The 922,746-nt window shown below is 50.6% G+C and carries 880 protein-coding genes, 7 tRNA genes, 3 rRNA genes and 1 riboswitch (2 of these 891 only partly in view); of the genes, 345 read left to right on the top strand and 545 right to left on the bottom strand.

The genetic code is table 11. The features are described 5' to 3' along the window. Together ACZ520_RS05565 and ACZ520_RS05560 are read right to left on the bottom strand one after the other, a co-directional pair. Positions 1–2,851, bottom strand: partial view of a hypothetical protein gene (locus ACZ520_RS05565; protein WP_464127721.1) — the 5' portion only. It extends 347 nt beyond the left edge of the window; the window shows 2,851 of its 3,198 coding nt (coding positions 1–2,851); it begins with the start codon at positions 2,849–2,851; its stop codon lies beyond the left edge, outside the window. A gap of 161 nt (positions 2,852–3,012) precedes the next feature. Then, positions 3,013–4,194, bottom strand: a complete 1,182-nt coding sequence (locus tag ACZ520_RS05560) for an MFS transporter (RefSeq protein WP_232468649.1) — start codon at positions 4,192–4,194, stop codon at positions 3,013–3,015. Positions 4,195–4,285: 91 nt separating this feature from the next. Here ACZ520_RS05560 and ACZ520_RS05555 point away from each other — a divergent pair, with 91 nt between their 5' ends. From ACZ520_RS05555 to ACZ520_RS05545, 3 genes are all read left to right on the top strand, one after another. Next, positions 4,286–5,176, top strand: a complete 891-nt coding sequence (locus ACZ520_RS05555) for a LysR substrate-binding domain-containing protein (RefSeq protein WP_374032395.1) — start codon at positions 4,286–4,288, stop codon at positions 5,174–5,176. A gap of 160 nt (positions 5,177–5,336) precedes the next feature. Next, complete coding sequence (locus ACZ520_RS05550) at positions 5,337–5,630, top strand: hypothetical protein (protein ID WP_374032394.1); 294 nt, start codon at positions 5,337–5,339, stop codon at positions 5,628–5,630. A 17-nt stretch (positions 5,631–5,647) separates the two neighbouring features. Further along, positions 5,648–6,088 carry a hypothetical protein gene (locus ACZ520_RS05545; RefSeq protein WP_374032393.1) on the top strand — a complete coding sequence of 147 codons (441 nt, stop codon included), beginning with the start codon at positions 5,648–5,650 and terminating at the stop codon, positions 6,086–6,088. 52 nt (positions 6,089–6,140) lie between these two features. On the opposite strand, the gene ACZ520_RS05540 is transcribed toward ACZ520_RS05545, so the two are convergent. Further along, positions 6,141–6,216 (bottom strand) — tRNA-Arg (locus ACZ520_RS05540). A gap of 69 nt (positions 6,217–6,285) precedes the next feature. Continuing rightward, positions 6,286–6,891 (bottom strand): TetR/AcrR family transcriptional regulator, encoded by a 606-nt coding sequence (locus ACZ520_RS05535; protein WP_374035232.1) that lies wholly within the window; start codon positions 6,889–6,891, stop codon positions 6,286–6,288. A gap of 51 nt (positions 6,892–6,942) precedes the next feature. Between ACZ520_RS05535 and ACZ520_RS05530 the strand changes: the two genes are divergently transcribed. Then, a complete protein-coding gene (locus ACZ520_RS05530; protein WP_374032391.1) occupies positions 6,943–7,545 on the top strand; it encodes an ATP-dependent Clp protease proteolytic subunit in 603 nt (200 codons plus the stop codon). Between the two features lie 12 nt (positions 7,546–7,557). Here ACZ520_RS05530 and ACZ520_RS05525 read toward each other — a convergent pair whose 3' ends face one another. The 3 genes from ACZ520_RS05525 to ACZ520_RS05515 form a co-directional block, all read right to left on the bottom strand. Further along, on the bottom strand, positions 7,558–8,205 hold the full coding sequence (locus tag ACZ520_RS05525; RefSeq protein WP_464127720.1) for a TPM domain-containing protein: 648 nt from the start codon (positions 8,203–8,205) through the stop codon (positions 7,558–7,560). Positions 8,206–8,474: 269 nt separating this feature from the next. After that, positions 8,475–9,227 (bottom strand): TPM domain-containing protein, encoded by a 753-nt coding sequence (locus tag ACZ520_RS05520; RefSeq protein ID WP_374032388.1) that lies wholly within the window; start codon positions 9,225–9,227, stop codon positions 8,475–8,477. Between the two features lie 13 nt (positions 9,228–9,240). Continuing rightward, a complete protein-coding gene (locus ACZ520_RS05515; RefSeq protein ID WP_088565841.1) occupies positions 9,241–9,831 on the bottom strand; it encodes a LemA family protein in 591 nt (196 codons plus the stop codon). Between the two features lie 196 nt (positions 9,832–10,027). On the opposite strand from ACZ520_RS05515, the gene ACZ520_RS05510 reads away from it, so the two are divergent. Further along, a complete protein-coding gene (locus ACZ520_RS05510) occupies positions 10,028–11,593 on the top strand; it encodes a pseudouridine synthase (protein ID WP_374032387.1) in 1,566 nt (521 codons plus the stop codon). Here the strand turns inward: ACZ520_RS05510 and ACZ520_RS05505 are convergent. Genes ACZ520_RS05505 through ACZ520_RS05490 form a run of 4 tightly spaced genes read right to left on the bottom strand, consistent with a single transcriptional unit; the run spans position 11,590 to position 14,908 of the window. Next, positions 11,590–12,024 carry a hypothetical protein gene (locus tag ACZ520_RS05505; protein WP_464127719.1) on the bottom strand — a complete coding sequence of 145 codons (435 nt, stop codon included), beginning with the start codon at positions 12,022–12,024 and terminating at the stop codon, positions 11,590–11,592. The two genes, ACZ520_RS05510 and ACZ520_RS05505, sit on opposite strands and share 4 nt — an antisense overlap. Further along, positions 12,021–12,902, bottom strand: a complete 882-nt coding sequence (locus ACZ520_RS05500) for a phosphatase domain-containing putative toxin (protein ID WP_088565844.1) — start codon at positions 12,900–12,902, stop codon at positions 12,021–12,023. Before ACZ520_RS05500 ends, ACZ520_RS05505 begins: the two co-directional genes overlap by 4 nt. Positions 12,903–12,962: 60 nt before the next feature. Then, the gene (locus ACZ520_RS05495) at positions 12,963–13,679 is read right to left on the bottom strand and encodes a TrmH family RNA methyltransferase (RefSeq protein ID WP_011163712.1); all 717 of its coding nucleotides are present in this window, start codon (positions 13,677–13,679) and stop codon (positions 12,963–12,965) included. Positions 13,680–13,699: 20 nt separating this feature from the next. After that, positions 13,700–14,908, bottom strand: coding sequence for an acyl-CoA dehydrogenase family protein (locus ACZ520_RS05490; RefSeq protein ID WP_464127718.1), 1,209 nt, complete (start codon positions 14,906–14,908; stop codon positions 13,700–13,702). A 182-nt stretch (positions 14,909–15,090) separates the two neighbouring features. Between ACZ520_RS05490 and ACZ520_RS05485 the strand changes: the two genes are divergently transcribed. Next, positions 15,091–16,191, top strand: a complete 1,101-nt coding sequence (locus tag ACZ520_RS05485) for a competence/damage-inducible protein A (protein WP_088565846.1) — start codon at positions 15,091–15,093, stop codon at positions 16,189–16,191. On the opposite strand, the gene ACZ520_RS05480 is transcribed toward ACZ520_RS05485, so the two are convergent. From ACZ520_RS05480 to ACZ520_RS05470, 3 genes are all read right to left on the bottom strand, one after another. Continuing rightward, positions 16,192–16,557, bottom strand: coding sequence for a hypothetical protein (locus ACZ520_RS05480; RefSeq protein ID WP_088565847.1), 366 nt, complete (start codon positions 16,555–16,557; stop codon positions 16,192–16,194). It abuts the gene before it with no gap. Positions 16,558–16,749: 192 nt separating this feature from the next. Beyond that, positions 16,750–17,946, bottom strand: a complete 1,197-nt coding sequence (locus ACZ520_RS05475) for a S1 RNA-binding domain-containing protein (protein ID WP_417870008.1) — start codon at positions 17,944–17,946, stop codon at positions 16,750–16,752. Between the two features lie 116 nt (positions 17,947–18,062). Continuing rightward, complete coding sequence (locus ACZ520_RS05470; RefSeq protein WP_464127717.1) at positions 18,063–20,357, bottom strand: vitamin B12-dependent ribonucleotide reductase; 2,295 nt, start codon at positions 20,355–20,357, stop codon at positions 18,063–18,065. Between the two features lie 197 nt (positions 20,358–20,554). On the opposite strand from ACZ520_RS05470, the gene ACZ520_RS05465 reads away from it, so the two are divergent. From ACZ520_RS05465 to ACZ520_RS05455, 3 genes are all read left to right on the top strand, one after another. Continuing rightward, positions 20,555–22,123, top strand: coding sequence for a hypothetical protein (locus ACZ520_RS05465; protein ID WP_464127716.1), 1,569 nt, complete (start codon positions 20,555–20,557; stop codon positions 22,121–22,123). Between the two features lie 68 nt (positions 22,124–22,191). Further along, positions 22,192–23,379 (top strand): cysteine desulfurase family protein, encoded by a 1,188-nt coding sequence (locus tag ACZ520_RS05460; RefSeq protein ID WP_464127715.1) that lies wholly within the window; start codon positions 22,192–22,194, stop codon positions 23,377–23,379. 104 nt (positions 23,380–23,483) lie between these two features. Beyond that, complete coding sequence (locus ACZ520_RS05455; RefSeq protein WP_088565852.1) at positions 23,484–23,810, top strand: HesB/IscA family protein; 327 nt, start codon at positions 23,484–23,486, stop codon at positions 23,808–23,810. On the opposite strand, the gene ACZ520_RS05450 is transcribed toward ACZ520_RS05455, so the two are convergent. The 13 genes from ACZ520_RS05450 to ACZ520_RS05390 form a co-directional block, all read right to left on the bottom strand. Further along, a complete protein-coding gene (locus tag ACZ520_RS05450; RefSeq protein WP_464127714.1) occupies positions 23,800–25,302 on the bottom strand; it encodes a methyl-accepting chemotaxis protein in 1,503 nt (500 codons plus the stop codon). The genes ACZ520_RS05455 and ACZ520_RS05450 overlap by 11 nt on opposite strands. A 100-nt stretch (positions 25,303–25,402) precedes the next feature. Beyond that, on the bottom strand, positions 25,403–26,212 hold the full coding sequence (locus ACZ520_RS05445) for an alpha/beta fold hydrolase (protein ID WP_464127713.1): 810 nt from the start codon (positions 26,210–26,212) through the stop codon (positions 25,403–25,405). A 63-nt stretch (positions 26,213–26,275) separates the two neighbouring features. Further along, a complete protein-coding gene (locus ACZ520_RS05440) occupies positions 26,276–27,073 on the bottom strand; it encodes a 2Fe-2S iron-sulfur cluster-binding protein (RefSeq protein ID WP_464127712.1) in 798 nt (265 codons plus the stop codon). A gap of 25 nt (positions 27,074–27,098) precedes the next feature. Then, the gene (gene tyrS, locus ACZ520_RS05435) at positions 27,099–28,316 is read right to left on the bottom strand and encodes a tyrosine--tRNA ligase (protein WP_088565856.1); all 1,218 of its coding nucleotides are present in this window, start codon (positions 28,314–28,316) and stop codon (positions 27,099–27,101) included. Beyond that, on the bottom strand, positions 28,313–29,878 hold the full coding sequence (gene rny, locus ACZ520_RS05430) for a ribonuclease Y (protein ID WP_088565857.1): 1,566 nt from the start codon (positions 29,876–29,878) through the stop codon (positions 28,313–28,315). The genes tyrS and rny overlap by 4 nt, the downstream gene beginning before the upstream one ends. Before the next feature lie 7 nt (positions 29,879–29,885). Beyond that, complete coding sequence (locus ACZ520_RS05425; protein WP_464127711.1) at positions 29,886–30,449, bottom strand: 5-formyltetrahydrofolate cyclo-ligase; 564 nt, start codon at positions 30,447–30,449, stop codon at positions 29,886–29,888. Positions 30,450–30,475: 26 nt separating this feature from the next. After that, complete coding sequence (locus ACZ520_RS05420) at positions 30,476–30,784, bottom strand: cell division protein ZapA (RefSeq protein ID WP_088566884.1); 309 nt, start codon at positions 30,782–30,784, stop codon at positions 30,476–30,478. Between the two features lie 146 nt (positions 30,785–30,930). Next, positions 30,931–31,425: a hypothetical protein gene (locus ACZ520_RS05415; protein WP_088565859.1), complete on the bottom strand. Its 495-nt coding sequence runs from the start codon at positions 31,423–31,425 to the stop codon at positions 30,931–30,933. Positions 31,426–31,533: 108 nt separating this feature from the next. Next, the gene (locus ACZ520_RS05410; protein ID WP_464127710.1) at positions 31,534–32,547 is read right to left on the bottom strand and encodes a hypothetical protein; all 1,014 of its coding nucleotides are present in this window, start codon (positions 32,545–32,547) and stop codon (positions 31,534–31,536) included. 13 nt (positions 32,548–32,560) lie between these two features. Next, positions 32,561–34,300 carry a L,D-transpeptidase family protein gene (locus tag ACZ520_RS05405; RefSeq protein WP_464127709.1) on the bottom strand — a complete coding sequence of 580 codons (1,740 nt, stop codon included), beginning with the start codon at positions 34,298–34,300 and terminating at the stop codon, positions 32,561–32,563. A 124-nt stretch (positions 34,301–34,424) separates the two neighbouring features. After that, a complete protein-coding gene (locus ACZ520_RS05400; protein ID WP_464127708.1) occupies positions 34,425–35,885 on the bottom strand; it encodes a hypothetical protein in 1,461 nt (486 codons plus the stop codon). Beyond that, positions 35,882–37,117 (bottom strand): hypothetical protein, encoded by a 1,236-nt coding sequence (locus ACZ520_RS05395; RefSeq protein WP_464127707.1) that lies wholly within the window; start codon positions 37,115–37,117, stop codon positions 35,882–35,884. Before ACZ520_RS05395 ends, ACZ520_RS05400 begins: the two co-directional genes overlap by 4 nt. A gap of 147 nt (positions 37,118–37,264) precedes the next feature. Continuing rightward, positions 37,265–38,899, bottom strand: a complete 1,635-nt coding sequence (locus tag ACZ520_RS05390; protein ID WP_464127706.1) for a hypothetical protein — start codon at positions 38,897–38,899, stop codon at positions 37,265–37,267. 162 nt (positions 38,900–39,061) lie between these two features. Here ACZ520_RS05390 and ACZ520_RS05385 point away from each other — a divergent pair, with 162 nt between their 5' ends. Beyond that, positions 39,062–40,621, top strand: a complete 1,560-nt coding sequence (locus ACZ520_RS05385) for a hypothetical protein (protein ID WP_088565864.1) — start codon at positions 39,062–39,064, stop codon at positions 40,619–40,621. A 19-nt stretch (positions 40,622–40,640) separates the two neighbouring features. Then, entirely contained in the window at positions 40,641–41,312 is a 672-nt protein-coding gene (locus ACZ520_RS05380) for a Rossmann-fold NAD(P)-binding domain-containing protein (RefSeq protein ID WP_417870025.1), read from the top strand. An 8-nt stretch (positions 41,313–41,320) separates the two neighbouring features. On the opposite strand, the gene ACZ520_RS05375 is transcribed toward ACZ520_RS05380, so the two are convergent. The 8 genes from ACZ520_RS05375 to ACZ520_RS05340 form a co-directional block, all read right to left on the bottom strand. Beyond that, positions 41,321–41,761 carry a hypothetical protein gene (locus ACZ520_RS05375; RefSeq protein WP_464127705.1) on the bottom strand — a complete coding sequence of 147 codons (441 nt, stop codon included), beginning with the start codon at positions 41,759–41,761 and terminating at the stop codon, positions 41,321–41,323. 96 nt (positions 41,762–41,857) lie between these two features. Further along, positions 41,858–43,066 (bottom strand): signal recognition particle-docking protein FtsY, encoded by a 1,209-nt coding sequence (gene ftsY / locus ACZ520_RS05370; protein ID WP_088565867.1) that lies wholly within the window; start codon positions 43,064–43,066, stop codon positions 41,858–41,860. Positions 43,067–43,242: 176 nt separating this feature from the next. After that, positions 43,243–45,627: an FHA domain-containing protein gene (locus ACZ520_RS05365; protein ID WP_464127704.1), complete on the bottom strand. Its 2,385-nt coding sequence runs from the start codon at positions 45,625–45,627 to the stop codon at positions 43,243–43,245. Next, entirely contained in the window at positions 45,628–46,533 is a 906-nt protein-coding gene (locus tag ACZ520_RS05360; RefSeq protein WP_232468659.1) for a hypothetical protein, read from the bottom strand. A gap of 12 nt (positions 46,534–46,545) precedes the next feature. Further along, positions 46,546–48,075, bottom strand: coding sequence for a microtubule-binding protein (locus ACZ520_RS05355; protein WP_374032363.1), 1,530 nt, complete (start codon positions 48,073–48,075; stop codon positions 46,546–46,548). Between the two features lie 182 nt (positions 48,076–48,257). Continuing rightward, positions 48,258–48,467 (bottom strand): DUF5522 domain-containing protein, encoded by a 210-nt coding sequence (locus tag ACZ520_RS05350; protein ID WP_088565870.1) that lies wholly within the window; start codon positions 48,465–48,467, stop codon positions 48,258–48,260. Next, positions 48,457–49,011 carry a GNAT family N-acetyltransferase gene (locus ACZ520_RS05345; RefSeq protein WP_088565871.1) on the bottom strand — a complete coding sequence of 185 codons (555 nt, stop codon included), beginning with the start codon at positions 49,009–49,011 and terminating at the stop codon, positions 48,457–48,459. The genes ACZ520_RS05350 and ACZ520_RS05345 overlap by 11 nt, the downstream gene beginning before the upstream one ends. Then, positions 49,008–49,421: an RrF2 family transcriptional regulator gene (locus ACZ520_RS05340; RefSeq protein ID WP_011163679.1), complete on the bottom strand. Its 414-nt coding sequence runs from the start codon at positions 49,419–49,421 to the stop codon at positions 49,008–49,010. The genes ACZ520_RS05345 and ACZ520_RS05340 overlap by 4 nt, the downstream gene beginning before the upstream one ends. A gap of 156 nt (positions 49,422–49,577) precedes the next feature. On the opposite strand from ACZ520_RS05340, the gene ACZ520_RS05335 reads away from it, so the two are divergent. After that, entirely contained in the window at positions 49,578–50,219 is a 642-nt protein-coding gene (locus tag ACZ520_RS05335; protein WP_374032362.1) for an NAD(P)H-dependent oxidoreductase, read from the top strand. A gap of 189 nt (positions 50,220–50,408) precedes the next feature. Here ACZ520_RS05335 and ACZ520_RS05330 read toward each other — a convergent pair whose 3' ends face one another. The 7 genes from ACZ520_RS05330 to ACZ520_RS05300 all read right to left on the bottom strand — a co-directional run bounded on the left by ACZ520_RS05330 (position 50,409) and on the right by ACZ520_RS05300 (position 61,208). Next, a complete protein-coding gene (locus ACZ520_RS05330) occupies positions 50,409–51,110 on the bottom strand; it encodes a hypothetical protein (RefSeq protein ID WP_088565873.1) in 702 nt (233 codons plus the stop codon). A gap of 5 nt (positions 51,111–51,115) precedes the next feature. Continuing rightward, entirely contained in the window at positions 51,116–52,801 is a 1,686-nt protein-coding gene (locus ACZ520_RS05325; protein WP_088565874.1) for a twin-arginine translocation signal domain-containing protein, read from the bottom strand. Positions 52,802–52,813: 12 nt separating this feature from the next. Then, positions 52,814–54,361, bottom strand: a complete 1,548-nt coding sequence (locus ACZ520_RS05320) for a hypothetical protein (protein WP_088565875.1) — start codon at positions 54,359–54,361, stop codon at positions 52,814–52,816. Between the two features lie 222 nt (positions 54,362–54,583). Then, positions 54,584–58,171, bottom strand: a complete 3,588-nt coding sequence (gene smc / locus ACZ520_RS05315) for a chromosome segregation protein SMC (protein ID WP_464127703.1) — start codon at positions 58,169–58,171, stop codon at positions 54,584–54,586. A gap of 279 nt (positions 58,172–58,450) precedes the next feature. Then, positions 58,451–58,960, bottom strand: coding sequence for a hypothetical protein (locus tag ACZ520_RS05310; RefSeq protein ID WP_088565877.1), 510 nt, complete (start codon positions 58,958–58,960; stop codon positions 58,451–58,453). A 265-nt stretch (positions 58,961–59,225) separates the two neighbouring features. Next, complete coding sequence (locus ACZ520_RS05305) at positions 59,226–59,708, bottom strand: ankyrin repeat domain-containing protein (protein WP_416480917.1); 483 nt, start codon at positions 59,706–59,708, stop codon at positions 59,226–59,228. A 12-nt stretch (positions 59,709–59,720) separates the two neighbouring features. Beyond that, positions 59,721–61,208 carry a catalase gene (locus tag ACZ520_RS05300; RefSeq protein WP_417870032.1) on the bottom strand — a complete coding sequence of 496 codons (1,488 nt, stop codon included), beginning with the start codon at positions 61,206–61,208 and terminating at the stop codon, positions 59,721–59,723. Between the two features lie 164 nt (positions 61,209–61,372). Here ACZ520_RS05300 and ACZ520_RS05295 point away from each other — a divergent pair, with 164 nt between their 5' ends. Together ACZ520_RS05295 and ACZ520_RS05290 are read left to right on the top strand one after the other, a co-directional pair. After that, on the top strand, positions 61,373–61,882 hold the full coding sequence (locus ACZ520_RS05295; protein ID WP_088565879.1) for a paraquat-inducible protein A: 510 nt from the start codon (positions 61,373–61,375) through the stop codon (positions 61,880–61,882). Further along, a complete protein-coding gene (locus ACZ520_RS05290) occupies positions 61,857–62,702 on the top strand; it encodes an MlaD family protein (protein ID WP_464127702.1) in 846 nt (281 codons plus the stop codon). The genes ACZ520_RS05295 and ACZ520_RS05290 overlap by 26 nt, the downstream gene beginning before the upstream one ends. 37 nt (positions 62,703–62,739) lie before the next feature. Here the strand turns inward: ACZ520_RS05290 and ppdK are convergent, their stop codons facing one another. Continuing rightward, on the bottom strand, positions 62,740–65,451 hold the full coding sequence (gene ppdK / locus ACZ520_RS05285) for a pyruvate, phosphate dikinase (RefSeq protein WP_088565880.1): 2,712 nt from the start codon (positions 65,449–65,451) through the stop codon (positions 62,740–62,742). 290 nt (positions 65,452–65,741) lie between these two features. On the opposite strand from ppdK, the gene ACZ520_RS05280 reads away from it, so the two are divergent. Together ACZ520_RS05280 and ACZ520_RS05275 are read left to right on the top strand one after the other, a co-directional pair. Next, complete coding sequence (locus ACZ520_RS05280) at positions 65,742–66,050, top strand: hypothetical protein (protein ID WP_464127701.1); 309 nt, start codon at positions 65,742–65,744, stop codon at positions 66,048–66,050. Positions 66,051–66,206: 156 nt separating this feature from the next. Next, positions 66,207–66,710: a hypothetical protein gene (locus ACZ520_RS05275; protein ID WP_088565882.1), complete on the top strand. Its 504-nt coding sequence runs from the start codon at positions 66,207–66,209 to the stop codon at positions 66,708–66,710. 65 nt (positions 66,711–66,775) lie between these two features. On the opposite strand, the gene ACZ520_RS05270 is transcribed toward ACZ520_RS05275, so the two are convergent. Beyond that, positions 66,776–68,110: a glycine--tRNA ligase gene (locus ACZ520_RS05270; RefSeq protein ID WP_464127700.1), complete on the bottom strand. Its 1,335-nt coding sequence runs from the start codon at positions 68,108–68,110 to the stop codon at positions 66,776–66,778. 125 nt (positions 68,111–68,235) lie between these two features. On the opposite strand from ACZ520_RS05270, the gene ACZ520_RS05265 reads away from it, so the two are divergent. The 6 genes from ACZ520_RS05265 to ACZ520_RS05240 all read left to right on the top strand — a co-directional run bounded on the left by ACZ520_RS05265 (position 68,236) and on the right by ACZ520_RS05240 (position 78,178). Then, a complete protein-coding gene (locus tag ACZ520_RS05265; RefSeq protein WP_417870038.1) occupies positions 68,236–68,589 on the top strand; it encodes a photosynthetic reaction center cytochrome c subunit family protein in 354 nt (117 codons plus the stop codon). A 139-nt stretch (positions 68,590–68,728) separates the two neighbouring features. Beyond that, positions 68,729–71,797 (top strand): efflux RND transporter permease subunit, encoded by a 3,069-nt coding sequence (locus tag ACZ520_RS05260; protein WP_464127699.1) that lies wholly within the window; start codon positions 68,729–68,731, stop codon positions 71,795–71,797. After that, complete coding sequence (locus ACZ520_RS05255) at positions 71,794–72,216, top strand: YbaN family protein (protein ID WP_374032347.1); 423 nt, start codon at positions 71,794–71,796, stop codon at positions 72,214–72,216. The genes ACZ520_RS05260 and ACZ520_RS05255 overlap by 4 nt, the downstream gene beginning before the upstream one ends. 118 nt (positions 72,217–72,334) lie before the next feature. Continuing rightward, a complete protein-coding gene (locus ACZ520_RS05250) occupies positions 72,335–72,739 on the top strand; it encodes a hypothetical protein (RefSeq protein ID WP_416481215.1) in 405 nt (134 codons plus the stop codon). Positions 72,740–72,805: 66 nt separating this feature from the next. After that, positions 72,806–73,252, top strand: a complete 447-nt coding sequence (locus tag ACZ520_RS05245) for an OsmC family protein (protein ID WP_464127698.1) — start codon at positions 72,806–72,808, stop codon at positions 73,250–73,252. Positions 73,253–73,303: 51 nt separating this feature from the next. Continuing rightward, positions 73,304–78,178 carry a hypothetical protein gene (locus ACZ520_RS05240; RefSeq protein ID WP_464127697.1) on the top strand — a complete coding sequence of 1,625 codons (4,875 nt, stop codon included), beginning with the start codon at positions 73,304–73,306 and terminating at the stop codon, positions 78,176–78,178. Positions 78,179–78,186: 8 nt separating this feature from the next. Here ACZ520_RS05240 and ACZ520_RS05235 read toward each other — a convergent pair whose 3' ends face one another. Further along, on the bottom strand, positions 78,187–78,588 hold the full coding sequence (locus tag ACZ520_RS05235; protein WP_417870041.1) for a hypothetical protein: 402 nt from the start codon (positions 78,586–78,588) through the stop codon (positions 78,187–78,189). Between the two features lie 68 nt (positions 78,589–78,656). Between ACZ520_RS05235 and ACZ520_RS05230 the strand changes: the two genes are divergently transcribed. Next, positions 78,657–79,457, top strand: coding sequence for an Mrp/NBP35 family ATP-binding protein (locus tag ACZ520_RS05230; protein ID WP_088565891.1), 801 nt, complete (start codon positions 78,657–78,659; stop codon positions 79,455–79,457). Positions 79,458–79,895: 438 nt separating this feature from the next. Then, positions 79,896–79,979: riboswitch (cyclic di-GMP riboswitch) on the top strand. Positions 79,980–80,137: 158 nt separating this feature from the next. On the opposite strand, the gene ACZ520_RS05225 is transcribed toward ACZ520_RS05230, so the two are convergent. Beyond that, on the bottom strand, positions 80,138–81,205 hold the full coding sequence (locus ACZ520_RS05225; RefSeq protein WP_464127696.1) for a branched-chain amino acid aminotransferase: 1,068 nt from the start codon (positions 81,203–81,205) through the stop codon (positions 80,138–80,140). Positions 81,206–81,426: 221 nt separating this feature from the next. On the opposite strand from ACZ520_RS05225, the gene ACZ520_RS05220 reads away from it, so the two are divergent. Further along, the gene (locus ACZ520_RS05220) at positions 81,427–86,283 is read left to right on the top strand and encodes a tail fiber domain-containing protein (RefSeq protein WP_464127695.1); all 4,857 of its coding nucleotides are present in this window, start codon (positions 81,427–81,429) and stop codon (positions 86,281–86,283) included. Positions 86,284–86,392: 109 nt separating this feature from the next. Then, a complete protein-coding gene (locus ACZ520_RS05215) occupies positions 86,393–88,210 on the top strand; it encodes a hypothetical protein (RefSeq protein WP_464127694.1) in 1,818 nt (605 codons plus the stop codon). Here ACZ520_RS05215 and ACZ520_RS05210 read toward each other — a convergent pair. Beyond that, positions 88,207–88,527 carry a hypothetical protein gene (locus tag ACZ520_RS05210; protein ID WP_374032341.1) on the bottom strand — a complete coding sequence of 107 codons (321 nt, stop codon included), beginning with the start codon at positions 88,525–88,527 and terminating at the stop codon, positions 88,207–88,209. The two genes, ACZ520_RS05215 and ACZ520_RS05210, sit on opposite strands and share 4 nt — an antisense overlap. A 110-nt stretch (positions 88,528–88,637) precedes the next feature. On the opposite strand from ACZ520_RS05210, the gene ACZ520_RS05205 reads away from it, so the two are divergent. Next, positions 88,638–89,477, top strand: a complete 840-nt coding sequence (locus ACZ520_RS05205) for a LysR family transcriptional regulator (protein WP_374032340.1) — start codon at positions 88,638–88,640, stop codon at positions 89,475–89,477. On the opposite strand, the gene ACZ520_RS05200 is transcribed toward ACZ520_RS05205, so the two are convergent. The 4 genes from ACZ520_RS05200 to ACZ520_RS05185 all read right to left on the bottom strand — a co-directional run bounded on the left by ACZ520_RS05200 (position 89,474) and on the right by ACZ520_RS05185 (position 96,504). Further along, complete coding sequence (locus ACZ520_RS05200; protein WP_464127693.1) at positions 89,474–90,913, bottom strand: methyl-accepting chemotaxis protein; 1,440 nt, start codon at positions 90,911–90,913, stop codon at positions 89,474–89,476. The two genes, ACZ520_RS05205 and ACZ520_RS05200, sit on opposite strands and share 4 nt — an antisense overlap. Positions 90,914–91,114: 201 nt before the next feature. Continuing rightward, positions 91,115–92,695, bottom strand: a complete 1,581-nt coding sequence (locus ACZ520_RS05195) for a LysM peptidoglycan-binding domain-containing protein (RefSeq protein WP_464127692.1) — start codon at positions 92,693–92,695, stop codon at positions 91,115–91,117. 63 nt (positions 92,696–92,758) lie between these two features. Then, positions 92,759–94,978, bottom strand: coding sequence for a transglycosylase SLT domain-containing protein (locus ACZ520_RS05190; protein WP_464128393.1), 2,220 nt, complete (start codon positions 94,976–94,978; stop codon positions 92,759–92,761). A gap of 5 nt (positions 94,979–94,983) precedes the next feature. Further along, positions 94,984–96,504 (bottom strand): flippase activity-associated protein Agl23, encoded by a 1,521-nt coding sequence (locus ACZ520_RS05185; RefSeq protein ID WP_464127691.1) that lies wholly within the window; start codon positions 96,502–96,504, stop codon positions 94,984–94,986. A gap of 17 nt (positions 96,505–96,521) precedes the next feature. Between ACZ520_RS05185 and ACZ520_RS05180 the strand changes: the two genes are divergently transcribed. Beyond that, positions 96,522–97,220, top strand: coding sequence for a glycosyltransferase family protein (locus tag ACZ520_RS05180; RefSeq protein WP_417870053.1), 699 nt, complete (start codon positions 96,522–96,524; stop codon positions 97,218–97,220). On the opposite strand, the gene ACZ520_RS05175 is transcribed toward ACZ520_RS05180, so the two are convergent. The 3 genes from ACZ520_RS05175 to greB all read right to left on the bottom strand — a co-directional run bounded on the left by ACZ520_RS05175 (position 97,164) and on the right by greB (position 99,319). Then, positions 97,164–98,168 carry a YheT family hydrolase gene (locus ACZ520_RS05175; protein ID WP_088565899.1) on the bottom strand — a complete coding sequence of 335 codons (1,005 nt, stop codon included), beginning with the start codon at positions 98,166–98,168 and terminating at the stop codon, positions 97,164–97,166. The genes ACZ520_RS05180 and ACZ520_RS05175 overlap by 57 nt on opposite strands. Before the next feature lie 2 nt (positions 98,169–98,170). Next, a complete protein-coding gene (locus ACZ520_RS05170; RefSeq protein WP_088565900.1) occupies positions 98,171–98,716 on the bottom strand; it encodes a DUF3465 domain-containing protein in 546 nt (181 codons plus the stop codon). Between the two features lie 126 nt (positions 98,717–98,842). Beyond that, positions 98,843–99,319: a transcription elongation factor GreB gene (greB, locus tag ACZ520_RS05165; protein ID WP_088565901.1), complete on the bottom strand. Its 477-nt coding sequence runs from the start codon at positions 99,317–99,319 to the stop codon at positions 98,843–98,845. Positions 99,320–99,455: 136 nt separating this feature from the next. Here greB and ACZ520_RS05160 point away from each other — a divergent pair, with 136 nt between their 5' ends. From ACZ520_RS05160 to ACZ520_RS05150, 3 genes are read left to right on the top strand one after another with little or no spacing between them, the layout of a single operon-like run. Continuing rightward, positions 99,456–101,267 carry a FecR family protein gene (locus ACZ520_RS05160; RefSeq protein WP_464127690.1) on the top strand — a complete coding sequence of 604 codons (1,812 nt, stop codon included), beginning with the start codon at positions 99,456–99,458 and terminating at the stop codon, positions 101,265–101,267. Positions 101,268–101,296: 29 nt separating this feature from the next. Then, positions 101,297–102,883: a hypothetical protein gene (locus ACZ520_RS05155; protein WP_416480901.1), complete on the top strand. Its 1,587-nt coding sequence runs from the start codon at positions 101,297–101,299 to the stop codon at positions 102,881–102,883. Between the two features lie 13 nt (positions 102,884–102,896). Beyond that, positions 102,897–104,726 (top strand): adenylate/guanylate cyclase domain-containing protein, encoded by a 1,830-nt coding sequence (locus tag ACZ520_RS05150; protein WP_464127689.1) that lies wholly within the window; start codon positions 102,897–102,899, stop codon positions 104,724–104,726. Here ACZ520_RS05150 and ACZ520_RS05145 read toward each other — a convergent pair. Continuing rightward, on the bottom strand, positions 104,723–104,938 hold the full coding sequence (locus tag ACZ520_RS05145) for a hypothetical protein (RefSeq protein WP_088565905.1): 216 nt from the start codon (positions 104,936–104,938) through the stop codon (positions 104,723–104,725). The two genes, ACZ520_RS05150 and ACZ520_RS05145, sit on opposite strands and share 4 nt — an antisense overlap. Positions 104,939–105,251: 313 nt before the next feature. On the opposite strand from ACZ520_RS05145, the gene ACZ520_RS05140 reads away from it, so the two are divergent. Beyond that, entirely contained in the window at positions 105,252–105,536 is a 285-nt protein-coding gene (locus tag ACZ520_RS05140) for a hypothetical protein (RefSeq protein WP_464127688.1), read from the top strand. 37 nt (positions 105,537–105,573) lie between these two features. After that, a complete protein-coding gene (locus tag ACZ520_RS05135) occupies positions 105,574–107,478 on the top strand; it encodes an iron-regulated protein frpA (protein ID WP_464127687.1) in 1,905 nt (634 codons plus the stop codon). Between the two features lie 56 nt (positions 107,479–107,534). Here ACZ520_RS05135 and ACZ520_RS05130 read toward each other — a convergent pair whose 3' ends face one another. Genes ACZ520_RS05130 through ACZ520_RS05115 form a run of 4 tightly spaced genes read right to left on the bottom strand, consistent with a single transcriptional unit; the run spans position 107,535 to position 110,437 of the window. Continuing rightward, positions 107,535–108,797, bottom strand: a complete 1,263-nt coding sequence (locus ACZ520_RS05130) for an ABC transporter permease (protein WP_464128390.1) — start codon at positions 108,795–108,797, stop codon at positions 107,535–107,537. Beyond that, complete coding sequence (locus ACZ520_RS05125) at positions 108,797–109,486, bottom strand: ABC transporter ATP-binding protein (protein WP_374032320.1); 690 nt, start codon at positions 109,484–109,486, stop codon at positions 108,797–108,799. Before ACZ520_RS05125 ends, ACZ520_RS05130 begins: the two co-directional genes overlap by 1 nt. Further along, positions 109,473–109,970 (bottom strand): ZrgA family zinc uptake protein, encoded by a 498-nt coding sequence (locus ACZ520_RS05120; RefSeq protein WP_464127686.1) that lies wholly within the window; start codon positions 109,968–109,970, stop codon positions 109,473–109,475. Before ACZ520_RS05120 ends, ACZ520_RS05125 begins: the two co-directional genes overlap by 14 nt. Positions 109,971–109,987: 17 nt before the next feature. Continuing rightward, the gene (locus ACZ520_RS05115; protein ID WP_374032317.1) at positions 109,988–110,437 is read right to left on the bottom strand and encodes a DUF3299 domain-containing protein; all 450 of its coding nucleotides are present in this window, start codon (positions 110,435–110,437) and stop codon (positions 109,988–109,990) included. A 100-nt stretch (positions 110,438–110,537) separates the two neighbouring features. Here ACZ520_RS05115 and hisS point away from each other — a divergent pair, with 100 nt between their 5' ends. Next, complete coding sequence (gene hisS, locus ACZ520_RS05110) at positions 110,538–111,788, top strand: histidine--tRNA ligase (protein WP_464127685.1); 1,251 nt, start codon at positions 110,538–110,540, stop codon at positions 111,786–111,788. A gap of 84 nt (positions 111,789–111,872) precedes the next feature. On the opposite strand, the gene ACZ520_RS05105 is transcribed toward hisS, so the two are convergent. Continuing rightward, positions 111,873–112,490 carry a hypothetical protein gene (locus ACZ520_RS05105; protein WP_464127684.1) on the bottom strand — a complete coding sequence of 206 codons (618 nt, stop codon included), beginning with the start codon at positions 112,488–112,490 and terminating at the stop codon, positions 111,873–111,875. Between the two features lie 440 nt (positions 112,491–112,930). Beyond that, positions 112,931–113,989, bottom strand: coding sequence for a prolipoprotein diacylglyceryl transferase (lgt, locus tag ACZ520_RS05100; RefSeq protein WP_464127683.1), 1,059 nt, complete (start codon positions 113,987–113,989; stop codon positions 112,931–112,933). Between the two features lie 83 nt (positions 113,990–114,072). Between lgt and ACZ520_RS05095 the strand changes: the two genes are divergently transcribed. Next, positions 114,073–114,828: a hypothetical protein gene (locus ACZ520_RS05095; RefSeq protein WP_232468666.1), complete on the top strand. Its 756-nt coding sequence runs from the start codon at positions 114,073–114,075 to the stop codon at positions 114,826–114,828. A gap of 44 nt (positions 114,829–114,872) precedes the next feature. Here the strand turns inward: ACZ520_RS05095 and ACZ520_RS05090 are convergent, their stop codons facing one another. The 4 genes from ACZ520_RS05090 to ACZ520_RS05075 form a co-directional block, all read right to left on the bottom strand. Continuing rightward, positions 114,873–115,613, bottom strand: coding sequence for a hypothetical protein (locus ACZ520_RS05090; protein ID WP_088565914.1), 741 nt, complete (start codon positions 115,611–115,613; stop codon positions 114,873–114,875). Between the two features lie 99 nt (positions 115,614–115,712). Continuing rightward, entirely contained in the window at positions 115,713–116,261 is a 549-nt protein-coding gene (locus ACZ520_RS05085) for a hypothetical protein (RefSeq protein WP_374032311.1), read from the bottom strand. Between the two features lie 62 nt (positions 116,262–116,323). Next, the gene (locus tag ACZ520_RS05080) at positions 116,324–117,511 is read right to left on the bottom strand and encodes an RsmB/NOP family class I SAM-dependent RNA methyltransferase (RefSeq protein WP_088565916.1); all 1,188 of its coding nucleotides are present in this window, start codon (positions 117,509–117,511) and stop codon (positions 116,324–116,326) included. Beyond that, complete coding sequence (locus tag ACZ520_RS05075) at positions 117,508–118,137, bottom strand: hypothetical protein (RefSeq protein WP_374032310.1); 630 nt, start codon at positions 118,135–118,137, stop codon at positions 117,508–117,510. The genes ACZ520_RS05080 and ACZ520_RS05075 overlap by 4 nt, the downstream gene beginning before the upstream one ends. 147 nt (positions 118,138–118,284) lie before the next feature. On the opposite strand from ACZ520_RS05075, the gene nrdR reads away from it, so the two are divergent. The 5 genes from nrdR to ACZ520_RS05050 all read left to right on the top strand — a co-directional run bounded on the left by nrdR (position 118,285) and on the right by ACZ520_RS05050 (position 121,146). Beyond that, entirely contained in the window at positions 118,285–118,869 is a 585-nt protein-coding gene (nrdR, locus tag ACZ520_RS05070) for a transcriptional regulator NrdR (protein WP_011163623.1), read from the top strand. After that, positions 118,808–119,215: a transcription antitermination factor NusB gene (nusB, locus tag ACZ520_RS05065; protein ID WP_088565918.1), complete on the top strand. Its 408-nt coding sequence runs from the start codon at positions 118,808–118,810 to the stop codon at positions 119,213–119,215. The genes nrdR and nusB overlap by 62 nt, the downstream gene beginning before the upstream one ends. Next, the gene (locus tag ACZ520_RS05060; protein ID WP_417866606.1) at positions 119,215–119,667 is read left to right on the top strand and encodes a hypothetical protein; all 453 of its coding nucleotides are present in this window, start codon (positions 119,215–119,217) and stop codon (positions 119,665–119,667) included. Before nusB ends, ACZ520_RS05060 begins: the two co-directional genes overlap by 1 nt. Positions 119,668–119,746: 79 nt before the next feature. Then, a complete protein-coding gene (locus ACZ520_RS05055; protein WP_464127682.1) occupies positions 119,747–120,301 on the top strand; it encodes a GTP cyclohydrolase in 555 nt (184 codons plus the stop codon). Further along, positions 120,301–121,146 (top strand): pyruvate, water dikinase regulatory protein, encoded by an 846-nt coding sequence (locus tag ACZ520_RS05050; protein ID WP_088565921.1) that lies wholly within the window; start codon positions 120,301–120,303, stop codon positions 121,144–121,146. The genes ACZ520_RS05055 and ACZ520_RS05050 overlap by 1 nt, the downstream gene beginning before the upstream one ends. 134 nt (positions 121,147–121,280) lie before the next feature. Here the strand turns inward: ACZ520_RS05050 and ACZ520_RS05045 are convergent, their stop codons facing one another. From ACZ520_RS05045 to ACZ520_RS05030, 4 genes are all read right to left on the bottom strand, one after another. Next, positions 121,281–121,685 carry a hypothetical protein gene (locus tag ACZ520_RS05045; protein ID WP_374032306.1) on the bottom strand — a complete coding sequence of 135 codons (405 nt, stop codon included), beginning with the start codon at positions 121,683–121,685 and terminating at the stop codon, positions 121,281–121,283. 168 nt (positions 121,686–121,853) lie between these two features. Further along, a complete protein-coding gene (locus ACZ520_RS05040; protein WP_374032305.1) occupies positions 121,854–122,243 on the bottom strand; it encodes a hypothetical protein in 390 nt (129 codons plus the stop codon). Next, entirely contained in the window at positions 122,243–123,235 is a 993-nt protein-coding gene (locus ACZ520_RS05035) for a hypothetical protein (protein ID WP_464127681.1), read from the bottom strand. Before ACZ520_RS05035 ends, ACZ520_RS05040 begins: the two co-directional genes overlap by 1 nt. An 80-nt stretch (positions 123,236–123,315) precedes the next feature. Next, positions 123,316–123,747, bottom strand: a complete 432-nt coding sequence (locus ACZ520_RS05030; protein WP_232468670.1) for a hypothetical protein — start codon at positions 123,745–123,747, stop codon at positions 123,316–123,318. Positions 123,748–123,931: 184 nt separating this feature from the next. Here ACZ520_RS05030 and ACZ520_RS05025 point away from each other — a divergent pair, with 184 nt between their 5' ends. Continuing rightward, positions 123,932–124,387, top strand: a complete 456-nt coding sequence (locus ACZ520_RS05025) for a hypothetical protein (RefSeq protein ID WP_417870092.1) — start codon at positions 123,932–123,934, stop codon at positions 124,385–124,387. An 8-nt stretch (positions 124,388–124,395) separates the two neighbouring features. Here the strand turns inward: ACZ520_RS05025 and ACZ520_RS05020 are convergent, their stop codons facing one another. The 5 genes from ACZ520_RS05020 to ACZ520_RS05000 form a co-directional block, all read right to left on the bottom strand. Then, complete coding sequence (locus tag ACZ520_RS05020; RefSeq protein WP_464127680.1) at positions 124,396–124,764, bottom strand: hypothetical protein; 369 nt, start codon at positions 124,762–124,764, stop codon at positions 124,396–124,398. Then, a complete protein-coding gene (locus tag ACZ520_RS05015; RefSeq protein ID WP_464127679.1) occupies positions 124,761–126,116 on the bottom strand; it encodes a gluzincin family metallopeptidase in 1,356 nt (451 codons plus the stop codon). The genes ACZ520_RS05020 and ACZ520_RS05015 overlap by 4 nt, the downstream gene beginning before the upstream one ends. A 59-nt stretch (positions 126,117–126,175) precedes the next feature. Then, positions 126,176–126,568, bottom strand: a complete 393-nt coding sequence (locus ACZ520_RS05010) for a hypothetical protein (RefSeq protein WP_088565929.1) — start codon at positions 126,566–126,568, stop codon at positions 126,176–126,178. A gap of 153 nt (positions 126,569–126,721) precedes the next feature. After that, complete coding sequence (locus tag ACZ520_RS05005; protein WP_374032300.1) at positions 126,722–128,626, bottom strand: methyl-accepting chemotaxis protein; 1,905 nt, start codon at positions 128,624–128,626, stop codon at positions 126,722–126,724. Positions 128,627–128,701: 75 nt separating this feature from the next. Then, on the bottom strand, positions 128,702–129,607 hold the full coding sequence (locus tag ACZ520_RS05000; protein WP_088565931.1) for a LysR family transcriptional regulator: 906 nt from the start codon (positions 129,605–129,607) through the stop codon (positions 128,702–128,704). Positions 129,608–129,720: 113 nt separating this feature from the next. Between ACZ520_RS05000 and ACZ520_RS04995 the strand changes: the two genes are divergently transcribed. Further along, entirely contained in the window at positions 129,721–130,440 is a 720-nt protein-coding gene (locus tag ACZ520_RS04995) for a hypothetical protein (protein ID WP_374035147.1), read from the top strand. A gap of 80 nt (positions 130,441–130,520) precedes the next feature. On the opposite strand, the gene ACZ520_RS04990 is transcribed toward ACZ520_RS04995, so the two are convergent. The 3 genes from ACZ520_RS04990 to ACZ520_RS04980 form a co-directional block, all read right to left on the bottom strand. Next, entirely contained in the window at positions 130,521–131,942 is a 1,422-nt protein-coding gene (locus ACZ520_RS04990; protein WP_464127678.1) for a M16 family metallopeptidase, read from the bottom strand. A 2-nt stretch (positions 131,943–131,944) separates the two neighbouring features. Further along, positions 131,945–133,345 (bottom strand): M16 family metallopeptidase, encoded by a 1,401-nt coding sequence (locus tag ACZ520_RS04985; RefSeq protein WP_088565934.1) that lies wholly within the window; start codon positions 133,343–133,345, stop codon positions 131,945–131,947. 135 nt (positions 133,346–133,480) lie between these two features. Then, complete coding sequence (locus tag ACZ520_RS04980; RefSeq protein WP_088565935.1) at positions 133,481–133,987, bottom strand: flagellar basal body-associated FliL family protein; 507 nt, start codon at positions 133,985–133,987, stop codon at positions 133,481–133,483. A 162-nt stretch (positions 133,988–134,149) separates the two neighbouring features. On the opposite strand from ACZ520_RS04980, the gene ACZ520_RS04975 reads away from it, so the two are divergent. Further along, complete coding sequence (locus ACZ520_RS04975) at positions 134,150–135,148, top strand: L,D-transpeptidase family protein (protein ID WP_088565936.1); 999 nt, start codon at positions 134,150–134,152, stop codon at positions 135,146–135,148. A gap of 64 nt (positions 135,149–135,212) precedes the next feature. Here the strand turns inward: ACZ520_RS04975 and ACZ520_RS04970 are convergent, their stop codons facing one another. The 9 genes from ACZ520_RS04970 to ACZ520_RS04930 all read right to left on the bottom strand — a co-directional run bounded on the left by ACZ520_RS04970 (position 135,213) and on the right by ACZ520_RS04930 (position 142,534). Next, entirely contained in the window at positions 135,213–136,205 is a 993-nt protein-coding gene (locus ACZ520_RS04970) for a Fe(3+) ABC transporter substrate-binding protein (RefSeq protein ID WP_088565937.1), read from the bottom strand. Between the two features lie 83 nt (positions 136,206–136,288). Then, the gene (locus tag ACZ520_RS04965; RefSeq protein ID WP_464127677.1) at positions 136,289–136,714 is read right to left on the bottom strand and encodes a hypothetical protein; all 426 of its coding nucleotides are present in this window, start codon (positions 136,712–136,714) and stop codon (positions 136,289–136,291) included. A gap of 140 nt (positions 136,715–136,854) precedes the next feature. Next, the gene (locus tag ACZ520_RS04960) at positions 136,855–137,040 is read right to left on the bottom strand and encodes a hypothetical protein (RefSeq protein ID WP_088565939.1); all 186 of its coding nucleotides are present in this window, start codon (positions 137,038–137,040) and stop codon (positions 136,855–136,857) included. Between the two features lie 69 nt (positions 137,041–137,109). Further along, entirely contained in the window at positions 137,110–137,856 is a 747-nt protein-coding gene (locus ACZ520_RS04955) for a rhomboid family intramembrane serine protease (RefSeq protein WP_232468671.1), read from the bottom strand. After that, a complete protein-coding gene (locus ACZ520_RS04950; protein ID WP_088565940.1) occupies positions 137,849–138,469 on the bottom strand; it encodes an HIT family protein in 621 nt (206 codons plus the stop codon). The genes ACZ520_RS04955 and ACZ520_RS04950 overlap by 8 nt, the downstream gene beginning before the upstream one ends. 2 nt (positions 138,470–138,471) lie before the next feature. Beyond that, positions 138,472–138,879 (bottom strand): hypothetical protein, encoded by a 408-nt coding sequence (locus tag ACZ520_RS04945; RefSeq protein ID WP_374032295.1) that lies wholly within the window; start codon positions 138,877–138,879, stop codon positions 138,472–138,474. A gap of 3 nt (positions 138,880–138,882) precedes the next feature. Continuing rightward, entirely contained in the window at positions 138,883–139,851 is a 969-nt protein-coding gene (sppA, locus tag ACZ520_RS04940) for a signal peptide peptidase SppA (RefSeq protein WP_088565942.1), read from the bottom strand. A 149-nt stretch (positions 139,852–140,000) separates the two neighbouring features. After that, on the bottom strand, positions 140,001–141,800 hold the full coding sequence (locus ACZ520_RS04935) for a 30S ribosomal protein S1 (RefSeq protein WP_198298014.1): 1,800 nt from the start codon (positions 141,798–141,800) through the stop codon (positions 140,001–140,003). A gap of 221 nt (positions 141,801–142,021) precedes the next feature. Continuing rightward, positions 142,022–142,534 (bottom strand): hypothetical protein, encoded by a 513-nt coding sequence (locus ACZ520_RS04930; protein WP_088565943.1) that lies wholly within the window; start codon positions 142,532–142,534, stop codon positions 142,022–142,024. Between the two features lie 119 nt (positions 142,535–142,653). Here ACZ520_RS04930 and ACZ520_RS04925 point away from each other — a divergent pair, with 119 nt between their 5' ends. After that, positions 142,654–143,946, top strand: a complete 1,293-nt coding sequence (locus ACZ520_RS04925; protein WP_464127676.1) for a hypothetical protein — start codon at positions 142,654–142,656, stop codon at positions 143,944–143,946. On the opposite strand, the gene ACZ520_RS04920 is transcribed toward ACZ520_RS04925, so the two are convergent. The 3 genes from ACZ520_RS04920 to hisC all read right to left on the bottom strand — a co-directional run bounded on the left by ACZ520_RS04920 (position 143,943) and on the right by hisC (position 146,828). After that, positions 143,943–144,821, bottom strand: coding sequence for a TIGR02285 family protein (locus tag ACZ520_RS04920; protein WP_374032292.1), 879 nt, complete (start codon positions 144,819–144,821; stop codon positions 143,943–143,945). The genes ACZ520_RS04925 and ACZ520_RS04920 overlap by 4 nt on opposite strands. A 222-nt stretch (positions 144,822–145,043) precedes the next feature. Further along, positions 145,044–145,697, bottom strand: a complete 654-nt coding sequence (gene cmk, locus ACZ520_RS04915) for a (d)CMP kinase (protein WP_464127675.1) — start codon at positions 145,695–145,697, stop codon at positions 145,044–145,046. A 12-nt stretch (positions 145,698–145,709) separates the two neighbouring features. Further along, positions 145,710–146,828, bottom strand: a complete 1,119-nt coding sequence (gene hisC / locus ACZ520_RS04910) for a histidinol-phosphate transaminase (RefSeq protein WP_088565947.1) — start codon at positions 146,826–146,828, stop codon at positions 145,710–145,712. Positions 146,829–147,016: 188 nt separating this feature from the next. Between hisC and ACZ520_RS04905 the strand changes: the two genes are divergently transcribed. The 4 genes from ACZ520_RS04905 to ACZ520_RS04890 all read left to right on the top strand — a co-directional run bounded on the left by ACZ520_RS04905 (position 147,017) and on the right by ACZ520_RS04890 (position 151,291). After that, on the top strand, positions 147,017–148,276 hold the full coding sequence (locus ACZ520_RS04905) for a hydantoin utilization protein (RefSeq protein ID WP_464127674.1): 1,260 nt from the start codon (positions 147,017–147,019) through the stop codon (positions 148,274–148,276). After that, positions 148,273–149,673: a hydantoinase B/oxoprolinase family protein gene (locus ACZ520_RS04900; RefSeq protein ID WP_374032289.1), complete on the top strand. Its 1,401-nt coding sequence runs from the start codon at positions 148,273–148,275 to the stop codon at positions 149,671–149,673. Before ACZ520_RS04905 ends, ACZ520_RS04900 begins: the two co-directional genes overlap by 4 nt. A gap of 46 nt (positions 149,674–149,719) precedes the next feature. After that, entirely contained in the window at positions 149,720–150,322 is a 603-nt protein-coding gene (gene msrA / locus ACZ520_RS04895; protein ID WP_088565950.1) for a peptide-methionine (S)-S-oxide reductase MsrA, read from the top strand. Between the two features lie 90 nt (positions 150,323–150,412). Beyond that, positions 150,413–151,291: a substrate-binding periplasmic protein gene (locus ACZ520_RS04890; protein WP_088565951.1), complete on the top strand. Its 879-nt coding sequence runs from the start codon at positions 150,413–150,415 to the stop codon at positions 151,289–151,291. Here the strand turns inward: ACZ520_RS04890 and ilvA are convergent. Beyond that, on the bottom strand, positions 151,208–152,419 hold the full coding sequence (gene ilvA / locus ACZ520_RS04885; protein ID WP_088565952.1) for a threonine ammonia-lyase: 1,212 nt from the start codon (positions 152,417–152,419) through the stop codon (positions 151,208–151,210). The two genes, ACZ520_RS04890 and ilvA, sit on opposite strands and share 84 nt — an antisense overlap. 527 nt (positions 152,420–152,946) lie before the next feature. Between ilvA and asnS the strand changes: the two genes are divergently transcribed. From asnS to ACZ520_RS04870, 3 genes are all read left to right on the top strand, one after another. After that, a complete protein-coding gene (gene asnS, locus ACZ520_RS04880) occupies positions 152,947–154,338 on the top strand; it encodes an asparagine--tRNA ligase (RefSeq protein ID WP_088565953.1) in 1,392 nt (463 codons plus the stop codon). A gap of 338 nt (positions 154,339–154,676) precedes the next feature. Next, a complete protein-coding gene (locus ACZ520_RS04875) occupies positions 154,677–155,819 on the top strand; it encodes a hypothetical protein (protein ID WP_464127673.1) in 1,143 nt (380 codons plus the stop codon). Between the two features lie 14 nt (positions 155,820–155,833). Next, complete coding sequence (locus ACZ520_RS04870; RefSeq protein WP_464127672.1) at positions 155,834–156,268, top strand: phosphoenolpyruvate carboxylase; 435 nt, start codon at positions 155,834–155,836, stop codon at positions 156,266–156,268. 3 nt (positions 156,269–156,271) lie between these two features. Here ACZ520_RS04870 and tpiA read toward each other — a convergent pair whose 3' ends face one another. From tpiA to ACZ520_RS04835, 7 genes are all read right to left on the bottom strand, one after another. Then, the gene (gene tpiA, locus ACZ520_RS04865) at positions 156,272–156,997 is read right to left on the bottom strand and encodes a triose-phosphate isomerase (protein WP_374032286.1); all 726 of its coding nucleotides are present in this window, start codon (positions 156,995–156,997) and stop codon (positions 156,272–156,274) included. A gap of 142 nt (positions 156,998–157,139) precedes the next feature. Continuing rightward, positions 157,140–158,345: a phosphoglycerate kinase gene (locus tag ACZ520_RS04860; RefSeq protein WP_464127671.1), complete on the bottom strand. Its 1,206-nt coding sequence runs from the start codon at positions 158,343–158,345 to the stop codon at positions 157,140–157,142. Between the two features lie 3 nt (positions 158,346–158,348). Beyond that, positions 158,349–159,356 carry a type I glyceraldehyde-3-phosphate dehydrogenase gene (gene gap / locus ACZ520_RS04855; protein WP_011163580.1) on the bottom strand — a complete coding sequence of 336 codons (1,008 nt, stop codon included), beginning with the start codon at positions 159,354–159,356 and terminating at the stop codon, positions 158,349–158,351. 147 nt (positions 159,357–159,503) lie between these two features. Beyond that, positions 159,504–160,472, bottom strand: coding sequence for a beta-sandwich domain-containing protein (locus ACZ520_RS04850; RefSeq protein WP_464127670.1), 969 nt, complete (start codon positions 160,470–160,472; stop codon positions 159,504–159,506). A gap of 105 nt (positions 160,473–160,577) precedes the next feature. Next, positions 160,578–161,942, bottom strand: coding sequence for a beta-sandwich domain-containing protein (locus tag ACZ520_RS04845; RefSeq protein ID WP_464127669.1), 1,365 nt, complete (start codon positions 161,940–161,942; stop codon positions 160,578–160,580). 54 nt (positions 161,943–161,996) lie between these two features. Further along, the gene (locus ACZ520_RS04840) at positions 161,997–163,589 is read right to left on the bottom strand and encodes a beta-sandwich domain-containing protein (protein WP_417870070.1); all 1,593 of its coding nucleotides are present in this window, start codon (positions 163,587–163,589) and stop codon (positions 161,997–161,999) included. Positions 163,590–163,731: 142 nt separating this feature from the next. Then, entirely contained in the window at positions 163,732–165,186 is a 1,455-nt protein-coding gene (locus ACZ520_RS04835) for a beta-sandwich domain-containing protein (RefSeq protein WP_088565961.1), read from the bottom strand. 245 nt (positions 165,187–165,431) lie between these two features. Between ACZ520_RS04835 and ACZ520_RS04830 the strand changes: the two genes are divergently transcribed. Further along, positions 165,432–166,364: a S1 family peptidase gene (locus tag ACZ520_RS04830; RefSeq protein ID WP_088565962.1), complete on the top strand. Its 933-nt coding sequence runs from the start codon at positions 165,432–165,434 to the stop codon at positions 166,362–166,364. Here the strand turns inward: ACZ520_RS04830 and ACZ520_RS04825 are convergent. From ACZ520_RS04825 to ACZ520_RS04795, 7 genes are all read right to left on the bottom strand, one after another. Then, the gene (locus tag ACZ520_RS04825) at positions 166,327–167,097 is read right to left on the bottom strand and encodes a TatD family hydrolase (RefSeq protein WP_088565963.1); all 771 of its coding nucleotides are present in this window, start codon (positions 167,095–167,097) and stop codon (positions 166,327–166,329) included. The two genes, ACZ520_RS04830 and ACZ520_RS04825, sit on opposite strands and share 38 nt — an antisense overlap. A gap of 78 nt (positions 167,098–167,175) precedes the next feature. Beyond that, positions 167,176–167,553, bottom strand: a complete 378-nt coding sequence (locus ACZ520_RS04820; protein ID WP_464127668.1) for a hypothetical protein — start codon at positions 167,551–167,553, stop codon at positions 167,176–167,178. Further along, entirely contained in the window at positions 167,546–167,926 is a 381-nt protein-coding gene (locus ACZ520_RS04815) for a hypothetical protein (RefSeq protein ID WP_464127667.1), read from the bottom strand. The genes ACZ520_RS04820 and ACZ520_RS04815 overlap by 8 nt, the downstream gene beginning before the upstream one ends. Positions 167,927–167,994: 68 nt before the next feature. Continuing rightward, on the bottom strand, positions 167,995–168,939 hold the full coding sequence (locus ACZ520_RS04810) for a DNA polymerase III subunit delta' C-terminal domain-containing protein (RefSeq protein ID WP_464127666.1): 945 nt from the start codon (positions 168,937–168,939) through the stop codon (positions 167,995–167,997). Positions 168,940–168,949: 10 nt separating this feature from the next. After that, positions 168,950–169,582, bottom strand: a complete 633-nt coding sequence (tmk, locus tag ACZ520_RS04805; protein WP_198298015.1) for a dTMP kinase — start codon at positions 169,580–169,582, stop codon at positions 168,950–168,952. Between the two features lie 18 nt (positions 169,583–169,600). Beyond that, positions 169,601–170,764, bottom strand: coding sequence for a hypothetical protein (locus ACZ520_RS04800; protein ID WP_088565966.1), 1,164 nt, complete (start codon positions 170,762–170,764; stop codon positions 169,601–169,603). Positions 170,765–170,900: 136 nt separating this feature from the next. Further along, positions 170,901–171,371: a hypothetical protein gene (locus ACZ520_RS04795; RefSeq protein ID WP_088565967.1), complete on the bottom strand. Its 471-nt coding sequence runs from the start codon at positions 171,369–171,371 to the stop codon at positions 170,901–170,903. Between the two features lie 140 nt (positions 171,372–171,511). Here ACZ520_RS04795 and secG point away from each other — a divergent pair, with 140 nt between their 5' ends. Together secG and ACZ520_RS04785 are read left to right on the top strand one after the other, a co-directional pair. Next, positions 171,512–171,916 carry a preprotein translocase subunit SecG gene (secG, locus tag ACZ520_RS04790; protein WP_088565968.1) on the top strand — a complete coding sequence of 135 codons (405 nt, stop codon included), beginning with the start codon at positions 171,512–171,514 and terminating at the stop codon, positions 171,914–171,916. A gap of 41 nt (positions 171,917–171,957) precedes the next feature. Then, a complete protein-coding gene (locus tag ACZ520_RS04785; protein ID WP_088565969.1) occupies positions 171,958–172,758 on the top strand; it encodes an AgmX/PglI C-terminal domain-containing protein in 801 nt (266 codons plus the stop codon). A 23-nt stretch (positions 172,759–172,781) separates the two neighbouring features. Here the strand turns inward: ACZ520_RS04785 and ACZ520_RS04780 are convergent, their stop codons facing one another. Genes ACZ520_RS04780 through ACZ520_RS04770 form a run of 3 tightly spaced genes read right to left on the bottom strand, consistent with a single transcriptional unit; the run spans position 172,782 to position 176,380 of the window. Next, entirely contained in the window at positions 172,782–173,858 is a 1,077-nt protein-coding gene (locus ACZ520_RS04780; protein ID WP_088565970.1) for a phosphatase domain-containing protein, read from the bottom strand. Positions 173,859–173,899: 41 nt separating this feature from the next. Beyond that, complete coding sequence (locus tag ACZ520_RS04775; protein ID WP_464127665.1) at positions 173,900–175,468, bottom strand: penicillin-insensitive murein endopeptidase; 1,569 nt, start codon at positions 175,466–175,468, stop codon at positions 173,900–173,902. Between the two features lie 57 nt (positions 175,469–175,525). After that, entirely contained in the window at positions 175,526–176,380 is an 855-nt protein-coding gene (locus ACZ520_RS04770; RefSeq protein WP_088565972.1) for an alpha/beta hydrolase, read from the bottom strand. 9 nt (positions 176,381–176,389) lie between these two features. On the opposite strand from ACZ520_RS04770, the gene ACZ520_RS04765 reads away from it, so the two are divergent. Further along, entirely contained in the window at positions 176,390–177,316 is a 927-nt protein-coding gene (locus tag ACZ520_RS04765) for a magnesium transporter CorA family protein (protein WP_088565973.1), read from the top strand. Positions 177,317–177,350: 34 nt separating this feature from the next. Here ACZ520_RS04765 and ACZ520_RS04760 read toward each other — a convergent pair whose 3' ends face one another. From ACZ520_RS04760 to ACZ520_RS04725, 8 genes are all read right to left on the bottom strand, one after another. Further along, entirely contained in the window at positions 177,351–178,163 is an 813-nt protein-coding gene (locus ACZ520_RS04760; protein ID WP_374032271.1) for a methyltransferase domain-containing protein, read from the bottom strand. A gap of 305 nt (positions 178,164–178,468) precedes the next feature. After that, positions 178,469–179,407 carry a DUF429 domain-containing protein gene (locus ACZ520_RS04755; RefSeq protein ID WP_088565974.1) on the bottom strand — a complete coding sequence of 313 codons (939 nt, stop codon included), beginning with the start codon at positions 179,405–179,407 and terminating at the stop codon, positions 178,469–178,471. After that, positions 179,353–180,345, bottom strand: coding sequence for a GHMP family kinase ATP-binding protein (locus ACZ520_RS04750; RefSeq protein ID WP_088565975.1), 993 nt, complete (start codon positions 180,343–180,345; stop codon positions 179,353–179,355). The genes ACZ520_RS04755 and ACZ520_RS04750 overlap by 55 nt, the downstream gene beginning before the upstream one ends. Beyond that, positions 180,345–181,328, bottom strand: a complete 984-nt coding sequence (locus tag ACZ520_RS04745; RefSeq protein ID WP_464127664.1) for a DUF4340 domain-containing protein — start codon at positions 181,326–181,328, stop codon at positions 180,345–180,347. The genes ACZ520_RS04750 and ACZ520_RS04745 overlap by 1 nt, the downstream gene beginning before the upstream one ends. After that, positions 181,328–182,863: a GldG family protein gene (locus ACZ520_RS04740; RefSeq protein ID WP_088565977.1), complete on the bottom strand. Its 1,536-nt coding sequence runs from the start codon at positions 182,861–182,863 to the stop codon at positions 181,328–181,330. Before ACZ520_RS04740 ends, ACZ520_RS04745 begins: the two co-directional genes overlap by 1 nt. Before the next feature lie 3 nt (positions 182,864–182,866). After that, the gene (locus ACZ520_RS04735; protein WP_088565978.1) at positions 182,867–183,640 is read right to left on the bottom strand and encodes an ABC transporter permease; all 774 of its coding nucleotides are present in this window, start codon (positions 183,638–183,640) and stop codon (positions 182,867–182,869) included. Next, on the bottom strand, positions 183,637–184,581 hold the full coding sequence (locus ACZ520_RS04730) for an ABC transporter ATP-binding protein (protein WP_088565979.1): 945 nt from the start codon (positions 184,579–184,581) through the stop codon (positions 183,637–183,639). The genes ACZ520_RS04735 and ACZ520_RS04730 overlap by 4 nt, the downstream gene beginning before the upstream one ends. Before the next feature lie 96 nt (positions 184,582–184,677). Next, on the bottom strand, positions 184,678–185,940 hold the full coding sequence (locus tag ACZ520_RS04725) for a DUF814 domain-containing protein (RefSeq protein ID WP_464127663.1): 1,263 nt from the start codon (positions 185,938–185,940) through the stop codon (positions 184,678–184,680). A gap of 82 nt (positions 185,941–186,022) precedes the next feature. Here ACZ520_RS04725 and ACZ520_RS04720 point away from each other — a divergent pair, with 82 nt between their 5' ends. Further along, the gene (locus ACZ520_RS04720; RefSeq protein WP_232468676.1) at positions 186,023–186,292 is read left to right on the top strand and encodes a DNA-dependent DNA polymerase; all 270 of its coding nucleotides are present in this window, start codon (positions 186,023–186,025) and stop codon (positions 186,290–186,292) included. Between the two features lie 33 nt (positions 186,293–186,325). Here the strand turns inward: ACZ520_RS04720 and ACZ520_RS04715 are convergent, their stop codons facing one another. The 5 genes from ACZ520_RS04715 to ACZ520_RS04695 form a co-directional block, all read right to left on the bottom strand. Next, positions 186,326–187,216, bottom strand: coding sequence for an RsmB/NOP family class I SAM-dependent RNA methyltransferase (locus ACZ520_RS04715; protein WP_464127662.1), 891 nt, complete (start codon positions 187,214–187,216; stop codon positions 186,326–186,328). A gap of 10 nt (positions 187,217–187,226) precedes the next feature. Next, positions 187,227–188,660 (bottom strand): sensor histidine kinase, encoded by a 1,434-nt coding sequence (locus tag ACZ520_RS04710; RefSeq protein WP_416480876.1) that lies wholly within the window; start codon positions 188,658–188,660, stop codon positions 187,227–187,229. Further along, a complete protein-coding gene (locus ACZ520_RS04705; RefSeq protein WP_232468680.1) occupies positions 188,657–189,364 on the bottom strand; it encodes a response regulator transcription factor in 708 nt (235 codons plus the stop codon). The genes ACZ520_RS04710 and ACZ520_RS04705 overlap by 4 nt, the downstream gene beginning before the upstream one ends. Beyond that, complete coding sequence (gene phoU / locus ACZ520_RS04700) at positions 189,357–190,022, bottom strand: phosphate signaling complex protein PhoU (RefSeq protein WP_088565982.1); 666 nt, start codon at positions 190,020–190,022, stop codon at positions 189,357–189,359. The genes ACZ520_RS04705 and phoU overlap by 8 nt, the downstream gene beginning before the upstream one ends. Positions 190,023–190,124: 102 nt before the next feature. Continuing rightward, on the bottom strand, positions 190,125–191,180 hold the full coding sequence (locus tag ACZ520_RS04695) for a hypothetical protein (RefSeq protein WP_464127661.1): 1,056 nt from the start codon (positions 191,178–191,180) through the stop codon (positions 190,125–190,127). Between the two features lie 52 nt (positions 191,181–191,232). On the opposite strand from ACZ520_RS04695, the gene ACZ520_RS04690 reads away from it, so the two are divergent. The 3 genes from ACZ520_RS04690 to ACZ520_RS04680 all read left to right on the top strand — a co-directional run bounded on the left by ACZ520_RS04690 (position 191,233) and on the right by ACZ520_RS04680 (position 197,035). After that, complete coding sequence (locus tag ACZ520_RS04690) at positions 191,233–192,144, top strand: Ppx/GppA phosphatase family protein (RefSeq protein WP_232468682.1); 912 nt, start codon at positions 191,233–191,235, stop codon at positions 192,142–192,144. A 131-nt stretch (positions 192,145–192,275) separates the two neighbouring features. Further along, positions 192,276–192,818: a transposase gene (locus ACZ520_RS04685; RefSeq protein WP_416480872.1), complete on the top strand. Its 543-nt coding sequence runs from the start codon at positions 192,276–192,278 to the stop codon at positions 192,816–192,818. Between the two features lie 197 nt (positions 192,819–193,015). Beyond that, a complete protein-coding gene (locus tag ACZ520_RS04680; protein ID WP_464127660.1) occupies positions 193,016–197,035 on the top strand; it encodes an alkaline phosphatase family protein in 4,020 nt (1,339 codons plus the stop codon). On the opposite strand, the gene ACZ520_RS04675 is transcribed toward ACZ520_RS04680, so the two are convergent. Further along, on the bottom strand, positions 197,032–197,538 hold the full coding sequence (locus ACZ520_RS04675) for a SixA phosphatase family protein (protein WP_015090126.1): 507 nt from the start codon (positions 197,536–197,538) through the stop codon (positions 197,032–197,034). The genes ACZ520_RS04680 and ACZ520_RS04675 overlap by 4 nt on opposite strands. A 7-nt stretch (positions 197,539–197,545) precedes the next feature. Beyond that, entirely contained in the window at positions 197,546–199,714 is a 2,169-nt protein-coding gene (ppk1, locus tag ACZ520_RS04670; protein ID WP_464127659.1) for a polyphosphate kinase 1, read from the bottom strand. Between the two features lie 79 nt (positions 199,715–199,793). On the opposite strand from ppk1, the gene thiL reads away from it, so the two are divergent. Together thiL and ACZ520_RS04660 are read left to right on the top strand one after the other, a co-directional pair. Then, positions 199,794–200,750, top strand: coding sequence for a thiamine-phosphate kinase (gene thiL / locus ACZ520_RS04665; RefSeq protein WP_464127658.1), 957 nt, complete (start codon positions 199,794–199,796; stop codon positions 200,748–200,750). Between the two features lie 64 nt (positions 200,751–200,814). Next, entirely contained in the window at positions 200,815–201,357 is a 543-nt protein-coding gene (locus ACZ520_RS04660; RefSeq protein WP_088565989.1) for a PilZ domain-containing protein, read from the top strand. On the opposite strand, the gene ACZ520_RS04655 is transcribed toward ACZ520_RS04660, so the two are convergent. Beyond that, positions 201,354–202,253: a LysR family transcriptional regulator gene (locus ACZ520_RS04655; protein ID WP_464127657.1), complete on the bottom strand. Its 900-nt coding sequence runs from the start codon at positions 202,251–202,253 to the stop codon at positions 201,354–201,356. The genes ACZ520_RS04660 and ACZ520_RS04655 overlap by 4 nt on opposite strands. A 95-nt stretch (positions 202,254–202,348) precedes the next feature. Between ACZ520_RS04655 and ACZ520_RS04650 the strand changes: the two genes are divergently transcribed. After that, positions 202,349–202,948 carry a YceI family protein gene (locus tag ACZ520_RS04650; protein WP_038450985.1) on the top strand — a complete coding sequence of 200 codons (600 nt, stop codon included), beginning with the start codon at positions 202,349–202,351 and terminating at the stop codon, positions 202,946–202,948. A gap of 1 nt (position 202,949) precedes the next feature. Continuing rightward, on the top strand, positions 202,950–203,720 hold the full coding sequence (gene ygiD, locus ACZ520_RS04645; protein WP_088565991.1) for a 4,5-DOPA-extradiol-dioxygenase: 771 nt from the start codon (positions 202,950–202,952) through the stop codon (positions 203,718–203,720). A 1-nt stretch (position 203,721) separates the two neighbouring features. Here the strand turns inward: ygiD and ACZ520_RS04640 are convergent, their stop codons facing one another. Further along, complete coding sequence (locus ACZ520_RS04640) at positions 203,722–204,087, bottom strand: hypothetical protein (protein ID WP_416480866.1); 366 nt, start codon at positions 204,085–204,087, stop codon at positions 203,722–203,724. A gap of 94 nt (positions 204,088–204,181) precedes the next feature. Here ACZ520_RS04640 and soxR point away from each other — a divergent pair, with 94 nt between their 5' ends. Beyond that, positions 204,182–204,655 (top strand): redox-sensitive transcriptional activator SoxR, encoded by a 474-nt coding sequence (soxR, locus tag ACZ520_RS04635; protein ID WP_416480865.1) that lies wholly within the window; start codon positions 204,182–204,184, stop codon positions 204,653–204,655. A gap of 44 nt (positions 204,656–204,699) precedes the next feature. Here soxR and ACZ520_RS04630 read toward each other — a convergent pair whose 3' ends face one another. Further along, entirely contained in the window at positions 204,700–207,852 is a 3,153-nt protein-coding gene (locus ACZ520_RS04630; protein ID WP_464127656.1) for an efflux RND transporter permease subunit, read from the bottom strand. Positions 207,853–208,044: 192 nt separating this feature from the next. On the opposite strand from ACZ520_RS04630, the gene ACZ520_RS04625 reads away from it, so the two are divergent. The 4 genes from ACZ520_RS04625 to ACZ520_RS04610 are packed head-to-tail and all read left to right on the top strand — an operon-like array spanning position 208,045 to position 211,532. Continuing rightward, positions 208,045–208,779, top strand: a complete 735-nt coding sequence (locus ACZ520_RS04625; protein WP_232468684.1) for a hypothetical protein — start codon at positions 208,045–208,047, stop codon at positions 208,777–208,779. Further along, on the top strand, positions 208,773–210,257 hold the full coding sequence (locus ACZ520_RS04620) for a TolC family protein (protein WP_088565996.1): 1,485 nt from the start codon (positions 208,773–208,775) through the stop codon (positions 210,255–210,257). Before ACZ520_RS04625 ends, ACZ520_RS04620 begins: the two co-directional genes overlap by 7 nt. A 14-nt stretch (positions 210,258–210,271) precedes the next feature. Next, positions 210,272–211,198, top strand: a complete 927-nt coding sequence (locus tag ACZ520_RS04615; protein WP_088565997.1) for a hypothetical protein — start codon at positions 210,272–210,274, stop codon at positions 211,196–211,198. 31 nt (positions 211,199–211,229) lie between these two features. Next, on the top strand, positions 211,230–211,532 hold the full coding sequence (locus ACZ520_RS04610; protein ID WP_464127655.1) for a hypothetical protein: 303 nt from the start codon (positions 211,230–211,232) through the stop codon (positions 211,530–211,532). A gap of 39 nt (positions 211,533–211,571) precedes the next feature. On the opposite strand, the gene ACZ520_RS04605 is transcribed toward ACZ520_RS04610, so the two are convergent. From ACZ520_RS04605 to ACZ520_RS04585, 5 genes are all read right to left on the bottom strand, one after another. After that, positions 211,572–212,264 (bottom strand): hydrolase, encoded by a 693-nt coding sequence (locus ACZ520_RS04605; protein WP_464127654.1) that lies wholly within the window; start codon positions 212,262–212,264, stop codon positions 211,572–211,574. 39 nt (positions 212,265–212,303) lie between these two features. Then, on the bottom strand, positions 212,304–213,770 hold the full coding sequence (locus ACZ520_RS04600) for a DUF1254 domain-containing protein (RefSeq protein ID WP_088565999.1): 1,467 nt from the start codon (positions 213,768–213,770) through the stop codon (positions 212,304–212,306). Between the two features lie 81 nt (positions 213,771–213,851). Continuing rightward, positions 213,852–215,663 (bottom strand): ABC-F family ATP-binding cassette domain-containing protein, encoded by a 1,812-nt coding sequence (locus ACZ520_RS04595; protein ID WP_416480861.1) that lies wholly within the window; start codon positions 215,661–215,663, stop codon positions 213,852–213,854. Between the two features lie 8 nt (positions 215,664–215,671). Then, positions 215,672–216,550, bottom strand: a complete 879-nt coding sequence (locus tag ACZ520_RS04590) for a trypsin-like serine peptidase (protein ID WP_417869820.1) — start codon at positions 216,548–216,550, stop codon at positions 215,672–215,674. Further along, complete coding sequence (locus tag ACZ520_RS04585; RefSeq protein WP_464127653.1) at positions 216,550–218,139, bottom strand: polysaccharide deacetylase family protein; 1,590 nt, start codon at positions 218,137–218,139, stop codon at positions 216,550–216,552. The genes ACZ520_RS04590 and ACZ520_RS04585 overlap by 1 nt, the downstream gene beginning before the upstream one ends. Positions 218,140–218,389: 250 nt before the next feature. Here ACZ520_RS04585 and ACZ520_RS04580 point away from each other — a divergent pair, with 250 nt between their 5' ends. Together ACZ520_RS04580 and ACZ520_RS04575 are read left to right on the top strand one after the other, a co-directional pair. Next, positions 218,390–218,950, top strand: a complete 561-nt coding sequence (locus ACZ520_RS04580) for a cell wall hydrolase (protein ID WP_088566003.1) — start codon at positions 218,390–218,392, stop codon at positions 218,948–218,950. Further along, a complete protein-coding gene (locus ACZ520_RS04575; RefSeq protein WP_088566004.1) occupies positions 218,947–219,528 on the top strand; it encodes a hypothetical protein in 582 nt (193 codons plus the stop codon). Before ACZ520_RS04580 ends, ACZ520_RS04575 begins: the two co-directional genes overlap by 4 nt. Before the next feature lie 30 nt (positions 219,529–219,558). Here the strand turns inward: ACZ520_RS04575 and aat are convergent, their stop codons facing one another. The 3 genes from aat to ACZ520_RS04560 are packed head-to-tail and all read right to left on the bottom strand — an operon-like array spanning position 219,559 to position 222,777. Then, on the bottom strand, positions 219,559–220,224 hold the full coding sequence (gene aat, locus ACZ520_RS04570; RefSeq protein WP_088566005.1) for a leucyl/phenylalanyl-tRNA--protein transferase: 666 nt from the start codon (positions 220,222–220,224) through the stop codon (positions 219,559–219,561). Continuing rightward, positions 220,224–221,297 carry a PQQ-dependent sugar dehydrogenase gene (locus tag ACZ520_RS04565; protein ID WP_464127652.1) on the bottom strand — a complete coding sequence of 358 codons (1,074 nt, stop codon included), beginning with the start codon at positions 221,295–221,297 and terminating at the stop codon, positions 220,224–220,226. The genes aat and ACZ520_RS04565 overlap by 1 nt, the downstream gene beginning before the upstream one ends. 34 nt (positions 221,298–221,331) lie before the next feature. Next, on the bottom strand, positions 221,332–222,777 hold the full coding sequence (locus ACZ520_RS04560; RefSeq protein WP_464127651.1) for a RecQ family ATP-dependent DNA helicase: 1,446 nt from the start codon (positions 222,775–222,777) through the stop codon (positions 221,332–221,334). Positions 222,778–222,973: 196 nt separating this feature from the next. On the opposite strand from ACZ520_RS04560, the gene fusA reads away from it, so the two are divergent. From fusA to ACZ520_RS04540, 4 genes are all read left to right on the top strand, one after another. After that, entirely contained in the window at positions 222,974–225,082 is a 2,109-nt protein-coding gene (gene fusA, locus ACZ520_RS04555) for an elongation factor G (RefSeq protein WP_088566008.1), read from the top strand. A gap of 200 nt (positions 225,083–225,282) precedes the next feature. Continuing rightward, complete coding sequence (locus tag ACZ520_RS04550) at positions 225,283–225,513, top strand: hypothetical protein (protein WP_464127650.1); 231 nt, start codon at positions 225,283–225,285, stop codon at positions 225,511–225,513. Then, positions 225,514–225,954 carry a hypothetical protein gene (locus tag ACZ520_RS04545; protein WP_088566010.1) on the top strand — a complete coding sequence of 147 codons (441 nt, stop codon included), beginning with the start codon at positions 225,514–225,516 and terminating at the stop codon, positions 225,952–225,954. A gap of 146 nt (positions 225,955–226,100) precedes the next feature. Further along, positions 226,101–226,355: a hypothetical protein gene (locus tag ACZ520_RS04540; protein ID WP_374032241.1), complete on the top strand. Its 255-nt coding sequence runs from the start codon at positions 226,101–226,103 to the stop codon at positions 226,353–226,355. Between the two features lie 84 nt (positions 226,356–226,439). Here the strand turns inward: ACZ520_RS04540 and ACZ520_RS04535 are convergent, their stop codons facing one another. Together ACZ520_RS04535 and ACZ520_RS04530 are read right to left on the bottom strand one after the other, a co-directional pair. Further along, a complete protein-coding gene (locus ACZ520_RS04535) occupies positions 226,440–226,949 on the bottom strand; it encodes a hypothetical protein (RefSeq protein ID WP_088566012.1) in 510 nt (169 codons plus the stop codon). A gap of 122 nt (positions 226,950–227,071) precedes the next feature. Beyond that, positions 227,072–227,860 carry a dienelactone hydrolase family protein gene (locus ACZ520_RS04530; protein WP_464127649.1) on the bottom strand — a complete coding sequence of 263 codons (789 nt, stop codon included), beginning with the start codon at positions 227,858–227,860 and terminating at the stop codon, positions 227,072–227,074. Positions 227,861–228,096: 236 nt separating this feature from the next. On the opposite strand from ACZ520_RS04530, the gene ACZ520_RS04525 reads away from it, so the two are divergent. The 4 genes from ACZ520_RS04525 to ACZ520_RS04510 are packed head-to-tail and all read left to right on the top strand — an operon-like array spanning position 228,097 to position 231,047. Continuing rightward, positions 228,097–229,137 carry a CNNM domain-containing protein gene (locus tag ACZ520_RS04525; protein ID WP_464127648.1) on the top strand — a complete coding sequence of 347 codons (1,041 nt, stop codon included), beginning with the start codon at positions 228,097–228,099 and terminating at the stop codon, positions 229,135–229,137. A 3-nt stretch (positions 229,138–229,140) separates the two neighbouring features. Then, positions 229,141–229,455, top strand: a complete 315-nt coding sequence (cutA, locus tag ACZ520_RS04520) for a divalent-cation tolerance protein CutA (protein WP_464127647.1) — start codon at positions 229,141–229,143, stop codon at positions 229,453–229,455. A gap of 32 nt (positions 229,456–229,487) precedes the next feature. Then, positions 229,488–230,003 carry an orotate phosphoribosyltransferase gene (gene pyrE / locus ACZ520_RS04515; RefSeq protein WP_193352326.1) on the top strand — a complete coding sequence of 172 codons (516 nt, stop codon included), beginning with the start codon at positions 229,488–229,490 and terminating at the stop codon, positions 230,001–230,003. Positions 230,004–230,045: 42 nt separating this feature from the next. Then, positions 230,046–231,047: a hypothetical protein gene (locus tag ACZ520_RS04510; RefSeq protein WP_374032236.1), complete on the top strand. Its 1,002-nt coding sequence runs from the start codon at positions 230,046–230,048 to the stop codon at positions 231,045–231,047. Between the two features lie 48 nt (positions 231,048–231,095). Here ACZ520_RS04510 and ACZ520_RS04505 read toward each other — a convergent pair whose 3' ends face one another. The 10 genes from ACZ520_RS04505 to topA all read right to left on the bottom strand — a co-directional run bounded on the left by ACZ520_RS04505 (position 231,096) and on the right by topA (position 246,137). Continuing rightward, the gene (locus ACZ520_RS04505; RefSeq protein ID WP_416480851.1) at positions 231,096–231,884 is read right to left on the bottom strand and encodes a phosphatase domain-containing protein; all 789 of its coding nucleotides are present in this window, start codon (positions 231,882–231,884) and stop codon (positions 231,096–231,098) included. Between the two features lie 12 nt (positions 231,885–231,896). Further along, positions 231,897–232,343 carry a helicase gene (locus ACZ520_RS04500; protein ID WP_464127646.1) on the bottom strand — a complete coding sequence of 149 codons (447 nt, stop codon included), beginning with the start codon at positions 232,341–232,343 and terminating at the stop codon, positions 231,897–231,899. A 259-nt stretch (positions 232,344–232,602) separates the two neighbouring features. Further along, complete coding sequence (locus ACZ520_RS04495) at positions 232,603–233,442, bottom strand: class I SAM-dependent methyltransferase (RefSeq protein ID WP_464127645.1); 840 nt, start codon at positions 233,440–233,442, stop codon at positions 232,603–232,605. Beyond that, entirely contained in the window at positions 233,443–234,498 is a 1,056-nt protein-coding gene (locus ACZ520_RS04490) for an alpha-ketoacid dehydrogenase subunit beta (RefSeq protein WP_011163511.1), read from the bottom strand. Further along, the gene (locus ACZ520_RS04485; protein WP_416480848.1) at positions 234,498–235,628 is read right to left on the bottom strand and encodes a thiamine pyrophosphate-dependent dehydrogenase E1 component subunit alpha; all 1,131 of its coding nucleotides are present in this window, start codon (positions 235,626–235,628) and stop codon (positions 234,498–234,500) included. The genes ACZ520_RS04490 and ACZ520_RS04485 overlap by 1 nt, the downstream gene beginning before the upstream one ends. 148 nt (positions 235,629–235,776) lie before the next feature. Next, complete coding sequence (locus tag ACZ520_RS04480) at positions 235,777–238,530, bottom strand: esterase (protein ID WP_464127644.1); 2,754 nt, start codon at positions 238,528–238,530, stop codon at positions 235,777–235,779. 9 nt (positions 238,531–238,539) lie between these two features. Continuing rightward, positions 238,540–240,102 (bottom strand): tetratricopeptide repeat protein, encoded by a 1,563-nt coding sequence (locus ACZ520_RS04475; RefSeq protein ID WP_417869835.1) that lies wholly within the window; start codon positions 240,100–240,102, stop codon positions 238,540–238,542. Between the two features lie 179 nt (positions 240,103–240,281). Further along, entirely contained in the window at positions 240,282–242,303 is a 2,022-nt protein-coding gene (locus ACZ520_RS04470; protein ID WP_088566020.1) for a S41 family peptidase, read from the bottom strand. Between the two features lie 119 nt (positions 242,304–242,422). Further along, positions 242,423–243,322 carry a hypothetical protein gene (locus ACZ520_RS04465; protein WP_088566021.1) on the bottom strand — a complete coding sequence of 300 codons (900 nt, stop codon included), beginning with the start codon at positions 243,320–243,322 and terminating at the stop codon, positions 242,423–242,425. A 91-nt stretch (positions 243,323–243,413) separates the two neighbouring features. Beyond that, the gene (gene topA / locus ACZ520_RS04460; RefSeq protein WP_088566022.1) at positions 243,414–246,137 is read right to left on the bottom strand and encodes a type I DNA topoisomerase; all 2,724 of its coding nucleotides are present in this window, start codon (positions 246,135–246,137) and stop codon (positions 243,414–243,416) included. 158 nt (positions 246,138–246,295) lie between these two features. On the opposite strand from topA, the gene ACZ520_RS04455 reads away from it, so the two are divergent. Further along, a complete protein-coding gene (locus tag ACZ520_RS04455) occupies positions 246,296–247,081 on the top strand; it encodes an HAD family hydrolase (protein ID WP_416480846.1) in 786 nt (261 codons plus the stop codon). Here the strand turns inward: ACZ520_RS04455 and ACZ520_RS04450 are convergent. From ACZ520_RS04450 to ACZ520_RS04435, 4 genes are read right to left on the bottom strand one after another with little or no spacing between them, the layout of a single operon-like run. Continuing rightward, positions 247,058–247,864 (bottom strand): hypothetical protein, encoded by an 807-nt coding sequence (locus tag ACZ520_RS04450; protein ID WP_464127643.1) that lies wholly within the window; start codon positions 247,862–247,864, stop codon positions 247,058–247,060. The genes ACZ520_RS04455 and ACZ520_RS04450 overlap by 24 nt on opposite strands. Before the next feature lie 58 nt (positions 247,865–247,922). Continuing rightward, a complete protein-coding gene (locus ACZ520_RS04445) occupies positions 247,923–248,369 on the bottom strand; it encodes an LEA/WHy family protein (protein ID WP_088566023.1) in 447 nt (148 codons plus the stop codon). A gap of 2 nt (positions 248,370–248,371) precedes the next feature. Beyond that, positions 248,372–249,715 (bottom strand): TldD/PmbA family protein, encoded by a 1,344-nt coding sequence (locus tag ACZ520_RS04440; RefSeq protein WP_088566024.1) that lies wholly within the window; start codon positions 249,713–249,715, stop codon positions 248,372–248,374. Next, on the bottom strand, positions 249,715–251,103 hold the full coding sequence (locus ACZ520_RS04435; protein ID WP_464127642.1) for a TldD/PmbA family protein: 1,389 nt from the start codon (positions 251,101–251,103) through the stop codon (positions 249,715–249,717). Before ACZ520_RS04435 ends, ACZ520_RS04440 begins: the two co-directional genes overlap by 1 nt. 174 nt (positions 251,104–251,277) lie before the next feature. Between ACZ520_RS04435 and ACZ520_RS04430 the strand changes: the two genes are divergently transcribed. Beyond that, complete coding sequence (locus ACZ520_RS04430; RefSeq protein ID WP_416480843.1) at positions 251,278–252,834, top strand: hypothetical protein; 1,557 nt, start codon at positions 251,278–251,280, stop codon at positions 252,832–252,834. 3 nt (positions 252,835–252,837) lie between these two features. Beyond that, positions 252,838–254,199, top strand: a complete 1,362-nt coding sequence (locus ACZ520_RS04425) for a hypothetical protein (protein WP_464127641.1) — start codon at positions 252,838–252,840, stop codon at positions 254,197–254,199. 197 nt (positions 254,200–254,396) lie between these two features. On the opposite strand, the gene ACZ520_RS04420 is transcribed toward ACZ520_RS04425, so the two are convergent. From ACZ520_RS04420 to ACZ520_RS04410, 3 genes are all read right to left on the bottom strand, one after another. Then, a complete protein-coding gene (locus tag ACZ520_RS04420) occupies positions 254,397–256,739 on the bottom strand; it encodes a helix-hairpin-helix domain-containing protein (RefSeq protein WP_464127640.1) in 2,343 nt (780 codons plus the stop codon). 47 nt (positions 256,740–256,786) lie between these two features. Then, entirely contained in the window at positions 256,787–257,005 is a 219-nt protein-coding gene (infA, locus tag ACZ520_RS04415) for a translation initiation factor IF-1 (RefSeq protein ID WP_011163494.1), read from the bottom strand. A gap of 83 nt (positions 257,006–257,088) precedes the next feature. After that, on the bottom strand, positions 257,089–257,706 hold the full coding sequence (locus tag ACZ520_RS04410) for a hypothetical protein (protein ID WP_088566028.1): 618 nt from the start codon (positions 257,704–257,706) through the stop codon (positions 257,089–257,091). A gap of 126 nt (positions 257,707–257,832) precedes the next feature. Between ACZ520_RS04410 and lpxD the strand changes: the two genes are divergently transcribed. Continuing rightward, entirely contained in the window at positions 257,833–258,879 is a 1,047-nt protein-coding gene (gene lpxD, locus ACZ520_RS04405; protein ID WP_088566029.1) for a UDP-3-O-(3-hydroxymyristoyl)glucosamine N-acyltransferase, read from the top strand. 15 nt (positions 258,880–258,894) lie between these two features. Beyond that, positions 258,895–259,260 (top strand): hypothetical protein, encoded by a 366-nt coding sequence (locus ACZ520_RS04400; protein ID WP_088566030.1) that lies wholly within the window; start codon positions 258,895–258,897, stop codon positions 259,258–259,260. Positions 259,261–259,319: 59 nt separating this feature from the next. On the opposite strand, the gene ACZ520_RS04395 is transcribed toward ACZ520_RS04400, so the two are convergent. The 9 genes from ACZ520_RS04395 to rpmB all read right to left on the bottom strand — a co-directional run bounded on the left by ACZ520_RS04395 (position 259,320) and on the right by rpmB (position 265,430). Beyond that, positions 259,320–259,694: a polyketide synthase gene (locus ACZ520_RS04395; RefSeq protein ID WP_464127639.1), complete on the bottom strand. Its 375-nt coding sequence runs from the start codon at positions 259,692–259,694 to the stop codon at positions 259,320–259,322. A gap of 41 nt (positions 259,695–259,735) precedes the next feature. After that, positions 259,736–260,131 (bottom strand): branched-chain amino acid aminotransferase, encoded by a 396-nt coding sequence (locus tag ACZ520_RS04390; RefSeq protein ID WP_464127638.1) that lies wholly within the window; start codon positions 260,129–260,131, stop codon positions 259,736–259,738. Between the two features lie 16 nt (positions 260,132–260,147). Then, complete coding sequence (locus ACZ520_RS04385; RefSeq protein WP_088566033.1) at positions 260,148–261,272, bottom strand: THUMP domain-containing class I SAM-dependent RNA methyltransferase; 1,125 nt, start codon at positions 261,270–261,272, stop codon at positions 260,148–260,150. Positions 261,273–261,323: 51 nt separating this feature from the next. Next, positions 261,324–263,060, bottom strand: a complete 1,737-nt coding sequence (locus ACZ520_RS04380; RefSeq protein WP_088566034.1) for an electron transfer flavoprotein-ubiquinone oxidoreductase — start codon at positions 263,058–263,060, stop codon at positions 261,324–261,326. Positions 263,061–263,113: 53 nt separating this feature from the next. Next, positions 263,114–263,359, bottom strand: coding sequence for a hypothetical protein (locus tag ACZ520_RS04375; protein WP_088566035.1), 246 nt, complete (start codon positions 263,357–263,359; stop codon positions 263,114–263,116). Positions 263,360–263,497: 138 nt separating this feature from the next. Then, complete coding sequence (locus tag ACZ520_RS04370) at positions 263,498–264,328, bottom strand: carbon-nitrogen hydrolase family protein (protein ID WP_464127637.1); 831 nt, start codon at positions 264,326–264,328, stop codon at positions 263,498–263,500. Positions 264,329–264,339: 11 nt separating this feature from the next. Further along, the gene (locus ACZ520_RS04365; protein WP_417869854.1) at positions 264,340–264,693 is read right to left on the bottom strand and encodes a hypothetical protein; all 354 of its coding nucleotides are present in this window, start codon (positions 264,691–264,693) and stop codon (positions 264,340–264,342) included. 173 nt (positions 264,694–264,866) lie between these two features. Then, positions 264,867–265,127: a KOW motif-containing protein gene (locus ACZ520_RS04360; protein ID WP_088566038.1), complete on the bottom strand. Its 261-nt coding sequence runs from the start codon at positions 265,125–265,127 to the stop codon at positions 264,867–264,869. A 15-nt stretch (positions 265,128–265,142) separates the two neighbouring features. Next, positions 265,143–265,430 (bottom strand): 50S ribosomal protein L28, encoded by a 288-nt coding sequence (gene rpmB, locus ACZ520_RS04355; protein WP_041577024.1) that lies wholly within the window; start codon positions 265,428–265,430, stop codon positions 265,143–265,145. A 194-nt stretch (positions 265,431–265,624) separates the two neighbouring features. Between rpmB and rpsR the strand changes: the two genes are divergently transcribed. Next, positions 265,625–265,894: a 30S ribosomal protein S18 gene (gene rpsR, locus ACZ520_RS04350; RefSeq protein WP_011163482.1), complete on the top strand. Its 270-nt coding sequence runs from the start codon at positions 265,625–265,627 to the stop codon at positions 265,892–265,894. Positions 265,895–265,970: 76 nt separating this feature from the next. On the opposite strand, the gene ACZ520_RS04345 is transcribed toward rpsR, so the two are convergent. After that, positions 265,971–266,363, bottom strand: coding sequence for a hypothetical protein (locus tag ACZ520_RS04345; RefSeq protein ID WP_374032214.1), 393 nt, complete (start codon positions 266,361–266,363; stop codon positions 265,971–265,973). 145 nt (positions 266,364–266,508) lie between these two features. Between ACZ520_RS04345 and ACZ520_RS04340 the strand changes: the two genes are divergently transcribed. Continuing rightward, positions 266,509–266,715 (top strand): hypothetical protein, encoded by a 207-nt coding sequence (locus ACZ520_RS04340; RefSeq protein ID WP_088566040.1) that lies wholly within the window; start codon positions 266,509–266,511, stop codon positions 266,713–266,715. Here the strand turns inward: ACZ520_RS04340 and ACZ520_RS04335 are convergent. Then, a complete protein-coding gene (locus tag ACZ520_RS04335; protein WP_088566041.1) occupies positions 266,712–267,374 on the bottom strand; it encodes a hypothetical protein in 663 nt (220 codons plus the stop codon). The two genes, ACZ520_RS04340 and ACZ520_RS04335, sit on opposite strands and share 4 nt — an antisense overlap. A gap of 82 nt (positions 267,375–267,456) precedes the next feature. On the opposite strand from ACZ520_RS04335, the gene ACZ520_RS04330 reads away from it, so the two are divergent. After that, a tRNA-Pro gene (locus ACZ520_RS04330) sits at positions 267,457–267,533 on the top strand. Between the two features lie 210 nt (positions 267,534–267,743). Here the strand turns inward: ACZ520_RS04330 and ACZ520_RS04325 are convergent. Then, positions 267,744–268,217 carry a recombinase family protein gene (locus tag ACZ520_RS04325; RefSeq protein WP_464127636.1) on the bottom strand — a complete coding sequence of 158 codons (474 nt, stop codon included), beginning with the start codon at positions 268,215–268,217 and terminating at the stop codon, positions 267,744–267,746. 91 nt (positions 268,218–268,308) lie between these two features. Here ACZ520_RS04325 and ACZ520_RS04320 point away from each other — a divergent pair, with 91 nt between their 5' ends. Then, on the top strand, positions 268,309–268,908 hold the full coding sequence (locus ACZ520_RS04320; protein WP_464127635.1) for a hypothetical protein: 600 nt from the start codon (positions 268,309–268,311) through the stop codon (positions 268,906–268,908). A gap of 20 nt (positions 268,909–268,928) precedes the next feature. Here ACZ520_RS04320 and ACZ520_RS04315 read toward each other — a convergent pair whose 3' ends face one another. Next, positions 268,929–270,353 (bottom strand): UvrD-helicase domain-containing protein, encoded by a 1,425-nt coding sequence (locus ACZ520_RS04315; RefSeq protein ID WP_464127634.1) that lies wholly within the window; start codon positions 270,351–270,353, stop codon positions 268,929–268,931. Beyond that, positions 270,343–272,040 carry an ATP-dependent nuclease gene (locus ACZ520_RS04310; RefSeq protein ID WP_464127633.1) on the bottom strand — a complete coding sequence of 566 codons (1,698 nt, stop codon included), beginning with the start codon at positions 272,038–272,040 and terminating at the stop codon, positions 270,343–270,345. The genes ACZ520_RS04315 and ACZ520_RS04310 overlap by 11 nt, the downstream gene beginning before the upstream one ends. 193 nt (positions 272,041–272,233) lie before the next feature. Here ACZ520_RS04310 and ACZ520_RS04305 point away from each other — a divergent pair, with 193 nt between their 5' ends. Both ACZ520_RS04305 and ACZ520_RS04300 read left to right on the top strand, forming a co-directional pair. Then, positions 272,234–273,808 carry an RNA-directed DNA polymerase gene (locus ACZ520_RS04305; RefSeq protein ID WP_464127632.1) on the top strand — a complete coding sequence of 525 codons (1,575 nt, stop codon included), beginning with the start codon at positions 272,234–272,236 and terminating at the stop codon, positions 273,806–273,808. A 61-nt stretch (positions 273,809–273,869) separates the two neighbouring features. Continuing rightward, positions 273,870–274,616, top strand: a complete 747-nt coding sequence (locus ACZ520_RS04300; protein ID WP_464127631.1) for a hypothetical protein — start codon at positions 273,870–273,872, stop codon at positions 274,614–274,616. A 198-nt stretch (positions 274,617–274,814) separates the two neighbouring features. Here the strand turns inward: ACZ520_RS04300 and ACZ520_RS04295 are convergent, their stop codons facing one another. Next, on the bottom strand, positions 274,815–275,249 hold the full coding sequence (locus tag ACZ520_RS04295; protein ID WP_464127630.1) for a helix-turn-helix transcriptional regulator: 435 nt from the start codon (positions 275,247–275,249) through the stop codon (positions 274,815–274,817). A 198-nt stretch (positions 275,250–275,447) separates the two neighbouring features. Between ACZ520_RS04295 and ACZ520_RS04290 the strand changes: the two genes are divergently transcribed. After that, positions 275,448–275,642, top strand: coding sequence for a hypothetical protein (locus ACZ520_RS04290; protein ID WP_464127629.1), 195 nt, complete (start codon positions 275,448–275,450; stop codon positions 275,640–275,642). 20 nt (positions 275,643–275,662) lie between these two features. Here the strand turns inward: ACZ520_RS04290 and ACZ520_RS04285 are convergent, their stop codons facing one another. Beyond that, positions 275,663–276,325, bottom strand: a complete 663-nt coding sequence (locus ACZ520_RS04285; protein WP_464127628.1) for a hypothetical protein — start codon at positions 276,323–276,325, stop codon at positions 275,663–275,665. A gap of 218 nt (positions 276,326–276,543) precedes the next feature. Here ACZ520_RS04285 and ACZ520_RS04280 point away from each other — a divergent pair, with 218 nt between their 5' ends. From ACZ520_RS04280 to ACZ520_RS04270, 3 genes are all read left to right on the top strand, one after another. Then, entirely contained in the window at positions 276,544–277,287 is a 744-nt protein-coding gene (locus ACZ520_RS04280) for an endonuclease I family protein (RefSeq protein ID WP_464127627.1), read from the top strand. A gap of 168 nt (positions 277,288–277,455) precedes the next feature. After that, a complete protein-coding gene (locus ACZ520_RS04275) occupies positions 277,456–278,220 on the top strand; it encodes a type 1 glutamine amidotransferase domain-containing protein (RefSeq protein ID WP_464127626.1) in 765 nt (254 codons plus the stop codon). Between the two features lie 369 nt (positions 278,221–278,589). Further along, the gene (locus ACZ520_RS04270) at positions 278,590–279,150 is read left to right on the top strand and encodes a pentapeptide repeat-containing protein (RefSeq protein WP_464127625.1); all 561 of its coding nucleotides are present in this window, start codon (positions 278,590–278,592) and stop codon (positions 279,148–279,150) included. A 51-nt stretch (positions 279,151–279,201) separates the two neighbouring features. Here the strand turns inward: ACZ520_RS04270 and ACZ520_RS04265 are convergent, their stop codons facing one another. Next, positions 279,202–280,209: a malate dehydrogenase gene (locus ACZ520_RS04265; RefSeq protein ID WP_011163471.1), complete on the bottom strand. Its 1,008-nt coding sequence runs from the start codon at positions 280,207–280,209 to the stop codon at positions 279,202–279,204. 328 nt (positions 280,210–280,537) lie between these two features. Between ACZ520_RS04265 and ACZ520_RS04260 the strand changes: the two genes are divergently transcribed. Next, positions 280,538–281,323, top strand: a complete 786-nt coding sequence (locus ACZ520_RS04260; protein ID WP_464127624.1) for a tail fiber protein — start codon at positions 280,538–280,540, stop codon at positions 281,321–281,323. A gap of 1 nt (position 281,324) precedes the next feature. Here the strand turns inward: ACZ520_RS04260 and ACZ520_RS04255 are convergent, their stop codons facing one another. Next, positions 281,325–282,587 (bottom strand): JmjC domain-containing protein, encoded by a 1,263-nt coding sequence (locus ACZ520_RS04255; protein WP_464127623.1) that lies wholly within the window; start codon positions 282,585–282,587, stop codon positions 281,325–281,327. Positions 282,588–282,776: 189 nt separating this feature from the next. Between ACZ520_RS04255 and ACZ520_RS04250 the strand changes: the two genes are divergently transcribed. Together ACZ520_RS04250 and ACZ520_RS04245 are read left to right on the top strand one after the other, a co-directional pair. Beyond that, positions 282,777–283,994, top strand: a complete 1,218-nt coding sequence (locus ACZ520_RS04250; protein WP_464127622.1) for a class I SAM-dependent rRNA methyltransferase — start codon at positions 282,777–282,779, stop codon at positions 283,992–283,994. 19 nt (positions 283,995–284,013) lie between these two features. Continuing rightward, entirely contained in the window at positions 284,014–284,295 is a 282-nt protein-coding gene (locus ACZ520_RS04245; protein ID WP_011163468.1) for a chorismate mutase, read from the top strand. A gap of 30 nt (positions 284,296–284,325) precedes the next feature. Here the strand turns inward: ACZ520_RS04245 and ACZ520_RS04240 are convergent, their stop codons facing one another. Continuing rightward, positions 284,326–286,884, bottom strand: coding sequence for a U32 family peptidase (locus ACZ520_RS04240; RefSeq protein WP_416480801.1), 2,559 nt, complete (start codon positions 286,882–286,884; stop codon positions 284,326–284,328). A 206-nt stretch (positions 286,885–287,090) separates the two neighbouring features. Here ACZ520_RS04240 and ACZ520_RS04235 point away from each other — a divergent pair, with 206 nt between their 5' ends. After that, positions 287,091–287,867 (top strand): bestrophin-like domain, encoded by a 777-nt coding sequence (locus tag ACZ520_RS04235; protein ID WP_464127621.1) that lies wholly within the window; start codon positions 287,091–287,093, stop codon positions 287,865–287,867. Positions 287,868–287,869: 2 nt separating this feature from the next. On the opposite strand, the gene ACZ520_RS04230 is transcribed toward ACZ520_RS04235, so the two are convergent. From ACZ520_RS04230 to ACZ520_RS04215, 4 genes are all read right to left on the bottom strand, one after another. After that, a complete protein-coding gene (locus ACZ520_RS04230) occupies positions 287,870–289,087 on the bottom strand; it encodes a hypothetical protein (protein ID WP_464127620.1) in 1,218 nt (405 codons plus the stop codon). Positions 289,088–289,177: 90 nt separating this feature from the next. Beyond that, on the bottom strand, positions 289,178–289,894 hold the full coding sequence (locus tag ACZ520_RS04225; RefSeq protein ID WP_464127619.1) for an SDR family oxidoreductase: 717 nt from the start codon (positions 289,892–289,894) through the stop codon (positions 289,178–289,180). Continuing rightward, a complete protein-coding gene (locus tag ACZ520_RS04220) occupies positions 289,891–290,598 on the bottom strand; it encodes an alpha/beta fold hydrolase (RefSeq protein ID WP_464127618.1) in 708 nt (235 codons plus the stop codon). The genes ACZ520_RS04225 and ACZ520_RS04220 overlap by 4 nt, the downstream gene beginning before the upstream one ends. 34 nt (positions 290,599–290,632) lie before the next feature. Further along, positions 290,633–291,391, bottom strand: coding sequence for a type 1 glutamine amidotransferase domain-containing protein (locus ACZ520_RS04215; protein ID WP_088566055.1), 759 nt, complete (start codon positions 291,389–291,391; stop codon positions 290,633–290,635). 99 nt (positions 291,392–291,490) lie between these two features. On the opposite strand from ACZ520_RS04215, the gene ACZ520_RS04210 reads away from it, so the two are divergent. Continuing rightward, on the top strand, positions 291,491–292,399 hold the full coding sequence (locus tag ACZ520_RS04210) for a LysR family transcriptional regulator (RefSeq protein ID WP_464127617.1): 909 nt from the start codon (positions 291,491–291,493) through the stop codon (positions 292,397–292,399). A 14-nt stretch (positions 292,400–292,413) separates the two neighbouring features. Here ACZ520_RS04210 and ACZ520_RS04205 read toward each other — a convergent pair whose 3' ends face one another. Next, positions 292,414–292,848: an OsmC family protein gene (locus ACZ520_RS04205; RefSeq protein ID WP_464127616.1), complete on the bottom strand. Its 435-nt coding sequence runs from the start codon at positions 292,846–292,848 to the stop codon at positions 292,414–292,416. Between the two features lie 56 nt (positions 292,849–292,904). Between ACZ520_RS04205 and ACZ520_RS04200 the strand changes: the two genes are divergently transcribed. After that, positions 292,905–293,459 (top strand): GbsR/MarR family transcriptional regulator, encoded by a 555-nt coding sequence (locus ACZ520_RS04200; RefSeq protein ID WP_464127615.1) that lies wholly within the window; start codon positions 292,905–292,907, stop codon positions 293,457–293,459. 2 nt (positions 293,460–293,461) lie between these two features. Here ACZ520_RS04200 and ACZ520_RS04195 read toward each other — a convergent pair whose 3' ends face one another. Together ACZ520_RS04195 and ACZ520_RS04190 are read right to left on the bottom strand one after the other, a co-directional pair. After that, on the bottom strand, positions 293,462–293,767 hold the full coding sequence (locus ACZ520_RS04195) for a TIGR03643 family protein (protein ID WP_416480795.1): 306 nt from the start codon (positions 293,765–293,767) through the stop codon (positions 293,462–293,464). Positions 293,768–293,796: 29 nt separating this feature from the next. Beyond that, positions 293,797–294,201 (bottom strand): thiol-disulfide oxidoreductase DCC family protein, encoded by a 405-nt coding sequence (locus ACZ520_RS04190; RefSeq protein WP_464127614.1) that lies wholly within the window; start codon positions 294,199–294,201, stop codon positions 293,797–293,799. Between the two features lie 70 nt (positions 294,202–294,271). On the opposite strand from ACZ520_RS04190, the gene ACZ520_RS04185 reads away from it, so the two are divergent. Together ACZ520_RS04185 and ACZ520_RS04180 are read left to right on the top strand one after the other, a co-directional pair. Then, entirely contained in the window at positions 294,272–295,570 is a 1,299-nt protein-coding gene (locus ACZ520_RS04185) for an ABC1 kinase family protein (protein ID WP_464127613.1), read from the top strand. A 49-nt stretch (positions 295,571–295,619) separates the two neighbouring features. Then, entirely contained in the window at positions 295,620–296,642 is a 1,023-nt protein-coding gene (locus ACZ520_RS04180; RefSeq protein ID WP_464127612.1) for a cytochrome-c peroxidase, read from the top strand. A gap of 4 nt (positions 296,643–296,646) precedes the next feature. Here ACZ520_RS04180 and ACZ520_RS04175 read toward each other — a convergent pair whose 3' ends face one another. From ACZ520_RS04175 to ACZ520_RS04165, 3 genes are all read right to left on the bottom strand, one after another. Next, positions 296,647–297,516, bottom strand: coding sequence for a LysR family transcriptional regulator (locus ACZ520_RS04175; protein ID WP_464127611.1), 870 nt, complete (start codon positions 297,514–297,516; stop codon positions 296,647–296,649). Between the two features lie 425 nt (positions 297,517–297,941). After that, on the bottom strand, positions 297,942–298,772 hold the full coding sequence (gene fghA, locus ACZ520_RS04170; RefSeq protein ID WP_464127610.1) for an S-formylglutathione hydrolase: 831 nt from the start codon (positions 298,770–298,772) through the stop codon (positions 297,942–297,944). 16 nt (positions 298,773–298,788) lie between these two features. Next, positions 298,789–299,898, bottom strand: coding sequence for an S-(hydroxymethyl)glutathione dehydrogenase/class III alcohol dehydrogenase (locus ACZ520_RS04165; protein WP_464127609.1), 1,110 nt, complete (start codon positions 299,896–299,898; stop codon positions 298,789–298,791). An 85-nt stretch (positions 299,899–299,983) separates the two neighbouring features. Here ACZ520_RS04165 and ACZ520_RS04160 point away from each other — a divergent pair, with 85 nt between their 5' ends. From ACZ520_RS04160 to ACZ520_RS04145, 4 genes are all read left to right on the top strand, one after another. Further along, positions 299,984–300,883, top strand: coding sequence for a LysR family transcriptional regulator (locus ACZ520_RS04160; RefSeq protein WP_464127608.1), 900 nt, complete (start codon positions 299,984–299,986; stop codon positions 300,881–300,883). 148 nt (positions 300,884–301,031) lie between these two features. Next, positions 301,032–301,481: a DUF3015 family protein gene (locus ACZ520_RS04155; RefSeq protein WP_015090034.1), complete on the top strand. Its 450-nt coding sequence runs from the start codon at positions 301,032–301,034 to the stop codon at positions 301,479–301,481. 29 nt (positions 301,482–301,510) lie between these two features. Then, positions 301,511–303,397 carry an Lnb N-terminal periplasmic domain-containing protein gene (locus tag ACZ520_RS04150; RefSeq protein ID WP_464127607.1) on the top strand — a complete coding sequence of 629 codons (1,887 nt, stop codon included), beginning with the start codon at positions 301,511–301,513 and terminating at the stop codon, positions 303,395–303,397. A 63-nt stretch (positions 303,398–303,460) separates the two neighbouring features. After that, entirely contained in the window at positions 303,461–304,483 is a 1,023-nt protein-coding gene (locus tag ACZ520_RS04145; RefSeq protein ID WP_464127606.1) for an SDR family NAD(P)-dependent oxidoreductase, read from the top strand. Positions 304,484–304,529: 46 nt separating this feature from the next. Here ACZ520_RS04145 and ACZ520_RS04140 read toward each other — a convergent pair whose 3' ends face one another. The 3 genes from ACZ520_RS04140 to ACZ520_RS04130 all read right to left on the bottom strand — a co-directional run bounded on the left by ACZ520_RS04140 (position 304,530) and on the right by ACZ520_RS04130 (position 305,923). Further along, entirely contained in the window at positions 304,530–305,093 is a 564-nt protein-coding gene (locus ACZ520_RS04140; protein ID WP_088566069.1) for a DUF3341 domain-containing protein, read from the bottom strand. Between the two features lie 8 nt (positions 305,094–305,101). Further along, positions 305,102–305,449: a BON domain-containing protein gene (locus ACZ520_RS04135; RefSeq protein WP_464127605.1), complete on the bottom strand. Its 348-nt coding sequence runs from the start codon at positions 305,447–305,449 to the stop codon at positions 305,102–305,104. A gap of 168 nt (positions 305,450–305,617) precedes the next feature. After that, the gene (locus tag ACZ520_RS04130) at positions 305,618–305,923 is read right to left on the bottom strand and encodes a hypothetical protein (protein WP_011163437.1); all 306 of its coding nucleotides are present in this window, start codon (positions 305,921–305,923) and stop codon (positions 305,618–305,620) included. A gap of 177 nt (positions 305,924–306,100) precedes the next feature. On the opposite strand from ACZ520_RS04130, the gene ACZ520_RS04125 reads away from it, so the two are divergent. Beyond that, the gene (locus ACZ520_RS04125; protein WP_464127604.1) at positions 306,101–306,967 is read left to right on the top strand and encodes a DUF72 domain-containing protein; all 867 of its coding nucleotides are present in this window, start codon (positions 306,101–306,103) and stop codon (positions 306,965–306,967) included. 3 nt (positions 306,968–306,970) lie between these two features. Here ACZ520_RS04125 and ACZ520_RS04120 read toward each other — a convergent pair whose 3' ends face one another. From ACZ520_RS04120 to ACZ520_RS04095, 6 genes are all read right to left on the bottom strand, one after another. Next, positions 306,971–307,333: a 4a-hydroxytetrahydrobiopterin dehydratase gene (locus ACZ520_RS04120; RefSeq protein ID WP_464127603.1), complete on the bottom strand. Its 363-nt coding sequence runs from the start codon at positions 307,331–307,333 to the stop codon at positions 306,971–306,973. Positions 307,334–307,395: 62 nt separating this feature from the next. Beyond that, positions 307,396–310,494: an efflux RND transporter permease subunit gene (locus ACZ520_RS04115; RefSeq protein WP_464127602.1), complete on the bottom strand. Its 3,099-nt coding sequence runs from the start codon at positions 310,492–310,494 to the stop codon at positions 307,396–307,398. Between the two features lies 1 nt (position 310,495). After that, positions 310,496–311,773 (bottom strand): TolC family protein, encoded by a 1,278-nt coding sequence (locus ACZ520_RS04110; protein ID WP_464127601.1) that lies wholly within the window; start codon positions 311,771–311,773, stop codon positions 310,496–310,498. Between the two features lie 120 nt (positions 311,774–311,893). After that, positions 311,894–313,339 (bottom strand): L,D-transpeptidase family protein, encoded by a 1,446-nt coding sequence (locus ACZ520_RS04105; RefSeq protein WP_416480784.1) that lies wholly within the window; start codon positions 313,337–313,339, stop codon positions 311,894–311,896. 177 nt (positions 313,340–313,516) lie between these two features. Next, on the bottom strand, positions 313,517–313,846 hold the full coding sequence (locus ACZ520_RS04100) for a DUF1904 domain-containing protein (RefSeq protein WP_464127600.1): 330 nt from the start codon (positions 313,844–313,846) through the stop codon (positions 313,517–313,519). Between the two features lie 21 nt (positions 313,847–313,867). Beyond that, positions 313,868–317,023 carry a tail fiber domain-containing protein gene (locus ACZ520_RS04095; RefSeq protein WP_464127599.1) on the bottom strand — a complete coding sequence of 1,052 codons (3,156 nt, stop codon included), beginning with the start codon at positions 317,021–317,023 and terminating at the stop codon, positions 313,868–313,870. Positions 317,024–317,269: 246 nt separating this feature from the next. Here ACZ520_RS04095 and ACZ520_RS04090 point away from each other — a divergent pair, with 246 nt between their 5' ends. Beyond that, the gene (locus ACZ520_RS04090; protein ID WP_088566077.1) at positions 317,270–318,376 is read left to right on the top strand and encodes an OmpA family protein; all 1,107 of its coding nucleotides are present in this window, start codon (positions 317,270–317,272) and stop codon (positions 318,374–318,376) included. Between the two features lie 53 nt (positions 318,377–318,429). On the opposite strand, the gene ACZ520_RS04085 is transcribed toward ACZ520_RS04090, so the two are convergent. The 7 genes from ACZ520_RS04085 to ACZ520_RS04055 form a co-directional block, all read right to left on the bottom strand. Further along, positions 318,430–318,738 (bottom strand): hypothetical protein, encoded by a 309-nt coding sequence (locus ACZ520_RS04085; protein ID WP_464127598.1) that lies wholly within the window; start codon positions 318,736–318,738, stop codon positions 318,430–318,432. Next, positions 318,735–319,223 carry an RNA polymerase sigma factor gene (locus tag ACZ520_RS04080; RefSeq protein ID WP_464127597.1) on the bottom strand — a complete coding sequence of 163 codons (489 nt, stop codon included), beginning with the start codon at positions 319,221–319,223 and terminating at the stop codon, positions 318,735–318,737. Before ACZ520_RS04080 ends, ACZ520_RS04085 begins: the two co-directional genes overlap by 4 nt. A gap of 6 nt (positions 319,224–319,229) precedes the next feature. After that, complete coding sequence (locus ACZ520_RS04075) at positions 319,230–319,664, bottom strand: Spy/CpxP family protein refolding chaperone (protein ID WP_088566080.1); 435 nt, start codon at positions 319,662–319,664, stop codon at positions 319,230–319,232. A gap of 77 nt (positions 319,665–319,741) precedes the next feature. Continuing rightward, positions 319,742–320,359, bottom strand: a complete 618-nt coding sequence (locus ACZ520_RS04070) for a pyroglutamyl-peptidase I (protein ID WP_464127596.1) — start codon at positions 320,357–320,359, stop codon at positions 319,742–319,744. Positions 320,360–320,370: 11 nt separating this feature from the next. Further along, the gene (locus tag ACZ520_RS04065) at positions 320,371–322,107 is read right to left on the bottom strand and encodes an alpha/beta fold hydrolase family protein (protein WP_464127595.1); all 1,737 of its coding nucleotides are present in this window, start codon (positions 322,105–322,107) and stop codon (positions 320,371–320,373) included. A 235-nt stretch (positions 322,108–322,342) separates the two neighbouring features. Next, positions 322,343–323,026 carry a FliG C-terminal domain-containing protein gene (locus ACZ520_RS04060; protein ID WP_416480779.1) on the bottom strand — a complete coding sequence of 228 codons (684 nt, stop codon included), beginning with the start codon at positions 323,024–323,026 and terminating at the stop codon, positions 322,343–322,345. A gap of 279 nt (positions 323,027–323,305) precedes the next feature. Further along, entirely contained in the window at positions 323,306–324,436 is a 1,131-nt protein-coding gene (locus ACZ520_RS04055) for an MIDAS family adhesin (RefSeq protein ID WP_232468707.1), read from the bottom strand. A 320-nt stretch (positions 324,437–324,756) separates the two neighbouring features. Here ACZ520_RS04055 and ACZ520_RS04050 point away from each other — a divergent pair, with 320 nt between their 5' ends. Together ACZ520_RS04050 and ACZ520_RS04045 are read left to right on the top strand one after the other, a co-directional pair. Then, positions 324,757–325,332, top strand: a complete 576-nt coding sequence (locus tag ACZ520_RS04050; RefSeq protein ID WP_464127594.1) for a hypothetical protein — start codon at positions 324,757–324,759, stop codon at positions 325,330–325,332. Positions 325,333–325,487: 155 nt separating this feature from the next. Further along, a complete protein-coding gene (locus ACZ520_RS04045; protein ID WP_464127593.1) occupies positions 325,488–326,501 on the top strand; it encodes an alpha/beta fold hydrolase in 1,014 nt (337 codons plus the stop codon). A gap of 139 nt (positions 326,502–326,640) precedes the next feature. Here ACZ520_RS04045 and rrf read toward each other — a convergent pair. The 6 genes from rrf to ACZ520_RS04015 form a co-directional block, all read right to left on the bottom strand. Further along, positions 326,641–326,757 (bottom strand): 5S ribosomal RNA (rrf, locus tag ACZ520_RS04040). 250 nt (positions 326,758–327,007) lie between these two features. Beyond that, positions 327,008–329,948, bottom strand: a 23S ribosomal RNA gene (locus ACZ520_RS04035). Between the two features lie 111 nt (positions 329,949–330,059). Next, positions 330,060–330,136: transfer RNA gene (locus ACZ520_RS04030), tRNA-Ile, on the bottom strand. Between the two features lie 142 nt (positions 330,137–330,278). Further along, positions 330,279–331,792: ribosomal RNA gene (locus ACZ520_RS04025) — 16S ribosomal RNA — on the bottom strand. Together the 16S, 23S and 5S rRNA genes with 2 tRNA genes alongside form the textbook arrangement of a ribosomal RNA operon. A 271-nt stretch (positions 331,793–332,063) precedes the next feature. Beyond that, positions 332,064–332,139: transfer RNA gene (locus ACZ520_RS04020), tRNA-Ala, on the bottom strand. A gap of 155 nt (positions 332,140–332,294) precedes the next feature. Further along, the gene (locus tag ACZ520_RS04015; RefSeq protein ID WP_015090011.1) at positions 332,295–332,810 is read right to left on the bottom strand and encodes a hypothetical protein; all 516 of its coding nucleotides are present in this window, start codon (positions 332,808–332,810) and stop codon (positions 332,295–332,297) included. A gap of 226 nt (positions 332,811–333,036) precedes the next feature. On the opposite strand from ACZ520_RS04015, the gene ACZ520_RS04010 reads away from it, so the two are divergent. After that, a complete protein-coding gene (locus ACZ520_RS04010; RefSeq protein WP_011163417.1) occupies positions 333,037–333,342 on the top strand; it encodes a cupin domain-containing protein in 306 nt (101 codons plus the stop codon). Between the two features lie 129 nt (positions 333,343–333,471). On the opposite strand, the gene ACZ520_RS04005 is transcribed toward ACZ520_RS04010, so the two are convergent. The 42 genes from ACZ520_RS04005 to ACZ520_RS03800 form a co-directional block, all read right to left on the bottom strand. Beyond that, entirely contained in the window at positions 333,472–334,785 is a 1,314-nt protein-coding gene (locus tag ACZ520_RS04005; protein WP_088566897.1) for a replication-associated recombination protein A, read from the bottom strand. Between the two features lie 35 nt (positions 334,786–334,820). After that, a complete protein-coding gene (locus ACZ520_RS04000) occupies positions 334,821–335,063 on the bottom strand; it encodes a hypothetical protein (RefSeq protein ID WP_374032161.1) in 243 nt (80 codons plus the stop codon). Positions 335,064–335,170: 107 nt separating this feature from the next. Beyond that, positions 335,171–335,776 (bottom strand): hypothetical protein, encoded by a 606-nt coding sequence (locus tag ACZ520_RS03995; protein ID WP_374032160.1) that lies wholly within the window; start codon positions 335,774–335,776, stop codon positions 335,171–335,173. A gap of 12 nt (positions 335,777–335,788) precedes the next feature. After that, positions 335,789–337,969 carry a type IV pilus secretin PilQ gene (gene pilQ, locus ACZ520_RS03990; RefSeq protein WP_374035006.1) on the bottom strand — a complete coding sequence of 727 codons (2,181 nt, stop codon included), beginning with the start codon at positions 337,967–337,969 and terminating at the stop codon, positions 335,789–335,791. Between the two features lie 23 nt (positions 337,970–337,992). Next, entirely contained in the window at positions 337,993–338,676 is a 684-nt protein-coding gene (locus tag ACZ520_RS03985; protein ID WP_374032157.1) for a pilus assembly protein PilP, read from the bottom strand. Next, positions 338,673–339,266: a type IV pilus inner membrane component PilO gene (locus ACZ520_RS03980; protein WP_088566089.1), complete on the bottom strand. Its 594-nt coding sequence runs from the start codon at positions 339,264–339,266 to the stop codon at positions 338,673–338,675. The genes ACZ520_RS03985 and ACZ520_RS03980 overlap by 4 nt, the downstream gene beginning before the upstream one ends. Further along, on the bottom strand, positions 339,259–339,870 hold the full coding sequence (locus ACZ520_RS03975; RefSeq protein WP_088566090.1) for a PilN domain-containing protein: 612 nt from the start codon (positions 339,868–339,870) through the stop codon (positions 339,259–339,261). Before ACZ520_RS03975 ends, ACZ520_RS03980 begins: the two co-directional genes overlap by 8 nt. Further along, a complete protein-coding gene (gene pilM, locus ACZ520_RS03970) occupies positions 339,867–340,922 on the bottom strand; it encodes a type IV pilus assembly protein PilM (RefSeq protein WP_088566091.1) in 1,056 nt (351 codons plus the stop codon). The genes ACZ520_RS03975 and pilM overlap by 4 nt, the downstream gene beginning before the upstream one ends. Positions 340,923–341,092: 170 nt before the next feature. Next, entirely contained in the window at positions 341,093–341,881 is a 789-nt protein-coding gene (locus ACZ520_RS03965; RefSeq protein WP_088566092.1) for a prepilin peptidase, read from the bottom strand. Further along, on the bottom strand, positions 341,874–342,644 hold the full coding sequence (locus tag ACZ520_RS03960) for an ABC transporter permease (RefSeq protein WP_232468709.1): 771 nt from the start codon (positions 342,642–342,644) through the stop codon (positions 341,874–341,876). Before ACZ520_RS03960 ends, ACZ520_RS03965 begins: the two co-directional genes overlap by 8 nt. Then, positions 342,637–343,380 (bottom strand): ABC transporter ATP-binding protein, encoded by a 744-nt coding sequence (locus ACZ520_RS03955; RefSeq protein ID WP_088566093.1) that lies wholly within the window; start codon positions 343,378–343,380, stop codon positions 342,637–342,639. Before ACZ520_RS03955 ends, ACZ520_RS03960 begins: the two co-directional genes overlap by 8 nt. A gap of 6 nt (positions 343,381–343,386) precedes the next feature. Beyond that, positions 343,387–344,277 (bottom strand): substrate-binding domain-containing protein, encoded by an 891-nt coding sequence (locus tag ACZ520_RS03950; RefSeq protein ID WP_417868013.1) that lies wholly within the window; start codon positions 344,275–344,277, stop codon positions 343,387–343,389. Next, positions 344,274–347,468 carry a carbamoyl-phosphate synthase large subunit gene (gene carB, locus ACZ520_RS03945; protein ID WP_464127592.1) on the bottom strand — a complete coding sequence of 1,065 codons (3,195 nt, stop codon included), beginning with the start codon at positions 347,466–347,468 and terminating at the stop codon, positions 344,274–344,276. The genes ACZ520_RS03950 and carB overlap by 4 nt, the downstream gene beginning before the upstream one ends. A gap of 15 nt (positions 347,469–347,483) precedes the next feature. Next, positions 347,484–348,152: a hypothetical protein gene (locus ACZ520_RS03940; RefSeq protein ID WP_011163404.1), complete on the bottom strand. Its 669-nt coding sequence runs from the start codon at positions 348,150–348,152 to the stop codon at positions 347,484–347,486. Further along, the gene (gene carA, locus ACZ520_RS03935) at positions 348,149–349,213 is read right to left on the bottom strand and encodes a glutamine-hydrolyzing carbamoyl-phosphate synthase small subunit (RefSeq protein WP_088566096.1); all 1,065 of its coding nucleotides are present in this window, start codon (positions 349,211–349,213) and stop codon (positions 348,149–348,151) included. Before carA ends, ACZ520_RS03940 begins: the two co-directional genes overlap by 4 nt. Further along, positions 349,213–350,115, bottom strand: a complete 903-nt coding sequence (locus ACZ520_RS03930; protein ID WP_088566097.1) for an aspartate carbamoyltransferase catalytic subunit — start codon at positions 350,113–350,115, stop codon at positions 349,213–349,215. Before ACZ520_RS03930 ends, carA begins: the two co-directional genes overlap by 1 nt. A gap of 35 nt (positions 350,116–350,150) precedes the next feature. Further along, positions 350,151–350,825: a signal peptidase I gene (gene lepB / locus ACZ520_RS03925; protein ID WP_088566098.1), complete on the bottom strand. Its 675-nt coding sequence runs from the start codon at positions 350,823–350,825 to the stop codon at positions 350,151–350,153. 75 nt (positions 350,826–350,900) lie between these two features. Then, on the bottom strand, positions 350,901–351,608 hold the full coding sequence (gene lepB / locus ACZ520_RS03920) for a signal peptidase I (protein ID WP_464127591.1): 708 nt from the start codon (positions 351,606–351,608) through the stop codon (positions 350,901–350,903). After that, on the bottom strand, positions 351,609–352,400 hold the full coding sequence (gene lepB / locus ACZ520_RS03915) for a signal peptidase I (protein WP_088566100.1): 792 nt from the start codon (positions 352,398–352,400) through the stop codon (positions 351,609–351,611). Positions 352,401–352,410: 10 nt separating this feature from the next. After that, positions 352,411–354,210 carry a translation elongation factor 4 gene (gene lepA, locus ACZ520_RS03910; protein WP_088566101.1) on the bottom strand — a complete coding sequence of 600 codons (1,800 nt, stop codon included), beginning with the start codon at positions 354,208–354,210 and terminating at the stop codon, positions 352,411–352,413. 73 nt (positions 354,211–354,283) lie between these two features. Further along, a complete protein-coding gene (gene metK / locus ACZ520_RS03905) occupies positions 354,284–355,447 on the bottom strand; it encodes a methionine adenosyltransferase (RefSeq protein WP_088566102.1) in 1,164 nt (387 codons plus the stop codon). Between the two features lie 125 nt (positions 355,448–355,572). Continuing rightward, on the bottom strand, positions 355,573–356,178 hold the full coding sequence (locus ACZ520_RS03900) for a hypothetical protein (RefSeq protein WP_088566900.1): 606 nt from the start codon (positions 356,176–356,178) through the stop codon (positions 355,573–355,575). A 77-nt stretch (positions 356,179–356,255) separates the two neighbouring features. After that, positions 356,256–356,606 carry a ribosome hibernation-promoting factor, HPF/YfiA family gene (gene hpf / locus ACZ520_RS03895; RefSeq protein WP_088566103.1) on the bottom strand — a complete coding sequence of 117 codons (351 nt, stop codon included), beginning with the start codon at positions 356,604–356,606 and terminating at the stop codon, positions 356,256–356,258. Positions 356,607–356,700: 94 nt separating this feature from the next. Further along, positions 356,701–357,180, bottom strand: a complete 480-nt coding sequence (locus ACZ520_RS03890; RefSeq protein ID WP_464127590.1) for a hypothetical protein — start codon at positions 357,178–357,180, stop codon at positions 356,701–356,703. Between the two features lie 86 nt (positions 357,181–357,266). Then, positions 357,267–357,818, bottom strand: coding sequence for a 5'-methylthioadenosine/S-adenosylhomocysteine nucleosidase family protein (locus tag ACZ520_RS03885; RefSeq protein ID WP_048349825.1), 552 nt, complete (start codon positions 357,816–357,818; stop codon positions 357,267–357,269). A gap of 16 nt (positions 357,819–357,834) precedes the next feature. Continuing rightward, the gene (locus ACZ520_RS03880; protein WP_088566105.1) at positions 357,835–358,332 is read right to left on the bottom strand and encodes an adenine phosphoribosyltransferase; all 498 of its coding nucleotides are present in this window, start codon (positions 358,330–358,332) and stop codon (positions 357,835–357,837) included. Positions 358,333–358,394: 62 nt separating this feature from the next. After that, entirely contained in the window at positions 358,395–359,168 is a 774-nt protein-coding gene (locus tag ACZ520_RS03875; RefSeq protein ID WP_464127589.1) for a substrate-binding periplasmic protein, read from the bottom strand. Between the two features lie 327 nt (positions 359,169–359,495). Beyond that, positions 359,496–360,932 carry an RNA polymerase factor sigma-54 gene (rpoN, locus tag ACZ520_RS03870; RefSeq protein ID WP_088566106.1) on the bottom strand — a complete coding sequence of 479 codons (1,437 nt, stop codon included), beginning with the start codon at positions 360,930–360,932 and terminating at the stop codon, positions 359,496–359,498. Positions 360,933–360,974: 42 nt separating this feature from the next. Next, complete coding sequence (gene lptB, locus ACZ520_RS03865; RefSeq protein WP_011163389.1) at positions 360,975–361,697, bottom strand: LPS export ABC transporter ATP-binding protein; 723 nt, start codon at positions 361,695–361,697, stop codon at positions 360,975–360,977. Further along, positions 361,694–362,710 carry an LPS export ABC transporter periplasmic protein LptC gene (lptC, locus tag ACZ520_RS03860; protein WP_374032146.1) on the bottom strand — a complete coding sequence of 339 codons (1,017 nt, stop codon included), beginning with the start codon at positions 362,708–362,710 and terminating at the stop codon, positions 361,694–361,696. The genes lptB and lptC overlap by 4 nt, the downstream gene beginning before the upstream one ends. Before the next feature lie 117 nt (positions 362,711–362,827). Continuing rightward, positions 362,828–363,418 (bottom strand): ExbD/TolR family protein, encoded by a 591-nt coding sequence (locus ACZ520_RS03855; protein ID WP_464127588.1) that lies wholly within the window; start codon positions 363,416–363,418, stop codon positions 362,828–362,830. Continuing rightward, positions 363,418–363,894, bottom strand: a complete 477-nt coding sequence (locus tag ACZ520_RS03850) for an ExbD/TolR family protein (RefSeq protein ID WP_011163386.1) — start codon at positions 363,892–363,894, stop codon at positions 363,418–363,420. The genes ACZ520_RS03855 and ACZ520_RS03850 overlap by 1 nt, the downstream gene beginning before the upstream one ends. A gap of 12 nt (positions 363,895–363,906) precedes the next feature. Further along, positions 363,907–364,572 carry a MotA/TolQ/ExbB proton channel family protein gene (locus tag ACZ520_RS03845; protein ID WP_011163385.1) on the bottom strand — a complete coding sequence of 222 codons (666 nt, stop codon included), beginning with the start codon at positions 364,570–364,572 and terminating at the stop codon, positions 363,907–363,909. A gap of 28 nt (positions 364,573–364,600) precedes the next feature. Continuing rightward, positions 364,601–366,724, bottom strand: coding sequence for an AgmX/PglI C-terminal domain-containing protein (locus ACZ520_RS03840; protein ID WP_417868004.1), 2,124 nt, complete (start codon positions 366,722–366,724; stop codon positions 364,601–364,603). Continuing rightward, a complete protein-coding gene (locus tag ACZ520_RS03835) occupies positions 366,721–367,008 on the bottom strand; it encodes a hypothetical protein (protein ID WP_051026263.1) in 288 nt (95 codons plus the stop codon). The genes ACZ520_RS03840 and ACZ520_RS03835 overlap by 4 nt, the downstream gene beginning before the upstream one ends. Before the next feature lie 43 nt (positions 367,009–367,051). Beyond that, positions 367,052–367,897, bottom strand: coding sequence for a tetratricopeptide repeat protein (locus tag ACZ520_RS03830; protein WP_088566110.1), 846 nt, complete (start codon positions 367,895–367,897; stop codon positions 367,052–367,054). Further along, positions 367,897–371,097: a tetratricopeptide repeat protein gene (locus ACZ520_RS03825; protein ID WP_464127587.1), complete on the bottom strand. Its 3,201-nt coding sequence runs from the start codon at positions 371,095–371,097 to the stop codon at positions 367,897–367,899. Before ACZ520_RS03825 ends, ACZ520_RS03830 begins: the two co-directional genes overlap by 1 nt. A gap of 3 nt (positions 371,098–371,100) precedes the next feature. After that, a complete protein-coding gene (locus tag ACZ520_RS03820) occupies positions 371,101–372,690 on the bottom strand; it encodes a tetratricopeptide repeat protein (protein ID WP_088566112.1) in 1,590 nt (529 codons plus the stop codon). Beyond that, a complete protein-coding gene (locus tag ACZ520_RS03815) occupies positions 372,687–373,487 on the bottom strand; it encodes an outer membrane beta-barrel domain-containing protein (protein ID WP_088566113.1) in 801 nt (266 codons plus the stop codon). Before ACZ520_RS03815 ends, ACZ520_RS03820 begins: the two co-directional genes overlap by 4 nt. Positions 373,488–373,500: 13 nt before the next feature. Next, entirely contained in the window at positions 373,501–374,223 is a 723-nt protein-coding gene (locus ACZ520_RS03810; RefSeq protein ID WP_088566114.1) for an outer membrane beta-barrel domain-containing protein, read from the bottom strand. A gap of 3 nt (positions 374,224–374,226) precedes the next feature. Next, positions 374,227–374,694: a KdsC family phosphatase gene (locus ACZ520_RS03805; RefSeq protein ID WP_232468711.1), complete on the bottom strand. Its 468-nt coding sequence runs from the start codon at positions 374,692–374,694 to the stop codon at positions 374,227–374,229. A gap of 116 nt (positions 374,695–374,810) precedes the next feature. Then, on the bottom strand, positions 374,811–375,233 hold the full coding sequence (locus ACZ520_RS03800; protein ID WP_088566115.1) for a hypothetical protein: 423 nt from the start codon (positions 375,231–375,233) through the stop codon (positions 374,811–374,813). An 85-nt stretch (positions 375,234–375,318) separates the two neighbouring features. Here ACZ520_RS03800 and ACZ520_RS03795 point away from each other — a divergent pair, with 85 nt between their 5' ends. The 3 genes from ACZ520_RS03795 to ACZ520_RS03785 are packed head-to-tail and all read left to right on the top strand — an operon-like array spanning position 375,319 to position 377,587. Continuing rightward, complete coding sequence (locus ACZ520_RS03795; RefSeq protein ID WP_464127586.1) at positions 375,319–376,107, top strand: basic amino acid ABC transporter substrate-binding protein; 789 nt, start codon at positions 375,319–375,321, stop codon at positions 376,105–376,107. Next, on the top strand, positions 376,107–376,850 hold the full coding sequence (locus tag ACZ520_RS03790; RefSeq protein ID WP_464127585.1) for an amino acid ABC transporter permease: 744 nt from the start codon (positions 376,107–376,109) through the stop codon (positions 376,848–376,850). The genes ACZ520_RS03795 and ACZ520_RS03790 overlap by 1 nt, the downstream gene beginning before the upstream one ends. Next, positions 376,847–377,587, top strand: a complete 741-nt coding sequence (locus ACZ520_RS03785) for an amino acid ABC transporter ATP-binding protein (protein ID WP_088566118.1) — start codon at positions 376,847–376,849, stop codon at positions 377,585–377,587. Before ACZ520_RS03790 ends, ACZ520_RS03785 begins: the two co-directional genes overlap by 4 nt. Here ACZ520_RS03785 and ACZ520_RS03780 read toward each other — a convergent pair. Further along, positions 377,584–378,432: a hypothetical protein gene (locus ACZ520_RS03780; protein WP_464127584.1), complete on the bottom strand. Its 849-nt coding sequence runs from the start codon at positions 378,430–378,432 to the stop codon at positions 377,584–377,586. The two genes, ACZ520_RS03785 and ACZ520_RS03780, sit on opposite strands and share 4 nt — an antisense overlap. Positions 378,433–378,605: 173 nt before the next feature. On the opposite strand from ACZ520_RS03780, the gene ACZ520_RS03775 reads away from it, so the two are divergent. Beyond that, positions 378,606–379,970, top strand: a complete 1,365-nt coding sequence (locus ACZ520_RS03775; protein WP_464127583.1) for a hypothetical protein — start codon at positions 378,606–378,608, stop codon at positions 379,968–379,970. Here the strand turns inward: ACZ520_RS03775 and ACZ520_RS03770 are convergent. Genes ACZ520_RS03770 through ACZ520_RS03755 form a run of 4 tightly spaced genes read right to left on the bottom strand, consistent with a single transcriptional unit; the run spans position 379,967 to position 384,345 of the window. Continuing rightward, a complete protein-coding gene (locus ACZ520_RS03770; protein ID WP_088566121.1) occupies positions 379,967–380,752 on the bottom strand; it encodes a polyphosphate polymerase domain-containing protein in 786 nt (261 codons plus the stop codon). The two genes, ACZ520_RS03775 and ACZ520_RS03770, sit on opposite strands and share 4 nt — an antisense overlap. Next, positions 380,749–381,909 (bottom strand): hypothetical protein, encoded by a 1,161-nt coding sequence (locus tag ACZ520_RS03765; protein ID WP_416479407.1) that lies wholly within the window; start codon positions 381,907–381,909, stop codon positions 380,749–380,751. Before ACZ520_RS03765 ends, ACZ520_RS03770 begins: the two co-directional genes overlap by 4 nt. Next, complete coding sequence (locus ACZ520_RS03760; protein WP_464127582.1) at positions 381,909–383,660, bottom strand: DUF3616 domain-containing protein; 1,752 nt, start codon at positions 383,658–383,660, stop codon at positions 381,909–381,911. The genes ACZ520_RS03765 and ACZ520_RS03760 overlap by 1 nt, the downstream gene beginning before the upstream one ends. Before the next feature lies 1 nt (position 383,661). Next, entirely contained in the window at positions 383,662–384,345 is a 684-nt protein-coding gene (locus ACZ520_RS03755) for a DUF4956 domain-containing protein (RefSeq protein WP_088566124.1), read from the bottom strand. A gap of 271 nt (positions 384,346–384,616) precedes the next feature. Between ACZ520_RS03755 and ACZ520_RS03750 the strand changes: the two genes are divergently transcribed. Continuing rightward, positions 384,617–385,927, top strand: a complete 1,311-nt coding sequence (locus ACZ520_RS03750) for a D-alanyl-D-alanine carboxypeptidase (protein ID WP_374032129.1) — start codon at positions 384,617–384,619, stop codon at positions 385,925–385,927. Between the two features lie 3 nt (positions 385,928–385,930). Here ACZ520_RS03750 and ACZ520_RS03745 read toward each other — a convergent pair whose 3' ends face one another. Then, positions 385,931–386,575, bottom strand: a complete 645-nt coding sequence (locus tag ACZ520_RS03745) for a hypothetical protein (protein WP_464127581.1) — start codon at positions 386,573–386,575, stop codon at positions 385,931–385,933. Between the two features lie 141 nt (positions 386,576–386,716). Between ACZ520_RS03745 and ACZ520_RS03740 the strand changes: the two genes are divergently transcribed. Next, entirely contained in the window at positions 386,717–388,828 is a 2,112-nt protein-coding gene (locus ACZ520_RS03740; protein ID WP_464127580.1) for a PQQ-dependent sugar dehydrogenase, read from the top strand. Positions 388,829–388,992: 164 nt separating this feature from the next. After that, entirely contained in the window at positions 388,993–390,039 is a 1,047-nt protein-coding gene (locus tag ACZ520_RS03735) for a hypothetical protein (RefSeq protein WP_417867984.1), read from the top strand. Positions 390,040–390,346: 307 nt separating this feature from the next. Here the strand turns inward: ACZ520_RS03735 and ACZ520_RS03730 are convergent. Further along, positions 390,347–390,422 (bottom strand) — tRNA-Ala (locus tag ACZ520_RS03730). 43 nt (positions 390,423–390,465) lie between these two features. Between ACZ520_RS03730 and ACZ520_RS03725 the strand changes: the two genes are divergently transcribed. After that, positions 390,466–390,945 (top strand): low molecular weight protein-tyrosine-phosphatase, encoded by a 480-nt coding sequence (locus tag ACZ520_RS03725; protein ID WP_374032125.1) that lies wholly within the window; start codon positions 390,466–390,468, stop codon positions 390,943–390,945. On the opposite strand, the gene ACZ520_RS03720 is transcribed toward ACZ520_RS03725, so the two are convergent. The 6 genes from ACZ520_RS03720 to yihA all read right to left on the bottom strand — a co-directional run bounded on the left by ACZ520_RS03720 (position 390,942) and on the right by yihA (position 395,868). After that, a complete protein-coding gene (locus tag ACZ520_RS03720; RefSeq protein WP_464127579.1) occupies positions 390,942–391,427 on the bottom strand; it encodes a GyrI-like domain-containing protein in 486 nt (161 codons plus the stop codon). The two genes, ACZ520_RS03725 and ACZ520_RS03720, sit on opposite strands and share 4 nt — an antisense overlap. A gap of 16 nt (positions 391,428–391,443) precedes the next feature. Next, the gene (locus tag ACZ520_RS03715) at positions 391,444–391,809 is read right to left on the bottom strand and encodes a TRASH domain-containing protein (RefSeq protein WP_374032123.1); all 366 of its coding nucleotides are present in this window, start codon (positions 391,807–391,809) and stop codon (positions 391,444–391,446) included. Between the two features lie 81 nt (positions 391,810–391,890). Beyond that, positions 391,891–392,871, bottom strand: coding sequence for a KpsF/GutQ family sugar-phosphate isomerase (locus ACZ520_RS03710; RefSeq protein WP_464127578.1), 981 nt, complete (start codon positions 392,869–392,871; stop codon positions 391,891–391,893). 17 nt (positions 392,872–392,888) lie between these two features. Next, on the bottom strand, positions 392,889–394,553 hold the full coding sequence (locus ACZ520_RS03705) for a CTP synthase (RefSeq protein ID WP_416479416.1): 1,665 nt from the start codon (positions 394,551–394,553) through the stop codon (positions 392,889–392,891). After that, entirely contained in the window at positions 394,553–395,296 is a 744-nt protein-coding gene (gene kdsB, locus ACZ520_RS03700; RefSeq protein WP_088566134.1) for a 3-deoxy-manno-octulosonate cytidylyltransferase, read from the bottom strand. The genes ACZ520_RS03705 and kdsB overlap by 1 nt, the downstream gene beginning before the upstream one ends. Then, complete coding sequence (gene yihA / locus ACZ520_RS03695) at positions 395,293–395,868, bottom strand: ribosome biogenesis GTP-binding protein YihA/YsxC (protein WP_232469318.1); 576 nt, start codon at positions 395,866–395,868, stop codon at positions 395,293–395,295. Before yihA ends, kdsB begins: the two co-directional genes overlap by 4 nt. Before the next feature lie 184 nt (positions 395,869–396,052). Between yihA and ACZ520_RS03690 the strand changes: the two genes are divergently transcribed. Continuing rightward, positions 396,053–397,282 carry a sigma 54-interacting transcriptional regulator gene (locus ACZ520_RS03690; protein ID WP_088566136.1) on the top strand — a complete coding sequence of 410 codons (1,230 nt, stop codon included), beginning with the start codon at positions 396,053–396,055 and terminating at the stop codon, positions 397,280–397,282. On the opposite strand, the gene ACZ520_RS03685 is transcribed toward ACZ520_RS03690, so the two are convergent. After that, complete coding sequence (locus ACZ520_RS03685; protein ID WP_232468712.1) at positions 397,272–398,255, bottom strand: flagellar basal body-associated FliL family protein; 984 nt, start codon at positions 398,253–398,255, stop codon at positions 397,272–397,274. The two genes, ACZ520_RS03690 and ACZ520_RS03685, sit on opposite strands and share 11 nt — an antisense overlap. A gap of 106 nt (positions 398,256–398,361) precedes the next feature. On the opposite strand from ACZ520_RS03685, the gene ACZ520_RS03680 reads away from it, so the two are divergent. Beyond that, a complete protein-coding gene (locus ACZ520_RS03680) occupies positions 398,362–399,000 on the top strand; it encodes a hypothetical protein (protein ID WP_088566137.1) in 639 nt (212 codons plus the stop codon). Between the two features lie 9 nt (positions 399,001–399,009). On the opposite strand, the gene polA is transcribed toward ACZ520_RS03680, so the two are convergent. The 3 genes from polA to ACZ520_RS03665 all read right to left on the bottom strand — a co-directional run bounded on the left by polA (position 399,010) and on the right by ACZ520_RS03665 (position 402,375). Beyond that, on the bottom strand, positions 399,010–401,604 hold the full coding sequence (polA, locus tag ACZ520_RS03675) for a DNA polymerase I (protein WP_464127577.1): 2,595 nt from the start codon (positions 401,602–401,604) through the stop codon (positions 399,010–399,012). Between the two features lie 63 nt (positions 401,605–401,667). Then, complete coding sequence (locus tag ACZ520_RS03670; protein ID WP_416479419.1) at positions 401,668–401,970, bottom strand: helix-turn-helix domain-containing protein; 303 nt, start codon at positions 401,968–401,970, stop codon at positions 401,668–401,670. Between the two features lie 99 nt (positions 401,971–402,069). Beyond that, entirely contained in the window at positions 402,070–402,375 is a 306-nt protein-coding gene (locus ACZ520_RS03665) for a septum formation initiator family protein (protein WP_088566140.1), read from the bottom strand. A 154-nt stretch (positions 402,376–402,529) separates the two neighbouring features. Between ACZ520_RS03665 and ACZ520_RS03660 the strand changes: the two genes are divergently transcribed. Further along, complete coding sequence (locus ACZ520_RS03660) at positions 402,530–403,015, top strand: ankyrin repeat domain-containing protein (RefSeq protein WP_374032116.1); 486 nt, start codon at positions 402,530–402,532, stop codon at positions 403,013–403,015. 3 nt (positions 403,016–403,018) lie between these two features. Beyond that, the gene (locus ACZ520_RS03655; protein ID WP_464127576.1) at positions 403,019–404,452 is read left to right on the top strand and encodes a catalase; all 1,434 of its coding nucleotides are present in this window, start codon (positions 403,019–403,021) and stop codon (positions 404,450–404,452) included. A 37-nt stretch (positions 404,453–404,489) separates the two neighbouring features. Here the strand turns inward: ACZ520_RS03655 and ACZ520_RS03650 are convergent, their stop codons facing one another. The 7 genes from ACZ520_RS03650 to ACZ520_RS03620 all read right to left on the bottom strand — a co-directional run bounded on the left by ACZ520_RS03650 (position 404,490) and on the right by ACZ520_RS03620 (position 410,178). Next, the gene (locus ACZ520_RS03650; protein WP_417867970.1) at positions 404,490–404,867 is read right to left on the bottom strand and encodes a cupin domain-containing protein; all 378 of its coding nucleotides are present in this window, start codon (positions 404,865–404,867) and stop codon (positions 404,490–404,492) included. A gap of 229 nt (positions 404,868–405,096) precedes the next feature. Continuing rightward, entirely contained in the window at positions 405,097–406,365 is a 1,269-nt protein-coding gene (gene eno, locus ACZ520_RS03645; RefSeq protein ID WP_374032113.1) for a phosphopyruvate hydratase, read from the bottom strand. Then, positions 406,358–407,383, bottom strand: a complete 1,026-nt coding sequence (locus ACZ520_RS03640) for a hypothetical protein (protein ID WP_088566145.1) — start codon at positions 407,381–407,383, stop codon at positions 406,358–406,360. The genes eno and ACZ520_RS03640 overlap by 8 nt, the downstream gene beginning before the upstream one ends. 126 nt (positions 407,384–407,509) lie before the next feature. Beyond that, positions 407,510–408,616, bottom strand: a complete 1,107-nt coding sequence (locus ACZ520_RS03635; RefSeq protein ID WP_088566146.1) for a CpaF family protein — start codon at positions 408,614–408,616, stop codon at positions 407,510–407,512. Positions 408,617–408,640: 24 nt separating this feature from the next. After that, positions 408,641–409,153, bottom strand: coding sequence for a cupredoxin domain-containing protein (locus ACZ520_RS03630; protein ID WP_232468713.1), 513 nt, complete (start codon positions 409,151–409,153; stop codon positions 408,641–408,643). Continuing rightward, on the bottom strand, positions 409,113–409,391 hold the full coding sequence (locus tag ACZ520_RS03625) for a cytochrome P450 (RefSeq protein ID WP_011163343.1): 279 nt from the start codon (positions 409,389–409,391) through the stop codon (positions 409,113–409,115). The genes ACZ520_RS03630 and ACZ520_RS03625 overlap by 41 nt, the downstream gene beginning before the upstream one ends. Before the next feature lie 169 nt (positions 409,392–409,560). After that, positions 409,561–410,178: a hypothetical protein gene (locus ACZ520_RS03620; protein WP_374032110.1), complete on the bottom strand. Its 618-nt coding sequence runs from the start codon at positions 410,176–410,178 to the stop codon at positions 409,561–409,563. A 146-nt stretch (positions 410,179–410,324) separates the two neighbouring features. Between ACZ520_RS03620 and ACZ520_RS03615 the strand changes: the two genes are divergently transcribed. Then, on the top strand, positions 410,325–411,107 hold the full coding sequence (locus tag ACZ520_RS03615) for a DsbA family protein (protein WP_041576989.1): 783 nt from the start codon (positions 410,325–410,327) through the stop codon (positions 411,105–411,107). Positions 411,108–411,221: 114 nt separating this feature from the next. Next, positions 411,222–411,605 carry a HEPN domain-containing protein gene (locus tag ACZ520_RS03610; RefSeq protein WP_088566149.1) on the top strand — a complete coding sequence of 128 codons (384 nt, stop codon included), beginning with the start codon at positions 411,222–411,224 and terminating at the stop codon, positions 411,603–411,605. A 3-nt stretch (positions 411,606–411,608) separates the two neighbouring features. Here ACZ520_RS03610 and ACZ520_RS03605 read toward each other — a convergent pair whose 3' ends face one another. From ACZ520_RS03605 to sfsA, 6 genes are all read right to left on the bottom strand, one after another. Beyond that, the gene (locus tag ACZ520_RS03605) at positions 411,609–411,965 is read right to left on the bottom strand and encodes a hypothetical protein (RefSeq protein WP_464127575.1); all 357 of its coding nucleotides are present in this window, start codon (positions 411,963–411,965) and stop codon (positions 411,609–411,611) included. Beyond that, positions 411,965–412,924, bottom strand: coding sequence for a TonB-dependent receptor (locus tag ACZ520_RS03600; protein WP_374034953.1), 960 nt, complete (start codon positions 412,922–412,924; stop codon positions 411,965–411,967). Before ACZ520_RS03600 ends, ACZ520_RS03605 begins: the two co-directional genes overlap by 1 nt. A gap of 101 nt (positions 412,925–413,025) precedes the next feature. Then, positions 413,026–413,490: a hypothetical protein gene (locus ACZ520_RS03595; RefSeq protein WP_088566152.1), complete on the bottom strand. Its 465-nt coding sequence runs from the start codon at positions 413,488–413,490 to the stop codon at positions 413,026–413,028. Positions 413,491–413,618: 128 nt separating this feature from the next. Continuing rightward, positions 413,619–414,380, bottom strand: a complete 762-nt coding sequence (locus tag ACZ520_RS03590; protein ID WP_088566153.1) for a murein L,D-transpeptidase catalytic domain family protein — start codon at positions 414,378–414,380, stop codon at positions 413,619–413,621. Between the two features lie 180 nt (positions 414,381–414,560). Then, positions 414,561–415,607 (bottom strand): NAD(P)-dependent alcohol dehydrogenase, encoded by a 1,047-nt coding sequence (locus ACZ520_RS03585; RefSeq protein WP_088566154.1) that lies wholly within the window; start codon positions 415,605–415,607, stop codon positions 414,561–414,563. A gap of 110 nt (positions 415,608–415,717) precedes the next feature. After that, positions 415,718–416,449, bottom strand: a complete 732-nt coding sequence (gene sfsA / locus ACZ520_RS03580) for a DNA/RNA nuclease SfsA (RefSeq protein ID WP_464127574.1) — start codon at positions 416,447–416,449, stop codon at positions 415,718–415,720. A gap of 233 nt (positions 416,450–416,682) precedes the next feature. Here sfsA and ACZ520_RS03575 point away from each other — a divergent pair, with 233 nt between their 5' ends. From ACZ520_RS03575 to ACZ520_RS03560, 4 genes are all read left to right on the top strand, one after another. Next, positions 416,683–418,323: a 2-oxo acid dehydrogenase subunit E2 gene (locus ACZ520_RS03575; protein WP_374032106.1), complete on the top strand. Its 1,641-nt coding sequence runs from the start codon at positions 416,683–416,685 to the stop codon at positions 418,321–418,323. Position 418,324: 1 nt separating this feature from the next. Next, a complete protein-coding gene (lpdA, locus tag ACZ520_RS03570) occupies positions 418,325–419,746 on the top strand; it encodes a dihydrolipoyl dehydrogenase (RefSeq protein WP_088566157.1) in 1,422 nt (473 codons plus the stop codon). 164 nt (positions 419,747–419,910) lie between these two features. Then, positions 419,911–420,549 (top strand): hypothetical protein, encoded by a 639-nt coding sequence (locus ACZ520_RS03565; RefSeq protein WP_232468714.1) that lies wholly within the window; start codon positions 419,911–419,913, stop codon positions 420,547–420,549. Between the two features lie 93 nt (positions 420,550–420,642). Then, positions 420,643–421,068 carry a DUF3011 domain-containing protein gene (locus ACZ520_RS03560; RefSeq protein WP_374034947.1) on the top strand — a complete coding sequence of 142 codons (426 nt, stop codon included), beginning with the start codon at positions 420,643–420,645 and terminating at the stop codon, positions 421,066–421,068. A gap of 73 nt (positions 421,069–421,141) precedes the next feature. Here ACZ520_RS03560 and ACZ520_RS03555 read toward each other — a convergent pair whose 3' ends face one another. Then, positions 421,142–421,873 carry a hypothetical protein gene (locus ACZ520_RS03555; RefSeq protein WP_464127573.1) on the bottom strand — a complete coding sequence of 244 codons (732 nt, stop codon included), beginning with the start codon at positions 421,871–421,873 and terminating at the stop codon, positions 421,142–421,144. Between the two features lie 166 nt (positions 421,874–422,039). Between ACZ520_RS03555 and ACZ520_RS03550 the strand changes: the two genes are divergently transcribed. Next, entirely contained in the window at positions 422,040–422,840 is an 801-nt protein-coding gene (locus tag ACZ520_RS03550; RefSeq protein ID WP_464127572.1) for an SdiA-regulated domain-containing protein, read from the top strand. Positions 422,841–422,859: 19 nt separating this feature from the next. Here ACZ520_RS03550 and ACZ520_RS03545 read toward each other — a convergent pair whose 3' ends face one another. After that, a complete protein-coding gene (locus ACZ520_RS03545; RefSeq protein WP_088566161.1) occupies positions 422,860–423,609 on the bottom strand; it encodes a tyrosine-protein phosphatase in 750 nt (249 codons plus the stop codon). Between the two features lie 128 nt (positions 423,610–423,737). On the opposite strand from ACZ520_RS03545, the gene ACZ520_RS03540 reads away from it, so the two are divergent. Beyond that, entirely contained in the window at positions 423,738–424,880 is a 1,143-nt protein-coding gene (locus ACZ520_RS03540; RefSeq protein ID WP_464127571.1) for a hypothetical protein, read from the top strand. 284 nt (positions 424,881–425,164) lie between these two features. Here ACZ520_RS03540 and ACZ520_RS03535 read toward each other — a convergent pair whose 3' ends face one another. Further along, entirely contained in the window at positions 425,165–426,793 is a 1,629-nt protein-coding gene (locus ACZ520_RS03535; RefSeq protein WP_417867952.1) for a hypothetical protein, read from the bottom strand. Between the two features lie 207 nt (positions 426,794–427,000). Here ACZ520_RS03535 and lipB point away from each other — a divergent pair, with 207 nt between their 5' ends. Then, positions 427,001–427,660 (top strand): lipoyl(octanoyl) transferase LipB, encoded by a 660-nt coding sequence (gene lipB, locus ACZ520_RS03530; protein WP_088566164.1) that lies wholly within the window; start codon positions 427,001–427,003, stop codon positions 427,658–427,660. A 57-nt stretch (positions 427,661–427,717) separates the two neighbouring features. Here the strand turns inward: lipB and ACZ520_RS03525 are convergent, their stop codons facing one another. The 5 genes from ACZ520_RS03525 to ACZ520_RS03505 form a co-directional block, all read right to left on the bottom strand. After that, entirely contained in the window at positions 427,718–428,149 is a 432-nt protein-coding gene (locus ACZ520_RS03525; RefSeq protein WP_088566165.1) for a DoxX family protein, read from the bottom strand. A gap of 66 nt (positions 428,150–428,215) precedes the next feature. Beyond that, positions 428,216–428,644, bottom strand: coding sequence for a BLUF domain-containing protein (locus ACZ520_RS03520; RefSeq protein WP_088566166.1), 429 nt, complete (start codon positions 428,642–428,644; stop codon positions 428,216–428,218). Next, on the bottom strand, positions 428,641–429,060 hold the full coding sequence (locus tag ACZ520_RS03515; RefSeq protein ID WP_015089911.1) for a MaoC family dehydratase: 420 nt from the start codon (positions 429,058–429,060) through the stop codon (positions 428,641–428,643). The genes ACZ520_RS03520 and ACZ520_RS03515 overlap by 4 nt, the downstream gene beginning before the upstream one ends. An 18-nt stretch (positions 429,061–429,078) precedes the next feature. Further along, the gene (locus tag ACZ520_RS03510; RefSeq protein ID WP_088566167.1) at positions 429,079–430,422 is read right to left on the bottom strand and encodes a PhoH family protein; all 1,344 of its coding nucleotides are present in this window, start codon (positions 430,420–430,422) and stop codon (positions 429,079–429,081) included. Positions 430,423–430,577: 155 nt separating this feature from the next. Then, positions 430,578–431,087: a PilZ domain-containing protein gene (locus ACZ520_RS03505; protein WP_088566168.1), complete on the bottom strand. Its 510-nt coding sequence runs from the start codon at positions 431,085–431,087 to the stop codon at positions 430,578–430,580. A gap of 92 nt (positions 431,088–431,179) precedes the next feature. On the opposite strand from ACZ520_RS03505, the gene ACZ520_RS03500 reads away from it, so the two are divergent. Then, the gene (locus ACZ520_RS03500; protein ID WP_464127570.1) at positions 431,180–432,067 is read left to right on the top strand and encodes an energy transducer TonB family protein; all 888 of its coding nucleotides are present in this window, start codon (positions 431,180–431,182) and stop codon (positions 432,065–432,067) included. A gap of 9 nt (positions 432,068–432,076) precedes the next feature. On the opposite strand, the gene ACZ520_RS03495 is transcribed toward ACZ520_RS03500, so the two are convergent. Together ACZ520_RS03495 and msrB are read right to left on the bottom strand one after the other, a co-directional pair. Further along, on the bottom strand, positions 432,077–432,796 hold the full coding sequence (locus tag ACZ520_RS03495) for a DUF3750 domain-containing protein (RefSeq protein ID WP_088566170.1): 720 nt from the start codon (positions 432,794–432,796) through the stop codon (positions 432,077–432,079). 62 nt (positions 432,797–432,858) lie between these two features. Next, positions 432,859–433,275: a peptide-methionine (R)-S-oxide reductase MsrB gene (gene msrB / locus ACZ520_RS03490; RefSeq protein ID WP_374032097.1), complete on the bottom strand. Its 417-nt coding sequence runs from the start codon at positions 433,273–433,275 to the stop codon at positions 432,859–432,861. An 87-nt stretch (positions 433,276–433,362) separates the two neighbouring features. On the opposite strand from msrB, the gene ACZ520_RS03485 reads away from it, so the two are divergent. The 10 genes from ACZ520_RS03485 to ACZ520_RS03440 all read left to right on the top strand — a co-directional run bounded on the left by ACZ520_RS03485 (position 433,363) and on the right by ACZ520_RS03440 (position 444,283). After that, positions 433,363–433,935 carry an outer membrane beta-barrel protein gene (locus tag ACZ520_RS03485; protein ID WP_088566907.1) on the top strand — a complete coding sequence of 191 codons (573 nt, stop codon included), beginning with the start codon at positions 433,363–433,365 and terminating at the stop codon, positions 433,933–433,935. After that, a complete protein-coding gene (locus ACZ520_RS03480; RefSeq protein ID WP_464127569.1) occupies positions 433,932–434,981 on the top strand; it encodes an aminopeptidase in 1,050 nt (349 codons plus the stop codon). Before ACZ520_RS03485 ends, ACZ520_RS03480 begins: the two co-directional genes overlap by 4 nt. Positions 434,982–435,339: 358 nt before the next feature. Continuing rightward, positions 435,340–435,873, top strand: a complete 534-nt coding sequence (locus ACZ520_RS03475; RefSeq protein WP_088566173.1) for a protease — start codon at positions 435,340–435,342, stop codon at positions 435,871–435,873. Positions 435,874–435,901: 28 nt separating this feature from the next. Further along, positions 435,902–438,598: a hypothetical protein gene (locus tag ACZ520_RS03470; RefSeq protein ID WP_374032095.1), complete on the top strand. Its 2,697-nt coding sequence runs from the start codon at positions 435,902–435,904 to the stop codon at positions 438,596–438,598. Then, on the top strand, positions 438,598–439,188 hold the full coding sequence (locus ACZ520_RS03465) for a cation-transporting ATPase (protein ID WP_464127568.1): 591 nt from the start codon (positions 438,598–438,600) through the stop codon (positions 439,186–439,188). The genes ACZ520_RS03470 and ACZ520_RS03465 overlap by 1 nt, the downstream gene beginning before the upstream one ends. A gap of 31 nt (positions 439,189–439,219) precedes the next feature. Next, on the top strand, positions 439,220–440,251 hold the full coding sequence (locus tag ACZ520_RS03460; RefSeq protein ID WP_232468721.1) for a protease: 1,032 nt from the start codon (positions 439,220–439,222) through the stop codon (positions 440,249–440,251). Positions 440,252–440,284: 33 nt separating this feature from the next. Then, complete coding sequence (locus tag ACZ520_RS03455) at positions 440,285–441,856, top strand: hypothetical protein (RefSeq protein WP_464127567.1); 1,572 nt, start codon at positions 440,285–440,287, stop codon at positions 441,854–441,856. Between the two features lie 2 nt (positions 441,857–441,858). After that, the gene (locus ACZ520_RS03450) at positions 441,859–442,692 is read left to right on the top strand and encodes a pilus assembly protein (RefSeq protein ID WP_464127566.1); all 834 of its coding nucleotides are present in this window, start codon (positions 441,859–441,861) and stop codon (positions 442,690–442,692) included. An 8-nt stretch (positions 442,693–442,700) separates the two neighbouring features. Continuing rightward, on the top strand, positions 442,701–443,891 hold the full coding sequence (locus ACZ520_RS03445) for a hypothetical protein (RefSeq protein WP_464127565.1): 1,191 nt from the start codon (positions 442,701–442,703) through the stop codon (positions 443,889–443,891). Next, on the top strand, positions 443,882–444,283 hold the full coding sequence (locus ACZ520_RS03440) for a hypothetical protein (protein WP_232468725.1): 402 nt from the start codon (positions 443,882–443,884) through the stop codon (positions 444,281–444,283). Before ACZ520_RS03445 ends, ACZ520_RS03440 begins: the two co-directional genes overlap by 10 nt. Before the next feature lie 32 nt (positions 444,284–444,315). Here ACZ520_RS03440 and ACZ520_RS03435 read toward each other — a convergent pair whose 3' ends face one another. The 8 genes from ACZ520_RS03435 to ACZ520_RS03400 form a co-directional block, all read right to left on the bottom strand. Further along, a complete protein-coding gene (locus ACZ520_RS03435) occupies positions 444,316–444,744 on the bottom strand; it encodes a hypothetical protein (RefSeq protein WP_374032090.1) in 429 nt (142 codons plus the stop codon). A gap of 81 nt (positions 444,745–444,825) precedes the next feature. Next, positions 444,826–445,305 carry a hypothetical protein gene (locus ACZ520_RS03430; protein ID WP_374032089.1) on the bottom strand — a complete coding sequence of 160 codons (480 nt, stop codon included), beginning with the start codon at positions 445,303–445,305 and terminating at the stop codon, positions 444,826–444,828. Positions 445,306–445,311: 6 nt separating this feature from the next. Continuing rightward, positions 445,312–445,932 carry an RNA polymerase sigma factor gene (locus tag ACZ520_RS03425; RefSeq protein WP_011163302.1) on the bottom strand — a complete coding sequence of 207 codons (621 nt, stop codon included), beginning with the start codon at positions 445,930–445,932 and terminating at the stop codon, positions 445,312–445,314. Between the two features lie 443 nt (positions 445,933–446,375). Further along, entirely contained in the window at positions 446,376–447,308 is a 933-nt protein-coding gene (locus ACZ520_RS03420) for a diguanylate cyclase (protein ID WP_041583460.1), read from the bottom strand. A 37-nt stretch (positions 447,309–447,345) separates the two neighbouring features. Then, positions 447,346–448,563 (bottom strand): glucose-6-phosphate isomerase, encoded by a 1,218-nt coding sequence (locus ACZ520_RS03415; protein ID WP_088566180.1) that lies wholly within the window; start codon positions 448,561–448,563, stop codon positions 447,346–447,348. A gap of 232 nt (positions 448,564–448,795) precedes the next feature. After that, on the bottom strand, positions 448,796–449,875 hold the full coding sequence (locus tag ACZ520_RS03410) for a metallophosphoesterase family protein (RefSeq protein WP_157678792.1): 1,080 nt from the start codon (positions 449,873–449,875) through the stop codon (positions 448,796–448,798). Between the two features lie 61 nt (positions 449,876–449,936). Beyond that, positions 449,937–451,283, bottom strand: coding sequence for a hypothetical protein (locus ACZ520_RS03405; RefSeq protein ID WP_416479439.1), 1,347 nt, complete (start codon positions 451,281–451,283; stop codon positions 449,937–449,939). Positions 451,284–451,347: 64 nt separating this feature from the next. Then, on the bottom strand, positions 451,348–451,500 hold the full coding sequence (locus ACZ520_RS03400) for a hypothetical protein (protein WP_157678793.1): 153 nt from the start codon (positions 451,498–451,500) through the stop codon (positions 451,348–451,350). A 291-nt stretch (positions 451,501–451,791) separates the two neighbouring features. On the opposite strand from ACZ520_RS03400, the gene ACZ520_RS03395 reads away from it, so the two are divergent. Together ACZ520_RS03395 and ACZ520_RS03390 are read left to right on the top strand one after the other, a co-directional pair. Beyond that, entirely contained in the window at positions 451,792–453,594 is a 1,803-nt protein-coding gene (locus ACZ520_RS03395; protein ID WP_464127564.1) for an alpha/beta fold hydrolase, read from the top strand. Positions 453,595–453,600: 6 nt separating this feature from the next. After that, positions 453,601–455,289 carry a GMC oxidoreductase gene (locus tag ACZ520_RS03390; protein WP_464127563.1) on the top strand — a complete coding sequence of 563 codons (1,689 nt, stop codon included), beginning with the start codon at positions 453,601–453,603 and terminating at the stop codon, positions 455,287–455,289. A 31-nt stretch (positions 455,290–455,320) separates the two neighbouring features. Here ACZ520_RS03390 and ACZ520_RS03385 read toward each other — a convergent pair whose 3' ends face one another. The 3 genes from ACZ520_RS03385 to rlmN all read right to left on the bottom strand — a co-directional run bounded on the left by ACZ520_RS03385 (position 455,321) and on the right by rlmN (position 458,504). Further along, positions 455,321–456,214 carry a hypothetical protein gene (locus tag ACZ520_RS03385; protein ID WP_157678794.1) on the bottom strand — a complete coding sequence of 298 codons (894 nt, stop codon included), beginning with the start codon at positions 456,212–456,214 and terminating at the stop codon, positions 455,321–455,323. Between the two features lie 171 nt (positions 456,215–456,385). Then, positions 456,386–457,294, bottom strand: coding sequence for a PfkB family carbohydrate kinase (locus tag ACZ520_RS03380; protein ID WP_011163293.1), 909 nt, complete (start codon positions 457,292–457,294; stop codon positions 456,386–456,388). A 10-nt stretch (positions 457,295–457,304) separates the two neighbouring features. Next, on the bottom strand, positions 457,305–458,504 hold the full coding sequence (gene rlmN / locus ACZ520_RS03375) for a dual-specificity RNA methyltransferase RlmN (RefSeq protein ID WP_464127562.1): 1,200 nt from the start codon (positions 458,502–458,504) through the stop codon (positions 457,305–457,307). Between the two features lie 282 nt (positions 458,505–458,786). Between rlmN and ACZ520_RS03370 the strand changes: the two genes are divergently transcribed. The 4 genes from ACZ520_RS03370 (at position 458,787) to ACZ520_RS03355 (ending at position 461,927) form a co-directional block, all read left to right on the top strand. Continuing rightward, positions 458,787–459,938 carry an MFS transporter gene (locus tag ACZ520_RS03370; protein WP_417867923.1) on the top strand — a complete coding sequence of 384 codons (1,152 nt, stop codon included), beginning with the start codon at positions 458,787–458,789 and terminating at the stop codon, positions 459,936–459,938. Then, complete coding sequence (locus ACZ520_RS03365) at positions 459,929–460,726, top strand: hypothetical protein (protein ID WP_464127561.1); 798 nt, start codon at positions 459,929–459,931, stop codon at positions 460,724–460,726. The genes ACZ520_RS03370 and ACZ520_RS03365 overlap by 10 nt, the downstream gene beginning before the upstream one ends. A 128-nt stretch (positions 460,727–460,854) precedes the next feature. Continuing rightward, positions 460,855–461,193 (top strand): KH domain-containing protein, encoded by a 339-nt coding sequence (locus tag ACZ520_RS03360; protein ID WP_464127560.1) that lies wholly within the window; start codon positions 460,855–460,857, stop codon positions 461,191–461,193. An 8-nt stretch (positions 461,194–461,201) separates the two neighbouring features. Beyond that, a complete protein-coding gene (locus ACZ520_RS03355) occupies positions 461,202–461,927 on the top strand; it encodes a substrate-binding periplasmic protein (RefSeq protein ID WP_464127559.1) in 726 nt (241 codons plus the stop codon). Between the two features lie 4 nt (positions 461,928–461,931). On the opposite strand, the gene ACZ520_RS03350 is transcribed toward ACZ520_RS03355, so the two are convergent. From ACZ520_RS03350 to ACZ520_RS03340, 3 genes are read right to left on the bottom strand one after another with little or no spacing between them, the layout of a single operon-like run. Next, a complete protein-coding gene (locus tag ACZ520_RS03350) occupies positions 461,932–464,010 on the bottom strand; it encodes an NHL domain-containing protein (RefSeq protein WP_464127558.1) in 2,079 nt (692 codons plus the stop codon). Positions 464,011–464,031: 21 nt separating this feature from the next. Beyond that, positions 464,032–469,284, bottom strand: coding sequence for a beta strand repeat-containing protein (locus ACZ520_RS03345; protein ID WP_464127557.1), 5,253 nt, complete (start codon positions 469,282–469,284; stop codon positions 464,032–464,034). Continuing rightward, complete coding sequence (locus tag ACZ520_RS03340) at positions 469,277–469,516, bottom strand: hypothetical protein (protein ID WP_416479448.1); 240 nt, start codon at positions 469,514–469,516, stop codon at positions 469,277–469,279. The genes ACZ520_RS03345 and ACZ520_RS03340 overlap by 8 nt, the downstream gene beginning before the upstream one ends. A 454-nt stretch (positions 469,517–469,970) precedes the next feature. Here ACZ520_RS03340 and ACZ520_RS03335 point away from each other — a divergent pair, with 454 nt between their 5' ends. Further along, positions 469,971–470,531 (top strand): DUF4423 domain-containing protein, encoded by a 561-nt coding sequence (locus tag ACZ520_RS03335; RefSeq protein WP_464127556.1) that lies wholly within the window; start codon positions 469,971–469,973, stop codon positions 470,529–470,531. Next, entirely contained in the window at positions 470,528–470,962 is a 435-nt protein-coding gene (locus tag ACZ520_RS03330) for a hypothetical protein (protein ID WP_088566189.1), read from the top strand. The genes ACZ520_RS03335 and ACZ520_RS03330 overlap by 4 nt, the downstream gene beginning before the upstream one ends. A 15-nt stretch (positions 470,963–470,977) precedes the next feature. Here the strand turns inward: ACZ520_RS03330 and ACZ520_RS03325 are convergent, their stop codons facing one another. The 3 genes from ACZ520_RS03325 to rfaE1 form a co-directional block, all read right to left on the bottom strand. Further along, positions 470,978–471,457: an FKBP-type peptidyl-prolyl cis-trans isomerase gene (locus ACZ520_RS03325; protein WP_088566190.1), complete on the bottom strand. Its 480-nt coding sequence runs from the start codon at positions 471,455–471,457 to the stop codon at positions 470,978–470,980. A 210-nt stretch (positions 471,458–471,667) separates the two neighbouring features. Then, entirely contained in the window at positions 471,668–472,045 is a 378-nt protein-coding gene (locus tag ACZ520_RS03320; RefSeq protein ID WP_374032077.1) for a DOPA 4,5-dioxygenase family protein, read from the bottom strand. Between the two features lie 12 nt (positions 472,046–472,057). Beyond that, positions 472,058–473,086, bottom strand: coding sequence for a D-glycero-beta-D-manno-heptose-7-phosphate kinase (gene rfaE1 / locus ACZ520_RS03315; protein WP_464127555.1), 1,029 nt, complete (start codon positions 473,084–473,086; stop codon positions 472,058–472,060). A 116-nt stretch (positions 473,087–473,202) separates the two neighbouring features. Between rfaE1 and ACZ520_RS03310 the strand changes: the two genes are divergently transcribed. After that, positions 473,203–474,114 carry an alpha-ketoglutarate-dependent dioxygenase AlkB gene (locus ACZ520_RS03310; RefSeq protein ID WP_088566193.1) on the top strand — a complete coding sequence of 304 codons (912 nt, stop codon included), beginning with the start codon at positions 473,203–473,205 and terminating at the stop codon, positions 474,112–474,114. Here ACZ520_RS03310 and ACZ520_RS03305 read toward each other — a convergent pair whose 3' ends face one another. Further along, positions 474,115–475,743 carry a hypothetical protein gene (locus ACZ520_RS03305; RefSeq protein ID WP_464127554.1) on the bottom strand — a complete coding sequence of 543 codons (1,629 nt, stop codon included), beginning with the start codon at positions 475,741–475,743 and terminating at the stop codon, positions 474,115–474,117. 188 nt (positions 475,744–475,931) lie between these two features. Between ACZ520_RS03305 and ACZ520_RS03300 the strand changes: the two genes are divergently transcribed. The 6 genes from ACZ520_RS03300 to ACZ520_RS03275 all read left to right on the top strand — a co-directional run bounded on the left by ACZ520_RS03300 (position 475,932) and on the right by ACZ520_RS03275 (position 481,373). After that, entirely contained in the window at positions 475,932–477,206 is a 1,275-nt protein-coding gene (locus ACZ520_RS03300; RefSeq protein ID WP_088566195.1) for a Glu/Leu/Phe/Val family dehydrogenase, read from the top strand. Next, a complete protein-coding gene (locus tag ACZ520_RS03295; protein WP_088566196.1) occupies positions 477,206–478,189 on the top strand; it encodes a quinone-dependent dihydroorotate dehydrogenase in 984 nt (327 codons plus the stop codon). The genes ACZ520_RS03300 and ACZ520_RS03295 overlap by 1 nt, the downstream gene beginning before the upstream one ends. After that, positions 478,176–478,637 carry an 8-oxo-dGTP diphosphatase MutT gene (mutT, locus tag ACZ520_RS03290; protein ID WP_088566197.1) on the top strand — a complete coding sequence of 154 codons (462 nt, stop codon included), beginning with the start codon at positions 478,176–478,178 and terminating at the stop codon, positions 478,635–478,637. Before ACZ520_RS03295 ends, mutT begins: the two co-directional genes overlap by 14 nt. Next, the gene (locus ACZ520_RS03285; protein WP_416479454.1) at positions 478,625–479,734 is read left to right on the top strand and encodes a hypothetical protein; all 1,110 of its coding nucleotides are present in this window, start codon (positions 478,625–478,627) and stop codon (positions 479,732–479,734) included. Before mutT ends, ACZ520_RS03285 begins: the two co-directional genes overlap by 13 nt. A gap of 4 nt (positions 479,735–479,738) precedes the next feature. Continuing rightward, positions 479,739–480,998: a glycosyltransferase family 4 protein gene (locus tag ACZ520_RS03280; RefSeq protein ID WP_011163273.1), complete on the top strand. Its 1,260-nt coding sequence runs from the start codon at positions 479,739–479,741 to the stop codon at positions 480,996–480,998. A gap of 81 nt (positions 480,999–481,079) precedes the next feature. Continuing rightward, positions 481,080–481,373: an HU family DNA-binding protein gene (locus ACZ520_RS03275; protein WP_011163272.1), complete on the top strand. Its 294-nt coding sequence runs from the start codon at positions 481,080–481,082 to the stop codon at positions 481,371–481,373. A gap of 85 nt (positions 481,374–481,458) precedes the next feature. On the opposite strand, the gene ACZ520_RS03270 is transcribed toward ACZ520_RS03275, so the two are convergent. The 4 genes from ACZ520_RS03270 to ACZ520_RS03255 form a co-directional block, all read right to left on the bottom strand. Further along, positions 481,459–481,743, bottom strand: a complete 285-nt coding sequence (locus ACZ520_RS03270) for a hypothetical protein (protein ID WP_464127552.1) — start codon at positions 481,741–481,743, stop codon at positions 481,459–481,461. 92 nt (positions 481,744–481,835) lie between these two features. After that, positions 481,836–483,788 carry an ABC transporter permease gene (locus tag ACZ520_RS03265; protein WP_464127550.1) on the bottom strand — a complete coding sequence of 651 codons (1,953 nt, stop codon included), beginning with the start codon at positions 483,786–483,788 and terminating at the stop codon, positions 481,836–481,838. Further along, complete coding sequence (locus ACZ520_RS03260; protein ID WP_464127548.1) at positions 483,785–484,747, bottom strand: efflux RND transporter periplasmic adaptor subunit; 963 nt, start codon at positions 484,745–484,747, stop codon at positions 483,785–483,787. The genes ACZ520_RS03265 and ACZ520_RS03260 overlap by 4 nt, the downstream gene beginning before the upstream one ends. Next, positions 484,744–485,991, bottom strand: coding sequence for a TolC family protein (locus ACZ520_RS03255; protein ID WP_464127546.1), 1,248 nt, complete (start codon positions 485,989–485,991; stop codon positions 484,744–484,746). The genes ACZ520_RS03260 and ACZ520_RS03255 overlap by 4 nt, the downstream gene beginning before the upstream one ends. Positions 485,992–486,205: 214 nt before the next feature. On the opposite strand from ACZ520_RS03255, the gene ACZ520_RS03250 reads away from it, so the two are divergent. Then, positions 486,206–487,069: a S1 family peptidase gene (locus ACZ520_RS03250; RefSeq protein WP_374032065.1), complete on the top strand. Its 864-nt coding sequence runs from the start codon at positions 486,206–486,208 to the stop codon at positions 487,067–487,069. Positions 487,070–487,074: 5 nt separating this feature from the next. On the opposite strand, the gene ACZ520_RS03245 is transcribed toward ACZ520_RS03250, so the two are convergent. From ACZ520_RS03245 to ACZ520_RS03225, 5 genes are all read right to left on the bottom strand, one after another. Further along, positions 487,075–490,797: a tail fiber domain-containing protein gene (locus ACZ520_RS03245; protein ID WP_464127544.1), complete on the bottom strand. Its 3,723-nt coding sequence runs from the start codon at positions 490,795–490,797 to the stop codon at positions 487,075–487,077. A gap of 160 nt (positions 490,798–490,957) precedes the next feature. Continuing rightward, positions 490,958–494,863: a tail fiber domain-containing protein gene (locus tag ACZ520_RS03240; protein WP_464127542.1), complete on the bottom strand. Its 3,906-nt coding sequence runs from the start codon at positions 494,861–494,863 to the stop codon at positions 490,958–490,960. A gap of 239 nt (positions 494,864–495,102) precedes the next feature. Then, positions 495,103–496,689 (bottom strand): hypothetical protein, encoded by a 1,587-nt coding sequence (locus tag ACZ520_RS03235; protein ID WP_088566205.1) that lies wholly within the window; start codon positions 496,687–496,689, stop codon positions 495,103–495,105. A gap of 145 nt (positions 496,690–496,834) precedes the next feature. Beyond that, positions 496,835–498,004, bottom strand: a complete 1,170-nt coding sequence (gene epmA, locus ACZ520_RS03230; protein WP_464127540.1) for an EF-P lysine aminoacylase EpmA — start codon at positions 498,002–498,004, stop codon at positions 496,835–496,837. 60 nt (positions 498,005–498,064) lie between these two features. After that, positions 498,065–498,304 carry a hypothetical protein gene (locus tag ACZ520_RS03225; protein ID WP_041583456.1) on the bottom strand — a complete coding sequence of 80 codons (240 nt, stop codon included), beginning with the start codon at positions 498,302–498,304 and terminating at the stop codon, positions 498,065–498,067. 220 nt (positions 498,305–498,524) lie between these two features. On the opposite strand from ACZ520_RS03225, the gene ACZ520_RS03220 reads away from it, so the two are divergent. The 11 genes from ACZ520_RS03220 (at position 498,525) to ACZ520_RS03170 (ending at position 511,681) form a co-directional block, all read left to right on the top strand. Beyond that, a complete protein-coding gene (locus ACZ520_RS03220) occupies positions 498,525–499,946 on the top strand; it encodes a TldD/PmbA family protein (RefSeq protein WP_088566207.1) in 1,422 nt (473 codons plus the stop codon). Then, complete coding sequence (locus ACZ520_RS03215) at positions 499,939–501,279, top strand: TldD/PmbA family protein (RefSeq protein ID WP_464127537.1); 1,341 nt, start codon at positions 499,939–499,941, stop codon at positions 501,277–501,279. The genes ACZ520_RS03220 and ACZ520_RS03215 overlap by 8 nt, the downstream gene beginning before the upstream one ends. An 8-nt stretch (positions 501,280–501,287) precedes the next feature. Beyond that, positions 501,288–501,611, top strand: coding sequence for a DUF4286 family protein (locus ACZ520_RS03210; protein WP_011163259.1), 324 nt, complete (start codon positions 501,288–501,290; stop codon positions 501,609–501,611). Positions 501,612–501,675: 64 nt separating this feature from the next. Then, complete coding sequence (locus ACZ520_RS03205; RefSeq protein WP_235046243.1) at positions 501,676–502,149, top strand: actin-binding protein; 474 nt, start codon at positions 501,676–501,678, stop codon at positions 502,147–502,149. A 205-nt stretch (positions 502,150–502,354) separates the two neighbouring features. Beyond that, positions 502,355–502,687, top strand: a complete 333-nt coding sequence (locus ACZ520_RS03200; protein WP_416479462.1) for a hypothetical protein — start codon at positions 502,355–502,357, stop codon at positions 502,685–502,687. A 173-nt stretch (positions 502,688–502,860) separates the two neighbouring features. Next, positions 502,861–504,615 carry a hypothetical protein gene (locus ACZ520_RS03195; RefSeq protein WP_464127534.1) on the top strand — a complete coding sequence of 585 codons (1,755 nt, stop codon included), beginning with the start codon at positions 502,861–502,863 and terminating at the stop codon, positions 504,613–504,615. A gap of 38 nt (positions 504,616–504,653) precedes the next feature. Then, on the top strand, positions 504,654–505,433 hold the full coding sequence (locus ACZ520_RS03190; RefSeq protein WP_464127532.1) for a hypothetical protein: 780 nt from the start codon (positions 504,654–504,656) through the stop codon (positions 505,431–505,433). A 58-nt stretch (positions 505,434–505,491) separates the two neighbouring features. Further along, positions 505,492–506,676, top strand: coding sequence for an MFS transporter (locus tag ACZ520_RS03185; protein WP_464127530.1), 1,185 nt, complete (start codon positions 505,492–505,494; stop codon positions 506,674–506,676). Positions 506,677–506,777: 101 nt separating this feature from the next. Next, complete coding sequence (gene gcvP / locus ACZ520_RS03180) at positions 506,778–509,654, top strand: aminomethyl-transferring glycine dehydrogenase (RefSeq protein ID WP_464127528.1); 2,877 nt, start codon at positions 506,778–506,780, stop codon at positions 509,652–509,654. Beyond that, on the top strand, positions 509,654–510,655 hold the full coding sequence (locus ACZ520_RS03175; RefSeq protein ID WP_464127526.1) for a glycosyltransferase family 9 protein: 1,002 nt from the start codon (positions 509,654–509,656) through the stop codon (positions 510,653–510,655). Before gcvP ends, ACZ520_RS03175 begins: the two co-directional genes overlap by 1 nt. Before the next feature lie 9 nt (positions 510,656–510,664). Further along, entirely contained in the window at positions 510,665–511,681 is a 1,017-nt protein-coding gene (locus ACZ520_RS03170) for a small ribosomal subunit Rsm22 family protein (protein ID WP_464127524.1), read from the top strand. On the opposite strand, the gene ACZ520_RS03165 is transcribed toward ACZ520_RS03170, so the two are convergent. After that, the gene (locus ACZ520_RS03165; protein ID WP_464127521.1) at positions 511,640–512,422 is read right to left on the bottom strand and encodes a substrate-binding periplasmic protein; all 783 of its coding nucleotides are present in this window, start codon (positions 512,420–512,422) and stop codon (positions 511,640–511,642) included. The two genes, ACZ520_RS03170 and ACZ520_RS03165, sit on opposite strands and share 42 nt — an antisense overlap. A gap of 157 nt (positions 512,423–512,579) precedes the next feature. Here ACZ520_RS03165 and ACZ520_RS03160 point away from each other — a divergent pair, with 157 nt between their 5' ends. After that, positions 512,580–515,783 (top strand): Ig-like domain-containing protein, encoded by a 3,204-nt coding sequence (locus ACZ520_RS03160; RefSeq protein WP_464127519.1) that lies wholly within the window; start codon positions 512,580–512,582, stop codon positions 515,781–515,783. 111 nt (positions 515,784–515,894) lie between these two features. Here the strand turns inward: ACZ520_RS03160 and ACZ520_RS03155 are convergent, their stop codons facing one another. Together ACZ520_RS03155 and ACZ520_RS03150 are read right to left on the bottom strand one after the other, a co-directional pair. Next, on the bottom strand, positions 515,895–516,320 hold the full coding sequence (locus tag ACZ520_RS03155; protein ID WP_232468747.1) for a DUF4423 domain-containing protein: 426 nt from the start codon (positions 516,318–516,320) through the stop codon (positions 515,895–515,897). Between the two features lie 154 nt (positions 516,321–516,474). Further along, the gene (locus ACZ520_RS03150; protein ID WP_464127517.1) at positions 516,475–516,981 is read right to left on the bottom strand and encodes an SAM-dependent methyltransferase; all 507 of its coding nucleotides are present in this window, start codon (positions 516,979–516,981) and stop codon (positions 516,475–516,477) included. A 59-nt stretch (positions 516,982–517,040) separates the two neighbouring features. On the opposite strand from ACZ520_RS03150, the gene gcvT reads away from it, so the two are divergent. The 3 genes from gcvT to ACZ520_RS03135 all read left to right on the top strand — a co-directional run bounded on the left by gcvT (position 517,041) and on the right by ACZ520_RS03135 (position 518,662). Beyond that, positions 517,041–518,123 (top strand): glycine cleavage system aminomethyltransferase GcvT, encoded by a 1,083-nt coding sequence (gcvT, locus tag ACZ520_RS03145; RefSeq protein WP_088566218.1) that lies wholly within the window; start codon positions 517,041–517,043, stop codon positions 518,121–518,123. Between the two features lie 10 nt (positions 518,124–518,133). Beyond that, positions 518,134–518,523: a glycine cleavage system protein GcvH gene (gene gcvH / locus ACZ520_RS03140; RefSeq protein ID WP_011163245.1), complete on the top strand. Its 390-nt coding sequence runs from the start codon at positions 518,134–518,136 to the stop codon at positions 518,521–518,523. Between the two features lie 56 nt (positions 518,524–518,579). Next, positions 518,580–518,662: transfer RNA gene (locus ACZ520_RS03135), tRNA-Leu, on the top strand. Positions 518,663–518,791: 129 nt separating this feature from the next. Here ACZ520_RS03135 and ACZ520_RS03130 read toward each other — a convergent pair. The 4 genes from ACZ520_RS03130 to ACZ520_RS03115 all read right to left on the bottom strand — a co-directional run bounded on the left by ACZ520_RS03130 (position 518,792) and on the right by ACZ520_RS03115 (position 522,226). Then, entirely contained in the window at positions 518,792–519,019 is a 228-nt protein-coding gene (locus ACZ520_RS03130) for an HNH endonuclease (RefSeq protein ID WP_232468751.1), read from the bottom strand. 268 nt (positions 519,020–519,287) lie between these two features. After that, positions 519,288–520,061, bottom strand: a complete 774-nt coding sequence (locus tag ACZ520_RS03125) for a J domain-containing protein (protein ID WP_464127514.1) — start codon at positions 520,059–520,061, stop codon at positions 519,288–519,290. Next, complete coding sequence (locus tag ACZ520_RS03120) at positions 520,058–521,611, bottom strand: tolA protein (RefSeq protein ID WP_464127512.1); 1,554 nt, start codon at positions 521,609–521,611, stop codon at positions 520,058–520,060. The genes ACZ520_RS03125 and ACZ520_RS03120 overlap by 4 nt, the downstream gene beginning before the upstream one ends. Before the next feature lie 144 nt (positions 521,612–521,755). Further along, positions 521,756–522,226 carry a hypothetical protein gene (locus tag ACZ520_RS03115; RefSeq protein ID WP_374032043.1) on the bottom strand — a complete coding sequence of 157 codons (471 nt, stop codon included), beginning with the start codon at positions 522,224–522,226 and terminating at the stop codon, positions 521,756–521,758. 298 nt (positions 522,227–522,524) lie between these two features. Between ACZ520_RS03115 and ACZ520_RS03110 the strand changes: the two genes are divergently transcribed. Further along, positions 522,525–523,355, top strand: coding sequence for an outer membrane beta-barrel protein (locus ACZ520_RS03110; RefSeq protein ID WP_464127510.1), 831 nt, complete (start codon positions 522,525–522,527; stop codon positions 523,353–523,355). A gap of 103 nt (positions 523,356–523,458) precedes the next feature. Here ACZ520_RS03110 and ACZ520_RS03105 read toward each other — a convergent pair whose 3' ends face one another. Beyond that, positions 523,459–524,913: a DUF1552 domain-containing protein gene (locus ACZ520_RS03105; protein WP_464127508.1), complete on the bottom strand. Its 1,455-nt coding sequence runs from the start codon at positions 524,911–524,913 to the stop codon at positions 523,459–523,461. A 9-nt stretch (positions 524,914–524,922) separates the two neighbouring features. After that, complete coding sequence (locus ACZ520_RS03100; protein WP_088566224.1) at positions 524,923–526,890, bottom strand: DUF1588 domain-containing protein; 1,968 nt, start codon at positions 526,888–526,890, stop codon at positions 524,923–524,925. Positions 526,891–527,227: 337 nt separating this feature from the next. Here ACZ520_RS03100 and ACZ520_RS03095 point away from each other — a divergent pair, with 337 nt between their 5' ends. Then, positions 527,228–527,731 carry a hypothetical protein gene (locus ACZ520_RS03095; RefSeq protein WP_464127505.1) on the top strand — a complete coding sequence of 168 codons (504 nt, stop codon included), beginning with the start codon at positions 527,228–527,230 and terminating at the stop codon, positions 527,729–527,731. A 152-nt stretch (positions 527,732–527,883) separates the two neighbouring features. Then, on the top strand, positions 527,884–528,222 hold the full coding sequence (locus tag ACZ520_RS03090; protein WP_464127503.1) for a hypothetical protein: 339 nt from the start codon (positions 527,884–527,886) through the stop codon (positions 528,220–528,222). 55 nt (positions 528,223–528,277) lie between these two features. Here ACZ520_RS03090 and ACZ520_RS03085 read toward each other — a convergent pair whose 3' ends face one another. Then, the gene (locus ACZ520_RS03085; protein WP_088566226.1) at positions 528,278–528,628 is read right to left on the bottom strand and encodes a hypothetical protein; all 351 of its coding nucleotides are present in this window, start codon (positions 528,626–528,628) and stop codon (positions 528,278–528,280) included. Between the two features lie 195 nt (positions 528,629–528,823). On the opposite strand from ACZ520_RS03085, the gene ACZ520_RS03080 reads away from it, so the two are divergent. The 4 genes from ACZ520_RS03080 to ACZ520_RS03065 all read left to right on the top strand — a co-directional run bounded on the left by ACZ520_RS03080 (position 528,824) and on the right by ACZ520_RS03065 (position 532,237). Further along, entirely contained in the window at positions 528,824–529,627 is an 804-nt protein-coding gene (locus ACZ520_RS03080) for a TIGR02147 family protein (RefSeq protein ID WP_157678795.1), read from the top strand. Then, positions 529,624–529,881, top strand: coding sequence for a hypothetical protein (locus tag ACZ520_RS03075; RefSeq protein WP_088566228.1), 258 nt, complete (start codon positions 529,624–529,626; stop codon positions 529,879–529,881). The genes ACZ520_RS03080 and ACZ520_RS03075 overlap by 4 nt, the downstream gene beginning before the upstream one ends. Before the next feature lie 83 nt (positions 529,882–529,964). Further along, on the top strand, positions 529,965–531,419 hold the full coding sequence (locus ACZ520_RS03070; protein ID WP_464127500.1) for a substrate-binding periplasmic protein: 1,455 nt from the start codon (positions 529,965–529,967) through the stop codon (positions 531,417–531,419). 11 nt (positions 531,420–531,430) lie between these two features. Further along, a complete protein-coding gene (locus ACZ520_RS03065; RefSeq protein WP_464127498.1) occupies positions 531,431–532,237 on the top strand; it encodes a nucleoside-specific channel-forming Tsx family protein in 807 nt (268 codons plus the stop codon). Position 532,238: 1 nt separating this feature from the next. Here the strand turns inward: ACZ520_RS03065 and ACZ520_RS03060 are convergent, their stop codons facing one another. The 3 genes from ACZ520_RS03060 to ACZ520_RS03050 all read right to left on the bottom strand — a co-directional run bounded on the left by ACZ520_RS03060 (position 532,239) and on the right by ACZ520_RS03050 (position 535,681). Continuing rightward, complete coding sequence (locus tag ACZ520_RS03060) at positions 532,239–532,772, bottom strand: acyl-CoA thioesterase (protein WP_088566231.1); 534 nt, start codon at positions 532,770–532,772, stop codon at positions 532,239–532,241. A gap of 67 nt (positions 532,773–532,839) precedes the next feature. Continuing rightward, the gene (locus tag ACZ520_RS03055; protein WP_464127496.1) at positions 532,840–533,901 is read right to left on the bottom strand and encodes a linear amide C-N hydrolase; all 1,062 of its coding nucleotides are present in this window, start codon (positions 533,899–533,901) and stop codon (positions 532,840–532,842) included. 124 nt (positions 533,902–534,025) lie between these two features. Then, positions 534,026–535,681, bottom strand: a complete 1,656-nt coding sequence (locus tag ACZ520_RS03050) for a methyl-accepting chemotaxis protein (RefSeq protein WP_464127494.1) — start codon at positions 535,679–535,681, stop codon at positions 534,026–534,028. A gap of 265 nt (positions 535,682–535,946) precedes the next feature. Between ACZ520_RS03050 and ACZ520_RS03045 the strand changes: the two genes are divergently transcribed. Further along, positions 535,947–536,648, top strand: coding sequence for a hypothetical protein (locus ACZ520_RS03045; protein WP_374032032.1), 702 nt, complete (start codon positions 535,947–535,949; stop codon positions 536,646–536,648). A gap of 27 nt (positions 536,649–536,675) precedes the next feature. Here ACZ520_RS03045 and ACZ520_RS03040 read toward each other — a convergent pair whose 3' ends face one another. After that, positions 536,676–537,239 carry a hypothetical protein gene (locus tag ACZ520_RS03040; RefSeq protein WP_088566234.1) on the bottom strand — a complete coding sequence of 188 codons (564 nt, stop codon included), beginning with the start codon at positions 537,237–537,239 and terminating at the stop codon, positions 536,676–536,678. A gap of 106 nt (positions 537,240–537,345) precedes the next feature. Here ACZ520_RS03040 and ACZ520_RS03035 point away from each other — a divergent pair, with 106 nt between their 5' ends. Beyond that, positions 537,346–538,440 carry a DUF2914 domain-containing protein gene (locus ACZ520_RS03035; protein ID WP_464127491.1) on the top strand — a complete coding sequence of 365 codons (1,095 nt, stop codon included), beginning with the start codon at positions 537,346–537,348 and terminating at the stop codon, positions 538,438–538,440. A gap of 7 nt (positions 538,441–538,447) precedes the next feature. Here ACZ520_RS03035 and ACZ520_RS03030 read toward each other — a convergent pair whose 3' ends face one another. Together ACZ520_RS03030 and ACZ520_RS03025 are read right to left on the bottom strand one after the other, a co-directional pair. Then, entirely contained in the window at positions 538,448–538,657 is a 210-nt protein-coding gene (locus ACZ520_RS03030; protein WP_416479478.1) for a hypothetical protein, read from the bottom strand. Positions 538,658–538,743: 86 nt separating this feature from the next. Next, positions 538,744–540,564 carry a monovalent cation:proton antiporter-2 (CPA2) family protein gene (locus ACZ520_RS03025; protein WP_464127489.1) on the bottom strand — a complete coding sequence of 607 codons (1,821 nt, stop codon included), beginning with the start codon at positions 540,562–540,564 and terminating at the stop codon, positions 538,744–538,746. 79 nt (positions 540,565–540,643) lie between these two features. Between ACZ520_RS03025 and ACZ520_RS03020 the strand changes: the two genes are divergently transcribed. From ACZ520_RS03020 to ACZ520_RS03005, 4 genes are all read left to right on the top strand, one after another. Further along, positions 540,644–541,843: a TCR/Tet family MFS transporter gene (locus ACZ520_RS03020; protein ID WP_464127487.1), complete on the top strand. Its 1,200-nt coding sequence runs from the start codon at positions 540,644–540,646 to the stop codon at positions 541,841–541,843. 96 nt (positions 541,844–541,939) lie between these two features. Next, positions 541,940–542,557, top strand: coding sequence for a PAQR family membrane homeostasis protein TrhA (trhA, locus tag ACZ520_RS03015; protein WP_416480765.1), 618 nt, complete (start codon positions 541,940–541,942; stop codon positions 542,555–542,557). A 74-nt stretch (positions 542,558–542,631) separates the two neighbouring features. Next, the gene (locus tag ACZ520_RS03010; RefSeq protein ID WP_088566239.1) at positions 542,632–543,051 is read left to right on the top strand and encodes a hypothetical protein; all 420 of its coding nucleotides are present in this window, start codon (positions 542,632–542,634) and stop codon (positions 543,049–543,051) included. 30 nt (positions 543,052–543,081) lie between these two features. Next, positions 543,082–543,678 (top strand): NUDIX hydrolase, encoded by a 597-nt coding sequence (locus ACZ520_RS03005; protein ID WP_464127485.1) that lies wholly within the window; start codon positions 543,082–543,084, stop codon positions 543,676–543,678. Positions 543,679–544,055: 377 nt separating this feature from the next. On the opposite strand, the gene ACZ520_RS03000 is transcribed toward ACZ520_RS03005, so the two are convergent. Continuing rightward, positions 544,056–544,994, bottom strand: a complete 939-nt coding sequence (locus ACZ520_RS03000; protein WP_232468760.1) for a hypothetical protein — start codon at positions 544,992–544,994, stop codon at positions 544,056–544,058. 90 nt (positions 544,995–545,084) lie between these two features. Then, positions 545,085–545,933, bottom strand: a complete 849-nt coding sequence (locus ACZ520_RS02995; RefSeq protein ID WP_416479480.1) for an NAD(P)H-hydrate dehydratase — start codon at positions 545,931–545,933, stop codon at positions 545,085–545,087. Between the two features lie 25 nt (positions 545,934–545,958). Between ACZ520_RS02995 and map the strand changes: the two genes are divergently transcribed. Continuing rightward, entirely contained in the window at positions 545,959–546,717 is a 759-nt protein-coding gene (gene map / locus ACZ520_RS02990) for a type I methionyl aminopeptidase (protein WP_464127482.1), read from the top strand. On the opposite strand, the gene pdxR is transcribed toward map, so the two are convergent. Continuing rightward, complete coding sequence (pdxR, locus tag ACZ520_RS02985) at positions 546,714–548,144, bottom strand: MocR-like pyridoxine biosynthesis transcription factor PdxR (RefSeq protein ID WP_464127480.1); 1,431 nt, start codon at positions 548,142–548,144, stop codon at positions 546,714–546,716. The two genes, map and pdxR, sit on opposite strands and share 4 nt — an antisense overlap. Before the next feature lie 96 nt (positions 548,145–548,240). Between pdxR and ACZ520_RS02980 the strand changes: the two genes are divergently transcribed. The 6 genes from ACZ520_RS02980 to ACZ520_RS02955 all read left to right on the top strand — a co-directional run bounded on the left by ACZ520_RS02980 (position 548,241) and on the right by ACZ520_RS02955 (position 551,744). After that, positions 548,241–548,885, top strand: coding sequence for an FMN-binding negative transcriptional regulator (locus tag ACZ520_RS02980; RefSeq protein WP_464127478.1), 645 nt, complete (start codon positions 548,241–548,243; stop codon positions 548,883–548,885). Beyond that, positions 548,882–549,397: a GNAT family N-acetyltransferase gene (locus ACZ520_RS02975; RefSeq protein WP_464127476.1), complete on the top strand. Its 516-nt coding sequence runs from the start codon at positions 548,882–548,884 to the stop codon at positions 549,395–549,397. Before ACZ520_RS02980 ends, ACZ520_RS02975 begins: the two co-directional genes overlap by 4 nt. Further along, entirely contained in the window at positions 549,394–549,933 is a 540-nt protein-coding gene (locus tag ACZ520_RS02970; protein WP_464127474.1) for a GNAT family N-acetyltransferase, read from the top strand. Before ACZ520_RS02975 ends, ACZ520_RS02970 begins: the two co-directional genes overlap by 4 nt. A gap of 72 nt (positions 549,934–550,005) precedes the next feature. Then, positions 550,006–550,512, top strand: a complete 507-nt coding sequence (locus tag ACZ520_RS02965) for a GlcG/HbpS family heme-binding protein (protein WP_464127472.1) — start codon at positions 550,006–550,008, stop codon at positions 550,510–550,512. Between the two features lie 92 nt (positions 550,513–550,604). Continuing rightward, complete coding sequence (locus ACZ520_RS02960) at positions 550,605–551,000, top strand: hypothetical protein (RefSeq protein WP_015089801.1); 396 nt, start codon at positions 550,605–550,607, stop codon at positions 550,998–551,000. Positions 551,001–551,216: 216 nt separating this feature from the next. Next, positions 551,217–551,744: a MarR family winged helix-turn-helix transcriptional regulator gene (locus ACZ520_RS02955; RefSeq protein WP_464127470.1), complete on the top strand. Its 528-nt coding sequence runs from the start codon at positions 551,217–551,219 to the stop codon at positions 551,742–551,744. 75 nt (positions 551,745–551,819) lie between these two features. Here the strand turns inward: ACZ520_RS02955 and ACZ520_RS02950 are convergent, their stop codons facing one another. Continuing rightward, positions 551,820–553,061, bottom strand: coding sequence for a hypothetical protein (locus tag ACZ520_RS02950; protein ID WP_088566245.1), 1,242 nt, complete (start codon positions 553,059–553,061; stop codon positions 551,820–551,822). Positions 553,062–553,268: 207 nt separating this feature from the next. Here ACZ520_RS02950 and ACZ520_RS02945 point away from each other — a divergent pair, with 207 nt between their 5' ends. The 3 genes from ACZ520_RS02945 to ACZ520_RS02935 are packed head-to-tail and all read left to right on the top strand — an operon-like array spanning position 553,269 to position 555,120. Continuing rightward, positions 553,269–553,571 carry a hypothetical protein gene (locus tag ACZ520_RS02945; RefSeq protein ID WP_157678796.1) on the top strand — a complete coding sequence of 101 codons (303 nt, stop codon included), beginning with the start codon at positions 553,269–553,271 and terminating at the stop codon, positions 553,569–553,571. After that, the gene (locus ACZ520_RS02940) at positions 553,568–554,470 is read left to right on the top strand and encodes an SAM-dependent methyltransferase (protein WP_464127467.1); all 903 of its coding nucleotides are present in this window, start codon (positions 553,568–553,570) and stop codon (positions 554,468–554,470) included. The genes ACZ520_RS02945 and ACZ520_RS02940 overlap by 4 nt, the downstream gene beginning before the upstream one ends. Continuing rightward, positions 554,443–555,120 carry a flagellar brake protein gene (locus ACZ520_RS02935; protein ID WP_088566248.1) on the top strand — a complete coding sequence of 226 codons (678 nt, stop codon included), beginning with the start codon at positions 554,443–554,445 and terminating at the stop codon, positions 555,118–555,120. The genes ACZ520_RS02940 and ACZ520_RS02935 overlap by 28 nt, the downstream gene beginning before the upstream one ends. Positions 555,121–555,154: 34 nt before the next feature. Here the strand turns inward: ACZ520_RS02935 and ACZ520_RS02930 are convergent, their stop codons facing one another. Then, positions 555,155–555,943, bottom strand: coding sequence for a hypothetical protein (locus tag ACZ520_RS02930; RefSeq protein ID WP_232468764.1), 789 nt, complete (start codon positions 555,941–555,943; stop codon positions 555,155–555,157). A gap of 96 nt (positions 555,944–556,039) precedes the next feature. Here ACZ520_RS02930 and ACZ520_RS02925 point away from each other — a divergent pair, with 96 nt between their 5' ends. Next, a complete protein-coding gene (locus ACZ520_RS02925; RefSeq protein ID WP_374032018.1) occupies positions 556,040–556,681 on the top strand; it encodes a hypothetical protein in 642 nt (213 codons plus the stop codon). A 295-nt stretch (positions 556,682–556,976) separates the two neighbouring features. Here the strand turns inward: ACZ520_RS02925 and ACZ520_RS02920 are convergent, their stop codons facing one another. The 7 genes from ACZ520_RS02920 to pal all read right to left on the bottom strand — a co-directional run bounded on the left by ACZ520_RS02920 (position 556,977) and on the right by pal (position 561,640). Then, entirely contained in the window at positions 556,977–557,663 is a 687-nt protein-coding gene (locus ACZ520_RS02920; protein WP_464127464.1) for a hypothetical protein, read from the bottom strand. A 146-nt stretch (positions 557,664–557,809) separates the two neighbouring features. Further along, positions 557,810–558,268, bottom strand: coding sequence for an SsrA-binding protein SmpB (gene smpB / locus ACZ520_RS02915; protein WP_088566252.1), 459 nt, complete (start codon positions 558,266–558,268; stop codon positions 557,810–557,812). After that, on the bottom strand, positions 558,269–559,093 hold the full coding sequence (gene rsmA / locus ACZ520_RS02910; RefSeq protein WP_464127462.1) for a 16S rRNA (adenine(1518)-N(6)/adenine(1519)-N(6))-dimethyltransferase RsmA: 825 nt from the start codon (positions 559,091–559,093) through the stop codon (positions 558,269–558,271). It abuts the gene before it with no gap. Next, positions 559,090–560,127: a tRNA (adenosine(37)-N6)-threonylcarbamoyltransferase complex transferase subunit TsaD gene (tsaD, locus tag ACZ520_RS02905; RefSeq protein WP_088566254.1), complete on the bottom strand. Its 1,038-nt coding sequence runs from the start codon at positions 560,125–560,127 to the stop codon at positions 559,090–559,092. The genes rsmA and tsaD overlap by 4 nt, the downstream gene beginning before the upstream one ends. 4 nt (positions 560,128–560,131) lie before the next feature. Then, positions 560,132–560,803, bottom strand: a complete 672-nt coding sequence (locus ACZ520_RS02900; RefSeq protein ID WP_416479485.1) for a tetratricopeptide repeat protein — start codon at positions 560,801–560,803, stop codon at positions 560,132–560,134. Then, entirely contained in the window at positions 560,800–561,111 is a 312-nt protein-coding gene (locus ACZ520_RS02895; RefSeq protein WP_088566256.1) for a DUF4398 domain-containing protein, read from the bottom strand. The genes ACZ520_RS02900 and ACZ520_RS02895 overlap by 4 nt, the downstream gene beginning before the upstream one ends. Before the next feature lie 22 nt (positions 561,112–561,133). Next, a complete protein-coding gene (gene pal, locus ACZ520_RS02890) occupies positions 561,134–561,640 on the bottom strand; it encodes a peptidoglycan-associated lipoprotein Pal (RefSeq protein WP_088566257.1) in 507 nt (168 codons plus the stop codon). A 131-nt stretch (positions 561,641–561,771) separates the two neighbouring features. On the opposite strand from pal, the gene ACZ520_RS02885 reads away from it, so the two are divergent. Together ACZ520_RS02885 and ACZ520_RS02880 are read left to right on the top strand one after the other, a co-directional pair. Further along, entirely contained in the window at positions 561,772–564,726 is a 2,955-nt protein-coding gene (locus ACZ520_RS02885; RefSeq protein WP_464127458.1) for a TolB family protein, read from the top strand. A gap of 118 nt (positions 564,727–564,844) precedes the next feature. Further along, positions 564,845–565,354 carry a hypothetical protein gene (locus ACZ520_RS02880; RefSeq protein ID WP_088566259.1) on the top strand — a complete coding sequence of 170 codons (510 nt, stop codon included), beginning with the start codon at positions 564,845–564,847 and terminating at the stop codon, positions 565,352–565,354. A 30-nt stretch (positions 565,355–565,384) separates the two neighbouring features. On the opposite strand, the gene ACZ520_RS02875 is transcribed toward ACZ520_RS02880, so the two are convergent. The 3 genes from ACZ520_RS02875 to ACZ520_RS02865 all read right to left on the bottom strand — a co-directional run bounded on the left by ACZ520_RS02875 (position 565,385) and on the right by ACZ520_RS02865 (position 567,442). Next, on the bottom strand, positions 565,385–566,182 hold the full coding sequence (locus ACZ520_RS02875) for a S1 family peptidase (protein ID WP_464127456.1): 798 nt from the start codon (positions 566,180–566,182) through the stop codon (positions 565,385–565,387). A 108-nt stretch (positions 566,183–566,290) separates the two neighbouring features. After that, positions 566,291–566,533 (bottom strand): hypothetical protein, encoded by a 243-nt coding sequence (locus ACZ520_RS02870; protein WP_464127454.1) that lies wholly within the window; start codon positions 566,531–566,533, stop codon positions 566,291–566,293. Beyond that, on the bottom strand, positions 566,534–567,442 hold the full coding sequence (locus ACZ520_RS02865) for a DUF2802 domain-containing protein (protein WP_232468766.1): 909 nt from the start codon (positions 567,440–567,442) through the stop codon (positions 566,534–566,536). Between the two features lie 161 nt (positions 567,443–567,603). Here ACZ520_RS02865 and ACZ520_RS02860 point away from each other — a divergent pair, with 161 nt between their 5' ends. After that, the gene (locus ACZ520_RS02860) at positions 567,604–568,824 is read left to right on the top strand and encodes a hypothetical protein (protein WP_417867809.1); all 1,221 of its coding nucleotides are present in this window, start codon (positions 567,604–567,606) and stop codon (positions 568,822–568,824) included. 73 nt (positions 568,825–568,897) lie between these two features. Here the strand turns inward: ACZ520_RS02860 and ACZ520_RS02855 are convergent, their stop codons facing one another. The 15 genes from ACZ520_RS02855 to ACZ520_RS02785 form a co-directional block, all read right to left on the bottom strand. Then, complete coding sequence (locus ACZ520_RS02855; protein WP_464127451.1) at positions 568,898–569,911, bottom strand: hypothetical protein; 1,014 nt, start codon at positions 569,909–569,911, stop codon at positions 568,898–568,900. A 133-nt stretch (positions 569,912–570,044) separates the two neighbouring features. After that, entirely contained in the window at positions 570,045–571,247 is a 1,203-nt protein-coding gene (locus ACZ520_RS02850; RefSeq protein ID WP_464127449.1) for a pyridoxal phosphate-dependent aminotransferase, read from the bottom strand. A gap of 10 nt (positions 571,248–571,257) precedes the next feature. Then, complete coding sequence (coaD, locus tag ACZ520_RS02845) at positions 571,258–571,740, bottom strand: pantetheine-phosphate adenylyltransferase (RefSeq protein ID WP_088566265.1); 483 nt, start codon at positions 571,738–571,740, stop codon at positions 571,258–571,260. Then, entirely contained in the window at positions 571,733–572,332 is a 600-nt protein-coding gene (gene rsmD, locus ACZ520_RS02840; RefSeq protein ID WP_374032001.1) for a 16S rRNA (guanine(966)-N(2))-methyltransferase RsmD, read from the bottom strand. Before rsmD ends, coaD begins: the two co-directional genes overlap by 8 nt. A 2-nt stretch (positions 572,333–572,334) precedes the next feature. Next, the gene (locus ACZ520_RS02835) at positions 572,335–572,682 is read right to left on the bottom strand and encodes a response regulator (RefSeq protein ID WP_038451406.1); all 348 of its coding nucleotides are present in this window, start codon (positions 572,680–572,682) and stop codon (positions 572,335–572,337) included. Continuing rightward, entirely contained in the window at positions 572,679–574,601 is a 1,923-nt protein-coding gene (locus tag ACZ520_RS02830; protein WP_464127446.1) for an ATP-binding protein, read from the bottom strand. Before ACZ520_RS02830 ends, ACZ520_RS02835 begins: the two co-directional genes overlap by 4 nt. Positions 574,602–574,635: 34 nt before the next feature. Continuing rightward, positions 574,636–575,319, bottom strand: coding sequence for a hypothetical protein (locus tag ACZ520_RS02825; protein WP_374034830.1), 684 nt, complete (start codon positions 575,317–575,319; stop codon positions 574,636–574,638). Continuing rightward, complete coding sequence (locus ACZ520_RS02820; protein WP_464127443.1) at positions 575,306–576,715, bottom strand: glycosyltransferase family 9 protein; 1,410 nt, start codon at positions 576,713–576,715, stop codon at positions 575,306–575,308. Before ACZ520_RS02820 ends, ACZ520_RS02825 begins: the two co-directional genes overlap by 14 nt. A 101-nt stretch (positions 576,716–576,816) precedes the next feature. Continuing rightward, positions 576,817–578,325 carry a glycosyltransferase family 9 protein gene (locus ACZ520_RS02815; RefSeq protein WP_416479494.1) on the bottom strand — a complete coding sequence of 503 codons (1,509 nt, stop codon included), beginning with the start codon at positions 578,323–578,325 and terminating at the stop codon, positions 576,817–576,819. Next, the gene (locus ACZ520_RS02810) at positions 578,326–578,937 is read right to left on the bottom strand and encodes a polyamine aminopropyltransferase (RefSeq protein ID WP_088566270.1); all 612 of its coding nucleotides are present in this window, start codon (positions 578,935–578,937) and stop codon (positions 578,326–578,328) included. A gap of 1 nt (position 578,938) precedes the next feature. Next, positions 578,939–579,985, bottom strand: a complete 1,047-nt coding sequence (locus ACZ520_RS02805; RefSeq protein ID WP_464127441.1) for a tetratricopeptide repeat protein — start codon at positions 579,983–579,985, stop codon at positions 578,939–578,941. A 146-nt stretch (positions 579,986–580,131) separates the two neighbouring features. After that, positions 580,132–580,557, bottom strand: a complete 426-nt coding sequence (locus tag ACZ520_RS02800; protein ID WP_088566272.1) for a hypothetical protein — start codon at positions 580,555–580,557, stop codon at positions 580,132–580,134. A gap of 23 nt (positions 580,558–580,580) precedes the next feature. After that, positions 580,581–580,991 carry a flagellar export chaperone FliS gene (gene fliS, locus ACZ520_RS02795; RefSeq protein ID WP_011163179.1) on the bottom strand — a complete coding sequence of 137 codons (411 nt, stop codon included), beginning with the start codon at positions 580,989–580,991 and terminating at the stop codon, positions 580,581–580,583. A gap of 36 nt (positions 580,992–581,027) precedes the next feature. After that, positions 581,028–582,368: a flagellar filament capping protein FliD gene (gene fliD / locus ACZ520_RS02790; RefSeq protein ID WP_464127438.1), complete on the bottom strand. Its 1,341-nt coding sequence runs from the start codon at positions 582,366–582,368 to the stop codon at positions 581,028–581,030. A gap of 196 nt (positions 582,369–582,564) precedes the next feature. Further along, positions 582,565–582,939, bottom strand: a complete 375-nt coding sequence (locus ACZ520_RS02785; RefSeq protein WP_464127436.1) for a flagellar protein FlaG — start codon at positions 582,937–582,939, stop codon at positions 582,565–582,567. 153 nt (positions 582,940–583,092) lie between these two features. Here ACZ520_RS02785 and ACZ520_RS02780 point away from each other — a divergent pair, with 153 nt between their 5' ends. Next, entirely contained in the window at positions 583,093–585,441 is a 2,349-nt protein-coding gene (locus tag ACZ520_RS02780; protein ID WP_464127434.1) for a phosphoenolpyruvate carboxylase, read from the top strand. Here the strand turns inward: ACZ520_RS02780 and ACZ520_RS02775 are convergent. Both ACZ520_RS02775 and ACZ520_RS02770 read right to left on the bottom strand, forming a co-directional pair. After that, on the bottom strand, positions 585,431–587,578 hold the full coding sequence (locus ACZ520_RS02775) for a zinc-dependent metalloprotease (RefSeq protein WP_464127432.1): 2,148 nt from the start codon (positions 587,576–587,578) through the stop codon (positions 585,431–585,433). The two genes, ACZ520_RS02780 and ACZ520_RS02775, sit on opposite strands and share 11 nt — an antisense overlap. A gap of 328 nt (positions 587,579–587,906) precedes the next feature. After that, positions 587,907–588,740: a flagellin N-terminal helical domain-containing protein gene (locus tag ACZ520_RS02770; RefSeq protein WP_088566276.1), complete on the bottom strand. Its 834-nt coding sequence runs from the start codon at positions 588,738–588,740 to the stop codon at positions 587,907–587,909. 439 nt (positions 588,741–589,179) lie between these two features. Here ACZ520_RS02770 and ACZ520_RS02765 point away from each other — a divergent pair, with 439 nt between their 5' ends. Beyond that, positions 589,180–589,818 (top strand): transposase, encoded by a 639-nt coding sequence (locus tag ACZ520_RS02765; RefSeq protein ID WP_088566278.1) that lies wholly within the window; start codon positions 589,180–589,182, stop codon positions 589,816–589,818. Between the two features lie 181 nt (positions 589,819–589,999). On the opposite strand, the gene ACZ520_RS02760 is transcribed toward ACZ520_RS02765, so the two are convergent. The 5 genes from ACZ520_RS02760 to ACZ520_RS02740 all read right to left on the bottom strand — a co-directional run bounded on the left by ACZ520_RS02760 (position 590,000) and on the right by ACZ520_RS02740 (position 594,979). Continuing rightward, complete coding sequence (locus ACZ520_RS02760; protein WP_088566279.1) at positions 590,000–590,824, bottom strand: flagellin N-terminal helical domain-containing protein; 825 nt, start codon at positions 590,822–590,824, stop codon at positions 590,000–590,002. A gap of 469 nt (positions 590,825–591,293) precedes the next feature. After that, positions 591,294–592,193 carry an N-acetylmuramoyl-L-alanine amidase-like domain-containing protein gene (locus ACZ520_RS02755; protein ID WP_464127429.1) on the bottom strand — a complete coding sequence of 300 codons (900 nt, stop codon included), beginning with the start codon at positions 592,191–592,193 and terminating at the stop codon, positions 591,294–591,296. A gap of 123 nt (positions 592,194–592,316) precedes the next feature. Beyond that, positions 592,317–593,354, bottom strand: a complete 1,038-nt coding sequence (locus ACZ520_RS02750) for an alpha/beta hydrolase (RefSeq protein WP_464127427.1) — start codon at positions 593,352–593,354, stop codon at positions 592,317–592,319. 60 nt (positions 593,355–593,414) lie between these two features. Beyond that, positions 593,415–594,128, bottom strand: coding sequence for a 3D domain-containing protein (locus ACZ520_RS02745; protein ID WP_464127425.1), 714 nt, complete (start codon positions 594,126–594,128; stop codon positions 593,415–593,417). Between the two features lie 110 nt (positions 594,129–594,238). Beyond that, positions 594,239–594,979: a substrate-binding periplasmic protein gene (locus tag ACZ520_RS02740; RefSeq protein ID WP_374034818.1), complete on the bottom strand. Its 741-nt coding sequence runs from the start codon at positions 594,977–594,979 to the stop codon at positions 594,239–594,241. A gap of 105 nt (positions 594,980–595,084) precedes the next feature. On the opposite strand from ACZ520_RS02740, the gene ACZ520_RS02735 reads away from it, so the two are divergent. Beyond that, the gene (locus ACZ520_RS02735; RefSeq protein ID WP_464127422.1) at positions 595,085–597,814 is read left to right on the top strand and encodes an ATP-binding protein; all 2,730 of its coding nucleotides are present in this window, start codon (positions 595,085–595,087) and stop codon (positions 597,812–597,814) included. A gap of 40 nt (positions 597,815–597,854) precedes the next feature. Here ACZ520_RS02735 and ACZ520_RS02730 read toward each other — a convergent pair whose 3' ends face one another. The 6 genes from ACZ520_RS02730 to ACZ520_RS02705 are packed head-to-tail and all read right to left on the bottom strand — an operon-like array spanning position 597,855 to position 602,348. After that, on the bottom strand, positions 597,855–598,487 hold the full coding sequence (locus ACZ520_RS02730) for an ATP-binding cassette domain-containing protein (RefSeq protein WP_464127420.1): 633 nt from the start codon (positions 598,485–598,487) through the stop codon (positions 597,855–597,857). Beyond that, positions 598,459–599,889 carry an ABC transporter permease gene (locus ACZ520_RS02725; RefSeq protein WP_232468778.1) on the bottom strand — a complete coding sequence of 477 codons (1,431 nt, stop codon included), beginning with the start codon at positions 599,887–599,889 and terminating at the stop codon, positions 598,459–598,461. The genes ACZ520_RS02730 and ACZ520_RS02725 overlap by 29 nt, the downstream gene beginning before the upstream one ends. A gap of 29 nt (positions 599,890–599,918) precedes the next feature. Continuing rightward, complete coding sequence (locus tag ACZ520_RS02720) at positions 599,919–600,959, bottom strand: thiamine ABC transporter substrate-binding protein (protein WP_464127417.1); 1,041 nt, start codon at positions 600,957–600,959, stop codon at positions 599,919–599,921. Positions 600,960–600,962: 3 nt separating this feature from the next. Beyond that, the gene (locus tag ACZ520_RS02715) at positions 600,963–601,445 is read right to left on the bottom strand and encodes a DoxX family membrane protein (RefSeq protein ID WP_088566287.1); all 483 of its coding nucleotides are present in this window, start codon (positions 601,443–601,445) and stop codon (positions 600,963–600,965) included. 14 nt (positions 601,446–601,459) lie between these two features. Then, positions 601,460–602,125, bottom strand: a complete 666-nt coding sequence (gene nth, locus ACZ520_RS02710) for an endonuclease III (protein WP_088566288.1) — start codon at positions 602,123–602,125, stop codon at positions 601,460–601,462. Further along, on the bottom strand, positions 602,115–602,348 hold the full coding sequence (locus ACZ520_RS02705) for a ferredoxin (protein WP_011163159.1): 234 nt from the start codon (positions 602,346–602,348) through the stop codon (positions 602,115–602,117). Before ACZ520_RS02705 ends, nth begins: the two co-directional genes overlap by 11 nt. A 289-nt stretch (positions 602,349–602,637) precedes the next feature. Between ACZ520_RS02705 and ACZ520_RS02700 the strand changes: the two genes are divergently transcribed. The 5 genes from ACZ520_RS02700 (at position 602,638) to ACZ520_RS02680 (ending at position 608,605) form a co-directional block, all read left to right on the top strand. Continuing rightward, a complete protein-coding gene (locus ACZ520_RS02700; RefSeq protein WP_088566289.1) occupies positions 602,638–603,729 on the top strand; it encodes a GNAT family N-acetyltransferase in 1,092 nt (363 codons plus the stop codon). Continuing rightward, positions 603,726–604,595 carry a hypothetical protein gene (locus ACZ520_RS02695; protein WP_374031979.1) on the top strand — a complete coding sequence of 290 codons (870 nt, stop codon included), beginning with the start codon at positions 603,726–603,728 and terminating at the stop codon, positions 604,593–604,595. The genes ACZ520_RS02700 and ACZ520_RS02695 overlap by 4 nt, the downstream gene beginning before the upstream one ends. Before the next feature lie 68 nt (positions 604,596–604,663). Continuing rightward, complete coding sequence (gene elbB, locus ACZ520_RS02690; RefSeq protein WP_088566291.1) at positions 604,664–605,317, top strand: isoprenoid biosynthesis glyoxalase ElbB; 654 nt, start codon at positions 604,664–604,666, stop codon at positions 605,315–605,317. Positions 605,318–605,389: 72 nt separating this feature from the next. Continuing rightward, positions 605,390–606,481 carry a D-alanine--D-alanine ligase family protein gene (locus ACZ520_RS02685; protein WP_088566292.1) on the top strand — a complete coding sequence of 364 codons (1,092 nt, stop codon included), beginning with the start codon at positions 605,390–605,392 and terminating at the stop codon, positions 606,479–606,481. 123 nt (positions 606,482–606,604) lie between these two features. Continuing rightward, the gene (locus ACZ520_RS02680) at positions 606,605–608,605 is read left to right on the top strand and encodes a response regulator (RefSeq protein WP_088566293.1); all 2,001 of its coding nucleotides are present in this window, start codon (positions 606,605–606,607) and stop codon (positions 608,603–608,605) included. Here ACZ520_RS02680 and ACZ520_RS02675 read toward each other — a convergent pair. Then, positions 608,602–609,537 carry a hypothetical protein gene (locus ACZ520_RS02675; protein WP_464127412.1) on the bottom strand — a complete coding sequence of 312 codons (936 nt, stop codon included), beginning with the start codon at positions 609,535–609,537 and terminating at the stop codon, positions 608,602–608,604. The two genes, ACZ520_RS02680 and ACZ520_RS02675, sit on opposite strands and share 4 nt — an antisense overlap. A gap of 192 nt (positions 609,538–609,729) precedes the next feature. On the opposite strand from ACZ520_RS02675, the gene ACZ520_RS02670 reads away from it, so the two are divergent. Further along, a complete protein-coding gene (locus ACZ520_RS02670) occupies positions 609,730–609,936 on the top strand; it encodes a hypothetical protein (protein WP_015089744.1) in 207 nt (68 codons plus the stop codon). Between the two features lie 44 nt (positions 609,937–609,980). Here ACZ520_RS02670 and ACZ520_RS02665 read toward each other — a convergent pair whose 3' ends face one another. The 11 genes from ACZ520_RS02665 to ACZ520_RS02615 form a co-directional block, all read right to left on the bottom strand. Next, the gene (locus tag ACZ520_RS02665; protein WP_464127410.1) at positions 609,981–611,366 is read right to left on the bottom strand and encodes an aldehyde dehydrogenase family protein; all 1,386 of its coding nucleotides are present in this window, start codon (positions 611,364–611,366) and stop codon (positions 609,981–609,983) included. Between the two features lie 8 nt (positions 611,367–611,374). After that, entirely contained in the window at positions 611,375–612,931 is a 1,557-nt protein-coding gene (locus tag ACZ520_RS02660) for a chemotaxis protein CheB (RefSeq protein ID WP_088566296.1), read from the bottom strand. Beyond that, positions 612,931–613,695 carry a chemotaxis protein CheW gene (locus ACZ520_RS02655; protein ID WP_416479507.1) on the bottom strand — a complete coding sequence of 255 codons (765 nt, stop codon included), beginning with the start codon at positions 613,693–613,695 and terminating at the stop codon, positions 612,931–612,933. The genes ACZ520_RS02660 and ACZ520_RS02655 overlap by 1 nt, the downstream gene beginning before the upstream one ends. Further along, positions 613,692–615,428, bottom strand: a complete 1,737-nt coding sequence (locus tag ACZ520_RS02650; RefSeq protein ID WP_416479508.1) for a chemotaxis protein CheA — start codon at positions 615,426–615,428, stop codon at positions 613,692–613,694. Before ACZ520_RS02650 ends, ACZ520_RS02655 begins: the two co-directional genes overlap by 4 nt. Positions 615,429–615,756: 328 nt before the next feature. Then, complete coding sequence (locus ACZ520_RS02645) at positions 615,757–617,265, bottom strand: di-heme oxidoredictase family protein (RefSeq protein ID WP_464127407.1); 1,509 nt, start codon at positions 617,263–617,265, stop codon at positions 615,757–615,759. A 12-nt stretch (positions 617,266–617,277) separates the two neighbouring features. Further along, positions 617,278–618,363, bottom strand: a complete 1,086-nt coding sequence (locus ACZ520_RS02640; protein WP_416479509.1) for an imelysin family protein — start codon at positions 618,361–618,363, stop codon at positions 617,278–617,280. Positions 618,364–618,396: 33 nt separating this feature from the next. Continuing rightward, positions 618,397–619,746 (bottom strand): hypothetical protein, encoded by a 1,350-nt coding sequence (locus tag ACZ520_RS02635; RefSeq protein WP_464127404.1) that lies wholly within the window; start codon positions 619,744–619,746, stop codon positions 618,397–618,399. A 160-nt stretch (positions 619,747–619,906) separates the two neighbouring features. Then, on the bottom strand, positions 619,907–620,932 hold the full coding sequence (locus ACZ520_RS02630) for an NAD(P)H-dependent flavin oxidoreductase (RefSeq protein ID WP_464127402.1): 1,026 nt from the start codon (positions 620,930–620,932) through the stop codon (positions 619,907–619,909). Positions 620,933–620,943: 11 nt separating this feature from the next. Then, complete coding sequence (locus tag ACZ520_RS02625; protein WP_088566303.1) at positions 620,944–621,183, bottom strand: DUF1653 domain-containing protein; 240 nt, start codon at positions 621,181–621,183, stop codon at positions 620,944–620,946. Further along, a complete protein-coding gene (locus ACZ520_RS02620) occupies positions 621,176–621,736 on the bottom strand; it encodes an inorganic diphosphatase (RefSeq protein ID WP_088566304.1) in 561 nt (186 codons plus the stop codon). The genes ACZ520_RS02625 and ACZ520_RS02620 overlap by 8 nt, the downstream gene beginning before the upstream one ends. Positions 621,737–621,751: 15 nt before the next feature. Next, entirely contained in the window at positions 621,752–622,153 is a 402-nt protein-coding gene (locus ACZ520_RS02615; RefSeq protein WP_088566305.1) for an HIT family protein, read from the bottom strand. Positions 622,154–622,341: 188 nt separating this feature from the next. Between ACZ520_RS02615 and ACZ520_RS02610 the strand changes: the two genes are divergently transcribed. Continuing rightward, a complete protein-coding gene (locus tag ACZ520_RS02610) occupies positions 622,342–623,016 on the top strand; it encodes a response regulator transcription factor (protein ID WP_374031968.1) in 675 nt (224 codons plus the stop codon). 102 nt (positions 623,017–623,118) lie between these two features. Next, on the top strand, positions 623,119–624,903 hold the full coding sequence (locus ACZ520_RS02605) for a hypothetical protein (RefSeq protein WP_464127399.1): 1,785 nt from the start codon (positions 623,119–623,121) through the stop codon (positions 624,901–624,903). Positions 624,904–624,914: 11 nt separating this feature from the next. On the opposite strand, the gene ACZ520_RS02600 is transcribed toward ACZ520_RS02605, so the two are convergent. Then, complete coding sequence (locus tag ACZ520_RS02600; protein WP_464127397.1) at positions 624,915–626,432, bottom strand: L,D-transpeptidase family protein; 1,518 nt, start codon at positions 626,430–626,432, stop codon at positions 624,915–624,917. Positions 626,433–626,677: 245 nt separating this feature from the next. Between ACZ520_RS02600 and ACZ520_RS02595 the strand changes: the two genes are divergently transcribed. Next, the gene (locus ACZ520_RS02595; protein ID WP_464127395.1) at positions 626,678–628,375 is read left to right on the top strand and encodes a hypothetical protein; all 1,698 of its coding nucleotides are present in this window, start codon (positions 626,678–626,680) and stop codon (positions 628,373–628,375) included. Positions 628,376–628,378: 3 nt separating this feature from the next. Then, on the top strand, positions 628,379–629,212 hold the full coding sequence (locus ACZ520_RS02590; protein ID WP_374031962.1) for a S1 family peptidase: 834 nt from the start codon (positions 628,379–628,381) through the stop codon (positions 629,210–629,212). 51 nt (positions 629,213–629,263) lie between these two features. Here ACZ520_RS02590 and ACZ520_RS02585 read toward each other — a convergent pair whose 3' ends face one another. From ACZ520_RS02585 to ACZ520_RS02560, 6 genes are all read right to left on the bottom strand, one after another. After that, a complete protein-coding gene (locus ACZ520_RS02585) occupies positions 629,264–630,403 on the bottom strand; it encodes a citrate synthase (RefSeq protein ID WP_011163135.1) in 1,140 nt (379 codons plus the stop codon). A 172-nt stretch (positions 630,404–630,575) separates the two neighbouring features. Then, positions 630,576–631,469: a PP2C family protein-serine/threonine phosphatase gene (locus ACZ520_RS02580; RefSeq protein WP_088566311.1), complete on the bottom strand. Its 894-nt coding sequence runs from the start codon at positions 631,467–631,469 to the stop codon at positions 630,576–630,578. A 23-nt stretch (positions 631,470–631,492) separates the two neighbouring features. Continuing rightward, on the bottom strand, positions 631,493–632,662 hold the full coding sequence (locus tag ACZ520_RS02575) for a hypothetical protein (RefSeq protein WP_464127392.1): 1,170 nt from the start codon (positions 632,660–632,662) through the stop codon (positions 631,493–631,495). After that, complete coding sequence (locus tag ACZ520_RS02570; RefSeq protein ID WP_464127390.1) at positions 632,640–633,404, bottom strand: class I SAM-dependent methyltransferase; 765 nt, start codon at positions 633,402–633,404, stop codon at positions 632,640–632,642. The genes ACZ520_RS02575 and ACZ520_RS02570 overlap by 23 nt, the downstream gene beginning before the upstream one ends. After that, entirely contained in the window at positions 633,380–634,447 is a 1,068-nt protein-coding gene (locus tag ACZ520_RS02565) for a prenyltransferase (RefSeq protein WP_088566314.1), read from the bottom strand. Before ACZ520_RS02565 ends, ACZ520_RS02570 begins: the two co-directional genes overlap by 25 nt. Next, positions 634,444–635,400 carry a polyprenyl synthetase family protein gene (locus ACZ520_RS02560; RefSeq protein WP_088566315.1) on the bottom strand — a complete coding sequence of 319 codons (957 nt, stop codon included), beginning with the start codon at positions 635,398–635,400 and terminating at the stop codon, positions 634,444–634,446. The genes ACZ520_RS02565 and ACZ520_RS02560 overlap by 4 nt, the downstream gene beginning before the upstream one ends. 92 nt (positions 635,401–635,492) lie before the next feature. On the opposite strand from ACZ520_RS02560, the gene ACZ520_RS02555 reads away from it, so the two are divergent. From ACZ520_RS02555 to ACZ520_RS02545, 3 genes are all read left to right on the top strand, one after another. Continuing rightward, a complete protein-coding gene (locus tag ACZ520_RS02555; protein ID WP_088566316.1) occupies positions 635,493–635,921 on the top strand; it encodes an acyl-CoA thioesterase in 429 nt (142 codons plus the stop codon). Positions 635,922–635,931: 10 nt separating this feature from the next. Then, positions 635,932–636,387, top strand: coding sequence for a YkgJ family cysteine cluster protein (locus tag ACZ520_RS02550; protein WP_088566317.1), 456 nt, complete (start codon positions 635,932–635,934; stop codon positions 636,385–636,387). 174 nt (positions 636,388–636,561) lie between these two features. After that, positions 636,562–637,176: a L,D-transpeptidase family protein gene (locus ACZ520_RS02545; RefSeq protein ID WP_088566318.1), complete on the top strand. Its 615-nt coding sequence runs from the start codon at positions 636,562–636,564 to the stop codon at positions 637,174–637,176. A gap of 34 nt (positions 637,177–637,210) precedes the next feature. Here ACZ520_RS02545 and ACZ520_RS02540 read toward each other — a convergent pair whose 3' ends face one another. Further along, on the bottom strand, positions 637,211–637,876 hold the full coding sequence (locus tag ACZ520_RS02540) for a hypothetical protein (protein ID WP_374031958.1): 666 nt from the start codon (positions 637,874–637,876) through the stop codon (positions 637,211–637,213). A gap of 153 nt (positions 637,877–638,029) precedes the next feature. On the opposite strand from ACZ520_RS02540, the gene ACZ520_RS02535 reads away from it, so the two are divergent. Then, a complete protein-coding gene (locus tag ACZ520_RS02535) occupies positions 638,030–639,949 on the top strand; it encodes a hypothetical protein (RefSeq protein ID WP_464127387.1) in 1,920 nt (639 codons plus the stop codon). On the opposite strand, the gene ACZ520_RS02530 is transcribed toward ACZ520_RS02535, so the two are convergent. Genes ACZ520_RS02530 through menA form a run of 4 tightly spaced genes read right to left on the bottom strand, consistent with a single transcriptional unit; the run spans position 639,950 to position 643,291 of the window. After that, entirely contained in the window at positions 639,950–640,267 is a 318-nt protein-coding gene (locus ACZ520_RS02530) for a (2Fe-2S) ferredoxin domain-containing protein (protein ID WP_015089717.1), read from the bottom strand. Continuing rightward, a complete protein-coding gene (locus tag ACZ520_RS02525) occupies positions 640,264–641,427 on the bottom strand; it encodes an AMP-binding protein (RefSeq protein ID WP_464127384.1) in 1,164 nt (387 codons plus the stop codon). The genes ACZ520_RS02530 and ACZ520_RS02525 overlap by 4 nt, the downstream gene beginning before the upstream one ends. Next, complete coding sequence (gene menC / locus ACZ520_RS02520) at positions 641,403–642,395, bottom strand: o-succinylbenzoate synthase MenC (RefSeq protein WP_416479519.1); 993 nt, start codon at positions 642,393–642,395, stop codon at positions 641,403–641,405. Before menC ends, ACZ520_RS02525 begins: the two co-directional genes overlap by 25 nt. After that, positions 642,392–643,291: a 1,4-dihydroxy-2-naphthoate octaprenyltransferase gene (gene menA / locus ACZ520_RS02515; protein WP_088566323.1), complete on the bottom strand. Its 900-nt coding sequence runs from the start codon at positions 643,289–643,291 to the stop codon at positions 642,392–642,394. The genes menC and menA overlap by 4 nt, the downstream gene beginning before the upstream one ends. Before the next feature lie 89 nt (positions 643,292–643,380). Between menA and ACZ520_RS02510 the strand changes: the two genes are divergently transcribed. Together ACZ520_RS02510 and ACZ520_RS02505 are read left to right on the top strand one after the other, a co-directional pair. Then, positions 643,381–644,619, top strand: coding sequence for a DNA recombination protein RmuC (locus ACZ520_RS02510; protein WP_464127381.1), 1,239 nt, complete (start codon positions 643,381–643,383; stop codon positions 644,617–644,619). Positions 644,620–644,727: 108 nt separating this feature from the next. Continuing rightward, entirely contained in the window at positions 644,728–645,678 is a 951-nt protein-coding gene (locus ACZ520_RS02505) for a coiled-coil domain-containing protein (RefSeq protein WP_088566325.1), read from the top strand. Positions 645,679–645,745: 67 nt separating this feature from the next. Here the strand turns inward: ACZ520_RS02505 and fliW are convergent, their stop codons facing one another. The 12 genes from fliW to flgF form a co-directional block, all read right to left on the bottom strand. After that, positions 645,746–646,273 carry a flagellar assembly protein FliW gene (gene fliW, locus ACZ520_RS02500; protein ID WP_011163118.1) on the bottom strand — a complete coding sequence of 176 codons (528 nt, stop codon included), beginning with the start codon at positions 646,271–646,273 and terminating at the stop codon, positions 645,746–645,748. A gap of 265 nt (positions 646,274–646,538) precedes the next feature. After that, on the bottom strand, positions 646,539–646,766 hold the full coding sequence (gene csrA / locus ACZ520_RS02495) for a carbon storage regulator CsrA (protein ID WP_038451346.1): 228 nt from the start codon (positions 646,764–646,766) through the stop codon (positions 646,539–646,541). Positions 646,767–646,826: 60 nt separating this feature from the next. After that, a complete protein-coding gene (flgL, locus tag ACZ520_RS02490; protein WP_232468790.1) occupies positions 646,827–647,912 on the bottom strand; it encodes a flagellar hook-associated protein FlgL in 1,086 nt (361 codons plus the stop codon). Positions 647,913–647,915: 3 nt separating this feature from the next. Then, positions 647,916–649,325 carry a flagellar hook-associated protein FlgK gene (flgK, locus tag ACZ520_RS02485; RefSeq protein ID WP_417867746.1) on the bottom strand — a complete coding sequence of 470 codons (1,410 nt, stop codon included), beginning with the start codon at positions 649,323–649,325 and terminating at the stop codon, positions 647,916–647,918. Between the two features lie 87 nt (positions 649,326–649,412). Continuing rightward, a complete protein-coding gene (locus ACZ520_RS02480) occupies positions 649,413–649,934 on the bottom strand; it encodes a flagellar protein FlgN (RefSeq protein ID WP_226987973.1) in 522 nt (173 codons plus the stop codon). 156 nt (positions 649,935–650,090) lie between these two features. Continuing rightward, a complete protein-coding gene (gene flgM / locus ACZ520_RS02475; RefSeq protein WP_011163114.1) occupies positions 650,091–650,420 on the bottom strand; it encodes a flagellar biosynthesis anti-sigma factor FlgM in 330 nt (109 codons plus the stop codon). Between the two features lie 82 nt (positions 650,421–650,502). Then, the gene (locus tag ACZ520_RS02470; protein WP_464127376.1) at positions 650,503–651,210 is read right to left on the bottom strand and encodes a rod-binding protein; all 708 of its coding nucleotides are present in this window, start codon (positions 651,208–651,210) and stop codon (positions 650,503–650,505) included. A gap of 311 nt (positions 651,211–651,521) precedes the next feature. Continuing rightward, complete coding sequence (locus ACZ520_RS02465; RefSeq protein WP_374031949.1) at positions 651,522–652,529, bottom strand: flagellar basal body P-ring protein FlgI; 1,008 nt, start codon at positions 652,527–652,529, stop codon at positions 651,522–651,524. Then, the gene (locus ACZ520_RS02460; protein WP_416479521.1) at positions 652,522–653,271 is read right to left on the bottom strand and encodes a flagellar basal body L-ring protein FlgH; all 750 of its coding nucleotides are present in this window, start codon (positions 653,269–653,271) and stop codon (positions 652,522–652,524) included. The genes ACZ520_RS02465 and ACZ520_RS02460 overlap by 8 nt, the downstream gene beginning before the upstream one ends. Next, positions 653,268–654,197, bottom strand: coding sequence for a flagellar basal body P-ring formation chaperone FlgA (gene flgA, locus ACZ520_RS02455; protein WP_417867738.1), 930 nt, complete (start codon positions 654,195–654,197; stop codon positions 653,268–653,270). Before flgA ends, ACZ520_RS02460 begins: the two co-directional genes overlap by 4 nt. A 3-nt stretch (positions 654,198–654,200) precedes the next feature. Beyond that, positions 654,201–654,986 (bottom strand): flagellar basal-body rod protein FlgG, encoded by a 786-nt coding sequence (gene flgG, locus ACZ520_RS02450; RefSeq protein WP_088566332.1) that lies wholly within the window; start codon positions 654,984–654,986, stop codon positions 654,201–654,203. Between the two features lie 61 nt (positions 654,987–655,047). After that, positions 655,048–655,863 (bottom strand): flagellar basal-body rod protein FlgF, encoded by an 816-nt coding sequence (gene flgF, locus ACZ520_RS02445; protein ID WP_088566333.1) that lies wholly within the window; start codon positions 655,861–655,863, stop codon positions 655,048–655,050. 220 nt (positions 655,864–656,083) lie between these two features. Between flgF and ACZ520_RS02440 the strand changes: the two genes are divergently transcribed. Beyond that, complete coding sequence (locus ACZ520_RS02440; RefSeq protein WP_088566334.1) at positions 656,084–657,079, top strand: lytic transglycosylase domain-containing protein; 996 nt, start codon at positions 656,084–656,086, stop codon at positions 657,077–657,079. Next, complete coding sequence (locus ACZ520_RS02435; protein ID WP_417867735.1) at positions 657,076–658,263, top strand: aspartate kinase; 1,188 nt, start codon at positions 657,076–657,078, stop codon at positions 658,261–658,263. The genes ACZ520_RS02440 and ACZ520_RS02435 overlap by 4 nt, the downstream gene beginning before the upstream one ends. Positions 658,264–658,270: 7 nt before the next feature. Here ACZ520_RS02435 and ACZ520_RS02430 read toward each other — a convergent pair whose 3' ends face one another. From ACZ520_RS02430 to ACZ520_RS02420, 3 genes are all read right to left on the bottom strand, one after another. After that, positions 658,271–659,644 carry a hypothetical protein gene (locus ACZ520_RS02430; protein WP_374031945.1) on the bottom strand — a complete coding sequence of 458 codons (1,374 nt, stop codon included), beginning with the start codon at positions 659,642–659,644 and terminating at the stop codon, positions 658,271–658,273. A gap of 73 nt (positions 659,645–659,717) precedes the next feature. Continuing rightward, a complete protein-coding gene (locus ACZ520_RS02425; protein WP_464127371.1) occupies positions 659,718–661,073 on the bottom strand; it encodes a hypothetical protein in 1,356 nt (451 codons plus the stop codon). A gap of 68 nt (positions 661,074–661,141) precedes the next feature. Further along, complete coding sequence (locus ACZ520_RS02420) at positions 661,142–662,584, bottom strand: hypothetical protein (RefSeq protein WP_464127369.1); 1,443 nt, start codon at positions 662,582–662,584, stop codon at positions 661,142–661,144. A 301-nt stretch (positions 662,585–662,885) separates the two neighbouring features. On the opposite strand from ACZ520_RS02420, the gene ACZ520_RS02415 reads away from it, so the two are divergent. The 3 genes from ACZ520_RS02415 (at position 662,886) to ACZ520_RS02405 (ending at position 666,188) form a co-directional block, all read left to right on the top strand. Further along, a complete protein-coding gene (locus ACZ520_RS02415) occupies positions 662,886–663,371 on the top strand; it encodes a glutathione peroxidase (RefSeq protein WP_088566339.1) in 486 nt (161 codons plus the stop codon). Positions 663,372–663,512: 141 nt separating this feature from the next. After that, a complete protein-coding gene (locus ACZ520_RS02410) occupies positions 663,513–665,717 on the top strand; it encodes a S8 family serine peptidase (RefSeq protein WP_464127366.1) in 2,205 nt (734 codons plus the stop codon). 42 nt (positions 665,718–665,759) lie between these two features. Then, a complete protein-coding gene (locus ACZ520_RS02405; RefSeq protein WP_088566341.1) occupies positions 665,760–666,188 on the top strand; it encodes a hypothetical protein in 429 nt (142 codons plus the stop codon). On the opposite strand, the gene ACZ520_RS02400 is transcribed toward ACZ520_RS02405, so the two are convergent. The 3 genes from ACZ520_RS02400 to ACZ520_RS02390 form a co-directional block, all read right to left on the bottom strand. After that, the gene (locus ACZ520_RS02400; protein ID WP_088566342.1) at positions 666,189–666,932 is read right to left on the bottom strand and encodes a 3D domain-containing protein; all 744 of its coding nucleotides are present in this window, start codon (positions 666,930–666,932) and stop codon (positions 666,189–666,191) included. It lies immediately after the preceding gene. A 120-nt stretch (positions 666,933–667,052) separates the two neighbouring features. Next, positions 667,053–667,832: a CDP-diacylglycerol diphosphatase gene (locus ACZ520_RS02395; protein ID WP_464127364.1), complete on the bottom strand. Its 780-nt coding sequence runs from the start codon at positions 667,830–667,832 to the stop codon at positions 667,053–667,055. Positions 667,833–667,890: 58 nt separating this feature from the next. After that, positions 667,891–668,817: an NAD(P)/FAD-dependent oxidoreductase gene (locus ACZ520_RS02390; RefSeq protein WP_464127362.1), complete on the bottom strand. Its 927-nt coding sequence runs from the start codon at positions 668,815–668,817 to the stop codon at positions 667,891–667,893. A gap of 112 nt (positions 668,818–668,929) precedes the next feature. Here ACZ520_RS02390 and ACZ520_RS02385 point away from each other — a divergent pair, with 112 nt between their 5' ends. Continuing rightward, positions 668,930–669,847, top strand: a complete 918-nt coding sequence (locus ACZ520_RS02385; protein ID WP_464127360.1) for a LysR family transcriptional regulator — start codon at positions 668,930–668,932, stop codon at positions 669,845–669,847. Positions 669,848–669,877: 30 nt separating this feature from the next. Here the strand turns inward: ACZ520_RS02385 and ACZ520_RS02380 are convergent, their stop codons facing one another. From ACZ520_RS02380 to ACZ520_RS02360, 5 genes are all read right to left on the bottom strand, one after another. Beyond that, a complete protein-coding gene (locus ACZ520_RS02380; RefSeq protein ID WP_464127358.1) occupies positions 669,878–670,297 on the bottom strand; it encodes a hypothetical protein in 420 nt (139 codons plus the stop codon). A 317-nt stretch (positions 670,298–670,614) separates the two neighbouring features. Then, positions 670,615–671,748, bottom strand: a complete 1,134-nt coding sequence (gene recA, locus ACZ520_RS02375; RefSeq protein ID WP_416479528.1) for a recombinase RecA — start codon at positions 671,746–671,748, stop codon at positions 670,615–670,617. Between the two features lie 103 nt (positions 671,749–671,851). Next, on the bottom strand, positions 671,852–672,334 hold the full coding sequence (locus ACZ520_RS02370) for a CinA family protein (RefSeq protein ID WP_417868033.1): 483 nt from the start codon (positions 672,332–672,334) through the stop codon (positions 671,852–671,854). Continuing rightward, positions 672,334–672,822 (bottom strand): phosphatidylglycerophosphatase A family protein, encoded by a 489-nt coding sequence (locus ACZ520_RS02365; protein WP_088566348.1) that lies wholly within the window; start codon positions 672,820–672,822, stop codon positions 672,334–672,336. Before ACZ520_RS02365 ends, ACZ520_RS02370 begins: the two co-directional genes overlap by 1 nt. Before the next feature lie 51 nt (positions 672,823–672,873). Beyond that, positions 672,874–673,509 carry a GNAT family N-acetyltransferase gene (locus ACZ520_RS02360; RefSeq protein WP_088566349.1) on the bottom strand — a complete coding sequence of 212 codons (636 nt, stop codon included), beginning with the start codon at positions 673,507–673,509 and terminating at the stop codon, positions 672,874–672,876. 395 nt (positions 673,510–673,904) lie between these two features. Between ACZ520_RS02360 and trpS the strand changes: the two genes are divergently transcribed. Then, a complete protein-coding gene (gene trpS / locus ACZ520_RS02355) occupies positions 673,905–674,900 on the top strand; it encodes a tryptophan--tRNA ligase (protein WP_088566350.1) in 996 nt (331 codons plus the stop codon). Between the two features lie 11 nt (positions 674,901–674,911). Here trpS and ACZ520_RS02350 read toward each other — a convergent pair whose 3' ends face one another. From ACZ520_RS02350 to ACZ520_RS02340, 3 genes are all read right to left on the bottom strand, one after another. Next, entirely contained in the window at positions 674,912–675,706 is a 795-nt protein-coding gene (locus ACZ520_RS02350) for an SDR family oxidoreductase (protein ID WP_417867717.1), read from the bottom strand. Between the two features lie 51 nt (positions 675,707–675,757). After that, a complete protein-coding gene (locus ACZ520_RS02345) occupies positions 675,758–676,552 on the bottom strand; it encodes a substrate-binding periplasmic protein (RefSeq protein ID WP_464127354.1) in 795 nt (264 codons plus the stop codon). Between the two features lie 76 nt (positions 676,553–676,628). Continuing rightward, a complete protein-coding gene (locus ACZ520_RS02340; RefSeq protein ID WP_088566352.1) occupies positions 676,629–678,317 on the bottom strand; it encodes an AMP-binding protein in 1,689 nt (562 codons plus the stop codon). Positions 678,318–678,423: 106 nt separating this feature from the next. Here ACZ520_RS02340 and ACZ520_RS02335 point away from each other — a divergent pair, with 106 nt between their 5' ends. Genes ACZ520_RS02335 through alaS form a run of 3 tightly spaced genes read left to right on the top strand, consistent with a single transcriptional unit; the run spans position 678,424 to position 682,767 of the window. Next, positions 678,424–679,569, top strand: a complete 1,146-nt coding sequence (locus ACZ520_RS02335) for a metallophosphoesterase (protein ID WP_464127351.1) — start codon at positions 678,424–678,426, stop codon at positions 679,567–679,569. Positions 679,570–679,592: 23 nt separating this feature from the next. Next, on the top strand, positions 679,593–680,057 hold the full coding sequence (locus ACZ520_RS02330) for a regulatory protein RecX (protein WP_088566353.1): 465 nt from the start codon (positions 679,593–679,595) through the stop codon (positions 680,055–680,057). After that, on the top strand, positions 680,044–682,767 hold the full coding sequence (gene alaS / locus ACZ520_RS02325) for an alanine--tRNA ligase (RefSeq protein WP_088566354.1): 2,724 nt from the start codon (positions 680,044–680,046) through the stop codon (positions 682,765–682,767). Before ACZ520_RS02330 ends, alaS begins: the two co-directional genes overlap by 14 nt. A 41-nt stretch (positions 682,768–682,808) precedes the next feature. On the opposite strand, the gene ACZ520_RS02320 is transcribed toward alaS, so the two are convergent. From ACZ520_RS02320 to ACZ520_RS02310, 3 genes are all read right to left on the bottom strand, one after another. Next, the gene (locus tag ACZ520_RS02320; RefSeq protein WP_088566355.1) at positions 682,809–683,396 is read right to left on the bottom strand and encodes a hypothetical protein; all 588 of its coding nucleotides are present in this window, start codon (positions 683,394–683,396) and stop codon (positions 682,809–682,811) included. A 103-nt stretch (positions 683,397–683,499) separates the two neighbouring features. Continuing rightward, entirely contained in the window at positions 683,500–685,800 is a 2,301-nt protein-coding gene (locus ACZ520_RS02315; protein WP_464127348.1) for a hybrid sensor histidine kinase/response regulator, read from the bottom strand. Positions 685,801–685,810: 10 nt separating this feature from the next. After that, the gene (locus tag ACZ520_RS02310) at positions 685,811–687,655 is read right to left on the bottom strand and encodes a hypothetical protein (protein ID WP_464127346.1); all 1,845 of its coding nucleotides are present in this window, start codon (positions 687,653–687,655) and stop codon (positions 685,811–685,813) included. Between the two features lie 218 nt (positions 687,656–687,873). Here ACZ520_RS02310 and ACZ520_RS02305 point away from each other — a divergent pair, with 218 nt between their 5' ends. Next, the gene (locus ACZ520_RS02305; RefSeq protein WP_088566358.1) at positions 687,874–688,263 is read left to right on the top strand and encodes a hypothetical protein; all 390 of its coding nucleotides are present in this window, start codon (positions 687,874–687,876) and stop codon (positions 688,261–688,263) included. Between the two features lie 59 nt (positions 688,264–688,322). On the opposite strand, the gene ACZ520_RS02300 is transcribed toward ACZ520_RS02305, so the two are convergent. The 7 genes from ACZ520_RS02300 to ACZ520_RS02270 all read right to left on the bottom strand — a co-directional run bounded on the left by ACZ520_RS02300 (position 688,323) and on the right by ACZ520_RS02270 (position 693,943). Beyond that, positions 688,323–688,571 (bottom strand): hypothetical protein, encoded by a 249-nt coding sequence (locus tag ACZ520_RS02300; RefSeq protein WP_232468797.1) that lies wholly within the window; start codon positions 688,569–688,571, stop codon positions 688,323–688,325. Between the two features lie 11 nt (positions 688,572–688,582). Next, the gene (locus ACZ520_RS02295) at positions 688,583–689,914 is read right to left on the bottom strand and encodes a DUF3373 family protein (protein WP_088566360.1); all 1,332 of its coding nucleotides are present in this window, start codon (positions 689,912–689,914) and stop codon (positions 688,583–688,585) included. A gap of 208 nt (positions 689,915–690,122) precedes the next feature. After that, the gene (rpsI, locus tag ACZ520_RS02290; RefSeq protein ID WP_011163075.1) at positions 690,123–690,521 is read right to left on the bottom strand and encodes a 30S ribosomal protein S9; all 399 of its coding nucleotides are present in this window, start codon (positions 690,519–690,521) and stop codon (positions 690,123–690,125) included. A 13-nt stretch (positions 690,522–690,534) separates the two neighbouring features. Continuing rightward, the gene (rplM, locus tag ACZ520_RS02285; RefSeq protein WP_011163074.1) at positions 690,535–690,975 is read right to left on the bottom strand and encodes a 50S ribosomal protein L13; all 441 of its coding nucleotides are present in this window, start codon (positions 690,973–690,975) and stop codon (positions 690,535–690,537) included. Between the two features lie 111 nt (positions 690,976–691,086). Beyond that, a complete protein-coding gene (gene truA, locus ACZ520_RS02280; RefSeq protein ID WP_088566363.1) occupies positions 691,087–691,875 on the bottom strand; it encodes a tRNA pseudouridine(38-40) synthase TruA in 789 nt (262 codons plus the stop codon). Positions 691,876–691,933: 58 nt separating this feature from the next. Further along, positions 691,934–693,013 carry a hypothetical protein gene (locus tag ACZ520_RS02275; protein ID WP_464127343.1) on the bottom strand — a complete coding sequence of 360 codons (1,080 nt, stop codon included), beginning with the start codon at positions 693,011–693,013 and terminating at the stop codon, positions 691,934–691,936. Positions 693,014–693,178: 165 nt separating this feature from the next. Further along, complete coding sequence (locus tag ACZ520_RS02270; RefSeq protein WP_088566365.1) at positions 693,179–693,943, bottom strand: substrate-binding periplasmic protein; 765 nt, start codon at positions 693,941–693,943, stop codon at positions 693,179–693,181. 233 nt (positions 693,944–694,176) lie between these two features. On the opposite strand from ACZ520_RS02270, the gene ACZ520_RS02265 reads away from it, so the two are divergent. Then, positions 694,177–694,431 (top strand): hypothetical protein, encoded by a 255-nt coding sequence (locus ACZ520_RS02265; protein WP_088566366.1) that lies wholly within the window; start codon positions 694,177–694,179, stop codon positions 694,429–694,431. Positions 694,432–694,601: 170 nt separating this feature from the next. Here the strand turns inward: ACZ520_RS02265 and ACZ520_RS02260 are convergent, their stop codons facing one another. The 6 genes from ACZ520_RS02260 to ACZ520_RS02235 form a co-directional block, all read right to left on the bottom strand. Continuing rightward, entirely contained in the window at positions 694,602–695,672 is a 1,071-nt protein-coding gene (locus ACZ520_RS02260) for a porin family protein (protein ID WP_088566367.1), read from the bottom strand. Then, on the bottom strand, positions 695,669–697,042 hold the full coding sequence (locus ACZ520_RS02255; protein WP_464127340.1) for a CFI-box-CTERM domain-containing protein: 1,374 nt from the start codon (positions 697,040–697,042) through the stop codon (positions 695,669–695,671). The genes ACZ520_RS02260 and ACZ520_RS02255 overlap by 4 nt, the downstream gene beginning before the upstream one ends. 150 nt (positions 697,043–697,192) lie before the next feature. Then, a complete protein-coding gene (locus ACZ520_RS02250) occupies positions 697,193–698,200 on the bottom strand; it encodes an aspartate-semialdehyde dehydrogenase (protein ID WP_464127338.1) in 1,008 nt (335 codons plus the stop codon). Next, positions 698,184–699,041 (bottom strand): CDP-diacylglycerol--serine O-phosphatidyltransferase, encoded by an 858-nt coding sequence (gene pssA, locus ACZ520_RS02245; RefSeq protein ID WP_088566369.1) that lies wholly within the window; start codon positions 699,039–699,041, stop codon positions 698,184–698,186. The genes ACZ520_RS02250 and pssA overlap by 17 nt, the downstream gene beginning before the upstream one ends. Positions 699,042–699,114: 73 nt before the next feature. After that, a complete protein-coding gene (locus tag ACZ520_RS02240; protein WP_232468801.1) occupies positions 699,115–699,702 on the bottom strand; it encodes a diacylglycerol/polyprenol kinase family protein in 588 nt (195 codons plus the stop codon). Positions 699,703–699,908: 206 nt separating this feature from the next. Next, the gene (locus ACZ520_RS02235; protein WP_088566927.1) at positions 699,909–700,412 is read right to left on the bottom strand and encodes a hypothetical protein; all 504 of its coding nucleotides are present in this window, start codon (positions 700,410–700,412) and stop codon (positions 699,909–699,911) included. 188 nt (positions 700,413–700,600) lie between these two features. On the opposite strand from ACZ520_RS02235, the gene ACZ520_RS02230 reads away from it, so the two are divergent. Further along, positions 700,601–701,599: a SprB repeat-containing protein gene (locus tag ACZ520_RS02230; RefSeq protein WP_464127335.1), complete on the top strand. Its 999-nt coding sequence runs from the start codon at positions 700,601–700,603 to the stop codon at positions 701,597–701,599. 33 nt (positions 701,600–701,632) lie between these two features. Here the strand turns inward: ACZ520_RS02230 and ACZ520_RS02225 are convergent, their stop codons facing one another. Next, a complete protein-coding gene (locus ACZ520_RS02225; RefSeq protein WP_088566372.1) occupies positions 701,633–702,037 on the bottom strand; it encodes an ExbD/TolR family protein in 405 nt (134 codons plus the stop codon). Between the two features lie 2 nt (positions 702,038–702,039). Continuing rightward, on the bottom strand, positions 702,040–702,669 hold the full coding sequence (locus ACZ520_RS02220) for a MotA/TolQ/ExbB proton channel family protein (protein ID WP_088566373.1): 630 nt from the start codon (positions 702,667–702,669) through the stop codon (positions 702,040–702,042). 160 nt (positions 702,670–702,829) lie between these two features. On the opposite strand from ACZ520_RS02220, the gene ACZ520_RS02215 reads away from it, so the two are divergent. Further along, entirely contained in the window at positions 702,830–704,557 is a 1,728-nt protein-coding gene (locus ACZ520_RS02215) for a sulfatase-like hydrolase/transferase (RefSeq protein ID WP_232468802.1), read from the top strand. A 9-nt stretch (positions 704,558–704,566) separates the two neighbouring features. On the opposite strand, the gene ACZ520_RS02210 is transcribed toward ACZ520_RS02215, so the two are convergent. From ACZ520_RS02210 to ACZ520_RS02185, 6 genes are read right to left on the bottom strand one after another with little or no spacing between them, the layout of a single operon-like run. Next, the gene (locus tag ACZ520_RS02210; protein WP_088566375.1) at positions 704,567–705,253 is read right to left on the bottom strand and encodes a hypothetical protein; all 687 of its coding nucleotides are present in this window, start codon (positions 705,251–705,253) and stop codon (positions 704,567–704,569) included. Position 705,254: 1 nt separating this feature from the next. Continuing rightward, positions 705,255–707,279 (bottom strand): FHA domain-containing protein, encoded by a 2,025-nt coding sequence (locus tag ACZ520_RS02205; RefSeq protein WP_464127332.1) that lies wholly within the window; start codon positions 707,277–707,279, stop codon positions 705,255–705,257. Further along, positions 707,279–708,439 (bottom strand): FHA domain-containing protein, encoded by a 1,161-nt coding sequence (locus ACZ520_RS02200; protein WP_088566377.1) that lies wholly within the window; start codon positions 708,437–708,439, stop codon positions 707,279–707,281. Before ACZ520_RS02200 ends, ACZ520_RS02205 begins: the two co-directional genes overlap by 1 nt. Further along, positions 708,439–710,112, bottom strand: a complete 1,674-nt coding sequence (locus ACZ520_RS02195) for an FHA domain-containing protein (protein ID WP_088566378.1) — start codon at positions 710,110–710,112, stop codon at positions 708,439–708,441. The genes ACZ520_RS02200 and ACZ520_RS02195 overlap by 1 nt, the downstream gene beginning before the upstream one ends. Beyond that, complete coding sequence (locus ACZ520_RS02190; protein ID WP_088566379.1) at positions 710,099–710,446, bottom strand: DUF192 domain-containing protein; 348 nt, start codon at positions 710,444–710,446, stop codon at positions 710,099–710,101. The genes ACZ520_RS02195 and ACZ520_RS02190 overlap by 14 nt, the downstream gene beginning before the upstream one ends. A 5-nt stretch (positions 710,447–710,451) precedes the next feature. Beyond that, positions 710,452–711,360 (bottom strand): type II secretion system F family protein, encoded by a 909-nt coding sequence (locus ACZ520_RS02185; RefSeq protein ID WP_232468804.1) that lies wholly within the window; start codon positions 711,358–711,360, stop codon positions 710,452–710,454. A 28-nt stretch (positions 711,361–711,388) separates the two neighbouring features. On the opposite strand from ACZ520_RS02185, the gene ACZ520_RS02180 reads away from it, so the two are divergent. Together ACZ520_RS02180 and ACZ520_RS02175 are read left to right on the top strand one after the other, a co-directional pair. Then, positions 711,389–711,967, top strand: a complete 579-nt coding sequence (locus tag ACZ520_RS02180; RefSeq protein ID WP_464127329.1) for a Maf family protein — start codon at positions 711,389–711,391, stop codon at positions 711,965–711,967. A 79-nt stretch (positions 711,968–712,046) separates the two neighbouring features. Further along, the gene (locus ACZ520_RS02175; protein WP_416479540.1) at positions 712,047–712,919 is read left to right on the top strand and encodes a polysaccharide deacetylase family protein; all 873 of its coding nucleotides are present in this window, start codon (positions 712,047–712,049) and stop codon (positions 712,917–712,919) included. Between the two features lie 77 nt (positions 712,920–712,996). Here ACZ520_RS02175 and ACZ520_RS02170 read toward each other — a convergent pair whose 3' ends face one another. Then, a complete protein-coding gene (locus tag ACZ520_RS02170; RefSeq protein WP_088566382.1) occupies positions 712,997–713,527 on the bottom strand; it encodes a hypothetical protein in 531 nt (176 codons plus the stop codon). A gap of 98 nt (positions 713,528–713,625) precedes the next feature. On the opposite strand from ACZ520_RS02170, the gene ACZ520_RS02165 reads away from it, so the two are divergent. The 4 genes from ACZ520_RS02165 to ACZ520_RS02150 are packed head-to-tail and all read left to right on the top strand — an operon-like array spanning position 713,626 to position 716,026. Next, complete coding sequence (locus ACZ520_RS02165; protein WP_464127326.1) at positions 713,626–714,285, top strand: YggS family pyridoxal phosphate-dependent enzyme; 660 nt, start codon at positions 713,626–713,628, stop codon at positions 714,283–714,285. Positions 714,286–714,294: 9 nt separating this feature from the next. Next, positions 714,295–715,122: a pyrroline-5-carboxylate reductase family protein gene (locus ACZ520_RS02160; protein WP_088566384.1), complete on the top strand. Its 828-nt coding sequence runs from the start codon at positions 714,295–714,297 to the stop codon at positions 715,120–715,122. Positions 715,123–715,181: 59 nt separating this feature from the next. After that, positions 715,182–715,718, top strand: a complete 537-nt coding sequence (locus ACZ520_RS02155) for a DivIVA domain-containing protein (RefSeq protein WP_374031910.1) — start codon at positions 715,182–715,184, stop codon at positions 715,716–715,718. Positions 715,719–715,735: 17 nt separating this feature from the next. Beyond that, positions 715,736–716,026 (top strand): DUF167 domain-containing protein, encoded by a 291-nt coding sequence (locus tag ACZ520_RS02150; protein WP_464127323.1) that lies wholly within the window; start codon positions 715,736–715,738, stop codon positions 716,024–716,026. Here the strand turns inward: ACZ520_RS02150 and ACZ520_RS02145 are convergent. Further along, entirely contained in the window at positions 716,023–717,171 is a 1,149-nt protein-coding gene (locus ACZ520_RS02145; protein WP_232468805.1) for a hypothetical protein, read from the bottom strand. The genes ACZ520_RS02150 and ACZ520_RS02145 overlap by 4 nt on opposite strands. Before the next feature lie 29 nt (positions 717,172–717,200). Here ACZ520_RS02145 and ACZ520_RS02140 point away from each other — a divergent pair, with 29 nt between their 5' ends. From ACZ520_RS02140 to ACZ520_RS02125, 4 genes are all read left to right on the top strand, one after another. Next, positions 717,201–718,418: an MFS transporter gene (locus ACZ520_RS02140; protein WP_088566387.1), complete on the top strand. Its 1,218-nt coding sequence runs from the start codon at positions 717,201–717,203 to the stop codon at positions 718,416–718,418. Between the two features lie 3 nt (positions 718,419–718,421). Further along, the gene (locus tag ACZ520_RS02135) at positions 718,422–718,757 is read left to right on the top strand and encodes a rhodanese-like domain-containing protein (protein ID WP_374034733.1); all 336 of its coding nucleotides are present in this window, start codon (positions 718,422–718,424) and stop codon (positions 718,755–718,757) included. Positions 718,758–718,861: 104 nt separating this feature from the next. Then, positions 718,862–719,914 (top strand): porin, encoded by a 1,053-nt coding sequence (locus ACZ520_RS02130; protein ID WP_374034732.1) that lies wholly within the window; start codon positions 718,862–718,864, stop codon positions 719,912–719,914. A 215-nt stretch (positions 719,915–720,129) separates the two neighbouring features. After that, the gene (locus ACZ520_RS02125) at positions 720,130–722,808 is read left to right on the top strand and encodes a valine--tRNA ligase (RefSeq protein ID WP_198298021.1); all 2,679 of its coding nucleotides are present in this window, start codon (positions 720,130–720,132) and stop codon (positions 722,806–722,808) included. 58 nt (positions 722,809–722,866) lie between these two features. Here the strand turns inward: ACZ520_RS02125 and ACZ520_RS02120 are convergent, their stop codons facing one another. The 6 genes from ACZ520_RS02120 to tsaA form a co-directional block, all read right to left on the bottom strand. Next, positions 722,867–723,433 carry a hypothetical protein gene (locus ACZ520_RS02120; RefSeq protein WP_374031902.1) on the bottom strand — a complete coding sequence of 189 codons (567 nt, stop codon included), beginning with the start codon at positions 723,431–723,433 and terminating at the stop codon, positions 722,867–722,869. 118 nt (positions 723,434–723,551) lie between these two features. Further along, positions 723,552–723,980, bottom strand: coding sequence for a VOC family protein (locus ACZ520_RS02115; protein ID WP_374032989.1), 429 nt, complete (start codon positions 723,978–723,980; stop codon positions 723,552–723,554). Between the two features lie 9 nt (positions 723,981–723,989). Further along, entirely contained in the window at positions 723,990–724,769 is a 780-nt protein-coding gene (locus ACZ520_RS02110) for a WASHC3/CCDC53 family protein (RefSeq protein WP_464127319.1), read from the bottom strand. A 7-nt stretch (positions 724,770–724,776) separates the two neighbouring features. Next, positions 724,777–725,256, bottom strand: a complete 480-nt coding sequence (locus tag ACZ520_RS02105; protein WP_198298022.1) for a hypothetical protein — start codon at positions 725,254–725,256, stop codon at positions 724,777–724,779. A gap of 125 nt (positions 725,257–725,381) precedes the next feature. After that, a complete protein-coding gene (locus ACZ520_RS02100) occupies positions 725,382–726,365 on the bottom strand; it encodes an isopenicillin N synthase family dioxygenase (RefSeq protein WP_088566394.1) in 984 nt (327 codons plus the stop codon). A gap of 64 nt (positions 726,366–726,429) precedes the next feature. After that, on the bottom strand, positions 726,430–727,137 hold the full coding sequence (tsaA, locus tag ACZ520_RS02095) for a tRNA (N6-threonylcarbamoyladenosine(37)-N6)-methyltransferase TrmO (RefSeq protein ID WP_374031898.1): 708 nt from the start codon (positions 727,135–727,137) through the stop codon (positions 726,430–726,432). A 126-nt stretch (positions 727,138–727,263) separates the two neighbouring features. Here tsaA and ACZ520_RS02090 point away from each other — a divergent pair, with 126 nt between their 5' ends. The 5 genes from ACZ520_RS02090 (at position 727,264) to ACZ520_RS02070 (ending at position 733,747) form a co-directional block, all read left to right on the top strand. After that, entirely contained in the window at positions 727,264–727,659 is a 396-nt protein-coding gene (locus ACZ520_RS02090; protein WP_088566396.1) for a hypothetical protein, read from the top strand. A 205-nt stretch (positions 727,660–727,864) separates the two neighbouring features. Further along, positions 727,865–729,445 (top strand): S8 family serine peptidase, encoded by a 1,581-nt coding sequence (locus ACZ520_RS02085; protein WP_374031897.1) that lies wholly within the window; start codon positions 727,865–727,867, stop codon positions 729,443–729,445. Between the two features lie 78 nt (positions 729,446–729,523). Beyond that, complete coding sequence (locus tag ACZ520_RS02080) at positions 729,524–731,542, top strand: protein-disulfide reductase DsbD family protein (protein WP_464127315.1); 2,019 nt, start codon at positions 729,524–729,526, stop codon at positions 731,540–731,542. Next, positions 731,539–732,135, top strand: a complete 597-nt coding sequence (locus tag ACZ520_RS02075) for a redoxin domain-containing protein (protein ID WP_088566399.1) — start codon at positions 731,539–731,541, stop codon at positions 732,133–732,135. The genes ACZ520_RS02080 and ACZ520_RS02075 overlap by 4 nt, the downstream gene beginning before the upstream one ends. A 55-nt stretch (positions 732,136–732,190) precedes the next feature. Beyond that, positions 732,191–733,747 (top strand): phospholipase D family protein, encoded by a 1,557-nt coding sequence (locus tag ACZ520_RS02070; RefSeq protein ID WP_464127313.1) that lies wholly within the window; start codon positions 732,191–732,193, stop codon positions 733,745–733,747. Between the two features lie 77 nt (positions 733,748–733,824). Here the strand turns inward: ACZ520_RS02070 and ACZ520_RS02065 are convergent, their stop codons facing one another. Next, positions 733,825–734,541 (bottom strand): Crp/Fnr family transcriptional regulator, encoded by a 717-nt coding sequence (locus ACZ520_RS02065; protein ID WP_011163030.1) that lies wholly within the window; start codon positions 734,539–734,541, stop codon positions 733,825–733,827. Between the two features lie 259 nt (positions 734,542–734,800). Here ACZ520_RS02065 and ACZ520_RS02060 point away from each other — a divergent pair, with 259 nt between their 5' ends. From ACZ520_RS02060 to ACZ520_RS02040, 5 genes are read left to right on the top strand one after another with little or no spacing between them, the layout of a single operon-like run. Continuing rightward, positions 734,801–735,781: a BMP family lipoprotein gene (locus tag ACZ520_RS02060; RefSeq protein WP_416479549.1), complete on the top strand. Its 981-nt coding sequence runs from the start codon at positions 734,801–734,803 to the stop codon at positions 735,779–735,781. Continuing rightward, positions 735,782–737,266 carry an ABC transporter ATP-binding protein gene (locus ACZ520_RS02055; RefSeq protein ID WP_464127310.1) on the top strand — a complete coding sequence of 495 codons (1,485 nt, stop codon included), beginning with the start codon at positions 735,782–735,784 and terminating at the stop codon, positions 737,264–737,266. After that, positions 737,263–738,291: an ABC transporter permease gene (locus ACZ520_RS02050; RefSeq protein WP_464127308.1), complete on the top strand. Its 1,029-nt coding sequence runs from the start codon at positions 737,263–737,265 to the stop codon at positions 738,289–738,291. Before ACZ520_RS02055 ends, ACZ520_RS02050 begins: the two co-directional genes overlap by 4 nt. Further along, the gene (locus tag ACZ520_RS02045) at positions 738,292–739,164 is read left to right on the top strand and encodes an ABC transporter permease (protein ID WP_464127306.1); all 873 of its coding nucleotides are present in this window, start codon (positions 738,292–738,294) and stop codon (positions 739,162–739,164) included. Between the two features lie 14 nt (positions 739,165–739,178). After that, positions 739,179–740,249, top strand: coding sequence for a phospholipase C/P1 nuclease family protein (locus tag ACZ520_RS02040; RefSeq protein WP_416479552.1), 1,071 nt, complete (start codon positions 739,179–739,181; stop codon positions 740,247–740,249). Positions 740,250–740,293: 44 nt separating this feature from the next. Here the strand turns inward: ACZ520_RS02040 and ACZ520_RS02035 are convergent, their stop codons facing one another. Next, positions 740,294–740,728: a cupin domain-containing protein gene (locus tag ACZ520_RS02035; protein ID WP_464127304.1), complete on the bottom strand. Its 435-nt coding sequence runs from the start codon at positions 740,726–740,728 to the stop codon at positions 740,294–740,296. A 214-nt stretch (positions 740,729–740,942) separates the two neighbouring features. Here ACZ520_RS02035 and ACZ520_RS02030 point away from each other — a divergent pair, with 214 nt between their 5' ends. The 6 genes from ACZ520_RS02030 (at position 740,943) to ACZ520_RS02005 (ending at position 745,027) form a co-directional block, all read left to right on the top strand. Then, complete coding sequence (locus tag ACZ520_RS02030) at positions 740,943–741,491, top strand: DUF5819 family protein (RefSeq protein WP_464127302.1); 549 nt, start codon at positions 740,943–740,945, stop codon at positions 741,489–741,491. Continuing rightward, a complete protein-coding gene (locus ACZ520_RS02025; protein ID WP_416479553.1) occupies positions 741,482–742,357 on the top strand; it encodes a hypothetical protein in 876 nt (291 codons plus the stop codon). The genes ACZ520_RS02030 and ACZ520_RS02025 overlap by 10 nt, the downstream gene beginning before the upstream one ends. Next, the gene (locus ACZ520_RS02020; RefSeq protein WP_464127300.1) at positions 742,354–743,370 is read left to right on the top strand and encodes a serine hydrolase domain-containing protein; all 1,017 of its coding nucleotides are present in this window, start codon (positions 742,354–742,356) and stop codon (positions 743,368–743,370) included. Before ACZ520_RS02025 ends, ACZ520_RS02020 begins: the two co-directional genes overlap by 4 nt. A gap of 10 nt (positions 743,371–743,380) precedes the next feature. Beyond that, on the top strand, positions 743,381–743,968 hold the full coding sequence (locus tag ACZ520_RS02015; RefSeq protein WP_088566409.1) for a hypothetical protein: 588 nt from the start codon (positions 743,381–743,383) through the stop codon (positions 743,966–743,968). A gap of 190 nt (positions 743,969–744,158) precedes the next feature. Continuing rightward, a complete protein-coding gene (locus ACZ520_RS02010; protein ID WP_464127298.1) occupies positions 744,159–744,659 on the top strand; it encodes a hypothetical protein in 501 nt (166 codons plus the stop codon). A 20-nt stretch (positions 744,660–744,679) separates the two neighbouring features. Next, a complete protein-coding gene (locus ACZ520_RS02005) occupies positions 744,680–745,027 on the top strand; it encodes a hypothetical protein (protein WP_464127296.1) in 348 nt (115 codons plus the stop codon). Between the two features lie 71 nt (positions 745,028–745,098). Here the strand turns inward: ACZ520_RS02005 and ACZ520_RS02000 are convergent, their stop codons facing one another. Continuing rightward, positions 745,099–745,896 (bottom strand): EamA family transporter, encoded by a 798-nt coding sequence (locus ACZ520_RS02000; protein WP_464128385.1) that lies wholly within the window; start codon positions 745,894–745,896, stop codon positions 745,099–745,101. A 234-nt stretch (positions 745,897–746,130) separates the two neighbouring features. On the opposite strand from ACZ520_RS02000, the gene ACZ520_RS01995 reads away from it, so the two are divergent. Further along, the gene (locus ACZ520_RS01995) at positions 746,131–746,310 is read left to right on the top strand and encodes a hypothetical protein (RefSeq protein ID WP_088566413.1); all 180 of its coding nucleotides are present in this window, start codon (positions 746,131–746,133) and stop codon (positions 746,308–746,310) included. A 117-nt stretch (positions 746,311–746,427) separates the two neighbouring features. Here ACZ520_RS01995 and ACZ520_RS01990 read toward each other — a convergent pair whose 3' ends face one another. Together ACZ520_RS01990 and ACZ520_RS01985 are read right to left on the bottom strand one after the other, a co-directional pair. Continuing rightward, positions 746,428–747,060 (bottom strand): response regulator transcription factor, encoded by a 633-nt coding sequence (locus ACZ520_RS01990; protein WP_464127293.1) that lies wholly within the window; start codon positions 747,058–747,060, stop codon positions 746,428–746,430. A gap of 281 nt (positions 747,061–747,341) precedes the next feature. Next, on the bottom strand, positions 747,342–748,409 hold the full coding sequence (locus tag ACZ520_RS01985) for a hypothetical protein (protein ID WP_417867662.1): 1,068 nt from the start codon (positions 748,407–748,409) through the stop codon (positions 747,342–747,344). Here ACZ520_RS01985 and ACZ520_RS01980 point away from each other — a divergent pair. The 15 genes from ACZ520_RS01980 to ACZ520_RS01910 all read left to right on the top strand — a co-directional run bounded on the left by ACZ520_RS01980 (position 748,409) and on the right by ACZ520_RS01910 (position 765,564). After that, the gene (locus ACZ520_RS01980) at positions 748,409–748,756 is read left to right on the top strand and encodes a hypothetical protein (RefSeq protein ID WP_417867660.1); all 348 of its coding nucleotides are present in this window, start codon (positions 748,409–748,411) and stop codon (positions 748,754–748,756) included. The genes ACZ520_RS01985 and ACZ520_RS01980 overlap by 1 nt on opposite strands. 157 nt (positions 748,757–748,913) lie before the next feature. Next, positions 748,914–749,957: an outer membrane beta-barrel protein gene (locus ACZ520_RS01975; RefSeq protein WP_232468810.1), complete on the top strand. Its 1,044-nt coding sequence runs from the start codon at positions 748,914–748,916 to the stop codon at positions 749,955–749,957. A 256-nt stretch (positions 749,958–750,213) separates the two neighbouring features. Next, positions 750,214–752,805, top strand: a complete 2,592-nt coding sequence (rnr, locus tag ACZ520_RS01970; RefSeq protein ID WP_464127290.1) for a ribonuclease R — start codon at positions 750,214–750,216, stop codon at positions 752,803–752,805. A gap of 49 nt (positions 752,806–752,854) precedes the next feature. Then, a complete protein-coding gene (locus ACZ520_RS01965) occupies positions 752,855–754,354 on the top strand; it encodes an ABC1 kinase family protein (protein ID WP_417868030.1) in 1,500 nt (499 codons plus the stop codon). 12 nt (positions 754,355–754,366) lie between these two features. Beyond that, positions 754,367–755,137, top strand: coding sequence for a LysR family transcriptional regulator (locus ACZ520_RS01960; protein ID WP_088566420.1), 771 nt, complete (start codon positions 754,367–754,369; stop codon positions 755,135–755,137). 162 nt (positions 755,138–755,299) lie between these two features. Beyond that, positions 755,300–755,980, top strand: coding sequence for a MotA/TolQ/ExbB proton channel family protein (locus ACZ520_RS01955; protein WP_232468812.1), 681 nt, complete (start codon positions 755,300–755,302; stop codon positions 755,978–755,980). Beyond that, on the top strand, positions 755,977–756,426 hold the full coding sequence (locus ACZ520_RS01950; protein ID WP_011163008.1) for an ExbD/TolR family protein: 450 nt from the start codon (positions 755,977–755,979) through the stop codon (positions 756,424–756,426). Before ACZ520_RS01955 ends, ACZ520_RS01950 begins: the two co-directional genes overlap by 4 nt. Before the next feature lie 5 nt (positions 756,427–756,431). Next, positions 756,432–756,929, top strand: coding sequence for an ExbD/TolR family protein (locus ACZ520_RS01945; protein WP_464127287.1), 498 nt, complete (start codon positions 756,432–756,434; stop codon positions 756,927–756,929). After that, a complete protein-coding gene (locus ACZ520_RS01940; protein WP_416479571.1) occupies positions 756,926–759,889 on the top strand; it encodes a tetratricopeptide repeat protein in 2,964 nt (987 codons plus the stop codon). The genes ACZ520_RS01945 and ACZ520_RS01940 overlap by 4 nt, the downstream gene beginning before the upstream one ends. After that, positions 759,886–760,167: a hypothetical protein gene (locus ACZ520_RS01935; RefSeq protein WP_041576864.1), complete on the top strand. Its 282-nt coding sequence runs from the start codon at positions 759,886–759,888 to the stop codon at positions 760,165–760,167. The genes ACZ520_RS01940 and ACZ520_RS01935 overlap by 4 nt, the downstream gene beginning before the upstream one ends. 9 nt (positions 760,168–760,176) lie before the next feature. Further along, the gene (locus ACZ520_RS01930) at positions 760,177–761,403 is read left to right on the top strand and encodes a TonB family protein (RefSeq protein WP_464127285.1); all 1,227 of its coding nucleotides are present in this window, start codon (positions 760,177–760,179) and stop codon (positions 761,401–761,403) included. Positions 761,404–761,415: 12 nt separating this feature from the next. After that, complete coding sequence (locus ACZ520_RS01925) at positions 761,416–762,489, top strand: hypothetical protein (RefSeq protein ID WP_416479572.1); 1,074 nt, start codon at positions 761,416–761,418, stop codon at positions 762,487–762,489. Positions 762,490–762,491: 2 nt separating this feature from the next. Further along, complete coding sequence (locus ACZ520_RS01920; RefSeq protein ID WP_416479573.1) at positions 762,492–763,232, top strand: outer membrane beta-barrel domain-containing protein; 741 nt, start codon at positions 762,492–762,494, stop codon at positions 763,230–763,232. Further along, complete coding sequence (locus tag ACZ520_RS01915) at positions 763,220–764,296, top strand: tetratricopeptide repeat protein (RefSeq protein WP_464127281.1); 1,077 nt, start codon at positions 763,220–763,222, stop codon at positions 764,294–764,296. Before ACZ520_RS01920 ends, ACZ520_RS01915 begins: the two co-directional genes overlap by 13 nt. Then, a complete protein-coding gene (locus ACZ520_RS01910; RefSeq protein WP_088566426.1) occupies positions 764,293–765,564 on the top strand; it encodes a hypothetical protein in 1,272 nt (423 codons plus the stop codon). The genes ACZ520_RS01915 and ACZ520_RS01910 overlap by 4 nt, the downstream gene beginning before the upstream one ends. Here the strand turns inward: ACZ520_RS01910 and ACZ520_RS01905 are convergent. The 3 genes from ACZ520_RS01905 to ACZ520_RS01895 form a co-directional block, all read right to left on the bottom strand. Next, positions 765,539–766,690 (bottom strand): hypothetical protein, encoded by a 1,152-nt coding sequence (locus tag ACZ520_RS01905; RefSeq protein WP_464127278.1) that lies wholly within the window; start codon positions 766,688–766,690, stop codon positions 765,539–765,541. The genes ACZ520_RS01910 and ACZ520_RS01905 overlap by 26 nt on opposite strands. A 174-nt stretch (positions 766,691–766,864) precedes the next feature. Next, entirely contained in the window at positions 766,865–767,698 is an 834-nt protein-coding gene (locus tag ACZ520_RS01900) for a flagellin N-terminal helical domain-containing protein (protein WP_015089592.1), read from the bottom strand. 463 nt (positions 767,699–768,161) lie between these two features. Next, positions 768,162–769,010 (bottom strand): flagellin N-terminal helical domain-containing protein, encoded by an 849-nt coding sequence (locus tag ACZ520_RS01895; protein ID WP_011162997.1) that lies wholly within the window; start codon positions 769,008–769,010, stop codon positions 768,162–768,164. Positions 769,011–769,405: 395 nt separating this feature from the next. Here ACZ520_RS01895 and ACZ520_RS01890 point away from each other — a divergent pair, with 395 nt between their 5' ends. Beyond that, positions 769,406–770,722 (top strand): HD domain-containing protein, encoded by a 1,317-nt coding sequence (locus tag ACZ520_RS01890; RefSeq protein ID WP_374031871.1) that lies wholly within the window; start codon positions 769,406–769,408, stop codon positions 770,720–770,722. 25 nt (positions 770,723–770,747) lie between these two features. Here ACZ520_RS01890 and ACZ520_RS01885 read toward each other — a convergent pair whose 3' ends face one another. From ACZ520_RS01885 to ACZ520_RS01870, 4 genes are read right to left on the bottom strand one after another with little or no spacing between them, the layout of a single operon-like run. Further along, positions 770,748–771,083, bottom strand: a complete 336-nt coding sequence (locus ACZ520_RS01885) for a hypothetical protein (protein ID WP_417867642.1) — start codon at positions 771,081–771,083, stop codon at positions 770,748–770,750. 50 nt (positions 771,084–771,133) lie between these two features. Beyond that, positions 771,134–771,886, bottom strand: a complete 753-nt coding sequence (locus tag ACZ520_RS01880; protein WP_416479577.1) for an SDR family oxidoreductase — start codon at positions 771,884–771,886, stop codon at positions 771,134–771,136. 42 nt (positions 771,887–771,928) lie between these two features. Continuing rightward, positions 771,929–773,110, bottom strand: a complete 1,182-nt coding sequence (locus tag ACZ520_RS01875) for an acetyl-CoA C-acetyltransferase (RefSeq protein WP_464127274.1) — start codon at positions 773,108–773,110, stop codon at positions 771,929–771,931. Positions 773,111–773,128: 18 nt separating this feature from the next. Continuing rightward, entirely contained in the window at positions 773,129–773,677 is a 549-nt protein-coding gene (locus ACZ520_RS01870) for a hypothetical protein (RefSeq protein ID WP_088566430.1), read from the bottom strand. Positions 773,678–774,017: 340 nt separating this feature from the next. On the opposite strand from ACZ520_RS01870, the gene ACZ520_RS01865 reads away from it, so the two are divergent. After that, positions 774,018–776,210 carry a hypothetical protein gene (locus ACZ520_RS01865; protein WP_464127272.1) on the top strand — a complete coding sequence of 731 codons (2,193 nt, stop codon included), beginning with the start codon at positions 774,018–774,020 and terminating at the stop codon, positions 776,208–776,210. A gap of 59 nt (positions 776,211–776,269) precedes the next feature. Here ACZ520_RS01865 and ACZ520_RS01860 read toward each other — a convergent pair whose 3' ends face one another. The 3 genes from ACZ520_RS01860 to ACZ520_RS01850 all read right to left on the bottom strand — a co-directional run bounded on the left by ACZ520_RS01860 (position 776,270) and on the right by ACZ520_RS01850 (position 778,859). Then, entirely contained in the window at positions 776,270–776,866 is a 597-nt protein-coding gene (locus ACZ520_RS01860) for a hypothetical protein (protein ID WP_464127270.1), read from the bottom strand. Between the two features lie 209 nt (positions 776,867–777,075). Next, positions 777,076–778,080: a M23 family metallopeptidase gene (locus ACZ520_RS01855; protein WP_088566433.1), complete on the bottom strand. Its 1,005-nt coding sequence runs from the start codon at positions 778,078–778,080 to the stop codon at positions 777,076–777,078. Between the two features lie 53 nt (positions 778,081–778,133). Further along, positions 778,134–778,859, bottom strand: coding sequence for a Stp1/IreP family PP2C-type Ser/Thr phosphatase (locus tag ACZ520_RS01850; RefSeq protein WP_038452089.1), 726 nt, complete (start codon positions 778,857–778,859; stop codon positions 778,134–778,136). A 134-nt stretch (positions 778,860–778,993) separates the two neighbouring features. Here ACZ520_RS01850 and ACZ520_RS01845 point away from each other — a divergent pair, with 134 nt between their 5' ends. From ACZ520_RS01845 to ACZ520_RS01805, 9 genes are all read left to right on the top strand, one after another. Next, positions 778,994–779,944, top strand: coding sequence for a TonB family protein (locus tag ACZ520_RS01845; protein ID WP_088566434.1), 951 nt, complete (start codon positions 778,994–778,996; stop codon positions 779,942–779,944). 85 nt (positions 779,945–780,029) lie between these two features. Then, on the top strand, positions 780,030–781,220 hold the full coding sequence (locus tag ACZ520_RS01840; protein WP_374031866.1) for a Bcr/CflA family multidrug efflux MFS transporter: 1,191 nt from the start codon (positions 780,030–780,032) through the stop codon (positions 781,218–781,220). Positions 781,221–781,350: 130 nt separating this feature from the next. Beyond that, positions 781,351–781,521 (top strand): hypothetical protein, encoded by a 171-nt coding sequence (locus ACZ520_RS01835; RefSeq protein WP_417867633.1) that lies wholly within the window; start codon positions 781,351–781,353, stop codon positions 781,519–781,521. 156 nt (positions 781,522–781,677) lie between these two features. Further along, complete coding sequence (locus ACZ520_RS01830; RefSeq protein WP_464127266.1) at positions 781,678–784,494, top strand: pyruvate dehydrogenase; 2,817 nt, start codon at positions 781,678–781,680, stop codon at positions 784,492–784,494. Then, positions 784,494–785,258, top strand: coding sequence for a hypothetical protein (locus ACZ520_RS01825; protein WP_374031864.1), 765 nt, complete (start codon positions 784,494–784,496; stop codon positions 785,256–785,258). The genes ACZ520_RS01830 and ACZ520_RS01825 overlap by 1 nt, the downstream gene beginning before the upstream one ends. After that, positions 785,255–785,914, top strand: coding sequence for a class I SAM-dependent methyltransferase (locus tag ACZ520_RS01820; RefSeq protein WP_464127264.1), 660 nt, complete (start codon positions 785,255–785,257; stop codon positions 785,912–785,914). Before ACZ520_RS01825 ends, ACZ520_RS01820 begins: the two co-directional genes overlap by 4 nt. 80 nt (positions 785,915–785,994) lie before the next feature. After that, on the top strand, positions 785,995–787,014 hold the full coding sequence (locus ACZ520_RS01815) for a hypothetical protein (RefSeq protein ID WP_416479582.1): 1,020 nt from the start codon (positions 785,995–785,997) through the stop codon (positions 787,012–787,014). A gap of 121 nt (positions 787,015–787,135) precedes the next feature. Beyond that, a complete protein-coding gene (locus ACZ520_RS01810; protein WP_374031861.1) occupies positions 787,136–787,555 on the top strand; it encodes a hypothetical protein in 420 nt (139 codons plus the stop codon). Between the two features lie 45 nt (positions 787,556–787,600). Continuing rightward, complete coding sequence (locus ACZ520_RS01805; protein ID WP_374031860.1) at positions 787,601–788,092, top strand: methylated-DNA--[protein]-cysteine S-methyltransferase; 492 nt, start codon at positions 787,601–787,603, stop codon at positions 788,090–788,092. On the opposite strand, the gene ACZ520_RS01800 is transcribed toward ACZ520_RS01805, so the two are convergent. Next, on the bottom strand, positions 788,089–789,006 hold the full coding sequence (locus tag ACZ520_RS01800) for a hypothetical protein (protein WP_374031859.1): 918 nt from the start codon (positions 789,004–789,006) through the stop codon (positions 788,089–788,091). The two genes, ACZ520_RS01805 and ACZ520_RS01800, sit on opposite strands and share 4 nt — an antisense overlap. A gap of 73 nt (positions 789,007–789,079) precedes the next feature. Between ACZ520_RS01800 and ACZ520_RS01795 the strand changes: the two genes are divergently transcribed. The 5 genes from ACZ520_RS01795 (at position 789,080) to ACZ520_RS01775 (ending at position 795,815) form a co-directional block, all read left to right on the top strand. Next, positions 789,080–789,724: a hypothetical protein gene (locus ACZ520_RS01795; protein ID WP_464127259.1), complete on the top strand. Its 645-nt coding sequence runs from the start codon at positions 789,080–789,082 to the stop codon at positions 789,722–789,724. A 139-nt stretch (positions 789,725–789,863) separates the two neighbouring features. Further along, entirely contained in the window at positions 789,864–790,520 is a 657-nt protein-coding gene (locus ACZ520_RS01790; RefSeq protein WP_088566456.1) for a RecA family protein, read from the top strand. Continuing rightward, on the top strand, positions 790,468–791,790 hold the full coding sequence (locus tag ACZ520_RS01785; protein WP_417867627.1) for a hypothetical protein: 1,323 nt from the start codon (positions 790,468–790,470) through the stop codon (positions 791,788–791,790). Before ACZ520_RS01790 ends, ACZ520_RS01785 begins: the two co-directional genes overlap by 53 nt. Further along, on the top strand, positions 791,774–794,968 hold the full coding sequence (locus tag ACZ520_RS01780; protein ID WP_464127256.1) for a DNA polymerase III subunit alpha: 3,195 nt from the start codon (positions 791,774–791,776) through the stop codon (positions 794,966–794,968). The genes ACZ520_RS01785 and ACZ520_RS01780 overlap by 17 nt, the downstream gene beginning before the upstream one ends. A 49-nt stretch (positions 794,969–795,017) precedes the next feature. After that, positions 795,018–795,815, top strand: a complete 798-nt coding sequence (locus tag ACZ520_RS01775; RefSeq protein WP_464127253.1) for a hypothetical protein — start codon at positions 795,018–795,020, stop codon at positions 795,813–795,815. A gap of 42 nt (positions 795,816–795,857) precedes the next feature. On the opposite strand, the gene ACZ520_RS01770 is transcribed toward ACZ520_RS01775, so the two are convergent. Together ACZ520_RS01770 and ACZ520_RS01765 are read right to left on the bottom strand one after the other, a co-directional pair. Then, positions 795,858–796,949 carry a hypothetical protein gene (locus ACZ520_RS01770; protein WP_464127251.1) on the bottom strand — a complete coding sequence of 364 codons (1,092 nt, stop codon included), beginning with the start codon at positions 796,947–796,949 and terminating at the stop codon, positions 795,858–795,860. A gap of 182 nt (positions 796,950–797,131) precedes the next feature. Continuing rightward, a complete protein-coding gene (locus ACZ520_RS01765; protein WP_417867620.1) occupies positions 797,132–797,788 on the bottom strand; it encodes an O-methyltransferase in 657 nt (218 codons plus the stop codon). Between the two features lie 112 nt (positions 797,789–797,900). Here ACZ520_RS01765 and ACZ520_RS01760 point away from each other — a divergent pair, with 112 nt between their 5' ends. The 4 genes from ACZ520_RS01760 to ACZ520_RS01745 all read left to right on the top strand — a co-directional run bounded on the left by ACZ520_RS01760 (position 797,901) and on the right by ACZ520_RS01745 (position 801,434). Continuing rightward, positions 797,901–798,416: an OmpA family protein gene (locus ACZ520_RS01760; RefSeq protein ID WP_088566462.1), complete on the top strand. Its 516-nt coding sequence runs from the start codon at positions 797,901–797,903 to the stop codon at positions 798,414–798,416. Positions 798,417–798,442: 26 nt separating this feature from the next. Beyond that, positions 798,443–799,105, top strand: a complete 663-nt coding sequence (locus ACZ520_RS01755) for an HAD family hydrolase (protein WP_088566463.1) — start codon at positions 798,443–798,445, stop codon at positions 799,103–799,105. A 95-nt stretch (positions 799,106–799,200) separates the two neighbouring features. Next, positions 799,201–800,058: a PilZ domain-containing protein gene (locus ACZ520_RS01750; protein ID WP_374031845.1), complete on the top strand. Its 858-nt coding sequence runs from the start codon at positions 799,201–799,203 to the stop codon at positions 800,056–800,058. Between the two features lie 245 nt (positions 800,059–800,303). Further along, positions 800,304–801,434, top strand: a complete 1,131-nt coding sequence (locus tag ACZ520_RS01745; RefSeq protein ID WP_374031844.1) for a hypothetical protein — start codon at positions 800,304–800,306, stop codon at positions 801,432–801,434. On the opposite strand, the gene ACZ520_RS01740 is transcribed toward ACZ520_RS01745, so the two are convergent. From ACZ520_RS01740 to trxB, 4 genes are all read right to left on the bottom strand, one after another. Continuing rightward, the gene (locus tag ACZ520_RS01740) at positions 801,431–803,164 is read right to left on the bottom strand and encodes a S8 family peptidase (RefSeq protein ID WP_416479590.1); all 1,734 of its coding nucleotides are present in this window, start codon (positions 803,162–803,164) and stop codon (positions 801,431–801,433) included. The genes ACZ520_RS01745 and ACZ520_RS01740 overlap by 4 nt on opposite strands. Continuing rightward, complete coding sequence (locus tag ACZ520_RS01735; RefSeq protein ID WP_088566466.1) at positions 803,151–803,888, bottom strand: hypothetical protein; 738 nt, start codon at positions 803,886–803,888, stop codon at positions 803,151–803,153. Before ACZ520_RS01735 ends, ACZ520_RS01740 begins: the two co-directional genes overlap by 14 nt. 181 nt (positions 803,889–804,069) lie before the next feature. Beyond that, complete coding sequence (locus tag ACZ520_RS01730) at positions 804,070–804,567, bottom strand: response regulator (protein ID WP_011162963.1); 498 nt, start codon at positions 804,565–804,567, stop codon at positions 804,070–804,072. 7 nt (positions 804,568–804,574) lie between these two features. Further along, entirely contained in the window at positions 804,575–805,519 is a 945-nt protein-coding gene (gene trxB, locus ACZ520_RS01725) for a thioredoxin-disulfide reductase (protein ID WP_088566467.1), read from the bottom strand. A 134-nt stretch (positions 805,520–805,653) separates the two neighbouring features. Between trxB and ACZ520_RS01720 the strand changes: the two genes are divergently transcribed. Continuing rightward, complete coding sequence (locus ACZ520_RS01720; protein ID WP_464127245.1) at positions 805,654–805,914, top strand: 2Fe-2S iron-sulfur cluster-binding protein; 261 nt, start codon at positions 805,654–805,656, stop codon at positions 805,912–805,914. A gap of 3 nt (positions 805,915–805,917) precedes the next feature. On the opposite strand, the gene ACZ520_RS01715 is transcribed toward ACZ520_RS01720, so the two are convergent. The 4 genes from ACZ520_RS01715 to ACZ520_RS01700 form a co-directional block, all read right to left on the bottom strand. Further along, the gene (locus ACZ520_RS01715; protein ID WP_232468826.1) at positions 805,918–806,226 is read right to left on the bottom strand and encodes a hypothetical protein; all 309 of its coding nucleotides are present in this window, start codon (positions 806,224–806,226) and stop codon (positions 805,918–805,920) included. Between the two features lie 251 nt (positions 806,227–806,477). Next, positions 806,478–807,176, bottom strand: coding sequence for a tRNA (guanosine(46)-N7)-methyltransferase TrmB (gene trmB, locus ACZ520_RS01710; protein ID WP_374031840.1), 699 nt, complete (start codon positions 807,174–807,176; stop codon positions 806,478–806,480). Beyond that, the gene (locus ACZ520_RS01705) at positions 807,145–808,182 is read right to left on the bottom strand and encodes a cation diffusion facilitator family transporter (RefSeq protein ID WP_464127242.1); all 1,038 of its coding nucleotides are present in this window, start codon (positions 808,180–808,182) and stop codon (positions 807,145–807,147) included. The genes trmB and ACZ520_RS01705 overlap by 32 nt, the downstream gene beginning before the upstream one ends. Before the next feature lie 44 nt (positions 808,183–808,226). Beyond that, the gene (locus tag ACZ520_RS01700) at positions 808,227–809,225 is read right to left on the bottom strand and encodes a GGDEF domain-containing response regulator (RefSeq protein ID WP_374031838.1); all 999 of its coding nucleotides are present in this window, start codon (positions 809,223–809,225) and stop codon (positions 808,227–808,229) included. 501 nt (positions 809,226–809,726) lie between these two features. Here ACZ520_RS01700 and leuS point away from each other — a divergent pair. Both leuS and speA read left to right on the top strand, forming a co-directional pair. Next, entirely contained in the window at positions 809,727–812,117 is a 2,391-nt protein-coding gene (gene leuS / locus ACZ520_RS01695) for a leucine--tRNA ligase (RefSeq protein WP_088566471.1), read from the top strand. A gap of 83 nt (positions 812,118–812,200) precedes the next feature. Continuing rightward, positions 812,201–814,105, top strand: a complete 1,905-nt coding sequence (speA, locus tag ACZ520_RS01690) for a biosynthetic arginine decarboxylase (protein WP_088566472.1) — start codon at positions 812,201–812,203, stop codon at positions 814,103–814,105. A 65-nt stretch (positions 814,106–814,170) separates the two neighbouring features. On the opposite strand, the gene ACZ520_RS01685 is transcribed toward speA, so the two are convergent. The 5 genes from ACZ520_RS01685 to ACZ520_RS01665 form a co-directional block, all read right to left on the bottom strand. Next, positions 814,171–815,061, bottom strand: a complete 891-nt coding sequence (locus ACZ520_RS01685) for a hypothetical protein (RefSeq protein WP_464127239.1) — start codon at positions 815,059–815,061, stop codon at positions 814,171–814,173. Positions 815,062–815,168: 107 nt separating this feature from the next. Beyond that, positions 815,169–815,762, bottom strand: coding sequence for a hypothetical protein (locus ACZ520_RS01680; protein ID WP_464127237.1), 594 nt, complete (start codon positions 815,760–815,762; stop codon positions 815,169–815,171). Between the two features lie 156 nt (positions 815,763–815,918). After that, positions 815,919–816,938 carry an ABC transporter permease subunit gene (locus ACZ520_RS01675; protein WP_088566475.1) on the bottom strand — a complete coding sequence of 340 codons (1,020 nt, stop codon included), beginning with the start codon at positions 816,936–816,938 and terminating at the stop codon, positions 815,919–815,921. Next, positions 816,935–817,966 (bottom strand): ABC transporter permease subunit, encoded by a 1,032-nt coding sequence (locus ACZ520_RS01670; RefSeq protein WP_232468832.1) that lies wholly within the window; start codon positions 817,964–817,966, stop codon positions 816,935–816,937. The genes ACZ520_RS01675 and ACZ520_RS01670 overlap by 4 nt, the downstream gene beginning before the upstream one ends. A 52-nt stretch (positions 817,967–818,018) precedes the next feature. Beyond that, positions 818,019–819,641 carry a peptide-binding protein gene (locus ACZ520_RS01665; protein WP_464127234.1) on the bottom strand — a complete coding sequence of 541 codons (1,623 nt, stop codon included), beginning with the start codon at positions 819,639–819,641 and terminating at the stop codon, positions 818,019–818,021. A 148-nt stretch (positions 819,642–819,789) separates the two neighbouring features. Here ACZ520_RS01665 and ACZ520_RS01660 point away from each other — a divergent pair, with 148 nt between their 5' ends. Further along, on the top strand, positions 819,790–820,845 hold the full coding sequence (locus tag ACZ520_RS01660) for an agmatinase family protein (protein ID WP_088566477.1): 1,056 nt from the start codon (positions 819,790–819,792) through the stop codon (positions 820,843–820,845). Next, the gene (locus ACZ520_RS01655) at positions 820,838–821,197 is read left to right on the top strand and encodes an arsenate reductase family protein (RefSeq protein ID WP_417867605.1); all 360 of its coding nucleotides are present in this window, start codon (positions 820,838–820,840) and stop codon (positions 821,195–821,197) included. The genes ACZ520_RS01660 and ACZ520_RS01655 overlap by 8 nt, the downstream gene beginning before the upstream one ends. 244 nt (positions 821,198–821,441) lie before the next feature. Here the strand turns inward: ACZ520_RS01655 and ACZ520_RS01650 are convergent, their stop codons facing one another. From ACZ520_RS01650 to ACZ520_RS01635, 4 genes are all read right to left on the bottom strand, one after another. After that, positions 821,442–821,612, bottom strand: a complete 171-nt coding sequence (locus ACZ520_RS01650) for a hypothetical protein (RefSeq protein ID WP_464127231.1) — start codon at positions 821,610–821,612, stop codon at positions 821,442–821,444. 203 nt (positions 821,613–821,815) lie between these two features. After that, a complete protein-coding gene (gene dinB, locus ACZ520_RS01645) occupies positions 821,816–822,886 on the bottom strand; it encodes a DNA polymerase IV (RefSeq protein WP_464127229.1) in 1,071 nt (356 codons plus the stop codon). Between the two features lie 32 nt (positions 822,887–822,918). Continuing rightward, positions 822,919–823,683, bottom strand: coding sequence for a lysophospholipid acyltransferase family protein (locus ACZ520_RS01640; protein ID WP_464127227.1), 765 nt, complete (start codon positions 823,681–823,683; stop codon positions 822,919–822,921). 35 nt (positions 823,684–823,718) lie between these two features. Continuing rightward, positions 823,719–824,594: a GNAT family N-acetyltransferase gene (locus ACZ520_RS01635; RefSeq protein WP_416479599.1), complete on the bottom strand. Its 876-nt coding sequence runs from the start codon at positions 824,592–824,594 to the stop codon at positions 823,719–823,721. A gap of 120 nt (positions 824,595–824,714) precedes the next feature. Between ACZ520_RS01635 and ACZ520_RS01630 the strand changes: the two genes are divergently transcribed. Beyond that, positions 824,715–825,233: a hypothetical protein gene (locus ACZ520_RS01630; RefSeq protein ID WP_464127225.1), complete on the top strand. Its 519-nt coding sequence runs from the start codon at positions 824,715–824,717 to the stop codon at positions 825,231–825,233. Further along, positions 825,230–826,114: a cation:proton antiporter gene (locus ACZ520_RS01625; RefSeq protein ID WP_464127223.1), complete on the top strand. Its 885-nt coding sequence runs from the start codon at positions 825,230–825,232 to the stop codon at positions 826,112–826,114. The genes ACZ520_RS01630 and ACZ520_RS01625 overlap by 4 nt, the downstream gene beginning before the upstream one ends. On the opposite strand, the gene ACZ520_RS01620 is transcribed toward ACZ520_RS01625, so the two are convergent. The 7 genes from ACZ520_RS01620 to ACZ520_RS01590 form a co-directional block, all read right to left on the bottom strand. Next, positions 826,104–827,120: an L-threonylcarbamoyladenylate synthase gene (locus ACZ520_RS01620; protein ID WP_416479601.1), complete on the bottom strand. Its 1,017-nt coding sequence runs from the start codon at positions 827,118–827,120 to the stop codon at positions 826,104–826,106. The two genes, ACZ520_RS01625 and ACZ520_RS01620, sit on opposite strands and share 11 nt — an antisense overlap. A 46-nt stretch (positions 827,121–827,166) precedes the next feature. Then, complete coding sequence (locus tag ACZ520_RS01615) at positions 827,167–829,716, bottom strand: ABC transporter permease (protein ID WP_464127221.1); 2,550 nt, start codon at positions 829,714–829,716, stop codon at positions 827,167–827,169. Further along, positions 829,716–830,381, bottom strand: a complete 666-nt coding sequence (locus ACZ520_RS01610) for an ABC transporter ATP-binding protein (RefSeq protein WP_464127219.1) — start codon at positions 830,379–830,381, stop codon at positions 829,716–829,718. Before ACZ520_RS01610 ends, ACZ520_RS01615 begins: the two co-directional genes overlap by 1 nt. Then, positions 830,378–830,977 (bottom strand): arylesterase, encoded by a 600-nt coding sequence (locus tag ACZ520_RS01605; RefSeq protein ID WP_416479602.1) that lies wholly within the window; start codon positions 830,975–830,977, stop codon positions 830,378–830,380. Before ACZ520_RS01605 ends, ACZ520_RS01610 begins: the two co-directional genes overlap by 4 nt. 66 nt (positions 830,978–831,043) lie before the next feature. Beyond that, a complete protein-coding gene (locus ACZ520_RS01600) occupies positions 831,044–831,400 on the bottom strand; it encodes an RNA recognition motif domain-containing protein (RefSeq protein ID WP_088566485.1) in 357 nt (118 codons plus the stop codon). Positions 831,401–831,527: 127 nt separating this feature from the next. Then, the gene (locus ACZ520_RS01595; protein WP_374031825.1) at positions 831,528–832,013 is read right to left on the bottom strand and encodes a YajQ family cyclic di-GMP-binding protein; all 486 of its coding nucleotides are present in this window, start codon (positions 832,011–832,013) and stop codon (positions 831,528–831,530) included. Positions 832,014–832,212: 199 nt separating this feature from the next. Next, positions 832,213–832,686 (bottom strand): FKBP-type peptidyl-prolyl cis-trans isomerase, encoded by a 474-nt coding sequence (locus ACZ520_RS01590; RefSeq protein ID WP_088566486.1) that lies wholly within the window; start codon positions 832,684–832,686, stop codon positions 832,213–832,215. 160 nt (positions 832,687–832,846) lie between these two features. Here ACZ520_RS01590 and ACZ520_RS01585 point away from each other — a divergent pair, with 160 nt between their 5' ends. From ACZ520_RS01585 to ACZ520_RS01545, 9 genes are all read left to right on the top strand, one after another. Beyond that, positions 832,847–833,380 carry an HNH endonuclease gene (locus ACZ520_RS01585; RefSeq protein WP_088566487.1) on the top strand — a complete coding sequence of 178 codons (534 nt, stop codon included), beginning with the start codon at positions 832,847–832,849 and terminating at the stop codon, positions 833,378–833,380. Then, complete coding sequence (locus ACZ520_RS01580; protein WP_416479603.1) at positions 833,377–833,832, top strand: GNAT family N-acetyltransferase; 456 nt, start codon at positions 833,377–833,379, stop codon at positions 833,830–833,832. The genes ACZ520_RS01585 and ACZ520_RS01580 overlap by 4 nt, the downstream gene beginning before the upstream one ends. Positions 833,833–833,854: 22 nt before the next feature. After that, positions 833,855–835,498 (top strand): amidohydrolase family protein, encoded by a 1,644-nt coding sequence (locus ACZ520_RS01575; protein ID WP_088566489.1) that lies wholly within the window; start codon positions 833,855–833,857, stop codon positions 835,496–835,498. Next, positions 835,495–836,835 (top strand): AmpG family muropeptide MFS transporter, encoded by a 1,341-nt coding sequence (locus tag ACZ520_RS01570; RefSeq protein ID WP_464128381.1) that lies wholly within the window; start codon positions 835,495–835,497, stop codon positions 836,833–836,835. Before ACZ520_RS01575 ends, ACZ520_RS01570 begins: the two co-directional genes overlap by 4 nt. 177 nt (positions 836,836–837,012) lie before the next feature. Further along, on the top strand, positions 837,013–838,284 hold the full coding sequence (locus ACZ520_RS01565; RefSeq protein WP_464127214.1) for an NAD(P)/FAD-dependent oxidoreductase: 1,272 nt from the start codon (positions 837,013–837,015) through the stop codon (positions 838,282–838,284). A 44-nt stretch (positions 838,285–838,328) separates the two neighbouring features. Next, positions 838,329–839,438 carry a 3-oxoacyl-[acyl-carrier-protein] synthase III C-terminal domain-containing protein gene (locus tag ACZ520_RS01560; RefSeq protein ID WP_464127212.1) on the top strand — a complete coding sequence of 370 codons (1,110 nt, stop codon included), beginning with the start codon at positions 838,329–838,331 and terminating at the stop codon, positions 839,436–839,438. After that, positions 839,435–839,941 carry a hypothetical protein gene (locus ACZ520_RS01555; protein ID WP_088566493.1) on the top strand — a complete coding sequence of 169 codons (507 nt, stop codon included), beginning with the start codon at positions 839,435–839,437 and terminating at the stop codon, positions 839,939–839,941. The genes ACZ520_RS01560 and ACZ520_RS01555 overlap by 4 nt, the downstream gene beginning before the upstream one ends. A 78-nt stretch (positions 839,942–840,019) precedes the next feature. Then, positions 840,020–840,110 (top strand) — tRNA-Ser (locus ACZ520_RS01550). 293 nt (positions 840,111–840,403) lie between these two features. Further along, positions 840,404–841,441, top strand: a complete 1,038-nt coding sequence (locus ACZ520_RS01545; protein WP_464127209.1) for a hypothetical protein — start codon at positions 840,404–840,406, stop codon at positions 841,439–841,441. Between the two features lie 55 nt (positions 841,442–841,496). Here the strand turns inward: ACZ520_RS01545 and ACZ520_RS01540 are convergent, their stop codons facing one another. The 5 genes from ACZ520_RS01540 to ACZ520_RS01520 form a co-directional block, all read right to left on the bottom strand. After that, positions 841,497–842,063 carry a hypothetical protein gene (locus ACZ520_RS01540; protein WP_464127207.1) on the bottom strand — a complete coding sequence of 189 codons (567 nt, stop codon included), beginning with the start codon at positions 842,061–842,063 and terminating at the stop codon, positions 841,497–841,499. A gap of 48 nt (positions 842,064–842,111) precedes the next feature. Next, positions 842,112–842,963 (bottom strand): hypothetical protein, encoded by an 852-nt coding sequence (locus ACZ520_RS01535; RefSeq protein WP_464127205.1) that lies wholly within the window; start codon positions 842,961–842,963, stop codon positions 842,112–842,114. A gap of 170 nt (positions 842,964–843,133) precedes the next feature. Further along, positions 843,134–843,466 carry a nuclear transport factor 2 family protein gene (locus ACZ520_RS01530; RefSeq protein ID WP_011162926.1) on the bottom strand — a complete coding sequence of 111 codons (333 nt, stop codon included), beginning with the start codon at positions 843,464–843,466 and terminating at the stop codon, positions 843,134–843,136. Beyond that, a complete protein-coding gene (locus tag ACZ520_RS01525; RefSeq protein WP_464127203.1) occupies positions 843,466–845,103 on the bottom strand; it encodes a CRTAC1 family protein in 1,638 nt (545 codons plus the stop codon). Before ACZ520_RS01525 ends, ACZ520_RS01530 begins: the two co-directional genes overlap by 1 nt. Continuing rightward, the gene (locus ACZ520_RS01520; protein WP_464127201.1) at positions 845,100–845,855 is read right to left on the bottom strand and encodes an SDR family NAD(P)-dependent oxidoreductase; all 756 of its coding nucleotides are present in this window, start codon (positions 845,853–845,855) and stop codon (positions 845,100–845,102) included. Before ACZ520_RS01520 ends, ACZ520_RS01525 begins: the two co-directional genes overlap by 4 nt. Positions 845,856–846,065: 210 nt before the next feature. Here ACZ520_RS01520 and ACZ520_RS01515 point away from each other — a divergent pair, with 210 nt between their 5' ends. Both ACZ520_RS01515 and ACZ520_RS01510 read left to right on the top strand, forming a co-directional pair. Next, positions 846,066–846,614, top strand: a complete 549-nt coding sequence (locus tag ACZ520_RS01515; RefSeq protein WP_464127199.1) for a glutathione peroxidase — start codon at positions 846,066–846,068, stop codon at positions 846,612–846,614. A gap of 2 nt (positions 846,615–846,616) precedes the next feature. After that, complete coding sequence (locus ACZ520_RS01510) at positions 846,617–846,964, top strand: ArsC/Spx/MgsR family protein (protein ID WP_088566499.1); 348 nt, start codon at positions 846,617–846,619, stop codon at positions 846,962–846,964. A 9-nt stretch (positions 846,965–846,973) separates the two neighbouring features. On the opposite strand, the gene ACZ520_RS01505 is transcribed toward ACZ520_RS01510, so the two are convergent. From ACZ520_RS01505 to ACZ520_RS01495, 3 genes are all read right to left on the bottom strand, one after another. Continuing rightward, positions 846,974–848,359 carry a sigma-54-dependent transcriptional regulator gene (locus tag ACZ520_RS01505; protein WP_464127196.1) on the bottom strand — a complete coding sequence of 462 codons (1,386 nt, stop codon included), beginning with the start codon at positions 848,357–848,359 and terminating at the stop codon, positions 846,974–846,976. Further along, the gene (locus tag ACZ520_RS01500; protein ID WP_464127194.1) at positions 848,359–850,137 is read right to left on the bottom strand and encodes a sensor histidine kinase; all 1,779 of its coding nucleotides are present in this window, start codon (positions 850,135–850,137) and stop codon (positions 848,359–848,361) included. Before ACZ520_RS01500 ends, ACZ520_RS01505 begins: the two co-directional genes overlap by 1 nt. Before the next feature lie 64 nt (positions 850,138–850,201). Continuing rightward, positions 850,202–851,431: a DEAD/DEAH box helicase gene (locus tag ACZ520_RS01495; RefSeq protein WP_464127192.1), complete on the bottom strand. Its 1,230-nt coding sequence runs from the start codon at positions 851,429–851,431 to the stop codon at positions 850,202–850,204. Positions 851,432–851,614: 183 nt separating this feature from the next. Between ACZ520_RS01495 and ACZ520_RS01490 the strand changes: the two genes are divergently transcribed. After that, positions 851,615–852,199, top strand: a complete 585-nt coding sequence (locus tag ACZ520_RS01490; RefSeq protein WP_464127190.1) for a dihydrofolate reductase family protein — start codon at positions 851,615–851,617, stop codon at positions 852,197–852,199. A gap of 78 nt (positions 852,200–852,277) precedes the next feature. Then, positions 852,278–853,525: an NAD(P)/FAD-dependent oxidoreductase gene (locus ACZ520_RS01485; RefSeq protein WP_464127189.1), complete on the top strand. Its 1,248-nt coding sequence runs from the start codon at positions 852,278–852,280 to the stop codon at positions 853,523–853,525. Between the two features lie 34 nt (positions 853,526–853,559). On the opposite strand, the gene infA (ACZ520_RS01480) is transcribed toward ACZ520_RS01485, so the two are convergent. From infA (ACZ520_RS01480) to ACZ520_RS01460, 5 genes are all read right to left on the bottom strand, one after another. Next, positions 853,560–853,781 (bottom strand): translation initiation factor IF-1, encoded by a 222-nt coding sequence (gene infA, locus ACZ520_RS01480; protein ID WP_011162918.1) that lies wholly within the window; start codon positions 853,779–853,781, stop codon positions 853,560–853,562. Positions 853,782–853,845: 64 nt separating this feature from the next. Then, positions 853,846–854,163, bottom strand: coding sequence for an RNA recognition motif domain-containing protein (locus ACZ520_RS01475; protein WP_374031806.1), 318 nt, complete (start codon positions 854,161–854,163; stop codon positions 853,846–853,848). A gap of 256 nt (positions 854,164–854,419) precedes the next feature. Next, positions 854,420–855,775, bottom strand: coding sequence for a DEAD/DEAH box helicase (locus tag ACZ520_RS01470; protein WP_464127186.1), 1,356 nt, complete (start codon positions 855,773–855,775; stop codon positions 854,420–854,422). A gap of 94 nt (positions 855,776–855,869) precedes the next feature. Then, positions 855,870–856,367 carry a thiol peroxidase gene (gene tpx, locus ACZ520_RS01465; RefSeq protein WP_088566507.1) on the bottom strand — a complete coding sequence of 166 codons (498 nt, stop codon included), beginning with the start codon at positions 856,365–856,367 and terminating at the stop codon, positions 855,870–855,872. A 61-nt stretch (positions 856,368–856,428) separates the two neighbouring features. After that, entirely contained in the window at positions 856,429–857,187 is a 759-nt protein-coding gene (locus tag ACZ520_RS01460) for a transglycosylase SLT domain-containing protein (protein ID WP_232468837.1), read from the bottom strand. 196 nt (positions 857,188–857,383) lie between these two features. Here ACZ520_RS01460 and ACZ520_RS01455 point away from each other — a divergent pair, with 196 nt between their 5' ends. After that, positions 857,384–858,001, top strand: coding sequence for a 16S rRNA (guanine(527)-N(7))-methyltransferase RsmG (locus ACZ520_RS01455; protein ID WP_464127183.1), 618 nt, complete (start codon positions 857,384–857,386; stop codon positions 857,999–858,001). On the opposite strand, the gene ACZ520_RS01450 is transcribed toward ACZ520_RS01455, so the two are convergent. Next, a complete protein-coding gene (locus ACZ520_RS01450; protein ID WP_464127182.1) occupies positions 858,002–859,165 on the bottom strand; it encodes a benzoate/H(+) symporter BenE family transporter in 1,164 nt (387 codons plus the stop codon). Between the two features lie 111 nt (positions 859,166–859,276). On the opposite strand from ACZ520_RS01450, the gene ACZ520_RS01445 reads away from it, so the two are divergent. Continuing rightward, on the top strand, positions 859,277–859,687 hold the full coding sequence (locus ACZ520_RS01445) for a SpoIIAA family protein (protein ID WP_232468838.1): 411 nt from the start codon (positions 859,277–859,279) through the stop codon (positions 859,685–859,687). Next, entirely contained in the window at positions 859,644–860,492 is an 849-nt protein-coding gene (locus tag ACZ520_RS01440; RefSeq protein ID WP_232468839.1) for a pirin family protein, read from the top strand. Before ACZ520_RS01445 ends, ACZ520_RS01440 begins: the two co-directional genes overlap by 44 nt. On the opposite strand, the gene ACZ520_RS01435 is transcribed toward ACZ520_RS01440, so the two are convergent. Together ACZ520_RS01435 and ACZ520_RS01430 are read right to left on the bottom strand one after the other, a co-directional pair. After that, positions 860,489–861,103, bottom strand: a complete 615-nt coding sequence (locus tag ACZ520_RS01435; protein WP_088566511.1) for a DUF899 family protein — start codon at positions 861,101–861,103, stop codon at positions 860,489–860,491. The two genes, ACZ520_RS01440 and ACZ520_RS01435, sit on opposite strands and share 4 nt — an antisense overlap. A 62-nt stretch (positions 861,104–861,165) precedes the next feature. Beyond that, complete coding sequence (locus tag ACZ520_RS01430; RefSeq protein WP_464127180.1) at positions 861,166–862,068, bottom strand: aminoglycoside phosphotransferase family protein; 903 nt, start codon at positions 862,066–862,068, stop codon at positions 861,166–861,168. Between the two features lie 114 nt (positions 862,069–862,182). Between ACZ520_RS01430 and ACZ520_RS01425 the strand changes: the two genes are divergently transcribed. Then, positions 862,183–863,049 carry a M14 family metallopeptidase gene (locus ACZ520_RS01425; RefSeq protein WP_232468840.1) on the top strand — a complete coding sequence of 289 codons (867 nt, stop codon included), beginning with the start codon at positions 862,183–862,185 and terminating at the stop codon, positions 863,047–863,049. 6 nt (positions 863,050–863,055) lie between these two features. Here ACZ520_RS01425 and ACZ520_RS01420 read toward each other — a convergent pair whose 3' ends face one another. Then, positions 863,056–864,036 carry an NAD(P)H-quinone oxidoreductase gene (locus tag ACZ520_RS01420; RefSeq protein ID WP_464127177.1) on the bottom strand — a complete coding sequence of 327 codons (981 nt, stop codon included), beginning with the start codon at positions 864,034–864,036 and terminating at the stop codon, positions 863,056–863,058. Between the two features lie 125 nt (positions 864,037–864,161). Between ACZ520_RS01420 and ACZ520_RS01415 the strand changes: the two genes are divergently transcribed. Continuing rightward, entirely contained in the window at positions 864,162–864,542 is a 381-nt protein-coding gene (locus tag ACZ520_RS01415; protein WP_088566943.1) for a cell wall hydrolase, read from the top strand. Here the strand turns inward: ACZ520_RS01415 and rnk are convergent. Together rnk and ACZ520_RS01405 are read right to left on the bottom strand one after the other, a co-directional pair. Then, positions 864,539–864,949 (bottom strand): nucleoside diphosphate kinase regulator, encoded by a 411-nt coding sequence (gene rnk, locus ACZ520_RS01410; protein WP_088566515.1) that lies wholly within the window; start codon positions 864,947–864,949, stop codon positions 864,539–864,541. The genes ACZ520_RS01415 and rnk overlap by 4 nt on opposite strands. Before the next feature lie 213 nt (positions 864,950–865,162). Then, positions 865,163–866,056 (bottom strand): phosphate/phosphite/phosphonate ABC transporter substrate-binding protein, encoded by an 894-nt coding sequence (locus tag ACZ520_RS01405; protein ID WP_232468841.1) that lies wholly within the window; start codon positions 866,054–866,056, stop codon positions 865,163–865,165. A gap of 125 nt (positions 866,057–866,181) precedes the next feature. On the opposite strand from ACZ520_RS01405, the gene ACZ520_RS01400 reads away from it, so the two are divergent. Genes ACZ520_RS01400 through ACZ520_RS01385 form a run of 4 tightly spaced genes read left to right on the top strand, consistent with a single transcriptional unit; the run spans position 866,182 to position 870,867 of the window. Next, on the top strand, positions 866,182–866,487 hold the full coding sequence (locus ACZ520_RS01400; protein WP_232468843.1) for an Hpt domain-containing protein: 306 nt from the start codon (positions 866,182–866,184) through the stop codon (positions 866,485–866,487). Between the two features lie 6 nt (positions 866,488–866,493). After that, complete coding sequence (locus ACZ520_RS01395; RefSeq protein ID WP_464127174.1) at positions 866,494–869,892, top strand: ATP-binding protein; 3,399 nt, start codon at positions 866,494–866,496, stop codon at positions 869,890–869,892. A gap of 11 nt (positions 869,893–869,903) precedes the next feature. Then, complete coding sequence (locus ACZ520_RS01390) at positions 869,904–870,407, top strand: response regulator (RefSeq protein ID WP_011162897.1); 504 nt, start codon at positions 869,904–869,906, stop codon at positions 870,405–870,407. 52 nt (positions 870,408–870,459) lie between these two features. After that, complete coding sequence (locus tag ACZ520_RS01385) at positions 870,460–870,867, top strand: OsmC family protein (protein ID WP_464127172.1); 408 nt, start codon at positions 870,460–870,462, stop codon at positions 870,865–870,867. Here the strand turns inward: ACZ520_RS01385 and pbpC are convergent, their stop codons facing one another. Together pbpC and ACZ520_RS01375 are read right to left on the bottom strand one after the other, a co-directional pair. Then, positions 870,868–872,886: a penicillin-binding protein 1C gene (gene pbpC, locus ACZ520_RS01380; RefSeq protein WP_464127170.1), complete on the bottom strand. Its 2,019-nt coding sequence runs from the start codon at positions 872,884–872,886 to the stop codon at positions 870,868–870,870. It lies immediately after the preceding gene. Then, positions 872,883–878,351 (bottom strand): alpha-2-macroglobulin family protein, encoded by a 5,469-nt coding sequence (locus tag ACZ520_RS01375; protein ID WP_464127168.1) that lies wholly within the window; start codon positions 878,349–878,351, stop codon positions 872,883–872,885. Before ACZ520_RS01375 ends, pbpC begins: the two co-directional genes overlap by 4 nt. A gap of 241 nt (positions 878,352–878,592) precedes the next feature. Between ACZ520_RS01375 and ACZ520_RS01370 the strand changes: the two genes are divergently transcribed. Together ACZ520_RS01370 and ACZ520_RS01365 are read left to right on the top strand one after the other, a co-directional pair. Beyond that, positions 878,593–878,715, top strand: a complete 123-nt coding sequence (locus ACZ520_RS01370) for a hypothetical protein (RefSeq protein WP_015089486.1) — start codon at positions 878,593–878,595, stop codon at positions 878,713–878,715. Between the two features lie 57 nt (positions 878,716–878,772). Beyond that, entirely contained in the window at positions 878,773–879,342 is a 570-nt protein-coding gene (locus ACZ520_RS01365; protein ID WP_374031794.1) for a superoxide dismutase family protein, read from the top strand. Between the two features lie 28 nt (positions 879,343–879,370). On the opposite strand, the gene ACZ520_RS01360 is transcribed toward ACZ520_RS01365, so the two are convergent. The 3 genes from ACZ520_RS01360 to ACZ520_RS01350 are packed head-to-tail and all read right to left on the bottom strand — an operon-like array spanning position 879,371 to position 881,712. Beyond that, positions 879,371–880,351 carry a fumarylacetoacetate hydrolase family protein gene (locus ACZ520_RS01360; RefSeq protein ID WP_088566523.1) on the bottom strand — a complete coding sequence of 327 codons (981 nt, stop codon included), beginning with the start codon at positions 880,349–880,351 and terminating at the stop codon, positions 879,371–879,373. Positions 880,352–880,374: 23 nt separating this feature from the next. Continuing rightward, positions 880,375–880,932 (bottom strand): outer membrane beta-barrel protein, encoded by a 558-nt coding sequence (locus ACZ520_RS01355; protein ID WP_416479629.1) that lies wholly within the window; start codon positions 880,930–880,932, stop codon positions 880,375–880,377. 54 nt (positions 880,933–880,986) lie between these two features. After that, positions 880,987–881,712 carry an LTA synthase family protein gene (locus ACZ520_RS01350; RefSeq protein ID WP_374031792.1) on the bottom strand — a complete coding sequence of 242 codons (726 nt, stop codon included), beginning with the start codon at positions 881,710–881,712 and terminating at the stop codon, positions 880,987–880,989. 64 nt (positions 881,713–881,776) lie between these two features. On the opposite strand from ACZ520_RS01350, the gene maiA reads away from it, so the two are divergent. Beyond that, complete coding sequence (maiA, locus tag ACZ520_RS01345; protein ID WP_374031791.1) at positions 881,777–882,433, top strand: maleylacetoacetate isomerase; 657 nt, start codon at positions 881,777–881,779, stop codon at positions 882,431–882,433. Positions 882,434–882,460: 27 nt separating this feature from the next. On the opposite strand, the gene cyoE is transcribed toward maiA, so the two are convergent. The 10 genes from cyoE to fabG all read right to left on the bottom strand — a co-directional run bounded on the left by cyoE (position 882,461) and on the right by fabG (position 891,057). Then, complete coding sequence (gene cyoE, locus ACZ520_RS01340) at positions 882,461–883,339, bottom strand: heme o synthase (RefSeq protein WP_038450612.1); 879 nt, start codon at positions 883,337–883,339, stop codon at positions 882,461–882,463. 7 nt (positions 883,340–883,346) lie between these two features. Then, positions 883,347–883,682: a cytochrome C oxidase subunit IV family protein gene (locus ACZ520_RS01335; protein WP_374031790.1), complete on the bottom strand. Its 336-nt coding sequence runs from the start codon at positions 883,680–883,682 to the stop codon at positions 883,347–883,349. A gap of 3 nt (positions 883,683–883,685) precedes the next feature. After that, on the bottom strand, positions 883,686–884,351 hold the full coding sequence (locus ACZ520_RS01330) for a cytochrome c oxidase subunit 3 family protein (protein WP_011162886.1): 666 nt from the start codon (positions 884,349–884,351) through the stop codon (positions 883,686–883,688). Next, on the bottom strand, positions 884,338–885,945 hold the full coding sequence (gene ctaD, locus ACZ520_RS01325; RefSeq protein ID WP_416479631.1) for a cytochrome c oxidase subunit I: 1,608 nt from the start codon (positions 885,943–885,945) through the stop codon (positions 884,338–884,340). The genes ACZ520_RS01330 and ctaD overlap by 14 nt, the downstream gene beginning before the upstream one ends. Before the next feature lie 10 nt (positions 885,946–885,955). Beyond that, a complete protein-coding gene (coxB, locus tag ACZ520_RS01320) occupies positions 885,956–886,912 on the bottom strand; it encodes a cytochrome c oxidase subunit II (RefSeq protein WP_088566528.1) in 957 nt (318 codons plus the stop codon). Between the two features lie 6 nt (positions 886,913–886,918). Continuing rightward, on the bottom strand, positions 886,919–887,776 hold the full coding sequence (locus tag ACZ520_RS01315) for an SCO family protein (RefSeq protein ID WP_374031788.1): 858 nt from the start codon (positions 887,774–887,776) through the stop codon (positions 886,919–886,921). A 36-nt stretch (positions 887,777–887,812) separates the two neighbouring features. Beyond that, the gene (locus ACZ520_RS01310; RefSeq protein ID WP_464127161.1) at positions 887,813–888,349 is read right to left on the bottom strand and encodes a c-type cytochrome; all 537 of its coding nucleotides are present in this window, start codon (positions 888,347–888,349) and stop codon (positions 887,813–887,815) included. Between the two features lie 148 nt (positions 888,350–888,497). Further along, complete coding sequence (locus ACZ520_RS01305) at positions 888,498–889,274, bottom strand: alpha/beta fold hydrolase (protein WP_464127158.1); 777 nt, start codon at positions 889,272–889,274, stop codon at positions 888,498–888,500. Next, positions 889,271–890,272 (bottom strand): alpha/beta fold hydrolase, encoded by a 1,002-nt coding sequence (locus ACZ520_RS01300; RefSeq protein WP_232468849.1) that lies wholly within the window; start codon positions 890,270–890,272, stop codon positions 889,271–889,273. Before ACZ520_RS01300 ends, ACZ520_RS01305 begins: the two co-directional genes overlap by 4 nt. Before the next feature lie 35 nt (positions 890,273–890,307). Further along, positions 890,308–891,057 carry a 3-oxoacyl-ACP reductase FabG gene (gene fabG, locus ACZ520_RS01295; RefSeq protein WP_464127156.1) on the bottom strand — a complete coding sequence of 250 codons (750 nt, stop codon included), beginning with the start codon at positions 891,055–891,057 and terminating at the stop codon, positions 890,308–890,310. A gap of 144 nt (positions 891,058–891,201) precedes the next feature. Here fabG and ACZ520_RS01290 point away from each other — a divergent pair, with 144 nt between their 5' ends. From ACZ520_RS01290 to ACZ520_RS01270, 5 genes are all read left to right on the top strand, one after another. Further along, positions 891,202–892,212: a ketoacyl-ACP synthase III gene (locus tag ACZ520_RS01290; RefSeq protein ID WP_464127154.1), complete on the top strand. Its 1,011-nt coding sequence runs from the start codon at positions 891,202–891,204 to the stop codon at positions 892,210–892,212. Between the two features lie 17 nt (positions 892,213–892,229). Then, positions 892,230–893,726 carry an acyl-CoA synthetase gene (locus ACZ520_RS01285; RefSeq protein WP_464127152.1) on the top strand — a complete coding sequence of 499 codons (1,497 nt, stop codon included), beginning with the start codon at positions 892,230–892,232 and terminating at the stop codon, positions 893,724–893,726. 73 nt (positions 893,727–893,799) lie between these two features. Next, positions 893,800–894,324, top strand: coding sequence for a hypothetical protein (locus ACZ520_RS01280; protein ID WP_374031783.1), 525 nt, complete (start codon positions 893,800–893,802; stop codon positions 894,322–894,324). Between the two features lie 66 nt (positions 894,325–894,390). After that, the gene (locus ACZ520_RS01275; RefSeq protein ID WP_464127149.1) at positions 894,391–895,047 is read left to right on the top strand and encodes a matrixin family metalloprotease; all 657 of its coding nucleotides are present in this window, start codon (positions 894,391–894,393) and stop codon (positions 895,045–895,047) included. A 4-nt stretch (positions 895,048–895,051) separates the two neighbouring features. Then, entirely contained in the window at positions 895,052–895,744 is a 693-nt protein-coding gene (locus ACZ520_RS01270) for a hypothetical protein (RefSeq protein ID WP_088566537.1), read from the top strand. A gap of 9 nt (positions 895,745–895,753) precedes the next feature. Here the strand turns inward: ACZ520_RS01270 and ACZ520_RS01265 are convergent, their stop codons facing one another. The 6 genes from ACZ520_RS01265 to ACZ520_RS01240 all read right to left on the bottom strand — a co-directional run bounded on the left by ACZ520_RS01265 (position 895,754) and on the right by ACZ520_RS01240 (position 901,539). After that, positions 895,754–896,197: an outer membrane protein assembly factor BamE gene (locus ACZ520_RS01265; protein WP_011162873.1), complete on the bottom strand. Its 444-nt coding sequence runs from the start codon at positions 896,195–896,197 to the stop codon at positions 895,754–895,756. Positions 896,198–896,283: 86 nt separating this feature from the next. Beyond that, the gene (locus ACZ520_RS01260) at positions 896,284–896,889 is read right to left on the bottom strand and encodes a hypothetical protein (RefSeq protein ID WP_374031781.1); all 606 of its coding nucleotides are present in this window, start codon (positions 896,887–896,889) and stop codon (positions 896,284–896,286) included. After that, positions 896,870–897,544 carry a hypothetical protein gene (locus ACZ520_RS01255; protein WP_416479633.1) on the bottom strand — a complete coding sequence of 225 codons (675 nt, stop codon included), beginning with the start codon at positions 897,542–897,544 and terminating at the stop codon, positions 896,870–896,872. The genes ACZ520_RS01260 and ACZ520_RS01255 overlap by 20 nt, the downstream gene beginning before the upstream one ends. A gap of 120 nt (positions 897,545–897,664) precedes the next feature. Beyond that, on the bottom strand, positions 897,665–900,331 hold the full coding sequence (gene secA, locus ACZ520_RS01250; RefSeq protein WP_088566540.1) for a preprotein translocase subunit SecA: 2,667 nt from the start codon (positions 900,329–900,331) through the stop codon (positions 897,665–897,667). Between the two features lie 130 nt (positions 900,332–900,461). Further along, the gene (locus ACZ520_RS01245; RefSeq protein WP_011162869.1) at positions 900,462–900,944 is read right to left on the bottom strand and encodes a tRNA (cytidine(34)-2'-O)-methyltransferase; all 483 of its coding nucleotides are present in this window, start codon (positions 900,942–900,944) and stop codon (positions 900,462–900,464) included. Next, positions 900,937–901,539, bottom strand: coding sequence for a gamma-glutamylcyclotransferase family protein (locus ACZ520_RS01240; RefSeq protein WP_232468853.1), 603 nt, complete (start codon positions 901,537–901,539; stop codon positions 900,937–900,939). Before ACZ520_RS01240 ends, ACZ520_RS01245 begins: the two co-directional genes overlap by 8 nt. Before the next feature lie 251 nt (positions 901,540–901,790). Here ACZ520_RS01240 and ACZ520_RS01235 point away from each other — a divergent pair, with 251 nt between their 5' ends. The 3 genes from ACZ520_RS01235 to ACZ520_RS01225 all read left to right on the top strand — a co-directional run bounded on the left by ACZ520_RS01235 (position 901,791) and on the right by ACZ520_RS01225 (position 904,057). After that, positions 901,791–902,129 (top strand): P-II family nitrogen regulator, encoded by a 339-nt coding sequence (locus ACZ520_RS01235; RefSeq protein ID WP_088566542.1) that lies wholly within the window; start codon positions 901,791–901,793, stop codon positions 902,127–902,129. 31 nt (positions 902,130–902,160) lie between these two features. After that, entirely contained in the window at positions 902,161–903,573 is a 1,413-nt protein-coding gene (gene glnA, locus ACZ520_RS01230) for a type I glutamate--ammonia ligase (protein ID WP_088566543.1), read from the top strand. Between the two features lie 76 nt (positions 903,574–903,649). Further along, positions 903,650–904,057: a glycine cleavage system H family protein gene (locus tag ACZ520_RS01225; RefSeq protein ID WP_088566544.1), complete on the top strand. Its 408-nt coding sequence runs from the start codon at positions 903,650–903,652 to the stop codon at positions 904,055–904,057. Between the two features lie 48 nt (positions 904,058–904,105). Here the strand turns inward: ACZ520_RS01225 and ACZ520_RS01220 are convergent, their stop codons facing one another. After that, positions 904,106–904,660 (bottom strand): DUF4383 domain-containing protein, encoded by a 555-nt coding sequence (locus ACZ520_RS01220; RefSeq protein WP_088566545.1) that lies wholly within the window; start codon positions 904,658–904,660, stop codon positions 904,106–904,108. 150 nt (positions 904,661–904,810) lie between these two features. Between ACZ520_RS01220 and ACZ520_RS01215 the strand changes: the two genes are divergently transcribed. Further along, positions 904,811–905,698: a DMT family transporter gene (locus tag ACZ520_RS01215; protein ID WP_088566546.1), complete on the top strand. Its 888-nt coding sequence runs from the start codon at positions 904,811–904,813 to the stop codon at positions 905,696–905,698. On the opposite strand, the gene ACZ520_RS01210 is transcribed toward ACZ520_RS01215, so the two are convergent. From ACZ520_RS01210 to ACZ520_RS01190, 5 genes are all read right to left on the bottom strand, one after another. Further along, entirely contained in the window at positions 905,679–906,956 is a 1,278-nt protein-coding gene (locus ACZ520_RS01210; protein WP_464127143.1) for a hypothetical protein, read from the bottom strand. The genes ACZ520_RS01215 and ACZ520_RS01210 overlap by 20 nt on opposite strands. A 168-nt stretch (positions 906,957–907,124) precedes the next feature. Then, the gene (locus ACZ520_RS01205; RefSeq protein ID WP_464127141.1) at positions 907,125–908,540 is read right to left on the bottom strand and encodes a HAMP domain-containing methyl-accepting chemotaxis protein; all 1,416 of its coding nucleotides are present in this window, start codon (positions 908,538–908,540) and stop codon (positions 907,125–907,127) included. A 9-nt stretch (positions 908,541–908,549) separates the two neighbouring features. Next, on the bottom strand, positions 908,550–909,353 hold the full coding sequence (locus tag ACZ520_RS01200) for a transporter (RefSeq protein ID WP_374034591.1): 804 nt from the start codon (positions 909,351–909,353) through the stop codon (positions 908,550–908,552). A 43-nt stretch (positions 909,354–909,396) separates the two neighbouring features. Continuing rightward, positions 909,397–910,680 (bottom strand): Na+/H+ antiporter NhaC family protein, encoded by a 1,284-nt coding sequence (locus tag ACZ520_RS01195; protein ID WP_464127139.1) that lies wholly within the window; start codon positions 910,678–910,680, stop codon positions 909,397–909,399. Positions 910,681–910,682: 2 nt separating this feature from the next. Further along, on the bottom strand, positions 910,683–910,955 hold the full coding sequence (locus ACZ520_RS01190; RefSeq protein ID WP_088566551.1) for a peptidylprolyl isomerase: 273 nt from the start codon (positions 910,953–910,955) through the stop codon (positions 910,683–910,685). Between the two features lie 51 nt (positions 910,956–911,006). On the opposite strand from ACZ520_RS01190, the gene ACZ520_RS01185 reads away from it, so the two are divergent. Next, positions 911,007–911,762, top strand: coding sequence for a substrate-binding periplasmic protein (locus tag ACZ520_RS01185; protein WP_088566552.1), 756 nt, complete (start codon positions 911,007–911,009; stop codon positions 911,760–911,762). Here ACZ520_RS01185 and ACZ520_RS01180 read toward each other — a convergent pair. Then, on the bottom strand, positions 911,759–912,685 hold the full coding sequence (locus ACZ520_RS01180; RefSeq protein ID WP_088566553.1) for a hypothetical protein: 927 nt from the start codon (positions 912,683–912,685) through the stop codon (positions 911,759–911,761). The genes ACZ520_RS01185 and ACZ520_RS01180 overlap by 4 nt on opposite strands. A 106-nt stretch (positions 912,686–912,791) precedes the next feature. On the opposite strand from ACZ520_RS01180, the gene ACZ520_RS01175 reads away from it, so the two are divergent. From ACZ520_RS01175 to ACZ520_RS01150, 6 genes are all read left to right on the top strand, one after another. Further along, positions 912,792–915,170: an ATP-dependent DNA helicase gene (locus tag ACZ520_RS01175; protein WP_464127136.1), complete on the top strand. Its 2,379-nt coding sequence runs from the start codon at positions 912,792–912,794 to the stop codon at positions 915,168–915,170. Next, the gene (locus ACZ520_RS01170; protein WP_464127134.1) at positions 915,161–916,726 is read left to right on the top strand and encodes a GIY-YIG nuclease family protein; all 1,566 of its coding nucleotides are present in this window, start codon (positions 915,161–915,163) and stop codon (positions 916,724–916,726) included. Before ACZ520_RS01175 ends, ACZ520_RS01170 begins: the two co-directional genes overlap by 10 nt. A 194-nt stretch (positions 916,727–916,920) precedes the next feature. Then, the gene (locus ACZ520_RS01165; RefSeq protein ID WP_088566556.1) at positions 916,921–917,154 is read left to right on the top strand and encodes a CsbD family protein; all 234 of its coding nucleotides are present in this window, start codon (positions 916,921–916,923) and stop codon (positions 917,152–917,154) included. A gap of 124 nt (positions 917,155–917,278) precedes the next feature. Then, positions 917,279–917,794: an outer membrane protein gene (locus tag ACZ520_RS01160; protein WP_464127131.1), complete on the top strand. Its 516-nt coding sequence runs from the start codon at positions 917,279–917,281 to the stop codon at positions 917,792–917,794. Between the two features lie 154 nt (positions 917,795–917,948). Continuing rightward, positions 917,949–919,388: an AlkA N-terminal domain-containing protein gene (locus tag ACZ520_RS01155; protein WP_464127129.1), complete on the top strand. Its 1,440-nt coding sequence runs from the start codon at positions 917,949–917,951 to the stop codon at positions 919,386–919,388. Continuing rightward, the gene (locus ACZ520_RS01150; RefSeq protein ID WP_464127127.1) at positions 919,385–919,864 is read left to right on the top strand and encodes a methylated-DNA--[protein]-cysteine S-methyltransferase; all 480 of its coding nucleotides are present in this window, start codon (positions 919,385–919,387) and stop codon (positions 919,862–919,864) included. Before ACZ520_RS01155 ends, ACZ520_RS01150 begins: the two co-directional genes overlap by 4 nt. Before the next feature lie 51 nt (positions 919,865–919,915). Here the strand turns inward: ACZ520_RS01150 and ACZ520_RS01145 are convergent, their stop codons facing one another. Next, positions 919,916–920,116: a hypothetical protein gene (locus tag ACZ520_RS01145; protein ID WP_416479645.1), complete on the bottom strand. Its 201-nt coding sequence runs from the start codon at positions 920,114–920,116 to the stop codon at positions 919,916–919,918. Positions 920,117–920,396: 280 nt separating this feature from the next. Here ACZ520_RS01145 and ACZ520_RS01140 point away from each other — a divergent pair, with 280 nt between their 5' ends. Continuing rightward, a complete protein-coding gene (locus tag ACZ520_RS01140; RefSeq protein WP_157678804.1) occupies positions 920,397–920,639 on the top strand; it encodes an AbrB/MazE/SpoVT family DNA-binding domain-containing protein in 243 nt (80 codons plus the stop codon). Here the strand turns inward: ACZ520_RS01140 and ACZ520_RS01135 are convergent. Beyond that, entirely contained in the window at positions 920,629–921,360 is a 732-nt protein-coding gene (locus ACZ520_RS01135; protein WP_464127124.1) for a class I SAM-dependent methyltransferase, read from the bottom strand. The two genes, ACZ520_RS01140 and ACZ520_RS01135, sit on opposite strands and share 11 nt — an antisense overlap. A gap of 1 nt (position 921,361) precedes the next feature. Further along, positions 921,362–922,129, bottom strand: a complete 768-nt coding sequence (locus ACZ520_RS01130) for a helix-turn-helix domain-containing protein (protein ID WP_464127122.1) — start codon at positions 922,127–922,129, stop codon at positions 921,362–921,364. A gap of 96 nt (positions 922,130–922,225) precedes the next feature. Between ACZ520_RS01130 and ACZ520_RS01125 the strand changes: the two genes are divergently transcribed. Next, a complete protein-coding gene (locus ACZ520_RS01125; protein WP_232468859.1) occupies positions 922,226–922,495 on the top strand; it encodes a hypothetical protein in 270 nt (89 codons plus the stop codon). A gap of 173 nt (positions 922,496–922,668) precedes the next feature. Then, positions 922,669–922,746: the 5' portion of a hypothetical protein gene (locus tag ACZ520_RS01120; protein ID WP_464127120.1), read on the top strand. It continues 450 nt past the right edge of the window; only the first 78 of its 528 coding nucleotides appear in the window; its start codon is at positions 922,669–922,671; its stop codon lies off the right edge, out of view.

Here is a 922,746-nt window from a genome sequence, read left to right as displayed (position 1 = left end):
CATACAAGATGTAAATCTTACTCCCCACCACGTTTGCCCGCGCAAAGTAGCCCCAGTCGTGCCCCGCAAAAGGGTCCCATGCCAACAAAGCTCCGGTCGAGGCATCAAATGCTGCCAGCCCTTGTCGCATATTCCCGTCAACTTCCACAAATTCACCACCAATATAGACCACCCCCTGATGGTACTTGATGAAGTCGACATTGTTATCCGGCTCTGGGTGCCAACTTGTCAGTTGGCCATTCACGAAGGACGCGACATGGGATCGGCTTTGCCCGTCGATCTCGTAAAAAGCACCGGCCACATACATAACCTCACCGACCGCCTCAAAACTTTTGACGGTGCCATCGACTTCCAGAATCTGCTGCGCACCTGTCTTAATATTTGCAACAAGCAATTTTCCCACAGTCGCGCCCATCGGGTTGTCGCCACGACCACCGACATAAAGATAGTCCCCGATCCGGGCAGCGGCATTGATTTGCTGGAATTCAGGTTGCATTGGAGTCGAAGGGACCCAGCTAGATAAACTGCCATCCTTAGAATTCACAATGACCATGCCGTTGCGATCAGGTCCACCCAAGTCGTTCGCGGTCACCAGAAGGTTGCCACCACTGACACTCAGCGTGCCGATGAGGCTTGAAAGGGTCTTGACCACCGTGGCGGTGCCGTCGCTTTCCAGTCGTACGAGATCCGCGCCGCTGGTGACATAAATCTTACCATAATGCTCAACCAGCGAGTGTGGAAAGGAACCTACAAAGTCCCGGCCCAGGGTCATCAGCCCCCCGCCAGTCTTCAAGTCATAGGCGGCAAGATTTTTATTCGTTCCAGAGCTCAGACGGCCCATCGTATACAGAACTCCATCTCTGATGATGAAGTCCGTAATGTCATAAGGGTCGGTCAGGGCTGGCACCCAAGGAATCACGTTCGCCGTCAGGTCAATCGCCGCATAGTCCTCGCGAACCTGCATGTTCAAGCCCAGAGGCTGACTGAAGTAACCGGAGATATAAACTATGTCATCGTATTCCTGAATATGGCGAACTTCATCAAAGGTTCCCCTTGCCGTGACCGGTGCCCACGTCGTCAGCTCAAGATCACTGAGTCTGATTGAAGCCAGTCCCAGACGTTGCTGTCCTCTGACTGAACTGAAGTCCCCGGCAAGATAAAGAGTCTGCTGGTCCCCGGACAAGGCCATCGACAGGACTTGTCCTCCCAGGATTTTCGAGTCAAATATTTCAGCCTCACCTGATTCAGAATCCAGCACCGCCAGATTGCGAATCACCGGTGCGCCGATACTTTGGAAGGTGCCTCCCACAAAGACGCCTCCCGCACCCACAGCCACCGTGTTCACCGGAGCACTTTCACCGCCGGCAATCATCAGATCCCAGTCCTTAACAGTGCCTGCACCCGTTGTTGTGATGGCAGCCACACCGGACATGACCTTGCCACCGATAGCAGAAAAATCACCATAAACGTAAAGTGTCCCGGCCCCGTCATGCACGATGCCTGAAACCGTCCCCAGGGTGCTGGCATTTACAGGGTTCGGAACCCATGTGGTGTCCAGCGACATGTCACTGGTGTTGTAGCGGGCAATCCCATGAGCGCTCGTGGCACCAACGGAAGTGAAACGGCCACCGATATAAAGGTGCCCGGCAGCGTAATGAACGCTGTTGAGCTCGCTATTGGGAACACTTGCGGGATTGGCCTGAAGATTTCCGTTTTCATCGAACTTTGCCATAAAGTTACGACCGACTCCACCCACGGACGTGAAGGCGCCGACGGCATGAACGTAGGTCCCGTCAAAGGCAACTCCGTAAAAACCGGATCGGAACGTTGTGGACTTTTGCCAGGAAATGACTCCGGTGGATTTGTTGATGGCAATAAGGCCCGAAGTGGGGCTGTTGTAGGAATTCACGCGCGTCACGTACACCTTGGTTGCCGAAACGGCAATTCCAGTAAGCTCAGTGTAAATGGGATCCAGCCACGGATTCCACGTCGTGATAACCGCACCCGTCGTGGCGTTGTAGGCCAGAATAGAACTCATCGTTACGCCGCTACTGCTTAGATTGGAACCACCAACATAAAGCACGTTGCTAGCCGGATCGTGGGCCAGCACCGTGATATTGCCAAAAACGCTATTCTGGAAATTGGGATCCAAACTGCCGTCGGCCAGCAAATGAATCACCCCCGAAACCTCCGCGGTTTGGTAAGATCCGGTAACGGCAATATACAGTCCACCGGCCCCGTCGCTGGTTGACGCAAGGACTTTATTATTGAAACGAAGGCCCGAGGCCCACAGGGAGGCACCGGTCGTTGCATTCACGATCGAACCGAAGGGATTGCTTATGCTGTTAAAAGAACCGACGACGTAAAGCTTCCCGTCCGCCAGGGCTAATTTGGTATTTCCCAACTCTGGAGCTTTCGCGAGATTGCTGAAAGGTCTAAAGTCTTCGTCTAACGAACCATTGGCCTTCAGGCGGGCTAAGCCGGGACGACTGACACCATCCACATCCGTAAATTCTCCCGAGACAAAGAATCCACCCTCGCCATCGGGGATGGATTGTCTGACGTCACCGGTGATCACGGGACGTGCCGCTGCAGTGCTCAGATCTGCTCCAAAAATGGGAAAGCCGCAAACGCCGGCCTGAGTGAACTGCCCTACCAGCAAATAATCATCCTGCCCCAAATTTATCGGGGCCTCGTACCTGCCGTTTAAGCAGTAAGTGGATGCTGAGGTTTTTCCAAGCCCAGGCCCTGGAGAACTGGGCGCCTGAATGCTAGAGCCATCAATCAAACTGGCATCAATAGAACAGCCAGCATTTATCAAAACTAAGACGATCAGAAAGATAAATTGCATATCATCTTATCGGCCTCATATTTGAGAGCCTAAACAGCAAAATCCCTGACAAGAAATTTGAGTAAAAAATGAGGATAAACTCGAGGTGCTCTCTTATCCTCATCTTTTTCTCAATGGACGGTCTCATTTTAAGACACGGGCCAGGTCGGACCTTTGCCGCGTCAGTGTCCCAGCAGGCTTCGATCAGCCTTCACCACCACCGAACCCGCACTTGCTTTTCCGCTGATGTAAGCAACCAGTGTGGCCAGCAATGAAATACCCAGCGCCGTCCAGGCTGTCGTTATCAGATTTCCATTATCGATGGAAACTCCCCCTGCCCAGGCGCCAAGCGCATTACCCAGATTGAAGGCAGCAATGTTAAGAGCGGACACCAAGGTCGGAGCTTCCGCCGCATGTTCCAGCGCCCGCATTTGCAGTGGCGGAACGGTCGCAAAACCAGCAAAGCCCAGCAGAGTGACCAAAGCCAATGCCGCCAGCTTATAACCCATCAGGAAAGTGAACCCGAACAAAACCAGAGACAGCAACAACAGAGTTCCCACCAAAGTGCGATTCAGGTGTTTATCCGCCCACTTGCCACCGACAATATTTCCCACGACCAGCCCCGCACCAAACAGCAACAGAATCGGTGAAACGGACGCCACTGCAAACCCTGATACGTCCGTCAGAATAGGTGCAATGTAAGTGAAAACGGCAAATACCCCGGCGAAGCCAAAGACAGTCAACAGCAGACTTAGCAAAACCTGCGGTTTCATCACAACACTGATTTCTTTACCCATACCTGCCGCATCACCTGTTTCTTTCTGTGCAGGAACAAAGAAGATCAACGCCGCCATCGCCAAAGGTCCCACTGCAGTCACCGCCCAGAATGTCGCATGCCATCCGTAATTTTGACCAAGCCAGGTGCCAAAGGGAACTCCCAAAACGTTCGCCAGGGTCAGCCCGGTAAACATCAAAGCAATCGCCGTGGCCCTTTGATTTGGTTTTACAAGACTGGTGGCAAGCACTGATCCGATTCCAAAGAATGTTCCGTGCGCAAAGGATGTTAACACCCGCGCGATCATCAAGATGGAATAACTGGGCGCAAGGGCGCAAATCAGATTCCCCAGAGTGAAGATCGCCATCAAAATCACCAGCGCGCGCTTCTTTGGCCACTTCGCAGAAAGCAGTGACAGCACGGGTGCCCCGATCGCCACCCCCAGGGCATAACCACTGACCAGCAGTCCCGCTGACGAAAGACTCACCCCCAGGTCCTTGGCCATTTGGGGCAACAATCCCATAATCACAAATTCAGTCGTTCCAATTCCAAACGCTCCGATCATCAGTGCGTATATTGCTAAAGGCATTTGAGCCTCCTTGTATAACCACCAATCTATCAGGATTGGGGTTGCTCATTTAGTCACGAATGGGCAAAATATATTTGATTCGGAGTCAATAATGAAAACAACCCTGGACGAGCTGCAAACCTTTATAACGATTGTGGACACAGGCTCTATCAGCGCCGCCGCTGAGGAGCTGAATCAAACTCCTTCCGGAATCAGCCGCACCCTGGCCCGACTGGAAAAAAAGCTGCGAGTGACGCTGCTAAGAAGAACCACACGTAAACTTGATCTGACTGCGGAGGGTGAAAGATTTCTGCAAAGCTCCCGGGAAGTCATTCAGGCCCTGGAAAACGCCGAAGAATCCGTGGGCTCCAAAAGCACTCCGTCAGGGGTTCTGCGTATTGATTCAGCCTCGCCGTTTATTCTGCATTCGGTGGTGCCTTACCTGAATGAGTTCCACAAACTGTACCCGGAAGTACAGGTGGAGCTGTTTAACAGTGAACGCAATATTGACCTGATCGAAAACAGAATCGATGTCGCCATTCGAATTGGAGAACTTGCAGATTCGTCCCTTCATGCTGTCAGCCTGGGACAAAGCCGAAGACGAGTTCTGGCGAGTCCCCAGTATCTGAAAGCCTATGGCACCCCCAAAAGTGTCGAGGACCTGCAGAATCATATCCTGATTGGTTTTACCGATCCCCAAAAGCTGAACCATTGGCCGCTTAAATACAGCGGTGGCACCCGCTACCCTATCAAGGCAAAATTCAGCGCCTCCAGCGGAGAAACAATTCTTCGCTTGGTTAAAAGCGGTGTCGGTATCGCCTGCCTTGGCGACTTCATGACAATCCCCGAACGCGAAAGCGGCGACTTGGTTCAAGTCCTGCCCGGCGCCGCCGTGGAACAAAAAGAGCAAATCCACGCCATCTATTACAAAAACGCGCAGTTATCATTGAGAGCCGACGTCTTCATCAAATTCCTAAAAGGAAAACTGAAAAACGCCTTGTAGAGCTTAACCAGGCCTCGTTAAAGAAGAAAGGGTTCGACTGTCCATTAAGAATACAGTCCTGGAAGATTTTCATCCTCTGGCAAATTTTAAGAAGGATCTCTCAGGTTAAAGTATATTCGATCTGTTTGAATACTTTTAATTCATGCCTGCAGGAGGTTCTGTGAAATCCGTATTTGCATCTATTATTTTCATTTTAGCTTCGACTTCGGCATTCGCTGCGAACAAGGATTGTACTGCATCGAAGAAAACCGTAGCCCAAATTGAACAACTCAGAATTATTGATCTCCCTTATAAAGTTATCGAAGTAAAAACAGTTGAAGCACTAGTGACTGACAAATGTGTAAAGTCTCGTTTAAGTAACGAAGAGATTTACAATTTATCCCAGCTGCTTTTGTCACATGAGTATTCACAAGACTCTGCAGATCAGATTATCAACGAGTTCCTTGCTCAGTAATTCCAGGAGACTTACAGATGAAAACAATTATCTCGATGATTTTTACAACGCTTGTGACCTCTTATGCTTCTGCAGGCAATGTTCAAGTTAACTGCACTGGCGTAGATGGCGCTGGTCGTGAAGTTTTGATCAGCCTTATTGATGTTACTGGCGATGGCTTTGGCAGCGCATTTGGCGTGTTAGCAGCTAAAACTGATTCAGGAGTAAATACTATTGCTACTCGCGCTTGGTTGGTCGGTCGCGAAGGCAAAATGGAAGACGAAGGAATTGGCTTTAATAAAGACCTTTATATTGAAACCGATGACGTAGCTTTGAATCTTGATAAAACAGGTCGCCAACGATACACAGGCTCCATCTGTGGCCCCCATAACAACATCAAAATCGCGGGCATTCAGTTTGGCCAAGACGACTGTTTTGACTTAGTTTGTTCTTCTAAAGGCCTAAGCACTCTTAAATAAATCCCCCAACGACAAGGGGTGCAGTCGGCAGTTGTGCCAGCGCTAAAAAGGATGGTGCAGTCGGCAGGACTCGAACCTGCAACCCCTTGGTTCGAAGCCAAGTGCTCTATCCATTGAACTACGACTGCACAGAGGGCCTCAGACTATCAATGAAGCCCGGAAGAACGCAAGGTTTGGGCTAGCGCAACGTGGCGTCATTACAAATTCACGAAATCTGTGTCGTGTTCCAAGTAAGGGCGTAAAGCGGATGTCATGCGGCTTGTCAGGTGTTTTTGGATGCCTTTTTCATTTAAAAACCCGAATTGAAAAATAGCCCCTTGGATAAGGGCTTCCAGAGTCATGGCGTAGTCTTTGACGTCCGGGATTTTTTTCAGCTCTTTCCGGGCGACAGCTTCCTCCAACAGGCGCTGGATGATTTTTCTGGTTTCTCCAAAATAGGCGGCGACCTTTTTTCGCGCTTTGGGGTCTTCAGCTTCGGTTCCCAGCCAGCGGAGATGTTCCCCCAAGCGGTCCGAATCCACGCTTTTGGCGATCAAGCGTAGAAATTCAAACAGACCAGTCAGTCCGTTCAGTTGCAGAATTTTTTCTGCATTCACCCGCCCCAGATTCTCATCCCACTTCTGGTTGCGGGCCAGAAATGCCATTTGTTTTTTGCTTTTAAATCTTTTCACCAAGGCTGCCGGGGAAAGATGGGTCGCCCTGGCGACTTGCTCGAAAGTAAATGATTCGAAACCCTCCCGGGCAATGACATCAAAAGCGGCGGACAGTACTTCGGAATCACTGGTCTTTTTAGGTCTAGCCATAGTTCTAGATAGTAAATGGATATTTACTTATTATCAACTGCGGAGGTGCTTATGGCCATCAATCCGTTCGTTATTGAGTCAACGTCCGCCGGGGAACGCAGTTATGAAATCTATTCCCGACTTTTGAAAGACCGTATTGTCATACTGGGTTCCGTGGTGAATGACGAAGTTGCGATGTCCCTTTGTGCGCAACTGCTGTTTTTGGAAGTGAATGATCCTGACAAAGACATTCATCTTTACATTAACTCCCCTGGAGGGTCTGTCTCCGCCGGGCTGGCCATTTATGATGTCATGCAGTTTATAAAATGCGATGTTGCCACTTACTGCCTGGGAATGGCTGCCAGCATGGGGTCATTTTTACTAATGGCCGGCACCCCCGGAAAGCGCCACGCGATGCCGAACAGTCGTATTCTGTTACATCAGCCGCACCTGGGGGATGGGGGCCTTGGCGGTCAGGTGACCGATATCGAAATTCATGCACGCGAGCTTGTGCGAACAAAGAAGAAAATGACAGGGATCTATGCCGCACACACGGGGCAAAAGGTTGAACATTTAGAACAGATCATGGAGCGCGACCACTATATGACTGCCGACGAGGCCAAAGCTTTTCGTCTGGTGGATCACGTCGTCCCACCTCGGAAAAAATCGGGGTGAGACCGGGGCCGATCAGATATCTTTGACGATAAGATGATTTTTAAGTTCGTTGGCTTTACCAGAATTGACCGGGAAGTGAGTTTGAAGGTCCTTGCCGCAGGCTTCAATCGCCGCTACAAATCCATCCGCCCACTTGCCGTCATGCAGATGTTTACCAAGCATACCCAGGATATCGTCCCAGTGTTCTTTCGGAAGCTTTTTGGAAATGCCTTCATCCGCCAGCACGACCGCCTTTTTTTCCATCACTGAAACGAAGATCAAAACCCCCGTCCCGTTTTCAGTGCGATGAATGCGGTTCAGATAAAATTCCAGATGAGCACGACGATGAACTGAATCCAGCTCGTCCTTTTCAGGCACAAACACTTTCTGAATCCACTTGGACTTGGCCAACACCTGCGAAAGACCAAAGAAGACCACAACAATCACCGGCCACAGGTAAACCCAAGGAGTCACCCACAACCAGTCACTGAACGGAAACTCAACAATGACCAAAAGCAGAGTCAAAAGCAAAGTCAGCGTCAAAGGCACATGCCCCACCGCTGAGGACCGACGAACAATTACAGGAACAATCTCTCCCGAAGTGGTTTCTTCCACCTTGGAAATAGAAGCCTCAATCCGCGCAAGATCCGCCTCAGAAAGATATTTATTAATCCAACTCATAAAGTTCCCTCAAAAAAACAATTACGTTTCCAAAAACCCGCCAAAACGACTTCAACACCCAAGGCTAGGCTTTAAGCAAAAAGGAGAATCCTAGGTTGTAAGCCAGGCCTCGTCTGCGACTTGGGGAAAGGCTCTTTGCCTTGCTCGCAAGTTCCGCAAGCGAACACCAAAAACCCAGCGGCAGCCACCACAGAAAACCAAGAGCGAGGACTGTCCGAAGCGGGTAAGGCAAAGAGCCTTTCCCCAAGTTGCAGCCCCGAGAGCTTGGTTTACCAACTGCCGGATGATCCCCCGCCGCTGAAGCCACCGCCGCCTCCGGACCAGCCGCCTCCGCCGCCACCGGAAGACCATCCCCCACCGCCGCCATAGCCACCGCCCCAGCCGCCACCACGAAGATGACGTCCACGACCGCCACCAAAGCGACCCAGGATAGAAATAATGATGAAGAGAATGATGATCACACCAATGGGAATATCACCGCCGGAACCGTCACGGTCACTTTTTGCAGGAACACCTTCCTGCAATCCGTTTTGTTCTGCGAACTCTTTATCCGCCAGACGCAGGATTTCGTGCGTACCCAGAACGATCCCGGCCGAAAACTGACGGGCGCGGAACAACGGCACCACCTGATCACGAATGATCCGGCTGGCGATCACATCGGGAATGGCACCTTCAAGGCCCTGCCCGACTTCGATGCGCAGCTTGCGATCATTCGCGGCAATCAGGAACAAAACGCCGTTGTCTTTTTTCTCATCCCCGAGCTTCCACTTGTCAGTGACAGCAATGGACGCCATCTCGATGGGCGTGCCATCCAAAGTGGGAACGATCAAAACCTGAACTTGAGCGACCCCGCGTTTGTTGAAGTCATAAAGAAGCTGCATCAGCTCTTGACGATCATTGCGGGAAAGATAGCCCACCTCGTCCATCACCGGACCGGTCAGCGTAGGAACCTTAAACTCAGCCCGGGCGGAAACACCCAGGGCCAAGAAGAAAGCAAAAAAGGAAACTGTCAGTAAACGCATGTTCCCTGACAAACTAGAACTTCACTTCCGGAGCTTTTTCAGCAGAAGCCTTTTCTTCCGGAGTCATGTCCCACTGAGGCATTTTTTCGAAGTGATACATGATCGCATTTGTCCAGCTTGTCGGCGGAACGCTGACCTGGTTGTTAAACACGTTGATAGACTCGATGTATCTTTGGCGAGCAATTGTGATGCGGTTTTCAGTGCCTTCCAACTGCGCCTGAAGATCACGGAAGTTCTGATCCGCTTTCAACTGAGGATACTGCTCAGACACCACCATCAAACGACCCAAAGCTTGAGACAAGCCACTTTGCGCCTGTTGGAATTTCGCCAACTGCTCAGGCGTCACTTTGGAAGGATCAATCTGCATAGCCGTCGCTTTGGCACGAGCTTCCGTCACCGCTGTCAAAGTAGCCTCTTCGTGTTTGGCATAACCCTTAACAACATTCACCAGATTCGGAATCAAATCAGCCCGACGTTTGTATTGATTGTTGACCTCAGCCAAAGCAGCCTCAGTCGCATTCTTAGATTGAGGAAGAGATTGAATCCCACAACCTGCCAAAAACGGCATCAACATCAAAGCAAGAACTAGAATACGGTTTTTCATAAAAACAAAGGCCTCCGTTAGATTCGTTAGAACTTATAGCTGGACATCGACGCGAGTTCCGCAGTGAGGCAAAACACCCTCCGCGAAGCCACCGCCAAAAAAACACGAACGAGGACTGTCTGAGCGGCGAGGTCCAGCTATAAGTTCTAACGAATCTCCCAGTGACCCACAATAAAAACCGAATTATAGTAGTCGGATGACACGGATAATTAAGCTTCAACACACCGAAATAGCGGGCTGCATCTTCGTTGACAAGATTGCAGGTCTGAACACCCATACGCCGGAGTATGGTCAGCGCGGCTGTGTCGAAATTTATGAAGAAGAACTGGATCGCAAGCTCTACACCGTGCATCGTCTGGACAAAGCCACTTCCGGCGCTTTGGTCTTTGCCACCAGTTCTGAAATTGCCGCCCAGCTAACCCAAGCCTTTGAGCAGCACAAGGTCGAAAAGAAATACCTTTTCCTGACCGACAAAAAAATCGCCCGCACGGAGTTTACCTATGAATCCTTCATCCAGAAGGAAAAAAACGTCTTCGTCAGCCGCGAAACCCAAGAGCCCAATTCCAAAACCAGTTTCAAGTGGGTGAAAGCCCTGGGTCCTTATCAGTTATGGGAAGCCGTGCCTCACACCGGCAAACCGCACCAGATCCGCCTGCATGCCGAAGCCAATGGCATCGCCGTTCTGGGTGATAGCGATCACAATGGCACCAACCATTTCCGTCTGTGCCTGCACTCGCAAGTGTTGGGCTTTGAACTGAATGGCCAGAAAGTCCGTTATGAAACCCCACTTCCCGGCTGGGCCGAAGACGACTTCACGACGGATCCCGAAGAGCAAATCCTGACTGAAGCCTTCCAGCGCCGCGAGCGCATGTACAAGTTTTCAACTTTGACTGACGAGTGTCTGCGCCTTGCCCACCGCGAGCTGGACACCTACCGCATCGACCAGTACGGCGAATACCTGTGGGTTTACTGGTATAAAGAATCCGACCCGACGGTTCAGGATTTGTTGCGCTTTGAAAAAATCGCAAAGAAATATCACAAAAAGATTCTTGTCCGAAAGATGCTCAATCGCGGGGAAGACCCGAATGCTGAGCTGCTTTGGCATATCGGCAACACCGCTTCGCGCTGGCAGGCCAAGGAAAACGGTGTGATCTATGATCTGCGCAGCGACACCGGCCTGTCGCCGGGCCTGTTCCTGGATCAGCGTGAAAACCGCCTGTGGGTCAAGAATCACGCCGAAGGCCGCAGTGTTTTGAATTTGTTCTCTTACACCAGTGGATTCAGTGTGGTGTCAGCTTTGGCTGGCGCACGCGAAGTCTGCACCGTGGACGTGTCCCAGAACTTCATCGACTGGAGCAAACACAACTTCACCATCAATGGCCTTGACCCTGAGGCGGAAAATCACGAGTTCTGGGTGCAGGACTGCATCCTGTTCCTGAAGGGCACCATCCGTCGCAAAAGAAAATTTGGCATGATCGTTTGTGATCCACCTTCTTTCGGGCGATCCAAAAACGGCGTCTTTTCCATCAGCAAGAACTTTGACGAGCTGCTGATCAACTGCATGTACTGCCTGCAAAAAGACGGTCTGCTGCTATTCTGCACCAACTACGAGAAATGGACGACAGGGGATCTGCACCTGCGCCTGAACAAACTGAAAAAAGATTTTTCATTCAAGATTCTGCCGGCCCCGGCACAAGGATTGGACTTTGAGCTCCCGGATCAGGAGCCCCTGATGAAGTCCATCATCTTAAGAAAAAACTAAGGATAAAACTCGTACCGAAGCTGAATGCGCTCCTCCCCTTGCAGGCCCATTTTAGAGCCGCTGGCATAGGGAGGAATTCCGCGTGCGGTTTTCTTCTTTTTTGACGGGTGGTATTTGTCATTCACGAAGCAATCAAAACGCTTGTCCTTGCAAAGAGTGTTGAACTCCTTTTTGTTGCCTTTGTGCACGTAAAGTTCCACCGCCTTGGTCATGCGGTCCAAGAGCGCCAGATCCTGTGGGTCCACCACGATTCCAGAGTTGCGGGCCATCTCGGCAGGATTTGCGTCAGCCTTGGGAGCCTTATCTGACTTGGACGATTTTGCTACGGCTTTCTTTTCTGCCGGCAGATCATCAAAATCCAGATCTTTCGTTTTCTTGGTCGCACAGGCTGACAACACCAGGGCCACAGCCACCATCATCAAATATTTCATCTTAGCACCCACTCACCCCAAAGCATGCCCTCTCCGTTGGGATGGGCTTTGGCATAATTATAGAACTCGGTAACGAATGCCGCACGCTCTTTCTGATAAGGATATTTCCAGTCCTTTTCATCGGCAGGCACGGTCAGCACGTCATAGTCGTTACTGAGTTCGGTATTGCGCTTGATGATTTCATCAAACGAAACGGTCTTGGCATTTTTTAACATGTCATACAAAACCATAAATGTGGTTGTACGCCCCTTACCGGCACGACAGTGGAAGTGCACCCAGGCATTTTCCGGCAGCGCGCGCACGCTTTCAATAAAACGATCCACTTCAGAATCCACCGGGCGCACGTGATCCGTCACGGTCAGACGCACGTACTGATGGCCCCCGGTGCGGATCATGCTTTCTTCGGTTTCAATGCTTTGAATAGCGGTCGTCCCCACCGTATCCCCCACACGCAGATCCCCCAACAAGCGGCGTTCGCGGCGAACAGCTTCTTCATGGTTTAGATCCGCATTGGCCCAGTCACGGTCGGCGTACCAGGTCACCGGGATGTCATTGATCAGACCGTGGGATTCCTGGCGCAGGTCAAAGACGTACAAAGAGGCCTTGTTCTTTTTAACGGGCTTAGCGACTTCTTTCAGCGCCTTCGGACTGAACGTGGCACTTCCGGACATTCGCAAAGAATCACTCTTGCGATAATTCATGGGCTTTGGCGCTGCATGGTCTTTATCAAACACCAGCTCTACCGGAGTTGTCGGCTGAGGCCTTGTCATGAAAAAAGGAATTTTAGTGCTGACCGGTTTATCCGGCTTAAGGCTTACGGTCTTTTCCGCACAGGCGGCAACCGCAAACAGAACGGGAAGCAAAAGCAGTTTCTTCATGGGGGTCCCCTTTCTTTCCAATAAGGTTATTGGAAATTAAAGGGCGACACAAGTTTGAAGTCAGGATTTAAGAGTGCCCCGGGAAAACATCTCTTCCAGATACTGGGCCGCGCTGTCTTGGGTTCTCATGTAATAGTGAGCCCGCAAGATCCCCTGCTCTTCTTCCGTCAGGGACGCGTTGGTTCCACGGCGTTTCAAGCGGTCCTGGGAGATATGATAAAGCCCCAAAGCACCGGCCACGGAAATATTGAAACTTTGCACAAAGCCTGTCATGGGAATGATGATAGTCTGATCAGCCGCTGCAATCATTTCAGGGGTCACACCGTCACGCTCGTTCCCCAGCACCAGCGCCGTCTTGCCGCTGAAATCAATTTCGTGCAGAGGTTTCGCGTTCGCATCCAGATGGGTCACATAGATTTTGTAACCCTGATTCTTCAAAGCCTTCACACAGTCCGCAGTCTTTTTCCATTTTTTGACTTCGACCCACTTGTCAGCCCCTTGGGTGACACGATTGGCTTCTTTGAATTTTTCCTGGGTTTCAATGACGTGGAAATTGCCAAAACCAAGACCCTCGGCAGATCTCATCACGGCAGAGATATTGCCCCGGTCATAGATGCCCTCAAGCACCACGGCTGTGTCAAAATTGCGAAGCGCCACCACTTTTTCGATCTTCTGGCGGCGTTCGTCTGTCAGCAGGGGCCCTATCTTCTCCAGCACCAACTGGTAGTTCACGCGAAGATTGGCATTGATTTCAAGTTCGGGCCCGTATGGGAACATTCTGACCTCGGTAGACAGGACTATTTGTAAAGAGCTTCCGGATTTTTTGCCAGGTCGCGAGTGATGTTTTTCTGGTGGGCTTCCAAAGTCCCGCCACCGATCTCAAGCAACTTCGCGTCTCTCCAAAGTCTTTCCACCACGTATTCGCCCACGTAACCGTAACCACCCAGAACCTGGATCGCGCGGTCGGCCACGTTTTTCGCCATGGTTGTCGCCACAAGCTTAACACCGTCAGAATCCAGACGGTTGCCTTCTTTGTTCAAGTCCATACGGCGTGCTGTTTCGTAAACATAAGCACGAGCCGCTTTGTATTCAGCATAGGAATCAGCGATATAACGCTGCATTTGACCGAAGTGGTTCAAAGATTTACCGAAGGCCTCACGCTCTGTCGCGTAACGGTTCATGATTTCGATAGAGCGACGGGCAATACCCAGGCTCATCGCAGCCAAAGTCAGGCGCTCGATTTCCAGGTTGCGCATCATGTGCAGCATGGAATCACCTTCGTGACCGATCAGTGCACTTGCCGGAACGTGACAGTCCTGGAACACAAGTTCCGCGGTGTTGGACCCACGCATGCCCAGTTTGTCTTTGATCTTCTGACCGACTTCGAAACCTTTGTGATCTTTTTCAACCAGGAAAGTGGAGATCAAAGCACGACCGTGCTTTTCTCCGGTGCGAGCGTAAACCAGCACCAGATCACACGGAGTGTTGTTTTCATCGATAGTTCCGTTGGTGATCCACATTTTGCGGCCGTTGATGATGTACTCGTTACCTTTTTTTACCGCTGTCGTCTGCATGCCCAGAACGTCGGTGCCGATTGCAGGCTCAGACATCGCCATGGAACCCACCCATTCACCAGAACATAGTTTTGGTAAAACGCGGTGACGTTGTTCATCACTGCCGTTCACGGCAATATTGTTCACACACAGCATGGAGTGCGCTAGGTAAGCCAGGCAGAAGCCCGGATCTGCAGCTGAAAATTCTTCGTGAACGATCGTGGCTGCAGTTGCATCCATCCCGGCACCGCCGAATTGTTCAGGAACCGTGATACCCAAAAGCCCCAGTTCCCCGACTTTGCGGAAAAGCTCCAAATTGAATTTTTCACTGCGGTCGTGTTCATGCGCCTGAGGTTCGATCTCAGCTTCAGTGAAAGCCTTCAAAGTTTCACGCAACATTGCGTGTTCAGGTGTTGGATTGTACAGATCAAACTCTTTCCAATTGAAAGACATAAAACGACTCCTTAAAACGGTGCAGTACAGTCTGGTGAATCTATGTAGTGACTGCCTTCTGGGCAAGGTTTTGACCACAATAATGCGTCGCATCCGCACCATTTAACAAGAGGCTTGGCGTTGCTTCTGGACGCAAATCCGGGGGTAGAATACCTTAAAGTTCCTCGAGGAGACCGCTGACTATGAAAGCCGCTGTATTGGGCATTGGAACTGAGCTGACCGATGGGCAAATTGTAAACAAAAACGCCTCTTGGATCTCTAAAAAGCTAAAAGACTTGGGGTTGACCACCAAAGCCCACCTGGTGGTGCCGGACGAGCGCCCCCTGATGCTTGAAGGAATCGAGTTCTGTGCCGCCAAGGCGGATTTGATTTTTATTACCGGAGGCCTGGGCCCCACATCGGACGATTTCACCCGTGATGTCGTGGCCGACTGGGCAGGGAAAAAGCTGCAGTTTGATGAGGGTAGCTGGCAGCACGTCAACGACCGCCTGACCTCGCGTGGTTACGTCGTGAAGGACATCCAGCGCCAGCAGTGCTATTTCCCGCAAGGCGCCACCATTCTTCCCAATCGCGAAGGCACAGCCAACGGGTTTACCCTGGAAGCCCACGGTAAAAAAGTTTTTGTCCTGCCCGGCCCACCACGCGAAATCGAAGCCGTGTGGGATGCAAACATTCAAAGCTGGCTTTCTGAACAGGCAAAGAGTCTGGATCCCTATCTGACCCGCAAATGGGACACCCTGGGTGTCGGTGAATCCGATATTGCCGTGATCGTCGAGGAGGTTCTAAAGGATGTGGCAGTGGAAAAAGGTTACCGCGTGCATCTGCCTTACGTGGAAGTGAAGGCGTCGTATTATCGCAGTCAAGAATCCGCCTTACAGCCCGCCTTTGACCGCCTGACTGAGGCACTGCAATTTTGCACCCTGGCCCGCGATGGCGAGGACGCGGCTGAAATCTTTGCCGCAAAACTGAAACAGATTCCTTCTCTTTGTGTGATTGATGAAGTGACCGGCCAGTTTTTGATGAACCGACTGATGCCGGTGCTGCGTGGTTTTATGACAGATCAAATGTGGAGTTTTTCAAAATCCCGTGAGGTGAAAAGCCCGGCAGGTCTGCATCTGCACGTTTTGCCGAAGGATGAACACAGTTGCGAAGTCAGTCTGGAATACAAGGGCCGGAAGGTGAAGGACGTTATCACCAGCCCTTATAAGTCGGCGAATATGAAAGAGCGCCGTCATCAGTACTTTGCCGAGATGGCGCTGATTTTCTGGATTCGCAATCTGTGACTAGCCGGCCTTTTTAAAGCCCGAGAAAAGCCTTCCGAAGAAACTTTTCTTCGTCCAGTCTTCCGGTGCCTGCACCAGACGATGATAGTTTTGGTCTGCATAGCGAAGATGATCATACACCATCGCACAGGCATCCTGGATCGAGTTGTACTCTTTCGGTGTGATCGAATTGCGATAGAAATCCCCGGCGACATCAATGCTGCCGTTGGAATTCAGGAACACTTCAATCACTCCGAAGTCGAAGTACTTGCGTTGCTCCAGGGGGCGCAGTTTCAGACCTTCAAATTTGAAGTTCTGAAACAACCAGCGTTCGTTGGCATTTTCCAGAATTTTTGTCTCAATGTAAGACACAATGTTGCTGTTCATATTCCCTCACCCTGATGGACGTTCTGATAGGGCATAAATCTGCATTTCTTATCGGTTCATGGAACACTTTTATTTAGGATTAACCAGAAAATTGATGAAAAACTGATTTAAGTCCTAAAGTAAAAACAAAAGCCCCCTGGAGTATTTGCTCCAAGGGGCTTTCCATAATTTCAAATTGTCGAGGAAGATCCGTTAGTTCTTCTTGATGTTAAGACCTTTTAAAGCCTCTGCCATCGCCCCCAGACCGGATGAGGTCGTGGAGTGAGACTTCCAACTGTGGTCTTCCGCTTCTCCAGGCAACGCCAAAGAAATTTTCTTTTCTTCGAACATGATCTGATCAACCTGAACAGTCACATCGTCACCGCGCTTTTTGTTTTCGTATTGAGCGGCATCCACGGAATCACGCCATTTGGAACGAGGCAAAAGACCCGTCACACCCGGCGCGATGTTCACAAACAATCCATAGGTCTCTTTCTTTTCCACTTTCCCCTGCACCACTGTGCCCACCGGGAATTTCTGCGGAACTGCCATCCAAGGATTGCCTGCACCGTCAGCCTGTTTCAAAGAAAGGGAGATTTTCAGACGACCGTCGATTTCTTCCATTTTCAAAAGCTTCACTGTCACCGGCTGACCGGCCATAACCACTTCTTTTGGGTCATGAACGCGGGACCAGGAAAGTTCAGAAACGTGGATCAGACCTTCGATACCCGCTTCAAGCTCAACAAATGCGCCAAACTTTTCCAGACGAACGATTCTGCCCTCAAGCAAAGCGCCCGGCTGATGTTTCAGCATGAAAGTACCTTCGTTTTCAGCTTTTTGCAGATCCAGAACCTTGCGGCGGGAGACAACAATGTTGCGCCCTTTTGGATCCAACTGAGTGATCATGAAGTCGAATTTTTTACCCACGTATTCGTTGGCATCCTGAACAAAGCGGCTGTCGATCTGACTGATCGGGCAGAACGCGGTTTTACCCTGGATGTTCACACGGAAGCCGCCATTGCAGGTCTCCGTCACGCGGCCTTCCACTGGAAGTTCCATGTCGAAAGCGTCTTCCAAAGAATCTGTGGAAGCATTCATCGAGCCTTTTTTAGCCAGACGAACTTCGCCACCTTTGATGGAAGTCACAACGCAGTCGATGTAATCGCCGACTTTGTATTTTACTTCTTTATTTTCATCCAACAGATCCTTGGTCAGGATCATACCGTCAGTCGGAGTGCCCGTGGCTACGAAAGCCTCTTCTTTACCGATGGAAAGAATCTCGCCATGAACCTGATCGCCCACGGAAAGTTTTGTCTTCATCCCTTTTTCGGATTGAGCAAAAAGTTCTTCGAAACTTGCGAAGTCTTTTGTCTCGTTAATATCATCACCAAAAATATCTTTTTTAGACATAAAGCAGTCCTTAGTTATAGAGAACAGAGAGAATAAAGGCCCCACCAAACTTTGACCAGCACCGCCGCACAAAGCCAAAAAGAAGGTTCAAGGACTGGCGGACGCTTTTCAGCGCTTTAGGAGCAGCCCACTGTAGTCCCGCAGTTCGGGCATCTATAGCACCCACTCGTAAGCACTGTGTCACTCCCGCATTCCGGGCATTTCATGGTGAAGTTCGGAACACTGACCTCTTCCACCGCTTTGGGCTTTTCCTTCAGATTCAGAGGCTGGCTCTGCTTGCTGCCGTCCCGGTAAACAGCCACGGCCTTCACCCCCAGCTCCCAGGCCAGGAAGTAAATGCGGCTGATGTCCTCTTCAGTGGCGGTGCTTGGCATATTCACCGTTTTGGAAATGGCCCCACTGATGAACGGCTGCACAGCCGCCATCATCTTCACATGACTTTCCGGGGACAACACCCGCTGACCGGGCATTGCCGTGGCGGTGTCAAAGACCGGCAGGTCTTCCGGGTGCATTTGCGGAGCCCCCACGACCGAGTTGTTTTCCTCGACGTACTTCAGAATCGCCTGACGTTCTTCCTCGGTGTACTGCAGAGCTTTCAAAGCCGCATCGACAGACTGATTCACAATCTGAATTTCGCCCCCGCCCACAAGTTTTTTAAATTTGATCAGAGAAAAATCCGGCTCGATCCCCGTGGTGTCACAATCCATCAAAAGACCGATGGTTCCGGTCGGCGCAATCACTGTGGCTTGAGAGTTTCGGTATCCGTATTTTTCGCCGTTATACAAAACACCCTTCCACAGGTTTTTCACCGCTTTGTCGATTCCGGAAGGCAGCATCTTCCACGCCACCTGATTCAAGGCGCGCTCGTGCATTTTCATCACCTTCAGCATCGATTTGCTGTTTTTGCGATAGCCCGCAAATGGCCCCTTGGCTCGAGCCATCTCGGAACTGGTCAGATATGCGACCCCCGACATCAGCGCCGTCAAAGACCCCGCCCAGGCACGGCCCTCGTCACTGTCATAGGCCACACCTTTTCGCATCAACAGGCTTCCCAGGTTGGCAAATCCCAAACCCAAAGGGCGATAGTCATGGGAATTCTGGGCAATTTTCTGCGTCGGATAGCTGGAATAATCCACCAGAATTTCCTGCGCAACGAACAGAGTTCGCGCGGTGTGAATAAACGACTCAAAATCAAAGTCCCCGTTTTCGCCCAGAAACTTCACCAGATTGATCGATGCCAGATTGCAGGCCGAATCGTCCAGGAACATGTATTCCGAACACGGATTGCTAGAATGAATGATGTCGGTTTCAGGACAGGTGTGCCACTTGTTAATCGTGTCGTGGAACTGAATGCCGGGATCAGCGCACATCCACGCGGCTCTGGTGATGCGGCTCCAGACTTCGCCTGCCGGGATCTCGCGCAGGACTTTTCCGGTCAGGCGGGCTTTCAGCTTCCACGGACGCTCAAGCTCCACGGCCTTCATAAAGGCATCGCTGACACGGACCGAATTGTTGGCATTTTGGCCAGAAACCGTGCGATAGGCTTCGCCCTCGAAATCAGCACTCAGGCCGGCGGCAATCAAAAGATGCGCTTTTTGCTCCTCGCGCATTTTCCAGTCAATGAAATCCAGAACCTCGGGGTGATCAATATCGACCACCACCATTTTTGCCGCCCGTCTGGTCGTGCCCCCGGACTTGATGGCCCCAGCGCCCTTGTCCAAAACCTCAAGGAACGAAATCAGACCCGAACTTTTTCCGCCGGAGCTGGTGGCTTCGTACTTACTGCGAATTTTTGAAAAGTTGCTGCCCGTGCCAGAACCGTATTTGAAAAGCTTGGCTTCGGTTTTCGCCAGATCAAAGATGCCTTCGATACTGTCGTCCACACTTTGGATGAAACACGCCGAGCACTGCGGGCGTTCATAGGCGTTTTTGGTGGCTTGAATGGATTTCTTTTTTTCGTCCCAGGCGAAATGCTCACTTGGACTTTGGGACTTGTAGGCTTCCCACAAACCGGCATTGAACCACACCGGGCTGTTGAAAGCTCCGCGCTGGGACAGCAGGATGAATTTCAATTCTTTGGCAAAGATGTCTGCTTCCTTGCGAGTGGCAAAGTAACCGCCCTGGCGAATGGCGGATGCAGCAATGGCCTTCACCACACGATCCACCATCTGACGAATGGAAGTTTCATGCCCTGCGCCCGGCACACCGACTTTACGGAAGTATTTGCTGGCGGCAATATCAATTGCAAGTTGTGACCAGCCTTCCGGAGCCTCGACATTTTTCATTTCGAAGAACACTTCACCCTTGCGGTTGCGAATTTCGCTGTTCACTTTTTTCCAGGCGAAAAGACTTTCTGGATTTTTGCCTCCAGAAACAAAGTACGACGGGCTGTGCAGAGTTTGTTTTTTCATACATTCAGTCTAGAGATTCTTTTACTTGGAGCCAAGCCCACGATTTCGACAGTACAGATGTGCGATATGACCATGGTCCAAGGGCCTGCGTTCTGTTAAGCCTTGGCAATCTATCCGCAGTTTAACCTGCGCGGCTTGTTTGTTTACGACAACAGACCGTTAAGAGAAATATGAGAACGTTTCAAAGGACGTGGGGAATGGATCAAAACTCGATCAAGAAAAAGCTCCTCATTATCAAATCCAAACCGGCAGGTCTTGGAACCGTCGAAGGTTTCTTAAAAAACCGCGACTGGACCATCAAGTCCACGACGAACCTCAAAGACGCTCTGATCTTTTTGGTTCAGGAACAGCCGCAGTTTGTGATGATCAGTATTGATCACCCCAACCGCAAAGTTCGAAATCTTCCCAAAATTCTGGCGCAGGCCTTCCCCTGCTGCGTGATCATCTTCGGCGAAGAAAACTCAGCGGCCAGCTTTAACATGCTGAACACCAGCAGCTGCGAATATGTGCTGTATCCCCCGGTGACCGGTCCGGCAGTGGAAAGAACCGTCAACAAATTCTATAAAGACCAACAGGCCAAAGGCGTCACCAATCCGTTTCAGCGAAATGGCACCGGCACCGCCGAAGACGGCAGTGTTATCGCCATCAAAGGCGAAGGCGGATCCACGGGAGCCCAAAGCGCCCAAAGCATTCTGCAGCAACTGCTGGCCGGTGATGACGGCAACAATCAGTTTGCCGGAATAGGCGCTGCGGATAACAACACCACCGCCACTGGCAATCCCCTGCAATCCAATATCGGCTATATGCCAGGCACAAACTCAGAACTGAATCTGGGACTGATGCAACCGTCAGCGCAGAACAACGGTCTGGGCCCAAGCTGGGCCCAACAAGGTCCCGGCGCTGGCAACAGTATGGGAAATGGCGCAGATGAAAGTGACGAAACTCTGAACGCGATGCTGATGCGTCAGAATGCCGGCAACAAGGCAGGTACAGGATGGGCGCCAATGCCCACCAAAGTGCACCGCAAGGATCGTCCGACACCTGAACAGATTGAAAAAAATCCGCTGGCGTCAAAGCAGGACTCGATCATTCTGCGTGGAACCAAAGACGCTTTGGAAAAGTCCTGCATTCAGACCAGCTTTGAGGAATCCGAGGCCATTGAAGATTCCACCAATATTTCCTGCATCGTGATCGAATCCACCCGTTTTTCCGGTTATTTGATCACCGCCATGGGAAAAGACCGCAAGCTGGATGACATTTTCCTGGGAAAAGTGCGTGAACGCCTGTTCCGTTTCCTGAAAGAAAATGGCGAAAAAATCGAAGACAGCGAATCGATGCAACTGAAAATCAAAGAGGTTCCCTTCGAGGAATGGGCTTTGGAACAAGCTGAATTCCTGCGCAAGTCCGTGCATGAAGGAAACGAGGTCGCCATGGCCTTCTTCCCACGCTCGGATGTCAAAACCACTTTTGGCGATTCCGCCGACGAGGAAATGGCCAGCATCCATCTGAATGAACTGGCTGGGGATGTGGCGGTGGAATTCAACGTTTACATTTATCTTCCCAAAAACAACAAATATGTCCTTTACACTCCCCGGGGCTCAAAATTCTTTAATGTGCAAAAGCAGCGCCTGCAGAATCAGGGCGTTTCCAACCTGCATATATTGAAAGCCGAGATCCAGGATCTGGACAAATACCGCGCCCAGAACTTCCTGAACGACAAAATCCTGGATTTTGAGGCAAAACAAAAAGACAAAGTCGTTGCCTAAAGACGTCGTTCCGGCGTTTTTCGTTGACCCCAAGCCCGGGCAAGGTTTAGCTCATAGGCACTATGGAAATGAGCACCGAACGCCCTATGGGAAAGACTTTGCAGCAGGACACCGGCATCTATCTTGATTACAACGCCACGACTCCCGTGGACCCGCGCGTTTATGCCACCATGGAACCTTACTTCAAAGAATTCTTCGGCAACCCGGCCAGCGCCGGTCATCACTGGGGTTGGATCGCGGAAAATGCCGTTTCCAAAGCCCGCACTCAAGTGGCAAGTTTTATCGGCTGCAAGGGCATGGAGGTCACCTTCACTGGTGGCGCCACGGAATCCAACAACTGGGTGATCTTCGGTTTGATTTCCAAGCTGCGCGAAGAAAGCCCAGACGCCCCGATTCACTTTATCACCAGCAACATCGAACACAGCTCGATCATGAAGGGCATGGCCGCGGCTCAAAAAATGGGCGTGGAGGTCGACTTCCTGCCGGTGAATAAATTCGGTGTGGTTGAACTTGAAACAATCAAAGCCGCGATCAAACCGCACACCAAACTGATGAGCTTTATCTGGGTGAACAACGAAATCGGATCCATCAATCCGATTCCGGAAATCGCCGCCCTTTGCAAAGAAAACAAAATTTATCTGCACACGGATGCCACTCAAGCAGTGGGCAAAATCCCGGTGAACGTGACTGAGATGGGCATTGATTTGATGTCCTTCTCGGGCCACAAAATCTATGGACCTAAAGGCGTAGGCGCTCTTTACATCCGCGGAAAAGATCCCAAGGTTCAACTGAATCCTTTGATTTACGGCGGTGGTCAGGAGCGTGGACTTCGCTCGGGCACGGTGAATGTTCCAGCGGTTGTCGGCTTCGGCACAGCTTGCGAACTTTGCCAGCAGAACTTCACGGCGGAAGTGCAGCACATGAAAGACCTGCGCGACTTCCTGTGGTCTGAGCTTCAGCAAAACATCCCGGGTGTGAAGCTGAACGGTCACCCGACCGACAGATCTCCGGCAAATTTGAACATCACTTTACCTGGAATTAAAACCGAACAGATTCTGCCTCGTTTACAGAAGCTGGGGGTCAGCACAGGTTCTGCCTGTGGTACGGGTGCGATGGTTGTCAGCCACGTTCTGAAAGGCCTGGGACTGAGCACGGAAGAGGTTCAATGCTCGCTGCGCCTAAGCCTGGGCCGTTGGACGACTCAGGATGAATTAAGCCGTGCGGCTCAGATTCTTAAGCAGGCTATTCAAAAATAGTTAATATATTCAAATACTTGAACAATCTCCCCGGAGGGCCTATCCGGGGTTCCCCTGCCCTTGACAGCTGTGTTATACTGGCTTCGACGTTAAAGGAGCTTTCTATGATCAATATTTCACCTGAAGCAGCAACTAAACTGGCTTCCCTCAAAAAAGATGAAGGTAAAGACGATGCAGCTTTCCTGCGCGTTGAGGTGAAAAAAGGCGGCTGCTCTGGCCTGTCTTACAAAATGGACTTCGACACTGTGACTCGTGATGGAGACAAGTTCTTTGAATCCCAAGGCCAAAAAGTGGCGGTGGATTCTCAAAGCATGCTTTATCTTTTGGGTATGACACTGGAGTATTCCGGTGGCTTGAACGGCAAAGGGTTTGTGTTCAACAACCCGAACGCCAACAAACACTGCGGCTGCGGTTCCAGCTTCAACGTTTAACTAAAACAGCTGAATTCAAGTTTAAAAAGGGAGTCTCTACAAGACTCCCTTTTTCTTTTCCGTGCACAAGCGCATACAGTTCCGCCGCTATGGCCTCAAGCTGCAAAGCCTGATTCTGCATGGCCTGAGCTGACGCTGACACCTCTTCACTGGCCGCGGCATTCTGCTGAGTGGATGAATCCATCTGATTCATCGCCACACTCATCTGTGAAATCCCGTGGGATTGTTCCTGGGTGGCCACTGCCACCTCCGCGTTCAAGTCCGTCACTTTCTGAATCGAGGTGACGATGTTGCGCAAGGCCTCGCCGCCACGATCCGCAATGCTGACACCTTTGTCGATCGTAATCTGCGAGGCTTCGATCATGGCGTGAATGTCCTTGGCCGAAGACGCTGATCTTTGCGCCAGACTGCGAACGGCCTCGGCAACCACGGCAAAACCTTTTCCTTGCTCTCCCGCGCGGGCGGCTTCGACGGCGGCATTCAGCGCCAGCAGATTTGTCTGAAAGGCCAGGTCATCAATCACCGCAACGACTTCAGCCATCTTGCGGGCTTTTTCGGAAACCTCTTTCATCGACTCGATCAAGGCACCAATTTCTTTTTCACCGACCACCGCATACTGACGGGATTCCTGCGCCAGCGTTGCCGCCTGACGACCATTGTCTGCTCCGACCTTCACCATCGATGTCAATTCTTCCATCGTTGCCACTGTTTCTTCGATCGCGCTGGCTGATTCCGTGGAACTGCTGGCCACTTGCAGGGACGCTGCTGCCAGTTGTTCAGAACCCGCCGAAACATCTTTCGATGACAGATGCAAAGCTTGCACGGACTGATCCATCAGGCGCACCACCCGGCGGATCTGTATTGCTCCCAAAGCCAGAACTGACACACCCACCAGCAGACCCACTATGGACACCAGTGTTTCAACCCGGTTGACTTCGATTTGTTCCTGCTGGGTTTCTTTTTCCATTTTCCCCATGCGCTCTTCGGTGATGGTCTGATTCACGCCATCAATCAGCTCCAGGGATTCTTTCAGATCCTTGCGCACATAGGCTTTGATCTCGGGCTCCGGAGTTTGATTTTGCAAAGCCGTGGTGATCCAACTGATATTTTCCTTCAGCACGGGCCAGCGGTTTTTCACCTGTTCAAATTCTTTGGCGTATTCCGCCGACTGGGGCAGCTGCAGATACTTTTGCAAGGCCTGCTCGAAGTTATGCTGGGAGCGATTTAAGCGCTCTATCGCACGCTGCTGCTCAGTGGCATCCTCGGATCCCAGGGCCATCCAGGCAAAGCGCGAAATATCATTGGTCGCGGCATCCATCTGGCCCGAATAGCGCACCAGCGGAGTGCTCCCGGTCGTTGCTTTTTCCAGGCGATCTGCCAACTCTGAAATATAGTAATTGGATCCGGCGATACTGACAGTCAAGGCCAGCAAAGGCACCACCAGCAAAGCAAAGAGTTTACCACTTAATCCTTTAAACCAACTGAGATTCATAAATTCCTCCGGCGTAATAACAAACTGAACTTGCCGCACAGTTAGAATGCCCAAGGACTATGACTGGAATGTGGAAGCGTAATTTTATTTCGAAAGTGTCTTAAGCAGCGACGGATTCGCTTAAAAACTCACGTATGAGACGTGAGACTTCTTCGGGCTGCGTTTTAATAGCCAAGTGTCCTGCACCTGTCAAAATCACAACATCTTCGCAGCCGATATGCTTGGCGAAATGACGATAGGCCGTCTGATCAAAAAGCAGATCTTTTTCATCAAAGATCAACCGGCATTCCCCGCGGTAAGTGTACAAACGCGTGTGCCAGTAAGCCCAGTCCTCAGAACGCAAGATCCAAGCAAAGTGATGAATCATGTGCGCCACGAACTGTAATTTGCGGCCTTTGAGTGTTTCTACCGACACGTTTCCTTCACTGCGCTCATCGCGGAAAATCTGCGCTGAACGTTTCAGGAAGGCGCGCCCCATCGGTGTGGAAAGCATCACATAGACACTTTTCAAGTTGAGCGGAATGGCAAAGAAGAATTTTAATTCCTTTGGCAGAAAGTGACGAATAGGGTCTGTCACCATCGGATTGATCAAAACGGTTTTTTCAATCAGATCCGGATGCTGGGTCGCCAGTCCCCAGGACAAAGCCCCCCCGTAACTTAAACCCGCAAGACTGACCTTTTCACCCGGGAAATTTTCACGAATGAACTTGGCAACAGCTTCGATTTGCACGGTGAAGAACAGCTTATCGCTGCTCATATAGATGTGGCTAAGATTGGGAACGATCACACGGTAATGAGCCGACAGGTTTTCCGCGATGGATTCCCAATGATGAACACTTCCTCCATAACCATGAAGAAGTATCAGCAGTGGCCCTTGTCCCCGTTCCCGGAAAGTGATCTTGTGTGACATCCATGAAACTTATCGGTAAAGATCTGTTTACAGGACACTGCCCACAGGTCCAGACCGCTCGGATTATTGATTATCCTTACGGTCCTGTTTTGGCTGCTGATTTTGCTGAGGCTTCTGGCCCTGCTGCTGATTGCGATTTTGATTCTGATTGCGGTTCTGGTTCGGCTGTTGTTGCGGCTTTTGATTTTGCTGCTGCTTTGGCTGACCCTGTTTTTGCTGGCCTTGCTTCTGTTGCTGGCCGCCTTGTTTCTGCTGACCCTGCTTTTGATTCTGCTGCTGGTTGCGATTACCGCCGCCACCCTGCTGCTTTTGTTGCTGCGGGCGATTTTGCTGCTGCTGACGCTGCTTTTGTTGCTGCTGTTGTTTTGGCGGACTTTGAGTTTGTTCAGTCGCCAATCCTTCCGCGGCCACCTCAGTGGAAGTTTCAGACGAATCCGCGCCACGGTCCGCGTTCTGATGCTGTGGACGGTCTTCCGGCTTTTCAGACAAAAGCATGGTGTCGTTAACAGCTTTGGATTCCACCTGTTTGTTGGCGCGGAAGCCCCTGATTTTTTTGGATTTGTTTTCGCTGTTTTGAACCTGTTCAGTCAGGTCCACCGTCACATCCCCGTAACAACGAACCTGACAGCTCAAACGACGACCGTCAATGAAGTGACTGGTCCCGATCAGGTTCAGCTCGGCTTTCGTCGGGGGCAGCGTATTGGATTCCCCTTCTGAAATGCGCACACGGCATTCTGCACAGGATGGAACCCCTTTGCAGATGGATCGGATTTCCAGTTTGTTCTCCGTTGCAATCTGCAAAAGGCTCTTGTCAGGAGTGCCTTCGACTTCGATATTCTGCGGAAGAAATTTGATTTTCATAACTCGGATCCCCGATCAGTTCTGACTACTTAACAACAATCTTAACGAATTTCTTTTTACCGGCTTTCAGCACGAAGCTGGCCCCGGATTTCAGGTCGATTTTCAAACGAGGGTCCGAAACCTTCTCGCCATCAATCTGCACCCCACCACCCTGGATCAAACGACCGGCTTCACTGTTGGAAGCGGCCAGCTGAGCTTTCACCATCAATGCCGCCAGACCCACTTGATCTTCAGCAGAGACTTCAAAGTCAGGCACTTCATCCGGCAAACCTTTTTCCACGAAGATGCGGTTGAACTCGTCTTCCGCCGCTTGCGCTTCAGCCTGGGAATGGAAACGTTTAATAAGGAATTTTGCCAGGTCCACTTTCACTGTGCGCGGGTGTTTGCGGCCTTCGGCCACATCCGCACGCAGCTGTTTCAAACCAGCGGCATCCACGTCCGTCAAAAGCTCGTACCAGCGGTACATCAGCTCGTCGGAAATTCTCATGGTTTTTCCGAACATGTCTTTCGGTGTATCCACGACAGAAATATAGTTGTCCAAAGACTTGGACATCTTGTTCACGCCGTCGATACCTTCCAGAATCGGCATGGTCAACACACACTGGGCTTCCATTCCGTAAGCGGCCTGCATTGCACGGCCCACCAGAAGATTGAACTTCTGATCCGTACCACCCAGCTCGACGTCGGTTTTCAAAGCCACGGAATCGTAACCTTGAGTCAGAGGATAGATGAATTCGTGAATACCGATTGGAGTGCCGGATCTGTAACGTTTGGTGAAATCCTCGCGCTCTAGCAACTGAGCCACGGTGTATTTGGAAGTCATGGTGATGAATTCCGCCGGAGTCATTTTCATGATCCAGCTGGAGTTGTACACGATCTCGGTTTTTTCCGGATCCAGGATTTTGAAGATTTGTTTTGCGTAAGAGCGGCCGTTTTCCTCGATCTCTTCGCGAGTCAGCATCGGACGCGTGCTGTTTTTACCGGAAGGGTCCCCGATCATCGCCGTGAAATCCCCGATCAGGAAAGACACCTTGTGCCCCAGATCCTGGAAGGTTTTCAGCTTGTTGATCACAACGGTGTGGCCCAGATGGATGTCCGGACGAGTTGGGTCCGCACCCAGCTTGATGTTCAAAGGTTTCTTCGTCTCGATCGAGCGCTTAAGTTTTTTAAGCATGTCCTCGTCGTTGATGAAGTCGGCCGTGCCGAATTTGATTCTTTCCAGCTGCTCCTGAGGACTCATCATCTTGCATGCTCCACAGAACGGGTTTCACGAACCACAGTCACTTTCACCTGACCGGCCTGAGGCATCTCGCGTTCGATCTTACGAGCGATATCACGGGACAACATCACCGCCTGATCATCCGTCACACGGCTGGATTCCACCAAGACGCGGATGTCTTTACCGGCTTGCAGCGCCAATGTTTTCAAAACACCGTCGAAGCTGTTGCCGATGCTTTCCAGGTCTTCCAAACGATGGATGAAGGTATCCATCTGCGGACGACGTGCGCCTGGACGAGAGCTGGAAAGAGTGTAAGCCGCATGAACAATCCAAGCCAGGATGGAGTGAGGTTTTTCCTCTTCATCGTGAGCGCGGATTGCATGGCACACATCTTCAGATTCATTGTATTTCTTAGCGGCTTCAGCACCCACGAAAGCATAGCTGCCTTCCACGGTGTGATCGATCGCTTTACCGATATTGTGCAAAAGACCTGCACGACGAGCCAGCTTCACGCTGACACCCAGTTCAGCCGCCAGAAGACCGGCGATCGTCGCCACTTCCAAAGACTGATTCAAGGCGTTTTGGCCCTGGTAAGAACGGTATTTCAGACCACCGATGATTTTCACCAGCTCAGGGTGCATGTTCGGAATGCCCAGCTCCATCACGTGGCGCTCGCCTTCCTCTTTCATGGATTTCATCAGTTCGTTTCTTTGTTTTTCAGCGACTTCTTCGATACGTGCCGGGTGAACACGACCGTCTTCCATCAGCTTTTCGATGGTACGACGAGCCAGTTCACGGCGAACCGGATCGAAACCGGAGATAACCACCGCCTCTGGCGTGTCATCGACGATCAGATCCACACCACAGTGTGCTTCCAGCGTACGGATGTTACGACCTTCACGTCCGATGATTTTACCCTTCATCTCGTCGTTTGGCAGAGCCAGAACGCTGACAGTTCTTTCAGAAGTGTATTCGGAGGCAAAGCGGGACAAAGCTGTTGCCAGAATGCGCTTGGCTTTTTTCTCGGATTCTTTGTTGGCTTCTTCCTCGATCTGGGCAATTTTTTTCGCGGCCTCTTGTTTCGCTTCGTCTTCCAAAGCGGTCAGTAACTGGCGGCGCGCTTCATCCTGGCTCATTGCTGCCACGGACTCCAGCTTCTGCTTCAGCTCACCGATGTGAGTCTCGCCTTTTTTCTCAAGATCCTTGATGCGGTTTTCAGAGATCGCGATTTTTTCCTCGCGGTCTTTGAGGGAATTCAGGTAGCGCTCGTTTTCTTCCATCTTTTGTTTGAACTGATCCTCGATCTCTTTCAAACGACGATCCAACTGCGCTTCTTTGTTTTTCAAAGTGGATTTTTGTTTGTGAATGTCCTGTTCGACATTTTTGCGGGCGCGGGATTCGAAATCCTTGGCCTTGTTTTCAGAATCCTTCTTCAGCTTGGCAGCTTCAGAGTTGGCTTTGTTGACGATGCGCTCTGCCTCAAAACGTGCGGATTTCTTTTTGTTGTTGTCCTGCAGACGCTTGATAACGAAGACGACTGTTCCACCGATGAGCAGGCCGATAATGGCGCTGATTACGATCTCCATGATTCATTTACTCCTGATGCTTCTTGCAATCGACCAGGCCTGATTCTGTGATGAGGAAATCCATTTTCACATCATGAGGCTCGGTGGGAAGCGGATCGGTGGTGACTTGAAAATCAAAACCAATTCCGACTTTCACCCCCGGGAAGGATTCCAGGGTTTTATCGTAAAACCCTTTTCCCTTACCGAGGCGATTGCCATTCTTATTAAAAACCAAACCGGGAACCAGCAGACCGGACATTTCGGCCAGGGATCTTTGGATAGAGCCGGGTTTAGGCTCCCGCACTCCGTAGGGCCCGAGATCGAAATCCCGGGTCTCATAGAATTCCAAAAGACCCTCGCGCATTTTGGGGAAGGCCCATTTCAGGTGAAGGATGTGAAACACCTCTTCGACCTGAGCCTCTTCGGGCAGGGCCCGGTAGGCTCCCCAAACCCCCGTCTGTGATTTCATAAAATCACGCAGATGGGCGTCGAGCTGCTGTTGTTTTTGAACTAGACCTTGTGCAAACTCTTGGGCACAAAGAGATTTAAAGAAGGACCTACAGTCCTTTTTAGAGCTCCAGGAAACTGGCATGGACACTCCAAGAAATCAAAACAAAGTCAGTTGTTCAAAACCTTGTTGTTCTTGGAATTTTCCAGATCCATTGAAAGTTGCAATGCCTTCTCTTCAAGTTTTTCCAACTCGCGGTGGGCTTTGCGTTTCAATAGAATAAGTTCTTCGGCAAGATTCATCGCCGTGAGCACGGCTGCATTCTGATAAGAGCCATTCTTGGTTACACCCAAGGCTTGATTCATTCTGGAATTTACAAATTCAACGAGCTCTTCAACAGTCGCGTCGTCATGAGAGGTTTTTAATTTGTAAGGGACACCCGCAATTAGGAAATTGTAGGTTTTTTTCTCAGATGTCACTAGCACCTCAACAGCTGCAGAATCTATGGGTCTGGAAGTCTTTGGAACTTTTTCGACCACGAATGCCTAAACCTTTTAAAACTCTAGAAAAATCCTAGATCAACACAAGGAAAAGTATATATCTAAAAGGTCGATATTCAACAGATTTATTTTTTAGAACAGGTGCATATAATGCCGAGATTCTTCTGGTTTTCACAGTGTACGGAACGCTTGCCGTCACGATCGGTCAGGTCGATCTCCTGGATCTCTTTAAAGTTCCGGCGGTAGGTCGAGACGACGTTATTAAGCTTCGTGTCATTATAGGAGTATTCGTCTGATTTGATCACTCCATTGAGCAGGAAGTTGTTGATCGTGTCCTGATTCGGGTTCAGGCGCTGGTTGTTCGTCAGCTTGATGTCGGTGATGACACCCTTTTCGTCGACTTGCTGCAAAATAAGCTCGGTCTCGACCTTTTTAGCCCCGGCGAACTTGGTTCGCAGGATCAGGTTCATCAGCTCTTTGTCAGCATTCAGATAATGGATCTTTCTTTGACGCAGCTGCGACTGAGAGGTCACGAACTTTTCGTCCATGATCTCTTTCAGGCGATTGAGGTCGACTTTGAAGGACAGCTTTTCATCTTGAAGCTCAGGGAAGCAACGCATGAGGTTTTCATACGAAACGGAGACTGGCTTAACGCCTTGAGCCCCAGCAAAGTGAGGCCCAAAAATAAACAATAAACTTACAACAAATTTATGCATTCCCTTTTCCCATTACATGGGAGTGCAGCTTGATGCGGCAGAACGGTCGCAACCTTCCTGATCATCACTCGTGCAATACGCACGGGATTCAGTTTCCCATGTACGTGCCGATGCGCAATCCCCTTCACCTAGGTTAGTGAAAAGGCCATCCACGTTCAATGAAAAACCCAAAGTACTGCCGGATTTGGAGTAGTTTCCGACTTCAATTGAGACGTTTTTGATTGTGTTGCCTTTGGCGTCTTTGCCTTCTGCTGAAATACGATACGCTCCTGGGAAGACTGACACAAAGGTCGAGCCTTTGATTGGAACTGCGACCAGATAGCGAGGGTGTTTCATAACCAGCATGTCGGAAGGTTGAGAGACCCACATTTGCTTGAAGGAGCCGTCTTTTTCACCGTAGCCAACTCCGAAATCGAACAAACCGCGAAGGTCCATTGGTGATCTGGCGTTATTCCAGGCAATACAAATCTGCTCAGCACGAAGAACTGACGAAGGAGCATCGTAAGGTTTTACAAAGTTGTCGCATGCCTCATAAGTAAAGCGCTGAACATAGTCACGCTCCCACGCGCCTGCCAAATACAAATCATCGAAGTTGTCTTTATCCAAGAAGAAGAAGTGACGTTTCATATGATACATCGTCATGTAGATCTTCTGTTGTTCAACAAGCTTACCCATGTCGCGATAGACACGGACGTTGTTGTTCTTCATTACTGCTGGGATATCAATTCGCTCCAACTGCAAAGTTGTAGTTGAACCTTCACGCACTTGAACCAAGTCCGGGTTGATGGAGTTTTCAAAACCAACAATGTACATTCCCGCCGGAACTGCAGTGGGTTTATTCAAATCAAAGAACACAGGGTTATCACAACTCCCACGTTTGGTGGTGTCGCAACGAACGGCTTTGACTTTGCGGAAGCCCTGATTTTCACCACCCACACCATTCACAGCCAGCGATCCCATAGCCTGAGCCCAGGCCGAACCCGCAAACAAAATCACAGACAATGCTGTCCAAAGCTGCTTTTTCATATTCATGGCTCCTTTAGAATAATTCATTGCCATGTCTCACTGCTTTCATTGTTTTTGCCACACGCTCGTCCTGACCGTAAACATCTTTCACGAATCTCACCGCACCGTCTTGGGCGCGATCGACAGTCAGGTACATCAAGTAAACTGGAACTGGCACTTTCAAGTGAATGCGCTTTTCCCAGTTATCCTTAGGAACGTAGTCAATTGAATCTTCTGGCGGAACGTAGGATTCCAACTTTTCTTTTGGCCAGTAGTCTTCCGTCTGATTGGACTTCACCGCTACGTTGTCACGCAGGATATAAGCTGCAAAAGTGAACGGATCCTCCAAACGGACACAGCCGGAACTCAAGTGTCTCTTGCTATCCTGGAACAACTTTGGATCATCAGTGTGGTGCAAATAGATGGACCACTCGTTTGGCAATGGGAACTTAATGGAACCCAACGCGTTCTTTCGCCATGGCTCCTGGCGCAGATAATAAGGGAAGTTACTACGGGAAAGGTCCTGCAACATAGCCACACTTGGCGTCACCACCGTATTTCTAACTCGATCCACCAGATGCATACGATGCTTTTTCAAGTAGTCAATACCTGGCTGCCCTTGACGCAGAATTGGCAGCTTGTCTCTAAATACAATAGAGTCCGGCGCTGTCCACGTTGGGTTCAGCTCAACGAAACTCAACATATTTCGAAGCACTGGCGTACGACGATAACTTTGACCATTGATGGTCTTGAAATGCATGACCTTGCGGCCTTCATCAAACATCTGGAATTCTGTTGTCGCCAGATTCACGAACACATGGCGAGACTCCATGGTTTTAGGCAACCAACGAATCTTTTCCATATTTACTTCAAGTTGGAAAACACGGTCAGCCACAGTCGTATTCAGGAAGGTCATAACTTCATTCCCGATGACCCCATCCACTCCCATGTTATTCACACCCTGGACATCCTCAATCACACGCTTTAGATCCGCATCATAAACGTCACCCGTAGACGTCACAGCATAACCCAGGCTTTGTAAGCGACCACGGATAGCCGGGATCGCAGCATCCTTGTCGCCGGGACGAAGGCTCTTTTTGTTAAGTTTGATCTGAGACCAGCCACCTGCATTTTGAATGCTGCGGAAGTAGGCCAGAAGCTGTTTTAAATCCACGTAACGAAGATGAGTCGGTGCAAATTTATCCAATCCTGCGACCAGCGCTTTTGCACTGATATTGCCTTCAACCGCACGCAAAACTTGGTTCAATTCAACATATTCAGTGAACTTCTTTTTTGGCATCTTGATATCAGTATCGATTTCCATCGGATCAAAGCGTCCGGTGGAAAGATGAGTCACATAACGAATGATCGCTTCAGAGACAGCAAGCTCAAATGTGGCAGCGAACTTACCGTCTTTGTTTGCCACATATAAACTCTCAATAATATTATCCCAATAATCATCAGGATTAAGACCTTGACTGAAAGCGCCCTGCTTAAGACCTTCACGCGCAGCTGCTGCCATTGCATTGGGCCGCCCATTGGCATCCACCCAAATAGCAGAAAATCCACGCTTTTCGTACAATGAATTCAAAGTGTTCTTATGAAGATAAAAGTTAGACCCGCGAACAAACATGAACGGAATATGCTTGAGATCTTCTCTATTGAGGTAGTGATTGATCTCCGATTCCAGGTGCGCTGAAGCCAACTGGGGCGCCAGAGTCATCATGGACATACCGATCAGGAAAGTCTTTTTAAACAAGCTCTTCATAGACATAGAAACCTCTTCAGGTCTTTTATATCCAAATAAAGTGCCAGCTGTACGGGGCCTATACTTGCGTACGGGAAATGTTTACTAGACAGGGGCCCCAATTTGTCACCCGTCTCAATTTGAGATGGGACTATTTCGCTTCGGGAAGATCTAACGACTCATCAGGCACCTGGCCAGGTACCACCACATTGCCCTCGGAATCAAATGGATTCGGCAACTCCGGACAGAACAATGAACTACATCCAAAGCTCTCATCATAAATTCCACGTTCCTGTGCCCGCCTTTCAGCTTCAGCTTCTGCTTCTGCCTCTTCCTGCTCTGCTGCTTTCCGACGAGCTTCTTGTATTTCCTCCCACTGTGCTTCATCAAAAATTTCATTTTCCAGTTGATAGTCATTCATCTCTTGCTGCAACCACACTTCCCACTGAAGAGGCTCTTCCTTGTAATTTACAACGCCATTTTCATCCTTATAGGGCACTCCAAGTTCACCATAATAAGGAATACGATGAATATACATACTGGTATTAACAAATAATGGATCAGCAAGTCTTCCATTACGCCGCGCTTGTCTTTTAAATCGGCGATAGCTACCAGTCACCTTCCCTTTACTAACATAAATCAATTCATAGTTGGAGCTCTTGATCCCGGACTTCTCAGTCAAATAGTCGCTAGGACCGTAGTCATCATCTGCATAAAAAGCACATTCTTTGCGGCCCACTACTGAAGGAGGAGGACAAGTTCCCTCTTTGCGATGAATGTTATCCTTAGACCAAGATATACGCATCAACAGCTTTGGGGACATCCACAAGCCAGAATTATCAATATTCCACAATGTGGATTTCAGATTAGGGCGACGACTCAAAAACCCTAACAGAAGTGAGTCGTCAAAATACCTTTGAAACTGACGCATCAATTCAGCTTCATACAAAAGCTGAATATCTTGGGAAGAAATCTCATTTTTACACGAAAGCTGGTTTAGATACTTCACCATTACATCAGAATTCTTAATCACGTCGGCCTGCAAATCCTGAATAATCTGATTACGAACAAATTCGCAGGACAGCCCCGTACGAATCATCAGTCCATTCGCCGCACCAAATTCGGACTTGGAAACATATTCCAAAACCATTTGCGCTTTTTTTCCGTACTCTTCAGCTAAAAATGACGAGGCCTTATTTAACGTAAACCCAAAGTCTTCCGAACGCTTAATATGCTTTAAGGCATGAAATTGTTTTTGCAGACGAGACCTTAATACCTGTCTTTCAAAGTTCCCCTGCTCTGATCCCAAATTAAAGGCATCCACAGACTGAGACCATAACACTTTCGCAACATCAACATTGTCACCAGCAAGAGCAGCGCCCATAGGGGTTTCTGCAAATCCAGCAAATGCAAATTCATGCACCTTCAATTTGTCTATACTTTTTTGCACCAGATCAACATTCCCAATCCGAGCTGCAGCAATTAGGTCTTTTTGAGAATTCGTCAATTCTTTTTTTGCAGACACCGTCTTGACAACAGGATTAAACTTGCCGTTGTCAAAACTGCAAGATACCAATCCAAGGCTGATAACTAAAAGGATGAGGGACTTCATTTGAAGGTCCTCCGTTTTGGCTCAGTACAAATCTGAGTTTTGAACTCATCAAAGGTCATCGCCATAAATTCCTGACGTTCGCCCGTGTACATGGAATAAAAAGTATCCTGTTGAATCTTCGTGCCAGGATTCATATACCGGAAAATTGAATGGAGATTTGCCACGTTGGCTCTATCGTGGGAACAATACTTTTCTTCCCCATAGCAAGGCACAGAACTATCAGGCTTCTTTTCACCCATTAAGTATGGATAGGAGTGATCTTGACCCGACTGCAGTTCATTCACGAGCGAAACCCACTCATCTAGCTGACCTTCGTTCGCGAAACAAACTTTTTTAAGCATTAATAGAGATAGCGGGCTCACGTTCACCTGGCTTGAAATCAAACCAAGATGATCTTGATGCCATCCATCTGCAGGAACAACTATAGATAACGAGGCACCTTTTCTCATACCCACCAAAAACCTGATAAAGGCGATAGATTTGAAACTCGATTGAAACTGATAAAGATACTCATATCCAATCCAAGTATTTATTAATTCCGTTGAAAAACGAGAAGTCTCATTGGCACATGATGTGTCCGTTAATAGATTATTAAATGCTTCTCGGTGATTTAACTGACTGAAGACTTCATAGTAAAGTCCCGGATGTACGAGCTCTCTACCTAGGTATTCTCGTTCCATCAATAGATTTGCAAACTTCTCGCAACCGCGGTACCCAATCTTATATTCGTCAATACGATCACGGAACTTCTGCATCGAAGTATCCTGCACAATACCGTTGTGCAATATTCGCGGATAACTACGCAGAATATCCATAATCCCATCAAGCTGGGCTGAATCAATCAACTTGCCCAAAGCGACGTCATAGGTCAACTTCTCCCGGCTTTCCTGATTCAGCACAAACGGACTGTGCCCGCTGATCAGCAGGAATTGCGCGACTTTCTGTTTTCCGTGTTTGATTGCCAGATCCAGCGCACTCACCGCTCCACCGCGGGACAGGGCTGCCAGTTCGTCCTTGCGCTGAACCAGGGCTTCGATGGCTTTTTCCTCGTCGTCCCCGGCAATAACCTCATCCAGGCTTGCCACGTGTTCAGGCAGGGCCTTTTCTTCGATCAGGGTCACAGGGGCTCCCTTGCCGTTTGCCGGATCCTTTTTAAAAGAACACCCGCCCGTTGCAATCAGCAACAGGCAAAGCAATCCAGACATGACAAAGCGAAGTGACACTTCCATCATCTGCGATATTTGCAAGGCTTATACCCGCAATGTGAGCTTTTGGAAGGCCTTTGGCCGTCAAGACACTATCCAAAGAGACATTTAAGGGCGGTCACTTTGAAAGTGTCTCAAAATGAGAAAGGGCCCGGAACCGGGCCCTTTGGGATTCTATCTCAAGGAATTCAGCAGTCGGATGATATCCACATCCGGCGGCTGAGCGATGCCGGCTCCTGGTTTCGGGCCGGTCAGCTCGTCCAGGGAATAATCCATGCGGGCGTCATAGCGACGCTCCCACTGATTGCGCAGCCATCTTTCTCGGTCATACCACAGACGTTTGTTTTCATCATCCATACAGGTCGCAAGCTCCTGAGGCGTTTTCGCTCCCCAGCGCAGCTCCACACAGTGATACGGATCGAAGCTGATATCAAAGACACGCTGACGGGCTTCTTCCAGATTCAAAGTGACAGAACCACCGGCAGAGTTTCGATAGACGAACTGACAGGCGCGGGATTCACGCTCATAGGTTGCCAGCAAATCAACAGCAATGTTGGCCCCGCTATAGACGATCGCCGGGTCACCAGAGCGTTGACGCTGAACCAGGGTGCGTGCCTGATTTAAGATATCCATAAAGCCCACCTTCAGACGCGCATCTCTCGACGGAGACGCATAGTCCTCCCACTCGCCAGTTGTGCCGAAGATATTTGTCGGCAGACGCTCTGGGTGTGGTTTACGATCCACCCCCGCTTTGATCGCCATATCGACCGCCACCACACGGTCCTTCAAGTTCACACAAATATCCGCCACCATCTGACGCATATCCTGAAGCGGATCAATCTTCAGGTCTCCACTGGCCATCGCAATACGAAGATAGTCATAGTAAGGATACTGCACTCCACGATACAGGAACTTTCCTTTGTTCCACTCGCCCGCAGGGTCCGGCGAATTTCCATAGAACTGCTCAACACTGAAGTTCGCAAGCTGCGTGTTCAGAGCGCCGACAATTTTACCGCCATAGTATTCACCATTGGCTCTGCGGGAGGCGCCTTGCAACGCCAGTGGGCGGAAATTTTTGAATCCAGCACCATGCCCGGGAAAACTGCGCGTGAATTTCGGCGTGTACATTCCCGAAGTCAAAGTGTTGTCCGGGTGCGAATCGATATAGAAGATACGCCCGTCATCCGTCACACGATGGATGATCGCCACATGCCCGGCAGGATCATAAATCACCGTCCCCGGACGAATGCTTTCACGGTTAAGTTTGACTGGATAGAAATCGGTAAAACGAGACGCATCTTTGTCACCCATCATGCGGAAGGTGGCAGAATAGGTCATATCCACGATAGTTCTGTTTAACAACTGAACGGCGTTGGGATTGCTGGTGCGGCTGGGAATGATGTCATAGCGACTGGCGACCGCATTTCCGAACTTGGAATAGCGAGGATCTTTGTTCTCAGAGCCAGGAAGCGTATTAACAGCACTGACCAAAGACATTGGCAGTCCGTTTTTCCACGCAAAATAGGAGCGCAGATAGTATGGCAGATCCGCGCAGTCAGCAAACAAGCGCAAGTCCGCTGGATCTGTCCCGAAATAAGGATTGGCCGTACTACGCAAACACGCATCCACCGTCGCACATTCACGATTTTCCACAGCATTGCCCAAACGGGTGATGAACTCTCCAAAACGCTGTTCATCGGCTGCGGTCCAAGACGGCTTGGTGATACGCCATGCTTTGGAAATTGTTTGTGCTTCCGCCAATCCTGGAAGAAGAATCAAACCCAACAGCAAAAACTTTCTCATCTTCATGAAACCTCCATGTGCCCAAAAAGGGCTCCGTTGATAAACAGTTTGACGGTTGAAAACAATCCTTTCAAAAATACCGCAGGTCTGGAGGCTGTCACGCTTCTTGCTGAGAGGGTTTGAGTCAATGACATAAGTTTAATAGATATACGTTTCTGGAGGACGTTCATGACAAAAATTAATACGCGCCGACTCTGCTCTGCAGTTTTGAGTTTGTTGATTGCCAGCTCTCCCATGCTGGGGGTTGCACAAGAAATCACTTCCAGTGATGCGAATGCCAGCGTAAATGCTGCTGCCGTCGGCTTGTCCAAAGCCAGCCTGCAAGTGGGTGGCAGATACTTTATCTCTGCGGATGCACTGAATGTTCGCAGCAGCAACTCCACCACGGCCTCCAACATTGTTGGCAAACTGTCTATTAATGATGAAGTTGAGATCTATGATCTTCTGAACGAAGCCACTCCGCTGGTTCAGATCAAAATCATCAAATCAGCAACAGTAAAAGCGGATGTTTCTGCGGAACTGTTTGTTTCCAAGGACTATCTGAGTGCAAAACAACTGCAAACAGCCGCCTCCAAATACTTTGTGATTCAAAACATCGCGACAGAAAAAACCCGTGTTTATGAGCGTTGCACAGAATCCCCAAGCTGCGCCCACAAACTGGTGATGGAAACGGAAATGGTTGTCGGTCGTCCTGAAGAAGGCACCAAAACCGATCCTCACGCGTTCAAAACCTGGCTGGGCCATGCGCGAATCTCTGAATGGATCAAATTCTATCAGGATGGTCAGGGTCACTATCCTCACTGGTACAAAGCCGGTCAGGACATGAAGACCATTCCAGGTCCGATCACTGATGGTATGTCCAAATTGGTCAGCTCCCGCAAGTGGATGGTTGACGATGCTCAGGGCAATTCAACCATTTATGGCGCTTTCGGTTGGTATGCTGCCAAGATCACTCCGGCTGATGAAATCAACGGTATGAACTATCAGTGGCTGCACGGAACCATGGGCTGGGGTAAAGACGGCGCGGCAGCAATCGAGCTGACTCGCGGCTTCTTCATGAACATGTTCTCCAATCCAGGCTCTGCAGGCTGTACCCGCCTTGAAAACCGCGCGATTGCTTACCTGAGATCCATCCTGGTTCCAGGCACTGACATCTACCGTGTTTATGCCCGTGAATCCACTCGTGAGGCCGAAGTGACAACGGGTATCTTCAAAAAGAAGACAACTCCACTGCCACGTTATGCTCACAACTTTGAAAAACCAATGGTTTGGAACTACATCCTGTTGACTGACGGCGCTCAAAGAAGCGGTGGTTTGTCAGCTGACGCGAAAAACATCATCGACAAGGCCATTCCGGTTATCGCTGGTCAAAACCTGATCGAACAAGGTACATATGATGTAGACCAATATCCAAATGCCAACGAGTTGAACTATGGCAAGTCTGCGGCTTCCGGTAAATCCGGCGACCGTTACAAAATCGACTCTGGCTGGGAAAAAGATGCCGCGAAAACAAACTTCACCGGTTACTTCCTGGTGGACGAAGGTCGCTTCATCGATTACAAACACCCGGACAGAACACGCACTAAAGGTGTGATCCGTGTGAGTGGTCTGGCTGACTTCCGTGATTCTGTTCCTGAGTTCCTGGCAACTTCAGGCAAACACAATCCACCGAAGATCGTCTACAGAACTGAAAACGAAAACGATTCTACAAGAAGAGGCGGCAACTAAGCTCCTCTTGGGAGAAGCTTTGATTTATCCGACAGATATCTGCATTGCCGGTGCGACGGGGCTCGTGGGACACGAGCTCCTTCTTCTTTTAGCCCACCTTGACGAGGTTCGTTCGATCAAGGCCATCTCCCGCAGCCCCATGGGCCGCATCCCCCCGCACGTCGAAAACATCATCATGGATTTTGACAGTCTTGAGCAGCGCAAAGAGGTGCTGAAGGCCGGGGTCTTTATTTGCTGCCTTGGCACCACGATTAAAAAAGCGGGTTCGCAGGAAGCCTTCCGCAAAGTGGACCACGACTATGTCGTGAATTTCGCGAAAGTGGCCGAAGCCTGTGGGGCACAAAAATTTTTGGTGATTTCCGCTATGGGCGCCGACGCTGAATCCAGCATCTTCTACAACCGGGTCAAAGGCGAAATGGAAAGCGAACTGCGCAAACTGAAAATCCCGCAGATTGAGGTCTTCCGTCCTTCCTTGATTTTGGGGGACCGCAAAGAATCGCGTACAGGAGAGGAAATTGCGCAAAAACTCAGCCCGCTTCTGAACACCCTGATGGTGGGGCCGCTGAAAAAGTACCGCGCAATCAAAGCCAACACGATTGCCCGGGCGATGGCGATTGCCACCTTGAACTTCCACCCGGGCTTTCATGTCTATGAATCAGATCATATCCAGCGCATCGCTGATCAAAAATAGTTTCCGGACTATTCGATGATCAACGCAAAAGGAACGACGTATTTCTGAGGCTCGGAGTGGCAGGTGTCATTGGTTTCAGCCACTTCAACAGAAACGTTCAATGACTGCGGATGGATTTCTCCATACTCGGTGCGACCGCTGATCACCAGCTTGGCAGAAAGACCGTTGCCACAACCGCTCTGCCAGATATCCACCAGCGCACCTTGCGCTTTGAAATTCAATTTATCTTCATTGTGACGGCTGGTTTGAACCACATCCAGAAATGCAGGAACAGAATAGTCCTGACCGATCAGCTCAAGCTGCTTTTCATCTGAACTCAAAACCACTTCGTCAACGCAAAGAACAGAGGCAACACCCTCGGGCAGGGCCTGGGTCGCACGGAAACATGTCTGAGCCTGGGAAAGAACTGGCAGCGCCAAAAGAACGAATGCAATAACGATGGATTTCATAAGAGCCCCTTTGTGAATTTGAGGCTCTCTTATAACCGAGTTGTTCCGGGAATCACGTCAGGAATTCGTCAGGTCCTGACAACGGCCCGGTATTCGCTATTGGAACAACGAGTTTACAAACTCCTGGGAAGAGAACGTGCGCAGATCCTGAATACGCTCCCCGACCCCGATCAGTTTGATGGGGATGTGAAGCTCTTGCGCCAGCCCCACAGCCACACCACCTTTGGCAGTACCATCCATTTTAGTCAGAACCGCCCCGGTTAATGTCAAAGCGTTATGGAATTCTTTGGCCTGCATCAAAGCGTTCTGGCCAGAGTTCGCATCCAAAACGATCAGTGTCTCGTGCGGAGCTTCCGGGATCACCTTGGACATCACACGTTTCATTTTTTTGATTTCTTCCATCAGATTGGCTTGAGTGTGCAAGCGGCCCGCAGTGTCCACGATTACAACATCATAGCCCTGCCCTTTACCCTTGGCGACCGCATCAAAAGCCACCGCACTTGGATCCGTCACGCCTTCCGGAGAGAAAATCTCGACCTGAGCGCGATCCGTCCAGACTTTCAACTGCCCGCCAGCCGCCGCACGGAACGTATCCCCTGCCGCCACCAAAACCTTTTTCCCTTCAGCAGCAAGTTGAGCAGAAATTTTACCGATGGACGTCGTTTTCCCGGCGCCATTCACACCCACAATCATCAAAACCGTCGGACCTTCGGCTGCGAACTGAATCTTGGAAAGGATGCCGGTCCCCACGGAAGTGGAATGAGAACCCTGGAAGATGTTTTTGATCTCTTCTTTCAGCGCTTCACGAACCGTGTCGTAATCCGCACGCTCTTTTTTGGAAAGCTTGTCTTCAATGGCGCCCATCAGACGCTGTACTGTCGCCGGGCCCAGATCGCTGGTGTAAAGGATCTCTTCGATTTCTTCGAGATGTTTGTTGCTGGTTTCTGTTTTGAACAGGCTGCGAATACGACCGAAAAGATTTTCTTCGGTCTTCTTTAGGGCCACGGCAAGATCCACGGCCTTTTCTTCAATCACGACGGCGGCGTCATGCAGGTCCGGAACAGATAGGTCAGAAACCACATTCCCGGTGGAATCAATATGCGCCAGCGGAAGCTCTTCCGGTTGCTCGGAAGTGGTCGGCATTTCGCGTTTTGCTTCGTGAGAAAGCTCCTGCGCGCGCAACTGTTCACGTTTTTTCGCATTCTTCATCATGCCCATGATCAGAGCACCGACAATCACCGCGAAAATAAGAACGATAGCCCCCACCAAAATTTCCATCTGCTGAGCATGCCCAGGTGACATCATAAACGAACCTCCGCAACAACGTGCGTCATTAAGATAAGAAAATCACCCCTTATGTATCGTATTTTAAAATGACAGACCAGCCCAATTAAGGAAAAAACCCGCAACAAACGGCGGCGGCGCAGCCCAAAAGGCCGCCCAGCCAGAAAAAACCGAGAGTCTTAGACCGTTCAAACGGTCTAATGCTGGGCCATTCTTCTTCTTTGGACTTCTTCTTTATAGAAATTGCGCTCGAAACGGCGATAGGATTCCAAGCGGACTTCGGTACCCAGGACATCTTTCATGCGCGCCAATGTCTGGTTTTCCAGCTCGCGCATTTTCTCGATGCCTTCTTTGATAAAGTCCGGATGGATTTTGGTTTTGCGATCCGCCAGTTCTTTCACCAAAGCATTGGCGGACGAAATAACCTGAATGGACTTGTCTTCATCCACGCGCCAGGTTTTTAGCAGATACTGGGAAGCAGCCTTATAAAGCTTCTGCTGGAACTGAGCATCCGTATAAATATCCATATAGTTACGCGTATAGATGACCGCATCGGTGTAAGAGTCTTTGATTTCTTCGGCCTGAGGCGGATTGAATTTACGTCTTTCCAGTTCATCCTGACGTTTCTTTGCTTCGTTGCTGACCATGGTCTGCATCGGAGTCTGATCTTTCACCACGCGGTCCACGACAATCTGACTGACGAAATAACCCACGGCCCCCATGGCAAGACCCACAGTGACCCAGCGAAGCTTTTCGCTCTTGCGTTTTTTCATCAGGTCCACTGGCTTTTCGCTCATCGAGGATTGGGACAGGGTCGCCACTTTACCGTCGATGGCTTCAGCAATGTGGTTTTCCACGGACTGGCTGATGTTGCGCCATTTTTCAGGCTCCATCAGCATCACGATCTCTTTTTCAATAGCCGAGTGGATCTCCTTCACCATGGAGTTCTTCTTGCGGATCACATCATCCAGCAGATCGCGCTCCATCTGCTGCAGGCGTTTGGACATCTCCAGACGCATTTCTTCCAGACGCTCTTCTTCGGACTTCGCCATCTGGGTCTTTTCTTTTTCCAGCTTTTCGTTCAGGAAAATCTTCTGCGCATCGTATTCCTTGAACAAATGCGTTTTCTTGGATTCGATGTCGTGCACATCCATGGTCAGATGCGCCTGCTTTTCCTGCAGACCTTTCAAAGAAGCTTCCAAAGCGGTTTTTTGTTTTTCCAGCTCCGCATGGGTCGTCTGAAGCTCTTTCAGCAAAGCCTGGCCTTTTTCCACCTGCGCCAGCAGATCGGAATTGTCAGTACGGGTTTTGCTCAAATCTTCAGTGGCCTTTTGCAGCTCTGCCGTGCGGGCCGCTACGTTATTCATAAGTTCATTTAAGACAGTCTGTTTTTCATTGCTGACGGCCGTGATTTCCTGAACTTTTTCATTCGCCATTTGAATCTGCTGTTCACAGTCGGCCTTGGCCTGCTGTAATAGCTGGTCGGCGGTTTCCTTGGCGGTGGCAATCAAAGAAGCGTTATCATTGCGTGCTTGTTCAGATTCTTCGCGCAAGCGCGCTTCCGCATCGCGAATCTGGGTGCGGGATTCATTCAACAGTCTTTCGGCTTCAGCCTGGGCCTCTTGCAAAGTCCGCTGATTCAGTTCCTGGGCATTTTCCAGATCCGTGCGAATACGGGCTTGAGTTTCCTCGATCTGAAGTTTCGAGAAATCCAGAATACGGTCCGCTTCCTCGCGGCTGGTTTTAAGCAATGCTTCGCTTTCCTGACGGGCCAGCTCACGACCGTGGGCGACGGCTTCGTCTTTCATTTTCTCGGCCGCAAGTGTGGCTTCCGAGATAATGTCCTCGCTGTCTTTACGGGCCTTCTGGCGCAGGCTCTGAACGTAAGAATCGACTTCTTCACGCAGTTCCTGGGACATGTTACGCGCATCGTGCAGCAGGCTTTGCCCCTGCTTTTGGAAGTCCGCCAAAATGGCATCTGCTTCCTTGTGCGCCTCCGCCATGCGGGTCTGATAGAACAGTTCGGCCTGAGCCTGCGCTTCACGGGCCTTCTGATAAATAACCTGCACCCGGCGCTCAGCCTGGGTTTCGCCCTCCATGATGATCTGCGCCGCTTTGCGCTTGGCTTCGTGCAGGATTTTTTCCGCCTGGAAAGGCGCCATGTTCGGCGCTGGCATAGCCACCGTGGCTTCCAAAGGCGCGTCTTCGTCCTGCGGAATGACTGCGGCGGACTGGGAAATCGACGGCTCAGGTTCCGGTTCGGGGGCGGGTTCTTCCACGAAGAGATCCAGATTCAGAATATATTCCGAACGACCCAACTGAATACGATCCGAGGGAACCACGTTGACCGGGGTCCCCTGCACGATGCGTGTTCCGTTGATGTAAGTGCCATTGGAAGAATTTTTATCCTCAATCCAGATCTGATTCCAGCGACGGCTCACAACCAGATGCACCCGGCTGATATTGCTGTCGTTCAAGGACAAATCACAGTCCAAAGAGCGGCCCATGGTGAACGAGTCCTTGTTCACCTCACGGCTTAGCACCTGATCCTTCCTGTGGATAGTGACTATAAACTTGTTCAATTAAGCTCCTCTGACCACCGCCGCTGTTTTTCCGATTTCCTTATTAAGGGCATCTTCGGCCAAAGCTTCAACGGCATCACGATGTTCATCAAATGGGCGTTCATGAGCTGGGAAATTATTGTTGTCGCTGCGGTACCACAACAAATCCAAAGAACTTTCGAAACGGTCGATCATGGAAACGTAAGCTCTTTCCGGGGAAAGAATCACGTTCGCCACGTGCGCCATCAACGAGAAGATGATCCCCGCAATGGATGTTTTCATCGCAAAGGAAATCTCGTGAAGGAAGCGGTCCATGATGTTTTTCGTATTTTCAAGATCCTGCAGATTCATCGTGCCCAGTTCCTGCAAACCACCGGCGATACCGATGAAGGTCCCCAGGATCCCCGCCACGACAAACAGACCCGGCAAAATAGAAATCAGGTCATTCATACCAACCATCGGGATCACCCCGAACACCTTGTTGAAACAAGGATTATGTTGCAAAGTTGCTTTGGTGATATTCAAAAGCTTCGGATTGTCATCTGTCCAGCGCAGGAACTTCACCTGTTTCAGGATGTCCTTTACCAGCCAAGCACAGCCCTGACGAACCAGGAACACACGGTCACTGGCTGACATCACATTGTCCGGCTTTCTGCGCTTCATGCGGTCACGGATTTCGAAGACCTCATAGTAGGTTCTTTCCAGAAGCTTTTTGGTCAGTACATAGAACGACACGTTCTCGACTTTGCCGGGAACTTCCGCTTCGATGAAACGATTCACACGCTTTTCAAATTCACGCGCAAAAGATTCATGGCGGCGGACCGTGTAGTAGATAATTGCACGGAAGAACAGCCCGACCAGAAAGACGGCGCCCATCACATACGGCAAACTTATAATGAAATACTCAGCAAATGCCTTTGTTGTCACAACCCACCCCTTTTATTTCTTTTGATCCATGTTAAAGCGGATGATTACCCGCTGCGCCTTTTTACAGTCGTTCTGCTTGCAGAATTCGGCTGCTGTGGCGACGTTGCGATTTTGCACCTTCATGACTTCCAGGAAGCTTCGTCCGGAAACCTTCATAAGGGCCAACAGTTCGCGTTGATGTTCAAATCTCATGTTTCCTTCATCCAGCATGTAACTGAAGATGGAGTTGGCACGACGATAACTCAGATCCATGTTGTACTTCAAAGCGGCCTTGTCAGCCGGTTTGGAGCTGTGCGGGTCGACGAAGCGGCCCTGATATGTTGGTGACGCAAAACCGATGATCTCCACCGCAGAAATTTTATCCGACACCTTTGGGTTGCCGAACAAAGAGCGGGAATAGATCGGCATGGCTTTTTCAAGAACGCCTTTCATTTCGTGCTTCAGGCGGTCAGAGTCACTGTCAAAGTAAGCCTGGCCGAAATCCAGAACCACATCGCCCGTCTGCATATCAATATCCGCTTTGATTCCGGCTTTAGCGAAACCTTTTTGAATTTCACCAGCCACGGATTTACGCGCTTCGATCTCTGCTCTTGCTTTCGCCAGTTGGCCTTGCGTCTCGTTCAAAGCGCCTTGCAATGCGGCTTTTTCCTTGCCAAAGCCTGCCGCTAGGGCAGCTTTCTCTTTACCAAAGCCAGCAGCCATCGCCGCTTTTTCTTCGGCAAAACCCTGTTGCAGACCTGCGATTTTTGCACCGGCTTCAGCCTTGGTGCGGGAAAGAGCACCAGCCAGATGAGTGGCTTCGTCTTCTTTCTGTGCCAGCAGGCCTTGAGTTTTTGAAAGCTCACCCTGCACCTGACCCAATTGCACATTGGCCTGGTTCAGTTGCATTTGATACTGGGCATTGACCTGGTTCAACTGGGCCACCTTTTGGTTACCATCAGCACGGGCCTGAGCCATCTTCTGTTCAAACAGTTGTTTGGACAGTTTGTTGTTCTTGTAAGCCACGCGCAGTTCGGTCAGACGTTTTTGCAACTGAGCCTGGGTGGCGGCAATTTTCTGCTCGCCCTGGGCAATCAGTTGTTTCTTGGCCTGGATGTCCTGGTTCAGATCCGCAATCTGAGTTTCCTGAGTTTCGATTTCCACGTCCTGCTCTTTAATCAGATCATCACGGTTGATCAGCTTGGACTTGGCCATCTTGTTGGCATTAAGGACATTACGCACCATCTGCTGGTACTTGTTCAGCGCTTTGACCTTTTCACCATTTTCACGGGCTTCCTGGATCAGACGCTCTTTTTCTGTTTTGGCGTCTTCCTGAAGCAGAGTCAGCTTGTCCATAAGCTCTTCATACTCCTGCACCTCATCTTTAGGTGCCTGGCTGGCCAGATATTCATTCTTCACGTTTTCGTACATCTTCAACTGGTTTTCCAGCTCCTCCACTTTCATGGAAAGCTTCTGGTTTTCCACCTGCCCGCGCAAAGCATCGGTGCCTGTGCGCAAACTGGATGTGACATACAAAAGAAGGAAGATCGTGCTTAAACCCAAGAATAAATCCGAATACGACGTCCAAAAACTGTCGCTCGAATGTTCTTTGTTTTTTTGATAATTAAACGACATACCAACGCACCCCACCTGCACAAATCATAACAGTGACGATCTTCTTTTCGGTGGCTCAAAAACAGAATTGAGTGTTTTTCTTTCGGCGAAAATGCCGAAGCTTTCAACACTTACGTCGGGTCGGTGGGATCTTTTGGATTTTTCTGACTAATCTTTTTCCATGGGCAATGTCTGCAGCCTGAACCGCAGCAGTGACCGCGCTTCAGGTGAAAATACTCAGTAAAAACAGTGTATCCTGTGGCTGGATCGACATACGAGTCCTTGCCTGCGTCGCAGGCGCTGCGATGAAGTTCTTCGATTTCGCGTTTTTTATCGTTCATCACGAAGCTTGGCGAACACCAAAGTGTCTCGTCTTTGGCCGTTTTCAACGGCGTGATGCCGCAACCGGGCCTCAAATTTGTAATGACAATTTTCAGCTACAGAGCCGCTGCGGCTGTTAAGACCTGAACAACGAATCTCAATTCGATAAAATCCAAGATCAAACAGGACCTTTTCCAAGGCCAGTACCGCTTCACGCACATACCCGTGACCTTCGAATTTTCCCAAAATCCAGTACCCCAGTTCACAGCGGTCATTGTCCCAACTGATGGTGTGCACACCGACATTCCCCATATAGATGTCGCCATCATTCAGGTACATGCCATAGTCGAACATTTTGAAATCCTGCCACTGTTCACGGGTCATTTCGATGTATTCACGTTCATCGTGAACACCACGGATCATCGGCACCCATGGCAGAAAACGGCCCAGGCGTTCGCGGTCCTCATCGACATACTGGAACATGGTTTCAGCCATTTCAACTTTGTGCTTTTTTAAGGTGATCCGTTCGGCGCGAATTTCCTCGGCAGGATAAACGGACTTCATTTGGCGATTTTGGACGTCAGATCAGACAAACGGATTCCGCCCAGATAATCCATAGAGTTATTTTCAATGCCGTCCACCAGCTCACACATCAGCTTTTTCATTGAGCAACTGACCACGCAGTTTTTGAAAGGCTCTTTGTCTGGAGTTGCAATCAGCTTCTTGTCAGTGATCGCCACATAAACATCACGAAGGGAAATTTCTTTCGGGGCTTTGGCAAGCTTCACGCCCCCCGCCTTGCCTTTGAAGGACGTCAATAGTCCGGCATCGACAAGTTTGGAGATCAAACGGCGAATCACCGTCGGATTGGTGCGAATGCTCGCGCCCAATTCTTCAGACGTCATCAGATCGCCCTTGTGATAAGCTAGGGCGGTCATAATATGGACTGAGACAGAAAACCTTTGATCAACCATGTCTAGATCATACCCTAAGCCTCAAAAATAAACAATATCAAGGAATTAAGCCTCCAAGGACACGAGGTTTCCTTAAATGTATCTTTTATTGTTGCATTTAAATTCCAACCACGGCATACTGTGCCTGTATCTGACACAATTAAAGGAGCCCCTCCCATGACCCATAAAACGATTCAAGATGCCCTGGAATGGCGTTACGCCACTAAAAAGTTCGATGCCACCAAAAAGATCTCGGATGCCGACTGGACAACCCTGCGTAATTCCCTGACTTTGGCGCCGTCTTCCTACGGCGTGCAGCCGTGGAAATTTCTGGTCATTGAAAACCCGGAAGTTCGAAATCAACTAAAACCGGTATCATGGAATCAAACTCAAGTGACTGACGCCAGCCACTATGTGGTCTTCCTTTACAAAGAAAAGATGGATGCTGACTTCGTACAAAAGTTCATAAACCGCGTGGCTGAAGTCCGCAGCGCCCCTCTGGAAGCTTTGGACGGATACAAAAATATGCTGGTTGAAAACCTGGTAAAAGCGCCGGAAGAAAAAATCCGCGTCTGGTCCCAGCGTCAGGCTTACATTGCCATGGGCTTCCTGCTGCAAACCGCAGCCTTGCTGAAAATTGACGCCACTCCGATGGAGGGCTTCGATCCGGCGGCTTACGACAAAATCCTGGGCCTTGAAGGCACCGGCTGGAAATCCGTGGCCACTGTGGCTCTGGGGTACCGCCACCAGGAAGATGCTTTACAAAATCAAAAGAAGGTCCGCTTCGCTGAAGACGACCTGATTCAATACATCAAGTAATTACGGATTTTCCGCTGCTCTCGGCGGATCTGCAAAGAGTCTCCCCAGATTTTCCCTTGCAGGTCTCCATTGGCAGCGGAGGTTCCTCCTCCAAGGTGCCTTTGTTGCGATCCCTTCAAAGGCTGTCTTAAAAAAAATCCCCGGGGTTCTTGCGAATCCCGGGGATCGTCTTTTTTGGATTGTAAGATTCTATTGCAACTGCCAACCGGGTGATTCGCATACTTGCAGAGCCAGGGCCCGCCATCTTTCCATCGCCGGCTCCCCTTTCAGCGCCAAAGCTTTGTCATAGTCGAGCAAGCTTGCCACGATAATGTCCGACGCTCCATCACCGCGATAGAACAATCCGTACACCTGGCGAACAGCATCCGCCGTGGGCGCGGCCGGACGATTCGAGATCTTTTCCAGGATCGCGTTCACACCTTCATCCATCCCCAGCACGTTTTCACAGAATTGAACCCGGAAGGATTCGCGCACGGTGTTGTCATCGGCTTTAATCGGCAGGTTCGCATTTGAAATATCGCCCCCGCAATCACGGCCGCTGTAGGTGCTGTAAGGATTGCAGCCCAAACCATACTGCGCCCCGCGCTTGATAATCCACTGCTCTAGCAGACTTTCAAGATTGGGCACCGGCCCGGAGGAACGGGTGAAAACCTCGCGCATCAGCGAGGCCACGTATTCACGATTCACCACCTGAACTTTCTGAGTCGGCAGTGTCACGTCTTTCTGGCTGGGGTGAGACTGATCGGTGCCGCCGCTTGAACCCATATCCAGATTCAATGACGCCTGATCCAGAACAGCGAACTCACCCATCTGACCGCAGTTTTGATACATCTGAGTCAGAACAGCTCCGGACAACAGCAACATAAAAAATTTATTCTTGGCTGTGATCATTGTTCTTACCCCACCAGCTTCGCCGCTTTAAGAATCTGCAGTTGGTCGCCATTCAGGCGAATCAAAGGTTCAGCCAGATTCTCGTATGGATTTTTTGGAACTCGCAAAAGAGCTGTCACTGTGGATGCCGCCATCGTCGGGGACGGCATGCCTTTTTGGTTGTAACCATCAATCGGTGCCGCACGACCTTGAGTGCCCACATAGCCGCCACCGTGCCCCGCACGATAGATGTTGCCGACCACAAACGGTCCGCGCTGGATGGCGCCCGAGAACACACTGGTCACCATCTGATTAAAGCCATGGTCACTGCCCGAACCGTTGGTTCTTGCCGTGCGGTTGAATTCCGAGATCACCTGAATCACGGTTTCAGACCACAGGTCCACACCGTTCACTTTGGATTTTTTCAACTGTTCAATCAGCTCAAGCATCCCGGCACACAGGCCGCGATAGTAGGCCGTCGTGATAAGCACACCCGGGATCGCCCCGGTTTCGTGCATGTCTTTGATCGCCACGTGATTTCCCACCACACCATCCGCAGCATCCTTGATCATCAAACCTGCCGGATCACCCATTTGCAGATTCATCGTGCTGACCAGGCCTTCTTTCAGAACGTATTCAGCCAATGCCAAACCTTCTGCCAATGAACCAGGAGCCGTCATCGTCTTGATGGAATCACGCAAGTCGGAATCACGACTGACCACCAGACCGCGGTTGCCAGAGGCAACGTGAACCCGCCAGAAGTTCCCCTGATCAGAAATCATCGCCACGTCATTGATGCCCACAAGCCCCTGCTGGCGCATGCTGGCCTCAATCACGGACCGATAACGGGCCACGGCCCCGTCCCAGTAAGAACCGATATTCCCAATACCTTTTTTCATCAGATCTGAGGCATTGGAAAGATTTTTGGAAAGAATTGTCGAGCCCGCAAATTCAGACTGAGAATAGGCACGCAAGCGCGCCTGAGCCAGATCAAAAGCCTCACGGTTGCGGTCTTTCAGGCTGCGCCCCTTGGCACGGTCTGCGGCTGGACCGCCAAACCCCTCCAGCAAAGAATTCAGTGGATTGCCCGTCAGAATATTCAGGGCTTTGCCACTCATGGAAGCATAGTTGCCGTAAGCTCCACGGTCGGGCCACTCTACGGCCTCAAAGGTTTTCTTGGAATAGTCGGCAGCCAAACCCATCACCGAGGACACACCGCCCACCGGAGCCTGTTGAATTGTCGCATTGAACGGATGACCGTCAAAACCAGTACCGAATCCGCGGATCACCAGCATATTGTTTAAAAGATCTGTCAACGCTTTGGCACCGGCAGATGTCGTCACAGATTGTGAAAACATGTGTGGGACCATCACACCGTTATAATTGAATGTCGCGTATTCAGTGCCGACGATGTTGTTCCCTGACCGAACCAGTTTCGTTGCCACCATGGGATTGTATTCCAACGGAGCATCCGAAGGATTCGTGCGCATCCACGCATCAAACGTGTAGCGCATCGGACCACCGGCAATCAGAATGTTGATATAGTTGCGGGCGCCCAGATTTCCGGTTGCTTCGGCCTGGGCTTGATGGATAAAGCCTGTGCTGAGAGCATTCAGAAGTCTTTCATAAGGTGTTGCCACCAGGGCTGCGGCCCCGGCCACCGCACCACCTGCGATAAAGCCCCTGCGAGTCAGATTTTTTCCGTCCCCCATAATGCCCCCGGATTATTTTTCCCGATAGTTCACATCACGATAGTATTTTGAAGACATGATCTGTTTCACCATATGGCGCACAGACTGGTTGCGCTGAAGCTCTTCCCCAAGAGCCTCAACGAACTTACGGTCTTCATAAGCTTCCGTGGATAGTTTTTTATTCAGTTCTTCATTTGCCGGATTGGAGCGGTCATAAAGAGCCACTGTGATTCCGGTGAAATACTCAAAGTATCTTTTAGCTGCGCAGTAATAGTAATCCTTGGTTTCCGCCATCGCCGCACCCAACTGGGCAATGCCCGTCACCGGACGATCAATCAAAGCTCCCGTCATGGAGCGGAAGAACAGACGTCCCGTCGGGGTCTGACGATGGAAGTTCGCCACTGGTTCTGACGGCCAACCCGCCACCGAAGAAAACTCGGCACGGTAAGTGGCCAGATGCAAAGCCGTTTTGGAATGAGTTCTGGCCCCGGCACTCAGTGCTGCATAGTCAGAATTTCCGACCACGACGTTGCGGGCGGTGTAAGCCATCGGATCCAACGTCGCATGGCACATCACGCAGCTGCTGGAGTTTCTAAACGGAGCCGAAGAATTTCCGACCACATACTGACGAATGTCATTTTCACGCAGGGCCGGAAGCTCCGCACACAGGAAGGATTCCATGTTGGTCTGAGACCAGCGGCGCGGAACCTTGGTGGTCCCATTGGCTTCAAGACCACGGCCATGACCATAGTTCAGCATCAGATAAATAGGTGTCCCCAGCACACCACCACCCTGAGTCTGGAAAAGATTGAAACTGAAGTTCAAGCCCGGCTGATCGCTGCCGCGCTTGTCAGCCCCCAAAGGCTGCAACGACAGATTTGGAATGGTTGCATTATCAGTCGCGATGCGCACACCGACCAGCTCACCCACCTCAATTTTTGGCAAAGTCACAAACATCGCCTGAGTGGTGTCCGAGTTGCCATCAAATCCGCCCGACATCGCGCGGAAGTTGAAAAGATTCTGATCGAGGCCCCCGTTGTTACCGGCAATACGACGGCCCGGGAAGGTCACATTAAAGCCAATGCGATTGCGCACGGCCATGTCCTCTTCACGCTGGGCACGCACGCCCTGCCCCAGAGTCAGCACATCACGGTACTGGGCATTGCGGGCAAACATTGCACGCGTCAGCGCCAGGCCCGGCTCAGTGGAATCATAAATGTCCATGGTCCCGCGGGACATCTCTTCATTGTATTCCTGGATTTGTTCAACCGTGTTGGCGGTGAACCAGGTGCGGTGGAAATTATAGAAGGTGTTTAGAACGGCACGGGCTTCTTTGTCAGCACGATTGACCAGCGGACCGGAGGCATCCAGTTCGGCCTTGTCCAACAATGAATTACAGGCGTCCAGCGCCTTGATTTTACCGGCACGAATCTGCGCCATCGTCGCGTGCCCCAAAGGCACCGGCTTCCCGGTCAAATGGGAATAGCAACGATTGAACAAGCCTGCCTCACTCAAAACTTGAGCAGAAGCAAACGGTGCCATCAGCAACGTGAATGCAAAGATTAACTTGGTCACGGTCATTCCCCCAAAGAAGTTCCGTTGTTCCTTTATCTTATCGGAGCTTTTGTCGGGAACGCGACCGTGGTTCTCACATTGGGGCGTTCCGTTGCTGTTTAGACTGAAGATTCCGGAACACGAAAGAAACACTTTCGCGGAACGTCTCACTTTGCAACACCCCGGAAAAAGAAAAACCCCGTTGAGGTCATCAACGGGGTCTTTGGCATTCGTTTTGTTATCTTCGGACTATTTGATGTCCTGGATGGAAACAGAAACCATCGTGGAAACACCGCGCTCTTGCATCGTCACGCCGTACAACTTGCCCGCCACTTCCATGGTGTGTTTGTTGTGGGTAACAACGATGATCTGAGAACGTTTTGCCATTTCACGAACCAGGTCGTTGAAACGGAAGACGTTGGCGTCATCAAGTGGAGCGTCAACCTCATCCAGCAAACACCATGGAGATGGTTTCACCAGGAAGATAGAGAACACCAGCGCCACCGCAGTCAAAGCTTTCTCACCACCGGACATCAAAGACACGTTCTGAGTCTTTTTGCCTGGAGGACGTGCGATGATCTCAATACCCGCTTCGTTCTTTTCAGTTTCTTCAACAAGTTCCAACCAAGCTTCACCGCCACCGAACAAGACCGGGAATACGCGGGTGAAACGATCGTTGACCAGCTCGAAGGTTTCTTTGAAACGCTTGGAGCAGATTTTGTTAATACGCTCGATAACCTTGCGCAACTGATCTTTGGCCTCAGTCAGATCCGCGTGCTGTTTGATCAGGAATTCGTAACGTTGAGCAGTCTCTTCGTACTCTTCGATCGCAGACAGGTTCACTTCACCGATCTTCGCCAGTTTCTCACGCAGGTCTTTCAGTTGAGCATCCGCCTCCAGGAAGTCGCCTTCGCGGTTCACGTATTTCTCAACAACATCAGGCAGGTTCAGCATGTAGCGCTCGCGCACCTGATCAATCAGGTACTGCTCTTTCATCTTCGCCTGCTCCAGTTTCAACTGGGAGTCGTTCATTTTGTGCTGTCGTTCATTGCGTGCACGCTGAGAAGCAGAAGCTTCATCTTCGATCGCACGGATTGATTCAGACATCACTTCGTATTCGTCTTTCGTGCGAGCCGCCTGAAGTTTCAGGGTCTCGACTTCATCCAAAAGACGTTCAAATTCAATTTTCTTTTCTTCCAGAGTCACCTGAGTGTCGGTCATCTGGGAGTTGTACCCTTCAGCCTCTTCACTCATGCGCGCCAATTGAGCTTCCAGATCCGTCAGGGATTTGGTCACCATTTCAAGCTGTCTCAAAACGCCAGTGTATTCCTGGGTTTTGGAAGCGGACTTCACCTGAAGATCCGTCACTTCCGCCTGAAGACCGTCAAAGCCCAGACGAACAGAGTTCATTTCAGAATTCAAAGTCTCCACTTCAGATTCCAGCAGAACTTTTCTTTCACGAGCCTCGATCAGAGCCTCGTTCAGTTCCTCAAGTTTCTGCTCTTGAACTTCCAGTTGCTCTGTCAGTTTTTTGACTTCGCGTTCCTGGCGCTCTACAGCTGCCAAGGCATTCTGAACTTCGTTTTCAGCGCGTTCAGCGTCTTTTCTCAATTCGGCAACTTTGATCTCCTGATCGATCTTGCGTTTTTGCGCGCCTTCGAAGTCATTCAATACGTTGGCCAACTGCTCTTCAGTCTTTTTAAGAGCCATCTGAGCCAGTTGCAGTTTCCCTGCGAATTCGTCTTTTTTCTCGGACAATTCCTTGATTTCACGACGACGCTTCAGCATGCCGGAATCGGCGGACTCGGAAGAGCCCCCCGTCAAAACACCGTCAGCAGTCAGGGTGTCACCGTCAAGAGTCACGAATGTCCAGCCTTCATATCTTGGGCGCAGGTTCAAAGCAGTGCGGATGGAATCCACAATCGCCACGCCATCAAGCATGTAGGTCACTGTGTTTTTGAATTTATCAGCCGCCTGAACCACGTCTTTCAGGATGGCTTGAACGCCGTCCTGACCCATTGGTGCTTCAGCGCGATTGAAAGTAAGCCCCTGACCGTCAGCAGCCATGAAGCTGGAACGACCGGATTTGTTTTCTTTCAGGTGAGAAACGGCGTCCACGGCGATATTGGCATCAGAAGACAACAACATCTGCAAACGGGAACCCAAAGCCGCTTCCATCGCCACTTCGTATTCAGCCGGAACTTCAACAACCTCAGAAACTGGCTGGAAGTGGGATACAACAGAACCGTCCGCCATCATTTCCTGAGTGCGGGTTTTCTGCCAAAGCATGACCTGCTTCACACCCTCTTGGAAACCTTCAAAGTTGTTTTGCAGGTTCTCCAGACCGTAAAGGCGGGACGCCACTTCATTCAAAGAATCCTTGAAGGAATCCACTTCGGCTTTTTTTGTCGCCACGGAATCCTGAAGGATTTTTTTGTTGGCTTCAAAAGAATCCACGTCGCTGGCAAGATCCAGCTGCATCTGACGCTCTTTATCCAGCTCTGTGATCACTTTTTTGCGGCGGTTTTCGAACTCGACTTGTTTTTCACGAAGTTCGTTCAAAACCTGCTGTTCGTTGTCCTGACGGTCTGTCAGGTCCGCGATCTGAGAGGACAGGGAATTCACACGCGCATCCAAAGAGGATTCGGTCTGACCGACGGCGAACAGCTCACGACGTTTCGTCGTCAGGTCCTCGTCCACAGTGCCGATGCGGGAATTGAAGTTCTGGAAGATTTCGTTTTTCTCGGTGAAGGCGGCCGACAGAGTCTCGGACTCTTCCTTCAGCTCGATCACCTGCTCATCCAATGCGGCTTTGTCGCGGGCAAGAAGCTCTTTACGGGCTTGCTGCTCCTGCAGGATGGTGCCGGTCATCTGTTCATTGCGGCGAGCCTGTTCGATCTCGAAGCGAAGCTCCTGGATCTCCATCTCTTTCTTTTGAACAGTGGATTGTTTGGTGAAGTATTCAGTCTGCTGCTCTTCAACTGCTTTTTCCTTTTCCAGGATCTGCAGTTTCAGAACTTCCAACTGGCCCTGCAAAGTGGAAAGGTTTGTTTCGCCTTCCACTTCCATGCTTTGCGCTTCGTTGAAGATCGCCTGAGCCTCATCCGCAGCACGTTTCAATTCAACGTACTGAGCGGTGGACAGCCACAGATCCAGATCTTCAATCTGATTTTTGATGTTGCGATAGCGTTCCGCACGCTGCGCCTGTCTTTGCAAAGAATCAATCTGGCGTTTCAACTCGCCGATGATGTCCTGCAAACGCACCAGATTCTGATCGGTCGCAACCAGTTTGCGCTGGGATTCTTTTTTACGGGCTTTGAACTTGGTGATACCGGCAGCTTCTTCGATAAGCATGCGGCGGTCTTCAGGTTTCGCAGTGATGATCTTACCGATCATACCCTGAGCGATGATGGAGAAACCTTTGGAACCGGCACCCGTATCCATAAAGATCTCTTGCAGGTCTTTCAAACGAGCAGGTTCTTTATTGATGAAGTATTCACCTTCACCGTTTCTGTGCAAACGGCGGGTCACCATGATTTCAGAATGTTTAATATATTTTGCCGGGAATGGACCACCGTCATTTTCAAGTGTCAGGGACACTTCACACATACCCAGTGGAGCATAACCTTCCGCTCCACCGAAGATGACGTCTGTCATTTGGGATGCACGCAGATCCTTGGCGGACTGGTCACCCATAACCCACATAAGGGCATCCACGATATTGGATTTACCGCAACCATTCGGTCCGACGATACCCGTGATACCGGCATCAAAGTGGATGACGGTGCGGTCTTTGAACGACTTAAAACCAATTAGTTCAATCTTCTTAATTCTCAAGGTATATCCCCTCTTGAGTACTTCCCCTCAAATACAAGCCCTTGGTCTAGCTAGACCAAAGACCATTAGAATTTCGCGAGTGTTGGGAAGCATGTCAACCATAGGCTCTTAAAAGAGGGCCTAACGCTGAAAACTTAAGCAGACTTACAACCGATTTACTTGCTGCATCATGAAAAGCCGCCTAGATATTTTGCATGGCGCCAAATGCAAAACGGCGCACCGGGTAACCGGGGCGCCGTGGATTGTCGGAATCAAGAAGGAATTTTTATCCGCAGAATCTTACAAACACTGTACGGATTGGCCGTACTGGTTCTGCATGATCACACCAGAACAGTTGTGAGTCACACCGCAGTTGTACTGTTGGCCGCCGTAGTAGTAAACGCCGGAGCAAGTCTGGGAAGTCGTTCCACCTGTGTTACCCATGCAGTATGTGTAGTTCACCGGGATGTACTGTGTACCGCTGACCTGGTAGCACTGGTTGCCGCTCATGATGTACTGACCGGTTGTACCGTTCGTGCAGTATGATTGTGCCACTTGCTGACCTGTGGACTTGATCGTGCACACGCCGGCAGAGTTGTAAGCATAAGTGGAGTTCGTGGAGCAGTAAGTCTGGTTCACCTGAACCGCCTGCCCGTTTACGTTCTGATAACAGATGTTGTTGGCGCCCCAGTAATAGATATTGCTGGTACCGCTGTTATTGTCATCCTTGCTACAGTTCGCCAAACCTACAGTCATGGCAGTCAGTACAAGGGCTTTCATAATCGTCAGAACATAGTTTTTGAATTTCATAAAATTTGTTTCCTTCTCTATGCTGTTCCTTAAAGCAAATCAGCGGCCAAAAACCCCTGGCACGCGTTTCACCAACGAATTTCGAACACTTACAGCATTCAGGAAAGATCATGGAATATGTTCACGCTGTCTTTTGGTTAGACAGTGACGACAATTGGCTTTCTGAAAAGCGTCTCTACAAAACTATCACGTACCACAATGAAACAAAGCACTTAGCACTGCACAGTGTTTACACAATCTGGCAGTGCCCTCTCTATATATAATATCAAGCTTCCGGAGTCGGTCGCGACAGCTTGCGGGAAATCAGGCGGCAGGCGACCTCCATCGGATCCGTCCACGATGCCGGGCGGTCACTTAATAAAGACACCACTTCCTTGCGCCCGAAAACCCGGGCCAAATCCAAAGCCGTCATCCCGTGAGGGTTTTTATCCTCCAACCGGGCGCCGTTACTTAATAACAGCTCCGCCAAACGCGTGTGCCCTTTAAAGCAAACCCCCATCAGCACCGAATTTCCCATATCATCGGTGGAGTTCACATCCGCCCCGCGCTCTATCAGAAATTCGGCCGCGTCTTCCTGATTGTTGTAAGCCGCCAGCATCAAAAGCGTGTGCCCCTTGAAATTGCGGATCTCCACCCCGCCACCAAAATCCAGATACTGTTTCAAAGCCTCGCAGTTGCCGTTGCGGGCCTCTTCAAAGATCAGTGGCTCCACCACCATTGTTTTTTTATACTCTTCCCAGGTCGCCATACATCCCCCGCCCTAATGATGGGCACTGCCACTTTCATATTTGTCGGAATAAACCTTCACCCCCATGCGTTCGGCCAAGCCGCCACCGTAAGCAGGATCGCACCTCATAAAGACATCGATCTGACGGCGCACGATTTCCTCCGGCACGTTCCCGCCCTTCATGTGTTCAGCGATATTGTCCAGCAGTTGCCTTTTTTTATCGGCATCCATCAACCGGAACAAATCCCCCGCCTGGCGGTAATCATCATTCCCCTGACGATGATCAAAACGATCCATGGTGGCATCATCCAGCTTTAAAGGCGGTTCGCGGTACTGCTCTTGTTGAGCGGGCCCGCCGAAAGAGTTCGGTTCATAATAAGCATGATTGTATTCCGGAACATCCAGGCGCATGGCCCCATCCAGATGATAGTGATTCACTTCCACTTTGGGTTTGTTCACCGGAAGCATTTCATAATGGGTCCCGATACGATAGCGATGGGCATCCGCATACGCGAAGGTTCGCGACTGCAGCATCTTGTCCGGGGACCATGAAACACCCGGCACCATGTTGTTCGGATTGAAGGCGGCCTGCTCGATTTCGGCAAAATAGTTTGTGGGATTGCGATTAAGCTCCATGGTGCCCACTTCAATCATCGGGAACTCTCCATGCGGCCACACCTTGGTAAGATCAAAGGGATTGTACCAGGTCTTCTTAGCCTGCTCTTCAGTCATGATTTGCACATACATGCGCCACTTCGGGAAATCCCGGGCTTCGATTGAGTTGAACAAATCCTCCTGATGACTTTCGCGCGTGCGCCCGACCAGTTCGGCCGCTTCATCGTTCATCAGATTTTTGATCCCCTGCTGGGTCTTGAAGTGGAACTTCACCCAGTGGCGTTCCCCCTTGCTGCTGATCAGGGAATAGGTGTGCGAACCAAAGCCGTGCATATGTCGGTACGAAGCCGGCAATCCACGATCCGAAAACAGAATTGTCACCTGATGGCAGGACTCGGGGCTGAGGGACCAGAAATCCCACATCGCTGTGGGGCTGCGCAAATTAGAGCGCGGATCACGCTTTTGCGTGTGAATAAAGTCAGGGAATTTATAAGGATCGCGCACGAAAAAGACCGGCGTGTTGTTGCCGACCAGATCAAAGTTGCCTTCTTCCGTGTAAAACTTCAGCGCAAATCCACGCACGTCGCGCTCGGCATCGGCGGCTCCCCGTTCGCCCGCCACAGTGGAAAAGCGAATCAGTAAATCTGTTTTGGTTCCCGGCTGAAGGAACTTGGCACGGGTGTATTTGGAAATATCGCCGGTGATCGTCAGTGTCCCAAAAGCCCCCGAGCCCTTGGCATGCACAGTTCTTTCCGGCACGCGCTCACGATTTTGGTGCGCCAGCTTTTCTATCAGTGCCACATCCTGAAGCACCAAGGGCCCGCGCGCCCCCACCGTCATCGAGTTTTGATTGTCTGGAACCGGCGCACCGGCACTGGTGGTCAAGCCCTTCTTGGATTGAGCCATGGTCTGCATCCTTTCATGTTTTTTTGAACGACCCCCTCAGCATAAAGACAAAAAATATATCACCGTGAGTTGTATTTTATTGCTGTGTCAGACAAAACCCGCCGCTCTGCCAGAGTTGTGGAAATACAAATATCCCCCTTGGGTCAACGGCGTAAGATGACGAAATGAACACGCAAGCTCAGCCTTTGACGCTGGCCTTTTCCATTACGGCACTGGTGCTTTACATACCGGCGAATCTGTTCCCGTTTATGAGCATCGAACTTTATGGTCGCAAGAATACGGCGACCATCTGGGACGGCATTGTCTCGCTGGCCGAAGCGGGATCGTGGCCCATTGCCATCATCGTATTTTTAGCAAGCATTCTGATTCCCCTGCTGAAGCTTTTTATTCTTTTTTACCTGTCCTTGGATTCATCCCGCCATCATCCGAAGCTCAAAGACCAGCTTTACCGAATCGTCGAAGCTATCGGCCGCTGGTCGATGCTGGATATCTTTCTGCTGGCAATCATGATCGCGATTCTGAAGCTGGGAAAATGGGCCACCGTGGAGCCCAAACCTGGCGCACTGCTGTTTGCCCTGGTGGTGATTTTCACCATGCTGGCGTCCGCTTACTTCAACCGGGATTCCGCCCCTGCAAAGGAACAACCTCATGAATCCGGAAAAGACCGTTCGTAAAATCAGCTCGCACTGGTATGTGTGGCTGTTCCCTGTTTTTGCGGTGCTGATTTCAGCATGGCTGCTGGTGCAGTATCTGACCGGACTGGGGCCAAAGATCGAAATCTCTTTCGACGACGGCAGCCGCATCGAGGCGGAAAAAACCAGGTTGAGCTATCGGGGTGTGGAAATAGGCAGCGTGACTGACGTAAAGCTGTCAGAAGACCAAAAGAAAGTCATCGTGCATGCCCGTCTTAAAAAGGATGCAAAAAAATTCGCAGAAGAAGGCGCCAAATACTGGATCGTCACCCCCAAGGTCAGCATTCAGGGAATCACCGGCCTTGAAACCCTGATTGAAGGACCTTACATCGCTGCCCAGCCGGGCGATGGCGGTGAAAAAACCGAATTCCAGGGAAAGCAGGAAAGTGAAACCGACGACCCCTTGGAAGATACCGTGGCCTATCGGCTGGAAACCGCAAACGCGGAATCCATCAACCCCGGTGACAATGTCAGCTTCAGGGGCATGAACGTGGGCACCGTCACCAAAGTGACCTTAAGCAAGACCGCACAAACCCTGCATATACAGATCAACCTGCAAAGCAAGTACGCCCGCCTGGTGCGCACCAACACTCAGTTCTGGCGCAAAGTCGGCGTGCAGGCCAAACTGGGGCTGTTTAAATCAGAACTTAAGATCAATTCATTGGAAACACTTCTTCACGGCGGCATTGAAATGTTCACTCCGGATCCCGCCGGCGAAGTCGCCAAATACAACCACAAGTTCCCGTTACTCAGCTCGGCCCCCAAGGACTGGCAGAAATGGAACCCTTCCTTAGAAAAATAAAAAAAGCCCTCTTCATCAGAGGGCTTTTTCATTTAGCTTAGTGGATTTTCTTACCGATCAAGGCCGCGCGGGCTGCCGCCAGTCGGGCGATAGGCACACGGAACGGAGAACAAGACACGTAGTCCAGACCCACCTTGTGGAAGAACTCGATGGATTCAGGGTCACCACCGTGCTCACCGCACACGCCGACTTTCAAGTCAGGCTTCGTGCGACGGCCCAGATCCACACCCATTTTCACCAAAGAACCCACGCCCACCTGATCGATGGACATGAATGGATCTTTTGGCAGGATTCCGTGAGACACATAAGTGCCCAGGAAGCGACCGGAGTCGTCACGGGACAAGCCCAAAGTCGTCTGAGTCAGATCGTTCGTACCGAAGCTGAAGAAGTCCGCGTGTTCAGCGATAGCATCAGCGGTGATCGCAGCTCTTGGAAGCTCAATCATCGTGCCCACCGTGTATTCAAACTTCACGTTCTTTTCAGACTGAACCTTGTTCACTTCCGCAATGCTTTGTGCACGCAAAGTGTCCAGCTCTTTGTCCGTTGCCACCAGCGGGATCATGATTTCAGGAGACAATGTCTTGCCTTCTGCCATCAACTGAGCCGCCGCTTCGGCGATCGCACGAACCTGCATCTGATAAATTTCCGGATAAGTGATCGCCAAACGGCAGCCACGGTGCCCCAGCATCGGATTGAACTCGTGCAGGGATTTAACCTTGGAGCGCAGACGCTCATAGTCCGTGTTCAGGCGTTTTGCCAATTCCTTGGTTTCTTCATCCGTGTGCGGAACAAACTCATGCAGAGGTGGATCCAACAAACGGATCGTCACTGGCAGACCGTCCATGATTTTGAACAACTGATAGAAGTCTTCACGCTGCATTGGCAAAAGTTTCGCCAAAGCTTTTTCACGGTCCATTTTGTTGTCAGCAATGATCATCTCACGAACCGCATCGATGCGGTCTGCGCCGAAGAACATGTGCTCGGTACGGCAAAGACCGATACCTTCCGCCCCAAAGTTGCGCGCCGTTTGCGCGTCTTTCGGCGTGTCCGCATTGGTGCGAACTTTCAGTTTGCGAATGCCATCAGCGATTTTCATGATGCGCTCAAAGCTGCCATCCAGTTTTGGCTCGATGGTTTTAACTTCGCCCAGATAAACTTCACCCGTGGAACCATCCAAAGTGATCACGTCGCCCTTTTTCAGGACATAACCTTTCACCTTCATGGTTTCATTGCGATAATCAACTTCGATATCACCGCAACCCGCCACACAGCATTTCCCCATACCGCGAGCCACAACGGCTGCGTGGGAAGTCATACCACCACGAGTTGTCAGGATACCCTGGGCTGCGACCATGCCGGCAATGTCTTCCGGAGACGTTTCAATACGCACCAGGATGACTTTCTTGCCTTGCTCTTTCCACTCAACCGCTTCTTCTGAAGTGAAAACGATCTGGCCGTTCACCCCGCCCGGAGACGCCGGCAAACCTTTGGCCAAAGTGGTCTTTGCCGCTTTTGGATCCAAAGTCGGATGCAGAAGCTGATCCAAAGCCGCCGGGTCCAAACGCAGGATCGCTTCGTCCTGAGTGATCAACTTTTCGTCAATCATGTCGCAGGCGATTTTCAATGCGGCCGCTGCAGTTCTTTTACCGTTACGGGTTTGCAGCATCCACAAAACACCGCGTTCGATCGTGAACTCGATGTCCTGCATGTCGCGATAGTGACTTTCCAGCTTTTTATAAATTTCAACCAACTGAGCGTAAGCCTGAGGAAGAGCCTCCTCCAAAGACATCACACCCGCCGCTGCTGCGGCAACCTTCGTGATCGGTTGCGGAGTGCGGATACCCGCCACCACGTCTTCACCCTGAGCATTGATCAGGAATTCTCCGTAGAAGGCTTTTTCACCGGTGGATGGATTGCGCGTGAACGCCACACCCGTTGCGGAATCATCACCCATGTTACCAAAGACCATGGACTGAACGTTCACGGCCGTACCCCATGCCGCCGGGATCGAGTGCAATTCACGGTAAGTGATCGCACGCGGCGTGTTCCAGGAATGGAAGACCGCAGAAATCGCGCCCCAGAGCTGTTCCCAAGGATCTGCCGGGAAGGACTGACCGGTCATCTGATGAACCAGATCTTTGAACTTCTTCACCAGAAGTTTCAGGTCCTCAACCGTCATTTCGGTGTCGAGTTTGTAGTGTTTTTCCTCTTTCAGGTCTTCCAGAGTCACTTCCAGAAGTGACGAGTTCATGCCCATCACAACATCTGAGTACATCTGGATGAAACGACGGTAAGAGTCCCACGCAAAACGTGGATTGTTAGAGGACTTCGCCAAACCTTCAACAGTCTGATCATTCAGACCCAGGTTCAGGATCGTGTCCATCATGCCCGGCATGGAAGCACGAGCACCGGAGCGAACAGACACCAAAAGAGGGTTGTTCACATCACCGAATTTTTTGCCAATTTTGGATTCCACTTTATTCATGGATTCCTGAACCGCGGGACGAACCCAGTCAGGAAGTTTACCGCCGGCTTCATAGAAGTGAGCGCAGATCTCTGTAGAGATCGTGAAGCCTGGAGGAACCGGAATGCCCAAAGAGGTCATTTCGGCCAGGTTGGCGCCTTTACCGCCCAGAATGTTCTTCATGCCCGCATTGCCTTCGGATTCCCCGGCAGCAAAGAAGTACACGAACTTCTGTGGTATAGCTGTTTTGGTTGTTTGTTTGTCAGAGTTTACATTCTGGTGCATTAGTCTCCCCCACCGGAAAAGTAAAATTAGTTGTCCTGTCTATTAGACATAGAACATCCCTAAGCCCTTAATATCAATGAAATTTTGGGACCCAATATGCTCTGAGTTATAGAGCTTTCGTTCCACCCCCGGAAGGGTGTTCCGGGGCGTTCTGCTTCCCTTAAAAAACCACATGTTTATCGAGCACTTAGGAGTTTTTACAGGAAGCCCTTCCCGACCAAATCCTAACGGGTCTTTCTTCGAACCCTATGCTAGAAAAACGCGCATCATAAAAACCCAAGGAGAAATTCATGAAAAAGGCCGTTCTTGCCCTGTCTGTTTTGTTGTCCCTAAGCACGTCTTACGCTCAGGAATGCATCGTTGAAGAGGCGCAAGGCATCGCCCTGGTTTCCTCTGTTGAGGTTCTGAACGAAACGCAGTGCCGCGCCAAAATCAACGGCGTGAAGATGTTCAGCCCGTCTTACACCTGCCCGCTTTCTCTGGATGAAGTCCTGGTGTCTGGCGTGATCATCACCTGCAACCGCGTGTACGAAGGCCGCATCGACGGCGTCTTCTATCGCGACAACAGCAAAAACGACTCCAACATCTATCTGTACTAATCCGGCCCCGCCGGGCAGTGCTGGAGTGCCGGCAGGTACGCAAGCTGAAGCAGCAGGTATTCCTAAAAAGCATATTAACTTTGATTCTATGCACTTCACGCAAACGAATCAGCTTGATAGGAATACCCTCGAAATCGAAACACTCAAGGAGAGACTATGAAACACCAGATCCTGGCTTTGGCCCTGACTTTGACTTCCGCATCTGCCTTTGCGGCACCTCAATCCTATTCCCTGCCTGCTTTGAAAGAGCTTTGCGCAATGGACGCCGGCAACGAAGATGAATTCGCTTTTGAAAAAGCCTTCGCAGACGTCAGCGAGTTTGACATCAAGGAAGTTCAATCTATCAGCGACAAAGATCTGGCGATGGTGAACGCTCACTTGGTGGATCATGAATACACCCCGAAGGCCCTTACCTTTGCTGAAATCAAAGCTTTGTTCGGCCCAGACGGTGATCAAAGCTACAATGATCTGTATGTTATCACTTTCAAATCCAAAACCACCGGCCGCGTCTACACTCACGTGAAAACCTATCCGGGCGACAATCCTTATGGATTGATCTTTGATAACAAAACCTTGAAGCCTGTGGCTCACAATGGCGATGGCAGCATCGTGCTTCTGACCAACAACGGTTCTTACAGCTGCTGGGAACTGGACAAATAAGCTCACCGAGCTTGTGATATGATGGAAATAAAAAAAGGGAGTGCGATGCACTCCCTTTTTGTTTTTTAGAACGCTTTCAGCTTGGCTGCGATGTAAGCGTTCAACTGAGTGATCGCCACGCGCTCTTGAGTCATCTTGTCACGGTGACGAACGGTCACTGCCTGATCGTTGATGGTGTCAAAGTCGACAGTCACACAGAACGGGGTTCCGATCTCATCCTGACGGCGGTAACGTTTACCGATAGACTGGGATTCGTCGTAGTTCACGTCGAAGTCTTCAGCCAACTGGTCACGCAGTTTTTCAGAGATAGAGCTCAGTTCCTCTTTCTTGGACAGTGGCAGAACCGCCACTTTGAACGGAGCGATGTCCGGGTGCAGACCCATCACCACGCGCACGTCCTCTTTCCCCGCTTCATCTGTGGTCACTTCTTCACGGTAAGCATCACACAGGAACGCTAGGAACAGACGGTCACAGCCCACGGCTGTTTCGATCACGTAAGGGATGTATTTCTTTTTGTTCGGTTCGTCGAAGTACTCCAGGTTTTTGCCCGAGAATTTCATGTGCTGGGACAAGTCGAAGTCCGAACGGTTGTGGATACCTTCCAGCTCAGAGAAGCCCATTGGGAACTTGAACTCCACGTCCACCGCCGCTTTCGCATAGTGCGCCAGCTTGTCGTGGTCCTTGAATTTCAAATTCTCTGGCTTGATGCCGTACTTGATATAGAAGTTCCAGCGACGCTCTTTCCATTCTTTGAAGAATTGTTCGTCGGTGCCCGGCTCGACAAAGTATTGCATTTCCATCTGTTCAAATTCACGCGTGCGGAAGATGAAGTTTCCTGGCGTGATTTCGTTACGGAAGGATTTACCAATCGCCGCGATACCAAATGGAATCTTGTAACGGGAAGCCTGCTGACAGTTCTGGAAGTTCACGAAGTGACCTTGAGCAGTTTCCGGACGCAGATATACCACGCTGCCGGAATCTTCCAACGGACCCATGTGAGTTTTGAACATCAGGTTGAAGGATCTTTCTTCAGAAAGATTCTTGCTGCCGCAGTTCGGGCATTTTTTTTCGTTGATATAGGAATCGGTGTTATCCGCACGGAAGCGTGTTTTACACTCTTTACAGTCCACCAATGGATCCGAGAAACCATCCACGTGACCGGAAGCTTTCCACACCATCGGGTGCATCAGGATCGCGGCATCCAGACCCACGATGTCAGGTCTGCGGGTCATGGCATTCCACCAAGCGCGCTTCACATTCAATTTCATCAAAGAACCCAGAGGACCGTAATCCCAGCAACTTCCAAGACCGCCATAGATCTCACTGGATTGGAATACAAAACCACGACGTTTGCTGAGGCTCACAAGAGTGTTTAGGTCCTCAAGATGCTTAATTTTCATGCAGGGCTCCAAGTTTTGAAAAAGGGACAAAGTCCCGGTGCTTATCGTTACACTTGGGTCCAGAACCAGTCAAGAAATCAGGGTCTTGCCTTGCCTGAGGGCGGGTCCTCGGACAAGCTATTCCTATGCAGTGCATCCGAAAATGGCTCGCCCTTCCATTCTTGCTGGTCCTTCTGATTCCTCAGGCTCACTCCGAGTCTGTGTCCAAATTTGTGACAAAAGAAGAAAAAATCCGTGAAGAGATGATTGTGATCTCGCGCGAACTGGGTGTGACCTGCAATGCCTGCCACAATGTTCAAAACTTCAAAGCAGATGACAAAAAAGCCTTTAAAGTCGGCAAGGAGCATATGAAATTGACTCAGATGCTTCGTGAAAACGGCATGGACGGCAAGAAGAGCGCCAAAGCCACCTGCTACATGTGCCATCGCGGCAAACTGATGCCTGACTACAAAGAGCCAGCTAACGCGAAAGCTTTCTAGATATTCCCGTTTTTTCACAAAAAAGTCCTCTGGGTGTGAACCTCACCCTCCTTCTTTTCGTCTAAACTGACATGCCTTAATGTCCCCGCATTGACTCCGTCGCCAATTGGGGAAAAATGTATTGTGCGAAAGGACCACTATGAACCTGATTGACCTCTCGATTCGACGCCCGGTGTTTGCATGGGTTCTCATGTTTGCATTGATTGTTTTTGGTGCCATCTGCATGAACCGCATGGGTATCTCGCAACTGCCGGACGTGGACTTCCCTATCGTCAGCGTTTCTGTGGACTATGAAGGAGCCGCTCCTGAAATCGTCGAAGCCGAACTGTTGGATCCTATCGAGGAACGCCTGCTCGCCATCGAGGGCATCAAGGAAATGCGCTCTTCCGCCCGTCAGGGTTCCGGCTCTGTCACCCTGGAGTTTGATATCAATCGAAATGTCGACGTAGTTTTGCAGGAAGTGCAAACCGCCCTCAGCCGCATGCGCTGGCCGCCGGGTGTGGACCCTGCCACCATCCGCAAACAAAACCCCGAGGAAGACCCGATCATCATCCTTTCAGTCTATGGCGAAGCCGAACTGCGCGACATGATCAACTGGACTGAAAACTATCTGCTGGATCAGGTGCGTTTCTTGGAAGGCGTCGGCGAGGTCAGCATCGGCGGATTCAGTCAGCGCAACCTGCGTATCTGGGTTGACACAAAAAAACTATCCGCACTGTATCTGACTCTGACTGATGTGGTGGATGCCATCAGCACTCAGCACCTTGAAAGTGCTGCGGGTCAATTCACCGAAGGCGAACGCGAACTGCGTGTGCGCTGGCTGGGTGAAGCCACCAACGTCAACGATGTCGCCAACATTCAGATTCTGCGCCGGGGCGGTCAGCGCATTCATGATCGCGAGATCTTTATCCGCGATGTTGCCCGCGTCGAAGACGGTCTGTCAGACATCCGCCGGGTGGCCCGGGTGGATGGCCGCGAAGCCGTCTCGATCATCGTGCGCAAGCAGCGTGGCACCAACGAGGTCACTGTTGCCAACGAGGTCCGCGCCAAACTGAACAGCATCAAAGACACCTTTCCCAAGGGTTTTGACTTCCGCGTGAACGTCGACTTTACCCGTCCGACAGATGCCACCGTAAAACTGACCATTGAAAAGCTGTGGGTGGCGGCTCTGATCACCATTTTGATCTGTTTCCTGTTCCTGGGAAGTATTTCGGCTGCCGTCAATATCCTGTTCTCGATCCCGACTTCCATTGTCGGCACGTTCACGATTTTATATTTCTCGGGGTTCACCCTGAATCTCTTCACCTTGCTGGCGCTGACGCTGTCGATTTCCATCGTCGTGGACGACGCGATCATGTTGCTGGAAAATATCGTGCGCCACTATCGCATGGGAAAACCTTCGGCCAAAGCCGCCTCGGATGGATCGAAAGAGGTCCTTCCCGCTGCGGTCGCCGCGACCTTGGCGGTCATCGCCGTGTTCCTGCCGGTCGTGTTTATGGATGGCATCATCGGGAAGTTCTTCTTCCAGTTCGGTGTGACAATGAGTGCTGCGGTGTCCTTGTCCTTGCTTGAAGCCGTGACCATCACGCCGATGCGTGCCGCGGCCCTGCTGTCCAGCGAGCCGAAGGTTTCCAAACTGGAACACTGGCTGGATGAGTTGTTTGAAAAGTTCGCGCATTCCTATCAGAAGGTTCTGCACGGAACTTTGCGATTCAAATACGTGGTGGTGATCGGCTCACTGATCTTCTTCGTGGTTTCTCTGTTCCTGGTGGCGAAAGTACGTCAGGAATTCGTTCCTGCACAGGATCAGGACTTTATCATCATCAATGCCCAGATGCCTCCGGGCACTTCACTTGAAAAAACCAGCCGCGAGGCTGAAAAGATCGAGGCCATCCTGAAGCAGGATGCTTCGGTGGAAGGCTTTGTCGTTTCTGTCGGTGGCGGCGGCGGTGGATCCAACGTCAATCAGGTCTTCCTGCCGGTGGCATTGAAAGCCCGTGCGGACCGCCAACAAGGTCACCTTGAGATCATGAACAAATGGCGTGCTGAATTCCGCAAACTGAAAGACATGCGTGTTTCCATGCGTGATATTTCAGCGCGAAACCTTTCTTCCGGCCGTCAAAATCCCCTGGCAATCAATCTGCGCGGACCGGATTTGAATGTTCTGTTTGAAAAATCCCAGGAGCTGATGGACCGTCTGGAAAAAGAAAACCTGGCCGTGGACCTGGATTCGGATTTCCGCAAAGGGATTCCGGAACTTGTTCTGACCCCGGACCGCAAAGCGATGGCGGCGCGTGGTGTTTCGGTGGAAGATGTGGGCCGCATCCTTTCTGCCGGCGTCGGGGGCTTGCGTGAAGGCCGCTACACCGCCGATGGCCGCCGCTATGACATCCGCTTTAAATTCCTGGAAGACCAGATCCAGCAGCCGGAAGATTTCAAAAAACTTTACGTGCGCAATAACTTCGGAAATCTGATCCCGCTTTCACAGCTGGTGAAGATCGAAGAACAATCCGCTATTCAGGGTATCAGCCGTGTGAATCGTCAGCGTGCGATTTCGGTTTTCGGAAACCTTGCGCCGGGTCAGTCCCAGGCGGCGGTTCTGGAACGTGCCAGTGCGATTGCCAAAGAGATTCTGCCCACGGGTTATTCCTTCGCTCTGGAAGGGGCTTCTGCCGGATTTGCCGACTCGTTCAAGAGTCTTTATTCCGCGATGCTGGTCGGTATCCTGGTGGCGTATCTGATTTTGGCAGTGCAGTTCAACTCGTTCATTCATCCCGTGTCTGTCCTGGTCGCATTGCCTTTCAGCGTGACCGGAGCCCTGGTCGCCCTGTGGGCATTTGATGTGTCGCTGAATCTTTTCAGCTTCATCGGTCTGATCGTTCTGATGGGGATTGCCAAAAAGAACTCGATTCTGCTGGTGGAGTTCACCAATCAAGTTCGCTATCACGGGGAAAAGGACATTTCCAAAGCCCTGCTGCAAGCCTGCCCGATTCGTCTGCGCCCGATTCTGATGACTTCCGTGGCCACTGTCGCCGCCGCCTTGCCGCTGGTCATCGGTCATGGTATCGGTTCTGAAACGCGTGTACCGATGGGTCTGTCGATCATTGGTGGCACGATCGTTTCAACACTTTTGACTTTGTTTGTGGTGCCGGCTCTTTATCTGATGCTTTCCCCGCTTGAAAGTAAAAAGAAAGAGGTCCATCTGTGAAACTGATCAAGCAGACAAGAAGAACCGCCTACTTTGTGGCAGGCTGGATCTTTCTGGGGTTGGGATTTATCGGCATCTTTTTGCCGCTGCTTCCGACAACCCCGTTTCTGCTTTTGACCGCTTTCTGTTTTGCGCGAAGCTCGATCCGCTGGCACAAATGGCTCTTGGCTCAGCCGCACATGGGGCCGTTGATCTTGGACTGGCAAAAACACGGGGTGATCCGCACGCGTGCGAAACTGATGGCCACTGGGTTGATGGTGCCTCTGGTTTCATTATCCTTGTTCTTTGGGAACGTTCCTCTTTACGCCAAAATATCCGCGGCTGTCGTGTGCACCTGCGTTCTGGTTTTCATCTGGACAAGGCCTTCGCAGGCCACGGACAGGCGTGCCAGTAAGCGGCACATCGACATTCCAGAGTGAGAATGTTGTTCTCTAGGCCCTTTAAGTTTGTTCTAAGCTGCGCACAAAGCTTGCTCCTTCATAAAAGAATGAAGGAGTGTGGATGCACTGGCCTTGTTTAATTCTCATTTTGGGACTGATGATTTCGGGCTCTGCCTTGGCGCAGGAATCACGCCCGGTTTCATCCGACGGTTTGTTCCGCCTGAACAGCGGCACCGACAACTGCCCGTTTGAAATCGAGCGCAGCCAGGACTGCGATGGCTTTGCTATGCATCCTTCGTCCAATGGAGTGGCCCACGAAAGTGTGCGCTTTTGCCAGATCAATAAAGGTTTCAAGGTTCAGCAAAAACCCGGGCAAAAAATCTTAAGCGAAGTTGTCAGCCGCGACAACTATGTGCGCAAACAGGAAACCACGATCTATATCGACAAAGACAATTCACTCAGCCTGATGCAGGAAGACACCGTCATTCAGGAAGGGCCTGATAAATTCCTCTGGGAGCACAGCCGCAACGGACGTGGGTTTAGCTGTCTTTATTCAAAATAGTCTTGTCATTGTAAATCCCTGCTCTAAAATCAGACCCATCTTCTGCACCTTACAAAGGATGGGTTCATGCGCGCACAGGTTAAACGAATTGACGGTCACCATTTTAGATTTAATGTTCGCGGCATGGAAGGCGACATCGACGTCACAGCTCCCGATCAAACTCCACAAGGGCCGACTCCGAAAGAAATGCTGCTGGCGGCTTTGTGCTGCTGTACGGGTACTGATGTCATCGATCTGATGGCGAAGTTTCAGGTGCAGTATGAATCATTCGAACTGGAAGCCAAAGCCCCACTGACAGACAAACATCCAAAAGTTTTTTCCCGCATTGATTTAAGTTATCAGGTGAAGGGTTCTGCGATCGACGCGACTCAAGTGGCGGAAGCGGCCAAGCGCTCGACCCACCAGTACAGTGGAACGGCGGCGATGCTTTCCAAGGCCTGCCCGATTTTCTATTCGGTGTGGGTGAACGGCGAAAAAGTCGCTGAAGATCAGGTTCAGTTTGTATCAATTTAAGACTTAAAGGTTTTTCTAAACAACGTGAGGATTTCTTCCGATGAATACCTCATGAAACACCTGGAACGTCTCGGATCATCTGGCATTATCTTGCTTTTGCTACCGCTTTTACTGGCGGGATGCAATATCACTGCAAAACTTCAGGACCTGCTGAGCTCCGACGCAGGCTCGGCCGAACTTAAAATCGCCGACAAAGAACCCTATATCATTGTCAACGCCAGCAATGTCTCAAACAAAATCATCTCCGGCTCGTGCGCCAACGACGAAGGCTCAGTGCAAATCAAAATAGAATCCAGCCATCGGGGGGCCGCGACCTGCCTCAACCACCAATGGTCCTGGACCTATGATTTTTCTGCGCTGCCAGACTCAAACAATCTGACACTAGAGGCTGTCGAAGTTCTATCTTCCGGCGAAACCCGGATCGCAACCGCTCAGATTCTTAAAGACACAGTTCTGCCCCAACTTAGCAATCTCGACAATCTGCTAATTCCGGCCGAACCGCAGCCCGTGACATGGAGCTGCCTGGACCCCGCGGACCTTTGCCAATTTCGCTATCTTGACAGCAGTTCTCCGGCTTTCGTTTTTATCACAGAAGCTTTTGCCGGAGCCAATAATACAACTCTCACCACACCGGGTATTCGCTACCTTTACCTTCAAGCCGCCGATAAGGCCCAAAATCTTTCGACTCCGCTTCAAGTTCAGGTTTATGTGGGATCCCCCCGCATCTTTATTGGCAGTCTGATCAAGTCCACAACATTAAGTGGCGTAGAGGATCTGAACATCCTGGCTCCGTCTTCACTGCCAGAAATGGCCCTGTTCAACAATCAAACCTGCACGGGGGCTCCGACTTGGGTCAGCACAGAAACATTTATTGAGAATTGGATTCTGGATGCCGGTGCCCAAGGCGGCACAGCCTATGTCAGTGTCAAATTCCGCACAGCCGCACAGGATGAATCCCCCTGTTACCATGACTCCATTCAGTGGCCGACCTACACAACTCACACGATGTGTACCGATACGATCTCCAGTCTTGCCCGCGGGCGCATTGTGGACTCGGGCGGTTTGGCATCGGGATATCAAAATGACGAGCTCTGCGCGATTGACCTTACACTGACAGGACCCGCCACTTTTTTTGTTGATCTGTTTGATACCGAAAGCGGCTATGACTTTGTAAGAATATACGATAACGGCACCGAGGTCTTCGGTGCCTCCGGGAACCCGGAAACGACGCTCGTGAATACGACCTCAAACAATGTTCGTGTTGAATTTGAATCCGACGGCAGCGTGACCGACGCAGGATTCAATCTTCGTTGGGAAACAGCCAGCGCGGCTCTGGCCATCCCGCCTGTCATGACCTTGAACGGCGGTGACCCGATCGCTGTCAGTGCGACTGTCAGTGTGACACTCAATGCCCCGGCATCCATGAGCCAGACCTATCTGACCGAAGATCCCACCTGTGCCAACGGAGGAAGTTGGACGGCTTTTGCCGCTAACACAAACTGGACATTCTCTGACACCACCTCGGGTCCCAAAGAGCTCTATGTTAAATTCCGCGATCCATTTAGCAGCGAAACCTTTTGCTCCGATGCAACGGTGACTTTGGAAGTTCCCGAAATCTTCATTGACTATCCTGCCACTACCGACAAAATCGGCAACTCGATGGAGCTGGGGGGCTATTGCTCTGTCCCGAACAAGCAAGTTCAAATCAGTGGAACCCTCAGCGCGACCACCAATTGCACCGTGGATCAAGAGTGGTACTACACCTTGGATACTTCCGCGCTGGCCAACAATTCACCTTTGAATATCACGGCAACACTCAAAGACAGTACTGTCAATTTGGCGAGTGACAGCAAGACCTTCACCATCACCCGCACACTTTCAATTCAATCGCCGACCAGTGGAACCACTATTGGACCCAACACACAGTTCAGTGGCACCTGTAATGTCGAAGGAGCCACCATCAGCATCACAAGTCCCATCACGGCTTCAACCACCTGTACTGGTGGCGTGTGGTCTTCGACCTTCAGTGTTCCCGGAGCCGACGGAGCCGCCATCACATTCACAGCGCATTTAATTCATAATGCGATCATTCAGGAAACCAAAACCACGAACTACACTTTGTCCACCGCACCGCCCACTATTCAGATCACAGGCGCGCCTTCGGGCATCAGTGTAATGACCTCGGTGAGTCTGAATTTCGGTGGGACCAATGTCAGTGCTTTCCGATATAAATTCGGGACTTCTGTGGATTGTTCATCCTCCACCGGCTATACCGCCGAAGCTGCTGCTCCCGCCAGTCGCACTCTGGATCTGTCCGCCCTTTCAAACGGCAATGTCACCGTCTGTGCCATCGGAAAAAGTGGTGTGAACGGACTTTGGCAGGATTTTGCCTCTGCAACCAATGTCAGCTGGACAAAAGATTCTGAGGTTGTGGCTTCGATCACCTCGAAAAATATTTCCATTACCGAAGGATCCACCAACAACACAGTGACCTTTACACTGTCTGGCACCAAAACTTACGATGTGAAAGTTTACTATAATTATTTTGGCGATCAGATCTATATGGTCGACCACAATCTTGCGCCCGGATTCGTCACCATCCCGGCAGGTTCCCTGTCAGCATCCATTTCTTATGACACTTTCGATAATGGTCTGACTGAAAATGATCGCAATCTCAGAATCTTTATCAGTCACACTGACCAAGCGGCGGTCCGCATCGGCACCACAAGTTTGGTCTATCATCTGATCAAGGACGACGATTCAGTCTTCACAACGGCGACCAAAATTGTTTCTGCTCGTTACAATCAATGTGCCATTTATTCTGACGGACGAATGTTCTGCTGGGGCGACAACTACTATGGTCAGCTGGGCATCGGCCACAAAAACCGCGTCAGCACCCGGGTGGAGCCTCTGGCGGGCTTCACCGTACTGGATGTTTCCATCACTGACCAATACTTCTGTGCCATCACCACAGCAAAAAAACTCAAATGCTGGGGGTACAACAATTATGGGCAGCTGGGTAACGGTAACAACATCGAACAGACCAGCCCAGTCGACATCGATAGCAGCGAAAATTATATCCAAGTTTCCACGGCTTCTATGGGCGCCTGTGCCTTGACCGAGTTGGGTAAAGTCAAATGCTGGGGCCGCAACAATTCCGGAAGTATCGGCGACGGAACGACAACCGACCGGAATACCCCGGTCGTGATAGATGGAACCGTCACCTACACAAGTATTCACAGAAAATCCTCCACCGCGTGCGGGATCACGGATACGCAGGTGCTGAAGTGCTGGGGTGGAAACAGTCAACAGCAAATCGTTCCCGGCAGCACAACCAATGTGCTTTCGCCAACAGTTGTGGACGCTGGCACAAGCTATGTTTCAGTCGCCGGCGGCTCGACTATTTGCGGTGTGACGACGGGGCAAAAGCTGAAATGCTGGGGCTGGAATGGAAACTCGGTAGTTGGCGCCATGACGGGAACCAATCCGGTCGTCAGCCGCACAACCATTGATGCCGCCACCGACTATCTTGCTGTCTCGGATGAAAGCGGCTATCGCTGTGCGATCACTGCCGCCAATGATTTGAAATGCTGGGGTGAAGTGCGAGGCACCGTCAGCTCGGAACAAGTCACGGTTCTGACCACACCCACGCTGGTCAACGATGGTATCAAATACACACAAATATCCATGGCATCATACGGCGCTTGCGGAATTTCCACTGACGGACAAATTGTCTGCATGGGGGACAACTACAACAACTGGTTTGAACCTGTGCCGGTCTTTGACATGGTTCCCCTGGATCCAAATACAACGATTGCCCACTATGGTGTGGGCTCTGCCGGAGCCTGTGCGATCAAAAGCAATGGCCAGGCCGTGTGCGTGGGAAGCTATGCGGGATCCGGGTACACAGTTTCCACACCGGCCGTTGTGGATAATGGCTCCGACTTTACCGGCGGAAAGGCCTCCCCTTCCAACAACGGCAGCTGTGTCATCAATGGCAGCGGACGCATGATGTGTGCCGGTGCCAATGGCTTCGGTGCCGTGGGGAATGAATCCATGGATTCTTCCGTTCAATACATGTCGGTGGTGGCTCCTTCCGTGAGCTTTGCCATGACGGCCCGGGAAACTTTCTATTGCGGCTACGGTCTTTCCACTGCTGGAAAGCTGTATGCCTGGGGAGCAGAATCAAACTGCCCTAGTCGAACTCCGACAATGGTGGATGCGGGCACATCCTACAGAACTGACTCTTTGGTTGTTGCCAGCAGTCTGGCCTGCGCCATCACGACAGGCGATCAGATCAAGTGCTACGGCTATGACGACGGCAAAGGCCATCTGGGCGGGGTCTCGCGCACCACGCCGACTGTTCTGGATGGCGGGACTCTTTATAAATCGATTGCTGTCTCTTATTCGCATATCTGTGGACTGACTTCTGCGGATAAGCTGAAATGCTGGGGGGCCAACAACCAGGGTAAGGTCGGAAATGGCACGACCACCAATACCAGCGTCCCTTACACCGTCGACTCAACTGAAAATTTCACGAAGCTGAGTGTAGGGACCAACGCGGTTTGCGCCATCACCAGCGGACAGGTTTTGAAATGCTGGGGCTACTGGGGTGATTATACCGGCAACTTGACGGTCACCTCTCCGACTGTGGTCAACGGCAGCGAATCCTATTTGGATATTCAGGTCGGCAGCAATTCGGCCCTAGGACTGACCACCAGTGGAAAATTGCATTATTGGCCCGCCGCCCGATTTGACCTGGCTCCGCTGGCGATTGCTTCAAGCCAGAACTTCACCAGCATCAAAGGTCACGGTGAAGGTGGTCTATACTGCGCAATGAATTCGTCGGCGAATCTGTGGTGCTCAAAAAACAAATGGGATGGGAATTTCGTCTCAACTCCGCGCTACATGCCGTACCGACGATAGTAAGTGGCCTAGGCGGATTTATTTAGAATGGCTTTGTAAGCCGTCTCCAGAAACTCCAGGGATTCTTTGTCGCTGCGGCGAATTGCAGTCTGATAGGCTTCAGTGACCAGCTTCAGCGACGCTCCGGCCGGAACGCCCAAAACCTCGTACGCATCCCAACTGTGCCCGTTGTAATTAAACATCACATTCAAAGACTTGGTTTTAGCGCCAGATAGATCAGGATGAACCTGAGGCGCTGCAGCCTGACGACGCAAAGGCTCAAGACCCGCCTTTTCAGGGGGAGCTGCCTCCATCAGAGGGGGAGCGCTGTCCTTCGCATTCAAGTTCAGCTGCGTCGGCCGACGGCTGCCTCCTCGAGAAAGAAGATACCAGGCAATGAAAGCCCCCGCTCCCACTAGGTTCAATGTCAAAAAGTCTTGGCTATTCATCCAAGTTCTATTATTGGTTGTGTGGACAAAATTAGCAAGGAGTCCCATTCATGGCAGCCCCAAATCCTTTTGAAAAGCAGACCGCGATTCCCGGAGTGAAACATATTATCGCCGTAAGTTCCGGCAAGGGTGGCGTGGGTAAAAGTACTGTGGCAACGAATCTTGCCATGGCTTTGGGCAGAAAAGGCGGCAAAGTCGGCCTTTTGGATGCGGATATCTATGGTCCCAGCATTCCTCGTATGTTGGGTACGCTCGCGCAAAAACCTCAAATCAATCCGGACACCAATCAACTGGAGCCGGTGGTCCGCTACGGCATCAAACTGATGAGCATTGGCTTCCTGGTCGAGGAAGGTGCGGCAGTCGTTTGGCGTGGACCTATGTTGTTTAAAGCGATGGACCAATTCCTGCGCGACGTAAACTGGGGCGAGTTGGACTATCTGGTTGTGGACCTGCCTCCGGGCACAGGTGACATCCAACTGACCCTGGCCCAGAAAGTTCCAGTGTCTGGTGCAGTGATGGTTTCCACTCCACAGAACGTGGCGTTGGTGGATGTGAAAAAAGCCGTCGACATGTTTGCCCGTGTGAACGTGCCTTTGCTGGGCATGGTTGAAAACATGGCCTATATGATCAACCCGGCCAACGGCGAAAAAATGCAGTTGTTCCCGAAGGGCGAAATCGATTCCTACGCCCAATCCAAAGGCATCAACAAACTGGGTGAGATTCCTTTCAACCCGTCTGTGGGTCTGGCGTGCGAAGCCGGAATTCCAATCGTTGAAGCCAACAGCAACGGCGCCGAAGCGCAAGCCTTCATGAAAATCGCCGACGAAATTCGCGAATTGCTGCCGGTATAATTAATTTTCCGTCTCCAATTTCAAATTTTCCAATTTCCAATCTCCAAAAAGCCCCTCGATGAGGGGCTTTTTTTTGTTTCAAGTCTGAACAAATCCCCGTCTGTTTTCCCACGCTGATACGTAAATCTGACGTAATTTGAGAATCGAACGGGGTGCTCTTGAAAATAAAACTTTGGTCGAGCTATCCTGATTTTGTTGAAACCACAAGGCTCGGGAGACTTACCTCGGGTAAGTGAACGCTAGTAGGGCCAAGCGAAGGAGGACACGGATGAGAGCACATGACCATCACGATGACGAACTGAAGTGAAGACGCGTCACCAGGATTACTACGCAGAGGTTGGGTTCATGCCTCTCTAAAGAAGAATGGACTGGTTGGATCTGATGAATAACTCATAAGGAGGTTCCTAGGGTTATACTCGTTAGGATATAGATCCTTCCTTTGCCTCAAGGCAAACCGTCGGAAACGGCGGGACGCAAAGCTAAAGGGGTGTCGGTGCAAAGCCACGCCAGCCAGCTGCCAAAGGTCATGAGTCACCTGAGGAATCAGAGGTGTGCATATGGAAGGAACAAATACATACAAGGATTGGTTTCATTCCCCTTAGCTAGCGAGTTATCACTGACGATTCCTCGCTAGCACTTTTTTTGGCGAACGAATTTCTTAAGACAAAATCCCTAAAAAATTATTTTTTCAAAGGAACAAGCCAGTTCAGGCTGTCGGCTTGAGCGCCACGCTGGATCGCCGTGATCTCATTGTAAAGCTGCGTGCTCAACGGACCGTTTTCGTTGTTATTGATGGTCCAGTCTTTCCCCTGATAGTGCAAAACACCCACTGGGGAAATAACCGCCGCCGTCCCCGTGCCGAAGGCTTCTTTCAGTTCACCTTTTGCCAGACGGTCGACCACTTCCGCGATGGTGATTCGTCTTTCCACCACCGGCAGATTCTTGGAGCGCAACAACTGCAGAATCGCATCGCGGGTCCCACCGGACAGAATGCTGCCGTTCAATGCCGGAGTGACGATTTCATTATCAAAGACGAAGAACACATTCATCGTGCCCACTTCTTCAATTCCCTGATGTTCCACATCCAGCCACAACACCTGGGCATAGCCCTTTTTCTTGGCTTCCAAGGCGGCTTTCAGACTGGAAGCATAGTTCGCCCCGGCCTTCACCGCCCCCAGGCCCCCTGGAGCTGCGCGCAGATACTTTTCCTCGGTCCAAATCTTGATCGGCTTGGTGCCTTCAGAATAATAAGAACCCACCGGGGAAAGCAGAATAAAGAACATGGTTTCACGAGAAGGACGAACCCCCAGGAACGGCTCCGAACCAATCAGGGTCGGACGAATATACAAAGACGTGTTAGGCCCCTTCGGAATCCAGCGCTCATCAGCCGCCACAACCTGGTGCAAACCTTCCATGAAAAGATCCATCGGCGGAGCTTCCAGACACAGGCGAGCCGCGCCTTCAGCCAAGCGGTGATAGTTGAACTCCGGACGGAAGAAGACCACTTCGCCGTCTTCCTTACGGAAGGCTTTCATGCCTTCAAACAAAGCCTGACCATAATGGAATACAGAAGCCCCAGGATCCAGGGAAAGCGGCCCGTAAGGAACCACGCCGGCTTCAGACCAGCCTTTACCTTCCGTGTATTTAGCCACAAACATGTGGTCAGAAAAGTGCTGCCCGAATCCAAGTTGATCAGAGGGCGGAAGGGCTTTCGGAGTGGTGGTCAGATTCTTCGTAATTGTGGTCATAGGAAGGAACTATCGAACATGATGAGAATGGTCAAACATCGATTGTTCTTTTTTACTTTTTAACAGAAAACTCACCTTCCCCCGACTAACGCCCTGCAAACTTTGGCCCTCTTGTTTCACTCTGAAACACTCGCGGAACCTCTTGTTAGAACTTCTCGCATATTAACGAATCGTCATTGTAAAAAACTGCGATTTTTGGTCAAAAAACCGATAAGAAGTACATGAGAAACGGAACGTCGCTGACCTCTTTCTTAGCACTCCTTTTTATGGCTGCTTTCAGCCATGCCTCCCCTAATTCTTTGACCTATCAGGGAAGGATTATCAAATCCGACGGAACCGCACTGGAGTACGCTCACGTCAGCTTCCTGTTTGAAATCACAAACCCTACCGGCTCTTGCGTGATTTACCGCGAGCAGGTGGACGACGTGAATATGGTGAACTCCAAAGGTATCTTTGATGTTCCGATTGGCTCAGGCACCAAACTGTTCCCGGCGACTCCGACCTTCAAAATGCTGGACGCATTTAAAAACTCTCTGGCACACAACTGTTCGGGTGGTTCCACTTATACTGCGGCCTCGGGCGATACACGCCTGCTGAAAGTTCAGTTTCATGATGGGAACGGATGGAAGATCATCTCCCCGTCCAATGAAATCCGCTCCGTTCCTTTCTCTGCTTATGCTTTGTCTGCAGAGTCCCTGGGCGACAAAGTTGTCGATGACTTCATGTTAAAAGCGGGCCTGCCGACGTGTGCTGGCGGAACCTTCCTGACTTGGAATGGAACTGCGCTCACATGTGCCGGAATTAGCGGCGCCAATGGCGGTACAGTGACGGATGTCACTTCTTCCAATTCTTATATTACGATTGTTAACAGCACTTCCACGCCGGCGCTGACCTTGAATGTGGGGACTTCCGCTGGCACAGTGGCTGCCGGAAATGATGCCCGCTTCAGTGATGCTCGTGTTCCAACGGGCGCAGCGGCGGGCGATCTGGATGGAACTTATCCGAATCCTTCTGTCGCAAAACTTCAGGGCACGGCTGTTTCCAATGCGGCTCCGGCCAATGGCAACTTCCTGAAATTCAATGGCACGGCGTGGACACCTTCGGCCATTGCACAAAGCGATGTCTCGGGTCTGTCGGCGACATTAAGTTCTTATATGACAGATGCGGAGTTCAGCGCGGCGGTTGCCAATGCCGGCTGTGCGGCGCATGAAACGATGTACTGGAATGCCGTAGGCGGCTTTAACTGTCAGCCAATCAACGTATCCCTGGCGGGTGACGTTGGAGGCACGATCGGTGCTTCTTCAGTCAATAAAATCAAAGGTGTGACTGTTGATACCACGGGTCTGGTTGCTGGTCAGGTTTTGAAGTACGACGGCACCAAGTGGGCTCCCGCAGCCGACAATGACGCCAACTCTGGCGGGACTATTACAAATATTGCGACGGGCACCGGTTTGTCTGGTGGTCCGATCACTTCCACCGGAACTATTTCTTTGGCGAACACAGCGGTAACTCCGGCAGCTTATGGCTCCACTACCTCCGTGGGCACCTTCACCGTGGATGCTCAAGGGCGTCTGACCGCGGCTTCAAATGCGGCGATTGCCTTCCCAGTTACGACCGTGGCTGGCAGAACTGGTGCTGTGGTACTGGATGCCGCCGATATCACCAGCGGCGCTGGCAAATATCTGACTTATCGTCCGAACAACACTGCTTGTACTGACGGGCAGGTGTTGAAATGGGTTGCTGCTAACAGTCGTTGGGAGTGTGCGAACGATACGGATACCGACACGTCTTCCGGCGGTACAGTGACGAACATCGCAACCGGCACTGGTTTGACTGGTGGTCCAATCACAAACACAGGTACAATTTCCTTGGCAAACACGACGGTGACTCCGGCGGTTTATGGTTCCACCACAGCGGTGGGCACTTTCACTGTCGATGCCCAAGGTCGTCTGACTGCCGCTTCGAATGCGGCCATCGCTTTTCCTGTAACAACAGTTGCTGGTCGCACTGGTGCCGTGACTTTGGATGTGGGTGACGTCGGCAATGGTGCTGGTAAATACTTTGTCTATCGTCCGAACAACACGGCTTGTACGGATGGCCAGGTGTTGAAATGGGTTGCCGCTAACAATCGTTGGGAGTGCGGTACTGATACTGACACATCTTCCGGCGGTACAGTGACGAACATCGCAACGGGCACGGGACTTTCCGGAGGCCCGATCACGGCAACCGGTACGATTTCTTTGGCTAATACGGCGGTAACGCCCGGCGGATATGGTTCCACGACTTCCGTGGGCACTTTCACAGTCGATGCTCAGGGCCGTCTGACCGCGGCTTCAAATGCAGCGATTGCCTTCCCAGTTACGACCGTGGCTGGCAGAACTGGTGCTGTGGTACTGGATGCGGCAGACATCACAAGTGGCGCTGGGAAATATCTGACTTATCGTCCGAACAACACTGCTTGTACTGACGGGCAAGTGTTGAAATGGGTTGCCGCTAACAATCGTTGGGAATGTGCGAACGATACGGATACTGATACATCTTCCGGCGGTACAGTGACGAACATCGCAACCGGCACTGGTTTGACTGGTGGTCCGATAACTTCGACAGGCACTATTGCTTTAGCTAATACCGCTGTGACAGCGGGTTCTTACACTCGCGCTTCCATCACTGTGGATGCTCAAGGTCGTCTGACGGCGGCATCCAGTGGTGCGGCGATCAATCTGGCTTCTGATGTGACTGGAACTTTGCCAATTGCAAACGGCGGGACCGGCGCAACAACGGCGATTGCGGCGTTCAATGGTCTTTCCCCACTAACAACCAAAGGGGATGTTCTTGGTAACGATGGCACCAACGACGTTCGCCTGCCGGCAGGCACGAACGGTCAGGTTCTGACTGCGGATTCTGCTCAAGCTTCTGGTTTGAAATGGGCTACGCCAACAACCGGCACTGTGACCAGTGTTTCTGGCACGGCTCCGGTTCAGGTGGCGACAGGAACGACGACTCCGGTGATCTCAGTGGACCCGGCAACAACGGGTGCGCGCGGGGTTGTTCAAGTGGGTTCTGGTATCGCGGTTTCTTCAGGTACGATCAGTGCGGATCCGGCGAACTTCCCTTCTGCGGTTCCAGTCACTAAAGGTGGTACCGGCGCCACTTCCATCACAGCCGACCGACTGTTGGTTTCTAACGGCACTGGCACAGCTGTGATCCCCTTCACCTGTGCCGTGGGTCAGACCATCACCTTTAATGCTTCAGGGGTGATGGGTTGTACAAGCTATTCAGCGACATCTCTGTTTGCCAACGGCGGCAACAGCTTTGGTGCTGCGGCGACCTTGGGAACCAACGACAACTATGGATTGAACTTTGAAACCAACGGCACCCCTCGTATGACCATTTCCAATGGTGGCGCCGTCGGTATCGGCACAACTTCCCCAAGCTTCAATCTGGACATCCAAAGTTCTGACGCCTTCCAGGCTCGTCTGTGGCATTCCTCCGATGGTCAGTATGATGGTTCTGCGATGATGATGACCCGCACGCGTGGCACACTCGCTTCAAATTCCGCTGTGACCTCGGGTGACACCTTGGGTGGATTCTATTTCCGCGCCCACGATGGAACAAGTACAGGAACTACAAACTCGGCCATCGAAGTCAGTGCCGGTCAAAACCACACGACTTCGACTCGTGGCTCTTACATGATCTTTGAAACCACCATCAACGGCGCAGCTTCCCGTTCAGAACGCATGCGTCTTCACTCCAATGGGAATGTTGGTATTGGACAGACCAGTCCAAGTTATAAACTGCATGTGGGTAACAACACGGACGCGACGAATGGAATCGCCGTCAGCGGTTCTTCGGTGACGTCTCTGGATCTTCTGAACTCCAGCTTCGGTGGTTTGTGGATCGGGGTGAATTTCTCGGGCTCTGCCGTCAACGGAATTCCTGCCAACGGCATGGGTATGTCTGTCGGAAACAGCCCAATTATTTTTGCAACAGGCGGAACACGCGCCGAGCGCATGCGTATTTCCAACGTCGGAAATGTGGGCATCGGTGTGACGAATCCGGCCCAAAAGCTGGACGTGAGCGGCGGAACGATCAAAGCCGGCAGCGCCACAGCGACATCCGGAAGTCTGATACTGGTGGACAACTACTCCAGCGGAAATCTGACGACAATCGGTACAGAGTATTCCAGTGGATCTCCTGTGATAGGTTACGGCGTTTCTGCGGCAGGAGCTGTGGGAAGCTTTGTTTCCTCGTCCTCCGGCGCAAACCTCTATCGGGCGGCTATCAATGCAGGTGGTTTCGACGGGATTCGTTTCTACACTTCCGACCTTCAGACGGTGACGGCGGGAAATGCTATCACTGTGAGCGAACGCATGCGCATCTCAAATACGGGTAACGTCGGTATCGGCACCAACAATCCAAGCTATCCTTTGCATGTCAGCGGTACGGGATACATCCACGATGGTTCTTCTTACCTAGAGTTCTTGTCACGTTCAGACTCGGCTCTGAATGTGAATAACAGCCACGCGACCAAGCGTGGATTGACCATTCACCACACCAACAGTGCTTCTCACATCGCGCAGTTCTATCACTGCCCGGGTGGTACTTGTACTCAGAAACTCTACGTCGACTATACAGGCAACATGTGGATTGCCGGAACTTTGACAGAAGCTTCTGATGCCCGCCTGAAACGTGACATCCAGATCCTGCCAGACAGTTTGGAAAAAATCCTGGGTCTGACTGGTTACACCTACTACTGGAAAGATCCGGTTAACAAAGAAAAGCAAATCGGTCTGATCGCCCAGGAAGTTGAAAAAGTATTCCCTGAAGCCGTTCGTACCGACAAAGATGGTTCCAAATCTGTGGCCTACCAGAAACTGGTGGCACCGGTGATCAACTCCATTAAAGAGCTTTATCAGATCGTGATTTCTGAAAACAAAAAACAGGATCGTGAGATTGCCTCACTCAAAGAAAACAATGCCGTTCTGATTCACAAGGTTCAGTCTTTGGAAGAACAGAACAAGGCTTTGAAAGATGCCGTCTGCGAAGTGAACCCGAAAGCCAAAGTCTGCCGCAAGTAATCTTCAGGAGCCCCGTAAAGGCTCCTGTTCAGTCCTTAAACACCCCAAGACATCCCAGAAGCTGCTGCTTTCAGTTCAGAGTGGCCATGGATTTGCTGTGTAAATGCCCATGCGTCGCTATTTTGGCTTCCTATTCAGTCTGCTAGTGCTTTTCCCCGCTTACACCTGGGCGGCGGCCGACGTTTGTGCAAAGCCACTAGTCTCAATTCGAGACATTCAAGATGAAGAAATTCTTCATCCCCAACTGACAGGAACTCTCTATCAAAGAGCCTTCCTGAAGCTGGCTCAGCGCCTCAGCCTTGAAAATTTAAACACTGTCGAGTCCTATGCCCACACCCTGTCTTTGCGCCTGACCAAGGAACAAACTGAAAGCTTCAAAGCTGAATACGCCCGCTTTGCGCAAATCGAGTCCTATGATTCCTTCCTGCAAATCATCAAAAAAGCGGATTACTTCAAGTCCTCCCAACGACTGCCCAATGCCTATGTGGCCTTGGTGGCGGCATTAGCCCGTCATATGGGGGAAATTCATCTGAGCACCGCCGAAGTTGAAGCCTTGTGGCTGAGCCAGAACTGGCCTGCCCCAGAAAACCTTTCACTGACCCGTCAACTGGCGCAACTGTCTGGAGCACTGGATAAACGCCGCCATCTGACCGTGGCCGAATACACGGTGAGCCTGCGTGCTCTGGGTAAAGACTGCGTAAATATCACTCAAGAAACTCTGCAAAAGAAACTGCGTGAAGATTTCTGGCTGACGCTTAGAAACAAACAAGCCCTTCGCATGAACGGCGGCAAAGTGTTCCTGAATCAGGGTGTTCTTGTCGATATCCCGGCTCTGCATCTGCCAGAGCAAACACTGCGTCTGGGGGAAGCCCGCACCGTTGCCTTGAAAGCCTATGCCAACGAAAACTTCCGCACTTACATCAGCAAAAGGCACGACATCAACCGCAAGGACAATCTGGAAGTCATCCGCTTCTTCCACAGTCAATATGGCGATGCTCCGTTTGCGGTTGTTAACAAAAAAGAAAAGCTGATCCAGTTCTTCCGCGCGGACGGTCAGGAACTGTCTCGCAATTCAATTGAAGCCTATCCCGGTGATGAACTGAATTCCGGCGGCGCTGGGATTTATAACTTTACAGCTCAACAAAATGGCTTCGTGTTCCTGCAAGCCGAACGCGACCTGCAAATCCGGGCGGCATTTAAAACCAACGCCTCCCTTTCCCGCGATATGGTGGTTTATGTCCTTCCGGAAACGGCGGACCACCGCTTCCGCATTCGCAATCACCGCCTGACCTTTGGTGCCGCGAAAGTCTTCCGTAACCGTATGGCCTACAACTACAGTCCGCTGAACCGCACCTTTAAGACAGTACAGATCAAAGTGGATTTGCAGGACAGTTTCGCTCAAAGCTATGCTCAGGCGTTGCAGGACGAAAAAACCACTTTGATGGGACTATTAAGTATCGAGGACGACGAATACAATATGCTGGCGGAATTCGCCTTTGGGGTGATGTCACCGGAAACCAACTATGGCAAAAACTGGAAATACCGACTGAAAGAATTCGCCCCTGTGGTGATTGCGCTGCTTAAGGGAAATGGCTTGGACACCGATGAAAACAGTCGCGGTCCAACGCAGATCAAACGCATCCCGCAGGTGATTATTGATAAATATAAAATGGAAAAAAGTGACCTGAAAGACCCAAGATCCGCAGCCATTGCGACCCTGGCTTTCAGTGCGGATCTATTAAAAGACCTGCGCAATGTGGCTTGGCAGCACCCGGCCATCGTTGAAGAAAATCTGCAGGATTATCTGTACTACCTTTACCAGGGACGCCGCTGGGAAATCCGCGACGCCACCGCAACACCAGACCAGAACGCCTCGATCAAAAAGATCAAAAAGGCCGTCCTGCTGATGACAATTCAAAACAATTAGTTCGCCGGGCAGGACACTGTCAGACGCTCACTGCCCTTTTTCAAAGAAAGCTCCAGATCGCCTTCAATCACGGTGTTTGCAGAGCTGTCGCCTTTAACGATATTGGCGATGTAACGGCCATCAACCAGAACCACAGACACATTGAAGCCGCTTTCCTGAGTGCGCAGTACATAAGCCGCCAGGTCTGTATTTTCTTTCACTTCCAAAACCAGCTCTTCAGAGCGCAGGGTGTTTTTGGTTTCAAGCACACAGCTTGGAGCCGCAAAGGACACAGAAGAAGACAAGATCACAAACAGGGACAGAATCGCTTTAGTCATAAGAACCTCTCTTGAGGCCCTTATAATGCACAAGCGTCATAATCGAAATTGAATAATTATGAATATAATAATAAGATATTGTTATTATGTCAGAGCCGAATATTTATCATTTGAAATATTTTTCAAAAGCCGCCGAAATGCAAAGCCTGGCCGCTGCCGCCAAGGCCCTGAATGTCAGTCAGCCGGCCATTAGCCAGGCTATACGCAAGCTGGAGGAAACCTTGGGCTGCGAGCTTCTGCTGCACACCAAAAACCGCTTCAAACTGACCGAGGAAGGCCGCCTTCTGCTGGAGAGATCCCGCGGAATTTTAAGCCAGCTTGAAGATCTAAAAGCCGAGCTCAAAGGACGCTCTGAAATTGTTACAGGCGCTTTGAGCATTGCGACCTCCAGCGCGGTCGCTCACTATCTGCTGCCTCCCCGCCTGAAGGACTTTATGAAAGCCCACAGCGAGGTGCAACCGCAGCTTCACTTTGGCACCGTTCCAGAGATCGCCGAACTGGTTCGCAGCGGCAAAGCGGATTTCGGGATTGTTATCGAAGAAAATCGCCTGCCCGGGTTTGAACATCGCCTGCTGGGCGAGGGTGGGTTCACCTGTGTGATCCGCACGGGTTCACAATGGCCCTCAGCTCCCCGCTTTCTGGCGACTCAGGAAAGCCCCGGCTGGACTGAGCTGCAAAAAGCCTGGCGTCGCCAGACCGGGACGGATGCCCGCGCGGCCCTGACGGTTGAAAACTGGGAAGTTATCAGTCAGATGAGTCTTTTGGGAATGGGAGTGGGCTTTGTTCCGGACTTTATCGCTGAAAACCAAAGCGGCCTCAAAGCCGCCGAGGAACAAAACCACTGGGCCAGTAAGATCCGCTACAAGATTTACCTGATTCACCTGGGCGAGCACCAATTGGCAAAACCCGCCCGGCTTTTTGTGAAGTCCTTGGGACAGCAGGGCTTCTAGGCCGAAGCACTGCCTTTGATCGCCACACGCAGTTCTTCAACGACTTTGTTCAAGACCGTCGCCTGCCCGGCCAATTCCTGCGAAGACGCCGCCGCCTGCTCGGAAGCTGCCGCATTTTCCTGCGTGACCGTGTCGAGCTGATTCATCGCCTTGCCGATTTGTGTGATGCCATTGGACTGCTCGCTGGTGGCGCTGGCAATTTCAGAGTTCAGGCTGGAGACCTTTTTCACCGACCCCACAATTTCAGTCAAAGACTCGACACTTTCATTGGCTCTTTCAAAACCGGCCTGAATACGCTCGACACTGGAATTGATCAGATTGGAGATGTCCTTGGCAGCATCACTGCTTTTCAAGGCCAGAGTTCGCACGGCTTCGGCCACCACTGCAAACCCCTTTCCCTGCTCGCCCGCACGAGCCGCCTCGACCGCCGCATTCAGCGCCAGCAAATTTGTCTGGAAGGCCAAATCATCAACCACACTTGTGATCTCCTGGATTTTTTTAGAATCCTGATCGATGACCTTCATGGCCTCCAGCAAACCCTGAATTTTCTTTTCACCATCTTCAGCACTTCGACGGGTGCCTTCTGCCAGATCCGTGGCCGAGGCCGCATTTTCAGCATTGATGCGCACCATGGCAGTCAATTCCTCGATGGTTGCCACCGTTTCTTCCAAAGAGGAAGCCTGTTCGGTGGCACTTTGAGAAAGGCCCTGTGACGCCGTCGCAATCTGGGTTGCCGTGTGATTCACCTGGAAGGCATTTTCACCTAGGTTTCTAAGAACATTGCTGATTGCCGCCGACATTTTTCGCAAAGTCATAGCCGCCAGCAGCACGCCCAGCATGATCACCGCACTTCCTGTCCAGATCAGAATCTGGAAGGTGCTGGAGATTGCATCTGCTGATTGTTTTTTCTGCTGCTCCAGCAGGGCCTGATGATGGGTCAGAATTTCATCCAAAGCCTTGTCACCTTCCAGACGGGTGTCACGCCCCACTGAAGAAATCAGGCCCAGTGCTTTTTGATGACCGTCAGCATCGGCCATGATCTTTTGAATTTCCAGATCGTTTTCAACCCAGCGATTGTAGGTGACCAGAAACTTTTCCAGACTGTTTTTTTCATTGGTATCTGCCAGCTTTATACGCCCTTCGACAATGGCGCGGATCTCTGTATCAAGTTTTTTGATCTGAGCCGAGTTGTTGGCGCGCTTTTCCGGGTTGTTATAGAAAAGCACATAGTTTCTTTCATAGATCATCTGCCCATGGAAGGCATCTTTCAGATTCAGGGCTTCTACAACGCTCTTAAACTGGACATCGGTGACATTGCTAACCACGGCCCCCACGCGGTTTAAATTGTACAGTCCGACACCGGCAACACCCACAATACCGGCGCACAGGATGGCTACGATGAGACTCATTTTCTGACTTAGACTCAGTTGTTTCATGAACGCTCCCTTTAATATAAGTGCAGCGTTCTTCGGCCCACAAAACAGGAAACTTCATTACACTAAGATAAGGTTCGAGGAAGGCGACAGGATGTCACAATAGAACCTGAGAAAAGATAAAAAAAAGACCCCAAAACCTGAGACCGGCTTACTACCAGTCGTGATTTTGGGGTCGACTTAAAGACTATTGCGAGAAAAGTCTTATTGGTTCACTTCAGTCGGGATCACAATGCGCGCGCCCACAACCAGTGAAGCCGGGTTGCGGATTTTGTTTTTTTCTTTGATGTCAGAAACAGCCACATTGTATTTCGCCGCGATCACAGAAAGGTTTTCACCTCTGCGAACCACGTGAACTTTGGATTTCGCTTTTTTACTTTGAGCAACTTCAGTAGCCACTTCACGTGCAGACGAGCTGCCTGGAGTTGGGACTTTCAGTTTCATGCCCACTTTCAATGTGCGACCACGTTTGATGTTGTTCATACGCTGAAGCTCAGAAACGCTGGTGGCATACTTACGCGCAATCGTGAACAAAGAGTCCCCGGACTGAACGATGTAGTAACGACCATCACTGCTGATTGTCACCGTGTTCTTAGGAGCATCAGATTTCTTTGCCACCATAGAACGAGACTGGGAACGATCCTTCAGCGGCGTGCGATCCGGAACCTGGATGCGCATGCCCACTTTCAAGGGCTTGCGACGAGGCAGATCATTCAGATCACGCAGGAATGCCACGGTCGTGCGATAACGACGAGCCACGGTGCTCAGGGTGTCGCCATGACGAATGCGGTAGGTCTGAGTGTCGCCAGTGTCGGCCACGAACTGCACGCGGGAAACAAAACTTTCTGCCGCAGCCACTTTGGATTGCTCTGTCGTGCCCGGAGGTATACGCAGAATCAGGTCACTGCCCTTCAGGATCGCCACTTCACCTTTAAACTTGGGATTCAACGCTTTGAAGTCCTCATAGTTCAGGTTCATTTTCTCGGCCATCTGACGCAAGTTCACTGGCTGGGAAACGGTGATGTGATCAAACTCGATCGGTGGAAGATAATCGATGTCATCGAATCCGTACTTCGCCGGATCTTTACCGATCATTTTAGCCGCGATGAATTTTGGCACGTAGTTGATGGTTTCTGCTGGCAGACGTTTTTTACGAGCCAGCTCCCAGAAGTCACGGGTGTAGTGATTCATCACTTCACGCTTCACGCGATTTTCACCCACGTTGTAGGAAGCCATCGCCAGATACCAGGAACCGAACACGCTATAAAGACCTTTGAAGTACTCGGCCGCAGCCTGAGTTGCAAAGACCGGGTCGCGACGCTCATCCACGAAGGCGTTGATGTCCAGACCATAACGTTTGCCCGTACCACGGATGAACTGCCAGTACCCCACCGCCGAAGCGTGAGAGGTCGCGCGCGAACTGAATCCGGATTCGATCAAAGCGATGTAAAACAGATCTTCAGGAAGTCCGTTGTCACGCAAAACCTTCTTCATCAGTTTTTCGTAACGAGTGGAACGAGCCAGATAACGTTCCATGTGCGGGCGACCGCGACCCTGGAAGTAGGCAATCCATTTTTCAACTAGGGGGTTAACTTCAGTAGGGATGGATTCCAATTCCTGATCCACCACCTTGGGGCCTTCGGGGTCAGACAAACGGAACGAGCCAATGTCCTTCAAATCCCCTTCACTGTTGGTCGCTGTTCTGCCAGCTTTCGTGCCCAAATCCTTATGAGCACAACCTGACACAAAGGCCAGGACCAAACTCAATGTTAAAAGTCTCCTCATGAGTCCTCCGACTGAGTTTTCAGGCTACAAAACTCAGAGGGATTTTTCAATCAAACATCGCCCTTATTTTGCCTTTTTGTTGAGCAAATCCTGCCATAAGACGGGATTTACCTCGTAATTGCCCTTCTCTGACAGTCGATACAGCAGGACGTTGCGAAGAATGGCCTTCACGTAAAAGCTTGTTTCCGTCCAGGGAAGCTCATCAAACCACAGTTCATCCACTGGTGCGGAGCTGGGTTTGGCAAGTAGTTCGCTGACCTCAGCTCTTGCGTCGATCCACAGCTTCATGCGATAGGGTCCTGCGTTATAAGCCGCCAGAGCGAAAGGAACGCTTCCCTGGAACTGGTCTAACATCTGGGAGACATAGTAAGACCCCATCGGGATGTTCACTTCGGGACGGAACATATCATCGGGAAGCTCCACCTTCATGCCCAGTTTCTTGGACACTTCTTGAGCGGTCGGCGGAATCATCTGCATCAGCCCCAGGGCATTTGAAGTGGACACCGCTTTCAGGTTGAAGGCACTTTCCTGACGAGTCAGACTTTTAAACAAAACCGCGTCGACTCCGTAACGGTCCGCCTCAACCTGATACAAGCTGGCAAAGGCTTCTGGGTAGCCGATCTTCACAAACTGCTCGCGACGCAGACGCGGATCCGCTTCCAGGGCCTCATTGATCCAGCGAATGGCGGTCACGTACTGATGACGCTCCACCAGCTTTTCTGCCAACTGAACTTTGAGCGTGGCATCTTTCAGGAATGGCACGGAAGACAATTCCTCCTGCGCCTCGCTCACCCAACCGGCTTCAGACAAAATCTTGAACCGGTGCCACGCACTTTTTTGTGCACCCACAACAAAGAATTCATTCCCCAATGCGGGTGCCTTGTCTTTGTTATCCGGCCAGGACAGCTTGCCCTTTTGTGATTCTGCGCGAAGACGAAGCCCATAATAAGAAAACGGATAGCGTTCGATCAGATCGGCCGCCGCTTGCGTCGCCCGCTCGGACTTGCTTTCCTGCAAAGAGCGCACAAGCCAGTACTGCCCGTTCAGATCATAACGATCCCGTCCCTGCTGCAACAGACGCTCCAGCAAGGCCGAAGAGCTTGTATAGTCCTGTTTGCGGAAATAAATCAGACTTGCGCGGAACAAGGCTTCGGCGGCTTCATCCGAACCCAGATGATAGGTGTAAAGCTTTTTATAAAGTTCCAAAGCCTTGTCGTACTGACCCAGGAAATGCGCGGAACGACTGGCAATCCAAAGTGCCGAGGTCGTGGAAGGCGCCTGGGGACTCTTATCCAAAGCCTTCATCGCCAACGACAGAGAACCGGAATAATCCGCCCGACGATGCATGTTGTGCGCCCACTCCATTAACCGTGTGGTGTCAGCTTCTTCCATTTCATTCAATGCTTTGACCTTGACCAGTTTTTCGCTCAGGGAATTGTAAATTTCCAGCGGCTTGTCTTTCAGGCGACGGGCAGCCCGACTGCCCGGGTATTCGTTCAGAATCTGCACGCTGTCTTTAAGAGCGGCGATCGGATCGTTCTGCTTTTGCGCAAGCTTGATGCGCTCTTCAATCTTCGCCTCATCCCCCGCCATTTCTGGCGCGGCGGTCGCGGTTTTTGCCGGAGGCATCACCGTTGTTTTGGTCTTCGCGATGAAATCCAGTTTTTCCTGAAGATATTTGGAGTCTTTCTGATCCTGTGCCTGCTCAAAGAAGAACTGCGCTTCGTTGTAGTTGTTATCAAGCATCGCCAGATCACCCAGCAACTGATAAGCCTTGGATTTCTGTTCACGATTCAGCACAGCCGCGCCGGACAACAAGGCATCAATACCGACAGCCGCCTTTTTGTTCTTGCGGGTCACCTGATCTTCCAGTTGCACCATCTTGAAATCCAGATAGTACTTTTCAAGATTTGCAGACCACGGTCCATTGCGGAAAAGATCCTTGTGCGACTCCATCGTGGTCAAAGCACGATCCACGGCCGCGCGGTCCTTCACTTTCTTCTGGGACTCATCCAGGCAGTGCAGCAAGGTTACCCCTACCCAGCCACGCAGGTCTTTGTTGGCTGTGAAAACCTGAGGCGCCAAACGCGCGCACTCGGCCCACTTCAAATGAATTTCATAATCCTTCAACTGAGACAAGGGCGAAAGCTTTGCTGTTTTTTTGGTGTCGGCAATGCGGTAAAGATCCACCACCGGAGCTTTCGGCAGTTCTTTTTTTACATCCACCTTTTGCACCTGGGCAAAAGCAACACTTCCCACAAGAAGGCCACCGGCCATGATCATATTCTTCACGGAGACTCCTCCAACTCAGGCCCCACGATGTGCTTGGGCCCCTTGTAATCACTCAAATCAAAATCAGCCTTGCGCAGGTAAATCAAAGAAGGCTCCCGCGACTGACGGAAGACCACTTCCAGCTTCCAGTACGGCTCATTCAGCAGACGCTCAACATATTCGCCCACATTGTAATCACAGAAATAGACGGCTGCGTCCTCCAGAATGCGCTTGCTGCAAAGCTCATAAGAAAGATTATTTGAATAACGCAGAAGCCACGGCCATGGCCACTGTTCTTTCATGCCGACTTGCATTCTTTGTTGGGCCAACGAAGGTTTTTTCAGGATATTTCCGGTGATCAGGTCTGATACCTGCACCAGCTCATAGGTGGAATTGACATAAACATAAGGATGCGTCAAATCGATCGGTCTTTGGTACACAGATATCCAGGCACTGCGAAGTCCCAGGGCCGCCAAAATCAAAGCCACCCCGGCCAGCACGTGACGCCCCAGAAAGCGGGATTCGAAAGCATTCACCAGGGTCATGGCCAGCACAAAGTAAAAGCCCCACACCAGCGACAGCACACACCACACGGTCTTGTAGGGAATCAGCGAATACACCGCCAGTTGCACCAACGAAAACACACTGACCGCACGCAGCTCTTTGCGTTTAGAGAAAACACCGGCAACCGCGAGCACGCCTCCGAACAAAACCAAAGGCTCGGCCGTGTACAGCACCTGCAACCAGTACCACACGCTCTTTTCATGACCGTGCCCATGCACTCCGGTTTTCAGCCACGGCAGCACGGCTTTAAAGAAATCAACAATGCCCGAAAGATTCTGGTAAAAGCCGGTGAACAACTGCAGGAAGATCAAAAGCAGCAACACCGTCAGCACAGTCAACCGACCGCTCCACGCCAGACGGATGGTTTCCGGGGAAAACATCGTGCGAAGATGACTCCAGCCCAGAGTCAAAAAAGCGACCACCCACGCAAACATCGTGATCACGAAGGTTTCTTTCAACGCCATCATGCCCCACAATCCGATCAGAAAAAGCCCCAAAGCTTTTTCATCCTGACGGCCGATCCAGCGCAAAATTCCCATCCCTGCCACCAGTTGGAAGAACACAAACGGCATTTCGTGGATCCCGGACCGGCCGAAAAAGATAAACGCCGGACTGATCAGCACCAGCACCGCCATCACCATGTTCACCGCCTTGGGACGAAGAGCCCCCCAGGCCAGGATGACCACACTGAGCACACTGAACATGGCTGGCACCGTCCGCAGGGTTTCAAGACTGCGGCCCCACAGGGTTTCAAAGCCCTGCAGCAAATAAAAATACATCGGTCCATGATAGTTATTCGGATCGTATTTGTAGTATCCCAGCTTTGACATCTGCATCACGAACCAGCCGTTGATGCTTTCATCAAAGTGAATGGGTTTATTGGTCAAAAGAGCAAAACGGCTGATCAGAGCCAGCAGGAAAAGCCCCGCCCAGAAAGCCGCATGAGAGAAGTTCGTGACCTTGAAAGATTTCATTGTTAACTATCGTAAAGATGGAATCTTCTGTGTCAACCCCGCACTGCTCACTGATTGTATATTTGGAACATCCTGAAATGCTTCCGGCCTACCTGCGTGACTTGCGCGGTTTTTTTGCCAAGTTTCCATTAAACTATGAAGTGGTCGTTGTGGCAGAAAAAGGCTGCGCGGTGCCATCAACCGAAGGCCCCGTGCGCGTTCTGCAAAATTCCAAGAAGCTGGGCCGTGCGGCCAGTTTGTGGCGGGGCCTGCAAAGCAGCCAAGCCCCTTTTTCAGCCATCACCTCTGTCGACATGAACACCCCTCTGGGCGACTACTTCAAACTGCTGCAAAATCTGATGACCGAAGAAAATTTCGAACTTTGCTGGGGCGATCGCTACAAGAAAAAAGACAGTCCCTTCCTGAAAGGACCTCACCCCCGTCAGCAGATGGAGGACGGATTCAACCGCATTTTGCGTGAAAAATTCCCGCAGGGCCCGAACGATCCTTTAAGCGAAATTCTGCTGTTCAAGAAAACTGCCATTGAAAAACTGGCCGCCGAACCTCGTAAATTCACGGGTTGGTATCTGGGACCACAACTGCTGGGGGGACTTCGTCGTCAGCAGCTTCGTGTTTTGGAAATTCCGGTGTTTGAATCAGGACAGACGCTGCCAGGGTTCTCACTTTGGAGACAGCGCTGGAACCTTTTCATTGAGTGTGCCTTCAAGACCTCTTAAGGCCTCGTGCAGATAGTAATCCAGCCAGCGCGTTCCACCGACTGGCAAGGACTGACGGTGCAGGTAGCCCATGTGGCCACCGCGCTTTTCAATATGCAACTGGACATGTTTGGAAAAAGGCGCGCGCAGGTAATCACCAACATCCACAAACGGATCATCCGCAGAAGTCAGGGTGTAGGTCGGCACATCAATGCCTGAAACATACTGAATCGATGAACAGCGCTGATAATAGTCCTCGCGACTGGCAAAGCCCGACGCCGGAGCCGTGTAAATCTGATCCATATCCCACACCGTGGCCCACTTGGGAATTTCATATTTTTCTGTGATCAAACCCAGGCGGTGTTTTTCTTCCACCAGCTTGCGCAGGCGCAAAACAAAACGCATGTCATAAACGCGATTAAAGCCCGACTTCAAAAGCAAAGAACCGGATTGCAGGTTTAACGGTGCATTGACGGTGATCGCTCCATCAGGCTTGTTCTTGCCGCCATATCCACCGAGCAGGCACAGCATGATATTGCCGCTCAGGGAATATCCGACCGATATGTGCTTTTTATGGGGGAACATCTGACGAAGCTGACCCAGCACCACAGACACATCCTCGGCGCTGCCGGAATGATAAGGGCGCTTGGCGAAGGGCGCGCCCTCACCGGCACCGCGATGGTTTACCAGAACCACCGTATGTCCCAGTTGCTGACAGATCAGCGCGGTTCTTTGCATATAGTCCGAAGTGACATCCCCGGAAAGACCATGAAAAAGACTGACCACCAGATTGGTGTGTCCCTCGATCCAGGAACAAAAAAGTCGATCCCCGTCAGGAAGATCGACTTCAAATTTTTTACCGAAATGCGAAAGCTCTGCAGACTTTAGAAAGTGAGCCCACAATGTCTGACCGTGACCGCTGTCGGCCCAAAAAGGCGCTGCACATGGAATCAGGTTCAGTCGTTGCAAGTCTACTCCTTACAGTAGTACTGCCCGTTCACGTACACATATCCGTCCGGGCGTCTGCCGCGGGGATCGTGGTGAAGCCAGTGAAGCAGTCCACCCTTGTTCGTCCAGATAAATTGCCCGCCCATGGCGATAACGTCGCCGACTTTCAAAGGCACACGCGGGCACATATCCAGATTATACACAGCCTGCATCAGCTCGCCATTGGAAAGACGAACCACCCATTTTTGATGCTCCAGCCCGCTGTTGTCGTCCGGCAGGACCTTCACAACTGTCAGGCTGCCACCTTCAACGAAGTCCTCGCGACGACGATCATTCACCGCGCGTACCAGATCGGAATCACTGGCAGTTTCATCCAAAGACGCGGACGGCTCGTAACTAGAGTCTTCGCTCTGGCGGTTTTGTTTTTGTTGTTTGTTCTGCTTCTGACGACCTTCAGAATCCCAGGATTCCTCACGATTGTTGCGGCGCTTGGCTTCAACTGTTTCAACGTGGGCGAAAACAACGGCGAAGGCGAAAAGATAAATGCTGACTTTAGTGATGAATTTCATAGCTCCCCCTGCTATGCGCGGGAGTTTGCTAAAATGTGCGGACAAAGACAACCACTAAAAAAGGGATGCCATTGAAACATCCCTTCGAAGATTCGTTTGAATCTGATCTGACAGAATCTGTAAATTTTACTTAAACTCCACGTTCTCGATAGTTACGAACTCTTCGCCGGCCGGCTTGACGATTCGTACTTCATCTCCCAATTTTTTTCCAAGAAGCGCACGCGCCACCGGGGACTTCCACGAGATCTTACCCACTTTCGGATCAAACTCATCTTCACCGACGATCTGATACACGACTTCATCACCCTCTTCATTGACCAACGTCACCGTAGCACTGAAAAGAACCGTGGTCCCCTTCATCTGTTTCGGATCGACAAGCTCGGCATCTTCAATTCGCTTGGTCAGAAAATGCACACGACGGTCGATTTCGCGCAATCGCCGTTTGCCATACTGATAGTCCGCGTTTTCGGAGCGGTCCCCGTTGCTGGCGGCCCAGGCAACAACTTCCACCAATTTGGGGCGCTCGACGTGCATCAGCGCGTGATATTCCGCCTTCAATTTAGCCAGACCTTCGGGGGTGATGTAGTTCTTGTTGTTATCCATATGGCAAGACTCTAGACCATCTTCCAGAACCCTTCCAGCAAACTTTCCACAATTTCTTTACATCATCCTCGGACCTAGACTTTAGCTCCCTTTAATACTGAGACAATAACTCCGAAAAAAGTATGAGGAGGAATCGATGAAAAAACAGTGGAAACGTCTGCTTATCGCTGCATTAAGCTCGTCGTCCGTTTTTGCTGCAACGTGGTTCTGGTATCAGTCCACGGCTGACACACGGTCCTCCAATTCCAATGAAAAACCGCTGGCCTACGTCGGAAAAGTTGTTGAAGACATTCAACGCCGTCCCGCTTCACGTCTGTTGTGGCAGCTCGTCAATTCGGGTGAGCCCCTGTACAACGGCGAAGCGATTCGCACCAGTGAACGCGGTGAAGTGCGCATTCAGTTTGTGGATTCAGATCGTTATCTGGATCTGGAACCGGAATCCCTGATCGTGATCAAAAAATCCGAAGGCGAAATCGCTTTGGATTTGATGGAAGGTAGTTTGTTCGTTAACGCCAAGACCGGAACCGCTGAAGGTAACGCTCCCGGCCTGGTGCTTAACTCTGCCAACGGTAAAGTCGATCTGTCTCAGGCTTCTGCTAGTCTTTCCAAGGGCCGCGGCGATTCCGTCGACGTTCAGGTCTTGGAAGGTAAGGCATCCATCAAGGGATCTGACGGTCAAAGCAAAGATCTGACCACACGTGAAGAAGTCAAAATCCTGACTCCCCTGCCGCAAAAACCGGTGGCGATGGATGCTGAAAATCCTGAAGCCGTGCCATTCCAGTGGCAGGGCTTCCCGGCCAACTCCAACGTCACTTTGTGGGTTGGGCCCAGCCGAAAACAATTGAAACCGCTGATGAAGGCGGCTCCGAATGCAAATCAACTTATGGCTTCACTGCCCTTCGGTCGTCACTACTGGAAACTTGTAGCGACAAATCCGCAAGGGTCGGTGGCTGCCGAAAGTGCTATCTATAAAACAGAAATCCTGGCCCGCTATGCGCCCACGATGGTCTTCCCAACCGCGGATGCCGAAGTGCCAGCGGTACAGACACCTTATGATATGACCTTTAAATGGCAGATGGGTGAAGACACCCGCCAGATGACTTTGGAACTGTGGGCGGATGAACAACTGAAAAATAAAATCTCCTCCAACACCTTCACCAAAGAAGAAAGCTTCACCGCTCCTGGCCTGAAAGGCGGCACCTATTTCTGGCGGATGACCACTTATTTTGTCGACACTGAAAAACCGGCTCTGGGGAAAGTACAAAAATTCACCATCAAACCGGCCAATCAGGTTCAGGCCAAAGTTGAATTCGTTCCCGTGCAAATCAACTTCACCATGCCTGAAAAAGACATGGTTCAGTACTACGTTGAAAAGCCCCGCCTGGGTCTTTCCTGGAAGGCGGACAAGTCTGAAAATGTCTCTGCTTGGCGCGTGAAATATCACACCGAAGAAGAAGACCCGGCCCTGGCTCAAAGCTTTGACGTCAAAGAAGTTCAAAACACTCAGGTGCAGGCGCCCGTGTCCCGTCCGGGTCGCTACATTGCTTCTATCGAGGCACTGAATAAGGACGGAAAGGTTCTGGGCACAACAAGTTCCCAGATTCTGACAGTCAGTCCCCTGCCTTTGCTGGAAGCTCCAAGCTTCACCCCCGCCGAAGGCATTTTGCAGGCTTCAATGGACGGTCGCACGCAGTTGACCTGGAATGCGGTGGAAGGTGCCAAAGAATACTGGCTGACCATTCGTAAGGATGGCAAGGAACTGAAACGCAGCAAATACATGCAAAACTCCACGGCATTAAAAAATCTTTTGCCGGGTGAATATGAAGTGGAACTGATCGCGGTTGACACCTATGGCAGACCCAGCCAGGCCCGTCCGGCCAGAAAACTGCTGGTACCGGACAAGTCCAATGTGCGAGCCCCTACTTTAAAGAAGATCAAGGTTAATTGATGAAGTTAGGCAGTGCGTTCATTTTATTAATGATCTCTTTCTGGACCTCGATGGTTCTGGCGGCGCCTTATCGCCGTTTGGTGAACTTCGAGTGGGAGGCCATTGAGAACGCCAAGTCCTATGAAATCGAACTGAAACAAGTCAAATCCAGCAAAGAAGAAGAAGCCAAAACCTTCACCTTCAAAGTGACCGAAGCCGCCTGGAATGGTCGACTGACACCGGGCAAGTACATGATGAAACTTCGTTCCCGGGACTATCGTGGTGTGCCGGGTGACTGGAGTGAGCCAAGTGAATTCAACGTCGGTCTTGAAACGGCCGTGCTGAAATTCCCAGGGGCCCGGGTGAAAATGGCGACGAAAGAAACCGACACCACGTCCCTTGAGTTCAAATGGGCTCCGGTCGGCGGCGCGGATCAGTATCATTTCGTGCTGACATCTGATGACGGCAAAACCCAGATCACGGAAACTTTGAAAGAGCCTTCTTTCAAAGTAAAAGTTCCGGTGGCTTCACACTATACGTGGAAAGTTTCATCCAGTAACAACGAAGGCATCACCAGTGATGCCACAGCCGTGGGGCAGTTCACCCTGCTGGGTAAACCAATTGAAAATCCGCGCATTGAAAAGCCGGAAAGCGATTTCGTGCGTGAACTAAAATGGTCCCGACCGGATCATGTTTCCAGCTATGACGTTTACCTGTTGAAATACAACACGGCCGATAAAAAATGGGAAAAGCTGAAAGTTTATGAAAACTACCAGCAAGACACCCTGCCATTTGATGACAATCTTCCCGGTGGTAAATACCAGGTGGTGGTCCGCGCAAAATCGGACCTGCGCCCGTCGGCCCCTCTGGCAAAACAATCCTTCTCGGTGCGCAGCGGGGATCGATCTCCAGCGGCGGAATACACGGCCTTGGTTCGTAAATCCATCGAACGCGTCACCGGCTGGTATGCAGTGGCAAGCTATCTGATCACTGAAATGTCCTATCAGGGTGTGAATCCGGAAAAGAACTCCTCTGTGGCTTACAAAGCCCTGGGTGGTACGGGCCGCCTGGGTGTGGGCTGGTTCAGTCCTCACACTCCTTGGGGTTTCCTGGGAATCATCGACATGAGCGGCTTCACCTTCAATGGCAAAACCCAGACATTCGCTTCGGCTGAAGCCAATGCGGTTTACAGAAAATCCCTGGGGGACCGTGGAGAGGTGCGTTTCCAGGCAGGTCCTTATTACAAGGAACTTCCTGAGACCGTGGGCGATCCTTTCTCGGGTTCATCCGAAGATCTGAAAATCAGCTCTGCCGGTCCGCATTTTGGTGCTGAATACTGGTATTCCCTGACGCCGAAACTGGGCATTCAGGTGAATGCGCATTTATATATGTCTTTGATGAAAATCAGCACACCCAATGGTGAGCCGATGGAACCCAAGATGTCGACTCAAATAGGCTTCCTGGGAAGTTATCGTTTCACCCCACGATTTACAGGATTGATTGGTTATGCCATGCGCGAAGATAAAATGTCGTACAAGGCTAAAACCGGAACGGACAGCTTTGCCTCTGACGGAGACGTCAACGAGTCCACCATTATTGGTAACTATCTAAACGTTTTTGCCGAGTGGAGCTTCTGATCAGGAGAGAACTATGAGAATACCGATTTCGACAAAACTCATTACTGTCACGATCCTGATCCTGGTTGCCGCCACCGGGACCATCACCTGGATTTCGTCGTCTTACTTTGAAAAGAAAGCCGCAGAGCAGGTCGACATCGCGAACCTTGAATCAGCTGCAGCCAAGGCCAAAGAAATTGAAAACATCATCGCCAATCTGGTGGACAAAACCCGTGTCACCGCGTCCCTGCTGACCAAGGGCGCAAACTCTCAAGTACAAACCGGCGATGACTTTGACTTCAACTTTACCAAAGACAAAAACTTCATTTCCCTGGAAGTTCTGAAGCTGGACGGCACCGGTGTGGAAACCGTGGCTCGTCGTGTGAAAGAAGACGTGCTGAAGCCCTATGGCCTGACTTCCACTTACATGATCCATGTGCGCTCATGGCAGAAGTTCCCGATCCGCTCAGTGGCTCAGGGAAGCATTGAAATCAAAAATGCCACTTATCCCAAAGCTCCGGCAATGATCACGATTGGTATTCCGCTGATCCGTGATGAGCAGGGCAAAATCACTCACGTGGCTTTGGCCGATGTGACCCTGGCTCCATTTGAAAAGCCTTTCACCGACCCGTCTGAACGCACTCAGTACCTCATTGACCGTCACGGGGAGCTTCTGGCCCACAAGGACGAACAAAAGGCCATGGCGCGCCTGAACATGGGGAAATACCCGATCGTGCAAAAAGCCCTGACGCAAAAATCCCCGCAGTTCCAAACCAAGTTCCTGAATCCTGACAACGACAAGGATTACTTCGGGGCTTCTGTAAAAACCTCTTACGGCGCCACGGTGATCTCCCTGACATCCGAAGAAACCATCCTGGAAGTTTCCCGCGAAGTAAAACGCCGGGCGATCTTCGTCGCCGGTTCCGCGATCTCGATGGCGATCTTCTTTATCTTCCTGTTCTCTATGACCCTGACCTCCCCGATTGAAAAACTGGCGGAGATGATCAATCTCGTGTCCAAGGGTAACTTCAATGTGAAGGCCCGTGCCCAGGTGAAATCCCATGACGAAGTGGGCGATCTGGCCGAGGCCTTTGATCACATGACCGAGGGTCTAAAAGAACGCGACAAGGTGAAAAGCCTGTTCTCGAAGTTCCACGGCTCTTCCGTTGCCGAGGACTTGATCAATAAGGACATCGGGGTTGGCGGTCAGACCAAGGACGTTGTTGTCTTCTTCTCGGATATTCGTGGTTTCACGGCGTTCTCGGAAAAACGATCTCCGGAAGAGGTCGTAGAGATGCTGAATGAATACTTTGGTGTGATGGTTAAAATCATCAACTCCCACGGCGGGGTTGTGGATAAATTCATCGGGGATGCGATCATGGCGGTCTGGGGTGCGCCGAAGAGCTCGGACAAAGACGCCCATCAGGCCGTGCGTGCGTGCCTTGAAATGCGCCGCGCTTTGGAAGGCCTGAATGAACGCCGTATTGCCCGCGAACAGCCGCCGATCAACATCGGTATGGGCCTGCACGCCGGCAAAGCAATTTCCGGAACGATCGGTTCAGATGAGCGCATGGAGTACACGGTGATCGGAAACACGGTGAATACGGCTTCGCGAATTGAAGCCTCCACCAAGGCTTTCGGTGCGGATCTGCTGATTTCAGACACCGTCATCGAAAAAATCGGTGAAGACTTCAAGACCGAACTTGCCGGTGCCGCCGAGGTCAAAGGACGCTCGGAGGCTTTGAAAATGTTCAAGGTTCGTGGTTATCGAGCGGAAGATGGCTCGATGGTGGAAGTGCGCACTGCCTATTCTGACTATGAAGCGGAAGCCGCTGACAAGGTCAAAATCAAAGACGCAGCTTAAGGCACGCTGGCGGGAGCGCGTGAAGTGCCTGCCGCCGCGACCTGCTTGCGGCTGAATTCTTCTGCCACAGCAACAGTCTGTCTATATTCCGGATATATAAAGGCTTCAGTGACGTGAACCTGTTTGGTGGGATCTTTTGGTCCCACGCTGGCGCAGGATACGACATTAATAAGCAACAGACACAAAAGCACTAGCTTTAGATTGATACGCATGATTCCCCCCGGAATCCTCTACCCTTGCATTTCTCTTGCCGCCTTTAAAGCAACCTATTGCTTATCGCCGTAGACACCCTGGTCACTGTCTAAAAGCTGGTTGACGTTCCCCACCCCCTGTTAGCGGACTGTACACGCAATTCCCATGTTTAAACACTGGGCGGTTTTCAGGTTTATCCCAGACAAATCAAGCATTCACAGAAATTAAGGAATGGTAACGCCACCAAAACGTGAACAGCGCCCTTCACACGATTTCACGCACTTAAGTGCTGGCCTGCCCGTTGCTTTAGGAAAATTCCCACGGGGGGATGCTATGAAGAAGATAATGGGTGGACTTTTACTATTCACGCTGTTCGCACCAGTAAAAAGTTTTGCAAAAGATGGTATCGGCACCGGCGACTTTAATCAGATGATTGAAGAAAACAACGCCGCCGCCAAAGATCTGAACAGCACCATCACACGCAATGTCAGTTCAGAAAACACCTTTAAAGGTGAAGTCATCACCGTCGTGCAAAGCACACGCAACCCGGTGAAATACAACCCCTTCCTGCTGGAGGATGAAGTCGAAGTGAAGTCACTGCGCGATCAGAATCACTAGTTCGCAAGTATTCAGTTTTAAATCCGGGGGGATTTTCGTGAATAAAGTAACTAAACTTTCCAAAATTGTTCTGTGTGGAGCGCTTGTTGAGGCTGTCGTCGGTTGCAGCCAACCTGTACGTTTTGCCCCCTCAGTCCTTGAACAAAGCTCATTGACGGACAACGTTTTCGGCCAGACGCCGGTGATCCCGGAAGTTGAAGAACCAAAAGTCGATCCGTTCAATCCATATAAACACATGTCTGACATCAGTCAGGGTGACGATTCCATGACACCTAATATTGCCGCTGACGACGGCTTAAACGGCAAAGCCGTTTCAAACTGCGAGCGTCAACGCGCTGACGGCAGTGACCGTTATGAAGAAGAACGCCAAGCAGCCCTGGCGGCGGCGAAAGCGGACACTTCTTTGATTCCAGTGCGCTTTTCCGTGTCTGCCGGCAGTGCTGAAGATGCGATTGCACAGTGGTCCCACGAAAGATCCATTCTGCGCAAAGAATCCAATGGTGTGACACCATTCTATGTGGGTGCAGCGAAAAAAGACAGTGCTGCCGATGCCTGCAAATGGTCCACAAACTGCAATAAAGCAGCGGCGAAAACCAATCACTTCCACTATATTGCTGACCACCAGCAAGCCCGTCGTGAATTCATAGCGGGTGAAAAATGTTTCTTCAGCACCGTTCGCGCCATTGCCAGTGTTGATGACGCGGGTGCCGTGACTGTCTTTGCAGAAGGCGCCGCCGCCCCAGCGGACGTGTTGGCCGTGCAAAACCATTCCCTGCGTAACTTGTACTATGGTGAATCCTATGAAGACATCGTTGATTCCGGCAGTCCCCGCCTGTTTAAAAAACTAGGCGATGGAACTCCGAACATCGTGTCCCTTTATGTTGCCGACCTTCGTGAAAACGTCGTCGATAAGTCCGGCAAGACCGTCAGCATTCTGACGCCGGAGTTTATTAAATTGAGTAAGAGCCTGACCCGTGGTGATGAAGTGCGTTTGTCCTTCAAAGAAATCTTCTCTTTGAGAACCATTTGGACTGAGCGTGAATTCGTGACCAACGTTCTTTCCACCCAGCGTTCTTCCAAAGCCGGCACCCTGTCTGCTTACGAAGGTGTGCCGCAACTGATCCAGTGGCTGGTTCATTCAGGTGTTGAAGGCACGGCGATGAGCACCAAGTACACACCGCTGGTTCTGGATCTGGGCGTAAAAAACGTTCGCACCTCCAGCCTTGAAGGCGGAAGCTTCTTCAACCTTGCAAACATCCAGGCGCCGGTGACTCATATGACGGCGTGGTTGGGTGGTAACCTGGTTGTGCGTGAATCCACAAACAACGTGAACAAAACCCATTTCAGCCGTGAAATTGATGACGGCTTCCTGGTGGTTCCAAATGCGGATGGCAGCATCACCAGCTCCCAGAATCTGTTTGGTTCCCAGATGAAAGTGTCAGTGAACGGTGAAGAGAAAACTTTTGCCAACGGTTTTGAAACTTTGGCGGCGCTGGCGGTAAAAGACTGCCAGTCCGAAGATCCAAAGAAGCATTATCTGGGCCCTTGGGATGGCGAACTGTACAGCCAGAAAATCAAAGTCTGGGTGGACAAAAACCGCAACGCCGTGGCGGACGCCGGTGAAGTGATCAGTCTGGCCGATGCGAAAGTGGCTGCGATCAACGCCTGCCATGTGGTTTATGCCAACGAAAAAGACAAGTACGGCAACAGCACGGAACTGCGCTCTCCGTTCCTTATGTTCAAACAGGGCGAATCAGAACTGGCGGAAGAGGAACTGCTGACCCGTCTGGCAACAGGTAAAGACAAAGACGGTCAGGATGTCGAGTTCCGTCTGATGGTGGATATTTTCTTTAAAGCGAAACCAGGCGTGATCCTGGAAAACATTGATACGACGGGCCTTCCGGCTGTAGGAGGTGCCCAGCTCGCACAAATTGTTCAGTAGATAATTCCGAAACCTAAGAGACATGAAACCGCAGGTCGCAACACCTGCGGTTTTTTTTAAATACGAATGCTCAGTCCGTCTTTCAAGGCCAGCTTCTGCGCACGCAAAGCCGGAATCAAACCAATCAGCGTCCCGCCAACCAGAGTGATGATCAGATACATCAATTCATAACGAGTGACCCAAGGGCCGACAAGATACAGACCGAACTCGGTTTCAATCCACGGTTTCAACACCGCGATCAAACCCCAGGAGGTCACAAGTCCCAACGCCACACCCACCGCAGTCAAAAGTGCGGACTCGAATACCAAAAGACCCAGAATCTGGTTGGACTTCGCCCCCACGGCACGCAGGATCGCCATTTCACGCCGGCGTTCGTTCAGTGTCGTCGTCAAGGCAATCAGCATCGCCATAAAGCCCACGGCCACAACCATCCAGGAAATCATGCGAAGCACACCTTCAACGTAAGACAATCCATTCCAAAGTTCGCTCAAAGTCGCCCCCGGAATGATCGCCAGCAAAGGTTCACCTTCAAAATTATTGATCTCGCGCTGAAGTTTCAGGGTTTCGATGCGGGACTTGGCGCCTACAAAGAACGCCGTGATGGTGTGAACCTTCAGATCATTCGTCAGTTGTTCACGAGGAATAACCTTATCCATCGCCGGAGCTGCGCCATCCTGCCAATCCACGTGCAAAGCCTCCATGCCCTGCAAGGACATGTAAACTGCACGGTCCAGTGGCGTGCCAGTTGGCTCAAGAATACCGGAAATCACGAACGGACGATCATCGTGCTGCAAGATGCCTTCGCCCTTGGTCACACCGTGAGCAACCACAATGCGATCACCCAAGGAGTAGTTTAGCTTGCGGGCCACGTCAGCCCCGATAACCACATCCCAGATGTCGGCGAACTCTTTGCCGTGAGCAAACTTCACCTGCTGGTCACCACGATAGTGATAATGCTTGAAGAAGTCTTGAGTCGTGCCCACCACGCGGAAACCGCGATGCCCATCACCCAAAGAATAAGGAATCGTCCATTCAATCGCCGGGTGCGCTTTTACTTTTTCATAAGTTTCATAGGAGATATTATGGGTGGCATTTCCCATGTTGAACACTGTATACAGAATCAACTGCAACGGACCACTGCGCGCACCGACGATCAGGTCGGTCTTGCTGATGGTTTGTGTGAATCCCTCTTCCGCGGCCCGTTTGGCGCGCTCGACAGTCAGAAGCAAAGCCACACTCAATGCAATGGAGATCACCGTCAGCGTTGTTGCGAACGCCCGATTCTTCAGGGATTTGATTGCCAACTTCAAAAAGACCATCACACAACCTTGTTAATGGATTCTAAGGAGATTGAACGCGTAAAGAGTTTTTCAATGCTGCGGTCATGAGACACAAATACGACAGTCGTTCCATAAAGCTCGGAAAGTTCAAACAAAAGCTTCAGAAACTTTTCGCGGTGATCTGCATCCAGTGCCGAGGTCGGTTCGTCGGCCAAGAGCAGATCCGGCTTCCCCAGAAGAGCGCGGGCCACGGCCACACGCTGCTGCTGTCCGACACTCAGTTCGGTGACACCTTTTTCCAGCAGATCAGAAATTCCCAGGTTGCCGCACAAAGCGCGGATCACCATTTCGGTGTCCACACTGCCCAAGCGAGCCTTGCGGGCCGGGCTCAGGTGCAACGGAAGCTCGATGTTTTCGCGCACGGACAGATAAGGAATCAGATTGAAGCTTTGGAAAACATAGCCCATGTGTTCGGCGCGGAAAGAGTCCCGCTCGGAATCGGACATTTTAACAAAGTCACGTCCCAGAATCTGCACAGTCCCGCTGGTCGGACGAAGCACGCCCGCCAGAATCTCTAACAACGTCGTTTTACCTGTGCCACTGGGACCGTAAAGAAACAGCTCTTCGCCCTTTTTCACCGTAAATTCAGGAACGTGCAGCGTGGGATTTTTCTGACCTTCATAGGTGTAAGACAAATCCCTGATGGTGATCAGATCATTTGAGCTCAAGAGTTTCTCCGTTCTTGCCAACCTCCAGGGACTTTTGCACCTGATCGGCCAGCACTTCAACCTGCACCTTTTTCAGGCGCGGGAAGACTTTCTGGAAATTGAACGTGATGGTACTGCCTGCCACCGGCGCTTCACAGGAGATATTGAACTCCCCTTCCACGTCGGAATGGTTTTTCTTTTCGATGACTTCGTACATGTCCAGCTTGGTTTGACACTTCAAAGACGGATCCAAAACAACCATCTCGGCCATTTTTTCGCCGAGCTTGGCCAGAGCCTCATCTTTTTTCTGCTTGTCCTTTTTGGATTTGGCCGCGTGTTCGAATCCGTAGATGGATTCTGCCGGAGCATGGAACTCCAATTTTCCTTTTTTGCCATCAAAGGCCAGACTGACTTTGCCAGCGCCGTGAACGTGTGCCGCCTGATTATGGGCAGCGTGATCGGAGTGCGCCATGGCCATCAGGGAAAACAGAAGAACTTTCAACATAAAGACCTCCTTGAAAGTTATTTGTAGGGTTCGATCGCCTCACCGATGAGTTCGAACGAGGCGTCCCCGTACATAGACTTCTTAGTCACTAGATTCAAAGTTCCGTGGACCCAAATCGGCCCTACAGCCGCATCGGTTCCGCGTTTCATCTTAACGTACACCATTTGGTTCGGCGGCGGTGGTGGAACGTGGATGCAAGCCTGCGGGCTTGGCACCAGAAGGAACTCCACGACCTCGCGCTGGTTGTCTTCAAGGGGAACCATGAAGCCAGGGATCTTCACCCCTTTGCCGTCCAGCGCTTTCAGTTCTGAAGAAGAGTTGCCCGTGACATAGTCCATCTCACCCAGCAGACGCCAGTCGACCTCAACACCATTCAATGCGGCGCCACCGGATCCGGCAAACTGATAAATGACGGCAGCTAAAACAGCCACCAGTATGAACGCTCCTGCTAATACCCACTTCTTCATAATCCCATTAAAGACGCTCCCCCCTTTAAAAGCAATAGCTTTGCGCACCGCCCTTGCCTCTGATATAACGATGTTTTGTAGTCAAAAAAGGGCCAATTCCATGAGCAACAAAATCCAACGCGTCCGCGGCACTCGAGACCTGCTTCCTGAAGACAGCATTCTTTTCCGTTTTGTCGAAGAATCAGCCTATGAAAAGGCACTTTTGTACGGATACGGAGAGATCGAAACCCCTATTTTCGAGTTTTCTGACGTTTTTCACCGCACTTTGGGCGAAACTTCCGACGTTGTGAATAAAGAGACTTATGATTTTACAGATCGTGGAGGCGAAAGTCTGACGCTCAGACCCGAGGGCACTGCGGGTGTGGCTCGCGCTTTTATTTCAGAAGGCATGATGCAGAATCTTCCACTGAAGTTCTATTATTCCGGCCCGATGTTTCGTTATGAGCGACCACAAAAAGGACGATATCGCCAATTTTACCAATTGGGCGCAGAGTGTTTAGGTTATGAATCCCCATTGGCGGATGTGGAAACCATCTCTTTGGCGTGGGATCTGCTGAAAAAAATCGGCATCTCTGATGACTGCACCTTGGAAATCAACACCCTGGGCGATGCGGAAAGCCGTGCGGCTTACCGCGATACTTTGGTGAACTACTTCACCGCCCATAAAGATCAGCTTTCTGAAGACAGCAAAATGCGTCTGGAGAAAAACCCCCTGCGCATTCTGGATTCCAAAGACGAAGGCGACAAAAAGCTGAATGCCAATGCGCCAAAACTTGAACAATCCTTGAGTCAGACTTCCCAGGACTTCTTCAAGAAGGTCATCGCGGGCATCGAAAAGCTGGGCATCCCGTACAAGATTAATGATCATCTAGTTCGTGGACTTGATTATTATTGCCACACTGTCTTTGAATTCACGACCACCAAGCTGGGGGCTCAGGGCACCGTGCTTGCGGGAGGGCGTTATGACGGCTTGATTGAAACCATGGGCGGACCGAAAACTCCGGGCGTGGGCTGGGCTGCCGGCATCGACCGTTTGGCTGATCTGACCCCGAAAGAACTGGCGACAAAAAAGGAAGTCATCATCGCCGTAGTTGGTGCCGACGAACAGGGCGAGGACGAAAGCGTGAAAGTCGCTCATGAAATGCGCGTGCGTGGCTTTAAGACGGAAAACTTCCTGTCAGGCAAAATGGGCAAGAAGATGCAAAAAGCCAACAAACTGGGTGCTCACTATGCCTTGATTTTGGGCGGCAACGAAGTGACCAATAAAACGGTCACAGTGAAGAACTTCACGACGGGCGAACAAAAAGAAATCACCCGCGCAGAACTTCAGACCTACCCGTTTTCAATCTAATTTTTCAGATGTGATTTAAAAACAAAAAACCCGCTTCGAAAGAGCGGGTTTTGTTTTTCAGAAATGACCTGGCAGAACAAAAAACTATTGGATACTGCGCAGTTTGAATTCCATTTTCGGGAAGACAATCCCGCCGCCAAAGCCCAGCTTCACCGCGACGTGAAACAGATCATTCACTCGGTTTTGCGCCGGCAGCCAGGACCCTTCAAGCCCCAGGAAAGCTTCGGCCACCACTCCGACCCCACGGCCATAAACCGCACCGTTAAGCTTGCTTAAAGAAACCCCGCTTGGAATAAAGCTGAACATCCACTTGTAAGCGACCTCAAACTTCAGGCCGCCGTTTTTGAAATCACAAAGATACAAACCCGGAACACGCACGACTTCATCCGTGCCCGGCACCAGGAAAGCTGCATCGAAAGCCCACACGTCGTGATCCACAAACAGACCGACATTCATGCCGTGAGCATACAGATAACCCTTGATAGGAATTTTATCCCCCGGCTGCACATTGAACTGATTTTGCAAAGTAACAACCAGTTGATCGATCTGCTCTTGATTCAAGCGAGTGTTCTTTTTCAAAGACTCCACCAGAACCTCTCGCGACATCCCGGCATCTTTGTCAAAATCCAAAGCCCACGCCGTAGCCGATCCCAGCGAAAGACAACCCAACAACAACGCGGACAGAGCAAGTCTGAAGATCATGGTGATTTCTCCTGTTGGGAAAAGGCTACCGCTTATTTGAAAAAATCAGTAACAAAAAATTTGGAGTGCAGCCACCCCACCCTCAACATGCAAACCGTCCTGTACCCCAACAAAATAAACGCACCGCTTCGGAAAAAGTAAGCAGGTACCTTTTCCGCCAACGCAGAGCTTCTGCAAAAGTAAGCAGGTACCTTTTAGATAAGCCGGTATTGCAAAAGTAAGCAGGTACCTTTTAGATAAGGCGACACGAGGGGCTTAGAGCTGGGGGCTTGGGTGCCCCAAACCGAGTTCCGCAGCGCCAAGAAAGAGCGGCATCAGTAATCAGAAAACAAAAAGGCCACCCCTAAGGCGGCCTTCACAAAGTAAACAGAGCGCGAGGACTGTCTGAGCGTTTGGGGCACCCAAGCCCCCAGCTCTAAGCCCCGCCGCGACGGAGCGATCTATTTACGGTTCAACTTAATGGAGTGCCCTCTCTGCCAGCCCGGAATTTTCAAGGAGGCAGCGCGAGTCCATACGACCATCAGGATCAAGCCGACAACGAACATAGCAAGGCTCAGCCACTGCCCTCGGGTCAGACCCAAAGCCTGGAATCCGATGTGAGCATCTGGCATACGGAAGTGTTCATCAACAACACGAACCACTGCATAGATCAGCACGAAACAAGCGGCGATAAAGCCCGGCTTGCGTGGTTTTCTCCATAGGAAGAACAAGAACATAAAGATCAACAGCCCTTCACCGAAGGCCGCGAACAACTGAGACGGATAGCGCGGAGTCAACAAAGGCGCGATCGCCTCTTTAGCTGCAGTGTTGCCGTCCTGGATGGATTCAATCACTTTGTTCAAAGTGGAATAAAGCTGCTCACGAGCTGTCAGATCGAAGCGGAACTTATCTACAAGTTCCAGCCACTGCTCACGACCCACGCCGACTTTTTCAACAACCGGAACAAGCTCCGTCAGTTTCGCGGCTTCCTGACCTGGCCAGGAAACGATGTCTTGAGGGAACTTCACCGCCAGCGGATACGTCGGATCGCAAGGACGACCGACAAGTTCACCGTTGATAAAGTTGGCGATACGACCAAAGAACACACCGATCGGACCGGTTACCGCGACCAGATCGAGCAAGTACAAAGAGTTCACAGAATACTTGCGCGCATACAGTAAGCACGCAATCACGATCCCGATGATACCACCGTGACTTGCCATGCCGCCTTCGTTGACAGCAAGCACACCCCAGTACGGGAATTCAGATTTGAACTTCATGAAAAGATCCGGGCCATAGAAAAGCACATACCCCAGACGACCGCCCACCAAAGTACCGATGGCTGCATAAGTGATAAAATCGCCGACCATTTGGACAGACAAACCCGCACGTTGTCTTTTTGCCAACCAAGTGATCAGGATGTAGGCGCAGATAAAGCCCATCATGTAAGAGAGGCCGTACCAACGGACTCCGAAATCACCGGAAATTCTTAAAGCAAATGGATCGAAATCATGAACCACAGACGCATCCTTCTTTGAGACATACAAGGGTCTCGATAAGAGAATTTTTGGACCTTATGGTAATAAAGCGAGAAAATGGGGGTATGTCCAGATTTTCGTCTCTACTTCTACTGTGCATTATTTTGACCGCGAGTCTGTCTCAGGCTCAATCCGGCAGTCGCTGGGGCAGCGGTATTGATTTCACCAAACGCGCCACCGCCCGCGAAGGCAGCCGGTGGTCTCTTTCTGAGTGGCTCGAAATGAAGAACCGCAACCGCATGATGGACATGTGGCTGTCGGTGAATTCGCCGTCGCCCTACGAGTTTTCACTCGCTGCCTCGTACAACTCGTTCAAAACTGAGGACCCCGACAACACGTCCGTGAGCGATTCTCATGTGTCGTACATGGGTGAGCTTTCCGCCTATGCCCAGTTCGTCGGGCTGACCGCGGAATATGAAAACAACAGCGAAGAGGAGTTCAACGACCTGACCGGCATGCTGAACATCCGCGTTCTGGGAAATTCGATCCAGAACACATCGCTAACCCTGCACTACGGACTGCGCACCCGCGAGGCCGATCAACGGCTGTCGCAGCAGTTCGGCCAGGTGTCGCTGCAGGTTTATTTGACCAAGTATTTTGGAATTGACGGGAAATATCGCTATTACCTTCCCACCTCCACGGATGAATTGGGAGATGTCGAAGGCAATCGCACCGAAGCCGGGCTTTTTATAGACTTTAAAGCCGTACGGATCTTCGGAAACTGGTACAAGGAGAGCCAGAAAACAAAAATCCCTGCTGCTGCCGATGACACAGTCACCGATCGCACAGGGATCAGGTCAGGACTTAAGATCTTCTTCTAGAGAAGACAAAAGGCCCGGTTTTGCCGGGCCTTTTTTTATTTAAACTACTCGAGTTCGATAAGTTTGTTTTCGCCGCTTACGAAGTAAGACTCAGTAGCTTGCTCGTGAGCCATTGGAGAAGTCACTTTCCACTCCATGTTCATTTGCATACCAGCTACAGGATCACGCTTGGAGCCTGTGTTGAACACAGACGGGATGACTGCGTTAGCATCGAAGTTGAAGCCCCATGCAACAGACAGGTTCGCTGGCATGAAGGTCGCGTTTGTGATGTATTTACCAACACCATCAGCAGAACCACCTGCAGTGTAAGTCACGCGGTAAGAGAAATCGACAACAGACATACCGAAGCCGTTTTCATAAGTTACGTTGTAAACTTTGGACTGAGGAATGTTCCAGCCCGCAAGGTCAGACCAGCAAGTCAAACCAGCAGGAAGAGCATTTGCAGTGTCCAATTTCACGTTAACAACAGATTTACCTGCGTTGATAACTGCGAAGATTTTTTTACCGATGTTGATGATTTGATCCACGATCAATTCGATCGCGTTCAGTGGGTTCACGTCGTTAGCGATAGCTGGCTCGCCAGTGAACTTCACGCGCAATGGGCGCTGAGAGTTGCAATCCTGAGAAAGACCGTTTGCACCTTTTGCATACGTTTCCATCTGTGGATATTGAGCAGTTACGTCGCGAACGATAACTCTCTTGATTTCGAAGTAAGCTTTGTCAGTAGCGAATGCGGATGACGCCATACCCAGTGTCAACGCAGCTGCGATAATAGAACGAATCATTTGGACCCCCTTGTTTCGTTGGCAGGGGTCATATCAAGGCAAATACGAGCTTTCAAATGAAAAAGCCCCGATGCTGACTATTTAACCTTTCGCAAGGCGTCACCATTCTTTGGTGAGCGTAAGCATTGGGAAAATCCAGGATTTCGAGTTGGACGAGTTGGTTTCAGTGCCGTCGACGGTCTTCTTTGTATAATTTGCCAGGTAATAGTTCAAAGACGCCCCGATATGGAAGCCCTCTTTAAACTCGGGCATGACCCCGAACTGAAACCACATGCTGGTCCCCGTCCACTTTTCAGCCTCGCCATCGTTGGAGAAAGTCCCGGTGCTCAGGATATTGTAAGCCATGCTGACACTGTAAAGTTCGTTGCGCCCGAACTGCCACTTCACGTAAGGGCCGGTATCGGTCGAGGCAAAATCGATCGTCACGTCATCTTTGTCGGTGTGGGAAATTCCAGAGTAGTTCCACCCGCCCCAGATGTGTTTTTTCAGACTGAACAGCAGGCCGATGTTATAGAAGTATTTGGCGGAGGTTCGGGTTTCGTCGGTGGTCAGATTGTCTGACATGTAGGTGCCACCCAGCTCCAGCAAAAAGCCGGCATGGGCATTCATGGAAAACAGCACTAAAAGGACCACCAATAGTTTCTTCACAGAATCTTTATCGGCGTGTTTACTTAGGACCCCGAGGCCAGCCGAGGTCCAGTTGCAGAATATTAATTCCTTTTCAAAAGCGCAGCGTAGAAGCCATCATAGCCTTCTTTATCCGGGCGCACATGAATCTGCTTGAGCAAAGTCCAGTCCTTGCCATGTTCGGCCAGGAACTTTTCAACCTGCTTTTCGTTTTCACTCGGCAACAGGCTGCAGGTCGCATAGACCATCTGCCCGCCTTTTTTGGTCATGTTGCAGTAGGTGCTTAAAATCTCGTACTGCAAGCCATGCAGACGGTCGATCTCTTCGTTGCTCAGTTTCCATTTGGTGTCAGGATTGCGGCGCAAAACGCCCATTCCCGAACAAGGCACATCCAGAAGGACGCGGTCCGCGGTGTCGTACAGGCGCTTGATCACTTTGTTGGAGTCAATCAATCGCGTTTCGATCACATCGACCCCGTCACGGCGGGCACGGACTTTCAGCTCTTTCAATTTCCATTCATGAATATCCAGGGAAATGATCTTGCCCTTGTTCTTCATCATGGAAGCCATGTGCAAGCTCTTACCGCCAGCACCGGCACAGGCGTCGATCACGCGGTGACCCGGCTCAATGCCCAACAATGGCGCCACCATCTGGGAAGCGGCATCCTGAACCTCGAACAGACCCTGTTTGAAGGATTCGGTGATAAACACGTTTTTACGTTCCACCAGACGAAGAGCGTTTGGCAGATCCGGAGAAACTTTCGTGGCGTTGATGCCGTCTTTTTCCAAAGTTTTGATCAGCTCATCCGGCGTGGTTTTCAAAGTATTGGTGCGCAGGAACACTTCCGCGGGCTTGTTCAAAGCGCGCATCGCATCTTTCCACTCTTCACCCAACTCTTTGGTGCCACGTTCGTGCATCCAGTCTGGAATGGACTGAGCAATCGCGAACGACGACACGTTCTTTTCACGGGCAATGACTTCTTTCGGATCAAGACCGTCAAGCTCTTCCCAGTCAGGAAGCTCGTTTCCGCCGCGCACCCAGTACGCGCCCCACACTTTCCAAAGATCGTTGTCATCAGCAAGATGGGACAGCAGACGCTCCCAGCGCACGATTTCGTAAACAGATTCAGCAAAGAAACGGCGGTCGCGGGAACCCCAGCGGGTGTTGGCCTTCAAATGGCGCTGGATGACTTTGTCGGCATAGAAACCCTGTTCAAAGATTTCATCCAGAGCGGTGACGATTTCAGATACGAGATGCTTGTGAATTTTCAAAATGTAAACACCAGGCCAGTGGCCAAAAAGGTTCCGTTGAACTGCCCGGAGGACAGAATAAGAAGGTGGTTTTTTAAACCAGCTTCAATGAAGAATCCAGTGTTTTCAAAGATATTGAAGAATCGTGCCCCGGCGACAACCTGATAATCCAGGGACAGTGCAGATTTTCCAGAGGCCTGTTTAAAGAACACTCCCAAACCGGCACCCGCACCGAAATACAGCGGAAAACGTGAGGTCGCATCCGGGAACATGATCATCGGAACAAACGCCAGTTTATTCGGAGTTTCGCCACCCACATCGTATTCGGAGTAATCAATTCTCAGCAGCATGTCCATGGAGTTGTACCACTCGCCCACCCGGTAAGTGACGCCGAACTGATTTTTCCCCACGTCATCTTCCTGACCGTTCTTGCCCCAGTCATAGGATTGCGACGCCATGTAACGGCCAAAATGCAAAGCCAGATAGTGATCCGACGGACCGCCTCCGGTGTTGAAGGAGGACGATGCCGTGTCACGGGGCTGGAAGTACTTCGCAGCGGCCTCGCGGCCCACCACGGGCTGGGAGTCTTGGGCTGTGGCAATGGAGCTTAAAAACAAGGGCAAAATCAACGATAGAAAAGTCTTCACACGCACCTCAATTCTGGCTTCTATTCTATTCAGTTTTCCCTCTGGCGAGGAAGTTGTTGACGCGCTAGGTCGTTAACACTAGACCCATTGACTCAAGACAGGCGCCTCCCTAATCTCCGGCTAGCTTTTTGGACGGGACTAAAGACTATGAAATGCCCTTTTTGCGGACATGCTGATGACAGAGTTTTGGATACCCGAGTGCAGAAGGACGGAAGCATCCGCCGCCGTCGTGAGTGCCTCGAGTGCAAAGCCCGTTTCTCGACTGTAGAAACGATCATGCTGGCGTTCCCGTTCATCATCAAAAAAGACGGCCGCCGCGAACCGTTCAGCAAAGAAAAAATCCTGAAAGGTCTTCAGGCCTCCTGTCAAAAGCGTCCAGTCAGTCTGGCGCAGATCGATGCGGTGGTTGAAAAAATCTCTGCCTGGGTGATCAATCGTGGTGAATCCGAGATCTCTTCCCGTCTGATCGGGAAAAAGGTCATGGCTGAACTAAAACAACTGGATGACGTTGCCTATATTCGCTTTGCAAGTGTATACAGAACCTTCAAAGACGTTCAGGAATTTGTGGAGACTCTGGAAGACGCCGAACTTCTTGATTTTGTCGATGCAAGTAATCCACAATTAAGCCTCACGGCCATGACATTTGTTGAAAGCGAGAAAAGTACGAACCATGAAACTGACAGCAAGACGCCAAGCCCGCGAACTCGCCCTCCAGGTCCTCTTTCAAACTGAGTTTGCTCCGCAGATCAGCTACCAAACATTCCTAGAGGTGTTTGAGCAGAGTCTTGACCCCGAAGTGATCACTTATGCTGATCTTCTCGTGACCGGTGTGAAATCCAACAAAGAAAAGATTGATTCCAAGATTCAGGCGTCCAGCGCCCACTGGAAAGTGGAACGCATGGCGACCATCGACCGCAACATCCTGCGCATTGCCGTTTACGAAATGCGTTTTGCGGCAGATCCTATCAAAGAAAACATCGTCATCAATGAAGCGGTTGAAATCGCCAAAAAATACGGAACTTCCGATTCTGGCAGCTTCGTTAACGGACTTCTAGATCAAGTCGGCAAGGCTCACTAATGGCTCTTAGCGTACTTTCCCAGGCCAGCGCTCTCAACCCGGGTTCCGACCTGTGGATTGTGCCTGATCTGGAAAAGTCGCCGTGGACAGCGAAGCTGGATTGGTACCTGAACTTTCAGGTGTGCAAATCCTCGCGCCACCAGTCCCCGGCACTGCCTGAGTTCTTGGGCAGTGTATTGGAACAGACCGAACTGAACAAACCCGCGATCCCTGCGGTGTCTGATCAGCCGCTGATGATCGCCTCGGACAAACTTCTGCCCAACAAATGGGTCGTGATCCTTCCCTGGAACGAAGACCTTACCCAGTGGACCGCCGAGATCTTCCGCATCTGGAAGAATCTGAACGAGCCCACCTTGCGCATCTTCATGCCACCTGGACAAAGTACCGGGAACCTGCAGATTGCGTGGCAGTCCCACCACCCGGTTCAGGAATTCACAGTCGTCCTTGATTAAACAAACGTTTCTCCCCACAATTAAATAAACCGCCAACACCAACATCATCATTTGGCGGAGCATCTTAGTGGGAGCGTTCATGGAGAAATTTTCGCAGTCTTTGGTGTCAACAATCACAAACCTTCAGAAACGACTTGAGTCTGTTCTGGATAATGATTTTGAAGCCAAGGTGGAAGCCTCTGAACGTCACGCTCACTTCGAGCCGTCCCGCGATCTGTCTTTGGTGCGCGGCCTTTCTTTGGGGCTGCCGGAAGATCACATTGACCGTGCGATTGTGGTGTTCTCGCGTCTGGCCTTGTTGTTTGATGCCGGCGTTATGCTGGAAAACCACGACGGTCAGTGGAAAGCGCAGGCTTACTTCCACAAAGGTGCGACTCACCTTTTGAAAAACAACTCCAAGTCCTTTGTTAAAATCCCTCAGATGAATCTGTTGTCGGTGCTTTCCACGGCGTCCCAGCCGATGCTGGAAAAACTGCAGTTACAGCATCTGGATCCGGACAATAAAACGTCCTGCCTTTTGATCAAAGCCAGCCCTGACTTTGCCTTTATTCTTTTCTCGGGCATGGCCGACCTATGGCTGAAAGAACATGTCGAAAACGTGCGTCGCGCCCTGATCAACGGACTTGCTGACTGATGGACGGCGACAACAAAACCTACACCATCTATATCCTTTCCGACAGCACGGGCGAAACCGCCGCAACGATGATCCGGGCGGCTTTGGTTCAGTACACAACCAAAGACGTTAACATCATCCGCTGTAAAAACGTGCGCACCGAAACCCAGGCCGAAGCCGTCATCGAAGAATGTTTCGAGCGCCGTGGAATGCTGGCCTACACCGTTGCCAGCCAGGGCCTGCGCGCCAAGATCCGCGAAATGGCTTCCGGCAAAGGCATTCCCTACTTTGACCTTCTAGGCCCGCTGCTTTCCACCTTGGACACTTTCTTTGGTCAGCATTCCGAAGACACCGTGGGTGCCTTGCGTGCGGTCGATGAAAGATACTTCAAACGCATTGAAGCCATCGAATACACCGTCAAACACGATGACGGCAAAACCTTTGCCGAACTGGACAAGGCGGACATCGTTTTGGTGGGGATTTCCCGCACCAGTAAGACGCCGCTTTCCATCTTCCTGTCCCACAAGGGCTGGAAGGTCGCAAACGTCCCGCTGGTATTGGACACTCCCCTGCCGGAAGAATTGTTCAAGATCGATCAGCGCCGCATTGTGGGTTTGATCATCGATATGGATTCCCTGCAAAGAATCCGCAAAAGCCGCTTGGAAAAATTCGGTCAGGATCCGGGTGGTTCTTACGCTTCGATGTCTCATATCGCCAAAGAAATCGAATACGCTGAAAAGATCTTTAAGGTGAATCGCCGCTGGCCGGTCTTCAACGTCACCGAACGTGCGTTGGAAGAAACAGCCAGTGAGATCGTGCGAATCATCGCCGCCCGATTGGGCCTTCCTGACAGCGTTATCTTCTAGTACGACGGCCGGGGCGCCTTGGCCCCGTTGGCCTGCTTCCATCCACTTCGCGACACGCCGTCCGGGCTCTGCCGTGGCCCGCGCTTTCACTCGGCCTTTTGCGCAAAGTTCAACTCCTTGAAGACTAAACTCATCTACAGTTTGGTGGCGGTGTATTCACCTAGGACGGAGCCGTCCTCGAGTGTGGCTGTGCCGGTGATGATCAAGGGGCCAGTGTCGCTTTGATATTTTTTGTAGTTCTCGTCGTCCACTTTGGCTGTGTAGTTCACTTTGTAGGATTGGCCGTTTTCATTGGCGACAATTGAAAAATTCAGAGCGCACAGTTGGTCCCGGCTTGTACAATAGCCGCTGCCTGTGATGGGTGAAGTAAAGGCTCCTGGAACTATCATTATGCCGACAAATTCGCCTTGAAATTCGCCTAGCTCCATCGGCTTTTCCTTTCCTTTCAAGGTCATCTCGTCGATAAAGACTTTGTCGCCGATGGTAAGTTCCACGCGGTAGTCACCGTCGACAACCTTAGGGGTGATGGTTTGGGACATTCCGTGGCAGGTAAAAAGTAGGATTGCCGAGGATACAAGAGCCTTAAATAGCATGATCAGGTCCTTTCGTCAGTTTGAAGAACACGTCCAAACTACGACGAACGAACACCGATTATTAGTTCATTAAAGTTATTGATGATTAACTTTTGGGAATATGTCTGGAAGCACTTAAAATTTGAATTTGATGGTTTGGATTTTGGCAGTCCCGTTTTCTTTCACGAAAACGACATAGCCATGGGATTCTTTTTTCAGTCCGTCCAGTTTCATGCAATAGGCCGATTCGCGCGGCTGCGGACGCATGGGCTGCACCGGGGCGTTTTCTTCGCACTCGCTGATGTCGGAAAACGAAATCCCCTGATCCAGGAACTGAATCAGCTTGGCTTTTTCAGCAGGCAACAGTTTTTCAGAAAGTTCATAATTGGCACAACGTAAAAGGTCAGATTCATTGGCTCTTTGTTTTTCACAGGCCCGGAAGGATTTCCATGCTTTGCGGGCTTGGGATGCATCGACTTTTTCCCCCGCCGACCAGGCCAGGGACAGCAACAACAGATACATCATTACTGAGCCCCTTTCTTTTGTTTTTCACCGAAAAGTTTAAACAACAGATAGTCCCCACCACCCGACATCGCCGCCTGCGCGGTATCAATGACATCTTTGGTGGTCATCGGAGAGGCTTTTTCAATTTGGGAAGTTCCTGTACCGCGACACTTCGGATGCAGCAGCAAGGCGGCTTTGTCCGCATGGACCTTTTTGGCCATCTCGCAGGCATTTGCATCCACCGGGCAATTCATATTCCATTTTTTTGTGACCGCGGTGATACGGTCATGAATTTCCTGGGTGGCAAAGCTGCTGCAATTGATGGTTTCATCCATCGCCGGTTCAAAGTAGTTCGCCAGATCAAATTCGCGGCTTTGCACAAACTTTCCGTCTTTGCACACGATCAAGGGCGGAGCTCCATCAAACAGATCACGCCAGAAATAAAGGCCTTTATAGTTGGCCATCAGATCGGCATAGGATTTCACACCGGGACGCTGCAACCCCCACGTCGCATTTTCCTGCATGATCCCAACTTCCAGCGCCTTTTTCACTTTGTCAGCCGGGAGCTTCGGATCCTGCCCGACCATGTCCCAATACATGGAACCGTGAGAAAAGAAGTGATCGATCTTATCAAACCCCACAAAAAAGATTTGACCCTTCACTTGTACTTTGGCGCTTTGGGAAAAGTAAAGCTGCGTGTACGGCTTGCCGGATCCATAAGGGACCTCGGTGTGAACTTTCGGCCCCGCCTGCGGCACATTGAAATACAACGCTTTGGTGATTTGTGGAAGGTTGCGATCCAGATCGTCTTCCAGATATTTCAAAAATCTTTTGCGATCACAGGATTTGCTGCTGTAGTTGTAATTATCAAGTGCCATCGTCAACAGAGCGTTCACCACGCGGTTGATTTCAGCATTGGCCACCACCGCATTCTTGTCACGACGGGCGGAAAAGTTGTCAGGCTCTCCAGCAAAGACATTCCAGGAAAATAAGAAGACCAAAAAAAATGCCATTGGTTTTATTATCCAATGGCATCGTCATTTTGCCCAGTTTGTTGAAAGGCCCTAAACAGAATCAGACCTTGGTACTACGGCTAGGGCTGCTGGCCACGCTTTCCGGCCCACAGTTCAATTCCTTCAGGGGACAAAATCAGATTGAAGCGGTCCTCCATAGAGCTTTCAAAGGCCATCTCAAAGGACTGTGGAAACTCCTTCGTCGCCACAAAAGCCTTCACGCTGCGGCCTTGGATTTTCACGATCTCAGACGGCAGGAAACGGATGGTGCAAGTGGCTCTGACATCTTCGCGGGCGCACTCGATTTTTACACTTTCATCGGCACTCAGCCAGCGATAGCGGCCCTCAGCTCCCACGGCATCCATGAACTGCTGGATTCGCCCGTAAGCGCCACGCTCGTTCAGCAGAACGCCGACCTTTTCTGCGCGATGAAACACCGCCACCGAGTCCGCCGCGGCCTGGGCCCCTGCTCCTGCCAATAACATCAAAATCACAACCATCAATGCCTTCATACAGAGTCCTTTCATTTAGGTGACCTTAAAGATCCACCTGAGGAATACGAGAAAAATCACTGAACCACATAAAAACCTGTCAGACACCATAGAATGCCCCGTCACAATCCTGACAGTTATGGTAATTTTGCCTATCAAGCCCCCACCGCTTTACACCGGCCCCTGGCTTCTTTATGTTCGGCCCATGCTTAGATATTTGATTTTATTGCTTTTGTTTACACCCACGATCGCTCAGGCCACCTGTGTGCCCAGCGATAATTCCTGTGAATTTTATGCCTGCAAAGAGCGCGAACACGCCTGTGGTAAAAAAGGATACTGGCAAGACTTCGGCTACCCCTACTGTGAGAAGTTCTTAGTGGACGAAGAACGGTTCTCTCCCCGTTCTCAGATCTGGCTTCAGGATGTGCGCTATTGTCTGCAGGAACGGGTCCAAGAGGTTTCTGAAGGCACAAGCTGCAAAAACCTTCATACGCAAGCAATGGACAGTCACGTCAGTTGTTATGTCGACACCGGCTTTTGCGATCTGACCTATATGGAGCAAGTCCGAATCTATTGGTATCTCAAGGGGGCTTTGCGCAGCAAGGACACCTGGCGCGAGGCTTATCTGCTGAAGCAGGCCTGTGCCAACAGATTCAACTAGGCTGAAGCTCACTCTGCCCGTCGCTCCCAGATAAACGACAGATCCTCTTCCCCCATCAGAACTTTCAGATACAAGCGACCGTTCATCTCCCGAAGGACGGTCCAGCTTTCAAAGCCCAAACGCATGTCAGAATCCTGAGAACACCAGGGTGCATTGTCAGGATGAACTTCAACCACCTTCTGATAAAGCTGATCCTGACTCAATGAGTACTGAGCCCGTCTTTCACAAAACCCCTGCTCCCCTTCGCGCCAGTAGCGCAAGGTGTTTTCAGTTTCAGAACTAAAGTGATAGACGATCTGCAACGCCGGATTCGGCGGCGGCAACTCCTGCCCCTGATACAGAAGACCCACAAAAATCCAAATTCCCAGCAGGCTCATAACCATCCTCGCTTGGAAAGAATCCCATTCACTTTTCGCGCATCCTCCATCGACAGACTTTCAGCACAAACCTCTTTCAATGTGCCGCCAAAATCAGCGAAGTCACTGCCTGGCACCAGGCGATTCAAAACCGCCATGGAAAAATCCAGGCCCTTTTTAAAACCCAGTTGCTCAGAGATTTCCCACAAGGTGCCGCTGACAATTCCGGAATCGTGATACAATCCCCCATTTCGGTCCGCCACCGTAAGATCATTCAAGACGGTCCGGCGAAAAGGGGCTTTCTTGTAAGAGGCTTCGCCCATACGGGGACTTCCCAGTTGCATAGCTGTGAAATAGTCGGCAAAGCCCTCGTTCAGGGATCCACCTTCCCCTTCAAAGGGAAGTTTCGCCAGCACATCAATCACCGCGTGAGCACTTTCATGCACTACAATGGACGGATCGCGCGGAATGTTCTGATAGAATTCCCCGTCGCCCTGGCCCAAACGAATTTTCCCCTGGTAATAGAAGGCCGAATTGGTTTTTTCAGGATAGCCCACAAACACTTCGGCCTGCACCTGAAACGGCATTTTGAATCCCAAACGGTTTTGAAACCAGTTGAACGATTCATTCAAATATACAAACGCCTGCGCTTGATCAAAGCGATGGTCCTGCGTTGAAAACTTCAACGGACCTGCCACTTTGTCGATCTTGTCGGGGGCCTGCGAACTTACATACACCCAATGATTGGCCAGAGTGGGTTCCAGATAAAGACCTTTTAAGGGAACCTCTTGCACAGATCCCAACAAGGGGCCGCGCGGATACACCCAGGCGCTGGTATCAATAAACTGAGAACCCGCAGGCCTGATAGAGCGCACTTCCAGATTTTGATTCAACTTCAGTGTCCACATCTGGCCTTTGAGATCCATATAGTCCACCTGCCAGATGACTTCATAAAAACCACCTCGCTGGGTAATCACCGGAGTCACGCTTTGCGGGGGACGCTTGCGAAACAAAGGAAAAGCCGATTGAAGTTTCCGCTGAATTCCTGAGGATTGCTCCGCGACAGAAGCCAAATCCAAGTGGGCAAAAGCGATCTCCGGTTTGACAGCACCGGCCCGGACACGCTTTAAAACACCATCGGTGGCAAGAATTTCTTTTTTGTAGGCAGATTCAACCACCAGCCCTTGATAAATCTGAGGTTGCAGACGAACCCATTCCCGACCAGAGAGGTTTTTTTCTGCCGGAGCGAATTCGAAGCCCGCAAGCTGCGCCGTGATCTTAGTCTTGTCGCCCTCTTTCCAATCGTAGGTATAAAATGACGCCTTGGTGCAGCCGACAAAAATTAAGGAAAGTAAAATCAGGATAACGTGCATGGCAGCGATCCCTTCAAAAGAAAGAGGGCTTTAAAAAGCCCTCTTTTGGGTGCAAGTTCTTACTCGATCATCACTGATTTTTCGATGTAAGTGCCATCCCCATTTTCAAAGTGCAAAGTGTGTTTTCCCGGGGCAAAACGGCCCAGACGGACTTCTTTCTGGAAAGGAATCAGAACCATCAGGCACATGCCCGGGCTCACTGTCGCGATGGATTTGACACTGTGATAGTAAGTGTCTTTGTGATCAATTTCAGCGCTCTTCCATTTGTAACAGCCATTTTGGAAGATGCCGTTCACCACAACATAAACATCAGATGCGGAATCAAAACCACCCGGAACATAAACACCACTGATGCCAATCTGAACATCTTTGGCCACACCCTGTTCCTGGGATGCCATTGCTGAAGAACCAAGACCTAACAAAGCTGCCATAATCAGAGAAACGAATTTCATAGTGACTCCTTGAACTCTGCCGGTCATCGGCAGGGACCCGTGCTTGGGTGATTGCACTGTATGCCCGCCAAAAAAAATCAAGCATGACCATGATCATGCTTGATTCTATGAGTTATAGGAATCCATCCCCCGAGTGGAGAGATTCATTTCAAATTAAGCTGCTTTCCAGCCTTCTTCGTCCATGTCAGAGTGCGAACTTGTCCCTGATGTCAGTTTGGCGACAGGTGCTTCAACGCCTCTGTCCCCGTACACAACATTGTTCAGCTCATCAACGACATTCTTCATTATGGCTGCCTGAGTATTGATCTCTTGAGCCGTGCCCGCGATTTCTTCAGAAGAAGCCGCATTGGACTGCACCGACTGATCCAGTTGGTTCATCGCTTTTGAAATCTGAGAAATACCTGTGGACTGCTCTTCGCTGGCCATGGAAATCTCGTTGTTCAAATCAGAAACCTTCTTCACAGACGTCACGATGGCCTTCAGCATTTCGCCGGATTTGGCGGATTTGTGTGTGCCGCGCTCGATCTTTTCAACGGATTCCTTGATCAGACCCGTGATGTCTTTGGCCGCCGATGCAGATCTTTGCGCCAAAGTACGAACCGCTTCCGCAACCACGGCAAAACCTTTACCATGTTCACCGGCACGTGCCGCCTCGACCGAGGCATTCAGGGCCAGCAAGTTTGTCTGGAAGGCGATATCATCAATCACGTTGATGATTTCTTCGATTTGTTTGGACGATGCTGAAATCTCATTCATGGAAGACAGCAACTCGCCCATCTCTTTTTCACCCTGAACCGCCGTTTCAGAAGACTGCGCGGAAAGCGCCGCCGCCTGTTTCGCATTGTCTGAATTCATTTTCACCATGGAAGTCATTTCTTCCAAAGCTGCCACCGTTTCTTCCAACGAAGCTGCGGAAGAACTTGAAGATTCAGAAAGGGACTGACCTGCAATGGACAACTGATGGATCGCAGAAGAAACCAGATCACCGGAGTTCTGCAATTTTTCAGCAAGACCGCTGACGGACTTGGAGATATAGCGCGCAATCATCATCACTGCCGCCAACAGCACAAAGATGCCGGTCAAAGAAATGATGATCTGAGTCCATACCGCCGCACTGGCTTCCGCCAAAACAGTTTTGGTCGGAGTTCTGACGATCAATGCCCAAGGCTCTTCTGTCGCGCCCACGTTCATTGGGGACACCACATACAGGTATTCAAGGCTGTCTTTTGGATCAACGCCGGTGATAACCAGTTCTTCACCCTTACTGATGGCCGCTTTGAATTTATCCGCTTCAAACGGGTATTCCGCCGCTTTGGTGATCAAAGCTTCATCCGGATGGGATACATAGTTTCCATGGGCCGTCACCAGGAAGGCTTGTGAAGTTTCAAACGGCTTGATGCCCGCCGCTTTTTTCTGAAGGTCCTTCAGCGGCAGATCCACACCCGCCACGCCGACGAATTTACCATCAATCACGATAGGCACAACCGCAGAAGTCATCAACACCTGCACCCCATCAATTGGGTACAGATAAGGCTCCACCATGGTTTCTTTCAAACGCTGTTTTGGCACAAGATAATAGTCACCCTCACCCTGCTTGGCGTAACCCACCAGCGGCGTCAATGAGGACTTGCCCTTTTCCCAGTTCAGGTACGGAACAAAACGACCGGTTTCATCGTGGCCTTGCACAGACACGTATTCAGAGTCCTTGCCATCCCAGGCATTCGGCTCCCAGCCCGTCCATGTACCGATCACGAATTTGTTTTTTTCCAGAATCTCGCGCAAAGCTTCAGCGACCTGGGAGCGGCCGGTGTTACCGCGCTTTTTGAAGGACTCAAGAATGTGAGCCACGTTGCGGGAAATATCCAGGCCGCGTTCCACTTCCAAACGCATTTCCGTGGCATACGCCCTTCCCATGGCCACCGTCTTTTCCGTTGCGGCTTTTTCCGCATTGTCATGACTGTTGCGAGCCATCAGGAATGTCATCGTTCCCAACACCAGCAAGGCGATAAGAATGATCGGCACTGCCAGCTTCACCTGAATTGAATAGCTTTTTTTCATGGACGTCCCTTCTGACGAAAAAAGATCTGAGAATCTCTTCGGTCAAAAGGGCTCACATATTAATGGGACCTTAGATCAGCCTTTTTCCTGCTGGGCCAAGGTCTGATAGAACACCTCGACCAAAGCACGGCTGTCCGAGTTCTTCTTATAATAGAACATCAGATCGATTTCATAGTGCATGTCTTTGACGTACACCCGATTCAAACGGCCTGAACGCACCTGTTTCTTGATGGAGTGAGCCGGCAGGAACCCCCAGCCCAACCCCGCCTCGATCACGCGCTTCAAAGTTCCGACGTTCGATGATTCAAAGATCGAATTGACCTTCGCCCCTTGGGTCTGGATCTTGCCGTGCAGTTCACTGTAAAAAGCCGGGAACTCTTCAGTAAAATCCACCAGCGGGAAAGATCCCATGTCCTTCACCATGATTTGTTGGGGCATTTTTTCGTCTTTGCTTGAACCCACCAGCCACATTTCTTCTTTTAACAAGAAACGCTGCTCACTGCTTTCAAGCTCGGAAGCAAACTCGGTTTGAACATCCGGCAAAATCAGCACGTCGTACTGGCCTTTTTTGTATCCCTTGATCAGCTCTTCCCCACGATCGTACTCAATCTTCAGGGTCAGTTCCGGGTTGTGGCGCATCAGACGTCCCACAATGGGACTCATCACGTGCAAGCCCAAAGAGTTCAGTGTCCCAATTCGCAACTGTCCCTTCATTTGATTACCGATGGATTTAATCGCGATTTCAGCCTGTTGGGTCAAATGAATGATCTTCTTGGCATACTCATAAAGCACCTCCCCTTGAGGAGTGGCCTTGATTGAGCGCACGCCCCTTACCAGGAGCTCCACACCTAGATCTTCCTCCAGATTGCGAATCTGCTGAGACACCGCAGGTTGAGTCAGATAGAGCTTATCTGCCGCAGCAGTCATGCTCCCTTCGCTGATGACAGTCACAAAGGTGGTCAGCTGATAAAGGTTCTTCACAAGAAAATCTCCCTTTTGCTCTTTGATCCGAGAGGAAATTGTTATTATACTTGAACTTCAAACGCCTATTCCGGCAAAGCCGGAGTACCAATGGTCAACCAGCCGAGGTCTGCATGAAGTTACGTTTGTTCGCATCACTCGCCGTTATTCTACTCAGTTTTAGCGCCCATGCAAAAGTCTTTCGTAATGCTTATATAGCTTTCGAAATGCCGGAAACCTGGAAGTGCAACCTGGAGCAAACCGAGTGGGTCTGCCGAAGCGAACAAACCAAGGAAGCCAAAGAGGCCATCATCATCCTGACGGCGAAGGAAGTGGGACCTACGGACACCTTTGCGCTTTATGAGTCTCACCTGAACTCCCCGATCTCTGTGGCTCTTAAAGGGGGCGGTGCTGCCGAGTCCAAGATCGTCTACAAATCCAAATCTGTCCAAATCAATGACCAGACGTGGATTGACTCCCTTCACCTGGGCTCCGAAGTTCCGAACTACTTCACCCGTTATCTGGCAACAATTAAAGACAAAATTGCCATCCTGATCACCTTCAGTGCCCACAAGCAGTACTACACCAAGTACAGCCAGGATTTCTTCAAAGCCGTGATGAGCTTGCGTGTGATTGCCTCCAAAAACCTTCTGGCCAAACCAGAACTGGGTCCGATCCGTCCGGGGTCTGAAACACTGGGGGCTCCGATCAGTTCTGCGATGCCGGCAGACATGCTTCAGGGTGAAGAAGAAGGCGGCAAAGGCAACAACAAAGCCCTGCTGCTGGGCGGAGCGGTTCTGCTGGCAGCCCTGGGAGCTTACATCTTCCTGAAAGCCCGCAAAAGAAAACGCTAAGAGTTCACTTAAAGACTTAAAAACAAAAAAACCCGCTCTGTCTTCAGAGCGGGTTTTTTATTTGTACTGTTTGTTCTGTCTTATTTGATTCGCTCAATGGTCGGCTTGTACTTTTCAAACTGTGGAATGATCTTTTCATCCCCATAGACCAGAACCTTGAACTTCGCCGGTTCCACCGCTTTTTTGAAGGCGGCGTTGGCATCCTTCGGTTTGATGTTCCCGACTGTTTTATTATAGTCCGTCAGGTAATCCACCGGAATGCCATAAAAGTCCAAGGCCAGAAGGTTGTAAGCCAATCGGTCGGCCGTTTCAATGGCCCGTGGGAACTGCCCGATCAACTGGTTGCGACCCGCTGCCACTTCCTGTTCGGTGGCGCCACTGGAGGCAAAGTCAGAAACCACCTTCAGAGCCTCTTCCATGGTCTTTGCCGCCGTTTCATTTTTCGTGAACGTCGTCACATCGTAACTGCCGCGTTCTTTACGCACATCAAAGTAGGAATAGATCGAATAAGTCAGCCCCTGATCGTCACGCACTTTCTGATTCAGGCGGCTGGCAAAGCTGCCACCCACAGTCTCATTGGCCAGACGCAGGCGCAGGAAATCGTCATTTTTGCGGGCAATACCCAACTGCCCCATGCGAATCTGAGTCTGCTGCAGACCCTTTTTGACAATAAGTTTGACCTGCAGGGACTCATTTACTGGCGGCGCATCCACGGCCACTTCCGGAATAGTGCGTTTGGTCCACTTGCCGAAGACCTCCTGAATTCTGTTTTCAAAAGCCAGATCGAAGCTTCCCACCACTGCCAAGGAGGCATTGTTCGGACGATAGAATGTCAGATAATGCTTGATGATGTCCTGCTTGTTGATAGAACGCAAACCGTCGGGAGTGCCATTGGTATCGCGTCCATAGGGATGGCTGCCAAAAATAAACTGATCCATTTTTTCATCGGCAAACGAAGAAGGATTGTCGATCTTCTTTTGCAATGCCGCCAGCATCTGCGAACGCATACGCCCGATTTCAGCATCTTTAAATGCCGGATTCATCGCGACATCCGCAAACAGACTTAGTAAAGTGTCAGCACCGGAGGACAATGAATCGGCATACACCGTCGTCACGTCCGCTCCAGGGGAAACATCCACCGAAGAGCCCAACTGACCAAATTCATCCGCCAGCTTCAGGGCATCACGGCTTTGTGTTCCCTGCTCGAGCAAATAAGCTGTCAGCGCATTCAGGCCTGGCTTCTGAGACCCTTCCTGCATGCTGCCGGTTTTCATCATCAGGGTCAGACTGACCCGAGGCAACGAACTGTCATGAATGAAGAACACCTTCAGACCGTTTGAAAGTGTGATTTCCTTGTAGGGCTGAAGTTTGAAAGAACCATTCCCCTTGGTCACATAGCCGTCAGATGGCGGCTTGCTGACCGTTTTTTTACCGGGACTAGAGCAGGAAACAACCGCAGTGCACACCAAAGGCAAAGTCAAAGCTAAGGCTAAATTTCTCATGTCTACTGTTCCTTTTTCACTTTGGGTTCAAGGGTGATGATCGAGCGCTGTGTTTGCTGAGTGTATTTGTCGGCCACTCGTTTGATGTCATCCGCTGTCACGGCCTGGTATTTTTCCAGATCTGTGAACAGGCTTTCATAGCTGCCAGTCACAATCTCATTCACGGCCAGGGCGCGCGCTTTGCCATCCATGGTTTTCAAAGAATCCACAAGATCCTTCATCACCTGGGTTTTGGCTTTTTCCAGCTCGGCTTCAGAAACTTTCTGATTACGCAATTTCCAGATTTCGTTGTAGACGATATCTAAAGATTCTTGGGAGGTCTGGCCCGGCTTCAGGTTTACACCCACCGCGAACATACCTTCATCCTGCATGGCATAGTTATAGGCATAGGCTGAGGTGGCGGCCTGTTTCTGATACACCAGACGCTTGTGCAAACGGCTGGAAGTGCCATAGCCCAGAATGTTGGCCGCCAAATCAAGAGCATACATATCAGGCTGACCCTGCTTCGGGCTCTTGAAAGCAACCACGAACGAAGTGTTTTGAACGTCTTTGCGCAAAGTTGCGTTCTGCTGAACTTTCTGTGCAGGTTCGGAAGGGTATTTTCTTTCCGGCAAAGGACGGGACGGCAGTTTGCCATAGTATTTTTCAATCAGGCTTTTCACTTTGGAGGTGTTGAAATCCCCTACCACCACCAGCACCGCATTGTTCGGCACATAGAAAGTGTTATAGAAGTAGCGAAGCTTTTCAGAATCATAAGCCTCGATGTCCTTCATATAGCCAATCACCGGCCATTTATAAGGATGCACTTTGAAGATCGTTCCCATCATCAACTCGCGCAGCAGGCCCATGGGATTGTTGTCGACTCTCCAGCGGCGTTCTTCTTTCACGACTTCTTTTTCGCTTTTCAGATCTTCCGGGCTGATCAGCAGTGAACTCATGCGATCCACTTCCATGTCCATGACCAGCTCCAGCTTGGAGCTTGGCAGGTTTTCATAAAAGCCCGTGTAGTCATTGGTGGTGAATGCATTATTGGTGATGCCATTTTCGTGGAAGATACGGTCAAAGGACTTACCGTCATACTTCTTAGCACCCTTAAACATCATATGTTCCAGCATGTGTGCGGCCCCCGTCACTCCCGGGGATTCATCGCGGGAACCCACGCGATACCAGGTGTGATAGCTGACCATCGGAACGGCGTGGTCTTCCAAAAGAAGCACTGTCAGACCGTTTTCCAGCGTGAACTTTGTCACTGGCAGGGAAATCTTCATGTCGTTTTTCGGAGCCCATCCTTGAATGGTTCCGATAACGTCTTTTTCCGGAGCTTTCGGTGCAGGGGTTGGGTCCACGGCGTAAGCAGACAGGGACAGGCTCAGCCCCAGGAGCAAAGTTGAAATCCGTTTCATAGATGCTTCTTTCGTTGGTTATGCAATAGCCCCTAGTTTGAAACTGAGGGGCTATGAATACAACGACCTTGAGGACTTTTAAGACTTTTGGCAGATATTGCCGCAGGAACTACGGAATCAAACTATTGCACCTGATTATTGAACGACGAAGTCAGAGAAGAAAACATCCTTCACAACACCACGACGAAGAATACCATTCACTTCACCGGCAATCTTGTCTTTCAGGAACAGCTTGCCCTGAATGCTGTCGAGGTCTGAAAACGGTTTTTCATTGAGCAGGCGGACAATGCGGTCACGGGCTTTGGCGCGGTTTTCCGGCTCCATCACCTCTTCAAAACCCTCTTTACCCAGCATCTGCAGGTTGATCTCCAGACGGATGGTGCGCTTGGGCTCGCCGCCCAGATTCACCGTGAACTTATCCATGGTATAAACCAAAGGCGCCAGATCCGCTTCATCAGAAACAGAGGCCAGTTCGCGATCGGCATCTTCTTCGGTGATTTTGGGACTTTCCCATCCCATCGTCGAGGCATAGACCATGTAACCACCCGCGCCCATCACAGCCAAATTCAGGACTGCGAAGACAATCTGAAATAGCATGGCGGTATTCTTTGGTTTTGCAGACGTCTCTTGTGCTTCAGCCATTTGTAACCCTCTGTTCATTGAAACTATCGGTGAAACAGGCTTAGGTCTTAATATCAAAGGCCACTTTATTTACATTTTAATTACACGGAAAACGTTTAACCTCTGGACACCCGAGGACAGGCACTTGACAAGTTTAAGCCCTATTCGGGCATAATAGTATTTATGAGACTATTGCTCACGGGCTGTGCTTTATTTGCGTTGAGTCTGCCGGTTATGGCGGGCCCTGCTGTCGCGCCGTCTTCTCAAATTGAAACAGACCTGCTGCCTGCTTCCCTGCTTCAGATTTCTGAAACCGAAGCCTTTTCCCGCTATGTGTTCCTGGTGGATAAAGAGCAGCGCAAACTTTCTGTGTTTGAGCGCAATGGTGAATTGATTCAAAAAATCACCGAGTACCCTGCTGACATCGGCAAAATGGGTGGCAACAAAACCAAACGTGATGATCATAAAACTCCGGAAGGCATTTACTTCCTGCAAGAGCGTTTGAGCCAGCCAAAAATTCCGTTCAGTCTTTACGGGGCTTTGGCCTTCACGACGAACTATCCAAATCTTTTCGACAAACGCGAAAACAAAACCGGTTCCGGAATCTGGTTGCATGCGATTCCCGACTCGGTGCCTTTGACCCGCGGCTCTCGTGGCTGTGTCGTTGTTCGCAACGACGTGATCAAGAAGCTTGCGGACTATATCAAGCTGGGTGAAACACCTATTTTGATTTTTGATCACGTGAACTATGTTTCCAAATCCGAACACGACAAGCGCCGCCAGGATCTAAGCCGCTTCGTGGAAAGCTGGAGACAGGCCTGGGAAAATCAGGACATTGAAAAATACCAGACCTTCTATGACGAAGGCTTCAAGGCTCCAGGCTTCAATTACAAGTCCTGGATGAGCCACAAAAAGAATCTGAAGTCCAAATACGAGTACATCAAAGTTCACCTGTCCCAACCGTACATCGTTCAACACAACGATCAGTTGCTGGTGAAAACTCTGCAGCGCTATGAATCCGACAAACACGTCGATTATGGTGTGAAGACAATCTATGCCCTCAAGTCCGGTGACACTTATAAAATCATCAGAGAAGAGTGGGCTCCGTTCAGTCAGCAGGAAGTGGCGGCCGCGATTGCTCGCGAAAACTCCATGACAGCTTCCTCCCAAAAAACCCAATAGCCGGTTCTAAAAACAAAAAAGCCACCCTTATCAGGTGGCTTTTTTTTATTTCGATCAGTTGAAACTATTTGTAACCCGCTTTTTTCATCAGCTCGATGCCTGCTGGCACAAGCTCAGAAACCGCATTTACGTTGGTCATGTCTTCAGCAAAACCACCGAACTCTTTCAGGATTGGCGCCATGTCGGCTTCTTTGCTGGCAGGGTACTGACTGAAACCACCAGCAACCGCTTCCTGAACCGGCTTGGAAACCATGAATTCAAGGAACGCATTGGCTGCCGCTGTATTTTTGGAGGACTTGGTGATACCGATACCCACACCGTTGATGTGCGCACCAACTTTGTCCTGCTCAAGGAAACGAACGCCCACTGGATAATTCACATCATCACGAACAATCGGCGCCAGATAGTACGTGTTGGCAACACCGATCGCGCAAGTGCCGTTGGCGATAGCCGCGATCACGTCACGGTCACCTTTCAAAGGCTCTACGGCAAAGTTTTTCACCCATGATTCAAGCAGCGCTGTTGCCTGGATTTCACCGAAGTGTTTGATGAAGTAAGCAGCCATTGCTTCGTTATAGCTGTTTTTGGAGGTTCTTACGCACAACTGACCTTTCCATTTAGGATCGCCCAGGTCCGCATAGGTTTTCAGATCTTCCGGATTCACTTTCTGGGTGTTGTACATCACCGTGCGTGCACGATAGAACAACAGGAACCAGTTCTTGTCGTCAGAGATCAAATGAGAAGGAACTTTTTCAGTCACACCCTGGGATGTGAAGGACTGCAGGAAACCTTTGCGGTTGGCTTCACCCATGTAAACGATGTCTTTATCCAGATAAAGATCCGCGCGGGAGTTCAAACCTTCAGTTTCAAGTTGTTTCAAAAGATCAGTCGAGGATGCAAACACCACTTCCACTTCAATGCCCGTGGCTTGAGTGAATGGTTGCAGGATTGGCGCAAGTCTTTCGCCGTCATAAGAGGAATAAAGTACCAACTTGTCAGTTTTCGCCTGAACGGACACAGCCGCCAACAGAGTCACGATTGCGCTCAAAATTCTCATCAGTTGCTCCTTTGAAATTTTGGACACAACTAAGGCATTCCACTGCAATCGTCAAATTTTTCAGGGAAATATCCGAACGAATCTCAGTACACTTTCAATGCGTTTTCGTTTAGGGAACTACGGCGGCTAACTACCCCGGGGACCCAGTTCACACAGTAAAAACGACTGAAAGGCACATCATCAACCTGCACATCATTCTGCGGATGAACCAGCACAAGCTCATACACCATGTTTTTCTCCGGCACCAGATAGGCCCGAAATTGGGACCACGGAGAATCCACCACAATCTTTCCGGATGCCGAAACATACTTTTTCCAGCCGAAGTCTTTGGTCATGCGGTCGGCCTGGTAAAACATCAGACGGCTGCGCACGTTCTTCCCATCCACGGCCAAAGAGTAACGAAAGATCAGATTCGAATTTTTAAAATCGCCCCGGCATTGAAAGCTCTTTTCGGAAGCTTGGACGAGTGGAGCTGATAAAAGAACAATCAGAATAAAGAGCAGTCTCATAAGACTATTAGTGACCTGGAGACAGACTCGTGCAAGCAAAAGACCCGCAAAGGACAGGATAACGTTCCACGAACCCCTGAAACGCAAAAAGCACAACCCCAGGGCTGTGCTTTTTTAGATTTCACAAGAAGTGACGAAGCCTAGTGGTTGTCGTCGTCTTTTGTGTTTTTGCCGTCCATAGTGAACGTCTCAACGTTGTGAGAAAGATCTGGAAGTTGCTCAAGGTGCTTTTGCCATTCTTCTTTAGTCATCTCACCCGCGTTGATCTTGTTTTCAGTCATACGCTTGTCATACTTCAAATTTTTGTTAGCTTGAGCCAAAGACATAAATCCCCTTTTCGCAATCGAGCCCCCATTTATAGCCCAAAAAAAAGGCCCCGTAAAGGGGGCCGTTTGTTAGTTCCAGTATTTCGGAGGTTTTTCGTTCTTTTCGTTATTAACAACTAATCTCAGGTTCCGGCCCTTGCTCTTGGCCTTCTTTTTCCATTCATTCCGGTCAAACCAGCCCTTCATTTTAAGGCAGATAAAGCCGGCCACGATCCCGCCCAAGTGAGCCAGATAAGCCACTTCCCCACCTGCGACGCTGGAAGTCATAAGGGAGGCCAACTGCACCAGACCCATCAAAGCCACGAAATACTTGGTCTTCATCGGGAACAGCATAAAGAAGTACACGATGCGCTCGCCGAAGATCATCCCCTGCGCCAGCAAAAGACCGAAGACCGCCCCCGAAGCCCCCACCACCGGCACAATCAGACCAGTTTGAGAACCCGTGATCAGGGCATAAACCCACACACCCAGGCAGTACAGGATCGCCGCGCCCACCCCGGCTACCAGATAGTAGATCAGGAAGAACTTGGAACCCCAGCGCTGCTCAAGCTCGGCTCCGAAGAACCACAGCATCAGCATATTAAACAAAATGTGGGTCACCTGCATGGAGTGCAGGAACATGTATGTGAACGGCTGCCAGATATGGAAGTCGAACAACACCTTACCCGGGAACAGGCCAAAGATGGACGTGAAAGGAACACGCAGGAAACCTTCCAGGATCACTTGGAAAACAAACCAGATAGCCACATTGATGATCAGCAGCCACTTCACCACCGGAGTCATGGGAGCTGTTTGGAAAGTCACGCCTCTATTCATATTTTCTTAAAATACTCCATACCTTCTCGTAGGTCTGCTCAAGACTTTCAACCAAGACCTTGGTCTCAGCAATCAACGGGAAGAAATTAAGGTCCCCGGTCCATCGGGGAATCACATGATAGTGCAAGTGCTCAGGAATCCCCGCCCCGGCCACCGCCCCGTGGTTCAAACCCACGTTAATGCCCCCTGGCTGGTAAAGCTCATTCAAGGCCTGCATCGTCAGACGAATGACATTTTGCAGGTCATGGTATTCTTCATCAGAAAGTTTTAACAGATCCCCACAATGGCGTTTTGGCAAAACCAAAAGGTGCCCGCTGTTATAAGGGAACTTGTTCAGAACCACCATCGAGTGCTTGGATTTAAACACGCACAGGGTTTCAAAGCTGACTTTTTCCTCTGAAGCCCGGCAAAAAACACAGCCGTCGGGTTTGATCAGTTTACGCACGTATTTCATGCGGTCCGGACGGAACAAAACATCACGCTCCATCGGCCAGACATCCTTGCCGATCTGAATTTTACCATGAGCGGCCACGGGGGCCTTGATGGGCGCTTTTCTTTTCGCAGGGGTCTTTTTCGCGGATGTTTTTTTGCGCGCCTTTTTGGCTGCTGCCATGCTTACTCCGTGCTGTCAGTGAAATAGCTGGAGGTGCCTACCAGACGGTTTTCAACAAAGAAAACCATCACACAATTCTTGCGCATCTCGAAGCCGATTTCAGTTTTGTTACCACCCGCAGGATTCAACAAAACCAGCTCTGTTTCAAGCTGCGGCGTCTCGCAGACCAAAGGTTTCAGTTCAAAAACAGTGACGGGAACGTAACCGCCCCCGCCCGTGATACCGACAAATTCAAATTTCTGGCCCGTTTTAAACACCACGCCCGGTGCAGGCTCCAGATCCGCGGTCAGATAGTAAATACCTTCCCAGCGGACATCAAACCAGGCTTGAGGCTGACGCGGATCCTGAGGATTCGCCCCGGCCAAAGCCGTACTAAGCACTGTCAGTAAAAACAGAGCCACATTCTTCACGGATTACTCCCAGTAACCCGGCATCAACATCAACGGCTGATTCAGATATTTCGCGCGCAGGATGTATTTCATCGCACCTTCCATATCCGCACCGAAAGATTTGCCTTTCAGAACATCGGCGAATTCCGCCATGCTGTTCAGGTCGTCTTCCGTGTCACCGCCACCAAGGTCAAAGATGCTGACTTTCTTTTTTGGAACTTCAAAGACATCGTAATTGTCGCCCAGCTTGGCGATTTCCGCTGCCAGCTTCACAGCGTCGTCATAGTAACCAACTTTGTCGGCAAAGCCCACTTTCACAGCGGTGGCACCAGTGAACACGCGCCCATCGGCGTATTCAGCCACAACTTCCTCTTTCAGTTTGCGCTCTTCAGCCACAGTGCCTTTGAACTGCGCATAGACTTCGTCGATCATGCTTTGGAACAAGGATCTTTCATCTTCACGCATCGGGCGATATTCAGCCCCCGAGTCCTTGAATTTGCCCGAGGTGATGGAATAACGGGAAATCTTAGCCCAGTCGTACAGTTTTTCCAGATTCGCAAATTCCATGATCACACCGATGGAACCCACCAGCGCCCCTGGAGCCACGACGATCTTGTCGCAGGCCACGGCGGCATAGTAGGCACCACTGGCCATCACGCCTGTGCTGACACAGACAACCGGCTTTTTGATTTCATCACGAACGCGTTTGATTTCAGCGAACATTTCCTGGGAAGGCCCCACAGATCCGCCCGGAGAATTGATGCTGATCAGGATCGCTTTGACCTTGTCATCATCACGGTACTTTTTAAGATTTTTAATGAACTTCTTGCCGTTAAGAATAACGCCGTTCATTTCCAGATGCAGAATGGTGTTTTTGGCAGTGACACGTTTGTCTTCACTTCCGAAGAAGTCCCCGCTCATTTTCAACAAGGCACCCAGGCCTACGAACACCAAAAAAATAATCACCAGTTTTTTGAAAAAGCTGCCCTTCATACCAACGCTCCCGAACGGTTTGAAATAGGTCCCTTTCCAAATAAAAAAAGGGACCCTACTAGGGTCCCTCTTTAAAACTTGTCAGTCAATGCCGGGTCAGGGTCCAGTCGCGTCGTTTTGCAACGACTCGACCTTTCTCCTATTCACGACTATTGCTTGTCAGTTTTTACGTTTTTCAACTGGTCAGCAAACAAGTCACCGAAAGTGGACTTGGAAGTTGCAGTCGCTTTTTTAACGTAATCGTCAACATCCGCTTTTGCTTCGCGAAGTTTAACAAGTTTTGCAGACAAGCCGATCTTACGAGCGTCTTTGTCGATAGAGATAACTTCAGCTTTTACAGACTGACCTGGCTTGATGAATTCTTCAACAGAGTTGATTTTTTCAGTAGTCAGTTCAGAAATGTGGATCAAACCTTCGATATCGGATTCAAGTTCAACGAATGCACCGAAGTCAGCTGTTTTAGTGACTTTAACATCGTGTTGAGTGCCGATAGCGTATTTGTTCTCGATGTTTGACCAAGGGTCAGACTCAAGTTGTTTGATACCCAAAGAGAATCTTTCGTTCTCGATGTCCACGCCCAATACAACCGCGCGAACTTTTTGGCCTTTAGCATAAAGTTCATTTGGATGATTTACACGTTTAGTCCAAGAGAAGTCAGAGATGTGAACCAAACCGTCGATGCCTTCTTCGATGCCGATGAAGATACCGAAGTCAGTTACGGATTTCACTTCGCCTTCGATGATTGTACCTGGAGCGTATGATTCTTTCATTTCAACCCATGGGTTGGCCTGAAGTTGTTTCATACCCAAGCTGATGCGGCGGTTTTCAGTGTCTACTTCAAGAACCACTACTTCAACTTCTTGATCAACAGTCACGATCTGAGAAGGGTGTTTTACACGTTTAGTCCAGGACATTTCAGAAACGTGGATCAGACCTTCAATGCCTTCACCAAGCTCAACGAATGCACCGTACTCAGCCAAAGATACAACTTTGCCTTTCAGTTTAGTGCCTGGAGGGTAAGAAGCTTTTACGGATTCCCAAGGATCTGCGTGAAGCTGTTTCATGCCCAAAGATACGCGTTCTTTTTCTTTGTCATACTTAAGAACTTTAACTTGGATTTCGTCACCAACGTTCAACATCTCAGAAGGATGTTTTACGCGGCCCCAAGACATATCAGTGATGTGCAACAAACCGTCCATGCCACCAAGGTCGATGAACGCACCGTAGTCAGTGATGTTTTTAACAACACCAGTAACAACAGAACCTTCTGCCATAGTGTCAAGAGTTTGAGAGCGCAAGCTGTCACGTTCTTCTTCAAGAAGCGCGCGGCGGGAAAGAACGATGTTGCCACGTTTCTTGTTGAACTTGATAACTTTGAATTTGAACTTCTTGCCCAGGTATACGTCCATGTTGCGAACCGGACGCAGGTCGATTTGAGAACCTGGAAGGAATGCTTTAACGCCGATATCAACGCTCAAGCCGCCTTTAACTTTAGCAACAACAGTACCTTCGATAACTTCTTCGTTTTCTGCTGCTTTAGAGATGTCTGTCCAAGCACGAAGCATGTCTGCTTTGTCTTTGGAAAGAACGATCATGCCGTTTTCGTTTTCGATACGGTCGATCAAAACTTCTACTTTGTCTCCAGCTTTCACATCGCGTACGCCGTCAACAATACGGAATTCGTTGATCGCGATCAAACCTTCAGACTTGTAGTTGATATCAACAAGAACGTAGTCAGACTGAACTTCAACTACAGTACCTGTTACAACGTCGCCGACTTTGAAGTCTTGTTCTTTCATGGAAGCTTCGAATAGAGAGTCGAAGTCGCCACCTTTGTCAGCTTTCGCATTCAAAATGCCAGGATTTGCTGGAACCTTTGCGTCTTCAGCATCCAAGAAAGCAAGAACTTTCTGTTTCTCCAATGCGGCTTTGTTCAATTGTTTTGTCATATCGTTTTTTGTAAACCTCCCACGTAGTAAGACCTCTTGGATCCTACCCGTAACCTTTCTTCGCTCTTAAGGCGAATCACTGGTTTAGCGACCTAAGGGGTCGGAAGTCAAAGGTTTTACGCACGCCAGCGAGGTTTTCGTGGTCCTGTGTTATTTGAGGTAAACTTGGGACGCAAAAAAGGCCCTCGAAAGGGCCTCAAGTCGCATATATTTCAATACAGCTATTCCCGCTGAGACTGCCTGCAGGCTTGGATTTCACTGTCAAACCACTCTTCCTGCTTCTCATAAGAGGCTTTATAGCCTTCAAAGCGCTTCAGACGCTTATTCAGGTCCTCTTCCCGCAGGGTGATCAGGGTGCCGGATTCATCCACCCCGGTCTGCCGGGCGAGCTTGTTTTCTTCTTCTGTCAGGATGTTTTTCGGAATCATGTCGACCTTGCCACCGGCTTGCGGGCTGGTCTCCATTTTACAGTCGCGCAGAACGCCGTACTTGCCCTTGTTTCCCAGATCACGGTTGCCATAGATGTTTTCCTCCATCGTATAGACATCCGTCTGCACCTCCTGAAGGTGCTGAATCAGATTCTTCTTTTCCTGCACGACATAGCTGTCATCGCGCTTGCCGACGGTTTCCTGCCCCATAAGCTGCGCGTCCTCAAGCTCAGTATCCAGCTTGTCTTTGGAGGAACAACCCACCAGGCTTGCGACCACAAGCCCCGCCAGCCAAATTGTTTTCATAATTCACCTCGCCCTTCCAGAATACCGTGCGGAACGAAAAAACCAGCTTGTACTTTTACAAGGCCCGCTGACAGCCCTGGTCCTGTCCTGATTTCATGGTCTGATTCGGAGGCAATCCCATGAAGTACCTGCTGTTTTTGCTGGGGCTGATCAGTGCGACCGCACAGGCCCGTTATGAAAAACACATCGACTCGGCCCTGGATTTTCTGGCGCACTATCAGACGACAGGCCGCGAAGGCTATGAGCCCGGTCAGTGGCGATCGCGGGTGACATCCTATGTCCCCAGCGCGATCGGCGTGGGCAGGTTTGGTGTCGCTTACGATGAGCCCAGCGCCTTTTCAGCCGCCGCCACCTCCAACGTTCTGGCAGAGACCTATTTTTACAATCCCCGTCTTGGCAAGATCCCACCCATGGTACGCAAAACCGCCCTGGGGCTGGCCCCCTATCGCTGGGGAAACCTGTTTAATTTCTACCCACCCTCCAGTTTCAAAGGCGTTCCGACCCGCGGGCCGCGCAACATGTATCTGGCCCCGCAGTGGAAAGGTTTTGCCAACATCCCGCCGGACGCCGACACCACCTCGGTCACTCACACCTATTTGCATTTGCTAAAAAGCCTGGAGGCCGGCCAATCCCCGCGCCACAAGGCCGCAGCCCTGCCTGAAGAGGTGATCGACGCCTTTTCTTCAGCCCGCGACCTGTCCCGCCTTCCCCACACTTACAATGCCGCGCAACTGCACGTGAACACCGGGGCCTTCATGACGTGGCTGTGGGACGAAAAAGATCCGGACATGCCACGCAATATCTTTGCAGCCCCTCATCGAGGCACGCGGATTCCGTTCAACGTCAACGACGTCGACTGCGTCGTAAATGCCAATGTGCTGAAACTTCTGACCTACGCCAGGAAAACCGAAGGACCCGGTTATCAGGCCAGTTGCCGGCACCTGAACCGCGTTGTTGAAAAAAGACAGTTCTATTTCTGCGGAATGTACTATCCCAGCCGCTATGCTCTGCCCTATGCGATGGCTGCCACGATCAATGCCGGGGCTTCGTGTCTGGAGCCCTCGCGACAAAAGCTGCTGAACTATATTCTGGCCCTGCAACACAAAGACGGCTCCTGGCGAAACAGCTTTATGGCAAGGCCGGATTATGCCCATTCCACCGCCTGGGCACTGAATACATTGTTAATTCTGGGCGACCCCAAAAATGAATGGCATCGGGAGCGTGTGCGCCGGGGGTTGAATTTCCTGCTGTCGCAGGCCCAAAAAGATTCCACCGGAAAGCTTTTCTGGAGTGGTCAGGTGTTCTTTGCCGCCACATTTGTGGCAAGATTTCCGGTGGTGTGGAGGTCAACTGGTTACACCACGGCCCTGGCCGTGAAAGCCCTGACCCTGGCTGATTTGCGCTGGAACTAAGGTGGAGTGTCGTACAGATCCCGGTAACTTTTTTTCATGTCCGGCGGAAGCTCCTGCATGAAGTACTTATAGATTTTGCCCTTCACATTTTTTTCACGCACGGCGCGGGTCAGATCTTTCAAAATCTGTTCGCCGCGCAGGGATTTTTCACAGGACGCCCACACCGAAATATGGTTGGGCATGTTTTTGACATTCAAAAATTTCAGCGCAGGCACGGCGATATTGTTGCGCTCGTAATCGGTTTTTTCCAGTGCGTAAGCCAAAACACCGTTGACCCGCTTTTTTTCCAGCATCAAAAAAAGATTTCCCATGGCACTGTCACCGACAATCTTTGTCGCATGCCCGCTGTGGGAAAGAATGTCATCAATCTGCTGGGTGTAGGCACGGCTTTGAATAACCCCCAGGCGAAATTTCCCGGTGGCCAGCAGCTCTTTTAAATCCACGTCCTTTTGATCATCCCGGATCCCCGGCGTGCCTTTGGCGTGCACCACCAGCCCCACAGGAAAAGCCCGCGCCAGTTCGTCGCCAAAAATCAGAAATTTTTCCCGCTCTTTCGTTTTTTGCAAAAGCACCGTGCAATACCCACCCTGCCCACTGAAAAGCTTTTCCGCCCGCGTGAACGACACCCGCACAAAACGGTGCGAATAACCCGGCAAGGCCCGTTCTATTTCCTGATAAATGCTGGCAAAAGGTCCCTTAGCTTGTGAAATATCAACCATCATTCCCTCGCCTGAAAGCACCAAAAACGGAGGGAAATCATTCACGATCCACTGAATAGCAGGCTTCTGCGGCGGCGGTTCAATCGCCCCAGCAATTTGTGGCAAGAGCCACATCCCAAAGAATGAAAAAATAAAAGAAAAAAGGCTGCGTTTCATAAAGCCTTTTAAGATTAACGGAACAAAGCCCCCAACGGAAAACTCGCACAGGATCTCTGTCAAATTACTGGAGTTCCCGACAGACCAAGGTCGCTCAAAACGGTTCAAGCGCAAGTCGGCTCCCCGACTAATAGTATCCTGCTATTTTTGCGCGTCAGTCCGAAGTGTTGAGGGCAGGAGCCCTCAACACGCAGTCAGATGAGCCGTTTTCAGCGGCCGCCCTTAGATTTTGTTTTTTACGTATTCTACTACGGCGTCTACGACTTGATTCAGATTCAGTGCCGTTGTGTCCACAACCAAAGCATCTTCTGGCACGGCCATCGGAGCCACTTTGCGAGTGGAATCTTGCAGGTCACGCTGCTGCTGGGCTTTCACCATGTCTCCATGGTCCAGACCCAACTCTGCCGCACGGCGGGCCGCACGGTGTTCACTGTTAGCAGTCAAATAAACCTTGGCTTCCGCAGAAGGAAATACCACGGTGCCACAATCACGGCCTTCAGCCACCAGACCTTGAGGGCCGGCAGAACAGTTGCGTTGAGCATCCAATAGCGCCTTACGCACTTCCGGATAATGACTGACTTTACTTGCGAAATTGCCCACGTCTTCGTGAGCGATTTGGTCGGTGACGTCCTGGTCTTTGAAGAACACACGAGTGCGTTCATCATCCATCTTCACGCTCCATACCGGATCGTGAGTCAGATTGGCCAAAGTGGAAACGTCATCCAGATCAATTTGCAATTGAAGAGCGGCAAATGCCAAACCACGATAGAATGCACCCGTAGAAACCCACTGCCAGCCCAAACGACGAGCCAGCTCACGACTTACTGAAGATTTTCCGGAGGCCGCAGGGCCATCAATCGTAATTACCATTCCCATAATTCTCCAAAACTACAGCGGAGTGATTTCTTTTAAAACATCCGCCAAAGCTGACATAGCAGCTTCATTTTCATGATCGCGCCCTACACTCAAACGCAGATGCGTCTTGAACCCATAGTTCAATAGCGGTCTCATGATAATCCCACGACGTAACAAGGCTTCGTTCACCTTGGCGGCGTCGCGGAGAGTGTCAAACATGACAAAATTTCCCTGAGATGGAATGTACGGCAGGCCTAATTCTTCTAACTTCTTGTAGAAGTAATCAAGCCCTTTCCAGCAAATCTGCTGCGATCGCTCAATAAATTCTTTATCTTGCAGAGCCGCATTTGCAGCCACTTGCGCTAAATCGTTGACATTAAATGGTTTGCGCACACGGTTAAAGACCTCCACAACCTCGGGCGGCGCGATCATCGCCCCCAGGCGGAAACCCGCCAGGCCATAGATTTTGGAGAAAGTGCGAAGAACAATCAGGTTTTTATACTGTCCCATATAACCTTGTGCGGATGCATAGTCTTTGGCACGCACAAATTCGTTATAGGCCTCGTCGAAAATAATCATCACATCGTCGCGGTTACCGACTTTCTGAAGGAAAGCCTCCACTTCCGCTTTGGTCGCGTAGGTGCCGGTAGGATTGTTGGGATTAGAGACAAAAATCAAACGGATGTTTTTTTCCGGGTGTTTCAGGAAATAATCCGCAATCGCCGGCAGATCAAAGCGGTATCCTTCCGCCATTGGAACTTTGTGGATCACGGCACGGTTCGCCGGAGCGCTGACTTCATAGGCATTAAACGCTGCCGCAGATGTCAAAACACCGTCATGGTGCTCACAGTAAATACGGCACAACAAATCAATCAGTTCGTCGCTGCCGTTGCCAATAGCAAGTTGTTTTGTCGGGAAGCCCCATTCTTTCGACAAAGTCTGCAAAAGCTCATAGTGGGATGGATCCGGATACAGGTGCTGATGATCCAAAGCCTGCTTCACAGCCGCCATGGCTTTCGGGCTGGGACCCAAAGGATTCTCGTTACTTGCGAGCTTGTAGACCGTTGTGAGCCCGTACTCACGTTGGGTCTCGGAAATCGGCTTTCCAGGTTTGTAGGGCACCAGATTCAAAATTTCGGGAGAAATCTTCACTTTAGAATCCTTTTCTTAGAGAGAATACTTTGCTATACCTGTCCGACTAAGACTTAACAACATTCCAGTGCAATTTCAATAGAGAGCGTTCGAAAATGCAAAACAGCCTCGTGCTCGGCGTGAGCGTCGGTGAATCTTTCGCCGAATTCTCACTCCTGTCAGACTCCAGTCCCCTTGCGCAAAAGAGAGTGTTTCACTCTCGTGAAAGCCTTAAATCCTCACTGTCCCAGTTCATCGCGCCCCATGGAAAAATCCAGAAGGCTTTCATCAGCCTGCGCGTTCCCAAAAAACTTTTGGACTACAAACTGAGTGGCGCTGTGGCTCACGTCAGCACCGAAGGACTGGAACACTGGCTGGATCTTTGCGGAACTCCCGCAGCGCTGACCAGCAAGGATCTGCAATTTGCTCTGCGTGAACGCGTGCGCGCAGACGGCAGTGTGGAAACCGCATTGCAAACCGAGGAACTGGAAGCCATTGCCGCAAAGCTTGAACTGATGAGCTGCAAAAAAGTCTGCCTGAACCTGTTGCACTCTGCGACCAATCCCGTGCATCTGAACGCGGCGACAAAATTCTTCACCGAAAAAGGCATTGAAGTGTTTGCTCCGGCCAGCAGCGACAACCCTCACGAAGTCACTCGCTGGACTCAGAATGCCCTGAACGCCACTCTTTCCGGCGTTTTTGCGGACCTGAAAAAAGACGTGTATGCGGGCCTTGAGTCCGCACTGGATAAAAAAGACATTCACTTCCTGGATGCCGGCGGTGAACTTTTCCAGGAAGAATCCGGAAAAGAAATCAGCAGCCAGTTTGCCGCTTCCACCGCCCTGGGGCTTTGGAACAAGTCCTTGGGGTCTGATGTTCTGTATCTGGGCCTTGAATACTTCACTTTGATTTCTCCGACCCGCTGGGCAGCCCAATGGAACAGTTGCTGGGGACCGGTGGAGCTACGCCACGTAAAAGTAAAAAATCTGGGCATTCAACCCACTTTGGGAATTGGTTTGAACGGCTTTGAGCGTTTTGACTTCCTGACTCAGGAAGAAGGCTGGGAACCGGGGCCGATGTTCCTGGGTCGCGGGCAAAAAATGAGTCTTTTGGATCTGTGGTCCGAAAATCCAAAGCTTTCCAAACTGGAAGGCCTGGAAGACCGTGTTTCCGCCCAGGGAATTCAGCGCTTTAAAACCTCCCTGCTGACTCTTTCCAAAATCAGCACGTTCAAAGACAATGACTTCAATCATCTGACCAAAGAACTGCAAAGCCTGTCCGTGCAAAGACTGGCGGTGGAATCCTTCCTGCAGCGTGATCAGCAAAAGTTATTGGTGACGGGTCCTTTGGCGGCGCTGTTTGCCAATATCTTCAAAAAAGATCCGCACACAACAGTGGCAGCTGATGAATTCTGTGAATCCGCAGCCACGGCCCTGTGGGGCATGAAAGCCCTGAAGGAGTCCAAATGAACTATCAAATCGAACTTCTGCATTCTTTGCTGAATCAATTCCTGGTGGGCGAATCCGCACTGATGACTTTGGACGGTGATGTCCTGGGTGTGCGCGGTCAGCAACCAGTGACCTATGGCACACTGACCACCGCGGCCGGCACTGCGGCGAAGTACCTGAAACTTCAGGAAGGCGACATCGCCCTTTTGAATGACCCTTACAGCGGCGGAAGCCTGTTGTCCGAGATGACTTTTGTCATGGCGGTTTCAGAGGATCTTCTGTGGGTTTCGCGCCGTCCTTTGGACACCCAGGTGAAAATCGTCAAATCCATCGAAGAAGAAGGCCTGCGCATTCCGCCGACACCCCTTCGTCAGAAAAACCAGTTGAATGAAATGATTCTGGCAGCCATGCAGGCCCATCCGGCCTGCCCCGCTGATTTCGTGCCTTGGCTGAAAGCCCAAGTGGCTGATCTGACCGCCGGTGCAAAAAAACTGGTGGATGCGATTGAGCTGACGGGTTTCACTGTGACCGGCGAGCTGATCGAAGACTATCTGCGCATCTCGAAGAAAGCGGCGACGAAAAAGATTTCTGAAAGCGCTTCGGGCGAAGCCCGCGTGGATGTGGTTTTGGACAGCGGTGAACTGCTGCGCCTGAATATGGAAATCCAGGATGGCAAGATCTCTTTGGATTTCAGCGGCACCACGGCGGCCAAAACAGTTTCCATGACGGAATCCGCGACCTATGGCGCCTGCTTCCATGCCCTGAGCCGTCATTACGGATTCACGGACCTGGCGAATTCCGGTTCATTCTCTGTTTTGCAAATCACCAAACCTTCCGGCTGCTGGCTGGTGGGTAAATATCCAGCGCCGACTTTCAAAGGGATGACCTGCGGGGTGGCGGCGTTGCAGTCCGCAATCGAACTGGCGCTGGCACAAATTCACCACAAACAGGAATCCTCATTGGGCAGCCACTGTGCCCTGCAATTTGATCTTCAGTCCGGCAGCAAACATGCACTTTTGACTTTGCCAGGCGGTGAAGGCGCGAAAGCGTCCCGTGACGGCGTCAGCGCGCATCTGGATACAATTTCTTTGGAACAACTGGAACGCGATTTCCCGATCAAGGTTCTGCGTGTGGATCAACGCCACTCTAACGGTGGCAAAGGCAAATTCAACGGCGGTCGTGGTGTGGTGATGAAGATCGAGGTGTGCGGAGACCTTTCCGCCACCTGGATGACCGACCTGACCTTGCATCGCCCCCGCCTGCTGAAAACCTGCAGCCATGGCGATCCAGCCGAAGTCACCCTGGAACAAGGTGAGGTGGCAAAATCACTTCCCGTTTTGGGACAGCAAAAATTTGCGGCTAAAGACATCCTGACACTTTGTTCAGGTTCTGGTGGCGGCTATGGTCGTGCAGAATAACAAAGGACTCTAGCGAGAGTCCTTTGTCGGTGATAACATATCAGGCATGAAACACCTTTTTATGTTTTTCGCAGCATTGGGTTTGTTAGTGGGCCTCAACTCTGAGGCCAAGACACCCCCGTCTGCCAAGAAAGGAAACACCGTGAGTACGTCTGAAGTGGCCTATCTGGCCGGCGGCTGTTTTTGGGGCATGGAAGATTTGTTGCGCAAACTTCCGGGCGTCACCCAAACGGAAGTTGGTTACATGGGCGGCGAAACCAAAAATGCGACCTACAATCTAGTAAAAACCGGCACGACTAATCACGCCGAAACCGTGAAGATCACCTTCAACCCGGAAAAGATCACCTATCAGGATCTGCTGCTTTACTTCTTCAAGATTCATGATCCGACGACGAACAACCGTCAAGGCAATGACATCGGCACCCAGTATCGCAGTGCCATTTTCTATACCTCTGATAAACAAAAAGATGAGGCAGAAATTGTAAGAGCTCGTGTGGACAAGTCAGGAGCCTGGAAAAGTCCCGTGGTTACTCAGATCATCAAAGCTGCCGATTTTTGGTCCGCGGAAGAGTATCATCAGGATTATTTACAAAAGAATCCAGGTGGATACACTTGTCACTTCGAACGTAAAATCGAATTTAAGCAGTAAAAGGTTACATATAAGAAAGGTCCTTCTTTTGTCCGTGCAACTTGTGGAACCGCACAGTATTGCATAAGGGTAAGTAAGGAGAGGGGCCTTATGCACCTGAGAGTTCAACAAGCACTTGTCGCATTGATTCTGTCAGCAACTGTCTTCGTGTCGGGGCACGCCCGTGCCGACGTGATCTCTTTCCGCTCTGATTTCTGGTGCCCTTACGTTTGCAATCCTGATTCTGAAACTCCCGGTTATATGGTGGAAATCGCCCGCACCGTTTTTGAAAAACACGGCCACAAGGTGCAGGTGAAACTTTCCAACTGGGTTCGCGCCATCAAAGACACCCGCAGCAACCGCGTGCAGGGCCTGATGGGTTGCAGTGTGGTGGATGCACCGGACTTTATCTATCCCAAGAAATCTTTGGGCATCATGAAAAATGCCTACTTCGTCCCTAAGAACTCCACTTGGACTTACAAAGGCCGCCCGTCTTTGCAGGGCATGAAAATCGGCGTGATCAATGGCTATACCTATGGTGACAGTGTCGACAACCTGATCCGCTCCCGCCATCGTTCTTTCATTCCGTTTTCCGGGGATCGCCCGCTGGAGCAGGTCATTCGCATGATGCAGGCCGGACGCCTGGATGGTTTTATCGAAAATCCGGTGGTGCTGCAGTACACGTCCGTGTCCGCCAAGATCACCATGGAAAATATGAAAGTTGCAGGCTGGGTTGAAAATCACGATCCGGCGCTTTACATCTCTTTTTCGCCGAACAATCCGAAGTCGCAGGAGTACGCAGAAATTCTGACTCGTGGGGTGGAGGAACTTCGCCGCAGCGGAGAGCTGCAGCGGATTCTTCAGAAGTACAACCTGAAGGACTGGGAACAGCCCTCAGGGATTTCATTAGGTGCTTTGGACAACCTTGGCTCCAGTTTCCTCAAGAGCCCGCTTAATCCGTTCAACATGTTCAATGCTCGTAGTCTCTAGAACGAAGTCGATGCGGGTTTCACGCAAGGAAAGCCCCTTCGACACACGGTCATGACGAACTTCCAGGATATTGGCTTTTTGGGAAGCAATCGCCTGGGTCAAACGGCTCAGATTCCCCGGCAGGTCATCCACGATCACGGACAATTCACACAGTCTTCCACGCAGAATCTGACCGCGGTCGATGATCTTGGAAACGATATTCAAATCGATGTTACCACCGCTGATAATCACGCAGGTCTTTTTCCCCAGATCCAGGCCGCGGGACATGGCTGCGGCCATCGCGGCGGCACCGGACCCTTCGGCCACGGTTTTGGCTCTTTCCATCAGGAACACAATCGCCTCAGCGATTTCGTCATCACTGACAGTCACAACCTGATCGACATATTTGGAAATGAAATTATCCAGCATCACCTGCGACGGATTTTTGATCGCAATGCCGTCAGCAATCGTTGCCGCCCGTTTGATCTGGGACAGCGGCTGTTTGTTATAAAGATGCGCCATTCCCGGTGAACGGTCACTTTGCACGCCGATCACCCGGATTTTTGGATTGATGGCCTTCACCGCCAACGCCACACCACTGATCAGACCGCCCCCACCGATGGGAACAATCACCGTGTCCAGATCCGGAACCTTTTCCAGGATTTCGATCCCGATAGTTCCCTGACCTGCGATCACATGCGGATCCTGGTACGGATGAACAAAGGTATAGCCGTGTTCTTTTTCAAGTTTCTGAGCGTGCTCGAAAGCCTCGTCGTAAATTTCGCCCTTCAGCACAACATTGGCGCCGTAATCCCGGGTCGCAGAGGCTTTGCTGATCGAGGCTGTTTCCGGCATCACGATGGTGGATTTAACCCCGGCCAGTTTTGCTGAAAGTGCTACGCCCTGAGCGTGATTTCCGGCAGAGCTTGCCACCACACCACGGGCTTTTTCATCGGCCGTCAGATTCGAGATCTTGTTATAGGCCCCGCGGAATTTAAAACTGCCCGTGCGCTGAGTGTTTTCAAACTTCAGATACACTTCGCTTTTAAGCAGGTTGCTGGCACTGATGGAATGGCTCATTTCTGTGGGACAGATGATGTCTTTCAGAAGTTCACGGGCTTTTTGGATGTCTGCAAAGCTGACTTTCATTTTGGATCAGGACTCCCAATACACAGTTAATCCCCACACCGGAGGATACTCTTTATGGGGCAAACGATCGGACGACACCCTTACTCCAAGGCTGGAGTAAAAATTCGAATCGGTCATGCCCATGGCCCTACTCTCGTCGAAAAAATAGAAGGGTGCAAGGTGCTTTCCACAGCATTCACAGGTCGTCACAAGCTCCCCGTCAGCCGAGTTTACGGTGTCGCAGCGGTGGCAGCGACGAAAGTGTGTAGAGTCCGACATACGTGCTCCTTTGAAAGATTCATTCATCTTAGGCCCGTCCACAGACCCCAGCAAGAGGCGGTCTCAATTTAAGCTATTGAAATGACGTCACAAAATGACTAATGACTTTTCGCGTTATGCGCAATTTGAGGCCGTTTACAAGCATCCCGAGGCTGTGTCGCGAAGTCGCCCCAATTCTGGACTGCAAAGGCACCGAGGGAATTTGCGCGCGTCTGTTAGACAAGCATGCGAAAGAACGATATTTTAATCGGACTGTTGAAAGGGTCCCTATGAAAACCACACTCGTAAAATCGCTATTCAGAGAAACAGAAAAGCATCTGGACAAAGAAGTCTATCTTTCCGGATGGGTTCGCAAAATCCGCGACCAAAAGAATTTCGGCTTCATCGAACTGAATGACGGCACCTTCTTCAAAGGTGTGCAGGTGGTTTTTGATACTCATCTGGCAAACTTCGCTGATGTTGCAGCTCTTTCCATCTCCAGCTCGGTACTGGTGACTGGCAAGGTTGTAAAATCCCAGGGCGCGGGTCAAACATTTGAAGTCATGGCTTCCAAAATCGAGATCGTGCAAAAAGCCGATCTGGAATACCCGCTGCAAAACAAACGTCACAGCATGGAATTCCTGCGCGAGATCGCACACCTTCGCCCGCGCACCAACACCTTCAGCGCGGTCTTCCGCGTGCGCTCTGTTTTGGCTTACGCAATTCACAAGTTCTTCAACGAACAGAACTTTGTGTACGTGAACACGCCGATCATCACCGGCTCTGATGCGGAAGGTGCGGGCGAGATGTTCCGCGTGACCACACTGAAACTGGACAAACCACCGCGCAAAGAAGACGGCAGCATTGACGCCAGCCAGGACTTCTTCGGCAAGGAAACCAACCTGACTGTGTCCGGTCAGTTGAACGGTGAAACTTTCTGCGCGGCTTTCCGCAACATTTACACGTTCGGCCCGACATTCCGTGCGGAAAACTCCAACACCTCCCGCCACGCGGCCGAGTTCTGGATGATCGAACCCGAGATCGCCTTTGCTGACTTGACGGCGAACATGGAACTGGCGGAAGACATGATCAAGTACATCATCCGCTACGTGATGGAGCAATGCCCGGAAGAAATGGAGTTCTTCAACCAGTTCATCGAAAAAGGCCTGTTCGACAAACTGAACAACGTCCTGAACAACAACTTTGCGCGCGTGACTTACACCGAAGCCATCGAGATCCTGCAAAAATGCGGGAAGAAATTCGAGTATCCGGTTCAGTGGGGCATCGACATGCAGTCTGAACATGAACGTTACCTGGCTGAAGAGCACTTCAAAAAGCCGGTGTTTGTGACGGATTATCCGAAGGACATCAAGGCTTTCTATATGAAGCTGAACGAAGACGGCAAAACTGTTCGCGCCATGGACTTGCTGGCTCCGGGCATTGGCGAAATCATTGGCGGATCCCAGCGTGAAGACAATCTGGAAAAACTGGAATCCCGCATGAAGCAAGTGGGCCTGCATCCGGAAGAGTATTCCTTCTATACGGATCTGCGCCGCTATGGCAGCTTCCCGCACGCGGGCTACGGCCTGGGCTTCGAGCGCATGCTGATGTACGTGACTGGAATGGGAAATATCCGCGACGTGATTCCGTTCCCGCGCACACCGAAGAACGCTTTGTTCTAGTAACTTTCAAAGGGGATCACCGGATCCCCTTTTTTATTTCTGTTTCGGATCGGGAAACCGCCCCTGAAAATCTTCTTTACGATTTCATCCACCCTGACAGTGGAAGCCCCCTCAGCCTCACCACAATCAACTTATACGCGGTACAAATATTGAAGCCTTCCTCAAGAGCCACACATTCAACTTCAGGAAAGGTATCTCAGAGTAAGACAGCATGACCGCAACACTTCGCACGTACTTTCATTAACAATGAGTGATTTAGGCAGGACCTTCGCCCGGTTTGCGATGCAAACGCTTCACCTTTTGGACAGAAGACCGAAGAGCCCCTAAGGAGTATCAATTTGAATTTATTGAGTCGAGCACTGCGCATCACTGTAGCCCTGATTCTGAGCGGAAGCTCAGCGCTGGCCGATATTCCTCAAGAGCTGCAGGATGTGGTCTTCTCTGGAGACCTGAATGCCCGCTCCTCGGTTGATTTCCGCGGCAAAGCCAAAAACCTGGTGTCCGTGGTTCCCAAAGATTCTGAAGGCACCGTTTTGGAAACCCGCAAACTGAAGCGCACCGGTTCGTATGGTGTCAAGGTCCGCATCACAAAAGTGGGCGGCGGTAAAACTAAAACCAAAGAAGGCGATGAGGTCTGGGTTTATTTCTCTCAGAAAGATCCATGGCTGGCTTTTAAAGACAAAGACGGTTCCGAGGTGCAGGATCCTGAAGTTGCACTGACTTCCCGTGCGATTCGCGATGGGGAAGGCATGCCGGTGGAAGGAACTGAAGCCCGCCCGACTCTGCCGACCAAAGAAAGTGTAAAAGCCAATCAGATGCCGGAAGTGGATCCGAACCTGGCCAAGAACAAAGATCCTCGTCAAACCGAGGGTGGCTTTATCACGACTTGTAAAGACTGCTCCACGACCAAACCCAGTGAAACTGCACAACGCAATCTGCAGAACCTGGATGACGTCCGCAAAGAAGTCAGCCGGTCTTCAAGCACATCGATTCCCAAGAATGCCGCGGCCGGTAAGTGGTCCGATGATCCAATGATCATGGGTTATTCTGAAGGCAAAGAAGTCAAAAACACCATTCGTTACGGGATGAGAAACAAACGCTCCCGTTCTACAAGTTACTGTTACCGCTATGTCAAACGTGCCCTGATGGGTGGTGACATGATTGATCGTTATCCGCCTGGAGGCCATGCCCGCGATGCGGTCCGTGACCTTAAAGCCCAGGGCATGATCAATCTGATGGACAATCCCAAGTACCGCAACATGATCAAAAGTCCTGCGGATGTTCCAAAAGGCGCAGTGATCGTCTATCATAATGGTACCAAAGAATCCGGTGACGTTCAGATCAAGACGGACTGGGGTGATAACGGTGGATTTGTCAGTGATTTCTATTCCAACAATTCATTCCTAAGCTCTCCTAAAGCGCGTCGTTACGCGAAACAGGGTAAGCCGTACCGAATGATCGGCGTGATGATCAAACCGTAAGAAGGGAAAGTACAATGAGAAAATTCGCACTTATTGCCATCCTTTGTTCCTTCTGCGCAGCCCCTGCAATGGCGGCTGATGCGGTGACTGCTGAAGTGTCAAAACTGCAGGCTTTGAAGCTTGAAACCGTCAAAACAGCGGACGAAAACACCAAACTGACTGAAGCCGACATGAAGGCACAGGATGAAGTGTTTGAAGCTCTGGAAGGCGCGGTGCAAGCGGCCGTCAAAAAAAACACACCCGAACTGGATGCCGAGATCCTGCGTGTGACTGTGGAAATGCTGAAAAAAGATCCGACACAGTTCGCAGGTGAAATCGTGCTGCCACTGTATGAGAAAAATAAAAAAAGCTTCCTCGAATCACTGAAGAAGCTTTCCCCGTCTGACGCCAAACTGGTCGAAGACGCTGTCAAATCCGCCGCGCGCCAAAAGCGCTACGGCAACGGATAAATCCTAAACGGAAGCAATCTCGCTGAAAGACTTTGCTTCCAAAGATGCTCCCCCGACCAGGAAACCATTCACGTGCGGTTGTTTGATCAAACCCGCCGCATTGTCCGGCTTTACGCTGCCACCATAAAGAATCGGTGCCGTTTCAAAACCCAGTCCTTTTAGAATATTGAAAACGTCGGTGTGGGTTTCCGCCACCTGTTCCGGCGTCGCCACCTTCCCCGTGCCGATTGCCCAAACCGGCTCGTAGGCAATGACCACAGGTTTGGATTTGTCGGCCTTCGCCAGACCCAGATTCAGTTGAGTTTCCAGAACACGGAAAGTTTTTGCAGACTCGCGCTCTTGCAGGGTTTCACCAATGCACAACATTGGTGTCAGGCCCAGGCTTTGAACGAAAGCGACTTTGTCTGCCACCAGGGCATCGCCTTCACCAAAGATCGCACGGCGTTCGCTGTGACCGATCAATACGTAGCTGCCGCCCAGATCCTTTACCACTTGCGCAGAGTTTTCGCCGGTGAAAGCACCTTGTGCCTGAAAATAACAGTTCTGTGCACCAAACTTGATGCTGGAACCTTTCAAAGATTCACTGGCGGCTTCCAAAGAAATCGCCGAAGGGAAAAAGACCACTTCCCCCGTTGCTTTCCCCGCCAGTTCCTTGAACTGAGCAAAAAACTCACGCGTTTCTTTTGGAGATTTAAAAAGCTTCCAGTTAGCAGCAAAAATCTTTTTCATAACGTCTATCCTTTAAGGCTGGTCAAAAGGGTTCAGATGCAAGGCGGAGGTGAGCCCTCGCAGCGCAGGCGTGCTCCAAGCACGTCGGAGCGAGAAGGCCCGCCGACAACGAAGTCAGATGGGCCCTTTTCACCAGCCGTCCTTAGCGAATTCTGGTGCGTAGGATTTCAAGACCCGGCAACTTGTCGCCCTGAAGGTATTCCAGAGACGCACCACCACCAGTGGAAATGTGGGTCATTTTCCCAGCAAAACCGGAAGCTTCCGCCGCCGCTGCAGAGTCACCACCACCCACGATCTTAACTGCGTTGCTTTCAGCAATGGCTGCTGCCACACCGAAAGTGCCTTTTGCGAAGGCCGGATTTTCAAAGATGCCCATAGGGCCGTTCCAGAAAATAGTGCCCGCTTCACGCAAAGCCGCAGAGAAGTTCTTGATGGATTTAGGACCGATGTCCACACCCAGCTCGTCTTCTGCGATCGCCACATCATTGGTCACATGCGCGTGCGCTGTGTCCGTGATGCCTTTGGTCGCCACATGATCCACCGGCAACAAAATGGTTTTGTTGCGGGCTTCAATACGCTCGATCATTTCTTTGGCGTATTTCAGTTTGTCATTTTCAACCAAAGATTTACCGACTGGCAGGCCCTGAACTTTCAGGAAAGTGTACGCCATCGCGCCACCCACGATGAAACCGTCAACAACGTCCATCAGGCGTTCGATAACTGCGATCTTGTCAGAAACCTTCGCACCACCCATCACCGCGATGTACGGGCGTTTTGGGTTTTGCAGCAGGGAATCCAGCATCGTGATTTCCTTTTCAATCAGGAAGCCGATACCTTTGTCCTTCATCACTGAAGGCAAAGCATGAATGGTCGCGTGAGCGCGGTGAGAAGCACCAAAAGCGTCGTTGATGTAAACGTCGCAGTAGTTGGCGATCTTTTGCGCGAACTCGATGGAATCTTTTGTCTCCCCTTCTTCGAAACGCACGTTTTCAAGAAGGATCAACTGATTTGGTTTCAGAGAAGGCAAAAGGTGTTTTGGAGCGTCAGAGTCCGGTTCTTCCACCAGAATCACTTCCGCATTCAAAAGATCCTGCAGGCGCTTTGCCACAGGCTCCAAAGAAAACTCTGTGTCGTCTTTGGATTTGGGACGACCCAGGTGGGAAGCCATAACCAGCTTCGCTCCTTGTTCCATGCAATACTTGATTGTCGGCAAAGATGCCGTGATGCGGTTTTCGTCCGTGATCTTGCCGTTCTCCATTGGAACGTTCAAATCCAAGCGCAGGAAAACAACTTTCCCTGCCAACTCGAAATCACGAACTGTCTTGATGCCTTTAAGACCGTTAGCCATGAATTAAAGACCTTTCTTCTGCATGTGCAAGGCAACGTCCACCATGCGGTTGGAGAAGCCAGTTTCATTGTCGTACCAGGAAAGAACTTTCACCATGCGCGGGCCCACAACCATGGTTGTTGCCAGATCGACGATGGAAGAATGTTTGTTGCCGTTGAAGTCCACGCTGACAAGCTCGTTGTGTTCTACTGCCAGAACACCTTTCATCGCGCCTTCAGAAGCTTTGATCAAAGCTTCGTTCACGGATTCACGGGTTACGTCTTTCTTTGCAGTGAATGTGAAATCCACCAAAGAAACGTTCGGAGTCGGAACACGCACGGAGATACCGTCGATCAGACCTTTCAGCTCTGGCAATACCAGACCCACGTTTTTCGCAGCCCCGGTTGTTGTCGGGATCATGCTGACCGCCGCAGCACGGGCACGGCGCAAATCGCTGTGAGGAGCATCCAGGATCTTCTGGTCATTCGTGTAAGAGTGAACAGTCATCATGGTACCGTGTTCGATACCGAAGGTGTCGTTCAGAACTTTCGCCAAAGGCGCCAGGCAGTTTGTCGTGCAAGACGCGTTAGAAACCACAACGTGCTTGGATGGATCGTAAGATTCGTGGTTGATACCGTACACCATTGTGATGTCCGCACCTTTTTCAGCAGGGCCGGAAACCAAAACGCGTTTTGCACCAGCAGAAATGTGCTGCATGAAATCTTCGCGTTTTTTGAATGCGCCAGTGCACTCAAGAACAAGGTCGACGCCCAGATCCTTCCAAGGAACTTCGGCTGGATTGCGGGTTTTGGAAACAGCGATTTTTTTACCGTTTACGATCAGGTTGTGACCTTCAGTTGAAACGTCAGCGTTGAACACGCCGTGGGCAGAGTCGTATTTCAGCAAGTGAGCATCACCTTCGATGCTGTCCAGAGAATTGATTCCGACGATATCGAATTTTTCAAAACCCGCGCGGAAAAGAACACGACCAATACGACCAAAACCGTTGATACCAACACGCAACTTAGACATGAGTGAGCTCCTTGTTTTAAACCCACTCAATATCGGCTTTTGGAGACTAAAAAGCCAGTCTAGACACTGTTAGTCATAGACTGGCTTTTAGTGAAAATTACTTAAAATTTCCGCTCTCAGGGCCGCCTTGGGCGGCACTGATGTTTTTTAGTAACGGCTGACTGTCAGGGAAGGACGGTCTTCGCTGGAAATCGCCTTCACAAGTACGTCGGCAACGCCACCCATGGACTCAGCACGAATGTCGATCACCTGAACGCGCTCACGCAGGTTCAAGTTCTCGGAAATCGCCGTATCACCCGCGTAAACAGTGCCCGTGTTAGTCAGTTCACGAACCTGGATGCGACGGTTGGATTCTGTATACACAGTCGTGTCGTGGATTTTAACACCCGCAGCCAAGCCACGGATCTCGATACGATCCAAAGCAATTGGGTAGCGCAGGGTCACACGGAACCACTCACCACCCGTGCGGCGGGTGATCTGGCTGATCTGAGCGGTGCCTTCATAACCGTGGCCATACTGACCACCCGGAGCTGGAGGAGGAGTTGGGCGAGTCGGAGCCGGAGTAGGACGGATTGGTTCGTTGTTATGACGACCACCACCGTTGCCACGGCCATTGAAGCGAACTTCCGTTTCTTTTACTTCATACCAGGAACCATCACGGCGGGAGCATGCATATCCGCGGGTTTCTTCGGTGCGGTCACGCAGATAGATGATGGACGTGTATTCACGGCAGTATTCGCCCGTGCGGTTGTTGTAACCTTCACGAGTGGAAGTGAAGCTGCCGCGCGCACCCGTGCGGGAACCATAATGACGACCATCCCAATCACGACGGCTGCCCAGGTTGTCCTGCAAAGAGCGTCTTTGTGCTTCTGCCAGAGCCTGACGATCAGCTTCATCCAAGTCCTTGCCGACTTTGGAGCCAATCAATGTTCCAGCTACAGCTCCGATAATGATAGCTGCTTTGTTGCCGTTCCCTTTACCGATTTGCGTACCGATACCGCCACCGATGATACCACCAATGATACCGCCGATAACTTCCTTATTCGCAAACGCAGGGCTTGTATATTGTACAAGGGAAGCGACAATTACTGATCCTAGAACGAGGTTCTTTTTCATAAAGTCTCCTTAAAAGACTGATTAGTGAATCCGTTGACCCTATATCCAAACTTTGTGCCAAGAAAACCAGTGTCAAAAGGGAACCGAAATTCCCTTAAAACCATTTTAACGAGCCGCGATCTCTTTCATCGCAGCAAAGTGGTTGTAAAGAAGTGAATTGTACGAGTACGCATTCTTGCGACCTTCAAAGTGCTTCACCAGATCAAAGCGCTGCAGGCTGCTCATGTGAGGCACCAGACGGCGCAGACTTCCTTGAGACAACTCGACACCTTTGCGGATGATGGCAGCGTAAGAATTATACCCTACAGAATTGTATGAATAGGAATTCATCTTTCTGTGGTTTTCATCCAGTTCCTCATCGATCTTAACAAAGGTCTTGTCCAAGCGACGAACTTCCTGCTCATAGTAGTTCGGGGCCGCAGCATAAACCTGCTGAGCCATCTTGCTGTAGGCGTTGTATGGAACCGAATTGTAGGAGTAGGTGTTCATTTTTCCTACATACTCATCCCCGCGAGCCAGCAACTGAGCTGTGGTTCTGATGTCACAATCCAACGCCAGTTTAAGACCGTTTTCCATCGCGCCGAAGATCGCTCTTCCCACCTCAGAGTACGCATTGTACTGAGTGGAGTTGTACGACTGCTGATTCATTTTCTGGAAGTAAAGGGCGCCCAAAACCTCCAGTTTTTCCATCTTGGTTTCTTTGGCTTCATTGCTTTTTGCGATCTGAACCATTCTGGCCGCTGTTGCTTTCAGCTCACGGTCGGCCATGTTGTATTCCACGGAATTGTAGCTGGCTGCGTTCTTTCGGCGCGACCAAGCATCCATTTCCACATCCTGTTGCTCCAGACTGCGAGTCACATCGGCACGACGAACGCACGCATAATTGCCACCACCATGACCATCATTATTGCCACCGCCATGGTGCCCACCGTTGTGACCGCCATTGCCGTTGCCACCCGGTTGTTGCGGCACATTCCCCAGAACCAGTTGCGGACGGCTGTCCGTGGAAAGAGCCGTGACACGAATATCGGCATAACCACCATAGGATTCAGCCAGGATGTCGATAGCCACGATGCGGGAACGCAGGTTCAGATTTTCAGAAACCGCGCGGGAACCCACACCGAACACCGCTGTGTTGCGGAATTCACGGATGGAAACACGCTGGCCGTCTTCAGTGATCACACTGGCATCGTGAATTTTCAAACGCATTGCCAACGCCGCCACTTCAATGCGCTCCAAAGAAACCGCACGACGCAGACTGATGCGATACCACTCCCCGCCTGAACGACGGGTCACACCCTGAATCTCAAGAGTGCCTTCCTGAAGATACTGACCCGGAGGAGGTGGCGGCATCGGCGGAGCCTCGGGATAACGACCCGGGCGGTTGTCATTGTGTTGTGCCATCGCAGGGTGTGCCGCCTGCAGTACTGCTGCAGCAGCCAACATTCCAAGGATCAGTTTCTTTTTCATAACAATCTCCGAAATTGCAAATATTGATATTACTGGTTTTAAATTAAAATCTTCTTATTTGGACAGGCGAGAAACATCTGTGTAGCTCGCATCACTGTAACCGTCGTATTTCACCAGGGCATAACCGTTGGTGTAAACCGAACGAACCGTGCCGGCGTACTGGCCGTTCAGGATCACCCGGTTGCCAGTGCAGATGTTTTTATGACAATCCGCCTGACGTCCCAAACGATCCACTTTGATGAAGCTCAGGTCACTGTAACCATCAAACTTGATAGAGGCCGTGCCATCAGCAAACACCTCGCGCACGGTTCCGACATAATAGCCCGAACCGTTATTGAACAGCACGCGAGTGCCGCCGCTGTAACCCTTCACAGAAGACACCACTTTCACCAGACGCGAAGTCTTGATGAAGCTGTATTCACTGTAACCTTCAAATTTGATTTTCGCGGTGCCATCAGCATAAATTTCAGTGACACGGCCCAGATAATTTCCGCTGCCATTATCGAACATGACTCGCGTGTCCACACAAATATCGCTGGCGCAACTCTGTCCTTTCATCAATCTTTTATGGTCAAGGAAGCTCAGGTCGCTATATCCGTCAAACTTGATGGAAACCATTCCGTTTACAAACGTCTCGCGCACAGTACCCGCATAGTAACCGCTGCCATTATTGAAGATGATTCTTTCACCCACACAAACAGATCCCGCACACTGCGCGGACTTGGTCAGTTTTGTCGATTTGATGAAAGATGGATCGCTGTAGCCTGGGAACTTCACCTGACGAACGCCGTTGGCGAAAACCATGCTGATCATACCCACATACTGATTTCCATTATCGAACAGAACGCGGTCACCGACACACTGAGTGGCCTGGCAGTTCATTGAGCGTGCAAGGTCTTTCAGGTCCAGAATAGAATCCTGGCTGTAACCCGGGAAGCTCACGCGGGCTTTACCGGACACGAAGATCTCTTTCACTGTGCCGACATAGCTCGTGCCGTTGTCAAACAGAACCCTATCACCCACAGCAATAGCCGTGGATTCTTGAGTGCGACCCGGAGCCGGAGGAGCTGTCGGCGTCACTGGTTGCGCGACTGCCGGCCCCTGCGCCGTCATACGTGGTACACCCAGATCAGAAACCGCTTTCACGCTCAATTCACTGATACCACCATAGGACTCAGCGCGGATTTCTATTGCAGTCACTTTCTGGTTCAAATTCAGATTGCCGGAAGACGCCGTGGCGTTGATATCCAAAACAGCGGCGTTACGGTACTCGCGAACATCCGAGCGCTGGCCATTTGCCAGAATCAAAGTCACCTCGTGAATTTTCACGCGGGCATTACGCCCTTTGATTTCCATATTTTGCAAAGTCAAAGCCTCTGCCAGAGTGATCTTGCGGATCTCACCGTCTTTCTTACGGGAAATCTCGCGCACCTGAACCTCGCCCGTGTACTGGCGCTGCACCGTGGACGTGGCAGTTGAAGACGTCGTCGTGGTCGTTGTATCTGCCCCTTGCTCTTTCGGTGGCTGCGGGAATTCCATGCCGCCGCCGACATCATCAAAGCCCGGCAGGTCCGAAATAATGTCTGCATGAGCATTTTGCATCATGGAAAGTGTCGCAAGCACAGTGGCAATCAACCGACGTTTCATAAAGACTCCATACTGTTTTGGTTCCGCAGGCAGTAATCCAAGGTTCGTGCCGCCTGCGGGCGGCCTCAAGCACCGATAAATTTGTTTTAAAGCTGGTCACCTGTCTCATTGGTGGACAGGGGGCGCCCAAGGGCACTTCCGACTATCTGGCGCGGGACAAGACTGTATGAGGACGCAGATACACCTTACCGTCGTCGTCATCTCGAACCGAGATCAAGCCACCGGCATAAGCTCCTTCTACACGGCCCGCATAGTAGCGGCCATTGCTCAGAGTGGACAGAACACGATCACCGCGGCAGAACCCGTTGGCACATTTCATCTCTTTAAATACGACATTGTGCTGACGTGCATAGGATTTACCATCATCGTCATCGCGCACATAGATCAGACCATTGGAATAAACACCCGTCACGGACCCGAAGTAGTACTTGTCACCGGACTTCGACATCACACGGTCTTTAATGCAAAGACCTGAACTGTGGCACTGCACGGACTTAAAGACGATCTCTTTTGTACGGGAGTAAACCTTACCATCGTCATCGTCACGCACAAGGATCACACCATTGGAGTAGATGACATCGATAACGCCACTATAGTATTTCGTGCCATCACCCGACCGGGAAAGAACGCGGTCTTTCACACACAGGGACTCCAGGCAGCTCAAGCGGCGATGAATGACCTTGATATCACGGAAATAGTCCTTGGAATCATCAGCATCACGCATCTTCACCATGTTGTTGGAATAGATCGCAATGATCTTACCCACATAGGCCTTGGCTTGAGAACCCACTGGATAGGCCATGACCTCCTCACCTTCACACAGGCCGTTAGAAGCGCAGGAAATGCGTTTACCCACAGAGGAAATATCACGAACGTAGGTTTTGCCATCGTCCTCGTCACGAACCAGGACTTTGCCATTGCCATAAACTTCGACAACACGGCCGTCATAGTATTTGCCTTGAGAACTTACAGACACCACCACGTCACCGGATCTCAAACGAGTGTCCACCGGACGGCTTGGCTGAGTTGGCTGAGTCGGACGATTCGGCTGCGACGGCGGGGCCACAATCACCGGGCGCTGCACAGACATGCGAGGAACAGCTCTGTCCCCCACGGCTTTCAAAGAAATCGTCGCGGCATGGGAATAAGACTCCATACGCAGCTCAATAGTGCGAATGTCGTCATTGATATTCAGGTTTTCAGACGTCAACTGGGTGCCCGTCTCCAGAACATTGCTGTTATGGAACTCACGGATCATGTAGCGCTGACCGCCCACGGTCATCACGGTCGCTTCATGGATTTTCAGACGGCTGGATTGCACGGTCAGTTCCAGATACTTCAGGTTTGTCGGCTGCACCAGATTAAAGCGATAGGCTTCACCGCCGGACTTGCGGCTGATCTGATCCAGGTTCGCCACGTCGGTATACTGACGGGTCACACCTTCATTGGGCATCGGCGGAGGAGGCGGACGGAACGTCTGTCCTTGAGAACCACCGTCCTCAAAGCCTGGCAGGTCCGAAATAATCTCAGCGTGAGCTGAGGCCTGAATCAAAGTCACAGCGGCAAGCAAACCCGCCACCCATTGTGTGTTCTTCATGGAAACGCTCCTGTTTTAATAGACAGAGCGAATTATTCCAAAGTTCGTGCCTCCACAATGGTTCCTAAATAAGCTCTAATTTTGAGCTCGGCATTTTTTACTGACTCAGAATTAGACAGCAGGTCCTTTTTCGGCGGCGCTCCCAAGTCCTCATGGGAACTGTGTTTTTGCAGCTTTCAGAAAGAAAACGGGTGACCCCGCAAAGGGTGCGATAGCAATTGAGGATCACATCAAGGAGTCACCCCATGAATTCATTTAAAAGCCCCTCCCCGGCCCTAACAACCCTGGTTGCCGCCTTGGCCGCGACCCTCGCCCTGACGGCCTGCAGCCCACGTTCTTTCGGGCCCGCAGCGGAAGAGCCTGCAGACACGTCCCAAACCGGAATTATTAACGGAGACCCGATTCGGGAACGCGGCACTCAAGCCGCCCGAAGTGTGGTGCTGATTGAGATGGTCAACAGACATAATCAGGTTCTGGCATTTTGCACCGGCACCCTGATCGCCCCGCAGACGGTGCTTTCCGCCGGACATTGCTTTGATGACAGCATCAAAGGCATGACGGGATTCAATATCGTTTTCACGAACAACTATGAAATCTTCGGCCGCAAGATGCTGGTGCGAGAAACCACCCGCCGGGGACTGGCGTACAAACACCATCCAAAATTTAACTCCACCAAACTTTATGATCATGACATCGCCATTGCGACCTTTGATGGTGGGATTCCGGAAGGCTATTCCACCGTCAGTATAGACACCGACACCAAAGGGAATTATTCCGGGCGAAGTGTTTACGTCTATGGCTTTGGGCGCTCTAAGGACTATACCGGTAAGCCCAATGAAGACCTCTTTGCATATCTGGGGCAGCTTCACCGCGGCGTCATGCAGATTGATTCCCAGTTCAATCGCTACGGCGACCGTTACTGGTTGAATTCAAAGGTTCCGGTGTTCATCTGTCAGGGGGATTCTGGCGGGCCGCAGTTTTCACATGAAAACGGCGTGCTAAAAGTGATCGGGGTTAATTCCGCAGTCTATGGCAAACGCCTGCCGAACGGACAGGTCAGTTGTGCTGGCATCGCCCAGGCCACCAAGGTGGCACCCTTTGCACCGTGGATCAAAACCACGCGAGCTCAGTTGCTGCAAGCTACCACTGAATTTTCGGGAACATTTTCAGAGCATTGATACGCGTCTGTTCACACAATTGTTCAAGGCTGATCCCTTTAAGGTCAGCCACGAACTTCGCCGTGTGAATAACATAAGCCGGCGTGTTCTTTTTCCCGCGCATTGGGATCGGCGCCAGGAACGGTGAATCGGTTTCCACATGGATACGGTCCAGCGGCAGCATCTTCACTGTCTCGCGCAAAGAATCGGCACTTTTGAATGTCACCACGCCGCTGATAGAGATATTAAATCCCACATCCAGAGCCTGACGAGCCAGCCATTCCGTGCCGGTAAAACAATGGATCAGGCCATTCACTTCACCTTTGAATTCTTTTAAAATCTCGATGGTGTCCTCTTCCGCATCGCGGGTGTGAATTTCCACCGGCATTTTGGTTCGGCGGGCAATTTCCAGCTGTGCGCGGAAGGCTTCCTTTTGAAGTTCACGCGGGGAATTATCGTAATAATAATCCAGACCGATTTCACCGACAGCCACCACACAAGGCTCAGTGACATGTTCTTCGATGAATTTGCCGGCGGCTTCTGTATAGGTGCCACCGTCATGAGGGTGAACGCCCAGTGTGCAATACACTTCCGGGTAATATTTGCGGGCGATGTCCAGAACGATCGGATGGTCTTCCGGCTGGGTGCCGATGGTGATGATCTTCTTCACGCCCACGGCTTTCGCATTGTTGATAGCGGCTTCAACACCCTCTTCGAGCATATTCAAATGTGCGTGAATATCGATCCATTCCATATTTCTAGTATATTCAATATGCGCAACTACTGTCTAGCTTGTTCTGAACTCCGATTCTCTCATCCACTATAGTCGAGACTACTCACCTTCTTGATCAGCAGGATTTGACACAGGAGTGACGGAGCCAATCTTTCCTTGAATATCGGTCACATCAATTTCAACCACGGCCGAAGAAGCAGGTCTTTGCAAACTCCCCAGTGCCGCCATGTTATAAATATGCTCCTCAGAACGAAGCAACGACGGATTCGTCCTAGCGAACCAAGTAAAATGAACCAGCACAAAAATTACAATTGCCACCAACAACACAAGCAAAGTAACAATCACATAAGTCTGTCCACCCCAGATACATAAGGGGACTAAAAGCACTGCAAGTACAAGCACAAGCACAACCAGAACTGTAAATGGATGATTTAGTTTTGTCTTGGCCAAAGATACCAGATTATTTGAATCAAACATTTAACAGCCCTCTCTTTGTTTCATAAAGAGAAACATCAACCTGCACACACTTTCCGACAACCTTCTTAATCGAAAATAACAATTGATAAGGAAGACCCGAGATCATTAGCTCCACTCTATTTCTTGTCCCTATATACGCTCCATCGAGATGACCAATTTTAACTGTAATAGTTAGCGAATTTTCACTTCTACTTATAACCTCGGAGGAAGGCGTAAAGTTCCAATCATCATTCACAATAAATGTCATCGTGAAAAATTTGCCCCCAACAATCGGAATAGAAACAACAACCGGCTCGACAATATCACCCAAAAAACTCTCTGAAGAGAGCAACTGGTATGGCCCGTTCTCAATCTTTAAATCTACTTTGTTCATTAACGATATCCTTGGTTTAGCTAAACAAACACAGACTACTCACAAACAATAACACCCCACCCAGGGCTTTACATGCGACTAGTAACGTAGAATTCCTCGATGATCAGCTGTGGATCACGATTGGCAGCAAAGGCCTGCTCCACCTGCAGCGCTTTCTGAATCAAATTCAGAATTCGTGGGCGCTCCAGCTCTGCCAGGACCTTGATCAGCGGCGCCTGATCCAGATTCACAATCTGAGTTTTGGCACCCTCTTGCAGGCAAATAGCATCCTTCAGGAATCCCACCCAGTAAGAAATTATGCGCTGCCCTTGAGCGCGGTCTTTGAACTCGGTTCTCCATAGTTCATTCAGCAGGAAATCGTTATCCTGAATAAACAAGGTCAAAAGCTCGACTGCTTTTTCGCGAACCTCTTGTTCAGGACCTTCCTGCAACTGAGCCAGCTTTTCAAAGCTGCCCCCCGCCGCTTTCAAAGCCCAGGCTGGTGCTTTCACGCGCTTCCCCAGATCTTCCTGAGTCAACGGACGGAATTGAACAATGCGGGACCGGGAACGAATCGTCGGCAAAATCCCCGCCACACTCGGAGCGATCAAAAAGAAGAACGTGCCTTCAGGGGGTTCTTCCAAAGTTTTTAGCAGTGAATTGGCCGCTTGCGGATTCAGGGTTTGCGCCTGATCAATGATGATCACGCGATTGCCCGTCAGACTTTTTAAGCTGAGGAATTCCAGAATTTCTTTGGCCTGTTCCATTTTGATGTTGGCACCCGACGGCGCAATCACCTTCAGACCTTCGTGCGAACCTTGAGAAATCCGGAAGCAGGAGGGACACTTGCCACAACCACGCGGACTGGAAGGACACAACAGCGCCTGGGCCATGCCCATCGCTGTCAGTTTTTTGCCGATGCCGCCGGGACCGACAAACAAAAAAGTCTGGCCGGGCTTTCCGTTTTCGAAAGACTCGACCATCTTTTTGATTGTTTCCTGATGTCCTAAGACGAAATCCAGCATGCGGGCCATAGCGACGTCCTTACAGAACTTTTCGTTCAGTCAAAGACTGCAACAACTGTTTAAACAAAACTTCCGGAGTTTCACGCGCATCCAGCACGATCCACGAAGCGGCGTCCTCGCGGGACTGCTTCAGGAAGGACTGGCGAACGTTTTCATGGAAAGTGTCGGCTTCAGATTCAATGCGGTCTTCCGTTTCACCCGTGACTGCCCCACGCCCTTGACGACGACGGCGGCTTTCTTCCACGGACAGATCCAACAGCACCGTGACATCAGCTTTCAAGCCACCCGTGGCAAAGCTATTCAGCATCACCACATCAGCTTCCGAGATCGCACGCCCGCCGCTTTGAAACGCAACAGAGCTTGCAGAAAAACGATCACACAAAACCCAGGTGCCGGCAGCCAAAGCAGGACGGATCACCTGATCCACGTGCTGGGAACGGCTGGCTTCATAAAGCAGCAATTCCGTGCGCGGGGTTGGAGCCGGACCTTCTTTTCTCAGAATCATGTTGCGGATTTCATCACCTAGCGGGGTTCCGCCGGGCTCACGGGTGCGCAAAAAGTTGATGGCTCTTTTTTGCAGCTCACGCTCCAACGCCGCCATCAAAGAACTTTTGCCGGAGCCATCCAGCCCCTCAAATACGATAAATTTCATTTTGCACCGCAAGAAAGATTAGTTGAATACAGGACCGCACGCACGGCGTCCACCTACGTGGACTTTGTCAGATATTGCGCGGTAGACGTCAACAAATCGCATCGCGACAAGGCGCACAGAGCCCTTCACATCGCCTATTTGGACTCTGACGAATCCTTTGACCAGCGGTGACACGGTAATGCGGATCAAGGCCTGGCGCTCAAAGCGGTTGGTGAACGTCAATAGGTCCGCCAACGGTGGCGGAGGGAAGCCAAGACTGGAGCTCAACCCCGACGAGAAGAACTCAGGGGACGAGGTGCTGTACCCAGGAATTGCCGGAGGATAGAACGAAGTCCCCTTCAGAGTCTCAGCGCCATCCCGACGGCCCATGGTAATACCGGCTTTACCAACCACGCCCATCACGGTGATCGCGGCCTTGGTATTGTCGAACTTTTCAGAGTTGTGGAAGATCTCAAACACAAAAGCTTTTTTGGTTTTGTTAAAGGCAATGCTGAAGCCCACTTCGTCAGCTCCACCGCCCCCTTTGCGCAGAACCCCGGCTTCGGCCAGAATACCCGCAGAAACACTCAAACCAAATTCATTGGAATCAATCACCAGTGGCGCCTGAGACCACAACTTGTAATCCAACCCGCGCAGAATGCTTTGCACAGCCTGCTGGCTGCGCACTTGGAAGGTTCTTTGCGCCTGGGATTCAACAACAGTCTCTTTCCCGAAGGCTTTTTTCACTTTGATTTTCACAAAACTCAGACCGTCGCCCACCAGGCTTCCGGCACCGTACACAAATTTGGTGGAATTCAGAATGCGCGCAGCATTCGTCAAAAACATCAGACGCATTTCATGGAATTTTTTGCGGCGGTCTTCAGGAAGACTTTCAAATGGTTCCAAAGGGTCGGTTTCAGCCACAGAACCACCACGGGCGATGATTTGTTCACGGACTTTCTCAGGGATCTTCAGACCCAAAGATTCTTTCATCAGCTCGCGATCCGGGGTCGTTTCAAATTCGTAGATCTGCTCGCCCTTGCCGACCTTGATCAGCAACTTGTCCTGTTGGGCGATCTGCGCTTTTTCAAGCGTGCTCTCTACGACTTCCGTTTCAATAGACGAAAGATCTTCGGCCCAGGCAGGGACCCAAGTTGAGACAAGCAATGCCGCAAAGGTAAGGGAGCGAACTACGTTTTTCATATTGAGCTGTGAAAAATGCAATCCCAGGACCGGGCTTTTAGCAATGCTAACTATATGATTTCTCGATTTTTTGCTGTCTAAGGCTTAGACAGCGGGCCCTAGCCCGCCACCAGTTCGAGCTGAGGCGTGGGACCCCTTAAAACTCAACAACCCAAGTTCCGGCCGAGGTTTTATTGAACTTGTACATGATCAGGGGATGCTCAAGGGTTTCCGGGGTCTTCCCGATCTGCTTGCCAATCCCGTTAACGGCTTCAGCAAAGTTGAAACTGCGACTGCGGCCCGGATCCATTCCACCCGCGATGCGGGCGAGGGTCATTCGCAAGGACGGCGGATAGGTGTTCACAACCACGACGGCGGTGGCTTTGGTTTCGGTCAGAAATTTGACCTCCACCACTTCCACTTCGGATTTTTTCAGCATGAATTCCTGATAGGACTTGTTCAGCCATTCGGATTGTTTGATGGAATCATCCGCTTCGATTTTCAACTGCTCCTGGAACTTCTTTTCCCCCAGCTCCAACGCGAGCTTTTTGATGGTTCCCTCCTGAGTTGTACAGGAGGACAGCAGCACAAAAAATAAGCAGGTGGCCAGACGGATGGAGTTTTTCATGTCTCTATGGTGATCAATAAGCGCTCCAGACTCAACAGAGTCGTGACTTAACGCGTTAGGCCACCAGAATCAGGTCACTTTGGGGTGGACGAAAACCGCCATTATCCATATATTTGGGGGTCTTTGGGAGATTACATAAAATGACTACATTTATCGGCGTATTGCATATCATCGTAGCCCTTGTTTTGATCATCTTGGTTTTGATCCAAGATTCCAAATCTGATGGCGCTCTGGGCATGGGTGGATCTTCCGGTTCCAACTCTTTGTTGGGTGCTACTGGCGCTCAGTCTTTGGCTGGTAAAATGACAGTATGGGCAGCCATCATCTTCGCGGTGACTTGCCTGGCTTTGGCGACTTTGACTTCTTCCAAAACCAAGTCCGTAGTTGACAGCCTTCCGCTGCCAACAGCTCCGGCTCAAGAACATTTCCCAACAGAAGCTACTGACGCTGCAGCCGGCGCTGCGGCTGTTCCTGCTGCAGAGACTGCTCCGGCAGCAACTCCAGCGGCTTCCCCTGCTGCAACAGCAGCTCCTGCACAGAAGTAATTTTAGTGCCTTCCTGACAGGTTCTTCGCTATAGTTTTCCTATGGCGAAGAACAACTGGCTGATTCCATCTCTGATTATCGTAGGCGTATTAAGCGTCGCCCTTTCTCTCTTCATCTCAACTCAGACTGAAAAAACCAAACCCGGTGCCCGTCCTTTGGCGCGACTGGAATTGAATCTGGGTAAAGTCTTTGTTCTTCGCAATAACATGACCAACAAAGAAGTCCTGACCCGCAAGGCGACTTTGTTTGCGCTGGATTCCGTTGAAACCAGTGTCGATGGTGATGCGACGATGGAGTTTGATTCGTCTTACCGTATTCGTGTGCTGGAAAATTCTTTGATCACGCTGGATGAGGAAAACGAGCGCATTGTTCTGATCATCAAGCGCGGTGATCTGCAGGTTGAAAACTATGGCCGCGAAGGCAGCGTTTACATCTCGAAGGACGGCGTGCGCTGGACGGCCACTGATTACGAAATGAATTACAAAAAACAGGCCCCGACCGAAACTCTGCCGGAACTGGCTCCGGCGGAAACACCGATGGCAAATCAAAAACCGGTGGAGGGCCTGACGTCCGAGTTCATTCAAGACACTCTGAAAACCCATCGCAGTTCGTTCTTTAAGTGCTACACACAACTGCTACAAAGAACTCCGGGTGTTGTCGGCCAGGCTTCGATCAGCTTCACCATCGAACGCACAGGTAAAGTCAGCCAGGCCGACATTGCCAGCAGCAGCCTGAATGACCCTCAATTCAAAAAATGTCTTCTGGAATCCGTACGCCGTGTGGAATTCAAAGTCTTCGGCGGTGATCCGATCACCACTGTCTTCCCTCTAAGATTTGAATAAAAAAAGGGCCTTCGAATGAAGGCCTAGCGATAGTCGTGCAGATAATCAATGCGGTCCGGAATCCAGGGTTCATGCACCCCTTCCATCTCGTACACCCGTCCGTCATCCACCAGCTTCTCTTTGAGTGGCGCAACACTGGGCTGATAAGATGAATGCAGCAGACCTTTTTCGATAAAGAACGGACGGACTTCGTTGTAAGCGCGTTCACCCAAAACCCCGCGGCGGATGAATTCATCAAAACTCTTCATCAGCTCTTCCGGAGTGTAGCCATAATTATAAACCATATCCTGGATCACGGCGTAGATTCCGTCCAGATTCAGACGGCCGTCCTGATACATATCCAGCGCCACTTGGAACGTGTTATAAGTCGCCAGCGTACGGCGACCGAACTTCAGATAGTAGTCCGGGTCCGTGTCGGTGGCCAGGTTGATATAGATTTTTTCCACCGGATCGTTTTCTGGAATCTGCGCCTGCAGCTCCAGAATGGTGTTCACCTGCTCGCCCGTGACGTTCAGCTTTTCCAGCGTCGTGCGAATGTCATTGGTGCCCAGACGGCGGGAACAAATATCCGAATAAAGATTATAGATGATCGCATCGGTTTCACTGTCATCGCCCCAGCAGATCTGGCGCACGTTTTCACCCAGACGCGTGCGCAACTGCATCAGCGCCTGCAGCTTGTAACCCACCTGCTTGGTCAGACGCCAGAAGCGGCCCGGGCGCAGGTTGGCCAGATTGTCTTTATAAAAACAGCCAAAGGGACGGATGTTGTCCAAAGAAAACTTTTCCGAGATACGTTCTTCCATCTGTGGCGGTGAAGCCGTGATGAAATAGATCGGAAAGTACATGTAACCTTTTTGTTGCTTGCGGTATTCAGACAGGGACTGCAAAAGCGTGTTGGTGCCGGGAATGTTTTTCTTGTTCAGGGCACGTTCCAAAATGGTGGTCATCAGACCCGACAGGGAATCAATCGTGGTGTCCAGATAGGTCTTATCCAGGTCCCACAAAAAGACTTCCTCGTGACTTTTCTCCATGCCCTCGGACACGTAACGGAAAAAAACCACATCCCCATTCATCTCACTACGATCACGCCAATCAGCCATGACTTTATTCTGACACAGGCCCACGGCTGCCGCAATTGAGATTAGAAACAGCCCGTGGTATTGACCGGTTCTGCCATCTGACGGCAACGAACCTGAGCTTTGGAACACTTCACACGCAGGTGGAAGTGATTGTGGTGGTCCTTTTCGGGAATCAGGCGGCGCAGCGTCTGAGCCGCAAGGCTTGAGTTGTCACCCTTGGTCAACTCGCCCTTGGCAATGGCATGACTGCACAGGGCCTGCTTCAAAGCACCGTGAATAAAGATACGGTCAATAAGCTGAGTGCCCACGACCTCTTTAAACAGTTTCCATTGAGGCTCCAGCATCCAGTTGGCGTGAGGTTTGTTCACTGCCACAGCGGACGCGAAGTACCCTTGGAAGGACTTGTTGTTAAAGAAGAAAGCCACGTCCGCATCCAGACCATTTTGATGGGATTTGTGGGAACCCAGCTTACCCCCCGCCTCACGGGACAGATCGCCCACAGACAGCTCGTAACCCGGGATTTCTTTTTTCGTCAAAAGACCCATTTTCACAATAATGTAAGCCAGCTCATTGGTCGCGAAGTGAGTTTTTCTTTTCGGACGAATGATCTCATAGCCTGTCGGAGCATGGGCCTGCTGGTAGGTCAGCATGTTCGCAGCATTCTGCAAACGGCCCGCATTCACCGGTCCGATAGCCTGACTGACTTTGTTCACAGGCGGAGCTGTCTCAGGCACACGAGGCTGACCGGTTTTTGGAGGATCCTTTTTAGGCTCCTCACGCTTTGGAGGTTCTTCTTTTTTTGGTTCCTCTTTTTTCGGTTCTTCTTTTTTAGGCTCGTCCTTTTTAGGAGGATCTTTTTTGGGATCTTCCTTCTTAGGTGGATCGGCCTTGGGAGAATCCTTCTTAGGTTCGTCCTTTTTCGGAGTGTCCTGCTTTGGCTCCTCTTTTTTAGGCTCTTCTTTCTTAGGTTCTTCCGTTTTTGGAGCTTCCGGCTTTTTTACTTCCAGAATCTTTTCGATGTCATCAGCAACGTCACCAACGTAACGGCCTGGCTCGCCCTCGACTTCATCGTGCCCGCCCTCGATCTCAGATTCTTCGTCTGCCGGCAGTTCTTCTTCACCCGGAATTGGTTCTTCCGTCGCCGGACTGACGTCATCCTGCAGAGACTCCACCTGATGGTGATAAACGATGCCCTGATAATAAACGTAGATATCAATGAAAGATGAGCGGCATCCGCCGTCAACACTCAGACACGTGGCCTTCGCCGCCACTTTCAAATCCTGATTGTCCGGGGTTTTGGCTTTATAGGTTTTCAGGGCGATGAATCCGTAAGGATCCAAGATACCCGCAAGATCCAGCTCCACGGTCTGAACTGATTTTGCACGCACCGGAAGGAATTCGATTTTTCCCTTCAGGGTCATGCCTTTGGTCGTCTGATCAAAATTGACACTCAAATCCTGCACCCGAGTGGAACCGCGCACGACTTTGTATCCATCCTCGTCTATCACATTGGGTTGTGCCGGCTCATAAGTCGTCACGACCTCAGACCCCTGTTCACGGGTGTCCGGAGCACAGGCTGCCAGCATTGATAAGGAGCTTAAAATGATGAGGGCACGCAACAAAGTCTTCATCCTGCCGGGAACATTGCAGGATTCATGCTTTCGGGAGCTGCAATATAAGCGGACTTCCTACTGACGGACTGTCAAAGTTTTAGATAGATATGACAAGAAGCGGTCCCGCAGCTCGCCATTGCGGATTTCGTACAGATTTCCGTGACGTCCGTCCGGGATCAGCCAAAGTTCTTTCGGCTCGGCGGCGGCTTTATACATATTTTCAGTAAATCGCGGCTCTACCGCTTTATCAGCCGTGCCGGTGATGAATAGCAACGGGATGGGTGACAACGACGCCAGCGACTGCGGGGCGTATTCATCACTGACCACCACCGACGACAAGGGCTGCAGGATCCATGTGAACCAGTGCCGGTTCATCACGCCTTTGGCCATCCCCTGATAAGAATCAAAACTGGCTTCGACGACCACATTCCGCAAAGGAATGCGGCCTTTGATTTCTTCTGCGGTTTTCAGTGCGATAATTCCGCCCAAGCTGTGCCCGTAAATTATCAGGGGGCGCGAGTCCTTTTTCTGATGCAGCCATTCCGCCGCTGCGACCCCCGCCGCCACGGTGTTTTCCGGAGTCGGGTAACCGCTGGACTGCCCATAGCCAGGATAATCAAAGATAAAATAGTTATAACCTTGCGACGGCAGCCATTGAAACATCAGAAAATGCGACGTCAGGTTTTCGGCGTTGCCATGGAAAAACAGCATCGTGCCTTTGTTGTCAGCATGTGCAGAGGCAAAGTACCAGCCGTGCACTTTTTCACCCGTGGAGGTGGTCAAATACACATCTTCAGGACTTAATTTAATCCGGGCCGGATCAAAGAGCTTTTCTTTCATCGGGTAATAGAAAAACGACTGACACCCGGTCAGCAGCATCGTCGCGATGCATCCGAAAAAGAAACGGCGAAGGCCCGAAAACTTTGTCATACTGGAATCATGAAACGATTCGAACATCAATGGCAAGACTATAAGTGGGTCGATTGTGAAGCTCCTTCGCAGGAAGATCTGCGTCAGTTGGCCGAGGAATTTCCCATTCCCCTGCAGGCCCTGACGACATGTCTTGATCCCGAACATTTGCCGATGTGCACGTTCTATGAAAAAGTATGCTTCTTCATTCTGCGCCATCATGATGTCCAGGCAAAACCCAAAGCCGGCACCATGCAGGAACTTACCACCAAAATCATTTTCTTTGTGGGTCAGGATTTTTTGCTGACGATTCACCGTGTGCCTCTGGAATGCATTTCAATTAAAAAAGACAAAGTCGCTTTTGAACAGCTTCCCCTTTACACCCTGGTGAAATCGCTGTGTGTGCAAACTGTGAAAAGTTTTGATGCGCCCTTGGATGTGCTGGATTCAAAAACCGATGTGATCGAAGAGCGTGTGTTTGCCCTTAAACGTCGCACGATCCTGCGCGAAGGTTATCACATCAAACGAAAAGCCGCGTCTTATCGCAAGATTTTCAAATTCACCGCCGATGTCTTCAGCAAGATTCATCACCACGAAAACATTCCTCTAAAAGACATACAGCAGGTGCGTGAGCCTCTGGAAAAAGTGGCCTTTTACGCCGATGACATTTACGAGGAAATCACCGGACTATTGAATCTGCACCTGTCCTTGATGTCACAAAAAACCAATGAAGCATCTTTCCGCACCAACGAAGTGATGCGGGTGTTGACTGTGCTTTCCCTGTTCTTCTTGCCTTTGAATTTCATCGCCGGGGTTTACGGAATGAACTTTGAAAACATGCCGGAACTCAAAGAGCCCAATGGCTATTACGCAACCTTGGCCTTTATGCTGATGGTGGTCGTCGGCATCACATGGTGGATCTATAAAAAAGGCTGGCTGAAAAAAGAAGAACTGTAAAAAGCAGGCCCCCAGGGCCTGCTTTGACTGCCAGCTAAGTCCGAGCCCGGGCCTGCACGAAGGAATAAAAGAACACGGCGTTCGGATCACTTGCGACCCGCGCCATTTCTTCCTTCACACCTTCAACCACTTCCTGAGAAATGCATTTGGCTTCCACCAGTTGATCGCTGGCGCTTAACAGAAGCTCAGTCCAGTATTCAATACAGTCTTTACGTGCTTGCGGATAACGATTGTCCAGGAACCAGGTTTTGATCTCTGTGTGGATGTCATGATATCCGAGCTGCATAAAGAAGTTCCCCAGCTTGGCTCCGACAAATGGATCCCCTTTTTGCTTCAGTTGATATTCATTGAAGGCCATCCAGTACTTCCACACGTTCGGCGAATACGGATCCAGGAAAAAGGAAGCATTCATCACTTCAGTGGCATAGACCACGGACCCAGGGCGCAACACCCGGCGCACTTCCGACAAAACCCGAATCGGATCCGGCACGTGCTCCAGAATCCAGCACAGGAAAGCCCCGTCGAAAGAGTTCGCAGAAAAGTCCATCGCCGTGGCATCCATTTCCTTGAGCTCAAAACGCTGTTCGGCAAAAGGCAAATGACTTAACCGGTGTTTCGCCGCAGAAAGTTGTTTCGTGCTGCGATCAATGCCGGTCAGCTTCAGATCAGGAAAACGCCGCAGAATGATTTCACTTTGCGCCCCAACACCACAGCCGACTTCCAGCAAATCTTTGACGTTGGATAAATTGATATTTTGATAAACCGTGTGTTCACCGAAGCGCGCCTGTTTGCGCAAACGATCTTGTTCTTCTTTGGTGAACCCATGCAGATAAGGAAAATCAGCCATCGAAAGCCCCCTTCGGAGGTGAAGCTTCTATTTAATAGCTGAGCCCCCGATTGCTCAAGCCCTCTCACTCTGCGCCAGCACAAAGCAAAAGTTGCCATGCAACAAACTTAAGAAGCCTCACTTGTTTTCATAAGCGCCAAACCGAGGCCCTGCCTAGCTGTGGGGCTACCCACAGGCAGAAATGCAGCGACCTCCGTGGGCGCCACGACGGCGCGCACCCGCGCGAAAGCGCGGGCCACGGCCGAGCCCGGATGGCGTGTCGCGGAATTACTGACTGAGGGGAGCCCCACAGCTAGGCAGGGCCGCTAGAATCCTTCCCAGCGTACATTGACGCGGGGGAATTCGATCCAGTCTTCATTGGATGGGAAACCGTCAGGGCGAGGTTCGGTACCGCCCTTGAAACTTAGGAAGGCCGTCAAAGCACATATAAAGGCTTCGAAGGCGTGATTGTTTTCGATCATCAGTTTCACGTCCTGATCGTACACGAACGCGACGTTGTGCGTGCTCAATGCGTGTAGAATTTCGCGACGACTTTCATCGCCGCCGATGGCGTGTTTATGAAAGCGCAGATGACTTTTCATCACATTCAAAGAACGTCCCAAACGCCATACCGAAAGTTTGGGGAAGACCTCGATGCACTTGGCCTTCATGCTGCGCTTCAGATACATGGCCCGCGCCAGTAAAGGAGCCGTATTCGCCCCCATGGCGTGCTGAAGGATGAAGGGCTCTTCCAACTCGGAAGACACATACATCTCCACACAGCGCTGGGTGTACGGAGTGAACAGCTTGCGTGGCTTCTTTTTTTTATGCAGCTTACGCGTGTAGTCCCACATCCATTTGACGTGGGGCTTTTTGCAATCCTCGATACTGGTGCAGCAGTCATCCGACTGCAGGCACACCGGCAGATTAAAAGGCACATCAAACGCGATCAGATCAATTTCATTGTGATACTGACGAATCACTTCCTGAATTTTGAAGTCGGCGGAATGAACTTCGTCGCTCTTGATTTTTTCCACCAAGCGCGACAGGAAGATTTTTTTGTGTTTGGGATAGTATTCCAGAACGGCCAGGCAGGCCTTGTCGGTTTTACCGCCCCCCAGGGACAGACCGATGAAACGATGAACATCTCCGGCATGCGTCGCCGAAGCCGCAGTTTTTTTAACTGCGGTCTTCTTCGTCGTCTTTTTCTTTACAGGGGATCGACGGGTTTTGCGTCCATCACCTGGAAGCCGGCTTTTTGGCATGCGTTGGCTACTCCCTCACGTTTATCCGGAGGACACCAGACCAGAACACAGCCGCCGCCCCCAGCTCCACAAATTTTAACAGCCTCGGCCCCATTCTGCAAAGAGACTTCCGCAAGCTTGTAGATCTCAGGACTTGAAAATTCCGGGGCCAAGCGGACACGGGCTTCAAATTCGCGTTTAAACAACCCGCCCAGGTCCTTCCAGTTCCCGGCACGAATGGCATGCTCGGTTTCAATGGCAATACCTTTGAGATCCCGCAGGGCCTGTAATGTTCTAGGATCCTTAACAACAGAATCCTTCATCACTTCAAAGTTGTTAAGACCCGAATGATGGGCCTTGCCCGTATAGACCAGCATGAATTTTTCAGCCAGCGGCGTGTGGGACACCGGAAGCACCTTTTGTTCGATGCCGTCATAGCTGTAGTGAAGAACGTTGATGCCACCGGAAGCCGCCGGATAATAATCCTGAGTCCCGGTTGGAGTGTTCAGAATTTCGGCCTCGATATTGTGAGCCACATGAACCATATTGTGCACGTCTTTGAATGGCTTTCCACAGAACTGGGCAAAGGCTTTCATCAGGCTGATTGTCAGACTGGAGCTTCCGCCCAATCCCCCGCCCACCGGACTTTGCGAAGAGGTCTTCAAAGTAAAGCCCTGCTTGGGCATCCAGTAACGAAGCTGCGTCTGCAGCAGAATCATCTGGGGATCGGTGTCGGCCAAAGCCTCTTGCAGGTTGCTATAGGCCTTGCGCAACTTCAAGTCAGCGGATTCCAAAACAATGGTGGAATCATCATGCGGAGTCAGTTCCGCCACCGTGTAGATATCAATGGCCACATTCACAGTGGAAGCCCCATTGATAAACAAATAAAGGGGCCACAAATCCAATGTGCCCCCAGCCAAATCCACACGCGTCGGAGATTTAACTACAATCTTCTGCATTACTTTTCTTTCTGCTCGGCCATCATGGCCTGCGATTCTTCTGCTTCACTTTTTTTAGGTTGTTTCGGTTCGGACACTTCACGCAAGTCAGCCAGACTGACTTTGATAAAACGATCCAGCGCGCCCGCTTCCATTTTCATTGCCTGAGCGGGTTCAGAAACCTTGGCAAAGATGCCAAGGTCTTGAGCCTGCCCCACTTCGGCCTTCCATTTTTTGTCGGCCATCGTCAGATCCATCACAAACAGATTCTTCAGGGCCGGAAGTTTGCCCTCGACGATTTCAGAGGCCTTGGCATCTGAAATTGCTGTCAGGAATTCACGCACCTTGTTTTGATCGAGCTTCAGGTCCTTCTGCGCGGGCGCCACCCACTGGCCTTCCACACGGCGGATTTCCAAAGACCCCACCTGGTTTTTCAAACGGACTTCGTCCACGCTGGCAATCTTGTGGCGCAGGAAGCGGCGTTCCCGGAAATCCATGACACCTTTGTTCACGCGGTTTTGCCATACCGAATTCACCACCAGGACTTTGTTTTCACCATCACGGCGGGCAAACACGTTGTCTTCAAAGTTGCGTTTTTCAGAGATCTCAAAGACATTCTGGGTGCCAGCGGTGGTCTTGAAAGTCACTTTACCTGCAGGCTTATCCAGCCCATACAACGACCAGTTGATGCTGTCGCCTTCGGCGGCGGTTTCAATGATACGTTCTGGGAACACGCCTTTGACAAAATCGTCCACGGCGGTGTTGTCAGCCTGATCTTTCAAAGGCTCTTCCATATTCCAGCCGTCCACCGTGCGCTTCAGAGTGATTTTCTGATCCCCTTTTTCGACCTGAACCCAGTCCACTTGTTCAAAGTTGACGGTCATCAGGCGCGCGTCCATCGAACGCTTTTCTTCCATCTTTTTTTCGTGGAAGAAGTCATAAACCGCATAACCACCAAAAACCAGCAGACAGATGACAAGAATTGAACGTCCTTTGAGTTTCATTACGCATTTCTCCTTCTAAGCCACAGACCGATGCTGGTGCCCAACAAAAGAATAGGAAGTGGGATGATGAAAGCAAACAAGAAAAGACCAAACTTGGTTTCTGTCATGATCATTTGTGTCGCCAAAGGCTCTTTCGGCGTGATGCTGATCAGGCTTTCCTCTTTGGCCAGAGCCGCAATGGAATTCAGCACTAGATCCCGGTTTAGGTTCTGATAAAGCATCTGATTGGTCAGGAAATCCACGTCCCCTGCCACGATCGCCGTAAAGTCCTTGGCGTTATCATCTCCGGCCCACTTGCCGCTGACTTCATCCACCAGAGCATAACTGCCCTCTGGGCCTTCGCCGCGAATCTGCATGGACGGGAACGCCATGGCATTGGGAGCGGTGGAAACCAGTTCATCCACAACCACGCCTTTAACAATATCCACTTTTTTCAAAGACTGCGGATAACGGAACAAAGTCACTTCCGAGCGGCCGAAAGGTTTTGTGATCTTGTTGTTCATCGAGAAGATCACCCCCATGGTTGGGCCCTGGTTAATGCCTTTACCCATGACAGTTTCAACCTGATTCAGGATGTAGTTGTTTTCAAACTGCACACCCATCTTGGCAACCAGCTTTTCAAGACCTGCCGTGTTCTGGGATTCAATCGCCAGGAACAGACTGCCTCCATTTTTCAGGTATGCTTCCAACGCGTCGATTTCAAATGCCTGGAAACCCTGAACCGGTCCCGCGATCACGATAACATCGGCATCATCAGGAATTTTGGCATTCTGGATCAGGGAAAGTTCTTTGACCGTGTAGCGGTTGTTTTCCAGCAACGACTTCAAAGAACCCAGCCCCAGAGCCTCCTTGTTTTCGCTCAAAGCCTTTTCCCCGTGACCGACGGTGAAATAAACAGTCTTGTTCTTTTCGCGCGTCACCTTCACCAAAGCACTGGTGAAATCCTGCTCGTCGATTTTTTCGATGCGATTGCGGCGGCCCTTGTAATCCAGGAACACCACGCCGCTGCCCTTGTCGACACCAAATTCCTGTGCCAGGTCCGGGCGCTCGTTCACTTCCACGAAATCCAGCTGCACTTTGCTGCTGTGATCCTGATATTTTTTGATCAGCTCGCGGAACAGACGACGGTTTTCTTCGTTGCCCTCGACACCTTTTTTATAGAAGAAATAAACTTTCAGATCTGAATCAAGCCCCTTTACAAGCTTGATCGATTGCTCAGACAAAGTGTTCACTTTGGCGGAAGAAAAGTCCCAGGTCTTGGTGTGGCGAGCACCGATATAATTCACGGCCCCCAACACTGCCAGCAAAAGGATGATCAGCATCCCCATGCTCATGCCTTCTTTCGTTGTCTTCATGGTGAAGAACTCCTTAAAGAAGGCACGGTCCTTGATAAGCCCGACCAGAACAAATACCACCGCCAAGCCCAACGCCACCCAGCAGAACGGAACCCAGTCACCCAAAAGGTAACGAGTGATGGACATGGCGACCAAAGAAAACCCAGCGAACAGGAAAGAAATTTTGCTCAATTTACTCATGACTTATCTCCAACGTGAGGATTCAACAACACGCTCTGCCAGGAAACAGAACAGGACAATAATACTGAAGAAGAACACCAGCGCATTCGAGCGCACGGTGCCTTCCACCAGACTGGAAAGATGACTGCTCAGGGAAACATGCTCGAAAATTTTACGAGCCGCTTCGCTGTCCATGACCTCGGTGCCGATACCGACAAACCAGATGGACACGTTAAAGATCACCGACGCCACATAAGCCACGATGCTGTTTTCTGTCAAAGAAGATGCAAACAAATCCATCGCCGCATAAACCGCGCCGACCAGGAAAATCCCCAGAAAGGCCACGACCAGCGGGCCCCAGTTCACGGTTGCCAAAGTGGAGGTCGCCAGCGGATACAGCAGCGCCAGCATCACCAGCCCCCCTACCGCGCCAAGAGCGGCCAGGTACTTGCCCATCACGATCTGCAGGGACGTCACCGGAGAAGTCAGAAGCAGGTCAAAAGTGCGAAGCTTCTTTTCCTCTGCAAACAATTTCATGGTCAAAGCCGGGACCACAAAGATCAAAAGAAGATTCAAGTACGACAACTGACGCAGGAACACCCCGTAATGAATGTTCAACTGGTTTTGAGGAACCCCCTGTTGCATCACGTAGTTCATCAAAAGCTGTGAAAACAGATTCAACTGAATCGGGTAAACCCAACTGAACACCAGACTCATCAGGAAGCAGATCACCCAGAACGTCGAATTGAAGTAAAAACCTTTCAGCTCTTTTTTAAAGATTGTCATTGTTGGATTCATGCTTCACCTCCACGATCCTGCTGACCATATGTGAGTTTCAGGAAGACATCTTCCAGATCGCGCTTGGCCTGACTGAGCTCAAGCAGTCCGTACCCGGCCGTCACAAGCTGGGACGAAACATTTTCAACGGCCTCTTCGCCGCCTTTCAGGTCAATATTCCATTCCTTGCGGGAAGCCCCCAACTGAACACCCGTCACCGCCCCGACGCCGGAAAGAACCTTTTTCATGTCTTCCACGTCCTTGCGCAAGCGCACGTGCAGGCGCACCTGGCCTTTATCCAAAGCAGCCAAGTTCTGGATGCTGTCTTCCGCGACGATCTTGCCTTTGTTGATGATGATCACTTTTTCGCAAGTCGCCTCCACTTCCGGCAGGATGTGGGTGGAAAGGATGATGGTGTGCTGGCCTTTTAAAGCTTTGATCAACTCACGGATCTCGGCCACTTGTTTTGGATCCAGGCCCACGGTCGGCTCATCCAGAATCAGAACCTCGGGATCAGACACAATCGCCTGAGCAATGCCCACACGCTGCTTGAAACCTTTGGATAAATGATGAATCAAACGTTTTTGCACATCGCCCAGATTGGTTTTTTCAATGGCGTTGTTCACACACGTTTCGATTTTTTCTTTTGGCACTTGCTTCAGGGCCGCTACATAGCGCAGATAATCGCGCACGAACATGTCCGCATAGACCGGTGGAATTTCCGGCAGGTAGCCAATGCGCTTTTTGACTTCCAAAGGATTTTCAAAAACATCAAATCCTGCGACGGAGGCATTGCCATGGCTTGGAGCCATGAAGCCTGTGATGATTTTCATTGTCGTGGATTTGCCGGCACCGTTGGGACCCAAAAAGCCCACAACATCACCCTTGGAAATTGAGAAGTTCAGTTTGTCGATGGCCCGTCGGGGACCATAATCTTTGGTGAGATCTTTGACTTCAATCACGATGCAATCTCCTCTGTAATCTAGAGGAAAATGTTAGACCGAAAAAACCCCAAAAGGTACCTGCTTACTTTTTCCGAAGCGTCGCGGCGTAAGAGTTTAATTCAGGGTCAGATTGAACGATTTTTCCGAATGATAGGTGACGCGCCCCAATTTGTCGCCCTTGATCGGACGGACAAAGCGGCACTCGACGATCACCACCGCCACTTTTTGCCCGACCATCAGGGATTTGGACGACAGAGATTCACGGGCCACCCAGGCGGCGACCTCTTGCACCTCGGCCGCAGTGATTTCCTGCTCGCGCTGGCGATGGATGATGGCGTGTGCTCCCGGATAATCTTTCAGATGCAGCCAGTAATCCCACGCTTTGGCCTGGCGAAGCAGCGCCAGATTGTCAGCACCCGACTTTCCGCAATACGCCAAAGCGCCGGAATCCAGGTGCAGTTTGCGGCCCCGCGCATCGGCCTTTTTCATCAGGTCCACCAAGACAGGTTTGCTTTGCTTCGCCGAATAACGAGTGGCTTCGAGCTTCTGGATTTCGATCAAAAGCTCATCCAGGCGTTCTCGGGCACCCTCTTTTTTTCCGACCATCTGTTTGGCTTTGGAAAAACAGTGTTCGATGTTCCAGCTTAAAGACTGCTTGCGATCCACACAGGACTGCAGATCCTCAGGCACATCCAGGGTTCCGTGAGTTTTCAGATACTGGCCGGCCTCGTACCACAAAAGCTCACGATCGCTTTCGATCTGCTTTTGGATTTCACTTAAGGCCTTGCGCTTTTTTTCCAAATCCTTTTGCTTCTGCTTTTCCCATTGGGCGACCGGATCCGGGTTCGTTGGCTTTTTGCCACCGGATTGCTCTGCCAGCCACTCTTCATGGATGGCGGTCAGATCGCGCGGCTCGGGGGGATTTTCCACCACCGGAGCTGGCGACAGGTCCAGAGGCCGATCCCACGCCACCTGTTTGCCATGAGCTTTGACGATCAAATTGCATTGTTTGGGAATCAGGCGAATTTCAAGTTCGCAGTCCATCGTGGCATTCTTCAGCTGCAGACAAACTACGCGGCCAAAGGCCTCTTGAACGGTCATGGAAGTAACATACAAATTGCGAGCATGAGAATTCAGGAAAAGACTGACCGGCTTGGTTTTCGGGCCTTTTTTAAACGGGCACTGATCCTCGAAAAGCAGCAGCATCGGGGTGTTTGGCACAAGGTCCAGTATCATCCAATACATGGTCCCGCGCAGGTGAAAGCCCAAAGCCAGACCTCGGTCATTGACAAGCACGTCCTGCAACTGGGCGCCGTCCAAAATTGGAGCAAAGTAAGAGACGAAATGCTGGAGTTCTTGCTGGGTCAGGGCTTTCATTGGTCCAAGTCTCTCATCCTTTGGGCCAAATTTCTATGGGTGATGCTCAGGTTCGAAGAAGGAAAACCGATATTTGAAGGGTATGAACACAGATATGCTGCTAAAAATCGTAGAAACACAGCTTCAAGAGACTCAGAACATGCGCGAAAAGACCCCGGACTTTATCCGCAAGGTTGTACATCTGTACACGCTGCAACTGATGAAAACAGGCACCATTCCACTGGAATTCATGGAAGATGTGCTGGAAGACATTGAAGCAGAGACCATTGAAATCTATCGCAAGAAAACCTACGGTTTTTTGACCTTGGAAGAATATCGCAGGCATAAATTCCGTCAAAAAGACGACAACTAGTCACCTAAAAGCGAACTGCAAAGTTCGCTTTTTTTATTCTTCAACCTTCTCGATCACCGCAAAGTACAACGGACCAAAACCACACTGATCCGGCATGTACGCCACGCCCAGCTCCGTGCGCTCCCCACCCACACCCAAAGGTGCTTCCAGCAGTTTCACCGCTGATTTTTTCTTTTTCAAAAGCTTGCGAACCACATCATCGTTTTCCGCCGGACTGATAGAGCAGGTGGAATAAACAATGCGCCCCCCGGCTTTTACCGCCAGAAAGGCTGCCGCCAACAAAGAGTACTGCCTTGCCGCCAGATGTTCGGTGCGACGTGGACTCCATTCGTCCTGAGCCGCCTGATTTTCCAGAATATGGCGCTCACCGGAACAAGGAGCATCCAACAACACGCGGTCAAAGCTGCCGGGTTCTTTCAAACCAAACTGCACACCGTCTTTCCCGGTGACCCACACGCGGTTTCGCACCTCGCGCGGCACATACTGCTGAATCACCTTCTTCAGGCGTTCACGACGTTCCGGCGACAGGTCATTGCAGAAGATCTCACCCTCGTCCCCGAAAGATTCAATCATCACCAGACTTTTCCCGCCCGGGGCCGCGCACATATCCAACAAACGGTCCCCCGGCTGCACGTCCAAAGCTCGCGCCACCATGACGCTGGCCGGATCCATAATGTAAATATCCAGCAGCTCATCAGAATTGCGCTCGGGCTGACAGCCGTGAGCCGGCGTCAACCAATGACAGCCAGGAAGCTCGGGCTTTTCCGGAAACTGAGACCAGGATTTGGTGCTTTTATCGGAAGGGCTCCAGGCGTTCACCCGGGCGACTTGTTGTTCGCGGGTTTGCAAAGCGGCGAAAAGGCCCGCCCAACGGGAGCCATAGACTTTTTCAAAATGACGATAAAAGGGATGATCGGTGTTCATCCCCCGGATTTTACTTTCGGATCGGGAAAGAGCAAATAAATTCAGATCCCTGGTCGACAATACTTTTCACCGCAACCGTACCACCGTGACTTTGCATAATATGCTTCACAATGGCCAGCCCCAGCCCCGTGCCCCCGGCATCGCGGGTGCGCCCCTTGTCGATGCGATAAAAGCGCTCAAACAGCCGATCCAAGTGTTGCTCAGGAATCCCCTGCCCGTCATCGATCACACGCAGAATAATGTATTCTTTGATATCGCGTTCCCAGCGGATCTGAATGGTCTTGCCAGAGGGAATGTATTTCACAGCATTGGACACCAGATTGCGCAGGACTTGTTCCACTTTGCGGGCATCGGCCAAAAACGGGGGAACATCGCCGTTCACACGGATGGTGATGTTTTTTTCCGCCGCCATCACGGCCAGCTCTGAAACCACGTGCTCAGAAATCGCCAGCGGATGAATCATTTCAAGCTTCAGCTCAGAATTTGAGGCTTCCAGCGTGTTGATGCTAAGCATGTCATTCACCAGATCCATCAGGCGGTCAATATTTCGAGACACGATATCCAGGAACTTTCCGGCCTGCTGAATCTGGCCGGTTTTTACGTCCTCTTTCAGTGTGTCCACATAGCCCTTGATGGACGTAAGCGGCGTTCGCAGCTCATGAGACGCATTCCCCACGAAATCCATGCGGATCTGCTCGGCCCGTTTCATCTCGGTGATGTCGTGGAAGATCCCCACGACGCCGTAGATTTCCTGGGTCTTTTCATTGCGGATCGGGTTCACCGACACGGCAAAGAAGCGGGGCTGATTGTCGATCAAGGTCGGAAGCTTCACCGTAAAGCGCTGAACTTTACCGATCTTGATGGTTTTGCCAAAGCCTTCCAACACGTCGGAAGAGCGAATGGCATCCTTCAATCGCAGAATCTGACCGTTCAGAAGGTCGGACGACAGGAATTGCGCGGCAAATTGAGAATTAAAATAAAGAATCTTTTCATCAAGGCTGACAGACACCAGCCCCTCGGCCACGGCGCTCATGAAGGCCTGGGATTCTTCCTGAGACTGCAGATAACGGGCTTTGCGGTTTTTCATCTTGCGATGAATCCGATCCAAAGCCAGTTCCAACTCAGAGATATCAGCGGTTTCGTCGTCCGCCAGATCGTCTTCTTGTTCTTTCACCAGACTGCCGAAGGTGCGTTTGCTGGAAATGCGCAATGCCTTCAGAATCACGCGATGAATGGGTTTTGCAAAACGATAAGACGTGATGGCCGAAACCAGAATGCTGAAAACAAAGAAATTCAGCAGGGCTTCGTTATAGACAAAGGGACGAACCCCGTGACGAACATCGATAACAGAAATGACGGCCAGATACAGACCATTGAAGGCCACTACCTGCCAAGAGAAGTAGCGCCAATAAACTCGCCATGGAAATCGGATAAATCGCTTCATGCGATATCTACTTTAACCCGATATCCAACGCCACGGATAGTCTCAATACGGTCTCCCCACTCCCCTAACTTCTTGCGTAATCCGAAGACATGGGTGTCGATAGTGCGGCCAACCACGTTAATACCCTCGCCCTGAATGTTTTCAATCAGTTGTTCGCGGGTCAAAACGCAGCCGTGGTTCTGAACCAACGCCCCCAGCAGCTTGAATTCCGAAGGAGTCAGGTGCAGAGGCTCGTTGTTGTAAGAGATCTCATAAGACTTGAAGTTGATTTTCAAACCCATCAGGGAAACTTCACCGTCGTCAGCCGCTGTGGGAGCCGCAGTCTGAACCTGAGACCTGCGCAAAAGAGCCTTGATGCGAGCAATGAAGACGGAAGGATTGAAAGGCTTGGTCATATAGTCGTCAGCCCCTTTTTCAAGGCCGGCAACGATGTCCTGAGGTTCGGTTTTAGCGGTGACCATCAGAACTGAGGCCCCGGTGTTTTTGGCTTTGATTTTGTCGACGATGTCGACGCCGCTCAAGCCCGGCAGCATCCAGTCAAGGACGAACAAGGAATAGTTCTGGCGATTCATTTCGTTCAGAGCTTCTTCGGCGGAAGCACATTCGGTCACTCGGTACCCTTGACGGAGCAGGTGCAGAGCCATCAGCTCCCGGATTTCCTGCTCATCTTCCACCACTAGCACATGAACTGAATTATCAGCCAAACTTTCCTCCGTGTCGGACGTCCTTGCCAGTAAAGGCAAAGATCACGTCTTCTGCGATATTCGTCGCGTGATCTCCAAGACGTTCCAGATTTCTCGCAATCAAAATCAAATCCATGCCCGCTTCCACATCATCAGAGTGGGCTTTCATGTGCGCCATCGCATCCTGGAAAACCTTGTTTTTCAGAGCGTCGATTTCGTCATCCATCAACAGGATCTTTTTGGCCTGCTCAACGTCACCACGGACGAAGCTGTCCAAAGAGCCCTTCACCATACGTCCGGCGATTTCAGACATTTTCTGAATGTCGCCCAACTGCTGCTGGATGGGTTTGCGCCCCAGATAATCCTTCCCGGAGTAGGAGATATTCACGGTCTGATCACCCATGCGTTCCAGATCGTTGTTGATCTTAAGAACGGAAATGATCAAACGCAGGTCTTTGGCCACCGGGCCCTGCTTTGCCAGGACGTGCATGCAGGCGTTGTCCACGCGGATGTGGTCTTCATTGATCAGTTTCTCGATGTCATGAACACCGCTGAACATATCCACATCACGGGACAACAAAGCCGCGGTCACCTGAGCCAGAGATTTTTCAACATGGCCACCCATCAGAAGAATCATTTTTTTCAGGTCTTCCAGTTGAATATCTATCGCTCTTTCCATGGTATCCACCTTTAGCGCTTGGCTTGATTTATAATGATTTGAAAAATAAAGACACCGCTTAACACGGCATCTCTATTGATTCTAACAGAAACTTAACACACTCTAGAACAGAACCTGAGCGGCCAGCTCCAGCTTGGATCGCTCGCGGGCTCCCGGGGCGAAGTCCTCACCGTATTTGGTGTGATCAACCGCCAAGGCCGCCTTAATATCATCCGTCACTTGATAGCCCAAAGCAAGAATCGCGGTCTGCAAATCCTTGCCGTCCTCACCAACGACAGGGTTCAGATAATCATAACGCACCAAAATCTCCGCCTTAGGCCCTGTATGCACCACGGCGTAAAGACTGGCACCCTCGCCCCGGACGGACTGACCACTGAGCGCCGTCACATCCACCCCTTCCGCCATGTCATAATCGCGGATGGCATCGGCCGGGTCCTTGGTGGCAAGGTATTCCAAAGCCACCATCCACTCGTCCTCTTTTTCATAGGACAGCAGCCCCTGGATGCGCTCCTTCAGACCCACGTCGGCGCCGTAAAGATCGTAACTGCCCCGGACATAGCTGAGACTCAGGGACCACGGATTCCATTTAAAGATTCGCGCAAAAAGAGTGACTTCTTTGTGCGGCCCCTCTTCCTTTTCCTGCGCTCCCTCCCCGTTGGTCAGATTAAGTGCCCATTCGCCATAATCATGGGGAAGCTGGGACATGAAAGACACACCCAGGTCGGAGTACGAAAGGTATTTCCACTTTTCAGTCATGGACCAGGCGGTCTGTCCCAGGAAGCGGTATTGGTAATTCTCGTATTGAGCCTCTTGCCAGGTTTGCGGGATCAAGCCAGCGCGCAAAGCATGCATGCCTTCAAAGACACTGACCAGATCCAAGTAGGCCTCGCGAACACCGACATCAAAACGGTTCGGGCTGATGTTTTTTTGCTCAGAGCCTTCCATTGTCACGACCAGCAGGTTGTCCTCTTGCAAGGGGATGTGAACACCCAGAAACAGGGACGGAACTTCAAAGGCCGAGTTCCCGCGCTCGCCAGTTGGCAGATTCCAGACAGAGGCTGTGGCATCCAACTCACCGGTCAGCTCAATCTCAGAAAGAGCCAAAGCCTGCGTGGACGCAAAAAGTGAAAATAAAGAGCCAAGAACGATTTTTTTCATGTCTCTCATGCTGCCATCTTTATATACTGTTGCCAAGGAAAGGGAGCTTTACGTGTCACGTCGTATATCCGCCATTGATATCGGGTCCAACGCCATTCGCATGATGATTGCCGACGTTCATGAGCAAGCTCCGCACCTGCATATCGTGAAGAAGTACCGCGCCGCTGTCCGCCTGGGGCATGACGTTTTCACTCAAGGGGTGATCACGCCGGCCTCTTTGGACATCGCCAAGGCCACCTTTCAGCGCTATGCCCTGACCAACCGTGAACTGGGTGTGACCAAGTGCCGGGCGGTGGCCACTTCTGCCAGTCGGGAAGCGAAAAATCAGAAGGAGTTCGTGGATCTGATTTATAAAACATCGGGCATCAAGATCGAGGTTATTGATGGCACCGAGGAAGGTCGCCTGATTCATCTGGCTGTTCGTAAAGAGCTGGATCTGGACAACAAAAAGTCGATGCTGATTGATATTGGCGGCGGCAGTGTTGAGGTGACCTTTTCGCAAGGGCCGAAGATGCTGGCGACCAAGTCATTCCCAATGGGCACCGTGCGCGTGCTCGAAAATCTGGCCAAACGAAATCTGAATGAAAATCATCTGAATATCATCATGGGCGAATTCATCGGCGCTTTGGGCGAGCATATCTACAAGAACTGCGATCACGACCCGGTGGATTTCGCCATCGGCACCGGCGGCAATCTGGAATGCCTGGGGCAACTGAAGGGCGAGTTGCTAAAGAAATCCCCCCAATCATTCCTGACCCTGGCCGAGCTGACTGAAATCATCGACCGCCTGCGCACCTTCAAGGTCAAAGACCGCATCGAAAAATTGCACCTTCGCCCCGACCGCGCCGATGTCATCGTCCCGGCCGCCATGCTGGTCCAAACCATCATGCGCCAGGCAGAGACCGAAAAGATCCTGATCCCCAACGTCGGCCTGCGCGACGGCCTGATCTGGTCCATGCTCTAACCCCTCACCTCCGCCCGCCCCCGCCTCTATCTTTCCGACCCTCGCCCCACTCGATCCTCCATAACCACCCCACAGCCTTTTGGGGACCCTCGCCCGCTTTGCAGCTATGCCGCTCCATCAAGGAGTTGCACATGGCAAAACACTTTTCTTTCGGTGGCGATCTTAGACATGACTTCAATGGAACCTCTTACGGAGGAGAACTTTCCAAAGGCAAAAGACGCAGCCAGCGTCCGCTTTCAAACTTTGAACCTATTCATCTGGTACTCAAGAGCAATAAAGCCTTCGGGCGAAGGTCCCTCCTTCATCCTGCAAACCGGAAAATGCTTCTGAAATATACGCGCCGCTTTGTGTTTCGTTTCAAGGTGAGACTTTACAGCTTCGCCAATGTCGGCAACCACATCCATATATTGATCCGCGTTCCTGATCGCAAAGCCTATGTCAGTTTTATTAGTGCGCTGACTGGAACCATCTCCAAAATGATCTTCAAGTCCGCGGGCATGTGGGACCTTCGCCCCTTCACTCGTGTGGCCACTCCGGGGCGAGGGTTCGGAATAGTAAAGAAGTATATAGAAAGGAACGTTGAGCAGGGCCTGATGGTAGTGGAATCCATTATGAAGAAGGATCCGCTTTGGCGGCGGGCCGGGTTTGATTCGGTGATTTGGTCCTGGGGATAGACTGGGGCGAGGGTCCCGGAAGACAGGGGGAGGAGGTATAAAACTGACAGTGTGGTGAGTGAAATGTCACTGGTCCCGGAGTGAGACAGTGGTTTTATCAGGTTCGGTTTTAAGTCTGTCTTAATTCAGATGGCGAAGCTTCTTTGGCACTGCTCTTGCCTTTATTCATAGTGAGACAACTTTTTAAAGGGGTTCCTATGAAGTCCGCAAAGTCTTATAAGAATGTTCTGGCAATGAGCTTTATCGCCACTTCCCTGACACTGGGAGCAGCCTCCGCCCATGCCTTTGATATTCCGCTTGAGCCCCGAAAGCCCGTAACGGCTTACCTCAAAAAAGACTCAGTTCAAAAGAACTCCCAAACCATCATCCTCGGTGTTGACGGTCTCAGCTACGCAGCCTTCGTGGCCGCTCAAAAACAGGGACTCTTTAAAGACTTCACAAACTTCGGCGCGCACGTCGCTCCATTCCCATCCATGACCGATCTGTCCTGGGCGACAGTCACCCACACCTCCGACATCTTCGGAGCCGCAGGCCGTATCAAATCTGTTGAAGCCACCTACTTTGATGAATCCTCTCAATCCATCCAGGGTGACCCGCGCGACTATTACCGTCGTCTGGCGGCACCTAAATACTATATGGGTGCATTTGAATCCTTCTTCAACCCTTACGTTGAAGCCCTGATGTACTTCCCAACTGAAGAAGTCCCTAAACTTGAAATCAAAACCGTTATCGATGAGCTTTCCTCCGCCAAAGCAAAACCAGTTATGACTGGCTATGTAGGCGCCATCGATTCCACCGCGCACACACAAAAAGACCGCCTTTTCCCGGTCATGCGCATCCTTGACTCTGAAATCAAACGCCTGATCAAAAACTATAAAGACAAAGGTGTCGAAGTTGAAATCGTGCTGGTTTCCGACCACGGTAACATCGGCCGCTTCCAGGAAGGCGCTCCCGAACAGGAACTGAACGGTGTTGATATCGCTGAAGTGATCAAACGTGCGGGTCTGAACAATGTTCAACAACTGAAAGACTCCAAAGACGTGGCCGTGCCTTTGATGGCCCTGGGCACCTGGGGTCCCGTCTATCTGAAAGACCGCAAACAAATGCCTAACCTGATCCAAGAGTTCAAAAAAGAAGCTTGGTTCGACATGGCCGTCTACATCAACCGCAACAACTCTGCGGACACCCTGATGACCGTTGAAACCTCCACTGGTGGGGCGAAGGTCCAATATGACAAGAAGAATGGGTTGTATTATTACTATCCGGAAAAAGGGAATCCTTTGGAAATTCCTAAGGAATATCATTCCACGAAAGCGGCTCCTAAGGCCATGAAAGCGGATCAGGTTTTGAAGATCACGGCTTTGACTAAATATCCGGATTCTATCTTCCGTCTGATTGAGTCGGCTTCTGAGCGCAACTTCGACTTCCCGGACTTCATCCTTACTTTGAAAGACGGCAACTATATCAAGTCCGCACTGGGTGGTTTCACTAAAATGTACCGCACCCACGGTTCTTTGACGGCTGCTTCCAGCTTCGGTCTGGTGGCTTCCAACAAACGTCAGATCCCAGGCCAAATCCGCTCTAAAGACATCCTTCCATTCTTCGGCGTGGAAGCCAAAAACCTGTTCGGTGCCACCGCTCAACGCCACGAAAAGTCCGGCCGCGAAGCCCTGCAAGAGGTCAACATCAACTCCCGCCGTGGAGTTGAGACTCAAGCCAAAGATCTTTCCCAAAAACGTATCTTCCAGCACCTGACCCGATTCGTGTCTGACACGCGTCCTTACTTCCTGGTGTCTGAAATCAAGAACTTCATGGATGCCTTCAAGTTCGATCCGTTCCAAAAACCAGGATCCAGCTCCATGAGCCCGATGAACTTTGATATCTCCAAGTTCGACGTCAACACCATGATCAGCCCCGAGGACATCGGTGCGGTGACGGACGCAGTCCTGACGGCAGGTTCAGTTGAGAACCTGATGAACGACCCGCGCATTGAAAAAGTAAAAGCCAAAGTCGGCATCCTTCAGGACACCAAAACCGCGAACCTGGATCTGAAAAACACAGATCTGACTTCCGGTGGCGGCATCATGAGCGACATCGCGAAGTTCGTGCTGCCAGCCAAACGCGCGGTCATGAAAATGTACCAGCTTCCATACCTTCTGGAAAAATCCATCGTGGTTCAGGAAAAACCATTCCTGCCAGAAACACGTGACATGGTCTTTGCAAAAACCTGGGTTTCCACCAAAGAATCCCTGAGCGCGTCCTTTGCCAAACTGACTGACGTGAAAAAAGCGACTAAAACAAGCGCCGCAGAACAACTGTTGAAAGAAACCATCAAGGAAGCTGACCTTGAGGACCGTATCTATCCAACACCGCTGACGAAAATCTATAACTCCAAACTGGACGACGTGACCTTGGTGTACGTTCCAGGCATCTACAACAGCATCTTTGACAAAGAGATCTTCTCTTTGGGCCTGAATGCCCTGCAAGATGATCTGGGTCTGCGCGTGATCCAGCCGCCAGTGGAATCCACTTGCGCCAGCGACCTGAACGCCGACATCATCATGAACTACATCCGTGACGACTTCAAAATGCGCACGCAGCGTGGCCACAAGGCTCCTCGCTATGTGTTCCTGGGTTACTCCAAGGGCGCGGTGGACACACTTCACGCCTTTGTTAAAAATCCAAGCTTCGTGTCCACATACGTAAAAGGTTTCGTGTCCGTGGCGGCCCCTCTGCATGGCTCCAGCATCCTGAACACGACGGATGTACCGTTTGCCCTGGTTTCTGCATTGTCTGAAAACCAAGGTCCGGAGATCTGCCAGACTGAAAAAACCGCTTCCAAGTCCATTTCCCCAACAGCGATGGATTCCTTCTGGAGAAAGAACGAAAGATCTTTGATCGGTCTGACTCGTTACTTCTCTGTGACCTTTGAAAGTGACCCTGAAGATTCTCACATCTTCATGAAAGCCACCAAAATCATCGGTCAATTCGAAGAAAACAACGACGGTGTCGTGACGGTGTCTTCTTCCAAGTTCCCGGCTCGTTTGAAGGCCGTGGACATGGGCACCATCAAAGCCGATCACCTGGCTGGTATCTTGTCTTCCCGCTTTAACCAGAAGGCCTTCATGAAAGGTCTGGTGACGGCGCTGGCGGAAGCCAACATCACCGATGACAACGCCAATTTGGAATGGAACTCCCGCGTGATCCTTTCTGCGGCGAATGCCTCCCCGATCAAGAACCGCGCTTACTACTCTTTGGGTAAACCGGGCGTTGCCAAGGTTATGCACCTGGGCCACGAAAATCTGGTGGACTTCCTGCCATACGGAAACTCTTACGAGCTAAACCGTCAGGCATTGCCAGCAATCGTGGATCCGGCTGACAGCTATGAAGTGAAAACGAAACTGCCACAATCCCAGTTGCGTTACGATCCGTATGCGGTTCTGGACGTGGCAAAACTTCCGGATGTGATGGCTGGCGTGAAGGTGTCCCCTGCGACCAAGTCCAACATGCCTGAAGGTATCAACATCGAATACCACCACCAGAACATGGTGCACTTCCGCATGGATCACCAGTTCAACTATGAATCCCGCACTCCGGGTGGCATGGATGACAACAAGGATTCCGGTTACATCACTGCTGAATTTAACGGTGAAAAAGACTGGGCTGCCATGAGAAGTAAAAACAACTCCATCCGTCTGACGACGATGGCGTACAGATTCTCTCCGGTGGAATTCTCAACGATGGATCTGAAACTGGCAGTTACCAAAGGTGTTAAAGGCGCTGACCCGGTAAAAGGCAAAACCGGCAAAGACGACTCTGCCTTCCAGGTTTGGTTCACCATCCGTGACGGCAAAGCCAACGGCGACCGCACTTTGGTTGACCCAAAGAACGACAAGGTGATCTTGTTCGGTTACTACTGGGGTGACGAAGTGAACGGTGAAGTTCGTCAGGCTGGTTCCATTTATGAAAACTGGTACTCGAACAAAAATATCGTGGTGGCAACACTGCCTGAGGCGAAACAGCTTCTGCTGAACAACCAGGACATGCTGGGTAAAGCCCAGAACTATAAGCGCAACCTGATGGAAGACCTGAAGAAAGCCTTCCCGGACAGAAATGTGAATGACTTTGAAATCGTGGCAATCACGATTCAGCACGACTCCAACGACGCGGAAGACTCTTCCGAGGCGTTCTTCAAGTCCCTGAAATTCACACCTTAATCAGCAAGGAATTTGGGCGGGATCGAGTACAAAAGCTGTGCTCGGCCCGCTTCGGCTGACGAAAAAGACTCCAGCTCAAGACCGATAATCCCGCTTTTCTTCAAATCAATGAAACTTTCCGCCTTCATCGACAGCATATAGCTCGCAAACACACTTAAATGCGGCTCATGCCCGACAATCGCAATGCGTTTGTAATTACGTCCCTGCACACGCAGCCATTTCAAAAAGGCCTGTGGAGGACTGTGGGGTACCAGCTCCGGCGCTTCGACCACTTTGGTTTCGAAATAAATCTGCGAAATGATCTCGGCCGTCTGACGGGCGCGGGTCAGCGGGCTTGAAACGATCAGGTCGATTTCCTTAACATAGTCGCGCAGATTCACACAGACCTTCTGCATGCGCTTTCGACCCTTCAGGGTCAGCGGGCGCAGGTGATCTTCCTGGCCCTTTTTGGCGAACTCTTCTTTGTCTTCAGCCACTGCGTGACGGATGATGATCAATTCCACTTATGCACTACTCCGAGGATGAACTGGTATTTTCGTCCACAAATGTAACCCGGGCTTTCGCAATTTGCATCAGGGTTTGATGCAAGCCGACATCCTGCGAGTTGTGACGTACATAAGTGCCATCAGACTTCATTTCCCAGGACTGGCGCTGTTCTTTCACACAAAGATTCAGAATCTCCCAGCACTTTTCTTTCAAGCTGCGATCCAAAACCGGCACGATGGCCTCCACCCGGGCGTGCAGATTGCGATACATCCAGTCGGCAGAGCCCAGATAGAACTCCCCATCCACCGGGTCTTTTTCACCGTTTCGGAAATAAAACAGTCGAGAATGCTCCAGGAAGCGGCCGATGATCGAAGTCACACGAATGCGTTCACTCATGCCCGGCACCCCCGGACGAAGACAGCAGAAACCACGAACGATCATCTCGATATCCACGCCTTTTTGCGAAGCCGCGTACAGGGCCACGGCGATGTCGTTTTCTTCAAAGTTATTAAACTTGGCAATGATCTGCGCCGGACGCCCCGCTTTTGCATGCTCGGCCTCACGCTCGATCATGGCCTTAAAGCGCGAGAACATATTCACCGGAGCAATCAGCAGGTTCTGATAGTTGCTCTTTAAAGACCGTCCCGTCAGATAGTGGAAGAACTCAACCACGTCGTTGGTGATTTCTTCGCGCGCCGTCAACAACCCCAGATCCGTATAGAACCGGGAGGTCGCCACGTTAAAGTTCCCTGTTCCGATATGGCAGTAACAACGCAAGCCCTCTTGCTCCTGACGAACCACCAACGCGGTCTTGGCGTGAGTCTTCAACCCCACTACGCCATACACCACGTGAACGCCGGCATTTTCAAGCTCCGTGGCCCAATAGATGTTGCGCTCTTCATCAAAGCGCGCCTTCAGTTCCACCAGGCACACCACTTGCTTTCCTTGTTCGGCCGCGCGGATCAAAGCACGGATGAACGGACTGTTGTCGCCCGTGCGATACAAGGTCATCTTGATCGCCAGAACCTTGGGGTCTTCGCTGGCCACGCGGATGAACTTTTCCACGGACGCGGCGAAACTTTCATAAGGATGATGCACCAACTGATCCGCCATCTTAATGGCGTTAAACATGCCGTGACCGTCTTCGGCAAAAGCCGGCCCCACCACCGGAGTGTAAGGCTCAAACTTCAGCTTTGGCAGATTCACATCCGAGATCACACCCAAATCAGTGAAGTCCAAAAGACCGGCGGTTTCATAGATGTCCTCTTCAACCAGCTCCAGCTCTTCCATCAGAAATTTAAGCATCCACGGGTCTGGATTCGGCCCGTGTTCAAGGCGAACCACTTCGGCAAAACGACGCTGGCGCAATTCTTCTTCGATCGCCTCCAGCAAATCTTCGGCATCTTCCTGATCCTGATCGGAATCAGCGTTGCGGGTCAGGCGGAACGGCATCACTCCCAGCACTTGCATGGCCGGGAACAGATCCGCCAGATTTTCTTTGATCACGTCCAACAGACTGATAAAACGATGGTCTTTGTTTTCAGCGTCAGTGCGAATCCACTGCGGCAGGACTTTGGGAATCTTCACGCGGGCAAAAAGCTTTTCTTCGTTGCCCGGATGCTTCAGAGTCACGCCCAATGAAATAGAAAGATTCGAGATAAACGGGAATGGATGCCCCGGATCCACCGACAGCGGAGTCAGCACCGGGAAGACATTGCGGTTATAGTACTTTTTGACGTTTTCTTTTTCTTTGTCCGAAAGATCTTTCCAGGAAAGCAGATAGATGCCTTCTTTTTCCAAGGCGGGCCTTAGCACCTTGTTGTAGGCATGCGCCTGATCCTGAATCATCGGGATCACGAACTGACGGATTTCCTGAAGCTGGGCCATCGGGGTTTTCCCGTCAGATGATTTGGCAGAAACTCCATAAGCCATATGGCGCTTCAGACCGCCGACCCGTTTCATAAAGAATTCATCCAGATTGGATCCGGAAATACTTAAGAACTTCACCCGTTCCAGCAAGGGATTGCGGGCGTCCTCGGCTTCTGCCAACACTCGTCTGTTGAAATTCAGCCAGCCAATCTCGCGACTGGTAAAAAGACTTTCAGATGACAGAGGATGTTCGACAACCTTCGGCTTGCGTGTAGATTTCTTTTTCGATGTGCGTTTCGGCGAAGCCGCTTTGGGCGTGTTCAAAAGAATCCTCCTTGACTCCTAACCTCCTTATTTCACAATAAAGCGACTTCTTTAGCAATGTCTTACCAGGAACAACGACATGCAAAATACTCCAAAAGAATGGTCGCTTATTGATCGCATCCGTTATCGGGTCCAGCGTCAAAATGATCACACCAAAGTGCCGCTGGGTGATGACGCCTTCGTTTTCAGGAACTATCCGGGCTATTCGGTGATCTGCCAGGATATGATGGTCGAGGGAGTTCACTTCGACCTCGACTATTTCAGCGCTTTTGATCTGGGCTACAAGTCGCTCGCGGTGAATTTAAGTGACATCGCCGCCATGGGCGCACTTCCTCATTTTGCGCAGGTATCCCTGGCCCTGCCGAAAAAACTGAATGAATCTTGGCTTGACGATTTCTATAAAGGCATGACCAGTTTGGCTGATGACTATCACATGCAAGTCGCCGGTGGAGATCTGGCAGCGTCCCCTGACCGCCTGGTGGTGGATGTCAGCGTGCACGGGTCCTGCGAAAACCCACTGACCCGCAAAGGTGCAAAACCCGGAGACCTGTTGTTGTGCAGTGGCCCTCTGGGGCTTTCTTTCACCGGCATGACTGCTTTACAGAAAAATTTGGCCGGCTTTGAAGCCGCCAAAGAACGGCATTTACGTCCGAAACCCCGCTTGGATCTGGTCGCGAAGCTGCAAAAACATCACGACCGCATTCATGCCCTGATGGATTGCAGTGACGGCCTGGTCAATGATGCCCTGTTGTTGCGTCCTGAAAACTGCGGTTTTCATTTGTTTGCTGAAAATCTTCCGTTACATACCGAAAGCCAGAGCCTTGCAGTGGACCTGCATCTGAATCCACAGGACATTGTGCTTTGGGGCGGCGAGGATTACGAACTTCTCATGGCGATCCACCCTGAGGACTATGAACATTTCCCGGAATGGAAGATGATTGGGCAATTCACTGAAGATCCTCGCGTCTTTGTGACCCATCCCGATCACCATGAAGAGATTAAAGAGTTCAAGGGCTGGAAACACTTCCCCGGCTGAAATTTCTCAATTCGAGACAGCCCTTTTGCTTCAGAAAGACCGGCAACGGGCCGAAAAGTAGACTATGACAAGTCTTGCTCGCTATCACGGCCGATCACCACGCTACATTCTCAATACTGAGGACGACAGCCTGGTTCGTGTCGCGGGCCCGAAGCAAGTCCCGTGGGAAGAAGGCACCGAAATCAAAAACGTCTCTTTGACGGGTCTGGCCTTCACTGCTCCGGATGATCTGTGCCCGCTTCTGGGCGAAGTCGTGAAAATTCAGTTCACTCCACCCGGTTCGCGTCAGATGGCATGTTATGGAATCGTCACACGACTTGAAAACATTTCTGATTCCCGCATGCTCGTGGGGGTCCACTTCTATAAACTTGAAATGCAGCAAAGAATCGTGCTGGCACAGGGCCTGGCCCGCAAGTTCAAAGAAAGCCAGGAACGCGGTCAGATTGATGATATGCTAAACCGCCCGCGCAACTCAGTCAGTTTTGCCAATCTGCCGCAACTGGTTTTGATGGGCTTACTGGCGACCTTGTGGTGCGCGACGATCTGGGCTCTTCTGCGCTTTGAATACTCGGGCCTTTACAAGATGCTTTTAAGCGTCCTGTCTTAAGCGAAATACACTTCCTTCAAACGTTTATACGCAAAGTCCATGAAGCGCTTCACTTTCTGGGAAGTCTCTTTGGTGTCGGGTGAAACCAGGCTGACCGACACTTCATCCCCGCGCAGATGTCTATGAATCTGAACCAGACGACCGTCACGCAGTTCATCCTTGCACAAAAACTCTGGCACAAACGCATAGCCTTTTCCCAGACGGGCCAGATTCAACAACATCTCGGGATTGTTCGCCGTCACGATGGGATTGGTCTTCAACGTCAAACGTTTGCCGTCAGACCCGCGCACCACTTCAAGCTTCGGTTGCTGAGTCAAACCCAGAAAAGGCGCCGCTGCAAGCTTGGCCAGATCCTCCCCCACCCGATAGCGCTCTAAAAATCCCGGCGAAGCCACCAGCAGGTTTCTGACCGTTCCGATCTTACGCGCCCGCAGGGAGCTGTCTTTCAGATTTCCGATACGAATCCCCACATCGACAGACTCTTTCACCAGATCCACATAGGCTTGAGTTAAATACAGATCAAAGCGCACCCGTGGATACTGTCTGGTGAATTCATCCACGATCAGCGGAAGCTGCTTCACACCCATATCGTCCGAGGCTGTGACCCGAATCACGCCCGAAATTTCCGCTGTGGATTCACTGACCTCGCCGGTCAGGGTTTCAAGGCCTTCAATCAGACCGCGAGCGCGTTCGTAATAGATGCGTCCCATTTCGGTCAGTTGGAACTGCCGAGTGGTGCGATAAATCAACTGCACGCCCAGGTCTTTTTCCAGCGCTGACAGCCTGCGGCTGACGCGGGACTTGGGTTGCTTCAAAACTTCTGCCGCTTTGGTGAAGCTGCCGCTTTGAACAAGTTTGACGAAGGTGCGTATCTGATTGAGATCTAATTGTTCCATATACGCAACAGTATATTCCGAATATGTCACCTTTCGCAATAATCAAAAACGCACGATACTAAGTCCGTTGAAACAACATAAAAGGAGAAATTCACATGAAAGCACTTATTCTTGGTTCCCTGGTTACCTTGGCTGGTATGTCCGCATTTGCTAAATCCATCCCGGCGGGTTCTTACAACATCGACCCTGCCCACTCTAAAATTGGCTTTGAGATTCCTCACTTGGTCATTTCCACGGTGGAAGGTCGCTTTGCTCAATTTGATGGAACTTTGGACGTGGACGCAAAACTTGAGAAGTCCAAAGCCAAATTGAACATCGAAGTGGCCAGCATCAGCACCGAAAACAAAGACCGTGACGATCACTTGAAAAGCCCGGACTTCTTTGATGTGGCCAAAAATCCTAAAATGACCTTTGTCACAAAAAAGATCACTGGCACGCCGGACAATCTGAAAATTGTTGGCGATTTGACCTTGAAGGGTAAAACTAAAGAAGTGACTTTGGATGCCAAGTACCTGGGTGACGTGAACGACGCCTACGGTAACAACAAAGTGGCATTCACTGCGACCGGCAAGATCAACCGCAAGGATTTCGGTCTGAACTGGAGCAGTGTTGTGGAAGCAGGTCCGGTTGTGGGTGATGAGGTGACTTTGATCCTCAAAATCCAGGCTGGCAAACCAGCTCCTAAGAAAGGTTAATATGTCGACGATGCCTGTGCTTTTTATTGGTCACGGTTCTCCGATGAATGCTCTGGACAAGAATGCCTTCACGGAAAGCCTTCATAGACTGGGCAAAGCCTTGCCAAAACCACAGGCCGTTCTTTCTGTCTCTGCTCACTGGGAGACAGAAGGAACGAAAGTTCTTTATCATCCCGACCCTCCCACCATTCACGATTTCTACGGATTCCCCAAAGCCCTGTTTGACATGCAGTACCCGGCGCGAGGCCCGTTAAGCATCGCTCATGAAACCCAACGACTGCTGCCAAAGTCTGAGCTCTATGACAAATGGGGTTTGGATCACGGCACGTGGTCAGTTCTGGCGCACATGTACCCACACGCCGATATTCCCACTTATCAAGTCAGCCTGGATGTGACGAAAACAAACCAACAACATCTGGAGCTGGGAAAACTGCTGCGCCCGTTGCGCGACAAAGGTGTTCTGATCGTTGCCAGCGGCAACATCGTTCACAACTTAAGACTGATTCAATGGAAAAACAAAGACGGCAGCTATCCTTGGGCCGAAGAGTTTGACGGCCAAATCAAAGCCGCCCTGGAAACACGCGACACCAAAACCCTGACCGACTATGAAGCCCTGGGTGAAAGTGCCACGCTGAGCGTGCCCACCCCAGAACACTATCTGCCATTGCTCTATGCGTTTGGCGCCAGCACCGAGGAAGACCGCATTTCCTACCCTTATGAAGGATTTGAAATGGGCTCCCTGTCGATGCGTGCGGTGATGTGGAGCCGCTAGGTTAGAACATAGGCTTGGCAACCGCCAGCCAGATTGCAGCACTTCCCAAAACTGAAAGCACCGCCATGTTGGTGAAAGTCCATTGTGGTTTCTTGCGCACGATAAACGCCCAGACCCCCAACATCACCCAGATCGCGGTTTTAGCCCGTCCCCAGTTGGGAAAATTCGCACCCATCCCCAAAGTTTCCACCAGTCCATAGGCGCTGGCGAAAAGCGCCAGCCACGAAACCCCGTGAAGCGCATAACTGAATTTTCTGAACTTCTTTGCCGGCTCCCCGATGGCCACGGCCACCAGCATGAAACCAAAACTCACAAACATCAGGGCCAGGCTGATCAGATGGATCATCTTATAGGTAAAATAGTTCACGAAATCTCCTTTGGGCTTAAGCCGCCCGATTAAATTGCTTGCGTGATTTTGGGCTGATGCTACAACCTCAAGTTAACTTGAGGTCAAAAGAAATATGACTGTAAAAAACAAGACCCCTGTCCTTACTAGCTCCCTGTCCGTTGGAGAAATCGCCACCCGCAGTGGCATCTCGGTCCCGACCTTGCATTTCTATGAATCCAAAGGGCTGATCAAAAGTCATCGCAACAACGGCAATCAACGCCGTTATGACCGCTCGGTTTTGCGTCTGATTTCAATAATTAAGATCTCCCAGCACCTGGGAATGAGTCTGGAGCAAATCAAAGATCACCTTTCATCGCTGCCCCAGGATCACGCACCCACGGCGGCGGAATGGAAGCGACTGACAAAGAAATGGAATGACGACCTTGAAGAGCGCATCAAATTGCTGCAGCTTCTGCAATCACAACTTGCAAGCTGCATTGGGTGTGGCTGCATGTCATTAAAAGACTGCCCGTTACGAAACCCGGATGACCGTTACGGCAAAAAAGGCACCGGCGCACAACGCCTGAAAGAACAATGCCGGAAATAAAAAAAGCCCAGCGGCCATGCCACTGGGCTTTTTGCTTTTGGCTTTTAGGCCTCCAGGCCTTCTTCACCAACAGCGGCGAAGGCTTGTTTGGTTTTTTCGCGAACCTCGTCGCGCTTCTTGAATTTATCCATCAGCAGATACACCGCAGGAACAACGAACAAAGTCAGCGCGGTGGAAACCACAACCCCACCGATAAGACAGATCGCCATCGGACGCATGGTCTCAGACCCCGCCCCGCGCGCTGTAGCTGACGGAACGGCGGCAGCGACCGTCGCCACCGACGTCATCAGAATCGGACGAAGACGTGTCGGGCACGCTTCAATCAGCGCATCCAGTGCTTTGCTGGTACCACGGTCACGAACCGTGTTGGTAAATTCAATCAACAAGATGGAATTCTTTTTCACGATACCCATCAACAACAACAAACCGATCATCGAGAACATATTCAAAGACTGCCCCGTGATCAAAAGTGCAAAGAATGCCCCGCTGAAACTAAATGGCAATGCCATCAGGATCGTCACCGGATCGATAAAGGAATTGAACTGGCTGGCCAGAACCATGTAGGCGATCACCAAACCCATCACCAAAGCAAAGATCAGGCTTTGGAAGGATTCTTTAAAGGTCTTCGAGCTTCCGCCCTGATCAATCATATAACCCGGCTCCAACATCTTCTTCGCCGCGTCTTCGATGTAAGCCATCGCCGCCTGCTGGGAAACGCCCGGCTTCATATTCGCTGTCACCGTGATCGCACGCTGACGGTTGGAACGAGAGATCGACTGCAGGCTCGACGTCTGAACTTCTTTCGTCACTCTTGGCAGCGGAATCAGATTTCCGCGGCTGTTACCGACGAACAAAGTTTTGATCTCACCCATCGGATCACCCTGATCCACCAGTTTCAGCTTGATGTCGTAACGGTGCCCGCCTTGAGGATATTCGCCGGCCTTCACCCCACCAATCAACGCACTGACCGTGGAACCGATGGAGGCAATGCTGACCCCGTGCTGAGCCGCTGCCAGACGGTCCGGCTGCACCTGAATTTCAGGCATACCCAACAGATAGTTGGAATCCACGTCCACCATCAGACCGCTGTCGTTCATGGCTTTCATCATGTCTTCAGTGTACTTCGCAAGCTTATCCCAGTCTGAACCCAGGATCGTGAATTCGATCGGATAACCACGGCCCCCCGAGAAGCCCTGCTGCGACAAATCCATCAGGACCGGACGCATGTCTTCGATCTTGGAAAGATTCTTACGCGCCACCTGCATGAATTCCTGCTGGGACAGAACCTTCCCGGTTTCAGGATCCTTGCCGCGTTCGTTTTTTTCTTTCATGGTGATAAACATCATCGTCACGTTGGAATCAGAAACACCGCCACCGAAGCCCCCCAGGGCTGCATACACCTGTTTGATTTCCGGACGGGACAAGAGCCACGCTTCCGCTTTTTTGGTCTGCTGGTCCGTGTACTGCAGGGACGTTCCCACCGGCATGATCAAACGGGCCATAAAGATGCTCTGATCCTGCGCCGGGCTCATTTCCTTGTTCAGGAACTTGATAGAAATAAAGGACACCGCCACAAACACCAGCGAGCCAATCAACACCTTCCACGGGTGCTGCAAGCTCACTCGCAGCCAGCGGTCGTAACCAATTCGCGTGTTTTCCATCAGAGCTTCAAAGCCCTTGCCCAGTTTGGTTTTTCTTTCACCGTGATGAACAAAGCCCGCACAACGCATTGGCGTGATCGTCAAAGACTCCACCAACGACAGGAACACGGCGATAGAGATCGTCACCCCGAACTGCATGAAGAACTTCCCGATGATGCCCTTCATGAAGGCCACCGGCAGGAAGATCGCAATCACGGCCGCAGTGGCGGCCATCGCAGCAAACGAGATCTCGCGCGCGCCCAGGATCGCGGACTCAATACGCCCCCGCCCGTTTTCATTGTACCGGAAGATATTTTCCAGAACCATGATGGCATCATCCACGACGATACCGATTGCCAGAGTCAGCCCCAGCAGCGTGAACGTGTTCAGAGTATAACCCAGGAAGTAAAGACCGATGAAGGCACCCAGCAACGACGTCGGAATCGACAGCAAAACGTTAAACGTCGCCGACCAGCTTCCCAGGAACATCCAGCACACCAAAGAAGTAAAGATAACCGCCAGAATCAAGTGATGGTTCAGCTCGCCCACGGATTGTTCGATGAACTTGGTACTGTCAAAGTTCACCTGCAGGTTCATCCCCGGAGGCAGGGTTTTCTGAATGACCGTGATTTGCTCTTTCACCGCACGCGCGACTGACACGGCATTGGTGCCACGCTGCTTGCGGATCCCCAGCCCCAAAGCGGTTTTCCCGTTGAAGCGGGACATGCGCTCAATCTTGTCCAGGCCCATACTGGCGTCGGCGACCTGGCGGATCTTAACCATGTTGGTCGGATCAGCAACCGTGACACCCGCACGACGGCTGATCACGATATTGCGGAACTCCTCTTCCGTTTTTGCCTCGCCCATGGTGCGCACGTTGAAGGTTTTTTTGTCGGTCTGAATGTAACCACCCGGAAGCTCGGAGTGCTCATTACGGATGGCATCGACCACGTCATTCACAGAGATGTTATAACGAAGCAGATCTTTCGGGCGCACATGCACACGCATCACCGGATCGGTGTAACCACCCAGGAAGATGTCCCCCACACCTTCCACCGTGGTGAAGCGGTCTTTCAGATAGTCACGCGCATAGCGCATCAGGAATTCAGGGTCTTCCTTATCGTAAGTCAGAGCCAGCCAAAGAATCGGCTGATCATCAGGATTAGTTTTGGAGATGGAGGGAGGGTCCACATCATCCGGAAGCATTCTTTGAATGCCCGAGATTTTCGCCTGCACGTCCTGAACCGCCAGATCGATGTTGCGATCCAGATCAAATTCCACCGTGATGCTGGCACTGCCGGTTTTACTGCTGGACTTGATGGATTCAATCCCCTCCACAGTCATGAGCGAGGATTCAATCGGATCCACGACCTGGGTTTCCATGACCTCCGGAGCTGCGCCATCAAGGCTGACGCTCACCGTCACGGCTGGGAAATCGACATCCGGCATCTGGCTGACGCCCATGCGGGAAAACGAAATCAGTCCGAAAATCATCAGACCGAACATCAGCATCCACGCAAATACAGGATTCTTAATAGAAATATCCGACAGTCTCATACATACCCCTCTAAAGACCGGGACACTGTAGGCAATCCACCCCCATTAGTCATTAGGATTCCTATCAACACAGCGGCTCATAAGGCCTTGATATTAAAGGATTTATAAAGGCCCCCGAAGGACCACGGGCAGAGGTTGACAGCCCCCAACCCTCGGACTATTCCTGACGCACATTTATTCGGGGAGTGCACTATGAAATGGGGATTTCTGTTAGCCGTTATTTTCTCTTCTGCGATCTGCAACGCTCAAAGCTTGCGAGACATGGCAGTTGCTGAAGCCAAATACGACGGCCTTGCAAAACAAAGTGCCACCGACGCTCAGGTGTCCGGCATGCTGACGCTGAAAGATCCCCGTCCGGAAATTATCACGCGCAACTGGAAGTATTTCGCCGGCTTCTCTGTGCAAAGCTTCCAGCCCGAAGGCATCGCCACTAAAGATGGCTCCGGTTCCTTTGACATGAGCAAAAACGGCACCACCGTGATGCCGGGTCTTGAACTGGGTGTGATGAGCCCTGCCCTGCAAACGAAAGCCGTGTTGTGGAAACTGGGCCTGCGCGCCAAAGGTGGCTTCGCGTCTCAAAGCGCCCAGGTGAAACTGGATTCCGGTTATGAAATCGACGACGCCCGTTTGAACACCATCATGTTCAGCGCAGGTCCCGTGATCAGCATGGGCTGGGAACGCCTGCCTTGGCTTTCTTTGAACGTGTCCCCGCAGTTCGGAAACATCAGCTACACGCAAAGCAGCTCCAACGATTTTGCCACTTTCAGCAAGTCCGGCGCTTACGAATCCATGAACTATGGAGTCGACGTGATGCTGGGTAAAAAATGGTCTGTATTCACTGAATGGTCCCAAAGAACTCTTAAAGACAACAATGAGATCGCACTTCAAAAAGACAACTTTGAGCTAGGAACAAAAGTAACATGGTAAAAATCCTTCTTGCACTACTTAGCACGACAACAATCCAGGCAGCGTATGCCCAGCAGGCTCCTGCAAAGAAAGAGATCACGCTGACTCAAAAAGATGTGGCGGAGCTGGTTTTAAAACAGGGTCTTAAAACCAAGGAAGTCAATTTGAAGTACCAGCAGTTCCGCCTGACTCCGGCGTTGGCGCTTTCTGCCTATGACTGGGTTCTGAACGCAGAAACCGGTTTTGAGTACGACAAATCCGCAGGTCTTCTTTCCAACTCCACTCCGGTCGAAGCCAAATACGAACGTTATCGCACCACCGTGGGCTTGAAAAAACCTTTCACCACCGGGACCACGCTGGGGATTGAGCTGAGCCGTCTTTCCCAACAAGTTGAGTTTGACAGTGTCGTGACGAATCCTCCGCCGGGCGAGCAGACCTTGGACAGCGCAGGATTGCTTTTGGAACAAGCCCTTTTGGGGAACTTCTTCGGGGTTGCGGACCGTGGCACCGTGAATGCGGCCGAGCTGACTTATCAGGCAGAAAGCATCAACCGCGCCAACGAACTGGAAGACGTCGTGCTTGAGGCGATCCGTCAGTTCTGGAACACTTATGTTGCACAGGAAAATTTCAAAGAATCCGTGGCTTCCCGTGACCGTTATAAAAAACTGGTCGATGCGGTGAAACGCAAAACCTCTTTGGGTTATTCCAACCCAGGGGACCTGCCACAGGTTCAGGCGGAGTTTGAAACACGCGAACAAAAAGTTAAAACGTCCTCGACCGAGTATCTGGACAATCTGGAAAATCTGGTGACGTTGCTTTCTTTGGAACCGGGCACAGAAATCCGCTTCCAGATCCCGGGCAATATCCCGACGGTGCCAAAACTGCCAATGAAAAAAGTGGAAGAGCTTCGCACCATCCGTTCCCAAAAGCTGAAGGTCGAAGCAGCTCAGGAATCCCTGACGGCGGCGGAATCCTTAAGCTATCCGACGCTGAACTTCGTCGGCAAGGTTTACACCACCGGTGTGGATGAAAACGCGAACGATGCTTATTCTGACGTCGTGTCTGGCACCCGTCCGAAGTACTACATGGGTCTGAGATTCCAGTACAACTTCGGCTCGGACATCCAGAACGAGCAGATCATCAACAAAAAGCTTTCCAAGGATCTTGAGTCCACCCGTCTGAGCCGCCAGTTGCTGGAGGCCGAGGACCTGGAGATTCAGGCTCAGCGTAAAGTACAGTCCACCTATGCCGTGGTGCTGAGCGCAGAAAAACAGAAAGGCTATCGCGAGAAGGCCTCTCAGGAACTGAACCGTTCCTACAATCAGGGTCGTACGGACATCTCGATCCTGATCACGGCAATGAACAACTATTTCGACTCGGAAGTTCAATACATGCGCGCCATGGGTGATTACGCCATTGCGCTGAATGAATGGGCGGCTTCCCGTGACGAATTGATTCCTGACGACGCTTCGTCAGCTGATTACACTGAAAATAAATAATAAGAGGGGTTACCATGTTGAAAAAACTAATTCTTGCAGCGACGGTTCTAAGCCTTGCCGCGTGCGCCTTTGATCAGGACAAAAACGCCGGCAAACAGCGCGAGATCGAGCAAAACGGAAAGTTGCAACAGACTTACAAACCAGTGATCGGCACTTACGTGGGCCAAATCACGACCGCTGACGGCACTCAGGATCTGGAAGTGAAATTCTTCGAACTGAAAGTCGATAACGGCGCGAAAAACTCTGACGGTTCCACCCGCTTGCACTCCACTCTTTATGCAACTTACAAGCGCATCAATCCGGCAGGCGAAAGTTACGATTTTGTTGTTGGTTTCGCTCCGGAAACCGGCGACCTGACTTTGGTGAACGTAAAGGACATCAAATCTTTGGGCCGTGACGAAATCCAGACTGTGGACGCTAAAATCAGCGGCAACAACATCCTGGGTGAAGCCAAGGCGATCTCGGGCCCGAAAGGTATCGTCAAACTTTCCTTGAAAGCGCGTGAAAATGAATCCACGGGCGGCGGCAAGGAAGAGTTTGCTTACTATGAAAGACTGCGCGCGCAACTGACCGCGATTTCCGGAACTTACGTGGGCCAGATGGATCAGGGCAACTCCGGTCCGGTAAAGGGTGTTGTGGGCATCACATTGCGCCTTTACGTTCAGGAAACTGTGAAGGAAGGATCTACCGTGACCATTCCTCGTCTGATGGGTGAATTGAACCGCGCGGACGATCCAGGCCACACGGCGGACCTGACCTTGACGGGTGTTTACGAAGCGGACCTGGCTGAGCCACGCCTGACTTTGACCGGCAAACCGGCTCGCGATCTGAATTCAAAATTTGAAGCGGCTATTTATGGCAAACTTGTAAATGGTGTTTTGGAAGGCGCTCTGACATCTAATTACTCCATGTCAGGCAAGCTGATCCTGAAAAAACAATAATCCTGCAAAGGATAAACCAAGGAGATTTGAGATGAAGAAACTACTGGTGATTGCAATTGGATTCGTGATTACCGGATTCACGACTCAGCCTGCTCTGGCACTGAGTGTGCCTTCGGTGGTTGATTCTGTGGAATACACCTACAACGTTCAGTGTTCCTTTTCTCATTTCTCGAAAAACGAGTTCTGCTTCAACTACATCTGCAAGTACAAAAAGTACTATGTGTGTGAAGGTGACCAAGGGGTTCTGGATCTGATCCTGAACATCAAAACCGTTCGATATCCAAACGAAACGGCGAAAGAAGACGTCACCAACTACAGCGTACAACCAAGATAAAAAAAGGGGCTTTGCAAGCCCCTTTCTTCTTTGTCAAAATCAACTTCTCAGATTCTCGGAGCTCAAACGGCCTTTGGGTTGAGAATGTAGATGATCCTGATGCCCCTCGAAATCTTTTTCGGGATTGGATCCATCGTAATTTTGGAACACATACATAAAGCCCGGCACAGTTTCTTTGTGACTCCAATCGCGCTGCAGTTCGCAGTAGAGCTGAGTCTTACTGATTAACATGCCGCCCGCCTGCTCAATACGGCGCAAAGCAATTTCGTGAGCGGCCCGCGAAGTACCGCCCACGGCATCTGCAACGACATAAACTTCGTAGCCTTCTTTCAAAGCATCAAGTGCCGGAAATGCCAGGCAAGCCTCAGTCCACAAGGCCGTCATGATCAGCTTCTTTCGCCCCGTGGCCTTTACAGCTTCCCGGAACTGAACATCCTCCCAACTGTTGATCGTTGTACGATCATACGTCGGGAGATGCCCCAAGAGTTCCTGAATCTGAGAGATAGGCGGTTTGTTCCTTCCGGTCTGAACATTTACCGTCGAATGAACAATGGGCAGACCGTAGTTCAGGGCCGCCTTCACAGTGCTGGTGATGTTAAACACCAGCTCTTTCTGATCCATGGATCTGATCGACGAGACCTGAATAGGCTGATAGTCGATAATAATAAAGGCGCAGTTTTCTGGTGTTAACAAGTGATCCTTCAATGGATCACGACGTGGTTCGCTAGACATTGGATTCTCCTTTTCTCAAATGAAGCATATCACCCATATTTATCGCAGACTCAGACCCGTCGCGGGCTGCACCTGCTGCACTCCAGGCATTCGCCACTGATGGCTGAGAACTTCGTCCTTCGGCCAGTACAAACGCATCAGCAAATTGAAATCATCCCCCGCCGGCGCCGGCAGCCAGTTGGCCACCTTGCTGGCCTCAGGACGTTCGCTTTGGATGTAAATCTCCAGTGACCCGTCCTTGCCGTATTTCAACTTGTCACGATCCCCAAGAGCGTATCGGTTCAGGGGATTTTTCACGAAGTTCTGTTTTGAATTGTACATTGTCAGCGACCAGAACGCCCGGACCGGAGGCAACTGCCCCTTGGCAAAGCGCAGGGTGTATTTGTTATCCCCTTTCAAAGGCATGCCGTTGGCATCCACGGAAGCGCGCGGATAGACCGCATCCTGGGGAAGATTCGCACCTAAAAAATATTTGGCGACATAGGCTCTGTTTTCGTAATCGGCACCATAGGCCCCCATGTGATAGGAATACACCCAGCCCGCACTGACCTCCACGCCCGGAGGCGCCTGATTCAGGGCCACGATTTTTTCCAACGCCATCTTCGCCCCGCGATTGAATGCGACTCTCTGAGCATCGCTTAAGGCCCGGCCATCAAACTGCCCGGTTTCAGAAATCCCCAGTCGTGCCATTTTCTCAACCATGGCAGAATCCTCCGGCTTCGGAGGATTCTGTTTCAGCAGACTTGCGAATTTTTCCATGAACTCAACCCCGTCCATGGCCTCCACCTGGGCCACCGGCGGTGTTTTCATGTCCACCGTGGAGCTGACCTGACGAGTGGGGGTGGCGATGACCTCGTTGTCCGACTGCTGCCACGAACTGAGCGTGGTCAGACGGTATTTTTTCTGAATTTCCCGAACTGCGGCAAAATCTTTCGGCCCGTTGGTTTGGGTGCGCCCGATGATCCATACAGTGTTGGTCGGTGATTTGATCTCAGTAAGACCCGTTGGCAGCTCTCCCCTCCAATCCGGTCCCGTGATGGCGAAGTCCCCTTTGTGAGACCCTGTGGTGCGCGTGCCCGGCGATGCAAACACATCCGTCCAGGCACTCATCAATTGCATCAGATAGTAGCGCTTACCCATTTCCGGCACACTTAAGATGACCGGCTCGCGCGAAAGATCCAGAAATGCAGAGCTGTAAAGTGTGTCGGCGTTGGGACTGACCACTTGGGTGAAGCTCGCATCAGGGAAGCGGTCCTTGTGCAGGAACTGATTCACCGGTGCCGCATCCGCGGTCACACGGGAAACATTGGTCATCACCTCACGACTGGTTTCAACCAAAACCATCGGATAGCCATAGATATAAACCTCTTCCGCCAGCTTCTGGATCTCTGCCGGGCTGGCCGTGGTCTTAACTGATGCGGTTGTTTTTTTCTCGGAAGAACTACAGGATGCCATCAGCATCCCGGCCGTCAGGACAACGGCCAGATTGACGAATTGGATCTTCATGAGAGCCTCCTTGCTCAACAGCCTATGATTGAAGGCGCCCTGAAGATCAGCAATATGTAAGAATGCACCAGCCTCGACCGGCTAAGACTGCCCCTGGGATTTCTTTTCCAGCTCTGCCCAACGGGCATAAGCGGTTTCGATTTTGCTTTGCAAAGCGGAAATCTCGGAGAAAAGCTCCTGAACTTTAGAGGCCTGGCTGACGACCTCGGGCTTCCCCGCCTCGGTCTGCAGATTTGACAATTTTTCTTCCATTTCAAAGATATTGGCTTCCATGTTTTCCAGTTCAAACTTTTCCTTGAACGAGAGCTTCACTGGTTTGGCCGCCACTTTTTCGGCTTTCTTCTCTTTTTTCAGTTCCTGAGCTTGCAGCTCTTTTTGTTCTTCGAACCATTCTTCCCATTGCAGATAACCCGCAAAACGCTCCATGGAAGTGGAGCCATCCAGGTTCTTGTGCAATGCCAGAATGTCAGAAGCCACCTGATCCATGAAGAAACGGTCGTGCGTGACCAAAATCACGGCCCCCGTAAATTCCTTCAGAGATTCTTCAAGCACTGTCAATGTCGCCACATCCAGGTCATTGGTCGGTTCATCGAGAATCAGCACCTGGGCTTCATTCAGCATCAGTTGCGCCAAACGCAAGCGGCTTTGCTCGCCACCTGACAGCTTTTCCACTGGCAGATCCATTTGCTGACGGTTGAACAGGAATCTTTCCAGATAACTGCGCGCAAACACATACTGCCCCTGATAATGGACATAATCGCCATCAGGGCAGATGTTCTTCAAAACGGACTCTTTCGGCTTTAAGGTTTCACGGTTTTGTTCGAAATAGGCAATTTTCAATTTGTCCGCTTGAACCACACGGCCGGAAGTCGGCGCTTCCTGCTGCAGCAGCATGCGAATCAGCGTGGATTTTCCCGAACCGTTATCTCCCAGCAACGCCAGACGTGTTTTAGGAGTCACCAGATAACTGAAGTCACTGAACAGCACACGACCGTCATAAGCCTTTGTAACGTGATCGACTTCGATCAGCTTTTGCGGATTGCGGTCGGTTTCCTTAAATTCAATTTTTACTTTGCGGGCGGCGTTCTTCGCGGAAAGCTCCTCGACATCCTCTTTCAGGGTGCCGGCGCGATCAATACGGGCCTTTTGTTTTGTCAGACGGGCCTTGGCTCCGCGGCGCAGCCACTCGGTTTCACGACGAAGAGTGTTCTTCATCGCCAGCTCCTTCTGCTCCTGTCCGGCCAAAAGAATCGCTTTTTCCTCGAGATATTCGAGATAACCACCGGTGGTGGAAATCAGATAGTTCGGATTCTTCGGATCAAGATCGAAGATCTTGTTGACGGTTCGTTGCAGGAACAAACGGTCGTGCGTGATCGTCAAAGTGGCAAAGGGCGCACGGCTCAGGAAATCCTCCAGCCACATGATACTTGAAACGTCCAGGTGATTCGTCGGTTCATCCAGCAGCAACAGCTCTGGATCGCGCACCAGTTCGCGCGCCAAAGCCACACGCTTTTTCCATCCCCCGGAAAGATCGCTGACCAGGAAGTTTTCTCCGAACTGGGTCAGCTCCAGACGGGCAATCCATTCATAGGCCGATCCAATCGCCTCATGCGGGTCCTGGGCTTTACTCAGGACCGCATCCAGGATGGTTTCATCTTTTTTGAATGTCGGAGTTTGTTCCAGATACCCCAGACGCAAACCCTTTTTCGCGGTCACGTCCCCGGCATCCGGAGTCATGGTGCCGGCCAGAATTTTCAGCAAAGTGGATTTACCGGCACCGTTGGGCCCAACCAGGCCCACACGTTCGCCCTCTTCAATGCCCAAAGAGACGTTTTTAAACAGGGTTTTCCCCGCAAAGGATTTTTCGAGCTTATGTGTATTGATGAGAAGCATGGCCCAACTTACTTCTGTTTCTCGATATCGGCCAGAATTTTCTGAATAGGAATGACGAATTCGCCCTTACAGGCATCCTCTGCGCACTTCATAATCTCAACAGAACCGCCCTCCGCGCTCTGTTCCTGGAAATCATCCTCACCACCGTGCAAAACACCGATCAATTCGTGAGTTTTGCTGTCAAACACCGGCGAACCTGAGTTTCCGACGAAAACATCCAGATTGGTCTCCAAGGATCCCGTTTCATTCACACGGCGCACTTTACCCTGAGCGGTCTTCTTAAGACTGCCCAGCGGATAACCGATGGAATAGACCGAATCCCCGACCACCGCCGGAGTCTCGGATATAACCACGGGCTCGACTTCATCCCGAGGGATGGAAATTTCCACAAGGGCATAGTCCAGCCCGCCCTGGAAATCATTTTTCTGAGCCACGATCAGTTTGCACTGCCAGCCCTTGCGGGTGGTGGCCCCTTCCATCTTTTGCTCGTCATTAAAGACAAACACGGTGTTTTCACAAGTGTGATCTTCGGTGAAACAATGCCCGGCCGTCAGAACCAGCTTCGGCCCAATCAAAGTGCCGGAACAAAAGGCCTTGGACTCCTGGTCACTCCAGGCCAACTGCGGACCGGTCCCGTAGACTTCATCCACGGTCCATACCGCTTCGCCCTTCATGATATCATTCCATTTGTCAGCATGAACCAGAGCAACGTTTGCCCGGGTGTTGCGGGTGTGAGTGGAAACCTCCTGAATGGAGTCCTCGCCATAAATCACACCCTGGGTCAGTGTCCCGTCGGTGTTTACAAATGCCGAAGGTGCAGAGTCTCCTCCGCACCCGACAAGATTCATGATAAGGGTCCCGCTAAGGATGGCCTTCCACAGATTCATTAGTGTCCTTTAGTGAAGTCTACGTCATCGCGGTGAGCTTCAGCCATGTGGCCTTGTTCCCAGCGACCTTCCACGTTTTCAGAGTCTACAACCTCGTTCTGCGTGCCTACCGCCTTCACTGTATAAGTCGCCGTGGCGATTTCTTTGTTCATGCGGTCTTCAACCGAGATACGAACCAAAGCGTCTTTACCCGCCTCGCTCACTTCACGGATGTCTTTCAGGTCGATCGTGCCGTCAATTTCTTTGGTCACATCACCCACAGTCACGAACTTCTTAAGACCCGCCATCTGAGCATCACGACCCGCAAGGGAGATGTTCATGAAGTCACGGTCGGACGTCATGTCGATCTTCAGATCCAGGTGGCGAGCAACGCTTGCCGACTTAGGACGCGGAAGTTTTGCGAAAGTGCCTTTTCTGTAAGCTTCGATTTCAGATGCAGAGGACTTTTCCATGAACGCCTGAAGTTCATTGTAAGTACCGCATTTGACTTCCGGCTTGGAGCACACTTCATTGGCAAACTCAAAGAATGCTTCCATGTAAGCACCGCTCATCCATTTGGAGAAGTGGTGACCGATATGAACCGGAGCACGGTTGCCATAGTAGTTCGTGTTGAAGTAGCTGCGATAGATGGAAAGCATGTTGGCCTTAACCTGTGCTTTTTGCGCAGTGGAAACTTCGTTCAAGCAGTCACGGGCCTTGTTGGCTTTAACGGTGTTGCCGCTTTTGTCACGCTTCATGATCTGCATTGTCTGAGGCTCTTCCTTCAATACACGGGCAGAGTCACGAACGCAGAAGTTGTAATCCATAGAGATCCACTTGCGCGCGCCACCTGGTTCCGGCACTTCCGCCAAAGGGAAGTTCCAGGTGCCGAATTCATTTCTTTGCGGCCAGTAGTTTACGAAATTCAATTTGGAAGTGTCGTACTGAATACCGAACTTCGGCAGATTCGGCCACAGGCCCGGGCTGACACCCAGAACCGGTGCACGGAAGCCCGTGATTTCGTTTCTGAACAACAAACCTTTGGATTCTTTTTTAGAGATGCCATTCAGGTCGAACACGCGATCCAGGATGGCATAGAATTGAGTGAACTCAGATTTCCAGTCCGCCTCGCTCCAGCGCAGGTCCCATTTTTTATTGCGGAAGCCACCATCAAAGTGACCCACGGCGTGGGAACCGATTTCATGGCCTTCACGATAAGCTGCATTCATCTGATCAATACGATCGGAGATATCACGTCTGTCATCGCCCCAACCGATCGCGGAACCACGGTTTTTCGTAGCCACTTCGTTGCCGGCGCCATCCAGAATCAAACGCTGACCCGGTGGCTGATAGAAGGTTTTGTTTTCAGGGCTCAGGAAATAAACCGGATTGATAAAGAATGTGAAACGTGTGTCCACGCCCGCATCTTTTCTAAGTTTGGTGTAATCGCGGGAGTACTGCCATACCTCGTTGTTGTAAGATCCATCAAAGGCAAACATCACAAATTGTGGTGGTCTTTTAACTGTGGTGGTTGTTTGCGCCCATGCAAAATGCTGGGTGAACAAAGACAAAGTCACAAGGCCCTTTGCGATCAGTTTTCTTTTGGACATGGAATCCTCCGTATTGTTTTTATATTCAATAGGGGTGATTGCAACGGCTATGCCCGTGAAATCACGGGGTTTGACCCTAAAAAGGTGTCCAAAGATTGAACGAGGAACAATTAACGGCGTTCAGTGTCTCACTATAAGACACACCCTTTTCAGGACCTTGGACCAAGATTCGGAACACATATTCACTGAAGGTCGAGGGGGAAAATAAAGAATTCTTCAAATTCAAAACTTCCCATATAAAATGAGAATAATGAAAATACAGATCGTTGCCCTTTTCATAATTGCCTGTGTGTCACTTATAAACTCGTCTGCATTTGCGGCGTCCATGACCTGCAACAAAAGACAATCCGCCACCAACTGCATGATTTGCAACTGCTATCATGAAACCCGCGGAGAATCCTTCGAAGGCATGGTGGCCGTGAATAAGGTGGTGTTGTCCCGTTCGGAAGACGATGCCTATCCGAGCTCCATCTGCGGAGTCGTTTATGACGATGCCCAGTTCAGCTGGACTCAGGACAATATCGGCAACAACATCAATGCCACCAAAGATGAAGACAAAGAAGCTTTGGAGATGTGCAAGAAAGCCGTCAACCTTTCTGTCAAAGAAGGTCCCAATGACGTCATCTATTACTACAATCCAAGCATCGCCCGTCCCTACTGGGCCCGCCGCATGACCAACTGTGGAAAGGTCGGCAATCACACCTTCCTGGTTCCGCGCGGTGAATCCTGCCCTCGGAAGCTGGGCGTGATTGGCAAGTATTCCTCTTCCGGCGCAAGCAGCCAAAGCAAGAAAAGCACAGGTGCAAAATGATGAACGCTTTGATCGCAACTCTTCTTTACAGCATTTGCAGCTCGGCTGCTCCGGTGACAACCTCGGCAACCAACGCCGCTGAAATCACGGTGCAGGATGGAAATGTAAAGGTCACCCTGCCTGCCGAGGCAAAAAAAGCCCTGATTGACTGGAATCCGGAGTTTCTGACTTTCGATCTGAAAGATTATCCGGAATCGGTCTTGAGCCTGGTAAAGGAAGTCGAACCCGGTGGTGTTCCCATGGCCTTTATTGCCGACCTTGATAACAACGGCGACAAAGACATCGTGCTGCTGGGAAGTGATTTGCACCGCCAGTACGCGGTGGCCTTGACCAAAAAAGAAGGCACGTGGCAGGCCATTGAAATCCAGTCCTGGAACATTCCGAACATCAAAAAAACAGTTCTGAAAAAAGAGGATAAAACCAAAGAAACCGGCATCCCGCTGTATGTCCTTCCCGCTGAGGAAGAACACGCCAAGAAGCTCGGTAAAAAAGTCGGCATTCAGGTGGAAAGATATCTGGGCCCGGCAACTGTTTACGAAATCAAAGACGGCAAGGCTTCCAAAGTCGTTCTGGAATAAATCAAAAGGTTCTCGTTCTTCGGGAACCTTTTAGGTTGTTTCATATTGAAAATGTCGTTGTTCTAACATTTCCAGATACTGCTCCCGATCAATCAGTTTCCCGCCCATGCTGGCCACCACGGGCGTCACCATTTGCACATCGATCCATTCGTGCCCCTGTTCTGACAAAACTTCCACCAGGCGCCACAGCGCCAGTTTTGAAGCATTGGGCTTTTTATAGAACATGCTTTCACCGCTGAACACCCCTTCAACCAGCACTCCATAAATGCCGCCGATCAGAACATTGTTTTCGCGAACCTCCACCGACATGCAGTAACCGGCTTTGAAAAATTCCATATAGGCGCGTTTCATCTGTCCCGTGATCCAGGTGCCATCCTGACCAGGACGCGGCTGTTTGGAGCATTCCTCCAGCACATGATGAAAATCCTGATTCACTGAAAAATGAATTTCCGGATGACGCTTGCGAAAACGGCGCAGACTTTCCGGAACGTGGAAATCCCGAAACTCCAGAACTCCCCGTTCTTCCGGGGAAAACCACAGCATCGGCAAGCCAGGCTGGGGCCAGGGAAAAATCCCTTTGCTGTAGGCCGTATAAAGTGTGCCGACATCCAAAGATCCCCCAATAGCCAAAATCCCTTCAGCCAGGGTTTCGCGCGGATCTGGAAAGTCGACCGAGGATCGTAATTTTCCCTGCATTACTTCGCCTTATAAGTCAGACGGTAAATGACCCCCGCCTTGTCGTCAGAAATCAGCATCGCCCCATCGGGCAAAACTTCCACATCCACCGGACGCCCCCAGGAGGAGTCCCCCTGCAACCAGCCTTCAATGAAGGACTCTGTCTTTTCAACATTGGAGCCATTCAGCTTCACAAATGTCAGACGATACCCCTGTGGTGTGGATCGGTTCCAGGAACCGTGTTCGGCCAGAATGATGCTGTCTTTGTATTGTGCCGGGAACTGAGTCCCCGTGTAAAAGCGCATACCCAACGGCGCCACGTGGGCGCGAAGCTCCACCACCGGAGCCACATAGTCTGAGCACTTTTTGCCTTTGCCAAAATCCGGATCCAGAGTGTCCTTGCCATGACAGAACGGGAAGCCGAAGTTCTGACCTTCTTTGGTCAGGCGGTTCACTTCACACGGCGGACGATCATCCCCCATCCAGTCGCGACCGTTATCGGTAAACCAAAGTTCTTTCGACTGAGGATGAAAATCAAAGCCCACAGTGTTGCGCACTCCGGAGGCCACTTCCTCTTTGCTGGTGCCGTTCACATCAATGCGATAAATGCGTGCATACTGAGTGCCGGGATCACAAATATTGCAATTAGCCCCCACCGGGACATAGAGCTTTCCATCCGGACCAAAGCGGATGAACTTCCATCCATGGTGAGTGTCTGAAGGAAAGGTTTGAGGCAGCGTGCGCACAGGTTTTGCCGGAAGCTTCACACTGGGGCCGGCATCAAATTCGTGAATGCGCGCAATTTCGGCCACATAAAGTTTTCCGTCTTTATAGGCAACACCGTTGGGCGTGTCCAGGCCCTGAGCAAAGACGCTGGCCTTGCCGTCCTTCACCACATAAACCTTGTCACCGGACCGAGAGCCCACAAAGATCCGGCCATCCGGAGCCTGCGCCAAAGACCGAGCCCCCGGCACCTGCCCCCACACCGAAATCTGAAACCCAGGAGGCATCTTCAATTTTTCCAAAGGAAGCTGCTTCGCCCCCACAGAAAGCGAAACCAAAAGCCCAAAAGAAACAATCCATCCAGCTCTCACAATCCCCTCCTTGGCCCGACCCAATCTCTAATCTCTATTTTCCACGTGCGACACAAACATCGCACTTCCCACAAGGCTCCAGGTGCTCATGCCCAAAGTAAGCATAAATGCGATTCATGCGGCACTCACTGTCCTGATTGGCCCATTGAACCATCTGCAAAAGCTTGGTGTTCTGGGCACGCAAAATAGCCTCCCCATTTTCAGCCAGGAACTGTTCATCCGTCGGCGCATTGACACAGGCATAAGGGAACGGATCGTCGGACTTTTGCAGACAGCCCCAGCGCTCCAAAATACTGACCGCCGCCTCGGACCTGAAGTCCCGGCGATTTCTAAAATTCATTTGTTCACGAAGGAAGTCAAACCCGCCCTGATCCACCTGCATTCTTTTGTCTTCTATCAGTTGATAGATCTTGCGGATGAAATCAGGCTCGGGATGGGACCATTTCAAAAACTCCATTTGAATGCTGACATCGTCCTGATCATACAACAGATGACAAGAAGACTCTGCCCCGTCCCGGCCCGCGCGACCCACTTCCTGAAAATAAGATTCCAGCGCATTGGGGGTTTCGGCGTGAATCAAAAGACGCACATTGCTTTTGTCGATGCCCAGACCGAACGCCGGCGTCGCAATCATCAGCGGAGCCTCTTCATTTTGGAAGGCCTTCTGATTACGCTTGCGATCCTGCGGCGGCAGATCGCCGTGATACACCAGATGCGCCATGCCCAGACGATTCAGGGAAGAAGAGATTTTTTTCAGCGTCTGAATCAAAGAACAATAAATGATCGCGGTGCCCGGTTGCTGGTGACGAAGCCCGACAATGGCGCGGATCTTTTCGTCAATCCCGTAGATGTCGTGAACATTCAAAGCCAGGTTCGGTCGCTCGATCCCGGCCGAGATAATCAGAGCGTCTTCCATGTTCAGTTTTTTCAGGATGTCTTTTTGAACCTCGGGGGTTGCCGTGGCGGTCAAAGCCAGCGTCGGCGGATTCCCCAAAAGGGCACGGAATTCCCCCACCCGCGAATAATCCGGGCGGAAGTCATGCCCCCACTGGGAAATACAGTGCGCCTCATCGACGGCCAAAAGCTGGATCGCGCGTTTTTCAATAGCTTGAAGGAACTCAGGTTTACGGAAACGCTCGGGGGTCACATAAATCAGTTTGAAGTCGCCTTTGGCCAGACGATTCTGGCGGGACTCCCTTTCCTCCCGGCTCAAAGTGGAACTTAAGAACGTGGCGCTGATCCCCAGCTCCTGGGCCTTGAAAACCTGATCCTGCATCAAAGCGATCAGCGGAGAAATAACGACCACCAGGCCGTCGCGGGTCTTTGCCGGAAACTGAAAGCAGAGGCTTTTTCCCATTCCCGTGGGCATTAAAGCCAGCAGGTTCTGGTTTGCCCAAACTTTATGCAGGATTTGCTCCTGCTCGCCCCGGAAGGAAGTAAAAGGAAAGTTCGCTTTTAAAAGCTGAAGAAGATCGCTCATAGTGCCGATCAGTCTACGCTACTGAGAGGGGCCCGACTAGCCAACCGCCTCGAGGATGCGGTGCGTTGGGATTCTGGCCTAGAATCTTTTTTTGCACTTAGTAGTATTTGATGATAATTCGAGTACTTTCATAAAATTTGTTTAATTTTTGCTAATAATAACAGCGATTAAAACCATATAAACGAAGGGTAAAGATATGTCCAAAAAGTGGAATATTGATATGGTCAGAAACATTGGTATCTCGGCGCACATCGACTCCGGGAAAACCACAACTTCTGAGCGTATTCTGTTCTATGGAGGAAGAATCCACGCCATCCACGAAGTACGTGGAAAAGACGGCGTTGGTGCGACAATGGACTCCATGGATCTAGAGAGAGAAAAAGGGATCACCATCCAGTCTGCTGCAACTCAGGTTCAGTGGAAGGATTATACAATCAATTTGATCGATACACCGGGGCACGTGGACTTCACAGTTGAAGTTGAACGTTCTCTTCGCGTTCTAGACGGTGCGATCCTGTTGCTTTGCGGTGTTGCCGGCGTTCAGTCTCAGTCCATCACTGTTGACCGTCAGATGAAACGTTACAACGTTCCTCGTTTGGCCTTCGTGAACAAATTGGACCGTCAAGGTGCCAACCCATACCGTGTTACTGATGCTTTGATCGAAAAATTGCGTTTGAACGCAGTTATGATCCAGATCCCAATCGGTCTGGAAGATCAGCACAGAGGTCACGTTGACCTGACTGACATGAAAGCTTACATCAACCAAGGTGAATCCGGTGAGAACGTTCTTGTAGAAGAAATCCCAGCGGACCTTGTTGAAACTGCAAAAAAATACCGTCAGATCATGATCGGTAAACTGGCTGACGTTGACTCTGCTATCGAAGAGAAATTCTTGATGGAAGAAGAGCCAACAACAGAAGAAATCCGCGCAGCTATCCGTAAAGGCACTATCGCCTTGAAGTTGGTTCCGGTTCTTTGCGGTTCCGCGTTCAAAAATAAAGGTGTTCAGCGTCTTATGGACGCGGTTACTTACTATCTTCCTTCTCCAGCTGAGAAAAAAGAGCAAGCTCTTGATATCACTAAGAACGAAGAGAAGTTCGACCTGTTCCCAGATTCAACAAAACCATTGGTTTCCCTGGCGTTCAAACTTCAGGAAACTCCATTCGGTCAGTTGACTTACATGCGTATCTACCAAGGTAAGATGGGCAAAGGCGACTTCATCATCAACCAAGTGAACAAGAAATCTGTTAAGATTCCTCGTTTGGTTCGTATGCACTCTGACAAGATGGAAGACATCGACACTGCTTACGCTGGTGACATCGTGGCATTGTTCGGTATCGACTGCGCGTCCGGTGATACTTTCTGTGACGACAAAATCCAGGCGTCCATGCAATCCATGCACGTTCCAGATTCTGTTATCAGCTTGGCTGTTGCGCCTAAAGATAAAACTGCGGCGAACAACTTCTCCAAAGCACTTCAAAAATTCCGTAAGGAAGACCCTACATTCCGCGTACACCGTGACGAGGAATCCAACGAGACTATCATCTCCGGTATGGGTGAATTGCACTTGGAAATCTACGTTGAGCGTATGAAACGTGAATTCAACTGTGAAGTTATCGTGGGTCAACCTCAGGTTGCTTACCGTGAGACTATCTCCGTTGAAGCTCCGTACGACTACACTCACAAAAAACAAACTGGTGGTTCCGGTCAGTACGCGAAAATCGTTGGTAAGATCGTTCCATTGCCTCCACAAGAAGACGGCTCTGTATTCAAGTTCGAAAACAAAGTTGTCGGTGGTCGTATCCCTAAAGAATTCATCCCTGCGGTTGAAGAGGGCTTCAAAGAGCAGACTGTTAAAGGTCCTCTGATTGGCTTCCCGATCGTTGGTGTTGAAGTTGTTCTGGAAGACGGCGCGTACCACGATGTCGACTCCTCATACATGGCGTTCAAAATCGCTGGTATGGCGGCTCTTCGTGAAGTGTACTCTGCGGCAAAACCAACTGTTCTTGAGCCGATCATGAAGCTTGAGACGACAGTTCCAGACGAATACCAAGGTTCCGCTGTTGGTCAAATCAACCAACGCCGTGGTTCCATCGTTGCAACTACTGCATTCGAAGGTAACTGCGTGATCGAAGCTGAAGTGCCACTGACAGAAATGTTCGGTTACTCTACAGACCTTCGTTCTGCAACCAAAGGTAAAGGTGAGTTCTCCATGGAATTCGCGAAGTACGCTCCAGTACCTCGTAACATCCAGGAAGAGCTTGCTAAGAAATACCAAGCTAAGCGCGCAGCTGAGCAGAAGTAATTTCGCGCGGATGCGCAGGAGGTGCGAAGCACTGGACTGCGTCCCCGCTAAGTTTGATCTTCAAACTTCAAAGCCCGGTGGAAACACCGGGCTTTTTTTATTTCCCTGCCCCGACTTATATCCAGAAAAACTAAACATCGCCGCCGGTTGTGCCGAAAAGAGATTCGTAAATTCATCTTTCAGCCCCGAGGACGACAGCCATGGATCGCGACCAGCTTATTGCCGAAATCAAAAAGCAGCTTCAGGAAGAACTGAAAAATCAGACGGACGCCATTAAGAACAAAATCCCCGGCGAACAGCGAGAGCAAATCAAAGACATGAAAGACAGCCTGACCCAAACCATGAAGGAAAACCCATGGGCTTCGGTCGGCATTGCCGCCCTGGCGGGCTTTGTGATCGCGCGCATGCTGTACAAAAGAAAGGATGACTAGATGAACTTCCTTCTGCCCATCATTTCATTCTTTATCGGTAACGCGAAAAGCCTGTTCAAAGAACCGGGCATTGCCTTCACCCAACAATTGGTGCTGCATCTGCGCGCGCTGACATTCGTGCTGGTGTCCACCATCGGCTCTCTGGCTTTAAGCTGTGTGGGCGTCTCTCTATTGATCACAAGCCTTGCCGGCCAGCTCGACAAGGGCGAGGAATTCCAGATCACGGGAGGCATGATTGTGTACCTGGTGATGACCGTGATTTCTGTGGGTGTTCTGATCTACAGCCTGAACAAGAAAACATGGTTGAAAGCTTTGGGCTTTGCTGAAAAGCCTGTGGCCGCCAAACAATCCGGAGCCCTGGAAAATGCCGTGGCCTTACTGGTGATGGACTATGTGGAAGAGCGCCAAAGCAAGCGCGCAAAGACATCAGAAGCCAGTTAAACCTGTCCCATGAATCCCCGCCAACACGGGGATTTTTGTCCCATGCGCCCTTCCTGTCCCCTTCAATTCAAATTAAACCCGGCCTCATCGTGGCACTTGGGTTGCTTTTAACAGCAGCAACACTTGATTCACGAAAGGAATCCGAAATGAAACACATTATCGTGGTATTGGCTTTGTTTGGTTTTATGTCTGTATCTCACGCGGAAGAAACTGTTTCTGAGAAAGCGAAATCCACCGCCAATGACGTGAAACGTGGCGCGAAGAAAGCCATGAACCGTGCGGAAGAAGCCGTGTGCATGGAAGGCGATGTAAAGTGCCTTGCAAAAAAAGGCCAGAACCGCGTTGAAGAAGGTGCCGACTATGTGAAAGACAAAGTCGACGAAGCAACCGACAAAAAATAATTCCTGCGAGGAATTTAAGACCAAAAAAAAGAGCTGACTGTCATGGTCAGCTCTTTTGCTTTATATAGAAAGCGGTTTCAGAAATTACATCGGCCAGCGATTGCAATACTCGTTGCTGTCAGAAGAAATCACTTTACCAGTGGATTTAGCCACAACCAGAACAGATACAGTTGTGCAGGTTTCATCATAGCTGATGTCTTCCTGAGTGCGGGTTGTGTAAACCAGAACATCGCCACGGTCTTCAACTGTGGTGTTGGACGTCACAGGATAAGTTTTGCCTTTGCCTGGAACAGAGAAGATTTCACCGATCATGCCGCCACCGTCACCACCGCCATAGCCGCCGCCATCGAATCCACCGTTGCCATAACCGCCACCATCAAAAGCGCCACCGCTGTTGCGGTCGTTGCCTTCATAGGTCTCTTCACGAGGGTCTTTTTCTTCACCACGACCACCGTCGTCTTCCTTCGGAGCCGGCTCGGATTTGCCTTTTCCTTTTTTAGCAGAAACCACGTCCTGGGAATTGTCAGAGATATTGGCAAAGGTTGGCGCCGCGAAAGAAAGAGAAAGCAGGGCCGCCAGCAAGATTGTTTTCATATGAAGACTCCTTTTGTATTCAAAGCGAAGTCTTTAGCACGAAGGGTGGTGAAGGGCCAATCCCCGTCACCACCCTTTCCATATTTTCACGATTGTTCAAACTCTGGACAGCTCAGTTCGCATTATTTTGCAACGGGCGCGACCTCGCTCAAGAAGGCCTCCAAAGCAGACCAGGAGCGCTTCTCAGCCGCCTCATTGTAGGCGTGTCCCTTGGAGGGATCGTTGCCGGCGTCCTTCTGGGTGAAGGCGTGAACTGCTCCAGAATAAGCTACAAACTGATAGTCAACTTTGGCTTCGTTCATCTCTTTCATGAAGCCGTCGACTTCCGCCGGTGGCACGTAAGGGTCGATCGCCCCGTGCAACACCAACACTTTGGTTTTGATATTTTTAACGTCTTTGGGGTTTTTGCTGGCAAGGCCCCCATGAATACTCACGGCACCCGCAACCGGCAAGCCTGCACGAGCGGCCTCAAGGGCTCCGGTCCCGCCAAAACAATACCCCATGATCACGATCTGTTTGGCATCGACGTTCTTATTTTTCTTCAGATAATCAAAGGCCGCTTTTTCACGCGCACGGAAAAGTTTTACGTCCTCTTTGTAAGTGCCGGCAAGTTTTCCCGCCTCGGCCGGGGAACCAGGACGCACCCCTTTGCCATAGATATCGGCCGCAAGAACTACATAACCTTTTTCCGCCAAACGCTGAGCGCTGGCTTTTTCATGATCACCCAGTCCCATCCACTGGTGAACAATGATGATCGCCGGACGAGGGCCTTTGGCCGAATTGTCCTGCGCCAGGAAACCCTCCAAAGTGGTCTTGCCATCCTTGTACTCAACCGTTTCAGTTTTCACTTCAGCATGAGCCTGCATAAAGGCTCCGAACGCCAACACCACTGCCGCCAAACTCTTCATCATCTTAGGTACTCCTTTTAAGCTTTACCAAAGTCTAAGAAGGACCCGGCAAAAGGTCAAAAACCCCTCTTTCAGGCCCTGATGAGTCACAAATTCCTGTTTTATCTCGATTATATCAGGACTTCTTGCAAGTCGCGTTATAGACAGGTCCCTTCCCGGATGTGATACACTCTAGTCTCTATGGAATACCACAGGCCTAGGCCCGTCACATTTAACTTCTCAGATTTAAGCACCACTCTATGACGATCATTATTGTCCTATTCATCAGTACCATCGGTATCTCTTTTTTATGTTCAATGCTGGAAGCTGTTCTTTTGACCTCGACCTCCGCGTACATCGGGGTTCTGGTCAAAGAGAATAAAAGAAGCGGAAAGCTTCTTGAACATCTGAAAGAAAACATCGACCGCCCCATCTCTGCCATCCTGACCCTGAACACCGTTTCCCACACTCTTGGTTCCGCTGCGATCGCCTACCAAATCCAGATTCACTACGGGCAAGAAGCCGTCACTGTTGCCTCTTTTGCCCTGACCTTCCTGATCCTGATTTTGTCTGAGATCATTCCCAAGTCTGTAGGAGCCGCCCACTGGAAAGCTCTGGTTCCCTTTGCCGCCTACACCATCCAGTTCATGATCCTGCTATTGTATCCCTTGGTGATCATGTCCGAGTGGCTGGGCCGTTTCTTTGCAAAGACCTCTGAAGACCCGGAAGTGACCCGCGAAGAGATCCTGATGACTGCCGAAATCGGCGTGGAAGAAGGAACTTTGAAAGGCAAAGAATCCAACATCATCAAAAATCTGCTGATGCTGGACAAAATCTATGTGTCTGACATCATGACCCCGCGATCCGTGTTCTTTGCTTTGGACAAGGACCTGACCGTGGAAGAGGTCTTTAACAAATACCGTCCGCTGCGCTTCTCGCGCATCCCGGTTTACGACGGCAGCCTGGATAACATCATTGGCATGACTTATCGCTACAAGATCCACGAAGCCCTTTCCAACGACCTGCACGACAAGGTGATTGGCGATATCGTGACCCCGATCTCCAGCATCCCGGAACGCATGACCGTGTCCCAGGTTCTGGACTTCTTTATCAAAGAAAAAGAGCACGTGGCTTTGGCTGTTGACGAGTACGGTATCGTGGCTGGTCTGGTCAGTCTGGAAGACGCCGTTGAAACCTTGCTGGGTGTTGAGATCGTCGATGAACTCGACAGCGTCGAAGACATGCGCAAGTTCGCTCTTGAACAGTGGCAGATGCGCAAACAGAAACTGCGCCGGAGCTAGGTTGTGATTTTGTTTTATATCCCCTGTCCTGACAAAAATTCTGCGCAGAGTATCGCAAGAACTCTGCTTGAAGAAAAACTTGTCGGTTGCGCCAACATCATTCCAGGCATGGAATCGATGTACTGGTGGGAGGGAAAATTAGAGACAAGCTCTGAGCATATCCTGATCCTGAAGGCGTTGAACACATCTGACGCGCAGAAAATAATCACAAAAAGAGTCGAAGACCTGCATCCCTATGACGTTCCGTGCGTCATGACTCTCCCCGTCCTGGGAATCAATCCGGCATTCAAGAACTGGCTTGAAGAAAGTCAAAGATAGCCCTAGCTTTGAAAAGCGAAGGAGCTATCGCCATGACCAGACAAGAACTTGCCAAGAATATTTACGACATTGCTCACCTGACGGGTGAATTCAAATTGCGCTCAGGCCAGATCTCGAACGAATACTTCGACAAGTATCGTTTTGAGGCACAACCGACGTTGCTGCGTGAAATCGCCAAACAAATGGTTCCATTAATTCCTGCAGGCACCGAAGTTCTGGCTGGCCTTGAAATGGGCGGCATCCCTATCGCCACGGCCCTGTCCCTGGAAACCGGGATCCCTTGTGTGTTCGTTCGTAAAGAGGCCAAAGAATACGGCACCTGCAAGTTTGCCGAAGGCCTTGAGATCAAAGGCAAGAAGGTCTGTGTGATTGAGGATGTCGTCACCACTGGCGGTCAGGTGGTGCTTTCCACGGCGGATTTACGCTCTATCGGAGCTGAGATTTCCACAGTTCTCTGTGTGATCCACCGCGGGCCCCAGTTCCCCGAACCCAAGCTGACTGAGATCGGCCTGGACCTTCGTCCATTGTTCAAGAAATCCGATTTCTAGCCGATAAAGAGAACTGGTTTATCTTATCGAGAGGAAGACAGGATGAAACAGTTCTCTAAAGCGTTACTGGCTACCGCCATTGCTTTTTCCGCTAGCCCGTCCTTCGCGGGCTACGATGAGTTTGATTGCCGCAGCAGCGGTAACCTGAAGCTTACAGGTCTCGCGTGCGTATCCTGCGGGGCTCAGAAGTATTTCGCTGATAAAGCCGGTGGCCGTGAAGTTGTGCCATCTGAAAAGTGGCTGGCTCTTCTTGGCACAAGTGCCGTTCAAAATTTCCAATTGGACGACAAAAACAGAACCATCGTTCAAAGTGAAGATGCAAAAAAGAACTATCAAAAGATCGTCATCTCAATGATGCGTAACTATGGCTTCTGTCAGAATTACCGCAGCTCCAAGGGCCCAAAAGACCCGCAGAAATCTGACATCGCTTCTGGCGACTGGCAATCAGTTATCTATCCCGCGACCACACGCAGTTCCGGCGTTGATGCCAAATCTACAAATAAACTAGGCAAATACTATGGCTTCGATGACAACGTTATATTCGGCTGGGATGCGGGAAATAAAATGAACTTCCTTATCGCCGGAAGCCCCACACCACATGAGAACTACAGCGATTCAAATTTAAATAAGAAGTATCCACTTTACACAGACCAAGCATCTGGCGAAAGACGCAGTCGCTTTAAGGAGCGCCTGTCCCAAGCATTCCCTAGTGAGTATGATGTCTCTGGAGAGAAAAAACGCGATGTGAAAAAGATGATTGCCTCTAAAGACAAGGCAAATGGTCTGGATACCTGCCTGGAAGAAGTCAACCGCATGCAGAATGGCAGCGGTGATCCTTTGCTGAATTCATTCCTGACCAGCACGTCCGAAAACCAAGCATTCTGTAAATCCATGGCCAATGCTTGTGATATTGAATTGGATTTCTGTACTGGCAGCAAGGGAACAAAGTCCGTGACCCAACCGGAAGTCTTCAGATCCGGTGGCAGACCGCAGCCTCCACCTCCTCCACCACAACCATCCAGATCCGGCAGCGGGAACAAATAAAAAAAGGGGCTTCAAAGCCCCTTTTTCTTTTTTTCTGTTCTATCAAAATTACTGCGCACATCTTTCAGCAATCACAGACTGAATCTTCTGAAGCTTCACAGAAGGATTCTTTACGTCCCACTGCCATTTGAAGTCGCGGCAGTCCTGCCACCATGGGAAGACCATGGGACCGAATTTTTCATCCTTGTCGTCTTTCTTCATCCGCTTGTAAACGATCTGCTCAATCGGGCCATAAGCCTTCTTCATCAAAAGACCTTTTGAAATCAAATCAATCGCCACTTCCACACTGGTGACAAAGCCAATCTGACCTTCCATCGTTGGGAACTTGGAACGATCCAGTCTGGAATAAGCTTCGCGGATATAGCTGACAGCCGGAATGTGCGGGAACTCTTTCACCATCTGGTCGTAAACAACCGCATCGAACTGACCGTTGTCGCCGAAATAGATCACCACTTCCGGGTTGGTTTCAGCAAGCACCTTGCGGATGACTTTTTGCTTCAGCTCAGGATCCTGTTTGATGCCCGAGTTCATGTGCAGCTTCGTGATCGGGAAGCCGTTTTCCTCCAGGAAATCCGTGTGCTGCTCGTTCATCAGAAGCTTTGGCGCCAAAGACACATAATGGAATTCAATGTCTTCATGCTGCAGATTTAACATCTGGAAGATTTCAGACATACCCACGAAACGACTGTCATCATCGGCAAAAGAGGTTGCCGCCCCCTTCTTGGATAGCACGTGGGACACCTTCAACGTGTCATCAATATCAGACACCACAAGCACCTTGGCTTCGGCAAAAGCTGACAACATCAATCCGGCAAGTAAAGCGATGTATTTTCTCATGGACGTCTCCTGTTATTTTTTGGTTCCTAAAAAAATTAATTCGTAAATCTGCTCCCAGTTGGTCGACAGAAGCTTGTCTGCGACCTCGGTACGCTCTTCCATGTCCAATGGCTCATAGCCCCGGTCTTCAACCCAACCATAGCCCCAGCGAAACGGCGTTGGAAGCTTCGCAGAACCACCCACGCGAACACCGCGGAAGTAAGCATCCGCCGTGTATTTGTTCGCTTTGACAGTGATGCATTGTTTTAAATCTTCATCAGCTTTCAGACGGTCTTCACTGGTCCCGCCGGCCCAGTAAGCCACGTCATGCGCCACACAGCAGTCCAAATAGGCATTCACCGACCAGGCAAACCCGTCCGGACTCATGCTGCAGCCATCGCTGGTAAAGTCTTTCAGCGTATTTTTAGCAAACCCCTGCCCGGCCGCCAAAGTGACCAACAAATAGACAGCAAGCGACACCCAGTGTCCCTTGCGAGGCTTGAATAAGGCTAATTTGGATTTGAATATCATCAGCCCCTAAAGGAGCAAGAGGCAGACCAAAGAAAAACAATTAAGAAAACCAGAAAATCCCCACCGCGACCCACCCAACCAAGGTTGGTCAAAAAGGTTCAGATCCGAGGCGGAGGGTTTTTTGCGAAACGGAGGCGTGCTCCAAGCACGTCGAAGAGAAGCAAAAGGCCCGACAACGAAGGAGATGGGCCTTTTTCACCAACCGGCGCTATTTTTCTCCGACCACATAAGCGATCCAGGACTGACAAGCTTCGCCGTGATCCACACGGGTGAAGTTGCCGTCTCCGGAACCATCCGGAGCCGTACCTTCCCAGTACACGTGGGTCTTTTTAAAGCCCACTTCTTCCATGATGTCGCGGATCTCAGAGATGGACCACATACGCCAGTCATAGGTGAAGACCTGTTCGATCTTTTTCCCGCCCACTTTGAAGTGGATGTGGAATAGAGCCTCATTGGTCACAGGGTCAAAGTTCGTCTGATCCCAGTAGTAAGTGAAGCCTTCGTGTTTGATCGCGTCCTCAATGGCTTCGTAGCACTGACTGCCACCGAAGATATCCACCAGGAACATGCCGTCTTTGTTCAAAGTCTTCAGCACATTGGCGAAGTACTTTTTCAAAACCTCACGTTTTTTAAAGCAGAAGTACGAGAAATTCATCGCGGCCACGATGTCGGCTTTGGCCAGATTCGGATCCAGCACGTTGCCTTCAACCAGCTTCATGCGCTTTTGCTGTTCCGGCTTTAGCTTCGTCAGATAGTTGGCTTTGCCGTAGGCCATTGGTTCCGGATCCAGATCCACACCCACCGCCTCATGACGAGGATGCAGTTTGATCCATTCGGTGGAAAGAGCAAATGTCCCGCAGAAGTCTTCACGGAATACACGGGGCTGCTTGCCTTTCAGCTCGCGGAACGTGTTCCAGATAAAGACCACATCGTTTTCCGCCGACTGAACCGCCTTGCGGTACAGTTCGTATTTATCGAATACCAAAGCCGTGCTTTTTTTATTCACACGACGGCGGACTTTTTTTCTGTGGGACATTTCTTTTTTCATTTACGGCACTTCCGCTACGACTTCACGAATCGCAAGTTCAATGTCATGGATCTGTGGCACAGAGTTCTTTTCAAGGTTCGGGTGCAGACCGATGCCCGGCAGGTTTTTACCAGCCAGAACACGCGGACGCGCCATCAGTTGATAGAAGCACTCTTGAGTCGCACGGTAAGCCAAATGTTCGCCGAAGTTAGTCACTTCCGTGTCCTCGTTCACGAACAGAACGCGACCGGTTTTTTCGATGGATGCTTTGATCATCGGCCAGTCGTATGGATAGATCGAACGAAGATCGATCACCTCAACTGAGATGCCTTCTTCTGCCAGTTTCACCGCCACTTCGTCACACAGGTGCACCATGCGGCTGTAAGTGACAACCGTGATGTGTTCACCCGCGTGAGTGATCTTGCCCTTGCCGATTGGAACCATGTATTTTTCAAGTTCCGGCCAGCGCGGCTTCCAGCCTTCAGAATTCTGAACTGGTTTGTCGATCATGGCTTTAAGCTCTTTTTCATCCGCAGGTTCACCCGGGATCAGCTCATCACCTTTATGGCGCATCAACGCCTTGGATTTCAAATAAAGAACCGGATTTGGATCCTCGATCGCAGAAAGCATCAAGCCGTAAGCATCCAACGGATTGGACGGCATTACGATCTTCCAGCCTTGCAGGCGGGATGCCCAGGCGTCGAAGGAATGAGAGTGGTAAACGGAACCAAAGATCCCCGCACCAACCGGAGTCATCACCACCATCGGCAGTTGAATCTGACCGTTCGTGCACCACAAAGTGTTGCCGGCAATTTTCAAAAGATCGATGGTGTTAAAGATATAATCCGCAAACTGGATTTCAGCCACGCAGCGGTCACCACCCATCGCGATACCCATCGCCATGCTGATGATCCCACGCTCATCCAGAGTCGAGTTCCACGCCGTTTCCAAACCTTGAGTCGCTGTGAAAACGCCCCCCAGTGGTGCGCCCACGTCCTGACCGAAGATGTCTTTAACTCCCATGTTGGCTTCACCATAGTGAAGGGCCATTCTGATGGCCTGAGCAATACTTGCCATTAGAATTTTCTCCAATCTGCATTTTCGCTGTTAACGTAAACATGATCCCAAACAGATTCCGGAGTCGGTACCGGTTCCTGACGGGCTTGTTCCTGGGCGCTGACGCCTTCGGCTTCATAATTTTCCCAGATCTTCTTCGCCGCTTTCGCATCAAGAATACCAGCATCGATCAGGTTCTTTTCGAAAGTCAGAACCGGATCAAACAAGTGTGGTTTTTTATTGGCGCCGTCCGCGGAAGAGTGACCGTACAAACGAGTCACCTTCGCTTCGATGAAGGATGGTTTGCCGGTTTTACGGATGTATTCCATCTCTTCCTTCAGAGCCAGATAAGTTTCAATCGGGTCATTGCCATTGATCACGCGGGAACGGATGTTGAACGCAGCAGCGCGATCTGCGATGTTTGTTTCACCGTGCTGACCTTCGTACGGAGTCGAAATACCGTAACCGTTGTTCTGCACAGTGATCAGCATCGGAAGCTCCTGGCCCTTACGGGACGCAAGGATCAAACAGGATGCAAAGTCACCTTCAGCAGTCCCGGCATCACCACCAGTCACGATGGAGATCGCACCTTTACCCACACGCTTTTGCACGTGAGCCGTACCGCACGCGATCGGATACTGAACTTCCAAAGGAGACGTCACCGGAGCCACGTTCCACTGCGGGAAGCAATAGTGGCTGGAGAAGTTACGACCACCTGTGGATGGATCCGTCGCACGGTTCATCATCAAGCGGATGGAATCAATCATGTCCATGCCCAAAGCCACCATCGTCGGAGTACAGCGATAGTGCAGGTGCAACCAATCGTTCTCTGGGCCAGAGCCTTTGCGCGCCAGCATACCCAAAGCAACACCCCAGGCTTCCTCCCCAGGTCCACCAATCCAGAAGTAAGCCTCACCGGCTTTATAAATTTTGATCAGACGTTCTTCAAGCACGCGGGACTTAACCATCAGGTTGTGCATGCGAAGCAAAATTTCTTCAGACAATCCACCAAAGCTCTGCTTCTTTTTTGCAGGAGCAGTCGCTTTTTTAGAAGCTTTCACAGTGGACTTTGCAGCAGGTTTTGCAGCCTTCTTGGTAGTCTTACCAGCAGCCGCCTTACCCCCTGCTTTCACAGTGGTCTTTTTAGACATGTTAAGGGCCTCCATATTCGCGTCTATCTAAGCGAAAAGAGAGGCTTTTGTCACGCCCATTTGCCTATGTAGGTAGTCTCTTCAAATCGAAATAAAGAGGGTTTCAGGCTTTCCGGGGGCGGAAGATGCCCCCTCTTTAAGCAAAACCCTATTCCTGTTCGCGAGAATAGTAGCGAAGCCAGTTTTCTGAACTGCGGTAAAAGACTGTCGGCCGGTCATAGGAGTTCAACAAAAGAGCCCCGTACTGACCCACAGATGAAGGTGCACTCAACACCGATTGTTCAATACTTTCAAAGGCAAAACTGGAAGATCCGGCAGCCCAAGTCCCCAGTCGCAAGGCCTTGCTGACTGAGTTATGGAAAGCCACGTACTTCGCACCATCACTGCCAATCCTCAGCGACGGAGCAGCCTCCCCTAACAAAGAAGTGACTCCGGTGACTTCCACCACTCCCGCAGTAAACGCACTGGTTCCGGTGGTCACGCAGGTTTCAACGGCCGAAGCACAACTTGCGTAGCGAACTGATCCTGCTGTTGTATCCACATAAACCACAAAGGGTCTATTCTGAGAATCCAGCTTGAAATCCAGGCCCGCCCCCAGACTGGAAGCAGAACTTTCCAAAGCCACACAGTTCCACACATAAGAGCCGGAGGTCAGAGCCTCCGTCGCATATGCCACCCGCACGCCGGTGTCATACTGATAGACAATCGCGGGACGTCCATCAGAAGTAAACTGCAACTTTGCAAACTTCCCGGCATCAGCGGCGGCATTGCCACAGGATCCTGAGCCTGCCGCCCCATCGACAACAAATCTTTTCCATCCACTTTGCGCTGTCCAGCGCGCAAAACGCAGGGCTGTATTCGTCACATCGTAATAAGAAATACCAATGGCATCCCCACTCAAGGCAACACTCGGGTACTGGCCGACGTTGGCGACCGAGTCATCCACCACGGTGATTGAAAAACTCACACCCCGGTCACTGGAGCGGGCCAGAATCAGATTCTGCTCTGCTGCCACACCGTTGTAGGCAGCAATCAACGGATTGCTGTTGCTGTCAAAAGCCAGGGCCGGCATATTCCCGACAGCCGCTGTGGCGGAGGCGCTTTGCTGATAGCTGGTCACAAATCTTTCAGAAAAATACGGCTCAACAAATGTTCCGCCACGCATTCCAAAATAAAGTTTTGAACTGGCGTGAGTGTTGTTGTTGTCATAAAAATAATAAGCATAGCCGACTCGGCCATTCGGTGCCGTCGCCGCACTGAGCACCGGGAAGGAGGCCGTGTTCGGGAACACATTGCCGCGATTGTCGACAACAGAAATCACAAAACTTCCTGCCGCACCGGCTGTGACCAGCTCATCAGGATCAATCTGCGCCACCTTTAAATCATTTCCAACTGCTCCTCCGGCTGCCGCTGGCAACTGAGCATAGCTGGTATAAGCCGTATCACTCTGTCCATCGTAAGCCAGCGACACGCCTTCCTGGGCAACCGTTGTTGTTTCAATCCCGTGAACCGCTGCAAACCACGCAGTCCCATTGAACTTGCTCATCGCCACAGACGTAGTCGCCACACCAAGAGAAACCAGATAATCCGTCACACCCTTGACTGCCAAAGAAACACCGGAAGCTCCGGCAGAGGCCGCGGCGATAGTGGTTGCTGCCCCCCAATAGTTCGCCGCCCCACTCTGCACCTGATCACAGGCCACCGGCCCGCGAATATGCAGACCTGTCGTATTGGGATTTCCCACAGAATAAAACGCCAAAACCGGTCGGTTCGTCACTGGTTCCACTTTCAGATCCAGGTGCGTGCCGCCGTTATGATTGGTGTTCACCAAACCCGAAATACAAGTGGCACTGCCGGTACAACCCCTTAGAAGATTCACAACTTCAAAGGCCTGACACTTGCCATCCGCATCCAAGCCCGTGCAACGAGCGATGCTGGGATTGTTTAACGTGCCCGCAGCTCCCGTGGTGGTGGTGAATCCCAAAATCGGTGCGCCATTCACCGGGCACAACGCCAGCCCCGAACTGATCCCTGCCTGATTCGCCGCTGTCACCGTTCCCGCAAGCGCCACCAATGGCGCCACGTTCATCGAAGACCACACCCCCGCGCTGGACCGGAAAAGATACTTCACCTGGCTGTTTGTGGATGTCTGAGTGAAGAAAGAAAAAGTGATGTGCGGACGATCCTCATCGTCCAGAACCAAGGTCAAAGCCTTCATCGGATCAATCGTGGCGATCGCCACGTTCGTCGCCCCGGCCCCCACTGGCGCCTGGAAAGCGGTCGTCACCGACCACACACCCGCAGCACTGCGCTCAGCCAGACGGATGTCCTTGGTGCCGCTGCCCGGGAGCAGAGTTGTATTCTGGCTGGAGCCATAGACATAGGAAATCACCGGCGTACCATTGGCCTTAAACGCCAGTCTCAGAATTTTCCCCTGATTCAACTGCCCTGCAGTGGCCGTGTTCGGCGCGCCCACGCAGACGGAGTTCACGTTCCCGCAGACAGCTGTGCCATAATTGAAATCAACAGCCTCCACATTCCAGTTTCCCAGGGCATCCATCCAGGCATACTTCAACGCCCCGACTGCCGGTGTCGCTCCGCTGCCACCTGCTGAAGCCGACTTGTCATAATAGGCCACCGCAGGAAGTCCCGTCACCGGATTCAGAGCCAGATCGTGCGGCCCCCCGGTCTGATTGTTAAAACTTAAATTTTCGCCCGTCGAAACAATCGCGCGCACATCGACCCATGTTGGAGCTGCCGGAGTCGGCGAAGGAGATGGCGATGGTGTCGCTGGGGGCTCGGCTTCCGGGACACTCTGTGGAGTGTTGCCACTCACCTTCGAGTCTTCGGAAAAGTTGCAGGCGGTCAGGAAACAACAAGTGATGAAAATGTACTTAAGCATGACATCCCCCTAATAAATCCAGGCAAAACGAACCGGCACGGTCAGACCATCTTCAGTATCCACAGCATCCGTGACGCCGCGGGAGCCGCTGCCTTTGAACTGAAACTCGTTTCGAATCATTCCCAAACCCGCGCTGACGACAATCCCATCGCGCAAACGATACTGCACGTGCCCTTGCAGGGTTGCATAGTAAGCCCATTTCAACTGGCCGGATTCCGCCGTGGACTCGGCAAAATAAACTGGCAGGGTCACGTCCCCTATGGCCGCCACACTCCACGGCCCGCGCAGTTCCCAGGTTTGTGCCAGCTCGGCACGAAGCCCGAGCATCTGATAGCCGGAGACATAGGTGTTGGTTGAGGATTCGATGCCACTGCGATGGCGAAGATCAAGGCCGCCTTGAAGCTGCAGGCCTGAAGGTGTCAACTGCTGCTGAACACCGGCAAACATGGCCAACCCTTGCGAACGATCCGTGTCCTGAGCCAGCCCCGAGGGGATCTTGTACTTCTGCTCAAAGACCCGGGCCGCCATCACATAAGAACGTTCCTCGCTGGCGGCGCGAACTTCCCCCCTGATACCGGCGGAAAAGCCCGCTTCAGGACTGAGCAACGAATTAAAACCTTCACCCGCAACCTTATTGTTCACCAGCTGATAACCCAACTGCGCCTGAAAACTCACTGGCCGCCGAGTGACTTCCTCTGCAACGACCCCTTCGCGCAGAACTCCAGCGTTCGTGGCCTGCGCCGGGCGCGCCGGCAGAATATCGTCCTTCACAGAGGTGGGTTGTCGCTGTTGCAACTGAAGCGACAACGCCTGCATTTCAGAAGGCAGCTGATACACTCCTGCATAATGTTGCAAGACTTCCAACGCCAAGTCTGACTGCTGAAGGCTGTGCAACAACCGCGCGTGAGCCGTTGCAATCCAGGGGTTTCCGGGCTCTTCCAAATGCCACTGCTGCAAGCGATGCGCCGCTTTTTCATTTTGCCCTGCCAGCAAAAGGCTCAGCAAATAGTCATAGCGTACAGGATCCGGCGAATAACCACTGCCGATCAGATCACTGAGCACATCCTCAGCTTTGGAATATCGTTTTCCCTTAATATAGGCGCGAGCCAGTCGATGGCGAACCTCCGGGCTTTTCGTTATCTGCAGTGCCTTCCCATAGCGCGAAGCCGCGTCCCCGTGAGTGAATCCGGCAAAGGCCAGATCACCCAGCGCCACCTGAGCCCGGAATCGATCTTCAGAACTTGATTGAGGTTCCGCCAAAATCTGAAATGACATTGCTTTGGCTTGCTTCAACTGCTGGCCTTCCAAAAGCAACTGGACCTGCAGGCCTTTGGCGCCATCCGCCTTCATCTGAGGATCCAGTTTAAGATAGGAAGTCCACTCCTGCAGAGCCTGACTAAGCTGGTTGGTATCCAGATACTTCTGAATGAGCTGAGCGCGCAGGTTGTTTTCATAGGGGTTGCTTCGCAATGAGCTTTGCAGCTGTTCAATAGCTGCGACGTCAGACGACACCGGGAACGCAAAGACCTGCGATCCCGCAAGGAGAAGCAGAAGACCTAAAACGTACGACATAAACCCTCCACTGTTTCAGTGTGTCGTACGTCAATTTTTTTTAACAATTACAAGTCATCCACTCTGGACCCCTTAATACATTTCTAGACCGAACTTCTGTTCGCGAAAAGAATAAAAAAAGCCCGGGTTTTGCCCGGGCTTAAAACAACAACAACACGTTTTTCTAATCTATCGGAACACTACTTGGCGTTAGCCTGCTTCTGCTGAGGCACCAGGGATTTCCCGTCCTCAAGCTGAATCAGATCCAGAAGAACATTTTCTGCTTCCATGATATCAGGACGCTTCAAATACTCTTCGTTTTTCTTGGCCTTGCTAGCGGTCTTTTTAGCTTTGTCTTTCTTTTCTTTTTCGTTCTTGTCTTTAAGAACTTCGCTCACGCGGATCACTTTACCGCGGGCTTTGGCTTTGTTCAGCTCTTCCACGATCTTTTTGAACTCATCGTTCTTAGCAACACGCTCGCCGGATCTTTCACGCAGGGACTTCAGCCACTCTGGTTTGATTTCTTTCCAAGCGCCCGGGCCCTCTTTCACGTAGGCATCCGGTGACAGGAAGGATTCAATCGTTTTTGGCGGCAAAGAGTAATCCATGTATTTTTCGCCAATGTCATCCGCACTGAACGGGCCTGGCAACACGATATCCGCATCCACACCACGGTGCTGAGTGGATTTACCACCCGGCACGAAGAACATACCCACAGTCACTTTGATTGCGCCGAGGTTGTTCGGGATTGGAAGGACAGACTGAACTGAGCCCTTACCGTAAGTGTGATCACCACCCACGACTACGGCACGTTTATAATCCTGCAAAGTGCCGGACACGATTTCAGAAGCGGAGGCAGAAATACGGCTGGTCAAAACAACCAGCGGTCCCGCCCAGTCAACCATTGGATCTGTGTCACGAAGTGCGGACTCAGCACGGCCTTCATTTTTGGAGGACTGCTTCACCACGTTTCCGGTCTGGAAGAACAGACCCGCGATTTTCACAGCGTCTTCAAGCGAACCACCACCGTTGTTGGAAAGATCCAGCACCAGGCCATCGACTTTCTTTTCGTTGGCTTCCTTGATCAGCTTTTTCATGTCAGCCGCAGAAGATCTGCCACCGCGACGGGAATCCGCATAGAAGGATGGGAAGTTGATAACACCGATTTTCTTTTTCTGGCCGTTGATTTCACGATCCTGATAGATGATGGACGCTGCTTCGTCCTCAAGGTTCACCTTTTCACGGGTCAATGTGACATCAAACCGTTTTTTGCCTTCACCGGATTTTCTCAGGATTGTCAGGCGCACTTTCGTGCCTTTGTTACCACGGATTTTTTTGACGACGTCTTTCAAATCCATGTCGATCACGTTTTCCATCGCGCCTTTTTCCTGACCGACAGCCACGATTTTATCCTGTGGTTCGATCAAGCCGGATTTTGCAGCGGCCCCACCCGGAACCAGTTGTTCAACAACTGTGAAACCGTCCTGGGAGGAAAGTGTCGCGCCGATACCTTCCAAAGACAAACGCATTTGAATCTCAAAGTCCTCTAGCACATCACGAGAGAAGAAGCTGGAGTGTGGATCCAACGCACGAGCAAAGGAATCCAGGTAACCCGAGAACAAATCATCCTGAGTGGTGTCAGCGGTTCTTTTCACTGCACGCTCATAGTTTTTGATCACGTTCTTTTTGGCTTCATCCATTTTCATGTCTGTCGCCATGTAGTTCCCGATCTGGAACTGAATGTATTTTTTCAGGTATTCATTGGCTTCTGCGGAATCTTTCGGCCAGGTTTTCTTTTCCGGATCGAACGTGAATTCCGTTGCGGATTCAAACTTGAAATCTTTGCCCAGATATTTTTTTGCAAACTCAGAGCGGTCTTTCACGCGCTCCAGAACGATTTTTTGAGCTGCATCCAGGAATGAACAGTCACGGTTTTTGGTTTTATCAAACACGTTGCCCGCGGATTTGCGAATCGCATCGACATCACCTTGAGTCAGATAGATTTTGGAAGGATCCAGTCTTTTCAGATACTGCTCGATCACACGATTTTGCAAGTCTGTGTCGCGGTTGGAATACTTCACGTGGTTGGCAAGGAAGCCCTGTTCAATCACTGTCAGGTAACGGCACTCAAGGCCCTCTTTCAGTTGTGCCGATGCCAAAGATGAAACTGCCAATGATCCGGCAATGATGAAACCTCTAACGCCTTTTGAGAATGAACTCATGCTGATCCTTCCATGGCTCCCCGAACGGGAGCAGTCCTAATTGCATTAGATTATCAAATAATTAGCTGAGAGCATTCAATTTATGAAGCACGTCATAAATTAGGACGTAGAAAGGACTCTTAAGACTTTCGTCGATCTTCTTCGAAGAAGGAAAGCTGGGAGAGATTCTCCACTTTGTCGCCACGAAGGCCGTTCAATTTGACCTCATGCTTGATGAAACTGCCATGCTGAGTCTCAATCATAAAGAACGACATCTCGGGGAATCTCGCCTTTAGTCGAGTCATTTCCTCAACAATCAACTGGATGTTCTTGGGATCATCGTCCGACATCCCGAAGCGGTGATGCGGGTTGTAACCATACAGCTCAATAGCCTGCTCCACGCTGGCGCGGATGGCTCTTTGTTTTAATTCTGCAGTGCCTTCTTTGAAGGCCGAATCACCTAACAACTGACGTGTCTCTTTATGACTCACTGGATACACACTCAGATAGTTGGGCTCCAATGGCAGAACCTTTTTCTGAACGAACACGCGGATGCCCTCTTTCAGGGTTTCCGGGTGATGACCACGGGCTGTGATCACAGACAAAGGACGTTGATTGAAGGCCGCGTGATAGAAACATTCCCAGGAAGGCCCCTTCCACTGGAAGTCGGGATAGCCCAGAGCGGCCGCCACGTCCTGCACGAAAATCTGCTTTTTGCCTTCCAGTTTTTCCAGCTCATCCACATGGTGGTCACGGAAATTACGGAAAGTGCCGGTCATGTCGCAATAATCAATATTGTAGTCTGCAAAAGGACCGCTGCTGCCGATAGTCTGATGATGCTGGGCAAAGTCCCCGCTGGAGATCTGAATTTCAGACTTGTCGTTTTTGTGGAAAAGAATCAGCGGCGTCGTCAAAAAGGCGATGTTGTCGTCGAAATCGAAGAAATAGAAACTGCGACCGCCAAGGTGGAAGTTTCTATCCTTCTCCTTGGAACGGTTGATTCCTAACTCCAATTGTCCCTTCAGGGGACTGTCGCTCATAACACACCTTTCGATGCCCAGTGATGGGATCTGTAACTATGCGGAACGAATTTATCAGAGATTCCCCCCTCGGAAAAGGGGGGTGAACAAATTACTTCTTGGCCTTGCGAGTGACTACTTTTTTGACACCGAGAGCTTCGGCTTTCTCTTTGGCGCTGGCAGCTTTCTTCAAAGCCGGCTTTTTAGCAGCGGCCTTTTCACCATCAGCTTTTGCAGCCTTGGCTTTCGGAGCAGCTTTCGCCTTTCCTTTGCCTTTGCCTTTTGCCGGGCCCTTTTCGTTGATCAAAGCAACGGCCTGCTCCAGGGTCACAGTGTCTGGCGTCGCACCCTCTGGCAAAGACGCATTGACCTTGCCGCACTTGATGTACGGACCGTAAGGACCATTGAAGACCTGAATCGCATCGCCTGAATCCGGATGCGCCCCCAGCTCTTTCAATGGAGCCGCACGACCACGTCCCTTTTTCGGCTGAGCCAGCATTTCCATCGCTTTTTCAAAGGTGATATTAAAGATGCTTTCACCTTTTGGAATCGAACGATAGTCGCCATCGTGAACCACGAACGGTCCAAAACGACCCAGGCCCGCTTTGATTTCTTTGCCAGTTCCCGGGTGAGTTCCCAGGGTTTTTGGCAAGGAAAGCAGGCTTAGCGCCATCGCCAGATCCACCTGTTCTGGCTGAGTGCCCGGAGGCAACGACGCACGCTTCGGCTTGTCGTCTTCCGGAGTCACATCCCCCAATTGAACATACGGTCCATAACGGCCATTCAGAACGTAAACCGGCAGATCTGTTTCCGGGTCATTACCCAAAGAATCCGCCCCGTTGATTTTCTGGTCGATCAGTTTTTCCGCGATCTCTGGCGTGATATCCGCCGGAGATTCATTGTCCGGCAACGAAGCACTGACGTCTTCACCGTCACGCTGAGTGGTCACATAAGCACCGTAACGGCCGACGTGGAATTTGTATTTATCCATGCCTTCCAAAGTCATTGTACGGGCTTCGTTTGGATCAATCTTGTCACCTTGATTGTCGACCATGGCACGCAAGCCCTTAGGGCCTTTGTACACAGACGCAAGGTAACTTTCCCAATCCAGCTCCCCGTCTGCGATATTATCCAGGCTCTGTTCCATTTCGGAAGTGAAGCCCAAATCCACATACTGGGACAAATACTGACTTAATAATTTAGAAACGATCATCGCCGTGAACGTCGGCACCAACGCCGTGCCGTTCTTGCGAACGTAACCACGGTCAATGATAGTTCCGATAACAGAAGCGTACGTGGAAGGACGGCCGATGCCCTCTTTTTCCATCGTTTGAACAAGGCTTGCCTCTGTATAACGAGCCGGTGGTTTGGTTTCGTGGGATGTCGGATCCAGTTTCGCGCATTTCACACCGTCTTTGACTTTCAAAGCCGGCAGACGCACTTCACGTTCAGCCAGATCCGCTTCTGGATCATCACTGCCTTCCACGTAAGCTCGCAAGAAGCCCGGGAATTCAATGGTCATACCGGAAGCTCCAAACAACGCATCACCCACGGTGATTTTTGCGCTGACTTGTTTCTGACGGGCGTCGACCATCTGGGACGCAATCGTACGTTTCCAGATCAGGTCATAAAGACGGAACTGAGTCCCGGTCAGACCTGTTTCATCCGGATCCATAAACTGGTTCCCGGCAGGACGGATCGCTTCGTGGGCCTCTTGAGCGCCTTTGACTTTTTTAGCTGCGTAATTGCGCGGCTGCGGAGTCAGATACTCTTTCCCGTACTTGCTTTCGATGCAATCGCGGGAAGCCGTGATAGCTTCATTGGAAAGGAACGTGGAATCCGTACGCATATAGGTGATGAAACCCTGCTCGTACAGTTTCTGCGCCACTTGCATCGTTTCACGCGAGCTCAGACCCAATTTTCTATTGGATTCCTGCTGCAAAGTCGACGTGATGAACGGAGGTGCCGGTTTACGGAAGGTCGGTTTTTCCTCGACATCCGTCACCTGCCAGTTGCCGGATTTCAGATCCATGGACAACTTGCCTGCGGTCTTTTCATCCAGAACCAGAACGTCTTTACCTGCCGTCAGTTGACCGGTCAGACCGTCAAAGTCCTTACCGGTGGCCACACGTTGATTTTTGTATTGCTGCAGACGGGACTCAAAGCTGACACCGTCTTTGCTGAGTTCCGCAAGCACACCCCAGTAAGAGGACTTTTTAAAGCGCACGCGCTCAAGTTCTCTTTCCACGATCAGGCGCACCGCCACGGACTGAACACGGCCCGCAGAAAGACCGTAAGCTACTTTTTTCCAAAGCAACGGAGAAATCGTGTAACCCACCAGACGATCCAGCACACGGCGGGCCTCTTGGGCGCGCACCAGGTTGAAGTCGATCTCACGGGTGTCTTTCAATGCTTTTTGAATCGCGTCTTTGGTGATCTCATGGAACACCATTCGCTTGGTTGGAACTTTTGGTTTTAGCACTTCCAACAAGTGCCAGCTGATAGATTCCCCTTCGCGGTCTTCATCCGTCGCGAGGTACAGCTCTGAGGCTTCTTCAAGTTTGTCTTTCAGGTTTTTGACGACCTTGGTTTTATCCTTGGGAACGCAGTAAAGAGGCTCGAAGTTTTTATCGACGTTCACGCCGAGTTGCGCCCACTTTTCTTTTTTCACCTTTTCCGGGATGTCTTTTGCGGACTGAGGAAGGTCACGGATGTGGCCCATGCAGGACTCCACCACATAATCTCTTCCCAGGAACTTGCGAATGGTCTTTGCCTTCGTGGGAGACTCCACGATGACAAGCTTGATACCATCTGTTGCGTCACTTTTTTTGGCCATGCTAAGTCCTTCGTCTAGGTGTCACCTTCCAGAAAAGATCTGTAGCGACCCCTATATAATAGACAAAACATGAAGGCGAATGCCCGCCCGTGCAAGTCTAAATTTTGACGAGCCATATCAACTTAGACCTTCGCAAGATCAACAGATATACTGCGGAAATGAAAAATGCCTCTGAATTCTCCAGCCCTTTGCGCTTTCTGCTGACTGATATCGACGACACTTTGACTGATGAAGGACATTTGGGTCCGGAGGCCTATCAAGCCTTGTGGAACCTGCATGATGCCGGAATCCATGTGATTCCCGTCACAGGCCGCCCTGCCGGGTGGTGTGAAATGATCGCCCGCGTCTGGCCGGTCAGTGGGATCGTGGGTGAAAACGGCGGGTTTTATTTCCGCTATCATGGAAAGAAAATGCACCGTCATTTCTTCTTTGATGAAAAGATCCAAAAAGAAAATCGCACAAAACTTCAGCAACTTGAAAAAGAAATTCTGCAAAAGGTCCCCGGCTGCGATCTGGCCAGTGACCAGTTCTGCCGCCTGATGGATCTGGCGATTGATTTCTGCGAGGACGTTCCACCCCTGCCAAAATCCGAAGTGCAAAAGATCGTGGACCTGTTCCATGCCGTGGGAGCGCAGGCCAAAGTCAGCTCGATCCACGTCAATGGATGGTTCGGAAGCTATGACAAACTGACGATGTCTCTCAGGTTCTTGGAAAGGGAATTTGGTGTCAGCGCGGAAGAGGCGAAAAAAGTCTGTGGCTTCAGCGGCGATTCCCCGAATGACGAGCCGATGTTTGCTTACTTCCCGCACAGCTTTGCCGTGGCCAACATTCAAAACTTTATCGATCAGATAAAAAACAAACCCACCTATGTCTCCAAAGACCGAGGTGGGTTGGGTTTCACCGAAATAGCAAAAGCGATTTTAGAAAGTCACGCGAAGGCCTAGCGCGCCTCCGCCAGCCAAAGGCATGAACCCTGGCTCAAAGGTGATCGTGTCTTCGCTGGCTGGCAAACGAGATTTCAATTCACGATAGCGGCGGTTTTGCTCTGGCGGAGTCGCCCAGGCATCCACAGCCTCCCAGATGCGGAAGCCGACATAGGCAAACGCACCGGCAAACAACAACCCACCACTGCCATTGCAGTTGTCGTTGTTAGAACTCCACGTGCTCGCCACACAGTCCCCCATGCCCGCGGCAAAGACGGCGATGGAAGCAAGCTCACCCACGGTAAATATCCAGCCTTTTTCCATATAACGTCCCTGAACCGCATGACCGATCCCCAGGCCCAGCGGATACGTCGCAAGAATACCACCCACCACGTAACGAGTCTGAGAAATCTCACCACGCTCAAGGATTGTCCGGTCACTTTCACTCAAAGACGCATAAGAGATACCGTCCGCGCGCACCGCAGACCCGGTTGCAGTCTGCGCTGAAGATTCTTTCGCAGAGGTCGCATTTACAGAACCAGAAATTTTCTCAAGCGTCATCCCCGTCTTCACTTTACCAGAAACAATTTTCACCAAAGCCTTTTTGCCCCCGGCGGACAGGCGCAAGACTTCTCCTTCACCTGCAGTGCTCAGTTGAGAATTCAGGAAATGCACTCGATCGCCCACAATCAGACCTTCATGGCCTTCAAGATTGATGGTGGCCTCGATCCCTTGGATACGAGACACCGTTTGTGCGAATGAAATGGATGAAAATAGAAAAATCAGAACCGAAATGAACTTCATAAGCCCCTCTTACTTTGTGAAAAAGCATAGGACTCAGAACGATATACAGCAAGAAATCTTAACGAAGCTCGACCTTGCCTTCTTTGGAAAATGGAATGCTGAAGAAACCCGTCTTCGCGCTGCCATCAATACGATAGGCCACTTCGCGCGCCGTCAGGATGTCCCCGAGATTACCCAGGATCGCGGTGTATTTGACTGGCAATGGAACTTCAATGTCGGTGGCGGCATTGGCTGGAACCAGAATCGGCTTTTCGGTCTTGGCTTCGGTCAGCTCTTTACCCGAGATAAAAACCTTGTAAGCGATTTCTTTGACTTTGATATCGCTCTTGTTTGGATTTTGCACATTGACCACAAAGATCAGTGTCGCCCCGGTAAAGTCCGCATCACGCAAATACACCTGATTCAACTGAACCTTGGGTTCTTCGGAATAACCAAACAGGCTGGAGCAGCCCGCACTTACCACCATCTGAAACAACAACATTGTAATAAGTGCGAACTTTTTCATGCCTAGGCTCCCGCAAAACTCAAAGACTTGATCAAAACATCAGGACAGATAAAGGAATTACCCGGCTTGTTATAGTCACGGCCCACCGCTTCGATGTCACGAAGAAGCTCCAGCACGTTTCCAGACATCACAAACTGTTCAATCGGCCCCATGTTCTTGCCATTTTCATACAAGAACCCTTCTGCCGGCATCGAGAAATCCCCGGTCGACTGTTTAAAGCCCGCATGAAGTCCGCCTTCAAAACTGGCCAGATGAATGACCTTGTCATAAGAAGACAGCAAATCCTGCAAAGACTTTTCCCCACGAGCCACAACAAGATTTGTCGGCGCAATCGCCTGCTGGGAAGCCGGGCTGCGACGAGCGTGCGCCGTGTGGGGAAGATTCATTTTATTGGCATACTCCAGGTTGGACAGGTAGTTCTTCAAAACACCCTTTTCAAACAACACGGTTTTCTGCGAAGGCGCCCCTTCATCGTCAAAGGGACGAACTGAAGTGCCGCGAGTTTCAAAAGGATCATCCAACAGCTCAAACTTGTCGCTGGCAATTTTCTGACCCAGCTTACCCTTGAACAGGGACTTTCCTTCATGCACTTCTTTGGCAGAGAAATAATCATAAATCATCTGCAAAACTGTCGAGAACTGCTCGCGATCAATCACCACGGCATAGTTCCCCGTCTGAAGCTTTGTCGCCCCCAGGCGGGCAATCGCTTTTCGCACACCTTCTTCAGCCACTTCCGTGGCATTGATGTCCTCAAACTTACGGGCAAAGAAACCTTCGCCATCCATTTTGGAGGACTCCCCTTCTTTGGCCAAAGGATAAGTGTATCCAGAGTAATAGTTCTGCTTGAACTCCTGATCCAGCCCCTCTGAATTCAAGATGCGTTTGAAGCTGACTGACTCGTTAAAGCCCGAGTATGGAACATTCGCCACACGCGCATCTTTAGCCAGACACTTCTCTTCAAGAAGCCTTGCCACTTCCAGTTTGCGGTCCATGGAAATTTCCTCTGGCTTGAAAAGTTCCGGCATGGCTTTCACAGCCTGAGGTTTCACCAGATCCACCGGCTTGCTTTCACCCGTCTGAACGGTTTTGGCATTATTCAAAGCCTCTCCGTAAGTGCGCAGCAAGGATTCTTCTGAAAGGTTTTCAGTGTATGCATAACCCTGATTGGCCCCCAGAATCACACGCAAGCCCGCCATTTGCGACTGGGTGGATTCGAAAGACTCCAGCTTGCGTTTGGAATAACCAATGCTCAGTGCTTCTCCGCCGGAAACAAGCATTTCGACTTTGGCACCGTCTTTACGGGCCTGGTCTGCGATTTTTTGGAAGTTCGTTTTAATAGTGTCCATTATTTTGCTCTCCCACCAACCATCAGGCTGGAAACCAGAACTTGAGGCTGACCCACGGCCGCCGGAATTGTTCCGCTGACAGATCCGCACATACCGCGCGCCAGTTTCAGATCATCAGAAACTTTTGTGATCTTACCCAGCGTATCGATACCACGACCGATCAGGCAGGCCCCCTTCACCGCTTCTTCAATACGGCCATTGCGGATGATGTAACCTTCCGCCACCTGGAAGTTGTAATCACCTGTGCCCGGGTTCACCGAGCCGCCACCCATGCGTTTTGCATAAAGGCCGTAATCCACATCGCGAACCATGTCTTCGAACTTGTCTTTCCCGGCCGCGATGAAAGTGTTTCTCATGCGGGAGGCCGGAGCAAACTTGTAAGACTGACGGCGACCGCTGCCGGTGATTTCATAACCGGTCTGACGGGAGCCCATTTCATCCACGATATAGGATTTCAAAATACCGTTTTCAATCAAGGTTGTTTTCTTGGTCTTGTTGCCCTCGTCATCCATATTCAAAGAGCCCCATCCATTTTCGATGGTGCCATCATCAATCGCCGTCACACATTCATTCGCGATTTTCTGATTCATCTTGCCGCAGAACACGGAAGAATCCTTGGCAACACCGGTCGTTTCCAGACCGTGACCACAAGCTTCGTGGAACAATACACCGCCAAAGGCATTATCGATCAATACCGGCATGTCCCCGGCTGGTGCATAAGCCGCTGTGGTCAGCAACATCGCACGGTCCACCGCACCCTCTGCCAGAGCTTTCAAATCAATCTGATCATAAACTTCCGACGTCCCCATGTGGCCTTCATCGTCGGCGGAGCTTTCTTTCACGCCGTTACTTTCAACGAAGGTCTGCATGCGGATACGGGAATAGGCACGTTCATCATATGCCATCAAACCGCGAGAGTTGGCGATTTGCACACGCTGGAACTTTTCATTCAAACCCGCTTCAACTTGCGTCACCGCCGAGTTGCGGGCCCGGGCATGCTGATCAATGCCGTTCAACCACTTGAACTTGCGGTCGCGGTTCATCTCCCACGGCTTTTCACCAAAGGTGTGAACTGAGTCAAAAGGCACCTGCATCAGCGGCATGGATTTGGAGGCCGCACCCGTGCCACGGCTTTGAGCCGCGTTCAACGCCGCCTTCACCAGGCCGGCTTCTGAAAGATCATTCGTCGTCACATAGACAATCTCATGGCCGAAGAACAAACGAATCCCTGCGCCGTACAACTGGCCCACAATGGCCTGATCCGCTTTGGAGTTTAGAACTGTCAGTTGGGAAGAATAAGTGTCTTCAACAAAGATATCAGCGAAATCAGCACCCGTGCTCAGAGCCGCATCCAGAGCCTTGGACAGAATGTGAGGTTGAATAATCATAGGGCCTCCTTAAGATCTTCAAAGGATAGCTCAAGTCTTGCCCCCTCCCAAGGGGAAATCCCCGGAGGTCGCGTCAGAGGCCTGAAGAACTGATCCGGTATCATCTTATGATCCCTTCGATATTATGGGGCCAAATGGAACGATGCTTGAAATACCTCTGACGCAGGAGTGATTATGAGCATTAAAACAACGCTAGCCGTCTTGAGCTTGTCGAGCCTTTTGACAACGGCGCTGCCTTTTGCGGCACAGGCGTCGGTTGCGGCCCGTTGTGAAGGCATATTCACTTTTGCCAAGGTCGAGAAAAACGATCCCCGCGCCTTTGAAAACCTGACGAAATATGAACAGCTTTTCACCAAAGGTCGTGGTCTTGAAACTTACAAGATTGTTCTGGGAAAGGACTTTACCCAGTCCCTGTCCCGCGTTCTGCAAAAGCAGGACGGTCACTGGTTTGATTCCGGAGCGGGCCATGCCTTCGCGGTCCGCCAGGCGCTGCAGTCCCCGGAAGGCCAAAATCTGAAGTCCACTGTTGTCGCCTATGAAACCTCCGCCAAATCTGCGGAACGCCTGAATGTGATTTCCGGCCGGTTCCTTGAAACCATTGCCGACAAAGAAATCGCCAAAAGCGATCTGATCACCGATGTCTTCGGCCCCCTGGCCTATTCCGGCCAGCCTCATCAGGTGATGCAAAAGTATCTGAACAACCTGAAGCCCGACGGAGAAATCTTCATCTTCCTCGGGGCCCGTCATGAACTTTATGGTGAATTCAACAAGGTGATCACGGCCAAAGGCGAAGTTCTGAATTTGGGCCAGTGGCTGGAAACGATTCCCGGCATTCGCGCTGAACTTGTAAAAACCCCGAAAGAGGACGATGGCACTCATTACGAGATGTGGACCATCAAAATCACCAAGACCGATGAAAACGCCCAAGTGCCCGCCGTTGAAATGATTCACTTTAAGGAAGGCGCACCACCGGTGATGTCCTTTAAAGAAGTCGCCAATCAGGGTCTTTCCAACCACGCTTCTTTGCAGCAAAAAGCCCGCGCCACCTTCCGCGAAAGAAGCAAAAACATCACAGCCACCGAGTTCCTGGATGCCTTCCGCGGCGGCGAACTGCGCCATCCGCTGATTGCCAGCATCAAGGGCCTGAAACGTGAAGACCGCTGGGTGAATTCCTCCGAAGTCGGTGCCCAGGTCTTTGCCGGGATGAAATCCAAAGACTATGACTATAGCGACACGTCCGTGTTTGTGGGGCTGGCGCAAAAGTTTATTCGCTGGAGAGCTTCGCGCATCAACACCGATAAAATCAACTACACCCCTGTCGCGGATTCAGGCCTTCTAAAAGACGTGCGCGACGTGAAACTGATCACCGACTATCACGGGGACTTTATGTCCTCTTTCGCCCCCGACGTGGTGCTGGGCCGCTATCTGGAATCCCTGTCCAACAAAGGCGAGATTTATCTGTACACGGGAAAAGAATACGGCGGCTTCGGATCTGACAGCATGGTCATGAGAAAAGACGGAACGCAAATGCCCCTGCGCCAGTGGTTGCGCCAGATTCCGGGCGTGAACACCAGCTTGTTCCGGGGTGGCTACCACTGGACCGGTGGCGAATGGACCTTCCTGAAGGTCACGATCAAGGATCGCAATAAAATTAAAATACCAAAACTAAAACTGATGGGAACTACGGAAGGCAAAGACGGCCTTCCGCTTCCTTTCTTTGAGGAAATTTAAGTCATGAACGTTTCTGCTGTATTACTGACTCTCCTGCTGGTCGCTTCGGCCTCGGCGCAAGCCGCCTCTTCTCCGTCTTTCACGGCAGCGGAAGAAGCCGTCTTGATCGATATTAAAACCAAAACCATCGAGCTGGTGGAAAAGCAAAAGCTGGAAGCCGAAAAACTGCGCCGCTGTTTTGCATTTATTACTTTGTGTGATGCGGAAGTGAAAGAAAAACTGCCGCTGATCCGCAACGCCATCAAACAAAAATCCGAGGAATACCGCCTGCTGGTGGGTCTGGCAAACGCACAAAGCCTGATGACTTCAGCATCCGCGGCCCGCATCGGCATGACCCTGCCATTTGTGCAGTATGAAAGAAGATTCGACAAGGATCAGACAGAAATGAAACTGATCCGTCGCCTGTATCAGGAAGACTATCGCGCAATTTCCGATAAAGCCGCCGAGATGTTCAAGGACAAACCAAAAAGTCCGTATGTGAACCTGGAAGGTTATATCATTCAAAACGAACTTTCCACCGCCACGCAGTTTTACAACATGCAGGCCCTGCTGATCATTCATCAGGTGCCGTTTGTGATCTACATGAAAACCGACAAGGCCCCGGATCAGGAAATCGCCGTGGCTTTGGGGAAATACATCGAGCGCGTGAACAAGGCTTTGGGTGAACTTTATGACACCCAGAAAAATCCGCTGGAAAGTTTTCTGGTGTATGAACCGATCGTAAAAAGCATCGTGGAGGAAAATCCGCAAAGTAAAATCATCATCGAAAACCTGCTGCGCCAGCAAAAGCACGCCGTGGGTCTGAAGGCATGGATTGAAAGAAACTCACCAAGCATCAAACTGGCCGCTCTTTCCACATGTTCTCTGGTGGCAGCAGTTCTTCAGGCATGGCCGGTATCCTTAGCCTGCGGAGGCACCGCCGCTGCCATCACTGGCAAACAGCTTTACGATGACTATCACCGCATGCGCGACAACTTCGCCCTGTGGTTGACCGGAGCCCAAAGCCACACGGCTTTGAAAACATCCGAAGCCCGCGTGATGTATTCGACATTGGCGCTGTTCTTTGCCGGACAGAGCGTGGGTAACACGTTGCTGGCAATTGAAACAAGCCTTGTGGCAACGCTGTCGAATCTGCCGACGGTGGCGGCGGCCCGCTTCACCAGCCTGACAGCGCTGCGTGAAGGCGGCATCCGCTTTGCTTCACGCACGATTGAAATGAAGGGCAAGGATCTGGGGGCCAGTATCTTTGCGGCTTCCTATGCCAACGTCACCGATCATGATTTGAAGACGACCCGCGAAGACCGCATCTTCACGTACAGGGATCTGCTGCTGCTTCAGCAGGCGGCGCAGACGACGAAGCCCTAAAAGGCTTGGGTTTCACTCTTTCCTTAAAAAACAAAACCCACAACCGGTTAAAGTTGTGGGTTTTTTATTTTCAAACTTGAAAGCGAATTACTTGCGGATTTTCGCTCTGTACATACGCTTCTTGGTCAAGATGCGTTTTTTTCTGTGACGGATACCTTTTCTGGATTTACCTTTTGCTGCCATTTTAGTTCTCCTTATTATTTCTTATTTGTCGGAACATTCATCAAAGCTGCAAACGGGTTGTTAAACGGGTTTGCAGGTTTCATTGGAGCCTGAGCAGGTTTGCCTGCCGGCGGACGCTGCCCCTGACCCATTGGGCGGGAAGCACCACGGTTTTCCGGACGTCTTTCACCACGAGGTGCAGAGGCTTCCGGAGCATCGTCCATTTTCATCGTCAAAGAGATCTGGTTTTTAACCACATCCACTTTCAGAACCTTCACTGTCACATGGTCACCTGGGTTTACCACTTTACGAGGGTCATCCACGAACTTGTGAGACAATGCAGAGATATGCACCAGACCATCCTGGTGAACACCGATATCCACGAACGCGCCAAAGTTAGTCACATTCGTCACGATACCCGGGCAGATCATACCTTCCGTCAGATCCTTCACTTCCATGATGTCATCACGGAACTGGAATACCTTGAACGGATCACGCGGATCGCGGCCTGGCTTTTCAAGCTCTTTAACGATGTCATCAAAGGTGAACTCACCCACCAGTTGCGCCCATTTGGTTCTTTGGGAAGCCAGTTTTTTCGCGCCTTCACCGATAACATCAGACAAAGACACACCCAGGTCTTTCGCCATGTCCGTCACCGCCTGGTAACGCTCAGGGTGAATACCGGTGGAATCCAGAACCTGTTTGCTTTGCGGGATTCTCAAGAAACCTGCTGCCTGTTCGAAAACTTTTGCAGAGAACTTGGGAACTTTCAAAAGCTCAGTACGGTCGTTGAACAGGGCTTTCTTACGAGCCTCTACGATACCCTTCGCCAGTGCCGGACCGATACCCGCCACGTGGGAAAGAAGCGCTGCTGAAGCCGTGTTCACGTCAACACCCACGTTATTCACGCAGGACTCAACCACTGCTTCCAGGGATTTTTTCAACTGGGACTGATTCACATCGTGCTGGTACTGACCAACGCCGATGGATTTTGGATCAACTTTAACCAGCTCGGCCAACGGATCCTGCAAACGGCGCGCGATAGAGATCGCACCTTTTACAGTCACATCCAGATCCGGGAACTCTTCACGAGCCACTTCGGAAGCCGAGTACACGGAAGCTCCGGACTCAGACACCATCACAACCGGGATGTTTTTACCCAGGTCTTTCAGAACTTTCTTCAGGAAGGCTTCGGTCTCACGACCGGCAGTTCCGTTACCGACAGCAATCGCCTCGATCTGGATCTGCTTCATCACGTCACCGAACAGAACTTTGGCTTTTCTGTCAGCATCGTCACCCAAAGTGTAAAGAACAGTGTGGGAAATAAAGGCACCGGATTTGTCGATCAGAGCCACTTTACAGCCTGTTCTCAAACCTGGATCCACGCCCAAGACACATTTTGGTCCGTACGGGGAAGCCAGTAAAAGCTTACGCACATTTTCAGCAAAGACCGTGATCGCATCCTGATCCGCTTTTTCTTTCAACTGACGGTGAACTTCGTTCACAACAGAAGGAAGAACATAAACGTTCAATGCCAGACGAGCACACTGTTTCAGATAGTCGCCGATCGCATTGTCCGGAGTGGACGTCGCGAAGTTTTCATAGGATTTCAAAATAGCTTCGTCGTCGCCTTTAACATCAACGGTCAGCTCTTCTTCCTGCCAGCCACGTCTCATCGCCAGATAGCGGTGATTGTTTTTCGCATCCAGAAGGTTTTTAACCGGCTCTTCAAATTCCTTGTACATTTCGTACTTGGAGTTTGCTTTGTAGCCTTTGGCCGCCTTGGCCACCACACGACCGCTGTCGTTGTAGTTTTTCGCCACCATCGCACGAAGGTCGGCATCATTGGCCACTTTTTCGACCAGGATGTCCTGCGCGCCTTTAAGCGCTTCTTCGTAGGTGTTGATTTTTGCAGTTGGATTGAGGAAGTTCTTCGCCTTCATCTCCATGGTCTGATCGTCTTTGATCGTGCCATGACCCATATCCCAGATCCAGTTTGCCAAAGGTTCCAGGCCCGCTTCGCGTGCGATGGTCGCTTTGGTTTTCTTTTTCTTTTTGAATGGTTTGTAGATTTCTTCCAACTCGCCCAGATCCCAGGAAAGCTCGATGCGCTTCTGGATTTCTGCCGTCAGGTTGTTTTGTTCGCCGATTTCTTTAATCAGGAACGCCTTACGTTTGACGATTTCGTTGTAAGTTTCGTAACCTTCGATAACCGCGCGGATTTGAACCTCGTCCAAATTGCCGGTTTTCTCTTTACGGTAACGTGCGATGAACGGAACGGTTGCCCCTTCTGCCGCAAGTTCGATCACAGCCTGTGCTGACTTTGCGGTAACGGTTGGAGCAATACGAGCCAAATAACTCTGAAGAGCCTGATCCATAGAACCTCTAGATTTAATTGGAAATGTTAGAAGATATTAAATCGGTATTATTTGTGACGGAATTGGATCAAGCCGTGAGATGGGTCGTAAGGAGATACCCCTACGCTCACACGGTCACCAACAACCACGCGGATATTAAAGCGTCTCATTTTTCCGCAAAGCTTTGCGTTAATGATAACTTTATTATCAAGTTCAATTTTGTATAGACCACCCGCCAGGGCGTCGATCACTTTTCCGTCAATTTGTACCAAATCGTCTTTTGCCATGCAGATAAATTTCTAGGTCAGTTTCCGGGGCCTTGCAATAGTTTTCTGCCCATCGCACCCCGAAACATGAGATTTGGATTAACTTAAGACAGCTTTCTATTGCTGATCAGCATGCGTTTTCCGTCCTCAAAAAGGACTTCCAAACGATCGTATTCATTGGAAAGGATGAAACCCCAGCCAAAGATCTTATGCTGTAGCGGAGTTTTTGCCTCAAATTGACCAGAAATGCTGTAGTTCGGGGCTTTCATGGCCTTGTACTTCTCATGAAGCTCGTGCCATTTCACCTGATCGTCAGACATTCCGGTTTTGTCGATTTTGACCTTTTTTTCTTTTTTCGGAGCTTCGACTTCAACTGCCGCAGCTTCTTCAACCAGCTTCAGTTTTCTCTCGGGCTTTTCCGCCTTCGCAGCTTTTTCAGCTTTCACAGCTTTCGGAGCCGGAGCCGGCTTTTCCGCTTTGACTGGTTTTACCGGGGCTGGAGCTTCTTTTTTAACAGGAGCTTTGGCTGCCTTCACTTCCTTTGCCGGTTTTGCAACTGGCTTCGGAGCAGCTTTTGCCACAGGCTTAGCAGCAGGTTTCGCAGCCGGCTTGGCAGGTTTTGCCGCCTTCGCAGGGGCTGCCTTAGCCGGGGCTTTTTTCGCCACAGGCTTCGCCGTTTTCTTTGCCGCAGGTGCTTCCTTTTTCGCTGCCTTTTTTGCCATCGCGTTTCCTCTCCAAAATTAAAGGTGAGAAAGAATCAAAAAGTGTCTATATAAGCAGCTTTATACTATCACCCAGTGTCTTGACATCAAAAAAATAATAGTAAAGTGTTAGCGCGAGGCATCACTATGATCACAGCAGAAGTCATTAAAGAGTTAAATTCTTCCGATTTGAACTTCGTCTCCGGCTCACTTTCCGCCGTAGCTTCGAAGGTCCTTCCCCCTGAGCAGTGCGATTCTGAAAGCCTGGTATTTGTGTCCAAGCCCGATCAACTGGCCCTGGCACTGAAAGCCCAGGCCCCGATTATCGTGGCTCACAAATCCCTGACAGTTCCGACCGACAGCAAAGCGGCGTTCTTCACGGCAGGCTCTATCCAACTGGGAATGGCCGCGATCCTTCCGCTGTTTGACGGCAAGATGAACCGCTTCAACCAGGCGACCAAAATCCACCCGACGGCGATCGTTCACGAAACTGCGCATCTGGGTAAAAACGTGGGCCTGGGTCCTTATGTGGTCATCGGCGAACACGCCAAGATCGGTGATGGCGCCACCATCGGAGCCCACACCGTGGTGGAATCCTTTGCAGAAATCGGTGACCACACCCTTTTGCATCCCCATGTTTTTGTAGGGTCCCACTGCGTTTTAGGATCTCATTGCGAAATCCACCCGCACACCACCATTGGGTCGGACGGCTTCGCCTTTGCGATGCAAAAAGACGGAACTCAGAAAAAGATCCCGCAGATCGGCCGCGTGGTTATCGGCAACAACGTCGAGCTGGGTGCAAACTGCGCCGTCGACCGCGCTGCTTTGACTGAGACCCGCATCGGCAACGGCACCAAGATGGATAACTTCTGTCACATTGCCCACAATGTGATTATCGGCGAAAACAACGTGATGGCGGCAAAATTCAGCATTGCCGGTTCCAGCAAAATCGGAAACAACTGCATGTTCGGCGGCGAAGTGGCGGTTTCTGACCATATCACTGTCGGCGACCGCATTGTGATCGCCGGCCGTGGCGCTGTGACTTACAACCTGACAGAGCCTGGCCAGTACGGCGGCTACCCGCTGGAGCCCCTGCGTGACGCCCTGAAAACCCTGACCAACAAAACCCACCTCACGCGCCTGCGCAAAGACGTATCCCGCGTGATTAAACATCTGGGTCTGAAAGACGAATAACAAGGAGATCCCTCAATGACATATCAGTTTTATAAAATCATGCACTTCCTGGGTTTGATGACCCTGTTCTTCGGATTGGGCGGTCTGCTGGTTGCCAACTATGCAAAAGTGACTTTGACCAAACAAGCCCGCATCATGACGTTTGTGACTCACGGGGTGGGTTTGATGCTGCTTTTGATTGGTGGCTTCGGGATGATGGCTAAATTGGGTATCATGGCCGCTATGCCAGGCTGGTTGTACGGCAAATTGATCATCTGGATGCTTTTGGGTCTGGCGGTTTCTTTGATCAAAAGAAAAGGCTATATCGGATGGCCGATCACCATCCTGCTTTTGGTTCTGGGAACCACGGCAGCGATCTTTGCGATCAACAAACCGTTCTAATTAAATCACAGGCCTTAAAAACAAAAAACCGAGGTGATGAACCTCGGTTTTTTTATTTTCTACTGACGAGTGCACTGAACGCGGGCTGAGGCGAAGTATTCCCAGCCGGAATCATTCTCTTCATACTCCAGAGTGCCCTGACCGTTGTCAGCCACTTCCAGCTTCACAAAGTACTCTGTGCGATCACCCAAAGCCGTGGTCAGCTTGGTCATGCCACCGATAGTGCGGTACAGACGTGTGTGCTCACCCACCCAGCTGTTTTCAAAGTCTGCGCTGGAAAACTTCACTTCGGCATAGTCATTCACATCAACAGAAACCGTGATAGACACCGGAACCTGTTCTTCCGTCAGGCCCTGACAGGAAAACTTCTTAGCCGCCAAGGAAGGAACAGAGAACAACAAGGGTGCTGCCATCGCCAACATCAACTTTTTCATCTTTTACTCCAAATAAACGTACTGCAAAAAAAATAAATCAATTACTGGATCGGCTCAGCCAGTTCACACTGAACGGTGAAACCCTTCAATGTCGACTTGACCCAACTGACCTTCTGACCGGAAATCTCAACAGAAGACTCGGTTTCGCCGATCATCAGGTTCTGCAAAAAGATCAGGGACTCCGGAATCGCCCCGCTGATGTCGTCCTCGATGAAAAGCTGATATTGAATCTTCAGCTCGGCATCCCCGAACTGGATCTGCGAAAATTTCGCATAACCAATATCGGTTTTAACGTTCATCATGTATTCGGAATGCTCTTTCAGAACCACGCCGTCATTCAAAAGACGGCAGTCGATTTTCTGATAGACATCCTTGGACGTCAGTCCCGCCACCGCCGAAACCGGCATAAGCATCATCACAGCCAAAAGCAGTTTCATATCCCCCCTTTATTCCTTAGAACATGGAGTACTTAAGGAAGCGGCATTCGATGTTTCCGTTAAACACGAAGTGCTTGCGTGTGGATTTCAGTTTCAAATCAGCGATCAGCTCTTTGTTACCGGAAAGGATCCACGCGTCCCAGCCCTTGAATCTGTGCTTCATGGTGAAGCTCAAGTCACGGTACACGTCACGCAGATTGTCCTCATCACCGATACGCGCGCCGTAGGGCGGATTCACGATAATAAGACCTTTTTCAACCGGTGGCTCGACAGTTGCCACAGATTCTTTTTTGAATTCGATCACCTGATCAACACCCGCACGCTTGGCATTGTCTTTCGCATTCATCAAAACGCGTTTGTCGATATCAAAGCCATAGAACTTGAAATCAAGTTCTTCTTTTTCCGCGTCCATAGCTTCCTGAACAACCTTTTCCCACGTCTCTTCTTCATAGTTCAACCAGTTCTGGAAACCAAAACCTTTGCGGTTGATACCAGGGGCAATGTTCAAAGACATCATCGCCGCCTCAATCAGGAATGTTCCGGAACCGCACATAAAGTCCACCAGTGGGCTTTGACGATCCCACTCGGACAAGCGCAGCAGACCCGCAGCCAGGTTTTCTTTCAGCGGAGCATCGCCAACTTCTTTGCGGTAACCACGTTTGAACAAGCTGTCACCGGAGGTGTCGATCGCGACGTTGAACTGGTTTTTGATCGCACGCACGTGAATGCGCAGGTCCGGATTGGTGTTATCAACATCCGGGCGCACGCCGAATTTTTCGCGGAACTGATCCACGATAGCGTCTTTGACTTTCATCGCCACAAAACGCTGGTCACGCATTTTGGATTCATTGACGCTGGCGTCGATGGAGATGGTCTGATTCGGTTTGATGTATTTGGTGAAATCGTGGCGAAGAATCTGACTGTACAGTTCTTCCGGCTGATAAGCCGTGAAATCAAGGACAGGCTTCAGAATACGGCTGGCCAAACGGGAGTGAAGGTTCGCTTTATAGCAGCCTTCCCAGTTGCTTTCGAAGAACACACCACCGATGTAACGGTCTGTGACCTTCAGGCCAAGCTCTTTCAATTCAAGTTCCAGGGGTTCAACAAGTCCACGGGCTGTGGAGGCAAAAAACTGAGGCATGGGACTGAGCCTTTCCTTTGTTAAGAAAGCCCAGTCCGAACGCCAGGCTTCCTATGTTTCGCGGTATTGTGGTCCACCGCCCCCTTCAGGAACGGTCCACTCGATGTTTTCGAATGGGCACTTAATATCACAAGTTTTGCAGTGAATACAGTTGGTATAATTGATTTGTAAGTCCTTCTTACCTGCCTCTTTTGTAGACGGCACCATCTCATAAACCGCCGCCGGGCAGAAATGATTACATGGTGATTTGTACTGAGGCTCACATACGGTACGGCAGATGTCCCCGTCCTTCAAAATAAGGTGGTTTGGGGAGTCCTCGTCATGCATGGTCCCGGTCAGGTAAACACTGGAAAGCTTATCAAAGAACAGCTCGCCATCCGGCTTCGGAAGCTTGTTGTCTTCGTGATCCAGGCCATAAGGGCCCCAGATATCCAGGACTTTTTCAGTGGTTTCAGCGTCGATATGGTCAATTGGCATTGGGTCCTGCAGACCGCGACCGCCCGTCAGCTCTTGCAGGGCCAACAGAGGCATGCTTTCCACGATGCCCTTGCTCAAGGCCTGGTGGAAGTTACGAACGCGGTAAAGCTCTTCTTTTACGAAGCCGGCTTCAATACGGTCAGAATACCCCTTGGTCACTTCCTCAGAGAAATCGCCACCCTTGATCAAGCCGTCAACGACGGCTTCTGCCGCCTGCATGCCGGATTTCATCGCCAAATGGATCCCTTTAAGCTTCTGCACGTCCACCATGCTGGCAGAGTCACCGCAGACCATAAAGCCGTTACCGTAAAGCTTCGGCATGGAATACCAGCCGCCCGCAGGCAGGGTCTTACCGCCGTAGGCGATGACTTTGCCGCCTTTAAGCATGCTTTGCAGGAACGGATGGGTTTTCAGCTTTTGCAGTTCACGGTGTGGATCCAGCAACGGATCCTGAGTATCAAGGTAAGCCACAAGGCCCACGATGATCTTGTCCCCTGGAAGGGTGTAAATGAAAGTACCACCGATGGATTTGGACAGAGGGAAGCCCATGGTATGGATGACCTGGCCGGCTTCCACCGTACCCGGAGGCATCTGGATGATTTCTTTCACGCCTTCTTCGAAGACTTCTTTGTTTTTACCGGCGCGCAGATCCAGCTTCTTTTCAACCTGGCGGAACAGGGAACCACGAGTCCCTTCGGCAAAGATCACGACTTTGGATTTCAAAATCAGACCCGGCTCGAAGTTCGCTTTTGGATTGCCATGTTTGTCGCGGCCTTTGTCGCCAGTGCGAACGCCGACGATCTTGTCGCCTTCATAAAGCGCCTCAACTGCCGCAAAGCCCGGGAAGATGTTGATGCCTTTTTCTTCACACTTAGTGCCCAACCAGCGGTTGAACTTGCTCAAAGAGATAATGTAATTGCCTTCATTGTGGAACGGCGGAGGAGTGATTGGCAGCTTGAAAGAGAAGTCAGAACCCAGATAGTAAACCGCATCTTTTTTGACTTCAGAGTCAATCGGGCAGCCTTCTTCTTTGAAGTTGGGAATAAGTTCAGTCAAAGCCTTCGGATTCAAAACCGCGCCCGAGAAACTGTGCGCGCCCACTTCCGAAGCTTTTTCCAGAACAACGATCATCTGTTCCGGGATTTGTTCGCCCTGCTTTTTACCGGCAGCAACGTCTTCGTTGTGTTTTTGAATTTGATTTTGCAGATGCAAAGCGCAGGACAAGCCCGCGGAACCACCACCGACGATCAGGACATCGACGTCCATCGTTTCGCGTGTTACACCTTCTGGCAGTTGATCGTATACAGACATATTCTCTCCATTCAATTCAATACAAAAACTCGAAACCCGGGGGCTGGCTTCCCCTATTCTTCCATCGGCTCGTCTTTGACTTCCGCCTGTGGAGCCAGCTTGCGCGCCGGAGTGGCCAGTTGGGACTGAACCTTCAGTTCCTCTTCATCCCGTCCGCCAGGATAAAGACGCTTCTTGGCCTTCATCGCAATCTCTGCTTCACGGGCCTCATCGTACTGAGGCTCGGTGGTGTCTTGCGCGTGCGCAAATGGAACACCTACTGAGGATAGCAGAAACAAACATAAGAAAACTCGGATCATAACCCGCTCCTGTCTTCCGCGCTTCGCGCGCATATTAAAAGCTAACTGAGAAAGTTGTCATTAGAAATAGTGCAGGAATTCTGGTTTTCAGTCCAGAACTCTGGCGCGGCCCAGCCCATGTTTTTCGGGGGTAAATGCTCAACCCACCGGCAGTCTGCGGTGGAACTTCATCGGTATTTGGCGTCGAACAGATTCAATCCGCTCGCGTGTGAATTTAGCGATCGTCACCCCAGGCTGGCGCATTTCCACTTGGCCAACCACGGCCCCCCAAGGGTCGATAATCAGACTGTGACCATAGGTTTCCCGGGTGCCCCCGCGAAGACCTGTATGGGTGCCGCCTTGGGCGGCTGCGATCACATAAGATTGATTCTCAATCGCACGGGCTCTGAGCAGGATTTCCCAGTGGGCCTCGCCGGTTTTCACCAGGAATGCCGCCGGCAGCAGAATCACATCGACTTCGCGACGGGCGTACTGCGAAAACAGTTCCGCAAAGCGCACATCGTAACAGATTGCCTCGCCGACCTTCCAGCCATCGATGTCGATCACATGCGGGGTCTGACCGTGGCGGAACACATCGGATTCGCGGATAGGCTGCTGCCCTTCCAACTGAATGTCGAACAGATGCATTTTCTGATAAGTCGGCTGAACCTCCCCTTCCGGAGTGATCAGCGCCGAGGAATTATAAAGATGCCCCTCCAGATACAGAGGGATCGAGCCCAGATGCAGATAAGTATTGTAGTGTTTGGCCAGTTCGGAAAGACGGGCAAAGGCCGGGTGACTGAGAGTAAGCCCCTCGATCTTTTCACCCTCTTTCAGACGCAAATAAAGGCAGTTTTCAGGAAAGGAAACAAAGCGCGGTTGCGCGGTTTTGAAGGTCTCTTTCAAGAGCTCTTCCATCTGAGCCACGTTGGTTGTTACATCATCGACCGAAGTCATTTGCACTGCTGCGACAACCAACTCTGAGCTCATCAGGGGACCTCTTACTCTTCGCTGTTAATCAGAACATTGGAAGTGCGCGCTTCTTTGACTTCGCGGCAGTTCCATTTGGCTTCTTCCAGATTTTTTCGCACATTTGTTACGAAGTCATGGCAGGACTGATGATTTTGTCCAGAGCCGATGGTTTCATCCACACCTTGTTTTGTGTAGATCGCGCGGCACACTTGATCGGTACCAATCTCAACACGCAGAGTGCGAACCGTCTTGTTATGTTTGCACAGAACAAGAGACTCCCCTAATTCAGCCGCGTGACTGAAAGACGAAAAAAAAAGCACTGTGATCGATGCCGACAACAGTGCTTTTATGTTTTTTGCTTTAGAGATTTGGTCCTGTTTCAAGCTGCTCTCCTCTTTTAACAAGTGGGGCGAAATTAATGTTTCTAAACCCAACTTAGATTTTACGCAGCTATGTAAGAGACTAAAACGAAGAGATCGCCTTAAGGACCAAATTTAGACTTTGTCTTAGGCAAACTTTGCCCGGTTGACCTTTAACTGACAACCGGACTTATAGACTAAGCGGACTTAGACTTAGCAGCCTTTTTGGAAGTCTTCTTCTCTTTGGAAGCAGCTTCTACCAACTTCACGTTGGAGTAGTCGATGAAGCCTTCTTTTTTCAAAAGACCATCTTTTTTGTCGTAGTGTGTTTGTACTTTCACACCTTGAACCTGGATTTTCATAGCGTTAGCGTCTACAGCGATAACAGTGCCCTTCTTACCTTTGTCAGAGCCTGTGATAACTTGAACTGTCGCGCCTTTTTTGATTTTCAATTTCATTGTGGCCAACCTTAATTAGTTCTTAGAAGAAATTTTCTTTTTGATTCTCATCTTAACGGTCAAAGCTCTTTTAGAAAGCTTGGAGTCGTCTTGATTAAGGATGAAATTATCAAAACCACCTACGTGCTCCATATCACGGATAGCACTAGCTGCGATTGAAAGTCTTACCATTTGGTTCAAAACGCGGCTAAAGATGCGTTTTTTCTGAACATTTGGTAGAGCAGTTGATTTTGTTTTAATGTTGGAGTGGGATACCAAGTTTTTAACAACTGGACCTTTTCCGGTTACTTCACATTTGCTCATTCTAAGCTCCTCTGGCTCTCTTACATAGGGCACCCCTTCGGATGCCTTAAAACTAGCTACAAGTCTGGGTTGGCGCCTAACGGCGCGAAAAACAAGAAACAACCATATAAAGTAAAAAGACACTTGATGGCAACTCTTTTTTCTCGTATACACAAGAACTCGCTAACCAACAGGAAATCGAAAGTAGGATAGTAATGAAAAAGACAACTCGTAGCAAATACCGTCAGGAATTCTCTGGTGACCACGTATTCGATTACAAAGATCCAGCATCTTTGACTCGTTTCATCGGTGACGGTGGTAAAATCACTCCATCCAGAATCTCTAAATTGTCCGTTGCTCAACAAAAAAGAGTAGCAGCAGCAGTTAAGAAATCCCGTAACTTGGCTCTATTGCCATCTGGTTCTGACTCTTACGATACATTCCACAGAGCAGAAGCAATCTCTCCAGTTCCTTTCGAGATCTAATCCGAAGCGAACAAGAGAACTGATTTCCTGCTTGGGAAGACAAAAAAGCCGGTGTGAAAACCGGCTTTTTTGCGTTTTAAACCTTTTCCCGGCTGACTTTCCACCAGCTCCAGACCGTCGCCGCCATCATCAGCATGTAACTTTTACTCGACCACTGATGCAGCACCGGGCCCGGAATTCCGATAAAAGACAGTTGCTCAAACGGCACGCCCCAGTTCATCAAACGGATACCTAATATAGGTAACGCAAACAGGGTCCAGAACTGCATCACAACCACAAACCAGACAAACTGGCTGAGTTCCGCCCGGCGGTATTCGACCACCATCATAATGACTGGCAGCAGCACAAAAAGAATCCCCGCCAAGGTCGCCGCGATCTGGCGATCCGGGATCCCCCTGAACAGGGCCATCACCGCCAGGATCACAATCACTTCCGCTATTAGATATCCAAGAAAAGCATTTCGTCTCATATCCAAGAAGCTAGTCCACCCCACCAGACAACTCAAGGGGTAAGCACGCCCAGCACCCGTTTATTTTGATTTGAAGCCCGAACCGTCCGGCCACCGCCTTGCAATAGGGGTTACTCGAACAACGAAACCTTTTAAGGGGGCTTAAATGGAAACCAACGAATTGAGACTTTTGAAACTGCAAACGGAACTGAAAACCTTCGGCCTGAATCCGGCCGAATGGAGCCTGCAAAAGATCCAGGCCCTGGGTTACCTGCTTCTAAACACCCAGGACGAACAATTTGCTATGTACGGAGAACTTGAATACCGCGACAAAAAACCTCGCTGGAAGTCCCTGGAGGTGGTGTCGCTTTAATAGACTTCGCAACGGACCGAGAACAAGCTGCGATTCCAGATATCCTGCTCTGAAAGAACCTGCGTGGCCTTACGAGGCTCGACAGCCACCAGAGCCGGATCCGCGGACGGCGGCAGTTCTTCGCCCGGGAACTTTTCATAAACTTTTTTACGGAAGTTCGTCCACGCCTCTTCCCCATTGGCCCGAGTATAGATGTTCTTCAAACGACAGAAGATCGCGATCTCGGCATCTTGCATCCATCCAAAACGCTCAAGCCCCATTTCCGGAGGCTTGGTTCCCCAGGCCAAACGCGCCATCAATTCAATCCCATCATTCAAGTTGGAACGAACTTCATTAATCCCATACAACTGGGAGGTACATTCGGCAGAGGATTTGCCGACACCTTCCGCCACCTCACGCAAGATTGTGAAGTACTCATAGCAAGACCCCGCACTGTTCCCGAGCTGGCAGGCCTCTTTGGCGCGCACGATGGTCGGCGGAATTTTCGACTTCTTGTAGTCTGTTGGGAAGATGTTGCCTTTTTGCAACTCCTTGAAAGCTTCAGCCTGGGTGTCGCAAACTGAGTGAGGCGGGCTCATGATCATGAAGGCAATGATGGCAACCACCAGGACCAAAATGGCAAGAACAGGCTTCGGCAAAGAGTTCAGAAAGTTTTCCATGAAAAAAAGGGTACTAATATTACGCGTTAGAATCTAGTAGTTTGACAAGAGGCCTAGGGATTATGTAGTTTTCTGACTCTGTCGGGGAGTAGCGCAGTCTGGTAGCGCATCTGGTTTGGGACCAGAGGGTCGTAGGTTCGAATCCTATCTCCCCGACCATTTTTCTAAACGAACGCTTGACCGTTCTATCCCACTTTTCAGCAACCAGATCAATTTTAAAGACAATAGAGATCAAAAAGTTACGGGTTCGCATAACACTATGCTTGGACACCAATTTCTTATGCGAACCTCTCTAAATAGCCTTCAATCAGAGTAAAAGAGACTTAAGTTTTAAGTACGTTTAGATTTATGGTCGGATCTCCATGTGTCCTATGCACACGTTTCTAAAAATCCTTCTATCAACTCCAAATCGTCTTTATATCTTTCGATAATTTTACGTATGGCAGAATGATCCCATTGTTTTGCACTTCTTGGCGCGATCTGTTTGTCATTTAAGATTTTCTTGATGGATGAGTCGCTGAAGCCGGAATGATGGAGCTGCAAAATATTGTGCACGACAATCATCTCTCTGGTTTCCATCAAAAGTTTTCCTTTGAAATAGATGTAGCCGAACGGAGCATTACCCTTCCTCAAAGATTTTATACCTAATGCACCTTCTTTGCATACAGCCACGACTGAGCTCTTAGAAATTCCTAATCGCTTTGATATTTCATTGTACGAGTACCCTTGCTCTCGCATCTTGAGCGCTCGTGGCCGTGTTTTCTTGGGCGGCTTGGGCCAAGGGATCACCGAGTAGATATAGGGACCATCCGGTCCGACTCCAACCTTAAAAAAATCGTTCATTGCATATCCTCCAGAGAATCAATAAATCTAAAAACTCAGAGTTGTATTTGATCAGATTTTATCACCTCATATGAGCACTAGAGGGATTTTTATGAGCGGCGAACCAGATTTCGCGATTTGGCCACCTTATGAAGTATTTTATATTGAGAGCATGAGATTTCGTACCTCCTCAGCGTTGGACTCAGTAGATACTGTGAATTTTTTAATAACTGCAGTCGTAAGAAACGAGAAAGACAAACTTCCTCAAGATTGGCATCGACATTTACTTGATCATCTTCAAAATATTGTCATTCAGGGAGCAGCCCTTTCACGATTTCTTTGGCCACCTCACGACGGAGAAAATAAAATGCACAAAAAGAGAGGCCAACTATTAAGAAAAGCACTGAGTATTAAAAATGATAGTCCCCTTAAAAATCGCGCTTTAAGAAATCAGATTGAGCACTTCGATGAGCTATTGGACAAATATCTTCAACCTGGAATCGTTGGCAATGTTCTTCCAGATTTTATTGGAGACTCGAGAAATAAAAGCGAAGTCCCACTTCATGTTTTTAGAGGGTATTTTCTAGATAACGGTGTTTTCCAGATTCTAAATTCAAAGTTTGAAATCAACCCGCTAGTAGAGGAAATTCATACTATTGGGGCTAAATTGGAAGAGTTGAGCCATAGAGGAAGATTAGAAGTTCGAAAATAAAATAGTCGCACATGAATTTTTTATTTTGGACTTAAGAGATTAGAGCGTGAACATATGACCAAATTTTTTGATCCTCTGGTCATAGCCACATAGAGGTTTCTTGAATCAAATGCGTCTGCATTCAATATTATAGCTGACTCAGCCTCTAATCCTTTGAGAAGCAAGGTACTTCCCACAGCTCTCTGAGGCAAGGGGCGTCCTAAAAATCTATGCTGCTCTCTAATACGGATGACCGCATCTTTAAATGAAACTACTGTGGCGTCATTAGCTAAGTGAAGTGCTCTGATACAGGCCTGCAACACCGTCGGCCTATATACTCTCACTTCTTTTGAGTTACTTACTCTATCAAGCAAATTCGCAATCTTTGAATAGGTCGGCTGAGCCACCAGATCCATCGCTGCAATTTCAATATCACTAGCTTTCGTCTTAGCAGTTCCCTTCATTAGAGATTGCACTCTGCGTGACAGATTCAGCTCGCCCACTTTCGTCATGAGACATTTTGCAAAACTCAACACAAGTTCAAAGAGGTTCTCCGAATCCAGGTTAATATTTTCAGAAAACTCAACTAGATCTTGTAGTTCCACTGCTTCAACAGCAATAGCACCACCAACTGAACTCGCGATTCTATGTCGACTATCAGCATGAACACTATCTCCAATAACGAGAGTACGATCACCATTTTCTGATGGCCTGGTCTGAGCTGCCTTAAGTATTTTTATGTAATCCGACCCTTTTCCGTTAAGCTGAATCCAGGTCACTGCCCCAGGCGCTTGAGTCAAATCAATCGGCTTACCACTCAAAAGACACTTACGTACATCCAATAGCCAATTCCCTAGCTCCTCAGACCCTCCATTTTTCCAACGCCAAGGTGTCGATAGCTCACCGGATGGCGGAAACACGCTACAAATATCCTTTTCCCAGCTAGGTTGAGTTTCTCCTCTAAAACCAAATATTGCCTGTAAAGGATCTCCCAACACGCAAGTCGGCAACGTTTCGGCAAGCACACTTACAACCAAATGTTGAGCTTTGGAACAATCTTGGTATTCATCAACAATTACTCTAGAATAGCTAGCTAATAATATGTCTTCGATAGATTTCGTTTTTAGAATTACGAGAGTAGCTTCATGAATAGCTGGATAGTCATCTCGTGGATTTTTTAATTTCAACGTTTCTGGCGTTATCTTTGATGTTTTGGGAAATGTAGATGCTAATTTCATCGCCCACCCATCGATAGTTGCCAACACATAGCTCGATGGCGATACTTTTACCTTTGCCAATCTACTTCTCAGCGCATTTACACCTGCGTGAGTATGCGTAAGCACCAGAATCGGCTTCTTGTCATTATGACTCTTAAGAGCGTTGCCAATGAGTTGAGTCTTTCCGCAACCAGCGGGTGCCGTAATAGATCCTCTATTGACCTTTAGAAGATCTATCTCAATAGCCATCTTTTACCCAATTGAAAATCGCTTCAACTCTAGCTACAAATGCTGCGTCTGCCTTATCTGGCCCGATGACGTCTCTCGCAACTTCTTCCATCAAATCAATTCGTTTAAACCAACCTTTACCAAGCTTTGCTGCTTTAGCTAAAACACCTCGCTGATCCTTAAGAACATCAGATTTACAATCTTTCAGCGAAAGCTTACCGTTTGAGGCCGTCCTAATATTTGCATCAACAAATTCATCTCCCCAAAAGATGACTGCTTTCTGAATAAGCCTCTCTACTCCATCAATGGAAAGGGAATGAAAAATCTCATCTTCTATTGCAAAATCTTTTGACCACGAAAATACATCACCAGTAGCTTTAAAAAGAGCTTCATCTTTTGCATCTGGCTTAACGTCGTCATCTCTCAGTACTGCTATGCGCCCCTTTAATTGCTGAAAAGCGGTCGCTCTTTTGAAGACTTTGGTAATTCCTCCGCCATCTGCAAGAGCCACCCCTGAGGCCATCATTGATTGAAGTCCATTGGACACTCGATACAAGTCCAATCCTCGCAAAAAGCCAATTTCAGTTGCACCTTCACAAACTAATACAGAAGATGCCAACAACGCGTCCGGATATGCCCTAACCGTCCCTTGAATATCATTCTCAACTCCTACGCTATTAACTTCATGTGAGTTTTCTGCCTTCCGCAGAAGAAAAAGCTGACTGCCATTTAACTCCCTCACAGCAACTGGCGAATGAGTTGTAACAAAAACCTGCATTGGAGATTCTTTTTCCTTTGCGCCTAATGACCCAAGAAGCCTTATCAGTCGATGGGGCTCCAATCCGTATTCCAATTCATCGATGATCAAAACGCTCGCTTGTTCGCCAGCTTTTCTTTGTAGACCTGCGATCAATAATCTCTTTGAACCAACACCCAGATTGGAGAGAGGAATGCCAATTTCATCATGAAGCGATATTATTCCTCCGCTAACCGACATAGACGCCATATCCAGCATCGCATGAACATCTTTTCCAACTGAAACTCCCAAGGTCACTGCAGTTTCACTGACAACTGATCTAGCTCCTTTTAACTGCTCATTAGCCTCTTGTCCAAATGCCTGTCTTGCCTCTCGATTTACTTTTACCATCGCTAGTGATGTGTCAACTTTCTCAGCGGAAATTTTTGTTAATACGGAACCTTTTCGCCAACTCAAATCGAAACTTGAAAAAGTACCTAATCTGGCTGGCGATAACTTCATACGGTCAGCCCATGCTAGCGAACGCATTTGGCCGTGAAGTAGTGCTCTGTCAGAAATTAAATGCCAGGTAGGTTCCAGGTCTTCATCGACCACCAATTGAACAGTCATTACCGTCTCTAGCTTTACCGCCGGCTCATCGACAATTTGTTCGGCTACATTGTCAAAGCCTCGAAGATACATTCCGTATGAGTCGATATTTTTCAGCTCGTCATCCAAATCACCTATTGTGATTTCAATTTGAACCGGACTCGATGTGTCTCCTTTAAAAAAGTCTGAATCGAGAAATTGGACATTACGACGAGCACCTAGACAAAGGTCAATGGCATCCAGAATGGTTGTCTTGCCGCTATCGCCAGGACCGATGAGACAATTAATTCCATCTTTTGGGAACCACACTAAGCTATTAATACCTCTAAAATTTTTTATACTTATACATCGTATCCGCGCCATTAAAATCCTCTGGTGTCCTCAATTCAACGGGAACTTCTTATCGATAAAATACAATGTAGTTTATTAGCGTGCTGTTGTTTAGAAGTCGAAAGATCTTGCGAATTCTTTTGGTCAATGGACCAGGATAAATTTTATTAAACTTATATTTGTTTTTGTGATGTGCAAAAATATCTGAATCGAAGAGGAGAGCTCAGTGAAACTTAAAAAGGCTTCTTATGTGTGGGCAATTAAGCATCTCTTGAAGGAAGGGGACACCGACCTTTTCCCCGTGCCGTTTGAATTTCAATTAATTAAAGCGTGCTGGAATGAATTGCTGCCTAGATTAGAGACGCTCGAGATACAAGACTACAAATGGAAAACTGGGCGATCAATGATTATTCCTAAAGATAAACTCGGGTTTAGAAAAGCCACTCAGCTCGACCCCCTGGATAGTCTCATTTTGACAGCGATAATTTATGAGTTAGGCAAGAAAATTGAAAAACACAGGAGTCCAATCGAAGATCAAAATGTATTTTCGTATCGATTCAAGCCATCTGGAGCGCGCTTTTATCGAGGCGATATTACGTGGCACGATTTCTGGCGCGTCTCAATGGAAAGAGCAAAATCTGGAAAAACCAAGTTCGTCGTAGTCACCGACATAGCAGATTTTTATAATCAAATTTACCATCACCCACTTGAGCATCAACTAAGTAGCGCATTGCCAGAACATGCAAAAAAAGCTCTTATGCAATTCGTCGCCAAAACTACACACGGCGTTTCCAGAGGTATTCCCATAGGACCCCATGCCGTTCATATTCTCGCCGAAGCAGCACTCATCTCGATCGACTCAAGTATTGATTCAAGTGGATATTCATATTGCAGGTATGTCGATGATATGCATTTTTTTGCAACGACGAAAGAAGAAGCAGAACTTATAATCTATAAATTGGTTGATATCTTAGATACTCAACAAAAATTAATCCCTCAAAAGCACAAGACAAAAATTCTCTCAGTAGAAGAGTTTATTGAAATTGCAAATCAAAATCTTAAGGATCGTCCTCTAGACAACTCAGAGGAACAAATTCTTGGAGTGATCAATCGCAATTCCAACAACGATCCTTACGCAAAAGTCGAAATTAAAAAGATTTCCTCCACTGACCTAAAGTCCCTTTCGGAGGCAAATATATCAGCGCTTGTAGAAAAGTATCTCGCAGAAGAAGATATTAATTATATCCGCTTTGGTTGGCTACTTCGTAGACTGACTCAAGTAGGTACTCCTGGAGCGATTGATACGCTTCTAAAAAATATGCATAAATTAACGCCTGTGTTAGGAGAGGTTTGCAGATATATAATTAACTCTGCCTCCAATTATACTGGCGATCCAAAATCATTGGGCGCAAAAATATGGTCCAATTTAGACAATCCGATCATCCATCAGAGCCAATACTTAACACTTTTGCTTTTAGATATTTATGCCAAGCTCCCAGAAATCAATCATCTAAGCAAAGTTACAATGGACTACTCCCAATTTCCTGGAACTCGACAAAGGAAAATAATTTTAGCCGCCATTTCAGGAAAAAAATCCGCCTGGCTAAAAGAACGTAAAAACGACTTTGATAATGCCGATCCTTGGGTACGTCGTGCAATTCTTAAGTCTATCCCGCAATTCCCAGGTGACGAAGGCCAACATTGGCTCAAGTACGCAAAAAAGCACATCGACAATCTTGAAAAAATTGTTTTAGAGGGAACTATAGAAAGAGATTTTGGTGTCTCTAAAATCACATTTTAGCAATTTTGCACCATTCTTAATTTTCTTGATGTTGCTAGATAATTTAAACGGGGAATCTATAATGACCAAATCCAAATATTTGATTTTTGATACTACCAAGGACACGCCGTATGAAAATGGTTTGCAAATTCATATCGAATCCACCTTTCAAATCATGGTTGCCTCTGGATTTCCCGACGACGAGATTACGGCTCAAGCAGCCTTCGAACTTGGGAAAAAAAGTTGGGAAAAAATGTATGCTGAAACGAAAGCTAAAGGGATCGCATCGGCAATTTCTAGCTTACTAAAGGCTCCCTCGAAAAAGGATGCGGAAAGAATATGCAAAGCAATTGAGATTACTCACGAGGATTTTTCAAACTTTATTATCTTAAGTGAAACCCTTTCTCTTAAGCACTCACTCTCGAAATCAGAGATCATTCCCGCAGATTTGGTCGGTAAAAAGCTACCTACCTTAGTTCATTTAAAGACTAATGGAGAAATCCACGCCGAAGGCGATACGGAATTATCTGAAGGACAACTCAAACATTTGATGGAAAATAGAAAGAACATGCACGTTCATATATTCGATCAACCTGACGGTCATTGGCATTGCTTCTACTTTACCTTCTCCGATTTAAAAGGTAACCATTGGCATAGTCAGCATTTACATTATCTTTCAGATCTTTGGACTTTTCCACGCGATCAATTGTTAGCTAACTTCACTCAAGCCCGATATAAGCAAATTGGAGAGCACATTAAATACTCCATGCCACAAGAAGAGGCTAGAGAGCTTGTGGTTCCAATTCTTCAATCAGAAGACCACGAGTAAATTGAGCTGAATCTTGTCGCCAAGTTCAATACACGACGTATTTCCCCAATAGTATAGGGGAGCCCCAGGTTGACGTCCGAGACTCATAGATAATTCTAGCTTCGGCCTTTAATAGTCTAAGCTGGATGTCATCAATATGTGCGATAGTCGCCCACATTAAAATGATACCGGCGCACCATTGAATAAGATTAGTTAGGTTCATAATTTATCTCCCTTAATGACAATCTTTTTAGTTTCAAAACGCGCAAGAATTTTCTTCACGGCCTTGTTATGCCATTCCTTGGCTTTTCGAGGTTTGAGCTTTTTCGCATTGAGGTAATGAGTGATTTCATTGGCATCACGTCCCTGTTTCCATTGACGATGGATTTTAAGTAATACGTCGTACTCAATCGGGTTCTCGACTAACCGTCCTTGAAAGTAACAATACCCAAAGGGTGGAGGAGTTTTCGTCTTACGAGTACGCCATCGACTGACTTCTTTAGGTGTTGGATCTTTAGGGCTTAGTTCCACGCCGGCTTTGATTAAATAATTTCTGACCGTCGTTTTTGAGATATTTAGCTCTTTGCCGACATCGCGTAAAGAAAGACCTCTTGTATAAAGCTTCGCGCATTCTCTCGAATTATCCGCCTTCATTTGAAAATTTACTTTAATGAAATCGCTGACTTGGAAAGGTTCGCATAATAGCGGCGACGGGCGACCATTTTTCTCTCCAGCCTTTGGCTGGGAAAAATGGTTGTCTGCACTTCGGCTTCGCCGAAGTAAGACCTAAAGTTTAATTTTATAAAGCCTTTTGAATCACTTCAAAAGGCTTTTTTCGTTTCAGGAGCAATTATGTCTCAGCCTCAAGATCCAAAAAACCAGCACCTGCCGGTCAATACTTCTGAACAACTGACTGCGGAGGCGGAGCTGCTTGAAGAAAACTTTGAATCCGCTGACACCCTTGAGGATTTCACGAAGACGCTGATGGAAAGTCTGACCTCAAAGCTTCACGCCAATATCGACGAGATCTTTAAGCAGAATAAGTAGCTTCGAAGAAACTGGCGGCTTTAGTAAACCTTCTGGGCAGCCAGCCCCTTTGCCACGTACTCCCTCTGCAACAGCGTCAAAAGATCCTGGGGCCACCAGATATGACTCCAGGATTTTGTTGAAGAGTTATAAGCAGTACCTCTGGCTTTAGCACGAGCCCAAACATAAAGCCCATCGCCCTTTGCATAAGAGCTCCGATTGACGTTTATAGCGGGTAAACCCCTCATAAACCCTCTGATCGCCATAGTGACACAGTTATTATTAATGGGATGAAAAACCGTGCTGCTGATATGGTACCAATCCGCACCTGCAGAACGATGGTAAAGCTTTGCAGCCGTAAGACCTTCAAAATACTTTAACACTTCCTGAGCCTGGGCCGAGGTTGCCTGAAAACGGATCGCACGAGTAGATGGATTCCCTTCTCTTTGCGCATCTAGATGACTATGCGCGTTGTTCCAGACACGCAAAATAGCTTCACCCTGTGAATTAAACAGGCCCCACATTCGACCATAACGACCAAAATCAAAAACCAGGTCTGTTTCTGCATCTTTCACACGCAAGGAAACATGACCCCATTTGTGCTCGGGCCATACCTTGCCGACGACGATAAATTCCACGAAAGTTTCTGCATGGGCGAAGGTTGTCGCAAAGAAAATAACAACCGCAATGAGAAAAGAACGCATGAGGCAGGCTCCCTACTATTTAATGCATGTGAGAGCGCAACCTGAACCACATTACGACTTACGACAATACGAAACCTCATATATTTCAAGATCATAATGACTTAACTCTTTTGTCAGGAATTCGTTTAGATAGCTCGCCGCACGAAGACATCCAACCTTTCAAGATTGAAACGTCCGCACCCCTTTGATACTCGTGAAATGTCTACAAGGGGGGAACTGTGGGCCGTTCATTATTATTGTTGTCATCTGTACTTCTTTTAACTTCAATCGTAGCCAAAGCCGATCTTCGCGGCGATCTTAAAAAAGAAGTCACTTCCAAGCACGATCCAATTTCTTACGACAAAGCCCAAGTAGAACTGCTTGGCAACGTCGCTCTGATCCGAATGACCGACGGCTCTTATGCCATCGATGAAGTCTATTGCTCCACACCTTATGGCAAAACCCATCTAGGAAACGGCGTCGGCCCAGGAAAAGAACCTGCTTCCACGATTATCAACGTTGAACACACAGTCGCTCAATCCTGGTTCAAAGGACGACACTATTTCAATGTCGGCAAAGCAGACCTGCACCACCTTTACCCGTCTGATTCCAGAGCCAATTCCATGCGCGGCAATTTCGCATTTGGGGACGTGGGCACAATTAAAAACATACCGAAGTGTTTTGATGAAGAAAGACATGACATCGACACAGAATCCAAACTGGGCAGCGGCGGCGACCGTGAGCTGGTGTTTGAACCACCTGTAAAACACAAAGGCAATGTTGCCAGAGCGATCTTCTACTTCGCGGTTCGCTATGACTTCCCAATCCCAGCTGCACAGGAAGCAACCCTGCGCCGCTGGAACAAACTTGATCCCGTGGATCAGGCGGAAGTGGAGCGCAACAATGCCATTGAAAGAATTCAAGGCAATCGCAATCCATTCATTGATCATCCAGAATACGTTGATCAAATTTCTAAGTTTTAAGCCCATCCGCACCAGGGAGTTTTGGTTATCCGGAAACTCCCTTTTTCATTTAAAAAACTCGCTCCCGATTCTTCTGCGGACACACAAAGTCCAATGCAGCCATGGCGCAAGCCCCCATTCCCATCGCAAAACAGTGACCGCGGTATGCTCCCCTCTTAGACTGCCTTCATGCAAAAGAAAGTACTTATCCCTCTGCCCAGCAAAGACTTCGACCCGACCGAGGTGGCCATTCCCTGGAAAATCCTGAATGACGGCCAAGTAAAAGTTGTCTTTGCAACCCCCACCGGAAATGAAGCCGTTTGCGATCAACACATGTTGACTGGCTCCCGCCTTGGCCCGCTGGCACCGCTTCTTGCTGCAGATAAAAATGCCCTGAAAGCATATCAAGAACTGACCCAAGCCGAAGAGTTTCATCACCCCATAAAATGGGACGAAATATCTCCTGATCAGTTCCAGGGACTGCTGCTGCCCGGTGGCCATGCACAGGGAATGAAAGAGTATCTTGAATCATCGCTGCTGCAAAAAACTGTCAGCCATTTTTTTGAAATGAACAAACCCGTCGGCGCCATTTGCCACGGAGTTGTCCTGGCCGCCAGAAGCCAACGCCAAGATGGGCGAAGTGTCCTTTATGGTCGAAAAACCACCGCCCTTCTGGCCTCTCAGGAAATGGTGGCCTGGGTTCTGACTTGCACTTGGATTGGGAACTACTATCGAACCTATTCCCAATCAGTGGAAAGCGAAGTGACGGCTGCGCTGGCTTCGCCGAAACATTTCTTAAAAGGCCCGACACCTCTTTTCAGAGACAGTTCGTCGAACCTCGATCGTGGATTTGTTGTCCAGGATGGAAACTATCTTTCTGCCCGCTGGCCTGGAGATGCACATCAATTTGCAACTACTTTCCTGAAGATGATCAAATACCAGCCGGATTTGTAAAATTTTAAGCGCCGACAACAAGAAACTTCCGAAATGGATTGGTTCGCCCCATGGCCCACGACTGAAATCGGCGAGCCAGAGCAATTCAACTTCAACCGCTAGGCGTTAAATCCCCCTCTGGGAAAACTATTTTTTAGCTCTTTACGCGCACGCCAAGGGGCCGCCCTTCAGCTATTTTCAGTTTTGGATTACGGCATAAACACCCGGGGCAAAATCTCACGTCTTGGACCCTATTTTGTCGATTCTAAAGTAGTTGCAATTTGACTCCTTCAAGGTAGCCCCGCGCTTTCAACACCGCCGTTCGCCCTCGACAAAAACATTTCAATTCGCACCGACAACGATGCTAGCGTCCTAACAAAGGGAGAAGAAATGAAATACATCCAAGCCACCGAAGATCAGATGCTGCAAATGTTGAGCAACCCGGACACAGAAATTTCCGGATTTGAGTTCACCAAGATGGATTTCACAGAGCTTAACCTGAAAAGCTCTCTTTTCCTGGACTGCAAGTTTGTCAGCTGTAACTTTGCCAACTGCTCTTTGATGAACGTCGCATTTCGCGGGGTCGTATTTGAAGACTGCAACCTGATGGGCACCAATTGGACCGAAGTGCGCAAGAATGGTGGTTATACCTTCAGCGGATGCAAACTGGATTACACAAGTTTTCAAGGCGTGGACCTGCGCGGATCAGGCTTCGTCAATTGCATGATTCGTGAATCTGATTTTGCCGGTGCCAACCTTTCCAAGGTCAGCCTTGCTGGATCCTCTCTGGCCGGGACATCGTTCACCAATGCCAACATTGAAAAAGCCGACTTCCGAGGGGCCCGTGACTACTTCATCGATCCCAAGTTCACAAAAATCAAAGATGCTCATTTTTCATTTCCGGAAGCTCTGGTTCTGATTGAAGCCCTGGGCGCCAAAGTGGAAATATAAAAAAAGGCCGGTTTTCACCGGCCTTTTTCAATTCAATATTTGAATTAAGAATTAAAGCATAGAAGCAACAGCGTCTTTTTCTTCGTTCAATTCTTTCAGTGTGTTGTTCATTTTCTCGCGAGAGAAAGCGTCGATCTCAAGACCTTTTACGATCTCGTATTCGCCGTTTTTGCAAGTCACTGGGAAGCCGTACATGATGCCTTCTGGGATGTCATAAGAGCCATCAGAAGGGATACCCATAGTAACCCACTCCCCGTTCGTGCCCAACCACCAGTCACGGATGTGATCAACAGCTGCGGAAGCCGCAGAAGCTGCAGAAGACAAACCACGAGCTTCGATGATCGCAGCACCACGTTTACCCACTGTCGGGATGAACGTGTCTTTGTTCCAAGCATCACCTTCAGCCGTACCCAGTTTCAACAACTCAGGAACTTTTGCACCGTCAGCAGTCGCGAAACGAACGTCCGGGTACATCGTTGGGCTGTGGTTACCCCATACTGCCACTTTTTTGAAAGAAGCAACTGGTTTGCCGGTTTTAGTCGCCAACTGAGACAATGCACGGTTGTGGTCCAAACGAAGCATTGCTGTGAAGTTTTTCGCTTTTACGCGACCGTGTTTCATCGCAGATTTCATCGCGATGTAGGCGTTTGTGTTTGCCGGGTTACCAACAACCAGAACTTTTACATTTGGATTAGCGTATTTACCGATCGCTTCACCTTGTACAGTGAAGATCTGACCGTTTGCAGTCAGAAGATCTTTACGTTCCATACCTGGGCCACGAGGACGTGCACCAACAAGAAGGGCCACATCAGCGTCTTTGAATGCAACTGCTGGATCACCAGTAGCGATCATAGAGTGCAATAGAGGGAACGCGCAGTCCTCAAGCTCCATCATCACGCCTTTCAGCGCTTTTTGAGCTTTTTCGTCTGGGATCTCTAGAAGTTGAAGGATCACTGGTTGGTCTGCACCCAACATCGCACCGCTGGCGATACGGAAAAGAAGTGCATAACCGATTTGGCCGGCAGCGCCGGTAACTGCTACACGAACAGGAGCTTTCATAAGCTGGTTCCTTTCAAAGATTGTCGATTTAGCTATCCCGAAGAATTTAAACCCGCCCGAAGCCTCTGTCATGGGAAAATCAGGCTAAGCTGCCTGCTTTTTGCGCAATAGGACTAAATTTAGCCCCTATCCAACATGCGTCATTTGCACCTCAAAGCGTTTTCAAATGCCCGCCAAGTTCCCGGCACCTGCTGGCAGACCGGCAATGTGCCATGTCGGGTTCCCGGCAAGTCGGCAACCATCTCAAATATACGGGCGGTACAGTCTAAAAAATCTTGGCCCACTCCCTGCTTTAGTAATTCGCATAACAACCAACACGGAGAAAAAAATGAAACTCACTCAATGGATCTGCCGCACACTGACTGCAACACTGATTCTGACCAGCACTTCTGCCTTCGCCTGCCGCCTTGGAGAAGTTCGTGCATTTAAGGACTCGGAATATTCCCGCTGCCCACAGAATCAACGCTGCAAAGACGAATTAAGTGACTGGATACCAGCAAAGGGACAATTGCTGTCGATCCGGGACTACTCGGATATCTATGCTTTGTACGGCAGCTACTTTGGAGGCGACAACAAATTCACATTTGGAGTTCCAAGAATTCCAGACCTGACGGTACAGGGGAAGTCCTATCCATTCTATGTTTGCAACAAAGGCTCCTGGTTTGCAGATGAAAACAAAGACAATGCCAGTTTTATCGAGCAACACGCAAAAATGTCTCAAAACCTAGAGAACGATCTGATTATGGATTCAAACAAACATGTTTTTACAGATATTGTCTTTGGCTCTATGACCGATCTTTACATGCCCGAATTTTGCGAAAATGAATCCACCGACCTTGAAGTGCCTACATTCAACAACGGTCAACTGATAGTCCTTAACGGCAGAAATGAGGTTCCGTTCCTGGTCAGCCGCCTGATAAACTATCCCGTCTTTCAAGGGGCTCCTAACGAATATGCCACATGCGACGAAGGAGGGATCTACTTCTCTATCATGAATCCAAAATACACACCCAAAAATATGAAAGAGCTGAAAGACCACATAATCGTTGCATCAGGACAAAACGGACAAAAACCTGTCAGAGTCTTCCTTTGCGAAGACCCCCGCAATTATTAGATTACAAACAGACAAATCCCCCGGCATCTGCCAGCTCTTGCAACAAGCGAAGGTCCGCCTTCGCTCCGTTGCCTTTCAGGTATTGAGCGGGAACACAGACCTGCCCCGCATTCAAGTCCTTCACAAGCTTCAACAACCCGGCAGAAGAGCTTTCAACCAGCACCCCACCATAGCTCAGACTGAATTGCTTCTTATTTGCCAGCCCCTGCAGCCACAACACCGGCGAACGAACACTGCGAAGCTGCACAGATGATTTCATAGTCACAGTCACCTCAGACACCGGCACGGTCTTAAACCCTTGCAGCGAAATGTGCTTCATCCAGGATTTCAAGAACGCCTCTTCCAGTTCGGCGGCACTCAGAGACTTCAACGCTTTCAAAGAGTCCTGATAAATCTTGGGCAGCCCCCCGACTTCACCGGACTTGTCATGCAACGTCTTAAAGGGTGTTGTGACTTTCAACCCCGCTGAGCCCAGCTTCGCATCAACCAAATTCTTCAATGCTGTCCCAAACATATCCCCGTGGGTCTGATCCACCCACACGCCCAGACTCCAGGTCGCGCTGAAAGAGCCGTCAGATTCAGCGATATGCCACTCTGAAGACGGCCAGTACGTCATGTCCCCCGGACCGACTTCGACAAGCTGGGAATGCTTCTTGTGCTTTTCATAATTGAACGTACGATCCAGCTCCGGATGTTCATCGCCGTAAGCTGCAGGCCACAGACGGAATCTTTTCACACCCGCCACCGGGAAGCTGAAGACCCCGCAGGAGTCCACATGAACTCCGAACGGAGTCTTGCGATAATTCCCCAGATAAAGGCCGATTTCAGAAAAACGATTCGGAAAACCCACATGACGGAAAAGATCGTCGGTAAAGTCCTGCAACAGATGCTGCTTTTTCAGATTCACCTGCAAAAGCTCATCGCAGACCAGGCAGTAATCCGGGAACTGGGCGTTCATGCGTTTGTGATAGCCCAACAAGGACTTGTCGGACTTTTCGGGAAGCAGCTGCAAAACTTCTTCCGGATCAGCCTTCACGCCCTCAATGAAAAACTTCAATCCTTCAGGATCATTCATTTCGCGGCAACGGTCACTGTAGCTGACCAACAGCTCAAAGATCTCAGCATCCGTCATCTCCAGCAGGCCGGATTTCACATTGCGGGCGACCAGGGGCTTTTTCTCCCAATGGTTCTTGGCGAAGTTCTGCCAGAACTTCTGATCAAGCACGGTGGATGCAGCCTTGGGGGTGCCGTTTTTTTGCGCCATGGAATACTCCGTTTTAAGAGCGAAATTTGAAGGCGCCAGAGTCGTTGAGATTGATCTGGGAGTCAAATAGAAGGTCCGGCCTGTAAATTTGCCACCCCCCTTCTGTGCCCCCGGCAAAGCCCCTGCTAACACCTTGCGAAGAGGGGCGATTTAGCATAAAAAGAGCCCTCGCTTTGGAGACCCCGAACTATGACTTCTGCTGCCGTCACATTTGAAAACACCATTGAAACCATCGAGCTAAAACGTGACGTGACCAAGCACTTAAAACAAGGTCATCGCTGGCTTTTCGCCAACTGTTTTGATCCCAGCCGCAACCTGAAGTCCGGAATTCATATGCTAAATTATAAGGGCGAAGCCCTGGCGTTGGGTATCTGGCAGGGCGATACTCAGTTGCGTTTCCGAGTTCTGGTTTTGGCTGAAGAGCCCATCTTCCGCCGCAACAACATGAAGCGCACCCTGGAACTTTACTTTGAAAGCCAGTGGCGCAAGGCTGTTGAGATTCGCAAAACCTTCGACCTGTCAGTCACCAATTCCTTCCGCCTGATTAACGGCGAAGGCGACGGCCTTCCGGGCCTGATCGTGGACGTTTACAACGACACGGCCGTGATCAAACACGATCACCCGATCATGGAAAAGACCTGGAATGCCCCGGCCATTGCCGAAAAAATCCAGGAAGCCTTCCCTCAGGTAAAGTGCGTGTACCTGAAGCGCCGTAATGACGCCGAAGAAAAAGGCGTCAATATTGTGGGAACCCTGGCGCCGGAAGTTCAGTTCCTGGAAAATGGCGTTCTCTTTGCCTCGAACATCCGTGATGCTGCCAAGACCGGTTTCTTCCTGGATCAACGCGACAACCGCAAAATGATTCAGCACTTTGCCAAAGACAAAACGGTGCTGAATCTGTTCAGCTATACTGGCGGCTTTTCCATCTTTGCCGCCAAAGGTGGCGCCAAAGAAGTCACCAGTGTGGATATCGCCAAAGTCGCTATTCAGGCCGTGGCCCGCAATTTCGAAATCAACGACCTTAAGACAGTTCACCATGATGTGGCGACCGATGCCTTTGCCTATCTCGAGCAGTTGAACACCGACAAGAAAAAGTACGACATCGTGATCACCGACCCGCCTAGCTTTGCCCCGAATGAAAAATCGGTCGAGCAAGCCAAGGCCGCTTACACCAAGGTGTTCTCCAACTCCATCAAACTGGTGAACCCTGAAGGCCTGTTTGCGGCGAGTTCCTGCTCCAGCCATATCTCGACCAAAGAGTTTATGGATATCTGCCAGGAAGCCTTTTCCCGCGCCCGCAAGAAGGCCACGCTGGTTTATATTGGCGGTCAGCCGGTGGATCACCCCTACCCTTTGGCCATGGAAGAGCTTCGTTATCTGAAGTTTGCCCTGTTCCGTCTGGACTAACCAAGAAGGTCTTTTATCTATGGAAACAATCCAAAGTCTTCGTCAGGAAATTGATCAGGTTCACAAAGAAATGCATGCGCTTTTACTGCGCCGCCGTGATTTGACCATGGCCGTGTGGAAGATCAAGCAGCAGGAAGGCCAGCCCTTCTTCAATGCCGAACGTGAAGAACAGATCTTAAAAGACTTCGTCAATATGGACGGGAAACAAGGTCAGGACCCGGCGATGGATGAACTGCTTAAAGGGGTCATGAACTCGGTCCTTCGGGAATACGAAAAGTATCTTCGCTCGAAATTTGAATAAAAAAAGGGAGTCTTCTGACTCCCTTTTTTATTACTTCTTGCGGCTTTGGTATTCTTTTTCTCTCTGGAAGTGGCTTTCAGAAAGACCGTAGCTTTCTACGTTCCCCAGATCCTTGATCAAAGATTCCAGATCTTTTTTACCGCTGATGAAATCCAAATGCCCCTGAATCTTGGTGATCAGCTCAGAGTGACGCTCTTTCAAGGCTTCATAGCGGATATAACCCAAGCCCAAAGATTCCCATTCCTTCACATAGCGGGCCGCCGACTGGGACGTTCCGTTGTACATGGTATTACGGCATTCCTGATCCGGCTTGATCTGGTGCCAGTTGCCGAACTGGTCTTTCAGTTTCACCTGGTGCTTTTCACAAGGCTTGCCACAGTCCTTGAAGCTGGAGCCTTTGCTTAGGAACGCCGCGAACACACAGTGCTCCATGTGGAAGCTTGGCATGTACTGGTAAGCCGTCACTTCAAATTGCGCGGCTTGACCGGCTTGAATCAGCTCACTGACCTGCACGTTGTTTAAGTCATAGCCCAGGCACAGGCTGTGAAGACCTTTGTTCAACAGGTATTGCGCCGTCAGGTGGTTCGTCACGTTCAAGCTGAAGTCACCCAGGATCTGGCCCTGATAGTTATTGGCCTGCAGCCACTGAACCGCACCCAGGTTTCTGGCAAGGATCGCATCCGGATTCAAATTGAACAGATGCTTCACGTTGCGGTGTTCATTCGGTTTCAAAATACGGGTGGTGGCAATACCCACCTTGATGCCGTTTTCTTTCAGCAGCTTCAAGCTGGGCTCAAAATCCAAACCGAACTCGAAATCCAGGATCACCAGATTCAAACCCGTGGTGGTCAACTCACCGGACTTGATGGCGTTCACGAAGTCTTCCACCTGCCCTTTTTCACGCAGAAGCAGGTTCAGCTTAGCACCCGGCACAGCTTTTTCAGCCGTCTTGTTGCCTTCAATCCATTCACCAACCGCCAAGGCGGTCAGCACTTCCGGAGCCGCGCCATTTTGAATGCGCAGATCCGTCAGTTCTTTCACCAGTTGCTGACGAAGCTCCTTCACCTGACGAGCCGGCAGGAATAGCGGCGTGGAAGCATCCAGTTCGCAAGTGAACTCATGCCCGCGGAACGGGCTACCCATCAAGGCAAACAGCTCTTCACGCAAGTCCAAAGAGTTCAAACCCTTGGATTTCGCAGGCTCACAGACATTTGCAGACGTTGCAGAAACGGTGTAACGACCATCTGTGTATGTTACCTTCAAAGGCTGCCCCAAAGACGCCTCCGCATGAATAGACACCGGAAGACGCTTCTTTCTTTCCTTGTCTTCCACACTCAAAGCCACGTCCCGCTTCAGGTCCTTGTCGTGATTGTAGAACACACGAGCACCCATGAAGTGCTCACTCATGTTGATGTCACGAGAAAATTCCAATTCAAAGCGGCGCGTGTTCAGGGATTTGACGGCGAAAACAAATCCGCCTTTTTCAGCACTTTGTCCGTTGCGGTCCTGATAAACCCACAACACACCGTCACCGGCCTGGATGAAGTCGGCCTTCAGTCCCTGCTGGATGTTTTCTTCGGTCAGTTCGACTTCCAAAGAACTGTCCTTAACACGAACGACTTTACCGAATTCAAATCCACGGTGGGCGCTGAACGTGCCTTCCACCAGTTTCTGGTGATTCACCCCGTGGAACCAACCGCTGAAGAAGCCACGGGAAAATGCCGTGGCCATTTGTTTTTTCAGCAGCACCGGATTCATCAGGGCCTGATGATTTTGCGCCGACTCAATCGCCTGATCAAAACTGCGAGCCGCCGTCGCGACGTACTCAGGCGTTTTCAGACGTCCTTCGACCTTGAAGCAGTCCACACCCGCTTCAAGCAGGCTTGGGACTTCATTGATGCCGCAAAGGTCCTGCGGGGACACCAGGAAGGACTTTCCGCCCAGATCGCGCTTTTCTTCGTCGACATACATTTCGTAGTTGAAGCGGCAGCTTTGCGCGCACTGGCCACGGTTGGCGGAACGGCCACCGATGCCTTCGGATGTGAAACACTGACCGGAATAGCTCACACAAAGTGCGCCATGCACGAAGACTTCGATTTCTTTGTCAGTGTTTTGTTTGATCGAATGAATTTCTTTAATGGAGTTTTCACGCGCCAACACGAAGCGCTGAATGCCCAGATCATCAAGCCAGGTGATGGCTTCGGCATTGCTGATGCTCATCTGCGTGGAACCGTGCACGCGCTGATTCGGAGCCATCTGACGGATCAGACGGACCAAGCCCAGATCCTGTACGATGAAGGCATCCGGTTTTAGCGGAAGGATTTTTTCCAGAGTCTCGGCTGCCTTGTGCAGTTCGTTTTGGAAGATCAGAATATTGAAGGCCAGATTCACCTTCACGCCGTAAAGATGGCAGGTGTCGATGATCTCTTTGACTTCCTCGATTTGGAAATCATAGCTTCGCCCGCGGGCATTGAAACCCGGTACACCCATGAAGATGGCATCAGCCCCATTGTGGATGGCGGCCATAGCCATCTCTTTGGTACCCACGGGAAGTAACAGTTCAGGACGTTTGAAGCTTTGTGTTTGCATGGACGGTAATAAGCCAGTACCAAGAGAATTCCGCAAGAAGAATCCCCTTCCTCCCCAAAAATGCGAAATTTTTATTAATTCCAGGGGCTTGGATTCAAGCAGCACCCCCTTATTCTCAGGCCAGAAGGCGTTAAAACACAAGATGCGAAAAATACCGATCCTGGCAAAACCCGGCTAACCTAAGCTAATTCTGACAGGGGCACTAAATGCAGATGAATTTCCTATATCAACAGAATTTGGCCGTCGTCGTACTGGTTTTGGCCCTATTGATGATTACTTCGGCCTTCATCGGCTGGACAACCCGAAAAATGATTAAAGACCAAGCTTCTTTTGAAAAGGAATCCCCATCAAGCTTCGTTCCCACGACAATATTGGGATTGCTGGCTCTGGTCCTCGGATTCACCTTTTCCATGTCGGTCATCCGATATGATGGGCGCCGAAATCTGGTTGTTCAGGAAGCCAATGCGATTGGAACTTCTTTTTTAAGGGCCGACCTTCTGCCCGCAGAATTTGGACAGCCCATAAAAGCCTTGCTCCATGAGTATGTGAAAGTCCGTATTGATTTTCATAATATCAAAACTGACACGGAAAAAAGCCGACAGATCGTTGCCCAAACTGACGAGCTTCAGCAAAAAATATGGAAAGTCATTGTTAAGGCTGCAAATAAGCACAAGGATCCGGTCACAGCCCTGAACATCAGTGCCATGAATGAAGTTTTTGATATCGGCAGCGAACGCCACCATGCCACCGCCAGCCGGACTCCCGAACTGGTGTATATTATCCTGATCATTATTGCGTTCATCGGAATTGGCTCTTTGGGATTCCTGGAAGGGACCAGAAAAGCATCACTTTTCAATGTCGGTATCTTGTCGGTGCTGTTTTCATTGGTAATAGGACTGGTGCTTGATATCGACCGTCCCCAGCGTGGCCTGATTCAAGTCAGCCAGGCCCCGCTGATTAAAATGCTGTCGGATTCAAAATAGCTTTAGTGAACGGCCTGCATCTCGGCGGCGGAAAGCATTTTCAACAGGCTTTCCAGCATGTGCACTTCCGCCTCGAGGGGACCAAAGCGCTTTTCCAGCTCAAGACGGGCTTGTTTTTTGAGTGTCTCATAACTGCGGCGGCTGGAAAACTTCCACGCCGGATGCTTGCGACAGGCCTTCAAATTCTTCTTGAGAGTTTCGTACTCTTCATTCAAGACCAAAGAACTTTGATAGATTTCATCGGTGGTCAAGTCATTGAGCTGCCCCAGCTCGGCCATGCATAAAAGTTCAATGCGTTTCAAGGCGTCATGGTCCTGGGCTTTGTATGCCGCTTGCACACGCTGCCATTTGATGGAAGCCCAATCCTGATGCTCTTTCGAAACACCGATCTGCTTGTCCGGGTGAAGCAGGCGCGCCAGTTTACGATAGGTGGTGCGAAGCAGACTTTCGGCTTCGGCCTGTTCTTTTTCAAGAGCTTCTTCACTGGCATTTTCAGCAATGATCTGCTGAAGGAAGTCTTTTAAATGGACCGGCATATTGCGCAGGTATCTTTGCTGGTAAGCGGGATCAGCCGCCTTCCACAAACGCCCCAATAATTTCCAATCGCCGCACTTCATCGCAATCTGAAAGGTTTCTTTAAACAACTGATATCCCGCCATTGGAACGGACAGATGACGGGCCATCATGCCATCGTCAATATCATTCAGATAGTGATACACCGAGCGCGCACGACGTCTAAGACCGCTCAGTGCGGAATCGTCCTTAAAGAAAATTTCAGCAAAATTAACGGCCGGTCCATCTTCAGGAATCGGCAGCGGCTCCCCGGCGACAGCGGAACTTCTGGTCGCGGTGTCGAAGCGATTCTTTCTTAGTTTGTCGATAACAAACTTCCACACATCATCGCCGGCCTGGTACTGGCTTTCCTCCTCTTTCAGCATGCAGTAGGCACGCTCCAAAGGAACATTCGAGGTGTTGGCGACGTATTTCAAATGCACTTGGAAGGTAGTCAGAACCTTATGACGGTTTTCAAGCAGCTCGCCGGCTTGAAGTTCGTCTCGGAACGTCAGATTGTACCAGTCTTGATACAGGATTTGATCCCAGAGCAGAAAATCCGTGTGGTCTTTTTCAAGCTGACGGATTTTCTTCAGCAGGTTCGACGAGGCAAAGAACAAATCTTTGCGTATATTTTGGTCATCCGTCAGAGAAACATCATGATGCATAAGAGGCAATCCCTTTACCACGCCTCTGATGTCATCGCTAATAAAAACACGGAACTGCCAAATCTATCGGCAGTGCTGCTGAAAAACCCATCAGTCCAAACGCGGACGAAGCCAACCTGGATAAATCTTGGCAAGAACATCCGAGCCCACAACCTTGGAAGGCTCTTGTACGTCAGTAAATAAAATTGGAGCCATTCCTCGCGCGGCCGTCCACTCGCCATAGTATTCTTTTTTTACGGGATGAAATGGCGTCACAGCATTAATAACAGGCAAAGCGGATTCTGCCTGAGCCGCCGCCCAGATGATCTGCACCAGATCGTCACGGTGAATCAGATTCACGGCTGAATTCCCAGCGCAAGGCCGCTGGCTTTGCGACAAACTTTTGGCAGGGTGCCGGTCACCACCAATCAAGCCGCCGGGACGAATCACCGTCAGTGGGCCCGAGAACTTCTGACCTAAAAGCGTTTCCACGGCCACCAACCAACGTGCGCTGTCCGTGGTGGGCATCGCCGGTGTTTGTTCGGTGATGCTGCCGGCTTGGCCGCCATACACTGAAATCGAGCTGATAAAAATAATCCGGCGATAGTCCCCTGTCGGAATTTTGGCAACGAAGTCTTCAGGATTGATTTGCACCAGCGGAGGTGTGTTCAGGAAAAGTACGTCACAGGATTTATTCGGAAAATCATCACAACCCCAGTCAAAATCCTGACTGCGGGTGCCCCAGTTTTCGATGCCTTTTTGACTTAAGTGTTCAGCAAGCTTCTGCCCCAGCCAACCCAATCCAATGATGCCCCACGTTTGCTTCACCACTGACCACCGACAAAATCCAGAACGGCTTTACCCAGTTCGGCAGGTTGTTCCAACGGCACATAATGCCCGCAATGATCAATGATCTGGAACTTGGAGCGTGTTATCTGGGCATGACGATTCTTCAAAGACTCCAACGGCACCACCCGGTCATTGGCCGCCGCCACGATCAGAACCGGGAACGACAGTTCTTGCAAGGCCGCGCCTTGGTCGATCCGGTCCACAGTGGCCAAGGTTTGGTTGATATACTGTTCAGAGGAAAAATCCGCACTCATCTGCATGATGGGGCCTACCACTTGCAGGTCCTTCAGAAAATCGGGGTGGATGTAACGGTCCATCTCTTTTTCCGAGATGCCGTTGTACTTTCCACGTCTTAAAAGGCCCACCATCTTCAGGCGGGCCGCCCGTGTTTTTTCCGACAAGGCACCAACGCTGGCAGCCACCAGGGACAAAGACAGAACTCGTTCAGGAAAACGGGTCGCAAAAGTTTCGGCGATATACCCGCCCATGGAAAAACCGACCAGATGAAAAACTTTGTCGGCCGTCTTTCCCACTTCTTCAATCATCGCTTCCAGGTTCTCAGGATGCTTCAGATCCACCACGCGAACGTTGTAGCGTTCGGAAAAAACCGGGACCAGCGGGGCCCACAGGCGCTCATCACACAAAAATCCCGGCAGCAATACAATAGTTTCAAGTGGCTTCATGCCCCGATCTTAACACCGGGGCATGACAAAGACACTATTTTAACGTCTTGGACAGTTCTACAAGCTTCTTCGCGACCGCGTGTCCCGACTGAGGATTCTGACCCGTCACCAGTCTTTCAGAAACAATCGCCTGCGAATTCCAGTTTTTTACCGGATGCATTGTTGCGCCTCGTTCACGCAAAGTGGATTCCAGCATGAAAGGCACCACTTTGCTAAGGCCTACTTCGTTTTCTTCAGCGTCCGTGAAGGCACTGACATCTTTGCCTTTCACCAAATAATCACCATTGGAAAGTTTCACGTTCACCAGGGCCGCAGGCCCGTGGCAGACCGCCGAAACAATACCGCCGTTTTCATAGATAGCTGCCGTCAGCTTGTCCATATCAGGCGAGTTTGCAAAGTCCCACATGGCCCCGTGCCCCCCGGCAAAGTGAATCAACTGATAGTCTTTTGAATGGACCTTGCTCACCGCCAAAGTGTTCTGCATTTGCGACATCAACTTCTTGTCTTCCACGAACTTCTTGTTATCAGGATCCTTCAAATCAAGGCTGGATTCGTCCATCGTGGCCACTCCTCCTTTGGGGCTGGCGAAGTCCACTTTATATCCGGCTTTGATCAACGGATAATAAATATGCGTCACTTCCGACAGATACCAGCCCGTTTGTTGGCCCGTGCTGCCTTTTACGTTATGGTTTGTCACAACAATCAATGCCTTTTTCATGGTTTTACCCTCTTCCTTGGCCTGGGCGCCGACCGACAGTCCCACTACAGCCAGAATAGTTGCCAGAGCTTTCATAAGTGATCTCCTTTGTTACAGCCTCAAGGATGCCCGTTTCAGCCTAATCTATCAATTTCATAGCTTTCATAATGGCTATCTGAAATAATCATAATTACTATGAAACCTGGCCTGGATTTAAACCTGTTATTTATCATTGAAAGCCTGTACCGGACGTCGAACATCTCAAAAACAGCCGAAGAGCTGAACATGAGTCAATCCGCCGCCAGCCACGCCCTTTCCAAACTGCGTGATCACTTCAATGATCCTTTATTTGTTCGCGTTCCCAAGGGAATGTCGGCCACCCAGACGGCTATGAACATGCGTGCTTCTGTTGAGGCGTTCACCCAGCAGGCCCGTGCGCTGGCCCAGCAGTCCGAAAAGTTCGACCCCAAGAAAGCCCAGGACCGCATCAGTATCGCCACCACAGATATGGTGGAAGTGATTCTGGCTCCGGCCTTGTTAAAAAGACTGAAAAATGAAGCACCGGGTTTACAGATCTCTTTCCGCCCCACGGGCGGCGACCTTCCCAAGTCAGAACTTGAAAGCGGAGTGTATGATCTTGCCATCGCCGGGTTCTACAAAAATCTTCCTGAAGGCTTTTATCAGGTGAAGGTTTACGAGGATGGCTTTTCAACAGCCTATCGTAAGAATCATCCCATCATCCAGGGAACACTGAAAGCGGCACAGTTTTACGAGTGCGACCATGCCCTGATCACGCTGCAGGGGGATTTCAAAGATGGCCTGCGCAAACGTGTGAATGGCAAAACTCTGGAACGTCATATTGCATTTGGATCTTACAGTTTTACCGGACTTGCGTGGACAGTGGCATCAACGGATTTGGTGCTGACAGCCCCTTCACAGCTACTCAAGAAGTATGCTGAACACTTCCCGGTGCAGGTACAAAAATGCCCCGTCGACATACCCAAGATTGAGATTCGCATGATCTGGCATTCTTTGACTCATAAAGATCCCCTGAAAGCCTGGTTCCGCGAGGTCTTAAGGCAAGAATTCCAAAAGCTGGCCTAACTGGCGGGAACTCTCTAAGACACATGAAATTCAAACACCTTCTCAGTCTTGACTGAATTCAGAATCATGCAGTTTTCGGATGTCTTCGCCAGGATTCTTTTGGCATTTTCAATCTGCACACAGCCCTCAAGATACACAGCAAAAACGCAACGGGCCATCCACGGTCGCCCTGCCTCATCCCGATCCACGGTCAGTTCTGATTCCACCCGAAGACTTTCATAGGCCAGTCTTGATTTTTCAGCGAACACTTTAAAAGTGGCCACAAAACAATTCTGCAGCGCCATGACATAAAGATCCTCAGGGCTGAATCCGCTCCCGGGCCCTTCAAATTCTGCGGGTATTGCCATCTGAAGACCGGCATCTACTGACATCGCTTTGGAATCCCACGGTGTCTGAATTCCCGACAAGCTTTCGGCCCTTGCTTTGAAGAACATTGGATACTTGCTCATAACAAACTCTCCTCAAAATCTTGCTGCCTTATATGGTTCATGGTAGCATGAACTAAATGAAAAAAGCAGACCAAAAAAACAGCATCCCCACCAGCACTGCCGAAATTAACAAACTCCGCGACTTGTCAGAGTCTGTTGGGGACTTTATCCGCTATTGGGGCTTTCGCAGAATTCACGGCCAAATTTGGACTCAGGTCTTTTTGTCAAAGACCAGCCTTAGTGGCGCCGAACTGACTCAAAGACTGGGCGTTTCTAAAGCTCTTATCAGCCCGGCCCTTTCCGAGCTGGAAGCCTATGGCCTCATCCTGATGACAGAAGATGGAAAGAAAACAAAACGATACTCGGCGGCCCCGAATGTCATCCCAGTGATCAAAGACATTCTTAAAGAGAGAGAAGCAAAAATCATCGCGACCGCGCAAGAAAAATTCGGGACACTCCACAAGATCCACGAAAAAAGAGGCGAGCAGGAATCGCTGATTCAATCCGACCGTGTCGAAGAGCTTGGACAGATGATCACTTTAGCGCAATTTGCCCTGAATTTTATTATCGGACAAAGTGACGAAGAATCCCTGGCTTGCTGGACGGAAGAAGCACTGAAAGCTGAAAAATAGGACTACTTCCAGCCTTTCGTAATTCCATCCACAGACTGTCTTGAACACTTAAAACGGGTGATCTTGAATCCCCGTTTTTTTTCGTTCTTCAGCCGCCCTTGTTCAAACACACGCCGCCTCCAGCGGCTGAACGCATTCCCTGACAGCACTGATCTCATGAAGTGAACGAACTCATTGGGCGACAGCCCAAACTGCACGGCAATCACCTCAAAAGTCGTGCGATCCTCCCAGCCCATGCGAACAAGTCTGGCGCGATCTTCTTCAGAGAAACCGGCAAACTTCTTTTTCAGCTCTTTTGAAATTCCCATCCGACCCTTTCCCGCCTCTCTAAAGCCGCTTAGGTTTGGCAATAAGGGCTGTCAGAACATTCCTTCCTCGGCAGCAACGGCCGGACTTTTGCAAACAAGAAGTAGCCTGCCTCCAGTGTCTTTTTTACCGGAGCACATGAAGCCAAAGGAACAATCTTTTTCAAACTTTCCAACTGAGTCCAAATCACAATAAAGGCTTCAACCCCTGTAACGATATGACCCTCAGAATCTCGAACATGAAGACTCTTATGAATTTTGTATGGATCCAGGCCTTCTGAAATCGCATCAAAGTCCGAAGAGGTGATGTCAATAAATGTTATACGATCGGCCCCTTTGAGTTTCTTATAATGAGTTATCTCACGCGAACACAGGTGGCAAAGGCCATCGTAATAAACGGTGATTCCAGATTGAGACTCGCTTTTTAGCTTTTCCATCTTGAACTCCAATTTAGTTCATAGTAGTATGAACCATATTGAAAGTCAATATTCAACAGGAGAGCCCGGCATGGGATCCATCTTTAACAGTCAATTCAAACGGACGTTTGAACTGGCCAAAATGGCCACTAAGATCGGCCTGAAGGAACTCTCCTCCGGCGACATTCAATCCAGGATCGAGCAGGCCAAAATTCTTACAGAGACTCTGGGAAACCTCCGGGGTGCCGCCATGAAGGCCGGTCAGCTCTTAAGCCTTGATCTGGATGACTACTTCCCTCCCGAAGCGATTCAAATTTTATCGCAACTGCAAAACCAAGCTTTTGAAAGCCCCGAACTGGATCTTGCTCAGGTACTTAAAGCCGAATTGACTCAAGACCAGCTTCGACTGCTGCAGAACATAAACTATAGGCCGTTCGCAGCGGCCAGCATGGGGCAGGTATATAAGGCGAGCGTCTCAGGCAATCCAGTTGTTATCAAAGCTCAGTACCCGCATCTTGAACAATCAATTGAAAATGACATAAAAGCCCTGAAAAGACTGATGTCCACTCTCTGCCTGTTGACTGGCAGAAGTATGAATCTTGAACATCTCTTTGTGGAAATTGAAGAAGTTCTGCGGCAGGAAGTAAACTATCTGAACGAGGCCCAGGCCCTTTCAAACTTTACAGAGCTCTTTGATTCCCACGCCTGGAAGTACGCCAGAATCAGAACACCAAAGCCCCTGCATCACCTTAGCACAAACAAAGTCCTGTGTCTGACTTACGAACAGGGCCTCACACTTAAAGAGTGGATCGACACCCGTCCCCCGGTCGAAAAACGTGAGATCATTGCCAAGGCCCTGTTAGAGCTTTATGTCATGGAATTTTTTGTGTGGGGCTTCGTGCAAACGGATCCCAATCCTGGAAATTTCCTGATCCGGCAAGTCCCCGAGTTGGAAGTCGTAGCCCTCGACTTTGGCGCCTCCCGGCGCTATCCTCCGGAATTCAGAAAAAACTATGTCGAGCTTCTTCATTCTATTCGCAGCACCTCACCGGAAAAGATCGTGCAAACAGCGGTTGAGTTTGGACTGCTGGATTCACGCGAGTCTGAAGATGCGAAAATGGTGTTCGTTGAACTTTTAAAACTTGGTATGAGTCCATTCTTCCAAAATGCCAATGGCCAAAAGTTCGACTTTAAAAATGACAAATTCGCGAAAGAAAATGCCCGGCTTTCCCGACAGCTTGTGCAAAGCCTCAAGTATTCTCCACCGCCACACAAGCTGATCTTCTTGCACCGCAAGCTTGGGGGAATGTTTGCCGCCCTTAGAAAGCTCGAAGTCGAGCTAGATTTGCGCGAATATTGGGACCAGATAGAAACAGCAGATATCAATTGATAAAGGAGGCCTCTTGAAAACAGCTCGTATACGGTTCTTAACCTTGTCAATGGCAGCCTGTGGAATTTTCCTGACGATCCCCAAGGTGGCTTTCGGCACGGACAAGGAGCTTGCGAAAACCGCAAAGGCACTTTTTGGAATCATTCCGGCGAAAACAGCGGCTCCTGACAAAGTCACTGCCGCCCAAATAAAGCTGGGCAGAAAAATCTTTTTTGACTACAGACTTTCCAAGGATGGCAGCACAACTTGCGTTCGCTGTCACCAACCTCAGTTTTACAGTACGGACCGACTGCCTCAATCTGCGGGATTTAATAACAACAAAGGGGCGCGCAACGCCCAATCGATCCTGAATCTGAAATATCAAGACATCGTGCATTGGCGCAACGACAGAACAAGCATCGAAGACCAGGCCCTGCGTTCGTTCACAACACATTTAAGCTTTGGAAACTCTTCGGAAAAAGAGGCCCTTAAAAGATTGGAACTGGCTGGTTACCAACCGTTGTTCAAGGACGCCTTCCCGGGATCGGATAATCCATTAACTCTTGAAAATGCCGCCGCAGCACTGGGGTCTTATCAGCGCTCTTTAACCACCCGGGCACCCTTTGATCAGTTCCTGGAAGGCGACATCAAGGCCCTGTCCAATCAGGCCAAAAAGGGCCTGAACGAATTTATAACTGTTGGATGCGCCTCCTGCCACAACGGCACCGCTGTGGGAGGAAGAACCATGCAAAAATTCGGGGTTTATCAAAACTACTGGAATCTTACCAAGTCAAAAAATCCGGACAAAGGACGCCAGGAGATCAGCAAGAAAGATGAAGACCTTTATGTCTTCAAAGTGCCGTCGCTTCGTAACATCAACGAAACAGCCCCTTACTTCCACGATGCCTCGGCACAGGATCTGGAAACTGCAATTCGCTGGATGGGCAAACTTCAGCTCAATAAAGATCTGACGGACGAGCAAGTCAGCCTGATCAAAGCCTTCCTGCAAAGTCTGACCGGTGAACTGCCAAAAGACTTCCGGATTGCTCCGACGCTTTCGCCACAGCCCTACGCTGGACCAGAGCCACTCTGATCCGCTATCCCAAGTTACGCAGACTCTTGGCGATCTGTCGGTACAACGTGCTTTCCGGATTGTTCTTTCGCTGAATTAAAAACACACTCTGCTTTCGGTCTTTTTGGGAAAGCGGTGAATCCATCTCGACCAAACGATAATCCGGAAGCAGCGCCTTGTTATGCAGGTTGACCACAAACTCTGGCAGATAGGCCACACACAGCCCCTGCCTGCACAACTCCATCGCCGATTCCATCATGGTGACGCGGTAAAGAATTTGGCGAGTGTATTCATGATCGGGCCAGCCATCCAAACCCTGCACCTTGGATGGCGTGCCTTGTGTCGGCAGCAGGGGCACAACAAACGGAAGCTCACTCCAATTCAGGCCTTTGAACTTCTTCAGACCAAAAATTCCCATTTTAATTTTTGTGACCTCGGTAAAGTCCACTCCGGCTTTCGGGATGGGCGCATACGTAATACCGATATCCACGACTCCCTCCGCGATGGCCTGTTCCAGGCGACCGGGCCGGTATTCGTGCAGCTCCAGCGGCCCAAGATCGACCGACTTCAGCAGGTGACTCAGGAAATAAGTGGTGAACACCTCAAAAGAACCCAGGCGATACGGAACTTTCTCCGAATCGGAACGAAGAAGATTTTCCGGAATTTTCAACCATTGATCCAGCAGACCTGCTGTTTCATTTTTAAAACGCTGGCCCGCCGGAGTCAGGCGCAATCCCCGTCCTTCGGGTTCCAGCAGCTTTGTGCCCACCTCTTGCTCCAGCAAGCGCAACGCCTTGGACAAGGCCGGCTGCGACACGTGCAACACCTCTGACGCCTTTACCAAGGAACCAGTCTCTGCAAATACCTGGAAGTAACGAACTCGTCCTATATCCATAAGTTAACTATATATAACTTTAATGAACTTTTATTCAACAATAAATATGACTAATTTAGCGGCAGAACCCGTCAGGAAAGGAAATAACCATGAAATATGTCTTAATATTTGGACTGTTACTAATGTCAGCCCTGCCAGCCCAAGCTGCAAAATATGTATGTAGTTACACAGAAAGCGCGTGCGATGAATACGGCAATCACTATATCTGCTCCACCGGTGACGGATGGGCCGGAGACTACATTTTCTGCTCTCCAAAGGACGTCGGTTCAAAGCAGATCCCCCGAAGCTTCAGGGGCAGAGACTTCCTCAAAGAGTGCATTGAAGAGTGTGTTAATGCGGGAGGCGCTCCGTCCACTTGCCACCATCGATGCTGGTAATCAGCTTCAGCCGAAAAATAAAGTGGCCGGGAAACCGGCCTCTTTATTCTAGAAACTTGCGTGAAACTTGATGTGACTTTCAATGAAAGTCGCAATGAAGTAATAGCTGTGATCGTACTGCTCACGATAGTTCACTTCGTAAGGCTGTCCCGCAGTTTTACAGGCACCTTCAAAGTTCTGAGTCAGCAGCTGGCCTTTTTGCAAAAACTCATCTTGCGTCCCCTGATCAATCAGGATTTTCGCCGGATGACGGGCACCGCTATTTACCAATTCTGTGGCATCATACTGGGACCATGCACTGGTGTCTGTTCCCAGATATCCTGCGAAGGCTTTTTGTCCCCAAGGACACTGAACCGGATTCACTATCGGTGAAAATGCCGAAACAGAACGATACTTCCCAGGATTGCGCAGCCCCAGAACCAAAGCACCGTGCCCACCCATAGAATGCCCCATGACGGAAATATGCTCAGCAGAAACTGCGAACTGTTTCTGAATCAGGGAATAAAGCTCTTCATTCACATAGCTGTACATCTTGTAGTGGTCTTTATAACCATCCACTGTCGCATCCACATAAAAACCCGCGCCAGAACCGAAGTCATAGCTGTCGTGCTCTCCGGGAAGCTGCAGGCCCCGTGGTGAGGTGTCCGGGCAGATCACCATCAGTTGGTGTTCTGCCAGATACTTTTGCGCTCCGGCCTTGGTGATGAAGTTTTCATCCGTACAGGTCAGACCGGAAAGCCAGATCACGCAGCCTTTGACTTTGCCCTCGGGGATGAAAGTTGAAAACTTCATCTTGGTTTTAGTCACAGCAGAATCGTGCTCCCAGAACTGCGTCAGTCCCTGGAATGTTTTATGCGTTTTTAAAGGTGTCAGATTCATGGATCCCCCGCCCGTTCTACATCTTGATGACAGAACGGATGCTTTTTCCTTCATGCATATAATCAAAGGCTTTATTGATATCTTCAAGTGGCATTGTGAATGTCACCATGTCGTCGATGTTGATTTCACCGGACATGTATTGCTCCACATAACCTGGAAGCTCCGTACGGCCCTTAACCCCACCAAAAGCAGAGCCCTTCCACACACGACCCGTCACCAACTGGAACGGACGAGTTGAAATCTCCTGACCAGCACCAGCAACACCAATCACGATGGACTGGCCCCAGCCACGGTGTGCACACTCCAAAGCCGCACGCATCAACTGGGTATTACCCACGCACTCGAAGGAATAGTCCACGCCCCATTCAGTCATCTCAACGATCACCTGCTGAATTGGCTTGTCATGTTTTTTCGGGTTTACAAAGTCCGTAGCGCCGAACTTCTGCGCCATTTCCCATTTCGCATCGTTGATGTCGATCGCGATGATACGGGAAGCTCCGGCCATTTTTGCTCCTTGGATCACAGACAGACCAATGCCGCCCAAACCAAAGACGGCAACCGTCGCACCTTTTTCCACTTTTGCCGTGTTCAAAACAGCGCCGATCCCGGTGGTGACCCCGCAACCCAGCAGGCACACTTTATCCAAAGGGGCTGCAGGATTGACTTTCGCCAAAGCGATTTCCGGAACAACCGTGTATTCCGCGAATGTGGAGCAACCCATATAGTGATGAATCATTTTGCCGTCTTTAGAGAAACGGGATGTCCCATCCGGCATCAGGCCTTTGCCTTGAGTCGCACGGATGCGCACACACAAATTGGTTTTTCCAGACAGACAGAATTTGCACTCTTTGCACTCTGGAGTATAAAGCGGAATCACATGATCGCCTTTTTTCAAAGTCGTCACACCCTCGCCGACTTCCTCAACGATGCCGCCACCTTCATGACCAAGAATCACCGGGAACAAGCCCTCTGGATCCGCACCAGACAATGTGAAAGCGTCTGTATGGCATACGCCCGTAGCAACAACCTTGATTAGAACCTCGCCCATTTTAGGTCCTTCCAGATCGACCTCTTCGATAGACAATGGGGCTCCGGCTTTCCAGGCAACTGCGGCTTTGATTTTCATGTAATTCTCCTTAGTTAATAAGAAGGAATTATAATTTCCCAACCCCCGCTTGACTAGGCAACGAAAGGAACAATACTGTTTCTTTATGGAAACAATAAGATCGTTGCAGGGAATCATAGCTTTCGTCAAAATCGCCGACTCCGGAAGCTTTTCCGCCGCGGCTCAGGCCTTGGGTGTTTCCAAGTCCCATATCAGCAAAACCATCAGCCAGCTGGAATCAGACCTTGGAGTGGCCCTGTTTGTCCGGTCCACCCGTAAAGTCCAACTGACCAGTGTCGGCGAACGTTTTCTGGAAACCTGCCGCCAATCACTGCAAAATCTGGATTCGGCAAAAAAAGAAATCCTGGATCTGTCAGACACTCCCCGCGGTGTCCTGCGCGTCACCCTTGCCGGCATCTTTGGCGAGGATTATATCGCCCCCGTGGTGATTGACATGGCCAAGCGTTATCCCGATCTGAAAATCGAACTGGATTTTTCAAGCCGCGTGGTGGATCTGATTGAAGAAAAATTCGATGTGGCCATTCGTATCGGGCATCTGGAAAACTCCTCTTTGCTGGCCACTAAAATTGCTTCACGAGTTGAATACGTGGTCGCCTCCAAAGCTTACCTTAGCGCGTCCCCAGCCCTGAAAGATCCCGAGGATCTGGCAAAACACAACTGCATCGGAGAAAGATCATCGTGGAGCTTCCGCAAACGGGGAAAATCTTTTCAAGTTCCGGTAAAAGGAAATTTCAAATGCAACAATCCGCGTGTGTTGCAAAAAGCGGCGCTATCGGGACTGGGCGTCGCCAGACTTCCGGGGTCCTATGCATTTGAAGACATCAAAAAAGGCCGTCTGATTTCTTTGCTTGAAAACTTCAGCGAAGGTCGCAAAGACATCTGGGCTGTCACCCCACTGCGCCACAAACAGAACATCAATGTGAAGATTTTTATTCAGGAGGTAAAAAAGCATTTGTCAGATGACTATGCGGACGTCCTTTTTTAGCCTGTTTTTTGAGCAAATCCAGACTTCGGGGTCAATAACACCAAGTTTATCTGGCTGCGCCTGATGAATCCTTGCCAAGTCTCACTTCGTTTTTCATAATTTTTAGGACTTCGACAATAAAGTCGGATCGACTAATAAAGGGGATTACGTGAAATCATTCATCGTAGCATTGGCTGTTTTGGGTTCTGCTGTATCTGTACAAGCTGCTTCCGGTCTTAAAGGCAATGGCGTTTATGGCGTTGCAGGTTGCGGTCTGGGTTCCTTGGTTTTCGGTAACGAAGAAGGCGCGATGCAAGTTATCGCTGCAACTTTGAACGGTACTGGTGTTCAAACTTTCGGTATCACTTCCGGTACTTCCAACTGCGGTAAAGGTCTTTTTGCCAAAGCTGAAGTAAACTCTTTCATCGAATCCAACTCTGTAGCTTTGGAAAACGACATTGCTCGTGGCCAAGGTGAGACTCTGTCCACTTTGAACAACATGTTGGGCTGTGATTCCAAATTCAACGGCACTCTTCAACAGAACTACAAAGAGATCTACGCTCCAGGCGTGAACTCTTCTGAAAAAATCGTTACTTTGGCTCAATCTTGCCAAGGCTAATGACTTTGAGTTTCTGCAACAAAAGCCTCATGAAAATGGGGCTTTTGCTTTTTTCACTGACCATCTCTTCGCTGGCTCTGGCAACCGGTGATCTGTCCTCTCGCGCCTCCACTGAAAAATGGGGCGACAACATCCAATGGTTGCGACTTCTACAATACGATAAGAACACTTTCGGCGGCTACACCAGTCCGGCTGAAAATCCCGCGTTTTTCCTGCATCCTGAAGGAAAAACCAACCCCGCTCTGGAATTGCAGGCCACCATCTCGGCCCTTCTGGATCCGGAAAAGAAAATCAAATCCAAAGATGGCCAGTTCAATGAATCCGCGGCCTGTGTCTTCCCCGCCCGAAAGCTCTGGCTTGAAAAAATCAGCGGACAAAAACTGCCTTCCGTGCCTTGTGAACGCTATGAAAGATTCATCGAAATTCTTCAGCCGCAGTCTTTGACCTATGTTTTCTCGTCTTACTATCTGAACAATCCTGCTTCCGCATTCGGGCACACTTTCCTGCGCATCAATAAAAGTGCTTCGGCCCGTGACGGCGAACGCTATGAGCTTTCTGACTATGGTGTCGGTTATGCTGCGGTGAAGGTTTCGGACAATCCTTTTATCTATTCATTCCTTGGTGTTTCAGGGCTGATGCCCGGCACCTTTGATATCAATCCGTATTACTACAAGGTTCGTGAATACAACGACTTCGAATCCCGTGACTTGTGGGAATATGACCTAAACTTCACGCCCGAGGAAGTTCAGTTGATCGTCGCCAATATCTGGGAACTGATCAGTGCCGAGTTCAATTATCACTATTTCAAAGAAAATTGTTCGTACCGTATTCTGGCGCTGCTGGAAGCCGCCCGACCTTCGCTGGAACTCACCAAAGACCTCAAGGCCCAGGTGATGCCTGCTGACACCGTCGGAACACTGTATGAACAAAAGGACCTGGTAAAGAACATCCATTATCGTCCTTCCATCCGCGCAACGTTCGACACCCGCTATAAAAAGCTGGGATCCGTGGAACAAGAACGCATTCGCCATTTTGCGAAGACCGAATCTTTGCCCCAATTGATCGCAGGTCTTGAAACCCAGCAAAAGCGCGACACTCTGGATGCAGCCATGGACTATCTGGATTTCAGATATCCAAAAGAAATTTTGCGCAAACAAGGCGCTTACCTGTTTAAAAAGGACATTCTGCTGGCTCGTGCCGAACTCGGGGGCGCATCTAAACCTCTGACCGTGCCTGCCCCTTGGAATGAGGCCCCTCACGATGCTCAAGGGTCGCGGCGCTGGGGACTGGGATACCGTGAGTGGAATTCAGACCGTTTCTATCTGATTGATGCAAAACTTTCGCTGCATGATCTGCTGGATCCCAAAAAGGGCTATCCTCCCACTGCCGAAATCACCATGGGCGCTTTCAGTTTCAGCTTTAATCCCGACTCTGATGAAGTTGCACTGGACAAAGCCACCTTGTACGAAGTCATTTCCCTTTCACCGGTCGATGCATTTAATCAGGGCTTTTCCTGGCGCCTGAAAGTTTCCGTCGAGCGCGGGTACGAAAACGGGTGCACTTCTCTTTGCCGCTGGACTGAACTGAGTGGAGGTTCTGGCATCACCAAGACTTACTGGAGTGATCTGGATCTCAGTCTTTGGTTGCGTGCCACCGGTCAAACCAGCACGGACTTCGCTGGTGACACGTGGAAGATCGGTGCGGGCCCGTCGGTCAGCGCCCGCTGGAACCGTGACTGGTTTGCACTTTTTGCCGAAAGCTACTATCGCTACGACTACAAAGGTGCTGAGTACGAGTATCGTCAAAACACACTGGGTGTGAACTTCAGTCTGAACAAGTCCTTAAGCCTGCGCCTTTCCGGCGAAGACACAAACTCTGTTCAGCGGGGCGAAGCCCGCCTGCTTTACTATTACTAGCCTCTGCTACCTTACACGTTGAGCTCCCCCCTTCGTCCCCTATGATGAAGAAAAGGAGCTCCTATGAGCCTGACAAAAAAGATTATCACGGGTTTCGCCACAGGTTTTGTTTCCGCCCTGCTGCTTTCCAAAATCAGAACTCAACTGCGATCACGTTCTTTCAAAGGAGCAGTGGTGCTGGTGTCTGGAGGTTCGCGGGGTTTGGGACTTCTGATCGCCAAAGAATTCTGCCGCGCGGGCGCCAGCGTGGCCCTGACAGCGAGGGACGGTAATGAGCTGCGCCGGGCACAGAACATTTTGCAAATGGATAGCCCCGAAGCCTTGGTTCACACCTTCGTCTGCGACTGTCGCATCCCTCTGGATGTTGAACAGACCGTCGCAGAGGTTGTGCGCACCTTCGGAAGGATCGACGTGCTGGTCAACAATGCCGGCATTATTTCTTCGTCACCCTTGGAACATGTCACTGAAGCCGACTATGAGGACTCTTTGGCAGTTCACTTCTGGGGTCCTTATCATTTCATCGAAAACTGCCTGCCGTTCATGAGCAAAGGCAGCCGTATTGTGAACATTGCCTCGATCGGAGGCCTGATACCCATTCCCCACCGGGCCGCCTACTGCGTGGGAAAACATGCCCTGGTAGGATATTCCCGAGGCCTGCACTCTGAGCTTGCAGCCAAAGGTATCTATGTCACGACGGTCTCACCCAATGTCATGCGTACGGGATCCGTCGATCATGCCACCTTCAAAGGTCAGGTTCAAAAAGAGTACGCCTGGTTTTCCATCCTGGCCTCTTTACCCATGATCAGCACCAGTGCCGACACCGCCGCTCAGCGAATCTTTCAGGCATGCATTCGGGGTGATGCCGAACTGATATTGTCCTTACCCACCAAGATCGCGGCCACCATGCAGGCGCGATTCCCCAATATGTTTTCAGACTTGATGTACTTGGCAAATATGGTGATGCCAGGTCCGGGTCAGGCAACAGCGGTGGAAGGCAAAGACGCGCACTCTTCCATCTCTCCGTCTTTTTTGACAACTTCCTCTCTGCGTGCGGCGGAAAGAAACAACGAAGGTCCAATACACTAAAAGCAAAAGCCCCGGACCAACCGGGGCTTTTTTTCTTTAAACCTGATTACGGATGAGACCGCAGATCGCGTTGGGATGATTTATCCCCACGAACCTCACCAGCTTTGGAAATATCCTCCCCGCCGGATTCTTTTAGAATACGCTCGGCTTTGTCCGCCCAGTCACCGTCGTCCACGTGGACTGAAATCAGGATACCTCCCTCTTTCACGTATCCCTCATAGCGTTTGGCTTCGTACTCTGGAATCCCAATACCCACCAGAGCTCCCCCCAAACCTCCTACGGCTCCGCCGACACCAAGGCCCGCCAGGGCACTCATGATAGGACCTGCGGCGACCAAAGGTCCCAATGCAGGGATCGTGGCAATCACCCCGGCCCCCACCAGCCAACCCAGGCTTCCGCCGATGACAGCCCCGGCGCCGGCTCCGACTGTTGCACCTTCCGGAGCTTTCGTTCCCTTTTCATGGGCGAATTCCCGCGTCTCGGATTTCTGCGGCATCAAAACTGAGATGTCGCTGTTACGGAAGTTTTCCGCTTTAAGACGTTCCACACAATTTTCAAGTTGTGCACGATTTCTAAAGATACCAAAAACCGAATTATGACCTTTTTCCATAGTGACTCCTATTTTCTGACCGTCATCTGGTCCGTGACTTTGTTACCGGAAACTTCATTGGCAATTCTGCTGATTTTCTTTTTTTCTTCCTGGGATGCCACGGCGCCTTTTAAGGTCACCATGCCATTCTGACTGACGATGGTGATATTTTTACCCATCATCGATACCGATCCATCGCTGTTGATCTTTTCGCGAATACTGCGGGTCAGGGTTGTGTCCGACTCGTTCATGCCCTGATCAGTGGCTTTGGTTGTGGTGTCTTTGGTTGTCGTGGAGTATTGATCATCGCCCTTGGCAAGCGTCGTGCAGGCCACTGCACTGATAAGAAAACCGATAAACAAATGTCTGAATTTCATAATGGACCTCCTTTGGTTAATCCCGCCATAGGTAACTATGGAAGCAAAACCTTGGGAACCATCACATCCGAAATATGCCAAGAAGCTTTGGAAAAAACGCGAGTTCTTCAAGCCACATAATACTTTAACAAAAAGGGCGGACCTTTTTACGGGATCCGCCCCTGGACTTTACCTTGCTAGGAAACGGCACCACAATGGACGACCGCGCACTTCACGAACAGAAGCGCTGGCCGTGTCTCCGGCCTCCACCACCTGATCGATACGCTCTTGCACATCATAATCAGCGCTATCCCCTGACGGAGGCGCAAACGTAAAGACAACGTACTTCATGTCCAGAGTGCCACCTGTGCTGTTGTGGAAAGAACAACTGTGCACATGGCCACTGGTTCTTAATTTTCCATAGTGACTTTCCAAAAACTTCGCACCCGCTGTTAAAGAGGACGCCGTGATCAAAAACATCAGAATCGTTTTCATACAGAACTCCTTTTTTGTGACGTCAGTCTGATAAAGTCCAGTGGCAACCGTCAACGAGGATAGAATTAAGAAGAGTCCATCAAAATATCCAAAGAAATCTGGTTAGGTATTTTTGTATCTTCAGCCGCAAAGAAAGTTCCGAATGAAAAACGGATTTCCGCAAACTAAAATGAGACCATGGAATACAGAATTGGCACATCAGGTTGGGTGTATCCACCGTGGCGAAACAACTTTTATCCCCAGGATCTTCCCCAGAAGAAAGAACTATTTTATGCCAGCCGACATTTGTCCTCGATTGAAATCAACGGCTCGTTCTATTCTTATCAAAAACCATCCACCTATTTGCACTGGTATTCAGAGACACCGGATGATTTTGTTTTTTCTGTGAAAGGCCCGCAATACATCACTCACATCAGCCGCCTGAAAGATGTCGAAATGCCTCTGGCAAACTTCTTCGCCTCAGGAGTTCTGCACCTGCGGGAAAAGCTGGGCGTCTTTTTATGGCAAATGCCTCCCAGTTTCGTATTCAATCCGGAAAAAGCAGAGCGTCTGGAAAATTTCTTCCACCTGCTCCCCCGCAGCTTTGAAGATGCGGCGGAGCTAGCAAAAAAATCCGAACGTTTCTCTGCAGAATACTCCCCGGACATTATCGGGATTAAAAAGCCGATTCGGCATGCCATAGAGGTCCGTCATCACAGCTTTGAAAATCCTGAATTCATAGAACTCCTTCGCCATAATGATGTGGCACTGGTCTTTGCCGAAACCGCCGGCAAATGGCCCTATATGGAAGACATCACCAGCGACTTTCTTTATCTGCGCCTGCATGGTGACGAAACCTTTTATAACAAAGGCTATGAGCCCGAGCAGCTTCGCTGGTGGGCCCAGCGAATCAAAATCTGGGCACAAGGCAAAAATCCCAAAGACAGCCTCACCATGCTGCCAGCGACAAACGGTGGCGTGCGGGATGTCTTCGTTTTCTTTGACAATGATCTGAAGATCAAAGCCCCTCAGGACGCAGAGGGGCTTTTGTTGCTGTTGAAATAAAAATCAATGCGACATCGGCGCGAACTGAACTCCGGCCAGGGCATCGATTTTGGCGGCGCAGATGAAATCATTTTCTGAGATTCCACCCAGCCCCTCATTCACCGAATGGGTATAGAACTTCACCACACAGCGATTGTAGCCCACTTCCAGATCGGGATGATGATCTTCGTTGTGCACGATAAAAGCCAGGGCGTTCACAAAGGCGATTGTTTGGTAGTAGTTTTTAAATTCAAAGGACTTGGCAATATGAAGACCCTGCAAAGTCCAGCCGTCCAGAATTCTTAAATACTGCTGGATTTCTTCCGGTGCCAGGGCCTGATCAACCGGGTGACTTTTCTTTCTTAAGAGTTCCGTCTGACTTATCATAGGGCCTCCGTGGGTTTAAGCTTCATTGTCGCTTAAGCACGAAAGGCCCTCAACCTGACAGTTCACATAGAAGTTTCCCGCCTGTCGAAACGGGCGAAAAGACTGTATACACACGGCACCACGTAAAGGGTCAGGAAGGTGGAAACAAACACCCCGCCGATCACCGCAATCGCCATCGGCTGACGAGCTTCTGCACCTGGCCCCAGACTCATGGCTGCTGGCACAGCCCCGGCAATGGTCGCAAAAGAAGTCATCAGAATCGGACGCAGACGAGTCGGACACGCCTCGATCAGGGCCTGATGTACGTGGATCTTTTCGGCATCCCGGCGCTGGTTGGTGAAATCCACCAACAGGATCGAGTTCTTTTTCACGATCCCCATCAACAGAATCAAGCCGATCATGCTGAAAATATTCAACGACTGGCCACCAATCAACAGCGCCAGGAAGGCCCCCGAGAAGCTGAACGGCAAAGCCATGAACACCGTCACCGGATCAATAAAGCTGTTAAACTGGGATGCCAAAATCATGTAAGCCACGATGAATCCCAGAACCAGGGCAAAGATCAGACTCATGAAGCTTTGCTGGAATTCTTCGGCAGATCCGCTCAGCAGAACTTTATATTCCGCCGGCAAAACCCTGCGAGCCACTTCCTGAGCCTTGTCCACGGATTGTTGCTGGCTGAGTCCCGGTCCGATATTTCCATAAATAATGATCGAACGCTGGCGATTCTTGCGCGAAATGCTGGAAGCCACAGACGCCTCTTTGATGTCAACGACCGAGGCGATCGGCACAAGTTCCCCACGGTTATTGCGGACTTTCAAATCCTTAATGCGCTCTTGTGGGTTGCGGCCGTTTTCAAGCATCTTCACACGAATATCGTAGCGATGCCCGCCTTTTTCATAACTTCCAACAACCACTCCACCCATCATTGCATTAAGCACTTCACCGATGGCAATGACACTGACACCCCGGTCGGCCGCTTTTTGACGGTTGGGAATGATCTGCACTTCCGGCGCGCCCGCCTGATAGTCCGAGCTGACATCGGTCATGATCTTGCTGGTCTTCAGTTCTTCCACGATCTGTTCAGAGAATTTACCCAGCTCGTTCCAGTCCGGGCCCTGAATGCTGAACTCAACCGGGAAGCCCTTACCGCCCCCGCCCCCAAACCCCTGGGTTGACGGATCCTGCACCTGAGGTTTTGAATCCGGGATGGTTTTATTCAGATACTCACGCACAACCTCGATAAATTCCTGCTGGCTAAGCTCTTTGTTTTTCTCAGCGGATTTGCCGCGCTGACCTTTGGGCTTCATATCAACAAAGATGATGGCATTATTCGCTTCACCACCTGTGAATCCACCCGCCGCCACAAACGTGGAGCTGACTTCGGACCTTTTCAGCAGAAAATCCTCGATAATCTTCACTTTCTCGTCGGTGAAAGAGATCGCAGATTTGGGAGGATTGCTGATTTGAATCATCAAAGAGCTTTGATCCTGGGCCGGCTGGAACTCCCCTTTCAGGAAGGCCACCGATCCAAAACTCAAAACAAAGAAGATCAAGGAGGCAAAGATCACTTTCCAGCGATGGTTCAGGGACACATCAAGACTGCGGGTGTAGGCATTTTTAAGACGATCAAACATGTGCTCAAATCCACGTCCGATGCGGGTCGTGCGCTCGCCAGATTCGACGAACTGAGAGGCTCGCATGGGCGTCAGGGTCAGGGCTTCCAGCAGGGAAATCATCACCGCCGCGCTCATCGTCACGCCGAACTGGAACAGGAAGCGGCCGATCAGACCCTCCATGAAAGCAATGGGCAGGAAGATCGCAACCAGGGACACGGACGCCGCCATGGCAGCGAAAGTGATCTCCCGGGCGCCGACCAAAGCAGCCTCACGTTTGCTTTTTCCCATTTCCAGATGCCGGATGATATTTTCCAGAACCATGATGGCATCATCGACAACGATACCAATCGCCAGACTTAAACCCATCAAAGTGAAAATATTCAGTGTAAAGCCGGCAAAGTAAAGAATGATAAAACTTCCCAGAACCGACGTGGGGATCGCCAACAGGACGTTGAACGTCGAAGACCAGGAACCAAGGAACAACCAGCACACCAGGGAAGTCAAAATCGCCGCAAGAATCAGAGTCAGCACCAGCTCATGCACGGATTCTTCCACGAACTTTGTGCCGTCATAGTTCACAACGATCTGCATACCTTCCGGCAGGGTCTTTTGAATTTCGGCAATACGGTCTTTCACCGCGTGCGCCACGGTCACCGCATTGGAACCGCGCTGTTTAACCACCCCAAGCCCCACGGCCGCTTTCCCATTGGCGCGAGCAAACTGCACCACATCGACCATGCCCTCTTTGAACTCCACCACTTTTTCAAGGGGGATCGGCATATAGTTCGGCCCTCCGCCGCGGCTGTTCACCAGGATCTTATTAAACTGATCGATGGTCTTTGCCTCCCCCAAAGTGCGTAAGCTGTACTCGGTCTTATTGTATTCCGCACGTCCTGCCGGAGGCTCAGCATGCTCCGTTCGCAAAGTGTTGGTCACATCGATCACGGAAAGCGCATAGCGGTTCAGGTCTTCATTGCGGACCCAAACGCGCATGTTCGGCTCAAGGTAACCCGGCATCCACAGATTTCCGACCCCTGGCACCGTTGTCAGACGGTCACGGACATAGTCCTTCACAAAGACCATCATTTCCTCCAGCGGCATTTTGTTGCTGGAAAGGGACAGCCACATGATCGGGAAATCCTCAGGATTGATCTTCATCACTGTCGGAGAATCCATGTTCTGCGGCAAGGCGTCCTGAATCTGGGACATCTTGGCCTGAACATCCTGGAAGGCCACATCGATATCACGCTCCAGATCAAACTCGACCGTGATGTCCGAGGTACTGTTGCGCGCCACGGAGGAAATATTCTTCACACCCTGGATACTGATCAGGGCGTCTTCGATCGGATCAATGACATCGGCTTCCATCACCTCAGGGGCCGCGCCTTCATACCGCACGGAAATGGAAATAACCGGGAAGTCGACATCAGGAAGTTCACTCACGCCCATGCGCATGAAACTGATCGCCCCGAAGACGATCAGACCAAACATCAGCATCCAGGCAAAGACGGGTCTGCGAATTGATAAATCAGACAATGTCATCTTAGTCTTCCTTCACTTTCGGAGCTTCAATTTCTGCCGAAGCCACCTTCAGCTTCACCAGTTCCATTTGTGCTGCAAATCTTGCCTGATCCAGTGCGCGCGCCGCAATTCTGAAATCAGTCAAGGCCACCTGCACGTCGATGTTTCGAGCCAGACCGCGGCGATAGTCTTTCTGCAAAACTTTGTAGTTGCGCTCAGACAAGTCCCCGGCTTTTTCCAAAGCCTCAACCTGCTTTAGGCGCGTCTGGAAATTTTCATAATAAGCACGAATCTCCTGATCAGCCTGCCGGCGCAAACGCGACAACAACAGATCCGCTTCGATCCGCTTGGAGGCCGCTTCGCGCACGCGGGACTGGGTGGTGCCGCCTTCAAACAACGGCACGGTCAGTTTCAACTGAACATCCCAGTTCAGGTCCTCACTATAACCGTCCGGTCTTTTGAAATAGTAATTTCCGGTCAGGTCCAATGAAGGCCAGTGCGCCCCTTTGGCGATGCTGACTTCCTCTTCCATGGCCTGGTACTGACTGCGGGCCGCTTTCACGTCATAGCGGCTTTCAATCCTGTCCAGATAAGACTGCAAAGGAGCGACCTTGACGGACTTGGCCAGTTCCGGATCAGTCAAAGGCTCGGTCGTTGGCAGGCCGGTCAAAAAGGCGAACGCCTCGCGGGCCATCTTCAGATTGCCCGTGATGATCTCGTGTTCAGCATTCAAAGCCGCCTGGCTGCTCTGAGCAGTCAGGGCATCCGAAGAACTGGATTCCCCGCGGCGCACACGTGAGGAAAGTTCCTTCACCCGTTCATCATAGATTTTCAACTGTACCGAAATATTGTCCAGATCCTGTTCCAGCGTCAGAATGTTCAGATAAGAACTTGTGACATCCTGATAAAGCTGAATCAGCGCCTGATTGCGGATTTCTTCCTGGGACTGAACCAGGTCTTTCTGCTGACGAACGGCTGCAAATTCACGCAAGCCCCGGAACAAAACCTGATTCGCCGTCACGGCCACCGTTGTTTGTCGTTCAGGGAAAAACTGCCGAGCCACCGGATCTGACGGTGCCGGCTGCATAAAATAGGTGGCGTTTGCAGAAATCTGCGGGAACATGCCCCCGCGCACCTGCTTCACTCGCTCACGAATTTGTTGAACTTGTTCGTTCTGAACTCCGACCGTTTCATTTTTCTGCAAAGCGGACTGATAGGCCTCTTGCAAAGTCGCAGAATACGCGCTGGAAGAGAGAACTGCGGAAAGACACACAATGGAAAGAGATGTTTTTCTTAGCATCCCATTATTCTTACTGAGGCTTCCCAATTTTCAAGACAGATTATTCTAAAGGCGCGTTGGGCCAAATAAAAAAGGCCGAAGTTTCCTTCGGCCTTTTCATTCACTCATGCTTGGTGAAATTTATTTGATAACCGCTGGTGGATAATAGTTACCAGCACCCGCCTGCAGGAACTCTGGAACAGAGTTCGTGAAGTCAGTCATACCACCCACACGAACCGCACCGCCTGTTGCGTTGTAATTCGGGTGTGCGTAGCTTACGAAGCGACCTTCATCAACCAGGAAGTAACCACGGAAGTTGGTGCCTTGGCCCTTCTTCAACTTTTTATCGATCTCATAACGGTCACCAGACAAACCAGAAGCCGCTGACTTGCTATAGTTCAAAGGCATCACTGTCGGATAACGGTTCACCTGATAAACACCACGCTCAATCAGATTCACACCCGGAACCGCACTGATACCCTGAGCACGAATCGTCGCAGCATCCGCCGTCAAACCGTTGGACTGGGCTGCACCGTTCGTCAACAGCATCCATTCCCAAGGAAGAGGGCGCTGGGAATCACGGTATCTGGAGAACGGAGCCGCTTCACGGGAGGCTTCACGAGCATATACACGGTAGATGTCCGTGCCTGGGCCCAAAAGGTGTCTCATGTAAGCCACCGCCTGATTTTCCAAACGCGTGCAACCATGGGAACCCGGGTTGCTGAAGAAGTTGATCATCTTCATGCGAGTGATTTCAATTGGCTTGGAACCGTCTTTACCCCAGCCCATCGTGCCGTGGATCCACTGATAGTTCACGCCACCGTTTTCACCTGCCGGAGTCAGCTTCGCAGCATACCAACCGAACGCGCCATAGTTGGAAGTTTTGCCCTGCTCGTTTTTACGAAGCCACTTTCTTGCACCCATGTACAAGCTCATGCTGTCTGTTACTGGATCTGGAATATCCTTGATGCTTTGACCTGGGGTGTACCAGCGAGGATAGAAGGCTTTACCGTCCTGATAGAACTTCACCCATTCAGAAATGCGGGCATGACCAACCCATGTTTTATAGGCATTATCATCCTGACCATCACCCTCTTCCGGGCGCCCTACAACCATGTCTGTTTCCATCACCATTTTATGCGGGCAGTTTGGCGTCGCCGTGCAACGCTCATAGATACGAGTTTTCTCCGTCGCGATGTTCTGAACCACGAAGTAACGAGATGTTGGCAACGTCAGCTCACGCTCGCTGAGATAGTCTTTGGATACAAAGAAGTCAGAAGAGATATAAGGAGATACAGTGGAAGACTTGATAATCTTGATCTGCACCAGTGGAGTCGCCTCGTTCAAGACGTCATACACTTCCACCAAATCATTTTTGGACAGCTTGCCAATAACATTATTGGCTGTGGTGGAGTTGCTGGAGCGCACGTTCAGCGTATCAGCTGAAATATAGTAACGCTTGCCTACGATCAACTGGCTCTTGCTTACCACCTGGGCGGAAGCATCCGCAACCTGGGCAGAAACAGGGGAACCGGCCAAAACACTCATAAGAACCGCTGCTGCGACTCCGACTAAAGAAGCTTTCATATAATCTCCATTCATTGCAACCAGTCTTAAAGCAAGAAGCGTGAATGGGTTTTGGCACCCTGTAATCGAATAGAACCGGGTTTGAGATTAGGACCTATGAAAGAAATACCCTGCGAAGCTCAATGAGGGCCCTGTAACGAAGGCCCGAGGAGTGTCTAAAAATTTGACAGCGAGGCCTTAGAAATGGATCCCATTTTCATAGTAAGACTCTTGCAACAGCACCTGGAAAACCACGACAACATCCTCATACCGCCCGATCTTCTTAATCTGTCGAGTGATGATCGAGGCACATTCATCCTGCACCTCCTGAGAGCGGGCAAACCACAGCACTTCCACAAACGGATAAGAAACGGTTTCCTGCCCGGAGGAGAAAAACTGTGTCTGCACCAGTTCGAATGTGAAATTATCAATAGCGGTCTTCATCGCCGGCGCCAAATCCTTGGCAAGGCTGGCACTGAGTTCCTGAACATGTTCTTTTTTTACGGCGCGCATTCTGATGTGTGGCATGCCCGGAAGCATACCACAATGCTATTTGATACCCAAACGGGTTTTGATCAATTCCAGGTCGGCGGCCTGTTGCTGCAACTGCTTTTTGAGTTCTTCATTCTCTTTACGCACGGATTCATTTTCCTGACGCAGAATCATGATCTGTCCATACAGTTCCTGAACCGCGTTCACCGTAGCCCAATGAATCGGATCGACATTCAATTCCAGATAGCCGTCCGCGCGAGTCTTCACAGCATCCGGGATCACTTGTTGAACCTCCTGGGCCACAAACCCTGTCATTGGAACATCAGAAGGAAGTTTTAGAGCATTGTCTTTTTTGTAGTTGTAGCGAATGGTTCGCAGTTTAAGGATTTCGTTCAGGCCATATTCATAGTTGCCGTGAATGTCCTTCAAGCGACGATCCGAAGCATTCGTCCAGGCCGTCCCCGTGCTCAATCCCGCAGTCCCAACAACGTGCAACTTATAAGACGGCGCCGTAGCTCCGATCCCCACGTTTCCATTTCTGTCGATAGTCATGTGATTGGCACTGCCAGTGACCGACGTATCCGTCGCCCCCGCTGCCGATGAAGTCGCAAAATACATGCTTCCTGTCGTCGGGGAATAACCGATGGCCCCAGCATACGCACTGCCACCACCATAGCCTGCATAACGTTGGGTGCCGTTATGATAACTGTTAAAGAAGTGGACCAAATCACCCCCGGTATGGAAAATATGGCCTTTGTTGATTTCCAGAGGCTGGCGCGGAGTTCCCGGCCCAATACCAATATAGCCGTTCGTATTCACCTTCAGGGCTTCCGTAGCGCCGATCCACATTCCAATCTGTTGATTGGCGTAAAGATTCAAGCCACCTGTATCTGTACCCGCAACGACAGTCGTTCGAGGTTTGGAGGCGGCAGCAGATCCCATGCCTGAATAGTTGCTCCCCTGGTGGGAGATATACCCATACCGGGCTCCCGTAGCCGCTGTTCCCAAAAGGAACAAAGCACGGGAGTTGGCACTGGTATCATCAGTATTCAACAGGTAATGGGAAACATCCCCGTCGCCAGCTCCATCCACATGAAGCTTCGCAATCGGGTTGGTTGTTCCAATCCCCACAAGGCCTTGCGGATTCACTGTCATTCGGGTCTGCCTTACCGTACCGCCGATTGCCGTGGTTCCGAAGTCGATCGAGGTTCCGTGCGCAGTCGCCGTAAAATCTTCAGCAGCAAGTATTTGAATGGCCCCGGAGTTATTGGAAAAGTTGGTGCCATCATAAGCGCCTAGTCCGTAAAGCCCCATCAGGCGGTCTCCGGTTTGAACAGCCAGACGAGAGGCGTCAGTTCCGCGGGATTTATAGAAAGCGATCTCTGCGCCATTATTGGAATTGGAAATTCGTGAGGCCAGAATAGTTCCGCTTCCGTTGCTATTCACATGCAACGGAGCCGACGGTGAGGTCGTATTAACCCCGACATTTCCATCCCGATCAATCACAAGTCGATACTGATTGTTGGTCTTCAGGGCCAGGCCAAAATAATCATTGGTTCCAATGAAGGCATCCTGACCAAAAGAGTTTCCGTCCTTAACAAACACATCCGTCAACCCATATCCCGCCGCCGTCGTCGGATTGGTTGCCGCCGTCACGCGGCCATAGGTATCCACCGTCACAGATCTGTAAGTGCCCGCCCCCACTCCGCTGGTGGGAAGATCTGAAGTCGCAATGGTGCGGAATGACGGAGTCCCATTGCCCCCGTTCGGTGCCGCCAGGAATGTTTTTGCCGTCTGCGAACCAAAGTTTGAAGCCGACACAACAATGTTTGAACATGTCATCGTATCGGTCAAAGAAGACCACGTCAGTGTCTGCGAAGACGTACAGCTTGTTGCCGGAAACATTGTATTGGTGGCAGTAACCGAGGAACGAATGTCCGCCAAAGACAGATAAGCCGGCACGTAGGTTGAAGTCCCATCATAACGAAGGACCTGGCCGGCCGCCGTCGGCGCCGTTGCGCTGATCGCTTTTCCACGAAGACCGACCACTGAGGCCGCCCCGGTGTTGGCCAAAGAAAGATCTCCACTGATCGCCACACCGGTTGCAACATTGGATCCGTTCCCCACAAAGACTTGTGCAGAAGTCAGGGTCGTTCCCAGTTTACTGCTATCACTCAACGTCTGACACAGGAATTTGCCAACGCCCGATGACCAGTACATAGTCTGCCCCGCCGTGCATCCGGCATCCGCCACGGCTGTATTGAAGGAGCTCTGGGTGACATACCCGCTCAGTGTCGCAGCCAAGCCCGTGACATCGCCGGTCGCGATTGCAGAAGATGTCCATTGAGCCCCGTTGTATTTCAGGAAGTTCCCGCTGGTCGGAGCCGCAGAAGCAACAGCAACGCCCTGAAGTTTAGCCACCGTCGGGCTGGGGTAGTTGCCGCTCAGGTCACCCGTGGCACTGCCCGTGGGGATCCGAGCATCCGACAAGCGTGAATCATTCCCTGCGGCGACCGTGTTTGCGGCCGTGCCCACATTCAGTGTCAAAGTCGGGGTTGAAGTTCCATTCACCACCGTCAAGTAAGCGTTGCCGGAGGTCACATCTGTCACAGTACCACCGCTGGCCCCTGCCACCGCTGCACAAGAAAAATTAGTGCCATTATAGCTGAGGAAGGTTCCGGCTCCACAGGTTGGCAAAACAGACTTCAGCACGAAGTCAGCCGCGGTGTTGCTGCCAAGCTTGGCTGCAGAATAAGAATAGCCCGCATAAGGTACCGAACGGATCTCTGAGTCCGGAGAAATCATCTTCCAGCCCGAGCCGTCATGAAACTGCACACGCAGACGACGGATCTCATCAAAGGCCGGAGAATACGTGGCGCCCCCGTCACAGGTGAAAGAGGTCCCGGAATTCTGAAACGCATCCAGCAGTTTGAAAGTCGGAGCCGCCGGATAGCCCTTGGTGCCCTTCCCGATAGGAACGTCAAACACCCCTCCGGAATTGGCAAGATTGATCCCATTGACCTGCTCACGGTAAATCACACACAGACCGTCAGGACTTGTGACTTCAAAACTAAAACTGACATTGTTGTATTCCAGCGGAGTTCCATCCACCTTCAGAATGCGTCCTTGATAAGTGAGCGAATTGGGGGACGCTGTCGCAATCTGAGACAAAACAAAGAGGGCGAAGAAAAGTGACGTTCCGTGAATCTTCATACCTGATTTATCGGTATTTCTTTGATCAATATTTAACTTAATTTAGTGGGGCAGACCTCATGTCCCGACTTCAGACCTCATATACGCGAAATTAACAGTATATGACATGTTCGTAAGCCAGCCCCCGACTTTTAGTAGAATGATTTTTATTTATCTCAACAAAGAACACCCTTACAGACCTCCAAGAAATTGACCCATTCCCCATAAGGTAAATACTGAAGACGTTCTACAAAAAAGGAGAAGACTATGAAAACAATCATTCTAACAGCTTTGCTTAGTGTCGGTCTGACGGCACAGGCCAACCAAGACTCAGCAACGACGAGTGCATTGGAATTTTCCAGAGAGGAGACTCAGATGGCTCCCCGCGGAGTTCTTCCCTTCCTGGGATTGGGTGGTGGTTACACCGGATACGAAACCAATGGCGCAACAGAAGGGACCCCTTCCACGATCAAACTGCTGGGTTCCTGGTATTTGGAAAGTCCCTGGGTCATGGATCTGGGCTATGGTGTGAATAACCAGCAGTTCAGTCAATCCTCTGGCACTGCCAACGAAACTGCCATCACAGATGGAGCGTTAGAGTTCGCTGCCCGCTGGGTCTCTGACAATCGCTGGCAATTCGGGGTCGTCGGAAATCAGCTTTTCAACCAGGGTGAAAACTACACCGCAGACCAAGCCGATGCGCAGTTTGTGGGTTTGCAACTCTTAAAAGAGTTCAACATGACTCCAAGCTGGCTGGCCCGTCTGGGTGTGCGCGCTCAGGCATTGACGAACAACACTGAACAACAAGTCGGCATGTACATGGTTGACCTGCAAATCGGCTGGAACCCAGGGGCTTACAAACCATCTGTCCGATCCACTGCCGCAGCGGAACCCACAGTGATGGAAGAAGTCCAAGAGGACATCACTTATCAGGAAAGAGTGGAGCCGGCACGTCCCGTCGCCGCTGTTGAAGCCGGATCTGCACTTAAAGACGTGAACATGAATATGATTGCCGGTGCGGGCAGCGCGATTCAGTTCCGTTCTTCCCAATATGCGATCTCCGGAGCTGACAACCGCAAACTTCAACAAGTCGCCAAAGTTCTGAATGAAAATCCAGACTTGGTTGAAAGAGTTGAAATTCACGGCTACGCCGATGCCACAGGCACTGACGAGGTCAATCAAAGAATCTCTCAAGCCCGTGCAGACTCTGTGAAAAACATCCTGGAAAGAAATGGCTTCACCAACGTGGAAGCTGTGGGTAAAGGTGCAACGGACTCAACAGGCATCCGAGCTCAGGACCGTCGTGCAGAACTGGTCTTTGTCGGTGTGAAGGACGAAGAGGCTTTGAAACGCGCTCTTTCAACTATCCGCTAGAAAAGATAAAGAACAAAAGATCCTCAAACGCGAGCCCAAAGGGTTCGCGTTTTTTATTCGCCGTTGAACATGATGGCCATGTCCTGATCAAAGTCGGAATCAACTTCTTTGGAAAACTCACTCCATTCCTGGTACAGATAATCCTCTTCCGCTCCTGCCACCACCACAGGCTTCTGGGTTTTCACTGCAACAACCAAAGCCAGGGTCGCCGCCATCGCAGGCACAAGCACCCACCACGCCCGACGACAACGGTGCTTGCGATCTTCAATGTGACGCCAGATCCGCGAAGACTCGCCCAAAGGGGCGTCCGGCACCGGAGTCGCGTTTTCTTTAAGAAAATTTCTGAATGAATCATCATTCATAGACTCACTCCTTTCTTTGCCAGCAGGTCACTCATCTTCTGACGAGCCAGACTTAAACGAGATTTCACCGTTCCCTCTGGGATCTCCAGAGCCCGAGCGATCTCTTTCAGTGACTGATCCTCCAGATAAAACAGAACCACCACGGCACGCATATCCATATCCAGGGTTCCCAAAGCCAGATCCACCAGCTCACGATGGGAAAGATTCTTTTCCAGACTCTCCTCCACCTGCTCTGGACTGACATCTTCTCTGCGCCCCGCTTTGCGCAGGTGATCCACCGCACTGTTATAAGCAATCCGGTACAGCCAGGTGGACGCTTCACTCTCCGCACGGAACTTACCACGATGTTCCCAGGCTTTCATGAATGACTCCTGTGTCAAATCACTCAAGGCGGACTCTCCGACCAAACGAAACAGAAGGCCCCGCACTTTGTGTGCATGGGCCTCGTAGAACTTCGCAAAGTCAGCGGCGTCAGAAAAGCTCAAAAGTCGCTACTCCTCAGATCCCTTGGACCCATGGCTGAACAGTTTAGCTCGCTGCTCTTCCGTCAAAACGTCGCGAGCAGACAACAAGGTGTCCAAACGAGCCTTGGATAATTGCTGCTTCTTTTCCAGCATACTTTGATAAGCCGCGGTCACTGCTTCTTTTGAGGCATTGCTGCGCAGGGATTCCTTGAAAGCTTTCCGGGCCGCTCTCATGTCCTCACGGCATTTTTGCTTTTCAGCCTTTGCGGCTTCACGAATGGCTTTGAGTTTTTCCTTTTGCTCTTCAGTCAAATTCAGCTCTTTCATTTTCTTCGGGCTGAAATGATTTTCCAGAGCAATTTCATCATTCTTGTGATGCTCGCGCCCCTCGGAACGAGCCCAGGCATTTGTAGACATCATTGTCGCGACGAGGGCTCCTGCCAAAACCAGATTAAACTTCATGGTTTCCTCCTGTTTTGAATCTTTAGACGACGGCCTCTGCCACCAGGTTCAAAAATTCTTGTCTAGGATCCTAACGATCAGGATCTTTGTAAAATCGAGCTGAGAATCAATTTAACGGCCTTCAGCATGGTTTCCAGCTCCATAGCCGGGGGACGGTCGGGTTTGCCCTCAGCCTGCTCAGGCAGATAAGGCACATGAATAAAACACGCTTCCGTTTCGGGTGAAGAGCCCAGAACCTGCAAAGTTTTAAAGTAAACATTGTTGCAGACATAGCCCCCCGCACTGAGGGATATCTCCACCGGGATCTGGTGCTCTTTTAGAATCTGCATCCACTGTTCCACCGGCGCGGTGGTGAAGAGCGCTGGTGGCGCCTGCGGAGAAATAGTCCCGCGCACCGGCGCGCTGCCGTCCTCGTCGGGTTTTTCGGTTTCATTCCAGTTCAGTCCCACGCGCTCAAGGCAGATGTTCTTGCGCCCACCGGCTTGTCCCAGCATCAGTACGCAATCATAGTCCTGCATCGCCATGGCCGCGGCCACAAGCCTCGGCGCTTTTGCAAAAGACACCGGCAGCAGCAAGGTGTGCACCTGATCATTAAACGTCAAATCCCTCTTGATGTTTTCAAGAAGGATTTGGCTGGGATTGACGGGTTCACCCAAGAAGGGTTCAAAGCCCGTAAGCAGAATCTTTTTACCCAAAGCGGCTCCATTTACTCAAAGTGGCTTCGCCATGTCATATAGAAATCACTGCTATATGTACCATTCAGCGGATGACCTTTGATACGGAATTCCACTTTCGTGTTGAATTCCCGAGTCAGAGCCTGCGCTTCAGCATCGGTGCGGGGAACGCGAGCGCCCAACTTGCTCAAAGATGAAACTGGCACCCAGAACTCGCGAGTGCTGGTGCAAGTTCCACTGCCGGACCATGGGCCCTTGTCAGCACAGTCACTTCCGCCGTTCCAGTTGAACAGACGGAAGACCACTTTTACCTGATTTGAATTGGAATAGAAGTGCCAGCTTTGCCCGATATGTTCGTACTGCGAACCCAGTTTTTTGAATCCAAAGGTCCATGGCATTTCCTGCTTGGTATTGTAGCTGTCCACGAACTCCGGACTGTGAGTCAGAACAAACGTGCGCAAAACAGCTGCAGAAGCCTGGGCGCCGTAAGAAGACGAGAACCCACAATGGTTGCCGTACTTCAGATTCAACACACCGACGTTCGCCGATTTTTCGTACAGATCATCATGCTCCATCACTTCCGCATTGATACGGTTGTTCACCACGGAATCATCTTTGGAAGCCCATACCATCAGCGGAGTTTTGACTTCCTCTTTCCAGTTCCAGAAGTTGTTGCTTTTAAAGAAGGCAGGAGTCGTGCTGGCAATCCCGCGGCGTTGCAAAGACGTGGAAGCCAATGAACCGATGTAATCGGCCATGTCCTTGCGACTGGAAGGAATATGGTTGTCAGTGATCAGATCCGGAACATCGGTGACATAGTTACGAGCCTCTTTGAAATGCTCTTTGGTCATTTTCGAAAAGGCACGACCCACCACTTGAGTCCCGTACAAATGATCCAGGGTCGGACGAAGGCTGATCACCGGGCAAATTGCCGTCACAGAGTTATAAACCTTGCGACCACTTGGCAAAAGATACTTGTCGTTGAATGCCGCCCCCATTACAGCCGCATTGCCCCCCAGACTAATCCCCATCAAATGCAGGCTGGAAATACGATCTTTATGCTCCCATTTTTCCATCATCCATTTGCCGACCTCAAGGGCTTCATAACCTTCAGACCAACCGCCCAGGGTCACGCGTTTATTGTAATAGATGTAGTCCATGCCCGTCTGATTCGCCAATAGCAGAACGTTGAACGGAGACTGGTCAAACAAATGCATCAAATAGCTTTTCATCGAAGCCGACTGGGAAGCCGAGCAAAACACCCCGCACTTCACAATGACCAGCGGACGAGGACGCGTGTCTTGTTTCAACGCCAAGACCCCTGGGACGCGAGTGCCATCCGGAAGCTTGACCATGAACTCTTTCACCTGAGGATGAGAGAAAAAAGGATACTGGAACTTGGAAAACTTCAACAGCCCCAGCAAACCTGTCCAGGATTTCTGCGTCAGCTCGCCTGAGCATTTGGCAAAGTATGCGCGCGCCACATTGTAATACTGGGCCGTGCTCAGCTTTTTGCCAACGATGCTGTCTTCGAAACGGCGGGGATCACAGGCTGGTGTGATCTCTTTTGTACTCAAACCATCCGGAACTTCTTCAAACATTCCTTTGGTGGTCGGAACATCCTGCCCGGCTTCTTTCGCCAGCTCCTGATAGAATTGTGTTTCCAGATCGACTTTCGGCGCATCGGCCAAAGACTGGGCCTGAGCTGAAAAAGCCAATGATGATGCAATACCAATCCCAACAAACATGCTGAAAATCTGCAGCGACATTTTACTACCTCACGTACTTCGAAAGGCTTATCGGGGGCGGTTTTCAGCGGGTTTAGAGAAAACTCAGATTGTCTAATCTCTCGACAAAATAACGGAAAATCCCGACCAAAGACGATCACGAGCGTCGATAAAAATACCGGCGGTTTTTCTTCAATAATCAGACGCAAAGTGTTTCAAAAAAAGAAAAACCCCACCTCTGCAGATGGGGTTTCGATCAGTGGAATATGTATTGGCCTTATGCGATCTTTTTAATCTGCGACAACTTGTCCTTAAGCACCGAATTTTCATGCTTCAAAGCATTCACTTCAGAAGCCAACTGATTCACCTTGCGCTTCAGGAATTCGTTCTCCTGCTGGGATGCCGGATCCGAGTCCCCCACAATATTGGGTTTGACGTCTTTCTTCGCTGCAGGTTCAGCATCAAAGGTCGGAGTCGAGAAAGCATTCACACTGAGCATCTCTTCGATGTTTTCAGGAATGTGCAGTTCAGGGTCCACCTTTTCCAGACGGATAATACCCTGAGAAATAAACCCACGAACCTCAGACAGCATCTTGGAAATACAAGTCGACTTTTCTGCCGCCGTCGGAGCAGACTCCGCCATCATATCGGTAATTTTACGTTTTGAAATCGGCGGCAAACAGGCCAGCAACTGGTCCACTTGCTCCTGCGGATTGCCATGCAGGGCATTTGCCAGGGTCAGCGGCTGCACGCGAGAGAAAATCTCCACCAAGTACTGCCCGTCCCAGCTATACACGCGTGTGATGGTCAAAATGCGTTTACGAAGTGCTTCTTCCCAAGCCGGGCTTTCGCCACCGATCAGGCCCAGGAACTGTTCACGTTTCGCTGCTGGTGATGTTTCCAACAGTTGAAGAAGTTGAAAGAAGCCGCCCTTTTTTTTGTATCTGTCTAACATGCCCATGGGTAAATTATCGGATGTGTAATACAGGACTAAAGGACATCTGACGGCTATTTTTATTATCAAAAAAGTTTTATTTCACGATGGAACATCACCCATTCGTAGTGCCAAATAGTTAGACAAAAAACTCAAACTTCCCATCCCACTTTGAGAAACGTTCTTTTGTAACTGGCGCGGGCTTCGGCCGGGGCAGTGTCTTCTCAACAAAAAGACTCTGCTGCTGAAAGTAAAAAAGGCAAAGCTGTGAAGCTTTGCCTTGCCAGAACGCTCTGAAATTGATTTTTAATCCAACGATTCACACTTATAGGACAAGCTCACACTGGTGCCTGGGGAAAGATACTGATTGAACTTCAAAGTTTTACCAACCAGGTTGTAACCCACCGGCGCACCGGACACAGTCACGATCAAGTCCTGCGGATTGGAGCAGTTCAACATGATGTCCTTGATGCGATCAGTGATCTTGGAGCGAATCTGACCCAACTGGGAAGTATAGTCGTTGGAACAGATGTCCGCCGCCATACCCCAACCGTTGTTCGTGAAGGACAAGTACACATTCCCGATACTGCCCGTCACCAAACCCGTTGTCGGAGAATAGTTATCCAAGGTCTGACTGTTCTGCTGAGCAAGACAGTTGTTATCTTTCACCACGATCGCGTGCACGCTCAAGGAGTTGAACTTGTCAGCTCCCAGGCTGCTTTTTACGTTATTAATCAGATAGTTTGGCTGATCCATCTGATCCAGAACATAACCGCCGTTGTTATAAAGACCGGATCTTTCATCCTCGTCCGCCAGGAAGATCACTGCCAAGTGAGCATCACTGCGAATGAAGCTGGAAGGATTGTTTTTAACAACCAGATTTGCAGCATAGACACCACGCTCATCACCTGATGGACAGTTTTGAGCATAAGCCTGGGAGTAAGCTGAGGACTCAATAGAAGCCAGGTTGCCACCGTTGTTACGGATCCAGTTGGCGATGAACTTCTCACACGCCAGGGTTTCAGGTCTTTGAATGGTGCTGTTGAACAGGCTCATGCGGTTGCTGTGATTGCGGGTGATATAAGGATTGCCACCGAAAGAAACCAAGCTGCCGGCATCGGATCTTGCCACATCGGTGGTTGTCATCGCGATACGATAGTCGATTTGTTGATTGTCCAGATCAGCAATAAAGTTTTGGAATCGCGGAGCCAACCTTGCCTGTTCAAACGACATGGAAGCAGAGTTGTCATTTACTATAAGGATGTCCACCTTACCGCGGCCCGCAGTCTGGGAGTAATTGAATGCGTATTTGCCATTCTCGACCACACAGCCGGAGTCTTTACATTTGCTGTCGTCCAAAGAGAACTTCACCGGGGAACATCCCACGTAAAGCCCTACAAAGAAGGAAATGGCAGCCATTCTGGTAAGTGTTTTCATAGACACACCTCTCTCAACCTCCATACATCCAAGGTCAGTGCCAAATCCGGGTGTTTTTTACAAATATTCGATTTTACAGCGTTTTTACTGTTTCATTTTGACCCCTTGGCACCCTCGCCCCTGTCGATCTCTTGGACAGGAGCCCCCGAAAGACACTTTTTTGTCTGCAATTTCAGAGGTTTATAAACTTCCGGGCACCTAGGCCGAAGGAGCGATTTTGGTCCTCGGGCCGAAAGCCTTTGAGGCTCGGTTCAATCTTTCCAATAATAGAAGGGCTGGCTCTTGCCGGGCCATAGCTGCGCAACATGGGGAGTATCTGCATGATCACAAAACTACTTGGCACTTTTATCATCCTGGCCGCTTTTACGATTGGCTATATTGTTCTGAAGGATGATCTGGGATTGGGAACGATCAAAAAGCCCAACGGCAAACAGGCAGACGCCTGTGTTCAACTGACTCCGGCTCAGCAGCTTGCCAAAATGATCAATGATGATTTCCAGAATCTGGCGGCAAACGGCGAACTGCCTGCAGAATGGTCCAACATCGCAACGGTTGAACTGCGCATGAATTCTGTATTGGCAAAAACAATTCTGGGCAAAGAACGTCCGAATATTCAAAGAGTCAAAGAAGGCGCCAACTATCTGGAACTTGAGATCGTGGATCTGCCTGACGATGAAAATCCCGGCATCATCATTCAGGCAAGCTTGTTCGATATCAAATCCAAAAACAAAATTTTCGAAATCGGCCGTACTTATACGATGAATGATTTGAATCGCGTCGCTCCACCGCAGACTGAAGAACCAGCGAAAGCAGATGCTTCGGCAAAACCAACAGCGCCACCCGCGCCAAATGAGGAGAAACCGACTGCTCAGCCGGCAGGTCAACCAAAGCAATAACTTGAATCCCGTTGAACCAAATTACTGCCTGACCGTCTAAAGAACTCAGGCAGTATTAGAACCACTGCTCTGATTTTTTTAACTTCGGCCTCGAATAAAAAAGCAACTCCCAGCTTGTCGTCGCAACTTCGAGACCAACAGCAAAGGAGATCACCATGAAAAACGCCCTGATACTCTCGGCCTTGCTTATGACCACGGCCTGCGCAAGTAATGGCCCAAAGCCAGCAAGCGAAACCAAATCCCACAAAGGTTTCGATTCCGTACTATCGGCATATCAGTATCCTTTCCCGGTCCAATTCTATAATTTCAAATCTCAGGGCCAGGATTTGAAGATGGCCTACATGGATATTGCTCCGAACAAAGAAAGCAACAAGGGCACGATCGTTTTACTGCACGGAAAGAACTTTCCCGGTGCTTACTTTGAAACACTGATTAACTCCCTCACCGCTGAGGGTTTTCGAGTTATTGTCCCGGATCAAATCGGTTTCGGTAAATCGACCAAGCCAGCATATTACCAATACAGCTTCCATGCTCTAGGACAGAACACACAGAATCTTTTGAAGTCGTTGAATATAGAAAAATACAAACTGCTGGGGCACTCCATGGGCGGCATGGTTGCCAGCCGTATGAGTCTGATGTTCCCGGAGTCAGTGACTCAGCTTTTCCTGGTGAACCCGATCGGTCTTGAAGACTGGAAAACAATGACTTCATATCGTCCGGTAGAAGAAGGCTTCCGCGGAGAGCTTGCAAGCTCTCCTGAAAAGATTAAACAGTACCAATTAGACAGTTACTACGACGGAAAGTGGAAACCGGAATACGATAAGTGGCTGGAAATACCCACAGGCTGGATCCTGGGACCGGACTATTCAGTGATTGCCTGGAATGCCGCTTTAACTTCCGACATGGTCTTCACTCAGCCGGTGATCTATGAGTTCAAAAACATCAAGGCCCCGACGGTCTTAATCATCGGCCAAAGAGATCGCACTGCCATCGGAAAAGCCTGGGCCCCGGAAGAGAACAAAAAGAAGATGGGTAACTATCCCGTACTGGGAAGACAAGCCGCCCGCCTGATTCCAAAGTCAAAATTGGAAGAGCTGAAAGGCCTGGGACATATGCCTTTCATCGAAGACTACAACACATTCTGGTCCGCCATGAAAAAGCACCTTTAATAGCCCAAAAACACCTGAAAAAGACATCTCCACAAACGAAAAAAGCCCGGTTCTTGCCGGGCTTTTCTTTTATCTACTTCCAGATTTTAGACACAAAAAAACCCGGATTACTTTCGTAACCCGGGTTCAAGTAAAATAGAGCTGGCGTCGTGCTACTCTCCCACATGGTCGCCCATGCAATACCATCGCCGCAAGAGGACTTAACTTCTGAGTTCGGAATGGGATCAGGTGTGGCCCCTCTGCTATAAACACCAGCAAAGCGTTTATTAATCAAAGTGGTTAGCTTCTTACACTAACCTTCGTTCTTTGCGCAACTTACTTCCAATCCAAATGGAGAAGTTACTTTCTTTATTTAACAATCGAATGATTGATTTAATTGATTTTTAGCGAGTCGCTGTTAGTTCCACATTTCACTCTCTTACTTATTCAGAGAGCTAGTCTCTCGTTCCTGTTAAGGAAGTCTCTGAGACGAAATCTTCGTAACTTAAAAGTTAGAAGAATGTTTTTTAAAAAAGCCTCACGACCTATTAGTACTGATCAGCTCAATACATTGCTGTACTTACACCTTCAGCCTATCAACCTCGTAGTCTCCAAGGGGTCTTTAGGGGGCCGAAGCCCCAGTGAGATCTAATCTTGTAGTTTGCTTCCCGCTTAGATGCTTTCAGCGGTTATCAATTCCGAACATAGCTACCCTGCATTGCTCTTGGCAGAACAACAGGAACACCAGAGGTTCGTCCATCCCGGTCCTCTCGTACTAAGGACAGGTCTACTCAAATCTCATACGCCCACAGAAGATAAGGACCAAACTGTCTCACGACGTTCTGAACCCAGCTCGCGTACCACTTTAATTAGCGAACAGCTAAACCCTTGGGACCTGCTCCAGCCCCAGGATGTGATGAGCCGACATCGAGGTGCCAAACTCCATCGTCGATATGGACTCTTGGATGGAATAAGCCTGTTATCCCCGGAGTACCTTTTATCCGTTGAGCGATGGCCCTTCCACGCGGGACCACCGGATCACTTTGGCCTGCTTTCGCACCTGCTCGACTTGTAGGTCTCGCAGTCAAGCCCCCTTATGCCAATGCACTCGACGCCTGGTTTCCAATCAGGCTGAGGGGACCATCGCGCGCCTCCGTTACTTTTTGGGAGGCGACCGCCCCAGTCAAACTGCCCACCAGACAGTGTCCCTCTCCTCGTAAAGAGGAGCAGGTTAGATTTCAAAGGTGCCAAGGGTGGTATTTCAAGGTTGACTCCACAATGGCTAGCGCCACTGCTTCAAAGTCTCCCACCTATCCTACACATGCCAACTCTAAAATCACTGCCAAGCTACAGTAAAGGTTCACGGGGTCTTTCCGTCTTTCTGCGGGTACTCGGCATTTTCACCGAGAATTCAATTTCGCGAGGCATTTGGTCGAGACACCGGAGAAGTCGTTACGCCATTCGTGCAGGTCGGAACTTACCCGACAAGGAATTTCGCTACCTTAGGACCGTTATAGTTACGGCCGCCGTTTACTGGGGCTTCGATTCTCAGCTTCGCTTACGCTAACTAATCCTCTTAACCTTCCAGCACCGGGCAGGCGTCAGTATGTATACTTCGTCTTGAGACTTTGCACATACCTGTGTTTTTGATAAACAGTCGCTACTCCCATTTCTCTGCGACCCGAAAAAGCTTGGGGAGTAAATCCTTACACTCTCGCGGGCACACCTTTTCCCGAAGTTACGGTGTTAAGTTGCCGAGTTCCTTGACCAAAATTCACCCCATCGCCTTAGGATATTCACCCCACTCACCTGAGTCGGTTTACGGTACGAGCTAACAAAACTAAATTTACGAAACTTTTCTTGGATGCATGGCTTTTCACACTTCCGGGACAAGTCCCTCGCATTCACACCTCAGAGTTACGACCAGCGGATTTGCCTACTGATCCTCCTACATGCTTACACCTCAATCCAATAAGAGGCTGTGATATCCTACACCGTCATTCCTTAAACACATTTTGCTAGGTAACGGAATATTAACCGTTTTGCCATCGACTACGCCACTTGGCCTCGTCTTAGGGCTCGACTAACCCTGGGAAGATTATCTTTACCCAGGAATCCTTGAGTTTTCGGCGCCCGGGTTTTTCACCCGAGTTCAACGCTACTTATGTCAGCATGATCACTTCTAGTTCGTCCAGCTGTCCTACCGGTCAACCTTCATCCTACACTAGAACGCTCCCCTACCACTAAAATATAAAATATCTTAATCCAAAGCTTCGGTAACACGCTTAGCCCCGTTGTATCTTCCGCGCAGAGTCACTAGACTAGTGAGCTATTACGCTTTCTTTAAAGGATTGCTGCTTCTAAGCCAACCTCCTAGTTGTCAAAGTAACTCCACAACGTTCTCCACTGAGCGTGCATTTAGGGACCTTAGCTGTTGGTCTGGGCTCTTTCCCTCTCGACTCATGACCTTATCACCCTGAGTCTGCCTGCCAGGGAACATATCAATGGCATTCGGAGTTTATTTGGGTTTGGTAATCCGGTAAAGACCCCTAGCCCATTCAGTGCTCTACCTCCATGATATTTTTTACCTGACGCTATACCTAAATATATTTCGGGGAGAACCAGCTATCACCCAGTTTGATTGGCCTTTCACCCCTAATCACAGATCATCAAAAGAGTTTTCAACCTCAACTTGTTCGGTCCTCCACGAGGTGTTACCCTCGCTTCAACCTGTCCATGATTAGATCACCGGGTTTCGGGTCTATGCCTGCATACTAAATCGCCCTATTCAGACTCGCTTTCGCTACGGCTCCACCTGCAACGGCTTAACCTCGCATGCAAACATAACTCGCTGACTCATTATGCAAAAGGTACGCTATCGACCACTTAAGGGTCTCTAACTGCTTGTAGACTTACGGTTTCAGGTTCTATTTCACTCCCCTCTCGGGGTTCTTTTCACCTTTCCCTCACGGTACTTGTTCACTATCGGTCACTAAGGAATATTTAGCCTTATGAGGTGGTCCTCACAGATTCCCACAAGATTTCACGTGTCTTGTGGTACTCGGGATGCCGCTAGGGCCTTCGAAGTTTTCGAGTACGGGGCTATCACCCTATCTTGCCAGACTTTCCAGACTGTTACTCTAACTTCTCCGGTCCCACATTGCGGTCCCACGACCCCTCATTCAAATTAATGAATAAGGTTTAGGCTGTTCCCCGTTCGCTCGCCACTACTGGGGGAATCTCGGAATTGATTTCTCTTCCTGAGGGTACTGAGATGTTTCACTTCCCCTCGTTCGCTTCAAACAACTATGTATTCATTGAGTGATACCATAAATGGTGGGTTTCCCCATTCGGAAATCTCCGGATCAAAGTGTGTGTGCCACTCCCCGAAGCTTATCGCAGCTTACCACGTCCTTCATCGCTTCTTAGTGCCAAAGGCATCCACCGTAAGCCCTTTGTAGCTTAAAAAAATGGAACTAACCTCGCTAAAAATCAACTAAATCAATCTATTCAATTGTCAAAGAACGAAAACCGTTCAGCAAAACTCTAACTTACACCGCATTCCAGTACAGTAGAACTTGGTGGGCCTGGGAAGACTCGAACTTCCGACCCCACGCTTATCAAGCGTGTGCTCTAACCAACTGAGCTACAGGCCCGTTAGGCTTCACTCTCTCAAAACTAAACAGCTAGATAGATTTTTGGGACTCACTTACTCGGGAAGAGTAAGTTGACCTAAGATTGGGTCATTTTAACTTATCAAGAACAAGTCTTGATGAAGATTGACCGGATAATCCTTAGAAAGGAGGTGATCCAGCCGCAGGTTCCCCTACGGCTACCTTGTTACGACTTCACCCCAATCATCGACCATACCTTGGGCGCCTGCCTCCTTACGGTTAGCGCAGCGACTTCTGGTACAGCCGACTTTCATGGTGTGACGGGCGGTGTGTACAAGGCCCGGGAACGTATTCACCGCGGCATTCTGATCCGCGATTACTAGCGATTCCAACTTCATGATCTCGAGTTGCAGAGATCAATCTGAACTTAGATAGCTTTTAAGCGATTTGCTCTACCTCGCGGCTTAGCTTCGCTCTGTGACTACCATTGTAGCACGTGTGTAGCCCTAGGCATAAGGGCCATGAGGACTTGACGTCATCCCCACCTTCCTCCGGTTTAACACCGGCAGTCCATCTAGAGTGCCCAACTGAATGCTGGCAACTAAATGCAGGGGTTGCGCTCGTTGCGGGACTTAACCCAACATCTCACGACACGAGCTGACGACAGCCATGCAGCACCTGTGTACCGACCCTTGCGGGCGACGACATTTCTGCCAATCTTCCAGTACATGTCAAGCCTAGGTAAGGTTCTTCGCGTTGCATCGAATTAAACCACATGCTCCACCGCTTGTGCGGGCCCCCGTCAATTTCTTTGAGTTTTAATCTTGCGACCGTACTCCCCAGGCGGGATACTTAACGCGTTAGCTTCGTCACTGAAGGGGTCAATACCTCCAACAACAAGTATCCATCGTTTACGGCGTGGACTACCAGGGTATCTAATCCTGTTTGATCCCCACGCTTTCGGATCTCAGTGTCAGTGTTCGGCCAGTTACCCGCCTTCGCCTCCGGTATTCCTGTTGATATCTACGTATTTCACCACTACACCAACAATTCTAGTAACCTCTCCGACACTCAAGCTTCGCAGTATCAAATGCACTTCCAGGGTTGAGCCCTGGGCTTTCACATCTGACTTACAAAGCCACCTACATCCGCTTTACGCCCAATAATTCCGAACAACGCTAGGATCCCTCGTCTTACCGCGGCTGCTGGCACGAAGTTAGCCGATCCTTTCTTACAGGGTACATTCATTGTGTTATTCCCCTGCGACAGAGCTTTACGACCCGAAGGCCTTCATCACTCACGCGGCGTCGCTGCATCAGAGTTTCCTCCATTGTGCAATATTCCCTACTGCTGCCTCCCGTAGGAGTCTGGACCGTGTCTCAGTTCCAGTGTGACTGATCATCCTCTCAGACCAGTTAAAGATCGTCGCCTTGGTGAGCCGTTACCTCACCAACTAGCTAATCTTACGCGGACTCATCTTAGAGCGAAAAACCTTTGACCCCTTGAGCCGCAGCTCCTGTGGTCTTATGCGGTATTAGCTAATCTTTCGACTAGTTATCCCCCACTCTAAGGCAGATTATCCACGCGTTCCTCACCCGTGCGCCACTAGTACTCACCCGAAAGCTTTCCCCGTTCGACTTGCATGTATTAGGCACGCCGCCAGCGTTTGTTCTGAGCCAGAATCAAACTCTCCAGTTTAAATTCTGTTTAGAAGCAAACAGCTAGCTTTTACGCTATTGTTTGTTCGAATATTTTTTGAAATTGTGAATGATAATTACTCATCATTCAAAGAGCCCAAAAATCTATTTTATCTAGCTATTCAGTTTTCAAAGAGCGAACATTTTATCGTGACTTCGTTTTTATTCCGAATCGCGAGGAACCAATCTTATCAAAGATTTTGTCCCCGTCAACTATCTTTTTTCTTTTTCTTAACTTTCGACCTAAGTCTTAGTTACTGAAGAAGAAAAGTTGGTGGAGGCAACAGGGATCGAACCTGCGACCTTCTGAATGCAAATCAGATGCTCTCCCAGCTGAGCTATGCCCCCGAACGAAGTGGAGCTGTTTTCTCGTAAGGGCCGAAAAAGGTCAATAGCTTTTTTTCGAAAATTTAATAACTCACCCTAAGTTGCTCAATAAATAACCGAGGCAGGGGCCTCGGTTATTGCAAAAAGCATAGATAAGTATTTGAATTTACGCGATATTAGGCGCTAGCCTTGAATTTTGACGCGAGCAGTCTGTTGAGCCACTTTCTTTCAAAACTAAGGTCGAACCCGACCTTTTCACCACCCGAAACAATAGCTGTATAGACCTTTTTAAGGATTTCAACCTCATGATCCAAGCCGTTGTCGGCGCCCATGGACTCTTCAATAGCCTCGTACACACTCAATAGATCCGGCGTCGTCACCACTTTAGGGATGCGGGACATATCCAGACCCAGCGTCTCGAGTGGTTTGAATCCAACCAGTGTCTCGGTCAGCAGCACTTTTGTACCATTCTTGAAGTTCACCTGAATGAAGGGCTTGCCTTCAGAGTCTGCGCGGTGAAGGACTTCATTCACGTCCTGAGTGTTGAAGGAGAATAATTTCCCGTCTAGATCCTGGCGAATTTGCACTCGGCCTGACTCGTTGATCTTCGCACGAAGACCTTTGGAGGCATCGACAAAATTCAGGATGTGATCTAGCTCAGCATGTGTCGACTTTGTTTTAGAACTGCTCAAATTACCCTCCCCTAATATTATAGGGCGTCTCTAACTTACATTAGAGATATCGACAATCCCTTGAAGGACTTAACAAGAAAACAAAAAAAGATGAGAATCCGGCCTCTTATCCTGTCGCAATTTGAATAAAATTTCGTGATACTGTTTCAAGCCGGGATTCGTCGGCGGCGCGCCTTGTACCGGGCGTTCCGATTTGAGATAAACTGGCCTGAAAGAGGCACACACTATGATCATCACACGTTGGCAAGCTCCGATCATCCCAAGCAAACAGCAAGTTCTTATGATTCTGGAATCAGAGGGCATGGAACCCTATGAACAGATTCTGGAACCCGCAAAGAAAGTCGGCGATCACCGCAAACCCTTTGCTGAGGTGCGAGTTATCATCAGTGGTGAAATGATTTTCAACGTTTCCGGAAATCAGTTCGTCCTGCGCCCTGGGGACCGTGTTGAGATCCCAGGAAACACCCGCTTTTCTTACGTGGCTCAAGGCGGAGAGCCTTGCGTGACTGTTTGCGCACAAAGAGCGATCTAAGTTTTCACCGAAATCAAAAACTAAAAAGCCCCCTTCTTCGCAGACGGGGGCTTTTTTTTTATTTCATTCTGGTCGCCGCCTTTACAACCGCCTGATAAGCAAAGTCGATCGGCTTCTTTATATATAGATCTATTCCTTGTCCTTCTTAAGCTTCATCCAGCTAAGATAATCGCGGATGTTCTTTTCAAAGCCTCTTGTGGTCGGCTCGTAGATGGCGGTCTTTTCAACCTCTTCTGGCAGATAGCTTTGCTCCACCCAGCCCGTCGGATAGTTGTGCGGGTATTTATAGTCCCGGCCGTAACCCAGATCCTTTGCCAGTGCTGTCTTTGCGGATCGCAAATGCAGAGGCACTGGCAATGTGCGTGTTTTCTCCACCAATTCGCGCGCTTTATGCAAAGCCATATACGACGCATTGGATTTGGGGCATGACGCCAGATAGGTCGTCACTTGCGAAAGAGTGATGGCTCCTTCCGGAAGGCCAATCGCCTCTACGGCCTGCAAACCTGCGATAGCCACAGAAATGGCGCGTGGATCGGCGTTTCCGATGTCCTCAGACGCCAAAATAATCAAACGGCGCGCAATAAACACCGGGTCTTCCCCACCATCGAGCATTCTTGCCAGATAGTACATGGCTGCATCCGGATCGCTGCCGCGAATGCTCTTGATAAATGCCGAAATGGTGTCGTAGTGCATTTCAGAGTTCTTGTCATAGCCCAGCGGATTCTGCTGCAGAAGTTCACGCATGTCGTTCACATCCAACAGCGGACCTTCCACATCGTCTTTAGTGAAGGTGTACAGGATCTCAAGGCTGTTGATCAGGCGGCGGGCATCCCCGTCCGAATATTCAAGCAGGTTTTTACGTGCTTCCTCGGTCAGAATCTTGTCCAAAGGCTTTGCATAGTGGGCTTCGGCCCGCTTGACGATCTTATTCAGATCGTCTTCAGACAGACGCTCGAAAATCACCACGCGACAGCGGCTGAGCAAGGCGCGGTTCAGTTCATAGCTGGGATTTTCAGTGGTCGCCCCCACCAGCACCAGATCGCCCTTTTCAACGAAAGGCAAAAGCACGTCCTGCTGGGCTTTGTTAAATCTGTGAATTTCATCCACGAAAAGAATGGTCTTTTGCTGGTACTGAAGACGACGGTCTTTGCCCGCTTCGCCCACTTCCCGCAGCGCCTTGGCGCCGGAGTCCACTGCATTCAGGTGCACATAGTGGGCATTGAAGTGCTGGGACAATGCCAAAGCAAAAGTGGTCTTGCCGGTGCCCGGAGGCCCCCAAATGATCAGACTGGGTAAATAGCCCTTACGAAGCATCTGTCCTAGCTTCGCCTGCGGCCCCAGGGTCTTTTGCTGCCCAAAGATGTCATCCAGCGTCTTGGGACGCAGAATTTCTGACAGCGGTGAAGTTCCATGGGAGGCTTGAGATGCAGAGAAAAGATCCATAGGAGGGTCATAAACCATCCCCTCCCCAGAAGCCACTATTTAATGCAGCTGATGGCAGGCGACGCTGTATTGCGGGTGCCACTGATTGCATAGCAGACAGTTCCGTCAGGCTGCTTTATTTGGTAAACCGCAGTGCCGGTGGCCTCGGGGAATATCTGTATGGTTTCCACCTTGGTCCCATCGGTAAATTGTCCGGCGGCAAACGAGTGAAGCCCTGTCGCCCAAGAGATTCCCCAGCCTCCAAACAAGGATACAACGGCAATCAAAACAGTTTTCATATTCACCTCGTCTTTTAAGTAAAGCCGAAGGACTCAATAAGGGGCAAACGATAATAAAAAAGGGCGGTTTTACCGCCCTTTTTGCATATCCTGATTTGTCAGATAACTTAGTCCCCAAGACTTTCGATGGAAATAAATCCGGTCGTTCTTTCTGGGGTTAGCTCTCCCGTGGTATCACGAGAAAAGCCGATGATGTCCACGGTCCCTGATGCCTGGAATGCCGTGGAAGCACTCAAACCGCCGCAAACGATCGGGCAGGTCATCGAGATACTTTGAGCTGGAGTGTATCTTTGCGCTGTGTCTGTCGGAGCTTTATAGCTGGCGATTTCAGGTCCCCCGACAGCCGCTTCCCCCTTGTTCCACCAAGTGTCATTCAAAGCCAGAAGGTTGTCTCCGGCAAATTCACAAACGTAAGCTCCTCCAGAGAACTGAGGTCCCTGGAACTTCAAACGTATGGAGGCAACAATCAGCGTCTTCTGAACGTTAGGCCACGCAATTGTCAGATACTGCACTTGGAAGAACGCAGCCCCCACATCATTTGGCGAAGGGTTCGTGGGATCTTCCGTTTCTTTGGTGATACAGCTTTTTGCCGACGCATTGATCACATAGGTGCGCGATGGCGACACTGTCGCGGAAAGCTGACTGGCTTCCTGCGAGCAGTTTGGCAGGGTTACTGCCACCAATGCCAACAATAAAACTTTCCAGTGTCGCATGGGTCCTCCTCGTTAGAAATCGGTGGTTGTCGGATTGCCTGCGTTGGTGTCGATCTGACCCATGATTCTTGGGGTCAGGAAGATCAGCAACTCAGACTTTTCCTTGGAGATATTCTTGGTCTTGAACAGGTAGCTTACGAATGGCAGTTCGCGGAACCAAGGAACACCCACTTCACCGTCTGTGGCATCACTTTGATAAATACCACCAATAACAGCGGTCTGACCGTTTTTCACCAGCACACGGGTGTTGGCTTCACGGCTGTTCACCGCAAATGCACCCTGACCGGCACTGGACACGTCAGCACCACGGAATTGTCTGTTAACCAGTACTTTCATGATAACAGATCCATCCGCCGTTACCTGTGGAGTCACCTCAAGTTTCAACGTCAATGGTTTGAACTGGAACGTTTCCTGAGTCGCTGTCCCATTCTGAGTCACCTGACGCACCGGAACTTCCGTTGTCTGGTTGATGTCGGCTTTTTCATTGGACAGAGTCATGATACGCGGAGCAGAGATGATTTTAACCTGCTCTTCGCTTTCGTTCAGAGCCAAAGCCGCTGACAGTGTACCGAAGACATCCAAAGTACCCACATTCAGGTTGAAGTTCAAAGCACCGGAAGAACCCGCCGCACTTTGATTCACGTTGAACGATGGATTCATGTTCACCGGACCACGGGACGTGGAACCCAGCTTGATTGGCGCGCCCGTCGCACTCCAGTTCACACCGATATTGCGAGTGAAGCTTTCTTTGGCCTCAACGATTTTACCTTCGATGGACACTTGCGCCGGCTGCGTATCAAGGCTGGCGATCAGTCTTGCCGCTCGTTCGAGGTTTTCTTCGATATCGGTCACAACCAAAGCATTCGTACGAACGTCGCCGACGACACGGCCACGGTCACCCAGGAAATCTTTGATTTTCTTTTCAAGCTCGTCCACTTTGGCGTAGCTGACCGGGAACATGCGAACCTTCAAAGGCTCCAGGTTCTTTCTGGCTTGAGCCAGTTTTGTTGCATCGTCTTCTTCCGCTTTCAGATCCTGAAGTGGAGCGATACGCAAAACATTGCCCTGTCGGGTGTAACCCAGCTTTTTGGCTTTCATGATCACAACCAGTGCCTGGTCCCAAGGAACCTGACGCAGTTTCAGGCTGACTGCACCTTTGACGTCTTCAGAGATCACCATGTTCACGCCGGATTCTTCAGTGATGAAGTTCAAAGCGTCACGGATGTCCATGTTGCTGGTCTCGATAGAGATCTTTTTACCGTAGAATTTGGTGTTGCCCGCAAGGAACTCTGTCAGATTCTGGCTTGGCAGAATGTTGTTGTCTTCCATCGCTGTGCTGACGTCAGTCACTTCGGCCGCTTCCGCAGGAGCAGATCCGCTGGCCACGATCAGAAGGCTGTTGCCTTCCTGCTGAACTGCCGGCTCGCCAACACCTTCACGCATCTGGATCACAAAGCGTGCGGTAGAAGAACCCGGGTTTTGATAGGCATCAATCGCCCCCACGCTGCCTTTGATGTCTTTGGTGTTCAAAGAACGCTTCAAACGGTCTGGAAGGTTGGCGTTGTCCACTTCAATAATGAACTGGCGCAGATCCGGATTTGTGCGGGTGGTGTACGTCAAAGGACGATCCCCCTGCACGATCACAGTTCCGCCGGTTTCGTTGGCGCGGAACTTAAGGTCCGTGATGTTTGCCGGAGCTCCGGATGGAACGGCCGCAATTGTTTCAGTCACCGGAGCCGGTGCCGGCTCGGTGATGGACGGCTGATCCGCAAATGGATCAGGAGTCGTTTCCGTCACCGTCGGTTCTGGAGTTTGCGCAGGAACATCCGCAACAGAACTGTCTGCGAACGGATCTTCCGTCGGGCTGGTTTCTTCAGGAGCCGGAGCTGGCGTATCGGCCACTTGTTCCTGGCCGCCCGCCTCGTTCACTTCCTCTTCGATGGCCAGATCCTGGTCACCGGCTGGAGCTGCCTGAGATTCAGCCTGGGCAGGTTGTTGATTGTCGATTTCATCGAATTCTGCAAAGTCATCAGAAGCTGAATCAGCCGCTGGAGCGCTTTCATCCGCAGATGTCACATCTGCAGAGGAATCCATGCCATCCAAAGACAGATCGTCTTCAACCGGACGGCTTGCACAGGAAGTCAGAGAGGCAATCATTGCGCTCAGGATTACTAATCTAATGAATCCGTTCATTAGTTCCTCCTCTTAAAAGATAACTATTTTTTCAACTCCATAATGCGTGACTCTTTGAAGGCTTTGCCGTCGTCGTATTTGGTTTCCACGACAACAACCTCCCCTTCACGGATCGCCGCCACGAATCCTTCGCTTCGGCCGATCTTGGAGTTCTTAGTCACTACAAACACAGCCCCATCCGGATCTTTGATCATCGCACGAGGTGTTCTCACATCCCACAAAATACCCACGACCTGTAAACGATCAACTTCCCAGCGCTGCAGAGGCTCGAGAATCTCGTTTGGACGAGCCGCCTCCGGGCCTGTTGGGCGGACCGTTTTAAAGACCTTGAACGGGTCTCTTTTCCCGGTCGGATCGTAGATGTAACCATCACTAGACAAAATCTGCTGCGGAGCCGGCGCTGTCATCTGATCCCCAACCGGCATTTCATTGGCCGGAGGCGGAGGAATCTGTGCTGGCACATCCGCTGTTGGCGGAGTTTGCGCTGCCGGAGTGCCGGCTGGAGGTGGACTGCCCGCTGGGGTGCCACCGGCTGGAGGCACCTGAGTGTTTTCAACCTCTTTCAGAAATTCCGCTGGAAGATCACCGTTAGCCGGAGCATCCTGCGAATGCGCCGGTGCCATGAACTTCATGCTGACCGCAAAGGCCAGCCAAAGTCCCAGAGAGGCCACTAAAATGTAAGACACAATCCATCTTACAGACTTCACTGCGGGTTCTCCGTTGTAGCAGGCTTCTTCTCTTCAGGGGCCAGCTTGTAACCAACCACCTGACCTTCAAACTTCAATTTACGGGAGCCCGGTTCGCTTTCAGAGATCACAACATTCTGAACGCGCGCCATACGCTCGGCCGTGGACACCAGGAAAGTGAACTGAGCCAGCTCTGCGTAACTGCCCTCAAGGGACACTTCAACAGGAACCTCTTCCACGACTTCTTTTTTAATGTTTTCACCCGGTTTTTTCGACTTCACGCTGACGCCAGCATTACGGGCGAAATCATCGATCGCCTTATTGATATCAATAGAGAACAGCACCGCCGGCAAACGACGGGAGATCTCCTGATACTTCTGGCTCAGTTGACCGACTTTTTCCTGCATCTCCTGAACCTGTTTCAGGGTTGCATCGGTGTCTTTCTTTTTGTTTTCTTCTTCCTGCAACTGCTGATTCACAGTGACGATTTGAGCGTCGACAGCGGAACCGTCATCGTACATGAAGTTCCAATACATGGCGGTCAGACCCAGGCCGATCACCAGGATTTTACCAATTGTCTGGACTGCGAGCAGATCAAATAGCTTATTCATTCGCTCTCTCCAACAAACAACTGATTTCAAACTTCTTCAAACTGACCCCGTCCGTCACCGTTTCACTGGAGCTGACAAGGTTTACATCCATCAGGAACACACTCTTGGTCAAAGCCTCCAGGAACTGAGAGACCTCGAAGTCACTCAATGCAAGACCCTGGATGTTTACACGTGTCGGGTTCACCTGAACGCGGGTCAACCACGCTTTTTCAGGAATCACTGTCTGTAACAGATCCAATACACGGATCTCACGCTGACGGTCTTTGGAGATCTTCTCCAAAGCAGAAATACGAGCCTCCATCAGAGCCTCGTCCTCTTTGAACTTTTTAATCTCGGCCACGGAATCCGCAGCTTTGGCGTTGTAGGTCTGAAGCTCCGCCAGAATCTGGTTTTTGGAGTTCAGCTCTGCCACCTTGCCCGGCACGTTCTGATTTTCGTAAATATACAAAGCTAAAGGTCCGATCAGCAAAAGCACGAGACGCTTCAGCGCCTCTTTGCGGATCTCATCAGCCCCCATGAAGGAGTCAGAAGAAATCCCCAGAGAAGCCCCGATGGAGCCCCCACCAGAGGTTGACGCTTGTGATGCCAGATTGATCTTGATCATGTCGCATCCCCCTGTTCACGCAGGGCCAGCCCCGTTACAACCCCGGCAAAGGAGCTGATCTGATCAAGATATTCAGGAGAGAATTTTTTCGGATTGGCCTTCACACGCAGGAACGGATTGAACGGTTCCATCAGAATCCCGGTCACACGGGAAACCGTTTCCACCAGTCCGGAGGTCGCAGAGCTTCCACCCGTGTAGAAACAACGGCTTAGAACCAGACCGTTCGTGGTGGCACTTAGGAAATCCAAACTGCTGCGGATTTCTTCCGTCACCGCCTCGTTGGTCGCACTGATGATGCTGTGAACTTCGTCCGGAACTTCACGGCGGGAAATCGCACTGAGCTTCAACGCTTCGGCTTCCGCCACAGTCACACCCATCGCTTTGTGGATTTCATTGGTGTAGTTGGCTCCACCCACAGGGATGTCACGGCAGAAGATCACTTCGCCGTTTTGAAGCACGACGAAGTTTGTGATGGAGGCACCAAAGTTCAGGATACCGATCACTTCGCCCGGGATTTTTCCGTAATTGAGTTCAAAGGCATTGGCCAAAGCAAAGCCAGATACGTCCAATACGCCACAAGTCAGCCCACTGACCTCAATCACTTGAGTATACTGGGTCACAAGTTCGTTTTGGGCGGCAATCAGCAGAATATCCATGGCATCCGGGGACGCACTGGAATTCAGAATATGATGGGCCAGGCTGATATTGTTGATATCAAACGGGATGTACTGCTCGGCCTCAAAACGAATCTGATCTTTGATAAGTTTACGATCCATCTTGGGAATTGTGATCTTTTTCACGATCACGGCGGTTCCCCACATGGCTGTGGCGATGGATTTACGCTTGGTTTTTACTTCGTTGATCAACTGCTGAATGGCGATACCGACCGAGGCGATATCCACGATCTCCCCGCCAGACACGGCATTGGGAGGCGTTGGTGCAAAACCAAAAGAGAGAAGCTGGGCGCCCTTGCCACTGACGTCCATTTCAGCAAGCTTGATGGAGCTCGATCCAATGTCGAGTCCTATGACCTTTTTCGATTTAAAAAACATGCTTTCGCTGCTTCCCCAGTTGTACCACTCGGATGTCTTTTCAAAGACTTACGTCTTTAGGACACAAGTCTGATATACTAAAATTATTTCTGCTTGGGTGGGGAATGTCAAACAAGGGTCGAGGCTGAAACCAAAAGGTCCAGCCCCGGGGCGAAGGTCTTGCCCTGAAATCAGACAGCCGGAAGGAACAAACCGAGGTACCAAAGGGCGATGGCTTCACCACCAAACAGGTAAATCACCGCACCCAAAGCCAGATAAGGACCGAATGGAATCACCGTCTTTAGTCCAGCTTTCTGCTTTCTGGCAGCGATCAGACCGATCACACTGCCCACGATCGCCGATGTCATGATCACAAACGGGATGGCTTTCCAGCCGACAATGGCACCGATCCATGCCAGAAGCTTGATATCTCCACCGCCCATGCCTTCGTTTTTGGTGAACATATAATAGACGTAAGCCATCCCCCAAAGGAAGCCCCCGCCCATCAACACACCGAACAAGGCATCCAGGAACTCACGCTGAGGGTTCAGGGCCGCGCCAACAAGTCCAATGACAATCCCGGAAAGAGTGAATTCGTCCGGCAAAATCATGTGATCTAGATCGATGAATGTGCAGACAACAAGTCCAAAAATAAAGATCAGATACTCAAGCAGTGTCCAAGTCAGACCTGCATAGTGGTAAGAAAGCGCGAACAGCACCGCCATGATGATTTCCACCAGAGGATAGCGGAATGAAAACTTGGCGTGGCACTTTCGGCATTTTCCACGAAGAATGAACCAGCTCAGGATGGGGATATTGTCATACCACTTGATCTGGGTTTTGCAGCTATAGCAATAGCTGCGTGGCTTGACGACACTTTCCTCGCGCGGCAGGCGGTAGATCACGACATTGCCGAAACTTCCAAAAATCGCACCCAAAACAAAGAAAAGGACGTAAAAGCCCGTATCCAGATCAAACAATGTCTTTTCTCCTGAAGAAGAAGTTCGTCGCCAGCACCGCCAACAAAGCCCAGCCCGTCATGTGCGCCAGCATCCACAGAATATTTTCAGCCGGAATCCCCTTTTCAAGGAAGTACGCTGATTTCCAGTTCATACGATAGAAATTCGGGGTCAACCAGTGCAGCACCTTCACCGCCTGCACAAACATGTCTTCACGGCTTTTTTCCGCGAAGAAAGCCAGGTCCCCCAGCCAATGCCCCAGCAGGAACACCATAAAGCCCGCGCCCAAAGCCAGCACCGGACGCACCACCAGGCTGAAGAAAATCACCAGACACAGAATCACGGCACTTTCACACCACAGGCTTAGGGCGATTTCCAGGAACGACAGAAGGAATTGAGGCTCTTTCCACAGTCCCAACAAGATCCACAGCAAAACAGTCAATGAACCCATTAAAAGACTGTTCAACGCCAGAACACCCAGAAGCTTGCCGACGATAAACTGAGCCCGCGACACCGGTCGGGACAGAATCAACAAACAGGTTTGCTTTTCGATTTCTTTCGCCAGCAAATAAGCTCCCGAAAAAAGGGAAATCCCCAGACCTGAAATCTGAATGGCCAGGAATCCAAAATCCGTCAGAATTTTACGTTGTTCCGCAAAAGACAAGGCACCCAAAAGGAAGCTCAAGCCCAAAAGAGCGATGGCAATCAGCACCGCCACCATAAAAACACGTTCACGCAGCATTTCGCGCAAAGTGGTGCGCGCCAGAGTCCAAACCTTATACACGGCCTTCCTCCTTTCCTTTCAGAACAGAGAAGGCTTTTTCAAGACTTTGGAATTCGGCCATGAAGGAGTTTAACACCCCGTCGTACAAAATCTGACCGCGATTGATCACCACCAGATGGGTGCAAAGCTCTTCCATATCCTGCAAAAGATGGCTGCTGAAGAACAGACTGACCCCGCGCTTTTGTTCTTCGCGCAGAATGTCTTTCACCATGGCCCGGCCATCGGGATCAAGACCGGACATCGGCTCATCCAGAATCAGCAGATCCGGGCGGGTTAAAATCGCCTGCGCAATCCCAATTCTTTGCAACATGCCCTTTGAATAAGTTCGCAAGCGGCGGTCACGGGCTTCAAAAAGATCCACTTTTTTCAAAGCTTCGTGAGCTCTTTCATGGAAGTCCTTCATCGAGGCACCGTAACAAAGATTCCAGTGCAGACGCAAAAACTCCATTCCCGTCAGGAATTCATACAAATACGGACGTTCAGGAAGATAACCGATGCGGGTTTTGCTTTCACTGGTCAATGGAGATCCAAAAAAGTTGATCTGACCACTGTCCGGACGAATGAAATCAAAAAGACATTTGATCGTGGTGGTTTTGCCCGCCCCGTTGCTGCCGACAAAACCGGATGTCTGGCCTTCTGGCAAAGAAAAGGTCACGTCACGCAACACATGACGGTCCTTTTCAAAAAGACCGCCTTTGAATGTCTTATTCAGCTTTTCAATTGATAATACAGCCATGAAAAACTATGGCTTCAGCTCGATATTCAAAGCTTTCACCATCTCCCTGACAGGATCATACTGTTTGGAGGTGGCAGGCATCAAGTCGCGAGAACCCAAAATTTCAGAGTAAGTGTCTTTATTGCGGTTCTGTTCCAGAATATCAATCAGGGTGAACATCAATGTATGGGTTGTCTTGGGATAAGCATCATAGAAATCCTGACGAACGCAGAAGGGATCATTCGGGATCGGGGCGCTTTTCCATAAAATACGATATTTGGCTTTCTTGTCAGTACCGAATTTTTCCCAAGCACCCTGCAAACCTTTTTCATCGTCACTGAACACAGCGGCCGCATCGACTTTTTTGGCTTCCAGGAACTGAATGGAGGCCTGGTGATTGCCAGTGAAGACAACTTCTTTGAAGTCCGCATCACTCAAACCCTCTTTGCGCAAAGCCACCTGGGGATACAAATACCCTGAAGAGGACTTGTCATCAACGAAGGCCACTTTTTTGCCCTTCAAAGACTTCAGATTTTTGATTCCTGATCTTTGTGGCGTGATAATCATGGAATAGTAATACGGCTCGTGCCACACCTTCTTCAGAAGGACTTTGGCTTGCGCTTGCTGTTCAGCAAAGACATAGGTGGAGGAACTGAAAAAGGCGAAATCCACCTTCTTCGTTTTCATCGCCTCAATCAAACCGACATAGTTCTTGGAAACGTAGATATTGACAGGAATATTGAGTTTGGCCTGAAGCTCTTTTGCCAGAGCCAGGCCTTGTTCACGCAGATTCTCGGGATTACCCCCAGGGATCACCCCAATGGTGATGCTGGGAGGGACTGCTTCAGAGGTGCCCTCCGCTGCAAAAGCTGTGGAGATCGAAAGAAGTGTCAGCAGTCCGAGAATGAGTCGTTTCAAAATTCCTCCATGGCCCCCAGGGCCTCGACTGATGATGACTCATTTCTTTCATTTTTCAAAGCAAGAATGAAGGCTTCAGCAGCGTCACTTTCGGTGAGGCATGGAATATTATAGTCAGTGCAAGCTCGACGAATGTCGAAGCTGGCCTCAATCGCACGGCGTCCTGAGGTGGTGTTGATCACAAAGGCCACATCGCCCGAGCGGATCTTGTCCACACAGTGAGGACGGCCTTCATCGACTTTTCTTAAGGACAGACAGTTCACGCCCTTATCATTAAAGAAGTTCGCGGTCCCCGTCGTCGCAGACACCCCGTAACCCATGCGCTGAAGTTCACGCGCCAAAGGCAGCATGACTTCCTTGTCCTTGTCTCGCAGAGAGAAGAACACCTGACCGATTTTTGGAAGTCTTATGTTACTTGAAAGGAAGGCTTTCGCCAGAGCTTCGGAATAATTCTTTCCGCGACCCATGCTTTCACCGGTGGACTTCATTTCAGGGCCCAGGATGGAATCTGATTCCGGGAATTTCTTGAATGGGAAAACCACACCTTTCACGGAGACGGATTCGGTGTTTCTCCAGTTCAGGTTTTCAAGTTTCAGGTCTTTTTTCTTTTTACCCAGCATCGCCGCCACACCCAGATCAATCAGCGGAATGCCCGTAGCTTTCGCCACGAACGGCACCGAGCGGGAACTGCGCGGATTGGCTTCAAGCATGTACACGACGTCGTTCTTCACAGCCAATTGCAGATTCAAGTGGCCGATCACACCGATACGGTTCGCCAATTGCTTACTGAGGTCTTCAATGCGTTCGCAAGTTTCCGGTTTCAGACGGTGCGGAGGCAAAACCCCCATAGAGTCCCCGGAGTGAACCCCGGCCGCCTCGATGTGCTCGACAATTCCGCCGACCACAACCCAGTCATCCCCGCGCACCAGATCCACGTCGACTTCCAAAGCACCAGCCAGGAACTGATCCATCAGGCACGGCTTTTCCGGAGCGATATAGTCTTTGTGGCGCTGGAAGTAAGACAGAAGCTCTTCGGTGTTTTCGATCACTTCCATGCGGCGACCACCCAGAACATAACTTGGACGGCAGATCATCGGGTAACCGACATTTTTTTCAATGCGAAGGGCTTCTTCCAAAGAACCGGCCATGCCGGAATTTGGAATTTCAAAATTCAGTTCACGACAAATTTTAGAGAACAATCCACGGTCTTCAGCCAGATCGATTGTTTCAAGCGAAGACCCCAGCAAACGGTAACCGGCTTTCACCAGATCCGGAGCCACCCCAATCGGAGTCTGCCCACCCAGCTGAGCCACAAAACCATAGGGTTTCATGAAGCGCATAATTTCTGACAGGCTTTCCACCGTCAGAGGTTCAAAGAACAACACGTCTGAGGTGTCGTAGTCAGTGGAAACGGTTTCGGGATTGGAATTCACCATAATCACCTTGCGACCGTTTTTCTGGAAACCCTTCACTCCGCGCACACAGCTGTAATCAAATTCAATCCCCTGCCCGATGCGATTCGGACCACTGCCGATCACCACCACTGCATCCGGCGCCTGAACTTTGGCGGAAGCCATTGGCCAGTAAGAAGAATAGAAATACGGTGTCGAGGATTCAAATTCACCGGCACAAGTGTCCACTTGCTGATAGCGCGGGAACATCTGATGCTTTTCACGCAAAGCGCGGATGTCAGTTTCTTTCTTGCCAATCAAAGCTGCCAAACGGGCATCGGTGAAACCTTTGCGTTTGGCCTTCAAAAGAAGATCCACGTTGTTTTCAGTGAAGTCCGCCTTGAACATTCTTTCGAATTTAATCAAAGCCTCGATGTGTTCCAGGAAATAAGGATTGATACGAGTCAGTTCCTCGATTTCCGCCACGGTCTTGCCATCACGGAAAGCCTGGAACAAATGATAGATACGACGGCTGTTTGGATAAGAGATCTTGCCGGTCTCAAGTTCCACCTCTGGAATTGCCTGAGGGTCTTTTTCAAGACTGGCCAAAGCCTTCATCAAGGATTCCTGCAGCGTGCGCCCTATGCCCATGACTTCGCCGACGCTTTTCATCTGCGTGGTCAAAGAGTCTTTGGAGCCTGCGAACTTTTCAAAGGCAAAACGCGGGATTTTGGTAACGATGTAGTCCAAAGCCGGTTCGTAACAAGACGGTGTTACTTTGGTGATGTCATTTTGAAGTTCATCCAGAGAATAACCAATCGCCAGCAAAGCTGCGATCTTGGCAATCGGGAACCCCGTCGCCTTACTTGCCAGCGCCGAAGAGCGGCTGACCCGCGGATTCATCTCGATCACCACACGTTCTTTTGTTGTTGGGTGAACGGCGAACTGAATGTTGGCTCCGCCAGTTTCAATGCCCACTTCATTGATGATCTTGCAGGCTTCATCACGCATGGACTGATATTCACGGTCGCTCAAAGTTTGCTGAGGAGCCACGGTGATGCTGTCACCGGTGTGAACGCCGCACGGATCCAGATTTTCGATACTGCACACAACCACGAAGGTGCCCTTGTGATCACGCATGACCTCAAGTTCATATTCTTTCCAGCCCAGGATGCTTTCTTCCACCAAAACTTCGGAAGTCGGGCTTTCATGCAGCGCTGTCACCAGCATTTTTTTGTATTCTTCCGGCGAGTACGCAATACCGCCGCCGCCCCCGCCCAGAGTGTAGTTCGGGCGCAGGATCATCGGATAACCCAGCTCATCGGCGATTTGCAGGCCGTGTTCGTAGGTGCGGATCAGGTGGCTTTTCGGGTATTTCGCGCCGATTTTGTCCAGCAGACCACGGAAGATTTCGCGGTCTTCGCCGGCTTTGATCACCTGAGGTGTCGCGCCCAGCAGTTGCACTTTATATTTTTGCAGGATGCCTTTGGCATGCAGATCCAAAGCCAGATTCAGGGCCGTCTGGCCGCCCAAAGTTGGGATCACAGCATCGGGCATTTCTTTGGCGATGATTTTTTCCAGATAGTCGACCTTTAAAGGTTCAACATAAACGCGGGTGGCGATCTCTGGATCAGTCATGATCGTGGCGGGATTTGAATTCACCAGGATGACTTCAAGGCCCTCTTTCATCAGGGCCTTACAGGCTTGAGTGCCGGAGTAATCAAACTCACAGGCTTGTCCAATAACGATGGGTCCAGATCCGATAATAAGAACTCTCTTAATACTGGACTTGCGCGGCACTCTTTCCTCCTAGAACTAGATCCCGAGCTTCCCCTCATTGGAGTAAATGAGCTCAGGCTTCACGTGTTTATACTGTTCAAATTTATAACGCATTTTAATCAGGCGAAGCATCAGCAGATCCGGATCCAGATCCGGGTCTTTGCGATGGCGCTTAGCCTCGCTCAGAATGAACTTCTTCGCACTTTCAGGATGGAAGCAGAAGCCGCGGGTGAAGACATACGAGTCCCCTTGAGGGATCAAACGCACTTCAAACAATTCATCCTGATCAAAGCCGAAAACAAAAGGAGATGCCTTCACCACCATCACGTTGGAAGAGAAGAAGCCTTTTTTGTTCTGCAGAATGTCCTTGATATAGACATCCCCGTCTTTGATTTTCACAAATTCGAAAATGGAATGGCGGTGCTGCTTCAGCACTTCCAGAGTTTTCAGCTCTTCCTCAGAGAAACGAAGTTCACGCACCAGAAGGCAGGCCTCCAGCGGTGTCTGACCGAAACCTTTCAACTCACGGGTGAAAAAATACCAGTCATAGAACTGTGCCATGCGAGACTCGTAGTGCTCGGAATTTTCATCCAGAGTACCGGCGTTTTCAAAGAACTCTTTTTTGGCCATGGCCAATTCGTCCTTGAAGGCGTCGCTGACAAAGTGATTCAGAATTTTTTCGATCAGTTTTTCGTATTCGTTCATATCATCCGCTCTACAAAGTAGCTAAACAGCCCCGAAGCCTCATGCGGCCCAGGACAACTTTCCGGGTGATATTGTATTCCTAAACACTTGCGTTTTTCACTATAAAAACCTGCCACAGTGCCGTCATTGAGGTTCACATGGGTGACCTTCACGTCAGAAGGCAAAGAAGCCTCTTCCACCGCATATCCGTGGTTCTGGCTGGTCATGTAAATCTGATTAAGCAGAGTGTCGCGAATCGGGTGATTGGACCCACGATGGCCGAATTTTAACTTGTAGGTCTTTGCCCCCAGAGCCAACCCCAGAATCTGGTGCCCCATGCAGATGCCAAAGATCGGTTTTACACCCAAAAGCTCACGAACCGTCCCGATAGCCACCTTCACGTCCGCCGGATCGCCGGGGCCATTGGTCAGCATAATGCCGTCCGGATTGTAAGACATAATGTCCTGAACGGAAGAACGGCTGTTGAAAATCTTGATTTCAGAGCAACGGCTTTGCAGCTCGCGCAGGATGTTTTCTTTGCTGCCAAAATCCAGAACCGCCACTTTCGGGCCCACCATGTTGTCACCACGGCGGACTTCAGGTTCTTTGCGGGAGGCAATGTAAACCCAGTCTTTATCGAGGGTCTTTTTAGAAGCGATCAGGCTTTCGGCCTTTTTTAAAGCTTCCGCCTCGGAACCAGCCTGAACCAGCGCGCCCCATGGAGTTCCCCCTTGGCGCAAACGCAAAGCCAGGGCTCGGGTATCGACTTCGGTCAGCAGCGGGATTTTATTTTCTGTCAGGCGCTTCTTCCAGGCCTGATCACGCTCACTGTCCTGAACCTCCAGGCAGATGAATCCTTCGATCCAGAGTTTTCTGGATTCCCAGACGGCGTCTTCGACCCCATAATTCCCCTGCATCGGGGCGGTCATGACCACGATTTGTGAAAAATAAGACGGGTCCGTGGCGATTTCCTCGTAACCGGAGTGAGACGTGTTGAAAACAACCTCGCCGGCGCGATCTTCACCACCCTGCCATTGACCGGTGTAGACTTCCCCACCTTCAAGCACCAGATAGCCGCGCATCACTCCCCCTCTTTCAACGTCATTTGAATCAGACTTTGACGAATCAAAACACCATTGGAAACCTGATCCAGCACTTTGCAGCGCGGATCTTTCAGAACTTCAGAATCAAGCTCGGTCCCCTGATTGATCGGACCCGGATGCATGATCAGGGCTTTATCCGAAAGGGACTGCAGATTTTTGACTGTGAAACCGTACTGATCACGATAATCGGCCAAAGAATACTGGTGCTCGTGGCGCTCTAACTGCACCCGCAGAGCCATCGCCGCCGTGGCCCACTGAAGACCTTCTTTCAAAGAGGCAAACACCCGGCACGGAGATTGTGCGGGAAGGAACTCTTTGGGACCACACAGCGCCACTTCGTAACCGAGTTTTTCGGCCAGCTCAAAGTGCGACGCCGCCACACGACTGTGACGAACATCACCCACAATCAAAAGCTTTTGACCTGCACACGTCCCCAGATGCTTGCGAAGGGTGTAAGCATCCAGCAAAGCTTGTGTCGGATGCCCTTTTTTTCCCCAGCCCGCATTCAGAATCGGCGTGCTGATTTTTTCGGAAAGATCCTTCAGATCCAGATCATCCCCGCAACGAATAACCAGGAAAGACGGCTTCATGGCCTCAACATTCAAAACGGTGTCTTCCAGCGTTTCGCCTTTTTCAAGACTGCTGCCCGCACCGCCATCCAGACGCAACGGATGGATTCCCAAACGTGCGCAGGCGGTTTCAAAACTCATGCGGGTGCGAGTGCTGGCTTCAAAAAACAAAAGGGCTCCGGTTTTTCCGAAGCCCTGAATAGGAGCCGATTTTGATGCCGCAATAGAGTCGGCAATAGAGAATAGGAAATCGATTTTTGTTTTTTCAAGGGAGCGAAGATCAAGAATGGAGAAATTTTTCCTAGACGACATCTAGAACCCAAGACTAGGTACTTGGGCGAACCTTGTCAATGAACCGTAGAAAAAACTCGGTCCCAACGCACTGAAGGATAACGGTCGCCACCCCATTTACGCTGCCAATCCAGTGAAAGCCAAATTAAAGCCACGCGGCCCACCACCTGGGTCATAGGAACCGTACCCCAATAGCGCGAGTCGTCACTGGCATCACGATTATCACCCAACAGGAAAACCTCTCCTGGAGGCACAACCAGCGGGCCGAAATCTTTGTCATCCGGAGTTTTCTGGAAGATCACACGCCAGGAATCCGCCCCCGCAGTCTCTTTAAAGATATCAAAGAGTTCCGCATTGGGGTTGTCCGAAACTGCATCCATCTTTTCATAAGCCACGGGTTCATCATTCAGAACCAGGCGCCCCTTCACGATTTGCACCCGATCCCCAGGCAAACCCACCACACGTTTTACATAAGTCACGGACGGCTGATTGGGATAACTGAAAACCACGATATCCCCGCGCGCCGGCAAAGTCAGGTTCCAGCGTTTGGAAGCAAACGGAATCTGCACACCGTAAGACACCCGGGAGGCAAAGATAAAGTCGCCGGGTTTCAGCGCAGGCTGCATGGAACCCGTGGGAACTTTATAGGCGGTCACCAGAAAGTGACGCACAAACAGTGCGCACACCACTGCCAAAACCAAAGTTGTTAGATATTCCCGCCAACGATTCATCCTTAAATCCTAAACGGACTTGGGCGAGACCTTCAAAGCAATTCTTAGGACTTTTTATTATTTCTTAAAAGCGACCTAATCCAAAGCTTTGAACAGGCGGTTGAAGCGGATTTGTGAGGGGTCGCACACAAATGTCATTGTCGGCAAAGTACTGTTGCAGGAAAGCCAGATAATGGAAGCTTTTCCGACCAAATAATCATTTTTCACAAAGCCCCAGAAACGCGAGTCACTGGATTGATCACGATTGTCCCCCATAAAGAAGAACTGTCCCTGTGGCACTTGATATACTTGCACATCAGCAGAGTTTTCTTCACTCAAGAAACGCACCACATAGGATTTCTGCGTGTTGTTTTCCGTGAAATAATAAAACTCTTTATTGCTCACCAAAGGGCCTTCATAAGATTCCATCTTAAAAGGCTTGTCGTTCACGGTGATGCGACCGGCACGAACTTCGATCCGGTCCCCCGGCAGCCCGATCAGTCGCTTGATATAATAGACATCCGGATTTTCAGGATACTTGAAGACCACGATGTCCCCGCGTTCAGGCGTTGACCATTGCACCAGCCACTTGTCGCTGAAAGGAAAGTGCAGACCGTAAGCAAACTTTTTTACCAGAATGTGGTCATGGATCAGAAGATTCGGAATCATGCTCCCGGACGGGATCACAAAGGGCTCAAACAAGGCCCAGCGCACTCCCATCACCAGCAGAATCGGAAACAGGAATGTCAGGATCGCCTGATTCCATGTTCCTTTCAGATTGGGAGTGGCCTTGGGTTCAGACATCTAGTTCACAGAGTGGAAGAAACGTCCCCAGCGGATGGTCAGCGGGTTGCACAGGAACGGAAGCATTGGCACCGTCTCTTCACAACTTAGCCATACGAACATCGCACGACCCAGGATGTTTTGTTTTGGCAGGAAACCCCAAACACGGCTGTCAGAGGAATTCATGCGGTTGTCACCCATAACAAACAGATGGTCATCCGGAATGGTCACTGGGCCAAAGGTTTCATAGATATCACCCTTGCGAAGCAGGATGGCATGCTCTTTACCCTCTTTGGCGCCTTTGCCCGGAGGCAGGACTTCAGTGAACTCAACATAGTTTTCTTTGCTGTCGTTGATGTTGCCATCACGCTGGAAGTCCGCATCGCGCAGCCATGCAAAGTCATCCATATTGGCAGGTACCTTTTTTTCAACCGGTTTGTCGTTGATATAAAGAGTCCCGTTTTCGTAGTAAACCTTGTCGCCAGGCTCACCCACGATGCGTTTGATGAAGAAAGTGCTCATGTCTTTAGGATATTTAAAGACAATCACTTCCCCACGCTCAGGTTCGTTGAATTTCACAAGCCATTTTTCGCTGAAAGGAACACGCAAACCGTAAGTCAGCTTGTTCACGAAGATATGGTCATGAATCAAAAGCGACGGCAACATCGAGCCCGATGGAATCACGTAAGCTTCAATGAAGCCCCAACGGATGAAAAGGGCGATAAACACGGCCAGGAACAACGAGCCCCAACCTTCGGTCCAAAAGTGCTTTGTACGGAAATCCCAGCTTTTCACTTGTTGTTTGTCGCTCATGTTGATTCTCCTAGTCTTCGACTTTCAGGATCGCAAGGAAGGCTTCTTGAGGGACTTCCACATGGCCGATGGCCTTCATGCGCTTTTTACCCTCTTTTTGCTTTTCCAGAAGCTTACGCTTACGGGAAATATCACCACCATAGCACTTCGCGGTCACGTCTTTTCTGATCGCTCCCAGAGTTTCACGGGCGATGATCTTGGCACCGATCGCTGCCTGGATCGCCACCTGATACTGCTGACGAGGGATCAATTCTTTCATCTTTTCAGCCAACAGACGGCCACGGTTTTGCGCCTTGGAGCGGTGAACGATCAAAGACAGGGCGTCAATCGGCTCACCGTTGATCAGAATGTCCAGCTTCACCAGGTCTGATTCCTCAAAACCGACGAATTCATATTCCAAAGACGCATAACCTTTGGAGATGGATTTCAAACGATCATAGAAGTCCATCACCATTTCATTCATTGGCAGCTTGTACTCAATGATGACTTTTTTGTCGGTGACGTATTCCATTTTCAACTGGATACCGCGTTTGTCCTCGCACAGTTTCAAAATGCCGCCGATATAGTCGGTCGGAGTGTGCAGGGTCACCTTGACGTAAGGCTCTTCAAATTTGGCGATCTGGGTGTCCACTGGCATGCCGGATGGATTTTCCAGCATCATTTCGGTGCCGTCCGTTTTGGTAATACGGTATACAACCGTCGGCGCCGTGGTGATCAGATCCAGATTGAACTCACGCTCAAGACGCTCTTGAACGATTTCCATGTGCAACAGCCCCAGGAAACCGCAACGGTATCCGAAACCAAGCGCCGCGGATTTTTCCACCTCAAACGTCAAAGACGAGTCATTCAGACAAAGTTTGTCCAAAGCGTCCTTCAGGTTTTCGTATTCAGAAGCCACAACCGGGAAAATACCGGCAAATACCATCGGCTTGATACGCTGGAAGCCGGCCAGAGGCTCTGTCGCCGGATGTTTTGCTGCCGTTACGGTGTCACCCACCTGCACGTCACGGATGTCTTTGATGCCGCAGACGATAAAGCCCACTTCACCCGCTTCAAGCACTTCCTGCATTGCCGGGAATGGTTTGTATTTCCCCATACGCAGGACTTCATAGTCACGGTCTGTCGCCATGAACTTGATCTTGTCGCCTTTTTTGATCACGCCATCAACCATACGAACCAGGACGACAACGCCCTGATAAGCATCAAACCAAGAGTCGAAAATCAGAGCTCTTGGCGTCAGGCTGCGATCCGCCTTTGGTGGCGGAACTTTTTCAACGATCGCTTCAAGAATGTCGGTGATACCGATTTTTTCTTTCGCGGAAGCATGAATGATACCTGTGCAGTCCAGGCCCACAGTGTCTTCGATCTGCTTCGCAACACCTTCCGGATCTGCGGAAGGAAGATCGATCTTGTTCAGAACAGGAATGATCTCAAGATTATTTTCCAGCGCCAGATAAACGTTCGCCAGAGTTTGTGCTTCCACCCCTTGAGCGGCGTCGACCACCAGGATCGCGCCTTCACAAGCAGCCAAAGAACGCGACACTTCGTAAGAGAAGTCCACGTGCCCCGGTGTATCGATCAAGTTGATCTGATACATGTTGCCGTCTTTGGATTTGAAATCCAGACAGACGGTTTGGGCTTTGATGGTGATGCCGCGTTCGCGCTCAAGTTCCATGTTGTCCAGGAACTGATCCTTTTTCTCACGATCCGACAAAGAGCCGGTGGCAGAAAGAAGACCGTCAGCCAAAGTAGATTTGCCGTGGTCGATGTGAGCGATGATAGAGAAATTGCGTATGTATTTAGGATCCATGGGCGGTAGTATAAATAAGAAGCGCCGAGTTGCTAGTGACAACTCGGCGCAATGATTAAGGTTTTATTAAAATTTAAGCCAAAGTCTTTACAGCGTCTTTCAGTTGGTCGACCTTGTTCAGGCGCTCCCAAGTGAAGGACTCTTCGTTACGACCAAAGTGGCCGTAAGCCGCTGTCTGGCTGTAAATCGGTCTTAGCAGGTCCAAATCCTTCGTAATGCGAGCTGGGCGCAAATCGAAGACCTGGCGAACTGCTTTTTCAAGCACTTCAGGGCCTACTTTGCTAGTGCCATAGTCATTTACGGTGATGCTGACAGGCTCAGCCACACCGATCGCGTAAGCCACCTGAACCAGGCAGCGTTCCGCAAGACCCGCACCCACGATGTTCTTAGCAATATGACGTGATGCGTAAGCAGCAGAGCGATCCACTTTGGAAGGATCCTTACCAGAGAACGCGCCACCACCGTGAGCACCGTGACCACCGTAAGTGTCCACGATGATTTTACGGCCGGTCAAACCCGCGTCACCCATTGGACCACCCGTTACGAAACGGCCCGTTGGATTGATGAAGAATTTGGTTTTTGCATCGATCCAGTTGCCTGGGATGGATTTTTTGATCAGTTCTTCCGTGATGAATTCCTTGATCGTAGCATTGGAAACGCTGTCTGCGTGCTGAGTGGAGATAACCACCGCATCAATGCGTTTTGCGATGCCGTTTTCGTACTGAACTGTCACTTGGGATTTGGCATCCGGGCGCAACCAGTCCACTTTATTGGCTTTGCGAAGAGCGGCAAGGTCTTTCACCAGTTTGTGAGACATTGCGATGCTCAAAGGCATCAGCTCTGGAGTTTCATTGACTGCATAACCGAACATCAGACCCTGGTCGCCCGCGCCCTGATCGTCGGAAAGAGTTTCTTTAACGCCCACCGCGATATCCGGGGACTGCTGGCCCACGGCAATCATCACGCCGCAAGTTTTGTAGTCGAAGCCCTTGTCAGAGTGATCGTAACCAATGCGTTTTACAACTTCACGGGCTACTTCAGAGAAATTAACTTTTGCAGAAGTTGTGATCTCGCCACCAACAACCACCAAGCCGGTCGTCAGCAGGGTTTCACAGGCAACACGGCCCTTCGGATCCTGTGCCAGGATGGCATCCAGAATACCGTCAGAGATTTGATCGGCCATTTTGTCGGGGTGACCTTCGGAAACAGATTCACTCGTAAACAGGTAGTTTTTCACTGCGTTCGTTCCTCATTAGGGAATGGTGTTAATGAGCTCGGCCCCCACCGGGACCATCCTAAAAAACAGTCAGAATTGAGCTGGAATTTAGCGAGCGGCCAAACTATCAAAAGCACCCGGAGGGGTCAAGAGTCCTTGGGTTTGTGGTGGTAAAAATAGGCAAGCTCCAGGAAAAACACTGTAAAGCCTCCAACCAGGCCGATCAGCCCCAGGCCAATCATGAACTGAGCCAGAGTCCGCCCCAGCTCACTGATAGAGGATTCCGGCACCAGCCCCTTGCTTTGAAGCAGGAACATCAGCAGATAGGCCCCAACCGACAGGAAGGTCCACAGGATTGCATGTGCCCGACTGGTCAACAAACCCACGATCAGCGGCAGCACCGCAAACCAGATCAGCGTTGGAGAGAAAAAGCCCCCAGTGAAATAGGAAAATGAAAACTGAAAGATCATCCCCGAGGTCACCATGGAATAGGCTGCCAGGGACATCGAACGGCTCCAGCGGTAAATCAGCGGAGAAAAGGCATGCATGATTGAACAGGCAAAACCGATTTGAGCCAAGGTCGGATTTTCCACGAAAAATAAAGAGATGAAGCTGTAGGTCCACATCAGCAGACCGGTCAGAAGAGTGATCAGAACCAGCAGGCGCCATTTATAATGACGAACATGTTTGTCTTCTTTTACATCCAGGGAAAAGAGGGTGGTCCCCCAAAGAATCTGTTCTTCCTGTTCCAAGTAACATTCCAAAAATACAAGAGGTGGATAATTCCACCTCCTTAGTATAATCGCGGATCAGAAAATTTGCACCTAAATCACGCCGCCTTCTTCCAGCGTGCAAACGTGTCTTGACGTGCGCCTTTCGTAAGTTCCGGTTTTTTGTGGTCTTTATATTGTTTGTTTGTCTTAAGGAACTGTTTCTCCATTTTTTCGGCACATGCGTCCACCGCACCATAAATATCCGGGCCGTATGCCGTGGCCTTAAAATACTTCTCGCGAGTGTTCACAGAGATCTCAACACAGAATTCATTTTTAACCTTACTGAAATACACGTTGCCGTAACCTTCTTTAAGCAGGAAACGTCCCACCTCGGACATTCTTTCTTCGGTGTACTTTTCCAGGGAATCGGAGTGATCCAGATGCTTAAAGGTGTAGTTGAGTTTCATGTTTTCTCCTTCTCGGCCCCTTTCAAGGCCTTTGATTTCTTACCTGGACTTCTTATCGGTCCAGCCGGACTAAAGATGAGCCCTATTTTGAGACTCATTTGGTTTTTCTTTGGGTTAATAGACAGGCCTTAAAAATTTCATCGTCCTGCTTATTATTCAGATATTTGGCAACCGGGCTCATGGCGGCAAAAGCCTCTTTGCACTGACCGCGGCTGAATTCGAGCTTTGCGTCGAAATAGGAATCCCGAAGGGCTGCGGGCAGGCGGTCCACCGTTTTCGGCTCGGCCTCACCACTTTCAATTTTGCGTTTATACTCGCGCAGCGCATTTTCAGACTTGCGGCGCAGCTCCCGGATGTCGGAATACTTGGGTACATGGGAAGGAATCTTGCGGGAGGTCTCCAGCGCGCCCTCATAGTTGCCGGCTTCAAAATAGCCCTGCGCCTTTTCGTGCAGAGCCGCGACCTCGGCAGGATCCATCTTGTGTTTTTGGGAGCCAAAGGGGTTGGCAATCAGCCCCAGGGTCAGACCCGTCAGGGCCACGGCATACATGGCGATGTTAGCTGGCTTGATCATGGGAAACTTATCGGCAATCCCCGACCAAAGATGAGGATTTTCCATGTTCCAAAAAGAGACGGGCCCCTTTCGGAGCCCGCTAAATTCTAACTTGGGATGGTCACCATTTTTTTATAAAATTCCAGAAGCTTTTTAGCCCCATGAACCAGATTGGCTTCCCAGTCATTGTGGGCATTGTGATCCGCCCCGTCGGTGATGTATTTCAAAGAGATCAACTGCACGTTCATTTTGCGACAGACCTTGGCCAGCGCATAGCCTTCCATATCCACCAGTTCGCAAGGAACTTTCGGCGTGCCGGTTTCAAAGCTGTCACCGGTGCCGCACACACCGTGAGAAAGCTCTGGGAAATACGGAATCAGATCAATCGCGCCAGGGAGTGGGTCAAACGGCGTCTCGCCAACCTTGAATCCCAAAGGAGAAATGTCCATGTCTCTTTGGACGAAGCTTGAAACCTCGACAAGATCATGGGTTTTAAAACGGGAGCTTCCCGCAGTTCCCAGATTGATCATCACTTTGCATTTGGTTTTATGAATCACGTCCATCGCCACCAGCGCGGCATTCACCTTGCCAATGCCAGTGTAAACCACCGGGATATTTTCTTTTTCAAAGAAGCCCTGGGATTCGCCCGGAAGCGCCATCACCAAAGCCACGTCATTAATATTGAACAAGCGAAGCCACCTTTTGATCGTTGTAGGTCATCTTGTTAAGGAACGTCAGATTGACCAGAACTGCCACCGATTCAACGGAGTACCCGGCAAGCAGGCACAGGTCAATGGCCGCCTGCAAAGTGCCACCCGTAGCCAGGACATCATCCACAATCACCACACGGCCCCTGCCCGGTGGCAGCTCGATTTCAGCCGTGCCGTATTCCAGAGCGTAAGAAACTTTTCGCGTTGGTGGAGGCAGCTTGCCCGCTTTACGAATAGGCAGGAAACCTTTTTTGTGAGTCGCCGCCATGTGCGCCGCCAGAATAAATCCACGGGATTCAATGCCCGCAAAATAATCAACGTGGGTCAGGTCCACGTGTTTCAGAAGATTGTGGGAAACAAAAGTAAGGGCTTCTGCATTTTGCAGCAGAGGTGACATGTCACGGAAGATGATCCCCGGCTTTGGAAAATCAGGAACATCACGAATCAGGCTTTTTAAATCCATGGGGCACTCCTCGCAGTTGCTCCCTTATTTTTAAGGGAAACACCGCTGCGAGTAAAGAAAATCTATTCCACCACCGACGTCACATTCACACTGCGCTGTCCTTCAGGCCCCACCCAGTTTTCCAGGATGCTCCTGTAACCCGCGGAAGCTTTGAGCATGGAAAGCCCCATTTCAAATTTCTTCATCAGCGCCTTGGTGTCGGGATGTTTTTTTGAGAAGTGCACATAGATGGGCTCTTCGCTCATCTCAATCATGATTTTAAAACGATCCCGAAACTCGGGTTTGCTTTTCAGATAATAATAAAAAACATACTCATCAATAGCGACAAAGCCCACACGGCGGGAGTTCAGCATCATCAGACTGGTCAGGTCGTTGGCCGTAAAGACCTTGTTGATTTTGGAGTTTTCATCGAACTCAACACCAAAGGGAAAACCATTGGGAAGCGCCACCGTGCGCCCTTCAAGGTCTTTCACTTTCTGCACCTTCTCCGCAGTTCCCGTGCGCAAACCAACGATCAAACCTTTGCTTTTAAAAAGCGGCTCTTTGGGAAAAAGAAAATCCGCATCCATTTCTTTGCTGCGAGCCGAATTAAAACAAGCCGCAAATTTTCCACTTTGCGTCTGCGCCAGACAGCGCGGATAAGGCACCTGAACCAGGTCAATGTCTTCGCCCACATTCTTGAATGCCGCCCGCACAATATCCACGGACATGCCCACAGCACGCCCCTTCTCCCGAAAAGCAAACGGCGGCCAAGAGTCCTCCACCATCAATTTCAAAGAAGCAGACCAAGCATCAAAGCAAATAAGAATTACTAGCAAGAAACCAAATCGACCCATGCCTGCTACTTAACAAACCAAGAACCCTCAATACACCTTACACTTAAGTAATAACTAAACAATCTCACCGATACTTTCGGAACAAAGCTCCAAAAGGCCCCATTCCCCTTCCCACGCGAAAGCAACACCATACGCAAAGATCTTCCTTCTTAAAAAAAGAGGAACACTTCGAACATTAGCCTGAGGCTTGGGATGGAATTCCCGGGTCGGTGGCAAGTTCCACAGCGAGAAAAAAAAACGACGTGAAATAAAAAAAGGCAAAAACGAGCGAGGACTGTCCGAAGCCAACGGCCCGGGAATTCCATCCCAAGCCGTTCTTCGCAAATATTAGAAGTACTTTTTACGTTGAGAAGAAGGAAGAATCTTAAGCATGTCGCGGTATTTGGCCACCGTACGACGCGCAATCTGAATACCTTCGACCTTCAGCAAATCCACGATCTTTTGATCGGACAATGGATTCTTCGGATCTTCCTTGGCAACCAGATCCTTGATTTTGATTTTCACCGACTCGGAAGCCAGGGAATCACCATCCGAAGAGCTGATACCGGAGTTGAAGAAGTATTTCAGTTCGTAGATACCCTGCGGAGTGTGCACGTACTTCGCCGTGGTCACACGGCTGACTGTGGATTCATGCATGCCGATATCGTTGGCGATATCACGCAGAACCATCGGCTTTAAGTGCTCAGAACCCTTTTCAAAGAACTCGCGCTGATGCTTCACGATGGATTCGGTCACCTTGTAGATCGTGCGCTGTCTTTGGTGAATGGACTTGATCAACCAAACGGCAGAACGAAGTTTTTCCTGGATATAATCCTGGGTCTTGTCGCCGGTGGTTTTGCCACCTTTAAGCATGTTTTTATAGAAATTCGAAATTTTCAAACGCGGCAAACCGTCTTCATTCAAAGACACCACGTAGTCATCGCCGACCTTGTACACGTAAACGTCCGGAGTCACATAGTGCGTGTCACTGCTGACGAAGGCACGACCCGGTTTCGGATCCATCGCATAGATGATTTTGCAGATTTCCACGATGTCTTCAACGTCGCGGTTCAAAGCTTTGGCGATGGCTTCATAGTTTTTCTTTTCCAGATCCTTCACGTGATTTTTGATCAGCGTGACCAGATCATGGGTGTCCTCTTCCATGTGCTTGGCCTGGATCAGCAGACATTCCTGCAGATCTCGCGCCCCCACACCCGGAGGATCAAATTCATGAATCAGGGTCAGAGTGTCTTCCAGCAGCGCCAGATCCACTTTTTCCTCTTCAGCAATTTGCTCCAGAGGAACTTTGATATAACCGTCATCATCGATGGCGCCGATCAGGGCGTCCGCGGCTCTTTCCTCTTCCTCAGAGAAGCCGTTCATTTTAACTTGCCAGTAAAGGTGATCGTGCAGGGTTTGAGACGCCGTGATGACGTTCTCATAGTTCATGATCTCTTCAGAACCCGCCATGCCGGATTGTGGAGGCTTTTGGTTGGCTTCGATGTAGGATTCCCACTCGAATTCATCCTGCTTTTGTGGATCCTGAATGTTCTGCTGATCCGGGGTTTCGGAATGCTCAACTTCGTTGGCAGCCTCTTTGGTTCTTTGAAGGTCTTCTTCTTTCAGCGCGGATTCGGCCTCTTCCAGAATAGGATTTTCTTCCAGCTCGGAGCGCACAGCCGACTCCAACTCCATGCGGGACATCTGCAAAAGCTTGATTGCCTGTTGCAGCTGTGGAGTGATTACCAGAGACTGGCTCAGGTTCATCGTCTGTCGAAGAGCCATTAAAATTTCCCTTTCCCAAGAACCGTAACAGCCGGGATGGCTTTACAGCTTAAAGTTTTCGCCGAGATAGAACTTACGTGCCAATTCGGAATTTGCGATTTCATCAGAACTTCCGCTGACCTGAATCTTCCCGTCCTTCAATATATAAGCATAATCGCAAATGCCCAAAGTCTCACGCACGTTGTGATCCGTGATCAGAACTCCTATACCTTTGGCCTTAAGTTCGCGGATGATATTCTGGATGTCGGCGACCGCAATAGGATCGATCCCCGCAAACGGCTCATCCAAAAGAATGAACTTGGGCGACCCGGCCAGCGCACGGGCGATCTCCACACGACGGCGCTCGCCCCCGGACAGGGCATAACCATAGCTGTCGCGGATGTGCCCCACGTGGAAGTCCCCAATCAACTGTTCCAGCTTTTCAGAGCGGGACGCCCCGGAATATCCATGAGCCTCCAGAGCCACGATGATATTTTCAGCCACCGTCAGCTTGCGGAAGATGCTGGGCTCCTGAGCCAGATAACTCAGCCCCACCCGAGCGCGTTTGTACATGGGTTCTTGGGTGATGTTGGTTTCATCCAGATTGATCGTGCCTGAATCCGGCTGAACCAGACCCACGACCATATAGAATGAAGTGGTCTTACCGGCACCGTTCGGACCCAGCAGGCCTACAACCTGACCGGATTCAACGGAAAAAGAGGCGCCATCAACGACCTTGCGCTTTTTAAAGGACTTAGAAATGTCTTTGATGGTGAGCATGCTCATTGATCTTTATTCTCCACCTTCGCACGTACTCGTTCCACTTTAACCTTTTTTCCGCCTTCAAGGAAGACGATTTCCTCGCCCGTCAGTTCATCGTTATTTTGAATCACTTTTGGGCGACCTTTGAACGTGTACTGATTTGCCAGCAGGTCCAGGTTCACACTTTCCGAAGTGGCGAATTTGTCCACGTCACTGACACGGACCCCTCCTTTCACGGCCACGGAACTCAGAATATCGGCTCCTTTTCCGTAAAGGAATGAGGCCTCGGGCCCTTCCAGCTTCATGTTATCGTAATTCATACGAACAGCCCCCAAAAAGCGGGCCTCGCGGTTTTTACCGCTGAACTCTGCACCGTCGGCGGAAATATCAAAGGTTTTTCCGTCCTTCATTGGCTTTTGCGCCGTCACCTTGTTCTGAATCAGCATCTTGGATTGCTCAACCAGAACACGCATGCTGGCACCCTTCAGGAACAATCCGGCACCGGAGGAGTCCCGCGGCCCTTCCATCAGCACCTGCTCAGGGCTGGTGATTTGACGGGTTTTTGACGAATAGAAAATCGAGGGTGTTTTGAAAACATAGCCGTTCTCGGACTTGGTCACGACATTGCCGATAACACTCAGATCTTTGGACTTATCGTCAATGGTGCCTTCATCCCCGGTCACCGTGAATTCCAGCTTTTCCTTGTTATAGAAAAGCACCCGCACCTGTTGTAAAGCCCACTTGCCGCCAGCCTGACTGCCCTCGGCGGAAACAGCAAACAGTTCCCAGTCCCGATTGCCGGACTGGCTTTCCACCAAGTGCACTCCGCCCATTTTCTGTTCGGCCAGACTGGAGGGACCGGGCTCTTCCTTGATACCTTTTTTCTTGCGCTCCTTGGCGGCTTTGTCGCGCTTTTCAACCCGCTGGCGCAGGGCGACCTCGTCCTCGTGCTCCAGATGCGACGGGAAAATAATAAGAATCTCGACGAACAAAGCGACGAGAAGAGCCAGAAAAATATAATTCTTATATTTACCCATAGATGACAAGAATCTTAAACCATCAGGGACCCGTGGTCAAAACTTCCGCGTCGGATGCTGTACCGGGATGAAAAACAAAAAGCCCGGTTTTCACCGGGCTTTCATGTATTTTTATTCTTAATTCGAATTCGTTTCCTGCGGAAGCTTGGTCACCGCGAAGTTGATTTCGCCGGCACCGGCCTCTGTCACAGTGAACAGAACCTTTTTTACCGTCAGGAAGTCCACGCCTTTGTCGGCCTGAATTGTGACTTTGCTCCAGGCGTTGGGATCCTCTTCCGCCTCTCCACGAGTGGTTTCAACCACGTCACGGATCTTGTTTTGAAGCTTGCCTTCCTGTTCAGCACGGGATTTCACCAAAGCTTCAGACAAAGTGTCTTTCAGCTTGGGAATCAGCCACTCTTCCGTGCCTTTGACATCGTCAAAAGTCGCCACCACATCCTTATCCAGCAGAATCTCTTTGCTGGAAATGGTCACAACATGGGCGGGCTTCAGCTCGCGCACGCTGGTGGCTTTTGGCAGAACAACTTCCTTCGGGATATAAAGAATTTCACCCGTGGCATTGTAGTTCTGCAGCAGGAAGATAACCAGAACCGTGAACATGTCGACCATCGCTGTCAAAGACAACAAAGCCGTCACATCACGCTTCCCTTTTCGTTTGCTTAAAATATTGTGATAACGATGACGTTCACCAGGTCTGAAGATGGCCATTACTGCGGCCCTCCCGTCGCCACGGATATTGCCGAGAACCCTGCGGTCAGACAGTTATCCATTGCCTTGATGAGTTGTTCATAGGGGATGACGTCCGCAACCGAAACAATCGCATCCACTTTTTCAGGATACAGCTGCTTCACACGCTGCAGTTGCGCCACCAGACCCGCTTCATCAAATTGTTCGTTCACCATGGGAAGGCTGATCACTTGTTTCCCAACAGTTAAAACATAACCCATTTCCTTCACATCCACTTTCAGCACCACATCGGCGTTTGGTGGCGGTGTCGGATTGGGTTGCGTGTCCGATTTCTTCCCATAGAGGGAACTACCAATTTGAATCATAGACACTTGAGTCCAAACGGCCGTGATAAGCAGAAACGTGATAAGAACGCTCATCAAGTCGATGAAAGGCACGAGGTTCAGCTCGATATTCTTTTTTCTGCCGCTGGAATCGCCGCTATCTATGTGAGCCATTGAAAACCTCTGTTAGTCTTTGATTTTTTCTCTGTTTGCAACAACCAGGTTCAACAGACTCATGCTGGTTTCAACCACTTCATTTTCTGTTTTCTGGATGCGGTGCTGGAACAGACCGTATGCCACGATGGAGATGATCGCCACCAAAAGACCAAACGCCGTACAGTTCAGGGCGTGGGAAATACCTTTGGAAAGTTCCAGAGCTTTGGTTGCAGGATCGGCTGCCGCCACCGCACGGAAGGAACCGATCATACCGATGATCGTTCCAAGAAGACCCGCAAGTACGGCCACGTTACCGAAGACCGCCAGGAAGGATGTCCAACCTTCCACTTTTGGCATTTCGCGCATCACTGCCGCATCCATTGCCACTTGCACTTCTTCATCAGGACGCTTGTTCATGGCCTGAACAAGACCCGCTTTTACTGTATTAGTCAATGGAGCCGGACGAGCATCACAATAGCTGATGGCCTGGCGCAGATCGCCGGCTACAACCATTCTGAAGATCTGGTCAGTGAACTCTTTTTTGTCCACGGCAAGATTTTTAAGCTTCATCATTCTTTCGATGATCACAAAAAGCGCCAGGATGGCGATAACTGCGATCACGTACATGACGAAACCACCCTCAGCGAAAGCACGCTGGATGAAATTCATGTTGTCTACTGTAACTGTTGGGTTCACGGGAAGTTCTCCTTCTTAAAAACTTTAATTAATTAGCCTGATTCAAAACAAACGGGTACGCCTGTACTTCAGCTGTCATTCCGGTCGGTGGCTCTGGGAACACCCAGCTTGCCAGACGACGGCGGATACATTCTTCCACACCTGGATTACCCAGAGAGGAATCGACAACTTTCACGTTGCGTGCCTGACCTCGCTCGATGATCTCCCAAGCAAGAATCACTTTACCTTCCATCTTCTTGCCCTTCTCAAGAGTGTTCAAAGCACGCTCGTAGCAGCTTTTCACCTCGTTAAGTTTAGAGCGGATCACACGACGGATAGCTTCTTTGTCAATGGTTGCGTCGAAGGATTCTTCAGCACCACCGCCTTCGATAGCCACTGTGGTCTTGGAGCCGAAGCCCTCAGACGCACCGTAAGCAGCCTGACCTGACCCACGACCCTTGGTGCCGATTCCGGCGATCCCCTGAGTTGCGGTCCCTTTTCCACCAGCTCCGGCATCCTTGAATTTGGATCCCAGATCATCACCCGCACGGTCTTCATTGAAGCCCGCAGTTCCGGTCGCCTTGTCGGCCATCCCCAGAACCTCACCGGCTCCAGAGTACGCTTTGTCGATGTTGGCGCGACTGCCCCCACCACCGAAGGCGCTGAACAGACCCACTTTGGAAAGATCTTTGTTGGAAGACTGCGCATTGGCACCAGCGGTGTTACCCGTTTTGATCGCGCCACCCTGACGAGTGGACGTGAACTTCTTGGTACGGTCTTTCGCGTTGGGCTTCGGCGCCACTTCGCTGGCTCTTGCCGCCACCTGGGCACGCTGAGCCTGCTGTCCGGTCGTTCCTTTTTTCTGTGCTTCCTTGTTCGCATCAGCCACAACCACTTTCTTAGGTGGAGGCGGGGTCGGCGTCGCCACCGGTTGCGGCGGCGGAGTCGGAGGCACTGGCGGAGGAGGCGTCGGAGTCGGAGTTGGCGCCGGTGGTGGATTGGTGAACACCACCTGGGCAATACGCTGAACCTCTTCCTGCTTGTTTTCCTGCCAGTCTTTCGGAATGGTTGCGGAAATATACAAAGCCAGCAGCCCCACGATAATCAGGGACATTGCAAGGCCTGTCATTTCAGAACCGGAAAGCATCATTGGAAGCATCGGCACTGTCGGTGCCTGCGGAACGAAGCGGATGTAAAGGCACAGGTTTCCACCCGGCAGATTCACACACAGCATTTCGTTCTGATCAACACGCACACTGTAACCATTGCCGCCCTTTTGCGCCTTGCCGGATTTGGCAAGATCTTCCACGTGCTGGGTCACCCCGCCAGAGATCACCATCTCGGTGTCCATCTCGTTGGTGGTGTTCACACGCAGCCCCGCAGACATGTCCAGCAACGGATAACCGCGCGGCACCAGTCCGTCTGGAAGAGCGACAGACAAGTCCCCGCCCGCATTTACGCGGATGGTTTTGTTGCCCTTGAAATGATAAGTCGTAAGGATGCGCTCTTTCCACGTGACCAGAACTTCGACCGTCGTGCCTTTACCCGGCTTCAGGTGCGATTTCAGATTCTGAATCTCGCTTGGAGGAGCGAATGTTTTGCTCTTTTTGGCCTTCTTGTAAGACGTGCGCTCTTTGCGGATTTCAGGTTTAACCGGAACCGCAGTCAGAACAGGCTTTTCCTCGGCCTTTGGAGCTTCCACTGGAATACTCGGAGTCACCGCCGGGATCACCGGAGTGACTTTGATTTCTTCCGTCTTCACCACGGCCGCTGGCGGCATGGATGGCTCCGGCTTCGGCGGAGGCGGGGCTGGCACTTCAGCCACTGGCGCCGCAGCTTCAGAGACTGGCGCACCCGGAACCACTTTTGGCTTCGGCACACCCACAAAGAAAGCAATACGGAAAGGACCCACTTCGATTTCATCACCAGAAGCGATGGCTTCATCCAGAACAGCCTGTCCATTTTTGAAAGTCCCTTGAGAGGAACCCAAATCACAGACATACCATCCGTTGTCACGAAGTTCGATCAGACAGTGGATTGGTGAAACTCCGTCGGCATCCAGATCCAGATGCACTTCGGCATTGTGCCCGACCACGATTTGATCCTGATCGAACTGTTTAACACCAACGAGCTGATTGTTTTTAAAAATTCTAAATATTAACGGCGATCTCAATTAGCACCCCGGACCCGCTGGATATCCTCTGTTGTTCGTCTCATCTCGGGTAAAAAGTTTTCTCTCAACTTGATCAATCTCTTATAGTTGAAGTTTTTCTTCTGAAAGAGATAAAACAGTTCCGGCTTCTGCGTCGACCCTTCAACCAACTCGTCCTCGAAGTTCAGCGTCGCTTTCTTCTTCGTGGTGGTTGTCGTTGTTGTGGTCGTGGTCGTCGTGGACCGAGAGGATGACTGCGCATGGCTCACTTCGAAAATGAAAAGTGCGGCCAGCATAATTGTCATGTGTCTTACGTATCGCAACATAGTCCTCACCCGATCCTTCACTCTATTTTATCCCAGCTTTCGCCTTATTTTCCAAAGCAATAATGCGATTACGGCTATCTGCAGGTCCACCTACAAACTTTAGTCTGTTAATGACTTCCAAACCGTCCTGATACTTCTGCATATGATCGACCAGCAGAATAGCGTAGTTGAACAGAACCTCTTTGTTGTTACCGCTGTCTTTCAGTGCCGCTTTATACATTTCTTCTGCACGGTCCAGTTTCCCCTGAGCCGTCAGAGCAATTCCATAGTTGTTCAAAACGCGAGGATCACGCACACCCTTACGATAAGCGGTCTCAAGCACGACACCGGCCTTGGCGAAGTCACGCTCCTGAACATAGATCGCACCCAGATTTGCTGCCGCCACTGCTTCGTCATTGTTGATGTCCAAAGCCTTGCGGAAGGACTTCACAGCATCACGGCGTTCGTTCTGCGCCAACTGGACAATGCCCAGATTGGAGTAAAGCTCTGCTGTTTTCGGGCTGGAGCTGATGGCTTTCCCCAAAAGATAGCGGCACAAATCAAAGCGGCCGCGCTTATAGTGATACATCGCCAGGGCATTCAGGGCCCGGGCATCATTCGGGGACTGGGTCAGAATCTGAGTCGACGCCTGATAGATTCTTTCGTCAGACTGGGATTTGATCGCCTCATTCAACGCCGCATACTGGGAAGGTGCCGGCGGAGTCACCGGACGAACCGGCTCGACCTTTTCCAGATCCTTAAACTCGTCAACCTCAACCTTAGGGGCTTCCGCCACCGCCGTTTTGGTTTCTTCAGGGGTCTCTTTGGTTGGACTGGAAGAACAAGCCGCCAGTGCCAGCAAACTGAAACAAGTGATTATTCTTTTCATTATTGACCTATCCAATTCACCAGACGAATGTCAGAGCCCACTTCGCCACCGTTGTAATAACCCTTCGGATCCTTGCTGTTCATAAACTCGTAAGCAGACTTGAACCCGTCGTTGTACACTTCCAGTTCCAGACCGCGATCCACTGTGGCCTTGTAACTTTCACGAGCCTTGGTGTTGAACGGCTCTGCGAACTTTTCCACACCGGCTTTGTACTGCTTGGTTTCTTCTGCGTTCAAGCCTGGTGGCAGTGGCGCATTGACGATCGCCTGAGCCATGTTCAGGTTGGCGGCGCCCAGAATCGAAAGCGAGCTTACGATTTCTTCCGCGCTGTCAAACTTGATCACTTCCGCAAGCTCTCCGGTCAACTTGGTCAGCAGCGCGACTTTTTTGTCAGCCGCTGCCTTTTGTTTGGCCGGATCTTTAGGGAAGGTCACGGATTTCATCTCTTTGAAAGTGTCCTCTGCTTCAGCCAGCTTGATACGGGCGGCGTAAGTCGCACCCACACCCTTCTTGTTAGGCGCAAAGCGCTTTTGGATTGCCAAAGTTTTCTGGCGCCATTCCTGGGCTCTGATCGTCGCTCTTTGACGAGCCGAAAGCTCACTGACCCAGTAAGCACTTTCAACCACCCGCTCCTGATCACGTCCGCCGGCTTCCACGTATTCCGTGTAGCGGGCAATCGCCGCCCCGGTCTGACCGGCTTTGCGATGGATCTGGGCCATGCTGAAAACTGCCTCAACGTTGTCGCTGTGTTTTTTGTTCATTTTGGTGAAGTCCGTGTAAGAACGGATGGCTTCATCCGATTTACCCAGAGCCTCATACAATACCGCCGCATTGAACATCAGGTTCGGAGCCAGGGAATCAGTTGGATTTTCCTGAGCCGCCTGACGGTAAAGTTTGGCTGCTTCCTCGAACTGGGCAGAATCCTGATAAAGCTTCGCCAGCAAACGGCGGGCTTTTGGCTTCAATTTATCCGCTGCCGGATCCTTTGATGTCAAAACGCCCTGATAAGCCGCGATCGCCGGTGCATTCATGCCTGCACGCTCATAGTTCACGGCCGCATTGAAGTTCGCATTGGCTGCCAGATTGGACTTCGGATTTTGTTTCGCGAAGGACTCAAACACCTGCGCACTGTCTGCGTATTTCTTTTCAAGCTCCAGATCCTGCCCGCGTTTGAAGGACGCCTTTTCCATCACGCCACGGATGTCCGCGCCCGCTTTGGAGGAAGCAATGCCCGGAACAGCCAGAAGTTCGGCCCCGGTTTTTTCCAATCCCACATAGTCTTTTCTGAGATTGTAAATATCCAGCAACAAGTTGGCTGAATATTCCGCATATTTGGTGTTCGGATGCTGCTTCACGATGTCACGGAAGTGAGTCGTCGCCTGATCAAAGTGATTGCTTTGATAGTACAAACGGCCCATACGGAATTTGATTTCCACGGCTTTTTCAGACGTTGGGAACTTTTCCACGTACCACTGACCGGCTTTGATAAAGCGGTCCACTTTCGGCTCCAAAGGAACCGGATCGGTGGAATTCCCCACGCGTTTTTGCATTTCCTGATCGGACGGGATGCTGCGCTCGACAGACAAGATCAAGTTCTGCGCGGATTTGCCATAGAACTTGCTTTGAGGGGCGTTATCCACCACCCATTTGTACTGCATGGAGGCTTCATCGTATTTGCCCATATCGTACAGCAATTCACCGAAGTAGAAGTGCATGTCCGCCACCGTCGCTGAATCCGGGAATTCACGAAGATACAATTGATAACCTTCGTACGCCTGGGATTGCGAATACTGGGCACGGGAGTTCTGCGCAGTCTGGTGCTGCTGCAAAACATAGTTGCGCAGCGTGGTTTCACGCAGTTTATAGGAATTTTCAATCAGCTCTTTGTTGCCCTTATTGGCGGCATACCAGGCTCCGGTGGAGTCATAGTCTTTCACCCAGCCGTAAAGCTCGGTTTTAAAGCGCTGCGTGTTCTTCGCATAGAAGTAGTTTTGCACGATCTGATACTGGTACTCGAAAGCTTTGGGAGCTGTCGGGTTCTGGGAAATCAGAAGTTTGAACACATCACGGGAAGCATCTTTGTTACCGCGATCAGAATACTGATACGCCAGTCTTTCCAGATAAGGGCTGTAGTTGTTGCCCACAAGGTTCTTGAAGTAATCCGCCGCCTTGTTTGGATCGCCGCCTTCCGCATAGAACACCACGATGTCACGCAGGGCCTCGCCCTCAAGACGTGTGCGGTTCACTTTCATACGGCTTGCCAGTTGATCTCCAGTTTCGTTCTTGCCGGCTTTGATGATGTATTCAAGATACGTCATCGCCTGCTGAACCTTGCCCAGACGGAACAAACACCATGAACCCTTGTACAGGGCAAAGGTGTGCAAACGGTGTTTCTTTTCCTTGATCAGGAAAGAATATTCTTTATAGGCATTCGCCCATTTTTCATTTTCAAAATAATATTCAGCCAGGGCAAAGTGCGCCTCGCCGACAAACTGGGAGCTCGGATAGCCGCGGGTTAGCTTTTCATAGTAATCCGCGCCTTTTTTAACTTCACCCAGCTCGAAATAGTTGTAACCCAGGAAGAAGAGCGCCTGGCTCATCTTCTCGTCGCGTGGGAAGTCACGCTGGAACCATTCATAAAGCTGAACGGCTTTTTTGTTGTATTCGCGGGCTTCCGCCGTATCCAGACGAGGTTTGGATTTGGTTTTGCCGGCCTGGAACGCACGCAGTTTTGCGTCGTATTCATCCTGTTTGCGGGAATCAATCAGACTGGCTTTTTCAACATACAGTTCGGCCAGACGCAACCACAGTTCACCGCGGTTCGGGCTGGTTTTGAATTTTTGTGTCAGCTTGTACAGTTCGCGGATCTGCTGATCCAGGACCCGTTCGTACTCAGCCTGACCGTTGCCGCTGTCTCTTTGCATGATTTCAGAAGAGCGTGGAGGTTTCACGGATTCCAGATTGTAGTTCTGAACATCCTGCTTGAAACCCATGTTCGCTGAAGGCAGTGACGTGTCCGTCTTGGACATCTGCACCCTGCCGCCGCGACTGCCATCGTTGGCCTGGGACAACAGTTCACCGACAGTCTTTTTCTTGACGGTTTTGGTGGTCTTAACAGTTTTGGTCTGAGCGCCCGCAGTGGACGCCAGAACAAGACTCATAAATCCGGAAACAAGAAGTTGATGCCTGTTGATTTTCATACTTTACTCGCAGCTCTGTTTTCCAAGGTAGTGGTAGTTTCCAACTTCATCCAGCCAGTACTCACCCTGGAACGGATAGTACTCGTAACCGTTTTCGATGTAGAACTTGCGGTTCACGTTTTCATCGATCTGGTCACCGCTGATGTCTTTACCCGCGATTTTCTTTTTGATGCTTTCCTTGCGGCCCGTGATCATCTCGTAACGGATGAATCCGGCCTGTTCGTAAAGATCACGCAGTTCCACACGCATGTTCAACAGATGCGCTTTGACCATGTCGCCGATGGCAAATTTGGTGTTTTTGCTGCGGTTTGCAAGGATCTTCAGGGAATACTGCCCCAACGGAGAAGCACGGAATGAGGAATTGGATTCCACACGCGCTTTTTCCTGGTTCAACTTTTCCAAATAGTGCATCGAACGCTTTACATCCCCCTGATCCAGCACGTTTCTTAGAACGATGTATGGCAGTCGCAGGTTCGCCGACTTGTCCGTGGTCTTCATCAGGTGGGCTTTTTCTACCTCTGCATAGAAGGTTCCGGCTTCGTTGGACGACTTCAGGAAGTCGCCGATTTTGGAGCGGACCGGGCCGTATGTTTTTTCAAACAGACTCAGGACCTTTTCCATCTCGTCGTACTTACAGATGTACAGGTATACGATTGAGCGCAAAAGCAAGCTCTCCGGCATATAGAAGTCTTCGTAATATGCCGAGTGGAGAGTTTGGAAGTTACTCAAAGAGGAACGGAAGCGCGCCGCACGCAGCATCGCCCAGCTCTGCTCAAAGACCGCGTCATGCCACATCAAAGTGTCGCGGGGAACCTGGGAGTAAGCTTCCACGGAAGCATCCCAATCCTGCTTTTGATAAAGTGCGCGGGCCAGACCCATTTGTGCCGCCACCTTGTTCGTGTCCGTCACCGGAGCACGACGGCGGGCATCGAGCATTTTGTTGAAGGTGCCAACAGCCAAAGACGGCTGGTTGGCTTCAAGCTCTGCCAGACCCTTTGCGTACAACGCCTGGAAGTAATAGCTGCTGGTCGGAGAAACACGACTGAACAGGTCCGCCGCTTTGGCAAATTCGCGGTTGCGCAGACGGATCTCACCCAGACGGAAGTTGATCATGTCGCGCAGATTCGCCGGGAAGTCATTCAAGTCCACACGGGAAATCGCGTAGTTCAGGATCGTGTCATCACCCAGGGTATCAGCAACAACAGACAGCTTTTCAATGGCCATTTTGGAATACTTTGGATGCTTCATGCGGATCACATCCACGAACTGGAATGCGGCCGTCTGATACAGTTTCAACTCAACCAGCATGGTGCCCAGGATGTACTTGATCTGCGGACGCTCAGAAGCCAGTTCAGAACGGCGACTGAGCGAGAACAGCGCATTGGCCGCGGATTCATACTGCCCGCTTTGCGCCATGCGAAGGGCGTTGCTCAGTTGGTTTCTCAGAGTGGCTTCACGGGTGTTCCCCGATACAAGCGGGGCTGCACGGCGTGCCGGAGCTGGCTGCTTTTTCAGTGTTTTACGCTGTTGGGCATCGCCCACCACCGGAACTGCGATACTTGCGGCAATCAGGAGAGGTAATAATTTCTTCATCGGTAACTAGCCTCCGGGAAGAACCAACTCATACCCACGGTAAGGAAGAGGTTGTTGAAAGAATTTGTCGATCCGTCGATGCCTTTGGCATTGAAGAAGTTCCAACTGAAATCCCAGCGAACCGCATAGGCTTTGCTCAAGGCAAAAATCTGCCCTGCCGCCAGATGCACAGTCCCTGCGCTTTCACCGGACTGGGTCTCAGTGTTGCCGTAGCCGGCAGACAGGTACAGGTCAAACGGAACGATCGTTTCATTGAACCAGGTCATTTTTCCGTAAACCGGCACATACATCAGATCCACACCGATAAAGGATTTTGGATAAACCAGATTCTCGGTGGAAACGCCGTTGATTTCGCGCAGTTCATCAGTCGCCTGACGATTGGAAGTGGTCAGACCGAAATAGTTCAGTTCCAGACCCCAGCTTTCAGACATAAAGTAGCTGGCTTTCGCCACCCCACCGAATGTCAGGAAGAACGGATCATTCGTCACTGTCGTCAAACCACCAAACAACTGGAAACGGCCGGTTTTAGGCAGGAAGCGTTTTTGAATGATGGAGATTTCCTGGAAGGGAGCCAAGGTCCCCAGGCCCGAAAAGTCCGTCAGCGTGTTGTCTTTCGGAGCGGTCTCCTGATAAGACGGAGTGGAATCAGAAATGGACGGCTGCTGTCTTGGCGCTTCTTTTTCCAGCTCCAGTTCGATCACATCCAGTTCGTCACCTTCAGACTGGGCATGACCCAGGCCCGGCACTAGGAGCGCCAGGGACACAATTACCAGAGAAGTGAGTTTTCTGCTTAACATCTGTCAGCTCCTCTTAGAACAGATAAGACAAACCCACATCCAGGTTTGTAGTGTAGGTTAGACGTTCTTGGAAATCATTGTAATCAGGTTTGGGATCGCTGGGTTTCAGCGCCCCGTTCAGGAACGGGATCGGAGCCTGGTTGGCATAAAGGCGCAGATCGAAGCGCAGGGCCCATTGCTTGGTGAAATAGAATTTCTGACCAATACCGACAGCCACCGCCGGGTAAGTCTTGTGCACGAACTTCACCGCCCCCACTGAAGCGGAACCGTAAAGAAGCGTGTTGAACACCAGGGATTTGGTCAGACTCATTTTTCCGTAGAAGGCCTTCAGGTTGTAATCACCCATGATCGTCATCTCTGGCGACGGGGCACGGCTGAAATCCAGACCGAACTGCTGATCCAGTTGATCGGCATAGCTGGAAAGACCTGCGAAATTTTTGGCAATCAAAAGACCCCAGGCATGGGCTTCGCTGGTGTTGTAATAGATACCCAGGCCCAGCTTTGAAACGTTGGCAATCGGCTCTGTCATCGCATAGCCATAGAAGCCATCGACTTCAAAGCGGCCCGCTGTCACCACGTTGCGGTTTTTCACGCTAACGGGTTTGTCGAAAACAGGAAGCACGGATTCCTGTGCCAGTTCCTCTGTCGGAAGGTTCACCACTTCCGCAAAAGCCGCCTTATGCAGCATCAGCGCAAGAACTATGATGAGAGCGGCCTTGAAACCATTTTTTAGCATGTCTTACCTACCCGATGAAAATGCACCGTATTTATAGATGTAATCACAAACTTCACGAACAGCCCCCAAACCACCAGGTCTGCGGGTCACATAATCAGCCACTTCCATAACCTCATCGACAGCCTCTGGAACTGTTGCTCCAAATGCCACCGCTTCAATCATGGGAATATCAAAAATGTCATCACCAACATAAGCCATCTCTTCAGGCTTCAGGCCGGATTCCTGCTGCAGTTGCAAGAAAGAGGGCTCTTTGTCGAGAGCACCCTCATAGAAATACTGAATACCAAGAGCCTTCACGCGCGCGCGAATGTCCTCTGCCTTACTGCCTGTAATCACTGCTATTTTGTAACCGGATTCCATAAGACGTTTGATGCCCACGCCATCCCGGATGGAATAAAAGCGGCGCCATTCAGTGCCATCAAACCACACGCGTGTGTCAGTTAATACGCCATCAACGTCGAGAACCAACATCTTGATATTTTTAAGTTTTGATATTTCTAATGCCACTGAATCATTGTGAAAAATAAAAGACAATGGAGCAAGTGCCCCACTCTGATACAGGACTTAGGGTTGTGTTGATAACACGACTAAGGTCGGGCTGCTTCGAGTTCGTTCACTCGTTGCTGCAAACGGAATAGTTGCTTTTCAAGTTCCTGGACCCGGACTTTAAGCGCCTCGGTGTCCGCGGAGGCCGAAACCCCCACGGCTTCGCCGCTTAAAAGACCAGCACCCAGTTCGGCACGTTTCAAGTTCAGCTCCTGCAGCTTTTCCAGATCGGCGTCCTCGACAAAACCATCCTGCGCCTGCTGTGATTTTAAAATCTTGTTCTGATCATGAATCTGACGACTGAGCTGCGCCATCTGCTGCAGGTTCTGCCAGCTTCCCTGAAGTTTGCCGAAGTTGGGCGGGAATTCACGCGTGATCACCGAAAAAACAATGACAAACATCACGATGGAAATGAACAGGCTGCGCAGAATCGAGCCGACAACCTTGACCAGAACGGATTTCATGAATTACTCCCGAAATGACATTTGACTCAAAACAGAAGCGGTGGTCAAGTGGACGGGTCCAGTAGACATTTTCGGGGGATTTTGAATGAAACGACTTTCGCTTCTTATCACCAGTTGCCTTCTGCTATTGACTTTGGGTTGCACCAAAAAAGAATCCGGGACCGCCGACACTGTGGCAAAAACTTCCACAAAAAAAGAACTCACGGTTGGAACCGACGCCGCCTACGCCCCCTTTGAAATCGAAAATGCCGATAAAACCATCAGCGGCTTTGATATTGAAATCATCCAGGCCATCGCCGCCAAACAAAACCTGACATTGGACATTGTGAACACTCCTTGGGAGGGGTTGTTCAGTCAGCTAGAATCCGGCGACCGCGACATCCTGATTTCCGCCATCACTATCAATGATGAACGAAAAAAATCCATGGACTTTTCAGAGCCCTACTTCGATGCCGTCCAACTGATCGCGGTTCCGAATACATCCAAAGTCACAAAGTTTGACGACTTGAAGAAGCTGAAAGTCGGCGTTCAGATCGGAACCACTGGCGATGAGGTCGTCACTCGCCTTTTGGGCCGCGCCAGCCCGAACATCAAGCGCTTCGAAGGAACTCCCCTGGCACTGCAAGAGCTGATCAATGGAGGAGTGGATGCAGTGGTGGCGGACAACGGAGTTATCAATAACTTCTTCGCCAACAATCCGAAAGACTTCAGAGTTCTGTCTGATACCAGCTTTTCGAAAGAGCAGTACGGCATCGCCGTCAAAAAGGGCAACACTGAACTGCTGAAAAAAATCAATGACGGACTGAGTGCCATCAAAGCAGACGGCACCTACGACACCATCTTCAAAAAATACTTCGGAGAAAAGAAGAACTGATGTTTTCGTGGTTTCGCACTGACATCATCATCGAATACTGGCCTCTTTTCATGCAGGGGCTTAACACCACCCTGCAACTGACCCTGATCGGAATCTTCTTTGGCACCGTGCTGGGCCTGCTTTTGGGGCTGGGAAAAATCGCCCGGATCGAGCGCGGTCCCTGGCGCTGGCCGGTTCAGATGTTCGTCCGCCTGCCCTCGCAAATTTACATAGGCTTCTTCCGAGGCACTCCGCTGTTTGTCCAAATCCTGCTGATTCACTTCGCCCTTGTTCCGTTGCTGATCCATCCCGAGGACGGTCTGCTGATTTCAGGTGACGTGGCTCTGTATTTGAAACGGGAATACGGCGCGCTTATTTCCGGGGCTTTGGCTTTAAGTCTTAATTCAGCGGCCTATATCGCCGAAATCTTCAGGGCCGGGATTCAGTCGATCGACCGCGGGCAGTTTGAAGCGGCAAGATCTTTGGGCCTTGGCTATTTTCACACCATGAAGTCCATCATCATTCCGCAGGCATTTCGTCGCATGCTGCCTCCCTTGGGAAATGAAGCCATCACCCTGCTAAAGGATTCTTCGCTGGTGTCGGCCATCGGTCTGGCGGAACTGGCTTATGCCGCCCGCACGGCCGCCGGGGCTTATGCGCGCTACTGGGAGCCGTATCTGTTCATTTCCGCAATTTATCTGATCATCACCCTTGCCATGTCCTATGTGGTTCATCGTCTTGAGAAAAGGTACCAATCCGCATGATTCAGATTCAGGCCCTGGATAAATTTTTCGGCAGCCGCCAGGTTTTAAAAAACGTGTCCTGTGAAATCAAGGACAACGAAGTGGTGTGCGTGATTGGCCCGTCAGGATCTGGCAAAAGCACATTTTTAAGATGCATCAATGCCCTGGAAATCGCCCAAGGGGGCACCATCAGGGTCGACGGTTTTGAAGTCACAAATCCAAGTACTGATCTGAACAAGCTGCGCGCCCATGTAGGCATGGTCTTTCAGCGCTTCAATCTTTTCCCGCACAAAACGGCTTTACAGAACATTATGCTGGCACCCATGAAGGTAAAACATCTTTCAAAGGATGCCGCCGAAGCCAAGGCCCGGGAACTGCTGGCCCGTGTGGGCCTGGCCGAAAAAGCCGACAGCTACCCGCACGAGCTTTCCGGAGGGCAGCAGCAGCGTGTGGCCATTGCCCGGGCGCTGGCCATGGAGCCGCAAGTGATGTTGTTTGATGAACCGACATCGGCTCTGGATCCGGAAATGGTCGGAGAAGTCCTGGACGTAATCAAGTCGCTGGCGCACAGTGGAAAGACCATGGTGATTGTGACCCACGAGATGGGTTTTGCCCGACAAGTCAGTGATCGCATCCTATTTATGGATGAAGGCCAGGTCGTCGAGCAAGGGCCGCCGGAGAAAATATTCAACCGCGCCGAGAGTGAAAGAACCAGGACGTTCCTTGGAAAGGTCCTGCGGTTCCACGGAACACCTTAATACGTCTCAGGACATATCAGGCTTCTTTCCTCTGCGCTGATTGAGAATTTCACGAGGGGCTTGAAATCTCGAAGTCTTTTTCTAATCGTTTCAAATCCTTGATTGTTGCCATCGGTATTTTTCATCCAATAGGCATCCACTTTCTCATTGGACCAGCCGCAGAACTGCTTTAAGGCCATTCCCGAAATCAATCCCGAAGAATGCCAGCCGTTCCAACAATGCGCATAGATGGGCCCGTTTGATTTTCCTTTGATCCGGTCATAGACCATCGCAAGAATCTTTTCGTTCTCGCCGGCCGCTGCATACTGCTTGTATGTCAGGGTCTGATCCTGATGATCGGTATTCTTGCACTTCACACTTTTTTGCGCGGTGGAAAAATTCTCAGAGTACAGATACACCGCCGCCGAAAAATCCTCTTTGCACAAATTGTTCAAACCGGTGGCTGGCAACGGATTGGTATTGGATCGTGGCGGGTCAAAATATTTATTATTCGCTCCCCCACGATACAAAACTCCGTGCAGAACCACCCGAAAATTTCTTGTTCCCCATAGATTCGTATCACCAAGACCTTTGTTGTCAGTGGATTTTTCAGAGGCTGATTCAAGCCCGTAGCGAGCTTGAAACTTCTTCACTTCCCGATCCAGGCGAAAAATGGAAGGGTCTGTGATTTCCGGCACAGCAGGATTTCCAGAAGTGTTTTCATCACCAGCTTCGCCTTGAGGAGTCTCAATCGCCGTTGTGGAATTCCCGGTGGACAACGTAGAAACACTGCCCTTGGCACAACCGATCAGATTTGCAGTCAGAAAACAGAACAAAATGGTTTTTGACAGAGTGGTGTATTTCATAAACGTCATCTTCAAATACTTCTGTCTGTGAACACAAGTTTGCTGGACCAATAAAATGTGAATGCGAGCCCACAACACCGACATTGGTCTTCTGATCTTGTAAGTATTTTTAATTTTCTTTTCTGGATATAAACAAAGAAGGACCTGAACACTCCCCCAAATGAGGTAGTTGGATGAAGCTTGCTGCAACTTGCACTTCTGCTGTTTTGTCTGTGTTGGCTCCCGTTTCCGGCGCATTCGCCGTCAATCTTGCAAACCTTCAAGGCGAAGCGCGCACAGAATATTTATCGCCCTACGGTGTGCGTGAGCTTTGTGTGATCGCCAAGAAATGGCCGGGCGGCGCTTATCGCAGTGATGACACCGGCAAAGAAAGCACTTTGTGTGGATATGACTTCTATCGCACGATGGGCCTCTGCCCCAAATACAATTCCACCAATCCCGGAGTTCTGCTGATTGCCCCCAATGCCCAGTACAGCAAAGAGGCCATTGATGCCTCTGACTGCAACGTCAAAAAAATGGGTGTTAAAACCGAAGCAAAATTCAAACAGACTATCACCTGCTCGTACACCCCGTCGATTCTTGCCTATTATCACATGTCACGCATCCTCGGAGGAGTCGGAAGAGTTCCGGTCTCGGTGATTCGCACCATGGACTTAAAGGTTCACAGCCAACTGACCAGCAAGGCGGTGCACGCCTTGCGTGATTCAACGGACACTATCGCCGAGGCTTGGCGAAAGCTCGGGGAAATGCATCTGAACCCCCGCGCCTTTCCCCAGCTCACGGACACCACCTTCACGCAGCTTTACGGCGGACTTTCTGACAACGTGAAGAATGAAAATCTCTATAATGATGTCAGTGGCCGGGGCCCCTATAACAGTCGCTATCAGCGTTTCCTGAAACAAAAGCCCTTTCAGAAAGTGGCCAGCACCAAAACAGTGGCCCAAATCGCGGGTTCGGCGGAATTCACCCGGGTTGCTCAGGATGTAATTCAAATGAAAGACGTCGCCGACATGGTTCTGATCGACACCCTGATGAATCAGCAGGACCGCATCGGAAACATCCATTACAAATTTTACTGGTATTCCATCAATCCTTCCACCAATCGGATTGAACGCGCAAAATCCGAAGCGGAACTGGTGGATGGAAAAATCGTCGTGCCGCCCGAGGAAAAACGCCAGATGGCCGGACGGGCCGCCGTGGTCTTGAAAGAAATGATATTAAAAGACAACGACTGCGGAGTTATCAAAGACAATATGATGAGAGCCTACAGTGTTCTGGAAAAAGTCCGGCATATGAGCTATCTGACATATCGTTACTTTATGGCTTTTGAAAAATCGCTGGCAAATCCGGCCACAAAGGCTTACTTCAAAACAGAACTGCTCTTTACAGACAAGGATTATCGGTCTTTGCAGGAGAATGCCGCCAAAGCCAGAGAAATCCTGACCGGCGCCTGCCGCACAGGTCAGTTGAAGTTTGATCTGGATCTGGAAAATTATTTGCCGGGTGCGCGACCTCCGCTCACCCCTTGTAGCATTTAAAGATACAACGGGCCCGGGGCTAAAACCTCGGGCATACCCAACAGGGTCGCCATGGAGTTTCCGAACTTCGAGAAAGAACCGCTTTCCAATTCAAAGCGGCGGATCAGATCCACCATCCAATAAGGGATCTTCTTTTCGCACTTCAGTTCCAGAATGACATTGCATCCGGGCTCTTCAAAGGACTCTGGATGATCATAGTGACTCAAAAGACGGCCGTCCGGTCGCACACACCACTCGTTCATCTCCTGATAGCGCAGGTCGCGGTCAAAGGTAACGCGGGCATAGTCATCCACCACCGACAAATAAGCTTTGCGGCGGTACTGAGTCAGAATCACCGGGCCCACATTATAGCTCATTTTCACTCGCAGATACTCTTCCAGGTTCTGCCGGGAACTTCCCTGAATATGCTCCGGAATTTTTCCCCACTCCAGAATTTCCGCCCAATTTTCATCATGAACCAGTGCCCGCTTTTTTCGCACAAATTCACGCAGCTTGTATTTGATTTCAAAAAAGTAGGGCGGCTTGGGACTGTCGCCATAAGAGCGAATTCGCATATTAAAATTAAAGGCATTGGCCGCTTCTTTGAAGCGCAACAGGTACAGGCTGGGTGTATCCAGATAAAGACTGTTTATGGTGTAGTGTTTGTCGGACGAAACTGTGGAATAGTAGTCCATTTCGCAATAGGTTTCCACAAAGCGCGAGATGGGATCGACAAGTGCCGCCGGGATCAGATACTTCAGCTCATACCGCTCTAACGCCAGCGGTGAAACCGGGCCGCTCACAAGGCCACCACTTTCTGGGATTTACTCAGATGATTCTTGGTGGGTTCAGTGGCCAGGCGTTCACTTTCCAGAAGATACTCGACAAACAAAGTTAAAATTTCCTGCTGCTGGCTGAGCAAATCAAGTTCTGTCTGCTCTTGCAGCAGACGGCCTTCCAGTACCGCTAACGTATCCTGCCCTTTGACCTTCTGGCTTTCCTTCAAGCCCTGACTGGTCATCTTGTAAAGTCCGGCCAGATTCTGAATTTGATTCTTTAAACTGACCAGTCGGTCCTTGCTGTTTTCGGCTTCCTTTTGCTTCAGAGCTCTTTTCAGAATCAATTCATTCTGTTTTTGCCGGGAAAGATCATCGGACCCCAGATGGGGCAACTGCAAAGTCAGTTCGACCTTGTAACCGATTTCATCCTCTTTGTGGGTCTGCGACACATCCAGTCCCTTCACCCATTGATCTTCGCGGCCTCGCAAAATCTCAAGTTCCCGGCTGATGTCCTTGAATTCAGTTTCTGAAATTCGCGCCGTTAAAGAAGCCTCCGGAGTCGGCAGGCTGCCCACGGCATCCACGACCTCTTGCACACTGATAAGATCAAAGCTTTCCAAAGGGTTTTCTTCCCATTGCGGAACCCAGGATTTTATCCTTTTTGCTGCAAGCTTGTGTTCCTGGGCAATTCCACTTTCAAGGCGTTTTAACTTGTAAATGTCCCCTTGAGCCCCCAGAAAAGATTTCGTCGTCGTGCGCCCGGCGCGCAAAGAAAGGCTTTGCGCCTTTAAGTATCCCTCGGACAACTTCATGGAGCTGCTTAACACGGCCATTTTTTGCTGGCTGATTTGGTATGAGATCAGATTCAGGTAACGCTCATGCAGGGCCCACGCCAAGGAGGCCTCTTGCAGCACCTTTTTTCGGGGTTCCGAATTCGGGCCCAGCTTCCATTCGGGCCACGAGCGAAACTGAAACTTCAGTCCGACTTCGTATTCATTCTTACTGCCTTCCTGTTCGGCGCTGACAAAGCCTTCAACATTGCGCAAAGGATTGCGCGAATCGGTCGGACGCATTTGCTCTTGCGAAGTGTAGGTGGTGTCGGCCCAAGCCGTCTTTAATACCTGCTCGGGCGTCACCGCAAATGAAGAAAGTCCCCCCAAAAGGATCCAAGACAAAAGCATCACGGGGTCCTTTTATCTGCCACAAGACTGACGACGGCATACTGACTGGAACTTTTGCTGTCAAAAACGGCGAACATCTGATGAGTGTCGGGATGGAGGGCAAGCCCTTCCAAATGGCGCATGCGGAATTCATGCAACAGTTCGGGGGAAGTCTGTCCAGGGGATATTTTCCAGATGGCACTGCAGGAAGCCCCCCGGCAAGAGGAGGCCAGGTAAAACGCATCTCCGTGCTTGATCAGGTCCGTAAGAACCAGTTCAACATCCTGGTGCGGAAGTTTCATTTCAAAGCGGGCGGCCAGCGTCACCTGAGCTGGCTTCAAAACCCCCTCAAAGGCAGAAGCAAAGTCTGACACCTTCAGGATAATCCCTTCGTTGCGATGAAGTACGGGCCCCTTGAGCGACAGATACAGGTCTTTGTTATCAATGGCATGACCTTCAACTTCAAAGCCTTCTTTAGCCAATTTCAGATCGGCTTCATAGACAGATTTCAACAATGGATCCTGGGAGTCTTTCAACGCCAGCATCAGGGGCTTGCGCAAATCCACATGATGTTCAACGCTGTAGCGCAGTCCGTTGCGTTTTATCTGAGCAAAGATCTGCCGCTCTTCTTTAAGTTTTCCCTTTTTGGTTGCGGACATGGAGCTTAGCAAATAAAGGTAGTCCCCTTGAACAGAAACCGATTCAATATCGGCCATCACCGGCAGGCCGGAAAGCTGAACCTGATGAGGCTGAATCTGCCCCTGTTCATTCATCAGAAAAAGCACCGGCCGATCTTCGGGATAGTCATCAGACACCAGAACAAATTGTTTCAGCTCAGGCACAAAGACCACGCCGGACATCTCTGGCTTGAAAGTCTCGACAATGTTCAGAGGTATGTCCATTTCACGCGGATCCTGTTGCTGGGAATCCAGGTTCTGAGCCGCTTCGTCGGCATTGGCCAGACTCAACAGCGACAAGCTCCATTTTTTTTGAACAAAGACTTTTTCGCCCAACAGGAACTCATTCGTGCGGGGAATCTTGATCACGACCTCACGGCCCCAGGCCGGCAGGGTTTGAATGCGCAACAGTCTTTCCGGAATCTGCACAATGCGCGAACCGATGCTGACCACCGATCCCCGCACGACTTTGCCTCCGGCTGAACTGACTTCCACCACCTGCCCCACGGACAACGTCGAGGACAGGTTTTCGTTGATGTAACCATTCACATAAGTGGGATTGAGAGGAACCAAAGTGATCAGTGGCGCAAAAGCCGGAGCCTTTTCACCGTTTTTGAAGTTCACGGCACCCACGGCGCCATCCACTTCGGCAAATACAAAAAGATTCTTCATGCGCCCTTCGATCAAAGCCATTTCCCGGCGGGCGTCTTCAAGTTCAACCAACAAAGGATCCGCCGAAGGAGCCAGATGCCCAAGGTCTTTAACCACCCCTGCCAGTTGCTGGCGCAGGTGCATTTCGGCATTGAGTTTGTCATAGCGGCTTTTCAGAACCCGCAGTTGGGATTCCCACTCTGACTGACCAAGTTCTGCCAGCAAATCGCCTTTGCGAACAATCTGACTGGGAAGCACATAGATGTGTTTGATTTCAACCGGACTGTCAAAGTTCACCTGAAACTCGCGGGACTCCGCCACGCCCAGAATACTGACCGGATCGGACCCCAGTACCAACCCCAGCACCAATACCAGAACCACGGCCACGCTCCAGCAGCCCAATAGAAAACGGTTCTCGGTCCCGACGACGTCAGCTAGTTTCACCTTACACCTCGATCACGGATTCTTGATTCATAAAGTTCAGGCCGCGCACCGAAGAAATACGCCCCAGTTCTTCAACCAGCTCGGCGGAAGTCTGACGAGGCTTTAAGCGCACCTGATAGGAAAAGTCCAAACGCTCCCCTTGCCCCATTTCTCTGATCGTGGCCAAGGCAAAGTGGCGGCAGGATTTTCCAAGGACATCTTCCACCTCGCGCTGATCCTGACCAGATCGGGAAAGATTCAAACGCAAAAGGCCGTCAAACTGAGGCCCGGCAGCGAAAGGGGATTTCTGCAGCACCGTCAAAGCCAGGATAAAACACACCGTTCCCAGAATCGCGATGCCATAGGCATGAACTCCGGAAGCCAGGCCCACGGCCAACGAGGCAAAAATAAAAAACATGTCGCGAGGATCTTTGACGTTCGTGCGGAAGCGAAGCAGGGACAGGGCCCCGATCATCCCGATACCGCGGGCCACGTTGTCACCAATAGCTTGCATGGCAATGGCGATGACAATCGGCAAAAGCACCAATCCATGCAGGAAGTTCAAAGAATAAGAAAGCCCTCGGAAGGTCTTTACATAGGCCACGGCCAAGGCCGTCCCCAGGATGAAGCTGAGCAAAAAGGCATAGATGATCGAAATCCATGTCGGATTGGCGAATGATGAGTTGAGAACGGAAAAATCCAACATACTCTTCCCCCGGATGCTTTCTAAGAGACGATCATTGTCAGTCTTTACCCCTTGATCACAACCAAAATAAAACAGAATGACGAAGACTTAATTGCCCCTTTCCGGTCCGCAATCCCCGACCATGGCAAATGACAAACTGACTGCCAATTTCCGTCACTTTAGACGGAAAAGGCCCTATAACACCTCCTCGGCTCTGACTCATTGAAATTGACCCCGGCACGGAATATGAACTCTGCCAGTCGGTCGCCGAAAAAGCGGCAAAGGAGGACGTATGGCTTCGACATTTAAACTTGGTATTCTGGCAGCTCTGGCTGCACCCGTTTTGATGGCCTCCACGGCCTCTGCCAAGGTTTATGTCAATTCCGTCTGCCATATGAAGGCCTCCACCGCCGTGAAGGACATCGAGGGCGAAGGCAATCTTCAGAAAAAATACCCGCTGGCTTCCATTTCCAAAGTCATCACCACCTTGTGGGCGATCGAAAAGCTGGGCGTGGATTATCGCCATAAAACCGTATTGCACCTGACCCCGACAGCCAACGGCGCCATGGATCTGCATGTGGAAGGCAGTCGTGATCCTATCTTCGGTCGCAACCTCAGCTATTTCCTGATCTCTGAATTGAACCGCATGAAGGTCACAAAAATTGAGAACCTGACCTTTGATGAAAACTTCCTTTTGGACTGGCTGGCGGAGGAATCCCCGCGTATTGGCGGCGTGACCCCACGCTATGAAACCATCGAACAGCAGGCCGAAGCTGTGATCAAGAATCTGAAAGAGTCTTTCTCCACAGCCATCAATCGTGCGATGTACAGCAAGCTTCGCGAAAAAGCCACTAAAGCCAAAGTCTTTATGCTGGAAAAGCCCACAATTGAAGTGCGCAACATTTCCTTCCTGCCGAAATCCAACTACAAGAAAGACAAATACACCGGCAGCGTGGTCCTGAAATCCGCTCCACTGCGCACAATCCTGAAGCGCATGAACAACCAGTCCAATAACTATATTGCGGACAACCTGTACTGGAACCTGGGTGGCACAGCGGCCTTCAACACCTTTGCGGCAGCCACACTGAAAGCTGATCAAAATCAGATCGTATTCCACAATGGTTCCGGCAACAATGAAGGCACGACGGCAAAACCCGTCTATAACGAGGCCACTTGTGAAACCATGATCAAGACCTTGTACACGCTGAACAAATCCCTGGAAGCCAAAGGTTACAAGCTGAGTGATGTGCTTTCTGTCGCCAACAAAGACAATGATTCCACCGTGGATAATTTCGGTGGTAATGCCGCAGGTGCGATGATCGCGAAGACCGGGACCGTGAACAAAGCCAAGACACTGGCAGGTTCGATTTCCACAAAAGAGGGTGAATTCTATTTCGCGATTCTTTTGCACACCGATATGGATCAAAGCAGTTCCGACCGTGGTGTAGCGGCACAAATGATTAAAAATAAAATCAGTCAACTGATCAACAAGCGCTCCGGCCCGAAAGAAATTCAGTACACAGAGATTTTGGCGCTGCCATTTGATCAGGGTTCTTACCTGACTGAACAGGAAGCTCCGGTCGTGACCCTTTCCAAGAAGTAAGTTTTAAAAGGGGATGCCAATCCCCACTTCGTTCAAAAACACATTGCTCATGATTTTCAGATCCACCTGCATGTCGCGGCTTTTATACAAAGCCGCAGTCAGGTGGGCAAACGGCATCGGGATCACATCCACGGAATGGCCGTTCACACTGCCCATGAATTTCCATTTATAGCTGTCCAGTTCATAGCACTCCCGGTAAGAATACAGACCGAAGCTCGTTTCTTCGCAGGCCATCGGCGTCTGTCGAGCGTAAACTCCCATGGACCATCCTGCACTGACCCTGTCGCTCATCTCATAATTTCGACCGATCTGAAAAGTTCCGGCCAGGTTGTCGTAACAGTCCTTCACCATCGCCGCCAGAAAGGTGACCCCGGTGGCGGTTTGATATTCCAACCCAACCCCTGGCGTGATCACCGCCGCGCCATTGCCGTCCAGTTTACGGGGCATTTCCACGGACGCTGTCATCGTGGGCTTGATTCCGTGAACTACGAAAGATGGCAGCAGCAAGCTCAGTTTTTCCCGGTCCTTCACCTTGGGCATTTTGAAACTGGAACTGCCCGTTCCCCATTCCATGCGATCCGTGCTGGCCAGGGTCGAGTTTGCAATCAACAGAACTATAAGACTGACAAGAAGTTTGGCTCCATCCATGAGGCCTCCCTATTAGGATGACACCGGACCCCGGCAGATGGGGAAACCCAACCCCAACAAAGGAATGAATATGGAAAATTTGCATTTGATAAGGGCCTAAAAGCCTCCATAATTGAATAAGGACTTCTAATTGGGGATATCATGCGCGTTTTATTCTGGCTGATTCTGGCTTTTTCCTTGGTTCAATGTACGTCTTTGCAAAAAAGTGCGGACCGTAAAACAGCGGCATCTCGCATGGTGCTGGATAAAAGCGGCTATCTTTATGACCCCTTGGACACCTCCTGCGACGGGTTCCCTCGCCTGCAGGTGGAAACCATGCCCGGTACCTGTCTGGGGATGGTGATGCCCCGGGATCGCGCCGTGGATCGCAGCAATGACAAAAGCTTTATCAAGCCCCGCACTATTTTACAGATTGCCGGAACTCAGGATTTTCTGGTCGTCGATATGGGCGGATGGAGCCCGCAGAACGGCCGCCTGTTCCTGCTGACTCGTTCGGGCTCGTCCCCTTATGAAATCAAAACTTTGAAGCTGAATCTGGAAACGCCCCATGGATTGGCATTGGGACCAGATGGGTATTACTACATCGGTGAACGCACCCGCATTTTCAAATTTCATCTGAAAAACAATCAGATCACAGATTGGACTCTGGTGGTGGGAAACCTGGCACGCAAAGAAGGTTACATGCACCCGCTTTCGCAGTTTGTGTTTGATCCACGCAACGGGGACCTTTACATCAACTCTGGGTCACCCAGTGATCACTGCGTGGTTCAGGGCACCGGCGCCTATAAATCCTGTCCGGAAGACCAAGCCCAAGGCAACGGTGCTATCTATCGCATCCCGGCCCAGTTGCTGAAAAACCTTCCTGCAGGTGGCATCAAAAACTATGAAATCACGGCCCTGGGATTACGCAACTCCATGGCCATGGCGATTTCTGATAAAGGTTATCTGATTCAAGGGGAAAACAGTCGTGACTTTGCCGAGCTGGAGGAACCTTACGAAGAAATCAACGTCGTCGATCTGGATAACGGAGTTGGCCGTCATTATGGCTGGCCCTATTGCTACAACTTCCACGCCACTTCGCCTGAATGGCTGTTCCCGGAAAACAAAAACCTTCCTATGCACAAACAGTTTAAGAAACCCGTGGACTGCACCCAAAGCAATCCTTCCGGTATCGGTGATTATCAGGCCCCGTGGTTACTGATGCCACCACATGTGGCCCCTTTGCACATGGCTTATTATAAGGGCGAGATGTTTGGTGATCTCTTCGGCGATAAGTTGTTGGTTACGTGGCACGGCTATCAACCCACCGGACATCGTCTGGTCGCCTACAACGTGGACAGCAATGGTCTGCCCCTGGCGAAAGAATCCAGCTCCACTTTCGGATTCAATCAAAAAGGTGCGTGCAGCACACGCAAGGCCTTTACTCCTCACGGTGGAATGGCCCGTCATGGTTCTTACACCGAAATCATTTCCAAGTGGGACGAAGTCAAAGGCATCCGCCCTAAGGGGGCTCCGGTGGCCTTCACCGAAGCTTCCGATGGATCCCTGTGGATTGTCGAGGACCGTGAAAACCGCAGCATCGTGCGACTGGCAAGATCAGCCACCGCCAATCATCAGGAACCTTGTGACAAAAACGCCGCTGCCGCCAACGATCCCCAAGTGCAGCTTCTGGCGTGGAGATCCGCAGTCAAAGAAAGTCCTGTGCTGGAAGACGGCTATCGCAAGGTTCAAACCGAACTGATTCAAAAGCACTGTCTGGGTTGCCACGGCAATATGCAGGCACAGGACTTCGGCAAGGACCGCTTCAGCAATCTCGATTTCCTGGTGAAAAATGAATGGATTCTTCCGGGGAACCTTGAGCGCAGCAAGCTGTATGGCAGCGTCGCTCGCGTGGAAGGCTACACGCCGATGCCTCCTGCCGACAAAGAACAGATCTTTGGCACTGCCGAAGGGGAACGCGTGAACAAGATCATCGCCGCTTGGGTGAATTCACTTCCAACCGATATCGACAGCCGCTACAGCCAGTTCAAGATGGCAGACAAACGAAACATCCGCGCCAAGCCATCCACCAGCGCCACGGTGTGTGGGCAGGTGGCCCAAGGGGACATCGTGTATTTGGACCCTCGCCCGGCCACCGTGACGGCGGCTGACGGTTACAAATGGAGCCGCATCTATCTGGTGCCTTCTCACAGCCGTCTGTATAAACAAGCCTGCCCAACACCGGAAGATGGCGTGTACTATATCTCTCGCTAAATTGGTTTTGTAAGAACTGCCCTGCTGTCAAAAAGTCGGACAGTTCTTGCATTACAACCATTCAAGACAAAGCCGTGTAAATCTCGGTATTAGATTCCAAGCTCTAGTTCTGATGGCATCCTTTATGCTCTTCCCCTCCGGATACTGACCGTTCTGGAGGAACTATGCTTCGCGATTCACATTTGAAAACCCTGCTGATGCTTGCCTGTGTGGGCGGCCTGACTTCTGCCTGCGAAATGAAAAAGAATCTGGATGATATGCACAAGTCCACGGTGGAAATGAATGAAACCACAAAACGCATGGAAGAAAAAACCGGCGAGCTGGATAAAAAATCAGAGTCTTTGGATAATAAAACCGCAGAGCTTTATGATGCCCTCAGACAGGGTAATGCCGCTCTTCTGCGCAAAGAATTCCTGCAACAGTTGAATGAATCCAAGGAAATGGCGAAAAAGCTCAGCCTGGGTGTGAAGTACTTCTGGGCTTATGAATTCCAATTGTGGTCGATGCAAGGGCTGGACAACGATCACCGCCGTGAAGAACTGGCATCTTCGGCCGCTCGTGAATTCATCCGTGAAATTCATGAATATGCCCCGACAGAAGATTTTATCTCTCCGACCTCGGACGACAACCGTGACATGAACTTCCTGGCGTTGGTCACAACCCTGCACGAAGTGAATGACAAACAAAAAAACCGTGTCGATCCAAAAGGGATCGAACACATGTCCATGCTGTCTTTGATCGAGCGTGCTTTGAAGCAAAAAGCCGATCTGGATGCAGGTCGTATTTCCCTGAACGACCTGAAGCCGTCTTCTTATGACCTGCTGGCATTTGAAAGCAAACTTATTCAGATCCTGCAAGCCCGCCAAAACTTCATCCTGACCATGCTAGTCGCCAAAGCCAGCAACATCGACAAGGGCCTGAAGAACAAAGTGAAGTTGGGTCTTTTGGGCATGAAGTGGACTTTGGATTTGAGCAAGTACAACGACGTTGAGGTCAACGAAATGACCCGCTATCTGAAGGCCGTACTGGATACACGTAAAATCCTGAAAGACGCCGGCCACGCCATCGAAGTGGACGATACAATTCAGAAAGTGCTGATGAACGGTCAAATCGCAAAAGCCAAAAAACAAGCTGACGTTCGGGCTGCAGCCGAAGGCCAAATTCTCACCTACATCCAACAAGTACGCAGCGCTTCTGTAATAACCAAATAGTACTGCCACAAGACAAGTGGATGTAAAAAAAAGCCCCAGACCTCAGAAAGATAAAATAGAAAAAGAATTGGTGGCCCAATACCAATCAGGAGGTCCCCATGAAACTGAACCTGATCTATTCAGTATCCATCATGCTACTGATAGCATTCTCCGTAGCTACTTCCTCCCCCTAAAGCAAAAAACCAAGGGATCGAACCTTATGCCCGCGGTAAAAAGCGCCAGTGCCGCTTTTTATCGCATCCCGATCGGCTGGAAAATCCAACACGAAGCCTGCTATCTAACAAATTTTACGATGATAAAGAGAATTTGGTGGAGCCGATCGGGATCGAACCGACGACCTCAACACTGCCAGCGTTGCGCTCTCCCAGCTGAGCTACGGCCCCACTTATAATGACAAGACAAAATAATAGCCCTAAAATAATTCAAATGAAAAGCCAAAAATTACTCTTTGTCTGCCTGGGAAATATCTGTCGCTCCCCCACTGCTGAAGCCGTGGCGGCACATCTTATCAAACAACGGGACCTGCCTTGGGTGGTCGATTCCGCAGGAACTTCCGGAGCCCACGACGGGGAAAAAGCCGATCCGCGCAGCATTCTGCATGGACAACGCCGGGGGTATGAGCTGACAAGCATTTCCCGTGTGGTTCGGGAATCCGACTATTATGACTTTGACTGGATTCTGGCAATGGACGCCAGCAATCTTGAAAACCTGCGCCAGCGCTGCCCAGATAAAACCCTGCTGGACAAGATTTCTTTGGTCACCGATTACTGTTCAGAATTCAAAGTCAAAGGCGTGCCCGATCCCTACTACGGGGGCGTCGACGGTTTTGATCATGTTCTGGATATTCTGGAAGACGCCATCGAGGGCCTGATCGACAAAGTTCAGGACCGCAGCGACAAGATTTAACGAACCGACAAAAACACATCCACCTGGCAGTTTTGAGGGTCCGCACTGCGCTGATCGTAAACCTCAAAGTCTGCCTTGTAGGCGCGCTCAGCGCCCAGATCCGATGGAGTCAAACCCCAGATGTGTTGCCAAAGATCGATTACAACGTTGGGCATTGGCCCTTGTTGGGAGGTGAAAGCCGCATATCTGGATGCCGGTAGCACTTTCGCAATCAGATCGTTCGGGAGATTATCAAAAGAAGAGACCTCTTTCCCCAGAATGAACGAATACTCGCCATTCACATCACTTTCATAGTCGGTATAGATTGCATAAATCGGCCCGCCAGCAATTTGATTGGGGATCCTTTGCATCACCCCTTCGCTGAAAAACCTCTGCCACTGAGATCCAATCCTGCCACTTCCCTTCATTTCATCGCCATTGCGGGTACGTACTGAAATGCCTACGATCTTGATATCTGGCTTTGCTGTGAAGGAATGGCTCACGGGATCTCCTGAGGAATTATTTGCGTGCGCGGAATTTTTCGAAGTTCTTTTTATTTTGGAAGTAAACCACAGAACCGTCAGCACGAGCCGCAATCACTGCTGTCGCCTTGTCGACGGACTTGCCAGAAACAGGATCAATCGCTGTACGGGCCGTGGCATCTTCAGCCAGGGTCTTTTTGCAGTTTTCGCAGCAACCATAATAAGTTTTATTGCCCTGTTTTACCGGGATCTGATCACGCGGGAAGACCATATTAGTGACCATGCAGACCTTTTGATTCGGCACGATCTCCAATGCTTCCGCAGCCTTGGCGGGACTGATCATTCCTGCCAGAATAACGAAGACACCCATTACGAACACTAACAATGACTTCTTTAGAGACATATCAGACTCCTGCGTTTTGCCTGTTTGCAGGTATTAGGAAACAAAGCCGCCTTTTGTGACAAATAAAGGCGGCCTCACAAATTAACGGACTTTCGCGCGCAACAGGTCCTGGATGTGCAGGATGCCCACGGGCTTGCGTGGATTTGCGGATTCTTTATCAAGAACGAAGACCATCTGAATCTGGAACTGCTCCATCACAAACAGAGCTTTTTCCGCCAGTTCGTTGGCATCAATGGTCCTTGGATTCGTGGTCATCAGATCTTTCGCAAGTCCCGTCAGCGGGTCGTTTGATTTTTCCAGACGGCGACGAATATCACCATCCGTGATCACGCCGACCAAATCACCTTTTTCATCAACGATACCCGCGGCCCCGCGAACATCCTTGTGAGTCATGATCGAGAACACCTGACGAATCGGCGTATCCAAAGTCACCGTTGGCAGGGCATCCCCGCCATGCATAACATCGCGCACGCGGGTCAACAGGCGATAGCCCAGGCTTCCACCGGGATGAAATTCGGCAAAGTCTTCTGAACTAAAACCTTTTTCCGCCATCACGGCCATCGCCACCGCATCGCCCATTGCCAAGGTCGCTGTGCTGCTGGCCGTGGGTGCAAGACCCAACGGACAGGCCTCTTCCGAGACGTGAACATTCAAAGTGAGTTGAGCGGCTTTGGCCAAGGAAGATTCCGGCTTGCCCGTGATCGCGATCAAAGGAATGCCTTTGCGGGACACAAATCTGAGGATGCCTGCGAACTCCGGGGATTCGCCGCCGTAAGACAGCGCAATCACCATGTCGTTGTTTTCAACAAGGCCCAAATCACCGTGCGAGCTTTCTGCCGGGTGCAGAAACACCGCTGGAGTCCCCGTGGAAGAAAAAGTGCTGGCAAGTTTTCTGGCGATCTGGCCGGATTTACCCATGCCCGTCAGAACAATTTTACCATCACAGGCTGTGATCATTTTCACCACTTGTTCGAAAGAGTCACCAAGGCGCTCTTTCAATGCCAGAATGGCCTGGGCCTCAACCTCTAGAACTTTCAGACCCTGTTGAATAACTTTGGACATATTCTAACGAACCTTTCTTACTTCTTCTTCAGGCTTGCTTTAACAAAATGCACGAAGAGCGGATGCGGAGCCAAGGGTTTTGACTTGAATTCTGGATGGAACTGCACGCCGACAAACCACGGATGATCAGGAAGTTCCACGATCTCGACCAGGTCACGCTCTTTGCAGATCCCGGAGGCCATCATGCCGTTCTTTTCAAACAGGTCTTTGTATTTGTTGTTGAATTCAAAGCGGTGACGGTGACGTTCCATGATGGAGGACGCCTTGTACACCTGATGAGCGCGGGAACCCGAGGCAATCGCACACGGGAAAGCGCCCAAGCGCATGGTGCCACCCTTATTGATCACTCCGCGCTGCTCAACCATGGAATCAATCACGAAGTTGCCAGTGCGTTTGTTTTCAGCGTGGAATTCACGGCTGGTGGCGTCCTTGATGCCACACACATTGCGTGCAAACTCGATCGCCGACAACTGCATACCAAAGCAGATACCAAAGAATGGAACACGTTTTTCACGGGCATACTTGATGGCCGTGATTTTACCTTCCACACCACGGGTGCCAAAGCCCCCCGGAACCAGAATGCCGTCAACCTTGCCCAATAAAGAATGTACGGTCTTGTCAGTGACCTTTTCAGAATCCACATAAATGATTTCCACGCGGGCGTTGTTGGCAACACCACCGTGAACCAGCGCTTCATGCAGGGACTTGTAGGATTCTTTCAAATCCACATACTTGCCGACCACACCGATTTTTACGGTATGACTTGGGTTCCCCAGAATCTTCACCAGATTCTGCCAGCCCTTCATGTTCAGCTTGCCGGCAGAAAGCCCCAGACGTGCCACGATCAGCTCATCCAGTTTTTCTTTGTGCAATGCCAAAGGCACTTCATAAATGAAGCGGCTGTCCTGAGCGGCGATAACGTTTTCCGGCTTCACGGAACAGAACAAACCGATTTTGGCTTTCAGATTTTCATCAATAACTTTTTCACTGCGACAAACCAGGAAATCCGGCTGCAAACCGATTTCACGCAGCTCTTTCACCGAGTGCTGGGTCGGCTTGGATTTCAACTCTCCCGCCGCCGCGATGTACGGCACATAGGTCACATGCACCAGAACCGAATTTTCATGGCCCACATCAATGCGCATCTGACGAATGGCTTCCAGGAACGGCTGACTTTCAATATCCCCGACAGTCCCGCCGATTTCCACCAGAATGATTTCACTGCCCTGAGCGGCTTCATAAATGCGGGCTTTGATTTCTTCGGTGATGTGCGGGATGACTTGAACAGTTCCGCCCAGATAATCACCGCGACGCTCGCGGTTCAAAACCGTGTCATAAATCTGACCGGTGGAAACCGAGTTCGAGCGGTTCATCAGCGCGGATGTAAAGCGCTCATAGTGGCCCAGATCCAGATCGGTTTCAGCCCCGTCTTCAGTCACATACACTTCACCGTGCTGCAATGGCGACATGGTGCCCGGATCCACGTTCAAATAAGGGTCAAATTTCATGATGGTCACTTTGTGACCGCGGCCTTCCAGCAAAGCCCCAAGGCTGGCAGCTGTCAGTCCTTTGCCAATCGAGGAAACCACGCCCCCGGTGACAAAAATAAATTTTTGCTTCAATGCTTTCTTGGTCGACTTCGCTGTCGACACCTTCTTCGTGGTGGTCTTTCTCTTTGCCATTACATCCCCTGTGAGCTTAAGAGTTTTTCGAGTCGCGCCAGATCTTCGGGAGTATCCACCCCGATACTGGCTTCCTTGACTCTGATTACTTTGATTTTTGCACCTAAATACAGAGCGCGCAGCTGCTCCAGACTCTCGGCTTTTTCAATGAGGGCCGGAGGAGCTTCGCAGAACTGTTTCAAAAAATTCTTGGAATAGGCATACATGCCGATGTGTTTCAGACAGCCATCCATGCTGCCGGCCTCTTGGGCCGACAGACGGGAATAAGGCATTGGATAACGGCTGAAATACAAGGCTTCATCCCGGCAATTCGTGACGACTTTGACGGAGTTCATGGATTGCAGTTCTTCCGCACTGATCGGATGCGCCAGCGTGGCCATGTCCATTTTCGGATCATCGACAAACACCTGAGCCAGACGGTCAATCAGCTCGCCGGTCACCAGCGGTTCATCACCCTGAATGTTCACAACAACATCACAGGATACATCTTTAATGGCAGCATGAATTCGGTCACTTCCGGTGGGAAGATCGCTGTCTGTCATGACGACTTTAACGCCGACAGCTTCGGCGGCGGCTTTGATGCCTTCGTGGTCGGTGGCGACAATCACCTCGCTCAGAAGTTTGGACTTCTTGGCTCCTTCAACCGTCCACTGAATCAGGGGGCGGCCTTTCAAGTTCACCAGAGGTTTTCCGGGGAAGCGTGTAGAGCCAAAACGAGCGGGAATCACACCGACAATTTTCATTCTTTTACCCAGTTTTCATAGATGTAGTCTTCAACGGCGTCCTGTCCTTCTTTTTTCAGAGAGGACACACCAAACACGGCACTGAGGCCCGAGGCCTTCTTCACTTTCGCCACCGCTTGCAGCATCTGACTGCGCGACATTTTGTCGGCTTTGGTCAGCACCACGGCCAGCGGGAAGCCACGACGTTCAGAGAACTCTTTCAAAAGCTCTTCATCTTCGGTCCAGGAGCGACGGATGTCCATCACCAGCAACAGTCCCCGAAGCTGTTCACGATTCATCAGATAAGTTTCAATCATGCGGTGCCATTCACGCATTTCATCACCGGAACGTGCGGCAAAGCCGTAACCCGGCATGTCCACCATCACATAGGATTGATCCAGCTCAAAGAAATTGAGCAAACGGGTTTTCCCCGGTGTGGAGCTGACTTTCGCAATCTTGTTTTTGGTCAGGGCATTGATGAAAGACGACTTTCCGGCATTGGAGCGGCCGGCAATGGCTACTTCAGCTTTCTTGTGTACAGGGAAGTCCTTTTCCAGAACGGCGCTTTTGATAAATTGAATCGTCTTTGGCATAGCCAAGACTATCAGAGCTCCCCCCATTTCTCAATTCCGAGAACCTAGTCCGCCCCAGGATAATTTGGCGAGTCGAAAAGCCCGAGCCCCGCTTATATTTGAGCCCAGCCCGGTCAAAGTCTTGAAAGGGTGGGTCATCGCATTCCCCACCACAAAGGTGGGCACTTTTTAAGCAGGAGACCCCATGTCACAAGCTTTTTTGAAAACAATGGACGAAAACCCCAAAACCCTGTCTTTGCAGGAATTCGTAACCCTGGGCAAAGACTCTCAGTGCCAGATTCAAGTCCAAGGCGAACAGATCGCCGAACGCCACGCCCGCATCGAAAAGAAAGATCAGTCATATTTGATCCGCGACCTGCGCACCCCACAGGGCACCTACGTGAATGACGCCCGCGTGATGGAGGCCTTTCTTCAGGAAGGCGACATCATCCGTCTGGGAGACCAGGAATTCCTGTTCCTGACTGAGCAGGAAGTCACAACCCCCTTCCCTATCAAAAGCCGCAATGAAGTCTGGAATGAAGAACTCCAGACACTTTCCAATGTCGCCAAAACCGAATTCCCCGTCTTGATCCTGGGCCCTTCCGGAACCGGCAAGGATGTCATTGCCCAGGCCCTGCACGAAAACAGCCTGCGCGACAAGGGCCCGTTTGTCAGTGTGAACTGCAGTGCCTTAAGCGAAACCCTGATTGAAAGTGAACTGTTCGGCCACGTGAAAGGCAGCTTCACCGGTGCCATCAATGACCGCAAAGGAGCCTTCGAGGCCGCTCGGGGCGGCACGCTGTTCCTGGATGAAATCGGTGATCTTTCCTACAGCCTGCAGGCGAAACTGCTGCGCGCTTTGGAAAACAACGAAATCCGTCCTGTGGGTGCCGATCGCAATGTGCGCACCGATGTTCGTATCATCGCCGCCACCCACCAGAACCTGTCAGAAAAAATCCGTGAAGGCCTGTTCCGTTCGGATCTGTACTTCCGTTTGAATGTCGTCTCCGTCGCCCCGCCCGCTTTGGCCTTGCGCATGGAGGATTTTGAGGAGCTGCTTTACACATTTGCCCGTAAAATGCGTGTGCGTTTTTCTTTTGGCGCCATCGCCCGCATGAAAAAGCATCCATGGCCGGGAAACATTCGTGAACTGAAAAATCTGGTCAGCCGGGCGGCCGCGCTTTACCCGCGCATTCACATCACTGAAAACCATGTCGAAAAACTGCTGGATAAAACTCTTTTGGAAAAATCCGAAGAGCGTGTCAGCAACGACATGCCGGTGATTAAGGAAATCGAAAAACAGATGATCATCAAACGCCTGCAGGCGAACAAAGGAAATCAACGAAGAACAGCGCAGGATTTGGGAATGCCGAAAAGCACCCTGCATGACCGCTTGAAATACTATGACATCGATATCACGAGCTTTAAGGTTTAACGATCGCGGTTTTGATAAAGATCCGGCGCACATAACCTTTGGTCAGGATCTTGTTCACCTCTTTGCGCAGACGTTCGCAAAGCTCCTGTTTACCCTCCCCTGAGGCTGCCTGATCGAAAGTCATCTCCTCGATCGTTCTCAGGAACAAGTCTTCCACTTCCGCTTCGCGGTCTTTGATTTCGACAACGACATCAGAGGCCGCGCCTTCCACATAGAACTCAAAAGCACCCATGGGGTTGGTCCCGGATTCAGCGGAACGGCGCAGATTCACGACCATTCTTTGCATCAGGAACACGTTCTGAGCCGCGCGGGTGGAATCATAGAAGGATTCCACTTCAGTTTTCGGATCGTACTGATACTTTTGCGATGCCCAGTCGGCCATGGAATGAATGAACAGATCCTCGCGCTGGGGGATCAGCCCCTTCGTGGCCAGACGATACAGGACAACACCGGCCCCGGCCGTGACCACCAGCAAACCCACCAACGCCAGCTTTTTTAGCAACGAGAAAGATTTGAAGGTCGCCATGAATTCGCCAAGGCCCGCTTTCAACCCTTGAGCGGTTCTTTTTGCCCACGCCAGCAATAGAGGGCCCGCATTCACAATGCGATGACGAAGCTGTTCTTTGAATTTTCTGAAGCTTAAGCGCATCATCGTGCGCTTCATTTTTACTTTGTAGGAAATGCGCGGAAGGAAAGGCAGAACCTTGAACAGCTTTTTGCGGAAACCGGTTGCGGACTGCCACAGCTTTTCTTCTTCCGCGAGGGTGTATTCCAGTTCAATGCCTTCTTCATAAATCAGGGCACCACCGGCTTCATCGGGACCGATTTCATTCAGCGATTGAGCAAACTCGGGGTCTGCTTCCGCCAGCGCAGAGTCCAAGGACTCAAGGGACATCAAATCTTCAGCTTCCCCTTCCGGAGCGCCGTCCTTGATCTCTTCCTCTACCTTGGTCGTGTTTTCCTGTTCAGCCAATCGGATTCCCCCAAGACGATTGTAAGGAAGGAATCAAATACGTCGCAAGAACAATTTATAAACAGAAGTCCATCGGCTAGCATAAAGACTGCAGGAGAGATCTTTGATGAAAGTCCTTGTATCCGTCATTGTGGCCCTGGGGGCCCTGAGTGGTTGTTCCCACCTTCACCGTTCCGCGGACAGCGGATACGCACCGGCTCCGGAAGATGTCCGCTATAGCGACAACTCCAACCGTGGCGTCTATGACCGTCAAACCCGTCAGACAGCTTATGAACTGGGCTTGGACCCGGCTTCATTAAGCAGCCGCGACCTGCAAGCAGTCCGCGACCGCCAGCAACTGCGTCAGTTGGAAAGAAGCCTTTCCTCCCGCAAAGAGCGCGAACAGTACTCCAAGATCCTGCCTTGGCTTAAAAATGATGCCGAAAAAATCGAGGTTCTTTCCATCCCTTCCATTGAAGGTCGTCAGGCCTGGGTGAACCGCAACAGTGTGTGGAACCGCTCGCAGGCTCCGCAGGAAGAAATGAAGGGCTTGATTGAGTCGCAGGACATTGCCGTCGGCATGCCACAGGACTATGTGAAAAGATCCTGGGGGGACCCGATGAGCGTGGAGGTCTCGGGCAATCCGCTTTACAAGAATGAACGCTGGAAATATCAGAAGTTTGTGTCCGCCCCGGAAGGTTACCGCAAAGAAACACGCTATGTGTACTTTGAAGGCGGACGCGTGGTGGGCTGGGAAACCGAGTAAGACGAAGCCCTAGTGAGCTTCGTCCCAGTTGTTCCCGATCGCATAGTTGACCTTCAACGGCACTCTTAGTTTCATCACATTTTCCATGATGGAAACCAACTGAGGGGAATGTTTCTGCAGATTTTCCTCGAAATCCTCAAAGATCAATTCATCGTGCACCTGCAGCAACATGCGCACGGGCACTTTTTCAAAGACCTCAATCATTGCCTTTTTGACCAGGTCACTGGCCGTTCCCTGAATCGGGGCATTGATCGCGGCGCGCTCGCCGAACTTTTTCAATGCCATGTTCTTGGATTGAAGCTCGTCGATGTAACGGCGGCGACCAAACAGAGTTTCTACATAGCCTTTTTCATGGGCCATTTTGATCGTCCCGTCGATGTATTCACGCACATTTTTAAAGCGGTTGAAATAACGGTCGATGATGTCTTTGGCTTCCGTGCGTGAAATACCCAGGTTTTCCGCCAGACCGAAGGCCCCCTGCCCATAGGCAATACCAAAGTTAACAGCTTTGGCAGAGCGACGGTGTTCCGCCGTGACATCTTTCAATGCAACCCCGAACACCTCTGCCGCCGTCGCCGCGTGAATGTCCAGATCTTCGGCAAAGGCTTTGCACAGATTTGGATCTTCAGAAATATGCGCCAGGATGCGCAGTTCAATCTGGGAATAATCCACGGACAAAAGCTTCATGCGCGGAGCCGCGATAAAGGCCTTACGAACCTGCTGGCCGCGCTCGGTGCGAATCGGAATGTTTTGAAGATTGGGCTGCGTGCTGGACAGGCGCCCGGTGGTGGTCAGCGCCTGGTTGAAGCTGGTATGCACACGCTCATCCTTGGGATCAATCATGGTTGGCAGTGCATCCACGTATGTGGACTTCAGCTTCGACATTTCACGCCATTGCAGAACAAGTTTGGCGATCGGATGCTCAAGGCCCAACAAAACCTCTTCGTCGGTGGAATACCCGGTTTTGGTTTTCTTGCCTGCCGGCAGGCCCAGCTTTTCAAACAGGATCACCCCAAGTTGCTTCGGGCTTCCCACATTGAAGGGTTCGCCGGCCGCTTCGTGAATCTGTTTTTCAATTTCAGCGATGTCTTTCGCCAGATCCTCGCTTTGTTTTGCCAGAAGATCCTTGTCGATACGAACACCCAGACGCTCCATCGACAAAAGCACTTTTGCCAAAGGCAGATCCAGCTCCTGATAAACTTTTTCACCCTGCACCGTCTGCAACTGGGACTTCAAGGTCGTCGCAAAGTTCAAATGCGCATTGTACAGTTGGGCAGGTGACGCCAGGTCTGGCAGTACGTCCGCCATGAAGCGTGTATAGATCTTTGCAAAGTCGGAGGTGTCCCCCGCTTTCAAAACATACGCAGCCAACTGGGAATCCCACGCCGCCACCGGAGTTCTTGCCCCGATCTTGTGCCAGAAGGATTTCAAATCATAACCATGCCACTGCACCTGGAAGGTGTCGGTCAACTTACCCAGATACTCATGATCAGAAACCTGAATGATCTGCGATTCAGTTCCAATGAACACACCACGCATATCACTGAAGCCCCACAGACTTTGATGTTCCGCCAGGAAGTCGGCAAGCTCGCGCGTCGTCATGCTTTTCTCAGTGAACTGACGCTCTTCCTTGGCAATCACGATGGTCGGCGCCACATCATCGGCAATACTCAAAGGCGCCGTTGGGGCAGCAGTTTTCACCAGGGGGCCCGCCGCAGCCGCCGGCGCCGACGGCGCTGCGGGAGTGGTGTCCACTGTTCCAAACAGGCTTTTTTCGAAAGATTTGAAATTCAGCTCATGCAGGAATGCGCGCAGTTCGTCCGCCTTGAACGGCTTCAGTTTATAGGCTTCAAGATCGTCCGGCATCGGCACGTCACAGGAAATCGTCACCAGCTTTTTGGACAAAAGCGCATTGTCTTTGGAGGCAATCAGCTTTTCACGAACGCTTTTGCTTTCAACCTTGTCGATGTTTTCATAGATGTCTTCGACGTGCTTGAACTGCTCCAGAAGTTTGATGGCGCCTTTTTCCCCAACGCCCTTTACTCCCGGGACGTTGTCTGAAGCATCCCCCACGATGGCCAGATAGTCGATAAACTGATCCGGGCGCACACCCCATTTTTCAAAAACACCCTCGGCATTGTAACGAACACCTTTCATGGTGTCGTACAAAATGACGCCGTCTTCGATAAGCTGACCGAAGTCTTTATCACCACTGACAATGAAAACTTCCATGCCGTTGCGACGGCCCCATTTGGTGACGGTCCCGATAATGTCGTCGGCCTCGAAGGATTCCACTTCGAAAGCGGGAACCCCCAAAAGGTCCGCCAGTCTTTTGATGTAAGGAATTTGCTGTGCCAGCTCGTCAGGCATTTCGGTGCGATGGGCTTTGTAGCCATCGTACATGTTTTTACGGAAAGAGGGCTCTTTGCGATCATAGCAGAAAACCAGATACTCGGGTTTTTCCTCTTTCAGAAGTTTGATCATCATCGACAGGAAGCCGTAAACGGCGTTGACCGGAACTCCGCTTGGAGACGACAGCGAACGAATCGCGTAGAAAGCGCGAAAGAACATGGCACTGACGTCAATAAGGTAGATTTTCTTCATGAGGGCCTCCGGATGTAAACCAAAGGTCTACACCGCACAGGCCTGAATGTCGATGATTGATGCCTATTTCAATTCGGCTTTCACGCGAGTGAAATCGATTTGTTCCAAGGCATTCTTATCAAGCTCGTTTTCTGCAGCCGGAGTGTATTTGACCTCATCGCTGCAAGCTTCCGCCTGACGAAGAATGATTTCCAAATCGCCACGGATTGCCGACTCGACAGAACGGCGTCCGTCTTCCCAAGCCTCGATATCATCAATTGAACAGTGCAAACGACGGGCAAGATCGGATCGGCTCCAGCCCAGACGCAGGCGGAGGTCACGGAGAGATTCTTTATTCCAATCAAGCTGCTGATTATTATCTAGCATATAAACCCCTGGGATTACTTCACAAAGTATCCCTTTATAGAGCAGGAATACTATTTGTATTATACCCGGAAGACACTAGATAATGCGATGAGCTATAGACTATTGCTCTGGGAATACAAAGACGAGATCGTGTTCGCCCGCCAGATCCAATTTATCGCGAGCCTGGCGCTCAATAAATGAAGGATCCTTAGCCTGCTTAAGCTGACCGGACAAAGCCGCAATGTTCTGACGCGTCTGCTGGATCTCAAAAGAGATTCTTTCGAAATCACGGTGCAAACCCCACAGACGGAAGGCGTTTCCATTAAGAACGATGGAAACGGAGAAAATCAGCAAACAAACCAGCGCCACCTTCGTGGGACTGTTCAGAAATCGACGTAAACCAACCGCAAACTGTGTGTAAGACATGAATCCATTCTAGCTATATACCCAGACGAAGGCTACAGGACTGAAGCCTAGGTCCAGCCTGATCTTTATAGTTTTTATCAATAGTTATCATATTTAATATCGATTCGATTTATAAGCCAATTTCACCGATCTTAGTGAAAGCAAGAGAGGTGTTATGAGAACGTGGGCAGACTATCTAAAGACAGCACAAACCGAAGATCCGGTTTTCGATGCTGTTCGCCAAAACGACTACAATCAAGTTATGACTTATCTGAAGAATCTGGGGAATCCCGATCTGAAAAATCACAAGGGTCATTCCCTGCTGATGCTCGCAGCCTATAACGGCCACCTTTCCCTGGTCAGCCTGCTGATCTCTTGTCGAGCGGATGTCAATTCGCGTGACAACAGTGGCAATACCATATTGATGGGCGTGGCTTTTAAAGGTCACGACAAGGTCGCCCGCCAGTTGCTACGAGCCGGCGCGGACCTGAACGCACGAAATCCGAAAGGACAGACTGCCCTGAGTTTTGCCGAGGCCTTTGGCCGCGATGACCTGGTACGCCTGTTCAATGAGCTTCAATCCGAACCACCCGCCCCAGGGCCTCGCTTCTGGCGCCGCCTGCAGGCTTTATCCCAATTCTTCATCCCCGCACGAGGTTAATTTATGAAAAAGACACTAACAACATCCGCAGGTATTCCCGTTTCTGAAAATCAGCACAGCCTCACTTCCGGCCCCCGCGGACCGGTGGCTTTACAGGACTATCACCTGATTGAAAAACTGGCGCACTTCAACCGCGAGCGCATCCCCGAGCGCGTGGTTCACGCCAAAGGCTCTGGCGCCTATGGCACCTTCACCGTCACCCATGACATCACCCGCTTCACGAAAGCGGCGATCTTTTCCAAGATCGGCAAAAAAACGGAAGCTTTCCTGCGCTTTTCCACAGTGGCCGGAGAAAAGGGCTCTGCCGACACCGAACGCGACCCGCGCGGCTTTGCTTTGAAGTTCTATACCGAACAAGGCAACTGGGACATTGTCGGCAACAACACGCCCGTGTTCTTTGAACGTGATCCTTTGAAGTTCCCCGACTTTATCCACTCGCAAAAGCGCGATCCGCAGACGGGATACAAAAACCCGGTACGCATGTGGGATTACTGGTCGAAAGCTCCCGAGGCCCTGCACCAGATCACGATCCTATTCAGTGATCGTGGCATCCCGGATGGATATCGTTTTATGAATGGATACGGCAGCCACACATTCAGCTTTATCAACGACAAGAATGAACGTGTGTGGGTGAAGTTCCATTTCAAATCCATGCAAGGAATCAAAAACCTTTCTGTCGCCAAAGCAACCGAGCTGGCGGGATCTGATCCGGATTATGCCGGTCGCGATCTATTCGAGGCGATTGAAAGAAAAGAATTCCCGCGCTGGGCGCTGAAGGTGCAGATCATGACCGAACGTCAGGCCGAACAATTCCGCTTTGATCCGTTTGACCTTACCAAGGTGTGGCCGCACAGCGAGTTCCCGTTGATGGATGTGGGGATTCTTGAACTGAACAGAAATCCGGAAAACTACTTTGCTGAAGTCGAACAAGCCGCCTTTTCACCAAGCAACGTCCCGCCGGGCGTAGGCTTTTCACCGGACAAGATGCTGCAAGGACGCCTATTCGCCTATCCTGATGCACAACGCTATCGCCTGGGTGTGAACTATCAGTACCTGCCCGTGAATCGCCCGCATTCGGAAGTAAACAGCTATCACCGCGACGGCAGCATGAGGTTCGACGGCAACGGCGGAAGACAGGACAACTACGAACCCAATGGCTTTGGCGGGCCCGCACAGAACGAAAGCCTCAGAGAGCCCGCCCTGAGCTTATCAGGCACGCTGGATCGCCATGATTCTCACAAGGACAATGACGATTTCACGCAAGCCGGAAACTTGTATCGAATGCTCAGTGAAGAAGAAAAAGACAGATTAACCACAAACATCGCAGGCACGATGAAAACCATTTCAGAGTACCTGCAGACCAAAAACATAGAACACTTCAAAAGATGCGACCCGGATTATGGCGGCCGCATCGCCGCCAAATTGGGATTAGACTAACGAAAGGGCTCGTTGCACAACTTGCGCAACGGGCCTTTTAACCATAAACGACATCGGATTGCTCAAGACGACAACGAATCAGAACGAACTCGGCCACCTCACTGGATTGATTAGAAATAAAATGTGGCAACCCACTTTGTGCCTTAAAGCAAGCACTGTCACCGACCAGCAAGGTCAGCTCTTCGGAGCCTTCCTTAGCAACGACACAGCCTTTAGTAACGAAAACCACTTCATCCGTGGCGTTATGAAAGTGAGGCGCCGATGAAGACTTCCCAGGCCCCAATATCTCATGAGAAATAAAAAGCCCCTGAACCCCCAAAGCACCTGAAATCACCGACGACAAGGAAAACTCCTCACCCGTCTTCGACGACATCAACTGACGAAAACTTCTATCGGCTAATCTATTTATTTCCATCTAAGTATCCTCAACAAAAAAACTTACGAACACTCTCTCCCAAAACGCAAAAAAGCCCGCCAAAGCGGGCTTTTGAGCTCCCCCCCGATGCCACCCAAAACCAAGGTCGCTCAAAAGGGTTCGAATGCAAGGCGGAGGGTTCTCTCCGAAACGGAGGCGTGCTCCAAGCACGTCGGAGAGAAGGAGAGAGCCCGACAACGAAGTCAGTCGGACCCTTTTCAGCGACCGCCTATCGGAAAGCTGCTTTGTCCCAGTACATACCCATACCACCCAAGTCTTCTTCGATACGAAGAAGCTGGTTGTACTTCGCCGTTCTTTCACCACGGCACAAGCTGCCTGTTTTGATCTGATGACAGTTCAAGCCTACAGCCAGATCTGCGATCGTCACATCTTCAGTTTCACCAGAGCGGTGGGACATGATTGTGCGGAATTTATTACGTTGAGCCAGGTTCACGGCTTCGTAAGTCTCAGTCAAAGTACCGATTTGATTTACTTTCACCAACAAAGCATTACCCGCTTTTTTCTCAAGACCCATGCGCAGACGTTTTGGATTGGTCACGAACAAATCGTCACCGATCAACTGCATCGTCGAGCCCATTTGAGCTGTGGACTGAACCCAGGAATCCCAGTCGTCTTCCGCGAAGCCGTCTTCGATGGAAACCAGAGGATATTTCTCTGCCCAGGATTTGTAGATGCCAAGAAGTTCGGTCGGGCTGATGTGACCACCCTGCCATTCGTATTTGCCTTCTTTGAACATTTCAGTTGCAGCCACGTCCAACGCCAGGAACACGTTCTGACCTGGATCGTAACCCGCGTCCACAATGGCGTTCATCAGCAAATCAAGAGCTTCCTGATTGGAGCCCAATTTCGGAGCGAATCCACCTTCGTCACCTACGGCTGTGGAAAGACCTTTTTTCGCCAGGATCTTTTTCAGAGTGTGGAAGATCTCAGTACCTGCACGCAGGGACTCAGCGTAAGAGTTGTTCACAGTTGGAACGATCATGAATTCCTGAATGTCCAAACCGTTGTTCGCGTGCGCGCCCCCGTTCAGAACGTTCATCAATGGAACCGGCAAGCGAGAAGCCTGGGAACCACCAACGTAACGATACAAAGGCAAACGGCAGTCTTGCGCCGCAGCTTTTGCAACTGCCAAAGACACACCCAGGATCGCATTCGCGCCCAGATTGGATTTGTTTTCAGTGCCGTCGATGTCGCGCAGAATTTTGTCGATGTAAACCTGTTCAGTTGCCTGAAGGCCCACGATCTCTGGAGCGATTTTCTCACGAACATTGTCGACAGCTTTGTAAACGCCTTTACCCAGGAAACGGTTTTTGTCGCCATCGCGAAGCTCGCAAGCTTCGTGCGCGCCAGTGGAGGCACCAGATGGAACTGCTGCGCGGCCGGTGTTGCCGTCAGCCGTTGTAACTTCAACCTCTACAGTCGGGTTTCCACGGCTGTCCAGGATTTCACGAGAGATGACACTGATGATTTCAGACATGTTGATTTCCTTCTTTCTCGGCGTTTTTATTCATCGTTTTCTTAACCAGATCCATGCTTTCAAAGACAGTGCGCGGGTACTGGGTCTTTACAAACTCCCAGTCAACGCGTCTCATGGCCTCTTTCACTGCCGGGGTCATTTTCCCCTGGGCCGCAAGCATGGTGATCAGTTGCTGGGCGCGCACCATATAGTCATGCAGACGCGCCAGATTCTGACTTAAAACATAGCCCGGAGTTTCGCTGTCGAAATTCAGGTGGGACAAAGAGCCTTCGTGAGGCAGCAGCGAAGACGCTGCATTCTCTGGCACTTCCGCCTGAACGCCGGTGGCGGACTTCAGATTCTGTTTTTCAATTGTACGGATTCTTTCCTCAAGGTCACCGACATATTTCTGAAGATCTTCACGCTCACGCTGGGTGCGCTGAAGATCATCGATCAGACTTTGGAACAAGGCCGGGCTGACCTGATGGCCGACCGATTCACTGAAGATCGAACTTTGCTGGGTCGACCAGTTCAACTGAATGGTGATGCCTTCCCAGTGACAAACCGCCGCCGGCTGACCGACGTAAACCGGCAGGGACTCGAACGCCGCCTTCAGGTAAGTCGTCACCAGCGGATATTGTTCTGCCGGCAAAGGCAGATCAAACGAGATGCTGGCTTCATCACGGCGAAGATTTTCAATCGGTGGTTTTGGAGAGATAAAGTAAGAAAGGAACTGCTCAGGCTGGTTAAAGATTTCCTGAGGATGCGGCATCATGCGCAGAACGCTGTCGAGCACTCCCCACGCACGCAACTCCGGCCCTTCATGTCCCGCACGCTGCAGAATGTTTTCTTCACGCTTCAACGGAAGTCGCAGGACGGTTTCCAGAAAGTTTTCCATTTCAGGCGCAGTCATCCAATAAGACGAGTCTTTGAGCAATTCCATCGGAAGATGGATCTGCTCATACAGCGGGCTGAGGTCTTCGCCTTGCTGCTCCAGAACGGTTAAAACTGCGTTTGAAATCTTACAACTAAAGTGCACGAAGAAGGTCTTAGCCTAGTTTTTCCACTCTTTAAACACAAAAAAACGAACGATATTTCACTCTGCGCAGAGCAGCTGCGTTATAGGATTGACGCGGCGTAGATGTAAAAAGTCACCAGGCACCTTTTAGGCTACTTTTGCGAATTTGGATTTTGGGAAGGGAAGATTATTGTCGATGATCTCTTCCATGAACGACGGCACGTTGCCCGTGGGCTGGAGTTTTCCTTCCAGGGTTCCGTCGGGACGGCGTGTTAGGCGGGACATTTCAAAGATCGGGATCACGTTGTATGAACCATCCGCACTGAATCCGCGCACTTCGCTGATTGCTGCGATACGGCGAGATCCGTCCGAAAAACGTGAGACCTGGATAATAATTTCAATCGCTGAAGACACCTGAGAGCGCAAAGCCTTCTCACTGATCTTGGCATCGCCACCTTGGGCAAGAGCTTCCAAACGCACAATCGCATCTTCCGGCGTGTTGGCGTGGACCGTTCCCATACATCCCTTGTGACCGGTATTCATGGCGTTCAGCAGCTCCATGGCTTCACTGGAACGAACCTCCCCGACAATAATTCTATCGGGACGCAAACGCAGAGCGGACTTCAAAAGATCCTTGATCGTGACTTCACCCTTACCCATGGCATCGGCCTGGCGGGTTTCAAACATCACCACATGCTCGTAATCAACCTGCAGCTCGGAGGAGTCTTCAATCACCATCACACGCTGACCTTTCGGAATGCGCGTGCACAAAAGTGAAAGCAATGTTGTTTTACCGGAACCCGTACCACCGCTGACAATGATGTTTTTTCCCAGGAACATGCAGATGTCCAGGAAACGGGCCCCATCCTCAGTGATCGCACCGAAGCGGATATAGTCAGCAAAAGTGATTTTGTTGTTCGTGAATTTACGAATGGAAAGTGTCGTGCCCTTGCGGGACATCGGCGGGATCACCGCCGCGATACGGGAACCATCCGGAAGACGCGCGTCCAGACGAGGCGATTCGTCGTCGATACGTCGACCCACGCTTTGCGCGATGCTGTTCACCGCCGCACGCAGATCATCCTCTGACGGAAAAGACTCGGAAACCCTTTCGAGCTTACCCTTTCTTTCCACGAAGATTTCTTTATGGCCATTGATAAGAATTTCGGACACACCCTTGTCATCCAGGTATTTCGCAACAGGACCGAGATTCTGCTGAATGGTCTGTTTGAAAACGTTCGACTGGTCAGACATGGGTGCCTTTCCTCAGATAAAAAATTACTTGGATGCCGGCATACGATCAGGCGTTGCCGCATCGGAATAGATGATGAACTTCCCTTGCACTGCCGTTTCCGGACACTGGTAAGAGAAAATTCCATCTGTTTTTGGCGTCACATGGAAAGTCTTCTGTTCGCCAAACACCGTGTTGTGGTGCTCAGAGAAAGCATCCAGCACAAAGCTGACGTTCTTTTCCTTGTTGTTCACGTTCACCACGTGAATGCGATAGTTGCCGCCCTTTTTCAGGCGCACCTGCGCAGGAACGAAACCTTTTTCCGTATTCATGATGACGATGTCTTGAGTCGGTTCAACCGTATCAAACACCTTGCTGAGAATGTTGACGGACTGATCCTCCTGCACGCTGGCCGGCAGGCGGTCTTCATTTTTAACCTTGTTGAATTCTACCTGACGACGGGAGAAGTCCACTTCCCACGCATTCGCGACAGACGAAAGCAACAACAGGCAAAGAACCTTAGTGCAACTCTGTGCGATCCTGGAACTCACAAAACTCACGGGCCACCTCCATAGCGATATAATTCACGGATCTTGGATCCATCATGTGGAGCTTCTGAACCAGAAGGTCTTTGTCGCCACGGCAGCCGTTGATTGTCTGAAATGCGTCACTCAGGATCTGTGGGTTCGCCATCATCTCGCGTGTGACTTCGGACCAATCAAGTTTCAATACAGGGTCGATCGCCCCTACTGTGTAGAGAGCATCGAACACTAATTGCAAATCGCCTTGCAGAAACATCGAATCCTCCTAATTGCTCAAGGGCATCCAGCCCACATGGTGTTTCTATCGGTAGGAGTTCATTAGAACTTGAGTCAATTTGAGGCGATTTTTGAAGACTTGAGGAGATCTATCGTTTGACGCTGGCCCAGAGTCGAAGCAGACTTGGGCCCGGTCCGGTCGAGGGAAATTACTGTTCGGAGGCGGCAGATTCTGCCGGTTTTTCAGACGGAGTTTCGCTTTTGTGGGCCAGAATACTGCCGGCGATCTCAGAAGGAGATGTCGTGTCCTTCATCATGCGCAGCTTTCTTTCGCTGATTGCGTCCTTCGTGACTTCGATTTTAGCGTCACGAATACGCTCGGCAATCTTTCTTTCAAAACCGTCATTTTTCGCATGGGGCTTGATTTCCGCCAGCAAATTCTCGAGGAAAATGACGTAGGTCACCTGCACCACCGGCTTAAAAGCGCGAGGATTCTTCAGGGCGTTGATGGCTTCGTCAGTAAGTTGACTGATCGTTTTTTCCCAGGACTCCAACTCATCCAAATTTGAACGCAAAGGAGACACTACTTTCTCGATCATCTCGTCATCATTGGGGCGTGCATACACTGCCTGAAGTGCCTCTTTCAGTGGCACAGCTTTGCCGCTGGAAGACTTTTTCGATTCTTTAACCTTGTCACTGACCAACTGATTCATCTGATCCAGATCCTTCAGTGCCAATTGAGAATAGTTAAACAGCAGACCAGCATGCGCCGTGCCGCCAAGAAACATAACCGCGAACATTGTTAAAAGGAAATTTGATTTATTCATAGAAGTCAGTTTAAAGGGGTCTCAGAGTGAGACAAGTCCTAATTAGCAGGACCTTGGACCGGGATTTTTTCCTTCCCTCTAAACTGAAAATGATGTCAATATAAAGGGGCTCAAAAAATTACAATCATCCATCTTGGAGGAAGACATTGAAAGCACTTAAGTTATTTGGAATTTCAGCACTGGCACTTACATTGGTAAACTGTGCCCCTTCAGCTAAACAACTCAAGGAAGCAGTAGAAAAAGATCCGAGCATCGTGTTCGCAGCGATCGAAAAAGATCCAGAGCAATTCATTGAAGTGGTGAACAAAGCCGCTCAAAACGCTCAACGTAAAGCTCAGGAAAAAGCTGTTGCCGAAGAAGGCAAAAAGCGTGACGACGAATTCAAAAACCCATTGAAACCGGCTATCGAAGAAGGCCGCGTTATCTTTGGCCCTAAAGACGCTAAAGTGACTATCATTGAATACTCTGACTTCGAGTGCCCATACTGCGCTAAAGGTCACGCAACTGTTGATGAAGTGATGAAAGCTTACCCTAAGGACGTTCGCGTTGTTTACAAGCACCTTCCTTTGGATTTCCACCCAATGGCAATGCCTGCAGCTCAGTACTTCGAAGCGATCGCTTTGCAAGACGCTGCCAAAGCTGAAAAGTTCTACAACCTGGTATTCGAAAACCAAGGCGAGCTGAGAACTAAAAAAGAAGGCGCATTGAAAGATGCCGCTAAAAAAGCTGGCGCGGACATGAAGAAGCTTGAAAAAGATCTTAACTCTGAAGTGGTTAAGAAGCGCATCGAAGCTGACATGGAAGAAGCTCGTAAATTCAACTTCTCCGGTACTCCAGGCTTCCTGATCAACGGTGTTTCCCTGCGTGGTGCTTATCCATTCGCTGATTTCAAAGAAATCATCGACCGTCACCTGGCTGAAGCGAAGTAATCTTTTTAAAAGATCGATCTTCAAAAACCCACAGTTTGAAAAAACTGTGGGTTTTTTATTTGCGCGGTCCAGGTCCAGCCACTAAAGTAATCGTAACAACACCAAGGAGCTCCTATGAGCGCACACGCAAAGTCCATGATCCTTAAAGCGCAGGACGATCTCGACACCGCCAAGAAGCATTTGTCCGACGATACCCAGCACGATTTGGTGGGCTATAATCTGGCGCAAGCCTGCGAAAAGTTTCTGAAAGCTCTGTGTGAAATGCGCGGCTTGGAATACCCTCACGATGAAGAGGGGCATGATCTGGACGCTTTGATGCAGGTTTTGGAAGAGGGCAATTTCTCTGCCATTTCCTCCCACGCCGACATTATTGAACTGACCCCTTACAACTCCCCGAGCGCCCACATTCGTAAAGATGAGCGCCTGGATATGGAAGAGTACATGGGTTACGTTGAAAACTTGAAAAAACTCGTCGGCGAACAACTTCGCCTGCTGTAGTCGTTATTTTCCGGCAGCGCCGCCGGAAGGGGCCTTTTCACCAACTGTGAGAGGCCTTTTTGAGGCGTTGCTAAGCTTCCACTGCCCCCGTTCATTTCGCCACAACACCTGAGTTTCCCCCGCACGCTTCAGCTTTACCATATAACAGACTTCATTGGCCTCGGCTCTGCGCGGGCGTTCCATCGGCAGACACAGACGCTGCACTTGCGGGCTGCCGCCATCCTTCAAATACACATAGATGTCTTCACGGGTGTTTTTGGAAAGATCCACCGCGAAGGAATCCAGCACACAACGCAAGCCCGGACACTTTAACAAAGTATCCAAAGACTTTTGGGCTTCCACCAAAGATAACAACTCCATTAGCGTGTCCCCTTCCCGCTTTTGCCAGTCGAGGGTTTGCCGGAAGATGATTTTCCTCCACCATAAGATCCCACGGGCGCTTTGGCCACCTTTCGGCATTCCGGCGAAAGCACATATTCATCAAAGGCCGCATACCGGGTGTTCAGTTTTGCGCAGGCGTCAGTGTCAGCGGGGCAAGTTTGCCCTTGTTTGGTCAGATTGGCGTTGAACTTGGCTTGCGCTTCTGGCGAGGCCATCACGCTGCAATTGAGCCCCTCGTCCCAGCCGGCATCGACATAGTCCGCCCAGCGAAATTCCCTCACTTGAGTCCACTTGCCTTGAGAGCAACGGAAGTAAGGATTCGGGCCCTCGGCCAAAGCATGATAAAACAAGATTCCCTGATAGTTCGCCATGGCATCGGCATAGGAAATGGTGCCCGTGGATGCCCCGCCCGAGTAGCCTTTTTCAGATCCCAAACTGGAATGCAAGGCTGTGGACATGCGATAGCCACTTTGACGATAAGGTGTGTAGAACTCAAAACCCTGATCGATGAAGTGGCCGAATTTATCCGTGCCCACCAACTGGCCGTTTACCTTCACCGTGGAAGCAAGCTTCAAACGGTTGAAAATCCAGCCATTGTCCAACACGCCATCATAGACTGACTGCTGTGCCGTCATCTCGCGTTTGGCGATTTCGGAATTATCTTCGGCCCAGGACTCCAACGAACCGATAAAGAACCGGGCGTCGTTCAGGTCATGAAACAAAATACGCAATTTGCGTGGGTCGCTGCAGGAAATACCTTCAGCACTTGCTTCTGCCTGCAGCTCTTGCAGGCGTTTGTTCATCTCGCGATCAAAAATTTCTGTACTGTCGGGAAGACTTTTGTTTCGCCCGGTCAGATTGTCAGTTTCCTTGGCTTGCGCAGAAACCACAAAGACGGAAAGCAGAGTTGGCAGAAGTACAGAATGCAGAAAGCTCATAGGACTTCTTATCGGAGGAACGATAAACTCCTATGAGCGAAAAGAAAAAAGCGAATCAGACTTTCATTTGAAGGCGCAAAACAGATTTGGCGCCCCCGTTCTTACTGCTGCAGGCTTACGACATCTGTGAACAGACCCAGAACTTCCTTGGGCTTTTCGATACGGCTAAAAAGACTGTACTTGCGAGCGCAAATAAGCTTCAGCGACGTATCAATGTCTCTGTTCGAAGAATAGATGAACGATTTGGTATAGATTTTTTGAGTCTCCAGATCCAGGCCCTTGTCATTGTCAACAACACTCACCACCGTAAACTTCAAACCCGCTGGTAATACAATCAAACCCTGAGCATTTACATACTGGCTGTTGCGCAGGTTGTTTCCCACCAGACTGATGTAGCAGTGGTCATTCTTGTATTGTGTATAGAAAGACTGACTGGAACGGCTGTTCTGAGCATCAAAAGCAATGTCTTTTTTTAGAACCAGCTGCATCTGCGTCTGAGCCAGAGAAACACTTGAAAGCAGAGAAAGCCCGATAGTGACTGCAAATAAACGAAAAGTGGTAAGCATAAACATCCTTTCTGAAAGGAGCATATGCTTACCACAACTGATTTGATACTGTCGGACCTATCAATGGGCCCCTTGAGTATTTATAAATTTTCCCTGTTCCCAAATAACGCCGAAACGCCCCTGAGCGTTTATTTAAAGGCGTAAAGAAGGCTGCCACCCTTGATCAGATTGATAACCTTGTCACGGTTGGCTTGAGAAACCGCCGGACATCCCCAACTGCGTCCCTGGATCACGTTGGAATCCTGAACATAACTTGCCCCGTGCACAACGATGGCGCGCGAGCGGGCATTGGAGTTCGTCGTGGACAGGCCATCCAGGCGCAGGGAATAGCCGTTGCTGCCCTGATAGGTCTCTGCCGTTTTATAGAAACCCAATGAAGACGCGTTGGAGCCTTCCACGTTGCTGAACTTTTCTGCGAAGCCGTCGTGATTGCTGTCAGAGCCTTTGCCGTGAGAAACGTGAACATTCCACACTGCGCCCGTTTTCATGTCGATAAAGTACCAGCGTTTCTGTGTGGACTTCTGACTGAAATCCAACACTGAGATCACCGCCTGATTTTTGAACTTCGCCTTGTTTTCGTGGAAGTACAAAACTGCTGTTTCCAAAGCCTTGGTTGGAACAATGTGATTTGGATCCAGGTGCTGATACTGACTTAGCACATCGTCATTCGGGTTGGTCGCGACTGGTGGCGGGGTTTCAGGCTCCACAAGCCCCGGCGTTTCGGTGCTTGGCAACTCGGTGCCACCCTGAGCAGAGTTTCCATCCGCCGGCTGTTGGGCTGCGGGTTCATTATTAGGGTCATCTGGCAGAACCGGAATTCCAGGTCCGCAGGCTGCCAGCAGAAGTGTTGTGGAAAGTACTGCGAGTGTTTTAGCGCGTAAGAAAGACATCGTGCCGATCCTCCGTTGGTTGTTCCCAGAGAAAATCGGTCACTCGTATTTAAAACTTTAAAGACTGTGGAATTGCCTGAATATTTATCAGCGGTTCAGAGGGAAAGTGTCAGCTTTTTTGACACTTTCCCGACCAAAAAACAGGTCCAGAAAAACTGTCGAACAGATGCTCTGCCGGCCTTACTTCAGCGAAGCGATGTCGATAACGAAGCGATAGCGCACGTCGCCCTTCAACATTCTTTCGTAAGCTTCATTGATTTTGTCGATGGCAATCAGTTCAATGTCCGACGTGACACCTTTGGCAGCGCAGAAATCCAGCATCTCCTGAGTTTCTGCAATCCCCCCGATCAGAGAGCCCGCAAGACTGCGACGCGCACCAATCAATGGGAAGGCGTGAATGGCCTCCGGCTTGTCAGGTACACCCAATAGCACCATCGTGCCATCCCGTTTTAACAACTGCAGGTGCGCCCCCAAGTCAATCGGCGCCGACACCGTGTTGATGATCAGATCAAACTTGCGATTGTATTTTTTGAAAGTTTCACTTTCTGAAGTCGCCGCATAGTCATGCGCCCCCAGACGGTGGGCATCATCTTTTTTCTTGTTTGAAGAGCTCAGCACAGTGACTTCCGCCCCCATTGCAGCCGCCAGCTTCACAGCCATGTGACCAAGGCCTCCCAAGCCCATCACCGCCACTTTGCTGCCCGGGCCCACCTTCCAATGACGAAGCGGCGAATAGGTGGTGATTCCTGCGCACAACAAAGGTGCCGCTTTATCCAAAGGAAGTTTGGGTGAAATGCTTAGGACAAAATCCTGATTCACCACGATCTGCGTGGAGTACCCGCCTTGGGTGACGGTCTTGCCGTCTTTTTCAAGCGAGTTGTAAGTGCCAACAAAACCGTTTTCACAGTATTGCTCCAGTCCTTCGTCACAGGAACTGCAGTGACGGCAGGAATCCACCAGACAACCCACGCCGACAGAATCACCGACTTTGAATTTCTTCACGTTGCTGCCGACTTTAACGACCTTGCCAACGATTTCATGCCCCGGAACCATCGGGAATTTGGAGCCGCCCCATTCATCACGCACCTGATGCAGGTCCGAGTGACAAACTCCGCAAAAGTGGATGTCGATCTGGACATCGTCGACGCCAGGATCACGACGCTCAAATTTAAAAGGTTTCAGAGGTTCTTTGGATTGGTATGCGGCGTAGGCATTCACAGGAATCATACGAGTTTCTCCTTCAAGATAATGAGAGGTTAGGCTCGTATTGAGGTCATGACAACCCATGACCCCGAGATTAAAACTTTGGCCCACAAAGAATGTGGGACTGCAGGAAACTACATTTTCAGAGGCAGCAGTGTCTCAGACAACTCGACTGATTCCGGAGTCAGATCCAGCACGAAAGGCGACACGCGCAAACCTTTTTGATGAGCTTCGCGCAGCAGACGACCATATTCCGGATCAATGTCATCTGCCGGAGAAAATGATCCGCAGTCGTGACGCTGGATTGTGAACACGATTTCCGCAGTGTGGCCTTGCTCCATCAACGCCATCAACTCGCGCAAATGCTTTTGTCCGCGCTCGGTCACTGCATCCGGAAACTTCGCCGTGCTATCTTCAGCCAGGGTGACGTTCTTGACTTCAATGAAGTGCATTTTATCACTGTTGTTTTTCTTTAAGGCAAAATCCAGACGGGTTTCAGCGCTGATTTTATATTCCGGCTTTACTTCGTCAAAAGCCGCCCAGTGAGCAAAACCGCCCACAACCTCTTTTTTATGGCCGACAACATGATGAAGGGTTTCGCGCACCACGGTGTTCGGAGTGGCCGTGTTGACCCCCACCCAGGAACCTGTCGGCGACTTGATCATTTCCAGAGTGTATTTCAACTTTCGTTCAGGATTGGTGCTTTCAGAGAACAGGCAATGCTGGCCTGGATTGTTTACACTTTTTAAACTGCCGGTATTGGGAACGTGGGCGGTCACCTGCTGCCCTTGGAACTCGATATCCGCAAAGAAGCGCTTATAACGCTTTAGAAAAATACCTTCTTGCAGCTTGCTGTGAAACTTCATAGGAACCCCAATCTTCAAGTCAAAACCAACACCCTGAAATTAGTCCCTGAAAGGGGCTTTTGTCGACCCCTTTCAAAGCCTCCCGCCCCGCCCGCAACCTATTGGAAACCGTGGAAAAATCACACTGTTACGTGGCATCCTGTGACGACTGATTTTCAATACCGTTTATGCTGCGTGTTATCCCGTGCAAATGCTCTAGGGTGAGTCTAGAACGAGGTGTTTTAGATTTAGATATGAACAACGAAAGGAACTCTCGCAACATGGCAACTGATGTGAAACTGCCCGAGCTTGGAGAAGGCGTTACTGAAGGTGAATTGGTAAAATGGTTGGTAAAACCAGGCGATGCGGTCAAAGCGGACCAGGCTATCGCGGAAGTATTGACTGACAAAGCAACGGTAGAAGTTCCGTCACCGGTTGCAGGTGTCGTAAAAGATCTTAAATTCAAATCCGGCGACGTTGTAAAAGTCGGCGCGACGATGATCACTCTTGATGGTGCAGGCGCTGCAAAACCAGCAGCCGCTCAACCGGCAGCAGCAGCTCCGGCTCCAGCAGCTTCCACTCCAGCTCCGGCTGCAGGTGGCGGTAAGGCACAAGACGTAAAATTGCCTGAACTGGGCGAGGGCGTGACTGAGGGCGAACTGGTTAAATGGTTGGTAAAACCAGGTGACTCCGTAAAAGCAGACCAGGCGATCGCTGAAGTTCTGACGGACAAAGCGACTGTGGAAGTTCCGACTCCAGTGGCTGGTGTTGTAAAAGAATTGAAATTCAAATCCGGCGACGTGGTAAAAGTCGGTTCCACCATGATCATCCTTGAGGGTGCAGGTGGTGCCGCGGCTCCGAAAGCGGCTCCAAGTGCTGGTCCAGTGCAGTCTGCGCCTGCACACTCCGCGGCTCCCGCCGCCAAAGCAGCAGCTCCAGCAGCTTCTGTTTCCAGCGACATCTTCCCGCCTGTGGCAGACTCCAAAGTTCTGGCGACTCCGGCGACTCGTCGTCTGGCGCGTGAAATGGGCGTTGATATCAACTCTCTTACCGGAACTGGCCTTGCGGGTCGCGTGACTCGTGAAGACGTTATGTCTTCCGGTGGTGGCGCAGCTCCGGCAGCAGCGAAAGCGGCTCCAGCAGCAGCGGCTATGTCCATCCCTAAACCAGCATACCAAGGCCCGGCAGGCGCAGCTGAAGAGCGCGTTCCTCTGATCGGTATCCGCAAGAAGATCGCTGAAAACATGCAGCGCTCTAAACACGTGATCCCGCACTTCACCATCATGGATGAAGCGAAAGTGGATGCGATGGTTGCTCTTCGCGAAAGCCTGAAAGAACACGCAGAGAAAAACGGCACGAAGATCACTTACCTTCCTATCGTTATGAAGGCTTTGATCGCGACGATCCGCGAATTCCCGATGTTCAATGCATCTATCGACGATGCGGCTGGCGAAATCGTTTACAAAAAGTACTTCAACCTGGGCTTCGCAGCGGACACTCCAAACGGTCTTGTTGTTCCAGTGATCAAAAACGCGGACCAGAAGTCCATCCTGGAAATCTCCAAAGAGATCCTGGATCTTTCCAAGCGTGCGCGTGACGGCAAATTGAAACCGGATGAAATGAAGGGTGCAACTATCACTGTGACGAACATCGGTTCTATCGGTGGCACATACGCGACTCCAGTGATCAACCACCCTGAAGTGGCGATCCTGGGCATGTACAAAATCGACGAAAAAGTGGTTCTGAAAAACGGCCAGGTTTCCGCGATTAAAGTTATGAACTACACAATGACTGCCGATCACCGTTTGATCGACGGCGCTGTCGCTGCAAGATTCCTTGCTGCCTTCATCGGCCGCATCGAAAACCCAGGCAAACTATTGGTGGAGCTAATTTAATATGCAAAATTTTGACGTAGTAGTTATTGGTGCGGGTCCTGGCGGTTATGTGGCTGCGATCCGTTCCGCACAACTTGGTTTTAAAACAGCAGTTATCGAACGTGAATTCCTGGGTGGCGTGTGCTTGAACGTGGGTTGTATCCCGTCCAAAGCCATGATCACTGCGACTCACCTTTTGCACAAAGCCCAGCACAATTTCAAAGAAATGGGCTTGAACATCAAAGGTGGCATCGACGTGGACATGAAACAACTTGTGAAATGGAAGCAATCCGTTTCTGACAAGATGTCCGGTGGTGTAAATCAGCTTCTTAAAGGCTACGGCGTTACCATCATCAAAGGTGATGCTGAATTCAAGTCTTCCAAAGAAATCTCTGTGAAGTCTTCTGCAGGGACTGAGTCAGTTCAGGCGAAATACTTTGTTGTGGCGACAGGTTCCCGTCCGATTGAAATCCCTGGTTTCAAATTCGACGAAAAAGACATCTGCTCTTCCACAGGCGCTTTGGCGTTTGATACCATCCCTAAACGCGTGGCGGTTATCGGTGGTGGTTACATCGGTCTTGAGATCTCTTCTTACCTGCGCAAGCTGGGCACGGAAGTGACTGTGATCGAAGCGCAATCTGCATTGTTGGCGGGTGTGGTTGATCCAGACTGCGCGCAGATCGTGACTCGCAAACTGACTAAAGCGGGCGTGAATGTTCTTTACGGAGCAAAAGCCAAAGGTCAGAAAAAAGTCAAAGACGGCTATGAAGTGACTGTTGAGATCAACGGCAAAGACGAAGTGGTTAAATGTGACAAGATCCTTGTGACTGTCGGTCGTCGTCCAAATGGCGATCAGGCGAACCTGAAAGCGGCTGGCATTGCTGTGGATGAGCGCGGCTTCGTGAAAGTCGATGCTCAACGCCGCACGAATGTTTCCAACATCTTTGCTATCGGCGATATCGCCGGTCAGCCGATGCTGGCGCACAAGGCCTCCCACGAGGGTGTTTTGGTTGCGGAAGTGATCGCGGGCCATAACCGCGTTTACGATGCGAAAACAGTTCCGGCAGTTGTCTTCACCGATCCTGAAATCGCAGCCGCCGGTATGACTGAAGCTGAAGCGAAAGCCAAAGGTCACACCGACCTTCTGATCAGCAAGTTCCCGTTCGCAGCCAATGGCCGTGCGGTGAGCATGATGGAAACAGACGGTTTCGTGAAAATGATCGCGGATAAGAAAACCCACGTTTTGTTGGGCGTTCACATCGTCGGTCCGGAAGCTTCCAACTTGATCTCTGAAGCAGTTTTGGCGATCGAAATGGGCGCACGCATTGAAGACCTGGCTCTTTCCATCCACCCTCACCCGACTTTGGGTGAAACCATGATGGAAGCCGCAGAGGCGACCCTGGGTCACGCGATCCATATCATTCAAAAACCTTTGAAAGCATAAGCTTTCTGCGAAAAGGCCGGCCGCAAGCCGGCCTTTTTCATACAGCCGTGAGCTTTTTGCCCGTTCCCCCTGCTACTTGTCTTACAAATATGTAAGTAAGTTCAAAAGTGCACCCACTTTCAGTCCTTATCCGGTATGAATTATACCTAAATACGGATTAGATTATGGAATTAGCATTAAATACACAGACAGCCATCTATCGCTCAAAACTTATTGAGTTGGCCTCCCTGCTGAAATGCCTGGGCATTGAAATGCGCGCTTATGACAACCCTCAATTGCAATACTTTACAAAGCTGTCTCCCGCCCAGCAGGCGACGGTAAGCCAAGCGCTGGAAGCCTATGTGGGTGCCTTGCGCTCTGAGTATGTAGAGGGTGATTTTTCCAACGAGCGCTTTGTGCTGCAGTTTCTGTTTCGCATGGGCATCGTTCCGCCGTCGGATCTGCACGACACTCTGGACAAGGAAAAGTACATCCAGATCTATAATGCCGACCAAATTCAGATCTTCCGCTCTTTAAGCTGCTATGACCGCTGTTCCTTCACTCTGGAACAACTGACGACTCACACGTGGTTTGATCTGTGGGAACGCGACAGCCTGTTTTATTACGCCTGCTTTGGATTGGCGGCCACGGCTTTGAAGATCGTAAAGTTCACCAAACTGCGCTTGAACTTCCCTTATCACCGCGTGACTGAAATTAACTCGGCCCACGAATTCTCATTTGATTACCGTATCAAATCCCTGAGCGCCTTGACCCGTCAGGGAAAGCTGCAGGCGGCTCTTTTGATCGAAGACTGGAAATTTTAGCCATTCTGACACCAAAAACCGTCGGCATCGTTCCTGCATAAATGCGGGGTACAAGATTTTTGAAGTCATAATGACACCTTTTTGGGGGAAACGATGAAAAACCTATTCTTTGCAATGCTAATTGTCTTTGGTTTGGCACCATGGGCTCAGGCCGATGTTTTGGAAAGCCAGTATCAAGACGCGGAAACAAGCTACATCCGCCCAGGGCCGCGCCCAGCACCTTATCCAGGCAACCCGCGCCCGGATCCATACCCGCATCCAAATCCACGTCCAAACCCACCAGCTCCGTACCCGAATCCATATCCAGGTCCGGGCCCAGGCGTTGAATACATCACTTGCGAATCCTGGAATTACTATTATCAAGAGTGCTACTTCAACCCGTACAGAATTCACTCTGTCAGACTTTACAATGTGATCTCTTACGATGCGTGCCTGTACAACAACACGTACGGCATCTATGGGGATCGTGTGTGGGTGAACCGCGGTTGCCGCGCCATTTTTGAAGTGATCCGCTACTAGCTTCGGATACATTCAAAAACAAAAAGCCGACCTTGCATGGGTCGGCTTTTTTGTCTTTAGGGCCAGTGTTTTTCTAGCGGACGCGCAACAGGGACTTGCGCTGATTCAATTGCACAAGTTTTTCGGCCACTTTATTCTGGCGGCTTTTCGAAGTGCGATCGACAAAGGCCACCCCCGGTGCGGATGATTTCAGGATAGAACTAACATCGGCAAACACCGCCACCCCGCTTTGTCCGGGCAACAGTCCGCTGTAAACTCCTCCATAACCCGTCACCCCTTGAGCGCTAAACCCGGTGAAGAGGTTGGCCACGATCCCGGCACTGAGTGAATCTGTACCTAGCGCATATCCCAACACCACTTTGGGTATCTGCAAATCCAGATTCAGATACAACTTTGAGACACGGCTGTCGCTGAGGGGAATGGAATACCACTCGTCCGCCTTCACTCCCATGACCGGGAACAGGGTTCCGTTGGGCAAACCTTTTTCCGCCTGCAAAGCGGGAATCTTGGTCACCCGAGAAAAGTTCAATACCAGATCGATATCGGTAATCCCCGGCACCAGGGACGATACATTGAGCATTCCCAGCAGCTCCACTGGATTTTCCGGATTATAAATCGGCAACTGCACGCTCATAATCTGCAGGTTGTTGGAATCCACCTGAGTTTTTAGAGAAACATACACGTCGCCTTGGGTGATTTTGGAGGAAAGGGCCGCCCCTTTAATAAGGCCTTCCTGGGAACAAGCGGCCAGAGTCAACACCGTGGCAGCCAGCAGCACTGTTTTTTGAATCAGGGATGAGATCATTGAAACGCACTCCTTGGTTGAAACGAACAAACTTGCCCCTCCAGTTTCGGAAAAAGCCAACTGGACTAAAGGGGGGCTGTTTAAATCTTTACAAAATCGAAACTCAGTCAGAATATTCTTTCAGGCCCTACTGTCTCAGGTTAAGAATTCCGCGCGGGAGATATTCATGAAAACTCAAATTGTTCTGGCCACTTTGCTGTCCTTATCCACATCTGCTTTCGCAGCCGAAGCAGTTTCGGTCCAAAAAGCTTTGCCCGAGGTCGGCAGCAATCTTTCCGGGATCACATACAATTACGACAGTGATTCTTACTTTCTGATTCAGAACAATTCAGGAAACATTTTTGAATACAAAGCCGACTTTACCAAACCCGTGCGCACGATCCGCATGACCAATCTGACTGACGCAGACACCGAAGACATCGTATATCTGGGCAACAATCAGTATGCGATCAGCACGGAATCAAACCAGGTGCTGGTTTTGAAAATTGATGAGGTTCAAACGACGGTGGATGTTCGCGACTCCCGCGACGATGTGCAAATGATGCAACTTCCGGCTCCAGCGAAGCACAACAAGGGACTGGAAGGAGTATGTTTTTCAAAGAAACACAACACGTTCTATGCCGTTCAGGAGAAAAAGCCCAAGCGCATCTTTGAATGGACCCGCCCTTCTCATGGCAATGACATCGCCGACGCTGCGGCTTTGGGTGTGAAAGAACCGTTCGATACCGAAAAGATTCTAAAACACGTGATGAGCGATCTGTCGGCATGTATTTATGACGATAAAAATGACCAGTTGCTGCTGCTAAGCCATGAATCTTCCCGCGTGATGCGCCTGACTCGCCAGGGGCAGGTGATCGGCACCATGGATCTGCCGCTGATTCCAGATCAATACGAAGGAATGACGTTCACCAAAGACGGAAAGCTCATCGTGGTCAGCGAACCCAACATTGTGGTGATCCTGAAATAGGATCACCACCTGAAGAGGACTATTCCAGATAGTTCTTTTTCAAAGCGGCGAGCTTTTCAGGGGTCAGGGAATATTCGACGGCAAAGTAGCGATCCATGCTGCCGTAACGCTCATGAATTGCATCCAAGGCCGAACCCAGGAAGTTCTCTTTTACTGACATCAGGTAATGCAGATTCTCAAGTCCCTTGGTGGACAGCTTGGATTCAACTTTGCTTAAGACTTGTTCACGGAACGGCTGCAGGGTCTGCTCGGTGCGCAGGTAATCTTCCAAAACAGCGTCACGGGACACTCCCAAAGACAACAACATCAAAGCGGAACCAACACCCGTGCGGTCTTTGCCGACAGCACAATGCTGAACCAACGCGCCCGTTTCAAGGGGCTGCACACGTTCGAACAATCTGTGATAAGCGCGATTGGCAAAAGGCAGCTGCTTATACAGGCTTTCCATAAAGTCATGGGGAATCACACGCAGGTTTTCATCGGCCCAAAAATCGTGATTGTCGTTTTTGACAGAGTGAGATTCCGGATTGGCGGGATGGCATTCATACCGAGCCCCATTCCAAACCACATCTTTGTCGGCGGCGGACTCTTTCAGATCGCGATAATCCAGAATATCAGTGACACCAAGAGATTCCAACTGGGCACAGTCTTCAGCAGTCAAACGAGACAGGGAGCCGGAACGATAAAGACGGTTTTTTTTAACCCGTCTGCCGTCCGTCGTCAGATACCCGCCCATGTCCCTGAAATTGATTCCGCCCTGAAGTTTCATTCCGCACCTTTCCGTAAGAGCCCATGATAACACGAAGCGCGTTTATTTCATTTTCAATTAGGTCCTTGGCCCGGCGCTTTTTGGGAATCTTGTTGAATTGGCGCATCAAAAATGGAAATTTGCGTCGCATGAAAGCCAAATTCGCATTCGTTTTTGCCCTGTTCCTGGGTCTTCAGGCCAACGCTGCCTGGGATCTGAATGACGTCTCTTATCTGATGCCGTTGCCAGCCCGTTTTGGCGACGACAATCTGATGGGTATCAACACCCCCGGCCGCGGTGGCCCGCTGCTGAATCCGGCCTTCATGGGAACGATTCCCCCATTGACTCCGGTAATGAGTGAAAACGACGTAGCCACATCCCTGCGTGTGATTGCCGTGCGCATCGACCCGTGCTTCCCGCTGCCAACCCCACAATCCTGCCAAAAACAAATCCGTCTGGTATGGCAACCACTGGAACCGGGCTTCCGCAACCGCGTGCAAACGGTCGATGCCGCCCTTCACAGTTTCTATGTGCTGACCGATGCTGACTTTGATTCCCTGACAAAGGATCTGATAGCGTGGAAAGCCCGTAACAAAGTCGAAACCAAAGGTCTGCCTCTGCAAGTACACCCCGCATGGGCCGTACAAGCCGACAAATCCCCAGCGTTGGTAGAGTTCAACCACATCGTGCGCAAATACGCAGGCCCCGTAAACCTGACCCGCATCACCGCAATGGTGGTCCGAGGCGCGGGGGACATGTGGTCCTTCCAAGGCTTTGAAGTGCGCAATGGTCAGTTAAAATTGATGAAGATCCCACGCGTAGACAGATCAGCCCAAGCCTTCGTCAACTTCGCAGTCCCTTCAGACCACTTCGAACGCGGCCTGATTTCCCCGGAAGCCACCGGAGAAGATTCTTTCAACAAAGTCATCGGCAATTCCGCCCGCATGAAAGTAGGCAACGAAGACCTGCTAAGAAAAGAACTGCGCGCTATCCACCGCGCCGAAGACCCGCACAGCTTCAACCCAGAAAACATGGACTGCGCCAGTTGCCACGTAGCCCAGCCAGCAAGAGTATGGCTGGAAAGAAACCGCACAGATCTAAACCTTGAAAGCCTGTGGAATACCCACGCCTACAAAAACCCAGCTTATAATTTGTCCAACGTAAGCCCCGACCAAAAAAACACCCAAATCATCCGAGCCTTCGGCTATTTCCTGGAAAACCCAGCCATCAGCCAACGAGTCATCAACGAATCCGCCGAAGTAGCCACAGCCCTAAACCAAATCCTAAAATAGCTCTGCACGAGCGCAAGCCTCCCAAAAGCGGCGCGCGATAGCGCCAGCTCTCTCCAAAAAGGCGGCGCCCGAAAGGGCCAGCCAGAAACCCCGCGGCGCGCGCAGCGCCAGCCCCCCCCCGAACCCCGAAAACGCAAAAAACCAACCCCTAGAACGGCGGTTGGTCAAAAGGGTTCAAGCGCAAGGCGGAGGGTCCTACCGCAGCGGAGGCGTGCTCCAAGCACGTCGGAGCGAGGACAGGGCCCGACAACGCAGTCGATTGGGCCCTTTTCACCAACCGCAGCTTACTTAATACATGAGTAGTAAACTTCGTAATTCCCCTGTGGCAGCATTTGGTCAAAGACTAGGTTCAGTCCTTCCATCTTGCGAGTCCCATCATAAACCTGCCCATCTTTCAGAACCAGGATGGATCTCATGGCATCCACTACCGGCGCACACGTCAGGGTGATGGATTTCAAAGTCTTGCGTACACCTTCAGCGATACCCTGAACTTGAGCTGCGTAATCAGATGCACACACGTCACCGATCACACCACCGGTCAGTTTGGAAATCTGCTCATAGCGGAAGCCGGCAGAATAACCTTCACCCTTCAAGCACGCCTGATCGTCAGGACGAGCGATGATGGAATGGAAGCTCATGGCTTTCTGGGAACCGAAGCTGTCAGCCACGAACTTCACAAAGTTCGCAGGATCGTTCTTCGCACCGTTGGCCGATTCATCTTCATCCGAGATCACCACCACAGCCAGCTGGGAATCGTTACGGATAAAGTTCGCGTTGCCACCAGAAGCACTCATCGAGCGTTCAATGGCGCGGTACGCAGCAAAGATACCTTGTTCACTGCCGGAACCGGTTTCAGATCTTTGCAAAGTGTTGCTCAAAGTTGTGCGGGCTTCGGCGTCGTTCATGGAAGAAGTCAGAATATACTGGCCTGCTTTGTTGTACAAAGGAACCAAGCGGCCATCACCCAGGGTCTTGTGTACCGGATCGGTGGTGGTCACAGCAATCTGCCAGTCCAGACCTTTCACCACATCCAGGAAGTTACGAACACGTGACGCCATGCTTTTTTGCTCGTATTCCATGGAGCCCGAGTTGTCGATCACGAACAGAATATCCACTTTCTGGTATTCGTTCACTTTCACGTTGTTCACCATCTGTTTGTACATGGAGGAAACTTTGAAAGAGATGGATTTTTCAGACGCATGACCCAGTTTGTCTTTTGCAGAAACTTTCAGGGTGTAATCACCACCAGCAAGTTTTGGCAGAACGATCTTGTTCTGACCAGCAGCGCAGGCTTTGGTGGAAGTGCCCATAGAACAAGTCACAGAGGCCACACCGGCACCCGCGTCCGTCACGGTGAAGATCAGTTCCACATCCAGGCCTTCTTCAACCGGAGCGGAAGGATATTTTGCAAACACGATGTCCGGACCGATCTGGTCAATATAGATACGGCGCACATAGCAGGAACTGGTACGACCATCATGATCGCGGAACTGCACGCTGACAGGAACATTCTGATTGGTCTTTGAGCTTAGCAAGGTGCCAGAGTCCGCATAGTCCACCCAAGCACCGCCGCCGCAGGATTCATTTTCAGAAACCTTGGTGTAAGCCGTGTGGAACGGAGGATAGAAATCAAGACTGAGGGTGGTGGAAGCAGTCAGAACAGCGCCTTTGTTGATGTCAAAGCCATCCGGTTCGGAAGGAGCTGGAGTGCCGCCACCATTGTCGCCCCCGGTACTGCCCTCTTCGGTGCTACCGCCGCTGGAGCCGCCACCAGAGCCTGTTTCCGGCTCAGTGATCACACTGAAGTCACCATTGTTGAGGTCTTGTTTCACCTCGGTGCCGCCGCCATTGTCCAGACATCCAGTCAGAGCGATCGCTGCGATCAATGTGCTCATCAGTCCTAGATTCTTCATACCCTCTCCCTGCTTCTTTTGTGTTCCTTGAAACCATTTTGTCGGTATCCTCCGCCGCTTCTCAAGCGAATCTCATTTTGAAATTTTTGTGACTAGTGCGTTTACACCTCGAATGAAATTGCTGTCCAAAGGTTGCACACTGCTTTCTGAATTGGACCTTTGAAGAGAAAGAATGACTTGGACCTAAATCAGTGGCACAAACAAAATATGGCTGATCTGATTTTTCAGGATTGGGGACTTATCAACTATGATGAGGCCTTAAAAAAACAAAATGACCTGGTGGAAAAGGTGCATAACGAAGACCTTCCGGGCTTTCTTGTGTTCTGCACGCATCCTCCGGTGGTGACTGTGGGTCGCGCCACTCAGGCCGAGGATATCTTTGCCTGGCAAGGCCCGCTGGTGGAAGTCACTCGTGGAGGCCGCGCCACTTATCACGGTCCCAGCCAGCTTGTGATCTATCCGATTTTGAATCTTTCCCACACCCGCAAGGGTCGCAAAGACCGCGAGATCAATCCTTACTTGAAAGTGTTTGAAGACGCCATTGTCGACGTGTTGAAAACTTATGGACTCAACGGTATCGAAGGTCGCTCTTCGGCCAAACAAAACCTGAACCGCCATGATGCCGATGACACGGGTGTCTGGGTGCAAGATCACAAGATCGCCTCTGTTGGCGTGGGTGTGCGCAAATGGGTCGCCTTCCATGGAGCGGCCATCAATCTGACTTTTGATGAGAAGGCCTTCCAAGGGCTTCGTCCCTGCGGCTTCCCACCGGAGGTGATGATCAGCCTTGAACAACTGCTCAAGGCGCCGGTCGACGTGAAGGAATTTAAAGAAAAACTGAAACGCCGTTTGCTGGAAGTGCTTTGATTCCACAAAAATAAAAGGAGCCTTGCGGCTCCTTTTTTGTTTCCCTTGAATCAGGAATTACTTCTTTTTCGTGATCAGGTGATCGACGGACCAGCGACCCGCCCCGTGCAACACAAAGAACAAACCCGTGAACAGGTACAACAGACCCATTTCCTTCTTCACGAACGGATCGGCGGCGTGCACACCAAAGACGGCTACGACCATCGTGAACACCATGAAAGCCGCTGCCGGACGAGTCAACAGACCCAACGCCAGCAAAATACCCCCGGCAAATTCAGCCAGGCCCGCACACCATGCAAAGAATTCCGGCGCCGGGAAGCCCATAGAGCGAACACCTTCCACCAGCATCTCTGGCGGAGGAACTTTCCCCAAACCGTGAGAGAATGCCATCGTCAGACCAATGAACACGCGCAGTACGGTCAGCGCAAAGTCATCCATCTTGGTATTGAAATTTCTAGGTGCAATCAGTTTGCTCAGCAGTGTTTTCATCAGGGAATCCTTTCTATGATGTTCGTTCATAACGCACAGTGGGCCTAAAAAAGAACCAGGAACCTTTTATTTTAACTCGGGGGCGGAGGCGCGGAATTTTTTCAGGATCGGCATGATCAGCGCACGCTTGCTCAGATCACTGGCGGATACTGATTCAAACAATTCCACCAGATGCTCGCTGGATGCTGTGGTGATATCGCCGTCATGAAATGCCATGGACCAGTCCGGGAACAGACGTTCTGCCCCGATGGCTTCAATCAAAACTTTGACGGAATAATTTCGATCATCGTCACGGATGGCAGTCAGTACGTTACGCACCGGAGCCTCGTCCCCTTCCAGAAGCTGAACGAAATATCCATCACGAAAAATCAGCAGACCCGTAATGCCCAGGCGGGCATTGTTTCTTCGGGACACTTCGAGGATCTCACGGATGTCCGTGTAACTCAGATCCTCGGCGGCCTTGCTGAAGTAGACCAGATGGAAGACTCCGCTCATATGCCGGCAGGGCCAGTCGTAGACATCATGATCACCGCATCACCCTTAACCACAACGTCACCATTAACCTTCGCCACGTTCGTTTCAACCGTCGCGATGCCTTTTTCTTTTCTCAAACCAGTGATTTTGATGGTGATAACAATCGTATCATCAACGAATACCGGATTAACGAATTTCATATTTTGAGCAAGGTAAATACCACCCTGACCGATACCATCAACCAGCGCTCTGGAGATCAGAGCGCCGACAATCATACCGTGAGCGATACGACGACCAAAACGGGTTTTTGATGCGTATTCATCATTCAAATGAATTGGATTGTGGTCTCCGGATAGCTCCGCAAATTGCTGGATCATTTTGTCCGTCACTTGCACAGTTACCTTTGCTTCAAATCCTACATCAATCACTTCAGCCATGAAAAAACTCCTAAAAACCTACAAGATATTTGCTGCCAGCTCGGCCAGCTCAGATCTTTCACCTTTGGTCAGAGTCACATGGGCCGCAATTGGATGGCCCTTGAATCTCTCAACCGCATAGGTCAAACCGCTGTTCGCGGAATCCACGTAAGGATTATCGATCTGATAGACGTCGCCCGTAAGGACAACCTTTGTCCCTCGACCGGCACGCGTAACAATTGTCTTGATCTCGTGCGGAGTCAAGTTTTGTGCTTCGTCGACGATCAGGTACTGCTTCGGAATGCTGCGACCGCGAATGTAAGTCAGAGGCTCAATGTTCAGCATCCCCTGATTGATCAATTCTTGCGCACGCCCCGCTGCTTTTTTGTCCGCACCCATCAAAAATTCGACGTTATCGAAGATAGGCTGCATCCAAGGATTCAATTTCTGCTCGATGTCACCAGGCAGGTAACCGATATCGCGGCCCATAGGGAAAATCGGACGGGACACCAGCAAGCGCTGGAACTGCCCTTGATCCAAAGTTTTATGAAGACCCGCGGCAATCGCCATCAATGTTTTACCCGTACCGGCTTTACCCACCAGGGATACAAACATGATTTCATCATTCAGCAAACAGTCCAATGCGAAGGCTTGCTCGACATTTCGGGCATGAATGCCCCAGATGGAATCAGCGGCCTGCATCAAAGGAACAATGGCCTTGTCCGCCAGGCTGTAACGACCAATCGCAGAATGATTCGGGTTCGCCGCATCTTTCATGATCACGTACTGATTGCCATAAAGTTTCACGTCTGTGATGAAGCGTTTTTCGCGATAGAAGGCATCAATCTGCTCTGGAGACACCATGATCTCCTGATAACCCTCGTAAAGATCATCACGGTTGATATCGTTGGCATCATAGTCATTGGCAATGACACCGTAAACATCCGCCTTGATACGCAGGTTGATGTCTTTGGTGATCAACTCAACCTTGTAGCGCGGGTGCTGCTTTTGCAAAGCCAAAGCTGTGTTCAGAATACGGTTGTCCGCTTTCTGATGATCCAGCTCTGACGGCATACCTGCCAGCATCAGATCCGTGTTGATGTATACCATGGTTTCGGAGTTGTCGATCTGAACACCGCTGGCCAATGAGCCCTTGGAACGAAGAACGTCGATAAAGCGGCTGAACTGACGCGCATTTCGACCGTTTTCACCCTGGTCACGTTTGAACTTGTCGACTTCCTCGATAACAGAGATAGGAATGTGTACGTCAGCCTCACCGAATCTCAGGATTGCCTGGGAATCGAAAAGGATCACGTTCGTATCGACAACAATTTTTCTGCGCTTAGCTTTGCTCAATGGACACCCTCCGTAGTTATAGTCCATGCGTGCTGCAAACTGTTTTCAGCTGCAAACACTTCACAGCTAAATTGCAACAAATCGCAGGACCAAAGTCCACGCAAAACGGCGTCCCAAAAAATAAAAAGACCCGGCGAAAAATCACCGGGCCTTTGCCACTTTCATAATATCAGGACAGGTTATCAGGAGATGTGAGAAACAAGAACGTCGCCGGAATCTGTTTTCAGACTCGCACTGACGTTTTCGATGAACTTCACAAAGTGATGAAGCGCTACATCATTCATCGTGCCTTTGACAAAACCGGCACCATGACGAACAACGCCTTCGTCTTCGATGGCACGGCTGTTGGACACAGTGATCGTGAATGGGAAGTACGTGGAGTGATTCAAATACACTCGCATCGCCACTTCATCCCCGGCCACAAAGCCGCCTTCAGCCAGCTCCAGATCAAAAGCCAAACCGTTTTCCGAAATGTCGTATAGCGCGGCCTTCAAAAGGCCCTTTTCAGGAAGTACGACAAAAGCTCCCACGAATTCAGTTAAAATTGTTCTTTTTACGTCACGACGGTCCCGGCTCAAAATTTCCTGGCGGGCCTCTGTAATGTCGAGAACTTCCGCGCGGACCTCAATTCCCTTGTTTTCCAAAGAATTCTGAGATCTTAGGCGTGGCGTAATATCGAGAACTTTCCCCATTTTTCCCCCTGTTGACTCATTTCTTATCGGCAGAATGTGTTTCAACTTTAGCCGTCTTGCCCAAAGGTCCAGTTTCGGCTTAAAATGAGACAATGGCAGTCATTAGGGCGATTCTCTGCAGTTTTATGTTCCATTTTTTGGTCATCGTGGGCCTGATCTGGCTTGCGCCCAAACTGCAACTGCCAGAACCCGAAGTGATCGAAGTCACCCTTTCCGACGAACAGAAAATCTTCAATGCCCTGAAACCCAAAGACCGCTCCGTGGTACGCCAGGCGGTGGTGCCGGAGAAAATGAAACTGCCCGAGGATGAAACTTTGGCGCGCTTTCTGTCTGAGCAAAAACAGCGTGTGAAAGAAGAAACTCAGGCAGCAAAATCCGGTATGACCCAAAACCGCAGCAACCGTGAAAGTGCGGTGAACAAACCCGAGTCCGCCCCGCCAAAAGTGGCTGAACAGAAAAAACAGCAGCACAACACCGAGGATGTCGACAAAGACGGCTATCGCAATGTGGATATTTCCAAAGAACTGGCCGAAATGAGACGCTACAACGACGGCTTTTCTTCCGTCGGCGAATCCCTGCCCACCGATGTGAAGGTGGGCTCATTCACCGCCCTGAACACAGACCGATATCTGTTTTATACTTTTTATGCCAGAGTGGAAGAGCTGATCCGCTACCGCTGGGAAACCCGCGTGCAGCAGGCCATCGATCAGTTTGATCGCATTGATCGCATCAACGCCGGGAACCGCAACTGGGTGACTCAGGCTGAATTTATTCTGGATCGCAACGGCAATCTGCGTTCGGCATTGATTATGAAAAGCTCAGGAATCAAAAACTTTGATATGGCGGCGGTGAATGCCTTCAAGGAAGCCCGCATCTTCCCGAATCCGCCGCAAGAGATGGTGAAAGAGGATGGCTACATTCACCTCGTGTTTTCTTTCACTGTGCGCTACAGCCCACCAGCTCTGGTGAACCGCAACTAAAGATCACGACTAAGGCTTGTCGCTCATTCCAACCCGGCCAACCATCGGCAGCTTCAATGCCGGTCGCATGAAATCAACCCCGAAGTTCAGGCCCAGCAGATTCAGCTCAACACCCTCGCCCAAGCCCACGGTCAGCCCCAGCATTCCAAACAAGGAAAACTGCACGCCGGTCTTGGATTCACTCCAGCCGACGATGTCCGCCTGATTGATCCAGTCCTTGCCGATAGCGTGCGGAGGAAGTTCCACCTTCAGTTCCGGCACGTTGCGGATGATATGGGAAATAAAGGTGTTGCTGTTCGGGCCCGGATAAGCGCGGTAAGTGTTTTTGTAGGCATAATCGCGCGCCAGCTTGTCGATTTGCGGAATGGCAGCTTCCGCCTCGGCACCACGCAGGTCTTCGATCAGTTCGGGCTTGGCACCAAACCAGTGACGATCCGGAATGTCCGCCTCGATGCGAACAGCCTCCAAACCTCTTTTCACTCGCCACCCGATCACGTGATAGGTCCTATAGTGATCGGCATCTTTGGCCTTGGTCGCGATCCAGGAATGAACGGCAAAGTAGCCACGCCAACTGACCGTGCGGGCCGCATACACCTGAACCACGGCGCCTTTTTCTTCCTGAGGGGTTGGCGCCAGATGTGCACTGTCCCGGGTGGCCGTGCGCCAGTCTTGCGCTTGCGATTGAAAACCCAACAACATGAAAGCAATAAAAGATCCGATGAATTTCATTTCACCAGTATGGACTAATTTTTATTTTTTTGCGGGATTAAATGCTGAGGTCTGCTCAGAACTTAAGCTTTCCGCGGAATGAATTTCAACGACGCCGAATTGATGCAGTAACGAAGTCCCGTTGGCTCCGGTCCGTCATCAAACACATGCCCCAAGTGGGAATTCGACGACGACGCTCGCACCTCGATACGAGTCATGCCATGGGAATAGTCGGCGATCTCTTTCACCGCATCCGCAGAAATCGGACGCGTGAAGCTGGGCCAGCCCGAACCGGAATCAAATTTGTCGTCGCTGGAAAACAGCGGCACTCCGGAAATCGCATCGACATAAATGCCCTGCTCATGATGATTCCAATAGGCATTCTGGAACGGACGTTCAGTGCCATTTTCAACCATGATGCGATATTGTTCAGGGGTCAGAATCTTTTTCAGCTCGCTCTCGTCAGAGGGAAGCCCGCATTTTAAAACCTTGTCAGCCATACTTTAGTTGTACCCGGTCCAGGAGCTTTAGTCCAGAGTGTGGCCGAATTCATGTCGTTCGCCACTCAACCTTGCTACTATGTGGGAATGAAGAAGTTTTTATCCCTGACCCTATTGGCCGTTCTGATTTCGACCTCTATGCCCGCTTATGCCATGTTCACAGAATTGGGCCTGTCTTACGGAAGAAAAACCACCACCTTCGACAAAGACAACTCTTTTGACTCTGAATCCATCACAGGTTCGCTGTCCCTGTATTTCCTGGAGCGCCTGGCTCTGGAACTGAGCTACACCGATGCCACGGGCCTGCGTGAAGAAAAAGCCAGTCCATCCGACGCCCGCCGTACAACGACACAAAAGTCCCAGATCCTCGGGGCGGATTTGATTTTGGTTTTTGCGGATAAAACCGCGTTGTTCCAGCCTTACATCAAAGGCGGCGGAGCGCAGATCAGCCGCTATCAGCAGATTAAAATCGAAGGTCAGGACACTTACACAATCGAACCTGAATCCGTCACCGTTCCCAGCTATGGCGTGGGCTTGAAGATCAAAGTCACTGAATCTTTGGGCATCAAACTGAGCTATGATGTATGGAAAACACCGATCGGTGACGGCCTGCAAACGGACGACAGCTCCATCCGTGCCGGTGTGACCTGGGCATTATGAGGCTGAAACTTGGCCTGACACTTCTTGCCGTCGCCACGCTGAACAGCGGATGCCAGATGGGCTATCTGATGAAGTCGGGCTATGGGCAGATGAAGCTGCTTAACAGCCGCATTCCCGTCGATGAAGCTTTGAAAGATCCAAACCTGGATGAAGGCAAAAAGAAAAAGCTGAAGCTTGCGCAGGAAGCCCGCACCTTTGCCGAAACCGAACTGCATCTGAAATCCACCAAGAACTACACCTCTTACGTAGAACTGGGCCGCCCCTATGTCACCTACGTGGTCAGCGCCGCCCCCAAGTGGGAACTGAAACATCATCAGTGGTCTTATCCGTTCATGGGAAAAATGCCTTACAAAGGTTACTTCAATGAAGACGACGCCAAGGAAGAGGAAAAATCCCTGCAGCAGGACAACCTCGACACCTACATGCGCGGCGTTTCAGCCTACAGCACGCTGGGCTGGTTCAATGATCCGATTTTAAGTTCGATGCTTCGCTATGATGACTATGATCTGGTGAACACGATCATTCATGAAACTGTGCATGCCACGCTGTACATCAAAAATTCCGCCGACTTCAACGAACGCCTGGCCACGTTTCTGGGCAACAAAGGCGCCGAGCTTTTCTATTTGAAAAAAGAAGGTGCAGACTCGCCGACACTGAAGTTGATTCAGTCTGAAAACGACGACAGCAAAGTGTTTTCGCAGTTTATTTCGGCCGAACTGGATGCGCTTGAAAAGTGGTACAAGGAACTTCCATCCAGTGAAAGATCCGAAGAAAAACGCACGCAGCGGATACAGCAGATCCAGAGTAAATTTTCTGCTGAAGTGGTGCCGCGCCTGAAGACGGAAAGCTATAAAAGATTCGCCGATGCGAAGCTGAACAATGCCCGCTTGCTGGTGTATCGCACGTATATGCAGGACTTGAGTGACTTCGAAAAGCTGTACGAACTCAGGGATCGCAGCTATTTTTCCTTCATTGAGGCCTGTCGCGGCCTAGAAAAAGTCAAAGATCCGTCCGCAGAACTCAAAAAAATGCTCTCTCCCCCGTAAGGGCTAACCCCCGAAAATCAGGCTTATTCCACAGCCTCCTGTTTAGGCAAAAATCTGCGAAATTTTCTGCCAGTTTTGTAATGTTTCGCTAAACACGTAAAACCACGATCAAAATCCAGTTCAAATAGCAGCCGAGCATTGTTAAGAATCTAACAATGCGAAATTGCTAAAGTATCATATAACCCATTCGGGCGATGTGACCCTTTGATATCATTGAAGAATTCTTTACACGCGCAGTGTGTCTCTGCTGGCGGAATAAAAAAAATACGACTAAAACTCGCTCACTTTCAAAAAACCATGTCAGGAAGCAACAGAACGTAACAGGACCCTGACAAGTCACAAAGAAACCGGAGAGAGCATGAAATTGAAGTTCCTAGGTGCTGCCCTTGTAGCACTAGCAATGTCCCTTACTGTCCACGCTGATGAATTCGATGGTGGCAGCCCAGATTACGATCCTCGTCCAAATCCACATTACACAGAAGCAGAGATCCAGAGAAAGATCGAAAACGAAATGGCCGTGGCTTGCAGAGGCAACCTTTGCTCTATCGTAGGAACTGATGGTCACGGCGAAGGCTGGACGGTGAGCTTCCAGGTTGGCTACGGCGACAATCCAAACAGCGGCGGCAACAACTTCTACATCGGCGACAGCCAGAATTCCACGAACAATGGTGGTGACTACTACGCAGGTATCACAGTGACTTACAAGAACTACTCCTGCAACTCCACGCTGCGTGTGACTCCTTCGGTTTATCGTTTCGTGAACACGTACATGTACAACATGGTGAACGCCGACGGCTCAACGAAGCGTAACTTCTCCCCTGCAGATCAAACTGTGATTCTGTTCTACACGACGATGCTGAACAAAGTCGATAACTGCAAAGCGCTGAACTAAACCCGGTAACTGGAAATACAGAGGACTCATGAACAAACTCACGTTGATCACTTTACTGATGGCCTGCACCCTGCCGGCACTAAGCCGTGCGGAAGTGCCAGCCCATCAGACAAGTCTTCTGAGTCCTCTGAAATTCACCAACCGCGCCCAGTGCGCGCTGGATTCTGAAAAGCCGACATCCTCCATCATGATCATGATTGATGGTTACAATGCCGGCAAAACCGCGAACTCCGTCGCCAAATTGCGCGGCCTGAACACGGAAGAATACAGCAACAAGGCCATGAAGGAATTCCGACTTTCGGTGGCCTACATGACCCTGAACATCATGAACAAAATGATCCGTGGGCAGCTTCCGGTGCTGCCCATGAATCTGAAAACTGCGGATCTGCCAAAGTATCTGCAGGTCAACCGCAGCTGCGAAGCCAGTGGTGGCAATTGCACCGAGTTGAATGACTACCTTTCTCAAATCTGGGCCCGCGCCGGAAAACGCGCTGAACTGCTGGCCTTTGACAGCTTCACTCAACAAAATTTCCCTCTGCATGCCTCCAAAGACCGCCTGGGCTGCTATTACATCAAAAAATTCTCGGCTCTGCAGGGGCATCTGCAAAACCCTGAAGTCAACCAGGCCAACCTGCAGGACATCGCCCTGGCCTACCTGAACGAAGCGGACTATCTGACGGGTTGCTTTAACGCCGATGACAAACTGAACAACCGTTTCGTGACCTTGCAAATCGACTGGGAAACGAATGCAAACTCCCTGGCACAACAGGGTTTCGACTTCTGGAACAGCTTGAAAATCTATCTGTCCTGGGCGTGGAGACACACCAACGAAGTTGAACAGCTAAGCCCTTCCTTCGGTCGCATCTTCCGCTCTATCGCCTTGGAAGAATCCATCATGTTCACTCCGAACGGCTGCAAGTCCATGACAAAGCCTTCCTGTGACAGCGAATATCTTTCGTCAAACAGCATCCGCGAGCTGGCTAAAATCAGCGGCCCGACGCCTGAACACTTCGACACCGTCCCGGTGGGAACGGAAGCCGAGATGCTGGAAAAAGGCGTTCGTGGCGTGAACAATGACTTCTTGGGCACGCAGTCCTTCGACAGCGCTCAAGAATGGCTGGCGAACTTCCGTAAAAATGTGATTCAGTCCCGCGCTCTGATGAAAACCAAGTATCAGGCCGCGATCACCAATTTGAACCTGTTGCAGGATCAACTGGGCGCCGCCGTGTTAAGCTCCGTGGTTTCCAAAGACATCAGCGCCCACCGTGGCAATGAAGCCATGATGAATGAGCTTTACTACATGTGCACTGAGATCCGTCTGGCCGGCGACGAGACCCTGGACTTCCTCAAGTCCGATATCGATCGCATTGCTCAGCTTAAAAACATGACTCAGATGCAGTACTCCGACCGCCGCTCTTTGCAGGAGCACGTGAACTTCTTCAACGCGGTTTCAGCTCAGGTTCTGCCCTTCTGTAACGAGCTTGAAAAACAAAACTACTGGAATAAATCCGGATACACCGTGAACAAGTCCGGCTTCGCCCCCTGGGCGAAAGAGATGATGCAGCTTCAGGCCAATCCGGAAGAAGCCAAATTCATCCCGACAGCATTCAACAACCAGCCTCTGCTGTCCTGGAACAACCAGTCTGTTGCGGGGGCCCAGGCGATCTGCTACAGCTCTGTGGACTGCACCCGCCTGATGGTGAAAAGCATGGTGGACCTTTATGCGGTTTCTACCTATGCCGATGCGCTGGTTCCCCTGGCAGGTAAAACTTCTGATCCGAATCTGTTCAACCCGTACTCTGAACTGAAAACCTGCAAAATGTACGATCCCTGGTTCCAAACCCAGCGCATGAACAAAGTGCTGATGGTGGATCTGGCCAATACCGCCCTTTTCGGCTGGAACATCCTGCCAATCTATGTGGACGTGAACTTTACCGCTCCCAAAGTGGCTTCTTTCAACCAGTTGGTGAAAGACGGTAAAATCAAATTTGATCCACGTGTGGAAAAATCCAAAATGCAAACATCTCTGGTGGCGGATTTTGGTCCTTTGCTGGGCGCACCCTGTGCGGTTTCCCTGAATAACAACGGTATCAAGAACTATAACTTCTATTCTTTCTCTGGTCTGACGGTGAATTACTGTGATTCCAAACAGTCCAATGAAGTTGTTTCCAACAATCCAAGTGATTTTGCGACCGGCGCAAAAACCGCACGTTCTTTCTGCGGCGGCTGCACCCTGAACTTCACTGCGGTGGCGGCAGCATCCACCTCCACATTCGGCGTGGTGAATCCCGCGAAGTTTGTAGTGTATCTGTTCCGCACCTTCCAGAAGTACTTCTCTGCGAAGAAAGACAAAGTAAACATCCCGAAATCCTGGGAAGTGAACGCCGCCTACGCGGCCGAAGTTTACAAAAAATACGGCCAGATCCCATCCCACTGTGTGGATCAGCTCAGCAAAGGTCTGAAATGTTTCAGAGACAGTTGTGCCGCCAAAGCCGCTGATGTCTTTGAAAAGGCCTACAACACCAAGGTTCACGAAGTTTATATCCGCGAAGATGATGACAGCCAATGGCCGCCATCCGACACCAAAGAAGCATGGATCAAGTCTGATCTGTGCAAAGGCGAAGCGGTCATTCGCTTCACCTGCAATGAGCGCAAAGTTGAAAACTTCAGAACACATTCCATGTACGGATTCCACAAGTCCTGCAGAAGAGCGATGGGGAAATAATGAGATCGATTTTGCTGTCCCTGATGCTTCTTTTGAACTCCCCAGCAGCCTTTGCCTGGTCGGTTGAATCCGCTGTCGGCACCGGTCCTCGCGGCGAATTCCAGGACACCGTCACTCTTTACTGCCGTCCCGACGAAACCCTGTGCCAGGAAGTTTGCAAATCCCAGAATTCATGCTGGAAAGAGCAGGAGCTTTGCTTCAACTGCCTGGGCACCACCAACCCGATCCTGCGCACCGTATTTACCGAGATCGACCGCCTGTACCGCAACAGTCAGCGCGTTCTGCCTGCAGCGGAAGTGGCCCGAGTGTTCACAAAGGATCACATCTTTGTGGCCGCCCAAAGCATCTATAACTTCTATTCCGCCATCGACAATCAGGAAGTGATGGCAAGATTCCAGGGACTGTGTCCGACCGGCACCGGGCAACCGCTGATTGTCCTTGAAAAAAACAAGTTTCAGGAACCATCCCGGATCAAATTCATAGTTTGCGAAGGGACCGGCCAATACAACCAGGGAATGTACGTTTTGGAGTACAACCCTCAAGTGGAAACCGGAACCAACAACGAAATTAAAGTGAACAGTAAACCTTAAAAACAGAACGTTAGATCAAAAGGAGAAAACAATGACTAACTTGATGAAATTTGCAGCGGTAGCCATGCTACTGATCTCTGCACAAAGCGCGAACGCAATCTCTTTGCGTTTCAAATTCAAAACCTTCAGCTCTGGTCCAGACATCTACGCTTGTAATGCTGGTTTGAAGCACAATGCATCCGCTCACAAAGCGTGCTACTTCGAAGACACTCAGATCGCTTGTACTGCGGGTACTTGTACTGATGCTACCTGCCACACTCGTTGCGTTTGTACTAACGACAACGGTGGTGAGTACCTGATGGACTACATGAAGGGTCAATACAGCTCTTGGAACACTGGCGATGCTAAATGGAACACAAACTGGACAGCGACTACCCGTCAAGCTGGTCAGGGTTCTTTCGCAACTTTGGTAAACCACGAAGATGCATTCTCTAACCGTATCAAAGAACTGAGCTTCAACCTTGGTTCCGAGCTTTATGGTGCTGAGTACTTCGTTGATATCTGCTACCGTGGCCCTCAGATTGAGTACTGGGAAGACAACGTAGTTGCTAACTTCAGCCTGTTGGCTCAGGTTTCTGCAACTGACTTCGTTGCTACTGGCGTTAACCCAGGTGACAACAACCCAGACGGTCCAGGTTTCAACCACGGTCGTGATGGTTTGAACATGACTCCAAACATCAAGTACACGACTTTGTCCGGCTTGACTGTTGAGTCTTACACTGTGTGCGACCTTCAAGGTATGAACACATTCAAATACGCTCGCAACAACGCTAACCAGTACAACATGCTGGATAACGAAGCGAAGTTCTCTGACTGGAATGCTCCACAAAACGGTGGCGGTGACTTCTTCACTGGTACAAACCAGCCAACCACTTTGAATGGTGCTAAAGACCTTTACAACACATGGATCAACCAAAACACAAAAACTCCACGCTTCTGCCGTGTACGTTATGTGTTCAAAGAGACAAACCATGCTGCTGCCATCAAAAACCTGAGAAAATGGCAACGTCACGGTGCTGAAATGTGTACTTACACTAAAATCGAAGAAGGCGCTGCGAACTAATCGCCCCTCTTGGTCTCTGAAAGGATCGGTCTTATGAAATTCAAAAATCTTACGGTTCTGATCCTTTCAGGGGTTGTATTTATGCTGGCAGGCGAAGCTTTCGCCTGCCGCGCTTCTCGTGACATGAAACACAATTTTGCGATCAACTTTGAATCCAATCCGCCGATCCGTATTTACGGCGATGGCGAAGGTTCGACGATCCTTCCACAAATGATCGACAAGTGCACTGAAAGTGCCGGCAGCTTCCTGATGCTTTCCAAAGGCGTCTATATGCCGAGTGATGTTTCGGATGTGGCGGATATTTCCCTTGATGGTGACCTACCGGATGAAAACATCTGCAAAATCGAAAATTCGATTTTCAGCAAGCCGATGGATCACAATCAAAAGAAATCTCTGGTTAAACGACAGCACAAATTCCTGCAGCAATGCGCCTTTGTGACCGTGGCCGAAGTCAACGGCCGCCCCCTTCGTTATAAATCCGACCAGCAATACTGCAAAACCATCCCGCAGGGTGCCAGCATGGTGCAAATGGAAGGGGAGTACTGCTTCCTGACCATCAACCCCAGCTACAATCTTTCCATCACCATGGGTTTAAAGCCTGAGTGCGCCACTCAGGAAAAAATGAAAGAACTGGGGCTTGAGTTCGGCGACATCGAAGCGGCTTTGAATTCTTATGTTGTAGGCGATGATTCCGGTCTCAGCCCTGACGTGACTGCCATTGGTTCTTCCCGCTATCGTTTTACTCTGCAGGCTCCCGCCAACATGATGGAGCTAAGCGAAGACGTGGGAATGGAAGCTCCACGCTTCCCCACCACTTACAATGCTGAATTCAACATGGGCGACCTTCAGTTCCGTCAAGCCGGTGAAGAGCGCGTGGATCTGAACATGTACCTGTCCGTGGATAACCGACAGCCTTTGTTCTGCAACCAGGCTGGCCTGTGCACGGCACCGTCTGCTTACAACATCCCGGTGGCGGCCGAAGTTGAAGTCTTTAAGGTCGGCTCGCAAAAGTCTGTCTTCATCGACGGATGGACCAGCGGCGGCACCATTCAAGGCAACTGGCAGGGGCTGATGCGCTTCCCGCAACAAAGCATTGATGGCCTGAATTTCGTCAAAGGTGAGCGCTATAAAGTGGTTGTAACCATGATTGACCCGTTTGAGGACTTCTATATCTATCTGAACAGAGCCGAGCAGTTTCTGATCGATCTGAAAGCGGCCAATGGTGTTGCGGGATTGGATCAAATCCAGTCCATTCAGCCATTGTCTGACCTGCTGGGCCTGCCACGTTTGACGGGCTTGCCGCATATTTCCTCCGGCGATCTGAATTCAGATCTGGACATGTCCCTGAGCTATTTCAAGAAACTGGGTTCCACGCGCCTGTGGCCGACTTACTATGAGCGCCTGTGCGATCCCAGCCATGGTCAGTGCTATCTTTCCGGAAAACAAAAGTTCTGGAACCGCTTCTCTGCTGAATTCACCGTGGGTGAAAAGGGGGATGGTGGCAACTTCGACTTGAATGACATCCGCGTGATCAAAGAATCCCCGCAGGGCGTGGTTATGAACAAGCAGGTGAAAACTCTGCCTCGCTACAGATGTGAGCCGTAAGAATGAAAGCACTTCTTGTCACCCTGATTGCTGTTTTTTCCTGCCCCGCTTTTGCCCAGGTGGATGTCACAGTTTCATCCAGCTCTGAGGATATTTTTGTCTGCAACGTGACCCGCACCGCTTCACCTGTGGCCCCTTCTCCGGGCTCGTTTTCGGGCAGCGTGAGCTATGAGGACCTGAGCTCTCCGGTAAGTTCACCCTGGCGCAACCGCAGTGTGGGACTGGCGCTGAATGAGGACTCTGACAAGCTGTTCTCTTTTGGCAATCAGTGGTTGTCCCGCATCACCCGCCTGAAGATGTCTTTTTCGTATGAGACCATGGGTGTCGGATACAAAGTGCACATATGCTATCTGGGCCCACTGGCTCAGTGCAAAGGCAATAATGGCAATGGCGGGGGCCATGGCTATGGCAATTGCAAAAACAATGGCAACAACGGCAACGGTGTTGGTAACGGCAATACCGGTGAAGAAGACTTCAGCGAAAGAATTTATTCATTGGCCGCCAACGTACGAAACTCTGCGAACGCCTATACTGCGGCTGCGAATCTGTACTATCGTGTGACAACGTCCTGTGATTTGCGCTCGGGTCGCACCGACACCCGCCAGGCCAATCAAGTCAGCCCCGGCGACAGTATGCAGGTGGACTATTCTTACACGACCAACTGGGCGGCCTTTGACGGAACCTTCCGTGACAACGTCATGGTCCTAAACGCCAACTGGCCACAGCGAGCCCCCAAATTCTGCGAAGTGGTTTTTGAGTTTAAAGAGGCCTCGGCCGCAGCACGCTCCAATGTTTTGACGGATAATGAAATCGAACTGTCCGTCGATATCTTCTAGGTGTGAACGTGAAAGCACTGATTATTGCCTTGATCATGTCAACCGGGTTGACGGCCCAGGCCGCCGTCTGGAATGCCCAGAATGTGTGGTCTCAAGCGCAGGAAGACCGCTATTCCCAATGGGTGGTGGAAAACTTCAAGGCCGATATTTTTTCAAATCCAGCGAATCCCTGGTACCGCATTTCCACGGATTGCGCAGATGCCGTCTATGCAGCAAGGATCATCTTTGCTTACGAGAACTCTTTGCCAGTGGCCTTCACAAATATTGAAAACATGAAGCGCAGCCTGACTCAGTCCATGACGAACTGGGATCGCCTGCCGGAAAAGGACCGCGTTCGCAAGTTCATCCAACTGGTGTCGGATCTGACCAGCACCCAGACACTGGGACATGATACGGTTCCGGTGGCAATCAAGCGCGAATACGTGCGCCCGGGCGCCATCTTTCTGAACCCCACTCTGACGGCGGAAGAGGAAAACATCGTCGGCACCCGTGGCGGACACGCCGAAATGATCATCAATGTGAATGAAAACGGTTTCATCCGCTCTTTGTATTCCACAACACCTTCCAAGGTGCGGGAACTGATCACCACGCGCAATCCTTACACCTGGCCGATCAGTCGTCTGGGTGGGTTCCGTGTCTGGAAAACGGCGACATCCCCTGCGGCGAACAATCAGCAGTTTGAAATGGCCGGATGGACCTCTTATGGACGTCCGACCCGCAAGCAGATTTACCAATGGCATGAAAGCATCAGAAAAGAACTGCGCCTCAGACCTCCGACAATCGACGAGCGCATTGATGTGGTCGTGGAAAGCATCTGCAACCTGTGGCAGGGCCGCGTGGATGCGGTGAACGCCGCCTGGAAGGCCGTGCGTGATGCCGGAGGCCGCTGCCCGTCTGCGGGTCTGCTGGATGAACACTCCACCAACCGCCGCGACGCCCGTCTGCGCGAAGCTTACGGTCAGTTGAATGACCTGATGTACTGGCGCAAGAACAACTATGAGGTGCCTGGTGCTATTGGCGACATCAAGGACGCCAAAGAGGTTCTGACAGCTTGTCATGTGATGACGGGCTTTGCCGCCAACAACGCCTGGGAATTGTTTTTAAAAATGATCGACGGCCATCTGGTCGCCGATGCCCGCTGGAGCCCGGCGGTGCGCTGGGGTGAAACATCCCGCTATGGAGGTCAACAATGTCGCTAGTGACAAGTGCTTTGGTTATGGCGTGTGTGGTCTATGGACCGGCCCAATCCCGCGACAATGTGAACAACTTCAAAATCCTGCAACCGCTGCAGATCCAGGATGGTCGTATCACCACATTGGCTCGCAACCAGATTTCGCAGTTTGAAAGTTATGACTTTAAAATTGAACAATACAATCTGGATCAGTGCCCGAACTCCATCATCGCTCGTGATTCCAAGGGTCGCTATGCTGCGGTCAAAGGGATGTACCGGGCCAATGACGGCACTTCTCAAGGGGTGTTTGTCTTTGACGATGGCAACGACGAACGCTTCAAGGCGCTGATTCATTGTCCTTACCAGTTTCAGCCCTGCGACTCTGGAATCGACGTCATTTCCGGTTGGGAGATCTTCTAAAAACAAAAAGCCGTCGAAAGACGGCTTTTTTGTTACTTCTCTTCGATCAATTTCGGAGAAGGCAGTGGTTTGGCGGTTTTCCCAGGAGTGACCTCAGGATTGGCCAGCATGGTTTTAATCCGGTTGGTCAGGTCCTGTTTGATTTGCAGATACTGCACCATGCGCTCAGGCCCCAAAAGGGGCTTTAGCTTGTCGAACTCCTCTTCATTCATTCGACCATAGCTTTGCAAAGACTTGCGATAGCGAGTCAGCTCTTCATCCTTGGATTTTGCCGTGGTGGCTTTGTTCATTTTATCGACGGAAGCCTGCAGCTCCAGATTGAACTGGGCTTTGCGTTTATTGATGTCCCGGACAATTTCAGAGAATTTCTTTTCTTCGGAGGTGTTCAGCTTCAATTCGTCGCTCATCTTCCAGATGAGAAGTTCTTCAAGCTGATTGCGTTTCTCCGCAGCTACAGCCACGGAGAAAGCCGAATTTAGACATATTAGGAATATTGGGAACAGAGTCTTCAGCAGCACGTTGTCTCACCCGAGTCAGGGTGATTAGCGTCCGCTTTCACCCATGATTTTATTGAATTTATCTACAGATAAATTTTCGAATGATTCGCGAGCTACGTCCATAAAAAAGTCAGATTCGCTCTGCGTGCTGATCAAGGTCTGGGAAATCTCCTCTGGGGACAAAAGGGCCTCAGAGACAATGCGCTCATGCCCGTCGCTCAGAAGCCCGGCTCTGGTCATCGACTGGTTTACTTTTGACACCTGCGGCATCAAAAGAACAGCGAAGGCCATCAGCGAAGCTACGCCGCTGACGGGATAAAGCCATCCTCGCCAGTGAGAGCGAAGCAGATTCCGCGGAGTCATCAGCACCGGAGCAGGTTTGATTTCCGTTGTTTCCACTTCCGCCATGATCTTGTCATGCAAACGATCGAAGAAGTCCTCGTTCATGGGCAGTTCCATATCGTCGGCGGCTTTAAGGCCTTTGCGCACTTTATCCATGCGATCCATACGGTCCACGTTGTCCATCGATTCTTATCCTTCTGCTTCCGCAAATCTTTGGTTAACCTCGAGGAAGAAGCCACCTACTTCTTCCGTCCAGTTCTTCAATTCAGCCTGCTGTTCGAATGTCTGACGAAGTTTCATCAGAGCATGTCTGTAATTCGCCTTCGCTGTATCGTATGGGCACTCCATGATATCAGCAATCTCGTTAAAGCTCAGGTCCTCGTACACACGAAGAACCAGGGCTGTTTTCTGCTTGAACGGCAGCTTCTCTACTTCATTTTTAAGTATGTCAGAAACCGCCGTATGGACGAGTGTAGTTTCGGCCTCCGCATCTACAGCCAATTGCACATCGTCGATATCCACGGTGTCGCGTTTCCACTCACGCAGTTTGTTGCGTGCCGTGTTCACGGCGATCTGGAACAACCAGCTCTTGAAAGAAGAACGACCTTCGAAGGTGTTCAGCTTTTCGTAAGCCTTGATGAACGCTTCTTGCGTCACGTCCTCAGCTGTGTCCATGTCCTTTACGAACCGCAAACTCATACGCAGCACACTTCTCTGATGTCGTTTCACGAGTTCGGAAAAAGAACGTCTGTCGCCAGACTTCACTTTTTCTACCAGTTCAAGATCCGTTACGTTTAGATCTCTCTCCATACTTTGACTCGTTTCTGTCTAAATTCGGTTAACGTTCTGAATTTTTTTCCCGAAAGAGCCATTCTGCTCCCCCCAGCACCCGGTAAATTCGCCCCCAAACCCGCGATGCCTACACTCTTTCACTAATGCAACGATGATGCCTGATTTTGAAGAGTCAAAGTGGCCCTAAATATATGAAACAACTTAGGAATTACGCATTCCGTTATAACACCCATAATCATTTCTTATGGATCAAAACCTGTACTAAGTTTTAAGCAGAGCTGACGGAAGGCAGCAGTTTTATGTCTATATATAGAGGAACTGTAAAATTGGCCAAAGCGGCCCTAGACCAAGGTAATATGAAAAAAAGCCGCAACTTTTTGGGCTGCGGCTTTAAGAATCCCAGGTTTGGAGTGTCTTCAGTAAAGTCTTGTAAGAAGCCAACCCCGGGATAAAAACTAAATTTAAGCGACGATGGTCGTACGGTTACGGCCACCCTGTTTGGACTGGTACAGCGCCTTGTCGGCACGGTCGTACACTTGAGTCCATTCAGTTTCATTTGGAAGCTTGGTGGCAACACCCACAGAGATGGTCACCGGGATCTTCTTGCCTTCAAATGTAAAGTCATGGGCTTCGATCGTCTGACGGATACGTTCGCCCACTTCACCGGCTGTTTTGGATGGAGAACCGGAAAGCAGCAGCACGAACTCTTCACCACCGTAACGAGCAAAGAAGTCGTTGGAGCGAATCAGCTTGGTGATCACGATACGGCACAGTTCCTTCAGAACATAGTCACCGCCCGGATGCCCGTAGCTGTCGTTGATCTTTTTAAAGTGATCGATATCGAAAGTCACAAGACTGAAGGGCTCGTTCAGAACTTCGGCGCGTTTCATCGCTTCAGGGCCCTTGTCCAAAAGCGCCCCTTTGGAATGAGCACCCGTCAATGCATCCTTCTGCGCACGATCGTACATCGCCGCATTGGTCATGGCTTCGATGCTGCCTTTTTCAAGGAACTTGAAGATCACGTTGCCGGTTTTGATCTGATCATTGTTTTTCAAAAGGCACGATGCCAGTGGCGGGATCACCTGACCATTCACAATGGTTTTATTGGTGGAACCCAAATCGATCACGGACACTTCACTGCCATTGACAGCGAACTTTGCGTGAGAGCGGCTCAAACTTTTATCATCAATGTAGACTTGGCTTTCCACAGAGCGGCCGATGACAATGTCACTGGCCGTGATAGGATATTGTTTACCGACGTAGCCCGGAGGGCCGATCAAAACAACAATTGCCGGCGGAACATCATCCGCCTCTTTAAGACGACCCTTGAAAGTGTCGCTGGCAACAATACTGGTTTTTTCTAAGTTGTCTGAATTGTCATCGTTGTGAGCCATAGGGAAAAGTATAAAACTTCCCCCCGTCACCTGACAATCATGCTTTCTTCAATTTCTCTTTCGCTAGTCTCTTGCCCAGCTCGACACCCGGCTGATTGAAGGCGTCGATTTCCAGGTAATCTCCAAGCCCCGCAACCACAAGCTGCCAGAACATGAACATGTAACCCAAAGAGTGTTCATCTAGGACTTTAGTCTTAAGAGTCATCGTGGACACACCACTCTGATTCAAAGCCTCTTGCGTGGCCAAACCTTCTGCCCGCAAAAGTTCACCCATCGTGCGACCTTCAAGATCCTGAGTTTCTTTGAACTGAGCTTTCTTGATACGCAAGGAACCCGCCTCGGATTCCTCCACACGCTGGAACACAACGAACTTGTCTTTGGTTCCTTCCATCACCTGCTGCAAAATCGAATGCTGATCCGAAGCCCCAACAGCAGACATCGGCGTGCTCACACGCGGAGCCGGTTTCCCCGCACGAGTCTCAGGTTTCCCCAATGACTCGGCCCAAAGCTGCTGATACCAAGCCCCGAAAGACTTCATACGAGAATTGTAAATCCAAAGCAGAGTGATCCATTCTTCACGCTTATAACTTTGCGCCACTTGCGCCATCGTCTGAGTCACAACTGCCGTGTCATTCAAAGCACGCATCGCGCCCACACGGAACTTTTCAAGGTCCAACCCCAGGAACGCCGCCGGCATCATCCCCACCGGAGAAAGCACCGAGAAGCGCCCCCCAACATCCAAAGGAATTTCACAAGTAGGAATAGAATGCTTGCGAGCCCAAGCCATCAAACTGCTGTCTTTGGTTTCAGAAATAACCACACTGTGCTTGGGAAGATTCAGTTTCTCTTCCGTGTAAATCTGATCCACAAGCTCCAAAGCACACAAAGACTCAATCGTAGTTCCGCTCTTGGAAATGAAAACCCAAGCAACCTCTTTCAGGTCCCCCAGCTCTTCAATCAAAGTCTCAAATTCCAGAGCATCCACATTGTCGACAAAGAACATATTGCGAGCACAGAACACTTCCGCAATCACCCGAGTCCCCAGCGAACTACCACCAAGACCCACGATAACAATCTTCTTAAATTTCTCTGCCAGCTCAGTCCCAACTTTATAAGACTGCTGCCACAAAGAAACCCGCTCCATCACCTGCGGAAAGCCAATCTCTTTACGTTGCAAAAACAACTTCAAAGACTCCTGACACTTCACCAAAACAGATTCATCAATTTTATGAAACGAATGCGAAATCTCCAACATAACGTGCATCTCTTTCTAAAAGTTTATCCCAACCCAGCGACGCTCCCAAAGGGAGCCAGCCCCCACGCGGCGCCCGAAGGGCCAGCCAGAAACCAACGGAAAATAAGCGGGTGATCAAAACAGTCCGAGCGCAAGGCGGAGGGGCGCCCTCGCAGCGCAGGCGTGCTCCAAGCACGTCGAAGCGAGAAGGCGACCCGACAACGCAGTCGATCGGGCTGTTTTCATCGCCCGCCTAGGAAATAGCTACGTCTTCTTCGATTTTGTGGTAACCCTTCCACTCCTTCAATCTGCCTCGCGGCCGACCTCCGTCTTCAGGGTATTCGATAAGAACATAGGTTAGTTTCGTGATCTTTCCCAAGGACACAATATCCAAAGAAGTGATCTCAGTCCATGTTCCCGTATTGAAATATTCTTTATTCTCTGACCACTGGCGATACTGGTACACGTGCGTGTGACCAAAGATGACTGTGTGCACACGGTCATCCCCCAGGATTTTACGCGCCGATTCACTTAAATCCGGAAAGATGGCGCTTTCCGCAATCACCTGAATGATACGCTTCAAAGGCCAATGACGGCGCGGATCCTTTACCAGGATGCTTTTCAGGAAATATCCCATGGCCATAAAGAACGCGCGAACCATTGTTCCGGTTTCGTTCAGGAAAGCCCAGCGGACCATTTTGCCAAAAGGACGGATCTTGTCGACGTGGGGGTAGTGCTGTTTGATTTTCAACACGACTTCCAGGAAGAAATGGGATCCAAACGGCAGGTTGAGGATCGGTTCCACCAGATCCTTTTTCAGGAAAAACTTTTTGGGGTCCATACGATTGGCGGCCTCATGCATGTGGCCGTGTTCGATATGAACTCCATCAAAGAAATAGACGATGTTTTTAAAACGAATTGGCGTCCCGATGACCTGATTCAGGTAAGCGCGGCAGGCGGGCCACAGCATTCCCTGATCGTGGTTGCCGACGATATAGGTGATGGTGTTACCGGGTTTTGCGGCGAATTCGGCCAAAGCAGTAAAGACAGCTTTATGCCCGTTCACGCAGTCTTTCAGAATTTCCAAGGTGACGGATTCGGTGATCACTGAAAGGAAGTGGCCCTTGTAATCACACTGCAGGAAGTTCAGGAAGTCCCCGTTGATAATCAGTTCGACTTCATAGTCACGATAGACACCGGTGGAATAGAAGTGAATGAATTCCACCAGCTTTTCCCCGTAATAGAATTCTTCGAGTGAATTGATTCCGCCTTTTTCCAACAGGCGGCCCTTCCCCAAATGGAGATCACTGACGATGATCTTGATTTTTTTCACGGGAGCAGGTTTCGCGACGGCGGTGCCCTCGCTACTTTCTACCTGGGAAGCGGACTCCATACTACTCAGCTTTCTTCAACGGAACGAGATTCTCTTCTTTCGCCTCCAGGTTCGTCAAAGCCAAACGCAGTGCGCGCTCGGTTCGTTTGACTTGATCCTGGTTGGCCTCGATCGTCTTGTTAAGCTCAAGACATTTCTTACGGTAATTATCGAGTTCCTGAGAGAGCTGATCAATCTTTCTTTTTTGTTCTAAAATATACTCATCTTTGGACCGAACAAGGGCGGACTTTTCCGCACGGAGCAACTCCAGGCGGTTTTCCAGTTCCCGTTCGCGGACGCGGATCTTTTTGAAGTCAGATTTTAGTCTAGTTTCAAGTTCTTCAACCTTGATACGCGCCTTGGCAACCTCGTTCTCTTTGTACTGAAGGTTCCCTTTCAGGATCAGGATCTCGCTTTGCGCGGATTCCTGCATCTCGGTTTTTTCTTTTTCAATTTCAGAAATACGGACGGTCAGATCATCAGTGCGGGAACGAATGATTTCACCAGCCGAAGCCAGCTCTTCATTTTCACCACGCAGGTGTTCCACTTCGCGTTCAAGCTCCAGGATGCGCTGCTGCGCCAGCTTCAGGTTTTCGGCCTGAGCCAGGCTGGCATCCACGGAAGTCATCACGTTGGCGGCCCCACGGCTGCCACGGAAGTTTCCGACGCTGACTTTGACGTCCACTTCGGGCTGGGATTTGCGTGAACCCACACGGGCGTTGGCAAAACCTTCAACCGCCACGGTTTTATCCGCATCAGTACCGCCCACAACAGAGCTGGTGGCGTTGAAATCCTGTTGGATGGAAACGGTTTTGTCTTCACCGGCAGGTTGCGAGCTGAACACCGGACGAGTGGAATCATCATCCATCGCCGACACAGGCATCGCATCCAGATCATCCGCGGACTGATAGCCGGCATCCGCAGAAGGACCGTTGTAACGTTCCTCTTCGCCCACGGAAGGACCCATCATGAAGCGCTCAGAAGGCGGCAGATCGCCGAAGCCTTCGGGCATTTCAAAATCGTCGGAATCGGATGACTCCACTTCAGGAATCTCCGGAGTGTTGTAAGAGCCGTCGTAAGAACTTTCATTGGACTCTGCGGAATATTCCGCGCCACCGACAAACTCTGAAGAGTCGATGTCTTTGGCAGCATCTTTCCCAAGTCCCTGTTCCAGACTGTCCCAGATGTTCCCGCCGACGCCAGTCGCATCCAGACGATTTTCATCTGTGGCAAGAGCAGGCAGCCCATTATATTCCTCGCCCGTATCGCTTGCACGATACGAGGACTCGGATTGAATCTCCTTGAGATCATCCATCAATGACTCAATCAGATTCTCTGCGGCTGAAGATTTCTTTTTCTTTTTGCTCATGTCTAAGGGAAATATCGGAATTTTCCGGACTTCCCTTTAAGTATAAAACAAAGCCGGATCAATATCAGGATCTAGGTCCGGGGTGTCTCGTATTGAGATCGTCTTTCTCGGATTTCCGGGCTTTTTGCAGACGGTCCAGCACGAAGAAGGCAACGATAAACAAACCAAGAGGGATGATGATCACCAACAGGTTCAAAAACTTCTGTGGAAGTTCCATAGGGTCTCCTTTTGATGGCGACCCTACCATCCATAAACTTCCGCCAAATCAGCGGAACCCGGTTTACTATTTAGTTTTCACTATCATAGCCTCCGCTGTTCCGTTTGTCTGCGATTTTCGGTCAAACTATGGATCCCTTATTCCATCATATTCGGACGAATCTTTAACTGAGCCTTTACTGCCCTGTAATGCGTCCGACAATTTTTAGCTGCGTCCACTTTAACTGGGCTTGAGACATATTCATGTTTTCGTAAAAACACCGTAACGTTAATATAAACAAAGGATAGTTGCATGTCTGTTGAAGTCCTCTCTCTTGAGTTCAGTGAAAGAATGGCGGGTTTTTTTGTGGCGAAGAAATTCACGCTGCAGCCCTCGTCACCGCTTGCACAATCTGACTTTCAAAAAGAATCTGAACGCTTTGATAAACTTCCTTTTGAATTCAATCTGCAGATTCATGTGCCGGACCTGGCCAAGTTTCACGCCGACAACAGCACCCCTTCCAAAGTTTCCGGCACCGTGACTGACGTTCGCTTTGGTGATGAGCTTCCCATTCTGGAAGGCCATTTTCATCTGTTCACCCGCCCGGCCGCCAGTCCCAACATGGATACCGCGAAAGAAATGCACTACACGTTGTTCTTTCAGGACCGTGAAGAAAAAAAATGGACCTTGTTTGGCTTTAAAGACGTGATCAAAGAAGACGCCCGGGAAATCTGGGAGCAAACCACGACTTTGTATTTCTATTTGTGGGAAGGCCATTCCACCTATGAAAACTTTGGGGAAAAGAAGGTTCAGGGGGTGGGTATTCTGCGCATCTCTTTAAAAGACTTCATCAAACAGATGGGAAGCTTCAAAACCAATGCAGCGAACTCTTTGGAAGACAAAGAGGCTATCTTGAAGTACTTCAAATCCTTCCTGGGAAATCTTTGGGAGGTCTACGCTCCGTTCATTTTTACCACCTCTTCGGCGCGCTGGAATGAACATATTTATCCGCCTCACACCACGCAAGGTGTGGCTTTGGGGGAAAAGACCCTGCACCCGCTGGACACCCGCGACGGCCTGAGTATTTCGATTCAGCGATTCAACTGCGGGCCACAAAAAGATGTGGTGCTGCTGCTGCATGGACTGACAACGTCAACCGATATGTTCATCATGCCGGAGCATGAAAATCTGGTGAATCACCTGCATGGCGCGGGCTACACCGACGTGTGGTCCCTGGACTGGCGCGGAAGCGGCAGATTTAACTACAACCTTTCACCGCACGGCTACACCATCGATGATATCGCCAAATACGATATTCCCCGCGCCGTGGAATTCATCCGGGAACAATGCGGAAACGACGTGCGCATCCATGTGGTTGCCCATTGTGTCGGCTCATTGGCATTTATGGCCTCTTACGCCGCCGGATATGTGACGAATATCGCAAGCATTATTTCCAATAGTGTGTCGTTGACTCCGCAAGTGCGCTGGCAATCCATGCTGAAAATGATGGTGGGTCCTGAAATCTTTGAAACGGTGTTTGGCTATGCCTATGTCAGTCCACGCATCCCTTACATGCCCGGTCGGGCCTTTGGCAAATGGCTGTACTGGATGGAAAGATCCCTGCGCAGTGAATGCCGCGAGCCCGCTTGTCATATGGTGAGCTTCATGTGGGGCTGGGGCTTCCCGGCAGTTTACAACCATCGCAACATTCATCCGGTGACTCATCGTCGTCTGATGGACCTGTTCGGCGGAACAAGTTTCCACTATCATAAGCACATCCGCAAAATGCTGCTGGCTCGTCATTCGCTGTCGTTTGATGGTCAGATCAACTACCTGGAAAAAATGAAACTTCAGGAAATGCCACCCACTCTGCTGATTTCCGGGGGCGACAATCACATCTTCCCCGGCTCAAATAAAAAGACCTATGAAGAATTAAAGACCACAAAAAACGCCGACCGGGTTCAATACAAAGAGTTTTCCCAGTACGGGCATCAGGATGTTTTCATGGGACAGTACTGTCATACCGAGGTTTTCCCGCAACTGGTGGAATTCCTGAAACAGCATTCTTTGCAACAAACTCCGGCCGCCGAAAAGCCGAAACTGCGCATTGCCTGAGGTTCTATGAAATTGGATTATGATTATATTGTGATCGGCTCTGGTTTTGGTGGTTCCGTCATGACCTGCCGCCTGGTCGAAAAAGGCTACAAGGTCTGCCTGATGGAGCGAGGCCGTCAGTGGAAGATTGGCCAGTTCCCTCGGCGCCCCCACGATGTTCAACAGCGCATGTTCTGGGATCCCGAAGATCAAAAATACGGGCTGATGGAATTGCGGGACACTCCCGAAAGCGACGTGCTGTCACTGACAGCCAGCGGACTGGGGGGTGGCAGTCTGATTTACGCGAACGTGCTTTACCGCATGCCTGAAAGATTCTTTCAAGGCTGGCCGAAGATTTACAATCGTAAGACTCTGGATCCTTTTTACGACCGCGTTCTGCACATGATGGAGGCGAAGCCCTACCCTTATGAAACGCAGAACTATTACAAGGCCACACCCAAGACCGCACTTTTGAAAAGACTGGCGGAAGAAATGCCGCCTCCGCCGGACTCCGTCGGGAAACCCAGTTTCACTTTGCCGCCCCTGGGTGTGCGATTTGAGGGAAGCTTTCCCGGACATCAAACCCACAACATGCACGGGGCTTTGCAGTCCAGATGCAACAAATGTGGCGACTGCGATATCGGCTGTAATATCAATGCCAAGAACTCTTTGGATCTGAACTATATCTTCCGGGCCCGAAATCTGAAAACGGCCGGGGAACCCGCTGACATTCGCACCCACGCGGATGTCGTGCGCATCGAACACTGCGGTGATTACTACAAGGTGACTTATGTCATTCCGGAATTCCCACAGCAGGAAACAACCTTCACTGCGAAGAATGTGATTTTGTCAGCCGGTTCCATTGGATCAACATCCCTGCTGTTGAAAATGAAGAAACAGGGTCACCTGCCGAAGTTGAACATCTGGCTGGGCAAAAAATGGAGCGGTAACGGAGATTTGCTGGGTTTGATTTTTGGATCCCGCGAAAATATTGATGCCACCAACGGCCCGGTCATTACCGGCGCCATCGAATACAATTTCAAGGACTATGAGGATGGCTATCACCATGGAATGTATCTGCAGGAGGCCGGCTTTCCGGTGGGGTTCGCCTGGTATCTTTCCGGAAAGATCCCTCAACTGCCTGGCATTCGGGGATTAGGCACACTGTTCGCTCACAGTATTAAGAAATACATTTTCAAAATTCTGAATATCGAAAGCCGTGATCAGGTCAACGTGGGTGACGAGTTCGCTCAAGCCATTGACCGCGCGGATTTCACCAAACGCTGTTTTGTACTTTTGGGCATGGGAAGAGACAAACCCGACGGAGAAATCCGTCTGCGTTCCGACAACCAGGCCATCATCAAATGGAAGATAGACGGCAGCAAGCTGCACTTTGATCGTCTGCGCACGCAAATGAAGAAAATCGCCGAGCGCATTGGCGGTGTTTTTGTCGACAATCCACTGACTCACTTGAATAAAGTCGTGGCCGTTCATCCACTGGGCGGCTGCCCGATGGGAGAAACAGCGGACACCGGCTTCGTCAATCCACTCGGGGAAGTGTTTGGATATAAAGGTCTTTACGTGGTGGATGGCAGCATCCTGCCCACCTCCACCGGACCGAATCCTTCCCTGACCATTGCGGCAGTTGCTGAATACATCGTAGAACAGATCCCAAACAAGGTAACCACAAAAAACAAAGAGACCCAGGAAGCCTAGGTGTCTTTGCTTTTAAGCTGTTTCGTTTAAATCAGTTCCAGTCCTGATAGTCATCGGCACCACCACTGCTATCCCAGTTCTCGTCGGAAATAGTCAGTGTGATACCAAACAATCGCTCGCCCCAGTAGCTCGTACATTCAAATTCGTAGTCATAGAAGTAATCAGCGACTCTTTCGTTAACTGTACCAAGGACAGCATTCTGTCTGTCTGCTGCTGAAAGATTATTGGTAACCATAAAATTTACACGAAACGAACCATAATAGCGGACTGAGTTTGAAGAAGGCAAAATGTAGCTGCTGCTTGTGGCTACACTAGTAAGGAAGTACTTCCCTGTGCTCTTCGGAAACTCTTCAATCAGATGTGGAGCGGCGCCACCGAAACACTCCTTCACATTGGTATTTGCCCCACAGCTTAACGCATTCGAGTTTGCTTCAGCAGTCGCCGGGATATAACCACCGCTGGTCACATCTGTCGGTACTCCATTTTCATCTACCGGACCTGTCGGCGTTGTGACGGGATAGGAATCGGAACGTTTATAATAATAAGGCCTAAAGCTCAAAATAGGACAATATGCAGGGTTCAGCGAGCCCACTTTGAACTCGACAGCACTGCGATACAATTGGGCCTCTGGTACAGTTACTTCGCACTCAATGTTCGTGCTGGGAGAGCTCGGCGATACAGCGCAGGTCTTCCAGTTTTTAAAAGCTGCGTTCTCTGCGGCAGACTCCCACCGCGTGCCCACCTGAAGATAAACAAAGGCCCCTGCCGGAACTCCTTCTGGCACTGGGATTGTTGGATTTGTTGGTGTAGGATTCTCTGTACTTGGGGTGTCCGTCGGAATGAGCTCCTTCGGCTCTTCCGAGCAAGAAATCACTGATACTGCCAAAAACAAGAATGCCAATAGTAAATATAATGCTGTTTTCATGCCCTACACATCGGAGTTCCGTAGACTCTCACGAGAGGACTAAACAAGAATTGTTTGCTTCTTGCCAGAAATCCGGACTTTTAGTAACAAACATGTTTCAATTTATCTTCAATTCACAAGACATCTTAACAAAGAAAAAAGGCCTCCGGAGTGGAGGCCTTTGACAGGATCTTAAACAGTGATGACTTTTTTGTATTCGGTCAGGCGTTTTTCAAGATCGCCCAAGGTCACTTTCGCCAGAGCTTTCACAGAGAAATCCTGGATCGTGTGAGAAGCCATCATGGAACCCATGATGCAGGCTTGCTTCAGATTCGCGATAGTTGGAACTTCCTTCTGAGCTGCCAGGTAACCGAAGAAACCACCGGCGAAGGTGTCACCAGCGCCTGTAGGGTCCACAACTGTCGGGATCGGCATGGCTGGAAGGATGAAATAGCCCTCATCCTTCGTGTACATCGCAAAGCCGTACTCGCCGCGCTTGATAACCACCGCCTTAGGGCCCATAGCTGTGATGAGCGGAGCTGCAGAGATCGCATTGGCAGCGCCCGTCAGCATCTTCGCTTCACCTTCATTGATCAAAACCAGATCCACCTTTTTTAGAACATCGATCAGCTTGTCTTTTTTGATGGAGATCCAGAAGTTCATGGTGTCCATACCAACAAACTTAGGGGATTTCACCTGCTCCAGTACCTGCAATTGCAGTTCAGGGGCGATATTTGCCAGGAACACGAAAGAGGAATCTTTGAAATGCTCTGGCAATTGCGGATTGAAGTCCGCAAACACGTTCAGATCCGTTTTCAAAGTTTTAGCCTCGTTCAGGTCACCTTCATAAGAACCCGCCCAGTGGAAGGTTTTCCCCGGAACCTTGGAAAGACCCGCCAGGTCCACACCACGGTTGTTCAGAAGATCATAGTCCTTCTGGTCATAGTCTTCACCAACCACACCGACAACACGCACTTTGGAAAACAAAGATGCTGCCAAAGAGAAGTAGTTCGCAGAACCACCCAAAGCGCGGTCCACTTTACCGGATGGAGTTTCAATGGAATCGTAAGCCAGACTGCCGACAACAAGAATTTCAGACATAATGTTACCTCTAGTGTTGATTGTTTTGTTCTGCTTCCTGCGCAGCCAAAAGTTCACGTTTGTATTTAGGAAGACCCGCCAGACGAGAGTTGGAAATATCCATCGTCTGAGGACGCTCTTTCACCGTGGTCAACTGACCGCAAGCCGCGAAGATGTCACGACCCATAGAGCGACGAAGAAGAACGTGCGCGCCCAGATTCATCAGCTCCGTATGGAACGCCTGGATTGTGTCGTCATCAGGACGCTCGTAACCAGAACCCGGGTGTTCGTTGAACGGGATGATATTGATTTTGCACGGAACATCTTTCACCAGTTTCACCAACTGACGAGCGTGCTCCAACTGATCGGTGATACCTTTCAGCAACACGTACTCGAAAGTGATCTTGTCTTTGGAAACACGGTAGTGCTCTTTACAAGCTTCCAGCAACGCCTTGGTATCCCAGCGCTTATTGATCGGCATCACCTGAGAACGGATTTCATCGTTAGGACCATTCAAGCTGACTGCCAGACGCACTTTCGCGTCAGCCACACGCCACATTTCCGGCACGATACCGGAAGTGGAGACCGTGATCTTTTTGCGGGACAGATTGATACCCCATGGGGAATGGATCACGTCGATCGTTTTGAAGACTGCTTCCGGATTGTCCAGCGGCTCACCCATACCCATGAATACGATATTGGTGATGCGCTGGCCTTCCGCCAAACGGTCGTGAACCTGCATGAACTGACCCACGATGTCTTCAGTGCGCAAACGACGTTTCAATTTCTGTTTGCCCGTGAAGCAGAATTTGCAGGCCATGTTACATCCCACTTCAGATGAAATACACAAAGTCAGACGGTCTTCAGATGGAATCACAACCGCTTCAACGGACATGCCGTCTTTCATGTCGAACAGGAACTTCTGAGTGCCATCAACAGACTTCAAGTGCTGAAGAACCGGTGGCAGTTCGAAAGAAAGCATGGATGGAAGGTCCTGACGGAATTCTTTGGAAAGATTGGTCATCTGTTCCGGATCAGTCACACGCTGCTCGTAAACCCATTTGAAAATCTGCTGAGCACGGAACTGCTCTTTGCCTTTGCTTTTGATATAGGCTTTCAGATCTTCCAGTGTCAGGGAGTAGAAATTGACAGGTTGATTTTCAAGGGGTTTGGCGACGTTGTCGTCAGAATAATTAACGGGCGCAAGAGTGCTGCCGGCGTTTGCTTCCATCTTCGGGCTCCTTGGCTTTTTACAGCCGTGCTTGTTACAGCTGGGACCTTACCTTCACTAAGGCTGATCCCGTTGGTTAAAGGATTATGTGTGCGGCGTTTGTAGCACAAGCACCCCCCTTTTCCTAGGGATTTCATATAATTGGGGGCCCAATAGAGCGCCTTCAGAGTCTTTTTCAGGAATTCTTACACCATCTGCCTAAGCCCTGACCAATACTGCAAAGAATCCAGTGCCCCCCCGGGGGCCCTTGTTTTTCCCCGGCGCATCTCTATATTGGCGAACATGATTTGGCCCTTTATTTTCCTGTCCTATGCCAGCTTGTTTGTTTTCGGCCTTACCGACAACATCCGAGGCCCCCTTTTTCCAGAGATTCTGAAGCAATTCGGGGTCAGCGACGGCATGGGATCCCTGATGTTTGCCTTCTCAAACATTTCGGGTTTGATTTCCAGTTATGCCTGCCGCTATCTTCTGCGTCGCTATGACCGTTTGACCGTTTTGAAGGCCGGCACTCTGGGGTTGATCATTTCCCTGCTGGGGCTTGCGGCATCCCCGATCTTCCCGGTGTTTTTGATCTTCAGTTTCGGATTTGGCTTCAGCATGGGGATTCTGGGTCTTGTTCCCAACGTTCTGGTTCCGATGGGTTCCAGTCCGGAGCGCAAGCAGCAGATGCTGGCGGGCCTTCACACCATGTACGGCCTTGCCAGCTTGATGGCTCCGTTAATGGCCGCTGCCATCGAGTACCTGACCGGAAGCTGGAGATGGACCTTTGCCGCCGCCACAGTGGGTCCGATAGCCCTGTACCTTTACATGTTTCATTCCAGTCACAAGTCCCTGCACACACGCTCTTCAGTGACGGACGACCAGCACCGCGCGAACAAAAAGAAAAACCTGAAGCCCCAGTTGTTCCTGGCCATCATGCTGAGCTTCGCAGTTGCCGCCGAGATCATGGTGTCCTCGCGCCTGGCTCTGTATATGCAACGAACCTGGAACTATTCCATGGAGGCCTCTAGCATCTATGTGACTTACTTCTTCATCTGCATGGTGCTGGGGCGCTTTGCTTTTGCGGTGATTCGTTTCCGCCAGTCGGCGCGCGTTCTGCTGTCGGCCTCTGCCGTGATCTGTTTGCTGGTGCTGCTGGCGGGCATCTATGTTCATCCCCTGTTCCTTGCAGGAACAGGCCTTGCGATCGCACCCTTTTACCCGTTGGCGATCTCGTGGATTTCATCCGAGTTCCCGGAGGATCTGGACACCGCCGTGACTTATATGATGACCACGGATTCCCTGATGCTGATCCTGATGCACGTGGGAATTGGCAAACTGACTGATTTCTTCGGAATTCAAAATGCGATACTGGCCGGCTCCGTCTTTCTGGTCGGATCATTTGCAATGGTGAACAGCTATGCGTGGCTGTTTAAGAGGTCCAAATGCGCCTGATTCTATTTTTGATTCTGTTGTTCAGCTTTCCTCCGGTCTTCGCTGTTTTGGAACTTCCACATGAGGGCCAACTGCCCGCGTTGATGCTGAACCAAAATGACGAAGAGCTTTACTTGCGTGGCGTGATTCCCGGCAAAGGCCCCAGCTCCCTGTGTGGACCGACCAGCGCATTGAACTGGTTGCAACTTGAAAAGAAGTCCCTTTCCAAATCTCAGCAAATAGACCTTTTGGAACAAGCAGCCGCCATCAGTCTTTCGCAAGGCACCAACGTTCATCATGGCCTGATCGAACCGCAACTGATTCAGTACCTGCAGAATCTGGATCGCCTGACAGGACAGAACCACACTTATCATGGCAAGGGCCGCCACTTTGGCGGGGTTGAACTGACTGTCGATGACCTGTTGTCGGCCGAACCGCAGATCTTGCTATTGCGCTATGATTCACGCCCGCGCCCTCAGGTGCCGGCCGGCCGAGGCCGTGGTCCCCGCGATGGCTTCGGAAGGGACGGTGGTCGGGACATGGGCATTCCAATTCTGGACGAAAATGAAATCCGCGGATTCCATTTTGTTCTGAAGGTGGCGGCAAATTCTGACACTCAGGAAATTCTGTTCATCGATCCGGAGAATCCCGGCCGCTATTCCCGCGCTCGACTCGAGGTCCGTACAAATCCACGCAATCAAAAGCCCGAGTTGCGACTGCTGCCTCATACGAGCAAAGACCTTTCCAGCTTCACAGGCGGCGGCATGCTGCTGTGGACGGCATTGTCAGCGATAGAGAAAAATCCGTGATCACTCTCGAGGCTAATCCCTTAGCCTCAGTTTGTGATCTGTAAAGGTCTCGTTTTCGCGGATTCAATTATGAATGTTCCAAGGAAGCCGCATACTCTGGTAGCAGCAACAGTTGTTACAGGAGTCCTATGAGTTTTCCTAAAGTTTTTGCCCGATCTGCCACTTCCTCGATTTCTAAAGCTGATGCGTCCGCAAGCTCGTTGGATCTTCAGGAAGAAAGAGAAAATGGCCGCAAAATGATTCTGGGACTATTAGTGGAACTGGTAAGTGACAGCTCCAGTTTGTCGGTCGAAATGGAGGTCGGCGATCGCACCACCATCTATCATGTCCATTGCAAAAAAGAGTGCATCGGGCAGATTCTGGGAGCCAAGGGAAAGAACATCAGTGCGATCAGAACACTTGTGGCTTCAATTTCAGCTCGCAAAGGATTCCGCGCGATAGTTGAAGTTCCTTATTTCCACGAGTAGAATCGGGTGTGCAGTTCAGAGAACTATTCTTTCTTATTTCTATTTTATGTCTGCCAGCACAGGCCTCTTCCACCTTAAAAACGGTGATCGGCGAAAACATGTCGGCCCCGTGGTACTTTGCTGATACAGCCCGGGCACCGCAGGGGATCACCGCGGACTATATGCGGGCGCTCGCGTCCGAACTGAGGCGCGAAATTGAGATTCTTGTTCTGCCAAAATTTCGCATCCGCGAGTATTCACAAAAGAACAAAATTGATCTGAACTGCTATACGTCCCGTGAATGGGCCCAGGTCCGCGAGGCTGACGTTTTTTGGTCAGAGCCTCTTTTCATTTCTAAGAATTTGATTGTTTCTAAAACCTCTGCCGTAAAATCTTTGGATCAACTGAAAAAACAGCGGATCGGCACGGTCTTGAAATACCGATACCCGGCGCTGCAAGAAAGTTTCGATGCCGGGACACTCATTCGCGATGATTCACCCAATGAAGACGCCAATCTGCAAAAATTGGATGCTTCGCGCTTTAACTATGCGGTGGTTGAAGAGATACATTTGGCTTATTATCTTAAGCGCCACAAAAGTTCAAAGATCCAAAGACGTGGACTTGTCATCGAAGAAATCCCTGTGCGCTGCTGGCTGCGCGGCGATTCTCCTCTGAAGATTTCTGATTTAAACCGTGCCATTGCCGCTATGAAGTCCAATGGCACGCTGGAAAAGATTTTTAGAAAATACAAATAGCCCACTAAGGGCGCGGGACCCATTTTACAAAATTTCCGCCAACAAGAATGATCTTTCGTCCGACTACACAGATACCGAAAACGCTGCCAATCTCGGACTCCTTGCTGCTATTCGAAATGGAACCCGTGTACCCGGGGCTTGTGCTAAGCACCCCGGCAATCGTGGTGACGACCGCACCTGGGGTGATCTTACGAACCGTGGCTTCTCCCCATTCAGCAACATAAAGATTTCCCGCAAGGTCTGTCGCAACAGTGTGGGGTTGAGAAAAGCGGGCATTACTTCCCATCCCGTCATCATTTCCGCCCTGGCCTGCAGCTCCGGCAAAAGTGGTCACAACTCCTGCAGCAGTGATCTTACGAATGAGATGATTTCCTGCGTCTGCCACAAAAATATCCCCCGACGGCGTGACGGTGATCCCAAATGGGTTGGAAAAGGTTGCACCAGTCCCAGCTCCATCAGCACCTCCCGGAACACCTACCTGTCCTGCCAACGTCGTTACGACACCGGCCAAGGTCACTTTTCGAACTGTATGATTTCCCGAATCAGCAACATACAGACTTCCAGCCCCATCACTGGCGACACTGCCAATTCCGTTGAAACGCGCCACCGTCCCCGTACCATCAGCGGAGCCCGCATTGTTGTAGTCTCCTGCCAATGAAGTCACCACTCCTCCTGGGGTGAGCTTTCTGATGCGAAAATCATCGACAATATAGATGTTGCCATCCTCTGCCACAGTCAAATCAATGGGGTTTGCGAAACGGGCCGCGGCACCGGTTCCGTCAACAGAACCTGTTTGGCCAGGACTGCCTGCTATCGTAGACACAATCCCGGAGGGTGTGATTTTTCGGATCGTTCTATTCATCGAATCGGCAATATAAAGATTGCCAGCGGAATCGGCCGCGACTCCTTCAGGCTCATAAAAGGAAGCCGCTGTTGCCGCGCCATCTGTCGAACCTTCATTATCCCCGTTCAATGAACCTACTACCAGTGTTACAATTCGTCCGGGTGTTATCTTACGAATCGTCGAATTGTCAGAGTCGGCGATAAACAAATTCCCTGAGGGGTCAATACCAACACCCGTCGGTCCAGCAAAACGCGCCGCGGTCCCCGTGCCATCCACAGCACCATATTCACCGTAGGATCCTGCAAAGTTGCTGACCACTCCCGAGGGTGTCACTTTTCTGATTGCAGAACTGCCGTAATCCGCCACATACAAATTGTTAGAGCTATCTATGGCAACTCCGCGCGGCCAGCTAAATCTAGCTGCGGTGCCAGTTCCATCCACGGCACCACTTGTATTTGCCAGTCCTGCAAAGGTCGTCACAACCCCGGCTGGCGTGATTTTACGAATTGTATCACAGCCTGTACTTACGACAAAAATATTCCCCGCCGAGTCCCCCGCAATGCCCGTCGGGTAATTAAACTTTGCCGCCGTTCCCGTTCCATCAGTACAACCAAAGGTCCCATCTCCGGCAAAGGTCGTTACCACCCCGGCTGGCGTCATCTTTCGGATCAGGTTGCTATTTCTGTCGGTGATATAAAAGTTGCCGTCCGCTGCCAGGGTGATATCCTCTGGACCGTCGAATCTTGCTGCGGATCCGGTCCCATCGGCAGTGCCCGAATTTCCGGATGATCCTGCCACCGTCGTCACAACACCCGCTGGCGTGATCTTGCGAATAAGGTGGTTGTTTCCATCAGTGACAAAAAGATTTCCACCGCCATCAATGGCGGCCGCCGTCGGGTAGTCAAACCGTGCAATGTCACCCGATCCATCCGCATAGCCGAAAGCGCCAAATTTGCCGGCAAAAGTTGAAACGATGCCATTTGAAATTTTACGAATGACAGAAGCGTTGCTATCCACGACAAAGATGTCACCCGACTCATTGACAACCGCATCACGAGGTTCTCTGAGCCGCGCAATATTCAGCGGCCCGTTGATCATAGCGGAAGCATCAACCTGACCGGCTAGAATCTGCAAGCCTACATATCTTTTGTTCCACAAGCCGCCACCGAATCCGAGAGCGTTCATTGGTGGCAGCAGTAAAGAAGTCACCATCGCGAAAGTCGAAATTTTCTTAAACATTCTCCCCCCGGATCTTGTCACTTAGTTGAATCCTTCGATCCACGAAACATAGACGACTGCCCCCACCTTCATAAAGGAATAGATCACATGCCCCACACCCGGCGTGGCATTGGCGGGTTGATAACGGAACGTCGAGCCTGAGTTCGTGAAACTGCAGGCACCCGTATGTGTATTGTTTTGCACGGCGATGGTGTACGTTGCACCTTCAGCCATGTTCACCAAGTCCCACGAGGTCCCCGAACAACCCGTCGTGGTGTACTGGAAGTTTCCGAGTGAAAGATCGAAGCTTGTAGGATTAGTGTCACTGACCAGACTTGAAGCGATGGCTCCATTGACCTTCAATTTTACGTCCGGATCTCCAGCCACGCCAATGCCGACATTCCCCGATGAATAAGCCGTAAGAACTTTGGTGTTATTGGTAAACAGAGTCACTGGTCTTACGCCATTGGATCCAAGAACAACAGTATTGGAAACACCGCTGGCACTGCTGTTTCCCCAACCGACGAAACCTTCAGGCCCGCCACCGGTGTTGAAGAATTCAACCGAACTGACTCCGCTGCCGCTGTTGTTCTGGACACTGATGGCCCCTTGTCCCGACGAGTTGTTCACCACGGTCAAATTGCGGTCGGCGCCCGAAGCACCAATAGCGACTTTGCCCGCATTATAGTAGATGTCTGACCCCGAAACTCCCCACTGGCTGGTGGGAATGTTCGTGTTACAAATGATCGAACTGGTCCCATCGGACGTACACATCTTGTTTGCCGTGATCCCCGAGACCCCAATCAGCGGCACATTTCCAGAAACCGCCCCCGTGTCTCTTGTACCAGCAGATCCGATGCCCAAACTTGTCCGGGCCGATCCCGCGCTGGTGGCGCCGGTACCGCCGTTGGCAATGGACAAAGTCCCCGTCACATCTGACGACAAAGCCACCAGTGAATTCACCCACGCGGATCCATTATATCGAATATGTTGTCCCGCCAAAGGAGATGTGATCGAAGCCGACAGCTTGCCGTTGAAGGTGTCATAGTCTGACTTGCTGATCAGACCGGCGGTCACTGAGGCTGCCGACGCCATCGGAATATTCAAAGTGTGCGTGCTGGTCGCTGAGCTGAAGGCTGGCGCTGTTCCCGCTGTACCAACAGCGAACGTTTGCGTTGCCGCAGTCAAACCACCCAGCGAAGTGATGCCACCTGCCGCCGGCGTTGTCCACGACAACGTGCCTGATCCATTCGTCGTCAGAACCTGGTTGGCGCTACCGTCTGCTCCGGGCAAAGTGTAAGTAATATTATTACCGGAAGCTGGAGCTCTGAATCCCGAATAGCCAGAAGTCGTTCCAGATGTTCTGATTTCGCCTTTCACATCCAAAGCCGAACCCGGCATCGTGGTGCCGATACCAACGTTACCCGCGTAATCGATTCTCATGCGTTCCAATGCCGTCGAACTTCCAACTGGACCCGTATAAAACAGCATGTTCGTTGGAGTATTTGTCGCCGTAAAGTTCTGATGAGCAGTGACATTGATACCTGCAGCTGGTCGGAAGCCAGAAGCATATCCAGAATACCACATTCTTCCAATGATCGTTCCAGCTGTCGTTGCTGTGGGCGAGGCTTTTGTTCCACCAGCATTTTGAATCCAAAGACCCACGGGACCTGCGCCACCGTAATCCGTGATCTGCATCTTGGTGGAGTAACCAGAAAAGTTATCCGGACTTTCAACACTCAAGCTGACGTTATCATCGGAAGACCCTATGACAGTCAGACCAGAACCCACAAGCCTCATTCTCTCAACGCCTGCAGTAGCGAAACCCAAAGTGTCCGCCGCCGCACCGAACATTCCAGTATTGGTGTCCCCAACTAGAGTGTAACCCGGCGCCGCGGCAGTGCCAGCCACAGCCTTCAATGGGCCCGTCATATTCACTGTGCCGTCAGCTTTAAAGTCGCCAGTTCCAGCACTTGGAGTGTACCAACTCAAATTCCCGGAAGCATCAGACTGAAGCGACTGTCCTGCAGTTGGCACCGCCGCTGGCCAAGTCAGATTGTAGCTCGCAGCCAATGTTGTCGGTGATTTTAAATAAACTTTCTCCGGCCCCGAAGAATCTTTGAAGTAAATCCCTTTGGTAGCATCAAAGGTTAAATCACCAGTCATTGTGTCTCCGGCGTCATTCACAGGAGTGTAGCCCAAAGCCGTAGTCACATTTCCTGAAGTGATATTCGCGCCCGGAGCCTGACAGGAAAAACCTGCCACAGTCCATGTCGGCACATGCCCCGTGGTCGCACACGCAAACTCATAGAATCTCCCGGTGGAATCCACCATCGAGAAGCCGGTGGTCGCCGAGTTCACACCCGTAAAGTCCATGTCAGCCTGAACAACTGTTCCGTCGGCAATCTTTGGCGAAGTTACGGCATTCGCCGCGATCGTCGCGACGACAGAACCAGGCCCGGTCGCCGTCACATCCCCCGTCAAGGCTGTGACGTAGTTGCCAGCAGCCTGCTTTGCAGCGAAAGAGTCATAATCTGTTTTGGAAATAAGCCCCGCGGTCACCGATGCCGTAGAAGCCATCGGGATATTCAGCGTGTGCGCATTACCCGCGGAAGACCAAGCAGGGGCCAAACCGGACGTCCCCGGTGTAGCAAATGTTTGAGTCGAACCCGTTTGACCATTCAAAGAGGTCAATCCTGCGCCCGACACTCCCAAGGCCACCGCTGCGGAACCATCCCAGTACTTCACTTGATTGGAAGTTGTATTAAACCAAGTTTTCCCTTTATCACCCGCCCCCCAGCCGGTGATCAAAGTGGTCTCTGTCGCATTCGTGTAGTTGCCAAGCCCCAAAGAGCCGGTCATTACATCGCCAGCTTTGTTCACCGGCGTATATCCCAAAGCGGTCGTCACATCACCTGAAGCGATATTCGCCCCCACAGTCACACGCCCCTTGGCATCGACAGTCACTTTGGAATAAGTTCCCGCCGTCACACCAGAATTAGCCAAAGTCGTTGCAACAGACCCCGCAGAGGATGTCACATCACCAGTCAGCGCCGGCATACGACCTGCCGCTAATGTGCCCGTCGCATCTGCCGTACCCAGGTCGACAGCATTCTTCACCGCCAAAGAGCCAAGCCCCGTGATGTCAGAATTGGACAACTGTGCCGCCACCCAATTTGTGCCATTCCAACGAAGGGTTTGGCCCGTCGTTGTTCCAGACGCGATTGAAATCACCGGAGTAGTCCCGCCCGAACTTGCCAACGGAGCTGAGGCTGTGACACCCGTCACAGTTCCCGTCCCGGCATTGTCGACTCCGCAAATCCAGCCTGAGCCATTCCATTTCAGAACTTCATTGTTCGCACAAGACACGTTGTTCGGTTTGTAAGAAAGATACTGACCGGCCGCTGAAGAAACACGGTCTGCACGCACATTGGTTACCGTCACAACACCGGCATTGGAAACCGTTGCATCCCCCGACAGGGTTTGCGCAGCCGCCGCGTTGGTGCCATCGCCGATCCAAATTTTACCATCTGCCAAAGCTGGCAAAAGTGGTGCCGGGGCCTGACAGGCAAAACCAGCCACCGTCCATGTCGGCACATGACCCGTGGTCGCGCAGGCAAAATTATAGAACTTGCCTGTGCTGTCTTTCATCGCAAACGAAGTCGTTGCGGAGTTCACACCACTGAAATCCATATCCGCGCCGACAATCGTGCCATTGGCTATTTTCGCTGAAGTCACGGCGTCTGCGGCAATCGTCGCTGCGACAGAACCTGGCCCGGTCGCGGTCACATCCCCCGTCAACGCCGTGACATAGTTGCCTGCGGGCTGTTTCGCTGCGAAGGCATCATAGTCTGTTTTATTCAGCAAACCAGCAGTGACTCCCACCGCCGATGCCATAGGAATATTCAAAGTATGTGTGTTTGAAGCAGAACTCCACGCAGGTGCCGTGCCCACAGTGCCGGTCGCAAACGCTTGTGCACCACCCGTCTGACCACCTATGCTGGTGATCCCGGAACCTGCAACACCCAAAGCCTGCACAGTCGTTCCATTCCAGAATTTCACCTGATTGGCTTCACTGTTGTACCAGGTGTAACCTTTGTGAGCGGCCGAAAGACCACCTGTCAAAGTGGCTTCTTGCGCATTCGTATATGTTCCCAAACCCAACGCGCGCTGCGGGCTCATCAAAACATAGCCTGTTGCAGTCACATCGTTAGAACCCATGTTCAAGGCGCCGGCCATCGTGTCGCCGTTTTTACTGACGGCATCCGTGATCCCGTACCCTGCCAAGGTCGTAGGTTTCCCCGTGGTGATCTTGGCCCAATCCAAAGCCGGAACATCCGCCGCCACCAAGGCGCCGTTGATCCAGGCTCCGCTCTCAAAGCGCAGGAAATGGCCGTCAGCCAAAGCCGTGGTGTTCACCGCCGTGCCTTTGATCTTATCAACGGTGTTTGCGCCCACGGCCCCGCTGACGTCACCGGCCAGAGTTGGCGCTGATGGCAATCCGGTCCAAGTGCCGTCTCCACGCAGATAAGTCGTGGCATCCGCCGTCCCCGTCGGATTCATCACCGCCAAAGGCCCCAGTCCCAGGTTTGTCCGTGCACCCGCAGCGGTGCTGGCTCCGGTTCCGCCGTTAGCCACGGCCACAACCCCGGTCACATTGCCGGCGGTGGTTGCCGTGGGGGCCGCGTAAGTTCCCGCCAGAATATCGGCCATCATGCTACTGCCAAACCAGGACTCGGCCGCTGTTTGAGTCAAACCGCCCGGCGTGTTCACGTTAATAAAGTCTGCACTGGCTTTGCCATTCAGGGTTTCTGCACTGCCGGCATTTTCGGCGTGCACGGCCAGAGGAGCCGAACGCATATTAAAGTCGGCAGTGATTCCAAGACTGCTGACCACGACACGCAGTTTACGACTGTCGGTCGCCAGAGGTGTGTAATCCGTAAATCCGTTTGAACATGTCAGACTGGTTTTAGGTTTGTCGTTAAAAACTTCTTTAAGGCTTAAAGTCGGCAGCGCAGATTTATTCCCACGCCCCACAACCAGGTAAAGGTATCCTTTTTCAATCTGCACACCCGAATGCATTTCTTCCCACAGGATGCAGGAATTGCCGTCACTGCGAACACCCAAAATCTGCACCACCACATTGGAGGTCACAGTGGGAAACGCGGGACTTGACGGGTTGGAGTTGTCCTTAATCACACCTTGAAAGGTGATCCCTTTGTTGCCATTGGTTTGCGCCAATGCCATGGAGGAAAGCAACAACAGATTCAAAATCAGAAATTTGGATCTATTCATAAGCGATAACCCCTTCTACAACGTAGTTCCCGCTAATCCGTTTTTCCGTTGTTTCTGCAATTTGACCTTGAACTTGATACTGGCCCGATACGGCCACTTCGGTATTCTGATAGTCTTTGTCGTGACGGATAGCTGCAGGAGTCGGCAGCGCCTGCTGATTCAAATCACTGATGTTGGCCTCCAGCGAACACCCACTGGTAGAAACCATCAGAACTGACATTGTTAAAGTCACAACCCAAAACATCCCTGACTCCGTCGCAAAACGTACTGCATTCAAATCTATAGAAAGGTTCGGGTTTTTCTCAGTGTTGCTCTATTTGGTCGCCACATTATGTTGTGGAAATGCATTTAAAGTGAAAATGGGAATGCGCTTTGAAGTCCTTGGTCCAGCCCTGAAATCCGCACCCAAAGCGCATTGCGATGCGCAATGTGGCTCGCGTTAAAGCCACATTTCCACGCTTCATTTCATTTTTTTGTTTTAAAGCGAATGACAGTCATGAATTAATTGTTCCATGACAGTCCAACAATTCATGCAGATACAATTGAAAAAGCGACAAGAGAAGAATCCCAAATTCTCTCTGAGATCTTTTGCCCGCTTGCTAAAAACTGACCCCAGTTCTTTATCAAAAGTATTGAACGGTCTGCGTATTCCGTCAGATGAAACAGTGGCAAAGTGGGTGGATTGCATGAAGCTGTCCGCAGAGGAAACTGAGCAACTGAAGGGAGTGGTGAATGGAGCCAATTCATTCAACCCTCTGAATTCAGATTTCTTTGAATCCACGTATAGCTGGGTTCACCCGATTCTGCTGGAGACACTGAAATTACCAAACGCCACCCGCAATATGGCGGCCTTGGCGGATCTTTTCGGAATGACCGAAGAGCAGATTCAAAAAACCATCGAGTATCTGGAAGACCACAAAATTCTGCACAAGCACCCGGAAAGCGGAAGCTACCTTCCGTCGAACCTGACCACGGTCACAATTCCTTATACGACCGACCTGCGCCGGGGACTGCAAAAGAAATATCTGGAAATGGCACAAAAAGCCCTGGAAGAAGTGCCGATGGAAAAACGGGACAACAGCACCCTGACTGTCGCCATACACACCGATGACATCCCAGCGATCAAGGACATCATCCGCGAAGCCCGTCATCGCATTCACCGCCTGGCTGAAAAAAGAAGACATCAACTGAATGCAGTCTACAACTTCAGCAGCGCCCTGTATCCGGTTAAAGAGGAGACCGTATGAAGTTCATATTGACCCTGTTGATGACATTGGGCGCTTCCACTCACGCTTCGCCTCTGCAGGATGGTCAGGAAACAAACGGCGGTGATCCTTATGCCGCAGAATTTCTGTTTGTTGTGGACTCAACCTTACAACAACTGCCGCTGACTTTGCCTTTGGAAAACGAAGCCGCGATCCAGCGTGAAGTTCTGGAGGAAGCCCGTACAGCAGTTTTGGTGGCGTCGGTTGAAGTTTTGAATCTGGATGGACGAGAAGTGGCGGCGGTCAACCAACCCCTGACGATCCCGCCCCGAATCGTCGTCTCCAGATCCGCATGGAAGTCTTTGGATATAAAACAAAAAAGATTGCTGGTGTTGCACGAACTGCTGCCAATCGCCGGTATCTACGACGATCACTACAAAAATTCTTTGCGCCTGTGGCAACTGCTTCCCTAAAGGACCACAGGGCCGTCAGTGCAGACGATCCCCATCATCTGCTTCCGGCAGCGACTCTTGAACCTCTTCGGGGGTCGCTTCACGAACCTCCAAGGCCTCAATTTCAAAAATCAGATCCTGGCCCGCCAGCGGATGATTCGCATCCAGCGTAATACGATCCTTGGAAAGCTCTGTTACGCGGAATTTTTCCGCCTTCTTGCCTTCCCGGGCAAACAGGATACTTTCCCCGACTTTCAGTTTCGGACTGCCCACCAAAGATTCCCGGGCCACTTCCAAAACTTTCGTGGTGTCGTAGTAGCCATAAGCTTCTGCCGCACTCAATTCAATCTGGCGTTTTTCGCCCTTGCGAAGATTCTTGAGACCATCGGAAAGCCCCGGCAAAGCATGCTCTGGGCCCGGAGCCGCTGTCATCACATCACGATTGTAGGTTGAGCTGATGACCTGCCCCAGTTTGTTTTTAAGAACACAGTGAAACGATATAATCTGAACGTTCATAGCATGTCCTTTTGTTGGCGAAACATTGTTGGGACGCGAGCACTTTATGGTTCAGTATCGATAATTAACAGGAAACGAATATCGAGTATCAGCGTACAGAATCGAATATCATTTTGAGACGAGCAGCCCAAGATTTCCATGCTGCCTGAACCCCAGTATAACATCCTGAGGCCCTGGCACCAGTCCGAAAATCACAAAAAAATCAGAAGATCACTTAAATCTATCGTATTTGAGCTCAACAGCAGGACCCAGCCACATGGCAGCCTGGGTATGGTCGTAAAGATCATCCCCGGTCAATTCATGGACCAGGACCGACAGGTCCCCGCGCTCATGCATAAGCCACAGGACCACTTCCGTAAAATGTTCTTTGGGGAAATTGATTTCAAACATAGGCACCGGATGCGGACCGATGGCTTCAGGAATCATCTCGCCAACGAAGACCTTCTTGCCTTCAAACATGCGAATGGCTTCAGCACGAAGATGCTCGGCCTTTTGCAGGCTCGCATCCTCAAAGTAAATATGTGCGTCGAACTCACGAGGAAAACCCGCCGGCAAAAGTTTGCTGTTCACTGTGTAAGTCTTTTGCATGGCAGGTCCCTTTTAATGTGCGGTCTGGATGTATTCTTTCAGTTCTGGGATTTCACAAGGCACGCAGCCCACCTTACCCACAACCACGCCGGCCGCATAGTTCGCCAGCATGCAAGAATGAACCAGTGACAAACCAGACATCAACCCCAAAGACAAAGCGGCAATCACCGTGTCACCGGCACCCGTCACGTCAAAGACCTTGCGGGCATAAGTTGGAACTTCCGTGATTTCATCACCAGATACAATGGTCATGCCGTCTTTACCACGAGTCAGAACCACGTCTTTAGCGCCCGTCAGTTTTTGCAGGGCGCGAGCAACATCAACAACCTTGTTCGGATTGTCACGCAGATCATCGAAATCCATTCCCGTCAGCACAACTGCCTCATCATAATTCGGCTTGATCAAATCCACGCCCTGATAGAAAGAGCCGTGGTTGTTGCGATGTGGATCGACCATCAGTTTTTTGCCGTGTTTTTTGCAGATCGCAGAAACCTTTTCAACCACCTTGCGGGAAATCACACCTTTGGCGTAATCCTCGATCACCACACAGTCAGCTTTAGCCACATTCTTTTCAACAGTTTCAATCAGGCGGGCTTCGGCTTCGGCAGAAAGATACTTGCGCAATTCATAGTCCACGCGCACCAGGTGATGGTGCTTGGCCATCACGCGGGTTTTGCGTGTGGTGGGACGGGCTTTGTCGACAATCATGTAATCCCAGCTCACGCCGCTTTTTACGAACAATTCACGCAGAAGGTTTGCCCCGGTGTCATCACCCACAACGGAAACCAGCATGGCTTCCCCGCCAAGGCTTGCCACGTTCTGTGCCACATTGGCAGCCAGGCCCAGGCGCATGTCTTCTTCTTCCACTTCCAAAACCGGAACCGGTGCTTCGGGGCTGATGCGGCGAACCTGGCCCATGACGTATTCGTCCAGACCCACGTCACCGATAATGAGGATTTTTTTGCCTTTAAGGAAAGGGATCTGATTCAGCAGAAGTTCTTTTTCCTGAGGACCCACGGAGGCCTTTACGGGTGTTGTCATTTTTTCATTCTCCCGGAGCAATTGAGCTTCCCTTGTAGCCCAAAAAGGCCCGGCCTGTCACCCCCAAAACCCCGCACTTGGCGGCCCCGGGGGCCTCGTGATAGAACCCATGGCCTATGTTTAAACCCAAAGGCAGATTCCCATCCAAACCAGCCCCACGTTCCGCCAGCGCAGGCCCGAAAAAAGGCGGCAATGACGGCGGTGAAAAGGCCCTGCCCTATGGATTGATTTACAAACAGAACTACATCTCCGCCCGCGAAAAGGCCGAGATCATGACGTACCTGAAGACGCTCTATCCGATCTGGGAAATGCGTTATTCCAAAAACAATCCGCCCCCGGAAAACCAAAAACAGCGTCCGCTGCTGCGCCCGGTGTACTGGCTGGGGAACTGGCAATTTGCCTGCCTGAACTACTATCATCCGCCCAAAGGCATCTACAACCGCTGTGTCACCGCCGAAGGGTATCCGCCGATTTTGGAATATCTGATCCAAAAGATCGAAGCGCTGGTGCATGACACCTATGCCCCCAGAGACATCCCGCGCGGCTGGCACCTGAATACGTGTCTGATCAACTATTACGGTGATCAAATCGGTGAGGATGGCAAAAAGAACGACTGCGCCCGCGTGGGTGAACACAAGGATTTTGAACCCGGCCCGGTGGCGTCGATTTCTTTCGGGGAACGCGCCTTCTTCCAGTTTGTCTCAAGCCAGGGCACAGAATCCAAGTCCAATGCGGTTTTTCAGCAATGGCTGGACGACAGCTCTTTGCAGATTTTTGGCGGGGATAAATTCAAAAAACATCTTTTCCACCGCGTTCAGCGCGTGGACCGCAAATCCGGCGATTCTTTCCCGCTCAACGAGATTTCAAACTTTGAAACCCGCCGGATCAACTTCACCTTCCGTTACGTGCCGGACGAGCACATCACTCCTTTCCACCGTCTGTCGGCAGAGGCAAAAGAGGATGTGCAGGGCTACGTGGAAAAGCTGGCGGAACATTCGGACTTCTTCAGAGACGCCCTGACAAAATAACTAAAGGGCCACGGGCCAGGCGGCCACAAGCAAAGCCTTGCCCTTGCTTTGATCAATGCGCACTTTCAGATTTTGATTCAGCCAGCGCACGATCATTTCCTGTTCAGATCCCGTCATGTCCTTGTTGAAGAAGCGGAAATCAAACTGCGACAGGGGCAGACTCAGGCTCATGGATTTGGTTTTGCCCTTGGCGTTTTCCACTTCCAGCGCCACGGTGACGAAGCCCTGTTTTTTACCTGGCTCTTCAACTTCAAACTTCACGCTGGAACCGGAATCAAAAAAGCCGGTCCATTCCTCGTCAGAAAGATCCATTTCCAGTTTCTGTTCGGTCATTTTAAAATTCGGCGAATGCGACAGAATGTAGGACTGGAACAGCGAGGTCAAAGCACTCCAGTCATAAGGAATCGGTAATGTGCAATGCACCCCTTGCGGCAGCTCCACAACGCGGATATTTTTACTGTCGACTTTCAGATCTTTGCTCAAGAGCATCTGGGCATTCAGGTCGTAAGGAACCGCCGGATCCTGTTCGGTCGCGTAAATCAAGACCGGCTCTTCCACTTGTTTGTAGTGGCGCCAGAAATCATTCAGTTCCCAGAAATGAATACTGTCTTCCTGGCCAGGCGGCAGCTTCACCGCGTTCACATAAGAAAGACCGCCATGATAAGTGCGCGCAATTTCGGATATGGCTTTGCTCAGGAAAGAAAAATTGTCATAGGTGACCAGTGATGGAATTTTCTGATCAAGACCTTTCAACCGCTGACGGCTCCACAGGTCCACAAACGCTGATTTTACTCCGCTGTGGGTCAGTGATTCCATGGTCGAACGCAAGTTCACCACCGGGCACAGGGCCGTGAAACTGTTGATCAGCGGTCCGCGCTTGGGTGAATTGTACTTGTTCAGCAAAGACGAATAAAGCACACCGTGCCCACCCAGACTGACACCGAACACATGCACGCTGTCCACCATCTGTGACAATGGCTCAATCGGATCCTGCAGCAGGCGTGCGACCAGAATGTTTTGAATGCCCTCATCATAGCCACCGAAAGAGAAGCGGCTGTTATTGGCAACAAAGTCGGGACTCGACATGTTTTCAAGCATCAGCACATTGAACGGCGACTGCTCAAACAGCATCATCAACCAAGCGCGCTCCGGCTTAAAGTCCTCGACGTTCGAAAAAATACCCAGGCGCACAATCACCAGCGGGCGGCGTTTCATATCGCCCTTCAGTCCCAACAGACCTTTCAGTTTTACGTTGCCCGGCAGATTCACCACCACCCGGCGCAGGAACGGATGCCCCTGCGGATCGTACTTCATCGTCATCATCCGGCGCAGGTTGACCAGATATCCGTTGTCTTCCGTTTCCAGTTCAGACCGGCAGTCCTGGAAGTATTTCTGAACCAATGCCCCTTGTAACTGGGCTGATTTCTGCACCCGGCTGTCCTGCATGCGGGCCGCCCACACCTCGGGCGTGCAACCTGAAGACATCAGTTTTGGCTCACCTGTGGGGATCCAACTGATGACATTCGTCATGATAAAATTCAGCGGCTCCGGATAACGCCCCGGGCTGTCCCCCAGCAATGGAGAATCCTCGGCCGGGAAGCTGATTCGGGAGCTTTGGAACTGCTCCATGAAAGCTCTTTGGGGGCTTTGGGCGTAAAGTTGGGGACTGAATAAAAGGACGCTAAATAGGCTAAACCACGACTGAAGCATAGGCTCATTGTGGTCAAAAAGAACCACTGAGTCATCACCTTTTTCCGGAGTGACTTTGAGTATTTACTTCACTAACATTTCACCGTGTACTTAAGGAGACACATATCATGGAACACAAGATAGAGCCTCTCTATGACGGGCCTCTTTTCAGAAACGCCATTCAAACTCTCGATGAAGCTGCTAAAATTATCAACTGCGATCCCAACATCCTTGAGCGTCTAAAAAGACCTCGTCGTTGCATCACAGTTTCCGTCCCTGTTCGTATGGACGATCACAGTGTGAAAGTATTCACGGGCTACCGTGTTCAGTACTCTCCAACTTTGGGTCCTTACAAAGGCGGTATCCGTTATCACCAAAACGTGGATCTTTCCGAAGTTGTCGGCCTTGCGGCTTTGATGACCTTTAAAAACTCTGTTTTGGGTCTGCCTTTGGGCGGCGCAAAGGGTGGCATCACTGTTGATCCGACCAAACTTTCCCGCACTGAAAAACAAAACCTGACTCGTCGTTATGCTTCTGAAATCGGTCCTTTCGTGGGCCCGACAAAAGACATTCCTGCTCCGGACGTGGGCACAGATCCACAGACGATGGCTTGGTTCATGGACACTTACTCTCAGGAACAAGGTGGCTTCGCTCAACCTGGCGTGGTGACTGGCAAACCGGTGGAAATCGGTGGTTCTTTGGGTCGTAACCATGCGACCGGCTTGGGTGTTGTGTATGTTGCAGAAAAAGCTTTCGAAGTTTGCAACATGAGCATGAAAGGCGCTTCCATCGCGATCCAGGGCTTCGGCAACGTGGGTTCCTTCGCGGCGAAATTTGCGCATGAGCGCGGTGCCCGCATCGTGGCGGTGAGCGACGTTTCCGGTGGTATCTTCAACGGCGACGGACTGGACATCAACGAAGTGAACGAGTACGTGAAAGCGCACAAGTTCCTGAAGGGTTATCCAAAAGCTCAGCCGATCAGCAATGAAGAGCTGCTTGAAGTGAAATGTGATGCCTTGTTCCCGTGCGCTCTGGAAAACCAGATCGACACGCACAATGCTGAAAAAATCCAGGCAAAAATCATCGTGGAAGGCGCCAACGGTCCAATCACCAATGCGGCGACAAAAATCCTTCATAAACGCGGTGTCTTCATCGCTCCGGACGTTATCGCCAACGGCGGTGGTGTGATCGTTTCCTACTTCGAGTGGGTTCAAGACACCATGTCTTACTTCTGGGACGAGGAAGAAGTGAATGGTCGCCTGAAAGGCATCATCACGAAAGCCTTCGACAAAGGTTACGGTTTGGCCAAAGAAAAGAACATTGATATGAGATCTGCTGCAATGGCGGTTTCTGTTCAACGTCTTGAGCGCGCGATGCTGCTCAGAGGCTTGTACCCAAGATAATGCGTCCTTGGTTGCTTTTACCACCCCAGTGGGCTCACGATCTGAGCTCCCTGGGGCTTCCTTTCTACTCTCTGATTCACGGACGAAAAACTCCGCACTGGAAGAGTTTTACCTGGCGAGGCCTTGAATTCGCCAACCCCATGGGTATTGCCGGTGGTGTTGATAAAAATGCGGAACATCTGAAAGAATGGTGGGCACTGGGCTGCGGCTTTGTTGAAGTCGGCACCGTCACTCCCCGCGCGCAAACTCCGAATCCTGGAAAAATCATGGACCGCGACCTGGAACTTCAGGCCATGTGGAACAAGATGGGTTTTCCGTCTGATGGCGGCGATGAAGTTTTTCACAATCTGGCGTCCTATGCGCCGAACTACCGCACGCCGATTTTTGTGAACATCGGAAAAAACCGTCACACTCCGAACAACGGAGCTGTGGCTGATTACCTGACCTTGGTGGACCAGTTCCGCCCGTTTGCAGATGCCTTTGTTGTGAATATCTCAAGCCCCAATACGGCGGGCCTTCGAGATCTTCAGAAAAAAGACAATCTGCGTGCCCTGATCGGTCCGATCGTGGACCGCGTTTCCCACTTTGAACCCACTCCGGTGCTGGTGAAACTTTCCCCTGACATGGGGGAAGAAGGACTGGCTGAAGCCGTGTCCAACTGCCAGGAATTGGGTGTCGATGGTTTTGTTCTGACAAACACCACATTGTCCCGTCCCGCAGGATGCCATTTCCCAGCAGAAGGAGGCCTTTCGGGGGCTCCGCTAAAACAACTTTCGCAGCGCGCCCTTCAAGTTGCTGTTCAAACTTTGGGCAAAAAACGCGAGGGCCTGCTTTTAGTCAGTGTTGGGGGCATTATGAGCCCAGAAGATGTCTTTGAAAGATTGCAAATGGGCGCCGATCTTGTTCAAATTTATTCTGCACTTGTATTTCATGGACCTGGTTTCTTCCATGACGTTGCTAGAAGGTATAATGACGGACGATAGCGCAGTTGAATCAAAGCCAAAAAAATCTAAAATCCGCAAGGGTCATTGGATCCCGGTGGTGGCTGGTTTTCTGCGCAAAGACGGCAAGATTCTTGTCGGTCAGCGCCCTGAAAACAACTCTTTGGCCGGCCAGTGGGAATTCCCCGGCGGCAAGATTGAAAACGGCGAAACCCCGGAAGAAGCTTTGGCCCGCGAACTGAACGAAGAGCTCGGTATTGAGGCTGAAGTCGGTGAATTGAAGCTGGCCTGCACTCATTCCTACGGAGATGTAGGGATTCTCATATTGTTTTATGAAATCCTGTACTGGAAGGGCGAGCCTCGGGCCAAGCACCACATGATGCTGGAATGGATCCATCCGGAAGAGCTAAAACACCGTAATATCCCCGAAGCCAACCGCAAAATCCTTCACAAGATCTATAAAGCGTTGGGACTGGAATGGCGAAAATAATCCTGGTTAGCAAACATGTGAACGCGACTTCGTGGCAGCTGGCGCAAGCTTTAAAGGCCCAGCAGCACGAGGTGGTTCTGCTGACCAGTTATGGCGAAACTCCCCGCGACACCAGCGGCATCGAGTTCATGGGCTATTTCAAAAAATGGAGTTTCCTGGAAGGCGTTCGCATCATCCCAGGGCTTTTCGGCCTGCAACCCCAGATTCTGCATGTGCTTTTGGATGATGATAAAATGAATGCCGCGCAAATGGTGCTTTCCACCTTTGCAAAATCCCATCCGACTTGTGTTCTGACGACTTCTTTATTGAATATCAAAAACGGTCTGTCGCGCCGAAACCCGGTTCGTTATCTGGTTGAGGAAAGTGACATCATCACCTGCCCGACGGTGGAAACCCTGGGACAACTTCGTGGGTTGGATGTCCGATCCAATCGCCAGGGCCGTGGCATTTTGCCGCCGGTGCTGGATTTGAAAACAGAACAAAACGACGAGGCCATCGACAGCAGTGAACTGCCGTTGATCGCGAACTTAAAAAAATCCCCTTACGTGGTGCTGCCGTTCAATGAAACCCGCTTTAATCCGGACTCGGATTATTTCCTGCGCCTGCGGGCGGTGGCGCAAAAATACAAAGTGGCTTTGTGGGGAACTTACGCCCACTGGACCCTGCGTGATCGCAAGCGCTTCGCCGCATGGATGGCTGAATTCCAGTGTGCGGATCGTTGGGTTCTGACTGGACCTCTGTCTGCCCCGGTGACTCAGCAACTTCTTAGTGGCAGCACGGCTTTGATGCTGGCCGGACAAAACTTCACACCGGTTGAAATGACTGAATATTATCTGCGTGCGATTCAATCCCACGCGGTGCTGATTCTGGACACGCGCCAGACCAGTGTTCACTCCGATCTTTGGAAAAACACCATCAACTGCTGGGTGCTGAATCATTCTCAACTGCAAAAAGATCTGATCAAACTGCTGGCCAAAAGCCATCTGCGCCTGCCGGAATCCCTTTCGGAAAAACTGGCCGAAGACCGCCATCTGATCGACTCTTCGATGAATGAACTCAATCGTCTGTACAACAAGGCCTTGAATCATCTAAGATAGTTTCATGGCCAAAAAGTCCCGACTGCCGGAAACACTCAATATCTGTCTGACGTCCCAACGTTTTCCGATTCTCAGTCGTGCCACCGATCATGGGTTCTTGTGGCCGATCGCCCGTGGTCTGGCCCGCGAAGGTCACAAAGTCACAGTTCTTGCCGCCAGCTCTGCCTTAAAAAAACCGGAAGTCACCCGCGATGGCGTGAAGGTGTTTTATCTTCACGAAGGTGCAAAAAATCTTTCTCATCTGAACTTCCAAATGGCTGTTCGTCAGAAGTTCGCACAACTGCACAAGGAAGATCCGTTTCACATCGTTCACAGCATCGATAAATCCGGCTATCGCATCGCCACCAGAAAAGATGATTTCAAAGTGGCCGTGGCCTATGACGTTGAGGCGACTCAGATGTCCCAGCTTTTTGCCATTTTGGCGATGAAACAAGACACACTGGGAAGCATGCTGACCACGGCGGTCGCAACCGCCTACAAATTTTTGACCACTTACTATGGTGGGGATCGTCAGTTGCTTTCCACCGCCGACGGCATCTTTGTCACCAACCCCCAACAGCGCATTATTCTGGAAAGATATTATCTTTATCCGGACTTCCACACCTACACCGTGCCTTATGGGATTGAACTTGGAGATCTGACGCCGAAGGAAAAGTCCCTGGAATTGCGTAAGAAACTGGGAATCCCGGAAAATGCCCACGTCGCCGTTTCCATCACCGACATGACCGATGTGCAGGAAGTGATTCCTTTGCTGCGGGCCTTTGAAAAAGTCGCCATCAAAAAACCAGGCAGTTACCTGTTGTTGGTCGGCAACGGCCCGAAATTCAAAGACATTGAATTCCAGGTTTTGAACCTGGCCCTGGGGAACCGCGTGATTCTGACCGGGGCGATCCCGGCCGGAGAACTGGAAGATTACATCGTTTTAGGCGATGCCTTTGTGAATATGGGCTCCCGAACCACGGGTTTTGAGCCCTCCACCCTAGAGGCCATGGCCCAAAAGAAGGTCGTTTTGGGCTCAGAAGTGTCCCCAATTGCCAATATCATCGAAGATGGTCGGGATGGATTCCTGCTTCGCCCGGCGGATGTCGACTCTATGTCGAACCTATTGGTTGAGATCTTCTCTGGCACCATGCCGGCGGATGAAATCGGCGATCGGGCCCGCCAGAAGGTCGTTGACCTGTTTGATACAGCCAAAATGGTCCAGTCCGTGCTTGATGCCTATCGTAAAATCCTGCTCAACACGGGTCTGTATAAGAAGCATTGAGTTAAATCATTGAAAAGTGGTAGTCAGCCCCCTTCTCTTCTGTATAATCGAGAGTGTTATCAATACTTTAAGTAGGTCCGAATGACAAAAGCAGATTTGATAAATTTGATTTCTGAAAAAGCGGGTATCACCCGTGTAAAAGCAGAAACTGTAGTAAACACTATTTTTGATTCTATGGTGGAAGCTTTGATGCGCGATGACCGTATTGAAATCCGTGGTTTTGGTTCATTTGTGAACCGTCAGTACGGTGCTTACAAAGGACGTAACCCACGCACTGGTGAGATCATCAATGTTGATGAAAAGAAACTTCCGTTCTTCAAAGTTGGTAAAGAGTTGAAAGAAGACATCAACGGAGGCCCGGAAGAAAAGGGCTAAATTCAAAAGACCTTTCGGGGTCTTTAAGAATGAAAAAAGGGGCTTTTCAGCCCCTTTTTTATTTTCCAAATATGCAGCGGAACCACTATTTGCAACGCAGATTTTTAACGTCGTAGAAGTGTTCAGTCTTTTTGAAAGTAGTCACGCAAGTGTAAACCGCGCGAGTGTAGTAAACACGAACAGTCGTTTGAACTGCCAGATCTTCACCTTCAACAGTCACGAATTTATAGTCATCAATCTGAACTTGAGAATCATCGAAACCGAAGTTTTCAAGAATGATATCCGTCGTCATGATATAGATTTCTTTCATTTTTCCAGCAAATGCAGGTGCGGAAACAAACATCAAAGCGGCGATCAATAAAGCCTTCATAAGAACCTCCGGTGGTTTATTTAATGCGGAAGTTCTAACGGATGAAGCCCCCTAAAGACAGTCAAGATTGCCTTTTCTGTCATTTTTTCCGGTTATTCATATCGAAGCGCTTCAATTGGGTGCAGTTTTGACGCCTTGCTGGCTGGATAACTGCCGAAAACGATCCCAATCAGGGCAGAAAATCCAAAAGAAAGTATCACGGAGCCCGCAGAAACCACCGTCGACCACCCCAGAACCTTGGAAATCAACAGCGAGAATCCAACCCCCAGGGCAATCCCCAAAAGTCCGCCGCACACACTGACAACGATGGATTCAGCCAGGAACTGCAAAAGAATATCGCGTCGGCGTGCACCGATGGCTTTGCGCAACCCGATTTCTTTGGTTCGTTCGGTCACCGACACCAGCATGATGTTCATGATCCCGATTCCACCAACCACCAATGAAATTGCCGCGATCGAAGCCAGCAGCATCGACATTGTCTGACTGGTTGAATTCAGCGCCTGCTGAATGTCGGCCATATTGAAAACATTAAATGCGTCACCTTGTGACGACACCGGCACACGATGGCGTTTGTTCATCAGCTCTTGCAGTGAATCCTGCACATCCGGAATATCCGCAGCATCGCGAACTTCGATATCCACCGAATCCACATAGTTCTTCCCGAACAGACGATACATCGCCGTCACCACAGGAACCAGAATTCGGTCATCCTGATCCTGCGGACCCGCCGCACCCTTTTCAGGCAGAACACCGATCACGCGGAAGTTCACTTTGTTGATTTTAATCATCTCGCCAATCGGGGATTTGTCTCCGAAAAGCTCGCGGGCCACCGTGGTTCCGATCACTGCCACCAACGTCCGGCGCTGATTTTCTTCCTCAGAAAAGAAGCGGCCAAAGATCGGAGTGCTCGCACGCATTTGTTCGTACGCCGGAGCCACACCCATGACCTGGGTGTTCCAGTTTTTATTCAAGTACGTGATCTGCCCACGTCCAGAGGACGAGGGCGACACATCCTTAATTCCGCTGATTTGATTTTTAATCGTGCTGACATCATCCAAAGAAATCCGAATGCGCACACCGGATTCCTGCATCACCCCACCCACACGCACATTGCCTGCGCGCAGAACCAGAAGATTCGAACCTAAAGACGACAGTTGTTTTTCAATGCTTTGACGGGCGCCCGTTCCCAGTGCCAGCATTCCCACAACCGCAGCGACACCAATTAAAATCCCCAGCATGGAAAGACCGGAACGAACTTTATTTGCTGCCAGTGTTTGGAAGCCCTGATGAAGATGCTCTATCATTTCACGCACCGGCCACTTTGCCGGTTGTTCCTGACGTTTTTCCTGCACGGTTGTTGGCGCCGCTGGCAGTGTCTGGAGGCGCTCGTCGGATTGAATCACCCCGTCACGCAGGCGGATCAAACGCTTCGCCTGCTGACCGATTTCTTCTTCGTGGGTCACAACTATAACTGTGATCCCCTGATCATTCAGCTTGTGCAGAATCTGCATGATTTCTTTTTCGCTTTTTGAATCCAGATTTCCTGTTGGTTCATCGGCGAAAATAATACGGGGATTGTTAATCAGGGACCGGGCAATCGCGATACGCTGCTGCTGTCCCCCGGACAGTTCGTTGGATTTGTGATGAATTCTTTCGGCCAAACCGACCTTGTCCAAAAGCGTGTGAGCTTTGTCATAGCTAAACCCATCCTCGCTGTAAATCAGCGGCAGGGACACGTTTTGCCAGGCTTCCATACGCGGAAGCAGGTTGAACTGCTGAAAGATAAAACCGATTTCTTCACGACGAACAATAGCCAGCTCGTCTTCGCTGAGATCCGCCACTTCACGGCCGTTCAGGTTGTAACTGCCTTCACTGGGAACATCCAACAACCCCAGAATGTGCATCAGGGTTGATTTGCCGGAACCTGAAGGCCCCATGATGGCCACGAAATCCCCGCGCTCAATCTTCAGACTGATGCCCTTAAGAACGTCCACTTTCGTGTCGCCCATCTGATAGGATTTGCGTATGCCTTTGATATCAATCATTGACGACCCCGGCGCGGACCTGACGGAGGACCAAATGGATTGGAGCCTCCCGAAGATTTTTCCCCCAGCTTGAACTGCGTCACCAATACCACATCACCTTCAACCAAACCTTCCACCACTTCGGTGTTTCGGCCATCGGTGATGCCGGTGCGCACTTCGCGCGGAGCCGGCTTGGAACCTGGCACTTTCACCAGAACTTCAGTGCGCCCCTGACTGACCCGCAAGGCTTCACTTGGCACCAGCAGGACACCTTTTTGGGATGCGATCGTGAAGGTCACATTCGCCGTCATCCCGCTTCGCATAAAGTCCGGAGTGTTATCAGGAATCACATCCACCAGATACGTGGTGACGTTATTGACCGTGGTCGCATCAAAGGCGATCTGATCCACCGTCGCGGGTAACGGGCTTTGCGGATAAGCATCCAATACGATGGTGGCTTTTTCTTTCAGCTTGATTTGCGCGATATCGGTTTCATCCACCTGGGCCTTCACAGTCAGGCGATCGGACATCACAAAAATCGCGTCGGTGTTCGTGAAGGTCTGTCCCGGTTCAACATTCTTCAGGATCAGAGTACCTGCAATCGGCGCAATCACCGGGGTTGCCAGATAAAGTTCAGACCATTTTTTGTATTCTTCAGCCCCTTGTGCGCGGGCGGCGTCCAACATCGCCGCTCTTTCAGTGGAACTCATCCATGCCAGAATCTGACCTTTGCGGATCTGCTGGCCTTCTTTCGCCAGAATCTGTTCAATGCGGCCCGCCACCGGGGCTTTGATTTCAAGACGGTTTTTCGGCTGCACCGTGCCCGTGGAAAGAATCGTCACGTCCAAATCACCTGCGATGACAGGGATTTCACGAAAGACCGGAGCATTTCCGTCTTCCTTTTTCCAAAGGTAAAAGCCCGCTGCAACAACGACGATAAGGCCCCCCAGGATCCAGCTTAGTTTCTTTGATGATTTCATGGCAGCACTCCTACACCTTGTGTTTTTTCCCAGTTGGCTTCCGCCACCACCCTATCACGACGTTTCAGGGTCTGATCCTTTTGATAGGAAATCAGATCATTTTCAATCTTGTCCCAATCATCAAAGGTCGTAAGCCCATTGTTGTATTTACTGCGCCCGATTTCGGCACGTACGCTGCCCGCTTCGACGAAGGCATCACTGACTTTGACCTGCTCTACCGCTTCCGTGAATTCCGCAAAGGCCTGACGAAGCTTCACGATGATTTCAAGTTCTGAGTTCTTCCAGGTATTTTCGGCGACCAGCTTTTGCGCGAAGGCGCTCTTATTGGTGAAATAGTCTTTGCCACCCGAAAACAGAGACCAGGACAAGGTGGCTCCAACACTCCAGCGATCACGCTCCGGATACCAGCTTTCCCCCGTGTTACCCACAGAGCCGCTTAAATCCAATGATGGTAAAAATTCAGACCTGGAACTGCTTAATCCCGCTTCGGCACTTTGAATCTGCCCTTGGGCCTGTTGGTGTTCCGGAGTTTGTTCTGCAAGCTTTGTAAAGGATGGAGTCACAGATAAGGGACTGCTTTCCGGGGCTTTGCCTTGAACTTCAAATTCTGCGTCAGGGCTTAAACCCGTCACACGAATCAGAGAGCTGCGAGAAGTGTTAAAGAAGTTTTCGGCTTTCAGCACATCCAACTGGGCTTGTTTCAGGTAGGCTTTGGACAGCAGCACTGAACCTTTGTTCTCGCGCCCGCTTTGAAAGCGCAGTTCGACCATGTTCAGGTTGTCTGCCCGTCGTTTTTGAATACTTCGGGTCAGCTTTAAAGACTCCTGGGCATAAATGACATTGGCGAAGGCGGATTTTAAATCGTAGCTGATCTTGGCCTTCACGGTGCGCAGGCTGGCCTCCGCCACCTTCAGCTTGCCCTCGTTTTCAGAGACCTTCGCCATATCGGAAAATCCGTTAAAAACATTTTGAGTGGCATTCAAAGTCGCCGAATAACCTTCGCTTTCCACTTGATCCGTTTCACCCTTTTGGTATCCCAGGTTCGCCGAGATTTGGGGCAGATAGTTGCCGTAAGAAGCGCTCAGATTGTACCGGGCTGATTCCAGACTTTGTTCGGCGGCGATGAGCTCGGCGTTGTTCTTTTTCACCAGTTCCAGACAGTCTGCAAACGTGTAAACATTTGCGGCCAAGGCGGGTGTGCAGGTCAGAGTCAGAAGTAAAATTAGAGCCTGTGGTTTTATCATTCTAAATCTCATCAGCTTTATTGCATCGTTCACTCACAAGCGAGTCAACACCGTAAGGATAAGGAAAGACTGATGGGAGATTGTGGAATGCCAGACTCTCAATTTAAGACTTAGGTTCAGGGCTTGCAGGATTGATTTGGAAAAATATACAAGTCCTACGCCATCCCAACTATTTCATGTGATGTCCAAGCAAGACTCGAATATGACATGACACATGTTCCGGTTTCATCCTTATTTCACCATTCTATTTTTAAGCCTGGCTCTGGTTTCTTGCCAGCCGGTGCAGCAATCATTGACGCTCGCGACGGACGGCGAAAGTGCCATCATTGGCGGTGAGTTTGCGTCGGCGGGTGAATTCCCGTTTATGGTCAATATCTGGTTTAATGATCCCAAGGAAAACTATGTTTCACATCACTGTGGTGGCAGCTTGATTGCCCCCCGCTGGGTGCTGACGGCCGCACACTGTGTGCTGGAAGAAGAATCAGAAACCCGCCAGCGGGTGGTCGCTCCCGCCAAATTGATGCTGTTTATTGGTGGCATCACCCAATCCGGCCAGGATGCTCGTTCGTTGAAGATTCGCTCAATCAAAGTTCATCCTGATTTCAACTGGCCAAAATCCGATCTGGCGCTGATTGAACTTTCTGAAACGGTCACCGATATCCGGCCCGTTGACTTGAATACTGTGGACTTGGGTGATTCAACCCAAAAAGTTGTGATCACGGGATGGGGTCTAACAGATAACGAGGGACTGAAAGAAAGCGCCCAGCTTAAAAAACTGGAAGCCCCGTTGCTTCCCCGGGCTCAGTGCGCCCTGGATGATTTCCCCAAAAAACGCAGCTATGAGCTGGGACCGGAAACACTTTGCATTGACACTTTCAAGCATCAACAGTCGTCCTGTCCCGGCGACAGCGGGGGCCCCGTGTTCCTGCAGCAGAACGGCCGGGCCATTCAAGTCGGCGTCGTCAGTTGGGGTTCAGCCTGTTCAGGATTCCGCGCCAAAGGGTCTTCGGTCGGTGGATACGCTGCCGTTTCCCACGCCCTTCCGTGGATTCAGAAAGTTCTGGGCGGCAGCAAGTAGCAAACTTACTTTGAGCAGAAATCCAGGGAAGCGTCCTTGGAACAAAGTGCTTTCTTCATCATGTCGACTTGATCCACGCGCGACTTAAGCGCTTTATTTTCTTCTTTCAGCGCATTGATTTCCTGCTCCTGCTGATTCACTTTTGCGTGCAACGCCTGAGAGTCCGTCTGCCACTGAGAATAGAACTCTTTGATGGCCTGAATGATCGGAGACACCAGATTCTGATAGGCCACGGATTTCATGCCTTTTGAATCTGTCTTGACGACTTCGGGGAAGACTTTTTCGACCTCTTGGGCAATCAGACCGATATCTCGTTTGTCTCCCTTGGACGGATCAATCCAGTTATAAGTCACCCCGTTGATTTGCAGGATGGAATCCAAAGCATGATCGATGTTTGCGATATCACGCTTCAGCCGACGGTCAGACCCTTGAGTCAAAGTCCCCGCCAAAGTCGCGGTCCCATCGGTTCTCAAGGTGAACAGACAAGTTCCAATACCGAAACACATGGCATTGGCACCCAGTGGAGCCCCCGTGGAAGAAGAATACCATCGCCAAGCCTGACCTCCAGCCGCGGTGCTTTGATTGGTGATGATCGAATAGGGATCGCCGGAATTCACATGCAGGTGAGTCGATGGAACCGAAGTTCCCACCCCGACACGCCCTGTTTGATCGACCGTCATGCGAACCAGACCTTGAGTGGTCCCATTGGCCACAGTCGTAAAGTTAATCTTATTTCCACGCGCAGTTGCTGACCAGTCTTCCGTTGCCAGCACCGTCATCGAGTCCGTTGAACCATTGCTGTTCACCCAGTTCGTGCCATCATAGGCCGCTGGAACCAAAGCCAGCAGGCCCATACCATTGGTCACCGCAGTTGGGGCCGCCTTTGTTCCTTTGGCTTTATAGGCGATAAACATCGGCACTTCCGTCGGACCGTAATGGCGGGCCGCAAACCTTGCGCCGACATCAGCACCTTCAGCCTCAGCAATAATCCCGGCACGCTGGGGATGCAAGGCCCCGCTGTTACCTCCACTATAAACGTGAAGATCCGTCTCTGGCGCAGATGTTCCGATACCCACATACCCCGTGCTTCCCAGGAACATATGGAAGGCGTTCCCTGCTCTGAAGGACATCTGATCATTCGTGTGCGAATAAGAAATCCCCCCCGGATCACGACTGTCAGGATCAGAGAAATACAAAGCTGAAGCCGCCGTGTTCGGAGCCGTCACTTGCAACACGGTGTTCGAGTTCCCGATCACCGCCAGCTTATCCACCGACACATAAGGTGCCGCCGTTCCACCGTCGGTCACAACCAGATCCGCCGTAGGACTTGTGGTCCCGATCCCGACGTTGCCCGGTTCAGTGATATGGAAGTTCGGAGAATAACCTTTATGCCCCAGACTTAAGCGTCTTTGCGCTGAATCACTCGAGTTGTAGTTGTACTCGATGCTTCCCGCCTGATAGTTGCTGTGCGCTTTACCGACAATGATATTTGTTTTACTGTAGGTGTCGCCAATGTTCGGAGCCAGCGCCGCAAAAGTGGTCAGACCCGAAATCGTGGAATTGGTGTTTTCAAAAACGGCCAACGGATTTGTTCCATCCGGCAGACTGCGGCTGATGTGCAGCAGTGTTGAAGGAGCTGCCGTACCAACACCCACATTTCCGGTTGTCAGCAACGTCATGCGAGCTGCACCCCCCGTTTCAAACTGGAGGTTTTGCGCATCGTTGGTACCCAGCACGGCTGTCGCCCCAAAAGAGTTCCCATTCTGAATAAAGGCATCCGTAATTCCGTAGCCGGCGGCCGTCGTGGGACTTGTCGCGGCCGTCACTCGTCCATAGATATCAACAGTCACTGAAGAATAAGTTCCGGCAGAAACTCCGCTGGTTGGCAAATCAGCAGCGGCCAGGGTTCTGAAGCTCGGAGCACCCGCTGCACCAGTTGGTGCCGCCCAGAATGTTTTTGCTGCCGGTGTGCCGAAATTCAATTTCGCAGAAGCAATTGTGCCCGAGATTCCGCTTTCGGTGATCGAAATGCTTTGGCAAGTGAAGGTGTCGGTCAGAACAGACCAGTTCAAAGTTTTATCTGCACCACACCCCGCTGCCGGGAAAATAGTGTTGGCCGGAGTCACGGTTGAACGGATGTCGGCAAGGCTCAGGAAATTAGGCACATAGTTGGTTCCATCATAGCGCAACAACTGTCCGGCCGCAGTTGGAGCCGTTGCCGAAATGGATTTACCTCGCAGTTTTACCACATCCGGATTCGGATAAGTCCCGCCTAAGTCTCCACCGGCTGTCCCTGCTGGGGTGACTCCAGAAACTGTGACTTCGGTCACCGAGGTCAGGCGGCCTTGAGCATCCACCACCACTTGCGGAACTTTGGTCGCAGTCCCATAAGTTCCGGCAGCTACGGTTGTGTTCGCCAGATTCAAAGTCACATTGCCCGAACTGCCGCCACCACTTAAGCCGGTCCCGGCAGTGACGCCCGTGATAGTGCCGCCAGTACCGGTGGCGCTGATCGTGATCCCACCAGCCCCGTTAGTGATACTGACACCGGATCCCGCCTGAATATTGGCAGCTTGCGGAGCATCTCCCGTTTTTCCAATCAGAATCTGTCCATCGGTCAAAGCGGCGGCTTCAACAATTTTGCCCGCTGACGAAACCATCAGACGGTTGTTGTTCAAGGTCACACCACTTCCGGTACCGCCTTCACTGACCGGCAGCACGCCGTTAATGCCTGCGGCTTTACCGGAAATATTCCCAGAAATCTTCGCTCCTGAAATAGAACCCGTGATCTGGGATTCCGTGATCGAAATACTGTAACAATCAAATTTGTTCGCCGGGGTCACAAACACCAGGGACTGTCCCGCCGTACAGGATGTCGGGAACATCGTCGCATCAATTTTGTTATTCAAAGATGTCGTCAATCCGGAAATATCAGCAGAGGTCAAGGTCGCCGGCACCCAGGTGCTGGAACCATTCATCTTCAAAACCTGGCCGGAGGTTGCAAGAGTCGCACTGACATCCTGTCCCCGGATCTTTTCTGCGTTCAGAAAGCGCGCATCGTTCCCGGCAGCCAAAGTGCCTGCACCTGTTCCGACGTTGACAGAAATCACCGGGATGCTGGCGGTTCCGGACTTCGCCAAATACGGCGCGGTGACGTTTACATCCGACACCATGCCAGCTCCACCGGCATCGTTTTGACAGACAAAATCAGCGCCATCATAGGTCAGATACTGGCCGCTTGCACAAGTTGAAATGGAATTCTTAAGAACAAAATCCGTTGGCAGTTTGTCACCCAAAAGAGTCGCCGAGTGAGCATAGTTGGCAAAAGGAACAGAGCGAATGATATTGTTGGGAGTGATCGCCTTCCAACCGCTGCCGTCATGAAACTGCACTCGTAAGACTCTGAGCGCATCCACAGCGGGAGTGTAAGTGGCACCACCATCACAGGTATGAGTGATGGAATTGTTAAATACATCCTGCAGGGAATAGCCGATGGTGGAAGGGTAAAGTTTTGTGCCTTCTCCAATAGGAATATCGAACACCCCTTTGGATCCCTGCATATTGATGGTGTTTCTTTGTTCTCGGTAAAGTACGCATGTGCCCGTTTCGTTGGTGAACTCAAAAGCAAAACTGACGTTGTTGTACTCTAATGCAGTTCCATCACTGCGCAGGATTCGACCTTGATAGTTCAGGGTTTTAGGCGACGCAAAAAGGCTTTGAGATAACAAGATGACCCAAAGAAATATTCCGAGACGTGCCGTATTTTCCATACTTTCTTATCGGCAGTTATGTCTCGGAACGAAAGCCCCAACACTTGGGAATTACTCATATTTCGAACGTTTTGCGGTTGCTTTCCCAGATGTAAGTCTCAGAACAAGACCCTCGGCCCTATTTACAGATCGGAGCCTGAGGATCCTTCGCACACAGATAGGATTTGATTTCCTGATTTTCGTTTTTCAGGTTCTGATTTTCCTTCTCAAGCTGATCCATACGGTCGCTGACGCCAACGAGTTTCAGATAAAGTTCCTGCAAGGCCTTCACCACCGGAGCCAGCAACTCTGAATAGTTCACTCCATAATAGTCAGACTCCAACTCATGATGGATCAGACCCACCGGAGCATCACTCGCTGTGGATCGTTTCACTTCAGATTCCAGCTCCTGCGCCATGAAACCCCAATGTGTCTTGGCTTTCGCTTTGTCGCGGTCTGATTTCCATTTGTAGGACTTCGGCTGCAAAGACAGGATGAAATCCAGGCCCTGCGAAAGGTCCTGCACTTCGGTCTTCAAACGCTGATCTGAAGTCTGGATGGTTCCGTTCACCGCATAAACGGCCTTCCAGCGATACGTGGTGGTACCCAGATCAAAGGCGTTGTCCGTGCGAGGTCGCAGCAGACTACCCACCTGAACGCCCCCGGTAAAATCACCCTGATAGTTCAGATGCAAAGTCGCCCCCGTGTCTTTCACCAGCGCGCGAGAGCTGCCGGTGTTTCCACGATCCACCTGATTGTTGGTTCCCAGAACAAAATCAAATCCGCCATTGATCACTGTGGTGCCGCGCAGGGAACCCGCCACATCCAACGGGTAAGCCGGAGATATCGTTGCGATCCCGACATTCCCGGAGCTGGTGATGCGCATTTTTTCGGACATCGCCAAACCGGAACCTTTGTAGGCAAACCGCAAACTGTCCTGGATGTCGTCACCAAAATAAATCGTAGCATCCCCGTCGTTGATGGTCCCACTGTCCTCGTCGCGGTCCCAAATCGTGATCCCGGCAATGTCATTGGCCGCGCCCAGAACAGAAATTCCCAGACCCGTATTGTCCGTGCCCCCCAGATAAGCGTCCGCGACCGAGAATTTGGAAATTGGAGAGGTCGATCCAACCCCGACACTTCCAGTGGCAGTGACAGTCATACGGGGTATATCACTGGTCACCAAGTGCAACGGATGCGCACTGCCCGTCCCGACACCGAAGTTTGCCGCGGGATTGGTCGTGTAAGTACGAAGCATCACAGAATCCGCTTTGGGAATAGTGCCGCCCCCCCAGTTCCCAGTCACTCCCGTACCATAACTGATCAGCTGCGCTCCGTTGCCGTCAGACTCCAGATCCACAGCGGCCATGGCCAGATCCGCGGTGCTTGTATTTTTAATTAACAAGGCTGTGTCAGCGCCTTGATCCTTTTGCAGGTGCAATATTTTTGTTGGGGTCGCGACACCAATTCCCACATTCCCGTCAGAATTCACACGCATGTGTGGAGTCGTGCTTCCGTTGGCAGCAAAGTCAATAGGTGCCACGGTGTTGGTAGTCAAAAGCAAACCATTGGTAGCGGAACTGTTTGAAGCTAAAACCAAACGGTCCTGATATTGCGCCGAAGTGTGATCATTCGGATATACGGACAGCTGCCCGCTAACACCCGTTCCGACCAATTGCACGGTTGCCTGCGCCGAGGTGTTCCCGGCAGCCATGTTGTTTTCCACACGCAATTCGGTCGTGGCGTTCTGAGCTTTCAGAACATGCACCGTGCTTGCAGGACTGACAGTCCCTATCCCCACCGAAGAGTCGGACTTGAAAATAAACTGACCCGAACCACTCGTGGAAAAGTCTGCAAAGACCAAAGAACCAGCGCCCCCAGCACTGCCAGACCCCGTCGAAACCAAATTCCAGGTCTTGCCTCCAGCACTTGACGACGCCAATGCCAGACGCGAACCGCCGGTATCACTGGAGGTGAAGCGCCCCATGTTGATGGTGGAACCGCTCACATCCAAAACATGGACGGGAGTCATGCCGATCCCCACGTTTCCGGCAGAGCTCACCGTCATGCGAGTTGTACCATTGGTTTCAAATCCCAGGCTATTGGCGTCGTTGGTACCCAAAACAGCCGTTGTTCCAAAGCTGTTGCCACCTTGTTTGAAATAGGAACTGTCGTATGCCCCCGCCGGAAGATCCGTGGAAGCCAAAGCTCTGAATACAGGAGCCCCGGTCGCCCCTGCCGGTGCCGCAAAGAAAGTACCGGCCGACTGGGAACCAAAGTCCACTTTTGCTGCCGCAATCGTTCCGGAGATATTTGCTTCCGTGATCGAAATCGACTGACAGGTGAAAGAATCCGTCAGCGAAGACCAAGTCAAAGTTTGCGCGGCCGTACAAGCGGTGGAAGGAAAGATGGTATTGGCCGGAGTCACCGTCGAACGAATGTCCGCCAGACTTAGGAAATTGGGAACATACCCGGTGCCATCATAGCGCAGCACTTGCCCAGCCGCAGTCGGCGCTGTCGCGGAAATAGTTTTGCCACGTAGTTTTACAACATCCGGGTTGGGATAAGTTCCCCCCAGATCGCCCCCCGCAGTACCCGCCGGAGCCACACCGGAAATAGTCACCTCTGACACGGACGTCAGGCGGCCTTGAGCATCCACTGCCAACTGCGGAACTTTCGTCGCCGTTCCATAGGTGCCCGCGCCCACGCCGGTGTTGGCCAGATTCAAAGTCACTCCACCTGAGTTGCCACCGCCAGAAAGTCCGGTGCCCGCCGTGACACTTGTGATTGTGCCCCCAGCACCCGTCGCACTGATTGTGATCCCGCCAGGATTATTGGCGATCGTCACACCCGAACCCGCCACCAGATTGGCCACTTGAGGGGCATCTCCGGTCTTACCGATTAACAGTTGACCGTCAGTCATCACTGGAGCTTCCACAATTTTACCCGCACTTGAAATCATGATGCGGTTGTCGTTCAATGCCGTGCTGCTGTTGGTTCCCCCTTGCGCCACCGGCAGAGTCGCGGTCAGACCGCTGGCCTTGCCACTGATATCGCCGGAAATCTTTGAACCGGCAATCGTGCCCGTGATCTGGGCCTCGGTGATGGAAATGCTATAACAATCAAACTTGTTTGCCGGAGTTACAAACACCAGTGATTGTCCCGCCGTACAGGACGCCGGGAACATTGTCGCATCGATTTTATTGTTCAAAGCAGCACTCAAGCCGGAAACATCACCTGTGCCCAACGTCGAAGGCACCCAGGTGTTGGCCCCATCCAGCTTCAAAACCTGCCCCGTCGTCGGCGCCGTTGCACTGACATCCAGCCCGCGGATCTTTTCAGCATTCAAAAAACGGGCATCATTGCCAGCCGCGACAGCGCCCGCCGCCGTGCCCACGTTCAAGGAAATCACCGGGATGCTGGCTGTACCGCCCTTGACCAGTGGCGCGCTGACATTCACGTCAGAAACCATCCCGGCCCCACCCGCATCGTTCTGACAGACAAAGGCGGTCCCGTTGAAAGTCAGATACTGACCGGCAGCACAGGTGCTGACGGAGGACTTCAAGACAAAGTCAGTTTCACTTTTGTCGCCCAGTTTGGCGGCGGAATATGCGTAGTTGGCAAAAGGAACAGAGCGAATGGTGTTATTCGGTGTGATGGCCTTCCAACCCACACCATCATGGAATTGCACGCGCAAAATACGCACTTCATCCAGAGAAGGAGTGTACTTGGCGCCGCCGTCACAATCATGTTCAATGGAGTTATTAAATACGTCACGCAAACTGTAACCGGGAGTGCTTGGATACAACTTGGTGCCTTCACCGATCGGAATATCAAAGACCCCTTTGGATCCCTGCATGTTGACGGCATTTCGTTGCTCACGATAGAAAATGCAGGAACCGCTGACGTTGGTGACTTCAAAGGCGAAACTGACATTATTGAACTCCAGCGGAGTTCCATCTGTTTTTAGAATACGTCCCTGATAATTCAGGGTGGTTGGAGATGCGACGGCCTGCAGCCCAAATAAGAACAACCACAAAAACATCCCACTACGTACCCTCTTGCGTGTTTTCATAGGATACTTTTCGGCATTATTTTTACGAGGCCTTAACAGAGTTACGTGACGGTAATTCTAGTTTTCAAAGAGATGTTCCGCGAACCCTCTGAAAATGCGCACGAGTGTTTCAATCTAAGGCACTTCAAGACTTATGTATGTAGGGAATAAAAAAAGCCCCCGGCATTTCTGCGGGGGCTTATCAGGAATTCTCCTATTGATCTTGCAATCTACTGTTTTACCAGCTTCAGGGTCATGCTGCGTTCTTCATCAGCATTTTTAGAGAAGTGCTCGTTAGTCGCACACTCTGCCGGATTTGAAAGATCAGCAACAAAGTTGTTCTCAACTGTCACGGACGCTGTTGTCGCACTGATTTGGGTCATCGTCATCTTGTCGATGTAAGTACCACCGCAAGTGATCGTTCCGGTGCGGTCCGCATTCGGGAAGGTCGAGTTGAAGTGATGATTTTCCATCACTGTACCTACGTTGCCGATGATGAACAGTTCACCCAGCATGAATTGATCCTGGGCTTTTTCCATCTGGAACAGAACCTTGCCGGAACCCGTGTCACGGCATCCGTCGAAGGACGTGTCAGAACAAGTGCCTGTAGAGAAAACACCGGCCTGATTGCCGTTGCCATTGTTGTAGTCTTTATCCGAAGACAGTTCGTTGTTGTTTTCCCAGAAGACTCTGTAGCGTTTTTTGCAAGTTGCAGCACCCCAGTCGAAGTCTGGATTGTCGCCGCCGTTGCTCAATGCGCCCATCACACAATAAAGTTTGCAGGCGTCTTCGCTCATGCCCCAGCCACCGCCAGAGAAGTCAACTTCGCTGCAAAGTGTGGTACCGGAAACGATCGCACCGCCGCCCGTTTTTGTGGTTTTACCGCAAACTGCAGTCATGGTGTTGGTATGATCAGGATGCATTCGGGCCTTGGCCTTTGTCGTCAGTGTGCCAAGTTTCGTGGTGTCACTGATATCCATGGACACACCGCCGGTCATTGCACCAGCCCAGCCGCCTGTCGCTGTCCAGCCGCCATCAAGAGTGATGCCCTCTTTATCACCGCACGCCGTGCGAGCCGCGGCATCTTTCCAAACAGAAAGACCCGTTTTAGTGGCACCTGCTTTAGTCGCCTGCAACTGCTTCAGATAAACCGATGTTGGAATGTCTTCGGCGCTCTGGGCCCCGTTACAGCTTGTCACTGGAATACCGTTTTGATTCAAAGATGTTTCACAAGCACCGGTGATGCTCCAGGTCCCCGTGGGATCGGCCCAAACAACGGACGGAGCCACAGAAGAATTCTGCGTGATATTTGCCACCGGCACAGACACCTTGGCATCTGAGATGGACAAATCCGTCGGAAGTTGAATGGTCGTCGCACCTTGATTGACGGCAAGGCCGGAACCACCGGTCGCACCCGTCATCCCGGCTTCTTCCGCAGTGAACTCGAAGTCAGCAACACGCTTGCCTGATTTAACAATCATACAGCCAATCGGCTGACCCGCACCGCCCGTGATGGACAAAGAGAAAGTTCCATCATCAGAAAGAGCACTGTGCCCCGCAGTAAAAGGTTCCACCATCATCGCGCAGATCACGGTGTAATCCGAAGCAGCAAAGGTCGTCAGATCACCGGCTTTTGCCATCGGCTTTTGCATAGACTGCAAGCTGACGCCTGAAAAACCACCGCTGATCACCAATGCAGAGTCTTCCGAAGGACTGCTAGATCCCCCGCCACTGCAAGCTGAAATTAAAAGTGCTGTCCCTGTCACTGCCGTCACCATTCCGGCGACCATTTTCACTCGAGAATTTTTGGAAAACATTCTCTGTCCTTTCCTTCGTATTGAGTTTTCTGTTGGAAGTTAATCCACATTAATCGCTCTGAAAGACTGACAAAGAACAGTAAAGATGGGCAGTCCTTTGGGGCCCGAACTAGACTGAGCTTAATTAGAAATAATAAAACTGAACTTAATTCTGTTGAGGAAACAAACGAAGGTCCGAGATATTTTGCAGCCCCAGCAAGGCCATGAACAAACGTTCGACGCCCAAGGCGATGCCACCACTAGGTGGAAGTCCAGCCTCCAGGCACTGGAAGAACTCATCATCCAGACTGACGGGCTCCTTGTGCATTTCAGATTTCTTCTGCAGGTCTTCCTGGGAACGCAGACGCTGCACCGTCGGGTCGTTCAGCTCATGGAAGGCATTACAAAGCTCCATGCCTTTCCAATAAGCCTCAAAGCGGTCGCCCCAGCCATCCGATGTCAAACGTGCCAGAGCGGCTTGATACGGAGGATACTTTTCGACAAACACCAGCTCATCGGCAGGCAGTTGGCTTTCGATTTTATCCATGAAGATCAGAAAGAAATAGTCATCAATGCTTTCAGCGCTGCGAACATCGACACCGATTTTTTCCGCCAGCGTTTTCAGCTCCTCTTTGGACGTGTCCGGCTTCAATTCAAAACCACAGTGAACTTTGAAAAGCTCGGCCACGGAATATGAAGTCACCTTCACTGGGCCTGCGACTTTCATCGCTTGCGCCAGATGGCTGACCAGTTTGACGGTGTCTTCTTTAATCAACTTTAAAGAGGCATACGCACGATACCACTCCAGCATCAAAAATTCAGGCTGATGTCTTTCAGTAACTTCGCCGTTACGGAAACACGGAGCCAGCTCAAAGATTTTTTCTGCCCCCAATGCCAAAGCCTTTTTCAAATGCAGTTCAGGGCTTGTGGGTAAAAACAATTTCTGCTGGCGCGAACCGATCTTCAAGTTCGTGGAAAAAACATCCAGACTGGGTTCCGTCCCCGGACAGACCACCAGCGACGGCGTCTTCAATTCCACAAAGCCTTTAGAAACAAAGAATTCACGTAAAGATTGCAGGTAGGCGCCCCAATTTTGAGTCAATTCCTTGTTATAGGAACGATTCGGCAGGGATTGCTTTTGCGGCGCCAGCAGCACCACTTCAGTGGCCGAAACAACGGCAACGATGTCACCCTCAATCAAAAATTCAGAGTGCTTCGGGGCTTTTTCAAAATGGATTTTGTGAGTTTCGGAATCGCGGTGCAGGACCAGCTTTAAAGCGTCGCCTTCGCGTTCGATCTGATAAATGCGCCCGGCCGCCTGAGCATTTTCAGGCATTGCGGGATAGGGCTTCCAAATCTGGGTTAAAAAGTCATTTCGGCTCAAAGCCCTGCCACTTTAATGGCAAAGGCCCTGATCACGCAAGGAATCAAGCTGGGACAGGATGGAATCCATGTCATTCGCACCGTAAACAACATCTTCGTTCACCACGATACGGTGCTTCACCCAAGAGCCCTCAAAGATACCTTCGGAAGTCATCTTGCAGCTTGGAGTCGCCAAAGTCGAAGCATTCGCCGGACCCAAGTAAGTCACCATCACCATGAAACCTGTTGCTAGAAGTGCCAGAAGAACTCTCATATCCATCCCCTTGTATGTGCTGGTTCCTTATGACACCAGCAACCTCCCTGAAAACGTATAAAGCAAAGCCCTTGCCAACCCATTCTGGCCCCCCTTCAGGCACCCTCGCCCCGTCGGGTATCGGTCGATAAGACTTTTCACAAACGGCCCTTCGAGGTTGTCTTTTGGGGCATGATTGGTTATTGGAAGTGCTTAATTCTACTCGGAAAAGAGGTCTTTAATGGATTTGCAAAGAACCCTCCACACGCTCAAAGGATCCGCTGACTGGGTCAGTTTGCGTCACGTGACTGAAAAAACCACCTACCGCATGGTTCGCGATGAAAAGCCGGACCGTAACGTGATCAGTTTCGATCAAGGTGTCATGGTCGAGGTTTTGGTCGAGGGCCATTTTGGCTTTTCCGGTACCAGTGACCTGAGCAGCTCCGGGATCAAGCGCGCTTTGGATAAAGCCATCCTGATGGCCAAAGCGGCCAGCTCGCACAAAGTTCACAACTTCTCTGTGGACCAGCGCCCGATTGCCAAAGGAACTTACAAGTCCCCGGTGGTAAAACCTCTGGACTCCTTCTCGGCCAAAGAGATCTCGGACATTTTCGTGGACGCAACCCGCGCCATGAAAGTTTCCGATAAAATCGTCAGCCGTTCCGCCACGGCGATGATCGTGGAAACTCATTTCCACACGGTGACATCTTCGGGTTCCGACTTTGAACAAAGCTTCTCGATCGTGAACACGGACTTCTCGGCAACAGCCGCTGCCGGTGGCGAAACCCAGTCCCGTTCCGACAGCGGTGGTTTGGCCCGCTGTCTTCAGGTGGGGGCCGAGGTCTTTGACCGTGCTTCCATCCTGGAGCGTTCCAAAAAACTGGCGGAAGAAGCCGTGGAACTGCTTTCTGCCGACAACTGCCCGGACACGTCCATGGATCTGTTGCTGGCTCCAGACCAGATGACTTTGCAGGTGCATGAATCCATCGGTCACCCGCTGGAATATGACCGTATTTTGGGTGATGAAAGAAACTATGCCGGCTGGAGCTTCGTAAAACCTGAAGACTTCGGACACCTGCAGTACGGTTCCAAACTGATGAACGTGACTTTCGATCCGACCATCGAAGATGCCTTGGCCTCTTACGCGTTTGATGATTCCGGTCATCCAGCCACCAAAGAATTCCTGATTCACAACGGCTTGTTGGTGCGCGGTCTTGGCGGACTTGAGTCCCAAAGCCGTCTGAATCTGCCGGGTGTGGCGAATTCCAGATCATCCTCCTGGAATCGGGCGCCGATTGACCGCATGGCAAATATCAACCTTGAGCCGGGCACTTCCAAACTGGAAGACATGATCGCCTCTGTCGAGCGTGGTGTGTTCATGCTGGCGAACAAGTCCTGGTCAATTGACGACTATCGCAACAAATTCCAGTTCGGCTGCGAATACGCGAAGCTGATTGAAAACGGCAAACTGACGAAAACCGTGAAAAACCCTAACTATCGCGGCACCACCGTGAAGTTCTGGAACAATCTGAAAGCGGTCAGTGAAACTCGCGAGACCTTTGGCTCCCCTTACTGCGGTAAAGGCGAACCAAATCAGGTGATCCGCGTGGGTCACACAACACCTTACTGCCTGTTTGCTGATGTGGAGGTTTTCGGTGCTTAATTTTACAGAAAAAACCAAACAGTCCTTCAACATCGTGGCCGATCACCTTTTGTCACTTCTGAAAAAAGATGAGGCTGCCAACGTGAATCTGCACGCGGAAGAATCCCTGTTCGTGCGTTTCAACGCCAACAAGGTCCGTCAGAACACGCACGTCGAACAGCGTTCTCTGACTTTGACTCTGCAAAAAGACGGCAAGACCGCGAACATCAATTTCTCGATCACGGGCGAAGTCGATGAAGACAAAAAACGTGTCGAGTTCTGGCTGGATCAAGCCCGTCAGGAATGCGCTCTGCTGCCGGAAGATCCGTACCAGGTGGCCATCGTCAATAACGGCACCAGCGACAGCACGTTTAAAGGCTCTTTGCTGAAAGACGAAGAGGTGATCAAGGCCATCACCACTCCGGCAACGGGTGCTGACTTTGCCGGTCTTTACTGTGCGGGTCCGATCATTTCTGCGAACAAAAACTCGGCCGGTCAAAGCCACTGGTTTGCGACGGAAAACTTCTTCGTGGATTATTCCCTGTACATGGGTGAAAAAGCCGTGAAGTCGATCTATGCCGGGACTCACTGGGACCAAAAAGAGTTTGCGGCGAATATTGCCCAAAGTAAAAATCAACTGAGTTTGATGGATCGCCCTAAGAAAGTCCTGCAGCCAGGTGCTTACCGCACTTATCTGGCTCCGGGCGCGGTGGCGGAACTGGCTTCGATGTTCTCTTGGGGGGCGTTGAGCTTTAATGCTTACAAACAAGGTGGCAGCGCTTTGATGAAACTGGCGGACAAGGAAAAGTCCCTGTCCCCGCTTTTCAGTGTGCGTGAAAACTATGCCATGGGTCTGACCCATCGTTATAACTCGTTGGGGGAACTGGCTCCGGAAACGCTGAAGCTGATCTCCAACGGCCAGTTGGACAGCTATGTGATCAGCAGCCGTTCAGCCAAGGAATACGGTGTGGAAGGCAACGCCGGGGATTCTTATGAAGGTCCTCGCGCGATGGAGATCCTGCCGGGGTCCTTGAAAAAAGACGACATTTTGAAAGAACTAGGCACGGGACTCTATTTGTCGAATCTGCATTACCTGAACTGGTCCGACCGCCTGAATGCGCGCATCACCGGCATGACCCGTTATGCGTGTTTCTGGGTGGAAAACGGCGAAATCGTGGCGCCGATCGCGGATCTGCGTTTTGATGAAAGCCTGTTTGACTGCCTGGGTGAAAACCTGCTGGCCGTGACGGACTTCCAAGAGGTGGACCCGATGGTTTCCACTTATGAAAGCCGTGCTTTAGGTGGCAAAAAAGTGCCGGGCATGCTAATCAAGGACTTTAAATTCACTCTCTAAGGAGCGTCATGGTTACCTATATCGTTCAACTGGCAGTTCGTTGGGAGACATACCCTGAGTACGTCGAATGGCTTAAAAACGAACACATCGCTGAAGTACTTGCTCTACCGGGCTTTATCAAAGCGGAGCTTTGCTTGCGTAAAGGCGGCGCCATGGAGGCGTCCAGCAAAGACGTGAAAATCATTTACACCCTCAAGGATGAAGACGCGATCAAGACCTATATGTCTGAATACGCGATGCAAATGCGCGAAAAGGGGCTGGAAAAATTCTCTGGTCAGTTCTCTGCCCAGCGCGAAGTGTGGCTTGAAACTATTAATTTTACGTCAAAATAACCCTAAGGGGCTATGAATTCCCCTCTTGCGGGTGTATGTTGGGAATGTAAACAAAGGAGACCTTGTGGCAACTGCAGCTTTCCAAAAAATTCTAGAGAATCTTTCTGGCAATAAAAACGTTCAAAACCTTCTTGAAAGCTTCCAAAAGCTGAGCGACGAGATCAAAAAGAAAGAGTCTGAGCTTAAAGGCCGTTTTGATCAGGAAAAAGAAGACAAGATCGAACTGGCTTGGAAGAAATATCAGGAGATCGTAAAAGTTCTTTCTACTTCCGAAGCGAAATTGGAAAAAGAAGTGAACAGCACTATTTCCAAAATCAAAAAGTCTGCGGACGATCTGGAAAAAAACATCCAGGCTTACAAAAAGAAAGCCATCGTTCAAAAGACCAAGCTAGAAAAGTCCTTGTTCAAAAAACAAACGACTAAAAAAGCTTCCTCCAAAAAAGCCGCTGCTAAACCAGCTGCAACAACAAAGAAAAAAGCGACAGTAAAAAAAGCTGCCGCCAAAAAAACGACCAAGAAAGTTTCCAAGAAGAAGTAATTCCTCTCGAAACAACTTAAGTCACAAAAAAAGGAAGGCCCCAAGCCTTCCTTTTTTTTATTCCCAACCCCCAAAAGGTACCTGCTTACTTTTTCCCGGTCCTTGATCTTGTGGCTCTGGGACCTTTTGTCTTGTTCCGCGATAAACTGTGGACACTTTGTGTTTGCCACTGACAGCATGAATAGACATCTAGGGAGGGACTACTATGAAACATCTGCTTCTTTCACTTACAGTTTTGTTGTCTGGCGCGGCGGCTCAGGCTCAGGATCTTTTCTGCAAGCTTACGGTGAACAACGAAGTGATGGTCGACACGAAAGTGTCCACTGTTGTCGGTAAAAATGCTGCCATCGGCACTTACGACAATTATCAAATCAGCGTGCGCAATCAGGGCGCTGGCAAATTCTATATCGAAGTTTACGAAACCAACGTGTCCCGTTCCTACGCTGACGGCGTTCTGCGCACAGAAGAGGACGAAACCAAATGGACCCTGTGGAGTCGTGAAATTCTGATGGAAGCTTCCTGCCGTCTGGCGATCTAGTTTTCATCCGCTAAACCCAAAACCTAAAACGGACCGAACCACCTTCGGTCCGTTTTTTTATTCCCTAAAAGGCCCCCCGGTGACGGTTTTGGGCCCTCAAACCCCGGCCTATGGGTTCCATATCAAATATAAGCTTTCCTCCGAATGGCGGGGGAATTGCTGTATTTCAGGGAATGGTTAAGAAGTTATTATTCTTTAGCTTATTCGTTCTTCAGATCCTGGTCGCCCCGGCCCTGGCCGACAGCTATGACTATGCCCGGATCTTTGATGTGGCTTTCAAAACCATGACCCAAAAGGACCTCTATAAGGCCCTGAACGAATCCATCATTCAGCAGAAAAATCCCCTGACTCAAAGTCAGTTGGTGTTCTTGCTGAAGAAAAATCCTGAATACATCGCGATCCTTGAAGACACGACGGCAAAGTTGGCCAAAACCCAAAGTGAATCACCCGAGGCCTACGCCGCCTATTTAAAAGAAGTTAAAACCCAACTGAAGACCGTGGTGCAAACCCCGCGCTTTGCCGAACAACTGGCTAAATACGAAAGCCCGTCCCAGCCCCTGACAATGGATCTGCCGGGTGGGTCTCCGGGATTCCGTGGCATGCGTTTATTCATCAATCACCCGCATCTAAAAACCATCAACGGCAAAACCCGCACCTTACCGGGCGATGACCTGCGCAAAGTCGTCGTGGACTTCATCACCGGGGCCGAGCAGGAAATCTGGTACAATGTTTTTGATTTCGATCTGAAAGTAATCGCCGATGCTTTGAAAAACCAGCACACGAAAAAAGGTGTGAAGGTCACTGGCGGCATTGATGCCGGTACGATCAACACCCGTCCTGAAGTGAAAGCCATCTTTGATGATCTTGCCACTTTGGAAGGTGAAAGTTTTAAAACGGTCGCAGTAAAATCCGTGGGCCTGAATCATCAGAAGATCATTCTGCGCGACCCGTTTGGCCCAAAGGCCGCCGTGCTGTTCCTGTCCGGCAACTTCACCCAAAGCTGCATCGGTCCTGAAGGGGATCTGGTGAATCTGCCACCGGAAAAACGCAACGAGTTTTCCATCCCGAACGCCAATCATGCTTTGATGATCCTGGGCACTTTGCCAGCACAAGCCACCAAGGCCGAGCTTAAGAAAACCCTGGAATACAAAATCCGTGGTCAAAGCCAGTACCCGATCAGTGGCAGTTACAAAATCATGGGCGAAAAGAAAAGCCCGCATGAAGAAGCCTCTTACATCGTCCTGTCATTCTCGCCCAACGGCGGTGAAGGTGATGTGAACAAAAGCATTTTCGTGCCGCTGATTCAAAACTCCAAAGGTCCGATTGAGGCTGTGCACTTTGCGTTTTCTTCCAAGCAAATTCAAAGCGCGCTGATTGAACGTGCCGCCCGTGATATGAAGGAAAAAGGCCAATTTGAATTCCGCTCGGTCGGAGACACCCCTTTTGCCATGCGTGAATGGAGTGCGTTCCTGCTGCTATCCGGACTTAAAAAAGATCTGACCTCGGGCAAGTATCTGACAGATGCGGAAGCTCCGATTCTGCAGGCCCTGGGTGCCGCAGGTGTGACGGACCTTCAGGACAAGATCCGCACAGCGCCGGCGATTTACGGTGAACGCCACTTCCGGCTGGAAGATGGTACGGCCGTGAAGACCACGTCCAAAATTCATCACAAGGTGTTTATCTTCCCTGAAGATTCGACGGCTGTTTTGGGAACATCCTTTAATCCGAGTGAAAACGCTGAAAACAACAACGAGCAGATCGTGATCGTCAAAGATGCCGCCATCGTGGAACAAGCCCGAGGTCTGTTCGGATATCTGTACCAACAGTCAGCCCGGTCCGTAACCCAGGAAGCAAATAAACGCAATTTGAAGGCGCTGCCTTCCCCGGACGAGACTGTGGGCGATGAATCCATGGAAAGAGATCAATAAGGCTGACAGATTCCACGGCTTCTGTTAGCTTTCTGTTCATGAAGTTTCTGCGCAGCACATTGAAGTATCTGATGTTTTTCACGTTGGGGATCGTGACCTGCGCCTTTGTCGGAATGGCTGTCATCACCTACTACACGGTCGACTATCTGATTCAGGATCCCGCGACCACCACCTCTGTTCAAAAGAAACCTTACCCCGTAGCCAAAGCCACTTTGACTCCGGATTTGAAAGCCGCTGATCCGGCCTCGGAACAAGAGCTGATTCCCGCGTCCTCCAAAGAAAACTTCCGCAAAGCCTTCGACACTTCAAGGTCGTTTGTGATGATGAGTGCCGAGATCGGCGATCTGGTGCGCAAGCTGGAAAAAGCCAATATGCCGCCGCTGTGCCCGTCGCTGTGTGATGCCAGTCACATGGACCGCGAGCAACTGAGAGAAAACAAAGTCGCCTATCTGGAAAAGTACTATCAGCAACAAGGCACCCGCGCCCTGCAGGATCCTGATTTCCGTCTGATCACCGATGATATCAGCCGCATTCACCGCCTGATGGTTCCAGCCCACAAGATCATGACCAAGATTGATCGCCTGAAAGAACGCCAGCAAAACCCTGAAGGTGTCAGCACCACAGATAAGCTGGTTATCACTGCAGAAATTCAAGGCGCGGTGTTAACTGATTTCTATGGCTTTGTTCACAACGTCGAAGCGCTGAAATCCGAAGACAGGAAAATGAAGCTGATTCGCGATCTGCGTAAATCCTGCCACAAAGGCAAATCTGCCAAACAACTGATATCAGAGTGCGACTCAATAATGTCGCAACAATAAATCACTTTCGTATCTATTGATTGAATATCACACTCAAATGAATTACCTATAGGACCCTATGGGAAAAGGCCTCTCTCGCACACAAGTTTTCTTCATGACCCTGACCTGCATTCTGGTTGTGGGCAATATGTACTACAACCAACCGCTGCTGGGGATTCTCGCGCGTGAATTTGGTGTGACAGAAAGCAAAGTATCTTTGGTTCCGGCCTTCACCCTGATCGGTTATGCCTTGGGTATTTTGTTCCTGGTCCCGATGGGCGACATGATTGAACGCCGTAAACTGATCCAAGGCTCCATGACCATGGCGGGCCTGCTGGCCATCGCACTTCCATTCAGTCCAACCCTGGGTGTGTTCTGTGCGATCAGTTGTGTGATGGGCTTCTTCAACGTGTCCCAGTCTGTGTTGATTCCCTTTGCGGCAAACCTGGCCAAACCTGAAGAGCGCGGCAAAGTCGTCGGCATCGTTCTGTCCGGAATTCTGATTGGCTCTTTGATGGCAAGAACCCTTGCAGGTTTCATTGCGCAGTACTTCGGCTGGAAGACGGTGTTCATTTTTGCCGGTTCGGTCAGCTTGATTCTTTCCATCGTGTCACAGTTCGTGCTGCCGATGTCCGAACCTAACTTCAAGGGCACCTACAAACAGCTTCTGCTTTCCACCGCCAAACTTTTCCGTGAACTTCCCACCATGCGCGAAGCGGCTTTGATGGGCGCGATCTTGTTTGGAACGTTCTCGGCTTTCTGGACGACGCTGACCTTCCTGCTGGAGGCCGCTCCGTTCAACTATGATCCAAAAACCATCGGCCTGTTTGGCGCCCTGGGCATGATCGGTGCTTTGGCTGCTCCTTTGGCCGGGCGTTATGCCGACAAAAAAGGCGCTGCGGCGACCATCCGTATGGGTCTTTACTGCTCCATGGGGGCCTTTGCCCTGTTGGCGCTTTCCTCCACCTTCGTAGCAGGAATCATCCTGGGCGTTTTGGTGCTGGATCTGGGCATTCAGGTGGCCCATATCTCCAATCAGTCCCGCGTGTTTAGCCATGCGCCCGAGTACCACTCCCGCCTGAACACGATTTACATCTTTGCCTACTTTACCGGAGGAAGTCTCGGGTCTTACGTGGGCTCAACGCTATGGAGCTGGGGCCAATGGCCTGCTGTCAGCCTGGGTGGGCTCGGCTTTTGCCTGATCGCGACCCTCATTTTCCGCCGGGGGCAGAAAATCCGAGCGGCCGCCGCCAAAATAGCCTAAGATATACCCATTTCGCCTCGCATTAGCTCAAGCGCTCTCGTTGCAGAACTTTCATCCTTGAGGGTGGTTATGTTAGTCTCGGGGCGTTTATAGAGGTGTGAATGAAAATCGCTGATCTTTCTCCTAAGAATGAGTTTATCCCCCGTCACATTGGTCCTACAGATTCTGACATCCACGAGATGTTGAAAACTCTGGGTTTCAATTCCCTGGATCAAATGGCTGACAAAGTTATCCCGGCACAAATCCGCACAACCCACACTTACGCAGATGTGGGCTCAGGTATTTCTGAGCACGGTCTTTTGAATCATCTGAAACAGATGGTTTCCAAAAACAAAGTTTACAAAAACTATATCGGCATGGGTTACCACGACACCATCACTCCGACTGTGATTCAAAGAAACATCTTTGAAAATCCAGTGTGGTACACAGCCTACACTCCTTATCAGCCAGAGATTTCTCAAGGCCGCTTGGAAGCTCTGTTGAACTTCCAAACGATGATCGCTGATCTGAACGGCATGGAAATCGCCAACGCCTCTTTGCTTGATGAGGGCACGGCGGCGGCTGAAGCGATGTTCATGGCGCACTCTCTTTGCAAAAACAAAGCAAACGCGTTTGTTGTTTCCCCGGACATGCACCCGCATGTGATCGAGGTTATCGGCACTCGTGCAGAGCCGCTGGGCTTTGAGATGATCGTGATGGATCCGGCGAAGTATGATTTCGCAAAACCAGTGTTCGGTGTGTTCTTCCAGTATCCAAACACCAACGGCACGGTTGAAGACTATGCCGACATCGCAAAAAAATACAAAGACCACGGCGCGCTGGTGACAGCTTCCACGGATCTGCTGGCGATGACATTGCTGACTCCTCCGGGTGAATGGGGTGCTGACATGGTGGTGGGTAATTCCCAGCGCTTTGGCGTGCCACTGGGCTTCGGTGGTCCTCACGCCGGTTTCCTGGCAACGAAAGACGCTTTCAAGCGTTTGATGCCGGGCCGTCTGGTGGGTGTCAGCGTGGATTCTCAAGGCAAGTCCGCTTTGCGCCTGGCTTTGCAAACTCGTGAACAACACATCCGTCGTGAAAAAGCGACTTCCAACATCTGTACGGCTCAGGTGCTTCTGGCGAACATGGCTTCCATGTACGCGGTTTACCACGGCCCTGCAGGCTTGAAGAAAATCGCTCTGCGCATTCAGCGTCTGACGGCGATCCTTTCTGCGGGTCTTAAAAAATTGAATCTTGAAGTTGCTGCGGGTCACGTGTTTGACACCGTGACGGTGAAAACCGACAAAGCGGCAGAGATCATCGCTCAGGCTGAAAAGATGCAAATGAACTTCCGCAACTACGGCGGCGGCAAGCTGGGTGTTTCCCTGAACGAAGCAACGACTTTGGAAGACGTTGAACAAATCTGGGCTGCCTTCAACCTTGGCAAAGCGGCGGGCTTCACAGCCTTGTCTGTGGATGAGTCCTTGGCAGATGTGACCTTGCCAGCGAACTTGACTCGTTCCTCGGCTTACATGACTCATCAGGTATTTAACTCTCACCACAGCGAAACAGAAATGCTTCGCTACATTCACCATTTGCAAAACAAGGATCTGACGCTGACTCATTCCATGATTCCGCTGGGCTCTTGCACGATGAAACTGAATGCGACGACTGAACTTGTGCCGGTTTCATGGCCTGAAATCAGCAAGCTGCACCCGTTTGCGCCAACCGCGCAAGCCGTGGGCCTGATCGAAATGATCCATGATCTTGAGAAAAAACTTTGCGACATCACTGGTTTTGCAGCAGTCAGCTTGCAACCGAATGCGGGTTCTCAGGGTGAATACGCGGGTCTTTTGGTGATCCGCAAGTATCACCAGTCCCGTGGCCAGGGTCATCGCAACATCTGCTTGATTCCATCTTCCGCGCACGGAACCAATCCTGCTTCTGCAGCGTTGGTGAACATGCAGGTTGTGGTTGTGGCGTGTGACGATCAGGGTAACGTTGATGTGACGGACCTGAAAGCCAAAGCCGAACAGCACAAAGACAATCTGGCAGCATTGATGATCACTTACCCTTCCACACACGGTGTGTTCGAGGAAGGCATCGTGGAAATCTGCAAGATCATCCACGACAACGGCGGTCAGGTTTACATGGACGGCGCGAACATGAATGCTTTGGTTGGCATGTGCCGCCCAGGTGTGTTCGGTCCGGACGTTTCCCACATGAATCTGCACAAGACCTTCTCGATCCCTCACGGTGGTGGCGGTCCGGGTGTAGGTCCTATCGGTGTGGGCGCGCACTTGGCAGAATTCCTGCCGAAGCACTCTTTGGTGCCAGAAGCGGGTCCTGCCAACGGGATCTCTGCAACGACGTCGGCTCCTTGGGGCAGCGCGAGCATCCTGCCAATCTCCTGGGCTTACATCACCATGATGGGCGCTCAAGGTCTGCGCAAAGCCACTTTGGTCAGCATCCTGAGTGCAAACTACATCGCGAAGAAGCTGGAAGCTCATTACCCTGTTCTTTACAAAGGTAAAAACGGTCTGGTGGCGCACGAGTGTATCGTGGATGTTCGCGAGATCAAAAAGACCTCTGGCATTGACGTGACTGACGTTGCAAAACGTCTGATGGACTTCGGTTTCCATGCTCCGACCATGAGCTTCCCGGTGGCAGGCACTTTGATGATCGAGCCAACTGAATCTGAATCCAAAAAAGAACTGGATCGTTTCATTGAATCCATGGTGACCATCCGCAAGGAAATCAATGCGGTTGAAACCGGCAAGATGGACAAAGAAAACAATGCGCTTAAAAACGCTCCTCATACAGCGCAGATGCTGATGAAACCTGAATGGAATCATCCGTACAGCCGTGAAGAGGCCGTTTATCCGGTTGAATGGTTGCGTGGTAACAAGTTCTGGCCGGTTGTTGGCCGTGTCGACAACGCTTACGGTGACAGAAACCTGATTTGCTCCTGCCCTTCTATTGAAGACTACCAGGCGTAATGAAGCGCATCCTTCTTATCCGCTTAGATAAAATCGGTGACCTGATCTGCAGCATGCCTGTAGATCAGGTTTCTTTTTTAGAGGGTTGGGATAAGCACTGGGTGATCGCCAAAGGTTTGGGATTCGTCCCTGAAAACGCCGACCCTCAAAGAAAATTTCTGGAACTGAAAAAAGACGACGCCAAGGAGTCTCTGCCAAAACTAAGAGCCTTCTTGCGTGAATACCGCCCTGATGTCGCCGTCAGCCTGCAGGCCCCGTGGTGGGTCAGCTATGCACTTTGGACAGAAGGCGTGCCCGTTCGCGCGGGTGTGCGTTCGCAGTGGCACAGCTTTTTGTTTTTGAATAAAGGCCTGCGCCAGCGTCGCAGTCTCGCGGTTCAACACGAGGCTGATTACAATCTGGATGTCCTGAAGCACGCCCTTGGCATCAGCGAAAATGTAAAAACCCCGGTTTTGAAACTGACGGCCCCGGAAAACCCGGCGCTGCTTTCCAAATACCACCTGACTGCGCAAAACTATGTTGTGGTTCATCCCGGCATGGCAGGATCAGCCCTGAACTGGCCGATTGGCAATTACATCGAACTGATCAAAAAGGTGTCTGAAACCACGCAAGTGGTTCTGACCGGCACCCCGGCCGATGAAAAATGGCTGACCGAGATCAAAGCGACCTTCAAAGACCACAAAAACGTCCTAAGCCTGCAAAGTCTGCTGACAGCCACCGAGCTGTTCACGGTGCTTAAGAACGCCAAAGCGGTGGTGGTGCCAAGCACGGGTGTTGCGCATATGGCGGCTTCTTTAGGCACTCCGGTTCTGGGTATTTACCCGCACGTGCGCGTGCAAAAACCCCTGCGCTGGGCGGCCCGTGGACCTAAAGTGCATATTTTCGAAGCCCCGACCCAAAATGCCGATGGCAGTGTCTGCGACGGCGCCCACTGTGAAGAATTTCACTGTATGGCAAAAATTAAGGTCGAGGATTTGCTTCAGGCCCTGTCCTCCCTTTAGAATACCTTCATGCAAAGAGAATTCACCTGTCCCGCTTCTTTTGAAGAATCCATCAATCGTGCCCTGGCGACTTACAAGTTGTCGTTGAAGGATTCCAAGGCCCTGGCCAAATGTGTGCTGGCCTTGTCGGACTTCTTTATCGCCAAACCTGACAGCCCCACCCCTTGGAACGAATCCTGGGCGCAGGTGGCGTATCTTTGTTATTACCTGCCGCTGAATTCAACCCGCCTGACCGGACTGATTGAAGAGGCCGACAAGCGCGGATTCTTTAGTGGCCTTTCCCACGTGATCGATTTCGGTGCGGGCCTGGCGACGGCATCAATGACCTTGAATGAAAAACACAAGTTCAGCTATCAATTAATCGAGCGCGCGGCCGAGCCCCAAAATCTGATTGAAAAGCACTTTCCGCAGTTCCCGCCTCAGGAATGGCTGCGCACCTTCAGCGGGGCCCGCCTGAAAGACGGGGCAAAAACCCTGGCGCTGTTTTCTTATTCTTTGACCGAGCTGACAGAACTTCCGGACTGGGCTTATCAGTGCGAAGCCCTGATGCTGGTCGAACCATCCACCCAGCAAGATGGCAGAAAGCTTTTACAGTTGCGTCAGAAGCTTTTGGAAAAAGGCTATCACGTATGGGCCCCGTGCACGCATGAACAGGCTTGTCCTCTATTAACCCAGTCTAAAACCGACTGGTGCCATGACCGGGTACATTTCAAAGCACCGTCCTGGTTCACTGCCCTGGAAGCCGAGCTTCCGATGAAAAACCGCACACTGACCATGAGCTATGTGCTAATGAGAAAAACCAAACCGCAAGCCATCACAGCGGCCCGTGTGGTGGGCGACCGCCTGAAAGAAAAAGGCAAGGACCGTCAGATGATCTGCCGTGGTTCCGAGCGCGAGTTTTTGGCGTGGCTTCACAAGACCAAGATCGAACAGGACATCCCGCGCGGGGTTCTGGTTGATATTCCGAACGACATTCAAAAAGTTTCAAATGAACTGCGGGTCAGCCGCGAGATCACAGTTCTTTAGGGATAGTTCCGCCCGCAAATACTTCTTCCACTCTCCGGATCGGCGCAAGCGCTGGATTTCACCCTCCAGCCATTTGTGCAGATCTTTTTGGGACTGTGGCGACACCAGAATTTTTCGATCAAAGCGCTCAATGGTTTTATCCGAGATGTAAATCTGATCTTGCAGCCCCAGATCGCGAATCAAATAGACGGCCACAATCCGGCCCATAACCATAAAGTCAATCCGCCCCCGGGCCAGCATGCGCAGACTGTTATTAAAGGACTGTGTGGATTCGGCTTTTACCATTCCGGCTTTTTCCAACTGCTGCACCGGCTCGACAGCATGACCCAGAACAATCGAAGTTCTTTTACCCTGCAGTGAAGCCGGACTTTCGTATTCCAGAGCGCGTTTACGAGGCGAAAGCACCAGATTTTCATCTTCCATCAGAGCCGATGTCCAAAGGTACTTCTTTTCATCGCCATCCCCGAACCACTTCGGCGAAACCAAAGGAACCACATAAACACCGCTGCGCTGAAGAATCTTCTGCAAGCGAACCCGGGGGACAACCACCACCTTGAACTGATATTTTCCCTGGGACCGCACTGTCAGAAGTGATGCCAGATCATAGACAAGACCCTGCTCTTTTTTCTGATCAACCACAAATGGTGGAGTGTCGTAAGGCGAAACCATCTCAATCACTTGCGCAGCGGAAGTGATGACGGAATAGCAAAGCAGTGCCGATACGATCCAGAGCAGACGCATAGTATTCCCCTTGGTCTGTACTGTTATTCTACCACAGACCAGTGTTCAACAAGAGCTTCTCAATTTAAGACGAGACAATTACTCAACTGTCATTCTGCAAATACCCATTAATCTTGGGAACAAACATTCCGATATGTAGTCCATAAGGAACGCACAAGTGAATATACGGCACGTTACGGAACCATTCATTGTTCTTCTTTTGGTCTCTATTTTGGGACTGACGGGATGTATTCGTGCCAGCGTTCATAATGGAACGCTGACGGCGGATCTGGCCTCCGAAAGTGACTCCTCTTACTTCACCAATAAGAACCCGATCGAAGTCCTGATTATTTTCAATCGCGCACCCGATCAGTTTTACCCGGAAAACTTCACGCTTGAAAACGCCACAATGGGTTCCATCGTCCAGGTGGACAAAGTCACTTATCGCGTGCAACTGATCCCCACCAACCAGGGCGAAGTGCGCATGAACCTGCCAAAAGGCACAGCCGTCGGCAATCGTGGAGAAACCAACGCTGAATCCGGATTCTTTGAAGTTTACTATGACAGCATTCTGCCAACGATTGGAACCGCCACCATTTTGCCAGCGGCGGTCAGCCCCAATCCCGTTCCGTCCGTCCAGGGAACGACCGAACCCAAAGCCATCGTCACTCTATATAATTCACTTGCCTGCACCGGAGACAAACTGGCGGACTCCACCGCCGATGCGGTGACCGGTAATTTTGAATTCCCGCTGGGCAACGCTCTGACCGCCGAAGGGGCCTATGCCTGGAGCGTTCAGGCCCGCGATGCCGCTGGTAATATTCATTGTTACCCCTTCCCCCTGGCTTACACTCTGGATCAGACCGAGCCCTCGCTGCCTTCGATCTCGGTGGCACACGGCCCGGTTCAGGACAACCCTACGGCTGTGGATGTCACCTCTTGCGATGACGACAACCAAACGCCGGACTCTTTCCATCAGGTGATCTTCGTACAAGACAGCTCTGCCCCGCCGGATTTGGACAATCCGGACTGGATTACTTGTTCAGCGGGCATTAACAATGTCACCCTGACCGGCGCCGACGGCGATCACACACTGGTGATGTGGGCTCGTGATGAAGCCGGAAATATTTCTTCCAGCAACCAGATTACCATCACGCTGGATACCACAACACCAAGCCTGTCTGTGCCGACCACCGCAAGCCTTGATCGTAACAGCGCAAGCACCGTGATTCTGGCTGATGCCGTCGTGGACTCCGACGAAGAAGGTCTTGGCACTTATTCCCTGCTGGCAGCGGATGCTCCAGCCTGTGCTGATCATGGCACTGTATCGATCAACGCCAGCAATGGTGCGGTGACATTTGCTCCCGCAGCCCACTATTTCAACCGTTACAGCGGAGCCGATCATCACGGAGGCCCCTGCAATATCAAAGTGCAATTCGCCGACCGGGTTTCCCCAACCGCTCACACCGTGACTGCTGACACCGCAGTGACCGTAAACTTTGTGAATGAGCCCGTGCAGATCACGGCTTGGCCGGGAACCAATGGCACGGCTTTGGAAAAGTGCGGCAACAAATGTTTTGCCAATTCCATCTTTGATCTGAGCTTTACTGTTTCCCCAGGTGGCAACGCCACTTATCCCGACCCACAAAGCATTTCATGTTCTGCCACTACGGCCGATGGATACTATGTCGACATCGCCAGTTGTGCAGTGACTGGCACCGCGGGAACTTTGTCCGTGCAGATGGGAACGGCACACGCCTCTGCCACCGATGGCACCGTGGTGTCCTTGACTGTTAATGATGGTGTGGGCACTGATTCAGAATCCTTCAGCCTGCATGTGGATAACTATGTGATGAGCATGTATCCCGCATTAGCCGTTCGCACCCAACTGTCCTGCATTTTGTGTCACGCCAACATTCAAGCCGATATCGTGACTGATTTTGGGGTTTCACAAGCCAATTACAGCAACGCAAGCAGCATTCTGGGCGTGGCGAATCTGGCGGGTTCATACATTTATCACAACGACAATTCGGCCATTGATTTCCTGGTGACAGGTTCGATCTATATGCCGAATATCACTGTCACTGACAAAAACTTTATCAAACAAACTTCGGGCAATCCGAACTCTGGTCCCATCAATCTAAGAAGCTTCCTGCAAAACAGTTGGAACCAATATCCGCCGATCACCGACAGTCAGGGAACGATCTTGATGGATGGTGACGGTTTTATGCAGGTGGATCCGACGCCAGTGGCGAAAGCACCGCAACTGGTTGCACCGAAAGTGCAGGGTGGATTGCAACTGAAGTCCGCAATCACCATTCGTGCGCCATCAGATGCCGAAGTACTGGCGCTGGACAGTTCTTTGACGGCAGGTACGGCGGCATTCGTTTACAAAGGGCCGAATTCGAAACCGGCTTTAAGCGGTCTGCAACTGCATGATTTTGGTTACGGTCAGTTCATTCGCAACAACGGCACGATTGTTTGCCATGGCAGTATCATCATCAGCGGAACGTTGTATCTAAATAACCCCGACATTCAAACCGATGACGTCGGTTGTTCGATCTATGTAGCAGGCAACGTGTTCATCGAAACCAATCGCGGCACAGCCATTCAGTATGTCGGCGGTGCAAGCTCACCGACTTTGCAGATCACCAGTTCCCGCAACATCCATATGGGTATCGGCCTTTATGATATTCGCTTTATCCGTCGCAGTCTGAATAACTATGAAGACGCTCAGAAGATTGTGAATGCCGCAAACCCCGGCGGTCTGCGCGACGCTGCGGAAGGTGCTTTGACCATCAAGTCCAATGCCAATGCCGGAGCCTGGGAATGGATGCGCTGTCCATTGCGCCCCGAACACGCCCGCTATCTGGACACTCATTACATTTCAAACGGCAACTACACGGCTTGTGATTCATCCACCGACCCCTGGAAATGTTCGATGGCGCGCGAGATGTTCAACAACTGGACCGGCGTCGTCACCGGCTATGACCACATCACCGATGAAAAAGTCGTCAATCGTTCCGGCACACTGGTGAATCCAGTGGTGGCATACGAAACCATGTGCCGCGTGAACGGCGCATATCAAATGGGAAGCTATAGCAGTTATGCCTGGGACTGGTCCGGCTATTGGGGCGAGCAGCCCGATCGTGTCGGCGCTGCCAGTGTGAATGCCACACGCATTTCCACCGTCTTTGATCACGTTCGCATCAACGCCCAGAACGTGCACAGCCGTTACTATGGAGAATTCCGCGGCTCCGTCATCGCCCCATGGGCCCTGTTCGCTGTCGGAAACTTGGTCTTTAAGTACGACACCCGACTGAACGCCGTCGTGCCTTACCCGCGGCTGATGGTGCCCAACCCAATCTTCGATGTGCAATAGCGGCTCAGCCGAGCAGAGCTGGAGCGCCGCCAGGCGCGCAAGCTGAAGCAATAAAAAAACCGAGGGGGCTTCCCTCGGTTTTGGTGTCGAGTTGATTTTTAAAACGCGCAATTATTCAGCGGCGTAGCTGGCAACAGGAATCAAAGAAACAGAAATCTGGTAAGTTTTGCCCTGAATCACGCCATTATCAAGGAACTGCGCCAGTTCACGACGGAAGCCTTTGATTTTCTCTTTGGCTTCGTCCAAACGAGCTTCATCCACATTGATGGTGATCGTGGAATGTTCGCGCTCTTCACTAGGCATCTTCTCCAATAGACGCTCCAGCTTGCGCTTCATTTTTTTCTCACGGCTGATTTCACCAAAACGCTGAAGTTCATCCGAGTTGAGGTTCAAACGCTCCCCGAACATACGAATTGTTCTCATCGTCACGGTACGTTTGCCGTTCAGGATTTTGGACAAGAAAGACGAGTCCACTTCCAAGTGACGGGCGAACGCACGCAAAGAGTAACGGGGATAGTTTTGGCTACGACGAGCCAATTCATCTTCAAGAAATTGTCTAAAATCTGAGTTTTTATTTACATCCTGCATGAGGACACAATTATGTGCAGGGCCCCTGATAATCAATATTTTGTTCACAGTCTTACAGACATTTAATATAGCTATTCGGAGCGCGTCAAAAACTCGCCGAACATTACAGAATTTTATCGAATATCAACAACTTACGGTTTCGGCCTCTTTCATCGATCGCAATGATTTCACCATCACTTTTGTACGAAAAATTCGGCAGATTTTGTAGCCACACAAGCAGTTTTTCTTCATCACGTTGTGGACCCAGTATCAGTCGGTCCGCACTCAAAACGCCGTTTTCAGTCAAAGAACGAACAATTTCCAGAATCGTGTGCGCGCCGACACCGGCGATCACCACGCTGCCCTGAATGGCCTGCCCAAGCTGCTCTCCCGGCCGCGGGTGGAAAAATGCCTGGCTGGCTGAATCCTCGCGGAAGTATTCATTCTGAAAGCGCTGCTCCAGACGCTCGATGATGTGCGGAACCTGATCGACAAAGTGCACTTCGCTGAAAAGACCGCTTTCATAGGCGTTTAAACCCATATAGCCGTGGTCGCAGCAGAAGTCCCAGACAGGCTTTCCGGGCAGAAGATGATCGTAAATAAGCTGCATGCGGCGCGAGAGTTTGAACATAGGGCGCAAGATAGAATCCTCATTGACTGAATGTCACGGGGAAAGGATTATGCAACCGCATGAAAAAGACACCTTTAGCAGACACACATGAAAAGCTGGGCGCCCGCATGGTCGACTTTGCCGGTTGGTATATGCCCGTTCAATACATCGGTCTTCGTGAAGAGCACAACAACGTGCGCACGAACGTAGGCCTGTTCGACGTCTCCCACATGGGAGAAGTTCGCGTGAAGGGCCCCAAAGCCCTGGAAACTTTGGAGTGGTTGACCACCAATGACGTTTCCAAGCTGAACGACGGCGAAGCTCAGTACTCTCTGCTGCCGAATGATCAAGGCGGCCTGGTCGACGATATCATCGTTTACTGCCTGTCTAAGGATTCTGACTATCTGGTGTGTGTAAACGCCTCTAACAAAGACAAAGACTTTGCCTGGATGACCAAACACAACAAGGGCGCCGACATCACAGACGAATCCGACCTTTGGGGTCAGATCGCCATCCAAGGCCCGAAAGCGCTGGAGCTGTGTGACCGCGTCTTTGACATCAAAGTCAGCGAAATGAAGTCCTTCACCATCAAATCCGGCACTTTCAAGGGCCATAAAATCATGATCGCCACCACCGGCTACACTGGCGAAAAAGGCTGCGAAGTCTTTGTCGAGGCGGCGGGCACGGCGGATCTGTGGATGACTTTGCTGGAAAAAGGCAAAGACCTGGGCTGCATGGGCATCGGATTGGGCGCTCGTGACACCCTAAGAACCGAAATGAAGTATTCCCTGTATGGCCACGAAATCGATGACACGACGAATCCATACGAAGCGGGCCTTGGCTGGGTGATTAAACCGGCAAAAAAGGACTTCATGAATAAAGCCCAAATTGTGGGCAAAAAAGAAGCCGGCCTGACCAGAAATCTTGTGGGATTTAAGATGCTTGAGAAGGGCATCCCCCGTCAGGGATACAGCCTGTTTTCTTTTGACAACAAAGAAATCGGCAAGGTAACTAGTGGTACTCACTCACCGACCCTGGACGAGCCTATCGGTATTGCATTTATCGATGTGGCTTACGCGAAAGAAGGAACTGAATTCCTTCTGGATATCCGCGGCCGTAAGGTGAAAGCCGTGGTTTGCAAAACACCGTTTGTAACGAAATAAGGAGCCAGACATGGGATTTCATATTCCTGAAGATTACTACTACACAAAAGAACACGAATGGGCTCAAGTTGACGAGAACATCGTAACCGTAGGCATCACTGAGTTCGCTCAAGACCAATTGGGTGAAGTGGTTTACGTGGAACTTCCAGAAGAAGGTCAAAAAATCACTCAAGGCCAAACTTTCGGTGTTATTGAGTCCGTTAAAGCCGTGAGCGACCTTTACGCTCCTGTTTCCGGCACTGTAATCGAAGTAAACGCTTCCCTGGGCGACGATCCGTCTGTTTTGAACGACGATCCAGTAAATGAAGGCTGGTTGGTTCGTATCGAAATGGATACCGAAAAAGAGCTCGCAAACCTGATGAGAGCTCCAGATTACAAAAAATTGATCAGCGAGAAGTAATTTTCTTGCATTAGCCTAGGCAACTAGGCTATCAATGTTCTTCGAATTTAAGGTGTGCCCCGCTGGTGAAATTGGCAGACACGCTAGACTTAGGATCTAGTGCGCAAGCGTGGGGGTTCAAGTCCCTCGCGGGGCACCAAATCTTTCCCTTGGGAAAGATTCTTTCAATCTCTCTCTGAGAGATCCGCAAAAGAAGCTGACTGAATAAGTCGGCTTTTTTTATGTCCGAAATCCATTCCAAGGGAATGATTCTTTCAACTCTTCCGCTTTATCCCGCTTTTCTATTTACAGGTTCGCCCAGCAGGATTCCGTTGAAGCGGTCTTTGAGCTTTACGAGCTGAGTTTCCTTTTTGGGGTATCTGCCATAGTTTGCGCGGATTCGGTCGTACCACCGATGATAGCGATCGTGATCGTTTCGCGACATAACACACAAGTTTGCAGGTCTGTTGTCACTGCGACGGCCGTTGATGTGGTGGACGACCTCCCACGGCTTCAATCGTCGCCCCAGGATTCTTTCGGCGACCACGCGATGCTCGTACCGAGGTCTTCCATAGGTTGATTTTCTAAGAACATAACCATCTCGTGTTTGTGAAGACAGAAGCCACGATAACGGCAGAAAGATCAATTTGACCGGAAGGCTTGCAACAAACCAGACAAAGCGAATGAGACTAAGGCGTCGTCTTCGAGATCCCATGAAGAACTTATCGGCGAAACAAGCTGGACCATTAGCCAGCTCGCGAATGACTCAGAATGGGAATCAGTTTCTACAGCATCATATCCACGAAGGACTTATAAAAACCTGCGCCGCACTTGGCGGTGTCTTCGTAGAACTTCACCGCCTGTTTTGTTCGGTGGTTCATCGGCTGCTCGGTTCGCACGGCGGCGTCTTTTGCCGTATCGACCATCGCAGGCTTCGAGGACTCGGTCCTTGCGCTAGAAACCTTGGTTTCAGTGGCAGCCTTTGGAGCTTCCTTGGCAGAGGACTTTGTTTCTTGCTTTGGGGATTCCGAAGTTTTGGCATTGGCTTTCGCTGCGGCCTCGGCTTTCGCCTTTTCAGCTTTTGCCGTGGCTTCAGCCTTGGCTTTGGCTTCAGCCTCGAAATCCGGCCCCGTCCATTTTTTGGCTTCTGGCTTTGACTGCGCGGCTTCTGGCTTTGACTGCGCGGCTTCTGGTTTTGCCGAAGCCTGCGCTGTCGTCGGCTTGGCCGTTGATTTTGGTGCTGACTTCACCGTGGTGTCGTATCTTTGCCGAGCCACCGGATCCATCAGCGTGTCGCGGGACACGTTCAGCTTTTTCATCACCTCGGTCGCGGCCCGCAACTTTTGCGGGTCGTTCTGATAGCGATCCGGATGATAGGTTTTCATCAGACGGCGATAGGCCGTGCGAATTTCTTCCGTAGAGGCATTTTTACTGACATTCAAAATGTCGTAATGGCTGCTTTGCGAATTCATAATGCGGCGAACTTCATCCCCAGTTTGAGCCCGTGTCACAACCGGCAAAATCAAAGGCAGCAAAAGCATCAAAATCACATTCTTCATTTGCACACCCCGGATTTGGAGGATTCACGAATGGCATCAGCGGCCTTCTCTGGCTTTTTCTTTAACAGCGCCAGAACTTCTTTGCGTTCCGCCTGAGGCAAGTCCGAAAGATACCCCAGGAACATTCCCATTTCTTCTGAATCAACTTTCCTCTGGCTGTTTTCCAGAACCTTCAGCACGTCTTTGTCTGAGGAAATTTCCTTCAATGACGTGGCGATGGATTTCACCGATGCGGCTTCAACCTTGGCGCCTTCGTTGGCGACTTTCGCGTAAGACCCCAGCTTGGAAGCCTGCGCGGCATTCTTCATCACTTTCAAGCCCGCACCAAACGGAATGATGGAGGCAGCTGAAAAGCCCGCTTCCGCCAATTCGGAATAAGCCTGGTCCGTGGCAGAGTCGGCCTTGCCAAAAGCAGCTTGAGAAGAACCTTCTGCAAATGCCGACGCCCGCAGGTCACGAGCCTCGATGAAAGATTCATGAGCTTTGGAAGAAGCATACACCGCTTCACCACCCCCGGCGATAGTTCCGGCCAAAGCCGCCCCAGCGGCCACGGTGGTCAGAGTGCCTGCGGCTGCAGTCCCGGAAAGAACCATTGCGCCGACCCCGGCCCCGATGCCAGTCGCCAACAAAACTCCGCCGACCACAAGTCCACCCCAGAAGATGGCTTTATCCAAGGTTTCATTACGCTGGGCTTTTTGATCATAGCCCTGCAGGACTTTACAAATCATGTCCAAGGCTCCCGGATTTTCCATCAGGTACTGAGCACTGGCCGCGGGATTGGTCACCAAAAGCTTTTGCAGGGACTCATCGATATCGCCCTGGGCTGCCTCTGCCAGATAGTCTGCGTGATTCTTGAGTTCGGTTTGAACCTCGGCAAAAGCTTTTTTCACGTCGGCCTGAACTATGACGTTTTTATTCTTTCTTTCGCGGATGGCTTTTGTATACAGAAGCAGCTCTGTCCCGGCCTGAGGAGGTTTTACTTTCATCTCGCGCTCGCGGTCTGTCAGCTCAACGGCAATATCCAGGGTGTCCTGATTGGAAGCTTCTTTCCAATAGGTCTGAGTGCTGGTTAACTGCTTTTGCGCGGAACCAAGAATCTTTGCACGGGCTTCTTCCTTCAGGTTCTTTTCCATGTCTTTGCCGAACACCTGAAGCTTTTTTTCCTGTTCGACGAACTCGGCACAGATACCGCCACTCAGCGCCTGCGAATCCAGTGCCTTTGCCAAAGCTTCCGAAACACCCTTGGCGGCGGCATGGGTTAGCAGACACTGCTGCAGACGCTCTTTAAGCTGGATAACGGCCAGCAGGCTATTTCCCTGCAGCAGAATCTTTCTGCCCTCGGCGGTTTGCAACTGCTGCATTTTAGACTTGTCGGCGACAAGCTTTTGGAAGGATGAACGAAATGATGCAACGACCTTGGGGTCTTCCAGGTTCGCGGCTGTCCAGGCGATTTGTTTCGTGTACAGCAACTCCAGATTGGAATCCGCTGTCGCCAGATTCGGCGAACACAGGGCAAGCAGCAATAGCATCACAAACGCAGGGACGTGCATTCCGAACTTATCGGAAATTTCAGACCGTAAACTGACCGGACTTTTGTGAAGATTCGTGTCTCAGGTTGAGACTGGGCCTCTGAAAACAAAAAACCCACACCTGTTCAGTGTGGGTTTTTCGATCCTCAACCTGTTCAATTCAGATTAGAACTCGCAAGTCGTCGCCAGATCGTACTTTTCAAAACCATCCATCAAGCAGCGGAAGGTTTCACGGATAGTCACTTGGTTGCCATCAAGAACCAGTACTTTTTTGTAGCCGATAGCACCACCAAAATCACCACAAGCATCACCACCCGGGCGCTTGGAACTTGTGCTTACAACCGCTGTGTTGGCATCTTTAAGCTTGGTGTCTTTATCAAGACTTGCACTTGGTGTGAAGTACATGCCCGTGTCCTGCAGGTAAACTGCGATAGCCTGACTGCCATCGATGCTTTCATAATTTTGAAGCTCAAGACGGCATTTACCTGTGTTGCTTTCGTCATAAGAAGCAACGATTTTACCTTCGCGACCGTCAAGGGCCTTCAGACGTTTCAAGAAGTCATTGCCGCCAGCGGAAGCAGAAATGGAAGACAATAGAATTGCAGAAGCCAGAATTTTACCAAACGTATTTTTCATAGTGTTTCCTTTGTTATGCCACCGATATTCCAAATCCTGTGCCACCCTAAATACGCGTCCTCCCCTATTCTATTGAATCTGGCCCAGCCACCCTGAAAAAACTGCTGGCAAGTGACCTGCATATGGACATGGCGACCTCCCAGAGCCACACCAGGCAGACAGGCGGAGGAAGCCAAAGAATAACTCACCAATTCAGGTAATTTCGTTGTTTATGTCAAACATCGACTGTTGACTATTTGTGGAAACAGCCGTGGAATATTTGGACTCAACTGAGTATTAACAGCTTAAGGAGCTACAAATGTTTTCTAAGGTAATCGCAGCGGCCATCGTATTGGCTTCCGTATCTGCAAATGCAGCCGACAATGAATTCTTCTTCCAATCCAAAGCAGGTCAGTCTGATGTGACTGCACGTTTGGGTCTTGTTTCCACTGCTACAGAAGCAAAAGGTGCTTCTGAAGAGACTAAATACACTGGTTTTGTTACTGGCGTTGCTTACGAATACGGTATCAACGATCAGTTCGCTGTTGAAGGTGCCTTGGCATTCACTTCCATCGAAGATGATTCCACTCCAAAAAACAAAACAACCGGCCTTCAGGATCCAACAGTCACTTTGAAAGGTAACTCCGCAATGGGAGCTTCCACTCTTCGTTACGGTTTGGGCATTGGTTTGGCTTTGCAAAAAGCTACAACTGATGGCGACGAATCTTCTGCAGCTTCCGGTGGTTTCTCTTTCAATCCATATGTAGGTATGGACACTGAAGCAGCTGGCGGTATTATCGGTGGTCGTTTGAACTACACATACAAAATGGAGCGCACAACTGACGTTGAAGGCTTCGGCGACGTTAAAACCAAAGGTGGCAACGTAATGGGTCTGTCTGCATTCTACGAGACAAAGGTTACTGACATCACTTTCGGTGGTGCTTTGAACTACGTAAGCACAGCTGAGACTGAAAACGAAAATGGCGGCACAGCTATTGACTCTTATAACACTTTGGGTCTGTCTGCATACTCTGTAATGCCAATGGGCACCTTCGCGTTGATCCCTCGTTTGGACTACGATTTCTCTAACAGCGAAGCTGATAAATACAATGTTATCCTTGTGTCTGTAGCAGGTCGTTTCAACTTCTAATTTTTAGTTGTTGATACATTCCAAACACAAAAAAGCCGACTGCAAAGTCGGCTTTTTTATTGCCCAAATTCGGCCGTGACCTTGTCCCAGAAAATCTGATCCCTTAAGTCAGAATCTCTGAAATCGGCTGATAGAATCTGCCCTTCAAAACATGGTTCGTGGGGAATTCCCCGTAATAACCAAAGCCCTGCCCATTCGGCGTCGCAAAGGCGTATTCAGACGGAGGCACACCCATCAACTGCAACAACGTGATCAGGAAACAGTTATACGGCAACCCCGATGACGGCATCGTCACATAGCGACCCGAGCGCAAAGCCCCGCCCATATTTCCGATCAACAACTGCTGGGAATCATAGCCCTGATGTCCGTTGTCATCACCAAGATCCCCCATGCCACCAGCACACAACATCCCGGTCACCATGTTTTCCAGATATGTGCGCCCCGTAACACCCTCTTCAACATTCAAAGGCGCCAGGAAACGGTCGGCAATCATATTGGCAAAGTATTTCCACCAAACCTCAAACGCCGTTCTTTGAATAGCGCTGCCACGGCTGCCATGCATGGCATCGTGAACGTTCGTGCCCAATCCACTCAAGCCCGGAATCCACTGAGGATCCTGGGCCTCCAAAGCCATAACGCCCACTTTGGTCAGACCGCACTTAAAGGCCACAGCCAGCAGGTCCATATAGATTCGGTTGCACAGACCAGGATCTGAAACCGAGCCCGGATCCGCCGGTTTTGAGCACGTTGGCGTCGGAGCCACCTGCACCAAAGATTTCTGCAGATCAGAAATGTAACCCATGTGCTGTTCAAGACGGGCCTTGTCTTCGGCGGAAATTTTACGGCTGTTTTTAAACCCAGTGTAAGCCCCGAAAACCCGATTCAAAATATTGGATTTCAGCTCATTGGTGTTATCAGCCGGAGCTGTTGTCCCCGCTGTCAGACTGCCAAAGACTTCGTTATAAAAGTTTCGAATCGTCCAGTCTTCGTAATGAGGAAGGACCTGAACTCCGCTCCCCACCTTTTGATAAAACAACCCCGCCCCCAAAAGCCCCACTCGAATGGCCTTTCGAACATAGGCCGGGGTAGAATCGGGATAAAGTGTCTTGGATGATTCCAATACAGACTCAATCGAAGGGAATCCCCCTTCTGAATTTCGATCCTGTGCCGAGGCCACCACGAAGTTCCCGTGGGCCGAGCCCCAACGAACTGAGGCATCCAGACCACGAACAATTGTCATCTGGTCATTGTTTTTCAAAGTTTCATACAAAGGATTGTTCAGCACAGGACTGATCGTGCTGGCCGTACCCAGGTTTCGCAGCAGCACTTCACGCATTCCGCTGGAGCCGACCGCTGTCGTTGCCGCACTTTTTGCGGGCCAAAGGACATTCAGATTACCGTGGTCAAACCAGAACATCATCATTCGCTTTGGTGGCGTCGCCGCCTGCGCAAAAGCTTCCACGGGCATCAGACTTGGCAATAAAGGCAGGGCCAGAAGTGTTTTTCCGGAGCCCACCAAAAACTGACGACGGGTTTTCTTGCAATAGTACATCGACATAACGTCCCCTTAGTATTTCCAGCGTCTGAATTCAGGTGAAAGAACCAGGCTCTTAATGGCACCCTTGATAGAGCCCTGTGTGCCGTCCTTACCGTACAATGTGGTCAAGCTGCGGTTCATCTGGCAGTTCGCGTTGGCATCTGCCGGCACGCGGGCCTCAAAGCGCTTCAGATGTTTTGTAAAGCACATCATCGCGCGATCACTCACCCCCAGTTGTTCCGACATCTGGCGGGCTCCACTTCCGGAAACGGAGCTTCCGGTGATTTCTTTGGTCGTATAAGACGTATCCACCGGAAGTGAGCCAATGGCCTGATTGTTCTTATAAATGGCTTCTGAGGTGCGCGAACGGCCAAAGCTGTCAAAGCCCTCGAAAGCATATCCCAAAGTGTTGAATCGGGAATGGCACCCCACGCAGGTAGTCCCTGACGCTTCCGTGGAATGAGCCGTGCGATAGCGCGTGGTGATCATGTCTTCGGTCAGAACCGGCAACGAAGTCGGCGCACTTGGTGGCGGCAGACCGATGTCCTGACAAAGCACGTGTTCAATAATGCTCAATCCCCGCTTGATCGGAGACGCCGTGAAACCTGAACGTTTCGTCAGCATCGCCGCACGACTCAGGAATCCAGAGCGGTCTTCAGCCAGGGTGTTGGTAACAGCATTCACATTGTAAATCACACCCATGCGCCCGTCAGTGGCATTGGTATATCGGGAAGTCATGATGTCCAGGAACGAACCTGAACGATTCAAAACGATCTCTTCAAAAAAACCATCCAGTTCTGAGGTCATCACCTCTGCCAGGCCCGAGGTGTTAACACCCCCAATAAACCCAGAGTCGTACTGCAGTCGATCAAAGACGTCGTATCCATAGGATTCACGGAACAGGCGGCGGATCATGTCTTTGGCGCCGTCCGTCCCCAGCAGTCGGTCGGCCTGCTGTGCAAGAACGGTGTCATCCAGAATCTGACCATTGTCAGCCAAAGCTTTCAGCGTGCTGTCCGGGGGTGCCCCGGTCAGGAAGAACGCCATCTTGGTTGCCAGTTCGTGGGCGGACAGGCTTAGCACCGTCGTACTGCCAACAACTGCAGATCCCTTGTCATAAACCTTATAGATAAAGTCCGGCATTGTTGTCACACCCGTGAAGGTCACCTTCAACAGATCGGCCTTGGCCATAGAGGAATCCCAGAATCGGGCCGCCACTTCATTGGCCTCTGTTACCGCCAATGGACGGCGGAAGGCACGGCTTCCCAGTTCCCGCACAAACTGCTGGTGACAGCTTTGCGTGATGGTTGCTGCATTCAGGCACTGACTGGTGTTGGGATAATTTCTTAATCCCGTTGTTGCACCCACAATAAGTTCAGAAGCCCGGAAGGAGGCTTCAAACAACCCATTTGAAATCGGCGCGGTCATCAACAGCGATTGTTCTTTTAACGTGTCACGATTTTCTGTGGCAACATCCGTGGGAATCGCATCCAGTTTTGCCAGCAAGGTCGCATCAGTTTTCAAGCTGGTGGCAAAATCATCCAGCAAAGACATCAGCGCCGTTCTATACTCGCGCTTGGTTAGCCTCACCATCGGGGTGTTTTGCAGTTGTCCCGGCGTGCAGGCAAATTCCTGGCGGTTGTCTTCATTAACCACCGGTGGAGGATTGTAGGATTCGGGTGACAGGGCCTTGGCAATCAGCTCAATCTCGCCTTGGCTTAAACTGATCATTTTCATCTGCGATTCGGTTCTGATAGCGATAGAAATCTGTTCTGCCGTGCGCGCCCGCTTGGCGGTCGACTTGACTGAACCATGGCAACTGGCGCAATTTTCAGCGTACAGCTTTTGCCCCTGCTGCACTTCTTCAGTGACGACGGGGGCCCCCGTTCTTAACTGAACCGCCCCCATATCCAAGGCGCTACAGTTCTGAAAAGCCACCATCATCGGCAGCGTGACGACCAAAAAGGCTCCAAGTCTGTAAGCAGCTTTAACGTCCATAGTTAGAGTTTACCTCGTGATATCTGCTTTTCGGCAGATAACTGAGGGAATAGACCCTAAATTACGAGTTATTCATGGCATTTACACTTTCTTCGTCTTTTGTCCGGAGCAAAGTGAATAAGCACTAGGCATTACCAATTTTACGTGGGAAAAATGCCGTCTGTTTCAGTCTCATTCCGCAGCAGTTCCTGCACAAAAAAAACAGTCCTATCGCCTGATCGGGCAAGGCCTTCCAACGCTTTATTATACTTTCAAAGCATATATTCTTTCTTTCTATGCAATTTACTTCATTCACTGTCAGGCCTAAAACAGGCGCATCACACGAACTGGAGTCCCCATGAAAATCCTATTGGCACTGATGCTTTCTGTTTTCTCTGTAAATGCCCTTGCTTCTTCCAAAGCGGAACAAGCCTTTCTTAAAAAACTCTATGCTGTGATCGAATCCGGCACAGAGACTTTGGAAGAAATCGATTTCGGCAATCTGAGTTCTCAGGAACAAGCAGCCCTTATGAAAGCGGCTGAAAATGAATCCAACATCTGGTACGACACCATCCTTGAAGGTGACTATCAACTGAAAGGCGACGCCAGCGTGGGTTATGGTTACCTGGCCAAGGTTTACTCTGCAAAAGGCGAATTCATCGCCTACAAGGGCATCATCCAGCATGACGCTTACGATACTGGCAGTTGTGACGTTCCCTACGAAGAAGAAGAAAAGGTGATTGAGGAATACCTGAAAGAAAACTGCATCGCCGGCGACATCTTCAGTGGCATCTATGTCAGCCCGGATTTCAAATTCCATCTGCGTGATGAAAATGAGATCGAGAACTTCCAGGAATGGTAAAGATGTGCTCTGAAAGCCACCTCCGGGTGGCTTTCTTTATTCCTGGAAAAGACCGGAACACTTCCCGGCATCTTAACGGGATCCAAACACTCAAAAGATCCCTTTTAGGTTACAAGGTCCGTGCAAACACACTTTAACCAAAGAGGATTTTCATGAAACACCTGATCGCCCTTTCTACTCTTTTGATCGCTGGCCCGGCATTCGCTGACTCTGTTAAATGCGAAGGCACTTTGAACTCTGGCACTTACGCTGAATTTGAAATGCCGGCGGCAGGCACGGCAACTTTGGCTTTTGATTATCGCGAATTCGTGATCGACATGAATTGCCAGGGTTATGCTGCTGACATTCCGGTTTATGAGTGTGTGGAAATCATCCCTGGCGGCAACAAGTTTGTTGTTCAGTTCGCTTTGGGCGCGGGTCAAGCTTACGTGTCCCAGGAAAGCAACACTCCGGGCTTCAACACGGAAAAAGGCACTTTGACCTGCAAATAGGTCTTGGAATCAGATCCAGTAAAAAGGCCGCGAATCCCGCGGCCTTTTTTTGCTTTTACGGCAACGTTGGGTAAGTGCAGATCAAAGAATCAGCCTGCCCCACGCTCAAAACATCATTGGCCTGTTTTGCGATGATGCGGGTTACGTGATCGAACTCAATATCAAAGACATGACCTTCAAAACGGGTCGTTCCTTCGATCAGCCCGCCGCGGTCCTGCGCCTTCACCTGCCCGGCCACCATCACCACCACATCCACATCAGACGTGATTTCATCGGCCACCCCCATCACGGTCAACGCAGAGTCCACGGTCGGAAGACTTTCACAGTGAAACACCACCTGACCGTCAGAAGCCTGAGCCACAGAAGCCGCCAATACCATCGCGCCTGCCAAAATCATTGTTTTCATTATAAATCCTTTCGTTAGTTGGTTGATTCCTGCCCTCGCTTTTAAAAAGGTCCCGAAGAAAAGCCAAGTTACTTTGACACAAAGTGTGTCAAACACTGACACGCCCCGGATTCATTACATGTGTCAAAAGCTGACACGGATTGTGTCAATAAGTCTGGCTTTTCCCTTGGTATCAATGCTAAGACCGTGCTCGCCATGGAACTGACCCGACTTAAAAGCAAAAGAATCCAAGCCCGCAACTTCAAGCAGCTTCTGCAAGATGAGCTGGTTGCCCGTTGTCGAACCAATCCCAATTATTCGCTTCGATCTTTTGCGCGATCTTTGCAAGTGGAGCCTTCCGCCCTTTCCCAAATGATCAACGGTAAGCGCCCCATCACCGAAAAAATGAAAATGCGTCTGGGAATGGCTCTGGGACTTTCCACTGATCAACTTCGCCATTTGCCAACGACACCCGAGACGGCACCGGAAAACACCCACGCCAAAGCCCGCTTTCAGCAATTGACTTTGGACACCTTCGCCGTCATTTCGGACTGGTACCACTATGCGATTCTGGAGCTGACCTATGTGGAGGATTTCAAATCTGACAGCACCTGGATCAGCCAGCGCCTGGGAATTACCAAGTCTGAGGTGAATATTGCGATTGAGCGGTTGTTGCGCCTGGGTCTTTTAAAGAAAAACAGCAAAGGAAAATGGATTGATGCCTCTGAAAACGGCGAATTGACTCACCTGAGTCCCGCTGAAACATCCGATGCCGCCAGAAAATATCAAATCCAACTGCTGGAGCTCTCGCAAAAAGCCGTGCAGGAAGTTCCTTTGGCCCAACGCAATCACACCTCCGCGACGTTGTGTTTTGATCCCGAGGATCTGGCCCCGGCAATAGAGCGCATTGCCGAGTTTCGCCGTTCCTTTGCGCGGGAATTCCAGCCCCGCAAGGCCAAAGAAGTTTATCAACTGCAAGTCAGTTTTTTCCCAATGACCAAACAAAAGGACGTTCTATGAAATCATTTTTCAGCGTTTGTTTTCTGTTTCTTATGGGCCTTTCCTCTGTCGCGTCCGCCCGTGGAGTGAAAGAGGGTGGCGGCGATACTGGCATCTTTGAAATGTGCGTGAACGAGCACCTTACAATGATACAATCTGAATTGATGCGCGATGATCTGATTTTAGAGTTATCCTCGGATGAAAAGATCCTGTATGTCGTCACAGTTACTGGAGAAGTCCTAGGCCGTGTGGACATATCGGTATGTCATCGATAGCATTTCGTTGATTTCTATCCGCCCGTGACAGAGACGATGAAATAATTTTGACAAGACATACCCGGACTCACTATCTAGTGATCATGGATTCGTGTCGCTTTGTCCTGATTCTTGTTTTTCTTGTTGTTTGTCAGGGTCACTACGCTAAGGCCGGTGGCGGCATTAAGTTTGGCTTTAACGCCAGCAATGCGCCTCCGTTGCTTTTTCAATTTGAAAATCAGAACAATCCCATCCCCACTGGGGGGCTGATTTACGAAGTTTCCGTCGCCATCGGTGAAGAGCTGGGCGGCGAATATTCCATCGCCCGCCTTCCGCGAAAGCGCATAGCCACCAATATCATTAACAACAAGATCGATCTGGTATGTCACAACAGTCTTAGCTGGCGGCATCCGTTCGCGGACGGGGCTTTATGGAGCAAGCCTCTTTTCACCCACACGAATGTACTGGTCGGACTGACGACGATTCCCTTTTCATCCGCTGATCAAATCAAGGGCCTTATCGGCACCGTGGAAAACTACGTCTATGCAGATCTTGAGGAAAAATTCAAAACTTTGGAGCTGCTTCGCAATGACAGTCCGAATATTGAAGTCAGCGTGAAGAAACTGCTGACGGGTCGGGTCCCCTACATTCTTTTAAGCGACATTGAATACATCTACTACAAAAGCCAGTACCCGCGACTGCAGCGAAGCACTTTTGCCATGGATAAGACCGACATTCAGTGCTCGCTGTCCAAGAAGTCCACCCTGACCATGGCCAGACTCAATCGGGCCATTGATCGCCTGCATGAAAAACAAGTGCTGGCTAAAATTATCAAACGCTATTCAGATCCAGAGACCACTCCCAAACCGGTGAGCTATGGTCTGAACAGCAATGATTCTCCTCCCTTCATCCACTTCGACAAGACCTCGTCCAGCGAGGGCATCGTGCGCGGCGGAGTCTTTTTCGATATCGCTCTGGCCATCGGAAAAAAAATCCAGCGCCCGATCAATTTCGTCCTGCTGCCCCGTGGTCGTCTGGATGCGCGCCTGGCTTCCGGACAAATTGAGCTGGTCTGTTATGACACTGAAGCCTGGGCTGGCGAGTACGCCAAACAATATCACTGGAGCACCCCAATCTTCCGACAAAGTGACTATATCGTTGGGCACAAGGCTGACGCGGAAGTGGCCAAAATCCGCACGCTGGAAGACCTTAAAGGCAAGCGCATTGGTGCCGTCCTGAACTTTGTTTATCCCGCGCTGACACCCCTCTTTGAAGACAAAAGCCTGCAACGCGAGGATGCGGGATCCGGAGCGGCTAACGTGGAAAAGCTCAGTGTGAAACGCGTGCCGCTGATTCTTTTGAACAGTCTTGAATACAGCTACTATAAAAGCAAAGATTCCAGGCTGCAAAAGGCCCCGTTGGAAATTGATCCCGTCGATGTGAAGTGTGCCCTGTCCAAAAAATCCAGTTTGAAAATAGAGGAAATCAATTCTGCCATCCACGATCTCGAAAAATCCGGCCGGATGCAGAAGGTCTTTGCCCCTTCCTATCTGCTTTGACAGGAGGATTTATGATCAAGGCTTTGATGCTGTTTCTCGTTCTGGCGGCTCTGCTTCCCGCGACCTCTCAAGCCCAGGAACCGGACAAGTCCCGCAACTATCAGTGGTTGCAATTCAATCTTTACAAGGGCTTTGACAACAAAAATCCTTTTGATCAGCAGGATGACACTTACCTGGAAATGGAGTTCGGGGGAAAATCGGGTTTTTTGGACTTTTACGGGTTCTTTGACGTCTTTGATATCTTCGATTCCCAAGACAGTGACTTCCACAATACAGACAATCTTTTTCTAAAAACCTTCCCGCGCTTTTCACTCAATCACATGACCCAGAAAGACCTTTCCTGGGGGCCGATTCAGGAATGGTATGTGGCTACCCTGTTGATCGTTGGCGACCGGGCGTTGTTTGAGGAATGCATCGGCCTGGGAGTCGACTTCAAAGTGCCCTGGAATGGAAAGCTCGGAGCCAATCTGATGGCCCGCTATGTGCGGGAAAACTATGGCGCCATCAACGAACACACCTGGGACGGTTACTTTCTGGCAGTGAACTGGTTTGCTCCGTTTTATCGCTTCGCCAATGAAAGCTTCCTGTCTTATCAAGGGTATCTGGATTTTATTTTTTCTGCCGATGAAATTGGTCAGGAACCCGGCCGAACCACCAGCTCCATCGCATGGTACAACGGCTTTTACTGGCACCAGACTGACTATTCACTGGGTTATGGGCTGAAGTACTACAAAGACTATGGTCAGTTTGTCGATGGTGGCATCGCCGGAGAAACCTCCGGCTTCGGTCACTATGTGGTTCTGGGATACAAATTCTGAATCAGACTCCGGCGGCTTTCGACTGGCCCTGATCGGCGGTGATCCAGGATTGCAGGTATTCCGGCATTGCCGGCGCCGTCAGATTTTCACCCACGGCCTTCATCAATTCTGCCGGAGAAACTGTCCCGCCTTTTTTACTTAAAAAACGGGCGCGGATCATGCCAATGGCAATAAGCTCTCCGCGGCTCATAAACTTATGCTCAAGATAAAGGTACTTGTCATCCCAAGTGATCAGTCGCGTGTGCAATGTGAATTTCTGAAAGACCTTCAAAGACCGGCGAAAGCGGATGGTTTCTGATGCGACCACCGGATACCAGCCTTGCGCCGAAATTGCTCCGGCAGCCTGAGCGCGGATCATATAATCCGTGCGCGCCAGATCCTGCAATGACAGATAAACCCCGTTGTTCATATGACGAAGAACATCCAGATCCGTGGGCCACACACGAAAAGGTGTCGCGCACTCATCCATGATTCCCACGCGGGAACGAAAACGGGAAAAAATCAAAACATGCAAAAGACGGAAAAACAGATTCATAAAAACCTCGAAAGCCCCTGGGCCCTTACAAGCCTAACAAGCGGGGCTTTGCGAAGTCAAAATGGAGTTAGTTCTGGGCTTTTAAAGATCCCTCGGCGTCCGGCTTTAAAAACCGGAACATCGGCGTTGTTTTGAATTTCCCGCTGATATTTCCGATCAAATCATAGCTTTTCGCCAGAGTGATTTTCTTCACCGCGGCCCCTTTCTTGAAATCCAGCTTGGGCATTTCCACCCAAACCAGATAGGGGCTCAAAGTACTTTCATAAAAATAAAGTCCACGGGTCAGATCCGCAACCGTGCGCCAGCGGGTGGTGGAAATATACGGCCGTGCCGGATCCGGTGTCCCGAATGGCTGAGAAACATTTCGTAAAACACTCAACACCCCGGCCACAGCCTCGCGATAGTCCTTGGGTTCCGGCAGGCGTTCGGTATAGAAAGCCGCACGCACAAAGCGGTCCGCCGCCTCGGTTGTGCCGGGAAGCTTTTTACTGCCACCAAAGCCCTGATACTGCTTCATCGATTTCAGTTGCTGATCAAAGGGAGGCGAATTCGTCATAAAGCGATACTCTTTGCCGTGATAGATTTTGATTTTGCCATCAATGTATTCCATCACCACGGAATCACCCGTCTTGTCTGACAAAGCCAAATGCACCGTGCCCTGGCGCACCCCCTGAGCCGTGGGCACGCTGGCCATCAGGACCTGAATCGGAGACTTTTCCAAAGAGGCCATGGCCTCGGCGACGGTAGCGAAGTTATCCAGGAAATACTGCGCCCACATACTGACTGACAAACCCGGAACAGCCTGATCCCGGGAACCGAAGTGACTTTCAGACAAGTAAAGCAAATTGGCCGTCAATCCTTTTTCATTCAGTCCGTCGGCCGTTCCCACATCGTACATCGACAGAATCACGCTGCCATACTTGGAGGTCCACTTGGCTGAATTGCTCGCGGCCATTCCCTCACGCTCCATGCCTCTGGGAAGTAGCCACAAATTGGATCCGGTGTCCTCGGCCCAGTCCATATTGCGCCCGACAATCACATCCTGATTCTTTCCATCCCAAAGAATGCGCGTACAGGGATAAGCCGGGACCGCCAATAACAGACTTAAAAGCACAGACAGTGTCTTCATGGGTAATAACTCCTTGTTTATATCCATTACACCTTAAAGTCTGTCCACAAGCCAGCTGTATGAAAGCAAAAGGCCTCTGACTTTCGTCAAAGGCCCGCGGTCGGTACACTTTTTCTGGATCAACTTAGAATCCGTCGGTCGTTCCGACTTTGGCACGCGGATCTTCATCCGTATCAAACGGAATCACTGCCGCTGCTGGCGGAGGCGCAGTCTTTTTCGGCGGAGGCGTGAACTTCATAACCTTGGCAGACTTCGCTTCTGGTTTTTTCGCAGCTTTGGCAGGGGACACACGGGACGAAACAGGCGCTTCAACCGGAGCCTCCACGGCGGTGGTTCCCGTAACAAAACTGTTTAACTCACGCACCATGATTTGCATTTGCTCGGACTGGGAGGAAATCTCTTCGGACGTCGCCGCGATCTCTTCAGAGGAAGCCGCATTGGACTGAGAGCTCTGATCCAGTTGATTCATTGCCTTGTTGATCTGCTGAATACCTGTGGTCTGCTCGGCACTGGCCGCAGAAATTTCGTTATTCAGATCTGCCACCTTCTTAATGGAATTCACGATGTTATTTAGAACATCCCCGGACTTATCCGCAATGTGGGTCCCATTTTCAATTTTTTCCACCGAGTCTTTAATCAAAGACGTGATGTCTTTGGCGGCTGAAGCGGATCTTTGTGCCAGGGCACGAACCGCTTCGGCAACAACTGCGAAGCCTTTCCCCTGCTCGCCGGCACGGGCGGCTTCCACCGCCGCATTCAGGGCCAGCAAATTCGTCTGGAAGGCGATATCGTCGATGACGTTGATGATCTCTTCGATCTTTTTCGAAGACTGAGAGATATCACGCATGGATTCAACCAGATTCTTGATCTCGCGTTCACCGTCCTCGGCCGCGGAACGGGAGGACTGCGACAGCGTCGCCGCCTGTTTGGCATTGTCAGAATTCATTTTCACCATGGAAGTCATTTCCTCCAAAGAGGCCACGGTTTCTTCCAAAGAAGCCGCCGCAGAAGTGGAGGACTGAGACAGTCCCTGACCGGCCAGGGTCAGTTGTGTGATGGCTTCGTTCACCTGATGACCAGCCCCTGCCAGACGGGAAACCGTGTTGTTCACCGTACGGCTCAAAGACATCCCGATAAACATCAAAAGACCAAACACCAAAGCCGCTGCCACACCACCAATGGTCGCCAGCATGATCAGGCCTTTTTGGGTTTCAGCTTTCTGTAAGGTGTTGTTTTGGGCGGCAAGCTTTTCATACATCACCACAACATCGCCAGCGACTTTTTTAATCACTGTGGAATGCTTCAGGTAGGACCCCTCGGTCATAACCTCACGCAACTTATCAAAGTCGGCGCCTGGTTTTTCCAATGCTGCAATGAGAGCTTCGACTTCCTGAACATATTCCGCATTGATTTTACGTGCGGGCTCATACATCTCGGCTTCACCGGGCTGGAACGAGGCCGCTTCATAGGCCTTGATGGCATCCTTATATTCAGTGATGGCTGTCTTTGCTTTGCCTACATAACTGTCACGATGCTTGGGAACATCTTTGTTGGCCAGGGCCCCCCAAAGATACTGCCCAATGCGGGCTCGACTGCCTTCGATTTCGCCGACGGCCTTCATGTTCGGAATGACATTAACATAAGCGTCATTCAGCATAGAGCCGGCGATGTTCAGATCTTTATAGGCCACCCAACCCAGCAGCGCAAAGCCTGCCATCGGAATCAAAGCACACACAAAAAGCTTGCCTTTAATACCCTTGAACCAAGAACTGATTGCCATAATATTTTTTGAAACCTCAAAAAGAGTTGTTTTTTAGATCCCCTCTTTTTTCGGTGAAAAACTGGCCCACCTGAAGGGCTTAATCCAAATAGTAAAAATGGGACAGTTCCGCGAGTTTACTCATATCTGGCTTTTTTATCGGTGTAACAAAGCGGGATTATTGCATTCAGGAAATATCGATAACACCCCTAATTGAATTTCAAAAAGCTCCCGAAAAATAAGACGTCACCTATTTGGGGTAGCTATTAACCATAAGGAAGTTGAAATGAAATTCTCAAACGGCACGTGGAATCATAAAGCAGTCATCGCAATCGCTCTAACCTCCCTTTTCTTTGGTTGCGCCAAAAAAGAAGAAGAAACACCCAGCACCGGCGAGGTGACTGTGGCCCAATTGGAAGGCACACGCTGGGGCTCATGCACAGCGGTGAGCGGCAGCACCTATGGGTCAGCAGTAAATGGCATGTCTTATATGCGCGGCCTTACTTTCCAGTCTGATGGCACTTATGCAATTACAACGTTGTTCTTCACGGGCACGACCTGCGCCTTTGGTGGGGATAACGTCTTTACTATGAGCCAGGCAGGGACCTTCGAAATCGGTGAAGTTCAGGAATCCGGCGCCACTCAGATCATTTACACTGCCGCAGGTTCTGTACTGACGACCTTCGCAGGCACCTCCGCCGGCGGAACGACTTGGGCCGGAAACTTTAACGACGCAACCTGCACGGGCGGCCCTGATCTGGTCGTGGATACAAATGCGACTGACACCAACACGGTAACTGGTCTGTCGTGCTCTGATTCCAGTCCCGACTTTGCCTTCCCAGAGTTTGCGCCAGCGGGAACTGTGTTCTATGACCTGGTTACTCTTTCTGGCTCCACCCTTACAGTCGGTGATCTGGCCCAACTATGGAACATTGGTCAGGTGTCCTCGTACCCAACCAGCGCCACTCAACAATTCATTGAATACTAAAGTCAGACTTGCCGCCGTAGAGAAAAACTAGCGGATAGGAAGAATACGGATCTGGCCTGGCATTCGCACAATGCGAACCAGGGACAGGTCCTTTTTCAGAACGCTTGGAGTGCCATTTTGCTGATTCATTTCAGCATTTACTTCCTCTTGAATCACTACCATGTAAGTGGCTTCAAAGATGTGCCCGGTGCCGGCATGACGGAAACCCACAAAGTAAGTGTACTGAGCTCCGGCACTCATCCAGCCTCCACGGGCAAAAGACGTCTGGACCGGGTCGGTGAACTCTACGGAACCACAGTCCTCAATCCAACTGTCAAAACGTGGTGCGGAAGGGTCACAGTTTTCTTTTTCCAGTTCATCCCGCAAGCTGGCCAAACGGGTGTTTGGATCATCCAAAAGCATTTTCATGAACTTTTCATTTTCTTCACCGTCGACAAACATGGCCGCCTGAATTCCCTGCCCTTCATCGGTAACGATTTTGACCACAGCCCTTTCAGCATCAACTTTCGTGAAATGGCGGCTTTCTGCGGCAAAAGCGGCGGAAGAAAAGACAATAGAACCCAAAATGGACAGCACAATCCATGTTTTCATTATAAAGAACTCCTTATTGTGAAGAACATAAGGGATAGTGCAGAACTTTTCTTGAGACAAATTAACATGCCTTCATTAAGGCACTGTCATGTGGTAGGTTGGACGGATGACTGAGCTCAAAGAACGATTATTAAAATATTACGAAGAAAACGAAACCAAAGTTGATATAGCATTCTTTCTGGGCGGCTTCTTTTTCGATATTCTGACCCTTTCCGCCATAGATGATCTGTTGGGTATCTCGCAACAAATCATCTATTTACTGATTCTGGGGTCGGTGCTTTATTACGACTTCCTGTTCACCCATGGCCTGTTCCAGCCCTCCCGCCGCCTGGGCAAAATCTGGGAATACCGCCAGTTGATCGTGCATTTCCTGCTGGGAAGCCTGCTCAGTCTGTATTCGCTGTTCTTCCTGAAAAGTGCGTCTCTGTTTTCGTCGGTGGTCTTTGTCGCCCTGCTGATGGGGCTTATGGTGGCCAATGAAATGAAGCGCGTTCAGCGCAGTGAAATCAATATCAAGATCGGCCTGTACGTCATCTGTGTGTTTTCATTCTTTTCCATGACGATCCCGGTGATCCTGGGTTTTGTCGGGCTGTTCCCGTTCCTGCTGTCCATCGCCTTTACCGGGGTTGCCATTTATGGGGCTTTCCTGCTGTTGAAAAGAAAGATCCAGGATCAGGGCACCCTGCAAAAATCCCTGCTGCTTCCCGGAGCCACGGTGCTGGTGCTGTTTTTGGCGTTCTATTTGGTGGGGTGGATTCCGCCGGTGCCGCTGTCGATTCAAAACATGGGTATCTATCACAGCGTGGAAAAATCCGAAGGCAAATACATCCTGTCCCACGAACAGGCCTCCTGGAGATTCTGGCGCCGAGGAGATCAGGAATTTTACGCTGAACCCGGCGACACCGTTTATTTCTTTGCCGAGATCTTTTCCCCGGCAAGGTTCAGCGACTCGGTGATTCTGCATTGGTATTACAAAGACCCCGTCCGCGGTTGGCAAACCACCGACAAAATCCCGATGAACATCACCGGCGGCCGTAAAAACGGCTATCGCGGTTTTGCCTCAAAACAAAACTATTCCGCCGGTGACTGGCGCATCAGCGTAGAAACCACCGACGGCCGCGAAATCGGACGCATCTATTTCAAAGTCATTAAATTAGAATCAAACAACCCAGAACGAGCCTTCTACAAAGACATCTACTAAAGAGGCCTTATTGATTCACTCGCACCAGTTTCACTTCAAAGTCCTGGGAGGGGCTTTTTTGAAGCTGTTCCTGGGCTTGTTCATTGGCGGCAATCGCCACTTCCGAGCTATTCAGAATTCTCAGCAACCTCTTGCGCAGAATCTTTTCGCTGATTGAGGCTTCCTTGATCATTTCGTTGAATCCCTGAACCTCAGCTTGGGAAAACGAAGCAGACATTAAAATCAGTGAAATTATTAAGAAGCGCATCCGTGCCCTCCTGTTCCTATCTATAGGAAACCGGCAGGGCTTCGGTCGGTTAATAATTAATTAGAAGCCTCTGGCGGGTGCTGAGGATCAATATACGTCTTTTCAGCATCCTCTTTAAGGACCTGGGCCAACTGCTGCGCGGCCTGGCGGGAGACGTCGATGAAGGTCTTCTGATCGTGGCGAACTTTGAATTGCTCTTGCAGCATCAGTTCATCATGCAGGCGGAAGCGCTCAATGATTTCATGGGCGCGCTTGGCAGGAGTGCCCATTGCAACCAGCAACTGCTCAGAAAGCGCAATGCTGGAATCAATCGTTTCACGGCGAACATAAGCGACTCCGGCTTCCATCAGGTCAAACGTGTGCTGACGGTTGCGGGACCGGGCAAAGACTTTCACATGCGGATAATCATCCCGCAAAACCTGGGCAATTTTGTTCGAGGTCTCAACATCATCCACCGCCAGCACGAAGAATTTGGCATTTTTGATCCCCGCAGCCTCCAGAATCTCGGGACGGGAGGCATCACCATAATAGACCTTATTGCCAAAACGGCGAAGCATGTCGATTTGTTCTGTATCATGTTCAATCGCGGTGAATTTGACGTCTTGGGTCCGCAAAACACGGCCAAAGATCTGACCGACACGACCGAAGCCGGCGATAATCACGGCATTGCCACTGTCACCCTCATCAATCTTGTCATATTGAGGACCGCCGCCCGCCGGGCTTTTGCAGGCAATCATGGCCTGGATCTTTTCATTCAGCACGATGATAATCGGACTTGCGATCATGGAAAGAGTCACCACCAGAGTGAATCGCTGGGTCCATTCTGGTGAAAGCACCTGCGCACTTTGCCCCACCCCGAAGATCACAAACGCGAACTCCCCACCTTGCACCAGATACACGGCCAGATTGTTGGAGGCCGGACGGTGCAGTTTCATCACACGTCCCACACCATAAATCAGGAAGCCTTTCAGAACCATGTAACCCACAGTGATCCCCAGGATCAGACCGGGATTTTCAATCAGCAAAGACAGCTTGACCGACATGCCCACAGATACGAAGAACAGACCCATCAGCAAACCCTTGAACGGTTCAAGGTCGGCCTCCAATTCGTGGCGGTATTCAGATTCTGAAAGCAGGACGCCGGCCAGGAATGCCCCCAATGCCATCGACAGTCCCACGCTTTCCATCAGGAAGGCCACACCGATCACCGTCAGCAACGTCACCCCGGTGAAAAGTTCGCGGCTGCGGGTTTCCGCCACCACTTGCAAAAATCTTCCCATCAGAATGCGACTTCCCAACGCCAGGCCGATAAAGATCGCCAGGGCCCCGCCCCAGTTCACCTCGCGGGTGGAGGCCGTCACCAGCCCCAAACTTGGGATCACTGCCAATGCCGGAATGGCCACCACGTCCTGCATCAACAGGATCGCAAAAGAAGCCCGGCCAAATTCGGTGTTCAGAACCTTTCTTTCAGACAAGCTTTGCAACGCAAACGCCGTCGAAGACAATGACAGAGCAAAACCCACAACAGCCGCGCTGGCCCAAGAGATGCCCAACTGGTGCCCGGCGAAAGTGAACACCACGGTACAGAACAGAATCTGCAACCCACCGAAGCCCAGCAGGGTTTTTCTTAAACCCCACAGTTTTTTGGGCTGCAGCTCAAGGCCGATGATAAAGAGCAGGAAGACCACGCCGAATTCAGCGATGGTTTGCACGAACTGAAAGTCGGAAATCAAACCCCATCCCAGGGGACCAATCAATATCCCGGCCGCCAGGTAACCCAGAATGGTTCCCAGGCCCAGCTTTTGAAACAGGGAAACAAGAACGACAGAAAAACCCAGGAACGCAAGAATCTGCAGAAGCTGCTCATGTAAAATCATGTAAACGAAGGTATCAAGCTGTCTTGATCCGGGCAAGATTCCTGTGACAACCATGGAACGATCTTTTAGTCTGGGGCCTATGACAAAGAAAACTGCAGGCATCTGGTTTATTTTTATCACCGTGACTTTGGACATGATCGGACTGGGTTTGGTGATCCCGTCCCTTCCGGACATCATGCGCCGTTTTGTTTCCAGCGAAACTTCGGTCACGGAGTACTTCGGCTATTTCATTTCCATTTATGCGCTGATGCAGTTTTTAGCGTCCCCGCTTTTAGGGGCCCTGTCGGACCGTTTCGGTCGACGCTCCGTCCTTTTGATTTCACTGCTGGTCGCGGGCTTTGACTACATCCTGATGGCTTATGCGCCAACGCTTGAGATCCTTTTTGCCGGGCGAATCATCGCGGGCCTGACTGGTGCCAACATCACCGTGGCGATGGCCTATATTGCTGACGTCAGCAATGATGAAAACCGTTCGGCGAACTTTGGCATGGTGGGCGCTGCCTTCGGCCTGGGCTTTATTATCGGGCCGGCGATCGGGGGACTGCTGGGACACCTGGGACCTGAGTACCCGTTCTTGGTGGCAGCAGGTCTGAACCTGCTGAATTTTTTATTTGGTTTGTTCATTCTGCCGGAGTCGCTGCCAAAGAACCTGCGACGCAAAATCGATTTGCGCCGAACCAATCCGCTGTATTCGCTGTTGGGGGTTTTGCGTTCCAAACACCTGCTGGCTCTGTTGCTGGTTTATTTTTTCTTCCAGTTGGCGGGTCAGACTCACCCATCCATCTGGACGCTGTACACTGAAACACGTTACGGATGGACGACGGCACAGGTCGGCCTGTCGTTGGCTGTGGTCGGACTGCTTTCTGCTGTGGCCCAAGGTTGGCTGACAAGGCTGGTGATTCCGAAGTTTGGCGAACATCGCACTGTGGTGATCGGGTCCTTTGGTTATGCGGTTTCATTCATTTTCTATGGCATGGCCACAGAAGGCTGGATGATGTATGCAATTTTGATTTTGTCAGCGGTGTTCTGGACTTCACCACCGGCACTGCAGTCCTTGATCAGTCACAAGACACCTCCTCAGGAACAGGGTGAATTGCAGGGCTCCCTGGTCAGTCTGTCCAGCCTGGCCGCGATCATCACCCCGCTGGTTACAACCAAACTGTTCGCACATTTTTCTTCAGGAAATCCGGGAACTCTCTACCTCCCGGGGGCACCTTACTATTTCGGCGCGCTGATCTGCTTCATTTCCTGGGCGATAATGTACCGTCGTAAAGTGTAACCAGAGAATTGCTAACTTTCTCGTTCGGCTTTCATCAAATCTTGACCTCTCGTTTTTTCGGCGTCCATGTTATGCTTAAAAAAACGGGAGGTGGTTATCTATCACGGCGAACGCTTTAACAGCATCACTCACCTGATCGGTGCCGCCTTGTCGGTGGCAGGATCTTCTGTGCTGATCACGCTGGCGACCGTGACCGGTGACTTTTGGAAAATTGTCGCGACCAGTGTTTATGGCGGCATGCTGGTTCTGCTCTACACCATCTCGACGCTGTATCACAGTTTTCAAGGCCGCTCGAAACAGATCTTTCAAAAGCTCGATCACATCGCCATCTATCTATTGATTGCCGGAACCTACACACCCTTCACCCTGATCACTTTGCGTGGTCCCTGGGGCTGGTGGCTGTTCGGCATCAACTGGACGCTGGCGCTTTTGGGAATCATCTATGAACTGACGCTGTCACACCGCACGCGCATCCCGTCGATGATTATCTATGTACTGATGGGATGGCTGGTTGTTGTCGCCCTGAAACCTTTGACGGCCGCGCTCCCCACTTCCGGCATTTTCTGGCTGACACTGGGGGGACTGCTGTACACCGGCGGCATCGGATTCTTTTTGTATGATGAAAAGGTCAAACACTTCCATGGCATTTGGCATCTGTTTGTTCTTGGTGGAAGTGCGTGTCAGTACTTCTGCATTCTCTTCTATCTGATTTAAGTGTCACATTGACCCTGATCGGGCTGGCACTGTCTTTGAAATATTTTCCTGCGTGATCCAACAACGGAGGGAAAATGAAACCACTAATGACTTTTGCAATGATCTGTTTGTTCTCGATGAACGTGTTTGCTGCCAATATCTTTGACTGGGTGAAACCCGACCGTCCTGGAGACCGTCCTGGTTATGGCCGCCCGCAAGTCAGTTGTTCTGCCAGCGACGACGGCTGGGAAGAGCACTGGAGCGGCCACCGTGATTGCCGCGAGTGCTTGAAAAAACACGGCAACTGTATCGAAACCTGTTCTGCCAAATACTATGCCTGTACGGCGGAAGGTGTCGACTATCGTGGTTACCGCATGACAATCGAAAGCCGTGGCAACACTCAGTACGCTGCTGAACGCGAGGCCATTGACCGCTGCCACTACCGCTACAGCAACTGCCGCATCACCTCCTGCAACGAAAAGAACGAAACCGTCTCGCGCAGATCTTGCCGCTAGTTCGTATTTCCGGTTATCTTTGAGGGAGTCATGAGCTCCCTCAAAGAATCTCTTTATTCCGCCATCAATGTGACCATGCCCGTGGACCTTTCCACGCAGCTGGATCGTCATGCCTGCGTGGCCCTGATCCTGCGCGGAGATTCCTGGGACAATTTGGAGCTGGGATATATCCAGCGCGCCTTCAGCGAATCCGACCGCTGGTCAGGACAACTGGCTTTCCCCGGCGGTAAACGCGAAGAAACCGACAAAACCGATCTGGACGCTGCCCTTCGTGAGACGCGGGAAGAAATCGGCATTGAGCTGACAAATCCGGAACTGCTGGGACGTCTGAATGATATTCAGGCCCGCAAAGCCGGAACCATGCTGGATTTTTACATCCGCCCGTTCGTGTTTTTCATCGAGCGCGATTTCAATATTGTGCTGGATCCAAATGAAGTGGCGGATTTTTTCTGGATTCGACTTAAAGAAATTCAAAATCCCCACAGAGTGACGACCTATCGCCTGCAAAGGGACAACATCTCTCTGGAGCTTCCGGCCGTGTATCTGGATCGTGAGCCGCCTTTGTGGGGTTTGTCGTACATGATGACCCTGAATCTGCTTGAAGTTCTGGCAGCGGCGAGCAAATAACCATCAAATTGTCTCACCACTGATCGTCAAAAAGAACGACACCCCTTTTTTATCGCTGTTCGCAGCGAGTTTTACGTCTCACGCTTGGACGACGTTCATTTTTTTCCAGAATTTAAAAAAAGTCGCTCAACTATCCAAAGGTCTGGCCGATAAGTTTTATGAACCTCAGGTTAGGTTCTGCGAAAGGAGCCTTGAATGGCTAAAATGCATGCAGTACGTAAGGAATATATCTGGAACCGGGAGATTCGTGAATTGGCTCTCCTGACAGAGACGGGTCCACCTTAACTACTTCAGCAGATTTAAGATTGGTGATTAAATAAAAAAACCAGAGCGAATAAGGCGCCCTGGTTTTTTTATTTTTATAATGCGGTCTGAAACTACAGGATCGAGAAGATCGTGGAGAAGCTCAGAGTCGTGGACTCGGTACGAGCATCTTTAGGGTAGTAGTTCAGATAAGGCGCGAAGTAGATGTCACGAGAGAACGCATAGCCCATGCCCACGCGGCCGCTCAGGGTTTTGTTCAGCAAATCCATCTCGCCATCACGGTAACGTGGATTCCAGAAGTTCATCGCCAGGGACGTGTAAACGTTCAACTTGTCAGAGAAGTTGTACTTCACCTGTGGATAGAAACCCAGGTGGTAACGGGATGCTTTACCGTCTTTTGGTTCATAACCGCGCTCATACAGGAAGACGCTCAAGCCTGTGTCCAGGCCCACCGCAAAACCGGAAGCCCCGATGTTGTAAACCAGAGAGTTATCGTAAGAAAGAGAAGAGTATTGACCCACATCGCGGAAGTTCGGAACCGTCGTCAGGGAGGCACCGTAAGAGTTGCGAACCTGAACATCACCCAAACGCGCATTGCGATCATAGCTGATGAATGGAGTTTTCACATCCGTGCGCTCTGCCCCTTGGAATGGAGTCAGAACGTTGATGCCCGTCCCCGCGCTGATCGCCGCTTTGGAATCCAAACGGTAACGACCGCTGATGGAGCCGCTCAGGGAAACCTGATTCACACCGATGGAACCATCCGGATTCGGCTGAAGTTTGCTGTCAAGGTCGCCCACAGGAGGACCAAAGTAAGAAAGAGAGAATTTCAAAGAGTAACGGGACAAGGAACCGGATTCCGCTTTCAACTTGGAATCAGTGATGTCTTTGTCGTCTTCGAATTTTTTGTTTTTCAGAACATCACCCACGGAAGTGGTTGTTTTCTGAGTTCCGGATTCCACAGATGGAGTGGAAAGAGTGGTAGAAGAAGTCTGAGCGTTGGCTGCCAACGAAAGACCCAGCACTGCCGCGAACAAAAGCCCTTTAGTCATTAAATCCCCCAAAGTTTCGGCAGGTTGTACCTGCCCAAGAGGGAAAAGGAAAGTCATGCTTTTGTTATGGAACGGGGCGGGTAGTTTTTTCTAAAATCCCTCACGTAATTTATAGAGCACCTGGGGCAGAGATTCGACCACATCGGACGCCGTCATGCTTAAAAGATCGCGCTTTCGGGACTTCCACAGATTCGCCGTGGCTCCGTGAACGTAGGCCCCCAGCAGGGCTGCCCGTAAAGGGGGCACCTTTTGCGCCCTCAAAGCCGTTATAATCCCCGCCAGCACATCCCCGGTTCCGGATTTCGCCAAAGCGGCGTTTCCGGTGGAAATTCCAAAAACCCGGTTGGGGCCGGCCACCAAAGTCTGCGGGCCTTTCAGCAAAACCACACAACCCATCATCTCCTGAGCAATGCGAACAAATCCATAGCGGTTGGCGGCGATTTCTTCGGCCTCCACCCCCAGGCAGCGCGCAAGCTCTCCGGTGTGAGGTGTGACGATCCAGGTTGGGGGTAACGGAAACAGATCCTGTTCCGCACAGACCGTCAGCGCATCGGCATCGAGCACCACCCGTTCGATCTTGCGGGCTTTCAATTCACGAATCACCTCAGCTGTGAGCGGAGTGACTCCAAATCCCGGTCCGCACAAGAGCGCATCAAACTTTTGATCCTGCCACTTGTTTTTCTTAAGATCCAAAACCAAAAAATCCGGATTTTCCAATGATGAAACCGCCACCCCTTGCGGAGCCAGCATCACATAGCCACTGCCCATGCGCAAAGCCCCGCGGGCCGCCAGAATCCCGGCCCCCGGGTACTGGGCACTGCCCGCCAGCAAAAGACTGCGCCCCCTGGTGGCTTTATTATCGTGGGTGCCGACAGCGGGTAAAAGTTTCCGCGCCGTTGATTTCTTAAGGATGCGAACGGGATCATTGGCTTTTTCCATAAACCTTAGTGTATAAACCAAATCCATGATCGTAAAGACAGAAGCCGACCTGGAAGGTCTTAAAAAAATCGGGAAAATCGTCGCCAACTGCCTGCAGTACATGGCTCGCAAAATGGAACCCGGCATGAGCACCAAAGAGCTGGACAACCTCGGTGGCCAGTATCTGGAGCTTCATGGCGCCAAGTCCGGCCCCATGGCAACGTACAACTTCCCTGGCTATAACTGCATCAGCCTGAATCACGAAGTCGCCCACGGCGTGCCCTCTGACAAGAAGATCATCAAAGCCGGTGACCTGATCAACATCGACGTGTCGGCTGAATTCGGCGGCTACTTTGCGGATAACGGCGGATCCTTCATCGTGCCTCCGGCAAAGAAAACGGACGAAGATCTTTTGAAAGTCACCCGTCTGGCGCTCGACACAGCGATCAAGGCCGTGAAAGCCGGAGAGCTGATCAATGTGATCGGCTACAATATCGAAAAAGTCGCCAAGTCCCACGGTTACACCGTTATTGAAAATCTGGGCAGTCATGGTGTGGGCCGCGGCCTGCACGAAGAACCAAAATTCATCGCGGGTTATTTTGATAAGACCGACAAACGCAAACTGAAAGAAGGCCATGTCATCACCATTGAGCCTTTTGTTTCCACCGGCGCAAGATTCGTCGATGAAGAACCCGACAACTGGACACTGGTGGCCGGCAAAGAACATCGCACCGCTCAGTTCGAACACACGATGGTGGTTCTGAAGGACCGCGCCCTGATCGTGACCATTCCTGACTCTGTTTAAGAACTAACAACTTTATACAGCACATCGACCCCGGCCACGATTTGCTTCTCTGTCAGCGCGGAATAACCCATGACTAACCCCACGCAACGGGGTTTCTGCACGGATTTACTGGTATAAAGTCTTTTTACTGAATAGACTCCCACCCCGCTCTTTTGCGCGGACTCCAGAAAGTATGGCTCCATTTTTTCAGGCAGATCCTTTAGCCAAACGACAATGTGCAGTCCCGCATTGTCCCCTTGAATTTCAATTCGATCAGAAAAACGCCGCTGCAAGGTTTCAACCAGGACGTCCCTCCGCTGACTGTTCTTGCGCCGAATCCGTCTTATGTGCCGTTCGTACTGGCCTGATTCCAAAAACTCGGCGAAAGCTTCCTGTTCCAGTAAAGAACTATGACGATCAGCCAACATCTTGGCTTTCCTAAAAACTGCAATCAGATCTTTGGGAATGACCATATAGCCAATACGTAAAAAAGGAGCCAGAGTTTTGGACACTGTTCCCAGATAGATCACCTGAGACTCATCTCGAAGTCCATAAAGACTGGGAACCGGCTTGATGTCGTAGCGATACTCGCTGTCGTAATCGTCCTCGACAACAAATGCATTGTTAACGGAAGCCCACTGAAGGAGCTCCATCCGACGTGCCACACCCATGACGCTGCCAAGAGGGAATTGATGCGAGGGCGTGACATACGCCAAGCGAGCCTTCACCCCGGGCAAAGCGGAGGTCTGCATTCCCTCGGCATCCACGTCGATGGAAACGGGCTTGGCTCCGCTGGCTGCAAAGGTATTCATCGCCATCACATAACAAGGATTCTCGATCACAAACCGGTCCTCGGGGGTTAACAGAATCCTTGAACAAAGATCCAAGCCCTGCTGTGAACCGCTCACAATCAAGATCTGTTCCGCTGAACACTGAATCGCCTTGGAACGCCACAAGTAAGCCTGCAGCGCTGTTCGCAGCCGCAAATTTCCCTGAGGATCATCATAGCTCAAGGTTTCACGACGCGAACCCAGCGCCATACCCAGGGCCTTTTTCCACGGATTCACCGGAAAATCGGTGACGGCCAAAGCCCCATAGCGAAAGTCAGCCACCGGGCATTTCATTTTCGCGGGCGGCTCCGCCATTTCCACGATGCTTTTGGCGAAATCAGAAAAACTCACAGCTTGCTTTCGTCGGTCGGATCCTTTGCGAATTGCAACAGGTAACGCCAAAGGCATGACCTGCGCCCGAGCACCAGGGCGGGCACTGATAAAACCTTCGGCCATAAGCTGTTCATAAGCCACAGTCACAGTTGTTCGCGAAACCCCCAACTCATCCGCCAAGGCACGACTGGACGGCAACCGGTCACCCGGTGAATAGGTCTTGTCCAGGATCTGGATTTTTAACTGTTCGTAGATGCCCTTGGAACCGATCTGCCCACGCTTCATAACTGGCCCACCTAATTTAACAAAAACTGGCACTTCTATAAAGCCAGTTTAAAGCTACACTAATGATAAGGCAACCCCACCACGAAAAAGGATTGTATGTATAAACCCAAAGCTTTCACTGAAGACCGCCAGGAAGTTTTACTTGAGCATATTTTAAAGTACCCGTTGGGCACTCTTATCAGCCAGGACGACTCCGGGATCACAGCCAATCTGATTCCCTTCAGCCTGCACCTCGACGAAGAACGACCCGTTTTACGTTGTCATTTAGCCCGTGCCAATCCCCAGATCGAATCTTTGCAAAACGGCCGCGAGGTGCTGGTGATCTTTAATGGCCCCCAGAACTATATTTCACCCAACCTTTACCCGACAAAAAAAGCTGACGGGAAAGCTGTTCCAACCTGGAACTATTCCACCGTACAGGTACGCGGAACTCCGGTAGTCATGGAAGATCCAAAATGGATACTGCAGCAGATCACGGATTTAACCAAGGCACAGGAAAAAGACAGTGAACATCCATGGCAAGTCAGCGACGCACCCCAGACCTATATTCTGGGGCAGCTCAAAGCGATCATCGGCTTCGAAATTCCCATTGAAAAAATTGATGGCAAATTCAAAGTCAGTCAAAACCAGCCCGAAATAAACAGAGTCAGCCTGGAACGGCACTTCCGTCAGATCGGCGAAACTCAAATGGCCGATTTCATTAGCCAGCGCGGCCCCAGAAAGCCAGAGGAACCGGCATGACAAATCCGCTTCAACCCTTGCTGGAAGGCACCTTGCTGACACTAAGACCTTTAAAGCCATCGGACCACGACGAACTGTATCTTTGCGCCTCTGACAAAGACATTTGGGCACAGCATCCCCAATCAGACCGACACAAGCCCGAAGTGTTTCAACAATATTTCAATGGCGCCCTCGAATCCGGTGGCGCCTTTGCCGTCCTTGATCAGGCAACTGGAAGGATGATTGGCTGTTCCCGATACTATGACTTCAAGCCCCCCGAGGCAAAAATCGGCTATACCTTTCTGACGCGCGCTTATTGGGGCGGTCTTTACAACCACGAACTGAAGGACCTGATGTTGAAGCATATTTTCAGATACTGCGAACGCATCCATCTGGAAATAGGGCGAAACAATCTCAGATCCCGCATCGCCACGCAGCGTATCGGCGCCACGCTGGCAATAGACCCCGTCGGCGCAAGTAAGGTGACCTACACCATCGAACGAGGCCACTATCTAGGGAAGGAAAGCAAATGATCACCATACACACTACAACCAAAGATCAGGCCGGAATTCTTTGCGAACTCGGAGCCCGGACTTTTACAGAGACCTTCAGTAAAGACAATTCACCTGCTGACATGCAGATGTATCTTGAAAACACATTCAGCCCGGAAAAGCAGCTGGCAGAAATCAGTGATCCCGCAAGACATATTGCCATTGCCTGGGACGGCGCAACCCCGGTGGGCTATCTGCACTTGCTCAACGGACCCGTGGATCCAGCTGTTCAAATAGAAAAACCGATCGAGCTTCTAAGACTTTACGTCCACTCCGGATGGCACGGAAAAGGGGTTGGCGCTTTGCTGATGGATAAATGCCTGCAACTGGCGAAGGATCTTGGCCACAAATCGCTATGGCTGGGTGTATGGGAACGAAACATTAGGGCTCAGAAATTCTATGCGAAATATGGATTCAAACAAGTTGGACAGCATGTTTTCAAGCTGGGTACGGACAAGCAGACAGACTTCATCATGGTCAAAGAGCTTCCGGAGCAGGCTGTGACGGATTCTGTTTAAATACACGAGGGCTTTCTTTGCAGAGGGCCTTTTAAAAGTTCTAAGATTTTCTCCTCACCCTTAGGAGACCTTATGAACAAACGCATCGCCGCTCTGTCTGTGGCTTTGGTGGTAGCAAGCCCCCTGGCTTATGCTGCCTCCCCGTCTGCAGGTTTTAAAATCGAATCCAACATCACTCTGGCTTTGGCTGAAGAAGCTGCCAAAGAAGCTGTCGCCAACTGCGCAACCAAGGGCTATCAAGTGGCCGCTACCGTCGTCGATAAGGCAGGCGACGTTAAAGCGATGTTTCGCGCCGATGGCGCGGGCCCTCATACCGTCGATGCCAGCCGCCGCAAAGCCTACACCTCCGCTTCTGCCAAGAACGGAACCTCCGCAATGCTTGCAACATCTCAAAGCAATCCTGCCGCTCAGAATCTTGGCGCCATTGACGGATTCCTATTGCTCGGCGGGGGCCTTCCCATTCGAGCTGGCAGTATCGTCATTGGTGCTATTGGCGTGGGTGGTGCTCCAGGCGGTCCTTTGGACGACCAGTGCGCTCAAGCTGGAATCGACAAAATCAAGGATCGACTAGGAAATTGAAACACTAGATTCCCCGACACGCTGCCTAAAGGCTTTAAGCCGGAAGAAAAAGGTGAAAGGCTGTTTACGTTCCTAAAATAACCGGAGGATTTATGAAACTGTTTTTTGCTATCGCTTCTTTGCTAGTGGCTTTCTCTGCGCAAGCTTCTGACCGTAAAGTCGGAAACATCATCGCGGTTGAAAGAGAAATCTCCAACCTTTACAACACGTGCTTGAAGAACGTATCTGGTGCGACAGACAAACCTCAAAGCTTCTTCTCTTGCGCTATCAAGTTCACAACTGATGGCGAGCTTCCGGTGACGAAGGGCCGCGTTCTGAAACTGATGGATGACCGCTGTCAGGTTGTGGGTGAAGCGATGAATGGTGTTGTGCTGATCACTTTCTCTGGCACAAAATCTCCGTCCACTTTCGAAACTTCCCGCGCGTGTCTTGAAAGATCTCTGAGCGATAAAGACTTCGTAAAAGTGATCGTTTACACTCTGGAATAATTGCTCCACGCGATTATCAATTCATTTGCAGGAAGAAGTGCTTCAACACTTCTTCCTTTTTTTTTTGCTTTCGCTCATCTCGAATGAGAACGATCTCACCTAAAAAGGCGAGAGACCTTTTTGTTTTTTTGCGTCCTTTTACTTGCCTCATCTTAGCCCCCTAATTAAAATGATAAGGAAGCTTTAATATGCTTGCTGACAGTTCTAGGAGGTTCTATGGCAAAGCTGTTTCTAACTGAAATTCCCTCCCGTGAAGCCATTCAAGAAGAGGCTGGTGTTCTTTATCCCCAGGTGAACCCAGAGGCGTGGTACTCGCATATTCTTTTGCGCAAAATCACCACGGAGTTTGAAATCAATCTGGACAAATTTTTCTCCCAGTACAGTTTGTCCTCAGGTCGTTTCACGCTGATGATTTTGCTGAACAAATATGTGGACGGCCTGATGCCTTCTGAATTGGCCCATATGGTGGGTGTGACCCAAGCCACAATCTCGGGTCTGATCAACAGTCTTGAAAAGGCCGAAATCGTGCAAAGAACCACGCACGAAAAAGACGGCCGCTCGTACGTGATCAAACTGACTGAAAAAGGAAAAAAACAAACCGGCGAGATCCTTCCAGAGTACCAGACCCGCATCAATAGATTCTGGAGTGAGTTCCCATCCCAGGAAAAAGATCAGATTAACGGTTACTTTGAAAGACTGATCAAACAAATGAAAGAAATCGGCCAAAAACCCGCTGCCGAATAAATAAGAAAAAGCCCGCTCACAAAGCGGGCTTTTTCTTTTTCAAACTTCCAATTTCTAATCTCTAATCTCCAATAACTATTCGCCTGCCATAGTACAACTGATGATGTTGTCCAGAGTAAAGCCCGATGTATTCTGGAATGGACCGAAGTGATTGTAAGATCTGCCCACGGACATGTGCGGGCTTACACAACGCTCTGCCGGAGCTTTCAAGGAACCGTTGGAGTTCACGTTGTACGGGTGCGTGTTCTTGGAGCTTGTCGCATTCACCTGAACTGCGAAGCTGCCAGTGACTTTCGCTGCCGCACAGAAGGCGTTGAAGGTCTGCAAAGAGCTTCCCAGCACACGGATCAATTCAGACTGGGATGCATTCGTTTTGATGCCGCACTTTGGATACAGTTGATTCCATTCACGGATACAAGCCTGGATATTACCACCAGCGTCCGGAGTGAACTGGAACAGACCGATGTTCAGACGGGATTCCGCAGGCTGGTTTGGATCTTCATAGAAGTTCACACCCGCTGGACGGCGATAACCGGATGGAGCATATTTATCCGCCACTCTTTGAGCTTTCGCCGTATCTGCCGTCGTCAAAGACTCCATGTAAGACAGACACATCATGAACTTGGACCACAATTTAGAGGCTTTCACGTAACCTTCGCGGTTGCCGGACAAAGCCTCACGGCGATAACCATTCATCAGATTTGTGAAGTCATTGATTTTTTTGATCGTTGCCGCACTTGGAATGTTTTTACCCGCAAAGGTCGTGTTCAAAGTCGAGGACGTCACGTTACACAATGGATGTGAAATCAAACTGTTTGGCAGATATGTGTTCACGTCTTTATTCAGATTGAAGTAAGAAGCCACATAACCCAGTTGCGCTTTGCTTGGCTGCATTTTCAGTTCAACTGCGTAAGCGATACGATCTGCAAAACGGTCGTTGGAATCCAGGTTCGTGTCACATTTATCTGTGGCATGAGCTTCCTGGGCGTTACGAACCGGCAAAAGCTCGCGATAAGTGCTGTATTTGGCATCCACCACACCGCCGACCGGGTAAGCCACTTCTGTAAAGACGTTGAAACCTTCCGGAGTGATAGAGTCTGTCACCGCCGCAGGTTCACGCACCGGAGGGGTTGTTGTTGGTGGAGTCGTGGTTGGCGGAGTTGTTGTCGGAGGTTTCGTAGAACCAGTGGATCCGGAGCTGCTGCTGCCACCGCCGGAGTTCACCGGCTTCTTCGCCATGGCGAAGGTCGTGGAGGAAAGAGTTGTCGTAACGATAAGGCCCATCAGGATGTTGGTTGTGCTTTTTTGTGTTTTCATACCTCCTAGATCGGAGATAGGTCGCGCGACTAAAGGCGTTCTGGACCATTTTAAGGTCCAGTTTTCAGGATCTTGGTAAAGTCCGGGAAAACTGAAAAATTAATAAACAGAAACCCTCTGGACCTTGGACCGTACTTTGGGTTTAAGAACTGCCAACGGTCCACCGATAATAAAGGGGTAGGTAAACAACAAAAAGGGAGTCTCAATATGAGTCAAAAATATGATGTACCGAACCTCTTTAATTTCCTTCTGCATACTCCAGAGGGCGGTCTCAGAAAAATGCTCGTGGACAACAAACCGTTCACTGAAGCGCACTTTAATCTGATGATGAAAGTGGTTCGCGCGTGCAACGAATCCCAGTTCACTGAACACTTTGAAAAACAGGATTTCCCAAAAGTAAAAATGGGCCCTGCGGATATGAAACTAAAAGAGAAGTTCTGGGCTGACTGCATGGTTGTATGGGATAACCGTGGACTTCTGACTCCGGCTGTGGCAACTAAGGCGGCATGATCGCATATCTTGCCCCGGAAAAATTTCTGCCTGATCTTCTGGAAGAACTTAAATACGTAAAATCAGTTCACGGAAATCTGGTACTCACTGATGGGCCCCTGCAGAATCCTGTATGGGCCCAAAATATTTGGCTTGATGCCGAAATCATTCCTTTTGAATCCATCACCCAGGCTGCCAAGGCCTTAAAGTCCCGCGGTAAACTGTGGGCCCCCTACACCATTGAAAATCACCGCCGTGCCCAGTTGATTCAGGACCAACTGCCGAAACTGCGCCCACGGGTGATCAACTTTCTGGATCCGCTTCCGGAAAACAATCTGGGCGCCTGGATGCTGCTGGATAAAAACACGCTGCTGGCATCGCCGACGACGAACTCCCCTTTTCCATTGGGGGAAGTTCAGTTCAATGAAGATAAAAAGAATCCTCCGTCACGGGCCTACCTGAAACTGTGGGAGCTATTCACTGTCTATGGCATTCGTCCCGACAAAGGGCAAAGGGTTGTGGACTTTGGCAGCTGCCCCGGCGGATGGACTTGGGTGCTGCAGACCGTGGGGTGTGAGGTCGTCAGTATCGACCGCGCCCCGCTGGAACCACATATCGCCGCCTTGCCCGGCGTGAAGTTCATGAAGACCAATGCCTTTAACGTGAAGCCCGAGGACATTGGGGCCATTGATTGGTTCTTCTCGGACATCATCTGTTATCCCGAGAAATTGCTCGAGTTGGTTCAAAATTGGCAAGCTTCAGGACTTTGCTCAAACTTCGTTTGCACGATAAAATTTCAAGGTAAGACCGACTATGAAACTTTGAAAAAGTTTCTGGCGCTCGATAATGTACGTATACAGCACTTGCACCACAACAAGCACGAGGTCACGGTATGGATCAAAGCACCTTCAAGCTCATAGCGCGCGCTGATGAAAGAGCGAAACTTTGGGATGATATGGCCAAAGCTCGCGGCGAATTCCTGTGCAAGGGCACGGACGATTCTATCTGTAAGTTGCGTGTGGTGCTGTTCAATTCCAAACATCAGGCTTTAGAGTGCACATTTGAATCGCCAACCCAAATGAAGGATCAGGAAGAATATCTGGGGCATTTCTTTTTGGGTGGTGAAAAGTACTACTTCCAAAGCAAGGCCCAGGTCATCAACGGCAAAGTGCTGATCCCCGTCCCGCAGGAACTGTATCACCTGCAACGCCGCCAAAATTATCGCGTGCGCATCCCGGATGGATATCAGGCTTTCTATAATATTATTCTGGTGAATGATAAACCCCAGAAGATCACAGGCCAGTTGGCGGATCTCAGCAGCCAGGGCTGTCGTGTGGTGTACCGCTTGGATGCCCCTTTGATGAAAACCGGCGACAAAGTCACAGGTCATCTCCTGATCGGCAAAAGAAGCCCGATCGAAGTTCAAGGCGAAGTCCGCCACATCAAAGTCGACGACGGCAACAAGGTCATCCAAACCTTCGGCATCGAGTTCACCCCCCTGCCAACAATCCTGGAAAACAAACTCTTCGCCATCACCCTAGAAATCCACAAAGAAGTCTTCCGCCGCTAAAAGGTGCCTGGTGACTTTTTACACCTACAGCGCGTTATTCGCCGGCAGGTCCGAGGATCGTCGGATCCTGCTTGCGGATCGCTTCGTATTCTTTTTCCAGATCCTGCTGCTGCTGTTTCTTTTTTAGCTCGGCTTGCTTTTTCTGATCTGCCAGGGCTTTTTTGTTTTCATCAAAGCGCTTGGTATAGTCGCGATGAAGCTGATTGAACTCGTCCGTCTTTGAGCGGATGTAGTCGTCGAAGTTTTTACGTTTGTCGCGCATATCGGCTTCGAACTGGTCGCGCTTCTCTTTTTGGTTTTCGTAGAAGTCTTTGCGCTTGGATTCGTGTTCGTCATAGAACTCTTTGCGCTCGTCAGAGGTGGATTTGGTTTTGGCAAAAGCCTTGCGCTTGTCGGCCAGCTCTTTCGTGAATTCGTCACGCTCTTTTTTCTGGATCTTGCCGAACTGTTCACGCGCCTTGGTCATGTCTTTATTAAACAGATCGCGCTTCTTGTTCACGATCGAGCTGAACTTGCCGCGAACTTCAGACGGTGTGCGGGATAAATCAGAGACCAGCCCATCCATGAAGGCCTTTTCATCGTTGTCCTTTTTTACGTTGGCCGGGATGTTCTTGCGAAGTTCTTCAAACGCCTCACGGTCGGCCTTCAAAGAGTAATTTTCATCCACCAAAGTGGTTGATTCAGGACCTTCGTTCTGAGCGCGGGATTCGATCGCAGACAGCAGGACGACCAAAGTAAAGAATAGAACCTTGATCAAAGACTTTGGTCTTAATGTATCTTGCAGCTTGGACCCCGCAGTTGCGAAAGCCGGTGATAAACTCATGCTGTCCTCCGTGATTTTGCTTCTTTTTGAGAATAATTGGACTCTACACAAAACACAACCCGCCGATAAGTGGGACATATGTTGTATGGAAGAAGAGTGATCGAACCTCAACGCGTGCCTCAGGGACAGGGTCCCCGCCGCTTCATATTGAATAAAGCCTTCCAGTACAAGTATTGCTGGTACATGATCACGGCCGTTGCGGGCGGCGCTATTTTATTCCTGCTTCCGGCTTATTACTTCATCAATCAGAACTATGAACTGTTCAAAAGTCTTGCTTACGACACGCACCCCACGCTGGTTCAGCATCTGGAGCGTGAGATCACCTGGCTGCAAGTGTTCCTGGCGGCAAGCTTTGTGTTCCTGACCGGAGTGACTTTGTTCCTGGTGATCCGCATGACGAAAAATCTGCTGTCCCCGCTGGTGGCAATGGAAAAGCACATGCACCAGTTGATGCTGGGTCAGTGGCATATCCCGGACTATCACCTGCCGGAAGAAGACGACTTCCGTGATCTGTCGATGACTTATGACTATTTCTATCGCGCGTTGAAAGCCAACACCGAGACGGAACTGAAGCTTTTGGAAAAGCTCAGCATCGATCCACAAAACCGCGAGGCCTATGCCGCGTGGAAACACCTTTTGGCTGAAAAACGTGCCCGCCTGGGCATCAAAGAGGAATTTATCCTTAACGAGAACGTCGTAGAGATGAACGAATTTGATCAGAAACGAAGAGTTTCATAAAAAAAGCCCTCCGAAGAGGGCTTTTTCAATTTACTTTCCGATGTAAAGACTCCAGGCAAGTCCGAATACCCATAAGCCACCCAGAATCAATCGCAGCGCCCAATTCACTTTAGCAAGTGATGGACTGACACCTTCCGTGCGCAAAAACTGGCAAGTGATTACAAGGAAGATCAACGAATGCCCATACCTGCTGGCATACGAAGGCAGAACCACTCCCATTAACACACCAACTAGTACAACCCAAATCGGAACCTGAACGTTTTGGAGCAACCAAGCTCGAACATTGGAATTCATACTAGAATCCTCCTGGAATTCGATGACCATTGTTCACTACAATCTTCATCTTCTTTTGCATGTTGCCCTCTACAGTAAAGTAGATGCGCGCGCGGTCTGGAGCGAACGTGGAAATGCGTTTATTTGATCCATCATCCTTGCATTCAGGCTTAGTTGAACACTGCACGCCACCCAAGGCACCGCCAATTACGGCACCTCCTGCGGCTCCGGCAGCTCCAACATGAGGTCCTCCACCTGCCCCAATTGCACCACCAATTACGGCACCTTTTTGTGCCCCATCTAAAACGTCATCAATACAGGTAGAGACGCACTTGTCTCTATCGACTACCAAATGTTGATTATTGCGATGGTGCCTATCTGATTGATCCTGAGTAGCAGACTCCTCTTCCACCTCAATATTGATTCCCGACAAAACAGCCTTCAAATTTCGACGGGCAGCGGGGTCCTTTTCCATTAAATAGAACTTCCCAATTGGAATAGCCAATCCTTCAACGACACCCTTTTCTTCAGTGTTCTCCAAGATCTTTCTGTACATAACACCAGCATTGAAAGAGTCGTCCTTTTGCTGAACGTACTTCGAGAGGCTTTCAATCGCACTATACACCTCGGGACTCGCAACTACGTCTGCTTTAGCGAACACAGGAAGTGAAAGAACGGCGAACACAATTTTTAGGCAATGGTTTTTCATAAACAGTCTCCTTTGCATCGGTATTAATGCAGAGACGGTGCTAAGAAAATCAGGCCTCAAATCCATTTAAACAGGGAATGACGGCGATAAATCCATTTTTTGAGTTTTTTACAGTCCGATTTATTGGATTTCGGACATTCCGGACGCTATCTCGAACGTCGTAGAGATGAACGAATTTGATCAGAAACGTCGCGTTTCTTGATCGCCTCACGCTTGTCGTGGGTCTTTTTACCCTTCACCAAAGCAATCTGCAATTTGGCGCGGCCGTTTTTGAAGTAGATCTTCAGCGGCACACAAGAATAACCCTTTTCACGCAAAGCCTCGAAAATTTCATCAAGCTCACTTCTGTGCATCAGAAGTTTGCGATGTCTTTCAGGCACGTGATTGTTGTAACTGGAAGCCTTGTATTCCGCGATGTGCGCATTTTGCAGATACGCTTCATCCCCTTTGAAAGAGATGTAGGAATCCTTCAACTGAACATCCTTGTTGCGCAGGGATTTCACCTCGCTGCCCATAAGCTGCAGACCCGCCTCGTAGGTTTCCACGATCGTGTAGTCAAAGCGTGCTTTTTTGTTCTCATGAACAATCAGGATATTTTCGCTCATTTACTCAAATCCAAAATGCTTATACAGGGCCACAAACTGCTTCGGAGAAAGCTCCTCCGCGCGGGCCGTTTCTTTAAAGCCCAGCTCGGCCAACCAGCCGACCAGTTGCTCTTCAGTTAGCTTCTTTTGACTTAAAAGACCAGACAAATTTTTCTTCAAAAGCTTACGTCTTTGCGCGAAGGCGCACTTCACAAATGTCAGGAAAGCCTTGCGGTTTTTAACGTCAGACTCAATACGCTCAAAGGACAACACCCGGCTGGCCACCTTGGGAGGCGGCTGGAAATCCCTTGGCCCCGCATCGGTCACGGTTTCAATCTTCCAGAAAGCTTGTGCAAAGACACTTAAAAGACCGTACAGGTCGCTATCCACGGTTCCGCGAATTTTCTGGGCGACTTCCTTTTGGAACATCAGCACCATGCCTGCCACACCGTCTTCTTCCAATGAACGCTCAATCACGATACTGGAAGAAATCTGATAAGGCAGGTTGCTGACAAAGACCACGCGCTTGCCGGTATAGAACTGCTTCCAGTCCAAACGAAGGGCGTCTTTTTCGATCACCGTCAGGCCTTTTTCGCGCCAGTAAGCCGCGATGGCAGAATCCAGCTCAATCACCTGCATGGGCAGATTCAGCTCTAACAACAGATCCGTCAAAGCACCTGGGCCGGGGCCCACTTCAACCAGTTCTTCCGGCGCAAAGGCTTTCACCTGATCGATGATGCGATTGATGACGGTGTCGCTGACCAGAAAGTTCTGGCCCAATGATTTTTTCGCGGCAATGCCCATGGCCTCTTGCGCGCGCTGCAGACGTTCGCGTGAATAACTCATTTAAAATCCGATGCAAGAGCTTGAGGGGACGGTCCCAGATCCAAAGCCGACACTTCACCGCGAGCCATACGCAAAGCGCCGACGTAACCGATCATCGCGGCGTTATCAGTGCAGTAACGCAGAGGTGGAATCACCAAAGTATAGCCTTTTTTATCGGCCCATTCCTGAGCCCGCTGACGAAGACGTGAATTCGCACTGACCCCGCCAGTCAGAATCACACGTTTGGAGCGGAAGACTTTCGCCGCCCGATCCAGTTTCGCGATCAGGACATCCACGATGGCTTCCTGGAACGAGGCGCACAGATCCGGCAGACGTTCCTGCACAAGTTCTGGTCCCAGTTGTTCAATCATGCGCTGGCCGGAAGATTTTAGTCCCGAGAAACTCATGTCGAAAGTGTCATCATGGATCATGCTGCGGGGGAATTCGAACGCCTGCGGATTTCCCGTCTTGGCCATTTGATCGACACGCACACCACCCGGGAACCCCAGGCCTGCCATCTTTGCAAATTTATCGAAACACTCCCCGGCCGCATCATCCTTGGTGGCACCCAAGATACGATAATCGCCCAGTCCTTTAATTTGATACAAACTTGTGTGCCCACCGCTGATCGCCAAACCCACATACGGGTATCCGAAATCTTCCGGTGGAGCATATTTATCATCGCGCAAAAACGGCGCCAGCAGATGCCCTTCAAGGTGATTCACACCCAAAAACGGCAGATGTTTTGCCTGCGACAGGGATTTCGCTGTCACCAGCCCCACGATCAAAGCGCCGATCAAACCCGGACGATTGGTGACGGCAATTCCCTGCACGTCTGACCAATTCATGTTGGCTTTCTTGAAAGCTTCTTCGATCAGTGGAATGAGGGCGATGGAATGGTTGCGGGCGGCAATTTCAGGAACGATGCCGCCATAGATTTCGTGATCCAGATCCTGAGAGGCCGCCACCACAGAGTGAACCCAACCGGTACGATCAACGATCGCGACGGAGGTGTCATCACAGCTGGTTTCAATGGCGAGAACTCTTTCAATCACAGTATTACTTTTTTAAACCCTTCAAACGGATCTTAGCACGACGAGCCTCTTCTGACTTCGGAAACTTGCTGACCACCTCGTCATAGAAGGTTTTTGCCTCGTCTTTCATGCCCAATTCCTGGAAGGACACCCCGATTTTATAGGTCGCATCGGCAAACTTAGGACCTTTCGGGTTTTCATCACGGTACTTTTGATAGTTCAGGATGGACTGTTTCCAGTCTTTCTTGGCAAAAAAGTCCTGAGCCGCTTCAAAAGCGTCCCTTTTAGCCTGTTTTGCGGATTTTTCGGCCTGAGCCGCGGCTTTTTCAGCGCGCAGGGCATTTACTTCCGCGTTCAGCGCATAGATTTGTTTTTCCATGGTTGTGAGGGCTTCTTGCATTATAGCCACTTTGCCGCTCAGATCCTGGTTCTGCTGCTGAGAGTTTCTCAGGGCGTTTTCCACACCTGAGTGGCTGGAACCCAGCTTGTTTTCAACCACATCCACGCGGCCGTTCAACTCACGCATTTGCTCTTCAAGGTCGGCCACACGGCCGGACGCATCCGCATTGGTCTTTTGCAAAGTCACAACCTGTTGCTGCATCACCTGGCGCTGTTCATTTTCACGAACATCGGTGCGGGTTTTCAAACAGCCCGTCAGCAAAGTCGCGGTGGCGACAACAAGAATGATCAACTTCATAAGACATCTCCAGTTTTTTGACGAATCAGACGGGCCGAGTTCTCAGCTTTTTCAGCTGCCATACGGGCACGGATGAATTGTTCTTTGGCTTTGCCGTAATCACGGTCTTCGAAATAGATGCGGCCTTTACGATAGGCTTCTTCCGCCTGATGCCAGTATCCGGGAGAATGGCGGGCCGCTTGAACAGAACGAGCCGCATCCAGTGCGGCTCGAGCTAAGGAATAGTCATCCAGGGGAACAGGCGCAGTCTGACAGCTGACGATCACCGTGAAAAGTAAAACTCCGATGAAAAGTCTCTGTATGTTCACTCTGCGCCTTTCTTAGGTGATCTTACTGAGCAGGTACGAAGTTCGCACGGCGGTTTTTCGCCCATGCAGCTTCAGTATCGCCAGTCTCAAGTGGTTTTTCTTTACCGTAGCTGATAGTGCTCAAACGGTCAGCCGCGATACCCAAAGATACCATGTAAGCTTTAACCGCGTTGGCACGTCTTTCACCCAAAGCCACGTTGTACTCGATAGTACCACGATTATCACAGTGACCTTCGATTTGTACGCGAACAGAAGGATTTGCCTTCATCCACTCGACGTTAGTCGCGATATCTTTTTTGGAAGAAGCATCCAGGCTGGATTTGTCATAACCGAAGTGAACAGTTACCAAACCAGAAATCTTGCCGGAATCAGAACCCATTGGATCAAAATTCAGCGGAGTGGAGTCAATCGCTGTAGACTGACCGCCAGTAGGCAAAGTCTCAATAGACTGATCAGACTGAGTTTGTTTTCCTTTACAACCTGCTACGAATGCGATGGCAACAAGACCTAGAGCCAATTTACGAACCATGATGTCCTCCTATGAACTTTGAGTCGTTATTATAACACTAAAAACTTTAATTTATAGCAGCTCATTGTCAAACCTTAGATTTCCTAAATTGATGTTGCGTTGCTGTACAGCCGGACCACTAGCAAAGATTTATGCAAAAATACTCCGCAGTTTACAGCTTGGCGTCTCTATTTCTGACAATTTTACTTTCAGTGTCCCAAGCCAAGGCACAGCTTGAAGTGCCTCCGCAGCTAAAATGGAAAACTCTCAAGACCGCCCACTTCGAAGTCATTTTTAATGCCGAGCAGCAGGACCTGGGCTATCTGTATGCGGAAAAATTAGAGAAAGCCTATTCAGAACTTCGCTCTTACTTTCATTCCCGACCTGACAAAACAATCGTCATTATCAACGACAAAACCGATGTCACAAATGGATACGCCACAAGAATCCCATATCCACACATCATGGCCTACCCCGTGCTCCCCGGCCCCGAAGAAAGTCTTTCTGATACAGGCGACTGGGCGTTTGAGCTTTTGGCCCACGAATACACCCACATCCTGACGTTCGAACCCGCCAACGGGATCATGAAACCTCTGCGCGCGGTTTTTGGAACCATCATCGCGCCGAACATTCTGATGCCCCAGTGGTGGAAAGAGGGCGTGGCCGTCGAAATGGAAACCCGCCTGTCCGATCACGGCCGCTTGCGCTCGCATTATCAGGACGCCACCGTTCGGGCGATGGTCGACGCCAAAACCCTGCGTGATTTTGATATCGCCGAAGCCAATGAAAACATCTACACCTGGCCCCAAGGGGCACGGCCTTATCTTTTTGGCTCTTTGATGTGGAGTCAGATGATCGCGGACAAGGGTACCAAAGTTGTCGGCGAACTGCATGAACGCCAGGGCGGCCGGGTTCCGTATTTTATTGAAACCCCGGCCCGTGACTATTTGGGGGCCAGCTACAGCACTGAATACGACAGCATGATGAAAGAAACCGAACTTCGCGCCCTGGAGCAGCTAAAAACCCTGCGCGAAGTTTCTCCGACCGCGACCCTCACCCCCCAAAACAACTTCCAGTCCGTCAGTGCGCCGGCGATTTCACCTGACGGAAAACATCTGGCCCTGATCACCGAAGATGATGGCAACTCCCGCGCGGTGAAAATCCTGACGAAAGAAAAAGACGGTCAAAGTTTTCTGGATTCGCGCATGACCGACACCATCGAACGCTTCAATGAAAGCTTTATCCCGGCCACCCAAAAAGACGGCCCGCCAACCGGAAGCATTCAGCGCATTAGCTGGTTCCCGGATTCCAAGCGCTTGATTTACGACAAGATCGACTACACCAATCGCATTCAAAGATATTCGGACCTGTTCGTGTATGAGCTTGGCGAAAGAAAAGCCAAGGCCCTGACCAAGGGACTTCGTGGACGTGAACCTGCCGTGTCCCCGTCCGGCAACCAGGTGGTGTTCGTTAAATTGGATGGCAATCGCACTCACTTGGGGTTGCTTCGCCTGACTGGTGAAAAGAATCCACCGGCGGAATTGCTTTTCTCGCCACCGATGCAGCAGCGTGTGTCCTATCCGACGTTCCTGGATGAAGACACGATCGTGTTTTCACTGCGCACCGAAGACGGCCGTGAAAATCTGTACCGTTATTCCATTTCAACCAAAACTTCCGAAGCGGTGCTGACGGATTATCCCAACGCCCGCTTTGCGCGAAAAACGACGGAAGGCGTGATCTTTGCCTCGGCTAAAAACGGCGTGCCGAATCTTTATTTGTCAGACGTGGAATTTAAAAACGTCCGCCCGATTTCTCACACGCTGACGGCTCTGTTCACCGCAGACATGGATCCTTTGAATAAAGAAATCTTCGCCACCGAGATGACCTCCCAGGGTTTGCGTGTTTCAGCGATCAAGCCCGATGAATGGCAAAAAACACCGAACACTCTGCCTCAGGTCAGTTCTTTGATGGGCGATCGTTACGCCAAAGCCGAACGCAATCCCCAGGCTGAAGAAGAAGCCAGGAATGCCGTGAAAGCTTCCGAGCTTGATGACTATTCTCCGTATGGTTATCTGCTGCCGCGGTATTGGATGCCGTTTATCTCGGGGTCTTCCAGCGAAACCGGTCTGGTGATCGAAGCGCAGACCTCGGGCTTTGATCCACTGAAAAAACATATGTATGAAATTGCCGCGTCCTGGGATACCGGCATCAACAAAGGCAGCATCCTTGGAAGTTACATCAACCAGACAACCCCATGGCCGTTCGCGGTTCTAAGCTACAAACGCAGCTATTATCTGGGAACAGTGTCGAACGAGATTGAAGACTTCGGCGCACAACTGTCCGTGCTTCCTGACACCCACTGGGCCTCGATCTATTCAAACCTGCAAGTGGGCTGGCAATATCTGGAAAGAACCACCCTGACGACTGAAGTGAAGCGCACGGGGCCTTATGCGTATTTGAGCTACGCGAACTATTCCCAGTCCGGCGCGCAGATTTCGCCTGAATCCGGCGGCGGAGCTTACCTGGGGGCTTACAACTATATCGCGCAGGACGGTTACCTGAACCATTCGCAGTTCTTAGCGGGTGGTGAAATCTATCTTTCCCGCTTCTTGCCGAAACACCATGCGATCATGCTAAGACTGAACGGCGTGTACACTCCGGAAAAGGTGTCGCCGATTTACGGGGTTTCCACCGAATCCATGGTCTTTATCCCTAACAGCCCCCTGCCTCAGTATATTTTGCGTGGCTACAAACGCGGGCAGTTGTTTGGCCGAAATCTGGTGACCGTCAATGCCGAGTACCGCCTGCCGCTGAAGGATCTTTACCGTGGTTCGGGCACTGATGCCCTGTTCTTGCGCCGCCTATCTGCCGCCGTGGTGGGTGATGCCGCTGCTGCCGAGGGCCGCTTCGTGAACGACGTGGATCTGGTTTATGAAGTCACCAGCATGAACAAGCCGTATTACAGCGCCGGAGTCGAAGCCAAACTGGAAACCACTTTGGGTTACGTGATCCCGGTGAATGTGGTCCTTGGTTACTATGTCGCCTTCCAAGCGCCGAAGGGACCCGAGGGTGTTCTGGCGACGGCATTGCAAATAACGGGGTTCTAGACCCTGTTATTGCGGTGAGCCAAACCGCTCCATCTTGACAAAGACACAGCCCCTCGAAATTATTGAGAATATCGACAACTAGCGGCGAGGATGCTGCGCTGTCATTTTGGGGGGATTCATGGAAAAAATCAGCTGGATTAAAGAACTTGTGAAGGCTGAACAACAGATGGAAGAGTCCGGTCTTGTGGACATGAGTTTCGGCTTTGATGCTGAAAAGATTCTGATCAACGAGACGATTCAGTTCCTGCTGGCTATGAAAACTGAGTTCGTGGATGCATCCACATCCTTCAACGAACTGAAACCTTCGGCTCTGGGCCGTATCAAAATCTACGGTATCGCGAAGACCCACGCTGACTTCATGCTTTTCCGTAACGGCTTCAAGATGATCTTCTCTTTGAAAGCTCCGGGTCAGATCAGCATTCGTTTTAACTTTATCGGAACCAACTACATCCCGACTCCGGGCGCGGAAGCGACTCAAACGGCGACCAACGTGATGGACGAACACATCATCGAAGCCAAATGGGGTGCCTTCGGCGAAGTCATCTGGACATACCAGAACCAGCCGGCAAAGCTGGAATACATGGTTCGCCACTATCTGACTCTCTTCATCAAAGAGAGCTCCAAATAAGAAAGGCCCCGGAAGGGGCCTTTTTCATTTCTAGCGGGACAGTTCCGCTACAGCATCTTGAATGAATGTCTGGTGAGCATCCACGCGAGTGAATACCGAGAACAGCATGCACTTCGGAGTCAACAGACCTGGCAAAGAGTCTCCACGACTTGCCACGCCCCACACATGCAGACGGCCGTTGATTTCAAGGTAAGCCGGGCCACCGGAGTCACCACTGCAGATACCTTTGCGCAGGGACTGACCCAGCATCACTTCGGTTCTGGAAAAATTGATATCATCGATGGAAAGTCTTGTTGTGCGCAGAGTGCCCGCACCTTTGCTCATCACGATTGTCCAGTTCAAGCCATAACCGGCAACGATGGTCTTAACGTCGTTGTTCAGGTGACCTTGTTCAAACAAGATTGGCGCCACCGTGTAACCCGCTGGAGCTTCGCCTTCAAAGCGCAGAACCGCGATGTCGTTGGTGTCTTTGGTTTGAACCGCACCCGTGTAACCGTCATGCACAACCTGCCCAGTCACGCGGCGGATTTGTTCTTTGCTGGCTTTCTTCATTTCAGAAGTAAAGTAAATTGCCAGGTCTTTGGCGTTGGGATCCACGCAGTGAGCCGCTGTCAGAACCAGATTTTTTGCAATCAAAGTTCCAGAACAGATGTAACCGATTTTGGATTCATAGATGCCCACGGTGCTGCGACCGATGCTGCTGGCAGCTTCAACCTTGTCACCACCTACGATGGCTGTGTCTTCAGCCACGGTCAGATTTGGGGAATTCTGTGGCGCACACGCAGCCATCAGGAAAAGGGACGAAACCAATAGTAATGCTTTGTTCATAAAGCCTCCGTTTGTATGGGCGGAGGTTTATTACACAGGGACTGGATACTCCAGCGTATTGGTTGACACTTTTGTGGGGTTTTTGTCTGAAAGGGCGGATTTACCTAATTACACAACCCGCTGAAACTTGGGGCTGGAGGGCGAAAACACCTGAAATCTCAGGGGATTGATACTGAGGACCTGCAAGGAAATGGGGTCGTTCTTTTTAAATTTGCTGCCCGTGTGATTAAAGATAAGAAGCAGCTCCCCTTGAAAGTTACACAGAACTTCGCTGGGGGATGTGACCTCTTCCACCTGGGCGCGCAGGATCTGGCCTTTCTCCAAAGATTTAAGAAAGGTCCGGGATGCCATTTAGTCCAAGTCCTTCGCCAGATCAATGCGGCGGAACTGAACCGGACGGATCTCTGGCTCACCGATATGCAGGACCGGTCTTTTCTTTTCTACCGGAGCCGCGGTCGGCGCCGCCGGAGTTGGCTTTTCGCTCAAGAAAGTTTGCGCGATATTCTGGGTTACGTTGAACAAAGCAGAAACGTTGTTTGCGGTCTGCTGAGCAGCTTCTTCTTCAGCTTTCACTTCATTGCAGGCGGCTTTAAAGGCATCACCCAGTTTTTTCAGTGCTTCCTGATCGGCTTTCGGGACTTCGAAAGCAGTGCTGATTTCGATAGGGATTTCTCTTTGCAGCGGGGTCATAAAGCTGATGTTATCCACGTCGCTCAAGTCGGATTGAGTGGATTCCTCCATCTCTTCGTTGGCCCATTCTGGCAGGCTGTCTTCGCAGAACATCAACTGATCGCGATTCACTTTGGCGATGAATTCAATTTCACCGCGGGACAGATCCACTTCACGGGCGATTTCATCCACGCTGGAACCCTGATGGGCCATGCGCGCAGCCTTCACATATTTTACGGTATTCTGGCGTTCAATGATTTCCGTGTGGGGAATACGATCCTGGAAGATCTTGGCCACTTCCATGCTCTTTTGCATGTTCTGCTCGATCTTGCCGATTTGTTTGTCAGCGGCCTGAATCTTGGCCTGGATGTCTTTTACTTTTTGCTCCAGCAGCGCGGTCAGCTGATTGACTTGGGTTTCCGTGCGATCGGAAAGGTCTTCCAAAACGGCGATCTTGGATTGCAGCAACTGCAAACCTTTGCTCAGTCTTGGATCGTCTTTAGGAGGTCGGTTCAAGCGCACCCACATACCCACAACGCCCGCCAACAAAATCAAATTCACAAGTACTTGAAGCAAGACCCAAAAGCTCACCCATGGCCTCCCCGGCTATTCTGTTATTTATTTTAGACTGGCCAAGGTCCGTCTCACAATGAGACCAAGGTCCTAAATGTATCAAAGCAGGACCTAGACCCTAACTCGCTTTGGGACAGAAAAACCCGTGTGTTATTATGCAACAAAGGGGAGTGTGGATTATGTCGTTGAAAAAATGGCAAGGGGCGCGTTGGGCCTCTGTGTTGCTGGTGTTGGCTCTGAGTGCCTGTGGACCCGTAAAATTTTCAGCCCCTTCCAAAGATGACGTCGGCACGGACGGCAAAACTCCTGATCCGGTTCCAACTCCGGGCGCCACCCTTCGCGATGTTCACTATAACAGCACGGTTCAAGCCTCTGACAACAAGCTTGATATCATTCTGGTGATCGACGACTCCAATTCCATGCTTCCGGACAACCGCAAACTGGCGGCGAAACTTTCAGCCTTCATCACTAAACTGCAAAGCTCTAACATTGACTGGCAGATGTGTGCGACAGTGACCCGTGCGCTTCCCGTGACGGCAACGGATTCCGCTTGGGGTGCTTCCATCTACTGGCAGAAAAACGCCACGGCCTCCACTTCCCTGGGCATGGTGCTTAAAAAATCCAGCAACGTGGATTTGAACGCGGTCTTTGCCCACACTATTGAATATATCGGCGCCGGTTACAAAAACTCTGACGACGAGCGTGCGATCAAAGCCGCTTATCACCACGTCTATAACGGTGACTATCACTACAATCCAAACAACGGCTGCTACCGAGCAGATGCCGGGATCGCCTATATCATTATCTCTGACGAAGACGAGCGCAGCATCGGTGGCGATGCTTCACAGCAGGTTTACGCGGGTGAATTGAAAGCTCTTGAAAACGAAGACAAGCCTCAAGTTTTTGTCGATTATGTTCGTTCCACCTTCGGAGCGGACCGTCGCTTTACGGTGAATTCCATCATCGTAAAGCCGGGTGATTCTTCCTGTAAGGCGTCCCAGGACGCTGGCGGCGCGAAAAGCCATTACGGCTTTAAGTACGCGGAACTGTCCCAACTGACTGGTGGTGGCATCGGCAGTATCTGTGACAGTGACTATTCCACGAACTTGAATCTGTTCATTGATAAGATCAAAGACTCTTTAAGCTCTGTGCCTTTGGAGTGCACTCCGGTGGGTACGGTGAATGTGACCATCACACCAAGTATCGGGACTGTTGAGTCCCGCGTGGAAGGTCAAAGCATCGTCTTTAGCACAGCGGTTCCTGCAGGCCGCACCATCGACATCACTTACAAGTGTGCCGATGACAGCCGCAGCCCAAGCTCTGTGGGCGGCAAAGTAACCCCACTGAAAGAAGAAGGCTTCTTCAGCCGTATCATGAATTTCTTCCGTAATCTGTTTTAACCGGCAATAGTAAATGAAAATAAAAAAGGCCTTGAGTGATCAAGGCCTTTTCTTTTTGGATTTACCGTAGTTCCTACTTTTTCTTCAAAGAAACATCCACCATGGATCCCGTCGCCCCATAGACGGTCATTTTGAAGGTCTCTTTACCCGTCAGCTTCACAACCGTATAGGTGGACTTTCTGGCGATACAACCTTTGTTCTTATCCTCATTGCCATCACCGTCGTTTGGTGGCTTAAAACTTTTTGGTGCCGGGCCGGAACACATGTCTGAGGCCTTAACTATAACGTTGTCTCCAACTTTAAATTCCACACGAACGGCCTTTGTTGGATCTGCTGATCGGCTTTCTACATTGATTGTGTAGTCGCCTGCAGGAAGATTGAAGACGTCAGAAAAGACTTTTGGTGCGGCAGCCTCTTTCTTCCTAAAGAGATACCAGTCATAAATGCCAATCTGGGCAAACTTACCATCCTTCAGTACATACAACCTATCAAATCGATCAGCACTCAAATCCCCAGAGTACGCGACCATTAACAGACTTTTTCCAACTCGCGCTTCTGTAACAAGAAACTTCCCCAGCATTGTATTTTTGTCTGAATCCACTGGCGTAATATCCACAAAGCCTCGACCATTCCAACGGAATATATCTGGCGGATTCTCCTGCAACCTCAGATTCGCGGTTTTAAGAATAACTTCGTCAATGCCATCGCCATCAAGATCTTTCAACTCCCACTCATGACAATTGCCCATTTGACTGTCGAATCGGCTTAGAGTCTTCTCACTAACAACGGACCCGTCAGATCTCATTGCCATCAATTCACAAGATCTGTCTGCTGCGGACTGAACTGCCTGATACAGTACGACGAGATATGTTCCTTTGCCTTTCCCTGCAAGCTCGGAAGTTTGCACTTGATATCCAATCCCATTTTCAAGCGTAAGATTTTTACCAGAAGAGTGGGCTCTCATCGAAAGAAATTGCCTCGGAATATTCTCTTCAATAACTTTCCTTTCAGCCGCGCTCAGAGAGGACTCTGACGCAAAGGCAACTTGAGAAAGAAAAGCAAGAATTGATGCTAACAATCCAACCATACCTGAACCTCAAATCAGTCAAACAAATTTAAGTTTTATGTCTAAGGTTCATTTCTTTTTAAGAAATTGGCAAATGATACTTTGAATTGAACAGGGAAGTGTTCCGCAGGCCTTGGGAACCAAGGCCTCGAGATTAAACTAACTGGCTGACCAGATCCTTCATGCGGGCCACTCCCCGCTTCATGGTCTCTTCTGAAACCGCAAAGCTTAAACGCATGAACCCTTCGGTTCCGCATTCTGCCCCCGGCACAGTCGCCACAAAAAATTTTTCCAGCAGCACATCACAGAAGTCTTTTGAAGTTCGGATCACGCGGTCTTGATAGGACTTACCCAGGTGCGCACGGATGTCGACCCAGAAATAGAAAGCCCCTTGCGGTTCCGCGGTTTTAAAACCCGGCACGGTTTCAAGCTCTTTCAAACCTGAACTCTTGCGGGCCACCAATTTATCCACGACAGCCTTGATGTCCGCTTCTGAAGTCTTGATCGCCGCCAGCAGGGCATGCTGGGAAATACTAGAAGGAGAACCCGTGCTTTGACTTTGATAGTCCGCCATCGCCGTGATCAGACGCTCAGGACCCGAAGCCCAGCCAATGCGCCAGCCGGTCATGGAATAAGCCTTAGAGCCCCCATTCACCAGCACCGTGCGATCCTTCAGATCCGGAGCCACCGTCAAAATGTGCGGCGCCACCTTACTGCCATCAAAGACCAGGCGGTTATAAATGTCGTCAGAAATAATCACCACATGCGGATGTTTGCGCAAAACTTCAGCCAGGGCCTTTAGTTCATCCGCAGAATACTGCAAGCCTGTGGGATTGCTTGGCGAACAGAACAGGAAGCCTTTGGTTTTGGCGTTGATCGCCGCTTCCAGTTTTTCCGGCGTGATCTTGAAGTTTTCCATTTCTCCGCATTCAACGATGTGGGGCACACCGTCCGCCAGCTCCACCATCGCGGGATAACTGACCCAGTAAGGCGTCGCAATCACCACCTCATCCCCCGGCGAGCAGATCATCTGCAGCGCCGAAAAGATGATGTACTTCGCACCGGAAGCCACCGTGATTTCTTTCGGGGAATATTCAAACCCCAGTTCGGATTTCAATTTTTCAGAAATGGATTTTCTAAGCTCCACCGTGCCGTTGGCCGGTGTGTATTTGGTGATGCCTTTTTGAATAGCCTCAATACCTGCGTCGGAAGCCCCCTTGAAAGTGGGCCAATCGGGCTCTCCAACAGTCAGGGAGATCACATCGTGCCCCTGGGCCGCCAGCTCTTTGGCCTTTGCCACCAGAAACAGAGTTGGAGAAGGCTTCAGATTTTGCGCTCGTTTGGAAAGCTGGATCAAGATTCGCTCCTTACTTTCTGATTTTTTTCTCCATCGCTTCGACCACCACGTCCGGAACCAGGCCTTTCAAGGCGCCACCGTTGATGGCAACCTCTTTCACCCCGCGCGAAGAAATATAATAGAACTCGGGGCTGGCAAAGACCAAAAGGGTTTCAAAGTCCGGCGCCAACTTGCGATTCATGTTCGCCATGGTCATCTCGTACTCGAAATCCGAAACCGCACGCAAGCCCCGTACGATCACCTGGGCTTTGGCTTTTTTCATGTACTCCACCGTCAGGCCGCCAAAGATATCGACTTTGACGTTTTTCAGATGGGACAAGGCTTTTTCGATCAAAGTCTTTCGTTCTTCAACAGAAAACATGCTTTGCTTCTGTGAAGATTGTGCAACCAAAACGATGACTTCGTCATACAAAGGGGAAATACGGTTGATGATATCCACATGCCCCATTGTGATGGGGTCAAAGCTTCCTGGGTAAACGGCAATTTTACTCATGGTGTTCCTCTTCGGGTGCCGGTTCTTCATCCTGCTCCAAAGCACTTTCGTGGCAGAACAGACTTAGGATTTTATCGCCATATTCTTTTTTGCTGTAACGAACCACAGAGCCGTAACGGTCTTCCATGCGTTCTTTGGCCTGGGATTCAATCGCCAGCAGGGTCGTTTTGCCAAACGCTGCACTGGTGCTGGCGGCTTCCATCACGAAGTGGGCCATCTTTTCTGTGAACGGAGGATCGGCAAAGATAATATTGAACGGTTCGCCCTCATAGGATTTCAAATAAGCGATCACGTCCATATTGACGATCTTGTAATCCGAAGCCGGCACACGCAGCTTTTCAAAATTCTTGCGCGTGATGACCAGGGACTTGGGGTTCTTTTCAACGAAGGTGCAGAACTCCGCCCCGCGGGACAAAGCCTCAATACCCAGATTGCCGGTGCCGCAGAACAAATCCACCACACGGGCGCCCTCGATATCAAATTGCAATTTATTGAACAGGGTTTCTTTCACCCGGTCCGTTGTGGGGCGGATGTGGTCGGCATCAAATGCCACCAACTGGTGTCCACGATATTTCCCCGCAATAATTCTCATGACTACAAATCCTCTGCCATTTTTACAACGGCAAAAATATCTTCAAAAGGCTTCGGCACAAAAAGATTCGCACCCATCTGCTGAGCGGTTTCCATGTTGTGTTCACCGGCGAAAGCCGACATCAAAATCACCTTGGCTTTGGATTGATCGCGCATTTCCTTCAAAACTTCAGGACCGGTACGACCCGGCATCAGCACATCCAAAAACACCAGATCCGGATTTGAAGTCTGCCACAGTTGCAGGCCTTCATTGCCGTCACCGGCCTCCAGCACGTCATGACCCTTGCCTTTCAAGGCACGGCTCAAAGAGCGGCGGACCAGAGCTTCATCATCAACAATTAAAATCTTCAAGGCGCATTCCTTTGCGGAAGCACGATCGTGAAACAAGTCCCGTGGGGATCCACGTTTCGGAATTCGATGGTGCCTCCGAATTTTTCAATGACTGACTTAGACATACTTAACCCAAGACCCGTACCAAGTCCCTCTTTTTTTGTCGTAAAGAAGGGTTCAAAGATGCGTCGACGGATCTCTTCAGGAATGCCCGGTCCGGTGTCCTCAATCTCCAGCACGACGGAGCCATTCACCAAACTGGTGCGCAAGCTCAAGCGGCCCGGATCTTTCATGGCCTGACAGGCATTGTTAATCAGATTAAAGACCACCTGCTGCAGCAAATGCGGCTCCACATAAACCGTGGAGCCCAAAGTTTGTAAATCCACCTCCAGGCGGTGGGTGCGCAACGCCGACTTCAACATCGGCAAAGTGCGCTCAACGACCTCGTCCACACTGATATATTCAGATGGCTGGTCTTCCCCTTTCGAAAAATCGAGCAGGTTTTTAATAATGCGCTGAGACCTGGCCGTGGCCTTTTCAATCTCGACCAGATCAGAATGCAAATTGCTGCCCTCTTCGGCTTCCTGCAGCAGCACCTGGGACAACGATCGAAGCCCCGTCAGAGGATTGTTCAGCTCATGGGCGATATTTCCGGCCAGTAAACCAATGGCTCCCATTTTTTCACTTTGCAACATGCGCAGGTAAAGTTCGCGGGACTGCGTGATATCCACATACTGGTTCACAATATTCGTGGGCCGACTGCCCTGATCCAAAAGCACCGGATAGCTGTGCACCTGATAAATACGCCCATCCACTTGGATCTGCCCTGCGGCCGGAGCGCCTTCTTTCAAAGCCTGCGGCACCGGGCAGCCTTCACAAGCAGCCTTGCGATGGGCAAAACTTTCGTAACATTTGTGGTGCATGAAACGATCGCTGAATTTGCGATTGGCGCGAACCACATTGTAATCGATGTCCACAATCGCGATAGGATCGCGCATGCCATCGAAGGTTTTCTCCCAGCGATAAGAGAAAATGGAAAGCTGGTTTTCCAAAAGAACACGGTCCAAGGCCATACTTAGCGGACGAACCCGGTCGTTCATGAAATCCATGAAGGGACCCATTTCTTTGTCGTTCAAAGAATTTTCAATGCACAGGATTGCTTCGCCTTCACCGCTGGTCAGGTGACTGGTCATGCGCAGTTCAAAAGGCACAACATAGGCTTTAACAAACGGACGGCCAAAGTGATTGGCAAACGAGCGAATCAGCTCAGCACTGGGCACCTGAGCGGTCTTGGGAAATTCAAAATAACTTGAGGATTCGGTCTGAGTGAAATGCCCGGATTGAAAACTTAAAAAGAAGGTTTTGGATCCGCCCAAGCGGAAGGCCAGAATCGGATCCCCCATCTTATGGAACTTGCGCAGTTCCTTGCGCAGAATCGCCAGGATGTCTTCAAACGAGGTCTGCGTCGCCAGATCCTTGATGAAACGAATCAACTGACGTTCCCGGGTCAGCTTTTCGCTTTCCTCGTGGTGGGACATTTCAATGTACTGGGTGCGCTCTTCGACCATGCCCTCCAGGGAATGGGTCAGGGCTTCAAGCTGTTTATTCTGGTGCGAGGATTCTTTCAGCAGCAAAGAACGGGACAGAAACATCGCGTGCTTTTGCAAAGCGTTTTCCAGTTGTTCCCAGATTTCATGCTCCGTCAACGGCCAGCGCATGAAACGGTACACCTGGGCCTTGTTGATGCCTTCGCGGACTTCCTGTTCGTTAAGCTCTTCTGCGATCAAAATACGCGGAGCCATCGGCTGCAACAGGCGGGCTTGGTACAAGAACTCCAGCGACTCGGCATTGCCGGCTTCCTGGACTAAGATCGAGGAAAAGCGCTGATTCTGCAAAAGCGAAAGGGCCTCTGCGGTCGAGGCCCTGAAAATGATCTCCACTTCCCGTTTTTGGAACGGGAAAAAATGCGGAAGTCTAATTGGCGATACGTTTCCGACCCATAGAATGGGATCGAGCTTGTTCGGAATCGAACTGATTTCCTGTGTATTCGCCATTAAGTGATTTCTCCAACACCTTCAGGTGGTCCAGCCACATCTGAAGAACATTGTTTAAATCATACTCCAGGACATCCGCTAAAAGAACAAAATCCTTATTTTCCAGAGCGCGCAAAGCCTCAAGAACTGTTCTTTTACTCTCAGCTTCGGTTTTACCCCAGTCCAGTGGCGAGGCGCCAAAGAACTGATCACCCATGGTTTCTTTGATCGTCATGGCACTGTCGATCAGGAACTCGCAATTGTGAACCAGATCGTGAATGGATTTTAAAAGACCGCTCAACCCTTGAGCGCGCATGCGCTTGGCCAGGTTTTCCGTCTGCTGAATCAATTCCGGCATCGCCTCAATCCAGCCGCGCAATACAATGCCCGTCAGATCGCGGCTGTTTTCAGTCAGATACTCCAAGGTTTCAATCTGTTCCAAGGTCACCGTTGAAAAACGCGCCTCATCGGCTTCAGCCACTTCCAGACCGTTGACGATGTAGCGGCAAACAACCTGGTTGGTATGGCGCAAGTCCGATTCGATATCGCTGAACACACGCGCTAAGGGAATATTCTCATTATAGAAATTGCGAAGATCGTCTCCGCTGACTTTAAACCGCTCCATTGCCTGCCTCTTCCTTGAGTGCCTCATGCGGAATGTATACATGAAGGTAGCGTTTGAATCGCTCATGCACATTCAATGTTGCGGTACGGATTTCCTCGAGCGAGCCGGGAGCAATGCGGATTCTTTCCGCGTGATACCAGCTTACTAGAGGACTCAATTCCGGAACCATTCGGCTAATGTTGTTGATAACTTCTTCGGCGCTGTCCAGGAAAGGAGCCACCTTGGCCACCCCCAACTCAGGAATCAACGCCAACTGCTCCATAGCAAAAGTATTGATATCATTCAGCTTCATCGCCCCCTGCAGGATCTCCATGCGGTCGGCGATCGGGAAATTGCCGCCCATATAAAGGGCTTCCACCAACTGCCACTGGAAGCTTTCAGCGGGTGCCTCTTCGCGAGCATAGCTCACAAGGCCACCAGTTCTGACGATCAGTCCTTCGCGGACCTGACCATCCAAAAGATCCCCCAGCACCGAGCCCAGGTCCTCGCCCACCACTTCGGCTTCACTTTCGCGGCGATAGATAAAGGACAGACTTGCCTTCGGACCGGTCTCCCAGAAATTCACCAGCCCCACACTGACATTTAAAGTCGGTGTGTCCGTCAAAGAGGCAATATGAATAGGCGCACTGTCGCAACCCACCAGCACTTCGGCTTTTTTGATGATCGCCGGCAGTTCTGAAACCTGCGTACGCCCCGCCAGATTCACAAAAGTCATATCCGGCACCTGAGATTCAATCTGCAGCGCCAGTGGAGCTTCGGCAGCGGAACCAATCAGCACCACCGGAAGATGCGCATATCTGAGCGAAGTGACCTTCAAAGCACGCACCCACGTGTCCGGGGTCAAAGCTTTTTGAGGATCACTGGCACCGACATGCAAAACCAGATAGCGTTCTGGCAAAGTCACAGACGTTTCCTGATAAGTCGATATGCTCCAGTCCTCTTCCGTGTACTGCACATCCACCATCGAAGCCAGTATGTCAGCCACATGCACACGGTTGGGCTTATCAAGTCCCACCTGGGCATAGAAGTAAGCGCTGACGTCATCAGCAAAACACAAACTGCCGTCGGCATTACGGGTGTACCCGTTCACCACGGTGTTCGCGTCAGACAACGCGTGGGTCAGATAGCTGGAAAATGGTGAGAATGTGAAATTGATGATGCGGTCGAATTGTTCGGACTTCAAAGTCGTCACGAATTCATCCATGTGCTGAAGGGACGCTTCCAGATCCGGCTCGGCCTGAATCAGTGGCGTCAGAATGTGACTTGAAGGCAGGGACCAATGACGATCCACCGCCTGCAACCCTTCAAGGGCGCTTTCAAAGCGCGGACGAGTCAGAATATGAATCTCTGCCGTGGGATAAGTACGACGCAGGCCCTGCAAAACAGGCCAGGTCATATAAATATCGCCGAGCCTAGCGAGTTGCAGGATGAGTATTTTCATTTTTAATTTGTTCCTTGACGAGTTCTTTCAACAACTGAACTTTTTCAGCTTCCTTGCTATAACTTTGCGTCTTCAAGATCTCGCTGTAGGCTTTTTCCAGTCTCTTCAAAGCCACTGATAGATAGTTGTCCAATTCCTTTTGCATAGTACGCTCCTTCCATGGAGAGAGATTGCAAATGACGAGTCAATGTTTCACGAATTGCCAGAAGCTCAGCTTGATCTTCCAGGTCCGCCTGCACGCGATCCAGAATCTGAGTCGCCTGAGAATAGCGGGCCAACAGGGATTCCACGAACCCCTGGAAGTAACCGGCCTCATCTTTTTTACTTTTAATAATATCCTGAGCCACTAATATCAGTTCCGCCACATCCGAGGCTGAAACCGCCTTGCGGCTGGCCAGAACTTCCCGCGAAGGCAGGGCTGCGATAATGCGTTTTTGCCACGCCAGATAAATTTGCGTCTTTTCCTGATAACCGGCCAAAGCCTGCACCAGGTTCTTTTCCGGATGAGAATCCAAAAGCTGCTTCAGAGCCGCGACATAGGCCGGCTCTGCATCGCGAGAGGCTTTGTCCAGATAAAGCTTCCAAGTCGCCCGCTCCAAAGAGCCTGCGGTGTTTTCAATGTTTTTGGATTCACCACTGAGTTCATCCCAGACTTCACCAAACACCCGTTCCACTGTGATGTCTTCAGTCAGGATTCGTGCGTTTTCAGAAAATGCACCGGTTTTCACCGCATCGCTGGTGCCCAAAACCAGTTCCACCAATGGAACCCCCATCTGGGCCGCCAGATGCTTGATACTCGTGTCGCCCGTGACCAGCAAAGCACAGTCTTGCAGATGCTTGCGAGCCTCGGAAAGATCACAGATCAAAAGGTCTCGTTCAGAAAATGCCGTTAACAAAGTCTCACGTTCAAACGGAGCCCCCAGGATCTGAACCTTGTAATCAACAAGGGCCATTTCAATGGTTCGCTTCAGTTGAACGAAATTATCCAGACCCCAGTTCTTCGCAGTCTGACTGGTCAGGCACTGGAACAGAATGGATTTGCTTTTCTTGCGAACCCCTGCCGCCTGAGGGCGAACCGGAAGATCAAAGGAATTCCCCAAAAGCTCCACATAATGGAACAAAGACTTTTGAGTCCCTGAAAAGCGATCGTTAAAGTACTTAATCCAGCGGTTGTCCATGCCACGGAAGCGGCCATCTTGCTGATGCAGACCGCGCTTTTCGGGAATCTCCAACGCCCCCAACAGATAAGCACTGAGTTTATTATGCGTAAAATTATAAGCCAGATCATAGCGCTCGCCATTCAGCGACTGCACCAGTTCCTCCAGCAGGGAATAGGAATAAAGAATGTTGAAGCCGCTCTCGCCCAGGCCACGCTGCAAAGTTTCCCGGTCAAAATGGATGTACTTATCCACTACACCGTGAAGAATGCGTTCGACATTTGCAAACTGACGGTTCATCAGCAGATGAATCTCGGCGGTGGGATGTTTTTCCCGTAATCCGCGCAGCAAGGGTTCCTGCTGGATGATGTCACCAAGCCTCAGAAGAGAGACAACCAGAATCTTCATTTATTTCACCAATTCACCGAGCACGCGGAAAATTTGTTTATTAGTTTCAGGCATTGCAGAGGCCTCAATCACCGGAATCACGTCATTAATGGACAACAACTGATTTGGTTTCAGGTAAAGGGCCTTCATATTGATCCCGAACTCTTCGAAATGATAGCGAACGGATTCCACCGAACGACCGGTCAGGTGCGCAAAACATTCAGTAAAGAACTGAGCCTGCGCGCCCCAGCATTCGTGGAAGGAAAGAACGAAAGAGCGATGATTCAGCACTTCCTGGAAAAGTTCCGACTTGAACAGATCCTGAGCGGTTTGCACCACACGAATCTCGACGCGGTCCTCAAGATCCGGGAACTGGGAGCGGAACACCGGAATCAGGGATTCGCGGGATTCAATCACCGTGATACGCACATCAGGATCCACATCCGCCAGAGCCGCCACATGAAATCCGGCACCAAGGCCCACGACCACAACATGCTCAGCCGGCAGAACTCCCAGGGAATAAGCCCACTTCAAACCTTCACCGCGCGGATCGCGCAACGAAGCCAGGGCCTGACCCTCTTCAAAAGCAACCAAAGATGATTCGTGATTTTCAGAGAATGTGATCATAGGCATTTTAAGCAACCTTCTGTGATGCAATGATTTTCTTTTTAAGACTTCTGACTTCCGCGTGATCTGGATTCCAAAGAAGAACACGTTCAATTTCCAGCATCGCCTGATCCACCTGACCGGCACTGCACAGCAGGTTGATCAAAACCAGGGACATGTCTTCGTCTTCTTCCACACTTGCAAGATAACCCTGAAGAGCTTCGATGGCTTTTTGTAACTTACCATCACGCAAACCCCAGTTTGCCGCCAGATGAACGGCTGTACGATTTTGTGGATTGATATCGATTGCCGTTTCAATATTGGCCCAGGCCAGCTCCATATCACCGAACTGACTGTGTACCATGGCAAGACCAACCCAGGCTTTGTCATTCTCCGGATTGATTTCAACGGCTTTACGGAAGCAATAAAGGGACTTGTCATAGTCACCGCGCTGAACTTCCAAAGTACCAAAATTCACCAGCAGCACATCGGACTGCGGGTTCATGGTGTAGGCTTTATTATAGTATTCTTCCGCTCCGTCGAAGTCGCCCTGACGCACGAAAATGTTACCCATGTTTTTGTAGGTCTCAAACAAAGTGTCGGTTTCATCCGTCAGAACCGCCAAAGCTTCAAAGTACTTGTCCAAAGCTTCCTGATCGCGACCGGACTTATATAAAGACGTGGCATAACCGTGCAGGCTTTCAAAGCCATAGTCCACTTGTGCCAGAGTCTTTCTGACGATCAAAGCCTCGGAGCTGCGGGACATCTTGTCCAGGCAGTTTGCGAGCATGTTCAACGTTGCTGGGTTCTTGGAATCTTTATTGCTGGCTTCGCGCAACAGATTCATCGCCAAAGGGTATTCGCGATGTTTCATCAACACTTGGGCATGACGGATGAAGTTGGCTACACGAGGGTCCGTGATTCTTTCTTCTTTGACTTCCGGCACATCCGCGTCGAAATCGGCAATAGCCTGTTGCGGATCAAAATAAATTTTAGTGGCTTCCTGAACGAACTCAGGACCTGAATGGTCACCGGAAATTTCACTGGACTTTTGAACGATCTGATTTTCCAACATCTGTTGTGCTCTCCTCGCGAAGACTTGATGGAGCAACACAGATGCCAATGGGTCGTTTGTGATTTAATTGAATCTGAGGCAAGTTCAGCCAGTTGTTTGACTCTTTGGCCAAACTCGCCGTCATGTTTTTGTCAGGAAAATTTTTCCTAGACCTCTTCATCCAGACGCTGATTGAAGGTCTTGGTCTTGTAACCACCCACAGCCTTGCGGTTGCGGCGAACCTCCTGCAGTTCACGGATAATGGAGTTCTTGGCCATTTCAATGCAAGCCAACACCTGAATATCCTGCTCGATAATGCGGGCAACATATTCATCCTTGATGGACAAAGCCTCTTTCACCTCGCGGCGTTCGTTTTCGGCGATCACACTTTCAGCCCCGATTTCGGAGTGAGCCTTTTCAATCTGGGCATCCACGTATTTCAGGACATCCAGAATGCGGTCGCGGGTCTGATAGAAGTACTCCAGATTGTCAAACTGCCCTTGGGCGAAGTTTGCCAGTTCCACTTCATTCAGTGCATAGAACTTTTCGAGGTAATGATTCTTTTCGTTCAACAAGGTGATAATTCTGGTCATGTCCCCTCCACAGTGACTCATTCTTAGCCCGCTTTTTTGTCTGGTGAATTATTGGTTTCCTGCTTCAACTTTTCCACGGCCTGAACCCAGCCATCATACAGCGTGTTCAGAAGTTTCAAGTTTTCCTTCAATGGCTCAGGACTGCCTGTGATATTGGCTTTGGTGTATTGCTCCATCATGAACATATAAAGCTGTTCAAGCTGGTTCGCGACATCGCCACCGACTTTGTGATCCAGAGTGTTGTTAAGTTCCATAATGATATCGAAGGCGCGCCCGATATTCATACCGCGGTCCGCGATCTTCTTTTCCTCAGCGGCCTTGATCGCCAGCTTCGTGAATTTAATGGCACCTTCGTACAGCATCAGCAGGATTTTTTCGCGGCTGGCGCTTTGTACCGAAGTCGTTTTGTACTTCTGATATGCATTTTTATTCATAGACCCCTCACTCCATCCTTCACTTATTCAACGTTCTTATGCCTTGGGTGCCATCGCTGCGAAGCGTGCCTGCTGCGCATTGAGGTCCGACATCTTCTGTTCCAGATCCGCGAATTTGCGTCGCAGACTGTCTTCTTTTCTTTCCAACTGGCGTTCTTTCGTTTCAATTCGGTTGTTCACCTGCTTGATACGATCCTCCAGACCACGCTTACGGTTGGAGATGGTGCCGAACTGCCCGTTCACCAGATTCCCGATCTCACGCTTGACGGTGGCCACAAAGCCGGTGTTAAACCCGTCACCGCGCAGGAACGCCGCCACACCCTGTGGGTTGGCCTGCAGCACCTTGTTGAACTTGTCTTGCGAGAAGTTCAAAGTACCGTTTCTGTTGAACTCAATCCCCAGCTCACCCACACGGCGAATTGGTGATTCCACACCCATCTGCGGATTCAAAATCACACGGCGCAGACTGTTTTCAATCGAACGCAGCATGCCGTCACCGCCCAATGGGCCCAGGGACGGATTCTTGCCGTTACCGGCCTGCAGCTTGCTCTGCTTCTGGATGAAATCCAAAGCGCCATTGTAAGCATCCACAAAGCTTTTAATCTTGCCGCTGATGACCTCGAGATTTTCTTTCACGGAAAGACGAATCTCGCGTCCCGGCGCAGCCGATTTAAAATCCAATGTCACGCCCGGCACCAAATCCGTGGATTTGTTGTCGGGAAGTTCAATCTCAAAGCCATCGACTTTGACCTTCGCGTTCTGCGCCTTGCGCGACTCTTCGAAGTACATGTCCTGATCCCCGTCCAGAAGATAGATCTTCGGGAAGGTCACCTGACTGTCGTTACCGGTGGAAAGACCCGACACCAAAAGTTTGAACGGGTTTTCCTGATCCTTGCGATCTTCCAGCACCTGGGCTTTCAATCCCACGTTGGCAGCGTTGATCTGTTTCATCACGCCTTCCAGGGTGGAGTTGGACCCGTTGATGTACACCTCTTTCGTCCCCTCGGGGGTTTGGAATTTGATGTAACCAACACCGATCTGAGTCTGATCCTTGTCCGGGAAGCCGTTGGACATGGCCGCAGGCTTTTGCGCCAACTGCACCACTTCCACAGAGTATTCACCCGGAATGGCCATTTGCGGGTCGACTTGGCCTTCCACTACATTGGGATCGCCACTTAGAAACTTTTTGTCGACAAAACCGCTGGAAGAAGTCAGTTCACCCAGATTCTTGGTGATATCATTCACCTTTGATTCCAGATCCTGCACAAGCTTGAGTTTGTCCTCTTGCTTGGCGCGACCAGCTTCCATTTGTTTCACGGGAATCCGCTCAGCATCCATCAGCTGCTCAACGATATTTGGTGGTAGCCCAGAGGCCATGCCGGTTATACGAATCCCTGCCATGAATTCATTGTGTCAAAATGATTCAGTGACCGTGAGTCAATTAAATGTCTCTAGGAAAGGCCAGTGGAGAGGCTTTCAGGTCTCTAATGAAAATAAACCCACAGGGATTTTGACAGGGTCCTGATTTGCTGGACCTCCTGCCGGGAATCTTATGCTCTTTTGAAATTAAAACTTAAGCCGAACGCTTAAGTAGCTGTCCTCGAGGAGAGTTATCCGACGGCAAAGTCCATAATTCCAATTCAGGAATTCGACGGATGATCGTGCCCAGATTGTCTTTCACAACAACAAAGCGTCCATCGCCTTCATCTTCAAGCTCCACAGTCCACTTGTGTTCTTTCATTGCAGGCAGACTGCGCAGATGATCCATGGCTTTTTCAAGCTGCTCTTCCGTCATCGGCTCGTGCTGTTGTTGCTGATTCTGATACTGCTCTTGCCCGTTAGCATCACGATCGTGTGTCGAATCGGACTGAATCGTCTTTCCGATCGAATCAACATGGCGAACTTCATTGTTCGGTATAATGTTGGAAATCAGTCCCTTGATATTCATGCCCAACTTATCGGCACATTCCCCCCTCCCCAAAAGGTGCCTGGTGACTTTTTACACCTACACCGCATCATAACCAGACAGAAGTCGTCCCAATATACGACTTCCCTCGACGAAGGAAAGGGTCCTAAACTATTCCAACGGATAGGAGCAAGCATGAAAAAAGCTCTGGCAAAGGAATTAACCTCACTTGTGAACTGGGCCGTGACGGAACTCGGACACGTTATCAAAGCAGAACTGGGCGCCCAGCAATTTCAACGAATTGAAAACATCCGTCGCTTTGTGAAATCCAAATCCGGAGGGCAGCTTGCGAGCTTGTTAAAGCTAAAGAGCGACATGGAAATTCTTTCGCCCCCGCAGCGCTTTGAAATTGCACATTCCTTTGCCCTGATGCTGGAACTGATCAACGCCTGCGAGTCCGCCTATCGCACTCATCGTCTGCTGGAGGAAAAGACCGCGCCGCTCAGTGAAGAAACCCACGCCTATGGACGTATCATCCACGTCCTGACGGCCCATCCAACAGAATCCCGCAACAGCGACATCATTTTCTACTTCCGCAAAATTCATCAGTTGCTTCTGCAGCGCCTGACCGCGGAAAGACATGATCAGACGCCAGAACTGCATGCGCTGCTTCGTATGGCCTGGCAGCTTCCCATGTCCAAGCAGCGAAAACCTTCGGTCATGGACGAGGCCGAGTACATTTATTCACTGATCCTGCAAGACGACATTATCGAAATCTATCTGCAACAACGCCATGCCCGGATTCCCTTTTACATCCGCACCTGGGTGGGTGGCGACAAGGACGGACACCCTGGCGTGAACGAAAAGACCATGCTGGGAAGTCTTGGCATGTCCAGGACCCGCCTGCACAACTGGGTGAAAACACAATTCGCCGCCTATCTTGCGGACCTGGCTCCGTTGTCCCGATCTGGGTTGCAGCAAAAAAATGACATTCGAAAACTGCAAAGACATGCTGTGGCTGTAAAAAGGAACCTGACAAGAACCCGTCGTATTTCCTCCGGCGATGCCACGCGGGTTCACGCCTTAAGCAAATCAGTCCATGACCTTGCGATGGAACAGCAGCGCATTTTTGGAGCGGAGTCCCCGACTCTGAATCGCATCCGCTATTTGCTGAAAATCTTCCCGGGCCTGGTGGTGCCGCTTGAAATTCGCGAGGACAGCAGCCTGGTGCACGAAGCTTTGGCCGATTCAAAATCCCGAATGAACATCAGCCGCATGCTAAAAACCCTGGCAAACCTAAGCCCCGAACACAGCCCGCGAAACTATGTGCGTGGCTTTATCTTAAGTCAGTGTGAATCGGCCAGGGACATCGAGGCGGGCATCCGGCTGAGCTCACGTCTGTTAAAGGGTCCCCGACTGCCAGTGGTGCCCTTGTTTGAAAGTTCGCATTCATTAAAAAATGGTACGGACATCATCAGCGCATTTCTTTCCGTGAAAAAGAACAAAGCACTAATCAAAAAACACTGGTCGTCTCAGTTGGAGGTGATGCTCGGGTATTCGGATTCAGCCAAGGAAAACGGCTCTTTCCCGTCACGCTTCCTGATCCAGTCGGCCATGCAGGGGCTTGAGTCCGTCATTGAAAAGCACGGACTGATCCCGATCTTCTTCCACGGATCCGGCGGCAGCATCGAACGCGGTGGCGGTTCGATTCAAGAGCAGACGGAGTGGTGGCCGCTCTCGGCTCTGAAGAATGTGAAGATGACGGTTCAAGGGGAAATGATCTATCGCAGTTACAATTCCCCGGCCATTTTGCAGCGACAACTTAATTTGCTGACTCAAAATCGCGATGCCCGCAAGCAGGCGCCGGCCACGCGTACCTCGGCCGTCAACCGCAAGGCCCTGCAGAGGCTGTCGGACTCTGTTCAGCAAAGCTATCAGCAGATTTTGCAACAGCCGGACTTTCTGGAGTTGATAGAAAAAGCAACGCCCTATTCTTTCATGAAGGACCTGCGCATGGGTTCACGTCCCTCCAAACGGCAAGGACCCGTACAACTCAAGAGCTTGCGCGCCATTCCGTGGGTTTTGTGCTGGACCCAAACCCGCGCCCTGTTCCCGACGTGGTGGGGCTTGGGAAGTCATTGGAAAAGTCTCACGGCTTCAGAGAAAAGCCGGTATCGCAAAGCCCTTAAAGAATCCGCGATGTTCCGCAGCTACATTAAGGCCGTGGGCTTTACCTTGGAAAAAATCGAGATGGACGTGTTCTTTATGTACTTGCGCTCTTCACGCTTAAGCAAAGATACGGTCTCTAAATACGAAAAAAGCTTCCGCAAAGAGTATGCGGAAGCTTCCAAGTGCATCCGGGAAATCACCCGGGAGAAAAGTCTTTTATGGTACCGCCCGTGGCTTGAAACCAGCATCGGTCTGCGCTCACCGCTGATTCATCCTTTGAATGTCCTGCAGCTTGTCGCCCTTGAAACCAAAGACATCAAGCTGCTGCGGGAAACGGTCACCGGTGTTGCCAGCGGGATGCTGACTACCGGTTAGTGATGGTGTCGCGAAGCTTGTTAACGTCGATGGCTTTCATGGCAAGGTCTGTGGCTTCGGCGTCAAGTTTCGCCGAATTTTCCAACAGACCTTCTTTAACCACGACAAGCTCTTCAGGGGTCAAACCGATCTTGTCGAACTTGCCCGCCGCCAGGGCTTCCTTGGCAAGATTCTGGAAGAATTCAGGATCATTCACCGTCGGGCTTAAGCTCTTCAGATAAGCCGTCAATCCGCCCACTTCTTTCAACTGCTCGCTGATCTCAGCATCCCCGGTCGTACTGCCACTGTTAAAGTCTTTCCCATTGTAGCCCCAACGCATGTACGGAGTAATGTAGTCCTCCACCACATCGGCAATTGTCAAAAGAGGATTTTTCTTGTCGCTTTTATAAAGGAGTTCTGCAATCTCCAATGACGGATTGAAGGTAACCTGAACATAGGCTTTGTGCTCGATCTTGTACCCGGCCTTCTTCATGTACTCCAAAGAAGAAATGGTGCCATTCAAACTGTCCTTCGCACTGCTGAGAATCTTTTCGCGCTCTGCAAAGAAGACATTGCGGTACTTGTCCTGACGATCACAACCAACGATAGTTCTTCCGCCAGTTCCCGCTTCCAGAATATGTTCGTCCGAACAATACATGCCTTTGCTTTTCACGGACTCGATGCCCTTATAAGCCCAGTCGATGGCTTTTTGGTCATAAGGCATGATCTTGTCTTTGATGAAGGCTCCGGAAGCCAAGGACGCGGCATTGTCCGTATAGTCCATCACAGTGGTAACAACAGCCTTTTCAACAACAAGATTTCCCTTCGCTCGCTGCTCCAGCGTTTCCTTGATCTCTTCGTCCGTGTGCTCGACGGAAGAACTGCCTGCGAAGTTATGGCGAAGCCCCAGAACGTGACCCATTTCATGGGCTATCACCGCACGCACATTATCTTCCTGATCCGGCTGATTCATATCGACTCTCATCCCGCACAGATCGCCATGTTTGAACGAGAACAGATCGTTCTGTCCACCGCCGGTCATGTCTTCTTTTTTGGTGAAAGAGGACGTCATATAAACAAAGCCCCGGAAGGCCTCACCCGTCAGAGGATCCACCTGGGTATTGGCGTAAGCACCAAACCCGTTATCCCAGTGAATCCAGCGAATCACGATTGACCGGTCTGTTTGCGGATCGGAATCCTTGTAACCGGTTTCAATCTTCAGAACGTCACGCCCCAGAACGCGGTTCCAGTATGTCACGCCCTCTCTGACTGCTGCCTCCATTTTTTTCGGAACGTTGGCGTCGATCAATACGCGGATGTCACCGGCTTTTTCGTCGGTGTTCCAGCGGATGATCTGGGTTTTCATGTTGTCTTCACCCTTCTTGAAGGTGTTATTGACGAAGAACCCAAAACGATTCTGCGCATCCATGGGCTTGGACTTAAACTCATCGTTCTGCACGTAAGGTTTGATCTCGAAGAAAAGAGTTTTGCTGGTTTCAAACTTTTCAGGCTTTTTCATCCCGATCTGTTTCAGCTTTTCTTCGGCTTCCTTGTTTGCTTCGCCCGCTTCACGGGACTTTTCGACAACACGGATCACCTGCTTCATAAAGATCGAGTTGTTACGCAGGGACAAAGAACTCACGTAAGAATCCTTGATATCCAGATGAGATTCCAGCTTGCGTTCGCCACGTTCGATCACGTCGGAATACGTGTACGGCAGAACGATTTCCATCGATTCCTGCAAATTCATGGACAGGAAGCCCTGCCCCATGTCGAACACCACCTGGTCGGCAGTTTCATCGACAATTGCAAAACTCTGGATCAGTTGGTCAGCGGTGACAGTCTCGACGACGTCTTTGACGGTCTGATTGAAAATCGCAATGCGATCTCCGTTTCTTTCAAAAGAAATCAACTGAGGGCGGAAGAAACTGGGCGCAGCGGACCGGGACGACTCGATAACCGTCGGAACCAGCATGAACAGCTTTCCTAAAGAGGACTTTTCAAAGGTCACATGATTTTTACTGACCTTGGCAGACGCCTCGATTTTCCCGGGAGGCAGAGAGTCTTTGACGATGATTTTTTCTGTCTCTTTACTACAGGCTACCAGCATGGACGAGCAAAGAAGCATGGCAAATGTTGAACGGCTCCAGGACAGCATACGTACTCCCAAATCGCTTTAAACCGTCTGCCGCCGTCAAAAAACGAGACAGCGGACCCAAAAAAGGGCCAAGCCGGACACCATATCCAACTTAAGCGGCTTAAACTTTCAGGAACTACAGCAAAGCAAGAACTGCTCCACTGCTTGGATTGACAGGCGAAACGCAAAAAACCCCGAGAACCGAGGCAACCGTATGATCCTAATTATGTTGCGAGGAATCCCAACCCCTTAAGTACCCCAGGAAGACCCATGTCTTCCTGGGTAGGTTGGTACCGAGAGGAAACGGAGGTATCCTCTCAGGTCAAATCCTTATAAAACAATTCTGATATTAACCAATCAATCTTAGTGCAGAGTTTGGCATCGCGTTGGCTTGAGACAACACAGATGTATTCGCCTGCAAAAGAACCTGGTTACGAGTCGTCTCTGCAGTTGCTGCTGCTACGTCTGTATCGCGGATACGAGAGTTAGCAGAAGAGATGTTCTCGTGTTGCACACCCAAGTTGTCAACTGTGGACTGCAATCTGTTCTGAAGGGCACCGAGATTTGCGCGGTAACCATTCACTTGAGACTGAGCCGTGTCGATCGCTGCAAGTGCGTCTTGTGCGCCCGTTTTGGAAGAGAAGTCGAAACCATCAATTCCCAAAGAGGACGTTGTTGCATTCGTTTCACCGGCGTTGAAGGAGATTCTATCTGCTTCAGGGTCATTGTTGATACCTACCTGGAAGTCGAACGAGTCGCCGGAACCATCCAGAAGTTTTGTTGTACCGAATCTAGTAGTCTGAGTGATACGTTGTGCCTCAGATTTAAGTTGCTGAACCTCTTTATCAAGGAAGCCACGCTCTGTATCACCGATAGTGTCAGAAGATGCCTGTACACCCAGTTCTCTCATACGAGTCAGGATGTTGGAGATCTCAGACAAACCACCCTCTGCAGTTTGAACCATGGAGATACCATCGTTCGCATTTCGGGAAGCCTGGCCCAGAGAGCGAATTTGTGATTTCAAGTTTTCACTGATCGCCAAACCTGCTGCATCGTCCGCCGCTTTATTGATGCGGGAGCCGGATGCAAGTTGTGACATTGATTTGCCGATTTCACGCTGAGAGTTCACCATTGTTCTCTGTGCGTTGATAGCGGATACGTTCGTAGAAATTCTCATTCCCATTTGGGACCTCCATTAATTCGGCCGCCTTATACCTACTTAGGCTGACCAAGTTGTACACGTTGTTGACTCAAACTTTTGTCTGGCTCTCTCAAGCGAATCTTCGTAAGGCAATCACTCCTTGCGGGTTCCTCGAGAGCTTCGACTTGGTTTGCGTCGTTGCTTCTGACATACCTTTCGGCGAGGTCTTGAAAGGCTTTAGTCGGGTCCTGTAGTTCTGGACCATGATCCAGTAAAACCTGGACTAACATCCTGAAAAACAGACCAAAACCCTGCCTTTTTCAATACCAAGGTCCAGTCCCAACAAACGTCTACCCCGACCAAAAGAAAGGTGCCTGGTGACTTTTTACACCTACACCGCATCAAAAAGTCAGAATCCGGATCTAAAACGAAGGTCTGAAAGGCTTTGATCTAGGAATTTCATTTGAATGACTACTTATGTATGGGAAGAAACAGATTCATTTGTCATACGGAATTGCCATATCACATCACTGCTAGATGCATTAATCGCGACTGGTTTTCTGTCGAGCCAGAGAATGTCTGGAGAGTGATGACCACGCATCTGCACTTCATACATCTGGCATTTGGAATTCGAATTCATGCATTTGTTTTGATGAGCAACCACTTCCATCTGATAGCTTCAGCACCCAATGGCAATTTAAGTGAAGCCATGCGCTTCTTCATGTCGGAATCCGGAAGAGACCTTCGGACATTCAGCGAGCGAATCAACGTCACCTACGGATCAAGGTTTCACCGAAGTCTGCTGTCGAACCAGCTCTACTATCAACATGCCTATAAATACTTATATAGAAATCCGGTCATGGCGGGGCTTTGCGAAAGAGTCGAAGACTATCGATACTCGACACTAAGAAGTCTTCTTGGATTGGAAAAGATGGAGGTTCCCGTATGTGATGACACTCACTGGGAAACCTGGGGCTCACGGTTTGCCACCTTGGAGTGGCTAAATACGGATCCCGGACACGAAGATTGGGAAAAGATTCAAAAAGGTCTAAGAAGAAGTGTTTTTAAAATCAGCCCCTATAAAAGTCGTCCATCCCATTTAGAAGTTGACGCGCTGTAGGTGTAAAAAATCACCAGGCACCTTCTAAAAATCCCTGGGGGCGGATGCCCCCAGGGTGGGCTTAAGACGAGGAGTATATGTGGGCGACCCCTCTTCCCGAGAGAAGCCTTATCCCAGAACAGGCTTCCCCCGACATTCCGTAATCGCGAATGTGAATCTTAAATGTTTACGCTGATATTAATTAGACCAACTTCATTGCAACTTGTGGCAACTGGTTGGCTTGAGCCAGAACCGACACCGCTGTATTTTGCAGAATACTTGCAGATGTCATTTCGGCCGTTTCTTTCGCCACGTCGGTGTCGCGGATTCGAGAGTTCGCCGCAGACAAGTTTTCATAGGACACGTCAAGGTTACTCACAGCGGACTCCATTCGCGACTGCATCGCACCGAAGTTCGCTCGCATACCCGAGACTTTTTCAATTGCCTGGTCGACCTGCTCCAGAGACGCACGCGCATCCCCCCTGTCCGCCATGGCAATCGAATCGATTCCCAAAGCCGAGGCCGTCGAGTCGGCATCAAATTCAAATTTAATAACGTTGTTCTCATCCGAGTAGGCACCCACCTGGAACTCCATCGCTCCGGCGGTTCCATCAAGCATTTTCTTCGTACCGAAGACCGTGGTCTTGGCAATACGATCCGCCTCTTGGATAAGTTGTTGGGTTTCTTTATTTAGGAACTCCCTCTCTGTGTCACTCACAGTATCGGAAGCGGCCTGTACGCCCAGCTCACGCAGACGCACCAGAATGTTGGAGACCTCATTCAAGCCCCCCTCACTGACCTGAACAAATGAGATGGCATTGTTGGCGTTGTTTCGCGCCTGACCGATACCTTTCAATTGTCCTTTGAAGTTCTCAGAAATCGCCAAGCCGGCGGCGTCGTCGGCCGCATTTACGATACGGCTACCAGAAGCCAATGCCTGTGCGGCATGCTCTGCGCGTTTCTGTTGTTTGGATAGCACGCGTTGTGCTGCGATAGATGCGGTGTTTGTTGCGATTCTTAAGCCCATAGAACCCCCCTTGGGATTAGAGATCCGAGCCGCTGGTTTTTGATGGAATCTAAAATGATCTAAGGTAGCACCACTTACCCTTTGAACACCCGAAATCCGCCTACGTCCCGTGATCTGTTTGTTTAAATTTTACTTTTCAAAAAACTTTTAAAATTTAATTCAAGGTTGGAGCCGCCCCTCTAAGAAACGGTGATTGGACGTTTCTTTCGAGGAGCTTTAGCTTCGAGAGGAGGTATCCTGATTTGATCTGGAGATCCTTTTTAGCTTGCCCAACGTGTACAACAAACTCTTCGGACCTAGGTCCAGAAAACTTTAGCCCAAGGTCCAGGATTTTTTTTGGTGGTTTTGCTAGTACTTGATTTTACTGGATATTAAGGACTCAAAAATTTTTGACCAAGGTCCAGTTGAAGCCAGACCAAGGGCTAAAAAACGATGTTTTATCGAAGACTTATGTTACACGCCAAAAACGCTACGGTGTTTTTCGCACAGCCAGAACGTTGATCCCAGCGGTGGTCGGCGAAGCCATCATCACGCGTTCGACATAGCTGTAAAGGGACTCTTTCTTCACACGTTTGTCGTCGTCACTGCCATCACGGGAAGCCCCATTGCTTGCGTGCACCATGTACAGCACACCCTTTTCGCGAATCAGAAAGCCCATGTGCGAAACATCCAGGCGCGTGCCGATGGCTTTGCGCAGATCCCAGTTCGGGCGCACCACATGGAAGATCGTTCCCGACGGAATCTTATCCATCAGCTCGGGGGTTTTCAGCAGATCCTCTTTGGCGATGTAAGGAAGCTGGCCCAGTTCCGGCTTGAAATCGCGGCTCATGCCCACGAAAGCCTCACCCTTTTTCGCAAACCACAGGTCTTTTTCAATCCACGTCTGAGACCACTTGGTCTTCGCCCCCGCGATGGAGCCAGTGATGTCTTTTACAAAACCATTTTCAATATTGTTGGGAATCCAGTCGACGCTCGGGAAATGATTGCGGGTCTCGTACGACACCACTGCTTTTTCATAGCGAATCTGATTCATACGCACACGGAACTGTTCAGGACTTGATGACAGCGACAACGCCAGCACTGTTTCCACAAACGTCGTGCAGTCAAAACCATCAAAGCGATAAAGCGGTCCATGGCTGATGTCGCCTTCCGGGCCCTCGCCCAACGGATCCACGATGTACGGGCTTTTTTCAGAAAGGAACTGCAGCGCAAAAGTCGACACACGGTCTTTGCCCTGCAATTGTGCGGATGAGGCGTAAAGGCTTTGCAGACGCTGCTCCGTCCCCGTTACTTCGGCCAACGCATAAGCCGGCATCATCCCCATCACCAGGGAGGAAACAAGTAGTGATTGAAGCAAAGAACGTTTCATAGTCACCTCATGAAAATCCAGCATTCCCCTACAAAGCAAAACGGGGGCTCAAAGAGCCCCCGTTTAATTCATTCTCACTGCAAAAAACTGTGTATCACTTTGACACAGCGACATTTAAAGCCGCTATTTCACGATCCCATCCATCCAAGCTTCCAATTCCGAAGCCCCCTGCCACTGGGCCATGTGAACATCCTGAGCCTTGCGCACAACCATAAAAGACACCCCCGCAGACGCAGGCTTCTGCGCGAGCAACCCAATCGCCGCCGCATACACTGACGGGGATTCCGACGGCAGCACATGCCCTGCATTCGCCACCACGATCACCCGCACCGGCTTTCCCGAGCGCAAATAATTTTTCAACGCCAGAATCTGATTTTTCAGGCGTTCGGAATTCTCTTCCCCCGCCAGAATAAAATCACGAGTCACCGCGTTCGCTTTATAGTCCACTTTCGTCAGATCAAAATCTTCTGCTGCGCGGGCAATCGTCACATATCCGGCTTTAATATCCCCCGCGCGCGGATTTGCCCCATAATAGCCCGGATCACTGGAAAGGTTCGCATCCACAACCGCACCCCAGTGCTTGATGTAAGCCTGATCACGGAACTGACGAATCCAGAACGGAGCCATCAGCGGATTCAGCTTCAACCAGCCCTCCCACAGCTCGGCGTTCTTCGCAGCATCAGGATTGGTTTCAGTGGGAATTCCCAAAGGGACTGTTTCAATCACATGTGGGAATTTTTTGGGACTCAGGAACGCACCCACAGTCGAAGTGTATGACAGCGTCACCGGAACGGCGTCTTTGATTTTCAAAACCGCAACAAGCTGTTCAATGTCAGAAGAAAAATCCGCAGAGCGAATGGTCGAGTCATACAGAAAGTACGGCGTTTCACTGGCAGAAAGACCTTCGATGGAAAGAGGATGCGCCGGCAATGAAGGCAGCAAAAGATTCCACCCTTGTTCTGCCAGCAGTTGCACTGAACGATCGCCCGCACTGAGTGCGCGGTTCACCCCGGGAAGTAAAATCAATGTCGAAGAGTTTTTGTTGGTTTGGATGTGCTCATAGGCAATCACCTTGCCGGTTCCCAAACGAAGATGCTGAACCTTTGCCGCGGCTGTCAGTGATACCAGAAGAACTGAAATGAACAGTGCGATTGTTTTCATGAAGCTGGAAGTAACAAAGGCTCTGGGCCTTGGCAACAGCTAAAAAGTAGAGCTTTTGACCTACTTTTCCTGTTCTTCCAGAATGGTTTTTTTTAGTCCTGGGAATCCCCGGCGTTCTCGTGCACTGGCCGCTTCTTCGCCGCGAACGACACGATATTCAATGCGATTTTTGGGATCTCCGAAACCAAGGCGCGCCATGGTGTTTTTCTTGTTACGGTGATCCATAAAGCCCGTGAAAAAATCAAAACGGCCGGCACCTTTGACGCCGCCCCCGGCATCGCGAATCACGATATAGCCATCATGAACTTCACCATTGGGCATCTTTGCATCCACCAAACGTGGAATGTAAAGAACATCACCCAGCTTATAGATTTTCAAATCCGCTGCGGCCGAGAAGTAAGGATCCAGACACGCATTGCTCACTCCATATCCGAACGGACACGTCTTGGTGTCGGTCACTATAAAGCGAGCCACGCCGTCTTTGGTTGAATGATAGTTGTAAGAGGTCGACACTCCATCATCCTCAATCAGACAAGAACCCTGCAGCAGGCACTGGGCATAGTCAGAATCACAAAGCGTGGTCAGAATACGTCCGTCAGGGGAAAGCAGGTCGCGCAATGAAGCCGAAGAGCATTTGTTTTTATCAAGCTGAATTGTGGGCTTGTAGTAAATGGTGGGGATCAATCCGGAACCGTCGCTGGATTTTGAAGCCGCACAGGCATTCAATAAAACAACAGCGGCAAGAAGAGCAAAAATCTGACTGAATACTTTCATCTTTTGACCCTCCTTCATTCCCGCTATTTATAGCAAACTTCAGAGGGGTTTTCCGGCCTGACCGGAAAAATACAGCGTGTGCATGTAAGGCTTACACTGATGGCAAAAGTTTAATCAACGCGCAGCAGGTACTTCAGCAGATAATCATCCACCATGCGCTGATAGTTGACCTTTTCAAGGGCCTTTTTAAGCTTAGCCGCCTTATCACGATTGTGAGTGTTAAAGGCGAAGAACAAGTCCTTGTCCTCCAAGATACGCTGGTTCACTGAAACCCGTCCCGCATACTGTGGATGAGTTTTCAATATCAGATAGCGGGCGTTGTTGATGTCCATCAGCGCACCGTCAATCTGCCCCAAAGCCACCCGGCGCACATTCGTGTCATCGCTCAGGACAGACTCCACGGTCAGCACTTTCTCTTTTACCAGTCGATTGAACTCGGCCGTGTTGCTGTACCCATCAGTGATCCCAAGCTTTTTTCCCTTCAGATCCGGCAGCTTTGCCCAGACCAGGGGCTTGCTTCTTTGCTGAATAAATCCCAGCGGAGATTTAAACAAGGGCTCGGAACGAGTAAAGCCGGGCAACACATCCTTCCAAGAAGGAAAATAGCCAACCACATCCGGCTGTTCAGCATTCTTTTGAGTTTGAGTCCAAGGGTGAAAGACAAATTCGACGCTAATGCCGGCTTTGTTGAGAGTGTCTTTCAAAGCCTTTGCCGCCGCTCCATTTTCGGGACAGCGAGAGCAGGTAAAAGGAGGCCATTCCAGTGTCATCACCACCCAACGTTCCGCATAGGACCGCGAGCTCGTGAGCAGCAGCACCGCCGTCAGAAAGATCGCCTTGATTACATTCATTTAACCTCTACTCCCAAGCCTAGTTTCGCACTTGTATTTCACTCGCTGATTGAACTAGGAACACGTATACGATATCACTAAAAATGCATAGGCTAATCAATAAGCATGACATTACGTTTAAGAATTTTCTTATTCAATTTAATCTCCGTCTTTCTTGCGACGTTTGTTGTTGCGCTTATTGGCCTCAAGATTGTCGAGTCTACGGTTATCGACAGCACCTATGAACGTCTGACTCAGATCCGCATCAGCAAAACCAGCTCGATCGAAAATTACTTCCGTGATCTGCAGACCGCAATCAACCTGATCTCTTCTCATGAATTGACGGACGATCTGCTGCGCGCAAAGAAAGTCGACAGCCTGCCCGAGTTCCGCCGTCTGCTGGATAACTATGTCCTGGACTTCAACATCTACGACATGGCTCTCATCAACAATCAGGGCGTCGTCGTCTACACCACCCGCAAAGACATCGAAGACGGTTCATCAGCGACCAGTGGACTGCCACCGGGATCAAAGCTGAAGGATATCTACACCTGGGGCGTGAAAGCCCAGGAAGGCTCGACTCTGTTCCTGGACTTCGACAAGGACAACCTGAATCCGAATTCCGCCACCGGGTTTGTCGCCTCACCGATTTACCGCAACCTGCGCCCGGTGGGCGTACTGGTCCTGAAGATCTCCATCTCAGAAATTGATCGCATCACCAGTGACAACTTCGCGTGGCCGACTCACGGCATGGGCCAGACGGGCGAAACCCTGATTTATGGCGAAGATTGGAGCCTGCGTAACACCGGCCGCTTCCGAGTTGAAGCCAGTCAGGCCGCACAAGGTGCGCTGGAAGCTGAAGTTCTTTCTTCCAACCGTGGCGACGAAGACATCAAAAAAATTGAAAACTTGAGTGAAGTGCGCGAACTGGGCACAGACTATCGCGGGCAAAAGGTCATTCGTTCCATCGGAAAAATCTATCTGCCCAACGGAGAGCTTTGGTACATCCAGACCAAAATTGATGAAAGCGAAGCCTTTGCGGTTTTGGACCGTATCGCGATTGCCTCCAGCGCCGCGGCGGTTTTGATCTTCATTCTGTTCTTCTTTGCGACCTTTGCCGCCACCGGAAAAGTCGTGGAACCCATCCAGCTTCTGACCGACCGTCTGGAAAAACTGGGAACAAGCAACCTGACCCAGAAGATCAACTACAACTCCAAAGACGAAATCGGTTTGCTGGTAAGCAAGTACAATCAACTGGCCGACCGTTTGGAAACCACCACCGTTTCCAAAGAGTTCCTGGACAGTGTCATTCAATCCATCAAAGCCTTCCTGTTCATCGTGAAGGTCAGCCATCACGACGACTGGAGACAGGCGTCGTACATGATCTCGCAGGCCAACGAATCCGCGCTGAAGTTCCTGGGTTATTCCATGAACCAGATTTCCCACGTGGACTTGAAACAACTGATCAGGACCCAGGAAGAGTTCAACAACTACACCTGGCTGCTGCAGACCCGTCACAGTATCGAAGCCGAAATCACCGCCCAGGACGGACGTCGCCTGCCGGTTCTTATGAACTGGGCCGCTCTTCCCAACCGCACCAGCAAAGATCTGACTTTCGTGTTCGTGTGCACCGACATCACCGACCGTATCACGGCCGAGCAGGCTTTGATCGAAGCGCGGGAACAAGCGGTGAAGGCCTCCCAGGCCAAATCAGAATTCCTGGCTCGTATGAGTCACGAGATCCGCACCCCGCTGAACGCCATCATCGGCATCACCGACATTCTGGCGGAATCCGATTTGAAGCCGGAACAATCCCAGTTGGTGCGTGTGTGTGCGAATGCCGGGGAAAATCTGCTGGCGCTGATTAACGATATTCTGGATATTTCCAAAATCGAAGCCCGCGAAGTTCGTCTGGAAAAAATCGCATTCGATCTTGAGTCAACGACTACAAATATCTGCGACATCCTGAAACAGAAGGCGACGGAAAAAGACCTGAAGTTCTCGTTAAGTGTGAATCTGCCAAAGAACCGCGCACCACTGGTCATCGGGGACCCGACCCGTCTGCGCCAGATTCTGTTCAACCTGATCGGAAATGCGATCAAGTTCACGCAGGAAGGTGAAATTGCTGTGTCACTCGACTTTGACAGCAGCTCTCAAAAATTCGTGCGCTTCACGATTCGCGATACCGGGACCGGGATTCCCAAAGACAAACAACACCTGTTGTTCCAAAGCTTCGTTCAGGCCGACAGTTCCATCACCCGCAAATTCGGCGGCAGTGGCCTGGGTCTGACAATTTCAAAAAACCTGGTGGAGCTGATGGGCGGACGCATCTGGTTCCAGAGCGAAGAGGGCTCGGGAAGTTCGTTCTATTTCACAATTCCTTATGTTCCAACGGAAGCTCCGCGCGAACTGGCGGCACCTGAAAAAACACCGGTTACCGATACCACGCCTCGACCGCCGGTGAATGAAATGACCGTCACCCGCTCTGCGCGCATCCTGGTAGTGGATGACACCGAAGACAACCGCTTCCTGCTTTTGACTTATCTGAAAAAACTGCCCTTTGAAGTTGTGCAGGCTGAAAACGGCAAAGAGGCGGTTGAAAAAGTTCTGGCCGAACCATTTGATCTGATCCTGATGGACATTCAAATGCCGGTGATGGATGGCTATGCGGCCACCCGCAAGATTCGTCAGTGGGAAAAAGATCAAGGCTTAAAGCCGATACCGATCATCGCAGTGAGCGCCAATGCCATGGCCGAAGACATGCAAAAGTCTTTGGATGTCGGCTGCAGCGAGCACGTCACAAAGCCCATCAAAAAATCAGCCCTACTTGAAATGATTCAAAGATACCTGGGTTAACCTTCCAAAACTTTAAGGCTGGTCAAAAAGGGTCAGCCGACTAAGCGAGGCGGCCGTTGCGGATGGTCGTGACCTTGTTCCCAAGGATCTCCACGTCCCGCTGATCATGGGTCACTAACAACGTCGGAATTTTTTCGGTTTCAATGACACTTTTCACCAGTTTGCGACTTTCATCACGCAGTTCCTGATCCAAAGCGGAAAATGGCTCATCCAACAACAACAAACGAGGCTCGCCCATCAGCGCCCGCGCAATGGCTACACGCTGTTTTTCCCCGCCCGAAAGCACCGCTGCCGGTCTTTGCAGGAAGGATTCCATTTTTAGAATTGAAGACAGCTCTTTCAATCGTGCCCCGGCTTTGGCCGGATCCACTTTGCGTGCCCGCGCGGCAAACATCATGTTTTCTTCCGCACTCAGGTGCGGGAAAAGATCCAAAGTCTGAAACACCACGCCCAAATGACGATCCGGTGTTTTTAGTTTCGCCAGATCCGTCCCCTGATAAGTCCACTTGAATCCCGGGCAGCTTTCAAGACCCAGCAAAATACGAAACACAGAAGTCTTGCCCGAACCCGAAGGTCCCCACAACACAGTGACACCTTCATCCAGGATTTCCCAGGAATCGATGTCTAACTTGAAGTCTCCGTAATCACGGTGCAAATTTTCGACCAAGGACACGGCTGCCTCCCACACACAAAACAAAACAAATCAAACCGGCGACAATAATCAAACTGCTTAAAACGATGGCCTGATTCAGGCGATAACCTGACATCAAGGTTTCCGTCATCATCGCGATGCTCAGATCCCGGTGCGCCAGAATGCGCGATACCGCAAAGTCACCCGCAGCCCAGATCGATGCAATGCCGGCCAGCAAACCCGCACGCCCTGAAAGCTGCGGGAACAGAATTTCCTTAAAGATCTGAGATTTCGAAGCACCCATGGAATAGGCGACGGTCATCTGATTTTGCAAAGCATGCAGTTCGCTGTCCCAGCCCATGCGGAACAGACTGTTCAGACTGAGCAGCGTCAGCGCGACCGGAATCTTTATGAACGGATAAAACCCCTCATTCGGGCCCAGGATCAAAAGACAAAAACACGCCAAAGAAGTTGAAGGTGCCACATAGCCATTCAGGAATCTTTCAAACCACGCCTTTGGCCAGCAATAAGCAATCAGCATCAAACCCGCATAGGACAAAATCCCCACGCTCATTCCCAGTGTCAGACTGCCAATAAAGTTCCAGATCAAAGCAGACTGCAATTCATAGAAAGTGGAAACCTGCGAAAGCCCCGACAGGAATCCCTGCACATAACCAAACAGGTACAAAAACGAAAGACCGGCGATAACAAAGATCCCGGTTGGTGTCTTCAACAGACTTAAGTTCGCCGTGCGTGTGCTGTGCATTCCTTTTCCGCGGCTGGCGACAAAGGACAGCGCAAAGATAAACACCGATTGCAGGAAGGCCAGCAGAACCGCATCCCCCCAATTGCTGGAAAGACGGATTTTTTCATAAATCAGAACTTCCACGGTGGTGCCACGTCCCCCACCCACGATCAACGGCACAGCGAAGCTACCAAAGCAGATCACAAAAATAAACAGCCCCAGCAACCAGAAGTCCTTTTTCAGCATCGGGAAAAGCCCGCGCAGTAAAAACTGCCAGCGCCCGGCACCTTCCACATAAGCCAGCTCGATCATGCCGCCCAGTTTGTTTTCAATCGTCGACGCCAAAAGAACCGCCACCAGGCCGAAATTCATTAACGTGTGCACGATCACAATCCCGGGAATCCCCATCGGGAACGGATCAATCACATTCAAAGTGGAAAGCAGAATGAAGATTGGCGGCATAAAGTTGGGAAGCAGGCACAGAATCTCAAGACCCCAGCGCACCTTGCGCCCGCGAGCCGAATGCAGGGTCAACAGCCCCAGCGCCACCCAAAAACCCATGATCAATGAAAAGACGGAAGAAAAGAATGCCTGAAGGAAGCTGTTCTTAAAGGCCCAGACCAGCTCGCCCATGTCGGGCCAGCCGGAAAATCCAAACTGAGTCAGCAAAAACAGGAATGGAAAAATCAGAAACAGCACCAGGCCGATTCTGAGGCACTGGCGCAGGTTCAATTGAGATCGCCCCGGCGGATCTCAGTCCAGCGGCGAAGCAGTCGGTCCACTTCGGTGGAAGAAAGGATCTCTACCTGTTGCATGGTTTTGACATTCATCAGCGGCGCAAACGAAGTGTTTTCCATCACACCCTTCATGACCGGGAACATATAGTTTTTTTCCATGATGATCTTCTGACCTTCGTTGGAAAGCATCAGATTCACAAATTGCTCGGCCAGATCACAGTGGCGGCAGAATTCCGGGATACCAACAAATTCAAACTGCACCGGCAGGGCCTCACTAAACGGCAAAGCCACATAGTCTTTCTTTTTTTCCTCGATTTCATGATACAGAGGCGAAGTCACATAAGAATAAACCAGCTTGGTCTGTTTGTTGGTGAAAAGACCGTAAGCCGTGGACCATGTCGGGGAAAAACTGTGCACCTGGCTCATCAGCTTTTGCAGATAGCGGAAGCCTTCTTCCTCGCCCTTGGAGCGAATCACCCAGTACAGGAACTGCATCCCCGGGGAACTGGTGCGTGGATCTTGTAACGCGATTTTCTTGGCCAGCTCTGGCGCCAGCAAATCATCCAAAGACGCGGGCATGCGCATCAGTTCATTTTTACGGGCCACGAAGGTCAAAGCACCCCAGTCGTAAGGGACAAAGAAACTGTTGGCCAAGGCCGGTTTCACGGCATCATAGACATCCAGTTGCCCCAGACTTAGTTTTCGCCAGCTTTGTTCGGACACGGCTTTGGAAAGATCAAACTGATCCAAACCCACCACAACATCCGCACCCAGGCTTTCGCCTTCGATTTTCAGACGCTGCAATAAAATGCCAGAATCGCTGCCTTCGATGAATTCAACCTTACATTTACAACTTTTTTCAAACAGATCCTTCAAGGCCGGTCCCGGTCCCCAGCGACCGGTAAAGGACGCATAACCAAAGACACGCACTGTGGGAAGAGAGCTGTTCGGTGCGGCGGTGTCCGTGCGGTTTAGCACCGCCAGGAACAGACCCAGGAATACGACTGTCAGAAAAAGAACAAAGTGCTTCACGCTCTACCACCAAAGCCCGCGACGGCGCTTGTAGAAATAATAGTCAAAGCCCAGACAGCGACCCGCACCGACCCAAGCCAGAATCAGGTGAATGGCCAGGAAGGTTTTATACAAATCCTCCATCGCCGGACCCGAGATAAAGAGCATCGTCACACACAACAGCACCCCCAACAATGCCACGGGACGAACCACGTAACCCACGATGTAGGAAATGGCCACGGCAAACTCAAGGCCCAGAATGATAAAGGCCACAGTCTGCCAGTTGGGAATCATGGTGGAGCTTGCAAAAATCTTAAACCAGTTCGGTGCATGACTGGCCGGAAGCCATTCAGCCATTTGATCCGCAATGCGCGGACGGGTCAGGAAGTCGCCACGATATTTCATCAGGGCATGTTCCAGATAATAGTAACCCAAAAAGATTCTTAAAAAAGAGATCGGAAGAAGATGACCTACGTATTTAACGCTCTCAAAGAATGAAACTAACATGAAGCCATTGTGAACTAGACACCCTTCTTAGGGCAAGTCTCCTCGAGAAAGCAATGACTGCACGCAGGTTTTCTCGCCTTACAGACAGCTCGACCATGAGAAATCAGCCAATGCGGCAACATGATCCAATCTTCAACCGGGACGAACTTTGACAATTGACGCTCAATCATCACCGCGTTGTCGGTCTTCACCCATCCAAAACGGTTGGCCAATCGGGTCACGTGGGTGTCCACGACGATCCCGCTTGGAATATTAAAGGCATTTCCCAGCACCACATTGGCGGTCTTGCGGCCTACGCCCCCCAGCTCGACCAAAGCCTCGAGATTTTGCGGGACTTCGCCCCCGTGCTTTTCCACCAGGGTGGTCGCACAGGCTTTCAAGTTTTTGGCTTTGTTTTTATAAAAACCGGTCGAGCGGATGAGCTCTTCCAAAGATTCGACCGGCGCTTTCGCCATGGCCTTCGGGGTTGGGTATTTCTTAAACAGCGCCGGGGTCACCATGTTGACTCGTTCATCCGTGCACTGGGCAGAAAGAACGGTGGCGACCAATAGTTCAAAGGGATTGGTGTAGTTCAGGGCGCAGTAAGCGTCAGGGTAATATCTCTTGAGAAGTTCAATAGTTGCAAGAGCCGCCGCCTCTTTGGCAGAGGGCTTTTTTGCCGGGGACTTCTTACTCGCCATCGTTTCCGATTGCCTCAACCGGGCAACCTTCCATCGCTTCTTTGCACAGAGCTTCTTCTTCCGGAGTCTCTGGCTGGCGGGATACGAATGCGTGGCCGTCTTCCTCATGCATAGAGAAGTTCTTTGGCGCCGTCAGCACGCAGGCATCACAAGCAATGCAAGATTGATCCACGAACATCTTGCCGGGCTTATTTTCTTTCCAAGACTGACTCTTCTCTGCCATCACAAACTCCTTAGGGGTGCCAAGCCGCCTTAATATAAGGCTTTTGCCCTTGATGTCAAACCCCCTTCCCGACTTGGGTCGCATTTTTCAGGCCGTCCTATGTTACTCACTGGGTCCTCCCCCCGTCCCTCGTATAGTATCTATATATGAGCCCCAGAGGGCCTTTAGGAACAAACCGCAAGTTCCGCAGCAGGAGGTCCCGAAAGGGACCACGTCCGCGAGGATGTGTCCGAAGCGGTTTGGTCCTAAAGGCCCTCTGGGGCGCTCTATGTAGATATAAGGAGAGTTCATGGAAGGACCTCGTTCCCCCCTGGAAGCTGAGCTTCCTCAGGTTCTGGATTTCCTCAATAAAAAGCTGCGCAATGATGCCTCTTGGTCCATTGCTGCGGAATATCCAACAGCCTTTTCCTCTAACAACTTGCATAATATGCGTATTATCGCCGATGAGGGCTCCGTACTATCGCATGCGGTTATGAAACCTCTTATCATTAAAAGCCCCCATGTGATCTTCAAAGTGGGTGCGATTGGTTCTGTCGTCACCGACGATCAGCACCAGGGTCAGGGTTACAGCACCCAGATCATCAACGACTGTCTGAAATCCGCGACCGAGCAGTCCTGCGACATCGCGATTCTGTGGACGGACCTGTTTGATTTCTACCGCCGCATGGGCTTTGAACTGGCGGGATCAGAAGTCAGCTTTGTGATCGAGGAAAACTTTGATGTTCCGCCGATCAACCTGCGCTTCTCTACCGACAACAAAGTTTCCCCGGATGCGATTTACCGCCTGTACGCGGCTCATTCCGTCAACTCTGTGCGCACAATTGAAGAAACCAGAAAGTTCCTCTCAATCCCGCAAACCAAAGTATACACCGCCTGGGAACCAAGCGGTCAGTTGGCGGCTTATGCGATTGAAGGCAAAGGTGCGGATCTGGGTGGTTATATCCATGAATGGGGCGGCTCGGTTTCCAAACTGATGGCGCTGTTTGCATTTATCCGCGCGCAAAAAGATCAGCCTTACACGATCATCTGCCCACGCCATGCAACGAACCTGATTCAGGCTTTGCAAACCAAGGACGTGACGATGAATCACGGTTATCTGGGCATGATCAAGCTGGTGAACTTTGACCAGTTGGCGGCCAAGATCAAACGTGCGTTCCGCGCTGAAGGCATCGCCGACATCGTGCTGGAAAAACACCCCAACCACTTTGTCTTCGGAGTCGGTCAGGATCTTTACACCATCAACAACGAAACAGACATGGTGCGCCTGCTGTTTGGCCCGGTGGACTTCCGTGGTTTGGGCATCTTCAAGGAAGAAACCGCCATTAAACTTGAAAAAATTCTGCCACTGAATCTGTGGATCTGGGGATGGGACTCTATATGAACCGATTTTTAAAACCCCTGTTGCCGCTGCTTCTGGCAGCGACGGCCGTTTCATGCATTAAAACTCCGGAACTGGAAGAGGAAGAAACTCCATCCACCATGGCGCAGGTTCAGGATTCCCTGTCCGAAGCCTGGGGCTCTGCTGATCCTTTGACCATGAGTCCGAATGATTTCCTGCTGCAGCAGACTTTCCGCAAAATTGAAACCGGCGAAGACCGCATGCTTTTGCAGGAAGGCATCACTATTTCCAAAAAAGAGGAACGCGCCAACGACTGGCTTTACACGTACCTTTATCAGACAGAAACCCTGTCTGCTGAAGGCAACACTCAGCAGTCCACCAAAGAAGATCACCGCTCGGTCACCAAAGCCGAACCGGCCATGGAAGTCTTCACTCGCGGTCAAAAGCTGAAGGGCGAAGTTTCGACGATGGCCGATGACCTGCAGATGTCCTTGGGCTTTGAGCGCCTGATCGGTTTGGCTTACGCCTGCCAGCTGACAGACGATCAAAAGAAAGTCTGCACCGAAACCCTTGGCTATGACAGTTGCGAAGTGAAATGCTTCAACTTGCAGGTGTCTGAAGAGATGCGCCCGGCTCCGGATCTGATGAAAACTCAGGCCAATTGCGGTGGGCTTGCCAACTGCACCATGAAAGTGAAAACCGTTTCATTCGACTGGGCCGCTTACTACAAAAAAGGCGAAACCACCGAGAAGCAGAAGGTCAATTACAGCATCTCCATTACTCCGGACCTGCCGTTTTTCTCTCGCGTGACGGATTACTGCTATCGTGCACTGGCGCAAGCCGGATCACAAAAAGCTCTCGTAACTGTCTGCACTCGTCTGAAAAATTATAAGCCGGGCGGCACCTAGTCTGCGCCTTGCGATTCGTTGCCAACACCTGACGAATCTTGTAGGCTAAAACCTCCTGTGGAGGTTTTATGAAAAAAATTGCCGTTGTTCTTTCTGGCTGCGGTCACCGCGACGGAAGCGAAATCACTGAGTCCGTCAGTCTGCTGATCGGCCTTCACCAGGCCGGTGCCGAAGTTCAGTGCTTCGCTCCGGACATTCAGATTCCCATCACCAATCACATCAATGGCGAAGCCGACGGCGAAAAACGCAGCCTGCTGATTGAAGCCGCACGCATCGCTCGCGGTCAGATCAAGAGCCTCGATAAACTTCATGCCAAAGATTTTGATGCCGTGGTTTTTCCGGGTGGCTATGGCGCCGCGAAGAACCTGAGCAACTGGGCCGAAAAAGGCGCTCAGTGCGAAGTGAATCCGGATGTAAAACGTGTGATCCTTGAATTCCATTCCGCCAGCAAGCCTATCGGAGCCCTTTGCATCGCTCCGGTTCTGGTGGCGAAAGTTCTGGGCGACAAAAAAGTCACCGTCACTATCGGTGACGACGCAGCGACGGCGGCTGAAATTCAAAAAACCGGCGCCATTCATGAAGAATGCCCGGTGGATGACTATATCACCGACCGCGAAAGCAAAGTGGTGACGACTCCGGCTTACATGTACGGAAATGCGAAACCCAATGAGGTCTTTACGGGCATCTTTGGGTTGGCCCATGAAATCGTGGAATGGGCTTGATGGACACTGGACAATAGAAAATTGGAAATTGGCGTAAGAAACAGGGCGTAGGACGTTAGAGGAAGTTTGGATATGAAAAAGATTGTGGCTTTGATTTTTGGTGGCAAGTCTGCAGAGCATGAAGTGTCTTTGCGTTCGGCGAAGAATGTGGCGGATGCTTTGGATAAAGATAAGTTTACGCCTGTTTTGATCGGAATCAGCAAGGAAGGCAGTTGGTATCGTTTCCCGGATATGGGTGTTTTCTCTGAGGCGACGAAGATTGTCGACCAGGCCCTTCCCTCCAAGGCCGAACCTGTCGCTTTGATGTCTTTGCAGGGAAAGCCGGTTCTTTATTCTTTGAAAGATCAATCCAAAACTTCTGTGGACATAGCCTTCCCTATTCTGCACGGAACTATGGGTGAAGATGGCACAATCCAGGGGCTGTTTAAAATGGTTCAGCTTCCATTTGTGGGTTGCGGAGTTTGGTCTTCCGCCGCCGGCATGGACAAAGAGATCATGAAACGTCTTTTGGCCGTGGCGAAAATCCCCAATGCCCGCTATCTGCTGCTAACTCCGCATCAGAAAAACGATTACAACGAAATCGTGAAACAACTGGGCTCCCCGTTCTTTATCAAACCGGCTAACGCGGGTTCTTCTGTCGGTGTTCACAAGATCAAAACGGCGGAAGATTTTGTCGTGAAGCTGAAAGACGCCTTCCAGTTTGACACCAAAGTTCTGGCGGAAGAGTTCATCCAGGGCCGCGAGGTGGAGTGTTCCGTGATGGGTCACAACCACGCACCCAAAGCCTCTTTGCCGGGTGAAGTGATCCCGCAGCATGAATTCTATTCTTACGAGGCTAAGTATATTGATGACAACGGCGCTCTTTTGAAAATTCCGGCGGAGCTTTCTGCTGAAACCACCAAAGCCGTTCAAAAAATGGCCGAACAAACCTATCAGGCCATGGGCTGCGATGGTTTGACCCGTGTGGATTTCTTCATTCGCCCGAACGGAGAGTTGTACATCAACGAGATCAACACCATTCCAGGTTTTACCAAGATTTCAATGTATCCTAAAATGTGGGAGGCCTCGGGCCTGAACTACAAGGATTTGATTTCTCAACTGATCCAATTGGGCTTTGAGAAGTTCGAAGGCGAGCAAAGCCTCAAAACCAGCTACTTGGATTAACTTTCTGCAATAATCGTGTTAAAGACCCTGAAAATTTTCAGGGTCTTCCTTCTTATGTCCTGAAGCGCCGTCAAAAAACATTTTTGTTTATTTCATCGCCTATTTAGTCGATACACTACTCGCATGGGCATCAGACGTTTCTGGAAATACCTTTCGGTCGCAAACAAGCTGTATATCGTTATCGGCGTCATGGCACTTCTCATTGCCCTGGAGCTTTTCACTTTGTATTTCGCCATGAATTCTTTGTCTTCCGTTCGCGCCTTCGTGGCCGGCGAAAGCATGTGGTCGAAAGGTCAAAAAGACGCTGTTATTACTTTGCATAAGTATGCCCGCACCCGTGATCCGCAGTTCTACACCGTTTTCCAGGAAAACGTGCGAGTGCCTTTGGGCGACAGCAAAGCGCGTAATGCTTTGGAACAGGTTCCGCCAGACACAGCCAAGGCCAAAGAGGGCCTGCTGGAAGGAAAAGTTCATCCGGATGACATTCCCGGCGTGATTTCACTGGTGCTGAGATTTCATAATTTCAAACACGTGAAAAAGGCCCTTGAGATCTGGCGCGAAGGTGACCAGATGACTCAAGAGCTGATTGTCATGGGTGAAAACCTGCACATGCTGATTCAAAAAAATGCGCCCGAATCAGAAATCTTCAAAGCCCTAAACAGTGTCGACGATCTGAATGACCGCCTGACAGTGCTGGAAGCCTCGTTTTCTTACACTCTGGGTGAGGGATCGCGCTGGCTGGAAAACATGCTGATGGTCACGCTGATCTTTGCCGTGCTGATCGTGGAGGGAACAGGCCTTTTCCTGACGATCAGTTTCAGCCGCAATCTTTCCAAAGGTCTGTCCGAACTGAACAACGCCGCCCACGAGGTGGGTGAAGGACGCTTTGATGTTCATGTGCCTGTTCGTTCCGGCGATGAACTGGGGCAGCTGGCCGAGTCCATTAACTTGATGGCCCACCATCTAAGCAGCAGCATCGGCGAACGACAGCAGGCCGAACAGGCCAGTCAGTTAAAAAGTTTATTCCTGGCCAATATGTCCCACGAGATCCGCACTCCACTGGCGGCCATCATTGGTTTTTCTGATTTGCTGAAGGAATCGAATCTGGATGAAAGTGAACGACTGCAGTACGTGAACATCATTCACCGCACGGGCGAGCATCTGACCCGCATCATCAATGACATTCTGGATCTTTCCAAAGTGGAAGCGGGTCACTTGGAAATGCAAAGCCACCCGGTAAATCTGAATTCCCTGCTGGAGGACCTGCACATCCTGATGGTCGCCCGCGTGGGCGACAAGCCGGTGCATGTGGAATTCAACCGCCGTGGCATTGTGCCGGACATGATCCGCACCGATCCTTTGCGCCTGCGCCAGATCCTGACCAACATCATCGGCAACGCCATCAAGTTCACCGATCAGGGTTATGTGCGCATGACCTACGAGATCTCTGGCAACAACCTGCTGTTCACCATCAAAGACACGGGTGTTGGGATTTCATCGTCGCAAAGATCGAATCTGTTCCAGGCCTTCTCACAAATCGACAATTCGGTTTCGCGCAAATATGAAGGCACCGGCCTGGGGCTGGTTCTGTCCCGCCGTCTGGCGCAGATGATGGGTGGTGACGTGGTTCTGGAAGACTCGGAGCCGGGCAAAGGCTGCACATTCATTGTAAAAATCGCTCTGGATATCCCGAAAATCCACACGGCAAAAATCGCCCCCGCCCCGGCCAAAGAAGTTCACTTGGGCGAGCAGCTTTCATCCACTTCCATTCTTCTGGTTGATGATGTTGAAGACAACCGACTTTTGATTCAGCGAATGCTGGCCAAACGAGGAGCCAATCTGACGCTGGCAACGAACGGTCAGGAAGGCCTGACCAAAGCGCTTGAGAAAGAATTTGATATCATCCTGATGGATATTCAGATGCCGGTGATGGATGGCTACACGGCCACCCGCAAACTGCGTCAGGCTGGTTACTCCAAACCGATTATCGCCCTGACGGCCCACGCGATGAAAGATGACCGTGAACGCTGCCTTGAAGCTGGCTGCACGGACTATCTGACAAAGCCCGTGCAGGTCGAATCATTGATTCATACGATTTTGACTTATTCGATGGAATCCACTTAGATGCATTCGATGATCTTCTGACGGGTGATGCAGATGGACTGCAAAGCCCCCGGGGGGCCTGGCTGACCATTGACGCCAGCATGACCTTCCGGTCCTTGGTTTCCGTCCAAAGCTTTGTATGAACAAGGAAGGAACGTTCCGTCCGATCCTTTCACCATCCCCATCGCTTTCCCGCCATAACCGCCCGGCCCACCTTTAGCTCCCGAGCCGCCTGCGCCGCCCATGCCGGGATTGCGATAGTGATCCAACTGAAATTCTTTCCCAGACTGTATCACCACTTCCAGAGTGCCACTGTCGCCACCCGGGGAACCATTGCTGCCGGATTTGCCTGTACGACCTCTGCCGCCGTCTTTTCCACTGGCCAGTTCGAAATACTCGCCAGATTTCGCGCACAGGGCGAATTTACCATTTTCTCCGGCAAGTCCTCGCATGGATTCATCTGGCGCGGCTCCGGCTTTCCCAACTGCGCCGTCCTGGCCCAGCATCTGAATTCGCAAAGAGCCTTTGGCTGTTCCCACATCCAGTAGAATATGTCCGCCATGACGTCCGGCCTGACCGATGCCAGCTTTGAACTCTGGGGATAACGTTTGGATTCTTGCGCCGTCGGATTCAAGGCGGTCAATATGCAGGCGCACACGGTGGCCCATCGTATAGAGAACGGCATTCTTTTTCAGAATGACTTCCTTATAGTGAAACTCCAACTCTTCCACTGGCCATATTTTGGAGGCTTTACGCAGCTCCAGTTCCAGTTCCGGCCGAGTCAGAAAAGCGCCGTTAAAAAGGTACATCTCGCCGTCGACCACCATACGGCTGATTTTGTTAACCTGAACCATGGGTTTCACGGGATCTGTGTCTTCTTTATCCCGCACCTCCACACAACCCCCAGTTACAGCCAAAACCGCCACCAAAATTGCATTCATTCCGTATTTCATATCGAACCCTTTCGAAGTTTGCAGATCGGAAACGGGACCTTACAAGTTACGGCCCGGAGCCTGTTGGATATAACGGGTTGTTGTGATCGGATTCCGGACTTTGGGCTGTGAACAGGTTTTGCAGTGGCACAGAGATGCTCTGGGAAAGAGACTTCGTCAGGATGACGATGAAATGCCAAGGATTAGAGGCGCATGAATTACAACAAGATCAACTACTTCGAAAAAGCGGACTCTCCACAACACCGTGAGTTCATCATTTCCCAAAACAATTGCATACTTTGCGGCACTGTACTGGAGCTAAAACACATTGCCGACCGGGAAGTTTCTGAAGTGAAGGAAGAGGCTTTCTGCCCTCATTGCGAAGTCAAAACCCGCAACCGCACCCACATTCTGAACTAGGGTCCGGTCAACTTTTCGACGGGGATTTCGTCACCTCTTTGACGTTACAGGGTCCCCGTCAAGATCTTAACATCCGAATAGAAGGTGCCTGACCAGGCTTTGTCTGGATTTCCGAAGCTGGATTGTTTGAATCCAAACACATTGCTTTCGGAATTGGGCTGCCATTGATTCAACCACACTTGCGCACAATCCAGTTGTGAAACCACCTTGGCCAGTTTTTCCTGAGGGCCCCAGACCACTGCGGACTGAGCCAGATAAGACGTGTTCGCCCATTTTAGAATTTCATGCTGATATTTGACCGGAGTCATCAGGAACAGTGGTCCCTGCAACTCATCCTGCTGCAGCACCGAACAGTTCGGCAGATCCAGCATCATCACGGGCTTCATGTGAAAACCTGGGCCCGAAGCACTGTCGCCGCCAGTAAGTACTTTGCCGTGTTCGACTTTGCCTTCCTGAACTTTTTTCTGCAGTTCTTCGCGACGGGCGGACGTAATCAACGGCGTCCACGGGGAATCACCCTTCGGGTCCGTCAAAGGCTGCAACTTATCAAGATAGGCTTTCATCGCTTCAATAAACTCAGCGGACATGGATTCCAGAAGGAACAAACGAGAGCTGTTCCAGCAAAGCTGTCCCTGCCCCAGCAGGAAGGATTTCATAATCTCGGGCATATGCGCCTGATAATCAGTTCCCGCCAATACGATGCAGGAGTTTTTCACACTGCCAGCCAGTTGCAGTTTTTTAAACTGCGAAAGACCTGCTTTGGCAATTTGTTCCATTGTCGATGTCTTCCCCACCGCCGTCACCGCGTGAATACTGGGGTGACCCGCTACGATCTTACCCACTTCGGCATCGCCTTGAAGCAAAGACACCGCGCCTGCCGGGGCTTCGGTTTTTTGCAAAGCTTCGCCCAGAATTTGTGCGGTGATCGGTGACAGTTCCGAGATCTTCACCACGCACACATTCCCGGCCGCCAAAGCCGGGGCCATGCGCTCAATAACCAAAAGCAAAGACAGATTCCAAGAAGCAATGATGCCCACAAGCCCCACGGGCTGAGGCAGCACTTGTGCTGACAAAGGCTGATGCAGACTTCCCGCCACGTCTTTTAGAATTTTGATGGCCGGAAGCAGACTGTGCTGCAGTACAAAACTTTGTGACAGGCCCTGATGAAGGGCTTCCTGATAGGCATATTCAGAGGATTTTTCTTCCAGCGCGGAAGCCAGCTTCAACAACAAAGCGGCGCGATCAGACAATGAAAGTTCCTTCATCACCGGTGCGGCTTTTTTTGCGGACTGGATGGCTTTGATCACATCCATGGCATCCGACGCCGTCACGCGCGCCAGTTCAGTGCCATCAAAAGGAGAAATTTTTGCGAAGGTTTTCTGACTGTCGGAAGGGACAAAGGCCCCTCCGATAAAGTTTTGCAGTTCCAACGAAGATCCTAATATAAGTTTTGGTTTCGATACTGCATCAGATGATGCGCCAACATGTCGGCTTTAAGTATCTCATCCGCCACTCCCAGTTCAATCGCTTTTTGCGGAGCATAGGGAAATTGCGCTTCTTCCGGGTGCTGCACCACGCTGGCGCCACCGCGTTTTTGCACTTCCACCAGGCCGTCGACTCCGTCGGTGCCGAAACCGCCCAATAGCAGTGCATAAACACCCTGGGCGTAAGACTGCGCTGCGGAATTGAAAAGCACATTCGCCGAAGGCAATTGCGACGACACCGGAGCTCCTTTGGAAAGACTCAGTACGGGCCCCTGAGGACCGGTCACAATTTTTCCGTGATGTTCAGCAGGAATAAAATAAACGTGACCCATTCTTAGGAAGTCCCCGTCTTTACCCACCACCGGAGTCACTTTCGAACCGGCTTTCAGCTTGCTGATGAAAGCCGTCACAAAGTTCGCCACCGTACTGCAAGCGACCACCACGGGAGGTGTATCGGCGGCGAGGCCTTTAACAAACTTTTCCAGCGCATCCGCACTGCCGGCGTTTCCACCCAGCACCACCACTTTCAACTCGGCCGCCCGACGGCGCGTTGGAGCTGCAAAGGTTGTGGTTTTGATTTCCAGAGGCGCGGGAGTCTCTTTTAACTTTTTCAGAATATTCACCGACGCAGCCGCACGAACTTTGTCCACCAGCATGCCGGCAAGGTCTTTTAGTACGGCCGGATCAAACTGTGAAGGTTTGTGCACGAACTCAACCGCCCCCAGTTCCAGGGATTTCATGGCAGCCTCCCCGGTGCTTGCCAAAGAAGAAACCATCACCACCGGGATCGGATGATGCTTCATCAGCTTTTCCAGGAACATCACGCCCGACATTTTCGGCATCTCGATGTCCAGAGTCAGCACGTCAGGCTTTTTGCTTAGAATCATTTCGCGGGCCTGATAGGCATCAGCAGCAGAGCCCACCACTTCAAGTCCGCTTTTTGTGAAGATATTGGTAAACAGAGTTCGCACTGTGGCCGAGTCATCGACAACCAGCACCTTCACGCTTTTGGCCACTGCCAAGGGTCTGAAGCCCGAGACATCCACAGGTTTATCAACACCGCCGCCAGAGGAGTTATGAATAACTTCGAAAGTCGCCGTGTTCATTTTGATTGTGCGCGCGGATTCACCGGCAACGTTTCTTTCCACGACCGGAATACCGCAGTCACGCAGTATCTTTTCGGCGAACTCGATATTGCGCTTGCCGATGCCTTCACCGATCTGGGAAACACTGATGACGTTACCGCCACCGTAAATTTTTGCCTGCAGGCGACCGCGGTTGGCCCCCAGACGCACACATTCTTCAATCAGCAGGGGAATGGCATGCGCGCCGTAGCGGGTGTTTTCACGTTCATCCGGCATGCCGTCGGCCAGCAAATAGTGATTTAAGCCCCCAATGCGGGTCGTGGGATCATGCAGAGCCACCGCCACACAGGAACCAAGCAGAGTGGAAATCACGGTCTCTTCTTTGAAGGCCGCAAGTTTACCGGGAAAAAGATAATGAGTGTTCATCAAGCCACCAGTTTTTCTAGATCCAGAACCATAATACTGCGGCGGTCTTTGATGAAAAACTGGTGAACAAAGTTCGCAGACATCATAGTGGATTGGTTTTCAAAATTTTGCAGATCAGCTTCTTTGACGCTGATCATGTCTTCAGTGTCTGTGACCTGCAGGCAGAAACGAACCCCCTGCTCTTCACAGATCACATAGAAGAAATTATCGGCATCCATCCGGGCAAAACCATGATCCTGCAGGTTGACCACCGGCACGGCTTCGCCGCGGAATGGAATCACACCCAAAAGACCCTCTTTTCTTTCCGGCAGATCAAACAGCGGCAACTTGCCGCTGATTTCGATCACACTTAAAATCGGCACCGCAAATTCCTGCACCCCAAAACGGCAGTGCAGCAGCAGAATTTCACGCAAGTTCTGCGCATTCAGCGCAAAACGTGTCGCCAGATCGGCGGTGTCGGTCTTGTCAATTCCCAGAGCTTCAATATAGCCCCGTAGAGTTTTCAAGGCTTTGATCAACTCCGCAGCCCCTTCCAGGTTGCGGCTCTTTTCATCAAAACCTTCCAGCCATTCAGCCAGATGCATAAACTCATTTGTCTTGGCATCCACCGCCCAGGCGCGTGTTTGCTCACTCACCTCAGACAGAATACGGCGCCATAGTTTTTCGTCCGTCAGATCGATGAACTTGTCTATTTCCCTGGTCACACTGTCCAGGAAATACGCTTTGAGTTCCGCTGTAAAGTCATCACCGAAGAAATCACTCATGCGGCCTCCTCGTGCGTTTGCTGTTCATACATCATCAAAGCCATCATTTTTTCCGGATCCACAATGTAGGTCACTTTTTCGTCCGCCAGGATGGAAATGCCCTTGAAGCCCTTTTGTTCCCCGATCATCGAACCAAAGGACTTAACGACCAGATCGGTCTGGGCCTCGATACGATCCACCAGCAGGGCAAACACGGCCTCTTTCAGGCGGATAAACACGGCCGAAGACTTGCGAACCGCCTCTTCCGGTACGGAGGTGCGCAGGTTCAGGATCTCGTGATAGTTCAAAATAGGCACAGTCATTCCACTGAACTGACAATAGCGCAGATGATCCACAGTGGTGATTTGCAATTCGTCACACGATGTGATGTGCGCCACGGAAGTCAAAGGCACCGCCAACTGGTAAGAGTTCCACGCACACAGCAAGGCGCTTTCCACCATGATGTGCTGAGGAATTGGAATTTCCAGGTGGAAGGCCGCCCCGGCCCCCGGATGATTTTCAATATGAATGCGGCCTTTGTATCTTTCCACGGTGGAAAGAACGATATCCATCCCGACACCACGGCCGGAGATGGTTGTGACTTTTTCTTTCGTCGAAAACCCGGCATTGAAAATGAACTTGTAAATCTGCTCATCGCTCAGGGCTTTGGCAGCGTCTTCGGTCACCAGGGCATTTTTGACCGCGCGCTGAAGAATACGCTCACGATCCAGCCCCTTGCCGTCGTCTTTAAAGATCACGTGAACAGCGCCGTTTTTTTCATGCACGTCCAGGCATAGCAAACCAATCGTCGGCTTCCCCTGCACGGCTCTTTCAAACTGATCCTCGATCCCGTGATCGATGGAGTTTCGCACCAGATGCACAAGACACTCATAAAGATCTTTGCCAAGGCCCTTGTCGATCAGAAGATCCGAGCCGGTGAACTCCAGATGAACGCTCTTATTCAGCTCTGTCGAAGCCTGGCGCACCAGAAGCGGCAGACCGGAAAGACTGTCCCCGGCTTTTTCCTTGCGGACCGTCTGCACCTGGCCCTGGAACTGATCGCAGATTTTCCCCAGATTCTGGGCAAAATCATTCTGACGACGTTCAAAGACCTCGGGCTGAATCCGGAAGTTCACCGTCTGATTCATCATCTGGAAGAAATTTTTCAACACCAGAAGCTCGCCGGACAGTCGCAGGAATTCATTCAGTTGTTTTACGGACAGCCACACACCCTCCTCATCAGAGGCCGAGGTCGTGCGGCTGACAGCGGGACGCGGGCTGCGAACAGCCGACTCATCCCCGAAATCAAAAACTCCGTAAGCGGAAATCACCTCAATGGCTTCACTGAGCTCTTCCGGATAAACTTCACGCTTGTCGCGCAGGCTTTGCGCCAGAACTTTCAAAATGCGTGAGCTTTTCAGGAACAGATCAATGCAGTCCTTGGTGACCGGACGGGATTCACGTTTGATGCGAGTTAAAAGAGCTTCAAATTCGTGAGCAAGGGAACCCAGCAACTGTCCGCCGGGAACAGCCCCCACACTGCCTTTGATGGTGTGAATTTTTCGGAAAAGGACATTCACCTGATCCTGATCTTCCGGATTGTTTTCCAGCTTCAGAATCAGATTGTCGAGATCTTCCAGAATTTCCTTGGACTCTTCGAAGAACGCACGGGACACCTCTTCGACCTGTTCAAAGTCGATAAAGGCAGAAAGATCCACCTCTTGGTTGTCCTGGGGTTTGTTTTCGTCCGACATATAAGGGAATTTATCGGTATTTCAGGGATTTAAGTTAGAACGGAAGGCAGTTTATTTAGGCCAGATTTGAATTACAAGTGCCACAAATAAGAAGAGCGACCTTACGGTCGCTCTTAGGTTTATGATTCTTTCGAACCCTCGGCGAAGGTCTAGGCGTCCTAAGAGGACGTCACCTCCGCCTTGGTTATGTCTACGTTTTTAACCATAAGCATCACCTCCTTACCAGCCCCAATAGAAGCTTAGATTTGATGATACTATGTCTGAACTGTCTTTTGCCACAAATCTGTGGTCCAGTTTTCACCTGATCAGTTCATACCGAATCAAGTTATTACAACGACTTGATGAACTGAATCAAAGCGGAACGATCCGCTTTGGGAAGTCGTGCGAATTTGTTTTTCGAGTACTCCGCTTCGCCCCCGTGCCACAAGATAGCCTCTTCCAAAGTGCGCGCACGACCGTCATGCAGGAAGCCCGCGCGAGGGTTGATGGTTTGAGTGTGCCCCATGCCCCACAAAGGACGAGTTTTCCATTCGCGGCCGTCAGCATCGAAATCCTGGCGACCGTCGGCCAGACCATCCCCCATGTCATGTAAAAGCATGTCGGTGTATGGATAAATCTTCTGATTCGCGAACGCTTTGATCGGGTGATCTCCGGTTGTGAAGCTTGGCTGGTGACAGGTTGTGCAACTGACCTGATGGAAAATCCCCGCACCGCGGATCACTTCGGCTTCAGTCGCCCCACGACGAGCCGGGACTGCCAGGGTCTGAGAATAAAATACGATGTCGTTGGCAACCTGATCCGTGGCTTCCAACCCTGCATGTGGTTCACGATCGCTTCTGTAAGCATCATACAGCGGAGTTCCCGCGATGCTTTCATCCGGGAAGGCATAGTTCGTCACACCGATATCACCACGCAAAGCCCCCAAAGACTGGTGCAATACAGAGGGTGTGTTGTTCTTCAAACCGAAACGACCCATGGAAACCGGGTACGGATCACCCGCCATGCTTTTTTCGATATCAAACACCCAGTTGGCTTTCCCGGAAACACCTTCGGCAGACAAATCACGCTGGGCCAAAGCCAAAATGTCGGCTTCTTTGATCGCCTCAAGCAAGCCCAAACCAATCATCGGCGTCCCGATACGCGCGCCCATGCGAACGTCTTTTTCATAAAGACGGCTTTTCATTTCGCCAGTCACAGAATCAAAGTACTCATCATACGCGCCGGTAACTTTAAACACAGGCTTGCGAAGCTCCACCACATCCCCGTCAGGATAGGTGAACTGGGACTTTTCGTACTTCATCCAGACTTGCGCCTGACCTGTGCCCGGAAGATCCTCCCGAACCCCCAAAGAACCCAGGTGGAACAATTGATCCGAAAAACCCGGAACCGGCACCGGAGCGCCGAATTTATTTTCTTTTGTTTTTGGTTTCTTCACACCGTCTTCGATGCTGATACGCAGGAAGACCGCTTCATTCTGGCGCAAAGGCACCCATTCTTTATTGAAAGGAACCACCGGCAAAGCACCACGGCCGTCTTTGGCGTGGCAGGCGTTACAACTGGTGTTGTTGTGGACCGGACCCAAACCGTATTCGAAACGGTTCGGATCATCAGAGAAATTTCTCTCAAAAAGAGCGTCGCCCGTCAGGTGACGAGCGATCTCTTCTTCAGACAAATTTGCAGCCGGGTTACGGAAGGCCCAGATGGACTGGCCTTTGAAAAACACTGTGGTCTCGCCACCGGATTTCTCCGCGTGAACATAGTCCATGTCAATTTGAGGAGCAGCAACCGCCGCCCCTGCCATGAAATTCAAAACAGTCAGTACAATCCAAGCCTTCATATTATTTCCCGATTACATGTCCAGAGTCGGAAGAACTTCAGACTCTAGTGTTGCGTGAAGTGCATTCAGAGCATCAATCGCCGCTTGAGTGCGGGCACGGCCTTCTTTGGTGAAGATGGCCTGACCGAAGTCACCACCACCTGCTGGACGGATCGCTTCGATCAAAGCGATGCAGTTCAGGATGTCAGCTTCAACACGAGCAGCCAAAGACGCATCAACTTTTTCAACCAAAGCTTTTACGCCCGGACCCTTGTTGTTTTTGTAGTGGCCTGTGTAGATGCTGTAAACGGAACGGATGTTGTGCTGGAAGTCTTTCAAAGAGTTCCATGCAAATGGAGATTCCACCAAAGCCATGTTCGCAGAACCGATATCCGCACCCATTGGGTCAGACATTTTACCGTTGGCAACTTCGTCAACGATACCCATCATGCCTTGAACGAATTCTTCCATGACGGCTCTTTCAGAAGAGTAGAATTCATTGTTCAAGCCCGGAGTGCTGATCACTTTCACGTAACCTGGAGCCGCTGGGTTTTCCGGGTCATAGTTTGTCGTCCAAGCGTGCGCCAGTTCCGCCGTGTGCTCTGCCAATAGCTGTGCACTTGCCTTCAAGTACTCAAGTTGTTTTGCTGTCAAAGACGCTGCTGGTTTTGTGTTGGATACTTTGCCGTCACCGAACAACAGATATTCCAAAGTGTGGAAGCCCTGAAGGTTGGTCCCCAGTGCACGAACCAGATCCACCGTGATCTTGCGGTTGGAGGACATAACAGAATCCAGATCCAGTTTGTTCAAAGGCCAAGTGTCTAACAAGGGGTCAATACCCAAAGAATCCACCGGACCGAACAGGAAGGATTCAGAGCTTTCCCAAGGGATACGGGCTGCGCGCCAAGCGGCTTGAGCTTTATCCAGGTTTTCCTGATTGGTGTTAGCTGCCAAAGCGTCAACCGCTGCAGACAATTCCGCAGTTTTAGTCGCCAGGTCATTATAAGTCGCAAGAATCACATTGTAAGAAACGTGATTGATAATTTCTTTGTTCGTTGCAGCCTGAGCCGTCGCACCCGCGAACGCCACTGCTGCCAACATCATTTTAAGAGCTTTCATTTTAAGTCTCCTTGGTTGTTAATAAAAAATAAATTACTTTTCAAAAGCGGACAGGTCGAAACCGAAGGCCACGTTGGCCTGATAGGTTTCAGGCAAGCCTTCCAGTTCGGTTTTGTCACGAGCGTACTGCACCTTCATGAAGGCTGCCGTATCCCACATCCACATGAAACCCCCGGAACGGCGGCTGACGTCGTAGCGTGGATTTTTAACGATGCTTCCCTGAACATCAGCAAAGGTGTTCACGTGTTCCGCTTTCAGGAAGAACACCAGGCCCGGTGTTTCCCAGTCATAGGAAAGCTGGACTGATTCCAAGCGGGCTTTGTGGCCCAATGGCGCAAACGCCTTTGGTTTTGCCAGGCCACCCAAAGTGGCATTGGCTGCGGAAACTTTGTCTGAATTTTCCAGTGAACCTTCGATGTACTCGGCCGCGATACCGAGGCCTTTCCATTTGTAGTTACCCATCAGCGTGGTGATGCGAACTTCCGCCGGAACTTTCAGTTTGTCGACTTTGTAGCGGTTGTCAGTGGTGTCACCCGCGTACTGGGCAAAGGCGATCCCGGTGCCCTTGGAGATATTGCCCCACTCCAGACTGAACACTGTCGCCAGATTGTCGGCGTTCATACTTTCAAAGTGACGTTGATAACCGCCACCCACCCAGGAATAAGTACGGAAGAATTCAGAATTCAGGCCGTTCACCAAAGCGGCGCGCGCTGTGAAGCCGTATTTGATTTTTTGCTCAAGCCCCACACCGGTTTCAGTCCAGCCCAGTGGCAGCATGCGACCTTCCAGATCGGACGCGAGGATGGTCGGATATTTGTGTGGCTTGGTCAGAACCGAACCCAAAGAAATGAACAACGGGAATTTACCGATGCGAACAGCCGTGTCGGTCTTTTTGAAATCCTTTTTATAGTAGATTTCATGAAGAACGACTTCACCGCCCTTTTCGATTTCCTGTTCGAATTCGCCGAACTCTTCGAATGGATCGAATTCGATGGTGGTCCCGACGCCGCCGTGTTCGATTTCAACTTCGAACTCGATTTTGGAGCTGTCAGTCAGTTTGTACTCACCTTCGAATGCGAACTCTGCCAGATCCATGGAACGACGAACGATCGGCTCAAGGTTCTGAACAGTTTTAAACGTTTCACCCTGAGCGAAAGAGATATAGCCGTAAGAAGTGAATTCAAATTGCGGGTACTCTTTTTTGACTTCGGTGACAGTCGCCACTTGAGTCAATACCGGCGCTTCTTCCGCCTGAGTTTCAATCTTTGGCGTGCTTTCAGTGGTCGACGTGCTTTGAATCACCGTCGTCGTTGTGGTCGTGGTTTTCTCCTGCGCCTGGGCAGCAGAAGACATGGCAAAAATAAGTGCAAGGGCCCATTTCATTTATCAAGATCTCCAGTGAGGCCCGTTTGTAGGCCCGCCCCCGGAAACTGTAAAGACCCCGCATCTATTTAGAGATAAGTGAGAAGGCCCTGAATGCCAACTGAAAGCTTATTGATAAGCCCACCCTAGGTGGCGGAAACTCCTGTATAATTTGAAAATTCTACTGGCGCAATGAGGCCATATACTCCGCCACAGAACACGCGCGCAAAGCCCCCAAACCCTGCCCTGACCACAGTGATTGAAATTCGGAATGTCCACTTTCCTGTGCTTTCTTTCGTAAGGGCGTGGTCAGCCAGTGCTGAATTGGATAGTCCGGAGTATCGGCTTCGTGGATTTTCATTTCACGGGAAAACCGATTGCTCAATCCTCGGGCCCAGCGACCACTGAAGACTTTGATCAGCTCCGTGTCTTCGGGCTTTCCTTTGAGCAAAAGATCCCGGTATTCCCGGGAAGCTCCGCTTTCATCACAGACCAGGAAAGCCGTGCCGATTTGTACGGCGCCGGCACCGGCAGAAAGCATCGTATGCATGTCAGCTTTATTCACAATTCCACCAGCGGCAATCACCGGAATCTGCAACTGCGGGGCAGAGTCCTGCACCAGTTTATACGCTGGCAACAAAGGAAACTTTCCATCCAGGAAAGAACCGCGATGTCCCCCGGCCTCTAGCCCTTGGGCAACCACCGCATCACAGCCCTGAGCTTGCAAATACAGAGCCTCTTCCACACTTGTGGCCGTGCCCATGATAAATACGTTTTGAGATTTCAGTGCCGCCATCTCGGACGGCTTGAGGCACCCGAAAGTAAAACTGAAAGCAGGGACTTTTTCTTCCAGCACAACGGCAAATTGCTTTTGAAAAAGACCGGGATCATAGGAAAGCTCCGGCACAGAATCCATTCCCACTTCACGATAGAATGGCAGCAGAAGCTTCTTCATTCTTTCCACCTGCAGCAGATCCACTGCCGGGGACGTCGGGATGAACAGATTCACGGCAAAGGGTTTTGCCGTCAGAGCTTTTACTTTCTGAATAAGCAAACGCAAAGATTCCGGCGACATGTAACCGGCCCCGATCGACCCCAGCCCCCCGCTGTTGCTGACGGCAGAAACCAGCTCGGCCGTCGTATATCCTCCCGCCATCGGGCCTTGGATTACAGGGATATCTGTCAGCTTCCAGCGGGTTTCAGGCATAAGGGACCTCGTTACTTGAACAGGAATTTGAAGCGCGGCACTTTCTGTCCGTCGACTTCGACGATTTCATTCCACATGGGAAGGGGCCGGCACCACAGACGCCCCACCGAGTTGTTGTACAAAGATTCATAGAACACCATTTCATCCAGACTCTCGCTGTGGCGGCCAACACCGATCACACGGTACTGCTTTCCGGAATAATGCTGGTAGATGCCACCAGCGACGATGTCGTGGGTGGTTTCTTTAATCATGGGATCTTTCCGACTGTTTCAACAGATGGGTGCGCTCTTGTTTGTACAGATCGAAAGCCTCTTTGATGATCTTCAGGGTTTCCGGCAAATCGTGGAAGCCTTCAACTTCAACCTTTTTATTTTCAAGGCCCTTATAGATTTCAAAGAAGTTGCGGATTTCCTTCAACTGGTGCGGTGCCAGATCCTTGATCGAATGGATGTGGGCCATCTCGGGATCATCTTCATGAACCGCGATGACCTTGTCGTCCATCTCGCCCTGATCCAGCATACGCATACAACCCACCGGGCGGGCGCGCATGATACTGAGTGGATACACCTGCGCCTGCCCCAACACCAGAATGTCGAGCGGGTCATGGTCGCCACAATAGGTGCGCGGAATAAATCCATAGTTGGCAGGATAGTGAACCGAGCTGTAAAGCACACGGTCCACTTTCAAAAGACCTGAAACCTTGTCCAGCTCAAACTTGGTTTTGGATCCTGCGGGAATTTCAATCAGCGCGGTCACCACTTCCGGAGCTTTTTCTCCGGGACTCAAATCATGCCAGGGATTCATAGAGCCTCCGTTTTTTTACTTCATCGCTTCCAGGTGTTTGATGATTTCAGACTGAATCTGTTTCATCTCGGCGTCGGAACGGCGTTGCGCGCGTTTGAAATCCAGGTCAGGGATCGACCACGCCGGGATCAGATGCAGGTGATAGTGCGGAACTTCAAATCCCGCCACGATTTGTCCCACACGCGGAGAACCCGACGCCTTCAAAATGGCTTTCCCGATTTTCTGGGATACTTTATGAAGATGAGCGTAGGTTTCTGGCGGCACCTCTGTCCAATGATTGATTTCTTCTTTGCTGATCACCAGGGTGTGTCCCAAATTGACTTGATCCAGCGCCAGGAAAGACAGGATGCTTTCATCCTCATAGATTTTGTAGCAGGGAAATTCGCCGTTGATAATTTTGGTGAAAACTGAAGCCATGAGGTCTCCTTACATTTGCTGAAAAACTCTGGAAAATCATGCCCGATCCCAAGGGCTTTGACCAGCTTCAACACCCCGGGTCCTCGTTTCAAACCGGGACATTGGGCCAGCTTCCACAATTGCTCAATACTCCCCGGCAAGAATAAGACCTGAGACAACCCCGTAGCCTATGGTAGGCTGGAGAGTATATGAGCACTATTTTTCTGCTTGAAGATGACCCAGTAATTGGCAAAGCCGTTCAACTGCAGTTGGAACTTGAAAACTATAAAGTCGAATGGGTGCAAACACTTGCTGATGCCAAACGCCAAAGCGCGGACTGCAAAGCCGATTTGTATCTGCTGGACATCAACCTTCCTGATGGCAGCGGTATGGAATTCTGCAACTGGCTGCGCGCTCAAGACAAAAAAAATCCGGTGATCTTCCTGACCGCCCGCACTGATGAAGAAAGTGTTGTGCAGGGCTTTGACCAGGGTGCCAATGATTATGTTCGCAAGCCTTTCAGTCAGCGCGAGCTGATAGCCCGCATCCGCAACCAGCTCGCGGACAACAAAGCCACTTTGGATCTGGTTCGTTTTGCCGGCCTGACCCTGATCAAAAATCAGCAGGTGCTAAAAAACGGCGACGCTCTGATCAATCTGAATCGCCGTGAATTTGAAATTCTGACGACATTCTTTGAACATCCGGAAACCATCGTGACGCGCGAACAATTGATTGAACGCCTGGCTTCAGGAGAAGAAATCTATGATCGTACCGTGGACTCCCACATCAGTCACATCCGCTCCAAACTGACAAAAAACGGCGTCACCATGGTGAAGATCAATTCCGTTTACGGTCAGGGCTACCGCCTGGAAAAAGCCGTTTAATCCCACGCCCCTCCACAGGATCTCACTTTAAACCGTGAGGTCCTAACTCCACAATCACTCAATACTTGCCCGCTATCCTGAATGTGTAAATAAGGCGGGACCATGTTACAAAAAGCTTTTCTGACAGTTTTATTTCTCGGACCGGTGATGGCCACAGCACAAACTTCGATGTGGGGCACGGGCATGTATGGCGGCATGCAAAGCTGTTCCACCGGAATGCGCGCAGGCAACGGCGCCACCAGCATCGATGACGGCACGAAAGAAATTCAGGCCGAACTTCAAGAGGCCCAACAACAGCTAAAAACCAAAAAAGCAGAAAAGAAAAAGATCGACCGCACCCTGCAACGAACCCGCACGGATGTGGAAAAATCAATCTCTAGCGACTATGCCGACTTTATCTTTGAACACATGGAAAACTCCCGCCGCTGTGAAGAGTACAAAGGCCTGCAGGAGCAATCGGGGGAATTTGTCGCTCAAGGAGAGGAAGGTGATGGTGGCACCGTCGCCAACGCCGATATGATTCCAGTGTACGGCTTTTCCACTGCCGAATGGAGGCAGTACTGCGACCGCGGTAAAGCCGGGTCCGTCAGCGGATCGGTTTGTTCCAATTCAAAGTACCGCGAAACCGACGGGGGCCGGGGCAGCGATGCCACCACTTGCAAAAAAGGTCTGTCGGACTATCGCAAGCAGTATTCCCAGTCTGAAAAACTGCAACGTGAAATCGAACGCATGGAAAACCAGATCGCCAATCTGAAGGAAGATTTGAAAGACGCCAAGGCTGACGCTCTGGAAGACCGCCGCAACGGCCTTGCCTCCTCTGACACTGAGGGTGGTGTTTGCATCGAGTGCATTGCTCAAGGAAATGGATCTCAGGCCTCGGCTCCGAAAACAGACTGGGCCAATGTGATCGCCAACGTGGGCACAGGGTTGTTTGCCTCGTATGTGGGTTACAAACAAAACCAGATGGTGGCGGAGTACAACTCTAACGCCGGCTGGCCGACACAGTCCTACCCGGCTTTGAGTTATGGATACCCCTATCTGATGGCGGGTCTTTATGGCGCGGTCAGCGGCGGCACTGGACAAGGCAGCTTCGGTTGCGGCAGCGGGATGAACGGCACAGGCAACATGAATGGTGCCATGGGCATGACAGGCGCCTATGGTATGGGTGGTATGTACGGAAATGCCGGCATGGGCGGAGCTTTCGGATATCCCGCAGGCATGATGGGCAACATGATGGGTGGCGGAATGTATTCTTCCGGCATGGGCCCTTGGGGAATGAGCGGAATGAACATGGGCGGCATGGGGGGCCTTGGTATGTACGGCGGCGCCATGATGGGTGGAATGATGGGCTATGGCTCCATGATGGGCGGGTCCATGATGAGCAGCATGGTCGGCGGTCTTGTCGGCTACGGCGGCATGATGGGATCGATGGCCGGTTATGGCGGAATGATGGGATCCATGACCGGCAGTATGATGGGTTATGGTGGTCTGATGGGAACTTACACGGGAAGCATGATGGGCTATGGCTCCATGATGGGTTCCATGATGGGCTCGATGACCGGATACGACTCTTCGTCGCTGGCGCTGCAACAGCAGATGATGCAAATGCAGATGCAGCAGTATCAAACAGCCCTGCAGTATCAGCAGCAATACCAACAACAAATGGTGCAAAAGTACCAGACTGTGTCTTCCCTGCAGCAAGAGATGTATAATCTGATGTATCGAATTCAGCAGGTGCAATACGGTGGAACCAGCTATCTGGGCGGAACACTCAGCTCCAGCACGTCACTGGGTCCGACTCCGATCTACTCCACCGGCACCAGTTCCCTGGCACCGGTGCCGATAATCAACTCAACAACCACCACAACAATTCCAGCCGGTCGTTAATTTTTTTCCCACTACCAGGCACCCAGTCTTAACAGGCGGGTGCCTTGCTTGTAAGAGTCCTCGGCAAAGCGCAGAATTCCATCAGAGCTCAGCTGCGACGTCAGGAACACCATATACACTGGCATCTGCTGTTTCAGTTGAACCTTGGTGTCTTTATCCAGCACTTCACCCGGCTTGGCCATATAGCGCTCGATCGCTGTACGATCCCACTCTGTTCCTTTCATCAGATATTCCGCAAGATCCACGGGTTTTTCCACGCGTACACAGCCGGAGCTCAGCAACCGTTGCGGTTCCGCGAACAGCTCCCGCTGATTCGTGTCGTGCAGATAGATCGCGTAAGAATTGGTCATCATGAATTTCAACGATCCCAACGCATTCATACGGTGCGGACTTTGACGAATGTAAATATTGGCGTCCTGAGTTGGATCCATGTTGTACCAGTCAATCGTGGCCGGATCGATTCTTTGAGTGAACGACTTGTTCCAGACCTGATAGTGGCGGGAATCAAAGTATTGACGAATTTCCCAGGGCCACAGATTCTTGATTTCTTCGACCTTGTCCTCGCGGAAAATAGTCGGCGGAACCACCCAGAATGGATTGATCACGATATAGACGATTTTGTCTTTCATGGTCGGCGACTTTCTTTCGGGGCGGCCGTTGATTGTACGGAAACTCATTGAATAGAACCCGCCGCCACTCTTGTCGACCAGGCTAAAATAGGACATCGCAAGGTTCACAAAGATATAGCGCTCTTCCACGTGCTGTGGGAACCAGCGCAGCTTTTCCATATCCAGACGGATCTGTCGCATGCGGTCCTGGCATGACACATTCAGATACTTCCACGTCTTCCCACCCGGAGAAATCTTGCTGTCGGGTTTAAAGCGCAGATTCCACTGAATGTCATTTACCGCAGCCACCACTTTGTCATCGAAGACGTTGTCGAGGCTGGTCATCTGATAACCCAACTGCGCCATGCGTGTCTTTAATGGAATGAGGATGGGGTCTTTGCTTCCTAGCTTTAAAGTCTTTTTGACTTTAGGCAATGCGGGCCACAGGTTGTTCACACAGGCAGTGTTCATTTTGCGAAGGCTGTCGCGCAATGCCAGATACTGCGGCATTTGCGATGACATGGACTCCAGCAGCACATTGGGATTTTGCCCGGCAGCAGCCAAAGCCGTCTGCAGTTCAATAGGCGTCGGGAATTTCTTCTTGGTCAGCTTCACATCGACTCCCACCAGCGCCGGATCAACGATTCCGGTGGAAACATTCTGTAACAGGCGCAGATAGTTAAGGCTCGCCTGATTTCGCAGAGTGGGATTTAACGGATCAACCAAAAAAGTCTGCTCCATTGAATCCGACCAGTAGCTCTTCGCATTGACTCCGTGATCCCCTGACTGTGTCATCACCCAGCGCAGTTCACTTACCGGAATTCTGTCCACAACGGCCAAATAGTCTTTTGAATTCTGCGCGTTCGCACTCAAAGCAAGGCTCAGAACAGTCAAGAAACCCATGAGACGCACCAACTCCATAACCCCTCCTCATGTCTTCTTTTGATTTAATTTTGTCTCCGTTCTTGCTGCATTGTTAGGCTGGGTCTGGCCCACGGACTTGAAGATTTCGAAATCAAAACAAACTGGATGTTTTGCCACAGAAAACTGGCTCTGACTTTGCTCCCTATCATTATCAGTAACAACATCGTTCCCCGGCTTCGATCCAATGCGAGTTCATCGCATAAAAGATCTACAGCTGTTGAACTTTTTTGGGAGGTCTCAAAATGAGATGGTCAAAGTCACTTATGACTCTGGGTTTGGTTGCTGTCAGCGTAAATTTGGCTGCATGTAAAAAGCAGTCCAACAATTCCGTGCGCACTGCCAAGATCGCCAAAACCGCCGCTCCCCTGACCGAAAAACAGAAAGCGGAAAGAGCCGCAATGACCTCAGAACAACTGTGCTATCAGGATCTGTGCGCATCCCAGTCGACAGAAATTTCCTACGCAAATCTGATGGCGAAGGCGGCCCAGCCAAGTGACACCCAAAAAGCATATTACCAAGAACATTTGGAAGCCCGCCTCAAGGACGTGGTCAATGCCAAGGTGCAACTGCACACCACCACCCTGAATCAACTGCAGGAAAAAGAGTCTGAGTTTGCCAATGCAGAACTGAACGAAACGCAAATGCGTTTAATCAAAGTCATCTATATTCTGAGTGGCAAGGACATTTCAGAATCCAACCGGAACACGATCTTTGCCAAGATTGGTGAATATGATTTCGCCAAGGCCAATCAACGGGCCCAATTGCAGGGACCTCAGGCCTATTTGTTGGCCATGCATTCAGACAAAACTGTGATGGACGCAGCCCGCGCCGAAATCAACCTCGTACTGGAAATGCAGGAGACTTTGAATAAAGCCATTGGCTTCCGATTTATCGACCTGGATCACGGTGTGTTCGCCCGCGTGAAAGCAGGCGGGGCCGCAGACGCAACTGAGCTGAAGGACCTGATTCAAAGCTCTTACAGCGTGCGCTTGGTTCACACCCTGACATTGAAGGACACGGCCATCGCCGATGCACTGCCACTGCAGACTGAAACTATTCGTACCAATCTGGCAAAGTCCGACCTTAAAGCCCGCTTGCAAAAACGTCTTTCTGAGGCTCCAGGACTGAAATCAGCCTGCGAAGTGCGCATGTATCAGGGCCTTAATCTGTATCCGGAAGTCAAAGATGTGACCGCCTTCCAGGAAACAGTGGAAGTGGTGCGAGAACAGGTTTTAAAAAACCTGAATTCTCAGGACCCCGCCTATGAGATCGTAAAGAAGATCAGCGTCTATATGCCTGAGTCTATCAATGATCTGTCCAAGTCCCTGGCTCAGTCTCTGACGGACAGAGCCCGCACCGACATGCTGCAAGTGGAAATGCTTAAAAAGATGGACGCATCCTCAACCCTGATGTTGGGCGCATTGCTGTCGCAGACTCTTGGTGAAAACGACATGCTTTGTGATGATCTGGTGAACCTCGGCATTTCTGATTTTGCCAGTCCGGGTCTGACGGGCATCAAAGTCAGTTGGATGTCTGTGAAGCTGCCGACTTATGGCGTTTCCATTCTGGCGCACGAGTTCGCCCATCACGTGTTTGCCCATGCAAAGCAGTTTGAAACTGCGAAGGCGTGCCTGACAGAAAAACAGGATTCCACCCAGTTCCTGAATGAAGACTTCTCGGATGTCCTGGCAGCCAAGGTTGTGTCACAACTGCAAAACGTTCTGCCTAAAAAACAATCGAACTATGGCTGTTTCTTCGCGTCTGAAGAAGCAGATCCGTCTTTGAAAGTTAAAGTTGTTGAAGGTGTTAAAGCTGTGCATTCCTCGGGTCTGTACCGCGCCCTGCAAATTGCGCAAGTTCGGAAAGAAACGATCCCCGACACTTGCAAAAAACTGGTGTCTGGGCAAAACTCCAAAGCCCTTAAATCCTGCGAGATGTGATTTGTGAAAAAATGCTTTCTGAGTTTTCTATTTCTGCTGAGTGCCTGCGCGCCGTCTGCCCAAGAGTCAGCGTCAGAACACTCTTTGCCTGACGGCGATGAATCAGCCATCGTCGGCGGTCGTCGTGTCACCAACACCGACCCTCGCGCCAACTGGGTCGTTATGGTTCGTGGGACCAAAGGCTCTTTCATTTTCAGAAGTTCCGGCATCTGCACCGGGGCCTTCATTACTGAAGACGTGATCCTGACAGCCGCCCACTGCCTGGATGAAAAAGACGCCAAATATGATATTGCCTATGGCCTGAATCCGCTGGAAGAAAAAAGAAAAGTCATCCGTATCGACAAAGTCATCACTCACGAAGACTACAAACGGGACACATCAAAACTGGGCGCCTATGACATCGCCCTGATCAAGATCCGTGATCCCAAACCAGCACGTCTGAAAATCCTGGGGCTGCAGGCCCAGACAACTCTGGATCAGCCAACGGCTTACCTGGCGATCGGCTATGGTAAAACCTCGGAAGGATCCAAAGTCAAAGAGCGGGGCGTGCTGCATTCCACCCCGACGATCATTTCTGAAATCAATGAGACCCATCTGATTGGCAATCAGAAAAACGGCATCGGCATTTGCCAGGGGGATTCCGGCGGACCTTTGCTGAAAGCAGACGAAAACGGCGAGCCCGTGATCATCGGCATCACCCATGCCACTTTCAGATACAAAGGCGACCCGGTCACTTCGAATGAATGTTACAGTCGCGCCGCCTATGTCAGTGTGGCCAACCAGATGGACTGGATCCAAAAAAATCTGAAGCTTCTTTCAGATCATTCAGACAAATAAAAAAAGGGAGCTTTTCAGCTCCCTTTTTCATTCGATCTTAAACCGAAATTCTTAGCGTTGGTTGGCTGGAGTCCATTTCAGACCCTCTTTGCCTGCCCATTTGCCACGAGGACGGTAGATACGGTTGTTTGCGTACTGCTCGAAGGCGTGTGCGCACCAGCCGGAAATACGGGAAGCCGCGAAGATCGGCGTGAACAGATCTGTCGGGATGCCCATGGAGAAGTAAACAGTTGCAGAGTAGAAGTCCACGTTCGGCATCAAACCTTTTTCGTTGAACATGGTGTCGTCGATCAAAGTGGACATTTCATACATGTGGTGGATACCAGCATCTTTAGTCAGCTTGTCGGACATGCCACGCAGGATGCGAGCGCGAGGGTCGCCGTTTTTGTAAACGCGGTGACCGATACCCATAACTTTTTCTTTTGCAGCCAAAGCGTCTTTAACGAACTGCTGAGCTTTTTCCATCGTGCCGATTTTTTGAAGCATCAAAATAACCTGCTCGTTCGCACCACCGTGCAAAGGACCTTTCAAAGCGCCAATCGCAGAAACGATTGCAGAATGAAGGTCAGACAAAGAAGAAGCCGTTACGCGAGTTGCGAATGCAGAGCAGTTCAGCTCGTGGTCAGCGTGAAGGATCAAGCAAGTGTCCATCACTTTTACGTGCTCAGCTTTTGGCTCAGCTCCGCCACCTAGCATGTACATCATGTTCCAAGCCATGGATTTGTCAGCTTTAGGAGCTACAGGCTCTTTACCTTTGCGGATTGCATCGAATGCGCAAAGCAGAGTTCCCATTTTCGCTGTCAAACGAACAGACTTGCGCAAGTTTGCTTCAGCGCCGTTGTCGTTAGCATCAGAATCCCAGTGAGCCATCAAAGAAACAGCCGTACGCAACCAACCCATTGGGTGTACGTTGGTAGGGATTGCTTTCAAAACTTTGATGAAATCAGGGCTCAAAGCCATTTCATTGCGAAGTTGAGTGGAGAATGCCGCCAGCTCTTGAGCATTTGGAAGTTTGTCGTTCCAAAGAAGGTAAGTTACTTCCTCAAAAGTTGAATTCGCAGCAAGATCATCGATCGTGTAACCACGGAAATTCAGAGAATCACCGACGATAAAAGATACTTTCGTCGTACATGCAACAACGCCTTCCAAACCCTTGTCCAAGGCGCCTTCATAGATATTTACTTCAGCCATCGTAGTTTCCTTTCTGACTTATCAAATACTTCTTTTTTTAAACATTGTAGACTTAACAGGAGTTTTCACAAGTTGTCACGCGGTTCCCGCCCCAAGGTCTGATAAACCCCGCGACTGAAAACATAGTAAAAATCAAATTTCCCGGAGACCGATTTCGCCCCAGGAGCCGCTTTTACCGACTGGCAAGTTTGATGACTCGGTCTTTAACCTCTGTGACGATCAGTGTCTGGTCCCGGACGGGATCCGGTTTTCCTGAATATCGCTCATTCGCGAGCAGAATCTCGTTACGCAGTTCATGCACACCCTGCTTCGGGGCCCGAGAAATCGCCTCGGAAATCCCATGTCCACCCCAGTTCACGCCCAGGGAGTTCTGGGAAAGCTTCAACCCTTCGGTCGCCAAAATCAGACGGTCCCGCGGATTGAGCTGGATCACACGGCTTTGTGGCTCCGTGTTAAAGTCCTTGCCCAGACTTGGACCGGTCGGCAGAAGCTCTACCAGACTGTCCTGACCATAGACCTGCATGAAGCCATCGATATTCCCGACAGAACAGTACTGCATTTCAAAGCTGCGGCGGTCGACGATCCCGTAAAACACACTGGCTTTGTCTTCATTCTGAATGGACGGCACCACTTCCTTGGCCAGCAACGCCAGCACCTTGTGAGCCTCAAGCCCGCGACGGGCCTCGATCTGGGAAGAAATTTTAATAATTACGGACAGCAGTACCGAAGACAGCGAATAGCCGCTGGCACTGGAAATCAGAATGCCGAATTTAAGTTTGTCTTCGTGTTCAAAGATGTCGAAGTAATCACCGCCCGAACGGGTGCCGGGAAGGAATTTGGTGCTGAACTCAAAACCCTGAACGTTGGGAAGTTCTGTGGGAGAAAGAAACTTTTGCATGACCTGCGCCAGCTTCAGTTCCTGGCTGATCTGAGCAATCATCTTTTCCAGGGCGCCGTTGGCCTTGGAAAGCTCAAGGCGGTAACGGTGAAGTTCCGCCTCTTTCACCGCCAGTTCATGTTCCAATTCTGAAATTCGCTCTTTGAGTTCGTCTTGTTCTTTTGCCATGACGGCCTATATTAAATTCTTTTTTACGCCCAGTCGTGAAGGAACAGATTCAGTTGTTCTTCTTCGGCCTTTAGTCGGGCTTGAATGTGTTCGGGCACCTGCCCTTCTTTCAAACTTCCTAACCCCTGAAGGTGATAGCGGATCTCGCTGTGTCGTTTGTGGACTTTCTCGCGGGCCCAGGTCATCACCGTGGATGACAAAAGCTCCCAGCGCTTCCAGGTCGGACCGAAATAGCGGGAAGCCTGCATTTCATCGACTTTCGCGTTACCCCCGAAATGACCCCAGATCATCTGGGCCACAAACTGCACGGTCAAAATCAAAGCAAACAGCAAAACGAACTGCAGAGTCTTATCCTGAGCCCCCGCCGTGCCCGTAGTGAAGCCCAAATTCAGGAAGGTGCGCACCTCACCGGCGATCATCATTCCCAAAAACGCCCCGCTGGCCGAGACCATCGCAAACTGAGAACCGACGCGACGGCATTCCTGATTCAAAGACCGGCTTTGCCACCAGAAGAAGATCATGCGACCCACGCGCTCCCCCGCAACCAGCCCCAGAGCCGCGTTGAAAGAGATGGTGTTGGTTAATAGCAACCCCAAAGCCAACGCCAGGGACCAGAACTCCAGTTGCACAATCAAACTGATCAAAGCTGCCAGACAGAACAAGGCAATGACCGTCGGAAAGCGCCCATCGGCCAGGAAATAAGCCAGCTCACTTTGTCCCAGGGTCGTCATCAGAATACTGGCGTTGCGAAGCATGGATTCACCCCCGACCAGGAACAGGCCTGTGCCCAGAACCCAGCCCAGAATGTTTTTCACCTGCACGGACATGAACACCGTCAGCAGCCCGACACCGGCCAGCCCCAGCAGGAAGTTTCCGTTGAAGCTCATGAACAGCAGCCCCAAAATCAGCACCCACCATGCACCGAGCGTGCTGAGACACATCAGCAAAACACTGGGACGAGTTCCCAAAACACGCAGATTCAAAAGCGCCAAACCTGAATACAAAGATTTTTGCGGGGATGCTTCCAGCACCACCACATCCACAGCGCGGATGAACATTTTTCCGAGAGTTGTTTCCAACCCCTTTTCCAGAAAGCTTTTTTGCAGGTTTGAGAAAACCACCGCCACGTACTTTTGGGAAAGATAAAGCCCCAGCAACATCAATACAAAACTACCCAACCACATAAGTATCATAGCGAACCACCTTTCCCTCGTAAGAATGACGAACACCCGGCAAAAGTTCTTCGGCCTGCATCGGGCGCTTCACCACCACGCGCTTCACCGGCCAGGTCAGGGCCTCTTGCAAAACCAGACTGGCGTCGTCGTCGTGACCGACCAGATCACGGAAGACCACCATTTCCTGCTTGGGAAGTGCGGATTTCTTTTTGTGCGGATACATCGGATCAAAATAAATGGCGTCCACTTCAAGCAGACCCTTGTTCTGTTTCAAAAACTGCAGGCTGTCGCCAAAGTGCAGTTCATAGGACTTCAGATAGTCCTTTTGGGTGCGCGCGAAGGCCTCTTTCAAAAGAGCATACAGCACCGGTGAGCGCTCGACCCCGATCACGGTGAATCCCAACTGGGTCAAAAACACACTGTCGATCCCCATACCCACCGAAAGATCCAAAACCCGGCGCGCCCCTTTGGCAACCCCCAGCGCTTTGGCGATCAATTCGTTTTTTCCCCGGTGCCCTTTGCGTTCGTAGTCCAGATGGTTTTTATCGAAATCAATTTCAAGCAGGCGCTTTTCCTGATCGCGCACAAACACGCCCTCAGGTTCGACAAAGAAATGAAAGAAGTATTGTTCGGGATTTTCAGGATTCAGCGGTGCCTTCAGAAAAGACGCCCACTCGACAGCCTTGTCATGGACTTCCGGAGCGGAAGCCCGAACACAAATGCGAAGGCCGCCGTCTAGCGAAGCAGATACCAAAGACACTCAAAAACCCACATACCAATGGCGATCAGGAACAAGTAGAAACCGGAGCGGAACACCTTGCGCATCTCGCTGCCCACAGGGCTTGAAATGTTTTTCAATTTATAGATGAAGCCCACGGACGCAAAAGCCAGAACCACCGTCAGATAAACGCCCCAGTAAAAACCGGCGTAGTTCAGATGGTAAACCAGATTGAAAATCAGGAACAAAATCCACCAGCCGGCAATCAGGCGGCGGGCCTTGTCAAACCCCAGCCAGTTCACGGTGTTGGTGAAACCCGCCTGACTGCTCGGGAAGATATTCATGAAGTTTCTCAGGTGCACGACGAACAGCACCAGCCAACCCCACACGCAGCCCAGCCAGAAGGCTTCGACGTCACCAGGAACACCCATTGCGATCTGGAAGCCCACAGTCAACAAAGGCCCCAGCATCACAAACAGAGCAAACTCGCCCCCGATACGGTACTTGAATGAGTTCTGTTTTTTAAACTGAGCCCACAGCCCCACCGTCAAACTGACAGCAAAGATCCCCGCCAGTTGCGGGAAAGCAAACACCAGCGGCACCGCACACACCAGCGCCATGAAAAGGAAGAAGGACGACAGATGTTTAACCTGAGCGGCCGTGATCCAGCCATTTTGAATGGCGCGACTGCCGGAACGCTCCAGCACACGGTCGACACCCTTCATGTGGTCCATATAGTCATTGCGCAGATTGATGGAAATAAACGCCAGCAACACACCGATGGTCGCGATCGCGGTGGTCACCGGATCCTGCATGGTGTGGTCATCAATATTCTTGGTCAGAATCAAAAACAGCGGCAGGAAAATCAGAAGGAAGGTGCGCACCTTGTATACTTGAGCAAGCTTCGCCCACAAAGAGGGCTTCGCGATTTCACTCAAAGGAAGAACACGAAACGTCACCAGCTCGGAAGCGGAATTGACGTTCAGGGTCTGCTGCGGCAGAGCCCGGTGAGTTTTGGAGAATGTCCCCAGCAAGTAGGATTCAAACTTCGCGTCTTTTTTGGAAAGCGTGATCAGTTCACTCACGAAGGTTTCCTTCTCCAGTACAGAATCTCGGTCAGCGGGCGCAATTGATCAATCAGCTTTTCTTCGCCCGGCTTCAACAGGGACTTCAGACGCTCCAGATGGTGATCATACATTTTGATCAGGCCGCGGTTGATCTCGTCGAATTCCGCCAGCTTCTGATCAAAGCGTGCTTTGCCTCCGACGTTTTCGTAGTACTGCTCCAACGTTTTGGATTTCACAATGTGATCAATTTCATGTCGAGTGGCCCCGGCACACATGAACGCCCCGAAGGAGTTCAGGTAACCGGATTTCAAATCACCCAGAATGGCTTTGCCTTCGTCGTTACGAATGTCGTAATCCAGAAGATCATCACTGCGCTGGAACAACTGCCCCAGCAGTGTGCCCATCTCAGAAAGAATGTTGTGCAGTTCCTCGTCGTAGCGTTCCTGCGCGATGAACGGCGCACGGATGCACCACTTGAACAGACTTGCCGTTTTCAGATTATGAATGCGATCCAGTTGCTCCATAGTGACGAAGAAATCGCCCACCACAGAATCCTGCAGCCATTCACCTTCCAACAGATCAGAAATCACTTCCGCGGTGTATTGAACCAGCTTGATGTTGCCGTGACCGGAAAGATTCACCATCACACGCGCCAACAGATAGTCGCCGGCCAGAACTGCGTACTCGGGCGTGTATTTCAGCCACGCGGCCGTTTTGCCACGGCGAAGGTGAGAACGATCGATCAGATCATCATGAAGCAAAGAAGCGTTGTGAATAAATTCAATGGTCTGGGACAAAAGCAGCTCAGTTTTGGGTTCAATACCCAGGTGAGCGGACATCATGCGGATCAATTTTGCGCGGAAGCCTTTGCCGCCGGAAAACAGGTCGTCATAAAGCTTGTTCAGCTTTGGCAGGTACGCCGGAAAATCCTTTGGATCATAGACTTTAAGATCAATGACGCTGCGTTGCAATTTTAACTCCTGAAGAGGTCGAATAGTCCCGCTAACTTCGCGATTTATCTGCTTGCTGTCAAGGGCTTCAAGGCCGTAAAGTCCGAGACATTATGAATAAAGTCTTTCGCACGAAAAAGACCATCACCTTCAGGGACGCCGACCCTGCGGGAATCATGTTTTTTGGAAATATTTTTGGTTTCGCCCACGATGCATTTGAAGAATTCATCGTCGACGCCGGCTATACCTGGAACGAGTGGTTTGGCAGCCGTGATCTGCTGATTCCCCTGCGCCACACAGAATCCAACTTTCTGGCGCCGTTCATCCCGGGAGAAACCTATGAAGTGAGTGTGGCGGTCGCCAGTTTTGGCGAGACTTCCTTCAAAATGAAGTACGTCTTCACTCAAAAAGACAAAACTCACGCCGTCGTCACCATGGTTCATGCTCTGGTGGATGGAAAGACAAAACAAAAGACGACTTTGCCGTCGTTGATGAAATCCCGTCTGGAACCTTATCTGGAATCCACCGGTCAGGGCTGCTAGAGGAGCGCACATGGAAGAATTCAAATTCACTGGAAAAGAATGGTGGCGTGAAGGCGTTCGTTTCGAATGCACCGGTTCCGGCAAATGCTGCACTTCCCACGGGGAATACGGTTTTGTGTACCTGAGCCTTGAAGACCGCCAGCGTTTTGCCAAACACCTCAAAATGCGCACCGGTGACTTCACCCGCAAATACTGCGATATGACCGGCGGCATCTGGCACCTGAAAGAAGACCCGAAAAACCCGGATTGCATGTTCCTGAAAGGCAAAGGCTGCAGCGTCTATGAGGCCCGCCCGACCCAATGCCGAACCTGGCCGTTCTGGCCCGAGGTTATGAACGCCAAATCCTGGGCCAAGGACGTCAAAGCCTTCTGCCCCGGCGTGGGTAAAGGCCCTGTCATCCCAGCCGAGCGTATCGAGCAACAAATCCGCGAACAAATCAAAAGCGAACAGGGCTGGGGCCGCTAGTCGGCGACAGCCGGCAGAGTCGGCAGTCGCCGGCAGAGCTGGAGGCCCGGCAGGGCCGCAAGCTGAAGCAGCAGCTGTCTAGTCCCTAGACAGTCAGGCATTTCTTACCGTTATCCAGCAAATTCCACCATTGCAATTCTCAGAAGTGAGGTCCCTTGTGTTACAAAGGACCTCATGAAAAAACTCATCTTCCCCCTTATTGCTTTGACGCTTGTTTCCCTGCAGTCTTTTGCCGGTTCCAAAGCCACGGACCGTTCTTACAAGTACTGCGATGACATGACCCAAATCGACAAGCTGCTGGATCGCAGTCGTGAATCCGTGGAGCGCATCCAGCGCGAAGGTTTGAATATTGAGCGTATCGTGGTTTCCAAAGACAAACGCCAGTTGTACCTGATTTCTGGTGAAACCTTGCTAAGAACTTACACGGTGGCATTCGGCTGGAACTTTATCGGTCACAAACAGTTCCAGGGTGACGGCAAAACTCCGGAAGGCATCTATTCCATCGATTATAAAAATCCAAAGAGCCAGTTCACCAAGTCCCTGCATGTGGACTATCCGAACAAAGCCGACATCGCTTATGCAAAATCCCAGGGTAAAGACCCAGGTGGCGACATCATGATTCACGGTCTGCCATCCAACCCACAGAAATACGAGCGCATCAGCAAAATTCACCCGTATGACTGGACACTGGGTTGCATCGCCGTGACCAACAAAGAAATCGAAGAGATCTACGCGCTCGTGAAAGAAAGAACCCTGGTCGAAGTCTGCAAAATCAGCCCCGCCAAGTAAGACTTTTCACAATAACCGAGCAGCTGAAGGCCGTTCAAAAAGGCTCAGCTGCAAGGCGATACTTGCGCTGCACTCCTTCAAGACATGACAGCTTCCCCGCATCATCAAAGACCCGGTCACACATCAGCACTTCTTCGCGCACAATAAACTTGTTACGAAGTTTTCCCAGACACTGAATCTTTTCGTCATCACTAAAACGATCCGCACAAAAACCAACAGCTTCCGCCGTGAACAATTCTGCGGCTGACATCTCGTTCAGGCAACGGCGCTTGTCTTCATCATAAAAGAAGGACTGACACAAACGCGATGCCGCCTGCAACCCCGGACGGGCATCCACTTTCAAACGCGTGCGGTACGGAAAAGGTCTTTGAATGTCGGCAAGGCACCGGGCCTTTTCGTCATCAAAAGTCAGCGACTCACACACGTCCACTTCCTCGGGGCGAATATCACGATTCACCACACCCGCCAGACAGTTCACGCGCTCAGAATCAAAATTCTGATGACGACAAATTGGCAAAGCCTCTTTGCTCACCCAGTTCGCGCCGCTTTCCAGACGCACGCAGCGGGGGATTTCGTTGTCATCTTCAATGCTCGCGCAAAACTGCAGCGCCGCCTGCAACCCGGGAACCGGATCAGGAATCGGGATCGAATAGGCAGGAACCGAAACCAACATCAGAGCGAAAAGTACCATCTGTTTCATAGCGAGACCTCGTCCCTACTATGTCCGTTTATATGAGGGGACTCAAGGATTGTAAGCTCAGAATGATGCGGCAATCTTACATCCGACAAAACTTGGTAAAGATTCTCAGTTTGAATCTTTAGGGGTCCACTGGACCTGTCGATGAGTAAGGTCATGATGGACGTAAGTGGCAAGAATCTCATAGTTTTTATCCTGACAGTCTTTGCGCTGACTGGGTGTAAAGAGCCCGAGATGCAGCTTTCAACCCTGGGTAAGAAGCTTCCGGCTCCTTCCCTCAAGGGCAACAGTCCGTTTGAACAGGACTTCGATGCCCAGAACTATGCCCGCGTGCAGGGAAGCTGCGATTCCCGTGTAGGCACCATTCTGGTCAGCTTTGATAAAAGCATTTGGCATCAGCCGCCTTCATCCCCGGACCTGACAGACACGGCTTTGGCCGCTGGCCTTACCAACGATTCAGACTGCTCTGACGGCAGCTTTGATATTTATCTGACCAAGAATGACCTGCAAAATATCTGGGGCATCACCACCGGTTCTTCCGGCAGCGATGTGGATTATATCTATATCAAAGGTTCTTCGGTGATCGGTGACACGGAAACACTCACCCTGGTGGATGGCGACGCCAACACCCCAGGAAACGGATCCAATTCCGGAGCGGCGGCCGTTGTGGTTCTTGAGAAAAGCTGGCCACGCGGGTTTGCAGGATCGAATCAGTGCGGCTCATTCTCGGTTTTCCTTAACACCGAAAATGGTCAACGCGCGATCCATTCTGCAGATGTGACTTTCCAGCTTAGCAAATCGGCAGGAGGCTCCACTTACAGCGGTATCACCGCCTACAAAACCTGGAGCGACTGTCAAAGTGATACGAACACAACAGACACCTTCACCATCCCGGCGACAGCGGGCTATACAGAAATCTATTATCGTTTCCCATCCACGCCAATTGACGGAACTCTGAGCTTTAAAGTCATCAACACTTCGGCCCTGCGTGCAAGCACAACTGCGGCAGATGTGACACTCAGAAATTCAGAGGCCTCATCCAGCTATCGCTGGTTGGCACTGGACGAGCATATTTCCCAGATCTACAAGAACATCTGCTATCCGTTCCGCTTAAGATCCAACAACTATAACAACAGCAGTGCTTACGATCAGTTCGGCGGCACTCTGGATGTAGCGGCAAGCGATGCCCGTCTGAAATTCTATTCCGATGCCTCCTGCGGCACAGTGACCTCCAGTTACACTTTCAGCAGCTATAATCCCGTGATTACCGGCTACATTAAATTCTCGGACGCGACCTCCTCTGACACGATGACCTCGGTCAGCGTGAGTGTCACGGGCGCCACCGGCAACAGCTATAGCTATGACACCCTTCCTCTGAACTTCCGTGTGGATATGAGCAGCAAGTCTATTGCTGCGAAGCTGGACTTGTGGGGACCGCGCGATATCGGTAACGGCTATTGCAATGCCTATAACGTCGTGACCATGAACGCCAACGGCACCATGCTGCCGGTCAACGGGGACCTGACCGTGAATCTTGCCACGCAGGAAAGTAATTTGGGCCAGTTCTTTTCTGATGAATCCTGCTCAACGCCGGCAACCACGGCGATCGTAGCCAAGAACACCGCCCTTAAAAAGGTGTACTTCCGTGCAGCCGCCGCCAATGCGGGAACTTATCATTTCAATGTGAATGCGGCGGGATTAACGAACCATACGCCGATTATGAACATCAGCACTCCGGCTGCGCAGTTCAAGCTGGCGCCATTTGATATGCAGGCTGGTGCGTGCAAACCGCTTTCTATCGGGGTTGCGGATGCCGCGGGCATCTTCCGCATCGCCACTCAAAGTCACGCCACGACAGTGTCTATCGGACTGTCGCCGGATCCGGGCGCCAATGTTGTCTTTACTGATCCAAACTGCAGTGCCCCTTTCGCAGGCAGCACAGTCACAATTTCAAGTGGAATGGGCGCAGCAGTTTTGTACATTCAAACCGCCGGCATGGCCGGAAAAACCCTGAATGTCACCGTCTATGGTTCAGGCGGACTGTCGGGCACCAGCCTGACCGGAACCCTTCAATAACTATTTGATCTTTTCGTGCAGGTGCTTCAGAAGCTTTTCGCGGTCCTTTTCAGGATGGATCGCAAAAGTTTCTGTTTCACCTTTGGTGGAGGCAAACGTCACGGCCTGAGTGTCGTCAATGCAAAGATCCAGACAACTGGTTGTCACTACTCGGATCTTGGAACCGTCGCCACTTTCCTTGAATGATTTTTTCAGGAACATTTTCAGATTATCAGCGCTGTTGCCTTCTTCCTCCAGCAACTTGGGGCTGATGGACTTGTGGCACTTCGTGCAGATCAGAACGATGCCTTGGGACCAGGGGTTTTCTTCGCGCTTCATAGTTTTCTCCTCAGCTCCGCCCACAGGATTTTTCCCAAATCACTGCGCGGGATCTCGTTCATATAATAAATTTTACGTGCTTTTTCAAAGGGAAGCACTTTTTCTGAATACAACTGCAGGACTTTGTCCGTGTCAGCTTCCGACAAAAGACTGACCAGATGAATTTCTGCTCCCAGCCTGTCAGAAGGCACATCCAGCAATGTCACCTGAGTCGGCCAGTGCGGATTCAAATACAAAGCGCAGGATTCCAGTACAGAACGCAGTCTTGCCACGTTGGTGGCTTCGCCACCAATCTTGACGTAGTCCTTGCTACGACCCTCGACCAGCAGATTGCCATTCACAACGGACCCTTTGTCTTCGGTCGTAAACCAGCCGTCCGTCGTTTTCGGATCCCACACACGCGAACCCGCTTCGGTATTCTGCGCATAGCAAGTGAACAGGGATTGCGCCCACACTTCCAGATAGCCGCCGTCATTCTGCCGAGCCTTCGCATGAGTCAACAAACCCACGGGTGGGAATTCCTCCTGCATCAGGCTGTCCAAGGACGCCGTCGCGATCTGCGAGGCGGTCTCACTCATTCCATAACTGGGCAGAACGGGCCACCCCAGTGCGCGCGCTTTTTTATAAAGATCCACCTCGAAGGCCCCACCGCCAACGACGATCGCTCGCAAAGTGGCCGGCGCCTTCAATTCGTGGGATACCAGATCATAAACTTGCGTCGGAACCAACGCCGACAAAGTGCAGCCTTCAGACACCAGCACATCGTAAAAGTGCTGAACGTCCCAGCGCCCGTCTTTCAGTGCCTTCACCACCCGGGCTCCGCTAAGATGCGCACGAATTTCAATACCCAGGCCCCCCACATGAAAATGCGGCAGCACCTGCGTCCACACATCCTTGGCAGAACTTTGCACATGAAGATTCACGGACCGAGCCGAAGCCATCAGAGCCTGTTTCGACAAAGCCACAAGCTTGGTTGCCGAAATCGAGTTCGCAGTGGAACCGGAGGTCGCAATCCACACATGGCCTTTCAGATTTTTTTCGCTCTGACTTTTTTCAGCAAGTCTGTACAGCGCCTGATAGTCAGCTTCCGGCCAGCGGGGGTTTAGCAGAATTTCATTGGCGTATGAATGAAGATCTATCGGACTTTGAGCTGATACCACGTCAGGGCCTCCAGCAATTTATCAAAGCCCACGCCGGTGCCTTTGTTTTTCAAAAGATACGGTCCCTGGGTGGAAAGCTCGGCCGAGAAAGAATCCATCTGGTACAGACGATGAGTCAGACAGCCGGATTCAAGGATCATATCCCCGTACTTGTCTTTTAGTTCCATCGCCACACCCACGGCATGCACCACCCCCACTGGATGATCCATATAGCTGGTCACGGCCAGTTTCAGATTCCACTTCAGGCAGTGGGCCACGGCTTTATCAACATCGGTCTTTGCCGGCTTCACCACAATCACATCAAAAGGCGCGGAAGCAATCTTGCCCCAGGGCACTTTGTCGTACTGATTGTCCAAAGCGATTTTTGCCAGCTTGCGGGCTTCGCCCCAGGCGTGGAAATCAAACGGGAATGGATCTTCGACGTATTCAATCAGCGGTCGCACCGTCAATGGCAGATTCACCATGAACTTTTCAAAAGTCTGCCAGCTTCCCAGGGCATTGAAATCCAGACGCATGCGCAGGCCCGAAGCGGCAATATGAGTCAGCATGTCTGCTTCTTTTGGCAGATCTCGGCCCATTTTGACTTTGATGGTGGTATAGCCTTCGTTTTTCAGTCCATCCAGAAATCCGGGTTTCAGATCCTGGTAATGAGAAAGCAGATAGTTGTTTTTGATTTTTTCGCCGCCATCAAAGACGTGCTTTTTTTCTTTGCGAAGAAGCGCGTCCCGACGGGCCAGCCAGATGCTTTGCTCAATCTGCGTGGTCATGCGACCCATGCGCAGATCAGATAGCTGTTCTTCCAGGGACAGATCCCCCAGCTCTGGCCACGGATGCAGGTCCGCAAAGCCATACAGCCCGTCATTCCACTCGACCTTCAGCAGAATCCCTTCACGCGCGGTGGCCACTGTTGTGGCATTCAGGGACTGAACAGGCTTCAGAGTGTAGGGGCTGTAGCTGATCTTAATCAAAAGGCAAATCCAATCGCGATAAGAAGTCCAAAGAGCAGATGCAAACCCGCAGCCTGCCCCAGGAATTTATTGTACGCCGGACTTGGTTCCGTGGCGAAAACATTTTTCGTGATCTTCACCGCCAGTGGCAAAGCAAACATCGAAACAATCGCCGCAATCTTGTAACCTTCAAACCACCAGTACAGATTGAGAACAAACGGCAGAAATGCCAAGGCCGCAATCTCCCAACGGGAAAACTGCACGCCAAAACGCACCGCCAGGGTTTTTTTGTTCACCAGACGATCACCACCGTGATCGCGCAGGTTGTTGATCGCAATCAGCACCGTGGCATGCAAACCAATCTGAAGCCCCAAAACAAAGGCTTCCGTCAGCCATTCGCCCGTATTCAGGAACACGATCCCCGTCACCGCCAGCAAACCAAAGAAGATAATCACAAACAAGTCGCCCAAGCCCAGATAAGCCAGCGGGAACGGACCGGCGGTATAGGAATAACCCATCAGCACCGACGCCACACCAATGGCCACAATCACCCAGCCACCTTTCAGCACCAACGGCACTCCACAAAGCACGGCCAAAGCAAAACACAATGAACCCAGAAGCATCACCTGATTCGCCGTCAAAATCCCGGCCTGAGTGATGCGCTGAGGACCAATGCGTTTTTCCGTATCCGCGCCTTTTTTAAAGTCCACGGCATCGTTCACCAGATTGGTCCCGATCTGAATCAGGAAAGAAGCCATCAATGCGTAAAACAAAACCCAGCCATCCCAGGAAAGACCAATGGCCTTTACCAGCGCCGTTCCCGCCACACAGGGCACCAGGGCAGCAGTCAGAGTTTTAGGGCGAAAAGCGAGAAGAATACTTTTAATCTGGGTCGCAGAGGTCATTTTGCATCGCATTGTTAAGGGTTAAAATCCAACCTCTTTGTATCAGATTCTTTTCGCGTGACCAAAAGAATTTCTAAGGGCAAAAGAAGGAGGTTTTCCGAATGAAGGGGGTTTTTATGAATGGCATGACTTTAGTGGCTTTTGCTGCCGGCGCGGTGATTTCCGGACTGCTGGTTTATTTCAAGCTGAAAGCGCAATTTGCCTCTGAAAAGTCCCAGTTGGAAGCCGACCTGTCCACGGCACAGATGAAAAATGATCTTCTTTCACAAAGCCTGTCGGAACAAAAAAACCTGATGGTCGAAACCCGCAAACAGCAGGAAGAGCTGTCCCAGCGCATGAACACCCAGTTTGAGGTGATGGCGCAAAAGATCTTTGAAGAAAAATCCGCCAAGTTCACCGACCAGAATCACAAAAACATCTCATCTGTGCTGGAGCCGCTGAAAGAACGCATCAAGGACTTCGAAAAGAAAGTCGAAGAAACCTATTCCACCGAACGTTCCGAGCGCGGTGTTTTGCGTGGTGAGCTGACCAAGTTGATGGAACTGAACAAAGTCATGTCCGCGGAAACCCAGAACCTGACCAAGGCGCTGAAAGGCGAAGTGAAAACTCAAGGAAACTGGGGTGAACTGATTCTGGAAAACATTCTGGAAAGATCCGGACTGCGCAAAGGTGAAGAGTACGTGATCCAGGGAACAGACATGGATCTGCGTGGCGAAGACGGCCAGATCCTGCGCCCGGATGTGATCGTGAACCTGCCGGATGAAAAGCATCTGATCGTCGATTCCAAAATGACCCTGATCGCCTATGAGCAGTATTCCTCCGCGGAAACCACAGAAGAGCAGGAGCGCCTGGGGAAACTGCACATCGATTCCCTGAAAAAACACATCGACGGTCTTTCCGAAAAGAAATACCACGCTGCTGACAAGCTGATCTCTCCGGACTTTGTGATTTTGTTCATGCCTTTGGAGCCGGCGTTTGCATTGGCCTTCAAACTGAAACCTGATCTGTTCCAGTATGCATGGGAAAAGAATGTGGCAATCGTCAGCCCGACCACTTTGCTGGCGACACTCAGAACCGTGGCGGCTTTGTGGAAGCAGAATCGCCAGGAAAAGAATGCGCTTGAAATCGCAAAGCGTGGCGGTCATTTGTACGACAAGTTCGCTGGTCTTTTGAAAGACCTTCAACAGCTTGGGAACAAGCTAGAAGACGCGCAGAAAGCCCATCAGGATGTCATCAAGAAATTCTCCGAGGGCAAAGGCAACCTCATCGATCAGGTCGAAGAACTGAAACGTCTGGGCGCCAAAACCGAAAAATCCCTGCCACAGCTTGAGCAGGCCTAAAGCCTGCGGGGGCTGCTTAAGCACAAAGCCCCCTCTTGTTCCGTCGCAGATTTGCTTTGTATTGATTGAGCCCACACCCCTTGAAACTTAGTCTGTTCAAGGGGCCTCATGACACGAAAGAATTTTTTCCTGCTGGGTCTGGCCGTGATTATCGGCGCATCCGTCTGGCTCTATTTTTCCTATAAAGGTATCAAAACCACTCAGGACGCCTTGGTCGAGCAGGCCGAGCGGACCCGCGCCCGTCGTCCCGCCTCTATCCCTGTTGTCGTGTCCGCTCCGCCTGAAAATCGCGCCATCACGGCCACCAAGGCCCGCCTGCAACAGGAAGCCCTGACCCTGCAAGAGCAGCTTCTGGAGGCCAACACAAACCTGCAACAGTCCCAACAGACCCTGGAAAGCCTGCGCGCCCGGCAGCAGGAGGAAAGCCAGGCCCCGACAGCCGACACGTTTTCTTCCGAACTGCAAAACAGCAGCCTGGAACTGCAAAGCTTCATCAGTGAACTGAACTCCTACGACCGTCTGGCCGAAGACATCAATCGCCGGGCAGACGAAGCCCTGCGCCTGCAAAGCAGCCAGGCCCAGGTGGCGCGCAGTCAGATCGATGAAAACATTCGCTCTCAGGAAAACTACATCCGTCAGACTCAGGATGAGATCATTTACTGGCAGCAGAACACCAACGATCTGACGGCCCAACAAACCCGCTTGGAGGATCTGAACAACCTGCTGTTGCAGCAGCAGCAACAACTGGAACTGATGCAAAACGAAAAGCTGCTGCTGTCATCCCAGGCTCTGCAAGGCCCGCAAAGCGTGCAACAGGCCCGCGCCCAGGCCTTGTCGGATCTGGATCAGGATCGCAGCAACCTGCAGGAGGAAATCGCCATCCGCCGCTCCCAGATCCAATCCCTGCAGGAAAATATCTATGAGTCCACCGCCAGTGACTATTCCCTGCGCCGCCAGTTGCTTCAAACCCAGCGCGCGGTCGAACAACAACAGCAGCAGATCCGCCGTCTGGAGTCTTCGTTGATAGAAAAAAACGCCGAGCTGAATGCCCTAGAATAGACAACGGGGGCTAAAATAAAAAAAGGAGCCTCTGGGGCTCCTTTTTCATTTTCTGAATCTTTAAAAATTAAAGTTCAGCGTCGCGAACAACATGCAGCTTGGTTGCCACATCGATGCCCGTGGATTGATTTTTGATTGCGACAGCCGGGTTCTGCACCACACGCTGTTGCAGCTTGGTGAAGATAGGCTCGCGGATAGCCAGGTTGTTATCCTGAAGAACACACTGACGAGCCGTACGGGCTTCGATGTTCACGACAACTGGAGCCTTCAAGTTCGCAGTCATCAAAGTAGGATCATCCGGGATAGTCACGATAGAGAAATAACGGGCTTTGTCCTGAGCCGTCAGTTTCAAAGCTTCCATGTCCCCTTTGGTCAGGGTTGCTTTGTACTGAGGAGCGAACAGTTCAGGCTCAAGAACAGGGAAGGCAATCGCAGGAGCTTCGCAGCTCTGCAACCATGCGAAGATTTCATCATTCGGATCGTCAAGAAGAACGAACTTGCGCAAATCAGCGAAGCCCAACAGGCCTTCGGTGAAAGTCAGAACATCTTCTTGTTTCAGCTCAACTTGGCCGAATCGCGATGTTGAAATGATCATTCATCCTCCCAAAAGGTACTCAGGATTCACCCTTATTTTAGACACACCAAGGCGCTATGATGGTGAATACATGTATAAATCTGGACCTAAATCTAGGGAGACTCAATTAAAATCTAGTAGACTTGACTGGGCGCTTCAGGCTGACAGCGGCCATAGGAAAGAAAAAGACGTCCCTGCCGAGGGGGCGGGTCGATGATTTTAGAAACGAAAAAAGGCCCGGCATCTCTGCCCCAGGCCTTTTTGCTCCCAAGTCTTTTAAAACCTATTATGGTTTCAATAACTTAGCGATATTACGTGTTTTATCGGCATCTGTGGTAGCAGACTGCTGATTTTGATCCTGAATCGCAACGTACACTTCTTCACGGTGGATTTTCGTGTCTTTGGGCGCTTCGATACCTAGGCGGACCTGTTTACCTTTAATTTGAACTACTCTGATTTTGATGTGGTCATCGATAGCGATGCTTTCACCCAACTTCCGTGTGAGAACCAGCATGACAACTCCTTTTGCTGCAGTCGTTATCGGTAGTTTTAAGCGGAACTGTAGGTATTATTTTTATCTTAGAAAGTCAAGAAGGCTTGGCTGAATAAGCTTACCCGACGTTTCGAGAGTCGCTTTCAGGGTGCTATCGGTCTTATTGATATCGGAAATAACCTGGAAAGCATCGGCATCTTCCAACTGGGAAGCCGTTACTTTATTGTCCACCACGGCCTTTTGCAGGGAATCGGTGGTGCTATTGACGGCCATAATTCTGGACCCAACCTCGGATCGAGCCAAAACCACCTGGGAAATAGCCTGATCCAGGGTGTCCAAAGCCTCCTGAACCCCCGCTTTATCGTTGGTTTTAAGGGAAATCTCCAGATTCTTAAGCGTCGAGAACAAATTCACGCCCACAGAGCCTGTGACCGGATCTTGCTTGTCCGAGCGGTTTTGACGGCCAGACTCTGACGCAGGACCTCGCGTGGTCAGGAAGTTAGAGTCCACTTCCTCGTTGATCTGTTGACGCTCGATTTCCTTGTTTTGGAAGTCCTTCAGGGACTCAACATCGGTCGGCGTCTCGTACTGGGCACGAACGATCCCGTCCCCGCCCAAACCACGACCCAGGAAGACTTTACTGCCCGGAAGGTTCATCGCCACGAAGGAGTCCTTCTGGGTCTGAATCTTCATGTCAGCATCATTACCAAAATATTCGCCGGACTGATTGAATGGCGTTGTCTGGGTCTTCTGACCCCCGAAGATATATCTTTCACCCAGTTTGCGGTTCCCGATCTGGATGGACTGGTTGTAGATCTGCTCGATCTCGCTGGCCGTGACCATACGGCTTTCTTCATTACCGCTGGCATCATTCGACTGGCTGACCGCCAGTTCTTTTGCACGCACCAGGATTTCAGTCAGCTCACTCAGGGACTGATCTGAAAACTCCAGGAAGCTTCGGGCGTTATTGATGTTTTTGATGAACTGGGTGTTGCCGCGTTCTTCGGTTCTTGCCGTCAGAACACGCGCCGAAGCCAAAGGATCATCCGAAGGCTTGTTGATACGCTTTTGAGTCGCAGCCTGATTCTGCAAATCAGCCATCTCCGACCGGTTCTTGGTCAGATTCTGGTTTACCTGATTGAAAGACATCTTATCCGCGATTCTCACTCATCACATCCGTTTTAGATTCAGTACTGTATCAAACATTTCGTCGGCGGTTTTGATCAAACGTGCAGACGCATCGTAAGTTTTCTGGAACTCAATCATCTTCGTGGTTTCTTCATCAAGGCTGACGCCGCTGATGCTCTCACGAATATTGGTCAACTGGGACATCACATTCTTTTGTGACTCCTGAGCCTTCACCGCACGCTGGGAGATCGCACCGATCTGACCCACCTGGGTGTTATAGTAATCATCCAAAGTGGACGTGCCACCATCCATCACCTGACGGTATTGCAAAGCCGAGATCACGTTGGCCACGGTGTTATCCCCGGCAGCGCCCGGCTGGGCTCCCGTCGCGATTCTTCCCACATCATTAAAGACTGTCTTGTTCAGACCGATAACCGATGCGGCCCCTTTGACCTGATCTGGCATATCAAAGAACAAAACACCATTACGGCCGCTTTTATCAAACCCCTCGATGTGAGCGGTGTTGACCTCTTTGGCCAGAGTGTACGCCATGTTATCCACATGAGACAAAAGATCCTCGATCACGTGATCACGCACATCCAGAGCGCCACCAATGCGGCCCCCGGTGATCTGCCCGGTAATGTTCGCGGAAGTTGATCCGCTGCCTTCAAAGAAGACTTCAACACGGTCACGGGCATCTGTCTGACGGGCTTTCAGCTCAGAGGAACCGATACCGGAAACCAGAATCGCCGTGCGCCCCGCAGTCACCGTCACCATGCCGTCTTTACCCTCGGCCCAGGAAATGTCGATTTTTTCGCCCAGTTTTTTCAGCAAAAGATCACGACGGTCGCGCTCGTCATTGGCAGGGGTTCCCTGCACCTCAACCATCTGAACCTTTTCGTTCAGGGAGGCGATCTCTTTGGACAACTGGTTGACCTCTTCAACGGTCGTTTTGATCTGACCGTCAAGGTCTTCCTGAACCGCCTTCAACTGACCCACCACGCGACCGAAATCTTTGGTCAGCGCCACCGACGATTCACGCACCATCGTGCGGGAAGCCAGACTTTCAGGGTTGTTGGAAAGTTCACGGAAAGAGTTGAAGAAATCAGTCATGTACTGATTTAAACCCTTGTTGTTCTGTTCATTGTAAATCTGCTCAACACGGCCCAGAGCATCCGCGCGGGAATCCTGGAAGCCCATGCTCATGCCTTCGCGCTGGATTTGTTTTTCAAGCCATGGATTGTTAACGCGGGTAACGACCCCTGCCCGGGCACCCATCCCGATCTGAAGATTTCCTTCAGTGATAGGCGTGTTCGTCTGAAGCTCCACTCTCTGACGAGAGAAGCCTTCAGTCGATTTATTGGCGATGTTATGACCGACCGTTTGCAATGCCGTCTGAGAGTTCATCAGAGAGCGTTTGCCCGTATCCATCATTGCCGAGATTTTAGACATCCTATCCTCATCTCCGGTGGGTTCGTTACTGCTGCTTCAGCCTGCGGGGCTCCGCCCCTTCGGCTCTGCCCGGTCGAGCCGGGGGCCTCAGGCTTCTTTACTTACGAAGTTGCCTGCGACTTGTGGGCCTTGTTTTACCTGGCCCTTGCCTCCGTAAGTTTTCTTGCCGGAAAGCGTGTCTTTGATATTGTTCAAAGCGCCGTTCAATGTCGACAGAGCGGACTTTGTGTATTCTTCGTTATCTTTGTTAATTTCAGTGATGCGTTTGATCAGAATGTCCAGCGCCGCGTGCTGCGTGCGCAGACGGTCTGCGGCTGGAGTGCCGGCAAGTTTCTGCGCAAGCTCCAGCAAACGTGGATTTTCAACATCCGCACCAATCAGCGTCGCCAGTTCCATCGCATAGCGGGAACGCAGGGAATCCTGAGCGCGCAGTTTGAACAGCAACTCTTCTTTCAGTTTGTTGCTTTCATCCAATGCTTCACGATCCGCCTTCAAAAGAATTTCTTTTTCTTTGCGAACGATATCCAGCAGTGAACGGTAGATTTTGGTAAGTTCTTCGAGATTTGATTCTAACTTGTGAAACGCTCTTTCGACTGTTGCATCCATCATCTTCATCATCCTTGATGCCGCCGTGGGCGGTTAAGATTTATGTTCGAGGCAGCTTTTCACTCCGGCTTCGCTGGAGTAGAGCTGCTTCAGCTTACGCGCGCTGTGCGCGCTTCAGCTCTGCCCGCTGAGGCGGAGCTCTGTCCGCTGGGGCGGAGACTAAAATTCCAAATGTTCGTCGACCATTTTGTCGGCGATGGCTTTGGCGTCAACTTTGTATTTGCCTTCGTCAATCAAGGCACGGAATTTTGCAACTTTAGCTTCGTCAACATCCGGAGTTGCCAATGCAAGTTCCTTGATGCGTTTTGCTTCTTGTGCACGAGGAGAAAGTTCCACGCGAGAAGATTCGCCAAGATTGGAGGAAGTCAGAACGTCAGCTTTCGCCGCGCCGATATTATCCGCTTTGCCTTTGATACCAGCGGCGTTGTCAGCTCTGGAAGAATCAGTAAGATTCAAATTTTGACCGACTTTATTGTGCGTGATCTTCATCGAGATCCTCCTCCGTCGAAAGAGTGTAAAAACACACTCTTCTGTTCATTCAATAGTATCACAATGGGACAATTACACCAAATCATTCTGAGACAGTTTCTGGTCTAGGTTCACTCTGTGGTTCGATGGTCCAGTAGAGCGATTTCGCCTCTGGACTTAAAAAGCCAAGGGTGTCGCCAGCTTGCAGTTTTTCCCCTGTCGAAACTTTTGACAGTCCGCCTTTGAATACCATCTGGCTCTTTAGACCATTGTCGTGACCGATCTCGACCAGGGTCTGGTCATCGGCCAAACTGCGCTTGCCAATAAGCACGCCATCCCAAGGGGCCTTCACTTCGGAAGCCGCTCCTGGGGCTGATTCAGTGTCGAATCGGTAAGACAGGGCCTGCTTCTTTCCCGGGTGCTGGAATGGCTTCAATGCCAGGTTGCTTTTCTCATCCATGGCCAAAGGTCCTACAGGCTTTGTGACAGGTGCACGCACACCCATGGCCACGCCGAACTTGTTCATCAACTGATCATAGATCATGTTGGACAAACCGATACCACCGCGTTCGCCCCACTTTTCGACGTACTGGTCGTCTAACTGTTCTCGGAAAATTTTTTCAGCCTGGTTCGACTGGATGAAACCGCCTTCTTTGACGGTCGAGCGCATGGCTTTCATCATCTCCCGCAGGAAATGTTTTTCGTACATGTCAGAAACTTCGCGCAACTTCTGCTCTGGCGCCTTTTGTTCAGGCCGCCCCATCATACGATTGCCAATGGGTTTAAAACCGCCGGATCCCACATCGCTCATTGCGAGACTCCTAGATCAAAAAAAGAAAAAGGTACGGATGTACCTTTTTTGAAAGAGAAAAAAAAGGGGAGTTAGAGTCGGAGAATCATGTGCATCCTGCACTCGATTCTGAGAGTGTAGCTTCGGCTCGTGTTGATCACTCCGTGATCTCTGCTGACCTATTGCTCCTGTTTCCTGCGAGAAACTTTTGACTCTTGACCTTCCATGGTTCGCGATCTCTTTCTCACCCTCCCCGCGTTTCAAACACGTCCATGTGTCTGAAACTATAACTTTGATTGTATTAAATGCTGTGTCATTCTGAAACAGAAATCTCATAAAACTTCGAGTTCCCCGTGCAAAGCTCCAGCTGATTTTATGGACTGAAGTATTGTAATCAGGTCCTTCGGCGAGACTCCGAGCTTGTTAAGTGCCTGGACCAGTTCACCAACGCTGACACCACTGTCGAGAACCGCCACTTTTTCTTCCGCACCTTTTTTGCCATCGCCCACTTTCACTGACAGTGCTCCGTGTGAGATAGCAACGCGTGAGATCTTCACTTTGTCACCGATAACAATCGTTCCTGTTTTTTCATTCACAACAACACGAGCTTTCATGTCGGGATTGATCTCGATGGATTCAATCGTCGCCAGAAGCTCCACACCGCGATTTTCATAGGCAAACGGTGTGATGATATCAATCGTGCCGGAATCCTTTGCCGAAGCATAGTGACCACCCAGCTCTTTATTGATCGTCAGCACAGAGCGCGCGGCCGTCGTGAAATCCGGATTGATCAACGTCAGACGGTACATTTTTCTGGAGGAAAAATCCGCTGTCATATCACGCTCAATCGTTGCCCCATTCGGAATACGGCCCGCAGTGGTGTGTGAATCTTTGCCATCACCACCAATCACGATGCTTCCCTGAGCCACGGCGAACACCTGCTCATTGGCAGCGCGCAAAGGCGTCTGCAACAATGTGCCCCCCTGCAGGGAAGACGCCTCACCAATCGCGCTGACCGTGATGTCGATCGGATTCCCCGCCTTGCCAAACGCCGGCATGGTCGCCGTCACGATCACCGCCGCCACGTTCTTGCTGGAAAAGTCGACATTGTCGAGCTTCATTCCCAGCTTGTCGAGCATGCGCACCATGCTCTTGCTCATAAATTCATTCTTGCCGTCGCCAGTGCCTTTAAGGCCGACCACGATACCATAACCAATCAGCTGATTTTCACGCACGCCACGAATGCTGGCGATATCCTTCAAGCGGGCTGCATTGGCCGACTCGATCAAAGAGAAAAACAAGACAGCGGAAAGAATCAGAAAGTTTGTGATTTTATTCATTGCTCTTTGTCTTTCTTAAAGAAACCACGTCGTACTGTGGATCCAGAAGTTTATCCGAGTTGATGCCCGCATCGTTGAAGTCCTCTGGACGGATCAAACCCGTCACGATGACTTTGTATTCACGCTTGCCGATCATGAACGGCTGCTGACCTTTGATGCGATAGTTGCCATCGGCCATTTTTTCCACGATACGGGTTGGGATGCTGGCCACATCGGCCGCCCCGTCATCCTTTTCCTCAACCTTCGCAGGCTCCGGCTTTTTGGCTTCGACTGATGCCGGAGCACGGGACGCCTCATCCCCATTTTGCGCCAAAGAGTTGTTCAACTGCTGTTGCTGCTGCTCTTCAAGCTGTTTCAAAAGTTTTTTGATCACAGACACTTTGGTGTCGACCTGTTTTTTGGCCGGGCCATCCAAAGTGACGTTCAACAGGTCGCCTTCTTTGCGCATTTTGTTTTGCGCAAACAGATAAGCTCCCTGGCCTTCCATCACCCATGTCGATCCGGCACTGGCACCCAGGTCGGATTCTTCTTCCATGCGGTTTTTCGTCATGCGCTTGTACTGACGGTCCGTCGGCACACCCATGTTCTGGTTGTCAGAATATCTTGGCGCTGTATTGATATCTTTCAGCGCCGGTGCCTCTTTCGGGCCGTCCAAAGACGCCATGAAATCCTGCATGGTTGCGCAACCTGCAGTGAACACCATCAAAACCAAAATTGAGAAAGAAGAAATCATCTTCATCATTGCAACTTCACCACACCTTTTTCAGTGACCAGACCGGACAGAACTTTTTGGGTTTCCAGATTTTTTACCTTGATAAGATCCCCAACAAAGCCACTGTCCTCCGCCATCATGTTGACGGAGATCTCGAAACTGTCATCGCCAAGCAAAGCTTTAACGATCTGTCCCTTCTTAGCTGCCGGTTCACGTTTGAGATCAGAAGCCCATACGGTGCTTCCAACGGGAAGTGAGCGAGCTGCCATCTGACCCTGGATATCCTCCATGCGCAAACTGCCATCCTTGGCAAAAGTCACGTCCGTCATGGACATGCGCAGGTCATCTGCTTGAACTCTCTCTCCTTGTAAGATCAAACGGGTCGTTACAGGGGTTAATTTTGAAACGCGAATTGTGCCGGAAATCCATTTAATCTGGCGCTGATCCCCATCGCGCAATGGCAACAGGAAGCCCCCCTTGGCTGAAAGCTGAGTGAAATCAAGATCCCACAGCTTTGACGCCGGACGCGGAGTGCTTTGGATGCTGATCTGATATTCACACTCGTTGCAGCGGGCCTTTAGAATATTATGAACTTTTCTCTCAACTTCCTGGCGTGACACCGGCGTGGAAGCAAAGCTCACCTGCACTTGGGATGGAACTTTGAATTGAGGGTTCAGACGACGCAGATTTTCCTGACTGTTCAAAGCCGCGCGCATCTTCACCAGAATTTCGCTGGAGTTCAAATGCTGGCTCAGCAGCAATTCCCGGCAGTCCTCGCGCAGGACCACGGCATCCAGAGCATTCACCAACTCTTCGGTGCCGCCCGTTACCGTCGCGATGTCCCCCAGGCGCAAAAGTTCACGCTGGGAAATCTCCACACTGGAAGGAATGGAGATTTCAGGCCTAGCGAAGGCCTGCAGACTTACCAGAAATGCAAACACGAAGATCTTCTTCATCAATTATCTCAGATTGTTAATGGCTTGAAGCATCTGATCAGAAGCCTGCATCACTTTGGAGTTGGTTTCCATCGCACGCTGGGCGGTGATCATATTGACCATCTCATCCACAATGTTCACGTTGCTGGATTCCAGCTGCCCTTGTGCCAGATAGCCTGTGCCGTTCAAACCCGGACGGGAGGCAATCGCCTGACCGCTGGACGGAGTCTGTGTGAACAGATTTTTACCCATGGCTTTCAAACCAGCCGGGTTTACAAAGTTCACGATATCGATTTGACCGATAGTCTGAGGAACATCATTCAGGCCCGTGATCACACGCACTTCACCCGTGGGTGCCACCTCGATACCGGAGACGTTGGCAGGCACAGTGATTTCCGGCTGCAAAGCATTTCCGTTTTTGTCGACCAGACGGCCGTTGGGATCTTTTTTGAAGGCCCCGTCGCGGGTGTAAGCTGTTTCACCATCCGCCGTCAGCACCTGGAAGAAACCGGAACCTTCGATCTGAAGATCCAGAGGATTCTTGGTGATCTGCGCCTGGCCGCCGGCAAAATCCTTTTGCACACCCGCCGTACGCACACCCAAACCGACCTGAACCCCGTTCGGGGAATAAGCATTCAGACCCGAAGCCGTCCCTGGCTCCTTTTGGGTCTGGTACATGAGGTCTTCAAACTCAGCGCGGGATCTTTTAAAGCCAGCCGTTGAAACATTGGCGATATTATTGGCGATAACATCCATGTTGGTCTGTTGTGCCGCCATCCCTGTAGCTGCTGTGTTCAAACTCTTAAGCATTCACGAATCCTTCCGTTGGCTTAATAAATAATTTCAAAAACCGGCTGCAAATCCTAAGCAGCTAGTTTGTTTTTCCCACCACATTGATCATTTTGTCGGCCATCTGATCGTAAGCACTGATGGCCTTCTGCGTGCTTTCAAAGACACGATTGGTGGAAATCATGTCCGTCATCTCCTGAACGATATTGACGTTCGAAGTTTCCAGAAAACCCTGTTTCAAACTGGGGTTTGCAATATTCTGCATGTCTGGAGCGATATTGGGTTTGAAGGTATAAAGAGAGCTGCCGGTCTTTTGCAGTGAATCGGGATTGTTCACGTTCACCAAAGACAGTCGACCCAGATTTTCCGTGCCCTCGTACACATCCCCATTGTCGGCGATAGCCACGGCCCCATTGCCCGTGAAACGAATCACGCGGCCGGCGGGATCAGAACCGGCTTCACCCTGACGAAGAACAGGATAACCTTCCTTGGTCACAAGCTGTCCGTTGCCATCCAATGTAAAATTACCGGAACGAGTCAGCTTCACGCCGCCCGGAGTGGCGATTTCAAAGAAACCTTTGCCATCAATGGCCACATCCAGACTGTTGCCTGTCGGTTTCAAACCACCTTGAGAAAAGTCAGTGAAGGTGCCTTTGGTGTCGACATAGGATTTGTCGCCACCTTGCATGTTGTAGAAGCTTTCAATCGCCGCCACATCGCGCGGGATCTGCGTGGTCTCTGGCATCTTTTCGTTGGCGGTCAGATATTCCTGGAAGAGCTGCTGGTCCCGCTTGAACGCAGGTGTGTTCACGTTCGCCAAATTATTGGCGATTGTATCAAGCTTCGTACTTTGAGCCATCGCTCCACTGAGTGCTGTATAGACCCCTTTTATCGCCATGAAAACCCCTCCACAGTGTTGAGCAGCAAGGCGTGTGCCATCTTTTGACAGGACGGATTTTGGTCTGGGAAAAAGGTTCCAAGCCAGACCTTCGTTCAGGAAAAAAAATCTGGGCTCAAGTTTTCTTCGATTTGACCGTGCATTGACCTTCGTCGATGGTGCCAGGGAATTGTCAGATCTTTGTCGACAGTGTCAAAGAATCGGCTTCATAATTGATTCTATGAGGACGTGGGTTGCATTCATTTTTATTGGCATCATTCAACTGAGCACCGGAGCTGGCGCGGCTTCTGTGGCATCAGCAACCCCGGCTACAGCAGCGACCACGGCAGCCCCTGCACCAGGGACTCAGGCCCTCAGCCTGAAGGAAAAACTGAAAGCCCTCACTGCCAAGTCCACCCACGTTCAATCCGACAATCTGATTTTTGATCTTCCCGTCACCTACAATAAAAAAGTCAGTCAGTGGATCGCCTATTTCCAGGGAAGCGGCAACAAGTGGTTCCGCACCTGGATGCAGCGTTCGTACAAGTACATGCCGTTCATTCAGGAAGAACTAAAGCGCGCGGGTCTGCCATCAGATCTTGCCTATATGGTGATGATTGAAAGTGGCTTTGCCCCGAATGCAATCAGTACGGCGGATGCTGTAGGCCCGTGGCAGTTCATCGAATCCACCGGAACTCGCTATGGCCTGAGCAAAAGCTGGTGGCTGGATGAGCGCCGTGATTTAAAAAAGTCCACCTTGGCAGCCATTCGTTACCTGAAAGATCTGCACGCTGAGTTCGGTTCCTGGTATTTGGTGGCGGCAAGTTACAATATGGGTGAAAACGGTCTGCGCCGTCGCATCAAAAAATACGGCACCAAAGATTACTGGGCACTCATTAAGCTGGATGCACTTCCTCAAGAGACACAAGACTACGTTCCTAAAATCCTGGCGGCCATGCTGATTGCCAAAGCTCCGAACCTTTATGGCTTCCGTGACTTGGAAAAAATGGACCCATTGGAATATGACGTTGTTCTTGTCCCTGGTGGCACCGATCTGGAACCTTTGGCAGATCACTTGGGAGTCACCAGAAAAGCATTAAAAGATTTGAACGCCGAGCTGTATTTGGGATACATTCCTCGTCAGATTGAGAAGCACTTCATCCGCGTTCCGAAAGGAGCTGGAAGAATGGTTTCCACTTACGTCTATCAGCACTCTCGGAAAGTTGCTTTGGAATGAAACCTCTGATTGTCCAAAAATATGGCGGCGCCACTTTAGCAGATCCTGAAAAAATCAAATCTGTTTCGTCCCGCATTGCCGCCCAATCAAAAGAGAATTCACTGATCGTCGTGGTCAGTGCCATGGGTAAAACCACCAATTCCCTGATTGATCTTGCCAACCAGGTGTCTGGTCATCCGCAACGCCGCGAAATGGATATGCTGCTGACCGTGGGTGAACGCATCAGCATGTCCCTGGTCAGTATGGCCTTGAATGATCTGGGTTGTCCCGCAATCAGCTTCACCGGAAGCCAAGCCGGAATTTTCACAGACGATTCCCACGTGAATGCGTTTATCAAAGACGTTAAACCCATGCGCCTGGAAGAGGCCCTGAAAAACAACCGCGTGGTGATTCTGGCCGGTTTCCAGGGTGTGTCCCCGGTCACCAAGGAAATCACCACCCTGGGACGTGGCGGCTCGGACACTTCGGCTGTTGCCATGGCGGCAGCCTTCAATGCCGAACGCTGCGAGATTCTGAAAGACGTCCCGGCCGTTTTTACTGCCGATCCGAACATCGTGAAATCCGCGCGCCCTTTAAGTGAACTGAATTATGATCAATTGATGGAGATGACATTCTGGGGCGCCAAAGTTCTGCACTACCGCTCCGTGGAACTTGCAAAGATGCGTGATGTGACCCTTTACATCGGCCCCGCCTCCAGCAAAACCTCTGACGGAACCATCGTCAAAAAAGGATTGAATATGTTTGAATCCTGCAAAGCTCTTTCTTTGAACTCTCACGAACTTGTTCTGGGCATTCACTGCCGCGAAAAAAATCCGGCCAAGGCCCTTCAGGGTCTGCAGGCGCTATTGGACAAAAACCAGATCGCCTTCCCCCAACTGCTCAGCTGCGAAACCAGTCTGGATAAAACCGAAATCTTTTTGACCGGCCCGCAGGAAATCATGTTCGCCGTGAAGAAAGAACTGGAAAAACATCCGGACTTCACCCTGCTGCCAACGGACTATTCCACCGTCACTCTGACTTGCACGGGTGCGACATCACCGGAAATGACCCAGAGGGTTTTGAATACTTTGACGGGGAAAAATCTGGAAACCCAAAAGATCCTGATCAGCGCCATGAGCCTGACCGTTCTTGTTGAGGCACCCCTGCGCAAGCAGGTCATTGAGTGCCTTCATCCTTTGATTTGATTTTTGATTAAGGCAGAAGAGTCGGACTCATCACGCGATAGCGGTTTTGAATCTTCTGCCAGATATTGGAATGCGGTCCGGTGATTCCATCCGGGCCTCCGCTGCCAGCCAAGCCACGCAATTTTGGATCATACTGTCCACCGGGAAGGAACTTGCTTAGATCAGGTCCGCCTTTGCCTTTTGCCGCACCAGCCATACCCGCCATGCCGGCAGCGCCGCGATCTCCACCACCACTGCCGCCGCCAGAGCCACCAAAGGATCCGCCGCCACCATAGAATCCGGCATTCACCTGAACACCATCTTCAAGGCCTTCTTCGCCGGCACCACCACCGGCTGCGCCACCGCCGCCGCCTCCACCAGAACTGGAGATGCCCGCACCACCGCCCTGCTTGCCATCCACTGCCTCACCCGCACCGCCAGAACCTGGCTTGCCTGGAAGAATGGAAGGAAGACTTGGCAGATCACCCCCGGCACCTTCGAGACCTTGAGTACCCAGACGAGCTCCCGGGTTTGTGCTGCTGATGAAAGTAGAACCGCCGGCACTGTTTTCATTCATACAAATTGGATCTGTCGGATTCTTGGAGCACACGCACACCTTGCTGCCCGCATTTGCAGGGTTTGTGCAATCAGCGGCAGCGATCGCGGCACAGCCTGGCAGATTCGGGTTTGTTTTACAAAGCTCAGGCAAAGCTGTGCTGTCGCCTGCAGTCTGTTCCGCACACTGAGCCGCGTTTTTCATTGTACCTGCGAAGTTATTGATCGCCTGATTGGCTTCCTGAACTTTGGAGTCAAAGTCATTACAGCGTTTCGCAGAGTTTTCCGCCGAAGCAATTGCCTGACGACTGATACCATTGCCGCCCGCTGCCGCATCCAAACAAGCGGCATTCTGCTGGGCAAATTCAACAACCCGGTCACAGACGGAATGGCAACTGCCGATGGCGGACTGACAGTTCAATCGATAAGCGGCCACTGCCGCATTGGCCGCCGAACTGAATGAAGCCATCTTGGAACAAGCCGCCTGAATGCTGCCTGCGGTCTGCTGACCGAACATTAAACTAAGCTGCGAGGCCGTGTTGGCAACACCGCTCATGCCAGAGTCATTTTTTTCATCACAGGAATAAGAGGTCTCGGAAATTTGGGTGCGACATTCTTCCATCATAGTATGCAGTTGGGTGCTGCACGTGAACATCACATTGCTTGTTGGTGCCGGAGGCCCGACAAAGCTGTCGTTGGGAGTGCACTGCTGTTGACCTGATTCACTGACAAAGCAACTTGAGCCCGCTGGACAAGCGATATTACATGCAGGTGCGGCTGCGGCGTCATTCGCGACAAAGAATAGCGAAATTGTGAATAGCGTTTTCAACGCGAACAATGGACTCATTCCCATGGTATCTCTGATCGGCATTCCACCAGGGGAACTTAACCAAGGTACTGAGCGACGTCTCAAACAGAGACTAAGGCATCAGAGTCGGGCTTAGAACCTGATATCTATTCTGAATTTTCTGCCAGATATTTGAATGAGGCCCGGTAATTCCATCCGGCCCGGCGTTCCCTGCAAGACCGCGGGCTTTAGGATCGAACTTACCACCTGGCAGGAACTGACGCAGATCCGGAGCACCTTTGCCTTTGGCCGCTCCGGCTTGACCGGCCATACCGGCGACACCGCGATCACCACCGCCACTACCCATACCAGAACCACCGAAGGATCCGCCGCCACCATAGAACCCGGCATTCACCTGAACACCGTCTTCAGAGCCTTCTTCGCCTCCGGCGCCACCACCGGCTCCACCACCACCTCCGCCACCTGAGCTAGAGATGCCAGCGCCGCCGCCTTGTTTGCCGTCCACAGCTTCACCGGCCCCGCCAGAACCTGGTTTGCCAGGAAGAATGGAAGGCAGACTTGGCAGATCACCCCCGGACAAACTGGCCCCGGATGTCGACAGACGCGAGCCTGGATTTGTACTGCTGATGAAAGTGGAACCCGCAGCGCTGTTTTCATTCATACAAACCGGATCGGTCGGGTTCTTTGAACAGACACAGACTTTGCTTCCGGCATTCGCTGGATTCGTGCAATCAGTTGCTGCCACTGCGGCACAGCCGGGCAGCGTTGGATTGGTCTTACAAAGTTCTTCCAATGCCGTTGTGTCCCCCGCCGTCAACGATGCACACTGAGCGGCGTTTTGCATGGTTCCAGCAAAGTTATTGATTGCCTGATTGGCTTCCGCCACTTTGGCATCGAAGTCATTGCAGCGCTGAGCTGCGCTTTCAGCAGAAGATCTCATCTGAGCCGAAGATCCCACACCGCCAGCAGCATCCAAACAAGCGGCATTGCTGTTGGCAAATTCAACAACCTGATCACAAGCCGAATGGCAACTGGTAATGGATGATTGGCAGGTCAAACGATACGCGGCCACGGCCGCATTCGCTGCAGAACTGAAAGAGGCCATCTTTGAACAGGCCGCCTGGATACTTCCCGCCGTCTGTTGACCGAACATCAAACTCAGTTGTGAAGCCGAATTGGCGATGCCGCTCATGCCTGAGTCATTTTTTTCATCACACGTAAAGGAAGTGTCGGTGACCTGAGCACTACACTGCTCACGCAGTTGGTTGTATTGAGAGAGACAATCGGTATTGTTCACCTGATTTGCAGCCACACACATGTCGTTGCGACCATTGGGATCCGTCGGATCCGGCATAAAGCAGGTGAAACCTTCAGCACACTGAGCCCGGCAGCGGCGAGCCTCTGCCTCCACGGGAATAAGAATCACTGAAAGCGCGAACAACATAATCACTGATAAAAACGATCTCATTCCCATAACAAACTGTTCGGCATTTCAGAGGGGAACTTTACCAAAGTATAATGAATCTCAGAGTGAGATTATGGAATTAAGGTTGGTGTCAGAACCTGATAACGATTCTGTATCTTCTTCCAGATATTTGAATGGGGTCCCGTAATACCATCAGGTCCTCCGGTCCCCGCAACACCACGGGCTTTCGGATCATATTTTCCACCCGGCAGGAACTGTCGCAAATCCGGGGCACCGTTTTTACCGGCAACACCGGCTTGACCTGGCTGACCTTGACCAGCTCGGCCTTCACCACTGCCGCCTCCGTATCCCCCGAAGGATCCCCCGCCACCATAGAATCCGGCATTCACCGAGTGACCACCCTCTTCGCCTTCCGCACTACCACCTTCACCGGCACCAGCGGCACCGCCGCCGCCGCCACCACCTGAACTGGAGATGCCCGCACCGCCGCCTTGCTTGCCGTCCACAGCTTCGCCCGCGCCACCAGAGCCCCGCTTGCCATGCTCAATGCCCGGCAATGAAGGCAAATCACCACCGGACAACTCAACGCCGGAGGTGTTTAGGCGAGCCCCGGGATTGGTGCTGCTCAGGAAGGTGGATCCACCACTGCTGTTTTCAGACATACAAATGGGATCAGTCGGATTCTTGGAGCAAACGCAGATTTTTGTGCCTGCAAGTTCGGGCTTGGTGCAATCCACCGGTCCCGTCGCCACACATCCTGGAAGATTCGGATTGGTCTTACAGAGCTCTGGAACAGGCGCACCGTCACCCGACGTGGCCGCCGCACAGCTCGCTGCATTTCGCATGGTGCCCGCCACATTGTTGATCGCCTGAGTCGCCTCTTGCACCTTGCTTTCAAACTGATCGCAGCGCTCAGCCTTGGATTCAGCATTTTGCAGCAGCATCGCATTGGATCCTGCCGTTCCCTGAAAACCCTGAACCGTGCACGTCGGATTGTTCTGAACGAAATCAACAAGCTTGCTGCAAGTCGAACGGCAGGTTCCCAAGGCACTGTTGCAATTCAGGCGATAAGCCGCGACAGCCGCATTGGCCGCCGCCGAAAAACTGGCCATCTGCGAACACGCCGACTGAATACTGCCCGAGGTCTGCTGCCCCAGCATCAAGCCCAACTGCGAAGCGGTGTTGGCAACACCGGACATGCCAGAGTCATTTTTTTCATCACAAGTGTGCGAAGTTTCCTGAACCGCATTCGAACATTCGTTCAGCAGTTCGGTATATTGGGAAGTACAATCATTCACCGTCGACTGAGTGTTGCCATTGATGATATCGATTCGGCACTGATAGTCCCGCCCGCTGCCATTCACATCCACACACTCGGAAACCGGGCAGCGCCCCCCGCAGGGCACTGACCCTGGTTCGGGATTATAATTGGAGGACTGAGCTGGTTCCTGCTGGCGTTGCTGGGCCGGTCGCGAGGTGCCTGATGACCGTGGCGCGCCTCCACAGCGGCCCTCGTTCTGGGTCTGCACCACGCACATGTCATATTTTCGCATTTGAGATTGATCGGCCTGACCCGACTTCGGAAGGAATCTGGCTGCACACCATTCAGCGCAACCCAAGAACGTGTCCGCAGACGCCGGTGCGCTCAAAAGAAGTGCCGAGAATAAGAGGGATATACACCCAAAGTACCAGTTCCCCATGGTTTTCTCTTCGGCCCCCCCACACTGTTCCTATAGCGCCTCACAATATATTCTCATGTTTTAATGTTCCCTGTTCTCAAATTAATTTAACAAATCATATTCTTGATTAGAGACCACTATCTGTCTCAGAATGAGATCAATACAGGAGTTCCCAATGAAGAAGCATCTTTATGATTTCACCGTCAAAGCCGCCAACGGCCAGCCCGTGTCTCTGGATCAGTACCGTGACAAAGTGGTGCTGGTGGTGAACGTGGCGAGCAAATGTGGTTACACTCCCCAATACAAAGGCCTTGAGGAACTTTACCAGCAGAACAAAGACAACGGCCTTGTCATCCTGGGCTTCCCCTGCAACCAGTTCGGCGCGCAAGAACCGGGCAGCAACGAAGAGATTCAGCAGTTCTGTGAATTGAACTATGGCGTGTCCTTCCCGGTGATGGGCAAAGTCGAGGTGAACGGCGGCAATGCTGATCCTCTGTACCAGTGGATGAAAGAGGAAGCTCCGGGACTGCTGGGAACTGAAATGATCAAATGGAATTTCACCAAGTTCCTGATTGGAAAAGACGGAACTGTGTTGAAACGTTTCGCCCCGAAAGACGAACCCAAAGACATCGCTGACGACATCAAAAAAGCCCTGGCTTAGATCTCGCCGCGGAACATACAAATAAACGTCACCGGACTGTCTGTGGCTTAAACACCGCCACAGCAGCCAGGTCCCTCACTTTCCTTCCCGCCTTCTGGCACCGTCGTTGCTATCTCCTCCTTATATACAAGGAAGGGATCCATGGTGATTTTCCGCCCGCTGCTGAAAGCTTTGCTGTTTTGTCTCGTTGTGGGACAATCGACTGCTTTTGCCGCCCTTAAAGTGGAAAAAGAAAAGTTCGACAACGGGGTCGTTTCCCGCGAGTCGTACTATCAGGACACCCGACTGGTAGAGCGTCGTTATTTCAATATCGACGGCGTCTTCACCGCGTGGACACGCTTTACCTATCCGGCGGCAGGCCGGGTGATTGTCACGGACCTTTCCGTTGAAAAAGAAAGCTACGGCCTTGTCCAAACCCGCGAGGAATGGACCGGACTTGATGCGAACAATTCCCAGACTGAAAAATCCCGTCTTATACGCAAATGGCACTTTACCAAAGAAGCCCCTTTCAATCTGGAATATGTGGGCTGGAATGAACAAACCTCGCCGTTCCGGGAAATCCAAAAAGACTATCTGGATAAGAACGAGAAGGTAACCAGCTCGGTTTACCTTTACTACAAGGGCACCGATGAAAAGCCGTATGCCTTTATCGAAAAGGACCCCGCCGGAAAGACGATTGCGGAATTCAGTCTGTATGAAAAGTATGATCTGGAAAAGTCACTGAAAGAGGCTGGCAAAACTGCCGCCGAGATCAAAGTGCTGAAAAACCAGCGTGAAAACCCGGACAAGTTCGTTATCGCGATCATCGATTCCGGTTTTGACTACAATCACAGTGAACTGGTCACAAAGTGGTGGAACAATCCGGCAGAACCCGTCGATGGCATTGATAACGATGGCAACGGCTGGGTGGATGATAACTTTGGCTGGGATCAGGTTCGCGATATGGGCCTGCCAACAGAATCCACCAGCGGACTGCAGAAAGACCACCGTCCTCTGTCGCATGGAACTCACGTCGCACACATCGCCACCAAGGGCTTGAACAATGTGGCTCTGGTTGGGTTTGCCGGTGATTACACCCGCGCTGACTATATCAAAAAGATGTCCGCCTTCATCAAACAACATAAAGTCCGTCTGGTGAATATGAGTCTGGGCTTCCCCTCAGATAACAAGGACATGCTGGGCTTGCGCGATGGTATTCGTGCCTATAAGACCATGATCGAAGAAAATCCAGAGACTCTGTTCGTCGTGGCCTCGGGCAACGCCGGTCAGGATCTGGACATCAGCAAGAACCGTCAGTACCCGGCAAGCTTCACTCACCCCAACGTGATGAAAGTGGGCGCACTGAATGCCGCCACGATCGAAGAGGTCACCCCTGAAAATGCGACGATGGCTGACTTCAGCAATTTCGGTCAGGACAACGTCGATATTCTGGCTCCGGGGGTTGACGTCAATGCAGCTTCTTTGGGGGGCGGCCGGATTAAACATTCCGGGACCTCGATGGCGACACCTTACATGGTGAATCTGATTGCGCAACTATGGGCCGAGCTTCCACATCTGACGGCGGCGGAAGTCCGTCAGTTGTTTATCGAAACAGCCCAAGTCACCAAAACACCCGCACCGATCAAGTCCCGAGGTTATGTTGATTTGAAGGCGGCTTTGCTCAAAGGAAAAATCAAAAAGCTGCAGGGCCGTTCTGCCGCCCTGGAAGGACCAAACTGCTGGAACGCATCCACTTATCTGGCAGGAATTTCAAAAGGCATCCACCACACCGTGGGCAGCGAATTTGCCAACGTGCTTGAATCACCGCTATGCACCCAGATTTCCCGCGAAGAAGCACAAGCCGGAGACATCGTCGCCCTTCGCCGGGTGAACCGCAAAGGCAAAGTCCTGCCTGCCGCGTTTGCCTCGGAAGTGCATGGTTACACACACCTTAATTCCGGCATCGGATTCACTAAAAACGGCGTGATGCCGCAAGCCCCGTATGAAGTGCAAAGCAGCGAGCACATCTTCAACAAGTACCGCTCTGCCGATGGCCGCGAGTGCAAAAAACTGGGAATTGAACGTCAGGACTGCCGCCTGGTCGAAATGGTCTATCGCTGCCAGACGCTGGAATCTTACATGAATGCTCGCGGCGGCTTGAATGCCTTCGAACAGGACATTCAACTGGCTCTGGATAAAGCAGAAAAGAATCTGGAAGAGCACTTTCTGAATGGAAAGCAACTCAACCCGGATTTTTCCCTGCAGGGTATCGCCGGCAGGATTGAGGGCTTGAAAGCCCAGGGCAGCACTCAGATGGTCATCGACTATTTTGAGTCCCGCTTAACTTCGCTGGAATTTGGAATTTAGACATTTAAATAAGTAAATGAATTTTTAAAAAGGAGAATTTTTATGAAAAAGGTTTTGATGGTTGCTCTGCTGATGGCGGGTGTTCAGGCTCAGGCGGATACGGAAATGCGTGTTTATACGAACGCGGAAGGTTGCACTGTGATTCAGGAAGCCCGCACTAACGGCACCACTTACGACATTGAAATGGCCGGTCAGCGCGCCTTCGTGGGTGTTTTGCATGACAGATCCACCGGAGACATCGCCGCTTTCTGCGATGACGTGAAAATCACCAGCACAGCAAAAGGCTTGAAGATGGAATGCGCGAAAAACCAGAATGGCGGCCTGACGACTCGCGGAGCTGCCGAACTGGGTCTTTTGAAAGATGGCACTTTGACTTCGATCAGTGTGATCGGCCAGGTTAAAAAGTTGTTGGGTTGGCAGACCGACACTGAGATTTCCTGTGCTAATCTGGAAGAGGACGTCGGTCCCTAGTTACCTTCTTGGTGGAATAATAACGATATTACGCGTGCCGGGATACCCGGTGCGCTGTCTTGCCGCTTCGGCCTCCGCTGGGGTTGCCATGCGGAATGGAAAGCTGTTTTTGATATTGGCAAAACCCATCCGGTTGAAGGTGTTTTCCTTGGCATAAGGTTTCGTGAATCCGGTGTAAAAATCAAACCGACCCGGCCCTTTGATTGCTCCCCCCGCATCCCGCACAACAAAGAACCCGTCATGAGTCACTCCGTTAGGCATCACGGCCCCATCCAGCCTGGGCACATAGATCACATCCCCGATTTTATAAATACTTAAGTCCGCGGCCACCGTGTAATACGGATCCAAACAGACATTGCGCATTCCATATCCATAAGGACACTTGCGCATGTCGACCTCCTTAAAGCGGGGAATATTGTCGGCTCCCCGGGCATAGTAATTAAATGAACGAAAACGTCCATCCTCATCGTGAACATAACAAGCCCCTTGCATAACACAGTTGTTGAAGTCCGCAGCACAAAGACGCGTCAGCACCTTGTCTTCCGGCGACAACATTTCAACCCGAACCTCATCCTGACACTTGTCCACATCAAATTTGATAATGGGCTTATAGTAGATGGTGGGATTCAAGTACAAGGGCTCTTGTGGTTCGGGTAAAGGAGGAGGCATCGGAGCATCCGAGTAATCATCGGCACGAGCCTCCAAACTAATGGCCAGAACTAAAGTCAGAAACACTTTCAACATGGCCCCATACTAACAAACTCAAAGGGCCAGCAGGTCTTTTCGGGTAAAAGACATAAACCAGTGCGACAAAAGGTACCAGGTACCTTTTTCCGAAGCGCTGCAACACTTAAATTTCTATAATCAATGGGCCAACTGAGGGCAAGAGTGATCCTGAATCTCTTCGACGGAGCCGTAATTGTTTGTGCCACGCTCAAAGCGACTTGTGAGCAAAATCAAACTATGGCCCTTCTTTTTGTCTTTCACCGCCAACAGGCCCAGCCCAAACTCGCCACTGTGATCTTTGGCACCTGGCACTCCGTCGGCCAGCATCTGGAAGGCGTTGCCTTTTTCCAGCTCTTTTTCGCTGATCTTACGGACATAGTACTTATGACCCAACAAGGGCTGCGGCAACAACGTCCATCCGTTTTTCAGTTTCACCGCTTGCTCCTGCAGTTGCTGCTGGACCTGAGGTTTCACGCAAGACACATGGATGTGCAACTGATTCTGACTGCGCCCGAACTGGGAATTGATTGCCAAAGACACCGCTTCCACCGGAATGACGGAACCGTGCTTTTTATCCATATAGGTTTTGGCTTTCCAGGCCAGATCAAAATAGTTCGTCGCACCCGCGTCGCGGATTTTAGGGCTTTCCATACCGGTGATTTTCTCCGTCGGCATCAGCAGATACTGCAAATCTCCGACGCGGTCTTTAAACACGACATAACCTTTTTCCTCGCCTTGCGCGATGTTCACTTCGATGCACGGATTTTTCTCTTCACCGATTTTATGCAAAGGCAGACACTGCGTGCTGATGATATTCCACAAAGCATCCGAACGCGGAACTTCAACGACAGGCTTAGATTTGCAGGAGCTCAGTCCCAGAACAGCAACAGCGGCAAAAACGAAAGACAGGTTTTTCACAAACGACCTCCGTTTAGAAATTTATCCAAACGGAGGCACCAAATCACGAAGTCAGTGATTATCCCTCACTTCGTCCAGTCGCCATGAAATCCTCCATAGCCATCTCATGCACAGCCCCTGCCCCCGCCATCGAACCCGAAGCTGCCGCCTGCAAAACGGACTGAGCCATTGTCATATTGTCGCCACCGGCATACACCCCGGCAACCGATGTCATTCCCTTCGGATTAACCTTGAACAACCCCCATTCATTCTTTTCACAGCCAAGTTCTTCCCCCAGTGAGGACTTGGTCTGGAATGGCAAAAGGGGAACCATGAACAACGCCTTTCTTAACAGAACCCTGCCGTCTTCCAGATGCAACTGCACTCCCTGCTCTGTCTTCACCACTTGCTTCAGGGGAACTTGCTCTACTAGAATATTTATGGATCTAAGATGATCCAGATTTTCCTGTTTGAGTTGCGTCGGACCATTTGTAAACACAACAAGGTCTCGCGAAAGCGCATTGAACATTGGAAGACCATGCAGCAACATCTCTCCGTCACCGAGAACTCCCAAAGCCGTGCCCGCCACTTCGTAACCGTGGCAATAAGCGCAGTGAAAAATCGAAACTCCCCACAGCTCTTTGATACCCGGTACGGGGGGCATGCGGTCGGCGATCCCGTCAGTCAGGATCAGCTTGCGCACATTCAATGAACGATCCTTCAACTGCACAAAGAACCCGTCCTGTCTTTTTTCCGCCTTTATAACAGTGCCTTCATAAAACTGCACGGTGGAATACTTTGCCAAATCTGCCCGAGCCTGCTTGCGCCATTCCGCTGGATGAATACCATCCAGCGCCGGCAGATTATTTACGTGATGAGAGGGGGCATTTCGTGGTCGGGAATCATCACACACCAGAACCTTGCGGCGCATGCGGCCTAGACTTAAAGCGGCTCCAAGGCCCGCAGGCCCTCCTCCGACGATCAAGGCGTCCATATCGAATTTCATAGAACATCACTTTCCGAGACATAAGTGCTCAGGAACCATTTTAATCCATCTCCTCGTCCATGATAATTTCTAGTTTTTTGACTAATTGATACTTTAATGGTATCAATTAACTATGGACATAACGAAACTAAAAGCCTTTATGGTTGTCGCTGAACAATTGAATTTTCGTAAAAGCGCGGAAATCCTGGGAATGTCCCAACCGCCCTTGACTCGCCTGATTGCCGCTTTTGAAAGCGAGCTGGGCACCCCTTTATTCGAACGCACAACCCGCCAGGTAAAGCTAACTGGCGCAGGGGTCTTTCTGCTACAGGAATCCCGTCGGATTATGCAGAACATGGAGGAGGTCGAAAAGCAGGTTCGCTCCATCGGTAAAATGAAACGCGGGGATCTGAAGATTGGCTTTTCTATCACCGCCTTTCTGGCGCGCCTGCCTCGGATCATTGAAGAATTTCATGATCGTTTCCCCGGCATCCACGTGGATCTTGAACAGGGTTCAGACCGCGAGATTTTAAAGGGACTTCGCACCGGACATTTTGATGTGGGCTTTATCGGTGGCACCATGGTCGCTGATTCTCTGGAAACTATGCAAGTGAAGGACCAGCCTCTGGGTGTCCTGCTGCCACGGCGTCATCGTCTGGCAAAAAGAAGAGAAATTGATCTGACTGAATTAAAGGACGACACCATCATTCTGCATCCACGTCAGGAATCTGAAGTGTGCTACGATACTTTTGCACACTTGTTTGCAGCAGCCGACTTCCATCCGAATATTTATATCAAGGGCGAACGCGAAAGCTGTCCCATCCTGGTGGCCACTGGTAAAGGCGTTTCACTAACAGTATCGGGCTCACAAGGTTTCGCCTCGGAGGACACAAGTTTTGTACCAGTAAAAAATCTGTTCATGCCCGTATCAGCATACTGGGATGCAGAAAACAGAAGTGCTTCGACAAAAAGCTTCTTGAGCTTTGTCAGCGAGAACCGCTCTTTGAAACCGCAGACAATTGAATGCCTGACCGATGTACTGAGAGTCTAAAAAGCTGGCGGAAGTTCCGCCAGCCAGATTTTAGTTCATCTTTTTTTGCAGTCGTAAATAAGCATCGGCATCCCGCGGTTTTGCCCAGTCGTGACCAACCTTTTGGAGGTCTTCGTCATTCAGATCCACCCCCAACCATTGGATGAAGTTTTCATCACAGATGAAGAAGTCTTTCTGGTATGGCAACAGATAGCCGCCATCCGATTCCAGATGGGCCCGGGCCTCGTCATAAGACGCATACCAGACTTTCCAGTAAGCGCTGTGACCCTTCTTGCAGAAGTCCACCTGGTTTTCCAGCGTGGCTTTCAGATCATTCCACGAGTCAAAACCCGCAGTCTTGGCAATCAGGGCAAAAGCATCCTTTAACTGAAAATCCTGACCGGCTTTCTGTTTGGCTTTTTGCAAAAGTTTGGCTTTGATTCGATACGATTCAAGGCGTGATACAGACATAGAACATCCTTTGGTCTTGTCGCCGTCCCCGCCCATGGCAACCAAAAGAATTAATTTTGATTTTTTGAAGACACGATTTAGATCGCATCACGAAATGAGATTCTCTTTTGCGGGTGCAGGCTTTTTCGCGAAGCCTTGAACCCAATATAGCCGAAATTGAGGCCTTCCGAAAGAGAAAATAAAAAAGCCCTGACCGTTGCCAGTCAGGGCTTTGAAAAGACTCGTCTTTTTAAAAGGAAGCTGCTTTAGCTTTCGCGGCTATTCACACTCCGGCTTCGCCGAAGTAGCGCCGCTACAGCTCTGCCGGCAGGGCCGAACTAGTGCTTGCCCTTTTTACCTTTTTTCGGAGCAGCATCTTCTGCTTCGATTTCAGTTGGCTCTGTACCTTCGTGGTCTTCACCGTTGTTGCCGTTAGTATCAACCAAAAGTTTGCCGATACCGTTTGCCGCAAGGATCTTCTTACGAAGTTCAGTCATGTATTCCGGGTGCTCTTTCAGGAAGGTTTTCGCAGCATCACGGCCTTGGCCCATGCGCTCACCGTTGATAGAGAACCACGCGCCGGATTTTTCAACCATGCCCGCAGTCACTGCCAGATCCAGAAGGTCACCCTCTTCAGAGATACCTTCACCGTACATCAAATCGAATTCAACTTTGGTGAATGGAGGCGCCATTTTATTCTTAACAACTTTCACCGCAGTACGGTTCCCAGTCACGTCTTCACCGTTTTTGATCGCGCCCACACGGCGTACATCCAAACGAACAGAAGAGTAGAATTTCAAAGCGTTACCGCCCGTAGTTGTTTCAGGGTTACCGAACATAACACCGATTTTCATACGGATCTGATTGATGAAGATAACAAGCGTGTTGGAACGATTGATCGCCGCAGTCAATTTACGAAGAGCCTGGGACATCAAACGAGCCTGCAAACCAACGTGGGAATCACCCATGTCACCTTCGATCTCTGCACGAGGAACCAAGGCTGCTACGGAGTCGACAACCAATACGTCGATCGCGCCGGAGCGAACAAGAGTTTCAGTGATTTCCAAAGCCTGTTCACCAGTGTCTGGCTGGGAGATCAGAAGATCTTCCGTGTTTACACCCAGTTTACGAGCGTAGTTTACGTCCAACGCGTGCTCCGCATCGACGAAGGCAACAACGCCGCCTTTTTTCTGAGCTTGAGCGATAACAGACAAGCACAGGGTTGTTTTACCAGAAGACTCTGGTCCGTAGATTTCAACGATACGACCTTTTGGAAGACCGCCGATACCCAAAGCGATATCCAGGCTCAATGCACCGGTGCTGATCGCTTCAACGTCTTTAACCAAAGAATCGTTCGCGCCCAAACGCATGATGGAGCCTTTACCGAATTGCTTTTCGATAGTCGAAACAGCCAATTCAAGGGCTTTGATTTTTTCTGAGTTTGCTTTGTTGTCTACAGTAGCGTTTGCCATCTGTTATTCCCTCTCTCTCGTGACTATCGCCACGACGCTTTTTTACACTCCGACTCTGTCGGAGTACAAATTATTGTTTAAAAATCAGGCCGGGGGCCTTTTACTATTTCTTGTCGAGAACTTCTTTCAGCCAAGCCACTGCGTAGTCTACCGAAGTCATCTGGATGGATTTGCGATCGCCTGAAAAGAGTTCTTTTCGGGAATCTTCAAAACCCGGTCCAGCGATGGCAAAGCATACAGTGCCCACTGGCTTTGACGGTGTTCCACCTGTCGGACCAGCGATACCTGTGATTGCCACAGACCAATCAGTTTTAAGCTGACGACGCACTCCGTGCGCCATTTGACGAGCGACTGACTCGCTCACCGCACCCTCTTGCATGAGAGTGTCTCGACGAACCCCCAGAAGATCCACCTTCGCCTCGTTAGAGTAAGAAACCACAGAGCCTAGAAATATGTCGGACACGCCTGGTTGCTCTGTTACAAAAGCCGAAAGTGCACCTCCAGTACAACTTTCCGCAAAACCCACTGTGAGTTTTTGGTCGCGAAGGGATCGAATGAGTTCTTGAAGCTTCTGATCGTTTGGCATCATTGACTGATCACCACGATCTGAGAGCCCAACCAATTGGTTTGAGTGTAGATCACTTGCATGATGAGGCTCGCAATTATCCCCGCGGCCACGTCATCGATCATCACTCCAAGTCCTCCTTGGATCTTCTTATCTAAATATCCTATGAATAAAGGCTTTGTGATGTCCAGCAATCTGAACAGGGCAAAACCGATTAAAATGGCCTGCCATGTCATAGGCATCCAAACCATGGTGATCAGAAAACCCAAAACCTCATCAATTACGATCTCTTTGTGATCATGACCGCCCTTGGAACGTTCGTAAGCCTCGCAGGCCGCAATTCCGACTGGGAGCAGCAAAATCACCGCCCCCATGTAAACCAAAGGACCCAATTTGCTTAAAAGAATGACAATTGGAATGGTCGCCAGGGTGCCGACAGTGCCCGGCCCTTTAGGAAAACGGCCCACACCAAACAGAGTCGCAAGTTGTATCAGAAAGTTTGTCACCATACCGATGAGGTACGCCGGACCCCGAGGCCTTGCAATGCAGAATGAGAAGCGTCAGAGCATTAAAGAAGGTTCAGAAACCGGCCCCGATTCCCGGACTGAAGCCGCCCACAGTTTCCCCGGTTTTGCCGAATACTTGGCGAAGAAATTATCACGACGACAGACCATCACGGCCGACGCACGTTCGGGCATTTCAACAATCCCCTGCATTTCAAAACACGTTTCTTCGGCATAGCGAAGGACCTTGCGGTTGCGGATGTCGGGCTCGCCAAAAATGCGCTGGGTGCGGGTTTCCTCGAACTGGAATTTTAAGAACGCGGCGATCAGCGACGGCGTGTAAGTGCGCCCCAGATAAGCGGTTTCTCCGATCAAAAAATGCAAACCCTGATCAAACGGACGGCTGTCGACGTACTTCCCCAGGATGTCGTCCTGAAGCCAGTAACGCTCCCAATAGCTGACCGGGCGGCCATCAATAAAACCGATGAAAAGATCCTGATGTTTGTCGGAAAGTTCGCTGATCAGATGGGCTTCAAGCTCGGTCCGGGTTTTCGCCAGATTCCACCACTGCGAAACATACTTCTGATGCATCCACTTGTAGTACACATCAAAATCACGCTCGATGGAAAAAGGGCGAAACGCATAGTAGCACCCGTTCTGACTGTTATAGATCTCAGCGCCTTGAGAGTTCATACCCGAAGACTAAAGCCCTCCGGCCCCAACCCAGGCAAGATCAAAGCCAAGAACTTCCTGAACTCGAAATAAACAACGAACCACTATCCATTTGGTTTTCAGGTTGGACGCAAGGATCTATGTCTCAGTGCGAAAAACTTATGGGTTCCATCAAAATTAGCGATTCGACTTATGCAAGCCCTTTTCGCATACTGCCTTCACGGAGGCCCCATGATTCGTTGGATGATTCTGCTGGCTAGCTTGCTCTACTTCGTAGACACCCTGGTAGCCATTCAGTTGTAGATCAAACGCCGGAAACTAAAATGTTTGGTTTCACCTCTAAGACTCTCGGGGCCGACCTATTTTCTTGCCAGATCTCAGTTCCCAGCCACTCCTGTTAATGCTATAGATTTTTTATGAAACCAATCATTCTTACGGGCGACCGCCCAACAGGTCCCCTCCATCTTGGTCATTACGTTGGATCTCTTAAAAACCGCGTGGATCTTCAGGATTCCCACGATCAATACATCATCATCGCTGACGTTCAGGCTTTGACCGACAACTATGATGATACAACCAAGGTTCGCGACAACATCTTGCAAGTGACGTTGGACTATCTGGCGGCCGGCATTGATCCAGCAAAAAGCACCATCTTTGTTCAATCCGAATTGCCGGAACTGTTTGAGATGACCACTTACTTCATGAATCTGGTGACCGTGGCACGTCTGGAAAGAAATCCAACCGTGAAAACCGAAATCCAGCAGAAGAATCTGGAAAAATCCTTGCCTGCAGGTTTCCTGACTTACCCAGTAAGCCAGGCCGCTGACATTCTGGGCTTCAAGGCGAACCTGGTTCCAGCCGGTGAAGATCAAAACCCGATGATCGAGCAGACCAACGAAATCGCCCAGCGTTTCAACCACATCTACAAAACGGATTTCTTCAAGCCGGTCAAAGGCATGCCGGGTGTGGCGGGTCGCCTGCCGGGTATCGACGGCAAAGCGAAGATGAGTAAATCCCTGGGGAATGCCATCTATCTTTCCGACGATGCAGACACCATCAAAAAGAAAGTTCAGAAGATGTACACCGATCCAGGTCACATCCGCATTGAAGATCCGGGCAAAGTCGAAGGCAACGTCGTCTTCAGTTTCCTGGATGTCTTCGACCCAAGAAAAGATGAAGTCGCAGCTTTGAAAGAACACTATCAGCGCGGCGGTTTGGGTGATGGCACTTTGAAAGTGCGCCTGACTGAAGTTCTGAACACGATCATCGCACCCATGCGTGAACGTCGTGCCCAGTACGCTCAGGACCCGCAAGCGGTTCTGAAAATCTGCAAAGAAGGTTCCCTGAAAGCTCAGGAAAAAACCCGTCAGACTTTAAAAGAAATGAAAGCGATCATGGGAGTGGGGATCTAACTCCCCCACCTTTAAAGTGCCGGAGTTCTGCCGCCATCCACAGGAAGATTGATTCCGGTGATGTACGCGGCGGCGGGACTGGCCAAAAAGGCAATTGCCTCGGCCATCTCCTGAGGCTCTCCGATTCTTCCTGCCGGAATGGTTTTCTTCCAGGCCTCTTCCACTTCATCGACACTGGCATTTGTACTTTTCGCCGAAGCATCCACCAGACCTCTGAAACGGTCGGTGCGAATATATCCCGGCAACACGTTGTTCACCGTCACACCAAAGCCCGCAAGTTCACCGGCCAAAGTTTTTGACCAGCTCGCCATCGCACCACGAACGGTGTTGGAGACGCCCAGATTCGGGATCGGAGTTTTTACGGAAGTGGAAATAACATTGATGATGCGACCATAGTGATTCTTCTGCATGGACGGCAAAACAGCCTGCACCAGCAGATGAGAGGCTTTTAAATGCGCACGCAAAGGCTGATCAAATTCCTCAACAGACGCCTTATGCAAAGGCCCGCCCTTGGGACCACCGGTGTTGTTCAAAAGAATGTGCACAGTTTCCGATGCCAAAGGAGCAAGGACATTGGTTTTTAAGGATTCCGTGTCCCCCAAATCCGCCAGCAGATAACGGTGACCAGAGCCTGCCAGAGATGACATCAGGCCTTTCAATTTCTCTTCATTGCGAGCCACCGCAATAATGCGTGCCCCGCGCTGCGCGAGCAGTGTGGCAGCAGCTTCGCCAATGCCACCGGAAGCTCCGCAGACGACGGCGGTTTTTCCATTTAAATCCAAAGAGGAATATGCGGATAAGTTCATTGGGGTTCTCCAGTTAACTTGAGTTAATACGAGAACCCCTTCAGGGGCAACCTAAAGGTCTTTATAATAAACCATATCTTCAGCGGAAGTGTATTTTGCGACAATCCGGCGAAGGGTGCCGTCTTTTCTCATGTCACTGATGGCTTTTCTTATTTGCTCTGCTTCGGACTTCGAAATTCTTCTTAATGAAAGATAAATTCCCCCCTGCATCTCGTACTCAGGATCCGGAACCGCCACCACATTCTGATTAAAATCAGGAATCACTTTTTGATAGTGGTTGTACACTGCTGGCGAAGTGAACATCGCCTGAACGCGCCCCGAAACAACCTGACGATAGCCGGTTGCCGGGCTTGGATATTCGACAATTCGGCCCGCTCCGATAAGCAGATCTTTTTCGGCAAGCTTCAAAAAGAATCTTGTCCCGATCTGATCACCGAACTTGATCCGCCCGTCCTTGATATAGTCCGCGATACTGCGTGCAGGATCATAGAAGGCTTTGTTCACCAACAGCTTGCGAACTGTTGAATACACCGGAACATATTCGCCGGAAGAACGAAATTTTTCAGAAGGAATCACCAAGCCCACGATGTCAGCGCGCCAGTTTTTAAAATCATCGTGCATGCGCGGGGCATCCATTGGGGCCTGAGAAACAATGCAGCCCAGACGAACTGACAGTTCATTCATAAATTCAAATGTCAGCCCATGAACATGACCTTCATTGTTCACATCAAATAGCGGAGCATAGTTGTTGACGATAATTCGGAAGCGGCGACCGCAGTCTTTTGCTGACGCCACCGCAGAGAAGCAGAAAATGATAATTGGCAGTATGAGTAACCGTGTTTTCACACAGTAATCATAACAGCGATTCAACAAAGAACGAACAAGAAGGCCTCACCCTTTCAGTCTTGTAACAAGACTAAACTCAAGGCAGTTCTTGCGCCCACGTGTCAGGGATGACGATCTTGGCATCCTCTTCCCAGAACTCATAAGGGGCTTTTTCTCCACTTTTCCTTTTTTCGCGCTCCAGATTTACCAAATCCGAACGGAGCACTTCGCCGGAAGTGTTCTTGGGAATTTCCATGAACTCCACACGGCGTATACGTTTAAATGGAGACAGACGCATGCGTGCAAAGTTCATAATATCCAACGCCAGCTCTTTGCTGGGTTCGACGCCTTTGCTGACAGTGATCAAGGCCTTCGGCACGTTTTCACGAATGGGGTCCGGGCTGGGAATGACCACCGCTTCTCGAATGGCAGGAAATTCTTTCAAGACAAACTCAATCTCGAACGGACTGATGCGATAGTCTGAGGATTTAAACAAACCGTCGATACGATCGCAGTAGGTAAAGTTCCCCATATTGTCCAAATACGCGGAATCCCCGGTGTGATAATACTTTTGTGAAGAATCCAGACCCGACATCAAACCCCAGGGACTGTCAGAGATATCCACACAGATTTCCCCGCTGTCGGTCTCTTCACCCTTGTCGTTAAGCAACGCGATTTTGAAACCAGGCAAGGCTTTCCCGGAAGTGCCGAAGCTGTCCTTTTCTTCCGGGGGCACGCCAATCAGGGTCGCGGACTCGGTCTGACCATAGCCGTCGCGGATGAACAAACCCCACGCATGATGGACTTTTGAAATCAGATCCGCAGTCAAGGGCTCACCGGTGCTGAGGGCTTCGCGCAAGTGCACGTCATACGAACCCAGGTCCTCTTGGCACAGCATGCGCCACACCGTTGGTGGCGCGCAGAAGGTGGTGATCGGGTATTCATCCAGCACATCCAGAATCAGACTGGCATTAAATCGTTTTTCCTTGAACACAAAAACCGTGGCCTCGGCGTTCCATGGAGCAATGAATGAGTTCCAGTCATGCATGGCCCAACCAGCAGAATTGATTCCGAGATGCACATCCCCCGGATGCAATCCCATCCAATACATTGTCGAAAGATGACCCACCGTAAAGCCCGCGTGGCTATGCTCGACGATTTTTGGTTTCACCGTGTTCGATGAAGTAAAATACCGGAACAGAGGATCGGTGGCCTTCGTGCGTTCGCTGACTTCGAATTCCGCACTTTCTTTGTACACTTCCGGATAAAAAATCCAGCCGTCCACTTCCGCATCCACAACCACCGAAATCACCCCTGAGGAAGTCACATCAAACTTTTCCGTATGCGCTTTCGTGGTGGCAATCATTTTGATTTTTTCGCGATTGAGCCGTTCTTTCAGCTCCTGTTGGGACAACAGTGGGTTGTTCGGAACAATCACCGCGCCGATTTTCATGGCGGCCAGCATGATTTCCCAAAGGGCCGCATCATCTTCAATCAAAAGAAAGACCGAATCCCCTTTTTGCAGGCCTTTGGCTCGCATAAAGTTCGCGGCTTGATTGGAGCGTTTTGAAATTTCGCTGAAACTGAACTTCTTTTCATGTCCGACTTCATCCACCAGCCAAAGACCGATCTTGGTATTGCCCTCAGCCATCGGGTCGAAGTAATCCAGGGCCCAGTTGAAATCATCAAAGCGGGGCCAGCGGAACTGGCTGTAAGCATGTTTATAGTCTGAACGGTGCAGAATCAGAAAGTCCCTCGCCTGCTCAAATTCATTACGAAAACTCATACAAACCTCCCGCGATTTTCCAAGATTATCATTTGTTCCTCGACTCGCCGATCTGTGTTTCTACATTGGACTGTGCAAGAACAGGGCAGTTGTGATAAAAAAATCCATGGGAATTTTTCGTACAGTTGCCAGCACTCTTATTCTTGCGATCTTTGTCTATGTCTCTCACCAGTTGACCCGCTTTACAGACTTTTCGTGGCAGGAAACAACTTTGGTTGTGAGCCTTCTCGCGTTCTTGTTCGCTTTGGTGATCGGAACTTTCCTCTTCTTCTGGAAAGAAAAAAAGCTGGACGTCAATCCATGGCGGGACCGTCTTTTGAATGGCTCCCTGACTGTCATGGCCTATATCAATTTTCTGATCACTCTGGTGATTCTGCGCGATCTGCTGGCCTTTGCTGACAAGATCAGCGGCTCGTGGATTTCCCTGGACACCCTTTACAGCTCCCAGGCCACCGCCGCCCTGATGGGACTGCCGGTGGCGATGATCGCCCTGGGAAATGCCATCGTCCGCCGCGGGGCCCGCGCCAAAGTCATGCCGATTTCTTTTGCCAACCTTCCCTCTGAACTGGAAGGCCTGCGCATCGTGCACATCACGGATTTGCATATCAGCCCCAGCCTGCCACTGCGTCTGGTGCAAAAACTGGTTGATCAGGTCAACGCCATGAGGCCGGACCTGGTTGTCTTCACCGGCGACATTCTGGACAGTTTCATTGAAAAACATCAGGCCGAGTTTGAAATCCTGAAAGACATGCGCGCCACCCACGGAATCTATTATGTTCCCGGCAACCACGAATATTACTGGGATGCCCCGAAGGGACTTCAGGCCTTCCGGTCGCTGGGATTCCATGTGCTGATCAATCAGGCCACCACCCTGAACTTCGGCAAGGCCCAATTGCAGATTGCGGGCATTCCCGACCCGGCCGCCCTGCACTTTCGCCAAGAGGGGCCGGAGCTTGAAAAGGTCGCCCACCAACTGCGCCCGGGAACCTTTAAAATTCTTCTGTCCCACCAGCCGTCCCTGGCCCCGCATATTGAAAAACTGGGGGTGGACTTACAGCTTTCCGGCCACACCCACGGCGGACAGTTCTTCCCGTGGAACTGGCTGATCGTGTTCTTTGAACGCTATGCCAAGGGGCTTTATCAGGTCGGAGCTATGCAGCTCTATGTCAATCAGGGAACGGGTTACTGGGGACCGCAACTGCGTCTGGGAACTTATTGCGAACTGACTGAAATTATCCTTCGCAAGGCTTAAAAAACGGGGTATTAATTTCCCCTATGTCCCGAGAGAAAGATCCCCTGAAAACCCGACAAGCCGCCAAGAAAAAGGTCATGGACATGATCGCTCGCCGGGACCATTCCGAAAAAGAACTTCGCACCAAATTGAAAGAGAAGTTCTCAGACGAAGAGGACGTGGGGGATATCATCGATGAAGCCATCGAGTTTGCCAAAGACAACCGCTGGCTGGGCGACCCCGTCGACCTGGCCCATCGTTTGGCCGACATGCTTCATCGCCGTAACAAGGGCATCTATTACATCAACAACTACCTGAAGGAAAAAGGTCTTCCCGCTGTTGAGACAGATCGCGCTTTGGAGCTTGAAAAGGCGCTGGCGATTGTCAAAAATAAGTACGACGAAGACCACAATTTTTCCCGAGAGGAAAAAGCCCGAGTGGGCCGGTTGCTGGCTTCCCGTGGATTCGATTCTGAGACCGTAAGAAAGGTTATTTATGAAAAGCTCTGAGATCAGAAACGCCTTTATCAAATACTTCGAAAAGAACGGACACAAAGTGGTTCCGTCCTCTTCCCTGATTCCTGAAAATGATCCCACGTTGCTTTTCGCCAACGCCGGAATGAATCAGTTCAAGAACACTTTCCTGGGTCTTGAAAAGCGTGACTATTCCCGCGCCGTGACCGCACAAAAGTGCGTGCGCGCCGGCGGTAAGCACAATGACCTGGAAAACGTGGGCTTCACGGCCCGTCACCACACGTTCTTTGAGATGGTGGGGAATTTTTCTTTCGGTGACTATTTCAAAAAAGACGCCATTCATTTTGCGTGGGAATTCCTGACTAAGGAACTGGCGATTCCAAAAGAAAAGCTTTATGTGACCGTGCACATCTCTGACGATGAAGCGGCCGACATCTGGCACAACCAGGAAGGCGTGCCACGCGAGCGCATCTTCCGCTTTGACAAAGACAACTTCTGGAAAATGGGCGACACCGGTCCGTGCGGTCCGTGCACCGAGATCTTCTATGATCACGGGCCTAAAGCCGGCACTATTTCTGATCCATTCAAAGGCATCGAAGCCGGTGAAGACCGTTTCGTTGAAATCTGGAATCTGGTGTTCATGCAGTACTTCGAAAACCCTCCGGGCACATTGACTCCGCTGCCAAAGCCGTCTGTTGACACCGGTGGTGGTCTTGAGCGTATGTCTGCAGCCATGCAGGGAGTGTTCAACAATTACGACACCGACCTGTTCCAGCCAATGATTCAGTTGGCGTGCAAGATCGGGAACATCGAATACATCTCTGACAAAGAAGTGCTGGCGAAAAACCCGGCAGCGGCTGAAACCACCGCCGCTTTGCGCGTTCTAGCCGATCACTGCCGCTCCACTTCCTTCCTGATTGCGGACGGCGCTTTGCCATCCAATGAAGGCCGTGGTTACGTTCTTCGCCGTATCATGAGACGTGCGATCCGTTACGGTCGCAAGCTTTCTGCCGACAAATCCTTCCTGCCAGGCATGGCGGAAGCTTTGATTGAAAGCATGGGCGCGGTTTATCCGGAACTTAAAACCCGCCGCGATCACATCCTGAACACCATCCGTGACGAAGAAGACCGCTTCATCGCCACTTTGGACAAAGGCACCGCGATCCTGGAAGACGAACTGAAAAAAGCCAAATCCAAAGGCATCAAAGAGCTTTCCGGCGAAGTGGTCTTCCGCATGTATGACACTTACGGCTTCCCGGCGGATTTGACCCGCGTGATCGCCAACGAACAAGGCATCGAAGTGAACGAAGCCGCGTTTGAAAAGGAAATGGAAGACAACCGCGCAAAATCCAAAGCCAGCTGGAAAGGCAAATCCATGGGCGCTGATGAGGCGCACATGATCAAGTTTGCCAAAGACTATCTTCAATCCGGCAAATCCGTGACGTTCCTGGGTTATGAAGGCACGATCGGCGACGGCAAAGTCATGGGCCTTTCCAACGGTCAGGCCGAAGTTCAGGAACTAAAAACCGGCGACACCGGTCTGATGATTCTGAATGCGACCACTTTCTATGGTGAAGGTGGCGGTCAGGCTGGTGATGTGGGTTACATCATGAACGACACCAACCGTGCCCGCGTGATCAACACCACGAAGATCGACGATATCGTTCTTCACCACGTTGAAATCGAACACGGCTCCTTCAAAGTGGGCACTGCGGTCGTCACCGGGGTGGATCCGGTTGAAAGACGCAACACGGCTGCGAACCACTCGGCAACTCACTTGTTGCACGCGGCTTTGCGCAAGGTTCTGGGCACTCACGTGACTCAGGCCGGATCTTTGGTTGATTCCCAGAAAACCCGCTTTGACTTCACTCACAACAAACCGGTTTCTTCTGAAGAAATCAAAAAGATCGAAGATCTGGTCAATGAACAGATCGCCCGCTGCAATCCGGTGCAGACCGAGATGATGTCCCACAAGGCAGCCCTTGAAAAAGGTGCGATGGCTTTGTTCGGTGAAAAGTATGCGAGCGACGTGCGCGTTCTGACCATGGGTGATTTCTCGTGCGAGCTTTGCGGTGGTACTCACGTGAAGAACACTTCTGAGATCCGTCTGTTCAAAATCGTTTCAGAAGCAGGTGTCAGCTCGGGTGTTCGCCGTATTGAGGCGATCACGGCTGATAATGCTGTTCAGTACATGATGAGTGCTGTGACCCATCTGGATGATGCTTTGGCGGCGGCTGGCTTCCAAAAAAGCCCGCACTACATCAAGCATCTGGAAACCACCGGCGAAACGGCCACTTTGGCAAATCGTGTGGAGTCCCTGAAAGATCAGGTGAAACAGCTTGAAAAAGAAATGAAGAAGCTTCAGGGCGGTCAGGTGAACGTGGATGACCTGGCAGCAAATGCGCTGACCTTCAAAACCAAAGCAGGTGCTTCGGCGAAACTGGTTCTGGCCGATGTTCCTTTGGATGACCGTCAGGTTCTGGCAGAAGTCACTGATCACCTAAAAAACAAAATCCAGTCCGGCATCGTCGTTGTTGTCGGTCAGGGTGATGGCAGCCATCCGATCATCGTCAGCGTATCGAAAGAAATTTCCGGCGAAACCAAAGCCGGTGATCTTCTGAAAGAGGTCGCGGGTGTGATGGGTGGTAAAGGTGGCGGTCGTCCAGACTTCGCTCAAGGGGCTGCACCGAACCGTGCGCAACTGAACGAAGCCTTCGGCAAAGTGAAATCCATGTTGGGTCTTTAAGACCAAAAAAAAGGGCCTTCGGGCCCTTTTTCTTTTTCTGCTTACTCGCAGTTCATCGCTGTCCAGTTGTTACGAACGTGGGAAACATAGGCTTGGAACACATCGGCCAGGCCTCCACAAAGATCTTTCAGACCTGTCCCGCAGGAATCCTTTTCTTCCCCCAGATTCACACGCGTTTCATTGGCGTACAAAGACGCATAGGCCGGTTTGTATCTCATCGCGCACATGTCAGCGGATTTCACCGGGGCTGCGCACACGGAAGAACCGCTCAGGATTGTTTTCAGTTCCGACAGACTGCCCGCAGACAGACAGCGTTCCTGAATAACCGTGTTCACTTCATCCACCAGTTGAATGCGGCCTGAATCAGTCGCAATCACCAGTCGATACTGACCCAGCTCGCTGGCTTTGGCAGCGACGCCTTCAACCACGGTGTCAGACACATTGGGAATTTCAACATAAGTGACTTTGGCGGGAGTACTTGCGGAATCACCACCACCGGAGGGAGGAAGTGCCACAGAAACATCATTCAATGATGCCATTTCAGATGTCTGAAGCGAGTTCTGACTGCAGTTCTGGAATCCCAGAATGAGACACACAGTCCCGGTCAGCAGTGCCAAACGTTTAGTCATGAATTCCCCCTGTTTGCCCGTTTCAATATGAATAGAGGCAAGATCCGTTCCGCGGTCGGACCTTCGTAATATCGGGATAAGCTGTTAGAAACTTAACGCTGTCTTAAGAGTTTGCAGGGGCTGTTTCGATGTCTTCTGCACAGTATTTTTGAACGATTTCCAGAACGGTCTGCTTGCGCACGGGTTTGCCACAGTGCTGGTCTGCCCCGGCCATCAGGCTTTTTTCAATATCTTCGGTGAAACTGTTGGCGGAAATCACCACCACAGGTGTGCGGCGCAGGCCGCGGGCCCGCTCGATCTCGCGCAGCTTTCGGATGGTGTCCAGACCCGACATCTTCGGCATCTGCACATCCATAAAGATCATGTCGTAATGACCCCGCTCCCACATCTCCAGACATTCATATCCGTTGTAGGCCGAATCCGTGGTCACATAATCCAGGCGCTTGATATAGGCTTTCAGCAGGGTGTGGTTTTCTTCCATGTCATCAACAATCAGAATGCTCTTTCGCCCCGTCTCGGACCCTGGTTGCACCACCTGGGGCGGCGGAGCCAGTTCCAGATTAAATCGCGTGCTCCAAAGCTCTGCCCGTCGTGATGTCACCTGAATCGAAAAATGGAAACGGGATCCCACAAACTGACGGCTTTCACAGTAAAGCTCGCCCCCCATCAGATGCACAATCTTCTGAGAAATACTTAAACCCAGGCCCGTGCCCCCGAAACGACGGGTGACGGAAGAATCCTCCTGCCCGAATTCATCAAAGACTTTTTTCAGGTTTTCTTTGGCGATACCAATGCCGGTGTCCTTGACCTCAAAGAAGATGACTTCTTTACCCGGCTCTTTTCCCGGATACGGCTGCACCGTCAGTTCAATTGCACCACGGTCGGTGAACTTTACCGCATTTCCCAGCAGATTCATCAGAACCTGTTTCAAACGCAGGGAATCCCCCACAATCAAGCGGTCATGTTCCGGCGGATGGAAAGTGAACTGCAGATTTTTACGCAGGATCGAAGTGCTGATCAGCGCCTGAACCTCACGCACCAGATCGCTTAACAGGAATTCCCGACTTTCGAGCTGCATGCGGCCTGATTCAAACTTTGAAAAATCCAGGATATTATTCAGCATGCTGAGCAGCGTATCCCCGGCACTTTGCAACGAGATCAAAAGCTCTTTTTGCTCGAAATTCAGATGCGTTTCATTCAACAGCTCTGCCGACCCCAGCATCGCATTTAATGGCGTGCGGATCTCGTGGCTCATGGTTGAAAGGAACAGGGATTTTGCACGGGTTGCGGCTTCCGCACGATCGCGGGAATCCTGCAAGCGGGCCAAAGCCTCTTTGTCCTGCGCGATCACGTACTTTCCGGTCATCCACACCATCAGGGTGAAAACGACATAAGCCACCAGGGACACAAAACCAAAGAAGAACAAACGGAAGTACAATCCGGAATAAGCCTCTGTCTTTTCCTGATAGATCACCAGATGCCATGGCTTTCCTTTAATCGGACGGGAATAGGTCAGATAGGTTTTGCCATCCGCCCCGGGAAATTCCTGAAGCTGGCGCTGGTTCTGTATATTAAAAACTTTTTGCGAAAGCTTGGGCATCGCCTTGAATTCATCCTGATTCAAAGCCCGCAGATATTTAAAGCCCAGCACCGGCGTGTCCTTGGCAATCAAAGGCAGCACCGGACGACCGTGTTCATCCACGATCAAGGCACCCCCGGTTTCACCCAGCTTAAAGACCCCCAGGCGGTGTGCGATGTCCCCGGCCAAAGTATCAATCCCCACCACGGCTTCAAGCTTTCCGCCATTGCTGAAGATCCCGGTGGAGGTGCTGAACATGATTTTTTCCATGTAGCCCTTGTCGAAATAGAAATCCGAATAATTCACTCCGGAATTCTTTTCGTTCATCCACCACCACTGAACATCGGGATCCTTGTCGTAACCGGGTTCCGCGAAGACTTCCGCCACAAAGGTGGATGGGTCATTGTATTTGGGATTGGCAAACAGGGAATAATCGCGGTGAACGACATAAACGTAGGCCTCACGCCCCATGTATTCCCGCGCCAGACGAGGCCCCAAAGCGACCCAGGCATTAAACTGAGTGCTGTGGCTGGCAATTGTGGCCGAGGCAAACTGGCGGAACTTTTCAACTCGCGTGCCCTTGGGCATCACATCGAAAAGTTCGACCATGCTTTTCAGTCGCTGAACATTGGCTTCCAGCGTGGCAAAATCATTATTGATGCGGTCGACTTCCCGGGCGGAAGCCGGTTCCATGCGTTCGCGGATGGCCCGCTGTTCTTGAATGAAAAGATGCGTGCCATACACCCCCAGCACCGTCAAAAGCACCAGGGTTGTCACCAGCTGATTCAGCAGGAATAAATGGACAAAGGTCAGCTTCTTTTTCATTCGCCCCGTATTAGAAGTTCACACCCAATCCAACAGTGCCATAGAAAGTGGTCAACTTCGCGCCGGAACCGTCAGAGTTCTTTTCATAATAGTAGTTCTTCAGACCAAACCCGGCTTCACCGAAGAAGCGCGGAGTCCACAAAACCTTCCCGTGGAAGTTCAGCACATAGTCATCACCCAGAGTGATGTCGCTGTCGGTGGACGAGAAGTATTTGATAAATTCCATGTCCACCCATTTTGGATAGTTCATGAACGGAATCTTGGAGAACCAGTAATCAATCGCACGCGGCATGGACCGGGCCCAGAACAAACCTGCGCCGATCTTCGGCACATTGCTGTCTCCCAACGTCATCGCCTCGTAAGCCACGATCAATCCCAGAGTTTCATCTTTTTCCCACAGACCCGGAGTAAAACGATAGCGCAAATCCGCATCCATCACCGCCAGCTTTACGTCTTCAGAATTGCCGCCCGCTGTGGAAGCCGGCAGATTCGTCAGGGACGTGAAATACTTCGCACTGACTCCCCAGCGCTGTTTGGACAACCAGTAGTTCTGCCAGCCAAACAGATCATTGAACCACCACGAAACGTGGCCTTCACCCAGAACCACATAATCAGAATCACTGGTCACAACACCCGTCAGACGCAAGCTGGCCTCGCCTGCACCGGCACGATAGATTTCCAAGTAAGATTTGTGCGTGGCCTTTTCGCCCGGCACATCCAAAGTCGCCGTGTTCATGGCAAACTTCTGAGGAGTTTCAAAGTTCCAGACGGTGACGTTGTCTTCCATGTCACGCACGGGCATCTGATCCTTGGAAAGATAAGTGCCTTTCAAAGCGCGGGTGGAAATAAAGCGGCGGTCCTTTTGACGGGGCGGTTCGGTGATTTCCAAATTATAGACAAACACCCCGCCGGATTTACCCGGCAAAACCAGACGGGCATTTTTCTGGTTCACATCCGCCTGCCACATGTCAGCGCGGGCGCCAATCGTGCTTTCAAAACCCAGCATCTTGGTCACTGCACCATAGTCTTCACCAACGATATTTTCGGACTCCAGCTTCAAGGGTCTTGGCATATCACCAGTCAGAGTCACGTCACCGGCTTTCTTTTCAGATTCGATCATGTCCCGAATCACCGGAGCCACTGGCTCAGAGACGAATTCATAAGTCGCATCAGAGTCCAGGGTCGCCAGGAACTGTACCGGTGTTCCCACGGCCACTTCCTCAGCCCCTTGCAATTTCTTTTCTTCATTCTGGAAGATCACACGCGGGCTGGCTTCAGACTTGGTTACCCCGATCTGGACGTTGCCGTCTTTGATCTCAACACCGTACCACTGGGAGCAAATGCTGGAATAGCCTTTGCCGGCTTCCGCACGCAGACAGAAACGGAAACGCTCGCCGTCCTTCCACTGAGGACCTTTGCTTTCATCGATCGCTGCAGAGGACCAGGTGCCCGTGCCTTTCACGGGTTGCTTCCACAGCTCTTTCCCCTGCTGACTGATCACAGACACTTCACCGCCGGGAACCAGTTCATGATTCCACGTCAGATTCAAAGTGTTGTTTTCAACTTTGGCCGCCAAAGACTGACTGTCAAACACCAGCCCGCCGATATCGAGCTGCTTGCCTTTGGATTTTTTCAAGTCGTATTCGACCACGGGATTTTTGATCTTCAGCTCTTGATCCACAACAGAGAAGAACAGAGGTCTTGTGAACTCAGTTTCTTTTTTCTCGGGTTTTTCCGTGGTCTCGGCAGAAGCCGCCACGGGCGCTGTTTCTGGAGGGGTGGGTTTTGCTGCCTCTTGTGCAATGGCAGTTTGGCAACCTAAGATGACGACCAAAGATGAAATCAAGCTCTTCACAGATGTTCCTTACGCAAAATTTCGTTAACACTAAGAATAATCTAATAAACATGAATAAGTCCTTTAAATCAGAGCACTTAAGACTTAGTACTAGGACCAGCCTTGCGTCCAATGTGGAACATTGCGTGAGAGCCTAGACAAATAGTGCGATGCATTTGCATTGCATGGTCCAGCACACTGAAATAGCCTCCCTGCGTTTACCTATAGGAGGGTATTAAATGAAAAAGCTACTTATGGCTGCTTTGGTTCTTTTCGGTTCTTCTGCTATGGCAGACACAAGAATCATGACTTGCGTAGTTCCTTCTGAAACTAACGCTGTAACTTTGGCGATTGACCTTGCTGATGACCAGTCTGCTGACTTCGTGATGGTGAACCTGATCGAGCGCTCCAGCAACATGATGTTCTTCTCTCAGATGGACAAAGGCACTATCGCTCAGCAGCTTCAAAACGGTTTCCTGAACATCCTGGCTTTGACTGAAAAGTCTTCTCAAGTTGACGGCGTTATCAAAAACACCGGCTTCCTGGGCTTGAGCCTTGAGTCTGATGGTACTTTCGGTGGCTTCCTGGCTGCTAACGGCAACATCTACCCATTGTCTTGCACGAAGTAATCTGTTCTTAACAGAGCTTTCAAAATGAAATGAAAAACGCCTCGAAAGAGGCGTTTTTTTTATCGTCCAATGACGGCACCCGCGTTGGATTTCAGGCACTTGACCTGACAACTTTCATACACGGTCACCTTCGTGCCCGGCACACATGTCAGATACAGCGGTCGAATCATGGACAGGGCCTCTTCATAGCTGATCTTTTTTTTACATTCCTTTTCAATGACTTCCTGAATGGATTCCACCTTGCCGGCATAGGCGGACGTGGGCCCCAGCACCACGGTTATCGTCATAAATACTGATAAGAAAATCATAACCCCATCCATTAGAAATCCGTTCTTAGACTGAGGTAATAAGTTTTCAATACACGATCCGTGCTTTGCACGGGTCCAAACCCAATGGGAGTGGCTGAATAATTCTGCTGGCGATAGCCTGCCCGCAAAGTCACCAGACTCATCCACTTGGTCGTGACATACAAATGCTCACTGTTACCAGGTGTTGAATAAAACCGGGTCAGATCCTCGGGCGCAGCAGAGAAATAAAACGGCACACCCGAACTGGTCAGCCACTCCAAACCCAGCGCCCAGTTCTGAAAACGGTAGCGCGTTGAAAGCAAGGTCAGACTGCCATAGTTGGTCCCGTAATCCTGATCCGTCCCAAACCCCAGCCCCGGAGCCAGCAGCCCATCACTGATCGTGTTGGTGTAAGTATGACTGAGCGATACATCCAAAGCCGTCTGCGCGATGCTGTTCAGCTCAAGCAATGCTGTCAGACCATCACCCTGCAGATTCAGGTCTGAAGTGCCCGCCCCCGTTGAAAACGGCAAACGTCCACTTTTATAGTACTGAAGAATCGCACCCAGCTCATCCGTCCACGACTGATTCTTCAACGTGTAATCAAGCTGTACCGAACCCATATTGATCAGTGTTTCAGTGTCATCACCAACCTGAACACCAGCATTGGTGTCATCAGTCGGCGGACGCAAAAACTTTCTGTTTCCACCCCACACCACATCGGTGAAAGGAGTGTAAAGCACGCGCACCGCCAGTTCATGATTCAATGGCAGATGTGAATCCGCGCGGAAGGTGACCGCAACTCCGTCCAACGGAGCATCAAAGGTCAGCAGCGGATAAGTTCCCTGTCTGGGCAGCATATCCCAGAAATGTTCCGGGCTGCCATTCACCGTCGGCAGTCGTCCCACCGACAGGGTCCAAATGGATTCAGGGCAGGAAAGATCCACATAGGCTTTTTCCAGGTAAATCAAAGAACCCGAATTCGAATACACCCCTTCAACATCATGAATGTAGGTGGGATCACCACCTTGCGAACGCCAGTTGTTCATGAACTTCGTCGCTGTCAAACGGGTGTAGACGCGAATTTGCGGATTGATCTCGGCATCCGCATTCAAAGAAAGACGCAAACGCAGGTACTGCAGATCCGGATTATCAAAAGTTTCAGGGACATTTTCTTCAGCCGAGATGTGATCGTAAGTGGAAATCAAAAAGCCTGAAAGATTGAAATAACGAAGGTTCTGATTGGCTTCCAGCTCTGCAAGACGTTCTTCGACGGTTTTGGGAGTTGTCACATACATGGAAGCCTGATGGGCCTGCACCACAGATCCCAAGAACAACAGCAATAAGCCAACAGCATTCTTCATGCAGCGCCTCCCCCATATAGAGGACTAGCACCCGCATGACAGCCTTGCAATGAGAGTAAAATTACAATTCCAGGGGAATTATAAACAATAATATGTATGCAGAAAAATTGACAGCTTTAAAGACAGGGATTTTGGATAAAAAAAAGGGAGCTCGAAAGCTCCCTTTTTTCTTCCATTCGCAATTCTCGAAAGAATGCGTCCGAGCAAATTAACGCTTGGAGTATTGGAATCTACGGCGTGCACCCGCTTTACCGTATTTTTTACGCTCAACCATACGAGGATCACGTGTAACGAAGCCAGCTTTCTTCAAGATCCCTTTGAATTCAGGATTGAAAGCGATCAATGCACGAGTGATACCCAAACGGATAGCACCAGCTTGTCCGGACTCACCACCACCTGCTACAGTGATTTTAGCGTCGAACTTACCGATTTGGTTCAAAAGATCAAGAGGCTGTACAATCACCATGCGGGATTGCATACGAGTCAAATAATCTTCAGATTTTTTACCGTTGATTGTGATAGTGCCTTTACCAGGCTTCAAGAAAACACGCGCTGCGCTTGTTTTTCTTCTTCCAGTTGCATAATAGAATTTATCAGCTGCTGCCATTTTCTATCTCCGATTATTTCTTAGATGGAAGGGTGAATAGAGCCGGCTTTTGAGCAGCATGAGGATGCTCAGCACCAGTGTATGCCTTCATTTTCATGATAACGTGACGGGATAGCTTGTTTGTTGGAAGCATACCGCGAACAGCTTCGTGAATGATGAAAGTAGAATCTTTCTCTTTCGCTTGAGCTGCTGTCATCTCTTTCAAAGAACCGAAGAAGCGAGTGTGAGAGTAGTACTTCTTGTCCTGCCACTTAGTTCCAGAAAGCTCCATCTTGTCCGTGTTGATAACAACTACGAAGTCGCCAGTATCAACGTTAGGAGTGTAGATAGCTTTGTTTTTACCACGAAGGATAGTCGCTACGTGAGTTGCTACACGACCAACTTTTTGGCCAGCAGCATCGACGATCCACCATTTTCTTTCAACTTCTTCTGCTTTTGCATTGAAAGTCTTCATTTAGAGTCTCCAGTTTCATTGTGAACAGTCAGTTTTACCGTCTGCCTGTTCGGCAAAAATATGTTTGAGTTTAACAACGGGCTCTTACACTATTTTGCGGGAAGGGATGTTTTAAAGTTCTAGGCACCTATTGTCAAGGTCCTGAGGATAATAAACCTTCATCAGGTACAGGCCCTGTGCGGGCGCCGGAGGACCGGCTTTCATGCGGTCTTGAGCCGCAATAATCTCCTGCATTTTTGAAGGCTCCAGGCCTTTGCGTTCCAAAAACATTGAGGTCCCCACAATATTTCGGACCATCTGCTTTAAAAAGCCGCTACCGGTGATCGTGAACTGCAATACACCGGGTTTACGCCATTCCCAGTCCGCCTTATAAATCTCACGAACCGTGTCCGGGACCGGGGTTCCGACGGATTGGAAGCTTTTAAAGTCTTGATTTCCCAAGAGATATTTCGAACTTTCCTGCAAATGTTCGATATTGATCGGCAGGCGCACCCAGTCCGCATATCTATTTAAATGAGCGCTGGGACGGGGTTTGTTCACTATAAGATAGCGATAGGTTTTATGAGTCGCCGACAAGGTCGCATGGAAGTCATCCGGTGCAATCCAGGCTTTCTTGGCCACAATTGACGGAGGCAGATGGGAGTTCAAGGCCCAGCACAGGTCCCATTTCTTGCTTGGATCAATCTTGCGATGCGTAGAAAAGTGGCAAACCTGGTTCAGAGCATGAACCCCGGCATCGGTTCGGCCGGAGGCAAACAGGGTGATTTTTTCATTGAAGACCTTGGACAGGGCCTCTTCGATCACCTGAGCGACCGAAATCTGGTCCTCGGGTTTTTGTTTCTGCCAGCCGCAGAATCCTGTTCCGTCATAAGCAACGGTAAAGCGCACTTTAGTAGTCATGCGCGGGAACCTATCAGGTTCCCCTTAAGGCCGCAAGATGGCGGGAACTTTTAACAGCCTAGAACAAAGCTCCCTGACAGGTGACGATCTTGCCGCCGAAGTGGGCATAGTTTCTCAAGGCCGAGATGATATTGTCTTTAAATCCTTTCAAAGCCGGCAGCGACGCCTTCAACCCCTCCATACGGAAAAGATAGTATCTGGTCGCATGATCCTGATACACGAGGAAAATACCAATACCCGGAGGCATCGACATCCCGGTGGAAGCCGCCCAACCAAACTGATTCGGCCCTTGGCGGAAGACTCCCGTCGCCCCACCGTACATCGTTGTATTTTTCTGATGCGTGAAAGCCCCGTCACGTTTTTCAAACACAAGACCATAAGTGCCTGCCGCAGAAATCTCTGCCACACCGGTTAGGGTTTTCTTCAGGCGCTCAACATCCATGAAAATCTCAAAGACCATTTTTGATTTGCCGTCAGATCCCACCTGGCGCGAAACCCCTGCACCCAGTCCCAGCATATAAAAGAACCCGCCGGATTCAGGAATGAACCGGCCAATGCTTCTGCCACGCAGAGCCTCCATCACCTTTTGCGGCAGCGCCAACCCCGCCCCGATGGAAACCATCATCGTCCCGCCCTTCACATTACTGCGGGAAACAACATGGGAACTTTCATAAAAACGATTGTTCAGTTCATTCAAAGCCTTGTTGATCTTACCCGGCTTCACACGGAAGAACGACAGCACACGCGCGAACTTACCCAGAAACGCTGACTTCTTGGCCAGGAACTTGGCGATGTCGGCATCAGAAAGTTCCAGCAGTTTTTCCAGCTCCGCTTCGCTGCGCGGGCCTTCGAATTCATACAGTTTGTCTGTGGGAATATCGGCTGTCATCGCCGCGCGGGCTCTTGCAATAAAGGCCTTGCGGCTGAAGTCTTTCTCGCCCTCCACCACTTCAGACAAATCCAGTTTTATCACCGCCTCATCCGCGATGTCAGTGCGCGGAGCTTTCTGGTTTTCTGTTTGCAGGGGTGTGGATTCAAAAAGCAGGAGATTGGCGTCGTCTTCAGCAAAGGCGTGAACGCCGGTCAAAGAAACGGCAGCGATCAAAAGCAGGCTTTTGAAAAGAGTGCGAATGGCCATGGGAACTCCTGTTCCCCCTAAAAAGAGCAATGGGCATACCAACCGGCAAATAAGAGAAAAGCCCTAAAAATCCCATTATCTCTGCTAAATTGCTTATAAGACCAGAACCGCCCCCGGCCCCAGTCAGCCCTGTGACAGGAAACCCAAAATAGGCACTTCCGGCGCCTAGCGGAAGTTTTCCAAAGGGACATCCTTACCCAGCCAGCGCTGCATGATGCGGGCATAGTCCGGCGAGGTTTTCAGCTTTCTTAAACCCCGATCCAGCTTTTCACGCAGCTCACGGCTTTGCGGATGGGAGCGGGAAAAATGGACATAGATGGGCTCATTGCTCAGCTCTAAAACCGTGCTCACTTTGCCGCGAAACTGGGGGTTTCTTTGCAGGTAATAGTACAAAACCATTTCGTCGATGGCGGCGTAGTTTATCCGGCCGGTCACCACCAGCTTCAATGAAGTCATGTCATTGGCGGTGAAGTGCTTCAGGATCTTTTTGTTATCGTCGAATTCCTTCCCAAACGGAAAACCGCTGGGTAATGCCACCGTCTCCCCTTCAAGGTCACGGACGACACGGATGGATTTGGTCTTTTTTACATGGCGGTTGGTGACAATCAATCCGCGGCTGCGGAACAGGTGCTCATCCGGGAAGATGTATTTTTCAACCAGCTCCTGATTTTTTGCCGAGTTAAAGCAGCCTGGCTCTTTCCCGATGGCGGTCAAAGCCAAACAGCGCAGGTATGGGACTTCCAAAAGCTCGACTTCTGCTGATTCCAGTTCAAGTGCAGCTTGCACCAGATCCACGGACACGCCCTGCAGCCGGCCTTTCTCCACATAGGAAAACGGCGGCCAGTTGTCCTCGGCAAGGACACGATAGCTTTTGGCCTGCGCACACACGCAAGCAAGCAGGACTGGCAGAATCCAATACAGACGGGTCACTTAAAACTCCTCAATTTAGAGAAGTAAATACAAAAGAGTTTTGAAATCCCCTAATTACTTGTTGGAAATCAAAGCAGCCCGGGACCATCTGTGTTCCGCCAGTTTTCTGTTCGCAACGCCCGAAACTTGGTAATTACCCTTTTTTCACAACATTTACTGGGAATTGACCGGCACGGGCGAAAGGCGTATTTCCTGTCCCACTTTTTTAAATTAATAAAATAAGGAGTTATTCCATGAAAACATTGTTCGCAGTATTGATGCTTGTTTCCGGTTCCGCGGTTGCTTCTGACGTTAACTACTCTCGTATTACTGACGAGTACTATGTAGACTTCATCAGCTGGTGCGATTCCAACAACGTAATGGGCCAGGACAGCCAAGGTCAAACTTACGTAAAATACAACTGCTCTGAGTACGCTCAAACTTGCCGCCAGACAGTTACTCACCGTCACAACAGAACTCTTTACTTCGCAGCTTGCTCTGACAAATAGTTCTGATTCTTCAAAATTGAAGACAAAAAAAAGGCGCTCTCTGAAAGAGGCGCCTTTTTTTATTTTACCGCAAACCGAAAGCCAAAGGCTGGTCAAAAGGGTCCAGATGCACAAAATGCCTCTGGCATTTTGAGGCGAAGCCCACGCGGAGGTGGGCCCTTTTCACCAGCCTAGTAGTCGACCGTGACGCCCGCGCCGATAATCCCGCCTGAAAAATCGACATCTTCACTGAACGTCTGCAACTGGCGGTATTCCAATGACAGCCACAGGTTGTTGATGCCGTATTCAGAGCTCAGGGTGAAGGCCGTGTCGTCACTCATCGCAGCGATATTAAACAGCAAACCACCCGCCCCATACACACCCGGCGTACCCACCACGGACGGCGACTTGCCGTCGTCACGGATTTCAACCACACCGATATACGTGCCCCCGGCAGAAACATACGGTGCAATCCACTGACGATCACTCCACTCCAGACGATACACCCCACCCACATTAAGCGGAACCGCCAGGAAGGAATATTCCTCTTTTGCCTCCTGATTCGGGAACTGCGGATCAGGAGTGATAAATCTTCCCTGACCTGTGGCATACAGCAACCCAAGTCCTGCCTGGATTCCCAAACTGCCATAGCCATTGAATGGCTTCCATTCATAGTCAAACATGAACATCGCCTGGGACGAGCTACCGTACATGGAATCATAGTTGGTCACGCCGTCAGCAGAATCAATCTTCGGAGGGTCCATCATCCCGACACGGAAGGTGCCGGACTCTTTCGAAGCCGAAGGCGGCTTTACACGATAAACGTAGGCGCCATCTTTGGTGATGGTCATCAGGCCTTTAGCGGCCTGCGGATGCTGGATGTACTCCACACCACCGCTCTTGGAACGACGAACCACTTCGACCTGCGGTGTTTTCTTCACCGGAGCCACTTGCTGAGGAGGCTCTTCAGGAATTACCACCGGAGCCGTCTCTTCAACCACAGCCGGAGTTTCCTCCTCCAGCATCAGATCTTCTTCGATTTTGGAATCACTGGGCGTCTGCTCATTCAGGTTCACGGTGCCGGACTCTTTACCGGGAGCCGCACTTTGAATCTCGTCCTCGATTTGCAGGTCCTCACCTTCGAATTCGGTTTCTTCCTGAACGAATGGAGGCTCTTGCGGCGGCCCCTGTTCCTGGGCCTGGACGGCGTGGAAGGAAACAACGGCCAGCAGAACTACAAAATACTTATGCCAGGCATTCACGCTTCACCCCGCGTTCTGCGACCGGCGACAAAACGACGGTACATTTCATAAACGGACACACCTGCCAAAGCGGCAAACAGCAAGGTCACCCACAGACCAAAAGTCACGCTCATGCGGGCAAAGAACAGCAGAGGCCACAAAGCCGTGCGCACTGCCGCTTTCGCAAATTCATTTTCAGCGATCAGATTCGCATAGAAAGGACTGTGCTTATAATAAAGCTTCACCAATTTCGTCCCGATGCTGTTGCTAAGAAGATACTTGTTACGGAAGTCACGGAAGCTTTGAACTTCCGGAGCCATGTCACTGCCAAAGGCCGCCGTGGCGATAAAGCAGCTTTTGTCATCCAGAAGGCCGACGACTTTCGAAGGTGTCGCGCACAGGCTGATGGCATCGACCCCGCCAGAAGTCCCCGGCAGTGGAGAATAATAAGAGACAATTCCGGTCTTGTCCTGATTGGCCATGACCATGCAATAGCGGACGTCATTATCCAGTCCGTCGATGCGGTTGTCTCTTTCAGGGTCCACCAGTTGGATGTAACCGGAGGCATTGGAAATGCGCGCGATCGTGGTGTTGTCGTCTTCGCCATCCAGTTGTTTTTCATAGAAAAACACGGGACCTGCGTATTCGATCCCAGGTGCTGTGCTGGCCGGATAGTCATCCGCTCGGGCCAGTTGGTCGGCATAAATCTTTTCATCCCCGCGATAGGCACTGAAATAACAGTAACCCGAGCCTGCAGGAATCGTGATGTCATCAGTCGGACAGTTCGTATAGACCCAATCAGAGCCGTCGGTTTTCGCCACTCGCCCCATCACCTTGAAGGTCATCAAATCGTTGGTGGTTGTGGAATCCGTTGTGGTTTTAAAGCCCACAGAAAGTTCACCGCTGAAGTCCGCCACGCATCCACCGCTTTGCCCCAGCTTCTGGCACAGCTCACCCCAGGTGACCTGCACATTCAAAATACCATCCGCCAAAGTCGGATTGATGGAAGGGGTCAGCGTGTCTTCACCCACTTTAATGATGGCATCAGCCAAAACAGCCGACGTGTTGCTGGATTGAACACGGATCGTGATACGAAGGTTGTTATAGGCATTTTTCTTATTGCACGGCCACAGCTTGGAACTGGAAACCGTTTCGCCACTGCAACTGTCGCAAGTCGCAGTGGAATTCGCATCCGCCGTGCAAGTTCCGGCAAAGCCCGCATACAGCGTGGTTTTGGTTTCCGTTGTTGCCAGATCAATGCGAGAAGCCCCATCCACAGAAACAAGTGTGATCGTGGCCAGAGCCGGAGCAGAAAGCAGCAGTCCCCCCAGCAAGGTGGAAAGTGCAAACGTTCTAAGGTGATGCTGATATCCCGTCCATGGAAGTCTCATCCTTTAATCGAACCATGCTAAGGTCCGGAAGTCAAAAAATGCCCCCCGCCCCGACCTAGGTCGGCACCGCCCGGCAGTGCTGGAGCGCCGGCAGGCGCGCAAGCTGAAGCAGCTTCAAATTAAAAAGGCCATCGTCAGATGGCCTTTTTATCAACTGAAGAAGATCTTTTCCGCGATCTGGATGCCGTTCAGGGCGGCTCCTTTGCGGATGTTGTCGGAAACAACCCACATCAGCCACATCTTTGGATTTTCCGGGTCGCGGTGAACACGGCCCACATAGACCGGGTCTTTGCCAGAAACATCGCGGGCCAAGGGATAAACGCTTTTCTTGGGTTCATCCTGAACTACGATGCCTTCCTGCCCCTGAAGGGCCGCCATGACTTCGTCACGGCTGACGGATTTGTTCAAAGTCACCCACACGGATTCACTGTGAGCATTCAAAGCCGGGATACGCACGGTGAATGCGGACACCTTTAGATCTTTTTGACCCAAAATCTTGCGGGTCTCTTTCATGATTTTCACTTCTTCGCTGCAGTAACCTTCATCGTTGAAGGAACCAATCTGGGGAATGCAGTTGAACAAAATAGTGTGCGGGAATGTTTTTGGATCTGTCGGTTTCTGATGGTTGGAGGTCTGTTCGATCAATTCGTCATGACCACCCTGACCAGCTCCGCTCACCGCCTGGTATGTGCTGACACGCACTTCTTCCAGACCGAATTTTTCAAGCAACGGTTTCAACGCCACCACCAACTGAATGGTGGAGCAGTTTGGATTGGCGATGATCTGAGGTTTGGAATCCTTGTTCACCAGATCGCCGTTCACTTCCGGAACGATCAACACGGTGTTGGGATCCATGCGGAAGGCAGCCGAGTTGTCCACGGCAAAAGCCCCTGCCGCCACAGCCTTCGGAGCCCATTCAGCAGAGATGTCGTCTCCGGAAGAGAAGAAAACCAGATCCAGCCCGTCAAAGCAGCCGTCCTTCAAAACCTGACAAGGCCATTGCTGGCCTTGCAGTTCAATTTTCTTACCCAGAGAGTTTTCAGAAGCAAAGGGGCGCAGTTCTACAATTGGGAAGCTGCGCTCTGACAGGATGTTCATGAAGGTTTGGCCGACCATTCCGGTCGCGCCCACCACACCGACTTTAAGTTTTCTTTTCATCTTTCTTCGCCTCTTCTTCCTCTTCTTCGAGGACCAGATCGCTTTCATGCACAGATGCAGGAGCGTACACACTTGGCTTGATCTTACGGATGTTTTTTCCAAGTTTGAAGACACCGAAAACAGCGCCCAAAACCGCGTAAGCCATGAAGAGAACGAACAGCATTACTTCCGGACGAAGTGCCACGACAACCAGAACACCGACACCCAGAATCAGGTAACGGAACGGCAGACGCTCTTTCAAATCCAGATCTTTAAAGCTGCGGAAGCGGAAGTTGGATACCATCACCAACGCCAGCAAAATAGTCATCACCAGCAAACCATAGTTGCCCAGCGGTTCCAATTCCAGATCCTGGAATGCCAGAACGGAAGACGCCACGATCCCCGCCGCCATTGGAATCGGCAGACCCTGGAAGTAGTTCTTTTCAACCACGTTCGCCTGAACATTGAAACGCGCCAAACGAAGCGCACCGCAAGCCACGAACAGGAAACACGCCACCCAGCCCAAGCGGCCAAACGGTTGCAAAGCCCACAAGAACAACAGCGTGCCCGGAGCCATACCGAAGCTGACCAGGTCACACAAAGAATCGTATTCCGCACCGAATTTGCTGGTGGAACGGGTCAAACGCGCCAAGCGGCCGTCCAACTGGTCAAACACCGCCGCGACAACAATCGCGTAAGCTGCGTAAAGATAGTTACCTTTGATGGATTGGATGACGGCAAAGAAACCAGAGAACAAATTCCCCGTGGTCATCAAATTTGGAAGAATATAAATGTACATCGCCAAGCGCTGAGCTTTGGCATCGTCAGAATCAATTTTATCAAGATGAGTATCAGTAGCCATTTTTCGTCCACCTAAGCTAGAAAATGTATGCGGTTGGAGTGGCGGAAAAGACCCGTCTCCAACCTCAACGACATTAGCTTACGGCTGCGAAAAATCCAAAGAAATAAAACAGGATAGTCAATCCGACAGCGCTCATCAGAGGCAAAGTCAGATTGTCATCAAGCTTGGCAACAGGAATCAATTCTGCAAAAGCTCCCACCAAACCGGCAAACAAGCTGACCACAATCAGACGATCCATCAGATAATTATGGTAGATCAGATAAATGAACGTGACAGCCGCGCAAACAAAGAACGCCGCCATGAATCCTTGAATGGATTTATGACCAAAGATCTTGTCCTTGCCGTAAAGAATCCCAAAGTAGCTCGCGATCGGATCGGCAAAAGCCAGGAACAACAGCGTCAACGCCACGATCGGACGAGGGAAAAGGATATTAACAATCAAAACACCGCTGAGCAGGAAGGTTGTCCCCGCCAGTTTTTTTACTTCGCTTTGACGCATGATGGGCTTAAAGGCATGCATCGCCCAGTCATTCAAAGCAGGGTATTTCAAACGAAGAAAATCAAAAGGAACAAACAGACTCCACGCGACGATCAGCACGGTCATGGAAACAGCCGGTGGCATGTACACATAAGCCAGGAACATCGCGAAGACTCCAGACATATGCCAGATCTTTCGAGCATAATGAATGTCCGAACGTTTTTTTAGATCCACAGGTTGGGTCAATCCTTCAATGAGCATCAGTATAAATCCACTTATTGTCCGCGCTTCAACGCAGGGACGGTGGCTAACTTAAAGGCAGAGTAACTGAAGATCAATTTAATTGATCTTACTCTAGCTGGACGCATTAAGATGTTGATTTTAAAGGATTAAATCTGACTGGAGCGAACCAAAAGGACTTCTTCAACAGCCTTGCCGGAACGTTCACGATAGCGAATCGTGATTTCGTTATCGCCCTTTTTAAGCTGAATCAGATCCGTTTGATATTTGTCAGTGCCACGCAGGAAAATGGAAGCCGTGTAGCCATTGCTCTTATTAATGATCTCCACGTCGCCTTCTTTAAAGCCACGCAGACAATTTTTACCCTCAAACTGGACATAGCCGCTGTCCACGCTCAACGGGCTCAGGGCTTTTTTTGCACAGCTCAAATCAAACTGTGTCAGACGGCTGACCGCCGCGACCTTCGCACTCGGAATGCTGGCGGGCTCACGACCCCCGGCAAGTGCAGGTGCTTGCGCCGACTCAAACACTTCCTCTTCAGCCACGACATACGAATCTTCCGTCAAATTCATGAACGTCGGAATTCCCAAAAGGAGAACCAACACGAAAGTGACAATAATGAACTGAGTGTCTGAAGGTTGTGCTTTAAACATACCTTTTATCATCGGAATCCCTGCGCAGGACTTTAGCTGTGTCATTTTGAGATCCACCGATCAAAAAACAGCCATTTTGCTTTAGTTTTTCCACATTTCTTCCGTATTAAAGTCCAGGTACTTGGGGGAAAGTAACTATGAATGGCCGTATTCTTCGGAAAATTCGGAATTTTCGCGTCCTTTCGGCGTTGATCATCGCTTCCCTTACTATTGTCAGCTTTCAAAACTGTGCTCCACAAAATTCATTCTGCAGTGGTGACTGCGCTGAAGAGGGTTCCACCACGGAAGCTTCCAAAGGCAGCGGCAGCAGCTCGGGCGGTCGTACCGACATCTGGGGTTCCCGTCCTGGGGGCACTGGCGGCGTGAACATGGGTGGAGGTTCCAATTCTTCAGGTTCGGGCTCGTCCACGGGCGGCGGCGGTGGCGCGGTCATCATTGGTGGCGGCGGCAGCAGCGGGGGTTCTTCCGGGGGTATCAGCACTGGTGGCGGCAGCTCTTCCGGAGGCGGTTCTTCAGACGGAACTTTCCGCATCACCAATCAGCCCACGGGTGTCAGTGTTCAGGAAAACGGCGACTTCCAGTTGGACGTGGCCGTGACCGGCGGAACCCAGCCTTACACTTATCAGTGGTATGTGAACAGCAAGGCTATTACAGGCGGCTTCGGCAACTATGCGTTCCTGGCCGGGCGTGCTGACAGTTGGAAAAACGAGGGCACTTACTATGTGGTTATCAAAGACAACAAAGGTCAAAGTCTGCAAAGCACGATGGCGCGCGTGACGATTCTGGAGCCCACTGTGGGATGCACCGCTGGCAAGTACTTCACTTACACCAATGCCACCTACGATCAGGGCTACAACTATTTCACCGAATACTTTGATGGTCCGCGCGGAAAATTCCTGCTGCACCAAAGCTATGACATCTACAACATGCTGTTCCCGTATCCGAGCTACAGCCAGTTGACTTACTTCAATGTGCCTGCGAATTTGAACTATCTGGACAAGACGTGGATCAGTTGCCGCTCAACCATTCCGCGCATCCATTCTCCTGCGGTGAATCCCAACTATTATGATTATGGCGACCGTTACGACGACACCTCCGAATGGAAGTACGACGGCAACGTTGCCTTTGAGTGCCGGAACAAAAAACTGAAATTGATTTCAAACACCTGCAAATGGGTGCGAAGATAAAAAAAGGGCTCTTTGAAGAGCCCTTTTTTATTTCTATTTTTTATCGATACTGATCGCGAACTTCTTAACCCCGGAACCTTTGACGATATCCAGAAGTCCCACCACTTTCCCGTGAGGCACATCTTTGTCCGCCGAGATGATGGCCTGAACATCCGCGTTCTTGCCCACTTCTTCTGTGGCTTTGGCGCGAACGTCCTCTTCCGTCACGAAGGATCCATTCAGGTTGATGCGTCCGTCAGCAGTCAAAGCAATATTCAGCTTGCTCGGAGCTGTCTGATCACCGCTGGCTGCTTTGGGCAGATTCACGTTGATCGTGGGCTTCATAAACATGGGTGCTGTCACCATGAAGATGATCAGAACCACAAGAATGATGTCCACGAGCGGAACGACGTTAATGTCCGCTATGGCTTCATTATTGTCGCTGTTATTAAATGCCATTTTTAAACACCTTTTTTCTTAGCGTAAGCCAGGCACAACTCTTTCACGCTTTCCAGATTCTGGAACACACCACGAACCTGTTTGCTGTAATAGTTGTACGCTGCCACCGCCGGGATCGCCACGAACAGACCCGCTGCCGTTGCCACAAGGGCCATAGAGATACCCGCCATCACCGTCTGCTGACCCGCCTCTGGAGCTGTCGCCAGATCGTTAAAGGCTTTCATGATACCCAAAACCGTACCGAACAAGCCGATATACGGAGCATTGGAGCCAACTGTTGCCAGGAAACCCAGGAACTTTTCCAGCTCTGGACGCTCGGTCAAGGCAAAGGTGTTGAAGATTTCAGAAAGACCTTTGCTGCCCGCGTCTCTCATGTGTTTCAAAGCGTAACCTGCTGCACGGCCCTCGATGGAATTAGGATCTTTCGCAAGATCTTCCACGTCTTCCAGGCTGTTGCTCTGAAGTGCCAGCTTGATGCGAGCGCGCACTCGTTGCGACTCAGCGGAAACTTTCTTCAGGGCAAAATAACGCTCCAGAATCATGCCGATGCTCAATACGCTGAGAACAAGCAAGATCCACAAAACAACCTGATCCGCCAAGTGAGCAATAGTAAATATCTTTTCCGTGAGCATGGGTGATTCCTCCAAATCTTTGACTGCGCTGTCTAATTGATCCATTATCACTAAAACCATTACATACGGTCAAGGTATGCGGAAAATCATTTTAACTCTCACACTCATCCTTCTGAGTTTGGTCCAGCTCTCCTGCCAAACAAAAGACAGGAACTCTATATTGATCATCGCGGTGGACGAATTGACCATCAGCGACGTCAATTGCAGTCAGGATCCTTCCGAGAGGTCTGGTTTTCAATTGCTTTGCAGTGAATCGGTGCGATTCACCCACGCCTTTTCCCCTTCACCCTTATCCGTTCCGGCATTGGCCTCCCTGCTGACGGGGCTTTATCCTTATCAACACAAGGTTCGCCACAATGGAGGTCCGGGACTGACGGCGGAAGTCGAGCTGGCTTCCGAGGTGGCACTGGATCAGGACTACCGCACGAGCTTCTTTTCCGGAGGCGCCCCCGTCTTTCGTCGGAGCGGGTTGAATCAAGGCTTCGAACTATTCGACGACAATATAGTTCCGACCTTCCGCAGCCTGATTCGTCCCTTTAAACAAAATGCCGATGCTTTTCGACAATGGGTTCACCAGGATGTCGGTGGCATGTCTTTCTTCAGTGTGATCTATGTTCCGGATCTGCTGTTCACGAACACTGAGACCCTGACGGATCTGGGCGAAGCCCGAAACTTGAGTTTTGAAAGTCAGCGTGAAGAACTGGATGAAAGCCTTTTTGAACTTTTCCAAGAGCTGAAATCCACCGGTCATTGGGACAGCACCACCATCTTTTTGGTGGGCCTGAACGGGCACACCGGCAACGATCGTCCGAAAGAACTCAGTTCCATGAACCTGCACGGTGAAAACACCCAGGTGGCGTTATTCATCAAACCTTCTCAAAAGAAAAAACGGGATGAAGCGATTCATTGGAAGATCGATCAAAACGTCAGCCTGGTGGATGTCGGGCGCACGCTTTTCCATCTTTTGGGCGAAAGCATCGTGGATCAAGGACCTCAGTCCTTCCCGGCTCAGTCTCTGACCGAGGTGATGAAAAGCGCCACGGCGACATGGCCGGAAGACCGTCCGCTGTTGCTGGAGTCCGGCTGGGCCCTGTGGCGCAAAGCCGGTCCGCTGAAAACGGCCGCGATCTCCAATCATGTTCTATATATCAATGACGAAAAGCCCCGCTTGTACAACACTCTGGTGGACCGCTTTGAAACCAACCCTTTGCCGTTGCTGCAGGAAAGTATTCTGCCAACCACGCAAAAGCTGCAAAACCTGCTTTATCGAAATCAGTTTGTTTCCTTCCCTCCCCTGCTTTCTGAATGGACCACGAAACTAAGCCTGCCTTACTCCCGCTGGATGCGCGTGGACCAAGAGGATCTGCTGTTGAAGGACCTGAAACGGCTGCAGGCACAACAGCCCGGCAGTTTGGACCTGCTAAACTGGACAGCTCAAATCGCTTTGAACCGAAAAGACTGGGACACTTTAAAGCAACTGGGTCAGAAAAATAAGATTTCAACCTGGCAGTTCGTGGCGGAAAAGAACCTTAATGTGAAGACCGCCAAAGTGACTGATCCGTGCTTTGACCTGGTGACCGTAAAAACCATTGGCACGGACAACCTGAAAAACTGCAATGATGGTCTGTTCCTGGAGTGGATTGACTGGATTCGCGCGGATGCCCGCGGCCTTTCGCGCGAAACCCAGCGCAAACGCTTTGAAAGATCCTTCCGCAATTACATGCTGGATCAGCAAATTCAGCGCAATAACATTGCCGCAGGTCTGATCTGGGATACGTCACGTGACAATATCTTTGCTCCGTCACGAGTGGAACTGGCACTGGCGTTGCCAGAGTTTTCCAAACTGCGCAATCAGGTTTATAAGTCCCTGACGATCGAAGAGCTTTAGTTTTTTCGGTTATTCGGCGGAAACGTCGATCAGACCCAGCCAGAATGGCGAATCCGGGTCTTCCTGAATCATGCCCGTGGTGACGGAACCCAAATCCAGCGAATCCCCTTCCCGAGTCCACAGTGTCGTCGCCACGCTGGAACTTGCCAGCAGCACCAGACGGTCGCCTTCGCTGACATAAGTATGCCCGCACTGAATATAGCAAGTCGGATCCAGCCCCAACAATTGCGACGGCAACGGCGGCAGCGCCTGTGGTCTTGGCAGTTCACTGGACAGATCCTGTCCGATGGAAAGCGGCTGCAGTCTTTGATTTCTTCTTTGAATGAACAAACTCGGACAACCCACATGGGCCCACGCCACTTGCGGACCGCGTTTGAAAATCGCCATCAGCTCAACACCGGAAAAATATTCGGCGCGGTTTTCACCGCGATAAAGCAGATCATTGGCAATCAGAATCCCGGTACGCACATAGTTCACTTCGTCCGACAGACAGGTCAGAAACTCAAACGGCGAGGTCACTTCAACGTCGGCCTTGGCGGCGCTGACGTACTTTACCACCTCGTCCATAGCACGCTGGGCGTGCTCGGGCTGTCCCCAGGACGTGGCAATCACAATCAAACTGCCGTCGTCCTCGCGATGAATGAGCGGCTTGGGGCGAAGAATCTTGGTGCTGTACGAGCGCTCCTGCAGTTTCACTTTACAATGCTCCGTATTTTTTCAACTTGATGTAGGCCTTTTTGTAGTACTCACCATCCGGAATATCCAGCTCCAGGATTTTTTTCCATTTGTCCTTGGCGCCCGCCTTGGATTCGCCACCATCGACGTTACCAAAGCTTTCCTCCAGGATGCCTTCCTGATACAGCGTCATCATCTGCTTGCGCAGTTCAGTGGTATAACGCTCGATACGATCCGGAAGCTCATCATTTGTCGGATCCAGACTGCGCGCCTTGCGCAAAGCCAGAATAGCCCCTTTCAGGTTCTGCGCCTGATAGTTCTTTTCCGCCTCAGACTGCAGGCTGGCCGTTTTCGAATTCATCATCTGACGAATAGAGGCAATATTGCGTTTTGCCTGACCTTTATAGCCGCTTGGATCCGGCAATTTTGATTCCAGAACCTTTTCATAAGCAGCAATGGCATCCAGAGGTTTGCCTTTTTTGTGCACCCCTTCCGCCCAGCCGTAAAGACCACGCATCTTCGCCACCAGCGACTGGTAAGCGGCTCTTTCAGCCTCTTTGGCCTCGCGCTGGGCATTCAGCATATCGACCTGCGATTTCAGATCCAGAATACGCGGGTGTTCTGGGTTGAACTGCAGAACCGGGCTAAGACAGTCCTCCATCTCGGCGGCCGTGATGGTAGGATTGATTTTTTTCTGACATTCCACCACCTGCTTCTGGATTTTTTCCTCAGCTTCGGCTTTGGCTTTTTCAATTTCGTCCTGACGGCGCTGCTGTTCCTGAATGAAGATGGCCTCTTTGGACAGACGCTCGATTTCGCGGATGTCCTCATAGTCCGGGATGATCTCCTGAATCTTCACGATTTCATCCTGGGCCAGTTGGTATTTACCCTGCATATAAAGATTCTTCGCATCTTTATAGCGCTGACGAACCAGAGCCTGTTGCTCCGGCTTCAGTTTCGAGAACAGTTCCTGCGGCGACCCCGGAGCCATCACCTGACCCGGCTGTGCAGGAGGAGCGGTCTTGTCACCACCGCTGAACAAATAAGCCACGGCCAAAAGAACCACCGCGCCCACAATCAGTTTTGGACGATGCTTCTGGAAATCAAATTTGCCCGAAGCCTGTGGGATCGGGCCCGGCATCGGTGCGCCCATACCCGGATACTGCATCGGCTGCTGATACGGCATTGGCGGCATGGCCCCCTGATACGGCATCATTTCGTGGGACTGCTGCTGATACTCCATCGGCACATTGTCATAGCTGGTCGGCACCAAAGGACTTGGTGGTGCCACGTTCACCAGCTCCAGACGGCTTTGGAAGCTCGCATCGTGCAATTCGAAGTACAAATAATTTTCCAGCACACTGATCGCGTCCCCGGATTTGATCGGAGTCATGTCGGTGGAGGAAATCGGATTGCCGTTTAAAAGCGTCCCATTCACGCTGCCCAGATCCAGAATCACAAACTGGGATCCGGCACGACGGATTTCAAACTGACGACGGCTGACCCGCTGATCGCGGATCTGAATATGACACGTGGAATCCCGTCCCGCAATCCAGGCATCGCCCGCATCCAGACGGATCATTTCCTTGGTTTCATTCTGAGCATCCACAATCTTGATGAAGGCCGCCGTCGGCGCCACACCAATCATGGTTTTTTCATCGCTGCCATCGAAGGAATCCGGTGCAGAACCCATCACGGCCGGCAGGTTTTCCCCACCGCTCATGGCGGGAGCTTCCTGATACGCCGGGGCTTCCGCCACCGTGTTCAGGAAATCAAATTCGTAAGGAGGCACGGTGAACATCGCCCCGTGCTCCAGTTGGAACTGCTGAACCTGTTCGCCGTTATAAATCACTTCACCATAACGGGATACAACTTCCACGTTCCAACTGCCATTGAAGGAAACTTTGAAGTGCTCGCGGGAAATGCCTTTTTCAGGCTGCAACACGATATCACAGTCTTCCTTACGGCCGGCCACGTAAGAGCGGTCCTCCGTCAGGTTCACTTCACAGACTGTTTTGCCACGCAGGCGCACACGCAGAAGAGCCATTAGAACCTGCCCTCCAGATTCAGCGTGCACTCTTCATAGAACTGCTTGGCTTCCTTGAATGAAGGATCGTCCTTGCGGTGCTGAAGCATGGTCATCACGTTGGAATAATTCGACTGGCACATTCTCCAGTTCTTTTTCTCGCGGTATCGGTTGCCTTGAATCATGTTGAATTTCACCAGCTCGTCAAACTTGATCTTCGAAAGATGGAAATACCGTTTTGCCAGCTCGTTGTCCGGATCCAGATTCAAAACAACCTGGAACGCCTCGCGCGCACGGGCATACTGGCCCTGCTGGAAGTCGCGGAAGCCCTTGATGAAGTTTTCCTGAGCCCGGCGGTATTGAACCGAGTCGTATTTTTCCTTCTTGATGGTCAAAAGCTCCTGGGAACGCTTCTCGGCTTCGGCCACGTCCGCCATGGACAGTGCTGAAGTTCTGAAAGCATTCGGATCTTTTTTGTTCTTGTTGCCGGAATCCGACAGGAAGAACCACGCCGCCAGGCCCACGATCGCGATGATGCCATAGAATCTTGCCTTCGGATTGGAAAGCAGTCCCCCGCCACCGGATGGCCCACCCATCGACGCCCCCATATTGGGCATGCCGTGATTCGGAGGCGGAGTGTAACCGCCATAAGCCATCGGCTGCGCCGGAGGCATCGAAGGGTTCGGCATCGCCGGCATCGGACGAGGCTGTTGATAAGCCGGCGTCTGCGCCTGTGGGAACGGATTACTGACCGGCATCTGCTGCGGACGCGGCGGAGTCGGAGCCGGGAACGGATTCGGCGTCAAAAGCGGAGACGGCGTCGCCGCTGGAGTTGGTGGAGGTGCCTGCACCACCGGCATGTCGACCTTGAACAGAATTTCTGTCTCACCAATCTGAATCACCGAATCGTTCGCCAGAACTTCGGATTGAATGCTCTGGCCATTGACCATCACAAAGTTTTTCTGACTCAGATTGACCAGCACAAATTCATTGCCGCGCTGTTTGATTTCAGCGTGCTGACGACTGACTCGTGGATCCTGGGAAAGGACAATGTCGTTTTCCGGACCACGGCCCATGGATACAGAAGCCTTTTCAAAAGTAAGCTTCTGACCAATATGCGGGCCTTTGATGATCTCGATGTCAAACTTCATGGAATCCTTCACCTGAGGGGCTGCGCTCATCACGAGCCTCCTTCAGTTGGTGATACAGTGATCACATAATAGTCCACTTCCTGACCTGTGCAGAATGCCTGACAGCTCAGAATGCAAAGATGTCCGCTGAATTCCAGTTGGTCCGTGTGGATGCCGCGTGGATTTTCACGGGAACGCACCACCAGACCCTCGATGTTCTGCTGCAAAGCCACATCCGGAATGGCTTTATACATTTGCCCCTGAAGCTGCGCCATTTCCGCACGAGCCACCTGCAGGAACGAAGGGTTGCAGGAAATAATCCGGCCTTCCTTCGCAATCGCCACACACGGGTAACCAATCATCTGCATCAGATTTTCAGCCTCGCCGTCCTTGTTCACAAATCCGGCGGCCCCACCGCCCTTGTCGGTGTCACCATTGATATATCTTGTCAGCAGACTGTTGATATTGCCAATCAGGGCCTGCAGTGGCGGGAACTGGAAGTCCACCACCGTGTTATCAGTCTTTTCACGCATGGCTGTATCCAACTGTGCATTCAACGTAACCAGCGGATATTCAATCAGCTTGTACATGAAGAAGAACAACAACAGACCAATCAACGATGCAATCACCAGAGTCTGCATGAACAGACTGATCGCCCGTCCGTCATCAAAGGCCAGACTGCCGATATCATAAAGCACAATGGCGTGAGCCTTCACCGACTGCTCCCCCGTGTTCGGGTCAAACAGACCAATCGGGAAGCTGGCCCCGATAGTGGATGAGTCCACTTCCACGGACTGCGGGCGCATTTCCCGGCGGGCCGAGTGCACAAATGGCAGATCCGGCGTGGTCCCCGCGCGCGAAGCTGGCGCCAGGATCATACCGTCAGATTGCTGCACGATCAGAACCTGCTTCACACCGTCCTCGGATTCCGCCGCGTTGGTGCTTAAAGAAGAGTAACTGTTTTGCAAAAGCGCCGCTTGATTTAAAGTTGCCACCGTGCGGGCAATCGACGCAGCCCGACGTTTACTTTCATTGGTGATGCTGGCGCGGGTGATCTGCACCATCGGAATCATGGAAAGCAGGGTCGTGGAGAAGATGAACAACACCACAAAGCCCAGCAGAACCATTTTCATTTCCACAAACTGCGGCAGCTTGTAAACCCCGGGCAAAGCCACGCGGTCCATATATTCATTGAATTTATCCACCAGGCCTTTAAAGCCACCCTGCTGGAAAGCCGGAGCTGGCGCGGGTGCAGGGCCTGCGCCCGGCATTCCCATGCCCGCCATCGGTTGCGGCATTCCCTGAGGCATGCCCATGTTTTGCTGAGGCATACCCATATGCATAGGTTGCGGCATCTGTGGAGCGGCCCCGCCGCCATAATAAGGCATTGGCGCCTGCGGGCTTGGTTGTCCTTGCGGGCGCTGCGCCCGGGATTCCTGCGCCGGGATCACATCGGCAATCACGTCGTGAATGCCCAGCTTGTCTCCAAGGCGCATCACACCGCTTTGCACGCGGACACCGTTCAAATAAGTTCCGTTGCTGGAACGAAGATCCGTCACAACAATTTTATCTTTAAATACAGCAATCTCGGTGTGTTCCTTGGAAACACCGGCACTGATAAGTTTTATGTCACACTGAGGAGCCCGTCCAATGAGGTTTTTCCCCATCTTCAGCTCCAGCACTGAACCCGCCTGCGGGCCGGTCAAGATTCTAAGCGCCCACATAAAGTTGATCTCCCACGCTGACATTCCCGTTGCTGACTGTCCCTGATGCCATCTCTATCACCGAAGCGGCTCCCCATACCGGGAGCACCAGTCTCCAGGGACGCACATCCCTGCGGATCGCGCGCACCTTCAGATTTTTATCCACAAACACACAATCAATCGCAAACTTCATAAAGAAAGTATGGATGCTGTTGCAGTGATGAATCCACAACGCCTTTTCAGCCGGCAGACTTTCGCGGCCCAAAAGACCTTTGCCACGGCTCAGGAAAGTGGAGGCCACTTCCAGATCCGCAATCAAAGTTTGGTTGTTGGTTGTGTTCATCAACTTAGCCATCACTTCTACTTCCCACCATACATGAACGAAACCGCCACCGGACCGAAGACGATGATGAAAACCGCCGGCAGAATAAACAGCATCAGCGGGATCAGCATGGTCTGGGAGGCTTGCGCACCGGCTTTCTCGGCACGGACGAATCTTTCAAGACGCATCTGCACCGACTGGTCCTTAAGAACCTGCGAGATACTGGCACCGGTAGCCTCTGCATCCACCAGAACCGCCACAAAACTTGTGATCTCGTTCATATCCAGGCGCTCCGCCATTTCCTTCAAAGCCTGAGCCTTGGAGGAACCGATTTTGATATCTTTCAGCACAATTGAAAACTCTTCCGCCAGCACACTGTCCGTGCCACTGGCTTTATCCACGATCTTCTGAATCGCCGAGAAGAAGTCCAGACCGGCTTCCACCGACAGCGCCAGCAGATCGATGAAGAACGGCAGATCCGCACGCACAGAAAGTTCGCGGCGCTTCTTTTCCCCGCGCGCATGAATCTGCGGCAGATAGAAACCAATCAGCCCCATGCCCACCACCACCAGCGGGGACAAACCCAACTGCAGTGAGAAGTTCATGATCAACAAGAAGATCGGGAACATGATCCCCCACAGGAACTGCAACCCGATGAATTCATCCTCGTTCAGCTCTGAAGACAGGCCCGAGGTTTTGATGTATTTACGAACTTTTTTGCGATAGGACTCGCTGCGAATCTTCATCGCATGCTGCAAGGTGAACTGATGCACCAATGGACGCGAGAAATTGATCACCGGATTTTTGGATTTCACCGGCTCATCATTGTTCGCCCATGAAAGCTGCTGCTTGTCCGTGTTACTTGCAAAGATGGAACTGACAAAAAGGAAGACCGCCACTCCTGCGAGCAGCAATCCCAGAATCAGCATTAACTCTGCACTTCCCATTTTCGCCTCTTCGTGTTCAAGTATCCTCATGAAACCAGCATTGATCTTGGCCTCAGAGTCACCGCGCCGAAAACAGCTTCTTAGCGAAGCGGGTTTTTCATTCGACGTGGTTCCAGTTAAAGTATCGGAAATTCCTAACAAAAACCTGAATGTAAACGATCAGATTTTAGATATCGCCCGACGAAAAGCGAGTGCCGCTTTGCCCCTGCTAAAGTCCAGCCGTACAGACACGTTTATCGTGCTTTGCGCGGACACGGAGGTGATTTTCGACGGGGCCCCCCTGGGGAAGCCCGCCGATCGTCAGGATGCCTACCGCATTCTTAAACTTTTGTCGGGTAAATATCATGAGGTGATCACGGCTGTGTGCCTGGTCGAGTCCAGCACGGGCAAGGAAGTGTCTCAGACTGAGACCACCAAAATTTATTTCCGGGAGCTGACTGACGATGAAATCTGGACCTACATAGACACCGGCGAACCGATGGACAAAGCCGGCGCTTATGGAATTCAAGGCCAGGGTGGGAAATTCGTTGATCACTTCGAAGGGCCCTTCGACAACGTAGTGGGACTTCCCGTCGATCTGGTGAAAAATCTACTGTCCAAATTTTAAACAGCGAAAGATCTCTGGGGCCTTCAGCGCACCTTCTGTTATGGTGCGCCTTTCAGCTCTTAACCGGAGGTCTTGATTCATGAAACGTCCTATTTCTTTGGCTTTGTCTGCGCTGACTTTGACGGCTTCCCTGGCTCACGCACAGGAAGAAGTTCTGCCTCAGGCGCCTTCCAACGAAAAATTGATTGAACTGCAGACGACTCAGGGTATGAAACGGGCGATGGAGAAAGTCCTGAACCTCGATACTGAATGGGGCATCTTCGACAAATTCAAACCGAACCGCTGCAAGTACGCCATTCAGATTCCTGACTCTGTCACCCGCGGCACCATCGCCCTGACTTTCGATGACGGACCAAATCCTGAAACGACGCCAGTGATTTTGGATGTGCTAAAAGCGCATGGCGCCAAGGCGACTTTCTTTATTTTGGGAAGCAAAATCAAAGGCAACGAATCCATTCTGCGCCGTATGGTCGCCGAAGGCCATCAACTGGCGAATCACTCTTACAGCCATCCGAACTTCCATGAACTGAGTTCTTCACGTATGAATTCAGAAATTTCGCAAACCGACCGTCTGCTTCGCACTGTGGGCACGCCGCGCTTCTTCCGTTATCCCTACGGAAACTCCACATGCTCCAGCAACGAACTGGTCAGCTCTTTGGGTTATGTGAATGTAGGCTGGGATATCGACACCTGTGACTGGGCTTTTGCTGATGGCCAAGTAAGCGACAAAGAAAACGCCACCTGCCAGGCTCCACAGCACCTGCGCCGCGATTACGCGGGCTACGTCGCCAACGTGGTGGCCCAAACCCAAGGCGGCGTTCTGCTGATGCACGACATTCACAAAAACACCGCGCACAGCCTGGATCGCCTGATGACGATGCTGGAACAAGACGGCTACCGTTTCGTCTCCCTCACCGACCGCAACATCTTCCCCAAACTAAACCGCCGCTAACCCCAAAAGGTACCTGCTTACTTTTTCCGAAGCCCTGCACAAAACGCGGCGCTTCGGAAAAAGTAAGCAGGTACCTTTTAGATTCTTAGAGGATAGGGCTGGGATTGCAGTCCTATTTTTTTTAAATGTTCTAGTATTTCGCGGTCGGCGATGATGGAATAGCCGCGAATTTCTTCCAAGACCCGTGTCCACGGGCGCTGATCCCAGAATTTCTTTTTCAATTTTCGTGTTTTAGCTGCCCCGGTGATCATCAGGGCCAGCATTCCGCTGACGGCGCGAATGAAGGGCGCAAAGGTGCGCCGTTTGCGCAGGCGAATCAGCACATGCAGGCTTTCGCCCGAGCAGACGATTTCCCTGAGGGAAATACCGTATTTTCTTGCCTGAGTCTTTAAAACTGAATCGATGATTTTTCTGTTCTTTGATTTTTCAAAAGCCCATTCGCCCCGGGCTGATTCTGACGACAACACAACATGCATCATGTTTTTCAAAGAAAGCGGTCGCGCCGTTTTGGCGTGGCTGTTCTTTAAAAGCTGACCCCCGAACTGCTTCGTAAGTTGCAGACGGGGGTTATCTATACGGGTTGTGGCTCTTCGGGAGGAGCGTCTCATGAACCATGTTCTACCATCATTTCCGATGTCGTCAACAAAAAAAGTAGCGATGGTATTTTTCTGGACATTTTCGCGAAGAGGATGATAGTTTTCCGGTCATGGCATTAAAAGAGATCATAGAAAAAGCAAAACCCGCGAAGATCCTGGCCGTTTCCAAACTTCAACCGGCAGAAAAGGTGCGTACCCTGCACGCCGAGGGTCAGCGCCTGTTTGGTGAAAATTACGTTCAGGAAGCCCTTGAAAAACAAAGTGTGCTTTCTGACCTTCCTGATATTCAGTGGCATCTGATTGGACACCTTCAAAAGAACAAAGCAAAAATGGTGGTTGGAAAGTTCCACCTCATCCATTCTGTGGACTCTCTGGAACTAGCCCAGGTGATCAGTCGGCAGTGCGAACAAAAAGGCGTCAGGCAAAACATCCTGATCCAGGTGAATCTGGCGGGCGAAGCCAGCAAAGAGGGCTTTTCCGCTGAAACCCTGGAAAGCCAGTGGGCGGACCTGACAAAACTGCCGCATCTTCATATTTATGGCCTGATGACCATGCCCCCATTAACCGAAACCGGGGCCGAAGTACGTCCTTACTTTGCAGAGCTGCGCCGACTGCGCGACCGACTGAAAGCGGCCACGGACACGACAGTTCACCCACTGAATGAGCTGTCAATGGGCACGAGTCACGATTATCCGGTCGCGGTCGAAGAAGGCGCCACAATCGTGCGGCTTGGGACTATTTTATTTGGCGAACGTCCCGCCAAAGGGTAGGATCACTATATGAATCCCTTGTTGAAATCGCAAAAAATCGGCTTTCTGGGTGCAGGGAATATGGCGCAAGCCATGATCAAAGGTCTCGTCGAAGGAGGCTTTCCTGCCAAAAACATCTTCGCTTCCAACCGCTCCGAAGGAAAACTTCACAAGCTCGCTGAAACCTTCAAAATAAATCCGGTCTTCAGCAATGACGAGCTGGTCGACACTTGCGACATCATCATTCTGGCCATCAAGCCTCAGGATCTTCTGCAGGCTCTGGAGCCTGTGACCCGCAGCTTTGACGAACACAAGATCGTCATCAGTGTCGCTGCCGGCATCCGCATGGAGAAACTGGAACGCTACATTCAGGGCGCCCGACTTGCCCGAGTTATGCCCAACACCCCGTCCCTGATCGGCCGCGGTGTCATCGGTTATCTTTTGAATGATGAAGACGACGGCGGACTGGATAGCACAGTGGAAGATCTTTTCCAGCCACTGGGTCGCGTGATTCAGGTGCACGACGAGGATCAGTTTGAAGCTTTGATGGTTTCCTGCTCCAGCGGAACCGGATTTGTCTTTGAAATGATGATGTACTGGCAGGACTGGATCGAAGAGCACGGCTTCTCTGTTGAAGAGGCGCGCATGATGACGATTGAAACTTTTGTCGGCGCTTCGTTGCTGGCGGCGCAAGCCCGCGAAGGGGTTGAAGACCTGCAGGCCCGCGTCACCTCCAAGAAAGGTGTCACGGCGGCTGGACTTCAGTCCATGAGAGAGCTTGAGATTGAACGCGCTCTTCGCATCAGCTTTGAAAAAGCAGCGATGAGAAACAAAGAAATGGCCCGGGAAATCAAATAACCTTGCCCAGGCACAGACTCGGCCTTTATCCTTAATCATGTTGTTCAAGGAGGAACAAAATGAGAATTACTCCTATCGATATCGCTCACAAATCTTTTGGTAAAAAGATGATGGGTCTTGATGCTGACGAGGTTATGGATTTCCTTCAGCAGATCGCCGCTCAGATGGAGTCTTTAATTCAGGAAAGAAACACCCTGAAAGAAGCCATCCGCGAAAAAGAACTTTCTTTGATGGAATACAAAGAGCGCGATCAGGTTTTGAAAGAAACTATCGCCACAGCAACCCAGATGGCAGACCGCCTTCGCCAGGATGCCGACCGTGAAGCGAAACTGATCATCGCCGATGCTCAGCAAAAGGCTGAAATCATCACCCGTGATTCCCGTGACTCTTTGAAGAAAATGTACCAGGAAGTGACAGAACTGAAGCGTGCGCGCATGCAGTTTGAAGCCAACCTGAAAGCTCTGGCCCAGGCGCATTTGTCCCTGCTGGAACAAGGTGAAAAGTACATGCCGCAAGCGCAACTTCCAAATCACAATATCGTGAATGGAAATGGCTCTGGCCGCACCACCAACGTGTCCCCGCTTTCTGCCGAATAAGCAGCGTAAAAGACACCATGATTGAATCAACAAAAGGTGGAGTTCGACTCCACCTTTTTATTCAGCCCAAGTCATCCAAGAACGAAGTTGTGGGTCCCCACAACGGCGAACTCAAGATCAAACTGACCGCCCCGCCTGTCGACGGAAAAGCCAACGAATGCCTGATCGAATTTCTGTCGGACCTTTTTGATATTCCCAAGCGCGATGTGCTTCTGATCAAAGGCGAAACCGGGCGCCACAAAGTGGTGGAACTGTCCGGCCTTGATGCCGAAAAAACAAGGGAAGCACTGAGGCTTCCCAAAAACTAACGACGTTTCTTTTTGTTGGATTTCAGCTCGATCTGGAATTCCGTATCATCGAGCTGCTGTTGCAGTTCATCATCAACACGCGGGCGCTTTTTCGGCTGCGTCGGACGTGGCTTGAACAGATTCTGATCCACTCCGTCGCTGGTTTGCTCTTTGAAGCGGCGAACTTTCTTTTCAGAACTCAGGTCGCTTTCCTCATACATGTTGGAGCGATAGTTCGGCACCGGGTTTTCAACCGGCGGAGCGTATTCAGGCTCTGAATAACCTTCACTCATATCGAAGCTGTAGCGGATGAAACCACCCACGTGGAATCCGGCTGCCGAGTTAGAACCGGTCAAAGTCATGCCTCCGTTGGCCTGCACACTCAGCTTCGGACTGATCAACCAGGTGGCGTACAACTGGCTGTCCATCAGATTCGGCTTCACAGAATAGAACTTCATGGAACCGGCATTGACGCTGTTGATATAGGATGTTCTTAAAGCTTCCGTCACATCCGTCGTGTCATCAGATACACTTTGATAACCAAAAAGCTCAGCCCCCAAACGCAGGCGCTGCATTTTCATTTGCGCCCCCACACCCCAAGGCATCAGGAACGAACGACCACTGCCACGATAGTTAAACCCCAGCCAGCCATAACCGCGCAAGGTGCCGAAATCTTTTTGCGCGATCAAACGGGAGCGAACCTCAAAAACCCCTTCAGAATTCAATACGGTATCCGAAGCAGGGTTCACCTCTTCAAAAGGCATGACCGCGATGACTTCCGGAATCAACTGAAACAGGTCGGAATACATTAAGAAATCAAAGCCCACGGCCGCTTCACTGATGGAGCTGTTGGAACGGCTTGCAACCGAATCCTTGCTTTCAGCGTTGCTGATCGTTCCCCAACCAAAAATGGACCAGTTCTTTTTCGGAACATAGCGGGTTCCAAATGAAGTGTCGATCAATGAGTAGCTGTTGCCACTCACCAGGCTCTGACTGCCGCCCCCTGAAGCCGGGTAATTGGCCTCAGAATAGAAATAGTTGGCATTCACCTCGAAATCCCAGTGATCCCGGCGAAACTCCTTGTAGTTATCCACAGCCAGAGCCGGCAATGAAATCGAAAAAATAGACAGAGCGACACACGCCCAACGCGGAAGATTATTTGCCATTTTCATAACTTCCTAATATTAACAACCCTATGACTGCGACATCAAACAAATCACAGCTTGCCATCATCTTTTTCACTGTTTTCCTGTATTTAGTGGGCTTTGGTGTGGTTATCCCGATCCTCCCCATCCTAAGTCGCAACTTCGGCGCGACCGCTCTTGAAACCGGCCTGCTGCTTTCCGTTTACTCCCTGATGCAGTTCCTGTTCGCACCGTTCTGGGGCCGCCTCAGCGACCGACTGGGTCGCCGTCCGATTTTGCTGTTCTGTCTGGTGGGTGAAACTCTTTCTTACATCATGTTTGCCTGGGCAAGGTCTTTAGAGTGGCTCTTTGTTGCGCGTATTCTGGCAGGTTTCTTTGGTGCAAGTCTTTCCACAGCCTCGGCTTATATTTCAGACATCACTCCGAAACATGAGCGCTCCAAGGGCATGGCCCTGATTGGCGCCGCATTCGGTTTGGGCTTTGTTGTCGGCCCGGCTCTGGGGGGCGGTCTTGCGGTTTGGGGTCAGCACATCAATCCGGCCCCGCACTTTGACACTTCGTTTGCGTCTTACTGGGTGGCGGCGTTGTGCTTTGCTAACTTCCTGTTCGGCGTGAAGTTTCTGAAAGAATCCTTAAGCGAGAAAAGCGAATCCGCCGCAAAAAGAAAGCGCTTCTCGATCATGTGGCAGTATCTGAACAAAAAAACTGTCGGCCCCCTGATGACTGTCTTCTTGCTGTCCTCCTTGGCAATGTCATCGATGGAGGCCACACTGATTTTGTTCATGGGCGAAAAGTACCAATGGGACGTTAAGCAGGTCAGCTTTGGCTTCGCGTATATCGGAGTCATCATCATCTTCACTCAGGGTTTTTTGGTGCGCCGACTGCTGCCAAAATGGGGCGAGCGCAAAGTGCTTCGCCTGGGCATCTTGCTTTTGGCAGTGGGTTTAACCGGGATCGCTGTTGCGGACTCTATCACCGGCATGGCCATCACCATGACTTTGCTGTCACTGGGCAACGGTTTGGCCAATCCGTCGACCTTGGGAAGTATCAGTCTGTTGTCTGAGGCCAACGAACAAGGGGCTGCGATGGGAGTCACACAAAGCATGGCTTCCCTGGGGCGCATTTTGGGTCCAGCCTTGGGAGGCGCACTTTACGGAACGGTGGCCATCACCGCTCCCTTCTGGGCATCAGGTTTGATGGCGTTCCTTGGGCTTGCCATCGTTATTATCATTTATAAATTCATCCCCGAACACGGGCGTGTAGGATAGATCATGGACTTTAATTCAATCGGCTTTTTCCAATTCGACAATCTGATTCAAACCCGCACGCCGTTTCTTTTGGTGATCCTGGACAATGTGGATCTGAATGACTGGTACAAAAGCGTCACCAAAATGCACCTGGATAACATCAGCCTGCCATCCACCCCCGAGGGGGCCTTGGAGGCGGTTAAAGGCAAGAACCTGCCTCCGCACTTTGCCGTGGTGGTTCTGGATCGCGATGAGAAGTCGGCCCCCCAGGTTGCGGCCATGTTGGAACAAGCCGGATTCATCAACAGTTTCTATGTTAAAGGTGGTTTTGAAGGCCTCCTGATCGAACGCCAACAATAATTTGACACAGAACCAACACAAAAATTTAAAGCATTGTTGTTGAAGGCAAGACTTTATACCATACTAGCAACATCAAAACTTAGAACTTTAAACAAGGAAGTAACATGAAAAAGTTTTTGATTGCAGCACTTGCTACAACAACGATGACTTCTGCAGCTCAGGCCGGAACTTTGAATTTGGACCTGCGTGCGGACTACAACTCAACCTCTTACGATGAATCTGCGCTGAAGGACTTCTCCAAGTTCTACTTCAAGACAGGTCGCTTGGACTATTCAGGCAAAGCAACGGAAGATCTTTCTTTCCGCGTTCGCTTGGCTTTCAATAAATCCGCAACTCAGCTTTCAACTGACAGCGCTCAAACTGCAGTTGAGTACGCTTTCCTGACTCACAAAATGTCTGATATGTTCGCGTTGTCTGTAGGTCGCTTCAACACTGAATTCGGTGGTTTCGAAGGTGCGACGAGCGGTGCGGATTTGTACCTGACTTCCCAGTTCTACACTCACTCTGGTCCTAACGGTCCTTTGGGTGGCGAAAACTACGGCACATCCAATCTTCTATACATGACTGGTGTTAAAGGTACTTTGACCTTTGGTGATCAAAACGTGTACCTGATGGCAACCAACGAGAAAGAAGATGAAGCTTTGGCGGGTGGCGAAACCTTCGACCAGAACACATCCATGATGGGTATCGTATGGAGAGGTGGCTGGATGGAAAAAGCCCTTATGACAAACCTTTCTTACCACACTATGAACGGGGCCGCGAGCGGCGACAAACACCAGTTCATGACTGCGGGTGTGATGTGGAATGCAAAACCAATGATGTTCTCTTTGGACTATTTGATGTCTGAAGCAAAATTGGATGCTGGCGAAAAAGACACTGTAACTTCCATCGTGGCGAAATTCGCTTACACAGGCTGGGAACAATGGACTCCGCGCCTGGAAGTTCAATCTTCTGAAGAGAAGCTTGAAATCGGTGGCGAAGCGACCAACAAATTCATCGGCTACGGTGCAGTTCTTGAGTACAAACCATACACAGACACGAACTTCCGCTACCACCTTTCCTACAACAACGTGAAGGAAGAGCCAGAAGCTGGCGACGACATCACAAGCCAGGAAATCGTTTTGGGTGCCCGCTTGATGGCGGACTTCCTAAAATAACGAAAATAAGCACTGTTCATACAGACTTAGATCAAGGGAGGCCGAAAGCCTCCCTTTTTTATTTCGCACCGCTCCCCATCCCCTCACCTTCCCTCGTCTATTTTCACCTGAACTTCTGCCGATTTGGCCTATCCCAAAGTGCTTGAATTTGTTAGCCTCTAGGGGTTAAAAACTTAAGAATTTCATATCCTTAAAACCTTTAGAGGTCGTTGAAAATGTCAGAACAGTTATCAGATCGTTATAATCCCGCAGATGTTGAATCGCGCACGTATGAATGGTGGGAAAAGAACGGGTACTTCAAAGCCCAGGATCAATCCACAAAACCTCCATTCTCTATCATCCTTCCTCCGCCGAACGTCACGGGATTCCTGCACATGGGTCACGCTTTGGATCACACGATTCAGGACATGATGATCCGCTGGAAAAGAATGAACGGCTACAACACCATGTGGTTGCCGGGTACAGATCACGCCGGTATCGCGACTCAATCCGTGGTCGAGCGTGAATTGAAAAAAGACGGTGTCACTCGTCACGATCTGGGTCGTGAAAAATTCGTGGAGAAAGTTTGGGACTGGAAACACCAGTACGGAAACCGCATCTATGGACAAATGCGCCGCTTGGGTGATTCCTGCGACTGGGATCGCGCTGTGTTCACTTTGGACGAAGGCGTTTCCAAAGCCGTTCGCAAAGTGTTCGTATCCCTTCACAAAAAAGGTCTGATCTATCGTGGTCAGCGTCTGGTGAACTGGTCCGGTCCTCTGGAAACAGCGATCTCTGACCTGGAAGTTGAACACAAGCAGATCAAAGGTTCTTTGTATCACGTGAAATATCCTTTGGAAGACGGTTCCGGCTTCCTGATTGTGGCGACGACTCGTCCAGAAACCATGCTGGGTGACTCTGCTGTTTGCGTGCATCCAGAAGATGAGCGCTACAAGCACCTGATTGGCAAAAACGTTTTGCTGCCTCTGACCAACAGAAAAATCAAGATCATCGCTGACACTTACGTGGATAAAGAATTCGGTTCTGGCGTGGTAAAAATCACTCCGGCGCACGACTTCAATGACTACAAGATCGGAAAGTCCCACAATCTTGAGTTCATCAACATCCTGACGAAGAAAGCCGAGATCAACGAAAACGGTGGCGTTTACGCCGGCTTGAAAGTTCAAGAGGCGCGCAAGCGCATCCTGGAAGACCTGAAAGCTCAGGATCTTCTGGAAAAAGAAGAGCCCCACGTTCATTCCGTAGGTCACTGTTCCCGCTCGGGTGCGGTGGTAGAGCCTTACCTGTCTGAACAGTGGTTCGTGAAAATGGAAGCTTTGGCTGTTCCGGCAAAACGTGTTGCTGAAAACGGCACCATCCGCTTTGAACCGGAATCTTGGACAAAAGTTTACCTGCACTGGCTGAACAACATCGAAGACTGGTGTATTTCCCGTCAATTGTGGTGGGGTCACCGCATTCCGGTTTGGTACTGTGAAGACTGCAACCATCAGACAGTGGCTGAAACAGATGTCACGGCATGCGAAAAGTGCGGCAGTACAAAACTTCACCAGGACGACGACGTTCTGGATACATGGTTCAGTTCCGCTTTGTGGCCGTTCTCAACAATGGGCTGGCCAAATGAAACGGAAACCCTGAAAACATTCTACCCAACCAGCTATCTGGTGACCGGTCACGATATCATCTTCTTCTGGGTGGCTCGTATGATCATGATGGGTCTTGAGTTCCAAAGAGACGTTCCATTCCGTACGGTTTACATCCACGGCCTGGTGCGCGACTCTCAAGGGCGCAAGATGTCCAAGTCTTTGGGTAACTCCATTGACCCGGTGGAAATGATTGAAAAACACGGTGCCGATGCTTTGCGTTTCACGTTTGCGGCGCACTTGTATTCAGGCAAAGACTTCAAGTTCAGCGAACAGCGTCTTGAAGGCTACCGCAACTTCATGAACAAAGTCTGGAACGCGGCTCGTTTCGCGCTTTCCAATCTTGCTGACTTCAAGGCTCCGGCGGAAGGTGTAAAAGCTTTGCCGAACAAAGCCCACATCAGCGTCTTTGACCAGTGGATCATCTCCAAACTTGAGGAAGTGACCAAAACTGTTGAAGAAGCGATGGAACAGGAAAGATTCTCTGATGCCTCCACAGCTCTGTACCAGTTCATCTGGAATCAGTTCTGTGACTGGTATATCGAGTTCACCAAACCGATCCTGAACGGCAACAATGCGGAAGAAAAAGCCGCCACCCAACTGGTGATTGCTCAGGTTCTGAACCGTATCATGCGCCTGCTGCACCCGTTTGCTCCATTTATCTCTGAAGAGATTTACCAGAAGCTTCCGATCAAAGGCACCGCATGTATCGTGGATCAGTACCCGAATGCCCGTAACGACAAAGAATTCCTAAGCCTGGGTTCTGCCCAAGCCGCTTTGGAAATCGACATCGTGAAAGAAGTGATCACCGCGATCCGCAATATCCGTGGTGAAAACCGCATCAGCCCGGCGGTCAAACTGAACGTGCGCCTGGGTGTGACCAACGATCAGACACAAAAGATCCTTGGCAACAACCGCACGGCTTTGATGACCATGGGTCGTCTGGAAAACATGGAAATCGGACCGGAAGGCAACATGATGAAATGTGCCGTAGCTCCGGTGGTGGTGAAAGATGCCAGCGTGAAAGTGATCATCCCGCTTGAAGGCCTGGTCGATTTCGACGAGGAAGTAAAACGTATCAACAAGTCGATCGAAAAACTGACTCGTGATATCGGCATGCTTTCCGGCAAACTTTCCAACGAAAAGTTTGTCGCCAACGCCGACGAAGAGGTTGTAGCGGCGGACCGTGCCTTGCTGGCGCAGTCCAAGGTTCAACTGGATTCATTGCGTGATGCTTTGACCCGCTTCCAGTAAGCTGAAAACTCAAAAGCCTCCGTGGTGACTATCACGGAGGCTTTTTTTATGTCCGAAACTAATACCCCGCACGATGGCGCGGATGACGCCGAGGGCGTCGCAAAGGCCGCTCTTCACGGCTGTCGAAATCAATATCATCACTGCCATAACGATAGTCAAAATGCCGGTCATAGTGGCGATCCAGTTCCGGATGGCGCGCTTCATAAGAATTGCGATAGCCGTTGCGAATGCGTTCGGCTTCGTAGGAATCCCGCGGCGTCCAGTCCGATTGACCGTAAGCCCGCTCATCAGGATAGCGTTCACGGTGAGGCTCGTAATCCCGATAGTCCATTTCGGTGCCGCGCTCATAGTCCCGATTCATTTCGAAATCTCGATTGTCAGAATTATCCCGGCGGCGCAGACGATACTCGCGCTCGTCGCGGTACTCCCGGCTGTCCCCCCGGCTGCGGCTGCGATAATCCACATAATCATCCGGCGCCTGGGATTCACGACGATAACGGGCCCTTTCATCTGTGGCCTGAGGAGGCGGCTGATACCGGTCGTATTCATCAATAAATTCACTGTAATCAGGTTCCCGCTCGGGACGCCGGCGGTATTCATCCTGTCTGAATCGATTTCTTTCCATGAAATCCTCCTTGTGGTGAACGACTTATTTTAAGTTCCACCGAAGTCACCCTCAAGAAAGCAAAAGGCCCTTTGCCAAAGCAAAGAGCCTTTCGTGCACTTCAACATGTCTCTGTCATTTAGAAGGTGATCTTCACCGAGTCCGCAGATTTTTTTGCCGGACCATGGAAGACCGCTTCAATATTATTTCCATCCGGATCCAGCACAAAGGCCGCATAATATCCGGGATGATAAGGACGTTCCCCCGGGGCTCCGTTATCCTGGCCACCGGACTTCAAAGCCACTTCGTAAAACTTCTTCACCATATCGCGGTCTTTAGCCTGAAATGCCAGGTGCGTTCGCCCCGTCAATTTTCCCGCGCTGGCCGGGCTGTCGACTGCGGAAATAAACAGTTCATCACACCAGAAAAAGCCCGGTCCTTCCCCACCCATCGGAACACCCAAAGTTTCAAAAACTGCAGAATAAAACTTTTTGGTTTTTTCCAGGTCTTTCACTACCAGTTGCAAGTGATCAATCAGACGCCCGCGGTGCAATTCATTCGTTTCCATCATTTTCTCCTAAGGGTTGTTGCGACACTGACATTGGAATGACGAGGCCTTGTCGGCTCCACTGCAGCGGAAGGTCGCCCCGTCATGAGTCAGCTCAAATGAAAATATTCTGCCATTTTTTTCGACCAGCAAAAGATCATCACCATTTTGATAGTAAATGCGGCGGGAAATCGATCGACTGACAACCTCCCCGTCCCCCTCCAGACTGGCCACCAGGGCATCAGAAGGATTCGACATCTGCTCTTTGGAAAGTGGCAAGGCTTTGGCGGTGCCATCGGCAGAAAAGGCCTCGTACTTCAAGGTGCGCGAAGACCCCGCTTCGATGCTGGGTGCATTTTCAATGTAAATGCGACGTAGCTCGCCGCCTTTGGTGCGGATGTCGGTTGCAGTCCATTCCTCGGTCTGTGTGACAATATCACCCAGATCCGGATTGATCACCTGATTGAAAGTGTCAAAGTTGATCTCCACATTGGGATCCAGGGTGTTCATCTGCATGTTAAGACAGACGGCCATCTCTTTTAGTTTTTGCTGGTAAGCTGCAAACTTGCCGGGATCTTCCATCTCAGTCGGCAAAAAGCCCGCAGACGGTGGAGCTGCACTGACGTCCACCGGTGGCGGTTCTGCCTTCACGGGCGGAGCCACGCTTTCAGCAGGGACACCTGTGGTTTCCTGAACCGCAAGCGTTTCATCAGCGGTCTCATCAGGAGAACCGCCATAGAAATGGCAGAAAGTAAAAATCAAAAGGACAGCGGCAACAAGGGATAGAATCAAAGCTGATTTCTTGCTCATCCCTTATTTATCGACTGATATCAACAGCGACGTCAATGGGTACAAACTGCGGCAGGGAAATTCCTTTGAAGTTGAAACGAACCTGCATAATATCAAATTTCTTGGCCACTTCTTCACATCCGGGGCCTTTCATTCCGACATACATAAGATAGTTTGGCAAACCGGGTTCGTATTCCAGATACCACTGATCCACCAGGCAGTATCCGCGCACAGTCGAGCCCTGATTAGTTTCAAAATCAACCTCACTGGCCGAAGCAAAAGAAATGGATTTATTCACCAGAAATGCATCCGCGGCATTCAGCACCAGACCGATGCGCAACATCGCTGTTTCACTGAGCGGATTCCAGATCGCCGAATAGTCATAGCCTTTGCCGCCCAAGGGCTGAATGCGGAAGCTCATACGATTGGCTTCCATCGTCTGCATTGCCTGGCCATACGCCGACCACAGAACCGTCAGGACCATCACCACTAACATCAAATATCGCATGATTCCCCCTCATGTGAAATTCGCAGGTGACTTTGTTCTAGTGGCCGTGGGGCCCAAAACGCAAGAAAGGGATCCGCGTGGATCCCTTTCTTGAAGTCATTTCAACTGTGGTGACAAGTTTGGGCTTACTTTAACAGACCAATCTCGCGCAGTCGCTGCATCAAGAAATCCTGTCCAGTAATATCAGCGTACTTGGCGCCTGTCCCTTTACAAGATGGCAAGCAGCTCAGCATAGCATCCGGGTGCGGGTGCATGAAGAACGGCATGGAATAACGACTTTGATTTGTACCATCCTGTGGATTGATCACACGATGAGTAGTGCTTGGCAAAACGTCATTCGTCAGACGAGCCAGCATGTCGCCGACGTCCACGATCAAAGTGTCTGGTTCGGAGTCGATATCCAACCAAGTGCCGTCACGATCTTTCAATTGCAGACCGGAAGCGGTTGCAGCTGGAAGAATTGTAATGAAGTTGATGTCTTCATGGGCCGCCGCGCGAACACAGCGAGGATCCACCCCCTCAGGAATTGGTGGGTAGTGCAAAAGTCTCAGGATGGAGTTTCCATCTTTGGTCATCTTGGCAAAGAAGTCTTTTTCAACTTCCAAAGGCATCGTCAACGCTTCCAGCATCACATCGCCCGCTTCTTCCAAAGCTGCATACAACTTGGAGAAATGGGACTGGAATTCCGGCAGTTCAGACGGCCATACGTTTGCAGGGTAAACAGCTTTCAAAGGGTTGCCTTCAGAAAGCTCACGGCCCACGTGCCAGAACTCTTTCAAGTCCATCACCGGAGAATCTTTGGCGTGTTCCTGACCGAATGGAGTGTAACCGCGCTGGAAGCCGGCTTTTGGAGAAATATAGGATTTTTTAACTTCGGTCGGAAGTGCGTAGAAGTTTTTAAGGATGTCGTAAGCTTTGTGCAGATCTGCAGCCTGGACGTTGTGATCTTTAAGAATGATGAAACCATATTCTTTCAGACCAGTGAAAAGTTTGTCGATGAACTCTGAGCGTTCGGCGCCAGTTCCTTTGGTGTAACTTGCAAGGCTCAATGTTGGCACTTTACGAAGAGTGCTGTTTTCAGAATGAGAAGCAGTTTCCAGTGTTCTCACGAATCCTCCCTTGTATTGGTTCATCCGGAGAGTAGCCTGCTGCGCAATTAAAAGGCAACTGCAACTAATTATGCATAAAAAGAATATCGAATACGCGCACCTGGGTGGGGCTTTCAAATTTGAAATGGACATCCACGTCGTACAGACGGACTGCATGCGAGCTTCTATAAGGGGAATCGCCCTCTTCAAAACCACGATAAACGACAGGACGCGGGTCCTGTTTCAGGGTTTCTTCAATCACTTCGCGCAGAGCTTTATCGGGATTTCGCATCTGCCACTCTTGTAAAAGTTGCTCGGCCTTGTCGTCAAAAGTCACCGTGATCGGATTCTTGGCGATCTCGGCAGGCCAGCCTGTGCGGGCTGTGGGAATGGCCTCCACCTCAGGCAGATAAGGTTTGATATCCAGAATCGGAGTGCCATCGACCAGGTCCGCTCCGGCCACCACGATGCCGTCTTTTTCCACTCGCACCAGTTCCACCAAAGACAGTCCGATCGGATTCGGACGATGCGGGGTGCGGGTCGCAAACAACCCCATGCTCTGCCCGCCCAAACGTGGTGGGTGCACCTTCGCATGGAAGCGCGCCACTTTATTTTGATGGAAGACCCAGATCAGCCACACATGACTGAAGCCCTCAAGACCTTGCAAAGATTCCTCCGGCTGAAGATCCGCGCGGATTTTCAGACGTGCTTCGGCCCGCTTAACAAGCCCAGGCTGTCGCGGTGTTCCAAATTTATCTTTAAAGCAAGACTCCAAGTAGCCAATAGGTTCCATACGCTAGCCCGTACCGCTCGCGGTCTTCCTGCGTCAAGGACTTTCGAATAACAAGGCTTTTTCAGATGACATGAGCCCCTGAAAGCATAAAACGGAGGCAAATTAACAGCCATTTAGGAGGCATTGATGAAACACCTTATTTTGGTAGCAGCTCTTGTGTTGGGCTCAGGCTCTGCATTTGCGGGCGAACTTGATAACGAGTCTTCCGTAACCAATCAGTCCATGAACGGCACTGTGGTGATCCGTGTTGATAACCGCAACAACCAAACAGCGGTACTGGCAACTGAACAAGCCGTGACCAGCGACGCTCAGGCGCAGGTTCTGGCAAAAACAGGATCCTTCGACCAATCTGCAAACGTTCGCAACGAACTTGATCAGGATGGTGGAGCTTCCAGTTGGTACTTCTACAGCGGTTACAACTACTACAGCTACGTCTACTGGTACGGCAACTGGTACACACCATGCTACACGTATAACTACGGGTACTATTCTTACTACTACTACTCGAACTACTATTGGTAGAAACTAACGGCGGCCTTCCGGGCCGCCCTTAGGAATGGGGATCTCCGCTTGCATCGACACGGGCTCCTGCCCTCGCCAGCCTGTCCGCCTTTGGCGGCCAACGCATCCGCTGGCTGGAGGTCGATTCCAGCGGAGATCCCCATTCCTAAGGGCTCAAGCAAGTCCTTGTTCTTGCACTTCGAAGAAAGTGATAGGAGTCATTTTTATGAAAAGTTTCGTGTTTTGCGCTTTGATGCTTGGTCTGACAACAGTCAGCGTGGCGTCTCCGTTCACCAATACTGATTCATTAAAAAATTCATTGGGGTTTACGCCGTATTATTCTTCGCAGAATCCTGGGCGCAAGTTGAAGGTTGCGGTTTTGGATAAAGGTTTCTTTGGGTACGAGAAAGAGATCGGGCGTACTTTGCCTGCGGGGACTCGTTATGTAGCCGGGCCGGTGGCGAATCCTGAGAATATGAAGGTCGTGCATGGGTTGAAGATGGCGCAGATTCTGACGGCCATGATGACCAATGATATGCGTGCTTCTCAGTGGATGCCCGAGCTGACTTTGTACAATGCTTTTGGGTATTCCAATTTCAAGGCGGCTATTGATGATGTGATTGCTCGTCAATATGATCTGGTTCTTTATTCTGAGGTCTGGGAATACGGCGGCAATGGGGACGGTGGTGGCTTTATCAATGCTGAGGTCAACCGCGCCACTCGTGCGGGCGTGATCTGGGTGAATGCGGCTGGTAACTTTGCTTTGACCACTTACAATGGGCCGTTGACGACGGTTCAGGACAATTGGATTTTGTTGCCGGATCAGAACAATGCTTTGGCTTTGCGCTGTCAGGCGGCGGCAGGCAAAAAATGTTCGGCAAAGATTGTTCTTTCCTGGAATGACTTCAAAGATGATGTTGAAGAAGGCACCACCAAGGATCTGGATCTGGCTCTGACTGATGACATGCTGAATGTGATTCAGAACAGTGCTTTGAAACAATCGGACAACCGCAATGAAGGTCGTCCCGGGTTTTCCAAGTATCCGCGTGAAATCATCTCCGCAGAACTTTCACCGGGGCTTTATTTCCTGCGTGTGAAAAACAGATCCAACAATTTCACCAACCGCGATCAATTGCGTATCACGGCCGACGGTGATGGTTTGGTGATGCCTTCCCATTCCCGTGGCGAAAGTATCTTGAATCCTGCTGACAACCCGACGGTGATCACGGTGGGTGCAAGTGATTCGGACCGTTCTTCGACTTCGTTCTTTAAAGACAAACCCGATCTGCTGGCGCCTTCTTCCATAAAGCTTTCTGATGGCACTGAGTATCGTGGCAGCTCCAACTCGGCGGCGATCGTGGCTGCCGGTTTGGGAATTTTGAAATCCCGTGAACCGCGCATGACTCGCAAAGATCTTTTGGATGCAGTCAGCTCCAAACACAACTGGGAACAGCGGGGATTGTCTTTGAACTTGTTGGGCTTTGGTCCAACAGGTCCCAACTGTTTTGTTGATGTGGCCTTCAATCCGATCCCGGAACAAATCCGTGATGTCGTTGCTCGTGGGGGTGTGCCCGTGCAAACGACGGCAGCCATTCGTGTGATGGTGGCATTTGATCCCATCTTGCTGACTCCAGGACTGAACCGTCAGCTTTTGAATGACATGATTGTGGCTTTGCCTCAGGGCGGATACGGCATCTTCAATCGCCGTGCGATGATTCCTCCGGGTGCGGTGGAAGTCTTCCAGCGTCCCTTGGAGGCAGGTCTTTGCCGTCCGACTCCGGTCAACGGCAAGAACTTCCGTCTGTAATTGCTGTTCGCCACCATACGATGCAGACCTAAGCACTTATGTTTTTAATTTCCCGGATTTTTTCCATATAATCCGGGAATGACATTTCTGATGGGCTTTCTTCTTTTGATCTGCATCGGAGTCTCCCCTGCGTTCGCAGCGGGCTCTTCTTCATTTAATTTTCCGCAAGGCACAGTGGACCTTATCAGCTCGCACCCGGGCTGGAATCCCCAGCAGAAAAATTCTTTAGGTCTGCATTTCAAAATGAAAGAGCACTGGCATATCTATTGGAAGAACTCCGGCGACTCGGGGGCTGCCCCCAAATGGAAGTGGACCGTTGAAAATGCCAGACTGACTGGTGAACAATGGCCCCTGCCAGAGCGAATCCATGTCGAAGGGCTGACCAACCTGGGCTATTCCCACGAAAGTCTTTTTATCTTTGATCTTGAGCCTCAAGATCCGGCGAAACCCGTCAGTGTGGTTTTGAATCTGGAGTTCCTGATCTGCAAAGTCGAATGCATTCCCTATTTTACAGAACTTCGAAAGGAAATTCCCTTCTCGGCCCAAACGGGGCCGCCGGCGGCGATCTTTTTAAAATTTATTTACCCCGAAAAAGCCCCTTCTTCATTCCGCTGGTCCGTGGATGGTCGCACCGACCAGATTCTGAAAACCACCCTGTCCTTGCCTGTAAATCTGAATCTTAAGAATCTCGAAGTTTTCCCCGAAGATGGCGAGACATTCAAAAGCAGCGTTCCTGCCTTGGAACCTCAAGGGTCGCAGTATCGGATTCAACTTCCACTGCAGGATACTTCCAAAACTGATTTTACCGGATCACGCTTTTTACTGGTCACGGAAGACACTGCCGGCAACAAAAAAGGCTACGAGATGGAGCTTACCGCGGCGGCTCCTGCGGCTTTGGCAACGATTCTGATCTGGGCTTTGCTGGGCGGGTTCATTCTGAACTTTATGCCGTGTGTGTTCCCGGTGCTTTCCATCAAAGTCTTAAGCTTTCTGGGACCGGATCAGGACAAACACAAGCTTCGCATCTCGGGCCTTTACTACACCATGGGTGTGATGTGTTCATTTCTTGCTTTGGGCGGACTGCTTTTGGCTTTGCGCGCAGGGGGCGAGCAGATCGGCTGGGGCTTTCAGTTGCAGTCGCCGTTGATCGCAGCAGGTATCGCGCTTTTATTCGTCTGGCTGGGCCTGAATTTCCTGGGCACTTTTGAAATAGGCCAGTCGTTAAGCTATTTGGGCGCAAAGAAAACTTCGCAGTCCCTGTGGGGCTCATTCATGACCGGCGTACTGGCCACCGTGGTGGCCACCCCATGCACGGCACCCTTCATGGGGGCCGCTTTGGGGGCCTCTTTAGCTCTGCCGGCGATGAACACGCTGATGGTGTTTGCAGGCCTGGGCTTGGGCATGGCCCTGCCATTCTTGATTTTGTCCTATACACCTCAGGCCTTGAAGTTTCTGCCCAAGCCCGGAATGTGGATGCAAACCCTGAAAGAGTTTTTGGCGTTCCCTCTTTTTGCCACTGTGCTCTGGCTGCTGTGGGTGCTGTCTCATCAGATTGTGGTGGATTCCATAATTTATTTACTGGGCGTATTTCTGCTGGTCGCGCTGTGGGTGTGGTTTACCCACACGATCCGCCATGAAAAAGCCCGTCAACTGACACTGCTTGCCGGATTTATTTTGTCGTTTGTGCTGCTGACAGCCCTTCCGCAAGAATCCATATCTGTTTCTGCCTCAAACACAGCTGCCGCGGAAGTATGGAAACCCTTCACGGCCGAGCAAGTCCAACAAGATCTGGAACAAGGAAAGTCCGTGTTCATCGACTTCACCGCCGCTTGGTGTATCACCTGTCAGGTGAATAAAAAGCTGGTCTTGCATACGACCGAAATTCAAAAGGCCTTCACTGAAAACAATGTGCAGCTTTACAAAGCGGACTGGACTGACAAGGATCCCAAAATCACGGAGGCTTTGGCTCAGTATGGTCGCAATTCACTGCCCCTGTATGTCTTCTACCCAGCAGGCAGTCGCAAGGCCCTGCTGCTTCCTGAAATACTAACCAAAGGCATCGTACTCGATTTATTTAACAAGGAGAAAGAACCATGAAAAAACTGATATTTGCACTGGCTTTGACCTTTACCTCAACCTTAGCGTTCGCAGACGCGAAAGTCGGCGCGCCAGCGCCGGACTTCAATGTGACTGATGCCAACGGCAAAACCCACAAACTTTCTGACTACAAGGGAAAATACGTGGTGCTAGAGTGGTACAACAAGGACTGTCCGTATGTGCGCAAACACTATGACAGCAAGAACATGCAAAACATCCAGTCGGAAATGACGGGCAAGGGCATCGTGTGGCTGTCGGTGATCTCTTCCGCCAAGGGCAAACAAGGCCATATGCCCGCGGCGGATGTGGTGAAAAACGGAACCAAAGAAGCTTCGAAAGCCACCGCCATTCTGGTCGACGAAAACGGTAAAATGGGCAAAGCCTACGGCGCCAAAACGACTCCGCACATGTACCTGATTGATCCCCAGGGTGTGCTTCGCTACAACGGGGCGATTGACAGCAACGATTCCGCGGATCCCGCGACGATTGCTTCAGCCGAAAACTACATCATCCGCGCCGTCGCCAGCGCAGAAAAAGGTGAAAAGATCGCCAAAGAAACCAGCAAGCCCTACGGCTGCAGCGTGAAGTACTAAACACCTGCTCACTTACAATTTGAGCCCGCACGGAAAGCCCCGTACCCTTAGCGGTATGGGGTTTTTCTTTTTGATTAAAAAATTCATACCCATTCCCGTCGTTCTTGCTTACCTAGGGTGCGCTTCGCTCCCACCCAACACAAATCGTTCTTATTCTGAAGCCCTGCCTCCTGATCCAAAGACTCAACTGGCCCAGGCGACAGAAGAACAGCTCAAAAAACATCCGGGTCTGTCAGGCTTCTATCCCCTGGCGTCCGGTCTGGAGGCATTGGTCGCCCGTATGGCGGCGGTCGCCGTTTCTGATCGCAGCATCGATCTGCAATACTATATCTGGGAAAATGACCTGACCGGCCGAATGCTGATGCATGAAGTTCTGCTGGCAGCCGATCGGGGCGTGCGCGTGCGTGTTCTGCTGGATGATCTTAACCAGGGACGCTATGAGCGAGGCCTTGCCATTCTGGATTCACACCCGAACATCGAAGTGCGCATGGCCAATCCTTTCGCCGGAAGAAGCTGGCGCATTCTGGATGCGATGAGATTTTCCACCGTCAACCGTCGCATGCACAACAAGGTCTTTGTGGTCGACAATCAAACGGCGATTGTGGGCGGACGCAACATTGGCAATGAATACTTCTGGGCCAGCGAAGAAATGAACTTTGGTGACTTCGATCTGTGGGCCATCGGCCCGGTGGTTCAGGATCTTTCGCGGGAATTTGATTCTTATTGGAACAGCGAAATCGCCTATCCTATTTCTGTCTTGGTCAATGGATTCAAGCCCACCGCCGAGGACCTGCAAAAACTGAAAGCCGATGCCGCAGCCGCCATCGAGGAAGCCGAAAAAACCCAGTATGCCGCCGCCCTCAAAGAAACACCGATGGTGAAAAAGTTCACCCACGAGCCGTTAAAACTTTATTGGGGAAAGGCCGAAGTCGTGATTGATCCGCCGGAAAAATTTCGCCAGCATTCAAAGGAACAGACCGACAACCTTGCCCATCAGCTTTATCCTCTGATCGAAAAGACCCAGAAAGAACTGATTCTGGTTTCCCCTTACTTTATTCCCGGCAAAAAAGGAGTGCAGTTTTTTAAGAATCTAAATGACCGTGGCGTTGCCTCTCTGGTTCTGACCAATTCCCTTGCTTCCAGTGATGTAGCCACCGTGTTTTCAGGCTACAAGGGTTACCGCAAGGATCTTCTTGAACAGGGGGTTCAGCTTTATGAGCTAAAACCCACCCCGCAAAAAACCATGCCGAAAAAGAGCCGTGTGGGCGCCAGCTTCTCCAGCGCAGGCTTGCACGGAAAGATCTTTGTCTTCGACCGAAGGAAGGTCTTTGTCGGGTCAATGAACCTGGATCCACGATCGGCCACTTTGAACAGCGAAATGGGCGTCGTTGTCGACAGCCCCGAACTGGCCGAAGCGATCAGCAAGAACCTGATCGCCAATCTTCGCGAAGACAGTTATCAGGTTTTACTGGATGACAGAAAGAACCTGATTTGGAAAACCACCGATGACCATGGCAAAGAACAGGTCTTTACCAAAGAACCTGAAACCAGTTGGTGGAAGCGCCTGAAAGCGGGGCTCAGCGGGATCTTCGTTCCCGAATCCTGGCTGTGATTGGCAGCTTGGGCATAAAAAAACCCCGAGTTTTCAACCCGGGGTCTTCACAATTTCGTCAGCAGATAGCGTTGCGACTAGAAATTGCCAGATCTTCTCATCAGACCGTCTTTGTTCTTGATGATGATTTCTTTACCATTGAGGTCTATAAGGCCTTCGTTTTTAAACTCTGTCAAATGACGAGACAAGGACTCATTGATCGTGCTGGCAAGTTGAGCGAACTCATTTCTTGTCAGTTTCAAATTCAAAGAAATACCATTCGGTGTCTGAACCCCGAATCTGTCTGCCAACAGCACCAGTTGATAAGCAATACGTTCCTGAACAGAGGCCAGGTAGTGAAGCTGACTGATGGTTTCGAAAGATTCCAGGTCGTTAACGGCCTGATTCAAAAGCAACTTAATCAGCGGGCTGGATTGTGCCATCGCCACTTGAATAAGTTCGCGTGGATACAACCAAAGAACTGTGGATTTCACAGCTTTGGCATGACTTTGTGTTACAGCACCTTTCACAAGTGCCTTGTAGCCAAAGTATTCACCTGGTGATACAAGCTTCGTCACGTATTCGTTAGTCGTGGTGCGGCCGCGCGCGTGGGATCGATTTACAACAACTTTTACACATCCCGACTGAACGTAATACAGACCCTTCGCCGGCTCCCCTTCTTTGAAGATCATCTCCTCTTCTTTGAGATGAATAACTTCATAGGGAACGTTTGAAGTATTCGGAATACTTAGGTTTTGACCACCCATAAAACCAAGGGAGTTTACTCCGCCGTTGAGTATTGTCTGAGATTCCATACTCTTTTACCTCCGAGCTTTCTTCGTTGGGTTAATTGTTGAGGTCATCCTAAACTGGTATTATACAGCCTCCTAATTGAAATTTCGACATAACACTCTTGTAACGGCCTCCTGTTTACGCACAAACATACTTATGACTTGACTCACAATGCCCCCTCCCCTACTTTCAGCCCCATCCAAAAATGGAATTTTTTCGTAATTTCATGCTCTTACTCAGCATATGACGGCGCTGCAAGAGTGGTTCAAGTGGAGTACTAAAATGGCAAAAAGCTTCCTTACGATGCTGTTATTCTTGTCAGTCGGCACATTTTCCCACGCAAATCCCCTCAAAGTTGGCTTGGTTCTCGATAAAGGCGGCAAAGACGACAAGTCTTTTAACTCTGCGGCTTATCAGGGAGCTAAAAAAGCCGAGCAGGATTTGAAGATCGACCTGAAATACGTTGAAGCCACAGACACCAACGCCATTGAAAATCTGCACCGTGCTTTTGCCCGTAAAAATTTTGACCTGATCATCGGCGTGGGCTTTGCCCAGCAGGAAGCGGTTAAAAAGGTAGCAGCTCAATTCCCGAAAATTAAGTTTGCTGTTATCGACAGTGATGTCAAAGCACCAAACGTGCGTTCTTTGCTGTTTGAAGAGCATGAAGGCTCGTTCCTGGTGGGGGCCCTGGCGGCAATGGCTTCCAAGTCGAACTCGGTGGGTTTTGTTGGCGGCATGGACATCCCGTTGATCCGCAGATTCTCAATGGGTTATGTGGCAGGTGCCAAATATGTGAACCCGAAAATCAATGTCACTGAAAACTATGTGGGCGTGACAGGTGAAGCCTGGAACAACCCGGCCAAAGCCAAAGAACTGGCGCTGGCGCAAATTGCCAAAGGCAGCGACGTGATCTTCGTGGCGGCGGGAGCTTCCAACACCGGTGTCTTCGACGCTGCTGAAGAAAAAAAGAAATTCGCCATCGGTGTGGATTCCAATCAGAACTGGATCAAGCCCGGCATTATTCTGACCAGCATGATGAAAGCCGTCGATGTGGCGGTGTATGACACCATCAAAGAAACCCAGGCCGGCAAATTCACCGCAGGTGAAATCCGCTATGGCCTGAAAAACCAGGGTGTGAACTACACTTTGGACAAACATAATGAAAAACTGATCACCGCCGACATGAAGAAAAAGGTCGAAGAGATCAAAAAGAAAATCATCGCCGGCCAAATCCAGGTTCCTGATTACTACAAAAAGAAATAGGTGCCTCTTAATATGTCCATGGCGGTTGAATTCAAAGGGATCAGCAAATACTTTGGCGCCGTTCGCGCCAACTCGGACATCTCTTTTGCCATTCCGTCGGGCTCCATTCATGCCATCGTAGGCGAAAACGGGGCCGGCAAATCCACGGCCATGAAAATCCTGTTCGGAATGTACCAGCCTGATGGCGGCGAGATTCTGATTCACGAAAAACCTGTTACCTTTGAAACCCCGATCGATGCCATGGCCGCCGGCATCGGCATGGTTCACCAGCACTTCATGCTGGCCGAACCCTTCACGGCCCTGGATAATATTCTGCTGCAACAAAAAGGTTCGGCATTTTCCCTGCTTCCGCGCGCAGAACAGCGTCAGCGTCTGAATGAAATCGCCGGTCGTTATGGCTTTCATGTCGACCTTGATGCCAAGGTCGAGGATCTGTCTGTCGGTGAACAGCAGCGTATTGAAATCCTGAAAATCCTTTCCCAGAACTCCGAAATTCTGATTCTGGATGAACCCACAGCCGTTCTGACTCCGCAGGAAGTGCAGGAACTGTTCACCAATCTTCGCAAACTGAAAGCCGAAGGCAAAACCATTCTGATCATCACCCACAAGCTGAAAGAGGTGATGGCACTTTCTGATGCCGTGACCATCTTCCGTGCCGGTCGCATGGTCGCCCACAAAGCAACCCGCGAAACTTCCGTGGAAGAACTGGCCGAACTGATGGTGGGTCGCTGCCTGCAAGATCCGAAAGAGCGAACCTCCACCATTGAGCAGAATCACGTGCTGCTGAATTTTGAAAAGCTTTCTGCAGCAATGGGCAACCATCGCATTGAAAACATCACACTGAAAGTTCACGCCCGCGAGATCGTCGGTGTGGCGGGCGTTGAGGGCAATGGGCAGGACATTCTGATCCGCGCCCTGCTGGATCAAAAATCGCTGAACAAACACTCCTTGCTTGGACAGGTTCTTTGTGAAGGCAAATTGCAGGCCTTCCCTGAAGACCGTCTGCGCTTTGGTGTTCTGCCTTCCCGTCCTGTTTATGAAAACTTCCTGCTGGGGCAGCAGCGGTCTGGCCTGTTTAATTCCGGCCTTCTGCTAAAAACCCGTGCTTTGATTGAGCGCACCCGCGAAATCATGAAGGAATACGATGTTCGTCCCCACGATGAACATCTGCCGTTTGAAAAGCTGTCCGGCGGAAACCAGCAAAAATTAGTCGTGGCCCGTGCCCTGACTCAAAAGCCGGATGTAATCATTGCCGCACAACCCACCCGCGGCGTGGATATCGGTGCCATTGAATTTATTCACAATGAACTGCGCCGCTGCCGCGATGAAGGTGCGGGCGTGCTTTTGATCTCTTCTGAGCTGGATGAACTGATGGCCCTTTCTGATCGCATTGTTGTTCTTTACAAAGGCCATCTGGTGGCGGAATTCCCACGCTCCGCCTTTAATGAAATCGCCTTGGGGAAAGCCATGGGAGGTGGACATTGAAACGTGTCTTCGGCTTCCTGTTGGGCCTGACACTGGCTTTGCTGCTGACTTTGTTCGCGGGTGAAAACCCGTGGAATGTCTTTATGATTCTGGTGCGCAGTGCTTTTGGCTCCATGTACGATCTGGGGCTGACTCTTTCATACACCACACCTTTGATTTTCTGTGGTCTTTCCGTTGCCATCGGCTTTCATGCCGGTCTTTTCAATATCGGCGCTGAAGGTCAGCTGACCATGGCGGTGGTGACGACTGCAGCTATCGGTGTGCTGTTCCCGCAGATCCCTTTCCCGCTGGCTCCGGTGATTGCCCTGCTGGCAGGTCTGGTGGCCGCCGGGTTGTGGGGCTGGATTGCGGGCTGGCTGCGCGCCGTGCGTGGCAGTCATGAAGTCATCATCACCATCATGATGAACTTTATCGCCGCCGGCCTTGCAAGCTGGTTCACCCTGAAGATCATTCCCAATCCAGAATCCCAGAATCCTGAAACCGCCATGGTCGCACCTCAGTACATGTTTAAGGACTATGATCTGATTGCCCGTCTGTTCCCGGACACCCCGGCCAATGCCTCGTTGGGCTTTGCGATTGTGCTGGCTGTTTTGATGTGGATATTCCTCTGGAAAACCACGTGGGGCTTTGAATTGCGGGCGGTGGGCTCAAATCCCGAAGCCGCTCACCGTGCGGGAATTTCAGAAAAGAAAGTGCGCATTCTGGCGATGACCTTGGCTGGAGTGATGGCGGGCTTCGTCGCTTTGTCGGAAGTCTTGGGCAGCGCCGGGCAATACCGCATTGGCTTTTCTCCGGACTATGGCTTTATCGGTATCGCTGTTGCCCTGCTTGCCAGCAACAACCCTTTGGGAATTATCGTGGCGGCCTTCCTGATGGGTGCGCTTCACAAGGGCGCTTCGGATCTGGATCTTGAAACGACCACGATCACCCGCGACTTCTCTCGCATCATCCAGGCTTTGGTTATTTTGGGTGTGGTGGCGCAAGGCTATTGGGAATGGATCAAAATCAAAAGGAGGAAAGGTTAGATGGAAACTATGACCTGGATTCTGGCTTTGACTTTGGCGACCCTGCGCCTGGCAACACCTTTGGTGTTTGCTTCGATGGGTGGTTTGATGAGCGAACGCTCGGGGGTCGTGAATGTCGCCCTTGAGGGCTTTATGCTGATCGGTGCCTTTGCCGGCGCCATTGCCGGTCAGTATTTCGCTTCAGCGTGGATGGGGTGGGGCTTTGCCATTCTCGCAGGCCTTGTTATCGGCGCTCTTTACGCTTTGTTTGTGATTGAGCTTAAAGCCGATCAGATCATCACGGGCATGGCCGTGAATCTTTTTGTGATGGGTTTCATCCCCTTTGTGACGAAGATTCTTTACAGCTCCACCGGCTCCACTCCAGCTCTGCTGGTGGAAGACCGCTTTACCTTTGAACCGTTGTTGATGGCCGGGCTGCTGGTCGCCGCGATCAGCCTCTGGATGTTCCACACGCGTTCAGGCCTGTGGGTTTTGTTTGCCGGCGAAAATCCTGAAGCCCTGACCGCCAGTGGTGTCAGTGTTCGTAAAGTCCGCTGGTCCGCTGTGACGTTGAGCGGGGGTTTTGCCGCCATGGGTGGCGCCAGTCTTTCATTGTTCCTGGCTTCGTCTTATTCCCCGATGATGACCGGCGGCCGTGGTTTCATGGCTTTGGCGGCGCTGATCTTCGGTAAATGGAAGCCGGTACCAGCCTTTGCGGCGTGCCTGCTGTTTGCCTTTGCTGATGCCGTGCAAATCCGTCTGCAAGGTGTGCAAATCGGCGGCGTGGAAGTTCCGGTTCAGTTTGTTCAGATTTTACCTTACATCGTGACAGTCATTGCTCTTGCGGGCTTTATCGGCAAAAGCCGGGCTCCAAAGGCACTGGGTCACCAATAATTTAAGAGGTTTCTATGAGAAATATTCTGTTGGCATTGCTTCTTCTTGGATCTTCTCAGGCATTTGCCTGGGGCGGCCGCGGTCACGACACCATCTGCCGTGTTGCCACCTTCCTGGTGAAAGAACCGGGCTTGAAAGAATACATGCAGCACAAACCCCAGATGATGGGACACCTGTGCAATATGCCGGACTTTTACTGGAAAAGCCTGGGTGGCGACGCTGCGAAACTGGGGAACTCCACGCACTTCATCGATATTGAAGTTATTGGCCTGGATGTGAAAGATATCACCGTTGATTACAAACAACTGATGACTGAATTCACCGGCAAACCAAACAAGTTCAAAAACGACGGCTCCACGATCAAATCCATCCCGCAGGAATTCGGTTCTTCCTGGTGGAGAGCCGACCAGTTCATGCGCCACATCGCGGGCCTGAAAGAGGACTTCGCGAAAGCCAAAGCGCCAACGAACTTCAAAGAAGAACAGGACAACGAGCTTCCTTACAACAAGCTGGCCTATGATATGGTCGTGTCCATGGGGCTGATGGGTCACTTTGTTGGCGACAACTGCCAGCCATTCCACACCACGGCGGACTATGACGGTTATGCCGCCGGTCACGGTGGCATCCATGCTTACTTTGAAGATCAGGTTGTTGGCCAGTTCGATGGCGACCTTGACTATCTGGTGCTGAAAGCGGCTCGCGGAATGAAAAATCCGGAATTCATGAAGCCAAAAACAGCCATTGAGAAAATGAAAGTTCTGAGTGTGATCTCAAACAAAGAGATCCCGAAGATCCTGAAAATGGATCCAGTCATCAAGAAGTCCACTCTGGTGAAAGAAAAAGGCATGGAACTTAAAACCGCAGCGGAACGTCAGCCGGCATCTGTGGCCTTCAAAAAAATGAAACCGATGATCGTGACGGAAATGGCTCGTGGCGCAGTTCTATTGGCGGCGCTTTGGGATGAAGCTTATGTTTCTGCCGGCAAACCAAAAATCGGCGCTTACAAGTCCTACAAGTATCCGTTCACTGTTGATTTCGTAACCCCGGACTATATCGAAGTTCCGAAAACAGAAGAAAAGAAATAGTTCAAAAAAATGTCCACTGCTTTTCTGGCGGTGGACATTTCCTTTTAGTGTTTGTGCGCTTGAATTGCGTAGTCCACCATTCCCTGGAAATCCACGATCACCACGGGTTCATCGCCCACCACCCAGGCATCATGGCCGGGCGGAACCAAAGACACATCCCCGGGTTTACAATCTATCTCTGTTCCATCATCCATCTTGATTCTGAGTACTCCTGAAACATGGTACTGAAAGTGCGGAGCTTCGCAGCTATCGGTTTGTGCGATCTCTTTCACTGATTTGGACCAGCGCCAGCCTGGCTGCAGGGTCGCCCGGCCCACAACGGCCTCGCCAAAGCGGACCAGCTCCAAACGGCCATTAGGAAACTCGCGAACCTCATCCGCAGAACTGAAATTCAAAGCTTTAAGCGTTCCGCTGACCTTTGCAAAGGCCGTCGAAGGATTCGGCTTTTGCGGTGATGCGGAAGTTTGTTGCGTAGCCATAGTCACCTCCTAAAACTCATTCTACGCCCGTTCGGCATACCACTCAAATTCTCCTCCTCGCCCGTGCCGACCGCCACTGGCCCACTTCCATGTTCTTGGACCGAATCTCGATTTTTAGATAGTGGGTCTGGAAAACTGACCTCAGTAAGAACCTATTGCAGATGGCCGCGGCACGTCCGGTGCTATCCGACTTAGGACATCCGCAGGAGATAAAATGAAAACGCCGCTTTTACATCTATTAAAACTGACCATGCTGAGCGCCCTGATAGCTCATTTGGGAATTCATGCCCTTTATCTGGCACCCAACAATCCCGCCACTCCCCAATATATGAGCTTCGTCGACACTTACATGGGAACGTTCTTTACCCAGAACTGGCACCTGTTCGCACCGGAGCCGGCAACCGCCAGCCTGCAACTTTCCTATCGCTGCGACAGCCTGCAAGCGTGGAAGTTTCCTTTGAGCGACATGCTTGAAGACCACAAATCCCTGCCGGTCACAGCCAAGGGGAAACAATCCTACGTTCTGCAACATCTGGCGCGTGAGATCTTTAACAGCAAGATTCTAAAGAAAACAGACGCGGCCATGGATGAACTGCACATCCTGCAAAGATATTTGCAAGACCAGTGCGGTGAGCAAGCCGCAGCCGAGGTGCGCATTCAGCGGGTGTTCACTCAAGACTATTCCAAGCGCTTTTCCAACACGGAAGTCCGCACTGAAACCTTCACCTTCGGCATCAAACAGGAGTCCTTCGCATGGAACTGATTCAGCAACTTAAGGAATTCTATCTAAAACTGCATCTGGAAGTGAAGTCTCTGCAGGCACTGCGCTTTGCCCGCCGCCTGGTGTATGCCTGGGCATTTATCAACTACGCGATCCTTGCGACAAAGGCCGCCTACTTCTATTCCAGCAGTGCTTACATTCCGGCCAAGGATTTCGACAGTCTGAATCTGTTGGAAAAGTCCCTGAACCTTCTGCACTGGGGGCCCTTCGCCGACGCCTATCCCGTGTTCCTGGCACTGATTCTGGCTGCGACGGCTTTTGCCTTCTTTGAAAAAGCCCCGCGCGCCTCTGCAGCGGTGGTTTATTTTCTGATGATGAATCTGGATAACAAGGCCTATGTGACTTTGGATGGCGGTAACAATCTGATGCATTTGGTGACCTTCTATCTGATCTTCATCAATACAAAAGAAACACAATCCGCATTTTCAATCACCCTGACGAACCTTGCTGCGCTGATGATCAAAATCCAGGTTACCTTGGTTTATGCAACTGCAGGTCTTTTAAAGGTCATGGGACCTCTGTGGAATAAAGGCGTCGCTCTTTATTACACCATGGGCGTCAGCGAATATGGCAATCATGAGATTTTTAAAACTCTTGCCAACTATCCGCTGCTGCTGGCGGCGATGACGTTGGGAACTGTTCTGTTTCAAATCTCGCTGCCTTATCTGATCTGGCAGCGCAACTGGAGACCTTACATCGTACTGATGGGAACGGCCTTGCATCTTTCGATCTCTTTGGTGATGGGTTTGTTCATGTTCGGATTCGCCATGTGTGTAAGCTACTTCTTCTTCTATGAAGACGGAGAAAAAGGATTGTTTGGATCCTTGCTGAAAAGGGTGCGGGTATGAAAATCAAAAAAGTGCTGAGCCATACTTTCACCGTGCTGATCTATTCCTGGGTGGGCCTGCAGTTCTTTTCGTGCAGCCCCGATATCCAGAAAGTGAAAGAAAACGAATTAGCCACCCGCCTGCAGAACACTTGGCAGGAGCTAAAGAAAGACAATCTGATTCACGGAAGCATTCTGATCCAAAAAGGCTCCGAAGTTCTGTTTGCCGACGGCGACCTGAATAAGGTCTACCCCATCGCCAGCATCTCGAAGTCCTTTGTGGGTTTAATTTACTTTCACAAATCGCAGCAGGGTTTAAAACTCGACACCCCGGTCTGCCACTGGCTGAAAAATTTCTGCACCGGAGACTTGCAGAAGATCACTCTGCAACAGTTGTTGGATCATAAATCCGGCTTTGGCCGGGATCTGAGCCTCGTAAGCTTTTTAAAACGCTCCATGAGTACTGACTGGAACTTGCAGGATATCGACACACTGGTTCTGGAAGACAAGGACCTGAAATCAGCACCCGGGAAAGAATTCGGATATTCCAACTTTGGATATCTGGTTCTGTCCCGGGTTCTGGAAATCATTGAACAGAAAAACTTTTCCCAAATCCTGCAGGAGCATGTCCCTGCTTCCACAACTGCGGCGATTCAAAAAGGGGACAAACTTCCGACATATGCACTGATCCCGGGAAGTTCAATTCAGTGGGAGCTGAACAAGGAAAGTACTCTGTATAAATCCGCCGGTGCCGGAGGCATCAAGTCGTCAGCCCAGGATCTTATGCAGTGGCTGGGGCAGCAGCGACAAACACTGCCGAAGCTGAACAAGGACAAGCACTATTCACTGGGATGGGTGCGCTCGGAAAAGCAGTCTTATCAAGCTTTCTGGCACAACGGAGCGACTCCGGGGTTTTACTCGCTGGTCGCGGTGATTCCGGAATCGGACCTGAAGATCGTGATTCTGACTGACAACTATAAATTTATAAAACACTGGTCCGACAGGGCCGAAGCATTTGAACAATACCTTTATTAAGGAGGAAAAAATGAAAAAGTTTATCACAGGGGCTCTGGCAGGCTTGGTCCTTGTCTCTTCAACAGCGAACGCACAACTGTGCAGTCCGGTCACCCGCCCCGCGGGCGGCTTTGTTCCACCCATCGTCGTGAAAGAGCGACTGAAAGAACTCCGGCAGGAACTGGGCGACCGCAAGCTGGAAGAGATTTTGGGAAGACCTGTCCTGGTTTCACTGGACAAGTACTCAGAGATGGATCCGAAAGGAATTAACGCCAACGCCTTTGTCGCAGCCGCTGCAGCAGGCGCCGCCGCTTCCGTTGTCGAGTATGTTTGGGATCGCTATGTTGGTAACGGCCCGAAAGATCGTTATATTCAGGAAGAATACTTTGATATTCGTCCCGGCACGGTGCCGGTGCTACCCGCCGATCCACCCAAAGTGGGCGGACGCGATATCGGTCCCGTAGCCCTGACACCGGCTGCAGTGGGAACTGCCGTGGCGGGAACGGTTGCTTACAAAGCGGCTGAATACAGCATGCGAAAAGTCTTTGGCGATCCGAACAAGGACGTCCGTCAGTATGATGAAAGAGACTTTGATATTCAAAGAAACTACCAGAACTAAGATCCCCGAAGGCCCGCCAAAAGCGGGCTTTTCTTATTGTCTCATTCTGAAACTGACCTCGGGGCCTGTATGCCGTTACAAGGCCCCTGTCATATCCTTAGACGCCCAGTTCTTCCAGGCTCTTTTTGACCGGGGCATAAAGCTCGCACTCTTCAAAGTTGGAGAAAAACTTTTATTAAGGAGAGAGAGCATGAAAAAGAAGAGTGTATTGGCGATGGCTATCATTATGGTTCTGGGTTCTGTTAAGGCGATGGCAGAGAATTTCGAACAGGATGAAATCTACCGCGAAATTCAATTGGGAAAAGTGGAAGCCACTGAAGCTGCGAACGGCTGCGAAGAGTGCGCACTGAATACCGACGGCAAACTTGACGCCGTGGAGTTCGACAATCTGAATCAGCTCACCAAAACTTACGCCGCTGAAGAAGATATGAAAGAGCGCCAACTTATCAGTGAAGTGAGCGTTAAAATCTCCAAAATTGAGAGATTAAAAGATGTAAGTCAGCCTCAATTGAATAAAGAAGTGCTAAGAACAGTCAGCGAGGCCAAGAAACTTCGCGACATGAATAAGCACAACTCCAAAATGCTACAGAAGCTTTCCGGAGATCTTGATGAAAGATGGCAGTCCTTGAATGAGATGGACGAAAGAAATCAAATTCAGGGTCTGCGTGTTCACCCTGAACTGAGATACTAATCAGGGCGGGCGTCATGAAAATGAAGTTACTAACACCGCTGATTGTATTTTGTCTAATAGCACCGGCGTCATCCATGGCGCAGGAGCTGGAAGAAAGCCGTATCATCACCGCTCAGATGAATGACATGCAGAGAATGATTCATGAGATCGCGGAATTGCAGGATCAGGCAGACGTTGAGTACGAACATGATGGCGTCGAACGCGTCGGCCAACTGGGTAAGATCATTGTCGAAGCAGAGATTCTTCGTGAATCGGCTGAGCTCTCAGAATCAGGTGACGAGGTTAACGAAGCCTGGCTGGAGGTCTCAAACCTGAGAACCATGGCCTGCAAAATTGTAAAAGGCGAACAAGCGACAGAGTGCAAATAGACAAAGAGAAAAGAACAAAAGCAAAGACCTGGCGAACGCCGGGTCTTTTGCGTTCTCAGGCAGTCCTTCGCTTACCGCGCCGTCAGGGTGCTGCCTGCCGAGGCCGCCATAATACATCCGATGGCCAGCCACTGGGATGGCATCAAAGATTCACTTAAGAACAGTATTCCGATCATTGTTGCAAACGCTGGCTCCAGGCTCATCAATATCCCGAAGGTCTTTGCCGGCATGTTCTGCATCGCTTTCATTTCAAGTGAGTATGGTAATGCACTTGAAAGAATCGCGATCACAAATCCCATCATCCACAATGACGGATCCACAACTTGATCAAAGTTTGTGTAAAGTCCCACGGGGAAAGTCACTGCGGCGGCAAAACACATTCCCACCGCTGCCGTCGCCGAAGAAGAATTTTCTTTTCCCGTCGACTTTCCAAAGACGATATAAAGAGCCCAGAAGAGCCCCGCGCCCAAAGCCAACAGCACTCCGACCATATCCAAAGCCTGACTGACTTCAGATAATGGCAGTATCAGATAGATACCCAGGCCCGCCAGCACCGCCCACACCAGATCCAAAATTCGTTTGGAGGAAAGCAGCGCCACCGTCAGCGGACCTGTGAATTCCAATGCTACAGCGATTCCCAGAGGAATACGTTCCAGGGCAAAATAGAACAGCAGATTCATCAGGCCCAGGGAAATACCATAGGCAGCGATACGGCGAAGGCCGGACGCAGTGAATTTTTCCCGCCACGGACGCATCACCAAAACCAGGATCAAAGCAGAAATGAAAACCCGCAGGGCCGTTGTGCCCGCAGGTCCCGCCACCGGGAAAAGACCTTTAGCAACCGAAGCGCCAAACTGAATGGAAAGCATGGCGATCAAAATGAGATAGATGGATTTATAAAGCGGTTGCACTAGAGGCTTCTCCGTCACTTTTCTAACAGGTGCGCGCGCTCTTGGGCTCAAAGTGTCAGGCCAGTCTCACACTGAGAATCGCGCTTGCTAAGTGCCTGACAGCAGGTCGAAGGATTCTCATCTTTAAACAGCCGACATGGCACGGTCATAGCAATAGGTGTATGTATACCGCTTGTTACAAAGGAGTTCAAAATGACATTCACTAAAATCATCACAGCAGCAATCATCACAATGTCAGCTACAGCTTCTTTCGGTGCTACCAAATGTGCAGACAAAGCAAACATGGGCCGTCACGCTCACACAGCTTCCCAGTCCAAATTCTCCCCGACTGTGAAGGTTGTTAAAACTGCTACAAACTCTGGTATCCAGTAATTAGCTAATTTAATTCAAGTTCCCCCAAACCCAAGCCTTCCCCCCCAGGGCTTGGGTTTTCCCTTTTTTAGACCTTCAAAAAACAAAAACCCCACTCTTTTCGGAGTGGGGCTCTTATTAGATCTTCAACAAGTATCCGGTTCCATGTATCGACGACAGTCGCCCTTTTAGCTCGGGCACCTTGCGCTTCAGATTGTATAAATGAGTGTCCAGAGAGTTCTTAACAATGTGGCGTCCGCCCCAGATGTTTTCTTCCAGTTCTACACGCGTAACCAACTGGTTCTTTTTATCCATCAGAACTCTAAGAATCATGTATTCAACTTTCGTCAGGGAATGACTGTTACCGGACACATAGATACAGCGATTTTTATCATCCAATGAAATATGCGCTTCATACCAGCCAATGGCTGCGAGCCGATTCTGCAGATCGACCTCATTGATGGGCTTTTCCAAGAATCCACTGACACCGTTGTTAACAGCACGAATGGCCATGTCTTTGTCAGCATTACCGGAGACAATCATGATGAAGGCGCGCGGGCTGCGCTCGCGAATTGCGGGGATCAACTCAAAACAAGTGTGCTCATCCAGCGTGTGATCCAGGAAAAACAAATCCCACGACTGGCTTTCAATCATTCGCATCGCTTCTGCGAAAGAGGAAGCACACTCAATCTTACCCAAATGACTGAATTTAGCCTGAAAAAGCAGGGCGAAATCCTTGTTGTCATCAACAAGAAGTATCTTTTTCTCCATGGCTCCTTCCAACGTTCAATATTACCACTAAAGAAATGTGTTCAACGCTTTATTGTTAAAGCTATGTCAAAAAGTAAACTAACATCAACTTAGTCAGCAGACATTATAAGAGTTTATCTCACTCATCTATTTGAGTTTTTCTTGAGTTTTTCAGAATAAGGAACAGAAAGATATCGTCCGAACGGGCGAGCAGGAGCGGAAAAGAAAGGATTGAGGTCTTAAAAAACAAAAAGCCCAGGGGTTACCTGGGCTTTTCGTTCTCTCACTTTTAAGACTAGGTCTTAGAAAGTGTAAGTGTAAGCAACTTGAGAGAAGAAGTTGTCAGAGTCGATTTTACCACCAACTGTATCAGAGAAGGTAGCATCGATCATGCTCTTACCGAATTTGATACCTGCGCCAGCAGCCATTCTTGTAGAGTCAAGATCAGTTTTGTCGCCAGAAGCGTCGTCTTTAGTTTCGTTCAAGATCACGTTTTGAGCAACGGATGCACGAAGAACCAACCAAGAAGCCGCGTTGTGCTCAACACCCATGTAAACTGGAAGCAACAGAGACTCAGAAACGTCTTTTACTTTAGTAGAAGCTACTTCTACACCGTAGAAGAAGTTGCCTTCTTCAGACTTAACTAGAGTGTTAACCATACCCAATTTGTAGGAAGTTGTTTCTGCCTCAGAACCAGCCAAAGCGCCATCGCCTTCAACTTTGGACATTTTTACGTTACCGTAAACTTCCATTTCTGGAGACATGTGGTAACCAACAGTTACGTTAGTCAAACCTTTGGATTCAACTTCAGCAGCAACTGTGCCGTTGTCCATTTCAGATTTGCCAGTGAAACCTTGAACCAATTCGAAGTCCCAAGTTCCGTTGGAAGCTGCAACTGCAACACCCATAGAAGAAGCTTTAGCTTCGATAGCGTCGTTTTTACCGTTGGAGTACTTCGCAGTCACACCCCAAGTCCAGTCGCCCATTTTGGAAGCGTAGAACAAGTTCAGACCGTTTTGCTCTTTCAACAACAAACCGTTGCCTGGAGCAGCTGCTTCGATAGCAGCGTTAGCTGTATCAATTGCAGTAGAGAAATCTGCAGAACGACGACCGAAGTAAGCACCGAATGCAGAATCGTCACCGTGACGTTTTACGAAACCACCTTCAGCGTGAGGAGTTGCATTACCAGTACCACCCCATTCGATAGTCGCTTGTTCAGAAAGCGCCATGAATTGGTAAGGTCTGTCAAACGCAGTTTGGAAATCCAAAACGTGACGTGAGTTAGCCAAAGCCTCTACACGTGCTTTAGAAGCCATTGCTGCTGGAGCTGCTGCCATAGTCAAAGCTGCTGCTACTAGAATCTTTTTCATTGTTGCATCCTTTCGTTTCGTTGCAATCTTATGAACTTTTAAATCCATTAAAAGCTTTAATCGTTTACACAAAAAATGCTAATGAGGACCAGTTCCAAGATCAACAACAAAAATTTTCGGTAAGTTTTCAGCGCACCCAAAAAGCCGAAAGACGCATCAGGACTGTGACTTCAACTCCACAGGACTTTGTTACCAAGAACCCTCGCCAAAAAATCCGCTTTTTTAAAGTTTTTATTCCAGTAAAACTCGCGCCAGTAGCGGCTTTCATTGAAAAAGTAAAACTGCGAATTTTTCCTCGGGAAAGATGCATAGTTGTGAATTGTCTGCTGTTTGTTGGTCCAAAATAAAATGCAAAAACGACAATTGACGCAAAAGCTCCATTTGGGTCTGGAATGCTGGATCAAGGTCTAGCTTTACAAACATTTTACGTTACACAACAAGACCTCAGTCATAATCTTTTTCCCAAACTTAACCATTTTTTGAACTTATATATAAGGAGTTCATGTGAAGATCCCAATGCTATTGTCCGCTTTGCTGGTGCTTGGCAGTTTCAGTGCACAAGCTGCAGAAATCTCTGGCCTGACTGTTAACGGAGAGGTTGCTTTTGATTACAGCTTCCTTTCCACGAAAGATACAGCCCTGCAGAATTCTGACGGTGTTACTAATGAGGCGTACCGCTTGCGTAACGCTCAGGTGCTGATCAGTAAGGAAACCGAACAAGTTTACTTCGTAACCCGTCTGAACTATGCGCCGACGGCTTATCAGTCCTCTCCTACTGACAGCAAAACTGCGAACTTTGGTATGCTGGACCAGGCAGAGATCTTTTATAAAGCCATGCCTAATCTATATATAGGTTTCGGTCGTTTCCTGACCACCATGGGTTATGAATCATTGATGAAGTATGAAAACGCGTTCTACAGCAACACCATTGCATATCAAAGCATCGTGCCTGGTTATGGTGAGGGCTTGCGTGCAAAGTATGTGGCTGGTGACTGGCTGACGGCAACTTTGTCCACTTATAACCAAGCGGCTTACGGAGCTTTCGGCGAAGACTATTCTCCGACCAAAACAACAGAACTGTCTGCAACTGGCAAAGCCGCAGGTCTGACATGGTTTGCGGGTTACTATCTGGGCACGGATGATCCATCAGGCGTTAAAACGGAAAGATCATCTTCCAGCGTGTGGGCTTCTTACCAGATCACTGAAAACTTCCTGGCTGCATTGATCTATGATTCTTTGACGACAAAACCAGATGGCGATCGCTTGCACTGGTCTGATGCCACCACGGTTCTACTGACTTATGGTCTAGGTCGTAACAACCTGGGTCTGCGTTATGAGATGGTCCGCGGCGCCAACGAAATCGGTTATGGCGCGGCTGACACTGTGAACTCTATCAGCGTGACAGACAAGTTCGTCCTTAACGACAACTTCAATCTGTATGTGGAGTACCGTCAGGACATGTCTAATGAAGACGCGTTCGTTGATGGCGATGGCGCAGCTACCGACAAAGCCAGCGTTGTAACCCTGGGTGCCCTGGCGCACTTCTAATTTTCAATCCGCATGACGGGGGCCTCGGGCCCCCGTTTTCTATCTAAGCTACCGAAAGCACTCACAATAGTCCGCAGTTGCATTTTTTCGGCAATTCCGCTATCTTAAAGCCACATCTCTTAGAAAAGATTCCTCTGCGAATCTTGATCCAATCTCTAAGTTCCATTCACTGTTCGATCACAAGTCAGCAAAAAAGATTCTACTTTAAGCCTGCGTAACTTGTGCTAATCTCAAATAAAAGGAAATACAGCCTGTAATGCAAAAGAAAAAAATCCTCACTGGCACCATCAAAAGACATCCTGACGGATTTGGATTTTTCATCCCCGACGACAAAGAACACCCCGACGTCTACATTCCCCGCCACTCCATGGAAGGCATCATGACCAATGATAAAGTCGCCGTGGAAGTCACTCCCGAAAAAGGGGGCGAAAGATTCCGTGGTGAACTTGATCATGTTCTAAGTCGTGGAACCAAAACCGTGGTGGGCCGCTTCTTCAAAATGAACGAGCGCACCGGACTTATCCGCGATGAAGGCAAAGGCTGGGGTCAGGATCTTAAAATCAAGATCGAAGACTCTATGCAGGCCAAGGATAAAGAACTGGTCGCTGCCGAAATCACCAGCTATCCCGATGACGGCAAACCATTCACCGGCAAAGTCACCGAAATCATCGGTGACGCCATGGATCCGCTGACAGACCTGAAACGTGTGATTCGCGCCAACAATATTCCTCTGGAGTTTTCAAAAGCCACTTTGGAAGAGGCCGAACACTTCACAGAAGTTCCTGACGAAAAAGACTTCAAAGGCCGCCGCGATCTGCGCGACAAAGCCCTGATCACAATTGACGGCGCCACCGCCAAAGACTTTGACGATGCTGTTTACGTGGAAACCCTGAATGAGGGCTTCCTGCTTTATGTCGCCATCGCCGACGTCAGCCACTACGTCAAAATCGGCACCGCTATCGACAAAGACGCCTACGAGCGTGGCACCTCGGTGTACATGCCAAACTTTGTGGTGCCGATGCTGCCGGAAGTTCTGAGTAACGGTCTTTGCTCCCTGAATCCTCACGTGCCGCGCCTGTGCCTGGTGGCTGAGATGCTGTTTGATTTCACCGGCGAGCTTGTCAAATCCGACTTCTATGAAGCCGTGATGGAAAGCAAAGCCCGTGTCACTTACGGTGAAGCCCAGGAAATCATCGACGGCAGCGAAGTTGAAAAACACAAACACGTCAAAGAGCACATCCTGCGTCTTTCTGACCTTGCGAAGATCCTTATGGCCAAACGCTTTAAGGAAGGTTCCCTGGATCTGGAAATCCCGGAAACCGAACTGGTTATCGACGGTGCCGGAGTTCCAGTGGACATTCAGCGCTCTGAGCGCCTGTTTGCCCATCGTCTGATTGAAGAAATGATGCTGGCGGCGAACGTCGCAGTGGCAAAATTCCTGCACAGTCGTGAAATCCCCGCTTTGTACCGTATTCACGAACCGCCAAATGAAATGGCGATTCGCACTTTGGAAAAATATCTGGCGAACTTCGGTGGTAAGACCAAACTTGGCAGCGGAAAACTGCAAAAACGCCTGACCAAGGCGCTGGAAGAGTTTGAAGGCCGTCCGGAAGCGCAAATCCTGAACATCCTGACCCTGCGATCCATGAGTCAGGCGAAGTACAGCATGAACAACGTCGGCCACTTCGGTCTGGGGTTTGAGTTCTACACTCACTTCACCTCCCCGATTCGTCGTTATCCCGATCTGATCGTGCATCGTCTGCTTAAAACCCAGGTCATGCCCAATTCCCGCTATCGCCTGATGAGCGAAGATGATCTGGCAACAGCCGGAACCATTCTATCCGCGGCGGAACAGCGCTCGACCAAAGCCGAACGTCAGGTTCAATCCATCAAGAAGGCCCGCTTCATGCAGAAATTCGTCGGCCAGGAATTCGACGGCATGATCAGCTCCGTGGCAAAATTCGGCGTCTTCGTGTTGCTTCGTGAATATGACATTGACGGCTTGGTACGCCTGGATGATCTGGGTGGCGAACGTTTCGAGTTCGATGAGGAAAATCTGCGCCTGGTGGCGAAACGTTCCGGCTTTGCCTATTCCATCGGCGACAGCATCCGTATTCAGGTTGTGGCCGCTGATCCAGAGGCCGGGCAGATCAACTTTGCTCTGGCGGGACTGGAAAAAGAAGAACACGACGATGACAGAACTCCGGCGGAAAGATCCGCGGCGGCTGTTCTGAAACGTTTGCATGGTGAAAAAAGGTCTGAAAAACGACCTAAAGATCACATCAGTCACGGTAAGAAAAAACATCAGGACCGTGAATTTGAACGCGGCGAAAAGCGCGCTGACAAAAAAGCTGGCAACAAGGACTTCGGCAGCAAGAAGAAAGAATTCGGCAAAAAGAACTTCCGCGAGGAAGGCCCGGACCGCTTCAAGCAGAAGCCTGGAAAGTCCAAGTTCTTCGGTGACGTTCGTAAGGATGCTCCTGAAGGAAGCGCTGAAAAGCTGCGCAAGGTTGAAAAACAGTACAACCTGAAGCCACGCCAACTGGACAGCGAGGAAAAGCGGGGTCCAGACAAGACCTTGCTCGAGATGATCCTTGGTCCAGAGAGATACCGCGAACAAGTCAACGGGGACGCTGCAGACAAACCAAAGCTCAGTAAAAAATTGATGTTTGCCGAACAGTCTAAACTCCGGGATAATGACGGCTATTCGGAGAAGAATAGTGACAGCCTTAAACACCGGACGCCAGATCGGAAAGACTCTAAAAAACGCGGCAAGACTGAGAACGATCGTGGGGGTGTTCGCAAAGCACGGGTTTCACCAGGTCGCGGAAAAGGTAAAACTCGGTAAATTCATCATCCAGCGTTTGAACGCAAGCTCTGACGTCGAAGAACTTTCGATGCCAGAGCGGATGAGAATGAGTTTTGAGGAACTGGGTCCCACGTTTGTAAAACTGGGACAATTGCTGGCCACCCGCCCTGACTTGGTTCCCGATGAGTACGTCACTGAATTTGAGAAGCTGCACGATCGTGTGCAACCCCTGTCCTTCGAAACTATTGAAACCGTTCTTCGCGAAGAATTCGGAAACTCCCTTTATCAGAAATTTGAATCCATCGAACAAGAACCTCTGGGATCGGCCAGTATTGCCCAGGTTCACCGCGCCCGCCTGAGCACCGGCGAAAACGTTGTCATCAAAGTTCAACGTCCGGGCATCATTCAGACCATCAACGATGACTTGAATGTTCTTTATCTGCTGGCGGAACTGCTGGTCACTTATATTCCTGAAACCCGCACCTACAATCCCGTGGGGATCGTGGATGAATACTTCCGCACCTTGGAGCTGGAAACAAATTTTGTTGTTGAAGCCAACAACATCCGCCGCTTCCAGGAGAACTTCGCCGATGATGAAAATGTTAAAATTCCCAAGGTCTATCTGGATCTGACCACCGAGCGCGTCCTGATCATGGAGGCCCTGCCAGGGGTTCCCCTCAGTCAGGAAGCCTCACTGCAGCAGCCCGGCATCGATCCTGAAGAAGTCATCCGCAGAGGTCTTAAAGCCTATCTAAAGATGGTCTTTGAAGACGGCCTTTTTCACGGCGATCTTCATGCCGGAAATTTCTTCGTTCTGCCTGAAAACAGAATCGGCCTGATTGATTTTGGCGTCGTGGGCCGCCTCAACACACGCACGCAGGCCTCCATTGCGAATATGCTTTTGGCACTGTCGCGAGAGGACTATGAACGTCTGGCCTATGAATACGTGGATCTGGCACCGTTCACCGACCGGGTGAACATTGATATCTTTGCCAAGGACCTGCGCGAGCTGATCGCGCCCTATTTTGGACTGACATTGAAAAACGTGAATCTGGGAAAAGTGCTGATGCGCTCCTCCGGGATTGCTGCCCGCCACCACATTCAGGTTCCGACCGACCTGATGCTGTTCTTCAAGTCGATTGTTTCCATCGAAGGCATGGGCCGCAAAATTCACAAGGACTTTGATTTCCTTCAGTACTCTTTGGAATTTGCCGGTGATCTGGCTAAAACCCATTTCGGCCCGGAAAGAATTCTGAACGATATGTCGCAGATGGCGCGGGAATCAAAAACATTCCTGAATGCCCTGCCTCGCCAACTGAATTTCTTCCTGCGCAAGGTGAACAGTCCGGATCATGCCTTTAAACTGAACGTTACGGAAATCAAAGACCTGAAACGCTCGGTGGAAAGCTCTTCCAATCTGCTGTTCCTGGGTGTGATTATCGCAGCCCTCATCATGAGCGCCTCGTTCGTGTATGTGCACGATACCGTCAGCCACATTGCCGGAATGCCGACGATCAGCTTTATCGGCTATATCATCGCAGGCTTCCTGGGCATGTTTGCGTTTCTTAATTATATTAGAAAACCCTGATACGGAGATAAGATGCAACAGTTGTACTATGAACTCAGTGTCCTGGCCAAAGCAGTCAATTTTAAGAATCTTTCTGCCGCCGCCCTGCACGTGGGACTGAGCCAGCCCCAGCTTTCCCGTATCATCGCCAAGATTGAAGACGAACTGAAAATCGTTCTGCTGGATCGTTCGGCGAAAAGAAAGTCCGGATGGACCGCCGTGGCCTTTCAGCTTTCCGAAATCTTTGAAAAATCCATCCGTCGTCTTGAAACCGAACTTCAGGGCATCAGCAACAACCAGATGGTGGGCGAACTGCATATCGGCACCCTGGAAGGGCTTTCGGATTTTGCGCTGAACACGTCCCGTCTTTGTTTTGAAGAAGTCGGCGTTAAAAAAATCACCCTGGATATCTTTGACCTGAATGAACTGGAAGCGAATTTCCTTTCCGGAAATCTGGATCTGATCTTCACCTCCAAACAGCCGGGCCGTCAGAAATTCAAATATCTGATGGAACTGGGCTTCCAGAAACTGGAGCACATCGAGTCCTCGAAAAAGTTCAACGTTCTTTCCACATTTGAATACGGTCGCGCCAACAAGAAAGAACTGGAACACTTCCCTCACGTTTTCGTCTCAAACTCCCTGTCTATCCGTCGCTCGTGGTTTGAAAAACACGGAGGCACCGGGCATCTTCCCACCGAAGCCAAACGCGGTCGCGCCAAAGACGCCGAACCCGTGATGATGATCGGGTCTGAACTGCTCAATCCCATGCTCTGGGAAAACATCATTTCCGCCATCGAGGAATAATCCCCTCCCGCCCCCCCCAATTGAAACGGGCCAGTGACGCCATAAAACGTCACCGCTGTTGAAATTATTCACACAGGGTTCTGTGGGGGCCTCGTATTGAGACACTGGGCTCTGGCACCCCCCTTGCTCATAAGGATTCCGGATTCTTTTAACGGAGGACTTATGGAATTCCTATTGTCACTTGGTCGCGCTTTCACTTCTTCTGACGCTTTCTGGATGTGGGCTATTTTGGCTGCTCAGGTAGTGTCCGTGGCGATTATCGCCGAACGTTCTATCGCTCTTTTTGTAAACCGCAAGGTGAACCAAAAAGACCTTTCCAAAGCCATTGCTGAAGACATCAAAAATGGCAATCTGGACAAAGCTTTGCGCCGCTCCCTGCAGCTGAGCGCCAAAGAACCATTGGGAGTTGTGGCTTCTGCTGGTATTCAGGCCGCAATCGATATGGGCGGCAAAGAGGAAATCCAGTTGAAGATGGACGAAGTCCTTCTGGAAGAAAACTCCCGCATTGAAAAACGCATCGGCTTCCTGGCGATGTTTGCCAACGTGGCCACTCTGGTGGGTCTGTTGGGTACTATCACCGGTCTGATTCATTCTTTCGCCGGTATTGCCAATGCCAACCCGGTTGAAAAAGCGGCCATTCTTTCCAATGGTATCTCTTTGGCGATGAATACAACTGCTTACGGACTGATCGTGGCCGTGCCTGCACTGATCATGTATGCAGTGTTGCAGAATCGTGCGACCAAACTGTCAGAGGATCTTAATAAAGCGTCTTTGAATTTGTTCATCCAACTGGGCTTCCACTACGCTCCGGTTTCTGACAAGAAAGAAAGATCTCTTGTATGAGCAGCAATAAAGAGTTGAATTTCGAAATCAACATCCTGCCCATTCTGGACATCCTGTCAGTCATGATTTGCTTCTTGCTTCTGACTGCGGTGTGGATCCAGATCGGGACACTGGATACCAAGCAGGCTATTGGAGACAACTCCACAGCCGGCGCCAAGAATCCCCCTTCACTGTGGGTGACGATGGCTGCTGACGGTGGCGTTCAGCTCTCTTTGCGTGATCTTCCCCAGGCCAAGGTTCTTGAGTCCCGCATTACCAAATCCACCAAGGGTGTGAACTGGGAAGCGCTGGAAGGAAAGCTGAAGGCTCTGCGAGATCAGTATCCGGATCTTAAAACAAGTGTTGTGCGCCCGGAAGCGAACACCTCCTACGGTGATGTGATTCGCGTGATGGACCGCCTGAAACAAAGTGCCTTTGAAGGCGTGGGCTTGTCCCCGCTGGGGTAGGAACTATGAGAAAATCACTATTGGAAAATGCGGCATCCCCTAAACGTTCGCCAATGACTGAGTCGCTGACTTTGAGCAGTGGTGGCAAAAAGAAAGGCCTGTTCCGTCGTGAGTTGGCTCTGGCTTTGCCACTAACGTCCTTGATCGATGCGTTTTCGATCATCGTGATCTATCTGTTGATCGGAACTCAAAACAGCGGGATGGAAACACAGATTCCAAATAAAATGACACTGCCTTCGGCCAATCACAGCCAGGGCGTGGAAAAGGTCACCCCTATTCTGCGCATCGAAAAAGGGAGCTACTTCCTTGACGACAAGCGTGTTGCCGCCAATGACCTGACAAACAAGCTGGCGGAACTGAAAAAGTACACCGAGGAAAAAGAACTCGAACTGATGGTTCAAGCTGACACGGAAATGAGATACGCCGACCTGGATCCTCTGCTAAAAGCTGGATCTCTCGCCGGTATCGAAAAACTTAAATTCGCAGTGGTGCCGGGCAAATGAAAAATCTAAGACGAATCACTCTGATCAGTATCGTAGTCCTTGGTGCTCTGAATGGTCGTCTTGCCCTTGCTGACAAGATGAACGCCGGAACGCAGGACCTGGTTATCCAAAAAATGGAACGGGTCCTGTCCGCCATTGGCAAGGAAGATCCTTCATGGGTTCCAACCCAGCAGCGCCTGGCCGATTTGCTGGCGGAACGCGCGCGAGACCGCTTCATGCTGGAAGTGGAAGCCAACTGTGACGGCTGCAAAGGGTCGAAAGCCGACCGTCAGAAGGCCATTGGTATCTATGAGGAACTGCTTCGTCAGGTCAGCCTGAACGAACACGGACCTATTCTGTTCCAACTGGCGCATTTGTACGAAATGGCCGGTCAGAACGACAATGCGATTCGTCTGTTTGAACAAATCATCAAGGAAGCCAAAGCCAAGAAAATCAATCCGGCGATTGTTTCCCGTTCCCACGCCTCTTTGGGCGATCTGTTGTTCCAAAAGAACAAATTCAAAGATGCCCGTTATCACTATGTGATCGCTCTTAAAGACGATAAATTGGAAAACCGCGCCCTGGTGACTTACAACATGGCTTGGTGTGATTTCAACGAGGACAAACTTTCCTCGGCGATCACGATTCTGGAAACTCTTCTTAAAAACAAACACCTGATCACCCGCGACACGGAAGAGGGCTCCAAATACGATCCTGTCTTCCATGCTGATATCATGCGTGATCTGGCGACTTTCTATTCCCGTAAAGACATCAACGACAAAGAAATCGCCCAGTTTGAAACGCTGGCGCCTGCGCAGAACCGCAAGGAACTTCTGTTCCACTTTGCCGGGGAAGCCGACCGCCTGGGACAAAAACAAGCCGCACACAAGATCCTGAACCGCTATCTTGAACAGCCGGATCTGACTAAATCAGAGCGTCTGTCGGCATTTGTGCGTATGGCACAAGTGAACTATGACCGTGGTCAAACAACTCAATCCACGCAAGACTTCGCCAAGGCGGCGGCGGCCTTCAAAACCACCGATTGTGATGATGAATCCAAGTGTGAAGAACTGCAGAAAACGATGAAGCGTTATGTAACAGAGCTTCACCGCCTGAAAAAGCTGAATCCGGATCAGGATCTGCTGAACGCTTACGTTATCTATAACAAAACATTCCCGACGGACATCGAAATGGCCAACCGTGGTTCCCAAATCGCGATGGACATGAAGAAGTATCCTCTGGCGATCCAGATCTATCGCAGCATCAGCGAAAGCCGCAAGTTCTCTGCCAAAGAGCGCGAAGAGGCTTTAACGAATGAAGTCTCTGCTGCGGAAAAATCCCAGGACCTGAATCTGCGTCGTGAAGCTTATGTTCACTATCTGAAGTATTCAGACAATGACGCAAAATCCTTTGAAGTTCGTTACCAGCTGGCTTATCTGAGCTATCAGCAAAAACAACTGAAGGAAGCGGCTGTGGCCTTCAATGACCTGGCGGAAGATAAAAAAGGATCTGCAGATCTTCGCAAGAAAGCTGCCGACCTTTCCTTGGATTCCGCGGCGCAATTGAAGGACGAAGAATCCCTGCAAAAATGGGCATGGGACTATGCCAAGCTTTTCCCTGCCCACCGTGCAGAATTTGAGGCACTGGCACGCAAAGCCCTGATGAACCAGGTGGCCTCTGTCGCCAACAATCCAAAATCGTCTTCTTCAGACATGAAAAAAGCCCTGAAGAAAGTGATGAGCACCGACGTGGCGACAGCAAAACCTGCTGAAAAGGTTCTGTTCTATACCAATGCCAGTGTTCTGGCCCAGAAAACCGGTGAAGACAGCATCTATATTCAGTCCGTCCTGGCATTGATTGCCATGAACGAAGTTTCTGATTCCAAAAAAGATGACCTGCGCGAACAACTGGCAGCTCATTACGAAAAACATCTGGATTTCAAAAATGCTTACCGCATGGCTTCTCAGGTACGTAGCCCAAAGGTGTCTGAAAAAGACCGTGAGTTCCGTCTGGGCACACTGGCTGATCTGGCAGAAATGAATCCGGAAAAACACTATAAGGCCGCTTTGAAAGCCGGTCTTAAAGGTGAGCGTTCTTTGATCATGAGATCCCGCCTGGTTCTGCTTTCCTCCAACCCGGTGAAAGAGCTGAAAGCTCAGGCGCCAGAGTTGAAACAGAAACCGGATCTGCTGAACGAAACCGCTTTGCTGGTTTACGCCCGCACCATGGACAAATCCGGTTTGAAATCCGTGTTTGAAATGAAAGAGCTTCGTCGCAAGTCCGCGGCGCAGTTCTTCCAGAAGCAGGATTTCTACAACAAGGTGGCCAACTTCCATCCGAAGATTGCCTCCCATCAGTTGAACGGCAAGAACGATCGCACTGTGCAGAAATCCATTCAAGAGCGCATGAACCTGACGGCGAAAGCCGACGGCATGCTGAAAGAATCTTTGGCACTGAAAGACATCACAGCTCAGCTCATTATGTTGAATATCGTGGCGTCTGAAAATGAACGCCTGGTGAAAGACCTGGCTTCTTTGCCAATGCCAAAAGGTTTGAGCCCGGCAGAACAGCGCCAGTACGTGGACCTGCTGAAAGGCCGCTCTAAGCCATACCTTCTGAAGGCTCGCACGGCGAAGCAGAAGATGGATGAACTGTGGGCTCAGTCCCCGGCTTTGGGCCAACTGGCTGCTGAATACAAAATGGCGCGCCCTGAAATCCAGAAGCTGCTTCTGCGTGAAATGCAGATTCTGGAAGACCTTCCGGGCCGTGGCCGTATGAAAACAGCGGTTTCTGATGCTTTGGGTTCTTCTTCCTTCTCTAGCCGTGACCTGGTTTCTGCACGTAAATCTGTGTCTGAAAACCCGTCCAATGTGCGTGATTTGGAAAACCTGAAATACCTAGAGACAAAAATGGGCCACCCTCTGATGCCGTCCTACCTGGAAGCCCGTTTAAATCAAATTCAGAAAGGAAAGAGCCTATGAAATCCCTGATTGTTGTGGCCCCCCTTTTGCTTAGTCTACTAGCGGTACCCTCCCTGGCGTCTCAAAAAGCGACAGGATCGAATAAGGTGAAAAAAGAGCAAAGCCACAGGCCCAAACTCGGCACCTCGTTCAAATTTGATGGCAGTGCGCTTAGAGGTAAGTACCAGAGCTCACTGAATACGAAAGCCACCGTAGAGAACGACAAGCTTCTTGAAGATCTCCTGGGTGGCCGAAACCGGTTCGATGACAAAATCGACCAAGACGAGAAAAGAAACTAGGACGTAAATATGAGTACTGCAAAGTTGTTAATTCTCGAAAACAGGTTAGGACAAAAAGTCCGCACCTTTGCTGTGGACTCCGAATCGCTGAACATCGTTTACCTGAAAAACAGCCGTCGTATTGAGGCTGTTTCCAACCTGCAGGCCCTTGATTCCAACGACATTGAATACCGTCTGCTGCAAACCGTGGATCTTTCCCAGATGGGTGATCAGGGTGTGGCGCTTGAAGGCCTGGGCCGTCTGCGTGTGGCTGATGCTTCTGCTCAAAACAGCCCGACTTATCAACTGGCGGATGAACAAGACGACGAACAACTGAAGATCATGCTTAAAAAAACCTCGCTGGCTCACTTGGCTGCCGTCTTGAGTCTGATGATGGGTGCATGGATCTGGGCGTCTTATTTCACTAAAACGGAAGAGCCAATGCTGGTGACGATTGAGTTGCCTCAGGAAAAGCCCGTTCAGAAGGCTGAGCCACGTCAGCACGTTCAGGTTTCCCAGAAAAAAATCAAACAAACCAACAAAGTCTATCGCCCGAAAGCTCAGGCGAAACTGAAAACCAAACCTTACAAAGTAAACACGGCCAAAGCCAAAGACGTTTCCCGATTTGGTGCTCTGGCTGCTTTGGGTGGTACACCAAAAGGCACACGTGGCTACGAGGGTCTGGATAACAACTCTATGAAAGCCATTCGTTCTGCCGGTGTTGGCAGCGGCGGTGGCGGCGTTGGTTCTGCCGGTCGCGGCGGTATCAAAGGTTACATGCCGGGTAACGGCCTGATTGCCGGTTCCGCCGGTGAAGGCAGCGGCAAAGCAGTCAGCGCTGGTGGTTACGGTGCGGCTGGTATCGGCGGTGGCCGTGCTGGTAACGGCAAAATCTCGTTGGTTGGCGGCACCTCTGCGGTGAGTCTGCCTTTGGATGAAGAAGCCAGCGTTGAAGGTGGTCTGGATCGCGATCAGATCATCGCCGTGATCAACAAAAACAGAGGTCAAATCGTTTATTGCTATGAAAAAGGTCTGCAGGCCCAGCCATCCATCGGTGGACGTGTGGCGGTGGACTTTGTGATCGGCCCTGCAGGTCGCATCACCACAGCCAAAGTGGCGCAATCCTCTTTGGGCTCCCGCATGGTGGAAAACTGCATGCTTCAACGCATGAAAACATGGCAGTTCCCCCGTCCGGTTGGAAACGTAAATGTGGACGTTCTTTATCCATTCGAACTCATGCGCGTAAGCAGTCGCTAAGCGAGGTAGAATATGAACTTTCTTAAAACCACTCTTCTAGCTGTCCCTGTCACTTTGGTACTGTCTGGCTGCGGTGACTGGAACAAAAATCCGGTTCCGGAATCAAAGACTTCCACAGGTGAGGCTTTCGATCTGGATACTTTGAGAAAGCATTCCAAGGACGTGATCACTCACGGCCAGGACAAACCCCGTGAAATCACCAACACCGTGATCGTTGAAAAACCGGTTGTGGTGGTGAAAGAAGAATCCACCATCGACCAGAAATTCATCGTCATCACTCCTGATGCCCAGATGACTTTCAACGAAGGCCAGGAAGGTGTGTTTAAAGTTTACGCCCGTGTTCTTGTTCCAGGCGTACAAATCTCCCTGACAGCGAAAAACCTGCCGGAAGGCGCAACTTTGACGGCTTCTCAGGCGGAAAAAGATCTTTATCTTTTGAAATGGAACCCGGCTCTTTACACGGTTTCTTCCAATGAAAACATGAAAACCTTCAACGTGAAACTGGTGGCTGAAATCACTTCTGTTTCAAGCCAGCAGAACGCAGACAAACTCAAAGGTCTGGTTCGTGAGCGTGAAGTGAATCTGTTCCTGTTCAAAAACCAGGAAGCTCCTTCTGAACTGAAAGTTGATGGTCTTGCGGCTGAAGTGGCGCAAGGTCAGGAGATTCCGTTCTCTGTAACAGTGAAAGTTCCGGGCATCGACGGTCGTTCCGCTCAGAAACCACGTCTGGTGATCAGCTATGACGGTGTTAGCTACACCACTGGCAATGACTTCCTGGAGCTGGATGGTTCCCGTCACGTTGTTGCTGACAAAAACAAAAAAGACCCAGAGTACCTGGGTGACTCCAAATGGAAATTCTCTTTGGTGTTCGATACCAAGAATATCTCTGTTCAACCGCAACTGGCAAAAGACGGGTCCTTCATGGTTAACGCCAACGGCCTGCGTGTTCGTCTGAGCTTCAAAGCTTACAGCCCGAACAGCTTGTCTACACCGGAAACTCTGTCCAAGCTTAAAATCCGCTTTGCTTCCCAGGAGCCAACAACTCCTCCTCCAGCAGTGGGTCAAGCAACCACAGGAGCACAATAGTCATGAAAACACTTAAACTGCTTTCCCTGTCCGTGATCGCTGCAACATTTATGGCCTCCCCAGCAATGGCTCAAGGCAAAGCGTCCGCGAAAAAAGCGACGCTGGCTGATGACATTGATTCTTTGGGCGGTAACAAAGAGCTGGCTGAAATGGCTCAAAACATCAAGTCCCAAACCCGCACTCGCATCGTGCAGGACCGCATCGTTGAGCGCAGAAACCGTGTTGAGTTCGGCTTGGCTTATGGTTCCACTTTCGGTGGTGATTCTTACGTGAAGACTCAGTCCCTGAACCTTGCGATGGACTATCACATCACTCCACGCTGGTCTTTGGGCGTTCGTTACATGGACTTCGGTAACAGCCTGACGGACGAAGGTAAACGCGTGTTTGAACAAGCTCGTAAGAACTACGAAGCTGGTGGCCGCGCTTACGCGGTGGATATCGACTATCCTGAAAATGCCGCCCTGGCCGTTGTGAACTGGTATCCGATCTATGGTAAAACCAGCTTCCTTGATATGGGTGTGACTCAGTTTGACCTTTACCTGCTGGCAGGTGGTGGTCAGATGACTCTTTCCAGCGGTACAACAGCTTTGATGACGGCGGGTGCTGGTGTGGGCGCCTGGATCACCAAAAATCTTTCCGCTCGCGCCGAGATGAGATACCAGACTTACAAAGACCAACCGGTGACTGGCTCCAGAACTCTGGACACTGTGACTGGTTCTTTGGGACTTGGATGGATTTTATGATCTCCGGCAATTTGTTCCTGAAAAACATTTTGATGATGGCTTTGGTCAGCTCTGCTTCTGTGGCAGGTGCGGCCGACAAGCTGTCCATCAAGGACTGGGGCAAATCTTTTGAAACGGCCCTGAATTCCAAAAACTCTGGCGACGCTCTGAAGCTGTTGGATTTTAAGAGTCTTGAAAAAGACGCTTTGCCAAAGTGTGTAGACTGCTCCAGCAAGGACGCGATGAAAAAAGCCCGCGTTCTTTTTGCCAAAGGCAACTTTGACGAATCCCTGAAGCTTTACAATCAGGTGCCTAAAGGCAGTGATTATTGGTTCCAGGCGATCGAGGAAAAAGGCTGGGCTTATTTCCGCCAAAATGACTCTGAAAAAGCCCTGGCGCAAACCAAAACTCTGGTCAGCCCTCAGTTTGGTGAAGTCGTGAACTCGGAAGCGTACTTCCTGCGTTCCCTGACCCAATTGCGCATTTGTGATTACAAAGGTGTCTTTGAAACTCACGAGATTTTCAAAGAAAGACAAAAAGCCCGTATTTTGGAAGTTCAAAACCTTTCCAAGACCGGCATGAATGCGGCCTTTGCTAAAGCTTTGACCAAAGTGACGAGCTTCCCGGTTAAAGCTTCCGACGTGGCAGAATCCCTGCTGGATCTTCCGGTTCTTTACTATAAGGACACCGAGCTTCAGGGTCAGATGCTGCGCTTTAAAGTCGCCGAAAAAGCTCTGGAGGTTCTGCAAAACCGTGGTACTCACCCGACTTTGCAGTCCCAGGTCACCAAAATTCAGCAGGACAGTCTGGATAAGATAAAGTCCCGCCTGAAAAAACTGGCTCAGGAAGAAACCGATGCGAACTTCCGCATCGTGCAGAAGCTGAATCTGATTGAAGTTGAAGCCATTCAAAGAATCCACACCGACATGAAACTGGCTCAGGAGCTTTACTCCAAGGGCGATTTCAAAAAAACCGGTGAAGATCAGTTGGTATTCATGGACGACGGTCGTCCGTGGATTGACGAACTTGATAAGTACGACGTGGCAGCCAAAACCTGCCCGCAGAACATCAGGAGGAAAATGTGAAACAGATCATCGCTCTTTGCATTTACACATCTGCTTTGATGCTGGTTACGGCCTGCAGTCCTGAATCCCCGGGCCTGATGGTGCAGCAGGATCCTATCCCTGAAACACCGGTTGAAATCCCTCAGTATGAAATGCCGGCCCAGCAGGAATTCAAGTGGATCACTGAAGACGGTGGCCAGTCCCAACTTGATTTCAATCCACAAGTGGACATTTTATTTGTGACGGACAATTCTGAATCCATGAAATCCGCCCAGGAAAATCTGGTGCGCAATCTGGATCGTTTCACCAACGGGATCAATAAAAACGCCATGATCGATTATCAGATCGGTGTGATCTCCACGTGGGACAGCTCTGAGCGTTTCTCTGCAACCAAAAAAGATAAATACGGCATCGGTGAACTTCGCCACATCAAAGACGGCAAGTCTCAGAACTACAACAAACGCTTCGTGACCAAAAAGGAAAAACACCTTCTGGCTTCCACACTGGATCTGGGTGTGGCCCCATACGCTCAAGGCGGCCCGGAGGATGAAGAGTTCTTCGCTCCTCTGACGGCAGCGCTGGAAAAATCCGGCCGTGGTGGTGTGAATGAAGGCTTCTTCCGTGAAGACGCCCAGCTGGTTGTGGTGTTCCTGACCGATGCTGACGAATTTAAACAGTCCCGCATCACTCCGGAACAAATGGCCCGCACTCTGCTGGATTTCAAAAAAGGCAAAGCCAACAAGCTGGCGGTTTATGGTGCTTTGGTAAAAGCCTCAGATTCTGATCAGTACAAAGACTGGGCTTTGCGCATTCACCCTAAGTACAACGAACAGTGCTTCGACATGACTCAGAAGACGCCGAAAAACAACGGCACTTGCACTGGCTTTGGCCCTGAGAAACTGGAAGAGCTGATTGTTCGCGCCAACGAAGACAAAGGTGCCCCGGATGCGATCAAATCCAAATACATCGTGGGTATTGTGAACAAAAACTTTGGTGAGGATCTAGCCCGTATCGGTTCTGACATCACAAAGAAGACCCTGGCTAAAGAGATCTTCCTGACTCAGCGCCCTCGTGCAACGGCTGACGGATCCCTACAGATCCGTGTTCGTTACGGTACTCCGGAACAACTGAACGCCGGTCGCGGTCAGGTGATTCCGAACAAAGCCAATGGCGGCTGGACTTATGATCCAGAGAACAACTCGGTGTTGCTGCCGGGTGATATCGAGTACAAGTACCAGGACAAGGCCCGCTTCGCCGTCGACCTTATTCCTCTGACTTTGGCGCAGTAATTCTATTGATGAAGTCCGCCACTTCGGCGGACTCATTGATCACCCGCTGGCTGATCGCCACATTCTTCCCGAAATAACCCAAAGCCCGAATCTGCTGGGTATTCCAGATCTCGACACTTGTGTTTTTCAGATCATATTTTGGATTGCCGTAAATTTCCTGACTCCACAGCTTTTCAACCTGAAGTTCCGGGCGTTTGTTCAGCACCCAGTGAATCGCAGGCTGAGCCACGTGGCAACTGACGCAGTCCATGTTTTCCGGATTGAAGAATTTGGGATTTTCAATGCGGAAGGCGGCGCGCACTTCCTGACGAATGGTGTCCTCGGTGCCCTCCCCCATGCGGATGGATTCTGCCGCCAGATTATTGAAAGTATCATCCCCTTTGGGAATCGGAGAGATCCCGCCACCGCTGAAGTGATCTGCCGGTACCGCCATGTTGATAAAGGACTGAGACAGGCGGTTCAGGCGAGGAATTGGCAAAAGTTCCAGTTTGTTGTTACGCGGTTCAAAACCGGCAAAGGCCCACATATCCCCGTTGCCACGCAAAACCATCGCCGTCACACGGCTGAAGTTCTCAATACCTGCGTATTTTAAAATGATCTTGTGAAAATCCGCCAGCGCCACAGAAGAATCTTTTTCTGCCGCCCATGCCGGATGAACCTGCAAAGGCAGGTACTTGGTGTTCACGGAGTGTTTGGATTTCCAGGCGTCGATTTCTTTCAGAAGATTCGCAAACTCCCAGTCCTGCAGAACATAGAAGCTGTGCAAAGCCGCATCGACGGTCTGAACTTCGTTGCGACGATTCATTTCAATCGGCTGCCACGCCAGGCGAATTTGACGCTGACAGGACTGCGGAGTCGGCAGCGGGAAGCAAGGATCAATTCGCACCGCCATGACACGAAGAGTGCTGTTGACCTCGGGACGAGTGCGATCAATGGCCAATACCGGCAACTGATTTACCATCGAAACAGGAAGCAAAGCCCCGCCGCGCGCCGGGCTTTCAAGTTTAAGCAGTCCATCCCCGCCCACGGTTTGGGGCAAAGGCATCAGATAAGTGACATCGTTCAAGTCCCACGCCGCTTGAGCGTGCACAGCCATGCTGGTCAGAAGAATCATTAGCAATTTCATAGGATTGGTTGTTCCTTGGAGATCTCTTTGATTCAACAATAATCGCTCTGGCCGGGGTTGGAAATGCCTAAATGAAAACGCGTTGAAAACGCAAATGATCGCTGACAGCGACGGGAACAAAAAAAAACGGCCTCCCGAAGGAAGCCGTTTTCTGATTTTGGTTATAATTCAGCCTTAGCCCAAAAGCTTCAAAGCCAATTGTTGTGACTGGTTCGCCTGACCCAGGACTGACACACCCGCCTGCAACAAGATGTTATTTCTTGTCATCTCGGACGTTTCTGCCGCCACGTCGGTGTCTCTGATTCGGGAGTTCGCGGCTGACAAGTTCTCATCAGCGATCAACAAGTTGTTCGATGTTGATTGCAGACGATTTTGTAGCGCACCGAAGTTCGCGCGAATCGCGTTCACCGATGTCAAAGCGGAATCGATAGTCCCCAGGCTCAATTGAGCACTTTCCTTGGTCCCCACATTCTCTGCCGTCAATCCCAGGGCATCAATGGAGGCGTTGGCCGCGCCAGCGTTGAAGCTGATACGGTCACGGAAAGCGTCGTTGTTTACGCCGACCTGGATGTCAATCATCCCACCAGTACCGTTAAGTAGTTCGTAACCGTTGAAGACCGTGGATTCAGTAATACGCTGGATCTCGGATTTCAGCTGTTGATACTCAACGTCCAAAAACTTTCTTTCTGTTTCACCAATCGTGTCAGAGGAAGCCTGTACACCCAATTCTCTCAAACGAATGAGCATATTGGATACTTCATTCAAGCTGCCTTCTGCGACCTGCACAAGGGAAATACCATCGTTGGCATTTCGGTTGGCCTGTCTCAAACCCCGGATTTGTCCTTTGAGGTTTTCGCTGATCGCAAGACCTGCAGCATCATCAGCGGCCTGATTGATTCTCATTCCAGAAGCCAATCTTGCCATTGATCTGTTTGCGTTGATGTTAGTCATGTACAGATTTTTTTGTGCATTCAACGCTGCCACATTGGTACCGATTCTTAATCCCATTCTATCCTCCGTGCTTCATAGTTCTTCCTCCGTGAAAGTTTGCCATCCATTGGCATAAGGCGCGATCCGTGCACCTGTAAAATTAATATTCGGAACTTGCGATACAGTTCCCTGCTTAACTTTTCGGAAAAATAATGCAACTGCTCGAGTCCAGTTTTTGTCTTTTCTTTTTTATTTTTTGCTGAGGAAAAACTTTTTGAAAATTCGGTCGCTGCGAAGAAAAATGCAGCATGCAAAATCGGCGGATAAAGTCACTCGAAAGAGAGCTTTACCAAAAGGCAGAATCCTGTTTCACACATCCATCCCCGCCAGTCACAGTTTGACTGAAAAAATGAGGCCGCCGTGAAAGACGGCCTCGTCGCAGGAAACAGATCAAATTGTCAGCTCGTTTTACAGAGCTCGGGTCGTTACACTTGAGGGTGATCTTGATCAGTCAAGATCGGGAACCTAGGTCACTCCAGGATTAACCCTGGAATGACTTGTTCAAGAGTCCAAGTGCTACGTTAGCTTGGGAATTCGCTTGTGCTAGGACGGAAGTACCGGCTTGCAACAAGATGTTGTTCTTGGTCATTTCAGATGTCTCTTCAGCTACATCCACATCTCTGATACGAGAGTTAGCGGCTGACATGTTCTCTACAGACACTTGAATGTTTGAAACTGTAGATTGAAGACGATTCTGGATCGCACCGAAGTCTGCACGCATTGCGGAGACACTGACGATCGCCTGGTCAATCGCCGCCAAAGCGTTCTGTGCAGAAGCTTTGTCAGAAACTGAAGTCAGGTTCACACCCAAAGCTGCAGAGTTTGCATCGGCTTTGGAAGCGTCGAAAGAGATACGGTCGATTTCAGGATTATTTCTGGTACCAACTTGGAAGTCCAGGATGGATCCCACACCCGCCAGCAACTGAGTTCCGTTGAACTCTGTACCTTCGGAGATACGGTCGATCTCGGAAACCAGCTGATCGTATTCCACGTTCAGGAACTGTCTTTCTACAGGACCGATAGTATCGGAAGCTGCTTGTACGGACAATTCTCTCAGACGGATCAAGATCGAAGAGATCTCGTTCATGGAACCCTCGGCCACTTGAACCAGAGAGATACCGTCTTGAGCGTTTCGGGATGCTTGTTTTAGACCGCGAATCTGAGCTTTCAAATTCTCAGAGATCGCTAGGCCGGCGGCATCATCACCAGCTCTGTTGATGCGGAATCCTGAAGCGAGCTTTTCCATGCTCTTATCAAGACCGATCTTCGTCCCCCAGAGAACTCTCTGAGCATTCAACGAAGCACTGTTCGTATTAATTCTGAGACCCATGTTTCCTCCTCCTTGAAGATTTCTGAGTTTCTATCCTTGAAACTCAGTGCACCTACCGTGGTGCCCTTGGGCGGTTCATTTGCTTACCTTACTCATCGGAGTCCCCAGAAATTCCTAAAGTGATACGTCTCATTTTTTTACATTTCTGGACCGAGGGCTTGTATCAGGGACCCTCGCCCCGCCAGCCAAAATCAAGGCTAAATAGCTATTATCAATGAAGTTTTTTCAAACCACTTCGCCGCAGCCTGTAGAGGCAAAAACCCTGTATCTAGCCCTTGGTCCTGTATCAAACAGGCATATCTAGGCAAGCGCAAAGACCTCCTTTATCTATAGATGAAGCTGTTTGACAGCCCCCATGAATGACAGCTAATTGAGATTCACTGCTAGGAGACCCCATGGAAATTCGCGATCCCGTTCACGGCTCTATTTACTACTCTGAACAGGAAGTCGCCGTGCTTGATACGGCAGAATATCAGCGCCTGAGAGCAATCAAACAGCTTGGTTATGCCGAGTTCAGCTTCCCGGGTGCGACTCACAACCGCTACATTCACTCTGTCGGTGTGGGCCATCTTGCCGGTGAAACATTCGATGCGATTTTCCGCGTTTATCCGTTCTCAAAACCCTCAGTCAAAACCCGCTTCCGTCAGGTGTTGCGCCTGGGGGCTTTGCTTCACGATGTGGGCCACGGTCCCCTGAGCCACACCACAGAGCAAGTGATGCCGCATTTGTCAGAGCTGAAGATTCAGCTTTACAAAGAACAAGAACAATACGGCGAAGAGGCGCACACCGTGATGAATCACAACCGTCGCGCCAATCACGAAGACTATACAATTAAATACGTCACGGATTCTGCGATCTCCGAAACCCTGCGCACGAACTTCCCTGACATTCAGCCGATCCACGTGGCCTGCCTGATCGACAAGGCCCTGCACTGCCCGGATGATTTCTTTGTCGACAATGGCGTCGACTTCCGCCCGATCCTGTCCCAGTTGGTGTCCAGCGAACTGGATGTGGACCGCATGGACTATCTTGAGCGTGACAGTTATTTCTGCGGCACGAACTACGGAAAAATCGATCTGTCCTGGCTGATTCAGAACATGACCTTTCACCGTCGTGAAAACAAAATGTATCTGGGACTGAATCGCCGTGCGCTTTATTCCTTCGATGACTTCTTAATTTCCCGTCACCACATGCACTTGATGGTTTATTGCCATCACAAGAGCATCATCTATGAGGAAATGCTGAACCGTTATCTGACTTCACCGGATTGCACCTTCGTGCTGCCGGGGGATATTAACGAATACACCAAGTACAATGACTATCGCCTGCACGAGCATCTGTCCGGCGCCGACAACCCGTGGGCACAGAGAATCGCACAAAGAAAACCGTTCAAGGTTCTGATCGAGCAGCACAACACGGCGGAATCAGAAAGCCCTGAAGCAATTAAAAAGGCCCTGGAAGCTGATGGCATTGAAGTGATCCGCACCAGCTCCAAAGCGCGTCTGTCGAAGTATCACACGGCTTCCCCGGAAGAGCGTGCACTGCAGATTTATGTGGTGGACCAGTATGATCGCTGGGCGCAGCCGTCCCCGATCAATCAGACGACAGAGATCTTCCAGCGCTACGAAGGTGCTCGTATCATCGACCGTATCTATGTAGCTCCGGAAAATCTAAGACAGGCAGAACTGATTCTGAAAAGCCTGAAACTGTAAGCGGCCTGTTGAAGACCGCCTGCTTCTAGTTTCGGAAAGAAAAGAACATCTTTAAAAGGATGATGGTGACAAAGGCCAGACCCAACAGCTTGGGGAAGGCCTTTTTCCATTTTGAGGGGAACTTGCGGATAAGTTTCACCACTTCAAAAGGCCCGACATCGGTGACCGGAAGATGCCCTAGCATTTCGGGAACCGACCCCATGTAAACCACATAATCCACGCCGTTTCTTTGGCAGGCGAACAGATAGGCCGGGCCGCGCTTGTAGATGGCTTTTACTTCGGAAAGATCCAGCTCCAGAGGAGCCTTGTTCCAATAGTCCTTCAGCGTGTAGTGCGGGATGAAATCCCACCACTGAAACATCGGAGAATGAGGGGTGATTGTGATTTTACCGGTTGCCTGCATTTTTAAACCTAACTTAAAGAGATAACCTGACCGTTCACCGCCGCACCAAACTGGCTGACCAGATAGGTCACGGTGTTGGTGACTTTCTCTGGTTCCGTGATGCGCAGGTGCGGTTCCTTCACCTTTAAAGTTTCAACCGCTTCTTTGATGGATTTGGCTTCCGGGTGCATGGCCAGAATGAATTCTTCGGTCAAACCCAGCTTCAGCACATTCACCGTGATGTTGTGTTCAGCCACTTGCTTGGAAAGGCTTTGCGCAAACGGGACCAGCGCCCCACGAGAACCCGCAAGAATTGGGTCCGGATATATTTCATTCAGAAGATAAAGAATACGCCCGCGCTTGCGGTTTTTCAGGAAGTTTAGCACCGCGTGGGTCAGCATCACCGAAGATTTGAAGTTATGCTGGATTTCATCATCCAGATAATCAATGCTGTCACCGATTTTATAACGATTGGGTTTGTTGTAGGCCTGGGCATCGATGAACAGATCCACACTGCCAAACGCGTGAGCTGCCGAGCCCACCGCGTCTTTGATGTCATCCGCAGTCTTCATCGGGGACTTGATTCCCAGCGCACGACCGAACTTGGGATTGATTTCACGGGCATCATTGATCTGATTGCAAAAACGCTGACTGGCACTGTTGTCAAAATCCAGCAAGACGCAGTCAGAACCCATTTGGGTCAAACCCATCACCAGACTTTGAACGGTTGAATTAAAAGGTCCAACAATAAGCGCCGTTCGTTCTCTTAAATTAAATTCCATGAGTCCCTGTTCCAGAGGCCGCAGTCCTTGGCGGCCCCTCTGTTAGATTCTTTCGATGATGATCGCAATACCCTGACCGCCGCCAATACAAGCAGAGCCCAGCGCATACTTGGCGTTACGGCGATGAAGCTCGTAAACCAAGTGATTCATGATGCGGGTACCGGAAGCGCCCAAAGGGTGACCGACAGCAATCGCACCACCATTGACGTTGGTTTTTGCCGGATCCAGCTTCAGTTCCTTTTCCACCGCCAGATACTGGGCCGCAAAAGCTTCATTCACTTCCACCAGATCCATTTGATCCAGAGTCAGTCCGGCTTTTTGCAAAGCCAGTCTTGCTGCGCCCGCAGGACCAATACCCATGATTGTCGGGTCACAACCAACGGAAGCGTAACTCACGATACGCGCCATTGGTTTCATACCCAGTTCTTTGGCTTTGGATTCGCTCATCAACAAAGAACAAGCCGCCCCGTCAACAATTCCAGACGCCGCCGCCGCTGTCACAATCCCGTCTTTTTTGAAGACAGGCTTTAGCGTTGCCAATTTTTCCAAAGTGGAATCCGGTTTAGGATGCTCGTCTTTTTCAATAACCACAGTGCCCTTACGGCCTTCAACTGTGACCGGGCAGATTTCCTGTTTCATGAAACCTTTTTCGACCGCGGCATGGAAGCGCTGCTGGGACTGGATGGAATACTTGTCAGATTCTTCGCGGGTGATACCGTATTTCACCGCCAGATTTTCGGCGGTGATCGCCATTGGCATCTTTGCGTAAGCGTCAGTCAATGCAGAGGTCATTAGATCTTCCAGTTCGAAGTTCCCCATGCGCATGCCATCAAAGCGGACTTTGCGGGCCACATAAGGAATCTGGGACATTTGCTCGACACCACCGGCAAGAACCGCTGTGGCTTCCCCACACTGGATCATCTGCACCGCATTCACCCAGGACTGGAAACCACTGCCACACAGACGGTTGACCGCAAAGGCGCCCACTGCGACCGGCACGCCGGTTTTCAAACCAATGTGTCTTGGAAGATAAGCTGCATCTGCACCGGACTGAACCACGTTGCCAAAAACCACGTGATCAATCTTGTCTGCAGATAGACCGGCTTGTTCCAGAGTCGCTTTAGCGGCAGCGACACCCAGATCCGTTGCTGATACATCCCTCAAAGAGCCGCCGAAGGCTCCGAAGGGAGTTCTTTTTCCAGAGATAAATACGATTTTTTCCATGTCCTAAGGGTAGGACGCTTACCAGGACCAGGCAAGGCCAATCATCGACAGGCCCTGTTCTTTGTTGGCTTTGTGACTGACAACCAGATCTTTGTTGTTCATGACTTTGTCTTTGAACTGAATATCGGTTGCCGAAGCTTTCGCATCATAATTGACCGCAGCTTTCACCCAGCCGGAATATTCCACTTTTGCCAAAGCCTGGAAGGCTTCAACACGGAAAGAAAACTTGTGACTGACTCCACGCGGAGTTGCCGCTGGCACCACCACGTCTGTTTTCAGCTTTTCCTGGGTTTCTTCCACAGCACGACCCAAAAGGCTGTTTTTGATAATCGGAGAATTGAACCACATATTGAAACCACGATCTGCGATACGGCTCATCACAGAACCCGTGCTTTCGTTGCTTTGAATGTCCAAAGGAATGATTTTAGCGACGTCTTCTTTGGTGATTTTTGGTGTGACTTTATCCTCAGGAATCACCAGGGGCTTCGTGGTACGCAAGTCCACCTTGGCCCAGCAGGCACCCGAAAAACCCATCATCATTAGAAGGCAAGAAACCAGAAGTCTCATACATACCTCCATATACAAAGAGCATTCCACCCAAAGTGGCTCCAGTCCCTTTAAAGCGGAGATAATGAGCAAATAACAGCAGTAGAGCGGGATCTAAGACCAAGGACGTCCAGCGGCACTTCACATGACAACTAATTGTCAGCCAGTCGATGGACTTGTTTCAAAACGATTCATCTGCGCACCGGTTTTGCATCAATGGTGCGTGAACTTGTGGGTCCTAAGAATTCAGTCAGCGGGTTTGTTGTGATTTCAAGAACTTAGATCACAGCCGTCTTGCTGACTGGCTCAAAACGACACACAAAATTAGTTACTTGTCGAAAAGTTAAACACTGGAGACTCTATGAAACTCAAGAACGTTAAGTGTGGCGTGATGGCATTCGCGCTAACGGCAAGCTTCATCGTCCCCCAAACACCTCAGCAGGTGTGGGCGGCTGGAAGCACATCAACATTCCCGCTGAATTTATTCGGCGATGACGACAACAGCGATACCGGCCTGGGTTCGACGTCTCCAACCATTCCCTCCACTGGTGGCGGCGGCGGCAAATCCAACTCAAGCTCTGCAAGCTCCGGCGGTTCTTCTTCCCAACCTCGTTCTTCGACGGTGAAGGCGACTTCAACCACGCCGGGTAAAATGAATGCGGCGAAGGTTCCTGAGGCTTATAGCTGTCCACTCTTCGACAATAGACCTCACGCAGAACTTATTTCTGCAATCGACTCCCTTTCCAAAGAGGTTAAAGCTTCTCCGGAATGTACTGGCAGTCCTTCTGCTAAATCTTTGGAAGACAACGGTAATGCGATCAAAGAAAGCATTTCTGCTCTTCAAAAACTCATGACGGCACAGGATCCTTCCCAGGTGAATGTGAACTCCATCGAATCCACAATGGCGTCTGCTTTGACGGCGGTGGGTAATCTGGGTGACATCGTCAACAACAACAACTTCCTGAACTCCAAGTGTGGTCGTCAGACGATGTCCACCGGTAAAGTTCTGTTGGCACTGAACGACGTGATCAACGGCCTGGCTCCATACGCTTTGTTCGCGGTTTCCATGAACGCGGCGCTGGGTCCGGCGCTTCCATTCGTTATCGGTGGTGCGGTTGCAACCAGCGGTATTTCTGCGATTGCAAAGATGATCGATCAGAACACTCTGGACATGAGCAATCCTGAACACCGCAAAGCGGTTCTTCAGAACACCTGCCAATACACGAAAGTGGCAAAGAAAGTTCGTTTCATGCAACTGGCTCAGTCCGGCAAGATCGAAAAGATCACTCAGGAGCTTGAAAAGAACGTGGACCTTTACAATGCGAAATTTGCCAAGCCAACCGGCGAACTGGCAAACCTGCTGAAGTATAAAGATTCTTCCGAGAAATACCTGGCAGCCGTGGGCAATCAGTTTGTCAGCGATAAAGCGGACATCACAACGGTTGAAGAACAAATCCAAAGTAACAACGACGACCTGATGGTTTGTACACTGGCTAACGAGCTGGTGAACTGGGGTGCGGATGGCAAGACCTTCCCGTCTTCTGCGATCGTGAATCTGGAGCGTGCGACAGTTCAATCTGACCGTACAACAAAACTTCAGGCTTTGACTTTGAAAACCCTGCACACCAATTCCATGAAACGTGTTGCTGAATATGCAGCTAAATCCGGCGAAAGCGAATCCGCTTTGAAAGCTTGTGCGCAGACGGGTCGTTCCTGGATCCAGGGCATCCGTCAGGCAGTTAACACAACTGGCAACGTGGTGGCCAAATCCAAGTCTGATCTGGAAGTTCAACTTTCCAGCAATGCGGATTATCGTCAGTGGAAAGCTCAGTACACTTTGATCGAAACTGAAAGAACAACAATCAAGCGTGTTGAAAAAGCGATGCAACAGTTGTCTCAAGACAACTCCATCATCGACCGCTCTGAACTGGCTCAGCGCATGGTCAATCTGAAATCCGGTCTGTTCGGCTCCCGCAGCTCTTGGGGCTTCGGTAAACCACCGGTTTTGGCGTGGATCAACCACACTAAAACCATGCATGACCAGGCTATTTCCGGCTTCATCGCCAACATGAAAGCTTTGCGTGCAGGTTCTTACAGCCTGACTGATGCTGGTTTGGGTAAAGCTGTGATCATCACTCCGGCGGGCGGCTACTACACTGATCCGAAAGTTCAGGTAGCAAGCCAGAAGATCAGCCAGAATCTGGCGAACTTCACTCTGGATCAGTTGCCAGTAGGTTCTCGCGAAAACGAAATCGCGTGTCAGCAGCTTGAATCCGCATGGTTGGATTGGTCTTCAGCGATCGACCATATCGGTGCGATCCAGTTCTTCTGCGACATGATCGATCCGGTTTTGGATGTTAAAATGGATGCGTCCGTTGTAACTTCCTGCCGTGGTAATGCTCAGCTAAATGGTCGTGGTTATGTGAAGTCCACAGTGGATCAGGCGAAATTCGTTCTGAGCTCCAAGGGCTTCCAGAATGAAGCAAACCTGGTCAGCAAAAAACTGAAAGAGCTTCAGTGCCCAATGCCAGCTGTTTCTGTCATGAATCAGTAATTCGAGTTTCTTAAATTAATGCCAAGTGAAGGGTCTCTGAAAAGGGACCCTTTTCTTTTTTAAGGGAAGATTGAAACACGCTCCGAATTGAGCTGAGCCACATCCAGAATATCCTGCCGACTTAAGCCCGCCTGAGCCGTGCGAATCACCACCTGCACCCCGGCCCGGACATAGTCCTGCAAGTCTGTCTTCAACACCACCGAGTTCACGTTGTAAATAAAGGGCTTAGCCGCCGCCAGAATCAAAAGATCCGCGCGGGACAACCCCGAGCTTCCAGACATCACCACCAGCTGCACCCCCGCATTCAACAAAGCCACAAGGTTGTCGCGGGAAAGGCGACTGCTATCAACATAAAGCACATAGGTGCCGGCTGCTGCCATATCAGCAAAATCCTGATTGGTATAGCTGGTCTTGCTGACGGAAAGACCCATATTCACATTGGGATTAGAAAGCATCGACAACAGTTCCGTCTTACCAATAAGACTAACCTGATTCTGACAATAAGTGATGCGCGACACTTTCGCGATCTCGTTCACATCCGCCGCCGTCATATTAGATCCACTGTTCTGCTGCAAACACTCCGAAAACTGCGGCGGCAACGCCGCCAAAACAGAAGATGAAACAAAAAGAACCAGGACAAAAGATATAACCTTCATAAGCACCTCACCTCAAGTTTAGTACCTACAAAAAAATATACTCAAAGATTTTCCATGATATTTGCCAAATCCACTGGCGAGGAACCGTTCAAAAAGGTCCAGCCGCAAGGCGGAGGTGCGCCCTCGCAGCGCAGGCGTGCTCCAAGCACGTCGAAGCGAGAAGGTGCGCCGACAACGCAGTCGGATGGGCCTTTTTCAACGGTTCCGGTCTATTCGTCCAAGATGTAGTTGATTGGATCTACGGCGGTACCATTAATGCGGACTTCATAGTGCAAATGCGGGCCTGTTGAACGTCCGGTGTTACCCACCGCGCCCACAACGTCCCACTTGTTCACGCGCTGGCCGACTTGAACATAGATCTGTGACAAGTGACCAAAACGAGTCGTCACACCATAACCGTAATCGATGGTGATCAGCTTACCGTAAGACTCATCGTAACTGGCAAAGACGATAACCCCATCAGCCGGAGCATATACCGGTGAACCCGGCGCCGCGGCGATGTCCAGACCCGCATGCAAGGCGGTCTTACCCGTGAACGGAGACACACGATAACCAAAACGTGAGGTGATCCAGCCCTTAGCAGGTTTCATGTTCGGCGTGGAGTTCAGCAAGCTCTGGCGCTCGGAAAGACTTTCCCAAAGATCAATGACACTTTGTTCTTTCAACTGGGTTTCTTTCACGGCCTTGTCGATACGAACCACCAAAGAGGCGTAGTCTTTATCCGCATTTTCGTTGGCCAGTTCACCCTGTTGATCGTTCAAAGGCTTTTTGTTGGCAAAGACCTGATCCTGTTCTTCCAGAACGTCGGTGCTTTCACGCTGCTCCATCGGTTCGTATTCTTCCACCGGCTGACCGGCAGCAGGCTTCGGACCCATGGTCAGCTTGGTGATACGGTCGTCGGCATCGACGTTCGTGATCAATTTCAACTTGGTGGTGAAGGTCTTTACGCGCTCCAAAGAGTTTTCCAAGGCGCTGACTTTACTTTCAACCACCTGGAACTGTTTGATCAACTGAGCATTTTCAGCTTTAAGACGTTTGTTTTCCATGGCCTGCAACAGCAGACCGAAATAGTCCACCAGACCGGCGGCAAAAATGATGATAACGATGGCAGAAATAAAGGAGATGGCTTTAAGCCAGGCAGCCGAGAGCACAAGCTTACGGGTTTTCCCCGTCTGATTGCTCACAATAAACAGCGTGACCTTCTTTTTATCCAAACCTTGACCCCTACTTAGATATCTTCGCTAAAACTATCAGTAACTATTCACAATTATTCGTGGAAATGCACCAGCATCACTGTGACGTTGTCATCTCCACCATTTGCCAGGGCTTGTTCTACACAGGCTTTAACGGCTTTGTCAGGTGTATTTTGATTTAAAATCTCAGAAATTCTTCCGTCTTCCACCAAACCGGAAAGTCCGTCGGAGCACATGAGGAAAATTTCCCCAGGGAAGATCTCGCGCTCAATGATATCAGGATAAACTTCGCGCTCATAACCCACGCTGCGGGTGATGACATTTCGCCCCACAAACTGGCGCACCTGCTCTTCGCTCATCACGCCGGCGCGCAACTGCTCATTGATCAGGGAATGGTCTTCGGTGATCTGCCAAAGGTTCGGGCGCTTGAAAAGATAACAGCGGGAATCGCCGACGTTTCCGACGTAAAGATGTTTGCCGCGGATATAAGCCATCACCATGGTGGTGCCCATACCAGCAAGTTCGGGACGTTCATTCGCCGCCTTGTCAAAGATGCGTTTTGAAGCCTCTTCATAAGCCTGCAGAATCACTTCGCGAGGTGATTTTCTTGTGGCTTCCGGCTGAAGCATGATTTCTTCGACCGTCTCCACCGCCATGCTGGAAGCGACTTCGCCGCCCATATGGCCACCCATTCCATCCGCCACAATGAACAAACCCAATTCCCGATTGATTAAACAGGAATCCTGGTTCGAATCACGACGAAGACCTTTATCTGTCAGATACCACGAGTCAAATTTCATAGTTGTATCATTTTCACCCACTACCGACAGAAGAGTCAAAGTCTGGCCCTAGACTTGGGTCGCAATCTTTGAGTCCGGCTCACCATCTTCTCAATTTCAAGTGTCATAATACCGATAGAAAGGGGTGAGGTCTTATGAAGAAGTCACCGACTTTCAGAAAATATATTGTGCTGTCCCTGCTTCTGCACTTTGTGGTCGTAGGAGGCTTTTACATCACGAGTTTGCTAAAAGAAGAAGCCCCCCTGAAAGAGACTGTCAGTATTGATTTTCTGACGCCGGAACAATTGCAACAATTTGCCCAAGCTGAAAAAGCCCTGCAAAAAAAGGCTTTGCAGGTGCCTGCCAATCAGATTGTAGAGCAAAGTGAGACCTCTGCGAATGAGGAAGAGGTCGACACGCGCTTCCTTTCCGCCAAAAACCAGAAGGTTAACAAACAAACTATCGCCGCTGAACGTGGTCAGTTCCAGAACACCAAAAAAGACCAGGCTGTAAAATCGGGTCCAAAAGGTGACGGCCGCCAGAAGAATGTGGCCAAATCTGAAGAGTCCCAAAAGCAAATTGCCAAAGATCTTTTCAAAGGTTTTGATGCCAATGAAGCGATCGAAAGACAGAAGCTTGCCGACCAAAAAACTGGACTGGGTGAAGGTCGTGGTACCGGTGAACAAAACACCGGAACAGGCGCTGAGGCCAGCCAATCCAACGATTATATTAAAGACGTTGAAGTGGGTCTTGAGACTTTGCTGAACACCCGCGAGTTCAAGTATTACTCTTACTACAACCGCATCCGCAAGCAGTTGTCCCAGCACTGGGAAGGCCGCGTGCGTGATAAACTGAGCAAAATGTTCAAAGAAGGCCGTGCTCCCGCTGCTGCCAACCAGGACCGCATCACAAAACTGATGATTGTTCTGAATGACAAAGGCACTCTGGTTCGCGTGCAGGTCTTGAGCGACTCTGGCGTGCAAGATCTTGATGACGCTGCCATTGAAGCTTTCCGCGCTGCTGCTCCATTCCCGAATCCGCCAAAAGGCATCGTGGAAGGTGATGGCACTGTGAAAATCCGCTGGGACTTTGTTCTGGAAACCTAAGCTCTTTTCATGAGGCTTTTTTCATTAAAAAGCCTCTGCCGACTTCCCTCGTGCAAATCACTTTGCTTCCTGTTATGACGGGCCTATGCAATCTTCCGCCAAGCCCAACACTCCCTTTGCTTTATTGATTCTTCTGCTGGCCAGTCTGACTGCGTTCGGTCCACTTTCCATCGATATGTATCTGCCGGCGTTTCCGGCGATCGCAGAAAATCTGAATGTGCCTTTGTCATCTGTGCAGATGTCGTTGGCGTCTTTCTTCATCGGTCTTGCCACCGGTCAGATTTTTTATGGCCCGATCACTGATCGTTTCGGGCGCAAAAAACCTTTGTACGTGGGTTTGGGAATTTACGCATTGGCGTCTTTGGTCTGCGCTTTCACCAAGAATGTGGAGATGCTGATTTTGTTCCGCTTCCTGCAGGCTTTGGGTTCCTGCGCCGGCGTGGTGATTTCCCGGGCGATCGTGCGTGATCTGTTCACTCATCAGGAAACCGCGCGCGTGTTTTCACTTTTGATGCTGGTGATGGGGGTTGCTCCGATTCTGGCTCCGTTCTTTGGCGGTTACATTTCTGAATTCTTCGGCTGGCGCGCCATCTTTGCTTTGATGGTGATTATCAGCACGTCCTGCATCGTGATGCTGGCCCTCTTCCTTCCTGAGACACATCAAGCGGATCAACGGGTGCATATCAAAGATTCTTTGAAAAACTACATGCAAATTATCAAAGACCGCCACTTCATGGGATATGCCCTGGCGGGAGGCGCGGCCCAGGCGGGGCTGTTTGCCTACATCACCGGCTCTTCGTTCGTGTTCATCAATCTTTTCAATATTCCGGCGAAAAGTTTTGGTTGGGTGTTTGGTTCCAACGCCATCGGCCTGATTGCGTGTTCACAAATCAATGCGCGCCTGCTGAAACGCCTGAGTTATGACGTGATTCTGGATAAAATCTTTGTCGTTCTTGGATTGCTGGGTGTGATTCTGGCCATGGCCGGAATCTTTAACTGGGGCTTCTGGGGTCTGGCGATCCCGCTGTTCCTGTTCATTGCCGCGTTAGGCATGACGTTCCCCAACGCCACGGCCGGGGCTATGGCGACACAGAGAAAAGCGGCTGGCAGTGCTTCCGCCCTTTTGGGAACTTTGCAGTACGGAATTGCGGCACTGTCTTCCGCGGCGGTCAGTCGTTTGCATGACGGCACAACCTTGCCAATGTGTGCGATGATTGGATTCTGTGGTGTGCTGGCTTTGGCTCTGCACCGCCTGTTGGTGAAAAAAACCACCTGATCGTCTGCGGGCAGATTGCCCCCATCGCAGGGCACTTTGCCCTGCCTTGTTTCGTGTAACTCAAATTAAGCCGAACACAGACAGCGCAAAACTTGCATTCACGGCCTTCTTATCCACCAGGAGGTCACCCGTGAAACATCACCCCAACAAGCCCGTTTCGTCCACAAAACCCACACAAAAACGCAGCCCCCCGTTGCATGAAACCGGGCGACATCAAAAGCCATCAAAACCTGAGGTGGGCCGCGTGCAACACACTCCGGAAGGCACCATAGAGGAAAGCCACGAAGAACAGGCCCCCTAAACTGAAAAATATTCATTCAGGGCTGCGTAGGGCACAGCCCCTTCGTCCTAAATAGAGCCAGAACTCTTGCTGCGGGGCTTAAAGGCATGGACTCCTCCTCTGTAGAGTGCTAGTTTGCAGTCGCTATAAAAGACTGAAAAAACTTAGGAGAACCACGTGGATAACACTAATCTCAAAAACGCAAAACCTGAGGTTCTGGACTCTATCGCTAGACGCGCCCATTACCTGGCTACCCAGATGATCTGGCAAGCCAATCATCGCCCGGACAAAGAAAAAGGCGATCCTAAAATCGGTGGTCACCCTGCCGGTTGCGCAAGCTCCCTGCACATCATGGGTGCGCTGCACCTGTTGGTAAAATCCGGTTTCGATCACATCGCGAACAAACCGCATGCTTCCCCAACAGACCACGCTTACAACTATCTTTTGGACAATTTGCTGAAGTCCGATCTTTCCAAACTGTCTTTGGAAGAAGCCAACCAGGCTATGCACGGTCTGCGCAAGTTCTCTAACGGTGACGAATATGTATTCCAATCCTACCACTCTGCGTATGACCCGGATCAACACAACTTCTTCCCGTCTGGCTCTGTGGGCATTCCACCTGTTGAAGCCGGTTACATGGCATTGGCGTACCGCTATGCTGCTGAACACGGTTACGATGTGCCAAAAGACGCTCACTTCTGGGCGGTTTGCGGGGACTCTGAATTCCGTGAAGGTTCCATGTACGAAGCGGTTCCGGATTTCTCTGAACGTGAGATCGGCAACCTGACCTGGATTCTGGATTACAACCGTCAGTCTTTGGATGGTCACCGTCTGGTGAACAACGCCATCCTGGGCGGTACGGATGCAGACCGTGTTGAAAGAACCATGGCAGCCAACGGCTGGGAAGTGATCCAGGTTCGTCACGGCGGCAAGCGTGAAGCTTTGTTCACGAAAAAAGAAGGCGAAGCCTTCAAAAACTTCCTTGAAAAAGAACTGACGGACTATGACCTTCAGGCGTTGCTTTTGGTTCATGACCTGAAGCTGCTGAAAGACACTTTGGCCAAAGACTACCCGTCTCTTAAAAAGTTCCTGGCTGCGACGGCGGATCAGGATGTTTACGAAGCTCTTCGTGATTTCGGTGGACACGACATGATGTCCCTGGCGAAAGCCATGATGAAATCCAAAGAATCCAAGCGCAAGCCAACCATCATCATCGCTCACACCCTGAAAGGCTGGGGCTTGAAGGCGGCGGCTCAGCAGGGCAACCACTCTTCTCTTCCACACGAAGATGAAGTTGAAGAACTGCGCGCAAAACAAGGCATCACCGGCACCACTTTGTACGCTCGCTTTGATGAAAAATCTGTTGAAGGCAAGTTCCTGGCCGCTCGTGGCGAGAAGATCTATGCTGACATCAAAGCTCAAAACGCCCTGAAGGCAAAAAACCAGGAATTCTTCCTGACCAAACTTGCTGAGTTCGGCGACATGCCATCTTCTTTGGAAATCAACACGAAGATGACAAGCTACCCGCACACGCAGTGGATGCTGGGCCAATTGACTGCAAAACTGACTCGTATCTCCAACACTTCTTTGAATGAGTCTGAATTGAAAGCGGGCCAAAAAGCCCTGACGGACAATGAAAAACCATTCAAACTGCCAGGCGAGCTGTTCATCTCCATGGCTCCGGACGTGGGTACTTCCACGAACTTGAATCCAGCGATGGATGGTAAGATCTTCGGTGCTCAGGAAGTTCAGGACATCGAGGCAGAACTGGGCGTAAAAGACGGCAAACTTCCGGATCTGGTTCCTGGTGAAGACGTAACGGATCGTTTCCTGCGCTTTGAAATCGCGGAAGGCAACGTTATGTCCTGCGTGGGCGCATTCGGAAAAATGCGTGATATCGTGGGTGTGCCTATCATCCCATTGATGACGGTTTATGACTTCTTCCTGAAACGTGCATTGGATCAGTACTTCTACAACCTGTACTGGAAATCCTCTTTCATCTGCGTGGGTACTCCATCAGGTGTGACACTTTCTCCGGAAGGCGCTCAGCACGGCTGGAAATCCGACGTTCAAATCCCGAATCAGATCACTTGGGAGCCATACTTCTGCCAAGAACTTGACTGGATCATGGTGGACGCGATCCGCAGACACGTATTGAACGACAACGCCGGCCGCTCTGGTGTCTTGCTTCGTCTGGTGACTCGTGGTGCGGAACAAAAAGACTTCACAAAGTATCTTTCCAAACAAGCTCGTTTCAAAGTGGGTCTGGAAGGAAAACTGTCCCGCGCGGAATTCCCGGTTGCGGGTGCGGTGAACGAAGAGGAAGTGGCAGCAATGAGCGAAGCAGAAATGTTCGCCGTTGTTCGTGAAGAAGTACTGAAAGGTGCTTACTTCCTGATTGATTATCGTGGTTACGCTGGCTACGAGCCAGGCGACAACGTGATCAACATCTTCGCAATGGGTGCTTTGGTGGCTGAAGCCATGAAAGCTTCTGAAGCTCTTCTGGCTCGTGGCATTTATGCCAACGTGATCGTGGTGACTTCATCTGATCTGTTGACTGGTATCCAGGCTCACGAAAACGATTACCACTATCTGCGCAACGAACTGGGCATCAACGCGGATCTTTATCTGAAAAAAGCAGAAGAGATCTCTTCCGGCGACCTGATCACGGTTGCGGGTCGTCGTATCCCGGTTGTCAGCGTTCATGACGGTGAAGCCGGTCTGTTGGACAACTTGGGCTCTATCATTGGTGTTCGTCAGGAATGTCTTGCCGTTCGCAAGCACTCCAAGTGCGGTCGCCCTTCAGAGATCTTCAAGTACCACCACCTGGACGACGCTTCGATCGTTGAAGCCTGCGGCAAGGTTCTTTCTGAAACCGCACTTGAAAAAGTCATGGTTTCCGAACAGGCTTTGGGAGATGCGAACCAAGCTTCCCACAAAGCCGCTCACTGGACTGATTTGTGGCCATCCGCAACTCACAGCCAGAAACACTAATGCGCAAAACGCAAAAACAAGAACTCCCCTTCGATGGGGAGTTCTTTTATTCCCGCAGCAAACGTTTTGAAGAAGTCGTCTTTTTCGTCCACTTCTTCGAAGGCAGCAAAAAACAGCTGCTTCGTCACATCAAACTCGTCAATGAGATGGGTTTTGATGCTTTTGCCTTCAATCTTACCGGCACCCACAAAGATCTGACATCACTCAAGCTTCCGATCAGCTCCAAAGGCGGATTCGGGCTTAAACATATCTATGCTGATCAGATCGAAACCCTGCTGAATTCCGTACCGGGGAAAAAGATCGTCTTTTCTTTTTCTAATCCCACGGCATCCGCCATTGAAGCCATGGCCCGTCGCAATTGCAGCGACACGGTGGCTTTAGTGTGTGACAGCGGTCCCTCAGGAAAATTTATTCCTTCGGCTTACAACCTTTATACTCACGAATACAAGATACGCCCCCTGCCACTGCGGCTGGCTTTGACTCCGGTGCTGAGTCTGGCTTGGAGCCCGTTCCTGCATAAGGATCTGGACAAGGACTTAAAAACCTTCCCGCAGGGCTTTAAGATACTTTCGATCCGCGGCTGGAAGGATTTATTGATTCCACCCGATCACATTGATCAGGTGTTTGAGCCGCACACCCATCTGGATTGGACCAAGCTGTCACTGCCAGAAGCGGGTCATCTGACCGGGCTGCGTGATTTCAAATCCGAATACGCACCAGCTCTGGAAAAATTCCTGAACGGTGTCGCAACCCCTTTGACATGAAATTTGATCCGCAAAACCCCTTTCCCCTGCTGCCACTGACGGACTATGCCTATCATGAAGCCCAGGCCCATGCGGCCCTGGTGGACGACTGGCTGGGCTTTCAGTGTCTAGAGGTGGAAACCCAGATTCGCGCCCTGCCGAAAAACGCTGGCGAACATCAGAACTGGGAGCATCTTTCACTGCAGGCTTTTCAAACCCCCTACTGCGAAATTCACAACATTCTGGACCTGCTGAGCCTGCAGCCCGGCCAGCACATTGTGGATCTGGGGTGTGCTTATGCACGCATGGCGTTTGTTCTGCAACGCCATTATCCGGACTGCAGTTTTACAGGATTTGAACTGGAGGCTTTGCGCGTGCAAGAAGCCCAACGAGTGTTCTTTCATCACACCGGAAAAAACCTCAGTGCCCAGGCGCAGGATCTTTCTGCTGCGGAGTTTTCACCTCCACTGGCGGACATTTATTTCATCTTTGATTTCGGCAATCAAAGAGCGGTTGAGAAAACTCTGAACGACCTGAAAGACCTTGCCAGACGCCAGCCCATCACAGTGGTCGCCCGCGGGAAGCTGTCCAGATTCTGCATTCACAAAGATCATCCCTGGCTGACGTCTATTGAAGAACCCCAGCACTTCTCACACTTTTCCATTTACCGATCCTGATTTGCACTTACACAACAAGCTTTGGTTTTTGTGGCTGAATCCGGCCCCGTTTTCTATTCTGGGAATCCTGGAGGGGACCCATGAAAATCTTTTTGTCATCAGCACTTGTGTTGAGCGCCGCCCTGTTCACTTATGCCGAAACATCTTTCGCCGGCTTTGGATTCGGAAAACGAAACGTCGGCTACATATATGAAACCAGCTTCTCATCCATGGGATGGCGGTATCTGGATCTGCTGGAAAACAAAAGCACTGATGATCCCAAAGCTTTGGAATCCTCGCAGCGCAATGCCTGCTACAAACGCTATGGCACCATCATCAACGACAACACTCTGGATATTCGCATCGCGATTGGATACTTCGACTGGACAACCGGAAGCAACGTGCACTATTCGGGACGCAGCTATGGCGTCAGTCCTTCCCTGGACATCGGTGCCTATGAGGCCCTGAAAGATCTTTTGACCTCTTCCTGCGGCGGCAAAGCACGCTTCTGCGGCTTCCGCAAAGACCCGCAGAACAGCTCACTGTTCACCCGCGAAGTCACCATTCACGGAAAGAAGGTTCTGGCCCGGGTGGAAATCCGCTTCTCTTCAGCGTCGGAAATCCTGTCAGACAATCTGGGGAAATATCGCGACACCCAGGCGCAGCGCTCCCGCTATGCAGAAGATTTCTTCAGCCGCTCTTTGCGCGAAGCAGATGCCGTGTTTTACTTTGGTCACGCACGCAACGGCGGCGGACCGGACTTCTATCCTCCGGTTTTTCATCCGGGAACCAACAAACTGAACTACAGCGGCTATTACAAAGCCAAGCGCCCCGGCTTCAACAAGATGCTAAATGCGCTGGGTTCGTCCCGCCAGGCGCCAGTGATTGGGCTGATGGCCTGCGCTTCCCGCGACCATTTCCTGCGTCGTACACGGGCGGTCGCTCCGAATTCAGGAGTCATCAGCTCTATGGACGTGCTGAATGTGGACTATGTATATACCGCAATGATCGGCGCAGTGGATGCCTTGCTGCGTGGCCAGTGTCAGAAAAGCTTCTATCAATCCATTCGTATGACCAGTGGCAATCAAAAGTACATCACCATGGATGGAATGTTTGAATAAAGTCATATCGGGCCGGAAGAATGTCCGGCCCTGATCTGCATATCAGCAAAGATTGATTTTTGCGTCGGCCTTGTTCCTTCCTTTTATTATAATGAAAGCATCCTAGCCGAAGGAGGAACCCATGAGTCAGCTTGAGCATCTGCCTCACCCCAGCCGCTTGCCTTCTCTGAATCATCACACACTGGCCTTCTTTTCCAATCCCGAAGACGTTCGCAAAGCTGCTTCGGCACTGGTGAATGCAGGCTTTCATGAGGCCGACATCAATATCTTTGAGGGCGATGAAGGCGTGGAAGCCGTGGATCTGGATTCGATCCACGCCGACTTAATGGAAAAGTACTATCGCAAATTTGTGAAGTTTTCAGACTCGGCCGAATGGCATTTCCTGACGGAAGCGGACGATGAGCTGCGCCGGGGGCACATTCTGATGTGCCTGGTCACCATGAACGCCGAGGAAAAGGATGTGGCGGTCCCGCTGCTGAGAAAGCACAAGGCCTTCGACATCCGCTACTGCACGGGCATAGCCATTGAAGAGGTTGTTTAAGGATTCTTTCTGCGGTACATCTGTCACATTCCTGCGAGGTGACAGATGACCGATCTTGAATTCAAAATCTATAAAGTTCCTTCTGAATTCGGCGAATGGCTGGCGGCCTTCGAAGAGGACCAGTTGATTTTTCTGGGCAGTTACAATGCCGGGAAGAAGCTGGTGGAAGGCGACCTCGCGGCTTTGATTGCAAAATTCTACAGCGTGCGTATCGGCTCTTTCCAACCCGCGCCCTGGGACCACGGCAACTTCTGGACAACCCAGCATCAGATCAAACTTCAGGGCACCGAGTTTCAAATGAAAGTGTGGCTGGAGCTTTTGAAAATTCCCGCAGGAAAAACAGTTACTTATTCTGAACTGGCCAAGAAACTTCGCAAGGGCTCAGCGGTTCGGGCCGTGGCCACGGCGGTGGGAAAAAATCCCATCAGCTATTGGATCCCCTGTCACCGCGTCGTCGGCCAGGGTAACAATCTTCTGAAGTATCACTGGGGTCCGGAAGTAAAAGAGTATCTGCTGATGAAAGAAGGCGTTCTTTAAAACTTCAGATTGAAGTTCAGCGTAATGCCGGGATTTCCGACATAGTCATACTGATCAGCAAAGTCGACATTTGGAATGACCTGTACGTCGAGCATGTTCTTATACAGGATGCGGCTCCAGGCCACGCCCAGATTGTAGCTTTTCATCTGATAGTTCGGGCGGTTCTTCGAGGTGACAAAAATATTGTAAGACATATTGGTCACCTTCGAGAACCACTGCCCCAAAGCCACACCATTGGTCACCGTGAACAAATGGGCGCGGTCTTCATAATCCCCTTCATTCACAAAAGTCAGATTGAAGCGCTGAGAAAGCTGAAAGGCAAAGTTGAAGGCCAAAAAGATTCCCGTGCCCTTGTCAGCATCTGCATAAAACTGCATCTTTGGATTCACGCGATAGTTTTTTCCACGCTCGACCACACTTTCAAATGTCAGTGTGTGCGAAATCAGAAAAGATCCCGCAAAGCTGATACGCGGCTGGAAAGACGCTTTGACGTCACCCAATTTACGGAAGAAACCCAAGGTCGCCCCGTAATCCCTTTCGCGCGGGGTTTGCCGTAGATATGTCTGGGAAATACCGCGCTCTTTGGTTTCATCATAACTGGTAAAAGTGATCTGCCAGTACTCTTCGACATTGGGAAGACGCAGGTTGAAATTGAATGCGAAAGCGTCGTTGTAACCCTCTTTTTCATTGTAATAAAAAGACGGCTCAATCAGGAAGGCAGTTTTGTTCTGTTTGGTGGTGTACTGCTGACCTGCCAGAAACAAATCGACCCCTTCGGCCACACCGTCAAACCATTCAGAAATGGCGATATTGCCGGTGATGAAGGATTTTTCCCATTTGCCTTCCTTGGATTCAGACTCGGCTTCAGAGTATTCAGCGCGCGCGTTTCCACAATACAGGGCCAGGGCCAGCATCACTGACCCCAGAGCACTTATGCGCGCGAAAGATATTGGTGCTTTTTTCCCCTGCACGTTTTAGTCTCCAAACATGAAGTATTTTAGACTTATCCTTTGCCTCCTGTCGCTGAGTATCTCGCTGCTGGCTGCAAAATCAGTCCAAGCCTACATCCCTCAGCGTGGCAACGTCGTGGCCACACTCAGTCCCTATTTCTTTCAGACAAATTATGACGGCCACGAACAGGGACAAAACAAGGTGGACACCGGAATTTCGTTGGTGGCCAATGGGGATGTCGACAACAAAGGCAGTCTTGAAATCGCCGTGATCTACATGAACAAAACCTATTTCCGTGGAGACGGCAGCCGCACGGTCGCTGAAAAAACGCAGCTGATGCACATCACAATGGGATACCGTCGCTGGTGGACTGAACTTTTTTCGACCTCTTTGGCTCTTTATACGTCTTATCCAATGGGTCTTGTGGATGTGCTTCACAATGATTTCACTCCGGAAGAGGACATGGGAACAACCGCTCGTTCCACCACTGAAACCGGCTTGGATCTGGCCCTTCAGTATGAGCTGATCAACCGGGATCGCTTCTCGATTGTGGCCGAAGGGCGCTATTCATATTCACTGACCAAAAAGTCCAACGAGTACGCCGACCAGTACGGCGCCAGCATCGGGATTCGTTACTTCATCCAAAGCAAAGTGGCCTCCCCCAAAGAGCTCCGGGATTAATCAGACCCCGATTTATGTAAGTTAAATATATGATTTTGTGGACCTTTTCAGGAACACAAACTTTGGTCCATATTTGAAAATAGCCTCTTTACTTACATATAATTTACATAGTAATTTATATGTAAATGGAGAGCTTCAAATGAGCACCCTTGCCCTTCCCGAACTGGCTAACATCCCTTTTGTCTCTGCCGAGCAGCTGCAACCGCCGCCGGGACTTCCCACTGGCGTGAATGTCCTGGATGACTTTCTGCTGTGGCGAGGAGTCCCGCAAGGCGACCTCAGCCTGCTGCAGGGGGCTCCGGGCACCGGCGCCACTTCTTTGTGGATTCGCATCGTTCAAAACGTGCATTCCCAAAACAAGTGGGCGGCGTGGATCAACGGGGATGCTCAGCTTTTCCCGGCTCATTTAAGCAATTACAAAATCAATCTGAAAAAACTGCTGGTGGTCAAAGAGCCCAAAGAAAACGAACAGCTTTTCTGGCTGCTGCAAGAGCTGATCACAAGTTCCCTGTTTGAAGTGATCGGCTGCAATCTGAAAGAGATGTTTTTGAAAAACCATCAACTGCAAAAATTGAAACGGCTTTGTCGCCTGCACAAGGTGGCTTTGGTTTTTGTGAATCAGAAGGCCAGCAAGTTTGTAAACCCGCTGTTCAGTCTGATGATTCATTTTCAACGCGACTTTATCACCATCCAAAGGGCTTTGCACCGTCCAACGCCGTTCAATCTGGCAGGGAGTATGATTCATGCGAACTTTATGCATCAATTTAAAAACACCGCAAGAAAGCTCCTCAGCTGAAGCTTTTTTGGTGCTAAGCCCGCGCGTTCAGTATCGCTTCCCGCACTATATTTTCGTGGACATTGGTTCGACCCAGCACTTGATGGGTGGGGAAATGGGCTGCCTGGAAAAAGCGCTGCAGATCGCAGCGAAGTTTGCTCCGGACGCCAGCGCCGCCATTGGTGACACTCCTGCGGGCGCACAGATGCTGGCAAAGTGGCGTCCATCGCATATCAGTCTGCGCGGCAAGGAACAGGAAAGCTTCAAGGGTCTGGGGCTGGATGCACTGAAGGATCTTGAAGGTCTTTCACCGTGGGCACAGAAAAAACCAGTCGAGCACATGATTGCCTTCTTCCACACCCTGGGTGTGTATGGGCTGGAAGGGGTTCTGAATTTTCGTCTGAATTCACTGCGGGAACGTTGGGGGGATTTTGGTGTTTTACTTTGGAATCGTCTGCATTCTCAGGACTCTCAGGTCATTTCACCTCTTGTGCCTCGCGACCCTCTTGTGGGCTATGGCTACCTGGATGATCCCTTAGGTTCAGCCCCTTTGCTGATGAACCGGATCAAGATTCACCTGGACATTCTGTTTGCGCGCCTGCAGGGCCTGGCCCGTCATGCGCAGCGACTGGATGTGGTTTTGCACTGTGAATACTCGGACAAACGCTACAATCTTTCCATTGAACCCGTCAGTCCGACGCGCGATCAGGAGTTATTCGAGGATCTGCTGTTCAAAAAACTAGAACAGCAGGTTCTGGAAAATCCGATCCGGGAATTTGAAATCACTTTGTTTGATGTGCCGGAAAAGATCCAGCAACTGGATTTTTTTGAACCCCGGGATAACACCGAGGACCGCTGGCGCCGCCTGATCAGTTTTGCCAAACAATCCCAGTGTGAAATGGGCTTTCTGCAAATGGAGGCCAGTCATTTCCCCGAGCAAAGCTTCCGCCTGGTGACGGACTGGCCCGAGGACTTTAAACCCCAGGATCTGGTGGAAAGACAGGACGAGGCTTTGCAGATCAAATCGGTCTATGCCAAAGCTCTGGCTTCCAGCCCGCGCCCGTCCCTGCTGCTGGAAAAGCCGCAGGCACTGAGCACGGGCGAAGTGCAGAAGCTTCGTTTTGTGTCGTCCCTTCCCAGTGAACGGATTGAATCGGCTTGGTGGCAGATTTCAGTTCAGGATTTAAAAAACAGAGATTATTACTTTGCGCTCTCTCATCAAGGTCAACTGCTGTGGGTTTTCAAAGATCGCATAAATTCACAGGTCTACTTGCATGGGTACTTTGACTAATAAAGCTTTAGTTCCGTCACAAAATTCCAGGCTGCCGGCCAAACCCCGGCCGCGCGCCAAAGGCTTCGTCGAACTTCTGGGGCGCAGTAATTTTTCATTTCTGCAAGGGGCCTCCAGTCCTGAAGAAATGGTCTCGCAAGCCGTGGAGTTTGGTTATGACGGCATGGCCCTGTGTGATCTGAATGGATTGTACGGTGTGGTTCGGGGTTTTCAGACCATTCAGTCCCCGTCGTTGTTCACCGCCTCCCCGCAAGTGAAAGAGGGCTTTCATTATCTGATTGGCTCAGAGCTGACTTTGACCGACGAAAGCTCCGTTGTGCTGATCCCGATGAACAAACAGGGTTATTCGCATCTGTGTGAAATTCTGACATTGGGAAAACGTCAGGCCGCCAAGGGGTTTTCCAAACTCAGTCTGGAACAGATTGAAAAATACAATCAGGGACTTTTGTGTCTGGCCATTCCTCCGTGGACGGATGAACGCTATGAAAGACTTGAAAAGATTTTCGACAACCGCCTGTATCTGCCGCTGTGGCGCGATCTGACCTGGGAATCCCAGGAGTTCTGTCGACAGGGATTTGCACTGGAAGAAAAGTATCAGGCTCGTTTGTTTGTTACCCAGCGCCCTTTCATGCACAGTCCGGAACGCAAGCCCTTGTTTGATGTTCTGACCTGCACGCTTCACCACACCACGTTGGCAGAGGCGAAAAACAAACTGATTCAGAATTCCGAGAGATGCTTAAAAAGCCTCGATGATATTTCGTGGCTGTGGCAGGACCGCCTGGATCTTGTGGAAAAAACTGTGGAGATCTCGGCACGTGTGACGTTTTCATTAAATGAAATACGTTACCGCTATCCCGCATCCAGCTTGCCTTTGGGGATGACACCCACTGAGCACATGCGTGAACTGACGATGAAAGGGGCGCAGTGGCGCTATCCGGAAGGCATTCCTGAAAAAACCTTAAAGCAAATCGAACACGAACTGGAACTGATCAAGGATTTGCAGTACGAGGATTATTTTTTAACTCTGAAAGAGATCTGCGACTTTGCCTCATCCCGAGGAATCCTTTACCAGGGCCGTGGTTCGGCTGCCAATTCCGTGGTGTGTTTTTGTCTGGGCTTAACCGCGATTGATCCGGTGAAAATGAATCTGCTGTTTGAACGCTTCCTGTCTCGTGAACGGCGCGAACCGCCGGACATTGATATCGACTTTGAACACAGCCGCCGCGAGGAAGTGATCCAGCACATCTATGAAAAGTACAACGAACGCCATGCCGCCATGGTGTGCACGGTGATTCGTTATCGTTCCCGCATGGCCATTCGTGAAACTGCCAAGGTGTTCGGCATGCCACTGGCCAAAATCAATGCCATGATCAAATTCATGGGCCGCGACGGAATGAAGCGTCTGCTGGATCCCGCCGTGGCAGCGGACTTCGGCATGGAGCCTGAACCTTGGAAGATGTTCATGGCTCTGGCTCAGCAGTTGCACGGATTCCCCCGTCATCTGGGAATTCACAGCGGTGGCTTTTTAATCACTCAAGATCCCATCACCGAAATGGTTCCCGTGGAAAAGGCCACCATGAACGGCCGCTATGTCATTCAGTGGAACAAGGACGACGTGGATTTCCTGCGTCTGATGAAGATTGACGTTTTAAGTTTGGGAATGCTGACGTGTCTGCGCAAGTGCTTTGATCTTTTGCGTGATGTGAAAGGCAAGGGCTACAGCCTTGCCACTTTGCCTGCCGATGACAAGCCCACTTACGACATGATCAGCCGTGCGGAAACCGTCGGTGTCTTTCAGATTGAATCCCGCGCGCAGATGAACACGTTGCCGCGCATGCAGCCGCGGAATTTTTATGATCTGGTGATTGAAATCGCCCTGATTCGTCCGGGCCCATTGCAAGGGGGCATGGTGCATCCGTTCTTGAAACTGCGCCAGAATCGTCCCAAAGAAATCAAATATGCGCATCCGGCCCTGGAGCCGATTCTAGAAAAAACCATGGGCGTTCCCATCTTTCAGGAACAAGTGATGAAGATGGTGGTGGCCGTGGCGGACTTTACTCCGGGGGAAGCAGATGAACTGCGCCGGGTGATGTCTTCGGCCTGGAAACGCAAAGCCACCATGGGTGGCATCGAGCAGCGCCTGCGCACCGGGTTTGCCCGTCACGGGATCTCCAGTGAATACGCCGATCAGATCTATAAAACCATCGAAGGTTTTGCCAACTATGGCTTCCCCGAAAGTCACTCGGCCAGCTTTGCTCTTTTGACTTATGCCAGCTGTTATCTGAAATGCCACTATCCGGATGTATTTGCCTGCGGGCTTTTGAACAGTCAGCCCATGGGCTTTTACGCTCCCCGCACGATCATCGCCGAAGCCCAGCGCAACGGTGTGGTGGTGGCACCCTTGGACGTGCAGAAGTCCGACTATGACTACACCATTGAAAAAACCGCCTCGGGTGATCAACTGCGTGTGGGATTAAGATCTATTTATGGCATTCCCGAAGCATTGATTCGCAGAATTGAAGACAGCCGCAAAGACGAAGGTCTTTATCAGAATCTGGCCGACTTTATTCGTCGCACCCAACTGCCACGCAGTATGCTGCTGAAACTTGCCGCCGCCGGCGCTTTTGAATCTTTCAACGGCAATGTGCGGGAACTGATTTGGAATCTGGAATCTTTAAGCCTGGATCAGCAAAGCTTCCTGTGGGGCCACCCCAAAGAACAGTTTGAGCTGGGTGAAGACGAGGATGAACCTGAACATCTGCCCTTTGAATCCAACTGGGACCGCCTGCGCCGTGAATATGACAGCAAGGGGTATTCCGTTGAATCCCACCCGATGTCGGTGCTTAGAACCTATCTGCACAGCAAAAGCGAAGCTCTGCGCGAAAAACGTTTTGTGCCCTATTTTTCTTCGGATGATCTGAAGCGCATGAAAACAAAAACCAAGGTGCGGGTTGCAGGTCTGGTGGCCATCACTCAGCGCCCGCCCACGGCCAAGGGCATGTGCTTTATCACCCTGGAAGACGAGTTCGGCTTTATGAACATCGTCATTCACCCTGAGATCTATCAGAAAGACCGCACCACGATTTACACCCGCTCGCTGCTGGAAATTCACGGCCAGGTTGAAAAAGTGGGTGCCATCACCAATATCCGCGCCGAACGCATTCTGCCGCTGGGATAGCCTTTGAAAGTGCTTTTCAAGTCCGATCCCCCGGTGTTATGGTGCCGGCATGATCCGCGAAGCCATTGAAATGATTTTCACCCCTGCCACGTCCGTCGCTAAAAAGTACGGATTCGTCTATCATTCGATTTCTTTAAAACACCGCTTTGAGCGCTGTAAAAAAATCTGGCTGCCGCATTTGAAGAACTGTCAGGACACTTTCCTGCAAGTTGTAAAAGACCTGCCACAGAAAAAGTCCGTGGTGGTTCTGGGCAGTGCCCACCTGCACGAAATTCCCTTGCACCTGCTGGTGGATCATTTTGAAAGCATCACCCTGGTGGATGTCATCCATCCTTTGAAACACCACTGGGCGGCCAAACGCAACTCCCGCTTGAAACTGATCACCCAGGATCTGGGGGGATCTTTGCAGGAACTGGAAAATCTGAAATCTTTGGAGGACCTGAACAAGCTGATTCAGAATCTGTCTGAAAAACAGCTTTTCCATTTCGAAGCGGATCTGATTGTGTCGGGGAATCTTTTATCCCAGTTGGCGCTACTGCCGATGGAAGCCCTGGAAAAATACACCAAAAAAGATCTGACTCTGGCGGAAAAAGACCATATCTGCACGGCCTTTGGCGAAATTCATCTGAAGAACCTGCGCCAGTGCACCGGCCACAAACTGATTTACACCGACCGCGAAGTCACCTATCGCAATCCGCAAGGGGAAAAGATCTATCAAGGGTCGTATCCGGTGAACTTTGACGGCTTCACTAAATTGCGGGAATGGAACTGGATTCTGGCTCCGCTGAAAGAAGCCTCAAAAGATTATTCCATCGAAATGAAAGTGGAAGCTTACTCTTCCAAATAAAAAAAGCCGCATTTCTGCATCACAGATCATGCGGCTTTCTTTTTAGCAGCGTGGTCCTTTGCTGCAACCCAGAAGGTCTTCGGTTTCTTTCAGCTTAAAGAAGTTTTTCAAACGGGACTTGTTATCCAGATGAGTTGAGCTGTCGCCTTCAGTATCATGCTCCTCTAGATGGCACATCCAAGAAAGAGCCGCTTTGGCTTTTTCCGTCTGCACAGACAACTCTTTATCCTGCTTCAGGAAAATATTCAGAATGCGGAAGCCCACGATGTCGGCTTGAGTTTCCTTGTTTTTGCTTTCAACAAACTTTGCCGACTTGTCTGCCAGCTCCGAGTTCACACATGTTAGAACACGATTGTCCAATTCAAATCCACGGTACTGCAGCTGATGTGTCATCTCATGCGCCAATGTCATCACCAGGCCCGCGATTCTTTCCACTTTGGTTTTTCCGGCATTCAACAACAACTGTCCAGGGCAGATATAGATTACACCGTTCGGACCACCACCTGGCAACAAAGAGCGCGCCATCACATTCAAACCATCAATTCCACAAGCTGATGACATGTCTATAGTCACAATGTCCTTACCCTGATAGGAAAGCTCAAATGTTTCAGAAACCGACTGCACCACCGTCGTATTCAAAGCACCCACAAGGCCCATGCGACCGTCTTCATCCAGCTTTTCACTTTTCACGAATTCCATCATCAGCTTGTGTACAATCTCGGTGGCCTCTTTCACGTCTTCATCATAGTTATAAATTGTGCGATATTCTTTATCGGCCAAGAGCAAAAGGCGACTTTGAGCCTGATATCTTTTCAGATCCTCGGGAATATGTTTTTTAAAGGACTCTGCTGAGCCGTCAAACTCTTCCGGCAATGAAAGTTCTGCCTTCAGAGCTTTAACCGCAGCTTCAAAGCCGTTCTTTTTAATGTCGGCAGTAATCGGCAATACGGATTTTTCACAGATACTAATTTCAGGGGTTTCGCAGATCGGAGCGGATCTTGCGCCCGGAACAACTTGCTCCGTTTTGGCCTTGTCGCCGGTCTTGTTGCGGTACTTTCTTGCGTAATCAGAATCCTTCTCCGCACAAGCGGCCAAACCCAAACTGATCGCAAGGATAACGCTAAGCTTTTTCATAACTGCTCCTTTTCTTTACGCGTGAGTACTGAAAAACGGCACTTCCGCGGGCCGGATCCTCGATGTTCGAGGCGGACCTGATAGAGAAGAAACAAAGCAAAGGCAGGGCCAAGCCGCTGTCTCAGAATGAGATAACGCGGCGTAGGTGTAAAAAGTCACCAGGCACCTTTTACAGGCACCTTTTATTTTTTGAGGGCTATGTAGAGGCCTTCGAAGGTGGGGATGATGGCGGATTCAAACAAAGTGGGGTCGGCCAGGCGCTTGTTGAAGTCTTGCATGATGCGGACTTGTTTGTCCGAGAACTTCTGGGCGGGTTCACCCCACACGGAGCCCGACAGGAAGATATTGTCGGCCAGAATCAGGCCGCCTTGACGCACGTTTTTTTCGGCCCAGGTCAGATAGTCAAAGTAAGCGGCCTTGTTGCCGTCGATAAACACGCCGTCGAAAGGCCCCAGAGCTGCGATTTTTTCAAGCTCCTCACGGGCATCACCCATCACCAGATGGATTTTCTTTTTCGACTGATCCAGTTGCGCGAAAATCTGGGATGAGTATTCGCCGTGCTTCGGGTCTTTTTCAAGAGTCCACAACTCCCCACCCTCCGGCAGGGCATCAAAGATGTACTGCGCCGACAATCCGGTCAGTGTTCCGATCTCGACAAATTTGCGGCAGCCGTGTGTGCGCACCAGCGTTTGGATCAACTTTGCTTCCGCTGCATTGACGCTGATTCTTCCCAAATTCAGTTCATCAGCAAACTGACGGGAACGTTTTTTCAGATCACTTTCTTCAGAAAGAAGTGAAAGCATATAATTGTCTTTGTGGCTTAACACGGATTCACGCATGCCCTATCTTCGCACATCCCTCTTGTGAAGTTAACAGGAAGTTAATTTGCCCGGCACTTACGTCGCCGCTTAGCCTTAAAGGACCTGTTTCTATTAACACGGAGGTATTTTCATGCATTTGTCTTCAGCACTTAAAATTGCCGCATCTTTGACCCTGGTGTTCGCCCTGGGTGCATGTTCCAGCAAATCCAAAAAAGAGGATGAAAACGTCATTGGCCAGCGTGGGAATCGCGGTCCTGACTCAGCCCTTTCCGGAGCCGCGGGTGACTTAAGAAAATCAACCAAGTTCTCAACTCTTTCCCAGAACATTCGATTCAATGTCGGAAGTTCCGAACTCAACGCCTCCAGCCGCCGGGCTTTGGATGAAATTGCCAGCGAGCTAAAAAAGACCTCGAACTCTTATGAGAAAATTCGCATCTCTGGTCTGACGGACCCTCAAGGCGATGCTGATCGCAACCTGCGCCTGTCAGAAGCCCGTGCGATGCGCGTGCGCGACTATCTGGTGTCTCGCGGAGTGTCCGAGGATAAGCTTGAAACCATCGGCAAGGGGGCCGTAGCCCGTGAAAGCCTGGGAACGTCCTCTCAAATGGCGCGGGATCGTCGCGTGGACTTTGAGATTGTCGAATAACGTCAGAAACGGCAAGATAGTGGCTTATGAATCCACTTCTTGTCTTTGATCTTGACGGCACTTTGATTGACTCGGCCCCGGATATTATCGTGGCCGTCAATCGCACTTTGGCAAATCATTCCAAACCCACCTTAAGCGATGAACTGATCATCGCACACATCGGCGAAGGCATTAAAAAGCTTATCGCCGATTTATTTAAAGACGACTCACTGGAACCCGCCGACATCATCGCTCTGGAAATGGAGTTCCTGAAAACCTACGAAGAAGAGATGCTGCAAAAAACCCGCATCTATCCTGGTGTGGAAGACTTCCTGTCCCGCTATCAGGGGCCTATGGGTATCATCACCAATAAAAATGAAATTCCCGCCAAGGTCATTTTGAAACATCTGGGGCTGGACAAGTATCCATGGGTGAATGTTTTTGGTGCTGATACACTTGAAGAACGAAAGCCCAGCCCGCTTCCTTTAAGAACCATGATGAAGCTGGCCGGCCGTCTGCCGGGGAACACCCTGATGATCGGCGATGGCATTCCGGATATGGTTTCCGCCCAAAAAGCCGGCGTGGCCTCCATTGCCATCGGTTTTGGTTATACGGCCACTCCCCTTCTGGAAAAGTACGAACCGCTGGCCGTTTTGGAACACTATCAGGATCTCTCAGCTCTGGTTGAAAGAATCTCAGTCCGGGCCTGAGAACGTGCTGGACCTTGGTCCCATTCGTGGGAGCAGTGTAAAGGATTAACCAAAAAACTCCGATAACTTCTATAGGAATTAGTTTGAGGAGTGGAATGAAGACCCAAGGTAAAATCTGGATCATTTATGATGCCGAGGCGAAGACGCAGACAAAGCCTATGTCTGTTGTGCAAGCTCAAGTGTCGATCCTGTCCATTCCCGAACATGCTCATGCCAAATTCTTCCTGTGGACACCGGGCTGGGAAAGCTGGTTGTCTATCAAGGACTTCCTGGAATCTGATCAGAACTATTTCGTTATCGTTCAGCCTCCGAAGCCAGGCGGTATGCCTTCTCTTCCAGGTGAAAATGAAAACACCCTGACGGCGACCAAGAATGCGCCGGCCACCAATGGGGGTGCTGACAGTCCCTACACCCAAGTGGTTGTGGGCGACATTCCGCTGAAGCACCGTGAAGTCGGCGGCTATCACCAAAAAGATTTCAACGGAGATGATCTGGATCTGGCCAAGATCCGCAAAGACAAATCCGACATGCCAAAGCCCAAGAAGAAAAACGACGAACCCGAAGAAGTGCCACAAGCACAAGCCAAGTCGGAGCCGAAGGGTTCTGACCGTCGTCGCGATCCCCGACACAATTTCAAAATTGAAGTCGTACTGGTTTCCAAGGTTCGTTCGTTCCGCACTTATTCCAAGGACATCTCTTTAAGCGGGACCATGCTTGAAGACGAAATCCCAAGAGACTTCCTGAATAAGCCTTTCGATTTGATTATCGTAAATCCATTTGAACCGGATCCATCCAAAGCCCGCCTGCTCTTCCGCGCCAAAATCGTGGGTGACCTGGCAGACCCTCGCCGTTTGATGTTCATCGAACAGGATGTCACCATGACATTGCGTCTGGATGCTTTGCTGAAAGCTTACGTAGCTTATCAGGATCAAGTTCGTCGCAGCGCCGGCTAATCTTACTCTATACTCTATCAAAAAATACTGTTTCGCAGGACTGCGCATCTGCGCCCATTCACGACTATCGTCGTATAAATTACGATACTGAATTGTTTGCTCCTTAATCATCTTTCAAATTTTCAGAATAATTATTGCGTTAAAGCCTCTTAATGAAACATCGAGGCCAGTTTTCTCACATCACCGTCAAGACTCTTTAACACAAACCCGATATCTAATTTTGAGAAATCCATTAAGGAGTCTTTATGAGTACACTGAAGTACGTTGTTGTGATGGGGACCACACTAGGTCTGCTGACGGGTTGTCAGAAAGAATTGGAAGAAGCTTCCAAACCCCGCTATCTGTACATCGCAAGTGGCGCCTGCTATTCCGGCACCGGCAACACCACTTACAGTGCGACGACTTCCTCCAATGTGATCTTCCGCATCGGCCTTGAAACTGCCCAGTACGAAGGACGCATCGCCGACTTTTCCTCGGTGCTGGATGCTCCGGGCACCACCCCGGTCAGCATTGTGGATCACGACGATGAACATCTGCTGGCGTTGCTTGAACACACCGGACAACGTCGCATCGAGCTGATCAAAAAAGACCTGCTTGGCGAAAGACAGACTTTCTATAACAACACCTCCGCAACGGCCCCTATCGGCGCATTACAATCGGCCGCTCGCTATTTGCTTTCCGTCGTCGATGGTCTTTTGATCAGCCGCACGACCGCCATTGAGAAACTGGACACCGGTAAATCCCGCGAAACCGGAACAGGCACCAATGCCTGGGTTCAGGGACCCGGTGGATCTTGCAGTGCCTCGGCCACCAACATCACGTCCCTTGCGACCTATCCAACGTCATCCAATGCCGCCGGTTACAACATCATTTACACTCATTCCCAGAATGCCTCCAGTGCCAACAACCGCATCGGCATCATGAATGGACTGACCGGCTGGAATGGAACGACAGGATGTCTGGCGGCGCAATCAGGACCTGCCTTGACGGCTTATCCGACCGCCTCTGTGTATATGCCTGATTCCGGACGCATTGCGGTTGCGTATGCGGGGATCTCAGGCTCCATGCTGAATTCTATTTACACTTATGAGGTCGATGAAACCGCCAACACCATTTCAGATCCGGTGAATGCCTATGAGGTTCCAAGTGTGATCTACGGGGCTTCAGCGATGGTCTATGACGAAGTAGAGGGGCATCTGTATGTCGCCACGGGCGGTGCCGTGACCACGAACTTCACGACCGGAAATATTCCGTACAACATTGAAAAGTTCACCTATGACAGCACGACAAAGACCTTCACCCGTGTAGGCTCCACGTCGTATTACAGCGGGAATCTTGAAACCCGCTGCATTTCATCCATGTTTATTGGAAATTAAGGCGTTCCGATAATCTGAACGCCCCAACTGACCAGATCGCCATTGAAGGTCGAACCACCATCAATGACCTTGATCGTCCAGGTGCCGTTGGAACGTTCCTGGAAGAAGGCGTTGCTCAGGAAAACTTCGTTGTCAAAATCAACCTGACCCAACAAAGAATTTCGCATATTCAAAATCATGCTTTTAGTCCCGGACGGCGACGTCAGTTCCACGCCCAGATCACCCACCCGGTCATGATCCACCTTCAAGCGGATACGAACCCCTTCGATGCGCAAATTGTCTGTCACCGTCACGGTGTTGCTGACACCGGTTGCGCTGTAATCAGGAATTGCGACGCGTGTGGTGTTTTCAATCCAGGCCGTGCCGGAAAGGCTGGTGGTGAATGTCGAGGTATAATTTTTTGCCAACGAAACAGCGGCGTCCACATTCACCCGGCCAAATCCATACCAGTTATGGAATTTGAATCCCGCACTGTTGGTGACCCACGCATTTTCCCAGACCGCACCTGATGGCAAAATCACATTCTTGGCAGAGTTCCCCGGATAATTTCGCAAAGGATGATTACTGATGGCGCCAGAGTTCGGACGAACCTGCACTGCCGTTTTCGCCAGAATGTATTTCACATCACGCCAGTTTAAATTCGGATTGGCCTCCAGAAGCAGCGCAATCGCCCCCGTCAAAACCGGAGCCGCCGAAGAAGTTCCGTTGAAAGTCGTCGTGTAATTGCAATTGCTGTTTCCGTTGCTACCCCGTTCAAACTCCACTTTGCCAGAGATACTGGTCTGAGCATAACCTGCGCTGCAACCGGTGCGGTCGGTGGTCACCATCGCCGGAGAATCATCGCCGGACTCTCCCCCGAAGGACGAAATCCACACATTCGAACCAACAGAAGAATACGAAGCCGCATCACCCGTAGAATTTAAAGCCGTCACCAGAATTGTGTAAGGCGTGCTGTTGTCCGGATCCAGATTCGAGTTACCGATGCAGTAAGTGTCCGTCGAGCCTTTGCATTCCACCAGAAAGTCATTGCCGGCAGACTTTACATAGATGGAACCTTTGCCACTGCGACCATTGAGCACCCCGTTCAGCAATGCTGTTTCCCAGGCGGCCACAGGATCCGGCAGATAATTCTGCGAGTTCCCCCAGCTCATGTTGTAAACGTCATAACCACCACTCAGTTGCTCGGCCATGCGACTGTAGGTTTGCGAAACACCCGTGGACAGGAAGTTATAAGCCAGCAGCTTCGCTTTGTAAGCAACACCCTTGCTGCCCACGCCGTTATCGCCGACGGCCGCCGCCAGACCCGCCACGGATGTGCCGTGATTGTCATCGGAAGAACTTGGAGGCGCATTGCTGGAGGTGTACGGAGCTGCGTTGTGATAATTCTTGGAAACCCCATACAGGAAGTTGTCCTTCAAATCCGGATGCGCATCCTGAACCCCGTCATCGGAAATAACAATCTTGATTCCTTTTCCGGCTAAGCCCGAAGTCCATGTCTGCAACAGATTCAAATCCACACCGGCGGTCCCGGCATCGGCGGCAAAAACTTTTTGTCCGGTGTTATTGATATGCCAGGCGTAACCCAACAAAGGGTCCGCGCCCGTACCCGCCAGTTCTTCACCAACTGCCGTGAAGCTGTTTTTCGCGCAGTTGGTAAATAAAGTCCCCGTGATAGCAGCTATCACCGCGAGGCCCATCAGCATTTTGGCTTTAGGACTAAAACTTTTCATACTTCCTGCTCAAAATTTCCAGTTGGGCCTGACTGATGCCAGGTTCACTGCTTAAACGTTCTTTCAAAGAGGACAAATTGAATGTGTCCTGTGCCGAGGTCACAAAATACATATTCGCTTCCGGCATCGAACCCACAACCTTTAGGTCATATTCCTGAATCAGAGAATCGATATTCACACCTTCATTCACAGTGATCTGAATGGTGCCCGTCACAACGCCCGCAATCCCTTTGCGCTCGTTGTAAACGGCCAGGGGCTGTGATGCCGAGAAGTGACGGTCATCGCCACGGAAGCCGTCTTCTTCGACCAGATAGTAACCATTGATTTCAGCCAAGTAAGCACTGCGTTTGCCCGCAGACTGCGGATAGGCGGCCACACCCTCCCACACTTTCCAGGAAGTGCCGGACAAAACAGATGACTGCGCCAGACGGCGATCATCCGGTTTTGGCAAAACGGTCTGCTTTCTCTTTGGCTCCAGTAAACGACGTGATTCTTCCGCCTGATTCTGGCCGTGCGAAGGGATCTCGGTCACCTGCATTTGCGCGCCCGGGGACTGCATGGCGATGTCTTCTTCGCTTAAACGGTCTTCAGAGGATTCAACAACATCGACGGCCTCTTTCAAGGATTCCGCCAAAGTCGGCTCCTGGTCCTTTTTAAGGAACAGCGAAAGCGCAACAACCGCTGTGATTACAATAAGTAAGATGATGACGTGTTTACGTGCCATGAGTCCTTTAATTCTATCGCTAAAAAGGGGGCCACGTTCACTATTTTCTGCAAGAAGTATTGGGAAAGTATGGAAACAGACTGTGTTCCCGTTTTGAGACAGAACTTTGGTCTGTAATAAAAAACCCCTCAGCAATCACTCGCTGAGGGGTCCATATTTTATTCAATCAGTTTGGTTTCGATTACGGATTCAGCTTCAAAAGCGTTTCCACGGTTTTTTTCAGCTTTTCAACGTCGAATGGCTTTTTGATGTAGTCATCAGCGCCGATCTCAAAGGCCTTTTTCATGTCTTCTTCGGAAGCTTTGCCGGACACGAACACCAGCGGGATTTTTTTCAGATCGCGGTGCTCTTTCAGCAATTGCGCCAGTTCAAAACCGTTGATCCAAGGCAGTCCCACGTCCATCAGAATCAGATCCACCGAGTGATCATCCAGCACTGTGGAAAGCTCAGTGCCATCGGCCGCAAGCTTCGTCACATAACCTTCACTCTCAAGGATTCTTTTCATCGCCAGGCGCATGGTTTCGTCATCCTCGATCACAAGAATGATTTTTGGATCCAGCTTTTTCTTGGCCTCACGGAACTGATCCAAAGGCACCACTTCCTGAGAAGCAATGCGGGCCTTGGTCATTTTTTCGATCTTTTCGATCAAATCCTTGGTGTTGATTCTTTTGTCCTTCATATCTTCCTTAGTGAGCTTCCTGGGCTTCCAGCCATCTTTCAGCATCGATCGCCGCCATACAACCTGTACCGGCTGCCGTGATCGCCTGACGATATACGTGATCTTGCACGTCTCCCGCCGCAAAGACACCTGGAATATTAGTATACGTGGTGTTGGGCTGGGTGATCAAATAGCCTGTCTCATTCATATCCAAAACACCTTTGAAAAGGTCGGTGTTCGGCTTATGGCCAATGGCCAGGAATAGACCTGTGATCGGAAGTTCTTTGACAGCGCCATCAACAGTGCCTTTGATTTTCGCGCCGGTCATACCCTTGCCGTCACCCAGAACCTCGGTCACCTCGGTGTTGTAAAGCACTTCGATTTTTGGGTTCTTAAGCGCACGATCGACCATGATTTTGGAGGCACGGAAGTGGTCACGTCTGTGGATCAGGTACACCTTACTGGCAAAACGAGTCAGGAACTGCGCCTCTTCCATCGCTGTGTCACCACCACCAACAACGCCGATTTCCTGATTACGGAAGAAGGCACCGTCACAAGTTGCACACGCGGAAACACCACGGTTGGCGTAAACTTTTTCAGAAGGCAGGCCCAGGTACTTCGCGCTGGCGCCAGTGGAAATGATAATGGATTTTGCCAGGTGAAGTTTGTCACCGATCCACACTTTGAACGGACGCTGGGAAAAATCCACCTTCGTCACGTTGCGAGTGATGAAACGAGTGCCGAATCTTTCGGCCTGTTTTCTCATGACTGTGATCAGGTCCGGACCCGTGATCCCGTGGTCAAAGCCCGGGAAGTTTTCAACTTCGGTCGTGGTCATCAACTGACCGCCGGCCTCTTCACCTTCAATCATCAAAGGCTCCAGATTGGCGCGGGAAGTATAAATAGCGGAAGTCAGGCCTGCAGGGCCGGAACCGATGATAATGACGTTTTCAACTTTTTGATCCTGAGTCATAGATTACCTCACAATTGGTCGGGACAATAACGGATCAAGGCTACCACAAATAGCCCCGTTTTCATTAGTTCTTTGCACGTTTTGGACTGCGTCAGCTACAATGGGCTATGCCCGTGATTTCTTTTAAAAAGAACATGCCTGCCGTAGAGGTTCCTGCTGACACCGTCCTGATGACGGCGCTACTGGATGCGGGCCTTCCCGTGGCTTCCAGTTGTGATGGCGACGGCGTTTGCGCAAAGTGCAAAATCATTATTGTGGAAGGCAAAGAGAATCTATCTGCTGAAAACGACACAGAAAATTTTCTGCGCGAAAAAAACGGGCTTTCTTCGGATGTTCGCATCAGCTGCCAGACCCGCATTCAGGGCAACATCACGGTCGACGCGACATATTGGTGAATCTTATAGTTCACGGTGTTTGAATTCCTTGCCGGGATCATCCACTTCGTGATCCGGGCGATCCAGACGACGGGCTTCCACCGGCTGCGGAACCGAGCAGCGCTCCCCTTCAACCCGGGACATATTTGTTTTGCGCCCAATACCGGATTGATTTCGTCCATAACAGGGAATCACAGAGCTGCGTAGAACCGTGGCTGGCTCCGCCGGAGTCACAAAATCAGTTTCACGAGTGATCGCACCAAGAATCGGCTCTAATCCAAAAAAGAAAAATACACCAATGAAGAATAAGGAAAAACGAAGAAAGGATGCCATAGAATCCCCCTGTTCCCAAAACTCTCTCAGTATACCCCAAGGAAATTTAAAACGAGGACTTCTGCCACCCAACACCAGCCCAAAGTGCGATTCACGCAGTAAAGCCCTCCCAAAAAGCCGGGAATCAAGGTCGGTCAAAAGGGTTCGAATGCAAGGCGGAGGTTCTTTTGCGAAACGGAGGCGTGCTCTAAGCACGTCGGAGAGAAGCAAAAGGCCCGACAACGCAGCAGGCGGGCCCTTTTCACCGACCGCTAGACCTTCTGCAGTCTGACGAAATTGATTTTGATACCTTCACGCAGGAAGATTTTCTCAAAAGCCGTTTCGAAGTTCTGATCTTTCATTTCTGAATTGTGCAGATCCTGAGTTTCAAAAATGATCTTGTACGGAGACTGACGGATTTCATCCATCGCCCACAGGAAGTACACCAAAGAATCGGTTTTGAAATTGATGAAAGAACCCGGCTTTTGCAGACGGAACAACAATTCCAGATTATCTTTGCACACGAAACGGTTCTTCGGTTTTTTCGGGGATGTCCATGGATCCGGGAAATGGATATAGACGTTGTCGATCTCGCCCTCAGCAAAAAGATGATCAATGTTGAAAGCGTGGAAACGCGTGATCGCCGCATTTTTGCAGCCAGCATTCACCGCGCGACGGATGGACTGAATCAAAGGTTTGTATTTCAGCTCAAGGCCCACCAACAGGCGGTCAGAATGGGTTTTGGCGTGATGAGCAAAGTAAGTCCCGTTCCCGGTGCCCACTTCCACGTCCATCGGCATGCCAGCATCAGCTTTAAAAACGTCCGAACGCCATTTACCCTTGTTCAGCGGAGCACGCAGCTCATCGAAAGCCACATGCGCATATTCGCCGTTCAACGCCAGGGTGTAGGCATTCTGGTTGGGAAGGTCTTTGGTGATATTAATTTGTCTTCTTAGAGCCTGATCTGTCATGGGTCCCTTGATTAGTCGGAGCCGGGTCGTCGGTCAAGCTTTTCACAGAGAAGTCCGGCCGGTGGCGGAAAGGCTGCAAACGAATCGGGCACTGAGGCACCTCACAGCTGTCACAGTAGGATTTTTTACAAGGATCCACATGGAAAGCCAGCTCCCCGTCAAACTCATAATCCTTTACCACCGCAGCCTCATAATCACTGGTCATGGCGTGAACCTGAGAAACATCCCAATATTCCGGCACCACCATATGGGCATCCACGTGATGGAATCGGCCAGAGCGAATCACGCGCAGATGGTGAATATTGATCACACCAGGCACACGATTTTTCTCCAGCGCACTGGCCAGAAGCTCGAGTGACGCCATATCCTGCTGGTCCATCAGGCCACCCAAAGATTCGCGCACAATTTTAAATCCTGAATAAGCCAGTTGCAAACCCACCAGCATCGCAATCACCGGATCCAGCCACTGAATTCCGGTCACCAAAACCAGTCCCAGGCCGACCATGACTCCGGCGGTGGTCAGAACGTCCGACAGCACATGCGCCCCACTGGCCTTCAGGGCATCCGACTGATGAGTCGTCCCCACGCGTTTCAAATACAAACCCAAAGCCAGATTCACCAGGGCGGCTCCGCCCACGATCAGCAAACCCATCTCCAGCTTCTGAGTGGGCTCATGATAAATCAGCGCTTTGGCGGCTTCGGCAATAATCATGATGGCGGCAAAAAAGATCATACCGCCCTCAAACGCTGAAGAGAAATACTCGGCCTTGCCATGCCCGTAAGGATGATCCTCGTCCGCAGGCTGAGCGGCGAAACGAATCACAAACAGCGCCACGATGGCGGCTATGACGTTCACGATACTTTCCAATGCATCAGACAGCACAGCGGTCGAGCTGGTCAGGCGATAGGCCACCACCTTCATGGTGAATATCACGACACTGGCTATGGCAGAGATCCACGCGGCACGATTACGGATTTTATCAGCAGATGAAACAGAGCTTTGCATATAAGAGCGTTTTCTTAGATACCCCGGACGAGGTCAACGACTAATTAGCCAGCAGCCTTACGGCGCTTATGAATGGCAGATTTGATTTCCACCACAGGAGCGGCATCCGGTTTGTAATGTGCAACCTGATTGCGTCCCGCACGTTTGGCTTCATAAAGGGCATGGTCGGCACGGCGAACCAGCTCACGGGCACTGATGTTTTCACCCGGGATCGTAATGGCAAAGCCCAGGGAGGCCGTCAGCTTCATCGAGTCCTCGCCATTGCGGAATGTGGTCTTTTCGATGTTTTCACGCAGGCGCTCGCAGAAGTACATGGCACCGGCATGATTGGTCTCTGTCAGCACCATCAGGAATTCATCCCCACCATAGCGGGCCGGAATATCGATGTTGCGGGTGTTGGCACGAATGATCTTACCCACCTCAGACAGCACATAACTTCCGAACAGATGGTCATGCCCGTCATTCACGGTTTTGAAATAGTCCATATCCATCATCACGACACAGACATCACGGTGGAAGCGACGACCGCGCTCCATCTCGAAGTCCAGACGTTGATACAGCGAACGCATGTTATACAGACCCGTCAGGTCATCGGTATCAACAAGCTCTTTAAGTTTCTCGTTGGCGAAAAGCAGTTGCTCGTGCAAATCGCGAATACGCAACTGTGAGCGAATGCGCGCCAGAAGCTCCAGCGGCACAAACGGTTTTACGATGTAATCGTCGGCTCCGGAATCCAGGGCCTCGATGATTGCTTCGGTGCTGGAGTTTTCAGACACAAACACGCAGGAAACGTGAGACAGACGCTCACGCACGGATTTCAAAACCCGCAGACCCGCCATGGAAGGCGCCATCCAGTCCAAAATGACAATGTGAGGAATCCAGGATTCGATCAGCTTGTGCGCTTCAGATTCGGTGGTCACACCGCGCGCGTCGTAGCCCTCCCAGCGCAATGGCTCCAGGAGAATCTCCAGGCTGTCCTTGTCGTCGTCGATTACTAGAATACGGCGACTTTTGGGTTGTTTAGGGCTTACTTCAAAACTCATCTTACATACCAGTGTAACTTCTGCCCTACTCATCGGTTAATTCCGGGAATTATTTAGACAATTTTCTAATCATAAGACCAGACTACCAAACTTTAATCCTGCCTCCGTGGGAGCCGGGCTGGGGGCTGGGCTCCGGCGCTTCGAACAGTCCTCGCTCGGGTGGTTTTTTTCTTCCTTACTAGCCCTTTGGCTCGTCGGGAGCTATTGCGTTCCACGATTACCCCCGGACCTGCGGAACTTGCGGCGGAACCCAGCCCCCAGCCCTCCTTCCTCGATCAGGACCTTGTTGGTGCGCCCGTGCGCGAAGTATTGGGAATCTAAAACAATGTGGATGGCATTCGGGATTTTGTGGACTTTGGGCGGGGGAGATTTTCTTACATTTTCTGTGTTTTGTGGAAGGGTCTGATGTGGGCGCTAAGGGGGTCTTATTCGTTGAATTGTCTGGGGATTTTGGCTATTTATGGTTGTGGTGTTTTTCTTTGAATTTTGAAGGATGTTTTTATGAGTTTGAACTTCACCGAGTACGAGAAAAAATGGCAGAAAAAGTGGGCGGACGCCAAGGCGTTTCAGGCTGAGACAAACAGTGTGAAACCAAAATATTATGCGCTGGATATGTTCCCCTATCCATCGGGCTCCGGTTTGCATGTTGGGCACATGGCCTCTTACACTCCGGCCGATATCATTTCCCGTTACAAACGCGCCAAGGGGTTCAACGTTCTTCACCCGATGGGATACGATGCCTTTGGTCTGCCGGCTGAGCAGTTTGCCATCCAGACCGGGATCCATCCTGCCATCACGACCAAAAAAGCAATTGAAAGCTTCCGCACAACTCTGCAGTCCTTTGGGTTCAGCTTTGACTGGAGCCGCGAAATCTCCACTTGTGAGCCTAACTACTACAAATGGACTCAGTTCATTTTCCTGAAACTGTATGAGCGCGGCCTGGCTTACCAGAAGGAAGTTCCGGTTAACTGGTGCCCGGCTTTGAAAACCGTTCTGGCCAATGACGAAGTCATCGACGGAAAATCAGAGCGCGGCGGTCACCCGGTCATCCGCGTGCCGATGAAACAGTGGATGCTTAAAATCACCGACTATGCCGAACGCCTGTTGAATGACCTGGACAAGGTCGACTGGCCGGAAAGAACCAAAGAGGCGCAGCGCAACTGGATTGGAAAGTCCGAAGGCGCGCGCGTCACCTTCCAGGTTCATGGCGAACAGGACAGCTTTGAAGTCTTCACCACTCGTCCGGACACATTGTACGGTGTGACCTTCATGGTGATGGCTCCGGAAAATCCGCTGGTCAAAAAGATCACCTCCCAGCCGCAGCACACGGCGGTGGAAGAATACATTGCCGCCACGGCGAAAAAATCAGAAGTCGACCGCAAGGCGACGACTGAAAAAACCGGCGTCTTCACGGGGGCTCACGCCATCCACCCGATCACGGGCGAAAAGATCGAGATCTGGATTGCCGACTATGTCCTGATGGATTACGGCACCGGTGCGATCATGGCCGTTCCTGGTCACGATGCACGTGACTTCGAATTTGCGACCAAATTCAACATTCCAATTAAAACCGTGCTTGAAAGTGACCAACTGCCATTTGAAGGCGACAGCGTCATGATCAACTCTGAATTCCTGAACGGCCTGAATAAAGCCGACGCCATCAAAAAAATGCTGGCTTATCTGGAAGAGAACAAATTGGGCGTTCGCGAAGTTCAGTACAAGCTGCGCGACTGGCTGTTCAGCCGTCAGCGCTATTGGGGCGAGCCGTTCCCGATCGTACACTTTGCTGATGGTTCCCGCGGCGTTCCCGTGAACGAACTTCCTGTCGTATTGCCGGAAGTGGCGGACTATGAACCGGCCGACACCGGAGAAGCTCCACTGGCCCGCAACGCGGAATGGGTGAAGTACATGGACGGCAACAAAGAAGGCCGACGCGAAACCGACACCATGCCGGGAGCTGCCGGATCTTCCTGGTACTTCCTGCGCTATATCGATCCAAACAATGATGCAGCTCCGTTCAGTGCGGAAGCTGAAAAGTACTGGATGCCAGTGGATCTGTACGTGGGCGGTCCTGAACACACTGTCGGTCACTTGCTGTATTCCCGCTTCTGGATGAAGGTTCTTTTTGACTGCGGTCTTGTGACCCATGATGAACCATTCCAAAAACTGGCCCACCAGGGCATGGTTTTGGGACCCGACGGTGAAAAAATGTCCAAATCCCGTGGCAACGTGATCCCAGCTCAGGAAATCGGCCAGACACACGGTTCAGATGCTGTTCGAACTTTCGTCAGCTTTATGGGGCCTTTGGATAAAGACAAAGCCTGGTCTCCGACCGGTATTGACGGCGTAAAACGCTTCCTGGATCGTATCGGCCGCCTTGTTGTCAGCGATGACGGCAAATATGTGGCGACCGATGCCGCTTTGACTTTGGAGATCGAGAAATTAGTTCACAAAACCATCAAAAAAGTCACAGAGGACATCGAGTCCATGAGCTTTAACACGGCGATCAGCGCCATGATGATTCTGGTGAACGAACTTTACCGCGCGGAGTGCCGCTCTGTTTTGGCTCTGAAACCGCTGGTACAGATTCTGGCTCCGTTTGCCCCGCATTTGGCTGAAGAATTGTGGGAAAAAATGGGCGGACAGGGACTTTGCTCTTTGGCTCCTTGGCCAAAATATGATAACACCCTGTGCGCTGACGACACTGTGACAATCGGCGTGCAAGTGAATGGAAAAATGCGCGGCACGATCGAGTTGGGCGTGGCGGCTTCCGAACAGGAAGCGGTCGCGGCGGCGAAAGCCGTTCCACAAGTGGCAGCTGTGCTGGGCGACAAGAATCCCGACAAGGTGATTTACAAAGCCGGCAAAATTTTGAACTTGATCGTTAAATAACTGGGTTCTTTTACCGAAAAGGACCCCTGAAAAACAACATGGGGTCCTTTATCCGGGCCCCCTAGTCGTGAGGGCCAGAAGAGATGTCTAATTGGAGTCCTGAAAAAAGCGCTGAGCTTTATGGGATCAACAACTGGGGCAACGGTTATTTCAGAATTAACAGCGCAGGCAATGTTGCTGTCACTCCGATGGGCGCCGCAGGTCCGACAGTGGATCTGCATGAGCTGACCCAAGATCTTTTGGACCGCGGTATCCGCGTTCCCATCATGATTCGTTTTCCGGAAATTATTAAATCCCGTGTGGAGCTTTTGAACGGCTGCTTCCAAAAAGCATTTGCTGATCATGGCTACAAAGGCCAGTACCGTGGCGTTTACCCGATCAAGGTAAACCAACAGCGTCACCTGGTTCAGGAGCTGGTGAAATACGGTAAAGACTATTCCATGGGTCTTGAAGCAGGTTCCAAACCTGAGCTTCTGGTGGTTCTGGCTTTGATGAACACTCCAGATGCACTTATCATCTGCAACGGTTTCAAAGACTGGGAATACATCGAAACAGCGATCCTGTCCCAGAAACTGGGCCGCAACACCATCATCGTGGTGGATCGTAAAGAAGAATTGAAAATGATCGTGGATGTGGCGAAAAAGTTCAACGCCCGTCCAAAAATCGGCTTCCGCGCGAAACTGAACACCCAAGGTGCCGGCAAGTGGGTTGACTCCTCTGGCGCCCGCTCCAAGTTCGGTCTGACTTCCACTGAAATCGTGGAAGGCGTTGAATTCCTGAAAAGCGAAGGCATGCTGGATTGCCTGGAACTTCTGCACTACCACATCGGTTCTCAGGTTCCTCAGATCCAGTCCATCAAGTCCTCTTTGAAAGAGGGCGCACGCTTCTACACCGAGCTGTACAAAATGGGCGCAGGCCTGAAGTACATCGACGTGGGCGGCGGCCTGGGCGTTGACTATGACGGTTCCGGCCACTCTGACAGCTCTGTGAACTATTCTGAGCAGGAATACGCCAATGACATCGTGTCTGTACTTCAGACCCTGTGTGATGAAAAAGGCATTCCACATCCAAACATCGTGACTGAGTCCGGCCGCTTCCTGGTGGCTCACCACTCGGTTTTGGTGTTCAACGTGATGGGCGTGAACGACCTTCACCGCCACGAGCCGCCTCGTCCAGCGACGAAAACGGATCATTCCATCATGCAGGACATGCAGTACATCTTTGAAAAGGTGAACAAAGACAATATCAACGAGTGCTTCAATGACCTGGAACAGGCCAAACAAGAAACTCTGCAATTGTTCACTTACGGCGTCTTGAGCCTTGAACAACGTGCATGGTGTGAATCCATGTACTTTGCGATCGCAACCAAGATGATCAAACTGGCGCGCGCGACTCCGGATTGTGAAGACATCGTGGCAGCTCTGGGTAAGGAACTGTGCGATACTTACTTCTCCAACTTCTCTGTGTTCCAGTCTGTACCGGATTCATGGGCGGTGGGTCAGTTGTTCCCGGTGATCCCAATTCACCGTCTGGGCGAAGAGCCTAAACGTGAAGCGACCTTGGCGGATCTGACTTGTGACTCTGACGGTGTGATCGAAAAATTCATCGACACGGCTTCCGGCGAGCCGAAAGAAACCATCCGCTTGCATCAGTTCACTGATGGCCAGCAGTACTATCTGGGCGTGTTCCTGACCGGTGCCTACCAAGAGATCCTGGGCGATTTGCACAATCTGTTTGGGGACACGGATGCGGTTCACATCTCTTTGAACGGCGTGGGTTACACTATTGACCATTACGTTCCAGGTGACACGGTGACTGAGGTTCTGTCTTACGTTCAGTACGGCCGCTCTGAAATGGTCGACAGCGTTCGTCAAGCGACAGAGGAATCCATCCAAAAAGGCTCGATCACAAAACAAGAAGCCAAGCTTCTGATCAAGCACTACGAAGAAGGTCTTTCCGGTTACACCTACCTGGAAGAAGCCGAGTAACCAAAAAGGTTCCTGGTTCTTTTTTAGAAAACTTCAAAGCGGCGGATGAAAATTCGCCGCTTTTTTTATTCAACCACTTCTGCGTCAGCCTGAGTGATCGCAGGCTTGCCACAGCCAGAGTAAGTCACCGTCGTGATCTTTTCCGAGGATCTCATCGTCACTATGCCGTCATCAAACCCGCAAACCGCGCGATGCAAACCATCCGAAGACACACTGTACACATTCTGGGTCACGCCACCCTTAAGGTGACTGACGTTTCCGCTGATCTGAACAAAGCCCGCTCCTTTGGCGGCATCTTCATCGGGGATAAAGTCATAAAAGGAAACCCCGGTGATCTGATGCTGAACACCCTCCACCGTCGAAGTTTCCTCAAACTCACGATCAATTTGAATTGCCCCACTGCCAAGACGTGTGTGCGTATGAGTGGACTGAACGTTTCGAATCAGTCCCGCCTTACCATAGACATCAACATCGGTGTCGATCACAGATACCACCGCGCCGTTTTCTTCTTCCCGGGTGCTGATCAAATTCACGACCCCTTTGACTTCGCGGCACGAGTATTCATACAAAATCTCGCGGCGAACATCCGAGTCCTCTTTCACCGTGCGCTTTACACAAGGGCCCTGGGGTAAAACCAGGCCCTTGCCGGAAGCAAAAGATATGTTCAAGAAAGGATCCTGCATGATATCGCCCTGAGAGGCGTTGTGAGAATCGGAATCCAGTTGGTCGCAGACTTCGCCCACGACTTCAGAATCCGGCACAGTTTCGGAATCATCGGCAGAGTCGTCGGCGGAATCATCAGCACTGTCGTCACTGGGGGAATCGTCCGTTGTGGTGGTTTCTTCAGAGGTTTTGGAACTGAATTCCTCAGTGAAAGACACCGGCGCCTTACAAGAGCTCAGTATCAGAGCCAGCAACAATACCCAGATTCCCGCGTACATCCGTTTGGACATCATAAGATCCCCCCGCACAAACAAGTGCGCCTGATGGGATCAGATTAGGGGGAAAGTATTGAGGGACTATGCAAGCCCCTCAATAATGAAAAGAATCTCGAACTGATATATTACTTTAGACCCGCATTGAGACTGGAGGTCATTTTTACCGCCGTTGGGATCACAACCGCTGGGCAGCGTGGATAATCACGGCGGGACTTATAGGCCAGGCGGTCTTCAGAAACCTCGCGGTTCATCTGGTAACCTGTCGCTGTTTTCACAAACGTGTATTTGATCACGGTGTCCAGATTCAGGGTCTTTTTATCCATGGAATACAGACGGCAGAAGCCATCGTACTTCTCGTCATGATAAGTCACCTGAGAGCGGGAAAGACTTGTGAACTCAATAGTGCCGTCCGCATAAATACGCCCCTGCTCGATACCTTTGGAATTTACCAGCTTGTTGCCATCAATTTTCAAGGACACTGGCAGATCATTCCAACCACCCAGTTGTTCACACTCATAGAAAGAAAAACCGAGCTCAACCACGTCGGCCGTTTGATCCAGATTCAAAGCGACCGTGCACTTTACATTGCGAACATCCGCAGAGCCATCCAAACGGAAGTACTTCGCCGTCATTTCACCGGCACCTTTGATTTTACCCAGAACCTGCGCCTGAACAGACAGACCAAAAACAGAGACTAGAATGCACACGAAAAACTTCATGATTCCCCCGGAAATAGATTGGTTGTTTGGACCATATCGGCGGAAGAAGAGGGTATCAACTTTAAAGACAGAAAGAATGATGCGGTGTAGGTGTAAAAAGTCACCAGGCACCTTTTGGGGATAAAAAAAGGTGGCCTTAAGCCACCTGTTTTTTATCTACATTTTGGAGTCGAAGGCGTCGCGAACTGCAAGACCGATGTTGATCAACAGGGTCAGAGTCAGAACCAGAGCCACCATCGGGCCCCAAACAATCCACTCTGCAATCGTGAACCATTTTTGAGCCTGAGCCAACAACTCACCCCAAGAAGGAGTCGGCGGACGAAGACCCAAGCCCAGATAATCCAGGAAGGACAAAGTATTTACGCCACCTGCGATAAAGAACGGCGCAAAGGTCACAATCGGAGTCAGACCGTTCGGCAGGATGTGCTTACCGATGATACGTGTGTGATCCGCACCAATGGCTTTAGCTGCCTCAACGTACTCACGCTTTCTCAAAGACAGGAACTGAGCACGCATATAAGCAGAGATCCCGGTCCAGCTGAAGATCGCAAAGAACCCGATCAACAACGGCAAGCTTGGAGTAAAGATAGAGATGATCGTCAAAAGAACGATCAGGATCGGGGTGCTTTCCACGATCTCAACCAGACGCTGACCAACCAAGTCGGTCTTGCCGCCCATGTAACCCATGATAGCACCCATGGTGATACCAATCGCATAAGTCGCAAGCCATGAACCAATCGCGAACAACATCGTGTAACGGAATCCGTACAACAGACGCGTCATCACGTCACGACCGCTCTCATCCGTACCCAACCAGTTTACTTTGGTAGGTGGAGATGGATAGGTTTCAACGGTTTTATTGCTTTCATACGGGTCCCACTGAATGATCGGCCATACCGCCCAGTCGCCCTCTTTCATTTCCAGCTCACGATAATCCATCACATAGATGTCATCACGGCCGAAGGCAGTTGGGTGATAATCCTTGAACAACGGGAAGAACAATTTCCCATTGTAGCTCATCACATGTGGGTGATTGTTGGCCCAAAGTTCCGCCGTGAAGCTCACGAAGAACATAGCCAAAAGAATCCAAACAGAGACAACAGCGACACGATCGCGCTTAAATCGCTTATATCTCTTCAGCGTCAATTCATTGCGAATAAGATATTTTTCGATCATTTGAAGTCAATCCTTGGATCAATAAGAACATAAATGATGTCAGAGAAAATACGTCCGAACATCAAAAGCAAAGACGAAATGAAGGTCAGACCCATGATCACGTTATAGTCACGTGCCATGATGGACTGATAGCCCAGCAAACCGATACCGTCCAAATTGAACATCTGTTCGATGATCAAAGAACCCGCCAGGAAAGCTCCGAAGAAGCCGCCCAAACCGGTTGCGATCGGAATCAAAGCATTGCGAAGAGCATGTTTGAAGATAACCACGTTGTCAGAAAGACCCTTGGCGCGTGCCGTACGAACAAAGTCGGACTTCACAACATCCAGCATGGAATTTCGCATCAGAGTGGAAAGCTCCGTGAAACCACCGATCATGTAACAGATCAACGGCAGCACGAAGTGGTGTGCACGGTCCACGATCTTGCCCCAGGTGGTCAGAACTTCATAATCGTCCGAGTGCAAACCGCCCAGTGGGAACATGTTCAGTTTCCCGGCGAACACAACGATCAGGAAGATACCCAATACCAGCGGTGGAATCGAATACGTCAGATTCAGAATAATAGTGGTGATACGGTCAAAGGCGCCGCCAGCCTTGATGGCCTTGCGAACACCCAGAGGGATACACACCAAATAAGTCAGGATCAAAGAGGCGATACCGAACTGCAAAGACACCGGGAACTTACTTTTGATCACATCAATGACCGGTTCCTGGTAGGTGAAGCTTTCACCGAAATCCAGACGGGACAAATTTTTAAGCCAGATGATGTAACGTTCATGCAAAGGCTTGTCGAAACCGTATTGTTTCTTCAAGGCCTCAATCACTTCTTCGTTAACCGCGGAATCACCGCGACTGTTAACGCCAGCAGCGCCGCCGCCAGCTCCACCAGCAGAGCCGAAGCGAATTGCCTGCAGCTTCTGCTCAATGGGGCTGCCCGGAGCCAAATTGATAAGAACGAAAGTCATGATGGTGATCCCGAAGAATGTCGGGATCATCAGTAGTAATCGGCGAATCAGGTAGACGATCAAAGCCCTACTCCCAAACTAATAAGAGACAGATAAACAACTCAGAGGAAGAAGCCTATTGAGGCTTCATCCACCAGTAGTCTGTACCAATTTCGTACTTAAATGTCTCTGCAGGAGTGCCCATGCGTGAAGAATTTGCATAGAATACGTACTTGTCGTTGAACAAGAACGCGTATGGAGCGTCTTCAGCGATTCTTCTGTAAACTTCTTTCAACTTAACAACACGTTTAGCTTTATTCGGCTCAACGCGAGCTTCGTCGATCAGCTTGTCCACTTCAGGGTTTTTGTAACCGATGAAGTTAGAACCACCTGGGATCGCACCGGAAGAGTGCCAGATTTGTTTTGGATCCGGATCAACAGAACCACCACCCCAAGCCATAGTCACAGCGTCGAAGTTACCTTCGTCAACCAGCTTCAGGAAGGAGTTCCACTCAAGATACTTAAGTTCCATGTCGATACCCGCTTTTTTCAGGTCTTCACGGTACATAGTCCAATATTTCTCTACGTCTTTATTAGGGTAGATCAAAGTGAACTTGAACTCAGATTTCTTGCCGTTAACGGTTTTCTCTAGAACACCGTTTTTGTCAGCGTCAGCCCAACCGGCTTTAGCCAGCAATTCCTGAGCTTTCTTCGGATTGAATTCCAAAGCTTTGTTGCCTGGGTTGTATTCGGATTTGATGTAAACCGCACCGTTGGCAAGGTCAGACATGCCGTAACGGAACTTTTTGTTCATCTCTTCGCGGTTCAACAGGTGAGCCAAAGCCACACGTACGTTTTTGTCCTGGAACAATTCTTTGCGGAAGTTCCAGCCCACAAAGCCGTAAGACTTAGGAGCGCTGTTGGCAACTTTGTGTTTAAGAACAGTTTTGCCCCAAGGAGCGCCTTCAGTTTTTTTCATGAAGGATTCGATACGCAGGTCAAGGTAATCAAGCTCACCTTTTTTAGCGCGCTCAAGCTGAACGTTTTCGTCTTTGTAGAAACGAAGAGTCACAGTGTCGAAGTTGTAAGCGCCTTTGTACAATGGCTCGTTCAGACCCCACCATTTGTCGAATTTCTTCAACTGGATCATTTGACCACGGTCGAATTTGGACATGGAGTATGCGCCCGTGCAGATCAACTGACGGTTCATTTTTTTGGATTTTTCAACATCGCCGTAGATGTGCTTAGGGATGATGGTCAAACCCGCAGCGGATTCGAAGTTTTTGAAGTACATGTCTTTAGCGGTGAATTTCACAGTGTGAGCATCAACCACTTCAACTTTGGAAAGACCTTCATAGTATGGACGAAGGTGAGCCGCTTCATATTTTGGCTCGAAGATCGCGTCGAAGGAGAATTTAACGTCTTCAGCTGTTACCGGCTTGCCGTCATGGAAGACTGCATTTTTACGAAGGAAGAAAGTGAAAGTTTTGTTGTCTTTGGAGACTTCCCACTTCTCAGCCAAACGAGGTTTCCAGTCATAAGTCTCAGAATCACGAGACAGAAGACCTTCACACACCATCGCTTGTACGTTGGAACCGTACACGTCAGTGCTTGTGATCGGATGAACTGTTGGTGGTTCACCGCCAAGATTGTTTACGAAATTTCCGCCTTTTGGTGCATTCGCATTTGGTGCGGCTGCAAAAGCGGGAGCTGTCAAAGCTGAGCTCAGTGCAAGAGCCAGGAGTCCCTTCATATTCATTGTGTTTCCTCCAAAGAATTTCGCTGGGAATTTAAGTGGTTCCCAAAGTTGGGTTAAAATGGGTTATGCGACAAAAATAATCAAGTTATTGCTCGATTGACGCCGCGCTTAAATGCTATACCATGGGGGCTAATTTAAGGAGTAAAAAATGTCTGAAAAGACTGTGAAATTCGACCCGACGACCACCATTTCTGCAGAGTTCGGAATCTTCGGAATTCCCATGACCGAAGAAGAGTCCAAGGTCGTTCTTGTACCTGTTCCCTGGGAAGTCACAACCTCTTACGGTGAAGGCGCCTCCCGCGGGCCTCAGATCATCCGCCAAGCCAGTGAACAGATTGACCTTTTTGACATTGAAGTGGGCAAAGCCTACGAAGTCGGCTACCACATGCGCGACTTCCCGGAAGACCTGTGCAACATGAACGACAAGTTCAAGGCTGTGGCTCAGGAGCTGATCGGAATGCGAACCAACCTCAGCGAAGACGAAGCCAAAATGAACAAGCTGGCCGCTCAGGTGAATGAAGCCTGCGAAGAGATGACCCAATGGGTTTACGATCAGTGCTCTGACGTCCTGAAAAAAGGAAAGCTTCTGGGTCTGGTGGGTGGGGATCACTCCACCCCACTGGGAGCCATCCGCGCCGTCAGCGACAAATACAAAGGCGAGTTCGGCGTTCTGCACATTGATGCTCACGCGGATCTGCGCACGGCCTATCAGGGCTTCAAGCAGTCCCACGCTTCCATTATGTATAATGTGATGACTGATGCTAAAAAGCCTCAGAAGCTGGTTCAGGTTGGCATCCGTGACTTCTGCGAGGAAGAATACGACTTCAGCAACTCCCGCGAAGACATCAAGACCTTCTACGACCTGGAACTGAAACGCCGCATGCTCAAAGGCGAAACCTGGGAACAAGTCTGCAAAGACATCATCAAGGAACTTCCGCAGAATGTTTACATCTCCTTTGATATCGACGGTCTGGATCCGGCCTTCTGCCCCCACACCGGCACTCCGGTTCCGGGCGGCTTGAGCGTGGATCAGGTCTTCTTCCTGTTCCGCGAAGTTCATGCTTCCGGCCGCAAGATCGTGGCTTTCGACCTGAATGAAGTTTCCACCGGCGGCCTTTCTGAAGAGGAAGTTGAATGGGACGGCAACGTGGGCGCGCGCATTTTGTATAAAATGTGCGGCTGGCTGGTGAAGAGCCATGCTTAAGGTTTACGAGTACGCGAAGTGCTCCACCTGCGTAAAGGCTTTGAAGTTTCTGGATGGGAAAAAGGTCAAGTACGACAAGCTTCCCATCGTCGACAAAGCTCCATCACAAAAAGAGCTGAAGGAAATGCTGGCCGCCCTGAAAGAGCGCGGCGGCAGTGTCCGCAACCTGTTTAACACTTCAGGTGTGATGTACAAGGAAATGAAATTAAGCGAAAAGCTTCCTTCCATGACGGAAGCTGAGTGCCTGAAGCTTCTTTCTGAAAACGGCAAACTGGTGAAGCGTCCGTTCGTCATCGGCGACGACACTCATCTGGTCGGCTTCAAAGAAGATGAATGGAAAAAAGTTTTCTAAAGCAAAAAGGTCCCTTACGGGACCTTTTTATTTTGTTCGATGGTGTGGACGAAATCCTGGAGGATGCTTCTTGCCGATCTCTTCTTCGAAGAATCCGTTCTTACGGCTGCGAAGAATGAAATAGAGTCCTCCAAAACTTATTGCCAGCGCCAAGATCACGACTGACAGGCTTATCATAACGACCTCCCATCACTGCCCTTATCTTTTCACAAAGAAAAGTGAGCAAATAGAGCGGATTCATTTTTCAGCGCCTGTTTCTCAACATATCAGCCAGCTTGACCAGCCATTTTTCCACAGACTTACGCAGAGACTGCCCTTCAGTCAGATCCTCTGCATTCACCAGAACGTGCAAAACCACGATCATCAGCGTGATGACCGCCATAGAGCCAGGAATCAATGCCAGAGCCGGAGACAAGCCCGACAGCTCCTGCTGTAACGCCCTAACGGTGAAGGCCTGAATAACGAAACAAGGTGGCTATGAGCAGGCCCGAAAACACGATTTTTCTCATAGTTGATGTCCTTTCTTGAACAAACGAAGCCGTTGTGGCCCCGCTGGTGGTCAAAGGACTGCTAAAGCAACAGTGATGCCAGAAAAAAATGCACCACCGATTTCCAGTTTTAAATGGCAAATTTCAACTGAGACGAATCAGCTTCTGACGAGGATTTCTTTTGTGTGCCTAAGCGAACCCCCAAACCCACCAGACGCACCGGCACCCCCCGGCGGCTCCAGGCCTTTTCCAACAAACGCTCAAAATCCTGCCGTGTCGGAAGCTCGTGGGTGACCTCTTCATGAGTGGTTTGCTTGAAATCGAAAAACTTAAGTTTGATCACCAGCCCCTTGATACGATCGTGATACTGCCCGCGATCCATCCGGCGCACGAAGTCCTCATACAGCGAAGGCAGCGTCTTCATGCACTCTTCAAGCGTGGAAAGATCCTTGTTAAAGGTTTCCTCCACGGTCAGTGACTTGCGCTCCCACTCGGTGACGACTTCGCGATGATCGATGCCTCGGGAAAAATCAAACAGTTCAGCCGCGCGCGAACCAAACCAGTGCGATAGCTCCAGCACGGTGTACTTCTGAATATCACCGCAGGTGCGAAGCCCCAGATCATGCATTTTCTGGGCGGTGACTCTGCCCACTCCAAAGATCTTTTCAACCGGCAGGTCTTTCACAAAAGTTTCCACATCCTGAGGTCTGACCACGAACTGCCCGTTGGGCTTTTTCCAGTCACTGGCGATCTTGGCCAAAAACTTGTTCGGCGCCACCCCGGCGGACGCCGTCAGGTTCAGTTCGGTGAAGATCAAACGACGGATTTCCTGCGCAATCAGGGTGGCGCTGCCACCAAACTGCTCACATTCGGTCACATCCAGATAGGCTTCATCCAGGGACAATGGCTCAATCTTGTTTGTGAATCTTTCCATGATTTCACGAACTTTGCGGCTTTCAGCTTTATATAAGTCAAAATGTGGAGGAATCAAAACCAACTGCGGGCACAGACGTACCGCTTGCGAAGAAGGCATCGCCGAACGCACACCGAACTTGCGGGCTTCATAGCTCGCAGTGCACAGCACGCTGCGGGTGTTCGGTGGTCCGCCGATTCCCAAGGGCTTCCCCTTAAGCTCAGGACGGTACTTCACCTCCACAGCCGCGTAAAAGCAGTCCATGTCGATGTGAATGATCTTCCTCATTTACACATTATTTACATATCGGACGGACTAAATCAAGTGGGATCTGCCTGCATCTCGGCCGGAGGCTGGGGCTCTGCCGGAAGACCTTTGACCGGAACGAACTTAGCCGAAATGGCCGCGTGGGCTTTGTCGGCAATCAGGCCCCGATCATCATCCGGGGTCGCGTAAATCGGCTCCAGGAATTCGATCTCACCTTTTACCGATTTCAAAACCGCGGACTTCCACATTGAGGTCGCAAAGGGAATGTCACCATACCAACAAAGATGATCACGCCATTTCAGGCTGAACTCTTCGCCATTCACTTCGCGGAAGTTGATCACCACCGGCTGAATCGGCACACCGGCCTGCGCCGCCGCCATCATCAGGGTTTTCTTAAACGGCAACACACGTTCACCATTGGTGGACGTCGCTTCCGGATAAAGCACCACACGGAATCCCGCACGCAGGGCATTCACGATGGACTTCATTTCATCCAGAATTTTTGTGCGACTGCGGCGCTCAACGTAAATGCAACCACCCATCTCAGTCAAAAGACCCAGGAACGGGGTTTCACGCATTTCGTTGGAAGTCACAAACAGCATCGGATGACAGGACGCCAGCATCAGAATATCAACAAAGCCCATGTGATTGGAAACGATCAGACACTTCTGATCATTTGCCGGCTTGTTGATAACCGTCAGATCCAGATTGAAAACCTTCAGAATCAGACCCGAGAAAAAGCGGGAGTTATTTGAAAAGCGCTGAAGCCTTTTCTGCGGGTCGCGCACCACCAGATGGCAGATGTACGACCACAACATGAATGTCAGGATAATCAGAACAAAGACAGTAAGTTTTAGGACTCCGCGGAGTCCAGCTTGAATCGCTTCCACAGGGTCCTATTTAAATCTTCCCGATGGAGAATGGTCAAGAAGTCAATGCACTGGAATTCACGATCCCACGCAGGCTCCCCGCCGATGTAGGCTCCGGCCTTCAAATAGGCGCGGCACAAAGGGGGAAGAAGTTCCTCAGCCTGGGCTCTCTGAGTCTCCGTGAGAGGGCTTCGGACTTCTTCTAAAAAGTGATTCAGCATCGGCATCGTGTAGGCCAGCGTCGGACGGGTGCGAAGCCCCGGCACAATACGCCCTTCCTCTTCAAAGTACCGGGTCAACAGGGCCGCATCGCGGGGATCATCCGTCTTCACCGTCGCGCAACCAAAAAGCATCTTTGAATCTGAGGCCGCCATGTATTCGGCAATTCCGCGCCACAACAGCGAAATCAAAACCCCGCGGCGGAAATCCTTGTGAATGCAGGCGCGCCCCAGCTCCAGCTTCACACCCGGCTGAGCCAGAATTGCATTCATCATGAATTCTTTGCCGGAATAAAATTCGTCGGTGAACAAAGAGCAGTTCAATCTATAGGTTCCCACGATGCGATTGCTGCGTTTTTCTTTGATGATCAGGTGGTCGCAGTCGAAGTCAAACTCATCGACGTCCACCCCTGTCGGGGCTTTCTTACCCTGCATTTCACGATGAAAGACCTCGTAACGCAGAGTCAGAGCCTCTTTCAGTTCTTCGACATCTGTCACCGTTTTAATTTCAAAAGGACCCACATCTGATTGAATATGGATCTTGGCTTTGAATTTGTGGATACGATTCAGACGCAGCTGATAGAAAGACTGCAGATTCGTGGAAACTCGCTCAAGACTTGCGTAAGCCAAAGAGTTGATCATCGAAGGCCCCCCTTAAGATCAGCTTCAGTGTAGCGGTGTTTAAATGTGAGGATTGTCAGAACTCTATCAGGATATTGTTGGCGTTCCCTTAAAGGGCTATGCTATGAGAAGGGTACATCTATGGAAACAACCGTTTTTCGCAAGACACTTTCCGATATCCCTCTGAGTCAGGAAGCTGAAAGCTACCTGAAGGAGATCGTTAAAAACCTGCCCCAGGACCTTTCGCCAGATCGTGCGGGTTACTACTCCAATGAAACTTCAGAGCTGCTGACGAAGGATGCAGCGGAACGTTTAGCGCAACATTTGAAAACTTGCGACACCCCTGTCAGCTTTGAAGACCTGCGCTCGGGCTGGAATGCCATCCTGGTGGACTATCATCGCCAGAACAACTGGGACTATCCGGTTCAGGCGCAGAAACCGGTGAAAGAACTGACCGAAGAACAAAAGACCGCACGCGAGTTGTGGCCTTATATCTGGGTGATGATCCAATCCATGATCATCCTGAAAACCGCCGTCTATTATTTCGGCATCACAGGTTCTGCAGATCCTTCAACCAGCAACACAGTCATGCTGGTCCTTGCCATCCTGACCTCGTTTGGAACCCTGGGCTTTTTCGCGTGGAGAAAATCCCGCAAATGAAATTGTTTCTATTTATCGCTGCGGGCCTGATCCTAAGCCCCACGCTGCTGAATATTCCCAAAACTGAAGCGGCATCCCTGCTGGGTACGATCGCGGCTTACGTGTTTTTATTTGCCGCAGGTCTGGAGCTGAGCCTTAAGAAAACTTTGGCGCATGTGAAGGAAGCGTCGTGGATCAGCGTGGGCGCTTTCATCTTCCCTTTGATTGCGGGATATGCGGGCGCCATGTATCTGCTTCCCGAAGGAAGCAACACTTTGTTTGTGGCAACGGCCATGGCTGTTTCCGCATTGCCGGTGATTATTCAGCTTTTGAAAGAAGCGAACCTTTACACAACCAATCTGGGCCGACTGATCGTCAGCGCTGCCACCTTGTGTGACATTCTGGCGTGGATCATGTTCTCGTTCCTGCTGCCACCCCAAAACATGGGTCCCTGGATCATTTCCCATTTACCGGTATTTGTGTTCATGGCGGGGCTTTTGATTTCCGACTGGGGTGTGGTTTCAGAAAAACACATCCAGCAGCTTGAAACCATCACACGCTGGATGTTTGCACCGATATTTTTTGTCACCATCGGCTGGGGCTTAAATCTGGTGCAGCACTTTGATGCCCGCCAGGTGGCGATTGTTACTTTGATTGCCTTTGCCGGAAAGATCATCGGATCCTACACAGTTTCCCGCTGGCGCAAATTCAATCACACCGACAGCATGACCATCGGGTTGTCCCTGAACGCCCGTGGTGCCATGGAGATTTTAATGGCCACTTTTGGCTTGAAGGCTGGCCTGATTGACATGACGTTGTTCACAAGTCTTGTTGCCATGGCGATTATCACCTCCATGGTTCCGGCTTTGACCTTCCGTTTGCAGAAAAAACTTAGACAATAAGAGACGCCGCTTTATTCAAGCGGTCGAACAAAGATTCCCAGCGTTCACCGGTCTGGTGAGCCTCGCGGTAAAACAGAATACAATCTTTCCCACGCGCGGCCACTTCACGCAAATGACCATAGAATTCACGGGTTGCCAGCAAAGGGTCCTCAGAAAGCTTCAGGATTTCATAGGAATGAATGCCCGCTTTGGGTTTGATGATCTTGATGCTTTCAATTTCATCCGGCAATTCGCCGATCTTTTCATTCACTTCCTTTAAAATGCTTTCCGGACTGCGGGAGGGATCCAGACACACCACCATTGGCACCGGCGGCATATAGTGATGCTTCATATGTCCTGGGGATTCGCGTTTGTCGACCTGTTCGATGAACTCGTACTTAAGGCCTTTTTCTTCCAGCACGCGTGCAAGATCTGACTTCAGAATATGCCCGCGGCGAAGAATCGAAAGCAGAACACCTTCAGGGCGGTGACGAACCAGCAAAACTGTGGATTCGATACCGATTTCACAATCGCCACCATCAACCACGAAAACATTTTCATTTTTGAATTCCACGCGCACATGCGAAGCCGACGTCGGTGACGTGCGACCAAACTTGTTCGCACTTGGGGCGGCCAAAGGCACCCCCACCTGCTGCAACAGTTCCAAAGCCAGCGGATGATTTGGCATGCGAATACCCACGGATTCCAGACCCGAAGTGATCATCGCATTCACGGAAGGATCCCGCGGAAGAACCATGGTCAGCGGACCCGGCCAGAACGCTTCTGCCAAGGCCTGGGACGCCGGACCCCAGAAGGCCGTGACCTTCTTGGCCTGTTCAATGGACGCCACGTGCACGATCAGCGGATCGAAGAAAGGACGCTCTTTGGTGGTAAAGATCTTTTCGATGGCCGACGGGATGTCAATACGGGCCGCCAGACCGTAAACGGTCTCGGTGGGGAAGCCGATGACTCCCCCTTCTTCCAGAATGATTTTGGCTTTGGCCAAGGCCTCGTTCGGCGTCATCATGGATACTTTTGTACATCAAAGCAGACGGGATTGAAAGGTTTCCCGTCTATTTTTCTTCCCGCAGGATGCTCAGGGCGCTTTCACGCACGATATCCAGACTGGCCAGCAGTGAAATCACCAGACTTAAAACGGTGATAATCACCACCGACAGCAGCGGCTGTACCAGCGAGAACTTGAAATCACTTTCAAAGATGAACGTATTCAGAGCAAAGCTCACCACCACGCTCAGGGCCGCCCCGAAGAACGATGCGATAAATGCCAGGAAAGCAAATTCCGTCAGAATGAAGCTGGCGACTTCCCCCCAACTGGCGCCGAGGATTTTTAACATGTTCAGTTCCCAACGGCGCAGTTTGATCTGACTGCGCACAATCGAAAACAGCACGATGTATCCGGTCAAAAGCGCCAGGCCCGCCATCAGCTCCAGGGACCAGCTCATTTTTTCGGCGGTCCTTAGGACATCATCCACCGTGCGCACAACATCAATTACAGACACGTTGGAAAATTCTTTGGCAATGGCGTTTTGCAATTCAGATCTCTGCTGATCCGGCAGGAACGGAATCGCCGCAATCCAGCTTTTCGGGGCCTCGTTCAAGACGCCGTTTTGCACCAGAATAAAGAAATTCGGCTGGAAGCTTGTCCACTTCACCTTGCGCAGGTTGATGATTTCGCCTTCCACTTCCACACCCTGCACATCAAAGACCAGCACATCACCAATCTTAAAGCCCATGCGATCTGCAAAGCGGGTTTCCACCGAGAGTTCGGCGCGCTTTTGTTTTTCCGGATCAAAGGGACCCGAGAACGGCCGGCCATCAATCATGATTTCGGAATCAGAAAGCCCTTCACGGAAAGACAGGTTCATCCCCCGGTTGCGGAAACGGGCTTCACGCTCTTCTTCCCGGGTTTTAAACCCTTGGGTTTCGAGCTTTCTTTCATAGTCCTGATCGTTCACCTTCAAGATGCGCGCGCGCACCAGCGGAGATCGGCCCAGAGGTTTCACGTCACGGTCCGCCAGAATCTTTTCCAGACCCGTCCATTGTTCATCTTGAATATCGAACATAAACAGAGACGGGATCTTGCTGTTGGCATCCATTTGGAATTCCGCCTGCAATGAGTTTTTCAACTGCGGCAGGATATTGATCAGCAAAGCCCCCAAGCCCAGCGCCACAAAGATCGCAAGGCTCGCCCCCGCCCGGCGGGACAGACTTAAGAAGCTGAACTTTAAGAACCAGCGGTTCAAGCCCCGTATCCAGCCAGCCATTTTAACGGTGCCATAACCGATCAAAAGCAGCGCCAGCACCACGGCGACCATTGATCCGACAAACAGACTGCCGATTTTCCAGGAATGAGCCTGGTACACTGAAAGGGCATAGAACAAAGCCACACAAGGCAGGAACGTCCAATAGCGACGCTGTCCTTCGCCCACCGCAAACTTTTCTTCACTGAACAGTTTCGCCGCACGCAGATCAAAGATCTTCATCAGGAACGGGATACTGACCACGAAGCTGCCAAACACCGCCATCAAAAGACAAATCAAGAACGCTTCCGGCGTCACCGTGGGACTCAGATCAAACGGCGTGAAGTTCGCCAGCAGTTTGCTGAGCAAAGGCAACACCAGCAGACTGAACAGCATCGTCGGAATGGTCGCCAACAGCCCCAGCATGGAGGCCTGCAGAATATAAACACTCACCGCCTCACCACTTTGCAGACCCAGCGTGCGCAAAATGGCGATTTCTTTCATGCGTGTCGACAGGAACAGACGATAGATGTAGGCCGCTCCCAGCGCCGACATAAACAGCGCTACGATCGCAACCAGGCCCAGATAATCAGACAAATAACCCAGTTGACGGCCGGAGTCTTCACCCGCCGTTTCAGGGGTTTCGACATTGATCTGCGGATCGGTCAAAACATTATAAAGCTGATCTCGCACCAGCTTGTGATCCGTGGTTTCTGGCAGCTTAAACAAGTGCGCCAGCGAGAACGTGCTTCCGTACTGCAAAAGACCTGACTGCGGCAAGAGTTCGCGGTTCACAAAAACTCTTGGCGCCAGACTGGCCATTCGGAAAGTTTGGGTCGCGTCTTTTTTTACAACATCAGAAATATTAAGTTTCAATTGCCCCAGTTGAATCTCATCCCCAACATCCAATCCCAGTTGGGATTTCAGCTCGGGATAAATCCACGCTTTGGGCGCTGAAAGAATATCTTTGTTGTCACTGCCCGCAGTGATCTGGCGGCCGGATTCAAGATCAAGCTCCCCATAAAACGGATAGGCCTGATCCACGGCTTTGACCAAAACCAGTCTTGAACCCTTGGACGAACTTAACATCGCAAAAAATTCATAGATCTTGCCTTCGGTGGCCCCGGCGGGAACCAGTTCCCGCATTTTCCTGGCTTCGTCCTCGGTCAGCTCGCGGCGTGCCGCCACGGCCAGATCCGCAGAAAGAATGGATTTGGCATTGGCCTGAATTTCAGTTTCCAGCGCCACGTTAAAGGCCTGCAGGGACACGAAGCCCGTCAGCCCAAGACTTAGATTGAATATAAAAAAGAGCCCAAAGCGCCAGCTACGCAAAAGCTCCCGGCAAGCAAGTCGGAAAATCATTAGGCTTCCTTCAACTGGCCTTCTTCAAGGCGCAAGGTACGTTCACATTTTTTCGCCAAAGCTTCACTGTGAGTGACAAGCAGCGTGGTGATCTTGTGTTTGCGAACCACGTCAAAAAACACATCCATGACTTTATCGCCTGTGTGGATGTCCAGGTTTCCACTGGGTTCATCAGCCAGAAGAATTTTGGGCTTCACCACCAAGGCCCGCGCAATCGCCACACGCTGACACTCGCCCCCGCTCAACTGACTTGGGAAGTGATTCAGACGATGCCCCAGGCCCAGTTCTTTTAGTGCTTCTTCAGCACGGACTTTGGGATTTTCCATTTTCAGAATTTCCAGCGCCAGCATCACGTTTTCCACTGCCGTCAAATGGGCAATCAGATGGTACTGTTGAAACACGACGGCGATGTTCTGGGCGCGGAACAAAGTCATTTGCTGTTCGCTCATCGGGGTCAGATTGATATTGTCGACCAGAATCTCGCCGCTGTCAGCGCGCTCCAGCCCCGCAAGAATTGAAAGCAAAGTGGACTTGCCACTGCCAGACTGACCCACGACGGAAACAACCTGTCCCGGCTGGATGGTGACATTAAGGCCTTTCAGCACCTGAATCTCGGACTCCCCTTGCAGGAAACCTTTTCTAACATCTTTCAGGATCAAACTCACAACGCCCCCTTTAGAACTGAAAACACATTGTCTGCGATTATCTTGTGACCTTCTTCGTTGGGATGAATCCCATCGGCCAGATTGTATTTTGGATTCCCCGCCACCTTGTCCAGAATGAAGGGAATGAAAGTCAGTTTGTATTTCTTGGCCAGTGACTCGTACATTTTTTTGAATTTGTCGGTGTAGTCTTTGCCGTAATTCGGGGGCATGTACAGACCACCCAGGATCACTTTCACCTTTTGTGACTGCGCATATTCGATGGACTGAGCCAGATGCTTTTCGCTGTCTTCGACTTTCAGACCGCGCAAACCATCATTCGCCCCCAAAGCCAGAAGCACCACATCGGGTTTTGACTTGAACACCCACTTCATGCGACTCAACCCCGAGGCGGTGGTGGAACCACTGACCCCGGCATTGATGATGGTCCATTCTTTTTTGCCGGCCTCATGAAGTTTCTTTTCAAGAACCGCCGGGAAGGCCGCGTCTTTGGCAACGCCATATCCTTCGGTGAGCGAATCACCCAGAACGATCAGTTTTTTTTGTGCAAAGGAAAGAGAACTGCAAAGAAGAATGAGGAAAAATAAAAAAGGTCTCATAGGGTTCCTATGAGACCTTAGTTTTTAAGACAATGACAAGTCCAGCTTCGTCAAAGTATGGGCTGCTTAGCGAGGACCACCGCGACCACCGCCGCCGAAGCCACCGCGTCTTTCGCCGCCGCCACCGCCGCGACCACCACCGAAGCCGCCACGACGTGGACCGCCTTCACGAGGAGCCTGAGGACGAGCCTCAGAGATATTGATCGGACGACCGCCCAATTCAATACCGTTGCCTCTTTCGATAGCTTGATCAGCAGCAGAATCATCGGACATCTCTACAAAGCCGAAGCCTTTAGAGCGACCAGTTTCTCTGTCCATGATCACTTTTGCTGAATCTACCGCACCGAACTGTGCGAAGTGTTGGTGAAGTGCCTCATCATCTACAGAATAAGGCAGGTTGCCTACATAAAGTTTCTTAGCCACAAAGACCTCCTATGGTTGGGCCATATTACCCGAGGAAGCCTTCGAACAAGATGAAATCGAGTACACTCACACGGGGACTTAACTAGCATTAACGCTAGCATAGCCCAAAAAACGTGCAAGCCCAATTTTAAGCGCGCATATTATTAAATTGTAAGGGAAGAGGGAAGTTTCCACCACGCACCAGACTGATGCATTCTTGAAGCTCATCAATACTTTTTGACGTCACTTTCAATTTATCATCTGCAACCTGAGGCTGCACTTTCAGCTTGGAATCCTTAATCAATTTAATGATATCCTTGGCGATCTCGCGGTCAATTCCCTGTACCAAAGTGACCTTCTGGCGAAGCATTCTGCCACCAGCCTCTTCGATCTTTTCGAATTTAATCGCTTTGATATCAATCCCACGACGATGCAATTTGGTTTGCAGAATCCCCGCCATCGCCCCAATTTTGTAATCATCCTCTGCCATCAGGACCATTTCTTTTTTATCCCATTGGAGTTCAGCCTTACTGCCTTTGAAGTCGTAACGAGCTTCAATCTCTTTACGCGCCTGATTTACGGCGTTGTCCACTTCCTGAACATCAATCTCAGAAACAATATCAAACGAAGGCATCGAAAAACTCCCAAATAAATTCAAAAGAAATTCAAAGTTAAAATCCGATCAGCCAATCCATCAAACTAAAATGAGGCTGATCAAAAGGGCTCAGCCGCAAGGCGGAGGGGTCCCCTTGAAGCGCAGGCGTGCTCCAAGCACGTCGAAGCGAAAAGGGTCCCCCGACAACGCAGTCGGATGGGCCCTTTTCATCGGCCGACTAGTGGCCGGAGTTGCCGTGGAGTCCGTGTGGGTGCCCATGCAGAACTTCTTCCGCCGTCGCCTCACGAATCAAAACCATCTCGATTGCAAACTCAAGATCCTGACCAGCCAATGGGTGATTGCCATCCAGGGTGACTGCTTCGTCAGTGATTTTTGTCACACGAACGATGTGAGCGCCTTGGCCCAGTTCCAAACGCAGGTGAGCACCCACTTCCAATTGTGGAAGGTGTGCAAGCTCAGCTTTAGGAACATCCATGAACATGTTTTCTTTAACTTCGCCGTAAGCGTCTTTCGCCGCCAGCTTCACAGTTTTTTTATCGCCCTCTTGCAGGTCTTTGATTTCTTCTTCCAATTTCGGAATGATTTGGCCAGCACCTTCAAGGAAAGGAAGTGGTTGGTTGCGCTCGGAAGCGTCCAATACAGTGCCGTCAGGTCCTTTAAGAACGTAGTTAAATGCCAAGACTCTTTTCATAAATATGCCTCCTGTAGCGCTTAAAACGTCGGTATCCCATTTTGGCCCTATTCAGGCAACCGAAAAGACCCAGTTCTTTTGAATATTTAACGAGACACTTGAAATTGAGACGCAGAGCTAGATATAATCATATTTAGGATCGCGCCTGAGGGGGGAAAGCATGATGCACATGTCCTCGCTGAGGTCCTTGTTGCTTAACTCCAGCTACGAGCCGATGCAGATCGTAGGTTGGCAAAAGGCCTTGGTATTGTGGTTTCAGGGAAAAGTGGAGATATTGGAATATCACTCTGCGTTTGCCCGGTCGGTACAACGAAGGTTTCAGCTGCCCAGTGTTTTGCGGCTGAAGACTTATGTTCGACCCCGGACTGCCGGAGCCGTCCGATTCTGCCGGGAAAACGTTTATATCCGCGATAATTACACCTGCCAGTACTGCGGCACCAAACTCGCCGCCAAGTTACTCACTCTTGATCACGTTGTCCCCGCCTCACATAACGGTCCGAAAAACTGGACCAACGTTGTCGCCGCCTGCCGGGACTGCAATCAAAGAAAAGCGAATCGAACGCCCCGCACTGCCAATATGCCTTTACTGAGCGAGCCCCGTGCTCCATCATGGTTGCCGACACTGCAACTGGAGATCGGCGAGGATCATGTGCCTCCCGACTGGTCGCCCTATCTAAGGCTAAATACTGGATGACGACAGAGTACGAATTTAAAACCATCTCAACCACCGACACACTTCCCATCCGTCAAAGAGTTCTTAAGCCTCACCTGCGCGCCGAAGAATGCGTGAATCCGGGAGACGACCTTCCGACCACGTTGCACTTCGGCCTGTTTATTTCCGGAAAACTTGTCTCGGTCGCGACTTTCATCCAGGAATCACACCCTGCATTTGCTGCCGGCCATCCGTATCGCCTGCGTGGCATGGCCACCGATGACAGCTATCGCGGTCAGGGCCTGGGACAAAAGCTTGTGCGTTTTGGTGTTGAAGAACTGAAAAGCCGCCGCTGCGACCTTGTGTGGTTCAATGCGCGCATCAAGGCTTTTCCATTCTATGAAAGACTTGGATTTTCATTCTATGGTCCGCTGTTTGATATCAAGGATATCGGGCCCCATAAAACCATGTACAAGCATCTTATTCCCCGTTAACCTTTTCTCTTAGGAGGAATCGGTGAATAAGGATGTTCACAATCAGCTGACCTCAGCACTGACCACCATCATCAGCGAAACCAACGGGATCTCACTTTCTGACACTGTTGATCTGCTTTTGTCTTCAAAACTTAAAACAGAGAATCTGGATGCCTACGGCCTGGTGGTCGAGTTCCGTGATTTACTGAATCGTTTTCAGATCAATCAAGTGACGATTTCATCGCTGCTAAAGCACCCGGTGTCCGCCGCCTTGTTTGAGTTCTTCAAAAACTTCCCGCTGAAATACAACGAAGAACACATTCACCTGACCGGCGCGATCACCGCAGAATTCATCTATCCCAGACTGAAAAAACTGCTGGAAGGCCCCGACAAAGACATCTATGAACAAAAGATCAAAGAAGTCTATGGCGACAAAGCCCTGCCTATTCGTTCGGTTGAAGATGTCGACCGTCTGATCCGCCTGCAGGAAAATGAAGGCTTTTCGCGCTATCTGAAAATTCTGTATCTTCCAAAATTGATCTTCATCAATCGCGAAGTTCACAAGGAAGCGGCCTATTCCATGGCCGAAGAGCTGTACTACAAATTCAACGTCGGCCGTGTGCGTTTGAAATTCTCGCTATCCCGTTCGACGGCAAGCTCCTCCGAACAGATTCCGGGCATCGACAACGTGACCTCGGAAGACGTGGTGCTGGGCCTTTATGACGGTTTCCGCGCCTTCCAGGAAAAACATCCGAACTTTGATTTCATCCTGTCGCCGTCTTTCAGAAAAGAAGCCAACCACTTTGATTCTGAAAAGTTCAAAAACCGCCAGGAACACTTCATGGAACAGATCAACGAACTGGTCGACATGATCGACAAGTATCCGTTCCTGGAGCGTCACTTGCGAGATGTCGACACCGTGGGTGATGAGCGCGAACTTTACCGCAAAGAGCATTTCAACGAAATGCAGGCCGGCTTCCGCAAACTTCAGTACCGTGGCTTTAAAATCCGTTCGCACCATGGTGAAACCTGGCACACTCTGAAAAAGGGCATCCAGGCCGTCGACAATGCCATGAACATCTGGCACATCGACACCCTGGAACACGGAATCAGTCTGGGTATCAACCCAAACAAATACTTCCACCGGATTTATCAGGACATTCTGGCCAAAAACCAGCAAGGCCTGCCGATTTCTGAAAAGGATCCGTTGTATCGCGAACTGACCGAGCTGGATTGGGGCTTCAACCGTCACGTCCTGGATAAAATCCTGAAAGGGACCAAGATCACGGCGGAAGAGGACATTTTGTTTGTAAAAGCCAAGTTCCACACTGCCCGCGAAGTTGAGCACTATCAGCACGACGTTTTAAATCGCATGATTCAAAAAGGCGTGACCCTGGTGTCCCTGCCGTCCTCAAACAACAAGCTGACCGGCAAGTTTGAAGACTACAAGGACCATCCGTTTTCGTGGTGGGAGAAAAAAGGCGTGCAACTGGGCGTTGGCACCGACAACCACGTGACATTGAACACGAACTTCATTTATGAAATGCTGATCCTTCTTTACACCGATGCGGTGAATTTGAAGATCACAAAACTATTGATGGTAACCACCGGCGAAACCCGCCGTCCTTACATCAGCCATCTTCTGTGGAAGATGCGAAAGCAACTTGGAAAGACCGCGCACCGATGACGACTGCAAAAAAATCTCGCCGCCTTAGCTGGATGGACACTATCAAGTCCCTGGCTCGTCCCAAAGTTTCTATTATGCTGGCCCTGGGCTTTTCCTCAGGCCTGCCGTTTATGCTGGTCGGAAACACGCTGGGGTACTGGCTGCGTGAAAGCGGCATTGCGCTGGCGACCATCGGGTTTCTTTCCTGGGTGGGCCTTGCGTACTCGCTGAAGTTTGTCTGGGCACCCTTGATTGATAAAATGAATGCACCGATTTTCGGGGCTTGGCTGGGACGCCGTCGCGGCTGGATGATCATCTCGCAAATTCTGGTGGGGATCTGTCTGTTTGGCATGGCCTACGTCAAACCCGAAGGGGGCCTGGCCTTGTTCACGCTGTTGGCGGCGATAGCGGCCTTTGCTTCCGCCACTCAGGACATCGTGGTCGATGCGTGGAGGATTGAAGTTTCTGATGCCAGCGAAGACATGGCCTTGCTTTCGTCATCGTATCAACTGGGTTACCGCGCCTCTTTGCTGGTGACAGATGCCTTGATTCTGATTCTGGCCGGCGCGATTGGCTGGTCGGTTTCTTATTCTGCCATGGGCGCCCTGATGGCCGTGGGTGTGATTGCGACACTATTTGCCGCAGAACCCAAGCACGGACCGGCGAATGTGGCTGGTGCTGTGTCTTTGTGGTCTGCGCGAGGTTTGTTCGATGCCGTTGCTGGTCCGTTTATCTCTTTCTTCAAACAGCACGGTCAGCGCGCTTTATTGATTCTGGCGGCAGTGTGCTTGTACCGCCTTTCTGACTTTGTCATGGGTCCGATGGCGAATCCATTCTATGCAGATCTGGGACTGAGCAAAGAAACTGTTGGGGCTGTTCGCGGGTCCGTCGGCTTGATCGCCTCGGTTGTGGGTGTGGCTGCGGCCGGTCTGACAGCCGTGCGTTTTGGCTTTATCTCGACGTTGCTTATTGGTGCGGTGATTGGTCCGGCTTCCAACCTTGGCTTCTCGGTTTTGGCGATGATGGGGCCAAGCACTGAAGTGTTTACAGGTGCCATGATCGTGGATAACTTTGCTACGGGCTTTGCCGGGACGGCGCTGGTTGGATACATGTCGAGTCTCACGACGCTCGGATACACGGCCACTCAGTACGCCTTGCTTAGTTCATTCTATGCTTTGTTAGGAAAAGTTCTGAAAGGCTTCTCGGGACTTGCGGTGCAGAAGCTCAACGAAACCCATGCTCTGATGGAATCCTATGCACTCTTCTTCCTGGGAACGGCGCTGATCGGGGTTCCAGCACTGCTGTTATGCATCCTGCTGGTTCGCAGTAACACAAAACTAAAATCCAGTACCAACTAGAAAGAGGCCCCCACGGGCCTCTTTTAGTTTTTGCTATCTGAAATTGCGCAAACAAAAAAAACAACAGTGTTGCATTTTCAGCAATACTTCTGACACCGATCTATTATGCAGCCTCTATCTGCATGATTCTTATTCTTTCTGATAAAGCAAAATGCTAGAGTGCTCTCAGAGGTTCATATGCCAAAAAAAGTCGTCATCGTCGGTGGTGGTTTTGCGGGGCTGAAAGCCGCGCGTGCTTTCGGAAACAATGAAGATGTTTCCGTCACTCTTATTGATCGTCGCAACTATCATCTGTTCCAGCCATTGCTTTATCAGGTAGCTACAGCGGGACTTTCTCCAGCAGAAATTTCCGGACCCATTCGCGGAATACTTTCCAAATACAAAAATGTCTCAGTCTTCATGGACAATCTTGAAAGCGTTGATCTGCAGAATAAGAAAATTCAAGTGCAGGATCGCAGCATTGAATACGACTATCTGATTCTGGCCTGCGGAGCCAAACACAGTTACTTTGCGCATCCCGAGTGGGAGGAAAATGCCCCGGGATTAAAAACTCTGGAACAGGCAACCGAAATTCGCCGCCGTCTTTTGATGGCCTTTGAAAGAGCCGAAAAAGAAACCGATCCGGATAAACAAAAGCAACAACTGACCTTCGTGATTGTGGGTGCAGGCCCTACAGGGGTCGAGCTTGCCGGCACCATTGGTGAAATCAGCCGTCACACTTTGACGAAGGACTTCCGCCACATCGATCCGTCCCGCACGCGTGTGATTTTAATTGAAGCGGGCCCACGAATTCTTGCGGCCTTCCATCCGGATCTTTCCCGCAAAGCCGCCGCCGATCTGGAAGACTTGGGTGTGCAGATTTGGACCAACACACGAGTCACGGATGTGAAATCCGATTCCGTGGTGTTGGGTGACGAAGTGATTAAAGCCGCCACCATCCTGTGGGCCGCGGGTGTTCAGCCCTCCAGCATCAACAAAACAATGGGTGCGCCACTGGATCGCGCGGGCCGAGTGATTATCGAGAAGGATTTAAGCCTGAAAGAACACCCGGAGGTGTTTGTTTTGGGTGATCAGGCTTGTTATCTGACTGAAACTGGCCAGGCCTTGCCCGGTCTTGCTTCGGTGGCTATGCAACAAGGGACCCATGCTGCGAATCAGATTCTGCGCGAAATTGACGGAAAACCCCGACTTGATTTTAAGTATCTCGACAAGGGCCAAATGGCGACAATTGGCCGGCGCAAAGCAATTGCACAAATCAGCAATCTGAAGTTCAGCGGATTCTTCGCATGGATTTTGTGGTTATTCATCCACGTCTACTATCTGATTGGTTTTAAGAACAAAGTCTTCGTTATCTGGCAGTGGGCCTATGCGTACTTCACATTCAAACGTGGAGCCCGGTTGATTGTCGATAAGGAATGGCGCTCCAAACCTAAGCCGCCTGTTTCGTAACACTGGATCTATTCAAGTCTTGAGGCTGTCCTTAGCCTCAAGGCATGTACTTACAAAACTTCCACTCCATTCAGCCTCCATATCAGAAAAACCAGAAGGAATGCCTTGAATGGCTTTCCGAAGCCCACAAGCTGGCACAGAAAAATCAGGGATACTCGCAAGAGGACTACCTGAAGATGCTGCAAAGGGTGGGCTGCCCGGAAACGCAGATTGAAAAAAGGTACTTCTTCATTCCCGACGTCGAACGCTCGAACTGGGACGACAAGCCGATTTATCCAGTCAAGGCCAATTCCCACGGCGTCAGCATGCACATGCGCCACGAGTACTATCACAAAACCGTGAAAGAACTTTTTGAGCGCATCTATTCAGAGCGCGCGTTTCCCGATGATCTGATTCACGTCAGCTGCACGGGATATATCTCGCCAAGCGCGGCGCAGATGACGGCAGTGAAGTCACCCAAACCGGTGACCGTGACTCACTCTTATCACATGGGTTGCTACGGCGCTTTCCCGGCTTTGCGCATGGCCTCGGGCTTTTTGGCGAATGAAAACATTCTTGGCAAAAAGCTGACCGTGGATCTGGTACACACTGAACTTTGCAGTCTGCATCTGAATCCGGAAGATCCGACGCTGGAACAAATGGTGATTCAAAGTTTGTTCGCCGATGGATGTATCGCTTATTCGATGTCGACTCAGCAACCTCAGAACGGGTTCAAGGTTCTGTCTCTATATGAAGAACTGATCCCCAACACCACCGCCGCCATGGAGTGGATGGTTTCGGACTGGGGCATGAAAATGAGCCTGTCCAAAGATGTGCCGATGATGGTGGGCGATAAGATTCGTGATTTCACCACACGATGGTTGAAAGAGCGCGGATACGATCTTGCCCACGTGGTTAAAAACGGCTTGTTCGCCGTTCACCCGGGCGGACCCAAAATCATCGATCAGGTTGTGAAGCACCTGGAGCTGGATCAGTCTCAAGTGGCCCACAGCCGGGCCTTGCTGCGCCAGCGCGGGAACATGTCGTCGGCAACACTTCCGCACCTGTGGGAGCAGATACTTCGCGACGACAGCGTGCCTTCCGGAACCCCCATCATCAGTTATGCTTTCGGTCCCGGCCTTACAGTGTGCGGAAGTTTGATGGAGAAGTTATGACAGTCAGTGCATTTTTAGTTGTGTCAGGAATTCAAGGGGCTGCTATTTTATTTGATGAGTTCGTGTTTCATCGCCGTCGCGGACTGCCACGGTGGGAACGTATCGGCCACCCGATCGACACCATGTCGGTGATTGCGTGTTTGTTGTTCCTGGCCTTTGTTAACCGGACCCCTACCACCGAAGTTATTTATTATATTATGGCGGGCTTTTCCTGCGTGCTGGTGACCAAGGACGAATGGGTTCACCGTAAGTTCTGCTCAGCCGAAGAAATGTGGCTGCATGCGATTCTCTTCCTGATGCATCCGCTGGTGCTGTTCACCGGGATGGCCGAATGGGAGGACAACCGCCCCCTGTTCCTGGCTGTTGCCGGAGGAATCTTCGTCTTTTTCGTCTATCAGGTGGTCTATTGGAATTTCGTGGAGGCTCAAGCCCGCAAAGCCAAGCAAAAGGCCCACTACGCCCGGGTTCGGCAGGAAGAACTGTACGAATACTTCGGAGAATAGGCCCAATTTTTTGGTACAAGTCCTTGCATTGCCGCGTTGCGCTATGATACTTTGGCTTCTCTTTACGTTCCTGTTTGCGGAGAGGTGGCCGAGTGGTTGAAGGCGCACGCCTGGAACGCGTGTGTAGGTCACAAGCCTACCGAGAGTTCGAATCTCTCTCTCTCCGCCATTTATTCCCAAAAAACTAAGCCAGAAAATTTGAACTAGAGACAATGAACGTCGGCCCGATTCGAACGAAAGAGTTCGTAAAAAGTCGCACGATGCGATCGCGCACTAGCGCGACGGCGAAGCCGCTTTTTAGGTGTTGGGCTTTGCCCAACAGTCGCGCAGCGACCAAGCCCAGGATGGGCGCAGCCAATCTCAGTCTTCATCTCTAATAGGCCCCAAGCCAATAGTTCAGTATAAACATAATTTAATTTAATTCCTTGCAGGGAACTTCTATTACAAATAAGCTTTAGAGAAATGAACTTTCCATCCTCTTTGCTAAAAGCAGAAATTAAACTATTAAAAATTGGGATAGCTGCAGGCGCGCTAGGATATGTAGTCGGACGCCAAGGCGATGACTTAGATCGCACGCTGATACCTTTAGTTATAGGCATTGCTATAATCGCAACTAGCCCAGTGCTGGCGCTCGCGGAAGAAAACTTCGACAAGATTTGGAGACTTTCTTCCAGGAAGAATAAGCGTTCTAAAAATGAATGTCGCGAGCTTATTCTACGTGTCCTAGTAAGTCTTGCATTCCTCTCCTACATCGGGATCTTGGTTTATCTGGTGTGGGCCGAATCTCGACCGACAAGCTCCTTGGAACTAATAATATTAAAAATTACTTTCCTCGCTGCAGTTCCTGCAATGTATATTGTTATCGCCGCATGGATATTCGAAGAATTTGGCGAAGTATCTGAAAAGATGACCAAAACAAAAAAAGTAACGCTAGTCATAATAGCTCTAGTAACTATTGGCTTCGCATTTAGAGCCGGGGTGACCATCGGAAAGTCCAACAGAGTTTCAGATAAACAAGCCCAACAAACAATTGAACAACCAACTCTACAACCTAAAGAAAAAGAGGAGAAAAACTTGAGCAGCGATGTAAAGGCCGCGCTTTATGGCGCAATAATAGGTGGAGTATTAACATTTCTTTCAACATACTTCTTTGAAATCGTGAAATCGAACCAAGCAAAAAAGAAGGCCATTAGGGTATTTCAACACCTTCATAAGGAATGGAAAGACGCCAATAGACAAACAGCCGGCGGCAACTCCCAAAAACAGGCATATAGAATTCTTCTGCAGGTCTGCGCAAACACCAGAGAAACGATTGTAAGCAACCCTTGTGATAAAATCACAACTCTCTATTTACAATATAGCTCAATTTTATTAGAGATAAACGAGCATATTCAAACAGGCCAAAATGGCCTTGTACACTATCCGGTGTCGAGATTGGAGTCCACTTACACAGAATTTTCGAATGCAGTCGAAGAAATGGCGTGCTGCGAAAGGGCGTAAGTAAGAAACTATCAACAACCATTCCGTTTTTTTAAAAAATCCAAAGCACTTTCTCCTAAGTGGACTTTGCAGAAGAAATGTCTTTTTTTAAGAATAAACCGATAAGATCATTCTTAGAAATTCCAGCATTACTTTCACCCAAATCTAGTCTCATTTCTCGAAATAGATTATCAACTAGTTCGATCTGATTTACCCCACCCTCGCCAGCATCTGATCGCCACTTAATAAAAGCTTTGACAGCGCCTGGCCCACCATAGACTACAATTCTAGATGTAAAGCTGTAGAAGAACTCCTCAGTATTTTCAGGTAAAGTATCTTCGCCTTGCTTACCATCCTTTGACTTTCTCATTATCTCGATTAATATCTTCATAAATTCATTGTAGATTTCCGCCTTCTTTTCCCTGTGGGCCTCAAAAGCAATTCGCTCTTTGCCCTTTCTTGAATTATAAGACGCGATATATACAGAAGACAGGATCGTTGCAACAGCAGCAACCAATGCCGCCCCAATATTAGAGTCAACCTTCTTAAGTGCCGAAGCAAGCCACAAAATTAACTCATAGCCAAGATACCCCAACAAAAGCAAAAGAAGAAGACCAATACAGGTGTAAAATTTTTCTTTCATATACAAGATACCAATTCAAAAAAAGTTTCTAGCAACTAATGATGTCTATTACTTCGCAACCAAATTTCCTACAATCGCACTGATAATGGATAAAGTCAGGAATGCAAAAACAGCTTTCTGTAAAAATCTAAACTTCACAACTTGAAAAACTAGTTCGTTAATTGGAAACAGCCATCGCGTCCAGTTAAAGAGAATTCGGTAGCAGTAAGTTAGCGCAAGTAGTCCCGTTAAAAAAGCAACTGCAACAACTGCAGGGCTGATCCCTTCAGTAACTTTCACAATAGACTCATTATTACCAAACAACATCAGAATTAAGACCGGATAAACAATCAAAAACAGAACAAAGTCATATAAGTTTCTACGATGTAGAACTCTATTCATTACTTCACATCCAGACAGCTCATCGACAATCGTCGCATAAGTTCCTTTTGTCCAGTTCTCGGTCTTTCCTTCTACATTTAGTTCATTTAAATGTGCCGTCTCATCCGAAGGCCGCGTACTAAAGTCAAAAATATCGACACTTGTAAAATCCAAAGTTAACCTGAATGTGTTGGGAACATAAAAAGAAGAATCTCTATCTGCAGAGATGTCATTTAAGTAAAGGGGAAAGCCAAAGTTATCGATAACAATCTTCGTAACTTTTTTAGGCAAGTCTCCCAGAGACAAGCCTCGTGGATCAAATGACAGAAAGTACTCGCCATTATCACCATATATCTCAGTTCTTAACCTGTGATATTCCGTAAAAGGCGAACCATCTGGGTTCTTCAAATTGGCGTATGTGTCAGGATTTGCATCTCGATTTATCTCCGTAAGAACCCGCAAAATCCTATTCAAATCTGAACTAGAAAATCTATAAGAAGATAAAGTAGACCGCCGACGAAAATGCTTACCTAATGCCATAAGCTTCTTGTCGTCATAAGCTACAAATAATTTATAGTACGAATAAATTTTAACAGATCTTTGACTTAATCTCCCCGCCAGCAATCGCAAATTCGCACATTTTAATAGTAAAGTCTCGCTTAGACAAAAGATTATATTTTATTAGCACTTCGGCTTTCAAATTCAAGCCATCAATACACAAACCAAATATCCTTAATCAACCCATCCTTAAAGTCATAGATGGCAACCACATGCGACCCACTGGGAACCACGGACTCCTCATCCAGTACCTTCCCATTCAAAACAATCCGGCTTTTCAAAGTGCAGTGCAGATCCGGCGTGTTCTTAAACTTTTCGCCATAACTTTTACGAAAAGCCTCCATCCCCACCATGAACGGAACATCCTGCCCCAGCCGGTAAGCCGTGACGTCGGCATGATAGAACGAACAAAACTTTTCAATGTCCCGGGCGTTGTAAGCCTCTAGCTGCCCTTGAACCAAAGCGACTCGTTGTTCGGTTGTCATTAGCGAGGCTCCTCAATCTTCAAAGTGCTGTTCACTGAAACATTATCAAGGACCTGAACTTTTCCTGAAGGCCAACGAACCTCCACCTTGGAAATATTCTTCACCGGACCCAAACCAAAATGCAAAGTCGGATCATTCTGCTGATTCATCGTCCCCGTCACACCATCCACCTGGCGCAAGAAAACCCCGTCAGAATGATAGACTCGCACCTGGGCCGCCACCGCCTGAGTCCCTGAACGAGTTCCCTTGATCTGCACCCGCAGATAGTTGCTTCCATCCCCCATCACGTTTTGCAAAACGCGAATGGCCGGAGCTTCCTTGTTCTTCGCTCTGCCTGACTGAACCAGATCCATCTTACCGTCGTTATTCAGATCCGCCCAAGCCGCCGCATAACTGTCAAAGACGCGAGTTCCGTGAAGAGCACTGACTTCCTGAAACTTGAATTTGCCAAGATTTTTGTAAAGCACCGAGTACGAGTACGCCAAATCATAAACCTGACTGATGTAAACATCGAGCAGGCCGTCATTATCAAAGTCCGCGGCCGTGGTCTGCGCCCACAACTCATCGCCTTTGTATTTCGAGAAATCACCGATAGGGCGATAAGGAATACCGGATTGCGCCCTGACGTCAATCAACCGGTACAACGGATGACCGGTATTGCGATAGATTTTGGAATCATCACACAGATAGCCGCGCTGATCGAAAGTGCCTTTCGGGGTCATACCCACAAACTTGTGCACCAGATTGGAAACCCACAAATCCAGATTGCCGTCATTATCCAGATCCACCCAGATCGAAGCAATGGTATGTCCGTACTGAGGCCCATAGTACGCCTTGCGGGTGCTGTCATAGAACTTCTTGGGATCGTGATCACCCTGCACATTCAGCAGTGGCGCCTTATCCACCATGATCGTGGGATTCAAAGTATAAAAATTATTCGGTCGCAAACGATAGTTAGAAAAATACGCATCGGTCTGCCCGTTATTGTCATAGTCAGCAACGGCTATCCCACGCAGATAGTTGGGATTCTGCGTGAACACCGAAGGTGTTGCATCCTGAAAATATCGCCCTTTGATATTCAGATACATTTTGGGTGGCAACAAAGGGTCGCCGAATTTTGGTTCGGCAAAACCAACCAGGACATCCATCAGGCCGTCTTTATTAACATCGACAATCGCCAGATCGTGGGCATGATCTGGCACGGCAAACTTAAGGGCTGCCGAGGACTCCACAAAGCGACCCAAAGACACCTGCAAAAACGCCTGTCCTTTGGTGGTCAGAATATCCAGCAGCCCGTTATTGTCGATATCCACAAAGAGCGGGGCCCCTTTTAAATCCTGAATCCCCACCGAGTCAGTCACCTCGGTAAAACGGATGTTCCTTTCGTTACTGACATTACGGAAAAGCCTTCCCGCCGCCAGCATATCCACCCAACCGTCACCATCATAATCTCCGAAGACGATAGTCCCGGAATGAACTTTGGGAATTCCCGACAATTCGGTCACATCCTGAAACTGGGAGGCTGTAGAACTGAGGTCTTCCCTTCCAGCCTGAAAAGAACCTTCAGGAGAAGAAACTTTAAAGCCGACAACAAAACATCCAACAATCACTGCGGCACAGAAAAAAGCACGATTCATTTCAAAGACCCCTCTAAATCCTGAACGGAAATCAGACACGACTGACTTTTGAACGCTTGCGAAGACAAACAGAATCTGACGACCAACGAAGCCACGTCTGCCGGATCACGCAACTGGTGATCTGATTTCAACTTTTTGAAATTCGCGACATCCGGAAAGTCCTTCTTCTTCAGACCACGAATGGTCTGCTGCATCTGCGTGTCCAGAACTCCGGGACTGAAGTGGTAAATTTTGATTTTCTTATTCTTGGCTGTCTGTAAATCCAAGTCCGTGTTTTCGGTAAACATCTTAAGACCTGCCTTGGACGAACAATACATCGACCAGCCCGCAATCGGGCGGAACGAGGCCCCTGATCCGATATTAAAGATCGTCAGCGGCTTTTTCTCTTCCGTCGTCAGACGCGCGCACACCTGCGAAAGCAACAGCGGAGAAATCAGATTCGTCACCAGATGGGTGTTCATCTCGGCCGGATCCAGATCCACCAACGACCCCACGGGATTAATCAGGGCGGCATTGTTAATCAGGTGAACTTTTTTAAAAGGCGAAAGATCCACATTCTCAAGAGCCGATTCAATTTTTTGAATCGTCTTAAGACCCAGGCTGAAATCCGCCGTGATGTGTTTAAACTGCGAAGACCTGATATTCGGACGAGAGCGTGAAAGGTTGATGACCTGATGCCCTTTTTCAAGGGCCTGCAGACAAACCTGCTCCCCCAGTCCCTTGGAACCGCCGGTAATAATAAATAAATCCATAATATAATTATGGATTCCCGTCTGAAGTTCAGCAAGGGCGACCGGACTGCAGGTCCAGAATTCGAAACACAAAATGCGTCCCACTTTGAAGATAGCTGGACTATGGGTGGACTTCTATTAGGGGCACACACAAAAAGTCTCTTTACCTGCCGCCCGGTTTTGGATAAAGATCTGCCTATCCAGGGACAAGCACCCTTTGAAAGGATTCTTATGAGCACTCTTCATCAAATCGAATTCAGTACAGCAGATGGTAAAAAAGCGACTTTGGCCGACTATAGCGGAAAAGTTCTTTTGGTTGTGAACGTGGCTTCCGAATGCGGATTGACGCCGCAGTACGAGGGTCTTGAAAAGGTTCACGAGAAATATGAATCCCAAGGCCTGCGTGTTCTGGCTTTCCCGGCGAACGAATTCGGCGCTCAAGAGCCTGGCTCCAACGAACAGATTCAGGAATTCTGCCGCACTCAATTCGGTGTGAAATTTCCGGTGTTTGCAAAAATGGTGGTTAAGGGCGAAGGGCAACATCCGTTGTATCAGCAACTAACGTCCCTGAAGCCAGCAGCACAACAAGTTCCGGGCGGCACATTGAAGTCTGTTCTGGAAGAGCACGGCCTTCTTTCCGGCGGTCCCTCTGACATCATGTGGAACTTTGAAAAATTCCTGATCGACAAATCCGGCAACGTGGTGGCGCGTTTTGCTCCCGACATGACTCCGGAAGATCCAACAATCGTAAAAGCGATTGAAGCAGAGCTGGCTCGCTAGTTATGACCTGGGTTCTGCTTCACAATCCCGGTTGCAGTAAAAGCCGCGAGGCGATCGAAGCGCTTCGTTCCGTCGAAGGACTTGAGGTGCGCAAGTACCTTGAAAACCCCCTGAATGAAAGCGAACTGCGTTCCCTGATCCAAAAGCTCGACACCCCGGTGTCGAGCTTGGTACGCACGAAAGAAGCGCTTTTCACCGAAGCGCCTTTTGATGTGAATAATATGGACGAAGTGATTCAGCATCTGGTGAAAACACCCAAGCTGATGGAACGCCCGGTCCTGATCGGCAGCAAAGCCGCTGCCATCGGACGCCCTTTTGAAAAGATCCGGGAACTTCTAGGAAGGAAGTAGGCCCATCGCCTACTTCTTGATTCCCGCCAAACGACGGCGGATATCACCCAGTGTACTGCGGGGAATACCCAAGTATCTCGCCGCTGCCGATTCAGAGCCTTTTTTCTTCAGCGCAAAATCAATCAGCTTCAGCTCAAATTCCGACACCACATGGCTGTAGCGGCCTTCAAGGGCGGCTTCGTCAATTTCCGCTACAGAAGAGCTTTTGATAACTTCTTCATATACCGGAGCTGACTGCACAAGGTGTGGGGTTAGATCGGACACCTGGATCTCGCTATCCTCAGCCAAAACACAGGCCACTTCAATCGCAGATTTCAGCTCACGAATGTTCCCCGGCCAGGAATAAGTCAGCAAAAGCTCTTCGGCTTTTTTGCTGAAGGACTTATCCCCATAGTTACCCGCACGCAGGAATTCGTTTGCCAGATCCAAGATGTCTTCTTTGCGCTGACGAAGAGGTGGCAAAGTGATCGTGAACTTTTTAATACGGAAGAACAGGTCTTCACGGAATTTCTTATCCGCGATCATTTCTTCCAGGTTTTCATTAGTGGCGGCAATCGTGCGGCAGTTTACTTTTTTGCCAAAGTCCTGACCCACCGGATAAATATCACCACTGCTCAAAGCACGCAGCAGCTTCACTTGCAGGTCCTGGCTTAGCGTAGCCAACTCATCCAGGAACAAATCCCCGCCATCGGCACTTTCAAACTTCCCTGCGCGGGACTCTGTCGCACCGGTGAAAGCACCTTTTTTGTGGCCGAACAGCTCTGATTCTGCCAGATGGGAAGGAATCGCCCCGCAGTTCACGGCAATGAACGGACGGGAGTCGTCGTTTTCAAGACTCCACAAATACTGCGCCATCACCTCTTTACCCGAACCGGACTCCCCGCGAATCAGAACCGACTGGCCTGAACCACGGATTTTCTTGGCCGTGTCGATCACTGCCTTGAATGCCGGGGATTTGGTGTAAAGATTGATATGGGAAACAAGTTTTGATCCCGCCTGATGCTTCAAGGTCTGATTACGACGAAGCAGACGGTGCAATACCGGGGCCTTGCGCAGAACTTGCGTCAGCACTTTGCCATCAAAAGGCTTCACCAGATAATCAACCGCTCCCGCCTTCATGCAGGCCTCAACCAGATGGGATTCGTCGTGACCGGTCATCGCCACCACCACCGTGCTTGGATAGTGTTTGGAGATATGCTGAATCAACTCGATCCCCTGACGTTCGGCGGATTCATCCAGCGACAGATCGGTGAAAACAAGGTCGATGATCTGTTTATCCAGAACATCCACGGCTTCTTCCAAAGAATCCGCCAAGGCCACGGTGTGTGTCGAGGGAATCTGAGACTGCATGGTTTTACGAACAAGTGTTTCGTCATCAACAATCAGAATACGCATTAGGAAGTCCTTACTTTAAGTTCAAATTGTGAAATCCAAGGCTTCGGTATCAGGTGAACATTCAGCTTACGAACGCGGTCCTGCACCCATTTTTCGTCAAATTCAGAAGTACACAGATACGCTCTTTTTGCGAGCGCGGCCTGTTCTAAAATCTCAAGGCCCGTTTTGCTGCCATTCAGGTTCTGATCAATGATCAGCAGGGCCGACTCTGACAGGGACGCCAACGGCACCTCAGCAATGAACTTATCCACTGAGCTGAAAAAAGCCGCCGCCGTCAATCCCAGTGCTCCTGCCTTCGCCTGCCACGCACTCAGCACATTCAGATCATCATCCACAAAGAATATTTTTTGATCCGTCGCCAGTTCAATGGACGGAGCCAGCCATGCCGGGTTCTTTTCTTTGGGAACCTTCAAAGTAAAGACCGTTCCTTCGCCTTCCACTGTTGCCACATCCAGCGTGCCACCTGTCCATTCGATCGCAGTTTTGGCCTGGAATAATCCCAAACCTGACCCCCCGGTTTTTCCCGAGGTGAAACTGCGCTCAAAAATCTTATCAAGAATTGTGGCCGGAATGCCTTTACCATTATCGCGAATCTGCAAAGTCCACTTCTTGCCTTCAACACCCAGAACCAAATCCACCTTGGTGGCGCCGGCTTCAAAGGCGTTATTGATCAGGTTTGAAACAGCAGACTGAAGTTCGTTGATCTGTAAAACACTCCAGATCTCAGGCAAGGGTGAAACACCCGAAAGGGTCAATTGCTGATCCGGCTTCAAACGCACACTGTGCTCATTCACCACAGTGGCGATCAAAGGCTCCACCAAGGTGAGCTTCGGAGCTTCCACCCCGGTTTCCTGATCCGGCTTGGCAATTGAAGCGGATAGCTTCTGCACGATACCAGCCACCCTGGCCACGGCGCTTTTTAAAATCGCCAGCGGTTCCATCGGCGCATTTTCAATCTGGCTTAACGCCATGTTCATGCTCATCAAGGGGCTGCGGATGTCGTGGGCCACCTGCGCTGCCACCTGACTGCGGGCCTTATCTCGTTCAGCTTCCAGCAAGCGGGACTGACTGGCCTGCAAAGTCTGCAACATGTGATTCAGGTTTCGTCCCAATCCGTCTAGCTCGTCCCTGGATTTTCGGTCGGATTCTTCATCGGCCACATTCACACGTTTGGAATAATCCTGAGTCTGCGTGATTTCTGCCAGCAGGGAATAAATTGCATTCACCTTGCGCAGCAGGGTTGTCGTCAAAACGCGGGACAACCACAAAGAAAACAGAATCAGCGCCGCCGCCGTTCCCAACAACGTGTACTTGATGCGATTCAGTTCTTTTTCGATGGTCGCCGCCGATATGGTGGATACCATGCGGTACTCTTTGCCGCTTTTATCCTGCAATGATGTCAGGACCACCATACGCCCGTCTTTCCAGTAAGCGCCGTCCCCTTTGGAAAGCATTTCCACGGAATCGAACGTGGGCTGAAACTCGGGGCGAGTCACCTTCCCCATATTTTCATTATCGGGGCCGAACAGTTCCACATTCAGATTATCCACATCGTGATGGATCATATCTTCCAGCAGATTGTTCAGGACCATGCGGGCCTGCGAACCTTCCAGGTTTTCCAGCGTCTGCGCCAGCAGGTTCATGTGATCGATATAGGATTCTTCAAACTCGGTGATGCGATGACTGGAAAGGGCGGTGTTCAGGACCAGACAGACCGTCAACGCGGAAAAGACGGCCGTCCCAAAGATTGCCAGAAAGATCTTTTTTGAAAAGCTCATTTGGGAAATTCGACTCATGCTTCATCTTAAAACATGAGTCTTTTATGTCAAAACAATATGCGGGTTACTTGCGTTTCTTACGAGGCTTCATGGACGCTTCCGCAGCCTCGATGATCTCCTGCAGGCTCAGCTCGTGTTCCGGCTGGGACGCAATGATTTCATAGTCGGCCTTGCTGACCTTGATCACCTCAATGGTCTTACCCAGCAGGGTCTGGATTTCTTCCAGCAAAGGTTTTTCCTCAGCGCTGCAGAAGGAAACAGCCACACCCTTGTTAAAGCCCCGTCCGGTGCGCCCGATACGGTGGACATAGTTCGCCGGCTTTTCCGGAAGATCATAATTGATCACATGAGTGACATCCGGGATGTCGATACCACGAGCGCTCAAATCAGTCGCGATAAGAACCTTGCACTCGCCTTTGCGGAAGGCCTTCATCACCTCCGCACGGTCGGTCTGGTCTTTTTCTCCATGCAAAGTCAGCGACGGGACCTCCACGCGGGCCAGCGCTTTCGCCACACGTTCCGCACGCACGCGGGTTCTGACGAAGATGATGAACTTGCCATCGGCATTCTGGCGCAGGTATTCCGCCAGGAAGAAACGCTTATCGTCCATTTCAACAAACATCACATAGTGCGCGATGTTTTTGGAAACCGGGTCTTCCGGAGAAATCTGAATACGGATCGCACTGCTGCGAACCTGAGAGAACGCCAGCTTTTTGATTTCCGGATTGATGGTCGCAGAGAAGAACAAAGTCTGATGACGTTTCGTCAGTTTGCGTTTCACGGAAGTGATGTCATCGATAAAACCCAGATCCAGCATGTGGTCAGCTTCATCCAGCACCAAAGTTTCAATGCGGCTGATATCGATATGCCCCTGGGCAATCAGATCAAACATACGGCCCGGTGTTGAGATCAAAATATCAATCCCGTCCTGAAGCTTCTGAATTTGTGCATCCTGCTCCACACCACCAATCAGGGCAAAAGGCTTCACTTTGGTGTGTTTGGAAAGTTTGTTGAAGACCTCGCCAATCTGCTGAGCCAGCTCCCGAGTGGGAACCAATACCAGACATTTGATCCCGATGGCACGCTTGCTGCTTTTTTCACTGTGGATCATGTTGATGATTGGAATGGCAAAGGCGGCGGTTTTCCCGGTGCCAGTCTGGGCGATCGCCAGCACATCTTCACCCTTCAAGATAGAGGGAATGGCCTTGTACTGGATGTCGGTGGTTCTGAAGAAACCATTGTCGTTCAGGTTACGCAGCAAATCTTCAGACAAATGGAACTTTTCAAACTTCACGGGAAACCTCTTGGAATTAAACGAAGCATCTATCACAGGGCCTGAAAAAGCGGGACCTTTAATTGAAAAAAGGAAGAAATTTCCAGAATTTACCCCTTAAACGGGCCCTAAATCGAAATGACAAATTGCAGGGTTTCAAAACCCCCAAACGGACTTAAAATAAGGGCACTGCAAGGAGGCCTTATGCCCACCATCACCGTCTTTAACTCCGTCTCTTTGGATGGCTATTTTGCGGATAAAAACTCAGACATGAGCTGGGCCCATAATCAGGAACAAGACACCGAATTCACCGCCTTCGTCGCCGGAAATGCCAAAGGTGGAGGAGCCCTGCTGTTTGGAAGAAAGACCTACGACATGATGGCCGGCTTCTGGCCGACACCTTCCGCCAAAGAGGCCATGCCGGAAATTGCCGAGGGCATGAACCGCATGAAAAAATACGTGGTTTCGCACAGTCTGAACGAAGTGACCTGGGAAAACTCAGAACTGATCAAAGGTGATCTGGTCAGTGAAATCAGAAAACTAAAGAAGCAAAACGGCCCGGACATTGCCATCCTGGGAAGTGGTAGCATTGTTGCCCAGCTGGCCGAGGCCAAACTTATTGATGAATATTCCGTTGTGGTGCTGCCTCTTCTTTTGGGTTCTGGACGGTCCCAGTTTGACGGATTGAAGTCCCGCCGGGATCTGCAGCTGATAGAGTGTCGCAGTTTTAAAAACGGAAACGTATTCCTGCGCTATCGTCCAGCGGCCGTTCACGACGACCTTCACTAAACGCAAATATTCTCATGACCGAGAACTTTCAGGACCAGCCCTCTTGCTTTTGGGTACGAAACTTCATCAAATAGAGAAATGCAAAATAAAGAAGTGGATATTCTGGTCGTAGGCGCCGGTATTATTGGCGCGTCTGTGGGTGCTGAACTTTCTCGTCGTGGCGCCAAAGTGTGTGTGATTGATAAAGGCACCGTGGGGAAAGGCTGCTCTTACGGCAATGCCGGATGGATGACTCCTTGTTTTGCCATGCCTCTGCCAATGCCGGGAATGCTGATAAAATCAATGAAGTGGCTGCTGAATCCAGAGGGTCCTCTTTACATCAAACCTTCTTTGTCTTTGGATCTGGCGAACTGGATGTACCACTTTATGAAGAACATGAACGCCACCCAGGCCCGCCGCGCGGTGGATGCCCTGGTGGTGCTTTCCCAGAAAAGCCTGACTGAATATGAAAAGCTGGGACAGCTTTATCCAGAAATCCGTTTCCAGCAAAAAGGTCTGATGATGGTCAGCCGCACCCAAGCCGGTGTGGCCGCCGCCGTTGAGGAGCTGGAATACGTCAAAGACATCGGTGTTACGGGCAGGATTTTGAATGGCGACGACATCCAGCAGATGGAACCCGCATTGAAAGGTCCCCTGTTGGGCGGCGTTTACTTTGATAAAGAAGCCATGGCTGAACCCTATCTGGTGGTCCAGGCGCTGGCCAAAGAAATCCGCAAACACGGCGGCGAGATTTTAGAAAACTGCGAACTGCAGGATATGGAAATCTCCGGCAACTGCATTGAGTCCGTAAAAACATCCCAAGGCACCATTCGCGCCAAGCAGATTGTCATGGCCACCGGCAGCTGGTCCAAATCCATGGCCAAGATGATGCGTCTGCGTGTGCCGATTCTGGGTGGCAAAGGTTATGCGATGATCGTTCCGAGCTTGGAAAAGCAACCGCAGTACCCGATCATGCTGGTCGAAAAAAAGATCGCCATCACCCCACGCGAAAACTCTCTGCGCATTGCCGGCACCCTGGAACTGGTCGATCAGGACTTCTCGATCACGCAAAGACGTGTCGAGAGCATCAAAAAAGGTGCGAAAGAATTCTTGCATTTGCCTGAAGAGCTTCAAGTCCAGGAACTGTGGGCGGGACTTCGCCCGTGCACTCCGGATGGTGTGCCTTTGATTGGATATCATAACAATCTGAATAATCTGGTTTTGGCCGTTGGCCACCAGATGCTGGGACTGCAAAGCGGCGCCGGCACAGGACTGCTGGTCGCAGATCTTATCGAAGGCAAGAAACCGTTTATTGATATGTCGATTGTAAACGCGAATCGTTTCTAAATTCGATTCGCGCCTTAAGGATCCTGGAAAATTATTAGGCTTTAAAGCGATGAGTAATGAGTCCGTGGGTGGGGTCATAAGGTGACAAACCCACGGTGACACGGTCACCGACCACAACTTTGATTCTGAACTTTTTCATTTTTCCGCACAAGCGCGCGCGAATATCAACACCGTTATCAAGAGTGATGAAATAAACACCCCCGCCGGACATGTCAGATACTTTTCCGTCAATACTTACCAAATCGTCCTTTGCCATAGGCCTCCCTGCACTTTAAAAAAAACAAGGCCGGTCTTTTGAGGAACCGGCCTTCCCATGGTTCTTAGTAAGAACGGCGAGAGCCGCCGCCGAAGCCGCCGCCATTGCGACGTGGGCCGCCACCAGAGCGTGGTTCTTGTGGTTTAGCTTCAGAAATGTTCATTGCACGACCCGCCAACTCCATACCGTTCAATTTCTCAATTGCGGCGCGAGCTTCGGTATCAGTGGACATTTCAACAAAAGCGAAGCCTTTGCTGCGACCTGTTTCACGGTCCGTGATCATGTTGACAGAATCAACAGTGCCGAACTCCGCGAAAACATCATTTAGTTGATCTTGATCGACATTGAAAGAAAGATTGCCGACGTAAATTTTTTTTCCCATTTTTTGCCTCCGTTAAAAGCTTGGGGGCCATTCGCAGAAGACAAAAGGACATCTAATGAACTATGTGAACGACAGTGTGATCCTTAGTAGAACACACGCGAGTGGCGATAGATATAGCCAAATCGGCATATGAAGAAAGTATACAAAACACTGCCTCAAGTCGCTCACCGCCGAACTGACACTGAAATCAGTCAAAATACATCAAGCCGTTCATCGGGGTGAGTCACACTCGCTCTGTTTTCAGAGAGCCATTTCTTTATTTTCTCTTCGCAAATCCTGACTTCTTCGGTCCTGATTTTTGGGGCGCTACAGTTTTACCGGCAAAGGGATTGATTTTGCCGCCTTTGCTTTTAGGTTTTCCCACGGGGGTCGCGCTTTTCGCGGCTTGAGGTTTCCCCGGCGCATTCCGGCGAGGAGGTTCATTGCCTTTGGCAGGTTTGTTTTTATCAAACTTTTTCGAGCGATCAATGAACGCAAAAGTCGGATCGACTTTGATTTCCTGAGCGCCCTGCAAGTAGCCTTTGATTTTGGCGTACATGCGTGTGTCTGACGGTGTGACAAAGGTGATGGCCTCACCACCACGGCCCGCGCGAGCGGTCCGTCCAATTCGGTGCAGGAAGTCCTCTGACTGGAATGGCAGATCAAAATTCACCACGTGATCCACATGCGGTACATCCAGGCCCCGCGCCAGCAGGTCGGTTGCCACGACGATGCGGATTTCGCCTTCACGGAAGCCACGAACCACACGGTTTCTTTGCCCTTGAGAAAGCCCGCCGTGAATCAGGTCGGTTGAAAAACCGTATTCCTTCAAATAGTTCCCGACTGCCTCGCAGTTTTCCTGATTGCCCGTGAAGACGATCACACCGCCGCGAGTGGCGTTGAGTTCATCCAGCAAACGGTCATTTTTCATCGAACGATCCAGGAACAGAACCTTTTGTTTCAGGCTTTCCACCGGCGCTTCGGCTTTTTCTGAACGCACCATCACCACATCAGGTTTCATGAACAATTGTGCGATGGATTCCACATTGGAACCAAAGCTTGCCGAGAACATCATTGTCTGGCGCGGACCACGCAGAGTGCTTTGAATCGTGCGAAGCTGCGGGGCAAAGCCCATGTCCAGCATGCGGTCGGCTTCATCCAGGACGATCACTTCCACATTCTGCAAAAGCAGCTTGTTGCCGGACAGATGGTCATTCATGCGACCCGGCGTCGCGATGATCAGACGCGGATTTTTCTTCAGTTGGTTGGCTTGCTTTGAACCCGTGGTCCCGCCGATTGCCAGGCACACAGACACCGGCATTTCTGCACAAAGTTCCAGAAAGACTTTGTAGATCTGCTGGGCCATTTCACGGCTGGGCACCAGAATCAGGCCGCGCGCCTCGGGCTTTCTTTGCAAAGTGGTCAGTAAAGACAAGGCAAAAGCCAACGTCTTGCCACTGCCGGTCTGAGCGATGGCAATGATATCAGAACCATCCAGGCTTGCCGGGATGGCCTGGCTTTGTACCGGCGTCGGTTTGGAGATCTTCATTTTGGTCAAAGCCGGCATCAGCACGGGTGCCAGGTTCATTTCCTGAAAGCTATGGGCGCGAACGGGGGAATTATGCAATTTCATAGCGGGCAGGTGTACCACAACCTGTTGAAAAGAGACAAAAAAAAGCGGCTTTAAGCCTTCGCCCAAAGCCGCTTTGCAATTATAACAGACCTGATTACTTCAAAGACGCCAAAGCCGCTTCGTAGTTCGGCTCATTGACGATCTCGGACACCTGCTCAACATACAAAATCTTGTTGTCAGCAGAAAGGGTCACCACCGCGCGGGAAAGAAGGCCTGCCAGCGGGGAATCCATGATCTGAACACCCCAGTCCTTGCCGAAAGAGCTGCGGAAAGTGGAAACAGTCTCGCAGTTCTTGATGCCTTCAGCACCGCAGAAACGGGCTTGAGCAAACGGAAGGTCCGCAGAAATGTTCAGAACAACCGTGTTGTCCAATTTAGAGGCTTCCTGATTGAAGCGACGAACAGACGCCGCACAAGTGCCAGTGTCCACGCTTGGGAAGATGTTCAAAACTTTCTTTTTGCCTGCATAGGTGCTCAAAGAAACTTCAGAAAGATCGTTGCGCACAAATTTGAAGTCTTTGGCGGCAGTGCCCGCTTCTGGAAGAGTGCCGGAAGTATTAACGGGATTGCCTTTGAGTGTGATCGATGCCATGGATGCTCCTTTTGTTTAAGCGAACCCAGCATAGCACCGATCCGGTGAAGATCAAAATGATCTACTTGCAAATGGACAGATTCTGGCTCCAGCTCACAATGGACTTATAGCTGGTCTTGTCACCGGCACGCAGCACCGACCAGTACCGGGCGCCACCTTTCCACGCCCCGCTCACTTTACCGGCAATACGCCCGTCACGGCCCACCCAGCGATCCAGAATTCTGATACCACAGCTCAGGTTTTGCAACGGATCGTGAAGATCTTTGGTGGACTTAAAACCACAACCATAGGCGTTGCCGGACTCGATGGAAATCTGCAGCAAACCACGACTGATCACGCGCTTGCCGTTACTGTCATTGAAGTCCTCGGTATAGGATGTTTCAGTTTTAAAGTTACTCTCAAATCTGACCATGGACGACAGCATGAAGGCCCAGTATTGTTTGCGCTGGGCATAGGACAAACTGGAATATTTCGGACAGAACAAGCTGCGGTCGGCGGGGATCACATCCAGCAGATTTGGGCCCAGCTTATCCAATGCACTGTAAACGTGCGTGGACCAGGCCTTGCCGTCAGTCACCTTGTCTTCCCATAAAGGAATGACTTCGCGCAGATTATTATCCACGGAAGGAGGCGTCACCGGCGGAACCACCTCTGGTTCCACAGGGTCCGGCGTCGTGGTGCCGGTATCAGGAGTCGACGACGAGGAGTTTTCCGAAGAACCCACCGTCGTGGAGCTAGAGGATTTACAACCCGCCAGGATCTGAACAACAAGCAACAGGGCGACTACGAAAAATAGTTTGTGTTGAGGGGTGTTTTTCATTCTGAACCCATCGGCAAAAAAATCCCGGTGCTTGACTGTTGGTCAAACTGTCGAAGTTTTTGTAATTTTCTGGGCCTTTTTCCGTAAACCTGAAATCATGGATTTCCTACACACTGAAGGCCGGTTCACGACAAAAAAGTGAGCCGGTCCAGAGTCTGAACTTCCCTTTTGGCGGCGAAGTCTTTACAACTGGGGAATGTCTGAACATTTCGAAAAACGTCGTCCGGTCTTTTTACAGCTTGGTTTCAACGAAGCAGCTCTGCCTCAATTGAAGGCCTATCTGGATCTGTTGTGGTCCTCCAATGAAGAATTGAATCTGATCAGCCGAAAAATGACCTACGAAGAACTGATCGACAATCACGTCATCGACTGTCTGCTGCCGATCAAAGACTTTCCCAAAGATGTGAAAGTCGCGGCGGACTTTGGTTCCGGCGGGGGCCTGCCGGGTGTGATCTATGCGATCCAGTTCCCGAATGTGGAATATCATCTGTTTGAAAAATCCAAACTGAAACAGGATTTCTTAAATCGCTGCGTCAGCATCGCGCCGAACCTGCGCATTCACGGCGAGATCCCGCCAAAGCTTGAAAGAATCGAAGTGGTTTCTTCCCGCGCCTTCAAGCCGGTGGATGTGATTTTGGAATTCAGCCGTGATTACTACAAAAAAGGCGGCAAGTACTTCCTGCTGAAGGGCCGTAAAGAAAAGATCGACGAAGAAGTCGCGTTGGCGCGCAAGAAGTTCAAAGACCTGAAAGTCACCATCCAGCCGCTGAGTTCTCCAGTACTGGAAGTGGAACGCCATCTGGTTCTGATTTAATTATTTCGCAGGCCTTGTCACCACAAGGCCGATGCCTCCGGCCACCAAGCCCCAAAATGGCGAACCGATCCCCCACAAGGTCACACCCGAAGCGGTCACCAGGAATGTCAGCAATGCCGCCTCACGACTCCAGTCTTCACGCATCGCTGAAGCCAAGCCGTTTGCAATCGTCGCAAACAAGGCAATGCCTGCCACTGACAAAACCAGCTCTTTGGGGAAAGCCGCAAACACCGCCATGATCGAGGCGGCAAAAAGTGAAATCAGCAAATAGAAAGCACCGGCAGAAATAGAGCTGATATAGCGCTTGGCTGGGTCTTGGTGCGCCTCCGGCCCGGCACAAATCGCCGCGGTGATCGCTGCAAAGTTCACCGAAAATGCACCAAAGGGAGCCAACAACAAAGTCGCAAAACCTGTTCCCGTGATCACTGGTGAAATCGGCGGCTGATAGCCTGACGCTTTCAACACCGCCACCCCCGTCAGATTCTGAGAAGCCATCGTCACCACAAACAAAGGCAGGCCAATACCGATCATTACCGGGAAAGAAAATGCAGGCACCACAAATTCAGGACGGGCAAATTCAAGTTGTACCGAAGAAAAATCCAGCATCCCCTGCGCTTGGGCCACCAGCACCCCGGCCAGCAGCACAAACAGCACTGAAAAGCGCGGACTGAAACGACGGGCGGCAAAATATACCGCCAGCATGATCAACACCATCACGGGCTGGGCTTTTAAGGAATGAAACACGTCCATTCCAAAACGCACCAACACTCCCGCAAGCATGGCGGAGGCCAGTGCCACCGGAATACGGTTGGCCACGCGGGCAAAAATCCCCGTAATCCCTGAAAGCACAATCAGCACTCCACAGAAAACAAAGGCCCCAATCACTTCGGGCATCGGGATGGGAGTCGCAAAACTTGCCACCAACAGGGCGGTGCCCGGCGTGGACCACGCAGCCAGAATCGGCATCTTGTAATGCCACGAGAAAAGAATGGAAACCAACCCTGCTCCAACACAAACCGCAAAGACCCAGGAACTGGCCTGGGACGTGGTCGCCCCCGCTGCCTGCGCTGCCTGAAAAAGAAGAGCCACGGAGCTTGCAAAGCCCACCAGCACCGCCACGATGCCTGTCGCCACACTGGGAAGAACGGAAGTCATTGATTTCATGTCTGAACGCTACCACGCACTTTGCTGTTCAACAAGGAGGGGGAATTTAATTTGTCCCCGTTCCGCCTTGTGAAAGACGATAACAAGCTCATCTGCAAGAAGGAGTTTGCCATGTTGAAAGTGACCGCTGAACACCCCGAATTCAAATACATAGAAATTCTGGTCGACGGGGATATTAGTAAGGATTCCGTTGTACCCCTTCTGAATCTGATACAAAAACGCATTGATGACTGGGGTGAAGTCAGCGTCTTGGAAGAAGTTCGTGACATCGGCAAGATCGAACTTGCGGCCTTCTGGAAAGACCTTCGTTTTGGCATAAAAAATCTCAAGAAAATCCCGAAAGCTGCTATAGTTACAGACATCCACTGGGTGAAAAACGTCAGTAATTTCTTTGATCCGATTGTGGGCACTGACATTGAGGTTTTCACCCGCAAAGAGCTGGATCAGGCCCGTGCCTGGCTGGCGGAAAAGGAACCGGATGAAGCAACGATCAATAAAGCAAGTGGCCTCCGCAATCCGTGAGGATATTGACGACCTGATCACCCGACGCGCACTTCCCACCCATCAAGTGCGCATCGTGGATCCGTTTTTGTTTTTGAATCATCACGGGCCGCAAACTTACCCTTCACCGAATCACGGTCTGCCTTTTGGCCCGCATCCGCACCGCGGCTTTGAAACCGTGACCTTTATTCTGGAAGGCGACATCGCCCATCGTGACAGCGGCGGGCATGAAAGTGTGATCAACGCCGGTGGCGTGCAGTGGATGACCGCCGGGGATGGCCTGATACATGAAGAAGTGTCTTCAGAAGAATTCATGAAGAAAGGCGGGCCGCTGGAAATCCTGCAACTGTGGGTGAATCTTCCGGCAAAACTCAAACGCACCAAGCCCAACTACAGGGGCTTGCAGGCCCCGGACATTCCAAAGATCAAAACCGATGACGGCAAAGTGACTGTGGAAGTCGTCTCCGGATCCTGGCTGGGGGAAAAGGGCGCCTTTGAACCCCTGGTCGACATCCAGTGCCAGTTGCTTCACCTGAAGGCCTCCGCCCAGTTGGATCTGACAGTCTCAGCCCCGCGGAATATTTTCTTTTATGTCGTGCGCGGTTCGGTGACCGTCAACGGTCAGACTGCCGAGCGGTTTCAACTGGTTGAGTTTAACAACGACGGTGATACCCTGCGGGTCAATGCGGAAGAAGATGCTGTGATTCTTTTTGCCCATGCTGATCCTTTCAATGAACCCGTGATTTCCCACGGACCGTTTGTGATGAACACCAAAGCAGAAATCATCGAGGCTATCGAGGACTATCAAGCCGGAAAATTCGGCTAAAGACTGAGGTTCATGCCTCCATCGTCCATTCTTTCAGGACGGCTCCAGTAATGGTACTGGGGCGTCCATTCATCCATGCCGATACCGGCCAGACTGAGCAGACTCCACACCGGACAGAATGTGTCCCCCGGCCCCACCACACTGCTGTTCTTTTTAAAGATGCGCTCTCCGCGCCGCTCATAGTACACCAGGCCCGGCATATTGTTTTTTCCCGGCACTACACTTTGTTCCCGGATGTAAAGTCCCCCACCGTGGGAAACCATATTAAAGCGCCAGCCCCGATCATTGGCAAAACGCCGCTGTATTTCAGGAGGATCTTTTGAAAACATCACCACGGCGAACTGTTCTTCCAGCGCCGGTAAAAAAGCATTGTAACCATCCGCCCACATTGTGCATGAACGACAACCCTGCCCCATATTGTGAATGGCCAGCAACCGATCCTTGCCATCGAAAAGATCACGCAAGGTCACTTCTCCGTGAAGGTTTTTGAAAATGTAGTTTTTGACTTCCAATGGTGGATTTTCTTTTCTTAAGACTTCAAGACGGCGCTGCAAACGATAAATGTCGTTTTCAAGTTTTTGAATTTCGCCCAGAGGATTTTCATTCAACATAAACGCCCCCTGCCTTCATTCTAGTTACAGTGGAAGTTTTTGTCCGCGTGTATTCCGTCAGGTTATGACGTGATCTTACTGCCAAGGATCCGCACAATCTGCAGAAGGTTTTCCGGAACCTCTTGTCGATCCTCAATGCTCCAGGCGGCTGACAGCATCGAATAGCAGAATGTCCATCCCAAAATACGATAAGGATCCATCGCAAGCTCGCGATAAAGAATGTCCAGACGCTGATCAAGAATCTTTTCCAGTGGTTGTCCTGAAGGATAACAATCCAGCGGATTTGAAATCATCGCCCCGACTTCAAAGGCCGGGTCACCCACATATCCATGTGGATCAATGACCTTCCAGCCGTCGGCAGAAGCCAGAATATTGTCATGATGAAGGTCCCCGTGTAAAAGCACATCGCGCGGAGCCGTCATACAAAGTTCGTCATAAAGAACGGCTACCAGTAGCACCAGCTCTGAAGAAAGTTTTCCGTGCAACAGTGACAGTGTCGGCAGGAAGTCGCGCACATGCTTGTAAGGCAGGGTCCCCGCGGGCCGCTCTTTACCCAAAGACCGGATCATTTGCGCAATCACTGACGTGGCTTCGTCATCTTTACCGGCCTTCACCAGTGATTTCAGTGAACTGCCCGGTGACACCATCTGCATCATAAAAGCGCTTTGATCCGATTCCACCGCCAGCACTGCCGGAGTGACTTCGGAATAATATTTAAGCCATTGCAGCTCTTTATCCAGAATTCCATCAGGACAAAGTACTTTGAGCACCACAGGATTTTTTTGCGCATTGGTGCGCGCATATCCCACGAAGTTATAAGAAAGATCTTCGGCGTGCCCGGTGATCGTCAGATCCCAGCGTTCACAAAGCCCGCGCAACAAAGACGGAAGGCCTTGCAGCCACTCTTCGCCAGCAATACCAAAAGTGTCGCGGATGTTTTTCACAAACGGTGCGGGAAAATTCATACTATTGACTCTGGCACAGCGCTTCGGAAAAAGTAAGCAGGTACCTTTTGGACCTTGATCCAGATTGGGAGAGGGGCTTTTGACTTAAGACAGGAACGCGCCCAGCCTGAATTCATGCTAGAAATGATTCTGTCTTTATTTCTGATGACGAAAGCCGCTCCTGCAAGCAATTACGTGAGTGTGACTGACACTCTTCGCCGCATTGTTCAGGAAAATCCCACCAACGCTCAATGGATCGATATCGGTCAGTCTGATTCCGGTCAGATGATCTCAGGTCTTAAAATCGGAAACGGTGAAATTGCCGATCTGATTGTTGCCACTCACCACGGGAACGAGTACGGCTCCACCGCCGTGGCCCTGGGTGCTGCCGAAGCCTTTGCCAGAAATCCGATTCCGGGTCACACGGTTTACGTCATTCCGGTTCTGAATATTTCCGGCTACAACTCCCGCAACCGTTACGAGCGCACCTCCAGCGGATCTGTGGATCCCAACCGTGACTATCCAGGCCCTTGTGTGAACGGCGCCTCTCACCGCTCCAAGGCCACCAAAGCTTTGGCGGAGTTCCTGGAAAAAGCCAACATCGTCAGCTCCGCCACCTTGCACACCCACTGGCCGGCCGTTCTTTATCCATGGGGCTTCTCAACCCGTGACACGGAAACCGCCTATGACAGCACCTTCATCGGTCTTTCCAAAGATGCCGTCGTGGAAAGCGGTTATCAGGTTGGAAATTCCAAAGAGCTTCTTTACGCCGCCGATGGCGCCTTTGAAGATTACGCTTATTGGAAGCACGGCGTATGGTCATTGCTCTTTGAAATGGGTACGACTCATTCTCCGTCCCAGAATCAGATGAAACAAATGATTGACGTAAACGTTCCGGGCCTTCGCCGCTTCTTTGAAAACGCGCCCAAAGAGCGCGCTCAGAATCATGCCTTTACCGGCAAATGTGACAAGAGCTCCCGTCAAAGAGAGCACTTGGAATAGTCCCGTTTAGCGGGCCGTCAGCACAATTTTTCCAGTGTGCTGACTGGCTTCCATCATCGCATGGGCCTCTGCGACCTGTTCCAGCTTAAGAACTTTGTAAATCACCGGGCGCATTTGATTTTTATTCAGCAGCGGCCAGATATTTTTCAGCAAAGCATCGGCAATACGGGATTTTTCCGCCACCGGACGCGCGCGCAAGGTTGAGCCCGTCAAAGTCAGTCGCTTAAACATCACTTTGCGCAAATCCAGTTCCACCTTCGCCCCCTGCAAAGTGGCGATCTGCACCAGCCGTCCCTGCATCGCCAGCGCCTCAATGTTTCGGGCGAAATAGTCTCCACCCACCATATCCAGAATGACATCCACACCTTTATCCGCCGTCAGTGTTTTCACCACGCTGACAAAGTCCTCTTCCTTGTAAAGGATCACCCTTTCAGCGCCCAGATCCAGACACGTCTGCACGGATTCTTTTTTTCCCACCGTCGTAAAGACCCGAACCCCCAAAGACGCCGCCATCTGAATCGCCGTGGTGCCGATGCCTCCGGCCCCGCCGTGAATCAAAACGGTCTCGCCTTTTTGCAGGCGCCCACTTTCAAACAGATTCGTCCAGACAGTAAAGAAGGTTTCCGGCAATGCTGCAGCCTCTGTCACACTCATGCCTTCAGGAATCGGCAAACACTGCCCTTCCGGCGCCGCCACATATTCGGCATAACCCCCACCGGTGACCAGCGCACAAACCATTTCGCCCACTTTCCAGCGAGTGACCTCCGCGCCAACGGCGATGACTTTGCCCGCCACTTCAAGCCCCGGAATATCCGACGCCCCTGGCGGAGGCGGATAAGATCCCTGTCTTTGCGCGCAGTCGGGACGATTCACGCCGCTGGCATGAATCTCAATCAACACCTCGGTGGCAGCCGGTTCAGGCTTTGAACGCTCACGCACTTTTAAAACTTCAGGTCCGCCGGGCTGGGTGATTTCAATAACACGCATGATTGACTCCTTCTGGGATTCATTCAAAATGCGCCCGGCTTTTTCCGTCGTCAAGACTTTGAAACTGGGCCATAGACCAGTTGCCGGGCGTTAAGCCCGAAGGCCTGAAACACGATAAGATTTATATGAGAATCTTGCTGCTGGGATTAATCATCACAAGTGCTGTCACGGCTGGAGCTGAAGAAAGTTCCGTCTACACCTGCCGCTTTGACGGCGAGTACGGAAACTTTTCATCCATTCGCATGAAGAAATATTTCGATCCTGCGGAAAACATGCAGATGGGCAAAATCGATCTGCTGCAAAATCTGGTGGTGGTGGAAAGCACGCCGGCCCGGGTTTATCAGATTCCTCTTCTGGACAATCAAACCTACGTTCAACTGTGGAACTCCAAAGACATCCGCGTCGATGCGCAGCTTTCCTATTCACAAGGTGGCCGTGAATTCAAAGCCACCTACACCAAGAATGAGGAAAAGAAAGCTCTCGTCTGCCGAGAGCTTCGTGATTAAAGATCGAAGTTGCCTGAGGCTTCCGGCTGGAAGGTCACGGCCTGCACTTTCAGCTTCTTGCTTTGACCGTTAGGAAGCTTCCAGTTGATCTCCTGACCAACACTCAAGCCCAAAAGCGCAATCCCCACCGGCGCCAGAATCGACAAGCGTCCTTCTTCCAGTTTTGCATCCTGCGGATACACCAAAGTCATTTCACTTTCCTGACCGGAAGCTTCATCCAGGAATTGCACGCGGGAATTCATGGTCACGACATTTTTAGGGATTTCTTTTTGCGCGATCACGTTGGCGCGGCTGAGCTCTTCTTCCAAAGCTTCAGCAAAAGGACCTTCCACCTGAGATACCAAAGCGGACAGACGATGGAAATCCTGATCAGTAATAAGAATGCGAGGTTCTGTGTTGTTGTTCATAACTCCTCCTAAAGGAATAAGAGCTGTTGTTAAGTTGATTTGATTTTTAAAAATGCGGGGAACGAAAAGGTAAAACTAGGCCTTCAGCAGAATTTCTCTGCTGCAACAGAATCTCAGAATAAGATTTGCGAATGTTGCGCGGCTCATTAAGTCATTAAACCGCACTCAGGCCGCTTTTTCAAGGTCGAGTGCGAAAAGACTGTAAGTCACTGATTACTTTGCGGGTTCTTGAACCTGCTGGCTCATTTCCAAAAGAATTTTACGGGCCTTTTCATAGTCCTTGTCCGAACAATCCTTGAATCCCTCCAGGTGATAGAGGTTTTTCAGGGCCTTCGCTCCTTCCGGAGTGGACGGGAAGCTTTTCAGAGCGGCGATCAGACGGGCACTGAGATCCGCCGGAAAATCCTTGCGAAAGACAACCGGATCGCTGGGAATGGATTCAGTCTTTTGAACAATACGAACCTTTTCATAAACATCAGGGAACTGCGATTTGACCAGCCGGCGCGCGTCCTGGGGAATGCCGTCCTCTGATGGAGTGTGATACGTGGCCCCGGCATCCACACGTCCCTGATAAACCATCATCACCACGCTGTCGTGTTTACCGGCAAAGACAGTGTCACCCAGTTTGATGTTCTGATCCTTGAAAAGTTTCGCCGGAAGAATATAGCCGGAGGTGGATGCCGGATCGACATAAGCAAACTTCTTACCCTGCAGATCGTTCACACTTTTGATTCCGGGATCGGCAGTGATGATCTGACCCCAGTATTCAGAGATGCCGCGGTTCACACCAATCAGTTTGGCCTGAGCCCCGTACTTGTCGTGAGCCAGCACATAGCCGAACGTATTTAAGATCGCCACATCCACGCGCTGCGAGCCAATAGCTTCTACCACGGCGACATAACTGACCGGCACCTGCATGCGCACATGCAAACCGGACTTTTCCAGAATCCACTTTTCCAGCAGCTTCCCGTTTTCCATAAGCACAGCCGAATCCTGGCCTGGAACCAGTGCAAACTGAATAGGCTTTTCACGGCTTCCCAGCTCCTTTTGTGACGTGCATGTAATCAAAAGAAACGGGAACAGGACGACAAGAAAAAACTTCAACAAGGCGCTTCTCCTCACAGATTTCTCATCGAATTTACTCTTGGTATTAAATGTATGCAATAAACACTGTCATAAACTAATATGAATTGTAAACCTGAGCAGTTTTCGAGGATAAGGAGGGCATGGAAATGTCTAAGGTTAAGGTTGAAATCGATGCTGATCTACAAGATCTGATTCCTCAGTTTATTGAGAATCGGAAGAAGGACATTGAGTCCCTTAGTGCTCTCGTGGAGAAAAACGATCTCCAGTCTATCGCGCAAATGGCTCACAAGATCAAAGGTGCTGCTGCAGGATACGGCTTTGCCGAACTCAGCGACCTTGCCGCGCAAATGGAAGTTGCCGCGAAGAAAAACGACGCAACCCCCTTGCCTGAACTTGTGAAGAAGATGCGCATTCACTTTCTGAATATCGAGATTCATTACGTCCCGATGTAGGAGCCTATGAACCATAAGAACCGCCTGTTTCTTTTTACCTCAGTTCTGGTACTGGGCACCCTGCTCATTGCCGGAACTGTTGGTTACAAGATGGGCAGTTCTTCGCTGGAACAAAGCACCCGCGAACGTCTGGTGCAGATTCGTGAATTCAAGTCCGATGAAATTCAAAAAGAATTTGCCTATCTGAAGAACGCTCTGGTTCTGACTTCGGAATACACGCCGATTCTTCAGTTCCTGCGCCGTTATCCACAAGAGCACCAGCAACTGCAGACCTGGCTTCGTTCTCACGGAAAGCCCACAGCCTGGCGCAACGAAATGGAAGAGCGCAATCCCTCACAGGTCTCTGATTATCCCCGGATACTGGAACAATTCACAGCCCTGCCGCTGTTTTTGCAATATCAGTTTCAGGAAAGTGCCCGCACCCAGAACCGCCCCCTGCCTCAGCTAGCTTCCGTCAGCGGGTTTTCCGGGCTGGACTATTTCCGCAGCTACGAAAGTCTTCATTCAAAACTCTTCGATGTTCTGGAGCGCTCTCACCTGAGCGATGTTCTGCTGATTGAACCCAACGGCACGGTGGCCTATTCAGCCGCAAAGTCCCTGGCCCTGGGGGACAACCTTATTTCCGGCCCGCTTTCCAATTCCCGTCTGGCTCAGGCCTATCGCTGGTCTCTGAATGCCCCCAAAGGGGCCACCAAGTATTTTGATTTTACTCCGATCAGTCATTTCTGGCATACACCTGCGGCCTTCCTGACAATGCCGCTTTTTGATCAGACGAATTTTGTGGGAACTTTGGTTTTCCAGCTTTCTTTGGATCGTATTGATCAGATTCTTTCCCACAATCGCAAATGGAAAGAACTGGGTCTTGGCATGACCGGCGAAGTTGTCGCCTTCGGCACGGACGGGTTTGTGCGCAACAACCCGCGCATGTATCTGGAAAGCCCCGACAGCTTCGCTCAGAAAGTTCGCCAGCAAGATGACGCCCGCACAGCCCTGGAAAGTATTGAGCGATCCCGCTCGGCTTCTTTGTCTTTGATCCTTCCGCCGACTCAGGTTCGCCGCTATATGGAGCGGGGTGTGGCCTTTGATTCCGGCGAAGACTATCTGGGCACACGCAGCCTGCAGTCCGCTGGGCGCGTGAATGTCGCTGACAATACCGACTGGATCATCATCAGCAAAATGGATCTGAATGAAAGCCTGGCACCGCTGTCTTACAAGTTGCCGTGGTTCTTTATCGGAGGCTTTTTACTGTGGAGTCTGGCATTAGCCGGAGCATGGCTGGTTTATCGCCGCATGTTCTTTCCGTCGCAGGTGCTGGCCGACGGCATGGACAAACTGAAATCGCACAACTTCAGCGAAGTCCTGCCCGCTCCGGAAGAGGATGAATACAAAGACCTGTACCAGAAATTCGACGAGGTCCGCGAGGACTTCCGCAAAACCAAGGCCGCGCGCGACTTCCTGGAAAATGTGGTCTATTCCCTGAATGAAGTCTTTTTCATCGTCGAGGTGGAGGACGTCGAAGACAGCCTGCGCAAGAACTTCCGCGTGCGGGGTTTCAATCCCACCGCCCAGTCTTTGACCGGAGCCCCGGGGCACACTCTGAAAAACAGCGACCTCAGCCTGTGGCTTGAAACCGATTACTCGGTGATTGAAAACTCCTTGCGCGAGCGTGACATCCACAAGTCCACCCACACGGCGGAAGCTTCCTTAAAGAAAATCACCGGCGACCGTGTCCCGCTGGAAGTTTCCTGGGCCCGCGTCAACACTGAAAACAAAGGGAAGATTCTTCTGGCCATGATGGGCACCGACATGCGCTGGAAAAAGGAAATCGAAAAAGAACTGAAGCTGAAAGAGGAACTTCTGAAAGAATCCCAGTCCCTGTCCAGAACGGGATCCTTCCGCTGGGACATCCGCACCGGAAAATGCCTGTGGTCAGAGGAAGAATTCCACCTGCTGGGCCTGACCCCGGACAATGTCGTTCCAAGCTATGATCTTTTCCGCTCGCTGATTCTTTCAGAGGATCTGCCGGTCTTTGATAAAGCCCTGGCAGAAGCACACAAAAATATCGCCCCCTTCCACGTGGATCTGCGCATGAAAAAGCAGGATTCCAACGATCTGATCTGGGTGCGCTGTCAGGGCCGTACCGAGTACGACGACTATGGCAATGCCCTGTTCATGTACGTCACCACTCAGGATATCACCGAGCTTCGTCGGGTGGAGCAATCCCTGATCACCACCAAGAACGAAGCCCTCAAGGCTTCGCAGGCCAAGTCCGAATTCCTGGCTCAAATGAGTCACGAAATCCGCACACCAATGAACGCAATTATGGGAATGGCAGAACTGCTGAAAGAAACCAAGCTGGACGCCGATCAAAAGTACTATGTGACGATCTTCTGCAAAGCGGGCGAGGTTCTGATGTCGCTCATTAACGATATTCTGGATCTTTCCAAGATCGAAGCCGGCGAAGTTTCCATTGAAAACATCCCGTTTGAGATGACGAAGCTGATCGCCGACGTTGAGGACATGATGAAGCCACGCGCCCTGGAAAAGGGTCTGAGCTGTATGTGTGAAATTGCTCCGGGAGTTTCGCCTCACCTGATGGGCGATCCGACGAAACTTCGCCAGGTGCTGATCAATTTGATCGGGAACTCGATTAAGTTCACCCATAAGGGCCAGGTGCGTCTGGTCATCGGCAAGAATCCGTCCAAAAAAGACACTCTGCTTATCAGCGTTACCGACACAGGCATCGGGATTCCTGAGGACCGCCAGCACATGATTTTCCAGAAGTTTTCCCAGGCCGACAACTCCGTCACCCGAAAGTATGGCGGTACGGGGCTGGGACTTGCTATTTCCAAGAGCCTGGTTGAGTTGATGGGCGGCCAGATCTGGTTTAAAAGCCGCCCGGGCACTGGAACGACGTTCTTTTTCACAATTCCGTATCGCGAACAGATCTACAACCCGGTGAACCACAAGCCGGTGCCAATGCGCACCCCTGAACTGGATTTTGTAAATCCGAAGCAGCGTGATCCAAATCACAAGGTGAAGATCCTGATTGCTGATGACACCGAGGACAATCGCACCCTGTTCACGCACTATCTTAAGAACGAGCCGTTTGAAATAATTGAAGCAGAGAATGGACTTCAAGCCATAGATCAGATAAAGTCAGGTGAGTTTGACATCGTCTTCATGGACGTGCAAATGCCTGAGATGGATGGCTATGCAGCCACTGATCGAATCCGTGAATGGGAAAAGGAAAGTCACAAGGCTCCGGTTCCTATCATCGCCTTAACGGCGCACGCTTTGGCGGAAGATCGGCAAAAATCCTTGCGGGCCGGCTGCAACGATCATATCGCCAAGCCGTTTAAGAAGGACACCCTGTTGGGAGTCATTAACAAATACTCTCTGTAGGAGAACCAAGGATGGCTGCGCCACAAGAAGAGAAAAGCCGATTGCTCATCGTCGAGGACGATTCCGACATCCGAGAGCTGTTGAAGCATTTCTTAAAAGAATTTGTGGATGAAATCGTGGAAGCCGAAGACGGCTCTGCCGCCCTCCAGTTCGTGAAGGCCCAGGAGTTCGACACCATCTTGTCTGATATTGAAATGCCCCACATGAATGGTCTTAAGTTTTTGGCCTATGTTCGCTCATTGGGTCAAATGACCCCGTTTGTTGTGCTAACGGCTCACGGAGATCATTCCCGCGCCCTGGAAGCACTTTCTTTGGGCGCCTTTGACTTCATCACCAAGGATTCCAAACGCAAAGTCGTGATCGAAAGCGTCTGCGCGGCTTTGAAATTCGGGCGCGAGATGAAGTCTTCCAAAAACGATGCTGTGAGATCCTCTCATCTTCGTAAAATCTATGCGGATATGTCCAAATCTTCTGAGATGAGACTGCGCAAGATTATCGAGGAAATGTCGTCCTAAGATTTGACCGGCTCCCGATTTGAGGCCATGTTAACTTCACAGGAGTTGCCCCATGGTTAAAATGTCCGGAGTCTATCAAGGTCACAAACACAGTGAAATCAAACACGGCCCGTCCGGTGCCGCACTGGAAACTGACGCCCCCAAAGACAACAATGGCAAAGGTGAAGCTTTTTCTCCGACAGACCTGGTGGGTGCTGCCATGGGCAGTTGCATGATGACTGTGATGGCCATTGCCGCTGACAAAGACGGTGTGGAACTAAAGGGTGCGCGCTTTGAAGTGGAAAAAGAAATGGGCGTGAACCCACGCCGTATCGTGAAGCTGAATGTGGTGCTGCACATGCCTCAAAGCATCCCGCATGACTACAGAAAAAAACTGGAAGAAATCGCCCTGACCTGCCCGGTGAAACAAAGCGTTCACCCGGACATGCAGGTTCCGGTTTTGTTCCACTATGACATCTAGTTATTTTACCAGAACAGAGACCTCGGCCACTTTGCTGTCACCTTCATAAAGCACAAAGTGATGACGACCCAACGAAGGCGACCACAAATAAGAATCGGTCGCCTTTATTTTTTTGTCTTCGTTGATCTTCCAGTACAGATCCTTCTTTAAGGAATTTTCAACCAGCAAAGGCATCTTTTGATTTCCCGGCGGAATTGCCGGATCCAGCGCCAGCACCATGCCGTCCTGAGGATACAAGATGCGCGCCCCCGGATAAGCTTCCGGCGATGATTCCTGCGGTGGAACGGCTTCGGCCAGTCTGGTTTCAGACGGATAGTGATCCTGCAACCAGATCATGGTGCGCTTCCAGATCGGGGCGGCGCCACTGACTCCCATCACATTCCACATCGGTTCACCGCTGAAATTTCCAACCCACACTCCCACAGTAAAACGATCGTTCATCCCCACACACCAGTTGTCGCGCATGTCCTTGCTGGTTCCGGTTTTTACCGCCGCCCCCGGCAGCGCCAGGGCGGAATCCAGTCCAAACCCCAAAGCCCTGTTCTGATTGTCGGACAGAATTTCTTTCACCTCGCGCGCACTGGTTGCCTGAAAGACCTCAACAGCTTCGGCCGTTTCCTGAAGAGGCTCAAATTTCAACGAGGACAAGAAACCATCCTGGGCCAGGGTTCGATAGCCTTGCGCCAGATCCTCCAAGGTCACATCCGCCACCCCCAAAGCCAGGGCCGGTCCGTAGTGTTCAGGCTCTTCCAGATTTCTGAAATTCAACGCCTTAAGCTTTCCCCAGAATGAATCATCGTTTAAAAGTTTGAAGGTCTTTACCGCCGGAACATTCAAGGACGATCCCAATGCGGTCTTCACCATCACCCAGCCATAAAACTGGCGGTCATGGTTCTGGGGTTTGTACACGCCCCGGTCAAAGACGATATCCACGGCCGAATCCTCAAGCCAGGATTCGGCTTTTAAAAGATTCTTTTCAAAAGCTGTCGCATACAAGAAAGGCTTCAGCGTCGATCCCGCCTGCCTCAAGGACTGAACTCCGTCGACATAAGGCGCACTGGAAAGATCGCCAGATCCACCGACATAGGCGAAAACTTCGCCCGTGCGGTTTTCAATCACAATCACCGCGGCATCATTCACGTTCTGCACCTGAAGCCTGCGAATCTGGGAAGTGATCTGTTCCTGGATATAATTTTGCAAGTCCCGATCCAGAGTTGTTTGAATCTGACCGCGCCGCCCCTCTTTTGAAAATCTTTGTGCAAGATGCAGGGCCTGTTGATTCTGGGTGATCATCTTTTGCGGCTGAATGCGACTGATACTGTCCTTCAAGCTGGGGCACAGATCCGGCTCCTGCCAGCAGGCGCGTTTTTCCCATTGTGCGGTTTCAGAATTCGGCGAACGAATCAGGACGGACAGAAGTGTTGAGTCCACACGATTTAAATCCGCTGAACTTTTTCCAAACATCATCCACGACGCCGCGTTCACCCCCCGCAGCTCGCCACGGAAGCTGACCAGGTTCAGATAGCTTTCCAGAATCTGGTCTTTGCTCCACTGGCTTTCAAGTTTTAGCGCCGCCACAGACTGGCGCATTTTTCCAGCCAACCCTTGCCAGGTTTTCTTATGGGGATGAAGCAGTTTCACCAATTGCATGGTGATCGTGCTTGCCCCGCGCGGGGAATCCTTCACACTGCGCTGATACACCGAGGCCGCCATGGCCACAGGATCCACGCCCCAGTGACGGAAGAAATTTTTATCCTCCGATTTCAGCAGCGCCGCGATCATGGCCGGCGAAATGTCTTTATGATCCGCCCACAATAAAGTGCGCTCTTTCAGATCCTGACGCCATTGATGTAAAGGTTTTCCGTTACGATCCACTAGAAATAAATCTGAACTGACATAGGACTTTTTCACCGACTCATAAGAGGGCAAAGACGGAACCCCGCTGGCCAGAATTGCAAGTCCTGCACTCAGCCCCAGCACTCCCGCCCCAACAAGTCCCCAGATCAGTCTTTTTCTCATTGCACACTCCATACGGATTCTGGCAGTTCCGCAAAGAGATCCGGGCTGTACATCGCCTCCACGCGCGGTGCTGGCAGTACGTAGGTACCTGACTGATTGAAGCGCAATGTGTATTCCATCACCTGTTCATCCTGCGGGAACCAGGAATGATAGAAACGAATCAGCTCGGACTTTCTTTCCACCGAGGTCGCATAAGAAGCCTGAATCACACTGGCCCCGGTCGGGACTGGATCTTCAACCACCACCCAGGTCTGCGAAGCTTTGGCTTTTACTTTCAACTGAACCCTGGCGACATCCCCGACACTCCAGCGGCCCTTTTCTTTCTGTTCGACAGGCGTGATGATTTTTTCAACGTTAAATCCGGCAAAGACCGGCTTGGTCACAGGAACGGCGGCTTTCACCGACACCGTGATCCACGGACGACCCGCGCCCTGCTGATCCAGCTTCAGTTCGCCTTTGTCCTGATGCCATGGAAGGCTTAACGAACCCGAGCTTCCCTTGGACCAAGAGTATTTCTCGGAAGCCCCGGCAAGTTCGGCCACGAATGTCCCTTCGACCTTTTCTTTGCCATAGTGTTCTTGCAGGCGTCTCATCACAATCGCGCCCCAGGCGTTATCTGAAGTCAACGCCCAGGCCCCCTCTTGCTGCAGGCCCCATACCCCCTGATACAGGCGAGGAATATCGGACTGCCATTGCGGAAGCTTCATCATGGTCAGAATCAGGCGCAGGACCGAGCTCTCTGTGTCACGCATAAGCCATGGCATGGATTCCAAACGCTCATCTTTGAACTGCAAACGCTTGGCGGAGAAGTAAAAGCGGTTGCGCAAGACAGACTCGATGTCTTTCATAGTCTGTTCGCGACCGGACACCTCTTTTTCCCACAAATGAATCTGATACCATTCAATCAACGTGTACATGGGCCATTGGTTCGGCGAATATTCAATCGTCGGTATGCTTGCGATATTCAGTCGGCGATAACGGGAAAGTGTCTCCATGACGGTGATCTTTTTAAGAACACTGTCGGCACGATCGAATTCCTGACTTTCACGCAAACGGCCTTCAGCGTAGGCATTCAACGCATCCAGCATGCGATTTTCATGTTCATCACTAAATGTAAAGCCGGCCTCGTGGGCAATATTCAAGACATAAGCTGTCAGGTTCACGTTTCCAGAAACTGCATTCCCCGGGAAATATCGCAACAACCCGTTGCCATCCAAATAGGTGTCAAGCTTGTCTTCCAGCTTCTGCCAGGCCTTTTTGTCATTCAAAGACACGACTCTTGAAACCTGCTGTTCAAGACAGGAATACATATAGTTCTTCCAGAACTCACGAATGCCTTCCGTCGAACCACCCAGGGAACTGTTCAGTTCCACAACGATAGAGCTTTTTGCCTGATCCGCTCCGGCAGGTTGTTGCAAAGAAAGCTTTTTGAAGTCCGGCCAGTTGCCAAATTCACTTTGATAAATTCTTGCCACTCGCACCGGAAGAATCTGCTGGGTCTTTTTTATCTCATCCACCGCGCGACCATCAACCGTGCGGGCGCTTAAGATATACTCAAGCTGGGAAGCACCGGCCGGAACTTTGACCTTCCAAAAGACCTCTTTTGCCTCGCCTGCTGCCAGGCGCAGTTTCTGGGCCGGGTGAGTCCCCGCATTTGGAGTCACGGCGAGGGTCAAATTCAGATCATGAATTTTATCCGAGGCATTGCGCACTGTGAACCCCGCCTGGAATTCGTCCCCGTCGCGAACGACCGAAGAAAGGCCCGGCATAATCATGACTTCCTGAGAAGACTGAATGGATGTCCAGCCGGTGCCGAACTGATCCTGCCCCTGCAGCGCCACCGCCACAATGCGGAAGCTCGTGGTGGAGTCATTCAGCTTGATATCAACCTTGGCCTCCCCTTTGGCGTTTAGTTTTACACTCGGGTTCCAGTACAGCAGAGTATCAAACAGTTCGCGGCGAAGACCTCCCGCCCCGTCACCGCCGATAGGTACGGCTTTTAAACCGAAGTGGCGACGACCCACCACCTGCGTCTGTGACGTTGCTGTCTGCACCGTGTGTGAACGAAGTCGCATCATGGAGCCCAGCAGATCCCAGGAATCATTGTCCCGCAAAGCCAGCAGCCCTTCGTCCACAGCCACCAAAGCCACTTCCGCTTTGGCTGCCGGTCGACCCAGACTGTCTTTCACGCTGATTGTGACTTGGGATTTCTGACGGGCACTGTAGGTCTTTTTGTCCGTAGCCACCGACACTTTCAGAGTGTTTTCTTTCCAGCCGACTTTGATTTGTGCAAGACCGAGCTTGTAAGCAGGCTTCGCCAAATCCACCAGCGCCGTTGGTTTTGGATCCGCCAGTCGCCCGCGAATCGCAAAGGCTGATACCACCACATTCGGAGCATATTCCTTTTTGATCGGCACACGAATCACCGGGCTGTCACCGCTGACATCGACGACTTCCGAGTGAAGGATGCCATCGCGCTCTACGGTCACCAGAACTTTGGTCTGCGGGAAGGGCGTGCGTAACTGAAATTCTGCGGTTTCGCCAGGCTCATAAGTTTTCTTAAACGGGATCAGATCCGCACGATCATTGTCTTCAGATCCAAACCACTGATTTTCCCCAGGGCGAATGATCCACTGAGTGACGTTACTATAGCTTATGCGCCCTTGAGCATCCTTACCGGACACCACCGCAATCACGGATCCCGAAGCCTTGGTCTTTCCTTTACACAGGAACTGGCCTTGGGCATCCGTGACCCCGCGGCACAGCTCGCCTATTTTTTTATATTCCCGGAAATCTTCATAGGCATAAAAGCCCCCCACCAGGCGCTTGCGGTGGGTGTAGTAACGGCTGGTATACAGATCAACCTGCACACTCTGATTTTTCAGTGGACGCTGTTGCAGATCCAGGGCTACAACATCAAACTCCACTTTATCCGGAGTCGCGGACCAACCGCGGGACTTCATCCCCAAAACCAGAGACGACGACCACAAAGGGAAGGTGCGGCTGAGTGATTGAATCTCTCCGTTCGGGTCCTTGTATTCAATCTCCGTACGCAGATTCTGAGGTGCGGCCGCATATTTAATCCCGGAGATTGATTCCTGGGCCACGCCTTGCTTGTTTAACTTAAAATCACGAGTCCCACTTTGTGGGACGTGGCGCTGAATTTCTTCTTCGCCCTGACGGAACAGGCCCTCACTGACCGCTACATTGGCAAAAGCATACTCCTGGAAATCTTCATTTTGCGGCGAGAAATAGCCCGGCTCAACATTCCAGCGCATCTTCACTGGCAAGTCCCCGGCAGGACCGCCGGCAAAGTATGTTCCGGACACCTGTACGGGAATATTCTTTTCCTGCACGTACACCGGTTTTGTGCCATCCAGCCTTACCTGCATCAATGGAACGCGGAAGTTTTCAACAGCCACGTCACCGACAGCAATTTGGATTGAAGGCGTGTCTTTTTCCAAAGTCAGGGTCCAGCGTCCCAGCTTCGCCCCAGCGGGCACCGGCCAGGTCACCAACGCTACGCCCGTTTGTTTGTTCCAGGTCAAAGGCAGCTTGAACGTCTGCAATCCGGAATCGTGCGCCACCGTCAGACGGGTCGGCCATTCATTTGCTGTCGGCAACGAAAACCCCGAAAGGCTGGTTTTGCGCAGTACAATTTTCGCTGACATTTTTTCTTCAGGTTTCAAAAGTGTGCGGTCTAAAATCGCATGCCCCAGCCAAGGGGAATCCGTGTCGCCCGAACGAATCTGGAAGCGCCACGATTCGATGCCTTTGTCCCAACTGGTATGGGTGAAGCTGAAATCATCACTTTTTTCCGCCATGGCAAAAAAGCCCCCGTAAAAGCCGCTTTGTGGATCCGTCGCCCAGTCATCCACCGGTTTTGCGAACTTGAAGGAAGCCCATCCGCGCGCATCCGTTGTGGCACTGGAAATAACATTCCCGGCATTGTCAAAGATGGAAACCTTTGCACCCGGGACGACTTTAGTGGTTTTAAGCTCCGTCACCCACACCCAGGCTTCATTGCGCGTGTGCTTCACATGCACAGACATATTCGTCACAAGACCGGCCGAACGCACATAGAATGGCTTTTTCTGATCCAGCAGGTTCTGTCCCAGCAGAGGGCTTTTCATTTCCACCACATAGAATCCAGAAGCCTTCAGCGGAATTCCCACCACCTCAAGGTCTGTGGCTTTTGCCGGCTTGTCGACTTTGATTTTCTGTGTGGCCTTCCCCTGCCAGTTTTTCAAAGCTTCTTCACCGTAAGGGTTTCGCATCACTTCGCCCAAGGCCTTGATCACGGACTTAAAGTCATTCGCCTTCAACTGCCCTGTCCAGCCCGCAAACTGAGTGTCCACAGACTTTTCCACGCGACGCAAAGTCACCGCCAGGGCCGCCTCGGGACCGGATTCGATCACCCCGAAAGTGGAGGCAAATTTCAGCAGCGATGGATCTTCGCCGGTTTTTACCTTCAAAGGGAACTGGGATTGATTGGACAACAGGCGATCATCCTCGTCCTTCATTTTTGCGGGAATCACCACAGTGTACTGACTGTTGGCCACAAACGGGCCCTTAAACTCCAAATAGCTGACGTTGTCTTTTCCGCCCGCAGCGGCATCCAGATTCGCAGCTTTGATTTTTTTTCCGTCGGCTGACTGGATATAAATTTCCTGTGCCAGCTTTGCCGGGAATGATGCTGAAGCATTCAGACGCATCCCCATCAAAGGGACACAGGGTCTGTTCGCAGCCTCCCGATCGCAATTGAAAGACAATTTAAACGGCTCACGCACATTGAATTCATACACTTCATCTTCTTTCGAAGTGTGACCGGATGGTGACTGCACGGCCTTGGACCATACCAGGCTCACTCTGGCACCCGCCGGGAAAGGGCGCTGTGCTTTCAGAACGACATAGTCGCCTTTGAATAATTCTTTTTCGTACTTGTATTCATTTTCGGCAGCCTGATAAGTTTTTGTCGCTTCCCCACCTGTGATCACCTGCGCAGGGACACGATCCCCCAGACCCTCAATCACAAAGTAAACACCCGCAGCCAGAGATTCTGTTTTTACCGGAGAGTCGGCAAAGACCACAAAACTTTGCTCGGGATCAATGTCACGATATGTTTGCGGGAAGATATTTTTGATATGCGGGCCGCCTGTGTTGAAGCTGAAGATCTGACCATGAACCTTCACTTCACAAGATTGTCCTCCAGCCACGGGCTCAGTGAAATCAAACACCCAGTTCCGGGTGTCGATCCAGCGGCCCTGTCCTTTTTTTGCATCAAAGCACGAACTCTGCACCGGAGAATCCAGTTTGATTTCGCCAAATCGAACCATCGGTTGATTGAATTCGACTCGCACTTGCTCAACAGATTTTACAAAGCCCTGTGGAGTGAACGTCTGCACCTGCACTTTTTGCTGAGCAAAAGACAGCGTGGTTAGAAGAGAGAAAAACAAACTGATCATAGGGAACTCCTTCTGCCTCTTAAGCTTGGCTGTCGCTTTCAGTCAGGTCACTGGTTGATGCCCTATGCCGACGTTCTCAATGGGGTTTCATTCTCAAAACTGGACTTAGTTCTGTATTCGTCCCCAACTCGAAATCACGGGGAAAAGACGTAAGATTTTCTCTATGAGGGGATTAGCTTTTATCTATTGGTGAGCGCACACAAAACCATGAGAAAATAATGGCTAGTAAAGGGAGGTCTTTATGACGACTCTTGAAACAAGAGCTATTCTGGCTCCGAAAATTCGTTTAGGACGTGTGGTAATTTATTTCTATCTGACCACATTCATCGTGGTCGGTATTATCGCCTATCTGGCGAATGGCTGATGACATCAACTCAGGGATCAGTGACAATATTCAGCACAATACTGAAAGGGGATCCCTATGAAGAAAATGTTGCTTGTCAGTTTGTTGGCCGTTGCGATGACTTCTTGTATGCATAAATCCAAGAAGGCTGAAGCCCCTGCCCCTGCTGAACCCACTCCAACCCCAACGGCGACAGCCGCTCCTCAAAAAGCCCAGGCAGTTTTGAAAACCATTAAAGGTTCCAAACTGAAAGGCATCATTCACTTCACCGAAGGTGATGGCGAAATGAAAATCGAAACGATGGTTGAAGGCATCAAACCGGGACCTCACGGATTCCACATCCATGAAAAAGGTGATTGTTCTGCTGCGGACTTTTCTTCAGCCGGTGGCCACTTCAATCCGACCAAGGGATCTCACGCGGGTCACGACGGTCATGGACGCCATGTCGGTGATATGGGAAATCTGATTGCCGATAACAAGTCCAAAGCCATCACAACTCTGGTGATCAAAGGCATGACTATGAAACCAGGTGCTGAAAGCATCATTGGTAAAGCGGTGGTTATTCACGCGGACAAGGATGATTTGAAATCCCAACCGGCAGGAAACTCGGGTGCGCGTATTGCGTGCGGAGTGATTCAGGCCCTTTAAACAAGGGCCCGAAATGAAGGGTGAAGGCTTAAACGGCCTTCACCTTCTGGAAGATTCGTCCGAAGATGCTTTCACCTTTGGCGTTGAACATTTCCATTTCAACGGTGTCGCCGGACTTCATAAATGGCGTTTTAATCGCGCCGGTCTCGATTTGCTCGATCATGCGTTTTTCCGCCAGACAGCTTGAACCATTGGCGTGATCTTCATTGGAAACAGTTCCACTGCCGATCACAGAACCCGCCGCCAGATTGCGGGTTTTTGCTGCGTGAGCAATCAACTGTCCAAAGTGGAAGTGCATGGCGCCCGCATTGGCTTTACCAAAGAATTCACCATTGTACTTCACATTGAGTGGCAAATGAATGCGCCCGTCTTTCAATGCCTCACCCAGCTCGTCTGCCGTCACGGCAAACGGAGCCAAGGCTGATGCCGGTTTACTTTGGAAGAATCCAAAGCCCGCCGCCAGCTCTTCAGGGATCAATCCACGCAAAGACACGTCATTGATCAAGACATACAGACGGATGTATTTCAGTGCCTCATCAGGGGTCACGCCCATTGGCACAAAGTCAGTCACCACACCCACTTCACCTTCAAAGTCTGTCCCGTGTGCGAAATCACGCTGAGGGATGTCTTCGGTCGGTGCCAGGAACTGCCCACACTCGCCCTGATACATCAGAGGAACCGTGCTCAAGGTTTCTGGAAGCGGAGCTTTGCGCGCCATGCGCACCAGCTTGATATGATAGATAAAGGCAGAACCATCAGCGAACAACCATGTGCGCGGAAGCGCAGAGTGGAAGTCACCTTCTTTAACGGCAAAAGCGCCTGCCGCTTTGCCCGCATTCAAGTCGTCAGAAAGTTTCTTCAGGGAAGCTTCTTTCTCGGACCATTTTTCCATCGCTTCACGCAAGGAAGGGGCAATGGCTGTGGCTTTCACCGCGGTTTTAAGGTCGCGGCTGATCACACACAATTCACCATCCATGCTTTGAGACGATTTAAGAGAACCTAATTTCACGTCGAATCCTATTTCAAAAAATCTTAGTCAAAAGTGATCTGCAAGTTCGCGCCCACCGCGCGGTAGTTTTTCAAACCGTCTGCGGCATCACCGCTGGCAGTTTCATAATACAAAGTAGCACCCAACTGCGGAGCAAATTTGAAGCTTGCACCAAAGATGATCGGAGTCAGTGGGGATTTGACATCGTTCACTTTGCCGACTTCCGCATCGCTGTCCAGATTCAGACCCAAAGATACACCGGCAAACACGCCTGCGTATTCTTCAAATTTGTACATAAGGGCCACAGGAACATCCAGATAGTTCATGCTGATCTTGTTTTCATCACCTGTGACATCACTTTCAACAACCACCGGTCTTTGAGTGTAAAGCAGACCCGTGCGCATGTGCCATGCACCGGAGATCGGGAAATGAGCGGTTGCACCAAACTGGAAGCCCATTTGGGATTTTACAGAAGCCAGATCAGAATCCACTTCACCGGACTGCTGACGAATACCCACTTCCAAACCGTAATCAATATCTGCCATCGCAACAGACGACATCATACCCAAAGCAGCCATCACTGTTAGAGCCAACTTTTTCATTTTAAATCCTCCTAAAGGCTTAATTTAAGCCCTCAAATAGTCCCATAATTTGAATTACTTATCAAAACACCACACAGCATTTAGTGCCATCTCGTTTATAACCTTATCCAGCGACACCTCGCTGTGCTCCAAAGCCAGATGATGTGCTTCAACGGTTCCACGAGCGGCCAAAACAATCAGAACCAATGGAAGCAACACCCGCCACAGGATCTCAAACTTCGACCCGGCCTGCGGGGAATACTCGTCCTTCCAATCCCCGAACTTAAGGCTTTTCACCAGCATGTATCCAAGGCTGAACAAAAGAACTGTGATGATACAGAAGATCCAGGACTGATTCGGAGGCAGCGACTTGAATTGTTCAAGCCAGCCTTCCAAATTCCAGGAGCTGTAATCAGCAAAGCGCATGCGCTTTCCGTATTTCGCAAAATGGAAAAAGTCCACAAACGTCAGAGCACAGATCAGAAACCAAACCGTCGTGAAATAGACTTTATAAAACACAAAGCCTGCACGCGGCCATTTCTGCAATACCGCCTGAATCATCACCAGGAAATAAAGTGGAATGAACAAGAATCCAAAGATCAAAAGATCAAAACGAAACCCCGCCAGGAAAGACTGGGCAATTTCAACAAACGCCGCATCCGGGGTCGCATGAAACACCGACAGGAAATAGAGATTCAGTCGGAACAAAGTCATGAAGACGATCATGGCAAACGCCAAGACGGCCATCTTTAAAAACACTTTAGAAGAGAAACGCAGAGAAAAGATAAAACGATTGGGCATCGAAAAGTCCTTTGACTGAAAATCAAAAGCAGAATGAAATGTGAGGCTCAATAGGAGTCAGTATATGTCCTCGATAGTACTTTACAACTATTTTCGAAGCTCCACTTCGTACCGTGTTCGTCTGGCTTTGCACCACAAGGGTCTGGCCTTTGAGTACAAACCCATCAATCTTTTGAAGAGCGAACAACTGACCCCCGAATACAAAGCCATCAACCCGCTGGGCGGCGTACCCACGCTGATCCACGACGGCAAGATCATCCCGGAATCCTTTGCCATCATTGAATATCTGGACGAGGTCTTCCCACAAACACCTCTGATGCCGAAAGATGCCTACAAACGTGCCCGCATCCGCCAAGTATGCGAAGTGATCAATTCCTTCATGCACCCGATGGCCAATCTGAAAACACTCAAGTACCTGACCAACAAACATGGCTATGACCAGGACCAAAAAGACGAATGGGCCCAGCACTGGATCTATCAGGGGTTGGAAGTTCTTGAAACAACGCTGAAAGAGTTCTCGGGAACTTACAGCTTCGGGGATGAAATCACCATGGCCGACATCTTCCTGATCCCGCAGCTTTTAACAGCTCAAAGATACAAAGCCGACATCACCAGGTTCCCAACCCTGGTGAAAATCAACAACAACTGCCTGAAGTTGGAAGCTTTCAAGAAAGCCCACCCCTTCAATCAGATGGATACACCCGAAGAGTTCAAAAAATAAAAAAGGCCCGGAAACGGGCCTTTTCTTTTAGTTATGATGAATGAAGAGAAAGTTCCATTTATCAATCACCGGGATGATGATGAAGACTAACATCGAAACGTTGAGCCACATAAAGAAGGCCAGCCAACGTTCAGTCCCATTGGACTTATAGTAGCGATAGAACTCTTGCAGGACCTTGAACACAAACGGGAACGTCAGCAAAACAAACATCCAACTGGCGTGAACAAACATAGGTGCTGCCAAAGCCACACCGACATAAACGAAGGTGTAAAGGCCGACCTGGAACATGGTTTTTTCCATCCCCAAGGCCACCGGCAACGTCGGAATCCCGCCCGCCGCATAGTCATCCTTGTAACGGATTGCCAGCACCCAGAAGTGCGGCATCTGCCACAGGAACATGATCAGGAACAGATACAGAGATTCAGAGTTGAAGATATCGGGATTTGCCACCGCATAACCGATGGTCACCGGCAAAGCCCCCGGGATCGCACCCGGCACAGCCGCAAACACCCAACGGCGCTTCCACCACAAAGTATAAGGGCCGTTGTAAAGGAACACGCAGAACAGACCCACCCAGCCGGCCACCGGCTCCAGCTTGAACAACATGTTCATACCGACCAGCAAAAGGCCCACGGACAGAATGCCCGCTGCTGCCGGCTTGATTTTACCGGAAGGGATCGGACGCTTGGCTGTACGAGGCATTTTTTGGTCGATCTTCCAGTCTTGAACCTGATTCAGCGCAAGCGAACCCGAGCTAAGGAAGTAAATCCCCAACAGGGTTTCTAAGAAGATTTTCCAATCAAAGGGATTTTCGATCTGAAAACCAGTGGCATAGCCGGCCAGTCCCGCAAGGACTGAGAAAACGACTATGCCAAACTTGGTAAGATCCGCGTAGATACGTAGCACGATGATCTTATAGAGGGCTGACTTCGTGAACGCGTGTCGCGATGTCGATTGCGCAAATCACGAACAAAAGCGCCAGGAAGAAGAAACCAGATGCAAAGACAAAGCGATTCATCTTGGTGTCGTCTTTCAAGTGCATGAACCAAAGGCAAACCAGAGTCGCTTTTACCAAAGCAATCAGGAACGCCACCGGAGCCGCCAACGCACCCAATTCAGCTCTGAAGTTGTGCGCGATGATTGTCAGGAAGGTCAGACCGAACAAAGCCAGGGCAACTTTGAAGTAAGTTGCCAGTGGCGTGATGTGCGGATGAAGAACATTCGGATTGTTATCGTTATGTTGAGCCATTTGTTACCCCACCAAATACAGAAGAGGGAATAGGAAGATCCAGATCAAGTCGACGATGTGCCAGAACAAACCAACACCTTCCACAACGATCCAGTATTGGCTGTGGAAATCACCGCGCATTGTGCGGATCAAACACCAAGTGATCAGACCCATACCCAACAAGACGTGGATACCGTGCAGACCTGTCATCACGTAGTAGAAGCCGAAGTACAAACCAAGGTTTGCGTGTTCTGCGCCGACTTTCGCAACATCCAGGAATTTACCCGGGAACAGACCCAGGTGGAATTTATGCTGGTATTCGAAGTACTTGATGACCATGAAGATCGCGCCGCAAAGAACAGTCGTTGCCAGGGCAAGGACCGCTTTTTTCTGCTGATTCTTCTGGATGAAGGAAATCGAGATCGCCATTGTGAAGGAGGAGAAGATCAGAACCAGGGTATTTACGAAACCCATTTTCCAATCAAGAGACTTCGCACCTTCAGCGAACATCGCCGGATACTCGTTATGGTAAAGAGCATAACCGACAAAAATCGCACCGAACATCAGGATCTCTGTCAGCATGAACAACCAGATACCCTCTTTACCAGAGGAATACTGTTGCTCAGCCGTTTTAAAGTGGTGAGCTACGTGTGCTGTGTGAGCGCCGTGTGCTGTATTATCTGTACTCATAAGGCCCCGCTGTTACTACTGGTTCAACGCTGAAGTTGTCATGTGGAGGTGGAGAAGAAGTCTGCCACTCCAAAGTTTTAGAGCCCCAAGGATTCATCGGAGCTTTTTCACCTTTCAACAGACCCTGAACGATTGTGTATAGACCGAACAGGAAACCGATAAGGATCAACCAAGAACCCACTGTGGAGATCTTGTTCAGATTCTCGTACGCCGGGATGTAGTCGAAGTAACGACGAGGCATACCCATTGCGCCCAGAACGAACTGAGGGAAGAAGGTCACGTTGAAACCGATGAAGATGAACACGAAAGAGATACGAGCAGTGGTTTCGTTGTACATCTTACCGAACATTTTCGGGAACCAGTAGAAGTAACCACCCATCAACGCCATCAAGGTACCACCCACCATTACGTAGTGGAAGTGAGCCACCACGAAGTAGGTATCGTGGAAGTGAACGTCGATTGGCAAAGTCGCCAGCATGATACCAGTCACACCACCGATGGCGAACAGGAACATGAAGCCCAAAGCGTAAAGCATCGGAGACTGGAAGGACACGGAACCTTTATAGAAAGTCGCCACCCAGTTGAACATCTTGATCGCCGTCGGAACCCCAACCAGCATTGTCAGGAAGGAGAAGATGATACCAGTCGTTTCAGACTGACCGGACACGAACATGTGGTGACCCCAAACGAAGAAGGACACCGCCGCGATACCCAAAGAAGAGTATGCGATCGCCGTGTAACCGAAGATGACTTTTTTGGAGAAGGTCGTGATCAGCTCGGAGATGATACCCATCGCCGGGATAACCATGATGTAAACCGCAGGGTGAGAGTAGAACCAGAAGAAGTGCTGGAACAATACCGGGTCACCACCCAGTTTAGGATCGAAGATACCGATACCCAGGAATCTCTCCACTGCCAGAAGAAGCAATGTGATACCCAAAACCGGAGTCGCCAGCATCTGAAGGATCGCTGTTGCATACAAAGACCAGATGAACAATGGCATACGGTGCATGGTCATGCCAGGAGCTCTCAGCTTGTGCACAGTCACGATGAAGTTCAGACCTGTCAGGATGGAGGACATACCCATAATGAAGGCTGCAAGAACCATCATCGCTGTCGCCGTACCCGTTCTGATAGAATAAGGAGTGTAGAACGTCCAACCAGTGTCGATCTTAGTAGTGAAGAAAGTCGCAATCGCCAGAGCCGCACCCGCCATGAAGCAGTACCAGCTCAGCAGGTTGATTCTTGGGAAGGCCACGTCTTTCGCACCGATTTGCAAAGGCAGGAAGAAGTTACCCAGAATCGCCGGGATACCAGGAACGATAACCATGAAGACCATGATCGCCCCGTGATACGTCATCACCTGGTTGTAAACGTCACCGTTTGCCAGAATCTGACCCACGTTTGGTGCCGCATTTGGAGCAAAAAGTTCCAAACGAAGCAACAAAGCCATGATCCCACCGACAAGGAAGAAGAACATAACAGTGATGAAGTACATCAGGCCGATACGTTTGTGGTCGACAGTAGTCAGCCAGGACCAGATGCCTTTTTCGAAATTAATATAGTTGTCGCCGTGAGCTGTAGTTTTCGCCATGCTCAACTCCTTACTTCAGATTCTTGATGTACTCGACAAGAGCACTCAATTCGTTTTCGTTCAGCTGACCCTGGAAGGTGGGCATTACGCCCTTAGGGAAGCCTTTAACGATGTGTTTGTTTGGCTCAAGAATGGATTCGCGAATGTAGTTTTCGTCGAACATGATCTTGGTGCCATCATCCATAACTTCTTCGTGACCGAATTTCTGGAACAAAGAAGGACCGACCATTGTTGCCGGGCTGTCCACCGCGTGGCAGGACGCGCAGGCTTTAACCGCAAACAATTTCTTACCTTTTTCACCCAGTGGCAGGAATCTTTCTTCCTGACCCTGTTCCAGATATTTGTCGAAGTCTTCACGGGAAACAACTCTCAACTTACCGATCATGCCGGAGTGAGAAGTACCGCAATACTCAGTACAGAACAGGTGGAATTCGCCCAGCTTGTCAGCCTTGAACCACAAAGCTGTGTAACGGCCTGGAACCGCATCCTGTTTAATACGGAAGGATGGAACGAAGAAGGAGTGGATCACATCAGAGGAAGTCAGAAGAATCTTCACGTCCTGATTGATAGGTACCACAACCTCATTCACGGTTTTGAAACCGTTCTTGTATTCAACTTCCCAAGCCCACTGTTTACCCAATACGTTGATTTCCAACGCATTTTTAGGCATCGCGCGCATTTGGTGATAGATGTACCAGCCCCAGCCGAACACACCCAGGAAGATTACAAGTGGAATGAATGACCACAAGAACTCCAACGCTGTGTTGTGAGAGATATAGGCTGTCTTGTCGTTGGAAGACTTACGTCTGTATTTCCAAACGAAATAGATCATCCCACCGATCACAAGGACGCAGGCGATCAAACTTGTTACAAGCAAGAATCCATAAAGATTGTCGACCTGCTTCGCAATCTCGGTTCCCTGCGTGGGCATGAAGGATTGGGCCTTCGCAATATTAAACCACATCATGTACCTTTATCTCCCCGCCGTATTGTTCTGCTCTCTGCGAGCGCGAATCCATACAGGCAATAACCAAATTACCATCACCAAAACCATCACCGCTCCGCCCATCTTCATTACGTTGAAGGCAACAAGCGTGTACTTGCTTTGATGTGGGTCATACTTAAAACAATAAAGCACCAAGCTGTCGACGAAGGTTCCGATTTTACCATCGGTCGCTTCGTTCAGAGCGATCTTGATGTCCTGAGGATTAAACATAATCCCCGGCAGATAGCGCGAGATCGTTCCGTCCGGAGTGATCACAATCGCTGCTGAAGCGTGGGCCCACTCCTGGGCTTTCTCGTCCCATCTGAACTTGAATCCCAGTGACTGCGTCAGTGCCTGCACTGTGGATTCGTCCGCCGTGATGAAGTGCCATTCCTTTTCAGATCCGGCGCGGTCATACAGCTTCATGTAAGTCTGTTTTTTGTGTGCCGCCAAGTCGGGAGTCTCTTTTGAGTCAAAACTCACAGACAGCAACTTAAACTTCTTACCAATCGTCCAATCCTTGTCCATCAACTTGAGCGCGTCGGTCAGACCGTTCAAATGGAAGTTACAAAGACCCGGACAGGAAAAATATACCGGCGAAATGATCACCGGATGTTTACCGTCGAAGAAAGACCCCAGCGCCACTTCCTGGCCATTGTCGTCTTTCACTTTCAAAGTCAGGTCGATTTTTGAACCCAACTTTTCGTCGATACCCACGCCTTCAAGCTCTTTGGGCTGCTCGTTGGCAACCATCGGAGCCGGCTTGCCGTCGTAGGCTTGAGCACCTGCTGAAAACAAAACAAGAACGGCTGTCGTCAGTACCGTTCCCATTGTCTTTGTTTTCAATACCAGCTCATTGGCAAGCATTAATTAAATCCTTAATTATTGTGCGGTTTTTGCAAACTCAGCAACTTTAGCAGGATCGTCTTTGGATTTATTTTCAGTGATAGAATCGATGAAATGGATCACAGCCCAACGATCAGCCGGCTTGAAATGAGAGTAAGCCGCCATAGAGGAACCTTTGATACCATTTTGCAGAACTTTATAGTGAGCGATAGCGCCTTCACCTTGAGTCCATTTACCTTCAACCAAGTTACGTGGCTTAGGATTCAAAGCCGCACCCGCAGCACCGTCGCCTTTACCTTCGTTACCGTGGCACATAGCGCAGTTTGTAGCGTAGAATTTCTTACCGTAAGCAACCATTTCCGGAGTGGAAACCCAAGGATCTGGAACTTTGGTGATATCGAAGACAGGAACAGCGCCCTCTACTGCAGGGGCATTTGGATCTACAACGTTCTCGCCAAGATCAACACCTTTATTGATCGCAACGATGTAAACGAAGAATGCACAGACGAATACCATTGAAAAGGCAAACGCCAGCAGACCACTACGGTTATACTCATCTCTAGGCTCAGACATAGGTTGGCACTCCCTGGGGGACGCAAAGTAGTTTTGTCACAGTATTGTAATATATTAAACGATAACTAACCGAAAACAGGCTGATGGGCAACCTATTACGCCGACCCGGTCGAGTTGATTTTGCGCGGCGCAACGCGCCACGCCGCCGCTAGAACAGGTAACTCCGAGTGATGTTCACAAAGGCTTCAGGATTCTCGATATTTGGACAATGTCCTAAGTCAGGAATTTGCGCGAATTTACCCCGCAAAAACAGCGCCGCCAGAGCTTGAGAATCACCCTCAGAAAGCAGCTTGTCGTGCTCCCCGTGAAGTACCAAAACTTCGTGTTCCACGGACTTCAAATCCTCACGAACATCAAGCCCATCAAGGGCTTTAAGCACCCAGTGACCGATGGTTTGCACAGCTTTATAGGCATCCGCCACCACCACTTCCTGGAAGTATTGGGAATGGGGATTATTATTATGAATCGTGGATCCAATCACCGCCGCCGTCAGAGCCCGATCTTGTTTCATCTGCTCAAACGCGGTGATCATCGAAGCATCGAACGTGACGCCTTGTGCCCCGACAGGATCAAGCAGGACGGCCTTTTTAAAAAGAGTGGGTGCTTTTGACAACATCAGCGCCGCAATCAGCCCCCCGGTGGAATGCCCCACCAGATGATACGGCCCCTTGTTCAGTTGTTTGAGCAACGCGATGAAATCCTCGGCAAACAGATGCATGTCAACTTCACTGCTATCCTTGGGGGCGGCACTTTTCCCGCACCCGCGGAATTCAGCGTAAATCAAAGAACCGGAATAATTCTTTCCCGCCGCATGCTTTGCCCAGTGTTCCTGCGCCGGATACCACCAGCGGTTGGAGGCCAGATTTCCATGGATAAAGAAAACACTTTCCGGAACCAGTCCCTCGACGACTTCATGGTGAATCATTCGCGACCCACCTGAATTTCTTCTTGGCCGGTGCGCACTTCTCCGCGGAAGGGATAACCTTCAAAATCACGACCCTCAGAAAGCTTCTTGTTGCCGGAAAGAATCTGATAAACCCAAGCCGCCGTGAAGTTTGGAACGGCTTCCACCATCTTGTGTTCCGAACCATTGATGTACAAACGGCTGGCGCGGGATTTTTCAGGAACGGCATCCCAGTATTCATCCAGCACGCTGGTATTGATGTACTGATCCTGGCGTGCAATCAACAGATGCAATGATTTTGCCGGAATGGATTCTGTCAGATCAATCGGACGATACTTGCGAATCCCCTGAACCAGACGGAAAGTGGCTTCCAGCTTGAACGGATTTTCAAGCACGATCGGCTCTGCCTGCGGATAGGTCGCATAAATGATCTGATGCAGATAATAGTCATACAAATCATCGTCGGACATTTTGTTAAACGGAAAAATCTGACGAGTCGCCCAGATCTGCGCACGAATCCACTGATCCTGACCATCCAACGGACGTGTGAACGGAGCCATCATGATCAGATTTTTCACCAGGGATGGATAAGCGGCGGTGAAGCCTGCAGCCACACCACCGCCATAAGACAGTCCAGCAATATTATATGGACCTTTTAAATTCATTTTATCTAAAAGCGCTTTCAGGTCTGCGACCTGATCCTGAACCGGAATCGGCGCCACCACCGGAGCATACTTCAACAAAGTCTGCCCTTGTCCGATGGGATCATAGCGCAAAACGCCGACACCTTTTGCCAGCAGAGCATTCACGAAAGAATCCCACTGGCGGGTGCTGTAAGTCAGACCATTGATCAAAATAACCGTGGGCTGTTTTTCTTTGGCCGGAACATAATCCACAAACAACTCTTTTTGCGGAGCAACCTGTACGAAGCCCTTAAACACTTCAGCCTTCGCCAAAGACTCCAGGGACACAAAGAAACCTGATACCAAGACACTCAAAGCCAAGAACAGAAATCTCATCGAAGTCACTCCTTATAAAAAAGTTGTCAGATCATTTACAAAACCAAACCGCCATCAACGCTGATCACAGCGCCGTTGATATAGCCCGCTTGCTCGCTGGACAGGAACAAACATGCGTTGGCGATGTCTTCCACTTCACCCAAACGCGCCACCGGAACTTTGCCTTTCATGCCGTCCAGAACTTCTGCAGGCATCGCTTTGGTCATTGCCGTTGCGATAAAGCCCGGAGCAATTGCATTGGAAGTGAAACCTTTGCGACCCAGCTCTTTCGCCCATGTCTTGGACATACCGATAACGCCCGCTTTTGCCGCCACGTAATTCGTCTGACCGAAGTTTCCATAAAGCGCCACAACAGACGCGATATTGATGATGCGCTTGCTGTTGGAGTTTGGATTGAATTTTTCCAAAACAGATTTAGTGACATTGAACAAGCCCGTCAGATTGGTATTGATCACTGCATCCCAGTCTTCAGGTGACATCTTTGCAAAAGATTTGTCGCGGGTGATACCGGCGTTGTTCACAAGAATATCCACAGCCCACGGCAAAGACGCCGCGGCTTTCGCGACGGAGTCACGATTGCCAACATCGACTTGCGCGATGTGAATCTGCGATCCGTATTTTGCAAATTCAGATTTTGCAGTTTGCAAAGCCGCTTCAGAATAATCCCAGATGGAAACATTTCCACCGGCTTCCAAAAAGCTTTTGGTGATTTGAAAACCGATACCGGAAGCTCCGCCGGTCACGATGGCATTTTTGTTTTTGAAATCAAAATTAATATTTGTCATGAACTTGAAGTACCCCGACAAGCCCCCGGTCCGTCAAAGGAAAAAGCACTTTTTCGCTCGGAGTATAGAGTTAATGCTCTAAATTTCTTTTCTTGCCAAAGACCGCAAATTGAATTCTAGATTAGCGAAATCGCAAAGGATTAAATGATGACGACGACAAGAAAAGCGACAATTGCAGGGACCGGGATGTACGCGCCTGAGCGTGTGATCACCAATCAATACTTTAATGATCTTTACAAAAAAGACATCGGATCCTTCCTGGCGGAAAACCGCAACATCAAGGAACGCCGCTGGATGACTGAAGATCAGCGCACGTCTGATTTGATTCTGCCCGCAGCCGAACAGGCGATGAAAACCGCTGGCATCACGGCGAAGGATCTGGATCTTATTATTGTCTCTACCGACACACCTGACTATCTTTCCCCGTCCACCGCCTCGGTGGTGGCGTACCGCCTGGGTGCGGTGAATGCGGGAACTTATGATATCAACACCGCGTGCGCGGGCTTTGTTGTGGGTTGTGATATCGCTTCCAAATATATTTTCGCCGACAGCAAATATAAAAACGTACTGGTGGTGGGCGCCTATGCGATGTCCAAATATCTGAACTTTGATGATTACAAAATTGCTTCCCTGTTCGCCGACGGCGCAGGCGCGGTGATTTTGCAACCATCCAAAGATGATTCCGGATTCATCGACAGCCAGATGTACACCGACGGTCAGTACCACGACTATATGGGCATCTATGCCGGGGGCACCGCCCAGCCGGTCACCCACCAGGTGGTGGAAAACAAAGGTCACCTGTTGGCTTTCCCAAAACGCATTCCGCCTGAAACCAACGGCATTCACTGGCCGCGTTTGACTAATATTTTATTGGATCGCATCCAGAAGAAACCGTCTGATATCAAGCATTTCTTCATCACCCAGTTCAACGTGCAAAGCATCTATGAAACTTTGGACAAACTGGAGCTTCCGCGCGATCGCGCCCATTACGTGATGGACCGCTACGGATATACCGGCTCTGCCAGCATCGGCATGGCGGTGGCGGATGCGGCCAATCAGAAAAAAATGAAAAAAGGCGACTTGGTCTTTATGTTGGGCTCCGGCGGTGGTATGAGCATGGCTGCACTGGCTCTGGAGTGGGGATACGACACTTAATCCATGAGAAGGTAACGATGGAACTGGATTGGCTGAAACGCTGGAAGCTTTATTCTCCGAAAAACATCGCCATTAAAGATGGCGATACGGGCCGTGAATTTTCCTACGCTGAATTTTTCGATCTGGCCAACGCCGGAGCGCACGTGCTGCACGAAAAGTTCGGCATCTGCAAAGGGGACCGTGTGGCGGTCCTTGCCACCAACGAACTGGAATACGTGTTTCTGTTCTTTGCTTTGCAACGCCTGGGCGCCATCATGGTGCCGGTCAACTTCCGCCTGACCCAGCGAGAGGTCAATCACATCGTCGCCGACTCTTCGCCAAAACTGGTTTTGTTCCAGGAAGCGTATCGCGACATCGTCGAAAACCTTCCGGGCACAAGACAGTATCTGCTGCAGGGACCAGACAGCTTCGCTGCAGATCTGCAAAATCCGCCAGCGCAAGGGGAAGTTCCCTTTGTGCCGAACGAGAATGATCCGGCGATGATCCTTTACACGTCAGGCACGACCGGCTCGCCGAAAGGCGCCATCCTGACTTACAAAATGATCTTCTGGAATTCGATCAACACGACGTTGCGACTAAATATTTCACAAACCGACTGCACGGTGATCTTTTTGCCATTCTTCCACACCGGTGGCTGGAATGTTCTAACGACTCCGTTCATTCATCGTGGCGCCAAGGTTGTGTTCTTAAAAAAATTCGACGCTGAACAGATTTTATCTTTAAGCGAAAAAGAAAAAGCGACGCTGTTGTTCGGTGTTCCGACCACCATGGAAATGATGGCAAGGTCCCCACGCTTCAACGACAGCAACTTAGAAAACATCCGCTATGCCATTGTCGGCGGCGAACCGATGCCGCTGGAGCTGATCAAGACCTGGGATAAAAAAGGCGTTCCCGTCCGCCAGGGCTATGGTCTGACCGAATTTGGTCCGAATGTGTTTTCACTGAATGAAGAAGATGCCCTTCGCAAAATCGGCTCTATCGGTTTTCCGAACTTCTATATTGAAGCCAAAGTCGTCGACCCTGAAGGCCGCGAGCTGGGCGCCAATCAGGTGGGCGAACTGCTCTTGCGCGGCCCGATGATCATGCAGGGCTACTGGCACAACGAAAAGGCCACACAAGAAACCATCAAAGAAGGCTGGCTTTGCACCGGCGATCTGGTTCGCCGTGATGACGAAGGTTATTATTATGTTGTCGGTCGCAAAAAAGACATGTTCATTTCCGGCGGTGAAAACGTGTACCCGCCCGAAGTGGAGCAGATCCTGCGTTCCCACCCCGGCGTCTTAGAGGCGGCGGTCATTGGCATTCCGGATGACAAATGGGGTGAGGTCGGCAAAGCCTTTGTGGTTCGCAGCAGCAATGACCTGACGCCGGAAACCCTGCACCAGCACTGCGTTCAGAACCTGGCGAAGTTCAAAATTCCCAAACATTTCGTGTTTTTGCCAAGCCTTCCCAAAGGGGACAGCGGCAAAATTCTGAAGCGCGTTCTAGCGGAAACGGTGAATCAAAGCTTCTAACAGGTCCGTCATTTTCAGTTATACAAACGCCCTTACGGGGGTTATACAAAGGCCACCTAACCGGAGACTTTCTATGAAAAAACTGATGATGGGCCTGATGTTGGCCGTAAATCTGATTTCCCTCAACGCCTTGGCAGACAAGCAATTCGTGGGCGCTGGCAAATTCTATGATCTTATTGCTGATTACAAAACTGTTTGCAAATCTGCAGAGTGCACCAAGCCTTACCGCGAAATGATTGTTTACACCAACAACGTGCGCGACTCCTTCCTGACCAAATTTCAATTTGCGAAACTGGAAAGAATCGCAGCGAAACAATCCTACATTTGGATCGACACAGTTCTGGCTGGTGACTTCCATGCCGACGGCAACACGGTTTTGGAAGAAGTGGTTGCGATCTTCCGTTCCAACACTCTGGTAGCCTATAAAATTGATTACAGCGAGCGTGCTTGGTATGTGGGTGCCTGCAACTGGGATGGCGAGACTGACGAGTCTTTGGCCAACTGCCCGGAAGGTAAAATCCATGAGTCCAGCTTTGTGTCCCCGGATTTCAAAACCTATATCCGCAACGACGACGACATCGCCGACTTCTATAACTAGGTCCTAGGTCGAGTATTCATTTCTTGTCAGGTTGCGCGTGGAAAACTCGTGTAAACTGACAAGTATATGTTCAAGTGGATCGTCCTTTCTGTCACCCTTCTATCTTTGTGCGCCTGTGAAAAGGGCCCCAGTCTTGGGCCCGGCGACGACGATCTATTAGCCAGCGAAAACCAGGCCGACTGCGGATTTGTGCAAAATTCTTATGGTCAGCGTATCTCCTGGAAGTCCAACATCCCTGTAAAATTAAAACTTCACAGCAGTTATCCTGTGGAATTCGAAGATGCACTTAACAAAGCAGCCCAGCACTGGAATGATGCTGCCGGCATGACTTTGTTCACCTTCAGTCGTGTGACCGACTCTCAGGCAAACACCGCCGCCAAGGACAGCAAAAGCACTGTGCACGTCCTGACGGAATGGCCGTGGCAGGAAGCTCCGAAAAAGAACTATCAGGCGTTGACCACCCTTTACTGGCGATCAAACCAGATTTATGAAGCCGATCTGATTCTGAACGAACAGTTCTTTAAGTTCTTTACTTACGACATCCCATCCATGGGTTCAGGTGTGCATCTTGAAAGTTTGATGGTGCACGAACTGGGGCATGTGTTGGGCCTCAAACACCGCGACAACACCGTGGCCAGTGTTATGTGGAGTATTTTAAGTTCAGACACAATCCGCAACACCCTGACTCAGGCGGATCGTGATACAATAAAGTGCGAGTATTAATATTATGAAGAGACAAAAGTCACCGCTGCAAAAAATGTCGCGCATGATGAGCCTGATTTTACTGATGGCGGCTCTTCCCTTTGCTTTGCACGTACTGAATGAAAAGCTTTCCCCGCAGCGCAAAGTCGCCTCTGACGGAGGCTTAAGCTCGGTGGGCACGGTCTCTGACAGCTTTGACTTAAGCGAAGCCACCCCTGAGGAATTCAGAAAAGCCTTCAAGTACCAGGTTCTTAAAAATGTCGAGCTGGATCAGTTCAGCGAGGGTCCGGGCATCAAGCTGGGGCTGTTCCTGATGAAAAGTCCGGCCGGGTCCCGCGTGTTTGTGTGTGACCGCTATCCCACCGTGGATCTGCTGTTCTCGGCAGAAGGCGTGGCTATTTCCGGTGAAATTCCAAAGATGGTCGTGCGCATCCCGTGCGTGGTCAGCGATGACCAGAACCATATCGCCGCTTTCCCGATTCCGTTTGCGCGGATCTTCGCAAGCCCGGTCAGTGATTTTGAATTCGACATCACCGCCCCTGGCATTCGTGAGGGTGGCAAAATCTATTTCCGCAATGTCGTGGATGAATGGCCGCGCGAATGGGCCTGGACCGGTGTGAAATTTTACGGGAAGGATGCTTCAGACACTTTAGAGATCACCGGCTATGAAGTGATCTCTGTTCTGGGGGAACCCCTGGTATTGCCTCAGGGGCAGTAACTGCAACAGCTAACGAACCGGCTCGAAATCCGGAACGTAACGAACCTTGTCTTCACCCTTGGATTTCTTTTCATACTCATCATAGGAACGACGGTGACCTTCAACATCGCGGGCGATCTGTTCGTCGATCTCGCGGTTCTTACGATCATTCAATGAATCCATGGCCACGGCATTCTTTTCTGCCGGCGGCTGCCACACATCACCAACATAGATGGCGTTGCCTTCAAAGAACTGCACTTCTTTCACAAACTTGATGCGCTTATCATAAAACACATAAGTCCAGCGGTCCTTGCCATGAAATCTTTGAGTTTGGGTGGGGCTTCCCATCAGATCAAGAACGTCGTCTTTTTCCATTCCAGGCGTGATTTCTTCAAATTGCTTCAGCATGGATGTCTGGCAGGCAGACAGCATCAGGCCAAGCGAAATCAACGGTATAGCCGCATATCGGAGCATACTTCCCCCATTCTTCTAAGGTACCAGCTTCGCCCGTTCCTCGAAAGCGAGCAACTTTCTTTTGTCTCAATATGGGACAGGGATTTTTATTTTTTCAGAATAACCGGATCGGTCAGACTGGCCGGGGCCTGAGGAGCGGACTTTTTATGCCCATCAGCAGCCTCAGAAGCTTCCACCTTTTTTACATCTTCCGGAGTTTCGTACTGACTGCGAACCTTCTTCAGGGTGCGCTTTACGGAAGATCCCAGGCTCATCTGATTTTCCATTTCTTCGATGGACTTTAAATCAATGCGTTCGTATTCACGTTTGTCCGCCAGACCCTTTTCCGGGTAACGGTATTTCAGCAGGGTTCTTTCCCGGTCATAGTCCTTCAGATTCTTTTCCATGTCCTTGTGCAAGGTCATCATGTGGCCCAGAATCTCGTTCACCTTGGCGGGGTCCTTGGTGTGCTGCTTTTCCAGAATCAGCTTTTGAATTTCAGTTTCACCGGCTTTAATTTTGGCTTCCAAGGCCGCCACACGGGCCTGAACCACGCCATAGCTGTCCTCGCGGGATTTGACTTCTTTCGGAGCGGCTTCCTTCTTTTCGCCGTGGCCTCCGCCATGCTCCTCACCCCCGCTGGCCAAAGCCACGGAAGCAGACAAAAGAATTGTCAAAAAGCTTAACGAAATTTTAGGAACCAGACAGGACATCTTGCCTCCAGGAAATTTTAAAAGGCAGATACTTTATTCGGTTGATCAGGACAGAGGCTTTAGCCGGAGTCAGGCCCCGCAACACAAGTCTTCCGCCTCCCACATTTGCCAGCAATCCCGCCACATCCCAGCCAAAGCGGGAATCGGTCATGGCTTCGCGCAATTGAGCCAGCAGTCGACTGGACTCGATGCCATCGATAGTGACCGTATAGGCCAAGGGCCCTGAAACCGTATCCGCGTTGGCAAAGTCAGTGACGTCAGAAAAATCGGCGGTGTCTGAAGACATTGGTGCCGGTTCAGAGGCTGGCTGCGAATTCACCGAATCCAAAGTCTGACTGAAATCGTAAGGGGCTTCTTCCATCGGTGGAACGTCCCCCGGAACTTCCACAGGTTCGGCATAAGAAACATTCTCTTGTGGAGGCGCATTCATCTCCGGATCCTGAGACGGCTCGTAAGCCTGCTCGGCATACTGCTGATCATTGGAATAAGGCTGATCCTGATAGGATTGTTCCGGAAGGGAATTGTCAGGAGTAAAAGTTTCCTGCGCAGCAGAGAAATCCTGAATCGGCGGGACAAAGTCATTTCCAGGCTGCTGGAAATCCTGTCCCCCCTGAAAATCGGCCGGAGCTTCTGGCTCCGGCTCGTGTTGTGCCATTTCTGGCTGTCCATTCCAGTCGACAAAGAAAACCGCATTGCAGTGGGAACACGTAAAAAGAGTCCCCAGATGCTTATCAAGAATCTCTACCGACTGGTGGCAACTTGGACAAGAAGCCAATTATCTTTTTCCCTTCGAATCTTTGTCCATGCGGCGACGCTCTTCACGGTTCATCGGACGATCATCACGAGGACCGCTTTGGAAAGTCATCTTACGCTTGGGAGCCTCTTCAGTCTCTGGCAGGCTGTGACCGATATCCGCTTCGCTAGGAGATGAATAATCCAATTCATCCAGGTCAGCTTCTTCCGGACGCAGGCTTTCCAGAACTTCCTGCTCGTTCTGCTGGGCCACCAGTTGAACGCGCATCACTTTCTCGATGGCATCCGACTTGATGGTGTTGTTCAAAGTCTCAAAGGCTTTGAACGCCTCTTTTTTGTACTCGATCAAAGGATCTTTCTGCGCATAACCACGCAATGAGATACCTTCTTTCAGTTTGTCGATCACGTACAAGTGGTTCTTCCAGTGATGATCAATGCTTTGCAGAAGGATCATTTTCTGAACCTGCTCAAAGAACGGACCCATGGAATTTTTCTGACGATCCCAGACTTCTTTCACGCCGGATTTCACAGCGTCGGTCACTGTTTCAGTGTTCACAGCCATGGTCGCAAAGTCGATTTTGAAACCGAAGCTTTGTGCCAGGGAGTTATTCAGACCTTCCAGGCTCCACTCTTCTTTTTTGCCGCCTTCAGGGATGTGGGTATCCAACAAATTGGAAACAACATCACCCAGCCAGTCCAGAGTGGTTCTTTCGATTTCCTGACCTTCCAAAACCTTGCGGCGCATGCCGTAGATCGCGTTTCTCTGCGCATTCATCACAGAGTCGTATTCCATCAGGTTTTTACGGATATCAAAGTTGTGACCTTCAACCTTGCGCTGAGCGCCTTCGATCGCGTTGGTCACCATTTTGGCTGTGATTGGTTCATCCTCAGGGATGTTCAGCATTTCCATGATTTTCTGGATGCGCTCACCATTGAAGATTCTCATCAGCTTGTCTTCCAAAGACAGATAGAATCTGGATTCACCCGGATCCCCCTGACGACCGGAACGACCACGCAACTGGTTGTCGATACGGCGGGATTCGTGACGTTCAGTACCGATGATGTACAAACCACCCACGGCACGAACTTCCGCACGCTCCGCTTCAACCTGAGGTTTGATCTTCTGAACCGCTTCCGCGAATTCCGGAGAATCATCATTGCCCACTTGTGCCTTTGCCAGCATGTCAGCGTTACCGCCCAGCATGATGTCAGTACCACGACCGGCCATATTGGTGGCGATGGTCACAGCCCCTTTGCGGCCCGCTTGCGCGATGATTTCCGCTTCACGCTCGTGGTGTTTCGCATTCAGAACTTCGTGCTTAACGCCTTCTTTGCGCAGGAACGAGCTCAAAGCTTCGGATTTTTCGATGGACTCAGTACCCACCAGAATCGGCTGACCCTTGGCCATACGCTCTTTGATATCAGCGGTGATGGCTTTGAACTTCGCTTTTTCTGATTTATAGACCACGTCTTCCTGATCCTTACGCTGGATCGGACGGTTGGTCGGAATCACGTTTACTTCAAGATTGTAAATCTTTTTGAACTCAACTGCCTCTGTGTCCGCGGTCCCGGTCATGCCAGACAGTTTTTCGTACATACGGAAATAGTTCTGGAAGGTGATGGTCGCCAAAGTCTGATTTTCAGACTTCACTTCAACGCCTTCTTTGGCTTCGATGGCCTGGTGCAGACCATCGCTCCAGCGACGACCCGGCATCAAACGACCGGTGAATTCATCGACGATCACGATCTCGCCGTCCTTGATCATGTATTCCACATCAAGACGATACAGATAGTGAGCTTTCAGACCCTGATACACGTGGTGCAGGATTTCGATGTTTTGCGGATCGTAAAGGTTGGAAAGACCCATCAGCTCTTCGACTTTCGCGTTTCCAGCGTCAGTAAGGGAGGCTGTTTTGGATTTTTCCTCCATGGTGAAGTGAACATCGCGCTTCAGGTGCGGGATGATCTGATTCACAGCATAGTATTTGTCAGTGGAGGATTCCGCAGGACCGGAAATGATCAGCGGCGTACGCGCTTCATCGACCAGGATGGAGTCGCACTCATCGACGATGGCATAATAGTGAGGTCTTTGAACATAGTCGTTCAAATCAAACTTCATGTTGTCGCGAAGATAGTCGAAACCAAGTTCATTGTTGGTGCAGTAAGTGATGTCACAAGCGTACATCTGCTTGCGCTGCTGATCTGTCAGACCGTGAACGATGATACCCGTGGTAAGACCCAGCCAGCCGTAAAGACGACCCATGTGCTCGGCATCACGACGAACCAGGTAATCATTCACAGTTACAACGTGCACACCGCGACCCGTAAGAGCGTTCAGGTAAACCGGCAAAGTAGCCACCAGGGTTTTACCTTCACCCGTTCTCATCTCGGCGATGTTACCGCGATTCAGAACATAACCACCGATCAACTGAACGTCATAGTGGCGCATTCCCAACACACGCTTAGAGGCTTCACGGCAGACCGCAAATGCTTCCGGCAGGATATCGTGAACTGTTTCGCCTTTCTTCAGTCTCTCTTGAAACTCGGGAGTCTTGGCTTTGAGTTGATCATCCGTAAGAGCTGCCATCTGAGGTTCCAGGGCATTGATACGATCCACAGTGGGCTGGATCTTTTTCATCTCGCGGTCGTGCTTCGTTCCGAACATTTTTGTCAAAATTTGTGTAACCATAGCCTATGAGGATAGACCCAAATTGACATAAGCGGCAAGGTAAGGGGGCAATTTCTGGATGCGTCATTGACGCGATTTCATTCAGAATTTCAAAGACTTCCTCGAGAGTGACCCCGACCAAAGCCTTAAACTATCGCAATGTAAATCGCACCTGACGAAGACCCTCATAAGCCGCGATCGCCACACTGGTAGCGAGATTCAGGCTGCGAGCCCCCTCCCCAATCATGGGAATGGTGACAGTCTGCTGTGGGTGCTTTTGCAGGAATTCGGGATCCAGTCCTTTGGTTTCTTTACCAAAAACGAACCAGTCTCCGGATTGGTACTGAGGTTCAAAATAGGTGCGCTGGGTCTTGGTGGTGAAAAGCCAGATGCGGGACGGATCTTCGACGTGTTTCCACCAGTCCTCGAAGGTTTCGTGGCGATACCAGGTCAGGTGAGGCCAGTAATCCAGCCCCGCCCGTTTCAAGTTGGTGTCGTTGATCTCAAAACCCATTTTTCCGACAATGTGCAGTTCGCAGTTGGTGCCAACACACGTGCGCCCGATATTTCCGGTGTTTTGCGGGATTTCGGGCTCGATAAGAACAATGCGGAAAAGCTTTTCTGTATTAGGCAAGGTGTCTGTAAACCTCTTGGCCCAGTTTGGACAGCGCCAGTCGACGACCTTTATCGACGATCAGCTCAAGATTCATCAGCTCACGATAGAGCGTCAAATCAATCGGTACAATCTCCCGGCCAGAGGAGCGACCCAGTCTCTGAATATAAGTGACCTGCTTGTCACTGAGTTTGGAAGTCAGCACCGGCTGCTCTTCCATGGAACGTCTCCAGTCTCCGCCTGAAATCACCGTGGCATTCACCGGCAGCTTCAGAGGATTCAGGAAATAGATCCAAGCTTTGACCGGAGCGGACATGCCTTCCGGGTGCACTTCGATCTCTTCTCTGGAGTAAAGGCTCTTGTCAGGATCCAGACGGTTGTAACCGTGGAATTCATCCATCAGGCTCAACAATAAATCGGATCCCTTAAGTTCAATCAGTTGCCCCGGAACCAGGTCAGATCCCCCTTTGACCACAGCCGGGAAGCCCACTTTCAAGCGGTAGGCTGTCGCCTTAACCCTTGCAAATACTGAAGATTCCACGAAATTCTGGATCTTGCTGAAATGGACCATGCCCTCGCAAAAAGAACCGTAAACGAAAAAACGCGTTGTAGTCATTATCCCCCCCGAGTACGACAACAAAGTTTGATTTTCCGAAAAAGAGGTCCCGTGTGTACCAAAAACCACATGGCACCGCAAGCCGCTTTGCCAGGGCATTTTCTTTTTTTCCAAGCAGTGACACTTACTGGTCTGCGTTATTACGAAATTAAAAAAAATAAATGACCTTTCTAGTTTTTGCATTCCTGATTTCCTTTGCTATCCTTTTGAAAATCCAAATTTGGAATTTCTTTTCCTGAACAAAGAAGTAGATGAAAAAAATTGAGGCAATCATAAAACCCTTCAAGCTTGATGATGTGGTCGATGCTCTCTCAGAGGTCGGCGTTGAAGGGATCACTGTCTCAGAAGTTCGTGGTTTCGGCCGGCAAAAAGGGCGCACTGAGGTTTACAAAGGCGCCGAATATGTTGTCGACTTTCTCCCTAAGATAAAAATTGAAGTGGTTCTTCCCGCAGCTCTGGTTGACAGTGCGGTGGAGGCCATTCGCAAAACAGCTCACACAGGCAAGATTGGTGACGGTAAAATCTTTGTACTTCCTGTGGACTCAGCCCTTCGCATCCGCACCGGTGAGAAGGACGAGCAGGCACTTTAGATTATAGTTTTAACCCCCAGGGAGGCTCACGATGACCGGTAAAGATGTATTGAAGTTCGCCAATGAAAAAGGCGCGAAAATGGTGGATCTGAAGTTCTGCGATATGCTTGGAACTTGGCAGCACCTGACTGTGCCTTTGCACCAACTGACTGCTGAGGCTTTTGAAGAAGGCTACGGCTTTGACGGAAGCTCCATCCGCGGATGGAAAGGGATCGAGGAATCAGACATGATCATCATGCCGGATCCATCCACAGCGATGATGGACCCATTCATGCAGGTGCCGACTTTGTCTTTGATCTGTGATGTCTGCCTTCCAGAAACACTTCAAGCCTACAACCGTGATCCTCGCCAAGTGGTTAAAAAAGCCATCGCTTACATGCAGTCCACCGGCATTGCTGACACGGCTTACTTCGGTCCGGAAGCGGAATTCTTCATCTTTGATGACATCCGTTACGAACAAACCAACAACTCTGCCTTCTATATGATCGACAGTGACGAAGCTGTCTGGAACACCGGCCGCGACGAAGGTGGCAAAAATCTGGGTTACAAAGTCCGTCCTAAAGAGGGTTACTTCCCGGCCCTGCCAACAGACTCCCAGCAGGATCTAAGAACCGAAATCTGCCTTGAACTTGAAAGATGCGGCATGCAAGTGGAACGTCATCACCACGAAGTTGCCTCCAGCCAGGGTGAGATCAACTTCCGCTTCGACACCGCCCTGAACATGGGCGACAAAATGATGTGGTTCAAATACATCGTGAAGAACGTGGCAAAACGCTACGGCAAAACCGTGACCTTCATGCCAAAACCGATCTTCGGCGACAACGGTTCAGGCATGCACATCCATATGTCCCTGTGGAAAGATGGAAAAAACCTGTTCGCGGGCAACAAATACGCCGGCCTTTCTGAAATGGCTTTGCATTACATCGGCGGTGTTTTGAAACACGCTCCGGCTCTTTGCGGTATCATCAACCCGACAACCAACTCTTACAAGCGTCTGGTTCCGGGCTTTGAAGCTCCGACAAAACTGGCTTACAGCTTCAAAAACCGTTCTGCGGCAATGCGCATCCCGAACTCGGGTCCAAATCCGAAGGCAAAACGTATTGAGTTCCGCACTCCAGATCCATCTGCCAACATTTATCTGGCGGAAGCAGCCATCCTGATGGCGGGTCTTGACGGCATTATCAATAAAATCAATCCGGGTGATCCACTGGACAAAGACATCTACGGTTTGCCGCCTCAAGAGGCAGCCGCGATCCCTTCTGTTCCGGGCACTTTGGAAGAAAGCTTGAATCATCTTATGAAAAACTGCAGCTTCCTGAAAAAAGGCGATGTTTTCACTGATGACTTGATCGAAACCTGGGTTCAGTACAAAATCGACAAAGAAGTGCGTCCGGTTCAACAAAGACCGGTTCCCTACGAGTTCCACCTGTACTACGATTGCTAAAGCGCTTTTGCGCAGGAGGCAGCGCAAGCCCTGGCTTGTGCTGCTGGACTAGATCAGCTTTAGATAAGGAAAGAATATGGCATCTGACGACGTAAGAAATTTTATGGGCTATCTGTGGATCCGAAAGGAAGATGGACTCATCACTATCGGTATCAACGAAGACGGTCTTGAAGACTTCGAATCCATTTCTTCTGTGGACCTTCCTGCAGAAAATGAACAGGTCGAAGAAGATGTCGTGATCGGAACTCTTGAAACTGATGACGGTCCGCTGGACATCTACACTCCTGTTGCCGGAACTGTGGTGGAAGTAAATTCCCAGGTTATCGACGATCCATCTTTGATCATGGAAGACCCATATGAAGAGGGTTGGTTGATCCGCATCGAGGCTGATGAAGAAGCCGATGAGGACGATGAAGACGAAGATGATGATGACGACGACGATGAGGATGAAGACGACGATTATGACGACGAGGACGAAGACTAGTCCTTAACGACAAAGCCCCGGAAAACCGGGGCTTTTTTTATTCCCGAATCAGTGCCAGGTGGTTCCCTTCGGCGCCATGCGATCCAGTTTTCTGGCGGTCAGCCAGGCCCCAATCACAAAAGCAGATCCGATCAAAATGTGCACAATGTGATCGGCGGTTCCCAGCTCGAGGTATCCTGGAATCAAACGCCACCAGAATGAATCATAGTCCATCGTTGGAGGAATCATCGTGGTGTTGGATCCGAAAAGGAATCCCGCAAGACCCAGCATTCCATAGATCGCACCAAAGATATAACTAAAGCGCTCAGCAGAAATCAGAGAATTATTCACCCCAAACCACAAGGCCGCAATGCCCGAAAATATGTGCACCAGATTGTGGGTCCAGCCCAGATGCATTCCAAACAGGTTCGGCAAAACAAATCCAGCCATTCCCACCAGCACAAAGGCAACGCCGACAACCATACACACCCATTGGGCCGGCGAGGTTTCGTTTTCAGCCAGCACGACGGGTTTTTCTTCGGGACGCTGAACAGGTTTCGAGACTTTCTCTTGTTTAGGAATTTCTTTGGGTGTTCTTTCAAAGTTCGGTCTTTGCGGTTCCATAAGATGCTCCTTTGTTTTAACAGCACCATTATCCGCCTTCCCCAAGGGCTTCGGCAGAAGACTTATGGAATTTTGACAAGATTCATTGACCGATCTGCGATTCAACAGGAATCCGGTGACCCTGTTTGGACCTTCTGCTAAATTCCGTCCATGTCTGCAAGGTTTGAGAATCTGATTTTATATGCCATCTGCACTCTGATCTGGGGCTCCACCTGGCTTGTGATCACCTTTCAGATTGATGCCGCTTCTCCGGTGACCTCGGTTTTCTGGCGCTTTCTGCTGTCAACAGCTCTGCTCCTGCTGTTCTGTTTCTGGAAAAAACAAAATCTAAAATATTCCCGTCACGACCATCTGCTGTTTGCGGGTCAGGGTGTATTGATGTTTTCCATCAACTACATGCTGACCTATGTGGCGGAAACGATGATCAGCTCTGGCATGGTCGCACTAAGTTTCACTTTGCTGGTTTACTACAATATGTTCGGCATGCGCCTGTTCTTTAAAAAGCCGATCACCGCAAACGTCATCTGGGGATCATTGCTGGGTGGCGTGGGGATTGTTTTCATTTTTCTGAATGAGATTCTGAATTTCGATCCCAGCTCTAAAACCATCTGGGGTCTGCTGGTGGGATTCCTGGCGACGCTATCCGCTTCCCTCGGAAATATGGTCGCGCAGAAGAGCTATCAAAAACGAATCCCGGTGGTGGTCACCAACACCTGGGGCATGTTGTACGGAAGCATGTTCACTTTGATCGTGGCGCTGGTGCTGCAACATGATTTAAGCATTCCGCTCAATGCCCGCTTCCTGGGGGCTCTCTTCTATCTGGCGCTGTTCGGCTCGGTGATTGCCTTTGGGGCGTATCTGTCTTTGGCGGGAAGAATTGGAGCGGAGAAAGCCGCTTATACAAGCGTGCTTTCTCCGGTGATTGCCCTGACACTTTCCAGCTTCTTTGAGAACTTCCACTGGACGCCTTATATCGTCATTGGTGTGGTTCTGTGCCTGCTGGGAAATGTACTGACGCTTACCAAGCGGGCGGGTTGATTCCCGGAGGAAGGAAGAACACACCCACTTGGAACATGATGGAAATCGTTTTATCTGTTGTTTTTCTTAAGTCACGGCCCTGCGGGGCGCCGTTATCGACGATGATCAAACCGTCATTGCTGCCGGAAATATAAGTGTGTCCCGGAGTATAACCCGCCCCATTCATCATGATGGCACCCAAAATCGGTTTATACTTCGTTGAGTCCCAGGCAACCCAGCCGGCTTTATAAAGAGCCATGGAATAATTCACGACGGCCGCGGTGCTGGACCAGATCAACTGATTGCCCTTGGTTTTATTAAAGTCATCAGTCACCCGATAGCCCGCACGCTGATAAGCCTGACGCAAAAGTTCCGACTGAAATTCGGCACAAGGAACATTCGAAAATCCGTGACGAACGGCTGTACCTTGAGTGGCGATGCTCCAAGCCCCCGTCGTGGTGATCACCCCGGTTTTTTCAAAATCGATGGATCTTTGGGTCGCAACCTTTTTATCGATCATCAAATAAGATTTCGGAGTAGCGACCTCGCGGTTCACCGCTTTTTGCAGTTCTGCAAAAATACTTTGGTACTTTTCACGCTGGGCCACGGACATGGTTTCCGGCTTCACGCCCTGATTCAATTTTGCGCCAAAGCGTTTGGTTACGGACGTGACGTAATTAAACTTGGGCTTTCCGTTGGGCTGATAGTACTTCAAAAAACCCTCTCCCGGTGCCGCCGCCTGAACCACTGCAAAGTTTCCTTCGGTTCCTTCTAAGTTGCCAACAATGGAAGCAAAAACAAACAGTCCGCCCGAGGTTTTGTTGATTTCATCAATCTTGCTTTGCGGGAACTGCGTCTTGAACGCCTCAGTGACAGAAACGATTTTCACCGGATACAGAAATCCGGTGCTGGATCTTTCGATGGCTCCGCTGGAGGTGCGGTAATCCAGATGTTTGACTTCGTAATTGGATGGAACCTCGATCTGGGTTCCCGCGGGAAGTTCGACCTTGTTTTCAAGGATGCCGGATTTTTCATAGCGCAGGGTCATGGCCTGATTTAACAACAACTTCTGACTGGTGACCGCTGAACCACCGCCTGCACCGGTATTGCCGCCGGCTTCTTCCTCCGGGGACTCCACTTCCGGAGTCGGCGGCACAAGCGAGGCGCTTTCGTTGCCGGTTTCATCAATCGCCGGGAAATCATTGGCTGGTGCGCATGCCGCCAGAGTCAAAAGTGCTGCCAACAAAAAAGACTTGGTGATTTTTGTGGTTCCTGCCATGGGACCTCCGTTCACAGAGGTCTTCGGCCGACTCACATTAGGAATTTAATGTTTTTTGTGGTGTAAAAACTTTTTTCACCAGATTGACTGCAAGTGCCCAAATTCTGAATGAAAGAACAAGACGGCTTGTTTGTTTACGGACCTCGAGGCGAGGTCCGTGATCATTCTTTACTTTCCAACCAGGGACTTTAATTCACTCACAAGCCCCTGCATCCCGTGGGACATCTGTGACATCTGATCGCTGGTCTGCGCCACTTCCTGCGCAACCTGGGCGTTTTTTTGTGAAGCCTGATCCAGCCTGTTCATTGCTTCACTGATCAAAGTGATGCCGCGGGACTGTTCATGACTGGCACCGGCGATTTCGTTGTTGATCTCAAGCACTTTCTTGGCTGAATCCAAAAACTTTTGCAGCTGCTCACCGCTTTCGGCCGCCGCCTTGCTGCCGTCGTGAATGCGGGAAACACTTTCTTCGATCATCTTGGATATGCCCTTGGCTGAATCAGCACTTCTTTGCGCCAGTCCCCGAACAGCATCCGCAACCACCGCAAAACCTTTTCCCATCTCTCCGGCTCTGGCCGCTTCAACAGAGGCATTCAAAGCCAACAGGTTCGTCTGAAAGGCAATATCATCGATCACCTGGCTGACATCCCGGATCGCTGCGGAGGATTCTTTTAGTGTCTCCATCGAGGCAATCAGTTTCTGCACGGACTCGGCCCCGGCCTTGGATGCGGCAAAACTTTCCGCCGACAATGCTGATGCGGTTTTTGCGCTTTCCGAATTCAACTTCACCATGCCGGAAAGCTCCTCTAGCGAAGCCACCGTTTCTTCAAGTGAGGCGGCGGACTGAGTCGCACCCTGCGCCAAATCCTGACTGGCCCGATTCAAGTGTGCACTGGTTTCACCCAGTGAATCCCCTGAACTTTCAATATTGGCCGCAAACCGGGTCATTCGACTTACCAGACTCTGGGTCACAAGCATTCCACCCGCCAAACAGAACAAAACACCAAGAACTGCCACCACCACATTCAGGGTTCTTAAACCCGCACCTGATTGATGGGCCGTTTCGGCATCCTTTTCTATCAGCCCCCCCAGCGCTTCCATTTTTTCCTCAAGCACCTTAAAGCTCTTGTTGAAATCTTCAAGCTCGCTTAAGGCCGCCCGATATCCCTGGGTGCTGGCAAGACCCACAATCTTTCGGGTCTGCCCAATGTACCTTTCCATTTCGGGCTTGGTTTCGGCAATGGCTCGACGAGTGCTTTCGTTCAACGGCAATTCTTCCAAAGCCTGCAGGTACCGTTGGAAGTCCCCCGCTTTTTCCTCTGTCTCTTGCACAATCGCCTTGAGATTGTCTGCTTCGTTGCTTTCAGCCGCCAGCAAGGAAGCCAGCACCACGGAGCGCAGACCGTCATGCATCATATCCGCCAGAGTCATATTACGAACCGCTGGCAACTGAACTTTTGCAACATTATCAAACTGATTCATCAAGGTGGTGGAGTTCACATAGGAAAGAACCGCCACTCCCATCAGGACAACGATAAATCCACCACACAGGAACAACAGTCGTTTTCTTAAAGTCCAGTTCATGACTGCCTTCTACCAAAGCTTGGATTCGATTGAGAGATAAACGAAGACACCCCGTTCATGTTCAACCGCTGACGGCCCCAGCCCCAGCAGTGCTCCAATGCCCGGAACCACTTCTGTTTCCTGACCTACATCAAAAGCCGTACGAATCCCCGGAACGATGTAATAAGTGGACTCGCTGGCCTTGGTGTCCTGAGCCACCACAGATTCGGCATTATTAAAGGCAAATTCACACAACAGATTCGTTTTCGGGGTCACATTGTAAACAACACTGGTGCCGAAGTTAAATCCGAATACCGAGGCCGTATCCCCATCCGAATTCTTGGCATCCGGAGTGTAGGTAAATCCGGCATTCCAATGGTTGGTCCACTTTTCATTCAGAGTCAGAGACACCGCCTGATTGAATTGGAAACCCGCCACGCCGTTGCCAAAACCTTTTTTATAATCTCCGGTCGGCACAATCAGAGTAAAGCGAGGAGCGATGGCGACAAGTTCGGTGTTGAGTAGCTGATACCGATAGTTCAAGAGCACGTCACCCACCTGGGTTTCCTCTTCAACACCGTTCAGTTTCATCACCGGGATCACGTAGGAAAACTGATGGGTTTCATCGGTTATTGGAATCTCATTTGTAAAGTTATAAGTCCATTCATGAGCCGGATCCATGTACTGATAGGACTGGATGAACTGAACAACACCGGCCTCCTGGTTGTAGGCCTCTTCAATTAAAAAGGAATTGTCTTTGACGACTTCGGCGGATGTCACCGCGCACACAGACAACACACTCAGCACAACAGCGAGACTTCTAAAGAACAGCATGTAATTTCCCTCCGGATATTAATGATATTCTTTCGAATTTATCTTACCGACGCAAGGTTCTCCATACCATCGAGACTATAGTCACCAGACCCAGGAAGTAACAATATTGCACACTTCCCGCCAACCCCAGTGGAGAAATCTTTGCCATCTGACTGGCCAGCAATATCTGGGCCCCATAAGGAATCACCCCTTGCACTACGCAAGAAAAAATATCCAGAATACTGGCGCTGCGAGCCGGGGGCACACCTTCTGTTCTTGCCACCTCCCGCGCCAAATCGCCGGTGATGATAATGGCCACCGTGTTATTTGCCACCGCAAAGTTTGCCAGCGACACCGAAAGAGCAATACTGAATTCGGACCACATCTTTTCCAGACGGGCATTTCGAAACTGCAGTTTCTTCAGCAACGACTTCAGAGTCTGAATGCCCCCTTGCTCTTTCATCATCTGACCCAAGCCGCCCATAATCATGGAAAGCAGGAATATTTCCTGCATTTCCTTAAAGCCGGCATAGATGTCCTGCCCCAGACGCAAGACTGTGTAGTCAGCAAAGAACAGCCCCAGCATTCCCGCCAGAACAATTCCCAGCATCAACACCAAAAATACGTTCATTCCCAGCAAAGCCAGAACCAGCACCACCGCGTACGGCAAAGCTTTGTAAAGCTCCCCGGCTTGGGCCGGCACACTTGTACCGGACTTCACCGTAAAATAGAGAAGAATCATCGTCAGGATGGCCGCGGGCAGACTGATGCCAAAGTTCACCCGGAACTTGTCACGCATCGATGCCCCCTGGGAACGAGTGGCCGCTATCGTCGTGTCGGAAATAAATGACAGGTTATCCCCGAACATGGCTCCGCCGACCAGTGCACCAAACACCAATGTTTTATCCAACCCACCTGCGGCGGTAAGCCCTAAAGCAATCGGCCCCAATGCCGAAATGGTGCCCATCGACGTTCCGATAGCTGTGGATATCAAAGCCGCCAGAAAAAAGAAGCCTGGGACCATCAGGCTTTCGGGAATCACTTTCAAGCCCCAATATATAGTGGCATCGACGCCGCCAATGGCCTTCACCACCGAACCGAAAGCTCCGGCCAATAAATAGATCATGCACATGGTGAGAACATTAAGATCCCCCAGGCCCTGCATAAAGGTTGTCAACTTTCGGTCAAAAGTTCCCTTCATCAAAACAAACGCCAGGATCACTGCCGGCAGTGTGGCGACCGGAGAAGGCAATTGATAAAAGGCGAAGTCCACGCCCTGCCACAGATAATAGAATCCACTTCCCAAAAACACCGCGATGAATGTCAGCAAAGGAAGAAACGGTCTCATACCTACTCCGTTCGTCGGATGATGTGATAACCAAAGCGCGTGCGCACAGGTTGTAATGTTGTCTCATTCACCTTCAGGGCAAACGCGGCCTCTTCGAAAACCTCGTCCATTCGGCCTTCGGCAAAAACGCCCAGATCACCACCGACCCGGGCCGAAGGACACTGAGAGTACTTTTGCGCCAGTTCCTCAAAAGTCTTTCCACTTTTCAGCGCGCGCAGAATGTCGTCGGCTTCGTACTGATGTTTTACCAAGATATGGCTGGCTCTGATTTTCATACTGTCCCTTTTAATTTGACGATCACTTAAAGGTTCCATAAGGTCGTAAATGTGAAATTCACTTTATTTTTGCTTCTTTTCAGTTTTTCCGCGTGGGCAAAACCTGTGGAAGTCCATGTTGGTGGTTACGAATTTCCACCCTATGTGATCAACTCCAGCGGCCGCTATGAGGGCCTGACGCTGGACTTTATCTCCTTACTAAACAAAAAGCAGAATAAGTATAAGTTCATCTTTGTTCCAACGACCTCCACCCGAAGATACCACGATATGAAATCCGGGCGATATCAAATCATTGCCTTTGAAAGCAAATCCTGGGGTTGGGGTAACGAGCAGGTTGAAACCAGCAAGATCTTCCGCTTTGGTGCCGAGGTCTTTGTCGCCAATAAAGAACGCGCCAAAGATCAAAGCTTCTTCAATGAACTTAAAGGTAAAACCATCAAGGGCATGCAGGGCTATCACTATGGTTTCCTGGGGCTGTCCACCAGCAACAAGGCTTTAAAGGGATTCAATGTGGAATTCACCAACACCCCTGACGGAAACATCCGGTCGGTGGTGATGAAACGAGCTGACATCGCGGTGATCGCCAAAGAGTATCTGGACATATACCTGAGCAAACACCCCGACGACCGCGACAAAATCCTGGTTTCCAAGAAACCTGACCAGCTTTATGAACTGGGCGTTTTGATTGGTAAGGAAAAGAGCCCGATCTCGGTTGCTGAAATGAACCGATTGATTGATTTGGTCCTGACAGATGGCTCGTGGCCAGCCTTGCTGAAAAGCAAGGGCATCAGCGAACAAAGACTTTAATCTTTGCCTTCATCTCCGAAGATCAAATCCACTTTCAAATAAAGCGTCATCACCGGGGCAAAGTCATCCTTGCGCCCCCAGGAAATTTCCGGCGTGGTTTTCAGATAAATCCAGTCGATGCCGGTTCTTTGCGTGTAGGTTGATGACAGCACCAGGCTGTCACCGTAAAGAGAGTACCCTTCCATTTTGGTGTTAAAACGAAAATCATACGACAGGGCCGAATCCGCCGTGAAAGTCTGAATCAACGAAGGGCCGTGGTGAGTTCCAAATCGCTCATTGGTCATTGCCCAGTTGGCTTCATTGATAAACCGGAAAAGTAAATCACGATTAAAGGCATAGTCCGTGGTTAAAGACGTGGTTTCTTCCCACTCGTCTTTCTTGGACCAGCGAAATTCCTGATAGAACGAGTTTTCAAAAATTCCCATCAAGAAATTGCGACGCAGACGAAGCTTCACAAAATAGTTCACCGGAATCGTCACCACCAAGCCGGCCTCGGTATTCAGATCCCAGTAACGCTGAGCCTGTTGCTCGGTATTCAGAGCGCCCTCGGCCCCAGAGTCGCTTCGTGAAAAGTATTTATCGCGAATGCTTTTTTCCCACTTCTGAAAATTGGGCAGGTAAAGATTCAGGGACGTGGAAACATCCTCGGCTCCCAGGTCTCCGTCACGGACATAATAGGTCTGTGACACACGCAAGGTGCTGGTGTTACGGGCATCGTCGGCCCGGGTGTTTCCAAACAGGGCATCGACACTTTCAGAAAGACGGATCACTCGATTGGACAAACTGGCGCGAGTGTCTTCCAGATACCCCCGGCCGGTGCTTAGGACCTCTCCGGAAAGGGGCTCTGCGGGCGGATTCTGAGGGTCTTCGGCATGAACCGGAATCGCAAGAAATAAACAAAAAAGAACCGAAAACAACCTCATGGACTCAGGTTAAGGGGCTCACTCACAAATGTCATTACTGGAATCAGCCACTTAACGTGGAACGCCATGGGTCGCTATTACGCCCCGATTATGATTATTTAAGAGGGTGAGAAAAGTATCCCTGGATGTCCGACAATTTGCCCTGCCTTGCCCTCGACGCGGAAGCATCGAGCTGCACTCCGGCTATGGCGCCCCTCCGATGAGCGGGCAGGAAATCCACGTGGCCATTCAGCGCCGCCGTCAGCGTGAATTTGATGACTATACTCCGGAAAAGAAAATGAGCTGGGTCTTTGAGGCCGGGCCTTATGAATTCCATGTTTCCGGACGTGCCGACGGCATCACTGAAAATCCGGTGCAGATCGAAGAAATCAAAACGGCTTTTGATGTCGAAGAACTTTGGCGCAAGCTGCGTTCGGATGACAACCATCCTTACATCTGGCAACTGCGCACCTATGGATACTTCCACTACAAGGAAACCGGGCGCATTCCGTTTTTGAATCTGCATCTGGTTTCATCCCGCAATTTCAAAGCCATGGACCTGCGTGTAGAGCTGGACATCGCCCATTATGAATTGTGGCTGGCTTTGCGCCTGGAGGAACTGGTTGAAGAAACCAAGGTCAAAGAAAAGCTTTTCAAAGCCCGCCAGAAAATGGCGGAGGAAATGTCTTTCCCCTTTGCGACCCCGCGTCCGGGCCAGCGGGAGCTGATTGAAAGCATCGAAGCCCAGGTGGCTGATGAACATCCTTTGCTGGTGCAGGCCCCGACGGGCTTGGGAAAAACCGTGGGTGTGCTTTATCCGAATCTGAAGGACTCTTTGTCCCGCGGGCAAAAAACCGTGTACGTGACCCCCAAGAACTCGCAGCATATTGTCGCAGAAGAAGCAGTTGAAAAGCTGCAGGAACAAGGCAGCAAGATCCGGTCTTTGACCCTGACAGCAAAAAGCAAAATGTGCCTTAAGGCCGAAACCCTGTGCAATCCGGGTTACTGTGAATTTGCGCGTGAATACTACACCAAACTTGCCGAGCATGATCTGGTGAACAAACTTTCCAAGAAGCGCAAACTGACTCAGGAAAAACTTGTCGAAATGGGCAAAGAATTCGAGGTCTGCCCGTTTGAACTTTCTGTCGAAGCCATCGAACGCGCCGACGTGGTGATTGGTGATTACAACTATGCCTTTGCCCCACGAAGTCTGCTGGGCCGTCTTTCTGAGCCCTTACTTGAAGCGGGTGAAAAACCGAATCTGGTGATTGATGAAGCCCACAATCTTCCAAGCCGGGCGCAGGACTATTTCTCGCCGTCATTGAGTGTGCAGGAACTGGATATTCTGGAAGGTGACTTCACCAAGCTTCCCGCGACCTTTTCATTGCAGGCCGGATCTTTGATCCGCAAAGCCAAGTCGCTTATTCAGGAATATGGCGAAGAGGGCGGTTCCCGCAAAGTGGATATCGATATTGAACCTTTCCTGGATCATGAACGCTCGATTCGCGCCCTGACCACAGAATACCTTGAAAGCGAAACCGAAATCATCACCCGTGACCCGATGCTGCGCCTGATGAATCTGTGGAGTGACTTTATCGCGGCCCTTGAATACAGCGGTCCGGAGTTTTTCACGACTTATCAAAACAGCCGCTTCACGGAAATGTTGAAGGTCACCTGCTGTGATGCCTCGGAGCAACTGAAAATTGCCTATAAGCAGTTCAAGAATGTCGTGGCATTTTCTGCCACCCTGAAGCCTTTCACTTACTATCAGGAGCTTTTGGGATTTGATCTGGAAAAATCCAAGACCTTGGAATTCCAGTCGCCTTTTAAACCCGAGAACCGTCAGTTGATGATCATCCCGCAGATTTCCACCAAGCTCAGCGACCGCGTGGTCAGCTCGGGCAAAGTGGCCGAGGTTATTTCCCGGGTCACCCGCGTGAAAGCAGGCAATTACATTGCCCTGTTCCCAAGTTTTGAGTTTCTGGCGCAAGTGGAAAAACAGCTTCAAGTCCCGCACCTGCGTGTGCTTCGCCAAGAGCGCGACATGAAACAACTGGATGTGCAGATTTATCTGGAAGAACTGAAAGCCGCCAACGAGCCTATCTTGTTGTTAGGTGTGCAAGGCGGTGTGTTTTCAGAAGGCGTTGATTTCCCGGGTGACATGCTGATCGGAGCCTTTGTCATTGGACCGGCGTTACCAAGCTTTGATTTTGAGCGCGAACAGATTCGCACCTACTTTGACGGACGCTATGGCAAAGAAAACGGCTTTAACTACACTTATGTGTATCCGGCCATGGCCAAAGCCATTCAGTCGGCAGGCCGGGTGATCAGGTCTGAAACCGACAAGGGTGTGATCATTCTGATGGATTCGCGTTTCTTGAATCCGGTTTACGCCGAAGCCATGCCGCAAGGATGGTTCAAGGAAAGTCCGCGTGAGCTGGTATCACAAAAGATCCTTTCTGATCTTGAAACTTTCTGGAAGAACAGTGAAGCGCCATGCTCTTAAAAGATCTTCCGGTTTTCTTTTTGGATTTACAAACCACGGGGGCTAAACCCGGTGCTGCTGACATTTTGGAAGTCGCCTGGTCCCTTTCCGGCAATGACGAAGTTCGCAGTGTTCTTTCCGCACAGGCCGAAGACCGTCCGGTCCCCCGTCGTATTTTGTCCCTGACAGGAATTGCGGCGGAAGAACTTGAAAGCGCAACGCCACTTTCAGACATCTTTGATCGCCTGTATCTGGATATTCAGGACCGCCCGGCAGTGATTCACTTTGCCCAGTTTGAAAGACCTTTTCTAAAGGCCGCTTTTGAAACTTTGCAGCGCCCTGAGTTTCCAATTATTTGCACTCATGAGATTGCCAAACGACTTTTTCCCAACCTGCCCGCACGCGGGATCAAGGGACTGGCCGGATATTTCGGTCATGCTTCGGGGGAGTTTAAGCGGGGGGCAAGCCACGTTGAAGCCACGAGAATAATCTGGCAGCACTTGGTGAACGAACTGGAAGGCAAAGGAATATTGACCTTCGTGGATATGCAGACCTGGCTATCCACAGAGGCTCCCAAAAAGCGCACCAAATATGAATACCCAATGGCCAAGGAAAAGCGCCTGAACCTTCCCAAGGTGCCGGGAGTTTACCGCTATGTTTCGCAATGGGGTGAAATCCTTTACGTCGGCAAAGCCACGTCCCTGCATGACCGGGTGAACAGTTACTTCCGCGGGCAAAAGGGCCGTGACTCTTTCAAGCTTGAGATGCTGACACAGGCCTATGATCTGATCGTGACAGAGTGCCGGACGCCGCTGGAATCCGCTTTGCTTGAAACCGACGAAATCAAAAAATACAATCCTCGCTATAACATCAGCTTGAAAGCCGGAGAACGCGGTTTGGTGTTCTTTAGCCGTGACTTTACATCAATGAGTCCGGAACAAGATGACGAATACAGTATCGGGCCTTTCTCGAATGCTTTGGTCTTTGATTCGATTCTGAAGCTGAACGAATCTCTGAAATCGGAAGACCAGACATTTAATCCTGAAATGTTCTTTGAACCTTTGGATGCAGAACTTCTGAAATCCGGTTTTGCTCTTTTCTGCGAGCGTCTGGGAAAAAGCCCGGATGTGTTTAAGTCCTTAAGGTCTATTTTTGCGCAAGGTTTGATCTTTGTGAAAAATGCTCCGGACGAAGAAGAACTCGATGAAGCCGAAATCGAGGCCGAAGCTGCGGACTGCGATGACGATACCGGCGAAGAAATCGAAATTGAACTGACCGCCGAAGACATTGCCGACAAATTTGAACGTCACTTTAAACGTGCGGCGCACGCTTACCTGCGCGCCCGTCGCATGACCAAACTTTTAAACTGCGACATTGAATATTCCCTCAGCGCCAAAGGCAAAAAATTCCAACTGCATTTGCGTGGCGGACACCCCACCCCAGAGCCCACACCCCAAACACGCAGCACCTGGAGCGGGCATTCGGTGGACACCTACGACCGCATGGCCGTTCTGCTGACCGAACTTGAACGCGTGCGCAGCAAAAATGGCCAAGTGTCAGTCCAGCGGAAATATTGAACTTCGAGTCCGATTCTGTTGCAAAATAGGACATGATTTCAAAGACGAGCTATAAATAGGTCGGAATTTCTCCTCACAAAAGGGGACTTTTGCCCCGAAATTTGCCGCCATTTCGCTCAGAACGAAATTAAGCTGTGCTCACGGTTGGAGCCGATCCTGCATTAGTCATTCAACAGAAACCAAGGGGTTGAAGAATGATGAACAAACAAATCTCAAAAGAAAATTGGAAGAGTTTGAAAGCTGAGCTGCGTGCAGCTTGGAATGAACTGACCGCTGAAGAAATCGAAAGCACACGCGGAAGCATCAAAGCCATCTATGGTTTGGTTCAGCAGAAATGCGAACTGCATGAAGTAGAAGTAAAAGAAAAACTGACTTCGCTGCTTAAAAAATACGAGCATCCACCGACTCGTTTCCACAAAGTTTCTTAACAAACGGCTTGTGTCACCTCCATGACGCATCCTAGGGGTCCCTCTGTTTCCTGCATTCTTTCAGAGGGGCCCCGACTCCTCTCCCGTAAACTCACAATCAGAAATCACAACAAGGAGAAGCACCATGAAACATCTGATGATTCTATTCACCGGTCTATTGATCGCCACAGGTATTTCCACTCTGGCGCAGGCCCAGACGGCTGAAGATATAAAAAACGGAACAAATAACGTAAAGCTCTTGATGGGCTCCACTCAAGCCGCGGTAAACTTTGGCGTTGAGTACGAGCGCCGTACTGGCACTTTCGGGTTGGGCGCTATGCTCATGCATTCCACGAAAAACTCGGATGCGAACAAACCCGAAAGCACCACGCTGGGCGCCTTTGTGGCGTCTCACCTGTACGACCAGAATGACCTGGATCTTTACATCTCTCCAGGGGTGGCGGTGACCAATATGGATCAGATCCAGAGTTCCGGAGACGATGAAACACTGTTTGGACCAACACTTAATTTAGGAGCGACCTACACTATCAACGCAAATTGGGGTGTGGGTTTCGAGTACCTGACGATCTATAACTGGTTCAGCGACAAAACCTCAGACCACTATAACTTTGCGAATGCCGTGCTTTCATACAACTTCTAGTTGATGATTCAGAACCTGACTTATTGATTGCCAAAACTCGACTTGAAAGGGCTCTGGGGCCACGACCCAGAGCCCTTTTCGTTTATAAAGCCCCCAAACCGACTATGTCCGAAAATGGCTATAGTCAGTCTGAAAACCGCGCTATACTGGCTTCATGAAAAAGGACGATGTATTTTATAATGCCATGCTGGCCCGGGATCCCCGTTTTGACGGCAAGTTTTTTGTCGGAGTCAAAACCACGGGTATCTATTGCCGTCCGATTTGTCCTGCGAAACCCAAACGTGAAAACGTCGAGTTCTTTTCAAATCACTTGGCCGCTGAAAAGGCGGGCTATCGTCCCTGCCTGCGCTGCCGTCCAGAAAGTGCGCCTCAGTCCCCGGCCTGGATCGGGAAATCAGCCTTGGTTCGCCGTGCGATCAAGATGATTGATAAAATTGAAACCCTGGAATTCAACGAAGATGAATTTGCAGAACTTTTTGGGGTCAGTGCCCGTCATTTGCGCCGGCTTTTTATCGAAGAAGTCGGAAAAACCCCGAAGCAATTGTCTTTCGAAAATCGCCTGAATCTGGCAAGACAACTGATCACCGAAACCGCGCTGCCTATCACTGACGTCGCCTTTGCGGCCGGCTTTAATTCGATTCGCAGATTCAACGATGCGTTTAAAGAGCGCTTCAAAAAAAGCCCTTCAGAAATCCGTCGAAAACCTGTGAAAGATGAATCCACTTTGACCATTCGTCTTTCCTATCGCCCGCCTTTTGATTTTAACGGTTTGCTGCACTTTTATCGATCCCACGCCGTGGGACAGCTAGAGTGGTTTGAAGAAGGCGTCATGCACAGAATCGTTGAGGTGAACGGCAAAGTGGGACAGATCACCTTGAGCGATCTGCCTGATGAATCGTGCATAAAGCTGCAGATCAACTTCCCCGACACAACGGCCTTGCACGCCATCATATCCCGCGTGCGCAGCCTGATGGATCTGGATTCAGACCCGGTTGTTGTTGCCAATACGCTAGAGACCGACAAAGACATGAAGGCCTTGCTGAAAAAACATCCGGGGATCCGGCTGCCTTCGTCCTGGGATCCGTTCGAGGTGGTCGTCGCCGCCATTTTGGGTCAGGTCGTGAGTGTGGAGCGGGGCCGGGCGCTGGTGAATGATTTGATCGAACTTGCCGGCAGCGACTCAGGATTTTTGCGCGATGGAAAATCGGTGCGGCTGTTCCCGACTCCTGCGCAGGTGATGAAAGCTGATCTGAAAAATTTAAAAACCACCACCCGCCGAAAAGAGACTCTGGTGGCCCTTTCCAAGGCCCTGGTCAAAGGTGAACTGTCGCTGGAGCCGACCCAGGATGTGGATAGTTTCGTGGAAAAGATCCTGGGCATTCCCGGGATTGGCCCGTGGACAGCCAGCTACATGGCACTGAAGGCTCTTCGTCACACCGATGCCTTCCCCGCCACCGATTTGATTATTGCCCGTGCGATGGCTGAACACCCCAAGACCAAGTTTGAAAATTTCAGCCCGTGGCGCGGCTATGTCGCCGCCTTGTTGTGGCGGGAGTATTCCCACGTCTTGAAGAAAACCCGGAGGAAAAAATGAATCTGCTTCAATGGAAAATGAGTTCCCCGTTAGGGGATCTGTACATGGTCGCCTCTGAAAAGGGCCTGCAGTCCCTGTATTGGGAAAAGACCACGGGGATTCCGCTGGCCTCTGCCCTTGCCGGGAAAGACGGTGCCGTTAAGATTCTTAAGCAAACCGAAACCGAACTTACGGAATATTTCAAAGGCCAGCGCCAGGATTTCGATGTCCCGCTGGATGTTGCCGGCACGGAGTTTCAAGAATCGGTCTGGAAGCAGCTTAAGAAAATCCCCTATGGCAAGACCGTATCTTACACCGACATCGCCCGCCGGATAAAAAAAGAAAAAGCGGTTCGCGCGGTGGGAACAGCCAATGGAAAGAATCCGATTTGCATTATTGTACCCTGCCATCGTGTGATTGCCGCAGGCGGGGGCCTGGGCGGGTACTCTGGGGGCTTGGAACGCAAAGAAGCTTTGCTAAGATTGGAATCTGAATAGTTCTAAAACAAGAGGACCCAGGAAGGTCCTCTTGTACAACAACGGGAGGGCTTACTTGGTTACAGCTCCTTCTGCCTGCTCTTCAGTTTTTTTGTCTTTTTCCTTGCCGTGCTTTTTGCCTTTCTTTTCTACCTTCGCGACCGTTTTTTGGATGGCTTGATGTTCGTTGGTGGAAGAGGCCGCTGGCATACCTTCAGCGAAAGCAAAGGAACCGGACAAGATCATAGACATTGCGATAACTGCGAATCTCATTGTGAACCTCCATTTGGTTACTGAGTTCTTGAAAACAAGAATACCAAGAGGTTCTTAAGTCCCAATTAAAACAGGATTAATTCTTTTTTAGAGCGGAATTCCCCCGCAGTTCCATAGGGTTGCACTCCAAAATAAAGACCTTTTTATTTTCAAAATCGCGTTTTCGGGGGCAAATGGACACCTCAGAAACGGACCAATGGATTGTTTTGCACACCCCGAACAAGACTATTGGCGACAACCACCAGCCCCGCCCCCTAAAATAAAGGGACGGAGAACATCAATGAGCAAATCAGGTGCAACTTCAAAAGCGTCCCGTAAAAACCAAACCACAATCCCGGCGCGCGTTCGTCAGGCTTTGGGCATCGCCAAAGGCGACACCCTGTTGTGGACTGTGAATGGTGACGAAGTGAATATCCGTATCATCAACCGCAAACAGGTTGATTGGACAAAAACATCCGAACTGTCTTTGCTAGAGTGGACTGCTGAAGCCGAAAAACCAAAAGATCCCGAGGTCAGCGTTTAGCCGCTGACACCAAGAGCATCATGGGCCGCTCCAGTTCTTCCAAAAGTGCTGGAGTCTTTGCAATCTGCTCTGCTGAAGGAGCAAACTCTTTCACCTGAAGAATCTCAAACCCGCAGGAAATAAGCGTGTTGATCGTGGTGGCCATCGTGCGGTGATACTTGATCACGCCATCAATAAACCAATCCGTTTTGCGCTCGCCTTCGACAGAATACCCATTCACCGGCCAGGTCTTGCGCCCCTCTTCATCCACGATCCAGTGAGGGTGAGCCGCCGCCATATACACCGGATGCTCGATACTGAAAACAAACTGACCACCCTTGCTGAGCGAATGATGAATCGTTTTTACCAAACGTTCAAAGTCACGGACGTAGTGAAAGGTCAAAGAGCTAAATGCAATATCAAAAGACTCTGGGGGAAGCGTCAACTGATCCAGATCGGCAATACGATATTCAATCAGTGTGTCTTTTGTGTCTTTACGAGCACGTTCAATCATCTTTTCAGATAAATCCAGACCCAAAACGGACTTAGCACCATTATCTCGCATCCAGCGCGACACCCAGCCAAAACCGCACCCCAGATCGACAACACGTTTATCAGAAACCGGAATAAGCATCGACTGCAAAGCCGGCCACTCAGGCGCCCCTTCCAAACCGTGAGTCTGTCTTGGCAACTGGGTGTAGCCTTCAAAGAATTTGGGATTGTCATAAATATTCTGAGCCATGCTATTTCACCTCAAGTGGGTACTGCTGCCAGTTGGTTTCAAACGGTGCAAACGCATACAGCCAGCGCACCGACTGAAGCTGATCCGCTGACAAAAGATTCTTGTCGCGCAAGGCCCGGGCACGGTACTTCGCCCCCAGCGCATGAATCTCTTCCACCAGCTCGGTGATGCTGGTTTTGGATAACTCCACTTCTGCCGAATGCATGCACACGTCTTTGTTCTTTAGAACCACATCAACGTGATCCAAAAACTGCATAATCTGCGGGCGCAAAATCGCACGGGCCAGGGGGCCTTTGTGTTGAAAGCGAATATTGCCAACAGCCTTGATGCGAACCTGATTTTCAGGAAGAACTTCCAACAATCCAAATTGTTCGATTTTACGAAGGACTTTGAACATCTTCTGACTTGAAAGCTTCCAGACTTCGGCCAGCTGATCGGGACTGACTCCGCGATGAAGTGATCTGAAGATTCCAAACATCGCCGGATTCGCGGCAAAAAACTTTTCCTGATCTTCCGAAAGAACATAGTCGACTTCTTTGTCCTGATTCGCGAGTGCCGCCAGATCAAAGAATGAAATCCCCACAAGGTCACAAATCCTAAAGACCGTTTGCAGGTTGCAGTTCTGGGTTGAGAAAAGTCTTTTCACGGTGACTTCAGACACTTCCATCCGAAGCGCCAGATCCGCATAAGTGATCTTCTTGGACTTTAAAACCTGTTGAAGGCTTTTAAGCAGCTTTTTGGCATCAGTGTGTTGGTTGATTTGATCCATAATTGCTGCTTTCGTATCACTAAAAGATACTGATTTAAACATATTTGATAAAGGTATCTTACTTTGACATTCCTAATTCCAACAAGGAGTTATCAAGTGATCAAAGTACTTATTCAAACAACAATCATGATCCTTTTCAGTGTCGCCGCTTCAGCAGCCTATCTTCCTCCTGCAGAGAACGTTTCTTACTGGTGCTATCAGGGTTGCATCGACGACTATTACAGCAACCACAACGAGTGTGTGGCGAAATGCTATGGCGGCAGAACCAACCCACGTCCAAAAGCCAATCCATACCCGCAGCAGAAACAAAACTGCCAAAACAACAGCCAAGCCGAAACCATCAAAGGCTGCATGCCCGGCTGCTAAAAAAGTGGGGCCCAAAGTGAGTGGGCCCCGTAATTACCTGCATTTTCTGGTCATTGGGGCCGACTTCGTTGGCTCTGATGAAAAGTCGTTCTTTCGCACTGTTTTATTATAGACATCACTTTGCCGCTAACTAAGCTCATGGATGAAAGTAACCTTGTCGACAGGGAGTCTTCATGAAGCTTCTTTCAGTACTATTTTTTTTGATGCCCCTCTTTTCCTTTGCCGGAGAAATTCCCGGCGGCACCTACAGA

It is taken from the genome of Bdellovibrio sp. BIS2 (genome assembly GCF_055398295.1).
The sequence above is the reverse complement of the archived record's forward strand: the minus strand, read 5'-3'. Positions and strand labels throughout refer to the sequence as shown.

Excerpts from the sequence above, each read along its gene's own strand:
- ACZ520_RS05560 (WP_232468649.1), bottom strand. The coding sequence starts at position 4,194 with ATGCCTTTAGCAATATACGCACTGATGATCGGAGCGTTTGGAATTGGA.
- ACZ520_RS05555 (WP_374032395.1), top strand. The coding sequence starts at position 4,286 with ATGAAAACAACCCTGGACGAGCTGCAAACCTTTATAACGATTGTGGAC.
- ACZ520_RS05545 (WP_374032393.1), top strand. The coding sequence starts at position 5,648 with ATGAAAACAATTATCTCGATGATTTTTACAACGCTTGTGACCTCTTAT.
- ACZ520_RS05535 (WP_374035232.1), bottom strand. The coding sequence starts at position 6,891 with ATGGCTAGACCTAAAAAGACCAGTGATTCCGAAGTACTGTCCGCCGCT.
- ACZ520_RS05530 (WP_374032391.1), top strand. The coding sequence starts at position 6,943 with ATGGCCATCAATCCGTTCGTTATTGAGTCAACGTCCGCCGGGGAACGC.
- ACZ520_RS05525 (WP_464127720.1), bottom strand. The coding sequence starts at position 8,205 with ATGAGTTGGATTAATAAATATCTTTCTGAGGCGGATCTTGCGCGGATT.
- ACZ520_RS05520 (WP_374032388.1), bottom strand. The coding sequence starts at position 9,227 with ATGCGTTTACTGACAGTTTCCTTTTTTGCTTTCTTCTTGGCCCTGGGT.
- ACZ520_RS05515 (WP_088565841.1), bottom strand. The coding sequence starts at position 9,831 with ATGAAAAACCGTATTCTAGTTCTTGCTTTGATGTTGATGCCGTTTTTG.
- ACZ520_RS05510 (WP_374032387.1), top strand. The coding sequence starts at position 10,028 with ATGACACGGATAATTAAGCTTCAACACACCGAAATAGCGGGCTGCATC.
- ACZ520_RS05505 (WP_464127719.1), bottom strand. The coding sequence starts at position 12,024 with ATGAAATATTTGATGATGGTGGCTGTGGCCCTGGTGTTGTCAGCCTGT.
- ACZ520_RS05500 (WP_088565844.1), bottom strand. The coding sequence starts at position 12,902 with ATGAAGAAACTGCTTTTGCTTCCCGTTCTGTTTGCGGTTGCCGCCTGT.
- ACZ520_RS05495 (WP_011163712.1), bottom strand. The coding sequence starts at position 13,679 with ATGTTCCCATACGGGCCCGAACTTGAAATCAATGCCAATCTTCGCGTG.
- ACZ520_RS05490 (WP_464127718.1), bottom strand. The coding sequence starts at position 14,908 with ATGTCTTTCAATTGGAAAGAGTTTGATCTGTACAATCCAACACCTGAA.
- ACZ520_RS05485 (WP_088565846.1), top strand. The coding sequence starts at position 15,091 with ATGAAAGCCGCTGTATTGGGCATTGGAACTGAGCTGACCGATGGGCAA.
- ACZ520_RS05480 (WP_088565847.1), bottom strand. The coding sequence starts at position 16,557 with ATGAACAGCAACATTGTGTCTTACATTGAGACAAAAATTCTGGAAAAT.
- ACZ520_RS05475 (WP_417870008.1), bottom strand. The coding sequence starts at position 17,946 with ATGTCTAAAAAAGATATTTTTGGTGATGATATTAACGAGACAAAAGAC.
- ACZ520_RS05470 (WP_464127717.1), bottom strand. The coding sequence starts at position 20,357 with ATGAAAAAACAAACTCTGCACAGCCCGTCGTACTTTGTTTCTGGAGGC.
- ACZ520_RS05465 (WP_464127716.1), top strand. The coding sequence starts at position 20,555 with ATGGATCAAAACTCGATCAAGAAAAAGCTCCTCATTATCAAATCCAAA.
- ACZ520_RS05460 (WP_464127715.1), top strand. The coding sequence starts at position 22,192 with ATGAGCACCGAACGCCCTATGGGAAAGACTTTGCAGCAGGACACCGGC.
- ACZ520_RS05455 (WP_088565852.1), top strand. The coding sequence starts at position 23,484 with ATGATCAATATTTCACCTGAAGCAGCAACTAAACTGGCTTCCCTCAAA.
- ACZ520_RS05450 (WP_464127714.1), bottom strand. The coding sequence starts at position 25,302 with ATGAATCTCAGTTGGTTTAAAGGATTAAGTGGTAAACTCTTTGCTTTG.
- ACZ520_RS05445 (WP_464127713.1), bottom strand. The coding sequence starts at position 26,212 with ATGTCACACAAGATCACTTTCCGGGAACGGGGACAAGGGCCACTGCTG.
- ACZ520_RS05440 (WP_464127712.1), bottom strand. The coding sequence starts at position 27,073 with ATGAAAATCAAATTTCTTCCGCAGAATATCGAAGTCGAAGGCACTCCT.
- tyrS (WP_088565856.1), bottom strand. The coding sequence starts at position 28,316 with ATGATGAGTCCTCAGGAGCAGCTGGAAAGAATCAAATTCGGCACGGCC.
- rny (WP_088565857.1), bottom strand. The coding sequence starts at position 29,878 with ATGGAGATCGTAATCAGCGCCATTATCGGCCTGCTCATCGGTGGAACA.
- ACZ520_RS05425 (WP_464127711.1), bottom strand. The coding sequence starts at position 30,449 with ATGCCAGTTTCCTGGAGCTCTAAAAAGGACTGTAGGTCCTTCTTTAAA.
- ACZ520_RS05415 (WP_088565859.1), bottom strand. The coding sequence starts at position 31,425 with ATGCGTTGCTTCCCTGAGCTTCAAGATGAAAAGCTGTCCTTCAAAGTC.
- ACZ520_RS05410 (WP_464127710.1), bottom strand. The coding sequence starts at position 32,547 with ATGAAAAAGCAGCTTTGGACAGCATTGTCTGTGATTTTGTTTGCGGGT.
- ACZ520_RS05405 (WP_464127709.1), bottom strand. The coding sequence starts at position 34,300 with ATGTCTATGAAGAGCTTGTTTAAAAAGACTTTCCTGATCGGTATGTCC.
- ACZ520_RS05400 (WP_464127708.1), bottom strand. The coding sequence starts at position 35,885 with ATGAAGTCCCTCATCCTTTTAGTTATCAGCCTTGGATTGGTATCTTGC.
- ACZ520_RS05395 (WP_464127707.1), bottom strand. The coding sequence starts at position 37,117 with ATGATGGAAGTGTCACTTCGCTTTGTCATGTCTGGATTGCTTTGCCTG.
- ACZ520_RS05390 (WP_464127706.1), bottom strand. The coding sequence starts at position 38,899 with ATGAAGATGAGAAAGTTTTTGCTGTTGGGTTTGATTCTTCTTCCAGGA.
- ACZ520_RS05385 (WP_088565864.1), top strand. The coding sequence starts at position 39,062 with ATGACAAAAATTAATACGCGCCGACTCTGCTCTGCAGTTTTGAGTTTG.
- ACZ520_RS05375 (WP_464127705.1), bottom strand. The coding sequence starts at position 41,761 with ATGAAATCCATCGTTATTGCATTCGTTCTTTTGGCGCTGCCAGTTCTT.
- ftsY (WP_088565867.1), bottom strand. The coding sequence starts at position 43,066 with ATGATGTCACCTGGGCATGCTCAGCAGATGGAAATTTTGGTGGGGGCT.
- ACZ520_RS05350 (WP_088565870.1), bottom strand. The coding sequence starts at position 48,467 with ATGAACGATAAAAAACGCGAAATCGAAGAACTTCATCGCAGCGCCTGC.
- ACZ520_RS05345 (WP_088565871.1), bottom strand. The coding sequence starts at position 49,011 with ATGAAGTCCGTTTATCCTGCCGAGGAAATTCGCGCCGAACGGATCACC.
- ACZ520_RS05340 (WP_011163679.1), bottom strand. The coding sequence starts at position 49,421 with ATGGTTGATCAAAGGTTTTCTGTCTCAGTCCATATTATGACCGCCCTA.
- ACZ520_RS05335 (WP_374032362.1), top strand. The coding sequence starts at position 49,578 with ATGACCCATAAAACGATTCAAGATGCCCTGGAATGGCGTTACGCCACT.
- ACZ520_RS05330 (WP_088565873.1), bottom strand. The coding sequence starts at position 51,110 with ATGATCACAGCCAAGAATAAATTTTTTATGTTGCTGTTGTCCGGAGCT.
- ACZ520_RS05325 (WP_088565874.1), bottom strand. The coding sequence starts at position 52,801 with ATGGGGGACGGAAAAAATCTGACTCGCAGGGGCTTTATCGCAGGTGGT.
- ACZ520_RS05320 (WP_088565875.1), bottom strand. The coding sequence starts at position 54,361 with ATGACCGTGACCAAGTTAATCTTTGCATTCACGTTGCTGATGGCACCG.
- ACZ520_RS05310 (WP_088565877.1), bottom strand. The coding sequence starts at position 58,960 with ATGAAATTCAAAAACTATGTTCTGACGATTATGAAAGCCCTTGTACTG.
- ACZ520_RS05305 (WP_416480917.1), bottom strand. The coding sequence starts at position 59,708 with ATGGCGACCTGGGAAGAGTATAAAAAAACAATGGTGGTGGAGCCACTG.
- ACZ520_RS05300 (WP_417870032.1), bottom strand. The coding sequence starts at position 61,208 with ATGGCTCAATCCAAGAAGGGCTTGACCACCAGTGCCGGTGCGCCGGTT.
- ACZ520_RS05295 (WP_088565879.1), top strand. The coding sequence starts at position 61,373 with ATGAACACGCAAGCTCAGCCTTTGACGCTGGCCTTTTCCATTACGGCA.
- ACZ520_RS05290 (WP_464127702.1), top strand. The coding sequence starts at position 61,857 with ATGAATCCGGAAAAGACCGTTCGTAAAATCAGCTCGCACTGGTATGTG.
- ppdK (WP_088565880.1), bottom strand. The coding sequence starts at position 65,451 with ATGCACCAGAATGTAAACTCTGACAAACAAACAACCAAAACAGCTATA.
- ACZ520_RS05280 (WP_464127701.1), top strand. The coding sequence starts at position 65,742 with ATGAAAAAGGCCGTTCTTGCCCTGTCTGTTTTGTTGTCCCTAAGCACG.
- ACZ520_RS05275 (WP_088565882.1), top strand. The coding sequence starts at position 66,207 with ATGAAACACCAGATCCTGGCTTTGGCCCTGACTTTGACTTCCGCATCT.
- ACZ520_RS05270 (WP_464127700.1), bottom strand. The coding sequence starts at position 68,110 with ATGAAAATTAAGCATCTTGAGGACCTAAACACTCTTGTGAGCCTCAGC.
- ACZ520_RS05265 (WP_417870038.1), top strand. The coding sequence starts at position 68,236 with ATGCAGTGCATCCGAAAATGGCTCGCCCTTCCATTCTTGCTGGTCCTT.
- ACZ520_RS05260 (WP_464127699.1), top strand. The coding sequence starts at position 68,729 with ATGAACCTGATTGACCTCTCGATTCGACGCCCGGTGTTTGCATGGGTT.
- ACZ520_RS05250 (WP_416481215.1), top strand. The coding sequence starts at position 72,335 with ATGATTTCGGGCTCTGCCTTGGCGCAGGAATCACGCCCGGTTTCATCC.
- ACZ520_RS05245 (WP_464127698.1), top strand. The coding sequence starts at position 72,806 with ATGCGCGCACAGGTTAAACGAATTGACGGTCACCATTTTAGATTTAAT.
- ACZ520_RS05240 (WP_464127697.1), top strand. The coding sequence starts at position 73,304 with ATGAAACACCTGGAACGTCTCGGATCATCTGGCATTATCTTGCTTTTG.
- ACZ520_RS05230 (WP_088565891.1), top strand. The coding sequence starts at position 78,657 with ATGGCAGCCCCAAATCCTTTTGAAAAGCAGACCGCGATTCCCGGAGTG.
- ACZ520_RS05225 (WP_464127696.1), bottom strand. The coding sequence starts at position 81,205 with ATGACCACAATTACGAAGAATCTGACCACCACTCCGAAAGCCCTTCCG.
- ACZ520_RS05220 (WP_464127695.1), top strand. The coding sequence starts at position 81,427 with ATGAGAAACGGAACGTCGCTGACCTCTTTCTTAGCACTCCTTTTTATG.
- ACZ520_RS05215 (WP_464127694.1), top strand. The coding sequence starts at position 86,393 with ATGCGTCGCTATTTTGGCTTCCTATTCAGTCTGCTAGTGCTTTTCCCC.
- ACZ520_RS05210 (WP_374032341.1), bottom strand. The coding sequence starts at position 88,527 with ATGACTAAAGCGATTCTGTCCCTGTTTGTGATCTTGTCTTCTTCTGTG.
- ACZ520_RS05200 (WP_464127693.1), bottom strand. The coding sequence starts at position 90,913 with ATGAAACAACTGAGTCTAAGTCAGAAAATGAGTCTCATCGTAGCCATC.
- ACZ520_RS05195 (WP_464127692.1), bottom strand. The coding sequence starts at position 92,695 with ATGAGGAGACTTTTAACATTGAGTTTGGTCCTGGCCTTTGTGTCAGGT.
- ACZ520_RS05190 (WP_464128393.1), bottom strand. The coding sequence starts at position 94,978 with ATGATCATGGCCGGTGGCCTTCTTGTGGGAAGTGTTGCTTTTGCCCAG.
- ACZ520_RS05185 (WP_464127691.1), bottom strand. The coding sequence starts at position 96,504 with ATGAAATCTTTCAAGGTCACGAACTTCTCTCATGCGGCTTTCTGGGCG.
- ACZ520_RS05180 (WP_417870053.1), top strand. The coding sequence starts at position 96,522 with ATGGAATCTTCTGTGTCAACCCCGCACTGCTCACTGATTGTATATTTG.
- ACZ520_RS05170 (WP_088565900.1), bottom strand. The coding sequence starts at position 98,716 with ATGAAATTCATCACTAAAGTCAGCATTTATCTTTTCGCCTTCGCCGTT.
- greB (WP_088565901.1), bottom strand. The coding sequence starts at position 99,319 with ATGGATAACAACAAGAACTACATCACCCCCGAAGGTCTGGCTAAATTG.
- ACZ520_RS05160 (WP_464127690.1), top strand. The coding sequence starts at position 99,456 with ATGAAAAAACAGTGGAAACGTCTGCTTATCGCTGCATTAAGCTCGTCG.
- ACZ520_RS05155 (WP_416480901.1), top strand. The coding sequence starts at position 101,297 with ATGATCTCTTTCTGGACCTCGATGGTTCTGGCGGCGCCTTATCGCCGT.
- ACZ520_RS05150 (WP_464127689.1), top strand. The coding sequence starts at position 102,897 with ATGAGAATACCGATTTCGACAAAACTCATTACTGTCACGATCCTGATC.
- ACZ520_RS05145 (WP_088565905.1), bottom strand. The coding sequence starts at position 104,938 with ATGCGTATCAATCTAAAGCTAGTGCTTTTGTGTCTGTTGCTTATTAAT.
- ACZ520_RS05140 (WP_464127688.1), top strand. The coding sequence starts at position 105,252 with ATGAAGAAGATAATGGGTGGACTTTTACTATTCACGCTGTTCGCACCA.
- ACZ520_RS05130 (WP_464128390.1), bottom strand. The coding sequence starts at position 108,797 with ATGGTCTTTTTGAAGTTGGCAATCAAATCCCTGAAGAATCGGGCGTTC.
- ACZ520_RS05120 (WP_464127686.1), bottom strand. The coding sequence starts at position 109,970 with ATGTTGAAAGTTCTTCTGTTTTCCCTGATGGCCATGGCGCACTCCGAT.
- ACZ520_RS05115 (WP_374032317.1), bottom strand. The coding sequence starts at position 110,437 with ATGAAGAAGTGGGTATTAGCAGGAGCGTTCATACTGGTGGCTGTTTTA.
- hisS (WP_464127685.1), top strand. The coding sequence starts at position 110,538 with ATGAGCAACAAAATCCAACGCGTCCGCGGCACTCGAGACCTGCTTCCT.
- ACZ520_RS05105 (WP_464127684.1), bottom strand. The coding sequence starts at position 112,490 with ATGATCTTCAGACTTGCTCTGTCCGCGTTGTTGTTGGGTTGTCTTTCG.
- ACZ520_RS05095 (WP_232468666.1), top strand. The coding sequence starts at position 114,073 with ATGTCCAGATTTTCGTCTCTACTTCTACTGTGCATTATTTTGACCGCG.
- ACZ520_RS05090 (WP_088565914.1), bottom strand. The coding sequence starts at position 115,613 with ATGATTCGTTCTATTATCGCAGCTGCGTTGACACTGGGTATGGCGTCA.
- nrdR (WP_011163623.1), top strand. The coding sequence starts at position 118,285 with ATGAAATGCCCTTTTTGCGGACATGCTGATGACAGAGTTTTGGATACC.
- nusB (WP_088565918.1), top strand. The coding sequence starts at position 118,808 with ATGAAACTGACAGCAAGACGCCAAGCCCGCGAACTCGCCCTCCAGGTC.
- ACZ520_RS05060 (WP_417866606.1), top strand. The coding sequence starts at position 119,215 with ATGGCTCTTAGCGTACTTTCCCAGGCCAGCGCTCTCAACCCGGGTTCC.
- ACZ520_RS05055 (WP_464127682.1), top strand. The coding sequence starts at position 119,747 with ATGGAGAAATTTTCGCAGTCTTTGGTGTCAACAATCACAAACCTTCAG.
- ACZ520_RS05050 (WP_088565921.1), top strand. The coding sequence starts at position 120,301 with ATGGACGGCGACAACAAAACCTACACCATCTATATCCTTTCCGACAGC.
- ACZ520_RS05045 (WP_374032306.1), bottom strand. The coding sequence starts at position 121,685 with ATGTCCCAAACCATCACCCCTAAGGTTGTCGACGGTGACTACCGCGTG.
- ACZ520_RS05040 (WP_374032305.1), bottom strand. The coding sequence starts at position 122,243 with ATGATGTATCTGTTGTTGCTGTCCCTGGCCTGGTCGGCGGGGGAAAAA.
- ACZ520_RS05035 (WP_464127681.1), bottom strand. The coding sequence starts at position 123,235 with ATGGCATTTTTTTTGGTCTTCTTATTTTCCTGGAATGTCTTTGCTGGA.
- ACZ520_RS05030 (WP_232468670.1), bottom strand. The coding sequence starts at position 123,747 with ATGAAGGCATTGATGGTTGTGATTTTGATGTTATTGGCAGGAGCAGGG.
- ACZ520_RS05025 (WP_417870092.1), top strand. The coding sequence starts at position 123,932 with ATGCTTAGATATTTGATTTTATTGCTTTTGTTTACACCCACGATCGCT.
- ACZ520_RS05020 (WP_464127680.1), bottom strand. The coding sequence starts at position 124,764 with ATGAGCCTGCTGGGAATTTGGATTTTTGTGGGTCTTCTGTATCAGGGG.
- ACZ520_RS05015 (WP_464127679.1), bottom strand. The coding sequence starts at position 126,116 with ATGCACGTTATCCTGATTTTACTTTCCTTAATTTTTGTCGGCTGCACC.
- ACZ520_RS05010 (WP_088565929.1), bottom strand. The coding sequence starts at position 126,568 with ATGAAATTCGTTTCTCTGATTATGGCAGCTTTGTTAGGTCTTGGTTCT.
- ACZ520_RS05005 (WP_374032300.1), bottom strand. The coding sequence starts at position 128,626 with ATGAAAAAAAGCTATTCAATTCAGGTGAAGCTGGCAGTGCCGATCATT.
- ACZ520_RS04995 (WP_374035147.1), top strand. The coding sequence starts at position 129,721 with ATGAAGTTACGTTTGTTCGCATCACTCGCCGTTATTCTACTCAGTTTT.
- ACZ520_RS04990 (WP_464127678.1), bottom strand. The coding sequence starts at position 131,942 with ATGAGAAATTTAGCCTTAGCTTTGACTTTGCCTTTGGTGTGCACTGCG.
- ACZ520_RS04985 (WP_088565934.1), bottom strand. The coding sequence starts at position 133,345 with ATGAAACGGATTTCAACTTTGCTCCTGGGGCTGAGCCTGTCCCTGTCT.
- ACZ520_RS04980 (WP_088565935.1), bottom strand. The coding sequence starts at position 133,987 with ATGGCTGAAGCACAAGAGACGTCTGCAAAACCAAAGAATACCGCCATG.
- ACZ520_RS04975 (WP_088565936.1), top strand. The coding sequence starts at position 134,150 with ATGAGACTATTGCTCACGGGCTGTGCTTTATTTGCGTTGAGTCTGCCG.
- ACZ520_RS04970 (WP_088565937.1), bottom strand. The coding sequence starts at position 136,205 with ATGAGAATTTTGAGCGCAATCGTGACTCTGTTGGCGGCTGTGTCCGTT.
- ACZ520_RS04965 (WP_464127677.1), bottom strand. The coding sequence starts at position 136,714 with ATGAGACTGCTCTTTATTCTGATTGTTCTTTTATCAGCTCCACTCGTC.
- ACZ520_RS04960 (WP_088565939.1), bottom strand. The coding sequence starts at position 137,040 with ATGTCTTTGGCTCAAGCTAACAAAAATTTGAAGTATGACAAGCGTATG.
- ACZ520_RS04955 (WP_232468671.1), bottom strand. The coding sequence starts at position 137,856 with ATGAATAGAGGCGTGACTTTCCAAACAGCTCCCATGACTCCGGTGGTG.
- ACZ520_RS04950 (WP_088565940.1), bottom strand. The coding sequence starts at position 138,469 with ATGGCAGCAGCCAAAAAGGCGCGCAAAAAAACATCCGCGAAAAAGACC.
- sppA (WP_088565942.1), bottom strand. The coding sequence starts at position 139,851 with ATGAAGGGCAGCTTTTTCAAAAAACTGGTGATTATTTTTTTGGTGTTC.
- ACZ520_RS04935 (WP_198298014.1), bottom strand. The coding sequence starts at position 141,800 with ATGACAAAACAATTGAACAAAGCCGCATTGGAGAAACAGAAAGTTCTT.
- ACZ520_RS04930 (WP_088565943.1), bottom strand. The coding sequence starts at position 142,534 with ATGAAAACAATTTGGCTGGCGGGGCTTGTGGTCGCAAGCCTGGTGGGT.
- ACZ520_RS04925 (WP_464127676.1), top strand. The coding sequence starts at position 142,654 with ATGAAGTACCTGCTGTTTTTGCTGGGGCTGATCAGTGCGACCGCACAG.
- ACZ520_RS04920 (WP_374032292.1), bottom strand. The coding sequence starts at position 144,821 with ATGAAACGCAGCCTTTTTTCTTTTATTTTTTCATTCTTTGGGATGTGG.
- cmk (WP_464127675.1), bottom strand. The coding sequence starts at position 145,697 with ATGGGAATGGTAATTACGATTGATGGCCCTGCGGCCTCCGGAAAATCT.
- ACZ520_RS04900 (WP_374032289.1), top strand. The coding sequence starts at position 148,273 with ATGAACTATCAAATCGAACTTCTGCATTCTTTGCTGAATCAATTCCTG.
- msrA (WP_088565950.1), top strand. The coding sequence starts at position 149,720 with ATGAAACACCTTTTTATGTTTTTCGCAGCATTGGGTTTGTTAGTGGGC.
- ACZ520_RS04890 (WP_088565951.1), top strand. The coding sequence starts at position 150,413 with ATGCACCTGAGAGTTCAACAAGCACTTGTCGCATTGATTCTGTCAGCA.
- ilvA (WP_088565952.1), bottom strand. The coding sequence starts at position 152,419 with ATGAAAGTCAGCTTTGCAGACATCCAAAAAGCCCGTGAACTTCTGAAA.
- asnS (WP_088565953.1), top strand. The coding sequence starts at position 152,947 with ATGAAAACCACACTCGTAAAATCGCTATTCAGAGAAACAGAAAAGCAT.
- ACZ520_RS04870 (WP_464127672.1), top strand. The coding sequence starts at position 155,834 with ATGAGAAAATTCGCACTTATTGCCATCCTTTGTTCCTTCTGCGCAGCC.
- tpiA (WP_374032286.1), bottom strand. The coding sequence starts at position 156,997 with ATGAAAAAGATTTTTGCTGCTAACTGGAAGCTTTTTAAATCTCCAAAA.
- ACZ520_RS04860 (WP_464127671.1), bottom strand. The coding sequence starts at position 158,345 with ATGGCTAACGGTCTTAAAGGCATCAAGACAGTTCGTGATTTCGAGTTG.
- gap (WP_011163580.1), bottom strand. The coding sequence starts at position 159,356 with ATGTCTAAGTTGCGTGTTGGTATCAACGGTTTTGGTCGTATTGGTCGT.
- ACZ520_RS04850 (WP_464127670.1), bottom strand. The coding sequence starts at position 160,472 with ATGAAAAAGAACCTCGTTCTAGGATCAGTAATTGTCGCTTCCCTTGTA.
- ACZ520_RS04845 (WP_464127669.1), bottom strand. The coding sequence starts at position 161,942 with ATGAAAAAGAAACTGATCCTTGGAATGTTGGCTGCTGCAGCAGTACTG.
- ACZ520_RS04840 (WP_417870070.1), bottom strand. The coding sequence starts at position 163,589 with ATGAAACGTCGGTTGATTGCCACTGTGCTTGCGACACTTTCCATGATG.
- ACZ520_RS04835 (WP_088565961.1), bottom strand. The coding sequence starts at position 165,186 with ATGAAGAACACACAATGGGTGGCGGGTTTGCTTGCCGCTGTGACTTTG.
- ACZ520_RS04830 (WP_088565962.1), top strand. The coding sequence starts at position 165,432 with ATGAATTCATTTAAAAGCCCCTCCCCGGCCCTAACAACCCTGGTTGCC.
- ACZ520_RS04825 (WP_088565963.1), bottom strand. The coding sequence starts at position 167,097 with ATGGAATGGATCGATATTCACGCACATTTGAATATGCTCGAAGAGGGT.
- ACZ520_RS04820 (WP_464127668.1), bottom strand. The coding sequence starts at position 167,553 with ATGTTTGATTCAAATAATCTGGTATCTTTGGCCAAGACAAAACTAAAT.
- ACZ520_RS04815 (WP_464127667.1), bottom strand. The coding sequence starts at position 167,926 with ATGAACAAAGTAGATTTAAAGATTGAGAACGGGCCATACCAGTTGCTC.
- ACZ520_RS04810 (WP_464127666.1), bottom strand. The coding sequence starts at position 168,939 with ATGGCCCGCATGCTGGATTTCGTCTTAGGACATCAGGAAACAATCAAA.
- tmk (WP_198298015.1), bottom strand. The coding sequence starts at position 169,582 with ATGAAATTTATCGTATTTGAGGGGCTGGATGGCTCCGGCAAAAGTTCT.
- ACZ520_RS04800 (WP_088565966.1), bottom strand. The coding sequence starts at position 170,764 with ATGAAAAACGTAGTTCGCTCCCTTACCTTTGCGGCATTGCTTGTCTCA.
- ACZ520_RS04795 (WP_088565967.1), bottom strand. The coding sequence starts at position 171,371 with ATGAAAAACTCCATCCGTCTGGCCACCTGCTTATTTTTTGTGCTGCTG.
- secG (WP_088565968.1), top strand. The coding sequence starts at position 171,512 with ATGACTACATTTATCGGCGTATTGCATATCATCGTAGCCCTTGTTTTG.
- ACZ520_RS04785 (WP_088565969.1), top strand. The coding sequence starts at position 171,958 with ATGGCGAAGAACAACTGGCTGATTCCATCTCTGATTATCGTAGGCGTA.
- ACZ520_RS04780 (WP_088565970.1), bottom strand. The coding sequence starts at position 173,858 with ATGGCTGATTGGCGTGATCGTAGTGAGATGAATGGGGATGTGGTTTTT.
- ACZ520_RS04775 (WP_464127665.1), bottom strand. The coding sequence starts at position 175,468 with ATGAAGACTTTGTTGCGTGCCCTCATCATTTTAAGCTCCTTATCAATG.
- ACZ520_RS04770 (WP_088565972.1), bottom strand. The coding sequence starts at position 176,380 with ATGACAAAGTTTTCGGGCCTTCGCCGTTTCTTTTTCGGATGCATCGCG.
- ACZ520_RS04765 (WP_088565973.1), top strand. The coding sequence starts at position 176,390 with ATGAAACGATTCGAACATCAATGGCAAGACTATAAGTGGGTCGATTGT.
- ACZ520_RS04760 (WP_374032271.1), bottom strand. The coding sequence starts at position 178,163 with ATGGCTGATTTTCCTTATCTGCATGGGTTCACCAAAGAAGAACAAGAT.
- ACZ520_RS04755 (WP_088565974.1), bottom strand. The coding sequence starts at position 179,407 with ATGCCAAAAAGCCGGCTTCCAGGTGATGGACGCAAAACCCGTCGATCC.
- ACZ520_RS04750 (WP_088565975.1), bottom strand. The coding sequence starts at position 180,345 with ATGCAGAAGATTGTAGTTAAATCTCCGACGCGTGTGGATTTGGCTGGG.
- ACZ520_RS04745 (WP_464127664.1), bottom strand. The coding sequence starts at position 181,328 with ATGAAACTCAAAGGACGTTCAATTCTTGTCATCTGTCTGCTGGTTTTT.
- ACZ520_RS04740 (WP_088565977.1), bottom strand. The coding sequence starts at position 182,863 with ATGAGTAAATTGAGCAAAATTTCTTTCCTGTTCGCTGGGTTTTCTTTG.
- ACZ520_RS04735 (WP_088565978.1), bottom strand. The coding sequence starts at position 183,640 with ATGAATCCAACAATGACAATCTTTAAAAAAGAGCTGAAAGGTTTTTAC.
- ACZ520_RS04725 (WP_464127663.1), bottom strand. The coding sequence starts at position 185,940 with ATGAAAGCCCTGACCCAGCAAGAACTCCAGCATTTCGTCTCTTACTTT.
- ACZ520_RS04720 (WP_232468676.1), top strand. The coding sequence starts at position 186,023 with ATGAACACAGATATGCTGCTAAAAATCGTAGAAACACAGCTTCAAGAG.
- ACZ520_RS04715 (WP_464127662.1), bottom strand. The coding sequence starts at position 187,216 with ATGAACACCGATCATCCCTTTTATCGTCATTTTGAAAAAGTCTATGGC.
- ACZ520_RS04710 (WP_416480876.1), bottom strand. The coding sequence starts at position 188,660 with ATGAAGCGATTTATCCGATTTCCATGGCGAGTTTATTGGCGCTACTTC.
- phoU (WP_088565982.1), bottom strand. The coding sequence starts at position 190,022 with ATGGAAAGAGCGATAGATATTCAACTGGAAGACCTGAAAAAAATGATT.
- ACZ520_RS04695 (WP_464127661.1), bottom strand. The coding sequence starts at position 191,180 with ATGAAAAAAATCGTTCTTGGCTCTTTATTTTCACTTTTTGCGTCCACG.
- ACZ520_RS04685 (WP_416480872.1), top strand. The coding sequence starts at position 192,276 with ATGGCAAAACACTTTTCTTTCGGTGGCGATCTTAGACATGACTTCAAT.
- ACZ520_RS04680 (WP_464127660.1), top strand. The coding sequence starts at position 193,016 with ATGAAGTCCGCAAAGTCTTATAAGAATGTTCTGGCAATGAGCTTTATC.
- thiL (WP_464127658.1), top strand. The coding sequence starts at position 199,794 with ATGCAAAATACTCCAAAAGAATGGTCGCTTATTGATCGCATCCGTTAT.
- ACZ520_RS04660 (WP_088565989.1), top strand. The coding sequence starts at position 200,815 with ATGACAAGTCTTGCTCGCTATCACGGCCGATCACCACGCTACATTCTC.
- ACZ520_RS04655 (WP_464127657.1), bottom strand. The coding sequence starts at position 202,253 with ATGGAACAATTAGATCTCAATCAGATACGCACCTTCGTCAAACTTGTT.
- ACZ520_RS04650 (WP_038450985.1), top strand. The coding sequence starts at position 202,349 with ATGAAAGCACTTATTCTTGGTTCCCTGGTTACCTTGGCTGGTATGTCC.
- ygiD (WP_088565991.1), top strand. The coding sequence starts at position 202,950 with ATGTCGACGATGCCTGTGCTTTTTATTGGTCACGGTTCTCCGATGAAT.
- soxR (WP_416480865.1), top strand. The coding sequence starts at position 204,182 with ATGACTGTAAAAAACAAGACCCCTGTCCTTACTAGCTCCCTGTCCGTT.
- ACZ520_RS04630 (WP_464127656.1), bottom strand. The coding sequence starts at position 207,852 with ATGAGACTGTCGGATATTTCTATTAAGAATCCTGTATTTGCGTGGATG.
- ACZ520_RS04625 (WP_232468684.1), top strand. The coding sequence starts at position 208,045 with ATGAAATGGGGATTTCTGTTAGCCGTTATTTTCTCTTCTGCGATCTGC.
- ACZ520_RS04620 (WP_088565996.1), top strand. The coding sequence starts at position 208,773 with ATGGTAAAAATCCTTCTTGCACTACTTAGCACGACAACAATCCAGGCA.
- ACZ520_RS04615 (WP_088565997.1), top strand. The coding sequence starts at position 210,272 with ATGTTGAAAAAACTAATTCTTGCAGCGACGGTTCTAAGCCTTGCCGCG.
- ACZ520_RS04610 (WP_464127655.1), top strand. The coding sequence starts at position 211,230 with ATGAAGAAACTACTGGTGATTGCAATTGGATTCGTGATTACCGGATTC.
- ACZ520_RS04605 (WP_464127654.1), bottom strand. The coding sequence starts at position 212,264 with ATGTCTAGCGAACCACGTCGTGATCCATTGAAGGATCACTTGTTAACA.
- ACZ520_RS04600 (WP_088565999.1), bottom strand. The coding sequence starts at position 213,770 with ATGAAGATCCAATTCGTCAATCTGGCCGTTGTCCTGACGGCCGGGATG.
- ACZ520_RS04595 (WP_416480861.1), bottom strand. The coding sequence starts at position 215,663 with ATGCTTCTCATCAATACACATAAGCTCGAAAAATCCTTTGCGGGGAAA.
- ACZ520_RS04590 (WP_417869820.1), bottom strand. The coding sequence starts at position 216,550 with ATGAATCTGTGGAAGGCCATCCTTAGCGGGACCCTTATCATGAATCTT.
- ACZ520_RS04585 (WP_464127653.1), bottom strand. The coding sequence starts at position 218,139 with ATGTCCAAAAGAAAACTGATCGCAAAGGGCCTTGTGACTTTGTCTTTG.
- ACZ520_RS04580 (WP_088566003.1), top strand. The coding sequence starts at position 218,390 with ATGAAAATACAGATCGTTGCCCTTTTCATAATTGCCTGTGTGTCACTT.
- ACZ520_RS04575 (WP_088566004.1), top strand. The coding sequence starts at position 218,947 with ATGATGAACGCTTTGATCGCAACTCTTCTTTACAGCATTTGCAGCTCG.
- aat (WP_088566005.1), bottom strand. The coding sequence starts at position 220,224 with ATGCAGGGAAAATTACGATCCTCGGTCGACTTTCCAGATCCGCGCGAA.
- ACZ520_RS04560 (WP_464127651.1), bottom strand. The coding sequence starts at position 222,777 with ATGAGCGATCTTCTTCAGCTTTTAAAAGCGAACTTTCCTTTTACTTCC.
- fusA (WP_088566008.1), top strand. The coding sequence starts at position 222,974 with ATGTCCAAAAAGTGGAATATTGATATGGTCAGAAACATTGGTATCTCG.
- ACZ520_RS04550 (WP_464127650.1), top strand. The coding sequence starts at position 225,283 with ATGGATCGCGACCAGCTTATTGCCGAAATCAAAAAGCAGCTTCAGGAA.
- ACZ520_RS04545 (WP_088566010.1), top strand. The coding sequence starts at position 225,514 with ATGAACTTCCTTCTGCCCATCATTTCATTCTTTATCGGTAACGCGAAA.
- ACZ520_RS04540 (WP_374032241.1), top strand. The coding sequence starts at position 226,101 with ATGAAACACATTATCGTGGTATTGGCTTTGTTTGGTTTTATGTCTGTA.
- ACZ520_RS04535 (WP_088566012.1), bottom strand. The coding sequence starts at position 226,949 with ATGAAAACAATCTTGCTGGCGGCCCTGCTTTCTCTTTCTTTCGCGGCG.
- ACZ520_RS04530 (WP_464127649.1), bottom strand. The coding sequence starts at position 227,860 with ATGATGAAGAGTTTGGCGGCAGTGGTGTTGGCGTTCGGAGCCTTTATG.
- ACZ520_RS04525 (WP_464127648.1), top strand. The coding sequence starts at position 228,097 with ATGACGATCATTATTGTCCTATTCATCAGTACCATCGGTATCTCTTTT.
- pyrE (WP_193352326.1), top strand. The coding sequence starts at position 229,488 with ATGACCAGACAAGAACTTGCCAAGAATATTTACGACATTGCTCACCTG.
- ACZ520_RS04510 (WP_374032236.1), top strand. The coding sequence starts at position 230,046 with ATGAAACAGTTCTCTAAAGCGTTACTGGCTACCGCCATTGCTTTTTCC.
- ACZ520_RS04505 (WP_416480851.1), bottom strand. The coding sequence starts at position 231,884 with ATGAGAAAATACATCGCTTTACTTGCCGGATTGATGTTGTCAGCTTTT.
- ACZ520_RS04495 (WP_464127645.1), bottom strand. The coding sequence starts at position 233,442 with ATGAAAAAAGAAATGTCCCACAGAAAAAAAGTCCGCCGTCGTGTGAAT.
- ACZ520_RS04490 (WP_011163511.1), bottom strand. The coding sequence starts at position 234,498 with ATGGCAAGTATTGCTCAGGCCATCAGAATGGCCCTTCACTATGGTGAA.
- ACZ520_RS04485 (WP_416480848.1), bottom strand. The coding sequence starts at position 235,628 with ATGTCTAAAAAGACCACTGTGAAAGCAGGGGGTAAGGCGGCTGCTGGT.
- ACZ520_RS04480 (WP_464127644.1), bottom strand. The coding sequence starts at position 238,530 with ATGCTTAAGTACATTTTCATCACTTGTTGTTTCCTGACCGCCTGCAAC.
- ACZ520_RS04475 (WP_417869835.1), bottom strand. The coding sequence starts at position 240,102 with ATGTCGTACGTTTTAGGTCTTCTGCTTCTCCTTGCGGGATCGCAGGTC.
- ACZ520_RS04470 (WP_088566020.1), bottom strand. The coding sequence starts at position 242,303 with ATGAGTTCATTCTCAAAAGGCGTTAGAGGTTTCATCATTGCCGGATCA.
- ACZ520_RS04465 (WP_088566021.1), bottom strand. The coding sequence starts at position 243,322 with ATGAGCGACAGTCCCCTGAAGGGACAATTGGAGTTAGGAATCAACCGT.
- topA (WP_088566022.1), bottom strand. The coding sequence starts at position 246,137 with ATGGCCAAAAAAAGTGACGCAACAGATGGTATCAAGCTTGTCATCGTG.
- ACZ520_RS04455 (WP_416480846.1), top strand. The coding sequence starts at position 246,296 with ATGAAAAATGCCTCTGAATTCTCCAGCCCTTTGCGCTTTCTGCTGACT.
- ACZ520_RS04450 (WP_464127643.1), bottom strand. The coding sequence starts at position 247,864 with ATGAAGTTCATTTCGGTTCTGATTTTTCTATTTTCATCCATTTCATTC.
- ACZ520_RS04445 (WP_088566023.1), bottom strand. The coding sequence starts at position 248,369 with ATGAAAAAGTTCGCACTTATTACAATGTTGTTGTTTCAGATGGTGGTA.
- ACZ520_RS04440 (WP_088566024.1), bottom strand. The coding sequence starts at position 249,715 with ATGGACACTATTAAAACGAACTTCCAAAAAATCGCAGACCAGGCCCGT.
- ACZ520_RS04435 (WP_464127642.1), bottom strand. The coding sequence starts at position 251,103 with ATGATTATTCAACCTCACATTCTGTCCAAGGCTCTGGATGCGGCTCTG.
- ACZ520_RS04430 (WP_416480843.1), top strand. The coding sequence starts at position 251,278 with ATGAGCATTAAAACAACGCTAGCCGTCTTGAGCTTGTCGAGCCTTTTG.
- ACZ520_RS04425 (WP_464127641.1), top strand. The coding sequence starts at position 252,838 with ATGAACGTTTCTGCTGTATTACTGACTCTCCTGCTGGTCGCTTCGGCC.
- ACZ520_RS04420 (WP_464127640.1), bottom strand. The coding sequence starts at position 256,739 with ATGGATCAGGCTCTTCAGAGTTATTTGGCTCGTATTGCTCCAACCGTT.
- infA (WP_011163494.1), bottom strand. The coding sequence starts at position 257,005 with ATGGCAAAAGACGATTTGGTACAAATTGACGGAAAAGTGATCGACGCC.
- ACZ520_RS04410 (WP_088566028.1), bottom strand. The coding sequence starts at position 257,706 with ATGGCAAAAAAGGCAGCGAAAAAGGAAGCACCTGCGGCAAAGAAAACG.
- lpxD (WP_088566029.1), top strand. The coding sequence starts at position 257,833 with ATGATCACAGCAGAAGTCATTAAAGAGTTAAATTCTTCCGATTTGAAC.
- ACZ520_RS04400 (WP_088566030.1), top strand. The coding sequence starts at position 258,895 with ATGACATATCAGTTTTATAAAATCATGCACTTCCTGGGTTTGATGACC.
- ACZ520_RS04395 (WP_464127639.1), bottom strand. The coding sequence starts at position 259,694 with ATGAAAAAGTTGATGTTGGCGATGGCAGCACCCTTGTTGTTCTCTGTT.
- ACZ520_RS04390 (WP_464127638.1), bottom strand. The coding sequence starts at position 260,131 with ATGAAACTGCTTTTGGCTGTGATGATGCTTATGCCGGTTTCGGCGGTG.
- ACZ520_RS04385 (WP_088566033.1), bottom strand. The coding sequence starts at position 261,272 with ATGCCTCAGTTTTTTGCCTCCACAGCCCGTGGACTTGTTGAACCCCTG.
- ACZ520_RS04380 (WP_088566034.1), bottom strand. The coding sequence starts at position 263,060 with ATGTCTGTATACGATCAACTGCCAGAAGGTGTAACACGCGAAACGATG.
- ACZ520_RS04375 (WP_088566035.1), bottom strand. The coding sequence starts at position 263,359 with ATGATCCGAGTTTTCTTATGTTTGTTTCTGCTATCCTCAGTAGGTGTT.
- ACZ520_RS04370 (WP_464127637.1), bottom strand. The coding sequence starts at position 264,328 with ATGAGCTCAGAGTTGGTTGTCGCAGCAGTGCAAATGACTTCGGTCGAT.
- ACZ520_RS04360 (WP_088566038.1), bottom strand. The coding sequence starts at position 265,127 with ATGAAATTGAAAATCAAAAAAGGCGCGACAGTTCAAGTTATCACAGGC.
- rpmB (WP_041577024.1), bottom strand. The coding sequence starts at position 265,430 with ATGAGCAAATGTGAAGTAACCGGAAAAGGTCCAGTTGTTAAAAACTTG.
- rpsR (WP_011163482.1), top strand. The coding sequence starts at position 265,625 with ATGAAAAAGACAACTCGTAGCAAATACCGTCAGGAATTCTCTGGTGAC.
- ACZ520_RS04345 (WP_374032214.1), bottom strand. The coding sequence starts at position 266,363 with ATGAGACGAAATGCTTTTCTTGGATATCTAATAGCGGAAGTGATTGTG.
- ACZ520_RS04340 (WP_088566040.1), top strand. The coding sequence starts at position 266,509 with ATGGAAACCAACGAATTGAGACTTTTGAAACTGCAAACGGAACTGAAA.
- ACZ520_RS04335 (WP_088566041.1), bottom strand. The coding sequence starts at position 267,374 with ATGGAAAACTTTCTGAACTCTTTGCCGAAGCCTGTTCTTGCCATTTTG.
- ACZ520_RS04325 (WP_464127636.1), bottom strand. The coding sequence starts at position 268,217 with ATGAACGATTTTTTTAAGGTTGGAGTCGGACCGGATGGTCCCTATATC.
- ACZ520_RS04320 (WP_464127635.1), top strand. The coding sequence starts at position 268,309 with ATGAGCGGCGAACCAGATTTCGCGATTTGGCCACCTTATGAAGTATTT.
- ACZ520_RS04315 (WP_464127634.1), bottom strand. The coding sequence starts at position 270,353 with ATGGCTATTGAGATAGATCTTCTAAAGGTCAATAGAGGATCTATTACG.
- ACZ520_RS04310 (WP_464127633.1), bottom strand. The coding sequence starts at position 272,040 with ATGGCGCGGATACGATGTATAAGTATAAAAAATTTTAGAGGTATTAAT.
- ACZ520_RS04300 (WP_464127631.1), top strand. The coding sequence starts at position 273,870 with ATGACCAAATCCAAATATTTGATTTTTGATACTACCAAGGACACGCCG.
- ACZ520_RS04295 (WP_464127630.1), bottom strand. The coding sequence starts at position 275,249 with ATGAAGGCGGATAATTCGAGAGAATGCGCGAAGCTTTATACAAGAGGT.
- ACZ520_RS04290 (WP_464127629.1), top strand. The coding sequence starts at position 275,448 with ATGTCTCAGCCTCAAGATCCAAAAAACCAGCACCTGCCGGTCAATACT.
- ACZ520_RS04285 (WP_464127628.1), bottom strand. The coding sequence starts at position 276,325 with ATGCGTTCTTTTCTCATTGCGGTTGTTATTTTCTTTGCGACAACCTTC.
- ACZ520_RS04275 (WP_464127626.1), top strand. The coding sequence starts at position 277,456 with ATGCAAAAGAAAGTACTTATCCCTCTGCCCAGCAAAGACTTCGACCCG.
- ACZ520_RS04270 (WP_464127625.1), top strand. The coding sequence starts at position 278,590 with ATGAAATACATCCAAGCCACCGAAGATCAGATGCTGCAAATGTTGAGC.
- ACZ520_RS04265 (WP_011163471.1), bottom strand. The coding sequence starts at position 280,209 with ATGAAAGCTCCTGTTCGTGTAGCAGTTACCGGCGCTGCCGGCCAAATC.
- ACZ520_RS04260 (WP_464127624.1), top strand. The coding sequence starts at position 280,538 with ATGAAACTCACTCAATGGATCTGCCGCACACTGACTGCAACACTGATT.
- ACZ520_RS04255 (WP_464127623.1), bottom strand. The coding sequence starts at position 282,587 with ATGGCGCAAAAAAACGGCACCCCCAAGGCTGCATCCACCGTGCTTGAT.
- ACZ520_RS04250 (WP_464127622.1), top strand. The coding sequence starts at position 282,777 with ATGACTTCTGCTGCCGTCACATTTGAAAACACCATTGAAACCATCGAG.
- ACZ520_RS04245 (WP_011163468.1), top strand. The coding sequence starts at position 284,014 with ATGGAAACAATCCAAAGTCTTCGTCAGGAAATTGATCAGGTTCACAAA.
- ACZ520_RS04240 (WP_416480801.1), bottom strand. The coding sequence starts at position 286,884 with ATGCAAACACAAAGCTTCAAACGTCCTGAACTGTTACTTCCCGTGGGT.
- ACZ520_RS04235 (WP_464127621.1), top strand. The coding sequence starts at position 287,091 with ATGCAGATGAATTTCCTATATCAACAGAATTTGGCCGTCGTCGTACTG.
- ACZ520_RS04230 (WP_464127620.1), bottom strand. The coding sequence starts at position 289,087 with ATGCATCATGATGTTTCTCTGACGGATGACCAAAATATACGCAAAGAT.
- ACZ520_RS04220 (WP_464127618.1), bottom strand. The coding sequence starts at position 290,598 with ATGAAGCCACTTGAAACTATTGTATTGCTGCCGGGATTTTTGTGTGAT.
- ACZ520_RS04215 (WP_088566055.1), bottom strand. The coding sequence starts at position 291,391 with ATGAAAGCTCTGGCAACTATTCTGGCTGTAGTGGGACTGTCGGTCGGC.
- ACZ520_RS04210 (WP_464127617.1), top strand. The coding sequence starts at position 291,491 with ATGAAACCTGGCCTGGATTTAAACCTGTTATTTATCATTGAAAGCCTG.
- ACZ520_RS04205 (WP_464127616.1), bottom strand. The coding sequence starts at position 292,848 with ATGAGCAAGTATCCAATGTTCTTCAAAGCAAGGGCCGAAAGCTTGTCG.
- ACZ520_RS04200 (WP_464127615.1), top strand. The coding sequence starts at position 292,905 with ATGAAAAAAGCAGACCAAAAAAACAGCATCCCCACCAGCACTGCCGAA.
- ACZ520_RS04195 (WP_416480795.1), bottom strand. The coding sequence starts at position 293,767 with ATGGGAATTTCAAAAGAGCTGAAAAAGAAGTTTGCCGGTTTCTCTGAA.
- ACZ520_RS04190 (WP_464127614.1), bottom strand. The coding sequence starts at position 294,201 with ATGGAAAAGCTAAAAAGCGAGTCTCAATCTGGAATCACCGTTTATTAC.
- ACZ520_RS04185 (WP_464127613.1), top strand. The coding sequence starts at position 294,272 with ATGGGATCCATCTTTAACAGTCAATTCAAACGGACGTTTGAACTGGCC.
- ACZ520_RS04180 (WP_464127612.1), top strand. The coding sequence starts at position 295,620 with ATGGCAGCCTGTGGAATTTTCCTGACGATCCCCAAGGTGGCTTTCGGC.
- ACZ520_RS04175 (WP_464127611.1), bottom strand. The coding sequence starts at position 297,516 with ATGGATATAGGACGAGTTCGTTACTTCCAGGTATTTGCAGAGACTGGT.
- fghA (WP_464127610.1), bottom strand. The coding sequence starts at position 298,772 with ATGAATCTGACACCTTTAAAAACGCATAAAACATTCCAGGGACTGACG.
- ACZ520_RS04165 (WP_464127609.1), bottom strand. The coding sequence starts at position 299,898 with ATGAAAATCAAAGCCGCAGTTGCCTGGAAAGCCGGAGCCCCATTGTCT.
- ACZ520_RS04160 (WP_464127608.1), top strand. The coding sequence starts at position 299,984 with ATGGAAACAATAAGATCGTTGCAGGGAATCATAGCTTTCGTCAAAATC.
- ACZ520_RS04150 (WP_464127607.1), top strand. The coding sequence starts at position 301,511 with ATGAAAATGGGGCTTTTGCTTTTTTCACTGACCATCTCTTCGCTGGCT.
- ACZ520_RS04145 (WP_464127606.1), top strand. The coding sequence starts at position 303,461 with ATGAGCCTGACAAAAAAGATTATCACGGGTTTCGCCACAGGTTTTGTT.
- ACZ520_RS04140 (WP_088566069.1), bottom strand. The coding sequence starts at position 305,093 with ATGGAAAAAGGTCATAATTCGGTTTTTGGTATCTTTAGAAATCGTGCA.
- ACZ520_RS04135 (WP_464127605.1), bottom strand. The coding sequence starts at position 305,449 with ATGAAATTCAGACATTTGTTTATCGGTTTTCTTATCAGTGCAGTGGCC.
- ACZ520_RS04130 (WP_011163437.1), bottom strand. The coding sequence starts at position 305,923 with ATGAAAACGATTCTGATGTTTTTGATCACGGCGTCCTCTTTAACAGCG.
- ACZ520_RS04125 (WP_464127604.1), top strand. The coding sequence starts at position 306,101 with ATGGAATACAGAATTGGCACATCAGGTTGGGTGTATCCACCGTGGCGA.
- ACZ520_RS04120 (WP_464127603.1), bottom strand. The coding sequence starts at position 307,333 with ATGATAAGTCAGACGGAACTCTTAAGAAAGAAAAGTCACCCGGTTGAT.
- ACZ520_RS04115 (WP_464127602.1), bottom strand. The coding sequence starts at position 310,494 with ATGACATTGTCTGATTTATCAATTCGCAGACCCGTCTTTGCCTGGATG.
- ACZ520_RS04110 (WP_464127601.1), bottom strand. The coding sequence starts at position 311,773 with ATGCTAAGAAAAACATCTCTTTCCATTGTGTGTCTTTCCGCAGTTCTC.
- ACZ520_RS04105 (WP_416480784.1), bottom strand. The coding sequence starts at position 313,339 with ATGAAAGCTTCTTTAGTCGGAGTCGCAGCAGCGGTTCTTATGAGTGTT.
- ACZ520_RS04100 (WP_464127600.1), bottom strand. The coding sequence starts at position 313,846 with ATGCCACACATCAGAATGCGCGCCGTAAAAAAAGAACATGTTCAGGAA.
- ACZ520_RS04095 (WP_464127599.1), bottom strand. The coding sequence starts at position 317,023 with ATGAAGATTCACGGAACGTCACTTTTCTTCGCCCTCTTTGTTTTGTCT.
- ACZ520_RS04090 (WP_088566077.1), top strand. The coding sequence starts at position 317,270 with ATGAAAACAATCATTCTAACAGCTTTGCTTAGTGTCGGTCTGACGGCA.
- ACZ520_RS04085 (WP_464127598.1), bottom strand. The coding sequence starts at position 318,738 with ATGAATGATGATTCATTCAGAAATTTTCTTAAAGAAAACGCGACTCCG.
- ACZ520_RS04075 (WP_088566080.1), bottom strand. The coding sequence starts at position 319,664 with ATGAAGTTTAATCTGGTTTTGGCAGGAGCCCTCGTCGCGACAATGATG.
- ACZ520_RS04065 (WP_464127595.1), bottom strand. The coding sequence starts at position 322,107 with ATGTCGCTGCAGATTTTCAGCATGTTTGTTGGGATTGGTATTGCATCA.
- ACZ520_RS04060 (WP_416480779.1), bottom strand. The coding sequence starts at position 323,026 with ATGGGCATGTTAGACAGATACAAAAAAAAGGGCGGCTTCTTTCAACTT.
- ACZ520_RS04055 (WP_232468707.1), bottom strand. The coding sequence starts at position 324,436 with ATGAAAACACTTACCAGAATGGCTGCCATTTCCTTCTTTGTAGGGCTT.
- ACZ520_RS04050 (WP_464127594.1), top strand. The coding sequence starts at position 324,757 with ATGATCACAAAACTACTTGGCACTTTTATCATCCTGGCCGCTTTTACG.
- ACZ520_RS04045 (WP_464127593.1), top strand. The coding sequence starts at position 325,488 with ATGAAAAACGCCCTGATACTCTCGGCCTTGCTTATGACCACGGCCTGC.
- ACZ520_RS04010 (WP_011163417.1), top strand. The coding sequence starts at position 333,037 with ATGATCATCACACGTTGGCAAGCTCCGATCATCCCAAGCAAACAGCAA.
- ACZ520_RS04005 (WP_088566897.1), bottom strand. The coding sequence starts at position 334,785 with ATGGATCTTTTCTCTGCATCTCAAGCCTCCCATGGAACTTCACCGCTG.
- ACZ520_RS04000 (WP_374032161.1), bottom strand. The coding sequence starts at position 335,063 with ATGAAAACTGTTTTGATTGCCGTTGTATCCTTGTTTGGAGGCTGGGGA.
- ACZ520_RS03995 (WP_374032160.1), bottom strand. The coding sequence starts at position 335,776 with ATGCGACACTGGAAAGTTTTATTGTTGGCATTGGTGGCAGTAACCCTG.
- pilQ (WP_374035006.1), bottom strand. The coding sequence starts at position 337,969 with ATGAACGGATTCATTAGATTAGTAATCCTGAGCGCAATGATTGCCTCT.
- ACZ520_RS03980 (WP_088566089.1), bottom strand. The coding sequence starts at position 339,266 with ATGAATAAGCTATTTGATCTGCTCGCAGTCCAGACAATTGGTAAAATC.
- ACZ520_RS03975 (WP_088566090.1), bottom strand. The coding sequence starts at position 339,870 with ATGATCAAGATCAATCTGGCATCACAAGCGTCAACCTCTGGTGGGGGC.
- pilM (WP_088566091.1), bottom strand. The coding sequence starts at position 340,922 with ATGTTTTTTAAATCGAAAAAGGTCATAGGACTCGACATTGGATCGAGC.
- ACZ520_RS03955 (WP_088566093.1), bottom strand. The coding sequence starts at position 343,380 with ATGGCTGTATTATCAATTGAAAAGCTGAATAAGACATTCAAAGGCGGT.
- ACZ520_RS03940 (WP_011163404.1), bottom strand. The coding sequence starts at position 348,152 with ATGAACGAATACGAAAAACTGATCGAAAAAATTCTGAATCACTTTGTC.
- carA (WP_088566096.1), bottom strand. The coding sequence starts at position 349,213 with ATGCGCGGCTATCTGGTGCTTGAAGGTGGGGAAGTCTACACCGGTCAA.
- ACZ520_RS03930 (WP_088566097.1), bottom strand. The coding sequence starts at position 350,115 with ATGTCGTCTAGGAAAAATTTCTCCATTCTTGATCTTCGCTCCCTTGAA.
- lepB (WP_088566098.1), bottom strand. The coding sequence starts at position 350,825 with ATGAATCGTTGGCGGGAATATCTAACAACTTTGGTTTTGGCAGTGGTG.
- lepB (WP_464127591.1), bottom strand. The coding sequence starts at position 351,608 with ATGTCTGAACCCAAGGCCACTCCCAATCTGAAAGGAACATGGAATCAG.
- lepB (WP_088566100.1), bottom strand. The coding sequence starts at position 352,400 with ATGAGCGACAAACAACAAGTGAAAAGCTGGGATTTCCGTACAAAGCAC.
- lepA (WP_088566101.1), bottom strand. The coding sequence starts at position 354,210 with ATGGATCCTAAATACATACGCAATTTCTCTATCATCGCTCACATCGAC.
- hpf (WP_088566103.1), bottom strand. The coding sequence starts at position 356,606 with ATGAAACTCAACTACACCTTTAAGCATCTGGATCACTCCGATTCCCTG.
- ACZ520_RS03890 (WP_464127590.1), bottom strand. The coding sequence starts at position 357,180 with ATGATCAAGCCAGCTAACATCGCCATGTATGCCGTGGCCCTGACGGGT.
- ACZ520_RS03885 (WP_048349825.1), bottom strand. The coding sequence starts at position 357,818 with ATGGCGCTTCCGGGCGAATCCCAGGGCTTCTTTGAAAAAGAAAATATC.
- ACZ520_RS03880 (WP_088566105.1), bottom strand. The coding sequence starts at position 358,332 with ATGGATTTAAAAAGCCTGATTCGTGATGTTCCTGATTTTCCAAAGCCG.
- ACZ520_RS03875 (WP_464127589.1), bottom strand. The coding sequence starts at position 359,168 with ATGGGTCGATTTGGTTTCTTGCTAGTAATTCTTATTTGCTTTGATGCT.
- rpoN (WP_088566106.1), bottom strand. The coding sequence starts at position 360,932 with ATGGCTCTTCGACAGACGATGAACCTGAGCCAGTCTCTGGTAATCACT.
- lptB (WP_011163389.1), bottom strand. The coding sequence starts at position 361,697 with ATGAGCATGCTCACCATCAAAGACATTTCTAAGTCCTTTAAAAAGCGC.
- lptC (WP_374032146.1), bottom strand. The coding sequence starts at position 362,710 with ATGGGTAAATATAAGAATTATATTTTTCTGGCTCTTCTCGTCGCTTTG.
- ACZ520_RS03855 (WP_464127588.1), bottom strand. The coding sequence starts at position 363,418 with ATGGCCATCTTCAGACCTGGTGAACGTCATCGTTATCACAATATTTTA.
- ACZ520_RS03850 (WP_011163386.1), bottom strand. The coding sequence starts at position 363,894 with ATGGCTCACATAGATAGCGGCGATTCCAGCGGCAGAAAAAAGAATATC.
- ACZ520_RS03835 (WP_051026263.1), bottom strand. The coding sequence starts at position 367,008 with ATGACAATTATGCTGGCCGCACTTTTCATTTTCGAAGTGAGCCATGCG.
- ACZ520_RS03830 (WP_088566110.1), bottom strand. The coding sequence starts at position 367,897 with ATGAAAAGAATAATCACTTGTTTCAGTTTGCTGGCACTGGCGGCTTGT.
- ACZ520_RS03825 (WP_464127587.1), bottom strand. The coding sequence starts at position 371,097 with ATGAAAATCAACAGGCATCAACTTCTTGTTTCCGGATTTATGAGTCTT.
- ACZ520_RS03820 (WP_088566112.1), bottom strand. The coding sequence starts at position 372,690 with ATGAAGAAATTATTACCTCTCCTGATTGCCGCAAGTATCGCAGTTCCG.
- ACZ520_RS03815 (WP_088566113.1), bottom strand. The coding sequence starts at position 373,487 with ATGTTAAGCAGAAAACTCACTTCTCTGGTAATTGTGTCCCTGGCGCTC.
- ACZ520_RS03810 (WP_088566114.1), bottom strand. The coding sequence starts at position 374,223 with ATGCTAAAAAATGGTTTCAAGGCCGCTCTCATCATAGTTCTTGCGCTG.
- ACZ520_RS03805 (WP_232468711.1), bottom strand. The coding sequence starts at position 374,694 with ATGTTGGTTCTCGACGTTGATGGCGTATTAACTGACACACGCGTGTGG.
- ACZ520_RS03800 (WP_088566115.1), bottom strand. The coding sequence starts at position 375,233 with ATGAAATCCGTTCTGGTCAAGGTTGTCGGCTCGATTCTGCGCAGCCTG.
- ACZ520_RS03795 (WP_464127586.1), top strand. The coding sequence starts at position 375,319 with ATGAAACGACTTTCGCTTCTTATCACCAGTTGCCTTCTGCTATTGACT.
- ACZ520_RS03790 (WP_464127585.1), top strand. The coding sequence starts at position 376,107 with ATGTTTTCGTGGTTTCGCACTGACATCATCATCGAATACTGGCCTCTT.
- ACZ520_RS03785 (WP_088566118.1), top strand. The coding sequence starts at position 376,847 with ATGATTCAGATTCAGGCCCTGGATAAATTTTTCGGCAGCCGCCAGGTT.
- ACZ520_RS03780 (WP_464127584.1), bottom strand. The coding sequence starts at position 378,432 with ATGAAATACACCACTCTGTCAAAAACCATTTTGTTCTGTTTTCTGACT.
- ACZ520_RS03775 (WP_464127583.1), top strand. The coding sequence starts at position 378,606 with ATGAAGCTTGCTGCAACTTGCACTTCTGCTGTTTTGTCTGTGTTGGCT.
- ACZ520_RS03765 (WP_416479407.1), bottom strand. The coding sequence starts at position 381,909 with ATGCTTTTGTCTTGGATCCTTTTGGGGGGACTTTCTTCATTTGCGGTG.
- ACZ520_RS03755 (WP_088566124.1), bottom strand. The coding sequence starts at position 384,345 with ATGTTGGATTTTTCCGTTCTCAACTCATCATTCGCCAATCCGACATGG.
- ACZ520_RS03750 (WP_374032129.1), top strand. The coding sequence starts at position 384,617 with ATGGCTTCGACATTTAAACTTGGTATTCTGGCAGCTCTGGCTGCACCC.
- ACZ520_RS03745 (WP_464127581.1), bottom strand. The coding sequence starts at position 386,575 with ATGGATGGAGCCAAACTTCTTGTCAGTCTTATAGTTCTGTTGATTGCA.
- ACZ520_RS03740 (WP_464127580.1), top strand. The coding sequence starts at position 386,717 with ATGCGCGTTTTATTCTGGCTGATTCTGGCTTTTTCCTTGGTTCAATGT.
- ACZ520_RS03735 (WP_417867984.1), top strand. The coding sequence starts at position 388,993 with ATGCTTCGCGATTCACATTTGAAAACCCTGCTGATGCTTGCCTGTGTG.
- ACZ520_RS03725 (WP_374032125.1), top strand. The coding sequence starts at position 390,466 with ATGAAAAGCCAAAAATTACTCTTTGTCTGCCTGGGAAATATCTGTCGC.
- ACZ520_RS03715 (WP_374032123.1), bottom strand. The coding sequence starts at position 391,809 with ATGTCTCTAAAGAAGTCATTGTTAGTGTTCGTAATGGGTGTCTTCGTT.
- ACZ520_RS03710 (WP_464127578.1), bottom strand. The coding sequence starts at position 392,871 with ATGTCCAAAGTTATTCAACAGGGTCTGAAAGTTCTAGAGGTTGAGGCC.
- ACZ520_RS03705 (WP_416479416.1), bottom strand. The coding sequence starts at position 394,553 with ATGGCAAAGAGAAAGACCACCACGAAGAAGGTGTCGACAGCGAAGTCG.
- kdsB (WP_088566134.1), bottom strand. The coding sequence starts at position 395,296 with ATGAAAATTGTCGGTGTGATTCCCGCTCGTTTTGGCTCTACACGCTTC.
- yihA (WP_232469318.1), bottom strand. The coding sequence starts at position 395,868 with ATGCCAAAGACGATTCAATTTATCAAAAGCGCCGTTCTGGAAAAGGAC.
- ACZ520_RS03690 (WP_088566136.1), top strand. The coding sequence starts at position 396,053 with ATGTCACAAGCTTTTTTGAAAACAATGGACGAAAACCCCAAAACCCTG.
- ACZ520_RS03680 (WP_088566137.1), top strand. The coding sequence starts at position 398,362 with ATGAAAGTCCTTGTATCCGTCATTGTGGCCCTGGGGGCCCTGAGTGGT.
- polA (WP_464127577.1), bottom strand. The coding sequence starts at position 401,604 with ATGAAGAAAATCTACCTTATTGACGTCAGTGCCATGTTCTTTCGCGCT.
- ACZ520_RS03670 (WP_416479419.1), bottom strand. The coding sequence starts at position 401,970 with ATGCTAGATAATAATCAGCAGCTTGATTGGAATAAAGAATCTCTCCGT.
- ACZ520_RS03665 (WP_088566140.1), bottom strand. The coding sequence starts at position 402,375 with ATGTCTTACACACAGTTTGCGGTTGGTTTACGTCGATTTCTGAACAGT.
- ACZ520_RS03660 (WP_374032116.1), top strand. The coding sequence starts at position 402,530 with ATGAGAACGTGGGCAGACTATCTAAAGACAGCACAAACCGAAGATCCG.
- ACZ520_RS03655 (WP_464127576.1), top strand. The coding sequence starts at position 403,019 with ATGAAAAAGACACTAACAACATCCGCAGGTATTCCCGTTTCTGAAAAT.
- ACZ520_RS03650 (WP_417867970.1), bottom strand. The coding sequence starts at position 404,867 with ATGGAAATAAATAGATTAGCCGATAGAAGTTTTCGTCAGTTGATGTCG.
- eno (WP_374032113.1), bottom strand. The coding sequence starts at position 406,365 with ATGTCTGAAATCATCAGTGTCATCTCTCGTGAAATCCTGGACAGCCGT.
- ACZ520_RS03635 (WP_088566146.1), bottom strand. The coding sequence starts at position 408,616 with ATGTCTGACCAGTCGAACGTTTTCAAACAGACCATTCAGCAGAATCTC.
- ACZ520_RS03625 (WP_011163343.1), bottom strand. The coding sequence starts at position 409,391 with ATGTTTCTGCAAGGCGATTTGCAATTAGTGTTCGATGCTCTCTACACA.
- ACZ520_RS03620 (WP_374032110.1), bottom strand. The coding sequence starts at position 410,178 with ATGAATAAATCAAATTTCCTTTTAACAATGTTCGCGGTTATGTTTCTT.
- ACZ520_RS03610 (WP_088566149.1), top strand. The coding sequence starts at position 411,222 with ATGAGCGCACACGCAAAGTCCATGATCCTTAAAGCGCAGGACGATCTC.
- ACZ520_RS03605 (WP_464127575.1), bottom strand. The coding sequence starts at position 411,965 with ATGGAGTTGTTATCTTTGGTGGAAGCCCAAAAGTCTTTGGATACTTTG.
- ACZ520_RS03600 (WP_374034953.1), bottom strand. The coding sequence starts at position 412,924 with ATGAGCTTTCTGCATTCTGTACTTCTGCCAACTCTGCTTTCCGTCTTT.
- ACZ520_RS03595 (WP_088566152.1), bottom strand. The coding sequence starts at position 413,490 with ATGCTTACCACTTTTCGTTTATTTGCAGTCACTATCGGGCTTTCTCTG.
- ACZ520_RS03590 (WP_088566153.1), bottom strand. The coding sequence starts at position 414,380 with ATGTCTTTCTTACGCGCTAAAACACTCGCAGTACTTTCCACAACACTT.
- ACZ520_RS03585 (WP_088566154.1), bottom strand. The coding sequence starts at position 415,607 with ATGATTCCTGTGAATGCCTACGCCGCATACCAATCCAAAGAACCTCTG.
- sfsA (WP_464127574.1), bottom strand. The coding sequence starts at position 416,449 with ATGAAGTTTCACAGCAAGCTGCAAGAAGGTATTTTTCTAAAGCGTTAT.
- ACZ520_RS03575 (WP_374032106.1), top strand. The coding sequence starts at position 416,683 with ATGAACAACGAAAGGAACTCTCGCAACATGGCAACTGATGTGAAACTG.
- lpdA (WP_088566157.1), top strand. The coding sequence starts at position 418,325 with ATGCAAAATTTTGACGTAGTAGTTATTGGTGCGGGTCCTGGCGGTTAT.
- ACZ520_RS03565 (WP_232468714.1), top strand. The coding sequence starts at position 419,911 with ATGGAATTAGCATTAAATACACAGACAGCCATCTATCGCTCAAAACTT.
- ACZ520_RS03560 (WP_374034947.1), top strand. The coding sequence starts at position 420,643 with ATGAAAAACCTATTCTTTGCAATGCTAATTGTCTTTGGTTTGGCACCA.
- ACZ520_RS03555 (WP_464127573.1), bottom strand. The coding sequence starts at position 421,873 with ATGATCTCATCCCTGATTCAAAAAACAGTGCTGCTGGCTGCCACGGTG.
- ACZ520_RS03550 (WP_464127572.1), top strand. The coding sequence starts at position 422,040 with ATGAAAACTCAAATTGTTCTGGCCACTTTGCTGTCCTTATCCACATCT.
- ACZ520_RS03545 (WP_088566161.1), bottom strand. The coding sequence starts at position 423,609 with ATGAAACTTCAGGGCGGAATCAATTTCAGGGACATGGGCGGGTATCTG.
- ACZ520_RS03540 (WP_464127571.1), top strand. The coding sequence starts at position 423,738 with ATGAAAGCCAAATTCGCATTCGTTTTTGCCCTGTTCCTGGGTCTTCAG.
- ACZ520_RS03535 (WP_417867952.1), bottom strand. The coding sequence starts at position 426,793 with ATGAAGAATCTAGGACTGATGAGCACATTGATCGCAGCGATCGCTCTG.
- lipB (WP_088566164.1), top strand. The coding sequence starts at position 427,001 with ATGGCTGATCTGATTTTTCAGGATTGGGGACTTATCAACTATGATGAG.
- ACZ520_RS03525 (WP_088566165.1), bottom strand. The coding sequence starts at position 428,149 with ATGAAAACACTGCTGAGCAAACTGATTGCACCTAGAAATTTCAATACC.
- ACZ520_RS03520 (WP_088566166.1), bottom strand. The coding sequence starts at position 428,644 with ATGAGCGGAGTCTTCCATCTGGTCTACTTCAGCAAGGCCGCCGAGGAT.
- ACZ520_RS03515 (WP_015089911.1), bottom strand. The coding sequence starts at position 429,060 with ATGGCTGAAGTGATTGATGTAGGATTTGAAGCAAAGGTAACTGTGCAA.
- ACZ520_RS03510 (WP_088566167.1), bottom strand. The coding sequence starts at position 430,422 with ATGGACTATAACTACGGAGGGTGTCCATTGAGCAAAGCTAAGCGCAGA.
- ACZ520_RS03505 (WP_088566168.1), bottom strand. The coding sequence starts at position 431,087 with ATGGGGAAAGTTCTCGATATTACGCCACGCCTAAGATCTCAGAATTCT.
- ACZ520_RS03500 (WP_464127570.1), top strand. The coding sequence starts at position 431,180 with ATGGCAGTCATTAGGGCGATTCTCTGCAGTTTTATGTTCCATTTTTTG.
- ACZ520_RS03495 (WP_088566170.1), bottom strand. The coding sequence starts at position 432,796 with ATGAAATTCATCGGATCTTTTATTGCTTTCATGTTGTTGGGTTTTCAA.
- msrB (WP_374032097.1), bottom strand. The coding sequence starts at position 433,275 with ATGGCTGACAAGGTTTTAAAATGCGGGCTTCCCTCTGACGAGAGCGAG.
- ACZ520_RS03485 (WP_088566907.1), top strand. The coding sequence starts at position 433,363 with ATGAAGAAGTTTTTATCCCTGACCCTATTGGCCGTTCTGATTTCGACC.
- ACZ520_RS03480 (WP_464127569.1), top strand. The coding sequence starts at position 433,932 with ATGAGGCTGAAACTTGGCCTGACACTTCTTGCCGTCGCCACGCTGAAC.
- ACZ520_RS03475 (WP_088566173.1), top strand. The coding sequence starts at position 435,340 with ATGAAATTGAAGTTCCTAGGTGCTGCCCTTGTAGCACTAGCAATGTCC.
- ACZ520_RS03470 (WP_374032095.1), top strand. The coding sequence starts at position 435,902 with ATGAACAAACTCACGTTGATCACTTTACTGATGGCCTGCACCCTGCCG.
- ACZ520_RS03465 (WP_464127568.1), top strand. The coding sequence starts at position 438,598 with ATGAGATCGATTTTGCTGTCCCTGATGCTTCTTTTGAACTCCCCAGCA.
- ACZ520_RS03460 (WP_232468721.1), top strand. The coding sequence starts at position 439,220 with ATGACTAACTTGATGAAATTTGCAGCGGTAGCCATGCTACTGATCTCT.
- ACZ520_RS03455 (WP_464127567.1), top strand. The coding sequence starts at position 440,285 with ATGAAATTCAAAAATCTTACGGTTCTGATCCTTTCAGGGGTTGTATTT.
- ACZ520_RS03450 (WP_464127566.1), top strand. The coding sequence starts at position 441,859 with ATGAAAGCACTTCTTGTCACCCTGATTGCTGTTTTTTCCTGCCCCGCT.
- ACZ520_RS03440 (WP_232468725.1), top strand. The coding sequence starts at position 443,882 with ATGTCGCTAGTGACAAGTGCTTTGGTTATGGCGTGTGTGGTCTATGGA.
- ACZ520_RS03430 (WP_374032089.1), bottom strand. The coding sequence starts at position 445,305 with ATGGACAACGTGGACCGTATGGATCGCATGGATAAAGTGCGCAAAGGC.
- ACZ520_RS03425 (WP_011163302.1), bottom strand. The coding sequence starts at position 445,932 with ATGGAGAGAGATCTAAACGTAACGGATCTTGAACTGGTAGAAAAAGTG.
- ACZ520_RS03420 (WP_041583460.1), bottom strand. The coding sequence starts at position 447,308 with ATGGCTCACAACGATGACAATTCAGACAACTTAGAAAAAACCAGTATT.
- ACZ520_RS03415 (WP_088566180.1), bottom strand. The coding sequence starts at position 448,563 with ATGTTGGAGATTTCGCATTCGTTTCATAAAATTGATGAATCTGTTTTG.
- ACZ520_RS03405 (WP_416479439.1), bottom strand. The coding sequence starts at position 451,283 with ATGAGCAAAAAGAAAAAGAAATCTTCAGCCGCAGAGAATCTGATTGAG.
- ACZ520_RS03400 (WP_157678793.1), bottom strand. The coding sequence starts at position 451,500 with ATGGAACTTCCACAGAAGTTTTTGAACCTGTTGGTGATCATCATCCCT.
- ACZ520_RS03395 (WP_464127564.1), top strand. The coding sequence starts at position 451,792 with ATGTCTGTTGAAGTCCTCTCTCTTGAGTTCAGTGAAAGAATGGCGGGT.
- ACZ520_RS03390 (WP_464127563.1), top strand. The coding sequence starts at position 453,601 with ATGAAATTGGATTATGATTATATTGTGATCGGCTCTGGTTTTGGTGGT.
- ACZ520_RS03385 (WP_157678794.1), bottom strand. The coding sequence starts at position 456,214 with ATGAAAACAGCATTATATTTACTATTGGCATTCTTGTTTTTGGCAGTA.
- ACZ520_RS03380 (WP_011163293.1), bottom strand. The coding sequence starts at position 457,294 with ATGTCTGAAATTCTTGTTGTCGGCAGTCTGGCTTACGATTCCATTGAA.
- rlmN (WP_464127562.1), bottom strand. The coding sequence starts at position 458,504 with ATGGAAGCAAACGCCGGCAGCACTCTTGCGCCCGTTAATTATTCTGAC.
- ACZ520_RS03370 (WP_417867923.1), top strand. The coding sequence starts at position 458,787 with ATGATTTGGCCCTTTATTTTCCTGTCCTATGCCAGCTTGTTTGTTTTC.
- ACZ520_RS03365 (WP_464127561.1), top strand. The coding sequence starts at position 459,929 with ATGCGCCTGATTCTATTTTTGATTCTGTTGTTCAGCTTTCCTCCGGTC.
- ACZ520_RS03360 (WP_464127560.1), top strand. The coding sequence starts at position 460,855 with ATGAGTTTTCCTAAAGTTTTTGCCCGATCTGCCACTTCCTCGATTTCT.
- ACZ520_RS03350 (WP_464127558.1), bottom strand. The coding sequence starts at position 464,010 with ATGTTTAAGAAAATTTCGACTTTCGCGATGGTGACTTCTTTACTGCTG.
- ACZ520_RS03345 (WP_464127557.1), bottom strand. The coding sequence starts at position 469,284 with ATGAATAGATCCAAATTTCTGATTTTGAATCTGTTGTTGCTTTCCTCC.
- ACZ520_RS03335 (WP_464127556.1), top strand. The coding sequence starts at position 469,971 with ATGAAGCTGTCCGCAGAGGAAACTGAGCAACTGAAGGGAGTGGTGAAT.
- ACZ520_RS03330 (WP_088566189.1), top strand. The coding sequence starts at position 470,528 with ATGAAGTTCATATTGACCCTGTTGATGACATTGGGCGCTTCCACTCAC.
- ACZ520_RS03325 (WP_088566190.1), bottom strand. The coding sequence starts at position 471,457 with ATGAACGTTCAGATTATATCGTTTCACTGTGTTCTTAAAAACAAACTG.
- ACZ520_RS03320 (WP_374032077.1), bottom strand. The coding sequence starts at position 472,045 with ATGCAAAAGACTTACACAGTGAACAGCAAACTTTTGCCGGCGGGTTTT.
- rfaE1 (WP_464127555.1), bottom strand. The coding sequence starts at position 473,086 with ATGACAACACCCGTAAAGGCCTCCGTGGGTCCTCAGGAAAAAGAACTT.
- ACZ520_RS03310 (WP_088566193.1), top strand. The coding sequence starts at position 473,203 with ATGTTTAAACCCAAAGGCAGATTCCCATCCAAACCAGCCCCACGTTCC.
- ACZ520_RS03305 (WP_464127554.1), bottom strand. The coding sequence starts at position 475,743 with ATGGAGCAGTTCCAAAGCTCCCGAATCAGCTTCCCGGCCGAGGATTCT.
- ACZ520_RS03300 (WP_088566195.1), top strand. The coding sequence starts at position 475,932 with ATGGAACACAAGATAGAGCCTCTCTATGACGGGCCTCTTTTCAGAAAC.
- ACZ520_RS03295 (WP_088566196.1), top strand. The coding sequence starts at position 477,206 with ATGCGTCCTTGGTTGCTTTTACCACCCCAGTGGGCTCACGATCTGAGC.
- mutT (WP_088566197.1), top strand. The coding sequence starts at position 478,176 with ATGACGGACGATAGCGCAGTTGAATCAAAGCCAAAAAAATCTAAAATC.
- ACZ520_RS03285 (WP_416479454.1), top strand. The coding sequence starts at position 478,625 with ATGGCGAAAATAATCCTGGTTAGCAAACATGTGAACGCGACTTCGTGG.
- ACZ520_RS03280 (WP_011163273.1), top strand. The coding sequence starts at position 479,739 with ATGGCCAAAAAGTCCCGACTGCCGGAAACACTCAATATCTGTCTGACG.
- ACZ520_RS03275 (WP_011163272.1), top strand. The coding sequence starts at position 481,080 with ATGACAAAAGCAGATTTGATAAATTTGATTTCTGAAAAAGCGGGTATC.
- ACZ520_RS03270 (WP_464127552.1), bottom strand. The coding sequence starts at position 481,743 with ATGAAGGCTTTATTGATCGCCGCTTTGATGTTTGTTTCCGCACCTGCA.
- ACZ520_RS03265 (WP_464127550.1), bottom strand. The coding sequence starts at position 483,788 with ATGATTGATATCAAAGGCATACGCAAATCCTATCAGATGGGCGACACG.
- ACZ520_RS03260 (WP_464127548.1), bottom strand. The coding sequence starts at position 484,747 with ATGAAATCATCAAAGAAACTAAGCTGGATCCTGGGGGGCCTTATCGTC.
- ACZ520_RS03255 (WP_464127546.1), bottom strand. The coding sequence starts at position 485,991 with ATGATAAAACCACAGGCTCTAATTTTACTTCTGACTCTGACCTGCACA.
- ACZ520_RS03250 (WP_374032065.1), top strand. The coding sequence starts at position 486,206 with ATGTTCCGGTTTCATCCTTATTTCACCATTCTATTTTTAAGCCTGGCT.
- ACZ520_RS03240 (WP_464127542.1), bottom strand. The coding sequence starts at position 494,863 with ATGTTTTTGTGGTTGTTCTTATTTGGGCTGCAGGCCGTCGCATCTCCA.
- ACZ520_RS03235 (WP_088566205.1), bottom strand. The coding sequence starts at position 496,689 with ATGTTTTCCAAAAATTCTCGAGTGAAAATGGTCGCCGGAATGGTGACG.
- epmA (WP_464127540.1), bottom strand. The coding sequence starts at position 498,004 with ATGCCTGAAAATGCTCAGGCGGCCGGGCGCATTTATCAGATCGAACGC.
- ACZ520_RS03225 (WP_041583456.1), bottom strand. The coding sequence starts at position 498,304 with ATGAGAGTTCTTCTGGCACTTCTAGCAACAGGTTTCATGGTGATGGTG.
- ACZ520_RS03220 (WP_088566207.1), top strand. The coding sequence starts at position 498,525 with ATGGATTTGCAAAGAACCCTCCACACGCTCAAAGGATCCGCTGACTGG.
- ACZ520_RS03210 (WP_011163259.1), top strand. The coding sequence starts at position 501,288 with ATGGTTACCTATATCGTTCAACTGGCAGTTCGTTGGGAGACATACCCT.
- ACZ520_RS03200 (WP_416479462.1), top strand. The coding sequence starts at position 502,355 with ATGAAACATCTGCTTCTTTCACTTACAGTTTTGTTGTCTGGCGCGGCG.
- ACZ520_RS03195 (WP_464127534.1), top strand. The coding sequence starts at position 502,861 with ATGGTTAAGAAGTTATTATTCTTTAGCTTATTCGTTCTTCAGATCCTG.
- ACZ520_RS03190 (WP_464127532.1), top strand. The coding sequence starts at position 504,654 with ATGAAGTTTCTGCGCAGCACATTGAAGTATCTGATGTTTTTCACGTTG.
- ACZ520_RS03185 (WP_464127530.1), top strand. The coding sequence starts at position 505,492 with ATGGGAAAAGGCCTCTCTCGCACACAAGTTTTCTTCATGACCCTGACC.
- gcvP (WP_464127528.1), top strand. The coding sequence starts at position 506,778 with ATGAAAATCGCTGATCTTTCTCCTAAGAATGAGTTTATCCCCCGTCAC.
- ACZ520_RS03175 (WP_464127526.1), top strand. The coding sequence starts at position 509,654 with ATGAAGCGCATCCTTCTTATCCGCTTAGATAAAATCGGTGACCTGATC.
- ACZ520_RS03170 (WP_464127524.1), top strand. The coding sequence starts at position 510,665 with ATGCAAAGAGAATTCACCTGTCCCGCTTCTTTTGAAGAATCCATCAAT.
- ACZ520_RS03165 (WP_464127521.1), bottom strand. The coding sequence starts at position 512,422 with ATGCGTCTGCTCTGGATCGTATCGGCACTGCTTTGCTATTCCGTCATC.
- ACZ520_RS03150 (WP_464127517.1), bottom strand. The coding sequence starts at position 516,981 with ATGTTCAAACTCTCGCGCCGCATGCAGCTTATTTACGATCATCTTCTG.
- gcvT (WP_088566218.1), top strand. The coding sequence starts at position 517,041 with ATGAAAAAGACACCTTTAGCAGACACACATGAAAAGCTGGGCGCCCGC.
- gcvH (WP_011163245.1), top strand. The coding sequence starts at position 518,134 with ATGGGATTTCATATTCCTGAAGATTACTACTACACAAAAGAACACGAA.
- ACZ520_RS03125 (WP_464127514.1), bottom strand. The coding sequence starts at position 520,061 with ATGAAGAATGTGATTTTGATGCTTTTGCTGCCTTTGATTTTGCCGGTT.
- ACZ520_RS03120 (WP_464127512.1), bottom strand. The coding sequence starts at position 521,611 with ATGCACGTCCCTGCGTTTGTGATGCTATTGCTGCTTGCCCTGTGTTCG.
- ACZ520_RS03115 (WP_374032043.1), bottom strand. The coding sequence starts at position 522,226 with ATGAAAAATACGTTTGGTAAAATTCTGGCTTCTGCAATTCTATTGTCT.
- ACZ520_RS03110 (WP_464127510.1), top strand. The coding sequence starts at position 522,525 with ATGTTTTCTAAGGTAATCGCAGCGGCCATCGTATTGGCTTCCGTATCT.
- ACZ520_RS03105 (WP_464127508.1), bottom strand. The coding sequence starts at position 524,913 with ATGTCGATGTACTATTGCAAGAAAACCCGTCGTCAGTTTTTGGTGGGC.
- ACZ520_RS03100 (WP_088566224.1), bottom strand. The coding sequence starts at position 526,890 with ATGGACGTTAAAGCTGCTTACAGACTTGGAGCCTTTTTGGTCGTCACG.
- ACZ520_RS03095 (WP_464127505.1), top strand. The coding sequence starts at position 527,228 with ATGAAAATCCTATTGGCACTGATGCTTTCTGTTTTCTCTGTAAATGCC.
- ACZ520_RS03090 (WP_464127503.1), top strand. The coding sequence starts at position 527,884 with ATGAAACACCTGATCGCCCTTTCTACTCTTTTGATCGCTGGCCCGGCA.
- ACZ520_RS03085 (WP_088566226.1), bottom strand. The coding sequence starts at position 528,628 with ATGAAAACAATGATTTTGGCAGGCGCGATGGTATTGGCGGCTTCTGTG.
- ACZ520_RS03080 (WP_157678795.1), top strand. The coding sequence starts at position 528,824 with ATGGAACTGACCCGACTTAAAAGCAAAAGAATCCAAGCCCGCAACTTC.
- ACZ520_RS03075 (WP_088566228.1), top strand. The coding sequence starts at position 529,624 with ATGAAATCATTTTTCAGCGTTTGTTTTCTGTTTCTTATGGGCCTTTCC.
- ACZ520_RS03070 (WP_464127500.1), top strand. The coding sequence starts at position 529,965 with ATGGATTCGTGTCGCTTTGTCCTGATTCTTGTTTTTCTTGTTGTTTGT.
- ACZ520_RS03065 (WP_464127498.1), top strand. The coding sequence starts at position 531,431 with ATGATCAAGGCTTTGATGCTGTTTCTCGTTCTGGCGGCTCTGCTTCCC.
- ACZ520_RS03060 (WP_088566231.1), bottom strand. The coding sequence starts at position 532,772 with ATGAATCTGTTTTTCCGTCTTTTGCATGTTTTGATTTTTTCCCGTTTT.
- ACZ520_RS03055 (WP_464127496.1), bottom strand. The coding sequence starts at position 533,901 with ATGAAGACACTGTCTGTGCTTTTAAGTCTGTTATTGGCGGTCCCGGCT.
- ACZ520_RS03050 (WP_464127494.1), bottom strand. The coding sequence starts at position 535,681 with ATGGCAATCAGTTCTTGGTTCAAGGGTATTAAAGGCAAGCTTTTTGTG.
- ACZ520_RS03045 (WP_374032032.1), top strand. The coding sequence starts at position 535,947 with ATGAAATTCTCAAACGGCACGTGGAATCATAAAGCAGTCATCGCAATC.
- ACZ520_RS03040 (WP_088566234.1), bottom strand. The coding sequence starts at position 537,239 with ATGAAAACATGGATTGTGCTGTCCATTTTGGGTTCTATTGTCTTTTCT.
- ACZ520_RS03035 (WP_464127491.1), top strand. The coding sequence starts at position 537,346 with ATGACTGAGCTCAAAGAACGATTATTAAAATATTACGAAGAAAACGAA.
- ACZ520_RS03030 (WP_416479478.1), bottom strand. The coding sequence starts at position 538,657 with ATGTCTGCTTCGTTTTCCCAAGCTGAGGTTCAGGGATTCAACGAAATG.
- ACZ520_RS03025 (WP_464127489.1), bottom strand. The coding sequence starts at position 540,564 with ATGATTTTACATGAGCAGCTTCTGCAGATTCTTGCGTTCCTGGGTTTT.
- ACZ520_RS03020 (WP_464127487.1), top strand. The coding sequence starts at position 540,644 with ATGACAAAGAAAACTGCAGGCATCTGGTTTATTTTTATCACCGTGACT.
- ACZ520_RS03010 (WP_088566239.1), top strand. The coding sequence starts at position 542,632 with ATGAAACCACTAATGACTTTTGCAATGATCTGTTTGTTCTCGATGAAC.
- ACZ520_RS03005 (WP_464127485.1), top strand. The coding sequence starts at position 543,082 with ATGAGCTCCCTCAAAGAATCTCTTTATTCCGCCATCAATGTGACCATG.
- ACZ520_RS03000 (WP_232468760.1), bottom strand. The coding sequence starts at position 544,994 with ATGACTAAAGGGCTTTTGTTCGCGGCAGTGCTGGGTCTTTCGTTGGCA.
- ACZ520_RS02995 (WP_416479480.1), bottom strand. The coding sequence starts at position 545,933 with ATGGAAAAAGCCAATGATCCCGTTCGCATCCTTAAGAAATCAACGGCG.
- map (WP_464127482.1), top strand. The coding sequence starts at position 545,959 with ATGATCGTAAAGACAGAAGCCGACCTGGAAGGTCTTAAAAAAATCGGG.
- pdxR (WP_464127480.1), bottom strand. The coding sequence starts at position 548,144 with ATGAAGCGTGGGCAGATCGGTTCCAAGGGCATCTACGAACAGTTAAAA.
- ACZ520_RS02980 (WP_464127478.1), top strand. The coding sequence starts at position 548,241 with ATGTATAAACCCAAAGCTTTCACTGAAGACCGCCAGGAAGTTTTACTT.
- ACZ520_RS02975 (WP_464127476.1), top strand. The coding sequence starts at position 548,882 with ATGACAAATCCGCTTCAACCCTTGCTGGAAGGCACCTTGCTGACACTA.
- ACZ520_RS02970 (WP_464127474.1), top strand. The coding sequence starts at position 549,394 with ATGATCACCATACACACTACAACCAAAGATCAGGCCGGAATTCTTTGC.
- ACZ520_RS02965 (WP_464127472.1), top strand. The coding sequence starts at position 550,006 with ATGAACAAACGCATCGCCGCTCTGTCTGTGGCTTTGGTGGTAGCAAGC.
- ACZ520_RS02960 (WP_015089801.1), top strand. The coding sequence starts at position 550,605 with ATGAAACTGTTTTTTGCTATCGCTTCTTTGCTAGTGGCTTTCTCTGCG.
- ACZ520_RS02955 (WP_464127470.1), top strand. The coding sequence starts at position 551,217 with ATGGCAAAGCTGTTTCTAACTGAAATTCCCTCCCGTGAAGCCATTCAA.
- ACZ520_RS02950 (WP_088566245.1), bottom strand. The coding sequence starts at position 553,061 with ATGAAAACACAAAAAAGCACAACCAACATCCTGATGGGCCTTATCGTT.
- ACZ520_RS02945 (WP_157678796.1), top strand. The coding sequence starts at position 553,269 with ATGAGTCAAAAATATGATGTACCGAACCTCTTTAATTTCCTTCTGCAT.
- ACZ520_RS02940 (WP_464127467.1), top strand. The coding sequence starts at position 553,568 with ATGATCGCATATCTTGCCCCGGAAAAATTTCTGCCTGATCTTCTGGAA.
- ACZ520_RS02935 (WP_088566248.1), top strand. The coding sequence starts at position 554,443 with ATGGATCAAAGCACCTTCAAGCTCATAGCGCGCGCTGATGAAAGAGCG.
- ACZ520_RS02930 (WP_232468764.1), bottom strand. The coding sequence starts at position 555,943 with ATGAGTTTATCACCGGCTTTCGCAACTGCGGGGTCCAAGCTGCAAGAT.
- ACZ520_RS02920 (WP_464127464.1), bottom strand. The coding sequence starts at position 557,663 with ATGAAAAACCATTGCCTAAAAATTGTGTTCGCCGTTCTTTCACTTCCT.
- smpB (WP_088566252.1), bottom strand. The coding sequence starts at position 558,268 with ATGAGCGAAAATATCCTGATTGTTCATGAGAACAAAAAAGCACGCTTT.
- rsmA (WP_464127462.1), bottom strand. The coding sequence starts at position 559,093 with ATGAGTTATTCACGCGAACGTCTGCAGCGCGCGCAAGAGGCCATGGGC.
- ACZ520_RS02900 (WP_416479485.1), bottom strand. The coding sequence starts at position 560,803 with ATGAAGTTGATCATTCTTGTTGTCGCCACCGCGACTTTGCTGACGGGC.
- pal (WP_088566257.1), bottom strand. The coding sequence starts at position 561,640 with ATGGTTCGTAAATTGGCTCTAGGTCTTGTTGCCATCGCATTCGTAGCA.
- ACZ520_RS02885 (WP_464127458.1), top strand. The coding sequence starts at position 561,772 with ATGCAAAAATACTCCGCAGTTTACAGCTTGGCGTCTCTATTTCTGACA.
- ACZ520_RS02880 (WP_088566259.1), top strand. The coding sequence starts at position 564,845 with ATGGAAAAAATCAGCTGGATTAAAGAACTTGTGAAGGCTGAACAACAG.
- ACZ520_RS02875 (WP_464127456.1), bottom strand. The coding sequence starts at position 566,182 with ATGAACAAAGCATTACTATTGGTTTCGTCCCTTTTCCTGATGGCTGCG.
- ACZ520_RS02870 (WP_464127454.1), bottom strand. The coding sequence starts at position 566,533 with ATGGCATCCCGGACCTTTCTTAAATCTTTGGAGAAAGGCCAGATCCTG.
- ACZ520_RS02860 (WP_417867809.1), top strand. The coding sequence starts at position 567,604 with ATGTCGTTGAAAAAATGGCAAGGGGCGCGTTGGGCCTCTGTGTTGCTG.
- ACZ520_RS02855 (WP_464127451.1), bottom strand. The coding sequence starts at position 569,911 with ATGGTTGGATTGTTAGCATCAATTCTTGCTTTTCTTTCTCAAGTTGCC.
- coaD (WP_088566265.1), bottom strand. The coding sequence starts at position 571,740 with ATGAGTAAAATTGCCGTTTACCCAGGAAGCTTTGACCCCATCACAATG.
- rsmD (WP_374032001.1), bottom strand. The coding sequence starts at position 572,332 with ATGAGAATTATTGCGGGGAAATATCGTGGACACCAGTTGGTGGCATTT.
- ACZ520_RS02825 (WP_374034830.1), bottom strand. The coding sequence starts at position 575,319 with ATGGAGCGGTTTAAAGTCAGCGGAGACGATCTTCGCAATTTCTATAAT.
- ACZ520_RS02820 (WP_464127443.1), bottom strand. The coding sequence starts at position 576,715 with ATGACCTGGCCTGTTTTGCAGGGCCTGCGTCGTACTTATCCCACGGCA.
- ACZ520_RS02815 (WP_416479494.1), bottom strand. The coding sequence starts at position 578,325 with ATGAAGATTCTGGTTGTCTCTCTTCTGAGGCTTGGTGACATCATCCAG.
- ACZ520_RS02810 (WP_088566270.1), bottom strand. The coding sequence starts at position 578,937 with ATGCCTATGATCACATTCTCTGAAAATCACGAATCATCTTTGGTTGCT.
- ACZ520_RS02805 (WP_464127441.1), bottom strand. The coding sequence starts at position 579,985 with ATGTTGGAAAATCAGATCGTTCAAAAGTCCAGTGAAATTTCCGGTGAC.
- ACZ520_RS02800 (WP_088566272.1), bottom strand. The coding sequence starts at position 580,557 with ATGACCAGAATTATCACCTTGTTGAACGAAAAGAATCATTACCTCGAA.
- fliS (WP_011163179.1), bottom strand. The coding sequence starts at position 580,991 with ATGAATAAAAATGCATATCAGAAGTACAAAACGACTTCGGTACAAAGC.
- fliD (WP_464127438.1), bottom strand. The coding sequence starts at position 582,368 with ATGGCCTCTGGGCTACCACCAAATATCGTTGAGCAGCTGATGGATGCT.
- ACZ520_RS02785 (WP_464127436.1), bottom strand. The coding sequence starts at position 582,939 with ATGAATATCAAGGGACTGATTTCCAACATTATACCGAACAATGAAGTT.
- ACZ520_RS02780 (WP_464127434.1), top strand. The coding sequence starts at position 583,093 with ATGAAAAAAGCTCTGGCAAAGGAATTAACCTCACTTGTGAACTGGGCC.
- ACZ520_RS02775 (WP_464127432.1), bottom strand. The coding sequence starts at position 587,578 with ATGCTGTCCTGGAGCCGTTCAACATTTGCCATGCTTCTTTGCTCGTCC.
- ACZ520_RS02770 (WP_088566276.1), bottom strand. The coding sequence starts at position 588,740 with ATGGGAATGAGAATTTCTACGAACGTATCCGCTATCAACGCACAGAGA.
- ACZ520_RS02765 (WP_088566278.1), top strand. The coding sequence starts at position 589,180 with ATGGGAAGAAACAGATTCATTTGTCATACGGAATTGCCATATCACATC.
- ACZ520_RS02760 (WP_088566279.1), bottom strand. The coding sequence starts at position 590,824 with ATGGGCTTAAGAATCGCAACAAACACCGCATCTATCGCAGCACAACGC.
- ACZ520_RS02755 (WP_464127429.1), bottom strand. The coding sequence starts at position 592,193 with ATGAAACGTTCTTTGCTTCAATCACTACTTGTTTCCTCCCTGGTGATG.
- ACZ520_RS02750 (WP_464127427.1), bottom strand. The coding sequence starts at position 593,354 with ATGAAAACAATCGCACTGTTCATTTCAGTTCTTCTGGTATCACTGACA.
- ACZ520_RS02745 (WP_464127425.1), bottom strand. The coding sequence starts at position 594,128 with ATGAAAGTATTCAGTCAGATTTTTGCTCTTCTTGCCGCTGTTGTTTTA.
- ACZ520_RS02740 (WP_374034818.1), bottom strand. The coding sequence starts at position 594,979 with ATGAATGTAATCAAGGCGATCTTTCTGACGGCGGTGCTGCTGCTCACG.
- ACZ520_RS02735 (WP_464127422.1), top strand. The coding sequence starts at position 595,085 with ATGACATTACGTTTAAGAATTTTCTTATTCAATTTAATCTCCGTCTTT.
- ACZ520_RS02715 (WP_088566287.1), bottom strand. The coding sequence starts at position 601,445 with ATGTTAGTTTCATTCTTTGAGAGCGTTAAATACGTAGGTCATCTTCTT.
- nth (WP_088566288.1), bottom strand. The coding sequence starts at position 602,125 with ATGGCGAGTAAGAAGTCCCCGGCAAAAAAGCCCTCTGCCAAAGAGGCG.
- ACZ520_RS02705 (WP_011163159.1), bottom strand. The coding sequence starts at position 602,348 with ATGGCAGAGAAGAGTCAGTCTTGGAAAGAAAATAAGCCCGGCAAGATG.
- ACZ520_RS02700 (WP_088566289.1), top strand. The coding sequence starts at position 602,638 with ATGGAAGGACCTCGTTCCCCCCTGGAAGCTGAGCTTCCTCAGGTTCTG.
- ACZ520_RS02695 (WP_374031979.1), top strand. The coding sequence starts at position 603,726 with ATGAACCGATTTTTAAAACCCCTGTTGCCGCTGCTTCTGGCAGCGACG.
- elbB (WP_088566291.1), top strand. The coding sequence starts at position 604,664 with ATGAAAAAAATTGCCGTTGTTCTTTCTGGCTGCGGTCACCGCGACGGA.
- ACZ520_RS02685 (WP_088566292.1), top strand. The coding sequence starts at position 605,390 with ATGAAAAAGATTGTGGCTTTGATTTTTGGTGGCAAGTCTGCAGAGCAT.
- ACZ520_RS02680 (WP_088566293.1), top strand. The coding sequence starts at position 606,605 with ATGGGCATCAGACGTTTCTGGAAATACCTTTCGGTCGCAAACAAGCTG.
- ACZ520_RS02675 (WP_464127412.1), bottom strand. The coding sequence starts at position 609,537 with ATGAAATACGGAATGAATGCAATTTTGGTGGCGGTTTTGGCTGTAACT.
- ACZ520_RS02670 (WP_015089744.1), top strand. The coding sequence starts at position 609,730 with ATGAATTACAACAAGATCAACTACTTCGAAAAAGCGGACTCTCCACAA.
- ACZ520_RS02660 (WP_088566296.1), bottom strand. The coding sequence starts at position 612,931 with ATGAACACTCATTATCTTTTTCCCGGTAAACTTGCGGCCTTCAAAGAA.
- ACZ520_RS02655 (WP_416479507.1), bottom strand. The coding sequence starts at position 613,695 with ATGAGTGATTTCTTCGGTGATGACTTTACAGCGGAACTCAAAGCGTAT.
- ACZ520_RS02650 (WP_416479508.1), bottom strand. The coding sequence starts at position 615,428 with ATGTCGGACGAAAACAAACCCCAGGACAACCAAGAGGTGGATCTTTCT.
- ACZ520_RS02645 (WP_464127407.1), bottom strand. The coding sequence starts at position 617,265 with ATGAAGGCTTGGATTGTACTGACTGTTTTGAATTTCATGGCAGGGGCG.
- ACZ520_RS02640 (WP_416479509.1), bottom strand. The coding sequence starts at position 618,363 with ATGAAAGCTCTTAAAATGATGTTGGCAGCAGTGGCGTTCGCGGGTGCG.
- ACZ520_RS02635 (WP_464127404.1), bottom strand. The coding sequence starts at position 619,746 with ATGAAATGGGCCCTTGCACTTATTTTTGCCATGTCTTCTGCTGCCCAG.
- ACZ520_RS02630 (WP_464127402.1), bottom strand. The coding sequence starts at position 620,932 with ATGCCTGAAACCCGCTGGAAGCTGACAGATATCCCTGTAATCCAAGGC.
- ACZ520_RS02625 (WP_088566303.1), bottom strand. The coding sequence starts at position 621,183 with ATGATTAAAGAAACCACCCACGACATCGTCGCTGGTGGCATCTACCAG.
- ACZ520_RS02620 (WP_088566304.1), bottom strand. The coding sequence starts at position 621,736 with ATGAATCCCTGGCATGATTTGAGTCCCGGAGAAAAAGCTCCGGAAGTG.
- ACZ520_RS02615 (WP_088566305.1), bottom strand. The coding sequence starts at position 622,153 with ATGGCTTCAGTTTTCACCAAAATTATCAACGGCGAATTTCCCTGCTAC.
- ACZ520_RS02610 (WP_374031968.1), top strand. The coding sequence starts at position 622,342 with ATGAGCACTATTTTTCTGCTTGAAGATGACCCAGTAATTGGCAAAGCC.
- ACZ520_RS02605 (WP_464127399.1), top strand. The coding sequence starts at position 623,119 with ATGTTACAAAAAGCTTTTCTGACAGTTTTATTTCTCGGACCGGTGATG.
- ACZ520_RS02600 (WP_464127397.1), bottom strand. The coding sequence starts at position 626,432 with ATGGAGTTGGTGCGTCTCATGGGTTTCTTGACTGTTCTGAGCCTTGCT.
- ACZ520_RS02595 (WP_464127395.1), top strand. The coding sequence starts at position 626,678 with ATGAGATGGTCAAAGTCACTTATGACTCTGGGTTTGGTTGCTGTCAGC.
- ACZ520_RS02585 (WP_011163135.1), bottom strand. The coding sequence starts at position 630,403 with ATGGCTGAAGTAAATATCTATGAAGGCGCCTTGGACAAGGGTTTGGAA.
- ACZ520_RS02580 (WP_088566311.1), bottom strand. The coding sequence starts at position 631,469 with ATGGCAAAAGAACAAGACGAACTCAAAGAGCGAATTTCAGAATTGGAA.
- ACZ520_RS02575 (WP_464127392.1), bottom strand. The coding sequence starts at position 632,662 with ATGATACTTATGTGGTTGGGTAGTTTTGTATTGATGTTGCTGGGGCTT.
- ACZ520_RS02555 (WP_088566316.1), top strand. The coding sequence starts at position 635,493 with ATGAATAAAGTCTTTCGCACGAAAAAGACCATCACCTTCAGGGACGCC.
- ACZ520_RS02550 (WP_088566317.1), top strand. The coding sequence starts at position 635,932 with ATGGAAGAATTCAAATTCACTGGAAAAGAATGGTGGCGTGAAGGCGTT.
- ACZ520_RS02545 (WP_088566318.1), top strand. The coding sequence starts at position 636,562 with ATGAAAAAACTCATCTTCCCCCTTATTGCTTTGACGCTTGTTTCCCTG.
- ACZ520_RS02540 (WP_374031958.1), bottom strand. The coding sequence starts at position 637,876 with ATGAAACAGATGGTACTTTTCGCTCTGATGTTGGTTTCGGTTCCTGCC.
- ACZ520_RS02535 (WP_464127387.1), top strand. The coding sequence starts at position 638,030 with ATGATGGACGTAAGTGGCAAGAATCTCATAGTTTTTATCCTGACAGTC.
- ACZ520_RS02530 (WP_015089717.1), bottom strand. The coding sequence starts at position 640,267 with ATGAAGCGCGAAGAAAACCCCTGGTCCCAAGGCATCGTTCTGATCTGC.
- menA (WP_088566323.1), bottom strand. The coding sequence starts at position 643,291 with ATGCGATGCAAAATGACCTCTGCGACCCAGATTAAAAGTATTCTTCTC.
- ACZ520_RS02510 (WP_464127381.1), top strand. The coding sequence starts at position 643,381 with ATGAAGGGGGTTTTTATGAATGGCATGACTTTAGTGGCTTTTGCTGCC.
- ACZ520_RS02505 (WP_088566325.1), top strand. The coding sequence starts at position 644,728 with ATGACACGAAAGAATTTTTTCCTGCTGGGTCTGGCCGTGATTATCGGC.
- fliW (WP_011163118.1), bottom strand. The coding sequence starts at position 646,273 with ATGATCATTTCAACATCGCGATTCGGCCAAGTTGAGCTGAAACAAGAA.
- csrA (WP_038451346.1), bottom strand. The coding sequence starts at position 646,766 with ATGCTGGTTCTCACACGGAAGTTGGGTGAAAGCATCGCTATCGATGAC.
- flgK (WP_417867746.1), bottom strand. The coding sequence starts at position 649,325 with ATGTCTAAAATCTCGGCAATGATGGATACGGGCAAACGCTCTCTGATG.
- ACZ520_RS02480 (WP_226987973.1), bottom strand. The coding sequence starts at position 649,934 with ATGATGGATGCAACAGTCGAAAGAGCGTTTCACAAGTTAGAATCAAAT.
- flgM (WP_011163114.1), bottom strand. The coding sequence starts at position 650,420 with ATGAAGATCACGCACAATAAAGTCGGTCAAAATTTGAATCTTACTGAT.
- ACZ520_RS02470 (WP_464127376.1), bottom strand. The coding sequence starts at position 651,210 with ATGAGCGATGTGGGATCCGGCGGTTTTAAACCCATTGGCAATCGTATG.
- ACZ520_RS02465 (WP_374031949.1), bottom strand. The coding sequence starts at position 652,529 with ATGAATAAAATCACAAACTTTCTGATTCTTTCCGCTGTCTTGTTTTTC.
- ACZ520_RS02460 (WP_416479521.1), bottom strand. The coding sequence starts at position 653,271 with ATGATGAAGATGATTTCTTCTTTCTCAATTTTGGTTTTGATGGTGTTC.
- flgA (WP_417867738.1), bottom strand. The coding sequence starts at position 654,197 with ATGAAGAAGATCTTCGTGTTTGCATTTCTGGTAAGTCTGCAGGCCTTC.
- flgG (WP_088566332.1), bottom strand. The coding sequence starts at position 654,986 with ATGCTTAAGAGTTTGAACACAGCAGCTACAGGGATGGCGGCACAACAG.
- flgF (WP_088566333.1), bottom strand. The coding sequence starts at position 655,863 with ATGGCGATAAAAGGGGTCTATACAGCACTCAGTGGAGCGATGGCTCAA.
- ACZ520_RS02440 (WP_088566334.1), top strand. The coding sequence starts at position 656,084 with ATGAGGACGTGGGTTGCATTCATTTTTATTGGCATCATTCAACTGAGC.
- ACZ520_RS02435 (WP_417867735.1), top strand. The coding sequence starts at position 657,076 with ATGAAACCTCTGATTGTCCAAAAATATGGCGGCGCCACTTTAGCAGAT.
- ACZ520_RS02430 (WP_374031945.1), bottom strand. The coding sequence starts at position 659,644 with ATGAGTCCATTGTTCGCGTTGAAAACGCTATTCACAATTTCGCTATTC.
- ACZ520_RS02425 (WP_464127371.1), bottom strand. The coding sequence starts at position 661,073 with ATGAGATCGTTTTTATCAGTGATTATGTTGTTCGCGCTTTCAGTGATT.
- ACZ520_RS02420 (WP_464127369.1), bottom strand. The coding sequence starts at position 662,584 with ATGCGAAAATATGACATGTGCGTGGTGCAGACCCAGAACGAGGGCCGC.
- ACZ520_RS02415 (WP_088566339.1), top strand. The coding sequence starts at position 662,886 with ATGAAGAAGCATCTTTATGATTTCACCGTCAAAGCCGCCAACGGCCAG.
- ACZ520_RS02410 (WP_464127366.1), top strand. The coding sequence starts at position 663,513 with ATGGTGATTTTCCGCCCGCTGCTGAAAGCTTTGCTGTTTTGTCTCGTT.
- ACZ520_RS02405 (WP_088566341.1), top strand. The coding sequence starts at position 665,760 with ATGAAAAAGGTTTTGATGGTTGCTCTGCTGATGGCGGGTGTTCAGGCT.
- ACZ520_RS02400 (WP_088566342.1), bottom strand. The coding sequence starts at position 666,932 with ATGTTGAAAGTGTTTCTGACTTTAGTTCTGGCCATTAGTTTGGAGGCT.
- ACZ520_RS02390 (WP_464127362.1), bottom strand. The coding sequence starts at position 668,817 with ATGAAATTCGATATGGACGCCTTGATCGTCGGAGGAGGGCCTGCGGGC.
- ACZ520_RS02385 (WP_464127360.1), top strand. The coding sequence starts at position 668,930 with ATGGACATAACGAAACTAAAAGCCTTTATGGTTGTCGCTGAACAATTG.
- ACZ520_RS02380 (WP_464127358.1), bottom strand. The coding sequence starts at position 670,297 with ATGTCTGTATCACGCCTTGAATCGTATCGAATCAAAGCCAAACTTTTG.
- recA (WP_416479528.1), bottom strand. The coding sequence starts at position 671,748 with ATGGCAAACGCTACTGTAGACAACAAAGCAAACTCAGAAAAAATCAAA.
- ACZ520_RS02370 (WP_417868033.1), bottom strand. The coding sequence starts at position 672,334 with ATGCCAAACGATCAGAAGCTTCAAGAACTCATTCGATCCCTTCGCGAC.
- ACZ520_RS02365 (WP_088566348.1), bottom strand. The coding sequence starts at position 672,822 with ATGGTGACAAACTTTCTGATACAACTTGCGACTCTGTTTGGTGTGGGC.
- ACZ520_RS02360 (WP_088566349.1), bottom strand. The coding sequence starts at position 673,509 with ATGAACTCTCAAGGCGCTGAGATCTATAACAGTCAGAACGGGTGCTAC.
- trpS (WP_088566350.1), top strand. The coding sequence starts at position 673,905 with ATGAAACCAATCATTCTTACGGGCGACCGCCCAACAGGTCCCCTCCAT.
- ACZ520_RS02350 (WP_417867717.1), bottom strand. The coding sequence starts at position 675,706 with ATGAACTTATCCGCATATTCCTCTTTGGATTTAAATGGAAAAACCGCC.
- ACZ520_RS02340 (WP_088566352.1), bottom strand. The coding sequence starts at position 678,317 with ATGAGTTTTCGTAATGAATTTGAGCAGGCGAGGGACTTTCTGATTCTG.
- ACZ520_RS02335 (WP_464127351.1), top strand. The coding sequence starts at position 678,424 with ATGGGAATTTTTCGTACAGTTGCCAGCACTCTTATTCTTGCGATCTTT.
- ACZ520_RS02330 (WP_088566353.1), top strand. The coding sequence starts at position 679,593 with ATGTCCCGAGAGAAAGATCCCCTGAAAACCCGACAAGCCGCCAAGAAA.
- alaS (WP_088566354.1), top strand. The coding sequence starts at position 680,044 with ATGAAAAGCTCTGAGATCAGAAACGCCTTTATCAAATACTTCGAAAAG.
- ACZ520_RS02320 (WP_088566355.1), bottom strand. The coding sequence starts at position 683,396 with ATGACTAAACGTTTGGCACTGCTGACCGGGACTGTGTGTCTCATTCTG.
- ACZ520_RS02315 (WP_464127348.1), bottom strand. The coding sequence starts at position 685,800 with ATGAAAAAGAAGCTGACCTTTGTCCATTTATTCCTGCTGAATCAGCTG.
- ACZ520_RS02305 (WP_088566358.1), top strand. The coding sequence starts at position 687,874 with ATGAAAAAGCTACTTATGGCTGCTTTGGTTCTTTTCGGTTCTTCTGCT.
- ACZ520_RS02300 (WP_232468797.1), bottom strand. The coding sequence starts at position 688,571 with ATGATTTTCTTATCAGTATTTATGACGATAACCGTGGTGCTGGGGCCC.
- ACZ520_RS02295 (WP_088566360.1), bottom strand. The coding sequence starts at position 689,914 with ATGAAGAATGCTGTTGGCTTATTGCTGTTGTTCTTGGGATCTGTGGTG.
- rpsI (WP_011163075.1), bottom strand. The coding sequence starts at position 690,521 with ATGGCAGCAGCTGATAAATTCTATTATGCAACTGGAAGAAGAAAAACA.
- rplM (WP_011163074.1), bottom strand. The coding sequence starts at position 690,975 with ATGAAGACTTTCAATGCAAAAGCAGAAGAAGTTGAAAGAAAATGGTGG.
- truA (WP_088566363.1), bottom strand. The coding sequence starts at position 691,875 with ATGACTACTAAAGTGCGCTTTACCGTTGCTTATGACGGAACAGGATTC.
- ACZ520_RS02275 (WP_464127343.1), bottom strand. The coding sequence starts at position 693,013 with ATGGCCATTCGCACTCTTTTCAAAAGCCTGCTTTTGATCGCTGCCGTT.
- ACZ520_RS02265 (WP_088566366.1), top strand. The coding sequence starts at position 694,177 with ATGAAAACATTGTTCGCAGTATTGATGCTTGTTTCCGGTTCCGCGGTT.
- ACZ520_RS02255 (WP_464127340.1), bottom strand. The coding sequence starts at position 697,042 with ATGAGACTTCCATGGACGGGATATCAGCATCACCTTAGAACGTTTGCA.
- ACZ520_RS02250 (WP_464127338.1), bottom strand. The coding sequence starts at position 698,200 with ATGAAAAGAAAACTTAAAGTCGGTGTGGTGGGCGCGACCGGAATGGTC.
- pssA (WP_088566369.1), bottom strand. The coding sequence starts at position 699,041 with ATGGCTACTGATACTCATCTTGATAAAATTGATTCTGACGATGCCAAA.
- ACZ520_RS02240 (WP_232468801.1), bottom strand. The coding sequence starts at position 699,702 with ATGTCTGGAGTCTTCGCGATGTTCCTGGCTTATGTGTACATGCCACCG.
- ACZ520_RS02235 (WP_088566927.1), bottom strand. The coding sequence starts at position 700,412 with ATGTTTAAAGCACAACCTTCAGACACTCAGTTCATTATTGTCACTTTC.
- ACZ520_RS02225 (WP_088566372.1), bottom strand. The coding sequence starts at position 702,037 with ATGGCATTTAATAACAGCGACAATAATGAAGCCATAGCGGACATTAAC.
- ACZ520_RS02220 (WP_088566373.1), bottom strand. The coding sequence starts at position 702,669 with ATGCTCACGGAAAAGATATTTACTATTGCTCACTTGGCGGATCAGGTT.
- ACZ520_RS02205 (WP_464127332.1), bottom strand. The coding sequence starts at position 707,279 with ATGGCTCTTCTGCGTGTGCGCCTGCGTGGCAAAACAGTCTGTGAAGTG.
- ACZ520_RS02200 (WP_088566377.1), bottom strand. The coding sequence starts at position 708,439 with ATGAGCGCAGCCCCTCAGGTGAAGGATTCCATGAAGTTTGACATCGAG.
- ACZ520_RS02195 (WP_088566378.1), bottom strand. The coding sequence starts at position 710,112 with ATGTGGGCGCTTAGAATCTTGACCGGCCCGCAGGCGGGTTCAGTGCTG.
- ACZ520_RS02190 (WP_088566379.1), bottom strand. The coding sequence starts at position 710,446 with ATGGCTAAGTTGATGAACACAACCAACAACCAAACTTTGATTGCGGAT.
- ACZ520_RS02185 (WP_232468804.1), bottom strand. The coding sequence starts at position 711,360 with ATGGGAAGTGCAGAGTTAATGCTGATTCTGGGATTGCTGCTCGCAGGA.
- ACZ520_RS02180 (WP_464127329.1), top strand. The coding sequence starts at position 711,389 with ATGAAACCAGCATTGATCTTGGCCTCAGAGTCACCGCGCCGAAAACAG.
- ACZ520_RS02175 (WP_416479540.1), top strand. The coding sequence starts at position 712,047 with ATGAAACGTCCTATTTCTTTGGCTTTGTCTGCGCTGACTTTGACGGCT.
- ACZ520_RS02170 (WP_088566382.1), bottom strand. The coding sequence starts at position 713,527 with ATGAGACGCTCCTCCCGAAGAGCCACAACCCGTATAGATAACCCCCGT.
- ACZ520_RS02165 (WP_464127326.1), top strand. The coding sequence starts at position 713,626 with ATGGCATTAAAAGAGATCATAGAAAAAGCAAAACCCGCGAAGATCCTG.
- ACZ520_RS02160 (WP_088566384.1), top strand. The coding sequence starts at position 714,295 with ATGAATCCCTTGTTGAAATCGCAAAAAATCGGCTTTCTGGGTGCAGGG.
- ACZ520_RS02155 (WP_374031910.1), top strand. The coding sequence starts at position 715,182 with ATGAGAATTACTCCTATCGATATCGCTCACAAATCTTTTGGTAAAAAG.
- ACZ520_RS02150 (WP_464127323.1), top strand. The coding sequence starts at position 715,736 with ATGATTGAATCAACAAAAGGTGGAGTTCGACTCCACCTTTTTATTCAG.
- ACZ520_RS02145 (WP_232468805.1), bottom strand. The coding sequence starts at position 717,171 with ATGGCAAATAATCTTCCGCGTTGGGCGTGTGTCGCTCTGTCTATTTTT.
- ACZ520_RS02140 (WP_088566387.1), top strand. The coding sequence starts at position 717,201 with ATGACTGCGACATCAAACAAATCACAGCTTGCCATCATCTTTTTCACT.
- ACZ520_RS02135 (WP_374034733.1), top strand. The coding sequence starts at position 718,422 with ATGGACTTTAATTCAATCGGCTTTTTCCAATTCGACAATCTGATTCAA.
- ACZ520_RS02130 (WP_374034732.1), top strand. The coding sequence starts at position 718,862 with ATGAAAAAGTTTTTGATTGCAGCACTTGCTACAACAACGATGACTTCT.
- ACZ520_RS02125 (WP_198298021.1), top strand. The coding sequence starts at position 720,130 with ATGTCAGAACAGTTATCAGATCGTTATAATCCCGCAGATGTTGAATCG.
- ACZ520_RS02120 (WP_374031902.1), bottom strand. The coding sequence starts at position 723,433 with ATGGAAAGAAATCGATTCAGACAGGATGAATACCGCCGGCGTCCCGAG.
- ACZ520_RS02115 (WP_374032989.1), bottom strand. The coding sequence starts at position 723,980 with ATGGAAACGAATGAATTGCACCGCGGGCGTCTGATTGATCACTTGCAA.
- ACZ520_RS02110 (WP_464127319.1), bottom strand. The coding sequence starts at position 724,769 with ATGAGCAAGAAATCAGCTTTGATTCTATCCCTTGTTGCCGCTGTCCTT.
- ACZ520_RS02105 (WP_198298022.1), bottom strand. The coding sequence starts at position 725,256 with ATGCGATATTTGATGTTAGTGGTGATGGTCCTGACGGTTCTGTGGTCG.
- tsaA (WP_374031898.1), bottom strand. The coding sequence starts at position 727,137 with ATGGAACCTATTGGCTACTTGGAGTCTTGCTTTAAAGATAAATTTGGA.
- ACZ520_RS02090 (WP_088566396.1), top strand. The coding sequence starts at position 727,264 with ATGAAACACCTTATTTTGGTAGCAGCTCTTGTGTTGGGCTCAGGCTCT.
- ACZ520_RS02085 (WP_374031897.1), top strand. The coding sequence starts at position 727,865 with ATGAAAAGTTTCGTGTTTTGCGCTTTGATGCTTGGTCTGACAACAGTC.
- ACZ520_RS02080 (WP_464127315.1), top strand. The coding sequence starts at position 729,524 with ATGACATTTCTGATGGGCTTTCTTCTTTTGATCTGCATCGGAGTCTCC.
- ACZ520_RS02075 (WP_088566399.1), top strand. The coding sequence starts at position 731,539 with ATGAAAAAACTGATATTTGCACTGGCTTTGACCTTTACCTCAACCTTA.
- ACZ520_RS02070 (WP_464127313.1), top strand. The coding sequence starts at position 732,191 with ATGGGGTTTTTCTTTTTGATTAAAAAATTCATACCCATTCCCGTCGTT.
- ACZ520_RS02065 (WP_011163030.1), bottom strand. The coding sequence starts at position 734,541 with ATGGAATCTCAGACAATACTCAACGGCGGAGTAAACTCCCTTGGTTTT.
- ACZ520_RS02060 (WP_416479549.1), top strand. The coding sequence starts at position 734,801 with ATGGCAAAAAGCTTCCTTACGATGCTGTTATTCTTGTCAGTCGGCACA.
- ACZ520_RS02045 (WP_464127306.1), top strand. The coding sequence starts at position 738,292 with ATGGAAACTATGACCTGGATTCTGGCTTTGACTTTGGCGACCCTGCGC.
- ACZ520_RS02040 (WP_416479552.1), top strand. The coding sequence starts at position 739,179 with ATGAGAAATATTCTGTTGGCATTGCTTCTTCTTGGATCTTCTCAGGCA.
- ACZ520_RS02035 (WP_464127304.1), bottom strand. The coding sequence starts at position 740,728 with ATGGCTACGCAACAAACTTCCGCATCACCGCAAAAGCCGAATCCTTCG.
- ACZ520_RS02030 (WP_464127302.1), top strand. The coding sequence starts at position 740,943 with ATGAAAACGCCGCTTTTACATCTATTAAAACTGACCATGCTGAGCGCC.
- ACZ520_RS02025 (WP_416479553.1), top strand. The coding sequence starts at position 741,482 with ATGGAACTGATTCAGCAACTTAAGGAATTCTATCTAAAACTGCATCTG.
- ACZ520_RS02020 (WP_464127300.1), top strand. The coding sequence starts at position 742,354 with ATGAAAATCAAAAAAGTGCTGAGCCATACTTTCACCGTGCTGATCTAT.
- ACZ520_RS02015 (WP_088566409.1), top strand. The coding sequence starts at position 743,381 with ATGAAAAAGTTTATCACAGGGGCTCTGGCAGGCTTGGTCCTTGTCTCT.
- ACZ520_RS02010 (WP_464127298.1), top strand. The coding sequence starts at position 744,159 with ATGAAAAAGAAGAGTGTATTGGCGATGGCTATCATTATGGTTCTGGGT.
- ACZ520_RS02005 (WP_464127296.1), top strand. The coding sequence starts at position 744,680 with ATGAAGTTACTAACACCGCTGATTGTATTTTGTCTAATAGCACCGGCG.
- ACZ520_RS02000 (WP_464128385.1), bottom strand. The coding sequence starts at position 745,896 with ATGCTTTCCATTCAGTTTGGCGCTTCGGTTGCTAAAGGTCTTTTCCCG.
- ACZ520_RS01995 (WP_088566413.1), top strand. The coding sequence starts at position 746,131 with ATGACATTCACTAAAATCATCACAGCAGCAATCATCACAATGTCAGCT.
- ACZ520_RS01990 (WP_464127293.1), bottom strand. The coding sequence starts at position 747,060 with ATGGAGAAAAAGATACTTCTTGTTGATGACAACAAGGATTTCGCCCTG.
- ACZ520_RS01985 (WP_417867662.1), bottom strand. The coding sequence starts at position 748,409 with ATGAAAAAGATTCTAGTAGCAGCAGCTTTGACTATGGCAGCAGCTCCA.
- rnr (WP_464127290.1), top strand. The coding sequence starts at position 750,214 with ATGCAAAAGAAAAAAATCCTCACTGGCACCATCAAAAGACATCCTGAC.
- ACZ520_RS01965 (WP_417868030.1), top strand. The coding sequence starts at position 752,855 with ATGCCAGAGCGGATGAGAATGAGTTTTGAGGAACTGGGTCCCACGTTT.
- ACZ520_RS01960 (WP_088566420.1), top strand. The coding sequence starts at position 754,367 with ATGCAACAGTTGTACTATGAACTCAGTGTCCTGGCCAAAGCAGTCAAT.
- ACZ520_RS01955 (WP_232468812.1), top strand. The coding sequence starts at position 755,300 with ATGGAATTCCTATTGTCACTTGGTCGCGCTTTCACTTCTTCTGACGCT.
- ACZ520_RS01950 (WP_011163008.1), top strand. The coding sequence starts at position 755,977 with ATGAGCAGCAATAAAGAGTTGAATTTCGAAATCAACATCCTGCCCATT.
- ACZ520_RS01945 (WP_464127287.1), top strand. The coding sequence starts at position 756,432 with ATGAGAAAATCACTATTGGAAAATGCGGCATCCCCTAAACGTTCGCCA.
- ACZ520_RS01940 (WP_416479571.1), top strand. The coding sequence starts at position 756,926 with ATGAAAAATCTAAGACGAATCACTCTGATCAGTATCGTAGTCCTTGGT.
- ACZ520_RS01935 (WP_041576864.1), top strand. The coding sequence starts at position 759,886 with ATGAAATCCCTGATTGTTGTGGCCCCCCTTTTGCTTAGTCTACTAGCG.
- ACZ520_RS01930 (WP_464127285.1), top strand. The coding sequence starts at position 760,177 with ATGAGTACTGCAAAGTTGTTAATTCTCGAAAACAGGTTAGGACAAAAA.
- ACZ520_RS01925 (WP_416479572.1), top strand. The coding sequence starts at position 761,416 with ATGAACTTTCTTAAAACCACTCTTCTAGCTGTCCCTGTCACTTTGGTA.
- ACZ520_RS01920 (WP_416479573.1), top strand. The coding sequence starts at position 762,492 with ATGAAAACACTTAAACTGCTTTCCCTGTCCGTGATCGCTGCAACATTT.
- ACZ520_RS01915 (WP_464127281.1), top strand. The coding sequence starts at position 763,220 with ATGGATTTTATGATCTCCGGCAATTTGTTCCTGAAAAACATTTTGATG.
- ACZ520_RS01905 (WP_464127278.1), bottom strand. The coding sequence starts at position 766,690 with ATGAAATTGCTAATGATTCTTCTGACCAGCATGGCTGTGCACGCTCAA.
- ACZ520_RS01900 (WP_015089592.1), bottom strand. The coding sequence starts at position 767,698 with ATGGGATTAAGAATCGGTACCAATGTGGCAGCGTTGAATGCACAAAAA.
- ACZ520_RS01895 (WP_011162997.1), bottom strand. The coding sequence starts at position 769,010 with ATGGGTCTCAGAATTAATACGAACAGTGCTTCGTTGAATGCTCAGAGA.
- ACZ520_RS01890 (WP_374031871.1), top strand. The coding sequence starts at position 769,406 with ATGGAAATTCGCGATCCCGTTCACGGCTCTATTTACTACTCTGAACAG.
- ACZ520_RS01885 (WP_417867642.1), bottom strand. The coding sequence starts at position 771,083 with ATGTTTCAGTGGTGGGATTTCATCCCGCACTACACGCTGAAGGACTAT.
- ACZ520_RS01880 (WP_416479577.1), bottom strand. The coding sequence starts at position 771,886 with ATGGAATTTAATTTAAGAGAACGAACGGCGCTTATTGTTGGACCTTTT.
- ACZ520_RS01875 (WP_464127274.1), bottom strand. The coding sequence starts at position 773,110 with ATGGAAAAAATCGTATTTATCTCTGGAAAAAGAACTCCCTTCGGAGCC.
- ACZ520_RS01870 (WP_088566430.1), bottom strand. The coding sequence starts at position 773,677 with ATGAGACTTCTGGTTTCTTGCCTTCTAATGATGATGGGTTTTTCGGGT.
- ACZ520_RS01865 (WP_464127272.1), top strand. The coding sequence starts at position 774,018 with ATGAAACTCAAGAACGTTAAGTGTGGCGTGATGGCATTCGCGCTAACG.
- ACZ520_RS01860 (WP_464127270.1), bottom strand. The coding sequence starts at position 776,866 with ATGAAGGTTATATCTTTTGTCCTGGTTCTTTTTGTTTCATCTTCTGTT.
- ACZ520_RS01850 (WP_038452089.1), bottom strand. The coding sequence starts at position 778,859 with ATGAAATTTGACTCGTGGTATCTGACAGATAAAGGTCTTCGTCGTGAT.
- ACZ520_RS01845 (WP_088566434.1), top strand. The coding sequence starts at position 778,994 with ATGAAGAAGTCACCGACTTTCAGAAAATATATTGTGCTGTCCCTGCTT.
- ACZ520_RS01840 (WP_374031866.1), top strand. The coding sequence starts at position 780,030 with ATGCAATCTTCCGCCAAGCCCAACACTCCCTTTGCTTTATTGATTCTT.
- ACZ520_RS01825 (WP_374031864.1), top strand. The coding sequence starts at position 784,494 with ATGCGCAAAACGCAAAAACAAGAACTCCCCTTCGATGGGGAGTTCTTT.
- ACZ520_RS01820 (WP_464127264.1), top strand. The coding sequence starts at position 785,255 with ATGAAATTTGATCCGCAAAACCCCTTTCCCCTGCTGCCACTGACGGAC.
- ACZ520_RS01815 (WP_416479582.1), top strand. The coding sequence starts at position 785,995 with ATGAAAATCTTTTTGTCATCAGCACTTGTGTTGAGCGCCGCCCTGTTC.
- ACZ520_RS01810 (WP_374031861.1), top strand. The coding sequence starts at position 787,136 with ATGAGTCAGCTTGAGCATCTGCCTCACCCCAGCCGCTTGCCTTCTCTG.
- ACZ520_RS01805 (WP_374031860.1), top strand. The coding sequence starts at position 787,601 with ATGACCGATCTTGAATTCAAAATCTATAAAGTTCCTTCTGAATTCGGC.
- ACZ520_RS01800 (WP_374031859.1), bottom strand. The coding sequence starts at position 789,006 with ATGCTGGCCCTGGCCCTGTATTGTGGAAACGCGCGCGCTGAATACTCT.
- ACZ520_RS01795 (WP_464127259.1), top strand. The coding sequence starts at position 789,080 with ATGAAGTATTTTAGACTTATCCTTTGCCTCCTGTCGCTGAGTATCTCG.
- ACZ520_RS01790 (WP_088566456.1), top strand. The coding sequence starts at position 789,864 with ATGAGCACCCTTGCCCTTCCCGAACTGGCTAACATCCCTTTTGTCTCT.
- ACZ520_RS01785 (WP_417867627.1), top strand. The coding sequence starts at position 790,468 with ATGCGAACTTTATGCATCAATTTAAAAACACCGCAAGAAAGCTCCTCA.
- ACZ520_RS01780 (WP_464127256.1), top strand. The coding sequence starts at position 791,774 with ATGGGTACTTTGACTAATAAAGCTTTAGTTCCGTCACAAAATTCCAGG.
- ACZ520_RS01775 (WP_464127253.1), top strand. The coding sequence starts at position 795,018 with ATGATCCGCGAAGCCATTGAAATGATTTTCACCCCTGCCACGTCCGTC.
- ACZ520_RS01770 (WP_464127251.1), bottom strand. The coding sequence starts at position 796,949 with ATGAAAAAGCTTAGCGTTATCCTTGCGATCAGTTTGGGTTTGGCCGCT.
- ACZ520_RS01765 (WP_417867620.1), bottom strand. The coding sequence starts at position 797,788 with ATGCGTGAATCCGTGTTAAGCCACAAAGACAATTATATGCTTTCACTT.
- ACZ520_RS01760 (WP_088566462.1), top strand. The coding sequence starts at position 797,901 with ATGCATTTGTCTTCAGCACTTAAAATTGCCGCATCTTTGACCCTGGTG.
- ACZ520_RS01755 (WP_088566463.1), top strand. The coding sequence starts at position 798,443 with ATGAATCCACTTCTTGTCTTTGATCTTGACGGCACTTTGATTGACTCG.
- ACZ520_RS01750 (WP_374031845.1), top strand. The coding sequence starts at position 799,201 with ATGAAGACCCAAGGTAAAATCTGGATCATTTATGATGCCGAGGCGAAG.
- ACZ520_RS01745 (WP_374031844.1), top strand. The coding sequence starts at position 800,304 with ATGAGTACACTGAAGTACGTTGTTGTGATGGGGACCACACTAGGTCTG.
- ACZ520_RS01740 (WP_416479590.1), bottom strand. The coding sequence starts at position 803,164 with ATGAAAAGTTTTAGTCCTAAAGCCAAAATGCTGATGGGCCTCGCGGTG.
- ACZ520_RS01735 (WP_088566466.1), bottom strand. The coding sequence starts at position 803,888 with ATGGCACGTAAACACGTCATCATCTTACTTATTGTAATCACAGCGGTT.
- ACZ520_RS01730 (WP_011162963.1), bottom strand. The coding sequence starts at position 804,567 with ATGAAGGACAAAAGAATCAACACCAAGGATTTGATCGAAAAGATCGAA.
- trxB (WP_088566467.1), bottom strand. The coding sequence starts at position 805,519 with ATGACTCAGGATCAAAAAGTTGAAAACGTCATTATCATCGGTTCCGGC.
- ACZ520_RS01720 (WP_464127245.1), top strand. The coding sequence starts at position 805,654 with ATGCCTGCCGTAGAGGTTCCTGCTGACACCGTCCTGATGACGGCGCTA.
- ACZ520_RS01715 (WP_232468826.1), bottom strand. The coding sequence starts at position 806,226 with ATGGCATCCTTTCTTCGTTTTTCCTTATTCTTCATTGGTGTATTTTTC.
- trmB (WP_374031840.1), bottom strand. The coding sequence starts at position 807,176 with ATGACAGATCAGGCTCTAAGAAGACAAATTAATATCACCAAAGACCTT.
- ACZ520_RS01705 (WP_464127242.1), bottom strand. The coding sequence starts at position 808,182 with ATGCAAAGCTCTGTTTCATCTGCTGATAAAATCCGTAATCGTGCCGCG.
- ACZ520_RS01700 (WP_374031838.1), bottom strand. The coding sequence starts at position 809,225 with ATGAGTTTTGAAGTAAGCCCTAAACAACCCAAAAGTCGCCGTATTCTA.
- leuS (WP_088566471.1), top strand. The coding sequence starts at position 809,727 with ATGAGTTTGAACTTCACCGAGTACGAGAAAAAATGGCAGAAAAAGTGG.
- speA (WP_088566472.1), top strand. The coding sequence starts at position 812,201 with ATGTCTAATTGGAGTCCTGAAAAAAGCGCTGAGCTTTATGGGATCAAC.
- ACZ520_RS01685 (WP_464127239.1), bottom strand. The coding sequence starts at position 815,061 with ATGATGTCCAAACGGATGTACGCGGGAATCTGGGTATTGTTGCTGGCT.
- ACZ520_RS01680 (WP_464127237.1), bottom strand. The coding sequence starts at position 815,762 with ATGAAGTTTTTCGTGTGCATTCTAGTCTCTGTTTTTGGTCTGTCTGTT.
- ACZ520_RS01675 (WP_088566475.1), bottom strand. The coding sequence starts at position 816,938 with ATGATCGAAAAATATCTTATTCGCAATGAATTGACGCTGAAGAGATAT.
- ACZ520_RS01665 (WP_464127234.1), bottom strand. The coding sequence starts at position 819,641 with ATGAATATGAAGGGACTCCTGGCTCTTGCACTGAGCTCAGCTTTGACA.
- ACZ520_RS01660 (WP_088566477.1), top strand. The coding sequence starts at position 819,790 with ATGTCTGAAAAGACTGTGAAATTCGACCCGACGACCACCATTTCTGCA.
- ACZ520_RS01655 (WP_417867605.1), top strand. The coding sequence starts at position 820,838 with ATGCTTAAGGTTTACGAGTACGCGAAGTGCTCCACCTGCGTAAAGGCT.
- dinB (WP_464127229.1), bottom strand. The coding sequence starts at position 822,886 with ATGAGGAAGATCATTCACATCGACATGGACTGCTTTTACGCGGCTGTG.
- ACZ520_RS01640 (WP_464127227.1), bottom strand. The coding sequence starts at position 823,683 with ATGTTGTGGTCGTACATCTGCCATCTGGTGGTGCGCGACCCGCAGAAA.
- ACZ520_RS01635 (WP_416479599.1), bottom strand. The coding sequence starts at position 824,594 with ATGATCAACTCTTTGGCTTACGCAAGTCTTGAGCGAGTTTCCACGAAT.
- ACZ520_RS01630 (WP_464127225.1), top strand. The coding sequence starts at position 824,715 with ATGGAAACAACCGTTTTTCGCAAGACACTTTCCGATATCCCTCTGAGT.
- ACZ520_RS01625 (WP_464127223.1), top strand. The coding sequence starts at position 825,230 with ATGAAATTGTTTCTATTTATCGCTGCGGGCCTGATCCTAAGCCCCACG.
- ACZ520_RS01620 (WP_416479601.1), bottom strand. The coding sequence starts at position 827,120 with ATGATGACGCCGAACGAGGCCTTGGCCAAAGCCAAAATCATTCTGGAA.
- ACZ520_RS01615 (WP_464127221.1), bottom strand. The coding sequence starts at position 829,716 with ATGATTTTCCGACTTGCTTGCCGGGAGCTTTTGCGTAGCTGGCGCTTT.
- ACZ520_RS01605 (WP_416479602.1), bottom strand. The coding sequence starts at position 830,977 with ATGAGACCTTTTTTATTTTTCCTCATTCTTCTTTGCAGTTCTCTTTCC.
- ACZ520_RS01595 (WP_374031825.1), bottom strand. The coding sequence starts at position 832,013 with ATGCCTTCGTTTGATATTGTTTCTGAGATTGATGTTCAGGAAGTGGAC.
- ACZ520_RS01590 (WP_088566486.1), bottom strand. The coding sequence starts at position 832,686 with ATGAAAAGAGTCTTGGCATTTAACTACGTTCTTAAAGGACCTGACGGC.
- ACZ520_RS01585 (WP_088566487.1), top strand. The coding sequence starts at position 832,847 with ATGATGCACATGTCCTCGCTGAGGTCCTTGTTGCTTAACTCCAGCTAC.
- ACZ520_RS01580 (WP_416479603.1), top strand. The coding sequence starts at position 833,377 with ATGACGACAGAGTACGAATTTAAAACCATCTCAACCACCGACACACTT.
- ACZ520_RS01570 (WP_464128381.1), top strand. The coding sequence starts at position 835,495 with ATGACGACTGCAAAAAAATCTCGCCGCCTTAGCTGGATGGACACTATC.
- ACZ520_RS01565 (WP_464127214.1), top strand. The coding sequence starts at position 837,013 with ATGCCAAAAAAAGTCGTCATCGTCGGTGGTGGTTTTGCGGGGCTGAAA.
- ACZ520_RS01560 (WP_464127212.1), top strand. The coding sequence starts at position 838,329 with ATGTACTTACAAAACTTCCACTCCATTCAGCCTCCATATCAGAAAAAC.
- ACZ520_RS01555 (WP_088566493.1), top strand. The coding sequence starts at position 839,435 with ATGACAGTCAGTGCATTTTTAGTTGTGTCAGGAATTCAAGGGGCTGCT.
- ACZ520_RS01545 (WP_464127209.1), top strand. The coding sequence starts at position 840,404 with ATGAACTTTCCATCCTCTTTGCTAAAAGCAGAAATTAAACTATTAAAA.
- ACZ520_RS01540 (WP_464127207.1), bottom strand. The coding sequence starts at position 842,063 with ATGAAAGAAAAATTTTACACCTGTATTGGTCTTCTTCTTTTGCTTTTG.
- ACZ520_RS01535 (WP_464127205.1), bottom strand. The coding sequence starts at position 842,963 with ATGGCATTAGGTAAGCATTTTCGTCGGCGGTCTACTTTATCTTCTTAT.
- ACZ520_RS01530 (WP_011162926.1), bottom strand. The coding sequence starts at position 843,466 with ATGACAACCGAACAACGAGTCGCTTTGGTTCAAGGGCAGCTAGAGGCT.
- ACZ520_RS01525 (WP_464127203.1), bottom strand. The coding sequence starts at position 845,103 with ATGAATCGTGCTTTTTTCTGTGCCGCAGTGATTGTTGGATGTTTTGTT.
- ACZ520_RS01520 (WP_464127201.1), bottom strand. The coding sequence starts at position 845,855 with ATGGATTTATTTATTATTACCGGCGGTTCCAAGGGACTGGGGGAGCAG.
- ACZ520_RS01515 (WP_464127199.1), top strand. The coding sequence starts at position 846,066 with ATGAGCACTCTTCATCAAATCGAATTCAGTACAGCAGATGGTAAAAAA.
- ACZ520_RS01510 (WP_088566499.1), top strand. The coding sequence starts at position 846,617 with ATGACCTGGGTTCTGCTTCACAATCCCGGTTGCAGTAAAAGCCGCGAG.
- ACZ520_RS01505 (WP_464127196.1), bottom strand. The coding sequence starts at position 848,359 with ATGCGTATTCTGATTGTTGATGACGAAACACTTGTTCGTAAAACCATG.
- ACZ520_RS01500 (WP_464127194.1), bottom strand. The coding sequence starts at position 850,137 with ATGAGCTTTTCAAAAAAGATCTTTCTGGCAATCTTTGGGACGGCCGTC.
- ACZ520_RS01490 (WP_464127190.1), top strand. The coding sequence starts at position 851,615 with ATGCCCACCATCACCGTCTTTAACTCCGTCTCTTTGGATGGCTATTTT.
- ACZ520_RS01485 (WP_464127189.1), top strand. The coding sequence starts at position 852,278 with ATGCAAAATAAAGAAGTGGATATTCTGGTCGTAGGCGCCGGTATTATT.
- infA (WP_011162918.1), bottom strand. The coding sequence starts at position 853,781 with ATGGCAAAGGACGATTTGGTAAGTATTGACGGAAAAGTATCTGACATG.
- ACZ520_RS01475 (WP_374031806.1), bottom strand. The coding sequence starts at position 854,163 with ATGGGAAAAAAAATTTACGTCGGCAATCTTTCTTTCAATGTCGATCAA.
- ACZ520_RS01470 (WP_464127186.1), bottom strand. The coding sequence starts at position 855,775 with ATGAAATTGCATAATTCCCCCGTTCGCGCCCATAGCTTTCAGGAAATG.
- tpx (WP_088566507.1), bottom strand. The coding sequence starts at position 856,367 with ATGGCATCGATCACACTCAAAGGCAATCCCGTTAATACTTCCGGCACT.
- ACZ520_RS01460 (WP_232468837.1), bottom strand. The coding sequence starts at position 857,187 with ATGAAAAACACCCCTCAACACAAACTATTTTTCGTAGTCGCCCTGTTG.
- ACZ520_RS01455 (WP_464127183.1), top strand. The coding sequence starts at position 857,384 with ATGTCTGAACATTTCGAAAAACGTCGTCCGGTCTTTTTACAGCTTGGT.
- ACZ520_RS01450 (WP_464127182.1), bottom strand. The coding sequence starts at position 859,165 with ATGAAATCAATGACTTCCGTTCTTCCCAGTGTGGCGACAGGCATCGTG.
- ACZ520_RS01445 (WP_232468838.1), top strand. The coding sequence starts at position 859,277 with ATGTTGAAAGTGACCGCTGAACACCCCGAATTCAAATACATAGAAATT.
- ACZ520_RS01440 (WP_232468839.1), top strand. The coding sequence starts at position 859,644 with ATGAAGCAACGATCAATAAAGCAAGTGGCCTCCGCAATCCGTGAGGAT.
- ACZ520_RS01435 (WP_088566511.1), bottom strand. The coding sequence starts at position 861,103 with ATGTTGAATGAAAATCCTCTGGGCGAAATTCAAAAACTTGAAAACGAC.
- ACZ520_RS01430 (WP_464127180.1), bottom strand. The coding sequence starts at position 862,068 with ATGAATTTTCCCGCACCGTTTGTGAAAAACATCCGCGACACTTTTGGT.
- ACZ520_RS01425 (WP_232468840.1), top strand. The coding sequence starts at position 862,183 with ATGCTAGAAATGATTCTGTCTTTATTTCTGATGACGAAAGCCGCTCCT.
- ACZ520_RS01420 (WP_464127177.1), bottom strand. The coding sequence starts at position 864,036 with ATGCGTGTTATTGAAATCACCCAGCCCGGCGGACCTGAAGTTTTAAAA.
- ACZ520_RS01415 (WP_088566943.1), top strand. The coding sequence starts at position 864,162 with ATGAGAATCTTGCTGCTGGGATTAATCATCACAAGTGCTGTCACGGCT.
- rnk (WP_088566515.1), bottom strand. The coding sequence starts at position 864,949 with ATGAACAACAACACAGAACCTCGCATTCTTATTACTGATCAGGATTTC.
- ACZ520_RS01400 (WP_232468843.1), top strand. The coding sequence starts at position 866,182 with ATGTCTAAGGTTAAGGTTGAAATCGATGCTGATCTACAAGATCTGATT.
- ACZ520_RS01395 (WP_464127174.1), top strand. The coding sequence starts at position 866,494 with ATGAACCATAAGAACCGCCTGTTTCTTTTTACCTCAGTTCTGGTACTG.
- ACZ520_RS01390 (WP_011162897.1), top strand. The coding sequence starts at position 869,904 with ATGGCTGCGCCACAAGAAGAGAAAAGCCGATTGCTCATCGTCGAGGAC.
- ACZ520_RS01385 (WP_464127172.1), top strand. The coding sequence starts at position 870,460 with ATGGTTAAAATGTCCGGAGTCTATCAAGGTCACAAACACAGTGAAATC.
- pbpC (WP_464127170.1), bottom strand. The coding sequence starts at position 872,886 with ATGAGAAAAAGACTGATCTGGGGACTTGTTGGGGCGGGAGTGCTGGGG.
- ACZ520_RS01375 (WP_464127168.1), bottom strand. The coding sequence starts at position 878,351 with ATGATCAGTTTGTTTTTCTCTCTTCTAACCACGCTGTCTTTTGCTCAG.
- ACZ520_RS01370 (WP_015089486.1), top strand. The coding sequence starts at position 878,593 with ATGACGACTCTTGAAACAAGAGCTATTCTGGCTCCGAAAATTCGTTTA.
- ACZ520_RS01365 (WP_374031794.1), top strand. The coding sequence starts at position 878,773 with ATGAAGAAAATGTTGCTTGTCAGTTTGTTGGCCGTTGCGATGACTTCT.
- ACZ520_RS01355 (WP_416479629.1), bottom strand. The coding sequence starts at position 880,932 with ATGAAAAAGTTGGCTCTAACAGTGATGGCTGCTTTGGGTATGATGTCG.
- ACZ520_RS01350 (WP_374031792.1), bottom strand. The coding sequence starts at position 881,712 with ATGCCCAATCGTTTTATCTTTTCTCTGCGTTTCTCTTCTAAAGTGTTT.
- maiA (WP_374031791.1), top strand. The coding sequence starts at position 881,777 with ATGTCCTCGATAGTACTTTACAACTATTTTCGAAGCTCCACTTCGTAC.
- ACZ520_RS01335 (WP_374031790.1), bottom strand. The coding sequence starts at position 883,682 with ATGGCTCAACATAACGATAACAATCCGAATGTTCTTCATCCGCACATC.
- ACZ520_RS01330 (WP_011162886.1), bottom strand. The coding sequence starts at position 884,351 with ATGAGTACAGATAATACAGCACACGGCGCTCACACAGCACACGTAGCT.
- ctaD (WP_416479631.1), bottom strand. The coding sequence starts at position 885,945 with ATGGCGAAAACTACAGCTCACGGCGACAACTATATTAATTTCGAAAAA.
- coxB (WP_088566528.1), bottom strand. The coding sequence starts at position 886,912 with ATGATGTGGTTTAATATTGCGAAGGCCCAATCCTTCATGCCCACGCAG.
- ACZ520_RS01310 (WP_464127161.1), bottom strand. The coding sequence starts at position 888,349 with ATGTCTGAGCCTAGAGATGAGTATAACCGTAGTGGTCTGCTGGCGTTT.
- ACZ520_RS01305 (WP_464127158.1), bottom strand. The coding sequence starts at position 889,274 with ATGATTCACCATGAAGTCGTCGAGGGACTGGTTCCGGAAAGTGTTTTC.
- ACZ520_RS01300 (WP_232468849.1), bottom strand. The coding sequence starts at position 890,272 with ATGAGATTTCTGTTCTTGGCTTTGAGTGTCTTGGTATCAGGTTTCTTT.
- fabG (WP_464127156.1), bottom strand. The coding sequence starts at position 891,057 with ATGACAAATATTAATTTTGATTTCAAAAACAAAAATGCCATCGTGACC.
- ACZ520_RS01290 (WP_464127154.1), top strand. The coding sequence starts at position 891,202 with ATGATGACGACGACAAGAAAAGCGACAATTGCAGGGACCGGGATGTAC.
- ACZ520_RS01285 (WP_464127152.1), top strand. The coding sequence starts at position 892,230 with ATGGAACTGGATTGGCTGAAACGCTGGAAGCTTTATTCTCCGAAAAAC.
- ACZ520_RS01280 (WP_374031783.1), top strand. The coding sequence starts at position 893,800 with ATGAAAAAACTGATGATGGGCCTGATGTTGGCCGTAAATCTGATTTCC.
- ACZ520_RS01275 (WP_464127149.1), top strand. The coding sequence starts at position 894,391 with ATGTTCAAGTGGATCGTCCTTTCTGTCACCCTTCTATCTTTGTGCGCC.
- ACZ520_RS01270 (WP_088566537.1), top strand. The coding sequence starts at position 895,052 with ATGAAGAGACAAAAGTCACCGCTGCAAAAAATGTCGCGCATGATGAGC.
- ACZ520_RS01265 (WP_011162873.1), bottom strand. The coding sequence starts at position 896,197 with ATGCTCCGATATGCGGCTATACCGTTGATTTCGCTTGGCCTGATGCTG.
- ACZ520_RS01260 (WP_374031781.1), bottom strand. The coding sequence starts at position 896,889 with ATGTCCTGTCTGGTTCCTAAAATTTCGTTAAGCTTTTTGACAATTCTT.
- ACZ520_RS01255 (WP_416479633.1), bottom strand. The coding sequence starts at position 897,544 with ATGGCACAACACGAGCCGGAGCCAGAAGCTCCGGCCGATTTTCAGGGG.
- secA (WP_088566540.1), bottom strand. The coding sequence starts at position 900,331 with ATGGTTACACAAATTTTGACAAAAATGTTCGGAACGAAGCACGACCGC.
- ACZ520_RS01240 (WP_232468853.1), bottom strand. The coding sequence starts at position 901,539 with ATGACTACAACGCGTTTTTTCGTTTACGGTTCTTTTTGCGAGGGCATG.
- ACZ520_RS01235 (WP_088566542.1), top strand. The coding sequence starts at position 901,791 with ATGAAAAAAATTGAGGCAATCATAAAACCCTTCAAGCTTGATGATGTG.
- glnA (WP_088566543.1), top strand. The coding sequence starts at position 902,161 with ATGACCGGTAAAGATGTATTGAAGTTCGCCAATGAAAAAGGCGCGAAA.
- ACZ520_RS01225 (WP_088566544.1), top strand. The coding sequence starts at position 903,650 with ATGGCATCTGACGACGTAAGAAATTTTATGGGCTATCTGTGGATCCGA.
- ACZ520_RS01220 (WP_088566545.1), bottom strand. The coding sequence starts at position 904,660 with ATGGAACCGCAAAGACCGAACTTTGAAAGAACACCCAAAGAAATTCCT.
- ACZ520_RS01215 (WP_088566546.1), top strand. The coding sequence starts at position 904,811 with ATGTCTGCAAGGTTTGAGAATCTGATTTTATATGCCATCTGCACTCTG.
- ACZ520_RS01210 (WP_464127143.1), bottom strand. The coding sequence starts at position 906,956 with ATGGCAGGAACCACAAAAATCACCAAGTCTTTTTTGTTGGCAGCACTT.
- ACZ520_RS01205 (WP_464127141.1), bottom strand. The coding sequence starts at position 908,540 with ATGAACTGGACTTTAAGAAAACGACTGTTGTTCCTGTGTGGTGGATTT.
- ACZ520_RS01200 (WP_374034591.1), bottom strand. The coding sequence starts at position 909,353 with ATGCTGTTCTTTAGAAGTCTCGCTGTTGTGCTGAGTGTGTTGTCTGTG.
- ACZ520_RS01195 (WP_464127139.1), bottom strand. The coding sequence starts at position 910,680 with ATGAGACCGTTTCTTCCTTTGCTGACATTCATCGCGGTGTTTTTGGGA.
- ACZ520_RS01190 (WP_088566551.1), bottom strand. The coding sequence starts at position 910,955 with ATGAAAATCAGAGCCAGCCATATCTTGGTAAAACATCAGTACGAAGCC.
- ACZ520_RS01180 (WP_088566553.1), bottom strand. The coding sequence starts at position 912,685 with ATGAGGTTGTTTTCGGTTCTTTTTTGTTTATTTCTTGCGATTCCGGTT.
- ACZ520_RS01170 (WP_464127134.1), top strand. The coding sequence starts at position 915,161 with ATGCTCTTAAAAGATCTTCCGGTTTTCTTTTTGGATTTACAAACCACG.
- ACZ520_RS01165 (WP_088566556.1), top strand. The coding sequence starts at position 916,921 with ATGATGAACAAACAAATCTCAAAAGAAAATTGGAAGAGTTTGAAAGCT.
- ACZ520_RS01160 (WP_464127131.1), top strand. The coding sequence starts at position 917,279 with ATGAAACATCTGATGATTCTATTCACCGGTCTATTGATCGCCACAGGT.
- ACZ520_RS01155 (WP_464127129.1), top strand. The coding sequence starts at position 917,949 with ATGAAAAAGGACGATGTATTTTATAATGCCATGCTGGCCCGGGATCCC.
- ACZ520_RS01150 (WP_464127127.1), top strand. The coding sequence starts at position 919,385 with ATGAATCTGCTTCAATGGAAAATGAGTTCCCCGTTAGGGGATCTGTAC.
- ACZ520_RS01145 (WP_416479645.1), bottom strand. The coding sequence starts at position 920,116 with ATGAGATTCGCAGTTATCGCAATGTCTATGATCTTGTCCGGTTCCTTT.
- ACZ520_RS01140 (WP_157678804.1), top strand. The coding sequence starts at position 920,397 with ATGAGCAAATCAGGTGCAACTTCAAAAGCGTCCCGTAAAAACCAAACC.
- ACZ520_RS01135 (WP_464127124.1), bottom strand. The coding sequence starts at position 921,360 with ATGGCTCAGAATATTTATGACAATCCCAAATTCTTTGAAGGCTACACC.
- ACZ520_RS01130 (WP_464127122.1), bottom strand. The coding sequence starts at position 922,129 with ATGGATCAAATCAACCAACACACTGATGCCAAAAAGCTGCTTAAAAGC.